Raw genomic sequence first — 910,446 nt, 5'->3', positions numbered from 1 at the left:
CTTCGTATGGGGTTTCGATCGCGGAGTCCATCGCGTCGATGCTACTGCGCCGCGCCGTCACCCGCCGTGTAACAGTCGGCAACACTCAGTTTTTCGTCGCCAAACGGGATTAGCGTAGCCACACCATGAACCCGATCTCCATTGCCGCCTCACTGCTGGGCCTTGTCGCGCTTGCGACGGTGCTCGGGCTCGTCTGGCGCCGCGGCCAGGGCCGAATCACCACGCCGAGCGACGTCCGGCTGATTGCTCCCTCGAGTCTTGGCCTCGAATCATGGGCACCCGGCGTCACGCTCCTCCAGTTCTCGAGCCCACTGTGCTCGCCGTGCAAGACCACGAACGTCGTGCTGAGCGCACTGGCGGCCGCGCAGGACAGCGTCAGTCACGTGGATATCGACATCAGCGAGCGCCCCGAGTTGGCAACACTCTTCAACATCGCGCAGACACCCACCACGTTTATCCTCGATCGGGATGGCGCCCTGCGAGCCCGCATCGGCGGCGCCGTGAAGCGCGACACCGTCATCGCAGAACTCGACAGCATCCTGGTTGCAGCGTGACAGCAAATCCGTCATCCAGCGTTCGCACCCGGGCGTCTGTGTTCATCGACCCACGCAGCCCTCGCTTCGGCGCTGGCATCACCGCCGTCCTCCTGCTCATCGTCATCGGTCTCTCGCTGGCGGACACCCAGACCGCGACGCTGGCACAACGAGCGACAGCCCCCGGGTTCCTTCTCTTCGTTGCCGTCACTGCCCTGTTCGCCTGGGGCGCCAGCGCAGGAGTGCAACGGCACCCGTACGGCGCAATCTTCCGCCGGTTCATCACCCCGAGACTCGGCCCGCCCGCCGAACGCGAGGACTCCGCCGCACCGACGTTTGCCCAGGGCGTCGGTTTCGTCATCACCCTGGTGGGGCTCATCCTGCATCTGGCGGGCGTGCCATGGGCGCTGGTGATCGCCGCAAGCGCCGCCTTCATCGCCGCGTTCCTCAACTCGGTATTCGCGTACTGCCTCGGATGCCAGATGTATCTGCTTTTGGTCAGGGTTCGTCACGCAAGGGGTGCCGCCAGCTAATCTGCGCACATAGGGTTGATGCGACGAAAGGTTCACACATGCCAGTTACCAGCGAAGCAACCACCCTGTGGTTCGGCGACCTCCTCAGCGGCACGGGAACGACTTCCCTCGACTCATCGGATGCTGCAGAGTTCCCCGTCTCCTGGGCGGCAAGATCGGTCGGCACCTCGGGAATGACCAATCCTGAGGAACTCATCGGCGCGGCTCATTCGGCCTGCTACTCGATGGCATTCTCCAACGGCCTCGCGACCAACGGCACTCCCCCGGAAAGCCTTCAGGTCACGGCCGCCGTCACGTTCGACCCCGCGCACGGCATCACGGGCAGTCACCTGCTGGTGAGCGCCAAGGTCGCCGGATTGAGCGAAGAAGACTTCCAGAGGCTCGCTGAGGAAGCGAAGAGCAACTGCCCGGTGTCGCTTGCCCTCGCGGGCGTTGCTATCACCCTGGAAGCCAGCCTCGCCTAGCCGAGGAGGCGCCATGAGAATCCTCATTGCCGGCGCGTCCGGCTTCATCGGCACCGAGCTCACCCGCCAGCTTCAGGCCGATGGGCACACCGTCACCACACTGGTCAGATCTGCACCGAGACACAGCAACGAGTATCTCTGGATGCCCTCCGAGCTGACCGTCGATCCCCGGGCGATCGATGGCGCGGATGCCGTGATCAACCTGGCCGGAGTATCGACCGGGCGCATTCCCTGGACGACCAAATACAAGCGCCAGATTCTCTACTCGCGGGTGAACGGCACGCAAACCATCGCCGAGGCGATCGCCCGCTCAGCCACCCCTCCCGCGGTCTTCCTGAACGGTTCAGCCGTCGGCTACTACGGCGACCAGCCGGGGGCGGTTCTTACCGAAACGTCGCAGAAGGGCGAAGGCTTCCTCAGCGACGTGGTCGAGGCATGGGAGCACGCGGCACGACTCACGCCAGCGCCGACAAGAGTGGTGGTGTTCCGCACCGGACTTGTCGTGGGTAAGGGCGGCGCATTCACCCCCCTCATTCCCCTCACCATGGCAGGGCTGGCGGCGAGCTTCGGCTCCGGCGAACAGAACTGGCCCTGGATTTCTCTCTACGATGAGGCAGCCGCCATCCGGCACCTGCTCGTGTCGTCACTCGACGGGGTGGTCAACCTGGCGGGGCCGACGCCGGCGACATCCCGCGAGATTACCGACGGCCTAGCTGACGCCATGCACCGCTGGCACAAATTCACCGTGCCGGAGTTCGCGGTTAACGCTCTCGGCGACGCCGGGAACGACCTGCTGCTGAGCAGCGAGAATGTCTCCCCGCAGCGGCTTCTCGACGATGGCTTCCAGTTTCGTCACGAGACCGCTGAAGCCGCGTTGCGCGAGCTGGTCCAGTCGCTCTAGGCCTGAGGTTCAGGTGCCGGTGGACCGGTGCAGTGCGATGGCTTTTCGCGTAGCCCAGCGCGCCCTCCGACGGTCTCCGCTGGCGTCGTAGGCAAGCCCGAGCCTCAGCCAGGCACGCCACGACTCAGGATCGGCATCGACCTCGGCGCGGTACATCGGAAATTCGGCATCGGCTGCCACGGGATCTGCCCGGCCGCTGGGGAGTCTCGGAAGGTTGTCGACGGGAAGTCCGCCTTCGCTGCCGAGCTTCGCGAGAAGCCGCTCCCCCCGCACCACAAAGACGAGGTCGGCAATCAGAACCCACGCTCCGATGGCGGGGAGCACGACGAGCGCAAAGCCCAGGGCCTTCGCCACCGGTTCGGCGGAGTTGATCAGCAGGATCGCATAGTTGGTGACGAACACCAGATAGAGCACCAGCAGCGCCGCCATCACGATGGTCGCGATGCGCGCCTTCACGAGGTCGGGGCGCCCGGTGTGCGTTCGGGGTGAAGACCGAGGTCGATGAGCTTGTCGAGACCCACTACGACACCCCGAGCGGATCGAGCGGCGCGCAACGCAAGAAGTATGCCCGCCTCGTAGGCGTTGGGGGCCAGCGTGTCATGGCTGATGGTCAACACCTCGCCGTTGCCCCCGAAGATCACGTCCTGCTTGGCGACGACACCCTGCATTCTGAGGCTGTGGATCGGGATGCTCGACACCTGCTGTCCCCGCGCCCGCTGGTCGACGTGCGGGGCCACCACCGGACCGAGGGCGCCGCGTGCGGTGCCCATCAGCTCAGCCGTGCGCACAGCGGTGCCAGACGGCGAATCGATCTTGGACGCGTGGTGAGCCTCGATGATCTCGATGGAGTCGAAGAACCGCGCCGCCATCGTCGCAAACGACGTAGCAAGAACCGAACCGATCGAGAAGTTGGGCACGATGATCACGCCTACCGCGAGGTTGCCCGAAATCGTTCGTTCCAGGGCTGCGATGCGCTCGCTCGACCACCCTGACGTACCCACGATCACGTTGATGCCGTTCGCCACCGCGTATTCGACGACTCGCTGCGAGACGGCAGGGACCGTGACATCCACCGCGATGTCTGCGCCGAGCATCTCGCTCAGCTCGCCTTTGGAATCAACCTGCGCCACCAGTTCGAACTCGTCGGACGATTCGATAATGCGGGAGGCGAGCTTTCCCATTTTGCCCGTGGCGCCGATCACGGCGACTGTGGTTGTCATGTGGCAAATCTAGCAAGGTACGTGCGCGCGACGATCGAGCCCGCAGGTTCTACGCTCGACTCATGCACACATTTGTCGAAACGTCGGTTTCGGATGCCACGGCGCACGCCCTGCTCGCCGAGTACTTCGCCTATCGTGCGCGCACCTTCCCGAATGCCGAAGGCTACGTGACCACCTTCCCGTCGGAAGCGCACTTCACGCCGCCGCACGGAGTGTTTCTCGTCGTGCAGCTGGATGACACGGCGGTCGGCTGTGGTGGCATCCGGTCGCTGGGCGACGGTCGCTTCGAGGTGAAGCATCTCTGGCTTCAGCCCCACGTTCAGGGCAGGGGGCTTGGTCGGGCTCTCCTCGCCGAACTCGAACGTCGCGCCGTCCAGCTGGGCGCCACCGAGCTGGTTCTCGACACCAACTCGAGCCTCGCCGCCGCCGGAGGGCTCTACGGTTCAAGCGGTTTCGTCGATATCGAGGCATACAACGACAACCCGAACGCGACCAACTGGTACGCGAAGACGCTGCCGATCTAGAACGGCTGGAGTTCGGGCATCCCCGTGCGAAGTTCGACGGGAAGATGCCCGAGGTCATTGTGGGTGACGAGCACTGGCGGCTTCGCGCTTCGAACCCGGATGATCGTCAGCCCACAGTTGGCCTGGTTGAGGCCGAGCCAGCGCCAGGTCGGCCCACCGAAAACCTCGCGTACAAACCACGCGATGACGAAGTTGTGCGTGATCAGCAGGTCGTGCTGGTCATCCCGGGCCGGCGCCAGGAACTCGGCGATCGCATCGGACATCTGGGCTTCGCCCGCCTCGATCTCGGCAGGGGTGATGGCGCCGAAGAACGATTCGAACGAGTGCGGCATGTCATTCGTGGGCCCGGAGGGGATGCAGTCCATCAGCAGGGCGCTCGGCTTCGACTCCAATGCCGGCATGCGCTCCGTCATGATCTTCGCCGTTTCTTCGGCACGCTGAAGCGGTGAATGCCAGGCCCGCGTGAACGGCACTCCGCTGAGTCGCTCGGCGATGGCGCGTGCCTGGCGGGTGCCCTTGCCAGACAGCGGACCGTCAGGAAGGCCGTACTCGGCGTCCTGCTGCTCGCCGTGACGCACGAGATAAAGGTAGTGGGCCATGAGTGTGATACCTGGTTTCCTACTGGCTGATTGCTGTGTGAAGTGCGGGGATTCCCGCGAAAGCGTTGTCATCCATCGTGCCGACGGCGGCGACAGACATCGGACGGGCCATCAGCTCTGCTGCGAGCTTCTGGACCTCATCCGCGGTAACCCGGGACAGGCGCCGCAGCGACTCGTCGAGGTCGACGAATTCGCCGAGCGTCAGTTCGCTGCGTCCCAGTCGCGACATCCTGGTATCTGAATCTTCGAGGGCGAGAGCGGATGCCCCGCTGAGCTGGCCGATCGCACGCCCCATCTCTTCACTCGTCACACCGTCGGTGGCGAGTCGGGCGAATTCGGAGACCATGAGTTCCGCGACCTGGGGAGCCTTCGCCGGCGAGCATCCAGCGTAGATGCCGTACAGCCCGGCATCCGAATAGCTGGGCGCGAATGAATAGACCGAGTAGGCCAGCCCGCGCTTCTCGCGAATCTCCTGGAACAGGCGGCTCGACATCCCACCGCCGAAGATCGCATTCATCACGGTGAGTGTGGCCCTGCGCTCGTCTGCGGCCGCGAGACCTGCGACGCCGAGAAGTATGTTCGCCTGCTCGATGGGCCGTTTGACGACCACCAGGGGGCTACCACGCTCAACCAGGTCGTGGGTGGAGGTGCGGCGTGGCACGGGGGCGGCGTGGTCGTCCAGATCCCAGTCCGCCCTCTCGAGCGCCGCAGAAACCCTCGCAACGAGTTCGTCGTGGTCGACTGCGCCGGCAACGGTGATGACAAGGTCCTGGGCGCGGTAGTTGGCCCGATAGTGCTGCCATACCGCCTCGCGCGAGACCGCACCGATCGTCTCCGGGTTTCCCCCGATCGGCCTGCCGAGCGGGTGGGCGCCCATGACTGCTTCGAAGAAGCGTTCGCTGGCAACGTCGGATGGGTCATCGTCTGCCATGGCGAGCTCTTCGAGGATCACCCCACGTTCCGTCTCAAACTCGTCAGGGTCGATCACTGACGACGTGAACATGTCGGCCAGAACGTCGACCGCCATGGGAAGATCCCGATCCTGAACTTTGGCGTAGTAGCAGGTGTACTCCTTCGCTGTCATCGCATTGTGCTCTCCCCCGACGGAGTCGAATGCGACAGCGATATCGAGTGCGGAGCGTGTCGGGGTGCCTTTGAACAGCAGATGCTCGAGGAAGTGAGTCGAACCGTAGGTCTCGGGCAGCTCATCCCGAGAACCGACCGCCACCCAATAGCCAATTGTCGAGCTGCGGGCGCCAGGCACCGATTCGCTCAGGATGCGCACGCCACTGGGTAGCACCGTGCGGCGCACCAGTGCCTCACCGGATGCGGTGAAAGCGAGTTGAGGGAGGTCGAGCGGGAGAGGGACTGCACCGTTCATCACCTCCCGAGCCTATGTCATGGCACGTCTGCTGACGGCCTGCCCCGCAAAGTGGGGGGACAAAAAGCGGACAAACAGACTGGTCTGTCTGTCCTCATCCTGCTACGGTATATCGCAGGCACCCGAAGCCTGCGCACGACAGCCACCCCGACAGCTGTCGTGCATCACCACTAAGGAGTCGCGCTGTGACAGTTATTGACGCAATCAACATCGTTGATCTGGTTGCACCTGCACAGCGCGCTCCGGCGAAAGGCCGCATCCTCGACACGGTGAATGTTTTGTTCTACGAGGACGGCATCCGAAACGTGGGTGTTGACAGGATCATCAGCGCGTCGTCGGTCACGAAAGCGACCTTCTACAAGCACTACCGCGCAAAAGACAACCTCATCCTCGAGTACATCTCTCACCGACACACCCACGCCGTTGCAGAGCTGGGAGCGATTATCGCGGCGGCCGCGACACCCAAGATTGCGCTTCGTGAGTTCGTGGCATCCATCATCGCCGAGATTGACAGCGTCGGATTCCGCGGCTGCGCGTTCATCAACGCCGCAGCCGAGTTTCCCCAGCAGGACCACCCTGTGCGCAAAATCGTGACCATGCACCGTGAGTGGTACACCGACACCCTGGAGAACCTGCTGCGTGACATGGGCCACCCCGTCCCAGGGGATGCGGCCGACGAGCTGCTGCTCGCCAGAGATGGCGCATTCACCGGCGGCTACGCGGGAGACTCCATCGCTGCGTCAGCTGCTCTCACCCGCATCACCAATCGCGTGCTCGCCGAGTCCACCAACGCGTAGTCGCTGCTAGCGAGACACTCGGTCCAGCTCACTGACCTGGTGTCGCGTGAGCTGGAGCCTCGTGGCTGCCGCGAGGTCATCCACCTGTTCTGCGTGCGATGCAGAAACCACTGGCGCAACCACGTTTGGTTTCACCAGCAACCACGCCAACGCAACTGATGCAACGCTCGAATCGTGCTCCTGCGCAATCGAATCGAGAGTCGAGAGCACCCGCAGTCCGCGCCGGGTGAGGTATTTGGCCACCTCTTCCCCACGCGGGCTGTCCGCCAAATCTGACTTCTGTCGGTATTTGCCCGTCAGGAAGCCACTGGCAAGCGCGAACCTCGGCATGACACCGAGCCGCTGCTGGGCGGCCACATGCGCCAGATCGCCTTCGTACTCGCGGCGATGCATGAGGTTGTAGTGATTCTGAAGGGCGACCATCGGCGCCACCCCGACCATCGCCGAGGCAATTCGTGCCTCGATCAGCCGGTTACCGGTGTGGTCGGATCCCCCGAAAAAGCGCACCTTTCCCGCCCTGATCAGTTCGTCAACAGCGAGCAGCGTCTCTTCGAAGTCCACCTCGGTGTCGTCGATGTGCAGGTAGAGCAGGTCGATGTGCTGCACGCCAAGCCTGTCGAGAGACGCATTCACGGCGCGCGTCAGCACTCGAGCCCTAAGGCCTGGATTCTCCGCGCTTTTGCCGACCTTGGTGGCAACCACCAGATTGGAGCGATTGCGCCGGGACTTCATCCAGTTACCGATCATGGTTTCGCTGCGCCCGGCCGCGTAAGAATCGGCCGTGTCGATGAAGTTGCCCCCATGCGCGACATAGGAATCGAGGATGCGGTGGGCAGCATCGTCGTCTGCCGTCCATCCGAAGACATTGCCGCTGATCGCAATCGGGTAGACCCTGAGGTCGGAGTTGCCGACCACACGAAGTCGGGTTGGTCCGATTGTAATCGGGGCGGTCATAGCCGGGATCGTGGTGGGCGCGGTCTTATCCAGGACGCCAGCGTGTGCGCCATTTCGCGCTGCGTCACTCTTCCTGACGCCAAATTGCTTCTTCTCGAGCCGGGTCACTCGTTCTCTCCAAGGTCTCTTCACCCTATGACCGCCGCGTCGCCAAGCGAAACATCGCGCGGGAAATCGTTACCTGTCTGTATCGAAGGATTGCGAAGCGGTCACCAGCTAGCCTCGGAAGTGGCAACACCCACCCGCGAAAGGCTGCCGATGACAAACGATCCCAACTGGCGACTCCCCGAGGTCCCTCTTTTCACGCTCTCAAGTCCGGACTTCACCGAGGGCGACACACTCCCCCAGTGGGCGAGATCGGGAATTTCCAACGCGGGCGGCGAAGACAGGTCACCGACGCTGCACTGGGATGGTGCGCCATCCGGCACCAAGAGCTTCGCACTGACCGTCTACGATCCGGATGCCCCCACCGGGAGCGGATATTGGCACTGGGCGGTCTACAACATTCCGCCGAACGTGTCGTCCCTCCCGCAGGATTCGGGTCGACCCGATGCCAACCTGCTCCCCTCTGGTGCGATCACGCTGCCCAACGAAGAGAGGCTCGAGCGCTTCATCGGAGCTGCTCCCCCTGCTGGCCACGGCGAGCACAGGTATGTATTCACTCTGAGTGCGCTCGACGTCGAACGTCTGGAGGTACCCGAGGGCAGCACGCCCGCGATTCTGGGATTCAAGATGTTCGGGCATACCGTCGCCCGCGCGCAGCTCACCGGCGTTTCCGAAACTTCCGTCTAGGCTCACGGGCACGCAAAAGGGCCCACCCCCGAAGGGATGGGCCCTAGTGTCTTACGCGAGCGCCTGGCGAGAGGCCCCGCGCAGATCTATGTCGCTACTCTCCTTCGGCGGGTGCTTCCGGACCGTCCGACGCGGCAGCAGAGCTGTCGGTGTCAGCGGTTTCAGCAGCATCGTCGACGGGAGCGAGCGATAGCTTTCCGCGGTCGTCAATCTTGGTGATCTCGACCTGGATCTTCTGGCCGACAGCGAGCACGTCTTCGACGTTCTCGACGCGCTTGCCACCGGCGAGCTTACGAACCTCGCTGATGTGCAGCAGGCCGTCCTTGCCGGGGGTGAGCGAGACAAACGCACCGAATGTCGCGAGCTTGACGACGGTTCCGAGGAAACGCTCACCAACCTCGGGGTTCAGCGGGTTCGCGATCGCGTTGACTGCGGCACGAGCTGCCTCAGCCGACGGACCGTCGACGGCACCGATGTAGACGGTTCCGTTGTCCTCGATGGAGATGTCAGCGCCAGTGTCATCCTGGATCTGGTTGATCGTCTTGCCCTTCGGGCCGATCAGTTCACCGATCTTGTCGACCGGGATCTGAACGCTGATGACGCGAGGCGCGGTAGGCGCCATCTCGTCGGGAGCGTCGATCGCAGCGTTGATGACGGCGAGGATCGCGGTGCGAGCCTCCTTCGCCTGCTTCAGCGCGCCGTCAAGAACGCTCGACGGAAGGCCGGCGAGCTTCGTGTCGAGCTGGATCGCGGTGACGAACTCCGAGGTACCTGCGACCTTGAAGTCCATGTCGCCGAGGGCGTCTTCAGCACCGAGGATGTCGGTCAGAGCCGCGTAGCGAACCTGTCCGTCGACGTCATCGGAGATGAGCCCCATGGCGATGCCGGCAACGGGTGCGCGCAGCGGCACACCGGCGTTGAGCAGCGACAGGGTTGACGCGCAGACGGAACCCATCGACGTTGAACCGTTGGAACCGAGAGCCTCGGATACCTGGCGGATCGCGTAAGGGAAGTCTTCACGTGACGGGAGCACCGGAACGAGTGCGCGCTCGGCAAGGAAGCCGTGCCCGATCTCGCGACGCTTCGGCGAACCAACACGACCGGTCTCACCCGTCGAGTAGGGCGGGAAGTTGTAGTGGTGGAGGTAACGCTTCTTCGTGACGGGGTTCAGCGAGTCGATCTGCTGCTCCATCTTGAGCATGTTCAGCGTGGTGACGCCCAGGATCTGGGTCTCGCCGCGCTGGAAGATCGCGGAACCGTGAACGCGCGGGATGACCTGCACCTCCGCGTCGAGCGCACGGATGTCGGTCAGGCCACGGCCGTCGATGCGGACGCCCTCGGTCAGCACGCGGTTACGCATGACCTTCTTCGACACGCTCTTGTACGCAGCGGAAACCTCGGCGTTGGCTGAGGCGGGAAGGCGCTCGGCCTCGACCTCGGCGGCGACGTGGCCCTTGACGCGATCCTTCAGTAGGTCGTCAGCGTTCTGGCGCTCGACCTTGTCTGCGATCTGGTACACACCCTTGAGGTCTTCCCAGGCGAGTCCGGCAACGGAATCGTAGGTGGCCTGCTGGTAGGGCGGGAACAGCGGGAAGTCCTTGATGGGCTTGGCCGCGGTCGACGCAACCTGCTGCTGTGCCTTGATGAGCTGCTTGAGGAAGGGCTTGGATGCTTCGAGGCCCTGCGCGACGATAGCCTCATCCGGCTTCGTTGCACCTGCCTTGATGAGCTCCCAGCTGCCCTCGGTTGCTTCGGCCTCCACCATCATGATGGCGATGTCCTCGTTGCCGTTCTCGTCTGTGACGAGGCGGCCCGCGACGGTGAGGTCGAACACAGCGTCAGCGAGCTGGCTGTGCTTGGGGAATGCAACCCACTGGTCGCCGATGAGGGCGAGGCGGATGCCACCGACCGGTCCGTAGAACGGAAGACCGGAGATCTGGGTGCTGAGTGACGCTGCGTTGATCGCAAGCGCGTCGTAGAACTCGTCGGGTGCGATGGACAGCACCGTGATGACGATCTGGACCTCGTTGCGGAGGCCCTCCACGAAGGTCGGGCGAAGCGGGCGGTCGATCAGACGGCAGACCAGGATGGCCTCCGTCGACGGGCGACCCTCGCGGCGGAAGAAGCTTCCTGGGATCTTGCCTGCTGCGTACGAACGCTCTTCCACATCCACCGTGAGGGGGAAGAAGTCGAACCCGTCGCGCGGGTGCTTTCCTGCGCTGGTGGCTGACAGGATCATGGTGTCTTCGTCGAGGTACGCGGCAACGGCACCCTGTGCCTGCTGAGCGAGTCGACCGGTCTCAAAACGAACCGTGCGGGTGCCGAACTTACCGTTATCGAGAACGGCTTCGGCTGACGTGATTTCTGGACCCTCCAAGGGGGGTTTCTCCTTTGTTTAATGTCGCTGGCCCGTGTGGCTGGCGACTCATCGGCGTTATCTAAACGCAGAGCAGGAGCGGGTTTGATGACACGTAGCCGTGGATGACACGGTGTGTACGCGCGCACGTCAATGTCGACGCTGCCCGAGAGGGGGGCGCATGTCTGGCCAACAGTAGAAAGTCACTGAACCCTGCAGCTTTTCGTACGCTGCCGTTCAGTAATTCACCACCGGTGACCAGCTTCTTGCCTGCCTGCTCCGTTTGTAACGAACCCAGACTACCAGTGCAGCGGCACAATGACATAGGAACGCTGCACCCAGCGCGTCGCGGACATGCCGCTATTCGGGCCAATCCGGTGTGACGATCTCAGGGGTTCGGCTCTTCGGCGGGCGTCGGATCAGGATCCGGAGTCGGGTCCGGGGTCGGGTCAAGTGTGGGATCCGGGGTCGGGTCAGGTGTGGGATCCGGGGTCGGGTCAGGCGTCGGAGTTGGCGTTGGCGTGGCTGTCGGGGATGGCGTCGGACTCGGACTGGTGGTGGGTGGTTGCGTCGCGGCCGGGGAGCCTGACGCCGTTGGCGACTTGGGAGGGGTTCCGAGCAGATCCTTGCTCGGTGTCTTGTCTGAGCCGGGCGACGACCGAACGCCCTCGGGGGCAGCCAATCCGCGCTCGACCTTCACCGACGGCTCTGTGCCCAATGGCAGCGTCGGCAATTCATTCTCACGGGACGTCGGCGCCCCATCCGTGCTGCCGGATTCCGATCCCGCCTCAACAGGCCCGGCCTGAGGGGAAGGCGCTGCCGCCACCGCGACCCAGGTTCCCGCAACCAGTGCGACGACTGCCAGCGTCGAGATTGTGGCAACTCGCCGTCGAACTGCGACAGGCCGCCGGAACATGCGCGTGGCACCGTTCCGGCCCCGCGTGAGCCAGTCAACGTGAGCCGCGCCGATCGCCTCGGCGACGGTAGGCGAGACAGCGGTGGAGGTCACATCCGCCGCTGCAATCGGGAGCACGTCCGTTTCAACGCTCTCGACAATGGCAGGCAATGGGGGCGTGAAAGCGGTAGCCACCATGGCCGGCTTGGCAGGCGAGCTTGAGGTCGCGGTTCTCGCGGTTCTCGCGACGGGCTTCGACTCCGCAACAGAGGTCTCTGCGGTAAGCGACGGCTCGGGATGCGACGCGGCCACCGATGCTCGCACCTCCGCGGGATCGCGACCGGTCAGTTGAGCCAAAAACCAGTCAGCGTCGTAGGCCTCGAGGGAATTCGAGTCTGGGTCTGGGCCGCCACTTGTCACACGGAAACGATATAGGCTCACGTCCTCGTCGTCACGCAAAATGTCCCCCATGCGGGGGACACAATCTCGACGCCGACGCGTACCCCCCTAACTGGGCACAAACCGAAAGGGAATCCGGACCGGATGACTTGTACAGAGGAACACAGTGGCAGGCAACGAAGCCTGACACTTCCAGAGAATTCTCGGGGCGGCATATTCGGGTCCGCTTTACGAGAGAGACCGGCGGGGGCCGGTCGACTCGGGTGGCCGGTCGTGCAACACGACCGGCCACCAAATCTTTAAACGCGCTATCGCGTCTGACCCATCAGCAGTTCGACCCTCAGCACGCCCATTTTGCTCACGATCTCCACCGGAATCCGCTGAGACTCGCCCTTCATGTCGAGTCTGGACAGGGCCTCGTCGATCACGGACTCAAGGCCTCTGGGCACCATCCCCACCGGGCCGCTCACGCGTGTGCCGGTGAACAGCCGCACCTCGATCTCAGCGTCAGCGCCCTCCTGCTGCTGAGATCGGCGGCTCATGGCTGTCGTCAACGGTGCTTCGCCGCTATCGATAATCCGCTTCAGTTCTTCCTGGTGGGGGTTGCTCCCTGCGAGCTGGATTCTCACCCGACCATTGGCGGGAACGAGCACCCCGCGGTACTGATTCATTGAGCCCTTGCCGAGGTCGTTGCGATCGAGGTCAGCCATGTACGGATCGTACCCGGTGGAGACGGTCGCTCAGGAGAGCCTGCCGCGCACCGAACAATCTGAAAAGTTTTCTGGATCTCTCCGCAGGTGCCGCGGTTACGCTGGAACGATGAGCGAACACATTCACATCAACGCAGCCGAACGCTCCCCCCTCGAGAGCCGCAAGGGGATCGCGCTCGGGATCGCGTCCTTTGTGCTGTCGGTCATCGCGGGATTCTGGGTGATCATCCTGTGGGCCGTGAGCATCGGGGCTACCGAACCGGGTTCCGGGCGGCCGATCGCGATCGTCTTCTTCACGTTCTGCGCGATCATCGCGTTCGTGTTCCTGGTACTCACCGCCATCACGGCGACCTTCTCGTTTCGGCGCAACCTTCGACTCGGGCGCGTCTGGGCCGTGCTGGGCTCCGTCGTCGGGGCGGCGGTGCTGATCGCGGGAGTCGCACTTGCAGTAGCGGTCGCTACCGCGTAAGCGCGCAGCTACTGCGTGACGAGCACGATCTTTCCGCGCAGGTGACCCTCGATGAGTCGCGTATAGGCGTCGGCCGCGCGCTCGAGCGGGAAGACAGAATCGATCGGAACGTCGACCGCGCCAGCGGCGACAAGAAGGGCGAGCTCCCGCAGGTCATCAAGACTCGCGCCGGCCGCCCCCACCGCGCCAACGCCGTACTTCTCCGGAGACTCGTAGTCGGCGATGGTGTTGATACGGGATGCTGGCGCACCGAGTTCGAGCGCGACATCCACGAAACCATGACCGAAGTTGTCGAGTGCTGCAGTGATTCCTTGCGGCGCAACCGCTCGCACGGCATCCGCCATGCCCTCCCCGTAGGCCACCGGAATCACACCGAGCGAACGCAGGAAGTCGTGATTCGACTCTGAGGCCGAGCCGATGACCGTCGCACCGGCGCGCTTTGCCAGCTGCACCGCGATGACACCCACACCTCCTGCGGCGGCGCTGACGAGCACCACGTCCTCGTCGTTGAGCTGCAGTGATTCGACGCTGGCCCACGCGGTGCGTCCTGCCGTGTTGAGAGAGCCTGCCTGCCCGATCGGCAGCCCCTCCGGAACCAGGATGACCCTGTTCGCTGCGATGACCAGAAAATCGGCCTGGGCGAAGAACGTGCGAGCACCCATCACGAGATCACCGAGAGTCAACGAGCTGACGCCCTCCCCCAGTTCGTCGATAACGCCGGCAAAGTCGGAGCCATTGCCCATCGGGAACGTGACCGACTGCTTCTTCGCTGTCGGCATGCCTCGGAACACTTTGGCGTCGAAGGGGTTGATGCCGGCGGCGAGAACGCGAACGCGCACCTCACCAGGCGCAGGATGCGGTGGCTCCACCTCCACGATCTGAAGGACTTCGGGCCCACCAAGCTTGCTGTATTCGACGCGACGACTCATGCGTCAAGGCTACGCGGCGTCGGCGAGATCTAATGAACATCAGAACGTGACGCGCGACCCAGAATCGCCGGAGTGGTTGCTGCCAAGATGGACGTGCACGCCCACGACCGGGAGGACCCCATGACGAACCCAGACACTGCCGGATCGACGCTCCTCCAGCCCGGACTGCTCAGGGTGCACCGCGGCCAGCTCATCGGCGTGGCCGTCATCGGACTCGCGCTCGGAATCGTCGCGATCCTGTTCCCCGGAGCGACCCTGCTGACCGTTGCGATCGTGTTCGGCATCTACCTCATCGCGTCAGGGATGTTCCGCGTCACTGCTGCATTTGTCGCCGCGGGCCTGGGCTCGACGATGCGCTGGCTCACCGGACTCGCAGGGCTCGTGATCATGATCGCCGGCATCATCTGCCTCTCAAACCCGTTCCAATCCCTCATCGCCCTTGCTATCGTCATCGGCGCTGGCTGGATGCTCGAGGGCATCGTCGACCTGGTGGCAGGAGTGCGCGGAACGATTCACCCGCGGTGGTTCGGCTGGGTGAGCGGCATCGTGTCGATCGCGGCCGGAGTCGCGATGTTCGTGCTGCCGGCGGCCGGTGTGATCGCGCTCGTGTCGATCGGTGGCATCCTGCTCATCGTCGTGAGTGCCACCACCCTGCTGGCCCTGCCGCGCAAGGCGAAGGCTTAACGTAAAACGGGCCGCCACCTAAGAGGTGACGGCCCGTTCGTCAAGTTCGACGCGATATGCGATTAGCGACGCAGTCCGAGACGCTCGATCAACTTGCGGTAACGCGAGATGTCGATGTCCTGGAGGTAGCCCAACAGGCGACGACGCTGGCCAACGAGCAGCAGCAGTCCACGACGTGAGTGGTGGTCGTGCTTGTGCTCCTTGAGGTGCTCCGTCAGATCCGTGATGCGACGGGTCATCATCGCAACCTGGACCTCGGGGGAACCCGTGTCACCTGGGTGGGTAGCGTACTCTTCGATGATCGCCTTCTTGACACTGGCTTCTAAAGCCATAAGGTGATCCCCTTTCTCCTCGTTGCGCGGCGCCCAATTCGGAAATGAATGGGCTCTCTTTATCCGCGGCCGTCAGACGGCAACCTTGATACTTTAGCAGAGGGATGGGGGTTCTGCGGGGTTCGGGCCTTTCGGCCCTTCCGCCGATGCGCCGATGCGCCTGTACTGGGATCGTCGGCAACGGGGCCGGCACGAAGGGAGCATCGTGGACGAGAACCAGATCAATCGCCTGACAGACCCCGAGATGTGGGCGCTGCTGGAAGCAACACCGATGGGGCGGCTGGCGGTGTCTGCTGGGGGCGAGCTCGACATTTTTCCGGTGAACTTCGTGGTGGATGACGGGACACTGCTGTTCAGGACCGCCGAAGGCACCAAACTCGTCGAATTGACAGTGCACTCCGCTGTCGCTTTTGAGATCGATGGCCACGACGATACCGACGCGTGGAGCGTGGTCGTGAAGGGTACAGCCGCGCGGCTCGATCACCAGGCCGAGGTCGATCGGGCAGATACTTTGCCGCTCACGCCGTGGATCCCGACTCTCAAATACATCTACGTTCGCATCACGCCTACCTCCCTGAGCGGTCGCTCGTTCCAGCGTGGACCCGAACCAGAGCGGTACATCGTGTAGCGATCTTCTCCTCCACAGCGTCCAATTTTCCGGACCATCCACAGGTCTAATCACAGTCTGACCAGCACTAATGCAATGTCGGTGGTCGCTGTCAGAGTGTGGCTATGACCGAAGCGGCGCAGGTTCTCGACAGGGTGAGCTCCCTGCTCGCCGCAGTCGCGCTCGACGGGATGGTCGCCTTCGACGACTCTGCTTTGCTCGAGATCACCCGTGAGATTGAGCAGGTGGGGCGACTCACCGATGCGCTTCGAGCGTTGGCCGCTGCCGAAGTTGATGAACGCTCCCGCTACGAGCTCGGGCAGGCCGGTCTTGCCCAGAGACTCGGCGAGACCCGCGGCATGCACCTCATCGAAAAGCTCACCCTCGTGTCTCAGCGCGAGGCGAGCCGGCGCGTGAAGCTGGGTCGTGCGATACGCGCACGAGCGTGCCTCGACGGCCAGGTCTTGCCTGCCGACTACCCCCTCGTTTCTGCCGCGGTCATCTCGGGCCGGCTCGGAGTGGATGCCGCGAGCGCCATCATCCACGCGCTCGATCAGGCCGCGCAGCGGCACGCCACACTCGAACGCCTCGAAGTCGCAGAAGCCACCCTTGCGGAAGATGGGCTCACCCTCCCGGCCGACCTGCTCGCGGTGCGGGCCCGAGTCTGGCGTGAGGTGCTCGACCCGGATGGCGCTGAGCCTCGGGATGAGGTGCTGCGAACCCGCCGAGCCTTCTGGATAGGTCGAGAAGAGAACGGACTCACGCGGTTCGGCGGCCACGCAGACCCGACCAACGCGGCGCTCCTGAAGGCCGCCCTCGCGGAGCGCGCGGGACCGAACGTGATTCCACGTTTTCTCGACGCTCAGGATGCGCCCGCCGATGCGGAGTCGCTCACTGGCGCTGCGCGCGATCCGCGCACCCTCGAACAGAAGCAGTTCGACGTCGTGATGGGCCTGCTCACTGCTGGCCTGCGATCGTCGGAAGGTGAGCCGGGGAGCATGCGCAGCGTCACCACCGTGGTTGCCGTCATCAAGCTGAGTGACCTCGAGAACGGCACGGGGGTTGGTTGGCTCGACGATGTTGACGAGCCAGTCTCGTCGGCAACCGTGCGCGAACTGGCGTGTGATGGTGGCGTGAAGGTGCTGACGGTCGGATCCAACGGTGAAGTGCTCAACCTGGGTCGAACACAGCGACTGTTCAGCCGTCACCAGCGGCTCGCACTCGCGGCCGTCGACGGAGGATGCGTATGGAACGGATGCCACGCTCCCCCAAGCTGGTGCCACGCCCACCATGTGAAGGAGTTCGGGCAAGGCGGGCTCACCGACGTCGACAACGGGGTGCTCTTGTGTCCGGAACATCACCATCTGCTCCACGCATCCGGCTATCAGATGAAGATGATCAACGGTCGGCCCTGGCTCCTGGCACCAGTCTGGCTCGACCCGGATCAGACGTGGCAGCGAGTCGGAAAGTCGAGAGTGCTCATGGTCGCGTGAACAGAACGCATGAACGGGCCGCGAGAACAGGCCGCGAGAACAGGCCGCGAGAACAGGCCGCGTGAACAGTCCGTGAGAACACTCCGCGTGAACAGTCGCTGAGGACGGAGTAGGCCGGGCCCCGCGTTTGCAGAAACGGCCCGGCACTACTCGTCACGTCATGGCTCCCCCGAGCCAGCACATTTGCCGTAGATCCCCCGATCCCGACAAGAGAGACATTACCGATGAGTGATTCTCGATACATAGACCCCAGATAGGGGTACACGGGGTGGGGGTGGGCGGTGGACCGCCCGATGCATACCACACCGGAAATCGGAAGGGTATCTGCCGAACCGGCAAGCCATGCCCACGTACGCTGGAAACATGACGAGGCCATCCAGAAGTCCCGAACGCAAGCGGCAGCGAGACCACACGGCCTCTGGGTTCGAACCCGTCTACAGCTCTGCTGTCGCACTCGGCCGGGCCCTGTTCGGCTTCTGGAGACTCAAGCCGGCTGTGGTGGGTATCGAAAACGTTCCCGACCACGGTGGGGCGGTTCTCGCCATGACCCACTTCGGTTACTTCGAGTTCGCCCTGGTCGAGTGGGTGACCTTCCTGCACAACCGGCGTCGCATCCGGTTCATGGCCAAAAGGGAAGCATTCGACAAGCCACTGGTGGGCGGTCTTCTTCGATCCATGAAGCACATCTCGGTCGACCGGAAGGCCGGGGCTGCAGCATACGTCGATGCTGTGGCGGCGCTGAAACGGGGCGAACTGATCGGTGTGTTCCCCGAGGCGGGGGTGAGCGCATCCATGACCGTGCGCGAACTGAAGACCGGTGCCGCTCGCCTGGCCGCCGAAGCGGGCGTGCCCCTCATCCCGGTATCGGTGTGGGGCGGCCAGCGGCTGATGACCAAAGGCCACAAGACCTCATTCCTCGAGCGATTCGGAGTCGACATCAGCTTCACGTTTGGCTCACCGATCGCCGTCACGTCCGAGGACGACGTCGTTCGCGCGACCACCGCCCTGCGCGACAAACTGCAGCAGATGGTTGATCAGGAGCAGCAGGACTACCCGGTAGATGGCACGGGCATGTGGTGGCAGCCGCAGAATCGTGGCGGCACAGCCCCGACCCCTGAGGAGGCAGCTGCCTCGGAGGTCGAGAGAGCGCGCCGCCGGGAGATTCGCAACAAGCGCTAGAGCCGCGTGATGGGTCACGGCGCGCTCAGCAATCTCGTCGCGGTGCTCGGTATCATCGGTGTCGTCGCTTTCAGCCTGCCCAGCAACCAGTTCGGATGACCATGACCGAGTCACTCATGCTCGACATCTTCCTCGGTGTCGTGCTTCTCGCGTATGTCGTCTATGGCTTCCGCAACGGACTCTCGCGCACCGGATTCGTGATCGCAGGCGTTATCGCCGGCGTCATCGCTGCCTTCTTCGCAGCCCCGCTGGCGGCAGCCTGGGTACCTGTGCCATTCCTGCGCCCCGGAGTCACCATCTTCGTCGCTGTGCTGCTCGTGGGGCTTGGGCACGGTCTGGGGAGCGCCATCGGTCGCGGCGTGCGTCATGGCGTGGCCAAGAGCCCGCTCGGCGGCTTCGACAGGGTGCTCGGTGCACTCGTCGCCGGTGTCGTCGCCGCCCTCGTGGCATCCGTCGTCGCGTTCAGCGCCGGCCAGCTCGGCGTACCCACGCTATCAAGGGCCGTTGCTGGCTCGACGATCCTGCGCACCATCACCACCTTCACACCTGACCCTGTTCAGAGTTTTCTCGCCCAGGTTCGCGGAGCCGTAGTCGATGGCGGGATCCCGCTCATCACCGACGCCCTCGACGGGGAAGTCGCGGTGATCCCCCAGATCGACACCGGCAGCGACGCCCTGAACACGGCCGCGCAGTCGGTCGTTCGCATCACCGGCAATGCCTACGCGTGCGGCCAGTCACAAGCGGGAACCGGTTTCGTAATCTCAGACGATCGCATCATCACCAACGCCCACGTCGTCGCCGGTGTCAGCGAACCCGTCATTGAGTCGCCGAGCGGCGAGGTCATCACCGGAACGATCGTCTACTTCGACCCGATCGACGATCTTGCCGTGATCGCGGCCCCAGGCTTGTCTGCCCCAGCACTCGGAATCAGCGAGACGCTGACTGCCGGAACGGACGCCGTGTTCGAGGGCTACCCCTTCGGTGGCCCTTTCGCGTCGGGAGCGGCCGACGTCATCTCGGTCACCACACCTCGGGTGGCCGACATCTACGGTTCCAGCTCGAATAACCGAGAGGTGTACACGCTCGCCGCCGCAGTGCGCGAAGGCAACTCCGGCGGTCCGCTCCTGACCCTGGACGGGAGGGTCGCTGGCGTCATCTTCGCTCGGAGCTCCGACAACGACCGGGTTGGATACGCGATGACGATGGCCGAGCTCAACCCCGTCGCGTCTCAAGCGCCGGGGCTGGCTGACGCCGTGTCGAGCGGCAACTGCATCACTGGCTGACCGCCACCGGCGTCGCGGGATCCCGGAATCAGGCTGATGTGCCCTGAGCCCTGGCGACCCTGAGTCGTCGCTCCTTCGCAGCGGTCAGGATGAGGGCGAGCACAACACCGACGATCGCCCCCAGAATATTGGCGATCAGATCGCGGAGATCGGAAACCCGGTTGGGAATGAACTGCTGCGCATACTCGATGCCCACCGTCATCAGCATTCCGAAGATGATCGCCACCCACCAGAATTTCCTGCCGAAGAGCAAAACAAAGAAGACACCCAACGGCACAAACATGGCGATATTCGCGATGAATTCGAGCCGCATGAAGGTGAACCACTCGGTTTCTGGATACCGCCTGAGCACACCCGCCAGCTTCCACAACAGGCCAGACTCGAAACCGGTCGACGAGGGCGTGAGCGTGAGCCAGCCGACCAGGGCAAGATACGCCAGGGTCATCGTGCTCAGGATCGGGTGCCGCAGGAACATCCAACTATCGTGTCGCACCTGACCATGGGAAACCTGTATGGCCACGCTATTTCATCATCATCGACACCAGAGCAGCGATCACACTGCACACAGAAATGTAGACAACCGTGGTCGCTGCCGCCGCCCAGGCGATGCGGCGCACGAGCGCCGTACCCACGTGCGCACGGATGACGCTGAAATCGCGATGCAGTTTCTGCGTGTCGAGGACGGTCTCCCCCGCGACAGGCCACGTGACATCCAGATCGGCAATATCGGAGATCAGTGCAACCTCATCGCCGTTCAGCGTCTGCGGCGCCGTACACAACCGCCGCTCGAGGTCGGTAGACGTGATGATGGCGACATCACCGGGCGCCGTCCTGACGATGAGTCGTCGCGGGCCGACGACTACCAATAAGGGGCTCACGGTGATTGGTCGACCAGCAGCGGCGCTCAGGATCTGGGCGACCTCGCCTGCCACCGCCCTGGCCAGCGGGATGTCGTGACGAGCCTCGCCGGCAACAAGCATGGCGTCGTCGTCGATGACAGCATCCACACCATTGCAATTGGCCGTGTGCACAGTAAAAACCCCGGCGGGGCCGATGACGAGATGATCGAGAGAGCTGTATCCCAGCGGAACGTCATGCAGCACATCCCAGCGATGGCCGAGGTTCTCAAGGACATCACCGACCAGAAGCTCGCCGAGCGCGCCGCGGTACGAGATTCTCGCCTCCGGCGTGAGAGGGCTGACACCGAAGAACCGGCCGATGGATGATTGTGGGGCTGCGAGCTGCTGTGCAGACACGACGTGCCACATCGCGGATTGTCCGGCTACCCTGTCGCGAAGTATGCGAGTGGGCGCCATCCGATCCTCCAAAAAACTTGCTGTACACAGTTAAAGACGTTGGGCCGGAGACTCCCCCGCCTCCGGCCCTACTCGTTGCAACGAATCGCATCCGACGAACTTCGCTCCCCCGAGCTATGTTCGTAAGGCAATACTGCCGAGGGATGGTCAACTCGACAATCCCCCACAGGGGGTCACACCCGTGTGAGGGGTGCCGTCAGACCAGTGAGGCGGTGTCGATTCCGGCCGGCAGGTCGCCGGTCGTGACAAGGTGCAGCCTCTGGGTGGATCGAGTCATGGCCACATATAGCGCTGCGCCGCCCCGCGTGATCTCGTCGACGATGCGCTGGGGCTCGACGACGACGACCGAGTCAAACTCGAGGCCTTTCGACTCCTGAGGGGTGAGCACCGCAATCGCGCGCGTCAGGCCCGCAGCACCGCGACCGGCCTGCACCCCAAATTGCTCATCGATGGTGGGCCAGATCGACGACACCAGACTCTCACTGACGATGACGGCGATGGTTCCCCTGCTATCGGTTTCGCGGTCAGAGCGTATGGTCTCCGCGACGGCCTCGGCCAGATCGCCGGCCACCACGACGTCGACCGGCCATTCGCTCTCGCGAACGGCTCGAGAGCTGGTGATATTCACCCCGTGAGCGATTGCCATGGATTCTGCGACCACCGAGATCTGGGCCGGAGTGCGGTAGTTCACGGTCAGTTCTTCGAGCCGCCAGTTTTCGCCCACGTGGGTCTGAAGCGCTCCTGCCCAACTCGTGGCCCCCGCGGCCGCCGACGCCTGGGCGATATCCCCCACGATGGTGAACGACTTCAGCGGATTTCTCCTCATGAGCAGCCGCCACTGCATGGGAGAGAGCTCCTGCGCTTCATCCACCACGACATGCCCGTAGGCCCAGGTGCGGTCTGATGCCGCCAGCTCGGCCGTCGTGCCGCGCTCAACCGCCGCCTCGAAGCCCTCAGCGAGCGTGGCTGCATCGACAAGACCTTCGACCTGCATGTTCTGGATCGCCGCCTGCGCGTTCTCGATGTCACGCTTTCGCTGTTGCTTGCGTTCACGTTTATCGACGTCAGCGCTGACATCGACCTCCCCCAGAAGTTCGGCGGCTTCATCCAGCAGCGGCACGTCACTGACGGTGAACTCCGCGTCGCGATCGCGGACCAGAAGTGCTCGTTGCTCGACCGACCACCGCGGGGTGAGCGAGGCCAGCCACTGCGGGCGAGCGTAGAGGTCTTGCAGCAGCTTCTTCGGCGAGAGGGGCATCCATGCGGTGTTGAGCGCCACCTTGACGTCGTGCGACGTGCGGATGTCTTCCTTCAGCCACGACTGATCGCTCTCTTCGATGGTGTTGCCGTGAGAGCGAAGCTGCTCGGCGAGCATGCGTGCCAGCGATGAGAGCGCAGCCTTGTTGAAGGTGACCCTCGCCAGGTTGTGTGCTTTTTTGGTGTCCCACGCCTTCTGCATGGCACTGTGGATGACGCTCGCCGGGACGGTCAGGAACTCGCCGTTGATGTCGAGCACTGTTGACTCTTTGGGCACCACCTGACGGGACCGCACCGCTCTGGCGATGAGGGCGGACATCTCGAGCGAACCCTTGAGCGATGAAACCTCGGCCGAGTCATCCTTCGACGTGTCGACGCCGGGGAAGAGCTGTCCGACGCTCGACAGCACGACGCCGGTCTCGCCGAGGGACGGCAGCACAGCCTCGATGTACTGCAGGAACGAGCGACTCGGGCCGACGATGAGCACCCCGGATGACGCCAGGCGCTCCCGGTGCGAATACAGCAGGTAGGCGGCACGATGCAGAGCCACCGCAGTTTTGCCGGTGCCGGGGCCGCCCTGCACCACGAGCGTGCCGCGCAACTCCGAACGGATAATCGCATCCTGTTCGGCCTGAATTGTCGCGACGATGTCGCCCATTCGTCCCGTGCGCTGCGCCGTGAGTGTCGCCAGCAGGGCGGCCTCACCCTGCAGGTGACTGACGTCACCGCTCAGCATGTCCTGGTCGAAGATTTCGTCATCGATCCGCACGATGTCGCGGCCCTGGCTCTGGAGGTGTCGTCGCGCGCGGGCGCCCAATGGCGTGGCCGCGGTGGCCTGGTAGAAGGCTCGTGCCTGTGGCACACGCCAGTCGAGCAGCAGCGGAGCCAGGTCGTAGTCGCGAAGCCCGATCCGGCCGATGTAGCGGTGCACGGGGGGTTCCCCGTCTTCGGCCTCAAGCTCCAACCGACCGAACGCGAGCCGTTCATCGATTTGCCGGAGCTGGCTGACCCTGTCCTCGTAAATTCGGGCGAAGGCATCGCGCTCGGAGCGGTTCTGGTGCGTTCCGCCCGGGTTGCTCCTTCGCACAGCTTCGAGTTGCGACTGGGCTTCATCCCTCAACACATCGAGGCGGGCGTACAGGGTGCCGACGTACTCTCGTTCACGCTCAAGCTCGCCTAACGGCATGAAACAGTCCCTTCACAGCCGGCCCGAAATCCAGCAGTCCATTCTACGGGGCGCGGCATCCACCTCCAGGACGACCCATCTTGGCGCGACGCGAGGGTGAGCGGGTGCCAATCCCCGGCTTAGTTGCCCCGGCCGGTTGACGCCACCCCATCCATGCAGTGAACTGGACTGAGTTGCACCAGCTCGTGCCGCAGGGGGCTAGGAATTGGAGTTCCGATGCTCCCCCCACGACCCGTAGCGTCGGCACTCGACGCGATCGGCAACACCCCCGTCGTTCAACTTCAACGACTCGTGCCGCCCGGTTCTGCCGCGGTGTTCGTCAAACTCGAGGGATTCAATCCGACCGGTTCCTACGAGGACCGGATGGCTCTCGCCATGATCGAGGAGGCCGAGAATCGCGGAGCACTCACGCGAGACCTCACGGTTGTCGAATACACCTGTGGAAGCACGGGCTCCTCACTCGCCTTCGTCTGTGCCGCGAAGGGCTACAAATTTCACGCCGTTTCGTCCGATGCGTTCGCGGCAACGAAGCTCAACACCATTCGGGCATTCGGCGCAGAATTGACGATCGTGCACAGCCCGAGCGGCGAGATCAGCGCCGCGCTCATGAGAGAGATGATGACGGCTGCTGCTGCAATCGCTGCGGAGGGCGGCTGCTATCAGACCGACCAATTCAACAACCGCGACTCATTGATTGGGTACGCGGGTATCGGGCAGGAGCTGGTGGCCCAGTTCCCCGAAGGAATTGACTGTTTCTGTGGCGCGGTTGGCACTGCTGGGCTGCTGATGGGAGTCGCCGGCGTGTTGAGAGAGTTCTCACAGGACACGCGCATCGTTGCGCTCGAGCCAGCGTCAACCCCGGTGATCACCGAGGGTCATTCCGGTCAGCACCACATTGACGGCATCGGCGTTGGGTTCGTCCCGCCCCTGCTGGACCGCGAGTTGTACGACGATGTCAGGGTCGTGGATGAGGACGTCGCGCGCTCGATCTGTCGTCAGCTGGCAGAGAAGGAAGGGCTGCTGGTGGGAACATCATCCGGTGTGAACATTGCCGCGGCCCTCGATCTCGCCAGGCAGCTGGGGCCAGGCAAGGTTGTCGTGACTGTCGCGTGCGATACCGGGCTGAAGTATCTTGACGACAACCTGTTCGCAGACGCCCACCGAGCCCGCGAAGTAATGAGCCGACGACGGATTGTGGCGCGGGTATTGCGCGAATGACGGGTGAGTGCGAACCTAGTTACAGAACAACTTATCGCCCGGTCTGAGTCGCAGGCATTGCCGCACCGCTGGGCGATGAGTTGTTAACAGGGGTGTTTTGGCCTCTGACTGCGACCGGTGCGTCCGCTCAATATCATGGGTCGTATGGCGCCCGGCACGAATTATGCTCCCCTGATCGATCCGACAATCGCGGGAGATGTCGCTACCTTCACATCGTCACGCCGCGCCAAATTACTCATCGGCCTCGAACGTGACACGGATGCTGATCACCTTCACCGTTGTCATCTTCGGGGCGTTGGGCATCGCCTTCCTGTCCTTGGTGATGCGGATGATCCAGTACGACGGCCGAGTGCTTCCCGCCGTCGCCGTGGGGTTGGTGATTCTCGTCGGAGCGGTGATAGCCGTGGTGGCGGCGAAGTTTCGCGCCTCGGCCCGCTCGCGCTGGGAGCGCTGGTATCGACTCGACTCATTTGCGTCCGCCAACGGGATGGTGTTCTCCCCGCGCGGCAGCGCGCCACAGTACCCCGGAGCAATCTTTTCGGCCGGGCATAGCCGTCAGTCACTCGACCACCTGCGATCGACGTCAGGCAGGTTTCTCGACTATGGAAATTACCGGTACGTGACCGGCAGCGGCAAGAACAAGTCGACACACAACTGGGGTTTCCTGGCACTGCAGCTCGACAGGTCGCTGCCGCATATGGTGCTTGACTCCCGAGCGAATAACGGTCTGTTCGGTGTTTCCAACCTCCCCGCAGCATTCCGCAAAGAGCAGGTCCTGTCGCTTGAGGGCGATTTCAACAACCACTTCACCCTGTACTGCCCACAGGCGTATGAACGGGATGCACTCTACGTCTTCACACCCGACCTGATGGCGTTACTCATCGACAACGCCGCCCCCTTTGACGTCGAAATCGTCGACAAATGGATGTTCGTCTATTCGGCTAAACCCTTCGTCATGCTAAAACCTGCCGTTCACCAGCGGCTGCTCAGCATCGTTGACACCGTTGGCGCGAAGACGCTCACTCAGACGGACAGGTATTCCGACGAGCGTGTGCAAAATTTCACGGCCAATCTGGTTGCGCCGCATGGCCAACGGCTCAAACGTCGCGTCCCCATCGTTTCGATCGCCATCGGCATCCTGGTCGCTGTTGGCTTCTTCGTCTTTCCTCTCGTGACTGCCTTGCTCGCCGTCGAGGGACTCTGATCGCGTCTAGGCCTGGGAGGCTGGCCGGCCGGCCTCGACCAGCGACCGGCGCGACTCGACGATCGCGCTGAGAATCGCAGCCTCATCGGCCGTTGCACCGATTCCTCCACGCCCGGTGATGATGCGCTGGCGGGTGAACGCCAGCGTGGTGGCATCCCGGATGTACCGTTTCATCGCGGCGCCATTGCCATTGCGCCGCGCCCACGCCATCGCCTGGCGACGGCCCTGCCCGGTAGCCAAAGCAGGAATTTCGTCGTGCGAGAACCAGCCGACGCTTGCATATTCGTTCAACCGGTCGAAGGTGAGCTTCGACTCCTGTTTGCGCAGGAACTTCACGAGCACGATCGCGAGAACGAAGAGCGGGAACTGCACGATGGCGTAGTAGCCGAAGAAGTCGTTGACGAAGAACAGGGCGCCGTTCCAGAGGGCGTGCAGCAGCATCGCCGGAATGAGTCCCAGGAGGAAGAGCCCCATCACGCCCATCGCCCCAAGCCCTCGACGGGCAGCGAAACCGAGGGCAATCCCCGTGAACATGGTGAACATCACGTGGGCGAAGGGCGACATGACTCCGCGCACAAAGAAGATGAACGCAACGTCAGGCGAGAATGCGGTGCCAGCGTCAAGCAATTGCGAACCGAAGTAGAGGATGTTCTCGGTGAACGCGAAACCGCCCGCCACCCAGGCGGCGTAAACGATGCCGTCCACGGGTCCGTCGAAATACTTACGGGCGGCGAAGAAAATGACGAGCAACCCAAGTCCCTTAGCCGATTCCTCGACGAGCGGCGCCTGGATGGCCGCGCCAACGAATTGGTAGATGAAGCTGTTTCCCTGAGAGACCAGCATGATGACGGGGTCGACGCCGCCACCGACGACCAGGGCGATGACGACGGCCACCGCAGCACCCCAGAGAAACGCGAAGACTACCGCCAGCCGCGGTTCGGGCTCCCACCGGTCAATCCAGCGAACACCAAAGAAGACGATCGCCAACGGAATGAATGCCATGAGGCCGCCGAGCGCGACAGCGTCTCCGCCGAGCCCAAGCACAAGGTATCCGGCAACCGCCAGCGCGACGATCGACAGGATGATCACACCCACGATCCCGAGCACGAGCGCGGTGTTAGCTGGTCTGGCCGGCGCGGTAAGCCCGGGCTGCGCTGTCGCCGCGAGCTGCCGGGTGAACTCCGCCGAGGCTGCGGTCGGCTCGCTTGCAGAAACTCTTGACGATGCTGTCAGGTCAGCCTTCGACGATGTCGGATTCATCGGGGAAGGCTGGTCCGTGGGGTTGATCATGCGAAAACCCTAGCGGTAAACCCCAGTGATTCAGGGGCGTTCAGCCTGCTGCTCGCGCAGGATCTGAAGGGCACGCGCCACCCGATCGCCGAGGCCGGCCACCTTCTGGCGCGACGCCTTCGCCGCGAGATCCAGAAGGTCGCTGATCTCTGCCCGCTGCTGGGAATGCAGACTGGATCGCGCTCCGGCGGCAGCAATGGATGCGCGTGCCACGGCGAGCGCGAGCACGTAGCTGATCGCCGGCAACAGCAGTCCGACCAGCACGACCGCCGCATTCGACGGATCCCCCATCACCGCGGCCACCACCGGCAGAAGCGACAGCGAAACGGCGGCCAGTTGCCACGGGACACCAGTGAACAGATGCGCGTTTACGCCGCGTGACGGCGGCACGGTTCGAGCTGCCTCACGCTCGTCAAGAGTGGCGAGCCTCTCACGGAAGTCGGCGAGCTGCTCCGGCGAGAGGCGGGCGGCTGTGGCATCCATCAGATCGTCGCGAAGCACGCTGAAGGATGACAGCTGCGGCACCCTGCTCGCGGTAAGGGTCAGGTCGGCCAGTTGCAGGGCGACGACCCCGACCCAGACGGCCAGGCTGATGAACTCGAAACTCGACATGAACCGACCTTAGCGGCGGGCTCAGGCGGCGAGCGTTACCTCGGCCGGGTGCAACAGCACTGGCGCGCGCGAACCGTTGCGGGCTTCGTCAGGCGAACTCAGCGCTATTGAATCGAAAGCTCCCGCCCGCATCGCGGCAAACACGTCGGCGGCAGCCTGCTGGACTAGCCCGTGACCCGACCTGACGCCGAGTGCAGACCGCACGCTCTGTCCGGACACCACCACGTCAGCGTTCCCCGACGAGACGGTGGCGCCGAGATGCTCAACCCAGGCCGCGGCGAAGGGTGCGACGACTGAGATATCGGTGATCGACACACTGTTTCTGCGCCCGATCGAGTGCACCTGCTTGACGATGGTGCGCGCGAGCAGGGCACACGGGAAAATCGCCGCGGCGGCGTCGAGACTCACGTCAGACGGGATGCCGATGAGATCACGTTCGGCGACGACCACCGTGGTGGATCCCGCGGGTGCGGTAGACCGGAACGCGACTCGATCATTCCGGGCAAACCCCACACTGTCGGGGCCGACCGCGTCGATCGTGCCAGCGACCTGAGTGCCAAGCGCGCTGATACCCACGGCGCCAACCCGCACGCGAACGTCACCCTCGGCAAGCCGTGGGTGCGTCGCTCGAGCAATTCTGGTGGAGGTAGCCATACTTATAGAACAGCTGGTCCGCCCCACTTATTCCGCGGCTGGCGGCGTCAGAAAACCTTGCCGGGATTCAGGATGCCCAACGGGTCAAACAGATCCTTGATCTGCTTCTGGAGCATGAGCTGGTCGTCGCCGAGCTCCTCACGGAGCCAGCGGCGCTTCAGCAGCCCGACGCCGTGCTCGCCCGTCAGGGTGCCGCCCAGGCGAAGCGCTGCCGCAAAAAGCTCGTCGGCGGCCGCCCAGATAACCGCCGGTACGTCTGCGCCATCCTCACCCTCCCCATCGAAAACGAAATTGGGGTGCAGATTGCCGTCACCGGCATGGGCGACGGTGGGGATGATGAGGTCGTACTTCTGCTCAATCTCGTGGATCGCAGCGAACATCGCCGGAAGCTGGCTGCGCGGCACGCACACGTCTTCGATCAACACGGTTCCGAGGGCCGCCATGGAAGGGTGGAATGCCCTCCTGATCGAGAACAGCCTCTCGCCCTCAGCGGGATCGAGCGACAGCTCACCGACACCCCCTAGCGAGGTAATTGTCGCGAATATGGCCTCGGCCTCCTGCACCGCACCGGGGCCATCGGTCTGGATGACCAGTCGGGAGCCCCCCAGGTGCTCCATCCGAAGGTGTGCCGAGATGCCTGCCATGGCACTCTCGCCGATCAGCTCCATGATGGCGGGCCTGAGGCCGGCCGAAGTGATGACGGCCGCGGCCCTGGCCGCGTCATCCACCGTCTCGAATCGAGCGCTGATGACCGCAACTGTGCCCGGGATGAGCCTGCGAAGTTTTACGGTCGCCCCCACGATAACGCCCAGCGTGCCCTCGGAGCCGATCATCAGAGCCGTGAGGTCAAGCCCTGTGACACCCTTGACCGTTCGATGGCCGAACTCCATGAGCCGGCCGTCTGCCATGACCACCGAGAGCCCGAGGATCGACTCCCGCGTGACGCCGTACTTGGCGCACAGCAGTCCGCCGGCATTGGTGGCGATGTTGCCGCCCACGGTCGAGATCGCGCGGCTCGCTGGATCGGGAGTGAACCAGAGCCCGTGGGGCTCGAGCTGCAGATTCAGGTCGCCATTGATGATCCCCGGCTCGACGACCGCCAGTTCATCATCGACCGAGACCTCGAGCAGCTTGTTCATGGCAAGAGTGGACAACACGATCTCACCGGCGTTCGCGATCGCGCCCCCGGCCAGCCCGGTACCGGCGCCGCGCGTGACCACCGGAGTTCCCGTGGCGGTAGCAATACGCATCACAGCCTGCACATCTTCGATAGAGCGCGCCGTGACAACGGCAAGCGGAGCCGCCTCCGAGAAGTGCCCCGACTTGTCGGCGCGCGTAGCATCGACGGCCTCGGCAGCGGTGGACACTGCATCGCCCAGATCGTCGATCAGTCGCGCGAGAACCTCACGAGAGTCAACGCGTGCGTGTGTGGTGACGGTCATGCGGCAATTCTGCCAGAGAGCGAGTCGCAGTCCGCGAGGGCCTGTCAGCTACTCCCCCACAGCGTCAGGCAGGGCGGCGTCAGGCCGCGCAGTTGATGCAGAACGCTGTGGCAGGTCGTGCATCGAGCCTGGCCTTCGATACGGCTGAACCGCATCGCTCACACGAACCGTATGTGCCGTCGTCGAGACGCACCATCGCCGCGAGAATCTCCTCGATGTGACGCCTCGTGTGCTGCACCATCGCGTTGGATTGCGCTCCCTCGAACGCAGTATTCGCGCCCTCGGGGTCGTCGACCTCGTCGTTGGTGGATCCTCGTCGCGACGCGATACCGTCTGCGACGTCGTGCTGCAGACGCGCTTCGAGCTCGCGGGCCTGCTGGAGGTCATCCACCAGTCGTGCACGCATGCGTGCCTGCTGTTGGGTGGTTAGGGGCCGGCCGGTGGCTGCCTGGGAACTGGTCAATTCTGCGCTCACCCGCACAGTCAATCCGACGCCACGGGAACGGTACAGCCCTTGACCTTCGCTCACGGATGAGTTAGAGCCACGATGATGCTAGCCAGCCGACGACAGAAGCGGTGTCCGAATTTCGCTAGTGGATGTCGGTGGGGCATGTGATGCTGAGGCTATGAGCACGCAGGCAACCACCGATCCGCGATTCGCTGAGCGATATCGCGCCGTCGCATCCCGCGACTCCAGATTCGACGGGCAGTTCATCACCGGCGTGCATTCCACGGGCATCTACTGTCGGCCGAGTTGCGCCGCAATGACCCCGCAGGAAAAGAACGTGAGCTTCTTCAGAACGGCCGCGGCGGCCCACGAGGCGGGACTGCGGGCGTGCAAGCGGTGCCAGCCCGACGCCGTGCCCGGCTCTCCGGAATGGAATCTCAGCGACGACCTGGCGTCACGCGCGATGAGGCTCATCACCGACGGGGTCATCGAGAGAGAGGGCGTGCCTGGTCTGGCCGGTCGCCTCGGATACACCACGAGACACCTCACGCGCGTCCTGCAGGCCGAACTCGGCGCAGGACCGCTGGCTCTCGCCCGTGCCCATCGCGCACACAGTGCGCGACATCTGCTCGCCTCCACCGAACTCTCGGTGGCTGATGTCGCCTTCGCGGCCGGCTTCTCGAGCATCCGGCAATTCAACGACACGATTCAGGCCGTGTACGAAACGACCCCGACGGCCCTGCGCACGCTCGCGAGACGAGGCCACTCGGGGCACCCCGCCGCACCCGCAACATCCGAGGCCACGAGCATCACGCTGAGGCTTCCCGCCCGCGCGCCGTTCGACGGTGCGGGGCTCATGAAATTCTTCGCGGATCACGCCGTGCACGGCCTGGAGACGGGCGACGCCACGTCTTTCGAGAGACGGCTTCGGCTGCCCTCGGGCGTGGCCGATGTTCGCATGAGTCTCGACGGTGACGGCATCCTCTGCGTGGCGCGGCTCCACCACGTCTCGGATGTCTCGGCGCTCGTCTCTCGAGTGCGCAGGTTGTTCGACCTCGATGCAGACTCCGTCGCCATCGATGAGGCTTTGGGCGGGCATGCCGAGCTCGCGCCGCTTGTTGCCGCCCAGCCCGGCCTGCGACTGCCCGGCGCTGTTGACGCGGACGAAGCACTGTTCCGCACTCTCGTCGGGCAGCAGATCTCGGTCGCAGCCGCCCGGACCGTGCTCGGCACCATTACTCGCGAGCTCGGCACCGATGGCCTGTTCCCGTCGGCCGAACAGCTGGCCACCGGGGGCGCCGCTGTGCTTCGGGGTCCCGCCAGCCGGGTTGCCACCATTCTCGGTGCCGCTGAGGCGATCGCGAGCGGTTCGCTCGTGCTTGACGTCGGCTTGCCAGCCGATGAGCTCACAGCGCGACTCGTCGCGATGCCGGGGATCGGCCCGTGGACGGCGGGCTACCTGGCCATGCGAGTGCTCGGCAACCCCGACATCATGCTGTCGACCGATTTGGTGATGCAACAAAGCGCGGCACATCTCGGGCTTCCATCCACAGCGGCGGGTCTTGCCGGGCACAGCAGGGCGTGGGCCCCCTGGCGAAGCTATGCGGGGATGCACCTATGGCGTGCGCGACCACCAGTCAACCCGAGGCGAGCAAACGCGGCCGCGTAATACGATCACAAGATGACCAGTGACGGCCACCATGACGCGGACCCGGGCGACGGCCGCGACGAGACACCCAACGAGCGCCATGACCGAAACTGGACCGAAATTCTCCAGGAACTGCGGGTAATCCAGACCGGTACCCAGGTGCTCACGGGCTTCTTACTCACCCTCGCCTTCCAGCCCAGATTCGCCGATCTCGAGCCCTACGAGGTGAACATCTACCTCGGGCTGGTCATCGTCGCCGTTCTCGCGACTGTGCTCGCCCTGGCCCCAGTTTCGCTGCACCGCGCGATCTTCCGCCGCAAGGCCAAGGGCGACCTCGTCCGAATCGCAAATCGGTTGCTCATCCTGACGATCGCAGCCATGGGGTTGACCCTGATCGGTACGACCATGCTGATCTTCGATGTGGCGGTCGGTTACGTTGCCGGGCTCATCGCCGGTGGTATCGCCGCTCTCGTCGTGGTCGCCGCCTGGGTGCTCATGCCAGCTCGTCTGAGGTTCGGGCATCCCGTTGACTGATTCGGGCGGCCCTCGAACCCGCTCAGCATGGACCTACACGATCCGCAGAACCTGGCACGGATTCGTGCGCCATCGCGGTATCGACTCGGCGGCAGCTCTCACGTTCTTCTCGGCACTCGCGGTCTTCCCCAGCGCGCTCGTCGTGGTCTCGGCATTCGCGCTCGCCGTGGGGAAGCGCCAGGCCGCCACCAGCATCCTCGACATCGTCGACATGTTCGCACAAGAGTCAGCGGTTACGACTCTTCGCGAACCGATCAGCCAGCTGTTCTCGATCGAGAACCCTGGTGCTGCTCTCGTGATTGGCCTGCTGCTCTCGATCTGGTCGCTCTCGAGCTATTCCACGGCCTTCGGCCGCGCCGTAAACAGCGTTTACGAGGTGCAGGAAGGGCGCCGGATCGTGAAGTTCCGCGCACTGATGGTGATGGTCGCGACGTTTCTGCTCATCGTCTTCGCCGCGATAGTCGCGCTGCTCCTGCTCACCCCGACCGTTGGGAAGGCGATTGGCGCAACAATCGGAGTGGGTGAACCCTGGATCACCGTCTGGTCGTTCGCGCGGTGGCCCGGCCTGCTCGTTCTGGCGACCATGCTCACGACCGTGCTGTACCACTTCACACCCAATGTGCGACACGAAAAAGTGCGCTGGATAGGATTCGGCAGCGTATTCGCCATCGTCACCTGGTCGCTGGCGACTGCGCTCTTCAGCCTCTACGTGACCAACGTCGGCTCGTACGACCGGATCTATGGATGGCTCGGCGGTGGCCTTGCCCTGCTGGTGTGGTTGTACATCAGCAACCTCGTGCTCGTGCTGGGTGCTGAGGTCGATGCCGAGGTCGTGCGCCTGCGCCAGCTCGAGGCCGGCATCGAGGCCGAAGAAACTGTGCAGCTCCCGATGCGGGACACGACGCGCAACCTCATCCTGGCCCGACGTCGCGCGCGCAACATTGCCGAGGGAAGAGCCATCCGCGAACGGCACGACGAGGAACCGGATTGATCCTCGATTGACGGATCTTGTCTGACGCAGTTCACACCCGGCATCCCCCGCGCCTATGGTGGAGTGATGAAGCGCAAACTTTTTGTTGTCGGTGTCGGGGTCGCAATCGGGTATCTTCTGGGGTCGCATGCTGGGCGTGAACGATACGAATCGATGAAGGCCCAGGCCATCAAGCTCTGGGAGAATCCGCGCGTCGCGAAAACGCGGCTGGACGTCGAGGCCTATGCGCGCCAGCAGGCACCCGTCATCCGTGAGCGCGCAGAAGCTGCGGCCAGGGCCGTTCCCGGAACGGCTCGGGACGTCGCCGACAAGGTCGCCGGCACCGCAAAAGACGTTGCAGACAAGACCACCACGGCCGCGAAGGATGTTGCCGACAAGACCGCGACCACGGCAAAAGACGTAGCAGACAAAGTTGCCGGCACGGCGAAAGATCTTGCAGACAAGACCACCACGGCCGCAAAGGACGTCGCCGACAAGTCAGTGGCAACCGCCCGCGACGTGGCCGGGAAGGCAACCGACGTGGCCACCGACGTTCGCCGCACGGCGGACAAGGTCGCGAGCGACCTGCGTGAGCGTGGTGAATCTGCCGTCGACAACGTGGTTGTTACCGCCGGCAAGGCGCGCGAAGAGGCACTGGACGTGCTCGACGACGAGGACGACCAGCAGTCCTGATCCGGCGTCGGCCCAGGACTGTGCTGGCCTAAGTCTGTGTTGGCCTAAGTCTGTGTTGGCCTAAGTCTGTGTTGGCCTAAGTCTGTGTCGGCTGCGTCAACACCGGCAGCGTGATGGCCGCGGTGTTCGCCACCATGCCACTGAGCCGCTCTGGCGAGAGCACCAGCGCGACCTTCTCCGGGGTCATGAGTCCGGTCGACACGACGAGGTCGGCGATGGATTCGTTGGTCGTCAGCGCGGTGTGTGCGAGGGTTGCCGCAGCCGCGTAGCCGATGTACGGGGTGAGTGCCGTCACCACTCCCACGCTCGTCTCGACCTGCATCGCGAGTCGTTCGATGTTGGCTGAGATGCCATCCACACAGTTGACGCGAAGAGTGAAACAGGCGTTGGTCATCCACGACAGTGACTGCAGGATGCTGTGTGCGATGACAGGCTCGAACGCGTTCAGCTGCAGTTGCCCGCCCTCGGCGGCCGCCGTCACCGTGGCGTCGGCGCCGATCACGCTGAAGGCCACCTGGTTGACCACCTCCGGGATCACCGGGTTCACCTTTCCCGGCATGATCGACGAGCCGGCCTGACGGGCGGGGAGGTTGATCTCGCCGATTCCAGCCTGGGGTCCGCTCGAGAGCAGCCTGAGGTCGTTGCAGATCTTCGACAGCTTCACGGCGGCCCGCTTGAGGGTCCCGCTGACGGTCATGAAGATGCCAGCGTCGCTGGTTGCCTCGATAAGGTCAGCGGCCGTCTCCATGTGGATGCCCGTGACCTCGATCAGGTGGCGGCACACCGACTCGGCGTACCGATGGTCGGCGGTGATGCCGGTGCCGATCGCCGTCGCCCCCATGTTGATCTCGTTGAGCCACGGGATCGTCTCGTTGAGCCTGTCGTAATCTTCGGCAAGCGTGACGGCGAAGCCCTTGAATTCCTGCCCGAGGGTCATCGGAACCGCATCCTGCAGCTGCGTGCGACCGATCTTCAGGATGTGGTTGAACTCCCGGCCCTTCGCCGCGAACGATCCCGCGAGAAGTTTGTGCTCAGCCAGCAGGCGCTGCACCCCGTAGACCATAGCGAGCTTGATGGCCGTCGGGTACACGTCATTGGTGCTCTGGCTGCGATTCACGTCGTCAATCGGGCTGAGTTTCGCGTAGTCACCCTTCTCGAATCCCATCAATTCGAGACCGCGGTTAGCGATCACCTCGTTGGCATTCATGTTGGTGGATGTGCCAGCGCCACCCTGAATGACGCCCACTCTGAATTCGGCATGGAGCGCTCCGTCGAAGATCTCCTGGCACACCTGGTCGATGATCGCGGCCTTGTCGGCCTCCATCACGCCGATCTCGGCGTTCGCCCGTGCTGCAGCCTGCTTTACCTTCGCGAGTGCCCGGATCAGGTCGGGATAGTTGTAGATGGCTCGCCGCGTGATGGGGAAGTTCTCGAGCGCCCTGGCGGTATGGATGCCCCAGTAGGCCGATGCCGGTATGGTCATCGCACCGAGCGAGTCACGCTCTTCACGAGTCCCGTCGGTCAACTCGAGCGCCGTCTCCAGCGCTCGGCGCGGAGAATTCTCATCCCCAGCGATACTCTGCGCGGAATCGGTGCTGCGATCATGCTGGCTATGGTGAGCCTGAGTGGCGTCGGTTGGCCTGGGCGCTTGTGGCGTGCTTTCCATCGTCTAATCTCCCTTGACTGGCGATACACCCACTCTATGGGGCGAGGCTTGTGGCCGCTGTGCCAGTACCACCAATCATGGTGGTGTGAGGCAACTGCCGCGTGCTGCTACCCGAAGGAATGCAGTGCCGGCACGATGATGTAGATACCGAACGCCACCACCAGCCCACACACCGCGAAGAGTGCTCGCGATGCTGGCTTGCTCCAGCTCGCGGTGCCGTCGCCAAGTCGAAGAGCGACGGAGAACAGTGTGACCAGCACGCTGGCGGCGACCAGAGAAGCGAGAACCACGATCACGAAGGCTTGCCAGTTGATCATCGCTTGCCAGCCTTCTTACGTAGCTTCGGCCTGACGAACACCCCGGGTTCGGGTGACGAGAAATGCCTGTGGTCGACGACGTTGCGCCGGGATCTCACGAAGATGGCCGCAGTTCCCACGACCGCGAGCGAGACGTCAGCTATGATTCCCCAAAATCCGAGCCCGGCGATGAGCGCCGCGGTCGCCCCGACCAGGGCGGCTGCGGGGATCGTGATGAGCCACCCGAGCGCGATCCGTGCTGCCGTGTTCCATCGCACCGACGCACCCTTGCGCGCCACCCCCGTGCCGATGACCGATCCGGAGGCAACCTGGGTCGTTGACAGTGCGAACCCGAGGTGGGTCGAAGCGAGGATCGTCGCGGTGGTCGCTGCTTCGGCTGCGAAGCCCTGTGCAGGCTCCACGTCTGTGATGCCCCGCCCCATGGTCTTGATGATGCGCCATCCACCCGAGTAGGTTCCGATGGCGATCGCGAGGGCGCACGCGACGATCACCCAGAGCACGGGTCCGGTGCCAGCGGTCTGCATATTCGCCGCAATCAGCGCGAGCGTGATGACACCCATCGTCTTTTGCGCATCATTCGTTCCGTGGGCGAGTGAGACCAGCGATGAGGTGAGGATCTGGCCGCGTTTGAACCCGTTGCGCTGCCTCTTGCTGGTGATTGTGTAGGCGATTTTCGTCGCAAGGAATGCGACCAGGCCCGCCGTTACCGGAGCGAGCAGTGCCGGGATGAGGATCTTCGAAACGAATACCCCGCCGTCGATGGCCCCGAAGCCCACACCGACCACGACCGCACCGATGAGCCCACCGAAGAGGGCGTGGCTGGACGACGATGGCAGGCCGAGCAGCCAGGTCAGGAGATTCCAGATGATGGCACCGATGAGCCCGGCGAGGATGAGCACTGGGGTGATCTGAATCCCGTCTTCCCCCTCACGGATGAGCCCTCCGCTGATCGTCCTCGCTACTTCCGTGCTCAGGAACGCCCCCACGAGGTTCAGCACGGCAGCGAGCGCGACCGCAACCCGCGGCGTGAGAGCGCCGGTGGCAATCGGCGTCGCCATGGCATTGGCTGTGTCGTGGAATCCGTTGGTGAAGTCGAAGAAAAGCGCCAGCACGATGACGAGCGCGACTATGAGCGTGATGTCCACTTGGCTGATTCTGGCATCCCCAGCCGATCATTACCAGCCGGGGAATGCTCGCGCCCGAAGTGCTAAGGAGCGAACGGGTCGCCCGCCGCGTGGTTACTCTGGAAATATGACTCACGTGCCGGCAATATCTGAGAGCACAACCCCCTTCCTGGGATTTCTCTCCCCCTGGATGACCCGCCAGCGGTGGTTCGCGAACAAGGGGGCAACGCCGATCCTCGAACAGATCGGCACCTGGTCGCTGCAACCGGCCGAGGGTGCCGCCCGGGTCGTCACGCATCTCCTGCTCGATCACACTGTGGGCAAACCAGCGCTGTATCAGGTGCCGCTCACGTACCGGCGGGAGCCTCTCACCAATTCCCTGGCGCTCGTGGGCGAATTCGAGGGCGAGTGGGTTTACGACGCGCCATACGATCCCGCCTACACACTGTCACTGCTCGACGTCATCACGTCAGGCACAGAGTCCAGGGGCGATCACGTCTGGGCGATCGGCAAGCACACCGCCCATGACGTGGGCTCGGGGCTCGTATCGAGGGTTCTCACGGGCGAGCAATCGAACACCTCCATCATCTATGAGCACGAGGGTCAAACTCCCGTGATCTGCAAGGTCTTCCGCGCGCTTCACGACGGCGAGAACCCCGATGTGGTGTTGCAGACCGCGCTCGCCCAGGCGGGCAGTACCGCCGTTCCGGCGCCGGTCGGCCACATCCTTGCAGAATGGGATGACCGGGGCGAAGCCAGCGGCAGGGCGACCGGCCATCTCGCTTTCGCCCAGGAGTTCTTGCCTGGCGTGCAGGACGCATGGCGAGTTGCTCTCGCGGCCGCCGCCGCGGGGATCGACTTCTCCGACGAAGCGCGCACGCTGGGAATTGCCACGGCCGGGGTCCATGCCACCCTGGCGGCCAGTTTGCCGATCAGCGACGTCACCCCGGCTGACATCGAGGCCGTGATCGGCACGATGCACGGCAGGCTGGCGGCAGCAATTGCCGAGGTCCCCGAGCTGGAGCGCTGTGCACCAGCCATCCGCGACGTGTTCGAGCGGGCGAGCCGCGCCTCGTGGCCAGCGCAACAGCGCATCCACGGCGACTACCACCTGGGACAGGTGCTCTCCGTACCGAATCACGGATGGGTACTCGTCGATTTCGAGGGTGAACCGCTTCGCCCGATGAAGGAGCGCAGCAGGCTCGACAGTCCGATGCGTGACATCGCCGGCATGTTGCGCTCGTTCGACTACGTTTCGGGCTCGCTGGCGGTGGGCGGATCGGCTCCAGCACCCCAGTGGAGCGCGTCGGCCCGCGCCGCGTTCGAGGAGGGCTACAGCGAAGCTTCGGGTCGCGACATCCGTCACAGCAGGGCCCTCGTCGATGCCTTCGAGCTGGATAAGGCGCTCTATGAAACGGTCTACGAGGCACGCAACAGGCCGGGCTGGTTGTCGATTCCGGTGGATGCGATCGAGCGACTCAGCGCACGACCGGCCGGTTGATCCTCGACCAGAACGTGGTTGAACGGAGCATGAACAATTCTGGGAATCGCCGGTGACGTCCACCCCGAAGCAGTGGTCTACTGATGCACTTCTGTACACAGAGATGCACTTCTGGACAGTAGGGGCGTTTGCACCGAATGCACAGATGTACCGAACGCCCCCAAGCGAATGGACACAGCGTGATCATCCGAACGGCTGAACATCCACGGCCGGACCACTTTCTGCTTCATCTCAGTGACACTCACCTGCTTGGCGGGGGTGGCAGCCTCTACGGCCGCGTTGACGCCGAGAAACACCTGCGTCAGCTCCTGGAGCAGCTCGAATCCTCGGAGGGTCGCCCCGAAGCGATCATCTTCACCGGCGATCTCGCTGATAAGGGCGAGCCGGACGCCTACGACCGGCTGCGCCGAATGGTCGAGCCCGTTGCGGCCAGGCTCGGTGCCCAGGTGATTTGGGTCATGGGAAATCATGACGACAGGGGGGCCTTCCGCGAGCACCTGCTGGCGGAACAGCCAACGAATCGCCCCATCGACCGCGTGTACGACGTGAACGGACTGCGGATCATCACCCTCGATTCGAGCGTGCCCGGTCGCCATCACGGCGAGGTCACCGACGAACAGCTCGACTGGCTGGCCGAGGAGCTCTCGACACCCGCCCCGCACGGAACAATTCTGGCCATGCACCACCCCCCGCTACCGAGCGTGCTCGACCTGGCCGTGGCCGTCGAGCTGCGTGATCAGGCGGGACTCGCCGAGGTGCTGTTCGCCACCGACGTTCGCAGCATCCTTTCCGGACACCTTCACTACAGCTCGACCGGCACCTTCGCGGGCATTCCCGTCTCCGTCGCCTCAGCTACGTGCTACACGCAGGATCTGAGCGTGCCCTCGGGCGGCACGAGGGGGCGAGACGGAGCGCGCGCCTTCAATCTCGTGCACGTGTACGACACCACCGTGCTGCACTCGGTGGTGCCGATCGGCGAGTATGCGGCGCTCGACTACGTCGATGCCGCCGAAACCGCGGAACGACTCACGTCATCCGGTATCCGCATCGCGGACAAGGTCAACCCGCCGGTTGCTCCTGAACCGCAACTGGCAATGTTCGTTCGCGAGCGGGTCTAGCTCCGACGAAAGCCGGCTTCTCCCAGACGGCAGGAATGCTGAAGTAGCGCTCGAGGAACGCGTGCACATTCCTGGTGCGCTTCGCGACCGAGATCTCGGGTTTGCTGCCATCGTTGAGACAGAAGAAGTCGTAGTCCCGCTCTTTCAGGATGGTGTCCATCTCCCCCGCGGCGTTGGCGAGAGTCGTTTCGACATACCTCACGCGCGCGTCGGTCTGCACGACCGCGCGACCGGTCATCAGGGCGTAGTAGTGATACAGCGAATTCGTGACCGAGATATCTGAACTGGAACGGAAGGCGCTCGCCGCTGTGCGCGCGAAGTCCTCGGGAAACTCGCGCTCGAGTTCGGCCATGACGCTGCGACGCAACGGTGTCGCGGCGTGCTCGAGGTGTCGTGTCGTGATCCGGCCGAAGCGTCGCTGGAGCAGCGCCCTGTTGACACGGGCCGCGTTCTCAAACCCGCTGCGTTCCGGGTTTGGTTCGCCCAGCCCGATGCGGGTCGTAGCCTCGACGAATTTGGTGATGCCACCCGGCGAGAAGAACATGTCCGGCCGCACCGGCCTGCCGAAGAACATGTCGTCGTTGGAGTACAGGAAATGCTCGCTGAGCCCCTCAATCCTGTGCAACTGGCTCTCGACCGCGTGCGAGTTGTGGGTCGGCAGCGCGTCAAGGTCGGCGAAAAACTCTTCGCTGCGCACCACAGTGACCCGCGGGTGATCGGCGAGCCAACTGGGTGTCGGAGAGTCGGTCGCGATGAAGATGCGACGAACCCACGGCGCGTAGAGATATACGCTGCGCAGGGCGTATCTCAACTCGTCGATCTGCCTGAATCTGGCATCGGAGTCGTCGCCATCGCCGACGACATAGGATTTCATCCGCTGCGCGCGCGCACGCTGGAATTCGGACGAGGTGCCGTCTACCCAGGAGAACACCATGTCGATGTCGAATGTGACGTCGCTCGCGAGCATGTCGAACATGCCCCCCAGCGTCGACCAGATTCGCCCGTGCAGGTCGATCGTTGCGTCGATCGCCTCGGTTCGGGGCAGGCTGCGGCGCATCAGCGCATTCTCGGCGGGAGCGTGGATGGTGTCGGGTTCCAGGTCCCAGAATTCGAGCCTCACACCGGTGGCGGCGCCGTAACGCATTCCGCCCTTGCCCGTTGTACGGGGTCGGTACAGCCGGACGATCCGGTGATTGCCGATCTCAGACAGCCCGCCCTCGGCAACGAGGATGGCCGGCTCGGTACCGATGCGCGCATAAAACGGCTCGATGGCGAACGCGGTCGAGAGCGCCGCTGCGATCTCTGTCGCTTTGGCATGGTCGACGGCAATCACTGCATGGTCGTCGTCTCGTCGCACGAGCAGGTGCTGGATGCCGGCCACGTCGAGCGCGTCGTGGATCGCCACGAGATCAGCCACCGTGGCATCCCGCGGAGACATGGTCTCGTTGATGAGCGTAAAGCGACCCTTCCGCAGTACGACGTCCGGTCGAGCAAGAATTCGGGCGTGCGCCCCGGAATTTACGCCATTCAGTCGAGCATTCACTCGCTCGCCGCTGAGTTCTCGAGCGCCGGCTGGCGGGTACGCCGCGGCGGGGCGGCGGTGGTTGCGCCGGAGGTGATTGCATCACGAAGCAGGCTGGAGAGCGCTTCGAGCTGGATGTTGGACTCTGCCGCAACTTCCTCGTCTGAGCCGTCGAGCGCGCGCGCGGCGAGGCCGGCCTTGCTATCAATCAGTTCGGCGATCCGGGCGTCGATGGTGTGCGCTGCGATGATGCGCCATGCCGTCACCGGAAGTTCCTGTCCGATGCGGTGCACACGGTCGATCGCCTGCGTTTGTTCTGCGCTCGTCCAGCTGAGTTCGGCGAGCACCACGTTCGAGGCAGCCTGAAGGTTCAGCCCGACGCCTGCGGCGGTCAGGGATGCAACGACGACGGACACATCCGGGTCGTCGGAGAACGAGTCGATGGCCGCCTGTCGCGCCTTCGCGCTCTGGTCGCCGCGAATCGACACGGACGTCAGGCCGACCTTGGCGAAATGCTCCTCTGCGCGGTCCATGACGTCGATGTGCTTGGCGAAGAACACCACCTTGCCCACTGATCGCGCAAGCTGCGCGGTGTAGTCGGCTGCGAGTGTCGCCTTTGCCTGGCCGATGCGACGGACCATCGTGAAGACGTTTTCGCCCGTGCTGGCGCCCTTCGACTCGTCCAGCTCAGCGTGAGCGACAACGCGAATGAGATCCTCGTCGCTCGCGTCAGGCTTGAGTCCGCGTACGCGCTGGAATCGCTCGACGAGGCGCGCCGTGAGGGCCGCCTCAGCCGCGCGGATCGAGCGCCCGAGGTCGTCATCCAGTTCGACGGGAATGTCGGCGATGCGGCGCGCAGGGATGTCTGCGGCGACATCCACCTTCTTGCGACGCACGATGCCCATCTCGACGACCGCGTGCCTGGCTTCGGAGAAGAAGCCCATGTCGGCAGGGGTGAGCCCGGTGTCTTCGAGCTTGTCCATGAGTCTGGTGAGCGGCTTCTTGTCGTCGATCCATCCCAGGAACTGCCAAATGGCACGGAAGTCCTCGATCGAGTTGATCAGCGGAGTTCCCGTCAGCGCCATAAGCAAAGCCTTGGGGAAGCTGACCCGGATGCTCTTCGACAGGCCCAGCACGTGCTTGGAACGCTCCGACTTGAGGTTCTTGATGAAGTGCGCCTCGTCGACGACCATCCCTTTGAACCCGAACCTGCCGAGCCACCCGACGTGCCGATCGAGAATTTCGTAGTTGACGATGACGACGTCGCTGAACGCGTCGACGTCTTTGCCGTCACCGTGTACGACGGTGGCCGTGCGGCCCGGCGTCCACAGTTCGACCTCGCGCGCCCAGTTCGTCTTGACGACGTTGGGTACGACAACCAGAAGCGGGTAGGAATTGGATGCCTCGGCCGCGAGGAGCGCCTGAGCGGTCTTGCCGAGTCCCGGCTCGTCAGCGAGCAGGAAGGTGCGGTGGCCAGACCGGACCTCTTCGACGAATCGCGCCTGGTGTCGCATCATCTCGAGGTTGCCGCGGGTACGCAGCGATGTTGCCTCCGGCAGATCCATGGTGGCAGCGCCGCCACCAGCGCCGTATTCGAAGGATCGGAACAGTGGCTCGATGAGCTCCCAGTTTCCCAGCCTGTTGACGCGCGCGGGCGCTGTCGTCATGTTGCTGAAGTCTGGTGCAAGGAACGGGTTCGACATCTGCATCTGGCGCACCGAGGCCGGAACGACCTGCTTTTCGATCTGCTTGTCGACGGGCTTCGGCTCTGTCGCGATGACGAGCTCGTCCGGGCTCAATTCCACCCCGGCTGCGATAAGCAGGTCTCTCCTGAGAGCCTTTGCGGCGGCGGTAACGGGAGCATCATCGCCCAGCATCGCGATCAGGCTTGTGTCGCGGGCCGCGGTCTTCGCCAGAATTCCGGCGAGGCCGTCGAGCCGCTTCTGCTCGTTGGCTCGCTCCGAATCAGAGAGAGTCTTGTCGATCTTGACCCTGGCGCGCTCTTCTCTCAGCAGCAGTGTCGCGACCTGGAACCTGGCGCGATTGGCCGGCTTCAGGGGCCCTTTCTGCACCGCGGTCTCGACCTCACGGGCCGCGCGCGCGAGCACGGGGATCACACCGACGTCATCACCGGGGCGCACTCGACGGCGCTGTTGGCCGCCTGACTGTCGCTGCCCCGAGGCCTGCTGGCCCGCGCCCTGCTGAGAGGATCGCTGGCGCTTCTGGCGCTGGCCGGGTTCGGTCTGTCCCGAAGGTGTCAATTCGTCTCCTGTGCAGGCGCTGACTGCTGATGTGGTCCTGGTGCAGTAGGTAGATAACCTCTGCGTGTGCGAGTCTCGTGGATCGAACGATCCGACGACGGCGCCTACCGAGTAATCCAGACCCAGTCGCGATGCGATTGGTGGGCCAGGCGAGCGTTACACCCACTCTATGCTGTTTTGCCTGAAACCTTGATTCGAATGCCCGCTGCAATGAAAATGGCGGCAGCGACGAACTGCAATCCCAGCCAGAGTTCAGGCGCCCCCAGGTCGATCGGGAGCACCGGATTCCACAGCACCGCGATCGGCGCGAGACCGATGATCCACCACCACTGGGCCGCCTGCCACGCGAACACCGCGACTATCAGCGCGAAGATACTCACGATGAAGCGGATGACCGTGAACGAGTCGCTGGTGATCAGGGCGCTTCCGATGAGAAGGGCTATCGTGCCGAGCAGGGCTGGCACGAGGGCGGTCCGGCGCGCATCGGAGGGATAGTGTGCGCTCACCCGGCGATTCTACCGATCAGCCGAGTGTGTCGATCACCGGACGACGTCCCGAATAGTTGTGGAGGCGGGCATCTGGTTAGAGTCAGAACATGCCTCATGATGCAGCGATTGCCCGATTCCAGGCGCTGCTGCGCATTCCGACCATCTCCCGGCTGAACGAGGACGAGGTGGAGTGGGAGCATTTCGACCAATTCCTGGCGCAGCTCCAGGAACTCTTCCCGCTCGTGCATCGCAAACTCGACCGCGAGATCGTGGAGGGGTACTCCCTGTTGTTTCGCTGGCCCGGTCGCTCGTCGACCGAGCCGAGCGTGCTCATGGGTCACTACGACGTCGTCGCTGCGACCGACTTCGGCTGGAAGCATCCACCCTTCGCCGCGGAGCTCAGCGGCAAGGGTGACGATCAACTGATCTGGGGTCGCGGCACGATCGACGACAAGGGCGCCGTCGTCGGCATTCTGGAGGCCGTCGAAGCTCAGATAGAGGCTGGAATGCAGCCCGCACAAGACATCTACCTGGCGTTCGGTCACAACGAGGAGACCAGCGGCAACGGCGCCAGGGCTATGGCCGGGCTGCTCGAGAGCCGTGGCGTCCGGCCCGCGCTCGTGCTCGACGAGGGCGGCGCGATTGTCGAGGGAGCATTTCCCGGCGTCACCGCGCCCGTGGCCGTTGTCGGCGTGACGGAGAAGGGCAGCACGGTGCTGCGGCTCGTCGTTGACCAGCAGGGTGGGCACGCCTCGACTCCCCCGAAGTTGAGTGCAACCGCTCGGCTCTCCGAGGCAATCGTCAGGCTCAACAACCGGCCGTTCCCCGCGTCCTTCAACCCGGTCACCATCGACATGTTCCGGACACTCGGAGCGTACGCGAACGGATTCATCGGATTCCTGTTCCGGAATATACGCTTCACGAAGCCGCTCCTCCTGCCGATCTTTGCTCGCCAGGGGGACGAAACCAACGCCATGGTCCGCACGACACAGGCAGTGACCATGCTGGAAGCGGGCCAGGCCGTCAATGCGCTCGCCGAACGAGCCACTGCCACCGTAAACGTTCGCGTCGCGGTGGGATCAACCGTGGACGACGCGGTCAGGCATGTCGTGAGCTCGATTGCCGACGACGCTGTGCGCGTCGAGGTCGTCACGGCGGAGGAACCGTCGCCGGTCTCCCTCGTCTCCGGCATTTCGTGGGAACTGGTGCGGTCGACGATCGAGAAGGTGTATCCGGGCACCGTCGTAACCCCGTACGTTCAGAACGGCGCGACAGACAGCAGGCACTTCAGCGGCATCAGCCGCGGCATCTACCGATTCACGCCGTTCGAGCTGACATCAGAGCAGCGCGAAACCCTCCACGCCCGAAACGAGCGTATGCACGTTGCGACCTACCTCCGTGGAATCGAGTTCTACAAGGCGCTCATCGCGTCGCTGTGACGTCGACCGTCAGCCCTGAGGCCGGATGATCGTGATGGGGCGACTCATCGGTGGGGCGTCGTCGAGGCGCTCCAGAGCGGGTCGAAGTTCGCTGAGCCAGCGCTCGTATCCTTCGTCGTTGAGGTGAAGCTTGTCGTCCGAAAGCGCGGGATCGAGCTCGCCGTCTTCCTGGGAGAACGCAGGCCACAGGTCGAGGTATTGCGCCTTGACCGACGGAGCAAACTGGCGCAGGTGACGATTGGCATCCTGGATCTGGGCTGAGAACTCCCGGCCTCTCGGCATGATCGACTGCACGAGCATCCTGGTGCCGGGCAGCGCGCGCCGCAGGGTGACCAGCACGAACTCGATGTTGCGCACCAGGTGTTCCACAGACTTGCGAGTTCCGAGGTCATTGGTTCCGATGAGCAGCGCCACGGCTTCCGGCCTCAGCTCGATGATCGAGTCGAGTCGCGCGACCACGTCATCCGTGGTGTTTCCCCCGATGCCAAGATTGTGGGTGTTCCGGTCGGGGAACCAGTCGGCCCATCGTCCGCCCTCGGTGAGGCTGTCACCCACGAAAGCGATGCTGGGGCGGGATTCAATGAATGATTCGTCGGTCATGAGCTGTGTTCCGATCAGAGAGGTTCACGTCCGTCTCAACTCCATCATGGGGCCTACGGCTGTCGGTTGCCAGTCGAGAGAGCGTGATCGATAGCCGCCCTGCGAGGGATCGACGGCACCGCGCCGGGGTGCTGGACCGACAGCGACGCGGCCGCGACGGCGAAACGAAGTGCATTCTCGAGGCCCACCCCTTCTGCGAGCGAGGCGGCGAGCGCCCCGCAGAACGTGTCGCCTGCGCCCGTGGCATCCACAGCAGCAACCTTCGGGGCCGGCACGCTGATGTCGGCAGACCCGCGCTGGTGCAGCACGGCTCCTTCGGCACCCAGCGTGACGATCACCGCCCGGGCAAGGTCGCTCACACTGCCGCTGCCCGCGAGATAGGCGGCCTCGTGTTCGTTCACCACGAGAATATCGACGTCGTCGAGCAATTCACGGGGCAAATCCCTGATGGGAGCGGCATTCAGGATGACGGTGGTGCCGCCGGCGTGGGCGGCGCTGGCAGCTGCCTCCACCGTCTCAAGCGGGATCTCCAGCTGCAGGATGAGCGCATCTGCGTGAGTCAGGGCGAGGATGTCTGCCTCGGTGAGCCCGGTCAGATGAGAATTGGCGCCGGCTTCGACGATGATCGTGTTCTCACCGTTGTCGTCGACAGCGATCAGGGCTGTTCCGGTGGGTGCAGCAACAGTTCGCAGGAGCGTGAGATCGACCCCGTCGTCGGCAAGCCCGTCCCTGGTGCGTCGCCCAAACTCGTCGTCGCCGATCGCCGCAATCAGGACGGTGGATGCACCGGCTCGCGCCGCGGCGACCGCCTGATTCTGACCCTTACCCCCGCGCGCGATCGATAGTCCGGCCGACATGACCGTCTCGCCCGGCGAGGGAATTCTTGCGACCCTCAGAACCTGATCGATATTGGCGCTGCCGACGATGACAACAGCGTTCGTCGCCCTGGGTTCTGTAGCTGAGTTCACACTCCCAAACTAGCGCGCCACGTCGGCCTCGACAGGACTGCCCTCGGCAGCGTCGACGGCAGTGGCTGCGGCCGCGGTGATGCGGTTGGCCATGCCGCTGAAGATGACGCCGTGGAACGGAAGAATAGCGAACCAGTACAGCCGGCCACCGAGACCGCTCGGGAAGAACACCGCACGTTGGCGGTACGTGCTGCCGCCGGCAGGATCGGCCGTTGTCGTCATCTCAAGCCAGGCGAGTCCGGGAACTTTCATCTCGGCCCGAAGTCGCAGGAAGTGACCTCGCTCCAGGGTCTCCACCCGCCAGAAGTCGAGCGCCTCGCCCACCGCGAGCGTTGAGGGGTGTCGACGACCGCGACGCAAACCGACGCCGCCCACCAGCTTGTCCGCCCAGCCACGCAGTGCCCAGCCGAGAGGGAAGGAGTACCAGCCATTCTCGCCGCCGATGCCCTCAACCACCTCCCAGAGTCGCTCTACCGGGGCCGCCGAATGCTGCTCGCGCAGGTCGACGTACACCGTGTGGCCCGACCAGTCCGGGTCGCTCGGGATGAGGTTGCTCGGCGCGCCCGCGACCGTGGAGTTCTGCCACGAGGTCTCGACCTCACCATCCTTCATTTTTGCCAGCGCGAGACGCACGGCCGCCCGGTATCCGGTGAGACCGCCCTCCGGGTCGGGAATGAGAGCCCGGATGTCTGTCTCGCTCACCACGCAGTCGAACTGCAGCGACTCGATGATCGGCACAGCGAGCGCCCGGGGAATCGGAGTGACCAGATTCACCCACTGGGAGGCCAACCATGGCGTGAGCACCGGCAGGCTGGCGATCGGGCGCTGATGCAGTCCGGCCTCGAGGGCGTAGCCGTTCATCATCTGCCCGTATCGCAGCACGTCAGGCCCGCCGATGTCGAACGTGCGGTTCACCTCTGTCGCAACGACTGCGGCCTCGGTGAGATAGTGCAGCACGTCCCGCACCGCGATGGGCTGGATGAAGTTGCGCACCCACTTGGGTGCCGGCATGTACGGCAACACCTCGGTGAGGTGGCGAATCATTTCGAACGACGCCGAACCAGACCCGATAACCACTCCCGCCTGGAAAGCGATCGTGGGTACGCCGGACTCGAGCAGCACCCTGCCCACCTTCTCCCGGCTGCGCAGGTGTCGACTCAGAGTGTCGACCGGCACGTCGGGGTGCAGACCACCCAGATAGACGATGCGCTTCACACCGGCGGCGGCAGCCGCATCCGCGACGGTATGAGCGACGGTGAGTTCGGTCTGTTCGAAGTCGCCGCGAGAACCCATCGCGTGCACGAGGTAGTAGAGCACCTCGATGCCATCGACCGCCTGCGCCACATCATCCGAATTTGTGAGGTCACCCGTCATCACATCGACGTCAGCGGCCCACGGCGCATCCCGCAATTTGAGCGGGTCACGCACCAGAACCCTGACGTCGTGGCCGGCCTCAACCAACCGCGGCGCGAGGCGCCCACCGATGTAACCCGTAGATCCCGTGACGAGGATTCGCATGAATCCAGCTTAGGGACGAAGCCCGTGAGACGGCTGGGCCTTGACAGCGCCGCACGCCTGCGGCTCCGCCGTCCGGTCTAGATGAGTGACTTCGTGTGCCAGACAGTCTTGGTCTCGGTGAAAGCGACCACCCGCTCGAGCGAGGGGGCTGGAGCTCCATTGACGGGCGCGAGCACTCGCTTGAGAGTGTCCGCTGCGATGACCTGAAGATCGACCCAGTGGAGCAGCTCTGCCCCAGCGAGGTCAATCGCGTTCACGTCAGCGTGCCCAGCAAGCCACGGTGCAATCTCGGCCGGAGAACCGGTCAGGATGTTCACCACTCCCCCGGGAACGTCACTTGTCGCGAGAACCTCGGCGAGGCTGATGGCGGCTAGCGGCGCGGCCTGGCTGGCGACGACCACAACGGTGTTGCCCGTCAGGATCGCCGGTGCGATAACACTCGCCAGCCCCAGCAGCGCGTTGCCAGACTGGGGCGCAACGATAGCCACCACTCCGGTGGGCTCCGGCGTTGACATGTTGAAGTACGGCCCACTGACCGCATTGGCGTTGCCGGCAACCTGCACGTACTTGTCTGCCCAGCCCGCGTACCAGATCCATGCGTCGATGGCGGTATCGACCTGGCTGGTCGCCGCGGACTTCGTCAGCGATTCGGTGGCGACGAGTTCGTCAACGAACTGGTCGCGACGCCCCTCGAGCAATTCCGCGATGCGGTACAGAACCTGCCCACGGTTGTAGCCAGTGGCAGCCGACCAACCCGGGAAGGCAGCTCGGGCCGCGACGACGGCATCCCGAGCATCTTTGCGACTGGCAAGCGACGCGTTCGCCAGGAAAGCGCCGTCTTTCGTCGACACCTCGTAGGTGCGGCCGCTCTCGCTGCGCGGAAATTTACCGCCGATGTAGAGCTTGTATGTTTTGGGTACCGCGAGCCGGGTCACGCGCTGGCCTGCTTCCTGGTCGTTGAGACGGTGGTGGAGCCTGCGGCGGGGGAACCCCAGCCTGCACTCTCAAGGTAGGCAGCGAGTCCGTGTCGACCGCCCTCGCGACCGTAGCCACTCTCTTTGAATCCGCCGAACGGGCTGGCTGGATCGAAACGGTTGAAGGTGTTCGCCCAGATCACACCGGCACGAAGGCCGTCTGCCACGGCCAGGATCTTCGATCCCTTGTCGCTCCAGATACCAGCGGAAAGTCCGTACGGCGTGTTGTTCGCCTTGGCGATAGCTTCGGCCGGAGTGCGGAAGGTGAGCACGCTCAACACTGGCCCGAACACTTCTTCCCTGGCGATCGTCGACGACGTGGAGACGTTGTCGAAAATGGTCGGCGCAAACCAGAAACCGTTCTCGGGAATAGCGCACGGAGCAGTCCAGCGGTCGGCGCCCTCCTTCTCACCGATATCGCTGAGCTCCCGGATGCGTTCGAGCTGCTCACGGGAGTTGATCGCACCGATGTCGGTGTTCTTGTCGAGCGGGTCGCCCAGACGCAAAGTCATCAGGCGCGACTTCAGCCGGTCGACGACCTCGTCGTGGATGTTCTCCTGCACGAGAAGTCGCGAGCCTGCGCAACAGACGTGACCCTGGTTGAAGAAGATCCCGTTGACGATTCCTTCGACAGCCTGGTCGATGGGGGCGTCATCGAAGACGATGTTTGCGGCTTTTCCGCCCAGTTCGAGCGTGACCTTCTTGCCGGTGCCGGCAACCGACTTCGCGATAGCGCGCCCGACAGCGGTGGAACCGGTGAAGGCGACCTTGTTGACGTCGGGATGATTGACGAGGGCCTCGCCGGTGTCTCCGGCGCCCGTGATGATGTTCACGACTCCCGCGGGCAGGTCTGCCTGCTGGAGAATCTCGGCGAAGATGAGCGCAGACAGCGGGGTCGTCTCTGCAGGCTTGATCACCACGGTGTTACCTGCCGCCAGCGCGGGGGCCACTTTCCACGCCAGCATCAGCAGCGGGAAGTTCCACGGAATCACCTGTGCTGCAACCCCGAGAGCCCGGGGATTCGGCCCGAGTCCGGCGTAGTCGAGCTTGTCGGCCCATCCCGCGTAGTAGAAGAACCAGGCAGCGACGAGCGGCACATCAACGTCGCGCGACTCTTTAATCGGCTTTCCGTTGTCGAGACTCTCGGCGACCGCTAGCTCTCGCGCGCGCTCCTGCACGAGCCGCGCGATGCGGAACAGGTACTTTCCGCGGTCGGCGCCAGACAACTTGCTCCAGGTGCGCGTGTATGCCGAGCGCGCGGCGGCAACCGCGGCATCCACGTCGGAAGAGTCCGCGTTCGAGATCTCGGCAATCGTCTTTTCGGTCGCCGGCGAGATCGTCTGGAAGCTGTCACCGTGCCCGTCAACGAACTCTCCGTTGATGAAGAGTCCGTAGCTCGGCTTCAGATGCAGGATGCTCGTCGATTCCGGCGCCGGGGCGTAGTCCAGAAAACGGCTTGCTGATTGGGGGTTCACGTCGGTCATCGTCAGTCCATCGTCACGTAGTCGGGGCCCGAGTAACGGCCGGTGGTCAGTTTCTGTCGCTGCAGCAGAACGTCATTGAGAAGGCTGGATGCCCCGAACCTGAAGAGGTGCGGGGTCAGCCACTCCTCGCCAACGGTTTCGGCGACGGTCACCAGGTACTTGATCGCGTCTTTCGAGGTGCGGATGCCGCCGGCGGGCTTCACCCCGATCCGTTCCCCGGTGAGGCGGTGCCAGTCGCGCACGACCTCGAGCATCAGCAGGGTGACGGGCAGGGTCGCGGCGGGCGCCACCTTCCCCGTCGAGGTCTTGATGAAGTCTCCGCCCGCGAGGATGGCGAGCCAGGAAGCCCTGCGCACGTTGTCGTAGGTGTTCAGTTCGCCGGTCTCGAGAATCACCTTGAGGTGCGCATAGGTTCCGTCTGCGCGGCGGCACGCCTCCTTTACCGCCACGATCTGGTCGAAGACCAGGCCGAAGTTGCCGGAGAGAAATGCGCCGCGGTCGATGACCATGTCGATTTCGTCGGCTCCGGCGGCGACGGCCTCAGACGTGTCTGCGATCTTGATCGCGAGCGACGAGCGTCCGCTGGGGAACGCCGTCGCCACCGCGGCCACGTTGATTCCGTTGTCGGTGCCGCGCGACCAGGCGCCGCCGAGGGCCTGGACCGCGTGAGGGACCATGTCGCCGTAGACGCAGACGGCCGCGACCCTGGGGGTCGTGGCATCCGATGGGTCGGGGTTGACGGCCTTTGCCACCAGCGATCTGACTTTTCCTGGGGTGTCAGCACCCTCGAGGGTCGTCAGGTCGATGAGCTCGATGATGGTGTCGAGGGCCCAGGCCTTCGACGTGGTCTTGATGGATCGGGTGCCCAGAGCCGCTGCTCGCTGTTCGAGGCCGACGGCGTCGACGCCAGCGAGCCCTTCGAGATGTAGCCTCAGGCTCTTCTCAGTCAGATCGCCACCGATCATGCTGAGCGCCCGTTCGGCTGGAGCCAGTGCCTTCGCCTGGAAGGTCTGGGCTGGGAGACCCTGCGTCGTTGCGTTCACCCGGTAATTCTACCCATGTGGATGACGGCGCGTCCGGGGCTTGGTTTCGGCCGGGTCGCTCTCGACCCCATCGGGGCGCGCCGAAGAGGCAGCGGCAGGGTTAATACGCAGGCTCTGCCAGTCGGCGGGATGCCCGCGAAGCAGACCGGCGAGGTAGTCGAGACTGGTGTGCCAGTCGGCCGGCGTTCTTGAGGCGAAAGCCGGTTCGATGGGCGACGCAACGTCAACGGTCAACGCTGTACTTGTGCCCCTGCTGCCGCCGGTGACCTCGATAAGACTGAACAGCATGGTTTCGCTGTCTCGGCCGGTGACCTCGAGTTGCGCGAACGGCTCGAAGCGGGTGATCCACCCCACACTCACAGTCGGCGGGTCTCTGGTCAGCCAGTGCAAAGTGAATTCACCGCCGGCCTGCGGGGTGATCGACGCCTCGGCAAGCCAGCCCGACACCAAGTCAGCATCCACGAGCGCGTCCCAGACGATACTGGGGGCGAACTCGTAGATTCGCTCGAAACGCATGCTCGATGTGGTCACTCCCTGAGCCTACGGCTCCCTACCGACCGTTGGATGGACGGGCGGCGCGTGCCCTTCAAGCCCTATGCTGTCGGGGTGAATGCCTCCCCAGACGCCCCCCGCCGCGCTGCACCGCGGGTCGTCATCGATATCGTCGTGTCGGTCGTCCTGCTCGCCTTCGGAGCGGTGCTTGCCCTGATCGTGCTCGGTTACGCGACCCTGTACAACGGCCTGACCGCCGGCTGCGGCAGGGGACCATTCGAGGGAATTCAGTGCAATGCCACGGTGCTTTCCATCACGGTCTTTGCCCTGATGGCCGTGACGATTCTCAGCTATTTTCTGGCCGTCGGCATGGTCATTGTGTCGCTGATACGTAAGAGACTCACCTTCTGGTGGCCGCTTGGCGGGGTCATCGTCATCATCGCCGCGTTCTACATCGCCACCTGGATCGCCGGAATGGTCGCACCCGCCGGAGCAGGGTCATGAGCGCCGGCGTCTTCGCGCTCGGTGTCGATCTCGGGGGCACCAAGATCGAGGCAGCACTCGTCGATCCGAGCGGCGCAGTACTTCCCGGCAGCCGATTCCGGGCACCCACCGGAAACGGATCATCGAGCGAACAACTCGCCGCGAGCGCAGAGACCGTGGTGCTTCAGTCGGTCGCCACGCTTCCGGATGGCGCGACTCTCATCGGCGTCGGCGTCGGCAGCGCAGGGCCGATCACGGTGGCGCATGGGTTGGTGTCGCCCCTCAACCTCCCACACTGGCGCGACTACCCACTTCGCGACCAGATCGCGGCCCTCGTTCCCGGTGTGCCCGTGACCCTGCGGATGGACGGCGAATGTATTGCTCTCGCCGAACACTGGGTAGGGGCAGGCCAGGGCGAATCGAACCTGATGGGGATGGTCGTCTCTACGGGCATCGGCGGGGGGCTCATCCTCGGCGGCCGGGCAATCGCGGGCCCGACCGGAAACGCCGGACACATCGGACACGTCGAGGTCGGCGGTTTCGATGATCCCTGCCTGTGCGGTGGCACCGGCTGTGTCGAGGCGATCGCGTCAGGACCCAGCACGACGGCCTGGGCCAGGCGCCAGGGCTGGGAGGGCACTTCGGGCGAAGACCTTGCCGTCAGCTATGCCGCCGGCGACCCCATCGCCGTTGCGGCGGTCGCGCGCTCAGGGCGCGCCATCGGGCAGGCCATCGCGTCATCCACGGCACTGGTCGACCTCGACCTCGTGGCGATCGGCGGGGGCTTTTCGCACGTCACCCCCGATATTTTCGACTACATCCGGGAGGCCATCGCGCTACGGTCGCCGTTCCCCTTCGTGGCGAAGGTGCGGGTTATTCCCTCCGGCCTGTCCGGGGAGGGCCCGCTCATCGGCGCAGCCGCACTCATCCATCGCTCCGATCTCGTCGCCTAACGGCCCCGGGCTTCCAACTCGTCCTCGACCATCCTCGGCCGCGCTAACGCGATAGCCGAGACCAGTGTGAACAGTGTCGTCACGCAGAGGAAGATCAGCGGGAGCACCCAGCTGTGTGTCAGGTCGTGGATGAGTCCGATCAGCAGTGGCCCCAGAGCCGCAACCCCGTAGGCGATCCCCTGCACAAAACCGCTCAGCGCGATCGAGCCCTCGTGTGATCGCGTGCGCATGTTGATGAGCAGGAGGCTGAGAGGGAACACGATCGGCCCAGCGCCGATCAGGGCGACCCAGAGCCAGGTCACCGTCGCAGGGGCGAGCAGGAGCCCGAGATATCCCGAGACAAAGCAGCCAGCAGCCCCGAGCAGCACCCACGCAACGTTCTTCACGCGTGCGACCAGCACTGGCGCGATCAGGCCAAGCGGAAGCCCCATAATCCCAAACAACGCCAGGAGCGCCCCGGCCTGCGCTGGGGTGGAGCTGGCAGTGCTGACAAGAATTTCGGGCAGCCACGCAAACATCGCGTAGACGTTGAGAGCCGTAATTGCGAACGCTAAAGCGAGGGCCCGGGCGACGGCGGAGTGACGCATCTGCCCGAGAAGCGCTGGCTCTGCAACAGACAGAGGGCCCTCTGCCTCCGCACGCCGGTTGGTGCCCCGGTGCTGGGCCAGAACGACGAGCCACGGCACGAGTGCCCCCACGGCCAGCAGCGCCCACACACCCACGGCAGGTCGCCAGCCGAACGATGCCGCCATCGGCGCCGCGATCAACGGGGGAACGGAGGCGCTCACCGCCATGAGCGTCACGTAGATACCCGTGAATAGCCCAACCCGATCCGGGAAGTATTTCCTGATCACAGGGGGCAACAGGATATTCGCAAACCCCATACCCGCCATGACCAGCACACTTCCGGCGACGAGCATGGGGTACGAGAAAGCTGTGGCGCGCACGATCGGGCCAAGAACCATCCCGGTACAGGCAACGACCAGCGTGGCCTCAAGACCGATGCGTCTCGCGATCATGGGAGTGATGAATCCGGATGCCGCGAACGCGAGTGGCGCGAGCATGCCGAGCAGTCCGATTCCGGTGCTGCCGAGCGGGATGTCGTCGGACACCAGGGAAAGAATCGGGGCAAGAACCGCCACTGCCGTACGCAGGTTGAGGGCCAGCAGGATGATTCCGATGACTGCTGCCGTCCTGCCCAGCCACAACGGGCGGGCAAGCGATGTCGTCACCGTCCGAGTCTACGATGGGGCGTGCCGGCACTTCGGTCGGCCAGCGAGGAAGAGTGAACTATGGCTGGATTCGACCTGGGCGGTATCGGCGACATGGCAGGCGGACTCCTGTCCGGCAAGGGCCTCGACATGGCTGCGGCACAGCCCCTGTGGGAGCAGGTTCAACCGAAGCTGAAGGGACTGCCCACCGACGACATCCTCGACAACATCGCGAACTGGGCGAAGGGTCTCAATCTGCCCCTCGTCGACAAGATCCCGGCCAACGTCATCGACGACATCAAGAACGGCGTGAAGGTACCGCTGAACAAGCTGCTGAAAGGCTGATCCCGGGCTCAGCGCCTCGGGGCCACCCCGAGCACTGACCTGACGTGTAGTTCGTCGTCCGCCATGCGGTCGATGAGTTCGGCCACGTCGTCGAACTTGAGCATGCCGCGCACAAACTCAACAAACGAGATCTCGGCGATTTGGTCGTACATGTCGACGTCAACGTCGAGCGCGTACGCCTCGACCTGCTTCTCGGGCACCCCATCGAACGTGGGGTTGTTGCCAACAGATACCGCCGCCGGGTACGTGTTGCCACCGACGGTGAGCCAGGCCGCGTACACACCGTCAGCGGGCACCAGGCCCTCGATCTGACGGGCCAGGTTGGCGGTCGGATATCCGAGCGCTCGACCGCGTTGGGCGCCGTGAACAACGACAGCCCGGACGCTGTGGAGCGCACCGAGCAGCTGGGCCGCCTCCGCGACCCTGCCAGCAAGAATGAGCTCGCGCACAGCGGTGGACGACACCCGGCGAGACCCGTCGTAGTCAATGTCGTCGATGACCATCACGTCGATCCCGTGTGTACGGCCGAATTCCCTCAGGGTATCCGCCGTGCCCGTGCCACCATGCCCGAACCTGAAGTCGTTTCCGACCAGCACGAGCGATGCGTGAAGTGCGTCAACGAGAATCCGCTGCATGAATTCTGATGCCGGCATCGCGCTGAACTTCTCGTCGAACGTGGCGAGCCACGTCGCATCCACACCGGCAGCCGCCAGCGATTCAACCTTCTGGGCATTACTCGCCACCGCCGGGGGGCACGCCTCGGGGCGAAGCAGACTGAGCGGGTTGCGATCGAAAGTCAGGACCGTGCCGGTAAGGCCTCGTTCGTGGGCGAGAGTGAGCAGCTTTGCCACCACAGCGCGGTGACCGAGGTGCATGCCGTCGAACTTGCCGATCGTCACCGCACTCGGCCCAAAATTCGCCGGGATGTCCGCCGAGGAAAAGAAGGTTTGCATCTCAGCTCTGGGCACTCGGGACGGTGTCCACCGGACGCAATCGGTACAACCAGAGCATCCCGAGGATCGGAAGGACGAGGGGGATGAAGAGGTAGCCCCGGCCGAAGAACGACCACACCGTATCTGCCGGGAAGAGCACGGGGTCGATGACGCTCAGCGTGCCCACCAGGAGCACGCCCACGAGTTCGAAAATGATGGTGATCCAGGCGATGCGATACCAGGTGTCACCTTTTCGCAGCAGCGCCACGGTTGCGAGGATGTAGACGAGGCCAGCCAACGCACTCAACAGGTAGGCGATCGGTGCAACGTCGAATTTCCCGACGATCTGAACGAACGACCGAGCCGTTGCCGCGAGCGCGAGGATCGCGTAAACGGCGATGAGTACCCGCCCTACCCCGACCGCGCGAGAAGATCCGTTGTTAGCCATATCGACTCAACTTTAGGCGAAAGACGCCCACGCTCTCGCTCACGCGACCTGCACGAACCAGATCTGGCCCATCCTGACCAGCATGACGGCGACGGCGAGACAGGCCACCCCGAGAATGACGGTGCTCCAGCGGTTTCGGTCGATCAGGGCCCACACGATCGCGGCCGGTGGAATGAGCACCGCAGACACGAGATAGACCCAGAATTCGAGCCCGCTGCCGGTAGGTAAATTGCCGGTGGCGGGCGCCACGAGGGAGACAACGAGTTGGGCGATCAACAGGATTCCCACCAGCAGGGTCGCGCCCAGGGTGTAGTCGTTGGGGGTGCGACCGGCCAGGCCGAGCACGATACACCCCAGCCCCACAATGATCGCCACGGCGACCTGCACGTTCTCGAACCACTCGATCATTCGCTCGCCGTCTCTGTCGCCGCCGGGGGGAGGTCTGGTGGGAAGTTGACGAGCACGTGTGCCCTGCCGTCGATGTTCTCCACTAGACCGATGAGCCGGCCTTCCGGAGACACCGCCGCGATCGGCCCTGGCGAGTCGACGCTCAGCGAAATCCGCTTGCCATGCGCCAGGTCGATTGCCTCCTGAGCCGTCAGGTCAGCGCGGTCGAAGAGGGCAGAGGCGACCTCAGCGGGGTCGAGCATCGTCTGGGCAAGGTCGGCCTCGATACCGGATGCCTCCCCCACGGTGAAGGGACCGATGCGCGTTCTGCGCAGCGCCGTGAGATGCCCGCCCACACCGAGTGCGGCACCAAGATCGCGCGCGAGGGCCCGGATGTACGTCCCAGTGGAGCATTCCACCCGGACATCCAGATCGAGCCACTCCCCCCGCCTCGTGGCGATCACCTCGAACGCGCCGATGGTGACCGGCCTTTCGGCGAGCACAACCTCCTCGCCCTCCCTGGCCAGCGCGTACGCGCGCTTACCGCCCACCTTGATGGCGCTCACCGAGCTCGGCCGCTGCAGGATAGGCCCGGTAAGGGCGAGCACACCGGACGCGATCTCGGTGTCGGTGACCGCGGCGAGGGTCGCGGCATCCACCGGCTCGCCGACCTGACCGTCCGCGTCATCGGTGTTCGAGTCTGCCCCCAATCGGATGGTGGCGGTGTATTCCTTGTCGAGTCCGACCACCCAGGTCAGCAGCCTCGTGGAGTTGTTAACACCGAGCACCAGCAGGCCCGTCGCCATCGGGTCGAGCGTTCCCGCATGGCCGACCTTGCGGGTGCCGATCGACTTCCTGGCACGGGCCACCACGTCGTGGCTGGTGATGCCCTGCGGTTTGTCGACCAGAACGATGCCACTGGTGGGATTGCTGGGCGGTTTCACGCGTTCTCCGCGGCGATGAACATCACCCGTTCAGGTTACCGTCTGGTTGCTGCGTCACCGCCGGGGTGTGCGGCCGCCTAGGATCTGAGGATGAGAGTAGCCGTCATCGGATCCGGGGCCGTTGGCGGAGCGATTGCTGCCATGCTCGCACGAGCCGGCCACGACGTTGAGGTGACGGCGCGCGGCGACAATCTGGATGCGATTCGAGAAGGCGGCATTCGACTGACGGGCGCCTGGGGCGACTACACCGCCATGGTTCTCGCGAATGAGTTGATGACACGCGGCGCCGAACTGGTCATCGTGGCCACCAAGGCCCAGGATGCGCCAGCGGCCATTGCCGCCAATTCCAGGATGCTGCGTGGCGTTCCCGTCGTCGTGATTCAGAACGGCCTCGAGGGCATGGCCACCGCCCGGAAGGCATCCCCGCGCTCAGACATCGTCGGTGGGCTTGCAACCTTCGCAACCTCGTACCTGACCCCCGGCGAGATCTGCGTCACCACGGCCGGCCCGACCTATCTCGGCGTGGCGGCAGGTGTCAGCGATGTGCCAGCGCGCTACGCGGCCAAGATCCTCGCCGAGGTGATGCCGACCACGGTGGTGGCCAACTTCGTGGGCGCCCAGTGGACCAAGCTCGTGATCAACCAGGTCAATGCGCTGCCGGCGATCACCGGGCTGAGCGTGCAGGCGGTGATCAAGAATCCCCAGCTGAGGCGCATCATGACCGCGAGCATGCGTGAAAATGTGCGCGTCGCGGGAACGAGTGGCGTGCGATTCGAGAAGCTTCAGGGGCTCTCCCGCCGGGGGCTTCGCCTCTTCTCACACCTGCCGCTGTGGCTCGGACAGCTGCTGCCGATGCTCATGAGTGCACGCGTCGGGGCGACCCCCAACCCTGGGTCCACCCTGCAAAGCATCCGGCGGGGGCAGCCCACCGAAATTGACTATCTCAACGGTGCGGTCGTGAACGCGGCGAAGGCGCTCGGGCGCACCGCACCCATCAACGCTGCGCTGACCGCCATGGTGCACGACGTCGAGTCGAGCGGTGTGTTTCTCTCGCCCGCTCAGGTCGTCGAACGCAGCCAGCAGCCGTCGTAGCTAGCAGCTGTCCGCAAAAACCCTGCGGGGCAGCTCAGGAATCGAGTTATCGACGATCGCGGTCGCCCGTGTTCGCGGGCTGGACTCGGCAGAGTACAGGGCATGTGCCCCCTCGATCTGCGGGTTGTTGCTGGAGCCAACACCCGACTCGAGCCAGACCGAGAAGTTCCACAGGCCCCGCAGCTCTGGGCGATTCAGGAAGGCCCCGTCGACGATCAGCGTGGCATCCCTCGGCCCGGTCTGCCACTTCATCTCGACCGGGGCGTCGCGTTCCACATCGAACGCCGCCGTGACAAAGCCGGTGCTGCCACCCAGCCTGAACGGACCGACCAGCACGCGGCGAAACAGGTCGTAGTCGAACGAGTCACGGTAGAAGCCGTCGACAGAATCGGCCGCGCGCGCGGTGCTGGCTTCGTGGGAACGACGGAAGTGGTCGATGGATGCGCGAAAGACCGAATGCCCACCCCTGCCCATTCGCGTCGCAAGCGCATCGGCGAACGTCGACGTGCCGGCACCGGCGGTGCCGTCGATCGCCAACAGCGTCCGGCCCCTGCCGTAGTTGTGAAGGAACTCATCTGACAGCGAGTCGAGCAGGTCGCGGCGCGCGGTCGCCGCCGAAGGAAGCGGGATTGGCTCTGCCATGGCATCCAGTCTAGGTTTGCCGAGTGAGCATCGCCGGCGCCGTGAATGACTGGTTTCTCGACAACCAGCGCGACCTGCCATGGCGGCGCGAGGGATTCGGGGCGTGGGGCATCCTCGTCAGCGAAATCATGCTGCAGCAGACTCCGGTGGCACGCGTCATTCCGCGACTGGAGCAGTGGCTTGAGCGGTGGCCGACCCCGACCGCGCTCGCCTCATCGCCTCCCGGTGACGCCGTTCGCGCCTGGGAGCGGCTCGGATATCCGCGTCGCGCACTGCGGCTGCACGCCGCGGCGGTGGTCATCACCGAGGAGCACGGCGGCGAGGTTCCTTCCGAGGTTGAGAAACTGCTGACGTTGCCGGGCATCGGTGACTACACAGCGCGGGCCGTCGCCGCGTTCGCGTTCGGCCTGCGGCATCCTGTGGTCGACACCAACGTGCGGCGGGTGATCGCGCGAGCCGTTCTCGGCCAGGGCGAGGCGGGGCCGGCATCGACCCGCAGGGACCTCGCAGCCATGGAGACCCTGCTCCCCCGTGACGAGGCCGCCGCCCGCCTCTTCAACGCGGGGATGATGGAACTGGGCGCCCTGGTGTGCACGGCACGCGCGCCCAAGTGTGCCGACTGCCCGATCGCCGACAGCTGCGCTTGGCGCGCCGCCGGCTATCCCGCGTACAGCGGACCGCGCGCTGCGGTCCAGGCGGCGTTCGGTGGCAGTGACCGTCAAGTGCGCGGGCTCATCCTTGCCGAGCTCCGCGGGAGCGACATCCCGGTCTCCGACAGTGAGATCGAGGGCCTGTGGCCGGATGCGACGCAACTCGCGCGCGCCCTCGCCAGCCTTCGGGCCGACGGCCTCGTGGTCGCCGACGGGCTCGGCGCCTACGAGCTGCCCTGACGCATTCCCGCGCGCATTCCGATGGAAATTCAGGAAACCGCGTCGGGAAGCTCGCCAGACGCGCGTGAGGGAGTTGTTCCCGGCGCGATTTCCTGAATTTCCAATGGGGAGAGGGCGGACGGGGCGGCAGGCGGGGTGGACGGATGACGGCTGTGCCGCGCACACTGGGGAACATGCCGGAACTTCCCGAGGTGCATGCACTCGTGAATGACCTCAGCCCGCGTCTGTCTGGGCGGGTGGTGGCCAGCTTCGACGTGGTCTCGTTCGCCGCACTGAAGACGTTCGACCCGCAGGTCTCCAGCCTCGCCGGGCGCACGGTCGGGCCCATCACCCGCCACGGAAAATATCTCGACATCGCCTTCGACGGTGTCGACCACGACAGGCTTCATCTGCTCATTCATCTGGCCCGCGCTGGCTGGATCCGCTGGCGCGACTCCGCACCGAAGCCGTCCACGGCGCCTGGGCGGGGCCCACTGGCCGCTCGGCTTGTGCTTGACGACGGCTCCGGCGTCGACATCACGGAGGCCGGGACGAAGAAATCGCTCGCGATCCACCTCGTGCGGGATGCGGCCGAGGTCCCCAGAGTCGCGAGCCTTGGCCCGGATCCGCTCGGCCCGGATTTTACCGAGAGTGTTCTTGCAGGCATCCTGGCGGGCGCCGGCCGTACGCAGATCAAGGGCTTGCTGCGCAACCAGGCCATCATCGCCGGCATCGGCAACGCGTACTCCGACGAGATTCTGCACACGGCCCGGATGTCGCCGTTTGCGCCGGCATCGATGGGTCCAGGCGAGGTTTCCCGCCTCTATGCCGCGATCCAGTCCACTCTGAGGGACGCCATCGCGCGCGCGGATGGTCTCGCGCCGTCAGAGCTCAAGCAGGAGAAGAAATCGCACCTGCAGGTTCACGGCAGAGCAGGGCAGCAATGCCCGGTCTGCGGAGACGTCGTGCGCCAGGTGCGCTTCGCCGACTCCAGTCTCGAGTACTGCGCAACGTGCCAGACGGGCGGCAAACCTCTCGCCGACCGCGTGCTGTCGCGACTACTTAAGTGACTCGGCCTCGTCCTCGTCATCGAAGTTGTCCTCATCCTCGATGATGGCCCTCGGCTTGACATAAGGATCTTCGTCGCCGGCGTACGTCGCCGTCTTCTTCTGCGTCTCCACCGCCGCGTCGCGCGCTGCGGCCTCGGCCAGCAGTGACTCGATGAGGGCGGCGTTCTCCGGGATCCCATCGGGGATGAACTCGAGGCTCGGGGTGAGACGAGCCGTGAGGTTCTTGCCCAGTTCGCTGCGCAGCATTCCGGTGGCCGATTTCAGCGCAGCGGCGCTGTCGAGGCGCTCCTCGTCGGTGCCGTACACGGTGTAGAAGACCGAAGCGTGCTGCAGGTCCCCCGTCACCTTGACGTCGGTGATGGTGACAAACCCCATGCGAGGATCTTTGAGCCCTCGCTCGAGTGTCTTGGCAACGATGACCTGGATGCGGTCCGCCATTTTCGCGGCGCGAGCTGCGTCAACCATGAGATTCCTCTACTTTCCTTCACCAACGGGACTACTCCCAGCGTAGAGGCGGGGAGGGATTTCGATTCCGGGCCGCAAGCTGGGTCTGGCAGCGCCGCCCGAAGGGCCGGCGCCGGGAGCGGCCCGGAATCGAAATCCCGGACCGCCTCCACCACGGGGCTAGACCCGCGGCTTTTCCTTCATTTCGATCGTCTCGATCTCGTCACCGATCTGGATGTCGTTGAACTTGCCAAGGCCGATTCCGGCCTCGAAGTCCGTACGAACCTCGGTGACGTCATCCTTGAAGCGACGCAGTGATTCGATGGCGAGGTTATCGCCGACGACCACACCGTCACGGATGACGCGAGCCTTCGCGTTCCTGGTGATGATTCCGGAGCGCACGATGACACCGGCGACGTTTCCGAACTTGGAGGAACGGAACACCTCGCGGATCTCGGCAACACCAGACTGCACTTCTTCGAACTCGGGCTTGAGCATGCCCTTGAGGGAGCTTTCGATCTCCTCGAGCGCCGCGTAGATGACCGAGTAGAAACGCACATCCACACCTTCACGCTGCGCACGTTCGCGCGCCTTCGTGTCTGGTCGCACGTTGAACCCGATGATGATCGCGTTGTCGATGGTCGCGAGGTTGACGTCGCTCTCGGTAACAGCACCGACACCGCGGTGGATGATCCGCAGCTGCACGCTGTCGTCGACCTCGATCTTGAGCAGCGAATCTTCCAGCGCCTCGACGGCACCGGAAACGTCACCCTTGATGATGAGGTTGAGCGATTCGACCTTGCCGTCTTCGAGCGCCTTGGTGAAGTCTTCGAGGCTGATGCGCTTGCGGGCCTTGGCCAGCAGCGCGTTCCTCTCGACGGCTTCACGCTTCTCAGCGATCTGACGAGCCGTGCGGTCTTCCTCGGTGACGATGAAGGTATCGCCGGCACGAGGAACACTCGAAAGCCCCTGTACCTGAACGGGACGCGACGGGAATGCCTCGAGCACGGGATCGCCGTTCTCGTCCATCATCGCGCGAACGCGGCCATGGGCCGTTCCGGCGACGATGGAGTCACCGACTCGCAGCGTTCCCGACTGGATCAGCACTGTAGCAACAGCACCGCGACCCTTGTCGAGCTTCGCCTCAATGGCGACACCACGGGCATCCTTGTTCGGGTTGGAGCGAAGGTCGAGCCCGGCATCCGCCGTCAGGAGTACGGCGTCAAGCAACCTGTCGATACCGACGTTGTTCAGCGCGGAGACGTCGATGAACATCGTGTCTCCTCCGTACTCTTCCGCGATGAGACCGAATTCGGTGAGCTGCTGGCGCACCTTTGCCGGGTTCGCCCCAGGCTTGTCGACCTTGTTCACTGCGACAACGATCGGAACGCCCGCTGCCTGCGCGTGGTTGAGTGCTTCCACGGTCTGCGGCATGATTCCGTCGTCCGCGGCAACCACCAGGATCGCGAGGTCGGTGACCTGCGCACCACGAGCACGCATGGCGGTGAACGCCTCGTGGCCCGGGGTGTCGATGAAGGTGATGGCGCGCTCGAAGCCCTCGTGCTCGGTCCACACCTGGTAGGCACCGATGTGCTGGGTGATGCCACCGGCCTCACCTGCTACAACGTTCGCCTGACGGATCGCGTCGAGCAGCTTGGTCTTACCGTGGTCGACGTGACCCATGACGGTGACGACGGGCGGACGGATCTCAAGATCCTCGTCGGTCTCGTCTTCAAGCTCCTGGTCGAGGTCGAGGTCGAAGCCTGCGAGAAGCTCGCGGTCCTCATCCTCGGGCGAAACCATTTCGATCTTGTAGTTGAGTTCGCCCGCGAGAATCTCGAAGGTGCCCTCATCGAGCGACTCGGTGGCCGTGGCCATCTGTCCGAGGTGGAAGAGAGCCGTCACCAGGGCGCCCGGCTGAACCGAGTATCCGGTTATCGTCTCCAGCTTGTCGGCCAGATCCGAAATGGATGCACCGCGACGCAGGCGGATGACAGTCTTGCCGTCTCCACGAGGAACGCTGACGCCGCCCAGCGACGGAGCCTCCCTCAGCTCAAATTCGGCGCGCTTCGTGCGCTTCGACTTGCGAGCCTTGCTCTTGCCGCCACCGCGACCGAAAGCACCAGCGGTTCCACCACCGGGGCCGCGGCCGCGGCCGCCAGCACCACCCGCGGGCGGGCGGTTCGGGCCGAAGTTGTTGGCGGGAGCGCCACCGGGAGCGCCACCGGGACGGAATCCGCCGGCACCGGCCGGGCGGGGTCCGCCGGGACGCTGCTGGAAGTTTCCACCGGGACCACCCGGACGCTGGCCGAAGCCGCCGGGACGTGCTCCCTGGCCCGGTCCGCCGGGACGAGGAGCTCCCGGACGCGGAACCGCACCTGGTGCGCTCGCGCGGCCCATGCCCTGGTTCGACGCAAAAGGATTGTTGCCCGGACGCGGGATGCCGGGGCGAGACATGCCCTGGTTCGACGCGAACGGGTTGTTTCCGGGGCGAGGTTGCCCCGGACGCGGAATGCCAGACGGGGTCGGCGCTGCTGCACCGGGGGTCGCATCCGTTGCCGGGGCCGACTGGCCCGCAGCCTCAGCGGCCTGAGCCTGCGCCTGCTCCGCGGCGTGCGCCTCGGCCTGCGCCTGGCGCTCTGCCACGGTCAGCGGCGGTGCGGCCGGAGCCGGAACGTCGTGATCGGGCTCGGCAACCACAACGGGTTCGGGAGCTGGCGGGGCCGGGTTGAAGGGCTTCGGTGCGGCCTTGGGGGCCGCCTTAGCCTTCGGAGCCTCGGCAACAGCGGGCTTCACACCGTCGGCCAGCAACGCAGCCTTCAGCTTGCGTGCAACCGGCGGTTCAATGCTGGATGAGGGGCCCTTGACGAATTCGCCCATCTCTTTGAGCTTCGCAAGGGCAATCTTGCTATCGATGCCGAGTTCGGCAGCGACTTCGTGTACACGTGGTTTGGCAGCCACAATTCTCCTGTCTGGGTCTGCACCCGGACAGGGGCAGACCTAATTACGGACGGAACTCATTTCGAGCCGCTCATTAGTTGTCCATAGGTCAATCAGCCTTTTGGTTGGGGAATCTCGGATGAGACGCCGACTGTTTCTTGCTGCACCAATTCGGTGAGGTGGCGTAGATCCAATGCCTCGGTCACCCGCAACGCCCGACCGAAAACTCTGCGCCGTGAAGCGCTTTCGACACACGTGATTGTGGGATGAACCCAGGCGCCTCGACCTGGAAGTGTCGCGGACGGATCCGGAACCACTTCGCCATTTCGCGCGACAACCCTCAGCAAAGAGGATCTGTCGGAGCGGGAACGGCAGCCGAGACAGGTTCTAACGTTGTCCATCTTACGCCCTCCTTCGAAGCCGAACACCGACCGGCGCCGATATACGCTAACCAGTATGACGAAAAGCCTTTACGCCGAGTTCACGGCGATGCCGGGCAAAGAAGACCAGGTTCGCGCAATTCTCCAGATCCTGGCAGCCGAAGTGCGCACTGAGCCGGGCAACATCGTCTTCCAGCCGTTCACCCTCTCAACTGACCCGCGTCGGTTCTTCGTGTTCGAAGAGTATGTCGATGACGCCGCCTTCGCGACGCACATCGCCGCGGAGTACGGCGCGCGATTCAACGCACAGCTCGTCGACCTCATCGAAGGTTCGGGCTCCGAGCTCACCTGGCTGAACAGCATCGAAGACTAGGCACGACAATCCTCTTCGAGAATTGCGGTGCTGGTCGATCAATCCTCTTCGAGAATTGCGGTGCCGGTCGATCAATCCTCTTCGAGGATTGCGGTGCTGGTCGATCAATCCTCTTCGAGGATTGCGGTGCCGGTCGATCAATCCTCTTCGAGGATTGAATCTGGCTGGATGTCGATACGCGCGCCCGTGAGCTTTGCGGCGAGGCGGGCATTCTGGCCCTCCTTGCCGATGGCGAGCGACAGCTGGTAGTCCGGCACCAGGGCCCGCACGGCCTTGGTCGCCTGATCGATGATGAAAGAGCTCGTGACCTTGGCGGGCGAGAGCGCGTTGGCGACGAATGTTGCCAGGTTCTCGGAGTAGTCGACAATGTCGATTTTCTCGTTGTTGAGCTCAGTCGTCACGGCCCGAACACGCTGGCCGAGTTCGCCGATGCAGGCGCCCTTCGCGTTGACGCCGGGCTCCATGGCCCGCACCGCCATCTTCGTGCGATGACCGGCCTCACGGGCGAGGGAAGTGATCTCGACGATTCCGCTGGCGATCTCCGGAACTTCGAGCGCGAAGAGCTTGCGTACGAGTGCAGGATGCGTGCGGCTCACGGTGATCTGCGGGCCCTTGAGCCCCTTGCTCACCGAGGTGACGTAGACGCGGATGCGACGGCCGTGCGAGTAGTCCTCGCCGGGCACCTGCTCCTCGGGAGGGAGGATCGCCTCGATGGTTCCAAGGTCGACATGGATCATGCGCGGGTTTGGCCCCTGCTGGATGACGCCGGCGACGATGTCACCCTCACGACCTTTGAATTCGCCGAGAACCTTGTCGTCCCCGATATCACGAAGCCTCTGGTTGATGACCTGCTTGGCAGCAAATGCTGCGATCCGGCCGAAGTCGGTCGGGCTGTCTTCCGCCTCGCCGATGACCGCCCCTTCGTCATCGATCTCCGGAACGAAGATGCTGACCTTGCCGGTCTTGCGGTCGAGTACGACCCTCGCCCTGGGTTCGGCCGTCGCGTGGTCGGAATCGGGTTCGTCAATGTGTTTGAGGTAGGCCGTCAGGATGGCCTGCTCGATGATCTGCACGAGTTCCTCGAAGGGAATCTCGCGCTCGCGCTCCATAAGGCGCAGTACGCTCAGGTCGATGTCCACTGAGGGCCTCCGCTATTCAAATGTTGGTGTGGTCTGCGCAGTCACGCTGCGCGAACACAGTTTACCCGTGAGCCAACACGTGCAGTGCCAGTCGCACCCTCACCACGGCTTCTCGACCGAGAAGCCTCCCCCGTCTTCGCCCCTGTCCTGCGCCAGCTCATCGGCTTTCTCCTGGTCGGCCTGCGCCTGCTGGTCCTGCAGGTCTTGCAGTTGCTGCTCGAGATCGCTCTGCTGTTCATCCCCGTTGTCCGGCTGCTGAGAGTCGCGCAGATTCTCGGCCTGCTCGATTTTTTGTTTGACCCGTTTCTTCGCGTCATCCAGCTGCTGCTTCTTCTCCGGTGGGTCGCACTCCGGCCCAGCGGCATCAAGCACCGCCTGCGACGCCTTGTACAGCTGCACGGCGCCCTGGTAGAAACCGTTGGCAACGTAGATGTCGCCGAACCGCTCCCACGTGAGCGCCAGGTTCAGCCGCACATCGCATTTTCGGTCTTCCGGTGCAAGCGTGAGGGCCTTCTCAAAATCTTCCGTCGCAGGGCCGTAGTACCGGTCTGCCGCGAACGCGTCTCCACGATTGAAGTAGGGCAGGTACGGTTCGACAATGTTCGCCTCGAGCAGCGACCCCGAAATTTGCTCACTGGTCACATAGCGTCCGTCGTAGTAGGCATCGATCGCAAGCTGTGCGGTCGGCGCCAGGCTGATCAACTTGACTGCCGCGACCAGCATGAAAAGCACGACCGGCAGCGAAATCCAGAACATCAGGATGCGGCGGCGGCGCAACCGCGCAACCGTGAGCGCCCGCACGGGCCGCTCCTTGCTCGCTTCTCTGCTCATGGCCGCCTCCTGCCGGGTCTGAGCTCGGCAACCGCGCCGCTGATCGCGACGATCTGCACCAGAGCGAGCAGACCGAATCCGATTGCCGCAATCCAGTAGAGCTCGGTGACGGAGCCAGGCTCGCCGTCGCTCGCGGTGAGCCTGCCCACCTCGATGCCCGTGGTGGCGAGGGCGGTGGAGGTCGCCGCTGTTCTGTGCTCGTAGATGATCCCCAGCTCCCTGGCGATGACCCCGAGCGCTGTCTCGTCGATCTTCGAGAGCGCGTCGACTGGAGCATTCCCCGAATAGTCCTGAATGTAGGTGGGTTGCTGCGGCTCCGCCGGGTCGTCGGTCGGCTCCTGCCCGAAGTAGCGCCGGTCGATACCGTTGAACTCCCGCATTCTCGCGCCATCCTGAGTACCGTAGCCGAGCACCGCGCCACCCTGGAGATACGGCGCGAGTACCGTGAAGGGTTGCGGATCCGTGCCCGAGGTCTGTTCGCCGTCGCCGAAGTAGAACAGGACTCGACGCTGTTCCGGATTCAGTGCGGCGGCATCCTGCAGAATCTGAATCATCAGGGTGACCGGCTCGTCGATACTGCTGCCCCTCGAATACGCCGATACCTCCTGCCGAAGAACCGAGGTGGACGAGAGCACGGCCGAAGCGTCGCTCGTGAGCGGAACCCGCTGAACCGCCACCGCGTCGAAGGTGACGAGTGAGAACTGCGCCCCAGCCAGGCTCGCGACTATCGAATCTATGTCGGCCTTGACGCCGTCGAGCCGCGTGGGCGAGTCAGTGACGTCGGTGCCCCCTATGGCGCCGCCATCCCAGTCTTCTGCGGCCATGCTGCTGGTCGTGTCGACGACGAAGTACACCTCGAGTCCGCCGGACGCGCTCGGCCCCTGACCATCCCCCAGGATCGTGGGGCGTGCCGCGATCACCATCAGCAGAGCGACCATGAGCAGCCTGGACGACCACATGATCACCAGGCGGCGTCGCGAGCGGTTCACGACGAGCTGCCACACGAACACGGCCGACAGTCCGATGCCCAGGAGCGCGAGCACCCAGATCGGCAGGATGGGGTTGAGAGTCATCGCTTGAGCCTCCATCCGAAGAGTCCAAGGCCCACCAGCGAAGCGAAGGCGAGCCAGATCCAGGGCTGCGGCCGCTCAGAGATCTGCACCTGCTGAATGCCCGGGAGCACCGACGCCTGCTCGGAGGTGATTCGATCGACCACCGACGGGATGACCCCAGGGTCGTCGAGCGCGTAATACGCGCCGCCCGAATCGACGACCGCCGTCTCAAATTCGACAGCGAGATCATCGAGATAGTCCTTGGCGGTCGCATCGCCCGGATTGATGCCATAGACCCGCACTCCGCGTTCGACCGCGAGCTTCGCGGCATCCGGCAGTGTAAAGATCTGCTCCCCCGCGACGAAGTTGTCGGTGACGAGGATCACCGATCGTGACCGGTCGGAGTCAGCATGGTCGAATCTGACAATGCAGGAGGCGAGACCATCACCGACCAGCGATGAGCCGTTACCGATCAGGGTCCCGCCGTAGTACGGCGCGTCCGGATCGTCGAATTCTGCCGTCAGTCTCGCGAGTTGACCGGAAATGTAGTCGTAGTCCGCGGTCAGAGGAAAGTAGGTGACGGCAGAGGCATTGAAGACAACGAGACTGATGCGTTCGCCGGTGAACTCCACCGAGAGCTGTTGAAAAACCTCGAGCACTGCGGCGTCGTAGTCGACCATCGACCCCGAGACGTCGAGGCACAGCACGATGTCGCGATTGTTGAGGTCGGGTGTCACCAGCGCGACCGCCGCGGGTCGCGCTGTGAGCATCGCAGCCGCGGCGATCATCGCGACGAGACACACCACGAAACCCGCCACGAGCAGCCGGTAGCGCGCCAGTGCCCGACGGTATGCGGGCAGCGCTGTGAGCCGCTCGCGATGCGCCACAGGGATGCCGGCCGCCGTCGAACTGCGGTGCCGCCCCCGGTACCAGACCACCGCCGCGATGACCACAGCCGTTGCCCCGAGCCACACCAGTGGCGCCCACCACGCGATCAGTGCCATCGTGACACCAGCCTCTTCGCCTCGTCGACTGCTTTGTCGACGCTGGCGACGGTTCCCGCGCCGAACGCGCCAGGGTAGAGCTTTTCGACGGCCTTCGTCAGCGGGGTAAAGCGAGTGGCTCTGAGATCTTTGAGGGTCATCTGCATTGTCTGCTGCCCCTCACGCTCGGCCACGAACGATCGAACGATCTGGCTGAGCTGGTGGTGGGCTTCCCGGGAATCCATGGCACCGCTCGCGTGCGCTCGTCGGGTCTGGTCAATGAGCTGCAAGTACTCCATCCGCACGGTCTCGGTGGTTCTGCTGAGCCACTGCGCCGCTTCCGTCGGCGGCGGGGGCGGCACTCGCCCGGCCCGGGTGGAGAGGAACAAGAAGACGTACCAGCCCACGATCACGACCAGCAGGACGAAACCGATGATGCCCCACCACGGCAGGTATTGCACGGGTGGGAAGAACTCGCTATCGCCTGGCATGCTTGTGCGCCTCCAGGAGTCTGAACAGTCCGGGTACCACCCCGGCTGCGGAGGTGATGCGTCTGCTGCTGACGGTGAGACTCTCGAAGAGCTCCTCGGATCTCATCGCGGCGTCGGCGATGCTCGCCGAAAACTCGGCACGCAATGCCGTGTCGTGCCGCAGAAACTCGGGGACCCTGGCCGAGTCGGCCACGTCGTACATCTCGCTGCCGGTCCACTCCTCCCGCATGAGGTCGGCATCACCGATGGTGAGCCACAGCACCTCATGCTGCACCGTCAGCCTGCGCACGAGTCTCTGCTCGTCGGCGGCGAGCGGCCGGTCATCCGCGATCACCATCACGATCATCCTGCGTCTGAAGTTGCGGGCGACGTAGTCAAGGTGACGCGACAGGTTGCTGGGTTCGCCGGCCAACGTCGTCGACGAATGGATGCGCTGCAGCACGCGCTCGAGATGCGATTCGGTCACCTCGGGCGGCATGTAGTGCGTGGCTTCTGAGGTTCCCGTGACGAGCGCGACCATATCTCCGTGGCGAATAGCGATGTACCCCGCTGTGCCGGCAGCAAGGATCGCCAGGTCTCGCTTCGACTCCCCACTCTCGGCGAGGGCCGCCATGTCACGCCCGGTGTCGACCACGAGCACCAGCGTGTGCTTGCGCGACGCTATGTAGCGTTTCGTCAGCGGCGACCCGTGACGTGCCGTGGCCTTCCAGTCGATGTCTTTGAATTCGTCACCGGGCACGTAGGGCCTCAGGTCGTCGAAGTCCATGCTTCGACCGTGGAACACCGACCGGTACTCCCCCTCGATCAGGCCCCGCACCTTGCGGTGGGCGTGGATCGTCAGCTTCGTCTTGACGCGGCGCAGCAGGCTATCCATGCGCCAGCCCGCCCGTCGCTCCCACTGTCACCCGTGAACCAATGGTCAGGGAGCCTTCACTGATTCGAAGATCGCGTCGATGACGGTTTCGGGCGAAATGTTGTCTGCGATGGCCTCGAAATTCAGGATGATGCGGTGCCTCAGCACCACATGCCTGAGCTCTTTGACGTCCTCGGGAATCACGTGGTCGCGCCCCTCGAGCAGCGCGAGGGCGCGCGCCGCCTTGCTGAACGCGATACTCGCGCGCGGGCTCGCCCCGTATTCGATGCCGTCGGCCAGCTCCTGCGAGATGTACGTCGACGCATGTCGCGTCACATAGACGGCAGAAACTATGTAGTTGATGATCGAGGCATCAACGAAGATTTTCTTCACGGCATCCTGCAGAAACAGCACGTCGTCGATCGACACGGATTCGGCCGCGGGCGCATCCTTGTCGTACACCCCGGCATCGATCCTGCCGATGATCTCGATCTCTTCGGCGAACTCCGGATAGTCGAGCACTTCCTTCAGCAGGAAGCGATCGAGCTGCGCCTCGGGCAGGTGATACGTGCCCTCCTGCTCGATGGGGTTCTGGGTGGCGAGCACCAGGAACGGGACCGGCAGTGGATACACCGTGCCTCCGATGCTCGTCTGGCGTTCCTGCATCGCCTCGAGCATGGCACTCTGGGTTTTGGCGCTTGACCGGTTGATCTCGTCGAGCAGCACGAAGTTCGCGTGGACCGGCCCCAGCTGGGTCTCGAAACTTTGGCGCGTGTAGTCAAAGATCTGCGTGCCGATGATGTCGCTCGGCAGCAGGTCGGGGGTGCACTGGATGCGTTTGAACGAGCCGTGCACGGCATCCGCGATGGATTGAGCCGCCGTGGTCTTGGCGAGCCCTGGCACGCTCTCGAGCAACACATGGCCGCCCGTGAGGAGGCCGATGAGCAGGCTTCGCTTGAGGCTGGCCTGGCCGACGACCTTCGTGTCGTAGGCGTCCCCGATGGTCTTCAGGATCGCGGTGGCCCTGGCGAGATCTGCCGCCGGGAGGGTGCTGGTCACGCCTGTGCCGCCAGTGCCGAACCCAACTCGTCGATGCTGACCGAGGTGCGTTCGCCCGTCGCGCGGTTCCAGAGCTCGACCCGGCCTTCTGGCGCATCCCGACCCACGATAACGATCAGGGGAACTCCCAGCAGCTCGGCGTCGCCGAATTTGACGCCAGGAGACACCTTGGGGCGATCGTCGAAGAGCACGTCGAGTCCGCCGGCTTCCAGATTCCCGACGAGGCTCTCCGCGATCTCCATGACCGCGGCATCCTTGCCGGCGACGACAACGTGCACGTCGAAGGGCGAGACGTTCTTCGGCCAGATCAGTCCCTTGCCGTCGTTGTTGCTCTCGGCGATAACGGCCAGGATGCGGGTCACGCCGATTCCGTACGACCCCATCGTGACCGTGACGAGCTTGCCGTTCTCGTCGAGAACTTTCAGTCCGAGGGCCTCCGCGTACTTACGACCGAGCTGGAAGACGTGCCCAATCTCCATACCGCGCGCTAGCTCGACAGGGCCCGATCCGTCTGGCGCGGGGTCGCCGGCGACGACGGAGCCAATCTGGACTTCACCGTCACCGACGAAGTCCCGGCCCGCCACCAGTCCGAACACGTGCTTTCCGTGTTCGTTCGCACCGGTGACCCAGGCGGTGCCTTCCGACACCCGAGGATCAAGCAGCAGCCGGATGCCGGTGATGGAGCGTGCGGGCTCGCCCTCTGCCGACCCACCCAGCATTGCCCGATCCGCGGTCCATGGGCCGATGTAGCCCTTGACGAGCTCGGGATGCTTCGCGAAATCGGCCTCGTTTGCCGCTTCGACCTCGGCCGGGGCGAACGCCACCTCGGCGCGCTTCATGTCGATGTCGCGGTCACCGGGGAGGGCGACAACGACCAGCTCGCGGGTTCCGTCGAGCGCTGTCAACGCGAGGACTATGCACTTCAGTGTGTCTGCCGCTGTCCATTCGGGTCCGTCGGCGCGAGCGTGCTTCTGGTTGGCCACGTCGACGAGAGTCGCGATAGTGGGCGTGTCAGGAGTATCGAGGACTTCGGCGGGTGAGAGTCCATCGAGCGAGCGAGGTGCGGGTGCATCCGTCGTGAACGCTTCGACGTTGGCGGCGTATCCGCCGGCCGACCGCACGAAGGTGTCTTCACCAACCGGGGTGGGGTGCAGAAACTCCTCGCTCCGAGACCCGCCCATCGCACCGGCATCCGCCTTTACGATCACGTAGTCGAGGCCGAGTCGCTGGAAGATGCGCTCATAGGCGTCACGGTGCTGCTGGTACGACACCTCGAGCCCGGCGTCGGTGTAGTCGAACGAGTAGCTGTCTTTCATCGAGAACTCACGCCCGCGCAGGAGTCCGGCGCGGGGACGCGCCTCATCGCGGTACTTGTCCTGGATCTGGTACAGCGAGAGCGGCAGGTCTTTGTAGCTCGAATAGAGATCTTTCACGAGCAGCGTGAAAACTTCCTCGTGCGTCGGCGCGAGCAGATAGTCGGCACCCTTGCGGTCTTTCAGTCGGAAGAGTCCGTCGCCGTACTCAGTCCACCGGTTCGTCACCTCATAGGGTTCGCGAGGAAGAAGGCCGGGGAACAGCACCTCCTGGGCGCCGAACGATTCAAGCTCGTCGCGAATGATCGCCTCAATCTTGCGACGCACCCTGAGCCCGAGTGGCAGCCACGCGAAAACTCCGGGAGCCTGGCGACGGATGTAGCCCGCGCGCACGAGTAGCCGGTGGCTGGCCACCTCGGCATCAACGGGATCTTCGCGGAGGGTGCGGACAAAAAGTTGCGAGAGGCGAGTAGACACGGCCTCCATGCTATCCGCGGATTCGACCGCCAGCCTGCGACGAATCTGCGATCAGGTCGTGACGACCTGCGGCGATCCGGTCGCTCCCGGCGGCATTTCGGCCGCAAGGCGGTTTGCTTCCTCGATGAGGGTCGCGACAATGTCGGCTTCCGGCACGGTCTTAATGACCTCGCCCTTGACGAAAATTTGGCCGCGACCGTTGCCGCTGGCGACTCCGAGGTCGGCTTCGCGCGCCTCTCCCGGCCCGTTGACCACGCACCCCATCACGGCCACGCGTAACGGAACAGTCATCTTCTCGAGGCCGGCGGTCACATCATTGGCGAGCTGGTACACGTCTACCTGGGCGCGACCGCAGCTGGGGCATGACACGATCTCGAGCTTCCGCTCGCGCAGGTTGAGCGACTGCAGAATCTGCAACCCGACCTTGATCTCCTGGGCCGGGGGCGCTGACAGAGACACGCGAATCGTGTCGCCGATCCCCTCCGACAGCAGGATGCCGAACGCTGTCGCGCTCTTGATGGTGCCCTGGAACTCGGGACCGGCTTCGGTCACCCCGAGATGCAACGGCCAGTCGCCCCGCTCGGCGAGCAGGCGGTATGCCTTGACCATGACGATGGGGTCGTTGTGCTTCACGGAGATCTTGAAGTCGTGAAAATCGTGCTCCTCGAAGAGCCCGGCCTCCCACACTGCGCTTTCAACGAGAGCCTCGGCCGTTGCCTTGCCATACTTCTGCAGGATGCTCGGCTCGAGGGACCCCGCATTGACACCGATCCTGATGCTGACACCGGCAGCTTTTGCCGCAGCAGAGATCTTGCCAACCTGGTCGTCGAACTTGCGGATGTTTCCGGGGTTCACCCGCACGGCCCCGACACCGGCATCAATAGCGGTGAACACATAGCGGGGCTGGAAGTGGATGTCGGCGATCACCGGGATCTGGCTCTTGCCTGCGATGATGTGCAGCACATCGGCGTCATCCTGATGCGGTACGGCAACGCGCACGATGTCGCAGCCCGTCGCGGTCAGTTCTGCGATCTGCTGGAGAGTCGCATTGATGTTGGTGGTCTGAGTCGTCGTCATCGACTGCACGCTTACCTGCGAGTCGCTGCCGACCCCGACTTTGCCGACGTGGATCTGACGAGTCTTGCGTCGGGGAGCGAGAGTTTCTGGAACCTTCGGGATACCGAGATTGATAGCTGGCACAGACTCCACCTTACGCGGGCGGACTGGCCACGTGCTGAACGCCTACAGGATGGAGATCGGTTTGACGATATCCGCGTAAATCAGGATCGCGCTCATGACGATGAGCACCGAGGCGACCACGAATGTCAGGGGAATGATCTTCGCGACGTCGACCGGTCCCGGGTCCTTGCGTCCGAAGAGTTTCGCGAAGAACCTGCGAATGCCCTCGAACAAAGCACCAGCGACATGTCCGCCATCCAGCGGCATCAGCGGTACGAGGTTGAAGACCATGAGCGCAACATTCAGCGACGCGACAAGCCCGACGAGTGCCGAGGCCCGCTCGACGACCGGGATGGTGTTAAGACTGGTGATCTCCCCCGCGAGGCGTCCGACACCGACGACGCTGATGGGACCGTTCGGGTCGCGCTCCGTGGGGCCGAACGCGGCGTTCACGACGTCGATCATGCGCTGCGGAAGGTTCAGGATGAGGTGCGTCACGCGCGAGATGTTGTCGCCCACCGCGGGAAGTACCGCGGTGATGGGCTGCTGAACGACCTCGGTGGCGGGGCCGATGCCGAGGAATCCAACTTCTTCAGTGATCGAGGTACCGTTCGCGTCCTTCTGAATCACACCCTGTGCGTCATACACATAGCGTTCGGTCAGCAGGGGTGTCGCGGCGAGCGTCACGTCTGATCCATCGCGGTTCACGACGATCGACAGGTCATCCGCCGCCGAAGCCCGAATGATGGAGGTGGCCTGCGCCCAGCTGGTGATCGCCGTGCCGTTCATGCTCACGAGCAGATCGCCAGGCATCAGCCCCGCTGCCAGACCCGGAGACGGCGCGGATGACGCGTCACACTCCTGCTGCTGACTCGTTGCCGGCACAACACACTCTGAGACGCTGCCGACGGTCGTGCTGGCCTGTGCAAGACCGAAACCGGTCAGGAGCACGGCGTACAGCAGGATCGCGATCACGAGATTCATGAAGGGCCCGCCGAGCATGATGATCACTCGCTTGAAGACGGGCAGCTTGTAGAACGCTCGACTCTCGTCGACGACGGTCTCGTCGCCGGTGGTCTCGTCGATGGCGACCATGGTGTCGGCGCTCGAGGTTCGAGCCTCCTGTACGAGGCTCTGCATCACCCCAGTCGTCGCGGTTCGCGACCTGTCGCCTTTTTTGGCCGGCGGGAACATGCCAGCCATCGAGATGTAGCCACCGAGCGGGATCGCCTTGACCCCGTATTCGGTCTCACCGCGCTTTCGCGAGAAAATCGTGGGGCCAAACCCGATCATGTACTGGGTCACCCGAACGCCGAAAAGCTTTGCGGGAACCAGGTGCCCCAGCTCGTGGAGACCGATCGACAGGGCCAGACCAATGACGATGATCACGATGCCGAGGACATAGAGCAATACGGTTTCCACTGGCCCATATTACCGGCGTGATCTCGATAACTCGCTGTGCGCACGCTGGGAGCGCCTCATGCAAGGGGTAATCCAAATCGCCCACGATTGGTACGATCGGCAAGGTGAGCACCATTGACGACGACCCGACGGTGGAATATTTGGGTCCAGACGACTCCGCGTCTGACCGCCTCGTCGCCGGCCGTTACAGGCTGCGCGAGTTGCTTGGTCGCGGCGGGATGGCGTCCGTCTTCAAAGCCGACGACGAGTCGTTGGGTCGCACTGTTGCGGTGAAGGTTTTCCATACCGGGCTGGCCCATGCCCAGGATGCCCGCCGCCAGCGGGAGGAGACCAGCCTGCTCGCCAGCCTCAATCATCCCAATCTGGTCACCCTGTTCGATGCTGCGATCGATGGTGAAGACAGCTTCCTTATTATGGAGTTCGTCGACGGCGACGACCTGAGAACGCGCATGCTGGGCGGCGCGCTCGACTCGAGGTCGGCTGCGCTCATCGGCGCCGATGTCGCGGGAGCTCTGGCCTACATCCATAGCAAGGGTGTTGTGCACCGGGATGTGAAGCCCGGCAACATCCTGCTCGCCGGGGCCGCTGGCGCCTCGAATCCGGTACACGCCAAACTGGCTGATTTTGGGATCGCCCGCCTCATCGATTCGACCCACCTCACCGCCACCGGAACCCTCATCGGTACCGCGAGCTTTCTGAGCCCAGAGCAGGTCCAGGGTGGCGCGGTGGGGGCGCCGAGCGACGTCTACTCCCTCGCCCTCACACTGCTCGAGTGCCGCACTGGTGAACGCGCCTTCCCCGGTACGGCTGTCGAGTCCTCCCTCGCCAGGATTCACCGTGACCCTCCGATCCCCCTCGATATGGAGCCGGAATGGATCGAGGTTTTGCGCGCGGCGACCACGCGCGATCCCGCCTCGCGGACTACTGCTGCCGAGTTCGCCCGGGCACTGAAGGGCTTGTCAGAGACCGAGGCAACGCTCATCCTCCCCGTGGCTGCGGGTGCGGATGCCGATCAGCCGACTCAACCGATGACGAGCACGCCGGGCGCCACCGAAGTGCTTCAATCGCACCGTCCCACAGTGGCACCACGCGCCACCCCTTCATCCCCCGCTGTATCCCCGGCTCGGGGAAAGCTGGGCGTCATCGCGGCGATAGCCGTCGTCGTTGTCGTCGCCGCGGTGGGCCTCTGGTCAGTGCGACCCGGCCAGGCTACAGACGCTGCCCCGGAATCATCCGACACCACTAGCGAGGTCAGCTATCCCGCGGTCGAGGGCGATCTGGGCGTCCACCTGACGCAGTTGCAAGAAAGTGTGGCACCGTGATGCGCAAAATCATCGCCGTCGTTCTCGGAGTATGCGTTCTACTCTCTGGGTGCGCGACAGCGCCGGAGGATCCCTACGTCGGCGCTACGGCGGAGTCGCTTCAGAATGGCGTGCTGGCAGTCACCGACGCGTCGGCGGCTGGCGACCCGGTCTCTGCGCTGGCTCGCCTCGACGAACTGCAGGCGGCGTTGCTCGACGCCAACGCCAAGGGCACCGTCGAGCAGTCTCGGTTCGACAGCATCAGTGCCGCGATCGCCCTGGTGCGCGCCGACCTGGAAAAAGCGATCGCCGCTCAGGTTGAGGTCGTCCCCGAGGTGAGCCAGGAAACCCCGATGACGGACAAAGAGGCCAAAAAAGCTGCGGAAGAGGCCAAAAAAGCAGCCGAAGAGGCCCAAAAAGAGGCCGAAAAGCAGGAGAAGGACAACAAAGACGACTAGCCGCGAGTCGTCAGCAGCCGATCTGCGTGCTCACGCGCCCATCGTTCGGCGTCGTAGACCGCGTCGAGATCCATGCCCTGCGGCTTATGGGCGTCGACCACCGCTGCCACCGTGTCGAGGATGTCGAGGTATCCGATCGAGCCGGCGTGGAAGGCGAGAACCGCCTGTTCGTTCGCGGCGTTGAACACCGCGGGAAACGTCGACCCAGCCTCCCCAACCTGTTTGGCCAGTGCAACCGCGGGAAATACCTCGGAGTCGAGCGGTTCAAAGCTCCATTGGCTTGCGGTAGTCCAGTCGAGCGGTGCGCCGACCCCGGCCACCCGGTTCGGCCAGTCCAGGCCGAGCGAAATCGGCAGTCGCATGTCGGGCGGGCTCGCCTGAGCGATCGTTGACCCGTCGATGAACTCCACCATCGAGTGCACGATCGACTGGGGATGCACCGTCACATCGATGCGGTCGTACGGTACGTCAAACAGGATGTGCGCCTCAATCACTTCCAGGCCCTTATTGACCAGGGTCGAAGAGTTTGTGGTGACCACGAGACCCATGTCCCAGGTCGGATGCGCCAGCGCCTGCTGGGGCGTCACATCGCGGAGTGATTCTCTCGTGCGCCCCCGAAACGGTCCGCCGGATGCCGTCAGCACGAGCCGTCGCACCTCGTCGGCTCTGCCGGAGCGCAGCGCCTGCGCGATTGCGGAGTGCTCTGAGTCGACCGGAACGATCTGCCCTGGTTTCGATGCAGCCGTCACAAGGTCGCCGCCCACGATCAGGCTTTCCTTGTTCGCCAGGGCGAGAGTTGCGCCGGTCGCCAGGGCAGCGAGCGTCGGGCCGAGCCCCACCGACCCGGTGATGCCGTTCAGGATGACGTCGGCCGGGACATCCCGAACCAGCTGGCACGCCTCGTCGGCCCCGAGCCCCGTGTGCTCAACGCCAAAGGTTGCCGCCTGCGCCATCATCGCATCGCGATTGCTGCCCGCCACGAGACCCACCACCTCGAAGAGGTGGGGGTTCGCTGCAATCACGTCGAGCGCCTGGGTTCCGATGGAACCCGTAGACCCGAGGATGATGACGCGACGCATGATGACCGTTAGCCGAGACCGAGGATGTCGACCACGAACACGAGAGTGTCCGTGCCGCCGATCGACGGTGGACGACCCGCTTCTCCGTAGCCTTCTGCCGGGGGGATGATCACGATGACCTGTGACCCGACGGTCTGGCCCTCGATTGCCTTGGTAAAGCCGGCGATGACCTGCGCTGTGTTGAACGGGGACGGTTCGCCTCGCGCCCAGCTCTCGTCGAAGATCTCTTTCGTGTTCCAGTTGATGCCCTGGTAGTGCACGATGACGTCGGAAGCTTCGGGCACCACCGCGCCGTCGCCCTTCTTGAGCACGGCGATTTGCAGCTCGGTCGGCGGAGCCTCGTCGGGGATGGTCACGGTCGGTCGGCCGTCGTCCGCGAGGACGACCTTCGGGAATCCGGGGGTTTCCGGCTGCTCTGCGCCGTCAGCCTTGGGCAGCGCCGGCACTGCCGGTTCGCCTGTCGGCTCCGGGGCTGCGATCGAGATGATGTCGGCGACAAACACAAGATCCTGTCCGGGTTCGATGCCGAGATCGGGAGAACCGGTCTCGCCGAAGGCGTCAACCGGAGGGATCACGCCAACCACGCGGGATCCGACCGTCGAGCACTCGAGGGTTTTCACAAAGCCGGGGAGCAGGTTGTCGTTGAGGGGGAATGCGCTGAGGGTGGCATCGGTGTAGTCGGTGCCCGCAATGTTGACGCCGGTGGCGCCGTTGAGGATCGAATACTGCACGTTGATGGTGTCGCCCTCGACGGCGCGGTCACCATCGCCCTTGATCGCGACGGTGCGCTCGGTGGTCTCGGCCGCCGTGGGCGAGTCGAAGATGACGATGGGCAGGGTGCCAAAGTCGCCGCTCGCCTCTACCGCATCCGAGATCGAGCCAGAGGGTGTCGGCGTGCAGTCGGCCGACGCGTCGCCCTCAGAAGTTGGAGAGCACGCGGCGAGCGTGACGACGAGCCCCGCGGTAACGAGCATGGTTGTAGCGATGCGCAAGGAGGCACCTTTCTGATCGGAAGTCCGGAGCAATACTGACGCAGTTTTCCTGAACGAAGTGTGAACGCTACGACTCGACGCGGATGGTCGGCTCGTGGCGTACGGGGAAGTTTACCGAACTGGCGATGAAGCACAGCGCACTCGCTTCCGCATGGATCGCCTGCGCGACGGCCGGATCACCCGTCGAAATTACGACAGTCGGCCGAAGGGTCACAGACGTGAAATGGCCGCCCTCCCCCACCTGCTGCATGATGCCCTGGGCGTCATCCACGTAGCCGGTGACGACGATGCCGTGCTTCACAGCGACGTGCAGGTAGCTCAGCATGTGGCACTGACTGAGCGACGCCAGCAACAATTGTTCGGGATTCCACCGCTCGGGTGTTCCACGAAAAGGTGTGTCTGCCGAGCCGTCAATGCGCGGGTTTCCCTCGGCCGACACCAGGTTGTCTCTGCTGTATTCGCGATAGCCCGTGGTGCCGGCTCCGGTGTTGCCGGTCCACTCGACACGCACGCCATAGTGGTGGTCAAAATTCATCGGGAACGCCTCCGTAGCCTCGCGCTAGTGGTGCCTCTAGGCTCGACTTATTATGACTGACACCATCTCGACCGTTTCGTTGGCTATCGCTCAGGAGCGCAAAATCGTCACGGCCATTCCTGGGCCGAATTCGATCGCTCTCCAGAAGCGCCGGGAGGCGGTTGTGGCATCCGGAGTGGCGTCAGCGCTGCCCGTTTTCGCCGAACGCGCACACGGGGCGATTCTGGTGGATGTTGACGGAAACCAGTTCATCGACCTTGGCGCAGGCATCGGCGTGATGACGATCGGGCACACCGACGCGGCCGTCGTCGCCGCGGCATCCCAGCAGCTTCGCGAGCTGACCCACGCGATGTTCACGATCACGCCTTACGAGTCGTACGTGCGGGTGGCGGAACTCCTCGCCGAGCACACCCCCGGCGATTTTGCGAAGAAAAGCGTGCTGCTCAACTCTGGCGCTGAAGCCGTTGAGAACGGCGTGAAGATCGCTCGCTCATACACTGGTCGCGCGGGCGTGGCGGTCCTCGACCACGCGTACCACGGTCGCACCAACCTCACCATGGCCATGACCTTCAAGGCGATGCCATACAAGACCAGCTTCGGGCCGTTCGCACCATCCGTGTTCCACGCGCCCGGCTCCTACCCCTTCCGCGACGGACTCAGCGGGGCGGATGCCGCAGCCCGCACCATCACTTACCTCGAGAAGTCCATCGGCGCCTCCGACCTTGCCTGCGTGGTGGCGGAGCCCATTCAGGGCGAGGGTGGCTTCGTCGTGCCGGCGGACGGATACCTCGCGGCGCTGCAGGAGTGGTGCACGGCCAACGAAGTTGTGTTCATCGCCGACGAGATCCAGAGCGGGATGGCCCGCACCGGAAGGTACTACGCGAGCGAGCACTTCGGCGTCGAGCCAGACATGGTGCTCACCGCCAAGGGCATCGCCGGCGGGCTTCCCATCGCGGCCGTCACCGGACGCGCCGAGATCATGGATGCTCCACACAAGGGTGGCCTCGGTGGCACCTTTGCCGGCAACCCCGTTGCCGCGGCCGCCGCGATAGCCGTGTTCGCTGAGATCGAGAGCAGAGGGCTGTTGGCGGAGGCCGCCAGGATCGAGTCGATTCTGAAGCCCGCGATGCACGCGCTCGCCCTCAAGTACCCGATCATCGGCGACGTTCGAGGCATCGGCGCGATGATCGCGATCGAAGTCGTTCAGCACGGTTCGCTCGACCCGAATCCTGCCGCCGTTGCCGCTGTGACCGCCTTCGCGGCGCAGCACGGCGTCATCCTGCTCTCGGCAGGAACCTACGGAAACGTCATCCGCTTCCTGCCCAGCCTCGCGATCAGCGACGACCTGCTCCGCGAAGCAGTCGGCGTCATCGACGAGGCCTTCGCGTCCCTGTGATGGCCGACGCACTCGGCGCTGAAGGGGTCGTCGAACTCGCGGTACTAGAGCGATCTGGAATGATCGAGTCCCGCCACTTCGGCGCAGCCGTTGTCACAGCGTCTGATGGATCGATTCTGCGGGAACTCGGTGACGGCGCGGCACTGGTCTACGGTCGCTCGACGTTGAAGTTTCTGCAGGCCATCACCCTGCTGAGAACGGGTGTGAGCCTCGAGGGCGAACAGCTCGTACTGGCCACCGCGAGTCACATCGGCACGCAGCGCCACGTTGGGATCGTCGAGCAGATTCTCGAGCGCGCGGGGCTGAGCGACGAGTCACTCCAGTGTCCCGTTGACTATCCTCAGGATGCCGCGTCGAGGCACAGCGCCTTCGGCAAGCGGCGCATCACCATGAACTGCTCCGGCAAGCATGCGGCGTTTCTGCTCGCCTGCGTGCACAACGGCTGGCCCATCGAGACGTACCTGGACCCCGTGCATCCGCTGCAGCAGGCGATCAGGGCCACGGTGGAGGAGTTCACCGGCGAGCCGGTCGAGCACAGTGGCACAGATGGGTGTGGCACTCCGGTCTTCGCGGTGACCCTGCGCGGGCTTTCCCGATCGATGGCGAGGCTACCTGCCGACCCTGACGGCGAAAGGTTGGTTGCCGCGATCAGGACTCACGGATGGGCTCTGGATTCCGCCGCGATCGCGACGGTCATCGATGGCCTGGGCGTCGTGGCCAAGAGCGGCGCCGAAGGCGTCTTCGTCGCGCTCGCGCCAAACGGAACGTCGGTCGCCCTGAAGGTCATCGACGGAAGCATGCGAGCCTCAGTCGCCATCGGGCTGTCACTGCTGGCGTCGGTGGGGGCAGTGGATGCCACGGCCGCCGCCGCGGTGACGGCCGCCGTCACCGAGCCCGTGCTCGGCGGCGGGCTCCCGGTGGGGCTACTTCGCGCGGTCGACGCGTTGCTCACGCCAACGGGCCGGCCACCGCGCGCTAGGACACCTGAGCGAGGCGTTTGCGTCGTGCGGCGGACGTCAGCTGACTGACGACCACCAGGATGAGGGCGAAGAGGAAGACCGCCGAGGCGATCACGTTGGCCTCGGGGGGCATCCCCTTGGCTGCAGCCGTATATACGAAGACCGGGAACGTTTCGACAGAACCGTTGTTGAAGCGCGTGATGATGAAATCGTCGAAGCTGAGCGCAAACGACAGCAGGGCTGCCGCGATGATGCCCGGCATGAGCAGCGGCAGGGTGATCTTCATGAACACCTGCGCCGACGACCCGTAGAGATCACGCCCAGCCTCCTCGAGGGCGGGGTCGAGGCTCGCGACTCGGGCTTTGACGGTCACGACCACGAAGCTCAGGCAGAACAGTGCATGGGCGATGATAATGGTGCCCAGGCCCTTCGGCACTCCGGCACTGAGGAACTGTGCAGCAAGCCCCGCGCCAAGGACGACCTCAGGGGTTGCCATCGGCAGGAACAACAGCAGGCTGACGGTGGATCGCCCGCGGAACTTGAACCTCACCAGCGCAATCGCCATCGCCGTGCCCAGCACCGTCGCGATTACCGTCGCGACCGCTCCGACCAGGAGGCTCGTGCCGAATGCCGCGCAGACGCCCTGCGCCTGGCAGACGTTGATCCAGTTGTCGAGGGTGAACCCGACCCACACGATGTTGGATTTGACCGACGCGTTGAATGAGAACACGAATGTGTACGCGATCGGGATCATGATGAAGATCAGCGCAAGCGCGCTGTACAGCGGCAGGAGCCATTTGCCGAGTGACAGTTTCACAGCAGGTCCTCCGTTCCGGAGCGCTTCACATAGAGCGCCACAATGAGCAGGATCAATCCCATGAGCAGCACGGACAGCGCTGAGGCCTGCGGATAGTTGAGCAGCGAGATGAACTGCGACTCGATGACGTTACCGACCATCTGCGTCTGGGCGGATCCGAGAAAACTGGCGCTGGCGTTGATGTAATCGCCCGACGCCGGGATGAAGGTCAGCAGGGTGCCTGACACGACTCCCGGCATCGACAGCGGCACCGTCACACGCCAGAAAGTCGTAAAGGGGCTCGCGTACAGGTCGGCTCCGGCCTCGAGATAACGCGTGTCGAGTCGCTCAAGGGTCGTGTAAATGGGAAGAGTCATGAAGGGAAGGAAGTTGTAGGTCAGTCCGAAGATCACCGAAAACGCCGTACCTGTGAGATGCCCATCCGCCGGCAGGATCGTGAGAGTCTTCAGCGCAGAGACCAGCCCCGAGTCATCCGACATCAATTGTTTCCAGGCGAGCGTCCGGAGCAGGAACGAGATGAAGAACGGCGCGATGACCAGTGTCAGCATGAGCGCCTGCAGCAGCGGCCAGCGCCGCGCCTTCACTCCGATGAAGTAGGCCAGTGGATAGCTGATGACGAGCGCGAAGAATGTCGCGGCCAGTGCATACCCGAAGGCGCGCAGGAAGTGCGGCCAGTACGCGCCTACCACGATGGCGTAGTTCTCGATCTGGAAGGCCGCCTGATACTGCCCGACATCACCGAACTCGACCGGGGTCTGCAGCGAGGTCATGACGAGAGACACCAGCGGCGTGAGGAAGAACAGGGCGAGATAGGCAAGGCCGGGAAGCAGCAGGATGATCGCCACTTTCGACCTGCGCCGTGGCACCTGTTCCGTTTGGGTCGAGTTCGACCCGATGGCTGCGAATGCCATTAGCCTTCCTCGATCTCCGCAAGCAGTTGGTGCCGTCGTTGCGTCGCAATCGTGGCGGTATCCGTGTCCGCCGAGAACCTCGGGACTATGCCAGGTTCGTCGGCAAGGCCGAAGCCGTGCTCCACCTTCCACGACATCCAGATCTCTTCACCGATGTGGGCGACCGGGCCGAACTCCATGTTTTGCGCGAACACGGTGATGACCCCGAGCCCTGGCACGGCGACCAGGTATTGGGTGCTCACCCCGCTGAATGAGACGTCGGTGACCCGACCGGGCCCGAGCACATTGACCCCGGGCGTTGCCGTGGGTGCTGAGGTGTACAGCATGAGCTTTTCGGGCCGGACGCCGATGGTGACCTCGCCGGTGTGACGCTGGGCCCGCGAAGTGGGCACCTCAATCTTCACGCCCCCGACGTCGACGATGATGGAGGCCTTCTCGCTCGAGGTGACGTCTCCGGTGAAGAGGTTCGACTGGCCGAGGAAGTTCGCAACGAACGCCGTTTTCGGCAATTCGTACAGCTCCTCTGGCGCTCCCATCTGCTCGATGCGGCCCTTGTTCATCACGGCAACGGTGTCGGCCATGGTCATGGCCTCTTCCTGGTCGTGTGTGACGTGCAGGAATGTCAGCCCGACTTCGCTTTGGATCGACTTCAGTTCAAGCTGCATCTGCCGTCGGAGCTTGAGGTCGAGTGCTCCCAGCGGCTCGTCCAGCAGCAGCAGCGCCGGGCGATTGACCACAGCTCGCGCCAGAGCAACACGTTGCTGCTGGCCACCCGAGAGCTGCTGCGGTTTGCGTGCAGCCAGGTGGTCGAGTTCGACCAGGCGCAACGCCTCATGCGCTTTGCCCGCTGCGTCGCTGATTCCGCGACGACGAAGACCGAAGGCCACGTTTTCCAGCACGCTCATGTGGGGAAACAGCGCATAGCTCTGGAAGACCGTGTTGACCGGGCGTTTGAAGGACTTGGTGCCGGTGACATCCTTTCCCCCGATCAGGATGCGGCCCGATGTGGGTTCTTCCAGACCTGCCACCAACCTCAGGGTCGTCGTCTTGCCGCACCCCGAGGGGCCGAGCAGCGCGAAAAACGAACCGGCCGGAATCAGCAGATCCAGCTCATCGATGGCAGTAAATCCCGGGAACCGTTTGGTGATCCCTACGAGCTCGAGGTCTGCACCCGCCTCGGCGAAATCGCTTTGGGCCATCACGCACCCAGCTTGACGCGCTGGAACTCGGCATTGAACGCCTGGTCATCAGCGGTGTCAAGAGTGCGGAAGATGTGTGCCTGGCTGAGTGTCTCTTCGTTGGGGAAAATCAACTGGTTGTCTGCGACCTCCGGGAACATCTCGGCTGCCACAGCCTGCGCCCCCTCGACGGGAGTGATGTAGTTCACCCAGGCAGCGACCTCGGCGGCAACCTCAGGCTCGTAGTAATAGTTCATGAGGATCTCGGCGTTTTTCTTGCGCGGCGAGCCCATGGGCACGACGAAGGTGTCGCCCCACAGCGTGCCTCCGGAGTCGGGCAGAGCGAACTTCCATTTCTCGAAGCCCGCCTCCGCGTTCAGTACCGTGATGTCACCAGACCACGCGATGGCAGCGGTAGCGTCGCCCGACACGAAGTCCTGCATGTACTCGTTGCCCTTGATGCCCGAGATCTGGCGAGATGTGACCTGCTTTTCGAGCAACTCGATGGCTTTGGCGTACTCGTCTGCTCCCCAGTCGCCACTGGCGATGTCGACGCCCTGGCTGAGCATGAGGATGCCCATCGTGTCGCGCATCTCGCTCAGCACCGTCACCTTGCCCTTGAGGCTCGGGTCCCAGAGGTCGTCAACGCTCTCGAGTCCGGCCGGGATCTGCTCGGTGTTCCACGCGATTCCTGCGAAACCGTTCTGCCACGGAAGAGACATCTTTCGACCTGGATCGAAGTCGGGGTTGAGCAGGGCAGGGGTGAGGTTCTTCTTGTTGGGGATGTTCGCCGCGTCAAGTTCCTGCACGTACTTGAACCGGATGAGTCGGGCGACCATCCATTCCGTCAGGCAGAACGTGTCGGCGCCCGTGTCCTGTCCGAGGGCCAGCTGGTCTTTGATGGTGCCGTAGTAGGTGTTGTTGTCATCGATGTCGATCTTGTAGTCGACCTTGATTCCGGTCGAGCTCTCGAAGTTGATGAGCGTCGGGTAGTCCCCGCTGTCGTCCTCGTCGATGTACGCGGGCCAGTTCGACCAGGTGAGCGACTTATCGGTATCAGAGACGTCGGTGGCGGGTTGCGGTGCATTCCCTCCTGAGGGAGCGCACGCTGCGAGGGCGAGCGCCGTGGCGCCGACTCCGGCCCCCTGAAGCAGGTGGCGCCTGCTCAACTGCGACTTCCTGGCCTGCATAACCAGCTGGCGGATGATCGGATCTTCGGGAAGCGATTTCGGCATCGATGACATTAGGGCAGCTCCTTCGCGCGTTGGTCGATACTTGCACAAGAGAAACGTCAGTCACACCCCTAATCGACGAAAGCGGCTATTTCGTAACAAGAATTTCACGAAATCAGTACCGAAAGGCACAATTGTGTGCGGAATCCATGGCGATCTCTTCTTTACGCAACGGTTCGCCATCACGATAAAGCTCATGAAAGTGGGTGCTGCTGCGGGGACGGCAGCGTGGCTCTCAGCACACCCTCGTCACCCTCGAGCCACACCGCGTCCGTGAGCCCGATCAATGGCGGTGGCACCTCCCGTGATCGAGTCAGCGATCGGTAGTCCGCGATGGTGCACCGGTCGAACATGATCTCGGCACTCGACCGCAGGGCGGGCAGCAGTCCCCACCGTGACTGCCACTGCTCGACATCGCCGACGACGGCCTGCCCGCCCTGCAGCATCGACTCCCACTCCCCCGCCGGGAGCATCGACAGTTCGAGCACATCGAGGCCGCACGAAGCGAGCTGGGTTCCGACTCTCGATGCGCGCGAGGTGACGATCGCCCACGGCCTCAGCCGCGACGGCGGCGCGGGAGCCGACGCTGAATACTCACGAAGCGGGTCGGGATCGCACACCACCTGCACACGTGCCCCACGCCAGGTTCCCCCTCCCTGTGGAAGTGCCCCATCGAACATGGCGCCATCGCCCCCAGCGAGCACGAACTCCGATCTATTTGCGTGCCTCAGCATCAGGCGCGCCGGGATGATGGGCGCCAATGAGTTCAGATCAGCTGTCAGTCGCTGCGCAACAAGTACGAGGGCGATGCCCCGGGCAGGTCCATCCCTCAACAGCCGCGACAGCCGCTCGAGGAAAATATCCCGGTAGTCCGGTGGAAATCGAGCAAGCAGTGAGTCGAGGTCGTCGATAGCGACGACCAGGTCTGCAGCCGATTCGAGTCCGGCGATCGCATCCCACGCCCCCGGCACGTCGGTTGGTACGAGCAATCCACCGCGCGCCACAGCGCGCAGCGCGGTGGACGTGCCGCTTCGTGCAGCGCCCAGCACCAGAACGTGTCCGTCGCTGTGGGGATCCCACTGCGCGATGGCGCGGCGTTGCTCGTGCGGCACATCGATGAGTCCGAACGACACCCGCTTCTCGCCTCGGCTCGCGCCGGCATCCGCGACTTCCCGCAGCCTCAACACCGTCGGCAATGGATCGCACCATGGTCGTCGCGGTGTCTCAGCGCCAGACCAGCTGTGCGCAATTGCTGCGATAACGCTGGGTTCAGCTATCGCGAACTGCACGCACCGAGCTGCACCGCCGGCGATCGCGATCACCCCTCGACCAACCGCGTGGTGCGGGAGTTCGGCTGCGACGCTCGATCCCACCACCGCCGCACTGTCTGCGCCATTGTTCACTCGCAGGGAGATGCGCAGGTCAGCATTAGCAAGCACCCCGTCTCGAACGATCCCGGCCGGCCGCTGCGTACACAGGATGAGGTGCACGCCCAGGGACCGTCCCCTCGCCGCAATGTCGGCGAATAAGGGGTGCAGATCGGGATGGTCGGCGAGCATCGCCGCAAACTCGTCGGCCACGATGACCAGCCTGGCCATGCCTGGCAACCCGGCGAGCGGCAAGTCCCGGATGTCGCGGACCCCCGCCTCGGCGAGCTTGCGCTCGCGGTACTTCAGTTCGGCCCGCAGGCTCGAGAGTGCGCGTGCTGCGGCAGCGGCATCCAGATCGGTAATGATGCCCACGGAATGTGGCAGCGCCGCCAGCGAATCGAAGGCGGACCCGCCCTTGAAATCCATAAGCAGAAAGTTGACCTGCGCGGGTGAGTGCCGCGCCGCGAGCGCGAGCACCCAGGAGATGAGAAGTTCGCTCTTGCCGCTTCCCGTGGTGCCACCGACGACGGCGTGCGGGCCGTGCGACACCAAATCGATGGTGACGGGGCCCTCGGCATCCGCCGCGAACCTGGCGGCCAGGGTCGCGGAGCTCTCGAGGTGCCCAGCCGCCGGCAGCAAAGACGTGAGTGAGACGAGTGCAGGCAGGTCGGTGCGCGGGGAGATCAGCCCGTCTCGCGCGGCCTCGACAGTGGCCCGAGCCGCCCACGACATCGCGGATTCGCGGGACAGCATCCCCGGGGTGAGCGGCCGCCGCTGTGCGCGATCAGGGTGTTGCACGATCTCGGTCACGGTGTCGTGCCCGACCCTGACGACGATGCGGCATTCGCCGGGAAGCTCGCTTTGAGTTCGCGCGAGCGCGATAACCGCGATAGCGCGGTCATCGCCGTTGATGCCAAACTCCGCGGAGTAGCCCGCTCGCGCCTCGCGTCGAGGGTGATGTGGCAGGGCATCCGTCCACAACGACTCCGCGCGCGCCGCCGCAACCCAATGATCGGCGGGAGACAACACCCAGGCAAGCTGGACGATGATTGCCCTCGTGACGGCGGCAGCCAGCGGCGGTGACCCACACACCCCGATCCCGAGTCGCGCGTCGACCAGCACCGGAGCGTCAGTGATCACCGCGGCGCTGCGTTCGATCTCGTCAAGGTCGGAGTCGACCAGGGTGGACGCTGTGCGAACAGAAGCGTCAAGGCGCAGGCTGCTGGGAACTGTGCCGACCCCGATCCTGGTCAGGATCGGCGACGTCGCCGACGCCGACCAGCGATAGGGGTCCGCGCCGTGGCGAGACGCTATCACCTCGGCACACGGCCCCGCCTCAGCGAGGTCTGATCGTTCAGCATCGTGCGCGGCCCCGATCGCGCGACGAACTCCGGCCGCGTCGTGTACAAACCTCGCGAGCTCTCGCGTGGTCGACCGGCGTGCGCCGATCCTCGAATCTGCGAAGCTCGCGACCGCGGTGATCGGACCGAGAACGGCAAAGAGCAGCGCGAACGGCGAACCGGTCATGAGCCACAGCGCAACGGCAGCCACCAGCGGCGCGAGGCTGGCGACGACCGGGAGTCGGAACGGCGGCGTCGGAGCCGGTGGGCGCGGTACAGCGATGCGTGGGGTGTCCGGAGTGCTCACACCGGAAGACAATCATGAGCGAGACCGCGCGTGTCGTCTGCGCCGGCAGTCGTGGACTTCCCTCCCCGTCGGGGCAGCCTGCGGAGAGGTTAGGGCTACCCTGTGGGTATCACGGGAGGGGGTAGACGTGGAGGAGCGTGCGGCCGCAGTGGTTCGACAGCTTCACGCCGAAAGCGACGCGACGATTCGGGCCGAACTAGGTCGGCGGTACGGCATCCATACCGACCGCGCGATCGGGATGAGCATGGCAAGAATGAAGGCGATCGCCAAGCCCCTCGCGCCTGACCATGAACTCGCCGTTGCGCTGTGGGAGTGCGGTTTATACGAGGCCCGCACGATTGCCGCGCACATTGATGACCCGCGCTGTGTCGGCGTCGACCAGATGGATCAGTGGTGTTCAGACTTCGACAACTGGGCCCTCGTCGACACCGTGTGCTTCACTCTGTTCGATAAAACGCCCCACGCCTGGTCGATGATCGAGCCGTGGGCGAGCAGCGATCTCGAGTTCACGAAACGGGCCGGCTTCGCCCTGCTATGGGGTCTCGCGCTTCACGACGCATCCGCCGATGACAAGCTCTTCACTGACGCCCTCGCCCTGATCGACGCGAATGCCGGTGATCGACGACCCCTGGTCGGCTCGGCGCAAACGATGGCCCTGCGCGCGATCGCGCTGAAGCGCCCGGGTCTGCGGCCGGAAGTCGGCGCGCTCGTCCGCCGGCTCACGGCATCCGATGATCCTCAGTCCCGACGCGTGGTGCGTCCGATCGCGAAGGTGCTGGCCGGCCTTTAGTCGATATCGGCTCAGCTGACGATGAAGAACTGCTCGCCGATCTCGACGCGGGTGCCACGCACGATCCGGTATCGCTTCCCCGGTTCGCATCGTTTCGGCTGGGCGTCCGGTTCGCGCACGACGGTCCCATTTCCCGAGAACCTGTCGCTCACCCAGAAGCTGCCGCCCTCCTGGCCAAACTCCAGATGGGTCTTCGAGACCGACTTCCCCGGGTCGACGATCGTCACGAACGTATCGAAGTATTCGCCGGGTTCTGCCAGAGGGTGTCTGCCGACCATGCCGGTCCCGAAGACCGTCACGCTTTCGCCCGTGCTGAACTGGAGCACGAAGCGATCACCACGAGAGGTGCGGCCCACGATTCGCGTCTCCTCGACGTCGCCGTCATCACCATCGTTCACGGGAACTGCGTGGCGGCTGGGCGCTCTCGGGGCCACGGGCTGCGAATTCGCCCACGAGCTGACCGAAGCGGCCTCAGACCCTGCATCCGATTCGGGCTGGGGTTCCACCTTCGGCACATGAGGATGGGCTGGAACGGTCTCGGTTGAGCGAGGAAGACCCCAGGGGAACGGGTCATACGCCACAGTGTCGTGAGGTCGGGGGGCGGGTTCGCGGCGAGGGCGCACGAAGCCGCATTCCGGGCAGAAAATGTCAGAGTCCTCGAACCGCTGGCCACACTGGGCACAGAGATCGGTGGCTCCCAGGCCGTCAGCGGGCTCGGGTTCGAGGTCAACTTCCACGTCGCGATCTGCCTCGGATTCAGGCTCAGGCGTCCGCTCGGGCTCGGTCGCTTGTTCAGACTCCTGCTCCGCCTCAGGCTCAGGGTCAGGCTCCGCCGCAGGCTCAGGCGTCTGCTCAGGCTCAGGCGCTTGCTCAGGCTCCGGCTCCTGCTCGGGCTCCGGCTCGGGCTCGGGCTCCGGCTCAGGCTCCGGCTCCTGCTCGGGCTCCGGCTCGGGCTCGGGCTCCTGCTCAGGCTCGGGCTCGGGCTCGGGCTCGGGCTCGGGCTCGGAATCTACCTCGGCCTCAGACTCGGGCGCGGATTCCGTCTCAGGCTCTGCGTCGGGCTGCGCATCAAACTCTGAGTCCTCGTGTGGATCCGCCTCAGCCTCTGGCTCCACATGGGCCTCTGACGCTGCCTCCGAACCCGGATCGTCATCTTCGGTTTCGCCGGGTTCCGGCTCTGGGTGCGGCTCCGCTTCGGGCGCAGGTGCGGGCTCGCGACGAGTCTCCTGCTGCGGTTCCTGCAGTCGCGAGATGATGATTTCCGGGGACCCGGCGTCGGCTACAGCGTCTGGCTCGTCACCATGGTCGCGCTCGACGTCGGGGGCTTTGGCTGCCGGCTCCGCACGGGGGTGCGCCGGCCTCGCGCCCGTGGAACGTCCGCATTCTCCACAGAACATGGCACCGGCGGGAAGATCGGTACCGCAAAATAAGCAGGTCACGGTACGCACTTTCTATCGGTTGAAAAACTTCTTGACACTATATCCACCAAGTGAACGAAGGGAGATTTTGGCCTTCAGCCGCTGCCACCGGGACAGGCCGTCATCGAGCGAGGCCCGCAGTTCGTCGACCGCGTGCCAAACGTTGTCGGCGTCCAACCGCGACGCATCATCCGGAGCGAAGTTCGCCCGGTCCGCAATTGCGGCGAGCACTTCAGACTGCACTCCTCCGGCCACCGATGCAAATTCACTTCGCGTTGAGGAGGGTGCCGGCGTCAGACCATGGTCAATGACGGCGTTTTCAAATTCCTGCCAGCCGCCACTGATGCGCTGGATGGGGGTGCGCGCGCGTCGACGCAACCGTCGCCGTCGTACCTTCGCCGCGACAATGACGATGAAGGGGGCCAGCACAATGGATGCTGCGAGGGCCACCCAACCGAGTACACGCAATACCGCAAGCACTGCCTGCAGCACGAGGTTCACGTCGGGTGCGCGATCCTGCTGCGAATCTGGAGTCACCTGCTTGTCAATGCTTTCGGACTCAACCACGGGTGGCGGCACGATGGTCTGTGGCCTCGCGATCTGCGACCGTTCTTCCGGAATCTCCTCAGGGATGTCCCGTATCGGCGGATTCGGATCTATCGTCACCCAGCCAAACTGCACAGTGTTGATCTCGATCCAGGCAGAAACGTCCGCACCGGTTACTCGCTGACCCTGCGGCACGAATCCCAGAACCACCCTGGACGGAAAACCGATATCGCTGGCCATCAAGGCCGCCGCCACGGCATACTGCTCGGAATCACCGATCATCCTGGGATCGGTAAAAAGTTGAGCGATGCGATCGGAGGCATGACCCGATCGGCTCGTCGGCTCTTCTGCGTCGACCCCATGGCTGATGTAACCGTCGGACTGCAACCCCGCGATGGCAGCAAGCAATCTGTCGCCCGCCCCGGAGATCCCCGTTGTGTACTCCTCGAGGATGGCGGTGAGCTCCTCCGGCACGTCCCGGGCCCGTGGCACTGAAGCCGGACCGGGGTCGAGCGACGCCAGCTGGCTCTCGGTCGGCTGCACGGGAATGATCGCCTTCAAGGAGTACGCGTCACCGCTGGACAGACCTCCCACGACCGCGGCAGTCCCCGAAACGTTGTTGTAATAGAAACCGTCGCGAAGGTCGTCGGATCCGGAACCAGCGAATTCGACGGACTCGAATTTGCCGACAGTGGGCATCCACACGCCCGAATACGCATCGATATTGATTTCGAGCGTTTCCTCGGTTCCCTCGACTGCTGACTGATCGAATTGGGAGGGAACCCGGGTGAACGAGCCGGACTGGCTCGCGACTCGGTCGCTGCCCACCGAATACACGACGCCGTTGTAGGTGTCGAGGGTGGCAAGCCTGATGCGGCTGCCCTCCGAAAGACCGGATACCTCGAACAGGGTGGTGTTGCTGAGCGCTGGTTGCCAGTAACTGCGGAAACCGGAAAGGGGGCTCACATAGTCGCGAGGATCAAACGGCTGCACGATGGCGGTTCGCAACACAGTGCGGTCTGCAGACGGAGGCACCACTGTGGCAGCGCCCACGGCTGCGGCTGAGGCGACGGCGATGATGACGGCCGCGCTGATCGCTGTGCGCCATCCTGCGAATCCTGAATCAGGAGCCCGACCGGATGTGCCAGAACTCTTCGGCTGGGTGAGAAGCGACCGGATGGCAACACGTCGTCGGTACCAGCGGAACCACACAAGCCAGAGCAGCACAACGGCCAACAAAGCGATCGGGGTCACAAGGGGACGGTCGGGAAACTTGGGGCCGAAGGCGGTGGCCACCAGGAACACCAGCACGGGAAGGAGCACGGCGACCTCTCCCCTCTGCGACCTCAGTGACACGCTCACACCGATGACTGTCGCCACCAGAATCAGCACGAGGGCGGGAACCAGCAGCGCCTGATATTCGCCGACCGGCAACGTAATGGTGAGGAGCTGTTTCCAGCCCAGAGCGACTCCGGTCACCAAATCGAGCAGCCCGCCGAGCGTCGGCAACACTCCGTATTGCGCCTTGGCTGGCACCGCCAGGGGCACTCCGATGAGAAGGAATGCCACCACGGTCGACAACATCACCACGGGCGACGGCCAGCGGAAATATGCGCCCAAAACGGCGATTATTGTGCCAACGGCGAGGGCCACACCCACGAGGACGAGCAGCGCCACGCTGCGGTAGATCGGCCACAGTGCTGTCGCCGCAATCGAGGTGGCCAACCAGAACATCGCGACGTTGACGACAACGAAAAGAGGTGTGGCTCGCACGAACCCGCGAGAGACCTTCCTGCGCCGGCTCATGCTGCTGCCGCCCGCGCGAGGGACTGCTTGAGGTCATCCAGGTAGCCGATGGTGAGCACGCTCAGTCCCGCGATCCGGCGAAGCCCCGGCGCGCTCTCGGGGTCGCACACCACCGCGACGACCTCAACACCCATGCCAAATTTTGTGGATGCCGCACGCAACTGCTGGCGCGTAACGCGCGAGCCGCACACCAGGAACGCGACTGACACGCCGCTCGCTTGCTCCCCCGCTACACGGGCGACATCGACCATGGTGAGCGCGGATTCAGTATGTTCCACCACGGCGAGATCGTCGAGCAGTCTGGTGCGGGTCAGGGTCGAGAGCAGCCGGACCGCGAAGACCTTGCGTTTCGCGAACTGCGGTGTGTCCTCGCTCGCGACGACCGTGACGGTACGGGTATCCCTGATGGCCCTGACTCCGAGTGATCCGGTCACGCTCACCGCGAGTTCGAACTCGTCATCGGTGGCGTAATCCGCGCTGGCGAGACTGAGTGCAATCATCAGGTGGCTGCGACGAGTTTCCTCGAACTGACGCACCATGTACGTGCCGGTTCTCGCAGTTGATTTCCAGTGGATGTTGCGGCGCTCGTCGCCGGGCATGTACTCCCGCAGCGCGTGGAAGGAGACATCATTGTTGGAAAGATCGCGGGTCGGGTTGCCCTCAAGATCCCGGATGAATCCAGTGCTCATGCTCGGGATTCCGACGGTGCGTGGGTGAACGAAAAGCTCCTGCACGTCGGTCCACACCAGCTCGCGGCGCACGAGTCCGATCGGGTCCGCTCGCACTGTTCGAACAGGCCCGACGGGAATGACACCGCGCCGAGCAGTGGGGATGCCAAAGTTGTGAGTGAAGCTGGCGCCCTTACGAAGACTCGGCAGAGCGACTTCGGCGAGGCCCATCCCCACGGGAATTTCGATGGTGACACCCAGCGTGCGCCTGCGGCTCATGTTGGAGATGATGACCTCACCAGACGCGGGGTCGCCAGCCACAACCCTGTGGTGTGGAATATTCAGCCCGATCTGGATGGAGCTTCGGCCAACGAGGTAAATAACGGCTATCGCCACCAGCGCAACACCGGCGAATCCCACAACGACCAGTTCGATCCAGCCGATCACATAGCCGGTAACGAGCGCGAGCGGCACCACAATGAGCATGGACCAGCCGAGCGCAGTGACGACGGCCGCTACCCTCGCGAAGATGCGGCGAAGGAATCCACCGACAGCGCGCCCCAACAGGACGCCCGCAATGACGGTGTCCGCTAAAAATCCTGTTCGTTCTCCCACGATTCGCGTGCGCGCGTTGGTGAGGCCGCTCGTGCCCGTGGTGAAATGAGAATCGAAACGCGCCGGTGCTGTCGAGGCGGTCGACGGACCTTGCTTCCTCGATGTGCGGGGCGGCGATGCCCCATTGCCTTCCGTGGCGCGATCTGCCATTACACGGATTGCCGCTCACTGGGCGGCGGGGTTTCCATGAGGATCTGGCTCATGATGCTTGACGCCGTCACTCCATCAAACTCGGCCTCTGGATCAATCACGAGCCTGTGCGCCAGCACGGGCTCGGCGAGCGCCTTCACATCATCCGGAATCACGTAGTGCCTGCCGCTGGCAGCCGCGAGGGTCTTCGCCGTGCGGACGAGTGCCAGCGCGCCGCGCACGCTGGCCCCCAGCCGCACCTCCGGCGAGGTGCGGGTCGACTCAACCAGTCGGCCCACGTAGTCATTGATGGTGGGATCGACGTGAACGGTACGCGCAAGGTGTGACATCTCCGCGACGACGTCTGCGGTGACTATCGGTGGAACCGTGGTTTCGTGGGCCTTGACCCCTGCACCCTCAAGGATGCGGAGAGTCGATGCGTGGTCGGGGTAACCGATTGACGCCTTCATGATGAAGCGGTCGAGCTGAGCCTCCGGAAGCCGATACGTTCCGGCCTGTTCGATGGGGTTCTGGGTCGCGATGACCATGAAGGGCGCGCCGACCGGATGAGTGACCCCGTCAACCGTGACGTTACCCTCCTCCATTACCTCCAGAAGCGCCGACTGGGTCTTCGGGCTCGCGCGGTTGATCTCATCCGCGAGCACGATGTTCGCGAAGATCGGGCCACGGTGAAACTCAAAGTCAGCGACGGCCTGGTTGTAAATGCTCACGCCGGTGATGTCACCGGGAAGGAGGTCGGGGGTGAACTGGATGCGGCTGCTCGATCCTGCGACGCTCTGTGCCATGGCGCGCGCGAATGATGTCTTTCCCGTGCCGGGGAAGTCCTCCAGCAGGAGGTGGCCATCACTGAGGAGCGCCGTGAAACCGAGTCGAATGACAAATGTCTTGCCGAGGAGAACCTGATCAACGTTGGCGACCAGCCGGCTGAAGATATCGGAGAACCACGTGGCCTGCTCCTGTGTCATGGTCATGCTGGTACTCCCCTGCTTGGATTCGGGTGGGTTCTGCTCGGGCTGGGCCGACCTATGTCAGTCATAATCCGGCCCGTCGTAAGTCTTCGTGTATGTGGTGCCATTGGCGGTAACGCGAATGGTGAGTTGCGGAACCTGCAGCAGGCCCGCGTCAGCATGGCAGGTAGTTTCTGTTCCCGCTGGCGTGAACTCGGTGGGCGGCGCGCCACAGGCGTACGCGACGAGGCTGTATCCCACGGGCAAGCCATCCCACTGGAAGGTTCCCGAATTCGACACCAGAACGTCATCTGACACGAACGTCAACTGTCCGGTCACCCGTGGGTCGACGGGCGTGCCGAGGTTGAACGACGCTGACCAGTTCGATTGGCACAGCGGCACAGAGTCCCAAGTCCGGCAGGCGCGCACCTGGACGGCGACGTTGTGACCGTAATGCTGGGTGCCAGCGACCAGGAAGGACCCCAGCGCAACCGGCCCGTACTCGGTGGCGGGAACGCCAGACCCGATGAGTCTGTAAATGATCGAATAGTCGCTCGTGAGTTGCTCGGCTCCGCTTGATCCACCCAGCAGCCGATAGTCGAACACGTCGCCGTTGGGCACGGGTCCCGTGCCCGTGTTTACCGATGTGACGATGCCGGGAGCGGTGTGGGCGATCACTGACGAACTGGCCGTGCAGCCCTGACCGTTGAAAGCGAAAACCAGCAGGGTGTATGTCGCGTTGGCCTGCAGCCCACTGAATTGGGCGGATGTCGCTGTTCCCGCGTTGATCACAACCGCGCCATTGGTCGACACAGTTCCGTCCGGGGCGCAGGTCGGAGCCGCTCCCGTGTAGGCGGCGGCCCGGAAACTGGAAATCGATCGGCCGTTTTCAGCGAAGACTCCCGGCCAGTCCAACCGCACACTAGCGTCGCCCGTGACCGTCGCGAGCGGCGTGGCCACGGCGATAGGTGGCCCTGCGGGAACGTCTGATCGCGGTTCGCTCGTATTCCACACCGAGAGCGCCGTCAGCGCGGCGTTACGTGGGCTCACGGTGTAGGTCACCGCGACGCCGTTGTCGAGAGTCCATCCCGCCGCGAGGGTATTGACGGTGCAGGTGCCGCCGCTGCAGATGGCGGATGGCGCGAAGTCCCCCGTGTATGCGCCCACCGTCAACTGGTACCTGTCAACCGGTGAACCTCCGGCCGGGGACGCCACAGCGTTCCACGAGATATTCAGGCCGTGATCGAGAGCCACCGAACTGAACAGGGTTGGGGCGGGTGGAATGAGGTCAGACCAGACAGTTCCGGCGAGAGCCGCGGCATCAGAGTCTCCGATCGCGTTCGTGGCCACCACCGACACCGTCACACCATTCGTGGGGCCGTTTCCGAGGGTTGGAATCGCGCAGGTCGTGCCGCTGCACTCCGTCGTGCTCACGACAGTCGACCCCTGGCTCGCGGTAACCCGGTACGACGTGGTGGGTGAGTTGTTGGATGCCCCGGCATTCCAGCGCAAGGTGATGGACTTGTCGGCGAAACCCGTTGGCGCGATGTTCGCGACCGGATCCGGCCTGTCCTGCACCGACACGGCGATGGAACCCCAGACGTAGCGGTCAGGGTCGTTTGTTGAGTCGGCCACCTGATATTGGAGATTCACATCACCCGGAAGGGCGCTCTGGGCGACGGTCACCGTCAGCTTGGTGTTGTCTGCGTTCGGGCTGATGACAACGCCAGCCGGAAGCGAACCACCGTCGAGCCCCCTGATGTTGATGACGCGGAGCGGCGAGCCAGGGAACGGGTTGGTCGCGGCATCGTTGAGGAGCACATCCACTGACGTTGTGCTACCGCGACGAGCTATCGCCGAATCTGCAGCCGGAATAAGCAGCGGGCGCGTGGACGGAACGATGGTGAGCTGGATGCGCCCCGAGTCGCCCTGGTTAATGCCATCTCGCACGCCGAGAGAAATCGAACTGACAGCACCCTTACGAACGTTGGCGCCCGCCTGGAGCGTGAGAATCGTGCCCGTCAGCGTTGCCCGGAATCCCTCGGGTTGCGGAGCGAGAATCGAGTAAACGAGTTCGTCGATGTCATCGGGGTACGGGTAGTTCGTCAGCTTGAGGAGATCGATATCTCTCTCCTGGCCCGGCTCGAAGTCGATGACCGCTCCACCAAACGCCGGCGCCTGATTCGCCCTGGGTTCCACGGTGATGGGCAGCACAAGTATCGATGTCCGCCCGTTCGGATCGCTGGCCGTCGTGCCATCCGTCACTTCGAATGAAATGGAGGCCGGGCCAAAATACCTGTCCGCTGAGGTGAACCGCAGCGTGTACTGGTCGGCCACGAGGCTCCGACCGTTCGAATGTGTCGCCCGAACCGTGCTGGAGTCGGTGAGCCGGACAGTCTTACCCCCGACGGCGATTACATAGTCGTTGATGTCGATGATGAGTTCTGATTCGCTGTTCACCTTGAGTGCTGGCGCCCGACGGTCAAGTTGAGGCAGCGTGTCATCAAGTCCGGGCACCCGGATGAACGCGTAACTGAACACCGTGGAGTCGTCGGGATGAGTCAGTTTGAACGGAATGATCTGACTCTTGTTGGCGATGGTGACCTCGATGCGCTTGCTTGAGGTGACCGTGGCGTTGGCGGAGTAGCCAGGGTAGACGGAAAGACCGAGCGATCGGGACTCGCCATCGGCGAAGAACACATTGGCAAGAACATCGACGGTCACCTTTGGGCGATTGAGCACGTCGGAAAGGGTCAGCACGCTGTCGGCTGCGATCGGATACGACAGCGGCGCGTTCGGATCCACAGTGACCCTGATGAAGTTCTGGCTGGTGCCACCCTTGTCGTTCTCGATTGTGTAGATCACGCCGTAGTTGCCCGGCGCGATCGGAGGCGTGATGTCAACGACATCCGTGCCGGCGATCACCGCGGTCGTCACGTCGTCGTTGGGAATAGCGCTCGTGATTTTCAGGGGACTGCCGTCAGGGTCGGAGTCGTTGACCAGGGCCTGCACCGACACCGTCACGCCGGGTCTCACCGTGACCTCATCGACGATGGCGACGGGGTTACGCGCACCCTCAAGCCGAGGACTGATTCCGATGCGCACGAGACCGGTTGCTCTCGCTCCCAGCGAATCGATCACTGTGTATGTGAACGAATCGGTGCCGGCGGAGTATGTGCCAGCCTCGTAGACGAACGTGTCATCTTCGACGCTGGACACTGAGCCCTTTTCCGGGTTGGTGGACTGTCCGATCAGCTGCACGGAGTCGCCATCCGGATCGATGCCACTGAGGGGAATTCGTACCCGAACCGTCTCGCCCGCGAGCACCCGTGCGGTGACGGTGGTCGGCACGGGAGCGTTATTCGTTGCGGTGTCTGGCTCGCGCACTGAGATTCGCACGAGTCCGGTGGCCGCCTGGCCATCAGGCCCGGTAACGCGGTACGCCGCGGAGAAGTTGCCTGTCTTGTTCGGAGCGAGGTAGCGCAGCACTCTGTCTGAAGCGAACAGCAGGCCGGAGCCTTCCGGCAGCGCCTGGTCGAGCACAGGCTGGAGGGTGAGCGTCAGACCATCGGGATGCTCATCGTTGGCAAGCACCGGAATATCGATTGCCTCCCCCACTCGCACCGTGATGGAGTCATCGTTGGCGATCGGCGGCTGGATGCGCGTCAACGCCGGTATTTCGATGACGGTAATGACGCCTTCGGCTTCGGCGAGACCATTGCTGATGCGGTAATTGAACGACACCGGTCCGTTGTCGAGTGGTTTGTCGAGGCTGACCCTGACGACCCGCTGATCGAGGATCTCGGCCCGCACTCCGGAGTTGCTCGCGATGTTCATCAGGCCCGTGACGAGCAGCACGCCGCCAGCAGGGTCTACGTCTGTGCCAGCCACATCGATTCGCTCGTTTCGCAGTGTCCTGACGAAAACGGTTTTCGGAACGGTGATGGGTTTGGTACTGGGGTCGGGAGGTGACACGACATCGACGCGCACGATGCCGGTCACGGTCAGCGTGCCGTCGGTCACCACATATTCGAGGTAGTGGCTGCGCACCTGACTGCTCGTGAAACGGAAGGTTCCGGTTTCGTAGCTGGGCGTGAGCGTGGCGTCGGGTTTGGCCGGCACGCTGTTGAGTCGCAGGATGCCAGAGCCGCCGTGTACGTGGTCGAGCGGCGCGATCGTCGTTTCCTGTCCTGCGGACACAAGCACCACAAACGGGTCAGCGACGATGGGAACGTCCCCGTTCGGCTTTACCGCTACTGACAGCGTGCCCGTGCCTTCTGCGGCTCCGTCAGACACCACGAGCGTCACGATCGCGAGCTCTGCGCCCGATCCGGCATCCGAATAGATGACGGTGCCATTTGGCTTGTAGGTCACGGCAGCGGGAGCCGCCACCGTCGCATCAGTCAGATAGAACGCGTCGCCGTCGGGGTCGACCCAGTCTGCGAGCACCTGCGTTGTCACGCGCCCGGACGATACGACACTGGTCTTTGTCGACCGCACCTGCGCTGGCGGCGAATTCTCGCCGGGACTGCGCACCGCCACGACCACCATGGCTGACGCGCTCCCGCCTCGGCCGTCGGTGATGGTGTACGAGAACGAAACTTGTCCGGTAGCGCCGTCCGTAAGCGTCAGCTGGATTTGCTGCCGCTCGTTGATGAGGTCGATCCTTCCGATGGATTCATCGATGGGGGCGAGGTCGCTCACCACGAGTACGTCACCGTTCGGGTCATAGTCATTGAGCAACACCGGCAGCACAGTAGCGCGACCCGGGCGAGCGCCGAACTCATCATCAATCGCGACGGGAGGTTCCTGAACTTTCTCGACCTCGGGTGGCACTGAGTCGTCGTTTTGCTGCTCCTGCGGTTGTTGCTCATCGGTGGTGATGAGGTCGTCCCAGTTGTTGATCAGCTCACCGGCACGCTGCACAGCCCAGGTGCGACCGGTTCTCCGATCGTTGAGCACGGCACTGTCGCCGTTGGTCACAAACGAGAGCTGGGCATTGGCAGTCACGGATGCCAGCGCAATAATCGAGTCGGAGCCACCGTCGTCCAGACAGCGTCGCCAGCTGTTGCCATTCGTCCATGACGCGAATTCGCATCCATCGAGCGCGAGTGGTCTCGCGGCGATGCCGGATTGCCCGTCGGCAAGGTTTACTGCCGCAGCGCCGCTCAGCGGAACGCTGATCAGCCCTCCCGAATATCCGACGAGGATCCTGTCGCCGCCAGAGCTCGCCCACTGCACGCTCACCGAACTCGACGTTGCTACCAGTCCCGCGAGATCGACGGTTCGCTCAGCCATGTAGAGCTGGTCGGCGTCGAGATCCAGGATCGCCCAATGTCCACTGACCGATGTGATGCTCACTGCAGCATCGGCAACCGCCAGATCGACGCGCTCGCTCGACTCCACGGCTGCGGACCCTGCGGCGTCCACCCTGTACACCAGCGACGTCACCGGCGAGTATGCGAAAAGGAGGCCGTCAGGATCGACGCTCACCGCCGCGCCCTTGCCGAGGCTCAGGGTCGACTCCGACTCAGCATCAAATGTGGTGAAGTTCTCTACCGAAACTACCCATAACTCGCCCGTGCCCTCGGCGAATATCACGACATTGTCGCCCGCGAGGAAAACCTCGGGCTGGTCTGGAGGCAACGGCACGCTGTCCGTTACCTGGGAAGTCGCGGGGTCGACGATGTCGATCTTGATCTCTGAGCGGTCGAAGAGAAACACAGTCTCGCCGCGCTGCAGCACGTCTACGTCGTTACCCGTCGTTGACACCACCGTGTTGAGCTCGAGCACCTCCGGATTAGCCCGACCGATCGCTTGCTGCTGGCTGTTCGCTACCCAGACGGAACCGTCGCCGAGATCGAGTCGCTGCGCTGAGTATCCGGTTGACACGATGGCGACGGTGGCGATGAGCGCCGCGATCACCACACCACTTGTCAGGCTGACAACGGAGGAAGTATGTGCCGAGAGCCATTTTCTCAGCATGAGTCGCTCATCATGCTGGGATGTCTACACACTTCTCGCCGCTGGCCGGGCCATCCTTGCCTTCGCGATTGACGGTCACCGTAATGCAGACTCGCTCGCCTGGATCCGAGTCATAGGTGAATTCGGGGCTGCGTTGAATGCTCGACTGGCCGTCGGCTGTGACGATTCGATAGGAGTCAGCATCGTTGATGCCCGGATCCTGCCAGCTGAATGTCACGGTGCCGCCGACCACGGTCGCCTGGATATTCGAGACTGTCGGCACTGTGCTTTTCCCCGTCGCAGTGAAGAGCACGGCGAGAGCAATGATGAGCCCGAGCACGAGCACCGTCGCAGTGGCGACAGCAGCCCACATCAGCCCACGCGTCGGCCGTGGTCGACCGGCCGCACCGGTTCCCGTGACTCTCGGACTCGAGCGGGAATCGCGCGCCATGGTGTCGACGCCGGCATAGGGGGCACTGTCGTCAGTTCCCCGGCGTCGGCGCCTTCGCTCAGATATCGACGCTGCCGGCGATGCACCGCCACGGACCCTGGTGCGATCCTCCAGATCCGAGACGGTTGCGAGAGCCCACTCATCGATCACTGATTCGACTGCCGTTTGCGCCAGGCCCATCTCGGACTCAATCGCCTGCAGTTCATGCACCAGCTCGATGACCGAGCTCTGACGCGCTTCCGGCTTGCGTGACATGCCTCGAATGAGGGCGCGCTCGAGACTCGCTGGCACATCACCGCGGCCAATCGGTTGTGGCTTTGCGCGGTTGATTCGAGAGATGAGGTCTGTCGACTTGTTCGACCCGCCCGGGATTTCGAACGGTGAGCGGCCAGCAAGCAGCGAGTAGGTCGTTGCGGCGAACGCCCAGACCTCGGACTGGACGGTGCCAGCCGTCTCATCCATGAGCACCTCGGGGGCGGACCACGGAATCGACATTCCGACCGCCTCGAAGCTCTCAGACTCACCGAGGGTCGCTGCGATGCCAAAGTCAGACAACACTGGATTGCCATATGCCGTGGTGAGAATATTGGACGGCTTGATGTCGCGGTGCAGCACTCCGGCGCGGTTCGCGGTTTCGAGGGCACTGCCTATCTTCACCGCGATGCGCAACACCTCGGCTACTGGCAGTCGCTCGGTGCGGTATCGCTGGCTCAATGACGACGAGCACAGTTCCATGACAAGGTACGGTCTGCCGTCGGACGACACACTCGCCTGGTAGACGGTCAGAATCGAGGGGTGCGCGCTGAGCTGCGCCATCAGGTTCGCTTCGGCCTGGAACATCTGCCTGACCTGATCATTCACGATCTCGCTGAGCATCACCTTTACCGCAACCTGACGGCGCGGCATGTTCTGCTCATACAGGAATACGTCGGCGAAACCACCGGAACCCAGCACGTGAATATGTGAGAATCCGGGCAGGATGGGAGGCGAGGACGGCAATCTACGCGCCACGATCACCTCCTGGATTCGGGTCCGATGCCCAATTGTAGGCAGGTTCATACCCCAATAAGGCGCTACAACCCCCGAACGGGGGGCGCGTGGCGAACCCCCATTCCGAGTAGCGCCCGAAAGTGCTACAAGCGATGAGCGCGAGGTGCAGTGTCGTCGATGTCGACCTCATCGGGCGCCTCGAGAACGTCTACGACGACTGCCGTGACGTTGTCTCGACCGCCGGATGCAAGAGCCGCGTCGATGAGAGCCCCCGCGGTCTCATAGGGACTCAACCCTGCTCCCATGTGCATCCTGAGTCGCTCGTCGCTGACTTCCTTGGTCAGGCCGTCGGAACAAATCAGCAGCCGAAGCCCCCCACGCACTGGCACCATCCAGAAATCGGGGTATGGTCGCGCGCTGAAACCGACGGCCCGAGTGATGATGTTGCTGTCGGGGTGGCTCTCCGCTTCCTCCCTCGTGAGGGCGCCGGATTCGACCAGTTCCTGCACGACCGAATGGTCGGTGGTGACCTGGGCGAGATCGTTCGCCTCGAACCTATACACGCGGCTGTCGCCGATGTTGAATACGGCGAAGTAGAGGTGGTCATCCTGAACGGTCAGGACCGCTCCGGTCACGGTCGTTCCTACCCCGAGTTCGCTGTCTCCGGCGATCGTCGCGATGTCTTCGGTCGCCAGGTGGAGCGCTTCTTCGATGGATCGCGGCTCCAGCAAGCCTGCATCTTCGGTCTCTGCGACCTCGGCGAGCCTGTTGACGACGGCCGCACTGGCGAGGTCTCCGGCCGAATGACCGCCCATGCCGTCGGCAACCGCGAAGACGGGGAAACGCGCGACATAGCTGTCCTCGTTCACCTGGCGACGGTGGCCAACGTCGGTCGCAGACGCCCACGCGAGGCGCAGAGCACCCTCCGGCCGACCCGGTAAGGGCACGGCGAAGCCTTCATTATTCGGGCCGATTTCAGTCACGGCTGCCTTTCTGAGTTGATTAGCCGAGGCGCTGCATCGGAAGGATCTCGAGAATGTTCTTGTCCCCAATATCCACCAGCGCGCCCGGTGAGATGACCAGTGACTCACCCTGACGCAATTTTCGGGGAATGCTGCCCGGCTGCATGACCACAGATCCGTTGGTGGATCGCAGGTCGGTGACGACAACCGAAGAGCCGACCTGACGCACTTCAAGATGAGTCCCGGATACCTCGTTGCTCGGTGAGTCGACCCGAATCAGTGCGGGCGCCACGCCCGTGGCAATTCTCGGCGCCGACGGCTCCCTGCCCACTCTGGCGGGCCTGTCGAGCATGACCGGGCTGGACCACGCACCTATTTGGAAGCTGTAAAAGCCGGTGGGCCGGGGCAATTCGGCCTGAGCCAGGCCGATTGCCGCCTCGACATCCTCACGCGACACCACCGAGTGTGCCGGCTCTACAAGGTCGACCACTGCCCGGCTCGAGGTCATCACGGTGTCCGCCAACTCATCGAGGGCGTCATCAAACGGCACACCGACGTTGGTGGTCCTGCGGCGGGATGGCGTTGTGCTCGTGTCTTCGAGTTCCCCGGCCATGCGCCTACTTTATGGGCTAACCACCGATGTAGCTCATTACGTGCTTGATCCTCGTGTAGTCCTCGAAGCCGTAGCTTGAGAGATCCTTGCCGTAGCCGGAGTGCTTGAACCCTCCGTGGGGCATCTCTGCGACCAGCGGAATGTGGGTGTTGATCCAGACGCAACCGAAGTCGAGGTACTTGGCAAACCGCATCGCGCGTGAGTGATCGCGGGTCCACACGCTCGATGCCAGGCCGTACTGCACGTCGTTGGCCCACTGCAGGGCCTCCTTTTCGTCCGTGAACTTCTGCACGGTGATGACCGGGCCGAAAATCTCGTTCTGGATGGCGTCATCGCTCTGGTTGAGCCCTGAGACGATGGTCGCTTCGTAGAAGTAGCCGGTGGTGCCCTGGCGTGCGCCGCCGAGCTCGATCGTGGCATTGTCTGGCAGTGAGTCGACGATGCTCGAAACGCGCTCGAGCTGCTGTGCATTGTTGACAGGGCCGAACAGGATTCCCTCGGCATCCGGCGCACCGGTCTTCGCGTTCTCCCGCGCATACGCTGCGAGCGCTGCGACAAATTCGTCGTGAATGCCCGCCTGCACCAGCACTCGCGTGGCTGCAGTGCAATCCTGGCCGGCGTTGAAATATCCCGCAGTCGCTATGCCTTCGACGGCAGATTCGATGTCGGCGTCGTCGAAGACGATGACCGGGGCCTTGCCACCGAGCTCGAGGTGTACGCGCTTGAGGTCGTTCGCGGCCGCCTTGGCAACCTCCATGCCGGCACGCACCGAACCGGTGATCGACACCATCTGCGGAGCACGATGATCGATCATGAGACCGCCTGTCGTGCGGTCGCCGGTGATGACGTTGAACACGCCCTTGGGGAGGAACTCCGCTGCAATCTCGGCGAGAAGAAGAGTGGACGACGGCGTCGTATCGCTCGGCTTGAGCACCGTCGTGTTCCCGGCAGCCAGAGCAGGGGCGAACTTCCAGACGGCCATGTTGAGTGGGTAGTTCCACGGCGTGACCTGCCCGACGACCCCGATGGGCTCCCGCCTGATCGACGACGTGTGGTCTTTCATGTACTCGCCGGTCGCCATGCCGGAGAGATGACGCGCCTCACCCGCGAAGAACCGGATCTGATCGACCGAGAGCATGATCTCGTCTTCGACCAGGCTGCCCCGCGGCTTTCCGGTGTCTTTCGATTCGGCGTCAGCAAAATCTTCAGCGCGAGCCTCCATGGCGTCCGCGATGCGGAAAAGTGCGAGTTGGCGCTCGGCGGGCGTGGATTCCCCCCAGCCCTCAAACGCTGCTGAGGCCGCGCTGTACGCCGAGTCGACATCGGCTGCGCCAGACACCGGTGATGACGCGTACGTCTGCTCGGTCGCCGGGTCTATCACGTCGAAACTGGAGTCGGCCCTCGCCGATACATACTCGCCATTGATAAAATTTCGAATTTCGTGGATAGCCATGCATCTAACTTACCCAAGCGATTAGCGCAGTATCTAGACCGTTTCACTACCGATTTCGTTGATTTGGGCGGGAACTTGATTCGGAATCGCTTGTCAGGGCGTCCTTCCACTGGCAGAATCAATGCATGACTCCTTCACCGCGCCAGCCCGGATCCCGTCCGCTGCAGCTTGACGAGGTGTCGAAGGGCATCATCGAGCAATTGCAGGCAGACGGCCGACGCTCCTACGCCGAAATAGGCAAAGCCGTGGGGCTCAGCGAAGCCGCCGTGCGCCAACGCGTTCAGAAGCTCACCGATTCCGGCGTCATGCAGGTCGTCGCTGTCACCGACCCCATGCAACTGGGTTTCTACCGTCAGGCGATGATCGGCGTACGCGTGAGCGGCGACACGACAGTCGTGTCAGAGAGGCTGAGCGCCATGGCCGCCGTCGACTACGTCGTACTGACCGCGGGCAGTTTCGACATTCTCGCCGAGGTCGTGTGCGAGAACGACGACGACCTGATCGACCTGCTCAACAAGCAGATCCGCTCCATAGAGGGCGTGCAGTCCACCGAAACTTTCGTGTACCTCAAACTACAAAAACAGTTCTATAACTGGGGAACAAGGTAAACAGAATGACCATCGCAGACACCACCGCAACGCAAACCTGGAACGATGCCGACCTCCAGCAGAAGGCAAAAGACCACCTCTGGATGCACTTCTCCCGACAGTCGGTTCTGGAGGATGGCCACGGCGTACCCATCATCACCAAGGGTGAGGGCCACCACATCTGGGACTCCAAGGGCAAGAAGTACATCGATGGGCTGAGTGGGCTCTTCGTTGTCAACGCGGGTCACGGCCGCAAGCGCCTTGCCGAGGTCGCTGCGAAGCAGGCCGAAGAGCTCGCCTTCTTCCCGATCTGGTCGTACGCGCATCCGAATGCCATCGAGCTCGCCGACCGCCTCGCCGACTACGCACCAGGAGACCTGAACCGCGTGTTCTTCTCCACGGGTGGCGGCGAGGCGGTAGAAACCGCGTTCAAGCTCGCCAAGTATTACTGGAAGCTGCAGGGTCGACCGACCAAGCACAAGGTGATCTCGCGGGCAGTGGCCTATCACGGCACGCCGCAGGGCGCCCTGGCCATCACCGGAATCCCGGCGATGAAAGAGATGTTCGAACCCATCGTGCCCGGAGGCTTCCGCGTGCCGAACACCAACTTCTATCGTGCGGAAGAGATGGGCTTCGTTGCATCCGCCGCCGCCACCGACGTTGAAGCGGAATTCGGCGTGTGGGCGGCCAACCGCATCGAAGAGATGATCCTCTTCGAAGGGCCGGAGACGGTGGCCGCGGTGTTCCTCGAGCCTGTTCAGAACTCGGGCGGATGCTTCCCGCCCCCGCCCGGCTACTTCCAGCGTGTTCGCGAGATCTGTGACCAGTACGACGTACTGCTGGTCAGCGACGAGGTGATCTGCGCCTTCGGCCGCATCGGACACATGTTCGCGTGCGACGAGTACGGCTATGTGCCAGACATGATCACCTGCGCGAAGGGGATGACCAGCGGGTACTCCCCCATCGGCGCGACGATCATCTCCGACCGCATCTATGAGCCGTTCAAGCACGGCACCACGGCGTTTTACCACGGGTACACCTTCGGCGGTCATCCCGTCTCCTCCGCCGTGGCACTTGCCAACCTCGACATCTTCGAGGAGGAGAAGCTCAACGAGCACGTTCGCGAGAACTCGCCGATCTTCAGGAAGACCCTCGAGAAGCTGCTCGACCTGCCGATCGTGGGCAACGTGCGCGGTGCCGGTTACTTCTTCGGTATTGAGCTCGTCAAAGACAAGGCGACCAAGACGACCTTCGACGACGACGAGGCTGAGCGCCTGCTCCGCGGATTCCTGTCGAAGGCTCTCTACGACGCCGGCCTGTACTGCCGCGCCGACGACCGAGGCGACCCCGTCATCCAGTTGGCTCCACCACTCACGATTGGGCCGGCCGAGTTTGACGAGATCGAGGCCATCCTGCGCTCCGTGCTGACGGAGGCGTGGTCGCGGCTCTGAGTCGCGGTCTCGCGTGACCGACTATCGCGGACTGAGCTTCTGGCACGACACCGTGCCGGACGACCTGACCCCACGTCCACCGCTCGGTGGCGACGTTGACGTTGACGTTGCCATCGTGGGTGGTGGGCTGACCGGCCTGTGGACCGCCTGGTACCTGCTCGAACGAGACCCCTCCCTGTCGATTGCTGTGATCGAGAAGGACATCGTCGGGTTTGGTGCCTCTGGCCGAAACGGCGGCTGGTGCAGCGCGCTGTTCCCACGCTCCACCGCATCACTCGAGCGCGCTCACGGCCGGGATGCGGCCCTGGCGATGCGGCGGGCGATGATCGGCTCCGTGGACGAGGTTGGACGGGTCGCGGCATCCATTGGGCTGGATATCGACTTCGTGAGGGGCGGCACGGTGTCGTTTGCGCGGTCAAAGGTGCAGCTTGCTGCCGCCAGGGCCGAGGTGGCGGAGGCTCGCAGTTTCGGCGTGGACAGCATCGAATTGTGGGGACAGCAGAAGGTGAAGGCGGCGGGGGCGCTCGGCGCCACTTTCGACCCTGCCTGCGCCAGGCTGCATCCGGGCAAACTTGTGCGAGGGCTCGCCCGGGCGCTCGAAACTCGCGGAGTGAGAATCTATGAGAGCACCGAAGTGCTCGACTATGCCGCCCACACCGTCACCACGACCCACGGCACGGTGCGCTCGGACAAACTGGTTGTCGCGACCGAAGGCTACGGTGCCACCCTGCCGGCCACCCGTCGCAGCGTCCTGCCCCTGTACTCACTCATGATCGCCACCGAGCCGCTGCCGGATGCCACCTGGCGCGAGATCGGCATCGAGCACGGGCAGACCTTCACCGACTTCAGGCACCTTCTCGTCTACGGACAGCGCACGGCAGACAACCGTTTCGCCTTCGGTGGACGCGGAGCCAGGTACCACTGGGGCAGCGCAATCCGCCCCCAGTACGACCGTGCGCCCGCCGTCTTCGACCACCTGCGCCGGACGCTCGGTGAAATGTTCCCCGTCATCGGCGACGTGCCGGTCACTCATCGCTGGGGTGGCCCACTCGGGGTCGCGAGGGACTGGCACGCGACTGCCAGCTACGACGCGGCGCGGGGTGTCGCCTGGGCAGGTGGTTACGTCGGTGACGGCCTGAGCACCACGAACCTCGCCGGACGCACTCTGGCCGACCTGATGACCGCGACGGAATCTGCTCTCACGAAGCTTCCGTGGGTCAACCATCGGTCGCCGTCGTGGGAGCCCGAACCCCTGCGGTTCCTGGGCGCCAACGCCGGCCTGCTCGCCATGACCGTGGCCGACGCCGAGGAGCGCGTGACGGGCCGGGCATCAGTCGCCGCAAAGCTGATGGGTCCGCTGACGGGACACTGATGCGGCACTGAGGGGCTGTCGTTGCAGCATCCCAAAAAAAATATGACACGTCATGGATTTTGGGAATTATCTCGAGATATATGCGCTTGCATGAAGTTATGACTACTTCAACTGACATTCACCCCGGTTACATCGCGGGAACCTGGAAGCTCGATCCGACCCACTCCGAGATCTCCTTCTCGGTGAAGCACCTCATGATCAGCAAGGTGCGCGGCTCGTTCAAGACCTTCGACGCGACCATCGTGACCGCTGAGAACCCCGCAGACACCACGATCGACGCAACCGTCGAAATCGCTTCTGTCGACACCAACCAGAAAGACCGCGACGCCCACCTGCGCACGAGCGACTTCTTCCTGGCAGACGAGTTCCCGACCATGACCTTCACCTCGACGTCAATCGAGACCTCCGGCGACGAATTCACCATCACCGGCGATCTCACCCTTCGCGGTGTCACGAAGTCAGAGGTTTTGAAGGGCGAATTCGGGGGAATCGTCACCGACGGCTACGGCCAGACGAAGGCCGGCGCGACCGCGTCGACCGTGATCAACCGCCACGACTACGGCGTCAGCTGGAATGCCGCCACGGAGGCGGGCGGCCTCACCCTCGGCGACAATGTCACAATCGGCCTTGAATTGCAGGTAGTGCTGCAGCCGTAGTCCTCATTCGGCAACGCTCGGGATAGAGTCTCTGCCGTGACATTCATCGAGCCCGCCCCCCTGCCTGAGCAGCTGGTGCGGGCTCGACCCGGTTTCGGACGAATCATCGCGGCCGCGCTTGGCGCAATTCTGGTCATCGCGCTCGGTGCGGCCGGGGTCTGGGTGCTGACTCACCAGCAGCGGGTGAGCGACCAATTCACTGTCTGGCAATTCGAACCGACGGCGACCCTCGCCGCATATGCCGATCGCGTGACGATGACGGACGAGGGACGGTTCCTGTTTTATGCGAGCCGCCCCTCCATCGAATCGACATCATCATTCGACCGGCACTGTGCGAGCCACCTGGAGGACGTCGGCATCCTCGGATGCTACGTACACGGCGACCGAAAGATCTTCCTGTTCGATGTGACGGACGACCGACTCGACGGAATCGAGGAGGTTGTCGCCGCCCACGAGATGCTGCACGCTGCCTGGGACCGGATGTCGGATGCCGACCGGGAGGTAATCACCCCGCTGCTCGAAGCCGAAGCTACCAAGCGAGCCGACAACGCAGCATTTGCGACGACCATGGAGTACTACGCCACGGCAGAGCCGGGCGAACGAGTGAACGAGTTGCATTCCATCGTCGGCACGGAGTTCTCTGACATCAGCCCCGAGCTCGAGAAGTATTACGCGACGTTCTTTTCCCACCGCGAAGCCGTCGTGCAACTGCACATCACCTCTGACGCCGTCTTCACCGAACGTCAGGCCGCGATCGCTGACATCCTCGACCAGATCACCGCGCTGAAGACAAGCATCGACGGCGACTACACGTCGTACAACACCGGCTATGACACGCTCAATTCCGACATCACCACCTTCAACACGCTGGCCGATGAGGGCGGGCATTTCACCCAAAAACAGTTCGACGCCGAACGGGATGCGCTGGTGACGCGACAGGCGGAGCTCGACGCTCTCTACACGTCCATCGCCGACAGGGTCACCCAGTACGACGACCTCGTCGCGCAACTCGACGCTCTCAACGCCGAGGTCACCGAGCTCAACGAGAGCATCAACATTCAGCCACGCTCAAACGGCGACTTGTAGCGTCGGTCAGGCGAAAATTGCAGAAATCTCTGCGACCTGTGCCGCTGAGGGCACCCACGCCGTCGCAGCTGACGCGTTCTGCCTGAGCTGCTCGGGCCGGGTTGTCCCAGCAATCACGCTCGATAGACCCGGCTGCGCCAGCAGCCATCCAAAGGTCGCTTCGAGCATCGAGATCCCGGTCGCCACGCAGAATGCGTCGTACGCCTCGAGGGCATCCCATGGCGCGTTATCGGCTATGTGCGGACGCTGGCGCATGATCCGCGAATCGGCAGGCCGCTCGGTGCGGGTGAACTTGCCGGTGAGCAAACCGTTCTGAAGCGGAAAGTACGGCAGGAGGCCGAGGTCATGGCGATTGATGGCCGGCAGCACGTCATCCTCGATGCCCCTGGCCAGGAGACTGTATTCGTTCTGCGCTGAAACGAACCTGCCACCGGCGCTGGCCGCGGCATCGATCTGGTTCGCCGTGAAGTTCGAATGACCGTAGTGGATGACCCTGCCTTCGTCCACGAGTTCGTCGAGAGCGGCGATGGTCTCCTCGATCGGCGTATGCGGGTCTGGCGTGTGCATCTGGTAAAGATCCACCCGATCCGTCTGAAGGCGCCTGAGCGAGCCGTCAAGCGCCTCCCGGATGTAGGCACGCGACCCCTTCCGCTCCCCCGGCGCGATTCCCATGTCAAAGCTGTCGTGACCGAACTTCGTGGCGAGGAACACGCTGTCGCGTTTGCCCTTGAGCGCCACACCCATGAGCGTCTCACTCACACCCGGCGCTCCGCCGTACATGTCCGCCGTATCGAGCAGGGTCACCCCCAGTTCGACCGCCTCGGAGATGAGGGCATCGGTGCCCTTCTGGCCCTCGGTGGCAGTGCCTGTCCGGCCAAAGTTGTTGCAGCCCAACCCGATGGTCGAGACCTGGGGGCCGTTGAGACCCAGTGCGCGAAATTCGATAGCAGCCATCCTCCTATCCTCCACCGTCCCCAGCATCAGCGGTTCCACACCGATGTCTGAAATGCGCCAGAAGGGCACAGGATGTCACAGCTACAGTCGTGTCATGACCACAGCAGCTCCCGCATTTATTCGCCGCACCGATTCTCCACTCGGCCGGATCGAGCTTCAGAGCGACGGGACGTCGATCACGTCGCTCGCCATCGAGAATGAAGGTTCGCTGCCGTGTGACGACCTCCCCGAGAAGACAGCTCCCGTGCTGGACACCGCCGTTAGCCAGCTGGCCGAATACTTCTCGGGCACGCGCACCGATTTCGATGTGCCCGTGGCGGTCGCCGGCACGGAATTCCAGAAGACGATCTGGGCGGAGCTTGCCCGGCTCCCCTTCGGCGCCGTCGTCTCGTACGGCTTCCTCGGCAGCGCCACTGGCCGGGCTGGTGCCGGCAGGGCGGTCGGTGGTGCGGTCGGCGCCAATCCCGTCCCCATCATCGTGCCGTGCCACCGGGTGCTCGCGGCGAACGGCCGCATCACCGGTTTCAGCGCTGGCGAGGGAATCGCCACCAAAGCATGGCTGCTCGATCATGAAGGCATCGCGCACCGCTGATGGCCGATACCCAGCAGGATGCAGACCGGGAGACGACTCACAGCGTGCTCACCGGCGCTGACGGGGTATCCCGTTGCCGCTGGGTCGGCTCCGACCCCGAGTACCAGCGCTATCACGATGAGGAGTGGGGTCACCAGCTTCACGGCGACCAGGCTCTCTTCGAGAAGTTGAGCCTCGAAGCGTTCCAGGCCGGCCTTTCGTGGATCACGATCCTGCGGCGGCGACCCGGCTTCCGCGCTGCCTTCGACGGCTTCGATCCCCAACTCGTTGCCAGCTACGGCGATGAGGACATCGAGCGCCTCATGGGCGATGAACGGATCATCCGAAACCGGGCGAAAGTGCTCGCCACCATCGGCAACGCACGGCTCGCCCACGAACTCAGCACAGCCGCTCCCGGCGCGTTGGACGAGCTGATGTGGAGTTTCGCGCCGCCAGCACGCGAAGCCAGGCCCACCTCGATGGCGGAGATCCCGGCGATCACCCCGGAATCGACAGCGATGAGCACCGAGCTGCAGCGGCGCGGGTTCAAGTTTGTTGGGCCCACGACGATGTATGCGCTCATGCAGTCGTCGGGAATGGTCGACGACCACGTCACGGGCTGCTGGCGCGCCGCCTAGCCGGTCACACGACCGGTTCGGTCACACTACGAGGTCGAGGCCGGTCTCGGTGGGGTCGAGCCGGATCTGCCGGGTCGCGGCCCACTCCAGCAGCGAGTCGAGATCGGGATGAACGACACCGGCCTCGACGACGGCACGAGCGAACCGCCCCTTGCCCGCCTTGTTGAAGTGACTGAGCGCCACGCGGCGGCCGCGGGCATCCTCCGAGACGACACGAATCGGCACGGCTGACGACGGTGTGGGCCCGAGGGCGATGTAGGAATCGGAGCGCAGGTCGAGAACGAGCCCGTCTTCGGCAGCAAGCACAGCCGTGACCGCCTCGCGCCAATGCCGGCGCAGCGACAGTCCCGGCAGACGGGAATCATGCGACAGCCGGTACGCCGGGATCGGATCGCTGCCGCGCACAAGACCCAGCAACGCAGAGTGGATGACCAGGTGTTCGCCCGCAAACGCCCGCGCCGGCTCGCTCAGGGATGCAACGTCAAGGGCGTCGTACAACACCCCGGTGTAGCGCTCCACGGCCGGCATGACCGGCGAGGTGGCGACGGCGCGGTTGCGGTCGATCTCGAACCGCTGGGTGGGGCCGAGCGACAGCGCGGTCATGGATCCGCCGACGGAGCGCGACAGTCGGCGAAGCCCGGCGACGACGGGAACCCGCTGGGAAGTCAGTGCCGCGAAACTGAGCGCGCCGAGGTCGAGCGCCGTGGAATCCAGCCCACCATCACGCTTGGTCTCAGATGGTGGGAGAAGAAGCAGCACCTACGACTCGAGGAACGCCAAGGCGCGCTCGAGGTTGCCAGCGAACGGCAGCGTGGAGTCGAGGGTGATGCGTGCGACTCCTGCGCTCGACCCGGACCACTCGGCATAATCCTCGAGGCTTTGCTCGACGGCGTGCCAGGTCAATTGCTGGTGTGGCACCTGGCGTTCGCGATTTTCGATTCGCTCGCGGTGCACCTCGGGGTCGGTGCAGACCACCTCGATGAACCTGAGTTGTTCGTTGCGCCGAAGCGCGAGGTTGATCCACTGCTCACGCGCGGGATTGACCGCGTTCACCGCGTCGATGATGACGCTGCGGCCGGCTGCGAGAGTGGTATCCGCGTGCATTTCAGCAACGAGGTACGCGGCCAGTCCGGTCGGCTGATCGATATCGATCCCCGCCTTCAGGATCGCCTCCTCGATCGGGTCGACCGAGATCACAGGCAACTGAAGGCGCGCGCCCAACACCTGCGCCATGGTGGACTTCCCGGAACCGGGAAGTCCAGCCATCGCGATCAGCATGATGAGCGCCCTGAGGTCATCGCAGGCTAGACCAGGCCGGCGTTTCGCGCGACGACGGTCACGGTGTTGTTCTCGACCGAAAGGAAGCCATCGTCCGCCTGGGCGGTGATGACGTTGCCATCGAGAGTCGTTACACGTACCTCACCCAGGGCAAGGATCGCCAGCACAGGCTCGTGGCCTGGCAGGATTCCGATCTCGCCCTCGGTGGTGCGCGCGATGATCTGCTTCGCCTTGCCCGACCACACCTCGTGGTCGGCCGCGACAACGCTGACCGCGAGTTCGGCCATTATTAGCCGTTCTCTTTCTGGATCTTCGCCCACTGCTCTTCGACATCGCTGATGCCACCGACGTTGAAGAACGCCTGCTCTGCAACGTGGTCGAATTCGCCCTTGACGATCGCGTCGAACGACTCGATGGTGTCTTTCAGCGGCACAGTCGAGCCCTCAACACCGGTGAACTTCTTCGCCATGTAGGTGTTCTGCGAGAGGAACTGCTGGATGCGGCGCGCACGTGACACTGTGATGCGGTCTTCCTCAGAGAGCTCGTCAACACCGAGGATCGCGATGATCTCCTGGAGTTCCTTGTTCTTCTGCAGAATCGCCTTCACGCTGGTCGCAACGCGGTAGTGGTCGGCACCCAGGTAGCGGGGGTCGAGGATGCGGCTGGTGGACGTGAGCGGGTCGACGGCCGGGTACAGACCCTTCGACGCGATTTCACGGCTGAGCTCAGTAGTTGCATCCAGGTGGGCGAATGTGGTTGCCGGAGCCGGGTCGGTGTAGTCATCGGCAGGCACGTAGATGGCCTGAAGTGACGTGATCGAGCGACCTCGGGTCGAGGTGATGCGCTCCTGGAGCACACCCATCTCGTCGGCGAGGTTCGGCTGGTAACCCACGGCGGACGGCATGCGGCCCAGAAGGGTCGACACCTCGGAACCTGCCTGCGTGAAACGGAAGATGTTGTCGATGAAGAGCAGCACATCCTGGTTCTGCACATCGCGGAAGTACTCCGCCATGGTCAGCGCTGACAGGGCGACGCGAAGTCGCGTTCCCGGCGGCTCATCCATCTGGCCGAAGACAAGCGCGGTCTTCTCGAAGACGCCAGCTTCGTCCATCTCGGCGATGAGGTCGTTGCCCTCACGGGTGCGCTCGCCAACACCGGCAAATACCGACACTCCACCGTGATCCTGCGCAACACGCTGGATCATCTCCTGGATGAGGACGGTCTTTCCAACACCGGCACCACCGAAGAGGCCGATCTTTCCACCGAGAACGTACGGCGTCAGAAGGTCGATGACCTTGATGCCGGTCTCGAAGAGCTCGGTCTTCGACTCGAGCTGGTCGAAGGGCGGTGGCTTGCGGTGGATCGGCCAGCGCTCGGTGATCTCGAACTTCTCGCCACCGATCGTGCCGTCGGCGTCGGCGTTCAGAACCTCGCCGATGACATTGAAGACCTTGCCCTTGGTGACGTCACCAACGGGAACCGTGATCGGCTCACCGGTGTCGCGCACCTCCTGGCCGCGGACGAGTCCGTCGGTCGGGTTCAGGGCGATGGCACGGACCAGGTCGTCACCGAGGTGCTGAGCAACCTCGAGGGTGATGACGTTGGAGTCGTCCCCGACCGTGATCGTGGTCTTCAGGGCGTTGTAGATGCCGGGAATCGAATCGTGCGGAAACTCGATGTCGACGACCGGACCGGTGACCCGGGCGATACGACCGACGCCGGCCGGCTTCGGAGCGTCTGACGTGGTGTCAGGAGCTGTAATAGTCATAGCTTCTCTTTTCTCTCACTACTTGGCCGAGCTCAGGGCGTCTGCGCCGCCCACGATCTCGGAAATCTGCTGCGTGATCTCGGACTGGCGAGCGTTGTTCGCCAGCCGGGTGAAGTCTTTGATGAGCTTGTCTGCGTTGTCGCTGGCCGACTTCATGGCCTTCTGACGAGCTGCGTGCTCCGACGCGGCCGACTGCAGCATCGCGTTGAAGATGCGGCTCTCGATGTACACCGGAAGCAGCGCATCCAGCACATCGTCGACCTCGGGTTCGAACTCGTAGAGCGGCAACGACTCGGTGGTCTCAGCACTCTCGACGCCCTCGACAACCTCGAGCGGCAGGAGGCGAACAACTTCGGGAACCTGCGTGACCATGCTGACGAAACGGTTGAACAGGATGTGGATCTCGTCCACTCCCCCCTCCTCCGTCGGCTGCACGAACTTGGCCACCAGGGCCTCGCCGATCTCCTGTGCAGTCTCGAACACGGGCTGGTCAGTTCCACCGATCCACTGCGCTTCTGATGCACGCTTGCGGAAGGCGAAGTTGGCGACGGCCTTACGACCGACCAGGTAGAAGATGACCTCTTTACCTTCGCCCTCGAGGCGAGTGCGAAGCTCGCCCATCTCGCGGATGATCTGCGAGCTGAACGCGCCGGCAAGACCACGATCGGAGGTGAACAACACCACAGCTGCACGCGTGGGGTTCTCCGCCTCGGTCGTGAGCAGGTGGTCGACGTTCGAGAAGGTGGCGACGGCCGACACAGCCCGCGTGACGGCGCGAGAGTACGGCCCGGATGCTGCTACCCGCTGCTGCGCTTTCTGAATGCGCGAAGCGGAGATGAGCTCCATGGCCCGAGTGATCTTCTTGGTCGTCTGGGCAGACTTGATCTTCTGCCGGTAGACCCGAAGTTGCGCTCCCATGTGGTGTGTCCCTGGTTTCGTGTGTAAAAGGTGGAGTGGTTATCGCCGGGTGTTAGCGCTTGCCCTTGACGATCTTTTCCTGGTTGATGTCTTCGTCGGGCATCTCGGCGAACTGCTCTGAACCCGGGCCAGACAGCGACTTGCCGTCACCCGTCTGGAATCCAAGCTTGAACTCGTCAACGGCGTCACCGAGCGCGGCTACGGTGGCGTCATCGAGCACGTTGGTCTCGCGAAGCGTGTCGAGAACCTTCGTGTGGCGTGCGAGGTGGTCGTGCAGTTCAGTCTCGAAACGCAGCACGTCCTCCACCGGCACCTCATCGAGCTTGCCGTTGGTGCCTGCCCAGATCGAGACAACCTGCTTCTCAACGGGCATCGGCGAGTACTGCGGCTGGCGCAGAAGTTCGGTCAGACGGGCGCCGCGAGCGAGCTGGCGGCGGCTCGTGGCATCCAGGTCAGAGGCGAACATCGCGAAGGCTTCGAGCGAGCGGTACTGCGCGAGCTCGAGCTTGAGCGTTCCCGATACCTTCTTGATCGACTTGACCTGAGCATCGCCACCAACACGCGAAACCGAGATACCCACGTCAACAGCGGGGCGCTGGTTGGCGTTGAACAGGTCGGACTGCAGGAAGATCTGGCCGTCGGTGATCGAGATCACGTTGGTCGGGATGTACGCGGAAACGTCGTTGGCCTTGGTCTCAATGATCGGAAGACCGGTCATCGAACCAGCGCCCAGCTCGTCGGAGAGCTTGGCACAACGCTCCAGCAGACGGGAGTGCAGGTAGAACACGTCACCGGGGTACGCCTCGCGTCCCGGCGGGCGACGCAGCAGCAGTGAAACAGCGCGGTAGGCCTCTGCCTGCTTTGACAGGTCATCGAAGATGATCAGAACGTGCTTGCCGTCGTACATCCACTGCTGGCCGATGGCCGAGCCGGTGTACGGCGCGAGGTACTTGAAACCGGCGGGGTCTGAGGCGGGCGCCGCGACGATGGTCGTGTACTCCATGGCTCCAGCGTCTTCGAGCGCGCCCTTAACAGCCGCGATCGTCGAACCCTTCTGCCCGATGGCGACGTAGATGCAGCGAACCTGCTTCTTCGCGTCGCCTGATTCCCAGTTCGCCTTCTGGTTGATGATCGTGTCGATCGCGATGGCCGTCTTGCCGGTCTGGCGGTCGCCGATGATCAGCTGGCGCTGGCCACGGCCGATCGGGATCATGGCGTCGATTGCCTTGATGCCGGTCTGCATGGGCTCGTGCACGCTCTTGCGCTGCATGACGCCAGGCGCCTGGAGCTCCAGGGCACGACGGGTGTCTGAGGCGATCTCGCCGAGACCGTCGATCGGGGCACCGAGCGGGTCGACGACGCGACCGAGGAAGGCGTCTCCTACCGGAACAGACAGCACCTCTCCGGTGCGGCTGACCTCCATGCCCTCCACGATGCCGGTGAACTCACCGAGCACAACGACACCGATCTCGTCTTCATCGAGGTTCTGCGCGAGGCCAAGCGTGCCGTCAGCGAAGGTGATGAGTTCGTTGGCCATGACGCCGGGGAGACCCTCGACGTGCGCGATGCCGTCTGCCGCGTCGATGACGTGACCGATCTCCGTCTTGGACGCCTTGCCGGGCTCGTACGCCTTGACGAAGTCCTTGAGTGCGTCACGGATCTCGTCCGGGCTGATCGTGAGTTCTGCCATTGTGTCTTCCTGTTCAGTGGAAAAGTTTGATTCTTGTGTCAGCTCGTGTGGTGCTGCTGACACGAATTTGTTGAAACCTTGTGGTGCGCCCCGAAACTAGGAGGCGAGTTTGAGCCTGAGTTCGTTGATGCGGGTCGAGACGCTGCCGTCCATGACGTTGTCGCCGACCTGCACGCGAATACCGCCCACGATGGACGGATCGACGACGAGGTTGACCTCGAGATCGCGTCCGTAGCTCTTCGAGAGTCCAGCACGAAGCCGGTCGACCTGAGCAGCACTGATCGGCGATGCTGAGGTGATCGTGGCGACTGCCAGTCCTGCCTCATCAGCGACGATGGATGCTGCGGTGCGAACGAGGCCGCCGATGCGACGGCCGCGGGGCTGTTGCACAAGCTGGTCGAGGATCGCGAGCGACTGGTCGCTCGACTTGCCCTTGAGCAGGGCGCTGACCAGCGCCGACTTGGCCGCGTTGGTGCCGAGCTTGCTTCCGACCGCCAGCTCGAGCTCGGGGTCGGACGAGACGGCCGCGCCGAAGGCGAAAAGTTCGCTCTCGATCGAGAGGCCCTTCGGTGCAGAACGAGCGACAGCACGAATGCCGATCTCCTCGATGCCAGCGAGAAGCTGATCCTGAGTGGACCAGCGCGAAGCGACGATCCCAGAGAGCAACCCACGCGCTGGTGCGCCGAGCGAGGAGAAGAGACTGTCGACAACAGCCGCTTTCTCGGATGCGGCAACCGCTGGGTCGGCGAGCATCGAACGCAGCTGCGCGGAATCCCCGATGACACGGCCAGCGCTGAAGAGCTGCTGCCCTGCCGCGAGGGCGTCAGTGTTACTGAGCGCACCGAGCGCTGTGCGGGCTTCCGCCAGCGCCACCCTGGTTGCCGATCCCATTACTTACCCGCCTTGGCCTTGTCGTCAGTTTCGAGCTCAGCAAGGAACTGGTCGACGAGGGTCGATGCTCGCTTGTCGTCGCTGAGGCTCTGGCCGATAACACCGGACGCGAGGTCGATCGCGAGCGATCCAACCTCTGCACGCAGCGAGATAAGAGCACCCTGGCGCTCAGCCTCGATGGTCGCCTGGGCGTTGGTGGTGATGCGGGCTGCCTCAACGGCGGCCTGCTCCTTGAGCTCGGTGAGGATCTTCGTACCGTCGGCGCGAGCCTGGTCACGGATCTTCGCGGCCTCGGCACGACCCTCGGCGAGCTGGTCCTTGTACTGCGCGAGCGCAGCGGCAGCCTCTGCCTGAGCGATCTCGGCCTTCTTGATCCCGCCCTCGATCGCCTCGGAGCGAGCATCGAGCGTCTTCTTGACTGCAGGAAGGAACTTCTTCCAGAAGACGAACAGGATGATCGCGAAACAGACGGCCGACCAGATGATGTCGTACGGCTCGGGCAGGAGCGGGTTCGGCGTTGCTTCCGCTTCCACTTCCGCTGCTGCAGCCAGGATTGCGCTAAGCATTCCTGCCTCCTCTTTGACTGGTGATTATTACGGGAACGGGATGAACGCGACGGCGATCGCGACGAACGCGAGAGCCTCGGTGAACGCAATGCCGAGGAACATGAGGCCGGTCAGGCGGCCCTGCAGCTCAGGCTGGCGAGCAACCGACTCGACGGTCTTTCCGACGACGATACCCACGCCGATGGCGGGGCCGATGGTCGCGATGCCAAAGGCGATCGGAGCGATGTGGCCGGTGAGCTCGGCGACGTTCGTGATGGGGTCCACGTGTGTTTCCTTCCAGGGTGGCGAACTGGCGAGTGCCAGGTTCGTTTAGTGATCTTCAGCCAGCGCGAGCTGGATGTAGGCGGCGGTGAGAAAAGCGAAGACATATGCCTGAAGCACGGCAACGAGAATCTCAAAGATGGTGAAGATGAAGCCGAACGCAAGCGTTCCGACGCCGAACAGGGCGTAGAGCCCGCCGGCGCTGAAGAAGAAGAACTGGGTTGCCGAGAAGCAGAGCACCAGAAGCATGTGCCCGGCGATCATGTTCATCAGAAGTCGAAGGGCAAGCGTGACCGGGCGCAGGATGAACGTCGAGAGGAATTCGATCGGCGTCACGATGATGTACAAGCCGACGGGCACACCAGACGGGAACAGCGCTGTCTTGAAGAAGCCGGCTCCCGACTTCTTCACACCGGCATAGATGAAGGTGACATACGCGACCAGGGCGAGCACCAGCGGCAACCCGATAACGGACGTTCCGGTGAGGTTGATGCCGGGAATGATGCCGGTGATATTCATCCCGAGAACGGTGATGAAGATCGCTGTGATAACCGGGAGGAAGCGGGCGCCGTCTTTCTTACCGAGGTTTCCCTCGACAATGTTGGACTGCACGAAGCCGAGGATGAACTCGAGGATCGACTGGCCGCGGCCCGGGATCATCTTCATCCGCCTGGTGCCGAGCCAGAAGACCAGCACGATCAGCGCAACAACGAGGAAGCGAATCAGGATGACGCGGTTTATCTCGAACGGCGTTCCTTCGAAGAAGAGCACCGGAGGAAAGAAATCCTCGAGGGTAGGCCCGTGGAAACCACTGTCGCCCGATCCGTCATCGGGGGCGAGGGCAAGAAGGTTGAGAGCGTGGTGTAGCAGCGCTGGCTCCAGAATCGGGGCGTGCGAACACGCGGCGATGAAAGGTGGGGGGCGATCTCTAAGACTCTACCAACAGTTCGACACTGTGTAGAACCCGAACTACTCTTTGGCGGCGTTATTTGCCCCATCGGGCAGGACTTCATCGCCCACATAGGGCACTCTGGCGCCCACAAACGCCACAACATCCACCACCAGGCTGCCGATAACCGCAACGAGAATCGAGAAGAACATGATCAGCGGTTCGATGAACGGCTGATCACGCAGGATCACGAGGATCGCGATAAACACGACGAACTTCAGTAGCCACACCCCGAGAACGATCCCGAAGAAAAGAGTGCTCGAGGGCTCGTTGTGGGTGACTTTCGCCGCCAGAACGATGCTCAGCGCCGTGAATCCCATGAACAGCGCGGTGAGGCCAGCTCCCACGAGGGCGCTAATGAGACCCGAGCTGCCGGCCACGAGATATCCGATCACCGAACCGACGACCGCAATGATCGCGGTCAGGATCGCTCCGTAGACGATGGCCCTGGCAAGGATTGTCGCTGTCTTCATGCGTGCGGTTCTCTCGGTTCGTGGTGTGAGGCTGCAGTTGTCAGGATCTCTTCGTCGGCCGCAGCATCGAGACCGTCGTAGCGAGCGTCAGCAACGCCATCACTCGCTCCAGCCGACTGGGAGCGGGCCTCGAGGGCCTTCCTCTTGCTCAGCGGCGTCAGCGTCACAAAGGTGCAGATGATCAGGCCGACGACGATGAAAAGGGTTGCGGCGTACCACGGCACGAATCGGTAGGCGAGGCATCCCACCGAGACGACCAGGGTCCACGCGTAGAAGATCAGCACGGCGTGCAGGTGGGAATGTCCCATGTCGAGCAGTCGGTGATGGAGGTGCTTGCGATCAGCGGAGAACGGAGACTTGCCAGCGCGCAGACGGCGGACGACGGCGAGTCCGAAGTCGAGCAGCGGAATCACCAGCACGGCGAACGGCAACACGATCGGGATGAACGCGGGAAGCAGCGACGCCGTGAAGCTGTCCGGCTGGGCGGCAATACTCGGGTCGATCTGTCCGGTGACCGAGATGGCAGACGCAGCCATCAGGAGACCCACAAGCAGCGCCCCGGCATCCCCCATGAACAGTTTCGCCGGGTGGAAGTTCAGCGGCAGGAACCCGATGCACGCGCCGATCAGCACGGCGGTCAAAAGGGAAGCGAGGTTGAAGTACTCGGTCTGCGCACTCGACTGGAGCACGTAGGTGTACACAAAAAACACAGAGTTGGCGATCAACGCGACGCCGGCAACGAGACCATCGAGGCCGTCGATGAAATTGATGGCATTCATGACCAACACCACCGCGAAGACGGTGAGAGTCAGCGAGACGTACGGGGACACGATCGTCTGGCCGCCGATGGGAAGGGTGAAGATCTGCACGCCCTGCCACGCGAGCAGCCCCGCCGCGACGAACTGCCCTGCCAGCTTCGTGACCCAGTCAAGATCCCAGATGTCATCCGCAACACCGATCAGCACGATGATCGATGCTGCACCGAGGATGCCGAGCACCTTCCCCGGCTCGGTGAACACGATGCGGAAACTGTCTAGCTGGGATGCGACAGCGAACGCCACCAGCATGCCCAGGAACATCGCCACCCCGCCGAGACGTGGGGTCGGCCGCGTGTGCACGTCGCGGTCACGGATCTGCGGATACAGACGGTACTTCGTGCTCAGCTTCCAGATCACCACGGCAAGACCGAACGTCACGACCGCCGAGACCCCCGTCACCAGGATGTAGAAGACTATTCGCATCGATCCGCCCCCACCACGGCGCGGATGTGGTACTGCGAGATGGCGCCCTCGCGCACGATGCGCAGTTTGCCGTCGGGCAGCAGCAGCGGCGTGGCATCCACGATCGTCGAAGGCACGGTGCCGCCCTCGCCGTCGTCGAGGTAGACGCTGACAGAATCGCCGAGCATCCCCTCAGCGCCAGCCGCAGTGACGGCAGCAGGCTCGCCGGTGAGGTTCGCGCTCGACACGGCAAGCGGCCCGGTCTCCGACAACAGTTCGAGTGCGATGCGGTTCGACGGCATGCGCAGCGCGACGGTGCCCCGCGTCTCCCCCAGGTCCCACACCAGCGACGACTGCGCGGGCAGGATGATCGTCAGCGCACCCGGCCAGAACTTCGCCATCAGGGTGCGTGCCTCGTCCGGAACGCTTTCGGCCAGAGCATCGAGGGTCGGGATGCCCGGAATCAGCACGGGTGGGGGCGACTGCCGCGTGCGGCCCTTCGCATCGATGAGCTTCTGCACGGCGGCCGGGTTGAACGCATCGGCGGCAAGGCCGTAGACGGTGTCGGTCGGTATCACCACCAGATCTCCGCGACCGATAGCAAGACGAGCCAGGCGCATGCCGGTGAGCAGCTCGGCTTCAACCGAGCAATCGTAAATGGGGGCCATGTCGCGTCTATGCTACCCGTGCGCGTCACGAAGCCCCTGAGACGCGGCCGCATCAAGCCGTGGAAGACTGAAACCCCGTGGACACCTACTTCTTTGACCAGCGCTTCGCGGGAGGCACCGAATGAGCCTCCTGTTCATCTTCGACATGGATGACGTGCTGTACGACTACGACTGGCGCGTCCGCATGGATGGACTGACCGAGCTCACGGGCATCCCCCTCGGTGAGCTGCGAGAGCTGTGGTGGCACGACGACGGCGAGTGGGCGGGAGAGGCCGGAGTTTTCGAGACTCCGGATGCCTACCTCAGCGCGTTCACCGCGGCGATCGGTGTCGACGTGGATGAAGACGAGTGGGTGCGCGTGCGCGGGTCTGCGATGGCCGTGCGGCCCGAAGCGATCGCGGCGGTTCGCCGGGCATCCCAGCTCGGAAGAATCACGCTGCTGACCAACAACAACGCGCTCACCGCCAAACACATCCGCACCCTCGCGCCCGAGCTGATCGACGTTTTCGGCGAGCACATGCTGACCTCGAGTCACTACGGTGCGCGCAAACCGAATCCCCTCGTGTTCGAGCGGGTGCTCGCGGCATACGACACCTCTCCCCGCGACGCGTTCTTCGCCGACGACATGCACGAGAACGTGGCAGGAGCCCGCTCGATCGGGATCACGTCGTATCACTACGGCAGTGCGGCCGGGATGCTCGACGCGATCGAGACGTTCGCGGCGGCTCGCCGCTAGCCCGTCGGCGCTAGCCCTCGGTTGCCACAAGCCGCCCCTCCCGCGTCGAACCGCGGCAAATGTGGGGTCTACCTTCGCGCGGGAGCAATATGCCGCGGTTCGCGCAGCCCTGGACGCCATCCGCGCGCCACCAGCCTGCGCCAGAGCCGTCCGATAAAAGGATTGGGGTCGCCGAACACGTCATCCGCGTGAGACCGAAGCGCGAACCATTCGCCGTCGGCGTACCGCTCGACGCGGGTGATGTCGCTTCGAAATTTTCCGCGGGATGCTCTGTGCCCATCCCCTTCGTACTCCACGAGTGTCCGGAACTCAGGCCACACCTCGTCTGCCATCGCGATGTCAACGCCATGCAGATCGGCGACAGTCACGTTGAGCCTCGGTTCCGGAATCCCCGCCCTCACCAGTTGCAGGCGCTGTAGCGACTCGGGTCGGGAAAGCGATCCGACTCGCACATTATCTATCGCCCTCAACATCGCCCGAGCACCTCGACGGCCCCGCCATGCGAGGGTTTGCACCCTCAATTCCTGCATCGTGCATACAGGGTCGGCACCGGCGACAAGGGCGTCGGCCATCGCCACGAGATCGTCCTCATCCAGCGATTGTGCCAACTGCGCCCACACGACGGCGGGAGCGAGAACAGGGAGCTCGAAGAGGTCGTGATTCTGATGGTCGCGGTGCACGAAGGGCCGAGTCATCCACAACGGAGGAAAGTTCGTGACCTGCCACACCCCGACCCTCTGGCGCGCGACCACCCACCGGTCTTGTCACGTGCACGACGGAAGTGGCTGCATACGCCGGAAGGGGAAGACCGTAGAGCGCGGCTGCAGTGGCATGGCTGAATGCCCCGCCGTGCACCATTCGCAGCAGGTATGCGCGGCAGTTCCAGGCGAGCGTCTTTGGGCTCCCCACCTCCCGATGAACGTCGTGGAACGGATGCTCGATATCGCGCGAGCGCAGTCGACCCGGCGATAGCGCAGCTGCGATGCTCTGTGATCGCGTGAATGGTACTCCCCGAAACTCGTCGGGGATCGTGGGGCGGCGGGTCACATTTCACCCTGTCAGCCTTGGCAGGATGGACCGCCGCACGGTCGCGTGTTGGTGGCATCCGCCTGGCAACGGTGCCTGTGGAGGGGAGGATGAGCCACGGGCGCGGCAGCAGGACGCTCGCGAACCGCGCCAAATGGTCGACTCTGGCGCGCACACTCGACATTTGCCGCGGTTCGCAGCGGCGCGCGGGGCAGCGGCGCGCAGCGCGGGCAGCGGCGCGCGGGCGAGCGCCGGCTAGCGCAGGGCAGTCGTGGCGCGATCGCGACCGAGGAGGTCGCGGTGGTGAGCGACGGCGGTCCATCCGTCGTCCCTGAGCAGCGCGGCTATCTGCGCGGCCTGCAACTCGCCGTGCTCGAGGATGAGCGTGCCACCCCGGTGCAGCAGTCGCAGTGCCGTCGCCGAGACCTGGCGCACGACATCCAGCCCGTCTTCCCCGCCGTAGAGGGCGATCTCGGGGTCGAACAGCCGCACCTCGGGATCACGCGGAATCGCACCGAGCGGGATGTACGGGGGATTGGAGATCACCACATCGACCCTGCCATCGAGGCTGGGCAGTGCATGCGCGAGGTCGATGAACACGGCGGTGGCATTCGGTGCGCCCACATCGCGGAAGTTCTGCCGCGTCCAGACGAAGGCGCGAGGCGAGACCTCGACGCCGTACACGCGAGCGTGACCGACCTCGGTCGCCATGGCCAGCGCGATCGCACCGCTGCCCGTGCCGAGATCGACGCCGACGGGTTCGGGTGATGCCGTGGCGCGCAACGCGTCGATCGCGAACTGCGCCACGAACTCCGTCTCGGGTCGCGGCACGAAAACTCCGGGGCCGACGGCGAGATCGAGCTGACGGAACGCGGCTCGACCGGTGATGTGCTGAAGCGGCTCGCGGGCGGCCCTGCGCTCCACGAGCTGCTCGATCGCGGCGCAGGCGTCGCCGGGCACGGTCGTTCCCGTGACGGCTCTCGCCTGCACTCCCCCGCGGCTGAGCCCCAGCACGTGTCCGATGAGAAGCTCTGCGTCGACCGACGGGTTGCTGATTCCGGCGCTTGAGAGCGTGCCGATTGCGCGCTCAAGCAGTTCTGTGATCGTAATCATGGTGTTGTCGGGCCTGACGCCCAGATGTGGATCAGTCGTCGGCGCCAAGAGCGTCGAGTCGCGACTCTTCATCCGCAATGATGCACGACTGGATGACCGGCTCGAGTGCTCCGTTCATCACCGCGTCGAGGTTGTACGACTTGTATCCCGTGCGGTGATCGGCGATGCGGTTCTCGGGGAAGTTATACGTGCGGATGCGCTCCGAGCGGTCCATGGTGCGGATCTGGCTCTTGCGGTACACGCTGGCTTCGGCGTCCGCGATCTCCTGGTTGTGAGCGAGGATGCGCGCACGCAGGACTCGCATGCCGGCTTCGCGGTTCTGCAGCTGCGATTTCTCGTTCTGCATGGCAACGACGATGCCGGTCGGAAGATGGGTGATGCGCACAGCGGAGTCGGTGGTGTTGACCGACTGGCCGCCGGGTCCACTCGAGCGGTAGACGTCGATCTTGAGATCGTTCTGGCTGATCTCGACCTCTTCGGGCTCATCCACCTCGGGGAAGACGAGCACGCCGGCCGCCGAGGTGTGGATGCGCCCCTGCGATTCGGTCGCTGGCACGCGCTGGACGCGGTGCACACCACCCTCGTACTTGAGGTGAGCCCAGATGCCCTCGGCGGGGTCGCTGGAGTTGCCTTTGAAGGCGACCTGCACATCCTTGACGCCCCCGAGGTCGCTCGAGGTCTGCTCGATGATCTCGGTCTTCCACTTCTTCGACTCTGCGTAGTGCAGGTACATGCGAAGCAGATCGCCGGCGAAGAGAGCGGATTCTGCTCCACCCTCCCCCATCTTGATTTCCATGATGACGTCACGGGCATCGTTGGGGTCGCGAGGAATCAGCAGCCGACGCAATTTCTCCTGGGCCAGGTCGAGCGCCTCCGTCAGCGCCGGCAGTTCGTCGGCGAATGACTCGTCTTCCGCCGCCATCTCGGTGGCAGCAGCCACGTCATCCGTGAGCTGACGCCACTCGTGATACGCCGCGATGATGCGCGCAAGTTCCGCGTATCGTCGATTGACCTTCTTGCTCCTGGCCGGATCTGAGTGCAGTTCAGGGTCAGCTAGCTGATTCTGAAGCTCATCATGTTCGGCCAGCAGCGTCTGCACTGACTCGAACATTCTTAGTCCTCTTTGGATCCGTTGGCACCGGGCATCGACTTCTGCACCTGCATGAGGAACTCTACGTTCGTCTGGGTCTCTTTCAAACGCCCCAGGACGATCTCAAGTGCCTGCTGGTGGTCGAGACCGGCGAGTGCGCGACGCAGCTTCCACGTCACCTTGACCTCGTCGGCGCCCAGCAGCATCTCTTCGCGACGGGTTCCGGATGCGTTGACATCCACCGCAGGGAAGATGCGCTTGTCGGCGAGCTGGCGTGACAGGCGAAGCTCCATGTTGCCGGTGCCCTTGAACTCCTCGAAGATGACCTCATCCATCTTGGAGCCGGTTTCGACCAGCGCGGTGGCGATGATGGTGAGCGAGCCACCCTCCTCGATGTTGCGTGCCGCGCCGAAGAAACGCTTCGGCGGGTAGAGCGCGGACGAGTCGACGCCGCCGGAGAGGATGCGACCCGATGCCGGCGCGGTCAGGTTGTATGCGCGGCCGAGGCGGGTGATCGAGTCGAGCAGCACGACGACGTCGTGGCCGAGTTCGACGAGGCGCTTTGCGCGCTCGATAGCGAGCTCAGCAACTGTGGTGTGGTCTTCGGCGGGGCGGTCGAAGGTCGAGGCGATGACCTCACCCTTGACCGTGCGCTGCATGTCGGTGACCTCTTCCGGACGCTCATCCACGAGCACAACCATGAGGTGAACCTCTGGGTTGTTCTTGGAGATGGCGTTGGCGATGGCCTGGAGCACGAGCGTCTTGCCGGCCTTGGGGGGCGAGACGATCAGTCCGCGCTGGCCCTTGCCGATCGGCGACACGAGGTCGATGATGCGGGTGGAGAGCTTGCCCGGCTCCGTCTCGAGGCGCAGGCGCTCCTGAGGATAGAGGGGGGTGAGCTTTCCAAATTCGACGCGTTCTGCCGCTTCGTCAACGGGCAGACCGTTGATCGAGTCGATGCGCACGATGGCGTTGTACTTCTGGCGACCCTGGCCCTGGTCGCCGTCACGCGGCTGGCGGATCGCACCGACGACGGCGTCGCCCTTGCGCAGGTTGTACTTCTTGACCTGGCCGAGTGACACGTAGACGTCGTTGTTTCCGGGCAGGTAGCCGGAGGTGCGCACGAAGGCGTAGTTGTCGAGAACGTCGAGGATGCCAGCCACCGGGATGAGCACGTCATCTTCGGTGATCTCGGGCTCGAAGTCGTCGCCGACCGGTCCACGGCCACGCTTGCGGTCGCGGTAACGGCTGCGGCCGCTGCCGCCCTCGAGGTCGCCATCCTGAACGCGCTGGTTGTCACGGTTCTGGTTGTCACGGTTCTGGTTGTCGCGCTGCTGGTTGTCGCGCTGGTTGTCACGGTTCTGGTTATCGCGCTGGTTGTCGCGCTGCTGGTTTCCAGCCTGCTGGCGGTTGTTCTGCTGACGACCGCCCTGCTGTGCGTTGCCCTGCTGGCCGTCGTTCTGCTGGCCATTGCTGTCTGCGGCCTGCTTACGGTTGCGGTTGCGGTTGCGCGACGAACGGGTGGAACCGCCCTCCTGCTCACCGCTGTTGTCTGACGAACCGTTTGAGTCGTCCTCGGACGAGTCGGAAGCCTCGACCGCGACGTCAGCCGGAGTGGGGTCTTCAAGTCCGGACTCGGCCTTGGCCACGTGTGAGCTGGCGCGACGTGACGCCTTGCGTGCTGGCGGAGCGGTTTCGTCGGGAGCGGCCGAAACGGTGGTGGCTTCGGCCGTGGCTGCCGCCGTGGCTACCGCCGCGTCATCCACAACTGGCGCGCCAGCAAGGCTCGGTGCCGCTGCGATCGCCTCGGTGTCTGCGCTGGTGACCCGGCGAGAGGTGCGCTTGCGAGCGGCTGGTGCCGCCTGAGGCGCGTCGTCGACAGGTGCTGCCTCAACAGGTGCTGCCTCGACGGGTGCTGCCTCAACAGGGGCTGCCTCGGTGGGCGCTGACGCCGCTGCCGAGTCTGCTGAGGATCCGGCGTTCTGGTTGTCATTGATCGCGGCCACGAGGTCTCCCTTACGAAGTTTGGATGCGCCACTGATGCCGAGGGAGCTGGCGAGTGCCTGCAGCTCGGGAAGCTTGAGAGCGCTCAGGTCTGAGCTTGAGTTGACGTTAGTCACTGGTGGATCTTCCTTTCCCCTGCCGAAAAGTTGCTAATCGCAGGAGAGCTGATCATCCCGGGCTGTCTGCGCGGGTGCGCAGGAATCGGATGCCACGGGGTGAGGGTGATGGTGCAACCGGGAAGCTACGGCTGGGGCTTCGCTTCTACCTGGTGCGAATTCACTGTAGCACCTTTGAAATCGACGGCCGTCATCACGGCGCGCCAGGGGTGTTCAGAGTGCGCGGCGACGAGCGCGGCCGCAGCCTCGCGCTGGGCTGAGTCACTGGCGAGGACGAGAATAGACGGACCTGCCCCCGACACGACTGCCGCGAAGCCGTGCTCCCGCAGCAGGTGCACGACGGCGTTGGTCTCCGGCATCGCGCTCGCACGGTACTCCTGATGCAGGCGATCCTCGGTGGCTTCGAGAAGAAGCTCGGGGCTCTGGGTGAGCGCAGCGATCAGCAGGGCAACCCTCGACACATTGAAGACGGCGTCGTCGAAGGGAACCGTTGCCGGCTGAAGGCTGCGGGCGAGAGCGGTGGAGACGGAATGGTCCGGCACGAAAACGAGCGGGAACACGCCCTGGTGCACATCCAGACTCTTCGCCCTTGGACCCGACTCTTCCGTCCACGCGATGGTGAGCCCACCAAAAAGCGCGGGCGCCACATTGTCTGGATGGCCTTCGAGCTCGGTCGCGATAATGAGCATGCGCTCGACATCGATGTCGACGATGCCCTCGAGCAACCCGGCGGCCGCCATGACACCAGACACGATCGCTGCTGCCGACGATCCGAGACCTCCACCGTGGGGGATCACGTTATTTGCCACGAGATGCAGCCCGGGAACGGGTTGCCCCACACGTTCGAACGTGTAGGCGATCGACCTGGCGACGAGATTCGACTCGTCGGTCGGCACCTCACCCTTGCCCACACCGGTGACGTCGACGAGAACGCCGGGCGCCGCCGTTGCCGTGACGATGAGCTCGTCATAGACGGCGAGCGCGAGCCCGAGCGTGTCGAAGCCTGGACCCAGGTTGGCGGATGTCGCGGGCACACGCACGATCACGGATCGCCCGGCGACTGGTGCCCCGAGGGTCAAGCGCCTTCCTTGGCCAGTCCCAGCACGCCCGCGATTTCATCGACATCGACCGAGACAACCGTGGGGGTGATCTCGTCGCCGTCTGCAGTGCGCAATGCCCACTGCGGGTCTTTCAGGCCGTGACCGGTGACGGTGAGCACGACAGTCGAGCCCTTGGGAATCACGCCGGCCTCTGCTCGCTCGAGAAGGCCGGCCACGCTGATGGCGGAGGCAGGTTCGACGAAGATCCCGACCTCTGCCGACAGGATGCGGTATGCCTCGAGGATCTTCTCGTCGGTGATCGACCCGAAGTATCCGTCACTGTTCTCGTGAGCCGCGATGGCGAGCTCCCAGGATGCCGGGTTGCCGATGCGAATCGCGCTGGCGATGGTCTCCGGGTTCTTCACGACGTGACCGAGCACGAGCGGCGCGCTGCCGGCTGCCTGGAAACCGAACATGCGCGGCAACTTCGTGCTCGCATTCTGTGCAAGGTCTTCGGTGTAGCCGCGGTGGTAAGCGGTGTAGTTTCCCGCGTTACCGACCGGCACGATGTGGAAGTCCGGCGCATCCCCCAGCACCTCGATGACCTCGAACGCCGCGGTCTTCTGGCCCTCGATGCGGTCGGGGTTGACCGAGTTCACGAGGTGCACCGGGTAGTTGCTGGCAAGCTCCCGCGCCATGTCGAGACAGTCGTCAAAGTTGCCCTTGACCTGGATGAGCTCGGCACCATGAGCGATGGCCTGGGCGAGCTTGCCCAGGGCGATCTTTCCCTCTGGCACGAGCACAGCCGCGGTGAGTCCGGCGTGGGTCGCATAGGCGGCGGCACTGGCGGAGGTGTTTCCGGTGGAGGCACAAATGACGGCCTTCGCACCGTGCTCGGCAGCTTTCGAAACCGCCATGGTCATTCCGCGATCTTTAAACGAACCCGTGGGGTTCATTCCCTCGTATTTGACCCAGATCTTCGAGCCGGTTCGGTGCGACAGGGCGTCTGCCGGGATGAGCGGGGTGCCACCCTCACCCAGTGTGACAATCGGAGTCGCGTCCGAGATGTCGAGGCGGTCGGCGTATTCGCGGAGAACTCCGCGCCACTGGTGTGCCACTGGTTACTGTCCTTCAACTCGTAAAACGGAAACGACACTCGACACCACGGGACTCGCGGCGAGCGCTGTCACTGTCGCGGCGAGAGAGGACTCTGCGGCGCGGTGCGTGACTATGACAAGGGTAGCGGTGGGGCGAGCTTCATCCCCGCCGTCACGAACTGATTGCGAAACTGCCTCGACCGAGACCCCCTGGTCGCTGAACTGGGTGGCGATCGTCGCGAGCACGCCTGGTTCGTCGACCACGGTCAGCGTGATCTGGTACTTCGTGATCACACTCGACATGGGCAATACCGGCAGGTTGGCCTGCGTTGACTCTGCGACGCCAGGGCCGCCGGCCAGGTTGCGGCGGGCTGCTGAGACGACATCGCCGAGCACGGCGGACGCGGTTTGGATGCCGCCGGCGCCTGCGCCGTAAAACATCAGGCTGCCAGCGGCTTCTGCCTCAACGAACACGGCATTGTTGCCGCCGTGCACCGCCGCGAGCGGGTGATCTATAGGCACCAGGGCGGGATGAACCCGCGCGGTGACGCCCTCGACGCCGGTGGTGGCATCCGTGATCCGCTCGCAGATGGCGAGCAACTTCACGACGTAGCCGGCCTTGCGAGCCGACACGACCTGGTCGAGCGTGACCGTGCTCATGCCTTCGCGATGCACGGCATCGAGTGGCACGGTGGTGTGGAACGCCAGGCTCGCGAGGATCGCCGCCTTCTGCGCGGCGTCAAACCCTTCGATGTCTGCGGTCGGGTCTGCTTCGGCGTAGCCGAGACGGGTCGCCTCGGCGAGGGCACCCTCGAGCGAGTCGCCCTCCACGTCCATGCGGTCGAGGATGTAGTTGGTCGTTCCGTTGACGATTCCCAGGATGCGGCTCACGCGATCGCCGGCGAGGCTGTCACGCAGCGGACGGATGATCGGGATCGCTCCACCAACGGCAGCCTCATAGTTGAGCTGCGCGCCCACCTTTTCCGCAGCCGCGAAAAGCTCGGGACCGTGCGTCGCGAGCAAGGCCTTGTTGGCGGTGACCACGTCTGCGCCAGCGTTCAGCGCGGCCAGGATGAGTGTGCGCGCCGGCTCGAGGCCGCCGATGAGCTCGACAACGATGTCTGCACGAAGCACGAGGCCTGCGGCATCCGTGGTGAGAAGCTGCGACGGAATATCTCCGTCGCGCGGAGCATCGAGGTTACGGACGGCGACGCCGACCACCTCGAGCGTCGCTCCTGCCCGGACCGCGAGCTCGTCCCCGTGCGAGATCAGCAGGCTAGCAACCTGCGACCCCACGCTTCCACCACCAAGGATTGCGACTCGCAGCGTGCGTTCTTCGGTCACGATTGTGCTCCCTTAACTGTGTTCGCTGGAACGGCTGTGCTGGCTGGAACGGCGGTGCTGACTCTGACGCCTGCGTCCCTGCTGAGCAGATCTTCTTCGGTTTCGCGGCGCACAATGACCCGCGCAACTCCATCGACAACGGCCACCACCGGAGGGCGGCACAGGTAGTTGTAGTTGCTGGCCATCGCCCAACCGTAGGCGCCAGTTGCGGGCACGCCCACCAGATCACCCGGCTCGACGTCGCCCGGCAGGTAGTCAGCATGCACGACGATGTCGCCGGACTCACAGTGCTTGCCTGCGATTCGAACGAGCTGTGGTGCGGCTGAAGACGATCGGTTGGCTATGCGCACCGAGTAGTCGGCGCGATAAAGAGAGGGGCGGATGTTGTCGCTCATGCCCCCGTCGACGCTGACGTACTTGCGCACATCAGTGCCGTCCACGACCACATCCTTGATCGTGCCCACCGTGTACAGCGTCGTCGTGGAGGGACCGACGATCGAGCGACCTGGCTCGATCGCCACCACCGGGATGGGGATGCCGAGTGCGGCGGCGCCCTCTGAAACGATCTCGGCGAACCGGGTCGCGATCTCAGCGATCGGCAGCGGTTCGTCGACGCTCGTGTACGCGATGCCGAACCCGCCGCCGAGGTTGAGCTCGGGAACCGGGCCGCCCGCGAGAAGTTCGGCGTGCAGAGCGAACAGTCTGCGGGCCGCCTCCGCGAAGCCGCTCGACTCGAAGATCTGCGAGCCGATGTGCGAGTGCAGGCCCAGAAACTTGAGCGACGGTTCGGCCCTGATGAGCGCGACATGGGCCGCGGCATCCACCAACGGAATTCCGAACTTCTGGTCTTCGCGGGCCGTTGCAAGATATTCGTGGGTGGATGCGTGCACGCCGCTGTTGATGCGAAGACGCACGGGCTGCACTGTGCCGTGTCGGGTGGCCGCCTCGGCAATGCGCGAGATCTCGATCTCGCTGTCGATCACGATGGCGCCGATCCCGATTGACACGGCCCTGTCGATCTCGGCGATGGACTTGTTGTTGCCGTGCAAACCGAGTCTGGCCGGGTCGACGCCTGCCGCGAGCGCAACGGCGAGCTCTCCCCCGCTGGCGACGTCGATGTTGAGCCCGGCGTCGTTCATCCACGTTGCGACGTCGATCGACAGAAACGCCTTGCCCGCGTAATAGACCTTTACCGCCCCGCCCACTTTCGCGAATTCGGCATCGAAAGACTGCCGGATCTCGAGGGCGCGACTGCGCACGTCTGCCTCATCGACCACATAGACCGGCGTGCCGAACTCTGCTGCGATGGCCGAGGCGGCTACTCCGGCAATGACGATCTCGCCCGACGCATCGCGAGCGGTGTTCCTTGACCAGACAGTTGCCGCCAGTTCATTCGCATCAGCGGGAACGGCGAGCCACGACGGGGCGAGCGGATTGCTGTTCACTGAACCTCACGAAGAAAATACGAGCGGGCGGGCTGGGCGATGCACTGCTGTCAAACCCATTGAGCTTACCGGGGCCGAGACTGTGGGCTTCGGGTTATGACGGTGGGCAGGTTCCTCGAGCCGAGAGATCGGGGCCGTCGAGGACGACTCCATCGCCGTTGATCGACACGATCAGGTCGGTACCGACGATGTTGACATCGTCGACCGTCAGCCCCACGGGCAGGTAGCTTGCCACGCACACAGTTTGCGAGCCAAGCAGGTTGCCCACGATGCCGGAAATTCCGGGAATCGCGCGCAGGTCGGCGACGGAGAGCTCCTGGTCACCCAGCAGCACCGTCACCGGCTCGAAGGCGATGCCGCCCTCGGTCGCTGACGGCGACAGATCGATTGCGACCGGAATGCTGGCAAAGAAGACGTCGAGGCTCGAGCCGATCCTGATGAGACCGTCACGCAGGTCGATCGAGGTCAGGTCTACCCCACTGAGGTAGCCGGACAGCTTCTTGACGTTGGTCTCGTTCACCGTCACCTCGATCCCCATCGTGTCCAAAGGCTTCGACGTGTCGATGGGCACTCCGGTCGCCGTGATCTCGGCCTCCCCCACGACGTCGCCGAGGGTGAACTCGGGGATGTGCACGCTGATCTCGTCGATGCTTCCCGTCGCTGCCTGCAGCAGGATCGAGCCGTCTCCGAGGTTTACATCGACCTCGGACTGCGGGTCGAGTTGCAACGCGGAGACGATCTTCTCCCGCACAAGATTTGTTGCGTACTGGCGAGCGAGAGCGTCCCCGAGGAAGAACGCGACGAGAAGCAGGACGACGACGATCACGCCGGCGATGAGCCATCCCATCCATCGACGCCGTCGGCGTACCGGCTTCTCGGGTGGAACCTCGATGACGAGGGTCTGTGCGGGGTCGGCCCGCTCACTCCTGGGCACGATCGGCTCGGCCATGAGCTACATCCGCTCCGGAGCGCTGACACCGAGAAGTCCGAGGCTGCTGCGCAGGACCTGACCGACCGCATCGTTCAGCCAGAGCCGCGTGCGGTGCACATCATCAACGGCATCGTCGGCGAGCGGCGTGACGCGGCACGCGTCGTACCAGCGGTGGTAGGCGCCGGCCAGCTGCTCGCTGTACCGCGCGATGCGGTGCGGCTCCCGGAGTTCAGCGGCCTGACGCACCACCCTTGGGAACTCTGCGAGCACGCCCAGCAGGATGCTTTCCGTCTCGTCAGAGAGCAGGCTCGCCTCAAAAACGCTGCGGTCGACACCGGATGCCTCGGCGTTACGGGCCACGGAATGGGTGCGAGCGTGTGCGTACTGCACGTAGAACACGGGGTTGTCGTTGGTCTTGCGGCCCCAGAGATCGAGGTCGATGTCGACCTGCGAGTCGATCGAGCTGCGCACGAGGGCATAGCGACCGGCATCCACTCCCACGGCCTCCACGAGGTCTTCGAGGGTGACGACGGTGCCCGCGCGCTTCGACATGCGCATCGGTTCGCCGTCGCGAACCAGGTTCACCATCTGGCCGATGAGCAGTTCGAGGTTGACGTAAGGCTCGTCGCCGAACGCCTTCGTCATCGCCATCAGCCGCTTGACATACCCGTGGTGGTCGGCGCCGAGCATGATGAAGTTGCGCTCGAAGCCGCGCTCGCGCTTGTTCAGGTAGTAGGCGAGATCGCCGGAAATGTAGCCGAATTCGCCATCGCTCTTGATGACGACACGGTCCTTGTCGTCGCCGTAGTCAGTCGACCGGAACCAGGTGGCGCCATCCGCCTCATAAATCGCACCAAGATCACGCAAGCGCTGGATTGCCTTTTCGACGGCACCGCTCTCGTGCAGCTCGTTCTCGTGGAAGTAGACGTCAAACTTAACGCCGAATTCGTGCAGGGCGGCCTTGATGTCGCCAAACATCAGCTCCACACCGACGGCCCTGAACAGCTCCTGCTGTTCGGCGCGCGGGATCCTCTCGAGCGTTCCGGGATAGGTGGCGAGCACTCGCGCGGCGATGTCGGAGATGTACGCCCCGCCGTAGCCGTCCTCCGGGGCGGGCTCACCCAGGAACGAGGCGAGCAGGCTGCGAGCGAACCGGTCGATCTGCGCACCGTGATCGTTGAAGTAGTACTCGCGCGTGACGATTCCGCCCTGCGACTGGAAGATTCGCGCGAGGCTGTCGCCCACGGCGGCCCAGCGCACGCCACCGATGTGAATCGGTCCTGTCGGGTTTGCCGAGACGAATTCGAGGTTGATGGCGATGCCGTCGTAGAGATCGCCGCGACCGTACGCGTCGGCCTGCTCGACGATGGTCTTCGCGAGCGCCCCGGCGGCAGCGGCATCCAGTGTGATGTTGATGAAGCCGGGCCCTGCGACGTCAACCGACGCAACACCGGCGAGCTGTGCAGCCTCGACCGCGATCTCGTCGGCGAGCTCCCGGGGGCTTACACCCAGCGACTTCGCGAGCTTCATGGCGATGTTGGATGCCCAGTCGCCGTGATCCCGATTACGCGGGCGCTCAAGCAGCAGGTCGTCGACGGTGAGCTCGCGGGTGCCCCCACGGGCGGTGGAGATTGCCGTCACTACGGTTAACAAGGCTGCGGAGAGATCGGCGGGGTTCACGAGAAACAAGTTTAGCTGGGGCACAATGGGGCAATGTCCGCTCGCCGTATGCTCCTGATCACTGTTCCCCTACTCTCCGCAATGCTGGCGCTGTCCGCCTGCGGTTCGCCAACTGACACAGCGTCGACGGCGACCCCGACGCCCAAGCCCTCCGCGAGTGCGACGACATCGGCGACGGCAACGGCAACGGCAACAGCGGTTCCGGAGCCCACCCCCGGTGCGCACGTCGAGACCGGTGAACCAGTCGGCGTCTCATGTAACGACCTCATCAGCCCCCAGCAGATGTACGACTTCAACCCCAACTTCGGCCTTATCGACGGTTTTGTTCCGCTCGGCGGTTCGCTTGCGGGTCAGGCTGTGGCGGCCAACGGACTGGCCTGCCGGTGGATGAACCAGTCCAGCGGCGACACCATCGACGTGTCTGTGGCCAAGCTCGACGCCGAGTCGATCGCCAACCGCAAGGCATTTCTCGCCGCGAGCAGCACGCCGGTGTCGAGCTTCGGCCCCGACGGTTACTTCGACAAGGGAGACCTCGGCTCATCCGCCCAGGCCTTCCCGGGCAAGTTCTGGCTGACCGCGACATCCATCGCTTTCTTCGGCGACCGGGACGCCGTGCCGATCATCGGCGCTGCCGCCGACGCGCTGGGATAGCGGCGTCAGCCGAGCTGAACCAGCTCGGTGCCGTCGTCGGTGGGCAACTCGTCGACGATGGCGAGCACGCTCATCTTGCTGAGCACGAGGTCTGCCCAGTGGTTGGTGAGGAATGCGGTGTCTGCAGCGTCGCGCCCCGTTGAGATGCGGACCATGCTCTGGCGTGGGGCGAGGCGTGTGGCATCCACCACCCACCATGCTCCGTCGACGTACGCCTCGGCGACCGCGTGGAAATCCATGGGGGTAAGACCGGGCGCGTACACCGCGACCATCCGGGCGGGCACGTCGAGCGCACGCAGCAGCGCGATGACGAGGTGTGCGTAGTCACGGCAGACTCCGCGACGGGCCAGCAGCGTCTGCTCGGCGCCGTCGGTGGGAAGGCTCGATCCCGGAACGTACCGCAACTTGTTCCACACCCAGAGCGTGACGGCGTGCAGCAGCTCGTGGCCTTTGATCCCGGCGAATTCCGATCGCGCGGTCGGTGTGAGGCTGTCGGATTCGCAGTAACGACTGGGGCGCAGATACGTGACGAGGTCGAGGTCTACCGGGGTGGCGGCATCGGAGCGACCAGCGATGTCGGCCGAATATTCGACGATCATCTGGCCGGGGCCGGAGACGAACGTGTGCAGTCTGGTCCCGTGGCGATCCGTGAGCTCCGTCGCGCGTTGCGGCTCGCCGTCGAGCACGAAGCTGAGCAGCTCAGACGTCACGGCCGAACCCTGTGCAGCAGCAATGCTGAACACCATGTTGGTGGTGCCCTTGATGTCGAGCTCAAGGCGGGAGGTAACAGTTCTTTGCATCCTTCGATCCTCCCATGAGTGGGGGCGAATTCTGTTACGGCCAGAGCACCGCCGTTGCCCAGCTCTCCGCGGTGCGGGAGTACCGGAGCCGCACCTGGTCACGCTCGCGCGAAGCCTGCCAGAATTCGACGGTTTCCGGCCTGACGAGGTATGCGTTCCAGTCGTCCGGAACTGTCTCAGGATGCTGCGCCACCAGCTCGCGCGCGGCGCCGACAGCGCGCTGCACGTCCGCCTCCTCGGGCATGGGTTCGCTCTGCCGACCGGCGATCACATTCGCTCGCGCCGTCGGATGCCGCGCCAGAAAGTCGAGCTCGGCAACCGCCCGTGGTCCGATGTTGGCCTCCCCCGTGACCCGCACCTGCCTGCCCTGCTCGCGCCAGTAGAACGTGAGCGCCACGCTCGGATTGGCGGCGATCTCGCGGCCCTTGGGGCTGTCGCCGACGCTCGCGAACCAGAGCCCCTCGGCCGTCACATCCTTCAACAGCAGCGTGCGGGCGGTGGGCGTCGCGTCCATCCCCGCGGTCGACAGCACCATCGCGTGCGGCTGCGCCACGCCGACGCGGACGGCCTCGGCCAGCCACGAACCGAACAATTCGAGCGGGTCTGCCGGGGCGGCATCCGTATCGAAATCGGGCAGATCGGTCGCGAACGGCGGAAGGTGGCGCAGGATGTCACGGATGCTGGGCTCGCTCACCACTCCACACTACGTAACTGAAGCATGCGATACCGCTGGTAGCCTTGACCTCGAACTCCTGGCCCCCATAGCTCAGGGGATAGAGCACTGCCCTCCGGAGGCAGGGGCCGCAGTTCGAATCTGCGTGGGGGCACTGTGTAAAAGTGCTGGTCGGAGTGGCTTGACTGAGGCGCCCAGCGGCCCCCGTGATTCCAGCGCAAGCAGGTTGCAGCGTGATTCGATCGACCTGGCTAAACGCGCCGCTCGTGGCGCAATGGTTTCAGCCGAACAGGAGCGTCAATAGCTGCTGGGAAGTCGCAGGTGAATTCGCCCTCGTAGCCGAAGAGGAAGCCGAATACCCGGTTGTGCACTTCCATCTTGATTCTGTAAACGCCCGCGGCGGCGTCGAAACTTTCGTTCAGCTCGGCACGGCCGCTGAAAAGCATGGGGAATCGGAACGCGATGAAACGACCCTCATAGAAGCGCTGTTCGCTTGACGTGAGCCGGAGAGATCCATCGTCGCCCACGTTGAGGTCCAGAGCGACGGCAAGGTGCTGGTGGGTTCCGAGGTAGTCGAGCACGCGTCCTTGGCTGAGAATCATGGTCGCGTCGAATCGGCTCGGTTTCTGTCGAACCTGGTACTCGCGCACGAAAGTTACAGTCTCGCGCCCGAATGGGTCGCGATACGGGTAGTTCTCGATCGTGAACGGCACGTTCACGCCGACATCCGGGATGAGGATGTTGCGCAGCTTGCCGATGTAGAGGAACGGCACCACCCACCATGGACCCCGCCGAATACGTGACATCACTCCTGTGCCGACACAGGCGTAGCCGGGCTCGAGCCCGACGCCGAACCGCTTCTGCATCATCGGAGACAGTCGCGCGAAATCGTCACCGAGCGCGCTTTCGAAGATCGAGGTCATGGGGCTTCGAGAGTACCGAGTGTCGCGGGCGAACTGTCCATTGCATGGCCGCGACGTGTGATTCTTCGGCATCGAGATGCGCGTGGCCTGTCGGCTCTCCAAAACATGAGAATCGAGGCGAGGGGCCATCTCTCAGGCGGGACACCGGTCTCGGCCCAGATGCGCAAGCGGTCGAAACTCCACGCGGTCATCCAGCCGATGAATCGACGCAGAAAGATGCGATCGAGGAGTCGCCCCCACCCCGGCGCGTAGTCGTAGCCGGTGATGAAGACAACTCCGTCCGTTGTTGGAACGTATCGCCAGTATCCCCGCCCTTCACCCAGAGGCGACAACCGGTCTTGGGTCGTGAAGCGCAGAGCGGATGTTCGAGTGCCGTCCGGCCTGCTTCGCTCGCCGAGCGAGATGCCGGTGCCCGCGATCGTGTGGAACGGTAAGCGCCGCTCATACCGGAATCGATATCCGCCACCGGAGAGATCTGCGGTCGGTGTAATTGAGCTGAACCTCAGATCCCACCGTGGATGCTGCGTCGGCTCCTGGGTGAGTTGCCAGACCCGCTCCATCGAGCTCCGGATCTCGATTTCGACGTAAATTGCGTCACGCGCCATGCTCCAATCCTCTCGCACCCTCTTGACTCGAGATGCGCTGCCGCCGTCGACGCGATGTGGCTACCCTTGAGGGGCTGCTGGTGCCAACGTCGACCCCGTTCGACCACGGAATCTGCAGCCAACCGGGAGGATCGGCATGTCTAACGAGAACGTGAACTGGGCGGGAAACCTGACATACGGCGCCGAGACGATCGTCGCACCGTCCACGGTCGGCGAGGTGCAGGATCTGGTCGCTCGATCGCCACGCGTCCGGGCGCTCGGTACTCGGCATTCGTTCACCGACATCGCGGACACCCCGGGCACGCTGATCTCGCTGGCTGGCCTTGACCCGGAACTCCGGATCGACCCAGCCGCGATGACCGCCAGCGTCACCGGCGGAACCACCTACGGAGCACTGATCAGCGCGCTTCAGGCGCAGGGTTTTGCTGTGCACAACACGGGCTCGCTGCCACACATCTCGGTGGCGGGCGCCACCGCGACGGGGACGCATGGCTCAGGCGACGGCAACGGCATCCTGTCCACGGCCATCTCGGCCGTCGAACTGGTGACGGCGGACGGATCCCTGACGACAATCGACCGGTCAAGCGAGCACCTCTCCGCACTCGCCGTCGGTCTGGGCGCGTTCGGGATCATCACCCGAGTCACACTCGACCTTCAACCCAGCTATCTCGTTCGCCAGGACGTATACCGCTACGCGCCATGGGAGACAGTTCTCGAGCAACTGGACGAGGTCATGGCCAGCGCGTACAGCGTGAGCCTCCTCGCAGACTTCGGCAGTCCTACCGTGATGCAGATCTGGCTCAAGACACGGCTGGATGAGGGTGATCATCCCGAGGTGGCTCCCACCCTGTTCGGCGGCACCTGGTACGACGACTCGGATGAACTCGCCCCCGAGAACGTGAACCAACGAGCCAGCGTGCCGGGCCCGTGGTCGGAACGGATGCCGCATTTCCGGCTCGACCGGCAGCCCTCCAATGGTGGCGACGAGCTACAGAGCGAGTATTACGTCAGCCGTGAGCACGGCGTGCAGGCGCTGGAGGTGCTGCGCACATTGGGAACGCAGATTTCGCCGCACCTGCTGATCTCCGAGATCCGCACTGCAGCAGCAGATTCCTTGTGGATGAGCCCCGCCTTCGAGCGGGACGTCCTGTGTATCGGTTTCACCTGGGCGAAGCACCCGGCTGAGGTGGCGGCGCTGTCGAGCGTGATCGAGGAGGCACTCGCCCCATTTGCTCCGCGGCAACACTGGGGCAAGCTCTTCAATTTCGACGCCGACGTTATCCGCGAACGATTTCCGCGCGTCACCGATTTCAAAGACCTGCGCAGGCAATACGACCCGGACGGGAAGTTTTGGAATTCATTCCTCGAGAGGAACCTCGGGGCGCCGTAACCGCCGGCCAGGCCAGCGTCGCCCGCGACGTGTCTGCCGCATCTCCTACGCTGTCAAGATGACCACCGCACCTCCACCGGGATTCCGGCGGATCGTTCTCGTCGTCGCCATTCTGAACCTGGCGTACTTTGGCGTGGAGTTCGTGGTCGCTCAACGGGTCGGATCTGTGTCACTCCTCGCCGACAGCGTGGATTTTCTCGAAGACGCGTCGATCAATCTGCTCATCTTCTTTTCGCTCGCCTGGTCGGCTCAGCGCCGGGCGACCGTGGGAAGCGTGCTCGCGTTCGTCATTGTGTTGCCGGCCGTCGCGACAATCGCCATGGCGGTGCTCAAAATAATCAACCCGACCCCACCGGACGTCGTCCCACTCTCTCTTGCCGCCTTCGGCGCTCTGATCATCAACCTGACCTGCGCCTTCCTGTTGCTACGCCACCGCAAGCACTCGGGCAGCCTGACCCGCGCGGCTTGGCTCTCAGCACGTAATGATTCGCTGGCGAATGTTGCGATCATCGTCGTTGCCCTGCTGACCGCCTGGCTTCAGACCGGCTGGCTCGACATCATCCTCGGCATAGGGATAGGACTCCTCAACGCGGATGCTGCGAGGGCGGTGTGGAAGGCGGCTCGCGCCGAGCGGGCGTCACTTCTCACAGAGGCGTGACAGCCGCTCTCGTCTCCCGTGCAACGTGACTCCTGGCGTGCTCAACCGCAGCCGGTAAATCCGTGAAGAGGTGCTTCTGGTGGCGGAGCGAGCCGATAACCCCGACGCGCGTAGCCACCGTGAGATGGCCGGGTTGGATGCCCTTGATCAGAACTGTCACGCCGCGGCGCTCGAGGGCGTGCACCATCTCGGTGATAACTCGCGCTCCCGTGGCATCCAGCACCTGAAGCTGCGACATACGCAAAATGACAACCATGACGTTGTCGACGCTGGTGACGCGTTCGAGCACGCGATCGGCAGCACCGAAGAACAACGCACCGTCCAGACGGAACAGCGCGATGTGCTCGTCTCCGCGGCGTGAGGGTGACGGGAGTTCCTCGCGGTGCACGCCTCCCGACTTTGCCAGGGCACGAAGAGCAAAGAACGCGGCAACCGCGATTCCGATTCCCACCGCCACGATGAGGTCGACAGACACTGTCACGATTGCGGTGACCACGAAAACTGCCGCGTCAGAGCGGGTCGAACCGACGACAGCACGCACCGTCGACAGCGAGATCATGCGGACGGCGGTGACCATGAGCACCCCGGAGAGTGCGGCGAGCGGCACGTGCGAGATCACACCGGTGGCGAGGTAGACGACCGCCAGCAGCACGAGGGAGTGGGTGATCGCGGCGAGCCGCGTGCGCCCGCCCGATCGGAGGTTGACGGCGGTTCTGGCGATTGCGCCGGTGGCGGGCATCCCGCCGAAGAAGCCGGATGCCACCGACGCGAGGCCCTGCCCCACGAGCTCGCGGTCGGCGTCATACGGCCCGGTATCGGAAATCGATGCGGCGACCCTGGCCGACAGCAGCGACTCGATCGCGGCAAGAGCGGCGACAGTGAGTGCTGGCCCAATCAGCTGCTGCAGGAGGGCCGGGTCGAGATCCGGGAGGCTCGGTGCCGGCAACGACGCTGGCAGCGCACCGATCTCGGCCAGCGGAATCGAGAGCAGCGACGCGGCAGCCGACACGAGCACGATGGCGATGATCGACCCGGGCAGTTGCCGATGGATGCGCGGCGCCAGCACCATGATCGCGGCGACGAGCGCAACGACACCCAGCGGCCACACGACAGACGGCCAGGAGACCTGCTCGAATGACTGCACTGCTGCCACCAACGCGTTGCTGCTGGAGCCGGGCCGGGAGCCGACGGCGGCGGGAACCTGTTGCAGAAAGATGATGACCGCAATCCCGAGGGTGAATCCTTCGATCACCGGCCACGGGATGTACGACACAACCCGGCCCAGCTTTGCTGCTCCCGCAACCAGCACAACCAGGCCGGCCATGACACTCACAATCGCCACCGCTCCAACACCGTGCGCTGCAACGATCGGACCGAGAACGACGACCATCGCCCCGGTCGGACCGGACACCTGGATGTTGGAGCCTCCGAATACGGCGGCGACGATCCCGGCGACGATGGCGGTGATCAGTCCGGCCTCCGCGCCCGCTCCCGAGCTGACCCCAAACGCCAGCGCAAGGGGAAGCGCGACGATTCCGACGGTGACCCCCGCCAGGAGGTCCCCTCTCCACGTGCGTTTGGCCGATCGATAGTCGGCCCAGCGGGGCAGCAACGACTGGATGTAGCGCATGGCCCTCACGAGTTCACTGTTGAGGCAAGTTGTTGCTGTGTCGTGTTGAGCACTTCCACGAGGAGTGACCGCGAGACGGCGAGGAGATCGGCGACCTGCGGGTATGCGAGCCGATAGAAGACCTGGCTGGCGCGTCGCTCGGCGATGACCAGGTGGTGACGTCGCAGCACGCCCAGATGCTGGGAGAGGTGGGATGGTTCCAACCCGGTGTCTGCGAGCAGCTCGGCTACCGAGACATCCGAGCGTGCTGAAAGCACCTCCAACACTCGCACGCGCACCGGATGCGCCAAGCCCTTGAACAAGTTGGCCTTCACCTCGTAGAGCGGGCGCTGGGAACCTGTAAATTGATCCATTCGCTCATAATTCCACGGTTTTATGTTTCCATCAAACCAGCGCGCAGAGAGTAGATTCGGTGCATGCGACTGGGCGTTCTCGATATCGGCTCGAACACCGTTCATATGCTGCTGGTGGATGCCTTCCCCGGCGCCCGACCCATCCCGTACACATCGCATAAGCAGCCCCTGCAGCTCATCCAGTTTCTGGAGGACGACGGATCGATTTCGGCCGAAGGCCAGACGAAGCTCATCGAGTTTGTGGGCGAAGCCGCCACCATCGCGAAAGACAATGGCGCGGAAGACATGATGGCGTTCGCCACGTCTGCCCTGCGCGACGCCACCAACGGGCCGGCCATTTTCGAGCGCGTGCTGGCCGAGACCGGCACCCAGCTCGTCGAATTGAGCGGTCAGGAGGAGGCAGCCGCAACATTTCTCGCGGTGCGCCGCTGGTACGGCTGGGGTTCCGGCACGATCCTGAACCTCGACATTGGTGGCGGATCATTCGAACTGGCGATGGGCGCCAAAGAGCAGCCAAAACTTGCGCTTTCTGTGCCGCTCGGCGCGGGTCGCCTTACCCGTGACTTCTTCGCAGAAGACCCGCCCACCGCGAAAAGTGTCAAGGAAGCCCGCAAGCACATCCGCGCCACCCTCGAAGGCCCGCTGGAAGAGATTGAGCGCCTCGGCGAACCAACACTCGTCGCAGGAACCTCCAAGTCGTTCCGCTCGCTCGCCCGCATCGCCGGCTCCGCACCCGAAGCAGACGGACCGTACGTGCGCAGAGAGCTGTTGCTGCAGGACCTGACCCTGTGGACCACGAGACTCTCCGCCATGGCCTCGGATGACCGAGCCGAGCTTCCGGGAGTCTCCGCCGTCCGCGCGCGCCAACTGCTCGCAGCAGCCCTCGTTGCGCAGGCGGCGATGGAGGGGTTGAACGTCGAATCGATGCAGATCTGCCCATGGGCGCTGCGGGAGGGTCTGATCTTGAGGCGCTTCGATCACCTCATGACGACCTAGCCGGTTACCTCGATCCCCTATCCTGCGCAGATGACCACCGCTACGCCGCTCAGCCGCAGCCTCGGCACCTCCGACGCCGTGTTCATTGGCCTCGGCTCCATGATCGGGGCCGGAGTGTTCGCCGCCTTCGCCCCCGCCGCGCAGGCCGCGGGGGCCGGCCTGCTGGTGGGACTCGTGGTTGCCGCGATAGTCGCAGGATGCAACGCGCTCGCGTCAGCGCAACTGGCGGCCGCGTACCCGGTGTCTGGCGGCACTTACGTCTACGGGCGCGAACAGCTCGGGCACTGGTGGGGATTTTTCGCCGGGTGGAGTTTCGTCGTCGGAAAGACCGCGAGCTGCGCGGCAATGGCTCTGACCTTCGCCGCCTACGCCGCTCCAGCGGGGTGGCAGAAACCCGTGGCCGTCGCCGCCGTCTGCGCCCTCGCCGCTGTGAATTATCGCGGTGTCACGAGAACCGCGAGGCTCGCGCGCATCATCGTCGTCATCGTGCTCGCGGCGCTCGCCGTCGCCGTTGTCGCGTCGGCCGCAGCCGGACCACAGAGCACGGCCGGGCCCATCGACTCCCCCATCCTCGCCTCGGGTCCATACGGCATCCTGCAGTCCGCCGGGCTGCTGTTCTTCGCATTCGCCGGCTATGCGCGCATCGCGACCATGGGCGAGGAGGTTCGCAACCCATCGCGCACGATCCCACGCGCGATCATCATCGCCCTGGCGATCGCCATCGCGGTCTACGCGGTGGTCGGCACGACGCTGCTGGCGACACTGGGGCCCGTGGCGCTGGCCGAGTCCACCGCCCCGATCCGGGACGCAGCGGTCGCTGGCGGGTGGTCGTGGACCGGGCCGGTCGTCACCATCGGCGCGGCGTTCGCCGCCCTCGGGGCGCTGCTCGCGCTCATCGCGGGCGTCGGTCGCACGAGCCTGGCGATGGCGCGCGAGGCTGACCTGCCACGGTGGCTCTCTGCCGTGCATCCACGATTCCAGGTTCCACACCGCGCCGAGGTCGTGGTGGCGGTCGCCGTCGTGGCGGTCGTGCTGACCATCGACGTTCGAGGGGCGATCGGATTCTCATCATTCGGCGTGCTGCTTTACTATTTCGTCGCGAACGTGTCTGCCATCACGCAAGGCGCCGACAGAAGACGGTTCCCTAGGGCAGTTTTCGTGCTCGGTGCGGCAGGATGCCTCGTGCTCGCCGCCACGCTGCCGCCGAGCGCGATCGTGGGCGGCGTCGTCGTGCTCGCGCTGGGACTGCTGTATCGGGCGATACGGATTTCGGTGTCGCGACGCCTCAGCGACGCCGAGGAATTGCCCTGAGTGCGGCGCAGTGATTGGCTGATCGCATGACCGTTGAACCGAGCGCCACGGCGCACCCGAATGAACCCCACGCAGCGGGAATCGCGGGCCGACTCAATTGGCTCAGGGCGGGGGTGCTGGGCGCCAACGACGGCATCGTCTCTGTGGCAGCGATCGTCGTGGGCGTTGCCGGGGCCACCAGTGCGGTAGCCCCGATCCTGACTGCGGGACTCGCCGGTCTCGTTGGTGGGGCTATCTCTATGGCGCTGGGGGAATACGTCTCGGTGAGCAGTCAGCGAGACAGCCAGCACGCCCTCATCGCCAAGGAACGACGAGAGCTCGAAGAGATGCCGGAAGAGGAGCTTCGGGAGCTCGCGGCCATCTACGAATCGAAGGGGCTGTCAGCGCACACCGCCCTGACGGTGGCGGAAGAATTGACGGCGCATGATGCCCTCACCGCACACCTAGAGGCCGAGCTCGGCATCAGTCAGGAGGACATCGTCAGCCCCTGGCAGGCGGCTGGGGCATCCGCCCTCGCATTCTTTATCGGCGCGATGCTGCCCATGCTCGCGATCCTGCTCCCGCCCGAGCCCATGCGAGTGCCGGTGACCTTCGTCGCCGTGCTCATCGCCCTGGCCCTCACCGGCGCGACCGGCGCCCGCATCGGCGGCAGCCCCTGGCTGCGACCCACACTGCGCGTGGTAATCGGCGGGGCGATCGCGCTGGCCGCAACGTTCCTGATCGGTACGATCCTCGGGACGACCGGCGTGGTGTGACGCCAGGCTGCGGCCGGTAGCCAGCCGGTGTGAGGACTCTCACACACCGCACCACAATTTCATAGGGCGAGCACAGCTTGCGCGCTCACAGTGTTGCCATGAGCATTCAGGCGCAGGCTCGACCGGCGGCACGGCCATCGCGCACAGCACCCTCTCGCCGCGATCCGCGGCGGGAATACAAGCGCCGAGCGGCTCGGGCCGACCTACTCGTGATCGCATTGTGGGCATCGGGGGCGGCCGCCGCCGCGCTCTTTCTCGCCTCGGGTGGTGCCGGACAGTTCGGATCGATTGCCGAAAGCTTTACGAGCGTCGGGATCGTGGCCGGTCTCATTGGCACCGACTTCGTTCTGGTCATGCTGGTGCTCGCCGCCCGGATTCCGGCGATCGATCGAGTCATCGGGCACGATCGCGCCATCGCTGTGCACCGATCGCTCGGCAAGCCCGCCCTCTACCTGCTGCTTGGGCACGGAGCCCTGCTTCTGGTCGGATACGGGATGAGCCAGGGCTACAACCCCATCGCCGAGATCGGGCCGATGCTCGCCCTGCCGGACATGCCCCTCGCCTTCATCGGCATGGGACTGATGATCGCAGTGGTCGTGACCTCCCTTGTCGCGGTGCGACGCAAGTTCAGCTACGAGGGATGGCATCTCGTGCACTTGCTGAGCTACTTCTCGGTCGCCTTCGCACTCCCCCACCAGTTGAGCAATGGCGGGGTGCTGGCCGAGGGCACAGTGCAGCGGGTGTACTGGATCGCCCTCTATGTGATCGCGTTCGGCGCGATCCTGACCTTCCGATTCATCGAACCGATCGTGTCGAGCCTTCGCCACCAGATCACCGTGGCCGGGGTGAACACGATCGCTCCGGGTGTGACATCCATTCACCTCGCTGGACGTAACCTTCGCGGCCTCGGCAGCGCAGGCGGCCAATACTTCATCTGGCGGTTCTGGACGGGCAAGACCTGGTGGCATTCCCACCCGATCTCGCTGTCTGCGATGCCCACAACCTCGTCGGCTCGCATCACCATCCGCGATCTCGGCTCGGGTAGCGCTCGCATCAGCCAGGTTCCCGTCGGCACCAGGGTGTCGATCGAGGGACCGTACGGCCTGTTCACCGATGCCGCACGCACCTCCCCGAAACTCGCCATCATCGCGGCCGGTATCGGGGTCACCCCGATCCGGGCCCTCCTCGAGCACGCGCAGTTCGCCCCGGGTGAAGCGACGATCCTGCTGCGGGCCGGCAGTCAGGACGAGACGTACCTCTGGGACGAAATCGTCGAGCTCGCCGCGGCCAAGGGCGCCGCCTGCTTCGTCATGGTCGGTCACCGGTCAGCGACCGGCCCGAGTTGGATGTCGGAGACCGACGTTCAGCGAGGGGTCACCCTCGCGTCGGCTTTCCCCGACCTCGCGCAATCCGATCTCTTCCTGTGCGGGCCCACCCCCTGGCTCGACTCGGTTGAGGCCGAAGCCCGCGCGTTGGGAGTCCCCTTCGACCACATCCACGCAGAAAGGTTCGACTGGTGAGAACACGCGCAACACTCGGTGGGATTTTCGCGTCGGTCGCGGTGCTGATCGTCGGCTGGCAGGCAGGTGCGCCACTGCTCACGCCTGCCGTGACAACCTCGCAGCCGCAGTTGAGCGGCGCAACGGCTCCGCAAACCACGACGACGTCACCGTCCCCCAGCACGACCCAGGCTCCCGTTGCCTCCGGACCAGCCGACGGCACGTTCACCGGCTCGAGTGTCTCCACGCGATTCGGCAATGTCCAGGTTGCCGTCACGATCTCCGGCGGCTCGATCACTGACGTCACCCCTCTGCAACTGACCGACGCCGACGGAAAGTCGGTGCAGATCAGCAACCGCGCGGCGCCGGTGCTCCACGACGAGGTGCTCGCCTCGCAATCGGCACAGGTGTCGAACGTTGGCGGAGCGACCTACACGTCAAACGCCTACCTCGCGTCGCTGCAATCCGCTCTCGATCAGGCAGGGATCTGATGCGTCACGTTCTTTGCACCATGGGCACGGTCGCATCGATCGAGCTGCCGGAGGCCTACGCGTCAGAGCTCGACGACGTGGATGCCGTCTTCCGTGACGTCGACGAGCGCTTCAGCCTGTATCGGCCCGAGTCCGAGCTCAGCAGGATCGCGAACGGCACCGTCGCGCTGGGGCTGGCCAGCGCCGAACTGCGCTCGAGCTACGAGCGCAGTATCGAATGGCGCATCCAGACCGGCGGGCTGTTCACCCCGAACCGACCCGACGGAGTCCTGGACCTCAACGGCATCGTCAAAGCCGAGGCCATCGAGAGCGCCGGGGCGCTCCTCGACCGCGCCGGATGCCCCGCCTGGACGATCAACGTCGGTGGAGACATCCTCGTCCGCAGCAATCACGCCCCCTGGGTCACCGGCATCGCCGATCCCGCTGACCCCGACGCCCTGCTGTGCTCGGTCGAGGTGGGTGGCGCTCGGCGGGCCATCGCCACCTCAGGATGCGCCCAGCGTGGCGACCACATCTGGCGCGGCGGCGAACTTGGCCCCACTCACTTCGCGCAGGTGAGCGTGATCGCCGGCGACATCGTCACGGCCGACGTTCTGGCCACTGCGATCGTTGCCGGCGGTCCGGCCGCGATCGATCAGATCACGGACCGCTGGCCGGTCGACGTTCTGGCCGTGGATCGCGCCGGAGCAATGGTCGCAACCCCCGGGTTCCGCCGGTCGCTCGCTGCCTGAACCTATATCCAGCGGGAGGCCACGGGAGTAGCATCCGCCTATGACAGACACCGACCCAACGATTACGGATCCGGAGCTCTACCGGACCCTCTGGGAAAACGACGACGTCAGGGTGCTCGAATACCGGGACGTCCCCGGCGATGAGACCACCCCACACGCCCATCCCAACACCGTGATGGTGACGCTCACCGATTTTGACCGTCGTCTCACCATTGGTGGCAATACCCGCGACGTCAGCCTCACAGCAGGCTCCGCGGTCTGGTTGCCGACGCAGACCCACCGCGGTCGCAACATCGGCAGCACGCCGACCCACACGATTCTGGTCGAGTTGAAGCACAGTTCGACCACGCCCGAACCGGGAGTTCTGGGGCCGGCAACCTAGTGGCTCGCGCCGGGCAGGCGATTGCCCCCGCGGTTTAGACTTCGCCGCCGAGGTTTCCGGCGAGCCGGGTGTGCATCCTCGTGCTGGCTTCGTTCATCCCCTCGATGACGACGCGCTTACCGTGCTTCTCGTACTTAGTGGTGATCGCGTCGAGCGCCGCCACCGTCGAGGCATCCCAGATATGCGAGTCAGACATGTCGATGACGATCCGGTCTGGGTCGTCGGCGTACTCGAACTGGGTGGTCAGGTCATTGCTCGATGCGAAGAACAGCTCGCCGGAGACCGTGTAGTTGACGGTCGGCGTGGTTGCCGTGGCATCCACTTCCCTGGTGACGGTGGCGAAATGAGCGACCCGACGGGCGAACACGATCATCGCGGCGATGACACCGATGAACACGCCGATGGCGAGGTTGTGAGTGATGACCACGACGACGACGGTCGCAACCATCACGATTGTCTCACCGAGAGGCATGCGCTTTAGGGTCGACGGGCGGATGCTGTGCCAGTCAAATGTTCCGACCGACACCATGATCATTACGGCAACGAGAGCTGCCATCGGGATGAGGGAGACCACGTCGCCCAGCGCCACAACCAGGATCAGCAGGAACACACCAGCGAGGAATGTGGAGATACGGGTGCGGGCACCCGACGCCTTCACGTTGATCATGGTCTGGCCGATCATTGCGCAACCGCCCATCCCGCCGAAGAGGCCGGACAGCATGTTGGAGATGCCCTGGCCGATCGACTCGCGGGTCTTGTGGGAGTGAGTGTCGGTGATGTCGTCGACAAGCTTCGCGGTCATGAGCGACTCGAGAAGTCCCACGAGCGCCATCGCGATGGCAAACGGGCCGATGATCGTGAACGTCTCCCACGTCAGGGGAACGTTCGGCAGGAACAGCTCGGGCAGGCTCTTGGGAAGCTCGCCCTCGTCGCCGACGTTCGGCACGTTGAGTCCCGTGACAACCACGGCAACGGTGATGAGCAGGATGGCGACCAGTGGCGCAGGCACGACCCTGGTCATGCGCGGCATGCCGACCATGATGACGATTCCGACGGCGACCAGCGGGTAGACGAGCCACGGCACCCCGATCAGGTGCGGCAGCTGCGCGGTGAAGATCAGGATCGCGAGGGCATTGACGAATCCGACCATGACACTGCGCGGGATGAATCTCATCAACTTCGCCACGCCCAGCAGACCCAGGGTCACCTGAAAAATGCCAGCCAGGATGACCGTTGCGATGAAATACTCCATCCCGTAGTCGCGCATGACGGGTGCAATCACCAGCGCGACGGCTCCGGTGGCGGCCGTGATCATGGCGGGACGCCCGCCGAGGAACGAGATCGAAACGGCCATCACGAAGGATGAGAAGAGCCCGACTCGCGGGTCGACCCCGGCGATGATCGAGAACGAGATGGCCTCAGGGATCAGCGCCATGGCGACGACCAGCCCCGCGAGAACCTCACGGGTGAGAATTCGTGGCGACCGGAGTGCGGTCAAGACAGATGGGTCGGCTTTGTAGCGGTTTTTCTCAGACGTTTTTGCGGCGATAGCCATGGAAGGCCTCCAGAGGGTCCGGCCTTCTACGCGAAGACGGTTGCGGTGGTATCGATTCAGCGCAGCGTCGCGCACAGCACGCGGCGAAGCCTTGTGACGACTGTGAGCCGGCGTGAGGGGAATAGGGCACCCGGTTAGGGAACTACTGAACTCTACCCTAACGTAAGGGTTGAATCGAAAGGGGTCGAGCGTGGTTGGAGCAACGGGCACCATGCATATCGGCGAGCTTGCCGAGCGCAGCGGCCTCTCCCTGCGCTCCCTGCGCCACTATGACGAGATCGGTCTCGTTTCAGCGTCAGGTCGCACCGAGGGTGGATTCCGCCTGTACACAGACAGTGACTACGACCGTTTGATCCTCATCCGCCGCATGAAACCGCTGGGTTTCAGCCTCGAACAGATGGCGGAGCTCCTGGAGATCATCGATGCCCTTGCCGGGGCCTCCGTCGACGACGCGAGCGACCTTCGATCACGGCTCGCGGCGTTCGTTGAGGAGACGATCGCGAGGCGGGAAACATTGCGCACCCAGCTCGGAATGGCGGATGAATTTCTGGCGCTGCTCCAAGCCCGCGAGACCCTCTGATGGCAGACACGCGTCATGATGAGCATGGCCGCGGAATCGACCGCAGTGCCGAGAGTGAGAGGAATGCTGTGCCCCGCACCGTCATCATCGCCCCGGATTCGTTCAAGGGATCGCTATCGGCGGCCGAGGCAGCCGAGGCGATCGCGGAGGGATGGCGTGGGGTGCGGCCGCAGGACGCACTCATCCTGATGCCGCAGGCGGATGGCGGCGAGGGAACACTCGATGCCATCGAGGCGAGCGTGCCCGGCGCGGTGCGCCACGAGGTCGGCACCGTGACCGGCCCGGACGGCAGGCCCACACCGGGCGCCTGGCTCGAGTTGCCGGGCAACGTGGCCGTGGTCGAACTCGCGCAACCCAGCGGGTTGCCGCTGATGGCGACCCCGGATGCCATGGCGGCAACTACCCGCGGACTTGGCGAGGTGATCGGACACGCCCTCGATTCGGGCGCGCGGTCGCTCGTGATCGGGTTGGGTGGTTCAGCCTCGACCGACGCGGCATCCGGCGCGCTGATGGCTCTCGGTCTGCGGCTGACAGACAGTCACGGCCAGCCCATCGCGGATGGCGGGCGCGCCCTCGCAAGCGTCGCGAGCATCGACCGCAGCGGCCTGGCAGTGCCCGACAGCGTCACGCTGCTCACCGACGTTGACGCTCCACTGCTGGGGAAGCACGGCGCTTCCGCCATCTTCGGCCCGCAGAAGGGCGCCACTGCCGCCCAGGTCACCGAACTGGACGCTGCGCTCGCCCATTTCGCAGAGCTGTTCGGCGGGGACCACACTGCCGCGGGGGCCGGAGCCGCCGGTGGTGCGGGCTGGGGCTTCGCTACAGCGTGGGGAGCCACGATCATGTCCGGCGCCGACTACATCGCCGACCTCGGCGGACTCACCAACGCCATTCGGTCGGCAGACCTCCTGCTCACCGGTGAAGGGCGCTTCGATTCCCAGTCGCTCGGCGGCAAGGTCGTGGGGCAGCTGCTCGGAACGGCGACCAACGCCGGGGTGCCCGTCGGCGTTATTGCCGGTCAGGTGAGCATTGAGACTGAATTGTGGACATCGTCACTCACGGAGCTTGCTGGATCGGCACAGGCCGCGATGGGAGATCCCGCGCACTGGCTGACCCAGGCCGGCGCGCGAGCCGCGCGCGAACTAGTCGGCGTGTGACTCGAGGAACTCGTAGAGCTCGCGGTCGTCTACCCCGGGAAACGTGCCGGCCGGCAGGGGCGACAACACGTGCGCGTGCAGCTTCGCGCTCGACCATGCCTTGCCCGACCAGCGCTCGGTGAGACGGGAATCCGGCCGTCGGCAGCACGTTTCGTCCGGACAGGTCGACGACATCCGGTTGGTCGTTTCCCGGCCACGAAACCACTTCGAGTGGGCGAACGGAACCCCGATCGAGATCGAGAATTCGCCGGAATCGGTCGTTCCGGTCTGCGTCGATTCGAAGAACGTGCCCTCCGGCGTATCGGTGTACTGGTAGAACTCAGTCGTGCGGCTGGTGCGCGTAAAGGCGGTGCGGGCACTCCAGTTTCTGCACACGAATTGTCCTTCAGTCGAGCCGGTGACATCCACCGGAAGCCGAAGCGAGTCATTCTCGTAGGCCTTCGCAACCGCCCCATCATCGCCGACCCGCAGGAAGTGCACTTCGAGTCCGAGATGCGTCGTCGCCAGGTTGGTGAAGCGAAGTGCTGCGGCCTCGTGAGTAACACCGAAGGCGTCACGGAAGTCTTCGACGGCGATGTTGCGATCGGATTTTGCCTGACTGAGGAATTCGACGGACTGCCGCTGCGGCATCAGCACCGCTGCGGCGAAGTAGTTGATCTCGAGCCGCTGCAACAGGAAGTCGGCGTACGTGACGGGAGTCTCGTGACCCAGGACGCGGTGTCCCATGGCCTGAAGCGCCATACCTCGCAAGCCGTGCCCGCCCGGAATTGAGGCTGGCGGGAGGTAGATGCGGCCGTTGGCGAGGTCCGTCACCGATCGTGCGGAATGCGGGAGGTCGTGAACGTGCACGAGCTCGAAGCCCAGCTTTTCGGCCATTCTGGTGACCGTGCGGTGGGTCAATGCGCCGGTCGTGTGGCCGACGTCCGTCAACAGCTTCTCGCTGACATTTTCGATTGCTGGCAGGTAGTTATCGACAGTTCGCATGTACTGGCGCAGTTCGGTGTTGGCACGACGGGCTTCTTCGGGTGTTGCAATGGCTTCCCGCGCTCGACGGGCGAGTTCGCGGTGCAATCCCACGAGAGCCTCGAGCGTCTCGTCACTCGTGCCCTTCGAGGGGCGGATGCCTGGCAATCCCAGCGAGGCGTAAACACTGCTGTGCTGCGCGCGGTCGAGCTCGATCTCGAGGGCCGCGCGTTTGCTCGGCGGCGCTTCGTCGAGCAAATCTGCCAGCTGCACACCGGAGGCACCGGCGATGGCGGAAAGCAGGGTGAGTCGCGGCTCTCTCCGCCCGTTTTCCATCAGCGATAGCTGACTGCCCGCGATGCCGACCTTCTCCCCCAACTGGTCGAGAGTCATTCCCGCCGCCGTCCGAAAGTGGCGGATGCGCTGGCCGAGGGTCACAAGATCATTCACACGTTCACCATAGCGAAAGATACGAAGATCTTTCTCCCAGAAAAGCGGATGAATGCGCTCAGAGTTCATTCATAGTTGAAGAACACCACATTATTGATCGGAGAAGCACAGCATGAGCATCGCAGAGCTGACGTCAATTGATTTCATCACCCCCGATGGCGTACCGGAATCGGTCACCTCGTGGGTCACCGAGATCGCAGCACTCACCATGCCCGACCACATTGTGTGGTGCGATGGCTCCCAGGCCGAGGTGGACGCCTTCACCCACATGATGGTCGCCTCCGGAACCCTGACCCGACTCAACGCTGAGTACCGGCCATACAGCTTCCTCGCTCGCAGCGATCCGAAGGATGTCGCGAGGGTCGAGTCGCGCACGTTCATCTGCTCGGAAGACCCCGACGATGCTGGCCCCACCAATAACTGGTGCGATCCGGCCGAGATGCGCTCGACTCTCGATCCGCTGTTCCTCGGAAGCATGCGTGGCCGCACGATGTACGTCGTGCCCTTCTCGATGGGCCCACTCGGCTCACCCCTCTCACGCCTGGGCGTGCAGGTCACCGACTCCCCCTACGTCGCCTGCAGCATGGGGATCATGACCCGCATGGGCTCGCAGGCGCTCTCGCTGATCGGAGAAGACACCAAGTGGGTGCGCGCCATCCACAGTGTCGGAGCGCCGCTTCAAGCAGGCCAGGCCGACGTGCCGTGGCCATCCAACGACACCAAGTACATCAGCCACTTCCCCGAGACCCGCGAAATCTGGTCGTTCGGATCCGCCTACGGCGGCAACGCCATCCTCGCGAAGAAGGCCTTCGCGCTGCGCATCGCCTCGGTGATGGCTCGCGAGGAGGGGTGGCTCGCTGAGCACATGCTCATCATCAAGATCACGAACCCACGCGGACGGGTGTTTCATGTCGCCGCCGCCTTCCCGAGCGCCTGCGGCAAGACGAATCTCGCGATGTTGCAGTCCACCATTCCCGGCTGGACCGTTGAGACGATCGGGGACGACATTGCCTGGATGGGTCGCGGCACCGATGGCCGCCTCCGCGCCATCAACCCCGAGGCGGGTTTCTTCGGCGTCGCTCCCGGCACGGGCTGGAAGAGCAACCCGACGGCGATGAACACCATTTGGGGCAACACCATCTTCACCAATGTCGCGCTGCGTGATGACGGCGATATCTGGTGGGAGGGAATGAGCGACGCAGTCCCCCGGCACCTGATCGACTGGGAGGGTAAAGACTGGACTCCCGAATCGGGTCGTCCGGCCGCTCACCCGAACTCACGATTCACCGTTGCCGCGAAGCAATGCCCGAGCATTTCGGATGATTGGGAAGACCCCAAGGGCGTCGTTATCGACGCGATAATCTTCGGCGGTCGCCGCGCGACCAACGTGCCGCTAGTGGTGGAGGCACGGGACTGGGAGCATGGCGTCTACATGGGTGCCACGATCTCATCCGAGCGGACGGCGGCCGCCGAAGGCACAGTGGGCGAATTGCGGCGCGACCCGTTCGCCATGATGCCGTTCGTCGGGTACAACATGGCCGACCACTGGGCCCACTGGCTGAAGATTGGGGCAGGGCTGCGCACCTCGGGCAGCGTCCCGCGCATCTTCCAGGTCAACTGGTTCCGCAAGGGTTCAGACGGATCGTTCCTGTGGCCGGGTTTCGGCGAGAACTCGCGGGTTCTTGAGTGGATCCTCGAGCGGGTCGATGGCCAGGTCGCCGCCAAGGACAGCCCGATCGGGCTACTCCCCCTCGAGGGAGCTCTCAATGTCGACGGTCTCGATGTGTCAGAGGATGACCTCGCCGAGCTGTTCGCGATCGATAAGGACCAGTGGCGCGGCGAGGCCGACTCGACCGAGGAATTCTTCGCGACCTTCGGAGAGCGAGTCCCGGCCGCAGTGCACAAGCAGCTCGCGCTCCTCCGGGAAAAATTGGGCTAGCCCCAACGTTTCCCGCCGGTCGGTCGTCTTAGTAGGTGTGACCACCACTACATTCGATTCGACCACCCCTCTCGGGGCGGCATTTCCGGAGAGGCGTGGCGTGGCCAGGACCAGGAGCGACGCACCGGGTTGGGAAGGGATCCTCACCCGGCTCGTCGCCGAGCGCGGTGACGCCCTGACCCGCTACGCGTATCTGGTGTCTGGCAGTGAGGATGACGCCTCAGACCTCGTGCAGGAGGCGCTGGTGAAGACGTTCGGTCGGCTTCGCAACGGCTTCACGATCGCGAGCGCGGAAGCCTACGTGCGACGCACGATCCTGAACACTTTCCTGGATGGCGGGCGGCGCACCAGCAACTGGCGCAAGATCGCGCACCTGCAGGCGTCGCCCGAGGTCACGGAGGCGGCTGACGCATCGACCGATGCCAGCGTCGACCTTCGTCATCAACTCATGCGACTCACTCCCCGCGAGCGCGCCTGCGTTGTGCTGCGCTACTACGAAGACCTCACCGTGGCGTCCATCGCCGACGAACTCGAAATCAGCCAGGGAGCCGTCAAGCGCTACCTCAGCGACGCGCTCGCGAAGATGGCCGTCTCCCTCACCAGCGAAACCGAGCGCTCACTTCGGGATGAATCACGAGACTCAACGACGGGGGCGACTCATGCCCAGTGAACAAGACCTGCGCGACCTCTTCGCTTCGAGCGATGGGCCTCGCAACACGATTGATCCGAAACGGGTCATCGCCAGAAGCCGGGGCCGACGACTCCCCCGCCAAATAGTGGCCGGGGCTGCGGGTGCGCTCGCCATCGTCGGCATTGCGACTGTCGCCGTGCAGACCTCCCAGTTCTCGTCGCCGGCGATGATGACCTCACAGGGCGAGGCAGACAGTGGCCCATCCATCGAGGCCGGTGCGCCGCAGGAATCGTCTGACTCCGCCATCAAGCGCGCGCCCGCCGAGCGCCTCAACCTGTGCGAGGGAAGCCTCGCGGAGGCTGCGCCCAGCTTCTACGGCCTGCAGCTGGATGTCGCCTTCCCCGCTGAAGCACCGGCAGGAACCGACCCGGTGATGGGTACAGTGCGGCTCACCAACACGAGTTCCACGCGGGTCATGGGCTATTCCAACGCGACTCCCGCCCTGACGCTGTCGCAGGACGGCGTGGTGCTGTGGCACAGCAACGGCCCCATGATCATGTCGCTCGCCATCATCGATCTTGAGCCGGGGGCATCCATGGAATACCAGTCATCGTTCACCCCAGTGCGCTGCGAGGTTGCCGACGACCTGGAGGCGTCATTCCGCGATGAATTGCCCGCCGTGCCGGCGGGCGAGTACGACCTGTCGGCTGCGATCGACTTCACCGCCGACAGCTCGATGATCCGCCCGGACACTCCCGAGCTCGACCTCGTTGGCGGCCCGCTGTCGCCGATCACGCTCCGCTAGCGCCCGCTCCCCGTAAATGCCGAAGGACCGTCGTCACACCATTGTGCCGACGGTCCGTTCGTGACACCGACCCTAGCCGATGGCCGTCAGACGGTGAAGTTTGCCCGAATCTCGTGACCGGAATGTGATCGCTAGGCTGGAAACGCAGTATCGACGTCATGCTCTAGATCAGAAGGAGTCTGCGATGTGGCCAAAACTGTGGGCAAGTGTTGCGCTCGCGGCCGGCAGCCTGCTGCTTTTGGCCCCGGCTGCCCATGCCGAGGATCCTGTCGACCTCCGCGGCGCCTACGTGCTCGACACCGTGGGCGCGATCGCCGGCGACGAGGAGGGGGTGCGGGCCGCGATCGATTCGCTGTACGAGCGCAGCCGCATCCAATTGTTCGTCGTCTATGTCGACACCTTCACCGGCGCAGCTGACGGCGACTGGGCGACACAGACAGCGCTTCGGAACGGCCTCGGCAGCAGCGACATGCTGCTGGCCATCGCTATTCAGGACCGCAATTTCGAGATCTCGGTCGCTGACGACTTCACTCTCAACGATGCCCAGCTGAGCAGGGTGGAGTCGGATTCCTTGATCCCGCTGTTGCGCGACGATCGCTGGGCTGAGGCCGTAATCGCTTCAGCCGACGGATATGCGGCGGAAGCTACGGGAGTAGTCGGACCGTTCACACCGAAGGGGTCGAACATGCCGGTGGACGACAGCGCCCCTGCAGCGACCATCCCGGTGTTGCCGATCGTGGGCGGGGTGGTCGTGATCGGGGCCGGGGTGTTCATATTCTCCCGAATGAGACGACGTCGCTCAGCGGGCGTGGGCTCTTCCGTCACCGGCCAACTGTCGCAAAGCGAGCTCGACAGGCGCGCGGCCAGCCTGCTGGTGCAGCTGGATGACTCGCTCAAGACGAGCGAGCAAGAGCTGGGGTTCGCCGTGGCCCAGTTCGGCGACGAGGCGACCACAGACTTTTCCGCGGCGCTCGCCAGCGCCAGGGTCAAGGTGGCCGAGGCATTCAGGCTCAGACAGAAACTGGACGACTCGGAACCTGATTCGGATGATGAGAAGCGCGAATGGACGACGAAAATCATCGACCTGTGCGAGGCAGCCGATGCCGAGCTCGACGCGCAGGCCGACGCTTTCGACGAGTTGAGAGCGCTGGAAAAGGATGCCCCGCGCGCGGTGGAGCAACTTCGAGCGGGCATGCCCGCGGCACGCGAACGGCTCGATTCCGCGAGGGTGGCCCTGACCCGGCTGGAGAGCGCATACTCACTCGCCGCGACCCAACAGGTGCACGACAACATCGACCAGGCAACGAAACTCCTTGAGTTCGCCACGGCGACAATTCAGGACGCCCAGCGGGCCATCGACGCTGGCACGTTGAGTGAGGCGGCGGTCGCCATCCGGTCGGCGCAGGCATCCCTCGACCAGATCGGCCAACTCAGTGCCGCTATCGACACCCTCGCGGAGAACCTCGCCGAGGCAAATACCGCTCTCGAGGCGGCACTGGCCGACACCAGAGGCGACATTGCTGCGGCGAAAGCCCTGCCGCTCGACGCGGTGAGTTCGGGAATGGAAACGCAGATCGCCGCCGCCGAAGCAGCGCTCGACTCGACGGACGCCACCGACCCGATCGCAAGTCTGCCCGCGCTCGCGAAGGCCAACGGCGAACTGGAACAGGTATTCACTCGGGTGCGGGACGGCCAGCAGCAGGTCGAGAAGGCCAGAGGCATGCTCGACGCGACGCTGGCCGCCACGCGAGCACAGCTGGCCAGCGCCAACGATTTCATCGCCACCCGCCGCGGCGGCATCGGCGACACCGCTCGCACTCGCGCGAGTGAAGCAGACCGGCACCTCGCGCAGGCGACGGCGCTGGCCGTCACCGATCCGGTGGCCGCCCTTGCGGAGGCTCAGCGGGCAAGCGAACTCGCCGGAAGTGCCCTGCAGTATGCGCGTGCCGACGTCTCGAATTTCCAGGTTCAGCAGCGCGGATACGGCGGCAACTCCTACGCTGGCAGCGACGGCGCCGATCTCGGCGGTATCGTCAGCGACTGGCTTTTCGGTGGCGGCGGAGGCGGCGGAGGCGGCTGGAGCGGCGGAGGGTCCGGCAGCCGAAGCAGCAACCGCTCGAGTAGCTCCCGAACCTCGCGATCCAGCTCTTTCGGCGGCAGCTCGCGCAGCTCATCTCGCGGCAGTAGTGGTCGCAGCAGCCGCGGCGGTAGGTTCTAGGCAGGCTTTCGCACATCCACTCCACCCCACGAAAGGCACATGTTCATGGCAAAGCAGACAATTCTCGGGCGCATCTCCCAGCTCCTGAAAGCCAACGTCAACAACCTGATCGACCAGGCCGAAGATCCTCAGCTCATGCTCGACCAGCTCGTGCGTGACTTCACCAACAGCATCGCCGAGGCCGAAAGCGCGGTGGCGCAGACCATCGGAAACCTGCGCCTCATGGAGCAGGACCACGCGGAGGATGTCGCCAACGCCGCCGATTGGGGCCGCAAGGCGCTCGCTGCCAGCAACAAGGCCGACGAGCTGCGCACGGCAGGCAACACCGGCGATGCCGACAAGTTCGACAACCTTGCGAAGATCGCGCTGCAGCGCCAGGTCTCCTCTGAGAACGAGGCACGTGGCGCAGAACCGACTATCGCGTCGCAGACGACGACGGTCGACGCCCTGAAAAAGGGGCTAGACGGCATGCACGTCAAGCTGTCGCAGCTCATTGCCAAGCGCGACGAGCTGGTGGCCCGCTCCAAGACCGCGGAGGCCCAGGGTCAGGTGCTCGACGCGATCAAGTCGATCGACCTGCTGGATCCCACCAGCGAGCTCGGTCGATTCGAAGACAAGATCCGCCGCGAAGAGGCCAAGGTCGCCGGTCAGCAGGAGCTCGCAGCATCCAGCCTCGATGCTCAGTTCGAGGGTCTGGAAGACATCAGCGAGCAGGCCGAGGTAGACGCACGTCTCGCCGCGCTGAAGGCTGGCGGGGCTGCACCGCAGGCCATCGGCCAGTAGTAGAAACGTCAGGGCGGTCGACCTCGGTCGGCCGCCCTTTCGCATGCCACGGAGCCAAACCTCGCGCGGGCCACGCGATAAGGTTCTCGCATGCCAGCCACTTTCGTCGTAGTGCCCCAGTGGCAGGGTTCCGGTTCGTCTCGCGCCATGCGTTTGGTCGATGGTGCCGAGGCAATCAGGGGCGACCTGCCATCGTCATCAACCGTGGTTGTCGACATTCCCCTCGAAGCCGGAGATGCCCAGGGCACGGGCGTTCACCGGTTGAGTTCGATCATGATGGTGCGGGATCGCCTCGCGCACTCCCTGCGAGAAGCCGACGGCACCGCAATCACGATCGGTGGAGACTGCGGAGTCGAGCTCGCCGCCATCAGCCATGCCCTCCAGAAACCGGATGTCGCGGTCGTCTGGTTCGACGCGCATCCCGACCTGAACACGCCGCAGTCGAGCACGTCCGGGGCGTTCACCGGCATGGTGCTGCGCACGCTCATGGGCGAGGGGCCCGAGCAGCTCGTGCCAAGCGCCACCCTGCAGCCGTCCCGCGTGGTGTTGGCGGGGGCGCGCTCCTTCGACCCGGGAGAGGACGCCTTCGTCGAAGAGAAGAACATCAGGTGCGTCGAGGCCGGCAGCGTGAGCGCCGAGACGCTGATTGCCGCGGTCGAGGCGACGGGCGCGACATCCGTCTACATTCACATCGACCTCGACGTCATCGACTCTGCCGACTTCACCGGCCTCGGCTCTCCTCAGCCATTCGGTGTGACGGCAACGACGCTTGTCGAGACGGTGAAGGGGCTGCTGGAGCGCTACCCGCTTGCGGGCGCCGGCGTGACCGAATTCGCACCGGCATCCATCGCTGAGTCGGCTGACGACATGCCCACGATCCTCAGGATCATCGGCGCCCTCAACTCGGCGGCCTAAACCGGCCGTCCTTCCGGCGCCCACCGGGCGGCCCGTAGTGTGGAAGCATGACCGCCAACGATGACGAGACAACTGCAACGCCCCGCATAACCGTCGAGCGTGAGGGCCACATCCTACTCATCGGTCTCAACCGGATAGACAAGCGCAACGCGGCCGATCTGCAGATGCTCCAGGAGTTGTCGCTCGCATACGGAGTGCTCGAGCGCGACCCCGAGCTGCGGGTCGGCTTTGTTTTTGCGCACGGCGACCACTTCACCGGAGGACTCGACCTCGCCGACGTCGGCCCGCGCATCGACGCGAATGGCCTCGACAGTGTTCCCGAGGGTGGGATCAACCCGTGGCAGGTCTCCGGCGAGCAGCTCACGAAACCCGTCGTCATTGCGGTGCAGGGCACATGCCTGACCCTCGGCATTGAGCTGATGCTCGCGAGCGACGTCGTGGTTGCCGCAGACAGCACAGTGTTTGGGCAGATCGAGGTCGGCCGCGGGATCCTGCCCTTCGGTGGCGCCACCATCCGGTTTCCCCGGGCAGTTGGTTGGGGCAATGCCATGCGATGGGTGCTCACTGGCGACACGTTCCCGATCGCCGAAGCGCATCGCATCGGGCTGGTGCAGGAGGTGGTGCCGCACGGTGAGCAGTACGCGCGCGGGCTGGAGATCGCTGGCCGCATCGCCGCGCAGGCCCCGCTCGCTGTTCAGGCTGCCCTGGCGAATGCGCGCATCGCGGTCAGGCAGGGGGATGCCGCTGCCGAAGCCGCGCTGCAGCCCGAACTGGTGCGTCTGGTTCAGACGGAGGATGCCCGCATCGGCATGGAGTCGTTCATCACCCGGCAGCCCGCGAATTTCATCGGTCGCTAACCGCAATCTCAACCACCCACTCTCACCAGGAGCTGATCGTGAACGCATCCCCCCAAACCCACTTCGACGTAATTGTCATCGGCGCAGGCGCGGTTGCCGAGAACGTAGCCGACCGAATCGTGCAGGGCGGGTTCACCGCTGTCGTCGTCGAAAGTGAACTCGTCGGGGGCGACTGCTCATACTGGGCGTGCATGCCGTCGAAGACGCTGATCCGCAGCGGCATGGCGCTCAGGGCTGCGAAACGGGTGGGTGGCGCGAAGCAGGCGGTGAGCGGCGAGCTGGATGTGGCGGCCGTGCTGGCCCGCAGGAACAGCTTCACTCACGACTGGGACGACCAGAGCCAGGTGGACTGGCTCGACAGCGCTGGCATCGCCCTGGTGCGCGGCCACGGCCGGCTCAGTGGCGTCAAAGAGGTCACCGTCACCGCGAGCGACGGAGCCAGGACCGTGCTCAGCGCCACCCACGCTGTCGTCGTCTGCACCGGCTCAGACCCCATGTTGCCCGACATCGACGGCCTCAAGGATGCCCAGCCCTGGACCCCGCGCGACGCGACGAGCGCCCAGACGGCCCCGGCGAGCCTCGCCATCATCGGGGGTGGAGTCGTCGGCGTTGAGATGGCGACCGCGTATGTCAGCTTCGGCACGAAGGTCACCCTCCTCAGCCGAAGTGGGCTGCTGCAGGGCCAGGAGGACTTCGCAGGCGAGCTGGTCGCGGCGAGCCTCACCGAGCTCGGAGTCGACATCCGCATAGCGTCACCCACGAAGGTGGAGGCGACAGCGGACGGCTTCGCGATCACGATCGACGGCGAGGTACTGCAGGCCGAGAAGCTGCTCGTCTCGACGGGCAGGGTGCCACGGACATCCGATATCGGCCTGGAGGTTGTCGGACTCACCCCCGGCGACTGGATCGACGTGGATGACACGATGAAGGCCAGGGGCAGCGACTGGCTGTACGCCGCCGGAGACGTGAACCACCGTGCGCTGCTGACGCACCAGGGCAAATACCAGGCCCGCGCCGTCGGCGACGTCATCGTCGCCAGAGCGCTCGGCAACGACGTGGATGACGCGCCGTGGGGCGCCCACGTGGCCACCGCCGATCACGAGGCCGTGCCGCAGGTCACATTCAGCGAGCCCGAGGTCGCCTCCGTGGGACTGACCTCTAAGGCCGCACGTGATGCCGGTTACGAGATCAGGGTCGTCGACTACGAACTGGGCCACGTCGCCGGCGCGAGCGTTCAGGCCGATGGCTACACGGGCACGGCACGCATGGTCGTCGACGAGAAGCGTAAGGTGCTGCTCGGCGTGACCTTCGTCGGTCAGGACGTCAGCGAGATGCTGCAGGCCGCGACCGTCGCGATCGTCGGCGAGGTGCCCATCGATCGGCTGTGGCACGCGGTGCCCGCCTACCCCACGATGAACGAGATCTGGTTGCGGCTGCTCGAGACCTACGGCCGACCGGGCGCCTGAGCGCTGCGGCTCGCGTCCGCGCCCGCTTGTCACGTGCGCGCGTGTGCGCCCGTGCGCGGACGCGCCAAACGGGCGCGGTCGGCGCCCGGCCCGCGCGCTGAGGTCAGAAGTCGCTCAGGTTGCCGCGAAGCCCTCCGCCGCCGAACTCGGTACGGAGGATGCCGCGGCGACGCAGAATCGGAACCAGCTCGTCGAGCATCCGGTGCACTGTCACGGGGTGCAGGTCGCCCCACAGCAGGATGCCGTCGTTGTCGGCCGACTCCCCCAGGTCTTCGATGAGGTCGGCGAACTCTTCGGCCGTGCCCACAAACCCGCTGCGGTCGTTGATGCGGCCCAGCCGCGCCTGCTTGGCGAGCATCGCCCGCAACGGGGTGGTCGCCGGGTCGTACCCGCCCAGCAGGCGCTTGATGCTGCCCTGCGAGACGTGGTCTCCGAAGACGGAAAGGTCGAGCGGTGCGTCGAAGTCGAGCGTGGTGAGGTCTGTCTCGAGGTCGCTCGACTGGCGCTCGGCGACGTAGCGGATCGCCGCGTCATCCGGGTTCGCGGATGCCGCCACCAGCCGGTCGGCCTCCTCGGCGCTGGACACCAGCACAGGTTGTACGGCGAACAGGATCGTCACGTCGGCCGGGTCCCGCCCTTTCTGCCGGGCCGCCTCATGGATGCGCGCCCGATAGTCGCGGATGCTGGCCGAGTCGAGCGGCGCCAGGGCGAGCTGCACGTCGGAGTTGGCTCCGGCGAATCCCAGCCCGCGTCCCGAGCCTCCCGGGGAGATGATGAGCGGTTCACCGTCGGTGAACGGGATGTTGTTGAGGGGCCCGTCGAAGCTGAAATAGTCGCCGCGGTGCTGCACGGGGTCGAGCAGCGAGCCGTCGGCATATCGACCCTTCGCGGGATCGGCGATCAGTGATCCCTCCGGCCAGCTGCGCCACAGGTCACGGATGCCGCCGAGCCATTCTTCAGCGCGGTCGTAGGCGGCATCGTGCCCGAGCTGCTCTGTGCCGAAGTGGCGTGCGCTGCCGGTGTCGGTGACCACGTTGAGGCCGAGCCGGTGCCCGCTGAGGTGCTGCAGGCTGGCGAACTGTCGCGCCGCGGTGTACGGGTGGTACGCCGCGGGGTTGACCGTGGGCGCGACGCCGAGGTTCGAGGTCGCCGCGAACAGGTACGGCGCCAGCAGCAGTGGGTCGAGCTTCGGCCCACCGAAGGCCTGGCGAACACGCAGATCGATCGTGGAGGCGTTGCCGAGCGACAGCGCATCCTCGATGATCAGCAGGTCGAAGCCGCCCTGCTCGAGTTCGCGGGCGGCCTGCTGGTACAGCGCAGGGTCTGTCCACCGGTAGTTCCATTCGAGGTAGGGATGGCCCCACCCCTGTGGCCCGAATCCACGGGCGAGGAACCATCCGAGGTGCTGTTGCTTTGTCATGACATCACTGCCTCATCGCTCGTTGCGCGCACCGCGGCCAGCCCACGATCAAGATCCCGGATGAGGTCGGCCAGATCCTCGATCCCGATGGATAGTCGCAGCGTGCCCGGCCAGATCCCGCTCGCCTCAAGCTCGTCGTCGGTACGCAGATTGTGGCTCGTGGTGGCGGGGTGCAGGATGAGCGACCGCACGTCGCCGAGGTGCGTCATGTGGGTGACGGTCTGGAGCGCATTCACGAACGCCCGCGCCGCGTTCAGCCCACCCTTGAGCGTGAACGAGAACACCGCACCCTGGCCGTCGGGAAGGTAGCGCAGTGCGAGCTCGTGGAACGGGTTTGTTTCCAGTCCGGAGTAGTCGACCGACTGCACCTCGCTCTGGTCGTCCAGCCATCGGGCCACGCCGAGCGCGTTCTGCGATTGCTTCTCAACCCGCAGCGAGAGCGTCTCGATGCCCTGGGCAATGAGGAACGCGTTCAACGGCGATGGGGTGGGCCCGAACCGCAGCGCCATCACCTCGCGCAGGTAGCTGATGCGCGCGCTGCCGCCGGCTCGTTCCGCGAAGCTGGGCCCACCGAGCCTCCCCCGCTCGACGAGGTGCGGGAAGAGCGCGCCGGATCGCTCGGAGTCGAAGCGGCCGTTGTCGACCACGATGCCGCCGAGGGCCGCACCGTGCCCCGCGAGAAACTTGCTGGCCGAGTGGATGACGATATCCGCGCCATGCTCGAGCGGTCGAAGCAGATAGGGCGTCGCAAGGGTGTTGTCGATGATGAGCGGGATGCCGTGAGCGTGAGCGACGGAGGCGACGGCGGCGATGTCGAGGATGTCGTTCTTCGGATTGGGGATCGACTCGGCGAACAGCGCGCGCGTGTTGGGCTGGATGACCCGTTCCCACGCGAGCGGGTCGTTGGCGTCATCCACGAACGCGGTGTCGATGCCGTAGCGGGGTAGGTTGTCGATGAGAAAGCCGCGGGTGCCCTCATACAGGCTGGATGCCGAGACCAGATGATCTCCCGAGGCCAGCAGCCCGAGCAGGGTCACCGCGAGCGCCGCCTGCCCGCTTCCCACGAGCAGTGCCTCGGCACCACCCTCGAGGTCTGCGACAGCGCGCTCCACCGCCTCGTTGGTGGGGTTACATACCCGGGTGTAGGAGTATCCGTCGCCCGTGCTGAACAGTTCGGTGGCCTGGTCGAAGTCGTCGAGCACGAAACCGGCGGTCATGTAAATCGGCGTGACGCGCGGGTTCACCGAGCTGCCGCGCCGCGCCGAACCCGAGTGCAATTGGCGCGTGGCGAATCCGTCTCGCTCGTATGATTCGTCGTGCCCTGTCATTGCCGCAGCTCCCGGTGATGTTCTTCCCAACTTCTGTCAGGGTGCCATGCCCGGCAGAACGTCGGCCGATTGCTAAGCACTGTTACGGTGCGCGGTGTCAGCGCGCCACTTCGGAGTAGATGCCCAGCAGGCTCGCGGCGGCGGTCGCCCACGTGAAGCGCTCGGCGTGGGCGCGTGCGGTGAGTGCCATCGCCTCCCGGCGTTCGTGATCTTCGATCAGGATGGCGATCTCCGACGCCCAGTAGCGTGGATCCCGGGTGCCGAGCAGCAGCCCGGAGACCCCGTCGCTGACCGACTCGGCAAGCCCGCCGGTGCGATACGCGATCACGGGGGTTCCGGCCGCCGCTGACTCCAACGCCACCAGGCCGAAGGTCTCAGAGAACGACGGCATGATCGTCACGGCCGCAGCGGAGAGCAGGTCGGCGAGGGCGTCGCGATGAACCGCACCGACGAATCTGACATCGGATGCCACGCCCAGCTCGCTCGCGAGCAGCATCAGTTGCTCCACGAACGCTTCGTCCCCTGGGGTGACCTCTCCCGCCACGGCGAGGATGGGCGCCCAGCCGCGCATCGCGCGCAGCTCGGCGACCGCACGCACCGCGAGTTCGTGGCCTTTCAGCGGCTGCACCCGACCGACGATGACGACCAGCGGGCGGTCACCCTCGAGTCCGAGAGCCGTCCTGATGGCCTCGCGAGCGGCGTCGGGGCGGGGGCTGAACAGGCCGAGGTCGACGCCCGGCGGCACGATCCACGTGCGATTGGCCGGGGCGCCAGCAAGGTCGATGAGCGCCGTCGCTTCGGCCGATGACGCTGCGATGATCGCATCGGCCTGATTGGCGATGAACATCTCGCTGCGCACACGCTGCTCAGGCTCCTGTGCTGCCCCGGGGGCTGCGAGAGCATTCTTCATTGCGCCGATCGTGTGAAAGCTCTGCACCAGCGGAAGCTGCAGTTCGAGTGACACCGGCAGCACCGCGATGCCACTCAGCCAATAGTGCGCGTGCATGAGATCCCACGGTCTGGAGACGCTGCGGGCCAGTCGCGCAACCCCCTCGCCAAACTCGTCAGTGACCTCAGGCAGCCGACCCTTGGGGAGCACTCCGGGAGGCCCGGCGGCAACCTCGTGCAGGGTGACGCCGGGCAACAGCTGTCTCGTGCCGGGTTCTCCCTCGGCGCGGGTGATGAGATCCACCTGCACCTCGCGAATCGCAAGCTCGGCAGCAACACCGAGAACGGCAATGTTGAGCCCGCCAGCATCTCCGGTGCCCGCCTGGGCGACCGGGGACGTATGCATGGAGATCATCGCCACGTGCTGAATGCCTGCGACCATGCAGCCACTGTATTCTGCGAACCATGCCGACCGATGAATCCCGCTCCGCTGAGTCCCCGGCTCGCGCTGCCGGTGGCATTGTGCGCCGCCTTAGCCGGCTCGGTTGGCTGCGCGCCATCCTGCTCCATCCGGTCGTGGCACGCCCGGGCTTCTGGTTCGCGACAGCATGCGCGTGGGTCTGGGGTGGGGTGCTCGGGCGATTCAGGATGCGGCGCGCCGGAACTCTGGTCGTGGCATCCGGATTGCCGAAATGGGCTTACGGTCGAGGTGGGACCACGATTGGCGCGGTGTACCTCACGACGAACAATACGAGCCCTCGTGTGCTCGAGCACGAGGCCGTGCACTGCGCCCAATGGAAGAAGTACGGTCTTGCACTCATCCCGCTCTATCTTGATGCCGGGCGGGATGCGAGACTCAACCGTTTCGAGATCGAGGCGGGACTGGCGAAGGGTGGCTACGGCCGATGACGAAGACTGTGGTGATCACCGGGGCGAGTTCCGGGATCGGGGCGAATGCCGCTGGCCGGCTCGCGGCCGAGGGCTGGGAGGTCGCGGTTGTCGGCCGCAACCCCGAGCGCACCCGCAAGGTCGCCGCCGATATCGGTGGCACCCCGTTTCTGGCGGACTACGACCGTCTCGACGATGTGCGTGCTCTGGCCCAGAGGCTGCTCGAGCGCTACGAACGCATCGATGTGCTGGCCAACAACGCCGGCGGACTGATCCACGAGCGTGGTGTGTCTGCCGACGGTTTCGAGCGCACCATCCAGCACAACCACCTCGCACCGTTCCTGTTGACCAACCTGCTGATGCCGAAGCTGGTGGCGAGCAAGGCCAAGGTGATCGGCTCTGCGAGCATCGCCAACGCGTTCGGCGACCTGCGCATCGATGACCTGCAATGGAAGAAGCGCGCGTGGCTGGGCGGCTGGAAGGCCTACGGTACGTCGAAGATCGCGACGATCCTGTTCACACAATCGCTGGCGGCTCGAGGTCTCGAGGCCTACAGCTTCCACCCGGGGACGGTAGCGACCGGCTTCGGCAGCGATTCGCCGGTCATGAAGGCTGCGAAATTCCTGTCCGGCGGCCACTGGGGCATCTCGGCGGAACAGGGTGCGACCCCTCTCGTTCATCTGGCGACTGTCGAGAGCGTGGAGGCGGCGAATGGCACATACTTCGACGGGCTGAAGCCGGACGGACGCACGCACAAGAGCGCTAACACCGCGGGCAACGCAGAGGCTCTCTGGACGGCGAGCGCGCTGCTGGTGGGCCTGAGGCCCAGCAGGCTTCCTGCTAGTTCGAGCTGAGCAGTCTGGCCTGACCGTCTGACGCGATCCACGAGTAGACGGTGCTCTCGCCGAAGGCGCTGACGGGCAGCATCTCGGCGAGCCAGGCATCGACCGAACGTCGCATTGCCTGTCCTCTGTCGCGAACCAGCCAGCACACGGCGAACCTGCCAGGGGCTGCGATCAGCTCGATGTCGGCTTCCGACTGCACCTCAATGAACACCTGGCCGCGGGATTTGGCCGGAAGGGTCGCGAGGATCACCTTGATGGTGTCGAGCGCGTGCTCATCCCCCGCGAGCAACAGCCGGTCGGCGTCTCTGGGGTTCCAGGCGATGCTGGCGGCGTAAGTCTCAGGGGTGATCATGTCATTCCAGTATAGGCATGCCTTACCTAACGTTGGGCACCCTAAGACGATTCACAGCCTCGACGCGGTCACCACTGCGGAGGGTGCCTGTGCTGCCAGGAGCAGCGGCGCTCGAGCTGGGCTCCGATCGCCAGCAGCACGTCTTCGCGCCCCGGACGGCCGATGAGCTGCACCCCCATCGGCAGGCCCTCAGCCGTCATCGACAGGGGCAGGGTGATTGCGGGAAGACCGCTGACATTCACGAAACTCGTCCACGGCGTGTACTGCACCTGCTGGGCGAAGTTCAGCTCGGGGTCATCCTGGCTGTACCAGCCGACCGGGCGCGGGGTCATCGCAAGTGACGGGGTCAGGATCGCATCGTACGACGCGAACTGATGGATGACGCTGCGCTCGAACATCGCGAGCTGCTGCAGCGCGGTCGCCAGGTGACGCGCATCCAGCTCGCGCCCGCGGGCGACCAGCCAGCGCGTGAGCGGCTCGAGCAACTCGAGCTGTTCGCCCTCTGCGGGGATATTGGCGGCCCCCGCCTGCCAGATCGCGCGAAAGGCTGGAGCGTAGCTGGGGTCACTCTGCAACCGGATCTCCTCGAGACCGTGGCCGAGCGCATCCAGGTGTTTCGTCGCGAACTCGAGCGCCTCGGCAGCCTCCGGTGACACGGTGATGTCGTAGGCGTCATCCCAGGGCGAGGTGGTCATGACTCCGAGCTGGAATCTGCCCTCGCCTCGCACCGCGGCGTCTAACAGCGGGCCGCCGTCCCAACTGGGCGGGCCGACCGACCACGGGGATGGCCCCGAGATCGCATCGAGCAGCAGCGCAGCGTCGGCGACCGTGCGCGCCAGCGGGCCGGAGGCGACGAGCCCGCCCAGCGAGAGGAACCCTGACCCCGTCGGAACGCGTCCCCTGGACGGTTTCAACCCGACCAGCCCGGTCGCCGCTGCCGGAATGCGGATGGAGCCACCGCCGTCAGAGCCGGGGGCGACGGGAAGCAACCCGGCCGCCACGGCAACGCCCGCTCCCCCGCTGCTGCCTCCTGCGCCGAGCGTCACGTCCCACGGGGTGCGTGCGGGAGGCGCGACGAGCGATTCGGTGTAGGCGGGCAGCCCGAATTCGGGTGCGTTGGTCTTGCCGAGACTGATGCCGCCGGCCTCGTCCATGGCCACGACGATGTCGTCTGACTCTTCGGGCACGAAATCGTTCATGAGCCTGGAGCCGAACGTGGTGCGCACACCGGCTCGCTGCCAGAGGTCTTTGTCACCCAACGGCAGTCCCCACAGTGCGGCCGACTTCGGTACGTGCTGCTCGAGGTGACGAGCGCGCGAGAGTGCGGCATCCGGCGTCACTGTGGTGAAGGCGCCCAACTCGCTGTCGAGTCGCTCTATGCGTTCGAGGTAGTGGGTGGCGAGCTCGGTGGGCGTCACCTCACCGCGTCGAAGCCAGTCGAGCTGTTCCAGGGCGGTGAGGTGATGAAGTTCGAACACTTTCCGAGCCTAGGTCTTGACACGGCTGACGCAACATGGTTGGTTAGTCACTGAACCAACTAACCAACTCACCGGAAGGAGGGTCTCCTTGGACGAGTCTCGCCCGATCTTCACTCAGATTGCTGAACAGATCGAGAACGACATCATCACCGGCGTCATGGCCGAAGAAAGCCAGGTGCCATCCATCAATGAGATTGCGGTCTTCTATCGCATCAATCCGGCGACCGCCCTCAAGGGCGTGAACCTGCTCGTTGACGACGGTGCGATCTACAAGAAAAGAGGCATTGGCATGTTTGTCGCCAGCGGCGCCAGGGAGCGCCTCGTGCAACAACGACGAGAACAGTTCCCTGTGGATTTCATCCGCCCCCTCATCGCCGAAGCTATGAAACTCGGCATCACCGCAGACCAGCTCACCGCCATGCTCACGAAGGAAGGTACGCCATGACGACCATCATCGAGGTATCGAACCTCACCAAGAACTTCGGCAAGCTCGCGGCGGTCGACAACGTATCGTTCTCCATCGAAGAGAACACGATCTGTGGGTTGCTCGGTCGAAACGGCGCGGGCAAGACCACCCTGATGCAACTGCTCACGGGGCAGCAATTCGCCACCAGCGGCGACATCAACGTCTTCGGGCAGTCACCCGTCGAGAATGCCTCGGTGTTGCAGAACATCTCGTTCATCAAGGAGAGCCAGCGCTACCCGGAAGACTTCCGCGCCAAGCATGTCTTCAAGAGCGCGCCATGGTTCTTCGCGAACTGGGACGCCGACTTCGCTGAACGACTGATCGCTGACTTCCGGCTTCCCCTCGACCGAAAGATCAAGAAGCTCTCGCGCGGGCAGCTGTCGTCCATCGGCGTGATCGTCGGTCTCGCCTCGCGCGCGCCCCTCACCTTCTTCGATGAGCCATACCTCGGCCTCGACGCCGTGGCGAGACAGATCTTCTACGACCGCCTCCTCGAGGATTACGCCGAGCACCCCCGCACGATCGTGCTGTCCACCCATCTCATTGACGAGGTGGCGAACCTGCTCGAGCACGTGATCGTCATCGACGACGGCCAGATCATCATCGACGAAACCGCAGACGAGCTACGCGGCAGCGCTACAGCCGTTGTCGGCCCGAGCGGTGCCGTCGACGCGTTCATCGGCAACCGGGAAGTGCTCCATCGTGACGGGATCGGCGGGCTCGCCTCGGTCACGATCGCCGGTCTGACATCGACCGAGCGAGCGGATGCCGCGGCATCCGGCCTCGAATTGTCACCGGTGTCCCTGCAACAGCTCATCATCCGCCGAACCAACCTGACGGAGCTCGGCGGCAACGAGAAAGAAATCGAGGCAAGAGCATGACTACCACCACCGTCCACGCCCCTGCGACACCGATGCGGCGCATCCTGAACATCGTGCGCCTGCATCTCGCTAACCCCTGGACGACCATCATTCTGCCGTGGGTGATCCTCGGCATCATCTTCGCCGGAACCCTCGCGGTCTGGGCACTCATTCTGAGCGTTGCGAGCGACACTGCGGACGCGCGGGACGGGCTTCAGTATTCGGGGTCGAACTTCTTCATCTTCGTGTACATGCTCGTGGTGGCCGTGCAGGCCATCAGCATCACGTTCCCGTTCGCGCTCGGCTTCGGGGTGACCCGGCGCGACTTCTACCTGGGCAGTGCCCTGACGTTCGTGCTGCTGTCTGCCGCTTACAGCGTCGCTCTCACGATCCTCTCCCTGATCGAGGAGGCGACGAATGGCTGGGGCATCGGCGCCCAGATGTTCACCACCTTCTACTTCGGGGAAACCCCGGCAGAGCGGTTGCTCGTCTTCTTCCTCGCCTTCCTGTTTTTCTTCTTCGTGGGAGCAGCCGCTGCGTCGGTGTGGGTTCGGTGGAAGGCGACCGGGCTCGTGATGTTCTTCATCATCATCGGGCTCGGCCTGATCGGGCTTGTTGCTCTGATCTTCTTCGCTCAGGGTTGGCCAGCCGTCGGCGAATTCTTCGCGACAGCTGGCCTGGTTGGGTCGATGCTGTGGAGCCTGGTGATCACGGCGATCGCGGGGGTGACGGGATTCTTCCTCATGCGCAGGGCCACCCCGACCGCCTGACCGGCGGGCACCGCGACCCTACTTGCGCAGAGCGAGCCTCATGGTCACGGTGCCCAGCCAGCGGTCGAACTTGAAACCAACTCGGCCCATGTGGCCAACGACTCTGAAGCCGAGCTTCTCGTGCATAGCGATCGAGGCGTCGGCATTCTTGTCGGCGATCACGGCGATGATCTCCCTGACACCGGCCGCACGTGACCTGGCGATCAGCTCGGCCATCATTGCCTTGCCCAATCCCTTGCCCGCGGAGGCCGGCCCGAGATAGATGTGGTTCTCAACGCTGAACCGGTAGGCCGCCTTCGCCTTCCACGGGTAGACGTAGGCGAAACCGAGCAGTTGCCCGCCCGGACTGACCGCCACGATGAACGGGAACCCTCGCTGGGTCACATCCTCGAATTTTTTGCGGAGCACCGGAAAGGTCCAGGGCACATTGTCGAAGGTGATCGACGAGTTGAGCACGTAGTGGTTGTAGATCTCGCGAATGCTCGGCAAGTCACCGAGTTCGGCCGTCCGGAGCGTGAACGAAAATGGAGCCTCTCGCACCGGCGCCGGACGAAGGTGAGGGGGCAGCTGGCGACGCGGCTGGTATTCCTCTTCGAGCATGAATCGAGCCTACTCAGGAAGTGACCAGTCGACCGGGCTTGCGCCCTGGTCAGCCAGCAGTTCATTGGCGCGGCTGAATGGTCTCGAGCCGAAGAAGCCTTTTCGGGCAGACAGCGGACTGGGGTGCGCACTGACGATGGTGGGGGTCGATCCGAGCAGCGGGCTCAGGCTGGCGGCATCCCGTCCCCACAGAATCGCGACGAGCGGGCCCGGACGGTCAGCGAGGGCTCGGATCGCCGCCCCGGTCACGGCTTCCCACCCCTTGCCACGGTGCGATCCTGCCAACCCAGCCTGCACGGTCAACACCCTGTTCAACAGCATGACGCCTTTCGACGCCCATGCGCCGAGGTCACCGTGATCCGGGATTTTGACCCCCAGGTCTTCGTGCAGTTCGCGGTAGATGTTTTGCAGGCTGCGCGGCACCGGCCGCACGTTCCGATCGACCGAGAATGAGAGCCCGACAGCGTGCCCCGGCGTCGGATACGGATCCTGCCCGACGATCAGCACGCGAACGCCATCCAGTGGATAGCTGAAAGCCCGCAGGACGTTCTGATCTTCCGGCAGGTAGTCGCGCCCGGCAGCCGTCTCGGCCCGCAGGAAATCGCCCATCGCCGCGAACTGGTTCGAGACCGGCTTGAGCGCGCGAGTCCAGCTCGGGTCGATCCGACCGGCCAGCGGTTCCGGCATCAGGCTGCGGCTTCCTCCGGGGTGACCGGCGGCAATTCCGACCACGGAAAGTCAATCCAGCGATCCGTCTTGCGCCAGGTGTACGTGGGCTCGAGCACGGTGCCGGGCTTCGAGTACAGGCAGACGGTGCGAACCTCGGCTCCACCCAGCTCAAGCAGCTGCACGACCATCGCGAGCGTGCGGCCCGAATCGGAGACGTCGTCCACCAGAAGCACCTTCTTACCGACGATGGATGCCTCGTCCAGCAGCGGAGGCATCATCACGGGCTCGGGCAGCCGTGTGCCGACCCCGGTGTAGAACTCCGCGTTGACGGCACCACAGCTCTTGACCCCGAGCGCATACGCGACACTTCCGGCCAGCAGCAATCCACCGCGGGCGATCGCGACGACTACATCGGTCTCGAAACCGCTCAGAACCACCTTGGTTGCGAGCTCGCGCGATGCCGTTCCGAAGTCGTTCCAGGTCAGGATCTCGCGCGCGTCATCAGCCATGTCATAACGGTACCGGCACACGTGCACCCCGCCGCACGATCGGCCGGTCTACGCGGAGTCGCGCCAAATGATCGGGGTATCGAGATAGATCCCGCCCGGCTCCGGTCCGACCCCGTCCAGTTGGTTGAGAACCGACCGTGCCGCACTCGTGCCGAGCCCCGCGGCGGGCTGGTCCACCGTCGACAGTGGAGGGTCGCAGCGGGTCGCCCAGTCGCTGTTGTCGAATCCGACGATGCCCACGTCTTCCGGCACACGATATCCGGCCTCCCTGAGCACGTCGAGGGCACCCGCCGCGAGTGAATCGGAGGCGGCGAAGACCCCGTCGATGTTCGGCTCGCGCTGCAACAGCGCGCGCATTCCGCGAACCCCCTCCGAGTACGAATAGAGGTCGACCGCGCTCACGAGGGTGGGGTCGAAATCGTCACCGAGGGCCGCAGTGAACCCGGCGAGCCGGTCGGCGCCCGAGTCACGGTCGAGGGCGGCAGCGATCATCCCGACCCGCTTGCGGCCGGTGCCGATGAGGCGCAGCGTGATCGCCTCCGCCGCCTTGTGGTTGTCGATGCCGACGAACGACATGCCCTCAATATCCGGCGGATGCCCGACGAAGGCGGCGGGGAGCCCCAGCCGACGGATGACGGCGGTAAGGGGATCGTCACGTCGCGCTGAGATCACGATGACCCCGTCGACGACGCCCCCGCTGAGATAGCGCTCGATCGGAGCGGTGTCGCCCTCCGAATCGACCACGAGCATCGTCATGAGGTAGCCAGCCTTGGAGAGTTCCCGGTTTGCGCCCAGCAGGATGTCACCGATGTTGGGGTCCTCCACAAACATCGAGTGCGGTTCGTGCACAAGCAACCCGATGGCCTGAGAGCGCTGCATCACAAGACTTCTGGCTGCGAGGTTGGGGACATAGCCCGTCTTGATGATCGCGGCGTCGATTGCCTTACGGGCTTCGGCCGACACGTACCGGTCGCCGTTGATGGCCCTGCTGACCGTCCCGCGGGAGACGCCCGCCTCCGAGGCGACCTCGTGAACGGTTGCACGTTTGCGTCGTGGGGTCGGCGAAGGCACGCACATACTGTACCGCTCAGATGGTTGACATCCCCGAAGAGCGATCCATAGTCTGTGAACGTGCACGGACGGCACGTATTTTTTTGGCGTCGTCTGTGCACGTGCACAGACTCCTCAGCCACGACCGCATCATCGTGCATCGTGAGCCACACGCCGAGTGCGCATTCCCCGTAGGTCCTCCTCACAACGAAGTTGGAGAAATGACAAGACAATCGACCATTCGGAGGGCCGTCGCCGCAGCCCTCGTGACGGTGCTCGCGAGCGCCGGCCTGGTAGTGGGAGTGGCCCCCGCCGCTGCCGCTGAGAATTCCGTGTCCATAGATCTCGAGGGATCGTGGCAATTCACCCTGGGTGACGACCCCACCTACGCTGACCCGGCCTTCGATGACAGCGGCTGGTCCAGCATCCAGGTTCCCGGCGACGGAAGCCCGTTCGTCAGCTACGACGGATTTGCCTGGTACCGCTTGACCTTCGATCTGCCCGCACAAGCCGAGGGCACCAACCTCGTCGCTTCGCTGGGGTTCCTCGACGACGTCGATGAGGCCTACCTCAACGGTGTGCTCATCGGCAGTTCGGGAGTCATGCCCCCCAATGCGAAGAGCCAGTGGTTCGAGAAGCGCCTCTACCCGGTGCCGGCAGCCGCACCCGTCTTCGGCGGTGAGAACACTCTCGCCGTGCGGCTGTATGACATGAGCGGTGGAGGCGGTTGGTACAAGGGCCCCGTCGGCATCTTCTCCAAAGATGCAGTGCGCGAGAACGTGTACGGCATCGTGGGCGACCCGGCAAGCTCCGCCCAGGTTGACGCTGTGACTGCCCTGCTCGCGGCCCAGAAGGCCGCACTTGCTGCCGGTGACGTGGATGCCTACCTGTCCACCCTCGGCGCCGACTACAACCACGACGGACGCGACAAGGATCGTCGAGAGCGCGAACTGCGGTCGTGGGTGGAGCAATCCGGAACACTCAACCTTCAGGACTCCGAGGTCGAAGTTGTCGTGAACTCGACGGGCCTCGTGGTCGACACGAACCGCACGATTTCCGGCACGAAGGACGGCGTACCGTACCTGTTCCAGCCGAAGACCCAGCAGTTCCTTGTCGTCGATCCATCCACAAACCTCGAGCTGGGCAACCACTCGCGGTTCTTCGGCGACTTCGTCAACTCCTCTTTGGAAGGCAAGCGACGCAGCTACCAGGTGTACCTGCCTCCGTCGTACTACTCAGAACCGACCCGCACCTACCCCACGGTGTACCTGCTGCACGGTGTCAACGGCGGAAGCAAGGAGTGGGAACCGCGCGACTTCGGCACGAAGCTCGACGAGCTGTACACGACCGGCGGTCTCGCCGAATCCATCGTGATCATGCCCGACGGTGAGTCCCTCTGGTACTCAGACACTTCGAGCGACCCGTGGCGCAGCATGTTCCTGCAGGAGATGATGCCGCAGGTCGATTCCGAGTACCGCACGATCGACGACGCGAACTTCCGCGCTCTCAGTGGCGTGTCGATGGGCGGATTCGGTGCCTTCTCGATCGGATTCGGCAACCCGGACAAGTTCACCTCGATCGCAACACACATCGGTTCGCTCAGCTACACGCCGTACGGCCTGACGCCCATTGCGCAAGCGACGGCCATGACCGCGGAGCAGCTGAATCACTACAGCCTGTACTTCGACGCGTGCGAGTTCGACGAATATCGTTTCGACGACGCAGCACGCTCGATGGACGCCGTGCTGACGGGGAAGTCAGTCGCTCACACCTGGGAGGTGTACCCGGAAGGCAACCACAGTGACGCGTGCTGGCTGCCGAAGATCTCCCGGTCATTCGGGCTGCACTCGGATCACTTCAGGGCTGAGGGTCTCGTTGAAGACGCCGTGGCGCCGACCGTGACGCTGGCCGTCACACCGGCAGCAAACGTCAACGGCTGGGTCACCACGAACGCCACGGTTACCGCGACGATCGCCGACGAGACCGATTCAGCACCGCGGGCGGAGTACCGCATCGGCTCGGCGGCCTGGTCTGCGTACACGGCACCGATCGCGATCGACACCGACGGCAAATTCACCGTTGAGGTCAGGGCGACGGATGCCGCGGGCAATGTCGGCCAGGCCAGCGCTTCGGTCAACCGCGACTCCACGGCACCGGCTGTGACCGCGTCCCTGACGGCGCGCACGCTCAGCCTCACCGGGACCGACGCGCTCTCGGGGGTCGATCGGGTCGAGTACTCGCTCGGGGACGGCGACTTCGTGGCGTACACGGAGCCGCTGGTCTTCTCCTCGGATGCCGCCTCGGTGCGTTTCCGCGCGGTCGACCTTGCGGGCAACATCAGCAAGACCGGATCATTCGAGGTGCCCAAGGGCGCCCCGTCCACTCCCCCGGTTGCCGCTGGCGAATCGAGCCTAACCCCGGAGACGGAGGGGCTCATCTCGGTGAGCGACTCGACTCTCACACCGGGCCAGTCGTTCACCATCACCATGGCCCGCGACCACGCAGGTGATTACGTCGCCGCGTTCGTTTACTCCGCACCGGTGAGCCTTGGCGGATGGCAGCTCGTGGCGTCCAACGGCACCATCTCGGCCACCCTCCCGGCGAACATCGCGGCGGGAACGCACCGAGTGGCCGTGCAGGACAGCGCCGGCGTGGTCATCGGCTGGGTCGCGATCACGGTTGCGGCTGATGGCTCTGTCACCGATCCATCGCTCGCCTACACGGGCGGCGTGGTCGCGCCGGTGCTCGCCCTCGGCTCGATTCTGCTGCTCCTGGGCGCCGCCCTCGTGCTGACGAGACGACGCCGCACGGCCTGATAGCCGAGCTCACGAGGTCGACCCTGCCGAACGCCACCGTCGTGGCTTCGGCAGGGTCGACCTTTTCCTTCACCGATGAGGCACTACGATCCGTTCATGAGTATTCTTCCGGGGAAGTCCGCGCTGCGAGGCAAGGCTGGCGCCATCACCTTCGGGTTGATCGGCTATCTCTTCCTCGTCGAAATCGTCAGCGGGGTGCTGCAGGGGTATTACGTGCCTCTCATCACCGATCTGGTGACCTACCTCGGCATCAAAGACGCAGACTTCAACTGGTTCGAGGCAGCGCAGCTGCTGCTCTCGGCCCTCGTCGTACCCATCCTCGCCAAACTCGGCGACATGTACGGCCACAAGAAAATCCTGCTCATCTCGACGGTGCTGACGGCCCTGGCGAGCTGGGGACTGGTGTTCGCCGACAACTTTGTGACGTTCCTCATCGCCTGGGCGCTTCAGGGCTTCTATGTTGTGTGGCTTCCCCTGGAGGTGGCGCTGATCTTCGACAGGGGGCGTCGCACCGGCAAGGGGGCGTCACAGACCCGCAAGGCTGCAGGATTCCTCGTGGTCGCCCTCGAGGCCGGGGCCATCATCGGCGCGCTTCTGGGCGGCAGGGTGTTCGGGTGGACCGGCGAGAACGTGCCTGTCACCCTCATGATCCCGGCGATTGCGGTCACCCTGGTGTTCTTCGTCATCCTGTTCGGCGTGCCGGAGTCAACCCCGCTGCCGGGGCGTTCCCTCGATTTCGTGGGGTTCAGCATCCTGACTATTGGCCTGCTGTTGATCACTTCGGGGCTGACCTTCCTCAGGTTGAACGGGCTCGAAGCATGGTGGGTATACCTGCTCATCGCCGCGGGAATCGCCACGTTCATCCCGTTCACCCGCTACGAGCTGAAGCAGAAAGACCCGGCTATCGACCTTCGGGTGCTGGCCCAGCCGAACATGTGGCCGGTGCAGCTCACCGCCTTCCTGATCGGCATCAGCCTGCTGGGGGCACAGGCTCCGCTGAGCGCATACGCGGGCACGGATCCGTCGAACGGATACGGCCTGGGTCTCGACTCCACCGACCGATCCACCCTGATCGGCGTGTATCTGATCTCCATGATCGGCGGGGCACTGCTCTTCCCGCTGGTATCCCGCTTACGCTCCCCCAGGTTCGCGCTGATCATCGCGGCGTTCTTCGTGGCGGCCGGATACCTGCTGTTCATCCCGTTCCACCTGGAGACGTATCAGGTCTTCATCAACATGTTCATCGCCGGGATCGGTTCTGGCGCTCTCGTCGGGGCCATGCCGGCCGCGGCCGCAGCCGCCGCCCCACCAGGGCAGACCGGCATTGCCGCCGCGCTCACCAATACGACGAAGACCATCGGCGGTTCGTTCGCCTCGGCCATCTTCGGGATCGTGCTCGCGATGGGCGCCGTCACCGTGATCGGAAGCACCGCATCAAGCCTGATGGGCTACATGACGGTGTGGGCGATCTGCGGCGTTGGCGCGCTGGTTGCGGCCGTGCTGCTGTTTCTGGTGCCGAAGCTCGCGTTCGCCGACATCGACGACGCCCTCGAGCCGGGCGAGGTCACCGGGGCTTCAGCTCTCCCCTGATCACCTTGTGCGGCGCGGCCTGGGCAACGGGCTTGATCGTGACGAGGTCGAGGTTCACATAGAACGGCAGTTCGAGCATGTGCACCATTGCCACGGCGATGTCCTCTGCGTACAGCGGGTTCGGAACGTTGTCGTAGACGGCATCGGCCTTCGCCTGGTCGCCTCCGAAGCGAACAAGAGAGAACTCGTCGGTGTGCACCATGCCCGGCGCGATTTCGGTGACCCGGATCGGTTCCCCCGCCAGTTCGAGCCTCAAGATGGCGACCATGGATGCGACCGCGTGCTTGGCTGCGACGTAGCCTCCGCCACCCTCGTAGGCGAGGTGACCGGCGATCGAGGTGACGGTGAGGATGTCGGCACTCGCGCCCGGCACCACGGCGGCCCGCAGCAGCGGCAACAGCGCGCTCGTGACCCTCTTGACCCCGACCACGTTCACATCGAACATGCGGATCCAGTCGTCCGCGTCGCTCGACTCGACACTCTCGAGCCCCAGCGCGCCGCCCGCGTTGTTGACCAGGGCGTGGATCGGCCCGAGCGCCGCGAGAAAGTCGCGCAGGGCATCCACATCGCTCTGGACTGTGACGTCGGCGACGAAGACATCTGCGCCGGTTTCGGCGGCGAGCGCCTCAAGCCGGTCGGCACGCCTGGCGACGCCGACGACGTCCCAGCCGTGCTTGCGAAGCAGGCGGACGGTGGCTGCGCCGATGCCGGAACTCGCCCCGGTGACGACGGCACGTCTGGTCGTGGTGGATTCGGGCGCGGCAGAATCGGTCACAGAAGTCATGGAATAAAAGTAGCGCGGCTACTGTGGGTTGGGTGACGACCTCAGCCCCCGTGATCCCTGCTTCCACAACGAAGAAGCGCGTGCCGATGTGGGACAACGCCCGGTTTCTCGCGGTAACCCTCGTGGTCGTCGGTCACAGCATCCAGCGGCTCACCGGCGCCTCCGACAGCGCCTACGTCGTCTACCTACTCATCTACTCGTTCCACATGCCGGCATTTGCCGTGATCAGCGGCTATTTTTCAAAGCCCGGGCCACCCAACGCCTCCCAGATGAAGAGGGTGCTCACCGACATCCTGCTGCCGTATTTCATCATGGAAGCGATCTGGACCGTGGTGCAGTTCGTTGTCACGGGGAGTCAGGACTTTAACCCGACGAAAGCCAGCTGGACCCTGTGGTTCCTGCTCGCGCTGGCCATCTTCCGGCTCGTTCTGCCCTACCTCGCGCTCGTCCGATTTCCGCTCCTGCTGTCGGTGGTTCTCTCCATCGGCGTTGGGTACTTCAGCAACGTGGACAGTACCTTTTCGCTGTCGCGCGCCATCGGCATCCTCCCCTTCTTCGTGCTCGGGTGGCAGCTGAAGGGGTGGGGCTTCATCGATCGATGGAACGACGCGACCGCGCGCGCGAGCCTGTGGATCCGCGGCGGTGCCGTGCTCGTGTTCGGAGTGTGGATCGCGGTGATCGTCCTGAACGTCAAAGAGTTCAAGGCGATCTCGCTCCATCACTGGTTCTTCTATGACGACTCATATTCCGGGATGGACGCAACCGTGTGGTGGGCGGGCGCAGTGAGGCTCGGGGGGATTGTGCTGACCACCATTCTCATCGCCGCTTTCATCGTGCTGATCCCGCGCCGCAACACCGCCATCACCGCGTGGGGCCAGGCGACGATGTACATCTACCTGCTGCACACGTTTGTGTTGTATCCCCTTCGCCAGTCTGACCTGCTCAAGGGTGACGACCCACCGGCGCTCCTGCTTCCCGGGATGATCCTCGCGGGGATCGTGATCGCGCTCGTCCTCGGCACCCCCATCGTGCGGAGGATCTTCCGGCCGCTGGTCGAGCCGCGGGCCGCGTGGCTATTTGTCGACAAAGAGGGCCTCAAGTCCTGACCCGGTCGCGGGCTAGTGCAGCTGCACTCGTTTTGGCAGCGTGAACACCAGAGCGAGGGCGGCGACTGCGAACATGGCGCTGACGAACATGGCGACGGTCGCGCCCTCCATGAAATGCGCCTCCAGGACGATCTTCGAGATCGCCTCCCCGGCGAGCTCGGGGCTGGCGTAGGTGCCAGCTTCCAGGGCTGCCGCGACCTTCTGCTTGATCTCTCCGCCAACGCCTGCCAGATCGGTGACCCCGAAGAGCACACTCGACACCACTGCGATTCCGATGGCGCTGCCGATCCGCTGCATCGTGCCGATTACACCGCTGGCGGCACCCGCCTCCGAGGTGTCGACAGTGGCCACAATGAACCGGTTGTTCGGCGCGATGAAGAAGCCGCTGCCGAGGCCGGCGACCGCCAACGGACCGAGCAGCGTCCAGCTTGTGAGGTCGCTGCCCGGCACAGTCAGAAGGATGAGCCACAGCGAGACAAGGCCAGCAAGCACCATGGATGCGCCGAGCACGAGCACTCCCCTGCCAAGCATCACGGCCACGCGGTCACTCTGCGAGGCTCCGACGATGCTTCCGATCGCGAACGGGATCGACACGAGCCCCGACTCGAGCGCGGTGTGACCGAGGCCCGCCTGCCACAGCAGCGAAATCGTGAAGAAAATGCTGGTGAAGGCCGCGAAGTAGACGAGCGCGAGAATCGTGCCCCCGGTGAACGCGGCGTGCGAGTAAAGGTGGGGTGGCACCAGTGGCGACCTCCCGCGAGAGGCCAATCGCCTCTCCCACAGCGCGAACAGGAAGAGAAGCATTAGTCCGCCACCGATGGAGAGGTACGTCCAGAGCGGCCAACCCTCCTCCTGGCCCTGGATCAGCGGCACGAGGATGGCCACGAGCGAGCCGGCGAGCAGCAGCAGTCCGAACAGGTCCATCGTCGTTTTCAGACCCGGCGCAAGTTTCGGCAGCACGATCGCTGCGGCGATGAGCCCTCCGACGCCGATCGGCAGATTCACGAAGAAGATGTAGCGCCACCCGCTCTGTTCCCCGAAGGCCTCGATGAGCAGACCGCCGACGACAGGGCCGAGCGCGGAGGAAACCCCCAACACTGCGCCAAGAATCGCGAAGGCCTTTCCTCGCTTCATTGGAGGGAACAGCAGTTGGATGAATGCCGTCACCGGGGGAAAGAAGATTCCGCCACCGATGCCCTGCAGCACCCTCGCAACGATGAGCTGTGTCGAGTCCTGGGCGACGCCCGCGAAGACACTCGCGGCCGTGAAGAGCGCGAGTCCGGCGATGAAGACCCACTTGTGGCCAATCCGGTCGCCGACGCGGCCGGCCGGGATGAGCACGAGACCGAAAGCGAGGGCATAGCCGGAGATGATCCAGGCCAGCGTTGCCTCGTCTGCATTGATGCTGTCGCGGATCGACGGCAGAGCGACATTCACGATGGTGGTGTCGAGCAGCGACATGAACAGGCCCACCAGCAGCACGGCGAGCGATGCCCACGTGCGCTTGTCGCTGACTCCCTTTGGCGCTGTCCAGATCGGTCGGCCGGCGGGGGCGCCAGCGACCTCGGGTGCGTCAATGGGTGCGGAATCGTTCATGGCTTTTCGCTCTTCCTGCTGCTGTGGTCGTCAATGATTGCGGACATGCATCGCGACCCCGGCCGGGGCGATGCCATGGATCTGTCGTTCGGGATAGTTACCGTCGCGCTCAGTTCGGCGATGTGCTCATCCTCGGCGCACAGCACCGAACTACTCTCGCACGACTACTCGCTCTGAACCCGTTCCCTTCGTTACGTCGTGTTTCACCGACTGTTGCCGCACGGGATTCCCGAACGTAAGCTCCTTCCACGATGCAGGATCACGATCCTGCGCCCCGTGCAGTTCGAAGGAGACCCGATGAGTGACTGGAAGTTCGAGACAAAGCAGATCCATTCCGGGGCGAAGCCCGACCCGACCACGAACGCTCGCGCGACGCCGATCTACAAGACGACGTCATACGTCTTCAACAGCACCGAGCATGCACAGAACCTCTTCGCGCTGGCGGAGTTCGGCAACATCTACACGCGACTGATGAACCCGACCACCGACGTTCTCGAGCAGCGGGTCGCAGCACTCGAGGGCGGTACGGCAGCCCTCGCCGTGGCATCCGGATCATCGGCGATCACCTACGCCGTGCTCAACATCGCGGGCGCTGGCGACCACATCGTGTCGTCATCCTCGATCTACGGCGGAACCTACAACCTGTTCAAGTACACCCTCAGCAAGCTGGGCATCGAGGTCACCTTCGTTGAAGATCAGGATGACGCCGCCGAGTGGGCGGCCGCCGTTCGGCCGAACACGAAGCTGTTCTTTGCCGAGACCATCGGTAACCCGAAAATCAACATCCTCGACATCGAGAGTGTTGCCGCGGTGGCTCACGAGAACGACCTCCCGCTCATCGTCGACAACACGATCGCGACGCCATACCTGATTCGCCCGTTCGAATTCGGGGCAGACATCGTCGTGCACTCGGCGACGAAGTTCCTCGGCGGGCACGGAACCGTCATCGCGGGCGTCATCGTCGACGGCGGCAGGTTCCCGTGGGCGGCAAACGCTGACAAGTTCCCCGGACTGACCGAGCCTGACCCGAGCTACCACGGGGCCAGCTACACCACGGTTCTCGGTGACGCGATCGCCTTCGTCATCAAAGCGCGCGTCACCATTTTGCGCGACACCGGCGCTGCGCTCTCCCCCGACAGCTCGTTCGCCATCATTCAGGGCATCGAAACCCTCAGCCTTCGCATCGAGCGCCACGTACAGAACGCTCAGCACATCGCCGAATGGCTCGAGAATCACGACGACGTCGCATCGGTCAACTACTCGGGGCTGCCGTCGAGCCCCTGGTACGCCGCCGCCAACAAGTACGCGCCCCAGGGCGTCGGCGCTGTCGTCTCGTTCGAGCTCAAGGGCGGGGTCAATGCCGGCCGCGCCGTCGTTGAGAATGTCGAGCTATTCAGCCACCTCGCCAACATCGGCGACGTGCGCAGCCTGATCATCCACCCGGCCTCGACGACCCACTCGCAGCTCACCCCCGAGCAGCAGCTCACGACGGGCGTGACCCCCGGTCTCATCCGTCTGTCAGTGGGAATCGAGAATATCGAAGACCTGAAGGCCGACCTCCAGCTCGGGTTCGATGCAGCCCGCAGCATCACGGCGGCAGCGAGCACTTCCGCCTAGATCCGCCACAGAGATTGACCTCACCGGGGCGTCGTCGTTGTAACAAACGACGGCGCCCCGGTTTGTTCGCGATACTGGGAGGGACATGGACTGGCAAACCCCCGAAGACACCGTTCCCTCGGCATTTATTACCGAGGCCAACGCGCGCTCAGTGCTGGGCAAGCCCCCGGCCTCCGGCGCCTGGCGCGAAGGCGACCCAGCGGGCTCGCGACGGTTCCTGTCGATCGGGCACACCACCCTCGAACGTGGCGGCGTATTGCCGTCTGTACGCATCGCCTACGAGACCATCGGCACGCTCAACGCCGACTCGAGCAACGCGATCCTGATCGCCCATGCGCTGACCGGGGACAGTCATGTCGCGGGCCGGCCCGGCCCTGGGCACGCCACCGGCGGCTGGTGGAACGGTCTCGTCGGCCCCGGCAAAGCCATCGACACCGACCGGTGGTTCGTGGTCGCCCCCAACATGCTCGGCGGCTGCCAGGGCAGCACGGGACCTGCCTCATACTCCCCCGACGGTGCGGAGTGGGGTCCACGCTTTCCGTTCATCACTATTCGCGACCAGGTGGATGCCCAACTGGCGCTCACGAATGCGCTGGGCATCGATCGTTGGGCCGCGGTCATCGGCGGCTCGATGGGCGGCATGCAGTCGCTCGAGTGGGCTACGAGCTATCCGGAGCGTGTCGAGCGCGTTGCCGTGCTCGCGGCGCCCGCGTTCTCGAGCGCCGACCAGATCGCACTCAACTCGGTACAGGTCGAGGCGGTCAGGATCGATCCTGCTTTCGCGGACGGTGAGTACTACGAGGCAGCCGACGGGGACGGGCCCCACCGTGGGTTGGCGCTCGCTCGACGCATGGCACTGCTCAACTACCGGTCTTCAAGCGAGCTGAACGACCGGTTCGAACGCAGTGCGCAAAGCGAGGTCAGCCCGCTGGGCGATGGCGGACGCTACGCCGTTGAAAGCTACCTCGACTTCCACGGCAACAAGTTCACGCGACGTTTCGATGCGAACAGCTACCTCACGCTCCTCGGGGCGATGAACTCGCACGACGTCGGTCGGGGCAGAGGAGGCACGGCAGAAGCTCTCGCACGGGTGACGATGCCTGCGCTCATCCTCGCCATCGACAGCGACCGGCTCTTTCCGCCGGTCGACCAGGATCACATCGCCGCCTATGCCCCCGGCAACATTGACGGGGATCATCCTCACCTGATCTCCTCGCAATTCGGCCACGACGGTTTTCTCATCGAGGATGCGCTGGTGGGTCCTCAGATCGAGCGTCTGCTGGATCTGTGAACACGCGGCTGGCCCGAATCGACGAGCAACTGTCTCAACTCTGCTGTGACCTGCGGTGCGCCACCCCCTTTTTAGGGTCAGAATATGGAACTATGAGCGATATATGGACCTCATAGACAAGGAGCGCAACCGCCTGCTCCAGCGCACCGCCCGAGTTTTCGGCCTGAGCTTCACCGTCGTTTCCCTCGTCTGCCTTAGCCTGCCTGGCGCCGTCGATTTCGCCACATACGCGATTTGCTTCCCGCTCTACGTTGTCCTCGGTTTTTTCCAGTTCATGATGGGTCGCAGCCGCTCACTCGGCTGGGTCGTCGCGTCGTACTTCGTCGGTCTCACGATCATCGTGCTCGTCACCACGCTTCCTCTCACCAGCCCGAGCCAGTCGGCGATCTCTGCCGTCATGCAGATCGCTGGCGCCTCACTGGCCTCGGCCGCGATCGTTCTCACCATCGACACTGTGCGTCGTGTCGCCCTCGTCACCGGTTTCGTCATGGTGAGCCTGACGACCGCGCTTCTGACGCTGGCCTCCCAGCCCATCTCCCGCACACTGTCGGCGATCGTTCTTGGATGGACCGTCGCCGCCGTCATCGGCTTCTGGGTCAGTGCCGGAGTGCCACAGGTCGCTCGTAGGATCGCAAGCATCGGGCGGGCACACCGGGCAGAGCGACAGGCCAGCGAAACTGAGGCACAGCGGCGGCAGGGCGCGAGGCTCCTTCACGACACGGTTCTTGCGACCCTCACGCTGCTCGCACACTCGGGAGTCGGCGTGGCACCGGATGCCATGCGCCAGCAGTCAGCGGACGATGCGAGACTCCTGCGCCAGCTCAGGCTCGGCGCCACCCCCACCCCGCAGTCTTCGGGCAACTACAACCTCGAGAAGGTCGAGGAGACCGTCCTTGGCACCACCCTCGAGTCTGTGAAGCAGCGATTCGGCCGAATGGGCCTCGAGGTCAGCTGGCACGGTACCGGGCAGGTGCTGCTCCCCAGCGAAGTGCTCGATGCGTTCTTGCTGGCACTTGCTGAATGCCTCGAGAATGTTCGACGGCACTCCGGCGTCACCGAGGCCCACGTCACCATCACCGACGACGAAACTACGGTGAGAGCCATGATCACTGATGCCGGCGTTGGCTTCCTGCTCGATGATGTCGATTCGGCACGGCTGGGCTTCAAGGAGTCCGTGGTGGGCCGACTCAAGGAGGTTGGCGGCAGGGCGCGATTGTTCTCGTCACCCGGGTCTGGCACCACAGTGGTCCTGGAGGTGCCGCGATGACGTATTCACCCCCCGAGGAGAACACGCTCGGCGTCATCCTCGGCCGAGGCAAGCGGCGTGAAGCCGATGCCACGCGCCGCGTCATCCGGGCCGCCACTCCCCTCAGGTCCAGCCTGGGAATAGGTTTCATCGGTGTCGGAGCGATAGTCGTCTGCGGCCTGCTCACCATTTACTGCCTGATCTGGCTGGTAGCGCTCTGGGACTCGTACCCTGATCCGCTCATCGCCCTCGCTGCCTGGGTCGTTCTGATCGGTGTGCTCATCGCGACCATCATCGTGTCGCGGGCTGTCGTCGGAGAGCTGCCGAACTGGATGTTTGCGCTGTTTGTGGCGGGCCTGAGCGTCACGATCGCCCTCGACTTTTATGCGATCTGGCCGCTGAACGACATCGGCCACTACGCGACGGCGTCCGTGGCTGCCGGCGTCGCGCTCGTCAGTGTCGTCGTCACGAGGCGGGCATCCGACATCCTTGTCACTGCCGGATTTATCGGCGCTGCCTTCATCGTCTGCATCCTGCTCAACACGTCGCTCACACCGGCCAACCTCGCGCCGCAGGTGACCACCCTCGCGCTCACGGTGGTGCCAGCACTAATCGCGGTCGTGCTGGTCAGAGGTTTCCGCAGGCTGGTGCAGGTCGAACTCGACCGGGTTCTGGTGCAGAGCACGGTGTCTGCTCCCCGTTTCGCCGTCGGGATGATGGCCTCAGAAGAGCTCGCCCGACTTGACCTGGCCGCAGAGGAGCTGCTCGACTCCGTCTCGACCGGCCGCACGAAGCTTCCCCTCGACCCCAGGACAGCGTCGGTTGCTGCCTCCCTCGCCACCGAACTCAGGCTTCATCTCATCGAGGGCCGTCGGGAAACGTGGCTCTACCACGCCATCACCGAATCAGACCTGCTCGGAAAAACCGTCACCCTTGCCGATAAGGGGAGCCTCGCCGGGCTGCTCGACCCCCAGCAGCGTGATGGGCTGTTGTCTTCGGTCTGGCTTCTCATCAACGACGCCGCGAAGAGTGCAACGCGCAGCGTGCAGATCGCGGTGGGCCCCGTCACGCAATCGGTCGAGACAGGCTATGGACGAAAGATCACGATTCCCATCACGCTCACCATCACCGGCGTTTCCCGGAACAAAGTCGACCCGGCAACGTGGGAAGCTCTGGGCAAGATCGGCCAGTACAGTGACTCAACTCAGAACTCCACGCTGCGGGTAGAGATAGCCTGCCTCGTCGACAATCCAGCAGACCAGTAACCCAAACAGAGGACCTACCGTGACCGACCAGATCAAACGAATCCGTGTTGCACTCGTTGACGACCACAGGATGCTGCTCGGCGCGCTGACCGAGTGGATCACCAATGCCGCCACAGACATTGACATGGTGGTGGCGGTGCCGACCTGGCCCGAGCTGATCACGCACCCCGAGTTTCCCGTCGACGTCGTTCTTCTCGACCTCGACCTCAAAGACAACATCCCGGTCTCGCTGAAGATCAATACGCTGCGCACCACCGGCGTCAGGGTCGTGCTCATGAGCACATACTCCGAGCCGAACGTGGTACGTGAGGCCCTGGGCGCTGGAGCGCTCGGCTACCTCGTGAAGAGCGAAGACGCCGGAATGATCGTCGAGGCTATCCGCGCGGCATCCAACGGCGAGTCGTTCATCTCAGCAGAGCTTGACCTGGCCCTCAATGCGGGCGAGGTCGGGGGCTCCCCCAAGCTCAGCGCCCAGGAGCGCAGGGTCATGGCACTCTACGGCGGAGGCGAGCCGGTCAAGGCCGTCGCGTTCCAGCTCAGCATTTCCGAGGAGACCGCGAAGAGCTACCTCAAGCGAATCCGCGAGAAGTACCGCGTCGCTGGCTTTGACGTCGGCACCAAGGTGGCCCTGCGCAAGCGTGCCCTCGAGGACGGCATCCTCGTCGAGGCAGACCTGCCCCGCCAGTTCTAAGCCTGGGAGTCGCTCTCAACGAGCTCTGGGACCCCACGCCCGAAGTCGAGTTCAACCTCGGCTTCGGCGCGACGTCGCGCCGTGGAACGTTGCGCGGCGAGGCTGATGACCGCCAGCGCGACTCCCGGAACGCACAGTAGGAGTCCGACCCACGCCGGAGAGAGATAGCCGAAGCCTGCGGCGATTGTCACGCCGCCAAGCCACGCGCCGAGGCTGTTGCCGAGATTCAAGGCCGAGTGGTTGATCGCGGCGGCCAGCGTCTGACTGTCGCCCGCGACATCCATGAGCCGGGTCTGGATGGCCGGCGACAGCGCCGCCGCCGCCCCGCCCACCAGGAACACGAACACGAAGAGCCCCACCGGATGCTGGCCGGTGAGTGCGAGACCGGTGAGCGCTGCGGCAAAGACGCCAAAACAGACAAACAACGTGCCCATGATGCTGTGGTCGGCCGCCCGGCCGCCGATCAGGTTGCCGATCGTCATGCCGATACCGGCAGCGACCAGCACGAAGGGCACCATTCCCGGCTCGAGCCCCGTGACGTTCGTGGCCAGCGGTGAGATGTAGGTGTAGACCGCGAAGAAGCCGCCGAATCCCAGGGCGCCGATCAGCAGGGCCAGCCACACCTGGGGGCGCGCCAGCGCCGAGAGTTCCCGCTTCATGGTCGCGCTGCGGTCGCCGTCCTGCATCGGCACCACCAGCAGCACCGCCACGAAGGTCAGTGCGAACACTGCGGCGACCACCAGGTAGGCAATACGCCATCCGGATTGCTGCCCCAGGTAGGTGATGGAGGGAACGCCGATGACGTTGGCGATCGTGAGGCCGGAGAGCACCAGAGCGACGCCTCGACCGCGCTTGCCTGGCCCCATCAACGACGCAGCAACCAGGGCGGCGATTCCGAAATAGGCGCCGTGTGGCAATGCCGCGATGAACCGCGCAATGAGCACGAGGCCGAAGGTGGGAAGCAGCGCAGACGCGACAGTGCCGAGCACGAAGACGCCGACGCACGCGAGCAGCAATTGTTTTCGCGGGAACCGGGCCGCAAGAGCTGCGATTGTGGGGGCACCCACCACGACGCCGAGCGCGTACGCCGTGATCAGCCAGCCGGCCTGCGCATTCGCGCGCTCGTGCGATTGTGCCCACAGCGCCGGAAGCAGGTCAGACGCGAGGTTGGGCAGCAGCCCCATCGCGACGAACTCGGTGAGCCCGATTCCGAAGCCCCCGAGCGCGAGCGCCAGCAGCGCGAGACGAACACGGGTGGGGCTGAGCGGCATGACAGCCGGTGGTGAGAGTGTCACAAATGGTCCGATCGACGAGAGTGTGTGGAAGTGCACTCACCGTCGAGCCGACTTCATCCTACGGCCGAAATCACAAAATCGAAACGATTCGATTCAATCGAGATTTGCGTCGGCGATGGCACGCTCGAGTCGCTCAACCTTGCCGTTGAGTTCCCCGGTGTGACCGGGTCGGATGTCTGCCTTCAGCACGAGAGACACCCTCGTGCCATAGGCGGCCACGGCGTCGGTCGCGCGCCTAACGACGTCGAAGACCTCGTCCCACTCACCCTCGATGGTGGTGAACATCGAGTCGGTGCTGTTGGGAAGACCGGAATTGCGCACCACCTGCACGGCAGCAGCCACCGCGGCATGCACCGAATCGCCCTCGCCTGACCCTCCGCTGGGTGCTACCGAGAATGCTACGAGCATGACAACTCCTTCATAGGGTGGCCAGCGGGCGCCGGCTCGGCGATAGTACGAGCGCTCGGATGGCCCAGCCAAGCAGCACGAACTCAAGGATATTCCGCAGGGTCAGAGCCAGCAGCATCCCCGGCTGCAGCGTCACCAGATCGAAGTACAAATAGGGATAGATTACCTGCGTAAGTGCAGCAATCCCGAGCGCGATAAATGCCGGCGTTCGGAATGATCCGCCCGCCATCGCGAGCCCGAGCACGATCGGAACAGCGATCCAACCGATGAACTGGGGCGAGCCCACCTTGTTCACCGCGATGAGCGCGACCACGAGAGAAAGCGAGAGTGAGGGCAAAACCTGGGCCATGGTCGCCCCGGCCCGTACCGCCCTCACGCCGAGCGCGAGTACAACGGCCACCACGACCACCAGGAGCGGAGTCATGGCTGCCGCAGCGACATCCACACCGGCACCGGTCACCTGGTAGGTGATGATCTCGTGGTCGAAATAGACCGAAGCGCCCGGCTGCCCGGTGAAGGCAGCCCACATCCAGAATGTGGTGATGGGAGCCTCGATCTGCAGGCCTCGACCGGCTTGTTCGGTGACGAAACTGAGGATTCTGGCGCCGCCCCCGAGGATAAGCGCCAGAATCACCACGCCCGCAGACACCACCGCGCCGGCCAGCACAATTCGCCAGCGGCTGCGCGACGTCACGACGGCCGCGGCGATGAGCACGGCGGGCCAGACCTTCACCCAGGTCGCCACCGCCAGCACCACGCCGGCGAGTCTGGGCCTCGTCGAAAGCATCAGAACACCGACGACTCCGAGAGACACGGTGATCGCGTCGATGCGAGCAAGGGCGATGGGGCCCAGCGCGACCAAGAATGCGAGCCACCACCACGCCACGCGTACACGAGTGCCCGTGGCGATGACGGCGAAGGCCAGCGCGTTGACGGCAACGACCAGCGCCACCCAGGTGGCCACGTAGTGGGCAGTGCCGAATGCCGCGGCCGCGAGCATCGGCACGATGGCGAGGATGGGATAGACCCAGGCAGAGTCGATCCCCACGATGACGCCGGTGTCGAGCGCCTGCTCGACCCACTGACGGTAGACGGACGACACATCGTTCATGCCCTCATGCCGACCGAAGAGGCACAACCAGGCGAGCCACGCGTGCACCACGATGAAGCCCGCCCAGGCGGCCGGGCGACTGCCCAGGAGACGATCGACGCCGCGTAGCCGGGGCGTGGATTCCGTCATCTCGCTAGCGTAGCCCGGTCACTCTGAGCGACCGCGCGGTGGGCTGACGCTGATTCAGCCGCGCAGCAGCGCGCCGATCGTCGCCGGCACCGCGGCTGCCAGATCGAGGACGGTGAGCGGGCCACCGGCCGAGGCCCGCTCGGCCGCGAGACCATGCACCACCGCCGCCGTCGCTGCAAGCCGCGCGAGCTCGGTGGGGTCATCCTGAACCTCGCGCGAATGGGTGGCCACCAGTGCGCCGAGGATGCCGGCGAGGGCGTCGCCGGCCCCCGCCGTCGCCAGCCAGGTGGGTGCAGACGCGGCGCTCAGTGAGATGCCGGGTCCAGCGACGTACGTCGTGTGCCCCTTGAGCAGCACTGTGACGCCAAGAGCGTCTGCCGCTTTTCGCGCCCACGCCGACGGGTCAGCGGCGACATCCGAGACGTCGGCACCCAACAACCGCGCCAGTTCGCGGAAGTGTGGCGTGACCACGACCGGGCCGCCCGCCCGCGAATGAAGATCGAGCGCACCCCCGTCGAGCACGACGGGCACCGGCTGCGCCAAAGCGGCGACCATGTGTGGCAGGCTTTCGCGCTCGACGTGATCCATGCCCGAGCCCATCAGCCAGGCCTGCACTCGACCGTCGCTGATCACTGCCTCGGGCCGCCGCTGCAGCACCAGATCTGCCGCGCGCTCCGGGCCGAGGTAGCGAACCATCCCCACACCGGTGCGCAGCGCCGCCTCCACGCCGATCACGGCAGCGCCCGGGTACATGGTCGAGCCGGTGATCACCCCGAGAACCCCGCGCGAGTATTTATCGTCGTCCGTGGCGGGCACTGCGATTCGCTCCGCGGCATCCTGCACAGTCCATGACGTGTACGCACTCATAGCCTCACGATAGTTTGGTGCGATGGTCATCAGCATCCCCCGTCGCACAGTCGTCTTCGATTACGGCGAGGTGATCTCCCGTTCGCCGAGCGAAAGCGACACCAGCGCACTCCTCGCAGTCTCCGGCTGCGACGCCGAACCCTTCTGGGCGTCGTACTGGTCCCACCGCGACGGCCTTGACCAGGGCACCACGAGCATCCGCGAATATTGGGCACTGATCGCCGCAGATCTCGGCGTCACCTGGCGTGCGTCAAAGGTGCACGAACTGTGGGTCGCCGACTTCCGCAGCTGGTGGAGCATCGAGCCGGCCACAGTCGACCTCATCGAGGAGCTGCACGACGGCGGCACCAGGCTCGCGATCCTTTCCAACGCCGGGTTCGATTTTTCGAGCGGTTTTAGGTACTCCCCCATGGGGACATTCTTCGAACGGGTCTTTGTCAGCGCAGAGATGGACTCAATCAAGCCTGACCCCGCCATTTACGCGGAGGTCGCCCGCGAGCTCGGCATCCAGCTCGACGAGATGATCTTCATCGACAACAAGTCCATCAACACCGATGCTGCTGCCCTGCTCGGGGTGACGACCCACCATTTCACGAATGCGGAAGGTCTGGGCACCTTCCTGCGTTCACTACAGTCATGACCTCCCTCTTCTCCCCGCTCACGCTTCGGGGCACCACCTTCCGCAACCGACTTTGGGTTGCGCCCCTGTGCCAATACTCGGTCGAGAAGAGGGATGGGGTGCCCACGAACTGGCATCTCGTGCACCTCGGTTCATTCGCCCTCGGCGGTGCAGGACTGGTGATGACCGAGGCGACCGCGGTGAACGCCGACGGACGGATCTCGCCGCAGGACACCGGCATCTGGAACGACGAGCAGCGCGATGGCTGGGCACCCATCGCAAGCTTCATCAGGTCTCAGGGCGCTGTCGCAGGAATGCAGCTTGCCCACGCCGGACGCAAGGCATCCACCGCTCGCCAGTGGGACCACCACCGCGGCAGCTGGTCTGTCGACGACGGCGGATGGCAGACCGTCGCCCCCTCCGCCATCGCCTTCGAGGGCTACGAGACACCGCGCGCGCTTGATGCCGCCGAACTGCCGGGAATCGTGGCTGACTTCGTGGCGGGCGCCCACCGCGCCATCGATGCAGGATTCCAGTTGCTCGAGATCCACGCGGCGCACGGGTATCTTCTGCACCAGTTCCTGTCGCCCCTGTCCAATCTGCGCACCGACGAGTACGGCGGCAGCCTCGAGAACCGTGCGCGTCTGCTCGTGGAGATCGTGACCGCCATTCGTGCCGCCGTCGCCATCGAGGTGCCGATCCTCGTGCGTTTCTCTGCCACAGACTGGGCGGAGGGCGGATGGGATGAGCAGCAGACGTCTACCGTCGTGGGCTGGGTGCGCGACGCCGGGGCGGACTTCTTCGACATCTCGACCGGCGGCCTGGTGAGCGGGGCGACGATCCCGCTCAGCCCCGGCTACCAGGTGCCCTTTGCCGAATTCGTGCATGAGAACGCCGATGCTCAGGTGAGTGCCGTTGGGCTCATCACCGAGGCACGCCAGGCAAACGACATCATCGAATCGGGGCGCGCCGATGTCGTGATGATGGGTCGCGAGATGATGCGCGACCCACACTTCGCGTGGCGCGCCGCCGCCGAACTCGGGGTCGAGCTCGACTATTACCCGGCGCAATACGAGAGGGCCCGCTACAGCGTCTAGAAACGTGCCAGCGCCGAGGGAGCCTGCGACCGCGGTGAAACTAGCGTCGCCGCGTCGCGTCCTGGACCTCGCCGACGAGCTCCTCGATGATGTCCTCGAGGAATAGCACGCCCTGGGTGGAACCGCTCTCGTCGAACGCCCGAGCCACGTGCACCCCTGACCTGCGCATGGTGGCGAGGGCATCCTCGAGGTCGGATCCCCGGTAGATCGAGATCAACTGTCGGATTCGCTTCGGCAATACGGGCAGAAAGAACTCGTCTTCCTCCACGCCGATGACGTCCTTAAGGTGCAGGTAGCCGGTGGGCTCCCCCTCATCGTTGACGAGGATGTAGCGCGAGAAACCGTGCCTCGCGACGGCCTTCTCCACGTCGGCTGGAGCGGCAGCCTCGGGCAGCGTCACGATGGCGGTCATCGCGATAGCGACATCCTGAACCTTTTTTGAGGTGAACTCGAATGCGGCGTTGAGCGTGCCGCCCGCATCGGTGAGCACACCCTCCCGGGTCGACTGCGCGGCAATCGTCGCCACCTCGTCGAGGGTGAACACGCTGTTCGCCTCACTCTTCGGTTGCACTCCGACCAGCCGCAGGATCCCGTTCGCGATGGCGTTGAGCGCGACGATGATCGGACGGAAGATCGTCGCCACGAAGACGAGCGGCGGCGCGAGGATCAGCACGGCCCGATCCGGGATGGAGAACGACATGTTCTTGGGCACCATCTCGCCGAGCACCACATGAAGGAACGACACGAGTAGCAGCGCAATGATGAAGGCGATGGTACCGATCACCTCTTCGGGAAGACCGGTGAGCGCCAGCGGTATCTCGAGCAGGTGATGGATTGCCGGCTCTGACACGTTCAGGATCAGCAGTGACGCCACGGTGATGCCCAGCTGGCACGCCGCGAGCATGAGGGTGGCGTGCTCCATCGCCCACAGAGCGGTCTTGGCTGACCTCGACCCTGCTTCGGCCTTCGGTTCGATCTGCGAGCGCCTCGCCGAAATCACCGCGAATTCCGCGGCAACGAAGAAGGCATTCACCGCCAGCAGAACAAACAGCCAAACGATTCCCCATACGTCCATCAGGAGTCACTCCGGTCTGTTTTGGCCATATCTTCGGCCGGGGCCGGCGTGTAGCGCACGCGGTCGATGCGGCGCCCATCGAGTCGCTCGATGCGGAACACTCCTGCATCGATCTCGATGGTGTCCCCCACCTTCGGTAAGCGGCCAAGTTCACTCATCAGCCACCCCGCCACGGTCTCGTACGGCCCCTCCTCGGGAACCACGACCGAGGTGCGTTCGAGCAGCTCGTCTGGCCGGAGAATGCCGGGGAAGGTGAACCAATCCCGGGAGCGCACAACGTCGGCCTTCGTGCGATCGTGCTCATCGGACACTTCACCGACGAGCTCCTCGACGAGGTCTTCCAGGGTGGCCACCCCCGCGGTTCCGCCGTACTCGTCGAGCACGACGGCCATCTGGTATCCGCGACCCCTGAGCTCAGAGAGCAACGAATCCAGCTTCATCGTCTCGGGCACCCTGAGCGCGTCTGACTGGAGGGCAGATACCGGAACCTTTGATCGCTTCTTTCGCGGAACGGCAACGGCCTGCTTGACGTGAACGAACCCGACCACGTCGTCGATGCTGTCGTCCAGCACGGGGAATCGCGAAAAACCGGTGCGGCGCGCGAGGTCGATGACGTCCTGCGCGGAGTCTGTGCGGTCGATGCTCGCGAGCCTCGGTCGGGGAGTCATGACATCCTGCGCGGTGTGATCAGCGAAGGCCAGCGTTCGGGCAAGCAGGGTTGCCGTGTCACGATCGAGGCTTCCCTCGCTGGCCGAGCGTCGTACGAGCGAGATCAGTTCTTCGGCAGTTCGAGCCCCGGAAAGCTCCTCCTTCGGCTCGATTCCGATCGTGCGAAGGATGCCGTTGGCCGTGTTGTTGAGCACTGTGACGGCCGGCTTGAATACCGCAGTGAAGACCACCTGGAACGGAACAACGATTTTGGCGGTCGCCCGAGGCACGGCGAGGGCGAGGTTCTTCGGCACGAGTTCACCGATGATCATCGACAACAGCGTCGCGATGCTGATCGCGATGATCGTCGTCACGATCGGGACGACGCCATCCGGCAGGAATCCCGCGAACACCGGCGTCAGGAACACGCTGAAGGCGGGCTCGAGCGTGTAACCCGTGAGCAGAGTCGTCAGGGTGATGCCCAGCTGGGCACTCGACAGGTGGGTCGAGGTCTTCTTGAGCGCAGAGATCACGATGCCGAGTCCGCGCTCACCGCGACCCTCGCGAGACTCAAGATCTGATCGATCGAGGTTCACGAGCGCGAACTCCGAGGCGACGAAGAATCCGGTGCCGATAGTGAGCAAGATGCCGACCCCGAGAAGGATCAGTTCATTCATGCGAGACCAACGTGAGGGCGGCTACTGGGAGGGTCGTCCATTATTCGTCCAAGTGTACCGGTGAAACAGCGGCATCCGATGCGATGTTTTGCCGTCTACCAGCTGACGGGCAGCGCCTTGCCCTCCTCGTATCCGGCGGCAGACTGGATGCCCACGAGCGCTCGGTCGCGGAACTCGGCGAGGGTGGTGGCTCCCGCGTAGCTCAGGGAGCTGCGCACCCCCGAGGTGATCATGTCGATCAGGTCTTCGAGTGACGGGCGCAGCGGGTCGAGATAGATCCTGGAGCTCGAGATTCCTTCGGCAAAGAGGGTCTTGCGGGCCAGCTCGTAGGCATCGAGCCTGTCGAAACGCTCACGCACGGCCTTCGTCGACGCCATGCCCCAGCTCTCCTTGTAGGCGCGGCCATCATCGTCCCGCGCAAGCGTGCCCGGCGCTTCGATGGTGCCGGCGAACCAGGAACCGATCATGACGGATGCCGCGCCCGCCGCAAGTGCCAGCGCGACGTCACGCGGGTATCGCACACCGCCGTCTGCCCACACGTGAGCCCCGAGTTTTGTCGCCTCGGTTGCGGTTTCCAGAACGGCGGAGAACTGCGGGCGGCCCACCGCCGTCATCATGCGAGTGGTGCACATCGCCCCCGGCCCCACCCCGACCTTGATGATGGTCGCCCCAGCACCAACCAGATCACGCACCCCCGCGGCCGACACCACGTTGCCCGCCACGATGGGCAGACCGAGGTCGAGCGCGGCGACAGCGGCAATGGCTCGCACCATGCCGTCCTGGTGCCCGTGGGCCGTGTCGATGACGATCACATCTGCACCGGCCTCGGCGAGTGCGCTCGCCTTGCCGGCGACATCACCGTTTATCCCGACCGCGGCAGCAACCGAGAGGCGACCGAGAGAGTCGAGGGCCGGCGAGTAGAGAGTCGAGCGAAGAGCCCCGGTGCGGCTGAGCGTTCCCACCACGGTGCCGTTGTGCATGATCGGCGCGAAGTCGATGTCTGCCTCCACCATGAGGTCGAACGCGGCCCTCGGTCCATCGATCTCGTCGATATCGATCGACGCCAGCGCGCCGCCCAGCAGATCGCCGAGTGGCGCCTCCGGAAGCGCGTGAGCGAGCCGCTCCGCAGGAATCACGCCGAGAAACACCCCATCCTGATCGTGAATGACGATGCCGTGTCCGGATGTGGGCAGCAACTGCGAGAGAGCCGTCGCGACGGTGTCGTGCGGCGCAAGGCTGACGGCCGCGTCAAAAGCGATGGGTTGCGATTTCACCCAGCGGATCGCGGCATCCATGTCCTGAAGGTGCATGTCCTGCGGAAGCACGCCCAACCCGCCACGCCGAGCGAGGGTCGCTGCCAGGCGCGGCCCGGTGACGGAGTTCATGTTCGCCGACACGATGGGGATCGTCGCGGCGCTGCCGTCCTGGGGTGCCAGCGAAACGTCAAGCCTGCTGCCGACCGCAGATCGCGACGGCACGAGGAACACATCCGAGTATGTGAGGTCATGCGCAGGCGTGGTTTCGTAAAATTGCATGAATATAACGCTAGACCCCTCCCATTCGGGTCAGCGGGCACCGGGAAAAACAGATTAAGCTTGTCGCGGTGTGCTCCACGTTGAGCACCCCTGGATTATGACCTCAAATAGAAGCGAAAGTGGGCGGTCAGCCGTGTCAAGCCAAGTGACCGGAATCGCACCGGAGGGTGACTCCTCGGGCGAATTCGGAGCCAACGAATGGCTCGTTGACGAGATGTACGAGCTATACGTGCAAGACAAGAACCTGGTCGACAAGAGCTGGTGGCCAGTGCTGGAGAATTACCACAGCACCGTCACCTCAGAAGCGGACGCCGCCGCGGGTGCCACGGCACAACCCGCAGCGACACCAGGCGGCAGCGAAGCCCCCATGGCCGCTACGGTGACTGGAAGCGCCCCGGAAGCACCTGCCGAGCCTGGCTCAGCCAACCCGCCCACGGGCAGCCAGCCCGTCGCGAAGACGACCTCGGTGCAGGCCAAGCCACAGCCGATCCCGGCAGAGGCGCCATCGGCAGCGCCGTCAGCCGCGCCCGCAGAGGCCGAGAACACTGTTGCTGCTCTGAAGGGCGCGTCGAAGGCGCTCGCGTCCAACATGGACTCCAGCCTCACCGTGCCGACCGCCACGAGTGTGCGCACCATCCCGGCGAAGCTGATGATCGACAACCGCATTGTCATCAACAACCATCTCAAGCGTGCCCGCGGCGGCAAGGTGTCGTTCACCCACCTGATCGCGTGGGCGATCGTGCAGACGCTCAAGGAGTTCCCGAGCCAGAACGTCTACTACGACGAGCCCGAGGGCAAGCCGTCAGTCGTCACACCGGCCCACATCAACCTCGGTATCGCGATCGACATCCCTAAGCCGGATGGCACCCGCTCGCTCGTCGTTCCCGGCATCAAGCGAGCAGACACCATGGGCTTCGGCGAGTTCCTCGTCGCCTACGAAGACGTCGTGGCCCGCGGTCGCGCAAACAAGCTCACGGGCGCCGACTACGCGGGAAACACCATCTCGCTGACAAACCCGGGCGGCATCGGCACCGAGCATTCGGTACCCCGCCTCATGCGTGGCGCCGGAACGATCGTGGGCGCCGGAGCGCTCGAGTACCCCGCCCAGTTCCAGGGGGCGAGCCCCAAGACCCTGTCCGAACTGGCCATCGGCAAGACCATCACACTCACGAGCACCTACGACCACCGCGTCATCCAGGGCGCAGGCTCCGGTGAGTTCCTCAAGAAGATTCACGAACGCCTCATCGGCGAGAACCACTTCTACGAAGACATCTTCGCCGCACTGCGCATCCCGTACGACCCGATCCACTGGGCCGCAGACATTAACGTCGACACCGCGGACAGCGTCGGCAAGGTCGCCCGCGTACAGGAGCTCATCAACTCGTTCCGCGTGCGTGGTCACCTGATGGCCGACACCGATCCCCTCGAGTATCGTCAGCGCTCGCACCCCGACCTCGACATCTCGAGCCACGGCCTGACCTTCTGGGATCTGGATCGCGAGTTCGTCACCGGCGGTTTCGGCGGCAGGCGGTCTGCGTTGCTGCGCGACATCCTCGGCATGCTGCGCGACGCATACTGCCGCACGGTCGGCATCGAGTACATGCACATCCAGGACCCGGAACAGCGGCGCTGGATTCAGGAGCACGTCGAGAAGCCGTACTCCAAGCCCAGCCACGATGACCAGATGCGAATCCTGGGCAAGCTCAACGAGGCCGAAGCCTTCGAGACCTTCCTGCAGACAAAGTACGTCGGCCAGAAGCGCTTCAGCCTCGAAGGCGGCGAGTCGACCATTGCCTTGCTGGATGCCGTCATCCAGAAGGCCGCAGAAGACAACCTCGAAGAGGTCGCCATCGGCATGGCCCACCGCGGTCGACTCAGCGTTCTCACCAACATCGCTGGCAAGACGTACGGGCAGATCTTCCGTGAGTTCGAAGGCACCCAGGACCCACGCACCGTGCAGGGCTCCGGTGACGTGAAGTACCACCTCGGCACCGAGGGAACGTTCACGAGCGCCACAGGCAAGCAGATCCCCGTCTACCTCGCGGCGAACCCGTCGCACCTCGAGGCCGTCGACGGCGTGCTCGAAGGCATCGTTCGCGCCAAGCAGGACCGCCGCCCGGTCGGCTCGTACACCGTGCTGCCGATCATGGTTCACGGCGACGCCGCAATGTCTGGCCAGGGAATCGTCGTCGAGATTCTGCAGATGTCGCAGCTTCGCGCGTACCGCACCGGCGGAACCGTCCACGTGAACATCAACAACCAGGTTGGGTTCACCACCCCGCCGGCCGAAGGTCACACGTCGACGTACTCCACCGATGTGGCCAAGACCATCCAGGCGCCGATCTTCCATGTCAATGGCGATGACCCGGAGGCTGTCGTTCGCGTGGCTGAGCTCGCGTTCGCCTATCGCCAGCAGTTCCATCGTGACGTTGTGATCGACCTGGTCTGTTACCGCAGGCGCGGGCACAACGAGGGCGACGACCCGTCGATGACCCAGCCACTTATGTACAACCTCATCGAAGCCAAGCGCTCGGTCAGGACCCTGTACACCGAAGGGCTCGTCGGACGTGGCGACATCACCCAGGAAGAGTACGAGGCGAGCCACCAGGACTTCCAGGATCGCCTGGAGCGCGCGTTCGCCGAGACGCACGCCGCGCAGACCGGCTCCATGCCGGTCATCACCAGCGACGGAACACCGGCAGGAGATCTCGCCCAGCCTGCCTCGCAGCGCGAAGAGGCCGCGGGCGAACCCGCGACCACCGGGGTGGCCGAGGCCGTCATCCACCTGATCGGAGACGCCCACGCGAACCCGCCAGCCGGATTCACCGTTCACAACAAGCTGCAGGCGCTGCTCAAGAAGCGTTTCGAGATGAGCCGCAATGGTTCTGTCGACTGGGCAATGGGCGAGCTGTTCGCGCTCGGCTCGGTGCTTCTCGAGGGAACTCCCGTGCGCATGGTCGGCCAGGACACCAGGCGCGGCACATTCGTTCAGCGCCACGCCGTGCTGCACGACCGTGAGAACGGCCAAGAATGGCTGCCCCTGCTCAACCTCTCCGAGTCGCAGGCGAGACTGTGGATCTACGATTCCCTGCTCAGCGAGTACGCCGCCCTCGGGTTCGAGTACGGCTACTCGGTCGAACGACCGGACGCCCTCGTGCTCTGGGAGGCGCAGTTCGGGGACTTTGCCAACGGCGCCCAGACCGTCATCGACGAGTTCATCGCCAGTGCAGAGCAGAAGTGGAGCCAGCGCTCCAGCGTTGTCCTGCTGCTGCCGCACGGCTACGAGGGCCAGGGGCCAGACCATTCGTCTGCTCGTATCGAGCGCTACCTGCAGATGTGCGCCGAGAACAACATGACCGTCGCGCGACCGTCGACCCCGGCGTCATACTTCCACCTGCTGCGCCGCCAGGCCTACATGCGACCTCGTCGGCCGCTCATCGTTTTCACACCGAAGGCGATGCTGCGACTGCGCGGCGCAACGAGCGAACTCAGCGACTTCACTCAGGGCCGCTTCGAGCCTGTGCTGGATGACAAGAGGATCGACGACAAGTCGTCGGTCAAGCGTGTGGTGCTCACCTCCGGGAAGATCTACTACGACATCATCGCCGAGCTGGACAAGCGTGAAGAGAAGTCGATCGCTGTGGTTCGCCTCGAGCAGTTCTACCCGCTGCCCATCCAGGAGATCAACGCCGCGCTCGGTAACTACCCTGACGCGGATATCGTCTGGACGCAGGATGAGCCCGAGAACCAGGGCGCGTGGCCGTTCATCTGCCTCGAGCTCGCGCGCTACCTGAAGGGACGCACCGTCAAGGTGGCATCCCGGAGGGCCTCGGCATCCCCCGCGACCGGATCGTCCAAGCGCAGCGCACAGGAGCAGGCAGAACTGATCGAGCGGGCGCTCGCCCTGTAGTCGAAGGGCGCGAGCCGCATGGCATTTTCTGCTGTGCGCGCTCGCGCTAATTGTCGACCTGTTCAAGCATGGCGGCGGCCACTGCTGCTCTGGCGCGGCTGATGCGGGTCTTCACGGTGGCGACTAATATTCCCTGATGCTGCGCGATCTCCTCGTAGCTGAACTGCCCGTACTCCCGAAGCACGAGGGCGACCCTGAAATCTTCGGCGACACTCATGAGCGCGAATTGCACACGATCCCGGTCGGCCAACGCGTCGACGAAATCACGGGAATCGTCCTCGATCTCGATGCCGTCATCGGGGATCTCCCGGCGCTTACGCACCACAGTGAGGGCTGCATTGGCCGCGATCCGATAGATCCACGTGCCGAAGCTCGAGTCGCCCCGAAATCTGGAGAGGTTCTGCCAGATCGCGATGAGGGTATCCTGCAGGGCATCCTCCGCGTCAGCGGGGTTGCGCGTAGTACGCAGGCACACGCCCCAGAGCCGGTCCCGGTGGCGCGCCAGCAGTAGATCGAAAGCTCGGGAGTCGCCTCCTCGCGCATCCGCGAGGAGGCCCGACTCGGACTCAATGTCCGGCATGGGGCTCCCTTCGGCGGGGTGGCTGGTGCGCCTCGGGCGGGCGTAAACGAGCCAATATTCGACACGTTAGTTCATTGCTGCTTCAAATGCACCCCTCAGTTTTGCCTCAGCGGGGAGATTCTTTTCGCGCGCGGGAACTTTTCGCTCAATCCCTGCATCAGAGTGTCGTGGCGGAGTATTTCAGCTCATCGCTCGCGAACCCGGGGGGTATTTGACCATGAGTGACCAGCCAGCTGGCGACCACGACAACGACGAGCCCGTGCTGGGCGTACCACCGTCCCTGCCCGATGGCGTGTGGGAGCGACTCATGCAGGCCACCCTCGATGCGGCACCAGATGCTTCCGCAGCCGAGTTGCTCCCCGATGACTCCGCGGGCGTCGAGGATGACGGATTCGGGGACCACCCGCTGGGCGAACTGGACCACCAGAATGATGGGGCGCATCCCTCGATATTCGAGGACGGCGGTCTGGACCCGCTGGGCTACGAGCCCGATCCGCACCACGACCCCGGACTTGATGCAGGACACGATGATTCCCCCTGACACTGCCGAGGTCGGCCCCGTCACCAGCGGTCGCGTCCTGCACGGCCGGGAGGTGCTTCGGGGCGCGCGCGACATCCTCAACGCCAATGGCTATCGCGACGAGATGGTGGCGATAACCCGTCGAATGATCGATGGTGAGACGGGACTGCACTCGGTCGTCGTCGTCGGGGAGGTGAGCACGGGCAAGAGCACACTCGTCAATGCCCTGCTGGGATCTCCCGACCTGTCGCCCGTCGGGGACGGCGAGACGACAGGCACGTATCTGAACTTCGTTCCTCCAACGGATACGTTGCCAGTGGGCAGAGCGCGCGTAGAGTTCATCGCCGGCTCGCCCGTGGAGATCCCGAACACGGAACTGCACGACTGGGTGTGCGTCGGGAGTCACGCCCTGGTCTCCCCCGACGGCGATCCGCCACTCGGCGTCGTGATTTCGGCGGATAATCCAAGCCTGCCCGGCATTGTGTTGACCGACACACCGGGGACCGGGGGGCTCAACCCCGCGCACGCGAGACTCGCAATCAAGCATTCCGAGCGCGCGAGCGTGCTGCTGCTGGTCACCGATGCGAGCGGGAGGATCACACGCCCAGAACTCGACTTTCTTGCCGAGTGTGCGAATCACGTCGAGGCGATCGTGGTGGCTGTCAATCAGATTGACCTCACGGCGGGGTGGCAGGACGTCGTCGAAGAGAATCAGCGGATCCTGCTCGCCGAAGACGCGCGATACGCCGACATCGACGTCGTAGGCGTCTCGGCTTATCGAGCGCTTCAGGCAAGCCAAACAACGGAGCCGGAGCGCGCAGCGCGCCGACGAGCGTCCAGCCATATCGACGACCTTGTTGACGCCCTCGCAGCGCGCCTCGCCATCGCTGACCGCCTACCCGTCGTTCACGCCATTCGCAGCACCCAGGCACTACTTGACTTCGTGTTCTCCAACGTCACGAAGGAGGTGGAGGCTCTGATGGTCGGAACGCAGGGACTCTCCGATCTGGAGAGCGAGCTCCTGCGGATTCAAGATCTGGAATCAGACCGCAAGACATGGCGCCAGTACCTCAATCGCGACTTCCGCAGATTGCGCGCCGGCATCACGGATGAAATCCGCGATCAGCTCACCGCTTTCTCAAAGAAGTGGTCGGAGGTGATTTCACATAAACGCATGGGCATCCTGAAAGAGGATCACCAACGGATGACCCTCGATATGCATGCCGACGCGAACGTCATCATCGATGACCTGTCCTTGCTCATGGACCAGCGCATCTCGAGCGTCATCGCCGACCTGTTCCGGGAGAGCGGACTCAGTGACTTTTCGGACGAGATCCTCGAGAACAAAGATGCGATCCGCAAGGCCTCACTTTCGCAGCTCAACCCAGCAGCGACGACAGCCGGCGCACCCATCGACATCGGTGTGATGTTCTCCGGCTACACGGGATTCAATATCCTCAGCGGCTTGCTTCCCGGCTTCGGAGTGGTCGGTGCCGGCGCCATGATCGCCCTCAACCTATTCGCTAGGGGGGCGCAGCAGCGCAAGTCGGATCTGAGCGCACACTTGCGCGAAACCGTGCAGTCGATGCAGGCGGATTTGGCTGCCCAGTTCGAGAGCTATCTCATCGAGTTCGTTCCCGAGGTGGAGATCATCTTCGAACGTGAACTCAGCCGCACCATCACTGAACTGAACAAGCAGGTCAAGCTCGCCCGCTCGGCCAATAAGGGGACAGAAGAACAGCGCGACGACATGTTGAAGGAGCTCACCTTCAAGATCGAGGCGATCAACGAGCAACTGATGAGCGGCAATGCCGAGATGCAGCGCCTGCTTGGGCGGTGATCCGGGAACATTTCGACGGCGGGCGCCATCCAACCCTGTACCACCCACTCACGAGTAAGGACTTGACCAATGGACACCACCTTCCCGGACGACAGCGCCGGACTCACCGCAACGCAGGACCCCACTCAGGCTCCCGTCACCCAGGACGACTTCGATAGCGGCGACATCGACTACAACCACGACGGAGTCGTCGACGGCATGTGGTGGACACTCGACAGCGGTGTCGTCGTCGCCGTAATCGACACCGACAGTGACGACGTCGCCGATGTTCTCCAGTTCGACACCGATGGCGACGGTCTCGTCGACGTCGTGGTCGTCCCGGACGGCGATGGATTCCTCCTCAAGACGGATACCGATCCCGAGGGAACTCACGTGACGCGCGAAGAATTGCAGGAGGGAGCACCACAGCTCGCCGAACTTGTCAATGCGTTCTGGCCGGCGACCGACGACATCCCGGCCGATGGGGGCTACGACGGCCCACAGGTCACCGACGGACAACTCGTGGGTGACCCTGCGAGCCGCGGTCTCGACTGGTTCCAGCAGGCGTTTGACGGCTCATGCATGCCGGCAAGCATCGCGGTGATCGCCACCTTCTACACCGGAGAGCAGTACACCGATCTCGAGTTCATCAGCCTCGTCAATCAGGTGCATGGCTGGGCTCCAGACCCCACCGGTTCCGGCCCATCGATGACGGTCGAGGGAGCAGTGACCGTCTTGAACGCCCTCGGCATCCCCGCGCACGCCGACGAAGGTACAGTCAACGACCTCATCGAGTACCTGGGCGAGGACCGCGCCATCATCGTCGCCATCGACAGCAGCGAAGTATGGGACGACCAGGACGGCAAAGCCCCCGAGGTGGAGGACGACCTGCCCGACCATGCGGTTACTGTGACGGGGATCGACACCCAGAACGGCATCGTGTACCTCAACGACACCGGAACACCGGATGGCGCCGCCATGGAGGTTCCGCTCGACGTGTTCATGGACGCCTGGGCAGACTCCGGCAACTCCATGGTCGTGTGCGACCAGACCGCCGAAGAGTTCCGCGACGCCAACGGCATCCCACAGGACGAACCGACCGACGGCCAGCCAGCCGTTGCCCCCATCGGCGCTGCGGCGGACACCACCCCGCTCACCCTGCCGGAACAGACCGAGGGGCCGCTCGACTTCGTTCGCACCCACCCGTTCGTACTACTGCCAGTGCTGATTGCCGCTGGCGCCGTGGTCCGATCGGTCTCGAAGTAAACAAAAACCCGGCAGCCAGGAGACACCGTGACCAACAATTGCGACATAACGACAGACGTCTGCGACGAACTGTCGACGGTACCGCCCCAGTTCGATTTTCTCGTGCCGGCGGTACTCGCCGTACTGGTTCTCCTGGCTGTGCTGGTGGTGGTGTTCCTGCTCTTGTGGCGCACCACCGTCTCACGGCTGCGCGCGGTTCGCGCCGAGAAGGAATCCGCTGAGCATCGGGCCCGCTCTGCGGCGACACGAGCATCCGAGCCCCCGCCTCCCCCTGGCCTCGACATGGGCCTCGTCGACAGGCTCATCGACCTCGCCGATCTGGCGACCTCACCGGCGGTCGCTACTCAGACCGAACGCGTGCTTCGCTACCTCGGCGTTCAGGCGGTTCCCGCCATCGTCGGCGAACCCTTCGAGTCGACACATCACACGGTCGCTTCAACGGAACCAACTGACACGGCAGCTCAGCACGAGCGCATAGTCAGCGTCGTTCGCAAGGGCTGGGAGCATGACGGTGCTCTGCTCCGGCCCGCCGATGTGACAGTGTCGGTGCTCCGATGAACAGCCAGGTCTGGTCACTCGCCATCGACTTCGGAACGTCGAACACTGCCGCTGCATTCACGATCGGCGGCAAGACCCGGCCGATCTCACTCGACGCGAGCTCGACGTCAATGCCGTCGGCGGTTCTCCTCACTGACGATGGTTTCGTCACCGGACGCACCGCGCTATCCCGCATGCGTCTGGCCCCCCGGATGTTCGTGGGCGAACCCAAACGCGACATCGGCTCATCCACGGTCACCATTGGTGACAGGTCGTTCGAGCCCGCGGAGCTCGTCGCCGAGGTGTTCCGCGTAATCAAGAGCAAGGCCCATGACGTAGCGGGACCGAGCGAGCCTGACCGCGTGATTCTCACCCATCCGCAGGAGTGGACGGAGGGTCAGGAAGACACCCTGCGTCGTGCGGCGGAGCTGGCTGGCTTCGAGCCGGACTGCATAGTGCTGGTGTCTGAACCTATCGCCGCCGTGCACTACTACGCCGTGGAGAACCCACCGAACGAACTCGACCGTGTGGCCGTCGTCGACATCGGCGGCGGAACCTGCGACGTCGCGGTGCTCGAAAAGAACCCACACGGCAGCGAGTTCGACTACTCCCTGCTGGCCGCTGGCGGGGACAACGTCCTGGGTGGGACCCACTTCGACGCGCGCCTCTGGGACTGGACGATTCAGCAACTCGGACGCCGGGACGACTACGCCATCCTTGCGCGTCTCCACGACCCCGCCGATCCGCGCGGCAGACTCATCCTGCGCGACAGCATCCGCACGGCGAAGGAGGAACTGTCAGAGCGGGCCGACAGCATCATTGCGATCTCGGTCGGAGACAGTGAGTCTGTCGTCTCCATCACCCGTGACGAGTACGAGGCGATCATCGCCGACGACGTGGCACGCGCCGTCCGACTCGTCGCCGATGTGCTCAACGATGCCGGAGCATCGCGCAGTGGCACAACGCTGGTGTACCTGACTGGGGGTGCCTCCCGCACCCCCGCCATCATCGACGCGATCACCAAGTTGATGGGGACCTCGCCAGCCAAGCTGCACGATCCCAAGCTTGTCGTGGCCGAGGGAGCACTCTCGGCACCGCCGCAGGCAGTCGGCGAGATCGCCGAGGTGGTGATCCCGGTTGCCGCGACCTTGGTTGCCGAGAACCAGGATGCTGCGCCGCCGGACACTGCACCCACAGCTGCCGAGACCCCAGCTGCCGAAACCCAGGATGCCGCACCCCCAGTTGCCGCGCCCCCGGAAGTGCCGGTCCTGCCGCCTCCCCCCGGTGGATCCGATCTGACCGCGCCACCGCCCCCGGAGATGCCCGGGCCGGCCGGGGAACCACTTCCTACTCCCGCCTTTGCGCCGCGACGCCCCTGGTACAAGGGTCCACTCCTCGCCCTGCCCATCATCGGCGGTCTGCTGCTGATGGCAATCTTCGCCGGAGTAGTCATCGTCGCCATCGCGGCCGGAAGCGCGGGTCCCGTCCGGACACCCACACCCACGCCCACTGCAACACGGACGTCCGACCCTCCACCCACGGCACAGTGCTGGGATGGCAGTTCCGCGCCTGCTCCCGCGAATTGCCCCGAGCTGGTGGGAACGGGTGCCCTGCTGTGGGCATTCCCGACCGCAACCGGGGTCGAAGCGCCGGACTGCACGGTCGGCGACCCGTTCGATCCCATCAGGGAATCCCTGACCTGCGAGTGGAGCGATCTGCCCGACGTCGTGGTCTTCATCGACAGATTCGATAATCCTGATGAGGCGTACTCGTTCTGGGATGGCATTGCGGCGGCAGGCCCCACCCGGACTTTCGATCGATTTGCGCTGGCCGACGATGCCAGCCTCGGAACAACATGGAGCGGAACATCCACGGGAGAAACCTCGACGAATCGAATGACGATTCACGCCTACGCGTCAATACCGTTCAGTATCGCGTTCTACACAGATTTCACCACGACGCAGAACGAGGCAGACCACACCGAGGCGGTTTCCCGACTGGAGGTGTGGCTGCAATCCGCGATCGACTCGAGCACTCCCTAAAGGCAAGTCCGACGGCGATCGGCCCGCGCTAGAGTCGAGAAGTCGGCACAGTGGGTGTCAGGAGGGTAGCTGAGATGGCGTCGCATATCTCGAGCCCTGCTGGTCTGCGGATAATGCACTTATGTGACGACATGGAACGCGTGGCGGGCACCGAGCTTACGCACATCACAGCGGCTGTACGTGAATCACTCGAACCCCCCAAGCTCGCTATCGTGGGCCGCGTCAAGGCGGGCAAGTCGACTCTCGTGAACGCGCTCATCGGTGCGAAGGTGGCTCCCACCAACGACGCGGAATGCACACGCATCGTGACCTGGTATCGATACGGCATGCCCGATTCGGCCGAGCTCGTGCTGCGCGACGGCACGGTGCGGCCCGTACAGTTCGCGGGGGCGCTGCCCGAAGATCTCGGTGTGCCCCTCGACTCGGTGTCGCACGCCGTCGTCTATCTCCAGGCAGCCGCATTGCAGGACTACACCCTCATCGACACCCCAGGGCTCTCAACAACGACACGCGAAAATGACGAGGCAACCCGCCGGGCGATTCTCGGCGGCGAGGCCGCGCGGCAGGCCGACGCAATCATCTACGTGTTCAAGAAGATCGAGAAGGCCGACGACATCTCGTTCATGACGGCGTTTCGGGAGGCCTCAGGCGGCTCGGCCGACGCGGCCGAAGCGATCGGTGTGCTCTCGAATGCCGACCGGTTCGGCGCTGGCGCGTGGGGGCCACGTGACCCCATCTCGGTCGCCGCCGAAACCGCTGATCAGATCGGCACCGAACACGCGGCGCACGTGAGCGCGGTGATCCCGATCGCGGGTCGCATGGGCGAGGCTGCGCGCACCGGCGAAGTGCGTGAATCGGATGCTGCAGTTCTCGCGGGCCTCGCCCATCTCGACGACGATGATGCGCGGGATCTTGAGGACGGCATCCTCGACATACCTGATATGGATGCCGCAGCCATCTCTCGCGTGGTTACGATGTTCCGCGGCTACGGTCTTCGGCACGGGCGAACCATAGCTCGAGATGGTGCCGCTGCGCTCACGGCCTGGCTGTTGGAGCGCTCGGGGATGGCAGCGCTGGAGGGGGCCCTGCGCTCACGATACGTGGGATCTCACCCGCATCGTTCCATCGCAAACGCCGTCGCGGCACTCGCCGACGCGGCCCGCACGAGTCCCCATCGCTCCGCGCTGGGCGAGTTGCTCAACGCGGCTCGACTGGATCCTGCCCTCCATGTGATCCGTGAGCTTGAGGCTCGCGAGAGACTCGCCGCCCGTTTTCCCGACGACGAACTCCTCGTCATGCTCGACACTCTGATGCAACAGAAAACGGACCGGGCCCGGCTCGGACTCGGTCGCTCTGCCAGCGACCACGATGTTCTCGTCAGGGCGCGTGAGTGTCTGGGCGACGCTCGTGGCCGTGCAGCTTTGGCGGGCAGCCCGGAGCTCGCGGAAGCGAATCGCGTGATGGTTCGCTCTTATCAGCTGATCGCAGATCGGTACCACGACGCCGCCAATCGGTAGTGACGACAGCGCGGGATGACTACAGCCAGGTTCTGGACATGCTGTGGTACTGCTCGATCATCGTCTCGATCTTCGCGCGCTGGTCGGGAGCAAGGTTGGGGTTCTCGAGCAGTTTGAGCAGCGTAGTCACGAGATTGCCGGAGCCGCCGCTGGAGGGCTCAATAACGCTTTCCGGAGCCGGGTCGGCGATGCCGTCCTGGTTCGCGTCATTCAGCACGGCGTCAATCACTCCATCAAAATTCTGGTCAGCGTCGATGCGCTCGTAGATGCCATTGTGGTCGCGGTCGATGCCGACGGCGTCGATGTTGCCGTCGAAGTTCCTGTCGACGGAATCCGTGTCGGTAATCCCGTCGAGGTCGGTATCCGTTCGTACGACATCGGCGATCCCATCGCCGTTCGTGTCAAAAAGAAGGGTCTCTCGGTAGCCGTCGCCATCCTGATCGATGGCCGCGTTGTCACCGACGCCGTCGCCATTGACGTCGAATAGTCCAAATCCAGTCAAGCTCACGATCTGCTCCTCTCAGGGGTGGGCGGTGTGTGCCCAATACCTCTTTGATGCAGGAGCGGCTCGAAAAGTTCCCGTGCCGGCGCGCCAGCAGCGGCTCCCAGTGTGGCCTCCCCGCGTTACCACTGGCACCGAGAATGAGACGTTGGGGGGCTTTGTTTTCAGCCCTACCCCGCAAGGCTGGGCGTTGGAACAGTACCTTTAGGCGTTAGAAAGGCGCTGGCGCACGGCCTCGAGAAGGTTCTCGGGAGCCTGCTCCTGGCATGCCTGGCGAACCTTGAGGGTGAGTGCGAGGCCCACGAGGTGCTCACTCGAGCAGTCGTCGCAGTTTTCGATGTGTTCGGCAACGTCAGCGGCATCCTGGATGCTCAGCTCACGGTGAAGGTATTCCTCGAGTTCGGCTTTGGCCTTCTCGCAACCGCAATCGGTCATGATGTGCTCCCATCGGTGGATGCGGCGGGTGCAGCAGCGGTGATGCCCCGGTCGCGTGCGTAGTCTGCGAGTGAGTCACGCAGCATCCGTCGACCGCGATGAAGGCGACTCATCACGGTGCCGACGGGGGTCTTCATGATGTCGGCAATCTCCTGGTAGGAGAATCCTTCGACATCGGCGAAGTAGACGGCGAGCCTGAAATCTTCCGGGATCGCCTGCAGCGCGTCTTTCACAGCGCTGTCCGGCAGGTGGTCGATCGCTTCGGCCTCAGCCGATCGTGTCGACGTGGTTTGTGTGACGGATTCGGCGCCACCGAGTTGCCAGTCTTCCAGCTCGTCGATCGTGCCCTGATACGGGTTGCGCTGATTCTTGCGGTAGATGTTGATGAAGGTGTTTGTCTGGATGCGGTACAGCCACGCCTTCAGATTGGTGCCCTGCTGGAATTGTCCGAAGGCCTGGAAGGCTTTCACGAACGTCTCCTGCACCAGGTCAGCGGCGTCGGCAGGATTGCGGGTCATCCGCATCGCGGCTGCGTACAGCTGGTTCATAAAGGGCAGCGCCTGCTCTTCGAACAAATCGCGCTTGGTCGCCGCGTCGGTCGTCGCGTCGTCGGCTGGTACGTCGTCTTTTGGCATCGGGGCCAATTGTAGAACGCTCGGCTCCACAATGACGGGTCTCTCGGCTAGCGCCAAGCCCATACCTACCCACCTGCCTCACTGTTGCCGCTGAATCGTCTGCACACCACAACCTCGATTAGCTCCGCCTTATTCCGCGGATGCGCGAGGGCTTTGGCGATACTCTGGGAGCGATGGCGATTTCTAAGACTTCACAGCCCCAGTTCAACCCGTACGGCGACGATGCCCCCGTACCGGCCGAGACTGGCGGCGCGTGGACGGCGCCCCGCGCATCCGGACCCCTGTCGGCGACGCTTCGCCTGCCGGGCTCCAAGAGCCTCACCAACCGGGAACTCGTGCTCGCAGCCCTGGCCGACGGTCCGTCGCTGCTGCGCGCTCCCCTGCACTCCCGCGACAGCGCGCTGATGATCGACGCGCTGCGCACCCTCGGCACCAGCATCGTCGAGGTTGCCGGGTCTGGCAGTTACGGTCCCGACCTTCTCGTCACGCCCGGCGAGTTGGGCGGCGGTTCCATCGACTGCGGCCTTGCCGGAACTGTCATGCGCTTCATCCCCACCGTGGCCGCCCTGGCACTCGGCCCTGTGGCCTTCGACGGCGATCCCGCGTCGTACCGGCGCCCCATGCGCACGACCATCGACGCGCTCCGCGCCCTCGGCGTCGACGTCAGCGACGACGGACGCGGCACGCTCCCGTTCACCATCTTTGGCGCTGGCGCGATCGAGGGTGGTGCGCTCGAGATCGACGCTTCGGCGTCAAGCCAGTTCGTCTCAGGACTGCTCCTTGCCGCACCCCGATTCACCAAAGGCCTGACCCTGCGTCACATCGGTGAGACGCTGCCGAGCCTCGCCCACATCGAGATGACGATCGCTGCGCTTCATGCCCGGGGCGTCACCGTCGAAAACCCAGAGCCTGGCCTGTGGATCGTGCCGCCCTCCGCCATCACGGCACTCGACGTCGACATCGAGCCAGACCTTTCCAATGCCGGACCGTTCCTGGCGGCCGCGCTCGTCGCCGGCGGATCGGTGACTGTCACGGGCTGGCCCGAACACACCACCCAGGTCGGGGCCAGGATGGCGGACATCCTCGAATCGATGGGTGGCGACGTCACGTTTGCCGCCACCGGAGCCGGACTCGGCGACCTGACGGTCACCGGAACAGGCGTCATCCATGGCATCACACTCGACGAGTCGAGCGAGTTGGCACCCACGGTCGCCGCCGTCGCTGCACTTGCAGACTCGGAGACGGTGCTGACCGGCATCGCGCACCTCAGAGGGCACGAGACAGACAGACTGGCGGCGCTTGCGGCCGAGATCAACGCTCTCGGCGGTGACGTCACCGAGACGGATGACGGCCTCGTGATACGCCCGGCACCGCTGCACGCTGGCCCGTGGCGAAGCTACGAGGATCACCGCATGGCCACGGCCGGCGCGATCATCGGCCTCGCCGTCGACGGCGTCGAGGTCGACGACATCGACACCACCGCCAAGACCCTCCCCCAGTTCGCCGAGCTCTGGCACGGCATGCTGCGCACCCCACAGCAGCCCTCCGAATCGATCGAAATCCTGTGAGCGCTGCCCGGTGAGCTGGCTCAACGACGACGATGACGACGGCGACTACTCCGAATACGACGAGTCGTCGGCGAAGGTCAGACCCAACCCGAAAGCCAACAAGCCGCGAAGCAAGAACCGACCAGACCACGCTGATGCCATCAGCGGCAGGGTGTTCAGCGTCGATCGCGGACGATACGGCGTGTGGGTAGCTGAAGGCACCCCCGAGGAGCGTCAGCTCATTGCCGCGAAGGCGCGCGAACTCGGCAAGAACCAGGACGGCAAGGTGTCTGTCGTCGCCGGCGATTGGGTCGACCTCGTCGGAGACGTGACCGGCGATGAGGGCAGCCTCGCGCGCATCGTCCGCATCCAGCCTCGCAGCACGCTGCTGAGACGCAGCGCCGATGACACAGACGCAGTCGAGCGCATCATTGTCGCCAACGCCGATCAAATGCTCATCGTTGTCGCCGCCGCGAACCCCGAGCCGAGGCCGAGACTGGTCGACCGCTATCTGGTGGCTGCCTTCGACGCCGGCATCACCCCCATCCTGTGCATCACCAAGACCGACCTTGCAGACCCCGCCAGTTTCCTCGCGAATTTTGCGGGACTCGACCTTCGCATCTTCGAGAGCCGCTCAGACGACTTCCCTCTCGACGACATTCGCGCTGCCCTCCTCGGCCACACGACGGTGGCCGTCGGGCATTCGGGTGTCGGTAAGTCCACCCTCGTGAATGCGCTGGTCCCTGATGCGCACCGCGCGGTCGGCAGGGTCAACGACGTGACGGGCCGCGGGCGGCACACCTCGTCGTCCACCATCTCGTACCGCATCGGCTCAGGATGGATCGTCGACACCCCGGGGGTGCGATCGTTCGGGCTCGGACACGTCGACCCCGCCAACATCCTGAAATCATTCACCGACCTCTCGCTTCTCTCTGAGGATTGCCCCAGGGGCTGCACGCACCTGCCGGATGCGCCGGACTGCAACATCGTTGGTCGCGTGAATGCCGGCGACCTCGGACCGATCGGCAAGCTGAGGCTCGACTCGTTCCAGCGACTCATCACGACGCTCGGCAGCACCGCCAATTGAGGGTCGGTGCCGTGCGCGCCGCCGATACGCTTGAGCAGTGACCATTGAGACCGAATACTCGCTGAGCGACGACCTTGCCCTTGCCCTTGCCCTCGCATCCGACGCCGACCTGATCTCTCTTGACCGCTTCAGGGCCGTGGATCTGGTCGTGACGACGAAGCCGGACCGCACGCCCGTAACCGATGCCGACCAGGCCGTCGAGCGGAGCATACGCAGCGGAATCGAAGCGGCGAGGCCGACAGACTCGATTCTCGGCGAGGAATACGGCACCGAAGGAGACTCACGGCGCCAGTGGATCATCGACCCCATCGACGGCACAGCGAACTTCCTGCGCGGCGTACCGATCTGGGGCACGCTCATTTCGCTCGCGATCGACGGCGTACCGGTCGTGGGAGTCGTCAGTTCTCCCGCGCTCGGAAAACGATGGTGGGCCGCAACCGGCCACGGCGCGTGGGCTCAGGCCGACGGCGAGAAGGCAAGACAGATTCGGGTGAGCGCCGTGAGCGAGCTCAGCGATGCGTCCCTGAGCTACAACAGCATCACCGGATGGGACGACGAAGGTCGTCTTGACGACATCGTCGCGCTCACGCGGCAGGTGTGGAGGTCACGCGCCATCGGCGACATGTGGTCATACATGCTGGTCGCTGAAGGTGCCATTGATGTCGTGGGCGAATTCGACCTGAAGCCGTACGACATGGCTGCGCTGATACCGATCATCACCGAGGCCGGCGGGCGCTTCACGTCAGTAGATGGCGTCGATGGGCCATGGAACGGCAGCGCGCTGGCAACCAACGGGCTGCTCCACGATTTTGTATTAAGGCAGCTCAACGGCGTGTGACGCTAGGCTTTCAAGCAACCCAAGCTTGTGCCAGAAAAGTGAGGACACCCGATGACTATCAGCTCTGAAAAGATACGCATCCGGGCGCTGGCTTTATTCACTATCGCCGCCGCCACAGTCGCCCTCACCGGGTGCAGCCTGCTCGGAGGAGGCAACGACGCGACCGACGGCGGCGAGGGCACCAACACTGACGTCTTCACGATCCAGGTTGGTGACTGTCTCAACGACGGAGATGTCACCGGCGAGGTGAGCGAGGTCAAGGTCATCGACTGCGACGCCGAGCACGACAGCGAAGCGTACAAGAGCATCAAAATGACGGATGACGAGTTCCCGGGCGAGACGGCCGTTGACGACATGGCGATCAGCGAGTGCAAGAGCGCATTCTCGGCCTTCGTGGGCATCGACTACGACGACTCGTCGCTCGACTTCTCCTACTACTACCCGACCGAATCCAGCTGGGCGCAGGGTGACCGAGAGATTCTCTGCCTCGTGGTTGACCCTGAAGGCAAGATCGCAGGCAGCCTTAAGGGCGCATCGATCTAACTCGGATGAACGAGAGGGCGCATCCTGCTGGATGCGCCCTCTCGTGTTCAGCAACGCGATAGTGACTTCATGGTGGAGATGCGGGGAATTGAACCCCGGTCCACTGCTGTAATTCCACGCCTTCTACGGGTGTAGCTCGCTAAACGTTCTACTCGGCCCTGACCTTTGCAACGAGCATCCAGGTCAACAGGCCCAGCCTCAGTTAGAGTCCCGCGTGCCCCTGAGACTCAGGAACGCAGCAATCTCTCTAGATGACGCCAGGGTCCGGGTAGAGAGCATTCCCGGCCTGACGGTTTCTTTAGTTGCGGAGGAGACTACGCCGCGAGGGCGAGGTCTGCCTTGGCAGAAACAGTGCGAGTTGAATCGGCACTTGTGTTTTGCACGGATCGTTTACGAGTTAACCGTGCGTCCTCGACCCGCTTCTCGCAGTTTTGCAGGCAATGTCGAAACCGATCATCCCCATGCGGGTCACTATCGCGCTGTTGAGTTACCAAACCGCCCCGGAGGACAGCCCTTAAGTGTACGCCGAAACGATTTATAGCGCGACCGCCGGACTCCACGAGTTGTCCACAGTTCCCTAAGACTATAGAACATATGTTCGAACTTTGGTAGAATCGATCATGGCCCCGAACCCCTCCACCAGCGACACGATCATCGTACTTCCATCGGTGGTCGGGGTGGGTGCGCTTCCCGATGATGAGCTGTTGAGTTTGCAGGGAGAGCTGGGTGTGGCCCGTCGGCGGGTGGATGCCAGCTCCGCCGTCATCGCCTCCGAAATCGCCCGGCGTTCCGACCGGTCGCTCGGCCAGCAGGGGCTCGCGGCACGAACCGGTGAGTCCTCGCCGGAGAAGGTCATCCAGAAGCTGACCGGGGTCAGTTTCACCGAGGCCCGCGCGCTGACCACCGCCGGTGCCGCGCTGGACGCGGTGCAGAGCGGGCAGTCGGCGTGGCTTTCCTCGGTGGCCGAGGCGGTGTCGTCAGGGGAACTTTCGGTGGCCAGTGCCGCCGGCATCGTCAGCGGGGTGGGGGTGCCATCGGCGACTGTGTCCTGCACCGACCTGGGTGGCATTGCCGCGGTGCTGGTGTCCCGCGCCCAGCATGCCTCACCGGAGGAGGTGGCCAAGGCCGCCCGCGCCGCCCGGGCCCGGCTCGACACCGAGTCGGTCGCCGACCTCGAGGCCCACCGGCTGTCCCGGCGCACCCTGACCTGGTTTGAGACCGCTGACGGGATGACGCGGCTCAGCGCGCTGCTGGACCCGGAGTCCGCCGCGGTCATCGTCGGCGCGCTGGCCACCGCGCTGTCCCCCCGCCGGGGCGGACCCCGGTTCGTCGACCCGGCGGAGATTGAGCGGGCGCAGGGGATGCTCGACGACCCGCGCAGCAACGAGCAACTTGCTGTCGACACCCTCGTCGAGATCGTGCAGCTGGCCACCCGCGCCGCCGGATCCACGAAAGTGTTCGGCCACAAATCCCCGGCCGTCCGGGTTCACGTGCAGGCCGAAGCGCTGGAGACCGGCACGGGTTTCGCTCACTTCGAGGGCCAGTCCGCTCCGGTCAGCATCCAGACCGCCGAGCGGCACATCTGCATCACGGGGATGCTGCCCATCCTCTTCGACGGCAACACCCCGATCGATGCCGGCCGCACCCAACGACTACACAGCCCCCGCCAACGCGCCGCGATCACCGCCCACTGGAACGGGTGCGCCTGGGGCGACTGCGACAAACCACCCCAGTTCACCGAAGTGCACCACCTCGCCGCCTTCAACGGCAGAAACACCACCCTGAAGAACGGCATCAGCCTCTGCCGGTTCCACCACATGCAACTGCACGCCAACGGATGGGCAATCCACACCCGGGCCGACGGAACCTACTGGCTCACCCCACCACCCGGGTCGGCCACGCAACAACACCACGGGCAGCCGATCGAGATGCACTCGAAAAGCCCACTCCAACGCACGGGATAACCCTGCCCACCGGGGGCACCCTGTACCGCGGGAGTACCGACCGTAGAGCCACCGGTGACGTCAGCTACGCTGTGATCGACCAAAGGAGCGACCATGGCCGAGACAACCATCACCGTGCAGGGTGAGTTCGCGGCGTGGTACCCCGCCGAGCGTGCGACCGTGACTGCATCCGTGCTCACCGACGGACCGGATCGGGATGAGGTCTTCGCCCGCGCAGTTGAAGCATCGGATGCTCTGCGAAACCTGATCATGAGCATCCACGACAAGAACGTCGGTCCGATCACCTGGTGGTCGTCAGACAGCGTGCGCGTCTGGAGCGCACGGCCCTGGAACAATCAGGGAGAGCAGCTCGAGCTGGTGTTCCATGCTGGAGTCGACTTCAGTGCCAAGTTCAGTGACTTCGACGCTCTGGCACGCTGGGTCGAGTCCGCCGCCGGAATCCACGGTGTCACAGTTTCGTCGATCGAGTGGGCGCTCACCGACGCGACCCGCACCAGCGCCACGGTCGAGGTGCGTTCCCGTGCGGTGAAGGATGCCGTCGCCAAGGCGACAGTATTCGCCCAGAGCATCGGGCTCGGCTCCGTCACCGCGATAGCGCTCGCCGACCCCGGGATGCTCGGAGATCTGTCCGGTGGGGGTGGATCTCAGTCCGGGTACACGCGAGCGTCGATGAGTTCCATGGTGGTCGGCGGAGCCGGCGATCCACAACTCGCGTTGAAGCCTGAAGAGATCGCCGTGGAATCCATGGTGGACGCCCGGTTCATCGCGAAATAGTTACTCGTTCAGGTTCTTGCGAGCAGACATGGCGCGGTCGGCTTCGCGCTTGTCCGTGCGTTCGCGCAGGGTCTGGCGTTTGTCGTATTCGCGCTTGCCTTTGGCGACCGCCAGCTCGACCTTTGCGTTGCCATCCGAGAAGTAGATCGACAGCGGCACGAGGGTGTAGCCGCCCTCTTTGATCTTGTTGTTGATCTTGAGGATCTGCTCCTTGTGCAGCAGCATCTTGCGCTTACGGCGCACGGGATGGTTGTTCCATGACCCCTGGTTAAACTCGGGAATATGCACGGCATCGAGCCAGGCCTCGCCGCCATCGATAAAGCCGTAGCCGTCGACAAGGCTCGCGCGACCCGCACGCAGCGACTTCACCTCGGTGCCCGTGAGGACCAGTCCGGCCTCATAGGTGTCTTCGATGGTGTAGTCGTGGCGTGCCTTGCGGTTGCTGGCAACAACCTTTTGGCCGCGATCCCTGGGCATGATTTCTCCGTATTCAGTGCTCGACTCCTGAGCAGCCCATCAGCTTAGCCCAAGCTCGGTGATACCACGGTCAGACCTTGAGGTAGCGACTGATGGCGACACCTGCCGACGCGGCGGCGAGAGCTGCCCCGACCACGATCAGAACCGGCACCACCACCAGCGCATCGTTCACACCGACGAGGGTCGTCGTCGAGCCAAGGGTGCGCGACAGGTATCCCTGCACGAAGAACTGCACGATCGCAAGGATCGCCCCACCCGCCATGAGCGATCCGATCAGCGAGGCGAACACTCCCTCGAGAATGAACGGGGTTTGGATGAAGCGGTTCGACGCTCCCACCAACCTCATGATGCCCAACTCGCGTCGGCGCGAAAACGCGCTCAGCCTGATCGTCGTAGCGATGAGCAGCACGGCCGCCACAAGCATGAGTGCAGCCACCCCGATCGCCGTGTACGAGGCCGCATTGAGGATGGCGAAGATCTGGTCGAGCAGCCCGCGTTGATCCTGGACGTCCTGCACCCCGGCAGCGCCCGACAGGCTCTCAATCAGCACGTCAGCATTGGTGGGGTCGACGAGGTTCACCCGGAAGCTCTCGTTGAGGTCGCCCGGTGTCACAAATGCTGCGATCGGGTTGTCGGCGAACTGGACCTGGAAGTTTGCGAAAGCCTGGTCGTGGGTCTCGAACTCGTACTTCTCGATGAACGGGGCGAGGGTCGGCGAGTTGAGCTGCGCTTCAACGTTGTCGATCTGCTCCTGCGTCGCCGCCGCCTGCGTGCAGTTGCCCGTGTTATCGACATCGGTGCAGAGGTAGACAGCAACCTGAGCCCGGTCGTACCAGTAGCCCTTCATCTGGCCGATCTGCATCTGGAGCAGGATTGCTGCCCCCACGAAGGTCAGCGAAATGAACGTCACGAGGATGACGGAGATCACCATCGAGACGTTGCGACGGAGCCCGCTGCCCGCCTCACCGAGAATCAGACCGAGCCTCACTTCGACACCTCACTGACGTCGGCTGCTGCACCGAAGCTGCCGAAGCCTTGCACCGGAATCGCCTGCGTCTGATATCCGCCCTGGCGCTCGTCACGCACGATTTGGCCGCTGATGAGCTCGATCACGCGACGCTGCATCTGGTCGACGATGCCTGCATCGTGGGTGGCCATGAGCACAGTCGTACCGCCGAGGTTTATTCGTTCGAGCAGAGTCATGATGCCGGCGGATGTCGCGGGGTCCAGGTTTCCGGTCGGCTCATCGGCCAGCAGGATGGCCGGCTTGTTCACGACCGCGCGCGCGATCGCGACGCGCTGCTGCTCACCACCAGACAGTTCGTGAGGGAAGCGGTTGGACTTACCGGCGAGCCCGACCATCTTCAGGGCATCCGGAACAGCCTCCTGGATGAACCCACGGCTCTTGCCGATCACCTGCAGCGTGAAAGCCACGTTGTCGGCCACGGTCTTATTGGGCAGCAGCCTGAAGTCCTGGAAGACGACGCCGAGGTTCCGTCGGAAGTACGGCACCTTGCGGTTCGAGAGCGAGTTCAGGTGCTGACCCAGCACGTGAATTTCGCCCTTCGTCGGAGTCTCCTCTTTGAGGATCAGGCGCAGAAAGCTGGACTTGCCCGAGCCCGATGCGCCCACGAGGAAGACGAACTCCCCCTTGAGAATCTCGAGGCTCACCGTGTTGAGGGCAGGTCGAGTTGTACCGGGGTAGGCCTTGGAGACAGAGTCGAAGCGAATCATTTCGGTGCAAGCCTAGGTAGACAGCACGGTTGCGACCGCAGCGACACTCACGGCGGCAGTTTTCACAGCAAGCAGTCCAAGGGACCACCCGAGCGAGGTCTAGTCTTCGATAGCCCGCTTGCGCCACTTAATGCCGGCGTTGATGAACCCGTCCAGGTCGCCGTCGAACACATTCGAGGGGTTGTTGACCTCGAAGTCGGTGCGCAGGTCCTTGACCATTTGGTACGGCGCGAGCACGTACGAGCGCATCTGATCACCCCAGCTCGCGGTGATGACGCCAGCAAGTTCCTTCTTCGCGGCCGCCTCCTGCTCGCGCTGCATGATGAGCAGGCGTGACTGCAGCACACGCATGGCCGCTGCGCGGTTCTGGATCTGGCTCTTCTCGTTCTGCATCGACACGACGAGACCGGTCGGAAGATGGGTCAGGCGCACGGCGGAGTCTGTCGTGTTGACGGACTGCCCACCAGGGCCGCTCGACCGGAACACGTCGACACGGATGTCGCCCTCCGGCACCTCGATCGCGCCAGCCTCCTCGATCAGGGGGATGACCTCGACCGCAGCGAAGCTCGTCTGCCGCTTGCCCGCCGAGTTGAACGGGCTCATGCGTACCAGGCGGTGGGTGCCGGCCTCGACGCTGAGCGTGCCAAACGCATACGGGGCATCGATCTCGAACGAGGTCGACTTGATGCCGGCCTCTTCCGCGTAGCTGGTCTCCATGATGGTGACGGGGTAGTTGTGCTGCTCGGCCCAACGCAGGTACATGCGCTGCAGCATCTCGGCGAAGTCCGCGGCATCCACACCGCCCGCGCCGGCGCGAATCGTGATCACGGCGGGGTGGGCGTCCCATTCCCCGTTGAGCAGGGTCTGAACCTCCAGCTCGCCCAGCAGCTTCTGGATGCTCGTGAGCTCAGTGCGCGCGTCGGCCGCTGCCGAGACATCCTGCTCCTCATTCGCCAGCTCGACCATGATCTCGAGGTCGTCGAGGCGACCCGCGATCGATGTGATCTTGGCGAGTTCGGCCTGCCGGTGGCTGAGGGCGCTGGTGACCTTCTGCGCCTTCTCGGGATCGTCCCACAGGTCCGGGACCCCCGCCTGCTCGCTAAGGTCGGCGATGTCGGCTTCAAGACGTTCGACGCCCACAACCGAACGGATGTCAGCGAATGTTGAGCGCAGCGCCGCGATGTCTTCCGAGATATCCAGTTCATCCATGTCGACAGCAAGCCTACCGGCGCGCTCCTGTGCGCCGCCCCCGATAACGTAGAGGCAATGTCCACCATCGAGCCGCCGTTCCGCTGGCGTTCGATTGCCCTCCCCGCCCTGCTGCCCACGCTGCTGTTCTCGATCGGTGAGGGTGCGATCATCCCCATCATCCCGATCGCGGCGAACAATCTCGGTGCCACGCTCGCCATCGCCGGCTTGGTGGCGGGCATCCTGACCATCGGTGAGCTGTTCGGCAACATCCCGAGTGGATGGCTCATCGCGAGGGTCGGTGAGCGGCCAGCGATGATCGGCGCGAGCGTGCTGTCGGTGATCGGTCTTGTTATCTGCGTCATCGCCCCAAACCCCGTGGCCCTGGGGTTCGGCGTGCTGCTGGTCGGCGTCGCCACCGCGGTCTTTGCCCTCGCGCGGCATGCGTTCATGACCAGTTTCGTGCCGATCGCCTACCGCGCTCGCGCGCTGGCAACGCTCGGCGGCACTTTTCGGCTCGGATATTTCATCGGGCCGTTCCTCAGCGCGATCATCATCCATCTGACGGGAACGGCAAGTTCGGCGTTCTGGATTCATCTCTTCTTCTGCGTCGCGACCGCCGTGATCCTCATCACGCTCCCCGACCCGACCGCAACCTTCGGAGCGGTTCGCACGGTGCGGCTTGCCGGACGAAACATGCGGGAGGGTGAGGCGCTCGTCGAGCTGGAATCGGCCGGGCTGTTCCAGACGATCTATCGCAAGCGCGCGGTGCTCACCCGGCTGGGCGTCGGCGCCGCGCTCATCGGAGCCCTTCGCGCGAGCAGGCAGGTCGTGCTGCCCCTGTGGGCGGTGAGCATCGGAATCAGCGAGCCCAACACCGCCGTGATCATCGGTATCGCGGGTGCCGTGGACTTCGCCCTCTTCTACGCGAGCGGCCAGATCATGGACAGGTTCGGGCGCCTCTGGAGCGCGCTCCCGTCGATGATCGGCCTTGGTCTCGGGCATCTCGCGCTGGCGTTCACCCACGACCTTTCTTCCAACGTGAGCTGGTTCATCGGCGTCGCGATGTTCTTGTCACTGGCGAACGGCATCGGCAGCGGCATCCTGATGACCCTTGGTGCCGATCTCGCCGACAAAGACAATCCGGCGCCCTTCCTGGGCGCCTGGCGATTCACCGGCAACCTCGGGGGCGCCGCGGCGCCGCTGATCGTCGCCGGGATCACTGCCGTGGCCTCCCTGTCTTTCGCTGCGGCAACGCTGGGCGTGCTCGGGCTGCTGGGTGCCGGCGTCATCGCCCGCTACCTGCCGCGATTCTCGCCGCACGCCGGGCGTGGAGCGGCAGGCCCCAAGGCCTAGTCTTGGCGCACGCTCGAACTGAAGACGTACGCGAACGCGGGACGGGTGTAGGCGATCCCGCGCCCACTGCTCCGAATGAGATCGGGGTCTGCGGCATCCGGTTTCTTGGGGATGAGGTATTTCTCAAGCGCTGTTCGATCGAGAATGAACTTCTCATCACGATGACGCACAACTCCGACCAGCGTCAGGCGAGGATCCAGTGCGGCCAGGCTGGCGTCGCCGTGGCTGGCATTTGCCAGAAACAGTCCTCCCGGCGCGAGGTAGCGCTGGCAGTTGTCCCAGAACGGCCCCGCGTAGAGCGAGATGAGCAGATCGAAGCTGGCCTCCCCCACGGGAAGGTCGCCTGCGTAATCCGCGGCGAAGAACTCGATGTTCCCGCCAGCCCCGGGGCGGGTTCGCCCGGCGAGATCCCCCGCCACAATCTCGGGATCGGCAAAGTAGCGAACCGCGCGCCGATCGACATCGATGTAGGTGACTGAGGGAATCGCCGTGGACGGTGAAAGGTCGACGTAGCTGCCCGGGTAGAGGGCCCGCTGAGGCGCCCACGTGTCGGCGATCGCCCCGAACAACTCGGACCGGTCACCGATTGAGTCTCGATACGTGGCCCATGTTGGCCCGCGATAGGGATGGTTCTTGCTCTGAGAAGCCACGTTCTCAGTGTAACTTTCGGCACAGTTGCCCCTCAGTGAAAGACGGACCTGCCCACCGACGTGACCTCGATGCGCAACCCTTCGGGGGTGAGCAGCGAAACGACCGGTGGATGCCACCACGACGACAGTGTGACCGTGGCGCTTCTGCCGTCGAGCGTTCCGGATTGCTCGACGATGAGGCCGTCGAAGCGCGCCCCCGGTGCGGTCGCGAGGTAGGACCGCACGGCCGCCGCAACCTCTGCGTCATGCAGTTCCGGCCGCGCACCATCCGGTGTTAGCTGCACCTGGTCGAGCGCGAAAGCTTCAGCCCCGACGAGGGCAGCTCCGTCGGCGAGAGTGAACAGCCGCTTGCGTTCCAGATAGAGCGAGGTCGCTGACACCACCAGAAATATCAGCACCATGCACAGAAAGCTGAAGAAGATGATCAGGGGCATGGTCGAACCGCTGTCGTCGGCAAGCCTCTCGCGAAGCCGGGTCATCCCTCGCTCCAGAACCTGGAAACCTGCTGGGTGGACGTTGCCGACAGAGGCACTGCGAGGGGGAAGTCTCCGATCAGCACAGGCGGCACCAGGGGCAGCGGCGCGGATAACGCCACCGTCACCGTCACGAACCCGCGGCGCGTGAGACACGTCGACGGGTCTGGCTCGCAGGTCACGCTGATGGCGGCCGAATCAGGGTCGATTCCGTGATCGGCGAGTGCGAACTCGACAGCCCTGACCGCACTGGTCTGGGCCGAGCCGATATCGCCGGACTGCACGAACACTCTGGATGCCTGGCGCGCTGCGCCCTCGACCGCGAGCGCCCCCGCCTGGATGGATGCCATCGCCAGGATCAAATAGACGAGGGGCACGAGAAGCACGAGGCCGGCGGTGATGAACTCAAGGGACGCCGAGCCGCGGTCGTCGGTCCAGCGCCCGGAGCTTTCAGCCGAGCGTCTCGATGGCAGCATGACCCGACACCTCCAGTCCCCCGTCGAGACCGATCAACCCGATCAGTGGCAGCGGTGCGTGCACCGTGATCGTCATGGCCGGGAATCCGAGGTAGCTTCCCGACGAGGCAGTGACATCCTTCGCGTAACCGGGCCCGAGAGCCGTGGAAATGAGGTCGACTGCCCGCGCGACGCCGTCGTCGGCAGAGTTGTCTGCGAGCGCCGCGAAACGAGCACCCTCGGCTGCGGCATCCACCACCGTGTTGCGGATGAAGAGCACCAGCCCGAGCTGCATGACGCTCAACGTGAGCAACGTGAGCAAGCCGCTGACCATGACGAATTCCGCGACAGCAGAGCCCTCCTCGGATGCCCACCCCCTGCCGCGACTCATGGCGGCCTCGCTCAGAATCCGGTGACGCGGTCTATTGCCTGCTGGAACACAGAGCTGAGGGCGGGGCCGGCGAGCCCCCAAATGATGATGACCAGCCCGGCAGTCATGAGGGTGATGAGCACCCAACCGGGGACGTCGCCGCGTTCCTCGGTGATTACGGGTGCCAGGCGTCGCTGTCGGGTCATTTCAGCCTCCGGGTGGTGATGATCACGAGGCACATCTTGCGCCCTAGCGCGACAGCCGCGCTGAGGTTTTCCACAGGCCGCTACGGTGCGCCTGCCAGTCAGCCGAGAGATCGCTCGAGGAACCGCGCGGCGCTGCCGACGATCGACGCACCATACAAGACACCGAAGTCGCCGCGGCGGTCGAGCCCGGAACCGGCGCGTTCAGTTCATCGAGTAACGTGCGCCATTCGTTGGCCGCCGCGCATCCTGATCGGCATTATCCGCGAGTAAGACGACCATCAACTCCCCGCCGCCATCCGGCGCGGAATCTCGGTGAGTCGCGGTTCGTTAGAGTACAGGACGGCCTATCCTCCGTATGCCTCACGTTGCGCTCACCAGTCGCGATCATTCGGGCCAGTTCGCATCAACGATCAACAGCGCTGAGAGTGAGCCGGTTCAACGGTCTACGATCAGCGTATGGGCGACAAGAAATCAATGCTCAAGGGGCAAGAAGCGACGCTCGCCGTTTACTCAGCAGTGGTGGCGCGACGCCTGCAATGGGACAACCTGCTCTGGCAAGTTCCCGTCGTGAGCTTCACAGCACAAGCATTCCTGCTGAATGTCTCTCTAGCACCGAACAGCTCCTTGTTCGCTCGCTTGGTCAGTTCAGCGCTCGCCTCCATTGTGAGCGTGCTTTGCATTCACCTCATGGCGAAGCATCGGCAGTCGGAGGTTCTCGATGCGGAAACCTTGAAACGGATGGAAGCGGAGCTTCCCGAGTTGCTGCACCAACACGGGACCGCTTGGGGTGATCGGCGGGCCGCAATGCCTCGCGAGCGAGGTCTCGTCCACTTCTTCATCCGCCCCACCGGTCGCGCCTATCCGGTCTGGATCGTGGGACTTTTCGCTTTCTTTGTCGTATCCGCCACAATCTTCGTTCTGTCACTCGCTGCCCCTCAATTACTGGAGTAGAGGGCAACACCTGACATTCGACTGAGGCGTAACCCGCACCTCGAGCGCCCTGTGGAAGCTCGGGCGAGGTCTGTTGCTCAAAGGAAGTTCCGAGATTCCGCCTGGATCCTCATCGGCTAAAGCCAGAAGATTTGCGGGTTTCTCACTTCGATGGTGAAAATTTCCAATCATTGGCATCGCATGAACCCTCAGAACACCGTTAAAACCCCACCTGCAGCACGAAGATCCCGGGATAGATCGCGAACAGGATCGTTACGGGCAAAATCAAGAACACCAGCGGGAACAGCATCGCGATCTCCTTCTTGCCCGCCGATTCCAGCAGGTCGCGCTTGGCGTCGTCCCGCGAGTCCTGCGCCTGGGCTCTCAGCACTTCGGCCAGCGGCGTTCCGCGCTCGAGCGCACCCACGATCTGCTCCACGCATCGGGAGAACGCCGGCAGCTCGAGATCTCGCGCCAGGGACGTCAGGGTGTCGGCCAACGGCAGACCGGTGTTGACGCATGCCACGACCTCCGCCAGCTCGTGAGACAACTCCCCCGCGCTCACCTTCGAGATGCGGCGCATCGCGTCGAGGATCCCCTCCCCCGCTGACAGGCTCAGGGTGAGGAATTCGAGGATCACGGGCAGCTCGCTCGACAGCCGTGCCAGCCTTTTCCTCGCGGTCCGCTGCAGCAGATAGTCCCGGCCAAGCACCCCGGCCACCGCGAACACCATCACGATCATCGCCTGGACCGGAACGGGGGTCGACTGGGCCTGGGCGACCACGATCGCGACGGCCACCCCCAATCCCGCCCCAGCAAGCCCCCACAGCAGTTGCTGCGACCGGAACGCTTCCACGGTAAGGGCAGACCCTGACTGTCGCAGCCGTCTGGCCACGGTTTCGGCTCCACCCAGCGTGCTCTCCAACGCGGCGCGCGCCCGCGAGGCGACCGGCTCGACAAGCATCCCGAGCACGGGCAGCGGACCGGGGGTTGCTGGCGCCAGCATCTCGCGGGCCTGCGGCGAGATATCCACGAGATAGGGGGCGACACGGCGCGCAAGCCTCGGACGGCTCATCCGGGGTACGAGGCTTGCCAGGCACCACAGCCCAAAGCCCAGCCCGGTGCCGGCCACGACCGCCCACGCGACGACGGATGTCACGCGAACCACCGCGGTTCATCCGGAATTCTGCCGATGCCGATCATCAGACGGTAAGCGAAGAATGACACGACGAGACCCACGACGATGAGGGTCGCGCCACCCGGCGAGTTGTAGGCGGCGGCTGCCTCTGGACGGGTCGCGAGCAGAAGCAACACCACCCACGGGGAGGCGACCCCGAGACGTGCCGCGTTCATCACCCACGACTGGCGCGCCTCAACCTCCGAACGGATCGCGCTCTCCTGGCGGAGGTAGGCACTGAGGTTGCGCAGCACTGTGGTGAGCTCGCTGCCGCCGACCTCGCGAGACATCCGTAACGTCTCGAGGATGCGATCGGCGACGGGATCGGCCAGCCGGGACTTGAGAGCGTCGAGACAGGATGCGAAGTTGCCGGTTGCGCGGTATTCGGCGGCGAACACCGCGAACTGCGCCCGAGTCGCCGACGGGCCGGTGCTCGCGAGTGTCATCACGCTGTCGGGAAGAGCCAGCCCGGAACGCACCGCAGACACGAGCTGGTCGACGACATCCGGCCAGACCACGCGATTCAATTTTCGCTGCGCCCGGGCTCGCCAGCCGATGAGCAGGAACGGCAGGAGAAACGCGACAACCCCGGTGGCGATAGCCAGCACCACAACGGAGAAGAGCGCGAACACGAGCGACGTCGAGACCACGGCCATGAGGGCAGCCACGGTGAAGACCGTCGCGGGACTGATCCGTGCCAGCCCCGCCTGGACGAGTCGCTCGCGCTGTCGCGCCACAATCGCCGATGGCCTGGGTTCGCGCGCTCCCCTCGGCCACAGCGCCGGCGAGATCATCAGGATCGCTCCCGCCCCCAGCAGCAGCCCCAGCAGTGCGCTCATCGGTAACCCGCGAGCACCGTCGCCGGGTCGAACCCCGCGGCCGCAAATTTCACCGAACGGCTCGGATACCCTCCGGTCGCCTCCAGCCCGCCACCGCCAAGCGTGAAGATCGGGCTGGCCTCGATGACACCGGATGTCACCTGTCCGCTGGGCGCGACGATCTCCACCACTCTGCGCCTCCCGCTTCGGTCGAGCTCGCAGTGCACAACGATGTCGATGCACGATGCCACGGTCGGGATGACGAATGACGAGTCGATGTTGCGCCCGGCCAGCAGCGGCAGTGTCGACAGCTTGATGAGTGCGTCGCGGGCGCTGTTGGCGTGGATGCTCGACATGCCAGGCAGCCCGCTGTTGAGCGCGATGAGGAGGTCGAGCGACTCCGCCTCGCGCACCTCGCCGACCACGAGACGGTCTGGGCGCATCCGGAGTGACTCTTTGATCAGTCGCCGCAGGCTGATTTCGCCGGTGCCCTCCAAACTGGGCTGCCGGCATTGCATCGCGATGGAGTCGCGTGAGGAGACCGACAGCTCGAACGTCTCCTCGACCGTGATGATGCGCTCGGTAGGTCTGGTGGCCGAGAGCAGCGCGCCCAGCATCGTCGTCTTGCCACTCTGGGTGGCACCAGAGACGAGGATGTTCTGTCCGGACAGGACGCACATCCGCAGAAACTCGGCCGACTGGGCGGTGAGGCTGCCCAGCGCGACCAGGCGCTGCAGGTCCCGGATGCGCTGACTGAACTTGCGCACATTGACCGCCCAATGTTTGCGGGTGATGTCGGGGATCACCACGTGCAGCCGCGAACCGTCGGGCAGCGAGGCGTCGACAAACGGCGAACTCAGGTCGACGCGGCGACCCGAGCTCTGCAGCATCCGCTCGACGAGGTCACGTACCTCGCTGTCGGTGAGCACGATGCCGGTGCGTTCCGGCACGCCATCCCGCGCGATGAAGATCGCGTCGGGCGCATTGATCCAGATCTCTTCGACCTCGGCATCGTCGAAGAATGGCTGAAGCGCGCCGAATCCGGTGAGGGTTGCAACGAGCAGCCTCGCGGCCTGGGCCTCGTCGGGAAGGAGGGGCACCGATCCACCCAGCGCACGCTCGCTGTACCGCCGCACCTCATCGTGCACGTATCGGGCAGCAAGCTCCCCGTCGGAGCCAAGGTCGACCCCGTCGCGCCGCACCCGGTCACGAACCTGCTCCGCGATCTGGGCGAGGGCGTTGGACATTTGCCGATCATCCGTGATCCGGGCTCTTGGCGTCGGCGGTTATCCACAGGGTTCCCGCGAAAGCAGGCATACAGTGGAAGGATGAACAACCGCCGACGTACCATCGCCGCCGTATTGGTCGGCCTCGGTGCCCTCGTCTATGGCATCTCGCCGGTCGACATCATCCCGGAGCTCATCGCCGGTCCGCTCGGGCTCACTGACGATCTCGCGGTTCTGATCGGTGCGGGAGTCGGCATCTGGAAGCTCCTCAGCGGGCGCAGCCCCGACACGGGAAATTCCGCCTCCGGTAGCGCCCGGCCCTGACACGGCTCTCGCGTACTGCCGCTAGAGGTGCGCCCATCGCGCACGGCGGACCGCGACATCCCGACCGATGGTCACGAGGCCGTAGACGGGCGCCACGAGCAGCAACAGGCCCACAAGCGCACCGAACGTCGTGGCGACAACCGTAATGATCGCGGTCGCGGCCAACGCAAGTAGCGCGATCACCAGCCACGGCGTGCGTCCGGTGATCGCGAACGCCAGAAGCGTCACAAGGGTGAGGCCGTAGCGCAGCACCGGCTCCCCCACACCCCAGCTCGGCGCGCCGCCATAGATCGACACGAAGATCGCGAACACTGCGACCCCGGCCCACGCCACCACCAAGAGTCGGCTTCGGGGGCGGGGACGCGAGAACTCCACGGGCGCTCCAGTAGCTGGAGTGATACCGAGCCTCGACACAAGCAGGGCGTGAGCCTCTGCGACCGCGACGAACTCGTCGGTGTCGTGCTGCGAGCGCGACGCATCCGTCCTGAGATCAGGATGCGTCGCGCGCGCACGACGACGGTAGGCATTTTCGATGTCTGCCGCCGATGAGTCCAGAGAGACGCCGAGGATTGCTGCAGCGTCTTCAGGACTCATGTTGACCCGTGGGCCTAGCTGTGAACAGCGCCCACCGTGCGGCGGTCGTTGAGCAGCTGAGGCCACAGGCGACGGCGGTCGCGCACGACGAAACCGCGGGCGATGAAGCGGTCTTTACCGTCGAAGCGCGGCGTGTACATGGAGCGACCGTGCATGGCGCGGAGGTTGTCGAGCATCAGGAGGTCGCCGGCCTGCAGGTTATGAGCGTCGCGGTGCTCGATGTACACCTTCACGACCTTCTGCAGCAGCTCCTGCGCCGCGGCGGTGATGCCGTGCATGAGGTCCTGATCGACGAGCACGTACGGGTCGTCATCCGGTCCATTCAGGATCGCGAACGGCCCGCGGATCTCGTCCGGGTTGGGGATGTACGGCTGGAATGACTCGTCGATGGTGGTTGCCCACAGCGGCTTGCGCAGCATCGCGACCTCTTCCGGCGACATCAACTCGGCGATCTTGCGGCCAGAGAAGGCGTAGGTGAGCGCTTCGGGGTCGCCGCGAAGCGCACCGAGGATGACGTAGTCAGGCTTGTAGTTGGAGAAGCACTGCTCGGTGTGAGCCTCCAGCTCGACCTTGGAGCCCTGCGACTGCTGCGTGGTGGCGAGCTTCGGGTTGGGCACCATGTCCTGGATGAGGTGTCCGTTGCCCTCGGCCTCGTACGCAACCATGCTGCCGAGAACATGTGCGAGAACCGCCATCTCCTTTGCGAATACGGTCGTCGCGCCGATGCCCAGCTTGTTGTCGAGGGGGGTGTCGACGAGGTCGGAGTCGACGATCAGCCCGCGGACCACGAGGATGCCTGTGTCTGAGCCCACATCGGAGAAGTTCAGCAACGCCGCTCGAACCTCCTCGGGAAGAGCAAACGACGCAGCGAGAGCCTGGCGCCCAAACTCATCAGGCTCAGTATTAGCGTCGGCCGTGATGGCAAGAGCTGCTGTGCGGATGGCTTCGGCTGTGGCTGTGTCGAGTGTGAAAAGGCTCGGCTGGAGCTCGTGAACGCTGATGTCGTTCTCCTTCTTCGTGGGGCGGTGCCTATTAAGCGGCGCTCTCTCCAAATTACACCCTGTTACCTGAGAGCAAGGAGGGCCGCAGCGGATAAACCGGCTCCCGTGTCGGCGCTAGAATCGTCCAGCCAGCGGGAGTGGTGAAATTGGCAGACACGCAGGATTTAGGTTCCTGTGCCCGAAAGGGCGTGCGGGTTCAAGTCCCGCCTTCCGCACAGACAGGTGTCACCCCGAATCCCCCTCGGGGCGTCGTGAGCTCGACTAGAGCATCGAACCGAGGTCGGATTCGACAGTGGGGTAGGCCGCTGTGGCAGATTTTAGTTGTCGGGTCGTGAGCCCGAGCTTGATGGCCAGGCCGAAGGTGTTGATCAGGTCGCTGTATTCGGGTCCCACCAGGTGCGCACCGACGATGAGGTCAGTCGACCGGTCGATAAGGATTTTGACCGCGGCAGTGGTCTCGCCGATCCGATAGTTAGTGAACCACTTGCTGGTGTCGGAATAACGGACCTTTAGGTCGATCCCCTGTTGGATAGCTTCGGCCTCGAGCATGCCGACGCGAACGAGTTCAGGAATGGTGAAGACAACGGTGGGAATTCCGGCGTAGTCCGGGATCGTGCTGGTGCCTTTGATCATGTTGGATGCGGCGACCTTGGCTTCTGAGACCGCTACCGGCGTCAGCGGCATCCCTGCCGTGTCCGCCGAGTCGCCCGCGGCCCACACAGCCGGGTTCGTGGTGCTCTGCAGGTGACCGCCCACACGCACGCCCCGCTCGCTCCATTCCACTCCGGCGGCATCCAGGCCCAGTTCAGCAAGGTCGGCGATGCGTCCCGCGCCGTGCACGACGAGGTCGACCTCGATCGTTTCGTCGACGCCGTCATGGTCGACCGTGACGTCGTAGCCCCCGCCTGCGCTCTTCACCGCGGTGATGTGGGTGTTGCGTCGAAGGTCGACCCCGACGCCACGACCGCGTTCGACGATGAGGTCGACGAGATCAGGGTCGAAGCCCTTGAGCGGTCGCGCACCGCGGTCGATGACAATCGCAGTGCTTCCCGCGCGGGCGACGAGGTGGGCGAATTCGAAGGAGATGAATCCTCCGCCGACGAACAGGATTCGTGAGGGGAGAGATTCGAGGTCCAGGAACGCGGTGCTGTCGATGAGGTGCTCGTGACCGGGAAAGTTCAGTGGTCGTGGTCGCGCTCCGGTCGCGATCAGGAAGCGTTCGGCGTCAAACGTGGTGCCGCCGATATCGATCTGATTGGTGCCGGTGAAATGCGCGTGCCCATGGAGCGTTTCGACGCCGTTGTGGGCGAGGTCATCCTCCATGCGTTGGGGAACCGGGTCGGTAAACCCGTGCTTGTGCTTCATGAGGTCCGACCAATTAATCGCCAGACCGCCTTCATCGATACCCTTGCCCCGCATGAGGCGGGCGCTGTCGATGATCTCGGCGCCACGCCGCAGAATCTTCTTTGGATCACACCCCCGCAACGCACACGTGCCGCCGTACGGAAGGGAGTCAACGATGGCGACCCGCCAGCCGTGAGCGGCACCCTTCTTGGCCGCGGCAATGCCAGCCATCCCCGCGCCGATGACGATGAGATCGTATGTTCCGCTCATGAGTCGTCCCCTTCAACGATTGGTCCCCTCAGGGCAAGGACGGTGCGCAGCTGCTCGAGCGTCGGCGCGCCCTCGTACCCGTCGTTTGTCGGGTACCTGCGGCACGTCAGACCAACCTGCGAACCAGGCGCCGCGAAAATATCGATGCCGTCGACCTGGATGCTCGGGGAACCAAAGAACCCAGCGCGCTCGGCTTCGTCGGGAGTCTCGACAAGCCGGTGCCTCACGGTAATGCCGGGGCGTTCGATCGTGAGGAGGCGCAATCGCTCGTCCGCGATCTTCCAATTCGGGCATCCTGTGAAGTAGAGCAAAGTTACGTCCATGTCAGCCACGTTAAACCTTGATCCTCGGTATAAGGTCAAGCGCGTATCATCGATGGATGCACATCGGAGAAGTCGCCGCCGCAGCGGGCCTCTCTGCCCAGACGATTCGCTTCTACGAACGAAGCGGCCTGCTCCCCCCCGCCTCGGCGCGATCCGAACGGCTACCGCACCTATGACACCCCGGTACTCGCCCGGCTCCAATTCATTCGCAGCGGGCAAGGAGCCGGACTCACCCTGACGGAAATCGCCACCATTCTCGACATGCGCGGCGAAGGCCTTGAACCATGCACCCACGTCCACGACCTTCTCGCGGCGAGGCTGCACGATGTGCGAACGCGGCAACAGGAGCTCGCGGCCCTGGGAACAGAATTAGAGACGCTCATTCGCCGCAGTGTTCGGCTTGATCCAGCAGAATGCTCTGACGCCGAAATCTGCCAGATCCTCTCGGGCCCACGCCGCTGAGACCGCGGGGCTGAGGTGTGGAGCTCGCGCTACCCGACCGCGGCGCCATCAGCCCAGACGCCCTCGACCTGAAAACTGTGGTCGAGAATGACTGCGTCAGCGGCGTAACCCGTCTTGAGGGCCCCCAGGCGGTGGTCGAGGCCCAGTGCTCTGGCTGGCGTTGAGGTGAGCGCGGCAATCGCCACTGCCGGCTCGATCCCGGCGCCGTGGACAGCCATGCGAAAGGCAGCATCCTGCGTGAGGGTGGACCCCGCGATGGATCCTCCCCCGCTCAGCAGGGCGAGCCCATCTCGCACCGTGACGTCGAGCGAGCCGAGTCGGTATTCGCCGTCGGTCGATCCGGCCGCCGCCATGGCATCCGTGATGAGGGCGACGCGGCCGGGCGCGGAATGAAACGCCAACTTTGCGACATCCGGATGCACGTGGTGGCCGTCGAGGATAAGTTCGATCGTCACGCGATCATCTTCGAATGCCGCGACGACGGGACCGGGCGCTCGGTGGTGGATGCCCGCCATGGCGTTAAACGCGTGCGTGAGTATGCGAGCACCACGATCAAACGACAGTTGTGCGAGCTCGAAATCCGCCTCGGTGTGCCCTACCGCGACGACAACGGACGCCGCGACCAGAACATCGATCGCCTCAAGCGCCCCGTCGAGTTCGGGTGCGATCGTCACTTGGCGGAGGGTCCCGCGGGCGGCGCCAATCAGTTGCTCGAGTTGCTGCGGGGTCGGCGCACGAAGGTAGGCAGGATTATGGGCACCCTTGCGTGCCTCGGCCAGGAACGGCCCCTCCAGATGTGATCCGAGGATTGTGGGATCGTCGTCGCACAGGTCGGCGACGATCCCGAGACTTGCGCAGAGCTGCGCGACCGGATTCGCCACGAGGCTGAGAACCGAACGGGTCGTTCCGTGCGCTCGATGGGTCGCGATGGCTGCCCGAATCTCCCGTGCGTCACCCTCGAAGGAGTGGCCGCCGCCGCCGTGACAGTGAAGATCGATGAAACCTGGAACAAGCCACCGGCCTCCGACGTCAACCAGCGCAGTCTCGCCTTCTAGGTCAGGATGACGGCCGCTTCCCGTTGACGTGATGGTGTCGCCCTCGACGAGCATCCAGAAGTCGTCTATCTGGCCATCCGCATCAAGTTTTCGAGCACCGTGAAACAGGGTTGTCAGGACGGGATGCATCGATTCGTCAGCGCGGGAGTTCACCACACCACGAGCCTACCGACCGGCCCTTAGCAAAATCGGCCGAGGCTGAGGTCTTGACAACAGCGACCTCGATCATAAGAATAATTTTTACCTTCATCTCAAATATGAGAAACGGATTCCTTTAATGGCAACGATGCCAGCACCTCACTCTGGGCCTGCGATTGATGTGGTTAACCGCATCCGCGCAAAGCTCCCAGAGATGTCGGAAACGATGAGCAGAATCGCTCATCTGCTGCTGGAACATCCCGACGCACCGCTGACCTCCTCGATCGGAGAACTCGCGGCACGGGCCGGAACATCGGCCGCGACTGTCACCAGGTTTTGTGCATTGATTGGCTATTCCGGTTACGTTCCGTTTCGCGTCAGTATCGCCACGGACCTTGGTCGACGCTCGTCTCGCGTGTCATGGAAGACCGACATTGGTCGGGCCTTCGGGCCACTGGACTCTGCGTCTGATGTGCTCAGCACGCTCGTGAATGCTCACACCCGCTCCATCCGGGAGACAGCCGCAAGCATGGATCTCCCGGTCATGAAAAGCATCTCCAAGCGCATCGCTGACTGCCGTCACCTGGACATCTACGGAGTCGGTGGAGGTGCAACACTGGCGCTGGAACTACAGTCCCGGCTTTACCGAATCGGAATTGATTCTCATCACTGGTCTGAAGTGCACGCCGGACTCGCCAGCGCCGCCATTCAAGACTCGGACTGCGTAGCCATCGGGATTTCGAATACCGGTCGCACAGAGGAGACCATTCAGATGCTGCGCCAGGCGAAGAAGTCTGGCGCACTCACTATTGCGATCAGCAATAACCCAACGTCTCCCCTTTCGACCATCGCCGATGTGAAGGTCGTCACCTCCGCGTACGAACAATTCCTGCAACCGGACGACCTGTCGGCCAAGCATGTTCAGTTGCTTGTGCTGGATCTGCTGTACCTGCTTGTTGCGCAAGAGAATTTCGACAGGACGACCGCGAACCTCGCGAGGTCAGCGTCGGCCGTCGCATCCCACCGACGACCGCACCGCCGGTCGGCCGACGCTGTTCGCAGCGACATTTCACAGGTTTCTGGACGACGGAGCCTGCACACCATGGAGAAAGAGGACCTGTGACCGAGTCGAGCACCCCCAACGTGACTGTGCGCGAGTATCTTGCCGAGGTCTCGTCGCGGCTTGATGCCCTCGCACTGGACGCCGAGAACGGCGGGTTCGATGCCGCGATCGACCTCATGGTGGATGCCATCGATAGCGGCTGCGTCATTCAGGCATTCGGCACAGGGCACTCTGAAGCTTTCGCCATGGAGATCGCCGGCCGGGCGGGCGGTCTGATTCCCACAAACAAGATCGCGCTTCGGGACATCGTGATTCGAGGCAGCCAGAACGCCGACATCCTGACCGGATCTTCCCTCGAGCGTGACCCGGCGGTGGTGGACGAACTGTTCTCGGTGTCCACCATCAATCCCGGTGACCTGTTCATGATCGCCTCAAATTCCGGGGTGAACGGCTCCATCGTCGGCCTGGCGTTGTTGGCCAAGTCGCACGGACACAAGGTCATTGCGGTGACCAGCCTCGAACACACCATGCGTGTCGAGCCGAAACACCCCAGTGGGAAGCGCCTGTCAGAGATTGCTGATGTCGTCATCGACAATCGGGCACCCTTCGGCGACTCCACTCTCGAACTCCTCGGCGGTGTACCCGTCGGGGCGGTCTCGTCCATCACGGCCGCGTTCATTGCGCAGCTGCTGACGATTGGGACAGCACGGGCCATCGCACTGACCGGGAAGACTCCGCCGCTGTATATCTCGGCGAATATTCCTGGTGGCGACGACCACAACCGCTCTCTGGAGGACCTTTATAAAAACAAGATCAGACGAAGCGCGTAGTACCAACCCCACCCAAGAATGGAAGGCAGTACATCATGGCAATTAGCGAATGGCGTCCGCAGCGTCGCGATTTTCTCCGGGGCGTTGTCGTCACCGGTCTGGCGATCCCCCTCGGCATGTCCTTGGCCTCGTGCGCACCAGGAACCTCAACCGGTCCCGTCGCGGGAGGTGACAAGACCGCGAAGAACCCGTTTGGGCTGCCGGCAACATCCACCGTCGACGCGGTCATCTTCAACGGCGGCTACGGTATCGACTACGCCGAATTTGCGGGCAAAGCGGTAGAGAAAGAGCAGAGCGGAACGACCGTCAAGGTGTCGGCACAGACCGACATCGCGCAGACTCTCCAGCCGCGTTTTGTTGCAGGAAACCCACCTGATGTCATCGACAACAGCGGCGCGAAACTGATCGGCATCAACACCATCAGGGAGCAGCTCGAGGACCTCACGGATGTCATCGAAGCAAACAACTACGAGGGCATCCCCATCAAGGACACCCTGTACGCGGGTGTGATCGAGCCGGGCACGTTCGACGGGAAGTTTGTCCAGCTCAACTACGTGCTGACCGTCTACGCACTCTGGTATTCAGCTTCCCTGTTCGCTGAGAAGGGGTGGGACGTTCCGAAGACTTACGCCGAGATGCTCGACCTCGGAGCTAAGGCGAAGGCTGACGGGAAGTACCTGATGGGTTGGGGCAAAGAGGCTGCCACCTATTACCAGACGATGGCGATCGCCTCCGCAATCAAGGAGGGTGGCGACGATGTCCGGCTCGCTCTCGAAAACCTGAAGCCGGATTGCTGGTCGATGGATGCCGTTCAGGGCGTTTTCAATGGCCTCAAGGACATCATCGACGCTGGCTACATCCAGCCGGGTGGTGCCGGAACCCAGTTCACGGCGGCACAGGCCCAGTGGAGCAGCTCCGAGGCGTTCCTGCTCTACCCGTCCGGCGGGTGGATCGAGAACGAGATGAAGAAGGACACCAAGGAGGACTTCCAGATGACCGGCGCACCGGAACCAACGGTGAGCAGCGGGTCTGCAATGCCGTGGGAGGCATTGCACTCCACGGCGGGAGAAGGCTATATCGTGCCGTCGAAGGCAAAGAACGTGGCCGGCGGTAAGGAGTTTCTGCGGGCGATGCTCTCAAAGGAAGCAGCGGTCAACTTCGCGAAGACCAAGTTCGCCTCCACGATCGTCAAAGACACGGTTCCCGCGGATGGGTTCGGTTCCACGGCGTTGGTGTCCCAGGTCAAGCTGCTCGAGGGCGCGGGTGCCGACACCTTCTCGTGGAGCTTCATCGACCTCTACGGGATGAATGTTGACCAGCTGGTGGTGTGGAACACCTTCCTTCAGGGCGGCTCATCAGTCGCCGAACTCACCTCGGGTCTGCAGGCCATTACCGACAAGGTGGCCAACGACTCGTCCATCCAGAAGGTGACGGTCAGTTGACCTCAGTCGATGCTCCAACGGGACAGCCGGGCGGCGGTAAATCCACCGCCGCCCGGCGGTTCCGCCGTCGCGACCTCAACGTCGACACGATCAGTTTTCTGGCCGTGTTCCTCGTCGTCCCCGTCGTTGTTTACATCATCTTCGTCGTCTCGCCCTTCATCCAGGCGATGTATTTTTCGTTGACCGACTGGTCCGGTTTCACGGCCACCATGAACTTCATCGGTGTGGACAACTATGTGAAGTTGTTCCAGGACGACACCTTCATGAAAGCGGTCAGCAACAGCGTCACGCTGGCCGTCGTGCTCCCCATTGTCACGCTGGGCATTGCTCTTGTGTTTGCAACCCTCGTCACAGTCGGTGGCCCCAGTCACGGCGCCATCAGGGGTCTGCGCAATTCGAGCCTCTACCGAGTCATCTCCTTCTTTCCCTACGTCATTCCGGCAATCGTGATTGGCCTCATTTGGCAGCAGGTGTACGACCCGAACACGGGAATCCTGAACGGTTTGCTGCGCGCTGTCGGCCTTGAGCAGTTCAAGGCATTCGCGTGGCTCGGCGAGATCAAGACCGCGATGCCCGCAGTGATGTTCGTGATCGTGTGGGGGCTCATCGGCTTCTACATGGTTCTGTTCATCGCGGCGATCAAAGGTGTTCCCGCAGAAATCTACGAAGCTGCACGCATCGACGGAGCCGGGCGTTTCCGCACAGCCATCAGCGTCACGATCCCGATCATCCGGGACACCATTCAAACCTCATACATCTATATGGGGATTCTGGCTCTCGATGCCTTCGTCTACATGGCCGCTCTGGAATCCGGGGGTGGACCCGCGAACTCGACTCTGGTGATCTCGCAACAGCTGTTCACGACGGCCTTCACCAAGGGCCAGTTCGGCTACGCGTCCGCAATGGGCGTCGTGCTCGCCATCGTCACGATGCTTTTTGCACTAATTGTTTTCACAGTCAACCGACTCACCGGTGGAAAGAATGAGGTCAGCGAATGACATCCACGACTTCAGGCACCAGCACGCTTGACCCGGGTCAGAAGACGCGCACGAATGGTCGAAAGAGCACGAACACCACCGGCGACAAGGTTGTCGGCGGTATTTCGCACTCAGTTCTGACCATCTGGTCGATCATCGTTGTGCTCCCGCTCCTGTGGACGATTCTGTCGTCATTCAAGAACAACACCGAGATTTTCGCGTCGCCGTTCTCTCTTCCTTCTCGGTGGAGTTTCGACAACTACGCCAACGCGTGGACGACGGCCGGAATCGGCAGCTACTTCTTCAACACTATCATTGTGGTGTTCGGGGCGCTGATCCTCACCATGACGTTCGGGTCGATGACCGCGTATGTCTTGGCGAGATTCCAGTTCCCCGGGTCACGGGCGCTCTACTATGCGATGCTCGCCGGCCTGACCTTCCCGGTCTTTCTCGCTATCGTCCCCCTGTTCTTTGTGCTGCAGGGCTTCGGGCTGCTCAACACACTGTTCGGGTTGATCATCACCTACGCGGCGTTCGCCTATCCCTTTACCGTGTTCTTCCTGTTCGCGTTCTTCAAGTCCCTGTCGAATTCGATCTCGGAGGCCGCAGCAATTGATGGAGCTGGTGAGTGGAGAACTTTCTTCCAGGTCATGCTTCCCATGGCCAAGCCCGGCCTGGCGACGGTGGCTATCCTGAACTTCGTCGGGCTGTGGAACCAGTTCCTGCTGCCGGTAGCGCTGAACACGGATCCTGACAAATACGTTCTGACTCAGGGCATGGCGCGGTTTGCGTCGCAGGCGGGGTATTCGGTCGACTTTGGTGCGTTGTTCGCCGCCGTCGTGATCACTGTCATTCCGGTGTTTGTTGTGTACCTCGTCTTCCAACGCCAACTGCAGGGTTCGGTGTCGCAGGGCACGAACAAGTAGCAGGCTCCCCTTAGTGCGCCAACCCGCGCATCCTCACCTTCGCGTGTGGCTCATGAGAATGGTTCGGTGACGTCTTTGCAACGAATTCTTGCCATCGATGCGGGTGGCACCACCACCCGTGCACTCATCGTCGATGCCTCTGGACACACTCTTGGGTTTGGACAGGCGGGTGGCGGCAATCCCATTTCGTCCGGGTTCGAGGCGGCCTCATTGGCAGTGGTGAGCGCCACTCGTGCGGCGCTGGAAGCAACCGGGGTCGACTCGCCCACCGTGTCCTCTGCCCTCGTGGCTTTGGCGGGAGGTAACTCTGCTGAACCGACAGATCTGATGGCAACTGCGCTCGCCGAGATCGGACTCCGGGGGCCATTGCACATCGAGTCTGATCTATTGGCCATGTTTTGCTCCGGCACACCGGAGGGGCATGGATACGTATTGATCGCCGGGACCGGTGCCGTAGCGGGACGAATTACTGACGCTCACCTCGATTTCGTCTCGGACGGAGTTGGTTGGTTGCTCGGGGATGGTGGTTCGGGATTCTGGATCGGGAGGAAGGTCGCGCGAGCCGTCGCCGCAGAACTTGATGGTCGAGGACCGAGCACCGCTCTCACACCAGCGTTGCTCGGCATGCTCGGGCTCGGCGCTGCTGAGGATCGCACATTCGGTCGGCCCCAGGTGCAGCTCCAGCTCATCCGCGCCCTGTATGGCATGCGCCCCATCGAGCTCGCTCGATTCTCACCGCTCGCATTCGCGGCGGCCGATGACGAGGTTGCACAGGATATCCGGCACGGCGCGGCCACCCAGCTCGCCAACACTTTCGCTGCCGTGCACCTGGAGGGACACGGCGGGCCCATCGTGGTCGGAGGCAGTGTTTTACGTCAACTGAGTGCCCAGCCGCCGCTTTCGACCGTGTTGCAGGATGGGTCAGGTCGCTCGCCATTGATCACCGTCGATGACGGTGTCGTCGGTGCCGCAGTGCTGGCACTGAGGAGAGCCCAGATCGCCGTCGATAACGACATGTTCACCAGAATCACCCTGGGCCTGGCCGAGCTGAGGAGGAAAGCATGAGCGAAACGTCCACCGTGTCAGTGGAGCGTCTAGCCCTGTCGATCGCTGATCTCGGCGCACAAAATCCGCTCCCCATGGTCGGAGCACCCCTGGAGAGCCCCTACGACATCCGCGGCGAACTCCCGGCGGAGATCGTCGACGGTGCGACCTACGGCCATCCGCGAAGCACCTTTCCGTATCGCCTGCAGGACGGATACACACGGACGCTTCGTCAACGCGAGGTGGAGACGGTGGTGCTGGAGAATGATCGACTGCGCGCGGTGTTCATTCCCGAGCTTGGTGGCCGACTCTGGGAACTCGTAGACAAGACTTCTGGCACACAATTGCTTCACAGTCCCGGCACCGCGCAATTCGCGAACCTTGCCCTCCGGAACGCGTGGTTTGCCGGCGGTATCGAATGGAACATTGGCACGCGCGGTCATTCACCGACCACGTGCGAACCGCTCCATGCCGGACTGACAGCAGGGGGCCGTGTCCTTCGAATGTGGGAGTTCGAGCGGATGCGCAATGTCGTGTTTCAGATCGACGCCTGGCTGCCCGATGATTCGGCCGTGCTCTTTGTCGCCATCCGGCTACGCAACCCGGGTGCAGAGGACGTTCCGCTGTACTGGTGGAGCAACGCGGCTGTGCCGCAGCGAGCAGACACACGAGTGCTCGCTCCTGCGACCACCGCTTTCGCAACCAATGACGGCAATGGTATTTCCCGGGTCGATCCAACCCATGATCTGGTACAGAACGGCCAGGGCGACACGGGAGTGGTGGACTGCACCTGGCCGAGCCGAAGTCCTCGAGCGCGGGATTTCTTCTTCGACCTCGCGCCAGAGCAGCGTCGCTGGATTCTGAGCGCGGACGGGAACGGCGACGGTCTGGCAATGCTGTCCACCGCGCAATTGCGTGGACGCAAGCTGTTCGTCTGGGGCAACAGTCGCGGCGGTGACCGCTGGCAGGAATGGCTCACGCCCGGCGGCGACAAGTACACCGAGATTCAGGCGGGGCTCACCCAGACCCAGTTCGAGCACGTACGGATGCCCGCCGGCGCAGAGTGGTCCTGGCTGGAGGCCTACGGCAACGCTCGGGTTGACCCAGGAATCTCTCACGGATCGGACTGGGCCGCTGCGATCGTCCACGGAGAACAGCGTGTCGACGCCCTGCTGAGCGACTCTTCGCTGCAGGCAGCGCACGCCTGGATTCGTGACGTGGCTGATCACCCGATTGAGCGGATGGTGACGACCGGAAGCGGTTGGGGCGCGTTGGAGGCGCAACGCCGTCGCGCCGATGGTGAAGCCTGGATCATTGGCGATGGCACTTCGTTTCCGGCCGAATCCTTGACGGACGAACAGCAGCCCTGGCTGGACCTGCTCGAGGGGCGAGGTTTCCATGGCGCGCAATCCTTCGTATCGGGGCCGCAATGGGAGGCGCGCCTGACCGCAGCGTTGGAGACTGACATCCACCATCGTGCATGGATTCTTCTCCAGCTGGCCGTTATGCGGCACGCGCGAGGGGATCACGATGAGGCCTCCGATCTCTACGCAGCGGCGTTAGAAGCCGAACCGGTTTCTGGGGTGGCCGCTGCACACGCTCATCGTGGCCTGGCGCTGTGCGAACTCGCGCTCACTTCAGGCCCCTCACCAGCTGGCGACCATGTTGCCGGGGTCATCGAGCACTACCGCTCGGCATGGTCACTCGCGAACGCTGATGCCGATCCAATGGCGGTGCATTTGGCGAGCGCGATCCTCGTGGAGGCGGCCACAGCCTTCCTGGATCTGGGTAACCCGGACGCCGCTCTGCAACTCCTGACCGAAGCGAAGGTGCTCGACCATCAGGGCCGACTCCGATTCCTCTATGCGCAGGCGCTGGCGCGCACTGGCCAACCCGCTTCTGCCGCACAGATCCTGAGGGAAGGCATAGAAATTCCGGATCTTCGTGAGGGGAAGAACTCCCTTGCCTCGCTGTGGGCGGAGGTATGTCCGGGTGAGGCCGTGCCTTCCCAGTATCAGTTCGATATGGGATAGAACCGATTTACGTCGTAACATGATCGTTAGTGCCAAGTTTCGATCATAATCGATCAGAAGAGAGATGCTCATGACCCACAATTCCCACGAGCCAATCGCCGACCCGGCCGCCGGACACCATATGGAAGAGGAGCTGCGCTCCCAGCCCGACGTCTGGGCGCAGGCTGTCGAGAACATTGATCGCTCGGCGCTTCCCGACGCCGGAACTCGAGTTGCGATCGTCGGGTGCGGAACATCGTGGTTCATGGCCCAGAGCTACGCAACGCTGCGCGAGCAGAGTGGGCAAGGCGAAACCGATGCTTTCACCGCGTCCGAAGCGTTTCCTGCGCGCGACTACGACGCGGTCATTGCCCTCTCCCGCTCCGGGACAACCACAGAAGTACTCCAGCTGGTCAGCGGGCTGCGCGACGACGTTCGGACGATCGGGATCGTCGCGGAGGAGTCCACACCGCTGGGTAGCGCTGTCGGCGACGTGATCGCACTCCCCTTCGCCGACGAGCAGTCTGTCGTGCAGACCAGATTCGCGACGACCGCGCTGGCGGTTCTGCGCGCATCGCTGGGTGAGGACCTGGCGCCGGTCATTGCCCAAGCCCGCGACGCCGTCGGGTCCGCGCTCGACGAGGCGCTTCTCTCCGCCGAGCAGTACACCTTCCTCGGTACGGGGTTCTCCGTGGGGCTCGCCCATGAGGCTGCGCTGAAGATGCGCGAGGCTTCACAGTCCTGGACCGAGTCATACCCAGCTAAGGAATACCGCCACGGCCCGATCAGCATCGCCTCCGAGGGTCGGGTGGTCTGGATGTTTGGTACGCCGCCGACCGGACTGGCGAAGGACATCGCCGTCACCGGCGCACACTTCGAGAACGGCGGTGGAGACCCCATGGTGGACCTGATCAGAGCCCAGCGGGTCGCGCTCGAGCGGGCACGACGTGCCGGGTTGAACCCGGACAAACCACGAAACCTTAGCCGCGCGGTTATCCTCGACCAGTGACCACAGCCGTTCCCCCCGACGAGAGTAGTTTCACCGTGCCGCCCTTCGGGCGCGAGACCGCAGTGCCCTCCCTCGGGCCGGGAGCTGCTGTGCTGGCATTCGACCTTGGTGGCACTGACTCGAAGACGGCGCTGGTCGACGAGACGGGCCGACTGCTTGACGTAGTCCGCACCCCCACGCCACAGGATAAGTCGGCGGATGCTGGCGCCATTTTCTCCGAACTCGAACGGCTGGCTAAAGGCATTCGTCAACGCCACCCCGAAGTGCCAATCAAGGCGGTCGGCCTGATGGTGCCGGGGTACGTCGATGATGTGGCCGGCACCGGCGTCTACTCCGAGAACCTCGGTTGGCGCGCCGTGCCCTTTCGAGACCGCTTGAGCACGCTGCTCGACCTCCCCGTCGCCTTCGGCCACGATGTGCGCGCGGCTGGCCTCGCTGAGTTCCGTCTCGGCGCCGCTCAGCCGTTCAGCGACGTCGTTGTCATGACCATCGGGACCGGGATCGCCGCCGCAATATTCCTTCGTGGCGAGCTCTATGCCGGTGGTGGGTTGGCAGGCGAGAACGGCCACTCGATCGTCGCGGACGGGCCGGAGTGCGCGTGTGGCGGGCGCGGCTGCCTCGAAGCTGTGGCGTCGGCGGGCGCCATCGCCCGACGCTACAACGCTGCCACCGGATCGAGCCTTCCTGGCGCACGAGAGGTGCTGGAGCGTATACGCCACGGTGACCTCGACGCAAGCAAGGTCTGGGAGAGTGCGCTCGACGCTCTCGCGCTCGACCTGTCTCACACTGTGGCTTTGCTCGCTCCGGAGGCAATCGTCATTGGCGGCGGACTCGCCGGTGCCGGCGATGCGCTTTTCGAGCCGCTTCGGGAGCGACTGGATGCGCTACTCACATTCCAACGCCGACCCCAATTGATACCAGCGACAATCGGCGAGAACGCGGGCGTCGTGGGATCGGCGCTTGCCGCGCGAGACCTGCTTGAAGCTGCGGCATCATGATTCTCACGATCACGCCGAACCCTGCGGTAGACATGACCTATCACGCCGATTCCCTCACGCTCGGCGAAAGCCACCGCGTTCCCGCCGCGCACTCCCGTGCCGGCGGCAAGGGACTCAACGTGGCGCGCGTATGCCACCAACTGGGCCACAGTGTGCTCGCACTCGCGACCGTGGGCGGCGACAGCGGAGCTGAGTTCTCACACGAACTCACCACGAGCGGTGTTCCTCACGAGCTCATCCGGGTCGCCTCGAGTATGCGCCGGAGTATCGCGCTGGTTGAAGTCGGCAGTGGACGCACAACGGTGGTCAATGAGATCGGCAGCCCCATGGACGAGAGCGAGTGGGCGACCCTGACCGAGTCCGTGCGCGCCCTCGCGTCCGGCGCCCGCTGTCTGGTCGGTGCCGGAAGTCTTCCGGGTGCGAATTCCGGTAGCAATGCGACCCGTGACAGCTTCTACGCGGGCTGCGTGGAGGCTGCCCATGTGCTCGGCATTCCCGCCATCATTGACGCAACTGGCACGGCGCTGCTGCTCGCCGCGAGTGCTGGGGCTGACCTTCTCAAACCAAACCGGGTTGAACTTGCCGAAGCGACCGGGCTCGAAGACCCTCTTGCTGGGGCGGAGCGCCTTCTCGACCTCGGCGCACGAATGGTTCTCGTGTCTCTCGGTGAGGACGGAATGTTCGGCGTGAGTTCGGACGACCGTGAACCGCTCTTCGCGCGTCTGGCGATGCCCCTCGTGGGAAACCCGACCGGCGCGGGGGACGCCGCCGTCGCGGCTGCTGCCGTGTGTCTTTCGACTGGTAATCGCGAGCGCGAGACAATCCTGCGGATGGCGACGGCCTGGTCGGCGGCGGCGGTTCTGGCGCCCGTCGCCGGAAGCGTGGGCGGCGACATTGCTGCGCTAGAGGCCGAGGTAATTTTCAGCCGTTAGCCACGATCACCTCGACCGACGCTCGATCAAGCGCACGCGCGAAATCGTCGGCGATCGGGGCATCCGTCACGAGGGTATCGATGCGATCGAGAGTACAGATTCGCGCGAAGGTTGACCTGCCTAGTTTGGACGAATCCGCGACGACAACAACCCGGCCTGCCGCCTGGGCGAAGCGATTGCTGACCTCTGCCTCACCCGGGTGGATCGTGGTTGCCCCGAATTCTGAGCTGAGACCGTCCACTCCCAAAATCGCCATATCGAGGGTCACCTTGTCGATCGACTCTGCGACGAGCGGTCCGACGAGTTCGTAGGATTGCTGCCTGGCAACACCGCCCGTGACCACGATCGTCACGTGGGGCCGCACTGAAAGCTCGAAGGCAATGTTGAGCGCATTGGTGACGATGGTCAGTCCCGGTTCTGCACCCGGCCCGACCACGTGCTGGCTCCTGCCGAGCGCACGAGAGACTTCGCTTGTCGTCGTTCCCCCGTTCAACCCCACGACGTCCCCGAAGTTCACCATGGATGCGACAGTGTTGGCGATCGCGATCTTTGCCTCAGCGTGACGCGGGAGCTTGTACTGCAGCGGAAGTTCGTATCCGCTGCCGAGCGCCATCCCGCCACCGTGGGTCCTCGTGACCAGACGCTGGCTGGCAAGGGTGTTGAGGTCGCGTCTCGCCGTCGCGGGAGACACCCTCAACTCGAGTGCGATGTCCGAGATCGAAACAGTCCCGCGAAGGATAATCAGGTCGAGAAGGGCACCTAATCGCTGCTGCTGCTGCGCCATCCGCGGGCCCTCAGCTCGCCAGCACTACACACAGCCGATAGGCCTCATCCGCAATGGCATCGCGGGCGGGACCAAGGTACTTTCGGGGATCGGTGGAGTTCGGGTTGCCGGCGAGGAAGGTGCGGATTGCTGAGGTGAACCCGACGTTCAGCGCCGTCCCGATGTTCACCTTGGTGATTCCCGCTCGCACAGCATCGCGCAGGACAGCGTCGGGCACGCCAGAGGAGCCGTGAAGCACAAGAGGAACATCTAGCCGGCTGACGATGCGTTCGATCAGTGCGATGTCCAACACGGCTTCGCGGGCGGTCATTGCGTGGGAGCTTCCGACCGCGACTGCGAGGCCGTCCACGCCGGTCGAATCGACGAAACTGGACGCTTCGTCAGGGTCGGTCCGCACCCCTGGGGCGTGCGCTCCGTCCTTCCCGCCAATCGCGCCGAGCTCGGCCTCGACCCACAGTCCGCTCAGGTGAGCCTGGGCGGCGAGTGCAGCAGTCTGTTCGACGTTTCGCTCATACACCAGATGCGCCGCGTCGACCATGATCGAGCTCACCCCGAAGTCATCGGCCAGGGTTATTCCGGCGCGCGCCATAGTCTCGTCCTGAATATGGTCGAGATGGATCGAGACGGGCACATCGGCCGCGGCCGCACACTCGCGGGCTGCCGCAAGCAAGGGTCGCAGGGCCCCGCCCCGGTACAGCACCAAGTTCTCACTCAACTGCAGGATCACGGCCGCCTGTGCTCGCTCGGCGCCGGCGATGATGCCCTCCACGTGCTCCATGGTGATGATGTTGAACGCAGGAACGGCTGCATGTCTGGCACGTGCTGTGGCGATCAGGTCAGTCGTTCGCGCGAGGGGCATGGTTAGATCTTCAATGCTGGCGCCGTTGTTGCGCAACTCGGTGGAGGCGGGCATCCACTTTTCCGCTAGAGATTACGCTCCGCGAAGCCCGTACCGCAATCACCAGCAAGCGCTCCTGCTACCGCTCGGCGTCGCGGGCCGCTCGCTCTTTGTCCTGACGCTCCATCTTGGCGAAGTACCCCGCGATGGGAACGTCGGTCGACGAGTGCGCGATGATCGACAGCGAAATTGCCACCACGATGAGATGGAAGAGGTACTCGGCGTCGGGATTGCCGCTCTCCAGCACCAGCAGTCCGTAAAGCACCGAGGCAAAACCCTTGGGGCCAAACCACGCCGCTGTGCCTCGTTCCTCCCACGGCAGTTTGCTGCCGATCAGCGCGATCTCCACGGCAACCGGGCGGGCGACAACGAGGATCAGTACGGCGAACAGGTAGCCGAGCGGCGGAACATCCGCGAGCAGACTCGGCGCGATGAGCGCCCCGAAGACGAAGATGGCCAGGAGCTTGACGATCTCGGCAATGTATTCGCCGTACTCGACGAATGCGTCGCGCATCTCGGGGGCGGCGCTCGCGATCGTGATTCCCGCGGCGAAGGCTGCGAGATACAGGTTCGCCCCGGTGACTGTCGCAACCCCGTAGATGATGATCGCAATGGCAACAGGACCGAGCGAGGCATACAACGGCGTGGTGACGAGGAAGCGAATCCTCAGCAGGAGGGAGACGAGAAGCGGCACACCGACACCGAGTGCCACACCACCAACCAGCTCGAGCGTGAGCAGCAACGGCTCGACATCGGGACCGCCGACTGCAGCAATAAAAATCAGAACGACGGGAAGGGCCAGTCCGTCGTTCAGCCCGGACTCAACATTAAGCAGACCGCGCACCCTGGCAGGAATCTCAACGCGGCCCACGATCGCAGAAGCGAATACGGGATCGGTGGGGGCGAGTACGGCTGCGATAAGCAGCGCCTCCGGCCAGGGCACATTGAGGAGCCATACCCCGAGCACCGCGGTAATGATGAACGTGAGAGGCATGCCGAGCAGAAGCGCTCGACCCGGCAGGCGCCACGCCTTCGCGAGGTCGCGGATGGCGAGGCGCTGGCCGTCGGTAAAAAGTACGACGAAGAGAGCGACCTGCGCGAGCTGGCTTACCTGGTCATCCCCGGCCTGCAGGGGGATGACGCCCAGCATGCCTTGCCCGAGCAGAAAACCTGCGGCGAGAAAGAGCACGGCGGTAGATAACACCGTGCGGTGCGCGATCCCCGAAATAAGAATCGCGGCGAGAAGCACAGCTCCGAAAGCGAGGATCACACGAGCAATGCTACGCGCGGCCCTTCAGGATCAGGTTCCAGTAGACCCAGGGCAGGATGTGCCGGTCGAACACCCACGTCAGCCGCCGCTCCCGCGCGAGCCCGGGCCAGAACGGCACCGTGGGCTTCTGTCGGTACCGGTCATCGAATTCCGCGAAAACCACGGTGCCGCGCGAGACGGTGAACGGCGCAACCGAATATCCGCTGTATCGCGCCGATGGCGACTTTCCCGCTTTAACGTCGCGAAGATTGCCGGCAAGCACTTTGGCTTGCTCCCGAAGTGCCCCGCCGGATTTTGAGTTGAGGGTGGCAGCCGCGTCGCCGAGCGACCACACGTTGTGATGCCGGCGGTGGCGCAGCGTGTACGGGTCGACATCGACGAACCCGGCGGCGTCCCCCGGCGCTGGAAGGGCCGAAGCTTTCAGCCAGTCCGGAGCCGATTGCGGCGGAACCACATTCAGGACGTCGTACGACATCCGTTCGGGCTCACCGTCGGCCGTGCGGACCACGATCTGACGCTGATCCCCATCCACCTCAATCAGCTCGGTGCTGGTGCGAAGCTCGATGCCGTACTCGTCGATCTTCCGTTCGAGTTCGGAGTCGATGGCGGGAATGCCGAAAACCGTCGGGTCTGGCACCAGCATGACCACCCGGATGTTGTCGAGCACACCCTTGGCTCGCCAGTACGCGCACGCCAGGTACATCGGCTTCTGGGATGCCCCGGCGCAGGTTGCCGGACCCGCTGGTTGCACGAATACGACGGTGCCCTCGCGCACGTCGCGCAGCAGCCGCGACGTCTTGGCGACGTACTCGAACTCGTAGTGCGATGACACGTATGGTGTGGCGAGCGCATCGACCAGGCCCGGAATTCGGTCGAAATCTTTCTGGATGCCCGGACACACCACGAGGTGACCGTACGTCATCCGTGTTCCCAGAGCGAGCACGAGCTCGGAGGCATCGGGATTGATGCTGACCACCCGATCCTGCCGCCACGTGACTCCGCGAGGCGTGACATCCCCTTGGGGGCGATGAGCCTGGCTGGCCTTCGCCGTGCCACCGGCGACGTGCGAGAACAGCGGCTGGTAACGGTGGTGCGAGCGCGGCTCGATAACGGCGACATCGTTCATGCCATACCGGTGCAGCCGACCCGCCACCGACAGTCCGGCGTTGCCTCCGCCGATAACAACCACGTCATGATGGGCCAGGCGCTCATTACCAGTCATGTCATCCACGCTACGAGGTCGGTCACAAGCATCGGCAGGGCTTGACGAATGGCACATGACAGGTTTTGGGGGGATTACCCCAGCTTCATCTCGCCTCCAAGCGGCTATTCTGAGACACAACACCTGACCCCCGCCGATTGACGCTCACGGCAACCGACGACTTGGAGTTTGTTCCTTGGCCCCTACAGCCCTGATCCCCTGGCTTGATCCAGCGAACCTTATTGAGGGTTTCGGCCCGTTCGCGCTGCTCGGCGTGTGCCTCATCGTTTTCGCTGAGACCGGCCTGCTGCTCGGGTTCCTGCTGCCGGGTGACACGCTGCTGGTCATTACCGGACTCCTGACCTTCACCGGCACCATGGTGCCAGCGGGGCAGGGCATCCAAATTCCCATCTGGCTGGTCTGCATTTCGATCAGTGTCGCCGCGTTCCTCGGCGGAGAGGTCGGTTATCTCATCGGCCACAAGGCCGGGCCCCGCATCTTCGAACGCAAAGAGACAGGTCTCTTCAGCGTCGAGAACGTCAAGCGCACCAACGGCTTCTTCGAACGTTTCGGCGGACTGGCAGTTATCGTTGCCCGGTTCGTGCCGATCGTGCGCACCTTCGCTCCCGTCGCCGCCGGCGTTGGGCACATGAACTACAAGAAGTACTCCCTGTACAACGCGATCGGCGCCATCATCTGGGGTTCAGGGCTTACCTTCCTCGGATTCGTGCTCGGCTACATCCCGCCGCTCAGCGATTTCGTCACCAACTACATCGATGTGATCCTGCTGGCGGCCGTCGCCATCGCGGTTGTGCCGACGGTGTACCACTACATCCAGTCGATGGTGAAGGCCCGCAGGCGCAACGCAGCCATACTCAATGACGCTGAGGCAGAAGCGCTCGTGCTCGACGAGAAGAAGTTCGACCAGAAACTGGGCGACTAACTTTCGCTGCCCGCGGCCGGGTCGGTCGGGGCCGATTGCGCAGGCCTGCGCTTGCGGATCGCGTCGATGCCCTGCTGGGCTCCACGGCGCACCTCGATCTCGGGATCTTTCAACAGCGGCCGGATGACCTCCACGTCGTCACCGATCGCACCGAGCGCGCGTGCCGCAGCCGCGCGAACCCGCGCCACCTCGTCTGTGAGCAGCACGCCGACCTCATCCTGAAGCTGCAATCCACGGGTGGCGGCAACCCTCGTCGCCATCTCCCGCACACGCCAGGCCTGGTTTTGGAGTGCCGCCGTAACGCCGGCGATCGCGCTGTCATTCCAGACATAGAGCAGCGCACGCGTGCCCCACAGCTCCGGCCAGTACAGCACGGGCGCTCCATCCAGGATGCCCTGGGCGTGCTCCCCGCCCACCACGAGCAGGAATTCTTCGCCCTCGTTGTTGCCGGCCAGCAGCGACAGCGAGCGCAGCACGACGGTATCCAGGCCGAGCTGCTCAACGGCAGCGGCGATTCGGGCTTCGATCGGAAGTTCTACAGGAGTCTCATCAGGCACCATGCAACCCTACGTGGCCGCGACCCAGATTGATGCGCGAGCTTCAACGGCAAGCGCGTCACACCTGGCACGATCAATCACCGCGTCGACCACGATCCCCTCTGCCTCCAGGTGCCTCAGCAGCACGGGATCGCGATCGCTGATGCGCACCACCACCCCGCCGCTGGGCGCGTCCGTCACCAGAACCGCCTGCGGTCGGTGGAGGGAGCCGTCGGCTGCCGGGATCGGGTCGCCGTGCGGGTCACGGCTCGGATGCCCGAGCTGTGCGTCCAACGCGTCCAACAGCTTGTCGCTCATCGCATGCTCCAGCACCTCGGCTTCGTCGTGCACCTCGTCCCAGCCGTAGCCGACGTGCTGCACGAGCCAGGTCTCGATGAGCCGGTGACGCCGCACCATGCGCAGGGCCAGCGCCGTGCCATCCGGGGTCAGTTCGATCGCACCATAGGGTTCGTGAATCGCGAGCCCCTGCGCCACCAGCTTTTTGACCATTTCGGTGACGGATGACGCGGCCAGCCCCAGGCGGGCAGCGAGCAACCCCGTGGTGATGTGCTCGGGCTGCCATTCGGTGTGCGTGTAGATGACCTTGACGTAGTCCTCCACCGCGGTGGGCGCGACGGCCATCAGTTGCCGCTCGCCACGAGCACGATGAGCAGGATGTTGAGCACGGTGATGGCGCCAGCCGAGATCCAGCCGCTCCAGCGCAGCCATGGGCGGTTCACGAAATCGCCCATTAACTTTCTCGAACTCGCGAACCAGACCAGCGGAATCAGGGCGAACGGGATGCCGAAACTCAGCACCACCTGGCTGAGAACCAGCGCACGGGTGGGGTCGAAACCGATGGCGAGAACTACCAGCGCGGGAATCAGGGTGATGGCCCTGCGCAGCAGCAGAGGGACCTTCAGCTTCAGCAAGCCACCCATGATCGAGGAACCCGCATAGGTTCCCACGCTGGTCGATGCAAGCCCGCTGGCCAACAACCCGATCGCGAAGATGACTCCGATGGCGGGTCCAAGGGTCGCGACGACCGCGGCGTGGGCTCCCTCGATCGAGTCGGTGCCCTCGACACCCCTGAGCGCTGCCGCCGCCAGCAGGAGCATGGAAATGTTGACCGCTCCCGCAACGAAGAGCGCGCCGCCCACATCCCACCGGGTGGAGCGCAGGAGGCTTCGGATCCGCACCGGATCGGTGGTCACCCCGTGCCGGTCCCGCGCAAGGGCGGAGTGCAGGTAGATCACGTGCGGCATGACCGTCGCGCCGAGCATCGACGTCGCGAGCAGTACGGAGTCTGTGCCCTCGAAGCGCGGGACGATGCCGGCAACCGCTTCGGCCGGGTTCATCCCGCTGAAGAACAGGCCGCTCATGAAGCCGATCACGATTACGCCCAGCAGCGTGATGATCACCGCCTCGAAGGATCGCTGGCTCCGGTGGGTCTGCAGCAGCAGCAGGCCCATGGATGCGAGCCCGACGATGAGCCCGCCCAGAAGCAGGGGAACCCCGAACAACAGGTAGAGGGCGATGGCGCCACCGAGCACCTCGGCGATGTCGGTCGCCCCGGCGACGAGCTCGGCCTGGATCCAGTAAACGCGCCTGGGGCCGGTCTTCAGCCTTTCGCCGAGGATCTCGGGCAGGCTCTGGCCCGTGACGATCCCCAGTTTCGCCGACTGGTACTGCACGAGCACGGCGATTCCATTCGCGAGCACGAGCACCCAGAGCAGCAGGTAGCCGTACCGGGCACCCGCGGTGAGGTTCGCGGCGACGTTGCCGGGGTCGACGTAGGCGATGGCAGCGACGAACGCCGGCCCCATCGCGAACATCGTGGCGCGAACCCGGCTCGGCGGAGCCGCGAGCAGCGACGGCGATTTCGGCATACCGAAACCTTAGCGCTCGGCTGACGCTTCCGAAATGACGGACTCGAGCGCGTGAATCCGCGCGCTCTCGGGGACTCGGGCCCTAGATCGCGCCTCAACTCCGTCATTTCGGAAGAGAAGACGGAAGATTGGGCGGCCGTGTAGCGAAGGGCTGCGGTGCTACTCCCCCAGCAGCTGAGCGCGAACCGTCGGCATGATCGCCGCGAAAGCGAGCGCGCGGTGGCTGACCGCGTTCTTCTCCTCCGCGCGCAGCTCGGCCGCACTGACCGACATCCCGGAGGGCTTGAAGATCGGGTCGTACCCGAAACCGTTCGGACCGATCTGTTCAAGCAGGACGGTCCCGGGCCAGATACCGAGCTCGACGAATTCCCCGGCCTCGGCCGCCGAGGGCGGTCCGTCGGGCCCAACGGCTCCGACGGGCGGCGGCACCACCAGCGCGGCCGCGCAGGTGAAGTGGGCGGCGCGGTTGGTGTTGGCCCCGAGGTTGCTGAGCAGCAGCTCGAGGTTCGCCGCGTCATCCCGCCCGCCCGCATACCGGGCAGAGTGGATGCCAGGAGCCCCGCCGAGCGCATCGACCGAGATCCCGGAGTCATCCGCGATCGCCGGCAGCCCCGTGAACGCGGACGCGGCACGAGCCTTGATGAGCGCGTTCGCCTCGAAGCTGTCGCCGTCTTCCACCGGCTCCGGCCCGTCATATCCGATCAGTTCGATGCCGTCGAGCGCATCACCGAGGATGCGACGCAGCTCGTCTACCTTGTGCGCATTGTGGGTGGCGAGCACGAGTTTCATGACGCGAGGGTGGCTACCTGAAGCGCGGTCAGGTCGGTGGCTCCACCCAGGGCGAGGTCGAGCAGCGCGTCGAGTTCGCGTCGGTCGAAGGGGGCAGCCTCGGCGGTGCCCTGCACCTCCACGAACAGCCCGCGGCCGGTCACGACGACGTTCATGTCGGTCTCGGCGCGGACGTCTTCGGTGTACGCCAGGTCGAGCAGCGGCTCACCGTCGATGATGCCGACGCTGACCGCGGCGACCGAGTCGATGATCGCTTTCGCGTTTTTACCGATGAAACCCTTCGAGCGCCCCCACTCCACGGCGTCGGCGAGCGCAACGTACGCTCCGGTGATCGCCGCGGTGCGGGTGCCTCCGTCGGCCTGCAACACGTCGCAGTCGATGACTATGGTGTTCTCCCCGAGCGCCTTGGTGTCGATCACGGCACGAAGCGAGCGACCGATCAGCCTGGAGATCTCGTGCGTGCGGCCACCGATCTTGCCCTTGACCGACTCGCGATCCATGCGGTCGTTGGTGCTGCGCGGCAGCATCGAATATTCGGCGGTGACCCACCCTTTGCCCTTGCCATTGAGCCAGCGAGGAACACCGTTGGTGAACGACGCGGTGCACAGCACCTTCGTGCGCCCGAACGAGATGAGCGCGGATCCTTCGGCCTGGTCACTCCATCCACGTTCGATGGTGACGGCACGCAATTCGTTCGCCGCGCGGCCATCGATTCTCGGCTTGCTCAAGGTCATGTCAGATATTCCGTTCTCGGTATGTGTATGGCCCCGGTGTCGTACGTGTTGACGCTGGCGACCTCGGGGCCGAGGAATCGTGAAGCCAGTGTGAGAAATGCGGCCTTGTCGGGGCCGGTCGCCTCGAAGGCGTAGGTGGGGGCATCCATCGACTGCCGCTCCAGATCGTGCGCGACGAGCGTGCGGTAGACGTCGTAGGCCGTCTCGTCGGCGCTCGACACCAGCGCGACCGAGTCGCCCATGACGTACTGGATCGCCGCAGACATCAGCGGATAGTGCGTGCAGCCGAGCACCAGGGTGTCGATGTCTGCCGCCTTGAGGGGCGCGAGGTATTCCTCGGCGACGGCGAACAGTTCCGCTCCGCTGGTGATGCCGGCTTCCACAAATTCGACGAAGCGGGGGCAGGCCTGGGTGAACAATTCGAGCCCGGATGCCGCGGCAAAGGTGTCGTCGTAGGCCTTCGACTTGACCGTTCCGACGGTTCCGATCACCCCGACACGCTTGTTGCGCGTCTGCCTGACGGCTGCTCGCACCGCCGGCTGGATCACCTCAACCACCGGGATGCCGTAGCCATCTGTGAAGCGCTCACGAGCATCCCGTAGCATCGCGGCCGATGCAGTGTTGCAGGCGATGACGAGCAGTTTCACGCCGTCAGCGACAAGATCGTCCATGACCTCGAGGGCGTAGCCACGCACTTCGGCGATGGGCTTCGGCCCGTACGGGGAGTGCACTGTGTCGCCCACGTACAGGAGCGATTCGCGCGGCAACTGGTCGATGATGGCCCGCGCCACGGTGAGACCGCCCACGCCACTGTCGAAGACTCCGATCGGCGCGTTATTCACGCTTCGAGGTTACTAGTGCTTCGTCGTTGCCATCACGTCGAGTGGAGCGGCAAGCGCACGCCACCTAGGCTCGGCTCATGAGCACTGCATTACTGACCGATCGCTACGAGCTGACGATGGTGGATGCCGCGATCGGCAGTGGCACGCATGACCGGGAGTGCGTTTTCGAGGTGTTCACCCGGCGGCTTCCCGATTCGCGCCGGTACGGGGTGGTGGCGGGCACCGGACGCCTGCTGTCGCTGATCGAGGAATTCCGTTTCGGCGATGAGGAGCTCGGCTGGCTTCGCGATAACGCTGTCGTGCGGCCGGACACCATCGACTGGCTCGCCGACTACAGGTTCACGGGAAATATCACCGGATACCGCGAGGGCGAGCTATTCTTCCCCGGCTCCCCCATCCTCGTGGTCGACGGAACATTTGCCGAAGCCGTCCTGCTCGAAACCCTCGCATTGAGTGTGCTCAACTACGATTCGGCGGTTGCCTCGGCCGCGGCGAGGATGACGTCGGCAGCGTCCGGCCGTCCGCTGGCCGAGATGGGCTCACGACGCACCGGTGAGAGCTCTGCCGTTGCTGCGGCCAGGGCAGCGTTCATCGCCGGGTTCAGTGCAACGAGCAATCTCGAGGCGGGCAGGAGCTGGGGAATCCCGACCATGGGCACCGCCGCGCACTCGTTCACGCTGCTGCACGACAGTGAGGAGGAGGCGTTCCAGGCGCAGGTCGATGCGCTCGGTCCGTCGACCACCCTGCTGGTCGACACCTACGACATCGAGGCCGGGGTCAACCTCGCCGTGAAGGTGGCTGGCACGTCGCTCGGGGCGGTGCGCATCGACTCCGGAGACCTCCCCGTGCAGGTGGCTGCCGTGCGTGCCCAACTCGATTCGCTCGGCGCCACCTCAACACGCATCACCGTCACGAACGACCTCGACGAGTACACGATCGCCGCGCTCAGGGCCGCGCCGGTCGACTCATTCGGCGTCGGCACAGCGGTCGTGACGGGTTCAGGACACCCCGCGTCCGGGATGGTCTACAAGCTCGTCGCGCACCGGGACTCTGGCGGGGACTGGGTCAGCGTCGGCAAGAAGTCTGAGGCGAAGGCGACCGTCGGTGGCCGCAAATTCCCCGTCAGGACGGTCGACAGCACTGGCACCGCGGTCGCCGAAACGATCTATGTGGATGCCCCGCCCGCCGCCAGCGCGACCGGACGCACCCTGAGCGCCACCCTGGTCACAAACGGCGTCTCGGACGACACGTTCACCGGGGCCGCAGGGACGGCGCGCGCCCGCGCACACCACGCGACGGCGATCGCCGAGTTGCCGGAGGAAGCATTCCGTCTTGGTCGCGGAGAGCCCGTGATCCCGACGGTGTACCGCTAGGCGACTACTTCAGGGTTTCGTAGATCTCTTTGCACGTCGGGCACACCGGGAATTTCTGCGGGTCGCGGCCCGGAACCCAGAGCTTGCCGCACAGAGCGAGCACCGGCTTGCCGGACAGTGCGGATTCCATGATCTTGTTCTTCGGGGCGTAGTGCGAAAAACGCTCGTGGTCGCCCTCTTCGACCTGCTCCTGCTGGATCAGCTCCTCGAGCTCGCGATCGAGAGTGTCAGTGCCGCCGCCTGCGCCGCCCACGTCTGGATCTGACATGCGATACGAATCAACCATGGGTCAATTGTAGTTGCGTCGACCTAGTTGCGCAGGGTGAAGGCGAGCAGCTCGGGACTGCGTTTGTTCACGATGTACCCACCCCACAACAGCCCGCCGATGAGCACCACCACACCGGTCAGGATGCCGGCGGCCATCGCCCGGAGTTGCAGACCTTCATCCGGCTGATACAGCGACAACACCATCAGCCACACGACGGGCGCTGACAGTGCGATAGTCATCAGGAACGACAGCGACTGCACGACCGACCCCGCAGCGCCAACCGCCTGTGGCTGCGCAAACGGGCCGTCACCGGGGTGGACGGCCGGGTACGGGAAAGCGGCCGAGATGACGCTGGAGATCCCGAGACCAGCCAACAGCAGGCATGCGCTCAATCCGATGAGTCCAGGGAGTCCGCTGGAGTCTCCCGAAATCAGTACGCTCACGAAACTGCCGATGCCAATCAGGGGAACCCCGAGAAGCAGGGCAGGCACGATTCTGCCCCAACGGTCATCCAGGCCCCGGGTATTCGCCGAGACATGCACCCAGAACGCCGAGTTGTCGTGCGCAACATCGTTGTGCACCATCCAGCCGAGGAAGAGGCACATCACGGGCACGGGCACCCACATGATGAACTCGCCGGGCACACCGCCGACCATGAGTGCCGCAATCATCAGCAACGGCACAACCGGGATGACTGCGAGAGAAACCCCGTAGCGGGAGTCGCGGCCCCAGTAGGTGAGGCTCCTGGCTGCGATCGCTCCGGCAGGGTTATCCGGAAGCGCCGCAAACCAGCCGAGGCGGTAACCCCGCCGTGCGCTGACGTCTCGGTCTGGCCGGGCGAGCATGAAGCCCACGAGCACACGCCAGGCCAACCACAACACAATGAGGAAGGCGACCGACAGCAGCAGCTTCAGCGCCGCCTGATCCCCCAGACCGAGCGCGGCATCGCCGGGCGCGCTCCAGGCCGAGCCGAGCGGTGTCCATTCAGCCACTGCGGCGATTCGGCGCATGATCGGCAAACCCTGGCTCTGCCAGTCGAGAGTTGCCATGATGGCGAAAGACGTGGCCCCGACGACCGCGATGACGGCACCAGCATTTCCTGCGCCGTCACGAGCCCGGCTTGACGATAGGAACGTTGATGACGCGGCCGTTGCGACCCTCGCAGCGAGAACGCAGGTGGGCACGATCACCACGGCAGCGACTACTGCGACAAACGCGGGAAGCGGTGCCCGGCTCCACGTCACGACCTGCGCGATGGAGAGCACGACCATGATGAGGATGGGGACGCTCAGGCAGGCGGCAACCGCAAGCCGGAATGCCAACCGGGTTGGGGAGATTCCCAACAACGCGAATCGCCGGGGGTCGAGCGGGTCTTCGATACCAAAGGCGACGGGCAGCAGGAAGAAACCCAGCACGATCGCCGAGCCGAAGACGACGATGATGACTCTGGCAACATCCGGAGTCGACGAGCGCAGGTCAACAAGGCCCGCCGCGAGCACGGCGGTCATACCGAGTCCGGCGAGCAGGGCGAGAGCCATCCCGAAGAGCTGCGCGGGGCCACGCCTCAGCGTGTTGGAGAAGATGGTCAGCTTCAGATGGAGAAACTGTGCAACCACGGCAGACCCTCCGCGACTTGACCGCCGCCCGTCAGCTCGACGAAGCGATCTTCCAAAGACTTTCCGTCCCTGACTTCATCGATTGTGCCGTCGGCGAGTATCTCGCCGTCAACGACAACTGCCACGTGGTCACAGATTCGTTGCACCATGTCCATGCTGTGGCTCGAAAGTACAACTGTGCCTCCCGCCGCCGCATATTTTTTCAGGATGTCGGTGACCGTCGCCGCCGAGACCGGATCGACAGACTCGAACGGCTCGTCGAGAACCAACATTCGCGGCGAATGGATCATGGCGGCCGCGAGCGCGATCTTCTTGGTCATCCCGGCCGAATAATCCGTGACGAGACGCCCCATCGATTCCTCGAGTCCAAATGCCTGCGCGAGGTCAGCGCTTCGTTTGCGCACCACTGCGGCGTCGAGGCCGCGCAGGATGCCGGCGTAGTACAGCAGCTGCCATCCCGTGAGCCGGTCGAAAAGCCGCAAACGGTCTGGCAGAACGCCCATGTAGCGCTTGGCCGCCAGCGGGTCGCTCCACACATCGCTGCCGTGCACCATCACGGTGCCGGAATCCGGACGCAGCAACCCGGTGATCATCGACAGGGTTGTCGTCTTGCCCGCGCCATTCGGCCCGACGATGCCGTAGAAGTCGCCAGCCCTCACCTCGAGGTCGATCCCGGCAACAGCGAGGGTGTCGTCGAATCGCTTGGTTAGCCCGGTGACGGTCAACATCACGCCGTGAGTGGCGGTATCGGTGGTCACGGCCACCATCTCAGCAGCTGCGGTGGTGGCAACGCCTGACGCGACGAAGTCTGGCGCGTCTGAGTCTGAGGTCTCGACATCAGGGTCCTGGGTCGTCTTCCGAAGCCCGGCCAGAGCAATAGCTGCGGCGACCTGTGTAGCCCTGGCGGCTCTCGCCGCGGCAAGAGAATCCCGGAGGTCAGAGACGCGTGTCGTGGAGGCTGACGCTGCCCGCTTCGTCCATCCACTGGCGATCGTCAGCAACTGATGGGCCGCGTTCAGCGCCGCAGGTTCTCCGGCCGGTGCCGAGGAGCCTGAATGCTCTGTGACTGACTCTTCCAAGGTGGGCGTCGCCTGCGCGGATGCTGCGACGGCAACGGGTGGTTCGATGATCTGGGCGCTAACGACGTCAATCTCGACAACCGTCTTGTCGGCGTCGACCTTCTCGGCGACAACCTTGTCTGGTTCGGTCTGCGTTGCTGTGGGCGTCTTGGCGGCCGGAGACTTAGGCGTGGACGGAACCCTCGGCTTCGTGGCGGCTTTTGTTGTTGCAGTCGCCTTCGAGGCGGCAGTCGCCTTCGAGGCGGCCGTTGCCTTCGAGGCGGCCGTCGCCTTCGAGGCGGCCGTCGTCTTTGAGGCGGCCGTCGTCTTCGGCGTGACTGCTGCTTTCGCCGTGGCCGGCGTCTTCGCCGTGGCTGGAGTTTTCGGCGCAGCAGAGGCTTTTGCAGCAGCCGTGGTCTTCGGTGCGGCACCCGCCGGCTTAGCTGCGGGCTTGCGTGGGGTAGTGGATCGCGCGGCAGCGGGCTTCTTCACCGGCTTCGGCGCCGCCTGGGTGTCCCCCGATGGCGCGGTTGTCGCTGAGTCGCTCGGCGCGGCGCCCGCAGCCGCAGCTTTCTGCGCGGCCGTGGTGCGTGGGGCAGCAGGCTTGCGTGGTGAGGTCGGCTTTTTAGGCGTCGTCGTGCGGGGCGCAGCGGGCTTGCGCGGGGTTTCCGCGCGCGATGAAGCGGATGCCGGGGCATCCGTCTCAGGCGTCGAAATCAGTTGGGTCTCGCCCTCTTCGGGTTCCAGGGCGTTTTCCACTCCACTAATCTATCAAGCCTTGTCCCCCTGTGGACGCCCATCACGAATAGACAACAACCCTGAGATTGCCATAGCAATCTCAGGGTTCACGGGTACTCTAGGCTGAGCACAACGGCGTGTCCTGATAGAAAATCCCCGGCAAACAGCAGGCAAATTGCGGTGTTTGCGGGTGGACTTGATTCTTTTCCAGAGACAACCTAGGAGTTCCACGTGACCACGCAGATCGTCATCCTGGCGGCCGGTATGGGCAGTCGACTCGGTCGATCCCTTCCCAAACCCCTCACCGAACTTGCCGATGGCCGCACCATCATGCGCCAGCAGTTCGACAACATTCGTCACGCCTTCGGCAACAACGCTCAGGTCACTGTCGTTGTGGGATACAAGCTCGAGCACATCATCGAGGCTTTCCCCGAAGCGTCGTTCGTGTATAACGAGCAGTACGACCAGACCAACACGTCGAAGAGCCTGATGCGAGCCCTGCAGGCCTCCGCACCCGGTGGCGTGCTGTGGATGAACGGCGACGTCGTCTTCGACCCGACCGCTCTCGAGCGCGCTGCCCGCCTCGTCGCTCGCGACCAGTCATTCGTATCCGTCAACACCTCGAAGGTGTCCGACGAAGAAGTGAAGTACACCACCGACGCGGAGGGTTACATCCGCGAACTCTCCAAGACCGTCAAGGGCGGCCTCGGCGAGGCTGTTGGAATCAACTACATCTCGCGCGACGACAAGGCCGTACTGCTCCGCCAGCTCAAGCGCGTCGGCGACCAGGACTACTTCGAGCGCGGCATTGAACTCGCCATCGAACAGGATCGCCTCCTGATCGAACCCGTCGACATCTCCGACCTCTACGCGGTCGAGATCGACTTCGCCGAAGACCTCGAGCGAGCAAACCTCTTCGTCTAGCCGGTGCGCCCGGCCTGCGGGTCGAGCGTGCCGAAGCCTCACTCGCTGTCGACGCGTGGGTGAGGACTCGGCAGGCTCGATCCGCGGATAGATCCGCAAGATCAGGGCAATTCCGTCGCGAGACCATACGATAGAGCGCGTGTCAGCCATAGGTGCCCCGCGCCGATCACGATCGCCGTTTGCCCGATATCGCCAGTCGTTGTGGCTGTTGACCGTCCGCGACCTCCGGGTGCGGTATTCGACGTCGATTCTCGGCTACTTCTGGTCGATCCTCGATCCCCTGGTCATGGCGGGTATCTACTGGTTCGTTTTCACCCAGGTGTTCGATCGCACGGTCGGCGCTCAGCCGTACATCGTGTTCCTGCTGTGTGCACTTCTTCCCTGGATGTGGTTCAACGGGGCGGTTTCTGACACCACCCGCGCGTACCTTCGCGAGGCCAAACTGATCCGTTCAACCAAGATTCCGCGCACAATCTGGGTCGCGCGCCTGGTGCTGTCGAAAGGCATCGAGTTTGTGGCGAGCATCCCAGTGCTGGTGATTTTCGCGATCGCTACGGGAGCAACTCTCCACTGGCAGGCCGTCTACTTCATTCCGGCGATCATCATGCAGACCGTCCTTACGATGGGCGTCGGGCTCATTGTGGCTCCACTGGTCGTGTTCTTCCGCGATCTGGAGCGCGCCGCAAAGCTGGCGCTCCGATTCCTGTTCTACGCGAGCCCGATCATCTACGGCCTCCCTGACCTGGAGCGAGTAAACCTTGAGTTCCTGGCTTCGTTCAACCCGCTGGCCGGCATCTTCTCGCTCTACCGCGCCGCCTATTTCCCGGAGCAGCTCGAGGGCTACCCGGTGCTGATCGCCGCGATCATGAGTCTGATCATCCTGGCCGTCGGTATTCTCGTCTTCAATCGAACCGAGCGCGCCGTATTGAAGGAGATCTGATGCCCGAGCCGGTTATCCGGGTGCAGGATGCGGGAATCCGTTTTCGGCGCAACCGCCGATCCCGGCGCAACTTCAAAGACCTGTTTGCCGGGCGAAACCGCAGAGCTCGAGCTGACGAGTTCTGGGCGCTTCGCAATGTTGCCTTCGACGTGCGGGCCGGCGAGGCGATCGGTGTGGTCGGCCGGAACGGGCAAGGCAAATCGACGCTGCTGAAGCTGGTGGCCGAGGTGATCCTGGCCGATGAGGGCAGTGTCAGCGTGAGCGGCGGAGTGGCACCGCTCATCGAAATCACCGGGGGGTTCGTCGACGATCTCACGGTTCGCGACAACGTCTATCTGACCGCTGGGCTGCACGGCATGTCCAGGGCCGAAATCTCGGCACAGTTCGACGAGATAATCGCGTTCGCCGAGATCGGTGACTTCATCGACACTCCCTACAAACACCTCTCCAGCGGCATGAAGGTGCGCATCGCCTTCGCCGTCATCTCACGACTGGAAGAACCGATCATCCTCGTCGATGAGGTGCTGGCCGTAGGCGACAAACCGTTCAGGGAGAAGTGCTACAAGCGCATCGAAGAGTTGCTCGCCGGAGGCCGCACCCTGTTCTTCGTCTCGCACAACGAGCGTGACCTCAGACGGTTCTGCACGCGAGGGCTGTATCTCGATAAGGGAGCTCTGGTGCTCGACGCCCCGATCAACGAGGTGCTGGCACGCTACAACGAAGACTACGGAATCTGAACCCCCAGATTCCTTCAGGCCCTCGCGGTACGGTGAGGCTATGCCGAAATCCAATGAGATCACGGTCTCAAGCCCAGCTGTTGCGAGGGGAATCGATCGCCTTCTCACAGTGCAGCGGCCAGTGGTGCTTGCGCACATCCGGAGCATCCGCCGGGGCCACCCGAACGACAGCCCTGAGGCGATCATCCGCATTCTTGAGCGCCGGTACCTCGCAGCGGTGACCACCGGCGGGGCTCTGGTTGGCGCGAGCGCAGCAGTGCCCGCCATCGGAACTGGCGCATCTCTCGCCCTCTCCGGGGCAGAGACAGCGGGCTTCCTGGAAGCGAGCGCACTCTTTGCGCAATCAGTAACAGAGATCCACGGCATCGTGGTGGATGAGCCAGACCGCGCCCGCGCCCTCGTCATGACCATGGTGCTGGGAACGGCAGGCAGTGACCTCGTGAAACAGCTCGCCGGGCAAGCCTCAGGAACTGGCACCGGAAAATCGGCGTTCTGGGGCGAGATGATCACCAAGAACCTGCCTCGCTCAGTCATGGGCCCCATTGCCGATCGCATCAAGGTCACCTTCGTGAAGAGGTTTGCCGTAGCCCAAAGCGGCAATGTCATCGGGCGCCTGATACCTTTCGGAATCGGTGCCGCGGTCGGTGCCGGCGGCAATCACCTGCTCGGCCGCCAGATCGTGCGAAGTTCCCGTGAGGCCTTCGGCCCACCGCCCGCCATCTTCCCCGGGTGGCTCGAGCCGGTCATCAAACTCCCGAAGCAACCGAAAGCCCCCCGGGCTCCCAAAACCCCGAGGCCCGAGGGACAGCGACGCGAAATTCGAGTGCCGTTACCGAACATCCGTCTTCCGAGGCGCAGACGAGCGGTGATCGCGCCCGATGATGCCAATCCACTGGCGCCGGGGGTGGATCCGCTCGCCATCGACCCGATCGCTCCCCCGCGATAGTCGACCACCGCCCGGCAGGTCGTTTACCTGACGGATTGTCGCGGCCGGTCTAGCTAGCGTCGGGCGAGCCGACCGCCAGATCGTCGAATGGATCGAACTCGTCGTCATCCTCGTCGTCATCCTCGGCGTGGATCGCGCTGTGGGTTTCCCACTCGGTCATCAGGGTACTGATCGCAGTGCGGAACCGTTGCGTCGCGACGCCCGGCGTCGTATCTCCGAAGTGCCGTTCAACCCAGTAGTGCAGCCGGCGATGCGCCTCCTCGTCGACCTGCACACGTTCAACGAACGCCACGACGTCCGCGGCATCGGCGCTGTTCAGCCACTCCGCCGCTCCGAGATAACCGCTCTCGTCAATCTCTGCCGCGGCGGAGATCGGCCGAGTCACCAACAGCGGGCGGCCGGTGGCCAGCCTGTCGTAGACCATCGCCGAAATGTCGGTGATCGCGACATCCGCAGCACCGAGCTGCCAGCCAAGTTGGGGGCTGTCGTCAAAGACGTGCTGGGCACCGGGATCGGCCGCGTTCGCCTTGGCTATCGCGGCGATGATCGCGTGGTTTGCCGCTTTGTAGTCATGGTCGACGACGCCGCTGCGAGGATGCGGCCGGTAGATGACGCGATGCTCGCCCGTGGCGAGTAACGCCGTAGCGAGATCCACACCGTGGCTGGCGATGGAACCGTAGGCGGCTGCTGACCTGTCGCCCTCCCAGGTAGGCGCGTACAGCACGACCGTGCGGTCATCCGGGGTGAAGGGAAGTTCGCCACCGAGGTGGTCGGCCTGTGGGCGACCGATGGGAATGGCTCGCTTCTCCAGGTCGAAGTCCCACAGCTTGTGGCCGAGACGGTCGAGGGCGGCTTCACCGGCAACAAAGCTGTAGTCGTATGCCTTGAACTGGTTGGTCGACATGTACATCTTGTCGCTCTCACCGTGGTTGATGAAGACATGCCACATGCGCCCGTACCTGAACATCTGGAAGTTGCGGGTGTTCTGGTTAACGTAGAAAACGATTCGGATCTGCTGGTTGTGCACGAACGTTTCGAGGTCGGCCACGCTTCGCAGGTAGTAGGTCGGCACGGGAGACTCTTCCCAGAGCGCCAGAGCCGCGCTCGGAGCCCGCGCAATGATGGCGACCGGCCAGGTCTCGGCGATCTCGGCAAGAGGCGCGAACCACTGCCTGACCTGGTACATGTTGACCTTCGCGTCGGCGAAGTAGACGGCGATCTGCACCGAACCCGGCGCCGGCTGCGGGTGCAGCTTCACCAGACGCGAGACCTGCGCCCTGTCGCGTCGCGACTCAAGAATTCTCTTCGTTAAGCGTCGAGCCGTGCGAATATCGCGACCAAGTGGCATTGAAACCTCCCCAGGGGTCGCGTCTATTAAATCAGGGGCGGACGTCCCGCACGCGCCATGCGCCAGACCGTTACCCACTTGATGCGTCTGCGGCCGGCCGGATTCTCGCGCCACCCGGCGATCCAACCCCCAAACCAGGCTTTGAGGCCCGCAGGGCGTCGCACCGACCTGATGAGCTGGATGCCCGTCCAGCTGCCCACATAGAGCGGAACGATCGGCCACGGTAGGTTGCGTTTGGCCAGCCAGACCCGGTTGCGGGCATTCAGCCTGAAGTAATACTCGTGCCTGGTCGGTTCGATGGCAGGATGGTGCGCCACCAGATCGCCCGCGTACAGCACACGCAGCCCCTGATCCCACACGCGCCAGGCGAGCTCGATGCCTTCGTGTGCGTAGAAGAACGGATCCGCCCATCCGCCCGTCGCATCGAAAACTGCGCGCGGCAGAAGAGTTGCCCCCTCCCACACCGAGAACACGTTTCCGGACTCGGTTGCCTCGCCCTTGCGAATTCGCGGGATCCAGCGGCGCGGATTCTCCACCCCGGTCGGGTCTTCGACCCGCGGCTGCAGCAACCCAATGCTGGGGTCGGCCCTGATCTTCGCGATGGCGTCGGCAAGGAAGGTCGGCGATGGGATGCTCGCGTCGTCGTCGAGGAAGAAGATGAATTCGCCGCTGACCTTCTCGGCGCCACGATTGCGGCCCGCAGGGATCCCCAGGTTTTCGGGGAGGTACAGCGACGCCACACCGGCTGGCAGCCCCGTGGGCTGCCACGAATTGCCCACCACGATCACGTCGAGGCTCACACCGGTTTGCGCGGCGAGGCTGGCGAGACCCCTGGCCAGATCATCCGGTCGCTTCCCCATCGACAGGGAGACGACACCGACGGTGGGGATGTCGAGCGAACTCAGGATCGCACCCGCTTCGACGCCATGATGGCGACGAAATGCCCGATCAGCGCCAGCACGGCAAGCGGCAGAAGGATGAGCAGCAACCAGCGCTCGGCGACGAGTGCCGGCAGGAAGAGCCCGACCACGGCGGCGGCGAACGCCAGCATGGTCAGTTCGACCGAGTGGTAGAGCCGGTGGAACGGGACGAAACGCGCGAGCCTGCGCAACTTCGCGACGAGACGCTGGCTCGGCTCGGCCTCACCCTTTCGGTCGCTGAGCTTCTCGAGCCCGGCGTTGGCCCTGGCCACGTGCACCATGTCGTTGAGCGCCTTGTTGAGCACGATCACGAGGGCGAGAGCAAACCCTGCCGTGGTCCAGGCGAAGTCTGCGGGAAACTCCAGGGGCCAGCCTGCGGCCCGGATGCCCAGCGCGATGGGGATGAGCGCTTCGGTCGAGTAGTGGCCGACTTTGTCGAGAAACACCCCGGCCGGTGACCTCGTATTGCGCCAGCGTGCCACCTCGCCGTCTGAGCAATCCACGAGCATCTGCAACTGGCCGAGGACGAGCGCGAGAGCCGCTCCGCCGATCCCAGGAATCAGCAGCGCTGCGGCGGTGGACCAGCCGACCAGAATCATGAGCCCAGTCACGCCGTTGGCACTGATGCTCGTCTTCAGGAGCATCCAGGTCAGGTATGGCGACAGGTCGCGCAGGTAAAGCGACGCCGTCCAGTGCTCAGCGTTCGCGCGAAGGCGCACCTCGGGAGGCTGTGTCACCTCACGGAGCTGGGCGATCGACGTCGGGCGGCCGTTCATCGTCACCTTCCCGTGCGTTCAGTGATGTTCCTGGTGAGCTTCAGGAACCCGAGCAAAAATCCAATACCCCAGCCAAAGTGGATGCAGGGCAAGACTATGAGATACCAGAGCCCCGTGCCGACTCCGTTGCGTGCCGCCCTCACCGATGCGGCGATGACAACGACCACATAGAACGCCGGAACCACGAAGGCCAGGGTCAGGAGGGTCGCGCCGGTGGCCGCGCCCACAATGCCCAGGATCAGCGTCGCGAGAATACCGAGCACTGCGGCGGGTGGCACGAAGTATCGGAGGGCGTTTGCGGCTCCGAACCGGCGAGCAAGTTCGCCTCGCCACATCCCGGTCGCCACGAATTGGCGGATCAGCTTGCGCAGGCTCGAGCGCGGCCGGTAGACGACTGTCAGTTCGGGGGTGAACCACACCGTGCCACCGGTGGCGCGCAGCCGACGGTTCAGCTCCCAGTCCTGGCCGCGCTTGATGTCCTCGTCGAATAGTCCGACCTCGACCAGCCGGTCGCGCCGGAAAACCCCGAGGTAGGCGGTGTCTGCTGGACCCGCCTTACCGCCGACATGATGCTGAGTGCCGCCCAGCCCCTCCGGTGAGCCGTAGGCGTGCGCGACGGCCTTCTCGAAAGGCGTGTCGCCAACCGCTTTCATGATCCCGCCGACGTTGTCGGCGCCAGTCTCCAGAAGCGTGGCTACAGCGATACGCGTGTAGTCGCGGGGCAGCACGGAGTGGGCATCCACCCGCACCACAACGGGGTTGCTCGAGGCGCGAATTGCGGCGTTCAGGCCGCCCGGTGTCGAACCCAGTTCGTTGGGGATGCTGCGAATCCTGGGGTCGATCGCCGCCATCGCAGCGATCACGTCATTCGTGCCATCCACGCTCGGCCCGAGGGCAAGAACGACCTCGAATGCGCCCGTGTAGTCCTGCGCGATGAGGCTCTCGACGGCTGCCTCGATGTGCTCGACCTCATTGAGAACGGGCATCACGTACGAGACGCCGGGAAGGCCGTCGGGCTGCTGCGCCATGGGGTCCAATACTTCAGTCGATAAGACCTTTGAGCCTAGCAGCGGGACGCAAAAAGGCGCGGAATCGCCGGTATGCCGACAATCCCGCGCCTCAGAAAATGCCTAGTTCAGTTGCCCCAAAGTGACGTCGACCTGCGCGGCCTTACCGTCGCGCACATACGTGATCGTCGCGGACGACCCGGCGGCGAGCGCACGGATCTGAGCGGTCAGGTCGGTCTTCCCGGTGATCGGGATGCCGTCGAGCTTCGTAATGACGTCGCCGACCTTCAGCCCGGCGGCAGTGGCTGCACCGTTCGACGTGAGCTCCTTGACGACAGCACCCACAACCTGGCTACTCCCGGTGGATGATGCCTCGTCCGTCACATCGCCGACCGATGCGCCGAGCAGCCCGTGCGTGGCGCTGCCGTTGGCGATGATCTCGTCCGCGACGCGCTTTGCGAGGTTCGCCGGGATGGCGAAGCCGACACCGATGCTGCCCGACTGGCCGTCAGCGCCGGAGCTGCCGGCAGACGCGATCGCAACATTGACGCCGATGATCTGGCCGTCGGAGTTCAGGAGGGCGCCTCCCGAGTTACCCGGGTTGATCGCCGCATCCGTCTGGATCACCGACAGCGCAATGGTGGACGACGATGATGCGCTCGGGGTCTGCCCCGGCACGTCGAAGTTGAAGAGGCCGTACGGGTCCTGCTGGGCATCCGGAGCCTGGTCGGCGGTGCCGCTCTCCTCGGGCACGGCCGACGACGCGATCGTGATGCTGCGGTTGAGGGCACTCACAATGCCATTGGTCACCGTGCCGGCAAGGCCGAGAGGAGCGCCGATAGCAATCGCGGTGTCACCGACATTGAGTTTGGACGAATCGGCGAATTCTGCCGGCTGAAGGTCGGTGACGCCTTCGATCTTGATCACGGCGAGGTCAGAGATTGGGTCGGTGCCCACGATCGTGGCGTTGAGCAGCCTGCCATCGTTGGTGGTCACTTTGACCGTCGCGTCACCGGCGGCTCCGTCGAGGGTGACCACGTGGGTGTTCGTGAGCACGTAGCCATCCTTGCTGAGGATGATGCCCGAGCCGGTTCCCCCTGAATTGCTGGATGCCACGCTGATGGTGACCACGGAGGGCGATGCCTTTGCCGCGACGGCCGTGATCTCGTTGACGCTCGTGGTGTCGTTGACGGTGATCGTTGTGGGGTTGGCGCTTCCGATTACGGGCGCTGACGCGCCGTTGGATGTGGCCCACAGGGTGGCGCCAGCTCCAGAGACTCCACCAATCAGCGCACCGACGGCGAGCGCTGCGACCAGAGCGACGGGAGCATTGCGCTTCGGGCGGCTTGCCGCTGGAGCACGAAATGCTTCACCGTTGTGCGGCGGCGGGGGCGGGCCCTGAGGGGTGACCGGCGGAAGCGGCGCGAGGGCGGACGGGACGGCGGCAGCCGGGGAGGTCACGGCTGCCGACGCAACAGGAGCCGACGCGGGGACGGCTGGTGGTCGCGGAGCGGTGGGGACCTGCGGGGAATCGTGCTGCTCGGCCGATTCGTGATTTTCTGCAGGGACCTGGGGATTTTCGGTCATGGGAACTGCTCCTCTCAACGGTGTAAGCATCCACCGCGAACCTGAGCATTCTATTTGGGCCCGCTGTGAGCGAGCCGCAGCTTTCGAGTATGTGTCAGCAGCCGGGACCGTGCGGGTTCACCGTGCATTCGCGCTCGACGAGCACAGTCGAAGCGCTCCCAGCTGTAGCCGTCAAGCGGTTTGACGGCAACCCCAGGGTGCCGCTGATCTGGGTCCAGCCACCGGCACCGAACCGGTACTCAGCCTCATAGATGACCGTGAGGTCGATCACGTAGGTTCCGGGCGCCCGGTAGACGTGGCTTCCGGATGTCGCGCTGAACTCGGCCACGCCCAAGGCAGCCCACGGCGCCCCTGGGGTGCGCAGCGTGGCGGCGGCACCGTCACCGTAGCTCCAGCGCCAGCCGACGGGGGTGAACCGGACGGAGGCAGGCTGGCCCAGCAGAGCGCCGTCGACGACCTGGGTGGTCGCGGTGGAGTAGAAGTTCGTGTCGAGGCCCACGATCATCCACCCGTTGGGTTCCATTCCCGAGATTCCCGTGGTCGGGCGGAAGCTCGCGATGTCCGCCAGGGTGATGGGCTGCGTGGCCGGAGGCACCATCGTAATCGTGAACGGATCACGGAAAACGCCGGCGCCCGGGCAGCTGTTGTTGGACGCCGGGGTTGCGCAGACATCCGGCGCCGGACCGGTGCCGGTGTCGGTGTCGTCAGTACCACCGACCCACGGATGTTGAGGGGTTCCGGGCTGCTTGACGTCGATGCCCAGCGTGACGTCGCTGTCGCCGACGCTTGGCGTCACGCAAAGACCAATATTGAATTCTGTAGCAGTACAGCTCGCTTGCATGGCGGATACTGGCGGAGCCATCCCGGTGGAGACAACAAAGGTTGCTGCGACTAGCAGAAGGATTCGCCCGACCATGGCTCGTTACCTTCCAGGCGAAGTTCGAGATCAGGGAATTCCGAAATCTCAAAAGTGACTTCAAGACTGTTCAGTGTCTGCCGATTGGCAGGCGTTACATCGCCCCCTGCCGAATCGTGAAATCGTGTCTCACTTGAGTCAGCACACACATATATCGACACCGAGACGTTTGAGTACTGCTGCAGTGTCGCATCGCGGAACGAGGTTGAGCCGGTTTGAGACATGCCTCTCGATACAAGAATGCTAAAAACGCCAGTCTCGCGTTTGAGCCATTCCTCCGTGACAAACGGCTCGAGACGCTGGGGGTTGACCCCTCCGTCCGCAGCAATCTGGTCTGACATCGCGAGGTAGGCCGCGTATGCGGCAGTGGCCGCGGCGAGCGCTTCCTCGTCGGAGGCGAACACGGGTGTTGAGCTCGCCTCGGGCGTGGGCGTGACGGTGGACGGTTGCGGGAGGCATCCACTCAACAGCAGCACAGCAAGCGCAACCAGGGCGATCGAGGTGCGTGCGCGCATGACCACACGCTAGCGCCGTTCGGCGCCCGCGGCCCAGACTTTCCACAGCCCGGCATCAGCCAAAGTTCCCGCCAGCCACCAAATGAAGGAGATTCTTCGGCACACCACCGCGGATCCCCGGAAACAGCGCACGCCAGCGGGAATCTCCTTCATTTGGGTGGGCACGTAAGCTTGCGGGATGAGTGTGACGGGGTCCTGGGAGCGCGCCGCCAGAGGTGCCATGCTTCTTGGCTCCGACGGCCAGCTGCGGCAGACGATTTTCGGCGAAATGTCTGCGCTTGCCGCACGCACAGGAGCCATCAACCTGGGGCAGGGCTTTCCCGACGAGGACGGCCCGTTCGAGGTTCTGGATGCCGCCCGCCAGGCCATTACGGAAGGCGTCAACCAGTACCCACCGGCACTCGGCATGCCGGTGCTGCGCGAGGCGATCGCTGCCCACCAGGAGCGCTTCTACGGGATACGCGTGGACCCAGACCGTCAGGTTCTCGTCACCGCCGGCGCCACCGAGGCTCTCGCCTCCACCATCCTCGCGCTCACCGACGAGGGCGACGAGGTGCTCACGCTCGAGCCGTTCTACGACGCGTACGGAGCCCTGATCGCGTTCGGCAAGGCCACCCACGTCACGGTGCCGCTGCGCGCCCCACACTTCCAGCCGGACCACGACGACCTGCGGGCGGCCGTGACCGACCGAACCCGGCTCATCCTGATCAATTCGCCGCACAATCCGACCGGATCGGTGCTTCCGCGCGACACCCTCGAGCTGCTCATCGAGCTGGCGTATGAGCATGACGCGATCATCGTCACCGACGAGGTCTACGAACACCTCACCTTTGGGGTTGAGCACATCCCCATCTCGAGCCTGCCCGGTGGTTTCGATCGCACCGTCACCATCTCGAGCGCGGGCAAGACGTTCAACACCACGGGCTGGAAGATTGGCTGGATCGTCGCCCCCGAACCGCTGGTGCAGGCGATCCTCGCCGTGAAGCAGTACCTGACGTTCGTCAACGGCGCCCCCTTCCAGCCGGCCATTGCGGTCGGGCTCGGGCTGGGCGACGAGTTCTTCAGTACCGCGGCATCCACGCTCGAAAAGAAGTGCGGCATCCTGAGCGCCGGGCTGAGGTCTGCTGGTTTCTCCGTCAGCACACCGCAGGCCGGCTACTTCGTGATCGCGGATGCCGCTGCGCTCGGCGTGACCGATGCCGCCGAGTTCTGCCGCGAACTGCCGTCGCTGGCCGGGGTCGCCGCCGTGCCGGTGAGCGCCTTCGTGCATCCCGATCGCCGCGAGGGGTTCGAGACCCTGCTGCGGTTCGCGTTCTGCAAAAAGGTGGATGTGCTGGAGCGGGCGGCCGCCCAACTGGCCAGCCTCAGCCTCTAGCCGCGCCTCAGAGCGCGTGCGTGCCGAATCTGCGCAGCGACAGCGCGGGGTTGACCTTGCGCACGCTCGACACACGCTCGGGCGAAATCTCGGCCACGGCGACTCCCGAAATCTCGCCGATCGTTACCAGCTCGACCCCCATCGGATCCACGACCATGCTGTTCCCGACGCCGATCGGCGGTGCGTGGTCAGCTGCGGCCACATAAACCGTGTTCTCGAGGGCCCGAGCCGTGACGAGGGTCCTCCAGTGGTGCTCCTTCAACGGGCCACGCACCCACTCCGCCGGCACGAGCAGCAGGTCGGCGCCGGCATCGACGAGCTGGCGCGACACCTCGGGGAACCGGATGTCGTAGCAGGTCTGCATGCCCACGGTGAAACCCTCCCACGCGAAGGTCTGCGGCGGCGCGATATCCCCGGCGCGCACGAAGTCAGACTCCCGCTGCCCGAACGCGTCGTAGAGGTGCAGCTTGCGGTACGTGGCCTCCACGACCCCAGCGGGCGAGACGGCGACGAGCGTGTTCGCGAAGTGGGTGGCATCCATTGTTTCGAGCATGCCGGCGACCAGATGGATGCCCAGTGTCGTCGCAATCTCTTTCAGGGAGCCGACGAATCGCCCTTCCAGCGACTCTGCCGCGGCCACCGAGGCCGGACCGATCTCGGGCTCGAAGAACGACGAGTATTCGGGGAACACCGCAAGCGTGGCACCCCGCGCTGCCGCGCTCTCGGCGAGGGAACGAATCATCCCGAGGTTGGCGGTGACGTCCGTTCCCGGGGCGAACTGGCAGACCGCAACGAAACTCATGCCGACTGCCACCAGTCATCGAACGGCGAGACCGGCACTGTGCGCTTGTGGCGGGTGTTGATGTAGCGCGTCTCGATGGCGACCGAGACCTTCTCGGAGACCTGCTTGCCCTCGAGGTAATCGTCGATCTCGGTGTAGCTCAGGCCCAGGTTGGCCTCGTCGGTCTGGCCCGGGGCGTCGTCGAGCAGGTCGGCGGTAGGCCGCTTGAGGTACAGGCGTTCCGGCGCTTCGAGGTGTTCGAGCAGCGCGCGGCCCTGACGCTTGCTGAGCCCGCTCAGGGGCAGGATGTCAGCACCGCCGTCACCGAACTTGGTGAAGAACCCGGTCACAGCTTCGGCAGCGTGGTCGGTGCCCACAACGAGCAGCCCAGACTGGCCGGCGAGCGCGTATTGCGCCACCATTCTGGAGCGCGCCTTGACGTTTCCCTTGGTGAAGTCGAGCATCTCGACCTCCGTGGCGTCGACATACTCAGCCTCAAAACCGTCGACCGAACGGTGGATGTTGAACGTCACCTGGCGGTCTGGAACGATGAACGCGAGTGCGAGTTGGGCGTCATCCTCGTCGACCTGCACGTTGTACGGCAGTCGGACCGCGGTGAATTCGGCCTCGATCCCTTCCGCGCGCAGCTCCTCTGCCGCGAGCTGGCACAGCCGCCCGGCGAGTGAGGAGTCCTGCCCGCCGCTGATGCCGAGCACGAAGCCCTTGGCGCCGCTCACCCGCAGGTATTCCTTCAGGAAGTCGATGCGCATCCGCACCTGGTCGGCCGGGATGATCGCCGGCTGCACGTTCAGGTCATAGATGATTCGTGCCTGGAGGGGTGTCATCCATCGAATCTACCGTCGAGGCGGGGGTGCTCGCCTACTCGACGAGGATGCCAGCGGCACTGGCGAGGTGCGGCGCCAGCATCGACAGCTGCACGTCGTCGATGGTGACGCCCCGCAGTCCATCGATCCCCACGAGTCTGTCGAAGGTGCTGCCGCGAAGGTCCACATCCTTCAGTGTCGCTCTCGTGAGGTCGAGGGTTCCGATGTGGCAGTCACGAATCGCGACCCGCTTCGCCGTGGCCCGCCCCAGATCGAGCTCGTCGATCGTGCAGTCGATGACCTCGACATTGGCGAGGGTGGCCCCGCGGAGGTTGAGGTAGCCGAGTTTGCTTCCGCTGACGTGCGAGCCCGTCCAGTGTGACTCGAAAAGCTCGGCAGATCCGACACGGGAGCCTGTGAGAAACACATCCCGCCACTGTGACAACGGAGCCGCCAGCACGGGTGCGTTGAGCGCCGAGATCAGCGATCCCCGGATTCGGATGCCCCGCAGCACACTGTCGGTGATCGTCACCTTGTCGAGGCGGCACTCGCTGAGCTCGGCATCCGTAAGGTCGAGCCCGTCGAGGTCGACGCTCTCGAAGCTGATGGCCTCCATCAGGGCACGCGGACCGAGGTCGCGGACGTCGCCCGCGACTCGATCCAGCGCGCGGTGGGGAGCGATGTGCGGCGAGTTGACCATGATTCCTCGGGCGAGTTGACGCGTTTTGTCGTTATGGCTGCCGGATAGCGGCAACCCGCGTCAGTTCGACGAGAGGGCGGGCATGACCTCACGCTCGAATAGCTCGATGCTGCTGCGGTCGTACGCGGCCTCCGGGAAGTAGTGGATCTGGTACCCCAAACCCCGCTCCGCCATGTCGCTGAAGCGCTCGACCAGCTGCTCGGGAGTTCCCACCCCGAGCGCCGTTCCCGTGCGGTACTCGGCAACGAACTCGGCGGCTTTCGCCTCCCCCAGATACGGCGTCACCCTCGCCTCGATCGCATCGATGCGATCGGAGACCTCAGCCTCGGTGCTCGCGACGATGGTGTTGTAGTTCGCTGAGCGCACGATCGCGTCGAAGTCTGTGCCGACCTCGGCGCAGTGCTCGCGAAGCAGCGCACTCTTGGCGTCGAACGTCTCGGGGTCTCCCGCGAAGTTCGTGTACTTCGCGTACTCCGCCGCGATGCGAAGCGTGACCTTCTCGCCGCCGCCGGCCACCCACATCGGCGGGCCGCCCTGCTGCAATGGGAGCGGCCTCACGATCGCGCCATCCACCTGGTAGTGCTTACCGTCGAGCGTCGCGGTGCCGGTCGTCCAGGCCTGGCGCATGATCTCGAGGCCCTCACGAAGCCGGGCGAGGCGGTTGCCAGCGCTCGGGAAGCCGTAGCCGTACGCCTTCCACTCGTGCTCGTACCAGCCAGCGCCGATGCCCATCTCGACACGGCCGCCCGAGATGATGTCGATGGTGGATGCCACCTTCGCAAGGTAGGCGGGATTGCGGTAGCTCATGCAGGTGCACATCTGCCCGAGGCGAACGCGCGAGGTTGAGGCGGCGAAGGCAGCCATCAGCGTCCACGCCTCGTGGGTGGCTTCTTCGGTCGGCACCGGGACGGTGTGGAAGTGGTCGTAGACCCAGATGGACTCCCACTGGCCCTGATCCGCGTAGGAGGCAAGGTCGCTCATCGCCTGCCACTGGTCTGCCGGCTCGATCCCGACGAGGTCGTGACGCCAGCCCTGAGGTACAAATAGTCCGAATCGCATACTCTCCAGCTAACCACGCCACGGCGCCCCCAGCACACACCGCACTCTGGCGGGCCAATTCCGTGCGCGAACTGCGGCAAATTGCGGGGAAAACCCGCGCCACCCAACATTCGCCGCGGTTCGCGGGGCATTTCCGCGCACCCGGGCGCTGAGACCCGCGTTAACGACGAAACGCCCTCCCGAAGGAAGGCGTTTCGTGTTATTCAGCGTTGCGGGGACAGGATTTGAACCTGCGACCTCTGGGTTATGAGCCCAGCGAGCTACCGAACTGCTCCACCCCGCGGCGTATTACAAGCGTAACACAGCGCGGGGTGGTGGCCCGACGATGGGCCCGAGGCTAGGTCGTTGCGGCGATCGCCTTCTTGATGGCAGCAACCATTTTCGCGTCGGCCTCGGCCGCGGCGACGAGATCGTTGGCCGCGTACGCTGCCTGTCGATCTGCCAGTGCCGCCTGGTAATCCGCCAGCGCCTTGCTCAGCGCGGCGTTGTCCGTCGGCGTCGTCGGCGTGGTCGGATCCGTCGGCGTCGTGGGATCGGTCGGCGTCGTCGGCTCGGTCGGAGTTATCTCGCCGTCACCGGCATCCGCCCCAGAGTCGCCGCCGAACAGTGTGTCGAGCGCCTGGTCGAGGGTGTCTTCGAACGCGATCTGGTCACCGAAGGAAACCAGCACCTTACGCAGCAGCGGGTAAATCGTTCCGCTGGTTGCCTGCACGTACACGGGCTGCACATACAGCAGACCGCCGCCGACGGGCAGCGTCAGGAGGTTACCCAGTTTCACCTCGGTCTCGCCGCGCTGGAGCAGGGCGAGCTGGTTGGCGACATCCGTATCGGTGCGGAAGTTGGTCTGCACCTGGCCGGGGCCGGGCTGCGTCGTCTGCTTGGGCAGCGTCAGCAGCGTCAGCTTGCCGTAGTCGTCCCCGGCATCCGAGTTCACCGCGAGATAACCGGTGAGCACGTTACGGGTCGAGTCAGCACTCGCCCTCGGGATGAAGGTGGAGTACAGCGAGAACGCTGGAGCGTCGGTACCGGGCACCTGCATCGTCAGGTAGTACGGGGGCTGCATGGTCTGCGCGGTTCCCACCGGGTCATCCGGCGTGATCCACTGGTCGTCACTGGAGAAGAACGATGCAGGGTCGGTCACGTGGTACGACCCGAGGATGGCCCGCTGCACCTTGAACAGGTCGGCCGGATAGCGCACGTGGTCGAGCAGAGGCTGGCTCATGTCGCTCATCGGTTTGACGGTGGCCGGGAAGATCTTTTCCCAGGTCTTCAGCACGGGGTCTTCGTCATCCCACGCGTACAGGGTGACCTCTCCGCTGTAGGCGTCCACGGTTGCCTTGACCGAGTTGCGGATGTAGTTCACATCATCAACAACGAAGGCAGGCTTCGGCGTGTAGGTATCAGCGATCATGTCGCTGAGTCCCTCGACGCGTGAGTACGGATAGTTCGTTCCGGTCGTGTAGCCGTCGACGATCCAGACGATCTTTTCGTCGACGACAGCCGGGTACGAATCATTGTCGAGGGTCAGGTACGGAGCGACCTTCTGTACACGTTCGCGGGGGTTTCGCTCGTACAGGATCTGCGACTTCTCAGTGACGGCATCCGAGAGGAAAATCTGTTCAGACTGGAACTTGATCGCGTAGATGAGCTTCTTGAATATATTGTCGAGCTTCGGCCCACCGTCACCGGTGAACGTGGTCGTCGCATTCTGGTTGCTGTCCTCGCCACCCGAGGGGTAGTCGAGCTCGATGGCCTTGCTGTCCGGGGCCCCACCCACGATCGAGTAGTCGGGTGATTGTTCGCCGAAGTACACGCGCGGCTCGAATTCACCGAGCGATCCGACGCTCGGGATGCCCGACTCGAGGAACACCGGCTCACCTTCGGACGATCGCTGGTTACCAAAAGCGGCAACCAGACCGTAGCCGTGGGTGTACACGAAGGTGTTGCTGTAGTCGGTCTGCGAGTCGCCGAGACCGGCCTGGTTGAGCTCACGGACGGCGATCACGGTGTCCTGCGTCTTGCCGTCGATGTCGTAACGGTCGACGTCGAGATGCTTCGCGAACTGGTAGTACTGCTTGAATTGCTCGAGCTGCGCGAACGCCTGTGGTGCGATCGCGGGGTCGAGGATGCGGATGTTCGCCGTCGTCTCGGCGTCTGCGCGGAGCGCGCCGGGTGTGGCATCCGAGGTGGCACTGTATGGCACCTCGGTGACGTCGGCTATTCCGTACGCTTCCCGAGTCGCATCGATGTTTCGCTCGATGTAGGGCGCTTCGAGGGTCTGCGCGCTCGGCTCGACCTGGAAACGCTGGACGATCCACGGGTAGAGGCTGCCGACGACGAGCCCGCTGACCAGCAGCAGCGCCGTACCAATGATCGGCAGGCGCCAGCGGCCGATGATGGCCGTCACGATGAAGAGCACGGCGACGACGGCTGCGATGCCGGCGAGGATGGCGCGGCCCGGGATCGTCGCGTTGGACTCGGTGTAGCCGGCTCCGGTGACGAGGAATCCCTGCGCGGACGAGTAGAGGGTCGTGTACTGGTCGAGCCAGATGCTCACGGCCTGTAGCGCAATGAAGATGGCTGCAGTGATGGAGAGCTGGATGCGCGCGGAGCGCGAGATGCGCACCTCACGCCCGTTGAAGCGGAGGGCCCCGTAGAGGTAGCTCGTGGCGAGCGCGCCGATGGCCGAAATCAGCACGACGGCTGACGCGAATCCCAGCGCCCCATGGAACATCGGGAGGTCGTAGAAGTAGAACGACACGTCGAGCCCGAACTGAGGATCGGTCTGGCCGAACGGCGTCTTGTTCAGCCACTGCAGGACAACCGGCCAGTGGGTGGAGGTCGAAACGCCTCCGAAGAGTCCGAGTACGACCGGAATCCCGACCATGGCCAGGCGGCGCAGCGGCTCGATGACCTGCTGGTAGCGATCGAGCTGCGAGTTGAGCTTGGCATAGACGGGCCTGGCGCGGAACGCGACCAGGATGCTCAGGTAGACGGGGATGGCCATGCCGAAGAATCCGACGAGGAACATCACTGCTCCCGCGATCCACTGCGTGGTCAGAACGTTAAGGAAACCGACCTGGTCATACCAAAGCACCTCGGTGTAAAGGTTCGACACCACGAAGAATGCGATCACCAGAACAGCTATGACCACCGCCGTAATGGTGAGGGTGACCCTCGTTCGATTGGTAGCGGCCGGTGAGGATTGTGTCGACACTGTCTTATTGCTCCTGCTGTTGGGGGGCGTCCCACCATCTTAAAGGGCAATCCTGCAAAACGATTGACCGCGACCGGCAGCGTCACCCGTCGCTAGGAGGCTGGGCAGGCGGGAAGCGAACTCGTGGATGCGCCAGTCTCGATCGCGGCCAGGGCAGCGAGCGCGTCATCCAGTGTCTTCACCGCCAGTACGGTCAGCCCATCGGGGATGTGGCCGGTGACTTCATTGCAGTTGGATGCCGGGGCCAGAAACCACGTTGCACCGGCATTCCGGGCGCCATACAGCTTCTGCTGGATTCCGCCGATCGACCCGACCTCGCCCGATCCACTGATCGTCCCTGTGCCAGCTACCTTCTGTCCGCCGTTGAGCTCGCCCTCGGTGAGCTTGTCGATGATGCCGAGCGCGAACATCATTCCGGCGCTGGGGCCACCCACGTTCTCGAGTTGAATCTTCACGTCGATCGGAAAGTCGTAGTCGCCCCCCGCGATGATGCCGATGATCGGGGCTGGGTCTGCCCCGGCGCTGAGGGTCGGGGTGATGTTGACCGTCCTGGCCTTTCCGTCACGGCTGATGGCGACCTCCGCCGCTTTTTCCACACCATTCGCTGCGATCTGGGCGCGCAGGCCCGTCACATCGGTGAAGGAGACACCGTTGACGCTGAGCAGCACGTCGCCAGCCGCAAGAACACCATCGGAGGGAGACCCGGCGGATGCCTCGACCACCGTGACCGTGCTCGGGAAGGTGTAACCCAACTCGCTGAGCGCTGCCGCGACCGCCTCCTTCTGGGAGTTGGCCATATCGATCGTTCCCTGGGTGTTCGAATCTTCGAGCGAAACGCCGGCGGGGAAAATCAGGTCGACCGGCACAACGGCCTTGCTCGGATCGAAGTAGGCGGAGGCGATCTCGAGCCAGCTGGGCAGCTCGTCACGGTTGCCACGGATACTCACCGTCAACATGTCGAGCGAGCCATCGACGGGGTAGGTCTGCTCATCCGGAATCTGGATCATCGGCACCTGCTCGCCACCGATCGTGACGTCACCGAGGGTGTTGTAGACCGGGCCCGGCTGCTCGATGACGTAGGGGGCCGGTATGAGCGCGACGGTAACGACACCGACAAGGCCGATGCCGAGGATGGTCCAGCTGAGCCACCTTCGTCGGGGGCTCGGATGGGGATCTGGTGAGATGTCGGCGAAGAGGGCCACCGGTTTGTCCTTACGCGCAAGATATGAAATCGGCTGTTCGCCACGGGCGCACAGAACGAAAAGCCCAGCCTAGGTGAAATCCCAGCCCGTTCGAACGTGCAGCGGCTAGCGTAGTTTGCATGGCTGAAGATTCGCGGGACGACGGTAACGAAGGCAATCCGGAAGACGAATTCCGCGACATGCTGAAGGACTTCCTCGCTGGCAACACCAGCATCGATCCAGCGAAGCTCGCGGGAGCCGCAGGGCTGCCGAACGACCCGGAACTGGTCGCTCAACTCATCAGCCAGCTTCAGGCCGCGATGCAGCACAGTGGCGACGGGATCAACTGGGATCTCGCTCTGCAGCAGGCCAAGGGCATCGCCGAGCGCGGCACCGTTGTGTCTCTGCCCGCCGAGCGCACGCAGCTCGAGCAGGCCCTGCACGTGGCATCCCTCTGGCTGGACGAAGCCACCACCATCTCTGAGCTGACCGGTACACCGAAACTGATGAGCCGCCAGGAATGGGTGACCGCAACGATCCCGGTGTGGACCCAGCTGGCTGAGCCCGTTGCCAACTCCATCGCCAGCTCGCTCACCGACGTGCTGACGCAGAGCGCGCCGGAGGGCGGAGAGCTCGACGATGTGATCCAGGGCGCGAGCAAGATGATGCGGAACGTAGGCGGCACCCTGTTCGCCATGCAACTGGGGCAGGTCGTCGGCCAGCTGTCCAGCGAAGTCGTTTCGGGGGGCGACATTGGAATCCCTCTGCTCGACGGCGGGCAGGTCGCCATCCTCCCCCAGAACGTGGCGGGTTTCGGTGCCGGTCTCGACATCCCGGCCGACCAGATCCAGCTGTACCTCGCCGTTCGCGAGCTCGCACACTCCCGGCTGTTCCGCCACGCCCGGTGGTTGAGGCTGCAACTGCTGACCTCGATCACCGAGTTCGCCAAGGGCATCAGCATCGATACAGACCGCCTTCAGCAACTCGCGTCAGACTTCGACCCCGGCAACCCGGAAGAGTTGCGCGATGCCATGACCTCAGGGGCCCTGATCCCCCCGAAGTCCGACGACCAGCTCGCCGCACTGGGGCGCCTCGAGACGATCCTCGCCCTCGTCGAGGGCTGGGTCGACGTCGTCACCGCGGAGGCGACGAAACGACTGCCGTCGAGCGCGGCGATCGCCGAGACCGTGCGCCGCAGGCGCGCATCCGGCGGCCCGGCCGAATCGGCATTCTCGACCCTCGTCGGGCTCGAGCTTCGACCGCGGCGCCTGCGCGAGGCTGCCGCGATGTGGCAGCAGGTGACGGATGCCGTCGGCAGCGAGAAGAGGGACGCGCTGTGGTCGCACCCTGACCTGGTGCCCACGGCCGCCGACCTGGACGACCCCACCGCCCTCATCGCTCGAATCACGAACGGCCAGCCCGAACCCGACGACATTGACCAGGCCATCGCGGACCTGCTGGGTGACGACACCACCGAGAGGCCGCGCGAAGAGTAGCTGTGGACGGTTCGCTCGGCGAACCAGCAATGCGGTCACACTGGGCGCATGACGCTCAGGCTCGACCCCCGGCTGCCGCTCGTATGGCGCTCGCCCTTCGACATCCAGGTGGGGGTCGACCCTGCCGTCGTGCGTATTGACGACGTAACCCTGGAACAGCAGAAGATGCTCGCCGCCCTCGCCGTCGGCACCAGCTCGTCAGGCCTCGCGATGCTTGCCGGCGGCCGCTCGCCCGAGGCGGCGCACGCCAGGGACGAACTGCTCGGCCTCGTGGCGCCGGCCCTGGAACCGGCCCCGCGGCCAGTCCTCGGCACGGTCGCCATCTCGGGAACCTCAGCGCTCGTCACGGCCATCGGGGGTCTGCTTGCCAGGCATGGCGTCGAGGTTCTGCTGGCGGTGGATGCCGCTGACCTGGCCGACACTACCCCCAACCTGGCCATCGTGGTCGGCCACTTTGTGCTGGCACCAGAGCTACACGCGGTCTGGCTGCGCCGCGACATCCCGCACCTGCCGGTGGTGGTGGGTGAAACGGCTACCGTCGTCGGGCCGGTGGTCGAGCCGGGCACGGGACCGTGCCTGCTGTGCCTCGAGCTGCACCACCGGGACGCCGACGTCGCGTGGCCGGCCATCGCATCGCAGCTGCTGGGGCGGCGCAGCGGTGCCGAAACCGCCATCCTCGTCGCCGAGACTGCTGCAGCCGCGGCCAGGATGGTGATCGAGCGACTGCTCAGCCCGGCCGGGATCGGCGCGGCGGAGTCTGTTCGCATCGACGGTGCCACGGGCGAGCGGCGGAGACAGGTGTGGCAGGTGCATCCGGAGTGCGGGTGTGCTGGCATCCCGGGCATGGAGGTAACAGGGCGTTGCCCGACGATTACCCCAGCTCGGCCAGAAACCGACTGGGCGAGCGCTGACCGGCGCGCCCCTGCTGTGGGCTGGTCGACCAGCTGAGCGCGAGGGACCGGCGAGCACGGGTCACGCCGACGTAGAGCAGTCTGCGTTCCTCCTCGACGGCGGCCGGGTCCTTGGCGTAACTGATCGGCACGAGACCTTCGGCGAGCCCCACGAGGTACACCGACTCCCATTCGAGACCCTTCGCGGAGTGCAGGGTCGCGAGCGTCACGGCCGACATCGTCGGCTCGTGCTGGCCCGCCTGACGCTCGAAGAGGTCGTCGACGAACTGCCGGAGGGTGGTGCCGTCTGGCGCCTCCTCGGCGAGGTGCATGAGCGCGTTGAGGGAATCCCAGCGGTCGCGCACGGCACCGCGGGTCTCGGGCGGCTCCTGCGACCAGCCGATCGAACGCAACACGTCGCTGACAGTCTTGAAGAGGGGCTCGACGGCGGTATTGACGGTCGCCCCGCGCAGCAGCATGAGCGCCTCCTTCACCTCCCGCTGGTCGAAGAAACGGCTAGAGCCGCGCACGAGGTACGGCACACCGGCATCGCCGAGCGCCGACTCCAGAGCCTGCGACTGCACGTTGATTCTGAACAGTACTGCGATGGACTCTGGCTTTGTTCCACGGGCGATCTCGTCAGCGATCGAGTTGGCCACTGCCCTGGCCTCGGCGCTGTCGGAGGCATAGGCGGTGGTGACCGGAGCCGGGCCGGTGCGCTCGCTGGCCGACCGGAGGGTGAGGGCCCCTGGCCGATCGCGCATGAGCCGGTTGGCGCTCGCCACGATGGAGGGGGTCGATCGGTAGTTCTGCTCCAGCCGCAGCACGACGGCGTCCTCATGCTCTGAGCCGAACCCGAGCAGGTAGTCGGGGCTGGCTCCCGCGAAGGAGTAAATGGTCTGGCTCACGTCGCCGACCACACACACGTCGTTGCGGGGCCCCAACCACAGCTGAAGAAGGTCATGCTGCAGTGGCGAAACGTCCTGGTACTCGTCGACCACGAAGAACCGGTACTGCTCCCTCACCTGCTGGGCGACACGCGGCTCGGCCTCGATCATGCCCGCCGCCGCCAGCAGCACATCCTCAAAATCGATCTGCCTGCGCTCATCCTTCACCGTCTCGTAGGCACCCTGCAGCGCCACCATCTTGTCGAGGGTGAGTGCGGGAGAGACGGGTCTGTTCTTCGCGGCGTACTCCTCGATCGACAGCCTCGACGTCTTTCGCCACTCGATCTCGGCCGCGACGTCACGCAGGGTTGCCGTGTCGAGTTTCAGCCGGAGCGAGTCTGCGCCGTGCGCGATCACCTTTGCCTTGCCCTCGAGCAGCCTCGGCATCGTGCCGCCGATCACCTGCGGCCAGAAGAAGTTCAATTGCGAGAGGGCGGACGCGTGGAACGTGCGCGCCGAAACTCCCCCGGCACCGAGGGCCCTCAGCCGTCCGCGCAGCTCGCCCGCCGCGCGGGCGGTGAACGTGAGCGCCATCACGCGACCGGGAGGGTACACACCCGTGGCAACGCCATACGCAATGCGGTGGGTGATCGCGCGGGTCTTGCCGGTGCCGGCGCCGGCCAGCAGACAGACCGGACCGAGCAGCGACTCGCAGGCCAGTCGCTGCTGGTCGTCGAGCCCGTCGAGCAGGGATTCAGAGGTAGTCAACGTCATTGACCGTCAAGGATGGGCCCGCCGTACCACTCCTCGATGATCGCGCGGGCGATCGAGGTGGGCCCAGGGAGCTTGATGTCTGGCAGGGCTGCGGTCAGTTCATCGCGGCTGAACCACCGGAGGTCGAGGATTTCGGTGCCGTCCGGGGTCGCCTCGGTGCCGTGATCCGGATCGACCGTCGCGGTGAAGCCGAGCATGAGCGAGGCCGGGAATGGCCAGGGCTGGCTGCCGAGGTACACGGGATCGACCACATGGATGCCGGACTCCTCAAGCACCTCGCGCTGCACGGCGGTCTCGAGCGACTCGCCTGGCTCCACGAAACCAGCAAGCAGGGAGTAGCGGTTGCTCTCCCACAGGGCATTTGAGCCCAGCAGCATGCGATTCTCGGCGTCCGTGATGCCGACGATGATGGCGGCATCGGTGCGGGGAAAGACTTCGGTATTCGAAATCGGGTCGCGCCGCACCCAGCCGCCCTTCTCCACGACCGTGGGCTCACCCGTGCGAGGGGAAAACCGGTGGGAGGCATGCCAGTTCAGCACGCCCAGTGCCTCGACCAGCATTCCGGCATCCCGGTTGCTCAGCGTGCTGCCCAGGAAACGAAGATTGCCCCATTCTGCTTCGGCAAGATGGCCGGCGTCGACGAACTGGACAGCAACAATCGGAGTGCCGACAGGTTCGGGGCTCGTGGTCGAGAGAGAGCGGCCGAGGTAAACCTTGATGTCGCCGTCGGGAATCGCATGGACGGGCAGAAGCGCGAGGCTCGTCGGCGACGAGAGCAAAGCCGAGCCCTGAAAGATCGGAAGAATGCGCGTGGCGGGGTCGGCCCACAGCTCCTCGAAGAGGTCTTCACGTTCGCGAGCGAGGTGATCCCTGTCCATCTCGAAGCGGGCGAGCGGAAGTCGTGAAGAAAAAGATTGAGACATGTATGAGGCGACCCCGTCAGAAGTGCGTGGCGTGAAGCGATTGCGTGGGGTGGGCGACCTACCCTGTCTGGTATGGCCAGATCCCATCTCACTCTAGCCGCGCTCGCCACCTCGGCTGTGCCGGGGCTCGACGTCGCCGGCGTCTCCCACTTCGGTGCGATCGAGGGCGGCGACTTCGACTCAGCACTGCTCACCAGCCGCGACGGCAAGCACTGGATAATCCGTGCTCCCCGCAGCATCCGCGCCGAAACTGAGCAGTCCGCCGACCTCGTCGCGTTGCGCGCACTGAGCACGGGCGTGCGCACACGCCTCCCGTTCGCCGTCTCCACCTTCTCCGGCCAGGCGCCCCTCGGAAACACCCGAGCGTTCGTGTACGAGTTCCTCTACGGCGCAAAAGTTGCCCTGGGCTCGATGGACGCGGGGCCGGATTCGCTGGCAGCGTCCATCGGAACCGCGATCGGCGCCATCCACTCACTGCCCACCAGCTTCGTGGCTGACGCCGGCCTGCCCGTGCTCACCGCCGGCGAATGCCTTCGCGCTGCCGTCACCGTCATGGATCGCGCGGCCGCGACCGCACTCGTGCCGGCGGCGCTCATCGCCCGCTGGCAGAATGCTGCCGACGACGCGAAGCTCTGGCAGTTCCAGCCGACCGTGATCAACGGCGCGCTCACCGCGACATCCTTCCTCAGCGCCGACGATGCCGTTACCGGCGTGCTCGGCTGGCAGGAGCTGCGGGTCGGCGACCCGGCCCGCGACCTACAGTGGGTGATCTCGAACGACGCGGTTGCCGACAGTGTCTTCGACGCCTACTCCCGCGCACGCGGAGCCACGGATCGCCAGGTACGTCAACGGGCCATGTTCTACGCGGAGCTCGAGGTGGCGAAGTGGCTGCTGCACGGCACCGAGACGCGCAACACCGACGTCGTCGACGACGCGGTGCAGATGCTGACCGGCCTGGTCGACAGCATCCGCAACGACGTCATGAATCCGATCGGCACGCAAACCATGCCGACCATGGCCGTGGATGAGGTCGAGGCGTTCCTCGCTCGCAGCGAGAAGGCCGTCTAGCCCACTCCCCGTTCGGCGGCGGCGCGGGCTAGTGCGTGGGCTGCAGGGGCTTTGTTGCGGGGGCGGGCACCCTGCGCTTGGGCACGATCGCGACCCACTTTCCCCGCTTCGCGGTGACGGCCACGCGCAGTTTCCCGCTTCGTGAGAGCAGGATGGCGATGACGATAGCCGCCAGGGTCGGCACCGCACCCGAGATGACCATCGCAGTCTTGGCGCCCAGATTCTCGGCAAACCAGCCCATCAGCGGCCCGCCGATCGCCTGGCCACCGACGACAACCATCACCCAGAAGGCCATGATTCGCCCCCTGATGGCGAGGTTGGACGACAGCTGCATCATGGTTTCGCCCGCGGTCATGTACAGCAGGCGCGCGAGGCCGATCGCGGGAAGCGCGACGAGGAAGAGCGGATAGAACGGCGCCAGTCCCGCGACGATCAGCATGAGCCCGTAGACCATCGCGCCGATCATGATGGTGCGCAACCGGAGGGTGGACCGACGCGTGGATGCGAGGGCTCCCACCAGCGCGCCGATGGCGGCCAGCGAGTTGTACAGGCCGTACCCGGTGGCGCCGGTCATATACACGTGATCGGCCATGCCCGCGAGAAGCGCCGGCATGGGCATCCCGAAGATGGCCACGAACGCGACCATGACGAGCGTCCAGAACAGGGTTGGCTTGCTGAGAACGTAGCGGGCTGCCTCACGGATCTGCCCCTTGTGGCGCGGCGCGCGCGGGGCGATGAGCAGGTCTTTCTTGCGCATGGCGACGATCAGAATGATGCCGATCAGTCCGGCGATCACGTTCGCGCCGATCGCCCAGCCCGAGCCGACCGCGACGATCAGGATGCCACTCAGCGCAGGACCGATGAGCGCTCCGAGGTGGAAGATCGAGGCGTTCACACTGATCGCGTTGCGGATGTGGCGCGGACCCACCATCTCGTTGACGAACACCGTTCGCGCCGGGTTGTCGAACACCTGCAGCGTGCCGACGGCGAGCACCAGAATGTAGACCGCGATCAGATTGGCGTTGCCCGAGATGGCGATGATCGCGAGCACCAGGTTCAGGCCGGCGATAATCGCCTGGCAGAAGATCAGCACCGACCGCTTCTTAAACCGGTCGGCAACCACCCCGGCGTGCGCCCCGAGAATCAGGGTCGGGAGGAACTGGAGTGCGATGGTCAGCCCTACGAGGGTGACGCTTCCGGTGATCTCGAGCACGAGCCAGTCGACGGCGATTCGCTGCGCCCACCCCGCCGTGTGCGCGATGAACTGGGCGATCACATAGAGGCGGTAGTTGTGCACTTTCAGGGCACCGAAGGTGTCACGCCAGGCCGGCCGCTGCATCGAGATCGCGATGGGTGTGGTCGGTGGTGCCTGGTCGGGTGTCAATGTCACCATTCCACGCTACGTTAGGCGTAGTCATACCAGCAGTGAATCGACCCTATAAGTATCATTCGATTTTGTAATGAAAGAGGGATGGGATGTTCGACCCTGTGCTCCTCACAACTTTCGTCGCCGTCGCCGAGACTCTCAACTTCACGCAGGCCGGTGCCCGCCTCGGACTGAGCCAGCCCACGGTCAGCCAGCACATCCGCAAACTGGAACAGTCGGCAGGCCGCAACCTCGTCAACCGCGACACCAGGGTCGTGTCACTGACCGACAACGGGGACGCGATGCTCGGTTTCGCCCGCACGATCCTCGCCGCCCACGACCAGGCCTCGCACTACTTCACCGGTTCGGCGATGCGGGGGCGGCTCAGGTTCGGCTCGGCAGACGACCTCGCGCTCACCCAGCTGCCGGGCATCCTGCGCGATTTCAGGCAGCTATACCCGGCGATCAACCTCGAGCTGACCGTCAATCAGAGTCCGGCGCTGGTGCGCAGGCTGCAGTCGGGCCAGCTCGATCTCGTGTTCATCAAGCAGGATCCGGGAACGCAGGAAGGCCGGCTCGTGCGTCGCGACCGGATGGTGTGGGTCGGCCACCGCAGCGTCACGATCGATCCGGCCCTGCCCGTCCCGGTGATCGCGTACCAGGCGCCGAGCATCAGCCGGAACTACGCGCTGAACTCGCTGCAGAAAATCGGACGTACCTGGCGGATCACCTGCAATGTGCGGGAGGTCAACGGGGTGCTCGCGGCCGTGCGCGCCGGAATCGGGGTCGCCGTATTCCCGCAGTCGCTCATCCCCGCCGATCTGACGCAGGTGTCAGCCGCGCACGGGCTGCCCGACCTCGGCGATATCGACTTCGCGCTGCTCGACAACCCGGGCAGCAACCGGGAGCCCGTCGAGGCTCTGAGCGCGGCCATCATGAGCCGGCCGGTGCAATAGCTCCTCGCCATGACGCCAGCAGTTGCGCCTCATCGAAGAGCCGCTCTGGCCGAATGATCGCGTCGTCAGAGACGTAGAAGAAGACGGCATCGATGAGCGACGGGTCTATCCCCTTGAAGCGCGCGTAAGCGAGCCGGTACAGCGCGAGCTGCAGCTGCTTCTGCTCCAGATCTTTCGCATCGCTCGGCGCCTTTCCGGTCTTCCAGTCGACGATCTCGAATCGACCATCGTCGGTGGCGTACACGGCATCGATCTTGCAGATGACGATGCGTGCGTCGAACGGGAGGTGAATCTCGATCTCGACATCGACGGGCCTCAGCGCCGCCCAGCGGGACTTCTCGAAGATGCCCTTCAGTCGCTCGAGTTCAACCAGATCGAGGTCGTCGCCCTGCTGCTCGAAGTCCAGCTCGCTCAGCGAGGCATCCACCAGCTCTGACGGCGAGGAAGCCCCGTAGCGCGCCTCCACCCAACCGTGAAAACGGGTGCCGAGTCTCGTCGCCCGATACGGCTTCTCGGGCATCGGTCGCCGCAGGGCCCTCGCGACACCCGAGGGGTCCGTGACGAAATCCTTGAATCTGGATGCCGGAATCCGCTCCGGCAGGGGAACGACCGCCGCCGACCGTGCTGCAGCGTCCCTCTCGGCCAGCAGCAGGTCGAGATCGTGCTGCCAGACGCCCGCCGGGCGAGGATTCTCGGCCTCAGCCGTCACGAGCGCCGCCGCCCGCTCGACCACGCGACGCCGGTTGCCCAGCGGGTCGAGCGGCCACTGCTCGATCTCGGCCTCCCCCATCAACGGGTTGTCTTCGAAGGCACTTTCGGTGGGCAGCTCGTCGATCAGCCCGGCGCGGGCCAGCTCGGCGAGGAACGCCCCCGGTGGCCGCGGCTTACCCTGGCCGCCCCAGAACGCCCCGGTCAGCAGCAGCGAATCCTGCGCCCTGGTGACGGCGACGTAGCCGAGCCTGCGCTCCTCTGCCTGGTGGCGCGCGGCCAGCTCCGACTTGAAGATCTTGAGCGCGGCGTCGAACTCGGCCTGGTTCTCGAGGGCCTGCCAGTCGAGCCTGGGCAGCTCGCGCGCATCCCCCCTGAACTCGAAGGGGAGCTGACCGACCCTTATCCAGCCGGTGCCCTCCCGCGATGCGGCTGGTAACTCGTCGGCTGTCATCCTCGGAACGGCGACGACCTCCCATTCGAGGCCTTTCGCGCCGTGGATCGTGAGCAGCTGCACCGTGCCACGTTCTGCATCCTCGCTGCGCGGGCCCATGGTGTCGTCGCGCTCGGCGCGCGCGAGCCAGCCGAGGAAGGCGCCGAGGGTGGCCTGCTCATCCGCCGCGAGGAAGCCAGCCAGCTCGTCGCGGAACGCGTAAAGGTTGGCAGCGCCGAGGCCCGACGACTCGTTGGCGATCACCTCGATGTCGAGCATGAGTTCCTGCTCGATCAGACGCACCAGGTCGGGCAGCGCGAGCCCCACGCGTGAGCGGAAGAACGCGAGCTGCCGGGCGGCGGCGCGAAGCCGCTCGAGCCCGAGCTCGCTGAATCCCGCGAGCTGACCGTGACCGGCAGGCGCCTCCCCCACGAAATCGAGGGCGTCGACGATTGAACGGCCGTCGTCGATCGCGACGGAGTCGCGCATCCGCTGCTTCACCTCATCGCTCAACGCCCCCTGCGACCAGTGCCGCGAGTGCAGCCAGCCCGCGACGGCGGCGAGCGCCTTGAGGTCGTGTGGCCCGATCGCCCAACGAGCGCCGGAGAGCAACCGGATGAGTTCTGACCCGGCCGTCGGGTCGTGAATGACCCTGAGCGCGCTGACCAGGTCAACGATCTCCGGGGTCGACAACAGCCCGCCGAGCCCGAGGATGTGGTGCGGAATCCTGAGCTCCTCCAGCGCGCGCGCGAACAACCCCATGTGTCGTCGCTGGCGGAACAGGATGGCGGCAGTCTTGGGCAGCCCGTGCTCGGCGGGCCTGGCGAGTTCGGCCTTCAGCCACTGTGCGACGGCACGGGACTCCTGCACGATGTCGTCGAAGTACGCGCCCGTGAGGGTCCCGGTGGGAGCGGCCGGGCGCGGTCGCAGCGACTCGACCGTGACGGGCGACGCAGCACTCAGGGGTGCGACGAGAAGGTTTGCCGCGTCGAGAATCGTGGTGGCGTTGCGCCAGCTCGTCGACAACGCGTACTCGCTGGCGTCGCCGAAGTCGGCGGCGAATCGCGCGAGGTTCGCGGCACTCGCGCCGCGCCATCCATAGATCGACTGGTGGGGGTCGCCGACAGCCATCACCCCGTGGCCGCCGAACAGAGACGAGAGCAACTCGGTCTGAACGACGCTGGTGTCTTGATATTCATCGAGCAGGACGACCCGGTACCGGTCTCGGTAGGCCTGCACCGTTGCGGGTGAGCGCCGGCAGATCGCCAGCGCGAGCGCGACCTGATCGCTGAATTCGAGAAGACCGCGACGCCGTTTCTCGAGGGCGTACTGCTCGGCGAGCTGCAGCAGCGGGCCGAGGGCAGCGATGTCGGAGACCGCTTTCGTCACGCTCGCGTACGGGCTCGTCTTCGGCTTGCCGTTCGTGAAAGGCAGCTCCCCGATGGCCACGAATCGCTCGGCGTAGCTGTCGACGGCGGAGGCGTCAGCAACGTTGTCGCTGAGCTGGTGGCTGAGGTCGATCACCTTCTCGGTAATGAGATCGATGCTGCTGCCCAGCGTTACGAGCCTGTCGTCGGTGCTCTGCATGACAACGTGCCGCGCGAGCTGCCACGACGAGGCGTCATTAAGCAGCGCTGACTCGGGTTCGCGACCAATCAGCAGCGCATTGTCGCGGAACAGGGCGCTGGCGAACGAGTTGTACGTCGACACCGTGGGCTGGTCGAACTCCGCCTGCTCCAGGTCGCGGCTGGGCGCGCTCAACAGGTCGGGCCGCTGGGACTGCACGAGGCGCAGTTGCGTGATGCGCCTCGCAATCCGATCTGCGAGCCCGCCCGCGGCCTTCCTCGTAAACGTGAGGCCCAGCACCTGGTCGGGCGACACGAGATTGTTGGCGAGCAGCCACACGACCCGGTTCGCCATCGTCTCGGTCTTGCCGCTGCCCGCCCCCGCCACGACCAGCGCCGGGGTCAGCGGAGCCTCTATGACGGCCTGCTGCTGCACCGTCGGTTCGGGCAGCCCGAGCAGGTGCGCCAGTTCCAGCGACGAGACGGTCATGAGCTCACCGCCTGCACGACGTGGATCTTGCAGCGACCGTAGCTCCACGGGTCGAGGCAGTGTGAGCCCAGCTGTGCGACGAAAACGGCCCCGGCCATGCCGACAGAGTCGTCGATCACCCGACCGCGGAACGCCTCGAGCTGCTCGGCCGTGAAGGCCTTTTGGTGGGGGGCCGCGTAGTCGGCGCCGCGCGCGCCCTTCGACACGATCACGAGCTTCGCTCCCCCGTTCGTTAGCCCTTCGGGCACAGACTCGATGGCGCCAGAGGCGAACGCCAGCTGGTACGCACCGAGTTGCGCGTGTTCGAGCACCGCGTCGTCGCTCGTCGGGTCGTTCTTGCCGGTCTTGAGATCCACGATCACGGCTGTGCCATCGGGGTAGGCCTCCACCCTGTCGATCTTTCCCCTCAGGGTGGCGCGACCGACCTGCAGTTCGAAGGAGCCCTCCCGGTTCACCACCGACCCGCCCGCCGCATCGAAGTCGCGCAAATAGGCCGAGAGGCGCGTGGTGAGGTTGCGCGCTCGCGCCTTCTCGACCTCGGAATGCCAGCTCGCCTCGAAGCTGAGTTCGCCCCAGCGCTCCTGCACCGCGGCAAAGAGCGCCTCCGGAGAAATGTCCGTCGCCGTCTCCGCGACCGAATGGATGAGCGTTCCGAGGTTGGCCGCAACGCTCGACGATCCGCCGCCCACCTCGTCGATGAGCCAGTGCAGCCCGCAGGACTCGAAGGCTTCCATGCGCGACGGCGACACGCGCACGGTCACGTCTGGGTCGTCGAGGTTCACGAGCGGCGCGGTCGAACTGGGCTCAGCCAATCCGTACCACTGGCTCGGATGCGCGCCGGGAACGCCCTCGGCAGCGAGCCTGGCGATTCCGGATGCCGCCTCCGCCGAGCCCGTCGACGTCAGCTCGCGGCGCATCCGTCCGACCATCCCCCTCAGGCTGAGCGGATGCCGTGGGAGCCCCACGACAGTGCCCTCGGGCACCAGCCGCAGGAACGGAGACGGGAGGTTGTCGTCGCCCGCGACGGCGGTGACCACAACCTCGGTGCGGGCTCGCGATACGGCCTGAGCGAACATCCGAAGCTCGTCGTGCATCACGTCCAGCCGCTTGTCGAGCGTCGTGGGATCGCCCCCTGCCACCACGATCGGCAGGTCCTGGGAGCCCAGCAGCGACCCCCGGATACGCATGTTCGGCCAGACGTTCTCTTGCATGCCTGCGACCACCACCACGTCAAACTCCCGGCCGACGACGGCCGATGGCGTTCCCACCGTGACGGAATCGAGGATGGCCCGGGCGGCAAGGGTGTCTTCGGCGACGTCGGCCGAGCGCCACGAATCGAGGAACACCGCTGCCGGCACATCCGGCGTTCGCTCGACGAACCTCTTGGCGGCCGAGAACAGAGCAACGACAGCGTCCAGGTGGCGGTTCGCCTCTTCAGCGACGATGCCGGATCCGAGCGCCTGGTCGAACCAGGTCTTTGCAAGACCGGTGCGCTGCCAGGCTCCCCACAGCAGTTCCTCGATGCTCTCGCCCGCAAGCGCAGCAGCCGCGGTGGCATGCAGGTTCGTGGCGACGGCCTGCGCCGCCCTGCCGACCCTGGTGTCAACCGTCACCAGACCCACCGGGTGCTGCAGTGCTTCGACGACCAGGTCGTCGGCGCCACGATCTCCGCCGCCGGCAAGCTCCTCATGCCGCAGGGCTGCCTTCAGCCGACGCAGCGACACCGCGTCGAGCCTGCCCACCGCACCGCCAAGCAGGTCGAGCGCAGCGGCGGAGTCGAGCACCCGGCCCGACGACATCCCTGCGATTCCGAGCGACAGCTCCAACAACAGGATGAGCCCCTCCACCGCGTATTCGTCACGCACCGCGGCGCGAGCGCTCGACACGCTGGTCGTCACCTCCAGGGCACGCAACTCGCGCGCCAGCGATGGCACCAGGCTGCCGGAGCGCACGACGACAGCCATCTCCGACCACGCGACTCCGTCGAGCAGGTGACGTTCGCGCAGTCGTCGGGCGATGAACGCCACCTCTTCTGCAGGTGATCCGAGCCGGAACGCCGCTACAGCGCCGGTTGCGGCGCCCGCGGTCGCCTGCCGCTGCGCTCCGGCGGCGGCCGCACCAATACGCCCCGTGATGCCAGCCACAACGTCGCGCACCTGCTCGCCGTGCCGGTGCACGTCGCTGAGGTACAGCGACACCACGGGCCGACCGAGGGCGGCGCCGAGGCGGCCCAGCAGGTCGGGCTGCGCCCCACGAAAACCGCCGGTGGTGACATCCGGATCGCCGAAAGCGATCACGGAAACTCCCCGCCCGACGAGCGCACGCAACAGCGTCACGGTGGATTCGGTCGACTCCTGCGCGTCGTCGACGATGACGAGTCGAAGCCCGTCGATGGTGAGCGGCGCCCCCTCGCGGATGATCGCCGCGGCCTCGCGGATGAGTTCGGTCGAGTCGAAATGACCACCGCGATAGCTGGCCTTCACCTGGTCGTAGACGGTGATGAAGTGGGATGCGGCCACCCATTCGTCGCGGCCGTGCGCTCGCCCGAGGGAGGCCAGCGCAGCCGGGCTCACTCCGTATTCCACGGCGCGCATCATGAGGTCGCGCAGCTCAGTTCTGAACCCGCGAAGCCGACGAACCTCAGCGTCGAGGTGGGCTGGCCATGCCGTGTCTGTTCCGTCTTCGATCTCACCGGCGAGCAGTTCGGCGATGATCTGGTCTTGCTCAGCGCCCGTCAGCAGCGTCGGCGCAGGGCCACCGGCCAGGGCTGCAGCATCCCGCACGACCTCGAAGGCCAGCGAGTTTGCCGTGCGCGCCATCGGGCCGGGGGTCGGCACACCGAGACGCTGGGCGAGTCGGTCGCGCAGCAGGGTTGCACTTGCGCGACTCGGGCTCAGGATGACGATCTCGCCGGGCGACCAGCCGCGCGTGAGCACGCGATCGGCGACGAGCTCGATCATGGTCGAGGTTTTTCCGCTACCGGGAGCGCCGATCACGGCGGCGCAGGCGTCATCCGGCAGGTCGATGACGGCCCGCTGGGACGGGTCGGGGGAGATGGACCTGAGGCGATCGTTTACGCCATCGCGCTCGAAGTTCGCCATGGCACCACGGTAGCGGGATGCGCTGACAGTGAACGGCGCCGAACGCCCCTCCCGTTGTGTCGTACCCTGTGATCGTGGACATTCGCATCGGCATCGCCAACAGCCCCCGTGAGATCAGTTTCGAGTCGTCGCAGACGTCGAGTGAGGTCGAGAAGACGGTTTCGACAGCTCTCGACTCTGGCGCAAAATTCATCAAACTGACCGACTCCAAGTCGAACGTGTACCTGGTTCCCACCGAGTCCCTCGCCTACCTCGAGATCGGCTCAGAAGAGTCGCGTCGCGTCGGCTTCGTCGCGTAACGATCGATGGAACTGCTTTTCGTCATCGTGATTAGCGCCTGCATTGGCGCGATCGTGCGGTACAGCACGCCGAAGCGGCGCACCTACGGAGCGTTCCTGCTGCCAGCAGTGGCCGCCGCGGTCTCAGCCGTGGTGTGGGTCGCCCTCCTGTGGGCAGGGCTCACCTTCGACGGCACCTGGATCTGGGTAGCCACCATCGGCGCCGCCACGATCGCGTCACTGGTTGTCGCCATGGTCCTGCCTCGCAAGCGCATCGAATCGGATGCCGCGAAGCTCGCCCAGCTAGCACCGCGCTGATTCAACTCAGGCGGTCAGGCCGAGCGCATCCATTCGGCGGGTGTGAGCCGCAATCAGCTCGGTGAACACCGGCTCGATTCTGGCCTCGTCCGAGATGTGGTCTTCGGTGTACTGGAGCGCAGACCGCGCCAGCAACATCGTGTCGCCCACGAGGCGCCTCCCCCACATCGCCAGCCGTGCCGACAGGCGGGGGTTCTCGTCGATTGCCGACGTCAACAGGCCGGCCAGAAGGGACTCCCCCGACTCGCTCGTGAAGATCCCGGCGATGCGCCGCCCGTTGTCGTCGCCGAGCCCCCGGGCGAGCCGGGCAAAAAAGTCATCGAGGAAGCCAGCGGTCAGGTAGCACGCCACAACCGTCTCGAACCAGTCGGCTCCGCGGGTGTCACGCTCGAAGTCGTCGACAGCCTTCGTGAAAGGCTGCATCACCTCGGCAGGGCTTTTGCCGGACCGCTCAATCTCGTCGACGAGGCGCCGGTGCTTGGCGAGCGACAGCTCTGCTGCGCGCCCGATGGCGGTCTTGCCCACCGTCGACGGCGCGGTCGACAGCGCTCTGGAGAGATTCTCGAACAGCATCAGTTGCACGTAGGCCGCGCGGCCGAGGAAGCCCATCAGGTCGGGCGTCAACTCCACGAGCTCGACCTTGGTGGTGGCCTGGTCGAGTCCGCGGGCGCGCAACCGGGGAGCGTCGATCTTTCGAGGGGCACGCGAGAACCGTGATAACCAATTAGCCACGAGGTCAGCTTAATGCCCACCAAAACGGGATATTCGCGGGCGGCACGCTAAACTGGGCCCATACCTCCCATTCTGGCGGAGGTCCTGCGCCCCAGGACTGAACGGGCGTACCTCGTTACCTGTTAGGCACACAACTACATTGACTTTCGCAGAATTGAATATCGACCAGGACATGGTCGACGCACTTGCCACCAAGGGCATCCTCGAACCCTTCCCCATCCAGAGCCAGACGATCCCCATGGGACTCGCCGGCCAGGACATAATCGGACAGGCCAAGACCGGAACGGGTAAGACCCTCGGATTCGGGCTGCCCCTGCTCCAGTCACTCGGAACCGACCCCGAGCCCGGCGTCAAGGCGCTGGTGGTCGTACCCACACGCGAGCTGTGCGTGCAGGTTGCCGAAGACCTCGTGCTCGCGGCATCCAATCGCAGCACCAAGGTCGCGGCCATCTACGGCGGCAAGGCCTACGAAGGTCAGGTCGAAGAGCTGAAGGCCGGCGCGCAGGTTGTCGTCGGCACGCCCGGCCGCCTGCTCGACCTTGCGTCGCAGCGACTGCTGTCACTGAAAGACGTCAAAGTCATGGTGCTCGACGAGGCCGACAAGATGCTCGACCTCGGGTTCCTCAGCGACATCGAGAAGCTGTTCGCCCAGACCAGCCCGACCCGCCACACCATGCTGTTCTCGGCGACGATGCCCGGCCCGATCGTGGCCCTCGCGCGCCGCTTCATGAACAAGCCGATCCACATCCGCGCCACAGACCCCAACGAGGGCCTGACGCAGGCGAACATCAAGCACATCGTCTACCGCGCTCACAACCTCGACAAAGACGAGGTCATCGCCCGCATCCTGCAGTCCGAGGGTCGCGGCAAGACCGTCGTGTTCACGCGCACCAAGCGCGCAGCAGCCAAGCTGGTCGAAGAGCTGAATGACCGCGGCTTCAACGCCGCCGCCGTTCACGGTGACCTCAACCAGGAGCAGCGCGAGCGCGCCATGGCCGCGTTCAAGGCCGGCAAGAAAGACATCCTGATTGCTACGGATGTCGCGGCTCGAGGCATCGACGTCAACGACGTCACCCACGTCATCAACCACACCATCCCTGACGATCACGACACCTACCTGCACCGCGCCGGCCGAACCGGCCGCGCCGGCAAGACGGGAATCGCCGTGACGTTCGTCGACTGGGACGACATGCACAAGTGGTCGCTCATCAACCGCGCGCTCGACATGGGCATCCCGGAGCCGACCGAGACGTATTCGTCGAGCCCCCACCTCTTCACCGACCTCGACATCCCCGAGGGCACGAAGGGTCGCCTGCCCGGCGCTCCTCCCGCCCGCGCCCGCGACGCTGCGCCGTCGTCGGCCAGGAACGACGGCCGTCCGCCGCGCTCCGGTGACCGTGGTGGTCGCCCGGCGCAGGGTTCGGGCTCACGCCCGCCGCGCCAGCACTCCGGCGATGCCGTTCGTGACAGCGCGGCCGGTGGCGGCACGCACGACGGCGCCGCGCCATCACGTCGCAGCCGCACGCGCACGCGCCGTGGTGGCGCTGCAGGCGCACCCGGCCACACTCCTCCCGCGAGCTAGTCGAGCCACGGCCGCTCCTCGCCCGAGCTGCGCCAAATGCACGTCTCCGGCATCCGGGAGCCTGCATTTGCCGCAGTTCGCGGCCGGGACCGCCCAGAAGCGCGCGCTAGCCGCGGTGCGGTGTCGAGCCCGTGGCTCGGGCGATGATCCGCTCCAGCACCTCCGGCGCCGTGGTGTTCTCCGCGAGCCGGTTCGGTTTTCCTTCGCCGTGGTAGTCGCTCGACCCCGTGATCTCGAGGCCGAACTTTTTGGCGATCTTCAGCAGCCAGACCTTGCCATCATCGGTGTTGTCGCGATGATGCACCTCGAGGCCGAACAGCCCGTTGTCGACGAGTTCGCGGATGATCGAGTCATCCATCGACCGGTACTTGCCGTGGGATGCCGGATGCGCGAGCACGGGCACTCCCCCGGCGGCCACGATCATCCGAACCCCTTCGAGCGGGGATGGCGCGTAATACTTCTCGTAGTAGCCGCCCTGCCAGTGCAGGATGCTCTCGAATGCGGCGCTGCGGTGCGGCACGTGTCCCTTGCGCACGAGCGCGTCTGCGATGTGCGGGCGTCCGAGCGTCGTGCCGTCCTGAGATTCGGCCAGCACGTCATCCCAGGTCAGGTCGTAGTCAGCGGCGATCTTCTGCACGATCTTCTCGGCCCTGCGAAGTCGCCCGTCGCGGATGCGCGCGGTCTCGGAGATGATGCCGGCATCGAGCGGATCGAACAGGTACGCCAGGATGTGAACACTCGCCGCACCGAAGTTTGTGCTCAGCTCCATGCCGGGAATGACCGTCACACCGGTTCCGGATGCCGCGGCAAACGCCTCCTGCCACCCCGCCGTGGAATCGTGGTCGGTGATGGCCATCGTGCCGAGGCCGGCCGTCGAGGCGGCCCGCACCAACTGCGTCGGAGTCTCGGTGCCATCAGATACCGCGCTGTGGGTGTGAAGGTCGATGGGTCGGTCGGACATTCTCAAAGCCTATTGGCATAGGCTCGGCCCGCCATGTTTCGTCGAATCCTTGCTGCCATAGTCATCGTGGCGACAGCCCTCGCGCTGCTCGTCGTCGCCTGGCCGCAGCTATTCGGGGTTGCGCAGCTCCCGATCCTTGCGCAGCTCGTGTCGCTGCGGGCGGTCTCGACGAGCGTGGGGCTGGGCGTCGTGGCGTTACTGGCGGTCGTTGCGCTTTTCGTGGCGGCGGCCAGGCGGTTCGCGGGATCCATGGCGTTGATTGTGCTGGTCTTCTGCCTCATCAACCTGGCTGTGCTGTCTGCCCGTGGTTTCGGTGACACGACCTTTGCTGAGGCGACAGACCGCGACGTGACGGTGCTCAGCTGGAACACGCTCGGCGACCGCCCCGGGGCAGACACCATCGCGCAACTGGCCATCGAGTCCGGGGCAGACATCGTGGTGTTGCCCGAGACCTCCCGAGATGCAGGCGAGGCGGTGGCGAGTCTGATGGGCGACGCCGGGCTGACGATGGCCGCGCACACCGTGTCGTATGACGAGATCTCGAAGGCACGCTCGACGACGTTGCTGATCAGCAGCACACTCGGCGAATACCTTGTGGATGAGCTGGCCGAGACCACGACGGTGCTGCCGTCCGTGGTGGCCCGACCAGCGGGAGGAACCGGCCCGACGATCATCGCCGTGCATGTGGTCGCTCCCATCGAGCGCGAGATGGCGAACTGGCGCGAAGACCTGCAGTGGATAAAGGGCGCGTGCGCCGGCGGTGACGTGATCATGGTCGGCGACTTCAACTCCACCCTCGATCACTTCGCTGGGCTTGGCACGACGTCAGGTGCCGCGGTCGGTGAGTGCTTCGACGCCGCGGTCACCACCGACAATGCCGCGGTCGGCACCTGGCCCGCCAACTTTCCCGCGCTGCTCGGCGCGCCGATCGATCACGTGATGTCGACGCCTAATTGGCTGGCAACGGGGATGCGCGTGGTGGAGGCCCAGGACGATTCGGGCAGCGACCACCGACCGATTGTCGCCCAACTCACACCAGCGGGCTGACCGGGTGGAGAATGGAGGGATGGCCGACTCCACTCAATCCACCCCAGCCCCGCGAGCAACCTCCAACCGGTCGACAACGCCGGTGTCGTCGAGTTTCACCAACTACATCTCGTCACAGTGGGCAGATCGACCCGCTGAGACCCCGGCGCCCCGGGAGCAGTCCGCGTTCGCCGCCGAACGCCGCGCCCGCATCTCGGCTCTGCATCCCGGCAAGCGATTGGTCATCCCGGCTGGCGCCGCCAAGGTGCGCTCGAACGACTGCGACTACCCGTACCGTGCCCACTCGGCTTTCGCCCACCTGACCGGCTGGGGATCAGACTCGGTCGCCGGCAGTGTGCTCGTGATGGAGCCCTCCGCGGCCGGCCACACCGCCACGCTGTACTTCCGTGAGGCCGCCGGTCGCGACACCAACGAGTTCTACGCCAACTCCGACGTCGGCGAGTTCTGGACCGGCCCACGCCCCTCCCTCGCGCATGTCTCAGCCGACCTCGGCCTCGCCACTGCGGGCCTGCCCCTCCTCTCGGCGGTGCTGGACAGTGTGGATGCCGCGACTCTCGTCGTCCGCGATGCCGACCGCGACGTGACCGACCAGATCGACGGCCGCAGGCTGCTCGCCGCCGACAGCGAATCGCTCGAGACGGATGGCGACACCGAACTTGCCCGTGACCTGAGCGAGCTGCGCCTCGTCAAAGACGCCTTCGAGATCGCCGAGATGCGCGCCGCCGTCGCCGCCACACAGCTCGGATTCGACGACGTTATCGCCGACCTGCCGCAGGTGATTGCCCACAACAGGGGCGAACGCCTGGTGGAGGGCACGTTCAACCGACGTGCACGCGCCGAGGGCAACACCGTCGGCTACGACACGATCGCGGCATCCGGGCCCCACGCCTGCGTGCTGCACTGGACGCGTAACGACGGAGCCGTCGTACCGGGTGACCTGATTCTCATCGACGCGGGCATCGAGCTCGACAGCTACTACACGGCAGATATCACCCGCACGCTTCCGGTCAACGGCACGTTCACCGAGGTGCAGCGCCGCATCTACGACGCTGTGCTCGAAGCGGCCGATGCCGCGTTCGCGATCGTGAAGCCAGGGCTGACCTTCCGCGACATCCACGCGGAGGCGATGAAGGTCATCGCAGCGAAAACCGCGGAGTGGGGCCTGCTGCCGGTCAGCGCCGAGGTCTCGCTTGAGCCGGACAACCAGTTTCACCGCCGCTACATGGTGCACGGCACATCCCACCACCTGGGCATCGACGTTCACGACTGTGCCGCCGCTCGCCGCGAGCTCTACCTCGACGGCGTGCTCGAAGCAGGCATGGTGTTCACGATCGAGCCCGGCCTCTACTTCCAGCCAGACGACCTGAGCGTGCCGGAAGAGTACCGCGGCATCGGTGTGCGCATCGAGGACGACATTCTCGTCACAGAGTCGGGCGCCGAGAACCTCTCTGTGGGCATCCCCCGCACCGCGGATGACGTGGAGGCGTGGTTGCGCGGTGGAGCTTAGGTAACCGCGCCAGCGGTTACGCGACCCCAGCGCCGAGGGAGCCTGCGACCGAGGACTACACGTCTGCGGGGTTCTCCTGCAGGGCCTGCTGGGCCTTCGCCGTCAGCTCGGGGTCGATGATGATCTGGTAGTTCGACGCGAGCACCTGGTGGGTCGAGGTGAAATCCCGGCGGCGGCGGCTGATCGTGTACGTGACGATGCTGAAGATCATCCCGAAGCCCGCGCCGATCAGCAGCGCGGCTCCGACGATCCCGAACGTTTCGGAGCTCGGCGGGGTGAACAGGGTCAGGATGAGGCCCAGGAACAGTCCCAGCCATGCTCCGGATGCCGCGCCCGCAAGTGCGGCACGGCCATAGGTCTGCTTGCCGGTGACGCGCTCAACGGTTTTGAGGTCGTTGCCGACGATCGAGAGCTTGGCCACGGTGAAGTCGGCCTTAGACAGGCGATCGACAACGGATTGCGCCTCAAGGTAGGTGTCGTATGTGCCCAGAATGTCGCCCCGGGGAATGCTGGGAAGGGATGGGCCACGCCTGCCGAACATGCTCTGGTTGGTCACCCGGCCATTGTGCCACGCAGCGGTAGGGTTTTACCGTGAGCACGTCGAGAGTATTCGCCGCCCGCCTGGTCGGGTGCTCCGTTTTCGACCCCAACGGCGACAAGGTCGGCAAGGTCCGCGACGTCATGGTCGTGTACCGCTCGCAGGGCACCCCCCGGGTCGTCGGCATGGTGCTCGAGGTGCCGGGCAAGCGACGTGTCTTCCTGTCGATCGGCCGGATCACCAGCATCGGTTCAGGGCAGATCATCACGACCGGCCTCATCAACCTTCGCCGCTTCGAACAGCGCGGCGGCGAGGTGAGCGTGATGGCCGAACTCCTCGGGCGCAAGGTGCGCCTCCGGGACGGCTCGGGCGAGGCCACAATCGAGGACATCGCGATCGAGGAGACCGGGCTCGGCGAGTGGGAGGTCACGCAGGCCTTCCTGCGCCGCCCCAAGACGACCACGTTCACCAAGGGCGCCACGATCTTCATCGGGTGGCCCGACCTCATCGAAGACGACTATTCCGGCGAATCGCAGTCGGCCACCCAGCTTGTCGCCAGCTACGCAGACATGCTCCCCGCCGACCTGGCCAGCGCCATGCTCGACCTGCCAGAGCAACGCATGCTCGAGGTCGCTGACGAACTCTCCGACGACCGCCTCGCCGACGTACTCGAAGAGATGCCGGAAAACGAGCAGGTCGACATCATGAACCGGCTCAACGACGATCGTGCCGCCGACGTGCTCGACCAGATGCAGCCAGACGATGCCGCCGACCTGATCGCCCACCTTAGCGACGAGCGCGGCGAGATGCTGCTCGACCTCATGGAGCCCGAAGAGGCCGAAGACGTACGTTTTCTGCTCTCGTACGCGCCAGACACCGCCGGTGGCCTGATGACGACGGAGCCGATCATCGTCTCGGCGGATGCGACGGTGGCCGAGGGTCTGGCCCTGATCCGTCGCCACGAGCTCGCGCCGGCCCTCGGCGCCGCGATCTGCGTAACGCTTCCGCCGTACGAGCCGCCGACCGGCCGGTTCCTCGGCATGGTGCACTTCCAGCGGATGCTGCGCTACCCGCCCAACGAGCAACTGGGCACCCTCGTGGACTCCACACTCGAGCCCGTGCACTCCGGCACGAGTGCGGCGGAGGTCTCGCGCATCCTCGCCAGCTACAACCTGGTCTCCGTGCCAGTGATCGACGACAATCACCGACTCGTCGGGGTGGTGACCATTGACGATGTGCTCGACTATCTCCTGCCGGACGACTGGCGAAGTTCGACGAATGAAACCCAGGAACCCGCAGTTTTCACCAACACCTCGACCGCATCAGTAACGCTGAGAAAACCAAGATCAGGCAGGAGGGCACCCCGTGGCTCGCGACCGTAGCTCCCGCAGATCAGACTCGCGACTGGACTCCCCGCGTGGCCTTCGCGGCACCCCTTCGCTGTTCCAGAGCCGGGATCGCTTCGGCCGGTTCACCGAATCGATCGCCCGCGGCATGGGCACCCCATGGTTCCTGTTCGGGCTGTCGATCTTCGTCATCCTCTGGATGATTTACAACACGCTCGCCCCTGAGGGCATCCGGTTCGACTCGGCCGCGATCGGCTTCACCGCGCTGACGCTGATCCTGTCGCTGCAGGCCTCATACGCCGCGCCGCTCATCCTGCTGGCTCAGAACCGGCAGGATGACCGCGACCGCGTGCAGATCGAGCAGGACCGGCAGCGTGCCGAACGCAACCTCAACGACACCGAATACCTCGCTCGCGAAGTCGTCGCCCTGCGCCTGGCGATGAAAGACCTGGCGTCGAAAGACTTCATCCGGTCGGAGCTGAGGTCGCTGCTCGAGGAGCTTGACGAGAAGAAATCCAGTGATTGACGAGGCTCTCGTCGCCAACCACGTTTTTCTCAACCTGCGCAACGTCATCGACCCGGAGATCCGGCGACCGGTCACCGAGCTCGACATGATCGGGGGCGTCTCCGTTGACGCCGACGGCGTGGCATCCATCGATCTGAAACTGACGATCGTCGGATGCCCGGCCGCCACCAGCATCGAACGCGACGTTCACGACGCCGCCGTCGGTACTGACGGCGTGACCAGCGCGCGGGTGAACGTCAGCGTGATGAGCCCGGCGGAGCGCGAGGCCCTCACCGCGAAGCTGCGGGGTGGGCGGCCTAAGGCCATGCAGTTCGGCCCGGATTCGCTGACCCGCATCTATGCGATCACGAGCGGCAAGGGTGGCGTCGGCAAGTCGACACTCACCGCCAACCTCGCGGTGGCCATCGCCGAACGCGGCCTGCGGGTGGGTCTCGTCGACGCGGATGTGTTCGGATTCTCGATCCCAGGGCTGCTCGGCATCGCGGGCTCCAAGCCGACCCAGGTGGGCGAGATGATCCTGCCGCCCGTCGCCCACGGCGTGAAGGTGATCTCGATCGGCATGTTCGTCGACGACCACACGGCCGTGTCGTGGCGGGGACCGATGCTGCACCGCACCATCCAGCAGTTTCTGACCGACGTGTTCTTCGGCGACCTGGACGTGCTGCTTCTCGACCTGCCACCCGGCACCGGCGACATCGCCATCTCGCTCGGACAACTCCTGCCGCAGGCCGAGGTAATCGTCGTCACGACGCCACAGGCGGCGGCCGCCGAAGTGGCCGAGCGCAGCGGGCTGGTCGCGCGCCAGACCGGGCAGACCGTGATCGGGGTCATCGAGAACATGGCGGGGCTTGCGCAACCCGACGGCACCATCCTGGAGCTCTTCGGTTCCGGTGGCGGGGTGGATGCCGCGGCTCGACTCACGACGCCGGAACAGCCGGTGCCCGTGCTCGGGTCGGTGCCGCTCAGCCTCGCGTTGCGCGAGGGCGGGGATTCGGGCGTGCCGGTCGTTCTGGCGCAGCCCGACGACCCCGCGGCCACGGTCATCCGCAGCATCGCTGAGACGCTGTCGACCCGCTCCCGCGGTCTGGCGGGCCGCAAGCTCGGCCTCAGCCCCCGCTGAGGTTCGACGCATCAAAAAACGCCCCGGCCGGATGGCCGAGGCGTTTGGGTACCGGAAGTGCCGGCTCGCGAATTAGACGCGACGGGTAGGCATGCGACGGTAGCCGTCGCGCAGGGTTACCACGAAGGTGCCGGAGATGGCCACGACGATGGCTGCTGCTGTGATGAGGATTTCGTAAGTCATATGACTATTACACCCGTCGATACCTTTTAGAACAAGATGATCCTCCTTAGGTAACCGTGTAGCGTAGCTTCATGGACATTCGTCGACTCGAACTGCTGCGAGAGCTGGCGGACCGCGGCAGCATCACCGCCGTCGCCCTCGCCACGCACCGCACAACATCGGCAGTTTCTCAGCAGCTCAAGATCCTCGAACGCGAGGCGGGAGTTCCCCTCACCGAACGCTCGGGCCGCGGTGTCGCCCTCACCTCAGCGGGCCGCGCCCTCGCGAGGACGGCAACGGATGTCGCGACCGCCATCGAGCGCGCTGAAGCCCTGTGGGCCGACTTCCGTTCGCTGCCCCAGGGTGAAGTCACCCTCACCATCTTTCCGACGGCCGGGCAGATGTTCTTGCCCGGGCTACTCACGCGCGTCGCTGAACTTCCTGGGCTGGCTCTGATCTGCAGCGACCTCGACACCTTCGTCAAAGACATCGCCGATCTCACCGCAGATTTCGACATTGTGATCGCGGATGCGCCCGGCGCGCTTCCCGCCTGGACCGAGCGCGGGCTCACGGTCGTGCCGCTCATGCGCGAACCCCTCGACATCGCCCTGCCGGATGGTCACCCACTCGGCGCGAAGAAGTCGCTCACTCCCGCCGATGTCATCGACCAGGACTGGATAGGCGTCCCCTCCGACCTTCCGTTCGACCGCATCCTGAGAGGCATCGAGGCCTCAAACGCCACGCCCGCGCATGTCACCCAGCGCATCGCCGACAACCGCATCGTCGAGACGCTCGTAGCGGCCGGACACGGCATCGCCATCCTCCCCCGCTACAGCACCCGTGATCGCCAGAACGGCCTCATCACGCGCCCGCTCGTGGGCGTTCGGGCATCACGGCTTATCAGCGCGCTCGTGCGCCCCGACCGGGCGCAGCGTCCGTCGGTTCGAGCGGTCATCGCTGCGCTGCAGGCGGAGGCCTCCGAGTTCGAGAAGCAGCACCAGTCCTGAGCGCCCGTGGACCGCTACTCGAAGGTGCGGGCGATCAGCTCGGTGAGCAGCCTTTCGGTGACGGGCGCAGGCAGTGCCGTGATGAGGGCGAGGAACGGCGCCATCTTCTCGGGAAGCCCCGAGCCATCCATCGACACGAGGCCGACGTCGACGAGCACGCGCAGGGCGGTCTCCGAATCGTGAGTCTCGCCGAGGGTGTCGGCGAGTCCCTCAGGCAGCGAGGCCAGCGCATCCTCCGTCGACACCGGCGGCACCCCGCGGACGTCGGATGCTGCGGCCATGAGTGCCTCGGCGAGTCCGGCCATCACGCCCTCGGTGACCGGCGTGACCGTGATGTGGGTGGTGTGGGGCAGGGTAACGCCAAAACTCTGGCTGAGTCCCGGCTGCAGCTGCAGCAGCCACCCAAGCGACCGCACCTGGTCGGCCCAGTGGTGCGGGTCGACCCTGCGGTCTTCGGGAACATTCTCGTCTGTCGCGATGGCGAGCAGCGGACCGACCGGCGACCCGACCACCCGCAGCCCCTCGATGAAGTCGATGAGCTCAATGAGGAACGCGGTCGATCGAGCGCAGGATGCCGCGAGCTCGGCGAGCCCGTCGCGACCCAGTGCCCGCGTGATGGCCCATCCGGCGGCGAGCGCCCCCGCCGACTTCGAGCCGAGCATCGTCGGGTTGACGACCGGATACCCGGGCCACCGTGTTGTGGCGAAGTACTGTGCCCGCTGGCGGTCGCGACCACGCGTCAGCAGAACCGATATGCCCTTGGGGGCATATCCGAACTTGTGTAGGTCAGCGCTCATGCTGGTCACGCCATGTACCCGGAAGTCCCACGGTTCGAGGTCGCCCCAGAACGGCAGCACCCAGCCACCAATGCAGGCGTCGACGTGGCAGTCGATGCCCTGCTCGTGCGCCGCATCCGCAATCTTCGCGATCGGGTCGATGGCAGCATGCGGGTAGCTCGGCGCTGACACGACGACGAGGGCGACATCGGGCCCCATACGTTCGATCATGACATCGGCATCGACGACTCCGTCAGACAGCACGGGCACGAGGTCGAGTTCGAGGCCGAAGTAGTGTGCGGATTTGTGGAACGCCGCGTGCACCGTGACGGGGGCGAGCAGCCTCGGCTTTCCCTCGCCCGGCCAGTTGTCTCTCGCCGTCTTGACGGCGAGCAGGCAGCTCTCCGTGCCGCCCGTGGTGACGCTCCCCACAACGTCGTCGTCGCCATTCAGCAGATCGCGCGCGAACGCGACGACCTCGCGCTCCATGACGGCAACGGAGGTGAACGTGGTGGGATCGAGGCCGTTGACCGGCTGCACCATGCGGATGGCTGACGCCGCCAACTCGTCGAGCTCGGCCACGCCGGAGTCGTACACGTAGGAGAGCACACGGCCACCGTGGGTGGGAGCGTCCGCGTCTCTCAGCTTGCCGAGAGTTGCGAGGATGTCTGATGGCTGTTCCTGGAAATTCACGGGGTGGTCCTTTCTTGCAGCCGGTCGATGTCTGCCTTGCGTAGCGGGTAGCGGGAAAACGACCACAGCGATGCCGCGACAATTACTGCTGGCACCACGCTGAAGCTCAGCACGATACCCGCGATTGCGCTAGGGGGTTGCGAAACAACCTGATTCCCGACCGATTCCAGATAGCCGGATGCTGCAAGCACGACGGTGAGCGCGGTGGCGCCCAGCGCCATGCCTGTGGTCTCCCCCGCGGTCCACACTCCACCGAATGTTCCTGCCGTGCCCGCTCCGTTCGCCTGTGCGTCGTGCGAGATCACGTCGGGCAACATCGACATCGGCAGGGATTGCATGCCCGCGTATGCTGCGCCCGCGAGCGCGACGGGCGCGTAGATCCACTCGCCGGGCATCCACACCTGCAGCACCATCAGCAGCGCTGCGACGGCGAACAGCAGCGATGCCAGCCGGAATGCGCGTTCTTTGCCGACGCGCGCCGCGACGAGCGCCCACACCGGCGCGAAGATCACGGCGGGCGCGATCAGGGCGACGAACAGGATCGTGACCCCGGTTCCCAGCACCCACACCGCTACGTATTGTGCGCCCGCGAGCATCATCCCGGTGGCCAGGCCCTGCAGCAGGAAGGTGAACAGGAGCGCGCGGAACGGCTGGCTGCGCTTGAGAGCGGCGATTCCGGCCCGGTACGTGTCGAGGATGGAGACCCGGCCAACCTCGGCCGTGAGACCGAGGGGGGCGACGAAACTGGAGATGAGCAGCCCGAGACCGATGACGACGCCGGCGACGATGGCCATCACGAGGTAGCCGGTGTGCTCGTCGGCGAAGGAGTCCCTGATCTCTGGGGCACCGGCGCCGAACAGCAGGATCGCAATGGTCAGCACGACGACCCGCGCGGAGATGAGCTTGGTTCGCTGGTCGTATCCGTCTGCGAGCTCCGCCGGGAGCGCGATGTACGGCACCTGGAACAGACTGAAGGCGGTGGCCGTAATAAGGAAGGCGATGAGCACCCAGAGGCCGGATGCGAACGGGCCGATCCCCGCCGGCACGGCGAAGGTGAGGATGAAGAACACCGGCAACGCGATTGCGCCGAGCACCATGAATGGCCTCCTCGACCCCCGCGCCGCCAGGCTGCGGTCGCTGTGGGCGCCGATCACGGGGTCGATGATGACGTCCCAGATCTTCGCCACCGTCACGAGGATTCCGGCGCCGAGAGCAGCGATACCGAGAGTGTCGGTCAGATAGAAGACCAAAACGAGCCCGGGCAGGGTGGCGAATCCGCCGGTGCCAAGCGAGCCGATGGCGTATGTAGCGATGGTTCTTCGGGTGAGAACCCGCTCCGGTGCGGTCATTTTCGTAATTGTAGTGACCGAGGTGACCATAGGCGCTCTGCCATGCCGCAAGCGTAGGCTGGCGCCATGCCCGCACTGTCGCGAACAAGCACGAGCCGAACGATCCCGATCAGCGACGCCAGGACGGCCCAACTGGTTGCCGACCTAACAGCCACCAGCGGCACGACCGCCGACGTCATCGCGCCGTTCACCGGCACGGTGCTGCACGCCCTGCCGCTGTCACACGCCAGCGACGTCGCGGATGCCACTGCCGCCGCCCACGTCGCCCAGACATTCTGGCGTTCCGCCGGCTTCGCCTACCGCCGCGCCGTGCTGCTGAAGGCACACGATCTGCTGTTGGAGCGCACGAGCGAGCTGCTCGACATCCTGCAAACCGAGAGCGGCAAGACGCGCGGGCAGGCCTACGAGGAGGTGTTCGAGGGGGCATCAGTGACCCGGTACTACGCGCTGTCTGCGCGCAGCGTGCTGAGGACGCGCCGCCACCGGGCGGGCATCCCGATCGTCATGCAGACCCGTGTGAGCTACAAGCCAAAGGGCGTCGTCGGGGTCATCACCCCGTGGAACTACCCGATCGCGCTGTCGATCATGGATGTAGTTCCTGCCCTCGCCGCTGGTAACGGCATAGTGCAGAAGGCCGATAACCAGGGGGCGTTGTCGATTCTCGCCTCCCGCAGGGCGTTCATCGACGCCGGAGTTCCCGAGGCCCTGTGGGCGGTCGTGGCCGGCGACGGTGCCGAGATCGGCAATGCCGTGGTGGACGCGGCCGACTACGTCTGCTTCACCGGATCGACCGCGACCGGTACGAAAGTCGGCGAGCGCGCCGCGTCAACGCTCACCGGAGCGTCACTCGAACTCGGGGGAAAGAACCCGCTGATCGTGCTCGACGACGTCGATCCGGTCGAGATCGCCGCCAGCGCCGCATACGCCGTCTTCTCGTCGATGGGCCAGCTCTGCATGTCCTCCGAGCGCATCTTCGTCGTCGAATCGGTGGCGGCCGACTTCACGCGCGCGTTCACAGAGCGCACGAAGGGTCTTCGTCAGGGCGCTGCCCTCAACTTCACCACCGACGTCGGCTCGCTCACGTCGGCCGCCCAGCTCGAACGCGTGACCAGGCATGTGGATGACGCCGTCGCCAAGGGAGCCACCGTGCTTGCCGGGGGCAGGGCTCGCCCCGACCTCGGCCCGTTCTTCTTCGAACCGACGGTGCTGACCGACGTCACCGCCAACATGGAGTGCTTCGCCCATGAAACGTTCGGGCCCGTCGTCGCCATCACCGTCGTGGGTGATGAGGCCGAGGCGATTGCGGCAGCAAACGACACCGACTTCGGGCTCAACGCGTCAGTCTTCACGGGCTCGCGCGCGAGGGGACGACGCGTGGCCGATCTCCTCGACGCCGGCAGCGTCAACATCAACGAGGGCTACCGCGCGTCGTTCTCGAGCACGGACGCGCCCATGGGCGGCATGAAGCGCTCGGGGATGGGTCGGCGCAACGGAACCGAAGGTCTGTTGCGATTCGTCGAGGCGCGCACCGTTTCCGAGTCGACGGGCATCCTGAACCTGCCGCGCACGGGCACCGAATTCGAGTCAATGGTCGGGATGATGACGACCACCCTGAAGGTGCTGAAGGCGCTGCGACGGCGCTAGTGAGACCTAGGTCGACTCTGCGTCGTGCGGAGCGGGCAGATTTTCGCTCAGCGTTCGCTGCCGCTGGGCATATGCGGACTCGGCTGGCGGCCGGACGACCGCGGGCGCCGCTGGCTCGTCCGGACCGTCGAGCAGCGCCTCGCGGATGATTCGACGCGGGTCGTACTGCCGCGGATCCATCTTCTTCCAGTCGATGTCGTCGAAGTCGGGACCCATCTCCTCGCGCATGCGCTCTTTGGCGCCGTCTGCCATCCGCCTGATCGACTTGACCAGTCGAGCGAGTTGGGAGGCGTAGTAAGGAAGGCGCTCGGGACCGAGCAGGAAGACAGCAATAATCCCGATGACGAGAAGTTTGTCGAAAGTGAGACCGAAGGACACTCGCTCAGGATAGCCGCTGTATGGCGCAAGTAACCATAGAGTTGGCCCTGTGAGGAGCACCACGTGTCAGAAAAGCTGTTGAGCTGGAAGTTCGCCGAGGAGTTTGCCGTCGAACGCACCGACATCGGAGCGGCGCGCCTGCATTCCTTCGAACTCGGAATCGAACCGATATCCCCATCGATGGGCGCCCAGCTGGCTGTAATCGCCGCGGCGACCGGCCCTACCAACATGATCGAGATCGGCACCGGCCTTGGCGTCAGCGGAATGTGGCTGATGCACGGTGCACCAGAGGCCGTTCTCACTACTATCGACTCAGAGCTGGACTACCAGCAGCAGGCCCGCAAGGCTTTCGGCGATGCCGGAATCCCAGCAAACCGCATCCGGCTCATCTGCGGTCGAGCCCTGGACGTGTTGCCCCGGATGAACGAGGGCAGCTACGACCTGGTCTTCATCGACGGAGACCCGCAGTCCGTGATCGAGTATGTGGAGCATGGGCTGCGACTGGCCCGCAAGGGTGGCACGGTTGTTGTCGCCCACGCGCTCTGGAAGGGCAGGGTGGCCGATCCGGCTCAGCGCGACGACGTGGTGGCGAACTTCCGGTTCCTGCTCAGCGAGATCGCCAGCTCCGATGACGTCATCTGCGCCCTGTCACCGGTGGGCGACGGTCTGCTTCAGCTCACCAAGCTGACCGACTGACCTCCCGTTACTGAGGGCAAAAAACAGATCGGACGCCGCCCGAAGGCGACGTCCGATCTGGAACAGTCAGACTGTTGCGACGACTCCGGCAAGAGCGTCGTGGAGTTCCTTCGCCTCGGCGTCGTTGACGGAGACGACGAGTCGTCCTCCACCCTCGAGCGGCACGCGGACGATAATGAGGCGACCTTCTTTGACAGCCTCCATCGGCCCGTCACCGGTCCTCGGTTTCATGGCAGCCATGATGGTTCCCCTTTCACAAAGATTCGTTTCTATTATCGTTCATTCCTCGCCTATCGAGAAAACGAGGGCTGCGCGGTGCGCCTTACGGTGGCGTCCAGTCAACGCCGTCGACCCACCAGCCGATGTCCACCCACGCCACCTGGCCCACTATGCACAGGGCAACCAGCAGCACCCGGTAGGTCTTTGATTTCGGAAGTGCCAGCAGGCCGAGCGCGGGGAAGAGCGGCACGAGGAGTCGAAAAATGCTCGACTGCGGGAAGAATACGGCCAGCAGGTACAGCGAGTAACTGACGATCCACAGCCGCAGGTCGACTCCGATACGGCGAGACCAGGGCGATGCCAGCAACGCGAAAAAACCTGTGACGACGATCACGAGCAGGAGGAGAAGCAACGGCTGTGGCATCCCGAACCAGGGAGCCCAGAAGCTCGTGGCACTCACCCAGGCAGTGAAGGGAACAAGCTCGCCCTGCCCGATGTAGGCGGCGCGCCAGGCCAACTCTGTGCGTGTGTACGCCTCCAGCGACCCGGTGACGCCCCAGGCGATGAGAAGCCAGGCAATGCCACACAGGGCGCTGAAGAGCCCCACGACGATGGATGCGACCCGCTCGCGTAGCGGGAACGCCTGCCTGTTGCGTGCCTGCGGCCGCTGCATCCACCACCGGTGAGCGACGTGCAGCAGCATCGTCAGGGCGAACGCCAGGCCGCTGGGGCGGGTGAGCGACATGACGGCGATCACCGGAATGAGCATCCAATAGCTGCGCCGGATCAGCAGGTAGAGCGCGAGGGTGAGCAGCAGAAGGTGCATCGGCTCCGCGTACGTCACCTGCAGGATCGGCGACAACGGCGCAACACAGAAGAGCACGACCGAAAAGAGTGCCGTACTGGCCGGCACCACGAGCCGCATGAGCTTGTAGAACATGAGGGCCGCGGCAAGGGCGAAGCCCACAGACACGAACACCGCCACGACGGGGAAGCTCTGGCCGGTCAGCTCCATGAACAGCCTGACGACCGCGGGATACGCCGGCATGAAGGCCCAGGCGTTCTCGGCGATGTTGCCGTCCGCGGTCAGCGGCAGGCTCGTGGGATAGCCCACGACACTGATGATGTAGTACCAGTGGCCGTCCCAGATGGCCGCGAAATCGAAATAGTCTGGGTGCGCTGCGGTCCAGGCATTGGTGCCCTGCCTGGCGGCAAACCACAGCATGATCGCGGTGGTGACCACCCTGGACGCGGCGAAGATGACGATCACCTTCACCCACCACGGCGTGCGCCGGTAGCGGGCAGAAAGGGTTAGGGCGCGGTCAGCCACGCACGCAGCCCCCGCTCGCATTCGAGGATCTCGCTCACGGCAACCCGCTCGTCGTCGGCGTGCGCCTTCAACGGGTCGCCCGGGCCGTAGTTCACGGCCGGAATGCCGAGGGCCGAGAACCGAGAGACGTCGGTCCAGCCGTACTTCGGGGCGGCCTCCCCACCGACGGCGGCGAGGAAGTCCTGCGCAAGGGGCGCGTCGAGCCCGGGGCGTGCACCCTCGGCCATGTCGGTGATCTCGAGATCGAAGCCGGCGAAGACCTCGCGGAGGTGCGCCTCGGCGTCTGAGGCGCTGCGGTTTGGCGCGAACCTGAAGTTGACGCTGACGGCGGCCAGGTCGGGAATCACGTTGCCAGCGACCCCGCCCGAGATGCCGACGGCGTTCAATCCCTCGCGGTACACCAGCCCGTCCACCTCGGTCTGGGCTGGCTCGTACGCCGCGAGGATCGCCAGCACCGGAGCGAGGTCGTGGATGGCGTTGTGCCCCACCCAGGAGCGGGCGGAGTGCGCCCTCAGACCGCGCAGCGTGATGGTCGCGCGGGCCGTGCCGTTGCATCCACCCTCGATTCTCGCGCTCGTTGGCTCACCCAGGATGGCGAAATCTCCCTCGAGAAGGTCGGGCCTGGTGCGGGCGAGCCTGCCGAGACCGTTGAGCGCACTGGCGACCTCCTCGTGGTCGTACCAGATCCAAGTGAGGTCGACCGGGGGTGCGTCCAGTTCGGCGGCGAGCTTCAACGCGACGGCGACGCCGCCCTTCATGTCGACGGTTCCACGGCCGACGAGGAATCCATCGGCCTCCACCACCGGGAGGTTGTCGTTGATCGGCACGGTGTCGATGTGGCCGGCGATGACGACGCGCTTGCTGCGCCCGAGGGTGGTGCGCGCGACGATGGCGTCGCCATCCCGCGTGATCTCGAGGTGATCGCACCCGGTGAGCGAGAGGACGATCGCGTCTGCGATGAGCCGCTCATCCCCCGACACCGACTCGATGTCGCAGAGTTGCTGCGTGAGCTCGACCGAGCTCGCCGTCAGGTCGAGCAGAGGGATCGCATGGTTGGTGTCAGTCACCCGACCAGTTTAAGTACTCTTGAGGTATGACTTCGCGCGCCGCATGGGGCTACGGGCTTGCCACCGTAGCCGGAGATGGAACCGTTCTCGACACCTGGTTCCCCAAGCCCGCCCTCGGCGCTCTGCCTGACGGCACAGATCCGTACATTGCGCCAGCCGAATTCGAAGACCTCGAAGGCGCAGACGAGCGTCGCAATGTCACCCTCGACTTCCGCACGGTGGAGATCGATCTGGATGCCCCGCCGGCGTCCACGCCAGACGCCTACCTGCGCCTGCACCTGCTCAGCCACCTGCTCGTGAAGCCCAACACGATCAACCTGGATGGCATCTTCGGCCACCTGCCGATCGTCGCGTGGACCAACGCCGGCCCCGTGCATCCTGCCGACTTCGACCGCCTGCGCCCGCAGCTGCAGCGTGCCGGCATCAGCGCAACCGGCATCGACAAGTTCCCGCGACTGCTCGACTACCTGTCGCCGGCTCGCGTGCGCATCGCCGATGCCTCGCGCGTGCGCCTCGGCGCCCATCTCTCCCCCGGCACCACGGTCATGCATGAGGGCTTCGTGAACTTCAACGCAGGAACGCTCGGCACCTCCATGGTCGAGGGCCGCATTTCACAGGGGGTCGTGGTCGGCGACGGCGCGGACATCGGCGGTGGTGCATCCATCATGGGCACCCTCTCTGGCGGCGGAACGGAGCGCGTCTCGATCGGAGCCCGCGCACTGCTCGGGGCGAACTCGGGCGTCGGAATCTCGATCGGCGACGACACCGTCGTCGAGGCAGGGCTGTACGTCACGGCCGGCACCAAGGTCATCCTGGCCGACGGCGCCAAGGTCAAGGCCGTCGAGTTGAGCGGGATGCCAGGGCTGCTGTTCCGGCGCAACTCGGTGACCGGCGCGGTCGAGGTTCTCACCCGTTCTGGCAAGGGCATCGAGCTCAACTCCACCCTGCACGCGTAACGGCCGCGCGGGCGTCCCGCCCGTCCCCCTCCCCCTCCCGGCAGATCGAGAGTGCGCGTTTTGTCGCTTTAGCTCGGGCTTAGCGACAATTTGCGCACACTCGATGGTGGAAAGAGGGATGCCATGCCGCGGGACGCGCGCGGCGGCGCGGCGGCGGGCGCGGCGGCTAGCAGCCGCGCGGGCGTCCCGCCCGTACCGCCCCTCCCGGCAGATCGAGAGTGCGCGTTTTGTCGCTTTAGCTCTCGCTTAGCGACAATTTGCGCACACTCGATGGTGGAAAGTGGGATGCGGCGGCGCGACCACGCAGGCGCGCACGGGTGCGCGGCGGCGCGCACGGGCGCGCGGCCGAGGGGCTAGCGCTGAGGCCAGTCCCTGATCTCAGATCCCGTGTACAGCTGCTGCGGACGCCCGATCTTGGTGCGGGGGTCTTCGTTCATCTCGCGCCAGTTGGCGATCCAGCCGGGGAGACGGCCGATAGCGAACAGGACGGTGAACATGCGCGGCGGGAATCCCATCGCCTTGTAGATCACGCCGGTGTAGAAGTCGACGTTCGGGTAGAGCTTTCGCTCGATGAAGTAGTCGTCGGCCAGCGCGACGGCCTCGAGCTCCTTGGCGATCTCGAGAAGGTCGTCATGAACCCCGAGCGCGGACAGCACCTCGTCGGCGCTCTCTTTGACGAGTGTCGCGCGCGGGTCAAAGTTCTTGTAGACCCGGTGGCCGAATCCCATCAGACGGATGCCGTCTTCTTTGTTCTTGACGCGTTCGATGAACTGCTCGACGCCTTCGCCGGAAGCCTTGATCTCACCAAGCATCTTGAGCACGGCCTCGTTCGCCCCGCCGTGAAGCGGACCGTACAGCGCGTTGATGCCGGCGGAGACCGAGGCAAAGATGTTGGCCTCGGTCGAGCCGACGAGTCGCACTGTCGAGGTCGAGGCGTTCTGCTCGTGGTCTTCGTGCAGGATCAGCAGGCGGTCGAGCGCCTTCGAGAGCACCGGATTGACCTCATACGGCTCCGCATTGTTGCCGAAGTTCAGCTTCAGGAAGTTGTCGACGAAGCTCAGGCTGTTGTCCGGGTACAGGAATGCCTGGCCGAGGCTCTTCTTGTGGGCGTAAGCCGCAATGACCGGGAGTTTAGCGAGCAGACGGATGGTCGAAATCTCGACCTGCTCAGGATCGCGCACGTCGAGCGAGTCTTCGTAGTACGTCGACAGGGCGGATACCGCGCTGGACAGCACCGACATCGGATGCGCGCTGTGCGGCAGCGCGTCGAAGAAGCGGCGCAGGTCTTCGTGCAGGAGTGTGTGGCGGCGAACCTTCTCGTCGAACTCGCCGAGCTGATCCGGCGTGGGAAGCTCACCGTAGATCAGCAGCCAGGCAACCTCGAGGTACGTCGAGTGCTTGGCGACATCTTCGATGGCGTATCCGCGATACCGAAGGATGCCCTTGTCACCATCGATGTAGGTGATCTCGCTGCGGGTGGATGCGGTGTTCACGAAGCCCTGGTCGAGGGCCGTGTATCCCGTCTGCTTCATGAACGTGGAGATGTCGATCGAGTCGAAACCATCCGTGCCCCGGACCACCGGGAACTCAGCGCTCCCTCCGGGAAAATGGAGAGTGGCCTTCTCGGGGTCTGGAGCGGCTGCATTCACCCTTACAGCTTAGGGTGCGCCACAGACCACTGTCACATGGGGCAAAGGATGCGCCCGTGGGTTAGAGGGACCCTACAGTTTCAGGCGGGCGACGGCCGCGTCAATATCGGCATCCGTCGCGGTGAGTGCAATGCGAATGTGCTTCGCCGGGGACTCCCCATAGAAGGTGCCCGGCACGACGAGAATGCCCAACTCGGCAAATTCGGCGACGGATGCCCAGGAATCCTGCCCCTTCGTGGCCCACAGGTAGAGCCCACCCTCGCTGTGGTCGACCCGATACCCGGCGGCCTCCACGGCGGGAAGCAGTCGCGATCGACGGGACCGGTACAGCTCCCGCTGGGTGGCGACATGCTCTTCGTCACCGAGAGCTGCGATCATTGCGCGCTGCACGGGCGCCGGCGGGATAAGTCCGAGGTGCTTCCGCACCCCGAGGAGTTCGGCGATAACCCCGCTGCACCCGGCAGCGAAAGCGGCACGGTAGCCGGCCAGGTTGGATTGCTTGCTGAGCGAGTAGACGGCGAGCACCGAGCGGCGATCGTCGCCAATCACGCGCGGGTCGAGGATCGACGGCGTGGCCGTCTCGGTTTCCCAGCTCAGCTCCGCGTAGCACTCGTCGCCGGCGATGATCGCCCCGAGCTCACGCGCTCTCGCGACCGCTGCGCGCAGTTCGTCGACTGTCAAGACCCTGCCGTCGGGGTTTCCGGGACTATTGACCCAGATCAGGCGGGTGTTTTCGGGCCAGTCTGCCGGATCATCGGATGCCACAACCGTCGCCCCGACCATGGCGGCACCGATCGCGTATGTCGGGTACGCCACGGCGGGCTGCACCACGACGTCGTCTTTGCCGAGCCCCAGCATCAGCGGCATGAGGGCGATCAGCTCTTTCGATCCGATGGTCGGCAGCACGTTGGCGACGCCGAGCCCGCTCACCGACCTGCGACGCTGAAACCACTCCACGATCGCTTCGCGCAGCGCGGGGGTGCCCATCGTCTGGGGATAGGCGTGCGCGTCGGTCGCGGCAGCGAGCGCGTCCCGAATCACTGCTGGGGTCGCGTCGACGGGCGATCCGACGGACAGGTCGATCATGCCGTCCGGATGCGCTTTCGCGCGCTCGCTGTACGGCGTGAGCGAATCCCACGGAAAGTCAGGAAGCGCGAGGCTCATTCTGACGAGCCGCCACCTTCGGGCAGCGCGGAAATGAGTGCGTGGTCTTTGTGGATGACGCCGACCTTCGCGGCTCCACCGGGCGATCCGACCTCGTCAAAGAATTCGACGTTCGCCTTGTAGTAGGCCGCCCACTTATCGGGAAGGTCGTCTTCGTAGTAGATGGCTTCGACGGGGCAGACCGGCTCGCACGCACCGCAGTCGACGCATTCGTCCGGGTGGATGTACAGCATCCGGTCGCCTTCGTAGATGCAGTCGACGGGGCATTCGTCGATGCAGGCGCGGTCTTTGAGATCGACGCAGGGCTGAGCGATGACGTACGTCACTGGAGATCGGAACCTTTCGAAGCTGAGGCTTCAACTTTACCCGGTTGCACGCTGTGAACTGGACGTGTGAATCGCGGCCAGGCGAGCACGATCGCCGCGAGGACCACGGGGGCGTACGTCCAGGTGTACCCGGCCGGGTTGGCGGGGATGAGCACGCTGCCGCCGGTGGTCTGCATCGACAGAAGCGCGGAGGCTCCGAGCAGGCCCACTGCGGCGCATCCTGCCACTATGCGCGTCTCGAACACCAGCCGCAGCCCCGTCAGGATGGCCGCGGTCACGATCACGGCGGTGATGATGCCCCACGGCACGATCACCGGCCCCACAGCAACCGTGGCCTGGTGTGCAGCGGTGAGGGTCACGCCCGCGAAGGCACCGAGCACCGTGGCCACGACGAGCGCAACCACCCGGCTGAACAGGCTCTGGTCGTGAAACTCGCTGCCGGTGTGGGGACGCACTCTGGTGTAGGTCTCGACGGCGTCGATCTGGCGCGGGGCACCCGATGACAGCGAGAAGGTGTCGCCGTCGACGCTCACCTGTGTGCGGTGGGCGGCGAGCGCTGCGCGCTTGCGTTCCAGCACGGGACGCGACTCGACCCTGAGTGGGCCAGGCTTCGCACCGGGACTGTCGACAACATAGAACGGCACTCGCACGACCTCGGCGGCGGCGCGAGTTGCGTCGTGGGCCCTTACATGGTCGGGATGTCCGTAGCCACCGTCTGCGGCGCAACTCACCACTACGTCGGGCTTGCGATCGATGATCACGGCGGCGATGTCTGCTGCAACATCGCCGAGTTCCGCTGCGGTGAGGGATTCCGGGTCGACGGGATGCATGGCCTCGGCGCCCTTCGCGCCCCAGCGCATCCCGGAGTCGAGGTAGCGACGCGGAGGTCGCCCGTCCCAGCGGGCCCCGTCCAGACCGAGATACAGGTGGTCGGTGACGCCGAGCGCTGCGAGAGCCTCGTTGAGTTCGCGCTCCCTCTGCACGGCAAGCCCGGCGCCAGCGAGGTGCTGCAGGTCGGCGGGAATGATCTCTCCCAGCTCCCCTCTCGTGCAGGTGAGTACGGTGACGATGGCGCCGCGCTCGACGAGGGTCGCGATGGCAGCACCCGTGGCGATTGTCTCGTCGTCGGGGTGGGCGTGTACGAATAGCACTCGCTCAGGCATGCGTCTCCTTGTTTTGATCCAACTAGACAGGATAGGCATAGCCGGGTATCGTTTTATCGGTTAGGTAAGCCTTACCAACCCTAAGTTTCCGAAAGCTGTTCGTGCTCTCCAATTTCCTCATCGGCCTCCGCGAGGGCCTCGAAGCAGGCCTCATCGTCGGCATCCTCGTCGCCTATCTCATCAAGATCAGCCGACGTGACGTGCTCCCCCGTCTCTGGATGGGCATCGGCGCTGCGATCGCGATCTCCCTGGCCACCGGCGCCATCCTGACCTGGGGTCCGTATGGCCTGAGCTTCCAGGGGCAGGAGATTCTCGGCGGCGCCCTGTCGATCCTCGCCGTCATTCTGGTCACCTGGATGATCTTCTGGATGGGAAGCCACGCCCGCAGCCTCAAGGGTGAACTCCAGTCGAAACTGGATGCGGCCGTCGCCGGCGCAGGGCTCGGCATCGTCGTGGTCGGCTTCGTGAGTGTGGGTCGTGAGGGGGTCGAGACGGCCCTGTTCATCTGGGCCAGCGTCAACTCCGGCGCCAACGCCGTCGTCGGCACGGTCTCCGCGATCGTGGGCATTCTGGTCTCGGTCGTCATCGCCTACCTGATCTATCGCGGACTCGTGCGCATCAACCTTTCGAAGTTCTTCACCTGGACGGGGCTGTTCCTCATCCTTGTGGCCGCCGGCGTTCTCTCCTACGGCATCGGCGACCTGCAGGAGGCCGGAGTCGTCGCCGGACACAGCCAGATCGCGTTCAGCCTGGCCACGGCCATCCCGCCCTCCAGCTGGTACGGCACCATCCTCAGCGGCCTGTTCAACTTCACGCCAGAGCCAACGTGGCTGCAGTTCATCGCCTGGCTTGCGTACCTGATCGTCATCACCACCCTGTTCCTGCGCAGGGTCGGAGGCGGTCGCGCGGCCATCGCCACAGACGCGCCCGTCGCCAACACCGCAACGACACCGATCGTTGCCAGCAACCCCATCTGACTCTCCCCCACCCCTCGCACGAGCACACCCCAGACCAGGAGCACTGCCATGCCCAACCGACTTCTCATCGGCGTCGCCGGAGCCGCAACACTCGCTCTCGCGCTGTCCGGCTGCGTTCCCAACAACGCGGCGTCGACCACCGCACTCACCGTGGCCATCACGGACGACACCTGCGCCGTCTCAGACTCAACGGCAGCGGCCGGGGCGATCAGCTTCTCGATCACCAACTCGGGCACTGGCGTCAACGAGTTCTACATCTTCGCCGAAGACAAGCTGCGCATCGTCGGCGAGAAGGAGAACATCACCCCCGGCCAGACGGCCTCGTTCGTCGCGCAGCTCGAGCCCGGCACCTACTACACGGCTTGCAAGTTCGAGCGTGTCGGGGCTCCCATCGGGGTCGCCGAGTTCACCGTGACCGGCGATACCGTCACCGGTTCCACCAGCGACCGGGCACTCGAAGAGCAGGCCGTCACCAACTACATCGCCTACATCACGTCGCAGGTCGACGAACTGGTGCCCCAGGTCGCTGCGTTCGCCACTGCCTACGCGGCGGGAGACGACGAGACAGCGCGCTCACTCTTCGCCAGCGCTCGTGTCTCGTACGAGCGCATCGAACCCACCGCCGAGGCGTTCGGCGACCTCGATCCCAAGATCGACTACCGGGAGGTGGATGCCACGGCCGAGGGCCTCGACTGGACCGGATTCCACCGCATGGAGAAGGACCTCTGGGCGCCTCAGGCCGGCGACCTCAACTCTGACGGCGAATCCGCGCTGCTCGATTGGGCCCCATCGACACCGCAGGAGCGACAGGACATCGCTGACGGGCTCGTCGCGAACGTGCAGGAACTGTCCGATTTGGTCAACGCGGACGACTTCACCGTCACCCTGGCCGACATCAGCAATGGCGCCATTGCGCTTCTGGACGAGGTCGCCGTCGGCAAGATCTCCGGCGAGGAGGACTGGTGGTCTCACTCAGACCTCTACGACTTCTTCGGCAACGTGCAGGGCGCCGAGGTCGCCTTCGGCAACGTGAAGGACATCGCCTCGAGCAAGGGCGCCGAGAGCAGCGCTCTCGTCGACGACATCGAGGCCGAATTCGCCGCGCTCAAGACCCTGCTCGGCACCTACGGAAGCCTGGAGTCAGGATTCACCAGCTACGACACCGTGACCGCTGCGGAACGCAAGGCGCTGTCAAACCAGGTGAACGCCCTGGCCGAGCCGCTGTCGAACCTCACGCACATCGTGCTCGGGGTGGCCGAGTGACGACCCAGACCCCCGCCGAACCTGAACCCACAGCAACCGGGCTCTCTCGCCGCGGGCTGTTCGGGCTGGCCGGGGCCGGCGTCGCCGGTGCCGCCCTCGGTGGGGCATCCGCCGCCGCCGTCATGTCCGGTGGCGGTGCAGCGAATTCCGCCGGGGTCATCACCACTTATCCCTTCTTCGGCGACCATCAGGCGGGCATCACCACCGCCGCGCAGGACAGGCTGCATTTCGCCGCGTTCGACCTCTCTGAGACGACGAGCCGCGACGAGCTCATCGAGTTGCTGAAGGACTGGTCGTTCGCGGCCGCCCGCATGACCCAGGGGCAGGATGTCACGGAGGCCGGGGCCGTCAACGGCTCCCCGCTGGCCCCTCCCGACGACACCGGCGAAGCTCTCGACCTGCCGGCGAGCGCCCTCACCATCACGTTCGGCTTCGGCCCCACACTCTTCACGACGGACGACGGCGTCGACCGCTTCGGCATCGCCAGCCAGAAGCCGGCCCTGCTCGCCAAACTCCCCCGCTTCTCCGGCGACGCCCTGATTCCCGGCGCCGGGGGCGGCGACCTCTGCATCCAGGCCTGCGCCGACGATCCGCAGGTGGCGGTGCACGCCATCCGCAACCTGAGCCGCATCGCATTCGGCCGAGCCTCGATTCGCTGGTCGCAGCTGGGGTTCGGGCGCACATCATCCACCTCGACCTCGCAGGTCACCCCAAGAAACCTGTTCGGGTTCAAAGACGGCACGGCCAACATCAAGGCCGAAGACCCCACCACCGTGAACGACCAGGTCTGGGTCGGAAACGACGACGCCGCGTGGCTCACCGGTGGAAGCTACCTCGTCACCCGCAAGATCCGGATGATTATCGAGGCCTGGGATCGCACCATGCTCGGCGAACAGGAGCGGGTCATCGGCCGCAACAAGGGCGAGGGCGCACCGCTGTCTGGCGGATCCGAATTCTCGGAGCTCGACTTCGAGTCGAAAGGCGCCGCCGACCAGCCGCTCATCGACACCGACGCGCACGTCCGCCTCGCACACTCATCCGTCACCAAGGGCTCACAGCTGCTGCGCCGCGGCTACAACTACGTCGACGGCAACGACGAGCTCGGACGATTGGATGCCGGGCTCTTCTTCATCTCATTCCAGCGCTCCCCCCAGCAGTTCATCGACGTGCAGTCGAATCTCAGCCGCGATGCGCTCAACGAGTACATCAAGCATGTCGGGTCAGCCATTTTCGCTGTACCGCCGGGTGCGGCATCCGGGAGCTACGTCGGGGCGAGCCTCTTCGGCTGATCCGGCCGCGCCGGAGCTGCTACGAGATCGAGGTGACCGTGTAGTTCACGATGGTGTCACCATCGCTGGTGGTGACGACGACGGCGACGTTGTATTTGTCGCTCGTGAACGTGGCAAGAGACCCGCCGTCGGTGGAACCCCCGACGCCGTCGGCCTCCGTGAATCCTGCCCCGGCCAACTGTGACTTCACGGTCTCGAGGGCCGAAGCGTTGTTGGTCTTGATGGTGACATTCCAGATCCGCGAGTCGTCGGATGACATTCCCGCGCCGAACTGCACCTCGCCGTCGACGAGGGGAATCTCGCTCGGGAAGCTCTCGGGAACCGAGGGTCCGCCGATATCCACGTCTCCGCCGGTCGCCTGCTCGATGATCGACTCGACCGGGTTGAAGCCACACCCTGCGAGCGCGGGAGTGATCGTGACAGCCAGTGTCACGGCGACGAGCACCCTCAGGCGGGAAGCTTTCACGGCCACAGCGTAGCGCGTTGCGGCGGCGGAGGGAATGGCGACCTTCTCCGGGAAATGCACAAACCGCGCGCCAAGGGCTGATCGCCCCCGACGCGCGGCCGGTTGGTTGCTGTTAGGCGTTCTGCTTCTTGCGCTGTGAGTATGCACGGGCGCGAGCGTTCGAGTCGAGCTCGACCTTGCGGATGCGGATCACCTCGGGTGTGACCTCGACGCACTCGTCTTCGCGAGCGAACTCGAGGCACTCTTCGAGGGTCAGCTTGCGCGAAGGAGTCATGCGCTCGAACGTGTCAGACGTCGACTGGCGCATGTTGGTGAGCTGCTTCTCCTTGGTGATGTTCACGTCCATGTCATCTGCACGCGAGTTCTCACCAACAACCATTCCCTCGTAGACCTCTTGGGTCGGCTCGACGAAGAACGACATGCGCTCCTGCAGGGCCGTCATGGCGAACGGAGTGGCAACACCTGAGCGGTCTGCGACGATCGAGCCGTTGGTGCGGGTCTCGATGGCGCCTGCCCACGGCTCGTACCCGTGCGAGATCGCGTTGGCGATTCCGGTTCCGCGGGTGATCGTGAGGAACTCGGTGCGGAATCCGATGAGCCCGCGCGACGGCACGACGAACTCCATGCGAACCCAGCCGGTGCCGTGGTTTGTCATGGTGATCATGCGACCCTTGCGGGCGGCCAGCAGCTGGGTGATAGCTCCGAGGTGCTCTTCGGGCGAGTCGATCGTGAGGTGCTCGAAGGGCTCGTTGAGCTTGCCGTCGATGTGCTTCGTGACCACCTGTGGCTTGCCGACGGTCAGCTCGTAACCTTCGCGACGCATCTGCTCGACCAGGATGGCGAGAGCAAGCTCTCCACGTCCCTGGATCTCCCAGGCATCCGGGCGGCCGATGTCGACCAGCTTGATCGAGACGTTACCGACGAGCTCGCGGTCGAGGCGATCCTTGACCATACGGGCGGTCAGCTTGTGGCCCTTGACCTTGCCGATGAGCGGGCCGGTGTTGGTTCCGATCGTCATCGAGATGGCGGGGTCGTCGACCTTGATGGTCGGCAGCGGGCGAACGTCATCCGGGTCTGCAAGGGTTTCACCGATGGTGATGTCCTCGAAGCCTGCGACAGCGACGATGTCGCCGGGGCCCGCAGATTCGGTCGGGAAACGGTCGAGCGCCTTCGTGATCAGCAGCTCGGTGACGCGCACGTTGTGCACGCTGCCGTCGTGCTTGACCCAGGCAACGGTCTGCCCCTTCTTGATCGTGCCGTTGAAGACACGCAGCAGGGCGAGGCGGCCGAGGAACGGCGAGGCGTCGAGGTTGGTGACGTGCGCCTGCAGGGGGTGCGCGTCATCGTAGGTGGGTGCCGGGATGTGCTTGATGATCGCGTCGAACAACGGCTCGAGGTCGTCGTTGTCTGGCAGCGAACCGTTCTCGGGCCGGTTCCAGCTCGCGGCACCGTTACGGCCGGAGGCGTACACGACGGGAACGTCGAGAACGGCGTCGAGGTCCATGTCGGGGAAGTCATCGTGCATGTCGCTCGCGAGGCCGAGGAGCAGATCCTGGCTCTCGGTGACGACCTCGTCGATGCGAGCATCGGGGCGGTCGGTCTTGTTGACGAGCAGGATGACGGGGAGCTTGGCCTCAAGAGCCTTGCGCAGCACGAAACGCGTCTGTGGCAGCGGGCCCTCGCTGGCGTCAACCAGCAGCACGACGCCGTCGACCATGGACAGACCGCGCTCGACCTCGCCACCGAAGTCGGCGTGGCCCGGGGTGTCGATCACGTTGATCGTGATCGGTCCGCCGTCGCCGTTTGCCGCGGCGTGGATGCCCTTGTACGAGATCGCCGTGTTCTTGGCGAGGATCGTGATGCCCTTCTCACGCTCGAGGTCGTTCGAGTCCATCGCACGCTCCTCAAGGTGAGCGTGTTCGGCGAATGAGTTGGTCTGCCTGAGCATGGCGTCAACGAGGGTTGTCTTGCCGTGGTCAACGTGGGCGACAATCGCCACGTTGCGCAGGTCTGAGCGTGTGGCGATTGCCATAGCGTATTCCTTCTAGTTCTGGTCGTCAGAGGCCTTGGAGGCGGCGCGAGTCTCGCGACGCTCGCGCTGCGCAAGCGGATCTGGCAGCGGCACGGCGGCGATAAGCCGCTGCGTGTAAGGGTCTTTGGGGTGTCGCAGGATCTCGTCTCGAGTTCCCTGCTCAACTAGTCTACCGCGATGCATGACCGCAATCCTGTGCGCGAGGATATCCACCACCGCCAGGTCATGGCTGATGAAGAGGCAGGCGAACTGAAGTCTTTGCTGGAGTTCCTGCAAAAGATCGAGGAATCGGGCCTGAACTGAGACATCCAGAGCGCTCGTCGGCTCGTCGGCGACGAGCAGTTGCGGGGTCAGTGCGAGCGCCCGCGCGATGCCAACGCGCTGGCGCTGACCACCGCTCAACTCGTGCGGGTAACGGTTGCGGTAGCTGGTCGGCAGTTCGACAGAACTCAGCAGCTCCTCCACCCGCAGGTCGAGCGCTTTGCCCTTGGCCTGCCCGGCGAGCAGCAGCGGCTCGCCGATCGACTGGCCTATGGGCATCCGGGGATTCAGGCTCGACCCAGGGTCCTGGAAGACGATTCCGGTCTTCTGGCGCAGCGGTCGCAGATCTTTCTGGCTCGCGTTCGAGATGTCGTGTCCGACGACGGTCAACGTGCCCTGAGAGATCGGCAGCAGGCCGACGGATGCCCGACCCAGGGTGGTCTTGCCCGAACCCGACTCCCCCACCAGTCCCACGATCTCGCCGGGAAACACGTCAAGGTTGATGTTCTCCGCCGCACGGAACGCCGGCACCCGTCCGCGTTTGGGGTACTCGATCGACACGTTCTCGAACGACAGCACGGCCTCGCGGGTGTCGGTGCGAGCGGTGGTCACGCGCAGCGACGTCTCGAGTGTGGCCGCGCCCAGGTGCGGCACCGCCGCGAGCAGCGACTTCGTGTAGTCGGCGGTCGGCTTCGTGAATACATCGATGACGGTGCCGGTTTCGACGGCGAGGCCATCCTTCATCACCATGATGTGGTCGGCGAGGTCGGCCACAACACCCATGTCGTGAGTGATCAGGATGATCGCACTGTCGAGCCGCTTGTGCAGGCTGCGCAGCAGATCCAGGATCTCCGCCTGAACCGTCACGTCGAGGGCGGTGGTGGGCTCGTCAGCGATGAGCAGCACCGGGTCGCAGGAGATCGACTGGGCGATCATCGCGCGCTGGCGTTGTCCGCCCGAGAGCTGGTGGGGATATTTGTTGAACGCGTTGGCAGGATCCGGCATCTCGACCTTGTCGAGCAGATCGATCGCGCGCCTTTTCGCCTCGCTGGGGGTGAGATCGAAATGGGAGCGCAGCGCTTCCATGATCTGAAAACCGATCGTGTAGACCGGGTTGAGTGCGGTCATCGGCTCTTGGAAGATCACGGCGATCTGGTTGCCCCGCACCTTCATGAGCTCGCGTTCGGGAATGCCCTGCAGCTCGGTGCCGAGCAGCTTGATCGAGCCGGTCACCATCGCGTTGGCGGGCAGCAGGCCGAGCAGAGCCATGGAGCTCGAGCTCTTTCCTGACCCCGATTCGCCGACGATGGCGAGCACCTCACCGCGTTTGACCGAGTAGTTCAGGTCGATGGCGGCGGGATAGAAGGTTCCGTCGACCCAGAAGTCGACCCCGAGCCCAGTGACCTCCAGCACAGTTTCGGCCGTGTCTGTGGTCGGTGTTGTCGTGGCCATCAGCTGACCTTCCCTGCTGGTGCGAACGTGCGATCTGCGAAGCTGGGGCAATGCGTTTCGCCCCCACCACCTTCCGCCCCGTCTTCGGTCGAATTCTTGGTGTGGTTGTGGAGCTCATCGCCGGTCTGGGCATCGTCGGTTTCATCGTCGCCGGTGATGCAGAGGCGCTGCTGCGGTATGGATGGGGCCTGCTGCTGCTGATCGCCGTGGTGGACGCGCTGTTCTGGCGACCCAGCCTGCATGTCGCCGAACACGCGATCACGGTTCGCAACGTCTTCAGCACCATCACTGTGCCGTGGCCGGCAATCCAGCGCATCGACACGAAGTACGCGCTCACGCTCTATACGAGCGCCGGCAAGGTGGCCGTCTGGGCGAGTCCCGCGCCGAATCGCTACGCCGCGCACAATGCTGCGGCATCGGATGCCCGGCTCGCCTCCAACGGAATGGGCGCCGTTCGCCCCGGCGACCTTCTCTCCACGGGGAGCGGTGCCGCGGCCTTCGTGATCCGCCGCCACTGGGACGAGTTGCGCGACGACGGGCTGCTTGACGCGGGCTACGAAGCCGGGAGCGTGCGCCGCGACATCCATTGGGTGACGATCGTCGTGCTCGGCGTGCTGGCTGTCGCGACCGTTCTGGGCATCGCGCTCTAGCGAGCGCATCACTTGTCGCCCGCCTTCTGCGAGCCGGCGACGGGCTGGCCGGCACGCTTCGCCTTCGCCAGCGCTCCGCCCGTGGGCATGCGCTTCTGGCGTGGATCGAAGGCATCGCGCAGACCGTCGCCGATGAAGTTGATGCACAGCGCGATCGCGATGATGAACAGGCCAGGCCACCAGAACAGCCAGGGCCGGGTCGAGAACGCCGCCTGGTTCTCGCTGATGATCTTGCCGAGCGAGGTGTCTGGCGCCTGCACCCCGTAGCCGAGGAAGCTCAGCCCGGTCTCGATCAGGATCGCGGCCGCCATGAGCAGCGTCGAGTTTACGATGATCACGCCGATGGCGTTGGGCAGGATGTGGCGGAAGATGATTCGCGCATCGCGAGCGCCGGCCACGCGGGCGGCATCGACGAACTCACGCTCTCGCAGCGTCAGGAACTCGCCGCGCACGAGCCGGGCGAGTCCGGTCCAGAGCACGAGGCCCAGGATCAGCGCGAGCACCGGTGCACCGGCGAAGCCGAACCGGCGTCCGAGAACTGCACCAATGACGATGACGGGGATCGTGATGATGATGTCGGTGAAGCGCATCAGCACGGCGTCGGTGATGCCGCGATAGAAGCCGGAGACGGCTCCGACGACGGTGCCGATGATCGTGGCGATGCTCCCCACGATGACCATGATCATGAGTGATTGCTGAGTGCCTCGCATCACGACGGCGAAGATATCGCGACCGACCTGATCCTGCCCGAACGGGTGATTACCGAAAGACAGGGGAAAAACCGTGAGCGTTGGACGGCCCCCGTTCTCGATCGCGCCCGCGACGTTCCACGTGAACGGCCACCATCCACCCGGCTTGAAACTACCGAACTGTGGGCCCACCGAGGTGAATGCCAGCACGATGATGAACAGGAGGGCGAACATCGCGATAAGAGCACCACGATGGCGGAAGAACCGCTTGCGAACGATCTGACCCTGGCTGAGTCCGGCAATGTCCTTGATTTCGATCGAGGATTCATCGTCGGTGCCGCCGGGCGCGTGGTGGCCAGGCTGTTGCACTGGGGGTTCGAGGTTGGTCATCAGGACACCCGGATTCGTGGATCAAGACCCGCGTACACGAGGTCAGCGAGCAGGTTGAAGAGGATGGCGAGCCCACCGGTTACCAGGAAGAAGGCCATGACCGGGTTCGGATCGACGTGGTCGAGTCCGTTCTGGAACAGCTGCCCCATGCCGACGAAACCGAACACCCTCTCTGTGATCACAGCCCCGCCGATGATGCCGCCGATGTCGAAGGCGACGATGGTGGCGATCGGGATGAGCGCGTTGCGGAAGGCGTGACGCACCACGACTGTGCGTTCGGTGAGTCCCTTGGCGCGGGCGGTGCGGATGTAGTCCTGGTTCATCACCTCCAGCAGGCTTGCCCGGGAGTATCGCGTGTAGCTCGCGAACGAGATCAGGATCAGTGCGATCGTCGGCAGCAGCAGGTGCGTGAAGAGGTCGACGCCGTGCACCCAGAGCGACCCTTCGAGTCCGGGAGTTGCTGATCCGACCGTGGCAATCGGCCGGCCCTTGATGCGGCCGGAGTTTGCGTACTGGTTCCAGACGAACATGAACCTGTCGAGCGCGATCAGCCCGGCCACCAGGAATCCTGTGATGGCGGCAGTCCTGGCCACGGGCAGTCGGTCTGCACCGCCCCAGAACCAGCCGATGGCGAAGCTCACGCCGATGGTGACGAGCGCCAGCAGCGCGAGGCTCCACGCTTCGAGGCTGAGGGAGAAGCCGTAAAGGAACGGGTAGTAGATGGCGATCCCGACGCCAGCCACGGTGAGGGCTGCGTAGAGCGCCCTGCGACGCTTGAGCCCCGTCGAGATCACCGTGACACCGAAGGCGACGGCTATCGACGAAATGATGATCCCCACGATCCCGATGTGAGGCGTCGAGAACCAGTCGCTCAGGTCCAGGTAGAACAGGATTCCTGCCGTCGCGACGGCCGCGATCCCGAAGGTCAGCAGCTTCTGCAGGCCCTTTCGCGGAATGATCGACATCCAGATCAAACCGGAGACGACGGCGATTATCGGGATGATCCAGTATTCGATCTTCGGATCAGCGAGAAAGTCGTTGAAGCCGATGGCGATGTACTGCTTCAGCAGTACAGCGACCCAGAAGATCGGCAGCGAGAAGAAGAGAAAAGAGATGAAGGTCACGCCGTAGTCGTAACCGCTGTATTGGCGAAGCGCCGTGGTGATACCCACCGTGATGCCCAGAATGATGGCGACGAGGCTCGCGATGGTGACCAGTTGGAGGGTGGACCCCGCGGCTTGCGCCAGCAGGATGGTCACCGGCTGGTTTTGTACAGTCACGCCCAGGTCGCACTGGCCGATGAAGCATTTGCCCACGCCCGCGAGCCAGATGAAGTACCTCAGGAACGGGGGAACATCGAGATTCAGCAATCGCGTACGGGACTCGATGAGCTGTGCCTTGTTGGGGGCGGTGCTGGTTCGCAGATCCTCAAGAGGGTCACCTGACAACGCCGTCAGGATGTACATGAGGTAAGTGGCTGCGAGAAGAATGAAGATCGACGCGATGAGGCGCCTGATGACGAATGTTGCCACGAACGTGACCTGCCTTACTGCATCTTCCGGAATGGCGGACGCTGGGACCTTTCGGCCCCAGCGCCCGTCGCTAGCTAACGGTTGCGACTAATCGAGACCTCTCGACTAGGCGCCGACCGGGCTCCATTCCCAGATGTTCCAGAAGATCGTCGGCGAAAGCGTCGACGGGGAGATGTTCGCGATCTTCGTTTCGTCGAATGCGGTCACCGCCGGGAACTGGAAGATCGTGACCCCATAGAAGTCATCCCACAGCAGCTTGTCGATCTCGATCTGGATCTCGATCTGCTTGGCGGGGTCGAACTCCTTGCCCAGCTCATCCGTCAGCTTGTCCATTTCTGGGTTGTTGTAGAAGCTGAGGTTGTTGATGCCCTTCGAGTTGTAGTTCGGCGGCGGGCCGTTGGTCACGCCGAGGCTCGTCGACTGCCATCCGAACAGCGAAGCGTCGTACTTGCCAGGAGTGCCGAGGAGTCCGCCCCAGTCAGGGCTCGAGCAGTCTGTGACGTTGAAGCCAGCGAGAGCACCGGACTGCTGGATGAGCAGGAACTCGTTCGCGCGACGAGGGTTCGTCGACGAGAAGAGCATGCAGACCTCGGGGTTGGTGACACCAGCTTCGGCAAGCAGCGCGGTGGCGCCGGCAATGTCGACGTCGGCGTAGTTGGCGGAGCCGTTCGAGGCGACCGAGTCGTCGTAGCCTTCCGCGCCGGGCAGGAACACCTGCGAGTCACGAGTGGTGGCATCCGGCTGGATCGGCACGATGAGCTTGTCGACGATTTCCTGCCGCGGAATGATCTTCATGAACGCCTCACGGATGAGGGGGTTGTTGAAGTGTCCGCTCTTGGACTGGTCGAACTGCAGGTCGATGTGCTCGTAGGTGCCCTCGTAGCCGCCGACGACGGTCACGTCGAGCGCGGCAAGCGCATCGGCAACGTCAGCCGTCGCCTGGGGCGAGATGACCTGAACTTCACCATTCTGAAGCGCCTGAACTGCTGCGAGCGGGTCAGTAATGAATCTGACCGTGACCTCGGCGACCTCTGGCTTGTGATCGCCGACGTAGTTCTCGTTGGCCGTCAGGGTGATGTACTGATCTGCCACGAAGTCGGTGATCGTGTACGGACCGTTGCTGACCACCAAACTCGTGTCTGACGGCATCTCGGTGAAGTTGAACCCGGTGTTCCAGAAGTTCGCGATCTTCGCCATCGACGCGGTGTCGCTGTCTGTGATCGCCTTGATGAGTGCGTCTTTCGCCTTCTGCGGGTCGTCGATTCCCAGAGCGTTCGCGGCCACAACGTGCGCGGGGAGGCCAACGTTGGTGAACTGGAGGTCCCAGTCGACGAACGGAGCATCCCAGGTCATGGTGATCGACTTCTTGTCGTCGCTCACCTCGGGCAGTTGGCTTACCAGTCCAGGACCGGTCGTTGGGTCCGCGCCTGAGTCGAAGTAGACGACATCGGTCGGAAAGTCAGGGGTGAACGCACCGGTGTCAGGATCGGTGAATTCGGTCGCGTCGAAGTCTGGGGTGTTCTCGGCCCCTGACAGCGACACCCATTTGAGCAGCAGGTCGGCAGCGTCGACGGCGGTGCCGTCAGACCACTTGACGCCGTCGGCGATCGTGTACTTCACGACCAGAGGATCTTCCGACACCATCTCGTACGATCCGAACGAGGTGTCGTCGACGAGAGCAGGGGTGTCGTCGTAGAAATTGAACTGCGCGTTGGTCGCGTAGGTGATGTTGTTGTTCGCCGTCGCGTTTCCGAATGACGTCTCACCGTTGTATGAGTAGAACGGCTGATTCCACGCCACCGACAACGATGATCCTTCGACGATCTCTGACTGCGGAGCTGAGCAGCCGGAGAGGACGAGAGCACCGACGGCGACTGTGGCAGCTGCTACTGCGAATCGTCTGATTCTCAATTTTCCTCCTGTGCAAGATGAGCGAACGCCGCGCCAAGATTCAGCGCAGCGTTGCGCCTGATCTTCACACCCTAAACGGGGGTAGACCGTGCCCGACATGGCGCGCGCGAAACGTTACACACCGGTAACGAACAGCGAGAGTTTCTCGAAAAATCGACAGTACGGTGCACAAAACCGGCATCAAACGCACGATTATTGCGTCGGCGGCGCATCCCGCGCTGATGTCTCGTCCGAGGAGATAAGCAGTTCAGCTGCCGACGAACTACGCGCCCAGAGTGATTCCCGCTCCGGGGATCGCTGCGAGCAGCTCCTGTGTGTACTGTTCCTTCGGGTTGTCAAATACCTCGCTCGTGGAGGCCGCTTCGACAATCCTGCCCTTGCGCATCACGCACACGTTGTCGGCGATGAGCCGCACCACCGCGAGGTCGTGAGTGATGAATAGATAGGTCAGGTCGAGTTCTGACTGCAGCTCGCCCAGCAGGGCGAGGATCTGGGCCTGAACCAGCACATCGAGCGCCGACACTGCCTCGTCGAGCACGACGATGTCGGGCTTGAGCGCCAGCGCTCGCGCGATGGCCACACGCTGCCGTTGCCCACCCGACAGTTCGTTGGGGTACCGGTCTACGAGCTTCTTCGGCAGGGAAACCTGGTCGAGCAGTTCCAGAACACGGGCCTGCTGTTCGCGAGCGTTTCCGACGCGATGCGCCACGAGCGGTTCGGCGATCGTCGCGCCGATGTTGTACAACGGGTCGAGAGATCCGAACGGGTCCTGGAACACCGGTTGCATGCGTCGACGAAGCGCGAGCAAATCTTTGCCGCGTGTGGTCGAGAGGTCACGGCCATCAACAACGATGCGCCCTGATGTCGGCTCGTCGAGCTTGAGCACGAGTCGCGCGACGGTCGATTTGCCCGAGCCCGACTCCCCCACCAGAGCGGTGGTTGTGCCTTTGGCGATGGAGAACGACACAGAGTCGACGGCGGTGAACGGCTCGCTCCTGAGCTTGCCGGAGCTGATCCTGAATACCTTGGTGAGATTCTCCACCTGCACAGCGGGTGGGGCGGCCAGGGCACTCGCTGCATGCGCCGCACGCTCCTCGGCGGTGCGAGCCAGATCTACATCGGCGCTTTCGGCGTCGCGCTGATCGCGAGCCGCGATCGAACTCGCGCTGCCCTGAAGCCGGTGCGACGCCAAACTCGGCGCGGCTGCGACGAGCCGTTTCGTGTAGGGATGCTGCGGATTCTGCAGCAACTCGACCGACGGCCCGGCCTCCACGACGCGGCCCTTGTACATCACGACGAGTTTCTGGGCGCGTTCGGCCGCCAACCCCAGGTCATGGGTGATGAACAGCACAGACGTTCCACTCTCGGCCGTGAGCTTGGCGAGGTGATCGAGGATCACGCGCTGAACCGTCACGTCGAGCGCGGAGGTCGGCTCATCCGCAATCAGCAGTTTTGGGGTGGATGACAGGCCGATTCCGATCAGCACACGCTGCCGCATGCCGCCGGAGAACTGATGCGGATACTGGCGCATCCGCTGCGCGGCATCGCCAAGACCGGCGGATTCCAGCACCGCGATGGCCTTTTCGCGCGCGTCACGCCCGCGCTGGGCCTTGCCGTTGGCGACGAGGGTCTCTTCGACCTGGAAGCCAATGCGCCACACCGGGTTCAGGTTCGACATCGGGTCTTGCGGCACGAACCCGATCTGCTTGCCGCGCACACTTTCCAGCTCCTTCTCCGAGAGCTTGGTCAGGTCGACGCCGTCGAAAAGGATGCTGCCGCCGGTGATCTCTGCGGCACCGGGGAGGAGCTTGATGACGGAGAGTGCGGTCGTGGTCTTGCCGGAGCCCGACTCCCCCACGATGGCGAGCGTTTCACCCTGCAGCAGGGTGAGGCTCACCCCGTTGACGGCGGGCACCATGCCAGCCTGGGTGGCGAACGAGACCTGGAGGTCCCGAATTTCGAGCAGGGGCGCACCGATCCGGCGCTTGTCGGTAGGGGACGTAGTGGGAGTTGGCTGGCTCATCGGCGGGCCCTCGCTTTCGGGTCGAGCGCGTCTCTGATTACTTCACCCATGATGACGAATGCCAGGACCGTGCTGGTGAGCGCGATCGACGGCCACACCAGGGTCATGGGGTTGTTTCGTAGGTCGCGCTGTGCCGCGCTGATGTCGTTGCCCCAGGACATGACCGACGGCGGAAGGCCGACGCCCAGGAATGACAGGGTGGCCTCAGCGACGATCGCGCCGGCGAGCCCAATCGTCGTGATGACGATGACCGGGGCGATCGAGTTCGGCAGCACGTGGCGCCACAGGATCCGCAGCTGGCTGACACCGAGTGCGACCGCAGAGGTGACGTAGTCGGAATTCTTCACAGACAGCACCTGTCCACGCAAAATTCGCGCAGTACCCGGCCACGCGAAGAACCCGATCGCGAGAGAGATCACCAACACGTTGCGGTAGTCAACGAAGACGGACATGATGACGACCGCTGCGAGGAAGTAAGGGATGGCGAAGAAGATGTCACCGATGCGTGACAAGATCGCGTCTACCCAGCGGCCGAAATACCCGCCGAGTGCACCGAAAATGACTCCGATGACCGTGACAATCACTGTCGACAGGATGCCGACCGTGAGAGAGGTCGACGTACCGAAAATGATCCGGGAGAAGACGTCGCAACCCTGCTTCGTGTAGCCGAGAATGTGGCCGGCCGATGGACCCTGGTTGCTGAACTCGAGGCTGCACGACCGTGGATCAATCTGAGTGAAAAGTCCGGGGAAGACGGCGACGACGATCACGAGCAGGATGAAGACGCCCGAGATCCAGAAGAGGGGTCGTTGCCTGGCATCGCGCCAGGCATCGATGTAGAGGTTGCTGGGCCGGGAATCCTCGGCGACGCTGTCAGTGGCCTGAAGCGGGGTCTCTTCGATGGATGCGACGAAATGGGTGTCGCTCAATGGCTTGGGGGAATTCGGGCTATTTTCCATAGCGGATCCTTGGATCGAGGAAGGCGTACAAGACGTCAACGAGAAGATTGGACAGCAGGTACACGATCACAAATACCGTGACGAATGACACGACGGTCGGGGCTTCACTGAGGATGATCGCCTTGAAGAGGGTGTTGCCCACCCCGGGGACGTTGAAGATTCCCTCGGTGACGGTCGCGCCGACGATGAGCAGACCGAAGTCCGTTCCGATGAGAGTGACGACGGGGATGAGCGAGTTGCGCAGCACGTGGACGCGAATGATGCGCGGACGGCTCAGGCCCTTCGCTGTCGCGGTGCGCACGAAGTCGGCGTCGAGGTTCTCGATGACCGACGTGCGCGTCAGGCGGATCACATTGGCGACGACGAAGAACGCGAGCACGAAGGCCGGCAGGATCAACTCATTGAGCGGGGCGTCGCCACTGACGGTGGTACGGGCCCAGCCGAGCTTGATGCCGAAGACGAACTGCGCCAGGAACGCGAGCACGAAGATGGGCATGGAGATCAGCACCAGCGACAGCAGGAGCGAGACGGTGTCGAATACGCCGTTCTTGCGCAGCCCCGCGACCAGTCCGATGAGGATGCCGACGATCGCCTCGATGATGATCGCCATGACTGCCAGTCGGAAGGTGACAGGGAGCGTGCGCCCGAGGATGTCAGACACCTTCTGCCCCGAGAAGGTCGTGCCCAGGTCGCCGGTGAAGATGCCCTGAAGGTAGTAGAGGTACTGGATGAAGAAGGGCTGATCGAGGTGGTAGCGGGCGCGGATCGCGTCGGCCACCGCGGGGTTGAGACCTCGGTCACCGCCGAGCGCGGCAATGGGATCGCCCGGAAGCGCGAAGACCATGAAGTAGATCAGGAGAGTTGCGCCGAGGAACACCGGGATGACCTGGAGTACGCGGCGAAGGATGTACCAGAGCATCTGTCTAGACTTTTTCCTCAGCTGTTATTCGCGGCAGTGACACAGGATTCTCCTTTGAATTGCCAAGGGGTGAGCATGCCTGGGGCGGCGACAGTTCGTCGCCGCCCCAGGGTGCCGGAGCGAACCCCGGCCGTGCAGATTACTGCTTGGTGATCTCGTTGTAGATCGGCACTGAGTTCCAGCCGAACTTCACGTTCTCCACGTCAGCGCCATAGGCACCAGAGACGTTCGAGTACCACATCGGGATGGCCGGCAGATCCTTCAGCAGAACTTCCTGTGCCTTCTGGAAGATCGCGTTGGCCTTATCGATGTCGGGCTCGCCCGCGCCTTCCTTCAGGAGCGCGTCGAACTCTGAACTCGAGTAGTCACCGTCGTTGGAACCAGCACTTGTTGCATAGATCGGTCCGAGGAAGTTGTACAGGGCCGGGTAGTCGGCCTGCCATCCGGTACGGAACGCGGTCGTGATCGTGCGGTCGGTCACATCGGTGCGGAACGCGGCAAACGTCGGGTATGGGTTACCTGACGCCTCGATGCCGAGGGTGTTCTTGACGGAGTTGGTGATCGCATCGACCCAGCCCTGGTGACCACCATCGGCGTTGTAGCCAATCTGGAAGCTACCGTCCCACGGGGAGATAGCGTCGGCCGCGGCCCACAGCTTGACGGCTTCGTCCGGGTTGTACTGAAGAACGTCAGCACCGTCGAGCTTGTCGGAGTAGCCATCGATTACCGGCGACGTGAAGTCTGTTGCCGGTGTGCGCGTGCCCTCGAAGATCACGTCGGTGATCTGCTGGCGGTCGAACGACATCGAGATCGCTGCACGGCGCAGTTCGCCCTCTTCACCCGAGAAGTGAGGCAGGCCCTGCGGAATCGTGAACGACTGGAAGATCGCTGCCGGCTGGTTGATGGCGCGGTCGCCGAACTCACCCTCGAACGACGCGAATGCGCTGTCCGGGACTGAGTCGAGCACGTCGAGGTTTCCACCCTGCAGGTCGGCGTACGCCGCATCCTGCGTCGCGTAGAAGATGAAGTCGACTCCACCGTTCTGCGCTACGCGGTCGCCCTTGTACTCCGGGTTCGGAATGACCTTCAGGCTGACGTCGTGCTTCCACGCGCTGTCGCCATCGAGCATGTACGGCCCGTTGCCGATCGGGTTCTCGCCGTAGGCTGCCGCGTCATCCAGTGCGCCCTCGGGCAGCGGGAAGAATGCGGAGTAGCCGAGACGCAGCGGGAAGTCAGATTCAGGCTGCTTGAGCTTCACGGTGAAGGAGTTGTCGTCGACAATCTTCAGTCCGCTGAGCTCGCTGTCCTCGTCGTAGCTGAAGCCCTCGATTGACTCGAAGAAGTAGCTGCTCAACTGCTCGTTGCTGAGCAGTGCACCGTACTGCCACGCGTCAACGAACGACGCGGAGGTAACCGGCGTGCCGTCGCTGAACTTCTGGTCAGCCTTGAGCGTGATGGTGTAGTTCTGCGAGTCATCGGTCTCGATCGACTCGGCGACGTCGTTGTGCGGTGCACCTTCGGCGTCGTAGTAAACGAGGCCCGCGAAGATGGCGTCAAGGATCTTGCCGCCGCCGGTCTCGTTCGTGTTGGTGGGAACCAACGGGTTCTGTGGTTCAGATCCGTTGACGGTGATCACCGCGGACGAATCTCCGCCGCCGGTGGTGCCTCCACTGTCAGTTGCGCAGCCCGTGAGCACGAGTGCCGTGGTAAGTACCAGGCCTCCCAATGCTGAGCCGATCTTGATGGTTCTCAATTTTCCTCCTGGTGAAAGATGAGCGAACGACGCGGCATTGTGCGCCACGACGCGCATAGTGTTGCCACCCTAATTCGGGACAACACACTTCTCAAAACTGTAGACGGAAACGTTACGACCCGGTGACTTCGCGATGAAATTTCATGGTGCCCCGGCGAAAACCTGCGCGTCACCGACTTCAAACGCACGAATATTGCGTCTCACTCCAGTGCATGCCGCGAATGCGCGCGCTGATCGGCGTACGATCGAACAATGAGCAACGCTCCATTGTCGGAACCTTCCATACTGCCGCTCTTGGTGTTTGACGGCGATTGTGCCTTTTGCACAACGTGGGTGAACCGGCTGGAAAAATTGCTTCCGAAATTTCCGGCCACCACCCCGTGGCAGTGGCTCGACCTGGACTCACTCGGGCTCACTCGCGACGACGTCACCGAGTACGCGTGGCTGGTGACATCCGGCCACCAGTACGCGGGCCACCTCGCATTCTCCGCCCTGCTTCGCATGCAGCCGAGCTTCGCCCTTCGCTTTGCGGGCAACCTCATCGCGACGCCGCCGATCTCGTGGATCGCCGCTGTTGCGTATTCGGCAGTGGCGAAAAACCGGCACCGCCTTCCCGGCGGAACCCCGGCGTGCGCGATGCCACCAACCGCGTGACCGGCCCCACTGCCGGGGGGATGTCGCGGCGCAGGCTCGGCGTCGAGATTGGTATCGTGCTCGGGCTGTCGCTCGGGGCATCCGCCGCGTATTCGGTTGTGTCACTCGCGAACAAACTCACGCGGGAACAGACCCTCTCGCAGCAGACAACCTCCCTCAACAATTCGCTCAGCGACAGGGAGGTCTTCGATCTGATCTATCAGCTGATGGCTGTCTTCTTCGACCTCGTGCCCGTGGCTCTGGTTGCCTTCCTGTTGTGGCAAACGTCACGGCCGCATCTGGGCAGGCTCGGGATCGACTTCACCCGCCCGGGCCGGGATGCCCTGACCGGAGCGGGGCTCGCGCTCGTGATCGGCGCGGGCGGCATTGTCGTCTACCTCGGCAGTGTGGCGCTGAACCTGAACACCGCGGTGAACCCCTCGGCCCTCGACACCTACTGGTGGACGGTTCCGGTGCTCATCCTGCGCGCCGTCAGCGCCGGCGTCACCGAAGAGGTCATCGTCATCGGCTACCTGTTTGCGCGACTTCGTGATCTTGGTTGGGGCCGCTGGCAGATCATCATCGGCGCCGCGCTGCTGCGAGGCACGTACCACCTGTATCAGGGCTTCGGTGCCTTCGTCGGCAACGTGCTCATGGGCCTGCTCTTCGGCTGGCTCTACAGCCGCTATGGGCGGGTGCTGCCGCTGGTGATCGCCCACACAATCATCGACACCGTAATTTTCGTGGGCTACCCGTGGGCGGCCGCCACGTTCCCCGCGCTGTTCGGGCTGCCATCGGCTTGAGCCGTGGCGTCACGCGGCGAGCTGCGGCAAATGTGAGGGTCCGACATCCGAACCCAACATATGCCGCAGCTCGACCTCGCACGCCTAGGTAGTCGCGCTCAGTCGGCGAACGCCTCGATCGGCGGGCAGGCACAGACCAGGTTGCGGTCACCGAACGCGTTGTCGACGCGCCTCACCGGCGGCCAGTACTTGTGGCTGATCAGTGAACGGATCGGATAGACGGCCTGCTCGCGTGAGTACGCGTGCTCCCACTCCCCCTCAATGACGGCCTGGGCCGTATGCGGAGCGTTCACCAGCGGGTTGTCATCGGCGGGCCAGACTCCGGATGCCACGGCATCGGCCTCATCCTTGATCGCGATCATCGCATCGATGAACCTGTCGATCTCGGCGAGGTCTTCGCTCTCGGTCGGCTCGACCATGAGCGTGCCCGCAACCGGGAACGACATGGTGGGTGCGTGGAATCCGTAGTCGACGAGCCGCTTGGCGACATCGTTGTTGTCGATGCCCGTCGCCTCCTTGAGCGGGCGTAGGTCGAGGATGCACTCGTGCGCCACGAGACCGTTGTCCCCGGCGTACAGCACCGGATAGTGGTCGCGCAGGCGCACCGCGACGTAGTTGGCCGCAAGGACCGCGGCGCCAGTGGCGGCTTTGAGGCCATCCAGCCCCATCATGCGCACGTAAGCCCACGAGATCGGCAGGATGCTCGGGCTGCCGTATGGCGCAGCACTGACGGGCCCGCCGGCATGCACGAACTCGCCCTCGCGACCGCTGTTCAGGTCGAACGCCGGGTGGTGCGAGCTCTGCGCCATCGGGTGACCGGGCAGGAACGGAGCCAGGTGAGCCTTGGCGGCAACGGGACCAACACCGGGGCCTCCTCCGCCGTGCGGGATGCAGAAGGTCTTGTGCAGGTTGAGGTGCGAGACGTCTCCGCCGAAGTCGCCGAACCTGGCGTACCCGAGCAGCGCGTTGAGGTTCGCGCCGTCGACGTAGACCTGTCCGCCGGCGTCATGCACCGAGTCGCAGATCGCGCGGATCTCGTGCTCGTACACCCCGTGGGTCGACGGATACGTGATCATCAGTGCCGCGAGCGACTCTGCGTGCAGAGCGACCTTGGCGTGCAGATCGTCGAGGTCGACGTTACCGAGGGCGTCCGTCGCCACCACGACGACCTTCATACCGGCGAGCACCGCGCTGGCGGCGTTCGTGCCGTGCGCGCTCGACGGGATCAGGCACACGGTGCGGTGGTCGTCGCCGCGCGAACGGTGATAGCCGCGGATCGCGAGCAGGCCGGCGAGCTCACCCTGACTGCCGGCGTTGGGCTGCAGCGAGACCGTGTCGTAGCCGGTGACCTCGGCGAGCCAGGTCTCGAGGTGCGAGATCATCACGAGGTATCCCGAGACGTCTTCCGCCGGCGCGAACGGGTGGATGCCAGCAAACTCGGGCCAGGTCACCGATTCCATCTCCGTGGCGGAGTTCAGCTTCATCGTGCACGAGCCGAGCGGAATCATGCCGCGGTCGAGCGCGTAGTCCTTGTCGGCGAGGTACTTGAGGTAGCGCATCATCGACGTCTCGCTGCGGTGGGTGTTGAACACCGGGTGCGTGAGGTAGTCAGAGGTGCGCGCAAGGCCTGACGGGATCGATTGCGATTCGGTCAGCACGGCGACGCCAGCATCCAGTCCGAATGCCTGCGCGAGATCGTGCGTGCCGGGGCCGGCTGCTCCGCTGTACGGCTGCGAGTTGACCTCGTCGAAGCTGAGTCGCACGGTGTCTGCGTCGACGAGATGCAGCAGGATGCCGCTCGCGCGAGCCGCGGTCACGATCGCCGCCGCGCGCCCTGGGGTGCGCGCCGTGAGCGTGTCGAAGTAGTTGTCGCTCTCGAGTTCGAAGCCCGCGGCGACCAGGCGCGCGGCGAAGGATTCGGCGGCATCCCGCACCTGCAGGGCAATGCGCTTGAGCCCCTGGGGACCGTGGTACACGGCGTACATCGAGGCCATCACGGCCAGCAGCACCTGGGCGGTGCAGATGTTCGACGTGGCCTTCTCGCGGCGGATGTGCTGCTCGCGCGCCTGCAGGGTGAGGCGGTAGGCGGGGTGGCCCACGACATCCTGGGAGACACCGACGAGCCGACCCGGCAGCTGGCGCTCGAGGCCCTTGCGCACGGCCATGTAGCCGGCGTGCGGACCACCGAAGCCCATGGGAACGCCGAAACGCTGGCTGGTGCCGACAGCAACATCGGCCCCGAGTTCACCGGGTGAGGTGAGCAGTGTGAGGGCGAGCAGGTCGGCGGCGACGACCGCAAGGCCGCCGTTCTCCTTGACCGCGGCGATGGCGGCAGAGGGGTCGACGATGCGACCCGAGGCGCCCGGGTACTGCGCGAAGATGCCGAACGCGTCGGGAAGGTCGGCCGACTGGATGTCGAGCTCGACGAGCTTGATGCCGACGGCCTCCGCGCGGTTGGCGAGGATCGCCTTGGTCTGTGGCAGGGCATCCGCGTCGACGATGAAGACGTTCGAGTCTGATCCGGATGCGCGCCGGGCCAGCAGCATGCCCTCGACGACGGCGGTGCCCTCGTCGAGCATCGACGCGTTCGCGGTCGTCATGCCGGTGAGGTCAGACACCATGGTCTGGAAGTTGATCAGGGCCTCGAGGCGACCCTGCGAGATCTCGGGCTGGTACGGCGTATACGTGGTGTACCAGCTGGGGTTCTCGAGCACGTTGCGCTTAATCACCGCCGGGGTGATGGTGTCGTAGTAACCGAGACCGATCATCGAACGATTGACGGTGTTGTGGTCGGCCAGGGTACGCAGTTCGGCGAGCGCTTCACGCTCGGTCGCGGCATCCGGGATGCTAGACCCCACGCTCGGCGACACGGCGATCGACGCCGGGACGGCGGCCGTCACGAGCGCCTCTACGGTGTCGTAGCCGACAGCTTTCAGCATCGCGGCCTGCGCCGCGTCATCCGTTCCGATATGACGATCTGCGAAGCGCTCGGTCATCACTCGCCCGTCAGGGCCGTGTATGCGGCGAGGTCGAGGAATTCGGGCAGTTCGGTGAACTTCACCTTGACGAGCCAGCCTGCGCCGAAGGGATCACTGTTTACCAGTTCAGGGCTGTCGCTGACGGCATCGTTTGCCTCGACGACTGTGCCGTTGACGGGCGCGAAGAGCTCACCGACCGACTTGGTCGATTCGATCTCGCCGACCACGGTGCCCTCGGCGAGCGTCGAGCCCACCTTCGGCAGCTCGACGAAGACGATGTCGCCCAGCTTCTCGGCAGCGTATGCCGTGATTCCGACGGTGGCGATGTCGCCCTCGATCAGGATCCACTCGTGCTCAGCGGTGTACTTGAGTTCGTTCAGTTCAGCCATGGTCATGCCTCTCGCTTGTAAAAGGGAAGTGATACGACGGATGCCGCGACTCGCGACCCCCGCACGTCTATTGCCAGCTCTGTGCCCGGCGCGTTCAGGGCCGGGTCGACGTACGCCATCGCAATCGGGTACCCGAGGGTGGGCGACAGGGCGCCGCTCGTGATCGTGCCGACCTCCGTGTCGCCGTCGAACACCGCGTAGCCGGCGCGGCCGGCGCGTTTGCCGTCGGAAACCAGGCCGACGAGCACCCGCGCGCCCTCGGGCGCACCCGTCTCGGAGGCCTGCCGTCCGACGAAGTCGCCATCCTTCTTCAGGTTCACGACCCGTCCGAGCCCGGCTTGCACGGGCAGGGTGTCGAGCCCGAGTTCGTGGCCGTATAACGGCATGCCTGCCTCCAGCCTGAGGGTGTCGCGGCTGGCGAGCCCGGCAGGCACGAGCCCGAACGGCTCGCCCGCGGCGGTGAGTGCTGCCCACAGGTCGGCCGCGGCATCCGCCTGGATGTAAAGCTCGAAGCCGTCCTCGCCGGTGTAGCCGGTGCGCCCCACCATGAGCGGCAGACCATTGAACGTTCCGCTGGTGCTCCAGTAGTACTTCAGGGAGTCCAGTTCGACACCGCTGATGCCCGCCGTCGCGGCCACGATCTCGCGTGACCGGGGACCCTGGACGGCGATCAGCGAGATCTCGTCGCTCTGGTCGACGACCGTCACATCGAACTCACCGGCCCTGTGCTCCAGAGCCTCCGCGACCGGCGCCCTGTTGCCGGCGTTCGCCACGACAAAGAAGGAGTCATCGCCTTTTCGGTACACGACGAGGTCATCGATGATGCCACCGGAGGTGTCGAGCAGCAGGCTGTATTTGGCCTGGCCGATCGCCACCGCCGAGAGCTTGCCTGCGAGCGCGAAATCGAGGTAGGCCGCGGCATCCGGGCCCTCGACGACGATCTCGGCCATGTGGGAGATATCGAAAATGCCTGCCGACGTGCGCACGGCGTGGTGCTCGGCAAGATCTGAGCTGTACCGCACCGGCATCAGCCAGCCGGCGAAGTCAGTGAAGCTGGCTCCGGCAGCGGCATGCACATCGTGCAGTGGCGACTGTCGGGGGTCGGGAGCATCGGTCACGGAGTTCTCCTGTAGGCATGGCTGCGGGTGGAACTCCCCCTCTGTCATTGGCCTGAGAGTTTCGCGATGCGATCGCTTTCACCGTCGGCGGGAACCTGTGCGGGTTCCACTTTCCAGAGTGGCCAGTCGATGCGGTACATGAACCTGAGAGATTGGCGGGGAGGCTTGCTCCTTCGGTGCCGTCGGCTGCACGTGGCAATAAAGCGCACGGTCATTCTTCGGCTCTCCCGCATTGTGTTGCGGCCCGATGTTCAGTTGTGCGGCCAGCCTAGCAATACGGGGCGCGAAGTGGATGCCGCTGCCCTACTCCGGTTCGTCATCCAGCCACGGCGACGCAAGCGACAGCTCCACGCCAAGGGTGTGCTCAATAATTCCCTCCAGCAGCTCAGACATCGTGCCTGAGCACAACAGCGACATCTGGTCGAGCGGCCCCAGCGGAGAGATCGCGGCAAGCTGCCAGGCGTGGGCAACCGGGTCTGCCGCCAGTTCGACGTCGGGAGACCAGGCAAGCTCCGAGAACTCGCTTGCCATCGACAGCGTGCGACGCACCAGTTGCTCGGCACGCTCTCTCAGTGGAGTCAACGAATCGTCCCATTCGAGGGCGGGGAGTTCGCGCACGATGGCCTGCGGATGTGGATCCTCCTCGAGCCACTCCTCGATCGCGATTCGGCCCTGCCCCTCAGCGGCCAGCCCGATGAAGCCCTCGGCCGCTTCGATCTGCACAATTCTGGCGACGGTCCCGACCGCGAATCGCTTCTCCCCGCCGCCCACCTCCTGGCCGCGTTCGATGAGCACCACTCCGAACTCAGACGGTTCGTCCTGCAACACCCTCGAGAGCATCACGATGTAGCGTTCCTCGAAGATTCGGATGCTCAACGGCATGTGTGGGAACAGCACAGATCCCAAAGGGAACATGGCGAGTGCGGTCATATTTCTAGAAAAGCACGCGGCAGGCCCTGGCGCGAGGGGTTGCGATCTGCGAAATGACGTGAGCGCTCAGCCCCGTCCGGCTCCCGTTTGCTAGGTTCTTCTGAGGGACTCGCACTGCGACCCCCGGACGACGGATCAGTACCCGGCACGCGACAAGACTGGCCAGAGGGTTGTGGTCGTCATGGCATGGGTGATTCTTATTGTGTCCGGAGTGCTCGAGGCAGTCTGGGCCACGGCTTTGGGCAAGTCCGAGAACTTCACAAAACTGTGGCCGACCGTCATTTTCGGCGTGGCACTCGCAGTCAGCATGGCCGGGCTGGCGCTGGCGATGCGCGACATCCCCACGGGTACGGCGTACGCGGTATGGGTGGGAATCGGAGCAGCGCTGGCGGTGACGTACGCGATGATCTTCGGCGGTGAACCCGCATCCATCATCAAGGTGCTTTTGCTGCTCGGTCTCGTGGGCTGCATCGTGGGGCTGAAATTGGTCGACGGCAGCCATTAATTGACGCCCAGACCCCGCATTTGGGGGTCACGGATGTCATATGCTGAAAACACGATGGAATCCCCCACCCATTACGAATTGCTGTGCGTGACCCCCGAAGCCACAGCCGATGAGATTCGTGCTGCCTACCGGCGGTTGGTGAGGGTGTACCACCCGGATGTGGCGGGGGCGGCGGGCACCGCGATGACCCTCAGACTCAACGAAGCTCAGCGGGTGCTGCTCGACCCGGACCTGCGATCGCGCGTGGACCGGCCAGCAAGCCACTCCGGCGCAACACGCTCGAACACGTCGAATCCCGGCCCAGCCAATCAGTCCGCGCGCGATTTTCGCCGCGAAGCCCCTTACCGCTCCGCGCGCTCCTCCCCCGCCGCTGAGGAACACAGCGTCGTCTGGGACATCCTGGCGATCTCGTCGATCACGACCATCCTGGTGACCACGATCGGGATTCTCACGACCACATATTCCGGCCCGCTGGGGGAAGTTTCGCCCAGAATGGTGCCGCCCCTGATTGTCGCCCTGGCATGGATGGCGGCCGGCCTGTCGCGTCCACCACGATTCATCTATTTCCTCTTCGGAAGCGCGATGCTGTTGTGGCCGCTTGGCGCATCAGGCCTTTCCCCGTTCGCCTTCATCGTTTCAGCGAGCCCCGACTGGGTTTGGGCGATGCTCACGGCATCCTTCGTGGCCACCATCGTGCTGCGCGTTTCGGCCCCGCGAGTGACTCAGCTCCGAAGCAAGCCTTCGGCGCCGCGTTGGGCCTCCACCGCCTAGCTCTACCCCCGCATTGGGGACAAATTTCGGCGAAGTGTACCCCACGAACGGGCGCTTTGGTGAAATATGCTGAACCCACAATGGAAACCCCGAACCATTACGAATTGCTTGGCGTGGCACCCGACGCCTCCCCCGAAGAAATCCATGCCGCCCATCAACGGCTCACCAGCATCCACCACCCGAACGTCGCAGGCGTCGCGGGAGTGGCAATGACCCTCAGGCTCGACGAGGCGCAGCGCGTGCTGCTCGACCCCGAACTGCGATCTCGTTTCGACCGGCAGGGCTCTCGTTCCGGGCAGACGTACTCGGTTCCCGCCGCGCTGGAGCCTGTGGGAGACGCACCTCCATCGTTCCGCCGCGACACCATTCATCGTCCGGTCGGCGACTCCTCACTCGTCGTGGAACGCAGCGCCTTATGGAACACCCTCGCGTTCCTGTCGATCGCGGTCATCGTCGCGACCACGGGCGGTGTGCTCACCACCACCTACGCGGGGTCAATGGCTGAAGTCTCACCACGACTGATTCCGCCGATCATCCTCGCGCTGGTGTGGGCGGCGGCCGGACTGTCGCGCCCGCCGCGCCTCGTGTTCGGCCTCCTCGGAGTCTCAGTGCTCTTCTGGCCGATTGCTGCGGCTGGCGTGTGGCCCGTAACTTTCATCGTTTCCGCGAGCCCCGATTGGCTCTGGGCGTTGCTCGCGGCCTCATTCGTCGCGACAATCGTTCTGCGTATCGCTGGCCCCCGAATGACTCGGTTCCGTCACCAGCCCCCGGCGGCAGGGTGGTCATCCGCCGCCTGGCGGTAGCACTGACGCGATTTGTGCCGCAGTCTTGAGGCATGTCGCAGGATGCCAGCACCGCCCCCGCACGGCCCACCTCGATCCGTCGCACGATCGGGAGGGTGCTGCTCGGGCTGTTCCTCATTGCCGCCGGTATCGGACATCTCACCATTGCGCGGCAGGCGTTCCAGGCTCAGGTGCCGCCCTGGCTTCCGTTTGACGTTGACTTCGTGGTCGTGGCATCCGGGATCGTCGAAATCGCCCTCGGGCTCGCGGTGTTGCTGATTGCCCGCTATCGGGTGGCCGTCGGCTGGGTTGCCGCGCTGTTCTTCCTGGCGATCTTCCCCGGCAACATCTCGCAGCTGTTCGTGCACACCGCGACAGAAGGATGGGTCAACCCGATGGCCGTCGCGCTCGGAGTGCGCCTGCTGTTTCAGCCGCTGCTGGTCGCCTGGGCACTGTGGTCGACGGGCGCCTGGACGTGGTGGCGCGCGCGACGCTCCTAGGCGACCCGAACGTCGATCTCGCCGGGCTCCGCGCCCTCGGCCCCGAACACCAGGAACCGGTTCGCGATCTTGTCGGTGAAGAACCTGTCGTGGCTTACGACTACAACAGCCCCTGGGAAGTGAACGAGCGCGCGCTCCATCACCTGGGTGCTCGCCATGTCGAGGTGGTTCGTCGGCTCGTCGAGCAGCAGCACGGATGCGCCGGACAGCAGGCACTGCGCCATCGCCACCCTGGCGCGCTGGCCACCAGACAGGTTGCCGATGCGCTGCTTCAGGTCGGCCTCGGAGAACTGGAACATCGACAGGAACCGCCCGACCGACTTGCGCGTCGCCGTCAGGGCGAGGCTGTTCGGCATCGCATTGACCGCATGAGTAACGGTGTCGTCAAGGTCGAGTTCGTCGAGCATCTTGTTGTACGAGATGACGTCGCTGCCCTTCGTCCAGACCGTCTCGCCGGAATCCGGCTTTTCGTCCGTGAGCACGCGCAACAGTGTGGACTTTCCGCTGCCGTTGGATCCGAGGATCACGATGCGATCGCGCCGACGGATCTCGAAACTGAGGTCTGAGAACAGCACACGGCCGTCGTAGGACTTGCTGATGCGGTCGACCCGGCAGAGGACATCCTTGATGTGAAGGCCACCGTAAATCTCGGTGATGATCTGGTCGACGGGCCGGGGCGCTCGGCTCTTCTTGATGGTGGAGAGCTGCTTGTCGAGACCGCGGCTCGCAGCCTTCGCCGCCTCCCGACGGTCGGCGATGCCCTCGGCCTCGAAGGCGAGCAACTCTGATTCGTGCACGAACTGCTGCTCGAGAGTCTTCAGCCTGAACTGCTTCTGGATGACGTACTCGCCGAAGTTGCCGGGGTACTCGTGCAGGTGGAAGTTCTCGACCTCGATGATGCGGGTGACCACAGAGTCGAGGAAGCGCCTGTCGTGCGAGACGATGATCGCGGCGCCGTGGAAGCCGCGGAACCAAGCCTCCAGCCACTCGACACCAGCGACGTCGAGGAAGTTCGTGGGCTCGTCGAGCAGCAGCACATCGGGGTCTTCGAGGACGATCTTGGCGAGCGCCGCGCGGTTGCGCCAACCACCTGACAGGTCGTCGATCGCGCTGGTGCGATGCGCCTCGGTGAAGCCAAGGGTTGTGAGCGCCTGGTCGATGCGGCGTTTGTAGTCCCAGCCGTCGAGCCGATCCATGTCTTCGAACAGGGTGGCCTGGCGGTGGATGAGGGCGTCGAGATCCGCACTCGGATCTGCAGCAATCGCGGCGTCGATGCTCGCGAGCTCGGCTTCGATCGCCCGGATATCGACGAAGAGGTCGTCGAGCACCTCGAGGATCGTCGCCGAACCGTTCAGCTCGGAGAACTGCGAGAAGTAGCCGAACTTGGTGCCAGGTTCGATGGTGATCGTGCCGCTCGTCGGGGCAAGCTGCTCGAGGACGAGCTTGAGCAGCGACGACTTGCCCGAGCCGTTGCGGCCGATCAGCCCGACGCGATCCTTCGGCTCGAGCCTGAAGAACGCCTCCCGCAGCACCTGCGTCTTGTCGATGCGCAGTTCGACGTCGTTCAACCTGATCAGGCTCATGCTGTGGTTCTCCCCTAGTCGATCACTGCCGCCGTAGCCTCGATCTCCACCAATTGTCCCGGATACCCGAGCACCGTCACACCAACCAGCGTGCTCTCGGCGCCGCGGGCCCGTCCCCTCCCCCAAATGAAGGAGATTTCGCAAACCTCGGGGTGCTTTAGGGCCGCGCAGCCTCTCCGACGCGAAATCTCCTTCATTTGGGAGTGGAACAGGGCGGCGGTCCGGGATGCGACTAGACCATCACCGAGCTCAGGAGCAGGCTCGTCTCACTGTTGATGACGCCATCCAACGACCGGATGCGCGCCAGCACCCGGTCGAAGTGCCCGAGGGTGTCTGTGCGCAGCTCCGCGACCAGGTCCCACGCGCCGTTGGTCGTGTGTAGCGAGTGCACCTCCGGGAATCCGCGGAGCTGACGGATCACGTCGTCGGTGGTGCGCCCCTCCACCTCGATCAGGGCGACGGCACGGATTGTGTCCGGGTCGTTTTCGGCGCGCACTCTGGCCGAAAACCCGAGGATCGTGCCGTTGTCGAGCAGCCGGTCGAGACGGCTGGTCACGGTCGTTCTGGTCACCCCCAGCTCCCTGGCGAGAACAGCCACAGGCTCGCGGGCGTTGGTCCTCAGCAGTCCGATGAGACGTCGATCGAGGTCATCCATTGTCACCATGTGCATATTGTATGTCTTGGATGCGCAAAGAGCACAGAGAGTGCCCCAAAAGCTCACCGAATGGTCATTGTTGCTGCATAGTGCACATTCGTAGGCTGAGCACACGAGTTAAGGGAGAAATCATGGTGCGCTTCGTCGACGTGGGAAACATGAGCCGCTGGATCGCCAGCACCGGTGTCGAGTCGATCATCACCGGCATGGTGGCATACCTCGAAGAGGATTTCGCGCGCTGGCCCATCTTCGACAAGTCCCCGAGGGTCGCGAGCCACTCGCCGCTCGGTGTCATCGAACTCATGCCCACCAGTGACGGCGAGACCTACGCGTTCAAGTACGTCAACGGTCACCCCTCCAACCCGTCGCGAGGCCACCAGACCGTCACGGCCTTCGGCGTGCTCGCCGACGTGAACACCGGCTACCCAACCTTCTGGTCCGAGATGACCCTCCTCACCGCGCTGCGCACGGCCGCGACATCCGTCTTCGCCGCGAAGCTGCTGGCACGGCCAGAGTCGACGGTGATGGCGATGATCGGCACCGGAACCCAGGCCGAATTCCAGGCGCTCGGCTTCCGCGCGGGCCTGGGCATCACCACCCTCCGCGTCTGGGACACCGACCCGGCCGCCCTCGACAAGTTCATCGAAAACGTGTCGCCACTCGGCTTCGAAATCGACCGGGCGACGGATGCCCGTGACGCCGTTCGCGGAGCCGACATTGTCACCACCTGCACGGCAGACAAGACGAACGCGACAATCATCTCGAACGACATGGTTGAGCCGGGCATGCACCTGAACGCGATCGGTGGCGACTGCCCCGGCAAGACGGAGCTGGATGCGGCCATCCTGCGTCGCTCGGATGTGTTCGTCGAGTTCCCCGAGCAGACCCGCATCGAGGGCGAGATCCAGCAGGTCGAGGCTGACTTCCCGGTCACCGAACTCTGGCGCGTGCTGGTCGGCGAAGCCGAGGGCCGCACGAGCGCCGAGCAGGTGACGGTCTTTGACTCCGTCGGTTTCGCGATCGAGGACTTCTCCGCCCTCCGCTACGCCCGCGATGCCGTCGACGGCACCGACTTCTTCACCGATGTCGACCTGATCGCCGAGCCCGCCGACCCGAAAAACCTTTACTCGCTGGTCGCCGCGGCGGCCGTCGTCAGCGCCTGACACGTCCATGAGTGTTCAGTGCCCCTCGGCGGTCGTGCTCATCCGGCCACACCACTTCTGCCCCAACCCTGCCACCGCGGCCGACAACGCGTTCCAGTCGATCGACCCGACGCGCAGCGCTGAGCAGATCGCGGCGGCGGCGTTCGAGGAGAGCACGCGGCTCGCCGAGACGCTGGAGGCCGCCGGGATCCAGGTACTGATGTTCGAGGACACCGAGAACGTGCGTCCAGACAGCGTGTTCCCCAATAACTGGTTCTCGACGCACCCCGGCGGACGCATCGCGCTGTACCCGATGTTCTCGCCGAGCAGGCGCAGCGAGCGCCGGCCGGATGTCATCGACGCACTCAAGGCGCGATTCAGGGTGCAGGACATCATCGACTTCTCCGGCCTCGAATACGACAACATTTTCCTGGAGGGCACCGGCGCGATGGTGCTCGACCACACCAACCGGGTTGCTTACGCCGCGAAGTCGCACCGCGCCGACCCGCTCGCCCTCGAACGGTTCTGCGCGACCTTCGGCTACGAGCCGATGATGTTTGCCGCGAGCGACCCGAGCGGCACCCCGATCTATCACACCAACGTCATGATGTGCATTGCAACGGATGTCGCCCTCGTCGGGCTGTCGCTCATCGAGGATCCGGCCAGGCGCGCAGAGGTCGCGGAACGCCTCACCGAACCCGGCCGCGAGCTCATCGAGCTGAGCGCCGAGCAGGTGACCGAGTTCGCCGGAAACGCGATCGAACTGCGCTCCCCCGCCGGGCGCATCCTCGTCATGTCCGGACGGGCCGAGGCATCGCTCACGCCAGAGCAGCGCGCCACAATCGAACGCAGCTGCCGCATCGTCGGCGTCGAGATTCCCACGATCGAGCTCGCCGGTGGTTCCGTGCGCTGCATGATTGCGGGCATCCACCTCGATCGGCGGCCGGTCGTGCCCGCGGTCGCTCCCGTCGCGGACCCACCGGTGGAAGCTGTCGCGTTCGCCTAACCTTCGGTCTGCCCTGCCAGCGAGAGGGCCACGCCATCGAGGATGTCGTGCTCACTCGTGGTGACGAACTCGAGCGGGTGCCCGGCGGCGGTCGTGGCATCCGCGACCCTCTGCAGCACCGTGGACCAGATGACCGCGCCCACGCCGATGACGTCGACCCGACCCGGGTGCATGTACGGCAGTGCGGCACGCTCTGCGCGCGGCAGACGACTGAGTGACTCGCACGCGTCAAGGACGACCTGCAGTGGCAGGCGACTGCCGCTGATGACGAGCGGGTCATAGGAATCCAGCGCGAGGGCGTGCGCGGTGATCGTCGTGACGGTGCCTGCCACCCCGATGATCTCGGTGGTGCGCGACACGTCGACGATGGCCGTCGCAGCATCCAGCGCCGCAGTGACATCGCGACGGATGCTGGCGAGCTCTGACTGCAGCGGCGGGTCGCTGCGCACGTGGCGCTCGGCGAGGCGCACGCATCCGACATCCATCGAGAAGGCGGAATCCGGCGCGCTTGAGCCCAGCACCAGCTCGGTCGACCCACCGCCGAGGTCGACGACGAGGTGCTGCGTCGTGGCGGCCGCCGGCTCCGGGAGCGCCGTGAGCGCACCCCGGAACGACAACGCCGCCTCCTCAGTGCCGGGAATGACCTCCGCCGGCACGCCCAGGATCGCCGCGACGGCGTCGGTGAACTCGGCGCGGTTTGCGGCATCCCGCGTCGCCGAGGTCGCCACAAACCGGATGCGCTCCACCCGATGCTCGCGGCACAGCTCCGCGTACTCTCGCACAGCGGCGAGGGTGCGCTCAAGCGCCTCGGCAGCGAAGCGACCGGTGCGATCCACGCCCTCTCCCAGCCGCACCAGTCGAAGCGTGCGCACCACGTCTCGCAGTTGGCCCTGCTCGTCGATGTCGGCGATGAGCAGCCGGATTGAGTTCGTTCCGCAATCGAAGGCGGCAACACGGGTCATTGGGAGCTCCCGCCGCGGGTGGGGAGCGTGAGCCGCACGACCGGAATTTCCGGGTTTGCGGTGCCCGCCAACTCCCCCATCAGGGCATTCAGCTGCTGCCACGCCTTGGGATGTTCGAGCGCGTATCCCGCGAGCGCTCGCCGGGCTGACTCGTCATCCAGAATTTCCGAGACCGCGGGGGAACGGCGGATACGACCGATGCTGACGAAACACTGCGCATTCGCGCGCAGGTTCTGCAGCCACTGTGACCGGGTGCCGAAGCCGGACGCGACCAGAATCTCGTTCGGAGTCGGTCGCGACACTGTCTCGAGGACGACATACCGCGCCTTACCGGAGGTGCGCCCGATGTGCTCCAGCAGCAGCAAACGCTCGCCGAAGAGGAAGCCGAGACCAATGCGGAACATCCCGATGGGGGCGCGCATCAGCCATCGTGTTCGCAGGAGCCGAGCGGCGACAGACATGCATTCAGCATGTCACGCGGGGATCCAGTGCCGTTGGTCAGCCGATAACGCCCGGCAAACACGTCCACAGTGTGGGTCCCGAAGCATTGACGGAGGCGCTGGAAATCACGGCCCCGTCCATCGTCACCGTGCAACTTGCCTGAACGCCGGATTCAACGAAGAACGAAAGACCCCAGCCGTCTTTCAGAGGATCGCCACCGACCGGAACTACCGCGGAACGGGTCCACGGTGCCGTTACCCACTTCAAGTCCTGGCTCTCACCCTGTATCCACAATTTGGAGTTGCTCGACGACGGATCGCCGCCCGCCGTCCAGTACGAGACCTGGGCGAAACCAGACGAACTTGTCACCGAGAACGTCACCAGGTGCTCACCTGGTGCAGGAACCGGCAGGACATCCGGTGCCGGCGCGGGTGCCGGTGCGGGTGCCGGTGCTTCGACCGAGGGCACTGACGTGGGTGCCGGACCGGTGTCGCCCTCCGACACCTCCATGGGCAAGGTGGGGCTCGGAGTTGGTGTGGCGGTTGGAGTCGGCGAAGCGGTTGGAGTCGGCGACGCGACCGCCGCTGAGTCGAGAGCGGATGGCTGCCCCGCCACCGCGACCGCGACCGAACCCCCGACACCGAGTGCAATCACGCAGGCAACAGAGATCACTGTAACCAGATTTTTTCTCATGACTCCACGGTATACCCGCACCGATCCGAAGCCTAGGGATCCGACGCCCTACTCCCGGCCGTCCTCAAGCGGGATGAGCATGGTGCGGAACGGGCCCGCCTCGGCGTGGAGACCCCAGATGCGGTCGGCGACGTCGTCGATTCCGTTGGGTAGCTGAAGCTTGGGGATGCCGCCTGGAATCACCAGCTGGCTGACGCGGATGCCCTCATCCTCGAGTGCGTCGTGCAGCATTTCGCCGTATGCGCTCTCGGCGGGGAACGCGACCGAGGTGCCCGCGAAGCCGGCGCGGGCCTTCACCGAGGTGCCGCCATTGATCAGGATGACGCTGCCATCGCCCGTCTCACGCATCGCCGGCAGCACCGCACGCACCGCGTGGATGAGCCCGAGCGCGGAGAACTGCATCGCCTCAAGCGCCAGCTCCGGAGTCAGGTCGAGCACCGGCTTCAGGTAATCGCGCGACGGAAGCGGGCTGTACTGCAGCACCGTGATGGGCCCGAGCTCCGCCGCGGCGCGCGCGAGAGCGTTTTCGAGTTCCGCGGGCACCTTGACGTCAGCCGCGAAACCGCTGGCGGTCACGCCATCCGCACCAAGCTCCGCGGCCATGGCGTCGAGCTTCGACTGGTCGCGCGAGATGAGGGCGATCGAAAAACCTTCACGACCGAAACGGCGGGCAACCGCCGCTCCGAGGCCAGGCCCGGCTCCGATGATGGCAATGACGGGCATGACTACTCCTTGGGTCGATAGTGGCATGGTCTTTCCAGTCTGCCTTGTCGCGAGGGAGCGATGCGACGCGTCAGCGCCAGCGCCCGCAGAGGAGACAACTTTGGCGCCTTAGGTTGCCGCTGGCCCCCGCTGACGAAGCCGTGTCGATGATTCGATGACGCGCTGGGTCGTGGCCAGAGCCCAGCCTGTCCACAACACGATGGCGGCGAGCTTCGACGCGTCCTCGTGCAGCAGCAAACTCCCGTTGGCCACGATGTCTGCAACCACGGCGTGCCCGAAGAAGGCAGCACAGAGCACGAGAACAGGCAGCAGCGGGTCGTGCAGCAGCTCCCGCCGAAACATGATCACCCAGGCAATTGCGAGCGAGAACCACAGCAAAAGGAGCCACTCCTCGCCGAATGTGATTGCTCCATCGTGGATCATGAAAAGGTCGTCGACGCCGAGCAGGAAGGACAACGACGCAACCGCACCTGTGAAGACGACGCTTCGCCAGTGTCGAGAGCCAGCGCCGACCTGGGCGGCAACGAGCAGCGCAGCCGCGCTGACAAACCATCCGACGATTCCGATATTGGAGATCCAGCCCGTGAAGAAGGGCAGGGGAAGTCCATCCCGAGCCACGGCCGCAACGTCGCGGATGGCGAGCTTGAGCACCGGAAATGCCTCGATCGCAGCGGTCAAACCAATCGCCACACCGCTGGATGCCGCAAAGGCAATCCAAAAGATGCCCCAATGTCGCGGGGCCCGGTACCACGGCGCGACAGTCTGATCCGCGGCGGGTCGCCGCCCAGCGCCGGTCAGCATGAGCGCACCATCCTCACTCTGGAATCCGGGAGGTCAGGCAGCATCGGTCTACTTCGTGGCACGCTAGTTATTGAAACGGAACTCGACGACGTCACCATCCTGCATGACATATTCCTTGCCCTCGATGCGCGCCTTGCCCTTGGCGCGGGCCTCGGCGATGGAGCCGGTCTCGACGAGGTCGGCGAAACCGATCACCTCAGCCTTGATGAAGCCCTTCTCGAAGTCGGTGTGGATGACGCCAGCGGCCTGCGGAGCCTTCCAGCCCTTGCCGATCGTCCAGGCGCGCGACTCTTTCGGGCCGGCCGTGAGGTAGGTCTGCAGACCGAGGGTGTCGAAGCCGATACGGGCGAGCTGGTCGAGCCCGCTCTCCTCCTGGCCGGTGCTCGCCAGGAGTTCCGCCGCGTCCTCCGGGTCGAGGTCGATGAGCTCAGACTCGAGCTTGGCATCGAGGAAGATGGCCTTGGCCGGAGCGACGAGGGCCGCGAGTGTGGCGAGAGCCGCGGCATCCTGAAGCACATCCTCGTCGACGTTGAAGACGTAGATGAACGGCTTCGTGGTCAGGAGGCCCAGCTCGCGGATCGGCTCGGTGTCGATGGTGGATGACGACAGCGGGTTGCCCTCGTTCAGGAACTTCTGTGCGGCCAGCGCGGTCTCGAGAACGATCGGCTCGGCTCGCTTGGTCTTGACCTCTTTCTCGTACCGCGCGACAGCCTTCTCGAGGGTCTGCAGGTCGGCGAGGATCAGCTCGGTGTTGATGGTCTCCATGTCGGAGGCGGCGTCCACCTTGCCATCGACATGGATGACGTCGGGGTCGGCGAAGCCGCGGATGACCTGCGCGATCGCGTCTGCCTCGCGGATGTTGGCGAGGAACTTGTTCCCGAGCCCCTCCCCCTCCGACGCACCCTTGACGATGCCGGCGATGTCGACGAACGAGACGGGGGCGGGCAGGATGCGCTCGCTGGAGAAGATGCCGGCCAGAACGTCCAGGCGCTTGTCTGGCAGGTTCACCACGCCGACGTTCGGCTCGATGGTGGCGAACGGGTAGTTCGCCGCCAGCACCTGGTTCTTGGTGAGAGCGTTGAAGAGCGTCGACTTGCCGACGTTCGGAAGACCGACGATTGCGATAGTGAGAGCCACGGGGGTCAATCGTACCGGGCTGCGGCGGGGGCCGCTCCCGTCGCGGGACCTGCTGCCGCGCCATCCATTCGCCGACCTTGCGCAAACAGTCGTTATGGCGCCGCCGGTAGCGGCAATCTGCGCAATCTCGGCGGCGTGAGCGGCGGCGTGGGGTGGCGTGGGCGGTGGGCGGTGGTCGCACGCGCTCCAGCGCGGGGGCAGTGACCTGGATGCCGCGGCGACGGGCCCACAGCGTGCTGATGCCGGCCGCCGCCAGGCACAGCGCCATCGGGATCAGCATGAACGGGCCGCCGGTACCGGCGCTGCGGTCGATGCCCTGGTCGAGCTGGCCGAGCAGCACCGCGGGCAGGAAGATGAGCACGTTGTTGGTCGCGTGAATCAGGATGGGCGCCTCCAGCCCGCCGGTGCCCCGCGCCGCCAGCGACATGGATGCCCCGAAGACGAAGTAGTACGCGATGAGCCACGGGTCGCCCGCCAGGTGGGCCAGCGCGAAGAGGGATGACGCGATGAGGGTCGAGACCACGAAGCCGGCGATCGGATTCTCGAACCACGACCCTGCCGCCCGCTGCACGAGACCGCGCGCGCCGAACTCCTCCCCGGCCGCCTGCAGCGGGGTGGTGAGGATCACGATGGCGAGCATCGCCAGCACGGTGCCGTCGACTCGCACCCCGTCGACAGGTTCGATGAGGAAGCTGCCGCCGATGTAGACGACCCACACGGGGACGATGATGAGGGCGAGCCTGCCCATCCATCGCCACCGGAAGCGGCCGGCGACCGAGGCGAGCGTGCCGACGCGTGCGCCAAAGAGCCACCGATGCAGCCCCATCGCCAACGGGATCACCAGTGCGAGCGAGATGTTGGTCGTGAGCAGGATTACCGGGGTAAATGGCACGGTTCCGGCGTCGAGCTGTTCAAGGGTGATGTTGCCCCGCGTGACCTCGATCACGATGCCGAGGCCGCCGACGACGACCTGCAGCAGCAGGAATCCGATGACCAGCAGCACGATCGCGACGACGCCGCGCCAGGCTCCCCGGATCCGGCTGAGCGCGCGATCGTAGGTGACGCGTTCGGCGGCGGGATCCAGTGGTTCGCTCATCACCTCACGCTACCGCGCAGCACGGCGTGGGATCGGCGCCGTGTCCGGGGCCCGTGCGACCATCGTCTCGTGCCCCTGGATTTCACTGCGATCGACTTCGAGACTGCCAACGGTTCGGCGGCGAGCGCCTGCTCGGTCGGCATGGCGAAGGTGCGCGACGGCCGCGTGGTCGACACCGCATACTGGCTGATCCGGCCACCGCTGGGGCACGACGAGTTTCTCGAATGGAATGTGCGCATCCACGGCATCATGGCGGTGGATGTCGCTGACGCCCCGCTCTGGAGCGAACAACTGTCCGACCTGCTCGAGTTCACCTCCGGCGACCACCTGGTCGCGCACAACGCAGGATTCGACACCGGGGTGATCGCGGCGGCCTGCGCCGCGTCGTTCCAGCCAGTCCCCGCCTTCGACTACCTCTGCAGCCTTCAGGTGGCGCGCAAGACGTACCACCTCGATTCGTACCGGCTGCCGGTCGCGGCGATGGCAGCCGGCTTCGAAGATTTCGAGCATCACAATGCGCTGGCGGATGCCCTGGCCTGCGCCGCGATCATCGTGCACGCCGCGGGGCGGCACGGAGCATCCACCATCGCCGAGTTGAGCGAGCTGAGCGGCTCGACGATCAAGACGCTCAGCCCGAAGCTCAGTTCTGCGGGAACCCGAGGTTGATGCCGCCGTGCGACGGGTCGAGCCACCGGCTGGTGATCGCCTTTTCGCGCGTGTAGAACTGCACGGCCTGCGCTCCGTAGGCTTTGGTGTCGCCGAACAGCGAGTCCTTCCAGCCGCCGAATGAGTAGTAGCCGACCGGCACGGGGATCGGCACGTTGATGCCGACCATGCCGACCTCGATCTCGCGCTGGAACCGGCGGGCAGCTCCGCCGTCGTTGGTGAAGATCGCCGTGCCGTTGCCGTACGGGCTCGCATTGATGATCGCCACACCCTCGTCGTAGGAGGCGACGCGCACGACTGACAGCACCGGTCCGAAGATCTCATGCTTGTAGACATCGGAGTCGGTCGAGACGCCGTCGATGAGGGTCGGTCCGAGCCAGAACCCGTCGGTCCCGCCGTCGGCCTTCACACCGCGACCGTCGACGACGACGGTTGCACCGTCAGCCGTCGCGATGTCGATGTATGAGGCGACCTTGTCGCGGTGCTCCTTGGTGATGAGCGGCCCCATGTCGCAGCCGCGGGTGCCGTCGCCGACCGTGAGGCCCGCGAGACGTGAGGTGATCTTCTCGATGAGCTCATCGGCGACGGGCTCAACGGCCACGACGACCGAGATCGCCATGCAGCGCTCGCCGGCCGAACCGAATCCGGCGTTGACGGCCGAGTCCGCGACAAGGTCGAGGTCGGCATCCGGCAGCACCAGCATGTGGTTCTTTGCTCCACCGAGGGCCTGCACGCGCTTGCCGTTCTTCGCGGCGTTCTCGTAGATGTACTTGGCGATGGGGGTCGAGCCGACGAACGAAACAGCCGAGATGTCTTTGTGCTCGAGCAGGGCATCCACTGATTCCTTGTCGCCGTGCACGACGTTGAGCACGCCGTCTGGCAGGCCGGCCTCCTGCAGCAGTTTGGCCATCCAGATCGCGGCGGACGGGTCTTTCTCCGAGGGCTTCAGGATGACGGTGTTGCCGGCGGCGATCGCCACGGGGAAGAACCACAGCGGCACCATGGCCGGGAAGTTGAATGGGCTGATGATGCCGACGACACCGAGCGGCTGCTTGACCGAGTACACGTCGACGCCGGTGGAGACGTTCTCGCTGTGCTCGCCCTTCATCAGGTGAGGGATGGATGTCGCCCACTCGACGACCTCCATTCCGCGCGCGACCTCGCCGAGAGCGTCGGAGGTGACCTTGCCGTGCTCGTTGGTCAGGATCGCGGCCAGCTCCGTCTTGCGCGCATTCAGCAGCTCGCGGAAGCTGAACATGATCGACTGGCGCTTGGCCAGCGAGGTTTCTGCCCAGGCGGGGAAGGCCGCCTTGGCCGATGCCACGGCGGTGTCGACGTCGGCAACTGTCGCGAGTCTGACCTCCCGCGAGACTGTGCCTTCTGCTGGGTTGTACACGGGCGAGGTTCGGGTCGAAGTGCCTGCGAAGGAGGCGCCGCTCACCCAGTGATCAAGAATGTCCATGCCCCCAGTGTGAACTGTCGGCCATCTGCATTCAAGGGCTATTAGTGCACACTGGATCTGCGTTATCGCACAGGCGGCAGAAGTTCCTTTGCGCGCGAACGCACCTCCTGCTTGAGGGCGTCGCGCACCAACCGCACCGCGTCGACCGACAGGCTGTCCCGGCGCACCGACAGCGAGAACTGCAGCCGGAAATCGACCTCCTTCGGCAGCACGCCGACCAGACGGTCATCCGGCTCGCCCATGAATGCGTGCAGCAGTCCGATGCCCGCGCCCTGCCGGGTCGCCTCCAGCTGCGCGAAGACGTTCGTGGAACCGAAGCCAACGCGCATGCCACTGAGAACTGGGGCCAGATCGAGGTCGCGCACGGTGAGCAGGGCATCCACATAGAAGATGAGTGGATGCCGCTCCAAGTCGGCCAGCGACTCGATGGGTGGGTGCGCAGCCAGGTACGACGGCGCCGCGTACAGCCGCAGCGCATACGGCGCGAGAGGCTCGGCGGTCAGCCTCGAGCTCGCCGCTGACCCGATGGTCACGGCGATGTCGTAGCCGGAACCGCGCAGGCTCAGCGGGCTGGTGGATGTGACGAGCTCGATGGCGATTCCGGGGTGCTGTGCCTGCACCCGCACGAGGCATGGCGTGACGAAGGTGGTCGCAAAGCCCTCGGGAGCCACGATCCGCACCGTGCCTCGCACGCCGTCGCTGCCGCCGGAGGCGGCGCCCAGCACCTGTTCGACGACGTGTTCGAGCGGTGCGGCCCTGGCCGCGACATCCCGCCCGATCGCCGTCAGTTCCCAGCCGTCGGCCCCACGGTCAAGAAGACGCACGCCGAGCGCGGACTCCAGCCTGTCGAGCCTGCGGCGCACCGTGGTGTGGTCGACCCCGAGCAGGGTGGCGGCCGACACCAGCCGGCCCGAGCGCGCCACGGCGAGAAGGTAGCGCAGGTCGTCGGTGCTCACATCCAGCGGGTCGGGCGCCTGGGAGCTCATGAACTCACCATAGTGTCGGCTGCGCCGGTGATTCGCAGCCAGCGATTGTCTGCGGCCAGTGCGACACTTCGTGCATGGAACCCACCATGACCCTCATCCTCGGCATCGCGATCGGCATCGCCATTGGTCTCGCGCTCGGCGTGACGATCGCACGCAGGCGAACGACGGCCCTCGACCCGGCCCTCGTTGAGGCCAGGCACGCGGCAGCGCTGAGCGCGCTGCAGGCCAGTGAGCGCGCAGTGCAGTCCTCCCTCATGGCCGACTTCGCCGCCATGCAGGCCAGGGCAGACGCCCTCGGCGAGCAGGTAGACGCCATGCGCGTGCAGCATCGCGATGTCATAGAGCGCCAGCGAGTGGATGCCCAGGCTCAGGTCGATCGCGACCAGCGCGAGTCGCGCGTGCTGCAGGCGCTCACCCCCGTGCAGGAGACCCTGCGCACCATGCAACTGAAGGTCAGCGAGCTGGAGACTCAGCGCAGCCAGCAGTACGGCGAGCTCGCGGAACAGCTCAAGCAGACGCAGGTCGCCGGTGAGCAGATTCGCGTGACGACCGAGTCGCTCGCCTCAGCGCTGCGCAGCAACTCCACCCGAGGCGTGTGGGGCGAGACCCAGTTGCGCAACGTGGTTCAGGCCGCCGGCCTCATCGAGCGCGTCGATTTCGACTTGCAACACAGCATCTCGAGCGATTCGGGCGCTGGTCGGCCCGACATGGTCGTGCATCTTCCCGGCGGCAAAAACATCGCCGTCGATGCCAAGGTGCCGTTCAACGCCTATCTCGAGGCGAGCCAGATTCCGGTCACGGCAAGTGGCGACGAGGGTGCGCGGCGCGACGCTCTCGTCAAACAGCACGTGAAGGCGTTGCGCAGCCACATCGACGCCCTCGCCAGCAAGGCCTATTGGGCGGGGCTCGATGCGTCTCCCGAGCTGGTTATCGCGTTCATCCCGAGCGAGTCGCTCGTGTCGTCCGCTCTCGAGGCCGACCCCGGCATCATGGACTACGCCTTCGGCAAGCGCGTGGCACTCGCCTCCCCCGTCACCCTGTGGTCGGTGCTGAAGACCATCGCCTTCTCCTGGCAGCAGGACGTGCTCACCGACCAGGCTAAGACCCTGTTCGACCTCAGCAAAGAGCTGTACCAGCGGCTGGCGACGCTGTCGGATCACGCCGACAAACTGCGCCGCTCCATCGACTCGACGGTCAACAGCTACAACCAGTTCGCGAACTCGCTCGAGTCGCGCGTGCTCGTCACCGCGCGAAAGCTCAACGCGCTCGACGAATCCAAGGTGATCGGCCCAGCCGCGACCCTCGAGCAGTCAGCGAGGCAGCTGACCGCGGTCGAGTTCGAGCACGCCGGCGTCAGCTGACCCGACGGGCTCCGCGGTGCGGGCCGCCCGGCGCTGACGCGACTCCGCGACCTAGTGGTCGAGCCACTTCTCGGCGAGGTGGTCGGCGTGCACCCGGCGGATCGTCCCCGAATGCGATCGCAGCACGATGCTTTCGGTGCGGATGATCGGACCGAGGCGCTTCACGCCGCCGACCAGGTTGCCGTCCGTCACGCCGGTGGCCACGAAGAAAGTGTTGTCACTGGTGACCAGTCCGTCGGCGTCGTAGACGTGGTCGAAGAGGAGTCCCGCATCCATTCCGCGCTGACGCTCGTCGTCGGTCTGGGGGTAGAGCATCGTCTGCATGTAACCGTCGACTGCTTTCACGGCACAGGCCGTCGCGACACCCTCCGGGCTGCCCCCGATCCCGACGCACATGTCGATGCGCGTGCCGTACAGGCAGGCGTTGATGCCGCCGGCGACATCGCCGTCCAGCATCAGTCGCGTGCCGGCGCCGGTAGCGCGAATGTCCTGGATCAGCTGCTCGTGGCGTGGTCGGTCGAGCACCGCGACGACGATTTCGTCGACCGGCTTGCCTTTCGCCTCGGCGAAAGCGCGGATGTTCTCACCGATCGGCCGACGAATGTCGATCACCCCGCGGCCCTCACCACCGGTGACGATCTTGTCCATATAGAAGACGGTGGATGCATCGAGCATGCTGCCGCGGTCGGACACCGCAATCATGGAGATTGCGTTCCGTCGCCCGGCGGCGGTCAGCGAGGTGCCGTCGATCGGGTCGACCGCAATGTCACACGCCGGGCCGCGCCCGGTGCCGACATGCTCGCCGTTGAACAGCATCGGGGCGTTGTCTTTCTCGCCCTCACCGATGACGACCAGCCCGTCGAAGTTGACCGTACCGAGAAATTTGCGCATCGCGTCAACGGCGGCGCCGTCTGCGCCGAGCTTGTCGCCCTTGCCGATGAAGGGCACAGCGCGGATGGCCGCAGCTTCGGTTGCGCGCACCAGCTCGAGAGCGAGGTTACGGTCTGGGTTCTCGAACAGCGTGCCGGTTTCTGTACTCACCTAAGGCATCCTTCGTAAATAGTCGACTGGGGACGCGCCGGTGGTGGTCGGCACGCCCCCAGCCTAGCTGGCCCGGAACCGCTAGATTCCGACCGCGCTCACAATGAACCACAGCACGCTCACCAGCAGGAATCCTGCGACGCCGAGCACGGTGGTCAGCACCGTCCAGCTGCGCAGTCCGTCTGCAACGCTCAGCCCGAGGTAGCGGGTGACGACCCAGAAACCAGAGTCGTTCACGTGCGAGAGCCCCAGGGCACCGAACGCGATCGCGAGAGTGATGAGAGCGATCTGCACCGTCGAGTAGTCGGTGCCCGCGACAGTTGCCGCCAGCAATCCACCGGTCGTGAGAATGGCCACCGTTGCCGAACCCTGCGACGCGCGCAGAGTCAAGGAGATGAGGAATCCAAGCAGCAGGATCGGCAGGCCGGTCGCGGTCATCGTCTCGGCCAGTGCCTTGCCGACGCCGCTCTCGGTGAGCACGCGCGCGAAGGCTCCACCGGCGCCCGTTACCAGGATCACGATTGCGGCCGGCGGGAGAGCCGCTTCCATCACTTCGCCGGTGTGGGCAAGCGACCATCCACGGCGAACCGTCAACAGGAAGAACGCGAGGGTGAGCGCGACCAGCAAGGCGAACACTGGCGCACCGATGAAGGCAAAGAACGGACGCAGTGCATCTCCGGCGGGAAGCACTGTGGCTGCCACGGTGCCCGTCATGATCAGCGCGAGCGGGACGATGATGAGGGTCATGATCGTGCCAGCAGTCGGCGGCGCTTCGGTCTTGGTCAGCGTTCCGGTGCCGCCTCCGCGGCCGCCACCGAATCCGTCGGTGTCGTTCGAACCAAATTCAGCGAACTGACGAGCCGTCGCCGGCAGCATCGTGAACTCTCGGCGGTTGATGATCTTCGCAACGAAGTGCGCGAGTACGCCAAGGGGAATCGCCACGGCGAGCCCCAGGATGGTCACCCATCCGAGATCGGCTCCGAGGAGCGCTGCGCCGCCGACGATTCCCGGGTGCGGGGGAACAGCAACGTGCACTGCGAGCATGATTCCGGCGACGGGCAGGCCGAACTTGACGGGGTTCACTCCGGCGGCCTTGCAGAAGCCGTAGATGATCGGGACGAGGATGATGAATCCGACATCGAAGAAGACCGGAATAGCAAGGACGAGCGCAGCAGCCGTCAGTGCCGCAGATACCCGCTTCGGGCCGAGAAGGCTCGTGAAGCGACCGGCGAGGCTGGATGCTCCACCCGAGACCTCGATGAGTCGACCCAGCATGGCCCCCAGGGCGACCAGCACTGCGACGGAGCCGAGCGTGCCGCCAAGGCCGGTCGTGATGGCCTGGATGACGCCAAGTCGTTCCGGGGTGTCATCCGTCGCGGCGATCGTCGTCAGCGGGATACCTGCGGCGAGGCCGACCAGGATGCTCACCAACAGCAGTGCCACGAAGGCCTGCACCTTGAATCGAATAATAAGCACCAGCAGCAGGGCTATACCCGCCGCCGCGATCGCGAGTAGTACCGGGGTTTCCATTGTGTTGTCTCCTTTGACGCTGAGTGATTGTAGGAACGGGATTTACGACTGGTGGGGTGCGAGCACGGTGATGATCGCCGAATCGTCGGCGGCGGCTTTGCCCTGCGCCGCGCCGAGCAGATAGAGCTGTTCGGCGGCCGAGGCCAGCGGTGTGGGAAGACCGGAGTTGCGCGCGGCGGAGGTGACGATGCCCATGTCCTTCACGAAGATGTCGAGGCGGCTGAGCACCTCGGCACCGCTCTCGGTGTAGGCCTCAAGCATGCGCGGCCCACGGTTGGCGAGCATGAAGGACCCTGCTGCGCCCGCCGACAGGGTGGCGAGGGTAGTTTCGACGTTCAGTCCCAGAGAGTCAGCCAAAGCGAGAGCTTCGGCTGCTGCTGCAATGTGGATGCCACACAGCAGTTGGTTGACGGTCTTGAAGGCCTGTCCGTCGCCGGCAACGTCACCGATGATTGTGAGGGTCGACGCGAGCAGCTGAAGTACGGGCTGCGCCTTCTCGCGCGCGGCAGGGCTGGCCCCCACCACGATGAGCAGGTCGCCCTCCCCCGCGCGAACTGGTCCGCCGCTGAGTGGTGCGTCGACGAGTTCGATGCCGAACGGCTCAAGCTGAGCGGCCACCGCCTTCACGTCGTTGATGCCGACGGTGCTCGTCATGATCACGACAGAGCCAGGTGTGAGCGCACCGGCAATTCCGGCGTCGCCGAACAGCACGTCACGCAGCTGCTCGCCGTTGCGCACGGCCAGCAGCACCGCGTCGACGCCCGACACTGCTGCTGCTGCGGAGTCGAAGGGGGCGATGCCGGCGTCTTCGGCCAGCGCGAGCCTGGCATCCGCGATATCGAATCCGTGGACCGTCAATTCGGTTGCGAGTCGTGTGGCCATGGGCAGGCCCATTGCTCCGAGTCCGAGAACAGCGACGATGTAGTTGGTCTTCGTTGACATGGGGTTCCTATCTCTATGCGGCGATGCTGGAAAGTGTGCCGACGACCTGCGTGAGCGAGTCGTCGTCGCCGACGTTGCCGGCAAAAACGATGTACGGGATGCCCGTTGCCGGGCCGTCTACTGGCTCCCACAGGGAAACAAGGCCGGGCAGCATCGGGCCACGGACTATGGCGTGACGGATGCCGAGCCCATGTGAAGCGACATCGCTCGAGGTGATTCCGCCCTTGGCGATGACGAAGCGTGGCGGACGAGCGGCGAGCACCCGCTGCACCAGTTCGACGACGGCAGCAGACACCCGGCGAGAGATGTCGAGGCTTTCCTCCGCGTCGTCCGTGCGTCGCAGCATCCTGCTGGTGTGAACGACCACGTCGCCCACAGCCAGGGCCGCAACTGCGGTTTCGACGAGCGCAGCCAGGTGTGACTCGGCCGTGGCCGCATCCAGCACCTGCTCGATGTCAATCTCGAGCACGCCCGCCAGAGGGCGAGCGGCCGTAAGGGAAGTTAGTTGGCGCGTGGTGAGACCGACGTGGGAACCGACGACAATGAGCCCGCCGATAGCGGGTGAGCCCTCGGGTCCGAACACGTCGGCGGCGTCGAGGGGAGATCGCTGCGCCTGGCCGATGCGTGCACGCACGAACGGGGGGCCTACTCGGTAGAGCAGGCTCTTGCCTGACTCTTCTGCGGCAGCGAGGCCAAGCGCCAGGGCGCGGAGATCGTTCTCGGTCACAATGTCGACGACCACAGGAGTCGATTCGCTGAGGTGGGCGAGCGCCGCGACAATGCCGTCGGTTCCACCCCGGACGATGTCGAGTGTCAGAGCGACGACGCCCTCGGCTGCCCAGCGGCCGCCCGATTTCTCTGCCACGTAGTCTCGCAGGTTGGAGCTGCGGTATCCGAAGGTCGCATCGCGAGCAAACTCGGTCTCTGCCACCGGCGTGAGGCCGTCGGGAGTGCGCATGTAGTGCACGGAATCGATCGTGATGCGTCCGGCATCGGGAAAAGCGGGAACGAGAATGACGGCATCCACATCCCCGCCGCCCGCACGGCTGACCGTCTCGGCGATGACGTCGGTCTCGAGTGGGAAGTGGCCTCGCAGCGTGGAGTCGCCTCGGCTCGCGAATGAGACGGTCACTCCGCTCGTGATGGATGCCGCAAGCGCGCCTACGACGATGTCGCGGTTGCGCTGAGCGGCAGCCGCCGGATCCAGGCTGCGTGTGTTGGTGAGTACGTATACCGCTGGCGCTTTCTGCGCGAAAGCCCATGCGAAGTCTGAGGCTTCCCACGATGTGAGTACCGGAAGGTCTGACACGGACTGGGTTCCGGTGGGGTCGTCATCGAGGACGACCAAAACTGTTGCCGCTCGGACTGCCTCACGAGCGACGCGCTGGGGATCGACAAAAACCTCTGCGGGGAACCGTGCCAACAGGGCGCTTTCCTCAATCACCATTTACTCCTTCGTAGACTGATGTCTGACATCTTACAGTCGGCGAAGGCAAAAAAGAAAGACCCCTCGGTCGACGCCCTCGCGAGGGTCGCTATGGGGCCTGAAGGACGTAGCGCCGAAGGTCGTTCGAGGTCTGTGTCATGTGGGAATCCATCGCCAACCGCGCCCTCTCGGGATCACCGCTGCGAATCGCCAGCAGCACAGACTCGTGCTCTGCGATCGCGTGCTGTTGGATTTCAGGAACCGCCGAGGTCTGCTGGCGCTTTTCCCGCATCACTCGGGCCAGCGGGTCGAAGAGCACCCCCACGAAAACATTCCCGGTTGCGCGCAGGATCACGTCGTGGAACGCGATGTCGCCGGCCACGAAAAGCTCGAGATCGTTTGACGCGTTCCCCCGCCGCATGTCGTCCAAATGCACATCGAGCAGCGCGAGATCCGCGTCGGTGCGCCGGGTGGCCGCCAGGGCGGCCGCGCCGGTCTCGATCATGCGCCGAACCTCGACCAGCTGCAGTGACGCTTCTCCCTGTGACGCGCCATGGGAAGCCATCCGCAGCACGGGAGCGAGATCCGTCCACTGAGAGATCGGGGTGACATAGGTGCCGCGGCCGGGAACTACCCGCACTACGTTCTGCGCCTGCAGAGTCTTGAGCGCCTCACGCACCGTCATGCGGCTCACGTCGTACGTCTGGCCGAGTTCGGCCTCCGTCGGCAATGCGGCGTCGACCGCGATCTCTCCGCTGACGATCTGGTCGAGTACGGCATCCGAAACAACACTCACAAGTGACTTGCGCGCCATCGGCTGTGCCCTTTCGTCACGAAATGATCGTCGTAAGTGTATCGGTGCCCACCGAATCGTCCCGCGACGGTGAGCAGGTCGCGCCTCTTCGAGGGGGTGGATAGAATCGACGCGAGCCGGACCAGAGCGGTAATCGGTACCGTACGAGGAGACAACAATGCCAGTCGCAACCCCAGACCAGTACGCCGAAATGCTCGACAAGGCGAAGACTCGCGGGTTTGCGTACCCAGCGATCAACGTCTCGTCGTCATCCACCATCAACTCCGTGCTGCAGGGCCTCAGCGAGGCCGGCTCCGACGGAATCATCCAGGTCACCACGGGTGGCGCAGACTACTTCGCCGGCCAGACGGTCAAGGCACGCGCGTCGGGAGCCCTCGCCTTCGCCGCCTTCGTCACCGAGGTCGCCAAGAACTACCCGGTTACCGTGGCACTGCACACCGACCACTGCCCGAAAGACGCCCTCGATGGTTTCGTCATGCCGCTGATCGCGGCATCCGAGGCTGAGGTCAAGGCCGGCCGCAACCCGATCTTCCAGTCCCACATGTGGGACGGCTCGGCTGTTCCTCTCGCCGAGAACCTGGAGATCGCCAAGACCCTCCTCCCCCGCATGAAGGCAATCAACGCCATCCTCGAGGTCGAGATCGGCGTGGTCGGCGGCGAGGAAGACGGCGTCAGCCACGACATCAACGACAGCCTGTACACGACGCTGGATGACGTCATCGCCACGGTCGACGCTCTCGGCCTCGGCGAGCAGGGCCGCTACATCGCCGCCCTCACCTTCGGAAACGTCCACGGTGTCTACAAGCCCGGAAACGTGAAACTGCGCCCCGAACTGCTCGGCGAAATCCAGGCCGGCATCGCCGCCAAGTACGGCACCGGCTCCAACCCGCTCGACCTCGTGTTCCACGGCGGCTCGGGTTCGACCGATGAGGAAATCGCCACGGCTGTGGCCAACGGCGTCATCAAGATGAACATCGACACCGACACCCAGTACGCGTTCAGCCGCTCGATCGCCGACACCGTCATGAAGAACTACGACGGATTCTTCAAGATCGATGGCGAGGTCGGCAACAAGAAGGTTTACGACCCCCGCGCCTGGGGCAAGACCGCAGAATCGGCGATGGCGTTGCGCGTCATCGAGGCGACCAAGCAGCTCGGCTCGGCCGGCCACTCAGGCAACTAGCGGTTGCGCGATCGTCCCGGCCTGCCGGGGCGATCGCGTCATCCTGCCGATAAAGCTAGGGAGCCGTCGACTGCTGCGCCACGTATTCGGCGAGAGCCGGATCTGACACGACAACCACGAGCAAACACACGGTTACCACGATGATGGCCAGCACGCCAGCCGCGAGCGGAATCCAGAACGCGATCTTGTTCTGACCGAGACGCCACAGCCCCAAACCGATGGCAGCGACCAGCAACACAACCCTGACCACATTGATGGCAACGCCCATGTCGTTGGCGAGCGCATCGTTTGTGAATGTTCCCAGGCCCTGCTGCGCATACACCTCACGCAGGGTCGCGGCAAGATTGCCGAACCTCGAGAACGAGCCAACAACATCAAGGACGCCGGCGATCATCAGCGCCGTGGTGAGCGCAACATCCCAGGTTCGACGTTTGGGCAGCGAGTCCGACGTGCTCGGGGCAGCCTTTGCGCTCGTCTGAGCCACGATCGGATCGGGTGCTGCGGCAGGCGGCACACTGCCGATCGGCGCATACTCGCCGTATTTCGGCCTCGGTCGATCATCAGTCATCAGAAGCTCCGCTGCTCAGCCCGGCCGAGCCTTTCTGCCAGTCGAGCTGACGGATGCGACCACCCAGGGCGCGCTCATCCGGGTTTCCTGCGGCATCCTTGCGAAGCTCTTTCGGCAGCGAGAACATCAGGTCTTCTTCGGCCGTGACGACCTGGCTCACATCCGCATAGCCAGCGTCTGCCAGATCGGCGAGAACCTCCTGGACGAGCACCTCCGGCACGGATGCCCCGCTCGTCACTCCCACCGTTGACACGCCGTCGAGCCACTCCTGCTTGATCTCGCTGGCGTAGTCGACGCGATACGCCGCCGCGGCGCCATACTCGAGCGCCACATCCACGAGCCGGACGGTGTTGGAGCTGTTCGCGCTCCCCACCACGATCACGAGGTCGGCATCCTGTGCGACCTTCTTGATCGCAACCTGGCGGTTTTGGGTGGCGTAACAGATGTCGTCGCTCGGCGGATCCTGCAGATTGGGGAAGCGCTCGCGCAGCAGGCGCACAGTCTCCATGGTCTCGTCGACGCTGAGGGTGGTCTGCGACAGCCAGACGAGGTGATCGGGGTTTTTCACCACGATGTTGGGAACGTCGGCCGGGCTGTTGACCAGGGTGGTGCGCTCGGGCGCGTGGCCCATGGTGCCTTCGACTTCCTCGTGCCCGGTGTGGCCGATCAGGAGGATCTCGTAGTCATCCCTGGCGAACCGTGCGGCTTCCCGGTGCACCTTGGTGACGAGGGGGCAGGTTGCATCGATGGCGTTCAGCTCACGGTCTGCTGCACCCTGGACGACGGCGGGCGAGACTCCGTGGGCGCTGAACACGACGTGGGCACCGATTGGCACCTCGGCCACCTCGTCGACGAAAATGGCACCCTTTTGCTCCAGCGTCGACACGACGTGGATGTTGTGGACGATCTGTTTGCGCACGTACACGGGAGCGCCGTAATTCTCGAGCGCCTTCTCGACCGCGACTACGGCCCGGTCGACTCCTGCGCAGTAACCGCGCGGCGCGGCCAGCAACACCCTCTTGCCGCCCGCGACGGGCCTGTCCTTGAGACGGTTTCGCAGGGCGGGAACACGCGGCATCTCGAGATCCGAGACATTGCCGTTCGAGATGGTGGTCACACAGGCGATTCTACCGGGGACAGGCTGGGAGCGTTCTGGCGTCCGGGGCTCCGGCTACCCTTGGCAGCATGTCGATCGAGCTCCCCCCGCCCACAGCCGATGCGCCATGGGGAGTCGCCGTCTTCGCTGGCAAGATCCGCGGCTGGATCGAACGACTCGGCACCGCGTGGGTCGAGGGCGAAATCACCCAGTGGGGTGTCTCCGGCGGCAACGTGTACGGAAAACTCAAGGACGTCGACGAAGACGCGACAATCTCGTTTACCATCTGGTCGTCGGTCAAGGCGAAACTTCCCGCCGACCTGAAGCAGGGCGATCGCGTCGTCGCCCTCGTCAAACCGAACTACTGGGTTAAGGGCGGAACCCTCTCGATGCAGGTCTTCGAGATGAAGCATGTGGGTCTCGGCGACCTGCTCGAGCGCCTCGAACGACTGCGCCAGAAGCTTCTCGCCGAGGGTCTGTTCAACCGTCGTCGGCCACTCCCCTTCCTCCCCGGCTGCATCGGGCTCGTCACCGGCAAAGACAGCGACGCCGAAAAGGATGTGCTGCGCAACGCGCAACTGCGCTGGCCTGCCGTGAGGTTCAGGGTTGTGCACGCGGCGGTGCAGGGCGACAGGGCCGTGGGCGAGGTCATCTCGGCCATGCGCACGCTTGACGCCGACCCTGACGTCGACGTCATCATCGTGGCGCGCGGCGGCGGTGACTTCCAGAACCTGCTGGTCTTCAGCGACGAGACACTGCTGCGGGCAGCCGCATCGCTGTCGACTCCGTTGGTCAGCGCGATCGGGCATGAGGCAGACCGACCGATGCTCGACGATGTAGCCGACCTGCGGGCATCCACCCCCACCGACGCCGCAAAGCGAGTTGTACCGGACGTCAGCGACGAACTTGCGAGAGTTCAGCAGGCCAGAAGCGGGATGAGGCTCAGGATCACGCAGCGCATCTCGACCGAGGTCGACCGGCTGGGCACGCTCCGGTCACGACCTGTTCTTGCCACTCCCGCGTCGATGATCGATTCACGCTCTGAAGAACTGACCCGGTATGTCGCCCGCAGCCACGAGCTCATCGAGCGTCGACTCGAACGTGCGCATACCGGCGTCGCCGAGCTGACGGGCCAGCTGCGTGCACTGTCTCCGCAGCGCACCCTCGAACGCGGCTACGCAATCGCTCAGCGCCCCGATGGCACGGCGGTTCGCGACGCTGCAGACGCGCCGGTCGGCACGCAGCTGGTGCTGACTGTGGCGGTCGGCAAGCTGGCCGCGACGGTCATCGATTCGGGCGGCGGCCAGCCCTCTGCACAGAAACCGGTCGACGCAGCCGGTGACTCCGGTCGCGGATAGACTGAAATTGTGGCTGCCGAACCGAAAAACGACATAAGCGAGTTCAGCTATGAACAGGCTCGCGATGAGCTGATCCGCGTAGTCGGCGAACTCGAGCAGGGATCATCCAGCCTCGAACAGTCGCTGGCACTCTGGGAGCGCGGCGAGGCTCTTGCCACCCGCTGCGAGGAATGGCTTATCGGTGCGCGAGCCCGGCTGGATGCCGCCCGCGGCTCAAGCGCCACCACCGACCAGGCCTGACGATCACCGTGGCTTCCAAGAAACCCGCAATCGTCGCTGAGCTCGGCCGGCCAGAGACAGCCGAAGAAACGGCACAACGCAAGGCCGAGAACTCCCGCAAGCATCGCGCGAACCAGACGGCGTTGAATCTGATCGGCGCCACAGTCGCGTCGCTCGCCATCGTTGCTTTTCTCATCATCGTGGTCGTGCGCCCCACTCCCGCGCCCGCGGAATCCATCGACTACGAGACGATCGCCAGCCAGGCCCAGGTCAACTCGCCGGAGCCGCTGCTCGCGCCAGCTCTGCCCGACACGTGGACGGCCAACGATGCCCGCTTCGAAACGACGGAGCAGGTTCCCACCTGGTACATCGGGTTCATCACCCCCGACACGCAATTCATTGCGCTGAACCAGGGAATCGACGCCAACCCGACCTGGCAGGCGGCAATTCTCAACAACGCCAGGGAGACCGGATCCGTCACGATAGACGGCGTTACGTGGTCGGAATTCGACCAGCGGGATTCCCGCTCGCCCGGCAACTTCGCGTACTCGCTCGTCACCATCACGGGAGGCAGCACGATCGTGCTGCACGGCACCGCCGATGACGCGGAATTCGTAGCTCTCGCCACTACGATCGCTGCTGAGGTGAATGCACAATGACCGACAACGCATCAGCAACCGCAACCGCACCAAGGCGTAGCCCGGCCAAGGTCTGGGCAGAGATGCTGCGCGGAAACGAGCGATTCGTGCGAGGTGAGCCGCGGCATCCACGCCAGGACGTCGAGCGACGCGAAGCCCTCGTCGAGCAGCAGACTCCGCACGCGGCGCTCTTCGGATGCAGCGACTCGCGACTGGCCGCCGAGATCATCTTCGACAAAGGCATCGGCGATCTTTTCGTCGTGCGAAACGCGGGCCAGGTCATCTCCAGCTCCGTAATTGGATCTCTGGAATACGCGGTGAGCGTCCTGGACGTGCCACTGATCCTCGTGCTCGGCCACGACAGCTGTGGCGCTGTGCGCGCCGCCATCGACTCGCAGGGAGCCGACGCACCGGTGCTCCCGCCGCACATCACGAACCTGATCTCGAAGATCATTCCCGCGGTGCGACGGGTGGGCGGCAGCGCAGACCCACTCGACGTCAGCAATATAGATGCACAGGATGTCGGTCGCGAGCACCTTCGAGATACCATCGCCGAACTGCTCGAGAGCTCAGAACTCATCAGCGACGCTGTTGCCGCCGGTACGCTGGCTGTGGTGGGCGCGAACTATCGCCTGCTCGAAGGCCAGGCCGTTCCCGATGTCATCGTCGGCACGGTCTGACCAGCAACAACATCCCCAACGCCCCAGAGAAGGACGACACAGCGCCGTGAACAGCTCCATAACCCCAGACGGACAGTTCAGGATCGAACACGACACCATGGGCGAGGTGCTGGTGCCCGTCGCAGCGATCTACGGCCCCCAGACCCAGCGGGCTGTCGAGAACTTCCCCATCTCGGGAGCAGGACTTGAGCCAGCTCACATTGTCGCTCTCGCCAGGATCAAGCGGGCTGCCGCGATCGTCAACGGCGAGCTGGGCATCCTCGACTCCGGCGTTTCGGCCGCGATCGTCTCGGCCGCAGACACCCTCATCGCCGGATCGCACCACGACCAGTTCCCCGTAGACATCTACCAGACCGGCAGTGGCACATCGTCGAACATGAACATGAACGAGGTGCTCGCAAACCTCGCGACCGAGTCTCTCGGGTCTGCCGTGCACCCCAACGACCACGTCAACATGTCCCAGTCGTCAAACGACGTGTTCCCCACCTCGGTGCACCTCGCGGTGACCGGAGCCCTGCTGCACGACCTCATCCCCGCTCTTGAGCACCTCGCCGCGTCCCTCGAGGTCAAGGCGGTGCTCTGGAAAGACGCCGTCAAGGCCGGGCGGACCCACCTGATGGATGCCACCCCGGTCACCCTCGGCCAGGAGTTCGCAGGATACGCCCGCCAGATACGTCTCGGCATTGAGCGCGTCAACTCGACGATCGTGCGCGTCGCCGAGGTTCCCCTCGGCGGCACGGCCACGGGTACCGGCATCAACACTCCCGCCGGATTCCCGCAGCGCGTCATCGCTGTGCTCGCCGAAGACTCGGGCCTGCCCGTCACCGAAGCACTGGACCACTTCGAGGCTCAGGGTGCTCGTGACGGCCTCGTCGAGGCATCGGGAGCTCTCCGGGTGCTTGCGGTCTCGCTCACCAAGATCTGCAACGACCTGCGCTGGATGGGATCAGGGCCAAACACCGGTCTCGGTGAGCTCAACATCCCCGACCTGCAGCCCGGCTCATCCATCATGCCCGGCAAGGTCAATCCGGTGATCCCTGAGGCCGTGTTGATGGTCTGCGCGCGCGTGATCGGCAACGACGCGACGATCGCCTGGGGCGGCGCATCCGGTTCCTTCGAGCTGAACGTGGCCATCCCGGTGATGGGAACCGCGCTGCTCGAGTCGATTCGCCTGCTGGCGAACTCATCAGTGGCCCTCGCCGACAAGACGATCGACGGGCTCGAAGCGAACCTGGAGCGCGCGCGGGCGTTGGCCGAATCGTCGCCATCGATCGTGACCCCGCTCAACAAGATCATCGGCTACGAGGCCGCGGCGAAGATCGCCAAGCACTCCGTCGCCAAGAGCCTCACCGTGCGCGAGGCCGTCATCGACCTCGGCTTCGTCGAGCGCGGAGAGGTCACTTTGGAGCAGCTGGATGTGGCCCTCGACGTCATGTCGATGACCCACCCCGGCTAGACCGCGCGCAGCACCGGCGCGCCAATGGTCAGCGCCGGAGTAGCTATTCGATGATCCCGACCTCAGGTACCGGGTCGCCCGCCAGGTTCTGCACCACCCGGTCGCCGACCGGGCCCGCGAGTTCGATCGGGATGAGCACGGAGCTGGTCACGGCGCCTTCTGTCGCGCATCCCGCAACATGGTCCGGAGGGTTGCCCGAGAGCGAATCGGGGCGGCCGTAGTAGACGGCGATCTTGATGTCCGTCTCGCTCTCGATCACGACGAGTTCCCTGGGGATGCACAACAGCGGTCCCCTGACGTTGACGACCAGGCTGGCGGATCCCGTGGCCGACACGTCCGAGCGCGCGGTCGAACCGATGTAGCCGGGCACACGGGTATCGCCCAGCATCGAAAATTTGGGCAGCAGACGCAGATAGGCCGGCCGAGCGTCGTCAAGGTTCTGGAAGCCCAGCGGGGCCTCCTCCACGAGTCCCTCTGGCGGCGTGGTGAGCGGATCGACGACCCGGTCGACGAGGTGCGGCGTGGGAGAACCCCACATTTGCTCCAGGGCGGTGGGGGGCAGCCCGGGGCGCGGCTGTCGTGCAAGATTTGCGGAATAGGCCGAACCAGCCACGATGAGCAGCGCCAGCACTCCCAGGCCGGACAGCAGCCTGCGCCACCCGTAGGCGGCGCCTCCGGGCTCATTGGCGCCCGGATTCGACACCAGCCAGGCCGAGAGGGTTCGCCACTGAGACCGCGGTGCGAAAAGTCCCCACAGGAACACAATCCCCAAAGTCACCGCAAGGGCCCCGAATACCCAGCTCACGAATTAGACCCTATGCGGTCTTCTTCGAAACCGGTAATGCGACCCCCGCGGCGACCATGACGCGGGATTTCTGTTAGGCCAATTCGTTCGATTCGAGCATCTCGGTCACGAGCGCGGCGATGGCGGAGCGCTCGGAACGGGTGAGTGTGATGTGACCGAAGAGTGCATGCCCCTTGAGCGTTTCGATCACGGAGGCGACACCGTCATGACGACCAACCCTCAGGTTGTCGCGCTGGGCGACGTCGTGGGTGAGCACGACGCGGGAGTTCTGTCCGATGCGGCTGAGGACGGTGAGCAGCACGTTGCGCTCGAGGGATTGCGCTTCATCCACGATCACGAAAGCGTCGTGCAGCGATCGACCGCGGATGTGCGTGAGGGGCAGCACCTCAAGAATGCCGCGCTCAACAACCTCATCGAGTACGTTCTGGGACACGATGGAACCCAGTGTGTCGAACACGGCCTGAGCCCACGGGTTCATCTTCTCTGAGGCATCACCTGGCAGGAAGCCGAGCTCCTGGCCGCCAACCGCGTACAGCGGGCGGAACACCATGATCTTGCGATGTTGCTGCTTCTCGAGCACAGCCTCGAGGCCAGCGCACAGTGCGAGCGCCGACTTGCCGGTGCCAGCCCGACCGCCCAGCGAAACGATCCCGATCTCGGGATCGAGCAGCATGTCGATCGCCAGCCTCTGCTCGGCTGAACGCCCGTGCAGGCCGAAAATGTCGCGGTCTCCACGCACCAGTTTCATCTCGCCGCGACCGGACACCCTGCCGAGCGCGGAACCGCGATCAGAATGGATGATCAGGCCAGTGTTCACGGGCAGATCCTCGATCACTCGCGAATGCAGTTCCTCGTTGTCGTAGAGCTGCGCCATCTGGCCCGACGACAGGTCGATGTCCTGCTGACCGGTCCAGCCCGAGTCGACCGCGAGCTCGGCGCGATATTCCTCAGCGGCAAGGCCGATGGATGCCGCCTTCACACGCAGTGGGAGGTCTTTCGAGACGACGGTGACGGCGAGGCCGTCGTTGGCGAGGTTGAGGGCGACCGCAAGGATGCGGCTGTCGTTATCGCCGAGCTGGAGCCCCGACGGCAGCACCGACATATTGGAGTGGTTGAGCTCGACCCGCAGCGATCCACCATCGCCGACGGAGATCGGGAAGTCGAGCCGCTCATGCTGTACGCGGAGTTCGTCGAGATTACGCAGCGCCTGCCTGGCGAAGTATCCGATCTCGGGATCGTTGCGTTTCGCCTCTAGCTCGGTGATGACAATCACCGGCAGCACCACGTGATGCTCAGCGAAACGGAAGATCGATTTCGGATCCGAGAGAAGCACAGACGTATCGAGAACGTAGGTGCGCTCGAGCTGCGATGTGCCTGAGCCTCCCGTTCGCGACTCGTTCAACTTCGACGTCGGGTTTGCTAGCTCGGCCACGTGCACTCCATCCCCGGGTGCTGTGCACTCGGATCCAGTCTGCGAAGACGGCCAGGAGTTGCGAAGCGAACTTACATGGCCGCCTCGACCAGGCGCCGTGCCTGATAACTCTGACGCTAAGCGCTCGGCGCCGCGTGCCGCGCGCCGACACGCCAAGCGAATGTGTCCGGAAGGTAAAACTTCCGCGCGTCGATCAGGAGGAGTACGCCACCAGGGCTGCCCTCAGCATGTCGAAGGTGGCGGCGTCGGTGGTGACATGGGGGCTGAGTCGCACGGCGCCCTCCCTGATCGTCACGGTAACGCCGTGGTTGTGGAGGGCTGCGGTGAGGGCAGTCAGCTTGCCTGCCGGCGGCGCGACGACCACGATGCCAGCGCGCTCGGCTTCATCGCGCGGTGACTCGACCTCGAGCGTGAACTCGTCGGCGAAATCGATGATCTTCGCGGTCTGCTGCAGGATCCTGAGGTTGATGGCGGCGACGCCCACCTCGGCGATCTCTTCGAGTGCGCCGGCGAACCGCGCCTGAGCGATCGGATCGGGACGGCTCACCTCGAACGCTGCTGCGCCATTGGTGGGCGGCAACACTGCGTCGACCGGAAGGTCATCAGCGTCGGTCGCGGAGAATCCCGAGAAGACGGGAACGAGTCGTTCGGCGGCACGATCGCTCAGCGCAAGAAAGCCGGTGCCCCAGCCCGAGCGTGCCCACTTCTGCCCGCCAGACACCACGACGTCCGCAACATTCCACGGGGCATCCACGATGCCGAAACCCTGGATCGCATCGACAATGAGCACACGATCACCGATGACCTGGCGAATGCCCTCGAGGTCGGCGAGATATCCGCTCCTGAAGTCGACCGCGCTGATCGCAACGGCAACGGTGTCGTCGGTGAGTTGCTCGCGAAGGTTGCCGGGGGTGATGCGCCCGTGATCGGCCGTGAGCCACAGCGGCGAGACCGAACCCAGCGCGTCGGCCGCCCTGGTGATGGCGAAGGGAGCGCTCGGAAAGTCGGAGCGGCTGACGGCGACCTTGCCGGTGAGCCCGAACATGACGTGCATGAGGCCCTGGCTGGTGTTGGGCTGGAACACGATCTGCGCCGCGTCGAATCCGATCAGGGGTGCAACTGCCTCGCGAACCCGAAGATCCTGCTCATCGAGGGTCGACAGCGTGCCAAACCTCGATCGGGCCAGCAGGCTCATCATGGCCTGCTCTTCGCTGAGAACGGTCGAGCCGATGGGGGCCCTCCGCGCGAAGTCGAGGTATCCGGATTCTTCCTCGAACCGTGCGACGAAGTCATCCATAGACAGCGTGGCGGTCACTGCCCGAACCTCCGCTGGCGCCGGGAGAAGTCGCGAAGGGCGCGCAGAAAGTCGACCTCGCGAAGATCGGGACCCAGTGCCTCCACGAAATAGAACTCGCTGTGGGCGCTTTGCCAGATCATGAAGTCGCTGATCCGCTGTTCACCGGAGGTTCGGATGACCAGATCCGGGTCGGGCTGGCCGCCGGTGTACAGGTGCTCACCGATCAGTTCGGGGGTGAGAATCTCGGCGAGCGCGTCCAACGTGCCGCCCTCGCTCTCGTGCGTCTGCACGATGCTGCGCATGGCGTCAGCAATCTCACGTCGACCGCCGTAGCCGATCGCGAGGTTCACGTGCAATCCGGTGTTGTTCCTGGTGCGCTCTGCAGCACCGGCAAGCTTCGCGACAAGGCCGGCGGGCAGGCCATCGGTCGAGCCGACGTGCTGGATGCGCCAGTTGCGGAAATGCGACAGGTCTTCGGCGAGGTCGCCGATGATCTCGAACAGACCGTCGAGTTCGACAGCGGTTCTGCCGGTGAGATTGTCTGTCGAGAGCAGGTAGAGGGTGGCGACCGAGATGCCGAGATCGTCGCACCACTCGAGAAACTCGCGATACTTCGCAGCCCCGGCTCGATGACCGTGCGCAGCGGTCTCCATCTCCCGCAATTTGGCCCATCGGCGATTTCCGTCGATGATCATCGCGACATGGTGGGGCAGCGTGCCACTCTCCAGAAAACGACGCAATCGCTTCTTGTAAAGGCCATACAGAAAGCCTCGACCGAGAGTGTTTTGGCGGTCTTTCACAGTCATACGCTAGCCCAAAGATCGTGCTCAGCATGGGGGTTGACCGCTCACGTACACTGACGCAATGACCGCGCCCTCCCCAGAATCCGCGCCAGCGACGCCGTCAGACGGCGATTCCGCTGCCGATTTGCCGAACATTCCGCTTCTCGACGACGCCATCACCTATGACATCGTCGAGAAAAAGCCGACCTGGCGCGGCTGGATCCACGCCGGCACCTTTCCGCTGGCGATCGTGCTCGGCATCATTCTCGTTATCGCTGCCGATGGCGCCGCGGCTAAAGCGAGCACCTCGGTATTTTTCGTCTGCTCCCTTCTGCTCTTCGGAACCAGCGCGCTCTACCACCGCATCGACTGGAGCCCGAAGGTCAAGGCAATCTTCAAGCGACTCGACCACGCCAACATCTTCCTGTTGATCGCGGGGTCGTACACGCCCATCACGGTGCTGGCCCTGCCCCCGGAAAAGTCGGTTCTGCTGATCTGGCTGGTCTGGATCGGCGCCGGTCTCGGCATCCTGTTCCGGATCTTCTGGATTGGCGCACCACGCTGGCTCTACGTGCCGCTGTATCTGCTGCTCAGCTACGCCGCGTTCGCGTTCCTTCTCGACTTCTTCTCCTCGGCGCCGGTGATGATGACGCTGATTCTTGTCGGCGGCCTGTTCTACACAGTCGGGGCGGTTATCTACGGGCTCAAGAAGCCCAACCCGGTGCCCGGAGTGTTCGGGTTCCACGAGATCTTCCACACGCTGACGCTGCTGGCGTTCCTGTGCCACTGGACAGGAATCTTCATCGTCGCGACTAACCCGCCGGTGTTTTAGGAGTCTCGTCGCCCGAGGCTGACGGTCGCTCGGCATCGGCTGCCGCGAGCGCCTCCTCCGCCTGTTCGATCGCGATCTGCTCGCGAACCTCATTCCGATAGCGCACACGGCGCACACGACGCGTCATGTCGATCAGGAGAAACACCGTCGCGAGCGCGATCAGGAATGTCACGGCAAATCCGACCACACCGGGCGTGATCAGGTTGACATCACCCTCGTACGCGGGCAGCGGAGTCGGTGTGGAATCGGCCACGAGCGTGACGAGCGAATCGAAAATGGTCATGCTGAAGCCTCATTAGTCAGGTCGATGCCGGCAAAAAGATCGTCTTCGGGAAGTGGCGACTGCACGGAGGTCTGAACCAACTCGAAGTCTTCGAACGGCCAGGCTTCACGCTGCAGGTCATTCGGCCAGAAGAAGAATGCGCTGTCTGGCGACACCTGGCTTGCGTGGGAGCGAAGCGCTGCGTCCCTCGTTTCCAGAAAGTCGCCGATGGGGATGTGAGTGGTGGCCTTCGGTGGGCGGTCGCCCATCCAGCCCTGCATCTCGCGCATGCTCTCAAGATCCGGATGCGACTGCGCCTCCATCACCTCGACCATTCTCGAGACGCGGTGGGAGTTGAAGATGCGGTCGTAGTAGACCTTGGGGATGCGCCAGGCCGGTCCCTGCTCCGGGTATCGCGCGGGGTCAGCCGCCGCCTCCCACGCGAACATCGAGATCTCGTGCGCTCGGATGTGGTCGGGGTGCGGGTATCCCCCGTTCTCGTCGTAGGTGACGAGAACGTGCGGCCTGAGTTGCCGGATGATGCGCACGAGAGGTTCCGCCGAGATGTCGAGCGGGATCGTGGCGAAGCTGTTGATGGGCAGAGGCTCGGTGGGGCCCTCGTCGGTTCCGGTGCCCTCGGGCAGCCCGGTATCCCGATAGCCAAGCCAGCGATGCTCGATACTCATCACGGCCTGCGCCTGGGCCATCTCGATGCGGCGAAGACCGGCGATATCCCGCTCGGCCATCGCCTGAGGCTCGAGGCCGGGATTCAGGACATCGCCCTGTTCCCCGCCAGTGCAGCTGACGATGACGACCTGCGCGCCATGGTGCGCGTATGAGGCATAGGTAGCGGCGCCCTTGCTCGACTCGTCGTCGGGGTGGGCGTGAACCGCAAGCAGTCGCCGTGTCACCGAACTCCTAGGTTTTGCATCTAGCCTTGAGGTACCAAGACTAACGGAGTCGTGCGTGCCCAAACCTGAGACACCGGCCGCCTCAAGCGACCCTGCGGATGCCATTGCGGCCTCCCTCGACGACCGCTACGGCCGCTCCCGCTCCGCAACCAAACGAACGCGCTTCGTGGGAGTCATCACGGCCAGCGCCATCACGATCGTCTTCGTCGCCTGGGCGATCTGGGGCGGTCTGGTCGGTTCGCCAACTGCGCAGTTCGCCGCCGTCGACGCGAGGCACACCGTCGTCAGCGACAGCGCCGTCGATGTGACGTGGGAATTCACCGCCCCCACCGGCACAGCGGCGCGTTGCGCGGTGCAGGCACTGAACTCGACCTTTGCCATCGTGGGCTGGAAAGAGGTGGAGCTGCCGGCATCCACCGAGATCACCCGTGTCTTCACCGAGCGCGTGCTGACCACCGAGTTGGCCGTCACTGGCTTGATCTACCGCTGCTGGCTCACCTAGTCTGTAGGGATTCAGCACGGAACCGGCCAGCTACGGCCGGTTCCTTTTTTTCAGGAGAGAATCGTGGCCCAAGAACATTCGGAAACCTGGTTGACCCAGGAAGCTTTCGATCGCCGCACCGCCGAGCTCGAGCAGCTCTCTGGTGAGGGCCGCCTGGAAATCGCGAAAAAGATCGAGTCTGCACGCGAGGAGGGTGACCTCAAGGAGAACGGCGGTTACCACGCCGCCAAGGAGGAGCAGGGCAAGATCGAAGCCCGCATCCGGGTTCTGACCGAGCTGCTCAGGCACGCCACGGTCGGAGAGGCGCCAGCGTCAACCGGCGTCGTCGAACCCGGCACCGTCATCAAAGCCACGATCATGGGCGACGAGTCGACCTTCCTCATCGGCAGCCGCGAGATCGTCGGCGACAGTGACCTCGACGTCTACAGCGAGGGCAGCCCGCTCGGCACCGCCATCATCGGACTGAAGGTCGGCGACGAAACCAGCTACACCGCACCGAACGGCAAGTCGATCGCCGTGAAGATCATCAGCGTCGAGACTTACGTCCCGTAACCCCGGCTAGAAGTCGATGCGGGGCGCGTAGCCCTCGTCGCGCAGCCGGGTCAGCACCTCTTCGGCATGGTCCGGCCCGCGCGTCTCGATGTGCAGCTCGAGCTCGACCTGGCTGATCTGCATCCCATTGCTGTGCCGTGAGTGCAGCACCTCCACCACGTTCGCGTTCGCCTCGGCGACGATCGCGGCGGTGCGGGCGAGCTGTCCGGGGCGGTCAGGCAGCGGGATGCGCAGGCGCAGGTACCGTTCCGAGGTCGACAGCCCGTGGCTGATGACCCGCTCCATCATCAGGGGGTCGATGTTTCCCCCACTGAGGATGGCGACGGTCGTGCCGCTGGACGCGACCTTGCCGGCGAGGATCGCGGCAACCCCGGCCGCGCCTGCGGGTTCGACGACCAGCTTGGCGCGCTCGAGCAGCACCAGAAGCGCCTGAGCCATGTCGTCCTCTGTGACGGTGACGACCTCATCCACCATCGCCTGCACGATCTCGAAGTTCAGCTGACCCGGTCGAGCCACCGCGATGCCATCGGCGATCGTCGGAGAGATCGCCACATCGGTGGGGGTGCCGTTTCGCAGCGACAGCGGGTAGGCGGACGCGTTGGCGGCCTGCACCCCGATGATGCGCACGGTTCTGCCGTCAAGCGCAGCACGCTGTTTCACAGCGCTCGCCACCCCGGAGATGAGCCCACCGCCACCGATCGGCACCACGATCGTGTCGACGTCGGGACGCTGGTCGAGAATCTCGAGCCCGACGGTGCCCTGACCGGCAACAACGTCACCATGATCGAAGGGATGGATGAACACCGCCCCCGTCGTGCGTGCGAACTCCGCCGCAGCCCTCAACGGCTCGCTGACCGTGTGACCGCGGAGCACCACGTCGGCGCCGTACGCCCTGGTCGCCTGCAGTTTCGGGAGTGCGACTCCGAGCGGCATGAAGATCGTGGATGCGATGCCGAGCTCACGCGCGGCGAACGCGACGCCCTGGGCGTGGTTGCCGGCCGAGGCCGCCACCACCCCTCGCGCCTTTTCCTCGTCGCTGAGGCGCGAAATGCGGTTATATGCACCCCGGATCTTGTACGAGCCGGTGCGCTGGAGATTCTCACACTTCAGGAACACGGGCGAACCGAGCACCTCTGCGAGGTACCGGGAGCTCTCCATGGGCGTGACTTCGGCCACGCCGGATACGCGATCCCGCGCCTCCTGGAACTCGGCCAGGGTGGGGCCAATGATGGTGTTAGGCATTAGGAAGAAGGTCCTCCGCTGTGGGCCGCGGGTTGGTCTTCCAATCTCCGCCTGCAATGTATTTCACCATGACATTGAGCACGGCAATGACCGGAACCGCGAACAGGGCTCCCGGAATGCCCGCCAGGTACGATCCGGCCGCCACGGCAAAGACCACGGCGAGCGGATGAATCTTCACAGCAGACCCCATGATGAGTGGCTGCAGGACGTGCCCCTCGACCTGCTGCACGAGCAGCACAATGCCGAGCATCAGCACCGCCGGGAACGGCCCGAGGTAGACGAGCGCGATGAACACGGCGATCGTTCCCGTGACGAGGGCGCCCACCACGGGGATGAACGAGCCAAGGAACACCGCAATCGCGATCGGGATCACCAGCGGGAAGCCCCCGAACACGAGCCCGAGAATCCACGCGCCAAGGCCGATGCCCGTGGCATCCACCGCTGCGACGAAGATCTGCACCTTCACGAAAGTCGTCAGGGTGACCCAGCCGGCGTAACCAGAGCCATCGACGGCCGGTCGGGCCGTGCGGGGGAACAGGCGCACCATCCAGGCCCAGATCCTTTTGCCATCGATCAGGATAAACAGGGTCGCGAACGTGGCCAGCAGCAGCCCCGCGAGCACATGCCCGGCCGTCACACCCACCGACAGCGCACCAGTAACCAGCACCTGACTGTCTTTCTGGATCGTCGCGATGGTCTGCTCGATGAACGCGTTCAGCTGCTGATCGTCGACATGAAACGGCGAATCGGCAAGGTACTGCTTGAAGTCGCCGTACGCCACGATCGACCGGCGCTGCAGGTCGGGGTAGCCGCTGCGGATCTGCGAGACAACCACGACGATCAGACCGGTGACGAGGGCGATCGTGCCCAGCATCGCGACCGCGATCGCGAGCGGCTTCGGCCAGCGGTGACGCATGAGCCACTGGACGAACGGCACCAGCAGCGCCCCGACGAGCACGGCGACCATGAACGGCACCAGAATATCGCGCAACTGCGCCACCATGAAGACGACAACAGCAAGCACGCCGACGACAAGCAGGATGCGCCAGGAATACGCCCCCGCGATGCGAAGCGCCGGCGGCACGGTACCGGAGGCGTTCTCGAGCGTGACTGCGGGCGCCTGGGCAGCTTTCCTACGGCCGAAAGTCATACGGCCAGTCTAAGCAGGCAAACCCGGGTCGACCGGTCAGTGCGCGCGTGGCACGGCAATGACAGGGGCTCCCTTCAGCCGAAGGAAAGTTCGCTCCCCCGGTTGCGGTCGAACGTCGACGTCATGCTGGATCGACACGAGCGAGCCGTCGGCCAGTGCCACCTGGGTGCGGCGCAGGCTCCCGAGGAAGCTGGATGACACGACCCTGGCCGGCACACCATCGCTCGCGATCGCGACGTCTTCGGGGCGAACCCAGGCGGTCACCGGGCCGTCGGGCAGCGGATCTCCGAGCAGATCCATGCTGAGCCCGTGGGCAACCACCTTTCCGCCGACCAGCTCAGCGGGCATCCGGTTACTCAACCCCACGAAGTCGGCGACGAACGGGGTGCTGGGGGTCGCGTACAGCTCTTCGGGGGTGCCGATCTGCTCGATGACGCCGTCGCGCATGACCGCGACCCTATCCGCAACGGCGAGCGCCTCCTCTTGGTCGTGCGTGACGAATACCGTGGTGATTCCCAGTTCGGTCTGGATGCGACGGATCTCGTCGCGCAACTGCACGCGCACCTTCGCGTCGAGCGCGCTGAGCGGCTCGTCAAGCAGCAGCACCCTCGGTCTGGTTACGAGTGCGCGGGCGAGCGCCACCCGCTGCTGCTGGCCGCCCGACAGCTGGTGAGCGAACCTCTCCGCGAACGAAGCGAGCCCGACCATGTTGAGAGCCTCTGCGGCGCGGTCGCGACGTTCGCCCGCGGCGACCCTGCGCATCCTGAGCCCGAATTCGACGTTCTCGATCGCCGTCATGTGCGGGAAAAGTGAGTACGACTGGAACACCATGCCGATGTCGCGTTTGTTGGTGGGCACCGACGCGACATCCCTGCCGTCGATCAGGATGCGCCCGCCGTCGACGAGCTCGAGGCCGGAGAGTGCACGCAGCGCCGTCGTCTTGCCACAACCCGACGGGCCGAGCAGCGCGACGAACTCGCCGGGCCTGATTGCCAGGTCGATCGAGCTCAGAGCCCGATGGGCGCCGTAGGACTTGACCACACCGAGGAGTTCCACGGTCGCGCCCTCCCCCGCCGACGCGGGGATTACCGATGCGATGGGGATACTGCTGGTCATTCGGTTCTCCGATTGCGGGGGGCGCCGAGCCTGCCGATGAGCAGCAGGAGCCCGAACACCAGGGCGAGGGCGAGCAGCGCAAAGATCGCCGCCACGTACGGGTCAGACTGGGATACCTGAAGGAGGGCCGTCTGCAGGTTGGTGCGGTTAAGGATGCTGGCGATCGTGAATTCACCCAGCACCACCGCCACCGCGATAAACGCCGCCGCGAGCACACCCCGGCGCAGGTTGGGAAGCAGCACGAGCCTCAACACGGTGGGCCAGTTAGCGCCGAGAGAGCGGGCCGCCTCGCTGAGGATCACCACCGGAACTGCGTCGAGGTTCGACTGGATCGCGCGGTAGGCATAGGGCAGCACGGTGATTCCGTACGCGAACGCGAGGGTCCACGCCCCGCTGCCGAACAGCCTGACGACGATCGCGTAGACCGGTGCGAGCCCCACGACGAGCACGATCGCCGGGACGGTGATCGGCACGATGCAGATGAATTCGAGTACGCGCTTCAGTTTCGGAAACTGAAGGTGCACGAGGATCATCGTCGGCAACAGGATCAGCAGCACGATCGCGACGGTGACGATCGCCAGGACCACCGAATTGCCGATCGCCTGGAAGAGGATGCGGTAGGTGCGGGCAGCATCCTCACCGATCAGTCCCGTCCAGTGGGTGACGGTGTAACCGCCGGCGAGCCCATCGCGAAAGGTGAACTGGATCATCGCGATGATCGGGATCGCGAAGATCCCCCCGACTACGCCGAGGATGACTGCCCGGGTGACGCGGTTCGGCTCGGTGCCGAGCCTGCTCGCGGCGCTCACTTCTGCCACCGCGACGTTCGCGACTGCAGCACGGAATAACCCCACATCACGACGACCATGACCACGATCATCCCGAGCGCGAGCGCACCCGCCATGTTCTCGCGACCGAGCACCGTCTCGCTGATCAGCGCTCCACGGATTTGCAACGGCACGATCGGTGACCCCTGACTGACGAGCGCCGCGGCCGTGGCATACGACGAGAAGGCGTTGGCGAAGAGCAGCAGCAGGCCGCCGATGAAGGATGGAGCAAGCACGGGGAACGCAATACGGGTCCAGTACGTAAAGCGGGTGCCCCCGAGTGTCGCGTTCGCCTCGGCCCACGTGGTCTTGAGGCCCTCAAGCGCCGGCATGAAGGTGATGACCATGAGCGGAACCTGGAAGTAGAGATACACCACGAGCAGCCCTGGCACCTTGTAGAGCCAGGGCCCGTTGGCATACAGGTCGACGCTGGCCAGATCCGCAAGGACCTTCGTGACAAGCCCCTGGGTACCGAGTGCTGCGATGAACGCGAATGCGAGCATGACGCCACCGAACTGGGCGAGCACACTCGACAGCGAGTTGATGGTGGATCGGAGGGCGCCCTCTACTTTGGTACCCAGCAGCGCGTAACAGACGAGGGCACCGACGATCGAGCCGACAACGGCGGTGACCGCGGAGACAAGGAACGAATTACCGAAGGCGGTGAGCACGGTGGGGGCGAAGAGCCCTGCCACGTTGTCGATGGTGGGGCGACCGTCTTCGGTGAAGAAACCGGTCGTCACAGCGAGGATCGTGGGAATCGCAAGAAAAAGGACCACGTAGAACGCGAAGGGGGTGAGCCCGAGATATTTTCCGAGACCCCGGCGATGGGGGCGGCCCGGGGCCGGCTCTGAGAGCGGGTGACGCCGGGAGGTCGTCCCGGCGTCACCGCTTGTCAGTGCTGGCGCGTTGGCGACAGTCACGGTGGGTGCTGCTAGCTGATCGCCGCAGCCCACTTTTCTGCGAGGATGGCGGCGTTCGCCTCGGCTTGGTCGGCTGTCGGGGTGACGAGGTCGCCCTTCAGTTCCCCGAGGGTGTCGAGCGCCGCGGTGTCGACGGTGCCGGCATCCTGCAGCGTCTGGATGGTGACCGGGTACGCGCCACCCACGATGAAGAGGTTCTGCGCCTCGGCACTGTAGATGAATTCCTGCCACAGTCGAGCGGCAGCCGGGTGCGGGGCATCCTTGCTGATTGCCTGGTTGTAGAAGCTTGTGTAGACCGTGCCGGGAAGCGTGGTCACCTCCCAGCCGTCGACCGTCGCCGCTGCGGCGAGGTTGTTGTAGCTCCAGTCGAAGACGACCTTCGTCTCGCCTGAAGCGATCGTGGCGCCGGTGGCGTCGACCGGCAGAAAGTTACCTGCCGCGTTCAACTTCTGGAAGAACTCGATTCCGGGGGTGAAGTCGTCGAGCGTTCCACCCTCCTGAACGGTTGCGAGACCGACAGCCGCGAAAGCAGCGCCCGCTTGGGTCGGGTCGCCATTGAGCGCCACGGCGCCCTTGAACCCAGCGCCGAGGAGGTCGTCGAGGCTGGTCGGCTTCGGCACGGAGTTGGAGTCATACCCGATCGACATGCTGCCCGTGTAGTCGTTGACGTAGAGACCAGTCGACTCTTTGTTGGCATCCGGAATCTCGTCCCAGTTGGCAACCTTGTACGGGGCGAAGTAGTCGACGCTGTCGAGCGTCACCGCAGTACCCAGGTCGAAGACGTCGGGGGCGGTGTCCTGTCCGTTGAGGTTGTCGGCGGCAGCGATCTCTTCGGCGCTCGAGATGTCTGGGCTGGCCGAATTGACGGTGATGCCGTACTTGTCCTCGAACATGGCCTTGATCTCGCCGTAATTGGCCCAGTTGTCGGGCAGGGCGATGACGTTGAGCTGGCCCTCGGCCTTAGCCGCCTCGATGAGCGCGTCCATGCCACCGAAGTCTTCGGCGGTCGTCGCGGTGGCGGCATCGACGCCAGATGCGGCGGGGGTGCTGGTCGTGCAGGCGCTGAGGGTGATCGCGGCGGCGGCGATGACCGCAACGCCTGCGAGGTGACGCATTCTGAACAAGGGTGCCTCATTTCGGGCCGCCGGCCGCCCGCGCTGTTTACCCCCGTCGAGCAGTCCGCGCCACCACGAAGCGGTGGGGTGGCAGCTCAGAAGGGGAAGCGGGCAGAGGGAACCGGGTGGCCTTTCAGCACGCTAAGCAACCAAGAGGGTCGATCGGCAACGGCGGGGTGAACGGAAAGCAAACGATGGCTGTCGGCGCGGGTGGGTAGGGTCGGAGCGTGGTTGAGTCCGTATCAGCACCCCAGGCGCGCCGCATCGCCCTGGCCGCGCAGGGGTTCGGGCGGCCTGCGACGGGTTCGGTGGGTACGAGGCAGCTGAACCTGCTCATCCGCAAGCTCGGCGTGCTGCAGCTCGACTCCGTGAACGTGTTCGAACGCAGTCACTACCTGCCCGTCTTCGCCCGGCTCGGCGCCTACGACAAGGCGCTGCTCGACACCCTCACCTTCGGCCGCCGATCGCAGTACACGGAGGCTTGGGCGCACCAGGCCGCGATCATCCCGATCGAATCGTGGCCGCTGTGGCGACGGGCGATGGATGCCCGGCGCGAGCCCTCGAGCGGTTGGGGCCGCTGGGCCGAGGCGAACGGCCCCATGCTCGACTTTCTGCGCGCCGAGCTCGCCGAGAAGGGCCCTCTTCCCGCGGGGCGGATCGAGCACGATGCCAACGTGCGAAAGGGACCGTGGTGGGGCTGGTCAGACGTCAAGACGGGGCTCGAGTGCCTCTTCATGCTCGGGGAGGTGGTAGCCGCCGGACGCATCCGGTTCGAGCGCACCTACGCGCTGGCCGAACAGGTGCTTCCCGCCGAGATCCTCAGCCGCAGCATCCCGAAGCACGATGCCGTGCGCGAACTGGTGCGGTCGGGCACTGAGGCTCTCGGCATCGGCACCGTGCGCGACATCGCCGACTACTGGCGGCTGCCTCAGGCGCTCACCAAGGTCGCTCTTACCGAGCTCGTCGAGTCCGGCGACGTGCTGCCGGTGAGCGTTGAGGGCTGGGGGTCGCCGGCATTCCTGCACAAGGATGCCCGCATCCCCCGTCGCATCACTCACACCGCACTGCTGTCACCGTTCGACCCGATCGTCTGGGAGCGGGCACGCGCGCTGCGGATGTTCAACTTTCACTACCGCATCGAGATCTACACCCCGGCCCCGAAACGGATCTTCGGCTACTACACGCTTCCCCTGCTGGTGGATGACGCGATCGTGGGCCGCATCGACCTCAAGACCGACCGGCAGAACTGTGTGCTGCTCGTACAGGCGGCGTGGCGTGAGGCCGGCGCCGCGGTCGACCTCGAGCGAGTGGCAGCGCTGTTGCGCGAGACGGCAGTGTGGCAGGGCATGGAGCGCATCGAGGTCGCCGGTCGTGGCGACCTGAGTGCAGACCTCGCGGGCGCACTCACTCGGTAGCGAGTCGCCGAGACCTCCACTTTTGTGGTGTGGAGGAGCTCGCAGGCAGCAAAAGTGGAGATCTCGATGCGCCGCGAGAGGCTAGAAGCTGCCGCCGATCTTGCCGAGGCGCGCGATGCGGTCGGCGAGCGGCGGGTGGGTGCTGAACAGGCGATCCACGATGCCGGGCTTGGTGGGGTCTGAGATCCACATGTGGGCCATCGTCGAGTTCTGCTTCTTCATGGGCCGGCCGTACTGGGCGAGCTTCTGCAGGGCGCTGGCGAGGGCGTCGGGATGACGCGTGGTCAGCGACCCCGTGGCATCCGCCAGGTATTCGCGCTGACGTGAAATCGACGCCTGCACAGCGGCGGCCACGAGCGGAGAGATGACCAGTGCGGCGAGGCCGATCACGATCATGATGGGGTTGCCACCACTGTTGTTGTTGTTGCGGCCGCCGCCACCGAAAAGCGTGAAGCGCAGCGCGATGTCGGAGATGAAACCCACGGCCACCACGAGTCCAAACACGATCATCGAGACCCGGATGTCGTAGTTCTGCACGTGACCCATCTCGTGGGCCATCACACCCTCAAGTTCGTCGTCGTCAAGCAGCTCCAGGATGCCGGTGGTCGCCGCGACGGCGGCGTGCTGCGGATCACGACCGGTCGCGAACGCGTTCGGCGCCGGGTCGTTGACCATGTAGACCTTCGGCATCGGCGTGCCCGTGGTGATCGACAGGTTCTCGACGATCCTGTACAGCCGCGGATTGTCGGACTTCTGGATCTCGATGGCTCCACTCATCGACAGCGCCTGGCTGGACGCGGCGAAGTACTGGATCACGGTGAAGATACCGGCACCGATCACCGTTCCGATCGTCACCGTCAGCGGATCGCCACCCATCAGGAAGCTCAGCGCAAAGCCGAGAAAACCGATGATGATGACGAACAGGATGATGATGAACACCGTGTTGCGCTTATTTTTCGCTATGGCGCGATACATCTAAACTTCCTGGGTCATGCGGGTGCGGGAGTGCAGGACTAGAACTGCACTCGGGGCGGCTCGGCGATGGATGCAGCGTCGGTGACCTCGAAGAATTCGCGCTCCGTGAAACCGAGGTTTCGCACGAACAGGGTGTTGGGGAACACCTTGATCTTCGTGTTGAGCTCGCGGACGCCCCCGTTGTAGAAGCGGCGGCTCGCCTGGATCTTGTCTTCGGTGTCAACCAGCTCGCCCTGCAACTGGAGGAAGTTCTGGCTGGCCTGCAGCTGGGGGTATGCCTCGGCGACGGCGAAGATGCTCTTCAGCGCGGTCTGCATGTGGTTCTCGGCGGCAGCAGCGTCGACGGGGCCCTGAGCGCTGAGCGTCTCGGCGCGGGCCTTGGTGACGGCCTCAAAAACGCCCTTCTCATGCGCCGCATAGCCCTTGACCGCCTCGATGAGGTTCGGCAGAAGGTCGGCACGACGCTTGAGCTGCACGGTGATGTCGCTCCACGCCTCGTCGACACGGACGTTCAATGTGACCAGCGAGTTGTAGGTCGACCACAGGTAGATACCCACGATGACAACGAGCAGGACGATAACACCAATGACGATGAGGAATTCCATGTGCCAATACTATGCGAGCGCGGCTCATCGTCCCTAAGTCGCGCACCTCTCTCACAGCCTCGCCTTAGGCTCTTCACATGCCGACAGCACTCGAGAGCTCCGCCGCCAGGTCGGTCGAAGAACTCACAGCACTCGTGCCCGACTTCCCGAAGCCCGGCATCGTGTTCCGCGACCTCACTCCTGTGTTTGCCAACGGCAACGCCCTGCGGTCGGTCACCGATGCCCTCGTCGAACCTTTCCGCGGCCGAGTGGATGTCGTCGCTGGCGTCGAAGCCCGCGGATTCGTGCTGGCCGCGGCCGCCGCCTACGCGCTGGGGGTGGGTGTCGCCGTCATCCGCAAGGCCGGCAAGCTGCCGCGCGATGTGATCGCCGAGAGCTACTCGCTCGAGTACGGCGAGGCGACCCTCGAGGTGCAACCGCACGATCTGCCCGTTGGATGCCGCGTGCTGGTGCTCGACGACATCCTGGCCACCGGCGGCACACTGGCCGCGGCGACCACACTCGTGGAGCGTGCGGGCTGGACGGTGGCCGGCGTGAGCGTGGTACTCGAGCTGGCCGGGCTGGGTGGACGCGAGGCACTTCCGGGCCGCGACATCCGGTCACTGGTAGTCGCCTGACCGATTGCAGCTAGCTGCGCGCGCGGAGCACCTTCTGCAGCCAGTGGAACGACCGTTTCGGTGTGCGCTCCTGGGTGTCTGAATTGACATGGATTAGGCCGAACCGCTGCTCGAAGCCGGCGGCCCACTCCCAGTTGTCGAGCAGGGTCCAGACGTAGTAGCCGCGAAGGTCGACGCCCGGGGCCCCGACGAAGGCCGCCGCGAGGTGATCGGCCAGGTAGCTCGCCCGATCAGCGTCGTCGATGGAACCGTCGGCGGCGGCGATGTCGTTGAAGCTAGCCCCACCCTCGGTGATGTACACCGGGGGCAGCACGCCCTTGTAGCGGGTGCCGTAGTCGCGCAGGGTCTCGGTGAGGAACTCGGGGGCGATCGGCCATCCGAAGCTTGTTTGCGGGAACTCGGGCCACGGCGCGATGTGGAACGGCATCGAACGCACATGGTGGGCGATGTGGTCCGGTGCGGCGTCATGGTGGGCGCCGCCCGATCCGATGCGCGTGGGCATGTAGTAGTTGAGACCGTAGAAGTCGAGCGGTTGCGCGATGATCTTCAGGTCTGCGGCATCCACCTCGATGAGGGGCTTGAACAGTTTGCGCGACAGGAACGGGAATTTCGGGTACTCCCCGAGCAGCACCGGATCGGCGAAAATGCGGTTGTGAAGAATGTCGAAAACCTCGACGTACGCTCTGGTCTTCATGTTGTCTTTGGCTGGGTACACCGGCGAGTGCACGTTCGTGATGCCGATGCCGCCCTTCACTCCGACCGACCGCAGCGCCTGCACTGCGAGACCATGACCGAGCAACTGATGATGGGCCGAGATCAGCGAGTCGAACATGAGCGTCGCGCCAGGGGCGTGGATTCCAAGGGCGTAACCATTGAGGGTGACCGTGGTTGGCTCATTGATGGTGACCCACTTGTCGACCCGGTCGCCGAAAGCTTCCCCCGCGAGAAGGGCGAAGTCGGCGAAGCGGTTGGCGGTGTCACGGATCATCCACCCGCCCTTGTGCTGCAGAGGCTCCGGCATGTCCCAGTGAAAAAGGGTAGCCATCGGCTTGATCCCTGCGGCCAGCAGTTCGTCGATGAGGCGATCGTAGAACTGGATTCCGGCGCGATTGGGGCCACCCGTTCCCCCCGGCTGGATGCGGGGCCAGGCGAGAGAGAACCTGTACGAGTCGACGCCGAGCTCTTTCATCCGAGCGACATCTTCGCGGTACCGGTGATAGTGGTCGGCAGCAACCGACGCGTTCGAGCCATCGGCGATGCGCCCCGCCTGGCCCATGAAGTCATCCCAGGTGGACGGTCCGCGGCCATCCGCGCGCACCGCACCTTCGATCTGGAAGGCCGCCGTCGATACACCAACCTCAAACCCCGGCGGCATGGTCTGGGAGAAGCCCGCGGGGTCGTGCAACCACTCGCTGTGTTTCTGGGCTCGGTGTTTCCCGCGCGGTCTGTCTTCCATTTCTTGAGCCTGTCACGAATCCCGCGCCCATAGAAACCTGAGTATTTCGCAATAAGTCGGTGTGCCGATTGACTTGTACAAATATTTCTTGCTCAATTGATGCAGGGTGAGGTATATCGACGAGCGCGGCCAGTCAGGGTCGGCCCGCCATCGCGGGGCGGCTTTCGTCGTGCTGTCCGCAGCGATTGCGTTTGCGCTCCTCGGAGCGACCCCCACCATTGCTGCGGCGGCAGCCGAACCGGATGCGCCTGCGGCCGCCGCCCCGGGAGACCCCACCGCGCCGCTGGCGATCACATCGCCAGCCAGCGACACCCTGTTCCCCACGGCGAGCGTCACCATTTCCGGCACCAAGGACGTAACGGGTCGGGTCGAGGTGCAGTCCCTTGCGGGAGGCGATCCGTATTGCTCGATTACGGCAGGCACCACCTGGACGTGCTCCTTCGCCGCACCCACCGGCCGCAACACCGTCACGGTTTTCCAAAGATTCGAGGGAGAATCCACCCCCGACGAGGCGCGCATCACCATCAGGGTGCTGCCAGCACCGACGATCACGGGCAAATCCCCCATCGTGACCACGGGCGTCATCTCGGGCACCGGATTCCCCGGCTCGGGGATCGTCCTGTCGGGTTCTGCTGTCGGGGACTGCCCCGGGATCGTGCAGCCCAGCGGGTACTGGTCGTGCCCTCTGGCGGTGAGCGCTTCCGGCGACTACCCAATATCGGCCAGGCAGACCTGGGCCAACAACGACAGCGAGCCCGGCGGCGCTTCCGGCACGGTCATCGTGAGGGTCGATAAGGATCCGCCCGCTTATCCCGTCTTCACACAGCCCACCGCAGGTGAGTATCCCGTCGGTGGGGCGATGGTTTTCTCGGGCACCGGCGAGAGCGGGGCAAGGGTCGACGTGTTTGTCGACGGAACCCTCGTGTGCTCGAGCAGCGTCGGCGGCGGGCGTTGGTCGTGCGCCGCGCAACTCGGCGGCGGCTCACACAACGTGCAGGGCATCCAATGGGATGCCGCGGGCAATCCCAGCGGCGCCTCGCCCGGCATCCCGATTTCGGTCGCGGTCGCCGCTCCCCCGGTCGCGCCGGCACCCACCGCGCCGAAGCCGGGTTCGACCGTCACCCCACCCAGCCCCATCACCACGACGCCCGTTCCGGTTCCCGAACCGTCGCCGTCGCAGAATACGGCCGAGGCGCCCATCAGCGTTCCGACCTTCCCCTTCTTCCCTCCGCCCGTCGGCGGCATCTCGGGGCTCGATCCCCTCGACACCTGGGCGACACCGACCGAGTACGGAGCGGCCATCCCGACCGTCGAGTCGACCGGGACCGGCAACGCCTGGCTCTGGGGCCTCGCGCTCGGTGTCGGCTTCATCCTGCTGGTCGCGATGCCGTTGAGACTGGCGCTCGGCGCCCTCCGAAGCCGCTTTCCGCGTCACTACTTCGCCCGGGATCACAGCAGGCTGACTGCTTCCGAGCTCCCCCAGTTACGCCCCAGACTTACTCTGGTCGGCGCTATCGGTGCAGCCGCGGTGCTCGCGGCGCTTGCCGGGGGCATCCAGGGCGAGGTGCGCTACCTTCGACTCGCCATCGCCATCACCATCGCCCTTCTCGTGTTGAACGGGGTTGCTGTGGCCATCACCACCACGCTGGCATCGAGAGCAGTCGGGGGTGAATCGCGCATCAGGCTGGTACCCGGTTTCCTTGCCATCGCCGCGATAACCGCCCTCATCTCGCGGGGAGGGGGCATTCAGCCTCCCGTCATCGTCGGGGTCGTTGTCGCCGCATCCTTCGTCACGGGCCTCGGGGCGCGTCCGCGCGGGCTGGTCGCCACGACACAACTATTGGTCACGATGATTCTCGGGGTCGGGGCATGGCTGGCCCACAGCGCACTGGGCCCCGTCGCTGGGTTGCTACCGTCGCTTGCCAGCGAAACGCTCGCGAGCCTCTGCATCGCGGCCATCGGCTCCGCGGTCATCATGACGCTGCCGGTGAGCAGGATGCCGGGCCGCCTGATCTTCGAATGGTCCCCCGTCGCGTGGGTCGCTGTCGCTCTCGTCGCGGCCACCCTTGCCGGCGTCGTGATCGCGGGAGGCGCCACGTTCCCCGTGCAGTGGCTCATCGGGCTCGCGCTCGCGTCGTCGGCGGTGTGCCTTGCGCTGTGGGCGTGGATCCGACTCATCGAACCGTCGTTCGGCTCTCGCGTTGCGGTTCACCCACAGCCAGCGCGAAGCCACTAACTACGAAAATCAGGCGACGACGTCGCGCCTCAGTCGCGCAATCAGGTCGGCGGTTTCACTGTCGCGAGTGCTCCAGTCGGAGGCTCCCAACGGGAGGGTGCGGCTGAACTGCGGATAGTTCACCGTGATTCGCACCGTGCCCAGCGCGTCGGTCACCTGCGCGAACTCGTCCATGTCGGATTCCAGACTGAAGCTGCTGAGTGTTCGGCGTGCTGTTACGACCACCTCCAGTGGGCTTGAGCCAGCGCTCGGGTCTGAATCGAAATTCGCGTACGCGACGATCTCGTCGGTGAAGGCGACGACCGATACCGAACCGCTGCCCAGGTCCCGGGCCGGAACATATTTGGCGGAGAAGTAGGTGATCGGCTCATCGCCGGTCGCCAGAATCAGATCGGTCAATAGTTGTGCATACCAGGCAGGCACGCTGTCGGCAGTTCCGTCTCGCCACGTCAGCTCAGAGGAAAATCTGTTGTTGAGCCGGTCTCGTTGATCGTTCCCGCTTGATGTCATCACGGTCGCCTCCTGGCGCCTATTTTGTTGAAGAAGGGGTGCGGTTCTCCGCCGACACCATCCAGGCAAACTGCTCGAGCTTCTCGATAACGCCGTGCAGAATGTCAGCGCTGGTGGGATCTTCCTCGTCGACCTCATCGTGAACTTCGCGCATCGTGGCCACCGTCGATTCGAGCCGAACTGTCACCAGGTCGACGGTCTCGACGGTGTCGACCTCTCCCGCTGGATACGCGGGCAGGCTCGTGGTCGCAGCGACCGTGTCGCTACGGCCATCCGGAATCGCATGCAGTGCGCGCATCCGCTCGGCAACGTCGTCACTGAAGACTCTGGCGGCATCGATGATTTCGTCAAGGATTCGATGGGTGTCACGAAAATTGCGACCGACGACGTTCCAGTGCGCCTGCTTGCCCTGAATCTGCAGCTCAAGCAAGTCGACCAAAACCTTTTGCATGTTGTCGCTGAGGGCCTTCGAGGCGATGAACCCGTGCTCGGCGTTCTGGCGTCGAGTGACTCGAGCTCCTGACGCGGCCGGTGCTTTCGTTTTTTGCGCGGTAGAGGATGCCATGATGTCAGGCTAGAACTACTGACGAAATCCAAACAGGGGTCGACGTGCCGCACCCAAGGTGGTACGCAGGCTCAGGCTTCCGGTGGCAAATAATCGGGCATGGCCTGCGCTTCTTCGGCTGACATCCCCTGAGCCGCCGACGACGGGGGGCGTTTTCGGGCCGAATGAACGATGCGGCTCTGCTCCAGAATCACTTCGGGAGCCTGGCCTGCATCGGACAGCTTGACCGACGCGATCCAGATGGCCTCGGGATGCATGTCTTCCCCGGCCCGGACGTCTTCGGCAGTTCGCAGCTTCGCCACATCGTGGATGATCGTGCTGAAGCCCACCTTCACCACGATGTCCGCGATGCACAGCACGACCTGCATCGTGGTGGTCCACTCCCCGCCGAACGCGAACAACTGGATCATGCTGGCGATCGGGTAAATAACCCAGCCGGTAAGCAGGAGGATGGTGGCGTTCCTGAGCAGCCGGCCAGCCTCGGGGGTGAGCGCCGATGACGACGTCCTGACGGCGCGGATCAACACGACGTTGGTGAGCACCCAGAAGATGACGCTCACGCCGAACCAGAGCGAGGTGACACCGGGGTTGTCGTCGTCGTGAAGCACGATAGCCCCAAGGAAACCGGTGAAGATCATGCCGAAGGCGAACGCGATGGCGAGGTACTGTGCGCGCTTGTAGGCGAAACCGATGAGGGCAGTTACCGCGAGCAGCTCGGCACACAGCAACGGAACCGTCAGCGACCAGTCCGCGTACCGCAGCGCGAAGGTGTTGACGGCGAGTTCGTTCGGTTCCCATCCTGTCGCCGTCGCGTCGTAGCCGAAGACGAAGGTGATGAGCAGGAACAGGTACGAGACAGCGGCGGCCCCAAGAACGGCGAGTCTGGCGACGGTGGCCGACCTGTAGCGCACCCCCACCTCGCCTCGCGTGGCTACGGCGCGCACAAACCCCGCACTGAGCACCAGGAACGCGACGCCCATGAAATACATGATCAGCAGGTGGTTCGCGTCGGAGAGTGACGCCATCCAGGGCGCTGAGATCATGGGCACTGCCCCTACGACCGCGATGGAGCACCCTCCTTAGGGGACTCTGGTTCGGCCGTGAATACGAGCCCACCGGGATTATTGGACGACGCGGCCAGCACTTCGATCCACTCGCGATTGATCGCCGGGGGCCTGCTGCCGAAATAACGGAAGAACAGGGTGCTGCTCGGATCGAGCCAGATCGCACTTCTGCCGCTTCCCGCGCCGGGAGTGCTCGTCCAGGAGAACACAAAACCTTCACGCCGACGCAGCTTGGCGGTGATCACGATTTGAAGGTGCGCGAGCGCACGGTCATCAAACGAGATTTCTGTTCCCAAGCTGCCGTACAACAATGTACCCACGAGTTGCCCTTCATCCTTCCGGGATCGGGGGAAAGATCAACTTTTATTCTATCGCTCAGCGGCAGAATGCCGGGTCTACCTCGCCACGGGAATTCCCCGGGCGCTGGAGGGTTCACACTAGTAGTAGCGGCGCGCACAGTGCTGACTGCGACGGCGGAAAGGAAGTTGTGACCATGACGTCGACGACCCCGACCGCTCACACGCTCACCCCCGCCGAGATTGAGACCATCCGCGGCGACTTCCCCATCCTCGGAGTCGAGGTCAACGGGCATCCCCTGGTCTATCTCGACTCGGGAGCCACCTCCCAGAAGCCCGTGGCCGTGCTGGACGCCGAGCGCAACTTCACCGTGCGCCGCAATTCGGCGGTACACCGCGGGGCGCACACGCTCGCGGCCGAGGCCACCGAAGAATTTGAGGACGCCAGGGAGACCGTCGCCCGCTTCGTGGGTGCAGACGCCGACGAAATTGTCTGGACGTCGAACGCGACGGAAGGCCTGAACCTCCTCGCGTACGCACTGTCGAACGCATCGTTCTCCCCCGACTTTGCATCGCTGAAGCTCTCGGTCGGAGACGAGATCGTCGTCACCGAGCAGGAGCACCATGCGAACCTCATCCCGTGGCAGCAGCTGGCGCTGCGCACTGGCGCGACGCTGCGCTTCATCCCGGTTGATGATGACGGTCGCCTGCGGCTCGACCTCCTCGACGAGATCGTCACCGAGCGCGCGCGAGTCGTCGCCGTCACCCATGTCTCGAACGTGCTCGGAACCATCAACCCGGTGGCCGACATCGTGGCGAGGGCCCATCAGGTGGGTGCGATCGTGGTGCTCGACGCCTGCCAGTCCGCTCCGCATCTCCCCCTCGACCTGCATGCGCTTGACGTCGATTTCGCCGTGTTTTCGGGCCACAAGATGCTGGCTCCGACGGGAATCGGCGGGTTCTACGGCCGCCGCGCGCTGCTGAACGCTCTGCCCCCGTTCCTCACCGGCGGCTCGATGATCACCACCGTGACCATGGAGGCCGCCCAGTTCCTGCCTGCCCCGCAGCGGTTCGAGGCCGGCACCCAGCGGGTGGCCCAGTCCATTGCACTCGCCGCGGCCGCCGACTACCTGAGCGCGATCGGCATGGATCGGGTCGCAGCCCACGGCTCCCACGTGAGCCGCCGACTGCTCGACGGGCTCGCAACGATCGACGGCATCCGTGTGCTGGGCGCCCAGGGCGAGCGGGTGGGGCTTGCGAGTTTCGATGTGGCGGGCATCCACGCGCATGACGTCGGCCAGTTTCTGGATGACCGTGGCATCGCCGTGCGCGTCGGCCACCACTGCGCGCAGCCGTTGCACCGGCGGCTGGGCCTGACCGCCACCACCAGGGCGAGTGGATCCATCTACACGACGGACGACGAGATCGACCTGTTCCTGCAGGCCGTGAGCGACGTCCGGGGATTTTTCGGAGTGACCTCATGAGCTCAGACGAACTGAACGGGCTGTACCAGCAGCTGATTCTCGATCACGCGAAGAGCCCGCATGGCAGGGTCACCCTCGAGCACCCCACGGGGAGCTCCCACCAGCTGAACCCGACCTGCGGCGACGAGATCACCCTATCGATCCAGGTGGATGCCGACACCGTCGCCCACGTCGGGTGGGAGGGTCACGGCTGCACCATCTCGCAGTCCAGCGCGTCGCTGCTGTCGACCCTGATCGAGGGTCGCGAGGTGGATGACACGCGTCTGCTGCTCGAGGAGTTCCGCACCGCCATGCGCTCGCGCGGCGCCATCGAGCTCGACGAGGAACGGTTTGAGGACGCGATCGCGCTCAACGGGGTCTCGCGCTACGTCGCCAGGGTGAAGTGCGCGATGCTCGCGTGGGTCGCCCTGGAGCACGCGCTCGACGGGAAGTAGCGCTCGCTCTGCGCCTGAGAGGACTCTCATGCGCAGGGCCGCCATCCTCACCCCGCTCTGCCCTGAGTGCGCCACACTGGCGCCGGCAGGGAGGGACACATGCGGGTTCTCGTGGTGGAAGATGACGTCGCCATCCAGCGTTCGCTGGCTCAGACGCTGAGGGAGGCCGGCTACGCGGTCGATGTCGCCGGCGACGCCGACGACGGCCTGCGCGCCTTCATGATCGAGCCGGTCGACATCGCGGTTCTCGATGTGCGGCTGCCCGGGTTGCCCGGCGGCGGCATCGAGCTGTGCCGGCGGATCCGCGAACTGTCACCCGAGGTTCCCATCCTCATGCTCACGGCGATCGACTCTGGAGACTCGAAAGTGCGGGGGTTGGATGCGGGAGCCGACGACTATCTGACCAAACCGTTCCACATCGAGGAGTTGCTGGCCCGGGTTCGAGCCCTGCTGCGTCGGGCGCCGCGGGCCAGCGCGGAGGCCGTGAGCGTCGGGACCATGCGGCTGGAGCCGTCGACGCGCTCGGTGATCAGATCCGGACGACGCATCGAGCTGACCGCCAAGGAATACGCGGTGCTCGACTACCTGATGCGCAACGCGGGTCAGATCGTAAGCGCCTCGGACCTGATCGACCATGCGTGGGACAGCAACTACGAGGGGTACAGCAACGTGGTGCAGACCTACATCCGGTACCTGCGCCGAAAGCTGGCCATCCACGGGCAGCCCGATCCGATCACGACGTTCCGCGGCAGCGGCTACACCATCGACGCATGATCTTCCGGCGGGCAAAACTGCGGCTCGCGTTGTCGTACGCCCTGGTGCAGCTTGTGTTGTTCGCAGCCTTCGGGCTGGGTATCTATGCCTACGTGACCACCGCCTTCGACTACGACGTCGCCGACGGAGAGACCGCGGTGCTCTCGGCCGAAGCGGGCTTTGCGAACCTGCGCACCGGCATCCTCATCGCCTATGCCGGTCTGATCATCGTCATCCCGGTTACCAGCTACCTGCTTGCGTCCCTCGCAATGCGGCCCATTTTGGCGAGCTTCGAAGCGCAACAGCGCTTTGTCGACGACGCCTCCCACGAGTTCCGCACGCCGCTGAGCGCCCTGCAGGCTCAACTCGAGCTCGGGTTGAGCCGGCCGCGATCGAGCCTCGAATACCGCACCATCCTGGGCCACTCCCTGCACTCGACCACCCAACTCAACGAGATCCTGGACGACCTGCTGGTGCTCTCCCGTGGTGCCCACGACACGAATATTGCGATGCGCGACGTGGAGATCGGCTCGATCCTCAGTGACGCGATCGGCCAGCTCCCTCCGGATGACGCGTCACGTGTGCTGCGCAACACCTCCCCGGATTTCGTGGTGACGGTTGCCCCCTCGATGCTCACCCGGGCGGTGGTGAACCTGCTCACGAATGCCCTGCGCTATTCCCCCACCGAATCCGAGGTGACCCTCGCGGTCGTCAAGAAGAACGGCGCGGCGCGAATCACCGTCGCCGACCGAGGCGTCGGCATGACCCGAGAGCAGTGCAGTCTCGCCTTCGACCGGTTCTGGCGAGCTGACGCGTCCCGCGCGACACTCGGGCGCGGGCTCGGACTTTCCATTGTGCAGGAGATCGCGAATCTGCACCGCGGTCGGGTCGATCTGGAGTCGGAACTGGGAGTTGGCACCACGGCGTCGCTGGAGATCCCGCTCTCACGGTGATCCCACGTTCACTTTTCTAGCGTTGATGACATGGCGATAAATGATCGCCGCAAAAGGAGACGAACTCATGAGCAAGATCAAGACCGCACTGGCATCGTCCGCCGTTATCGTCCTGTCACTGGTGGGAGGCGGTCTTGTGATGGCCATTCCTGCACAGGCCGCGACGACCGCCATCGTGCACCTGTCCGGTGTTGAGGACGGCACCAACGACGGCGAGACCGCCGACGATAACGGGATCGAAGACGGCACCAACGACGGCGAGACGGCCGACGACGCTGGGGTCGAGGACGGCACCAGCGATGGCGAGACCGCAGACGACAGCGGTGTCGAAGACGGCACCAACGACGGCGAGACGGCCGACGACGCTGGCAACTAGCCCGCCACTGTTTGCCGACACTGACGGCCAGTCGACGCAATGTCGGCTGGCCGTTTCGTCAGACCAGGGGGAAGGTTACCTCGACGGTGAGCCCATCGCCAGGGCGATTGTCGAGCGTGATCGCACCGCCAGACACTGCCACGATGCCCGCAACGATCGACAGCCCCAGGCCGGCTCCGCCGCCGGTGCGGGCATGGTCGGCACGGGAGAACCGGTCGAACGCGAGCGGCACGAACGCGTCATCCATTCCGCCGGCGGTGTCGCTGACCCGCAGAGCGATGCTGTCACCCAGGATCACCAGTGACAGCTCGATGGCACCCTCGACGCCCGTGGCGGCGAGCGCATTGTTGACCAGGTTGTCGCAAACACGCCCGAAGTCGGCGTCACTTACCGCCACTGTGCGAAGCTCGGCAATGTTGCTGGAGTATTCGATCCGGATGTCTCGATGGCCGACGTGCTGTCGGCCGCGGTCCGCCGCATCCGCCAGCTCCGCGGCGAGCTCGAAAGTCGTCGAGGTTCCCGGCGTTGCCTGCGCGTCGATGCGTGACAGTTCCAGCATCGACGTTGCCAGGGCAGACAGGCGCACCAGCGTGCGCTGGGCGGCGGCGACGTCATCCTGCATCTTCGGCAGGGTGTCTGCCTGGCGTTGAGCAAGCTCGAGCTGTGTTTGGATGATCGCCAGCGGGGTGCGAAACTCGTGGCTCGCGTCTGAGACGATCTGTCGTTCGCGTTCGGCTGACGTGCGCAGCTGGCTGATCAGCTCGTTGAGGGTGCCGGCGAGTTCCGAGATCTCATCCTGAGACGGGCCGACCGGCAGCAGCTCGGAGCCTGGGCTTGCCACCAGAGTCGCGGCGCTGCGCCTCAGCCGCCCAACCGGCCGGAGGGCTGCGGTTCCGATGAACCAGGATGCCGCCCCGAAGGCGATATTGATTCCGGCGATGCTCGCGATGAGCAGGAACGCGACCTGCTGCAGCACTGACTCTTCCGGATCATCAGGGTTGGCTGTGATGATCTTCCAGGTGCCGTCGCTCGTCTCCACACTGGTCACCTTGACGAGGAATGTCTCCGAGTCCGCGGAGACAATGCGGGTGTCATCGGGCTCCGCCGCCAGGGCGCCCAACTGCTCAGTCAGTTCGTCCGGAAGGGTGTTGATCCGCACCGGCCCGCTGGGGTCGATCACCGCAACGAGTTGGCCGGCGCCGGGAGGGTCGATCTCGTCGGTGCCATTGCTGAGGGCTGTGAGGTACGGGCTTTCGACGTTCTCGAGTACGCGGATCTGCCCGTCGCTGACGATCCGCTGCACCTGCGAGAAGATCACGATGCCCGCGACGATCGAGATGAGGATCGCGACAATCAGGCTGCCACCGGTGATGCGCGCGCGGATGGTGAGGCGTGAAAGATTCACTGGTCCAGCGCGATCAGCTGGAATCCGACGCCGCGCGTGGTGGCGATACGCACCGGCGACCCGACGGTCTCAAGCTTCCTTCTGACATAGCTGACGTATTGGTCGACGATGTTGGGGTCGATGTGCGCCACGGATCCCCAGATCGAGTCGATGATTTCGGCCCGGGGCATCACCCGGGTGGAGTTTTCGGCAAGCAGTCGCAGCAGGTCGAACTCGGTGCGACTCAACCGCAGCTCGGTGCCACCCGCCGTGATCTCGTGGCGGGTCATGTCGATCTGCAGGCCCCCGATATCGAGTCGGGACGCGCCGATCGCATCCCGCCGGCGAAGCGCCCGGAGGCGAGCGGCCAGCTCGGCGAATTCGAACGGTTTGGTGAGGTAGTCGTCGGCGCCGGAGTCGAGCCCGCGCACCCGGTCGTCGACGGCATCCCTCGCGGTGAGAAGCAGGATCGCCATACCGTTGGTGTGCTCGCGCAGACGGCGGCAGAGTTCGAAACCCGACATGCCGGGGAGCATGACGTCGAGCACGGCGATGTCGTAGGGCTCCCGCTGGGCCAGGGTGATGCCGTCGATGCCGTTGCCAGCGGTGTCGACCGTGTAGCCCTCGCCACGAAGCCCGCGGGCGAGGAGCGCCGCCATTTCGGGCTCGTCCTCCACCACCAGGATGCGCAGGGCCACACGGTCCACCTTCCGTTATGGTGCGATCCTACGGCTAGGCCGCGACGGGTTCTGCGATTGGCGATGCGATCACGGCCTCCTGGCGCTGGCGCTTCACCCTGATGCCGAGGAATGCTGCGAAACCCACGATGGCGACGAGGAACACCACGCTCGTCACGGTCGTGCCGAGACCCAGACCACCGTCGGCCGGCGCCTGCGACAGCAGGTCGCCGATGGACGCGCCGAGCGGACGGGTGAGGATGTAGGCCGCCCAGAAGCAGGCGACGGCGTTGGCGTTGAACACGAACCTGGCGACGGCGATGACACCGATGAGTGACGTGAAGAGAATGACGCCCACGAGGTACCCGAGGCCCAGCCCCTCGGTGATGAGGTCACCGGCCGCGGTGCCGAGCGCGAAGGTGAACAAAATCGCAACCCAGTAGAAGGCCTCGCGGCGGCGCGAGAAGATCGTGTGGATCGACAGCGTGCGCTCCCGGTAGAACCAGATCCCGAAGGTGACGGCCAGCAGCGCGCTGAAGAGGATGGTGCTGGCCCATAGCGGCACTCCGGCAACGTCGGTGAGGTTGTCGGTGACGAGAGTGCCGACCACGCTCACCAGCACCACCACCGTCCAATAGACACCCGAGGTGTACCTCCTGGTGGCGAACTGCGCAATGAGGGATGCGATGAGAAGCGCACCCATGATGTAGGTCGTGATCTGCAGGCCAAGGCCGAGGTCCGCGTTGAGGTAGTCGGCGAAGGTCTCGCCCGTGGTGGTGGAGAGAATCTTGATCACCCAGAAGGCGATGGTGACCTCGGGCACCCGGTTGAAGAGGATGGTGCGAACGTGCTCGGGCAGGGTGTTTGTCATGAGGTCAGGCTGGTGGATGCCGCCTGACGTTCGCCCGGGATCCCGGCCCCCGGGAGTGAGGGTTCTTTCAGGAACAAGCGCATGACGCCGGAAACCAGCAGAGCCGCCGATGCGCCCAGCACAGCACCCGCGATGACATCAGACAGCCAGTGCACGAGCAGATAGTTGCGGCTGAGCGCCATCAGGGTGATCCACACAACCGCCAACACCCGTGTCCACGTCCGCGGTAACGCGATCAGCAGGGCGATGGTGATGGCCGCAGCCGCCGTCGCGTGTCCCGACGGAAAGGCGTTTGATGCGGTATCCACAATTCCGTCTGAGGGTCTCGGTCTGGCCAGAGCGGCCTTGAGCACAGTCGAGATTCCGGCCGACAACGCCATCGCCAGAGCGACCGTGATGGCCGCCCGGAATCGGCGCATGAGCAGGAACACGACAACGACGAGCACGGTGAGAATCGTCATCACGAGGGTTCCGCCGATGACGTGCAGCGCACCGGCGATCGCTCCCGCCGCCGGAAAGCGGTGAGCCGCGAGCACATCGTGCCAGGCCTGGTCCAGCCCGAAGGGCAGGTTGCCTCCCACGGTTGCGACGCCGACACCAGCGAGAACCACGCCCACAATCCCGAGGCCACCCACGAGCATCTCGCGGGTCGCGGCGGGTGATCGTCGGGGAGCGTGGAGCAATTTCGTCTTGGGCACCTTTCGAACTTACGGGCATTCCATGTGGTGAAGTGGATCGCACGCACGGCTGGTCCTGAGAGAGTTCTCAGCGACGCGTCGGGGTGGCAGGACAACACCGCCTCATCAAGGTGTAGCTGTGACCTATGGTCGAACCATGGATGCCGCGAGCCCCTGGATTGCGACCGCGATCGCGCTGGTGCTGCTCGCGGCAATCGCCACTGTCGGCCTGAGCATCTTCCACATCCCGCAGCCGCGCGCGGTTCTCCTCGCTTTGGCACGCGCCATCCTGCAACTCGGCGCACTCAGCCTGGTGCTGACCGGCATCATCCGGGATCCGCTCTGGGTCGGCGTCGGTCTCGGTGTCATGTTCGTGGCCGCCGTCGGGACGGCCGCGCGGCGGGCGCGGGCTGGGGCATCCGCGCTGCTGGGCCTCGCGGCATCCATGATCATCGGCCCTCTCGTCGTCATGTCGATCGTCTTCGCGACGGGCGCCATCGAGTTCTCGCCGCGCTATGTGCTCGCGATCGGCGGCATCGTCATCGGCAACACCATGACGATCGCGATTCTCACCCAGCGCGTGTACAGCGCCTCGGTTCGCGACCACTGGGACGAGGTCGAGGGGTGGCTCGCCCTCGGGGCGACACCCCGCCAGTCCACGCTCGACCTCGGCCGTCGCGCCATCCATACCGCACTGCTGCCGTCGGTGGACCAGACCCGCACCACCGGCATTGTCGTGCTCCCCGGCGCGTTCGTGGGTGCGATCTTCGCCGGAGCGTCACCGCTCGAGGCCGGGCGGTTCCAAGTCGTCGTGCTCGCGAGCATCCTTGCAGCGGGCGTGCTGACAGCAACAGCCCTGACCCGGATGACCGGAAGAGTGGTGCAGCGCGGACTGTGACGGCGCCCGTCAGGTACCGCACGAGCGGGGCACCGGCAACCCCGTGGTGGCACAGGTGCGATCTCCCTATCCTTCATGCATGTGGTTCGATACCTGGTCAGAGATCGTGCGCGTCCTCCTCGTTGGAATCGCGTCATATGCGGCAATCGTCGTGTTCATCCGTGTCTCGGGTAAACGGGCGCTCGCGCAGTTGAATGCATTCGATTTCGTGGTGACCGTCGCCCTCGGGTCGACGCTGGCCACAATCCTCCTATCGTCAGATGTGTCGTACGCGGAGGGGGCCACAGCCCTCGGGCTGCTGCTCGGGCTGCAGGTCGTCGTCTCCTTCGGCTCCGCCAGGTGGAAACGCATCCGGAAGTTGACGACCGCCACCCCTGCCGTGCTGCTGACCGATGGGCAGATCGACGATGACGCGCTCAAGCGGGCGCGCCTCTCCGACGGGGATGTGCGCCAGGCTGTGCGACGCAGCGGCTACGGCGACCTCGGGGCGATCGCGGCGGTCGTGCTGGAGAGCAACGGTGAGTTGAGCGTGATCCCAGCGTCGGAGCTGGGAACAGGCTCGGCGCTTCCCGACGTCGACCACCATCCTCAAAGTCCGGGGCGATAGGCTCGCGGTGATCGTTGCTAAGGAGTAAGCGCAATGCCGCCAGCACTCACCATCACCCTCATCGCGATACCGGTGCTGCTGTTCGGCGCTCGAGTGGCTCTGCCCGGCATTCCGTTGAAGCGATACGCCCGCACATCGCCGTGGGTGGACATCGCGCTCATCATCATTGGTGCGGTCGGTCTCGTGTTGCACTGCGTAGCGATGTTCTACCGCGGACTCATTGAGGGCGTCGCAGGATCCGACGGATACCTCCAGGCGGTCAACGGCATGGGCGGGCCGAGTATCGCGCTTTACGTTGTTCCTGCTCTGCTGGCTCTCGCCGGCCTCCGCCGCCAACAGCCCCTCGCACTCGTCATCGTTGCGATCACCCTCGTCGCGGTCGGCGTCACGATGTACAACGGCGGCCCGCTCGCGGTGCATCTCGCCGCCATCACCGCCGCGGCGATCGCGCTCGCCCTCACCACCGCGCTCCTGGTTCTTCGGCCCCGCCGCTCCAAGAGGGTTCGTACGCCCAGGTAGGCGGCCCTATCCGGAATAGGTGGTGTCGAGAAGCTGGTCGAAAATTGCGATCTCGTAGGTCTGGCTCGCAGACATCCTTGCGGCTAGTCCCTGCACGTTCGCGATGCTGGCCATCGAGACTGCGGCGTCAGCCATGTGGATTCCGCCCAGGTGGTGAGCGCGCATCAGCTGGAGAAACAGGCGTCCCTGCGGAAGCCCCGTCGTCGTGGCGAGCAACTCCATCTCGGCAGGGGTGGCAAGCCCTGGCATCTCGCCCATGGGCATCCCCATCCCCATCCACGCCATCACCGTCTCTGGCATGGCGGTGCTCTCACCCCAAACCTGCAGCCAGGTGTGCATGATGCCGCGCTCGTACGACTGACTCTGCAGAATCTCGGCGGCCGACGCCTGCACGGCGGGGCCGGTGTCTCGACCCAGAACTCGCTGGCACATCGCCAGACCCTGCTCGTGGTGCGCCGACATGTCGGTGAAGAACCCGATATCCGAACCGTTGGGGGCATCGACTGAGATCGCCGATGCGTCGTTGCCTGCCTTCGTGCATCCGGTCAAGAACGCCGCAGCTCCTGCGGTGACCCCGATCGTCAGGAAGCTGCGACGCCCTGGCGATGCGGGGAGCCCCAGAGAACGAGCCACCCGCTAGCCGTCTGCGCCGGGAGGACCACCGGGGCCACCCGCGTCGCCACCGGTAGCGGTGCCCGCCAGGGCGCCGTCCGCAACAGTGCCATGGAAACATCCCAGCGTGTAGGGGAAGGTTGCGGTCGCGTAGTAGCGGTACTGACCGTCGCTGTCGATACGCCCGTTGCACTGGTCAAGATCGCCAGAGCCTTCGACGAACGAATGCGCTGACCAGGTGTCACTGGCGAACAGCGACGAGTCGGTCAGCTGCCAGCTACTGGTGAGTTGGGCAACCGAACCGCACGCGGCATCTGAGCAGACCACGCCGGACATGATCGGGTATCCGTCGGCAGCCCATCCCATCACCAGGGAGGTACCTGCCTCGACCTCGGAGGCGTCGTAGAGGCAGTCGACTCCGTCAGCCCAGCCGAAAAGATGCATGTGGTAGTCAACGGGGCCCTCGTGCCCGCCACACTCCGAAAGTGCGCCCTCCAGCGACAGCACGTCACCGCCGGTGCCCTCGGTCGCGCCATAGATCGCCACCCCATTCACAGCCATACCGAGGGGCCCGAGCGCAGGCACAGCCTCCGGATCGCTCGACTCGGTGGGCGTTGAGGGGATCGTCAGCACAACCTCAGACGCGGTCAACTCCCCGGGGGTGGTCGCCACGTACGGGTAGTCGGGGATGCCGTTGCTCGTCGCGATCAGGGCGTCGCCGTTGCAGGTCGCCACCAACTCGGGAGCCGTCGAATCGGGGTTGGCGCTGACGACAGCGCGGAACGTTGCGGCCATCGCCGCGCAATCCCCTGTGCTCGCCGCGAATTCTGCAACTGCAGCTTCGGAGGCGGTGGCACTCGGTGTCGCCGTCGGCGTTTCTGAGACGGTCGAACTCGGCGAGCATGCCGACAGCAGTATGGCGAACGCGCCAACGATCGCGACCGAAAGAAAGGTTGGTGACTTCATCGGCGTCTCCTATTGCGTGGCATGATTAGGCAGAATTTTGGGCTCGTTAAGGCTACCTCTCGCACGAATGCGCCTCATAGACTTCTGCCCGGAATAGCCTCGACAGCAAGACTGTGGCCTACGCCCAGCCCCTTGTAGTTGGCCGTGCGAGCGGCGCGGCGTTGCGAGCTGTCCTGCAGTTCCAGCTCGGCGAGCTGGCGCACAATTGCTTCGCCAACACGGCGGCAAAAGTCAGCGGGCTCGGCATCAGCAGTGGGGCGTTCCTCAACGATTTCGTGAACTATGCCGTCTTCGAGAAGATCCTGCGAGCGCACACGCTGATCGACGGTCATGCTCGCGGCGTGCGACGTGTCGCCGAACATGATCACGCTCGCACCCTCCGGCGGCAGCGGCGCTAGCCATCCGTTCCGCGCCGCGAGGACACGGTCTGCTGGCATAAGGGCGAGCGCGCCACCACCCGTTCCCTCACCGAGAATTACCGCGACAGTGGGTACGGGCAAGTCCAGCATTTCTGCGAGGCAGCGAGCGATCTCTCCGCCGAGACCGCCCTCCTCCGCCTCGCGAGAGAGGGCCGCACCCGGTGTATCAACGACGGTGATCAGCGGCAGCCCGAGTTCGGCGGCGAGCGCCATTCCGCGACGGGCCTGGCGCAGAGCATCCGGCCCCAACTCGGCCTCACCATGTGCACGACGATCCAGGCCGACAACGACTGTGCCTCTGCCGCCGATGGTGGCCAGCGAAACGACGGCCGACTTGTTTGATTCGCCCTGGCCAGTGCCGCTCAGTGGAACGCTGGAGGTCGCGGCGTAATGAAGCAGCGACCTCAGGCCCGGGCGTCCGCTGCGACGTGAAATTTGGATCGACTCCCACGCTGATGGAATGTGCGCAACCGGCTCCTCAGCTGGAACGGGAACGGTGCCAGCCGAGGCCGCGATAATCGCCAACGCCTCGCCTGCCACAGTGCGCAGGTGCTTGGCGTCGAGCACAGCGTCGACAATGCCATGGGCGAAGAGGTTTTCCGCGGTCTGCACCCCTGCGGGGAAGTCGACGCCGTGCAGCGCTTTATACACTTTGGGGCCGAGAAAACCGACGAGTGCCCCGGTCTGAGCGACCGTGATGTGGCCGAGAGATCCCCACGAGGCGAAGACCCCGCCGGTGGTTGGATGCCGCAGATAGACGAGGTACGGAAGCCGGGCTGCCTTATGCGCAACGACCGCTTCGGTGATCTTCACCATTTGCAGAAAGGCCCGTGTGCCTTCCTGCATGCGAGTTCCACCAGAAACGGGCGCCGCGAGCACAGGCAGGCCTTCCGCCGTTGCCCGTTCGATGGTCTGCACCATCCGGGTGGCGGCGTTGACCCCGATCGAGCCGCCGAGAAAGCGGAACTCCCCCGCCATAACTGCCACGCGCGAACCGTTGAGCAGTCCCTCACCCGAGACAAGCGATTCGTCCTCGCCGGTCTTCGCGCGCGCGGCGTCGAGTTCGTCTCGATAGCTGTCCTCGATCGGCAAGGGGGGCAAAGGCGAATTCCAGCTGATGAAGGACCCGTCGTCAAGAGTCATCGCGATGAGCTCGCGGGCGCTCGGACGGTCGTTCATTCGCTCAGCCATTCGCGCACAGAATCGTTGTGTTGCCCCAGCGTGGGAGGCGCACTGTGCGCGGTGCGCGTTTGCTCCTGCCCGTCCGCACTGAAGAAACGCAGTGGTGGCCCGGGAAGCTGGAGCGCTCCGAGCGTCGAATGTTCGACGTCAACAATCAGCCCCTGAGACCGCGTCTGGTCCCACTCGTAGACCTGCTGCAGATCCCGTACCCGGCCCGCGGGGATGCCTGCGTCGTCGAAGGCGATCAGCAGCGCATCCGCATCCCAGGCGGAAAACACCTCTTCCAACGCAACAATAAGTGATTCGCAGTTCTCAACCCGCAGACCATTTGATGCCCAGCGTTCGTCATCGACGGCGAGTCCCGTCATGGCGCAAAGCCGCCCCCAGAGACCCTCCGACCCCACGGCGATCTGCACTGCTCCCGATCCGGTGTGGAAAAGCCCGTATGGGGCGATCGACGGATGGTGATTACCATTCGCAAGCCCCACCTGCCCTGCGACGGTCCATCGGGTGCCCTGAAAAGCGTGTACGCCAACCACCGATGCGAGAAGGGAGGTGCGCACGACCTGCCCTTTCCCCGTCCGTTCCCTCTCGAGCAGCGCAGCGAGCACGCCGTAGGCTCCGTACATTCCGGCGAGCAGGTCGGCGATGGGAACACCGACACGCTGCGGATCGTCGGGCGTGCCGCCGGTGAGCGACATGAGGCCTGCCTCGCCCTGGGCGATCTGGTCGTATCCTGCCCGGCCGCCTTCGGGACCATCGTGACCGAAGCCGCTGATCGACAACAGCACGAGGCGCGGGTTGAGCTCTTCAAGCCGAGGGGGCGAGAAACCTAGACGATCCAGGGTTCCAGGGCGGAAGTTCTCCAGCAGCACGTCAGCTCGTTCGATAAGTCCGGCCAGAATGGCGGAGTCATCAGGGTCTTTCAGGTTGAGCGCTATTGACTCCTTGTTCCGGTTGGCGGAGAGGAAGTAGGTCGACTCCTGCTCTCCTTCCTCTCCCACGAAGGGAGGGCCCCAGCCACGCGTGTCGTCTCCAGTGCCCGGGGTCTCCACCTTGATGACCCGGGCGCCCAGGTCTCCCAGCATCATCCCCGCGTGCGGACCCGCCAGTGCCCGAGTCAGGTCGAGCACGAGATAACCGGTGAGCGATCCAGTCGCGCTCATACTCGCGACCCCAGTGCAGAAACGCCGAGTTGTTCGCGTAACGCCAGAACCAGGGCGTTCATTCCAGCCGCGTTTGAGGCACCAAAGGTGTAGAAATCGGGCCGGATGAGCACGCACTCGGCACTGAGCTGGTCCAGCCACGTCGCGTAGGTGCCGTCCACCTCATCGAGGGTGGCGACCTCAGGATGCCTGCCCCTCAGAGCCACCACGGTGATCCCCAGCTCACGAATCATGTCTGCCGTCTCAGCAGCAACCTGCTCAAATGTTTCTGCCTTCGCCAGAAGAAGTACCGATCCCGAATACAGGTCGTCGAAGCGGACGGTTGCGTCGTCAACGCGAATGACCGCCTGGGGAGAAAGTTGTCCCCCGCCAGGAAGGTGAAGGCCCGGTCCCAGCTGAGGGGCGGGAGGTGAAGGGGGAGCATTTCCCTTAGCCAGTTCGGCGATCATCCGCTCGTCTCGTTCTGCTGCCTCCGCCGGATCAGTGATGCAGATCACCCGCCCCAAGGAGATGGAAAAGTCGATGAATTCGCGAATGTGAGTGAGACGCTCGGTCTCGTACGTGTCGAGCACCGACTCGGTGGCGTGGCCGGCGAGCACAGATCCGAGCTTCCAGAACAAATTCATGACGTCGCGAAGTCCGGCGCCCAACCCCTGCCCGGCGAAGGGCGGCATGAGGTGGGCGGCATCGCCAGCCAACAGAATGTGTCCTCGGCGCCAGCTGGTGGCCCAGCCGGCCTGAAAGGTGTAGACCGAGTGGCGTTCGAGCTCTGAATTGTCGGGGCGGATCCCGAACGGTTCGAGCAACTCCCAGGCGCGCTCGGTCTTGTTGAGCGACTCGATCGTTTCGTGCGGAAGGCGCATGAACTCCCAACGTCGACGGCCAGGACCCCCAGGTACCATCGTGGCCGGACGGGCAATGTCACACGTTTGAATTGCCACGTGCGGGAACTCAAGAGACGGATCAGGGATGACGTCGACGACAAGCCAATCGTAGAAAAATCCCATGTCGTGCCAGTCAATTCCGGCCCACCGGCGAACCGTGCTGTTCGCGCCATCCGCTCCCACGAGATAGCGGGAGGTGACAACCCGCTGGGCTCCCGTGGCGACCTGGGTCAGCCCGGTTGAGACGACCTCATCGTCGGAAAGTATGTCGGCCGACCATCCGCGAAGCACGGTGACGGTGGGGATTGTGCTGAGCACCAACTCCATGCGATCTTCCAGCGCGGGTTGGCTGAAGAAGTAGGTGTTGTACCAACCGGACGACCCGATGCCACTCCAGTCGACCTCGACGAGACTCTGACGGTCAGCGTTGCGCCACACGTACATGTCGTCGTACGGCTCGGTGATCTCAGGAATCGTGTCAGGAGAAAGACCGATCGACTGCAGTATGCGAGCGAACTCAAAATCGTGGGTCACAGCGCGTGGCAGGGGGTAGCCCTCTGTCTTGCGATCGGCGACAATCACGCGATGGCCAGCGCGCCCAAGGTGGATCGCCAGCAGCTTTCCTACCGGGCCAAGCCCCACGATCATGACGTCACAGTTGTCGGTTGCCGCTGTCGGCGGCGTAGCTTCATTGCTCACGTCGCCGAGCCTAGAAGTTGTGAAAGCGGCCCCCGAAGTTCTGTCCCGGAATACGGGATGGAAAGTTGTTCGCGGGCCAGCCGGGTTTGATCATGGGGTATCCCGTGCCACCCGGACCGCAATCAAAGGAGATTCGCGATGCACCTTAATTCACGACGCAAACGCCTGGCCGGCGGTCTCGCGTTCATCACCGCGGCCGCGCTGGCGCTCGCAGGCTGCTCCCCCATCGGAGCGGACGGCGGAACATCTGATTCCTCAGAACCCATCCGGATCGGGGCGACAATTCCGCTGAGCGGCGCGCTCGCCGGCTTCGGCAGCTTTCTCAAGTGGGGTTATCAGCACGCCGTTGATGAGGTCAATGCCAACGGCGGCATCATGATCGATGGAACGGCCCGCGACGTTGAACTGACGCTCGTTGACGATAAGACAGACCCAAACGAGGTCACCTCGGCGATCAAGACTCTCATCTCGTCTACCAAGGTGGATGCTCTGCTGGGTTCGTGTACTCCTGACCTGGTGAACCCCGGGGCCGTCGTTGCCGACGCCCAGGGCGTTCCCTTCGTCGCAGAGTGCGCTCCGATTGAGGTGTTCAAGTCGGTCAAGACATGGACATACGCGTGGGACATCTTCTTCTCGGTGGCCGACCAGGCGGTCGCCCCCTTCGAAGCACTCGATGCGAACGGGGTCGAAACCAACAAACAGGTCTTCATCCTTCACGACAACGGCCCCGATGGGCAGGCAATCGGCAATGAGATTTGGCCGGCCGTAGCTGCCGACTACGGGTATTCCATCGCCGGGAACATCGAATTCCCCGCAGACAACACCGACTTCTCGGCCGCGATCCAGAAGGCCAAAGAGTCGGGAGCTGACATCGTCCTCATTTCGTCGATCACACCCGCCGCGATCTCGATCCGTAAGCAAATGGCCGCTATCGGGTGGACTCCCAAGGTCATCGTTGCGGAGAAGGGCGCGGAGCCTGTTCAGTTCGCCGAAGCCCTCGGAGACCTCGCCGATGGCGTCATCGTCGGAGCGTACTGGGACCCGTCGTTTGGCTACCCCGGTGCTGAAGAGCTCAAGGAGGCTTTCGAAGCCGAGACCGGCCTGACGTCGAGCCAGCACATCGCCGACAGCTACACCGCGGCAATGGTGCTGATGGACGCGATCGCGGCCGCAGGGACTCTCGATAAAGACGCCATCAACGACGCCATCGGAAAAACCGACGACACGTACGCGGTCGGACCCGTGAAGTTCGACGATGAGCACGCAGCGAAGATCCCCGTGGTCTCATCGCAGTGGCAAGACGGGGTTCCGGTCATCGTGTGGCCGCTGGAACAGGCGACCGGAGAATTACTCTTCCCCGTTCCCTAGCCCTGACGCTCATGGGGCCGACACTCTCGTGTCGGCCCCACCACCCCCTACAACGATGTGGATGACCCTCGGATGAACTCGATCGACCCGGTGGGACTGACAAACACAGTCCTTGGCGGAGCCCTTCTTGGTGGGCTAATCGCCCTCAGCGCAGTGGGACTCTCACTGGTGTTGGGTGTCATGAAGCTCGTCAACCTTGTACACGGCCAGATAGTCGTCCTCGGCGCTTACATGGCCTACTACCTTTCGGCGTTCTGGGGCATCAGCCCACTGCTCGCCCTGCCCATCGTCTTCGTGCTCGGCTTCCTCTTCATGGCGCCCGTTCAGCGCTTCATCCTGGCCCCCGTCGCGCGGCACGGCGAGGAAGCCGGGTTGCTCACCACATTCGCACTGGCCATCATTCTCGAGAATCTGTTTATCCGGATTTTCTCTGGCGACAGTCGCTCCCTTGACACCATTTTCAGTCGAGAAACGATCGCTATCGGCCCCATCAACCTCCCGACGATTTATCTCATCGGTTTCGGAATTTCGCTGGCCGTGTGTCTGGCCGTATGGGCGCTGGTCACGCGAACCTCATTCGGTCGCTCGCTACGCGCGAGCTCGGAAGATCCAATTTCTGCGGCAATCGTCGGCATCCACGTGAGCCGCATCCGGTGGGGCACCTTCGCTCTCAACGGCGGCTTGTCGGCGATCGGCGGCGTGCTCATCGCCCTCTGCTTCTCGTTCACCCCATCGTCCGGCTCGGAATATCTGCTCACCGCTTTCGCCATCATCGTGCTCGGTGGTCTCGGAAACATCATGGGCACCTTTGTGGGAGGAATAGCACTCGGCATCTTCCAGTCGCTCGGCGCCTACTTCTTCGGCGACGGATACCGCACATTTGTAGGTCTGGTCATGCTCATCGTTCTTCTGGCCATCGCGCCCAACGGAATTCTGAATCGGAGGCGCTCGCTGTGAAAAATGGCATGTCCGTTTTACTGAGTCGCATCGCGACTCCCACCCGCGTGGGCAGAAGGGATTTCATCATCGTCGCCGCGCTGGCCGCGATCGCCTTCGTGGTGCCCTACGTTGCAGGAACCTATCAACAGGAGGTCGGCTTCCGCATCCTTCAGCTCGGAGCTCTGGCCGCGGCCTGGAACATTGCCGCCGGGTACACGGGGCTGGTGTCGCTCGGCTCTGCAGCGTTCTTCGGACTCGGGGTGTACACGATGGCACTGGCCAGCAACGCGGGGCTTCCGATCGTGCTGTGCATGATTCTTGCCGCCGTAGTTGCGGGACTCTTCGCCCTGATTGTCAGCCCAGCGCTGTTCCGGCTCCGCGGGCTGTACTTCACCGTCGGAACGCTCGCGCTCGCCGAAGCGCTGCGCATCTTCGTGGTCAACAGCCCGTGGTTTGGTGGCCAGGCGGGCATCTTCCTCACCGCCCGAGCCCCGAAGGCGTTTGAGTTGTACTGGATCGCGCTCGCCATCGCCGTGCTGGTCATTGTGTGCGTTTTGGTGCTTCTGCGCAGTCGCTGGTCGTACCGGATGCAGGCGGTGCGAGATGACGAGGATGTGGCAAGCCAGCTGGGCGTGCGCACCTACCGCACCAAGCTCTGGGCGTTCGGGCTCTCGGGTGCGCTCATTGCCATCGTAGGTTCGGTTCAGGCGCTCAATCAGGGCATTGTTCAGCCGAACGGCGGGTTCGGCATCAGCTGGACTATCGAAATTGTTTCGGTCGCCATCATCGGGGGCATGGGCACCAAGGTGGGACCGTGGATCGGCGCCGTCTTCATCGTCTTGCTTGGTGAGTTTCTCATCCAATTCCCTGAGATTCACATGGCGGTTGTCGGCGTGGTTCTCGTGCTGGTCATCCGGTTCATGCCGAACGGCATCTGGGGCACCTTCACCCTCGCCCTTCAGAAAGAGAGGAACTTCTCGTGACCGCCGTATTGCAACTCACGTCAATAACGAAGTCTTACGGCGGTGTGCGGGCGCTCGACAGTCTCTCACTGGAGGTTGCGCCCGGCGAGGTATTGGGGGTCATCGGCCCTAACGGTGCGGGAAAGAGCACGCTCATCGGCGTCATCGGCGGGGCGCTGACCCCGAACTCGGGCTCGGTTACGTTCGACGGTCGCGACATCAGCAAGCTCAGCTCTGCCGACCGCGCCCGAATGGGCATTGGCCGGACCTACCAAATACCGCGTCCGTTCACACGGATGACCGTGGCCGATAACGTGCGTCTGGCGGCAACAAACTCGGGTCACCACATTTCGCAGCGTGAACTCGAGCCGTTCGTCGGGGGCATCCTGGATCGCCTCGGACTCGCCCCGTTCGCGCATGAGACTGCGGGCAAGTTGCCGCTGCTGCGCCGCAAGCGGTTGGAACTCGCGCGAGCGTTGGCGCTCAAGCCACGGGTGCTCCTCCTCGACGAAATCGGGGCCGGACTTGTTCGTGCGGAAACAGACGAACTCATCACGATCATCCAGAGCCTGCGCACCGAGGTTGAGTCGATGGTGCTCATCGAGCATGTGATGGATGTAATTTCCCGCTGCTGTGACCGCACCGCCGTTCTCGATTTCGGCAAGTTGGTTACCGTCGACGAAACCCCGAAGGTCCTCGCGGACCCGGTTGTCGCTTCCCTCTACCTTGGCTCGATCGCTGACAGCGCTGAACCGACTCCGTTCGACGAGGATAAGCGCGCAGGCATCCGTGCCTCACTCACATCGCTGGTGAGCGTGGCCAAACCTGTATCCGATGCCCCGCTGCTGGCGGTCGATGACGTGTGGGTGCGGTACGGAGGCCTCAACGCCCTCAAGGGAGTTTCGTTCGATGTGCAGCCGGGTGAATGCATTGCTTTGCTCGGGGCCAATGGTGCGGGCAAGACGACGATGGCTCGCGCCCTCGCCGGAGCAGTGCCGCTCACGTCGGGAACGATCTCGTTCGCGGGAAAGTCCATCGCGGGCCTCCGCCCTGACGAGGTCACCGCGCTGGGTGTTGCTCAGTGCATGGAAGGTCGCAAGATTTTTGGGACCCTCTCGATTGAGGAGAACCTCATCGCTGGGGGCCTGGATGCGCGCAAGCACGTGAAAGCCGAGCGACTCGAGGCCGTGTACTCGATCTTTCCCATCCTCAAACAGCGACGTAAAAACTCCGGCACCGCCTTGTCGGGCGGGCAGCAGCAGATGTTGGCTATTGGCCGGGCGCTCATGTCTGCGCCCACCCTTGTGGTGTTCGACGAGATCTCTCTGGGGCTTTCGCCAATCGCGGTCGACGAAGTTTATGAGGCCCTCGGTGCGATTCGCGATTCCGGAGTCGCGATGATTATCGTCGAGCAAAGCGTTGAGCGCGCGCTGGCGCTGGCCGACCGCGCAATGGTGCTCAGCCAGGGTGAGATCACGCTCGAGGGCATGCCGTCAGAGTTGCTCGCTGATGCGCGACTATTGTCAAGCTACCTCGGCTGACGCGGCGAAAAGAGAGAGCGCGGAAACAGGATTCAGACAGCCGAAGGCAGGTTCCGTGGGTCGAACAGAATGCTTCGGGTGTCGAAGCTTCCCTGCAGCTTGGTGAGTCGCTCGACGAAAAGCGCCTTCAACACGTCGAATCGCTCGGTCGGGGCGACGATGGCGACAGCTTGATTGACGCCTGCCGAGTTTTGGATGCACGTCGCAACGGCAGAAATACCCACATCGCGTTCTTCGTGGTCGAACGCCAAATTAGTGGCGCGTACCTGATCGAGCTCGACGATGAATTTGTCCACGTCAGTAATGGTCTTGTTTGTGTGGCCGGCGAGAACGTCTGGCAGAATTTCTCGCACCTTCCAGTCGGGCAGTTGGGCGAGCAAGACTTTGCCGATGCAACTTCCGTGCAGGGAGAAGCTCTTGCCAACCTGGGTCACTGCGTGAAGCCGCGCTGTCGATGACACTTGGTCCACGACGACAACTTCGCGGCCACTGAAGATGGCCAATTCCACATTTTCGTTCACTGCCCGAGCGAGTGAGGTGAGCAGCGGACGCATGCCTGCGACGAGCTGCAGATGGCTGTTCATCCCAAATTTCAGCACCCCTGGGCCCAGGGAATAGCCACCGGCAGACGACGCGCGAATGACGAAGCACTCACGTTCGAGTTCTTGAATGATGCGGTGAACGCTCGAGCGGGGCAGGCCGCTGCGTTGTGAAAGTTCGGTAAGCGAGAGTTGCCCACGGCCTTCGGCGATGATGTTGAGAATGGTCGTCGCGCGTCCGAAGATGGACATCAGCTCACCTGCCAGGTGCGGGTGACGACGAGAGAGTCAACTGCCCAGACTCGATCGTGGCGTGAGAACGACATCTCGTACTCTCCCATCGTTGTCATCAGTGGGGCAGGCGTGAACTCCCACCGGGTATATAAGGCTTTGGCAGAGTACCCCAGTTCTGAGTCAACAAGCCGAACGTTCGTGATGATGTGACGATGCTGATTGGGCTTGCCCCACAGACTCGAGTACAGCTCGGTGAGTTGCAAGTCACCCGATGCTGAGCCCTGCGGAAAAGTGACAGTGGCGTGGCGAAAGTGCTCAAGAGCCGCGTGGATGTTCTTTGCGTCGGCAATCGCTCCATAGTCATAGAGAAGCTGTTGCGCCGCCGAACGTATGTCGTCAGTCACGGTTGGCCTCACGTTGGCGCAGCAGCGCCCTGCCGTAGTCGTTCCCGTTGGGGGTGCGCACAATGGTGTGGATGTGGAATCCCGCAGGCTCGGTGTTACTCAGAAAGACACCGCAGTGGTGATCGAGTTCGAGAATTACCACGGGGCTTTGCACCCGAACGTAAAACACGTCGACAGGGCCGGTCCCGCCGATCCACGAGATCCAGGTGTCGTCGAAGTGGTCCTCGATTTCCCGCTGCCTGGCCAACGCTGGGCCCTCTGGCAAGTAGTCGATGAACTCGCGAACCAGTTCTCGGAGCCTTCCTCTCGCATCCGATCCAAGCTCTGCTGCGCAGACTCCCTCGTAGGGGATCACGCGGTTGTCCTGAAATGCGCCAGCAAGGTGCCGCTCGTCGCCCGGGTGGATGCGGCCGACCGGCATGGCAGGGTCGACCATAGAGTCGAAAAGCACGGCATCGTTTTTTTGCGCAGGGGTCAGCGAATCCAGGAATGCTCGGGCTTTCATCACGCGCGGAGTGAGAGCCGGATCGTCGTCATCGTGCAGCTTGTCCGGCTCGGCGCCGAAGAAGATTGGCGAGATCACCAACTGGTTTGCCACCACCGCACAGTTCAGGGCTAGGTGGTGTCCAAAGATTTGCCAGCCCCAGGGCTCCGTGAGTGAGGGCGTGCCGTACACGGCGATGTTGTAGCTGAACTCGTTCATGATGGGTTCGAGGCCGGTGAGCCCACCCAGGTAGCCGTTAATGTGCATGAGCTTCCGGGCAAGCGTCGCGCCGCTCGAACTCAGCGTCGCATCGAGCAGCCCCAGGAGCGCGTCGCGAGCGCGGACGTCAAGGAATTCCAGTCGGAGACCGGTGTCGTGCTGCATGAACTCGGGGTTCGCCCACGACTGCCACTCCACAGCATCCACCGGATATTGGATCGCTTCGCGCTGGGCGGGCGTCAACGTCGCAAGCGCAGCGGCGGCTGCATCGACCATTGCTGCAACCGGGGCGTCGTTGGGGGCGGCGTCGAAGAGATCCGGAATGATCGTGCCGTCGGATGTGACGCCGACGAAGGGCACCGGGTAGAGCGGTTGCCAGCCGCGGATCAGTTCTCCCGTGAACGCATCGTGCTTCGCGGCCGCCCGGTAAGAGTACGCATCGAGCCCTCTCAGGCCGACGATTCGCTCATCACTTGGCGGGTACAGATATTGCCGGAAACCAGCGTCTTCGCTCATCACGTCGCTATTGAAGCACAGCAAAAGCTGTCTGCCGTAGGAGGTGTCCCGTGAAGTGAGACAGGCAGTTGACCGCCGTTGCCGCTGGGCTCAGGCTCTAACTCAAGCAGGGTCGCTGTGTCGTGAGCCTGCATCGATCGCACAGAAAGGCGCGGCATGAGGCTTGTTGGAGCGCGACTCTCCCAGGGGAGCGATACGTTCGTCGCAGCGTTGACGACCAAGGACGGGGTGGACGCTGCACGAATCCTCACCGACCTCGAGACGTTCTGGGGGTCGCCGGCCGCCGCGCTTGCCAGCTACTCCTCCGAGGGCGGAAACGTAGTTCCGCTCGACCAGCTGCAGTTGGTGCCTCCCGTGTTGCCGGGAGCGCGAGTTATTTGCATCGGGCTCAACTACCTCGCCCACGTGCTCGAGGGAAGCTACAGCGATGCTGGCCTCCCGGAGTATCCGACACTCTTCGCGCGTTGGACCTCGTCTCTCACGGTGAGTGGCGCTCCCATCCCGGTGCCCTCCAACGAGGATGGCATCGATTGGGAGGGCGAAATCGCCGCCTACATTGGCATACCCCTCATCGATGCGGATGCCGATACGGCTCGCGCGGCAGTCATGGGGTATTCGGCGTTCAACGACGTGACCTCGCGCCGGGCGCAGAAACTTACGTCGCAGTGGATCCTCGGCAAGAACGGGGACAACAGCGGACCCCTGGGGCCTCTCGTGACTGTCGACGAAGTGGGAGACCTGCGCGACGGCCTGCGCGTGCAGACTCGTGTCAATGGTGAACAGGTCCAGGACGGCAACACCAAGAACATGATTTATGAACTGGGCGAGGTTCTTTCCCTTTTATCGCACAGCTTCACGCTCAATCCCGGGGACGTCATTTGCACGGGCACTCCGTCGGGCGTCGGTTACTCCCGCACCCCACCGTGGTTGCTGCAACCCGGCGACGTCGTTGAGGTCGAGATCGAACGCATCGGCACGATCAGCAATCCGGTCGTCGCGAACTCGTTCCGCAGCGAACGCTAGTTAGTCTGCGCGTTTGCCGGTGCCCCGGCAGGGACTCGACGCCCCACCGGCACGGCCGCCAAACCGCGCGGTTACGCGACGATGCAAGCCCACGGAATGCGCGATTCGTCGGAACCGGCACGGCAGAGACTCGATGCTCCGAGGTGCCACACCGGCGCACGGCGTCAAGCGGGCCGCGGGCGGCCCGCTTGCCACCGTGCCCCGGCAGGGACTCGAACCCTGACTGGGACGATTTTAAGTCGTCTGCCTCTGCCGATTGGGCTACCGGGGCTCACGGAGCGCCGGTAGTTTCCACCGGCGGCTCCGTTACTTCTCTGCTGCTGTCGTGTTCTTGGCTGCTGCAGTGCGCGGCTTGGCCGGGGCCTTCACCGCTGCCTTGGCAGGCGCTGCCTTGGCGGGAGCTGCCGCGACCTTGACCGGGGTCTTCACTGCTGCCTTGACCGGGGCTGCCGCAACTGCCGGCTTCGGGCGCGATGCGAATTCCTCAAACACGGCACGCGGCGTGGCGCGAGCACCGAGCTCGATCTGGTCGCGACCGAGGATCAAACCAAAGAACCAGTTGCCGAAGACGCGGATCTTGCGCTCCCACATCGGCATCGCGAGGCCGTGGTAACCACGGTGCATGACCCAGGCGGGAAGGCCCTTGATCGCGATGTTTCCGGACTGGAAGACACCGTTGCCCACGCCGAGGCCTGCGACGGCTCCCGCGTTCTTGTGGAAGTAGTCGTTCGGCAGCTCATCGCGCAGCACAGCAACCACGTTCTTAGCAAGGAGCTTCGCCTGGCGGACGGCGTGCTGCGCGTTGGGAACGCAGAACCCTGCGACGCCTCCACCGGTGAGGTCGGGGACGGCGCTGACGTCGCCAGCACCCCAGGCACCGTCGACGACACCGTCATCGTTGATGACGCGCATGTCGGCTTGCACGCGCAAGCGACCGCGCTCCTCGACAGGAAGGTCGGTGTTGCGCAGAACCGGGTTCGCCATGACGCCCGCGGTCCACACGATCAGGTCGGAGTCGAAGCTCTCACCGGTCGACAGCTCGATGTGTCCGCCGACGGCAGACGACAGCTGAGTGTCGAGGTGGATCTTGGCGCCACGCTCGGCGAGGTCCTTGATGACCCAAAGGCTCGTCTTGAGCGACACCTCGGGCATGATGCGGCCCATTGCCTCGATGAGGTGGAAGTGGGTGTCTTCGAAGCTCAGCGACGGGTAGAGCGGAAGCAGCGACGATGCGAGGCTGCGCAGCTCGGCGAACGTCTCGATGCCAGCAAACCCGCCACCGACGACCACGAAGGTCAACAGGCGGTCGCGCTCCGGGCCGGCTGGCAGGTTGGCTGCCTTGTCGAAGTTGGTGAGGAGTCGATCGCGAACCGCCATCGCCTCTTCGATGTTCTTCATGCCGATGGCCTCGTCAGCAACCCCGGGGATCGGGAAAGTGCGCGACACCGAGCCAGCGGTGATGATGATCACGTCGTACTCGAACTCCCACGCGTCGCCCACCTCGGGCGTAATCGTGGCGGTCTTGGTCGCGTGGTTGACGTTGGTCACCTTGGCGGTGATGACGTTCGTCTTCTTGAGGTGGCGGCGGTGAGGCACGACCGCGTGACGCGGTTCGATGGTGCCGGCAGCGACCTCTGGGAGGAACGGCTGGTAGGTCATGTAGGGCAGCGGGTCAACCATGGTGACCTCGGCTTCGCCGCGACGCAGCCACTTTTCGAGCTTGCGGGCAGTGTAGAAGCCGGCATAGCCGCCGCCGACGATCAAAATTTTTGGCACGAGTGGTGGGCTCCTGAAGGAAAAGTTTTGGGACAAAGTTCGCCCCCTAATCTACTCCGTATCGTGCGAGCGTCTGACCCGCTGAGCTCCGAGCACAATCACAGCGACGAATGTTCCGAGGAAAAACAGCACTACGGCCAGCGGAATCCCGACATTTCGAAGCAGCGAAACCGTCGGCAAAATTGTGCCGAGTGGGTTCTGCGGGCCCGCGATAACGGGAGTGTCGGGCGTGGGGGTGCTCGTCGTCGGCGCGCTCGGCTGCAGCGTCGGGGTGGGCACGGCGGCGCTGGGCGCGCGACGGTGAATGGTGATCCATTCGGCCAGGCTTCCCATGGGATTCTCAGACACGCGGGGAACCGACGCAGTCACCGCCGCCTTCGCGTCAATCAGCCCGTAGCCGTAGATCGCGTCGGCTCCACTAACCCCAGCATCTTTCGCGGTCTGCACGATGCGGTTGATGACGTTGTTGGCGTCGAGACCGGGATACGCGGCCCGCACCAGTGCGACGATTCCCGCGACAATCGGGGTCGCCCCGCTGGTGCCGCTCCATTTGACGTGCTGCCCACCCGGGATCACCCCGACCAACTGTTCGCTGGGCGCAGAGACGGCAATCGTGATGCCCTGCGACGATGCGTCGAAACTGGCCAGGCCGTTCATATCGACACCGCCGACCGTCAGCACGCCCGGCATGGTCGCCGGCGCGCCAACCTCCGTGGTTCCGCTGCCGCGGTTGCCTGCCGCCGCCACGATGACAACGTCGTGGTTCATCGCGTAGAGGAACGCGCTGTCCCAGCTCTCGGGCCAGTCGAGGGTGTTGCGGGTGAGCGACATGTTGATGACGTCTGCGCCGTTGTCGACAGCGAAGCGCACCGCCGCCGCGATCTGGTCGTCCGAGGTGGTGGCACCCTCCCCAAACCCGATCGAGATAGACAGGATGGATGCCGCGGGCGCGGAACCGATCACGCCGTCGAGGGCAGAGGTGCCCCGGCCAGCGGCGAGGGATGCGACCATCGTGCCGTGCTCGGGGCCGTCGGTTCCGACGGGCATCTGGCCGTTCGACGAACCGAGCCCCGAAAAGTCTGCTCCCCCGATAACCGCGCCAGCCAGCTCTGCGACGCTGCCGCTCACGCCCGTGTCGATGATGGCGATCGTCACGCCAGCCCCCTGCGTGGTGGCCCAGGCCGCCCGGATCCCATAGCTGTCCAGCCAGTACTGGTCGTTCCGAACGGCGTCAGCCGAGGCAGCCGAACCGCCGAAGAGAACGGATGCCGCGACCGCCGCGATTATCGCGACAGCTGGCCAGCGCCTGCTCATGTGTAGTCCCCGCACTGGCACACGTTCGGGCTCCATCCGGAGCGTTCCAGCGCGATGTCGCCGATCGGATTCACGCCGGGGCCCGCCGCGAGGCTGTGGCCGACCACCGCGTGCAGGCACTTGACGCGATCGGGCATGCCGCCGGCAGAGATTCCGTTGATCTCCTCGACGACCGCAAAGCTCTCCCGGTCGGCGATGTACGACTGATGTGCCGCGCGGTAGGCGTCGTGGATCTCGTCGTCGTCGAGCAGGCCGGCGAGCTCCGGCATCACTCCGTTGGCCTCGAGAGTCGAAACGGCCGCCGTCGCGGCTGGGTGCGTCAGGTAGTAGAACGTCGGAAACGGCGTGCCGTCGGTGAGTCGTGGCTTGGTCGAAACGACGGTGGGCGCGCCACACACGCAGCGCGCAGAAATGCCCACTACGTCGCGGGCGGGTCTGCCCAGTTGGAGGGAGACGATGCGAACGTCCTCATCCGTCGGGGCGTCAAACGGCGGCCTCACGGGGTCACCTCATCCGGCACGCCGAAAGCCGGGGCTTCGAGCTCGGCGGGCGTGGCATCCGTCAAACCGGCGGTGAAGATCGACGAGAGCAGCGTGCCCGCCCAGTCAACCTTTGTTGTCTGGATCTGGTCGCTGATAGGCATTCCGTCCGTCGTGGCCACGGGGCCGGCGTCACCGATCACGAGATAGCTGATCTCCCCCGGGAAAACGTAGAAGAGTCGCTCGCGGGCCTGCGACTTGATGTAGGCGGGGTCGCTCCAGCGGGCGACATTCTCGTTGAGGTCGTCGACGGACTGCTGCGCGTTATCGACATCCTGCTGCAGGGCCGCAATCTGCTGGCGCTGCTCAATGAACACGCGAAGATTCGGCGCGAGCACGATGACCGCGAGGATCAGCAGCGCCAACATGAGGAAAGTGAAACCAGATAGCCGGATGGTGCGCAGCCAGTGCTCGGGCGCGCTCTCTTCGGGAAGCGAGACCGCCACTCGAGTCGTTGTGCGCCTGGCCATGGGTTAGAGCTTAAACGATGTGACTGGCAAAGCCGTGCCGCAACGTGGCACTGCGCCACGAAAGGCGGGCGCAGCGACCAGAAGTCGCTGCGCCCGCCTTTCGATGAGAGTGCTTAGTTGCCGAACCTCGGGAAGGCGTCGCGACCGGCGTAAACCGCAGCGTCGCCGAGCTCCTCCTCGATGCGCAGCAGCTGGTTGTACTTCGCGACGCGGTCCGAACGTGCCGGCGCACCGGTCTTGATCTGGCCGGAGTCGGTCGCCACAGCCAGGTCGGCGATCGTGGTGTCTTCGGTCTCACCCGAACGGTGCGAGATGATCGCCTTGTAGCCGGCGCGCTGGGCCATGGCCACGGCATCCATCGTCTCGGTGAGGGTACCGATCTGGTTGACCTTGACGAGGATCGCGTTGGCGGCCTTCTCGTCGATGCCACGCTTGAGGCGGGTCGGGTTGGTCACGAACAGGTCGTCGCCGACGAGCTGCACCTTGTCGCCGAGCGCGGCGGTGAGGTGGGTGTAGCCAGCCCAGTCGTCTTCGTCCAGCGGGTCTTCGATGGTGGCCAGTGGGTAGTCGTTGACGAGGCCGACCCAGAACTCGGTGAGCTGTTCGCCGCTGAGCTGCTGCTTCTCGAACGAGTAGACGCCGTCCTTATAGAACTCCGTCGCGGCAACGTCCAGGCCGAGAGCGAAGTCCACCCCGGGCGTGAAGCCGGCGTTGGAGATGGCGTTGACGATGAAGTCGAGAGCGGCACGTGCGCCGGGAAGGTCGGGGGCGAATCCACCCTCGTCGCCGAGGGCGGTGTTCTGGCCGGCCTTCTTCAGCTCGGCCTTGAGTGCGTGGTAGACCTCGGTGCCCCACTGCAGCGCCTGGGTGAAGCTGTCTGCACCGATCGGCAGCACCATGAACTCCTGGATGTCCAGAGCGGTGTCGGCGTGAGCGCCACCGTTGATGATGTTCATCATCGGCACGGGCAGGGTGTGAGCGTTAGGTCCGCCGAGGTAGCGGAACAGCGGGAGGTCAGCGGAGTCTGCCGCGGCCTTCGCGACGGCGAGAGAAACACCGAGCAGCGCGTTCGCGCCGAGCTTTCCCTTGTTGTCGGTGCCGTCGAGCGCGATCATCTCGGCGTCGATCAGTCGCTGGTCTGCAGCGTCGAAGCCCTCGATGGCCGGGCCGAGCACGTCGAGAACCGAGTCGACTGCCTTCAGAACGCCTTTTCCGCCGTAGCGCTTGGCGTCGCCATCGCGCAGCTCGTATGCCTCAAATGCACCGGTGGATGCGCCGGATGGAACGGCGGCACGAGCCACGACTCCGTCTTCGAGCAAAACCTCGACCTCGATGGTCGGGTTGCCACGGGAGTCAAGAATTTCGCGAGCGCCAACTGCCTCGATCAAAGCCACGGGGATTCTCCTTCAGGGATGGGAACTATGGACGAAAGTGGTGGATGTCCGGTAGGAATCCTACTCGGGTGACGTGACGGCCACCCGGTCGGGGCCATCGTGCGCCCCTCGGCCAGCTCAGCCGATCGGCTTGAAATCGAGGTCGCTGTCGATCGACGACGCCGACACGTATGCGTACTGCTGGTAACCCTGCGCCTGGAGAGACTCCAGCAGCGGACGCATGTTTTTCGGGCGCGGCACGAGCGTGACCCTGCGCCCACGCGCGACGAGGGCCGTCTTGAGGGTGAGCAGGGCTGCCGGCGACAGGTCGGTGTCGTAGACGATGGCTGCGGCATCCACCTCGATTGAGCCCTCGAGTTCGACCAGGTCGACGAGGCGTTCGAACCCGAGCGAGAACCCGGCGGCGGGCACGTCTGTGCCGAGGAACCTGCCGATCATGCCGTCGTAGCGTCCGCCGCCACCCAGCGAATAGCCGAGGGTGGGGTGGGCGACCTCGAAGATCGCGCCCGTGTAGTAGCCCATGCCGCGCACCAGCCACGGGTCGAACTGCACGATGGGGGTTGAGTCGCCTCTGGCCTCGTCCACGGCGAGACCGATCGCTGCGAGCTCGGAGACGGCTGCCTCGTTCACGCCGTCGGGAAGCTGTGCACGGATCGAATCCTCGCCGAACGGCAGCTCCTCCATCGTCGTCGGGCGATCGAAGAACGCTTCGAGTGCGTCGACCGGGCCGGACGGGAAGCCGCGATTGCGCAGTTCGCTGATCACTCCGGCGTTGCCGAGCTTGTCGAGTTTGTCGATTGTGATCAGCACCGGCTCGTGCTCCTTGGCGGGGAAACCGAGCAACTCCAGCGCGCTGGCCAGAAGCCTGCGGTCGTTGATCCGGATGCTGCATCCACTCAGCCCGAGTGCATCGAGGGTCGCCGCGGTCGCCGAAATCAGCTCAACCTCGGCCATCGGCCCCGCCTCGCCGATGATGTCGATGTCGCACTGCATGAACTGGCGGTATCGCCCCTTCTGCGGGCGCTCGGCCCGCCAGACCGGTGCGATCTGGATCGAACGAAACGTCGTGGGTAACTCGGCACGGTGGCTCGCATAAAAACGCGCAAGCGGAACCGTCAGGTCGAAACGCAGACCCAGATCGGCAAGCTCGATGGACTCTGCCGCAGCCTTCAGGTCGTCGGTGGTGAGGGCGCGCCTCATCACGGCGAACGCCAGCTTCTCGTTGTCTCCCCCGAGGCCGGCGTGCAGCCTGTCGCTGTCTTCCATGACCGGAGTTTCGATCTCATCGAAGCCGTGAGAACGGTAGGTGTTGCGGATCACCGCCAGCACGCGCTCGCGCTGCGCCTTTTCTGCTGGCAGGAAGTCGCGCATCCCGCGCGGAGGATTCACCGATGATGCCATTGTTCGATTCTGTCGCACTTGCGGCGGCTGTCTGGTCGCCGAGACTGGCAATCTCCCCACCGAAGTACCCCGCACCCCCAGAACGGGGTACAATTTGTGCGCGGCAAAACGTCGTCAGGCTCCCGAAAGCCCGCCTCCAAGACAGGGAAGACACAGAACGCTTCTCGCGATAACGAATCGGTAGGTCGGGTAATCCTGCCGGTTCTGGGGTACGCCCGTTCCCCCGGTGCTTACACCTGGGTTGAACTACGCGCCCCGGTGCCCTCTCCATTCGGGTTGGGGAGGGCACCATCCCCCACTACTCAGAGGTGCCGATCACACCGGCGTCTGACGCGGTCTCGATCTCGAACTCGCGGATTTCCTCCTGCAGGCCGCGCAGAGCCGACCTCAGTGCCCGTTCGGAGTCGAGCCCATTGGCCTTGGCGGATGCCACGATCGCCAGCAGCAGCGGGCCGAGCTCGTCTTCGTCCTTAACGTTGACCGCTCCGGGCACGGTGGCATCGATGAGACCGACCTTGTGAGCGCGACCCAGCAGCTTGTCGGCGAGCGCGAGTGCTGGCATCCGCTGCGGAATTCCGTCGAGCACACTCGTGCGATGCGGTTTCTCGGTCTTCTTCAGGTCGTCCCAGACCGCCATCACATCGTCGGCGGTCTCGGCCACCGCGTCACCGAATACGTGCGGATGCCGCCCGATCATCTTCGCCGTCATGTGGGCGGCCACATCCTCGAGCGTGAATTTGCCGGCCTCCGCCGCGATATCTGAGTGGAAGACCACCTGATAGAGCACGTCGCCGAGCTCCTCGATGAGTTCGTCACTGTCACCAGTCTCGATGGCGTCGACGAGCTCCCACGTCTCTTCGATCAGATACTGCACGAGGGATTCGTGGGTCTGATCGCGATCCCAGGCGCACCCGCCCGGCGCCCGCAACCGCTGCAGCACCGCGACCAGTTCGTCGAGTTTCGGATTCGGCGGGCTCGTGGGCTCGGTCATGCGTCAAGTGTGGCACTGTCGCTAGGATCTCAAGTCAGGCACCTCGGGGAGGTGGACCCGCCGCTCCCCCGTAAGCGCCTCGCGAGGAAACCCGATGCAAACGATTGACGAGACGCGCGAGCTGAGCCCGAACGCAGAAACGTCCGCACGACCGGCGCTGTCATCGCCTGGGATGCAGTCGCGAATGCTGATGGTGACGCTGGCCGTGATCGACATCCTGTTCATCGTCGCCAATGTGCTGCACTGGCGGATCGGGGACGGCGACCCGGTGTTTTCAAACCCCGCCTGGGACGGTGACATCGACCAGTCGTTCATCGAGAGTTTCGGCTACATCCTGATTGTCAGCGCCATCGTGGGGCTGACATTCCTGGCCGTTCGGCGACGATCATTCGTGCTGGGGGTCTGGATTCTCATCCAGCTCGCGCTGGTCTCCGACGACCTGTTCATGATCCACGAGCGCGGCGGGGAGCTCTTCGTCGGGCTCGGGCTCGGCGGCGGGTTCGGTCTTCGCGCGCAGGACGTTGGCGAGCTCGCCGTCTGGGGCGCCATGATCGTGCCGCTCGGCATCTTGCTGCTGATCGCGCATTTCACCGCGTCGGCCCAGGATCGGCGCGATTCGCTCACGCTGTTCCTGCTGACCGGTGTGCTGGCGATGTTCGCCGTGGTTCTGGATGCCGTCAGTCATCCCCTGAGCGCGGTGTTGCCGTCGCAGGTGGGCACCGGCCTTACCCTGCTGGAGACCGCCGGGGAGCTGGTGGCAATGTCTCTCATCGCCGTCGCTGTGCACAGGATGACGCTCGGCCTCACCCTGCGCGGCGACAGGACGGTGGAGTAGCCGCCCTATTCGACGATGTGGTCGTCCTTGTGGCGGGCAAGCATGGCGCCGTAACGCTCGGTGAGCTGGACGAGCAGGTCCGGTGTGGAGCGGTCGAGTCCGAAGACGTAGCCGGGGAAGTCGAGGTCTTTCTGGATCGCCCAGATCTCGTCGTGCCGGTCAGGCGACAGGATCTGCGCAGGGTCACCGACGGCGACCCATCCGATGGGCACTGTCGAGTTCTCGGGTAGCTCGGTGCGCAGGTGAACGACGGCGTTGATGCGCACCTCGCTGTGCGACCCGATGTGGGCTCCGTTGAAGATGCGGGCGCCCGTCGCGATGAACACCTCGTCGCTGATGGTCGCTCCGGAGATCGATGAGAGCGGCCCGATCAGGCAGTGGTCACCGATGTGCACCGGGTCTGCTGCGCTGGAGCGGATAACGGCCTGCTCCATGACGATGACCGACTCGCCGATGGTGATGCTGCCGCCCTCTGCGGTGATGACCGCTCCGTGAAGCACCTGGGATTCGGCGCCGATCGTCACGTCCCCGCTGATCACAGCGGTGGACGCCACCACTGCGCTCGGGTGGATCTTTGGTGCGGCTCCGCGGTGTTCCACAATCACGGTGTCAATGTACACCCGGGGGTCGCGGGCGACAGGCGCGGCACTCAGCTCACCGCGGCTTGCACGGCGCTGCCCGCGCTCGGCCAGCTCACGCACCGCGCTGCCCGCGCTCGGTCAGCTCACGCATGGCGCGGCTCTTCGTCGGCATCGGGATTCGCTCGCGGGCATCACCCGCCGACGCTGGAGGCAGCAACCAATATTCGCCACCTGTTCGCTCGATCTCCCAGCCGTTGTTGTGCACCAGCAGGTGGTGATGTCGGCAGAGCAGCATTCCATCTTTGACGGAGGTGCTGCCGTGATCTCGATCCCAGTGTCGGATGTGGTGCGCCTCGGTCCAGGATGGCGGCCGGTCACAGCCGGGGAATCTGCATCCACCGTCCCGTGCGGCGAGCGCGACCCGCTGCGCTGGACTGTGCAAGCGCTGCTTGCGGCCGAGCTCGAGTGGTTGGCCAGAGGAATCCACTCGGATGGTGAGCGTTGTGCCTGCGCACGCGAGACGCACGACCGACTCGATGGAGATCGGGTCGGCCTGCCCTTCGATGAACCCATGCGTGGCGTCGGAGTGCACCAGCACCCGGATGGAGGGAGCCCCAGACCCGAGCAACTGGCTGTCGTCGGCGTCGGCCCCCTGCCGAAGCAGTTGAAGGAACACGTCGGATGCCAGCTGCTCGGTGGTGCGATCGTCGTCAGCAATGTTCTGTGCCTGCTCTTCATCCACGAACCGAGGTCCACCACGGCGCGGCGAGGTGGCCCGGTCGTAGAGGTCGACGACGATAGCGGCAGTCTCCGGATCGAACCTCCAAACCAGTTCGCCCGAACCATCGGCGTGGGTGCGGACCTTGAGGCTGCGACGGGCTCGGCGTTCGGCCTCCCGGTCGGCAATGCCCTGTTCATCGAGCTGGTCGCGCAGTTCGCGAGCTCGACGGAAGAGTCGATCCGGGTCGAGAGTTGCCGCTTCGCCACAGAGTCGAGTGGCGGCGTCGGCGAGCATCGATGGCGTCACCTCGCCTTTCGGCGTGCCAAGACCCGAGCGGATCGCGTCGGCGGACGCCACCGGGAGCAACCCGGCCGTGATCGCTTCCGAGAGTGGGAGCAGCCAGGGTTCGATGGGCTCGGTCGAGTCCGTGGCCTCTCGCACCATGCGCCCCACCCGAACTGCGGTCGACGCCTCGCGCGCGGTCGAGCGGGTGGACACGCGGATGAGCTCCTCCGGCGTGCGGTAACCGGAACGTTGAGCGAGCCCGCTGTGCCCGAGGGAGGGCGCTGAGCGGTGAGCGATCTCCCCCGCCAGAACGACGGCATGGGCATCCACCAATTGACGCTGGATGCTGGCCAGACGGTTCAGCTCAAGCAACGCCGAATCGTCGAGCGCTCGATAGTCTGCGGCGTTCTTCGACACCCGCGCGAGCACGTCGACCGCCGCCATGAAGGCTGCGGTGAGGGTGTCGGTGGGGGTCATAAAGCAATTTTCCCACGTCGAACATACGTTCGAAAGGGAGCGTCGGCGTGTCTCGACAACTTTTCAAAATGGGCCCTGTGGAGGAGAGGAGGGCGTCACTCCGCCGGGCATCCGAGCCCCTGAATCACCCGCGCCCAGTAGTTGACCTGGGCGGAGGTCGTGGCGAGCACGACCAGCTCCCGTGGCGAGAACATCGCCGTGAGTTCGGCCCCATATTCCGGGGTGAAGTTGAGCGGCGTCTCCGATGCCCGGCGCGCGTACTCGATCGCCATCCGTTCCAGCGGGCTAAAGATGTCGAGCGGTGCGAGCCCCTGAACCGCCGCGAGCTCCTCCGGCGTCATCAGCTTCTCCCAGCCCTCGGAATTCAGCCCCACACAGAACGGGCACGACACCGCGAACGACACCGCCATGCGCACCAGTTTGAGAGTGCGATCGGTGAGGCGACCGTCGTCGTGAGCAACGAGCGATTCGAGAACGGCCGAGCCGATGGCGGCCTTCGGATACCACGCCAGAAGTTGGGCCGGCAGCAGCGCTGTGCCGGTGCGACGCTGCGCGATGCGCAAACCCCAGCGCAGATAGAAGGGCATGCGGGGAGGCGGGCTGAGGTACGCACTCGTGCTCATACCTGCCATCATGCGACACTTCTGTGGGCCGGCCCGCCCGGTTCGACCTGTCAGACTCGTGGCATGCCCCGACGTTTCCACCCAGGAGTTCTCGTCCTGCTCACCCTCGTCGCGATTGTCGTCGCGGTGCTGATCGGCCGTTTCACGGGCGTTGGCGAGACCGGTACACCCGGGACGTCACCCCAGCCGAGCACCGCGCCCGTCGCCGAGACGGCGGCGGGTGGCATCCCGAGCGGCGCCACCGAGGCGACCGTGGAGTATGTGCACGACGGCGACACCCTTTTCCTCACCGACGGTCGCAAGGTGAGGATGCTCGGCATCAACACTCCCGAGATCGGCGACAGGCTCGAGTGCTACGGCGACGAATCCACCGCCCTGCTGCGACAACTCCTCCCCGAGGGCACTCACGTCTGGGTTCTCCCCGACCTTGAGCCGCTGGACCAATACGGTCGGTCGTTGCTGTTTATCTACACGGATGACGCGACGAACATCAATCTCGAACTGCTCAGGCAGGGCGCCGCCGAGGTCGAGATGTACAGCCCCAACCTGCTCTTCCAGGCCGAGATCGAGGCGACCGAACGCGCCGCAATCGACGCCGGAGCCGGCATGTGGGGAGCCTGCTGAGCGACGCCGCTGTCTCACGCCCCTGCAACACTGGGGTGTGACCGATACGCGAACCGCTGCCCTGGCCATCCTGCGCACCCTGGTCGGGCGCGACGACGCCGACTTTCACGAGGGGCAGTTCGAGGCGATCAGCGCACTCGTCGACGATGCGAGCCGTGCCCTCGTGGTGCAGCGCACCGGATGGGGCAAGTCCGCGGTCTACTTCGTGGCGACCCTGTTGCTGCGCCAGCGCGGGGCGGGGCCGACGATCCTGGTGTCGCCGCTGCTGGCGCTCATGCGCGATCAGATCGCCGCGGCATCCCGAGCGGGCGTGCGCGCGGTGGCGATCAACTCGACCAACCCGCACGAGTGGGCCGAGATTCAGCAACGGCTTCGGGATGACTCGGTGGATGTGCTGCTCGTCAGCCCGGAGCGGCTCAACAATCCCGCGTTTCGTGAAACGCAGTTACCAGCACTCGTCGGGCGTACGGGCATGCTCGTGGTCGATGAGGCGCACTGCATCAGCGACTGGGGTCACGACTTTAGGCCCGACTACCGCCGGCTACGCGACCTGATCGCGGAGCTACCCGCCGGAGTGCCGGTGCTCGCAACGACGGCGACCGCGAACTCGCGCGTGGTGGCGGATGTCGCGGCGCAGCTGGGCTCCTCCGACACCGTGCGCACGATCCGCGGCCCGCTCGCCCGCCGCTCACTGCGGCTCGGGGTGCTGCGGCTGCCGGACGCCGCCGCGCGCCTGGCGTGGCTGCTGACCTACCTCGGCGACCTGCCCGGCAGCGGCATCATCTACACGCTCACCGTCAGCGCCGCCGAGGACACTGCGCGGCTGCTGCGCGATGCGGGCCACGACGTGCGCGCGTACACCGGCCAGACCGACACCGCCGAGCGCCAGGACGCCGAGCAGGCGCTCAAGCGCAACGAGGTCAAGGCGCTGGTCGCCACCAGCGCGCTGGGCATGGGTTTCGACAAGCCCGACCTCGGGTTTGTGCTGCATTTGGGCGCTCCATCCTCTCCGGTTGCGTACTACCAGCAAGTGGGCCGTGCCGGCCGCGCGACAGAGAACGCCGACGTCTTGCTTCTGCCCGGCCCGGAGGACGAGGCGATCTGGCACTACTTCGCCACGGCATCCATGCCCAGCCAGGAGCGGGCGGAGGCGGTGCTCGCCGAGCTCAGCGACCAGCCACTCAGCACCCCGGCGCTGGAGGCGCGCGTCAACATCAAGCGCACCCCGCTCGAGCTGCTGCTGAAGGTGCTCGACGTCGACGGGGCCGTGCAGAAGGTGCAGGGCGGATGGGTGTCCACCGGCCGCCCGTGGACGTACGACCGCGAGCGCTACGAGAACATCGCCACGGAACGCAAGGCCGAGCAGCAGCACATGCTCGACTACGAGAACCTTCCGGCCGGGGCATCCGGTTGCCGCATGGAGTTTCTGCAGCGCTCCCTCGACGACGAGACCGCCACCCCGTGCGGGCGCTGCGACAACTGCGCGGGCGCGTGGTTCGCGTCAGATCTCGGGGTGGATGCCACGGCGCAGGCCGCGTCGTCGCTTGACCGTGTCGGGGTGCCGATCGACCCGCGCGCGCAGTGGCCCACCGGATCCGCGGTCGCCCGCGGCAACATCCCGCCCGCCGAGCGGATGCTGGAGGGCCGGGCGCTCGCCCGTCTCACCGACCTCGGCTGGGGCGGCACGCTGCGCTCGGTGTTCGCCGTCGATGCCCCGGATGCGCCCGCATCCCCCGCGATGCTCGCCGCGTGCGTGCGCGTGCTCGCGGACTGGGGCTGGGCCGAGCGCCCGGTCGGCGTCGTGGCGATGCCGTCGCGCAGCCATCCGCAGCTCATAGACTCGGTCGCCCGCGGCCTTGCCGCCGCCGGCCGTTTGGACTACCTCGGCTCGCTCGAGTACGCCGCCGCCCCTCAGGGTGGGCCGGGCGGCAACAGCGCGTTCCGCCTGGCGCAGGTGTTCGACGCCTTCACGGTGCCGTTCGCGCTTCCCGCCGGGCCGGTACTCCTGGTGGATGACCTGGCCGACAGCCGCTGGACGCTGACCGTCGCATCACGGACGCTGCTGCGCGCGGGTGCGGGCGGCGTGCTGCCGTTCACGCTGGCGCTGCGGTAGCCGGGGCGCCCACCGCGCCCCCTCGGCGCCCCCTCGGCTCGTCCACCGCGCCCCCTGGGCGCGAGCGCGCCCGTGCGCACAGCCGCCCTCGCGCCAAACGGGCGCGCTCGCCGGACGCGAGCCCCAAGCACCCCCGAAGAGGCGACTATCTCTCACGTAAACGTCGCGGTAGCGTCGCAGCTAAGGCGGCGTTTCGGCTGCCTACTCTCGGGGGAGAACACATGTCTGCAGGTCATTCTGCTGTCACCGAGGCTGCACGCTACCGCCTCGAAGCTGAGCAGTACGAATTTCAGGCGTCGAAGGCCCGTGAGATGCACCGCAACTATATGGCTGCGGCATCCACGGAGAGGCGTCTCGGAGAGATGCTCACGCCGCTCGAAGACCAGGGTTTTCATCTACTGACCGATCGGTCGTGGCCAGGCTCGACCCGAGCGCAGGTCGACTTCGTGCTGGTTGGACCCTCCGGCGTGTTCGTGGTCGACGCAAAATCATGGACGGATGTCTCGGTGCAATCCGATCGAGTGTTTCAGGGGCAGGCTGACGTCACGGACCGCTTTGACAACATCGCCAGCCTCGCGCCCGGTGTCGAGGCCGCTCTCGCCGAGGTGGGACTTCCCGCTGGCGAGGTGCGCACCGTCGCCGTCTTCATGAACAAGCGAGGCATCCAGGGCCGCGTCGGCGGCGTGGATCTGATCGGGGAGGATGCCGCGCCGAGCTTTTTCCTCAAACGCGGCGGTCGTCTGAGCTCGTCCCAGGTCGACGCTGCACTGGCTGCAGTCGAGAGTCACTTCCCGCTCTACGTCACCCGCGAGCAGCCGTTCGAAACAACGCTCTCCGCGCCGGTGATCCCGATCAGCCTCGACGACGCCCTCATCACCGTCGAAAGTATCGAGAATGCGCTCCTCGCGGGAATTCTGGCGAAGCCGATTGAAGAATGGATGGCGTTCCTTCACCCTGACCAGGCTCGGCTGGCCCGCCGATCATTCAACGGGCCATCCCGAATTCGGGGAGCAGCCGGCACCGGGAAAACGGTGGTGGGCCTTCACCGCGCTGCCTTCATCGCTCGCACCAGACCGGGCAAGGTGTTGGTCACGACTTTCGTGAAGACCCTGCCGGCCGTTTTGAACTCGCTTACCGAGCGGATGGCCCCGGAGGTTGCCGACCGTATCGAGTTCTCAGGCATCCACGGGTTCGCACTGAAACTACTGCGGAGCAGGGGCGTCAAGGTCAACGTCGATGGGAAGAAGGCGGATCTGGCGTTTGCGAGCGCCTGGCGATCCGTTGGCCTGAAGAGCGAACTCGCTCGGCTGGATAAGGACGTGGACTACTGGAAAGAGGAGATCGTCAGCGTCCTTAAGGGCCGTGGGCTGACCGACTTCGAGCAGTATGCAGGCCTCGCCAGGGTGGGCCGCCGGAAGAGGCTCACCACACCGCACCGCATCGCGGTGTGGGACCTATATTGCGCCTACACCGCCGAACTACGCTCGCGCGATATCCACGATTTCGCCGACGTGATACTTCTCGCTGAACAATCCCTGAAGGCACGCCCGCTCGAGGGATACAGCGCGATCGTGATCGACGAAGCACAAGATCTAACATGCGCGATGATCCGGATGCTTCATTCCATTGTCGGGGACCGGCCAGACGGCCTGAATCTCATCGGCGACGGGCAACAAACTATCTACCCGGGTGGGTTCACGCTGGCGGAGGCGAACGTCTCCATCGCTGGTCGCGGCGTCATCATGACGAAGAATTACCGCAACACCTGCGAGATTGTGGAGTTCGCAGCGAGCCTCGTGGCCGGTGATGAATTTCTGGACATTGAGGGCGCCAGCTCCATTGGCGATAAGCACGGTGAAATCGTTCGTCATGGCGCAACGCCATCGATTAACCACTTCGTATCACGGTCACTCCACGACGTTTCGGTCGTGCAGCATGTTCGCCACCTGATCGACTCGGGCACATCCCCCGGAGATATCGGAGTACTGGCCGCAACCAACTGGGTCGCGCAGGAGATGTCGAAGGCCCTCGCCGCCGCAGGGGTGCGGTCAATCGACCTTCTCGAGTACACCGGACGATCCAGCGACGCGGTGAAGGTGGGTACCATCAAACGCGCCAAAGGTCTGGAGTTCAAGCAGGTACTGGTCGTGCGCACAGCAAGACATCTTCTCGACGCAGCCACCGGCAACGTGGACACCTCGGACTTCGAGAAGCGCGAGCTCGATCGGCGAGAACTGTATGTCGCGATGACGCGAGCGCGGGATGGACTGTGGGTGGGGGTGGCCTAGCGCGGTTCACTGGCTATTCGCGTGACCCCCAATAGTCTTGGCCGGAGAACAGGCCATGTTTCTCGCCCTGCCCTCATATGCAAAAAGGAGCCACGTGAAAAAGCAGATTGACGTCGTCGGAGCGGTAGTTGTGCGCGACGGTCGGATCCTCTGCGCTCAACGCGGCCAAGCCGGTGCCCTTGCAGGGATGTGGGAGTTCCCCGGCGGAAAAATTGAGGTGGGCGAATCACCTTGTGAGGCCCTCCAGCGCGAGATCGTGGAAGAGCTTGGTTGCACGGTAGCTGTCGGGGAGGAAGTCGCCGTCACAACCCACGAATATGACTTTGGGATCGTGACGCTCACGACTTTCTACTGCGAGTTGGAGGAAGGCGATCCCGAGCTTTCGGAACACGAGGATATGGTCTGGCTACTGCCGCCCCAACTTCGTTCCCTGGAATGGGCACCCGCCGACCTCCCTGCCGTCGAGGCTATCGAGCTCAAGTTCAATTCCCTGTGACCGTCGATCTCAACGATCTCGAGCCCTTCGGGCGAGACATCGGCTTCGGATATCTCGACAAGAGCGTGCACTCGCCGCGGGAGTTTCAACCCAACCTCGTGTTGAACTCTGCCAATGACTCAGTGCTACGAGCCCTACGCTACGAGCTCAAACACGCCTCGTCGTTCACGTTTTCGGTGGCGTTCGTCTCAACGGCGGCGATCGCGCTGCTGAAGCAGGATTTGATCGACTTCGCCGGGGTCGGTCGGATCATTACGTCTGACTATCTAGGTTTCAATTCGCCCCAGGCGCTCGCGGAACTGCTGAACCTTAATCGGCTGGGTGTGGACGTTCGGATGCATTCGGACCCGGCGTTCCACGCGAAAGGATACGTCTTTCACCGCCCGCAAAGCGTCACCGCCATCCTCGGCAGTGCGAACTTGACCGCCGGGGCAATTACCCGCAATCACGAATGGAACTTACGCGTTTCTGCCTCGCGGGATAGCGATCTCGCGGAGCAGTTCACGAACCTCCTTGATGAGGGACTCGATCAATCCAGCCCACTTACGCAGCAGTGGATCGACGACTACGCCACGCGATTCACACCTCCGGTCACAACGAATCGGCACACTGCCCGGCATCGGGCTCGACGCGAATCTCTCAGCGCCCCGGAGCCCCCAGCTACGGAAATTGTGCCCAATGCGATGCAAACAGAAGCGCTTACGGCGATTGCGCGAGTGCGCGAAACAGGCAAGAGCAGAGCACTTATTGTTTCTGCAACCGGGACGGGCAAGACAATTCTGTCCGCGCTCGACGTGCGATCCGTCGGTCCGAAACGAATGCTCTTCGTCGCCCACCGTGAGCAGATTTTGGACCGTGCGATTCATGAATTCCGCCGCGTGCTCGGGGGCGACAGCGACCGCTTCGGAAAGCTTGCTGGCTCGACTCGGCAAAGTGATCGCCAGTTCGTGTTCGCCACGATCCAGACCCTCTCGCAGCAACACGTGCTTGATCAGCTAGACCCGGACGCGTTCGATTACGTGCTCATTGATGAGGTGCACCGTGCCGGCGCCGCGAGTTTTGATCGTGTACTTAATCACTTCCGGCCGAAGTTCCTTCTTGGAATGACTGCCACCCCCGAGCGCCCTGACGGCGTCAACATATTTGAGCTTTTTGACTACAACGTGCCCTATGAGATCAGACTCAAGAGCGCCTTGGAACTCAACATGTTGTCGCCCTTCCATTACTACGGGGTGGCCGACGTAACTTTCGTGGATGGCCAAACCACGACCGACGGCACCTCTCTCGCTCGACTTGTCGGCGCGGAACGGGTTGAGCACATCCTGGGTGCGCTGAACACTTATGGACAAGCGGGCGTAGCACCCCGAGGTCTGATCTTCTGCAGCAGGAAAGAAGAAGCACACGAACTCTCCTCCGAGCTAAACCGTCGCGTCCTTCATGGCTCCCAGTTGCGAACCATCGCGCTAACTGGTGATGACTCGATTGAGGATCGCGAGCGTGCCGTCGAACGCCTAGAGGAAGGAGAGCTCGACTACATCCTCACCGTCGACATTTTCAATGAAGGCGTCGACATACCGTCCATCAACCAGGTTGTGATGCTGCGCCAAACCCAGTCCAGCATTGTCTTCGTTCAACAACTTGGTAGGGGCCTCCGACATGCGCCGGGTAAGAGATATCTCGTCGTCATCGATTTCATCGGCAATTACGAGAACAACTACCTCATTCCCATCGCGCTCTTCGGCGACCAGTCCTTGAATAAGGAATCGCTCCGAAAGAATCTCATTGCCGCTCAGGAGGTAGGCGTGATCGCCGGACTTTCGAGCGTGAGATTCGACCGGGTCGCCCAGGAGAGAGTGCTCCGTTCCCTAGCAAGCTCCAAGATCGACAGTTTTCAAAATCTCAAGGCGGCAATAGAAACAATCCGAAACCGTGTTGGTCGGACGCCGATGCTCCTCGACTTCGTGCGCTTCGACACGGTGGACCCGATAATTCTGGCTACGAAAGTCGGTAACTACCCGCTGCTGGTCTCCAAATTGTTCAAAGAGGAGTCGGGGCTATCCGCAGATCAATCAAGTTACCTTTCAGTCATCACCAGGGAGTTGCTCACCGCTAAGCGCCCTCATGAACTCGCTCTTCTAAAACTGCTCATCAGCGGCGGTACTCAAAGCCGGGAGTCGATCGTCGACGAGTTGTCCAGGTCGGGACTGCAAGTGTCCGACTCAACCGTCAGTAGCGCCATCCGAAGTCTTGCGCTCAGTTTCAATACTGCCTCGGAAAAACATCAATTTAGGATAGACCGGCTCGCCTATGCCGACGCCGAAGGAGGTGCGCGCCTGGACGACACATTCGCGCGCTACTATCGCGATTCTGCGGCGTTCCAGCGGAATGTGGACGACGCGATCGAAACAGGGTTAGCCCTCATCAACGAACGCTACCTCCCGGACCGCCCGTTCACGCCGGGAATGCAATACTCCCGAAAAGACGCGAGCAGACTACTCAACTGGTCGTCGAACATGTACTCGACGATCTACGGATACAGAGTGGATCAGTCGACCTTCACGTGTCCGATCTTTGTCACGCTTCACAAATCGGACGAAGTGGCCGCCAGCACAGCGTACGAGGACGAATTGCTGGATCCTCGTACCTTCCTCTGGTATTCAAAGAGCAAGCGCACCCTCACGAGTCCCGACGTGCAGCCCATCGTCCAGAACGCCGTAGAACTGCACGTCTTCGCGAAGAAGTCGGATGCCGAAGGTAGCGACTTCTATTATTTGGGCCGAGCCCGCTCCGCGGATGCAGAACAAACAACGATGCCTGCTAGTGACGGGAAGCCACTCTCGGTCGTGAGGATGCATCTGGGGTTCGAAGAAGCTGTCAGTCCAGCTCTGTTCGACTACTTTCACAGCACCTTTACCAGCGGCAGCGCATGAGGAGCCTCGGCCCAGTAGTTCATGGGCCTCAGCAACTACCAGTCGCGCGGAGGAGCTGAGGACTGCTGAGGCTGTCGCGACCCGATCTTTGTTCCTGGGAAATAGAACTCGTGAAGCCCACGACGGACTGATCGCCAGATGATTGTGTAGACGAGAAAAATGCAGAGGACAAAAACGCCGGCGACCACAGCCAAATAGAGCCCAAACGCAGCCAGAAACGCACCAAGGACTACCGAAACGTCAGGCGAGTACTGGCTGAACATTCCTCGATATTAGCGACCGTTGCGCAATCGCCGCCTACCCCAGTTCGGGTTCCCTACGCCGCGAGCGCGTGCTGCTGCTCGACAACCTCGCTCAGGCTGCCGTCGTCGTTCATGCGAAGAGCAGCCGCCGGTGCCAACGGCAGCGCGCTGACCTTCCGTGCGAACAACGTGAACACGAGCCCCACGATGATGGCGGCAACGATCGGCACACCGAGCAGCAGGAAAGTTCCCCCGGTCAAGAATTCATACATTTCGTCCCCCAAAATTTGTCTCCAGCAGAGACACTTTTCACGGTACCCGCGCGGTTGTGGCCGCGCGATCCCCCTTAGGGGTGCCGTCGATCCGGGGCGTCCGCTAGCGCGCCAGGCTCGGCTCGATGTTGTGGTTGTGGTGGAACACGTTGTCGGGATCGTACTGATCCTTCACCGCAACCAGACGCTCGTAGTTGTCGGCACCGAAGCCGGCGATCGTGCGCGCGCGGCCCTCGTCGCCGATGAAGTTGAGGTACACGGATCCGGTCGCCCATTCGGCCACGTCGCCGCACAAATTGTGGGTGAACGTGATCATCCGCTCATCGTCGGCGGGGTCATCCCAAATTCCTAATGGATGAATGATCCACGACGCTGCTCGCCACGGCACCGGGTACCCGCTCGGGCCGTCGCCGACGGCACCACCCTGACGGGCCATCGCGATCGCCGAGGATGACGGCACCACCATGTCACCCGCCCGAGCGCAGACGCGGTCGATCGCCTCATCGGGGAGGTCGAAGAGGTATTCGGCTGAGTAGTAGTTGCGCATCCCAGCCGGATCGTCGAATGACGAATTGAGGTCTGCATAGGGCATCTCCGCAATCATCTCTGCCAGGTGCCCGTGGCCCATCATCGGGGCCATAGCGATGCGCGCGCCGGCCTCCGGCCCGGTGAACACCATTACGACAACTATCGCGAGCTGGCCGCGGAGGTGCTCGGGAACGAACTCCTCATCGGGTCCGGTGAGGAACATCAGCCCCCCCGCCGATCGCGTTCGGTGCGGTCATCATGAAGTCGCGGAAGGCACGTCCGACCGCTGGCCCCTCGGCGGGATCCCAAAACAGCATGGCGAGCGTGGCACTGGGCAGCGGGTGAAGGCGCATGGTCAGCGAGGTGACGACACCGAAGTTGCCGCCTCCGCCGTGCAGAGCCCAAAAGAGCTCGGTATTTTCTTCGTTGCTGGCGTGCACACGCTCACCGCTCGCGGTGACCAGATCGGCCGAAACGAGGTTGTCGCACGCGAGCCCGAAGGCACGATCCAGCCAGCCGCCGCCACCCCCGAAGACGAGGCCGCCCACGCCGGTTGACGAGACGCGCCCGCCCGTCGTGGCCAGCCCGAACGGCTTGCCCGCCTGGTCGAGATCCGACATCGTGGCACCGCCGCCCACAGTCACCGTGGACATCTTCGCGTCCACCGTCGCGCTGTTCAGGAGGCGAAGGTCGATGACGAGGCCATCGTCGACGAGCGCCGCGCCGGCGACACCGTGCCCGCCGCCCCGCACCGAGATCTCCATCCCGGCATTTCGGGCGGCCTGGATGGCGGCGACGACATCCTTCACCGAAGCGCACTGCGCGATCACGGCCGGATGCCTGTCGATCATGGCATTGAAAATTGCGCGTGCCTGGTCGTAGTCTTCGTCAACCGCGGTGATGATGCGTCCCGCGAAATTCGGCGTTAATTCGCTGACAACAGTCTCTGGCGTTCCCATGATCTGGGATCCTTCCGCTAGGTCGAATGACCCCCCGGATGGGCGCGATGGGTTGCCGCCCGTGGCCCACTCTTCTCCTCTCCTGCGAGGGTGTCAACCAGTCGTGCGCTACTCCGCGGAACGGGCCACCGGTGTGCGCGGCATCACGACGACGGCGACCACAGCAGCCGCGGCCGCCACCAGCACCGCGACGAACACCGCTGTCGAACCGGCGGTGATGGTCGCGGGCGAAAGCGACGCAGCATCCCCCTCGCCGAAGATCGAGTTGGCGATGGCGCCGAAGATGGCCACGCCGATCGCGCTGCCGACGGAGCGGGCGAACATGTTGGTGCCGGTGACAACGCCGCGCTCATTCCAGGGAACGCTGGACTGTGCGGCGATCAGTGTCGGCACCGCCACCAGACCCATGCCGAGGCCCACGATGAAGCAGCTGATCGCCACGATCACGACGGAGGGCGTGGCGCCGAAAACGGCGAGCGTGAGTGCGCCAAGCACCACGAGACTGATGCCGATCAGGCTGGTGTTTTTGAAGCCGATGCGGAGGTAGAAACGTCCGGAATAGGCCGCAGCGATCGGCCAGCCGAGGGTGAGAGCACCCAGGGCAAGGCCCGCCAGCAGGGGAGGTGCACCCAACGAACCCTCGAGGTAGGTCGGCACATACGAGGTCAGCCCGATGAGGATCGCGCCGACGCCGAGGCCCACGAGTGTGGTGGTGAGCAGAAGGCGACGCGAGAACACCCACAGTGGCAGGATCGGCTCGGCCGCCCTCGTCTCGGCGAGAACGAACGCCGCGAGCAGCAGCCCGCCAACACCGAACGCGGCGAACGATTGCGGCGAATCCCATGCCCACGTCTGCCCACCCTGAAGCACCGCGAGGATGATCAGGGTCAGGGAGGCGGTCAACAGCACGGCCCCGAGGTAGTCGACCTTGTGCTTGCGCGGCTCCACCTTCTCGTGAAAGAAGCGGATGAGCATCCACCCCGCAATGATGCACAGCGGAACGTTGAGGAAGAAGACCCCGCGCCACGCGTCGAGCTGCGCGAACGTGCCCCCGAGCAGAGGGCCAACCACCGACGAAATTCCCCACACGCTCGCGAGGTAACCCTGCACCTTGGCGCGCTCGGTCAGGGAATAGATGTCGCCGACGATCGTGATCGACATTGGCTGCACGGCGCCAGCACCAAGCCCCTGCACAGCGCGGAACGCGATCAGGGCGGGCATACTCCACGCGAAACCGCACAGAATCGACCCGAGCAGAAACACCGCAATACCGAACAGGATGATCGGCTTGCGCCCAACCACGTCCGACAGCTTCGCGTAGATGGGCACGGTCACGGCCTGCGCCAGCAGGTACACGCTGAACAGCCACGGAAACAGAGCGAAATCGCCCAGATCGTTCACGATGGTCGGGATCGCGGTGGCAAGAACCGTCGCGTCGATCGCCACCAGGGCAGCCGTCACCATGAGGGAAATCAGGATGGGGCCGCGCTCGGAGCGGAATCCAACGTCGGCGGTCATTATGAGGATAAGTCTGCGGTATGCCCACACATTCCCGTGACCAGCTCGCTCGCCAGCGCGCTGTTAGTGTGGCGCAATGCCCACCCCTGACGACACCGCGGATGCGCACCGGAAACGCGCGGAAGAAGTGGTGCAAGCGCTGGCCGCTGGTGCAAATTTGGGCGAGGAAACCCTCAAGCTGTCGAACGAGTTCACCGACGCCTGGACGAGCCGCATCGCCGCCAAATTGAAGCGCATTTTTCGGCGCTAAGCTTTCGACCGCCACCCGGCTCGGCTCGTTGGTGTTCGCTTCCCAGCCGCAAGTGACAGCATGGTCACATGCTCGACCCGAATTGGGCGTTTACCCCGCCCCTGCTGTGGCTTGCGCTCGCCGCAATGCTCGCGCTGCTCGTGGTGCGCACGGTTCGCAAAGACCGGCGCGAATACCAGCAGTTCAAGCGCTACCGCGGGACCGTCAAACGGCAGGCCAGGTTCCGCAAGTGGCTGCGCGAATCCCTGTTCACGTTCGGCGGCATCTCGCTCGCCGTGCTGCTGCTCGCGGGAACATACGTCGGCCCCCTGCTGGCGCAGCTGCAGACGTGGCCGGGGGTGCCTGGCATCCGGGGCTTCATTGCGGACAGCCCAGGCCTGGTCGGTGGCGTCATCACCGGACTGGTCGTCGCGGTCGCAGTACTCACGTGGATAGCGGCCCGCGACGCGCGACGTGACAACGACCGCATCGTCTCGGTCGGCGACATCCAGGCGATGCTCCCCCGCAACCGGCAGGAGCTGGGGCTCGGCGCACTGCTGTCGATCAACGCCGGAATCGTCGAGGAGCTCGCGTTTCGCCTCGCCGTCCCCGCGCTCGTTTTCGGCGCCACCGGCAACGCCATCGCGGCCGTCGTCTTCTCGTCGCTGCTGTTCGGCGGTCTGCACCTCTACCAGGGCGCCATCGGCATCATCGGCACCACCCTCGTCGGCGCGCTGTTCATGGCGCTCTATGTGATCACCGGCAGCATCGTGGCACCCATCGTGCTGCACGTGCTCGTCGACCTGCGCTCGCTCGTGCTCATCCCGATCGCGGTGATGGGCGTGCACACAGTAGATGGCCGGCTGCACCCCTGGCTGCCGGCCGTGCCGCGCGCAGCTAGTGCGCCGGCCTCACCGGACGGCGCGGGACCGCCGCCGCAGCCACACGGCAACCACGAGGATGAGGGCGAATCCGAGGATGGTAATCGCGACATCCACAAAGGGAAGAACGCCGATACCCCAACCGTCGAGCACCGCACCGCCGACCAGCGCCCCGCCACCGATCGCCACGTTGAATGACGTCGTGAAGTAGGCGGCCGCTGCATCGCGGACCCTCACCGACGCGGTGTGCATCATTCGCGCCTGCATCAGCGATGGCAGCGCGCCAAACGCCATCCCCCAGACGAAGATCGCCGCGAGAACCACGCCCGTCGCTGTCGTGAAGGTGCCGATCACCAGCACCGCCGCCATCACCAGCGCCACGGCACCGATGAGGGCCAGCTGCGGGAACCGGTCGCCGATCGTTCCCGCGAGCACGAGTCCGAGGGCGCCAGCAACGCCGTAGAGGAAGAGCACGCCGGCCACACCTCCGGGATCGATGCCGACCGGGCCGATCAGGTACGGCGCGATGTACGTGTAGAAGAGGTTGTGTCCGAACGCGATCAGAATCAGGATGATGCCGACCGCGATGACCGCAGGAACCGTGCGGTCTTTGCGCATGGGGATCGCGATTTCGCCCGTCGACAGCACGACGCCGTGCGACACCGCCGGCAGCAGCTTTATCGTGACGAGAGTCAGGATGATGACGATCGCGGCGATGCTGCCGAACGCGAGCCTCCAGCCGACGGCGTGGCCGATCGCGGTGCCGAGCGGCACGCCCAGCACGAACGCTGCTGTGCCCCCTCCGCCGGTGATCGCAATCGCGCGGCCGAGCTGATGCTTCGGAACCAGGTGCGCCGAGTACGCGCCCACCACCGCCCAGAAGAGCCCGTGCGCGAGACCGCCGAGCACTCTCGCGCCGATGAGCATCTCGTAGTTCGGCGCGAGCGCCGCGAGCACATTGGCCACCGCGAAGACGATCAGCACGACAATGATGAGGAACTTGCGCGAATACTGGCGGGTGAGCACGCTGAGCGGTGCAGCACTCAGCACGACCGTGCCCGCGAAGACCGTCACGAGCAGTCCGACCTGCGACTCTGACACGCGCAGCTCTTCCGAGATCTCGGGAAGCAGCCCGGTGGGAAGGAACTCGCTGGTCACCGAGGTGAAGATCAGCGCGGAAAGGGTGAGCAGACCTGCCCAGGGAAAAATGGTTGTTGGAGTAGTTCGTGGCGCGCCCATAGAGGCGAAATCCGTTCGGTGGAAGTGGTGCGTTCGCCGCCCGCGGGACGACGCGGGCCATGCGCCGTCACGACAAGCCTACTTGCCAGACGGCGTAGAGGCCCGGCGACGCTAATCTTGCCTCGTGCCTGAAACCTCTGCCGCGACATCCACCCACTGGATTTTGACCCTTGTTTGCGACGACCAGCCCGGAATCGTCAACGCCGTCAGCGGCGCGATCGTGTCGGCGCGCGGCAACATCACCGAGTCGCAGCAGTTCTCCAGCGCAGACACCGGCCGCTTCTTCATGCGACTGCAGGTCGAGTCAGACGCCTCGAAGGCCACCTTCGAGGCCGCGTTGGCGCCGGTGACGGAGCGGTACGGGATGACCTGGGTGCTCGACATCGTCGGACGCCCCCTGCGCACCCTCGTGTTGGTCTCGAAGGCCGGCCATTGCCTCAACGACCTGCTCTACCGCGAACGCGCCGGGCAGCTCGCGGTCGACCTGCCGCTGGTGATGAGCAACCACCCCGACCTGTCCAGCCTGGCAACCTTCTACGACGTGCCATTCGAGGCACACCCCGTCACGAGCCCCGGCCAGAAGCTGGCCTTCGAGCAGCGCGTGCTCGAGGTGGTGGAGGAGCACAACATCGAGCTCGTCGTGCTGGCGCGCTACATGCAGATCGTCTCCCCCGAACTGTGTGCGGCGCTCGGCGGGAAGGCCATCAACATCCATCACTCGTTCCTGCCCGGATTCAAGGGCGCCAACCCCTACAAGCAGGCGCATGCGCGCGGCGTGAAACTCATCGGGGCGACCGCCCACTTCGTGACGAGCGACCTCGACGAGGGGCCGATCATCGAGCAGAACGTGGTGCGCGTCGATCACTCCCGCAACGCGAGCGAGCTCGTCGCGATCGGTCAGGATGAAGAATCGCGCACCCTCACGCAGGCCGTGAAATGGTTCTCGGAACACCGCGTGCTGCTCGATGGGGCGCGGACGATCATCTTCCGCTGACGCCGAAAACGGGCGCGCGTTACGCTTGATGGTGACGATGAGCGGCGGTCAGCCGATCACCTCTCGTCGTTGATAGTGCCGTCAACGAGGAGGAAACTATGTCATCCGTCGCGAGAATCACCACACTCAACGTCCGTTCAGAGGTCGGATTCGACGACGCGGTCGCCACCGGAATCGCGCGAGCCGGCAAGACGCTGCGCGGGGTAACCGGGGCTTGGGTCAAGGAACAGAAGGTCGAAGTCACCGACGGAGCGATTGCCGCATGGCATGTCGTGCTCGAAGTGACGTTCGTACTCGACGACTAGAAACGGTCGACCGGGCTGGCTGACCTACGCGACGCTGGTGCTCAGCTTCGCGGCGACCAGCTCGGCGATCTGCACGGCGTTCAGCGCCGCACCCTTGCGCAGGTTGTCGTTGCTGATGAACAGGGCGAGTCCGCGACCGTTCGGCACGCCCTCGTCCTGACGGATACGACCCACATAGCTCGGGTCTTTACCGGCCGCCTCGAGCGGCGTCGGGATGTCGGTGAGCACCACGCCCGCGGCATCCTGAAGCAGTTCCTTCGCGCGCGCCACGCTCAGCGGGTTCGCGAACTCGGCGTTGATCGCCAGCGAGTGACCGGTGAACACCGGCACGCGCACGCAGGTGCCGCTGACGAGCAGCTCGGGCAGTTCGAGAATCTTGCGGCTCTCGTTGCGGAGCTTCTTCTCCTCGTCGGTCTCGAACAAGCCATCGTCGACGAGGTTGCCCGCGAACGGGATCACGTCGAACGCGATGGTCTTCGGGAAGCTCTTCGCCTCCGGGAAGTCGATAGCGGATCCATCGTGCACAAGGCTGCGGGGATCCTGCTCGATCGCGGCCTTGGCCTGCGCGTACAGCTCCTCGCCGCCGACGAGGCCAGCACCGGAGACGGCCTGGTACGTGCTGACGATGAGTCGCTGAAGGCCGGCCTCGGTGTCGAGCACCTTGAGCACGGGCATCGCGGCCATAGTGGTGCAGTTCGGGTTGGCGATGATGCCGCCCAGGGCGTCGTCGATCGCGTGCGGGTTGACCTCACTGACGACGAGCGGCACCTCGGGGTCCATCCGGAACGCGGACGAGTTGTCGATGACGGTGACGCCGGCGGCAGCGAACCGCGGAGCCTGCGCGCGGGAGGTGGTTGCGCCAGCGGAGAAGATCGCGATGTCAAGGCCGGTCGGGTCTGCGGTCGACGCGTCTTCGACGGTGATCTGCTCACCCTTGAACTCGAGGGTGGTGCCCGCGCTTCGCGCGCTGGCGAAGAAGCGGATCTCGGCAATAGCGACGTCGCGCTCTTCGAGAAGGCGGCGCACAACGGCACCGACCTGGCCTGTGGCGCCCACGACGCCGATACGAACCGGGCTGATGTTGCTCATGGCGATAATTCTCTCACGCCCGCTGGCCGCGTTACGGCACGGTGGCTAGCGGCCGGTTCCTCCGTGCACGAGAGCTTCCACGTCGCCGTCGAGACCGAACGCCGTGTGAACCACGCGCACGGCATCGTTGACGGTATCTGCGCGGGTGACCACCGAGATCCTGATCTCACTGGTCGAAATCATCTCGATGTTGATGCCGGCCTCGAACAGGGCGGTGAAGAGCATCGCCGACACCCCGGCGTTCGTGCGCATGCCGGCGCCGACGACCGCGAGCTTCGCGATCTGGTCGTCGTGCTGCAGCGACGTGAAGCCGATGTCTTCCTTGTGCTCGTTGAGCGCGGCCATGGCGGCCTGGGCGTCGGACTTGGGGCAGGTGAACGAGATGTCGGTGAGTCCGGTGCTGGCGGATGACACGTTCTGCACGATCATGTCGATGTTGACGTTCGAGCGCGCAATGAGCGTGAAGATCTGCGCGGCCTTACCCGGCATGTCGGGCACGCCCACGACCGTGATCTTGGCCTCGCTGAGGTCTGCGGCGACTCCGGTGACGATCGGCTCTTCCACGTTTTCTCCTTCGATCGGGTTCACGACCAGCGTGCCCTCGTTGTTATTGAACGACGACCGCACGTGCAGCGTCACACCGTGCCTGCGGGCATATTCCACCGCGCGTATGTACAACACCTTGGCGCCTGTCGCCGCGAGCTCGAGCATCTCTTCGCTCGTGATCCTGTCGAGTTTTCTGGCGGATGCCACCACTCGCGGGTCGGCAGTGTAGATGCCATCCACGTCGGTGTAGATCTCGCACACGTCGGCATTGAGGGCGGCGGCGAGGGCGACGGCTGTGGTGTCGGATCCGCCGCGGCCGAGGGTAGTGATATCCCCGGTGCCGCGGTTGAAACCCTGGAACCCGGCAACAATCGCCACGGCACCATCATCGAGGGCCTCGCGAACCCGCTTCGGCGACACCTCCACGATGCGCGCGGACCCGTGCTGGGCATCCGTCACCATGCCGGCCTGGCTGCCGGTGTAGCTGCGGGCCTCGATACCGAGGCTGCGGATGGCCATCGCCAGCAGCGCCATGGCGATGCGCTCCCCCGCGGTGAGAAGCATGTCGAGCTCGCGGCCGGTAGGGATGGGCACGACCTGCTTGGCGAGGTCGAGCAGTTCGTCGGTGGTGTCGCCCATCGCCGAGACGACGACGACAACCTCGTTGCCTGCCTTGCGGGTCTCGACGATGCGCTTGGCGACGCGCTTGATGCTCTCGGCATCGGCGACCGACGAGCCCCCGAACTTCTGGACAATGAGGCTCACGTGGTTCTCCTGCGGAAAAGTTTTGGCCTCGTAGACGGCCCAAAAGTAGATTCTAGCGGTGACACATGTTGCTGGGTCGCACGGTGCCGGAAGCTCGGGCTCTAGTTCTGCACAACCCGGCGTCCCTCGAAGGCGCGCCCGAGGGTGACCTCATCGGCGTACTCCAGGTCGCCGCCCACCGGCAGCCCGGACGCGAGGCGTGTGACGCGAAGGTTCGGATACTGCAGCAGCCGCGTGAGATAGGTCGCCGTCGCTTCGCCCTCGAGATTGGGGTCCGTGGCGATGATGACCTCGGTCACCGAGCCGTCCGCGAGCCGGCCGACGAGCTGCTTGATCCGCAGGTCGTCGGGGCCGATGCCGTCGATGGGGCTGATCGCGCCGCCGAGCACGTGGTACAGCCCCTTGAACTCGCGGGTTCGCTCGATCGCCACGACATCCTTGGCCTCCTCGACCACACAGATCGTGACGTGCGAGCGGCGCGGATCGCGGCAGATCGAGCAGGTCTGCTCTTCGGTGACGTTGCCGCAGATGTCGCAGAACCGCACCTTATCGCGAACGTCGCGCAGCACCTCAGACAGGCGCGTGACATCAAAGCTCTGCGTCTGCAGGATGTGGAACGCGATGCGCTGGGCAGACTTGGGCCCGATGCCGGGGAGCCGGCCGAGCTCGTCGATCAGTTCCTGAACGATTCCGTCGTACATGGTTTAGTCGTCTCTCGGCATCGGCACCACGCGGGGGGCGACAGCCTGCTCCTCGATGAACGTTGCTCCGAGCAGCTGGCGCACCACGGCCTCACCGTAGCGAGCGTTCGTGGATGGCGCGGCGGTGGTTTTGGCGGCCGGCGCGGGTGGCGTGGCCTGCGTGGCGGGCTGCGCAGCCTGGGTCTTGGGCGCATCGGCCCGCGCCTCCGGCCGCGCGGACTTCTGTGGAGCCGCCGACGGCTTCTTCTCGCCGAGCCCCGAAACCTCGGCGCGCTCCGGCATCGGCTCCGAATCCGGGATGGATGCGACGGCCCAGCCGCCGCCCTCGGTCGGAGGGAAATCGTCGGCGGGGGGTTCTTCGGTGGAGAGCGCGGGCGGTGCAGCATGCTGTTGCGCTGCTGAGGCATCCACTCTGGCGATGAAGGCGGGCTCGAAGCCGAGCACCTGCACGAACGCCTTCTTGAGCAGCTCGCCGACACCCTGCCCGGGCGCCGCCTGCTGCTTGAGCGCGTCGACATCCCGCTGGCTCGCGAACGACAGCACGAGCACATTGTTGTCGCGAAGTTCGAGCGGCTTCGCGGTGAAGACGACCATCCACGCGTTGAGGCGCGCGTCTTTGACGACCTCGAGAATTTCGGTCCACGCGTCTTTGACCTGCGCGAGGGTGACGGGGCCGACCGGCACAGAGATCACCGGGTCAATCGACCGGATCTCCGGCACGGGCTGCGCCGCGGGCGTCGCGACGGGAGGTGCGGCTGCGGCCGCGGCTGCGGCTGCGGCCGGAGGCTTCTCGGCTGCAGGCGCCTGGACCGCCGGGGCCGCGGCACGCGGAGCAGCGACTGCCGGCCCTTGAACTGCCGGAGCCTGAGCTGCGGGACCAGGCGCGGACGCAGTGCCACCCGCACCCTCGACCCCGACGCGGCGCTCGAGGCGCTCGACCCTGGCGAGCGCTCCGCGCTGGGTGTCGTCGCTGGCCGGGACCAGGATGCGCGCGACCATGAGCTCGAGATGGAGCCGCGGCGAGGTGGCCCCGGTCATCTCCGTAAGGGCGGAGTTGACGGCATCCGCAGCCCTGGAAAGCTCAGCCTGGCCGAAGGCCGCAGACTGGGCGGCCATGCGGTCGAGCTGGTCTTGCGGAACACCCCTGAGTACCGACGCCGCGTTACCGGAGGTCGCCGCAACGATGATGAGGTCGCGAAGTCGTTCGAGCAGGTCTTCGACGAATCGGCGGGGGTCTTGCCCGGTCTGGATGACGCGATCGACAGCACCGAACGCGGCGGCAGCGTCGCGCGAGCCGATGGCGTCGACGGCCTCGTCGAGCAGCGCGCCGTGGGTGTAGCCGAGCAGCGCGACAGCGCGCTCGTAGTCGACGGTGTCGCTCTCGGACCCGGCAATGAGCTGATCGAGCAGCGACAGCGTGTCTCGCACCGAGCCACCGCCAGCGCGAACGACGAGCGGCAGCACGCCGGCCTCGACGTGCACCTTCTCGCTCTCGCAGAGCTGCTGCACATAGTCGAGCATTTGGGCGGGCGGAACCAGCCGGAAGGGGTAGTGGTGGGTGCGCGAGCGGATCGTGCCGATGACCTTCTCGGGTTCGGTCGTCGCGAAGATGAACTTCACGTGCTCCGGGGGCTCTTCCACGATCTTGAGCAGGGCGTTGAAGCCCTGCGGGGTGACCATGTGCGCCTCATCGAGGATGAAGATCTTGAACCTGTCGCGGGCCGGTGCGAACACCGCACGCTCGCGCAGGTCGCGTGCGTCATCCACGCCGTTGTGCGACGCGGCGTCGATCTCGACCACATCGAGCGAACCACTGCCGTCGCGGGCCAGCTCGACACAGCTGGGGCACACGCCGCAGGGGGTGTCTGTGGGGCCCTCAACACAGTTGAGGCAGCGGGCCAGGATGCGGGCCGACGTCGTCTTGCCGCACCCTCGGGGTCCGCTGAAAAGGTAGGCGTGGTTCACGCGGTCTGTGCGCAGCGCGGTGCGCAGCGGATCGGTCACCTGAGACTGGCCGATCAGCTCGGCGAACGTCTCTGGCCGGTAACGGCGATACAGGGCTGCAACCACGAGTCAACAGTAGCCGCCACCGCCGACCTTCAGGAGTCGGGTGGGCCCTGGGCCGCCCGGGTCGCGCGCCTCCCGCATCCAAATGAAGGAGATTTCTGAGAACTGGGCCGAATCTCCGCGCGCGGGCGCTCCAAGTGCGGAATTCTCCTTCATTTGGATGCGCGAAACGGGTGCCCGTGTGGGGCCCGGCGCACGGGCAGCCGCGCGGCGGAAGGCCGCGCTAACCGATCGCGGCGACGGACTGCCGCGCGATCTCCAGCTCCTCGTTCGTGGGAATCACGAGCACCGCGACGCGCGAACCGTTGGTGGAGACGATCCTCGCATCGCGAGAGTTGCGGTTGTTGGCGAACGCATCCAGCTCGATGCCGAGCCACCCCAGCCCCGCGACCGTCGCGGCCCGCGTGGGTGCGCTGTTCTCTCCGACGCCCGCCGTGAACACCACGGCGTCGGCTCCCCCGAGCGCAACGAGGTACGCCCCAAGGTAGTGACGGAGGCGGTGATAGTAGACGTCGAGCGCAAGCCGGGCCGCGGCATCCCCCGCCGCCGCAGCAGCCTGCACGTCGCGCATGTCGCCATTGCCGGCGACCCCGAGCAGACCGCTGCTGCGGTTCAGCATCGTGTCGAGATCCGGCAACGAGAATCCCGCCCTGCCCAGATGAAACAGGATGCCGGCGTCCAGGTCGCCCGAACGGGTTCCCATCATGAGACCTTCGAGCGGCGTCATCCCCATGGAGGTGTCGACGGAACGACCACCATCGATCGCGGTGACGGATGCCCCGTTGCCGAGGTGGAACACGATGAGCTTCAGCTCTTCGAGCGGCCGGCCGAGCAGTTTTGCCGCCCGCCGCGACACATAGTGGTACGAGGTTCCGTGAAAGCCGTAGCGGCGCACGTGGTGCTCGGCGGCCACCTCTGCGTCGATCGCGTAGGTGTATGCGGCCGGTTGCAGCGACTGGTGGAATGCCGTGTCGAAGACGGCAACGTTCGGCACTCCGGGGAAGGCCGCCCGCGCCGCCCTGATGCCGGCGAGGTTCGCCGGGTTGTGCAGCGGGGCCAGGGCCGACAGCCGCTCGATGGCAGCCTCGACCTCATCCGTCACCAGCGTTGCGGAGGTGAATTCGCTGCCGCCGTGCACAACGCGGTGGCCGATGACCACAGGATGCTCGTCCCCGAGTTCGGCGAGAATGCTCTCCATCGCGTGCTCATGATCGACCGCGGCTCCCGTCTCGCCGATGCGCTCGACGATTCCCCCGCGCAGGCGCTGCTCGGTTTCGACGTCAACCAGCTCCCACTTGATCGACGACGATCCGGAGTTGACGATGAACGCGGTGGTCATGCCGTGACCCCCTGGGCCTGGATCGCGGTGATGGCGACGGTGTTGACGATGTCGCGCACGAGGGCGCCGCGCGACAGGTCGTTCACGGGCTTGCGCAGGCCCTGCAGCACCGGGCCGATCGCGACGGCCCCTGAGCTTCGCTGCACGGCTTTGTAGGTGTTGTTGCCGGTGTTGAGGTCGGGGAAGATGAAGACCGTCGCGCGCCCGGCGACCTGGGATTCCGGCATCTTCGTCTTCGCGACGGCGACGTCTGCCGCCGCGTCGTACTGGATCGGGCCTTCGACGAGCAGGTCGGGGCGACGCTCACGCACCAGCGCGGTGGCCGCACGCACCTTGTCGACGTCGGCTCCGGAGCCGGACTCCCCGGTCGAGTAGGAGAGCATCGCGATCCTCGGGTCGATGCCGAACTGTGCTGCCGTTCCCGCCGACGAGATCGCGATGTCTGCGAGCTGCCCAGAGTCAGGGTCGGGAACGATAGCGCAGTCGCCATAGACCAGCACGCGGTCCTCCAGAGCCATGAAGAACACGCTCGACACCACGTCGACGCCGTCGGAGGTCTTGATGAACTGCAGCGCCGGGGTGATGGTGTGCGCCGTCGTGTGCGCCGCCCCGGAGACCATGCCGTCGGCAAGCCCAAGGTGCACCATCATGGTGCCGAAGTACGACACATCCGTGACGATGTCGCGGGCCGTCTCGACGGTCATCCCCTTGTGGGCGCGCGCCCGGGCGTACTCCTCCGCGAAACGCTCGCGCAGGTCAGACCTGGTCGGGTCGATGACAGTCGCTGCGCTGATATCGACCCCGAGACCTGCCGCCCGCGCACGAAGGTCCGCCTCATCGCCGAGGATGGTCAGGTCGACGACGTCGCGGCTGAGGAGCGTGCCCGCCGCCAGCAGGATGCGGTCGTCCGTGCCTTCCGGCAGTACGACGTGCTTGCGGTTCGATCTGGCTCGCTCGAGAATCGCGTACTCGAACATGAGCGGTGTGACGGCGCTCGACTGGCCGGCACCCAGCTCGCTGGCCAGCAGGTCAGAATCCACGTGCTTCTCGAACAGCGCGAGTGCCGTGTCAATTTTGCGCTGGGATGTCGCGGTCAGCCGCCCGCGCGTCTGCACGATGCGTTGCGCGGTGGCGTACGTGCCGTACTCGGTGACCATGATGGGCAGGGACTCGTCGAGTCCCTCGATCAGCCTGTCGATCACCGGTGACAGCTCGAATCCGCCGTTCAGCACGATGCCCGCGAGCGACGGGAAGGTTCCGGATGCATGCGCCATCAGGGCCGCGAGCACCATTTCGCTTCGATCACCGGGAATCACCACCACGCTGCCCTCGATGAGCCTCGGAAGCACGTTCTCCATCGACATCGCGGCAATCACGACGCCGAGCGACTCTCGCGCGAGCAGTGCCGTGTCGCCCTTCAGTAGCGTGCCGTCGACGGCAGTCATGATCGCCTCGACGGTGGGCGCCACCAGGACCTGATCCTCGGGAATGGCCCAGGATGGCACGGCAGCAGCCTTGAACAGAGCCCCGACTATCTCGTCGAGGGCTTCCGGATCCGCCCGGTTCGCTATCACCGCGAGAAGGCTGGCGTGGGCGGCGGTCAGCTCGGGAAGGCTCAGCTCGGCCACCTGCCGGAGTTCGTCGGCGGTCCGCGCGCGAGACTCGCTCGGCTCCCGCCCGGTCAGCACGAGCAGCACGGGCGCGCCGAGGTTTGCGGCAACACGGGCGTTGAATCCGAGCTCGGTGGGGGTTGCCACATCGGTGTAGTCGGAGCCGACGATGACGACAGCGTCGCACTGGCTCTCGACGGCCTTGAACCGCTCGACGATGCGCGAGAGCGCCGCATCCGGATCCTCGTGCACGGCCTCGTAGGTCGTGCCGATGCACTCGTCGTAGTCGAGGTTCACGCCGTCACGCCCCAGCAGCAGTTCGAGCACGTAGTCGGGCTCGGCGGTCGACCGCGCGACCGGCCGGAAGACTCCCACCCGCTCTACCGTTCGAAGGAGGGTGTCGAGCACCCCGAGGGCTATTGATGACTTACCGGAGTGACCTTCAGCGGACGTGACATAAATCGAACGAGCCATGTTGCTCAGCCTAAAGGCCTGAAACCCGCCCACCATGGGAGTCTCATACAAGATCCCACGAAGTGGGATGTCGGCCGCGCGAAGCGCCTGGCCGAAAGTTTAACGTAAAAGACCCCTCGCGCACCCGCCAGAGCCCGGTTACCCTTGCTACGTTTCCGTCCTGGGGGAGTTGGCCAAGGTGGCGCCACGCGAGGAGCCACAACGATTGTAGCCCGTGCACGCGGCCTCGGCATTCAACGGCTATGATTCCTTGAGGTCATTGCAACAGTTGGATGACCGGCCAGGAGAATTCGCCTAGTGGCCTATGGCGCCAGCTTGGAAAGTTGGTTGGGTGCAAGCCCTCGGGGGTTCGAATCCCCCATTCTCCGCTCTGGTGTGACGCGAATTGTCGATTTGAGTGGCATCTGTCACAGACACTGGGGGAATCTGTGGTCAGCGGTTGCGACGGTACGACGATTGACTGACAGCATCCGCCTACGTCCGCATTCGTACCTGTTACCTCGTGGACTTGCCGCGCTCGCCGTGTTCTTTGTCCCGGTTTTCGGGGCGTTGTATTACATCACTTCTCCTTTGGGCCCATGGCCCGCGGTGCTGTGTACCCAGATCGTGGCGACACTCATCGTCGGTCTCGCCATCGTTCGCTACCTGAGGGCCTTCGTACTGGTCGACCCGACGAGCATCTCGGAGCGGGCTTTCTTCCGAAACCTGACGACGTTCACCAAGGACGAGATCGGTTCTGCCGTTCTCGTGAACACGTCGTATGCCGCGCAGCCGGAGGGGGTTCCTCAGCTGTTCGTGCGCGGTCACGACGGAAAAATTCTGGTCAGGATGCGCGGTCGATTCTGGACGCGAACCGACATGGATCTCGTCGCAGCCACCCTCGATGTGCCGCTCATCGCCAAAGCCGAGATCATGTCGACGAAGGAGATCCTTCACGAGTTCCCCGACCTCGGCTACTGGTACGAACGTCGCCCTATTTTGGGCGTCCTGGTATTTCTTGCCGCCATCGTCGCGACCGGCGTTGCCGGGATCGTGATGCACGAAATCGTGGGGACCCTCCCCCGGCCTTAGCGCCGTTTCAGGGTCGAGAAGATCCCGCGCAACACTTCCCGCACGACGGTCTGTCCGGTGCGCGAGCCCAGAATGTCGCCGATCGGGTTGTCGTCTTTGCGCGTCGTCGTGCGTGTGGTGGTGCGCGGTCGCGACTTCGGAGCCGAGCTTTTTGCCATGTCTCGCACAGCCTTCTCGTAGTCGGCCTGTGCTTTCGCCGCGTCTTTGGCTTTCTGCGCTGCCTCCTTCTGGGCATCCACCTGGGCCTCTGCGGCAGCGGCCGCGTTCATCTTGGTCGCGAGGATTTCGCGGGCGGACTCCCGGTCGACCGCGGTGCCGTACTGCGCCAGCAGCGGGCTTGCCGCCACCGTCGCCTGCATTGCCGCGAGGGGTGTCGGCGACATGGAGCCTTGTGGCGCACGAAGCCGCGTCCATGACACGGGCGACGGCGCTCCCTTCTCGTTCATGACCGTGATGATCGCCTCACCGGTGGCCAGGGTGGTGAGCACCTCTTTGAGGTCGTAGCCCGAGGTCGGGTACGTCGAGACCGTCGCCCTGAGCGCCTTCGCGTCATCCGGGGTGTGCGCCCGCAGCTGGTGCTGCACGCGAGACCCGATCTGGGCGAGCACTTCGCTCGGAACATCCTTCGGCGTCTGCGTGACGAAGAAAATGCCGACGCCCTTCGACCGGATGAGCCTCACCGTCTGGGTGATCGAGGCGATGAAGTCTTTGGATGCGCCGTTGAAGAGCAGATGCGCCTCGTCGAAGAAGAACACCAGTTTCGGCTTGGCGATGTCGCCGACCTCGGGCAGGTCGTTGAACAGGTCGGCCAGCAGCCACATCAGGAAGGTCGAGAAGACCGCGGGCTTATCCTGAACGCTGGGAACCTCGAGCAGGCTCACGATGCCCTTGCCGTCGGCCGTGGTGCGCAGGAACAGGCTCGTGTCGATCTCTGGCTCGCCGAAAAAGACATCGGCGCCCTGGTTTGAGAACCCGATCAGTTCGCGCAGGATGACGCCGGCCGTCGCACCCGAAAGCCCGCCGAGATCCTTCAACTCGGGTTTGCCCTCCTCGCTCGTGAGCCACTTGAGCACGGCACGAAGGTCACTGAGGTCGACCAGCGGGAGCCCCGCGCGATCGGCGTAGTGGAACACGAGCCCAAGGCTCGACTCCTGGGTGTCGTTGAGGCCCAGAACTTTGCTGAGCAGCAGCGGACCGAAACTCGAGACCGTCGCCCGAATCGGGATGCCGGTGCCGAGGCCCCCGAGCGTGAAGTATTCCGTGGGGCTGGCCGCGGCCGCCCAGTGCTGGCCGATGCTCTCGGTGCGTTGCAGCAGCTTCGGGCTCGACGTGCCCTCGCTCGCGATCCCGGAGAGGTCGCCCTTGATGTCGGCCGCAAACACGGGCACCCCCGCCGCGGAGAGCTGCTCGGCGAGCACCTGCAGCGTCTTCGTCTTTCCGGTACCCGTGGCACCGGCGACCAGTCCGTGACGGTTGACCATGGAGATCGGGATGCGGATCGGCACATCGGCGAGCGCGTCGCCGTTGACGAGGGCGCCCATCTCCAGCGCGGGAGCGTCAAAGGTGTAACCGACGCGAATCTCGTCCACCTCGGTTGAGGTCAGCGGTCCGGCTGGCGGCGGGCCTTCCTCGGCGGGAGGGGCAGCCTGCTCGGCCGCCAGTGCGGCCTCCGCATCGGCGAGTGCTTTTCGCGCTGCTTCGACCTGTGCTGCTGCATCCGTCATGGTGGCCAGCTTATGACTCATCGACAGAGCGTGCGCGGCTAGGCCAGTCGATCCTCCATGCCCCAGACCTGACCGTAACCGCCGTCGTCGACCGGTCGCGCCATCAACGTGAGGAACGGTGTGGCGTCGAATGCCTCCGGGCCGAGCACACCCGTGCCCTCCCACGCGCCCGTGGCCAGCAGCTCGAGCGCGATGACCGGGTTGAGTGCGGTCTGCCACACCACGCACTGCGCCTCATACTCGGCCATCGTCCACTCGTTGTCGCTCACGTGGTACAGGTACACCTCGCGCGGCTCGCCGGCCACCCCGGTTCCGGTCACCCACAGGCCCGCGCAGGTTTTGCCGGTCATCCGGGGGCCGATCGTCGCAGGGTCGGGTAGGCCCGCTGCCACGACGTCTCGCGGGGCCACCATCACGGGGCCGTCGGCCGATCGCACGCGAACGGGTTCTGTCTTGTCGAGTCCGAGCTGGTTGAGCATCTTCAGGATTCCGATGAATTCGTCACCGAGCCCGTACTTGAAGGTGACGCGTTTCGCGTCGACCCAGCGGGGCATGAGCAGCACCTCTTCGTGCTCGACGTTGACGCACTCGACCGCGCCGATGCCCTCCGGAAAAACGAACACCTCCGGCTCGCTGAACGGCGCCGTCGTGTACCAGCCGCGATCTTTCTCCCAGATCACCGGCGGGTTCAGGCACTCCTCGATGGTGGTCCAGATGCTGAAGGATGGCGCGAAAATCTCGTTGCCTGCCTCATCGCGCACCACCAGGTTTGCGCCGTCACGCACGCCGAGTTCGTCGATCTCGCTGAAGAGATGGTCTGCCGCGTAGCGCGCGAACACGTCGCTGAGTCCGGGCTCGACCCCCATCCCGACGAGTGCGAGTCGTCCCGCGGTCTCCCAATCGGGGGCCTGGGCAAACTGGTCATCACCGAGCTTCACGCCGGTCTCATTGTGCGGGTCGGTGGGATGCGGCTCAGACAGGCTCATCGCCATGTCGACGTAGTTCGCGCCAGCGGCAAGCGCGCCGGCGAAGATGGTCGGCACGAACTTCGGCTCCACCGCATTCATCACGTACGTGGCGCCGTGTTCCTGCGCGACGGTTGCCACGTTGTCGGGGTCAGACGCGTCGATCTGTGCCGCCACGAATCGTGCACCCTGGTCGCCGTGCCGGGCAGTGATCCACGCAACGGTGCGCTCGGCGCGGGAGATGTCGTAGTCGCTCACGATCATCGTCTCGAAGAAGTCGCGGCGGGCCGCGATCTTCGCAATAGCGTCGCCGACGCCGCCAGCACCGACCAGAAGGATTCTCATACTCGTGACGCTATCGCGCCTTCGCGGCGGGCGCACTCCATTCCCGCTGCAGCCTCGTCGCCAGTGGCGCCCACAGGAGTATCGCCACGGCGGCACCCAGCAGCAGACCACCCACCGTGTCGCTCAGCCAGTGCACTCCGAGGTACGTGCGGCTGAGCATCATGAGTACGACGTAGGCGCCGCCGGCCGCCCACACCCAGACGCGCTGAAACAGGATGGCGAGCGCCACCGCCATGGTCGCGGCGTTGGCCACGTGGCCAGACGGGAACGACCCGGGGTCCGCGCTGACGAGCATGTCGAGCGGGCGGTCGCGACCGAACAACGTCTTGAGTAATTGCACGAGCCCGGCGCTCACGATCGTCGCCAGCACGAAGTAGAGAGCGGACCAACGCCTCTTGATCAACAGCAGGGTCACGGCGATCGCGATCGGCACCACGAAGATGCCGAACCATCCCCCGCCGAGGAAATTCATCGCTAACGCGGGAGCATCCCAAAAGGGGTTTCGGTGCTCGACCAGCTCGTCGAGCCATTCCGTGTCGAAACCGTATGGCCCCTCCCGGAAGGCGACGAGCAGACCAAGAGTTACGGCCAGCGCGACAGCGGTGCCGCCGCTGATGATGGGCCAGCGTCGCGATACCTTGCGCGCGCGTTCTGGAGTGATGGGGGTGGTCATGAAATCACGCTAACCCCGCGTGCGGCGAAGAGGTGCCCCCTTGCGCAGCTCAGCGCGATAGTGCAGGCACTGTGCGAGGGCGCACCACGATCCACATCACGACGATGGACACCACCGCGGTCAGCCCCATGATCGACCCCATGGCGATGGCGTTGTTGATGCCGAAGAGCCCGACAATGGGCGAGATGAGCCCAGCGAGACCGAAGTTGAGCGCACCCAGCAGCGACGCCGCCGTGCCTGCCTCACTGCCGTGGCCGTTGAGCGCGAGCACCTGGGTGGCCGGGAACGAGAAACCACAGGCCATGATGAAGAAGAACAGGGGCACAAGGATGCCGAACAGGCCTCCCCCATTGATGTTGACGAACACGATGATGGCGGAGGTCAGCAGCAGCACGACCCCCGCTCCCGCGAGGATCCACTGCGGCCCGATGTACCGCATCAGGAAGGCGCTGATCTGCACCCCGGAGACGATCCCCAGCGAGTTGACTGCGAAGAGCAGGCCGTATTGCTGCGGGTCGAGGCCGTAGACATCCTGGAAGAGAAATGATGACGACGACAGGTAGGTGAAGAGCCCCGAGAATGTCATTCCGCCGATGATGGCGACCCCGATAAACACCCTGTCTCTCAGAAGCGACCCATAACGCTGGCCGATGGTGCTGTGCCCGAGATCCTTCCGGCGGGCCGGGGGAAGCGTTTCGACGATGAAGAACACCGCGGCGAGCACCACAAACACCCCGTAACCAGCGAGGACCACGAAGATTCCACGCCACGGGAAGAGCAGCAGCATTTGTGAGCCGATCAGGGGCGCGAGGATCGGCGCGAGTCCGTTCACCAGTGCCAGCCTCGACAGCATCCTGACCAGCGGAAGCCCGCCGAACAGGTCGCGCACCACAGCCATGGCGACCACACCGCCGGCTGCCGCCCCCGCGCCCTGCAGCACACGGAACACCAACAGCCACTCGATGCCGGGCGCCATGGCAACACCGATGCTTGCGAAGACATGCACCGCGGTTGCGACGATCAGCGGAAGTCGGCGGCCCACGTTGTCACTCCACGGCCCGACCAGCAGTTGCCCGAAGGCGAACCCCAGCGTCGTTGCCGTCAGCGTCAGCTGGATCAGGGCGGTCGTGACATCCAGATCGGCTTCGATGATGGGGAAGGCCGGCAGGTAGAGGTCGATGGTGAACGGGCCGAGCGCGGTCAACGCACCGAGAACGAGTACGTAAACGAGCCGCTGGCGCGGCAGGAGGGAGTCACCGGGGTGAACTACGACGGACATGCATGATCCTTGAAACGGAGGGCGAGACAGAGCGCCCAATAACCGAGCCCAAAACGGTGGTCGGCGAAGAAAGCAGGTGACGGCTGCGGCCCTGCCGCCCTAAAGACTAACGGAGAACTGAGGCTACTTCGACGATGCCCACCTGGGTTCGTCGGCGGAGCTATCGCCCGCGGGGTTTGCCAGCAGCGGCGCGAAGACGAGCTCGGCCGCGCCGATCAGAAGGAGGTCGGCGCCGAGTTCGGCGGGGAGGATCGACACGTCGGACCATGCGGCAGGCACCGTGGTCTCAGAAACCAGGGCGTCGAACCCTTCGGCGTCGATCGCCCGGAGGTCGGCGAGAAAACCGCCGAGCACCACCTGCGACGGGTTGAGAACGTTGATGGCGTTGCTGATCGCGACGCTCAGGATGCGGCGCTGACGCGCCAGTTCATCGTGCACCGCGTGATCCGTCGAGGCGAGCAGCGCGCTGTGCAGTTCCGGTTCGTCCGCCTTCGTCATTTCGAGCGCCGAGAGCAGCCGTGCACGGCTGACCTCCACCTCCACCGTGCCGTCGGCCGTGACACGATCTGCCTGCCTGCCCACACCGGGGCGGTTCTGCCCGAACTCCCCCGCATAGCCGCCGACCCCTCCGAGCGGCTGCCCGCCAACGATCACGCCGCCACCGATACCGCTGGCGCCGCCATTGATGTAGACGAGATCGTCGACATCCCGACCGACCCCGAAGAGGTGCTCGGCCAACGCGCCCAGGCTCGCATCGTTGCCGACATACGCACGAACACCCGTCTCCGACTCGACCAGTTCGGCGAGCGGGGCGTCGGTCCAGTCGAGGTGCGGAGCCCATCGCACGATACCGTCCCTCGCACGCACCAGGCCGGGCACGGCGAGTCCGATGCCGAGCAGTCGACGACCGCGCAGCTCGGGGGCCAGAGTCGTCAGCAGGTCAGCGATGATCCTGGCGGTCTCTTCGGGAGTCGCCGGATGATCCATCTCATGACGCACGCGATGCTCGACCCGCGCCGACAGTCCCACGAGGCCCACCGTGATGGCGTCGACCTCGGGATTCACGGCCACCGCCACCGGCTGCGACCCGGGCTGCACCTGGGGCGACGGTCGACCGACCCTTCTGGTGGGATCGGCGATGCCCTCGGTGACGAGTTCGAGCGCCACGAGCTCTGCCACCAACGCGGCTATCGTCGAACGATTCAGGCCCGTCGCAACGGTCAGCGCGGAACGGGCGAGCCCGCCGCTGCGGTGCACCAGACCGAGCACGGTCGAGAGGTTGTCTCGCCGCACCGACTCGTTGCGGCTTCCCTTGCCTTCGGTGATTGTCACAGCCACACCATACGCGGCCAGTGAGCGACCGGCTCGACGGCGCTGTGTCAGACTCTTTTTTCGAATCACCCACAACATTCGAGGAGCCCGCTGTGCCGCTGACAGACCTTCCCCTGGAACAACTCAAGGCTTTCACACCCGAGGTGACCGAGCCCGCAGATTTCGACGAGTTCTGGGCGTCGACGCTCGCCGAGTCTCGTGATGCCGGGGGCGACGTGCAGCTCGACCCCGTGGAATCCACACTGAGCGAAGTGATCGTCGAAGACCTCACCTTCCCCGGTTTCGCGGGTGAACCGGTGCGCGCCTGGGTCATCCGACCGCGCCACCTCGAGGGCCCGCTGCCGACGGTGGTCGAGTTCGTGGGATACGGCGGAGGGCGCGGACTTCCGCACGAACATCTGGGGTGGGCGGCGAGCGGCTTCGTCAATGTGGTCATGGATACCCGTGGCCAGGGCAGCGCCTGGGGCTCCGGTGGAGAGACCCCCGACCCGCACGGCGCGGGTTCCGCGTTTCCGGGATCGATGACCCGTGGCATCCTCGACCCTGCCGACTACTATTACCGTCGCGTCTTCACCGACGCCGTTCGCCTGGTGGACGCCGTGCGCGAGCTGCCATTCGTCGACGTGGACAGGATCGCCGCCACCGGCGGCAGCCAGGGTGGGGGCATCACGCTCGCCGTCGCTGGCCTGCGCGATGACCTCTGGGCGGTGATGCCGGATGTGCCGTTCCTGTGCCACTTCCGCCGGGCAATCGAGGTGACTCCGATGCCTCCCTTCACGGAAATCACCCGCTACCTCGCCGTGCATCGCGACCAGACTGACACCGTGCTCGCGACCCTCAGCTACTTTGACGGCGTGAACTTCGCTCGTCGCGCGACTGCGCCTGCCCTGTTCTCCGTGGCGCTGATGGATGAGGTTGTGATGCCCTCCACCGTCTTCGCCGCGTACAACTCTTACGCCGGTCAAAGCGAGATCGAGGTATATCCCCACAACAACCACGAGGGCGGACAGGGGCATCAGTGGTTGCGGCAGGTGCGTTGGCTGAAGACCACACCCACGCGTCAATAGTCGAGCATTGACGGTCGACCATTATCGGGATAGGTTGTGCACGACAACATTTTATCGGTCCGCCGCAAAGGAGCCCTCGTGCCAGCATTAACCCCCACCCGTGACGACAAATTCTCCTTCGGCCTCTGGACCGTCGGCTACAACGGAGCCGACCCGTTCGGTGGCCCGACCCGCGCACCCCTCGACGTCGTTCACGCCGTCGAGAAGCTCGCGGAACTCGGTGCATACGGACTCACCTTCCACGACGACGACCTGTTCGCCTTCGGCTCTACCGACGCCGAGCGCCAGAAGCAGATCGACCGCCTCAAGCAGGCCATGGCAGACACCGGAATCATCGTGCCGATGGTCACCACCAACCTCTTCAGCGCCCCCGTGTTCAAAGACGGCGGATTCACCTCCAACGACCGCGACGTCCGCAGGTTCGCGATGCGCAAGGCCATGCGCCAGCTCGAACTCGGCGTCGAGCTCGGGGCGAAGACCTTCGTCATGTGGGGTGGACGCGAAGGCGCCGAGTACGACTCGGCCAAGGACATCCAGAGCGCCCTCGAGCGTTACCGTGAAGCCCTCAACGTCTTCGCGCAGTACGTTACAGACAAGGGATACGACATCCGGTTCGCGATCGAACCGAAGCCGAACGAGCCCCGCGGCGACATCCTGCTGCCGACCCTCGGCCACGCGATCGCGTTCATCGAGACCCTCGAGCGCCCCGAACTGTTCGGCGTGAACCCCGAGGTCGGTCACGAGCAGATGGCCGGGCTCAACTTCACCTCCGGAATCGCTCAGGCGCTCTACCAGGGCAAGCTGTACCACATCGACCTCAACGGCCAGCGCGGCATCAAGTACGACCAGGACCTCGTGTTCGGCCACGGCGACCTCTACAACGCCTTCTCGCTCGTCGACCTGCTCGAGAACGGTTCGCCCCAGGGCGGTCCCACCTACGACGGACCTCGCCACTTCGACTACAAGCCCAGCCGCACCGAGGACGAAAACGGTGTGTGGGATTCCGCTGCCGCGAACATGTCGAACTACCTCATGCTGAAGGAGCGCGCCGCTGCCTTCCGCGCGGACCCCGAAGTGCAGGAGGCCCTCGAAGCGTCGCGCGTCACCGAGCTCGCCGTCACCACCCTCTCCGATGGTGAAACCTACGACGACCTGCTCGCAGACAAGTCAGCGTTCGAAGACTTCGATCACGACGCGTACTTCAACGGCAAGGGCTTCGGCTTCGTCCGCCTGCAGCAGCTCGCAACCGAGCACCTGCTCGGCGCTCGCTGACCGACGCCAGAGAGGCAACGCACGTGACGCTGATCGCTGGCATCGATAGTTCCACCCAGAGCTGCAAGGTGGTGATTGTGGATGCCGCGACCGGCGCCATCGTGCGCTCCGGACGCGCGGCGCACCCCGCCGGCACCGAGGTCGACCCTGAGCTCTGGTGGAGCGCCCTGGTCCTCGCGGTCGCCGACGCCGGAGGGCTCGACGACGTCGAGGCGATCTCGGTGGGTGGCCAGCAGCACGGCATGGTCGTGCTGGATCACGGCGGTCGTGTCATCCGCGACGCCCTGCTGTGGAACGACACCCGCTCTGCTCAGGCTGCGCGCGACCTGGCCGACGAGTTTTCCGACATCGCCGCGCGCACCGGCTCGGTACCCGTCGCATCGTTCACCATCACCAAGTTGCGGTGGCTGCGCGACAAGGAGCCGCAGAATGCCGAGCTGGTCGCGGCCGTCGCACTCCCCCACGACTGGCTGACGTGGCGGCTGCGCGGCTTCGGTCCGGAGAATCCGCGGCTGGACGCGCTCACCACCGACGCGTCAGACGCGAGCGGCACGGGCTACTTCAATCCGTCCACGGGCGAGTACGACCTCGAGCTGCTCGCGGCGGCCCTGCGCCGTCCCTTCGGAAATTCAGGAGTTCAGCCGCACGTGGTGCTACCGCGGGTAGTGGCTGCGGGCGGCCGGGCCGGCACAGTGCCCCCACTTCCTGAATTTCCGAAGGAGGCGGGCGCGGGTGCCGCGACGGCGGTCGGCGTCGGTGCCGGCGACAACGCCGCGGCCGCGCTCGGGCTGGGCGCCCGCGACGGCGATGTCGTCGTGTCGATCGGCACCAGCGGCACCGTGTTCGCGGTCACCGCGACCCCGTCGCGCGACGACACGGGCACCGTGGCCGGGTTCGCCGACGCGAGCGGTCTCTTCCTTCCACTCGTGGCCACCCTCAATGCTGCGCGGGTGCTCGACTCGATCGCCGGGCTGCTCGGCGTCAGCCACGACGAACTCGGCGAGCTCGCGCTTCAGGCCGAGCCTGGCGCCGGCGGCCTCGTGCTGCAGCCGTACTTCGAGGGCGAGCGCACCCCGAACCTGCCGGATGCCACGGCATCCCTCTTCGGGATGACCCTCGCCTCGACGTCCCGACCCAACCTCGCCCGGGCCGCGATCGAGGGCCTGCTGTGTGGGCTCGCCGACGGGCTCGACGCACTCAGGCGCCAGGGCGTGACGGCGCAGCGCATCCTTCTGGTCGGCGGAGCCGCCCAGAACCCCGCCGTGTCGGCCATCGCCGCGCAGGTGTTCGACGTTCCCGTTGTGGTACCCACCCCCGGCGAGTATGTCGCGCGGGGCGCTGCCGTTCAGGCGGCATGGACGCTGACGGGCGCGCGTCCGGACTGGGCGATGGATGTCGCGGCTGAGCCCCAGAGCGACTTCCGCCCGATCATCCGGCAGCAGTACGCAGCCCGGGCCTAGCGAAGATCACAGCAAAAGGCCGGCCGGGGCGAACCCCGACCGGCCTTTTTGTTTGCTACGAGTTGCTACTTGGTGAGCGGCTCGAGGCTGGTGTTGCCTGCGTAGACCTCGGCAGCTGTGTCCTTGGTCACAACGAGCGGTGCGAGCAGGTACGACGGAACAACCTTGACGCCGTTGTCGTACGACTCGGTGTCGTTCGTCTCAGGCGCGTTGCCCTTCTGCAGGTCCTGAACCATCACGATGGCCTGTGCAACCAGCGCACGGGTGTCCTTGTAGATGGTCATGTACTGCTCGCCAGCCATGATCGACTTGACCGACTCAACCTCTGAGTCCTGGCCGGTGACGACGGGCAGCGGCTTGCCGGCGCTCTTGACCGACTCGATGATCGCGCGGGCGAGGGTGTCGTTCGGCGAGAGAACTCCGTCGAGCTCGACGCCCTGGTAGTTCGCGGCGAGCAGCGTGTCCATGCGGCTCTGAGCGTTCTGCGCAAGCCATCCCTGGGTTGCCGTCTGTGCGACAGCGGTCTGGCCTGAGACCACAACGAGGGTTCCGTCGTCGATCTTCGGCTGGAGAACGCTCATCGCGCCGGCGAAGAAGACACCGGCGTTGTTGTCGTCGGGCGAGCCCGAGAACAGCTCGATGTTGTAAGCGGCCTTGTCCGCGAACTTTGCCTTCAGTCCGTCGAGCAGGGCCTGACCCTGCAGCTCGCCAACCTTGAAGTTGTCGAACGCGAGGTAGTAGTCCACCGCGTCGGTGTTCAGGATGAGGCGGTCGTAGGCGATGACGGTTGCGCCAGCCGCGTTGGCTGCCTCAACCTGGGTCGAGAGCTGCGAGCCGTCCTTGGCGCCGATGATGATGACCTTGGCACCGTTGGTGACCATCGAGTTGATCTGGTTCTGCTGCTCGGGGACGGTTCCGGTGGCGGGCGCGTACTGTACGTCCGGCTTGAACCCGGCCTCGGTGAGGCCGTCGGTGAAGAGCTGGCCTGCGAGCACCCAGTTCTCCGAGGTCTTGTCGGGCAGGGCCACGCCGATGGTGGCGTCGGCGGCGAAGCCGGAGGCTCCCGCAGTCGAATCGGTTCCCGATTCCGGAGCGCGGCTGGCGCAGCCCGCGAGCGTCAATGCCGCGATAGCCGCGAAAGCGGTCGTCGCGATAACGATCTTCTTCATTGCTGTTCTCTTTCCTGGTGCGTTTGTTAAGTGGAGACCGCTGGGGTTAACCTCTGGGCTGCTGGTCCGGAGGTCGAACGGTCTCTTCTGCTCCACCCGCTGAGGGGGTGGGAGTCTGGGTTCCGGCGGGCTTCGCGCCGGGGGAAACATCGAGTTCTCCGCCGCGCTTGCGGGTGAGCAAGCCGATGATGGATGGACGCCCCTGACGCTTCGAGTACACATCCACCCCGACGGCGATGAGTAGCACGAGGCCCTTGATCATCTGCACGCGGTCGGCGCCGACGCTGAGCAGTTGGAGTCCGTTGTTCAGCACCGCAATCACGAGCCCGCCGATGATCGATCCGGCGACGGTTCCGATGCCGCCCGACACCGCTGCGCCTCCGATGAAGACAGCCGAGATCGCGTCAAGCTCCCAGCCGACGCCGTCGCCGGGGCCGGATGCCGCTGAGCGGGCGATCCAGATCATGCCGGCCAGCGCTGCGATGACGGACATGTTCGCCATGACGAAGAAGTTGACTTTGCGGATGTTGACGCCAGACAGCTCGGCTGCTCGCCAGTTGCCACCGACGGCGAAAATGTGGCGTCCGATCGTCGTGTTGTTGGTGAGGAAGGAGTATCCCAGCACCAGAACGCCGAGGATGATTCCCGCGATCGGGAAGCTCGTTCCGACACGGCCGGTCGCGAACAGCAGGGTCGCTCCGACGACGACGGCCAGCACAACTACGAGACGTACGATGCTCACCCACAGCGGCGCGATGTCTGCCCCCATCTTGCGCTGGGCGACGCGCGAGCGACGCTCCTGCCAGATCACGGCGACGACCACGAGTGCTCCGAGAATGAGGGTGGGGTTGGAGAATCCGAAGTCGGGGCCGAAGTCGTTGAGGAAGCCACCGCCGATGAATTTGAACTCCTGCGGCACCGGGATGGAGGTCGAGTTGCCGACGAACTGGTTGGCGCCGCGGAACAGAAGCATGCCAGCAAGCGTCACGATGAAGGCTGGCACTCCGACATAGGCCACCCACCATCCCTGCCATGCCCCCACCAGCGCGCCGATGATCAATCCGACGATGATGCCGATGAACACGGTCAGGAACGAGCTCATCCCTTCGGGAAGACCGGGGAAGCTGAGACCCTTCATCACCTGGGCGACGACGATTCCGACGAACGCGGCCACGGAACCCACCGAGAGGTCGATGTGACCGGCGACGATCACCATGACCATGCCGATGGCGAGCACGAGCACGTACGCGTTGCCGTTGATCAGGTTGATCAGGTTGATCGGGTCGAGTGTCTTGCCATCAGTGAATATCTGGAAGAACACGATGATGAACACGAGTGCGCCGAGGATGCCATACTGGCGCCCTCCGCCGGCGAACAGTTTGCGAAGTTCTCGGATGCCGCCGGACTTCTCGGGGGCTCGGGTGGCTGTCTCGCTCATAGCTTCGGGGCTCTCTTCTCGGTCGACGTCATGCTCTTCATCAGGGTTTCCGGATCGGCCTCGTCAGCCGACATTTCGTTGGTGATGGCGCCTTCGAAGATCGTATAAATGCGATCCGAGACGCCCAGCAGCTCCGGCAGTTCGGACGAGATCATGATGACTCCCTTGCCCTGAGCTGCCAGGTCGCGGATGATGCCGTAGATCTCGGTCTTGGCGCCGACATCGATGCCGCGGGTCGGCTCATCCAGAATCAGGATGTCGGGGTCGGTGAACATCCACTTCGCCAGCACGACCTTCTGCTGGTTTCCCCCAGACAACTTGTTCACGCCCTCGTAGACGGTCGGCGTCTTGATCCTCAGGCTCTTGCGATATCTCTCGGACGCCTGGTATTCCTCGACCTTGTCGACCACGCTGCCCTTCGAGATCTTGGACAGCTTCGCCGAGACGACAGACCGCTTGATGTCGTCGAGCAGGTTCAGCCCGAGAGCCTTGCGGTCTTCGCTCACGTAGGCGATGCCATTGTCGATCGCGTCCTGGACGTTCGTGACCTTGATTTCCTTGCCGTCTTTGAAGAGGGCACCAGACTGGAAGACGCCGTATGAGCGCCCGAAGATGCTCATGGCGAGCTCCGTGCGGCCAGCACCCATGAGGCCTGCGAAGCCGACGACCTCACCGCGTCTTACGGTGAAGCTGGAGTTCTTAACCACCATCCGGTCAGCAACCAGGGGGTGGCGCACGTTCCAGTTCTTCACCTCGAACAGCACCTCCCCGACGTCACCGATGCGCGGGGGAAAGCGGTTCTCGAGCGTGCGACCGACCATGCCGCGAATGATGCGATCCTCGTCGACGCCGTCGTCTCTGACGTTGAGGGTCTCGATCGCCTTGCCGTCGCGGATGATCGTGATCTCGTCTGCGATCGCCTCAATCTCGTTGAGCTTGTGGGAGATGATGATCGAGGTGATGCCGCGACCCTTGAGGCCTCGAAGCAGGTCGAGCAGATGCTGGGAGTCTGACTCGTTGAGAGCCGCGGTCGGCTCATCCAGAATCAGGAGCTTCACCGATTTGTGCAACGCCTTGGCGATCTCCACTAGTTGCTGCTTGCCGACGCCGATGTCTTTGATGAGCGTGTCGGGGTCATCCGAAAGCCCCACCCGTGCGAGCAGGTCCCGCGCCATTTTCTGGGCGGAGACCCAGTCGATCACACCGCGCTTTGTTGGCTCGTTGCCGAGGAAGAGGTTCTCGGTGATCGACAGCAGCGGGATGAGCGCGAGTTCCTGATGGATGATGACGATGCCGTCGGCTTCACTCTGCTTGATATCGCGGAACTTGACGGTCTTGCCCTGGTAGACGATGTCGCCGGCGTAGGTCCCGAAGGGGTACACGCCAGACAGCACCTTCATGAGGGTGGACTTGCCGGCACCGTTCTCGCCGCAGATTGCGTGGATCTCACCGACTTTGACTGTGAGGGAGACCTCATCGAGGGCTTTGACACCCGGGAACTCCTTGGTGATGCTGCGCATCTCGAGGATCGTCGGCTCAGAATTGCCTTCCAACTCCACAGCTTGACCTCCGCGTCATGGTTTAGCACTGGCAATCAGTGCTATCCGCCTACGAGAATCTAACCCCCTGATGGCTTGGCGTCAATTAGTGAACTCAAGAAATACCAAACTGTGATATTTCCGCCCGAATCTCACGAGCCACGACCAGCAAAAAAGCTCAGGAAGCCTATAAACACGCGGAAAAGTGTATGGTTTCGATGTGCAGAGCCGACACCCAACGCCGGGTTCGCAGACTTCACTACGCGAAGCCAATCGCGCGCGAATCGTCGAATCCCTCAAACGCCACGGTCATTTGACCCAGGTGGAGCTTGCCGGCGCGACGGGGCTTTCTGCCGCAACCATCTCCAACATCGTCAAGGAACTGTCTGCTGCTGGCGTCGTGAATACCGCGGGCACCTCGCGCAGCGGCCGCCGCGCCGTCGAGGTGACCCTCGCCCGACGGCAGGGGCTCGTAGCTGGGCTGCACATCTCAAAGCGCCACATGAGGGTCGCGATCTCTGACGTCGACCGCACCGTGGTCGCAGAGAACCACCTCCCCCTGGCATCGGATCATCGCCATGACAGGGAGATGGATCGCGCCGCACTGCTCCTCGGCGACATGGTCGATGCACTCGATGCCTCCGTGAGCGACATCCTCGTGCTCGGGATGGCGCTGCCCCACCCCGTCGATCCGCTGACCGGGATGATCTCCACCCCGGGGCTGATGCGCGGCTGGGATGGCGTCGCCATGGCCGACTCCATGAGCGAGCGCATCCAGCTTCCGGTTTTTGTCGACACGGAGGCGAACATGGGCGGGCTCGCCGAGTTGCGGTCGGGAGCAGCCAGGGGCATCACGAGCGGCGTCTACGTCAGGGTCGGCAATTCGATCGGCGGCAGTCTGCTGATCAACGGATCGTCGTATCGCGGGGCAACCGGCAGGGCAGGCGAAATCGGCCACGTGATGATTGACCCGCGTGGGCCGCTGTGTGCCTGCGGCAACAAAGGCTGCCTCGAGGTTTTCGCCGCAGGGCCCGCTCTTCTCGAGCTGTTCCGCGACGATCCGGGTATCCATCGCCTGCGCGACGTGCTGCTGCGGGCGGAGGCCGGCGACTCCGGAGCTACCCGGGCGCTGGCCGATGCCGGTCGCCACATCGGCGCGGCTGCCGCGATCATCAGCACCATGTTCGACCCCGAAATGATCGTGGTCGGAGGCGAGTTGGCCGAGGCCGGCGAACTTCTGCTGGCACCGCTCAGGCACGAACTCGAGCGAGCCACCATCGGCACTATCGCCCCAACGGTCGTGACCGGCATGCTGGGAGACCGGGCAGCAGTGCTCGGCTGCCTCGCCGCGGCCATCGACAACGTAGCCGCAGAGTGGAAGCCGCAGATACGATGACCAACAGGCAATTCGACGGCCAGAGCGACACAATGGCGGCGCAGATTCGCACCGAGGAGACACCGATGCAGGCATCACCGGCCGCACTGCCGCTCGCGCCTGTCGTGCCGCTCGTCTCCATGAGTGGCATCAGCAAGAACTTCGGAGCGGTCCGCGCGCTCACCGGAGTGGACCTCGAGGTGTATCCCGGCGAGGTCGTCGCCCTCGTGGGAGACAACGGCGCCGGCAAATCCACTCTCGTGAAGATCCTCGCCGGGGTGTTTAAGCCTGACGCCGGCTCCATCACTTTCGCCGGAACCCCGGTGAGTATCGGCAACCCGGCTGAAGCCCACGACCTCGGCATTGCCACTGTGTTCCAGGATCTGGCGCTGTGCGACAACCTCGACGTCGTGAGCAATCTGTGGCTTGGCCGCGAACTGGCGGTGCGGGGCGTGCTCGACCATGTCGAGATGGAGACCCGCTCGTGGGCGCTGCTGCGCGAACTCAGTGTGCGCATCCCGTCGGTGCGTGCGCGGGTGGCGACCCTTTCGGGTGGCCAGCGTCAGACCGTCGCGATCGCGAGGTCGCTCATCGGCGAACCCAGCGTCGTGATCCTCGACGAGCCGACGGCAGCACTCGGTGTGGCGGCGGCGGCAGAAGTGCTGAACCTGATCGAGCGCCTCCGCGAGCGCGGGCTCGGCGTCATCGTGATCAGCCACAACATCACCGATGTGCAGGCAGTGTCAGACCGGATCGTTGTGCTGCGGCTCGGTCGCAACAACGGGCATTTCCGCACCGACGAGGTCACCAACGAGATCGTGATCTCGGCCATCACGGGCGCCTCCGTTTATTCGCGCTGACGCGGCCCCGGATCAGAGCGTCTGGTTGAGGCGGTAGTACGCCGCGTTCCAGCGCACCTCCTTCTGGAACCCGCGCAGAGTGGTGTCTTCATCGATGACGAGCAACTCGGTGGAGGCCATATCGGCGAAGTCGCGGAACACCTCAACGCTGACCTGGGTGGTCATGACGGTGTGGTGGGCGGCCCCGGCGGTCAGCCAGGCCGCCGCGGATGTCGCAAAGTCCGGCTTCGGAATCCAGACGGCCCGGCCGACGGGGAGGTTCGGCATCGGCGCATCCAGCGGCACATTCGTGACGACGTTCGCGACCAGTCGAAAACGGTCACGCATGTCGCTCAGTGCGACGACGACCGCAGGGCCAGCGTCGGCCGTGAAGACAAGGCGCACCGGATCCTCCTTGCCGCCGATGCCGAGCGGATGGATCTCGAGGCTCGCTTTCTCGGAACTGAGCGACGGGCTGACCTCGAGCATGTGGGCGCCGAGAATTTTCTCCTCGCCGGGGGTGAGGTGGTAGGTGTAGTCCTCCATGAGGCTCGCTCCCCCGGGCAGGCCGGCTCCCATGACGCTGGCGACCCGCACGAGCACCGCCGTCTTCCAGTCTCCCTCGGCGCCGAAGCCGTACCCGTCGGCCATGAGCCGCTGCACAGCGAGGCCGGGCAGCTGCCGGAGTGCGCCCAAGTCTTCGAAACTCGTGGTGAAAGCGGAGAATCCGCCAGCTTCGAGGAATGAGCGCAACCCCAGTTCGACCGCGGCCCCGTAGCGCAGCGACTCGTGACGTTCCCCGCCCTTGAGCAGTTCAGGAGCCACGTCATAGCTGTCGAGGTAGACCTCGACAAGCTGATCGATGTCGGTGTCTGATGCCGCGTGCACGGCATCCGCGAGCTCGTTGACACCCCACGTGTTGACCTGAACGCCGAAGCGGATCTCGGCCTCCGTCTTGTCGCCTTCAGTCACAGCAACGAATCGCATGTTGTCGCCGAAGCGTGCAAGCTTCATGTTTTGTGCAGCATTCCAGCCGGCTGCCGCGCGGGTCCACTCCGCCACCTGCGCGATGACGGCAGGGTTCGACACGTGGCCGACGACCGTCTTGCGGGCGATGCTCATCCTGCTCAGGATGTAGCCGTGCTCACGGTCGCCGTGGGCAGCCTGATTGAGGTTCATGAAGTCGAAGTCGATCTCGTCCCACGGCAGGGCGACATTCGCCTGGGTGTGCAGGTGCAGCAGCGGCTTCGTCAGCACGCTGAGGCCGTTGATCCACATCTTGGACGGGCTGAAGGTGTGCATCCACGTGATGACGCCGATGACCGAGTCGTCGCTCGAGGCGTCGATCATCGCGCGTCGGATCGCATCACTGCTGGTGAGCACGGGCATCCACTTGATCGTCACGGGGATCTCGGATGCACCGCCGAGAGTCGCCGCGACCTCCTGTGATTGTTCGGCGACCTGGCGCAGGGTCTCCTCGCCGTACAGGCTCTGGCTGCCGGTGAGAAACCAGACGGTCTTCGTCGTGAGGTCGGGGATGATGCTGGTCATATGAGGGTCCTTGATTCGAAGGTCAGATGGATTCGGCGGCGATTCGCGCGATCGCGAGACCGGCTCGATAGCGCTCGATGTACGAGGCAAAGCCGCTCAGATCCGCGGGGTCCGGTTCGACAACGGTGACACTCGCGCCGCCGAAAACGCGGGCACTGAGGTAGTCGGCGAGAGTCCCGTGCGATCCGGACGCAGCATAGGACGCGAGAACGGCGATGCCCCAGGGGCCACCCTCGGAGGCCGTCTGTGCGACGGATACCGGGGTGCGAAGTGCCGCGGCGAGAAAGCGCTGAGCCACTCCGGCCGTTCGGAAAACGCCGCCATGCGCAAACATCTGGTCGAGCTCGACACCCTCGTCGTCGAGCACCGCCATGCCCATACTGAGGGTGGCGAAAACGCCGTAGAGCTGGGCGCGCATGAGGTTTGCCAGAGTGAACTGGCTGTCGTTGCCGCGCACGACAAGCGGCCGCCCCTCGGCGATGCCCGCAATCGGTTCGCCGGCGAGTTGGTTGTAGGCAAGGATGCCTCCGGCATCCGGCTCTCCGGCGAGCGCCTCGGTGAAGAGTGCGGAGTATGCGGCATCCGCATCGATGGGTGTGCCCGCCGCCTCGGCAAAGCGCCGGAAGATCGACACCCACGCGGCGAGTTCGCTGGCCCCGTTGTTGCAGTGCACCATCGCCACGGGGTCGCCGGCCGGGGTCGTGACGACGTCGAGTTCGTCGTGCACCTTCGCCAGCGGACGTTCGAGCACCACCATCGCAAAGATGCTCGTGCCCGCGCTGACGTTGCCGGCGCGCGGTGCCACGGAATTGGTGGCGACCATGCCGGTTCCGGCATCGCCCTCGGGCGGGCAGAGCAGGATTCCCGGTTGCAGGCTTCCACTGGGATCGAGCAGTGCCGCGCCCGCGGCCGACAGCACTCCGGCAGGCTCGCCGGCGAGCAGGACCCTGGGGAGAACGTCAGCGAGCAGCAGCTGCGATGCGGCATCGGCGACAAGGGCGTCGAAGCGCGCGACCATGTCGGGGTCATACCCTCGGGTCTCGTCGTCGATCGGGAACATCCCTGACGCGTCGCCGATCCCGAGCACTCGCTCCCCCGTGAGCTGCCAATGCACATACCCGGCGAGAGTCGTCAGGAAGCGGGTTGCCGCGACATGCGCTTCGCCGTCGAGCACTGCCTGGTAGAGATGGGCGATCGACCAGCGCAACGGGATGTTGACCCCGAACGTGCTCGTGAGTTCGGCCGCCGCGGGTCCGGTTGAGGTGTTGCGCCACGTGCGGAATGGCACCAGGAGCTCACCGTCGGCATCGAACGCGAGATAGCCGTGCATCATCGCGGAGACGCCGATGGCCCCAAACGTGTCAGGGCGCACCCCGAAGTTCTGCTCGACGTCTGACACCAGGGCGGCGTAAGCGGCCTGCACTCCCGTCCACACGTCCTCGAGCGAGTAGCTCCAGCGGCCATCGACGAGCTGGTTCTCCCACTCGAATTCGCCGACACCCAGAATGACCGAGGGGTCGTCGCCGACCAGACACGCCTTGATCCGGGTCGAGCCCAGTTCGATTCCCAGGGCGGTGTGACCCAGGCGGATTGCGTCAGCACTCATCGACCGTCATCCTCGCTCTGTCCGTAAACGTTCTGGTATCGGTCAAAGAGACGATCGATGGCCTCCTGCGGGATGGGGATGAGTGGGCCGCCCTCGCGCGCTATGTGCACGGTGCGCGCGACGTCCTCCACCATCACAGCGGCCTTGACCGCGTCCTTGGCCGACGACCCGATGGTGAAGGGTCCATGGTTTTGCATCAGCACCGCGCGGGAGCGATGCGAGCCCAGCGTCTCGACGATGCCGCGCCCGATCGAGTCGTCACCGATGATTGCGAAAGGTCCGATCGGGATGGGTCCGCCAAACTCGTCGGCCATCGCAGTGATCACGCACGGGATCTCCTGGCCGCGCGCTGCCCATGCCGTCGCATACGTGGAGTGAGTATGCACAACGCCGCCGACGTGAGGCATGTTGCGGTAGACGTACGCGTGAGCCGCGGTGTCGCTCGACGGCGCGCGGTCCGAGCCCGCGCTGTCGGGCACGACATCGCCGTCGAGGTCACACAGGATCATGTTCTCGGGCGTGAGGTCTGCGTAGGAGACACCGGAAGGCTTGATCACGAAGAGGTCGGCACCGGGTACTCGCCCGGACACGTTGCCCCCCGTCCAGACCACGAGGCCGTATCGAACGAGTTCGTCATGCAGCGCGGCGACGTCGGCCCTCGCGTGGGCGATGGATGCCTCGACATCGAGGCTAAAGCTCTTCATGAGCGCTCATGTTACCGTTCACATTGGCGGTTGGCAAGCGAGTCTGGGGCGGGCCCAGCGAGCGTCGCGGCGGTGCGGTGGAGGCCCGCACGATGAGCTCAGGCTCGATGATGGAACGCCTCTGAACCTCGTTTCCCTCCAGCTCAGCGAGCAGCGTTGCCACGCTCAGCAGACCGAGCGCGGCGAAATCCTGTCGCACCGTTGTGAGGGGCGGCAGAAAGTGCCTCGCGTCAGGGACGTCGTCGAAGCCGACGACGCTCACGTCTTCCGGCACGCGAATGCCTCGCTCGTGGAACGCGTGAATGAGCCCGAGCGCCATCCGGTCATTGGCCGAAAAGACGGCCGTAAAGTCGGGCTCCACGGTGCTCCCGAAGGCGTAGCCAAAGTCCGAGGTCCAGTCGCCGACCACGGGCTCGCGCGCCGGTAGCCCCTCGCGTTCGAGGTGCTGCCGCCACTCATGAGCCCGGCCCCTGGCATCCAGCCAGTCCAGCGGCCCGGCAAGGTGCAGCATCTCCCGATGACCCAGGTCGATGAGATGCTGCGCCGCGAGCGACGCTCCCATCCCCTGGTCGACCGAGACCGTGAGCAAGTCGTCTTCCGGCTCCGCCTTCACGACCAGCGTCGGGATGCCGCTCGAGACCTCTCGCAACAGGTCGACCGACGACGTGCGCGGGGTGATCAGGCACAGCGCATCGATCCCGATGGTCATGAGGTTCATCAGGGCGTCGTGCGCGGTGATCGCGCGGTCCGCCGACACCGCGATAGACGACACCGTGTACCCGCGATCGTGTGCGGCGTCCTCGATCGCACGAAGTGTGCTGCTCGGGCCGAACTCCATGACGCTGTCGACGACGACACCGATCCTGCTCGTCTTGCGGCTCGCCAATGCCCGAGCGGCGCTGTTGGGGCGGTAGTTGAGCTCCCGGATAGCCTCCAGCACCCGCTCGCGTGTGCCAGGTGAGATGCTCGGATGCTCGTTGAGCACCCGCGACACCGTCATGTGCGAGACACCCGCGAGCGCCGCCACGTCGCGAATGTTTGCTTTCGGTCCGCCACGCAGCGCAGTCATGCCCTGAAGCTTAGTTAGCGCGCAACGGCGACTACTTCACCGAACCGGCGGTCAACCCGCTCACGATGTACTTCTGCAGGTAGAGGAAGAGCGCCATCACCGGCAGCGCCGCGAGCACGGCTCCCGCCGCGAAGATGCTGTAGTTCTTCGAGAACTCGTCTGACACGAACTGGTAGAGCCCCACCGCGAGCGTCTGCTTTTCCGGCTCGATCAAAACGATCGAGGCGATAACGAACTCGTTGGTGGTGCCGATGAACGAGAGCAGCCCGACGACCGCGAGAATCGGTGCGACCAGCCTCAGGATGATCGTGAAGAAGATCCTCGCGTGACCCGCCCCGTCGATCTTTGCCGCTTCATCGATCGACGTCGGCACAGTGTTGAAGAAGCCGTACATGAGGTACGTATTCACACCGAGCGCGCCCCCGAGATAGACCATGATCAGGCCGATCTGAGTGTCGAGCCCGATCGCCGGGAAGATGTCGCTGATGCCGTTGAGCAGCAGGAAGATCGCGACCACGGCGAGGAGCTGCGGGAACATCTGCACAAGCAGCAGGGCAAGAAGCCCAACGCGACGTCCCGTGAATCGCATACGTGAAAAGGAATATGCCGCCATTGCGCCGAGGAATACCGTGCAGATCGACGTCGTGATGCCGATCACCAGGGTATTTCCGTACCACGCGGCATAGGGCTGCTGGGGAAGGTCGAACAGCTGGGTGTAGCTGCCGATGTCGAAGACGCTGAACAGCGCGTTGGCGCTGATCAGTGTGCCGCTCGGGTTCAATGATGCCGAGAGCACATACAGCAGCGGGAAGATCGCGAACACCGACATCACCACACCGATGAGGTGCCGCCATCCCGTTGCCCCGAACCAGCGGCCAAAGTTGAAGCTGCGCTGGGTGGACTTCGCCTTGTCGACTGTCGTCATTAGTTCAGCTCCTCAAGCGACTTCGTAGCCCGGAAGCTCACTGCCGCGATAACACCCACGAGCACAAAGATGATGATCGAGAAGGCGCTGGCGAGCCCGTAATCTCGACCCGCCCCGACGAAGGCGACCTTGTAGACCATCGAAATCAGGATGTCGGTGGCACCGACGTTCACGCCGGCCGCCACATCCCGGGGCCCGCCGTTGGTGAGCATGTAAATCAGGTTGAAGTTGTTGAAGTTGAAGGCGAACGACGAGATCAACAGGGGGGCGATGGATACCAGCAGCAGTGGCATCTTGATGAACCTGAAGACCGCCCACGGCTTGGCGCCATCCATCGTCGCAGCCTCCTGCAGCTCCTCCGGGATCGACTGCAGTGCCCCGGTACACACGAGGAACATGTAGGGGAAGCCCAGCCACAGGTTCACGAGGATGATGCTCACCTTCGCCAGCCACTCGTTGGTAAGCCACGGGATGTCGGCTCCCCCGAACAACACCTGGTTGACGAACCCGAAGTCGCGGTTCAGCATCCCCGCCCAGACCAGTGCTGACAGGAACGCGGGGAAAGCGTACGGAAGGATCATCATCACGCGGTAGACCTTGCGCCCACGCATCCGTCGATCGTTGAAAACCACCGCGAGGAACAGGCCGAGCAGGAATGTCGTGGCTACAGAAAGGAACGCGAACGCGAAGGTCCACAGGGCGACGCTGAACAGCGGACCGCGAATCGATTCGTCGCCGAATGCCCTGGCGAAGTTCGCAAAGCCGATCTCGATCTTCCACCCCGGCCGCAATTCGGTGCCATCGCTCGCGGTGAACGCGCCCACACCCGTGTCGGAGTACACGACCCCGGTGTTCGTGTTCGTCATTGTGCCGGCGGATTCGTCGTACAGCAGGTTCGACCGGTAGACGAACGCGCTGCTGCCGTCCGGGGTGCGCAGGGACCCGTCGTTCGGGTCGTCGCTGATTTGCACGGCGAGCGCGGCAATGGTTTGCTGCGCCGCCACGATCTGAGAGAAGTTGAGGGTGTTGTAGCCGGGGACTCCGACTGCCTTCCCTCCCTCAATCGTGGCGTTATCGACCGCCGCGAGAGGGCTGTTTTCGTTGCCGATGCTCACGTCGCCATCGGGGTCTGTCACGAGAAAGCTGTACGTGCCGAGGCTCTCGACGACCGTGAGACCGTAGGCCGGGGAATCCTCGACCCTCTCCTGGGACGATCCGATCAGCGCGGCAACAGCGTCTTGCTTGGTGCTGTTGTGTCCGGTGCCGTAGTTGGTGAAGGCGATGTAGGCCGTGTACCCGATGATGAAGACCTGGAACACGACGAGGAAGATGACGCCCGGCACGAGGTACTTGGCCGGCAACATCCTCTTGCTGAAGTACACAACGTTGACGACGATCGTGACGAGCAGGATCGCCCCGAACACGACCCAGTCACGCTGGGCAAACACGATGAAGAGTGCATACAGGCTGATGGCATCGACGATCGCCAGTGCCGCAATCTTAACGAGCAGCACCTTCGTGCCGGTCGCGGTTGAGCCAATTTTTCGGTCGCTCGACGGACGTTTAGTGCGTGCGGGTGTTTCGATGCTCATGCCATCCTGCTGATCTCGGGTGAAGGGCCAGGGCACATAGCGCCCTGGCCCCTCACGAGGCGAGTGCTAAATTGCGCCCTGCACGTCGGCGGCCATCTTCTGCCAGAGGCCAACCGGGTCAGCCTGACCGCTGATGATCGCGGCCTCGGTGACGCCCCAGTACTGCCACACCGATCCCATTTCAGGGATGTTCGGCATCGGAACGGCCGTCGCACCTACCGCGCCGAAGCCGGCGACGATCGGGTCTGACGATGCTGCCTCGAACGATGCGGTGAGAGCGGGTGCTCGTCCACCGACCTCATACAGGGCAGTCTGCACCTCTTCGGTCGCGATGTAGTTCGTGAGGAACTCGCTGGCCGCGAGAGTGTTCTCGCTCTTAGCGCTCACGTAGAAACCCTGAACACCAACGAAGGGCTGGGCCGTGTTCGGGCCTGGCGCTGGGATCGGGTCGACCGCGACGTCGATGCCTGCGGCCTGCGCGTCCGCAACATTCCACGGGCCGGTGATGAAGAACGGCGAAGCACCAGCGTTGAACTTCTCCTTGGCGAGGTCACCGGTGAGCGAGATGTTCAGGTTGCCTTCAGCCCCCTGCGCAGCCAGCCAGGTGGCAAATTCGTCGCCGCCAGCGTCACCGATGGTGAGTTCGTCCGCGTTGTAGCTGCCGTCGGCGTTGGTTCCGAACACCGGAGCTCCGAACGAGGTCTGGAATGGGTACAGGTGGTACGGGTCAGACTCAGGACCGACCTGCACGATGAACGGGAACTCGGTTCCGGCGGCCTTCCCCATGGCGATCATGTCGTCATAGGAGGTCGGCGCGGACGGCGCCAGCGCGGTGTTGCGCAGCATCGCGATGTTCTCAATCGAGTACGGAACGCCGTAGGTGACGCCGTCGAAGCTCATTGCGGCTACCGCGACCTCCTGAAACTCACTGGCCTTGTTGCCGAGCTCGACCGGGGCAACGACACCGTTGGTGACGAAGTTGCCGAGCCAGTCGTGGGCACCGATGGTGATGTCAGGGCCCTTGCCGGTGGGAACCTGGGCGATGAACTGCTCCTGGATGTCTGCGAAGTCCTTCTGGATTAGCTTGACTTCTACGCCCGATTCTTTGGTGAACTCGGCGGCGGCATCCTTCAGCACGGCCGCGCGGTCTGCGTCGACCCAGACCGTGAGGGAGCCCGCTGAGGGAGTCTTGTCTTCCGAGCCTGCCGATGAGCAGGCGGTGAGGGCCAAAGCCGTCGTGAGCAGAATTGCCCCTGTGGCCATTCGACCGCGTGACTGCAGTGTCATTGGTGTTGCCTTCCTGTGTCGTCGATCGACCGGCCAGGGCCGATGATCGCCAGGATCACCCGGTGTGCTGCGCCCGGGTGGGCAGTCATGCGCCGAAAGGCCGTTCTTTCGAAGTTCTCGCGTTGTGCAAGCGCTTGCGACACTACCCTCTGGAGCGGGGGTAGACAACCCTCCTGACAGTCGTGTCAGGTTTGCGAGGGAAAGCTACAGACGGTCGAGCGATTCCAGCACGTCGGCTAGTAGGTCATCGACATCCTCGATGCCGACCGAGAGCCGTACGACGTTCTCCGGTACCTCGAGCTCGGTGCCCCGAACCGACGCATGCGTCATCTCGGAGGGGTACCCGATCAGCGACTCGACTCCTCCCAGCGATTCGGCCAGCTGGAACAGTGTGGTCGCTTCCGCGAAGGCGCGAGCCGCCGCCGAGCCGCCGCTGAGCGCGACAGACAGCATGCCGCCGAATGCTTTCATCTGTTTCGCGGCGATCTTGTGGCCGGGGTGGGTCGTCAGGCCCGGGTAGTAGACGGCGTCGAGCTTCGGATGCCCCACCAGAGCCTCTGCGATGGTCTGAGCATTTAACGAGTGCCGTTCGGATCGCACGGCCAGGGTCTTGATCCCTCGCACGGTGAGCCAGGCATCCATGGGGCTGGACACCGCGCCGACGGCGAACTGCAGGAATCCGACCTTCTCGGCGATCTCGTCGTCGTTGAGCACGAGGGCGCCACCCAGCACATCGGAATGGCCACCGATGTACTTGGTTGTCGAGTGCACGACCACGTCGGCGCCGAGCGACAGCGGCTGCTGCAGGTAGGGCGACGCGAAGGTGTTGTCGACCACAACGATCACGTCGAGTTCGTGGGCAACAGCAGAGAGAGCTGCGATGTCACTGATCTTCATCAGCGGGTTGCTGGGGGTCTCGACCCAGAGCACCTTTGTGGTGCCGGGGCGGATGGCCGCGCGCACCGCATCCAGATCACCCATGTCGACCGTCGAGAGCGATACGCCCCACGGCACGTGCACCCGATTGACCAGACGGTGGGTGCCGCCGTACACGTCGTTGCCCATCACGATGTGATCGCCCGGCGTCAGCAGCGCACGCAGCAGGGTGTCTTCGGCGGCGAGACCGGATGCGAAGCTGTAGGCGTGACGTGCACCTTCGAGCGAGGCGAGAAGCGTCTGCAGCGAGTCTCGCGTGGGGTTACCACCGCGCGCGTACTCGTAGCCGCCCCTGAATCCACCGATGCCGTCCTGCACGAAGGTCGACGTCATGTAGATCGGAGGCACAACGGCTCCCGTGGTCGGGTCGAATTCCTGGCCGGCGTGAATCGCGCGGGTAGAGAAGGAGTAGTCGTCGTTCACGGGGCTCTTTTCGAAGTTCAGGCGCTGAGGAAGGTCAGCAGGTCATGCCGGGTAAGCACCGCGACGGGTTTTCCGCCCTCGGTGACAAGAAGAGCATCGGCGCTAGCCAGTGCTGTTCGTGCCGCGCTTACCGGTTCATGCACACCGATCAAACCCAGAGGCGCTCCCACGAATTCCCGAACGGCGTCGGTCATCTTCGCCCCGCCGGTGAACACGGCGTCCATGAGGGAGCGCTCGTCGACCGCGCCGCTCACCTCGCCCATCACCACGGGTGGTTCTGCCGTGAGCACCGGCATCTGCGACACCTCGTACTTCGTCATGATCTCGATGGCATCACGCACGGTGTCGGTGGGATGCACGTGCACGAGTTCGGGCAGCAGGCCGGTTTTCGAGCGCACGATGTCGCCAACTGTCTTCTCGTCGGTGACGGACGCGAATCCGTATGACCGCATCCACTTGTCATTGAAAATCTTGCCGAGGTATCCGCGCCCACCATCCGGCAGCAGGATGACCATGACGTCGTCGGCGCTGAGCGAGGCGGCAGCCTTCAGTGCAGAGGCGACCGCCATCCCGCTCGAGCCGCCCACGAGCAGGCCTTCCTCGCGAGCGAGCCTGCGTGTCAGGTCAAACGATTCGGCATCGGATGACGCGATGACCTCATCGACGACGCTCGGGTCGTACGCCTCAGGCCAGAAGTCTTCGCCCACACCCTCGACGAGGTACGGCCGACCAGTTCCTCCGGAGTACACCGAGCCTTCCGGGTCGGCACCGATGATGTGTACGCCGCCGTTGGACACCTCCTTGAGGTACCGCCCGACTCCGCTGATCGTGCCGCCCGTGCCCACTCCGGCGACAAAGTGGGTGATCTTGCCCTCGGTGTCCCGCCAGATCTCGGGCCCGGTGGTCTCATAGTGGCTCAGGGGCCCGTTTGGGTTCGCGTACTGGTTCGGCTTGAAGGCACCGGGGATGTCGCGGGCGAGTCGATCCGACACCGAGTAGTACGACTCGGGGCTGTCGGGGGCAACCGCTGTGGGCGTCACCACGATTTCCGCGCCGTAGGCGGTCAGCACGTTGCGCTTGTCTTCGCCCACCTTGTCGGGCAGCACGAAGATGCAGTGGTACCCGCGCTGCTGCGCGACAAGCGCGAGCCCGACGCCCGTGTTGCCGCTGGTCGGCTCCACAATGGTGCCGCCAGGCTTCAGCAGGCCCTTCGCTTCAGCGTCGTCGATGATGCGGGTGGCGATGCGGTCTTTCGACGAGCCCCCGGGATTCAGGTATTCGATCTTGGCGAGCACCGTGGCGGCGATGCCCTCGGTGACGCTGTTGAGGCGCACAAGTGGGGTGTTGCCGACAAGGTCGAGGATGCTGTTCGCGTACTTCATGGTGGCCCAAATCTACCAGCGGGCTACTGTCGGGCGGGGTCCAGCGTCACGAACTGACATGCCTGTACGATTCGAGACACCCTCTCACAACGGATCCTTCCCAGAAAGAAGACCATGGCGACTTCGCCCCACCCTCGGCGTTCCGGGGTCACGCGCCAGGATGTCGCCGATCTCGCTGGGGTGAGCAGCGCCGTGGTCAGCTATGTCGTCAATTCGGGTCCGCGCAATGTCGCGCCAGAGACCCGCGATCGGGTACTGGACGCCATCCAGGAACTCCAGTACCGACCCAACGCCACCGCTCGTGCCCTCAAGCGTGGTGTCAGCGAGATCATCGGGCTCGTCATTTCAGACAACACCAACCCCTATTTCGCGGAGTTCGCGCGCGCGATCGAGCGAGCTGCTGCCACCAAAGGCCTGTCCATCATTTTCATCAACTCTGCCGGGACGCATGAGCATGAAGATGAACTCGTCGGCAAGATGCTCTCTCGCCAGGTTGACGGGCTGTTGTGGGCGAGCAACGAGGATCATCCCGATGTGGCCGGCGTGCAGGCGGCGGGAATCTCCCTTGTGCTTCTGGACCGCGCGCGACCCATGCCGGGTGTCGCGAGCCTCGGTGTGAATTTCCGGGAAGCATCGCGGGTGGCTGTTGAACACCTCATCGGGCATGGCCATAAGAGTGTCGCCCTGATCTGCGGCGACGCCGAAAGCGTATCCACGACCGATCGTAGGGCGGGCTGGTCCGATGCACTCGAGGCCGCGGACCTCGAGAAGGGGCCGATTGTCTTCGAGCAATACACCCGCGAGGGTGGATACATTGCCGGAAAAGCGATGATGGCCATGACGGTCGTCCCGACCGCCATTTACGTCACGTCTGACCTCCAGGCGGTAGGGCTGCTCAGGGCTCTGCACGAGCACGGAGTTCGAGTACCTGAGGACGTTGCGGTAGTCACATTCGATGGGTCGGTCGAATCGGAGTTCACCTGGCCACCGCTGACGGCAATGCATCAGCCCGTCATCGAGATGGCAGCAGCGGCCATCGACGCCCTCACGGCACGGGAGCAGGTCGACCTGCACCACATCTCTTTCACTGCCGATCTGGTGATTCGCGAGTCGTGTGGATGCGTTCCCACCTGATTTTTATTGGTTGTTCCCACCGGACATCTACACGTGTATATTGAGCCGTGGACATTCGGTCGGCCGCGTCACAACATCGAGAATCACGGCCACTCGAAAGCCGCTGCACGTTCAGGTTTCTTGTATCGATCCTGAAGAAAATCACATTACAAAGGAGTAATTCACGATGTCATTTGACAAAGCCAGTGCCTTCGGAAAGATCGCCGAAACTCAGGTCAGCCGCCGCGTACTGATGGGCGGCGCACTCAGCGCAGCGACCATCACCGCACTCGCGGCATGCTCGCCGACCGGCGGCAGCACGGGAGGCGGAGCAGCGTCGAAGACCGCTACCTTCGGCTCCGGTTCTTCCGATGATGTGCCAAAGCGTGCATACGCGGCAGTCGTCGAGGCCTTCCAGAAGCAGTCCGGTGTCGAGATCACCACCAACACGGTGGCCCACAACGACTTCCAGAACAACATCAACACCTACCTTCAGGGCGCTCCCGACGACATGTTCACGTGGTTCGCCGGTTACCGCATGCGTTACTACGCCGACAAGGGCCTCGTAGCCCCCATCGACGACGTGTGGGAAACAATCGGTGGCAACTACGGTGAGGGGCTCGCGCTCGCATCGGAAGCAGCCGACGGCAAGAAGTACTTCGTGCCGAACTACAACTACCCCTGGGGCTTCTTCTACCGCAAGAGCGTGTGGGCCGAAAAGGGCTACACCGAGCCCACCACGTTCGACGAGCTCATCGCGCTGTCGAAGCAGATGCAGTCAGACGGCATGACCCCGATCGCGTTCGCTGATAAAGACGGATGGCCCGCGATGGGCACATTCGACTACATCAACATGCGCACCAACGGCTACCAGTTCCACGTCGACCTCTGCGCACACGAAGAGTCGTGGGACCAGCAGAAGGTCAAGGACGTGTTCGACAACTGGAAGCAGCTGCTCCCGTTCCAGTCCACGAACGCCCTCGGTATGACGTGGCAGGAAGGCGCGCAGTCGCTTGGTGACGGCTCTGCCGGCATGTACCTGCTCGGCTCGTTCGTCACCCAGCAGTTCACCGACCCGGCCGTGCTCGCCGACATCGACTTCTTCCCGTTCCCCGAGATCGCGGTTGAAGGCAGGGAGGCCGTCGAGGCTCCGATCGACGGACTCATGCTGACCAAGCGCGGCGGCGAGAACCAGGCTGCACGCGACTTCCTTGCGTTCATGGGAACTGCGGCCGGCCAGGAGGCGTACTTCTCCGTCGACACAGCGAACCTGATGACGGTGAAGGATGCCGACACCTCGTCGTACACCGAATTCAACAAGAAGCTCGCCGGTGTCATTTCCGACGCCAAATCGGTCAGCCAGTTCTTCGACCGCGATGCACTGCCCGCCATGGCGAACAACGTTATGATCCCCGCGCTGCAGGGCTTCCTGAAGGATGGAACGATCGACACCGCCAACCTCGAAGCGCAGGCAACCGCCCTGTACGCGGCCCAGTAAGGTTCAACCCCATGTCCGTCATCACGGGTGACGCACAGGCGAAGGCCGGAGGGGCAAAGCCCTCCGGCCTCCGCCGCCGCTACAGCCTCCTCACACGGCGCGACAAGGTCGTCCTCGCGGCGATGGTGTTCGTGCCCACCCTCATCCAGCTCGTCCTGATCTGGATCCCCACCATCATTTCGGTGCTTCTCTCGTTCGTCCGCTGGAACGGTCTCGCGTTCTCCGACATACGCCCCGCCGGTCTCGCGAACTACACCTTCATCCTTCAGGACTATCCGCCCTTCTGGCCCGCCCTGCAGCACAACGTGCTGTGGCTTGTGTTCCTCGCAGTCATCGCTACCCCTCTCGGGCTGCTGCTGGCGATCCTGCTCGATCAGAACATTCGTGGAAGCCGCATCTACCAGAGCATCTTCTTTGCTCCCGTGATGTTGTCTCTCGTTCTGATTGGTGTCATCTGGCAGTTGTTCTACTCCCAGAACAACGGGCTGCTCAACTTCCTATTGGGCACCTCGGGAACCCCGCAGGCGGTCGACTGGTTCGGAAACCCGGATGTGAACATCTGGGCCGCCCTGATCGCTGCGACCTGGCGCCATGCCGGTTACGTCATGATCCTGTATCTGGCGGGCCTCAAGGGCGTCGACGCTTCGCTGCGCGAGGCAGCATCCCTCGACGGCGCCAACGCGGTGCAGACCTTCTTCAGGATCATCTTCCCCGTCATGCGACCCATCAACATCGTGATCGTCGTGATCACGATCATCGAGTCGTTGAGGGCCTTCGACATCGTCTACATCATCAACAGGGGCACGAACGGGCTTGAGCTCATCAGCGCCCTCGTCATCCAGAACCTTGTGGGTGAGGGCCAGGTCATCGGCGTCGGGTCTGCGCTGGCCGCGATCCTTCTCGTCGTGTCGCTCGTGCCCATCGTCATCTACCTGAGTCGCACCTTCAAGAAGGACGCCTGATGTCAACTACAACTACCCGCGCTGCCGCTCCGGCCGGCGCCACGACCCCGCGGCGCGGCAAGCCCGGCTCGCTCGCCCGTCCCCGCTATGGAATCCACCTCTTCCTCATCATCATGTCGGTGCTGTGGTTGATCCCGCTCGGCTGGGCGATGTTCACCGCACTGCGCCCCAAGGCCGACACGGATAAGTTCGGCTACTTCAGCTTCGGCGGAGCGTTCAACTTCGACAACTTCGCCACGGCCTGGACGCAGGGAGGGTTCGCATCACTGCTGACCAACTCACTCATCATCGTGGTCCCGAGCGTGATCTTCACTCTCCTCTTCGCCTCGATGATGGCGTTCGCGGTGAGCCGGTTCAGCTGGAAGTTCAACGTGACTCTGCTGATCATGTTCACCGCCGGCAACCTGCTGCCACCGCAGGTTCTCGCCGCACCGCTGTTCCAGATGTTCAAGAACTTTGAACTGCCATACAGCGTGAGTGGGTCCGGCAGCCTGCTGAACACCTATTTCGCCGTCATCGCTGTCGACACGGCTTTCCAGATCGGGTTCTGCACCTTTGTGCTCTCGAACTACATGAAGGCACTTCCGCACGACATCACGGAGGCCGCGTTTGTCGATGGCGCCGGGGTCTGGCGCCAGTACTGGGCGATCATCATGCCCCTCACCCGCCCGGCACTTGCCGCGCTCGGCACCCTCGAGGTCATCTGGATCTACAACGACTTCTTCTGGCCTCTGCTGTTCATCCAGAGCGGAAACCTGCTGCCGGTCACGACCGGCCTCAATAACCTGCAAGGGCAATTCCTCTCGAATTACAACCTGATGGCTGCGGGTGCCATCATCACCGTGATACCGACTCTCATCATTTACCTCGCGCTACAGCGCCAGTTCGTTGCCGGACTGACCCTGGGTGCGAGCAAGGGGTAACTTCGTGCAGTACATTTCGAGCCGTCTGTCTGACGACGGTGTTCCGGCCTTCGGCTTCGGCGGCGACTACAACCCCGAACAGTGGGACCCCTCCGTCTGGGTGGAGGACGTCGCCCTCATGGCGGAGGCCGGAGTCAACCTGGTCAGTGTCGGCATCTTCAGCTGGGCGCTGCTGGAGCCGTCCGAGGGTGAGTACGAGTTCGGCTGGCTCGACAGCATCCTCGACCTGCTCCACAGTTCGGGCATCCGCGTCGATCTCGCCAACGCGAGCGCGTCGCCGCCACCGTGGTTCTCGCACAAATACCCGCAGTCACTGCCGGTGACCGCCACGGGCGTTCGGCTCGGATACGGCTCGAGGCAGGCGTTCTGCGCATCGAGCCCGGACTACCGCCGCGCCGCCGCAGCCCTCACCACCGCGATCGTGGATCGCTATGCATCGCATCCCGCTGTGGTGATGTGGCACGTACACAACGAGTACGGCTGCCACAACCAGCCCTGCTACTGCGACGAATCGGGTGCCGCATTCCAGCGTTGGCTCGAGCACCGCTACGAGAACCTCGATGCCCTCAACGCCGCCTGGGGCACGGCCTTCTGGTCGCAGCACTACTACTCATTCAGCGAGATCACTCCCCCGCGCCTGTCTGGCACGTTCGTCAACCCGACCCACGCCCTCGACTTTGCGCGGTTCTCGTCTGATGAGCTTCTCGCCTGCTTCGAAGCTGAGGCCAAGATCATCCGGGACCGGTCGCCGCACCCCGTGACCACGAACTTCATGGGCTTCTTCATGGGTCTCGACAAGCCGCTCGACTATGCGGCCTGGGCCGAGCAGATGGATGTCGTCTCCAACGATCACTACCTGGTCGCGGAAGACCCGCGCAACTTCCAGGACCTCGCCATGAACTCCGACTACGTGCGCGGCCTGGCTGGCGGCGCACCGTGGATCCTGATGGAGCACTCCACGTCGGCCGTCAACTGGCAGCCGCGCAACATTGCGAAGGTGCCCGGCGAGATGCTGCGCAACGCGATGCAGCACGTCGCCCGCGGAGCCGACGCCGTGCTGTTCTTCCAGTGGCGAGCCGCCGAGGCGGGTTCAGAGAAGTTCCACTCCGCGATGCTCCCGCACAGTGGCACCGACTCGAGGGTGTGGCGGGAGGTCGTCGAACTCGGCGCCGCTCTTCGCAGCATCTCGGAGCTGGTCGGCTCGAGGGTCAGCGACGCACCGGTGGCGATCATCCATGATGCAGATTCGCGCTGGGCGAGCGAGCTCGACTCGCACCCGAGCACCGATCTCAGCATGATGGCCGAGACGCGACTGTGGCACGACGCCCTCTACCGCGCGCAGGTCACGACCGATTTCCGTGCAGCCACCGACGACCTCTCGTCGTACCGCGCCGTGATCGTGCCCATGCAGTACCTGATGACGGATGCCGGCGCCGACAACATTCGCGCATTCGCCGAAGCCGGGGGCACCGTCGTCGTCACCTACTTCTCCGGGATCGTCGACGAGGACAACCACGTCCGCCTCGGCGGCTACCCCGGAGCTTTCACCGACCTGCTCGGAGTACGCATCGAGGAGTTCTACCCACTGCGTGAAAACGAGACGACCACCCTCTCGCGCTTCGGGGTCGGCCGCATCTTCAGCGAACTCGGTCGCTCCGCCGGCGCCGAGGTACTCGCGGAGTACGCGGAGGGACCGACCGCGGGCTCACCCGCCGTCACCCGCCGTGCCGTCGGTTCGGGCTTCGCGTACTACGTCGGCACCTCGCTCAGCGAGACCGGCGTTCTCGAGTTGCTCGAGACCATCGCAATCGACGCAGATCTCGCCATCGCCGACAGCCCAGCGGGTGACCTCGAAATCGTGCGCAGATCGAATGGGGAAGACACCTGGCTCTTCGCCATCAACCACGGCGCATCCGCGGTCTCCGTGACCGCAAACGGCACCGACCTGCTTACCGGGGAGGCCACAGCTGGCCGACTCGAGTTGCGAGGCGGCGGCGTCGCCGTCATCCGCGAAAACCGAACAACCGAGTAGATAGTCGCCCACTGCTGCCATTCACCACACCGCAGCAGTGGGGACGCAACAGGGAATCGAACCAATGAACCCCAGTATCACGATGCGCGGCGGAAGCGTGTCATTCATCCTCGATGTCTCAGCGTCGACGCCTGTCGTCGTGCACTGGGGGGCCGATGTGGGCGACCAGGGCGACCTGCTCGCCGAAGTCGGCCCGATCGCGCACTCGGCGAACGATCTCCCGTTCCGCCAGGAGCTGCTCCCGCAATCCTCCAGCGGCTGGCGTGGCCGCCCGGCCCTCGAAGGCCACCGCCCCGACGGCATCGCCTTCTCACCCCGGCTGGTGACAACCGACGTGACAGTGGCTGACCAGGGCCATTGCGAGATCACGATGGCCGATGCCGCCGCAGGGCTGAGCCTCAACATCGAGATCGCACTCTCTGAGCACGGGATGCTGCGGATCCGTCACACCCTGAACAACGACGGCGAGACGGACTACGCGTTGCTCACCCTCGCAACGACGCTGCCCGCCGGTCTCGGCGCAGCCGAGATCCTCGACCTCTCAGGGCGGTGGTGCCGCGAGCAGCACCCCCAACGGCAATCCGTGCACCAGGGCACATGGCTGCGGGAGTACCGGCACGGCAGAACCGGGCACGACGCATCCGTGCTCACCGCTGTCGGCTCGCGCGGATTCTCGGATCGCTCGGGCAAGGTGTGGGCTACGCACCTCGGCTCGAGCGGGAACCGCGCCACCTCGGTCGAGAAGACCCCGCTCGGCTCCCCCATCATCGGCAACGCGGAGCTCTTCGCGCCGGGCGAACTCAGCCTTGCACCCGGCGGCAGCTACACCACCCCGTGGACGTACGCCTCTTATTCAGCAAACGGCATCGATGGAGTTTCCGAGGTCTTCCACCGCTTCCTTCGATCGCGGCCGAATCACCCGAGCAGCATCCGTCCCGTCGTACTCAACACGTGGGAGGCCGTCTACTTCGATCACAACCTCGAGGGTCTCCTGCAACTCGCGGAGCGCGCGCAGCTGCTCGGAGTGGAAAGGTTCGTGCTCGATGACGGCTGGTTCCTCAACCGGCGCGACGACACCCGCGGTCTCGGTGACTGGGTTGTCGACGACGCCGTGTGGCCGCACGGACTCGCGCCCCTCATCAGCGAGGTGCACGCCCGCGGTATGGACTTCGGCCTGTGGGTCGAACCGGAGATGGTCAACGAAGACTCCGATGTGATCCGCGAACATCCCGACTGGATCAGCGGGCCCGGCCTCAGTCGCATCCCGGAGCAGTGGCGCCACCAGCAGTGCATCGACCTCGTGAATCCGCAGGCCTGGACCTACGTCTTCGACAGGCTCAATGCCCTGCTGACCGACAACGACATCGCCTACCTGAAGTGGGACCAGAACCGGGATCTCACCGAGATGGGTCACGCCGGCTCGCCGTCGACGCACGCGCAGACACTGGCCGCGTACCGCCTGATGGATGAGCTGAAGCGCGCACATCCGCACGTGGAGATCGAGAGCTGCTCATCGGGCGGAGCCCGCGTCGACCTCAGCGTGCTCGAGCGCACCGACCGGGTGTGGGCCTCCGACTGCAACGACGCCCTCGAACGCCACACGATCCAACGCTGGACCCAGTCCGTGCTGCCCCCCGAACTCGTCGGCACCCACGTCGGGCCCACACACTCGCACACCACAAAGCGCACCCATTCGCTGTCATTCCGGGCGATCGTCGCCATGTTCGGGCATTTCGGAATCGAGTGGGACGTGCGTGAGCTGGATGACGCGGCCGTCGCCGAACTCTCCCAGGCCGTGTCGCTCTACAAGGCCCATCGTGCCCTCATCCATTCCGGCACATCGGTGCACGCCGACCTCGTCGACCCGTCGAGCTCGCTGAATGGTGTCGTCGCGGAGGACGGGAGTGAGGCGCTGTTCGCCTTTGCCAGCCTGTCCACCTCGTCCGATGAGACACCGGGAATGGTCGGATTCCCGGGACTGGACGCCGCGTCCCGCTACGAGGTTCGGGTTGTGTTTCCCACGCTCAGCTCCCCGTACGCCCACGCGCACGGCCCTGAGTGGGTGCCGAAGGGCATCACGGCTACCGGCGCCTATCTTGCCGAGGTGGGATTGCCGATGCCGAGCCTGCATCCGGAACACGCCATCCTGATTCGTCTGGTTGCCGTGTAACGCTGGCGGTGCCGTCACCCACATCGTCTCCACAATGAGCGCCCGGTACGGTTGTGGTTACCGAGACCACCGAGCCGACAGGATGCCGTGCCCGATCCATCGAAACCCACCGTAAAACAACAACGCGACGCGCGCAGAGCCGACAAGGTCGCTGCTCTGCAGAAGCGGGTGTCAACCCAAAAGCGCAACCAGCGCATCGGAATCGGCGCCGCCGTGCTCGGCGGTGTTGCTGTGCTTGCCCTCGTCATTGGCTTCATTGTGGTTGGTGCGACCCCGAAGCCAACCCCGGACGACATCGACATCGCCGGCCTGACGGAGTTCCCCGGGCTCACCTCGGTGCACGTCGGCCCTGAGACCGTCGATTACGAGTCGAAATACGACATGAACCCTCCGGCCGGAGGTGACCACTTCGCCGCCTGGCTCAACTGCGGGATCTACGACGAGCCCCAGGCCAACGAGAACGCGGTCCACTCGCTCGAACACGGGGCGGTCTGGGTCACTTACGATCCGGATGCGCTCGACGACAGCGACGTTTCGACACTGCGCAGCGCCGTGCCGAGCACCTATTCCGTGTTGTCGCCCTACCCGGGCCTGCCTGCTCCCGTCGTGATCTCGGCCTGGGGCGCACAGGTGCAGCTCGATGGCGTCGATGACCCGAGGATGCAGTCGTTCATCCAGAAGTACTGGAAGTCGGCGGCGGCACCCGAGCCGGGTGCCCTGTGCACGGGAGCTGTAGATGGCCCCGGACTCGTCTCCTAAACCCGCTGTCACCGCTGATCCAGGGCGCAGTCGACGGCTCGCGATCGCCGCAGTGCTCACGGCTATCGCGTTGGTCGCCGTCTCCCTCGTCATCGGTCGCCTGAGCGCGCCGGGGGACAGCGACCCCGTCGACTCCAGCGCGGAGGCGGGTTTCGCGCGGGACATGCAGGTGCATCACAATCAGGCCGTGGAGATGGCCATGATCGTGCGTGACGTGACAGCCGACCCTGACATCAGACTGCTCGCCTACGACATCGCGACCTCGCAGGCGCAGCAGTCCGGCCAGATGTTCGGCTGGCTCGCCCAATGGGGCCTCCCTCAGGCTGCGACAGACCCCTCCATGACGTGGATGTCACTGCCCCCGCTCGGCGAGACCAGCCACGATCACGCCGCCGAGACTGCCCACGCGCCGGGGTCGCAGATGCCCGGGCTCGCGACCCGCGAGCAAATCACGGAATTGTCGGCGAGCGATTCGGTCGCGGCCGAGCGGCTCTTCCTCGAGCTCATGATCGCGCACCACGCGGGTGGCGTCGAGATGGCCGAGGCGGTCGTCGAACGCAGCGAGAACCGCGTCGTGCTTGACCTCGCGGGCAGCATCGTGAAGGCCCAGTCGAGCGAGATCGAGCTGATGACGCGGATGCTCGCCGATCGCGAATAGCCGACCCAGTTGCCGCTCGTAGAGCGATGAATCCGGCTACCCAGCCGTCTCCACCGCGAGCACATCGAGCACGGCGCGCGTGATGCTGTCCGCGTCGAGGCCGTGATACTTGTACACGTCTGCCATGTCACCTGACTGGCCGAATCCGGTCACTCCGAGATGCCGACTGGCGACGCGGTGAATCCCCGCGAGGAACGACAACGTGTGCGGGTGGCCATCCAGCACCGTCACCATCGGACGGGCGCGCTCAACAGGAAACACCTGATCGAGGATCCAACTTGGCGCGGTTCCCTGGCCATTGCGCGCCTGCATTGCCTCAAAGAGCAATCCTGGGCTGGTGATACACACCACGTCGACAGCGACGCCTGAGGCCTCCAGTTGGGCCGCGGCATCAAGCGTCTCGGGGATGACGGCGCCGGCGGCGACGAGAGTCGCCCTTGCGTTGTTCGATTTCCTTAGAAAATACCCACCGGCAACGGTTTGGCGTCGCCGTCTCTCCCGCGCGGCCCCTTCTACAGGAATTGCCGCGAGCTTCTGATCAACAGACTTTGTGGAGAGTCGCAGGTACGCAGACGTTCCGTCAGGGCGACCCACGTTTGCGATCGCTGCGAGCAGTATCCATTCGACATCGAGAGCAAAGGCGGGCTCGTAACTCACGCAGCCGGGCTGTTCCATACCGATGGATGGCGTCTTGATCGATTGGTGGGCACCGCCCTCGGCCGCGAGGGTCACTCCGGACGGCGTTCCCACGATGATCGACTGGCCGCCAGCATAAATACCGTACGACCATTGCTCCAACGCACGTTCGAGGAAGGGGTCGTACAGCACGCCGATCGGGATGAGGGGCTGGCCCCAGCGACTCCACGTTGAGCCGAGTTCTCCGAGCAGGCCAACCAGATTCGATTCAGCGATGCCCAGTTCGATGTGCTGACCATCCGGCTTCTCCCGCCAATGCATGATGGTCTCGCCGTCGCCGTCAAACCAGTTCTGGCGTGCCTCGCTCGACCAGACTCCCACCTTGTTGACCCACCCAGCGAGGTTCGTGCTTGAGCTCACGTCGGGGCTAACGGTAACCACTCGTCGAGCAAGCTCGGGCGTCGACCTCGTCAGGTCGAGAAGCGTGCGACCCAAAGCTGCCTGCGTCGTTGCCGCACCGGATGGCGTCCTCCCAAAATCTGTCGGCACTGCCGGCACCGCTGCCGCGGCTTCGCCGACGCGTGTCAGGCGCGCGCCGGTTGCGGAGCACAGTGCCGCCGCAGCTGATCCAGGCGCAAATGTTGCCCATGGATTGTGCTCATCTTCACCGAGCTTCCCCGCGAGCTGAGTGAATTGATCGACGGTGAGCAGGGATGAGTGGTTCTGTGGGTGTCCCTCTGTCGGCAATCCATGACCCTTGATCGTGTAGGCGATGATGGCCGTCGGCTTGGTGTCATCGATCTGGGCGTACGCGGCCCGCAAAGCCGACAGGTCGTGGCCGCCGAGGTTGCGCAGCGCGCGCACCAGGGTGTCGTCGTCCAGTCCGGCGAGGAGGTTCTGGATATCGAGATTCCCGCTCGACAGTCGTTCGCGCGCTTCTGCCGGGGTGCAGCGCAGTATCCGCTGATATTCGGCATTCGGCATCTCGACTATTCGCTTGCGTAGCGCTTCGCCCCCGTGCTGGGCCAGGATGCTCTCCAACAGGGCGCCGAAACGAACGACGATAACTTGCCAGCCGGCGGCCAGGAAAAGCTGTTCAATTTTTCCCGCAGCAATATTGGGAACGACACGGTCCAGCGACTGCCGATTGAGGTCGACGATCCACACAAGCTCGCCCAGATCAGCGACGTTCGGATCAAGCACGGCTTCCCAGATGGCGCCTTCATCGAGTTCAGCATCCCCGACCAGCGCATATTGGCGGCCGCGGCTCGATACACCCGTCACGGAGCTGGTGTAGCGCCGCGAGAGCGCGCCCCAGATTGTCGCAGTCGCGCCGATCCCCACCGAGCCGGTGGAGTAGTCGACGGGATCGGGGTCCTTTGAACGACTCGGATAGCTCTGCAACCCGCCGAACTGCCGGAGGGTGGTCAGATACCGCGCGTCGAGGCTCCCCAGCAGGTAGTTGATCGCGTGAAGGACCGGGGATGCGTGCGGCTTCACCGAAACCCGGTCCTCAGGCCTCAACTCGCCGAACCACAGCGACGTCATTATCGTCGCGATTGACGCACTTGAGGCCTGGTGTCCTCCGACTTTCATTCCGGAGACATTCTCCCTGACTCGATTCGCATGATGAATCATCGCGGTCGACAACCACAGAATCTTCCGTTCAACCTCCTGAAGGGTGTCGAGCTGTATTCCTGTGTCGTCGACTGCATCCAGTGCGGTGTAGCTGGTGATGGTGTTCTCCATGGCGAGTATTTCTGGCTAGGTCAAACCGATTCGGGGTACTACATATTCCGCTCACATCACAGCAGTTGGACGCTAAACGCGCAACAGACTTATGCTATTTTGACCATAATGATCATATTGATCGTCTTCACGATGGTGATTGGGGCACAAATTGACCACACAGACCACCGCGGATCCCATGGACGCTCTGCTGCTCCGGGCGCTCAACCGGGATCCGGACGCAACCGTTGTCTCCCTGGCTGAACAAACCGGTCTGGCGCGGAATACAGTGCGGTCGCGCCTGGCGCGGTACACGCAGAGAAAAGCGCTAAGAACGTTCGAGCGCCGGATTGACCCGGCATTCCTGGGCTATCCGCTGAGCGCCTACATTCTCACCACGGTCACTCAGCGCAAGCTCGCCGCGGTCGGCGTGAACCTGTCAACGATCCCCGAAGTGCTCGAAGTAAATGGACTCACGGGGATTGCGGATCTGCTGATCCACGTGGTCGCGAGGGATGCCGACGACCTCTACCGCATCGCTGGACGAATTCTGGATATCGACGGAATCAAACGCACGAATACCGGCCTGGTGATGCGGGAAATGGTGGGGTACCGCATCGAACAACTCATCGACACCTAGCTGGCCGGGAGGGATGCACAGCTAGTGTTCAGTCGCATCCATGAACCTACGCAGCCAGTGCTCGGTCTGCGCGACGTGCGATCCCGCGGCGCTCGCTGCCGCCACGGGATCGTGCGATGTAATCGCCGACGCCATGCTGCGGTGCCCCGAGTCGCTCGCCGCTTGCGCGGCTTCGCCGTCCGGTCCCTCCAGAATGTTGTAATCACTCGAGCGCGAGCGGAAGACATCCATGAGGGAGGCAATCGTCGGGTTGCCGGCGATCCTGCAGATGAGGTCATGGAACTGTCTGTCGAGATCCGCCGCTACCCTCTGGTCCGGCTCGGCTTCCATCTGCGCAACCAGTGAATTTAGGTGCTCGGACTCTTCGGGCGTACACCGAGCGGCCGCCTGAGCCGCGGCATGGGCCTCGAGGACGCGCCGAATCTCGAAGAGCTGCAGCAACCCCTCGAGTGGCAGAAGGTCCACCGTCAGTGAAAAACTCCGCACGATATCTGCAGGATCGAGCTTCGACACGTAGGTTCCGGACCCATGCCTGGCCTCGATGACTCCAAGGGCGCCCAGGGTGCGCAATGCTTCGCGCAGTGCGCCCCGCGAGACGCCTAGCCGTTCACACAGTTCTGGCTCGGGCGGAAATCGCTGCTCTTTGGCCAACTCGCCCGAGGAGATCATCTCGCGCAAGCCATCGAGAGCCTTCGTCATTGCCGCCATGTGACACCGCCCTCACTCGATCAACGCCGCACCGGAACTCTTAGGACCGAAATCCGCATCCCTAATCTAGCGACTCACGCGGAGGCGATCGTGCTGCGCGCCCGCAGTCGCGCCATCGACGATCGAGAATTGCCTTGATTCTACAAGAGGTCATATGACTTTGCATGTGATCCCTCAAAAATCGATCTTATGGGATTCTACTTCGCCCCTCTGGACAAAAGTCATCGCATGACTATGCTGTGTATTGCGCTCTACACCAGGCGCCCCATGACCCCAATGACGAGGAACCATGCTTCCGGACCAGCTTTCGACAGCGACGACGCCGACTGTGGCTCCGTTGCGGGCGACTCCCACCGAGATACCCAGCAGACCGTCGGGGCTGCTGACCCCGGAGGGACAGCCCGCACTCACGGACTGGTCGCTCGACTCCGGAGTTCGACACCTCAACCACGGGTCTTTCGGGGCGGTCCCACGCGCAGCACAGCGCATTCAGCAGGACTTCCAGCGGATCATGGATGCCAACCCGTGCGACTGGTTCATGAATCTCGGCGGCAGGGTTGCTCAGGCTCGACTCGAGATCGCGTCGTTTCTGAACACCGACGCCGATGCCACGGCCCTCGTTCCCAATGTCAGCGCGGGCGTCAGCGTTGTCTATGCAAATGTGCCGGCCTGGTCCGGCATGACGATCGTTACTACCGACCACACGTACGGCGCCGTACTGATGGGGGCTGAGAGACTCGCCCGCCGCTGGAATGGAACAGTTGTCACGGTTCACATCCCGTTGAATGCCAGTAACGACGACGCGTTCGACCTGCTCGCCGCAGAGCTCAACGACAACGTCGGGCTAATCGTGCTCGACCACGTCACGTCGTCCACGGCGCGACAGTTTCCGGTGGGGCGGATTGCAGCTCTGGGGCGACAACTGAACATCCCAGTGCTGGTCGATGCCGCACATTCGCCCGCCCTCTTCGCAGACCCTGTGGACGGAATCGATGCAGATTTCTGGGTCGGCAACCTCCACAAATTCGCATGCGCCCCCCGCGGCACTGCGGCCATCGTCGCCTCCGGCGAGCACACTCAGAAGCTTTTTCCCGTCATTGACTCCTGGGGAAGCCCGGAACCATACCCGACCCGCTTCGACCAGCAGGGCACCATAGACGTCACGCCATACCTGGCTGCACCTTCGGCGTTCGCTCTGGTCCAGGAGCATTACGGCTGGGATGAGGCACGCCGGTACATCACCGAGCTCGGCGACTACGCGCAAGCGATAGTGACCGAGGCCCTCTCTGCCGAGATGGATGAGGATGCTGCCGTCGACGTGGGCGAACCCGTCAACGGTCTTCGACTCATCCGCCTTCCCCGTGGACTCGCGACGACCCTCGAAGGCTCGCATGACCTGCGCCACCTCATTGCGCAGCGCCTCGGCATCGAAACGGCCATCACCAGCTGGGCAGGTCATGGCTATCTGCGTCTGTCGACCCACGTCTACAACACAGCAGACGATTTTGAAGATTTTGTTGAGCGGGCTGTTCCTTTCATCGCAGAACAGGGACGGTCGGCCCAACGAGGGTAAGAAGCACCACACCAGAAGTAGAGCGCTACTCCGTCACAAGGAAGGCATCACATGATTCACAACAGGAAACTCAGCCTCGCCGCTATGGGCGTCGTCGCTGCACTGGCATTGGCCGGATGCAGTGCCGGCGGCGGGGGCGACGGGGGCACCGTCACTCTCAACATGGTCGAGAGTCTGACCAACCCCGCGCGTACCACGCTCATCAAGGGACAGCTGGACGAGTTCGAGAAAGCCAATCCGGGGGTCAAGGTCAACCTGATCTCTCCCCCGACGGATTCGGCGGATCAGAAGCTCCAGCAGATGCTCCAGTCAAAGAAGGGCATCGATGTGCTGGAGGTGCGCGACATCACCGTCGGGCCGTTCAGTTCCAACGGTTGGCTCTATGACATGAAGGATGACCTCAAGGGCTGGGACGGCTGGGACGACCTCACCGACAATGCCAAGAGCTACACGGTGCAGGACGACAAGGCCTACTACGTGCCGTACGGCTTCTACGGATTGAGCCTGTTCTATCGCACGGACCTGGTGAAAGAGGCCGGATTCGCCGAGCCGCCTCACAGCTGGGAGGACCTCCTCGAGCAAGCCGAGAAGATCAACGACCCTTCGAAGAACGTTTTTGGCTACGCCTTCCGCGGTGGAAGTAACGCGAACAGCAATGTTGTGGCGATCATCGAGGCATATGTCGCCGAAAACCTCGACAAGGCCAACGCATTCAAGATGAACGACGGCAGCACAATTTTCGCGGCTCCCGAAGCCAAGGACGCGATGAAAACCTACCTCGAGCTCTTCGAGAAGGGTTCGCCGCCGTCCTCCGTCGCTTGGGGATATCCCGAGATGGTTCAGGGCTTCAGTTCCGGCACGACCGCATTCCTCCTGCAGGACCCCGAAGTCATTGCCACAGTTTCGGAGTCGCAGTCGATCACCGCGGATCAGTGGGGAACCACGCCGCTCCTCGTCGGGCCGTCTGGAATGGCAGCGCAGCCCGTAGCGACCGCGGGTTGGGGAGTTGCCGAGAGCAGCACTCACAAGGCAGAAGCCGTCAAGCTCATCGAGTTCCTCACATCGGGAGATCGCACCATCGATTTTGCGAAGGGCAACTCGCTGGTGCCGATCGTGAAGGGCGCAGCGGACGACCCGTACTACACGACAGGGCCGTGGGCCTCGTACGTGACAATGAACGAGCAGCCTGAGACGTACCTCAACGTCATCCAGCCTCGCAATGTGTCCTGGTGGACAGAGTGGGTCAAGAAGTCTGACACCGAGGTTCAGAAGGTCCTCGTTGGCAGCATGACCTCGGATGAACTGCTGGCGAGCTGGGACCAGTTCTGGACTGACAAGTGGAAGAACGCCGGCTAAAAATGTCGATTGCAACACGCAGTGTTGAAAGGGGGGACTCATCGATCACGGTGGGTCCCCCCGACCACAACAACAGATCACGAAAGCGTCGCCAGTTCACGCGGCGTCGCGCGTGGACGATCCTGGGATTCCTCGCACCGTCAGCGATCTTCGTGACCATCTTCACCTACTATCCGATGTTGTCCGGAAGTCAGATGGCGTTCCGCAACTGGAACCTCAACGACCTCAGCAATACCGATTGGGTGGGTTTCAACAACTTCATCGAGATCTTCGCCAACGCTGATTTTTGGGGCGTGCTGGGCAACACCGTGTTGTGGGTTGTCGGCTCCTTGATCCCCCAGTTCTTGATCGGATTCGCTCTCGCGCTGTGGCTGCGGCGCCGGTTCTTCCTTCGCGGTGTGTACCAAGCCTTCATCTTCTTCCCGTGGGCCGTCTCCGGTTTTCTCATTGGCATCCTGTTTCGCTGGATGTTCAACGGGGAATTCGGCGTCATCAACGATCTGCTGCTGAAAACGGGCCTCATCGAGACGCCGATACCCTGGCTGTCCGATCCCCACTTCGCCATGACCGCGATCATCATCGCAAACGTGTGGTACGGGGTGACCTTCTTCGCCATCATGATTCTTGCCGCCCTTCAGTCAGTGCCTGACGACCTGTTCGAGTCATCGGCGATCGACGGCGCAGGCAAGATTCGCACCCTGTTCAGCATCACGATCCCGTACATCCGCGCCACTCTGGCACTGACAGTGCTGTTGAGAATTATCTGGATATTCAACTTCCCCGACATCATCTACGGAATGACCGGCGGCGGCCCCGCCGGGCAAACGCACATCGTAACCACCTTCATGATTGACCTCACCCAGCAGGGCAACTACGGGCAAGCATCCGCCGTCGGTTTGATCGTCGTGCTGGTCCTGCTGGTGTTCTCGACGTTTTACCTCATGGCAATGCGCGAAAAGAAGGAGCAGTAGGTGATTAATCGAGAGTCCGTTGCCGGGCGCATCGCGAAGTTCATTTTTCTGGGCACCTGGCTCATCATCACCCTGTTCCCGCTGTACTGGATCGTGGTTACGTCGCTGAAGTCACCGGGAATGATTTTCAAGTTCCCTCTCGAATATTGGCCGACCGAGATTTCCTTCGACAATTTCATCGGACTGTTCAGCAAAGCCGACTTCGGCACCTACATGTTCAACAGTCTGTTCGCAGCGACCATGACCGCGACGGTTGTCACGTTGATCTCACTTCTGGCCGGGTACATCCTCGCCCGCTTCGAGTTCAAGTCGAAGGGCGCAGTCCTGGGGGCCTTCCTGGTCACACAGATGATTCCGGCGTTCATCGCGCTCGGCCCGCTGTACAACATGATGTCGGATCTCGGCCTGGTTGACACTCGCGGGGGACTGATCGTGGTCTACATCGCAATTTCCATACCGTTCAGCACGATCATGCTCCGCGGGTTCTTCGCTAACATTCCGGACGCACTCGAAGAAGCCGCAATGATCGACGGATGCTCGCGGATTGGGGCACTGTTTCGCGTGCTCGTCCCCGTGATGCTTCCGGGAATCATGGCCACCTTCATCTTCAGCTTCGTGAACTCCTGGAACGAACTGTTCCTTTCGGTGACACTCATGAACTCGGACTCGAACAAGACCATTCCCACCGCGCTCAACGGCTTCATCACGAGCTTCAACATCGAGTGGGGCCCGATGGCCGCTGCGGCTGTGCTCACCGTCATTCCGACCCTGGTCATGTTCGCATTCGCGAGCAAATACATTGTTCAGGGTCTGACCGCGGGCGCGGTCAAGGGCTAGAGCGACACAGCGCAACGAGGAGGAATAGCTATCGCAGCTGTTGCGAATAGAGGGATGAGTACATCCCACCTGATGACAGCAGTTCCTCGTGCGTGCCTCGTTCCACGACCTTGCCTGCCACCACCACGAAAATGACGTCAGCGGATATGACCGTCGACAGCCGATGCGCGACAGCGATCGTGGTGCGGCCACGGGAAGCCGCGTCGAGGGCATCCTGCACCACCCGCTCCGAGATCGAGTCGAGCGCGCTCGTCGCCTCGTCGAGGATGAGCACGGCCGGATCTTTCAGCAGCACCCGCGCGATGGCGATGCGCTGCTTTTCTCCTCCGGAGAGTCGATAGCCGCGCTCCCCCACGACCGTGTCGTACCCGTCAGCGAACGACACGATCGTGTCGTGGATGTTGGCGCCCCTCGCCGCGCTCTCCAGCTCCTCCTGCGTGGCATCCGGCTTCGCGTACCGCAGGTTCTCGCCGATGGTGGCGTGGAAAAGGTAGGTCTCCTGGCTGACGATCCCGATGTTCCGCACGAGGGAATCGGACTCGAGATCACGAACATCGTCGCCCGCGAACAGCACCCGACCACTCGTCACATCGTGCAGGCGCGGAATCAGATACGAGACCGTCGTTTTGCCCGCCCCCGACGGGCCAACGAAGGCGACGAACTGCCCAGGCTCGATGACCAGCGAGACGCCCTTGAGGGTGGCCGGCGAGTCGTCGTTCGCATCCGGATAGCGAAACACGACGTCGTCGAACTCGATCCTGCCCAACTCGGTGTCTCTGACCGCGTGCGCGTCGGGCTTGTTGGTGATGGCCGGAATGAGGTCGAGGTATTCGAAGATCCTCGCGAACAACGCAGACGACGTCTGCAGATCGAGGGCAACACGCAGCAAGCCCAGCAGCGGGAACATCAGGCGAGCCTGCACCGTCGTGAAGGCGACGATCGTGCCCGCCGTGACATCCACTCCCCCGGTGATCAGGTACGCGGCAACGATGTAGATCACGGCAGGAATGATCGAGAGGAAGATGTTGACCATGGCGAAGAACCACTGGCCGCTCATCTGCTGGCTCACCTGCAGCCTGATCTGGTTGCGGTTCTCGGCCTCGTAGCGCCCGATTTCGGCCTTCTGCTGGTTGAAGCTTTTCGCGAGCAGGATGCCGCTGACGCTCAGCGTCTCCTGCGTGATCGCGGTCATGTCGCTGAGCGACTCCTGCGTCTTCGTCGCTATTCGCGCGCGCACCTGGCCGACCCGGCGCTGGGCGATGACCAGGATCGGGAGCAGGATGACCGCTACCACCGTGAGTTGCCAGCTCAGCACCAGCATGCTCACAAAGGCCGCCATCACGGTGACGGTGTTGCCGATGACGCTCGAGATGGTGTTGCTCAGCACCCCGGCGACCCCGCCGACGTCGTTCTGCAGCCTCGACTGGATCACGCCAGTCTTGGTGCGGGTGAAGAACGCGAGTTCCATCGCCTGCAGGTGGCCGAAGAGACGGATGCGCAGTGCCCCCATCACCTTGTTGCCGACGGTTGCCGTCAACCAGGTTTGCCACACCCCGAGGGCCGCTGATGCGATCCAGAGCGCGACCATGATGGACACGAGTTCAATCAGTACGGGCACGTCCGGGCTGCCGCTGGACGGAAAGAGCCCGAGGTCGAACGCCTGCTTGGTGAGCAGAGGCGGCACCACACTGAGTGCGGCGCTGACAAGCACCAGCACGATGGTGACCGTGAGTGCCCGGCGATGTGGCGCGAACAGTCCGGAAATTCGCTTGAGCAGGTGGGGAATCCTGGGCGCCGTCGCATTGGCCGCCCTCTGCGCGGTCGCATCACCACCCCGCATGCGGCCACCGCCGTGCATTCCGCTCATTGCTCCACTGTATGACGGTTAAAGTGCTGAGCCCGCCGGTTTCCCGGCGGGCTGCACTAGCTATCGAGCACTTAGCCCTTGGTCGAACCGGCGAGCAGTCCTCGAACGAAGAATCTCTGCAGCGCGAAGAACACGATCAGCGGAACAATCATGGCGACGAATGCGCCAGACGCGAGCAGGTACCAGTCCTGACCGCGGTTTCCGGTGATCTCGCGAAGCACCTTGGTGATCGGCCCGACTGCTCCGTCCGCAAAGACCAGCGCCACCAGCAGGTCGTTCCACACCCAGAGGAACTGGAAGATGGCGAACGAGGCAATCGCCGGCATCGACAGCGGCAGGATGATTCGGAAGAATGTCTGGCCGTGGCCAGCGCCATCCACCCTCGCTGCTTCCACGAGCTCGGCCGGGATCTCCGAGATGAAGTTGTGCAGCAGGAAGATCGCCAGCGGCAGCGCGAAGATGGTGTGCGCGATCCAGATCTGGCCGTAGGAGTTTCCTCCGGCGCCCAATCCGTCGAAAAGCGCGACGTCACCGATTTTGAAACCTCGCGCGAACAGGCTCAACAGCGGTACGAGGGCCATCTGGATGGGCACGACCTGCAGGGCGAAAACACCGATGAAGACGATGTTGCGGCCCTTGAACGGAATCCACGCAAAGGCGTACGCCGCGAGAGCCGCGAGCACGAGGGGAAACAGCGACGCAGGAATCGTGATGGCAATCGAGTTAATGAACGACTGCCCGAGCGTGACGGTGGTTGCCTCACCGCCGATCACCTGCTCGTAGTTGTTGGTCGTAAATCCCCAGTTGCTGAAGACCGTCCACCACCCTGAGGTGTTGATCAGCTCGGCGGGCCGGAACGAGGTGATGAGCAGGCCCAGCGTCGGCGTCGTCCAGAGGATCGCGATGATGACGGCAGCAATTGTCGCGCCCTTGCTCGTCAGCTTTTCCTTGGACTTGCGCAGGGTGGGACGCTCTGCGGCCTTCTCACCCTTGCGAAGCTGGCGTTCCGTCTTGGCGTCAACCGGAACATCGATCGGAGCGACCGCGCTCATCGGATCTCCTTCTGCAGGCGCATCTGCCTGACGTTGTAAATGATGATCGGGAGAACCAGCAGGAAGAGGATCACGGCGAAGGCCGACGACCTGCCCTCCTCAAGCTTCTGTGCGTAGACCGCGTTGGCAAGCACGTTCGTTCCGTTCGCGCCACCCGTCATGGTCTGCACGATGTCGAAGACCTTGAGGGACGCGATCGAAATCGTGGTCAGCACCACGATGATGGAGCTCCGGATGCCGGGAACCGTCACGTTGATGAACCGCTCCCAGGCGTTGGTGCCGTCGAGCTGGGCTGCCTCGATTTGTTCGGTCGGCACACCCTTGATGGCGGCAGAGAGGATGACCATGGCGAAACCGGTCTGCACCCAGATCAGGATGATCATGAGGAACAGGTTGTTCCACGGCGCCTCCGCGATGAAGTCGATCGGTTGTCCGCCCAGGGCGACGATGATCCCGTTCAGGATGCCGATCTGTGGTTGGCCCGCGCCGTTGGCGTCGTAGACGAACTTCCAAATAATGCTCGCGCCGACGAACGAGATCGCCATCGGCATGAACACCAGTGCCTTCAGCACCTTCTCGCCGCGCGCCTTGTCGGCGAACACCGCGTAGCCGAGGCCGACGATGGTGGAGAAGGCGGGAACGACGAGCACCCAGATGATCGTGTTGAGGATGGTGACGCGGTTGCCCTCCTGCCCGAACACGAAGATGAAATTCTCAAAGCCGACAAATCGGTTGCCGCGAGCGTTCATGAACGACTTGAAGAAGGTCGCGATGGTCGGGTAGACCAGGCCGATCGCCAGCAGGAACATGGCGGGGCTGAGGAACCCAATGAGCTGGAAAAGGTAGCCGGAGCCGGCTTTCGCCCGGTAGTCCAGGAGGAAGAACGCGGCGCCGAGCAATGCCGCGAGGATCGCGGCCCACCAGACCGATCCGAGGATGAGGAACAGTGCGGTCGGAGCGACCACGCACACCACGAGGCGGATTACCGTGTATTTGGTTCCGGACCTGGGGGCGATCTCGATAAAGAAGAGCACCGCCGCGATGACGAACAGAAATGCGAGGATGACGAGCGGTATCTGCGCGAATGGCGATAGATCGGCGAGCCATTTCAAAAACGCTGACATGAACGTCCTTTCGAGTGCGGCAATGAACTCGGTCGTTGTGCTTCGAGACTAGGGGATGACGAGGGCCGACGGAACATACTCCGTCGGCCCTCACCGGCCCTGGGGCCGGGTCGTGCGTGAGGTGCTGGGCCTATTCAGATGGCCAGGAAGCCTCGATCGTGCTCAGAACCTCTTCAGTCGACTTGCCGTTGACCCAGTCGACCATGCCGGTCCAGAACGAACCTGCACCGACGACACCGGGCATGAGGTCCGATCCATCGAAACGGAAGGTCGTCTTCGGGTCCTGCAGGATCTTGATCGCAGACTGGAGGATCGGGCTGGATGCGCTTGCCGGGTCGAGACCCTTGTTAGCGCTGATCACACCGCCGAGGGCAACGCGGCTGTTCGCCCACTCGGGGCTCGACAGGTATTCCTGAACCTTGACGGTGTCTGCGTCGTTCGAGAACGCTCCGACGAGCTCGCCACCACCGGTGACTGCCGGTGCTCCTGCTTCGGTGCCGGGGGTGATGAAGGCCCAGATGTCAGCATCCGGTCCGACCGTGGCATTGCCGTTGGCGGGGTCCTGGATGAATCCGTCGTAGAACGATGCCTGGTGGTGGAGTGCGCACGAGCCGTCGCCGAGGGCACGAGCCGGGTCGCCGAAGGGTGTGGTGTTGATCGACTTCACGTCACCGAATCCGGCGTTCACGTAGTCCGGGTTCAGCAGGATCTCGCCGACCGAGTCGAACGCCGAGGCGATCGCGGGATCGTTGAACGGGATCTCGTGAGCAACCCACTGGTCGTAGACATCCGGGCCGGCTTCACGCAGCACGAGGTCTTCGACCCAGTCGGTTCCGGGCCAGCCGGTTGCGGCGTCAGAGCCGAATCCGACACACCACGGTGCGGAGCCGATCTTGCCCTGGATCGTCTTGGTCAGGTCGAGAAGCTCCTGGTACGTGGTGGGAACTTCGACTCCCCACTCGGCGAACTTTGCCGGCGAGTACCAAACGAATCCCTTGACGCTGGCCATGAGCGGTGCGCCGTAGAGGGTGTCATTAGAGGTGGCGTAACCAGCCCAGTCGGCACCCCAGTACTCGTCGACGTTCGCCTTGACGCTGTCGGGAGTTGGCTGGATGTAGTCGCGCGACGACAGGTCGGCGAGCAGGCCAGGCTGCGGGAAGATCGCGAGGTCCGGCGCGGTGCCACCCTGAGCGCGTACGGTGATCTGGTCTTCGAACTGCTTCGATCCTTCGTACTGGATGTCGATGCCGTTTTCTTCTTCCCAGGCGGCCCAGGACTCGTTGAGCAGATCTGCCTCGGTGTCCTGAATGGTGCCGTAGATGGTGACGACGCCATCGGCTTCGCCGGCGTCTCCCGGTCCCGCGTTGGAGCCCGTGTCACTTGAACAGCCCGCGAGTGCGAGACCTGCTACGGCGAGTACGGCAAAGGGTGCTGTGAATCTACGCTGCACGATGAAACTCATACTTCCTCCTCATTGAGGGTGGATCGCGGGTGCCACTAGGGACTCACGCGTGGGGGGATGTGTTGCAAGGGAAGAACCACTACCAATTCGGGAACCGGTTCCACAGGCCAAACTAGGTCAAGATCGTGTCCATTGCAAGCGCTTGACATGAAGTTCCGCCTAACAATTCGGCCACATCCCCACAAAATATGGGAGCGCTCTCACAACGATTGCATCACGCTCGCCCTCAGCGCATGGAACCGGTTCCACATTTCCCAGCCCGCGGTTAGGCTGTGGCAGTCCTATCAGCGTCGAAGGGAGCATCATGAGCGCGCTCAGCGATGTCGCCCGCCTCGCGGAGGTTTCCAAGGCCACCGCATCCCGCGCACTCAGCGGAAACGGCTATGTTTCCGAAGAAACCCGCAACCGCGTCGTGTCTGCGGCAGCGACCATGGGGTACGTCGTCTCGTCGAACGCGTCCAGCCTCGTAACTGGATCCACCAAAAATATCGGGGTGGTCATCCCCCACATCAATCGCTGGTACTTCGGCGAAGTTCTCGAGGGCATCGAGACGTCCCTCATCGCCGAAGGATACGACCTCACGCTGTATCGATTGAGCGCCGACGCCACAGAGCGCCGCCGCGTGGCCGAATACTTCCTCGTACGAAAACGTGTGGATGCTGTCATCGCGGTGGGAATAGAACTCACCGCCCACGAAATTGGGCTTCTGCACTCGCTGGCCAAGCCAATCATCGGCATTGGAGGCCAGGTCGATGGAATTGCCACCCTGAGCATTGACGATGTAGCCGCCGCCGCACTGGTCACGGATCATCTCATCAGCCTCGGCCATGCCCGAATCATGCATATCGGTGGATTCCTGGAGGACGAAATGGACTTCCGCGTGCACTCCCAGCGGCTGGCCGGCTACAGGCAGGCGATGAACCTCGCCGGACTGCCCTGCGGCGACGAATTATTCCGTGAAGCCGAGGTCTCGATGCCGGGTGGATACGCCGCGGGCCTGGCCATACTGGCCGACCCCCGCACGCGTCCCAGCGCCATTGTGGCGGGGTCTGACGAGGTCGCCATCGGCATCATCGTTGCCGCCCGCCAGCTGGGCATTCAGATCCCTGCGCAACTGTCCGTCGTCGGAATCGACGGACACGACCTCGCGCCGATGTTCGGGCTCACCACTCTCGCCCAGAATCCGAAAATGCAGGGAACGATGGCGGTGAACCTCGCGATGGATGAGTTGGTCGAGCGCCCGGACCGCTCGCCCCCGACCTGGCACGCGTACCCCATGAGCCTCGAAGTGCGAGGGAGCACCACTGCGCCGTCGGCAGGGTGACCATTCGACTTTCTCACCTGGCGCCGCACAAATTGAAAGCCCGGCCCACGAACAGTGACGAACGCAGACCGGACTTCCTGGGGTCACACTTCCCGCGTCCCCGAACGGCGCGTGGAAAGGGTGAGCCCCGCGGGCACAAGCCCGCGCTGGAGGAACCCGAGCCCGCCCAGCGCGAGCAGGTTTGCGCCCGAACTCAGGGGTGCAGCAATCGGAACGGCACGAGTATGCATCGGGGGTGCACTTTCAGGTACGAACTTCGTAGGAGCACTTGCATTGCCGGGTGTCGGTGCTAGCCAGAGGGTAAGACTGTCTAGACCCGATTAGCGCAACTCGGTCGGGATGCGAGTGCTTTTCGGATGGGCGTCCCACATTCGGGGGGTGGGGACAAACCTAATTATGGAGCCGCATTCGGCCGGGCGCAACTGCCGCCGGGACATCCATTAGCCTTCGCCTTAACCCGCCCCTTAACGCGACGAAGGCGCCGCCCCCCGGAGGGAGCGACGCCTTCGCGTGAAACCGAAGTTACTTGAGGGTAACCGTGGCGCCAGCCTCTTCGAGCTGAGCCTTTGCCTTCTCGGCGGTCTCCTTGTTGACACCCTCGAGCACTGGGCCCGGAGCGCCATCAACGACTGCCTTCGCTTCACCGAGGCCGAGGCTGGTGAGAGCGCGCACCTCCTTGATGACCTGGATCTTCTTCTCGCCAGCAGCCTCAAGGATGACGTCGAAGGAATCCTTCTCCTCAACCTCTTCTGCTGCTGCAGCGGCGCCACCGGCGGCCGCAACGGCGACGGGTGCTGCTGCGGTGACCTCGAAGGTCTCCTCGAACAACTTGACGAACTCGCTGAGCTCAATGAGCGTGAGCTCCTTGAATGCTTCGATCAGCTGTTCGCTTGTCAGCTTTGCCATGATGTATCTCCTTGTAGATGTCTAATTACTGATAACGCGCGCTGTGCTTGTCGGAGTGCTTCGCACTACGCAGCAGAGTCCTGCTTCTCGCGCAACGCCTCGACCGTGCGAACGGCCTTTGCAAGCGGTGCGTTGAACAGATATGCGGCGCCGAACAGCGAGGCCTTGGCGGCTCCGGCAAACTTCGCGAGGAGCACCTCCCTGGTCTCAAGATCGGCGAGCTTGGTGACCTCTGCAGCGCTCAGGGGGTTACCGTCGAAGTAACCGCCCTTCACAACCAGCAGAGGGTTTGCCTTGGCAAAGTCACGCAGAGTCTTCGCGACGGTGACCGGGTCACCGTGTACGAAGGCGATAGCGGAAGGCCCGACAAGCTCCTCGTCGAAAGACGAGATTCCTGCCGCGTTAGCCGCGATCTTTGTCAGCGTGTTCTTCACCACGGCGTATGTTGCGTGCTCACTCATTGACTTGCGCAGCGTTTTGAGCTGGGCAACAGTGAGTCCGCGATACTCGGTGAGCAGGACAGCGGTCGAGGTACGGAACTTCTCCGTCAACTCGGCGACTGATGCTTCCTTGTTCGCCATGGTGCTCCCTAAATTGTGGATTGGACTGCCGCCGAACAGTGCACACCGGGAACAAAAAAGCTCCGGCCTGCTGCAGGTTCACTCTGGAGTGAAAACTCTTGAGTGAGCGCAGGGCACGGAGCTGAGAAACGGGCTGACCCGAAAAACTTCTTCACACACCTGCGCTGGCTGTCGCTTTCGCGGCACTTCGGTCTTCCCGTGCTTGCGCACACGAAAACCACCTGCGGTCTTTGGCTTCGGTAAGACTAGGCGAAACTGCCGCACGGCGCAAACTAGACGTGATCGCGCCAGCTGTGCCTCGGCACGAAGCCGAGGATTCGGCGGGCTTTCTCGCTGGGGGCGAGCGAATTCGTACCCTCGACCTCAGAGCGGAACTCCACGTCAGGGAACACCTCGGCCATGAGCTCGGCGCTGGGCCGGGACATCACGGTGTCTGCGGCAAAGATGTTGAAGACGTCGAAACCCGGGCGGGCGGCATCCAGCGACAGCCTGATGGCCTCAGCACCATCGCGGGCGTCGATGTAGCCCCACAGGTTCCACGACCTGAGCGTGGCATCCGCGTCGTAGCCGGGGAATGCCGCGTAGTCGTCGACATTCATCACGTTCGAGAAGCGCAGGGCCGTGATGCTCAGCTCGGGGTCCCAGCGCACGAGTTTTTGCGCGAGTTCCTCCTCGAGGTGCTTGACGACGGCGTAGGTCGACTCGGGCCGGCTCGCGTACTCCTCGTCGAGCGGCACGTACGGCGGTGGCGTCTCGAACGGGATGCCCAGCAGCGTCTCACTCGAGGCGTAAACGATGGTGCGGATGCCGACCCGTCGAGCCGCCTGGAACACGTTGAACGTCGAGTTCATGTTGTTGTGGAACGTCGCGCTGTCAGAGCGCAGACCACCCGCCGGAATCGCGGCGAGGTGCACGACGGCATCGATACCGTCGTGGCGATTGTCGATGCTGCTGAACGCGTCGACAGTTTGGCCGTAGTCGGTGAAATCCACGACGGTAAACGCCTGGCGGTCGGAGCCGACTACGTCGAGCACGGTCACTTCATGGCCGGCATCCCGCAGCGCCTGCACTGTGACGCGGCCGAGCTTTCCGTTTCCGCCCGTGACGGCGACCCTCATGCTGCACACCGCGCTGTGTAAGAAATAGTCATCCTTCCAGTGTGCCACCGCGCGGCGCTCGCTCACTCCACGCGCTCCGACCGGCGCCGCCCCGCCCCGCCACCTTCCGAAATGACGGAGATGGCGGCCCAAACAGCCCCGATTTGGCGCAAAACGCGGTAAATACGCGCGAACCTCCGTCATTTCGGAAGGGGGCGGGCGGAAGGGGCGGGCGGGTGCGGCGCGGATGTGGGAAAGATGGTGGGAGAGCGGCGGGGAGGGGATTGCGGCGGACGTCAGTCGACGAGACCGGGCAGGATGACGCGGAACACCGTGTTGCCGGGTTCGCTCGTCACCTCAGCGCGACCACCGTGCGCCTCGACCACTGCGCTGACAATTGCGAGGCCGAGGCCTGTGCTGCCCTTGGCCCTGGAGCGCGAACCGTCGCCGCGCACGAACCTCTCGAAGATGTTGGGCTGCAGTGAGCTGTCAATTCCGGGGCCCGTATCGCGCACCTCGATTACGGCGTTGTCGCCGTCGGACGTGAGACTCGCGGTCACGCTCGTCCCGGCCGGGGTGTGCGTGCGCGCGTTGGTGAGCAGGTTAGCGATCACCTGGTGCAGCCGGCCGGGGTCACCGGTGATCAGTACGACCTCATCCGGAACATCCACCGACCAGGTGTGGTCACCCCCAGCTGCCCGCGCGTCACTGACGGCGTCGACGAGCAACCTCCCGAGGTCGACTTCGGCGGTCTCCAGCTTGTTTCCCTCGTCGATCCTCGCCAGTAACAACAGGTCTTCGACCAGCGAGGTCATGCGCACCGACTCCGACTCGATGCGGCCCATGGCATGCACGACATCGTCGGGAAGCACGTGATTGCCTCGCCGCGTCAGCTCCGAGTATCCCCTGATGGAGGCAAGCGGAGTGCGCAGCTCGTGGCTGGCATCGGCGACGAACGTGCGCACCTTGTTTTCACTCGCCTGGCGCGATTCGAGAGCGGATGCCACGTGCTCAAGCATGTGGTTCAGGGCCGAGCCCACGGCACCAACTTCGGTCGCGGGGTCGGCGTCAGCGCTCGGCACCCGTACCGCGAGCGCCACGTCGCCGCGGTCGAGCGGAAGCTCCGCGACCCGCGTGGCCGTCGCGGCGACCCGCTGCAGCGGACGCAGCGCCGCTCGAACGATCAGCGCGCCAGCAACGACGGCGGCGATCACGCCGAGCAGGCCTATTCCGGCGATGAGCAGCGAAAGTCGCACGAGGGTGTCCTGCACGCTTTGCAGGGGTAGTCCGATGACGAGCGAATCGCCGGCCGGTCCGCTCGATTGCGCCGCGACCCGGTATTGGCCCAGGCCCTCGCCGAGGTCGACCGTCACCGGTGTGCTGTCCGTGGGGAGGGACAGCAGCGCGTCGAGCGTCGTCGAATCAAGCGTCACCGGTTGGCCGTAGGCATCGAGCACCGCGGCGTTGAATACAGCGCCCGAGTTGATGATGGCCCCGAGGGTGCCTTCGGGCTGGCCCGAAAGCGCAAGGAATTTCTCGGCCCGAGGCTTCTCCCCCGAGCCGCCGACACCGCCATCCGGCGGCCTGAATGCGCCCTGCGAACGGCTCGTCGCGGCATCCAGCTGCGCGTCAACTCGATTCACGAGAAACCCCTGAAGCGAGAACACGCTCACCACCCCGATCATCAGCGTCAGGGTCGCAAGCAGCACGGCGATGCCGAGGACCAGCCTGCGACGCAGCGTCAGCCGGGAGCGGCGGCCGCTCACTGGTGCGGCTTCAGAACGTAGCCGAAGCCACGGACTGTGTGAATCATCGCGGGCCCGAGCGAGTCGATCTTCTTGCGCAGGTAGGAGATGTAGATCTCGACAACGCTGGAGCGGCCGCCGAAGTCGTAGCTCCAGACCCTGTCGAGAATCTGCGACTTGCTCAGAACCCGTCGCGGGTTGCGCATGAGGAACCGCAGCAGCTCGAACTCGGTCGCGGTGAGCTCGACGAGCGTGTCTCCCCGGCGAACCTCGTAGCTCTCCTCGTCGAGTATCAGGTCGCCTACCTCAATGATCGACTGCTCCTCAGCGGACGCCGTCACGCTCGAACGCCGGATGAGCCCACGCAGCCTGGCCACCAGTTCTTCAAGGCTGAACGGCTTGGTCACGTAATCGTCGCCCCCGACGGTCAGCCCCGCGACGCGGTCATCCACCGAATCCTTCGCCGTGAGGAACAGGATCGGTGTCTGGATGCCGTCAGCCCGGAGTCTCGACAGGACCGTGAGTCCGTCGATGTCCGGGAGCATGATGTCGAGAACGATGACGTCAGGGCGGAACTCGCGGACCATGGAGATGGCCTTCTGTCCATCTGCTGCAATTCGGACATCCCAACCCTCGTAGCGGAGCGCCATCGACAGGAGGTCGGTGAGCGACTCCTCATCGTCGACAACGACGGCGCGGATGGGGCTGCCGTCTGCACGGGTAAGTTTCGGCTGGGTCACCGACGAGGTGTGGCGGGAATCTGACATAACTCCAGTATCGCCATCAACCTATGAGTCACCTATGAGCCTCCAGTGCATAGGTAAAGCACAGGTTGGCCTTGGCCTCCTCATAGAAGTGGCGAATAGCTTCGCCGTAACATCCACTTCTCAAGGAGCGTCAGTGTTCGGTACCTATCTCATGCGGGAACTCACCAACCGCAAGAAACATACAGCGATCATCGCGATCGGCATGGCCCTCGCGATCGCCCTCGTCATCATCGTGAATGGCGTTGCTGCCGGAGTGCGCGATGCGCAGTCCAGCGTGCTCGCCTCCGTGTACGGGGTGGGCACCGACATCACCGTGAGCCAGACTCCCGTGGCTCCGACCGGAGACGGAGCGGGCCAACGACCGTCGTTCGACTTCGGCGCAGCCGACGGGCAGACCACGGATGGCTCGACGTCGCTGAGCCAGTCCCGGCTGGCCGTCGATCGCGACACCACCACCTTCGACTCCACGACGCTTGAGACTGTGCTCGCCGTCGACAACGTCTCAGCCGGAACAGCGACACTGTCACTGAGCAACACGAGCTTCAACGGGCAGATCCCCGACATCACACAGACCCAGGAGGGCACTGCTGCTGCCGGCCCCACCGACGGCGGCGCCCCTCGTGGCGGCGGTCCAGACGGCGGCGGTGGCAGCTCGTTCGATGTCGACTCCTTCACGGTGGAGGGCATCGATGTCGCCGGCGTTGCGGTTGGTCCCCTCACCTCGGCAACTCTGACCGATGGCCGCACCTTCGAGTCCACGGATTCCGCCGCGAGCGTGGTCGTCGTCGACTCCGCCTACGCCACCACCGCAGGCGTTGCCGTGGGAGACACCCTGGCGATCGGCGGCACCGACTTCGAGGTCATCGGCCTCGTGACATCCGGAACGTCCGATGCCGCGACCGCGTCGAACACCTACATCCCGCTGGGAGTTGCGCAGGCGGTTTCGGGACTCGACGGCCAGGTGAGCTCGATCTACGTCCAGGCGTCGTCATCCGAGGCGATCACCCAGGTGCAGTCTGACATCGAGACTGCGCTTCCGGATGCCACGGTGCAGACCCAGGCCGACCTCGCGTCGAGCGTGTCAGGGTCGCTGTCCACGGCCTCCACCCTCGTGGCCGGACTCGGCACCTGGCTGTCGATCCTGGTGCTGGCCGCCGCCTTCCTGATCGCCGTCCTGTTCACAATCTCGGGCGTGACCAGGCGCACGCGTGAGTTCGGAACACTCAAAGCCATCGGCTGGAGCAACCGACGGATCGTCGGCCAGGTCGCCGGCGAGAGCGTCGTGCAGGGTGCCATCGGAGGCGCGGTGGGTGTTGCGGTCGGACTCATCGGGCTGCTCGCCGTCAACCTCGCCGCGCCCACACTGAGTGCGGGAACCACCGCCGATGCGGCCAGCGCGGCAGGTTTCGGTGGACGCGGCGGCGGAGGCGGTCCAGCAGCAGCCACCCAGGTCGCGGCGACAACAGACATCGTGCTTCAGGCCCCCGTGACCGTGCCCATCATCCTCATCGCCGTGGGGCTCGCCCTTCTCGGCGGCATCATCGCCGGAGTGTTCGGGGGCTGGCGTGCCGCCAGACTCCGGCCAGCCGAAGCCCTGCGCAGCATCTCGTAGCCACCCGATCAGGAGTCAGAACATGTACGAACTGAAGAACGTCACCAAGAGTTACGCAACGTCCAGACGCACTGTGAAGGCGCTGGATGACGTGACCCTCACCATTCCGCGCGGCCAGATGGTTGCCATTCAGGGGCCAACCGGCGGCGGAAAATCCACGCTGTTGCAGATGCTGGGCGCACTCGAACGGCCATCGACGGGGTCGGTGTCGCTCGGCGACAATGATCTTTCGACCATGCCGGATTCGCGGCTGGGCGGCATCAGGGCAAAGGAGATCGGGTTCGTTTTCCAGGGATTCAACCTGATCCCCACCCTGACCGCGCAAGAAAACGTCGAGACGGCACTTGAGCCTCTTGGACTGACCTCCGCCGAGCGCAGGTCGAGGGCAGCGACGGCGCTCGCGTCGGTTGGTCTAGCCGATCGCGGCGCGCATCGGCCCTCCGAGCTGTCGGGCGGGCAACAGCAGAGGGTCGCCATCGCGCGGGCTCTCGTCAAAGAGCCGGAGGTGCTGTTGGCCGACGAGCCGACCGGAAGCCTCGACGAAGCCACCCGTGACGACATCATGGATCTCCTCGAGACCTCGTGGCGCGACCGGGGCCTGACCCTGATCATCGTCACGCACGACTCGGCCGTGGCCAAACGGGCCCAGCGCCGCCTCCACATCAAGCAGGGCAAGGTGACCGAGAAGTAGCGCTACAGGGTCGCTGTGCGGGGGTCCCATCCCTCGGGCAGCGATCCTGCCAGTTCGACCGTGCTTTCCACCGTCACGAACTCGCCGGATTCCGCCGCCTCGACCATCGAGACCATGACGTCGAGCACGTGATAGGCCTGCTCGCCGGATGCCCGTTCCGGCACTCCCGCGCGGATCGCCCGAGCCAGTTCGACCACTCCGGTGCCGCGACCGACAGCAGATTCGGTCGACACGATCTCGGCCTCCTTCGCGCCATCCGCCCACAGCAGCAGCTCACCGTCGAACATATTCGGATCCGGGAAAACGAGGGTGCCGGTCGAGCCCGCGAACTCGACGAACCCGCTGCGGGGCAACGCAGACTGGAAGCTGAAGACACACTGCGCCGACGCGCCGCTCTCGAACTGCACAAGAGCACTGATGTGAGTGGGTACTTCGACGGGGATCTCTTGCCCAGCCCTCGAACCCGAGCCGATCACGCGAGACTGTTTCGAGACGGATGACGTCGCCGCGACCCGTTTCACGGGGCCGAAATTCTGCACCAGGGTCGTGAGGTAGTACGGCCCCATGTCGAAGAGCGGGCCACCGCCGTGCACATAGAAAAAGTCGGGGTTCGGATGCCACGGCTCGGGTCCCGCATTCTGGAACAGCACCAGTGCCGTCAGCGGCGTGCCGATGCGGCCGTCCTCGATGAGCCTTTTGCCGGTCTGCAGCCCTGCGCCGAGAAACGTGTCTGGTGCCGTTGCGACGCGAAGACCCAGCCGTGCGGCCTCGGCGAGCAGCTGTTTGCCGCTCTCGCGGTCGAGGGCGATCGGCTTTTCGGTCCAGACGTTCTTTCCGGCCGCGAGCGCGAGCCTGGCCACCTCGACATGCGCGGCGGGGATCGTCAGGTTGACGACGATCTCGATGCCGTCGTGGGCCAGAAGCTGCTCGGTGGTTCCGCTGCCGGCCACCCCGTACTTGTCGGCCTGCTCCCGGGCGCGCGCCAGGTCGATATCGGCGATGAAGAGCACCTCAACATCGGGGAAGGTCGTCAGATTGTCGAGGTACTGGGTGCTGATGTTGCCCGCACCGATGATCCCGACGCCAACGCGTCCAGAGCGGCTCACAGGTCCTCTCCGAGCGATCGGAGGAACGTGACACTGTCTGCGAGCGCATCGAATACGTCACCGCTGAAGTCGTCGAGCTCGACGACCCGCACGGCCTGCGGTGCCGCTGCGAGCACATCAGCCACGGGCATCCTGCCGCTGCCGACGGCCACCTGGGCCTTGTTGTCCTCGCTGATGTCTCCATCTTTTACATGGATGAACGCCACGCTGTCACCGAGGCGCTCGAGCAGGCCCACCGCGGGCACCCCTCCGACCTGCGCCCAGTAGGTGTCGATCTCAAGCAGGACGGCTGGGTCGAGGTTGTCGGCGAACGCCTCCAGGGCGGTCGTGCCGTCCAGGTCGCCAAACTCCCACCAGTGATTGTGGTAACCGACGGTGATGCCGAGGTCGGCGGCGACGCTAGCGACGGCGTTGAGCTCGTTCGCCGCCCGGACGACGGAGTCTGACTCCGTCCAGACAGCAGCCGGGATGTTCGGATCGATGACCGTCGTCACCCCGAGCCGTCGAGCCGCGTCAAACACGGGAACCACATCTACGCCCAGCAGGGGGGCGTGTGCTGACGACGGTGTGAGACCGAATCGCGGCAACAGTTCTTCAAACATGTCGACTTTTTCCACCATGCCGAAGAGTTCGACAGTGGTGAACCCGAGACCGGCGATGCGCTCCAGGGTTGCAGCCGGGTCGGCTGCGAGAGCGTCCCTGACCGTGTAGAGCTGGACCGAAAGTGGATGTTGCGACACGGAAACTCCTTCGTTGACACACGAGCGCACCCACCACTGTATGACAATGGACACGTGAGCATTCAGCCCGAACTCGATCTGTGGGAGCTTCCCGCCCCGAACCACCGGGACCGGGTCGTTGCCAGCTCTGACGATCGGGTGGCGTGGATCCGGGCCCGTAGCCGCGGCGTCACCGCCACCGACGCTGCAAGGTTCTCCAGCGAGAAAGCCATGCACTCCGTGCTGCAGGACAAGCTGCTCGGCTCAGGGTTCGGCGGAAACGCCTACACCGACCACGGCAGGGCCCGCGAACCCGAGATCGCCCGCTGGGTTCGAGCGCGCCACAGGATCGAGCCGAGCTCCACACTTTTCCACGCGCACGGCCAACCGCTGCACCTCGCCACCCCCGACGGCGTTTCGACCCATGACGGCACGGTGGTGCTGGCTGAGATCAAGACGACGGGGCACTCGTGGCGCAGCATCCCCCGCTCCTACCTCCGTCAGGTGTGGTGGCAGCAGTACGTGCTGGGGGCCGAACGAACCCTCGTGGTGTGGGAGCAGCACAACGATTTCGTGCCGGTGAACCCTGAGCCGGAATGCCGCTGGGTGGAACGGGACGACAACGAGATCCACGTATTAGTGGGACTCGCCAACCGCCTGCTGGGGCTCATGCAGCGCTGATCGCGAGGCGGCTTCGCGCAGCAACCGAGCGGCGAGAACCGCACCGAACACCACGAGCCAGGTGATCGCGAGCGTCGTGGCGACGAACTCCAACCAGCTTCCCAACTCCAGCTGGAACCGGAACAGCGAGAAGATCCCACCGGTGGCTGCGATGACGGCGACCAGGATGCCCGCCACGCTCGAGAACACCGCGAGCGCGCGATGGTTGTGGGCGAACGCAGACTGGAGCATCGCCCAGCAGGCTGCCGCGAAGGCCAGCACCGCGACCAGGGTGTGCGTGAAATCCTGGAAGTTGAACGTCGACCCGTACGGGATCGGGCAGCCGGACGTGCACGTCACCTGAGAAGCGATGAGGAACAGATCGCAGCCGATCCACAGCGACATCGCGGGAGACCAGGCGCGCAGCACCCCCACCCGCGACCGCTCTCGGCGTCCGGCCCACGCGATCGCGCTCCCGCCCAGAACGAGCAGTAGCAGTGCGAATTCGAACCAGGCCGCTGTGTGCATGCCCTCAGCTCCCAGTTCGCTGACGTACACCCCTCCCGGGACCGACAGTCGCGCAGACCAGATGATCACGAGCGACATCATCACCAGCAGGCATCCCCCAATGGATGCAACGAACTCGGCCCTGCGCAAAGGAAGCTCTCGCTACGGCTTCAGGATTCGCACGCGACTGAGAGCCCACACCGCTGCGCCCACGACAGCAATCGCAACAGCGATACCGACGCAGTACAGCGCGACCACGCCATAACCGAGAGTCGGGCTGAGGAACGGATACGGCACCCAGCCGTCCGTCGCGCCACGCACAAGAACGACGGCGAGCCACACAATCGGATACCCAAGCACCAGCCAGAATCTGCGCCACGGCAGCGGGGGGCGATCCCCGAAGAAAATCCAGTCGACCGCGACATAGACCGGCATGGCAATGTGCAGCACGAAGTTGGCCCACTCCAGCTCCACGCCGCCCCCGCCCGGCGTATCCACCAGCAGAGTGTTGTACACGACACCGACAATGACGACATAGGCGGTCACGCAACCTCGAGCGAGGATCAGCGCTGGAGACTGCTTCTTCCCCAGAAAAATTACGACTGCAACAACAATCAGCACGATGGCCGCCAGGATGTTGCTCTGGAGAGTGAAGTAGCCGAAGAAGTTGAACGGATTAATCGGCGTCCGCGACGCGGTGTCTGCGAGCGTCGCGATGACGGCGGAAAGCCCCGCCACCCCCGCCAGAATACGGAGGGAGGCGAAGAGCAGATTCATCCTCGAATCCTATCGGTCAGAATTTGCACCGAAGTGACACTGCCGAAACAACGTTGACTCATTGGAGCCGTTTACTGGTGGAAGAACACCGGCAGGGAGGCCAGCAGATGAGCACAATGCGCGCCATCGTGATTGATGCAACCGGTTCGCCAGACGTCTTGCACCTCTCAGAGATTGCACGGCCGATCACGGTCAACGCCGAATTTCTGGTGAAAGTGGTTGCCGCCAGCGTCAACCCGATCGATGCCAAGTCCCGCGCCGGCGCCGGGGTCGCGGCGGCGTTCGGCGCGTTTCCGGTCGTGCTCGGCAACGATTTCAGCGGCCACGTCGTCGAGTCGCCCTACACATCGCATCCCATCAAAGTCGGGGACGAGGTGTACGGGATGACCATGGTTCCCCGGTTCGGCGGAACCTACGCCGAGTACGTCGCCGTTCCGGCGACCTGCATCGCGAAGAAACCCACATCCCTCTCCCACGTCGAGGCGGCGGCCGTGCCGTTGGCTGCGCTCACCGCATGGGGAGCCGTTGTTGACGTCGCGAAAGCGCACGAGGGTCAGCGCATCCTGATTCATGCCGGGTCGGGCGGAGTAGGTCACTTCGCGATCCAGTTCGCCAACTACTTTGGCGCCCGCGTCATCACCACGGGGTCCACTCGCAACACCGGCTGGCTGCGCGACCTTGGGGCGAGCCAGGTTATCGATCACACCCTTAGCAGATTTGAGGATGTCACCTCCGATCTCGACGTCGTCATCGACCTCGTCGGCAATCTCACGGAAGAGACCGCCACCCGATCGCTCGGCGTACTCAAGCCGGGAGGTCTCATCGTGAGCGTGCCGAGCGGCGCGTGGCCCACCATGGCCGAGGACGCAGCGGCCGCCGGAGTTCGCGCGACGGGGTATAAAGTGCCGGCAGACGGAGCGACACTGAGCGTCATCTCGCGGTTGCTCGAATCCGGTGATATTCGCGTCTTCGTCGATCAGGTCTTCGACCTCGATCAGGCCGCGGAAGCACACACAGCGCTGGAGACCGGACACACGCGCGGCAAGATCGTGCTCACCGTCAGTCCCGGCTGAACTCAGCGGAGCGGTCGTTCGCGAACGAAGTCGCTTTCCAGCCGTTCACCCAGACGGAAGGTCTTGGCGCCGACCTTCACAAATCCATTCTTCTCGTAGAAACGGTTCGCCCGCTCGTTCTGGTCGTTGACGCCCAGCCACACCGAGCGCGCACCCCGAGCGTTCGCTGCACTGACGGCTGCCTCGACGAGAGCCGCGGCAACCCGCGCGCCATGGAACGCGGCTCGCACATAGAGCTTGCTCAGTTCTGCGGTCGGGCGGGTGCTGACGGATGCCAGCACATCGGCATCCGTCGGGTCGCCGTGAACCACCATCGCGTAGCCGGCAATACCGCCATCGACCTCGGCGATGAACAGAGCGCGTTCCGGGTCCGACAGGTAGCCGGCGAAGGCCGCCTCCGACAGGTTCTGCGAGATGAAGGTCTCGATGCTCTCGAGCGGGGTGTCCGGGGGGCACGCCAGCGGGAAGGTTTCGGCGGCTACCCGGTGAAGGAGCGCCGTGTCATCCGGCCCCGCGCCCCGCACCTGCGCCTGCGCCTGCACCGGAGCCTGCGCCCGCTCCTCTACCTCTGCCTTCCGAAATGACGGAGGTGGCGGGGTTTTGGCGGCCCCTGGGGCCGTTTTGGGGGCTTTTGTCACGAGATCTCCGTCATTTCGGAAAGTGTACGGGGCGAGCGGGGACGCAGAAAAGGGGCCGACCGAAGTCGACCCCTTTCCCGGAAGTGAATTACGCCAGCGAGTTGACGTCGAGCGGGATGCCCGGGCCAAACGTCGTCGAGACGGTTCCCTTGGTGATGTAACGACCCTTTGACGAGCTGGGCTTTGAGCGAACGATCTCGTCGATCGCTGCCTTGATGTTCTCGCTCAGCTGGTCGTGGGTGAAGCCTGCCTTGCCCACGACGAAGTGCACGTTGGAGTGCTTGTCGACGCGGAACTCGATCTTTCCGCCCTTGATCTCAGACACTGCCTTGGCGGTGTCCTGGGTCACGGTGCCGGTCTTCGGGTTGGGCATGAGGCCGCGGGGGCCAAGCACCTTTCCGAGACGACCGACCTGGCCCATGAGCTCAGGGGTCGAGACTGCGGCGTCGAACGACGTGTAGCCGCCGGCAACCTTCTCGATGAGCTCGGCTCCACCGACCTCGTCGGCGCCTGCTGCGATGGCGGCGTCTGCGGCCGGTCCCGTTGCGAAGACGATGACGCGGGCGGTCTTACCGGTTCCGTGGGGCAGGATGACGGTGCCGCGCACCATCTGGTCTGCCTTACGCGGGTCGACACCGAGCTTCAGTGCAACCTCGACCGTGGAGTCGAATTTCTTCGATCCGGTCTCGCGAGCAACAGCGACTGCCTCGGTAGCCGTGTAGAACTTGCCGTCTTCGATCTTCTCGACGGCGGCCTTGTATGCCTTGGAATTCTTGGACATTATGCCTCCACCGTGATTCCCATTGAGCGAGCGGTTCCCGCGATGATCTTCATCGCGCCCTCTACGTCGTTTGCGTTGAGGTCAACCATCTTCTGCTCGGCAATCGTGCGAACCTGGTCCTTGGTGAGCTTCGCAACCTTGACGGTGTGCGGAGTTCCGGAGCCCTTGGCAACTCCTGCTGCCTTCTTGATGAGCTCTGCCGCCGGCGGGGTCTTGAGGATGAACGTGAACGAACGGTCCTCGTAGACGGTGATCTCCACCGGGATGACGTTGCCGCGCTGCGACTCGGTCGCAGCGTTGTACGCCTTGCAGAACTCCATGATGTTAACGCCGTGCTGACCCAGCGCAGGCCCGATGGGCGGTGCGGGGTTGGCGGCGCCGGCCTGAATCTGAAGCTTGATCAGACCCGTAACCTTCTTTTTCGGTGCCATTATTTTCCTTTTCTGTTCGAACTGGCCGGTGTTGGACAGCTCTCCCGACATCCGACGGATGCGGTGCGGTCGCCCCAGAAAGGGCAACCTGTTTATCTTACGGTAAATGTCGGTGGTTGGCCATTGAGAAGTGCGGCCCACCCCCCGAATGGGGGTGTACATATGTTCGAATGTCCGGTACGATCATGGTATGGTTCACCCCTCGACAATCGCCGGTCAGGTACAGGCCGTCGCCCACGAAGTGGCTGCCTTGGTTGAACTTCTCTGCGACGAGAACGCGACATATCCGGTGGCCGACGCCGTGGCGATGGTCGAGTCGGCCGGTCGGTTGATGGATTGCGCGCGAGTGCGAGTGCTTGCCCCCATAGTGGGCGACTCCGCCATCGCTGAGCGTCTGGGGTATGCGTCGCCCATTGCTGCGGTCGCGTCGCTGGCGCGCATCTCGGAGCGGTCGGCGGGCGCACGCCTAAAGGTCGCTGCAGCGGTGTGCGCAGACAGGGGGCTCACTGGCGGTTCGCTGCCGGCTCCGCATGCGTTGGTGGGCGATGCGCTCAATGCTGGCGCGGTTGGACTGGATGCCGCGACGCTGATCGCCACGGAACTGGCATCGATCGCCGGGCGCACGTCGTTTCGGGTTCTCGAGGCTGCCGAGAGCGTGATGGTGAATCTTGCGTGCGGCCTATCCCCCGCGGGTGATGCCGTTGCGGCCACGGTGTCTGTCAATTACCTCGCCGGAGAGATCCGTCAGGTCACGGCGGCAGCAGACCCCGACGGTGCCCGCCCCCGCGAAGAACGTGCGACACGTCGTCGGCAGTTTCGACTCGGCGCGCCCGACGAAGATGGCCTGATACCTGCCAATGGCAGGCTGATACCCGAGATCGGTTCGCTGCTCGCCGGGCTGCTGGAAGATCATCGCCGCTCCCCGAGGTTTAGCGATCCAGAATCCATTCTCGCGAGTACCGACGAGCTCGCCAGCGGCTACGACTCGCGCACCCCTGGGCAGCGCCGCCACGATGCGCTCGGCGAGATCTTCATCGCAGCGGCCGCGGGAGCAGGCGCACCCCGTCTCGACGGGCAGCCGGTCTCGGTGCTGGTCACCGTGACGGCCGCCGATCTCGCCAACCAGAGCGGCCGCGACTCAGATGCGATCGGCATCATGGCCGACTCCCCCTTCCCGGTATCCCGGCGCACCATCGAACGCTTCATCGACGCCGGCGGGTACCGCGTCGTGACCACCGACGAGACCGGTTCCGTCACCGCAATCAGTTCGCCGCAACGCTGCTTCACCCCTATGCAGAGACTGGGGATGGTGGCCCGGGACGGGCTCGGCTGCTCCACGCCCGGGTGCACCAGCCCCCACTACATGTTGCAGGCTCATCACGTGATCCCCGACCGAGATGACGGGCCCACCGCGCTCGATAATGGCATCCTGCTGTGCTACTGGCACCATCGAATAGTCGACGCCGGGCCGTGGCAGTACCGAATGTTCGCAGGCATTCCCTACGTGCGCGGGCCCGGAATTCCTGACTGGACACCGACCCGCAGTCAGGTCACTCGCGCGGCCTGATCAAACGAAGAAAGGGCGCACCCGGGTCTTCACCCGGAATGCGCCCTGCCCTCTGAAAAAAAACTACATCTTGGTGACCTGGTCGAAGCTGAGCTCGACCGGGGTCTCACGCTCGAAGAGCGACACGAGCACGATGAGCTTGCCGCTCTCGGCCTTGATCTCGCTGATCGAGCCGGGCAGGCCCGCGAACGAACCTTCCTTGATGGTGATGGTCTCGCCGATCTCGAAATCGATCTCGGCCGGGATGACTCGTGTCGGGGTCTTGCCCTTGCCGGGCGCACCCTTCACGGCAGGAGCTTCGACGATCTGCACGAGGCTCTTGAGCATGTTGAAGGCCTCTTCGAAACGAAGCGGGCGCGGGTTGTGCGAGTTGCCCACGAACCCGGTGACGCCGGGGGTGTGTCGAACAACAGACCAGCTGTCTTCGTTGAGATCCATACGTACAAGCACGTATCCGGGAATGCGCACGCGGTTGACGAGCTTGCGCTGGCCGTTCTTGATCTCGACGACGTCTTCCATCGGTACCTGAACCTCGAAGACGTAGTCTTCCATGGCCATTGAGATCTTGCGGTTGTCGATGTTCTGCTTCACGCGCTTCTCGAAGCCTGCGTAGGAGTGGATGACGTACCACTTGCCCGGCTTCTCGCGCAGCTCAGCTTTGAACGCGTCATACGGGTCAACGTCGCTTGCATCCGCGTCGTCGCCGAGGTCGGGTCCGTCGTACGGGGTGACGCCGGGCTTTTCTGCGGCCTCTTCCTCTGCCTCGATGTCGGCTTCGTCGTCGGTTGCCGCCACTGAGGCGTCGGCCTCATCCACTGAATCGACGTCGAGAGCGTGATCGACGATCGAGTCTGCCTCGGGGTCGATCGCGGCGTCGAGAGCCTCGAGGAGTCCTGCGAGGTCGCCCTCTTCCTCGTCGTCATCGATCACGTGCATCGCCTCGTGCTCAGCCGCATCTTCCGAGTGGGAGGCGGCGGCGTCGGTGTTACCCGTCTGCACTTCGTCGACCTCACCAGACTGCTCTGCTGCCGTAGCGAGCTCGAAGTCGTCGCGGTGGTTCTCAGACACAAAATCTCTTTTCGTTGCTGTTGTTCATGGGGCGAAACGTCGATCGCCGAAAAACTGGTTCGATCAGCCTGCGACTGTCGGATCGCCGAACAGGAAGTTGACCAGGGCGCTGAAGCCGAAGTCGAGCCCTGAAACCAGAGCCATCATGATGACGACGAATACCAGGACGACGAGGGTGAAGCTCACGAGCTCCTTGCGCGTCGGTGTAACCACCTTGCGCAATTCCCCGATGACCTGGCGCAAGAACAGCATGATGCCAGCGAATGGCCCCTGTTTCTGGGCGCGATCACTCTTGGCATTGGCTACGACGTCCTCGCTGGGATCGTCAACCACGTTTCTCGCCATTCGTTTACACCTTCCGATACCCCTGCACGCAGAACTGCGTTCAGGGATTTGCAGGGCGGACAGGACTTGAACCTGCAACCTGCGGTTTTGGAGACCGCTGCTCTACCAATTGAGCCACCGCCCTTCGCTTTCTGACGAACCACATTCCCCCGCTGTCACTAGGGGAGGGCGCGCAAAAGCTTGGCAGATTTCAACTACCTCCACCAGTGTACGTCATCCAAGTTGAACACCAAATCCCACAGATTGCGGCAAACTACTACTCGACCCCGACGAAAAGAGTCACCATCAAACTTTCCGTGATCGGATGCGGTTACCTTGGCGCCGTACATGCCGCAGCGATGGCCGAACTGGGCCACGACGTCGTCGGCATCGACGTCGACCAGGCCAAGATCGACGCGCTGTCGGCCGGCGAGGCCCCCTTCTTCGAACCGGGGCTTCCCGAGATCCTGGTATCAGCTACTGCGACCGGACGGCTGCGGTTCTCGACCAGCATGGAAGATGCCAAAGGCTCGCAGGTGCATTTCATCGCCGTCGGCACGCCGCAGAAGAAGGGGTCGTACGCCGCCGATCTCACCTACGTGAACGGCGCAGTGCGTGACCTCATCCCGTTCCTGAATCCGGGCGATCTGGTCGTGGGAAAGTCGACAGTTCCTGTGGGAACTGCCGAAGCGCTCGCATCGATGATTTCGGAGTCAGGGGCCGATGCGATGCTGGCATGGAACCCGGAATTTCTGCGGGAAGGATTCGCAGTCAAAGACACCATCTCACCCGACCGGCTCGTCTACGGCCTGCCCCCCGAGGAGCAGGCTGCCTCCGCGGCGAAGGCATTGCTGGATGGCGTGTACAGCTCGGCGCTGAATGCGGGCACACCGCTGATCGCCACCGACTACGCGACCGCCGAGTTGGTGAAAGTCTCCGCAAACGCGTTCCTGGCCACCAAGATTTCTTTCATCAATGCGATGGCCGAGATTGCTGAGGTCACCGGTGCGGACGTGACACAGCTGGCGGACGCCATCGGCTTGGATGTCAGGATCGGGCGACGATTCCTGGGCGCCGGTGTCGGGTTCGGCGGAGGCTGCCTGCCCAAGGACATCAGGGCGTTCACTGCGCGAGCGGAAGAGCTCGGCAGGGGTGAGTCCGTAGCGTTCCTCAAAGAGGTGGATGCCATCAACCTCCGTCGGCGGCAGCGGGTTGTCGACCTGACCGTCGAATCGCTCGGAGGTTCCGTCAACCTCAAAAAGGTGGCCGTGCTGGGTCTCGCATTCAAGCCCTATTCCGACGACATCCGCGACTCTCCGGCATTGGATGTCGCTGTGCAGCTCCGCGGACTCGGCGCCACAGTAGTCGCCACAGACCCGCACGCGATCGCGAATGCGCGGAAGCTGCATCCTCAACTCGATTACGTCGACACCCTCGAGGAAGCGCTGACCGACGCGGATGCCGTGGTGCTCGTCACCGAGTGGGAAGAATTTCGGCACCTTGACGCGGAGTGGGCAGGCCGGCTCGTGCGGAACCGCATCATGGTTGACGGTCGCAACAGCCTGGACTCCGCGGCTTTCCGCGCGGCGGGCTGGACCTACCGCGGTCTCGGCAGGCCGTAGCTCAGCATTCCCCGTCGACATAGCCCGCTCCGGCGGGGACTGTGTCGCGCCCAAAACCCTTGATGAAAAAGTCTCATAACGCTCGTCATAGATGGCGTCATGGGCTGTCTCTTTAAATAAGCGACGACTCGATGTGTCGCCTGCGAGACATACCCGCTCGCGTTCGGCACAGCTAAATATCGAGCAGTACCCGCTTTTAGGGCGCAACGAAGCTGAGGTCAGGCAGTATTCGTCAAGCTCACCGTCTCCAGTCAGAGACAACCCGAGTTGATTTCGACGCAGATCGCACCACAGCTTCCTCACCCTCTCACCAGGATCAGGAAGGTACCAGTCGTGTTCACACCACATTCATCACACTTCGGAAAGCCAGTAGGGAGTGCTGCCGCGTCTGTCGTCAAACGGGTCGGCGCATCCGTAGGAATCTGCGCTCTCACGGTGGGATTTGCCCTAGCGGGTCCTGGCGCAGCATCCGCCGCCACCCTGCCAGCCTCCTACGGCGAGGGGCAGTTCCTGTCTGGCACTCTGCTCGGCCTCGATCTTAATTCGATCGTCGAACTCACGCCGGCATTCGCGAGCAACAACGGCTCACAGCCGATGCAGAGCAGCAGCGACCCGCTGTCGGTGACGGCGTTGAACACGATTGGCGTGAACAGCGGGAACGCCGCGCACCTGAGGCTCGGTGACGTTCTGGACGCGAGAATCCTGCACCAGTTCGCCCAGGCCGCCAAAGACGGATCGTCGATGGCCACGTCTGGAGCCATCGGCAAGGGTGACGACATCGATCTTCACCTCAACTCACTGCTCAATGGCACGTACGCTCCCGTCCTGAGTGACCTGAAGCTCTCGCTCGACGCCGTAGCCGCCGAGGCTAGGGCGAGCCTGACGACCGCGTCGGGCGATTACACGCTGGCGGAAGCGACGCTGTCGTTCACGAGCCCAGCCATCGCCCAACTCAGCCCGAAGGTGAATACGGCGCTCCTGCCGGTGGATGCCGCGATTGCCAGCCTGAGCGGAAACGATGGCATTCTCGGCAACGCCGTCGACCGCGTCGTCGACCCCGTCCTCGGAGCCATCGGGTCGTCAGCCAACGTGTCTGCGGTCGTGACGGCCGATGTGCACGGGGCGGTCCAGCCCTTGCTCACGGGCACGTACGGCAACGGCGGGGTGACGTTCAACCTCCAGACGGGTGAGGTCTCGGTCGATCTCGCACAGTTCTCAGGGGGAAAGCTCAACGATCTCGCTCCCGGAACGGAGCTACTCTCGGGCCCGGTCGTCAACCAGATCCTGAACGGCATTACCGACACCGTGTCGACCCTCACCGATCAGATCGCCGAAAAGGTGACTGTCGCTCTTCGCGGAGCGCAGGTGACCGTGCACGCTGACCTCGACATGCTGTCTCCGCAGAGGTCACTTGATAGCCAAATCTGTAGGGACATCCAAGTGCCAATCATCGGCGACATCGTCACGCCGATCACCGGCGGTGTCCTGGGCGGCCTGGGTGGTCTGCTTGGTGGCACCACGGGGACCACCGGCGGAACCACAGTGACTCAGGGCGTCATCGGGTACACCACGAAGACAGTCTGCGACGTGGTCTCGAAGGCGTTGCCGGATCTGCGCAGCACGGTCAACGTCGACATCAAGGGAACCGTGCAGCAGATCCTGGGCGGCACGGCCGCGACGGCCGCTGCGTCGGTCTCCCTCCTGGGCGGGACGGTCTCTGCAAAAATCGACGCCGACCTGATCCTTGACGGTCTGGCAGCAGGACTGAACGACTCGCTGTTCGACTCGGACGGCGCCGTGGCGCAGGTCGTTGACCGGCTCAACGCCGGTCTGCTCAACCCGGCGGTCGATGGTCTGCTCGGCAGCAAAGGCGTCGGCACCGTGTTGACTTCCGTCATATCGGTGAAGGTGAACCTGCAGGAACTCACCCGGGGTGCCCATGGCAGCAAGGATGCAATGTTCACGCAGACCGCGGTCAGGGTTACCGTGCTCGGGGGCGCAGGATCCTCGAAAGGCGCCACCGTCAACCTGGCGCAGGCCAGCGTCGGGCCGAATGTCACCAGGATCGTTGACTCGTGTGCAACCAACTGCACTCCCGGAGCGTCGAATCCAGACCCCAACTGCACATCGAACTGCAACGGCGGCGGACTCGGAACCAGCGTGCCCACCGAGATCAACGGAAATGGCGCCGGTGCGGGAGCGCCGATCACCTCGGCGACAAACCGTCTTGCGTACACCGGCGTCGGAATTGCCACACTGATCGCCGTCATTCTCGCTCTGCTCGCGGCGGGTGCCTACCTGGCGCGGGAAGGCTACCGGCGCAACCACGCGAAATCCGTCGCCACAGACTGACGCACAGCCGGCCGATGACAGCCCGGTGGCCGGAACCAGGACCCACGTCCGGTTCCGGCCACCGTGGCGTGTGCGACCGAGAGGCGACCGCCGTAAACTTGACCCGTGACTCAGACCCGCATCTCCCGTCGTATCGCCGCCATCGCCGAATCCGCCACCCTGAAGGTCGACGCGAAGGCCAAGGCCCTCCAGGCCGAGGGTCGGCCCGTCATCAGCTACGCAGCTGGGGAGCCCGACTTCGCGACTCCGTCGAACATCGTGGATGCGGCATCCCGGGCCGTTCTCGACCCGAAGAACTATCGCTACACGCCAGCGGCCGGCCTGCCCGAACTGCGCGAAGCGATCGCCGCCAAGACCCTGCGCGACAGCGGATGGGATGTCAGCGCCTCACAGGTCATCGTCACCAACGGCGGTAAGCAGGCCGTGTACCAATCCTTCGCAACGTTGCTCGACCCCGGAGACGAAGTGCTGCTGCCGGCTCCGTACTGGACGACGTACCCCGAGGCGATCCAGCTCGCCGGCGGTGTGCCGGTCGACGTCTTCGCCGGGGCCGACCAGAACTACCTCGTCACGGTCGAGCAGCTCGAGGCAGCACGCACCGACCGCACGAAGGTGCTGCTGTTCGTCTCGCCGTCGAACCCCACGGGCGCCGTCTACTCCCCCGAGCAAACCCGCGCCATCGGCGAGTGGGCGCTCGAACACGGGCTGTGGGTCATCTCGGACGAGATCTATCAGAACCTGGTCTACGACGGCGTCAGGGCCGTGTCCGTGGTCGAAGCGGTGCCGGCGCTCGCTGACCGCACCATCCTGGTCAACGGGGTCGCCAAGTCTTACGCCATGACGGGATGGCGGCTCGGCTGGATGGTCGGCCCCGCCGATGCCATCAAGGCCGCGTCGAACCTGCAATCACACCTGTCGTCGAACGTGTCGAACATCTCGCAGCGAGCGGCGATAGAAGCCCTCACGGGCCCGCAGGACCAGATCGAGGTCATGCGCCAGTCGTTCGACCGCCGCCGCAAGCTGATCGTGTCCGAGCTCAACAAGATCGACGGTCTCGTCTGCCCCAACCCCGAGGGCGCCTTCTATGTGTACCCGGATGTCACGGGGCTGCTCGGTCGCGAATGGGGCGGGGTCACGCCCACGACCTCGCTCGAGCTCGCGGACCTGATCCTCGACCAGGCCGAGGTCGCTGTGGTGCCCGGCGAGGCCTTCGGCCCATCGGGTTACCTGCGACTCTCGTACGCGCTCGGCGACGAAGCGCTGCTGGAGGGCGTGCAGCGGCTGCAGAAGCTGTTCGGCTAGCGCGGCGCCATCCTGATCGCGCCGTCGAGGCGGATCGTCTCGCCATTGAGCATCGGGTTGTCGACGATGTGGGCGACCAGCGACGCGTACTCCTCGGGCTTACCCAGCCGGGCGGGATGCGGCACCTGAGCACCGAGCGACGCGATCGAGTCTGCGGGTAGCGCGTCGAACATTGGCGTGTGAAAGATTCCCGGCGCGATCGTGACCACGCGGATCTTGAACTGCGCGAGTTCGCGGGCGATGGGCAGTGTCATCCCGACCACCCCGGACTTCGAGGCCGAGTACGCGGCCTGCCCGATCTGACCGTCGAACGCTGCCACCGAGGCCGTGTTGACGATGACCCCTCGTTCCTCGTCGTCGGTCGGCTGCTCGGCCATGCTCGCCGCAGCGATGCGGATCATGTTGAAAGTGCCGATGAGGTTGATCTCAATCACCCGGCTGAAGCTGTCGAGCGGGAAGGGTCCCTTCTTGCCGACCACCCTGGCCGCCGGAGCGATTCCGGCGCAGTTGACGAGGATGTCGAGCCCGCCCAGGCTCGCCGCCGCCTCGACGGCGCGGATGGCATCCGATTCGCTCGTGACATCCGTGGGCACGAAGTGGGCGCGCGACCCGAGTTCGGCCGCGACCTCGACCCCTCGGGAGGTCTCCAGATCGGCGATCACGACGGTGGCACCGCCATCCAGAAGCCTGCGTGCAGTGGCAAGACCCAGCCCCGACGCTCCGCCCGTGATCAGAGCAACAGTGTTTTCAACTCGCATGTGACTCACTATATGTCTCGGGAATATCGCGGGCCCCGGGAGGTTGACTAGACTCGTAAGCAGTAAATACGTGCTCCGGGGTCGGTGAAAGTCCGAACCGGCGGTGATAGTCCGCGAGCCACTGAAGGGCGAAAGCCTCGATGTGGTTGACCTGGTGAAACTCCGGGACCGACGGTAATGGGTTGGCAACAATCCTCAGTCCGGATGAGAGGCAGCACGAGCGTCACGGCAATCAGGTCGCGCCGCAGGTCTCACGACCGTTAACCCGGAGTCCGTCTTTCACCGAGACGAGGACACCGGATGAGTGCAGTGCCACCGAGTGCAGTGCCGCTGAGTGCAGTGCCACTGAGTGCAGTGCCACCGACCGCAGGGCAGGGCTTCGAGCCCGCCATGCGTCGTGCCCTCGAACTCGCGGCCCACGGACCGGCCACCGGCGTCAACCCGCAGGTCGGCTGCGTGCTGCTGGATGCCACCGGCACGGTCGTCGCGGAAGGTTGGCACCGCGGCTCGGGTACGCCCCATGCCGAGGTGGACGCGCTTTCGAAGGTGGACACCGCCGTCGGGCTGACCGCGGTGGTCACGCTTGAGCCCTGCAACCACACGGGTCGCACCGGCCCCTGCAGCGAAGCGCTCGTCACCGCTGGTGTCGAACGCGTCGTGTACGCCGTGTCGGACCCGGGACCCACCTCGGCTGGTGGTGCCGCACGACTGCGCGACGCCGGCCTGGACGTGATTGCGGGCGTTCTGGCCGCCGAGGCCACTGAGTTTCAGCGCGCCTGGCTGCTGGCGACGAAGCTGGGGCGGCCATTCGTGACGGTCAAGTGGGCGTCGAGTCTCGACGGCAGGGCGGCAGCGGCCGATGGTTCGAGCCAGTGGATCACGGGAACGGCGTCGCGGCAGCGTGTGCACGAGCAGCGCGCGGCCAACGACGCCATCCTGGTCGGCACCGGGACGGTGTTCGACGATGACCCCTCGCTTACCGCGCGGGGCGATGCCGGCGAGCTGCTGGCCGAGCAGCCGCTGCCCATCGTCATCGGCGAGCGCCAGATCCCTGGCACGGCGAAACTGTGGGATCACCCGCGAGGGGTGCTGGAGACCGGCAGCCGCAACCTCGAAGAGATCCTGACCTGGCTGTTCGAACAGGGAATCCGGCGCGCCTTCGTCGAAGGCGGGCCGACGCTCGCGAGTGCCTTCGTCGCAGCAGGACTCGTCGACGAATACCTCATCTACCTCGCCCCGAAACTGCTGGGTGGCGACCGCCTCGCCATCGGAGACATCGGCGTGACGCACGTCGGCGACGCCCGCGAATTGCGTATCACCGCCGTTGAACACCTCGGCAACGACATCCTCCTGGTCGCAAGACCCATGACAGAAGCAGGTCACTAGTGTTTACCGGAATCATCGAAGAACTGGGCGAAGTCACGGCCTGGGAGGTCAACGGCGACGCTGCCCGCATCACCGTTCGCGCACCCCTGGCCGTGAGTGATGCTCGCCACGGCGACTCCATCTCGGTGAGCGGAGTCTGCCTAACCGTCGTCGACCAGGGCACTGACTGGTTCACCGCCGACGTGATGGCGGAGTCGATCGCCATGTCGACGTTTGGAGGCATTTCTGCTGGCCAGGCCGTGAATATCGAGCGAGCAGCACAGGTCGGCGACCGCCTCGGCGGGCACATCGTGCAGGGCCACATCGACGGCACAGCATCGCTGCTCTCGATCGACGAGGGAAGCGCCTGGCGGGTGCTGCGTTTCAGCCTGACCCCGGACATCGCACCCCTCGTCGCGCGCAAGGGATCCATCGCCGTGGATGGCGTCTCGCTCACCGTCAGCGCGGTCGGCGCGGACTGGTTTGAGGTCTCGCTGATCCCCGAGACCCTGGTCGCGACGGTGCTCGGCGCCAAGGTGGTGGGCGATTCCGTGAACATCGAGACGGACATCCTGGCCAGACACGTCGAACGGATGCTGAGTTTTGATGGAAGGTCAGACCGATGAGTCTTACGAACATTCCCGCTGCCCTCGACGCTCTGCGCGCGGGAAAGCCGATCATCGTCGCAGATAACGAGAGTCGCGAGAACGAGGGCGACGTCATCCTGGCCGCCCAGACGGCCACCCAGGAATGGCTGGCGTGGACGATTCGCAACACCTCGGGGTTCATCTGCGCCCCCATGACCAACGAGATCGCCGACCGGCTCGAGTTGCCCCTGATGGTCGTCGACAACGAGGATCCGCTGAGGACGGCGTACACGGTGAGCGTGGATGCCGCGGATCGCATGAGCACGGGAATCAGTGCCGCCGATCGGGCTCACACCCTGCGGGTGCTGGCGGACGTGACATCCACGCCGATGAGTCTCAACCGCCCAGGGCACATCATCCCGCTGCGTGCTGTCGACGGCGGGGTGCGCGAGCGCCCCGGACACACCGAGGCCACGGTCGACCTGCTGAAGCTTGCCGGGCTGGTTCCGGTGGGTGCGATCGGCGAGATCGTCGCGGACGACGGCGAGATGATGCGCCTTCCCGGCCTCATCGCGCTCGGTGCGGCCATGGACATCCCGGTCGTCACGATCGCGGCGCTCATCGACTACCTGCAGGAATGGCACTGCGACTCGCAGGTGCCGCTTGCCGTCGAGATCCCGGAGACGTCCCGCGTGATCTTCGAGGTGGAGACGACGGTGCCCACGGCCCACGGAGCATTCCGCTTCAGGGCCTACCGCGACAGGATGACCGGAGCCGACCACCTCGCCATCATCTCGGGAACACCCACCGATGGAACGCTTCTGCGCGTGCACTCCGAGTGCCTCACCGGTGAGGTCTTCCACTCCGGCAAATGCGAATGCGGCCCCCAGTTGGACGCTGCGCTCGACATGATTCACGAGCAGGGCGGAGTCGTCATCTACATGCGCGGGCACGAGGGTCGCGGCATCGGGCTCATCAACAAGCTGAAGGCCTACCGACTTCAGGAGGACGGACTCGACACCCTCGACGCGAACCTCGCCCTCGGCTTCTCGGCCGACGGTCGCGACTACAGCGCGGCGGTCGCCATCCTGAACGATCTCGGCATCGGCCGGGTCAGGGCCATCACCAATAACCCCGAGAAGCTTCGCCAGCTCGAGGAGCGCGGCATCACCATCGACGAGCGCGTGCCCCTCGTCGTCGGTGTCGGAGAGTTCAACGAGGGGTACCTCGAAGCCAAGCGTGACCGCATGGGTCACGTGATTCCCACCACCGATGTGCTCGATGAGGCGCTTGCCGCGTCCACGGCACGAAAGGCTGAAAATTCATGAGCGGCGAAGGACATCCCGTACTCGACACCGATGGCACCGGCCTGAAGGTCACCATCGTCTCCGGACTGTGGCACCACCGAATCGCGGAGGGGCTGCTTGCTGGCGCCCGCCGGGTGCTGCTCGCCTCGGGCGCTGAGGTCACCGAGATTCAGGTTCCCGGAAGCTTCGAACTGCCGGTGGCGGCGAAGGTCGCGCTCGATGCCGGCGCCGACGCCGTGGTGGCGCTCGGCGTGATCGTGCGTGGGGGAACCCCGCACTTCGAGTACGTGAGTGCCGCCGCAACAGACGGACTCACCCGTGTCGCCATCGACACCGGCAAGCCGGTCGGCTTCGGGGTGCTCACCCTGGACAACGAACAGCAAGGCATCGACCGCGCCGGGCTGCCCGGCTCCAAGGAAGACAAAGGCGCCGAGGCTGCCGAGGCAGCCCTCGCCACCGCGATTGTTCTGCGGGGCATCCGCAACTCATAGCGGCAGGTGGAGCACACGTCGTGCGACACCGACACACAGCTTCCACGACGTACGCTCGTGGGTGGGCCAGCGCCCGCAAAAGACTGAAGGAACAATGAGCAGCTCCCCCACACGCACCCGTCGTTCGCGTTTCGGCGCCAAGGATGACGGTGGCCCACGCGCCACGTTCGGACAGCTTCTGCCATACCTGGGCGAGCACAAGAAGATCCTGAGCGTCGTCATCGGGTTGAGCATCGTCGGGGCTGCCGCGTCGTTGGCACAACCGTTGCTGGTCAGCCAGGTCATCACGCGGGTGCAGAACAACGACCCCCTCGGCATGCTCGTCTGGGTGCTCGTTGGTCTCGTGGTGGCCGCCGCCATCATCAGCGGCTTCCAGCACTACCTCCTTCAGCGCACCGGCACCTCGGTCGTGCTCTCCGCTCGTCGGCAGCTCATTCGACGGATGCTGCGGCTGCCGATCAGCGAGTATGACTCCCGCCGCACCGGCGACCTCGTCTCGCGCGTCGGTTCAGACACGACGCTGCTCTACGCCGTGATCACCCAGGGCCTGGTTGACGCGATCGGCGGCGCACTCGTGTTCGTCGGCGCGCTCATCGCGATGCTGATCATCGACCCCATCCTGCTCGGACTCACCGTGCTTGTCATCGCGATATCCGTGGTGACAGTGGTGATGCTCTCCGCGCGCATCCGGGTGGCCAGCCGCAAGCAGCAGGAGAAGGTGGGCGACCTCGCCGCCGCCGTCGAACGAGCGCTCAGCGCCATTCGCACGGTGCGGGCATCCAACGCCACTGACCGTGAGATCGCCACCATCGAGAAGGAGGCGAAGGGTGCCTGGGATATGGGCATTGCGGTCGCGAAGATCTCCGCACTCGTCGTACCCATTGCCGGGATCGCGTTGCAGGTGTCGCTGCTCATGGTGCTGGGAGTCGGCGGGTTCAGGGTGGCCAGTGGGGCCATCACCATCGCGAGCCTGGTGTCGTTCATCCTGTTCCTGTTCATGATGATCATGCCGCTCACCACCGCTTTTGGCGCCGTCAACTCCGTCAACCAGGCGCTCGGTGCGCTCGGACGCATCCAGGAGATCATCACTCTGCCCACCGAGAGCCAGCACGATTCCAGGATCGCGGATGACGCGCAGCCCCCGATCGCGTCGGTCGACGCGATCTCGTTCCACGATGTCGACTTCCAGTACGCGGTGGCGCCCGTCGCCGGCGACAACGCGGAGGCGCCAGCGCAGGAAGACACCGAATCGGCCGAGCCGACAGGTGTGCTGCATGGTGTGTCGTTCTCGGCCGCGCGCGGCCAGCGCACTGCCCTGGTGGGGCCATCCGGAGCCGGAAAGAGCACCATCCTCGCGCTGATCGAGCGCTTCTACGACCCACAGGGTGGCGTCGTGAGGCTGGGCGGCGTCGACCTGCGCGCCCTCGACCGCACCGACCTGAGGTCACAGATCGGGTATGTCGAGCAGGACGCTCCCGTGCTCGCCGGCACGCTAGCCGAGAATTTGAGAATCGGTGCGCCCCACGCGACCGACCAGGAGTGCATCGACGTACTGCGATCGGTGAACCTCACCGAGGTGCTCGAGCGAAACGAACTCGGCCTCGAGGCCCCGGTCGGCGAAGACGGGGTCATGCTCTCGGGCGGGGAGCGGCAGCGGCTCGCCATCGCCCGGGCGCTGCTCGCGGCAGCGCCCATCCTGTTGCTGGATGAATCGACCTCCTCCCTGGACGGCCTCAACGAGCAGTTGCTGCGCGAGGCTATCGATGCCGTGGCCGAAAACCGCACGCTCATCGTGATTGCGCACAGGTTGTCGACCGTGGTCGACTCAGACCAGATCGTCGTGCTCGACCATGGGAGGGTCGTCGGTATCGGCACCCACTCCGAGCTCGTGCAGACCACCCCGCTCTACAAGCAGCTCGCGAAGCACCAGCTGCTGGTCTAGTTGGACAGCTTTCGCCGGCAATCGGCGAGGTGTACCGTTCGACCATGACCGAAGGTACGAAAGACAGCCCGTGGGAGCTAGTGACGGCTCCCGGCAGCTCGAGCTACACGATGTTCATCGAGGGCGATGAACTGGTCTGCCAGGTCGGATCCACGACACTGAAATACCAGGCGCGAGCCATCGACGACCTCACCGCGTGGCTCGGGGAGCAAGGCGATTGGGTGCCGCTGGGTGCCGCCGATGAGAGCAAGTCCCCCGCTGACGGAACCGTCGAGGCATGGGGCAGGTCGGAATCAAACCCGGTCGGCGGCTGGTACGGGCTGCGCAAGGGCTACCGCGGTCGCTTCGGGATGTACCTTCCGCCGCTGCTGGAAAAACTGGGCAAGGCCGAGCTCACGCACGACGCGCGCAACAACAGCATGCGCGCGCTCTAGGCCAGGGCGTACATCGCGACGGCCGCCGTGGCGGCGACATTCAGCGAGTCGATCCCGTGTGCCATCGGGATCTTCACGACGGAGTCGGCCGCGGCAATCGCCTCCGGCGTGAGCCCCTCCCCCTCTGCGCCGAGCACTAGGGCAATGCGGTCGGTGGCCGTCGCTGCGAACTCCCGCAGCGACACCGCCTCCGGGCTGAGGGCGAGGGCCGCGATGTGGAACCCCTGGAGCTGCTCGCGCGCCTCGGCCCACGGCCCGATCCTGGTCCACGGAACCTGCAGCACTGTGCCCATCGACACCCGGATCGCCCGCCGATAGAACGGATCAGAGCATCGTGCCGTGACCAGCACAGCGTCTGCACCGATCCCGGCGACCGAGCGGAAGATAGCGCCAACGTTTGTCGGGTCGGCCACGTTCTCGAGGATCACCACTCGCCGCGCGCTCGCCAGAAGCTGCTCGACCGGCGGCAGCGCTGGCCTGTGCATTGACGCGATGAGTCCTCGGTGCAGCAGGTACCCGGTGAGCTGCTCGAGCAACTCCGGCGGGCCCGAGAACACGGGAACATCCGGCCCGACCAGCGCGACCGCCTCATCCACCGTGTTGCCGAGCGCCAACACGGAGCGCGGTCGGTGTCCGGCTGCCAGCGCTCGCTCGAGCACCAGCGCGGACTCCGCAATGTAGAGCCCGTGCTCAGTGCCCTGCGCTTTCTTGAGCGCGACATCCGTCTGGTGTGAAAAGTCTTTGAGCCTCGGATCTGACAGATCCGAAATGGGAATGACCGGCACGGCTATCCGAGACTGTGAGTATCGAACAGGATGACCGTGCGACCCTGCGCGTCGACCCCCTGTGCCGCGGCCGCTGTGCTGCCCGCCACCTGCCTGAAGCGCGACCAGTAGCGCACGTCGCTGAGCTCGGCGTCGTCAACAGCGGGGACGAGTCCCGGCTGGGGCTCCTCGAGCGCGTCGTAGCCGGTGGAAAGCGTGAATTGCGCACCCTCGGGCAGGATGATCTCTGCCCGGAATTCGGGCGTGGCTGACGATTCGCGTGAGAACCCGCTCACGACCTCGGTGCCCTCCGGGAAGTCGAGCCCGCTGAGAGACTCGACACTGTTCAGCGACAGTTCGGTGCATGATGCCCAGGTGATGCGACACAGTCCCGCTTCGGTCTGTGCGAAACCACCGACCACCGTCGTGCCGGCGGCGACGATTCCGCCGATGACGAGGCCAGCGAGCACCAGCGAGACGGCGAGACGCAGACCCTGACCTCTCGTGCGGAGAGGTTCGACCTCGTGCGGCTCGCCGAGTGGTTCGAACGAGTCGCTGTCGTCGGTGCGCTCAGCCACCGTTCAACCCCAGTGGTGACTCCACGACGATGGCCCCGCCGGAGGCAAGCCTCTCCAGGGCAGCGTCGCTCGACTGCGGTGCGACCCCGGCGATGAGGTCCGTGAGCACGCGGACGTCGTATCCGGCGGCCAGCGCGTCGACGGCCGAGGCCAGCACGCAGTAGTCCGTGGCGATCCCGACCACATCGATGTCGGTCACGTTCAGGCGCTCGAGCGCATCCTGAACCGTCTCGCCGCCCTCGGTGGACCCCTCGAAAATCGAGTAGGCGGGCTCCCCCTGCCCCTTACGCACGTGGATGACGCCAGGGGCGGCCGTGAGCGCAGGCTCGAGGGCTTCGTGGTAGCTGGCTCCGATGGTGCCAGCAACGCAATGCACCGGCCAGCTGTCGACGAAATCCGGTGTTGCGCTGAAATGCCCGCCGTTGTCGTTATCGCCATCGTGCCAGTCGCGGGATGCGAAGACGTGATCGTAGCGACCGGGATGCTCCAGCAGCAGCCGCGCGATGCCAGCAGCTACCGCTCCCCCGCCAGCGACACCGAGCGCCCCGCCCTCCGTGAAATCGTTCTGCACATCGATGATGAAAAGCGCCGAGGTCACGTCATCCGCTCCCGGTCAGTTGTTGCTCAGGTTGTTACCGCAGTCGTACACCGCGGCAACGAGGGAATCGAGAGCCTCACGGGTATCGAACGAAATGGCGTCACCGAGGCCATAGAAGGCAAACGTCAGGGCAATACCGTCGGACGCTGTGACAGTTCCCGCCAGCGATCGCTCGTGATAGATCCAGCCGGACTTGGCGAGCGTTGCCGCCCCGGCAGTGGCGTTATCGCCGGTGAACCTGTCTGACAGGTCGCCCGAGTCGCCGCCCACCGGCAAACCGTCATGGACGGCACCGAGTCCGGCATCTCCCGCCCGGACCTTGACCATCAGCTGCGCGACAAACGCCGGCGGTACCGCGTTGTTGGCGCTCACGCCCGAGCCGTCCTTGATGACGAGCACATCGGTGCCGGTCATCCCGAGGCCAGCAAGCGTCCCGCGTACGACCTCCTGCACCGACGAAGACGAACCACCGAGGCCCTTTTTGAGCGAGCTTGCCCGCACCAGCATCTCGGCCAGGGCGTTGTCGCTGGTCATCAGCATCTGGCTGACGAGTGTCGCCACAGGTTGCGACGACACCTCGGCGAGCACGGTCGACCCGTTCGCCGTTCCGTTGGACAGCACAACATCGGTGAGACCCGCAGCAGCGACGAAAGCCTCGCCGGCCCTGGTGACCGGGTCGTCCCCTCGAGGGCTGATGAGCCTCGTGGGGTCGGCCCTGTCACCGTCCACCATGAGAGCCGTAACAAAAGGCTGGTAGCCCTCGGTGCGCTCCGAAACCGGCCACGACGGGTCCCAGTTGTCAGCCGGGTCCCAGAGGGAAGCGTCAAGGATGACGCTGGTGATGGGCACGTCGGGGTGCGCGATCGTGTACTTCTCCATCGCAGCGGTCGCTAGGTCCGACAGCAGCGGTGCGTCGTCGTAGACGCTATTTGAGGTCGTCGATAGCGTCGCATCCCCGCCACCCACCAGCACGATCGAACCGGGGGCGGTGCCATCCATAACTTTCGTCGACAGTGTTGCGCCGGGGCCGAGCGTCGCGATGGCAGTGGCGGCAGTCAGCAATTGGAGTACACCTGCGGGACTCTGCGGTGATGCCCCGGACCGGTCAAAAAGCAGTTCACCGGTGGTAGCCGAAATCACGGATGCGGCGAGATTCCCCAAATCCGGATCCGCGGCCGCCCCGCTCACCGAACACGTGCGCAGGCGACTCGCCGGGGACAGTCCGGCGGGTTGCACCCGGCCGGGTTTCGCCGTCGAGGTGCTCGTCGGGGTGACCACAACCGCCGTGGGTGCGGATGACGATGCCAACCCCAGCGACAACGCTGCGGTGGCAAGAAGCAGGAACACCACGGCGAGCGCCGAGACCAGCCAGACGGTCGGGTTCTTCGCTATCAGAGCCCTCAGGTTCCAGCCGGATTCAGCCGAAGGCTGCTGCACGTCGCTCATCGGTCAATGATACCGAGAGCGACCGAGTCGCTCGTAGCTCTAGCAGGTGGTCCAGCGCGCGGCGGCCCTGACGAACGACACGGGCTCGTCGATTCCACCATGCGACATCGCGAATGCGATGCAGGCGCCGGCGATGCTGGAGCCTGGACGATACAACGAGGCACGATGCGAGGTCGAGTTCCACCACTTCTGGGCGACGGTTGCTCCGGTGTTGCCCGAACCGCCCGCGAGGTTTCCGTCACAGCCGGTGCTCGGCACACCGTCGCTGCGCACCGAACCGATGTGGCCCCAGGCGTCAAGAGGGTCAGGGCTGGGCGACTCGGCCATCCAGAACAGTCGTGCCTCCATGCAGGAGTCGTAGCGGAAGTTCGAGTAGGAAATCGGTTCGAGGCAGTTCGCGATCCTCGTCGCGTTGTACTGGTATGCGAAAGAGGCGAGGTCGTCAGAGGTGGTGCCTGCAACACCCTGGGCCGAAACCGCGGCGGGTGCGGCCCCGACGGTGCCACTCACATCGCTGGTGCAGGCTGAGCTCTGCGAAGAGCCTCCGATCAGCGCGACCGACTTGGGCACGGCCGTTGGCTTCAGGCTCTCCCACTCGCGGCTGGCAACTCCAACGGACGCGGCGACACTCTGGAGCACAGGCTCGTCGATCACCTGCGTGGTTGTGGCTATCTCGATACGAGGCGCGGCGGAGATGGATGATCCTGCCGGAACCGGCACGGCAGCTAGCGGTGGCGCTGTAGCACCGGCGTCTGCGACGACCGACGTGCTCAGTCCGGAACCCGCTCCACCGAAGAACGGCAAGACGAGAACCAGGACGGTCGCGAAGACCGTCGAAATGAACGCAGTTTTTTTCATGGTGTGTACCCCCGTACCACAGCGGCACAACCCCCAAAAACGTGTGCCTGCGTAAAAGCTATGTGGTGCGGCAGGGCTGTGGCAAGCACAGAGGGACGTATTCGACCTGTCGACCCCCGCATTGGGGGCGATTCGTTGCCGGGGTGCCCCACACATGGGGGACAGAATTCGGAGCCGCCTGTCAGAATCGAACTGACGACCTTCTCATTACGAGTGAGATGCTCTACCGACTGAGCTAAGGCGGCGGGCCCGGGTTACCCGAGGCACAGCATGAGAGCCTAGCCGAGATTTGGGGCGGCTACGACACTCAGGCGCGAGGCGAGGCGAAGAGTGTCTTCAATTCCGTGAAAGCTTCGGTGAGCCGCTCGGAGAGTTTCGCGGGCGATTCCCCGTTTGCCCAGCAGGTCCAGGCGTGACGCATGGCTCCGAACGACACGAGCGTGATGAGTCTCGCCCTCTCGCCGAGGCGGATGGGATCGGCCGCCAGCGTCGGGTCGTCGGCACCCAGCCTGCGGGCGATGACCGCCGCGACCTGCTCCTCGAACTTGCGCATCGTGGCCATGCGCATCGCGAAAAGGTGGGGGTATTGCTTCAGCAGGGCATGGCGCCTCTGCATCATCTCGACATCATTGGTGATGGATTCGCCGGCGCTGATCAGCAGTCGCGTGATGTCGTCAAGGAAGCTCCCAGGTGTGCCGCCGTTCACGAATTCCTCGACCTGGCCGCCCGACGGGAGCTCGGGCGGATTACCCAGCAGTGCTTCCTCTTTTGACGCGAAGTAGTTGAAGAAAGTGCGCGGTGAGACGTCGGCGACTCGGCTGATCTCGTCCACCGTGACGCCGTCCAGTCCACGCTCAACGACGAGATCAAGCACCGCGAGCTGGATGGCCCTTCGGGTGGCGAGACGTTTTCGTTCGCGCAGGCCCGGCGTCGCAGTATCCGTCGTCATGCCTTTATTATTGCACGGAGTGCAATTTTGCGCGGACGGGGCGGGTCAACATTGGGGGTCAGTCGCCGGCACAGTCCCGTCGATGAGGAAATCGTCTACCGCTTTATTCACGCAGTCATTGGACTTGTTGTACGCCGTGTGGCCTTCTCCGTCGTAGGTGACGAGGTGGCCGTTCTCAAGAGTGTTGGCAACGGTTTCTGCCCAGGAATACGGGGTCGCTGGGTCGTTCGTGGTTCCCACCACAAGGATGTCGGCAGAGCCGGGAGCCACGATCGGAGCGCGGTCGCGCTTCGACGGAACCGGCCAATTCGGGCATCCCGTGCCACCCCACGACATCTGCGGACCAAATACGGGGGCGAGCTTCTTCAGCTCAGCCGCCTCTGAGCGCATCTGCGCCACATCCCCGCCGCCGTGAGCGTCCAGGCAGTTGATGCTGATGAAAGCCTCAGTCTGGTTGCTGTCATACTCGCCGTTCGCATCACGACCGTTGTACGCGTCGGCCAGCTGGAAAGCGAAGCTGGCATCGCCCTCGAAGACGGTGCTGAACAGCTCGCGTAACGAACCCCAGTTGCCCGCGTTGTACAGGGGCAGGATGATCGCGGTGAACATCGCGCTGCTGCCCAGTTGACGGCCATCGTCGTTAGCGATCGGACTGACGTCGAGGCTGTCGAGCAGGGCGCGAATCGTGGTCAGCGAGGAGTCAACCGACCCCGTAAATGGGCAATCTTTTGCCGAGTCGCAATCTTTCAGGAACGCCCGAAGTGCGCTCTCGAAGCCCTGCGCCTGGGTGGCCGTGCCCTCGAAATCATCTGAGGCCGGATCGACCGCGCCGTCGAGCACGAGCCTGCCGGTCTTGTCGGGGAACAGCTCGGCGTACACCTGCCCGAGCAGCGTTCCGTACGAGAATCCGAGGTAGTTGAGCGTCGTGTCCCCCAGGATCGCCCTCAGCATGTCCAGATCGCGGGCGGCGCTCGGGGTGTCGACGTTGCCGAGCAACGGTCCCGTCAACTCGAGACAACGATTGCCGAAAGCCGTGGTCGACGCGGTGGCCGCAGCGATCCATTCGTCTGAGCCGGGCATGCCGGGAAGAATTCCGTAAATGTATTCGTCGAGTTCGGCGGGGTCGGTGTAGCACGTCACCGGCGTCGACCGGTTGACTCCTCGAGGGTCGAAGCCGACGATATCGAACCGGGATTGAAGCTTGTCGTCGGTGGCGTAGTCGACGCTGTCTTTCACGAAGTCGTAGCCTGAACCCCCGGGCCCGCCCGGATTGACCAAGAGCGACCCAATCCGGTCTGAGGATGTCGTTGGCTGGCGCACGAGCGCGAGCTCGATGGAGTCACCGCTCGGGTCGCTCCAGTCGAGCGGGGCCTCTGCGGTGGAGCACTGCATGCCGCCGTCGCAGTTGGACCACGACAGGATCTGCGTGTAGAACGGTTCGAGTTCCGGCGCAACATCTTCGCCGGTGGGCGTCGACGTCGTGTTCGCGGCGGGCGGGAGGAACCACGAGACACAGCCGCTCAAGGTCAGCGTGACGACCAGCGCCACAGCGAGTGCTGTGACTGGGCGCCGCCTCAACCCCGGCTCCCGCGGATCGCGGTGACGAGCATCGCCTCGAGCGCGAGGGCCGGAGGCACGTTGCTCTCGATGCGCTCGCGGGCCGTCGCGATGGCATCCATGGTCGCCAGCGTATCGACGGCGGTGCACGATGCACTGGCGGCCTCGAGCCTCGGGAGAATTCGAACGTTGATCGGCTCCCCCGGCACACCGAGCTGCAGCAGCAGGATGTCGCGATAGAGGGTGAGCAGGTCGACCATGATGCGATCGATTCCGTCGCGAAGACTGCGTGTTGCCCGTCTCTTCTGGTCTTCATCGAGGTTCTTGAGCTGGCTACGCAGCGCGGGAGGTATCGTGCCGCCCGGTTCGATACCGAGTGACCGCAACGCCGAGTTGCGTTCCTCTGAGTCGCGCTGTTCCGTGATCGCCACGGCGTCGGCCTTGGCCAGATCGACCATCGAGGCCGCGGCCATGACGGCACCCGACACCGAGCGGATGCCCAGCGCGACATCCAGCGTGCGCTCGCGTCGTTCACGCGCCTCGGCGTTCGTGGCGAGCCGGTGGGCCATACCGATGTGCGACTGGGCCTCACGGGCGGCGCGGGTCGCGGTCGCGGCATCCACTCCGTCGCGACGCTCGAGCAGAGCGGCAACCTCGGCGATATCCGGCACCCGCAGACGAACGGTGCGCACGCGCGACCTGATCGTCGGGATGAGGTCGGCTTCGCTCGGAGCACAGAGGATCCACACGGTGCGGGGCGGCGGCTCTTCGAGTGCCTTGAGAAGCACATTCGAGGTTCGCTCCGCCATGCGGTCAGCGTCTTCGATGATCATGACGCGGTAGCGCCCCACCGAGGGTGAGAACTGTGACGTGGCGACAAGCGCCCGAACCTCTTCGATCGCGATGATCACGCGTTCGGTGCTCAGCACACCGAGATCGGGGTGCGTGCGTGCGGCCACCTGTCGAGCGGCGGCGGCGTCACCCTCGGGATCGCCGGGGCTCAGCAGCGCTGTCGCGAAAGCGTAGGCGAGGTTGGACCGGCCAGACCCGGGCGGCCCAGTGATGAGCCAAGAATGGGTCATCGACGAGTCACCTGACCCACCGATCGCCGACGCTGAAGCCGCTGCCTCGACTATCGCAATAGCCTCAGCCTGCCCTGTCAACTCGTCCCAGACCGCCATGGGCCAAGCCTAAGCGCTGCGCCCGACAGCAGACTGCGGCGGATGCCGGTTGCCGCAGCTCCCGTCAGTTCGAGAGCAGCGCCTCGACCCTGGCGCGAATCGCATCCGAGATGGCCTCGACGGTGTCCCTGGCATCCAACACGAGGAATCGCTCGGGCTCGACCGCCGCCAGTTCGAGATAGCCGGCGCGCACACGCCCGTGGAATTCCGTCGCCTCGGCCTCGAGTCGGTCGTAGCGCGTGCGTGAGTCGGCCAGGCGGCCCTTGCCAGCGTCCTCATGCAGGTCGAGAAGCACGGTCAGGTCGGGCAGCAGCCCTTCCGTTGCCCACAGCGACACCTCACGCACCTCATCACCGCCGAGAACGCGGCCAGCGCCCTGGTACGCGACCGAGGAGTCGAGGTAGCGATCCTGCACCACGATGTCACCTCGCTCGAGAGCGGGGCGCACCTTCGTGGCGATGTTGTGGGCCCTGTCTGCGGCGTAGATGAGCGCTTCGGCCCGCGGAGCGATCTCCCCGCGCCGGTGCAGCACGATCTCGCGCAGTTCGAGGCCAAGGTCGGTTCCGCCCGGTTCACGTGAGACCACGACTGTACGCCCGGACTGCTCGAGCCATTCCACCAGAATCCGAGACTGCGTTGATTTGCCCGACCCGTCACCACCCTCAAGTGTGATGAATAGCCCGGCCACTATTCGGCCGGAGCTGGGGCAGGGGCCGGCGGTGAAGCGGTCTTCTTCGCTGCCGGTTTGCGAGCGGCCGGCTTCTTGGCGGCGGTGTCGCCGCCCGCAGCCTTCGACGCGGCTGTCGCGCGCGGTGCAGGCTTTTTGGCCGCCGGCTTTTTCGCTGCGGGCTTCTTGGCGGCGGGCTTTCTCGCGGCTGGCTTCTTGGCCGGCCCCTTGGCGCGCTTGTCGGCAAGCAGCTGAACGGCACGATCGAAGTCGATGTCTTCGATGTTCTCGCCGCGCGGGATCGTCGCATTGGTCGTGCCGTCGGTCACGTAGGCGCCGAAACGGCCATCCTTGATCTTGATCGGCTTCTCGCTGACCGGGTCTGCGTCGAATTCCTTGAGGGCACTGGATGCCGCCCGCCCGCCGTACTTCGGCTGGGCAAACAGCTCGAGGGCGCCGGCAAGATCGATCTCGAAGATCTGGTCTTCCGAGGTGAGCGAGCGGGTGTCTGTGCCCTTCTTCAGATAGGCACCGAACCGACCGTTCTGCGACAGGATCTCGGCACCACTCTCGGGGTCGACTCCCACCACGCGGGGCAGCGACAGCAGCGCGAGCGCGGTGTCGAGATCAACGGTGGCCAGATCCATCGATTTGAAGATGGATGCCGTCCGCGGCTTTACGACCGCGACCTTCTTGGCCTTCTTCTCCTTGAGCTCACCGGTCTTCTTGTCGAGCACGTATTCGGGTTCGACCGGAGGCAGCTCTGGCTCGAGCTCGGTCACGTACGGACCGAACCGTCCGTCCTTCGCCACGATTTCCTTGCCGTTCTCGGGGTTCAATCCGATCACGCGATCGCCAACCACGGGGGCGTCGATCAGCTCGCGAGCCTTCTCGGCCGTGAGCTCGTCTGGAGCGAGTTCCTGAGGGATGTTGACGCGCCGCGGGGTCTCCGGGTCGTCGCCCGGCGCCTCGAGATAGGGGCCGTACTTGCCGATGCGCAGGGTGACGTCATCCGCGATCCTGATCGAGTTGATCTCGCGCGCGTCGATCTCGCCCATGTTGTCGATAACCGTGCGCAGGCCGCGGTGCTTCTCGCTGCCGAAATAGAAACCGGTGAGCCACTCGACCCGGTCGGCCTCCCCGCCGGCGATGCGGTCGAGGTCGTCTTCCATGCCCGCGGTGAAGTCGTACTGAACCAGGTCGGCGAAGTACTCCTCGAGCAGTCGCACCACTGAGAACGCGATCCAGTTGGGCACGAGTGCCTGGCCGCGAGGCGTGACATAGCCGCGGTCGATGATCGTCGAGATGATGGATGCGTAGGTCGACGGGCGCCCAATACCCAGCTCTTCGAGAGTCTTGACGAGGCTGGCCTCGGTGTAGCGGGGAGGCGCTGAAGTCTCGTGGCCCTTGGCCTCGACCTCGACGAGAGTCAGGGACTGGCCCTCGGTGAGCGGAGGAAGTTTGGCTTCGGCCGGCTCGGCCGCCTCGTTGCGCTCCTCGTCGTGACTTTCCTCGTACGCGTGCATGAAACCGCGGAAGGTAATGATCGTGCCGGTGGCGACGAACTCGGCGATCGAACCCGCCGGGGTCGGACCCGCGCCGATGGTGATGGACGCGGTCGAGCCCTTCGCGTCGGCCATCTGCGACGCCACCGTGCGCTTCCAGATGAGGTCGTAGAGCTTGAAGTCGTTGCCACGGAGGGAAGACGCCACCTCGCTCGGAGTGCGGAACGTGTCGCCGGACGGGCGGATCGCCTCGTGCGCCTCCTGGGCATTCTTGCTCTTGCCGGAGTACACGCGCTGCTTGTCTGGAACCGTTTCGGCGCCGTACAGGCTTCGCGCCTGGTTGCGCGCAGCGTCGATCGCCTGCTGTGACAGCGTGGGTGAATCGGTACGCATATAGGTGATGTAGCCGTTTTCGTACAGCGACTGCGCCACGCTCATCGTCTGTCGCGCCGAGAACCTGAGCTTGCGCCCGGCCTCCTGCTGCAGAGTCGAGGTGGTGAACGGCGCTGCTGGACGACGCGTGTACGGCTTCGACTCGACGCTCTTGACCGTGATGGCAGTCTTCGGGTCGCGCAGTGCCTCCGCGAGAGTCTGGGCTGCCTGCTCGTCCACGATGGTGGCGTCGCCCTTGAGTACGCCCTTGTCGTCAAAGTCACGACCCGCGGCGATGCGTTTTCCGTCGAGGCGCACGAGGCGTGATTCGAACTGTTGGGGCGCCGTTTTCGGTGTGAACTGGGCGATCAGATCCCAGTATCCTGCGGTGACGAACGCGAGGCGCTCGCGTTCGCGGTCGACGACCAGCCTGGTCGCTGCCGACTGCACGCGGCCGGCGGAGAGGCCGGGGCCGACCTTGCGCCACAGCACCGGCGAGATCTCGAAACCGTAGAGACGGTCGAGGATGCGACGGGTCTCCTGCGCATCGACCAGGGCCGTGTCGAGCTCGCGGGTGTTGTCGAGCGCGTGCTTGATCGCTTCCTTGGTGATCTCGTGAAAGACCATGCGGTGCACGGGCACTTTCGGCTTCAGCTCCTGCAGCAGGTGCCACGCGATGGCCTCGCCCTCGCGGTCCTCATCAGTTGCGAGATAGAGCTCGTCGGCGCTCTTGAGCGCCCTCTTGAGGTCGGCGACGGTTTTCTTCTTCGCGTCGGAGACGACGTAGTAGGGCTCGAACCCGTTTTCGACATCGACGGAGAACTTGCCGAGTGTGCCCTTTTTGAGCTCCGGCGGCAGATTCTTCGGCTCGATGAGGTCGCGGATGTGGCCAACAGAAGACTGCACCTCGTAGCCATCGCCGAGGTACTGGGCAATCGTCTTTGCCTTTGTGGGCGACTCGACGATAACGAGTTTCTTCGTGCCGGGCACGGTACTCCTTGGGTTGGAACGAACGAGAAGGCGCAACTGCCCCCGTCAGCGACACCATACACACCCCAACCGCACTGTCACCTAATTCACAGTTGAGTCGGCGGGGCCAGCCGTCGCCGCTGCGGTCACAGAAATCCCCAGCACCATCCTCTCTGCAGTGACGGAGACGACCAGCCCATCGACCGTGCACGAGACGATGGATGCGCCGTTCGCGCCAGCGACGGCGGCCGCGGCGTCGCACGGCACGCCCGGCACTCTTCCGATGGCGGTGTCTGCCGCGGCGAGCGCCGCGGCATCCGCCGCCCCGGCAACCGTCCGTCTCGCCATGACTCCTATATAGAGAGGTGCGAGCATCATCGTGAGAGCCGTGACGGCACCGATGATCGCGACAGAAAGGATTGACCCGGCCCCGGCGTCTGAGCGCAGCACCCGCACCGTTGGTCTCCGCATTACCTGCCCCCGCCGAGTGCGCAACTGCTGGCCGCCAAGGTGAATCCTCCGATGACCCCCACGACGCCGGTCGATCGGGTCGTGAGCGTGACGCAGTCGAGCTCACCATCCGAGCGCTCGGTGACGCTGGCGCCGGGCTCCAGACGTGCGACCGTGGCGGCCGCCGAGTCGCCCCGCGCGAGGGAGCGTGCGGCGGAGGCCGCGGCATCCTGCAATCGCAATTGCTGGGCTGCCACCTGCACGCCAGACAAGCAGCAGGCGAGCAACAGGATGACCGCCGGCATCGTCACCGCGAACTCTGCGGTCACGCTGCCGCCGTCATCGCGTGCGCGTCGCCTGCCGCGAGCCCGGGCGGTCATCCCGGAATCGACAGCGCCGTGCGGATGATGTCGGTGAGCATCCCCCGCACCTCATCTGATCGCATGATCACGACCAGAAGACCTGCGAATCCCACCGCCGCCATGGTCGGACGTATAAGGCAGTATTGGGGCATGAACGATGATATCGACTCCCTCCGGAACCGCCCCGATGATCTCGCCATGGCGCTTGCTCATGAGGCGAACAACGCCTCGTACGCCGCATTCGAGAAACAGTACGACGCGAACGCGTCTAAAGACGTGTGGAGTCACGCGGGCGATGAGGCAGCGTTGGCCGTATTGCGCACTGCGGACCATGAAGCCGTGTGCAGGCTCGCCCTTATTGGCGCGCAGGCGCTAGATGCCCTCAACGAGGACGACGAAGACGAGTCATGAGTACGAAGAACCCCGCGCCGCTACGAGCCGCAATCTACGCCCGCCAATCCGTCGCCGAGCCTCTCGGGATCGACCGGCAGATCGAGGCTTGCACGGCTCTCGCCGCCTCCCGCGACTACCCCGTCGTCGAGCGCTACGTCGACGACAATGTCAGTGGATACAAGGCGCGCGGCGAGGGGACCGCGTTCGACCGGATGCTCGGGGACGCTAGGGCGGGCAAGTTCGACGTTCTAATCGTCCGCAAGCTCGACCGGCTCGGGCGCTCCCTGTCGGCTCTGGAGGCGCTCACGGCCGCCAAGGTCGCCACGGTCACCACAGACGGCGAGGTCGACCTCGCCTCCCCGTCCGGGCGGCTCATTGCCAACGTGCTTACCGCCGTCGCTCGCAACGAGAGCGAGGTCAAGGCAGAGCGTCGAGTCTTCGCCAATAGCGACCGGCGCACCAAGGGAGTCCCCACCTCGGGCCGCGTGCCATACGGCTACCGATGGGTGTCGACGAAGGAGCGGGCCGAGCGCGGCACCGTCCAGGCCTACGAGCTCGACGAGGAGCGAGCGGCGGACGTGCGGCTCATGTTCGAGCAGTTCCTCGCCGGAGTGCCGCTCGGCTCGATCGCTCGGGACCTCAACGAACGCGGACGCCGAACCCTTCCGTACAAGAATCACCCCGAGGGCGTGCCATTCCGGCCGACCACTGTCCGACGGATTCTTCTCTCCCCGTATTACGCGGCGCTCCTACCGACGCCTCCCGAGGGCGGGTGGGGAACCTACGACCAGGAAACGATCACTCGCGATCAGTGCGTCGAGGGCGCGTGGGAGGCGATCGTCGGCGAGGAGACGTGGCTCGCGGCGAAGGAGGTCCTCGGCAACGGCGGACGGCGCGACAACGGGGGCAAGGTGGCCCGGAAGTGGCTTCTCTCCGGCCTCGCCGTGTGCGGGGTCTGCTACGAGCCCGTGAGGGCCGGAGGCGGCGAGGCTGGCATCCACTCGTACCGGTGCCGCTCTATGGCGCACTTCATGAGGCGGGGCGACCCGCTGGACCGCTTCGTCGAGTCCGTCATCGTCGAGCGGCTCTCCCGCCCGGACGCCGTCGAGCTCCTCCTCGACAAGGACCGCCCCGACGCCGACGCCCTCCGGGCCGAGCGCCTCGCCCTGTCCGCCCGCCTCGACAGTGTCGTCGAGCTCGTGGCAGACGGCACCCTCACGACCGAGAACGCCCGCGCCTCGATCCGGTCGCTACGAGAGAAGCTCGCGGCGATCGACTCCCAGATGACCGAGGCGGGACGCGTCGACGTGCTCGGGGACATAGTCGACGCCGTCGACGTGGCCGCGCTCTGGGAGGGCCTCTCGCTCGCTCGGAAGCGCGCCGTCCTAGAAACCCTCATGACCGTAGTCGTCCACACTGTCGGCCAGGGAGGGCGCTCGCAGACGATGGAGCGCATGGCCTCGACGACCGACATTCTGTGGAAGGAATAGCGGCTCCCTCTACGCCCGGATGACGACGGCGCTATTCCGCGCGGGAGCCGGAACTTCCCCCTGGTTGCGGTCCGCCCAAGACGTATCGGTATGCGAGTGCGAGTGATTCAAGTGCCTTTGCGCGACCCGGTGAACGGACACCTTCCGCTTCCAGGTCTTCGGTTACTTTCGCGATCGCGGTGTAGAGCGCAGCTTCTGCCTCGTGCTTAGTTGCCATGTTGTGTCCAATCTCTCGTGGGTTGTACGCCTCACAATACGGTCGACCGCCGCCACCCTCTACGCCCGGATGACGACGGCGACCGCGAACGGACGGCGGGCGTAATTGAACGGGTCCAGATCGAGGTCAATCAGGCTCTTCCTCGGGCTCCGTGTCGGTTCGTGGGAGGTTCCGAGGGCGTGCGCGGGAGGGTCCGAGGGCGTGCGCGGGCGCTGGGGACGAATAGGGTAACGAGCCCTAGCAGTTCCCCTCCGGGTCCCGGTCCCGGTCCGAGCTCCCGAGCGGGGTCCCTTGCCTCTACAGGAGGTCTATCCAGCTTGGAATTCGTCACCTTCGACCTTGGTGATTTTGGGTCGTCGTCACCTAGGTCGTCACCTACCCGTGTAACGGTCGTCACCTTGGTCGTCACCCTCCAGATTCCGCATGTTTCCGGGAAAGTGCGGAAGAGTGCGGACGGTCGTCACCTAGGTCGTCACCCTCTCCTCCCCCCCCCTATAGGGGGAGGTGAGACGTGACGGTGACGGCACAGGCATAGAAGGGGGATCGAGGACCAAGAACAGGACCGACAACACCCTTTGTAGACAACCAACAGTTTCCGGGCTTGCCTGCTTGGTAGATAACCGAAAATCCCCGGAAAGACGGGGGTACGCAAGGTCGACACCCGCCTTTCGGTGGTACCTTGGTCTTGCTCGCCTCTGTTGAGGCGTACCGGTCCGGAATGAACACCCGTAAGAAATGCCCCCTCGGGGTGACCGTTGTAAATTCAGCTAGCCACTAGAACGGCGATCCGCAAAGGGTCCGCCATGTTCGACCGCTACCAAACCCCCTCAGAAGCAGCCGAGGGGTCCGCCTCGTCAGACAGCGACGCTGTCTCTCGCGTCGTCGACTGTGCCCCTCGACTCTCAGGCGCACAGTCCTCCCGTCTCTCGACGCTGCTCGGCGGGGGTGCTCGCTGATGTTCGACGCCGAGACGGGACGTAAAGGGGGCCTCGCCGCCGCCGCTCGCATGACGCCCGCTCAGCGGGAAGCCCGGAGCGCGAAAGCGAACGCGGCTAAGCGAGCCAAGCTGGAAAAGGAGGAGCCCTTCCGGGCCGACTTCATCGCGAAGTACCGCAAGAAGGCGGCGAAGAAGGGCACCGCCCCCGAGGTTGTCGAGGAGGAGCTTAGAACCCTTGGCCTCGTCCGCCGTGGTCGCAAGGTCACCGCGACCGACTCTGGAGCCGGGCTCACCCCCGCCGACCTGGAGAGCTACTTCGAGCAAGTCGACAAGGAATGGCCGGAGCTCTCGACCACGGCACGCCGCCAACAGGCCGTGTTCCTTCTCCGCGTCGATCAGGCACGCCGGGTTAACGCGGCGTTCAACTCCCGTCCCGCCCGCCCCCCGGAGCCCACCTCGTGAGCGACGACCAACCCGTCGACGCTCTCGCGGCCTGTGACGCCCTCGCGCTTCAAGTCCTCGCCGAGGTCCCGAGCGGGGCCGACAACCTCGCCCCAGAGCGTGAGGCGCGGCTCCGGCGTCTCTTGGACGAAGCCGGTCTCTCCAGCGGTTCAGACTTCACTGTCGCGGACCTCCTCTCGGCCGCTCGTGCCCAGCAACGGGGACCGGGCGGGTCCGAGGACTACGACTCGCCCGACTTCGGTATCTCGCGCCTCATGCTCGAACTCCAGGCCGACAACCTCGTCGAGACCGCCACGAGCAAGGAGGGCGCGCTCAAGGCCCTCCGGCGCTTCGAGTCCGATCAGGTCGAGGCCGGGATCGATCGCCTGCCTGACAAGGTCGTGGCCCGAATCTGGAAGGACGCCGTAGAGGCTCGGAAGGTCCGCTCTCGCACGGCTCGCGACGAGGACAACGCGAAGCGCCTAGAGCTCGATCACAACTCGCAGCGCGACCGCCTCGCCAATGAGTCGATGGAGCGTCAGATCGCACTCCGCGAGGGTCTGCGACGCGCCCGGGCAGAAGAAGCCGCCGGTCTGCCCTCGCTCGCTTCGATGATGCTCTCCAGCGACGAGCTCGCGGATATGCCCGTCAACGAGTGGCACGTCGAGGGCATCATCCCGAAGGCGAGCACGATCATGCTCGCCGGTCACCCCGGCGCGGGCAAGACCCATCTGGCGCTCCTTGAGTCGGTCGCCGTCGCGAGCGGCGGGACGGTTCTCGGGCGCAAGGCCCAACAGGGAAAGGTCCTCTACATCGCCGGAGAGGGCGAGGCCGGTCTCGGCGCCCGGCTCCGCGCCGTCGAGGACGCATGGAAGATGACCCTCCCGGAGGGCGCTCTCACGTTTCTCACGACGGCGCCCGACTTCGGCAACTCCGCCCACGTTGAGGAGCTCGCTCGGTTCGTGACCGACAACGCGATCGACCTCATCGTCGTGGACACCCTCGCGAGGGTCTCTCCCGGGCTCGAAGAAAACAGCGCGACGAGTATGTCCGTCGTCATCGCCGCCGCCGACACGATCCGCAAGGCCCGCCGAGGCGCCTCGATTGTCCTCGTTCATCACCTCGGTAAAGGCGGCGACCTCCGAGGGAGCTCCGCCCTCCGAGGCGCAATGGACCAAATCCACAGCCTGAGCGGGGAGTCGCCCTCGATCAAGTTCGAGACGATCAAATCCAAAGACGGGGTGAGCGGGCCGATCGCGACTCTCGAAATCGTGAAGCGCGGCGACTCGGCGATCATCCAAGGCTCGGGAGGCGGCGGCACCGACGCGGCACGTCTCGCCCCGTCGGTCGAGGTCGCGCTCGGGACCTTTATCTCGGCCTTCTCAGAGGGCGGCTCCACCCGCGTCCAGTGGCGTGACCTTCTCATTGAGGGCGGCATGAACCGCAAAACGTCCTACGACGCAATGAACGCCCTCCACAAGACCGGGAAGGTCGTCCTGAACGGCTCCAGGTACACGCTCGCCCCCGGTCTCGAACTCGACGCCGACAACCTCTAACCCATCCCCAACGAAAGGCAACCCAAAATGATCCAAATTATCGACCGAGACCTCAATATCAACTACTCGGGACCCGCTCCGGCGGACGTTCCGATCCCGGCGATCAAGGAGCGCCTCCAGGCGTTCGTGGATGCCTACGACCGCACTGTCCGCAACGGGCAGGGGCTTGCCCTCGCGGAGCGGGCACTCCTTGACGCTCAGAGCGCCGACGAGGCGCGCACAGCCGCCCTCTACGAGGAAGGAAAGGACGACGCCGACCACGACCCCACTGAGCTCCAAACCCTCGCCGAGATTGAGCTCAAGAAGGCGAACGCGCGGCTCCAGCCGGGGAGGCTCGTGCTCGCTCAGGCTCACTCGGCGTTCCGGGAGTCGATCCCGGCCCACAAGGTCCAGTGGCAGAAGCTGTGCCGCAAAGACGCCGAGCTCGCCCGCGACAAGCTGGCTCTCGCGTTCCGTCAGATGCAACTCCAGTACGCCTCCCTTGAGACGAGCATGGGGGTGCTGGAGCTCCTCGCTCCCGCCGACCTCCCTTACGGGCACGTCACGGCTCAGTGGGGCGAGGGCCGGGTCCAGCTTGACGAGGCGATCCAACGCTTCGACCACGCCCTCGACGTGATCGTCAATCGGTTGCGTGCGCTGTGAGCAAGAACAAGAAGACTTCGAGCACGGTCGTCCTCGCCCCCGCCGGGGTCTCCGAGGACGGGCAGAAGGTCCTCAAGGCTCTTGTCATGCGGCGGGAGGGTCACAGCTACGAGGCGATCGGCGAGTCCCTCGGGGTATCCGGTTGGCAGGCGCAGAGCTTCGCGTCCCTGGCATACGCTCGCCTGTCCGCCGAGGCGGCCGAGGAGCTCCGGGCACAAGTCGAGGACCGCCTCGACGACGTTCTCCGCCGCCTCAACGACGACCTCCGCCTCGCGTCCTCCCAGACGATCCGAAACGGAATCTATTCACTCATTCTCAAGACCGAGGCGCAGCGCTCGAAGCTCCTCGGGCTCGACATTCCGAACGGAGCACAAGATGCCTAGAGCAATTCGACAAGACAACCCGAGAGCGGCGATCCGTAACGCGGCATGGCGGGACGAGCAGATCGAGGAGAACGCCTTCATGGGGAGCATCCTCGCCGGGGCGCGACTCGGGGTCGTCCGGGACCGCGAGCGCTACGAGGAGCTCAACCGCGACGAGCGTCTCCGGCTCCACGAGGCCGAGTGGAACCTCCGCCGGGGGGAGAAGGCTCTCCGCCGCGAGCGCGCCCTCCTCGCCAGTGGTGAGCCGATCACAGCCCCGGCCCCGTTGACCGACGCGGACGCCGTCGCGCTCGCCGGAGAGGTCCAGGCGGCGAGGCACGCGAAGCCGACCAAGCCGTCGAAGAAGATGCGGGACCGGCTGGAGAAGTGGGGGGCGAAGATCAACGCGGAGTTAGCGGCCTCGCCCTGGCGCGAGCCGGTGCTCCCCGTCCAGCCGGACACCGTCAAGGCCTTCCCGGTAGGGGGCGACACCCCGGAGCCGGAGAAGGGGCACGAGGGAGAAGTTTCCGGGCTTGCCCCGGTTTCCCCCTTCCGTCGCCAAGCCCGACGCCCTCGGGCGTGGAGCGTGTCGAGCTACTACGGCGACGACGAGGACGACGACTAGAGGCGAGCGGAACCGCCGACCAACCCACCCAACCGAATCCGAAGGAGAACACCATGAACACTACGAAGAAACAAATAGAGGCCCTCAACGAGGCACGCGAGCGTGACGATCGCGCAATGCGCCGCCTCGGTCGGCTCGCCGAAGTGGAAGCGGCACGCGAGGCCGTCAACGCCGACCCGCGCTCGGCCTCCGAGAAGCAAGTCGACTTGATCGCCCTCCGCCGCCAGAGGGCGAGCCGCCCGAGACGGGACAGCGGCCCCGCCTACGGCGACTAACGAGCTCCGGACCCCGCTTTGACGAGCCCGGGGTCCGGCCAATGTCGGCGGTCCATGCCTTGAGATGGGACCGGACCCCGACACAAGAAACCCCCTGGTAGTGGATACCGGGGGGTTTCTTCGTGCTGTGGAGAACTCGCTCGCGTGGGGACGGGTTCGGAGGATGATCGCCGGATGGACCTCGACGACCTCGACACCCCGAATTGTCCGGCTTGCCTCGTGAGGATGGAGCCGACCGGCGAACGGCTCGGGATCGCCTGGAGGTGCCCGGAGTGCGGGCTGTCGCTGGTCTAGCTGGTATCCAACGCGCCCAATTGGGGGCTAGCCTCGGAGTGGTACAGGAATAAACTGAACTATGCACGGTTCCTTCGAACAGGACGCCGAAACCTTCGCTGGGAAACGCCACCGACCAGCCACCTCACCCACAGCCACCCACGAGAAGGTGAACTCCCATGACTACAGCAGCACCATATGAAGCCTCCACGATCGCGCGTTGGTTCCTTGCTTGGGCGCGCTTCGATGAAGAAGGCGTTATTTCGAACCTCAAACTTCAAAAGCTGCTCTACTACGCCCAGGGCCACTACATTGCTAACCACGATGGGAATCCGCTGTTTGGGGACCCAATTCAGGCATGGGGCCACGGGCCTGTAGTCCCTGCGGTCTATCACGAGTTCAAAAAATTCGGCAGCAACGCTATCGAGTTCGAGGACGAGTTTGACTTCTCCAGCATCGACAGGGATACCTCGGGGTGGCTCGCAGCGGTCTGGAAGACGCACGGCGCGCGCAGCGCTTGGGCTCTTCGTGAGATGACGCACAACGAAGCTCCTTGGAAGGACACCTACCAGGACGGGGTCAGGGAGACCACAATTCCCACTGCAGCGTTGGAGCGTTATTTCGGAAGCCTTTGGTCTGAAGCGCGACCGGTCTGATCGTTGGCTCGCGGAACTGACAAAACGGCACCGTCGGTACGACCGGATTTCGGTGATCGGACCCTCCCGTACGACTCACCCCCCGATTACGAGTCGCATCATCCGACATTTTGCCTGCAGCATCTCGACCCGAAATTCGGGGTGAAACAAAGGAAGATGTCGAAGGATCAAAAGGCATCCTTTGCGGCTGTGCTTGAGTCGCTGGCGTCGATGACTTGGGCCGACATCAAAACATCCGGGAAGTACCAACTAGGTTTCGAGATGATTCCCGTCGACCAACTGAAGATGACGTTGCCCGCGGTGGTCGGCGATGACAAGAAAGTGATGGTCTTCCGCTACCACGCTAAGCACCCAATGGCAGGCGTGCGACGAGGAGCAATGCTGCACCTAATCGCCCTTGAACGCGCTTTCGGTGACCTTTACGCCCACTGAAGTACGCCCTAAACGTCCAACAGTTGCCATCGTCGCGATGGCGTACTCAGCGGTCGCCGCTCCCTCCTCATCGTGCAGCACCTTGTCGTGCAGCAGTTTCGCCAGCTTTGTCATGTGCACTTCCTGTTCTGGCCGAGCACATCGAGTCTCGCCCGATGGGCAGAGAGACCGCAGCCGCATCGACGATCTGTGCAGATCGTCGAGGGAGTGTGCGCTGGGAACGAGCAGGTGCTACTTGGTGGCGACGCCGTAGCTGACGTATTTCCACGACCGTGGTGTGATGCGATTCAGGATCCGGTCGTCGACCGCCGCCAGCGCCTGGCGTCTGACTTCGGTGGTGCCGAACATGGCCAGCACCCCATGGGAGTGAATCGTCGCCGACGAGAAACCATCCAGCAGCGCCGTCATTTGGGCCAGAGTCAGGTAGTGCCAGGACGATCCCCGGATCTTGTACGCGATCGATCGCGCAATCCGGTGGAAAATTGTGCCGCGGATGTTTTCGGCGAACAGAAGTCGTCCACCGGGCTTGAGCGCTTTCAGAATCTGAGCCATCGCCTCGGCCTGCAGCTGCCCGATGCCGCCCAGCACGGACTTGAAGATCACCACATCGAAGTGGTTCTCGTAGGGAAGTGCGGTGGCATCGACATCGCGATACTCGATGTTCTCGGTCACTCCCCATTTCTCATGGAGTGGCTCCGCCAGGAGTCGGGTGTCTGCGAGGTTGGAGCAGACAACGTGGTGCCCCCGCAGCGCCAACCAGAGCGACGGTCCTCCCGGTCCGGCGCCGATTTCGAGGCACGTGAGCGGCGACTCCGTCTGGGGAAGTGCGGTGTCCCACAGGTCCACGGCGACAGACCAGGTGCGCACATCCCAGACCAGAACGTCACGCATGAGGGTGTCGCTCGTGCTCGTGGGTGTCGCAGCCATGATTCGGCCAGAGTATCGCTCTGCCTCCCTCCGCGGCAGAAAAACTCAGAACGTGCCTGCGGTTGACGAGATGACGGTGACCAGAAGCGGGAAGACACCGAGCACCATGAATGCGGGAAGGATGCACAACCCGAGGGGCAGCATCAACGTCACCGTCAGCGTTGCCGCGTTTTCTTGTGCGTGTGCGGTGGCGACCCTGCGCTGTTCTTCTGCCTCACTGTGCAGAAGCTCGGCGGCGGGCACCCCCGCGCTTCGTGACAGTTCGAGAACTTCGTCGACACCGCTGATACCGGGAAGGGCAAAGCGCGTCACGGTTTCGTCAACGATCGCCCGCGCGCTGTCCAGGGAGCTGCCACCGCTGACGGCGATGGCCATCAGGTCGCAGCCGATGCCGGGGGTGGCATCGGTCGGTCTTGCCTTTGCCACCAGGCTTCGGTTCCACCGCAACGCAGCCGCGATGAGGATGCCGCCGACGGCGAGACAGGCCCACCCGATGGGCGTCGTGAACAGCGTGGCCAGGGTGTTGAAGCCCAGAACCATGCCAAAAAGTACCCCAACGGCGGGAAGCACGACGACCATTCGGGCCGTCGCAATCGGCCCCGCGAGCGCGACCTTCGAGTCGCGCTGCGTTTGGGCAAGGTCGCGCAGCGATTGGGAGAAGCGTTTGAGGCAGGGGGCCAGTGGCGCTCCGGCCCGAGTGGCGACTGTCCACGCTGCAGCCAGCCCACGCCACGCGCCGCTCTCGAGCGGGTCGAGCCCCGAGGCCGCCTTGGCCACAGCGTCGGCGGTTTCTGAATCACGGGCGGCCGCCACCCTCGCCGCGACGGTCGAGCCGGTGGATGCAGCGACATGGCGCCAGGCGGACGCCGGCGTTACCCCGGCCGCCAGCAACACCGCGAGCCGCTGTGTCACCGCTGCCACCTCGGCGAGCGGCACGGGCGATTGCGGTCCTCTGGCAGAGCGCAGCCTCACGCGGATTCCACAACAACCAGCCGGTCACGGTCATCGAGCAATAACGTGCCCACCTGAACGAGCCTGCGCACCCCGGCGTGGCGCTCGAGGTGCAGCACGCAGCCGATGGCACTGACAGCCTGGCGCGCCACGGCGGTCGCGCTCAGCTCGGCGAGCGCGCCCAACGCCTCGAGCCTGGCCGGAACGTCGGCCAGGGAGTTGGCGTGAAGGGTTCCTGCGCCACCATCATGCCCGGTGTTGAGCGCTCCCAGTAGCTCGCGAATCTCAGCGCCGCGACATTCGCCCAGCACCAGCCGGTCCGGGCGCATCCGCAGCGCTTCTCGAAGCAGTCTGGCGAGCCCCACTCCCCCGGCCCCCTCGATGTTCGCCTGTCTCGCCTCGAGACACAGGAAGTGTGGATGCCGCACCCTCAGCTCGCTGACATCCTCGATCGCCACGATGCGCTCGGTGACCGCGGCCTCGCCCAGAAGGGCAGAGAGCAGGGTTGTTTTGCCGCTGCCCCCGGCGCCGGTGATCAGCAGGTTCTTACGCCCAGCGACCAGAGCGCGCACGACCGAGGCCGGCACCTGTTCGAAGAAACCCGCAGCCTCCAGCTCGTCGAGCGACAGCGGCCGCTCCCGCGGAATGCGAATAGACAGCAGCGTTCCCTGGGGAGAGATCGGGGGCAGAACGGCGTGAACCCTGATCCCGTCATGGATGCGGGTGTCGACACACGGGCTGGACTCGTCGATGTGACGCCCGCCGAGACCGACGAGGCGCACGGCGAACTCCCGCAACTCGGACTCGAGCAAACCCATCGTCGGTTGCCTCTCCAACCCGCCGCCGCGGTCTGCCCAGACCGCGCTGGCGCCGTTGACGAACACGTCGGTGACAGCAGGATCTGCGAGTAGCCCCTCGAGGGGACCGAAATCGGCGATGCCGGGCCGTGCTGCCGTGATCGCAGGAACTCCGGGACGCGTCGCTACGAAGGGGGCCGTCACCTGGTCGTAGGACATGCCAGCACGGTAATCGTGTGGGGCACCCTCAAGGAGCAGGCCTGTGACAGAGGTGCAGGACGACCGGATCAGCATCCTGTGGACGACGAGAGACCGGCGACATCTGCCGCTAAAAAACTGGGCTTAAAGAGGGGCGGCGCCCATTGGGGGGAACGGGCGCCGCCACGGTAGCGCGGGATTGGGGGGAATCACTTGCGCTACCAGCCAAATGTGACTTTGGCTGTGCAATTGTATCGCAACAAGCCGGGCGCGCAATGAGAGTTTCGCTAGTATCTAGGAGTTCGCTTTTGTACACATTGTTCGCGGTTCCTGGCAGACCGTGAGATCGACGAGGATCTGATGTCCACCAATTCGATTGACAGCCTGCTCCAAGAGACCCGCCGCTTCCCGCCAAGCGCTGAATTTGCTGCGGCCTCGGTGACCAGCCCCGCCATCTATGACGACGCCAGGGAAGACCGGGTTTCGTTCTGGGCCGATCAGGCCAGAGAGCTGCTGCACTGGCACAAACCTTTTACCGAGACCCTGGATTGGTCTAACCCACCGGTGGCCCGCTGGTTTGGCGACGGGGAACTCAACGTCGCGTACAACTGCCTCGACCGCCATGTCATCGCGGGCAACGGCGACCGCGTGGCCATCCACTGGGAGGGTGAGCCCGGCGACAGCCGCAGCTACACCTATTCCGAGCTGACCGCCGAGGTGAAGCGCGCCGCCAATGCGATCGCCGCGCTCGGCATCGGCCAGGGCGATCGCGTCGCTGTGTACATGCCCGTCATCCCGGAAGCTGTCATTGCGATGCTCGCCATCGCCAGGCTCGGCGCAGTCCATTCCGTCGTGTTCGGAGGATTCAGCTCCGAAAGCCTGCGCAGCCGAATCGACGACGCCAGCGCCAAGCTCGTGATCACCGCTGACGGCGGCTGGCGCAAGGGCAAGGTGTTCCCGCTGAAGGCTGCTGTCGACGGCGCGCTCGAGAACGGCACATCCACCGTCACCAACGTGCTTGTCGTGAAGCGCGGCGATAACGATGTGGAATGGACGGAGGGTCGCGACCTGTGGTGGCACGACGAGCTGGCCAAGGCCGACGCCGAGCACGAAGCACAGGGGTTCGAGGCTGAGAATCCGTTATTCGTGCTTTACACCTCGGGCACGACCGGCAAGCCGAAGGGCATCCTGCACACCAGTGGGGGTTACCTGACGCAGGTCGCCTCCACCCACCGCAACGTCTTCGATCTTCATCCCGAGTCTGACGTCTACTGGTGCACCGCAGACGTCGGCTGGATCACCGGCCATAGCTACGTCGTCTACGGGCCGCTCGCGAACGGCGCGACCCAGCTGATGTACGAGGGCACCCCAGACACTCCCCACCAGGGTCGCTGGTGGGAGCTCATCGAAAAGTACAAGGTGTCGATTTTCTATACGGCGCCGACCGCGATCCGCTCGTTCATGAAGCTCGGCAGGCAGATCCCCCAGGGATTCGATCTCAGCTCGATCCGCGTGCTCGGCTCGGTGGGCGAACCCATCAATCCGGAAGCCTGGATCTGGTACCGGGATGTCATCGGTTCAGGTACCGCGCCCATCGTCGACACGTGGTGGCAGACCGAAACCGGCGGCATCATGATCTCGGCGCTGCCGGGTCTCACCACCCTCAAACCGGGTTCGGCGCAGGTTCCCATCCCCGGCGTGAAGATCGACATCCTCGGCGAGGATGGCACCAGGGTCGACCCACCCCAGGGCGGGCTGCTCGTGGTGTCCGAGCCGTGGCCCGCCATGCTGCGCGGCATCTGGGGTGACCCCGAGCGCTTCAGGGAAACCTACTGGTCGCGATTCTCGAAGGATGGCAACTGGAAGTATTTCGCCGGCGATGGCGCGCATGTCGACTCCGACGGCGACATCGTGTTGCTCGGTCGCGTTGATGATGTGATGAACGTCTCGGGTCACCGGCTCTCGACGCAGGAGATCGAGTCTGCCCTGGTGTCGCACCACATGGTCGCCGAGGCGGCCGTGGTGGGTGCTGCCGACGAGGCGACCGGCCAGGCTGTTGTCGCGTTCGTCATCATCAAGTCGCAGCAGGCTGCTGACCACACGGTGGATGAAGCATCCGCCCTGCTGCGCACTCACGTTGCACAGCAGATCGGGGCCATCGCCAGGCCACGACAGGTGTTCATCGTGTCTGAGCTGCCGAAAACCCGCTCAGGCAAGATCATGCGGAGGCTGCTTCAGGACGTCGCCGAGGGCCGCGAGATCGGCGATACGACGACGCTCGCAGACACCTCGGTGATGCAGATCATCTCCGACAAGATGAAATGACCTTATAGTTTCAGCAGCCTGTCCCCGATGAGCCGTTCGGCGGTGTCAAGATCGCTGAACGGCACCCGCTCGTCGCCAATGATCTGGTACGGCTCGTGCCCTTTGCCCTGGAGCAGCACGACGTCGTCCGGGCCGGCGGCATCGATCGCGTAGGCGATCGCGGTCGCGCGGTCACGAATTTCAACGACACGCTCGGGATGCTCGAAACCCTTGCGGATGTCGTCAAGGATGCGGTCACCGTCCTCGAAGTGGACGTCGTCATCCGTCACGATCACGAGGTCGGAGCCGGCCTCAACGATTCGGGCCATCTCGGGGCGCTTGCCGGGATCTCGATCCCCGGTTGCACCGAAGACCGTCACGATGCGCGAGTGGCCAGACTCCCGCAGCGCGGTGACAGCCTGCTGCACCGCGTCAGGGGTGTGACCGGCGTCAACGACCACGAGGGGCAGCAACGGCGACGGCTGAATACGGGTCATCCGGCCCACCACCGGTGTGAGCGGGCCCAGCAGCCCGGCGATGACCGACGGAGCCGCCCCCTGGGCGTACAGCACGCCGGCGACAGCGAGCAGGTTGTCGACGTTGAACCTGCCGATGAGCGAGCTCGCTACCGCGTGACGGGTCCCCTCGATTCTGAGGTCGAACCGCACTCCCTGCGTGGTGAGCTGCACGTTCTCGGCCGATACCGTTGCGTCGGGATGCCCGTGAGAGCTCAGCCCAATGCGGCGGATCCCTTCGGCAATCTTTCCGAAGTGTTCGAGCCCAAACGCGTCGTCGATGTTGACGACGGCGGCGATGATGCCCGGCAGTGTGAAGATTTTCGCCTTCTGGCGGGCGTACTCCTCCATCGTGCCGTGATAGTCGAGGTGATCCCTGGTGAAGTTCGTGAAGGCGACGATGTCGAACTCCACCGCATCGACCCTGCCCTGCTCGAGGGCATGGGAGCTCACTTCCATGGCGACATCCTGAACGCCCCTCGCGACGAAGTCTGCGAGAAATTGATGCACGGTCGACACCTGCGGCGTCGTCATACCCATGTTGATCCTTGGATCGCCGGTGACCCCGGCACCCAGCGTTCCGATGGTCGCCGACTCGGTTCCGAGCGCCTTCCAGGCCTGGGTGAGCAGATGCGCGGTCGAAGTCTTGCCGTTTGTGCCGGTGATGCCCACCATGGTCATTGCCCGAGAGGGATGCCCGCTGAAGTCGTCGGCCATCCGGCCCAGCACTGTCTTCAGCTCTGCCACGCCGTACACGTGCTCAGGAAGCTCGCTCGTCGCCTCCGTCGCATCCACCAGCACGGCAGAGGCGCCACGGTCCAGCGCGTCGCGCACCCACGGCAAGGCCGGAGCGCCCGGGCGCCCGAGCGCGACGAAGATGTCGCCCGGCTCGAGAGTCCGGCTGTCCTGCACGAGTCGACGCCCACGAATGGTGACGCCAGCGAGCGCGTCGTCGTAGCGGCTCAGATCAAGATCGTGCGCCGTTGCACTGGATCCGGCCTGGCCGTCTGACCAGACCTCGGTCACGCGAACTCGAACAGGAACTCGACCTCGACCGGGGCGTCGAGCGGAAGGACGGCAACCCCGACGGCGCTGCGCGCATGGATGCCAGCATCACCGAAGATCTCACCGAGCAGTTCTGACGCGCCGTTGATGACGCCCGGCTGGCCGGTGAACGAGGGGTCGGATGCCACGAAACCGACGACTTTCACCACACGGGTGATCCTGTCGAGCGAACCGAGCACACTCTGGGCCGCAGCGAGTCCGTTCAGCACGCAGATGCGCGCCAGAGACTTCGCCGTCTCGGCGTCCACCTCGGCGCCGACCTTGCCCGTTACCGCCACTTTCCCGTCGACCGAGGGCAGCTGGCCTGAGGTGAACACGAGGTTTCCCGAGATCACTGCCGGCACGTATGCCGCGACAGGTTTGGCTACGGCTGGGATGGTGATGGCGAGTTCGGCGAGCCGATCATCCAACTGTGACATCAGATTTCTTCTTTCTGTCGCTTCAAATAGGCGACCAGTCCACCTTCGGGTCCGGTCACCACCTGCACAAGCTCCCACCCCTCTGAGCCCCAGTTATTGAGGATCGCGGAGGTGTTGTGGATGATGAGCGGCGTCGTGAGGTACTCCCACTGGGGCATTTGTCGGCTTCCGTTCAGCTTCTAATACGGGATCGTCCCGTACCCTAATTCTATGTCTGCCCAAAACCCCCCCCGTAGAGGCGTCGTTTCCGGTATTGCCGGACTCCTCGGCTTCAGCGTCCTCTCCGGAATCCTCGTAACCGTCATGGTTGCCCCGGCGATCGCCGTCACTGGTGTGACCGCCTCCAGCACCATCGGCGTTTTCGACAGCCTGCCCGAATACATCAACATCGGTCAGCAGTCGCAGCGCAACGAGATCTACGCGACCTACACGGGCGAAGGCAACGTCAACGGAACGACGCTGATCGCGACCATCTACGACCAGAACCGCGAAGAGGTCGGCTACGACGAGATCTCGAAATTCGCTCTGGACGCCACGGTCGATGGTGAAGACGCCCGCTTCTTCGAGCACGGGGGCGTCGATGTGTCATCCGTGGTCAGGGCAGCGCTTGCCAACCTGAGCTCAGGCCAGGTCGAGAGTGGGGCATCCACGCTGTCGATGCAGCTCGTCAAAAACATCGGTACCGCTGAGGCAGAGAACCTGCCCACGCAGGAGGAGCGCGACGCCGCCTACGAGAAGTCGAAGGAAGAATCGTTCGACCGCAAGCTGAAAGAGATGAAGCAGGCGATCGGGCTCGAGAAGAAGTACACGAAGAAGGAAATTCTCACCGCGTACCTCAACATCGCGAACTTCGGCAATGCGACTTACGGGATTCAGGCGGCATCGCAGCGCTACTACAGCATCAACGCCAGCGATCTGAACATCGCTCAGGCGGCCAGCCTCGTCGCCATCGTGCAATATCCGAACGTGCGAAATCTCGGTGACCCCGAAAACTTCCAGGCGAATAAAGACCGACGTGACTACATCATCAATTCCATGTACGGCGCAGGAAACATCACTGCGGCCGAACGGGATGAGGCGATCGCCACTCCGGTCGACGAAACGACCATCAACCCGAAGCCGGCCGTAAACGGCTGTATCGCCGCCAACGACTACGCCAAGTTCTTCTGCGACTACGTTGTCAAGAGCGTGGGCGATTTCGAATTCCTCGGCAACAATGCCGCGGAGCGCAATGCCAACTGGAAGGTTGGTGGCTACAAGCTGTACACCACCCTCGACTTGGATGTGCAAATTCCGGCGCAGAATGCGACATGGACCTACGCTCCCAACACCGAGACCGGCTTCGAACTCGGCAGTGCAACGTCGACCGTGCAGCCCAACACCGGTCGGGTTCTGGTGATGACGCAGAACAAGCTCTTCGACGACACCGCGGAGGGCGCCGGCTCGATCGCAACGGCAGTCAACTTCAACACGAGCTACGAATACGGTGGATCTTCCGGATTCCAGCCGGGCTCGACCTACAAAGTCTTCACCCTCCTCGACTGGCTCAAGGCTGGCAATGGCGTCGAGGAAAGGGTGAGCGGTAGCCCCAATTCACGTGAACCTTTTAGCTCTTACACGGCGTGTGGCGACAAGTTGAGCGGCGGGACGTTCTCCTTCAAGAACAACGCAGGCGAGGCCGGAACCTACACCGTGCGAAACGGCACCGTGAACTCGGTCAACGGTGTGTTCTTCTCCATGGCCAAGCAGCTCGACCTGTGTGATATTCGCGACGTGGCTGCGAGCCTCGGGGTCGAGCGAGCCGACGGCGACCCTCTTGAGACCAACCCGACCTCAATCATCGGAACTAACACCGTCACGCCCCTCAGCATGGCGGCTGCCTATGCTGCCATCGCTGCGAATGGCCTCTACTGCAAGCCGATCATCGTGGACAAGGTGACGATGCCGGATGGCACCTCCGTCACCGGGCAGACTCCAGACTGCCGTCAGGCCATCAGCGCGAACATCGCCGACACCGCCATTGATGTGCTCAAGGGCGTCATGGTGACCGGAAACCAGGTCTACTCGAATCCTGACGACGGAATTCCGATCTTCGGAAAGACCGGAACGACCGACAGCGCAAACCACACGTGGATGGCCACCGGCACCTCAACGGCGGGCACGGTCGTCTGGGTCGGGAACATCTTTGGTGACTACGACATTCTCGACAGTGGGTATGCCGGAGTGTCAGGTATCCGCCTCAGGCACTACATCATGAATCCGACCGTTAGCGCGCTCAACGCCAAGTACGGCGGAGCGGACTGGCCGGCCCCAGACCCAGAGTTGATGACCGGAGGAGGACAGACCGTTCCTCCCGTTGCCGGGCTGACAGCGAGTGCGGCACGCACGATTCTCGAGGGGCTCGGATTCTCCTACGCCGATGGCGGCGCTATTGACTCCGATGTCGAAGCAGGCAGGGTCGTAGGCACAGATCCTTCCGTCGGAACCATCTCCGCCAAGGGCGTCACCATCACCGTCTACACCAGCAAGGGTAACAAGATACCGTTCCCGGACGTGGTGGGTGACGGGAAGTCGAACGACTTCAATGATGCAAAGTCCCAGGTGCAGGCCGCAGGCTACTCTTCGGTCAGCCAGCAGTGCGTCGTGCTGGCGCCGTCGTCCGGCCCCGGCCCCGTCCTGCCATCCGATCCCCGCGTGGGCAAGGTGCAATCGAGCGACCCGGCGGCGGGAGCACCGACAGTGCCAGGAACGCCCGTGACACTCGGCGTTGGCAAGGTCAGCTGCCCGTGAGTCCCACGCCCGTGAAGGTTGCTGGCGCGGCACTCGGTGTCGCCGCTGCGGCGGGTGCTGCTGCCTTCGCGTGGGGCGCACTCGTCGAACGCAACCGCTTCACCATCCGCTACGAGACGGCTGCCGTTCTCGAACCCGGTGCGCGGCCGCTCACCGTGCTGCACCTGTCAGACCTGCACATGGCGCCCTGGCAGTCACTCAAGCAGGACTGGGTTCGCTCGCTGGCGTTGCTCGAGCCCGATCTGATCGTCAACACCGGCGATAACCTCGGACACCCCGACGGGATTGACGGCGTGATCAACGCGCTCGACGTGTTCGCCGGTGTTCCCGGCGTATTCGTCAACGGATCGAATGACTACTTCGGCCCGCAACTCAAGAACCCGTTCTCCTACTTCACTGGTCCATCGAGTAAACCCTCCCGTGCCGCCAACCTCGATATTGATCGCCTCGAGGCATATTTCGAGAACCAGCTCGGCTGGCTCTCGCTGAACAACAAGGCTCGGGCCATCGAGATGCGCGGCTCACGCCTCGAATTCTTCGGGACCAACGACGCGCACCGCGGATGGGACCGACTCGACCAGCTCCCCGGCGCCATCGAGGAGATGCGCGAGAACGTGGGATGGCAGGATGAGCCCAACGGTCCCGAATCCGTGTCACTCGGCGTGACACACGCCCCATACCGGCGAGTGCTCGACTCGTTCGTCAATTACGGCGCCGAGATGATCTTCGCCGGTCACACCCACGGCGGTCAGGTTTGCATCCCCGGGCAGCCTGCGCTGGTGACGAACTGCGACATCCCTCGCGAGCAGGCAAAGGGCCTGAGCATCTGGCAGCACGCCCGCAAAGCGGCGTACCTGAACGTTAGTGCCGGCATCGGCACATCGATCTATGCACCGGTTCGCTTCGCCTGCCCGCCCGAAGCAGTGGTTGTGACTTTGACCGGCCGAGATTTCAGCTATTCTTGATGAGTCCGCGCTTCGGCGCTGGCGATCGGGGTGTGGCGCAGCTTGGTAGCGCGCTTCGTTCGGGACGAAGAGGTCGTGGGTTCAAATCCCGCTACCCCGACACATGTGATGTCTCAGGACATCGTGAAACGGCTGAACCCTCAGTGATGGGGGTTCAGCCGTTTTTTGTTGGGCGGTGCCGCTGCCGACTTTGCGCGAACTGTCGCTATCCGAGCATCCATTCCGACGGTTTGCGCAAGGTCGGCGAAGGATGGGGGTGGGGACGGAGCCGCATCGAGGCGGTTAGGCGAAGTCTGGATCCGGCGCGCTGCCGTAGCTGAACTCGGCCCTGGGGCGCCAGCCATTGTTGAGCACGCCGTCGCTCTCGTCGAGGTAACAGGATCCGCACAGTGATTCGTACGCGACATCCACCCCGTCGATCGCGACCTGGTCGCCGTCGAAGATGTAGCGATCGCCCACACGCCTCGCGTTGAAGACGGCTTTGCGTCCGCAGCGGCAGATCGTCTTCAGTTCCTCGAGGGAGTGTGCGATCTCGAGCAGTCGGCGGCTTCCCGGGAACGCCACGGTCTGAAAGTCCGTGCGGATGCCGTACGCGAGCACAGGGACGTTCTCGAGAATGGCAATTCTGAGCAGGTCGTCGACCTGGCCCTCTGTCAGAAACTGTGCCTCGTCGACGAGCAGGCAGCTCACGGTCGAGCCGGTGCGCGCGATAACCGCGGCTCGCTGGCTCTGAAACTTTTGCAGGATGTCTTCGTCTGGCGCCACAGTGAAGTCGACCGGACGAGTGACCCCCAGCCGTGAGACGATCGCTGCGTCGCCTTTCGTGTCGACCTGAGGCTTCGCCAGCAGCACGCTGTGACCACGCTCTTCGTAGTTGAATGCAGCCTGAAGTAGGGCCGTGCTCTTGCCGCTGTTCATCGCGCCGTAGCGGAAATATAGCTTGCTCATTGTCCCGTTCTGATTAGCGCAGGAAACCGTCTTCGGCTGCCCGCCTGATAAGTTCGGCCTTCTTGCTGGCCGGGCGGTCCACCTTCGAATATTTTTCCCGCACACGTCGAAGATACGTCTTTGCGGTCTCATACTGCACGTTCATCCGCTCGGCTACCTCCGGGGTACTCAGTCCCGAGGCGTAGAGCGTGAAGGCCTCCGCCTCCCCCGCACTTAGCTTGGGACGAACACGAGTGGTGGCACCGGTGGGCCGGGGACGCCAATCACGCTGGTCCGGTTCAGGCGCCACGCCCATGGCTGCGCGCGCAGCTTCCATCACCTCGCGCATCGGGAGAGTCTTAGACAGGAAGGCGACGGCCCCTGCGGCCAGGGCTCGCTCGCTCGCCTCCGGGGTATCGAGGCTCGACAGCACAATCACCTTGGCTCCGGCGGCCCGGCACGTACGAACCCGCGCTTCGATGGACACAGCCTCTTTCAGCTGGAAGTCGATAAACACGAGATCGGTGGGAAAGTTACTGCTGTGCACGAGTTGCTGCCACGTGCTCGCGCTCAACACGAGTTCAAAGTCTGGAGCGTTGGTGCCGATCCAGCTCGCCAGGGAGTCGAGGAGCACTTCGTGGTCATCGAGCACGGCGAGACGCACTCGCGGAGGCGCCTCATCCACGTCGCGTTGAAAAGGATCTGTGACTGTCATCGGGGTTTCCTTGGTGCAGAGTAAGCGCGGGAGGACAACGGATCCGCGGGCTGAATGCGGTTCACCGTGCCCCACAACGGTGCGTAATCCCACTATCGCACACGGTCTCAATCGCCCAACAGCCCACAATCGGGGTACACGGCACGGGGACAGGATGGGGGACACCAGATTTTGTCACCGCAACCCGATACACGGTCAAGGATTGATGAGCAGGGTGCGTGCCGTACGTTCGATCGTCTGCTGTGCCAGCTCGGGCTGATCGGCGAGCGTCTGACCATACGTCGGGATCATGCGCTGAAGCTCCGGACGCCAGTCGTCCATCCGTGCTGGGAAGCACTTCTCCACAAGGCCCAGCATGATGGGAACGGCAGTGGATGCACCGGGAGACGCTCCGAGAAGGCCGGCGATGCTGCCGTCCGAAGCCGCCACCACCTCGGTACCAAACTGCAGCACCCCGATCTTCTTCTTATCTTTCTTCATCACCTGCACGCGCTGGCCGGCGGTGATCGTGTACCAGTCCTCAGGCTTTGCGTTGGGATAAAACTCCTGCAGCTCCGCGAACTTAGTGGACTTCGATGCTGCGAGCTGGCTGACCAGGTATTTGACGAGGCCGAGGTTCTGAACGCCCGCGGCGACCATGGGAATCACGTTGTGCCAACGGAGCGACGCGAAAAGGTCGAAGATCGAACCGGTCTTCAGGAACTTCGGGCTTGCGCCAGCGTATGGGCCGAACATCAGGCTGCCTGCGCCATCCACGACCCGCAGATCAAGGTGCGGCACAGACATGGGGGGCGATCCGGTCGCCGCCTTGCCGTAGACCTTGGCCATGTGCCTGGCGACGATCTCGGGGTTGTCTGTGCGAAGGAATTCGCCGCTGACCGGGAATCCGCCGAATCCCCTGATCTCCTTGATGCCAGATTTCTGCAGCAGGTTGAGCGCGTACCCACCGGCGCCGACAAACACGAAGCGCGCCGCGAGCGGCTTGATGGGGGTTCCGCCGATATCGCGTCGCATCTTCAACTGCCAGAGGCCGTCGCGGGTGCGCTTGAGTCCGGTGACCAGCACCTCGGTGTTGAGCTTCGCTCCACCCGCGACGAGATTCTTCGTCAGGAGGTGCGCGAGCGCTCCGAAATCGACGTCAGTGCCGGAGGCGATTCGCGTCGCCGCGATCGGCTGCGCCTTGCTACGGCCGGGGATCATCAGGGGGGCCCAGGAGCGGATGACTCTGGCATCCTCGCTGAATTCCATCCCGGCGAAGAGCGGGTGGTCCTTCAGAGCGTCGAACCGCTTTCGCAGGTATTCGACGTTCTTCTCGCCCCAGACGAAGCTCATGTGAGGAGTCGCGTTGATGAACGCGGTCGGCTCGGGCAACGCCCCATTTTCGACCAGGAAAGACCAGAACTGGCGCGACACCTGGAACTGCTCATTCACCTTCACGGCACTGGCGATCTCGATCGAGCCGTCCGCTCGCTCAGGCGTGTAGTTGAGCTCACACAGCGCCGAGTGGCCCGTGCCTGCGTTGTTCCATGGGTTGGTGCTCTCGAGGGCAAGATCGTCGAGTCTCTCGAAGATCTGGATCTCCCAGTCGGGCTCAAGCTGCTGGAGAAGGGCACCGAGGGTGGCACTCATGATGCCCCCGCCGATGAGGGCGACGTCGACGGGTTTGCTCACCATTCCAGTTTAGCCTCGGTTAGAGGCCGAGCTTGGCGAGTTCGACGTTCATGCGCACAGCAATAGCGGCGTAACCGGCGTCATTCGGGTGCAGACCGTCGCGTGCCATCCATTCAGGATGGTTCTCGATCCAGTGCGAAGCGCCGGGGATGTAGTCGGCTCCGATGGTTCCAGCGGCATCCATCACCCAGCCATTGATGATCTCGACCGAGTCTGGACGCGCGTCTGTGTACCAGAAGGGCTCGACGACGACGAACCGCGCCTCCGGCAGGGCCGCCGATAGCCTCGCCAGGTCGTCGGTGATCTGGGCTCGGATCGCATCGGCCCTCGCGTCGAAGCTGAAGTTGTCGTTCAGCCCCATCGTCACGAACACGATGTCGGGGTCATCCGCGATGATCTGGCTCGGCTCATCGCCCTCGCCGAAAATGGATCTGTTGTTGATGAAGCCGAGGCCATTCACGCTGGGGTTGAACTCGCTCCAGCCGCGTTCATCGCAGACAACAGTGGACCAGCGCAGGTCTTTGTCGGACGCCCCGGTTCCCAGAGTGTACGAATCGCCGTAAAACGCGACCCGTGTGGCCTGAGGGTCACGAGGCTCTGCCGATGGATCGGGCAGCGACGGCGAGCAGCCCAACAGCAACACGGCCGAACCAACGGCAAGAACTGCCGACACCACTGCCACCACTACATCGTTCCGAGTGCCCATGTTCAGTATTCGACGCCGAGGTGCTGTTGGGTGGGAATTTCCTCAGGAAACCTCCCGGACAATGAGACATGCTGGGGGACAGCAGTCCGGAACGCTCAGGAGTCGTCATGCCATCGCTTCACCATCACAGGGGCACCGTCGCTGTGTTCGCCGGTCTCTCCCTCGCGGGCGCTCTGGCTGGCTGTAGTGCCACCGATGGATCGAACGCCGCAGAAATCGACCCATCGTCTGGCGACATCGCCTACACCGACGGCACGTACACCGAGAGCGGCAACTACCAGTCGCCCAACGGCACAGAGACCGTGGACGTGACAGTCGTGCTGGCTGACGACATCGTCACCGCCGTGGTGGTGGTCGGTCACGGTGAGAGCCACGACTCCCAGCGCTACCAGGGCGAATTCATCCGCGGGATCGCCGCCGAGGTCGTGGGCAAAGACATCGACTCCCTCGCGGTCAGCAAGGTCGCGGGGTCGTCCCTGACGAGCGGCGGTTTCAACGCCGCAATCGACGCGATCAAGGCCGACGCTGCCTCCTAGCGTGCTGTTCGAGGCCATCGGCACGGGGTGGCAGATCGACACCGCACAGCCAATCGGGCCCGAGCTGGAATCGGCCATCCACGGTCGCATCGAGGTGTTCGACCGCACGTACTCCCGCTTCCGCACCGATTCGCTCGTGACGCGAATCTCGCGCACATCCGGCACCTTCGAATTTCCGGATGATGCGGTGCCGCTGTTCGATCTCTATCGACGCCTGTACGCGGCCACCGACGGACGCATGTCGCCGCTCGTCGGGGAGGCGATGGAGCGACTCGGCTACGACCGCGCGTACACGCTGCGACCCACGGGCAGGCCCGGGCCAACCCCGAGCTGGGACGACGCATTCGCGTGGGACGGTCACACCCTCACAACGGCGCGCCCGGCGTTCATCGACGTGGGCGCCGCCGGCAAGGGATACCTCGTGGACATCATCAGCGAGCTGCTGGCGGATGCCGGCCACACCGAGTTCATCATTGACGGCAGTGGCGACATCCGGCACAGCGGCGCACTGCCCATTCGGGTGGCGCTGGAGCATCCGAAAGACCCGACGAAGGCCATCGGCGTCGCCAACATCCGGGGCTCCTCGATCTGCGCCTCTGCGACCAACCGGCGAGCGTGGGGCGACGACATGCACCACGTCATCGACGCAACCACCGGGCTGCCCACCCGCAAGGTGATCGCCACATGGGCCATCTCGCCGCTGGCGCTCCACGCCGACGGGATCGCCACGGCGCTATTCTTCACGGAACCGGACCGGATCACCCGCGAGTTCGATGTCACCTGGGTTCGAATGTTGTCGGATGGCCGAGTCGAGTGCTCGCCAGAATGGGACGGGGAGCTGTTCGTATGAGAAAAGTGTTAGACCGTGCCACCGGCGGCATCCCGATGTACATGCTCGTCCTGCTGTGCCTGACGGCCATCACGGTGGTCGCCGTCACGCTGTCGCTCGTGGGGCAGCTCTCCCGGACACCGCTCGACCTGCTTGCCTCGCTCGTCGTCGCAGTGGGAGCCACGATGCTGACAGGCTGGGCGGGCGCGCTCGTGGTGAAGCGACGGTGGCACGTCGAGTCATCCATCATTACCGGGCTGTTGATCTTCATGATCATGGAGCCGACAACCGATCCGCTGCCGCTGGCTGGCATTGCCATCACCGGGGCCATCGCGACGGCCTCGAAATACCTCATCGCGGTGCGCGGTCGCCACATCTTCAACCCTGCCGCCGTCGGCACGTTCGTCGTGGGTGTCGTCGGCATCGCCTTCCCGGCCTGGTGGATCGGCACGCCATATCTGCAGCCCGTGATCGTCATCGGCGCGCTCCTCGTGCTGTACCGAACGCAGCGACTCGCGCTGGGCGCAACCTTCGCCGTCACCGCTGGCGCCGTCAGCGTCGCGGCCGCGCTCATCGGGGGCAGCACACTCGAGTCTGCGCTCGGGTTCGCCTTCCTGTCGTCTGCACTCTTCTTCTTCGGTGGATTCATGCTGAGCGAACCGCTCACCCTCCCGCCGCGCCTGTGGCAGCAGCTCGCCATCGCCGTCGTCGCCGCACTCGTCTTCGCGGTGCCCTTCAACTCCGGCATTGCGAATAAGTACCTGCTGGCACTGCTGGCAGCGAACCTCGTGGCGTTCGCGTTCGGCCAGCGGCGTGGCATCCGGCTTCGCTATCTCGGCAAGAAGCAGGTGGGGCCGGCCACCTTCGAGCTCGCGTTCCAGCCGTCGCGCGCCGTGCGCTACACCCCCGGCCAGTACATGGAACTCACGATCCCGCACCGCAAGGCCGACTTCAGGGGCACCCGGCGCCACTTCAGTATTTCGTCAGCGCCCGGCCATGAGAACCCCATCACCTTCGCGATCACGGTGCCAACCAGAAGCTCGAGCTTCAAGCAGGCCCTGCTCGATCTGCAGCCGGGCACCATCGTGCATGGAACGGGGGTGAGCGGCGATTTCGCCCTGCCACGGGATGCCTCGCAGCCACTGCTACTCGTCGCCGGCGGCATCGGCATCACCCCGTTCGCAAGCCAGCTCGCCCACGCAACGGCCCAAGGAGAGCAGCGGGACATCGTGGTCGCGTACGCCACGAGCTCATCGGAGGAGCTGCCATACCGCGACACACTCGAACGTTCCGGCGCTCGGGTCGTGCTGTACTCGCCCGAGGCACCCGCGGAGCTGCCCGCAGGGTGGGTGTACGGGGGAAGTGGGCGCGTAACCGGCGAGCGCCTTGCCGACGCCATCCCGGATCTGGCTCGTCGACGGGTGTACGTGTCTGGACCTCCCGGCCTCGTGACCGACCTGCGCACGGCGCTGCGGTCGCAGGGAGTGCGTCGCGTGCACTCCGACTCCTTCTCGGGCTACTAGCCGCTGGCCTCGCGTCGGTCGCTGGTTCTACGATGGCCGCATGGCCGCCATCGCCGATCGTCCACTGCTGGAGTTCGACGTCGTCGCCCAGTGGGAGGCGTGGCTCGCCGACGAACTCGACCACAACGGTGTGCGACTGAGACTGCGCAAAAAGGGCACGACCCTGCCGGGAATCACCTACGCCGAGGCTCTCGATGTCGCCCTCTGCCAGGGATGGATCGACGGTCAGGCCGGCTCGATCGACGCCGACTACTACTTCGTGTCGTTCTCACCGCGGCGAACGCGCAGCCCGTGGTCACAGATCAACCAGGGGCATGTCGCGAGGCTCATCACCGCGGGCAGGATGCGCCCAGCCGGGCTCGCCGAGATCGATCGCGCGAAGGCAGACGGGCGGTGGGACGCCGCGTATCGGCAGAAAGACGCGGTGGTTCCGGCCGACCTGCAGGCCGCACTGGACGCGAACCCCGCCGCATCCACGATGTTCGGAACCCTGACCGTGCAGAACCGATGGGCGATGCTGTTCCGCCTGGCGAACGTCAAGCGCGAAACGACTCGCCAATCGAAGATCGCCACCTTCATCGAGATGCTGGAGCGCGGCGAGACCTTTCACCCGCAGAAAGCGAAAGGCCCCCAGGCCGAAGCCTGAGGGCCCTCCCGCGAGAGGTTAGGCGAGACGTGTCGCCAGGTTCTTATCGAGCGTGTCGAGGAACTCCTCGGTGGTTTCCCACTTCTGGTCGGGTCCGACGAGAAGAGCGAGGTCTTTCGTCATGTGGCCGGCCTCGACACTCTTGATGACGACGTCTTCGAGAGTGTGTGCGAATTCTGCAAGCGCCGGGTTGTCGTCGAGCTTGGCGCGGTGGGCAAGTCCACGGGTCCACGCATAGATCGAGGCGATCGGGTTCGTGGAGGTCGGCTTACCGGCCTGGTGCTGGCGGTAGTGGCGGGTGACCGTTCCATGCGCGGCCTCGGCCTCAACGACCGACCCATCCGGAACTGACAACACGGAGGTCATGAGCCCGAGCGATCCGAAGCCCTGGGCCACGGTGTCTGACTGCACGTCGCCGTCGTAGTTCTTGCACGCCCAGACGTAGCCGCCCTCCCACTTCATGGCCGATGCGACCATGTCGTCGATGAGGCGGTGCTCGTAGGTCAGGCCCGCTGCATCGAACTTCTCCTTGAACTCCGTGACGAAGATCTCTTCGAAGATGTCCTTGAAGCGACCGTCGTAGGCCTTCAGGATGGTGTTCTTCGTCGAGAGGTACACCGGGTAGTTACGCGACAGGCCGTAGTTCAGGCTCGCGCGGGCGAAGTCGACGATCGAGTCGTCGAGGTTGTACTGAACCTGGGCGATTCCGTCGCCCGGTGCGTCGAAGACCTCGAACTTCATGGGCTCCGAGCCGTCTTCTGGAGTGAACTCGACGGTCAGCTTTCCCTTGCCCTTGAACAGGAAGTCGGTGGCGCGGTACTGGTCACCGAAGGCGTGACGACCGATGATGATCGGCTTGTTCCATCCGGGAACCAGGCGCGGGATGTTGGAAATGATGATGGGCTCGCGGAAGATGACGCCGCCCAGGATGTTGCGGATCGTGCCGTTCGGGCTGCGCCACATCTTCTTGAGACCGAACTCTTCGACGCGGGCCTCATCCGGTGTGATCGTCGCGCACTTGACGCCGACGCCGTGCTTCTGGATCGCGTGTGCAGCATCGATAGTGACCTGGTCGTCGGTCTCATCGCGGTGTTCGATGCCGAGGTCGTAGTACTCGAGATTGATATCGAGGTACGGGTGGATGAGCGTGTCTTTGATCTTCTGCCAGATGATGCGGGTCATCTCATCGCCATCCAACTCGACGACGGTGCCTTCTACCTTGATCTTGGACAAGCTGAACTCCTTAGTTTTTGGGCCGAGAACAGCATACTCGCTCAGCGAAGTATCTTGATATCGAGATACTTCCGTTTTGCCTGTTCTGGCACTCGGAGCGCTCGGGCGTTAGCCTGTGTGCATGGGTGAGCTGAGACTGGAAGAACTTTCCGCCAAGACCATCGTCGCGGCGAACAACCTCACGTTGCGGCGTGGGCAGGAGCAGTTCGTCACTCCGCCGACCTATGCGATCGCTGATGCGTATCTCAGTCCCGTGACATCCTGGCCACGAGTTGTGCTCAACGAGGACGACGAGGTCGTGGGTTTCATCCGCGGCAACTTCGACCCAGAGTCGACGCAGGAAGAGTTTCGCAGCTGCATCTGGCGCGTCACAGTTTCCGGAGACGAGCAGGGCAAAGGCGTCGGCCGGTTTGCGGTGGTAGCCCTCGCGGAAGAGGCCAAGAGCCGCGGCTTCGATCGGGTGACCGCCCTGTGGGAGCCAGGCGACGACGGCCCCGAGGCCTTCTTCCTGGCTGTCGGGTTCACCATCACCGGCCAGAGCCAGTACGGCGAAAACATCGGCGTTCTCGGCCTCTAGTGGCCACGCCGCCAGACGATTTCATCAGCAGGGCGCTCGACGTGGTCGAGAGCATTCCACCCGGCTCGGTGATGACCTACGGCGACGTCGCCGCCGCGATCGGATCGCGCGCCGCACGGGCCGTCGGCCAGGTCATGTCGCATTACGGGTCGGATGCCTCGTGGTGGCGGGTCGTTCGCGCGAGCGGTCATCCGGCCATCCACCACGAACAGCGCGCACTCGAGCACTACCGCGCGGAGGGCACCCCGCTCACGTGGTCGCGCGACGGAGTTTTCCGCGTAAATCTGTCCCAGGCGCGGCACACCCCGTAGCGCGGCGCGCCGGGCGGGCACGGCTCAGCCCGCGTAGGCGGCATCCAGATCGGCGATCACTATCTTGCGCATCTGCATCATCGCCGCCAGGACTCTGGCGGTCTTCTCCGGATCGGGGTCGCTGAGGTATCGCGGCAGTGCTGTGGGCACAATCTGCCACGACAGCCCAAACCGATCCTTCAGCCAGCCACACTGTGACTCCGACCCGCCATCGGCGGTGAGGGCGTCCCACAGTCGATCGACCTCGGCCTGGCTCTCCACCGAGACCAGAAACGAGACAGCCTCCGTGAAGGAGAAGTGCGGGCCGCCGTTGAGCGCGATGAACCGTTGACCAGCAAGCTCGAACTCGGCGGTCATGAGGGTGCCCGCCAGAGGCATGCCCTCCGGATGTCGGGTCAGGCTGATCGTCCTGGCGTCATCGAACAGGGAGGAATACATGCCGATGGCGACTTCGGCGTCGTTATCGAACCAGAGGTACGGGGTGATGGTCGTCATAGCCTCAGGTCTACACCAGCGAGTCCCGCCACGCGGCGTGCAGTTGCGCAAATCGACCTGTTCCAGCGATGAGATCCCGAGGCGTTCCGTCTTCGACGATGATCCCGTGCTCCATCACGAGCACCCGGTCGGCGATCGCCACCGTCGACAGGCGGTGCGCGATGATGATCGCGGTGCGGTCGGCGAGCAGGGTCTGCAGGCCCTCCTGCACCAGCCGCTCAGATGGAATGTCGAGCGAGGCGGTCGCCTCATCCAGAATCAGCACCACCGGATCGGCGATGAAGGCGCGCGCGAACGACAGCAACTGCCGCTGCCCGGCAGACACTCGCCCACCCCGCTTGTTGACGTCGGTGTCGTAGCCGCCCGGCAGCGACTCGATGAATTCGTGCGCTCCCACGGCTTTCGCCGCGCGCACGATCTCGTCCCTGGTCGCGTCGGGCTTGCCGAGCGCGATGTTGCCGGCGACAGTGCCCGAGAACAGGTAGGCCTCCTGGGTCACCATCACGATGGCCCGGCGCAGGTCTTTCGGGTGAAGCTTGCGAAGGTCGACGCCGTCCAGCGAGATGGTGCCGTGCGATGGGTCGTAGAACCGCGAGATCAGCTTGGCGAGCGTCGACTTGCCTGCCCCCGTCGACCCCACCAGCGCGACGGTCTGGCCCGCCGGCAGCTCGAGGTCAAATTGCGGCAGGATGACGCGGCCAGCCTTGTACGCGAACTCGACGTCTGAGAAGCTCACGCGCCCCTGTGCCTTGCGCAGGTCGATCGGCCTGGTCGGGTCTGGCACACTCGGTCGCTCTTCGAGCACCCCCGAGATCTTCTCGAGCGCGGCCGCGGCCGACTGGTACGAGTTGTAGAACATCGCCATCTCCTGGGCTGGCGCGAAGAACTGGCGAGCGTAGAGCAGCGCCGCGAGCAGCACCCCGATGGCGAGTCCTCCCCCGGCCACCCTCAGCCCACCGACCAGCAGGATCACCGCGAGCGCGACGTTGCCGATCAGCACGAGGCCGGGGTCGAAGATTCCGAACAGCTGGATGACGCGGGCGTTGGTCACGCGGTATCTCTCGACCAGCCCGCCGAACTCGGTCTCGTTGCGCTTCTCCTTGCGGAACGCCTTGACCGCGCGGATGCCCGTCATCGTCTCCACGAATTGCACGATCAGTTTCGCCGACGCCGTCCTGGTTTCGCGGAAGTAGGTCTGCGAGCGCTTCTGGAACCATCTGGTCAGGAAGCCGAGCGGGATGAGCGCCCCGAAGAGCACGAGCCCGCTCACCCAGTCGAGCGAGAACATCGCGATGGCGATGAACAGCATGTACAGCGCGCCCTGCACGAGCTGGTTGATCCCAGAGTCGAGTAGTTCCCTGATCGCGTCGAGGTCACTGGTCTGGCGCGCGATGATGCGCCCAGAGGTGTAGCTCTCGTGAAACTCGAGCGACAGCTTTTGGGTGTGCAGGAACACCCGCTTGCGCAGGTCGAACAGGATGGCCTGGCTCACGCGCGCGGTGAGCACCGTGTACCAGGCGATCAGCGTCGCCCCCACCACGCCGGTGACCAGGTAGGCGACCACGACGAGGGCCAGCGGCATCCAGTCGCCACCCACCAGGGCGGGTAGCCCTCGGTCGATACCGAAGGCGATCAGCGCGGGGCCGGCGACCTGCGCCGCTGTGCTGATGATGACGACCACCATGGTCAGGATGACGCGTGCCTTCAGCGGGCGCACCAGCGAGCCGAGCAGCCTTAGCGAGCGTTGCCTGATCTGCCGGCTTTCGGCCTTGGTGTAGTCGCTGCGCTCTTCACCCTCAACTCCGGTGACGCTCACGAGCCCACCTCCGATCGTTCGCGCTTCTCTTCGTCTTCGAGACTGGAGATGACGAAACGGTAGTGTTCGCTCGACTCCAGCAGATGGGAATGGGTTCCGACCGCCGTGACACGGCCGTCCTGCAGCAGCGCGACCCGGTCAGCGAGCATGACGGTGGATGGCCGGTGCGCCACGATGAGCGCGGTCGTCGACGCCAGCACCCTCCTGAGGGCTGCCTCGACCAGCGCCTCCGTGTCGACATCGAGGGCAGACAACGGATCGTCGAGCACGAGCACGGATGGCCTCGCGGCGACCGCACGCGCGAGGGCGAGCCGCTGGCGCTGTCCACCGGACAGGCTGAGGCCTTCCTCGCCGACGAGGGTGTCGAGCCCCTGAGGAAGGTCGTGCACGAACGCCGCCTGCGCGATGTCGATGGCCTCAGCGAGATCTGCATCGGTGCCATCGGGTCGGCCGAGCAGAACGTTGTCGCGGACGCTTGCCGAGAAGAGGGTGGCGTCTTCGAACGCCATGGCCATCAACGACCGCAGTTCTGTGAGCCGGAGGTCGCGCACATCCACGCCGTCGACGCTGATCGAACCGCCGGTCACGTCGTACAGGCGGGTGGTGAGCGCGGTGATCGTCGACTTGCCCGAGCCGGTCAGGCCGACGAGGGCCATCGTCTCGCCGGGCTCGATGGCCAGATCCACCCCGTTGACGAGGTCGGGCACGTGCTCCGGCGAATCCTGATAGCGAAAGTGCACGTCGGTGAAGACGAGCCGCCCCCGGGGATCGGTGACCGTCAGCGGGGTGATCGGGTCGACGATGCTGTTTTCCGCATCCATCACCTCAAAGAACCGGTCGGTTGCCGTGCGGGCGTCGAAGGTCATCGACAGCAGGAATCCGATCGATTCCACGGGGAAGCGCAGCACGGTCGCGGTGGCGAAGAACGCGACGAGGTCGCCCACGCTGATCTCACCGTTCACCGCGAGCCACACCCCGCCCAGCAGGGAGAGGGCGAACGTGACATCGGGAACCAGCAGCAGCCACAGCCAGATTCCGGCGATGGCCCTGGCCTTCTCGATCTCGGTGCCTCGAAGCTCCTCTGCCTGGGTGGCGAAGTTGCTCAGCGCGTGCTTGCCGCGCCCGAAGGCCTTCAGCACGCGGATGCCGTGCACAGACTCCTCGACGGTCGTCGCGAGGTCGCCGGCCTGATCCTGACTGCGGCGGGCCACCATGGAGTATTTGTTCTCGAACAGGTAGCCGTAGATCCACAGCGGAATCGACAGCACCATGAACAGCACGCCGAGCACCCACGAGATGTTCATGAGGAACACGAACCCCACCACGATGGTGAGAACATTGACGACGAGCAGCACGAGACCGAACGAAATCCAGCGCCGGATGAGGTTCAGGTCGCTGACGGCTCGAGACAGCAACTGCCCGCTCGGCCAACGATCATGGAAACCCACCGGGAGGCCCTGCAGCTTGGCGTACAGGGCGTTGCGCATGCGCGCCTCGACGTGCGTGCCCGGGGTCAGCACGAACATGCGCCTCAGGAACACCATGAGTGCTTCGACGACCCCAAGGCCGAGCACTATCGCGAACGCCGGCCAGATCTGCAGCGCGTCACCCGACTGCAGCGGGCCATCGACAAGACCCCGCAGCACCTGCGGGATGAGCAGAGCCACCACTCCAGCGGCAAGCGCCGCAACCATCCCCAGGTAAATGCGGGGCATGGCCGGTTTCATGTACGGGTACAGACGCCGGATCGAGGCGAAGGTACTGACCTGTCTGGAGCGTCCCGGCTGGGCCGAGGTTTGGAGCATGAGCGTCCCTTATGGGGATGGGCGCGTGGGCACCCGTGATGGTGAACTGGGGAGTGACCGGGCCGCACCCTGATGGGGTGACGGGCCTGGGCAGCCCTCCAGAATACGCGCGCTACTCGGGCCCACGCAATAGTCGACCACAACTCATGATCGATTTATCCGGAATTAGCCGAGGCGCACCGAAAGGCAGGTGACGCATCCTTCGAGCTTCTCAAACTCGCTGACATCGACGGCGACCACGGTGTAGCCGAGGTCTTCGATCAGTGCGATCGACTTCGGAACGGACGTCGCCATCATGACTGTGTCATCGGAGAGTACGACCACCGCGGCGCCGGGCTCCGGCAGGGCAAGGAAACGGGGGAACAGCTGCGGCTTGTCCACATGCTTGAGGTAGCCGACAACGGTGCCGTCCGGGAGGGCCGTCACGGCGCTCTTGAGGTGCAGCACCTTGGTGACCGGAACGGCGACCACGGTGTATCCGAGCTTCGTAGCGAAGGCGCGGAACTGGCGGATGCCCTCCGCGTTGGTTCGTCCCCCGCGACCGACGTAGATCGTGGAGTCCACGACCAGAACGTCGCCACCGTCGAGGGTTCCAGGCTCGACGATCTCGCGGACGGTCAAGCCGGCCTTCCTGGCGGCCGGGCGAACGGCGTCGGTCTCGCCGCGGCGCGACTCCGCGCCAGGTCGCGTGATGATGGCGGTACCGCCCAGCACGACCACGGCATCTTCGACGAAGACCGAGTCGGGGTGCTCATCGGCCGCGGGCAGTTCCACGGTCTCGAAGCCGGCGTTGACCAAAGCCTCGACGTAGTTGTCCCACTGGGTGTCGGCGAGCGTCTCATCCAGCTCAGTGCGATCGATGTGGGTGATCTCGCCATCGGCGAGGTTCGATGCTGGCTGCCGGATGAACGCAACGCGGTGCGAACGGCTCGAGACAGTCGCTGCCCAGGCGAAACGGCCCGCTGTCGCGGCGACGACCCCGGCCACGACGAAGTAGAGCAGATTCGAACCCAGGAGGCTGGCGGCGACGAAACCAACGGCCTCGGCGCTCAGCGGCCCCGCCACGGCTACCGCGTACAGGGTTCCGAGAAACGCCGCGGCCATGCCACTGACCAGCCCGGCGCCGAGAGCGATCGGCCACATCCGGTTTGCGCCCAGGAAAGCGGCCACCGAGTACAGCACGAACAGCAAGAGACTGCTCGGAACGAAGTAGTCGCTGATGGGGACGATGTTGGCGCTGGCTGCCCCGTTGGATACGAAGAAGACCAGGACGGAAACCAGGTGCGTTACCGCGGCTACGACGAAGCCCGAGATCACCGCCGCAGCGATTTTGCGACCGGTGGGCAGGGGACGATTCAGAGCGCTGAGGTGCATGCCCACAACCTATCGACGTTCGCCTATGCGCTTGCTGTGAGCGAGCTTTTAGTGGAAGAAGTGCCGCTCGCCCGTGAAGTACATGGTCACGCCCGCCTTGTTCGCGGCCGCGATCACTTCCTCGTCCCTGATGGATCCACCGGGCTGCACGACGGCGCGCACTCCGGCATCGAGCAGAATCTCGAGCCCATCGGCGAAGGGGAAGAACGCGTCGCTTGCCGCAACGGAGCCTGCCGCCCGGTCGCCGGCACGGGTGACGGCGAGTTGGCACGAATCGACCCGGTTGACCTGGCCCATTCCCACGCCGACTGATGCGCCGTCGTTGGCGAGCAGGATGGCGTTGGACTTCACCGCACGCACGGCACGCCACGCGAACTCGAGGTCTGCGCGGGTGGGCGCATCCACCTCGTCGCCCGCCACGAGCGTCCACGCGTCGGAGTTGAAGTCGGAATAGGTGTCTGGCGACTGCACGAGTGCGCCACCGGAGATCTGCCGGAACTCCGCAGGGGAGCGCTCGTAGCCGTCCGGCAGCTGCAGCAACCGAAGGTTCTTCTTTGACCGCAGCACCTCGAGCGCGTCAGCGTCGAATCCCGGGGCAACAACGACCTCGGTAAAGATGTCCTTGATCGACTCCGCGGCTCCGAGGGTGATGGGGCGGTTTGACGCGATCACACCGCCGAACGCCGAGACCGGGTCGCAGGCGTGGGCTCGCGCGTGCGCTGATGCCACCGGGTCGCCCGCGCCGCGGGACACCGCGATGCCGCACGGATTGGCGTGCTTGATGATGGCCACGGCCGGTTCGTCGAAGTCGTAGGCAGCGCGCACTGCAGCATCGGCATCCACGAAGTTGTTGTATGACATCTCCTTGCCGTGCAGCTGGTTGGCCTGCGCGATGCCACGGCCGCCATTCTCGACGAAGAGAGCGGCGGTCTGGTGGGAGTTTTCCCCGTAGCGCAGCGTGTTCTTGAGGTGCACCTCGTAGTTGAGGGTGTCGGCGAAGCTCGACTCTTCGTCGTCCGCGGCGCTCGCATGCTCCGCGGCGATGCCGACGTTCTGGGCAAAATACGCGGCGACTGCCGTGTCATATGCCGCGGTGTGCATGAACGCCTCACCGGCCAATCGCTGGCGTTGCGCAAGGGTCGTTCCGCCGAGAGTGAGAGCCTTTTCGATCTGCTGGTAGCTCGCCGGGCTCGTGACGATAGCGACGTTCGCGTGATTCTTGGCCGAGGCCCGCACGAGCGCGGGTCCTCCGATGTCGATCTGCTCGATCACGTCATCAACGGGTGCTCCGGTGGCGACAGTTTCGACGAACGGGTAGAGGTTCGAGACCACGAGTTGGAACGCGGCAATGCCCAGCTCGCCCAGCTCGCGCTCGTGCGATTCGAGTCGAAGATCGGCCAGCAGGCCGGCATGAATGGCGGGGTGCAGCGTGCGGACCCGGCCATCGAGCGACTCCGGAAATCCCGTCACGTCGGCAACCTCGGTCACGGCGAGCCCGGCAGCAGCGATGGTCTTTGCCGTCGACCCCGTCGAGACGATCTCAACCCCGGCCGCGACGAGCGCGGTCGCGAGCTCGACGAGCCCGGTCTTGTCGCTCACCGAGATGAGGGCGCGCTCGATCTGGATGACGTCGCGCGATCGGTAGTCGGACGGGGCGTGGCTGGGGCCGCTCATGAGAGCTCCTTCAGGTCGATGTGGGAGTTGGCGATGTCGAGCACTGCCTGGATCAGCAGTCGGCGCTCAACGGGTTTGATCCGGTTGTGCAGGCTGGTTTCTGTGTCGCCGGGCCGCACGGCCACGCGCTCCTGCGAGATGATCGGCCCGCTGTCTACCCCGTTGTCGACGACGATGACGCTCGCGCCGGTCTCGGTGACACCCGCCGCGAGCGCATCCCGAACGCCGTGCGCTCCCGGGAATTCGGGCAGATAGGCAGGATGCGTGTTCACCAGGTTGGGCGACAGCGCCGCGATGACGCGGGGTGGCAGCAGTTTCATGAAACCGCTGAGGATCACAAGATCCGGCTGCCAGACCTCGATCTGCTCGAGCAGGGCATCGCCCCACGAGTCGCGATCGGGAAAGTTCGACATCGCTACCGAGAAGGTGGGTACACCAAAACGCTCGGCATGATCGAATCCGTCGGCAGGGCGGTCGGCACCCACCGCGACGACGCGCGCCGGGAACTGCACATCTTCGGCGGCTTCGAGCAGCGCGAGAAGGTTGGACCCGCCCCCCGAGATCAGGACTACGAGTGATAACACCCGGCAATCTTATCCCTGCAGGACGTCGACCTTTGCGGAGCTTCTTTTCAGGCTCGCGAACAGACCTGCCATGGCGGCGAGCCCGAGCTCGAGCGCTGCCCACCCGCCGACCGCAAACGGATTCGGGCCGACATCCTGAAGCCGTCCCGGGCCGGCAGCGCCCGTGGATGCCCATGCCAGCAGCCCGAGGATGACGCCGCCGACCAGGCCGATGCCGATCGCCACGAACGCAAGTTCGCGCGCTTCGAGCTTTCGGCGTGCGCCAGGGCCGAGGATCGCGCCAACGAGGAATCCCGCGACGGCGGGAACGAGCAGTCCGACGAATCCGAACGCCAGCGCCTCTGGCGGGAGCGCCCCCAGCACAGGGATTGCGGGAACGGGACCGAGCTGCGTAGCCAACGGGCTCACCGTAGACCCCGTGCCCAGCGCGAAGCCGGGACCGACAAGCCAGCTCGCCGTGTAGATGACCAGGTTGGGCAGAAGCGCGAGTTGGGCGAGGGTGATCGTCACTCCCCCGAGCACTTCGGTGTGCAGGCTCTCGTAGAGGGTGATGATCCGGGCGTACGACATCAGGATCGCTGCGGCGGTGAGCACGGCAGCGAGGGTGAAGACGGTCGCGGCTGCAGCAGCCCCGCCGCGCAGAGCCGTCATCACGACGTCGCGCACGGTGGTGGGCCAGTCGTTGATCCAGTCGCGAATGGAGCTGCCGCGGTTATCCTGCAGGTTCCGCGTTCGACGCACACCGATTGCCAGGCCTACAGCGAAGACGAGCGTCGGCAGCAGCGTGCCCTGCACGAGCGACGGCGTGGCGTCAGGATGCTGCGCCGTGAAGGTCACAGTGAAGGAGACCAGCGCGAACGTGGTGAGCGACACAAGCTCGCCGAGGATCCTGAATCGTGTCTCGGCCACGCGCCGGCCTGCCCGAACGCCGAGCAGCACCGTCAACAGCGCGAATCCGAGCAGCGCGATCGTCAGGGTGAACGGCGCACCGGCGGTGGGCAGCCCCAGCTGGGCTGCGGTGACCGGGTCGAGGGTCATCGCGATGTCAACGCCGTGGCCGAGCAGCCAGGTGTCGACCGCCACCCTCCAAAACACTGCCCAGTCGATCGCGAGCCCGTATTGGATGCCCCACAGCAGCGTCAGCGGCACCAACGGGATTGCCACACCGATCGCGATCACGAGGATCGCCTCCAATGCGGCGAACAGGGCGGTGAGCTGGCGATTCATGACCTTGGCGACACTACCGGGCGGCGGCGCCATGCCCTGCGCGGCCTACCGGCCACGCGCCGATTCGACTGTCAGTCCAGCTCGCCGAAAAAGACGACTAGCACATCGGATCTGCGGCGGGAACTGTGCCGTTCACAAAGTAGTCGTCGACCACGGTGTCGATGCAGGCCACGCCCTGGTTATAAACGGTGTGGCCCTCGCCCTGGTACGAGATCAGCACCCCGCTCGACAACTGCTGGGCGAGCGACACTGCCGACGCATACGGCGTGGCCGGGTCGTTTGTGGTTCCGATCACGAGGATGGGCGCCGCGCCGTCGGCGGAGAACGAGGTGGGCAGGGCGGCGCGCGGCACCGGCCAGTTGGTGCACGCGGTGTCGAGTACGGCGAAGTCGTCGTAGGTCGCGTACTTGCCGAGGATGGGGGCTGCAGCATCGATCTCGGCGATGCGATCGAGGGTGGAGGCAGGATCGTTCACGAAATCGCCGTCGACGCAGGTAGCCGCGACGTAAACCTCGAAGGAATTGCTTTGATAGGTGCCGTCCTCGTTGCGCGAGTTGTAGTAGTCCGCGCTTTGGAAGGTGGGGCCGGGATCGCCGGCGGCCAATGAGGTGAACATCGCGGTCAGGCTCGGCCATGAGCTTTCCGAATACAGATTGAACAGGATGCCCGTGGCGAGGGTTGCTGAGTCGAGCATCCGGCCGTCTGCGTTGGTGAAGCCGGCGGCGTCAACGTTGTCGAGAGCCGACCGGGCTTGGGCGGCCGCATCATCCACCGTCCCCTGGAAGAAGCAGTCTGGGCCGCTGAGGCAATCTGCGAGGTACGCCCGGAAGGCGCTGTCGAACCCGGCCATCTGGAACTTGAGACTCTCGAAGTCGCTGATGAGCGGGTCGACGGCGCCGTCGAGCACGAAACGGCCGACCTTATCCGGAAAGAGTTCGGCATAGACCGTGCCGAAGTAGGTGCCGTAGGAGTAGCCGAGGTAGTTCAGCTTGTCGTCGCCGAGCACCGCGCGCAGCATGTCCATGTCTTTGGCGTTGCTGGCGGTGTCAACGTTGCCGAGCAGGGCGCCGGTGTTCTTCTCGCACGCCGCCGCAAAGGACTGCTCCACCGTCGCCAGCTCATCGATCCAGCCCTGCGTGTCGTACGGGCTGTCGTAGGTGCCGTACAAGGTTTCATCCGTCTGCTTCGGATCGGTGAAGCACACTACCTGTGTGGATTGCCCGACGCCTCGCGGATCCCAGCCGACGACATCGAAATTTTCGACGACGGCGGGGGTGGCGGAATATTCGCCGCTGTAGAAGACGTAGTCCCACCCTGAACCGCCGGGGCCGCCAGGGTTGACCAGCAGGGAACCCTGCGCGACACCGGTTGCCAGATGTTTGACGAGGGCAAGGTCAATCGAGCCGTCGGCCGGGGAGTCCCAGTCGATGGGCGCCTTGGCCGTGGCGCACTCCAGGTCGGTGCCGCAGCTGTCCCACCGGAGGGACTGTGAGTAGTAGCCGTTCACGTCCGTGGGTTCCGAGGCCGCCGGCGGCGTAACGATCGGCGCGAGAAAACTGCATCCGGAGAGCACAAGAGTCGCCGCAGCCAGCATGCCTGGTGCGAGAAGTCGACGTGTCACAAATACCCCTTTTAGTCGTCCAGCCAGCCTATGCGTGGTCGACGACCTCTAGCCCTCATGACACCGGTCGTCCTACTATCGTCACAACCGTCGCCACACCTTTGTGAAGGACAGAATCATGGACTGGAAGATCGAACTAATCTTTATTCCCGTCACGGATGTCGACCGCGCGCGCGACTTCTACGCTGGCATCGGATACACCGTCGACCACGACCAGACCGTCATGCCCGGGTTGCGGTTTGTGCAGCTCACTCCGCCAGGATCTGCGTGCTCCATTGCCTTTGGCGAGGGCATCACCGAGATGACGCCGGGAACCCAAAACTCCATTCAGGTCGTCGTTCCGGATGCAGACGAGGCACTGGCCCACCTGCGATCGCACGGAGTCGAGGCAAGCGACGTCGACGAGCAGGCCTGGGGCAGGTTTGTCACCTTCGACGATCCGGACGGCAACACGTGGACCCTTCAGGAGCTCCCCGATTTCTCGGCCCAGCAACCGTCCTGAGCCACTGGAAACGGGCCGACGACGAGCGTAGAGTCGGGCACACCACAACTAGCGTCGGCCGTTCGCCGACGACCGTGGAGCTCGAGTGCGATGCGCCGCCGTGCGGCGCCCCCTCCCCCTCCCGCACTGCCATTGAACCTTTCAACGGCCTTGAGGAGCTGGCCCATGATGAAAGAAGCACACACCGTGCTGCCCGCCGCAGATCTCGCGCGAGCACGCACTTTTTACCACGACAAGCTGGGGATGGATCCGGACGAAGAGCACGCTGGCATGCTCGTGTTCCACCCGTCTCCCGGCACCGCGTTCGACCTCTATGAGACCCCGAACGCCGGCACCGCCCAGAACACCCAGATGTTATGGGTCACCGACGACCTCGACGGAGAAATGTCGGTGATGCGCTCAAACGGAGTCGTATTCGAAGAGTACGAAACCCCGGATATGAAGACTGTCAACGGAGTCGCCACCATCGACGACCTGCGCTCAGCCTGGCTCCGCGACAGCGAAGGTAACTTCATCTGCGTCAGCGAGATGATGAAGTAACCCCTGCGCGCCCTCCGGCTGGTGCCGGAGGGCGCCTTGCTGCCCTCTCCCCCACACGGGGGTAGACCCCTTTGTCGTGCAAACGCTTGCAGTTCACCTGCCAGTCGAGTACCGTCACTCTCGTTGGTCTCTGCGCAGTGAAGCGCACCACGATCTCGGGAGTCAAAGATGACACAGCCCCATCGCGCGGCTCGCGCGCTCGCCACGATCTCTGCGGCGGCCATCGTCGCATCCGGGCTTCTCGTCGCACCATTGCCGTTCGTACCGGCAGCCGCAGCAGCAGAACCGACCGTCGCGTTGGTCGGCAGCCTGCAATCGGAGCTGGGCTGCGATGTCGACTGGGATCCGGCCTGCGACGCGACCGCCCTCGTGCCCACCGGCACCGCCGGACTGTGGTCAGCCGAGTTCACGCTTCCTGCGGGCAGCTACGACTACAAGGTCGCTCTCAACGACTCCTGGGACGAGGCGTACGGCCTCGACGGGGGCGCAGACAACATCCCGCTCACCGTTGGCGGCGACAGCACACTTCGGTTCACCTTCGACCTCGCGAAGAAGCGCGTCGGTCTCGAGGCTCTCAGCCTGGCAACCAGCTACAGCGACCAGGATGCCGCGCTCGTCGCCGACCCGATCCGGCAACCCGGCAGCGATGAGCAGTTCTACTTCGTCATGACTGACCGGTTCAAGGATGGCGACCCAGCCAACAACACGGCTGGCCTGGGAAGCGACCCGATGGATTCGGGCTACGACCCGACCAAAAAGGGCTTTTACAACGGCGGAGACCTCGCGGGGCTTCACTCGCAGCTCGATTACATCCAGGGCCTCGGGACAAGCGCGATCTGGCTCACGCCGTCGTTCCTCAACAACCCTGTGCAGGGCACGGGCGACAACGCGTCGGCGGGATACCACGGCTACTGGATCACCGATTTCACCCAGATCGACCCTCACCTCGGCACGAACGCCGAGCTGTCAGCGCTTATCGACGACGCTCACGCTCGCGGCATGAAGGTCTACTTCGACATCATCACCAACCACACCGCCGACATCATCGACAACGAGCAGAAGCAATACAGCTACATCGACAAGGCCACGGTGCCGTACCTGACGGCGGCTGGCGAGCCCTTCGACCCTGCGGCGGTGGCTGGCAGCGCCGACTTCCCGGAGCTGGATGCCGCGACATCCTTCCCGTACACGCCGGTGGTCTCCGCCGAGAACGCGGATCGCAAGGTTCCGGCCTGGCTGAACGATCCCACGCTGTATCACAACCGCGGCGACTCGACCTTCGAGGGTGAAAGCGTGCTCGACGGCGACTTCTCCGGCCTCGACGACCTCATGACCGAGAACCCCAGGGTTGTGGATGGTTTCGTGGACGTCTACAAGAATTGGGTCGATTTCGGCATCGACGGATTCCGCATCGACACCGTCAAGCATGTGAACCTCGAGTTCTGGCAGACGTGGTCGACAGAGGTATTGGACTACGCCAGAGCCAAGGGCAATGACGACTTCTTCATGTTCGGCGAGGTCTACGACGCCAACGCCGCGAACACCTCGCCCTACGTTCGAAAAACCGACATCAATTCTGTGCTCGACTTCTCGTTCCAGTCGCAGGCGACGAGTTTCGCCGCGGGCAACAGTGCCAGGGGTTTGAGCGCTCTGTTCGCTAGCGACGACCTGTACACCACGCCGGACTCGAACGCCTATGCCCTGCCGACGTTCCTCGGCAATCACGACATGGGCCGAATCGGCTACTTCCTCAAGAACACGGATGCACCGCTCGCGCGCGACGAGCTGGCCCATGAACTCATGTATCTCACCCGCGGCCAGCCCGTGGTCTATTACGGCGACGAACAGGGCTTCGCTGGCGTCGGCGGCGGCAACGATCAAAGCGCCCGGCAGTCTCTCTTCGCCAGCCAGGTCGACGAATACACGACTCAGCCGCTCATCACGGGCGAGACGGCAGGATCGGTCGACCGCTACGGCACAGACGCCCCGCTCTACGCTCACATCGCCGCCCTTTCGGCGCTGCGCAACACTCACCCGGCGCTCGCCCAGGGTGCCCAGATCGAGCGGTACGCCGATTCCGGGGCTGGCGTGTATGCCTTTAGCCGGGTCGATCGAGACGAGAAGATCGAGCACCTCGTAGCGCTCAATAACTCGAGCGAAGCCAAGGCCGTCACCTTCAATACACTCACCGCCGGGGCCGATTACTCGGTGCTGTACGGTGCTGCCGGTGCTGCAACGACAGCAAACGCCGCTGGAGAGGTCACCCTGACCGTTCCGGCGCTGAGCTCAATCGTCCTGCTCGCCGACCGGCCCGTGACGGCACCTGCCGCGGCGACCGCCATCACGATCGATGCCCCTGTTGCGGGAGCCGGCCTCACCGGCGTTTCACCCGTGGGCGCGGATGTCGCCGACGCGACGTGGCAGGAGACAAGCTTCGCGTGGCGCGTCGTCGGCTCGAGCGACTGGACGAAACTCGGCACGGCAGAAGACACCAGCCCGCGCGTATTCCACGACACCGCGGGACTCGCGGTTGGCACGCTTGTGGAGTACCGCGCGATCTCGACCGATGCAGCAGGGCAGCGGGCAGCGGCATCCACCTTCGCCTCGATCGGTAACGCGGTGAATCTCGTCGACACTGTCGACCCCGAGCCTGGTATCGACCTGGTGACTGTGCCGGGAAGCCACAACTCCGAGATGGGCTGCGCGGGAGACTGGCAGCCCGGCTGCGATGCGGCGAAGCTCACGAAACGTGCCGACGGAATCTATTCGGGCACCTTCGACATCCCCGCCGGCGACTACGAGTACAAGGTCGCCATCAACGGCAGCTGGGACATCAACTACGGCGCTGGCGGAGCCCCACAGGGATCGAATGTCTCTTACACCTCCCCCGGTGGTGCTGTGACCTTCTACTTCGACCCGCGCACAAAGTTCTTCCAGAACTCGGCGCAGGGTGACATCATCGTCGCGCCAGGGTCGTTCCAGAGCGAGGCAGGATGCCCGGGAGACTGGCAGCCCGATTGCCTCGCGACCTGGCTGCAGGATGCCGATGGGGACGGCGTTTTCACGTTCTCGACATCGACTCTTCCGACCGGATCCTATGAGGGGAAGGTCGCGCACAACCTCAGCTGGGCCGAGAACTACGGCGCCGGCGGGGTGGCCGACGGTCCCAACATCCAGTTCTCCGCCACAGAGGGCAAGAACACGCTCTTCAGCTACACGCTGGCGACCCACGTGCTCACGATCGAGTCGGCCGACCCACCGCTGGCCGGCACCGGGCAGCAACGCGCCCACTGGGTTTCTGAAGACACCCTCGCGTGGCCACGCGATCTGCTTCCGACGAATGCTGACCCGAAAGACCTCAGCTTCGTGCTCTATTCCTCGGCCTCTGCCGGGCTCTCGATTGCCGACGGAGAGGTCTCCGGCGGCAGCACGGTCGAGCTCACGTACGACCCCGCCGGACTCTCCGATGCCGAGAAGGCGCTGTTCCCTGCGCTGAAAAACGCTGTTGCCCTTCGGCCTGTCGGTGTCGATCGAGCCGCGGTCGAAAAGCTGCTCACGACCCAACTGCAGGTCGCTCTATTCGGAATTGACGACTTGCTCACCGCCGCGACCGGCGTGCAGCTCCCCGGGGTGCTCGACGATCTGTACGCGGAGGCCGCATCGAAGCGCACCCTCGGCACGTCGTGGTCGAAGTCAAAGCCGACACTGGCACTCTGGGCTCCCACCGCGCAGAAGGTCGAAGCCCTCGTCTGGACAGCAGGCGATGAGGCCGAGCCCACCCGCCTTGCGCTCAAGCGGCAGGACGATGGCGCGTGGACTACCACCGGAAAGAAAGCCTGGGCGGGAGCCTCCTACGCGTTCGAGGTGACCGTCTTTGCGCCGACGACAGGTGCCATCGAGGTCAACCGGGTCACCGACCCATACTCCGTTGCGCTTACCGTCAACTCGGTTCGCTCGGTGCTGGTCGATCTGGCAGACAAGCGGTATCGACCGAAAGAGTGGGAAAAGACTGCAGCGCCGGTAATCGACAATCCGGTCGACCGGTCGATCTATGAGCTGCACGTGCGCGACTTCTCGATCTCTGATGAGAGTGTTCCCGAGAACCTGCGCGGCACCTATGGGGCGTTCGACGTCGACAGCGCGGGCACCCGGCATCTTGCCGAACTGGCGGATGCCGGACTGAACACTGTGCACCTGCTTCCGACGTTCGACATCGCCACGATCGAGGAGAACCGGGCCGCCCAGGCGACGCCGAACTGCGACCTCGAGTCATACGGCCCTGCCTCGACTGAGCAGCAGGCGTGCATTCAGGCGATTGCCGACGCGGACGGCTTCAACTGGGGCTACGACCCTTACCATTTCTCGGTGCCAGAGGGCTCGTACGCACTTAACCCCGAGGGCGGCGCCCGCGTTGCTGAGTTCCGCAGCATGGTCGGCGCCCTGCACGAGACCGGCCTGCAGGTCGTGCTCGATGAGGTGTTCAACCACACGGCGCAGAGTGGACAGGGCGAGAAGTCGGTTCTCGACCAGGTTGTGCCCGGTTACTACCACCGCCTCAACGCAGGCGGCGCGGTCGAGACATCCACCTGCTGCCAGAATGTCGCAACCGAACACGACATGGCCGAGAAGCTGATGGTCGATTCGGTGGTGCTGTGGGCCCGTCAGTACAAGGTCGACGGGTTCAGGTTCGACCTGATGGGCCACCACTCGAAAGCGAACATGATCGCGGTGCGCGATGCCCTCGATGCTCTGACCCTGAAAAAGGATGGCGTCGACGGGAAGAGCATTTACCTGTACGGCGAAGGCTGGAACTTCGGGGAGGTAGCCAACAACGCGCTCTTCGAGCAGGCAGCACAGGGCCAGCTCGGCGGCACAGGCATCGGCACCTTCAACGACCGTCTTCGCGACGGAGTCCACGGCGGCAGCCCCGTCGATGGCGGCACCATTCAGCAGCAGGGATATGGCACCGGGCTCGGCACAGACCCGAACGGAGCCGCCATCAACGGAACGACGGACGAAGCGCTGGTGCGACTTGCGCAGCAGACCGACCTCGTCCGCCTGGGGCTCACCGGAAACCTGAGCGACTTCAGCTTCGTTGCCTCAGACGGCACCGTAAAGCGGGGTGACGAGTTCGTGTACAACGGTCAGCCCGCCGGCTACGCCAGCCAGCCCGCCGAGACCATCAACTACGTCGACGCGCACGACAACGAGACGCTCTTCGACCTGCTCGCCCTCAAGCTCCCGGCCGACACTCCCATGGCCGATCGGGTGCGGATGAACACACTGTCGCTGGCAACCGCGACGCTGTCGCAGTCGCCTTCGCTGTGGCACGCTGGCACCGATCTGCTTCGGTCGAAGTCCCTCGACCGCAACAGCTATAACTCGGGTGACTGGTTCAACCGGATTGACTGGAGCGGCCAGACAAACAATTTCGGTGTCGGCCTTCCCACAGCGGCCGACAACGAAGACAAGTGGCCGATCATGATTGGGCTGCTGGAAGATCCCGCGCTGACTCCGACCCCGGCAGATATCGCTGCGAGCTCGGCGTCGGCCCAGGATCTGCTCCGGCTCAAGCAGTCGACCACGCTGTTCAGGCTCGGTGACGCCGAGACGATCGGCCAGAAGCTCGCCTTCCCCGGCAGCGGACCGGATGCCACCCCCGGCGTCATCACAATGACGGTGGACGACACCCTCGGAACGGACGTCGACGATCAGTTCGATGGGCTCATCGTGGTCTTCAATGCGTCTCCGGATGCCACGACGCAGGTCATTCCGGAGCTCGCCGGTCGCAACTTCACCCTCAGCGAAACCCAGTCCAACGGTCTCGACGACGTCGTGAAGCAGACCACCTGGAGCACCGCGACGGGCTCCGTCACGGTGCCGGCACGCACGGTTGCCGTACTAATGGAGGGCGAGCAGCCCGAGCCTGTCGTCAGCAGCATCCGCGGCTCCGCACAACCGACCTTCGCCACCACCAACACGAAAGTGAAGTACACGGCGGTGGTCGAGGCCGGCGAGGCCACTCCGACGGGAACCGTGGAGGTGCTCGACCACGGAGTCGTCATCGCGACGGGGACCCTCACGAAAAACGATCACGGACGCATCCGATTCACACTGCCGAAGCTCACGCGCGGGGTGCACTGGCTGACCGCGCGCTACGCCGGGACCGACCTCATCCTGCCGTCGGAGACCCCCGGAGGGTCACCAGTCTTCGTGTGGTAGCAACGACGGATGGCCCGCCGAAGCGGGCCATCCGGTGAAGCTGGGTGCCAAGGAGCCGGGCTCCGCAGCGACGCTGTGTTACAGCGCTGCGAGAACCTCGCGCAGCAGGGTTGCGGTCTCGCTCGGCGTCTTGCCGACCTTGACTCCGGCGGCCTCAAGGGCCTCCTTCTTGCCCTGAGCGGTACCGGCACCGGCGGAGACGATGGCGCCAGCGTGGCCCATGGTCTTGCCCTCCGGGGCGGTGAAGCCTGCAACGTAGGCAACGACCGGCTTGGTCAGGTTCGCCTTGATGTAGTCGGCCGCGCGCTCCTCAGCGTCACCACCGATCTCACCGATCATGACGATCGCCTTGGTCTCGGGGTCGGCCTCGAATGCCTCGAGAGCGTCGATGTGGGTGGTGCCCACGATCGGGTCGCCGCCAATACCGATGGCCGTCGAGAAGCCCAGATCACGCAGTTCGAACATCATCTGGTAGGTCAGGGTGCCCGACTTGGAGACGAGACCGACCGGGCCCTTGCCCGTGATGGTGGCCGGGGTGATACCGACGAGCGACTCACCCGGAGTGATGATTCCGGGGCAGTTCGGGCCGATGATGCGGGTCTTGTTGCCCTTGCTCTTGGCGAGCGCCCAGAACTCGGCAGAATCCTGCACCGGGATTCCCTCGGTGATGACGACCACGAGAGCGATTTCGGCTTCGATGGCCTCGACGACGGCGTTCTTCGCGAACGCCGGCGGGACGAAGACGATCGAGACGTCGGCACCAGTTGACTCCATCGCCTCAGCGACGGTGCCAAACACGGGGAGGATGACATCACCGTCGTGGGAGACGGTCTCGCCGGCCTTGCGCGCGTTCACGCCACCGACTACGTTCGTGCCCGCCTTCAGCATGAGCGCCGTGTGCTTGGTGCCCTCGCCGCCGGTGATGCCCTGGACGATGACCTTTGAATCCTTGTTGAGGAAGATTGACATTGTTCCGTTGCCCTTACTTCGAAGCCAGCTCGGCGGCCTTGTCGGCGCCCTCGTCCATGGTGTCCGCCAGTGTGACCAGCGGGTTGCCTGCAGCGGCGAGGATGGCGCGGCCTTCCTCAACCTTGTTGCCATCGAGTCTGACGACCAGCGGCTTAGTCGCGGTGTCGCCCAGAACCTTGAGCGCACCGACGATGCCATTCGCAACGGCGTCGCACGCGGTGATTCCGCCGAAGACGTTCACGAACACGCTCTTCACCTGCGGGTCACCGAGGATGACGTCGAGGCCAGCGGCCATGACCTCAGCGGATGCTCCGCCGCCGATGTCGAGGAAGTTGGCCGGTCGCACTCCGCCGTGCTTCTCACCGGCGTAGCTGACCACGTCGAGCGTGGACATCACGAGCCCAGCACCGTTACCGATGATTCCGACCTCGCCGTCGAGCTTCACGTAGTTGAGGCCGGCAGCCTTCGCCTTGGCCTCGAGCGGGTCTGCAGCAGCTGCATCCTCGAGTTCAGCGTGGTTCGCGTGACGGAACTCGGCGTTCTCGTCGAGCGTGACCTTGCCGTCGAGGGCCAGGATCTGGCCATCTTCGGTCAGTACGAGCGGGTTGACCTCGACGAGCGTCGCATCCTCACCCTTGTAAACGTCGTAGAGCTTCACGAGCACCGGCGCGACCTTGTCGGCGAGCTCGGCATCGAAGCCACCCGCGAGGGCGATCTCAGTTGCCTTGGCGAGGTCGATGCCGTCGAGCGGATTGACCTCGATCTTCGCAAGAGCGTCCGGACGCTCTACCGCGAGCTCCTCGATCTCCATGCCACCCTCGACGCTGCACAGCGACAGGTATGAACGGTTCGCCCGGTCGAGCAGGATCGAGAAGTAGTACTCCTTGTCGATGCGTGCACCGGCGGCGACCATGACCCGGTTGACGGTCAGGCCCTTGATCTCGAGGCCGAGAATGGCCTCGGCTGCGGTGGCGGCATCCTCAGGATTGTGCACCACCTTGACGCCGCCGGCCTTGCCGCGACCTCCGGCCTTGACCTGCGCCTTGACGACGACGGTTCCGCCGATTTTCTCGGCCGCCGCTCTCGCCTCAGCCGGTGTGTCGGCAATGATGCCGGCAAGTACAGGCACTCCATAGGATTCGAAAAGGTCCCGAGCCTGGTACTCGAAAAGATCCACGTAACTCTCGCAATCGTAGCGATCGGTTTCAGTTGAAAGGCGAATGCCTGCTGTCGGAATAACTCGACATCAAGACACTTTGGCCACGCACAAGCCTACCGACTCCTCCGGGCCACTGCGTTCGATGCCGTCTTAGACCGATCTTAAATTCTTCGGAACTTTCACGCTAGGGGCGCCGGGACTCCGCCCAGCCACGGTCTGGCCCACTTGCGGTGCCGAGATCGCCACTTCTGCTGCCTGGACCGCGTTCGACCCCACAGAAGTGGCGATCTCGATGAAGGTCACTCCCGCAGGGGACTGTCACAGGGCCAGCACGGGAGAATGGGTCCATGCCCGGACTGCCGCAGACCCCCCTGCGAATAGGGGACGTCTCGGCCGAGGCGATCCTGCTGGCCGGCGGCGCCCGCGCCATTCTGCTGCAACTCGCCAATCCCGGTGTCGGGCACGGCGTCGCCGCGCACAGCGACTTCGCGAACCGACCCCTCGACCGGCTGCACGGCACCCTCACCTATCTCTACGTCATCGTGTACGGCACCGCGGACGAGGTGCGTCGGGTCGCACGGAGGGTGGGTGCAGCGCACGCTCCCGTGAGGTCCGAGCCGGGTGCGGCCGTGCAATACAGCGCCAGGGACGACCAGCTGCAACTCTGGGTGGCGGCCACCCTCTACGACACGGCGATGCGCGTGCGTGAACTCGTCTACGGTCCCCTCGCCGCCGCCGACGCGGAGTCGCTGCTCGCGGACTACTCCATCATCGCGACCACGCTGGGGCTACCGCGCGCACTGTGGCCCGAGACTCCCGCAGCGTTCGCGCGTTACTGGGCCACCGCCGAGACCGCGCTTCGGGTGGACGACGTCGCCAAGGGCGTCGCAGGTGAGCTGCTTCATCCATCGACAGGGCCGTGGTGGATGCGCGCCGCCATGCCCACACTGAGGCTGCTAACCGCGGGATTGCTCAGCCCCGCACTGCGGGATGCTTACGGACTGGCCTTCGACCAGCGACGCTTCGACCGACTGGTTCGACTTATCCGGGTCGCGTATCCGCTGCTGCCGCGGTGGATTCGACATGCCCCGAAACGTCGCTACCTCGCGCGGTTCAGGACGGGTTCACTGCCCGGTTAGGCCCGCTCCGCATGGGGGATACGGTTGCGGTGTGAGGTTTTCTGCGCTGCGCGTCCGCTGGTACCGGGGGTACCTGATGGGCGGAAGCCTGCTGATGGCCGGAGATAACGCGGAGCACGCGCTCACCTACTGGGTCATGTGGCAGCTCTACCATTCGCCGGTGCTCGCGGGCTTCGCGGTGGTCAGCCACTGGCTCCCCCATTTGTTCTTCTCCATCCCGTTCGGATCCCTGGCCGATCGCTTCGACAACCGGCGGATCATTCAAACGTCGCTCGCGTTATTCATGCTCGTATCGGTTGGGTGGGGTGTGCTGATCGTCTCGGCCACCCTGCAGCCCTGGCACTGCGTCGTGCTGCTGGTGCTCCATGGGTTTGCGAGCGCCCTGTGGCAGCCGGCGGACAAGGTCATGCTGCTCGACATGGTGGGCACGAAAGATCTCACCAGCGGCATCAGGCTCATGGCTACCGGGCTCTCGCTGGGGCAGCTCGTGGGCCCGGCGATCGGCGCCGTGCTGCTCTTCACGATCGGGCCGGGCATCGGGATGTTCGTGATCGTCGCGCTCTATATTCCCTTTCTCGTCTACCTCATCAGGGTGCCCATCGACGGTCACTCCCGGCGTGCGGGTGCCGCGCGCCCGGCGCGCCCGAGCGTGCGACAGGTATTCGGAGTGCTGAAGGAGGTGCCGAGATTCCCGCCGATCCTCGCGATGATGCTGCTTCAGGGGTCGGTGGGTCTGCTCATCGGCACCGCCGTGATGCCCCTGCTCCCCGAATTCGGCGAACTGCTGGGCCAGTCCGACTCCGGCCTCGGCTACGGGTTGCTGCTCGTCGCCACGTCCCTCGGCGCGATCGTCGGCGGCATCGGCCTTGAGGCAATCGGCGGCGTGCGCGCCAGCTCGAGACTTGCCATCATGGGCACCATCGTCTTCGCCGCGAGCATGCTGGTGTTTGCCCTCTCACGGAGCGTTCCCCTCACCCTCCTGGCACTCGGGATCTCCGGCCTGGCGTCGATCATCTCCATGTCGACCGCACAGACCGTCATCCAGCTCGCGGCCCCGGCGGATCGGCAGGGCCTCTTTGTGGGCGCCGGGCAGACGACCGCGATGGGTTCGCGAGTCGGCAGCGGCGTGGTCATCGGAGCGCTCGGTGTTGCCTTCGGGATTCCCTCAGCGGTCGCCGTGTCGGCCACCGCACTGCTCGTCGTCTCGATCGCCCTGCTCGTCGTGGTCATGCTGTGGGTGCGTCGAGACCGCATCAGGCCCGGCATCGTTCACGCCGACCCCATGGAGGCGCTCGACTGAGCACCCGCCCGATCAGAGCCGGAAGACGACCGTGCCACTGGCGATGTCGGCGGAGACCAGGGTGGCGCGAACGGAATCTCCGGCCGTCACCTCGCCTTCGATGCTCGCCGTCACCACCGGGTCGGTGAGCTGGATGCTGCCGCCACCGTTCTTCGCGCCCGTGACGATAACGTCGAATTGCTCGCCGATCCTGTCGCTGAGCAGCGCGGCTTCGATCGCATCCACCGAGGCCCGGTCGAGGCGGGACGCGACCCCGTCAGAGCGCCCCATCTCCTTGGGAAGCGTTGGGAGCGCCTCGCGCACCCATTCGGGCACAGGCTGTCCGGCTGTCAGCGCCTCGCAGGTCACCAGCACGAAGCGGTCAAGCAGTCGCCGTAGCGGAGCCGTCGTGTGCGCGTAAGGTGCTGCGACCGCTGCCTGCAGCCGCTCCTCGGGCAACTCGCCGTCGAAGGCCGTGTAGCCAGCTCCGCGGAAGAGGGAGGTTGCCGCATGAATCGCCGCGAGCGCCCTCGGCTCTGCCGGATCCAGCTCGCGGAGGTACTCGCCATACGCCTGATCGGTTGGCCACGGGCATCCCAGTGCCGCCACCTGCCTGCGAAAGTTTTCCAGTGTCTCGTCGTCCGGCGCCGGCATCGTGCGCAGGATGCCCACACCGCCGTCGAGCATGATTGCCGCCGCCGCCATGCCGGTCATCAGCGAGATCTGGGCGTTCCACTCCTCCACCGGCAGCGGATCGCGCCGCACCAGCAGGTAGTGTCCCCCTTCGAACTCGACCTCCTCGTCTGGCCGGTTGAGGCTGGCTCCCCCGCGCTCGCGTTCGACCTCGATGCGTCCGAGTCCGACCTCCTTCAGGAGTTGCAGTGATTCGTCCGCGGATCCGTCGTCGATGGATGCCTGCGCCTCGGCGTACGTGAGCTGCTGACGGGATCGCACCTGCGCCCGGCGCAGTGTCGTCGCGGTCACGTTGGTCGCGGCATCCAGCTCGAAGGTCCAGACGTAGGCGCTGCGGGTCTCGCCCGCGAGCAGGGACGCCGCGCCCTCGCTGATCACCGTGGGGTGCAGCGGGATGCGCCCATCCGGCGCGTACATGGTCTGGCCCCGGCGTCTCGCCTCGGCGTCGACGGCGCCACCGGGCGGCACGAACAGCGGCACATCGGCGATCGCGTAGCTCACCACGAAGCCGTCGCCGCTGCGCGCGATGTGCACGGCCTGGTCGAGGTCGGTTGACCCCTCGGGGTCGATGGTGACGAACCCGATCGCCGTCAGGTCGTCCGGCGGCAGCACCGCTGACTCGACGGTCGCGGCGGCCTCGGCCTCAACCTCGGGCGGGAAATCTTCGGTGAGCTCGAGGTCGGCGCGAATCGTGGCGAGCGTGTGCGCGAGCAACTGCATCGGCTCGGTGATCCGCACCGAGGGAACGATGATGCGCTGGCGCGCCTGCTCGCGTTGCGTCATAGCTTCTCGATCGGTGCGATCTTGATCAGCAGGCGCTTTCGCCCTGCGGTGTCGAACTGCACCTCGGCGACGCGCTTGGTACCCTCGCCCGTCACGGCGGTCACCTTGCCCTCACCGAAATCGGTGTGCCGGATGCGGTCGCCAGCCTCGAGGGTCATGACGCCGTTGTCGCGCACGAGCCCGGTCACCGCGCTCGTCCACTCCGTCTTCACGCGCGGCGGCGCGGGCGGCAATGCGCTGTAGCTGTCACGCATCGGAGCGGACCGCAGTGGACGGTTGCTTCGGAATCCGCCACCGCCGCCAGACTGCTTCCACACGATGAGGTCGGCCGGTATCTCCTGCAGGTAGCGGCTCGGCATCGCGACGTTCACCTCGCCGAAGCTCGCGCGGGAGGCGGCGAGCGAGATGTAGAGGCGCTTGCGGGCGCGGGTGATTCCTACGTAGAACAGTCGCCGTTCCTCCTGAAGCCCGCCGGGCTCGTTGGCAGACATTCGGTGCGGCAGCAGGTCTTCTTCGACCCCGGTCAGGAAGACGGCGTCGTATTCGAGACCCTTTGCGGTGTGCAGGGTCATGATCGAGACCGAGCCATCCTCGTCGTCGATCTCGTCCGCAGCGGCGAAGAGCGCGACGCCGGTGAGGAAGTCGATGAGCGAGCCCTCCGGGTTGACCGTCCTGAACTCCTTGGTCTGCGAGACCAGCTCCTCCAGGTTCTCGGCGCGCGCCTCATCCTGAGCATCGCCGCTGGTTTTCAGCGCCTGGTGGTAGCCGGTGCGTTTCAGGATGTCCGTGAGGATGTCGTGCGGAGCGGCCGTCGTGGCCACCCGGCCAGCGTCATCCAGGATCTCGCCGAGCTCGACAATCGCTGCCGTCACCTTCGGTCCGAGCCCGAGCTGGCCCGCATCCGCAAGCACCTCGCGAAGTGGGGTGCCGATGCGGTTCGCGTGGGCCTGCATGGCCGCCTCGGTGGCGGGACCGATGCCGCGCTTGGGCACGTTCATGATGCGGCGCAGGGCCAGGTCGTCGTCGGGGTTGGCCACCTGGATCAGGTAGGCCATCGCATCCTTGATCTCGGCTCGTTCGTAGAATTTTGTGCCGCCGGGAATCCGATACGGAATCGCGGAACGGATGAAGATCTCTTCGAGCGGCCTGGTCTGCGAGTTGGTGCGCACGAAGACGGCAATGTCATTGAGGCTGCCGCCTGCCGAGCGCAGGGCCTCGATCTCGTCGGCCACGAACTGGGCCTCGTCATGCCCCGAGTACCCGGTGAATCCGGTGATCTTGTCGCCGGACCCGACGACCGTGAACAGGTTCTTCGCCTTACGGTCGAAGTTGTTTGAGATGACCGCGTTGGCCGCGTCGAGGATGTTTTGGGTCGACCGGTAGTTCTGTTCGAGCAGGATCACCTTCGAGTTCGGGAAGTCGCGTTCGAACTCGGTGATGTTGCGGATGTCGGCCCCGCGGAACGCATAGATCGACTGGTCGCTGTCGCCCACAACGGTGAGCGATGCCCCGGGGATGCCGCCGTTCGGGTCGAGCTTCATGCGGGTGTCCGCCGGCACGTTCTGCGGCGCGACGGCGCGCACAAACTCGCGGATCAGGGCGTACTGGGCGTGGTTTGTGTCCTGGTACTCGTCAACGAGCACGTGCCGGAATCTGCGCTGGTAGAGCGCAGCGACATCCGGAAACGCACGGAACAGGTAGACGGTCTCGGCGATGATGTCGTCGAAGTCGAGCGCGTTGGCCCGGCGGAGCGCCGAGGTGTAGCGCTTGAAGATCTCGACGAAACCGGCCTCTTTGGGGTCGTCCATGTTGACGCTGCGGGCGAAGGCGTCGATGTCGGTGAGCTCGTTCTTGAGCTTCGAGATGCGGCTCGACACCCCACCCGGCGTGAAGCCGACGGTGTCTGCACCGAGCTCCTTGATGATCCGTTTGAGCAGGGCGCGCTGGTCTGCGGTGTCGTAGATGGTGAAGCTCTGCTTCATTCCCATCGACTCGGCCTGGCGACGAAGGATGCGCGTGCAGGCGGAGTGGAACGTCGAGATCCACATCCCCTCCGCGGAATCCCCCACCAGCGATTTCACGCGCTCGCGCATCTCGGCGGCCGCCTTGTTCGTGAACGTGATGGCCAGGATCTGGCTCGGCCACGCCTCGCGGGTCTGCAGCAGGCCGGCGATGCGGCGCGTGAGCACGCTCGTCTTGCCGGAGCCCGCCCCCGCCACGATCAGCAGCGACTGACCGCGGTAGACCACCGCTTCGCGCTGCTGAGGATTGAGCCCGGCCAACAGGGCATCGTCGATTCCGCCACCCGTCGTGTGGCCGGGCTGCTCGAACGAGTCAAGAACGTAAGTCATCGCCCGCAATTCTAGGCGCGACCGCCGACGCGCGCGGCCTCCGCCCCCACGTCCCTGTCCCCGTCTCCGCATCCCCCACTCTCAAATGAAGGAGATTTCGCCGCCTCCGTGCGGTGGCCCGCACAAACGCGCTCGTCGCGCCGTCTTCTCCTTCATTTGGTGGGTAGGCGGATGCTTTTCCACAGTTCCGCGGATCCTGGCGCCGCGCGGCGCGTGATACGTCACAGTCGCGCCATGAGCACAACAGCAACCAGAGCCGGGATCCGAGTCACGAGCGTCCGCGCATCCATCTCCGCGCTGGACGGACTCGCCGCCACCTTCGAGCTGCACGCCCGCGGCCACACACGGGACGACATCGCGGCCGCCATCCGCTCGCGGTCAATCGTGAGGGTGCGCCCGGGCTGGTACTCGCACCACGATGTGCACCCGGCGGTGTTGGCCGCGGCGAGGGTCGGCGGCCGGCTCACCTGCCTCTCCGCGCTCGAACTTCAGGGGGCCGGCCTCGTCGCGAACCCCGGGCTGCACGTGTCTGTCGCGCACAACGCCTGCAGGCTCCGGATGCCACGCGATTCCCATTCTCGCATCGCTGCCGCCGCGGAATCTGGGGTGGTGGTGCACTGGCGCGACGGTGACGCGCCAGGCCGCCTTCTGTTGCCGCCGCTGGCCGCCATCCGGGATCTCGTTTCCTGCCAGACTCCGGACATAGTGTCTGCCGTCGCCGGGCTGCTGCTTCACCGCCGGCCCGAACTCTGGCCCGAGTGGAGGAGGTCTATCCCCGCCGCCCCTGCCGTGCACCAACCGTGGTTGCGGCGCATCGACGGAATCTGCGAGTCGGGCATCGAGGGGCTCCTGTGGTTCAGGATGCGCGATCTTCCGTTCCCGCTGCGGCGTCAGGTGGGCATTCCGACCGTCGGGCGAATCGACTTCCTGATCGGCACCCGGCTCGTGATCGAGGTGGACGGAGCCGAGTACCACACGAGCCCCGAGACATTCGAGGCAGATCGGCGGCGGGATGCGGTGTTGAGTGCGCTCGGATATCGGGTGCTGCGCTTCAGCTACGTCCAGGTGATGTTCCGCTGGGCAGAGGTCGAGGCCGCTGTCCTGGCCGCGGTCGCCCGAGGCGATCACCTGTAGGGCCCTCGCCGGCACGGCCCTCCCGCTCCGTCATCCAAATGAAGGAGATTTCTCTCAAACGACCGCCGCCGTCTGCGCCACAAGGCCTACGCGACGAAATCTCCTTCATTTGGGAGGGAGGGATGCACCGGACGCGCGGACGCGCGGCGTCAGTCGGCGAGCGCGCGCAGCAGGAGGTCGGGCTGGTCGGCGAAGGCGCCATCCACGCCGGTCGCCAGCACGCGCCGGAACTCGCCGAGCCAGTCACCGTGCTCTGCGGGCCCGGGGCCGCGCCGAAACTTTCTGGCGAGGAAGCTGTTCTCGGCACGCAGCGTCCAGGTGAACACGACAAGCCCGGCGTCGTGCGCCCCGTCGACAAACGACCGGCCGGCGTCGGCCAGCAGCAGCTTTTTGCCGACGCTCACCCCATCGACCTCGTCGGCCAACCGTGCGAGGCCGTCCACCTCGAGGTGCTGGGCGTAGGTTCGCGCGTCGCCGCCGTCTCGGGCCACAAGGTCGGCCGGCGCCCCGGACGCCTCGGCGAGAAAGACCGATCGGCCGGGCACCCCCCGGTCGCGCAGCTGACCGAGCAGGGTCTGCTCGAAACTCTCGACGATGAGATTGTCGGATGTCGCCCATCCGGAAACGGCCTCGGTGAACAGCTCGTCGAGCGGCAGTCCGATCGACGCGAAGTATGTCGCGTGCTTGATCTCGGCGACCATGACCCGCGGCCGGTCCTGCGCATCGATGATGCCGAACAGGTCGGTGAGCCGCAGAATCGGAAAACGCCCGTCGTACGTGGCACTTTCGCGACGGATGCCCGGCAGCCGTTCCGCCGCTCTCAGCGAGCTGAGCTCAGCCCACGTGAAGTCCTCGGTAAACCAGCCATGGTGGGTCACACCGTCGATGACCTTCGTGGTGCGACGTCCGGCGAATTCGGCGCGAGTGGCAACATCCGTCGTGCCTGAGATCTCGTTCTCGTGCCGGATCACCAGCACGCCGTCGCTTGTGGCCACGATGTCGGGCTCGACGGCGTCGGCGCCGAGCTCGAAGGCCAGTTCGTAGGCAGCGCGGGTGTGCTCCGGCCGGTACCCGCTGGCCCCCCGGTGCGCGATCACGAGGGGTGGATGCGCCGAGCTCACTCCACAAGGGTAGGCCACCGGTAGCATTCGACTATGGCCGCCTGCGTTTCGTGCTCCACAGAGCTTGACCCGCTCTGGAAGTACTGCATCACCTGCGGCACGCCGGTCGTGATGGCCGAGCCCCACGAACAACCGGACACCCCGCCGATTCCCGCCGCCATCCGCCCCGACCAGCCCGCCTCGGTGACCGGCCTGGTGCGTGGCCTCCCGAAGCCCGCCCTCGTCGTCATCGTCCTGGCCGTTATCGGCAGCATCGGGTCGTTCGTGGCCCTCGCGATGCTGTTTCGCTAAGCGTGATCAATCCCCACTGGCGTGAGCCGACGTCGACGCTGCCTCTGCGCTGGGGTACATACCGCGGCCGCTACCTGGCTGGCCTGCTACTGATCGTCGGGGGCGCCATCCAGCTTCAGGGTTCCAACACCTGGACTCTGCCGCTGCTGCTCATCGGCACGACAACTCACGCCGTCGGCTGGTCGATCATGCCGTCGGCTGGCTGGCGCCGGATGCTCGTGATCGTACCCACGACGGCGCAGATCTGGCTGATGCTGACGGGGCCGGCATCGATGTGGATGCTCGTCGCTCCGTACCTGTGCTGGCTGCTCGTGCGCCACCGGCCGCCAGCGAGTTACCTCACTGTGGTGTTGCCGTTGGCCAACGGATTCATCATCCCCCAGTTCTTCATGGAGTACTCGGGAATGCCGCTCGCGCTCGTCATCTCGATGACCGTTTTTGTGGGATCTGCATGGTGCGCCCGGCTGATCGCTGCAGGCGGACAGAAACTCAGCGAATCCCCGACTGCTTTCCGCTAAATTTGACGTAACGATGGCCGCGAGGCCGAAGGAGACGACCACTAATGGCCATGTCCAACCCCGCATTCAGCGCTAAATCTTTCGCCACCCCGGCGACTGCCGCAGCAAAAATGAGCACCCAGGTTCAGCCTGGCCTCTCAGCAGATCAGCTTCAGGAGATCTACAACCGCCCGTCGGCCGGCCCTGCCGAGACCGACCGGATGACCTATGAGAACACGATCCTCAAGACGGTCATCACCCTCGCGTTCGTCGTGGGCGGCGGAGTCATCGGCTACAACATCCCCGCGCTCATGCTGCCGTTTGCTCTGCTCGGATTCGTGCTCGCGCTAGTCAACATCTTCAAGAAGCAGCCGTCACCCCCGCTGGTGCTCGCCTACGCGGTCGCCCAGGGCATCTTCGTCGGCGGCCTCTCGCGGGTTGTCGAAGCCAGCGCCCCCGGGATCATCTTCCAGGCGCTGATCGGAACCGGCATCGTGTTCGGCGTCACCCTGGCGCTCTTCGCCAACGGCAAGGTGCGAGCGTCGAAGAAGGCCACGAAGATCTTCATGATCGCGGGCATCTCGTACCTCATCTTCTCGCTGTTCAACGTCGTGACCCAGCTCACCGGCCTGAATAACGACCCGTGGGGTCTGGCGAGCACCGAGGTATTCGGAATCCCGCTCGGACTCATCATCGGACCTCTCGCGATCCTCATGGGCGCGTACTCGCTGGTGCTCGACTTCACCTCGGTGAAGCAGGGTGTTGATGGCGGAGCTCCCAGCCGCTGGGGCTGGAAGGCCGCCTTCGGGATCACGCTGACCATCATCTGGCTCTACGTCGAGATCCTCCGCCTGATCTCGATCATTCGAGGCAGCAACTAAGTTCCGTCTCGCACATGGCCGTCCCTTGGGGCGGCCATGTTTCGTTGGGCCCGGCGAACTATCTGGCCAGCGTCAGCGCCGCCGAGTAGTCACGGGCACGGTCGAGCTCGGTGAGGATCGGGGTCACTGCGGTCTGGGTGACGACGGCGCCCACCGAGCCGAGCAGTCGCTTACGGGTGCTCCGACGACGTCCGGCCGAGGTCGCGGCGGCCAGCACTCCGCCGAGCAATCCGAGCAGGATGCCGAGGGCCACCCCTCCCGCGATGAACAGGGTCGGCACGGCCCAGCCTTCGACCTTCGGCACCTCGAACGCGGGCAACCCTACGCTTGGCAGCAGCGCCGCACCCAGCAGCCAGCCGATGCCGACGAGCGCCGCGAGCGCGGATATCCACTGCAGGATGCCGAAAATCACCCACCACCACGAGCCCTTGGCGGGCAACGGCGTGCTGGCGATGGCGAGGTCGAGTTGAGCCGGAAGCTCGGCGATGGCCTGGTCGGCGGTAGTGCGGATGCCCGTGCGCCAGGTGTCGGTGAGACCCTCGGTCGCGGCATCCGTGTATCCGCGCACCGACAGTGAGACCTGCGCTGCGGCACCGGCGCTGAGGGCGGGCATGCTCGTGCGGTGAAACGCTGGGTCGTCGCCGCGGCGCGAGGGCCCGAGACCGAGGCGGGCGAGCGGGTCTGGCCGCAGGCGAAGCACCCACGACACGACCGGCCATCCCGTGGCCTGGCCGGCGCGCTTGCGATAGGAGCGCGCGACGGCGTTGGCCACGACATCGGCGCCGGCCGCGGTACCGAGCGAGGCGATGAGGGCGTTGGTGTCACGTGCCGTCGGGCGCTTGGCGCTTCCGGCATCCGGAACCGTGGCGGCGACTGTGGTGACATCGGCCGCGAGGCGCGCCTCCCGCGCCTTCTTCGCGGCGGTGAGGTCGCCGAGTGCAGTGCGCAGCTGGGGGATGCCCGCACCCGTGCGGGCGCTGACAGGGATGACCCGCGCGCCGGGAATGCCGTCGCGTTCGACTATTCCGCGCAATGAGTCGACGACGGGGTTCACCTGGTCGGCCGGCAACAGGTCGATCTGGTTGAGCACGATGAGGGTAACGGCCGAGTGTTTGGCATGCGGGGCAATGAACTGCGCGTGCAGCACCTCGTCGGCATACTTCTGCGGGTCGACGACCCACATGAGGGCATCCACCTGACCGGCGAGCCGTTCGGCGATGTCGCGGTTGGCCCGTTCGATCGAGTCGAAGTCGGGCAGGTCGAGCAGCAGGAGGGTGCTGGCGCGCGGGTCGAGTGGATCGTCGAGAACTGTGCGTTTGCGAACCTGGAGCCAGTCGAGGAGCTCGCTCGCGCCGTTCGGATCCCAGCTCACGGAGTGGGCTTCGCTGGTCGTGGGGCGTCGCACGTGGGTTGTGGCGACATCCTGCCCGACGAGCGCGTTGACGAGGCTGGACTTGCCCGAGCCGGTGGCGCCGAAGACACCGATGACGGTGTGCTCCGGGGAGCGTTTGCGGCGTTCGGTGACATGGGTGAGCACGGCGTCGAGTTGCCGGGCGATAGCGTCGGGGAGTCGCCCTTCGCCCGTGGCGCGCACCGTGGCCAGAGCGGCGAGCCGGTCGTCGAGGCCGACCTTTCGTTTGGAGCTCACTCGGTTCCCCCGCTCTCGCCAGCGGTGCGGACATCGCTCAGCAGTGCGGCGGATTCGCGCCGCAGCGCGCCAGGGGATGAGCCGAACCTGGTGCTGTCGAGGGCGGCCGTCACTCGAGCGGCCTCCGTCGCGAAGAGCGCGTCGACCCGTGCTGTGAGGTCTGTGCGCGCTTCTCCCGCGAGGCGCCGCACAGCGTCCTCGCCGAAAATCGTTTCGAGCAGCTTCTGGCCGAGCACCGCGGAGCCGCCCGCAATGGCGATCTCGCCACCGGTGAGTCCGCCGGTGGAGGCAAAGACGACGATCATCAGCGCGACCGTCACGACGTTGAGGCCTGCCGAGAGCACGCGCGCCCTGACCCGCTTGGATCCGGCATTGTCCTGGATGAGGCGCAGCAGTGCCCCCTGCCATTCGCGAATCATGGCAGCTGCCCTGTCGCCAAAGCCATCGCTTTCTGTGCCGAGTTCCGGATGCGCCTCGGCGATCATCCGACCGGCTTCACTGCGCTGGAGGCTTGCCCAGGATGCCGCGGCAGCCCGTCCCGCCTGGTCGACGATCACGGCGTGCAGCCCGTGCTCGATGCGTACCTCGACGTCGATGACCGGCTGAGGCCGCCCCATCACCCACGCGGTGGCGGAATCGCGTGCCCGGGAGAACCACCGTTCGACCTTGCGGAACACGTCGGAGGTGCCGACGAAGTCCTGCCAGCGCGCCAGCACCTCTCCCCGCAGCAGTGCACCGTCGCGGGTGGCTTCGTCGACGGCATCCGCCGCGCTCGAATACTCGTGGGCGACGGCGGTGGCGGTGCCATCGAGCCAGTCCAGCTGGTGTTGGCGGGCCGCGGCGATGGACGCGACCTTCAGATCGAGGTCGACGATCGCCCCGCGCAGCGTGCGCGCGGCGATGCGGGTGCGCTCGGCACGATCCGAGGCGATGTCGGTGAGCCAGCCGCGGGGATCTGCAACCGCCTCGGCTGGCAGCATCCCGAGCGCGTCGAGCGGTTGCTCCTCGATCACGAAGACTGGCGCGTCGGCGAGGCCGCGTGCGGTGAGCATCGACTGCAGGTCGGGCAGCACCTCGCCGGCCGCGCCGGGCGGCACCCGGTTGAGAACGACGGCGACCGTGATATTGCGGGACGCGGCGCCGTCGAGCAGCGCCCACGGCACCGCGTCAGCGTAGCGGTTTGCGGTGGTGACGAAGAGCCACAGGTCGGCGGCAGCCAGCAGCTGGGCCGCGAGCGCACGGTTGTCGTCGGCGACCGAGTCGATGTCTGGCGCGTCGATGATCGCCAGTGACATCGGCACCTTGTCGTGGGCGAGCAACATGAGTTCGTTGATGCGGTCGGCGGTGGGGGCGTCTCCGGCCGACGAGGCCGGCGTGCCGGGTGCCGTGATGCTCCCGCGCACCCTCGCGAGTCCGGGCAGGATGCGGTCGGTCGCGAACCAGCCGGCATCCACCGGGGCGTGCACAAGAATCGGCTGCCTGGTCGTCGGCCGGATGACGCCAGCCCGGGTGGTGGGTGTGCCGATGAGCGCGTTCACGATGGTCGACTTGCCGGAGCCGGTCGACCCGCCGACCACTGCGAGCAGTGGTGCGTCGAGGTTGGCCAGCCGGGGTCGGATGTAGTCGTCGATCTGGCGCACGGCCGCGGCGGCCGCGTCGCGCTGGGCGGCCGCGCCGTCGAGCGGAAGCGAGAGTCCGGCGTCGGCGAGCGACGCTCGAAGTCGCTCGAGTGAATCCAGCGCTGGCGCCCGGGTGTCAGTCACCACTCAAGCATGCCCCACGACGGGCCCGCGCGGGAGCCTCCGCCGGGGGCTTGCCCGAAGCAGCCCCTCTGGGCGTCAGAGGTGACGCCGGCCGGCTACTCCCACTCGATGGTTCCCGGCGGCTTCGACGTGACGTCCAGCACGACGCGGTTCACTCCGGGTACCTCGTTGGTGATGCGGTTTGAGATGCGGGCGAGCACGTCGTAGGGCAGGCGCGTCCAGTCTGCTGTCATCGCATCTTCGGATGACACGGGCCTCAGCACGATGGGGTGGCCGTAGGTGCGGCCATCGCCCTGCACTCCGACGCTGCGCACGTCGGCGAGCAGCACCACGGGGCACTGCCAGATCTCGTTGTCGAGACCGGCGGCGCTCAGCTCGAAGCGGGCGATCGCATCCGCCGAACGGAGCAGCTCGAGACGCTCACGGGTAACCTCACCCACGATACGGATGCCCAGGCCTGGCCCCGGAAACGGCTGGCGGCCGACGATGACCTCGGGCAGTCCGAGTTCGCGGCCGATCGCGCGCACCTCATCTTTGAAGAGGGTGCGCAGCGGCTCGACGAGCGAGAATTTCAGGTCTTCGGGCAGCCCGCCCACGTTGTGATGGCTCTTGATGTTGGCTGTGCCGGTTCCGCCGCCGGACTCGACGACGTCCGGGTAGAGGGTGCCCTGCACGAGGAAGTCGATGGTCGCGCCATCGCCCTGCGCCTCGAGCACGAGTGCCTCTGCCGCGTTCTCGAACGAGCGGATGAACTCGCGCCCGATGATCTTGCGCTTCGTCTCGGGGTCGGTCACTCCGGCGAGCGCGTCGAGGAACTGGTCGACGGCGTCGACCGTGACGAGCCGAACTCCGGTGGAGGCGACGTAATCTTCCTCGACCTGGCGGCGTTCATCCTGTCGCAGCAGCCCGTGGTCGACGAAGATGCAGACCAGCTGGTCACCGACCGCCTTGTGCACGATCGCGGCGGCCACCGCGGAGTCGACACCGCCGGAGAGTCCGCAGATCACACGCGAGGTTCCGACCTGCTCGCGAATGCGCGCGACCTGCTCATCGATGACGTTGGAACTGTTCCAGTCTGCGGGGATGCCGGCAGCATCGTGCAGGAAGTTCTCGAGCACGCGCTGGCCGTACTCGGAATGCTTGACCTCGGGATGCCACTGCACCCCGTAGAGGCGACGCTCGTCGCTCGCGAACGCTGCAACGGGCGTCGACGCGCTCGAGGCCAGCACGGCGAAACCTTCCGGAGCCTTAGACACGGAGTCGCCGTGGCTCATCCAGGTTGTCTGCGTGCTCGGTTGGTCGCCCAGCAGTGTGCTCGCGCCCGGCGTGAGGGTGACATCCGTCGCACCGTACTCACGGAGCCCGGTGTTGGCCACTTCACCGCCGAGCTGCTGTGCCATCACCTGGAAGCCGTAGCAAATGCCGAGCACCGGCACTCCCAGCGCCAGAATCCCGGCGTCGAGTGTGGGTGATCCCTCGTCGTAGACGCTCGACGGTCCGCCGCTCAGGACGATGCCGACCGGGTTCTTCGCTGCGACCTCGGCCGCCGTGATCGTGTGAGGCACGATCTCGCTGTAGACGCTCGCCTCGCGCACGCGGCGGGCGATGAGTTGCGCGTACTGCGCTCCGAAGTCGACGACCAGGACGGGACGCGCCTCGGTTGACGGCACTGTGGTGGATGGCTCTGTCATGCTGCGACCTTTTCCTGGGTCTCGAGGGGAGCGATGACGGCCAGGGCATCCCTGGGCACGCGGCGCTCGAAATAGAAGGACAGGAACGGGATGACCCCGCCGAGGGCGATGAACAGGAATCGCGTGAACGACCAGCGCACGAGGCGCCACAGCACGAAGTCAGCCCCGAGATACAGCACGTAGAACCAGCCGTGGGCGATCAGGATGAGCGTCGACAGGTTGATTCCGGCGATCAGATCTTTCGGGGTGAGCGCGAGGAATCCGTATGGCCCGAGCAACTCGATGTCGACACCGAACCCGTAGCGGAACACCATCATGAGCACGAGCAGCAACAGGAAGGTGCCGGTGATGTATGAGGACACCTTGTAGACGGAGATGGTGCGTCGGATCTTGGCGACGTCTTCTGGCCGGGGTCCGATGGGCATTGCTCTATTCTACGGGCGCTGGCGCAGAGCCAGCTGCGAGCTCGGCGTCACGAAGAGCCTCCCCCTCTTCCTCCCACGTATCGCGCACGAGGCGATACCAGAGGAAGACCGCGAAGCCCGCGAAGACGATCCACTCGATCGCGTAAAACACGTTCAGCAGGTTGAGCGGAACCTCGCTCAATGGTCGCGGCGAGTCGATCTGTTGCAGACCGGATGCAGCGGCATCCGCCACGAGGTAACCGCCGTACACCCCCGCCGGCGCCTGAGCCCAGAGGTTCACCAGCTCGGAGACGGCGAGGGCACTGCGTTTGCCGGCCTCGAAGTCCGACTCCTGCGGCGACTCGCTCGGCAGGTACCGACCGCTGATCGTTCCGTCTGGGGCATTGCGTTCGAGAGCGGCGGCAGCGTCTATAGCTTCCTGCTCGGTTTGCGCCCAGCCGAGCGCCACCGCGATGCTCGCCCCGTCGGCGGCGACGGCATGCCCGACGACCCAGTAGCCGGGGGCGGAGTCGAGGTCGTTGAGCCGGTCGCTCAACACCACATAATCGCCCGGCACGAAGCTTGCGTCGACGGTTACCCGCTGGCCAATGACCGATGAGGGTACCGGTTGCTGCGGGGTGCTGACGGTGTCGAGTGCGACGACGTCCTCGGTCAGCACCTCAGAGGGCGCTGCACTCTCGAAACTGCGCGAGAGCTGCCACTGGCCCAGTGCGGCGAAACCTCCGGCGATGGCAAGCGCCAGCACAAGCGCGCCGATCCAGCGGGGCCTGCGGGCGATCTGCCACATGGTGGCCTGAGTCTGCATCAATATTCCGGATCCCGTTTGCGTTCGAAGTGTTCTTCAGGCTGTTCGTCGGACCGCTCAGCATGCGGTTGGTCCGCGACCCGGTGACCGGTGCCCGTGCTGTCGGGGAAGACCTCGATGATGTCGTCCGCGATTCTGGGCTCGGGTAGATCCTCGCCTGCCATCGCCGCTTCGACGAGCGCGATCTCTTCTGCCTGCATCCTGTCGCGACTGGGTTGCCGCTTCTTCGAGGGCTTCGACTTGAAGAGGATCTTCCCCATCTTCTCCGAGTTGACGGCAAGCACCGGCCCGATGATGGCCATGGACAGCACATAGAGCCCGGCAAACGGTGTGAGCCGTGGGTCGAGTCCCGCCGCTGTGGCGAGTGTGGCGAGGATCAGCGCGAACTCCCCGCGCGTTTGCAGCATCGCGCTGACATTCAGCCCCTCGGCCCGGGTGAGCCCGTTTTGCCAGGCGATCAACTGCCCCCCGAGGGTGTTCACGATGAGTGTCATCACGACCGCGACTCCGGCCGGTATGAGCACCTCGCCGAAGGTCGAAACGTCGAGGGCCAGACCGAAGTTGAGGAAGAAGAAGGCGGCGAACACGTTGCGGAGCGGTAGTGCGAGCGCTTCGATTCGCGCGCGAAACTTAGTCGCTCCGAGAACCAGGCCGATGAGGAAGGCGCCAATCGCGTCAGACACCCCGAGCATCTCCCCGATCCCACCGAAAGCTACAGCGAGGCCGAAGAACAGGATTGTGAAGAGCTCGTCATCCTTCGTGTTCACGAGGCGCGAGACGAATCGCCCGCCCCAACGGGCCAGCGCGAACATCGCGATGAGGAACGAGAAAGAGATGGCGAGTTGCAGGGCAATGGCACCGCCGTCGGTCTGGCCGCCGAGCACGACTCCCACGATCGCCAGGTAGCTTGCGACAAACACATCCTCGAGCACGAGGATGCCCAGGATGGTGGGTGTCTCTCGGTTGGCCAGTCGACGCAGTTCGATCAGGAGCTTGGTGACAATCGCGCTGGATGAGGTTGCCGTCATCCCAGCAACGATCAGCGCCTCTCTGGTTCCCCACCCGATCCACAGTCCGAGGGCGAAGCCCACCACGAGGTTGATCGCGATTCGTGTGCCGCCAGACAGGATCAGCGCACGAGCGTTGCCATAGAACTCGTCCTGGTCGAACTCGAGGCCGAGGCTGAACAGCAGCAGGATGAGCCCGAACACGGCGACGAGTTCCACGTCTGCCGCCTCGAAGTCGAGCGGGAAGAAGTGGGTGTTGGGGCTCGCAAGAACGCCCACGAGCATGTAGATGGGGATGGCGGGCAAACCGATGAGCTTGCCCAGACGACCAAAGCCGTAGGCGATGACGAAAAGAAGCCCCAGGACGAGAAGATCTTCGCCGAGGTGCACCCGCTACCCCTCGCTGGTGGAGTCAGCAGGCACCTTGTTGATGTCGCCCGAACGGTAGAAAGTGAAAGCCTTGGCGACCTTCTCCGGTGAGCCGGCGACGACGAGCGTGTCACCCGGGAAAACGGTGAAATCGTCGGAGGGTGCGGGGTTGGCGGATTCACCGCGCACTACCGCAACGACGGAGAGACCGACGAGGCCACGGCTGGCGAGATTTCCAAGTTTCTTGCCGGCGATGTGGTCTTCATAATCGACGGTGAACCAGTCGATGGTGAGTCCGGGGATTGCGTCGAGCTTCGAGAGGGATTCGGTGATGCGCGTGCCACCGAGCAATTCGGCGAGAGTGTGCGCCTCATCCTCGTCGAGTCGGAGGGAGACCTTTGTGGCGTCGGAGCCGTCCACGTCATCCGAGAAGGTGATCAGGTCGCTGTGGCCGGAACGGTGGGTGATGACGCCTACTTTGCCGCCATCATCTGTCACGAAGGTGTGCAGCACACCGACCCCGGGGAGCTTTACACGCCGCACGTCAACCATGTTCTCAGTCTACCGTCGGCACGTCCGGCGCCCTGTGAACCAGGTCGGAGCGCAGGCGCCGCTCAGATGTCGCGAGCTTCGAGCCGGGCGCGATCGGCGGAGGCGTCATCCGGCTGCAACTGGCTCTCGATCTCGGCGGCCACCCGCTCGAGATAGTGGTCGACCTCGCTCTGCGTGCGCTCGGCGTCCCAGCCGAGTACGCCCGCCATCAGCCCCGCGGCCACGGGCGCAGCTGACACTCCCCTGTCCCACGCTTCGATGGAAATCCTGGTGCGCCTGGCGAGCACGTCATCGAGGTGCAGTGCACCCTCGTGGGTGGCCGCGTACACGACCTCGGCACCGATGTAGTCGTCGGCACCCGGCAGCGGATCGAGCAGCTCGGGCTGCTCACGAATGAGGTCGAGCAGCTCATCCGTCATCACGCCGTAGCGGTTGAGGAGATGCTCGATACGCACCTTGTGCACACCGAAGGCGCGCGCCATCTTGCTGCGCTTGTTCCACGCCGCGTGATAGCCCTCGGCGCCGAGCAGGGCGATGTCGGCGGTGATGCTCTTCGAGACGCTGCCGTCGAGCGCAGCAACGGCTTCGTCGATCGCATCCATCGCCATGATGCGATAGGTCGTCCACTTGCCTCCGGCCACCACGACCAGGCCCGGCACCGTGTGAGCGACGATGTGCTCGCGCGAAAGTTTGGAGGTCTGGTCTGATTCGCCGGCCAGCAGTGGTCGAAGGCCGGCGAAAACGCCCTCGACATCGTCGCGCGTGAGGGGCACGGCAAGCACCTTGTTCACGTGACCGAGGAGGTAGTCGATGTCTGCCGAGGTCGCGGCCGGATGCGCCTTGTCCAGGTTCCAGTCTGTGTCTGTCGTGCCGATCAGCCAGTGCCGGCCCCACGGGATGACGAACAGCACGCTCTTCTCGGTGCGCAGCAACAGCCCGAGCTTGGAGTGGATACGATCGCGCGGCACCACCAGGTGCACGCCCTTCGACGCGCGAACCTTGAACTGGCCGCGCGCACCGACCATGGCCTGCGTGTCATCGGTCCAGACGCCGGTCGCGTTGACAACCTGTCGCGCCCTGATCTCGAAATTCTCGCCGGTCTCGAGGTCGTGGGCATTCACGCCGACGACGCGTTCACCCACCTTGATGAATCCCTCGACCCGCACCCGGCTGGCGACATGGGCCCCGTGAAAGCTTGCCGTCCGCGCGAGGTTGGCCACGAAGCGCGCATCGTCGACCTGGGCGTCGTAGTAGGTGAGGCCACCGACGTACGCATCGTTGCGCAGGCTCGGCATCGCCCTCAGCATCTGGCGCTTCGTCAGGTGGCGGTGGTGCGGCACCCCGGGCGGCCTACCGCCCGAATAGCTAAAGATGTCATACAACAACATCCCAGCACCGACGTAGAGGCGCTCGAAGACCGGTTTCGTGAGCGGGTACAGAAAGCGCACGGGCTTCACGAGGTGGGGCGCGATGCGCTGAAGCAGCAATCCTCGTTCGATCAGAGCCTCGCGCACGAGCCTGAAGTCGAGCTGTTCCAGATAGCGGATGCCGCCATGCACCAGTTTCGACGAGCGGCTCGAGGTACCGGAGGCCCAGTCGCGTGCCTCGACCATACCGACCCGCAGGCCCCTGGTCGCGGCATCCAGCGCGGCACCGGTGCCCACGATCCCGCCACCGATCACCAGGATGTCGAGCTCTTTCGACTTCAGCGTTTCGAGAGCGGCCGCCCGCTCCTCTGCGCCGAGTTTTGACGAACGAGTGACGGATCGGTTGGCCATGATTACTCCGCGTTGTATGGTGCGACGACGACCTCGACGCGCTGGAACTCTTTCAGGTCGGAGTAGCCGGTCGTTGCCATCGATCGCCTGAGCGCACCCATGAGGTTGACCCGGCCATCTGCGGCGCTCGACGGCCCGTAGAGGATCTCTTTCAGCGGGGCCAGCGAGCCGACCTCGACACGATTGCCGCGGGGCAGCTCGGAGTGGTGCGCCTCGGCACCCCAATGCCAGCCGCCTCCGGGGGCGTCTGTGGCCCGCGCGAGGGTGCTGCCGAGCATGACCGCATCGGCGCCGACCGAGATCGCCTTGACGATGTCACCGCTGGTTCCCAGACCGCCATCGGCGATCACGTGCACGTATCGGCCGCCGGACTCATCCATGTAGTCACGCCTTGCGCCGGCGACATCGGCAACCGCCGTGGCCATCGGAGCGTGGATGCCCAGGCTCGCGCGGGTCGTTGATGCTGCTCCCCCGCCGAAGCCGACGAGCACACCGGCGGCACCCGTGCGCATGAGATGAAGCGCCGCGGTGTAGGTGGCCGCGCCGCCCACGATGACCGGCACATCCAGCTCGTAGATGAATTCCTTGAGGTTGAGCGGCTCGACGGCCTTCGACACGTGTTCTGCGCTCACGGTGGTGCCACGGATGACGAACAGGTCAACTCCGGCGTCGACGACCGTCTTGGAGAGTTCTTTCGTGCGCTGCGGGCTCAGCGCGCCAGCGACGGGAACGCCTGCCGCACGAATTTCGGCAAGCCGCGCAGTGACCAGTTCCGGCTTGATCGGCTCCGAATAGATTTGCTGCATCCGCTTGGTGGCGCCGTCGGCAGGCAACTCGCGGATCTCGGCAAAAAGCGGCTCGGGGTCTTCGTATCTCGTCCACAGGCCCTCGAGGTCGAGCACGCCGAGGCCGCCGAGCTGTCCCATGGCGATGGCAGTGCTCGGGCTGACGACCGAGTCCATGGGCGCCGCCAGCACCGGAATGTCGAACGTATAAGCGTCGATCGTCCAGCTGATCGAGACATCCTGCGGGTCACGCGTGCGGCGGGACGGCACTACCGCGATGTCGTCGAAGGCGTACACGCGACGGGCCCGCTTGGCGCGGCCAATTTCGATGTCATTCACGCGTCAAGTCTAGGCGCGATGGATGAGGCAAGCTTGTCTTATGACCGACGTTCGCGCAGTTCCGCTGGCCCAGCTCCGCACTCGCACCAGTGAGAAGTGGACGGCATACCCCTCAGACGTGCTTCCGCTGTTCGTCGCCGAGATGGATTACGCGCTTGCGCCTGTCATCGCGGAGTCGATGATCGCCAGGATTGAGGCGTCCGACACCGGGTATGTGGGTTCCCCCGGTCCGCTGCCAGCCGCCTTCGCGGGCTACGCCGAACGCACCTGGGGGTGGGTCGTCAATCCACTCAAGGTGCGCACCGCAACCGACGTGAGCGTGGCGATAGTCGAGTCGTTGCGCCAGTCGATCAGCCCTGGGGATGCCGTCGTCATCATGCCCCCGGTCTACCCGCCGTTTTTCGACCTGGTTCCCGAGGCAGGCGGCGTGATCGCCGAGGTACCCCTTCTCGACGATGGCACAACCTGGAGCATCGATCTGGATGGGCTCGAGCGCGCCTTCGCGGGCGGAGCCACCGCGTTGCTGCTGTGCAACCCGCACAACCCTCTCGGCCTCGTGCATTCGGCCGAGACTCTGCAGGCCGTTGCCCGCCTCGCCGACACACACAGGGTCACCGTCATCAGCGACGAGATCCACGGACCGCTGGTGCATCCCGGGGTGGATTTCGTCCCGTACCTCAGCGTGTCGGATGAGGCCCGCAAGCGCGGAATCACCGTCACGTCAGCCAGCAAAGGATGGAACCTCGCCGGCGTCAAGTGCGCCATCATGGTCGCCGGCGGCAAGCGGGGCCTTCGTGTGCTCGACCGGATGCCCGAAGAGGTCGGGTTCCGCACGAGCCTGCTCGGCCTGCACGCGAGCGTTGCCGCGTTCGAGCACGGCCAGCAGTGGCTGGATGGCGCCCTGGCCTCCATCACCTCAAACCGTGACCTTCTCGCGAGCCTTCTCGACGAATTGCTCCCCGAGGTCGGCTACCGGATGCCCGAAGCCAGCTACCTCGCCTGGCTCGACTTCAGGGCGATGGGGCTGGGCGACGATCCGAGCATCCGGATTCTGGAGGAAGCACGGGTCGCCCTCAACGCCGGGCCCACCTTCGGAACCCAGGGTCGTGGCTTCGCCAGACTCAACCTCGCCTGCAGCCCGGAGGTGCTCGCCGAGGCGATCATGCGGATGGCGCTCGCCCTCTGATCGGACGCGCCGGCCCAACTACCTGCGGTAGTTGGGCGCCTCGACCACCATCTGGATGTCGTGCGGGTGTGATTCCTTCAGCCCGGCAGCGGTGATCCGCACGAACTTGCCCTTCGCCCGCAGCTCGTCGATCGTCCTGGCGCCGGTGTAGAACATCGACTGGCGCAGCCCTCCGAGCAGCTGGTAGACGACGGACGATACCGGGCCGCGGTACGGCACCTGACCCTCGATGCCCTCGGCGATGAGCTGCTCGTCTGACGGAACATCCGACTGGAAGTAGCGGTCGCGAGAGTACGAGGTCTTCTTGCCTCGGGTCTGGAGCGCGCCGAGCGAGCCCATGCCGCGGTAGCTCTTGAACTGCTTGCCGTTGACGAAGATGAGATCGCCCGGGCTTTCGTCGGTTCCCGCGAGCAGCGAACCCAGCATCACGGTCTCGGCGCCGGCCACGAGCGCCTTCGCGATGTCACCCGAGTACTGCAGACCACCATCGGCGATGACCGGAACGTCGGTCTCGCGCGCGGCCAGTGATGCCTCGTAGACCGCGGTGACCTGCGGCACGCCGACCCCGGCGACCACGCGGGTGGTGCAGATCGAGCCGGGTCCGACACCGACCTTGACAGCGTCAGCGCCCGCCTCGATGAGCGCCTGAGCTCCTGAGCGTGTCGCGACGTTGCCGCCAATGATGTCGACGGCGTCGAACGCGCTGTCACCCTTGAGCCGACGAATGATGTCGAGCACGCCAGCCGAGTCGCCGTTGGCGGTGTCGACCACGATGACGTCGACGCCGGCGTCGCGAAGCTGCCCGGCCCGCTCCCACGAGTCCCCGAAGAATCCGATGGCGGCACCCACGCGCAGGCGGCCCTCGTCATCCTTGGTGGCGTTGGGGTATTTCTCGGTCTTCTCGAAGTCTTTGACAGTGATGAGGCCGGTGAGCCTGCCGCTGCCGTCGATCAGGGGCAGCTTCTCGATCTTGTGCTGCGCAAAGATGGCCACGGCCGAATCCGGGTCGATGCCCATCGGTGCCGTGATGAGCGGTGTCCGGGTCATCACGTCGCGAACCAGGGTGGTCGACTTCTCGAACGGCGACACGAATCGCATATCGCGGTTGGTGATGATGCCCACGAGGGTGCCATCCGACTCCACCACGGGCAGGCCCGAGATGCGGAACTGGCCGCACAACGCGTCGACCTCCGCGACCGTGGCATCCGGCGACGTCGTCACCGGGTTGGTGATCATCCCTGACTCGTTGCGCTTGACCTTGTCGACGTGAGCGGCCTGATCTTCGATCGAAAGATTGCGATGCAGGATGCCAATGCCGCCGTTGCGCGCCATCGCAATCGCCATGCGCGATTCCGTGACGGAGTCCATCGCCGCTGACAGCAGCGGCGATGCCACCCTGATGCGGCGGGTCAGTCGCGAGCTCGTGTCTGCTTCACTCGGAATAACGTCGGTGTGCCCCGGGAGCAGCATGACGTCGTCGTAGGTAAGGCCGATAAAGCCGAAAGGGTCAGGCTGGTCCATGAGGTCCTCTTACTTTGGAACATTTGAGACCGGGATGCCGCGCTGAATACCGGTATCCAATATTAACCCGTTCGCCCTGCGGGTATTCCACACCCCATAATGGCAAGACCGAAATGTGTCCCGATGGAAACACCCGAGACACATTTGCGCAGTATCGTCATCGAAGACGGTGCGCCAGCACCCGCGGAGCACAGCTTTGGCTGGTGCCGTCAGGAGGTTTTGTGACTACTACCCGAATACGTCGCGCTCGCTGGACAAAGCGCAGTGGCGTCCTAGCCCTTGCAACGCTTACAGCGACCCTTGCGCTCACGCTGCTCGCCGGTCCGGCCGCGGCCGACGACATCAACCTCGACAAGTACGACTTCAAGGTGGTCGGCAACGTCAAGCTCAACAGTGTGCCGCTCGAAGACATCGAGATCAAGGTCGATGGGGGCGGATACTCGGCGGAAGTCAAGACGGACGCTGAAGGCCGCTGGGCCATCGGTGTTCCCGAGAAGGGCGACTACACGGTCACCCTCAACGAAGACACTCTGCCCACCGACATCGCTGTCGTTGACGAGGCCGACGATTCCCCGAACGTCAAAGAAGTGAGCATCGGGCCGAGCGGCAGCGCGGTCATGAACTTCTTCATCGGTCGTGGTGAGCGCAACCAGACGAGCTTCTTCGACCAACTCGTCGAGCGAACCGTCAATGGCCTCAACTTCGGTCTCATGCTCGGTCTCGCGGCGATCGGCCTCTCGCTCGTCTACGGCACCACGAGTATCTCGAACTTCGCTCACGGCGAGATGGTGACGTTCGGCGCCCTCGCCACCCTCGTGATGTCTGGTGGCCTCGGCGTGCCCATCTGGGGTGCCATTCCCATAGCGATCCTGTTGAGCATGGCGTTCGGTTACGTTCTGGATGCCGGCCTCTGGAGACCCCTGCGAAAACGCGGGGTCGGCGTGGTTCAGCTGATGATCGTCAGCATCGGTCTCTCGCTGGCGCTACGGTACATCTTCCAGTTCTTCATCGGTGGCGGCACCGCACAACTTCCCGGCGCGGACTCCCCCAAGATCAAGCTCTTCGGTTCGGTGTCCCTCAGCGTCGTTGACATGACCAGCATGGGAATCAGCGTCGTGGTGATCCTCGCGGTCGCCTGGTGGCTGGTGCGAACACGCATCGGCAAGGCAACGCGAGCGGTGGCCGACAATCCATCCCTCGCCGCGGCATCCGGCATCGACGTCGACTTCGTCGTTCGCGTCGTGTGGATCGTCGCAGCGGGTCTTGCCGGTCTGTCCGGAATCCTGTGGGCGTACTTCCGCCCCGGCATCCGGTGGGATATGGGTGCGCAGATCCTGCTGCTCATCTTCGCCGCCGTGACCCTGGGTGGTCTCGGAACCGCGTTCGGCGCGCTCGTCGGATCGATCGTCATTGGTCTGCTGGTGGAACTTTCCACCCTCTGGATATCGTCCGACCTCAAGTACGTCGGGGCGCTCGGCGTACTTGTGCTGGTCTTGCTGCTGCGTCCTCAAGGGTTGCTCGGCCGGAAAGAGAGAGTGGGTTAGACCATGGACTTCCTTCAGATTCTGTCGAATACGACATCGTCCATCCTCAGCCCCGCCACGATCGCCTACGCGCTCGCAGCCGTGGGTCTCGCGGTCAACTTCGGCTACGCCGGCCTGCTCAACATGGGTGTTGCGGCATCCATGGCCATCGGAGCATATGGGTACGCAATCTCGGCTCTCACCTTCGGCTTCCCCTGGTGGGCCGGGATGTTCGTCGGGGTCGGTGCGTCGATCATCTTCGCGCTGCTCCTCGGTATCCCCACCCTGCGACTGCGTGGCGATTACCTCGCCATCGTGACCATCGCGGCGGCCGAGGTCGTGCGCCTGTTGTTCCTGACCAACACCTTCGATGCCATCACTGGCTCCGCAGACGGCCTCAGCGGCTACCACGACAGCTTCCGTGCCTCCAACCCCATCCCGGACGGAACCTACGGGATCGGGCCGTTCACGTACAACGCGACGGGATGGTGGGTGCGCATCTTCGGCCTCGTCATCCTCGCGCTTGCCGTGCTGATCGTGTTCACGATCATGCGCAGCCCCTGGGGACGCGTCGTCAAGGGCATCCGTGAAGACGAAGATGCGGTGCGTGCGCTCGGAAAGAACGTCTACGCCTACAAGATGCAGGCTCTCGTCATCGGCGGTGTGTTCGGTGCCCTCGGGGGCATCGTGTACGCCCTGCCATCCTCGGTGAATCCCGGCGTCTACGTGACGTCCCTGACGTTCTTCATCTATACGGCATTGCTTCTCGGTGGTGCCGCGACAGTCTTTGGTCCGGTGCTGGGCGCGGTGCTGTTCTGGGTGGTGCAAACCTTCCTGAGCAACGTGCTGCCAGCGCTGGTGACCAGCGGCATCCTGCCGTTCATGTCGACCACGCAGGCCCAGACGCTGCGCTTTATCCTCGTCGGAGTCGCGCTCATGCTGCTCGTGATCTTCAAACCCCAGGGACTCCTGGGCAATAAGAAGGAGCTGACCTTTGTCAAACAGTGAAGAACTGCCGGGCGGCGACGAACCGATGAGCACCGCAGCACCCGAGCAGCGCCCCAAGTCGACGGGCCTGCACAAGGGCGAGATTGCTCCTGGAGTGGCGAAGGTCGATCCGATCATCATCGCGGACGACATCCGTCGCACCTTCGGTGGGCTCACCGCGGTCGACGTCAAACACATCGAGATTCCACGAAACGCCATCACCGCCCTCATCGGACCCAACGGTGCAGGCAAGACGACACTGTTCAACCTGCTCACCGGGTTCGATAAGCCAGACGCGGGAAAGTGGACGTTCGAGGGGCACTCCCTGTCTGGAGTCCCCGCGTTCAAGGTTGCGCAGCTGGGTCAGGTGCGCACCTTCCAGCTCACCAAAGCCCTCGGTCTTCTGACCGTGCTCGAGAACATGAAACTCGGCGCGAAGGGTCAGCGCGGCGAACGCCTGCTGTCGAGCCTGTTCCCTGCCCTGTGGCGCAAGCAGGAGAGCGAAATCGAAGAGCGCGCCATGGTGCTCCTTCAGAAGTTCAAGCTCGCCGAGAAGAGCGAAGATTTCGCGGCCAGCCTCTCTGGAGGCCAGCGGAAGCTCCTCGAAATGGCACGGGCACTCATGAGCGAGCCGACACTCGTGATGCTCGACGAGCCCATGGCCGGGGTCAACCCGGCTCTGACGCAGTCACTGCTCGACCACATCCTCGACCTTAAGGACGAGGGGATGACGGTGCTGTTCGTCGAGCACGACATGCACATGGTTCGCCACATCGCCGACTGGGTGATCGTCATGGCCGAGGGCAAGGTTGTTGCAGAGGGCCCGCCTGACGAGGTCATGAAAAATCAGGCCGTCATCGACGCGTACCTCGGTGCGCATCAGGATGTCGACCTGGGAGTTGTCACCGGCCGCATTGCCGGGGACATCCCGGAGGTCGGCAAGTACATGGCAGACGAGGTTGCCACCCTCGACGGCAACATCCGCTCACGATCCCATAAAGACAGCACCCCGCCAGAACACCCGGAGAAGAGCTCATGAGCCATACCGCGACAAAGACGGCGGTGGTCAAGGTCACCGACCTGACGGCAGGATATCTGCCGGGCGTCAACATCCTCAACAGCACCAACCTCGTCGCCGAGCAGGGTGAACTGATCGGCATCATCGGCCCGAACGGCGCCGGCAAGTCCACGCTGCTCAAGTCCATCTTCGGGCAGGTGAAAATCCGCGGCGGCAGCATCGAGCTGAACGGTGAGGACATCACTGGGCTTAAGGCGAACAAACTGGTGGCGCGCGGTGTCGGCTTCGTGCCGCAGAACAACAACGTGTTCCCCAGCCTGACCATCGAAGAGAACCTCCAGATGGGGCTGTACCAGAACCCGAAAATCTATGCAGAGCGCCTGGAGTTTGTCACGGGCATCTTCGCCGAACTCGGTCAGCGCCTCAAGCAACGCGCAGGGTCGCTGTCCGGCGGTGAGCGCCAGATGGTAGCCATGTCGCGTGCGCTGATGATGGACCCCCACGTGCTGCTTCTGGACGAGCCATCCGCCGGTCTGTCCCCAGCGCGTCAGGATGAAGCATTCCTGCGCGTCTCAGAGATCAACAAGGCAGGCGTCACCACAATCATGGTCGAGCAGAACGCTCGCCGATGCCTGCAAATTTGCGATCGCGGATACGTCCTTGACCAGGGTCGCGATGCGTACGAAGGCACCGGGCGCGAGCTGCTGAACGACCCGAAGGTCATCGGCCTCTACCTCGGTACGCTCGGCACCTGACCCACTGTCACCGACTGACCCCGCTCCTGCTGCAGGAGCGGGGTTTTTCGCTGCCTGCGGGCGCCCCTGAGCGCTGCGAGAGAGCGCCTGGCACGACGAAGGGCCCCCGGCTTTCGCCGGGGGCCCTCCTACCGCGCAGTCTTAGTTGATTGCGCTGTAGTTGTTGTCTTCACCGAACTGGTAGACACCGATGGTGGCCTCAGTCGGGTCTCCGACATCGTTCAGCGTGATCGGGCCTGAGATGCCGTCGTAGTCAGCTACGCCGCCACCGTTGATGATGTCAGCGCACTCTGCAAAGCTCGTGCACTTCTCACCGTCACCAGAACCACCGGAGACTTCCTGCAGCTTCGCAGCGATCTTGTCCGAGTCGGTCGAACCGGCTGCGAGTGCTGCGAGAGCGAGCAGAACAACCGAGTCATAAGATTCGGCTGCGTAGCTGAAGTCCTCGAGTGCGGGGTTACCCTCGCCCTGCCAGAACGTGTTCAGGTTTCCGGTGAACTCCGTCAACGTGTCGACGCTCAGGCCGGGAAGCGTGCCCTTGGCGCCCGTGAGGGTGCCCGGAGCAAACGTGGTGCCGAAGTTCTTCAGGTTGCCGTCTACGAAGTAGAGCTGGTCGGCCGGGTACCCGCTCAGAGCGGGAATCATGGTCGACACTTCCTCGAACGTGATCAGTGCGATCGCGTCGGGGTCAGCCGCGCGAACCTCAGAGATCTGCGCGTCGAAGGTGGTGTCACCGGTGTTGTAGCTGACCTCAGCCACCACTTCACCGCCGGCAGCTTCGAAGGCAGCCTTGGCGACCTTGGCGAGGCCGGTGCCATAGGAGTCGTTGAGCACGATCATCCCGAGGGTTTCTGCACCCGACTCTGCGATCAGGTTGCCGAGCACCTCGCCCTGGAGCACGTCAGACGGGGCCGTACGGAAGTACAGTCCGTTGTCGGCGTAGTCGGTGAATGCCGCCGAGGTGTTGGCCGGCGAGAACTGGATGACTCCAGCGCCAGTTACCTGGTCGATGAACTGCAGCGACACGCCTGATGATGCTGCACCAAGGATGGCCTTGACACCTTCACCCAGGAGGCGAGGGATCTCGGTCTCGTATGCCTTGTTGTCGGTATCACCCGAGTCACCCTGGATGAGCTCGATCTGCACGCCGAGGTCGGCCGCGTTGATTTCGGCTGCTGCGTACTCGCCACCAGCGATCTCGGGCGGGCCGAGGAAAGCGAGGTTACCGGTGACGGGAAGTGCCGTACCGATCTTGAGCGAGAGGTCCTGCGCCGGTCCGGCGCTGTTGCCACCTTCTTCTGCTGGTGCTGCACAGCCACTGAGGACGAGTGCGCTGACGCCGACGACGGCGACACCGCTGATCAGGGACTTAAGTGACCGCGAGCGTGGGGCTGTTGCCTTCGCGAATACGCTCATGTTGCTCCTTGCGTGTTGTATGACATGGAAATGAGAGCCACTTCGGTGGGGCCCTCTAGCCAAGCTATTGGCACCGGGGTCCCGGCACAATACAGGGGGGTTACAGACGTGTAACACGGCACGATCGTTATATTCCGTTATCAGTACGTAACGATTCGGCAATCGACCGAAAAGGTGCGGTGTGATCGGTTACGGCACGGCTTCCACCATGGGCGCCGGGCGTCGTCTCTGCCGACCGGATGAGGCGAACATGTCAACGGTCAGGATCGCCAGCGCGAGCCACACTATGCCGAACCCTATCCAGCGCTCGGGCGGCATGTCCTCCTTGAGCAGCACGACACCGACAAGGAGCTGGAGAATCGGCGCGATGTACTGCACAAGTCCCATGTAGGTCAGCGGCAGCCTGCGCGACGCCGCTGCGAAGAGGATGAGCGGTACCGCTGTGGCGACGCCGAGCGCGAGCATGAGAGCGGTGTGACCGGCCGCCTGGGTCCCGATGGTCAATCCGCCGGCAGCGCTGATGATCAGCAGCGCGATGACCGCGGCAGGCGCGAGCACTGCGGTTTCGACCGTCAGGCCACTGATCGCGTCGGCTTTCGGACCCACGCGCTTCTTGACGAGCCCATAAAAACCGAAGCTGAAGGCGAGGGTGAGCGCTATCCATGGGAAAGAGCCGTAGCCGATGGCGAGAACGAGCACAGCCACCGCACTGACGCCGATCGCTATCCACTGCAGCGGGCGCAGTCGCTCGCGCAGCACGATCACCCCGAGCAGCACGGTCACGATCGGGTTGGTGAAATATCCGAGGGCCGCCTCGACCACATGCCCGCTCAGGCTGGCGAAGACGTAGACGACCCAGTTCACGAGGATAAATACTCCGGCAACGGACAGAGACACCAGGGTGGCTCGATCGCGCACGATGGCGCGCAACCTAGGCCATCCGCGAGTCACCGAGATCAGGAGGGCGCAGAAGATCAGCGAGAGCACAATCCGCCAGGCAACGATCTCGATGGGACCGGCCGGCCGAAGGGAAACAAACAGCACGGGGAGAAAACCCCAGAGCACGTACGATGCGAGAGCGAAGGCGAGGCCGGGACGCGACACCCGGTCGTCGGTAGCGGAAGTCGGGGGCACCAATCCAGCCTACGTGTGGCTGGGCACGCAAAAGACCCCGTGGCAGAACCACGGGGTCTTTTTGGCAGAACCCGCATGCGCGGGACTCTGGCGAAACGTAATTAGCGGACTACGACCGCAAGCACGTCGCGAGCTGAGAGCACGAGGAGGTCTTCCCCGCCGTACTTCACCTCGGTTCCGCCGTACTTGGAGTAGATGACCTTGTCGCCCACTGCGATGTCGAGCGGGACGCGGTTGCCGTTATCGTCTATGCGGCCTGGGCCCACTGCGACGACCTCGCCCTCCTGGGGCTTCTCCTTCGCGGTGTCAGGGATGACAAGACCCGACGCTGTGGTCGTTTCTGCCTCTACCTGCTTGATGACGATTCGATCTTCGAGCGGCTTGATGGACACCGACACGGTTGACCTCTGCTTTCTAGAAACCTTGGGTTGGCACACTCCCTGTGAGAGTGCCAACCCAACTATAGAGCTTCGCTGGCACTCGATCAACGTGAGTGCCAGACGAATCACGACCCTGTCATGTTTACTCCGCCGTCACGGGTACCGTGAGGGAATGGATCAGGCCGAACTTCGAGAACTTTTCTCTGCCGAAGGACTCCGCTTGCTCGATTCCCTTCCGCCGTTCGATTCCACAGCGGATGTGGTTCGCACGGTGTCAGATCTTCGCAAAGCCGGGCATCCGGCCGGGCTCGTCTCAGCGGTGCTCAATCAGGCCAAATTGCGCCACCGGGCAACCACCAAGTTCGGATCATTCGCAGACCGGATGCTCTTCACCGAGGCGGGGCTCGAGCAGGCGACACGTCTGGGGGTGGCGGCTCACCACGCTGGCCGCTTCTCGGATGCCGGCGTCAAGTGGGTCGCCGATCTCGGCTGTGGAATCGGTGCGGATGCACTGGCGATCGCGGCACTCGACCTCGAGGTGACCGCCGTGGAGCGTGACGAGGTCACCGCCGCGATTGCCGCCTACAACCTCGCACCGTGGTCGAACGCCCGCGTGGAGCACTCGGCCGCGGAAGAGGCCAACCTCGCGGGGGTGGACGGCATCTACCTGGACCCGGCCCGGCGCGACGGCGCCCGCAGGCTTCGCGACCCCGGCGACTGGTCGCCATCCCTCGACTTCGCCTTCGGGCTGGCCGAACTGTACCCGACCGGCATCAAGCTCGGTCCCGGCATCGACCGCGAGCTGATTCCCCCCGGGGCCGAAGCCCAGTGGGTCTCGGTCGACCGGGACGTGGTCGAGCTCGGGCTGTGGTTCGGAGCGCTTGCTCGCCCGGGCATCCGTCGCTCAGCCCTCGTCATCAGCGATGCCGGGACGGCGGAGATGACGGCCGCTGCAGACAGCGCAGACGAAGCAGCGGGCGCGCTGGGTGAATTCGTGTACGAACCCGACGGGGCCGTCATCCGGGCCAGGCTCATCGGCGACCTCGCGCGCAAAATCGGGGGCAGGATGCTCGACCCCTCGATCGCGTACGTGACATCAGACACCGCTCACGTGACCCCGTTCGCCACCTGTTTCCGGGTGCTCGAAGATTTCGCGCTCGACAAGCGCACCCTGAAGCGCGAGATCGCGGCGCGAGGAATCGGCACGCTCGAGATCAAGAAGCGAGGAGTCGATATCGACCCCGCCGAATACCGCACGGCATTGGCGCCGAAGGGAGACGCCAGCGGCACCCTGATGCTTACGCGCGTGGGCGGTAAGCGCAGGGCGCTGCTGGTCGAACGGGTAATCGGCTAGAAGGAACTGCCGCTGGAAGCCGCAATGAAGACGAACAGGAAGAACAACCCGGCAATCAGGGAGATTCCCAGGCCCACGTAGCCCGTCACGAGGGCGGTGACCCAGAAGGGCTTCGCCCACGGCTGCCGCTTCTGGGCGAGGTGGCCCATGATCACGGCGGCGAGCGCCGGCAGGAATCCCAGCCCAACGAACGACATGAGCACGCCGAGGATGCCGACGATCATCGCCACGATGCTCAGGGTCTGGACCGGGCCAGCGGCCACGGGGGCGTATGGGTTCGGCTGGGGCGCAGCGGCCGGCGACGCATACGGTGCTGTCTGGCCCGGGGCGGCGTATGGGTCGGGACGTGCGGCCGCGGGGGCGGGAGGCGCCGGTGACACGGGAGGAAGCGGCGCGGGAGGCGCAGCAGCGGCCGGAGCGGGCTCGACGGGAGCTGGTGGGGGCGGAGTGACCGGCGGAACCGGTACGGGAGGAATTTCGTTGTCTGGGGTGTTGGTGGTCATGGTTGCTCCAAGAGAAGAAGCCCGCGCTTTCGAGGCGCGGGCTTCAGCGGGAATTAGTAGTTGTATCCGCCGTACGAGCCGACCAGCACGAGCGGGAGGATCACTGACACTGCGATGATCAGCAGCGTCAGCGCGCCCACGACGAAGCCGACGACGATGCCACCGATCGCAAGTCCGCGGCCGGCCTCACCCGTGGTCTTGATCTGGTTGAGAGCGATGAAGCCGACGATAATTCCGGCGAGCGGAACCACGAAGCCACCGATCAACGCGATGATCGCGAGAACGTTTGTCTTGGGCCCGGCCGGCTGTGCGTTGTACGGCTGCTGCGGCTGCTGGGGCTGCGGCTCTGAGTACGGTGTTGGGTCGGTCATGAGTGCGCTCCTAAGAAAGTCGGTGCCTAGCGGCGATGCCATAGTCCCAGCGTGGCGGTGACATTGTCAACGTGGCGCGTCCGGCAGGCGACCTCAACGCGTCCACCAGGCAGCGCTAGGCCTGGATTGTGGTGACGGGAAGGGTGGAGTCTGCCCCGAAGTCCAGGGTCGACGGCGGGCGACCGGCCATGATCAGCTGAGCACCGAGGGCGGCGATCATCGCGCCGTTGTCTGTGCACAGCGACAGCGGCGGAATACGAAGCCGGATGCCAGCAGCCTCGCAGCGCTCTGCCGCTAGCTCGCGAACCCGGGCGTTGGCCACCACCCCACCGCCGAGCAGAAGCCGGGGTACGCCGAGGTCGTTGCATGCCGCCACCGCCTTGGTGAGGAGCACGTCCACGACGGCCTCACGGAAGCTCGCCGCGACATCCGCGATCGGAAGCTCGGCTCCGGCATCCTGCTCGCGCTCGACCCAGCGCGCCACCGAAGTCTTGAGCCCTGAGAACGAGAAATCGTACCGGTGCTTCGCCATGTCTTTGGGGAGGCTGAGGCCCCGAGGAAAACGGATCGCTTTCGGGTCTCCGCCCACTGCGACCCTGTCGATGTGCGGGCCGCCGGGGTACGGCAGCCCGAGCAGGCGTGCGACCTTGTCGAAGGCCTCGCCGGCGGCGTCGTCGATCGTCTCGCCCAGCAACTCGACGTCGGAGACCAGGTCGCGCACCAGCAGCAGGGAGGTGTGCCCGCCCGACACGAGAAGCGCAATTGTCGGATACTCGAGCGGCTCAGTGTCGCTGATGAGGTCGGCTCCGACATGGCCGACGAGATGGTTGACCGCGAAGATCGGCTTGTCCAGCGAGACAGCCAGCGCCTTGGCCGCACCGACGCCGACCATGAGCGCCCCGGCCAACCCCGGTCCGCTGGTCACGGCGATCGCGTCGAGATCAGCGAGCGTGACATCCGCCTCGGCGAGCGCCTGCTCGATCGCCGGCACCAGTGCCTCGAGATGCGCACGCGCTGCGACCTCAGGCACGACCCCGCCGTAGCGGGCGTGCTCATCCATGGACGACGAGATCACGTTGGCGAGCAGCTCGGTGCCGCGTACGATGCCGATGCCCGTCTCGTCACAGCTCGTCTCGATTCCGAGAACTAACGGCTTCATAGCGCCACGCTCACTTTCGGCTCGACGACGGCCATGCGCATAATGATCGCGTCGACGCCATCTGGCTGGTAATAGTTTGGGCGCACGGCGATCTGCTCGAAGCCGAGCGAAACATAGAGCGCCTGCGCCGAGGGATTGTCGGCGCGAACCTCGAGGAAGATCTCACGCGCTCCCCTGGTGCGCGCCTCAGACATCAGCTGCAACATCAGCACTCGCCCGAGTCCGTTACGGCGCGCGCGCTCCGCGACGGCGATGGTCTGGATGTCGGCCTGCGGTTCTCTCAGCGGCGAGCGCAGCCCGGCATACGCATCGATCTGGTCGGGTTCGCCGGGCGGAAACGCGACGAGGTAGTACCCGTGCCGGTCTGCTAGCTCGGCCCGCATGATCGCCGAAGACCAGGCGTCTGTCGTAAACACCGTCGACTCGATCGCCATGATCGCGTCGAGGTCATCGGCTGTGGCCCTTCGCAACTGCCAGGTCATGTCGTGACCCGCTTTGGCCCGTTCGACATGGTGACGTCGGGCGATCGTAGGTAGAGCGCGCCAGGATGCCCGTCGAAGGAGCTCTCGACGTCGCGGCCATTCGCGAGCATGGTTTCGACCAGCATCCCGAGAGCCCCGGCAGACACCGTTGCGGCCTCCACCAGGCGGTAGTCCGCGAATCCGTGCACTGCGGTGTCGAGCTCGCCCACCTTGGCGAGGTTCGGCCCGCTCGTGCGGATCGGGAGGCCGGCGGCATCCGAGCCCGAATAGGTCGACCAGTAGACCTCGCGCCTGCGCGCGTCTGTCGCAACCAGTGTCGGTTCGGTGCATCCGAAGGCGATGGCGTCGTGACTGACCGCCGGAATCACCTTCGTGCCAGCGCCCACCGCAAACACGCGAGCCGCGGCGATGCCGACCCGCAGTCCGGTGAAGGGGCCGGGACCCATGCCTGCGACCACGCCGGAGAGCGCGGAAACCGTGATGCCGGAGTCAGCGATGCACGCCGCGATGAGGGAGCCGATTACCTCGGTGTGCCGGCGCGTATCGTCGGAGGAGAGCTCTGCGAGGATGCCGCCGTCGAGGTCGACCACGGCAACACTCGTGCCGGCTGACGTGTCAATGGCGAGCAGCATCGATCCATCCCAGTTGCGCCCAGCGCGGTCCGTGGCCGGTGATGCGAACCTGCCTCGGTTCGACCTCGGCATCCATATCGCCGCCGTGTGGACGGTCGATGTCAATCTCAAGCCAGGAGTCGACGACACCGTCGAGCATGCCTGCGCCCCATTCGACGACGACAATGGACGCCTCGAAGTCGATGTCGAGGTCGTCGAGCTCGAGCGCGCTGCCGAGCCTGTACGCGTCAACGTGCACGAGTGGCGCGCCGCCCTCACGGGGATGGGTGCGCGCGAGCACGAACGTGGGACTGGTCACGGCACCCCGCACGCCAAGAGCCTCGCCGATTCCCCGGGTGAGTGTCGTCTTCCCTGCGCCCAGCTCGCCGTTGAGCAGCACGAGGTCTCCCGCCTCAAGCTCCGCGGCGATCGTCGCGCCCAGTTCGCCCATCGACTCGGGGGTGTCGATCACGGTCGAGACGACGATCACGACGTGTACCGGCGCACGACACGGTTACCGATCCTCGTGACGATTTCGTAGTTGATGGTGCCGCACGCCTCGGCCCAGTCGTCGGCAGAGGGCACGCCGGTGGCCGGGTCGCCGAAGAAGATCGCGCGGTCGCCGACCGCAACATCGTCATCCCCCACGTCGACCACCACCTGATCCATGGCAACTCTGCCCGCCACCGTGTAGCGCTTGCCCTTGATGCTGATCGGTCCTGCACCTGAACCGTGACGGGGAATCCCGTCGCCGTAGCCCAGCGGAATCAGCGCGAGTGTGGTGTCTCTCGGTACGACGTGCTCGTGCCCGTACGACACTCCGGTTCCCGCTTTCACGCGCTTGGCCGAGACCACCGCTCCGCTGAGCTGCATCGCTGGGGTCAGCGAAACGGCGGGGTGGGAGCCTCCGCTGTATGGCGATAGTCCGTACGCAGCAACCCCGAACCGCACCATGTCGAAGCGGGAGTTCGGCACGTCGAGCGCGGCACCGCTCGCCGCGAGATGAACGAGTTCCGGCGTGAGGCCGGTCGCCGCGGCCTCCGCGAGGGCCTGTTCGAAGGATGCCACCTGATCGGTGTCACTCACCCCGGCCAGATGGCTGAAGATGCCTCGCACCACGATCCGGCCGGCGCGCTCGTGGGCCGCGGCAGCGTCGAACAGAGCCGCCCAGTCCCCCGGTGCCGCGCCGTTGCGGCCGAGTCCGGTGTCGACCTTGAGATGAATCTGGCCGGTTCCGGATGCCGCGGCAACCCGATCGAGTTGCTCGAGGTAGCTCACCCCGAGGTCGATCCGCGCGGCGATGGCCTCGGCGAAATCCTGATCCGGGTCGTGCAGCCACGCAAGAACCGGGGTTTGGATGCCTGCTGCGCGCAGCTCAAGCGCCTCGTCGATATCGACGACGCCGAGCCAGTCGGCTCCTCCCGCGACGGCCGCCCGCGCCGACTGAGTTGCGCCATGCCCATATCCATTGGCCTTGACGACCACCATCGACGTCATACCCCCCACAGCGGCTCGCAGGTTCTCGACATTGCCCGAGATCGCGCCGAGATCGATCAGGGCCTCGCGCATCATGGCGTGGACTCCACGATCACGTAGGCGATGGCCACCCCGGCATCGTGGCTCATCGAAAGGTGCACCGACGTGATGCCTTTCGCATCAGCGATCGCCTGCGTGGCCTCGCCGAGCACCAGGCTGGGGTTGCCGAGGTGATCGGATTCGACCCGCAGATCGTGCCAGGTGACGCCGGTGGAATCGCCCAGGGCCTTTATGAAGGCTTCCTTGGCCGCGAATCGACCCGCGAGTGATCGCAGCGGCATCGGCTTCCCATTCTTGACTTGTTCGCTCTCGGCGAACAAGCGCGAGATGAGCGCGGGCGTGCGCTGCAGCCCGTGCTCGAAGCGCGCGATGTCGACAAGGTCGACGCCGATCCCGACGATCATCAGTGTCTCCCCCGGGACCCTTACTCGACGGTGACGGACTTGGCGAGGTTGCGCGGCTGGTCTACGTCGAGACCCTTCGCTGCCGCGAGTTCCATGCCGAAGATGTGCAGGGGTACCACCGCCAGGAACGGCTCGAAGAGCGGACCTGCGAGCGGAATCGGGATGACCTCGTCTGCGAAGGGAAGCACAGCCGCGTCCCCCTTCTCGGCAATGGCGATCACCCGAGCGCCGCGCGCGCGGATCTCCTGGATGTTCGACACAACTTTGGGGTGAAGCGAGTGCGGGGCACGCGGGCTGGGGACCACCACAATGACGACCTGTCCCGGTTCGATCAGGGCGATCGGGCCGTGCTTGAGCTCGCCCGCGGCGAACCCCTCAGCGTGGATGTACGCCAGCTCCTTGAGCTTCAGTGCTCCCTCGAGCGCGACCGGGAACCCGACGTTGCGACCGAGGAACAGCACCGACTGGGTGTCGGTCATCCATCGCGCCATCTGGCCGATCTCGGCCTGCGAGACGCTCAGCACCTCGGAAATTTTCTCGGGCACGGCCTGAAGCTCGGCCACGCTCTCGCGGATCTGCTCGTCAGTCTGGGTTCCCCTGACCTTCGCAAGATGAAGGCCAACCAGGTAGAGCGCCGTCACCTGGGCGAGGAAAGCCTTCGTTGACGCGACGGCAACCTCCGGACCTGCGTGCGTGTACACGACAGCGTGCGACTCTCGCGGGATCGTCGCCCCGTGGGTGTTGCAGATAGAGAGCACCTGCGCGCCGGATTTCGTCGCGTGCTGCACCGCGACCAGGGTGTCCATGGTCTCGCCGGACTGGCTGATGGAAATCACGAGCGTGCGCTCGGTGATGATCGGGTTGCGATAGCGGAACTCGTGCGAAAGCTCGACGTCCACCGGAATGCGCGACCACTCCTCGATGGCGTACTTGCCCAGCATGCCGGCGTATGCGGCTGTGCCACACGCGACGATGACGATGCGGTCGATGCCAGCGAGCACATCGTCGCTGATGGGCTCAAGCTCTTTCAGAGTGACGAGTCCGTCGTGCACACGTCCGAGGGTGGTGTTCGCAACCGCGTCAGGCTCTTCGCTGATCTCCTTCGCCATGAAGCTCGACCAGCCGCCCTTCTCCGAGGCCGACGCATCCCACGCGATATCGAACTCCTCGGCCTCCACCGGGTTGCCCTGAAAATCAATGATCTCGACCGAGTCTGGGCGAATGGTGACCATCTGGTCCTGCCCGATCGCGACGGCTCGTCGGGTGAACTCCACGAAGGCGGCGACATCGGAACCGAGGAAGTTCTCGCCGTCACCGAGTCCGATGACCAGCGGCGAATTGCGGCGAGCGCCAACCACGACGCCAGGCTGGTCCTCGTGCATCACCAGCAGGGTGAAGGCACCCTCGAGGCGCGCTACGACGTTTCGAAGGGCAACGGTCAGGTCGGCCGTCTTGTCGTATTCGAGGCCGACCAGGAGGGCTGCGACCTCGGTATCTGTCTCGCTGCTGAAGCTAGCGCCGGTTGACTCGAGCTCGCTCTTGAGCTCGGCGAAGTTCTCGATGATTCCGTTGTGGATGAGCGCCAGTTTGCCGTCGGCAGAGAGGTGCGGATGCGCGTTGCGGTCGGTGGGCCCGCCATGGGTCGCCCAGCGCGTGTGTCCGATACCCGTGGCACCATTCGCGAGCGGCGCATTGTCGAGGTCGTCCAGCAACGCCTGCAGCTTGCCTGCGCGCTTGCGGGTGCCGAGATGACCCGACTCGTCGATGACGGCAATGCCCGCCGAGTCGTAACCGCGGTACTCGAGTCGCTTCAGTCCACCGAGGAGCACCTCGACACTCTTGCTGCCGTTCGAGTTGCTACCGACATAACCCACGATTCCGCACATGGGAACTGATTTTAGTTGCCTTAGCCTGTCGGCGACACACCGGTAGGATTTAGCCGATGTCAGAGCCCCTCAACAACAACGGACAATTCTCGCCGTTCATCGAGTTGGGACGGGCGAATTGGGCTGCGCTCGCGCCCACCATGACGGCACCGCTCAGCCGCACAGAGATCATCGGACTCCGCGGCCTGGGCGACGAACTCGACCTGGTCGAGGTGGAAGAAGTGTATTTGCCGCTCAGCCGACTCCTGAGCCTGTACGCGGAGGGCGCGCAGAAACTGCACGCCGCGACATCCACGTTCATTGGGGGTAAAGCGGCGCACACGCCGTTTGTGATCGGGGTGGCCGGCTCGGTTGCGGTCGGCAAATCGACAATCGCGAGGCTGCTTCGCGAGTTGCTGGCACGGTGGGAAGACACCCCCAGGGTCGAGCTGGTCACGACAGACGGATTTCTCTTCCCCAACGCCGAGCTGAAGCGGCGGGGGCTGATGGAACGAAAGGGCTTCCCCGAGTCATACGACCGCAGGGCGCTGCTCCGCTTCGTCAGCAAGATCAAGAGCGGGGCTCGGGAGGTTCGCGCGCCCTTCTACTCGCACCTTGCCTACGACATAGTTCCCGACGCCGAAATCGTCGTCAACGCGCCAGACGTGCTGATCATCGAAGGTCTCAACGTGTTGCAGCCACCCGTCGGGGGGCGAAGTCTCGCCGTCAGCGACCTCTTCGACTTCTCCATCTACGTGGATGCTCGCTCCAGCGACATCGCGCGCTGGTACGAGGAGCGGTTCCTCCGACTGCAGCGCGGCGCTTTCTCCAACCCGCAGTCGTACTTCCACCGGTTCGCCGAGCTGAGCGAGGACGAAGCTCGCGCGCGAGCCCGGGGAATCTGGGCCAGCATCAATGCGCCGAACCTCGAGCAGAACATCCTGCCGACACGGCCGCGCGCCTCACTCGTGCTGCGCAAGGGGTCAAACCATGCGGTGTCGAGCGTCTTGCTGCGAAAGATCTAGAGCGGAAGCCTCTCGCGAACCACGGCCGCGAGGCCCTCCGCGATCGACTCAGCGACATGCTGGTGCTCGGCTTCGACCATGACCCGCACCATCGGCTCCGTACCGGACGGGCGAAGCAGCACTCGACCGGAATCGCCCAGCGTCGCCTCCGCGGTGGCAACGGCAGCGGCGATGTCGAAATTGGATTTCAGCCCGAGGTGGTTGACGCCGCGAACGTTGATCAGAACCTGCGGGTACACCGTCATGGCCGACGCCAGCTGCGCGATCGTCTTTTCCGTTCTGGCCATCTCTGCGGCAAGGTGCAGTCCGGTCAGGATGCCGTCGCCCGTGGTCGCGAACTTCGTCATGATGACGTGCCCGGACTGCTCACCGCCCAGGGAAAGCTTCTGTGCAGACAGCGCCTCAAGCACGTAGCGGTCGCCCACAGCGGTTTCGACCATCCGGATGTCGTTGGAGGCCATTGCGCGCCGAAGGCCGAGGTTGCTCATGACGGTCGCGACAAGGGCCCGATCGGTGAGCACCCCGCGTTCCGCCATCGACAGCGCAAGGATGGCCATGATCTGGTCGCCGTCGATCGTGTTGCCCTGCGCATCCACGGCAAGGCAGCGATCCGCGTCGCCGTCGTGGGCGATGCCGATGTCGGCACCATGCGCCACGACCGCCGCCGCGAGAGGGCCAAGGTGGGTCGATCCGACCCCATCGTTGATGTTGATGCCGTCGGGGTCTGCTCCGATGACGGTGACCTGTGCACCGGCGTCAGTGAAAACCTGGGGCGAGACGCCGGCCGCGGCACCGTGCGCGCAATCGAGCACGACATGAATGCCATCCAGCCGATGCGGAAGAGTCGACAGGAGGTGCACGAGGTAGCGATCCTCGGCGTCAGAGAACCGCCTGATGCGACCGACGTCAGCGCCCTTGGGCGCGAGCTTCGGCTGATCGAGCATCGCCTCGATGCGGTCTTCGACCTCATCGGGCAGCTTCGTGCCACCCGCGGCGAAGAACTTGATCCCGTTGTCGGGCGCTGGGTTGTGCGATGCGGAGATCATGACGCCGAGATCGGCCTTGAAATCCGCCACCAAATACGCGAGTGCCGGTGTCGGCACCACTCCGGCGTCGAACACGTCGACGCCCGAGCTCGCCAGGCCAGCGGCAACCGCGGCGGCGATGAACTCGCCGGAAACCCGGGGGTCGCGAGCGATGACCGCCACCGGTCGACGGCCCGAAGCACGACGACCGTCGGCGACTCTTCCCTTGCCCAGGACGACCGCAGCCGCCTGGGCAAGGTTGAGCGCCAGATCTACGGTCAGTGCGCCATTCGCGAGTCCGCGAACACCGTCTGTACCAAAGAGCCTGGACATGCCTGCTCTTGCGCGAAGCGCTTTAGCGCTTCGAGAACTGAGGAGCCTTACGGGCCTTCTTGAGTCCAGCCTTCTTACGCTCCTTGACGCGAGCGTCACGGCTCAGGAAGCCGGCCTTCTTCAGGGCCGCACGGTTGTTCTCTTCGTCGATCTGGTTCAGCGAACGCGCGATGCCGAGGCGAAGTGCGCCGGCCTGGCCCGAGGGGCCACCACCGGTGATCTTTGCGATGACGTCGTAGCTGCCGAGCAGATCGAGGATCTTGAACGGGTCGTTGATGAGCTGCTGGTGCAGCTTGTTGGGGAAGTACTCGGCGAGCTCACGGCCGTTGACCGTGATGGTGCCCTCCCCCGGGATGAGGCGCACGCGGGCGATGGCCTGCTTGCGGCGTCCCACGGCTGCGCCGGGAACGGTCAGGACTGCGCGGGGAGCCTTGGGGGCATCCTCAGCGGGAGTCTCGGTGGAGTAACCAGCAGCAGGCGTCTCGGTGGTGAAGCTCGCGGGTGCTGACTCGGCGACGGAGTCTTCGATCTTGGCCAATTTATAAGTCCTTAGTTCTTTGCGTGAGAAGCGCGGGCGCTACTGAGCGACCTGGGAAAGGGTGTACGGCGTAGGCTGCTGCGCCGCGTGCGGGTGCTCTGCGCCTGCGTAGACCTTGAGCTTCGTGAGCTGAGCGCGACCGATCGAGTTCTTCGGGAGCATTCCACGAACTGCCTTCTCGACAGCGCGGGTGGGGTGCTTCGCAACCATCTCGGAGTAGGTCGTCACGGTCAGGCCGCCCGGGTAACCGGAGTGGCTGAAGTAGTTCTTGTTGGCCAGCTTCGAACCCGTGAGGGCTACCTTCTCCGCATTGATGACGATGACGAAGTCACCCATGTCCATGTGGGGGGCAAAAGTTGCCTTGTGCTTGCCGCGCAGCAGAACTGCCACGTGGGTTGCGAGACGGCCGAGAACGATGTCGGTTGCGTCGATGATGACCCAGTCGCGCTGGACGTCTTCGGGCTTGGGTGAGAATGTACGCGTCACAATAGTGCTGCTTTCATTGATCGATTGAGGTGTTCGTGAATCCCACTCCGTGGTCGGTTCGTTGACGATGTCGCGGAACACAGCCGCGTGTTTTGCAACAGTTGTTTCAAAACACTGGAGGGCTCATGATCGGGTGTCAGGCACGGGGCACAGACACCAAGGGTCGAGTCTAGACGCTCGACTCGCTTCCGGTCAAACCGCGCCGAGCCAGCGAGTGGTACCGGTGAGCGCGGCGCGACGCTACCGACCGTCGAATGCCCGACTAGCGGCTACACAGAAGCCCATTACTCCAGTGGGTTTCGTCGCGCGCGAGTCAGCTCTGCCCGCGCTGCCAACTGGTCGTCTGCGGGATAACCCACCTCGACGAGCGTAAGGCCCTTTGCCGGCATCACTTTGAATTCGCTCCCCTTCGAGCGCTCATCCCGAATGTCGGCTGGTCGCCCCGAATCGAGCTTGCCCTGCCCGACGTAAACCCCAGCCCCCACGAGGGACCGCACCATGCTGTGGCAGAACGCATCGGCACGCACCTCGCCGACGATGATCCCCTCGTCGGTGCGAGAGAATCGAAATTCTTCGAGACTGCGCACGGTCGTAGCTCCTTCGCGCGGCTTACAGTAGGCCGCCCAATCATGGAGCCCAAGCAGCTCTTGTGCCGCAACGTTCATCGCGTCGACGTCGAGCGTCGCCGGATACCAGACAGTGTGATTTCGGTAGCGTGGATCGCGCGGAGATTCGTTGTCGGAAATGCGGTACTCATAGCGGCGCCACATCGGCGAGAAACGGGCGTCGAAGCCCTCCGGGGCGATGACCGCTCGGGAGACATAGATGTCGGCCTCAAGCCCCGCGATCCCGTTAATCCGCCGAGCTAGCGACGCTGGGCCGTCATAGCGTCGGCCCCCGAGGTTGCCGCGGCGGGGTCGGTCGAGGCTGCGTAACTGCCCCGCGGTGAGGTCAAGGTGAGCGACCTGGCCGCTGGCGTGCACCCCAGCGTCCGTTCGACCGGCGACAACAAGCGTGGGAATGGGGCCGTGTTTGCGAAAGATAACGCCAAGCGCGTCTTCAATAGTGCCCTGGACAGTTCGAAGCTCAGGCTGCGTGCTCCACCCGGAAAAATTGGTGCCGTCATACGCGATGTCGAGACGCAGCCGAATCACAATCCCCGGCTGCACAGGGTTCGCCTCTTCCATCATTCAAGTCTATTTCACCGAGAAAACCCCGGCCCGCATTGCGCGGATCCGTGCCGTTGTGGGCAATCGACAGGCGCAGGGGGCATCGGCTGGGGAAGGGGTATCTAACTGCTCGACCCCTGTGCGAGTGTAGGCGAATGGACCTTCCCGATGGATTTCCTGTTGCGCCGATGCTCGCGAAAGCCGTGAAAGGCATCCCCGAAGGCCCCGGCCTGAGCTACGAGCCCAAGTGGGATGGCTTCAGGGGGATCGTCTACGTCGACGGCGATGATGTGCAGATCGACAGCCGCGGATCGAAGCCGCTGACCCGCTACTTTCCTGAGCTCGTCGCCGAGTTCACCCGCCAGCTAGGGGTCTCGTGCGTGCTCGACGGGGAGATCGTCGTTCGGCAGGGCCAGATCGGCCGCGAGCGTCTCGACTGGGAGTCGCTCTCGCAGCGCATCCACCCGGCCGAGAGCAGGATCCTGCGGCTCTCGCAGGAGAATCCGGCCGACTTCGTAGCGTTCGACCTGCTCCACCTCGATGGCCGCTCGCTCAAAGACGAGCCGTTCGAGGTGCGGCGGGCCGCCCTGGAACGGTTGTTCGAGGCTCTGGAGGCCCCGCTACGCATTACGCAGACGACCCGCGACAGCGCGCTCGCCAAGACGTGGCTCACCGAGTTCGAGGGAGCCGGGCTCGACGGGGTGGTTTCCAAACCACTTGCGGCCCCCTATGCGCCCGGGAAGCGCACGATGCTCAAGACCAAGCACGTGCGCACCGCCGACGTTGTCGCCATCGGCTATCGCATCCATGCGTCGGGAAGCGGTGTGGGCTCACTGCTCGTCGGACTGTACGGCGACGACGGCGAACTGCGCGGCGTCGGCGGCATCTCCGCGTTCTCGAATGCGCGCCGCCAGGAGCTCATCGCTGAACTCGATCATGTGGTGGTCCGTGATGACAGCGGCGCCCCGATCGTCGGCGAATCCGAACGTAGCCGCTTCTCCGGCTCGCGCGACATGTCGTTCGTGCCTTTGCGCCCCGAGCTCGTCGTCGAGGTGCGCTACGACCAGTTGGAGGGATCCCGTTTTCGGCACACCGTGCAGTTCGAACGATGGCGTCCCGACCGGGAAGCGCGCTCGTGCACGCTCGGCCAGCTGGAGCGCCCCGTCGCCTACGACCTCGGAACGGTCTTCAGCTGACGCTCACCTAGCGGCGCGCTAGGGCTTTTTCGCGCGCGAGGGCTGCACGCGAGGCGGCTCCCCCGGCATCTTCGGGAAGTCGGGCGGGAATGGGAGCTCCCCCAGCCCGTTGCTGAGGTCACGCTCCCACCATTCGAGCAGCGCGCCAAGCTCTCCGGGGTCGTCTGCGAAATGCTGCCAGGGGTCGCCACTCTCCGCGAGCCGACCTGGCACCGTGAGCACGGTGAACTCGCGAGGATCGGCACCATCCAGCTCCGACCACTCCAGCGGTGTCGAGACGGGCGCGTGAGGCAGCGGCCTCGGGCTGTACGCGCCGGCCATGGTGCGATCCCGGTTCGCCTGGTTGAAGTCCAGAAAGATCCGCTCGCCGCGCTCCTCTTTCCACCAGGACGTGGTGACAGCATCCGGCATTCGCCTCTCGAGCTCGCGGCACGCGGCGATCACGGCGTGGCGCACGACGAGAAACTCGTGTTCGGGACGGATGGGCGCGAAGACGTGCAGGCCACGGTTGCCGGACGTCTTGACGAACGCCGTGAGCCCGGCCTCGGCCATCACCGAGCGCAGCTCGACGGCCACCCTGGTGGCGTCCGCGAAATCCGTGCCGGGTTGCGGATCGAGATCGATGCGAAACTGGTCGGGGTTATCGCTGTTGCCGGCGCGCGAAGCCCATGGATGAAACGTGATCGTGTTCATCTGCACGGCCCAGACCGCGGCCGCCGGCTCGTCGATGACCAGCTGCGGATGGGATCTGCCGCTCGGGTAGACGACAGGCGCGCTCCGGATGAAGTCGGGAGCGCCCTTCGGCGGGTTCTTGGAGTAGAACTCTTCGCCGTCGACACCGGAGGGAAACCTCTGCAGCGAGACCGGCCGGTCGCCGTTGGCAAGCACGAATGCCTCGCCGACGGCGATCACGTATTCCGCGAGCTGCAGTTTGGTGACGCCCGCCTCCGGCCACAACACCCTGGACGGGCTCGACACCCGCATGTCACGAACCCCGTGGGGGCCCGGAACCTGAATCGTCGTCGCCTCGCTGGCCATGATCCCAAACTACGCCTGCGCGGGATCGGCCGGTTAACGAGGTTCGGCCCCGCTCGAAAGCGGGGCCGAACTCAATAACCAACTACTACTTGGCGTCCTCTGCAGGAGCCTTGTCAGCGGCTGCGTCCTCGGCCGGAGCCTCGGTTGCAACAGCGGTCTCATCGGCGGTGTCGTCTGCCACGGGCTCGTCGGCAACGGGCTCGTCAGCGGCAACGGGCTCAGCCTTGGCTGCTGCCGTCTTCTTGACCGACTTCGGCTTCGGGTTGACAGGCTCGAGCACGAGCTCGATCTGAACCATCGACGCGTTGTCGCCCTTGCGGAAACCGAGCTTCGTGATGCGGGTGTAGCCGCCCTCACGCAGTTCGACGAGCGGCGCGATCTCGGTGAAGAGCTCGTGGATGACGCTCTTGTCACCGATGATCGACAGCGCGCGGCGACGGTTGTGCAGGTCACCCTTCTTGGCGAAGGTGATCAGTCGCTCGGCGACGGGACGCAGCCGCTTGGCCTTCGTCTCGGTCGTCTTGATGCTCTTGTGTGTGAACAGGGCCGCGGCCAGGTTCGCGAGCATGAGGCGCTCGTGGGCTGGCCCTCCGCCGAGGCGGGGTCCCTTTGTGGGTGTAGGCATTTTCTAGTTCTCCAGTATCAAAAGTCTGCGGTGAGACGCTTAGGCAGGGGTTTCGTCGTCGTAGCCACCGAAGAAGTGGGCACCGTCGAAGCCGGGAACGCTGTCTTTAAGCGACAGCCCCATCTCGACAAGCTTGTCCTTCACTTCGTCTACCGACTTCTGTCCAAAGTTGCGGATGTTCATGAGCTGCGTCTCCGACAGTGCGACGAGTTCGCTCACGGTGTTGATTCCCTCGCGCTTGAGGCAGTTGTAGCTGCGCACAGACAGGTCGAGGTCTTCGATGGGCATGCTGAGCTCGCTGGAGAGAACGGCGTCGACCGGCGCTGGGCCGATCTCAATGCCCTCTGCGGCGTTGTTCAGCTCGCGAGCCAGACCAAACAGCTCGGTCAGCGTGCGACCGGCCGAAGCGACTGCATCACGCGGGGTGATCGCGTTCTTGGTCTCGACATCCACGACCAGGCGGTCGAAGTCGGTGCGCTCACCGGCACGAGTTGCCTCGACGCGGTAGGTGACCTTCAGCACTGGCGAGTAGATCGAGTCGACCGGGATCTGGCCGGCTTCGCTGAATTCGCTGCGGTTCTGGGTCGCGGAAACATATCCACGTCCACGCTCGATGGTCAGCTCGAGTTCGAACTTCGCCTTGTCGTTCAGGGTGGCGATGACGAGCTCGGGGTTGTGGATCTCGACACCGGCCGGAGCCGAGATGTCGGCAGCGGTGACCTCACCGGCGCCCTGCTTGCGCAGGTAAGCGGTGATCGGCTCGTCGTGCTCGCTCGAAACAACAAGGTTCTTGATGTTCAGGATGACCTCGGTGACGTCTTCCTTGACACCGGGAACGGTGCTGAACTCGTGCAGCACGCCGTCGATGCGGATGCTCGTTACGGCAGCTCCCGGGATCGATGACAGCAGGGTGCGACGCAGTGAGTTTCCGAGGGTGTAACCGAAACCGGGTTCGAGCGGCTCGATGACGAAGCGCGAGCGGAACTCGGAGATGTTCTCTTCAGCAAGAGTGGGGCGCTGTGCGATGAGCACTGGTGTTTCCTTTCGGCAAAGTGTCCGCTATATGACACTTGAGGCGCGACGAGTGGCTGGCCCGTCGATCTGTTGAGTTGTGAGTGAGTTGAGCTACAAACAGGAGCTGATGGCCGCGCGCCGAGACGTGCTCGTGCGCGTGGCCATCAGCCGATAAAGCTAAACGCGGCGACGCTTGGGCGGACGGCAACCGTTGTGCGCCTGCGGCGTCACATCGTTGATCGAGCCGACCTCGAGGCCAGCGGCCTGGAGTGAGCGGATCGCGGTCTCGCGACCTGAACCCGGTCCCTTGACGAAGACGTCGACCTTCTTCAGGCCGTGCTCCTGCGCCTGGCGTGCTGCCGACTCAGCCGAGAGCTGTGCGGCGAACGGGGTCGACTTGCGCGAACCCTTGAAGCCGACGGTACCCGACGATGCCCAGCTGATTACCGCACCCGTGGGGTCGGTGATCGTGACGATGGTGTTGTTGAACGTCGACTTGATGTGGGCCTGGCCCAGCGCGATGTTCTTCTTTTCTTTCTTGCGCGGCTTACGAACGGCCGATTTTGGTGCTGCCATGGTGTTCTCCTAAAACCTTTATGGCGACGTCAGTGGGGTGAACCCAGCGACTATCGGGCCTTCTTCTTGCCGGCTACGGTGCGCTTCGGTCCCTTACGGGTACGAGCGTTGGTCTTGGTGCGCTGTCCGTGAACGGGCAGGCCCTTGCGGTGGCGGATGCCCTGGTAGCTGCCGATCTCGACCTTGCGGCGGATGTCAGCGGCAACCTCACGACGGAGGTCACCTTCTACCTTGAAATTGACCTCGACGTAGTCGCGAAGGGCAATGAGCTGCTCATCGGTCAGATCCTTTACGCGGATCTCCCCGCTGATTCCGGTGTCGGCGAGGGTCTTGAGGGCCCTCGTACGGCCAACACCGTAGATGTAAGTCAGTGCGACCTCTACGCGCTTGTCGCGCGGGATGTCGACGCCGGCTAGACGTGCCATGGTGGCTTCTCCTGTGAGTGAGTGGAGGTGTGGGACAAAACCTGTACACCGGCCTCCAACCGGTGGTGTCCGCCATAATCGCTTTCGCGATCGTGGCTTCTGGTTCTGCCGTTCTTATTCAGTTGTGTTGCTGGTCGAGCTGGTGAGCTGTTAGCCCTGGCGCTGCTTGTGACGCGGGTTGGACTTGCAGATCACCATGACGTTTCCATTGCGGCGAATGACGCGGCAGTGGTCACAGATGGGCTTGACGCTGGGGTTTACCTTCATTGTTATTCCTTGTACTCGCTGTCTTCGTACTCGCGGGATGCCACGAGTCGTTACTTTCCAGCGCGATTACCGTTGGCGCGTTGCCTGAGCAACGACCGTCACGGCACTACTTGTAGCGGTAGGTGATCCGGCCGCGGGTCAGGTCATAGGGGCTCAACTCCACAACCACACGGTCCTCCGGGAGGATCCTGATGTAGTTCTGTCGCATTTTGCCCGAAATGTGAGCAAGTACACGGTGGCCGTTGGTCAACTCAACGCGAAACATTGCGTTGGGTAGAGCTTCGACTACTGCGCCCTCAATCTCGATGACACCGTCTTTTTTGGCCATAGCCTCTTCGTCGCTAAAAGTTAGATTTCGCTGGTCTGCGGGGATTTCGGCATTTTCAGGCACGGCAAAACCGGCCAGAAACACCAAGGATCAAGCTTAGGTCATTCCCGGGCGTTTCGCTACTCGGGGTGTATCGTGCGCGACCAGCTAATGGATCGCCTCTGCCCCCGACATCAGGTCGATGAGGTTCTGTCTGGTGAGTTCGGACCGAAGGTGCGAGCCGACGACACGCCCATCTTTCATCACGACGATTCGATCACACAGGGCGATGAGCTCGTCAAGGTCGTCCGAGGCAACGAGGATCGCCGTGCCGTCGGCTCCGGCGGCTCTGAGCAGGCGATGGATCTGCGCTTTGGTGCCAACGTCCACGCCGGCGGTCGGCTGATCTGCCACGATCATGCGCGGCCGCGCCAGGAGCACGCGTGCGAGGAGCAGCTTCTGCTGGTTTCCCCCGCTGAAGCGCTGGGCCTCAAGCGCCGGATCGGCCGGGCGAATCTGTAGTCCGGAAAACTTGTCGGCAATCGCCGCGACACTTCGCTTGCGATCGATCACCCCCCGCGGGGCAAGGCCGCGGTCCAGCGCCATGAGGATCATGTTCTTCGCTGCGGTGGCCGATCCGATGATGCCCTCCGTCTTTCTGGCCTCCGGCACCAGCACGATGCCTCTCGCGAGTGCGGCACGGGGGCCGTGGATCGACACTGGCTTCCCGTCGACGAGAAGCTGCCCCGCGGTGAGGCGCTCAGCGCCGACTATGGTGCGGGCGACTCGCGAGCGACCCGAACCAACCAGGCCCGCCAGGCCGACGATCTCGCCCTCGCTGACCACAAGATCGATATCCGACACCCGCGCCGATGTGACCCCGACGAGTTCGATTACCGGCTTCATCGCGATTCGCCGATCATCCCTGGAGGTGGCGGCGGCTTCCTCGGCCGCGAGCTCCTCGTTGAGCATCGCGCGGGTCATCGATCCGAGGGTGAACTTTTCGATCGGTCCGCTGTCGACAACCCGACCGTTGCGAAGGACCGTTGCCGAGTGACACGACTGGAAGATTTCCTCGAGAAAGTGGGAAATGTAGACGATCGCCATCCCGCTCCGTGCGAGTTCGACCATGAGGTCGCGAAGGTCGGCTCGTTCCGGCCCCGAGAGTCGCGCCGTCGGCTCATCCATCACCAGCACCTTCACGTCGCGTGACAGGACTTTTGCGATCTCGACCCGCTGCTGCAGGCCGGTGCTGAGTTCGGAAACGAGCGATGACAGCGGAAGACTGGCCAACATCGGGACTTGTGAGACGACGGCGTGAGCAGCGTCTCGCGTCGTCTTCTTGCCGTAGAGGGCGCGGCCGGGCTCGATACCCAGCATGATGTTCTCGGCCACCGTCAGCGATGGAACGAGGCTCAGTTCCTGATGAATCAGTCCGATGCCCTCGCGCAGCGCATCCCGCGGTGACGACAGTGTTGCTTCGTGGCCGTCGATTCGCACGGTTCCCTGGTGTTCCGGATAGATGCCACCGAGAATCTTCATCAGTGTGCTCTTGCCTGCCCCGTTCTGTCCCACCAGGGCGTGAATCTCCGACGGCGCAATGCTCAGTCCGACGTCGTGAAGAACCGTCGTGGTTCCGAAGGTCTGGCTTATCCCGATCATCTGCACCCGAGGGGGGACGGGATCGCGCAGTTCTGGCATCGTGCTCCTCTTTCGATGGGATGCGTCTGCGCCGGCCGACCCGCGAAGGTCGGCCGGCGCAGCTACAGGCTGGTTACCAGTCCCAGGAGGTGCTGAACTCGCTGAGGTTCTCCTTGGTCACGAGCGGCAGCTCGACGAAGTCGGTGGGCCGCTTCACAGCGTCCTCGTTTCCTTCGAGCCAGCTGCAGAGGGCCGTGATTCCTGCCTTGCCCTGTTCTGCCCCATCCTGCAGCACTGCGCCGTAGACCTCGCCGGATTCGATGCCCGCGTGGACCTGGTTGGGGAAGTCACCGGCGACGAACTTCACGTCGTCACGCCCGATGCTGTGCGCGTACTGGGCGCCGATGTAAATCTCGGGTCCCTCGGCAACGATGACGTCGAGTTCACCCGGACCGAACTTCGTGAGGAGGTCCTGGACGACGGCGAGGTTTTCGTCGTTGCTCCAGTTGTCCGTGACGGTTGCGACGATCTCGATCGCTGGATTCTTGCCGATCGTTTCGACAAATGCCTCGGTGCGCAGCACCTCGACTGGGTTGCCGACGATGCCCTGAATGAGGGCGACTTTTCCACCGTCCGGGATTGCCTGCTCGGCGAGCTGAGCGAGACCGACTCCATAATCCGACTGATCGACGCCTACGTAGGTGACGAGTTCGGCGCCGTCGCCGACGTTCGCGTTCACGGCGACGACGGGGATTCCGGCGGCGTTGGCCTGCTGGACCGCGGGGACGATCCCGTCAGCCTCAATGCTCTGGATCAGAATGCCGCTGGTGCCATTGGCAACGGCCTGTTGAAGCTGAGCAATCTGCGTGGCGTTGTCATTGGCGCCGTCCTGCACGGTGAGGTTTGCGCCCAGCTCGGCAGCCTGCGCGACAGCACCGTCGGCAAGGGTTGCGATCCAGGGGTTGGCCATGTTGTTGATCAGGAACGTTATGTTGTCGCAGCCGGCCGCCTCGCCGGGAGCAGCGTCTGGACTGGCAGAGCTACAGCCTGCCAGTGCGACGAGACTGGCGATGCCGATTGCGGCAACCCCTGACTTTGCCATGAGCACGTTAGTGCGCTTGTGAGAGTTCATTGCGGTGCACCTTTTCTGTGTATGTGATGGGTTGGGTCATTCTGTGAATCGATGGGAAACACGTCAGTGGTCACTGTCACGCGAACGTCCCGCCCGGTCGGCGATCACGGCGGCGAGGATGATGGCGCCCACGACGGCGGGCTGCCAGTACGGCGAGACCCCCAGCTGGTTCATCCCGTTCCCGATGACGCCGAGCAGGATGGTCGCTGCGATGACGTTGCTTACCCGCCCGACTCCGCCAGAGAGTGCAGTGCCACCAATGACACAGATCGCGATGGCGTTCAGCGGCCACGCCTCGGCTCCTGTCGGCTGCCCGATCGCTGACTGGCCGAACATCAGCAAGCCGCCCAGCGCTGTTGCGATTCCGCCGAACACGAAGGCCGCGATCTTTACGGGCACCACTGGCACCCCGGAGAGGTAGCTGGCATGCTCGTTTGCTCCAGCGCTGAAGATCCAGTGGCCCCATTTGGTTCTCGTGAGCACGAGGTGGGTCAGAATCGCGAACATCATGAACGCGAGGAAAAGGTAGGAGACGCCGAACACTGAGCCATACGCGAACGCCTGCAACTCAGCGGATTTGCCCACCACCGACTTGCCCTGAGTGATCACGAACATGATCCCGGTGACGATGCTCGCCAGCGCGAAAGTCGCGATGAACGAGTTGATTCGCAACCGGGCAATGATGAGGCCGTTGATGAGGCCGGTTACTGTCGCGAGCAGCACTCCGGCGAGCAACGCTGCAGGCAGCCCGACCTCGCGCGAGATGAACGCGGCAAGAACCGCGACTGCGCCGCCGACCGCGCCGACCGAGAGGTCGAAGCCCCCGCTGATCATCATCACCAGCATGCCCATTGCGACGATGCCGATGATGCCGTTCTGAGCGAGGATGTTCTGCAGGTTGGCCGGATTCCGGAATGTTGCCGAGGCGATGCTCAGACCAATCACCGCAACGAGCAGCGCAACCCACAGATTGTTCCTGGCGAGAAGGCGCAGGACGGGATGTTGCGCTACCGACGCGTTCACGGCGCGAACACCGTCCCGGCGGCATCAGCATCTGCTACGCACGACTCGATGGTTATGCGTCTACCGGTGGCGATTGACTGACGGGCCGCGAGCGAGACCTCGAGCGCGCGGATCGCGGACTCTGTGGTGCTGAGGCCCGGTTGCCTGGTGTGGCGAATGCAATCGAGGAAGTACTCGACCTGTGCCGTGTACGGGTCATCGCCCTCGATCTCGCGGGATTCAGACCCGTTGACACCGGATCGCGAGTAGACATTGACACCGGATGCCCCAGCTGTGGGCGCGGCCGCCGCAAAGTCGTACCCGGCCATGCCCTTCGTTCCGAGAGCCTCGATCGAACTCGTGAACGGAACGCCCTGGGCGGTGTCAGCGAAGCTGAGCACCTGCCCCACTCCACCCCCGCGATACTCCACGGTCGTCTCGATGGGACCGAGCGTGCTGACGCTGACCGCCGAAACAGCTACCGGCTCTCCCAGAAACAGGTTGAGTTGGTCGTAGTCGTGAATGCTGAAATCCACGACGACTCCACCGGAACGCTCCTCGTCGTGCCACCATTTCGCCCAGTCGGGCCGGTTACTCAACCGGGAGCCCCGCACCGAGAGCACGGTGCCGAGGTGGCCGTCGCGCACGTCATCACGAAGCAGTTGATACCCCTTGAAGAATCTGATGACCTGGGCGATCATCATGATCGCGCCGCTGTCCCTGGCGGCATCACGGATCTTGAGGGCGTCGCTGATTGTCAGGGCGATCGGCTTCTCGAGCAGCACGTTCTTGCCAGCCCGCAGCGCGCGAATCGCGATCTCCGGATGGCTGTCGGTCGGGCTGCAGATCGAGATCACGTCGACCTCAGGGTCAGCGAGCACGGCATCGAGATCGGTCACGAAGGTCGCCGAGGGGGCATGCTCGAGAGGTTCACCCGGTCGAGGAGTCTGGATGTATTTGATGTTCTCCGCGAATCCCAATTTCGCCCACGATGCGGCGTGCGTCCGCGCCATGTAGCCCTGCCCGACGATCGCAATTGTCGTCATCGTGTTCGCCTACTCTCCTCGCAGCGAGCGAACAACGTTCGCCGAGCGCACGAGCGCGTCGTGCACCTCGTCGACCGATGCCGGCCCCTCCGACGTGAACTCGATCTCGATGCTCAGGGGTGCAACGCAGTGCGTCTCTTGAAGAATCGAGAACACCCGCGCGAAGTCAGTATCCCCGTCGCCGATCGCCGGGAAGTTCCATTCCGCGCTTTCGCCGGCCTTGTCCTTCAGGTGAATACCGACGATCACGTCTGCACTCTCGCGAAGGTCGTCGTATGGCTGAGTGTCGGCGTACATGATGACATTGGCCGTGTCGTAGTTGAGTTTGAAGTTGGGGGCGCCCACCTTGCCGATGAGCTCCTTGATCTGCACGCCGGTGGCGTAGCTCGCCCCATGTGTCTCGACCGCGAGCGTGAGTCCGTGGCCTTCCGCTACGGCCGACAGCTCTCTCAGAATTTCCACCAGCTCGGTGTCATCTTCGATGACGTGTTCGTCTCCGTGAGTCTCGCCAGTGCCCGTGACGACATAGGACGCGCCCAGCCTGGCAGCAAGGCCGAGATTCTTCCGCAGGTTCTCGCGACCGTCCTCGGTCATGATGTTGGTGTGGCCGCACATTCCGAGAATCGTGATGTCGTTCTCGCGCAGGGTGGCCAGCATCGCCCCGACCTCGTCGTCGGTCATTTCCCAGCGAGCGTGCTCGGTGTACCCGCGCACGGCCGCTATCTCAATGAAATGGATGCCTGCGTCTCGCGCGCCCCGGACCGCATCCGTGAAATCGAAGCCATGGTAGGTATTGCTGTTCAGACAGATCTTGTTTTCCACGAAAGTCTCCTTCGGCTTCGCGAGTCCGATGGAAGGGTGTCCGGGGTTCCGGTTCGGACTTGTCATTTGATTAGTTAGGAAGGTAACTTATTTATTATGTGTCCGCAAGAGGAAAGCCCCGAGCGTGACCACGTTGTTGCCGTCACCGGTTCCCCGCAGCTGATGCGCAGGATGAACCGCAGCCAGGTGCTTTCCACTCTCAGGACGCGCGGGCCGATGTCGCGCCCGGCCATCAGCAAAGCGACGGGGCTTTCCAAAATCACTGTGGATGCCGTCGCCACCGAATTGCTCAACGAAGATCGCGTGACCGAGACCCCCGAGCCTCCCACCGGCAGCCCCGGTCGACGCGCGCGGCTGCTCTCGTTTCGCGAAGACTCGGCCCACGTTGCCGTCGTTGACATCGGCGCGACACGTGCGCGCGTGGCGGTGTCTGACCTGTCCGGCACCCTGGTCGCGCAGGAACAGGTCGATCTGATTGGTGTCGCCACCGGCGCCGAAGTTCTCGACATGGTGCGCGCAGCCCTGCAACGTGCCATCGTGGCGGCCAACCTTGAGAATTCGGAGATTCGCGCGTTGTGCATCGCGACGCCGGGCATCGTGGATCCCACCACGCAGCGGGTGACCCTCGCTCCACAGCTGCCGGATTGGGACGACATCGATCTGGTGGCCGAGATGTCTTTTCTGGGCGATTGCCCCATTCACATCGAGAACGAGGTTCACCTCGCCGTGGTCGGCGAGCAATGGCGGGGGGCGGCCAGAGGGTGTGACGATGTGGCATACGTGCACCTGGGCTTTGGTGTCGGGCTCGGCATCGTGAAGTCCGGAAAGCTGATCAGAGGGGCGCGCGGTGGTGCTGGCGAGATCGGCTACCTGCCCCTCGTTGGGTTGGACACGGAGGCGACCGAAGGCCGGCGCGGACGCTTCGAAACGCTCGTTGGCGGCGCCGCGTATCAGCGTGCCGCCCAAAAGCTCATCGAGTCTGGCGGAGGTCGATCGTTGGTCAATGCCGCTGGAGGGGATCGTCAGCGGGTCGATGCAGCGCTCATCTACCGCCATGCAGAAGCGGGCGACCCCGAGGCGGTCGCGATTGTTGAACCACTTCTCGCGTACACCGCGGCGGGAATTGCGTCGGTGATCAGCATCCTTGATCCCAGCCTCGTGATCATTGGCGGCGGCATTTCGCGAGCTGGCTCGTGGATGCTCGAGCGGCTCACGCAACTGCTCAACGAACTCACACCGCTGACCACCGATCTCCTCCTCGCCGGACTGGGCGATGACGCCGTGCTGATCGGCGCGTGTCGCCGGGCGATTGACGCGTGCGAACACGAACTTCTCGACCTCACCCGCTAGGAGAAACACCATGGCTGTACCGTCCGCGTCCTTGAGGATCATGGGTATCGGCGCCCACCCCGACGACCTTGAATTGATGTGCGCGGGAACTCTCGCAAAGTACCGGTCACTGGGTCATCACGTGACGATGTGCCACATCGCCGGCGGTGACCGCGGCGCAACCTCGGGCACGCGTTCCGACGTGGCCGAGACCCGCCGTGGCGAGGCTGGTTCGGCGGCGTCGCTGATTGGCGCGGACTATGTGAATCTGGGAGTTTCAGACGGGGAGGTCGATGCCAGCAGCGAGGATCAAAAGCTTCTCGTTGCCACCGCGATCAGACGTGCGCGTCCAGACGTGATCATCACCCACTCGCCCGGCGACTATATGGAGGACCACAATCAGGCCTCCGCGCTGGCCTTCTCAGCAAGCTTTCTCGCGACACTCCCCCTCTACGACACGGGGAGTGATCCGATCGGTGCGGTTCCGGCGCTCTTCTACATGGACACCATGGCTGGCCTGGGTTTCCAACCGAGCGAGTTTGTCGACATCACCGAGCAGCTCGATACCAAGTTGGCGATGATGCGCTCCCACGCGAGCCAGTTGACGTGGCTGGAGCACCACGACGACATGGACGTACTCGGGCAGATAACGACAGTCGCTGCCTTCCGTGGGCTTCAGTCCGGCGTTCGCTACGCCGAAGCCTTTGTGTCATGCAACGTGCACCTGCGCGCCCGCACAACACGGCTGCTCCCCTAGGAGTCAGGCGACAGGAACCGGGATGACGCCATGCGGCCCGAGTTTGTCAGCGCCGCCGTCCTCCGCCGTGAGAACCCAAATCCCGCCGGCGTGCACAGCGATCGAGTGCTCCCAGTGCGCTGCGTCGAGCCCATCGTTTGTCGCGATCGTCCAGTCATCGGCGAGCACGTGCGAGTCGATGCCGCCCATGGTCACCATGGGCTCGATCGCCACCACGAGCCCTGGTTTGATCTCCGGGCTCGATCCCCGCACGCGATAGTTGAACACTGGCGGATCTTCATGCATGGAACGGCCGATCCCGTGCCCGGTGAAGTCTTCGACGATGCCGTATTCGATGTCGCCCTGCAGGGAATCCTCGATCGCGCCACCAACGTCGTTGAGCTTGCGCGCGGTAGCCAGCGCCGCGATTCCAGCCCACAGCGAACGTTCGGTGGCGTCGGACAGCTGCTGCCGCTGCGCCACGACCTCGGGTCGGGAGGGGTCGGGCACCACGACGCTGAAGGCAGCATCGCCGTTCCAGCCGCCCACCTCTGCACCGCAGTCTATTGACACCAAATCGCCGGCCGCGATGACGCGGTCACCGGGAACGCCATGAACGATTTCATCATTCACCGACGCGCAGATCGTGTGTCGGTAGCCGGGCTCTTTCATGAAATTCGGCACGCCGCCACCCGCGCGGATGACCCGCTCGGCGATTGCATCCAGCTGGAGGGTCGTGACCCCTGGGGCAATGGCCAGCCTGACGGCTGCAAGCGCAGCCGCCGTGAGTATTCCGGGCTCCACCATCAGGCGCAGCTCAGCTGGAGTCTTATAGAGCTTTCGGTTGCCGAATGCCACGACTAGTGGCTCGCGTGGCCCGCGAGCTCGATGCCGCGCACTGCGAGAGCGGCGGTGATCCGCTCGGTTACGACGTCGATCTCGCCGATCGCATCGACCTTCACCAGCACTCCGCGACCATCGTAAACATCGATCAACGGTTCGGTCTGGTCGCGGTAGACCTCGAGGCGGTGTCTCACGACAGACTCCCCGTCGTCGCTGCGTCCCTGTTCGCTCGCCCGCTTGCGGAGTCGTTCGACGACCACATCCGGATCTGCGACCAGTTCCACGACAACATCGAGCGCCGTGCCGTGCCCGGCAAGAAACTCGTCGAGCTCGCGCACCTGGTCCGTCGTGCGGGGGTAGCCGTCAAGCAGGAATCCTGCGTCACAGTCAGACTCGGCAAGACGGTCGCGGATGAGCGCGTTGGTGAGGGAATCCGGAACATTGTCGCCGGCATCCATGTAGGCCTTCGCCTTGGAGCCGAGTTCCGTCTCGTTCTTCACATTGAAGCGGAAGATGTCTCCGGTGGAGATGGCGGGGATGCTGTAGTTCTCAGCAAGCCGAGCGGCCTGGGTGCCCTTTCCTGCTCCGGGCGGCCCGATGAGGAGAAGCCGGGTCAACGGAGCAGCCCTTCGTAGTGACGCTGCTGAAGCTGCGAGTCAATCTGCTTCACGGTCTCGAGCCCCACGCCGACGATGATCAGGATGCTTGCCCCACCGAACGGGAAGTTCGTGTTGGCGCCAACGAGCACCAACGCGATCAGCGGGATCAACGCGATCAGGCCGAGGTAGAGAGAACCCGGCAGGGTAACGCGCGTCAGCACGTAGTCCAGGTATTCGGCGGTCGGACGACCCGCGCGAATGCCGGGGATGAATCCGCCGTACTTCTTCATGTTGTCGGCAACCTCTTCTGGGTTGAAGGTGATCGCGACGTAGAAGTACGTGAACCCGACGATGAGGGCGAAGTAGAGCAGCATGTAGAGCGGGTGATCGCCCGAGGTCAGATAGTTCTGGATCCAGACGACCCACTCGGCCGGAGCCTCGCCGGCAGCCGGTGTGTTGAACTGCGCAATCAGGGCAGGCAGGTACAGCAACGACGATGCGAAGATCACTGGCACAACGCCAGCCATGTTGACCTTGATCGGAATGTACGTGTTGTTGCCACCGTAGGTGCGCCTGCCGACCATCCGCTTTGCATATTGCACCGGGATGCGACGTTGCGACTGCTCCACGAACACCACAGCGGCCACGATGATGATGCCAACGGCGATCACCGCGATGAAGACCTCAACGCCCTTTGCGGCGAGGATGCTGCTGAGCGAGCCGGGGAACTGAGCCGAAATTGACGTGAAGATCAGCAGCGACATGCCGTTGCCGATGCCGCGCTCAGTGATGAGCTCACCCATCCACATGATGAGGCCAGTGCCTGCCGTCATGGTGATGACCATCAGCATGATGGCGTACCAGGAATCATCCGTGATGAGCTGGCTGCACTCGGCTACGCCGGAGTTGGAGGGGAAGAGCGAACCGCTGCGCGCGACGGTGATCAGCGTTGTTGACTGGAGTACAGCAAGCGCGATCGTCAGGTAGCGGGTGTACTGCGTCAGCTTCGACTGGCCAGCCTGGCCCTCTTTGTACAGAGTCTCGAAGTGTGGGATGACCACGCGCAGCAGCTGAACGATGATCGACGCCGTGATGTACGGCATGATCCCGAGAGCGAAGATCGACAGCTGGAGCAAAGCCCCACCACTGAAGAGGTTGACGAGATCGTACAAACCCTGGGTGCCGGCATTTCCTGCGAGACACAGCTGCACGTTGCCGAAATCGACGAACGGAGCGGGGATGAACGAACCGAGACGGAACAGCGCAACGATGCCGAGCGTGAACCCGATCTTCCTGCGAAGGTCGGGCGTGCGGAAGATCCGCGCGACAGCTCTAAACACAAGGCCTCCGATTATGTAGTAATGCAATCGAGTGGGGCTCCCCGGGAGGGAACCCCACTCGTTTTAACGCCAACACTTGCATCGGCAAGTGGCGGGATGGTTACTTAATGGAACCGCCCGCGGCGACGATCTTCTGCTCAGCTGAGCTCGAGACCTTATCGACTGCAACATTCAGCTTAACCGCAATGTCGCCGTCGCCAAGAACCTTGACCTTTTCGTTCTTGCGAACGGCGCCCTTTGCGACCAGGTCGAGGATGGTGACATCCCCACCCTTGGGGTAGAGCTCGGCGAGCTTCTCGAGGTTGACAACCTGGTACTCGACGCGGAACGGGTTCTTGAACCCGCGCAGCTTCGGGGCGCGCATGACGAAGTTAACGCCACCACCTTCGAAGCCAACACGCATCTGGTAACGAGCCTTGGTTCCCTTGGTACCACGGCCAGCAGTCTTACCCTTTGAACCTTCACCGCGACCAACACGGGTCTTGTCCTTCTTGGCACCGGGGGCCGGGCGAAGGTGGTGAACCTTCAGCACCTGCGGGCGGGCAACGTCACCAGACGCTGCCTTCTTCGCAGCAGGAGCCTTCTTCGCAGCAGGAGCCTTGGCGGCTACAGCGTCGTCTGACGTTGAAGCAGCAGCCTTGGTCGGAGCCTTCTTGGCTGCGGCAGCCTTCGGTGCAGCAGCCTTCGGCGCGGCAGCCTTGGCCGCAGGGGCCTTGGCGGCAGCGGTCTTAGCCGGAGCCTTCTTGGGTGCAGCCTTTTCGGCAGCGTTCTTTTCGTCAGCCATTAGTCAATCTCCTCGACCTTGACAAGGTGAGCGACAGTGCGAACGTAGCCGCGGTTCTGCGAATTGTCTTCGCGAACTACGACGTCACCGATGCGGTGAAGCCCGAGGCTCCGCAGGGTGTCGCGCTGGTTCTGCTTCTCACTGATTTTGGACTTGATCTGGGTTACCTTCAGGCGTGCAGCCATCAGACACCTGCCTTAGCTTCTGCCTCGGCGCGCAGGAGGCGAGCCGGGATGACGTGCTCGGGGTCGAGGCCACGACGTGCGGCAACCGCACGAGGCTCCTCGAGCTGCTTGAGGGCAGCTACCGTCGCGTGCACGATGTTGATCGTGTTCGACGAACCGAGTGACTTGCTGAGTACATCGTGGATGCCAGCGCACTCGAGTACGGCGCGAACTGGACCACCAGCGATAACACCGGTACCGGCGGATGCGGGACGAAGCAGTACTACGCCTGCTGCGGCCTCACCCTGAACGGGGTGCGGGATCGTCTGGGCGACGCGGGGAACGCGGAAGAAGTTCTTCTTCGCTTCCTCGACACCCTTGGAGATGGCGGTAGGAACCTCGCGGGCCTTGCCATATCCAACGCCGACCAGTCCGTTACCGTCACCGACGACCACGAGAGCGGTGAAGCTGAAGCGACGACCACCCTTCACGACCTTCGAGACGCGGTTGATCGTGACAACGCGCTCCAGGAACTGGCTCTTCTCCGCGTCGCGGCTGTTGCCACGGTCACGGCTGGGGCTGCGCTCACGGCCGCCACGGCGGGCCTCGCGAGGCTCGTTGGTAACGTCCGTTGCCGGCGCGTCGACGACTGCAGCTGAAGCTACGGCCTCAGCCGTAACCACTGCGGGTGCGTCAGTTACTTCGGACGTCACGTCCTGCTCCTTGTTGGTATTCGTTGCGTCGGTCACAGGTTCAGTCCGCCCTCTCGTGCTCCATCGGCGATCGCTGCGACGCGTCCTGCGTAGCGGCTGCCGCCACGGTCGAATACGACTGCCTCGATGCCTGCTGCCTTTGCGCGCTCGGCGACGAGCTCGCCAACCTTGCGTGCCTTGGCGGTCTTGTCACCGTCGAAAGTGCGCATGTCAGCCTCGAGCGTGGATGCCGATGCCAGGGTGAAACCCTTTGAGTCATCGACAACCTGCACGAATACGTGCCTGGCTGAACGGGTGACGACCAGGCGCGGGCGCACCTCGGTGCCGACGACCTTCTTGCGAAGGCGTGTGTGACGGCGAGCCTTGGCTGCCGACTTGCTCTTACCTCGTTTGATTCCGAGAGCCATGATCACTTACCACTCTTTCCGGCCTTGCGGCGGACTACTTCTCCGGCGTAGCGCACGCCCTTGCCCTTGTAGGGCTCTGGCTTGCGCAGCTTGCGGATGTTGGCTGCAACTTCGCCGACGGCCTGCTTGTCGATGCCGACGACGGTCACCTTGTTGTTGCCCTCGACCGTGAAGCTGATGCCCGCGGGCGGGTCAACCGTGATGGAGTGCGAGTAACCGAGAGCGAACTCGAGCGAGGCGCCCTTGGCTGCGACGCGGTAACCGGTACCGACGACCTCAAGGCCCTTGGTGTAACCGTCGGTAACGCCGACGATCTGGTTCGCGATGAGCGTGCGGGTCAGGCCGTGAAGCGAACGCGATTCGCGCTCGTCGTCCGGGCGGGTGACGAGCACCTGTCCGTCTTCGAGTGCAACCTTGATCGGGTTCTTGACGGTGAGGTTGAGCTCACCCTTCGGGCCCTTGACTGCGACGGCCTGGCCGTCGATCTTGATCTCGACCCCTGCAGGGACGGAGATGGGGAGGCGTCCAATACGTGACATGGTCAGTTACCACACGTAGGCGAGGACTTCCCCACCTACGCCCTTCGAGGTCGCCTCTTTGTCGGTCAGAAGACCGGAGGAGGTTGACAGGATGGCGACGCCGAGCCCGCCGAGGACCTTGGGGATCTCGGTCGACTTTGCGTAAACACGCAGGCCGGGCTTCGATACGCGCTTGATGCCCACGATGGAGCGTTCGCGGTTGGGGCCGTACTTGAGGTCGATCGTGAGGGTCTGGCCAACGCGGGCTTCCTCGATCTTCCACGCCGCGATGTAACCCTCGTTCTTGAGCATCTCGGCGATGTGGGTCTTCAGCTTGCTGCTGGGCAGCGAAACCGTGTCGTGGTACGCCGAGTTGGCGTTCCTCAGTCTGGTCAGCAGGTCTGCGACCGGATCTGTCATTGTCATGATGGGTGTTTCCATATCTCGCCCGGTTTCGACATCCGTTACGCGAATGCCGACCTGGTCGATCGGTGATGCTTGGTTGAACTGGTGCCTGTTGGCGGTAAAACTGTGCGGGACTTTACTTCGTGTTCTCAGCGGAGCGGAACGGGAAGCCGAGCGCCTTGAGCAGCGCGCGTCCTTCTTCATCCGTCTTCGCCGTGGTGACGACAGTGATGTCGAAACCGCGAACGCGGTCGATCTTGTCCTGGTCGATCTCGTGGAACATCGACTGCTCCGTGAGGCCGAAGGTGTAGTTGCCGCGACCATCGAACTGCTTGTCGCTCAGGCCACGGAAGTCACGGATACGCGGAAGCGCGAGCGTGACGAGGCGGTCGAGGAACTCCCAGGCGCGGTCGCCACGAAGCGTGACGTGTGCACCAATCGGCTGGCCTTCACGCAGCTTGAACTGCGCGATCGACTTGCGTGCGTTGGTAACCTGCGGCTTCTGGCCGGTGATGGCCGTGAGGTCCTTCACTGCGCCGTCAATGATCTTGCCGTCGCGGGCTGCCTCTCCGACACCGGTGTTGACAACGACCTTCACGAGTCCGGGCACCTGGTGCACGTTCGTGAAGCCGAAGTCCTTCTTGAGCTGCGCAGCGATCTCGGTGCGGTACTTCTGCTTGAGGCGCGGCTGGGTCTTGCCAGTCGGCGCAGCAGTTGCGGTGTCAGTCATCAGTTTGCGTCCTTCTCGGTTGCGGCGGGCTTCTCAGCTGCAGCATCCTTCTTGGCTTTCGGGGCTGCCTTTGCGGGCTTCTCGGCTGCCTTCTCTTCGGCTGCCTCGCCCTTCAATGCCTTTGACTTCTTGGTCTCGACGCGGCGTGACTTCTTGAAGTAACGAACGCGCGTGGTCTTGCCACGGTCATCCGTCTCAACAGTGAAGCCAACGCGAGCGGGGAGCTTGGTCTCGGGGTCTACGAGCGCGATGTTGGACACGTGAATCGGTGCCTCCATCGTCTCGATGCCACCGGTCTTCGTGCCGCGCTGGGTCTGACCGACCTTGACGTGCTTGGTGACAAAGTTGACACCCTCCACGATCACGCGGTTCTTCTCAGCGATGACGCCAATGACGCGACCCTGCTTGCCGCGGTCTCCGCCGCGATCCTGGGTCGGGCCGCTGATGACCTGAACGAGGTCACCCTTGCGAATGTTTGCCATGAGTTACAGCACCTCCGGTGCGAGCGAGATGATCTTCATGAACTTCTTGTCGCGAAGCTCGCGGCCAACCGGTCCGAAGATACGGGTTCCACGGGGGTCTCCGTCTGCCTTCAGGATGACGGCGGCGTTCTCGTCGAACTTGATGTATGAGCCGTCGGAACGACGGGTCTGCTTGATGACGCGGACGATGACCGCCTTGACGACATCACCCTTCTTGACGTTTCCGCCAGGGATCGCGTCTTTGACGGTGGCGACGATGACATCACCGAGGCCCGCGTAACGACGGCCGGAGCCACCGAGAACGCGAATCGTGAGGAGTTCCTTGGCGCCGGTGTTGTCGGCGACCTTAACTCGGGATTCCTGCTGAAGCATTACTTGGCCTTTTCGAGGATCTCGACCAGGCGCCAGCGCTTCGTAGCGCTGAGCGGACGGGTCTCGCTGATGAGAACGAGGTCACCGACGCCGGCCTCATTGGCCTCGTCGTGAACCTTGACCTTGGATGTGCGGCGGATGACCTTGCCGTACAGGGGGTGCTTTACGCGGTCTTCGACCTCGACAACGATGGTCTTGTCCATCTTGTTGCTCAGTACGTAGCCGCGGCGGCTCTTGCGGTAACCGCGAGCGAGCTCAGCAGTCTCAGCCGCTGGGGTTGCACCTTCTGCGGGTGCTGTGACCTTAGCCATGATTACGCCTCCTTCGTCGCGTCGGTGACCTCAGCTGCGGGCTCTGCCGCTGCGTCAGTCTTCTTGGTTGCCTTTGTCTTCTTCTCTGCCTTGGCCGGAGCCTCGACAGCAACAGGTGTTGCCCGGATGCCCAGCTCGCGCTCACGGATGACCGTGTAGATGCGAGCGATGTCGCGCTTGACAGCGCGAATACGTCCGTGGCTTTCGAGCTGGCCGGTCGCGGCCTGGAAGCGAAGGTTGAAAAGTTCTTCCTTCGCCTTCTTCAGCTCTTCGACGAGTCGCTCGTCTTCATAGGTATCGAGCTCGACTGGGGCGAGCTCCTTGGTGCCGATCGCCATTATGCGTCGCCCTCCTCGCGCTTGATGATGCGTGCCTTCAGGGGCAGCTTGTGAATGGCACGAGTGAGTGCTTCGCGGGCAACCTCTTCGCTCACGCCGGCGAGCTCGAAGAGCACGCGACCTGGCTTGACGTTGGCGATCCACCACTCGGGCGAGCCCTTACCGGAACCCATGCGGGTTTCGGCAGGCTTCTTGGTGAGCGGGCGGTCTGGGTAGATGTTGATCCACACCTTTCCACCACGCTTGATGTGACGGGTCATCGCAATACGAGCGGCCTCGATCTGGCGGTTGGTGACATACGCAGGCGTGAGTGCCTGGATGCCGTACTCGCCGAACGAAACAACCGTTCCACCAGTCGCCTGGCCGCTACGGCCGGGGTGGTGCTGCTTGCGGTGCTTTACCTTGCGGGGAATCAACATGGTTACGCCTCAACTCCTGCTGCAACTGGTGCGTCAGCCTTGGGCGCTGCGGTGGAACCGCCTGCGCCACGGGGCGGACGGCTGTCGCGGCGGTCGCCGCCACGGTCGTCACGACGCTCCGGACGGGATGACTTCTGGTTGGCCTGCTCGCGAGCAAGCTCCTTGTTCGTGAGGTCGCCCTTGTAGATCCAGACCTTCACGCCGATGCGGCCGAACGTCGTCTTTGCTTCGTAGAAGCCGTAGTCGATGTTGGCGCGAAGGGTGTGCAGCGGAACGCGGCCCTCACGGTAGAACTCTGAACGGCTCATCTCAGCGCCACCGAGTCGACCGGAAACCTGGATGCGAACACCCTTGACCGAGCCGACGCGCTGGGCGCCCTGCATGCCCTTACGCATTGCACGACGGAACGCGACACGAGCAGCGAGCTGCTCGGCGATTCCCTGTGCAACGAGCTGAGCTTCAGCCTCTGGGTTCTTCACCTCGAGGATGTTGAGCTGGATCTGCTTGCCCGAGAGCTTCTCGAGGTCGGAGCGAATACGCTCTGCCTCTGCTCCACGGCGACCGATGACGATACCGGGGCGCGCCGTGTGAATGTCAACGCGGACACGGTCACGGGTGCGCTCGATCTCGATGCGGGCTACGCCTGCACGGTCGAGTGAGGTCTTGAGCAGGTTGCGGATCTTGACGTCCTCAGCGACGTAGTCGCTGTAACGCTGGCCGGCCTTGGTGCTGTCAGAGAACCAACGCGACACGTGGTCGGTGGTGATTCCCAGACGGAAACCGTAGGGGTTTACCTTCTGTCCCATTACTTCTTCCCTGCCTTCGTGGCGGTGGTCTTGGCTGACGCCTTCTCAACGTCGGCTTCAGTCGGAGTCGCGAGCACGATCGTGATGTGGCTCGTGCGCTTCAGGATCTGGAAGGCGCGGCCCTGAGCACGCGGCTGGAACCGCTTCAGGGTCGTTCCCTCGTCAACGAAAGCCTGCGAGACGAACAGGTCCTGCTCGTCCAGGTAGCTGTTGCTGGCGTCTGCCTTGACCTTCGCGTTGGCCATGGCCGCTGCGACGAGCTTGTAGACGGGCTCGCTGGCACCCTGGGGTGCGAACTTCAGGATGGCCAGAGCTTCGACCGCCTGCTTTCCACGGATGAGGTTAACAACACGACGAGCCTTCGTCGGTGTGACGCGAATGTGCTTCACGCGAGCGATGGATTCAACCATTAGCGACGACGACCCTTCTTGTCATCCTTCACGTGTCCACGGAAGGTACGGGTGGGGGAGAATTCTCCGAGCTTGTGGCCCACCATGGTTTCGGTGATGAACACCGGGATGTGCTTGCGACCGTCGTGCACCGCGATGGTGTGACCCAGCATTGCGGGGATGATCATCGAGCGGCGCGACCAGGTCTTGATCACGTTCTTGCTACTGGCCTCATTCGCCTTGACGACCTTCTGCAGCAGGTGGTCGTCGACGAAGGGGCCCTTCTTCAGACTGCGTGGCATCTTCTTGACTCCTACTTGCGCTTCTTGCCGACATTGCGGCGGCGGACGATGAGCTTGTCACTCGGAAGGTTGCGCTTACGCGTACGGCCTTCCTTCTGACCCCAGGGGGTGACGGGGTGGCGTCCACCGGACGTCTTACCCTCACCACCACCGTGAGGGTGGTCGACGGGGTTCATGGCGACACCACGGACGGTCGGGCGAACGCCCTTCCAGCGCATGCGGCCAGCCTTACCCCAGTTGATGTTGGACTGCTCAGCGTTTCCGACCTCGCCGATGGTGGCGCGGCAGCGGATGTCGACGTTGCGGATTTCACCGGACGGCAGACGCAGCTGGGCGAAGGGGCCATCCTTGGCGACGAGTCGAACCGATGCACCGGCGGAGCGGGCCATCTTGGCGCCACCACCCGGACGCAGCTCGATCATGTGGATGACGGTACCGACCGGGATGTTCTTCAAAGGAAGGTTGTTACCCGGCTTGATGTCAGCGGAAGCGCCCGACTCTACGATGTCGCCCTGGTTGAGCTTGTTCGGGGCGATGATGTATCGCTTTGAACCATCGAAGTAGTGCAGCAGCGCGATGCGTGCCGTGCGGTTGGGGTCGTACTCGATCTCGGCAACGCGGGCGTTGACGCCGTCTTTGTCGTTGCGCTTGAAGTCGATCACACGGTACTGGCGCTTGTGGCCACCACCGATGTGGCGGGTCGTGATACGACCTGCGTTGTTACGACCACCGGTCTTGGGCAGTGGACGGAGTAGCGACTTCTCCGGGGTCGAGCGGGTGATCTCGGCAAAGTCTGCTACCGAGGAACCGCGACGACCTGGAGTCGTGGGCTTGTACTTGCGAATAGCCATTGTTATTTCTCCTCAGTCCCTAGCCGACAGCCGTGAAGATGTCGATGGAACCGGACTTGAGCGTGACGATCGCACGCTTCGTGTCTTTGCGCTTTCCGATGCCGAACTTGGTGCGACGGGTCTTGCCCGTGCGGTTCAGCGTGTTGACCGATCCGACCTTGACCGAGAAGATCTTCTCGATCGCGAGCTTGATCTCGGTCTTGTTGGCGCGGGGGTCGACCTCGAAGGTGTACTTGCCGTCATCGATCAGGCTGTAGCTCTTCTCGGAGACGACGGGCGCGATGATGATGTCGCGCGGGTCTTTGAACGTGACGGTGGTCATGCGCTGACCTCTTCCTTGGTCGCCTTGGTGTTCCAGGCTACGAACTCTTCGAAAGCACCCTTGGTGAAGACGATGTCGTCACTGATGAGCACGTCGTAGGCGTTCAACTGGTCGAATGGCAGTACGTGAACGGCCTGCAGGTTGCGGACGCTCTTGTAGCTGGTCTCGTCGTCGCGCTGCAGAACGATAAGCACGTTCTTCGAGGGCGCGATGTCGAGCAGCAGAGCGGCCATTGCCTTCGTCGACGGCAGGTTGCCGACCGAGAGGGAGTCAATGACGTGAAGACGGTCACCGCGAGCGCGGTCCGAGAGTGCACCGCGAAGAGCAGCAGCAATCATCTTCTTGGGGGTGCGCTGTGAGTAGTCGCGCGGGTGCGGACCGTGCACAATGCCACCACCACGCATCTGAGGAGCACGGATCGAGCCCTGACGAGCGCGACCGGTTCCCTTCTGCTTGAACGGCTTGCGGCCGGCTCCTGACACCTCGCCGCGACGCAGCGTGTTGTGCGTTCCCTGGCGAGCCGCGGCGCGCTGGGCGACGACGACCTGGTGGATGAGCGGGACGTTGGTCTGCACGTCGAAGACCTCGGCGGGAAGGTCGAGCGAGTCGACCTTCTTGCCCTTAGCATCAATGACGTCGATTGAGGTAGCCATTACGACTATGCCCCCTTCACTGCGTTGCGGACGAAGACGATGCGACCACGGGCACCGGGAACGGCGCCCTTGACGAGCAGGATGCCCTTCTCGAGGTCGACCGAGTGGACGATCAGGTTGAGGACGGTAACGCGGTCACCGCCCATACGACCAGCCATGCGCATGCCCTTGAAGACACGGCTCGGGGTCGAGGAAGCACCGATGGATCCGGGCTTGCGGTGGTTACGGTGCGAACCGTGGCTGGAGGAGACACCCTTGAAGTTGTGACGCTTCATCACACCGGCGAATCCCTTGCCCTTGCTGGTGCCCATGACGTCGACCTTCTTGCCAACCTCGAACATGTCGACGGTCAGTTCCTGGCCGAGCGAGTACTCGCTCGTGTCATCGGTGCGCAGCTCGGTGAGGTGGCGGCGGGGGGTGACGCCTGCAGCGTCAAAGTGGCCCGTGAGGGGCTTGGTGACCTTGCGGGGGTCGATCTGCCCGTATGCGATCTGCACGGCACTGTAGCCGTCGATCTCCGGCGTGCGCAGCTGCGTCACGACGTTGGGGGTGATCTCGACAACGGTCACGGGTACGAGCTTGTTGTTCGCATCCCAGACCTGGGTCATGCCGAGCTTCTTGCCCAGCAATCCCTTGATCGTCTTGGTGTTAGTCATGGAGGTTTCCTATTCGACTCAGTAGCTGTAGCGCGAGCTAGAGCTTGATCTCGATGTTGACGTCGGCGGGGAGGTCGAGTCGCATAAGCGAATCCACTGCCTTGGGAGTCGGGTCGATGATGTCGATGAGTCGCTTGTGGGTGCGCTTCTCGAAGTGCTCGCGGCTGTCTTTGTACTTGTGAGGGGAGCGGATCACGGCGATCACGTTCTTCTCGGTAGGCAGCGGCACTGGGCCAACTACCGTGGCACCCGCGCGGGTTACCGTGTCGACGATCTTGCGTGCCGACGAGTCAATGACCTCGTGGTCATACGACTTCAGTCGAATGCGGATCTTCTGTCCCGCCATGGGTGACTCTCTTCCTTTAGTACTTCTCAGGACTGCAGCGCGGCGCCTTTCGGCCCCATATGCTCAGCACTTCTGCTTTCGCACCACTGTTTATCTGTCAATTGCTTGCTTGTTGTGACTCCGGCCGCGCAGCAAGGAGTTGATCCGAGATACACGGGGAGTTGTTGAACCTGGTTCTGCTTCCCGCGGCCTAGCCACTCGATCCTTAGGACCTGGACTATGCACTGCCTGGAAGTGATTCCGCGCTACGTAAGCGGGAAGTGTTGAACTAGAAGAGTTTGTCACAGGTTTGCCATTGCTGCAACCCGGGCGTGTCGGATTTGCGCCCCGGGAGGCGTCAGACGAGGTCGGCAGCCAGTACCCGCCGAACCAGGGGCACTCCCGGGCGGTAGGCGAGGTGCACGTAGGTGGGTGCCGCCAGCACCACGAGGTCGGCTTTTGCGCCAACTCTCAGGTGGCCGACGTCGGTTCGGCGCAGGGCTGCAGCGCCCCCGGCGGTCGCCGCGGTGAGCGCCTCGAGGGGTGTCATCCCCATCTCCCGCACCGCGAGCGCGATGCACAGCGCCATCGAGGTCGTGTAGCTCGAGCCGGGGTTGCAGTCGGTGGAGATCGCGATCGGTACGCCCGCGTCGATCAGGCGGCGGGCATCCGGATATGGCTGCCTGGTCGAGAACTCGACGCCGGGCAGCAGGGTTGCCACGGTCTCGCCGCCCGCCAGCAGATCCACATCCTCCCGAGACAGGAAGGTGCAGTGGTCGACGCTCGCCGCCCCCAGCTCGACCGCCAGGGCTACCCCGCCGGCTTCGGCGAGCTGCCCGGCATGAACTCGGGCGCCAAGGCCGCGGGCGATTCCGGCGGTCAGGATGGCACGGCTCTCGTCGACCGTGAAGGCGCCGGCCTCGCAGAACACGTCGATCCACTTCGCATGTGGGGCACAGGCATCCAGCATCTCGCCGGTGACCAGCGCCACATACTCGTCGCGGTCGGAGCCCTGCGGCACGACGTGCCCACCGAGGAACGTGACCTCGGGGGTGAGGGTCGACGCGAGGCGCACGCTTCGCTCCTCGTCCGCGACGGTGAGCCCGTATCCGCTCTTGATCTCGATCGTGGTCGTGCCCTGCGCGCGAGCCTCGGCGACGAGTCGGGTCGCGTTCGCGAGCAGCTGCTCGTCGGTGGCCTCCCTGGTCAGCCTCACCGTGCGCTGGATTCCGCCTGCCTCGTAGCGCGTTCCGCCCATGCGTGCCTCGAACTCGTCGGCACGGTCGCCGGCGAACACGGGGTGGCTGTGGCTGTCGACAAAGCCGGGGATGACGCATCCACCGTCCGCGTCGATCCGCTCGTCGGCGGCCGGCGCCTCGGATGCGTCGCCGACCCAGGCCACCACCCCGTTCTCGATGACGATGGCCGCGTTCTCGCGCGGCGGCCTCTCGTCGTCGTGGGTGACGAGCAGGCCGATCGAGTCGACCAGGGTCGTGGTCATCGGGTCTCCAGTGCGGCGAGCGCCTCGAGCACGCACAGGGCGACGAGTCGAACGGTGCGTCCGTCCGGGGCGTCGGCCGCGGCATCCACTTCGACGAGGTCGATGGATGCCACGGCGGCATGCCCACCGGCCACCCTCGCCGCGACGCGCAGGTCGATCGCCGCGAGGCCGCCCGGCACCGACGCGGGACAGCCGGGCGCCACCGCGCGGTCGCAGGCGTCGACATCGAGGTCTACGTGCACGGCTCCCCCGCCGGCCGCCGCAATCTCGATCGCCTCGGCCATGATGTCGTCCATCGGGCGGTGGCGCAGCACGTCCCGGGTGATGACCGTGATGCCGAGATCGGCGGCGCGGTCGGCGTAGTGGCGCGAGTTGGCGAAGGGTTCGATCCCGATCTGTACGACGCGAGTGCCGGACAGGCCCGCCTCGACCAGCTGTCGCACCGGCGATCCGTTGCTCACGCCGTCGCGCAGGTCGTGGTGGGCGTCAACTGTGACGAGCCCGTGCGCGTTGCGGCCGCGAGCGACCGGCACCGTCGCACTGTTGTCGCCGCCGAGCGCGATCACGAGACCAGCGTCGATCGCCGCGACGAAGGCTGTGGCATCCACCGTGTCAGGCTCGGTCGCGTCGCCGGCGTCGGTGATGACGAGCGAGCTTTGCAGGCTGAAGCGCCGCAGGGCCTCCCGGACTGCCGCCGGAGTAAGGTGCGACTGCGTCGGCGACAGCGATGTCGAGTGCGTCGGGATGCCGACGATCGTGGCGTCGGATCGTCCTGTCGGCACCGGCCAGTCGCCCGCGCGGGGCCAGAGCGGATCGTGCGCCAGCATCAGCCCTCCTGCATGGGAACGCGCACCCCGAGTCGAGCCGCGGTGTCGATGGCCTCATCGTAGCCAGCGTCGACGTGCCGGATGACGCCCATGCCGGGATCGTTGCTCAAGACTCGCGCGATCTTTTCGCCGGCGAGCGCTGTGCCGTCGGCAACCGTCACCTGGCCCGCATGGATCGAGCGCCCGATGCCGACACCTCCACCGTGATGGATCGACACCCAGGTCGCCCCCGATGCGGTGTTGACCAGAGCGTTGAGCAGCGGCCAGTCCGCGATCGCGTCAGATCCGTCTTTCATCGCCTCGGTCTCGCGGTACGGGCTCGCGACCGACCCGGAGTCGAGGTGGTCGCGGCCGATCACGAGCGGTGCAGCAAGCTCGCCGGAGGCGACCATGTCGTTGAACCTGAGCCCGGCCACATCCCGCTCCCCGTAGCCGAGCCAGCAGATGCGCGCCGGCAGTCCCTGGAAATGCACCCGCTCTTTCGCGAGGCGAATCCAGCGCGCGAGCGACTCGTTCTCGGGGAACAGCTCGAGCACGGCCTTGTCCGTCTTGGCGATGTCGCGCGGGTCTCCGCTGAGCGCTGCCCAGCGGAACGGTCCCTTGCCCTCGGCGAAGAGCGGGCGGATGTATGCCGGCACGAACCCGGGAAAGGCGAACGCCTCGGCGTAGCCTGCCGCCTTCGCCTCGGTGCGGATGTTGTTGCCGTAGTCGAACACCTCGGCTCCGGCTCTCTGGAAGCCGACCATCGCCTCGACGTGCACGGCCATCGATTCGCGGGCGCGCTGCGCGAATCCGGCATCGAGCTTCGCGGTGGCCCAGTCGTCGAAGTCGACGCCGAGGGGCAGGTAGGCGAGCGGGTCGTGCGCGCTGGTCTGGTCGGTCACGATGTCGATCTCGGCACCCATCGCGAGAAGCTCCGGAACGACGGATGCCGCATTGCCGAGCACTCCGATCGACAGTGGCTTCCTGGCATCCCTCGCCGCGTAGGCGAGCTCAAGGGCGTGGTCGAGGGAGTTCGCAGACACATCGAGGTAGCCGTGCTCGATCCTGCGGGAGATTCGGCTGGGGTCGACATCGATGCAGATCGCGACGCCGTCGTTCATGGTGACAGCGAGGGGCTGAGCGCCGCCCATGCCGCCGAGGCCGGCGGTCAGGGTGATGGTGCCGGCCAAGGTGCCGCTGAACCTTTTGGCGGCCACCGCCGAGAAGGTCTCGTAGGTTCCCTGCAGGATTCCCTGGGTGCCGATGTAGATCCAGGAGCCGGCCGTCATCTGGCCGTACATCGTCAGACCCAGCTGCTCGAGGCGGCGGAACTCGTCCCAGTTCGCCCAGTCGCCGACGAGGTTGGAGTTGGCCAGCAGCACCCGAGGAGCCCACTCGTGGGTCTGCATCACTCCCACCGGCTTGCCGGACTGCACGAGCAGGGTCTCGTCGCCACGCAGCGTTTCGAGGGTGCGCACGATCGCATGGAAGCTCGGCCAGTCGCGAGCGGCCTTGCCCGTGCCGCCATACACAACGAGGTCTTCCGGGTGTTCGGCGACCTCCGGGTCCAGGTTGTTCTGGAGCATGCGCAGCGCCGCCTCCTGCGGCCAACCGAGGGTGTGCAGGGTCGAACCACGGTGTGCGGTGATCATCTGGGTGTCCGTTCCTTCAGTCCGCTGGCGCGGAGCAGTTCTCCGTTCGCCACGAGGGCAACGGCTTCGGCAATGTCTGGCGCGAGGTAGCGGTCAGGCCCGGGGCCGGGCACAACCCGTCGCAGCCGTTCGATGACCGCGGCCGACATCGGGGCTGGTGTCTCGCCCCGCATCTGGATGCCGCGGGTCGAGGTCATGAGTTCGATCGCCAGCACCCTCGTCAGCCCGTCGAGGCTGCGCCGCAGCTTGCGTGCAGCGCTCCACCCCATCGAGACGTGGTCTTCCTGCATCGCGCTCGTCGGAATGGAGTCGACCGAGGCGGGAGCCGCGAGTCTCTTGAGCTCGCTCACGATCCCGGCCTGGGTGTACTGGGCGATCATGTGGCCGGAGTCGACGCCCGGATCGTGGGCGAGGAACGGGTTGAGCCCGCCGTTGCGAGTCTTGTCGAGGAAGCGGTCGGTGCGTCGCTCGCTCATGCTCGCGACGTCGGCGACGACGATGGCCAGGAAGTCGAGCACATATCCGACCGGTGCGCCGTGGAAGTTGCCGTTCGATTCGACCCGACCGTCGCGCAGCACGACTGGGTTGTCGATGGCGCTCGCGAGTTCGCGGCCGGCGACCAGTCGGGCGTGGGCGAGGGTGTCTCTGGCTGCGCCGTGCACCTGTGGGGCACAGCGCAACGAGTAGGCATCCTGCACCCTGGTGAAGCCGCCGCTGCGGTGGGCGGCGATCACTCCGGAGCCCTCAAGGACGGCACGCATGTTCGCGGCAGACTCGGCCTGACCCGGATGCGGCCGAAGCGCCTGCAGATCCTCTGCGAACACCCGGTCGGTGCCCGCCAGCCCTTCGACGCTCATCGCTGCGGCAAGGTCGGCCGTGTCGAGCAGATCGGCGAGGTCACCGATGGCGAGGCACAGCATTCCGAGCATCCCGTCGGTTCCATTGATCAGCGCGAGGCCCTCCTTCTCGCGCAGTACGACCGGCTCGATGCCGGCGGCGGCGAGAGCGTCGGATGCCGCGAGACGCCGGTCTCCCACCGTCACCTCGCCCTCGCCCATGATCGCCAGGGCGCAGTGCGCGAGGGGTGCGAGGTCGCCCGAGCAGCCCAGGCTGCCGTACTCGCCGATGATGGGGGTGATGCCGGCGTTGAGCAGGGCGGCGTAGGTCTCGGCGATCACCGGGCGGGATCCGGTGCGCCCGGTGGCGAGGGTCGAGAGCCGCAGCAGCATGGTGCCGCGCGCGACCTCGCGCTCGACCTCGGGTCCTGAGCTCGCCGCGTGGCTGCGCACGAGTGAGCGCTGCAACTGCAGTCGCTGCTGAACCGGAATGTGTTTGGTCGCGAGCGCCCCGAAACCCGTCGAGATGCCGTAGTGCGGAGCCTCATCGTCGCTGAGAGCGTCGATCACGGCACGCGACTGGGCCATCGCCTCGACCGACAGTGACGACACCCCCACGCGGGCGTTGTGGCGAGCGACGGCGATGACCTCGTCGGCAGTGAGCGGCCCGATGCCGACGGTGACGGTATCCATGGGCTCAGTGAACTACGCGCGCCCTCGCCACATCAGTGGGTGTCGCGATAAGCTGTCTGAAATATCAGACAGGGGTGAGGATGCCGCAGATCCCGGCCGCGCGCAATACTCTCGCCATCCTGCGCTATCTCGCCTCGCGTAGCGGCCCTGTACCCGCTGCCTCGCTCGCCCGCGCACTCGATCTGCCCCGTTCGTCGGCGTACCAGCTCATCGCGGTGCTCATGGACGAGGGATTCGTCGTGCACTACCCCGAAGACCGCACCTACGGGCTCAGTTCCCTCGTCGCCGAGCTGGGGACCGCCTCGTTGCGCAGCACCCGGCTGGCGAGGCTCGCCTCCCCCCTGATGGAGAAGCTGGTCGCCAGCGCCCCGATTCCCGTCGTTGCCCATCTCGCCGTGCTGAGCGGAACGGATGTCGTCTATGCGGCGCGGGTGCAGGGGCTCCGCGCCCCCATGACTGTCTCGGCGATCGGAGTTCACCTTCCGGCCCACCTCACCGCCACCGGCAGGGCCATGCTCGCCCTGCTGCCCGCCACTCAGGTGCGCGCTCTCTACCCCAGCAAGCGCCAGCTCACTCTTCGCACCGCCATCGGGCCCTCAAGCCTCACCGCCCTCGACGGCGTGCTCGCCGACACACGCGCCCGCGGCTGGGCCACCGAGCTCGGCGAGATCACCGCCGAGTACGGCTCGGTGGGTGCGGCCGCCGTCGACCGAAACGACTACCCCGCCGCCGCGATCGGACTCACCTTTCGCACCGATGCCGTCGGCGACGAGTGGACCACGCTGGGCCGCGCGACGGCGGCGACCACCGATGCGCTCAGTGCCCGGTTGTCCGGGCGCTGACGCCGGCACCACCTCAATCGAGGAGAAGTTCGCGCAGACGTGATTCCGCCGACGCTCGACCGAGCGGATCCATGGTCCGTCCCCGGTCGAACTTGTCGACGATCCGCGGATCGACGTAGCTGGTACGCGCCACGGCCGGGGTGTTTCCCAGCACCGCGGCGACCTCCTGCATCGCGTGCGCTATTGTGCGCTTGCGGGCGGTCACCGACGCCTGCGGCCCTGCCTGCGCGAGGCTGAGCGCGGCCGTGACGGAACCACGCAGGGTGCGGAAGTCTTTCGCCGTGAATTCGCCGCCCGTGCGTTCTGCAACGTAGGCATTGATGTCCTCCGCGGTGAGGGGAACCCACGACCTGCCCTCCTTCCAGGCGAGAAGTCGGTCATCCGCACCCCTCCGCGCGAGAGTGCGCAGCGCCGCGGCCAGGTCGGTGTCGACGATCTCCGAGTCCCACAGCTGCCCGCTCTTCGCGGGAAACTCGAGGCTCACGGTGTCGCCGCGCACGCTGGCGTGGCAGCAGAGCAGCGTCGACAATCCGTGGCTGCCGTTCTGCTCGACGTAGCGCTCGGAGCCAACTCGCAGCGAGCCCGTGTCAAGCATGCGGAACGCCGCAGCGAGAGCCCTGGTCTTCGATGCCTCACCGCCCCTGAGGTCAGAGGTGACCCTGCGCCTGGCGCTCGGCAGTGACTCCGCGAGACTCAACGCGCGATCAAACTTGAGGCGGTCTTTCTGCTGCCGCCAGAACGGATGGTAAATGTATTGGGTTCGGCCGGCGGCATCCACACCGGTCGCCTGGATGTGGCCGTTCGGGTAGAGCGAAATCCAGACGTCTTCCCACGCGGGCGGAATCGCGAGGAGCTCGATGCGGGCTCGCTCCTCGGCAGACACCGGATGCCCGCTCTCGTCGCGGTAGGAGAAGCCCTTGCCGGCCCGCCGTCGACGCAGGCCCTTTCCGCTCGAGTCGCTGCGGCGGAGTCGGGGCATGTGCCCAGACTATGGTCGGGAATTCACCGTCTGGGAGGGCTTGAGAATCAGTCGGTGCACGAGTAGTACAGCCACGACGGCCGCAATGAGGAACGCCGAGCCAGCTTCAACGGCAAACAGGATGAACTGTTCAGCCCAGCCGCCCTGCTGCACATATCCCACGATGATGACCGTGATCAGGTTGGCCAGCGCTCCGACGGCGCCGAAGACGAGAGTGAGACCGGCGCCGGCCGGCTTCCGGCGAACGGCCGCGACCGCTATCAGGATCAGCCAGACGAGCAGGCCGATGTCCATGAACAGGAACAGCCGCTGCGCCGCCTCACCGAAACCATCACCGAGCGTCGACCCGGCCATCCATCGCCAGGTGCTGAGGATCACGAGCGAGAGTGCGACGGTTACCAGCACGTCGAGAACGATCTTGCCCACCGTTCGACTCATGACCACAGGCTAGTGGGTACGGACGCTCGAACGGCGGGGTTAACGACAGCAGGGCCGCACCCGAAGGTACGGCCCTGCTGCTGTGAATCTAAAGGACTACTTGAGTACCTTGACGACCTTGCCTGCACCAACGGTGCGGCCACCCTCGCGGATGGCGAAGCCGAGGCCCTCCTCCATGGCGATGGGCTGAATCAGCTCAACGGTCATTTCGGTGGTGTCGCCGGGCATGACCATCTCGGTGCCCTCAGGCAGCGTGATGACGCCGGTGACGTCGGTGGTGCGGAAGTAGAACTGCGGGCGGTAGTTCGCGTAGAACGGGTTGTGACGCCCACCCTCATCCTTTGACAGGATGTACGCGGTTCCCTCGAAGTTCGTGTGAGGGGTGACCGAGCCTGGCTTGACAACAACCTGGCCACGCTCAACGTCTTCACGCTTCGTGCCGCGGAGCAGCAGACCACAGTTCTCGCCGGCCCATGCCTCGTCGAGCTGCTTGTGGAACATCTCGATACCAGTGACCGTGGTCTTCTGGGTCGGGCGGATTCCAACGATCTCGACGTCCGAGTTGATCGCGAGGGTTCCACGCTCGGCGCGGCCCGTCACGACGGTTCCACGACCGGTGATCGTGAAGACGTCCTCGATCGGCATGAGGAACGGCTTGTCCTTGTCGCGCACCGGGTCAGGAACGTTCTCGTCGACAGCTTCCATGAGGTCGAGGATGGACTGGGTCCACTTCTCGTCGCCCTCAAGGGCCTTGAGGCCGGAAACGCGAACAACCGGAGCGTTGTCGCCGTCGAAGCCCTGGGCTGCAAGCAGCTCACGGACCTCAAGCTCAACGAGCTCGAGGATCTCTTCGTCGTCAACCATGTCGGACTTGTTCAGTGCGACGAGCAGGTACGGCACGCCGACCTGCTTGGCCAGCAGCACGTGCTCGCGCGTCTGAGCCATGGGGCCGTCGGTAGCAGCAACCACGAGGATTGCGCCGTCCATCTGTGCGGCACCGGTGATCATGTTCTTGATGTAGTCGGCGTGGCCGGGTGCATCGACGTGAGCGTAGTGACGCTTAGGCGTCTCGTACTCAACGTGCGAGATGTTGATCGTGATACCGCGCTGGCGCTCTTCCGGCGCCGAGTCGATCGACGCGAAGTCGCGCTGAACGTTGGTCGCCGACGGGAACTTGTCAGCAAGTACCTTCGAGATGGCGGCCGTCAGCGTGGTCTTGCCGTGGTCGACGTGCCCGATAGTACCGATGTTTACGTGCGGCTTGGTCCGCTCGAACTTGGCCTTAGCCACTGTGGGTCCTCCTCAGGACTCGTTGCTGGGCATCCGACATATATCGGATGCTTCGCGATTGGATGTTGTTATGTTACTCGGGCTCGGTGAGCCGCGGGTGCAGGGCTATTACTCGCCCTTGTTCTTCTGGATGATCTCTTCAGCTACCGCGCGGGGAACTTCCGAGTAGCTGTCGAAGGTCATCGAGTACACAGCACGGCCAGAGGTCTTTGACCTCAGGTCGCCGACGTAACCGAACATCTCCGACAGGGGCACCTTGGCCGTGACGACCTTGACGCCAGTCGCATCTTCCATCGACTGGATCTGGCCACGACGCGAGTTCAGGTCGCCGATGACGTCTCCCATGTATTCCTCTGGGGTACGCACCTCGACGGCCATGAGCGGCTCGAGCAGCACGGGATCGGCCTTGCGGGCCGCTTCCTTGAATGCCATCGAGCCGGCGATCTTGAACGCCATTTCTGACGAGTCCACATCGTGGGCAGCGCCATCAAGGATGATTCCCTTGACGCCGACCATCGGGTAGCCGGCGAGAACGCCCACTGCCATCGACGCCTGGAAACCCTGGTCGATGGATCCGATGTACTCACGGGGGATGCGACCGCCGGTGACCTTGTTCTCGAATTCGTAGATCTTCTCGGGCGTGACTTCCATCGGCTCGAGTGAGATCTGCACCTTCGCGAACTGGCCTGAACCACCGGTCTGCTTCTTGTGGGTGTAGTCGTGCTTGTCAACGATGCGGCGAATCGTCTCGCGGTATGCCACCTGGGGCTTACCGACGTTTGCCTCGACGTTGAACTCGCGCTTCATGCGGTCGACCAGGATGTCGAGGTGAAGCTCGCCCATTCCCTTGATGACCGTCTGGCCGGTGTCCTGGTTCTGCTCGGTGCGGAACGTCGGGTCTTCCTCGGCGAGCTTCTGGATAGCGACACCCAGCTTCTCCTGGTCAGCCTTGGTCTTCGGCTCGATCGCAACCTCGATGACGGGCTCTGGGAATGTCATCGACTCGAGCACGATCTGGCTGTTCGGGTCGCACAGGGTGTCTCCCGTGGTCGTGTCCTTGAGGCCAATGACCGCGTAGATGTGACCGGCGGTGACGCTGTCAACAGGGTTTTCCTTGTTGGCGTGCATCTGGAAGATCTTGCCGATGCGCTCTTTCTTGCCCTTGGTCGAGTTCATCAGCTGAGCGCCCGAGTCTGCCTTACCGGAGTAAACGCGAACGTAGGTGAGACGACCGAAGAACGGGTGAACAGCAACCTTGAACGCGAGCGCGGCGAACGGCTCGGTCGAGTCGGGGTGGCGCTCAACGATCTTCTCTTCGTCGCGAACGTCGTGACCCTCGGTTGCCGGCACGTCGAGCGGGCTCGGCAGGTAGTCGACAACAGCATCCAGCATCGGCTGAACGCCACGGTTCTTGAAAGCGGAACCACAGAGAACCGGGTAGATCTCGCTGTTGACGGTGAGCTTGCGGATGGCCTTCTTGATCTCGGCCACCGAGAAGTCGGTGTCACCCTCCATGAAGCGCTCGAGGAGCGCGTCATCGGTCTCGGCAACAACCTCGAGCAGCGCTGTGCGGTACTCGTTCGCCTTCTCGACGAGGTCGGCCGGGATCTCTTCGACGGCGTACTTGGCGCCCATCTCGACGTCACCCTTGGAGTCTCCACGCCACGTGAGGGCGCGCATCTCGACCAGGTCGACAACACCTTCAAAGGAGTTCTCGAAACCGATCGGCAACTGGATGACCAGCGGCTTGGCGCCGAGGCGCTTGATGATGGTGTCTACGGTGAAGTAGAAGTCGGCGCCCAGCTTGTCCATCTTGTTGACGAAGCAGATGCGGGGAACGTCGTACTTGTCGGCCTGGCGCCAGACGGTCTCGGACTGGGGCTCAACGCCCTCCTTGCCGTCGAACACCGCGACAGCGCCGTCGAGCACGCGAAGCGAACGCTCCACCTCGACGGTGAAGTCAACGTGGCCCGGGGTGTCGATGATGTTGATCTGGTGCTTGTCCCAGAAACACGTCGTAGCAGCAGAGGTGATCGTGATGCCACGCTCCTGCTCCTGCGCCATCCAGTCCATCGTCGCTGCACCATCGTGCACCTCGCCGATCTTGTGGGTGATGCCCGTGTAGAACAGGATGCGCTCGGTCGTCGTGGTCTTGCCAGCGTCGATGTGAGCCATGATGCCGATGTTGCGGACCTTATTCAGGTCGGTGAGCACGTCCTGTGCCACAGGTTCCTCCGAAAGTTTGTGTAATGAACGCTGCACTCATCGATCGGGCGACATCGGAAATCCGACACCGCCCGACCAGCGATGAGTTGTTACCAGCGGTAGTGCGCGAATGCCTTGTTCGACTCGGCCATCTTGTGGGTGTCTTCACGGCGCTTGACTGCCGCTCCGAGACCGTTCGATGCGTCGAGAATCTCGTTGGTGAGGCGCTCGGTCATGGTCTTTTCGCGACGGCCCTTGGCGTAGCTGGTCAACCAGCGAAGCGCGAGGGTATTGGCGCGGTGAGACTTGACCTCGACCGGAACCTGGTACGTCGAGCCACCGACGCGGCGGGACTTGACCTCGAGGGTGGGGCGCACGTTGTCGAGCGCCTTCTTGAGGGTGACAACCGCATCCGCGCCGTTCTTGGCCGAAACGCCTTCGAGTGCGCCGTAAACGATGCGCTCTGCCAGACCCTTCTTGCCGTCGAGCAGGATCTTGTTGACGAGCTGGCTCACGATGGGAGCGCCGTAGACCGGGTCCGCTACTACGGGACGCTTCGGTGCTGGACCTTTACGAGGCATTACTTCTTATCCTTCTTGGCGCCGTACAGGCTGCGGGCCTGCTTGCGGTTCTTGACTGCCTGGGTGTCGAGTGCGCCACGAACGATCTTGTAGCGAACGCCGGGGAGGTCTTTAACACGACCGCCGCGGATGAGCACCATGGAGTGCTCCTGCAGGTTGTGGCCCTCACCTGGAATGTAGGCGGTGACCTCGGTGCCGTTGGAAAGCTTGACGCGGGCGACCTTGCGAAGAGCCGAGTTCGGCTTCTTCGGGGTAGTTGTGTAGACGCGGGTGCAAACGCCGCGCTGCTGCGGGTTGGACTTCAGGGCGGGAGCCTTGGTCTTGACGACCTTTGGCGAACGGCCCTTTCGCACCAACTGCTGAATGGTGGGCACTAAGTAACTCCTTGTTGTTGCTGCACGGTGACAGCGTCTTGATGGTTAGCATTCGCGAGATCGGTTCTTTTCTACAAGAACGCAATCGCGTGAGTTCATCTGGACCCGCTGGCTTCCTGGGAAGGAAATTTGCGGGTATGCCGTGGGGGCCGCTCGAAGAACGAACCCTTGGTGCGAGGCGCATGTGCCTGATCGGTGCCATGAGCACGATTCAGGCGCACGACAAAGCGCACACCTCGAAAAGAATAGTCTCATCCGGGGCGGCGGTCAAATGATTCCGCCGCCGGACCACCCTTTCCCGGCCGCCTGGTGACAGCTCGTGACGCTGCAACCACCGCCGCCGAGAGCACGGCTGCCCCCGGCACGAACGGCCCCAGCGCAAAGTGGAGGGCTGCTGCGGGCATCCACGCAAAATCGCCCCGGGTGATGCTGTAGCCGATGCCCGCCACCAGAAGGGTGGCAACGGTCGTGATCACGGCGGCACCCGCCACGTGTCTCCACGGCTTCGGCCCGGCCGATGCCCTCATCACGAAGACGAAGGTGACGACACAGGCCGCCAGGGCCATCGCGGGCCCCAGCAATGTGCCGGCATCCGGATAGTCGACAACATCGCGGTCGACAATCACGCTCAGGATGCCCCACAGCGCGATGAGCGCCGCGAGGTAGCCGACCGTGGCGAAGACGGCCAGCCCCGCACGAGCGGCTCGCGACGGTGACTCGTTGCTGGTGATCAGACCCGCGCGCGGCGCTCTGCGAGCTCGCGCTCGTACTCCTCACGCCGCACAGCATTGCGCGCCTTGAGGCTGCGTCCGCGGCGGCTGATGAGCGCGCCGAACCAGAGCGACACCTCGCGCGCGAGAAGCGCCGATGCGATAACGAAAGGATTCGACAGCTGCGCGACGAATCGCTCGTTCGCCTCAGAGGGGGTGTTTGAGATCACGCCGGTGATCAGCAGGCCGAAGCCGATCGTGCCGAAGTAGACGACGACCGCAACCAGCACACTGCCGATGATGTACGCCCACCAGGCCCCGCGGTTGACGAGAAGCACCAGCAGAACGAACGCCACAGCAAAGAACAGCATTGGGATGTAGAACTGGGCCTGCGAGAGGAATCCGAAGTCGAATCGACCCGAATTGGCGTACTGAATGACCGCGGTGATGACCGCGAGCAGTGCGCCGAAGATGAGAGCAGACAGCAACGCGATCAGCGTGCCGATCCCCCGGTTGCCGAGCTTGCGTGGCGCGGCAGGCGTCTGCACGTAGACCACTTGCTGGGGCGCGGCGACTGTCGGATCTTCCGTGCGGACGGCGGCCGGGTCATCCGTCGCGACGACGGGCTCGGTCACCGTGGGTCGCGCAACCTCGGGCTCGACAACGCTTGCGCGCGTGACCTCTGGTTCGACCACGGTGGATTCGTCGTCTTCCACGATCAGCTCGTCATGAACGACAACCGTATCCGGCTCGTCCACGATCTCGGCTTCCTGCACGGCGTCGTCGTGGGGTTCACGATATTCCGGGTCACCGTTCGGGTTGTTCGTCCCAGATTCGTGGTTCGTGTCGGTCATCGCTGCTCCTCATGCCTGGCTGCCAGTCGGCGTCCAGTCTAGCGAGGAGGCGCATTGCTGCGCCCCCTTGACTCAGGTGCGGCTTATTCGCTACAACACCGAACCCTTCCTAGGTGGTCGGCTCCCCCTCGGCAGCCGCCTCGGTCTCCACTGCCGCGGGGGCTGTCGGAGTTGGCGGTGGCGATGAGGGGTCAACCAGCACGTACACCAGGCCCGAAATGTTGCCGTCGTAGACATCCGGATTCTCGGGATCCTGTGCGACGGTCAGCGCCGTGACGAGGAACAGCCGCGTGCCAAATTGCAGATCGCTGACGAACTGGATGACCTGCTCGCGTGTTCCGCTCACCGTCAGGTTGATGGGGATGGCGATGAAGTTAGCCTCGGTCACGAGGGGATTGGTTGCCCCGGATGCCGGCGCAGGGATGAATCCCTGGCCGTCACTTGCGCCGAAGAGAGTCAGAACTACGCCGCTTGACGCCTCCAGTCGGTGCAGTTCGCCGAGGAAGGTCGACAGATCATCACCGGCCGGAAGAAGCATCTGAGCGCTCGCCAGCTCAGACTTGAGAGCATCAATCTGCTCAAACTCCACCTTCAGATCGGCCAACGAGGCTTCGTGCAGTTTGTTCTGCACCTCGACGGACGCCTGTTGCGCGATGGACGCATTCAGCTCATCCACCTTCGGAGCAACACCGAGAAACCAGCCGAACGCGAAGATCGCGACGCCGATGGCACCGGCAATGATCATCCAGAATCGATTATTCATGGTCATTCACTCTCGCTGTCGCTGGCATCCGATGCCGTCTGTGCTGTCGCCGCTTCTCTTGCGGCGCGGCCCGCTTCGTCGAACCGAAGCAACAGTGCATCGGTGTTAATGTGCATCGTGATCGTTACCTGGTAGGTCAATGACTCCTCGTCCAACGTCACGGAGCCCGGCGACGCGTCGACGTATCCAGTGAGGGTCGAGAGAGCAACGAGCCACGCTTCAACGTTCGGAAGCGACGTGCTGGTCGCAGTGAAGCGGAGCTCGCCGATACGGTCGCCCTGAAGAGGAACCGACGGCTGAACGAAGTCCACAATCGGTGTCGCCGTCTCAGCAGAGACGTTGGTCACGAGAGTGCCCTCGGGAAGACTGTTCTGGATGTTTACCAGGTAAGACTTCCAGTCGATTTCGGTCGAGGTGCCCACGAGCTGCGCGGCGCTCGCTGCCTCGAGCATGCCCTTGACTCGCAGAACCTCCGAGTATTGGGCTTGTTCCTGCACCAGCTGGTCGGTTCTCGCATTGGCTGCATCAAGCTTGGCATCCTCGACCAGCGCGAGCACAGACACGGCTACGACACTGGCCAGCACGAGAGCTACCGACAACACCACGAGAACACTCGCAGTGCGGCGCATCGCGCGAGCCCGTGCCGCGATTCCCACTTCGGGCGGAAGCAGGTTGGCGTGAGCGGGGCCACCGACGACTAAACGCGCGCTGCTTTGCTTCTTGGCGCTCATGCTGCTGCACCTCCCAATGCAAGCCCGAGCGCGACGTTGAGGCCGGCTTGTGACCCGGCTCCACGTGACGCATCCTTGGCGACGTCGATGTTCCCAAAAGTGTCACCGAGAACCACCGGGATCCTTGCAACTTCAGAAAAGGCGTCTGCCAGCCCCAGAAGCTGTGCCCCTCCGCCGGAGAGAACGACGCCGGCAAAAGGGTCGTTCTGGCGGGAGTTGGCAAAATAGCCCAGGGTGTCTCGCAGGCTGTAGAGCAGAGCGGCAGTAATCTCCCGGATCACGGCGACTGCGGGAGCCTGCTCCGGTGTCGCCGCAGCTCCGGTAAGACCCAGATGACGCTTCAGCGCCTCAGCGTCATCGAGCGATAGATCCAGACGGTCGGCGAGTGCGACGGTCAGGTCGTGGCCGCCGTTCGCGATCGTTCGAACGAACTGGGGCACCCCCCCGGTTGTCACGATGACGTTGGTGGTGCGGGACCCGATCTCAATATGCGCAACGTTTCCGACCAGCCGGGCAGCAGAGGTGAGCCGGGTCAGGGCGAAGGGGATCAGATCCACTCCGATCGGGTTCAACCCCGCGGCCTGCACAGCTTTCACGTTGGCGAGCACGGATTCCTTGATCACGGCGACCAGCAGCCCGTTGACGACGGGACCGGTGTCAGAGGGCGACTCCGAGATGGGATAGAAGTCCAGGATCGCGTCGGCAACGGGCACCGGGAGCATCTCCTGAACGTGAGTCGGCAGCGACTCCCGAATCTCGGCGAGGCTCAATTTGGGCACTGCGAAGTCGCGGACGAGAACCTTGGAGTTTCCCACACCGAGAACGACGTTCTTGCTGCTGAACTTTGCCGTGCTCCATAGCTGTTTGAGTGCTGCTGCCACCGTGTTGACCTCGAGGACCTCACCAGCGTGCACTGCACCATCCGGCAGCGGCATGGTGGAGAAACGCACGACCGAAGGCCGTTTCGAGCCAATACCGGACACCTCCACCGCTCGAATCGCGCCGGAGCCGATATCGACCCCGACTACCTGTGTAATAGCCATCAGTTCCCCCTAGATAATTCCGAATAGTTGCAAATAGGCACCCATGATGACGGTGCCGAAAAAGATTCCCACCCAGGCACCGAGCAGCATCCAGGGCCCGAACGGGATTGCCGTCGTTCGGGATGCGCGCCGCATGAGGATGAGAGCGATCGAGAAGATCCCCCCGAGAAAGAACGCTGCGAAGGCCCCGACCACGAGTTCCTGCCACCCGAGGTACCCCAGAAACAACCCAAGAACACCCGCGAGCTTGACGTCGCCCATTCCCATTCCGCGCGGGTATATCAGCGCAAGGAGGAAGTATGTTCCAAACATCGCTGCGGCGCCGATCGCGGATGACAACAGCGCGGAGTAGTCGGCGGTAAGCAGGCCTGCGGCCGCCAGAAGCACTGCCCCCACGAGATAACTGGGCAACACGATGCTGTTTGGAAGGATGCGGTGATCGAGGTCGATCAATGCCAGCGCCACGGACACTGCCGCGAGATAGAGGAACGCAACCAACAGCACGACGGCCCCGACCTGCTGACTCGTTGTTGCCGGTGCGGCGGCGGGCAGCCAGACAAGCGTGAACCAGGCGGCCACCGCAGCGAAGAACAGCCCTGTTGCCAGCTCCACCAGTGGGTAGCGTCGCGAAATGGGCGCCTGACAGTCGCGGCACCTGCCGCGCAGGATCAGCCAGGACAGCACAGGAACGTTGTCTCGCCGCCGTATCGGCGTTGCACACTGCGGGCACGCGCTCGGCGGAGACACGATCGATTGCCGTGCGGGAACGCGGTACACAACCACGTTGAGGAACGAGCCGATAAGCAGTCCGAATGCGCCGACGAGCGCCACCGTCAGGCTAGCCATCGATGTTCCGCATCGATTCGAGCCCACCCGGCTGAGGCTTGGTCACCTGAGTCGTCACGGTGGCGTTGTCGAAGTCGACCCCCCCTGCACCGACGGGAACGAAGGTGAAGCTCGGGTTGTTCTTGATCTCGCTGTACTTGCCTGCGTAGATCTGGCCGTTCCAGGTGAACCCGTTCTTGCCCTCGAAAGCGCACGGTGTGTAGAGCAGGGCCGAGATCGGCTTGTTCACCTCGAAACCGTTCTTCACCGTGAAGGGTCCCTGACCAGATCCACACGTCGGTGACTTGTCACCCGCCGGCCCGTTGTCTGGAGTGATGAACCAGAGGCGGTAGCTGGCGGAGCTGGCCGACTTGAAAACCAGCGAGTTGACGCCGTCGAAGTCGAACTTGTTCGCAAAGATAACCACGTCGCTCGTGAGCGACACCGTCGTGTTGTTGTTGGCGGAAAGTCCGGACGAGCATCCGAGAGCGTTGATGATGACGGGGTACCCGGAGACCGTGCCGCCAAGATTTCCCGAGCTCAGCGAGCAGCTAGCGTTCATGGCCCTGACCTCGAACGGGAGGCCTAGTGAGGTCTTCCAGTCGCTCGGCTGATAGGTGAGGTTGGTCCAGTCGGGGATGGCCGGAGCAGCCGCACTCTGGGTATAGGTTCCTCCGACCCTCGACCCAGGGGGGTTCGGAGATACCGAACCGGAGGTGAGGTTGCCGTCGATCCGCCCCGATCCGAGAGTGGTGCTGCCGGTGACCACAGCGCTGCCGGTGACCTCGCAGCTTCCCCCGAAGGCGAGGTTGCCCCTGACCATCAGGCTGCCGTTGATCACGCCGTTATTCTTGTCGCAGTTGAGCGTTCCGTTTTTCACCATGAGGCCCGTGTTTCCCCCCTCCGACAGATCGAGGGAGGAGTTGGCCTCGATGACGGCGCCATCGTGCAGATACATTGCGACGCCGCTCGGGGTAACTCCGGGTATCAGGTATTCATAGGTCGCCTGAACTTTGCTGACGTCGCCGGCAGAGTTGCCAGAGACTCCCTTAGCTGCGGCCGTGCCTGTCGAGGTGAGCCGCACCTGAGAAGTCAGAAGGGTGGGGCACCCTGTAACCCATCCAGCTCCGTTATTGCGCTCCACAGCCACGGTGTAGGTTGGCGAACTCGCAGAGACATAGACACCGGGCGTGGGCTGGGCATTGCAGTTGGACGCGGTGTAGAGGGCAGCGCGCACAGCGGAAATGCCCGCGTCTGCGGCAGCCTGCGACTGCACGGAGGCCCGGGAAGATGTGCTGAAGCCCAGCCCGTGCACGACGGAAGACACGATCAGGGTGGTCAGGATGAGCCCCATCGCGAAGACGCCGAGCACGGCGACCAGTGCCGAACCGCGCTCAGATCGTGCGGGAACGAATCGCTCTAGAAACATGACAAACTCCCTGATGCTCCGGCGCGGCTGGTTGCCGAGCTCGTGATGTCGATTGGCCGGTTGGCTCCATCCAGGCCAAGGATGGAGACGGAAAGCCGCTGATTCAGCGCCGTGAAAATCGCGGTTCCCGATACGGGCTGCACGTTCTTGGTCAGCTGCGTCCAGGTCGCGAGTTCAGCGGCGGATGGCGGCAGAATCGCGACGTTGGAGGCGGTGAACCTGACTGATCCGTCCGTCGCTGAGTAGTACCAGGCGTTGCAGCTCCAGGTGAGTGTTGCGCCAGAGCTGGCGCGCCTGGCAACGAGAAACTGATCGTTCCCCGTCGGGCTGGAGAGTTTGAAGTCTGAAGAATTTCTGATGCCAGTGACAACAGACTTGGCTACCAGCTGGCCCGCCGTCGAGTTCCCGGTCATGCTGACGACCGTCTTTGAGACGTTCACGGCGCTGGAGATCATGCCTCCGGCGATGGCAACAACGACGGACAGAAGGATCGCGTAGATCATCACCTCGACGAGGGTGAGGCCTTGTTCGCTTGCGACGACCCGCTTGGTGGCGCTACTCGGAGAAGCCGCGGAATGCTGGTTCATGTTAGAGCTCCGCGATGAAAATGTAGGTCTTCGTCGATGTGATAACGACGTTCGTGTCCAGTCGTGTGACGACGACCGTCACGGCAACCGATGCTGGGTTCTCGGGAGAGGGTGAGCAGGAACCCACTGTGGTCGAGAGCGTGAGTTGAACTGCACGGGCATCGGTCACGTTGTATGTGCCTGGGCTCAGGTCGCTGCAGCGTTTCCAGCTGCGCGCCCGCTCGAGCTCATCGTTTGCAAGTTGAGAGGCAGTGGCCAGCGTCGCGCTGGACGAAGCCTGCTTGAGACCGTTGAGGAGAACGGGAACGAGCGCGGTTGCCAGGGCCGCCAGCAGCAACAGTGCGACCACAATCTCAATGAGCCCAACGCCATCTTCCGAGTGTTGAAGTCGGGGCGCGAGCGGCGATGCGGATTCGCGCGGGTGTGACGTGTTCACTGTGCCTCCCCCCAAGGGTGTTGTGCAAACCTATGTAGCTGGGAAAAAATTGCGGTCTTAAGTGGTGCGGATGGGGTGCCGCTGCTGCGGCACCCCATCCTTGAATCTCTATTGGTTAGGTGCAGGGTGCCTCAACGACGCCGCCCTTGGCGGTGACGCTGAATACCTTGGTGGTGCTGCTCGTGGCCTGGACGCAGAAGCTCGCGCCAGCAGCCGCCGGCGCGGTGCCTACGAATGCGGGACCGGTGGTGATGGCCGCGCCCTTCGTGAAGCCGTAGGTGCCGAGAACGGCATCCGAGAGCGCAGGTGCCGGTCCGGCCGGCTTGTCGGTGAAGTATGCGACAACCGCGATCTTCGAGTTGGCGAGGTCCGACTTGACGCCGGAGTCGGTTGCGCTGTTCTGGACACCGATGTAGATCGGAATGGCGATCGCGGCCAGGATGCCGATGATGATGACGACGACGAGAAGCTCGATGAGGGTGAAGCCCTCTTCGCTCTTGATGCCGGCGCGCCGGTTGGCGATCTCGTTCTTGATTCGTGCGAACATGTTTTTCTCTTTTCCATCTGTCTTATGAATTGGACAGGGCCCCCAAAGTACTTGACCCCCTGAGACAATGGTGGCCCTGTATTTCCGGGGGTGGAATCCCCGGAACAGGGCACATTTGGCGATATATCGACCCCAGTAGAGGGGTGGAACGCACGGTTAAACAACGGATGCGGCCGGCTGAGGAGTCGAATGTGCTCGACTCTCATCCGGCCGCATCCGGCCTGTCAAAGGTTGCTACTCGCCGAGCAGCGTGAAGATGCTGAAGATTGGCAGGTACAGCGCGACGATCATCCCGCCGACCACCACGCCCAGGAACGCGATCATGAGCGGCTCAATCATGGCCGTGAGCTGCTCGGTGGCCGAGTTCACCTCTTCGTCGTAGAAGTCGGCGATCTTGCCCAGCATCTGCTCGAGCGCACCGGCGTCCTCCCCCACCGAGATCATCTGGGTAACCATCGAGGGGAACACCTTTTCCTGCGAGAGAGGCTCGGCAACGGTCCGCCCCTGACGCACCGACTCGGCGACCTTTCGCAACGCTTCTTCCATGACCCAGTTGCCCGAGGTCTCGCCCACGATGTGGAGCACCTGCAGGATGGGAACACCAGCGGCCATCATCGCCGAGAAGTTCCTGGCGAAGCGCCCGATGGCGATCTTTCTGAACAGCTGGCCAAATACCGGGATGCGAAGCTTCAGCGGATCGACAAAGCGCCTGACGCGATCGGTGTTCTTGTTGCGGCTCCACCAGATTGAGAAGATGATCAACGCGATGATGAGCAGTGGCAGGAACCACCACATGATGCTCGACATCCAGACCAGCATCTGGGTGGGGAGGGGAAGCTCGCTCCCGAATCCCTCGAACAGGGTCTTGAAGATCGGAACGATGAAAACGAGCATCGCGATCACAGCAAGGATCGCCATGATGAAAACGATCACCGGATAGGTCAGGGCCGACTTGATGGTTCCCCGCAGCTTGACCTCCGCCTCGAAGTTCTTGGCGACCGAAAGCAGGGCCCCGTCAAGGAATCCGCCAGTCTCACCCGCACGGATCAAACTGATCATGATCGGAGGGAAAACCCGACTGTGCCGTGCCGTCGCATCGGACAGTGACGACCCGGATTCGACCTCGCGCGTGATCGCCGTGAGAATCTTCTTCAGTTCGGGGTTAGCGGTCTGATCGGAGAGGATCGCGAGCGTCCGCAACAGCGAGAGGCCCGACGTGATCATCGTCGCCATCTGCCGGCTCATGACGGCGAGGTCCTTCAGGCCGACCTTCGTGCCAAATGAGCCGAGGTTGATCTCCATCTGGAGTCCAGTGCCAGCCGAGGCTTCCGCGATGGTCAGGGGAGCGATCCCCATGGTGCGCAGTCGGTTGGCGACCGCACCCTGGGTCATGGCGTCAACGCGGCCTTTGACAACCTTGCCGCTGGCATCCCGACCTTTATAGACGAATGTCGCTGTGCCGGCCATGTCAGTTCGCCGTCACAGAGAAGCTGGAGCTGAAGTCGTGTGCGGCAGCCGCCATCTTGGTAGACGCCGAGGAAACACCCGAATCTACGCGGTTGATCAGTCGCTTCAACCCCTCCGGGTCCTGCGCCTTCTCCATCGCGGCGGCATGAGTGATCTTGCCGCGGTCGACCAGGTCGGCGAGGTGCTGATCCATCGAGAGCATTCCCAGGTCTCGACCAGCCTGCAGAGCGGTCGGAATCTGGTAGGTCTTCCCCTCGCGAATGAGGTTGGCGATAGCGGGAGTCGCCACCATCACCTCGGTGGCAACGACTCTGCCCTTGCCGCTGGCCATCTTCACCAGCGTCTGACAGACGACGCCCTGCAGGGTGGATGCCAACTGCGCGCGCACCTGCTCCTGCTGGTGCGGCGGAAAGACGTCGATGACACGGTCGATAGTGGATGCCGCACTCTGCGTATGCAGGGTTGCGAACACGAGGTGACCGGTTTCGGCGGCTGTGAGCGCAACCGAAATCGTTTCGAGGTCTCGGAGCTCACCAATCAGAATGACGTCGGGGTCCTGACGAAGCACGTGCTTGAGTGCCGACGCGAAGCTGTGCGTGTCACTGCCGACCTCGCGCTGATTGATCAGCGAACGCTTGTTGCCGTGCATGAACTCGATGGGGTCTTCCACCGTCACGATGTGGTCGGTTCTGGTGCGATTCACCAAGTCGACCAAGGCGGCCAGGGTCGTGGACTTTCCCGAACCGGTAGGGCCGGTGACGAGCACGAGACCGCGAGCGAGTTCGGCGAAACGTGCCACCGTGTCGGGGATCTTCAAATCTTCGAGCGGCTTGATCTCGGTCGGGATGAGTCGGAACGCGCCACCAATCGTGTCGCGCTGCCGGTAGTAGTTCACCCGGAAACGGGCCTTGTCAGACACCGTGAAAGCGAAGTCGAGTTCGAGCTTCTCCTCAAAAGTGGCTGCCTGAGCCGGGGTAAGCAAGCTCATGAGGGCGTCTGCAACCGTCTCCTTGCTCCACACCGTGGAGTCCGGAAGCGGCTGCAGTGCGCCGTCGATTCGCAGCATGGGCGGCGCATTTGACGACACATGAAGGTCGGACGCCGTCAGCCGCAGGACAGCCCTCAGCGCGTCGATCAGCTGAGGGCTTGCCTCTGGATGCTCGGTGGTTCCAACGTTGATGTCGCCTGAAGGGTCGATGTCGCTTTCCAGCGGCTCCGACGACGAGTGAATCGCCGGAAGGAACGTGCCGCCAAACGCGGTGCTGAGCGGGAGCGTGACAGCTTCCGGCGCGGGTGCGGGCGCGGCCGGTGCGGCAGCCGGTGAGGCTGCGGCGGGTGCGACTGACGGCACGGCCGACAGCACCTCGGTCATTGCGTCCTGGGCGACGGCGGCACGCCGTGACGTCGGAGCAGGTGCCGTCACCGGCGGGGTGGTCGCTGCGGGCGTCACCGCCGCGGCCGCCTGAGGCTGCGCTGCGGGAGCGACTACGCGCGGCGGAGCCATCGCAGACACCGGCGCCGGCGGCGTCGCCATCGCCGGCGGCACTGCCGCTGGTGTTGGTGCTGGTGCCTGTGCTGGTGCCTGTGCGGCGGGCGACGCTGGCTGCGGTGGCTGCGGTGGGAAAATCAGCGGCGCTGACGGCACGTAGGTCGGCGCTGGCGGAGCTGCCACACCCGCGGCTGGTGCCTGCGGCGCCGGAGCACCGAACTGCACTGGCGGCGGCGCCAAGTCGTACGCCGACACCGCGGTCTGTTGCTTGAGCGGCGGAAAGCCTTCGGTCGATTCGCTGCGCACGCGGGTGCGCAGCATGCTCGACTCGTCTGAAATTGGAATCTCGTGCACTTCTCTGGTCATTAGGTCCCCCCGGATCTCGATCGCCAGTATTAGGCGACTACTCGCAAAATTTCTTCAATGGAAGTAAGGCCCATCAGAGCTTTACTCCAGCCGTCGTCCCGCAGCGGAATCATCCCCTGCGAGCGTGCAGTTCGAGCGATGTCGGCCGCAGAGGCGCGATCTACCGCCATCCGCTCGATTTCTTCCGACATCTGCATGACCTCGTGGATGGCGACACGACCGCGGTATCCGGTGCCCGAACAGGTCTGGCAGCCCGTCGGGCGAAACAGCACAGGCACAGGCTGGCTCGGGTCGTAACCGAAACGCAGGTTCGACAACTCGGCAGAGTCGTGCTGATACGGCTGCTTGCACCGGTCACACAGGCGCCGAGCGAGTCGCTGCGCGACAACGCAGTCGATGGCGGACCCCACCAGGAATGGCTCGATGTCCATCTCAATGAGTCGGGTCACCGCGCTCGGGGCGTTGTTGGTGTGAAGAGTCGAGAGCACGAGGTGCCCGGTGAGAGCGGCTTCGATGGCGATCTGGGCCGTCTCGTGGTCACGGATCTCACCAATGAGCACCACGTCGGGGTCGGAACGAAGGATCGACCGCAGCGCACTCGCGAACGTGAGGCCAGCCTTCGTGTTGACCTGAACCTGGTTGATTCCGGGCATCCGGTACTCGACCGGGTCTTCGACGGTGATCACGTTGATCTCCGGCTTCGCAACGGTGTGCAGCGTCGTGTAGAGGGTTGTCGACTTACCGGAACCGGTCGGCCCGGTCACCAGGATCATGCCGTACGGCTTGGTGAACGATGAGCGGTAGCTCTCCATGTTGTGGTCGAGCATCGCCAGATCGCTCAACGCCATGTTCGATTCCGCGTTGTCGAGAATACGCATGACGACCTTTTCGCCCCACACGGTCGGCAGCGTGGCAACGCGGAGGTCAATCTTGCGACCGCCGTGGCTGACCGACATGCGGCCATCCTGCGGCTTGCGGCGCTCGGCGATGTCGATGTCGCTCATGATCTTCAGGCGCGAGATCACGCCATTCTGAATCGACTTTGGTGCGTGCTGCATCTCGTGGAGCACGCCGTCGATGCGGTAGCGGACGGCCAGCTGGCGCTCACCCGGTTCGATGTGGATGTCGGATGCGCGGTCCTGGATGGCCTGGCTGATCAACAGGTTCACGAAGCGCACGATGGGTGCGTCATCCTGTTTCGGCTCCTGCCCGGCGAGCGCGACGTCTGTGCTGACGTTCTCTTCCTCGAGTTCTGAGGTGAGATCGTTCAGCTCACCGTCGGCGCGGTGGAAGCGGTCGATGGCGCTGAGCAGGTCGGAGCGTTCTGCGACAGCGACATGAATCTGCAGCTTCGTGGCCGCACGAACGTCGTCAATGGCGAAGATGTTTCCTGGATCGACCATCGCAAGGGTCAGGGAGCCGGCGCCCATCGCGATCGGCAGCACCTCGTGGCGACGGCACAACGACGACGGAACGAGCGAAACAGCCGAGCGGTCGACCGGGTGCTCGAGCAGCTCAACGAAGGGCAGACCGGCCTGGGCCGCGCGCGCGGAGGCCACCTGATTCTCGGTGAGAACACCCTTCTCAACGAGGGCACGGACAGAGTTCTCCTCTTCACCCCAGCCGTCGGTGAACGAGTCAAGACTTTCGATGGGCATAACTCCACGCAGAATCAGAATCTCCGTTAACGAAGTCATCGACTTTCCCCCAATATTGCTGCATCACGACGCCGCGTCCTCTTCGGGTGAGGCAGCATTCAACGTCGAGTGTCAATGTAACTCGTGGCGTCACCCGCGCGACAGTCCCGTTATCGGGGGGTAGACGCTGTTTTTGACACGACGAAGGGCCCCCGTCGCAGTGACGAGGGCCCTTCGTTGGTGCCACCAGAAGGTGACGCCGAGACTGCCTAGTTGTAGGTTCCCGGGTTGCTGTCATCCGAGCTGAAGCTGTCGAAATCGACGAAGCTCAGGTCGCTCTCGCTGAACACGGACTCATCGTTGAAGATGCGGTTCGGGTAGCGCTCGGCCTTGGCTTCTTCCGTCGCCTCGACAGACACATCGCGGTAGCGCGGGAGGCCCGTGCCTGCCGGGATGAGCTTTCCGATGATGACGTTCTCCTTGAGGCCCATCAGCGGGTCGGACTTGCCCTCCATGGCGGCCTGCGTGAGCACACGCGTGGTCTCCTGGAACGACGCGGCCGACAGCCACGACTCGGTTGCCAGTGACGCCTTGGTGATACCCATGACCTCCTGGCGAGCCGATGCTGTGGACTTGCCCTCGGTGAGAGCAGCGCGGTTCAGCTCGTTGTACTTGAGCCGGTCGACGAGCTCACCGGGCAGAAGTCCGGTGTCACCGTGGTCAACCACGGTCACCTTGCGGAGCATCTGGCGAACGATGACCTCGATGTGCTTGTCGTGAATCGGCACACCCTGCGAGCGGTACACGCCCTGCACGCCATCAACCAGGTGAAGCTGCACGGCACGGACACCCTTGACGCGAAGAACTTCCTTCGGGTCAAGGTTTCCGACGTGAAGCTGCTGGCCCAGGTCGACGTGCTGGCCGTCCTCGATGAGGAGGGTTGCGCGGCGAAGCACCGGGTAGGCAACGGGCTCATCACCATTGTCGGGAGTCAGGATGAGGCGACGAGCGCGATCCGTGTCCTCGATCGTGATGCGACCTGCGGCCTCGGCGATGGGCGAAGCACCCTTGGGCGTACGAGCCTCGAACAGCTCGGTCACGCGGGGAAGACCCTGCGTGATGTCGTCTGCCGAAGCAACACCACCGGTGTGGAAGGTACGCATGGTGAGCTGCGTTCCTGGCTCACCGATCGACTGGGCCGCGATGATACCGACGGCCTCACCGATGTCGACGAGCAGGCCGGTAGCAAGCGAGCGGCCGTAGCAGGCAGCACACACACCGACGACGGACTCGCACGTGAGCACCGAACGCACCTTGATGTTGTGAACGCCAGCCGACACGAGGGTGTCAAGCAGAACGTCTCCAACATCGGCGCCGGCGGCTGCAACGACCTTGCCCTTGGCGTCAACCGCTTCAGCGGCGAGGCTGCGCGCGTAGACCGAGTTCTCGACGTTGCTGTCGAGAATCCACTTTCCAGCGGCATCCTGTGCTGCGATCGGCATGTCGAGACCCTTGGACGTGCCGCAGTCGTCTTCACGGATGATGACATCCTGCGAGACGTCAACGAGTCGACGGGTCAGGTAACCGGAGTCAGCGGTACGAAGCGCAGTGTCGGCCAGACCCTTACGGGCACCGTGAGTCGAGATGAAGTACTCGGCCACGGTCAGGCCCTCCTTGTAGGAGTGCACGATCGGGCGAGGGATGATCTCACCCTTCGGGTTCGACACGAGTCCACGCATACCGGCGATCTGGCGAACCTGCATCCAGTTACCACGAGCACCAGACGACACCATGCGGTTGATGTTGTTGTCTGAGGCGAAGTTGGACTGCATGGCGGTCGCAACTTCTGCGGTCGCCTTGTTCCAGATCTCGATGAGCTCCTGGCGACGCTCGGCGTCGGTCGTGAGTCCCTTGTCGAACTGGTCCTGAACCTTCGCGGCCTGCTTCTCGTAGCCGGCGATGATCTCCGGCTTGTTCGGCGGGGTCACGATGTCGCTCAGCGCCACGGTCACACCTGAGCGGGTGGCCCAGTGGAAACCGGCGTCCTTGATGCGGTCGAGTGCTGCTGCGACCTCCACCTTGGGGTAGCGCTCCGCGAGGTCGTTGACGATCGCTGAGATCTGGCCCTTGTCGGCGACTGCCTCGATGTACGGGTAGTCGGCGGGAAGAGCCTCGTTGAACAGCGCGCGACCAAGGGTCGTGTCCATCAGAACGGTCTTGCCCTGCACGAAGCCCTCAGGGGCCTCGCCCTCGGCGAAGTACACGTTCTCGAGACGGATGCGCACCTTCGAGTTCAGGTTCAGCGAGTGCTGATCGAACGCGAGGATTGCCTCGGCGACGGACGAGAACGCACGGCCCTCACCCTCACCGCCCTCTTTGAGCGTGGTCAGGTGGTGCAGGCCGATGATCATGTCCTGTGTGGGCAGGGTCACCGGTCGGCCATCAGACGGCTTCAGGATGTTGTTGCTCGCGAGCATGAGCACGCGGGCCTCGGCCTGGGCCTCGACCGACAGCGGAAGGTGCACAGCCATCTGGTCACCGTCGAAGTCTGCGTTGAACGCAGCACACACGAGCGGGTGAAGCTGGATGGCCTTGCCCTCGACCAGCTGAGGCTCGAAGGCCTGGATGCCGAGACGGTGAAGCGTTGGTGCGCGGTTGAGCAGCACCGGACGCTCGCGGATGATCTCTTCGAGAACATCCCACACCTGCGGGCGGCTCCTCTCGACCATGCGCTTGGCGCTCTTGATGTTCTGAGCGTGGCTGAGGTCGATGAGGCGCTTGATCACGAACGGCTTGAACAGCTCGAGTGCCATCTGCTTGGGCAGACCACACTGGTGAAGCTTGAGCTGCGGGCCGACGATGATGACCGAACGACCGGAGTAGTCGACGCGCTTTCCGAGCAGGTTCTGGCGGAAACGACCCTGCTTGCCCTTGAGCATGTCGCTCAGTGACTTGAGGGCACGGTTGCCGGTACCTGTGACGGGGCGTCCACGACGACCGTTGTCGAACAGTGCGTCAACGGCCTCCTGCAGCATGCGCTTCTCGTTGTTCACGATGATCTCGGGAGCACCGAGGTCAAGCAGGCGACGGAGGCGGTTGTTGCGGTTGATCACACGACGGTAGAGGTCGTTGAGGTCGGAGGTCGCGAAGCGGCCACCATCCAGTTGCACCATCGGGCGCAGCTCGGGCGGGATGACCGGCACAACTTCGAGCACCATGGCGGCCGGCGAGTTGCCGGTCTGGAGGAAGGAGTTGACCACGCGCAGTCGCTTGATGGCGCGGATCTTCTTCTGGCCCTTGCCATTGGCGATCTGGTCGTGGAGGTCAACGCTCTCGGTGGCCAGGTCGAACGCCTGCAGGCGCTTCTGGATGGCCTCGGCGCCCATGTAGGCCTCGAAGTAGGTTCCGAAACGGTCCTGCAGTTCCTGGAAGACGGAATCCTCAGGCTTGAGGTCACCGACCTTCAGGCTGCGGAAGTCGTCCCAGACGCGCTCGAGCTGGCTGATCTGCTCGTCGAACGACTTGCGGGCCTGGCTCATCTCCTTCTCGGCGCCATCCTTGACGCGACGCTTCTGGTCGCTCTTGGCGCCCTCGGCCTCAAGAGCCGCGAGGTCTTCCTCAAGCTTCGCAAGGCGGTCAGCAATGCGAGTGTCGCGCTGGCCTTCGAGGGTCTTGATCTCGAGACGGATCTCGTTCTCGAGGCCGGGGAGGTCGGAGTGACGACCCTCCTCATCCACCGAGATGATCATGTATGCCGCGAAGTAGATGACCTTCTCGAGGTCTTTCGGCGCCATGTCGAGCAGGTAGCCGAGTCGCGACGGAACACCCTTGAAGTACCAGATGTGCGTTACGGGTGCGGCGAGCTCAATGTGGCCCATGCGCTCACGGCGCACTGAGGACTTGGTGACCTCAACGCCGCAACGCTCGCACACGATTCCCTTGAAGCGGACTCGCTTGTACTTGCCGCACGAGCACTCCCAGTCACGGCTCGGGCCGAAGATCTGCTCTCCGAAGAGACCATCCTTCTCAGGCTTGAGCGTGCGGTAGTTGATCGTTTCTGGCTTCTTGACCTCACCATGTGACCAGCGACGGATGTCGTCGGCGGTAGCGAGACCGATCTTAATTTCGTCAAACGCGTGAACGTCGAGCAATGTATGTCTTCTCTCTTAGGAGCTGCAGTTATGAGTGAGAGGGAGGTTCTAGATCTCGTCGATGGACGAAGACTCGAACCGCGTGGAAATGTTGATGCCCAGCTCTTCCGCAGCGCGGAAGACCTCGTCATCCGTGTCGCGCAGGTTGACGATGGAACCGTCGGCCGAGAGCACCTCGACGTTCAGGCACAGCGACTGCATTTCCTTGATGAGCACCTTGAAGGACTCCGGAATACCCGGCTCCTGGATGTTCTCACCCTTGACGATCGCCTCGTACACCTTCACGCGGCCGAGGATGTCATCCGACTTGATCGTGAGGAGTTCCTGAAGCGCGTACGCGGCACCATATGCCTCAAGCGCCCAGACCTCCATCTCACCGAATCGCTGGCCACCGAACTGAGCCTTACCACCCAGCGGCTGCTGCGTGATCATGGAGTACGGGCCCGTCGAGCGAGCGTGGATCTTGTCGTCCACCAGGTGGTGGAGCTTCAGGATGTACATGTAACCGACCGAGACGGGCTCGGGGAACGGCTCACCGGAGCGACCGTCGAACAGACGGGTCTTTCCGGTGGAGTCGATCAGGCGGTCACCGTCACGCGTGGGCGTCGTCGAGTTGAGCAGACCCTCGATTTCGGTCTCAAGCGCACCGTCGAACACCGGGGTCGCAACCTTGGTGCCTGGAGCCGCGCTGCGAGCGTGGTCGGGAAGCGTCTTGGCCCACTTGGGTGCACCATCAACGTCCCAGCCCTGCTTGGCAACCCAGCCGAGGTGAGTCTCGAGCACCTGACCGAAGTTCATTCGTCCAGGAATACCGAGCGGGTTCAGGATGACGTCGACCGGAGTTCCGTCGGCGAGGAACGGCATGTCCTCGACCGGCAGGATCTTCGAGATAACACCCTTGTTGCCGTGACGACCAGCGAGCTTGTCACCAGCGGTGATCTTGCGCTTCTGGGCGATGTAGACGACAACGCGCTGGTTGACACCCGAGCCGAGCTCGTCATCGTTGTCAGCGTTGAACTCCTTGACAGCGATGATCGTGCCGGCCTCACCGTGCGGAACCTTCAGCGAGGTGTCGCGAACTTCGCGGCTCTTCTCGTTGAAGATGGCGCGCAGCAGGCGCTCCTCGGCGGAAAGCTCGGTCTCACCCTTGGGCGTGACCTTGCCAACGAGGATGTCGCCGGGGCGAACCTCTGCACCGATGCGAATGATGCCACGCTCGTCGAGGTCGGCGAGCAGCTCCGGGCTGACGTTGGGGAGGTCACGGGTGATCTCCTCCTTGCCGAGCTTCGTGTCGCGGGCATCCACTTCGTATTCTTCGATGTGGATTGAGCTGAGCGTGTCGTCCTTCACCAGGTTCTGGCTCAGGATGATCGCGTCCTCGAAGTTGTGACCCTCCCACGGCATGAATGCCACGAGCAGGTTCTTTCCGAGGGCGAGCTCGCCGTTCTCCGTCGCGGGGCCGTCGGCCAGGACTTCGCCCTGCTCGACGCGGTCGCCCGCACTGACGATGACGCGGTTGTTGTAGCTGGTGCCCTGGTTGGAGCGGTCGAACTTGCGCAGGAAGTAATCCTGCGTTCCGCCCTCATCCAGCTGGATGGTGACGACGTCGGCCGAAACCTCGGAGACGACACCGGCCTTGTCGGCGGTGATGACGTCGCCGGCGTCGATGGCTGCGAAGCCCTCCATACCGGTTCCGACGAGCGGGCTTTCGCTGCGCAGCAGCGGGACAGCCTGGCGCTGCATGTTGGCACCCATGAGCGCGCGGTTTGCATCGTCGTGCTCAAGGAACGGGATCAGCGAGGTAGCAACCGACACCATCTGGCGCGGCGACACATCCATGTAGCCGATCTGCTCGGTGGGGATGAGGTCAACCTCGCCACCCTTCTTACGAGCAAGCACGCGAGGCTCAGCGAAGGTCGACGCAGCCGTGAGCGGTGCGTTTGCCTGCGCGACAACGAAGTCATCTTCTTCTGATGCGGTCAGGTAGTCGATGGTCGTGGTGACCGTGCCGCCGACGACACGACGGTACGGAGTCTCGATGAACCCGAACGCGTTGATGCGTGCGAACGATGCGAGCGAACCGATCAGGCCGATGTTCGGGCCTTCCGGGGTCTCGATCGGGCACATGCGGCCGTAGTGCGACGGGTGAACGTCTCGAACCTCGACGCCAGCACGCTCACGGCTAAGACCACCTGGGCCCAGCGCCGAGAGGCGGCGCTTGTGGGTCAGACCCGCGAGCGGGTTGTTCTGGTCCATGAACTGCGAGAGCTGCGAGGTACCGAAGAACTCCTTGATCGCGGCGACGACGGGGCGCACGTTGATCAGGGTCTGCGGGGTGATCGCTTCGATGTCCTGTGTGGTCATGCGCTCGCGAACGACGCGCTCCATACGGGAGAGACCGGTGCGAACCTGGTTCTGGATGAGCTCACCCACGGCGCGGATACGACGGTTGCCGAAGTGGTCGATGTCGTCAATGTCGAGACGGACATCCACCTTCTTGCCATCGCGCAGACCCTTGATGGTCGACAGCGCGTTGTCGTGAACGGTTACGTAGCTCGACGACGAGTCATGCAGGGCGACCATGTACTTGATCGTCGCGATGATGTCTTCGATGGTGAGCACCGACTGCTTGATGTCGGTGTCGAGACCGAGCTTGCGGTTGATCTTGTAACGACCAACCTTCGCCAGGTCGTAGCGCTTCGAGTTGAAGTAGAAGTTGTCGAGAAGCGCGCGTGCAGCCTCGGCAGCAACCTGCTCTCCGGGACGGAGCTTGCGGTAGATGTCTTTGAGCGCCTCTTCTTTGGTGAGGATGTTGTCTTTCTCGAGCGTGAGCTCGATCGACGGGAAGCCCTTGAACTCCTCGAGGATCTGCTCGCTCGTCAGGCCGAGGGCCTTCAGGAAGACGGTGACGCTCTGCTTGCGCTTGCGGTCGATGCGAACGCCGACCTGGTCGCGCTTGTCGATCTCGAACTCGAGCCATGCACCACGGCTCGGGATGATGCGAGCGGAGTAGATGTCCTTGTCGGACAGCTTCTCGGGGGTGCGGTCGAAGTACACACCGGGGGAACGCACGAGCTGAGACACGACGACACGCTCGGTGCCGTTGATGATGAACGTGCCCTTCTCCGTCATCAACGGGAAGTCGCCCATGAAGACCGTCTGGGTCTTGATCTCACCGGTGAGGTGGTTCATGAACTCGGCGTTCACATAGAGAGGAGCGGCGAAAGTCTTTCCGCGCTCCTTGCACTCGTCGATCGTGTACTTGGGCTCTTCGAGCTCAGGACCCGTGAACGAGAGCTGCATGGTTTCGCCGAGGTCTTCGATCGGAGAGATCTCCTCGAAGATCTCATCCAGTCCGCTGCGCGAAGGGAGGTCGGTGCGCCCCTGGGCGACACCGTCCGTAACGCGCTGCTTCCAGATCTCGTTGCCAACCAGCCAGTCGAAGCTCTCGGTCTGCAATGCAAGCAGATCCGGAACCGTCAACGTGTCGGTGATCTTGGCGAAAGAAAGCCGCGATGCTGCACGGCCGTTCTTGGGGGACTTACTGGTGGATGCGTTTTTCGCAGCAGCCAAGGAAATAACCTCCGTGGACCCCGTCGGGCCCTAATGTCGGAAACCCGACGGTCGGTAATGAAATGCTCACCAAAATCAAGGAACGATTTACCCCGCCGCTATACTCGGGGCACGCCAGCTGTCCGCAATATGACGGCATGGTTTTGATTGGGAGCGCAAGGATCAACTATAGGACGATCTGACACGCCTGCGCAAGTTGAATCTTGACCTGATTCTGGGAATGGACTATAAGAGTGGCAAGTTGGCGTGAACTGGCACCCGAGGTGCGAGCGGAGCGAGCCATCCGGATCATCCTTGTCGGCTCAGAATCGAGCGGCAAGACCACGCTCGCCGCTTCCCTCGCCGCCCACTACCAGTCGCGCGGCGACGTGTGGCAGCACACCATCTGGGTGCCCGAGTACGGCCGCGAGTACACCCGGATGCTGCTCGCCAGGCAGGGCGTGATCGAGAACGACCCTGACGCGCCCGTGCACTCCGCAGAGTGGACCGCCGAAGACTTCGCCAACATCGCCGAGGAGCAGCAACGCCTTGAGGATGCCGCGGCTGCCGCCGGCTCACCCGTGCTGTTGTGCGACACCGACGCTTTCGCGACCCGCCTGTGGGAACGCCGCTACCTCGGCGACGCCTCGACCGCAGCCTTCGATGCCGTGCCCGAGCTTCCTCAGCGGGGGCTATACATCATCAGCGACATCGAGGGGGTGCCGTTCGAGCAGGACGGCATCCGTGACGGGGAGGACTACCGCGAGGCCATGCAGCGCTGGTTCGAGGAAGAGCTGACCGTGCGCGACCAGCCGTGGGCGCTCGTGGGCGGCGACGCGGAGCAGCGACTTGCGGCGAGCATCCAACTCGTCGACGAGGTGCTGTGGGCGCACTTCGGCGGACTCCCGGACGACACCGACGCCTGACGCGCTCGGCTGGCGCGGGTTCGTCCCGTGCCCGTGGCCTCCCGCGCCATTCTCCCCCCAAATGAAGGAGATTTCTGCCGCAGGAGGCGTTTCGTGCGGCATGGGGGCGCCGCATCCGGATTTCTCCTTCATTTGGTGGGGAGGCGAGAGACGGGATGCGCTCGGCAACGCGCGCGGATGCCTCAGGCGCGGGCGTCGCGCTTTCGGACCGCCATCGCGGCGAGCGCCTCCCAGATCAGGCCGTGGGCGTTGTTGACCGTGATGTCGGCGTGGTCGTAGGCGGGCGCGACCTCCATGACGTCGAAACCGACGACATCCAGCTCGAGCACGATCTGGCGGATCATGCGCAGCAGATCGACCGGCGCGAGACCACCCGGCGCCGGGGTGCCCGTTGCCGGCGCGAAGCCGGGGTCGAGCACGTCGATGTCGATCGACACGTACACCTTGTCTGCGCGTTCCCGGGCGGCAGCGATCACGTCGGTCATGACGGCCTTCGCCCCGCGCTCCCAAATCTCCTGCATCATGAAATGCTTCAGGCCGTTGTCGCGCATCCACTTCTGGTCTTCCTCGCCGGGCCAGTAGCCACGGAGGCCAACCTGCAGGAAGTGTGTGCCGGGGATCGCACCGGACTCGATGAGCCGACGCATCGGGGTGCCATGGCTGGCCAGGTTGCCCTCGAGGATGTTCGCGGTGTCTGCGTGCGCATCGAAGTGGATCATCACCACATTGCCGAAGCCGTGGTGCTCGGCCACCGCGGTCGCTGCCGGCCAGGTGATCGAGTGATCGCCGCCGATAACGAACGGCACGATGCCGCGGCTGGCGACGTCGTTGACGCGCTCGTAGATCGCGGCCTTCGACAGCTCCCACATGCCGTGGCTGGTCACGGCGTCGCCGTAGTCGACAACCTCGAGGTGGTCGAACATCTCCACCTGCAGGTCAAGGTGATAGGTGCCGGGGTCGTACGCATTCGCGCGAAGCGCCCGCGGACCGAAGCGTGCGCCCGGCCGGTTCGTGGTGCTGTCGTCCCACGGTGCGCCCACGATCGCGACATCCGGCTTCCACTCGTCCAGCTGCGACGGCTCCGTCAGCAGCGGCCGCATACCGAAGGTCGCGGGGCCGACGTAGGACTGAGCATCCAGCTGACGGCGCATGTTTTCGGGGATGTGACGGATCGGCTCGCTCATGATGACACCGTAGCGCGACGGCGGGCGGGTACCCTCGACAGGTGACCGAGATCCCGTCGAAAGTGCTGTCCCACAGCGGATACCTCGCCACCATCTCCCCCGACCGGTGGGTTGACGGCGCGTACACGCTCACCGTCGACGGCACGCCCCAGTCGCAGGTCAACATGGATGACCCCTCCGAACTCTTCTTCGAGTACGTGCGCCGCATGGGCCATGTCATCGACCAGCTTGGGATGCCCGGCGAGCCGATCACGGCCGTGCACCTCGGCGCGGGAGCCCTCACCCTCCCCCGCTACGTCGAAGCGACCCGCCCCGGCTCGCGTCAGCAGGTCATCGAGCTCGAGTCGGACCTCATCGACCTGGTGCGCGCGGAGCTGCCGTGGTCGAAGTCCGCCTCGATCAGGGTGCGCCACGGCGACGCGCGGGCCGTGATGGAGAAACTGCCGCCCGGACTGCACGGCTCCGTCGACCTGCTCGTGGTCGACGTGTTCAGCGGCGCCCGCACCCCCGCGCACGTGACGTCTGTCGAGTTCTACCGCAGCGCGGTCGCGCTGCTCTCGCCCCGTGGCATCCTGATCGCCAACGTCGCCGACGGCCCGGGGCTGGCGTTCGCCCGCTCGCAGGCGGCCACCCTGTCTGCCGTTTCCGGCCACGTCGCGATCCTCGCCGAGACACAGATCCTGAAGGGGCGGCGGTTCGGAAACCTCGTGCTCGTCGGCTCTGCAAGCGAGCTTCCTTTCCACTGGATGCCGCGGCTGCTGGCCGCAGGACCGCATCCGTCGAAGGTCATCGTTGGGCCCGAATTGCGCGAGTTCATCGCGAGCGCCCAGGTCGTGACCGACGAAAGCGCGGTGCAGTCGCCGCCTCCGTCGAAGGGCATCTTCCAGGTCAAGTCCGGCAAGTAGCGCCGCCGCCTGCCGCCCGCGGTCCCATGGGGAGAGGGTGACAGGTGCGCGCGCTGCCGATCTGGGGTGAGATGGAGGCATGCGTATTCGCTCAGCCCTCACCGCCGCCGTGGTCGCGGTACTGCTCGCGGGGTGCGCCACGCAGGCTCCGGGCGAGCTGACCACGCCCACGCCCAGCACTCCCGCTCCCACCGCCTCCGCCGCAGCCGCTGCGGTGCAGCCGGTCGGCGAAACGTCGGTGATTGCCAGCGGGTTGGATGCTCCGTGGTCGATGGTGCGGCTCGACGACGGCTCCACCCTCATCAGCGAGCGCGATAGCCGGCGGGTGTTGGAGCTGACCGCTGACGGCACCGTGCGCGAGGTTGGCTCCGTGGACGGCGCGGCTCCCGGCGGCGAGGGCGGGCTGCTCGGCATCGAGCTCGCGCCCGGCCGCTCCCCCGGGCTGTTCGTGTACCTGACCGCCGCGGACGACAACCGGATCGTGAGGTTTGACCTGGTCGGCGCGACGGGCAGCTATGCGCTGGGCGAGAGCCGCGACATCCTGACCGGAATCAGGAAGGCCGGCAACCACAATGGCGGTCGCATCAAGCTCGGCCCCGACGGCAAGCTCTATGCGACGGTCGGCGACGCCGGCGACCGCGACAGCTCCCAGGATTCGGCGAGTCTGAACGGCAAGATCCTGCGCATGAACATCGATGGATCGGTGCCCGACGACAACCCGTTCACCGGATCGCTCGTCTACTCGCTCGGCCATCGCAACCCGCAGGGCCTCGCGTGGGATGGCGAAGGCCAGCTGTGGGCCGCCGAGTTCGGGCAGAACACCTGGGACGAGTTCAACATCATCCGGCCCGGGGCCAACTACGGTTGGCCAATCGTCGAGGGCGCATCGGATGACCCGACCTTCGTGAACCCCGTTTACCAGTGGGCGACGGATGACGCGAGCCCCAGCGGACTGACGTGGGTGGGCGGCACCTTCTTTATGGCGGGCCTCGGTGGCGAGCGCCTGTGGGCGATCAACCCCGGTTCACCGACGACCGCGATGGACTTTTTCGCGGACAGCTTCGGGCGCATCCGCGATGTGATTCCCGGCCCGGATGGCTCGCTCTGGATGTTGACCAACAACACCGATGGTCGTGGCTCGCCGCGCGAGAGGGACGACCGGATTCTGCAGGTCGAGCTGGCGCCCGCGAGCTAGAGCGAGGGTCGTTCCACGAAGAACTCGGTGAACTCGCGGCAACGCCCGTCATCGTCGAAGCGCATCAGGAAGCAGTTGTCGTAGACGCGCATGATGGGCCCATCGGGCACGTCCCGGTATTCCGAGACGCCTCGAGCGACCACCACGTCGCCGTCCACCGCGACGGGCTGGTACCGCGCCTCGAAGGTGCCGGGCTCATCGCGCGTTGACGGGGAGTCGTCAGCCTCGCCCTCATCGAGCCAGGATGCGACGACCGCCGCCCTGCCCCTGATTGGCTCGTCGTGCGGGTGGTAGCGATACTCGATGTCTTCGCTGAACAGAGCGCCGATGTCGTCCGGGTCGTACGAGACCCAGGCCGCGATGTAGTGGTCGAGCCATTGCTGAACCTGTGCGTGATCCATGGTTCAACGGTACTCCGCGGGCTGCCGAGGGGCCAGAGTGCGACCCCCGGCGCCCCCGCCCCCATCCAAATGAAGGAGATTTCTGCGAAAAGGGCTGTGGGCGGCCCGAATCCGAGGTTGAGGGCGAAATCTCCTTCATTTGGATGCAGCGGGGGCGGAAGCGTCGGCGGCTCGGGTTAACCTCGAGGCATGGCTGAGTTGAGCAGGGTACGGACGTGGGCGGCGGCCCTCATCGACCTGCACCTCGACCGCAGCTGGAGTTTCGAGTTCGACAACGCGAAAACCCGCGCCGGGCTCTGCAACTACACCCACAAGCGCATCAGCGTCTCGAAGTATCTCGCCGCGAAGTATGAGGATGACGAGATCCACCAGGTGCTGCTTCATGAGGTGGCGCACGCGATGGCGGGCACCCGCGCCGGGCACGGACCGCAGTGGAAGGCGATCGCGTCAGACCTCGGCTACGAAGGAAAGCGGCTGCACGACGGCGCGATCGCCAACGAGCTTGCACCATGGATGGGCACCTGCCCGGCTGGGCACGTGCACTACCGGTATCGCAAGCCCACCCGTGCCCTCGCGTGCGGACGGTGCTCGAAGAAGTTCAACGCGGCGCACACGATCGGCTGGGTGAAGAGGTAGCCCCTAGCCGAAGTGCTGGTCGAATGCTGCGGCGATGTTCTTCCAGTGGCCCAGCATCATCCTGCGCTCGTCGCGGTTGGCGAGCTTGTCCTGGTGGATGCCGATCGTGGTGCCCGTGATGGTTTCCTTCACGGTCAGCTGGATGATGGCGTCATGCGGCCAGTCGCTGGGCTGCCACGAGATTCGCAGCTTGGAGTTCTCGGTGTAGCTGCGGATCGTGCCCTTCACGCCATCCTTGGTGGCGTACTCGGCTCCCTTCTCGGTCGGCAGCGCGTCGATCTCGCCCAGCCAGGTGGCGAGGCCGTCACCGAGCAGGTACTGCCACACGACGGGTAAGGGCGCGGCAACGGTCGTGCGCACCCCCAGCTCCCAGCCGGCGTCTTTCGTCTTGCCCGTTGTGTCGCTCATGTAACCAACTGTATTGGTTACCCGCGCCCTATATTGGGTGGGGTGGGCACAGAGGCTGGGCAGTGGTTTACCAGTGGCGACGGCCATCGGTGGCATTTCGACGCCGGATCCCTGGCTCTCGACTTCGCGTATACCGGGCCCATGGACGGCACTCCCGCCCAGGAGACCATCGATTCCCCCACCGACCTGGCCGGCTGGCTCGACGAGCGATTCCCCGAGGTGGATGGCACGGCCACCGATCGCGACCTCGTCGACGCTCTCACCCTCCGTGCCGTGATCGCGCGCTCGGCGATCGCGATCAGCCGGGGGCTGCGGCCCGCGGAGGACGACGTGGACGTGATCAACCTGTTCGCGGCGACCCCGGACATCCCACCGGCGCTGGCGGGCGGACGCCGTCAGGCTGGTCGCGCACACGCGCGGGTGAGCCAGACCCTGTCGGTGATGGCGCGCGAGGTGGTGGAGCTGTTCTCGGCAGACCGGGCCGACCGCATCCGGCAATGCTCAGCCGACGACTGCCAGCTCATCTTCTACGACGAGTCGCGCTCCAACAACCGGCGATGGTGTTCGATGCAGCGGTGCGGCAACCGCGCCAAGGTGCGAGCACACAGGGCGCGGTTGCGGTGATCACTTACGCGGAGACGTTGAACCCGACTGCGTGCAGCACCTCATCGCGCGACGACGGACCGATGAGCAGCTCGAAAGCGCCAGGCTCGACCACACGCTGACCCGCGGCGTTGATGATCGAACAGTCGGCGACGGGCAGTCCCAGCTCGACGATGGTCGTCTCGCCCGGCGCGAGGTCGACGTGACGATACGCCTTCAGCTCCTTGTCAGCCCAGCTGGCCGAGGTTACAGAGTCACGCACGTAGACCTGCACGATCTCGTGCGCGGAGCGTGAGCCCGAATTGCGCAGTCTGATCGTGGCCCGCACCGTGTCGGCAGCTGTCACCTCGGGGGTGACGATTGTCGCCTCGTCGTAGTCGACTGTCGTGTACGACAGACCCTCACCGAAGGCATAGGCCGGGCTCTGGGTGAGGTCGGCGTAGCGATCGCCATGCTGTCCACGAATCTGGTTGTAATAGGTGGGCTGCTGGCCGACGTGCCGCGCGAACGAGATTGGCAGTCGCCCCGACGGCTCGATGTTGCCAAGCAGAAGCTCGGCAATTGCGCGGCCGCCCTCCATGCCGGGGTTCGCAACCCAAACGAGGGAGGCGTCCCGAACTGCATCGGGCAGCACAAGAGGCTTGGACGCAAGGAGAACGATGACGAGGGGGGTGCCCGTGGCGGCCAGAGCCTCCAGGAGCGCTCGCTGACTTCCGATGAGCTCGAGGGTTGCCGTTGAACGCCCCTCCCCGACCAGCTCGATCCGGTCGCCGACCACCGCCACGACGACATCGGCTTGGGCCGCAGCCGCGACAGCTTCGGCGATCTTCGCCTCGTCGACCTCGGCAGGCACGACGACCTTCGGGCGGGGTTGCCCGTCAGGGAAGTGCGACCCTGCCGGGTCGTCCGCAAGGGTAAGGATGTCGGCGCCCTCGGCGTGGGTGACGGTCCAGTCGGCCGGCACCAGAGCTCGCAGGCCGTCGAGCACCGTGGTGATCTGCGCGCGCGGCTGGCCGTTGTCGAGCCAGTCGACCTGACCGGACGATCCGGCCCAGTCGCCGAGCTGGGTCTGTGCGTCGTCGGCGAGGGGGCCAACTACTGCGATCCGCAGTGCGCGATTCTCCTGCAGGGGCAGGCTGCCGTCGTTGCGCAGCAACACCAGCGAGCGGCGGGCTACGTCGAGGTTGAGCGACGTGTGCTCCGGTGCGGCCATCACTGACTCGATGACAGCGGGGTCGGGCAGCCGCGGGTTCTCGAAGAGCCCGAGGTCGAATTTGAGGGTCAGGATGCGCGTTATCGCGCGGTCGAGATCGCTCTCGTCGAGCAGGCCCTGCTCCACGGCATCCAGTGCGCCCTGGAAGAAGTCCGGCGTCGTCATGACCATGTCGTTGCCGGCGAGGATGGCGGCCGCTGCGGCGTGCATGTGGTCGGGCTGGACTTTCTGCTCCCACACCATTCGGCCGACGTTGTCCCAGTCGGTGATGAGGGTGCCCTCGTAACCCCACTCGCCTCGGAGCACGTCGTTCAGCAGCCAGTTGTTGAGGGTGGCGGGCACGCCGTCGGTGGTCTGGTAGCCGATCATAAAGGTGGCACAGCCCGCCCGCGCCACCCGCTCGAAGGGCGGCAGGAACCAGGAGCGGAGCTTGCGCTGCGAGATGTCGGCCTCGCTGGCATCACGCCCACCCTGAGTCTCCGAGTACCCCGCGAAGTGTTTCGCCGTCGCGAGGATCGCGGTGCGGTCGCCAAGTCCGTTGCCCTGGTAGCCGCGCACCATCGCTGCGGCCAGCTCGCCGATCAGGTACGGGTCCTCGCCAAACGTCTCATCGACTCTCCCCCAGCGCAGGTCACGCGCAATGCACAACACCGGCGAGAAGGTCCAGTGGATGCCCGTGGCCGCCACCTCGACGGCCGTTGCACGCGCCACTCGCTCGACCAGCTCCGCGTCCCACGTCGCCGCCATGCCGAGCTGGGTGGGGAAGATCGTTGCCCCTTCCCAGAAGGAGTGACCGTGGATGCAGTCTTCACCGACGATAAGCGGGATGCGCAGGCGCGACTCGTCGGTCAGCTCGGCGGCGCGCAGTACCTTCGCGGGCGATGTGTGCAGGATCGACCCGGCGTGCCGGTCGAGCACGATGTGCTCGAGCCCATCGCGGGCATCGAACTGCATCATCTGGCCGACCTTTTCGGCCAGTGTCATGCGGCCGACCAGGTCGGTGACTCGCTGCGGGGTCGGGATTGTGGGGTCCAGGTATGGGACATCCGTGGTGATCTGGATGGTCATCGTGTTTCTTTCGTGGTGGTGTTGGTACGGACTGCGGTGACGGCGTCGTTGATGTTGAGGCCCTTTTTCTTCATGGCCCGCGCCCTCTCGCCGGCGGAGCGCAGGCGAGGATTCACGTACTCGTCGATACCGAAGTTGATGAGCGACAGCGCGACACCGATGGCCGCGATGCAGAGTCCCGGGGGCAGGTACCACCACCACTGGTTCTGCCGGAACGCACCCTGCGCGCTCGCCCAGTTGAGGATCGTGCCCCAGTTGTAGGTCGTCACTGGGATCACACCGATGTACGACAGTGTCGTCAGGCCGAGGATGGCAGCGGTTACCGTGCCGACGAAGCTCGCGGCGATGAGCGCCATGAGGTTCGGCAGCATCTCGACCGCGATGATCCGACGCAGCGGCTCGCCATTGGCGCGCGCGGCCTGGATGAAGTCGCGGTTACGGAGCGACATTGTCTGCGCGCGCAGCACCCGTGCGCCCCATGCCCAGCCGATGAGTCCCAGCACCGCGGCAATAACGAACAGCGGCGGATTGTCGAACATCGACGCGACGATGATGATGAGGGGGAGCCCAGGGATCACGAGGAAGACGTTCGTGAGAGCCGAAAGGGCTTCGCTGCGCCATCCGCTCAGATACCCGGAGATCACGCCGACGATGATCGCGATGAGCGTGGCGATGATGGCTGCCAGGAAACCGACGACGATGACTCCCCGTGTGCCGTGGATAACCTGGCTCAGCACGTCCTCGCCGATGTGGGTCGTGCCCAGCCAATGCTCGAACGACGGCGCCTGGAATCGCGCCGTGGGGTCGACCTTGGTTGGTGAGTACGGCGCGAGCACGTCGGCGAAAATCGCGACCAGCACGAAGAACCCGAGGATGGAGAGCCCGGTGATCGACTTGCGATTGCGGAACATTGCAAACGCGGCGCCAAACCGGGAGCGGGCGGTCGAACGGGTGATGATGTTCAATGGAGCAGTCATGGCTTAGGCACCTGTCTGGCGTGTACGTGGGTCAAGAAATGCGTAGGCGACGTCAGCGAGAATGTTCGCGACGAGCACGGAGAGCGTGATCACCAGGAAGACTCCCTGCATGAGCGCGTAGTCCTTCGCGTTCGTCGCGTCGAGCAGCAGCTTGCCCACCCCGGGGTAGCTGAACACCATCTCCATCACGATCGTGCCGCCAACAATGAATCCGATCGACAACGCGAAGCTCTGGATCTGCGGGAGCACCGCGTTGCGGGCTGCGTAGCCCCACAAAACACGCCGGTTTGTCATGCCCTTGGCCTGCGCGACCGTGATGTAGTCCTCGTCGAGCACGGTCAGCATCATGTTGCGCATTCCGAGCACCCAGCCGCCGAGGGAGGCGATGACGATTGTCATGGCCGGCAGGAATCCGTGATGGATGACCTGACCGATGAACTCGAATGACAACTCCGGGCTCCACCCGACCCCGTAGGCCTTGCCGATCGGGAACCACCTGAGATTGACCGAGAACAGGGCGATCGCCAGCAGCCCGAGCCAGAAGTAGGGAATCGTGCTGAGGAAGGTCGTGATGGGGATGATCGCGTCAAGCCTGCTGCCGCGTCGCCAGCCGACTATCGCACCGGCGATCGTGCCGATCGCAAACGAGACTATCGTCGCGAACCCCACGAGTCCGATGGTCCACGGGAGCGCCTGGCTGATCACCTCGGTCACCGGCCGAAGCCCGTGCAGGAGGGAGACGCCCAAGTCGCCCCGCACCAGAAGTGACCAGTAATCGATGTACTGCTGGAAGAGCGACTTGTCGGTGTCGAGGCCGAGGAGTGCGCGCAGTCCGTCAGCGGCCTCCGGGCTGATGTTCCGGTTGCGAGCGAGGTAGGCGGAGACAGCGTCGCCCTTCATCAAGCGCGGAAGAAGGAAGTTGATGGTCACCGCGGCCCAGAGCGTGAAGGCGTAGAACAGGGCGCGTCCGCCGAGGAACCTCCACGGAACACGAACGCTTCCCTTGCTGGCGGTGGTCGCGGTTGTGCCGACCTCGAGCGCGTCGTAGTCCTCCGTGTGCAACGGGGTCTGAATTGCATTCATCGCGCGCCTCCTTCGGCGTCGGAAATCGATGCGAAGAACTTCTCGGGGTCCGGTGATGCGGCCCGCAGCTCCTGCGTGTATGGATGAGACGGGCGAAGGATGACATCGTCGGCCGTGCCGCGCTCCACGATCCGGCCCTGATTGAGAACGATGATCTCGTTGCTGAAGTGTCGGGCGGTCGCGAGATCGTGGGTGATGTAGAGCACGCCCAGTCCTTCCTCGCGCTGAAGATCGGACAGGAGGTTCAGCACGCCGAGGCGGATGGAAACGTCGAGCATCGACACCGGCTCATCCGCGACCAGGATCTTCGGTCGGGAGGCGAGCGCACGGGCAATAGCGACGCGCTGTCGCTGGCCACCGGAGAGTTCGTGGGGTCGGCGATCGGCCGCGGAAATAGGCAGTTGCACCCGCTCGAGGAGGCGGCGCACCTCGGCCTTCAGCTCGTCCCTGGGCACGACCTGGTCGAGGCGTAGCGGGCGCTCGATGTGGTGCCGCACGGAGTGGTAGGGGTTGAGCGATGCGAACGGATCCTGAAACACCATGCGCAGCTGCTGGCGATAGCGACGCAATCCACTCCCGTGACGAGGGATAGGCCGCCCGTCGAGACGCACCTCACCACTCGTCGCCGTCTCAAGCTGAGTGAGGATCTTCGCGATCGTGGACTTTCCGCTACCGGACTGGCCAACGACGCCGATCGTCTGCCCTGACTCGAGCGTGAAAGACACGTCGTCCAGAGCCTTGATCTGCCCTGCGCCGCGCACGGAGTAGACCTTGGTGACGGAGTCGAATTCGAGGAGGGTCATCGCTTGACCAGGCCTTTCTCGCCGGTGAGCCGAGGGAAAGACGACAGTAGCTTCTTCGTGTATTCGTCCTGTGGGTTGTTCCAGATCCGCTCCGCCGTCGCGAGTTCGACGATCTCCCCTTCGCGCATGATCGCAATGCGATCGCTGATCTCGAGCAGGAGGGGCAGGTCGTGTGTGATGAAGATGACGGAAAAGCCGAACTCGTCGCGCAGGTCGGAGATCTGGCGCAGGATTTCGCGCTGGACGAGCACGTCCAGCGCGGTCGTCGGTTCGTCCATGACCATGAGCTGCGGGCGCAGTGCGAGCGCCATGGCGATCATGACGCGCTGGCGCATGCCGCCCGAGAGTTCGTGAGGGAAGGAGCGGCGACGCTGCCCGCCGACCTTGACGATGTCGAGCAGTTCGACGACGGCCTCTCGTCGCTGCGCCTTCGACATGTTCGGGCGGTGAACCTCGAAGACGTCCTCCAGCTGAGACCCGATCGTCGCGACGGGGTTGAGCGCGTTCATGGCGCCCTGGAACACCATCGAGATCTTGTCCCACCGGAATTGGCGCATGTCCTCGACACCGAGGCCGCTGATGTCGATGTCGTCGCCTGAGGCGTCGTGGAAGACGACGGATCCGCTGGTGATCACGGCGGGCGCCTTGAGGAGACGCTGGATGCCGTAGGCCAGCGTGGTCTTGCCACACCCGCTCTCGCCCGCGAGGCCGAGGATCTCGCCCCGCCGAAGCTCGAAATCGATCTTCGTCACGGCCTGTACCGGAGGGTCGACGTCGTAGATGACGGAGAAATTTTGGACAGAAAGAAGTGCATTACTCACGGCTGATGGTCGCTCTCATGATGCTGGCGCGCAGGCAGGGCGGACGTACTGGGTACATCCGCCCTGCCTGCTTCGGATCAGTTGACGGGCTTGAGCTTCGTCAGGATCTGCAGGACGCCCGGCTGCGTCGGGTCCGCCGACGCATACTGGTCATCCGTCGTCGGGAAGCCCACGTAGTTGCGCGTGTTGTACTCGCCCAACAGGGGGTGGGATCCCAGCGGAATCGCTGGGACGTCGGTGACGAACGCCTTCTGCATCACAGCGAGCGCTGCCGCACGGTCGGCCTCTGACGAAGTCGCCGCATACGTGTTGAGCGCCTCGGTCACAGCGGGGTCGTTGTAGCGACCGAAGTTGAACTGTGCCTTGTTGTCGACGATCCACTTGGGATCCATCGTCGAGGTGTACAGACCGTATGCATTGCCGGTGTCTTCGAGCCAGTGGATGATCGCCTGGAAGGTACCTTCCTGACGTGCGGCATCCCAGCCGCCCCAGTCAGGCTGGTCGACCTTGACGTCGATGCCGAGGCCTTCCTTGAGTTCCTCAGCAATGAGCGCCTGCTCGGTGTTCCAGTCGCTCCATCCCGAGGGGACGGATAGCGAGAACGACACGGGCTCGCCGTCGGGGTCGATGAGCTTGTCGGACTGCCAGGTGTAGCCGGCGTCGGTCAGCACCTGCCGGGCCTTGTCGACATCGACCGAGTAGTTTTCGTTCTTGTATTCGGGGAGAATCTCATCGTCGAGCAGGGTACTGAGTCCCGTCGAGCTCCAGATCACCGAGCTCGCGCCTTCACGGGCGATGTCGACGTAGGCCTGGCGGTCGATGGTCCATGCGAGCGCCTGACGCAGTGCCGGGTTGTTGAACGGCTTCGTCTGGAGGTTCATGAACAGCGTTCCGGCCCCCGAAGTGGGCGAGGCGAGGAAGTGGTTCTCCTCATCGGCGGCGAGGTAGCTGTCCTGGATTTGCGGAATGAACGCCTGGGCCCAGTCGGCATCTCCGGATACGAGCGCTGTCGTCAGTGCGGCGTTGTCGCCGTATGAGACGTAGTTCAGCGTGGGAACCGCGAGTTCGCCACCCCAGTAGTCGGGGTTGGCCTTCAGAGTCACAGACTCGGTGGACCAGTTGTCGAGCACGTACGGTCCGGTACCGACGACGAGTCCCTCGTCGGTGAGGGGGTCGGTGTTGGGGTCGGCGATGTCTGCCCAGATGTGCTTCGGCACGATCGGCGTGTGAAGCACGCGAGCCTGTGCGGTGAACTTCGGGTTGCCGAACGTGATGGTGACAGTGTCGCCGTCCGCGGTGACGTCGGTAACGTTCAGTCCCGCGCCATCGGTGATGGTGCCGCTTTTGTACATGTCGAAGGTGAACACGATGTCGTCGGCTGTGAACTCGGTGCCGTCGCTCCAGTTGACGCCGCTACGTGGCACGACAACGAGCTGCGTGTAGTCGTCGCTCCACTCAACGGACTCGGCCAACCAGGGTGTCGTGTTGAGGTCGCCCGTGGGGTTCACGAGGGCGAGCGGTTCGAAGATGACCTTGCCGTATGAGTATTTGGACGCCGACGAGTCGCCGAGGAACGGGTTGTGCGACTCGGTGGTGATGGCTCCGTCGGGCTTCGCGATCGTGAGGGCCGCGCCCGAACCGGACGAGTTGGGTGCTCCTGAACCGGCACAGCCGGTGAGCATCAGGGTCGCGGCCAAACCTACGGCGACGACGGTGGACACAAGCTTCATTGCTTCTCCTTAGTGGTGGCATCCCGCGCCCTCGCTTTTTGGTGAGAAAGCGATGTCTCAGCGCTGAGAGTGATTGCGCGTTTAACTTACAGTCCAGTAAGCAAGTTAATCAAGCGCGTTGAAATAGTTGCGGATCCGAACTAAACGCTGCGTAGACTCACTGACGTCAGGAAAGGAAATACCGTGGCTAGCTCCCGCCGACAGCCTCGATCGCGCCCGGAGACTTTGCTCCGTCGGCGCGAGATCCTCGATGCCGCGATCGACATCTTCGGATCAAAAGGCTTCACGGGGGGCACCCTGCAGGACATTGCCGACCAGGTTGGGATGACGCACGCGGGAATCCTGCATCATTTCGGCTCGAAGGATCAACTGCTTCTCGAGGTGCTCGCGCACCGGGACGAGACCGACGTCGCGCATCTGGAAGGGAAGCACATCCCCGACGGGCTCGCGCTGTTTCGCCACCTCGTCATGACGGCGTTTCTCAACGCTCAGCGTGGCGGCATCGTTCAGGCGTACGCGGTTCTCTCTGCCGAGTCGGTGACCGACGACCACCCCGGTCGCGAATTCTTCCAGAGGCGATACACCACCCTGCGAAGCGAGGTGTCCCACGCTTTCCGCGTCGTGTGCACCGAGCAGGGGGTCGACAACGAATCGAACATCGATGACGCGGCGGCCGCGATTCTTGCCGTGATGGACGGAATGCAGGTGCAGTGGCTTCTCGACCCGACCGCGGTCGATCTGGGTCGCGCTTCGGAGTTCGCCATCGAGGCGATCCTCGCGGGGATCCTGCGCCCACAACCGTCGGTGCTCATCGAACCGGCCCACAGCCCCTAAAGGAGCCGTGGGCCCGCTTCACTTCTACTCGGTGACCTTGACGTCTTTCCAGAAGGCCACGTAGCCCGAGAAGTCTTTGCCGACGCGGTCGAAAGCGGTCTGGTGCGGGGTGGGGTAGCTGAACGCGCGGTCCTGCAGCAGCGTTTCGCCCTGCTTCACCGAGAAGTACTGGGCATCGCCCTTCCACGGGCAGGTGTACGGCGTTCCGCTCTCGACGAGGTGTTCGCTGTTCACGCTCGACGGCGGGAAGTACCAGTTGCCCTCGATGGAGATGAGATCTTCTTTAGGTGCTTCGGCGATGATGGTGTCGCCCAGTATTGCCTTCATGATGCCCTTCGTGGATCGGTCAATGTCTCTGCTGCAACGCGACCACGGCGGCCAGCATTCCCTCCGGACATCGAAGTCAAGGCCCTGCCAGCCGATTGCCAGCGACCCCACAATGGTCTGATGCGCATCCTTCTCAAGCTTGAACTCGACTGTGCAGCGGATGCCGCGTGGCGCGCGATCCGCAGCCCCGCCGTGTTCCGTGCGGTCTCTGGTCCCTTCACCACCTTCGACTCGCTCGAACCCGGCGGCTTCCCCGACACGTGGACGGAGGGCCTGCACCTCGTGCGCGCCAAGGCCTTCGGGGCCGCCGTGATCGGCGAGCAGACCATCGATCTGACCTTCCGGGAGCGCGACGGCGTGCGCTCTGTGCGCGACACCGGCCGCGGCCTGTCAGGGCCGCTCTCCGCGGTGACGCGGTGGGAGCACACCATGGCGGTCTCCGCGCTGCCGGGGGCACGCACGCTCTACCGCGATCAGCTCATCGTGGAGGCTGGGGCACTCACCCCGGTGCTGTGGATCGGTTTCTGGGCGTTCTGGCAGTGGCGTGGCATCCAGCTGAAGCGACTCTCGCGCGACTGGAAGTAGCCGTCAGCTGAAGGGCTGCCGAAGCACGGTTCTGAGTTTTTCCGGCGCGGCCCGGCGTGGGTCGCCGAGGTAGATCTCGTGATGACGACCGCGCAGCGCGTATCCGTTGGCGGCGATCCAGTCGTGCATTCGGGCGATCGCAGGCCCCTCATCGTCGTAGCTGCCCACGTGCATGAGCTGCGCCGAGGTGCCCTCAGCAAGCGTGATGAACTGTACGTCCGCGAGCGCCACCAGCTTTTTCTTCTCCGCCTTCGCGAGAGCCAGCGCCCGCACCTCTTCGGTCAACCACCCGGGTTGGCGGATCATCATCGTCCACGACCATTCGCTCTTCGACCGATCGGTGAACGATTCCATCCGATCGGAATGCCAGAGCCCTTCGAGCGGACCGACCACGTAGTCGCGGTCGAGGGAAGCTTTGGAGGCGAACTTCGCGGCGTAGGAGAGTGAGTAGAGCGCCTCGAGCGCTGCGACGTAGTGCTGGCTCGAGTTCGGGTCGCCCACACCGTCGACGGCCAGGAATTCGAACGCAGGAACGTCGACCGCCACGACCTCCCGCGGCGGCGCGTACAGGTCTCTGCGCTCTCGGCGAAAGTCACCCTTTTCCACGGTGGAAGTCAAGCATGAGGCGCCGACAGCGGTCTAGCGTGGGGATATGACCGCCCTTGAAGTCGCCGACTGGCGCCGCCGCGTGTTCGCGATGTATGCCGCTGTGCGCGAATCCACCGACCTGTTTGCAGCCCACGACCTGTGGCGGCGTGAGCGCGATGACCTGTTCGCGCACCATCCTGCGACTCCGCTGCTGCCGGAAGACCTGGCCAATTTCACCGGGCTGCCGGTCACGCCGTACAACCCAGACTGGAGGTTCGAGGTCGCGCTCACCCCCGCCGAGGAACGGCGGATGGAGGTCGAGACCGGCACCGACGGCGTCGTGCCGTTCGACCTCATCGGCGTCGCCGATGTGCCCGGCGTCGGCCCGCTGGACGTGTGGCGTCTCGCCTCGTACGGCGGCGGCATCTTCATTCCGGTGAAGGACGCCCTGGCCGGGGCCCGCGGAGGCACCTACGGCGGCGGCCGCTACCTGCTCGACACCGTCAAGGGGGCAGACCTCGGCGCCGGCGGCAGCCCGGACTCTCTCGTGCTCGACTTCAACTTCGCCTACAACCCGTCCTGCGCCTATGACCCGATGTGGGCGTGCCCCCTGGCCCAGCCGGGCAACACTGTGGCCGTGGAGATTCCCGCCGGTGAGCGGTATTCCGGGTCTCATTAGGCCGTCTGCTACGCTGGGGTTACTTGTGAAACCACGACGGTTTCCCTGCGTCGTAGAACGCTTCCTCTTCTCCCCGGTTCAATCCGGGTTGTAGATACTTTCACGGCGAACGGATGTGGCCAAAGCCACCTTCGCCATTCAGCACCACTTCCAGCTTCATCCGGATAAGTGCGTGCATCCTGATGCCCCGAAAGGCACTCGAACCCCGTATGTCAGAAAATACCTTCAGCACGCTTGGCGTGCCGCCCCGTCTCGTCACTGCGCTCACCGCCAGCGGCATCCTGGAGCCGTTCCCCATTCAGCTCGACACCCTCCCCGACACCCTGGCTGGCCGCGATGTGCTCGGCCGCGGTAAGACGGGCTCGGGCAAGACCCTCGCCTTCTCCATCCCGATGGTCGCCCGCCTCGGCGGCGCTCTCGCCGGTGGCAAGCGCCGCCCCGGACGCCCGCTCGGTCTGGTGCTCGCACCGACCCGTGAGCTGGCGACCCAGATCACCGTAGCCATGGAGCCCCTCGCGACCGCCAACGGCCTCAACATCACCACGATCTTCGGTGGCGTGTCACAGCAGCGCCAGGTCGCCGCCCTCAAGGCCGGCGTCGACATCGTCGTTGCCTGCCCCGGCCGTCTCGAAGACCTCATGAAGCAGGGCTTCGTGCAGCTCGACGCCATCGAGGTCACCGTGCTCGACGAGGCCGACCACATGGCCGACCTCGGATTCCTGCCCGTCGTCACCCGCATCATGGACAAGACCCCGCAGAGCGGACAGCGGATGCTGTTCAGCGCCACGCTCGACAATGGCGTTGACAAGCTCGTGCGCCGCTACCTCCACAACGAGGTGCTGCACTCGGTCGACGAGGCCAACTCGCACGTCGCCGCGATGACGCACCACGTCTTCGAGGTTGCCGGGGTTGACGAGAAGAACGAGCTCATCAAGAAGCTCGCCTCAGGCACGGGCCGTCGCATCCTGTTCATGCGCACCAAGCACCACGCGAAGAAGCTCGCGAAGCAGCTCACCGACTCGGGCATCCCCTCGGTGGATCTGCACGGAAACCTCTCGCAGGTCGCTCGTGACCGTAACCTCGCATCGTTCGCTTCGGGCGAGACCCGCGTTCTCGTGGCCACCGACGTCGCCGCTCGTGGCGTGCACGTCGATGACATCGAGCTCGTGATTCACGTTGACCCGCCGGCTGAGCACAAGGCGTACCTGCACCGCTCAGGCCGCACGGCCCGCGCCGGCAAGGAGGGCGAGGTCGTCACGATCGTGCTGCCCGCCCAGCGTAAAGACACCGCAGCGCTGCTGCGCAAGGCGCAGATCACCGTCACTCCGCAGCACGTCACCGCAGCTTCGGCGTCGGTAACCGCGCTGGTCGGGGATGTCGCGGCCTACGTGACGCCGGCACCTCGTGCCGCGATGCCAGCCCATGGCCAGTCGCAGGGTGGACGCTCGCAGGGCGCCAACGCTCTGCGCAAGCGCGCCAACCGCGACGGCGCACCCGCCCGTGATGGCGCTCCGCGTCGTGACCGCTCGGGCCGTCCGGCCCAGGCCGCCGGTGGCCGCGGTTCGGGCCGCCCAGCGGTCGCTGGCGAGCGCCGCGGAGGCGAGCAGCGCAGCGACCAGCGTTCGGCCCAGCCGCACGCGCAGTCGTCTCACGCACAGCCCGCTCGCGCCCCGCGCGAAGAGCAGGCACCGTCGCGTCCGCGCGGCGGCAACGGCCGCGCCCAGGCTGCGGGCGGGCCCATCCGCGTCGGCCAGGTCGTTCGCCCGAACGCCGGTGGCGGACAACGCCGCGGTCGCTGACTTTCAGCATCGAAACGCCGCCCGAACTCAGGTTCGGGCGGCGTTTCAGCGTTAAGCGACCCTCCGGGGTGGAGCGGAAGCCGCGCTGCCGCGTGCCTACATGGCACCGAGCTCGTAGATGCGCGTGCTGTGGATCATGGGTAGTCCCTCGAGGAGGGCCTCGGCGGCATCCATGTCTTCGGCGTTGACGATCGTGTAGCCGGTCATCGGTACGCCCGAAAAATCGAGCTCGACACTCGTTCCGTCTTTGCTGACTTCGCGGCCGGCCGCGAACGGATGACCCCTCTCGACGGTGTGGGGAGCAATGTTCTCGAACCAGGCCATCCAACCTGCGCCGATTTCGGCGGTGGGTGGCACGAATCCCTGGTGCAACAGAATGAACTTCTTCATGATGACTCCTTCTGTGTTCGCTGCTCCGGCTCGAGCGAGCCGAATGACACCGTCCGGTCGTCAGCCGCCGAAGGGCACCGCCGTGAGGATGCCGCCACTGACGTTTTTACCGCTTGCCGTCGTGTACGCGAAGGAATCACCGGGGTACTTTCCGACGATGCTCAACCCAAGGGGAGTGGACGGCGAGTACACATCGAGGTCGAGATCGTCCTGGCCGCTGGCGAGGTCGCGCTGGGCGAGCAGGAAGCTCGTCGGCTCGTCGTCACCCGCGAACAGGACGGAGATGACCATTCCGGGTTCGACGAGCCCGTCATCCGGTTTGTTGCTCACCTCGGCGCGACGCAGGATGTTCTTCACCTCAATGATTCGGGCGTCATTGCCTGCATGGTCGCTGGGCGCTGCCTGAAGACGCTCAAGCTCAGCTTGGAGGCGGTCGAAGCTGGCGTGCGTGAGCCAAAGAGTGTCGTTGGATTCAGTCGACATGTGCGTCTCCCTTGAACGAAGATAAACACTCAGCTTACGCTGCGAACACCAATGTCACACGAAGACCCTGCCACGCGTCACTCGGCTTCGGGCGACGCTTTCGCGCCAACGGCGGCGGTCGGCGGAGTGCATTCAAACGTTCTGGCAACTCAGCACATTTGCTAGGGCTCGCAACTAATGTGCTGAGTTACCAGAGGCAATTGCAGACCGGCCTCGGCAGTTCAGAGCTCCTCGAGCATCTCGTCGGTCTTGATCTACTTAACACTGTTAAGTAGAGTGACGGTGTGGTGAAAACCGGAACCCTCCCAGCCAAGGACGTGCGCAGCGCGATCCTGACGGAGGCGACCCGGCTTTTCAAAGAGAACGGCGTCGACGGCATCTCCATGCGCCAGATTGCCGACGCGATCGGGTATTCCGCCACGACCATCTACCTGCACTTCACGGACAAGAATCACCTCATGTACGCCGTGTGCGAGGCGGGCTTCGCTGAGTTCGGGGAATCCCTGGGGGCGGCGGCATCCAGCACGAGCGACCCGCTGGAGCAACTGCGCGCGGTGGGTCGCGCCTACGTGGAGTTCGGCCTCACTCATCCACTCCACTATGACGTCATGTTCATTCGCCCCAGGGCGTGGGCCATCGGTCGGCTCGTCGACGAGATCGAGGGTGCCGACCGTCCGGAGCCGGAGTCATTCGTCGCCCTCATCACGCTGGTCGCCGTCGCGATGAAATCGGGCGCGCTTCGCTCGAGCGATCCTCGGGAAGCGGCGGCGATTCTCTGGTCCGGCATGCATGGCGTGGTATCACTGTCCATCAGCCTGGGCGACCAGATCGACGCATTCGAGCCCGATGAGGTGCGCCGCAGGGCCGCGACGATCACAGAAGCGATCCTGACGGAACTCGGCTGAGCACCGCCTCTCTTTTTTTGGCCGTCACTTAACACTGTTATCCCATCCACCCGCCACAACAGAGAGAGAAGATCATGACCGAAACCCACGTGGTACTCGGCACCGGAGGCGTCGGAACTGCCCTCGCAACCGCACTTGTCGCCCGCGGCAGGTCCGTACGGTCAGTCAACCGCTCCGGCGAGCGCGGCATCCTTCCCGCCGCCGTCGAAGTCATTGCGGGCGACGTCAGCGACCCCGCCTTCGCGGCCTCGGCAACCCGGGGCGCTGCCGTCACGTATCAGGTCACGCAACCCAGGTACACGCGCTGGGAGGAGGAGTTCCCCGCACTTCAGGCCGCCGTGCTCGACGCGTGCGCCACCAACGGCTCCCGCCTGGTTCTGGCCGACAACCTGTACATGTATGGCGATGCCGACGGCGCCACCATCACCGAAGACTCCCCTCAACACCCGCACACGAAGAAGGGGCGCGTCCGCAAGGCCATGGCGGATGCCGCTCTCGCCGCTCACGCCGAAGGGCGCCTCGAGGTGGCCATCAGTCGCCCATCCAACTACTTCGGCCCCGGGTACGCACTGATGCAGAACATGGTGTTTGCCAAGGCGATCGCCGGTGGCCCGATGCAATGGCTTGGAGCCAAGGATCAGCCGCATTCCTTCAGCTTCGTACCCGACGTCGGGCGGGCGATGGCAGACCTCGGCACGAGCGACGACGCGTGGGGCCAGGTGTGGATCCCGCCCGTCACCCACCCCATTACTGTGGCCGAGTTCTCCCAGCAGATCTGGGAGGCCGCTGGCCAGACCGGACGCGCCAAGGTGCAGGCCATCAACGGGTTTGGGCTGAAAGCACTCGCGCTCGTCATGCCGATGCTGAAGGAGTCGCTCGAGATGATGTACGAGTTCGAGAAGCCGTGGACCGTCAGTTCCGCGAAGTTCGAGGCCCGGTTCGGCTGGTCGGCGACTCCGCTCGCGCAGACGATCGCCGAGTCCCTCGCTGCGGCGAGGTAGCCATTCGGTCACACTCAGGCGCCGACATCCGTCACTCTTTAATGAGACCACGATTGAAGGTGTGACCCGCATGGACGAGACGGCAGTTTTCGAGCAGGAACGCCCGAGGTTGGTGCGAATCGCCGGGAGGATTCTGCGCGACCATGCTGAGGCCGAGGACATCGTGCAGCAGGCATGGCTGCGCCTGCACTCCACCGAGACCGACATCGAGAACCTGCCCGGCTGGCTGACAACCGTCACGACCCGGCTCTGTTTGGACAGGCTGCGCGCAACGAAGGCGATTCCCGTTGCAGATCTGGCGCCGGCTTCGCCCACCGCGGACCCCGCCGAAGACCTCGCGCTGGCCGACACGGTCGGGATTGCCCTTCAGGTGGTTCTGGACCGCCTGTCCCCCAACGAGCGGGTGGCCTTCGTGCTTCACGACAGCTTCGGCATCGACTTCCCCACCATCGCCGCGATCCTGGGCACCACACCCGCCGCGTCGCGCAAGCTTGCCTCGCGTGCTCGCGGCAAGGTGGTTCCTTACGACGTCGAGCGCGGCAGAGCGGATTGGGAGATTGTCGATGCGTTCCTTCTGGCCGCGCGGGAGGGCGACTTCGAGCAGCTGCTGGAACTGCTGGCGCCCGGGGTCGTGGTCGCCGGTGATGAGGCGGCCATTTCGGCTGGCACTCCGGCCCGGATTGCGGGTCGCACAGCGGTGGCGTCGATGTTCAACGGCGCGGCGAAGGCCGCCGTGCCTGTGTTCATTGACGGCCGCCCGGGAGCTGCGTGGTTCCAGCAAGGCTCCCCGCGGGTCGCGTTCGACTTCACGGTCGTGGACGGCGCTGTGCATCGGATCGACTTTCGCGGCGATCAAAAACTTCTGGATCGCATTGTTCGCCGGAAGACGGTCACAATTGCTGGAGATCAACCGTCAATCAAGTAGCGGCCTCACATGGAGGCACGCGTGACCTGTGAGGATCCGAGACGATGAAAACAATGACCTGCCTCCAGCTGGGTGGTCCGTGCGAACTAGCCCTGCGTGGTGAAACTGCTGACGACGTGATCAAGGCCCAGGATCGCCACCTCAAGGAAGCAGTGAAGTCGGGAGACGCCACCCACGAGGAGGCTCGCAACGAAATGAAGGGTCGCTGGAAGCATCCGAAGCAGTCGATGCAGTGGTACTCCGCCACCAAGCAGGCATTTGCCGAGCTACCGGAGGACTGACGCACAACCGCGGGCCTGCGCCGGATGCCGCGACCCGGCTACGCGTTGCGGTAGCTGGCGCGGAGCTGCTCCCAGCGCGGGCGCCACTCGACGGGCGCAGCACCGGCATGGTCCGCCTGAAGCTGATCGACTTGAGCATGCCATCCCGCGACGTAGGATTCGAGGTCGTCGGTGGGCAGTCCGCGCTCCTCGATGGTGAGCTGCGTTCCGCCATCAACCGGCAGCAGCAGTGCGGTCACCGTGGTTTCAGGTTCGGTCTCATCGATGAGGGTGAGGCGGATCATCCGTGTCGGTTCGCATTCGTCCATCCGGATGATGCCGCTCCATCCGGTGGTGAGCGACGCGTCGTAGGTCGCGGCGTCATCGCTTCGGGGCCGGATGTCTCCGAACCACCGCGCGAGTCGCTCGGGCGCAGTGATCGCCTCCCACAAGTCGACCGCGGGGGTCGGATACTCGGTCACGACCGTCACGACACCGACACCGTCGTCAACGCGGGTGGTGCCTCGCACGGGGGTGGGAATCATGATGCCTCCCTGGATTTGACCTCGCCGGCGATGGCACGGTTCCGCTTGCCGCGCGCCACTTCTGTTTGGAGGGCATCCAGCCGCTGTGTCCATAGTCCGCGACGGACCTGCAACCACTCCTCAAGAGCGGCAAGCGGCGCCAGATCCAGGCTGTAGATGCGGAACTGCGCATCGGCATCTACTGTGACGAGTCCGGCCGCACGCAATACCCGCAAGTGCCGGGAAACGCCGGGTCTGGCGATCGGCAACAGACCAGCGAGTTGAGTCACCGACGCTGGACCCTCGCTCAAACGATCAACGATCTGGCGCCGATGTGGGTCGCTCAGTGCGTGAAATATCTCATCCATTTTTTGATGGTACCTGAATGGGTACGTACCCGCAAGGGTACTGATTCATCGGCCCACAGCAGGTTGGGTGGATCGCGTCCGCCGAGAACTCGACCGGCAGCACGCACATGCATGCGGATGCTGGCGCCCGCAGAATCACCGGGACGACCGACACCACCAACGCACCCATGGCGGCGGCATTCCTTCGCGGCGGCTACCAGGTCACCAAGGCGCGCGTCGTGGTCAGCGCACCCTGAACGGTAGCCGCGACGTAAACTCGGCCTATGTCCGTCAGCGAAGCAACGCAGTTTCTGGAGCGGCCGCTACTCACTTCCCCCGGCCAGCCCCTGCGCGTTGCGGTGTATTCCCGAATCTCCCAGGCCATCCGCTCCGGGTCGCTGTCGTCGGGAGCGTTGCTGCCCCGCGAGACCGAGCTCGGCACAGCACTCGGAGTGAGCCGGACCGTGGTGCGGGAGGCCATGCTCCTGCTTGAGGAGGATGGACTCGTCGTCACCAAGCGCGGTATCGGACGTTTCGTGGCCGAAACCCTCCCGAAGGACGACACAGAAGAATTCACGTCGCTCGAAGCACTGCTGGCAGAGTCGGGTTCGCTGGTGGAGACGACGCTGCTCGAGTTCACGCTTCAGGAGACGACCGATTTTGTGTCAGACCACCTGGGTTCCTCCGTGGGAGGCACGTTCTGGTTCCGCGAGTGCGTGGTGTCACGCGACGGGCAGCCGCTCGCGCTCGTGCAGGAGTATGTGCCCGACGAGCAGCGGCTCAGAGGCATCCATGCGGACGCGGCCGCGCAGCTGAGCGCTGCCGCTGCCGAGTCATCCACGTTGCTTCAGGCACTCAACCGACGACTCGGGAACGTGCTCACCGCCGGGGTGAGCTGGGTTGCGGCGAGCGCGGCTGGTCCGACCCGCGCCGCTCATCTCGCCACGAAGGCCGGCGACCCGCTGCTCGTGCTCACCCAGACGGCCCACGTGGGTGGTGTTCCGGTGTACATCTCGAAATGTGCGCTGCCACCAGCATTCGGTCACCTCGCCGTCATGCCGTGGCAACCCGCCTAGCGCCAGCCCGTCGACGCTCGGTCAGCGCGTCCACCACCGCCAGCGCGATCAATACCACCGCGAGACCGACCGTTACGGCGTAGCCTGCGCCTGGGCCGCTCTGCTCGACCAGTACCCCACAGACGGCCGTCGCGAGCGCCTGCCCCACCACGAGCGAACTCTGCAGCGTCGTCATCACCATCGTCGACCGTCCGGCTGGTGCAGTCCTGTTGCCGAGGCTGAAAAGCGTGACGAGTACGGCGCCGACCTCCGCGCCCGCGAGCAGCAGTCCCGCCAGCACGGCTCCCAGGGGTGCCGCCAGCGCGAGGGCCAGGGCTCCCGCCAGCGCGAGCACGGCGAAGAACAGCCAGCGACGCCCCAGGGTCACCCGGGCCGGCAGCGCTGCCACGGCGATCGCGATCGCGATGGCGCCGACGCTCATCGCCCCATAGATGATTCCGGTCTGCTCACCAGCGTTACGCTCGCTCATGTATCCGGTCAACGCGGTGAGGATGGATCCGAACATCCCCCCGACGGCGAGCATGGCCAATGCGAGCAGCAGCACTCGTCTCGGCAGCCGCCCTCCTCGGTCGTGCGCCGCCGCATGCGTGACGACACGCGCCGACGGATGCACGGCGAACGCCACGACGATAGTGGCCGTGATCACCACTCCGATGACCAGCGGTGCCCATGGTGCAATGAGCGTCGTTAGCAGCCCCACCAGGACGGGCCCGATGACGAAGGACGTTTCATCCATCACCGACTCGTAGCTCATCACCAACGAAATTGCGCGCGCCCGCCGCCGCGGGGATCGCGCGGTCGCAGCGAACTGGGCCAGGCGCGACCGGGAAAACGGCGCGACCTGCGGCATGGTCGCCCCCACCCCGAAGGCGAGAGCCACCACCGCGAGTGTGGAGGCGTCCGTCGCGACGAGGGCCAGTTCGACGGCCACCGCGAGAATGCTCATGCCGCTCATCACGAGCAACACGACGCGCTGTCCGTAGCGATCAGCAAGCGATCCCGCGAGTGGCCCGAGCGCGGCGGTGCCGAGACCCGCGAGGGCCGCAGCCAGGCCCGCCTCGGCGATGGAACCCCGTGCCGTGCTGATGAGGGTCAGCATCCCGACGATCATCATGGCGAAAGGCAGCCGGCCAATGAACGCGATCGGGAAGTAGCCCCACCCGGTCAGGGTGGCGAAAGCGGTGAGATCGGTGAGCAGGGCAGCCTTGGGGGTGCCCTGCTCACCGACCAGATCGTCAGTAACGATCAGCTCTTGGGAGAGGAGGGCGAGTCAACGACGAAGGCGCCGGAGATGATGTCGGCCTTCAACTTCTCCACCTCATCGAGCAGCGCCGCATCGAGCTTCGACTCCCAGTCGTGCGTCGGTGCGATGCCCACACCATCGTTCTCGAGGGTGCCGATGTACGGCGCGTTGCTGAACTTGCCGTCCGCGGCGGCGAGGGTGACCTCATTCGCAGCCGTCGTCAGGTTCTTCAGCACCGAGGTGAGGTAGTACTCCTTGTACTCGGGCGCAGACACGAACGCATCGGAGTTGACGCCGATGATGGCGCCGTCGATCGAGCGGTCTTTGAATGCTTCGATGGACGACTTGAAGAGGGTGCCAGCTACCGGCATGACGATGTCGACGTTTTGGTCGATGAGGCCCTCCGTGAGGATTTTCGCCTGGTTCTGGTCGTCGAAGCTGCCGACGAACAGACCATCCTGCGCCTCCTTGTCCCAGCCGATGAGCTTCACGCTCGCCGAATGCACCGTGTTGTACTCGGCGATTCCGTCAGCGAAGCCGTCCATGAAGACCGTGACCGAGGGGAACGGCATGCCGCCGTAGGTTCCGACGACCCCCGTCTTCGTCGCTCCCGCGGCGAGGTATCCCGCAAGTACGGAGGCCTGGGCCGTGTCAAACAGCACCGGCTTCACGTTGTCGAGCTCGAGTGGACTGAAGTCGTCGTTGCTCACCCTGCTGTCGATGAGGGCGAAGTTCACATCGGTGTCGACCTGAGCCGCATCCCGCGTGGCAGACGCGAGTGCGAAACCGACGGTGACGATGAGGTCGCACCCCTCGTCGATGAGCGCGCCAATGTTGCCCGAATACTGGTCTTCAGAGGCGGATTCGGTGGCTTTGACCTCGACCCCAAGGCTGTCAGCTGCCTCCTTCACCCCGTTGTAGGTGAGTTCGTTGAAGTCTTTGTCGTCGAAGCCGGTGAGGTCTGACACCGCGCATGGCACGAAGTCAGAGGTTGCTGCTCCCGAGGGCTCGCTGGTGGTGGGGGCCGAGCCGCAGCCGCTCAGGACGAGGGCCGAAATGGCCCCCAGCGCGAGCAGAGGGATGACCGATGTGCGTCGTTGCATTGCTGTCTCCGTTTCGTTGCCGTGGTGATGCGAGGGTGTTGATGGTGCGTGGGTCATGCTGCGGACGAGCTGTCCAGTTTTGCCGAAAGGGCAGTACGGGTGGAAGGGTCGAGGAAAGCGGCATCCACGCTGGTGCGGTCGAGCGCGTGGAGGTCTGACGGCGAGAATCCGAGCTGATCCCGCAGTACGGCACGCTCCCCGGACAGATCGCTTCCCGTCTGCATAGGGTTGTCGTCGCCAAGCGCGAGACGCACCCCAGCGTCACGGAAGGCGGGGGCTGGATGCTGCGCGATGTCGGCAATGGCGCCGGTGTACCAGTTGGACGTGGGGCAGATCTCAACCACGATCGCCTCGCCGGCGATGAAGCGCAGCACATCGGCGTCGGCAAGGATGTGGGCTCCGTGGCCGATGCGCGTCGCTCCGAGCACCTCGACGGCTTCGCGCGCTGCAGCACCCGGCGCGGCTTCCGCCGCGTGGCAGGTGATCCCGAGCCCGGCGGCCCGCGCCAGGTCGAACGCTCGCCGGTGTGGCGCCAGCGCGGGGAACAGCAGCTCATCGCCCGCGAGGTCGAAGCCGACGACGCCGGCCCCCGCCCAGCGAGCGGCGGCCCGGGCGACCGCGAGATTCGTGACCTCGTCGTGGTGGCGGAGTGCCGCGACGACGGCTCCGCTCGGCATGCCCGTATCGTCGGACGCCTCCCGCATGCCGTCAACCACCGCCTGGATGACGGCATCGATGCCGGCCTCATCCTCGGCATGGGTTGCCGGGCCAAAGCGCAGCTCGAGGTAGTCGAGACCTGCGGCCGCGGCATCCTCGACGGCCTCCCGCGCAATGCGGCGCGTGGCGTCGATCGAGCGGAAGAAGGGGTACGTCGACGCGACTTTCGCCAAATACACGGTGAGATCTGCCGGGCCATCGAGGCGGATGGCGCGCTCCCAGCCGCCCTCCGGCTCCGGCACCCCACCGGCAGCGGCAAGCTCGGCGGCCGTCGACGGCCGCACTCTGCCCTCGAGGTGGCAGTGCAGGTCGACGAGCATGGTTAGAGCTCCAGCCGAACCGCAACTTCGAGCGCAGCCTCGATGCTTCGCATCCAGCCCTCCTTGAGCGCCTGTTCGGTTCCGGAGTAAAGGCTCGTGCCGTCGAACAGGTTGCTGGAGGTGGAGCAGATCATGCCCGAACGAACGCCCCTCAGGCGCGCAACTACATAAAGTGCGGCGCTCTCCATTTCGACGTTCAGCACGCCAAGGCCGTTGAGCTCGGCGATCCAGGCTGGGGTCTCGGCGTAGAAGGCATCATCGCTTGCATTGATGCCGGAGTACACGGAGGCGTCTGTACCCTCGGTAAGTTCACGGGCGACCTTCGCGAGCTCGAGCGCGATCTCAAGGTCGGGAACGGCGGGGAAGCCATGGTGGGCATAGGCGGCCGTCGTGCCGTCGTTGCGCAGGGCTCCTTCGCTAACCAGAAGGTCACCGGGCTTGACGCCGGGCTGCAGGCCAGCGGACGAGCCCACGCGGATGAGGGAGGTCACTCCCACACGGACGAGCTCTTCGACGGCGATCGCGGTGGACGGGCATCCCATCCCCGTCGAGGTGGCGGTGATGAGCCGACCCTTGTACATGCCCGTCATGGTGAGGTGCTCGCGCTTGTGCGCCACCGTTTTCACGTCGGTGAGGAATTCCGCGACGAGGGGAACACGGAACGGGTCTCCCGGGAGCAGCGCCACCGTCGACACCTCGCCAGGGGCAACCCCGATATGAAACTGGCGCTCGCCGATACCGGCGGAGGTCTTGTCTACTGGCTGGTTCATTTGGCTACTCCACGACGTCGGGAAGGTATCGGTACGATGTTATACCTCTCCATCGTTGCGCATTCCGGCGCGTGACGCAATGACGAGAATGGTCCCGTTCTAAACGACTCGATCGAGGCGCGCGACACCGATTTTGGTGTCGGCCATCCCGTAGAACACCCACAACTGGCCGTCGATCTCCTCGATCGCGGTCGGGAAGACGACATTCGGCACGATGCCGTTGCGTTCCTCCTCAGTCTCCGCCTCGAGTAGCGGCTCCGTCGAACGCGCGACCACTTTCGACGGATCAAGCGCATCCAGGATCATCCCGCCCGCTCTGTAGTTCACGTTCCTCTGCTGCTCGAAGGCGCCGTCGATCGTTCCGGTAACTCCGTGGTGGAGGACGAGCCACCCTTCCGGAACCCTCAGCGGTGGAGGGCCGCCACCGATCTTCAAAGCTTCAAAGGGGAATTCGGGCCCCGCTACGAAACGGTGCTGGCCCCACAGCGTGATATTCCGGATGTCGGCCAACACGAGATCCACGGGGATGTAGCTGATCCAAATACTCTGCCGCGCGTCATCCACTCCCGCCGGTGTTCGCACCCCCTCCCCCGGGGCCGTCTCGCCGATATCCCACATCGGCCTGTGCAGCACGGCGAAGCACTCGATACCGTCCGGTGCGGTCACCGGCTCGGGGAAGAACACCGTGTCTTTGTTGTGGAAGAGACCGAGATCCATATCGAGCTCATCCTCGTAGAGGAAGTGCGCCGGTCCGAGGCGTTTCCAGTCACGCATGTTCGTGGATGTGGCGATCGCCGTGCGGGGCCCCAGCGGGCCGTATGCGACGTAGGTCATCACGTGAAGCCCGAGGCGCGGGATGAACGTCACCCGAGGATCCTCCACACCACCGTGCCCAACGCCAAACTCGAAGCCGCGATCCGGCTCGAGAACCACGCCTTCGCGCACGACCCCGGTGGGAACACCGTCGGAGATCACGACTCGAGCGAGTCCGACGCGACTGATATTTCCCGCGGCGACGATCCGGGGAAGCAGGTAGAGGTTGCCGTCCTGATCGCGGCCGGAGCCAGGGTTGAGAACACCCTCGATCTCCTGGTCGTTGCCGGGTTCCGGCGCCATAACTACGCCAACGCGCGTGAGTGTGTACGGGAAGGTCATCTATTTACTCCCCCTACGGAAGAACGCCGACGGAGGCGAGCGCGGCGCGCAGCAGTGCCCCGCGTCCACCCTCCATGTCGGAGGTGATGGACTCGGATGCCGCCTCAGACGGTCGCATCCACGTGACCTCGAGCGCGTCCTGGCGCGGCTCGCACGTGCCGGTGATCGGCACCACGAACGCGAGCGAAACAGCGTGCTGGCGCGCATCCATGAATTGGCTTTCGCTGGGCCAGGGAAAATACTCGGCCACCGTGAACGGCAGCGGGCTCGCCGGAAGCAACGGGAAGGCCATCGGCCCCAGGTCTTTTTCGAGGTGGCGGAACAGCGCGTCGCGAACGGTCTCGCCGTACAACACGCGGCCAGAAACGAGGGTGCGGGTGAACTCGCCGTCATTGGCGCGCAGCAGCGTGCCGACCTCGGTGACGCGACCGAGACCATCGACACGCACCGGCACGGCCTCCACATAGAGCAGCGGGAGGCGGCGGCGGGTCTCCGCGAGTTCCTCGTCGCTCAACCAGCCTGAATTCGGGTCGGGAGTGCCTGTGGATGCCATGCTCCATTGTCACCCAACTCACCGTTCCGCGCCGACCGGCATGCAGCAGTGCGAGTATGGACAGGTGAAATTGGACGAGTCAGCGATTCTCTGGTCAGCCCCCGAACGTGAGAGGGCAGGCAGACCGCTGCTCGTGCTGATGCACGGGTACGGTTCGCACGAGGGTGACCTCTTCGCCATGTCCCCGGCGCTGCCACTCGAACCGGTGATCGCCGCCGTGCGCGCGCCCATCGCCGAGAGCGGCGGCTGGGCGTGGTGGTCGCGCCAGGACAGCCCGGCGGGTGAGCCGCCCATGGACAAAGTGGATGCCGCAGCCGCAGCCGTCATCGACTGGCTCGACACCATCGACTCTGGTGCGGTGAGTCTGCTCGGGTTCTCGCAGGGCGGCGCGCTTGCCCTCCAGCTGCTGCGCCACGACGCCGAACGGTTTGCCGCGACGGTCTCGTTGTCAGGATTCATCGCCTCAGGCGAGCACGCCGGCGACGCGCGACTGGCCGAGGTGAAGCCGGCTGTCTTCTGGGGCCGTGGAACCGACGACGCGGTCATCCCGAGCCAGGCGATCGACCGCACGGCAGCATGGATTCCGCAGCACACCACCGCGACGATCCGCAGCTATGAGGGCATCGGCCACTCCATCTCGACGCCGGAGCTTGCCGAATTCAGCGGGTTCCTGCGCAGCCACGGCTAGGCGGCGCACGCCCTGAGCGCAACCCCTCTCGGATGACGGTGGCGCACGGGATGATGGTGGGATGGGCTCGGTGCTCGACAGCTTCTCCCCCGCAACACGAGAGTGGTTCGACGGGGCCTTCAGCGCGCCCACCCCGGCCCAACTCGGCGCGTGGGAGGCCGTCGCATCCGGCGCACATGCCCTGGTCGTCGCGCCCACCGGCTCGGGAAAGACCCTCGCGGCGTTCCTGTACGCGATCGATCAACTCGCATCCCGCCCGGTGCCCGAAGATCCGAGAGCCCGAACCCGGGTGCTCTACATCTCCCCACTCAAGGCGCTCGGTGTCGACGTGGAGCGCAACCTCCGCGCCCCGCTCGTAGGGGTGACGCAGACCGCCCGGCGGCTCGGGTTGACCGCCCCCGACGTGACAGTCGGTGTGCGCAGCGGCGACACCACCCCCGGCGATCGGAGGCTGCTCGCGCGGCTTCCGCCGGACATCCTGATCACGACGCCCGAATCGCTGTACCTGATGCTCACCTCGGCCGCCCGCGAGACGCTGGTTGGCGTCGATACTGTCATCGTCGACGAGGTGCACGCCGTCGCCTCGACGAAGCGCGGAGCCCACCTCGCGGTGTCTCTCGAACGCCTGGATGAGCTGCTGCCGAAGCCGGCACAGCGCATCGGCTTGTCGGCCACGGTGCGTCCGCTCGAGGAGGTCGCGCGTTTTCTGGGCGGGCGAGCCCCCGTCACCATCGTGCAGCCCCCGGCCGCGAAGACCTTCGACCTCTCGGTGATCGTGCCGGTGGAAGACATGACGGAGCCGGGCACGGTCGAGCCCCGCGGCGGTTCGTCTGCCGGGGCTACCGCTGAGGCGACCGGCTCGATCTGGCCCCACGTCGAAGAGCGCATCGTCGACGAGATTCTGCAGCACCGCTCCACTATCGTGTTCGCGAACTCGCGTCGGCTGGCCGAGAGGCTGACGTCACGGCTGAACGACATCAACGTTGAACGCGTTGAGGCGTCCGCGTCCTCCCTCGCAGGCTCGGTCGGCGCTGGGGTCGCGGAATCGCTGCGCGATTCTTTTAGCTCCACCGCGTTGTTAGCGCGGGCGCACCACGGCTCGGTCTCCAAAGAGCAGCGCGCGATCATCGAAGACGACCTCAAGTCCGGCCGCCTGCGGTGCGTCGTGGCGACGAGCTCGCTCGAACTCGGCATCGACATGGGAGCCGTCGACCTCGTGATTCAGGTGGAGTCCCCGCCGTCGGTCGCGAGCGGACTGCAGCGCATCGGTCGAGCCGGACACCAGGTGGGTGAGATCTCGAAAGGCATGCTGTTCCCCAAGCACCGCACCGACCTCATTCACACGACCGTCGCCGTGGAACGGATGAAGTCGGGCCAGATCGAAGCGATCGCGGTGCCGGCGAACCCGCTCGACGTGCTCGCCCAGCAGACCGTCGCGGCCACAGCCCTCGAGGCGATCGACGTCGAGGAGTGGTTCGATACCGTGCGGCGCAGTGCGCCGTTTGCGACCCTCCCGCGCAGCGCCTACGACGCCACCCTCGATCTGCTCGCCGGTCTGTACCCCAGTGACGAGTTCGCCGAGCTGCGCCCCCGCATCGTCTGGGACCGCGTGGCCGGAACGATCGCGGGGCGTCCGGGCGCCCAACGGCTGGCCGTGACCTCCGGCGGCACGATCCCGGATCGCGGGCTGTTCGGCGTCTTCATGGTCGGCGGCGACCCCGGCGCACCGGGCAGACGCGTGGGTGAACTCGACGAAGAGATGGTCTACGAGTCGCGCGTCGGAGACATCTTCGCGCTTGGCACCACCAGCTGGCGCATCGAGGAAATCACCCACGACCAGGTGCTCGTCTCGCCCGCCTTCGGTCAGCCCGGCAAGGTGCCGTTCTGGAAGGGCGACGGCCTCGGCCGCCCCGCCGAACTCGGCGCCGCCATCGGCTCGTTCGTGCGCGAGATCTCGACGAGCTCGGCCGCCGACGCCCGCACCCGGGTCGAGAACATCGGGCTGGATGAGCGCGCGGTGAACAACCTCATCGCGCTCGTCGGCGAGCAGCAGAAGTCAACCGGACAGGTGCCGACCGACCGCACTCTCGTTGTCGAGCGCTTCAAAGACGAGCTCGGCGACTGGCGGGTCGTCCTACATTCCCCTTACGGCATACCTGTTCATGCGCCGTGGGCCCTGGCTATCAGCGCACGCGTTCGCGACAGGCTGGGAGTGGATGGCGCCGCGATGGCCGGTGACGACGGGATCGTGGTGCGCATCCCCGACTCCGATGCCGAGCCGCCCGGCGCCGAACTGTTCCTCTTCGAGAAGGATGAGCTCGAAGCCACGGTGACCGAGGAGGTCGGCGGCTCCGCCCTGTTCTCCGCCCGCTTCCGGGAGTGTGCGGCGCGGGCGCTGCTCCTGCCCCGCCGCGACCCCGGTCGACGCTCGCCGCTGTGGCAACAACGGCAGCGGGCATCCCAGTTGCTGGATGTCGCGCGCAAGTACCCGAGCTTCCCGATCGTGCTCGAGACCGTGCGCGAGGTGCTCCAGGACGTCTACGACCTTCCGGCGCTGATGACACTCACGAACGAGCTTGCGACACGCAAGATCCGCATGGTCGAGGCCGAGACCGAAGTGCCGTCGCCCTTCGCGCGGTCGCTGCTGTTCGGGTACGTCGCCGCCTTCATGTACGAGGGCGATTCGCCGCTGGCCGAGCGCCGGGCGGCGGCGCTGTCGCTCGACCCGACCCTGCTCGCTGAGCTGCTGGGGCGTGCTGAGCTACGAGAGCTGCTCGATCCTGCCGTCATCGACCAGGTCGAACTGGAACTTCAGCGGCTGGCTCCCGACCGCAAGGCTCGAAACTCCGAGGGTGTCGTCGACCTGCTCCGGATGCTCGGTCCGCTGTCCATCGACGAGATCACCGAACGGTGTCTGCCCGAGGTTGAGGTGTCTGACGCCCTCACCGAACTCCAACGAGCCAACCGCGCGCTGAAGGTGACCATCGCGGGCACGCAGCAGTGGGCCGTCGTGGAGGATGCAGCCCGACTGCGTGACGCCCTCGGCGTTCCGCTGCCCATCGGCGTGCCATCCGCCTTCATCGAACCCGTTCCCGACCCGGTCGGCGACCTCGTCAGCCGCTTCGCGCGCACGCACGGCCCCTTCACCGTGCAGGATGCCGCGACGCGGTTCGGCCTCGGAACAGCCGTCGTCACCGACACCCTCCGTCGGCTTGCGGCCGACCGTCGCGTCATCGACGGCGAGTTCCGTCCCGGTGCCAGCGGAACCGAGTGGTGCTCGGTGGAGGTGCTGCGTCGCCTCCGGTCGCGTTCACTCGCAGCGCTACGTCAGGAGGTTGAGCCGGTCGAACAGTCCGCGCTCGGCCGGTTCCTGCCGGTGTGGCAGAACGTGAATGGTCCATTGCGCGGCGTCGACGGCGTGGCCCAAGTCATCGACCAGCTCGCCGGTGTGGCGCTGCCGGCATCCGCGTGGGAGTCTCTTGTGCTGCCTGCGCGCGTGCCGAACTATTCGCAGGCGTGGCTCGACGAGCTGACCGCCTCCGGTGAGGTGATCTGGTCGGGCAACGGTGTGCTGCCCGGCAGCGACGGCTGGGTCAGCCTGCACCTCGCAGACACCGCGCGAGTCACCCTCGCCGAACCGAGCGGCGACGAGACCACAGAGCTTCAGCGTTCCATTCTGGAGGCCCTCGCCGGCGGCGGCGCCTACTTCTTCCGGCAGCTCGGTCAGGCCGTGGGCAGCACCGACGACAAGTTGTTGAACGCTGCGCTGTGGGATCTGGTGTGGGCCGGGCTCGTCACCAACGACACCTTCTCCCCGCTGCGCTCGTATCTGGGCGGGCCTGCGGCGCCGAGGCGCACGCGCTCGCTCCGCGGACGTTCGAGTTCGGCCAGGGTGATGAACTCGGGGCCCCCGACCGGCGGTGGCCGCTGGTCACTGCTGCCGCTCGCCGAAGGTGACACGACAGTTCGTGCGAAGGCGATGGCCGAATCCATGCTCGAACGGCACGGCGTTGTTACGCGCGGCGCCGTCGTCAGCGAGGGGGTGCGCGGCGGTTTCGCCCTCGCCTACAAGGTGCTGAGCGGTTTCGAGGAGTCGGGTCGCGCACGGCGGGGCTACTTCGTGGATGGGCTGGGCGCCGCCCAGTTCGCGACCGGGGCCACCGTCGACCGGTTGCGCAACTTCGTGCTCGAACCGGATGCTGCGCCGAAGCTCGAGGCTGTAACCCTGGCGGCGACCGACCCGGCGAATCCCTACGGCGCGGCTCTGCCCTGGCCCGGTGCTCCCGTCGCGGTCGAGACGGAGCCCGGTGTCGCGCAGGTGCCAGCGGAGAAGCGCGGCCATCGTCCCGGCCGCAAAGCCGGCGCGCTCGTAGTCATGGTCGACGGATCACTCGTGCTCTATGTCGAGCGGGGCGGCAAAACCGTCCTCACCTTCACGGCCGACGATGATGCCCTTCGGGCCGCGGCCGTGTCGCTGACGGCGATCGTGCGCAGCAGGATCGGCAAACTTCGCATCGAACGGATCGACGGCGAGTTCTCGGTCGGAACGACCCTGGGCTCGATGCTGGATGAAGCCGGGTTTGCATCGACGCCCCAAGGCATGAGGCTTCGTGCCTGAGGGCGACACCGTCTACCGTTCCGCGAAGAACCTCGCGAAGGTTTTCGACGGCACCGTGCTGACGCGCTGCGATATCCGCGTGCCGAAATTCGCGACAGTTGACCTCACCGGAAACGTTGTAGAAGAGGTCGTCAGTCGCGGCAAGCATCTGCTCATGCGGGTCGGGGAATATACCCTGCACAGTCACCTCAAGATGGAGGGCTCCTGGCACATCTACCCCACAGGGGCGCGCTGGCGACGGCCCGAATATCAAGCTCGTGCCATCATCGCCAACGATGAGTTCACCGCGGTCGGGTTCGAGCTCGGCCTGTTCGAGGTCGTGGAACGCGCAGCGGAAGACTCGGTGGTGGGATACCTCGGCCCCGACATCCTGGGCTCGGACTGGGACCCCGCACAAGCCGTCGAGAATCTTGCGAGCGATCCAGCGCGCGAGATAGGGCTTGCCCTGCTCGACCAACGCAACCTCGCGGGGCTCGGCAACGTCTACCGCTGCGAGCTGTGTTTTCTGCGGGGGGTGCTGCCGACCCGACCGGTCGGCGAGGTGAATGACCTGCCGAGAATGGTCGCGCTCGCGAAGAAGCTGATCGAAGCCAACAAGGACCGCACCGAACGCACCACCACCGGAAAGCTCCGGGGAGACACGGACTGGGTCTACGGCCGGGCCGGGAAACCCTGCCTTCGCTGCGGCACCAGGATCCTGAAGGGCACGCTGGGCAACAACCCGCTCCAGCTCAGGGAAACGTTCTGGTGCCCGAGTTGCCAGTCGTGACCAGACGACGCTAGGAGGGCTCGGCCTCGCCGGGCGCCTCGTCGACGATTCCCACAAAGCGGCTCCCGATGCCATCGACCTCGCGCCGCACCAGCCCCGCTGCCACGGCCTGCAATTCGTCGGGATGATGGTCGGCACACGTCATCCAGGTGAACGCCGGCCACCACTTCTTGGGGCGGGCCGCTTCGGTGAATCCACAGATGTCGCAGGTCAGCTGCACCCACACGGGCTTCTTGCCGGTGCGGTTCGCCCACGACTGGGCCAGCCACGCCGGTGGGTCGGCTCGCAGGGCGTCGAGCTGCTGCTCAGACATCCGGGTCGGAAGGTCATGGCGCCGGGCCATCTCCAGCGGAATGTCGAGCCGCAATGCAGCCTCTCGACGCGAGATCATCGTCATGGGGTTACCTCAGTGATTAGGGTGCGCGATCGGCGGCTGGCCGCCCGTACCGCGCCCATACTGGCGACGACGACGAGCACCATCGCGAGCAGGTCGAGTACGGTCAGCTGCTGACCGAGGATGAGAAGGCCCGCGAGCGCGGCGAGCACCGGCGCGAGGCTCAACAGAATCGAGAAGGTCGCGGCCGGAAGCCGACGCAGGGCGAGCAGTTCAAGGCCGTAGGGAATCGTCGACGACAGCACGGCGACGGCAAGCCCCAGCAGCAGGATTTGCGGGTGGATGATCGTAGCCCCGGCGGTCACGGTGCCGAACGGCACCACCACGAGCGCAGCCATGGTCATGGCGATCGCGAGCCCGTCCAGCCGCTCGAACCGTTGTCCGGTGCGCGCAGACATCAGGATGTACGCCACCCAGAGCGCGCCAGCCCCCGCCGCGAACAGCACGCCGATCGGGTCGAGCGAGTCGAATCCGCCCCTGCCCAGAATCGCGACGCCCGCAAACGCCAGCACCGCCCACAGCCAGCTCGATGCCCGGCGGCTGACGACCACAGACAGAATTAGCGGCCCCAGCACCTCGATGGTGACGGTCACCCCGAGAGGCAGCCTCGCGAGGGCCTCGTAGAAGAGCACGTTCATACCGGCGAGCGACAGCCCAAACGCCAGCACCGTCATCCAGTCTGCGCGTGAACGGCCGCGTAGGCGCGGTCGAAACACGAGCATCAGGATGGCGGCCGAGAAGGCGAGCCGCAGGCTCACCATGCCGACCGCACCAACCGAAGGGAACAACGTCACCGCAAAGGCGGCGCCGACCTCCTGGCAGATCAGGCCGGCAACAACAAGACCCGAAGCGCCAAGTGCGGGCGCGCCAGTTCGGGTGGATGAAACGGTACTCATGCCTCGACGTTGATCGAGGTTAGGCGGGAACGACGTCCTGTGGGGCGGGAGTCGCACTCGACAGCACGCCCAGAAGCAGCACCGCTGCTTCTTCATCCACGATGCCCTGGGCGAGCGCGAGCTCGGACACCAGGATCTGGCGCGCCTTCTCGAGCATGCGCTTTTCGCCCGCCGAGACGCCCTTCTCCTGGTCACGGCGCCACAGGTCCCTGACGACCTCGCTGACGCGGTAGACGCTTCCGCTGGCCATTTTTTCCTGGTTGGACTTGTAACGGCGCGACCAGTTGCTTGGCTCTTCGATGAATTCGTCGGTCAGCACCTTGTACACGGCGGTGACACCGTCAGCGTCGATGACATCGCGCACGCCTACGAGCTCAACGTTGTCGACGGGCAACTGGATGGTGAGCTCGCTGGTGTGCACGCGAAGCGTCATCAGCCGCGTTTCGACTCCCCGAATGGAACGCGTGTTGATCTCGGTGATGGTCACAGCGCCGTGGTGGGGGTAAACGAGGGTCTCGCCGATTTCGATCTTCATTGTTGTGTCGTTTCTTTTGTTGGGGATTCGAGAATCCAGTGGGGAAGCAGATCAACGAGCTGGCGAACCAGGTCGTCATCCGAAAGTTCTATTTGTCCGCGCATCCACGCACTGATGAGCGTCATCGCCCCGCCGGCGATAAAGGTGGAGACGAGTTTCGCGTCCACATCGTCCGGCACGGTGTCGAGGGTGATCACGGCGTGCATCAGGCGGGTCACATAGCTCTCGACGAGTGCGTCATAGGCGCTTCGAGTGTGTGGAGTTTGCAGCGCACTCGAATACAACGGAAAGTTGTCGACGATGTGGTCGATGAGCCGGCCGAACCCCAGTCGGGCTGCGGCACGACCCGGGATCATGTCGTCGCGGCGCCAGTCGACCCCTAGATCGCCGATCTCGTCGAACTGTCGACGCAAAACTTCTACGGCCAGTTCATCGAGGCTGCCGAAGTGGGCGTAGAAGGTGCTGCGGCTGATCCCTGCGGCACGCACGATATCGGCGACGGTCACGCGCGTGGGGCGATCAGAGAGCACCTGGCGCACGGCGGCAAAAACCAGCTGGCGGGTGTGCTCGGCACGCGGGTCTGTGCTGACGCTGCTGACGATACGGGAGGACTGGAACTCGTCGTCTCCAGTCGTTTGCATCAGATCATTCTATCACTTCTCGGACGGTTGTCCGAGAAGTATATTTGGGGCCCCTTGACCCCTGTGATGCTGCAGCGGCAAACCGGCGAAGTCGCAGGCTGTTCGTGACGACGAACACCGACGAGAACGCCATCGCCGCGCCGGCGAGCAGCGGGTTGAGCAAGCCGAGCATCGCGACCGGAATTGCGGCAACGTTGTACGCGAAAGCCCAGAACAGATTGCCCTTGATCACCGCCAGCGTGCGGCGGGACAGCCTGACCGCGTCGGCGACGACCAGCAGGTCGCCGCTGACGATGGTGATGTCGCTGGCGGCAATGGCCGCGTCGGTACCGGTGCCCATGGCGATGCCGAGGTCGGCCGCGGCGAGCGCCGCCGAGTCGTTCACGCCGTCGCCGACCATGGCGACAACGCGCCCGCGCGCCTGCAGGTCGCGGATGACGTCGAGCTTGCCCTGCGGCGTCACTCCGGCGTGCACCTCATCGATGCCAACCTCGTTCGCCACGACGCTGGCCGCTCCCTCGTTGTCTCCGGTCAGCAGCACCGTCCGAAGACCGAGCGCACGAAGGCGGCTGATCGCGAGGGGGCTGGTTGCCTTGACGGCATCCCGCACGGTCAGGATGCCGCGCAGCGCGCCATCCCAGGCAACAGCAATTACCGTCGACCCACGCGACTCTTCGGCCGCGATGTGCGCGAGGTCGTCGTCGCTGATAGCAACCGCCCACGACTCCGTCAGCCAACTCGCTTTACCTGCGAGCACGAGGTGGCCGTCCACGGTCGCCTGCACCCCACGGCCGGCATGGGAGGCGAAGGATTCCGCCTGCGCGATCTCGATTCCGGCTCCGCTGGCGTGGTCGGTGATCGCGCGAGCCACGGGATGTTCCGAGGGGTGCTCAACCGCCGCTGCCATCGCGAGCAGTGTCCGCTCGTCGTTGCCCGCCAAGGCCGTGACGGACTGCACGACCATGGTGCCGGTCGTGACGGTTCCTGTCTTGTCGAGCACGATGGTGTCGACGGTGCGGGTCTGTTCGAGCACCTGTGGCCCACGGATAATGATGCCGAGCTGCGATCCGCGCCCGGTGCCCACCATGAGTGCCGTCGGTGTCGCGAGTCCCAGCGCACAGGGGCACGCGATGATCAACGTCGCGACTGCTGCGGTGAAGGCCTGCTCGAGTGAGCCACCGGCGATGATCCAGCCGACGAAGGTCAGCACCGCCAGCCCAATGACGACGGGAACGAAGATCGCCGAGACCCGGTCGGCCAGCCGTTGCGCCTGAGCTTTTCCGTTCTGGGCGTCTTCAACCATTCGCGCGATGCGGGACAGTTCGGTGTCAGCACCGATGCGTGTGACCTCGACGATAAGCCGCCCACCGACGTTGACCGTGGCACCGACCACCCGATCGCCTGGCCCCACCTCGGCCGGCACCGATTCGCCCGTGAGCATGCTGAGGTCGACCGCAGATGCGCCGTCGACCACGAGGCCGTCGGTGGCGATCTTTTCGCCGGGACGAACGACGAAGGTGTCTCCGACGACGAGGGATGCCACGGCCACCCGGGACTCGACGCCGTCGCGCACGATCGTGGTGTCTTTTGCCCCCAACTGCAGCAACGCGCGCAGCGCCGCCCCGGACTGCTTCTTCGCTCGAGCCTCCATGTATCGTCCGGCGAGGATGAAGACCGTCACGGCCGCCGCGACCTCGAGGTAGATTTCGCTGGCGCCAGACTCGGGATGCGCGAACAGGCTGAACGTCATGTGCATCCCCGGCACGCCCGCCATGCCGAAAAATAGCGCGTAGAGCGACCAGCCGAAGGCAGCGAGTACGCCGACGCTGATGAGGGTATCCATGGTGGTCGCGCCGTGGCGCAGGTTTATTGCTGCAGCACGGTGGAAGGGCCACGCCCCCCACGCGACCACGGGGGCCGAGAGCGTGAGCGCGAGCCATTGCCAGTTCGTAAACTGCAGCAGCGGGATCATCGACAGCAACACGACGGGCACCGTCAGGCTGGCGGAGATGATCAGTCGCCGCCGAAGTTCGGCGGTCTCGCCATCGATCGGCGCGACTTCGACGTCATCGTCCGGCACCACCGGTGCCGGTTCGACGGCGGTGTATCCGGTGGCTTCGATCGCGGCGATGAGGGTCGCCGCGTCGACGCCGTCCGCCGTGACGCGGGCCTTCTCGGTGGCGTAGTTGACCGTGGCCGTGACTCCGTCGAGGCGGTTGAGCTTGCGTTCGATTCGTGTCGCACACGACGCGCAGGTCATACCCCCGATCGTGAGATCGATGTCAGTCACTCTCGCCTCTATTCCGCGACGAGCGAATAGCCGGCCTCGATGACGGCGTCGCGAACCTGCTCTGGGGGCAGCGCGCGATCACTGACGACCGAGACCCGGGATGCCCCGCCGACCTGCAGGTCGACGCTGACGCTCTCGACTCCCTCGATCGCCGACACCTCCTCGGTGACGCTCGCCACGCAGTGGCTGCAGGTCATCCCTTCGACCAGGAAATCTTCGTTGGTTTTTGCTTCACTCATGCTGTGCCTCCTCAGGCTTATGACCGCACGAGGCGGCCGATGGCGGCCGATGCTTCACGGATCTTCTCATCGGCAACGGCACCGCCTTCGCGCGCGGCTTCAGCAACGCAGTGGGCCAGGTGATCTTCGAGCAGCGCGAGGGCGACGGTCTCCAGCGCCTTGGTTGCCGCAGAGACCTGGGTGAGCACGTCGATGCAGTACGTGTCTTCGTCGACCATGCGATGGATGCCGCGCACCTGTCCTTCGGCGCGTCGAAGCCTCTTCAGTAGATCCTCTTTATTGCTGGAGTATCCGACCATTGTCGAGCCCTTCTCTCATACCCCTATGGGGTATCCATTCTAGTACGTGCGGGATTTCTCGGAGAGCAGGGCCTCGGCGCTGACCTCGGCGCGCAGGTCGAGGCGCCGCAGCAGTTGCGCATTGAGGGCGACGACGACGGTCGATGCCGACATGAGCAGCGCCCCGACCGCCATCGGCATGATGAAGCCGATCGGCGCGAGCACTCCGGCCGCAAGCGGCACCGAGATCAGGTTGTAGCCCGCCGCCCACCACAGGTTTTGCTTCATCTTCCCGTAGCTTCTGCGTGACAGCTCGATGACGGACAGCACCGACCTGGGGTCGTCGCTGACCAGGATGACGCCGGCCGACGCGATGGCGACGTCGGTTCCGGCGCCGATCGCGATGCCGACATCGGCCTGCGCGAGGGCTGGCGCGTCGTTGACGCCGTCGCCGACCATGGCGACCTTTCGCCCCTCCGACTGCAGTTCGATGACTTTTGCGGCCTTGTCTTCCGGGTGCACCCCGGCAAAGACCCTGTCGATGCCGAGCTCTGCGGCGACAGACTGCGCCACGGCCTCGGCGTCTCCGGTGATCATGACCACCTGGATGCCCAGCTCGTGGAGTGCGTCGATCGCCTGTCGCGACTCCGGACGGATCTCGTCGGCCAGCCCGAAGGCGCCGATCACCTCGCCGTCACGCAGCACGTGCAGGATGATCGCCCCGTCGCGCTCCCAGGCCGAGCTCTCGGCCAGCGGTGCGGCGTCGTGGGAGCTCAACATTCCGGGCCCGCCGACGCTGACACTGTGGCCGTCGACCGTGCCCGTGACACCCAGCGCCGGAGACGCCCTGAAGTCGGATGCGCGGGGAACGATCAGGCTCCGCGCCTCCGCCGCGGCGACGATTGCTTTGGCTATGGGATGCTCGCTGTCACTTTCCACGGACGCCGCCATGGCCAGCAGGTCTTCCTCAGACACACCCTCGGCGACGGCGATACTCGACACGATCGGCTCCCCCTTGGTCAGGGTTCCCGTCTTGTCGAAAAGCACCGAACTTACGGTGCGCATGCCCTCGAGCGCGAGCCGATCCTTCACGAGCACCCCGGCCTTAGCCGCGCGCTCGGTGGCGATGGACACGACCAGCGGAATCGCCAGCCCCAGAGCGTGGGGACACGCGATGACGAGCACTGTGATCGTGCGGATGATCGCGTCTTCCGGGGATCCGAAGATCGTCCACACCACGGCGGTGATGGCGGCGGCTCCGAGCGCGAACCAGAAGAGCCAGGCCGCGGCAGTATCTGCCAGCCGCTGGGCGCGAGAGGTCGAGGCCTGGGCTTCACTGACGAGACGCTGGATGCCAGCAAGCGCCGTGTCGTCGCCGACGGCCGTCACGCGTACCCGCAGTGCGCTGTCGGTGGCGACGGTTCCGGCTACGACATGGTCCCCGACTCCGCGGCTCACGGCCCTGGACTCGCCGGTGATCATCGACTCGTCGACCTCGGCGACTCCCTCAATGACGTCGCCGTCGGCCGGCACCCTGCCGCCGGGACGCACCACGACCACGTCGCCAACGACGAGGTCTGCGGGGGCGACCGTGACGGTGGTGTCGCCGTCGACCCGCTCAGCCTCATCCGGAAGCAGGGCGGCAAGTGACTCGAGAGCCGTCGATGTCTGCGCAAGCGACCGCATCTCGATCCAGTGCCCGAGCAGCATGATGACGATGAGCAGCGCGAGCTCCCACCAGAAGTTGAGCTGGTGATCGAGCAGGCCGAGGCTGGAACCCCAGGATGCGAGAAACGCGACGGTGATGGCCAGCGAAATGAGCAGCATCATGCCCGGCTTGCGGGTCTTCAGCTCTGAGACGGCTCCGGTGAGGAAGGGGCGACCGCCCCACACGTACATGACGGTACCGAGCACGGGCGAGATCCAGGCGATGAACGGCAGGTCAGGCAGCGGATAGTTCAGGATCATCGACATCATGTCGTTGAACACGACGACGGGCACGCCGATGATCAGCATGATCCAGAACAGACGTCGGAATTGGGCGACGTGATCACCGTGCCCGCCGTGGCCGGAGTGATCCATGCCGCCCTTGGCCATTTCGCTGTGGTCGGCCATCTCATCAGCGGCCATCGTGTCGTGACTGTGTTCGCTCATGTCAGCGAGTGTATACCCCCTAGGGGTATATGTGAAGTAGTGGCGGAAAGAATTTCCCCGGAATGTTCCTCACCGGCTGCGTGTTGTCGGATGGGCAACCAACGGAAAGAATGTGCACATGGATCTCAAAAACCTCGACCTCACCGACCGCCGCGGAATCGTCACGGGCGCGGGGCAGGGCATCGGCCGCGCACTCGCCCTCGAATTCGGGCGCCGGGGAGGTCACCTACTGCTCGTCGGTCGCAAACTCGACACCCTCACCGAGACGGCCAGCCTCGTAGCCAACGCCGGCGGCACCACGGAGATCCTGGTCGAAGACCTGACCCAGCCCGGAGCCGTCGACCGGGTCACGGAGGCCGTCGCCGCCTGGAGCACCGTCGATCTTCTCGTCAACAACGCCGGCAACGTGCGCGCTGGGCGGCTGGAGCTGACGACCGATGCCGATGTGCACTCGATGATCGATTTGAACCTGACCGCCCCGATCCTGCTGACCAAGGCCCTGCTGCCGGCGCTCCGACAGAGCGGCACCGAGCGCGGCAGCATCGTGCTGAACATCGCCAGCGGAATCGCACTGGTTGGCATGCCGTTCTACTCGGTGTACGCGGCAACGAAGGGCGGCCTTGCGCAGTTCGGTGAGGCGCTGCGACGCGAACTGATCGGAACCGGCGTTCACGTCGCCACCGTATATCCGGGCGCCACAGACACCGCGATGATGTCGTCTCAGAATGCCGGCGCTGATCTGGGGTGGGCTCGTCGGTCGCTCGAGGATGTCATCACCGACCTGATCGCCGCGCTGCAGTCTGGCGAACACGAGATCAACACGGCACCCGAGAGTCGCCGCGCAATGCAGCAGCTCAACCTCACCGACCCGCTGGCCGTCGATGACGCACTCGCGCCCAACCTGGAGGCGCTCGAGCTTGCGGTGAGAGACCACCGCAGCATCTGAGGCTCGGACGCCCTAGCGGTGGATGTCGATGATCGTGCCGAGTTGCAGCGCGAGGGCACGTTCGGCCACGAAGCTCGCCACCGCGACGTCTGCCGCGCTGAAGCCGACGCTCTTGAACACCGCGAGCCGGCCGTCGTTCCCGGTCACCGCTTCGTCGCCCAGGAGCGTGCCCAACTCCATGACATCGCCGCGGTCCACACCGCAGGAATCGATCGCGTTGGCGATGTCACCAGCCGTATCGACGGCACCCGCGATGGTGTCGACGACGATCCGGTCGGCCCGCGCCACCGTGATGGGATCAATCTCAGACTGCTCCCTGGAGTGGCTGCCCATCCCGCACACAAGTGCGGCGTCGGTGACCCAGGCATCCTGAATCACCGGCTGGGAGGCGTTGGTCGCCGTGACGACGACCTCGGCTCCGTCGCAGGCCCCGGCGGCGGTCGAGGCAGCACGTACCTCGATACGCCGGTCCGGGTAGGTTTCGGCGAGTTCGAGACCGACGTCCCTCGCCAAGGTCGTGCGAGCCGTTTCGTTGCGCGAGTAGAAGCTGATCCTGGTGATCCCGGGAAGCGCGAAAACCAGGGCGAGAGCCTGGCTGCGCGCGTGGCGGCCCGTCCCGATCACGGCGAGGGTGCTGCTGGACGCCGGAGCCAGCCTTGCCGCGGCCAGCCCGGTGATCGCGCCGGTGCGGAGCTCTGTGATGAGGGACCCGTCCATGATGACCTCCTCCCTCGTCGCCGAGTCCACGACGTGGATCACGGCGGCCGTCTCCGGCAAGGGGGCCATCGCATCGTGGAACGTAAACCACGTCTTGACACCGAACTGGGAGGTGCCGACCACACCGGGCATCACGAGGAACTCACCGTGTCCCTGATCGAGTGTCAGCACGCTGCGCGCCGGTCGCTGCGTCCGGTTTTCGACGTGAGCTATTGCCGCCGATTTCGTCGCGGCAAAAACATCTTCCATGGAGAGGATGCCGCCAACTTCGGTTGCCGTGAGAATTCTCATGCTGTGAGCTCCGCTACCAAGTCGCCCACGGTCTCTATTGTGAAGTCCGGCGCCGCAAAGTAGCTGGGGTACACCGCTCCGGTTCGGTTCAGCCATGCGGTTCGCAGCCCTGCTTCGGAGGCTCCGTGAATGTCCCATGGGTGCACTGCAACCAGCAGCATGTCGCCTGGCCGCGTTCCGCAAGTGTCTGCCGCGTACTGATATGCCGAGCGAACCGGCTTCCACGCCGGGGCATCCTCGACCGTCAGAAGAGCCTCGAAGTGCTCGCGGATCCCTGCGGCGCTGAACATCGCCTGGGCCAGTTGCGCAGAGCCGTTCGTCAGGGTCACGAGGCGGAGGCCAGCATCCTTCAAGGATCGAACTCCGTCGGCGACGTCCGGATGCAGTGCCAGCTGACCCATCCCGTCCATAACGTGGGCCACCGCAGCGTCAACGTCGCGATTCAGCGCCACCCCGCGAAGCACGTCCCGCAGAACCTCGGAGCCGACGACCCCGAATTGTGCGTCGCCGCCCGCAGCGGCAAGCGCGAAACCGTCCCGAAGGAGCGCCGCAAACCAGACTCGAGCCAGATGCTCGGGAGCTCCAACTTCGACGAACCTCGACGCCATGGGCGACATGTCTGAGAGGGTTTCGTTGACATCGAACACGATCACTGCGGGCATGATCACCGTGCCACGTAGACAGTGTTCGATGAGACGCCGCCGGTGACCGGGTTGTCGAAGTCGACCACGTGCGCCTGTGACTCGGCAAACACGAGACGCATCGTGGCCATGAAGTCTTCGTCGGGCGGGTCATCCGACCACAGCGCGAACACCCCCGAATCCTTGAGGTGGCGGGCGAGCGCCCACAGTCCGCCCTCGGTGTACAGATCCGCGTGGCTGGGGTCCAGCTGGTGCCGGGGCGAGTGATCCACATCCAGCAGGATGGCGTCGTAGCGCGCTTCGGGCGATTCGGGTTCGCCGCGCATGACCTCGAAGAAGTCGTCGAGTACGAGCCTCGTTCGTGGATCGCTCGTTAGCGCCTCAGACACCGGGAGGAGCCCGCGCTCGTGCCAGTCGATGACGGCGGGCATCGTGTCGATGACGGTCATGGCGCTCACCCTGGGATCGCGCAGCGCCGCGATGGCGGTGTAGCCGAGGCCCAATCCCCCGACGAGCACCTGGAGTTCATCGCCGACCGCGACGGCGAGCCCGAGCGAGGCGAGTTCTTCCTCCGCGACCGTGAACAGGCTCGACATCAAAAACTCTTCCCCGAGTTTCACCTCGAAGATTTCCACCCGCAACTCCGCGTCAGTGCGGCGGCGAAGAGTGAGGTCGCCCATCGGCGTGCTCTGCCAGTCGAGCTCCTCGAAGCGGCGGATCACCGGTGACCCTTATTGGTCGTGGGCGTGCGTGAAGAATGAATGGGCATGTCGCCCATTGTCCGCCTATCCGGGTTGCGTGAAGACCATCGGTTACAGTGAGCAGATGCAGGGGCACAGCAGCACGATCAGGGATTTTGCGGGAAGCGCAGGGGTTTCCTGCAACTGACCACGGCGCACGTTTTGCTCGTCACGCATGTCGTCATCCGCGACTCTGTCGCGCGACCACGGGGGTTAGGCAACGACCTCGCCTCGCTACCTCAGGAGGTACCAGCATGAGAGCTTTGATCGCGAGCGGCACGGGTCGATACGCCGACCCCTGGCATCCGTTTCCTCGCACCAGTCCGATCCTCGCGGCAGCACTCGAAGACCGGGGTTTCATCGTTCAGATCGACGACGATGTCGACCACGCGATGCGGTCGCTCGATGACGTCGATCTCCTGGTCGTCAACGCAGGCGATCCCTGGCGTAACGACCCGGGCAGCCAGCCACCGGCGACGTCCATTGAGGGTCTCCGGGCAGCGCTCGAGCGCGGAATCGGCGTGCTCGCCATGCACTGCGCCGTGGCATCCCTTCGCGACTATCCAGAGTGGGCGCCGGCGATCGGTGCGATGTGGGTGCCGACTCTCTCGTCGCATCCGCCTGCCGATGACGCGCACGTTCAGGGGCTGACGATGCCAGACGGCACTCCCGTGGCCGGATTCGAGCTCTTCGACGAACGCTATTGCGGATTGCAGTTTCTCGGGCGGAGCGTCGTCGTTGCCGAACACGAAGGGCTCGTCGCAACGGAACCAACTGCCTGGGTGCGCCATTTTGACGCGTCCCGAGTCGCCGTAGACGTGCTGGGGCATGACGAGCGGGCTTATGCCTCCCCCGGTCATCTCGCGCTGATCGGGCAGCTTGCGAGCTGGGCGGCGCAGCCCCGATGACCGAATTGCGGAAAACAAGCGTGCCCAGCGGCAAGCGATTTCCATAGGCGATACGCTGGATTAGCTCGACCACCTATCGGAAGGAGCGCATCGACATGGAGCGTCGACCAGCGCGTCTGAGTGACGTTGCGCATCGGGCCGGTGTCTCTGTCGCGACGGCATCGCGCGCGCTGAATGGAAGCGCCCGGTCTGTCAAAGAAAGCAACCGCGCCGTAGTGCTCGCTGCCGCCGACGAACTCGGATACACGGCGAATGTTGCGGCCCAGGCGGTTGCTCGGGGTCGCCATCGCGGCGTAACCCTTCTGGTCAAGTCGATGCCGAACGATTACGCGAACCCGATGGTCGTCGGAGTTGTCGAGGCCGCACGTCGCGCGGGAATCCGAATCACCCTCGTCGTCGTCGGCGAAAAATCTGCAGACCTCGTGCGCGAAGTGCATGCCGCACGCGCGCAACGCGCCGAAATCCTCATGACTATCGGTGGGCGCACTATCGACGACCGCGGAATTCCGGATCTTGTCGCTGCGCTCCAGCAATACGAGGCAGAGGGCGGCCGGGTAGTCATGATCACGCAGGCTGGCCTCCCCTTCGACACCGTGTCATACGACAATCAAGCGGGCGCCCACGATCTGGCGGTTGAGCTGCTGGCACTCGGCTACGAGCACTTTGCGATTCTCGCCGGATACGCCGACGGGATGACGCAGCTGGACCGGACCCGGGGATTCGTCGAGGGTCTTGCCGAGGGGGGAGTCACGCTGGGAGTGGATCGCATCATCACCGGCGAATTCACCCGGGATGGCGCGTACGCAGCCACCGGCGATCTGCTGCGCCGAGGCATCAAGCTCGACGCGATCTTCGCCGTCAACGATGCGATGGCGCTCGGAGTGCTCACCTTTTTGCGTGATTCGGGCGAGCGGGGAAAGGGCATTGCCGTCGCAGGGTTCGACGACATCGCGTCTCTGCGCGATATCACCCCGGGATTGACGACCGTTCATCTCCCGTGGGACGCGGTTGCGACGGAAGCGTTGCGGCTCGCTCAGTCAGACCGAGCCGCCACGCCACGTCACAGCATCATCGGCGCTCACGTGGTCATTCGCGAAAGCACTCCCCCGCGACGCTGACGATCGACCCGTCAGCGGGCATCCACGCGGAGGAGGGCGCTCGACAACTCGGACGCCACGAATTCACCCATCCGCCGCAGCTCGGTTCCCATCGAGCCGGCAACGTGCGGGGTGATGATGACGTTGGGGCAGTCCCACAACGGCGAATCCCTGGGCAACGGCTCGAACGGATCGGTTACGTCAAGGATCGCGTCGATACGGCCGGAAACGAGCTCGCGCTCGAGAGCGGGATGGTCGACAACGCCTCCCCGAGCGGTGTTGAGAAGAGTTGAACCGGGCGCCATCAGCGCCAGCTCGCGAGCGCCGATCATTCCGGTCGTCTCGGCGTTGAGGGGAGCGTGGAGCGAGACCACATCACTCGTGGCGAGAAGTTCGTCAAGCGAGACCTGCTCCACCCCGAGCGCTGCCGCGTCATCCGCAGTCAAATATGGGTCGAAAACGACGACGCGGAGGGAAAAGGGCTTGAGGAGGCCAACCAGATTCCGGCCTATCTGCGACGCACCCACAAGTCCGACAGTCTGCCCGTAGTTTCCCGCGTTCGGAAAGACGAGTTCCCTGTCTATGTGAGTCCGGTGCTCGCGGTAGTGCCGTTCAGCCCGGAACACCTGCTTGCAGGCCAGCAGGATCATGGCGAGCGAATATTCGGCGACCGGAATTGCGTTCAGGGCTCCAGCGCTGACGACACTGATCGTGCTCCGCGCCGCGGCGGTGATGAAGTACTCGGTTGCACCCCCGGCGTGGATGATCGCTCGCAGACGGGGAAGCGACGCAACTATCTCGTCGGTGAGCTTTGGGGCTCCCCAGCCCGTGACAAGCACATCCACATTCTCAAGCTGAGCGAGCGCTCGGTCATCCCATTGGGTAACGATGGGCGACACGGCCCGGCCCGGCACACCGGCGAGCATCTCGAGACCTTCTCCGAAGAGCATTTCGGCCAGGTGCTGGGAGCCGATGAGGATCCCATATGACGCCCCGGCCGCCGGCGACTCGTGTTCTTGTGGTCCATGCTGCTGGAATGCGGCGCCGCGCGTGGTGGTCATCCTTTCAACCCCGAGCTGGCGAGGCCCTCAACGAAGTACCGCTGGGCGAGGATGAAGAGCACGATCATGGGCACGGTCGCGAGCGTGGCACCTGCCATCAGGTAGTTCCACTGCACGTTAAGTTCGTCTTGCGAGAAGATCGCCAGTCCGAGCTGCAGCGGACGCAGATCGGGCGATCGCGTCGCGATGAGCGGCCAGATGAACGAGTTCCACGACGCTTCGATCTGGAATACCCCGATGGTCACGAGCGCAGGCTTGACGAGCGGGAGCATGATGCGCACGAAGATCCCGTATTCGCTGACGCCGTCGATTCGCGCCGCTTCCGCGAGCTCATCCGGGAGCGTTGTGAAGAACTGGCGCGACAGGAAGATGAACAGCGGACCCATCGACAGCGGGATGATGAGCCCCCACCAGGAGTCGAGCCAACCGCTTCCGCCCTGGCCGAAGATGTCGTTGCCGCCGAACAACGGGATCTGCTTGACCACCAGAAACAGCGGAACAATGACCACCTGAAACGGCACCATCAGAAGGGCGATGACGTACCACATGACGTACTTCTTGCCCCGGATGGGAAGTTTGGCGAGGGCATACCCAGCAGCGGTGGCGAAGGTCAACGTCAGGGCTGTCTGTCCGACCGCCAAAATGAAACTGTTTCGGAAGTAGTCGAGAAACGGCGCAGCAGACATCGCGTCGCCGTAGTTCTCCCAGTGCAGCTCCGTGGGCAACCAGGAGAAGCTGTTCACTTCCGCCGGTGACTTAAGCGATGTCAGCACCATCCAAAGGAACGGCACGACCATCGCGAACGCCGCGATCGAGAGCACAAGATAGAACAGCACCCTGCGAGTGATCCGGCCGGCCGACCGGCCGTCGGTAGAGGTATTGCGAATGACCTCAGTTGTCATCGGACTTGCTCCTTTGCAGCCGGAGGCCCGCGGCGATGAACACCGCGATGAGGATAAACATGAAGACGGATTCCGCGGACGCATAGCCCAGGTGGAGCCCGGAGAAGGCGTTCTGATAGACGTCGTAGACAAGCACGCGGGTGGAGTTCGCGGGCCCGCCCTGTGTCGTGACATAGACGAGGTCGAAAACCTGGAACGAACCGATGATCGACGTGACGAACACGAAGAAGTGTGCCGGTCCGAGCGACGGCCACGTCACGTTCCAGAAGATCTGCCACTTGTTTGCGCCGTCCAGGCGTGCCGCCTCGACGAGCACGGGATTCACTCCCTGCAGAGCCGCGAGATAGATCACCATCTTCGCGCCGAGTCCCTGCCAGATACCGATCATGGCCAGGCTCGGCAGCGAGGTGTCTGGGGAGTCCAGCCATCGTGAGGGGGGCATCCCGAAGAGGCCAAGGATCTCGTTCGCGAGACCAACGTTCGGGTTGAGGATCCAGAGCCAGACCGTGGCGACCGAGACCGTTGCCGTGACAACGGGGATGTAGAACATGACCCGAAACGTGCTTCTGGCCCTGATCGGCATGTTGAGCGCCAGCGCGACAATCAACGCCAGCGCCATGGCGAGCGGCACGACCATGAGTGTGTACACGATCGTGTTGACGACGGAAACATGGAAGTCCGAGTCAGCGAACAGTTCGAGGTAGTTGTCGATACCGATGAACTTCGGCGCTGCGAAGAAGCCGTAGTCGGTGAAGCTGAGGGCGAAGGCAAGAATGAGCGGGAGCCCGAGGAACAGTGAGATGTTCAGCAGCGCTGGCCCCATCAGAATCCAGGCAGCTCGCCGCTGCGCCCGGATCATCCCGTTTGCGGGCCGTTTTTTCGTGCTCAGTGGCGGCTTGTCGGCCTTGGGTGCCGGCGACTGCACCTCGGTGCTCAACGTCATCGTCGGAGCCTCTCTGTCATGTCATCCGATTCAGTGGAGCGGGGTCGGGCTTGCCGACCCCGCCACACTGCGGTCAAGGACTACTTGGATTTTTCGGCAAGGCCCTTCAGGATGTCCGCGGAGGACCCCTGACCGAGCAATGCCTTGTCGAGCTCCGTGTTGAAGGAGTCTCGCAGGTCGAGCCAGTTGGCCGCCCCACCCTCGAAGACGACGAACTGCAGGTTGTCGTAGACGAAGGCACTCGCGGGGTTGGACTGAACGATTTCTGAATCCCCGGCACCCGATGCAGCGGGAACGGCGAAGTTCAGCTCGGACATGCTGGCCACGGCCTCAGGAGTTGCGAGGGCCTGAATGAAGCCCCATGCCGCGTCGGCCAGCTTGCTGCCGGCTCCGATCGATGCCACCTGTCCGCCGGAGAACATTGCCTGGTCTGAGTCCTCCAGGTTGAAGAACTCCAGATCGTCGCAAAGCTCCTGTGTCACTGCCGCGCAGTCGATGTAGCCGCCGGTGAAACCGATGGCGGCCTCGCCGGTGAGCAGCAGAGGTGCGCCCGACGCAGACTTCTGGCCGAACTCCTCCACCTTCGACACGTTGATCATGTCCGACATCCAGTCAAGCGCCTCAGCACCTTCGGCTCCGTCGAATCCGGGCTCGCCATCCTCGTACAGGTCGCGTCCGAGCGCACCGAGCACCGAGACATAGGCCTGGCGGTAGTTGCTTGCCGCTGCCCAGAAGTCGAAGCCAGCGCGGGTGATCTTGCCGCTGTCGTCTTGCACGGTCAGCTTTTCCGCCGCGGCGGTGAGCTCCGCGAGGGTCGACGGCGGTGAATCAGGGTCAAGTCCGGCAGCCTCGAACGCTGCGCGGCTGTATGCCATGGGCTTCGCTCCCATGATCAGCGGGTATGCGTAAACAGCTCCCTCGTACGTCACGGCGGGAACAATCGCGGGGACGGCGTCTTCGCTCAGCGACTTGTCGGTGACGCCGAACTGCTCGAGGTCAAGGTATGCGCCCTGAGACGCGAATGGCGGAACCCAGCCAACGCCGGTCACCAGGATGTCGTAGGGCTTGCCGCCGGCGAGCGAGGTCGAAATCTTCTCGTTCAGGTTGCCGAAGGTGGCGAAGTCTGGCTCGACCGTCACCCCGGGGTACTCCTCGTTGAACGTGGCGACTACTGCATCCCACGCGGCGGTGCCTTCATTGCTTGCGGGGAAGCTGGGGATGAGAACCCGCAGCGTTCCTGTCATGTCTGCAGGATCTTCGGAGGGTGCGGCTGCACCGCCTCCGTCGCTTCCTGAACATCCTGTGATGGCCAGTGCTATCGCACCGATGGCCGCGATTGCGGAAATGGACCTTGAGCGCCTCTTCACGAGAACCTCCTTGTAACTTCGTGGGGAATGCAATCTCCACACCATACGGAAAGCGCATACCAAGAGTCAACCCTCGTTGCCATTTCGGGATGTAAGACTTGTCCCATGCCCCAACAATCCGCCCCTCGGGGTTCCGGCCCCAGGCTCACCTTGCTGGGCGCTCTCACGGTGTCAGGTGACGTGATCATCCTTTCCCTGGGATGGCTCGTACTGACCCTCGGGCTGGTCACCGCCGGCCCAGCTTCCGCCGCCGCGATTGATGCACGCGCCGCCATTGGCCTTGAGGGCCCGTCCCGCCCGATTCGCACGCTGCTGAGCGGTACCGCGAAGCACTTCTCAACGTTGTGGTCGATCGGTCCGATTGCACTCCTGATCGGCCTATTTGCGTGGATTGGCACGGCATTTTGGCTCAGTGTTCCCCCGCCAGCCGGGGTCGCGATGCTGGCAGTGGTGCTCTGTGTCACAGCCGTGTTGACGCTTGTTATTCTGGCAATCCCGAGTGCGGCATCGCCCGGGCAAACCTTGCGCGCAACGGTGATCAGGGCGGCTCGACTCGTCGCAGCGCGCCCCTTCTTCAGCGTTCTGGCCCTCGCCACCATCGGTGCGGGGGTGCTTGTCGCCACCTACATTCCCACCATCGGGATCGTCGCGATCGGTGCACTGCTTGTCGAGACCACCTGGCGGGCGTGGGGTGCCACCGCGAGGGTGCGGGATTGAACGGCAAACGCTTTCTCTATTTGCCAGAACATGGCATTCTGGGAGCATCCCGATGATTAAGAGCGCCCTGTGCCGGCGCCGTCCCGGGAAAGGAGCAACGTGGCCACCCGCCCCAACATCATCCAGATCGTCGTCGACGATATGGGTTCCGGCGACCTGTCGAGCGTCAACGGCGGCCTGTCGTCGACGCCCGTGCTTGACCAGCTCGCGGCGGACGGGGTGTCGCTCTCGCAGCACTACTCGGGATCCCCGGTGTGCGCGCCGGCCCGAGCCGCGCTGCTGACGGGGCGGTACCCCCACCGCACCGGTGTTATCGACACGATGGAGGCACGCGGGCTTGATCGACTCGCGGTCGGTGAACGGACGCAAGCAGACGAGTTGTCCGAGCTCGGATACGCGACAGGTCTCGTGGGGAAATGGCACAACGGCGCCTTCGATCCTGCCTTCCACCCGACGCACCGCGGATTCACCGAGTTTGTCGGATTTCAGGGCGGATGGCAGGACTACTGGGATTGGCGCATCGAGAAGGGCGGAGCGCGCATGAGCGGTGACGGCCGACATCTGACAGACGTTTTCACCGCGGAGGCGCTGGATTTTGTCAGACGAAACGCTGGCGAGCCGTTCTATTTGCACCTTGCGTACAACGCACCCCACTTCCCACTGCAGGCACCGGCGGAACTCGTGGAGAGGTTCCACCGAAACGAGGTCGTGTCGCGAGCGGTAGCAACGATCTACGCGATGCTCGCGATGGTCGACGACGGCGTTGGCGCCCTGCTCCAGCTGCTGGACGACTTGGGCATCGCCGACAACACGATTGTGATGTTCACCAGCGACAACGGTCCTGACTTCCACGGTGAGGGCGAAGAGTCCACGCACCGTTTCAACAGTGGGCTACGCGGCTCCAAGACTGTCGTCTTCGAGGGTGGAATCAAGGTACCGATGATGGTGCGCTGGCCCGACGGTCTACCTGGCCGCTCCACCCACGACGGTCTTGTGCACTTCGTCGATTGGATGCCGACGCTGATCGATGCGGCCGGTGGACGCCGCACGATCCCCAGGCTCGATGGCGCGAGCCGGCTCGCCGCGCTCCGGGGCGAACGAGACGAGCCTTCGACACGCTTCTGGCAGTGGACGCGCTACACCCCGCTCGCCGAATCCAACTCCGCGATGCGTGACGGCGATTGGAAGCTCGTCTGGCCTGCCTGGGAGCGAACACTGGACGCGCTGCAGAGCGATCTTGATCGCGACGCCGAGATCAAAGTGACTGAACCGCAGGACATCGACGTCGGCCCGATCCCCCTCTTCAGTGCGCCGGCGACATCCACACCGTTGCTCTTCAACCTGCGCTCTGATCCGCACGAGACAATCGATCTCGCGGACGCTCAGCCCGGCCGTGTGCGGTCGATGTCGAACGCGCTACATGCCTGGTTCAACGATGTGGAAGGTACCCGGCTCGATCGTTTGCAAGCGTCCTCAGCGCCCTGACGGCATCGGCCGTCTGGCGTGCATCACACGGGGTACTGCACGACCAGCATCGTGTGGCCGGTTGCAAACGATACTTCGCACCTGACGTACCCGTCGGCGTAGGTGAAGGGCACGGCGTCGCCCTCGAGTGGTCGCGTGACGGCACTCGGGGCACGATCCGACCGTAGCTCGACGACGAGCTCAACAACCGGTATCGGCTCGAGCACTGTCTCCACGTCTGACATCGCGCGACGTGACGGAAGGAAGCTGATGAGGTGCAGCAGCGCCGAATCCGGCGCACTGTGCAGGGCAACCTCGAGGTGGCTCGGACCCGCCAGCCGCACGGCGGGAGTCGGCATGATCGTGCGGATGGCCGCGGCCGCGAGATCGGCGTACTCGGGCACGCCGAGGCGCCCATACGCCTCGAGCACGGGGAACAGTGAGGTCGCCACAGCGTGGTGAACCAGCATTGCCGGATGCTCGGTCGCGGCACCTGCGGGCGTGTACTCATGGCCGCTGAACGACTGCGCAGTCCTGTCGAAGAATGGCTCGGTGACGGTCGCGAGAACGAGTGCGTCCGGGTGTGGTTGCATCCGACGGATCGACCCAGGGGTGACAAAGTCGAAGTCGGGAAGCCCCGTGTGTTGCGGCACGGGACGGAAGAACTCACGCTCGAACGCGGGTGCGTCAATCGGACGCAACCCCTGAACGTCGGCAACCCAATCTTCGTCGCCCGCCAGAATGCCCGAGAAAAACACCGAGCCCCCACCCGCGATGAACCTCTCAAGCTCCAGGCGCATAGCGGGATCGAGCACAACTCCGGAGAGGATGACGACCGCCCTGTAGTCAGTCAGGTCATGACCGGGAGCCACGAAATCGAAACTCAGCCCCATCGAGGTGAGAAGCCGAAGCGCGCCGAGCTCTCCTGCGCCAGGGGCGTCGACATCGTGAACGTCCGCTCCCGAAGGAACGGGCCGGATGACGCCCACCTCGACGACGCGCTGGTACCCCTTCGCGACATCCTGAACCTTCTCGACATAGGCGAACGGCCCCGTGAGCCGATCGGTGACCGCCGGATGAGAGCGACCAGAAGCGGGAAGCGAGTCGCCGATGCAGATCCCCATGCCGAGCGAGACCATCTGCAGCGCCTCATACACGAGTGCGGCTTCCGGGTGCAGGCTGGCGCTGTCTCCCCAGCTGCCGAAGAAGCGGCCGGTCATGCCCAGCGCGCGGGGCTGAATGGGCAGAACGTTGCGTGCGACATAGGGGGCATACGTGTAGCCCCAGCCGCCGGTCGGCAACGCCTCGACCTCGTCGTGGGTGCAGAACTCCTTCTCGGCGGCGAGGTGCAGTCGCGGCCGGGAGTTGAAGAACACGGAGCGCGGAGTGCCATCGCGCCCGGTGCCTTGCACCAGGTCGCGGTAGCGCGCCATGTACTCGTGCGACACTCCCTGCGCAGCGGTAGCGCGATCCGCCTCCCGGTCGGGATCGAGTCCCATCGCCTGCGCTGTCGCGCGAAATGTCGATGAGAACCCTGGCTGGTCGAAGCAGATGTCGTAGAAGAATCCATCGGCATCGGGGAACCGCTCGAGAACATCGGTGATCTGCTCGGCAAGGTAGTCACGGTAAGGGCTTGTCATGTCGAGGATGTGCCAGCCGGGGACCCCGTGAGAATCCACCCGGACGGGGTTGCGGCGCTCGTCGACGGCGACCCACTCGGGGTGGAGTGCGGCGGCATGCTCGTCGAACAGCACGCTCAGGTACAGCGGACTGCGGATGCCCTTGCCGCGCAGCGCCTCGACCTGTTCCCGCAAGAGGTCAAGCTCCCCTAGGCCGGGATGCCGCTCGGCGCGGTCGGTGTCGTAGTAGAGCTGGCCGTGATGGCACTTGGCAAAGAGAGTGACCGAGTCGACCCTCAGTGCTTCGAACCTGTCCGCGAACTCCGCCGCGTCGAACGCGGTGCCGATCGGTTGGATGAGAGGTGATGTGTGGAAGTCGAGATGGATGGATCGGCGGGCAAGGAACGGCTCAGGTGTGGTGATCGCGGTCACAGCGAAGACCTCGGCGTCCATCCGTTGGCGCCGAAGGCGGCCGCTGCGAATCGTTCGGCAATCAGTTCGTTGACATCGTCGGCCGGATGCAGGTTGTCGGGCATGGGCTGTCGGAGGTTGTCGGACGTGCCGTACAGGTCAGACCCGTCCAGGTATCCGATGTGCGGGTCGTGCCTGAAACGGTGAGCGACGATGTCAGCCAGTTCGCGGCGGATGACCTGCAGGCTGAGCTTTCCCGCAGCGACGTCATCGACACTCCCGGCCGATTCGAACCACGCGGTGTCGCCGCTTCCCGTGCGCACCGTCGGACCGGGCGTCGTCTCGACCGGCGGGCAGCACACGGGCGAGATGACCAGCAGCGGGGTGTCCGGATGACCGTCGCGAATGGTGTCGAGAAATCCGTGAACGGCACTTCGAAATGCTCGCAGGCGCATGACGTCGCCATTGACGACGTTGATGCCGAGCTTCACCGAGATGACGGCGGCGGGGGTGTCGCGGATGGTGCGCGCCGTCGACTGGTCGAGCATTGCGTTGCCGGCATACGACAGGTTGACCAGCTCGAGATCGCTGGCCTGCGCGACCATAGTCGGCCAGGTGCGGGTGGTTCTCGATGCGACGTACCCATGGCTGATCGAGCTGCCGTGATGCACCCATCGAGGCCGGCTCGGCGCGCTGGATGCCAGCACCGGCGCGTCCGCCCGAAATCCGCGCAACTCCACCTCGTCGGCATACGGCAACCACAACTCGTACTCCCGCTCCTGCCCATCGAGCGCGAAGTTTAGAATCGCCTCCCCGCCGGCGACCACCGCGCTCAGATTTCGATCGACGAGGACCAGCCGGGTCCCGATGTCTGAGGAAGCCGTGCTCACTACTTCGCCGTTCGCACAGATGTCGTAGGTCGCCATGGTCGGGGGCGCGTCGACGAAGTCCGCAAGTCTCGTACTCAACACCCGTAGCTCGATCTGCCGCGCCGCCGTGCGGAACGCGATGCGAATGCCAGCCGATTGACTCATCGTTGCGCGCATGAATTCATCGACGAACCGGTGGGCTGCGGGAGGCAGGTAGCGCCGGGGAAAAATGCCCCGTTCTGTGGGTTCGATCCACACTGCGCCCCGGATGGTCAGGGGTCCCCCGACGAGTGGGATGTCGACCAAACCGCTGGCCGCCCGGGTGGCGTCCGGGTGGATCGCGCCCGCCGGAGCCGTTGTCGTTGACGTTGACGTCATCGTCATCCCCTCAGTCAATTCCGGCCCGCGAGAAGGATGGCCGTAGCTGAGCAGCATACGCCATTGCGGAAAGCGGTTACCATGATGAAAAGCGATCGGAGACTCGTCATGGCCCCCACAGAACCCACCTCAGACCCCTCAATTCTGAGTGCCCACGTTGGCGGCGATGGAACCCCGTTTCGGCATCACTGGAACCTCGTCGCGGGTGCTGGCCGAGCAAATGAGGGACTTCGAGCAGACTGGCAGCGCCAGCTTCGTGAGGTTATCGAGGTGCAGGGCTTCAGGTACCTGCGCTTCCACGGCCTGTTCCACGACGACATGTTCGTCTATCGCGAGGATGAGTCCGGCCAGGTCGCTCCATCGTTCCAGTACATGGATGTGCTGTTCGACGCGCTGCTGGAAAGCGGCATCCGCCCGTTCGTCGAGTTTGGGTTCATGCCCAGCGAGATCGCTGTCCACACTGCCACCGGGTTCTGGTGGCGCGCCAACGGCAGTCCTCCCACCGACTTCGACAAATGGGAGCAGCTGGTTCTTCGCACAGTGGAACACTGGCGGGACCGCTACGGAATCGACGAGATCCGCACGTGGTACTTCGAAGTGTGGAACGAACCAAATCTTGCACCCTTCTTCCGCGGCACACGCGCGGAGTACCTCGAGATGTACAAGCGCGCCGCTCGCGCCGTCAAGAGCGTCGACACCGCGCTTCGCGTGGGCGGCCCTGCCACCAGCAACTTCGTGCCCGATGCCCGTTTCGATGGAGAAACCGAAGACACATCTCAGCACGCGATGGTGCTCGCAGCAGAAGACCTTTCGGCGCTCGAGTGGAAGCCCGTCTGGCTCGCCGAGTTCCTCGCGTTCACTGAACAGGAGAGCCTTCCGGTCGACTTCATTTCCGTGCATCCGTACCCGACTGATTGGGCTCTCGACGGGCACGGGCAGGGCGCGAAGCTGACCCGTGATGTCAACGCCACCGCGCGCGACCTCCGCCTGCTGCGCACGCTCGTCAACGAGAGCCACTACCCGGATGCTGAAATCCACCTCACCGAATGGTCGTCGTCGTCCAGCTCGCGAGACCACACGCACGACCATCTGCAGGCGGGGACGTTCGTGCTCAAGGCGAACCTTGACACCATCGGCCTCGTCGACTCGCTCGCATACTGGGCCTTCACTGACATTTTCGAGGAAGAGGGCGGAGGCCAGGAGCCATTCCATGGAGGCTTTGGGCTGCTTACCCACCACGGCATTCCGAAACCGACCTATCACGCCTACCGTTTTCTGGCCGAACTCGGTGACGAGCTGCTTGCCACGACCGACGTCGGGGCACTGACCCGCCGAAGCGAGGACGGAAAGCTCGTCGGAGCACTCTTTCACTACCCCGCCGAGGTAACGCTGACGGTTCCGGCATCGATCGATTCCCGCGACATCGCCAGGGCCACGCTCGCCACCGGCACCCCTCGAGCAGTTTCGGTGCGCATCGATGGGCTTGCCCCCGATGCCCGATTCCGCCTCGAGGTCGTCGATGAGTCGTCAGGGAACGCGATCGCTGCGTGGACGGACCGCGGGTCGCCCGCGAACCTCAGTCGCGCAGATCAGGCCGCGATCGACGAGAGCGCGCGCGCACTGCGCGTCGAGGAGTACGCGGCCTCGGAGGGCGCCCTCACACTCGACATAACCCTGCAGCCCTGGAGCTTTGCCTTGCTCACGCAGCTGTAGCCGCGGCTCTGCGCGCAGGTTCTCGCGCCCCCGACGATTTGCGGGAGACCGGTTGCGGGGCATCCAAGCTCATGGCATACTCTGGGAAAGCGTTTACCCGCATCCCGACTTCCCGTCTTAACGGACACAACCGAATGGATTGCACAATGGCAGAATCAGTTTCCCCAACGGTGGCGGCGACGTCGACCGGACCGCAGGTCCGCGAGATCGGCATCATCATGAACGGCGCAACGGGGCGCATGGGATACCGCCAGCACCTGATGCGCTCGATCCTCGCCATCCGCGATCAGGGCGGAATCGAGCTGTCCGACGGCACGAAGATCACCGTCAAGCCGATTCTCGTCGGGCGCAGCGAGGCGAAGCTTGCCGAGCTCGCCGCCCGGCACGGCATCGAGGATTACACGAGCGATCTGGACGCAGCGCTCGCCGACCCCCGCTGGGAGATCTACGCGGATTTCCTGGTGACGAAGGCGCGGTCGACCGCGCTGCGTAAGGCGATCGCGGCCGGCAAAACGATCTACACCGAGAAGCCCACCGCCGAGAACGTCGAGGAGGCGCTTGAACTTGCTCGTCTCGCGAAGGCTGCCGGGGTCAAGACCGGCGTCGTGCACGACAAGCTCTACCTTCCTGGGCTGCAGAAGCTCAAGCGCCTCATCGACTCGGGCTTCTTCGGCCGCATCCTGTCCGTTCGCGGAGAGTTCGGCTACTGGGTGTTCGAAGGCGACTGGCAGCCCGCCCAGCGTCCGAGCTGGAACTACCGCGCAGAAGATGGCGGCGGCATCATCGTCGACATGTTCCCGCACTGGAACTACGTGCTCGAGAACCTCTTCGGGAAGGTCAACTCTGTGTACGCACAGGCCTCGACCCATATCCCGACCCGTTGGGACGAGAATGGCGAGCCGTACACCGCCACTGCCGAAGACGCCGCGTACGGAATCTTCGAACTCGACGGAGACGTCGTCGCGCAGATCAACTCCTCCTGGACCGTCCGCGTCAATCGCGATGAGCTCGTCGAGTTCCACGTCGACGGCACACACGGCTCTGCCGTCGTCGGTCTGTTCGGCGCAAAGATCCAGAGCCGCAACGCGACGCCGAAGCCGGTTTGGAACCCCGACTTGGCAGACGACCACAACTACGACGGCGACTGGGCAGGGGTTCCGGTCAACGACGTTTTCCAGAACGGATTCCGCCAGCAGTGGGAGGAGTTCCTGGAGTCGTACGTGCTCGAGACGCCCTACGAGTTCGACCTGCTCGCCGGCGCGCGAGGTGTTCTGCTCGCCGAGGCCGGTCTGCAGTCAAGCCGCGAGGGTCGCAAGATCGAGCTTCCGTCGCTGACGCTGGACTGACCCCGGATGCCACACCTCACCCTCCTCGCGGCGTCCGGTGCGACATCGACCGTCGACCTCGCCGACTCCCCCGGGTACTCCAAGCCCGACGCCCCGCTGCGCAGTCGCGTTGCCTATGCGGCTGCCCACGTGGTGCCGAAAATTCACGCAGACAACACTCCCGGCCAGCCCGCCGATATCGACTGGGATGCCACGCTGGCGTTCCGTCGCGCAGTGTACTCGTGGGGCCTCGGTGTGGCCGATGCGATGGACACGGCTCAGCGCAATATGGGGCTGGATGCTGCCGCAACGCGTGAACTGATTGCTCGCTCTGCCCAGACCGCGCGCGAGGAGGGCGGCTCGGTCGTGGTCGGGGTCAACACCGACCACCTCGACGCCGAGGTCGTCTCGCTGAACGAGGTGATCGACGCCTACAAGGAGCAGCTCCACTTCACCGAGGAACAGGGCGCCGGCCCCGTTCTCATGGCCAGCCGTCACCTCGCCCGCGCGGCCCAGTCTGCGGACGACTACCGAAGGGTGTATCGCGAGGTGCTGGCAGCAGCAACGACGCCGGTCGTGCTGCACTGGCTCGGCCCCGCCTTCGACCCGATGCTCACCGGCTACTTCGGCAGTGCCGACTGGAGCGAGGCAGCGACTGTGCTGCTCGACGTCATCCAGGAGAACCCCGGCAAGGTCGCCGGCGTGAAGATGAGCCTGCTGGATGCCGCATCCGAAGTGTCGGTGCGTGAACGCCTCCCGGAGGGCGTTCGTATGTTCACCGGCGACGACTTCAACTACGTCGGCTTGATCGGCGGGGCGGATGTTCCGGATGCTCCTCAGCCGGAGCGCGACCCGCGCAGCCCGAGGCAGCACTCCGACGCGTTGCTCGGTGCATTCGCGGCCATCACGCCGGTCGCATCGGCCGCGGTCCAGGCGTTGGATGCCGGCGACTCTGCCCGATACCTCGAGATCCTCGCCCCGACCGAAGCACTCAGCCGCCAGATTTTCGCGGCGCCTACCTTCTATTACAAGACCGGCGTTGCGTTCCTCGCGTGGCTGAACGGGCATCAGAGCGCGTTCCAGATGGTGGGCGGATTGCACTCGGCGCGCAGCCTTCCGCATCTGTCACGCATTGTGGAGCTCGCGAACGCCGCGAACGCCCTCGAACAGCCAGAATTGGCCGCGCACCGATGGCATGGGATGCTGCGCCTGAACGGAGTCGACGCGTGAGCGCCCCGGATCCGCGCCTGTCGATCAACCAGGCCACCATCAAACACGCCGACCTCGCCACAGCGCTGCAGGTCACGCGCGCTGGCGGAGTCCAGGCGATCGGCCTCTGGCGCGAGCCCGTGCAGGAGGTGGGCCTCGCCACGGCATCAGCGATGCTGACGGATTCGGGGCTGCGGTTCACCACCCTGTGCCGCGGCGGCTTTTTCACGATGCCTGAGGGCGCCGCGCGCCGCGCATCGATCGATGACAACCGCGTCGCCATCGAGGAGACCGCAGCCCTCGCGAGCGCAGGGGCCGAAGGATCGACCGCGGTTTTGGTGCTGGTCGCCGGGGGGCTGCCCGACGGTTCACGCGATCTGATCGGTGCCCGCGAGCGCGTGCGCGATGCTCTGGGCGAGCTGGCTCCGGGTGCCGCGGCGGCGGGTGTCACGCTCGCGATCGAGCCGCTACATCCGATGTTCGCGTCGGACCGCGCGGTCGTCTCGACGCTCGGTCAGGCACTGGACATGGCCGCCGACTTCGATCCGGCAGTTGTCGGGGTGGCCGTCGACACATTTCACATCTGGTGGGATCCGGATGTTCTCGGCCAGATTGCCCGAGCGGGTGAGGAGGGGCGCATCGCGACGTATCAGGTCTGCGACTGGAAGACGCCGCTGCCCGTCGACGTGCTGCTCTCGCGTCATTACCCCGGCGAGGGAATCATCGATTTTGACACCCTGACGCGAGCGGTGATCGACACCGGTTACGACCGGGACATCGAGGTGGAGATCTTCAACGCCGACGTGTGGGCCACCGAGCCGGGCGAGACCATCCGACGCACGGCGACGAGCTTCGGCGCGACAGTCTCGCCGCACCTCGCCCGTCCGTAGTATTGCGGGGATGACCGATATCACCGCCGACCCCGGCCGCGATCGCCCTCGTAGCGCGTCGCCCACGCTGCACGACGTAGCGCGCCACGCCGGAGTCTCGCTGGCAACCGCGTCCCGGGTGCTCAACGGCTCGACCCGCAAGGTCGCCGAGTCGTACGGCGACCGCGTGCGGAGCTCCGCGGAGCTGCTCGGATACAGCGCGAACCTGTCAGCCCAGGCCACCGCCAAGGGAACCTCCGCCATCATTGCGCTGCTCGTTGCCGACATCGCGGACCCCTATTTCGGTCTGCTCGCCTCCGGCGTCGCGCACGGTGCTGACGAGGCCGGACTTGTCGTCACGATTGCCATCACCGAGCGGGACGCTGAGCGGGAGATCCGGCTGGTCCGAGCGTTGCGCGGTCAGCGACCGCGCGGCCTCATCCTCGCGGCATCACGCCGAGCCGAGACGACCGACCCCCGCCTGAAACATGAGCTGGATGCCCTGACCGCCGGAGGGGGACGCATTGTCACTGTCGGCCCCGGCGGAGGCGACTTCCCCGCCGTGCTCATCGACAACCGCGGCGGAGCGCGAGCGCTGGGGGTCGCGTTGGCCGCCCGCGGATATCGCTCGGCGATCGTTCTCGGTGCACTGGAGGGCGTGCGCACGTCCGACGACCGCATCGAAGGGTTCAGCGAGGGCTTCCGGTCGGGCGGCGGCGACATCAGCCGGGTGATTCGCGGAGGGTTCGACCGTGAGGGTGGAACGAGCGCAATGGATGAGGCGCTCGCCGGAGGCGTCGCGCCCGGCGCCGTCGTCTTCGGCATCAGCGATGTCATCGCGCTCGGCGCGGTGTCAGCCATCCGAAAAGCCGGACGTGAGGTCGGTGCCGATATCGCGGTAGCCGGGTTCGACGATATTCCTACGGGAAAGGATGTCACTCCCGCGCTCACGACCGTGCACGTGCCGCTGACTCAGGTCGGGCACGAAGCGCTCCGAGCGGTGCTCGACGACTCGTGGGTTTCCGGGGAGACGATCATCCTCGAGGTGTTGTTGCGCGAAAGCACTCCACAACGCTGACGTCGTCGCGACCCACACTCCGTTAGAAATACTACAAAGCACACCCCGGGGATGCGCCGAATCCCGAGATTTAACCCCATCTTGGCGGACTTTGTGTAGTATTACTACCAAATGAGCCAGGAGGACGAATGACGGAGTCCATTGACGCCCCCACCCTGTTGCGGGTTCACGCCGAAGGAAAGCTCACGGGCAGCACTCGGTCGTACCGCAAGACGCTCGGCGACATGGGCGGTGTTTACCGTGACTCCGCGGCCTATGCTCATGCCCTCGACACTCAGGGTGCCGAGCACCTCGTGTACTCCGTAGACGAACAGCGCTACAACTCCGGCCCCGGCTCGCTCATCGTCGGCACGAGCTGCGTTCTTCCCGGACGCTACGGGGACGAATTCGCCGTCACGCGCGGGCACCTCCACGAAGTCTCCGACCGGGCTGAGCTCTACTACTGCCTGTCTGGCACCGGGGTCATGCTGCTCGAGACCGTCGACGGTCGCAGTGAGGCTGTCCCACTCTCGCCGGGAGATGCCGTGAACGTGCCCGGCGAATGGATTCACCGCAGCGTCAACACGGGAGATGTGCCGTTCGTCACCCTGTTCTGCTACGCCGCGGACGCTGGCCAGAACTACGAGATCATCGCCGACGCCAACGGCATGCGAGACCTCATCGTCACGGATGGCGACGGCTGGACGACACGCTCAAACCCCGATCACACCGGTTACCAACTGACAGGAACAAAATGAACGACGCATTCCTCACGCTCGCGAAACTTGGAGTCGTCCCCGTGGTGGAGATCGCCGACGCCTCCACTGCCGTCGCCCTCGCCGACGCCCTGACGGCCGGAGGCCTGCCCGCCCTTGAGGTGACCCTGCGCACCCCCGCAGCGCTGGACGCGATCCGCGCCATCGCTGAGGCGCGACCGGATGTACTCGTCGGAGCTGGCACCCTGCTCGACGCCGGCATGCTCGACCAGGCCGTCGCCGCGGGCGCGCGCTTCCTGGTCTCACCCGGGCTCACTCCTTCTCTCGGCGACGCTGCCCGCGCATCCGGTCTTCCCTTCATCCCCGGAGCGGTCACCGCCTCCGAGGCCATGGCTGCCATTGATGCCGGATTCAACGTGCTCAAGTTCTTCCCCGCGGCCGCCTCGGGAGGCCCCGCAGCCATCTCGGCTCTGGCAGCACCACTCGGCGGCGCCGGCGTGAGGTTCATGCCGACCGGCGGGATCCGCGCCAACACCCTTCAGGACTATCTGGACATCCCCGCGGTCATCGCGGTCGGTGGCACGTGGATCGCCGACACCGCATCGATCAACTCCCAGGATTGGGACGGGATCACTGCTCGCGCGAGAGCCCTCACCAACAATGACCACTCATGACGCCGCGCACGTTCACCGCAGACACCCTCGAGCCCGCAGCAGTACGCACCTTCTATTTCATCGGTGTCTCGACCGGTTCCTCATCCATACGCACGGTGTTCCCGCGCTGGGCCGAGCACCTCGGCCTGGGAGAGGTGGAACTTGTCGGCATCGACCTGCCGATTCACGCTCCCGCTGAGCAGTATCGCGCGGTCGTGCAGTTCATCGCCGGCGACCCGCTGAGCCTTGGCGCCCTGGTGACAACTCACAAGATGGACCTGTACGCGGCGGCATCCGACCTGTTCGACGAGATCGACCCCCTCGCGTCTCTCATGACCGAAGTAAGCGCCCTGTCGAAGCGGAATGGTGGCCTTCGAGCGTCGGCCAAGGATCCATTCTCATCCGGGCTCGCCCTCGATTCCTTCATCGCCCCCGAGCTGTGGGCGACACCGCGTGAACTCTTCATCATGGGCGCCGGCGGATCGGCGATCGCAATGGACTGGCACCTCAGCCGGCCGGAGCGCGCCGCCAGGCCGACCGCCGTCATCGTCACCAACCGCAGCGCAGACCGGCTCGACATCCTGCGGCGGGTTCACGAGACTACAGCTTCCGACGTTCCACTCACGACCGTTGCGGTGGCCACCGCCGCGGAAAACGATCGGATCCTCGCGGGCCTGTCCGCGGGCGCCGTCGTGGTTAATGCAACGGGGCTGGGCAAGGATGCACCGGGCTCGCCCCTGAGCAACGCCGCCTCATTCCCGCGCGAGTCGTACGCCTGGGATCTCAACTATCGCGGTGATCTCGTGTTCCTCGACCAGGCTCGCGCCCACGCCGCGGAGCGGGTCATCACCGTGGTCGACGGCTGGGAGTACTTCATCCACGGCTGGACCCAGGTGATCGCCGAGGTCTTCGACATCGAGATCCCCACCTCCGGAGCTGGCTTCGACGAGCTCTCGCGCCTCGCCGGCGGAACGCGCGCCTGACATGACCGGGCGCGTGCTCATCACCCCCCGGTCACTGACGGCGGCAGGCCATCTCAACACGGCTGAGCTCCGACCCCTCACGGAGGCGGGCTACGAGCTCGTTGCCGGCCCCGCCGGGGTCGCCCCCGTGCTCTCTGACCTCGAACGCCTTCCCCGCGACATCGTGGGTTGGCTTGCGGGGGTCGAGAGGATCGGGGCGGCTGAGCTCGACCTGTTCCCCGACCTGCGCGTCATCAGCCGCAATGGTGCTGGCTCGGACACAGTCAACCTCGATGCGGCCGCAGCCCGCGGCGTCGAGGTTCTGACGGCCCGTGGAGCAAACGCTCGCGGCGTGGCGGAGCTTGCCCTCGCCCATCTGCTGGGGGGAATCCGTGGAATTGCCTCATCGCATGAGGCGCTGCGCAACGGTCGCTGGAGCCGGACTCTCGGGCGGGAGTTCCCCGACCTCACGATCGGCGTCGTCGGTTACGGCGCCATCGGCCGCCTCGTCGCCGAGTTCTGTCTTGCTCTGGGCGCGCAGGTGTTGGTGAGCGACCCCTTCGCCACAGTCGGCGACGGACCCGCTCGGCAGGTCTCACTGGCAGAACTGTTCGCTTCGTCTGACGCGATCACGTTGCACAGCCCACCAGCTCCCGACGGATCGGCACTCGTCGACGCGGCGTTGCTCGCCACGATGCCATCCGGTTCCACTCTGGTGAACACCGCGAGGTGGGGCCTTGTCGATCCCGGCGCGGCCCTTGCGGCCCTGAACAGCGGGCAACTCGGTGCATACGCGGTCGATGCGTTCGCCGAAGAGCCGCCCGTCGCGCATCCACTGTTGAGCCATCCGAATGTCACTCTCACCGCCCACCTGGGCGCGTATACCGACGCAAGCACTCGCCGTGCTGTCGAGTTCGCGGTAGCCAACCTTCTGGTTACTCTTGCTTCGGGGTCGACTACAGCCCACTGAGGAGCTAACGCCATGGCCCACGACCCCGGAATTCCGCTCATCGAGCACCTCGCTGCCCGCCTGCCGGAGCTTCGACGTTCCGAGCGCAAGGTCGCCGAGCTCGTCGCCAGCGATCCGGCATTCGTCGTCAACGCGACAATGGCCGCCGTCGCGGACGCCGCAGGGGTCACCGACCCGACCGTCATGCGGTTCGCCACGGCGCTGGGATTCGACGGTTTCCAGCAGTTCCGCCTGGCGCTGGCACAGAGCCTCGCGCTGGGAATGCCGGCGACCCTGTCGACGATCTCGCCCAGAGATTCCGCCGGCGAGCTCTCGACGAAGGTGTTCGATCACACGATCAGCAGCCTCGATCGCGCCCGCCGCGCCCTCGATCCGGAGCAGATCGAACGCTCAGTTGTCGCGATTCTGGCCGCAAACTCCGTGACGTTCCTGGGCTTGGGCGCGTCGGCCATCATCGCGGCAGATGCCGCCCAGAAGTCACCCCATTTCGGTGTCCCGTGCCTCGCACCCGGGGATCCTCACCAGCAGTTCATGGCGGCTGCCGTTTCCGGGCCTGGGCATGTTTTCGTGGCGATCTCCAATACCGGAGAGACCTCGTCAATTCTCGACATAGCGACAGCCGCCAAGGGCGCTGGAGCCACGGTGATCTGCATCACCGGGGAGGCCGACAGCTCCCTGGTCGGGATAGTCGACATCCCGATCATCGTGCGAACGTTCGAGGACACGGATACCCTCACGCCATCGGTGAGCCGACTGGCAGGTTTGGTGGTCGTCGACATCCTTGCCACAGCGGTGTCGCTGCGCCGTGGCAGCGCTCATGCGGCGCGGCTCGCCAGCATGAAAGAACAGCTCGCATCATTCCGACGCAGCCGCGTCGAGTAACCGAGCGCGAAAAAGGGCCCGATTTCCACCACAGAATCGGGCCCTTCGTCTGCGCTGACGGAAAGAAGGAACGCGAAGGGCCGTCAGCGCGCCTATCGCTTCTTGTGTAGTGCTGCTACAGAATATCAGAGAAAATCGACCAAGTGGGCACTCGAAAGCGGATATTTACGCGGGTTTCGTAGTGACGCTACTTCTACTCGGCAAAGTTCACGGGCAACACGATGGTTAACGATATATCGTTAAGTATCGCCGAGCGCGTTTGGGTGCTGGCGCAAAGGAGGACGTCATGAGCAATTCATCTATGGGTGGCGGGTTCACCGGACACCGCGGCGGGGCGGGCGACAGCTGGCCAGGCGGCGCCGTATGGGAAGCAATGGAGCAGTTGCGCGGTCAATTCGAGAAGAAAGTCGGCCCGAGAATGGGTCGAGGCGACGTGCGCGCCGCGGTACTCGCATTGCTGGCAGAGAAGCCGATGCACGGCTATCAAATCATTCACGAGATCGACGAACGCAGCAGCGGCGCGTGGAAGCCAAGCCCAGGCTCGGTCTACCCCACGCTTCAGTTGCTGGCCGACGAGGGTCTCATCGTTGCCGAGGAATCAAACGGTCGAAAGACCTACTCCCTTACGGAGGAGGGACGACAGGTGGCAGGCGCTGCGGCCGACACCAAAGCGCCATGGGACACGCAGGGCGCTCGCGAAAGCGGGCGGACTGGAGCGCTGACCAAGGCCGGCTTCGAGCTCGCCCAGGCAGCGACGCAGGTCGGGCGATCCGGGAGTGCTGAGCAGGTGAAGCAGGCTGTTGGCGTGCTCGAAGACGCTCGCCGTAAGCTCTACACCATCCTCGCGCAGGACTAAACGGGTGCCGGCAGCGCCGCTGCATCAGGGAGATTAGATGACCGAGACCCGCGCCATGCGCGCCCGCTACCGCAAGATTTTGCGATTCGCGGCACGTTACCTGGCTCAGGCGTGGTGGTTCGAGCTTTTCCTTCCCCGGTTTGGTCTCGCCGGGTTCGTGGCACGAGGTCGGCCGGCACGCCTGCAACACATCGCGCGCAGATTTCATGTGCTCGCTGTCGATCTGGGCGGTCTGATGATCAAGGTTGGCCAGTTCATGTCGTCCCGGCTCGACGTGCTGCCGCCCGAGATCACTAAAGAACTCGAGGGGCTGCAGGATGAGGTTCCCGCCGTCCCGTTTGATGAGATTCGGGTGTTCGCCGAAGCCGAGCTCGGGGTGCCGCTCGAGCGCGCCTTCTCCTTCGTCGACCCCGTACCTCTCGCTGCGGCATCCCTCGGCCAGGCTCATCGCGCCCGGCTGTCGAATATCGATGCGGAAGACACCGGACTGCGCGACGTCGTGGTGAAGGTGCAGCGGCCGGGTATCGACAAGATCGTCGATGTGGACCTCATGGCGCTTCGCCGTGTCGCCCAGTGGCTCAGTCGGATTCGACTCGTCTCCAATCGCGTCGACATGCCGGCTCTCGTCGAGGAGTTCGCGGCCACGAGCCTCGAAGAGATCGACTACCTGCACGAGGCGGCCAGCGGCGAGCGATTCGGCCAGGACTTCGCCGACGACGACAGGGTCGGCGTACCCGAGCTGGTGTGGGAACGCACCACCCGGCGAGTGCTGACGTCGCAGGATGTCACGGCGATCAAGATCAATGACGTCGACGGCCTGCGGGCCGCCGGCATCGACCCGGTCGAGGTGGCCGCGGAGTTTGCCGCGGTGATGTTCGACCAACTGTTCTTCCACGGTTTCTTCCACGCAGATCCGCATCCCGGCAACATCTTCGTCACCCCTCTCGCCAACCCGGACGGTGCCGGTCGTTCCTGGAAGTTCACTTTCATCGACTTCGGGATGATGGGCGAGGTGCCGGAGGGGCTCCGGAAGGGCCTGAGAAACCTCCTCATCGCGGCGGCGTCCCGCGACGGCAAGGGTATGGTCGACGGCATCCGGGATGTTGGTGTGCTTCTCCCCTCAGCAGACACGGTCGAGCTCGAGCGAGCGATGACCACCGCCTTCGCCCGCTTCGGCGGCATGGGTTTCGCCGAGCTGCAGGAGGTCGACCCGCGCGAGTTCCGGGCGTTCGCCCTCGAATTCGGAGACCTGGTGCGCACGCAGCCGTTCCAGCTTCCCGAGAACTTCCTGCTGATCGTGCGCGCGATGTCGATGACCTCGGGCATGGCGAGCTCCCTCAATCCGGCCTTCAACATCTGGGACGCCGTCGAACCCTACTCCGCTCAGCTGATCCGCAGCGAGGGCGGAAAGCTGGTGCAGGATGCCGCGAAGAAGGTGGTGTCGATGGCGAGCATTCTCGCGCGACTGCCACAGCGCGTCGACGACCTCACGACCCGCATCGATGAGGGCAGGATCGCGGTGCAGACCCCCAAGCTCGACCGTCGGCTCGGAGCGCTCGAACGCCTCGGCCGACAGTTGATCTCGGCCATCCTCTTCGCCGCTCTGTTGATCGGCGGCATCGTACTTCGACCTCAGGATGCTGTCTTCGGGACGGTCATGATGGTCGCGTCGCTGCTCCCGCTGCTGCACGCGCTGTTTGCCGGGACCATCGCGCGCCGCGGACCCCTCTAACCGCTCTGGCGCGCCGACCACTCGGATCGAAGAATTGCGTGGATGCCGGTATCGCTCCACTCGCCCTTCAGCCACATGTGTTCCCGAAAGTGCGCCTCCTCCCGCATCCCCAGCCGGCCACACAGCGCGACTGACGCGATATTGCGAGGGTCTAGTTCTGCGTACACGCGATTGAGTCCAAGGGTTGTAAAGGCATAGGCCAGCATCGCTGCGGCCGCCTCGGTGGCGTATCCCTTGCCCTCGAAGCCCGGGTGGAGGGTCCAACCAATCTCGGCCGTGACGTCGTCGACGCTCGTCAACTTGAAATAGGTGTGTCCGATTACTCTCCCGGCCTCCGGGTCGTCGGTCGTGAATTCCATGGCGAGCTGCAGGTCGTCACCCGGCACCGCGAGCCGGCCCATCGTTGACCACTCCTCGATCTTCAGTGCCACCGTCTCGCGCGAGCGCGGTTCGTGCAGCAGGAATCGACACACGTCCGGGTTCGACATGTAGGCGTGCACGTCGTCGACATCGCCGGAGGTCATCGCTCTCAGGAGCAACCGCGGCGTGCTGATGGCAGCAAACTCGTGTGCCCGGTAGTGGGGTGCCCGTCGAGGTGTCATGTTCGCCCTTCGAGGAGGTGTCTGCGCCTGAGGTCTGCGGTCGGGTCCGGGGTCTGCGACCCCGCCTACCGAGGCGAGCCTAGCGCCGCGTGTCGGCTCCGGCCCGATCCTCGCCTGCCGTGAGCGCAATTGCAACTGAGGGGTTGCGGTAGCCGATTCTTTGTGCAACCATGTGATTGCACAGAGAAAACGTGACGAAAGGGAACGAACACCATGCGCACGACCAATAACGAAGCATCCGTCATCGACACGACCGCGCTTACGGTACGCCGCACCATCACTATTGCTGCCCCCATCGACTCGGTGTGGTCTGCCGTCACCGTGCCTGAACACATCTCTCAATGGTTCGGCCGCGTTGAACTGAGCCCCGTCAGCATTTGCGCAACCGGAACCATCACGTGGCCGGAGCGCGCACCGCTAGCCCTGCGCATCGAGGCCCTGGACGCGCCACGGATGATCGCGTACCGCTGGTGCGGCGACGGACAACGCGAGGTCACGCCTCAACAAATGGATGAAGAACACTCGACGGTCTTCACCTTCACCCTCGAAGAGTACGAGGGTGGCACCCGGCTCACAGTCGTAGAGACCGGCTTCGATACGGCCTCAGATCCCATTGCCGACATGGAAGACCACCGCGGCGGCTGGGACGCGGAGCTCGACAAGCTCGTCGCGCTGTTGGAGCGCACCTCCTGATGACCGCGATGCTGGTGCCGGTGTTCGCCGCGCTCGGGGACGAGACCCGCTGGAGCATCCTCGCGGCTCTGGGCGAAGGGGATGCGTCGGCCTCGGCGCTCGCCGATCGCCTGCCGGTCTCACGGCAGGCGATCGCGAAGCATCTTGGCGTGCTGCAGCAGGTCGGCCTTGTGGAGTCGGTGCGCGTGGGGCGGGAGCTGCGCTTCCGTGCCGTCGGGGCGGAACTCAGCGTGACGGCACGAAAGCTTGACGCCATTGGTGCCGAGTGGGACCGTCGACTTTCGGCGATCAAGGCGATCGCCGAAAGCCTCCCGCGTCTCGAGGTCGAGTAATCGGCACCCTCCTGCTTGCCCGTTCGACCCAGCCATAAGACTGACTCGAATCCCGTACTTCTGCCCCATGTGCTGCGCCCGCTGCCGCGCCAGTCTGAGAAGGTGACTACTCAACAGACTTCGGCCCCGGCATCCCGGCGCCCACGCCTCAAAGGGCGCCCCATCTGGCTCGTCCCCACCGGCCTCATTCTGCTGAGCCTTGTGCCCGTGATCGCCGGCGCCTTCCGGCTCACCGAACTGACGGTCGGGGCCGAGGTCACGGACACCAATGCCCGGTTCTTCAACTCGCCTGTCCCAGTGGTCGCGCACGTTGTCGCCGCCACAATCTACCTGCTGCTCGGAGCCTTCCAGTTCGTGCCGCAACTGCGGCGCGGCCGCCCCAGCTGGCATCGTGTCTCCGGGCGCATCCTCGCTCCAGCGGGCGTCATCACGGGCCTCTCCGGGATGTGGATGGCCGTGTTCTACCCGCGTCCCGAATACGACACGATAGTCCGCGTGGGCTTTGCCGCCCTGATGGTCATGAGCATCCTGCTGGGCCTCCGCGCGGTCCTGCGGCGCGACATCCGCTCACACCGCGCCTGGATGATCCGCGGCTACGCCGTCGGAATCGGCGCCGGCACGCAGGTTCTCGTATTTCTCGCTTGGGTGCCCATCAGCGGGGGCGCACCCGTCGACGGCCCCACCGAGGTCGCCCTCCTGACCGCGGGCTGGATCATCAACCTCGCGATCGCCGAGATCGTGATTCGTCGGTCCGTAACATGAGGGGCATGATCGGGCTACTACGTTCGGCGTGGACCGCGCCCCCCGCGTATCCGGCGCCGCCGAAACGGGTCTGGCGCGACTGGTTGCTCGTCGCCGTGATCCCGCCGCTCGCCGTGATCGAGGCGATGCTGCGAAGCGACGTGCCGCAAATCGTGCCGGCGGCCGTCATCGCTATCGCCGGGGTACCGACGCTACTCTGGCGTCGCACCCGGCCGCTTCTCATGCTCGTGCTCGTGTTGGGAGCAATCGAGACGTTCCGGCTGGCGACCGGCGCCGACATCCAGCTCTACACCGTCGCTTACGTCTTGCTGCTCGTGTACGCGGTGTCGCGCTGGGGGTCGGGACGCTCGGTCGTCATCGGGCTGGCCATCATGCTCGCGTCCACCGCCGCGTCAACCCTGCTCGGACCGTTCGTGCTTGCCGACGCGATCAGCGGCTTCGGGATCGTGCTCTTTACGGTTACCGTCGGGCTGTTGTTCCGACTTAGGGCGGGTTCCCGGCTGCGGGAGCTTGATCGCGTGAAATCGCGTGAGCGCGAGGAACTGGCCCGCGATCTGCACGACACCGTCGCGCATCACGTCTCGGCGATCGCGATCCAGGCGCAGGCCGGCCTCGCGACCGTTGGCACCAATCCCGATGCCGCGACCGCCGCGCTCAGGGTTATCGAAGCCGAGGCATCACGCACGCTGGCCGAGATGCGCTCCATGGTGCGCGTTCTGCGCAGCGACGACTCGGTGGATCTTGCACCGGCCGCCACGATCGCCGACCTTTGGCAGCTGGTGGGCGGCGAGAGTGCGGTTCCGGCCGTCGCCGTTCATATCAGCGGCGATGTCGACGGCCTGCCAGCTCCGGTCGCGGCTGCCGTGTACCGGATCGCTCAGGAGTCCGTCACCAATGCCCGCAGACACGCGCGCGGCGCGACCCGCATTGATGTTCACGTCGCGGCTGATGCCGAAAGCGTGCGCCTGACCGTGCACGACGACGGGGCGACTGGAATGGCCGCGCCTGCCGGCTACGGAATCGCGGGGATGACCGAGCGCGCCGAGCTTCTGGGCGGCACGTGCAGTGCAGGTCGCGACCCCGAGGGTGGCTGGACCGTCGCCGCCAACCTCCCGCGCGCGGGAGCTGGCTCATGACGATCCGAGTGCTCGTCGCCGACGACCAGGAGCTGGTGCGAACCGGGCTGCGCACGATCCTCGACGCGCAGGATGGCATCGAGGTTGTCGGCGAGGCCGTCGACGGACAGGAAGCCGTGAGCCTCGCTCGGTCCTTGCGTCCCGACGTGTGTCTCTTCGATATCCGGATGCCGCGAGTCGACGGCCTCGAGGCGACACGGCTCCTTGCTGGGCCCGGCGTCGAGAATCCGATGTCAGTCGTCGTGATCACAACATTCGACCTGGACGAATACGTGTACGCGGCCCTGCGCGCGGGCGCCCGCGGTTTCCTGCTCAAGGACGCGGGGTCGGCCCTGCTCGCTCAGGCGATCCGTGCCGCTGCCGACGGCGAGGCGCTCATCGCTCCGAAAGTCACTGTGCGGCTGCTTGAAGCGTTTGTTCATCAGGAGCAGCGGCTCCCGCTAGCTCCGGCTCAGCCGATCGAGCCCTTAACCTCCCGCGAAGAGGATGTACTCGCCACCGTGGCCCGCGGCCTCAGCAACCTCGAGATCGCGTCGGAGCTGCACATCACACTCAGCACCGTGAAGACACACCTCACGAGCCTCATGACAAAGCTCGGCGTGCGCAATCGCGTCGAGATCGCGATCTGGGCGCTCGGGCGCCGCCGAAACAACTGACGAAGGAGAGGCGACATGGTCACCCTGGCCATGAACGGATGGGCCGAACGACCGGGTAGCCCGTCCCGCACCACCCGGCTGAATATCTCGATCTGCACTTGACACCCTTGTTGGGAGAAACGATGAACCCGTCCGCCCGCATCGCTCGTCTTACCGGCGTTGCTTACCTCACCTTCCTCATCACCGGGCTGCTGAGCCAGCTCGTCATCCGCCCACAACTCGAAGTGATGGATGATCCGGTCGCGACACTTGCGAACATCCTGGAACGATCTGAAGTCGCTAACGCCGCCGTCGCGCTTGAACTGTTCTTGGTGCTCACTCAGGCCCTCGTTGCACTCGGGTTCTTTGCTCTGTTTCATCGGGAGCGCCCCGTCGCCGCATACGCTGTCGCCACATTTGGGGTAGCAAATAGCCTGGTTCTTCTCGCAAGCTCGGCGATGCTCTCCGCGGCCACTCACGGCGCGAGCACGGCAGCGCTTGCGCCCGCAGGCGACGCGGCCGCCGGCGTGGCACTACTGTTCTCAATCTACGACTCGCTCTGGGCCGCAGGGCCGGTGTTCTTCGGGCTGTGGCTGCTGCCCATGGGATGGTTCATGATTTCGACCCGGCGGATGCCCGTATCGCTCGGCTGGGTGCTCATCGTTGGCGGCGGCGGCTTCATCCTGAGCGCCCTCATCGGCGCAGCGCTCCCCGCGCTTCCGAGCATCATCAGGGACACGCTGCTCGTGCCTGCGACGGTCGGGGAACTGTGGACCATTGCCTACCTGCTCATCTGGGCAATCCGACCGGCACCGGCCACGCACGTGCCCACCATGCAGAGCGCGCGATAGCCGACAAGAAGACCCCGTCACACCTGACGGGGTCTTCTGAGATGCCACGAGTCGCTAGCCGCGAGCCGGCGGGCCTCCCATGCCGCCCTCCATGCTTGCGGCCGCGACTCCCGCCGTCACCGTTCCGGCGGTTTGTCCGTCGACGGTGACCGTATAGGTGGAGCCGTTGACCAGGGCTGCCGCGGAGAGCACGACCGACTGGAACGACTTCACCGAGGTGAACTCAGCGACCACCGTTCCGTCAGCGTCGAGCACCTGCACGCTCTGACCGGCCACGTAGGTCTGGTCGAGCGCGGCGCTCAACCAGCCCTGCGCCGACGTGTCGTCGGGCGAGGTTGCCATGCCGGTCGTGCCGACAGCCAGCACGGTGCCGCCATCCACGACGATGGTGCCGTTGGTGTCGAGAGCTCCCTCGCGGTCGCTCGATGAGCCGAACACTGTCGTCGTGCCGCCGGTGATCAGGGCCGAACCATTGGTGTCGAGACCGTCACCCTCCGCCTCGACCGTGAGCTCTCCGCCGGTGATCAAAACCAGGGCGCCATCATCGGCCTCGACGATTCCCCCGACGTCGGTGGTGGTGCTGGTTCCGCTGGTGGCGTTGATCCCGTCATCACTGGCATGAACGTCGAGGCTGCCGCCCTCGATGGTGATGTAATACGACTCGACTCCTTCGTAGGAGTTCAACACCGAGGTCGCGCCTCCCGAGACGACCAGGTCGACCTCCGCCTTGAGACCATCATCCGTCGCGTCGATGGTGGTCGATCCGCCGGTGATGACGAGGTCGGTGTGCGCCTGCACCCCGTCGTCGCCCGCGACCAGCGTGAGGGTGCCGCCCGCGATGTGGACGTACCCGCGCGTGGCATCCTCCTCGTTGTCTGACTTGAGAGCATCTCCGCCGGCGTTGACCGTCACGGTCCCGCCCTCGATGGTCAGCGAATCCTTGCCTCGGAGCCCGTCGTCCGCCGCGGTGACGGTGATCTCACCCGAGAGAACCATGAGGTCGTCGAGGCTCGTGATCCCGTCATTCGCGCCGCTGGTCACCTCAAGCGATCCGTCGCCGGAGATAGTCAGGTCTGCGTCACTGAACAGCGCCGCATTCGCCTCTTCGTCGGCACCAGTGGAGGAGAGGATGTTGCTCCCGCTGAGCGACACGGCGACGTCTTCGGCGTTCAGAACGGCGATCGCGGCACTGGTCGAACTGGAGATCTGTGCCCCGTCGAGCACGAGGGCAACGACCCCCTCCTGGTCGGTGTTCACGACGACCTGACCGTCGAGCGTTCCTGACAGCACGTAGGTGCCAGCCTCGGTGATCGTCACGGTGGTGCCGTCGACGGACACGCCGGCGCCGTCGGCCGTGGCGGATGTGCCGCTGAGCGCGATGCTCACCGCCCCCTCCATCGACCACTCGTCGTCGTTCACGGTCGTCGAATTCGCGTTAGCGGCGAGCACCGCCGTGGCGGCCGCGCCCAGCTCGACGGTCGACGCGACGGTGCTCTCTGCGACGGTGGCATCGGATGCGGTGCCCGTCGCGACGGTGGCCGAGCATCCGGCAAGAAGCATGCCGCCGATGAACAGCGTGCTGGCGACGGCGGTAAGGGTGAATTTCCTGCTCTTCATGATCAAGCTCCTGAGAAGTGGCGGCGCAACACTCGCGCCCATTTGTTGGATGGAAGGTCTGGTCTGATGGCGGCAAGTCCGGTTCCGAACTTGGAGATGTTGACGGGCCGGTGGCCCCACCGCCAGAGCAGCCGGTCGATTTCGGAGGTGCGCGAGCCCGACTTCGACTCGATGATCACGAGGTCGGGGCGATGCATGATCCGGCCGTCGCTGCCCTCCCAGCTGAGGTTGTTGTCGATCGTGGCGCGGCTGAGGCTCGACTCGATGAAAAGGGTCGTGCGGTCGTAGCGGGTGACCAGGGTCGGCACCAGCTCCAGCCCGGCCGGACTATCGATGCCGACAGACTCCAGGGCACTGTCGGCATAGTCCCTCGCTGAGCCCGTGAGCCGGTCGCGGTGCTCCAACTCGTGCTCGATCCGGTCTTTCACCGTCGTGCTGCGTGCGCCACGGGTCTTGACCTCCAGCCACGTCTGCTGGGAGTCGAGGTACGACCGGGTGCGCAGCTTGAACCGGCGTCGACGGGCGTGCGCCGCCATCCGATAACTCAGCAGGTCGGGGGTGTCGAAGTAGACGGATTCGTACGAACTGGCGCGCTGGCCGTCGATCTCGAGAACCCTGGTCGAGGCATCCACTGCCGACAGCACCATGGCGGCGTCCACTCGGCTGAGCGCGTACTTGCGATCAACCCTGGTCTGCAGGGCCGCCTTCTCGTTGAGCTCCACCAGCGAGATGGGAGTCAGTCCGGTGATCGTAGTTGCGGTTGTCATCAGGCGTCCAGTCGCTCGTGTGTTTCAACGGTTCGGTACGAAGGTTCGAGTTGGTAGCGCACCTCGACGAGTGTCGAGTCGTTGATGAGGTCGACGTGACGCACCGTCACGTGGTGCACTCGCGCACCGAGCATCCCTTCGAGGGCCGCGGTGAGCGCCACCTCGTCGGTGTATGCGGTGTCGAGCTGCATCGTCTGCATCCGGTACGTTCCGAACAGCCTCGGGTGGTCGCCGACGAGCATGACGGCCAGCATCAGCACCATGAGACCGACGATCAGCGGGTCGATAGTGGTCGAGAGGCCGGCAAGCAAGCCCAGGGCGAGAGCCGCAAAGTAATACGCGATCTCGTGCTGCTTGATCTCAGAAGACCGGAGCCGGATGATCGACAGCACCCCAAACAGCCCGAGGCCGACGCCCAACCCCACGGTCATGTTCGCCAGAACCAGGGAGACCGCCAGCACCCCGACGTTCACGGTCAGGAAGGCGACGACCAAATCCTTGCGACGATGCCGCGGGAAGTAGAGGCCGAAAATGAGGATGACGATCGCGACGAGATCGATGGCGATCATGACTGCTGTAACCATGGGATGCTCCTGTCTGTGGTGACAAGGAACATCCCACCGGCAATCCCTATGAGCTTCCTATGACGATCCCATGAGCGGTGTGTGAGTGTGCGAGAGGCAGATCGCCCGCTACTCATACTCGGCCGCCGGAGACAACGGGTAGCTGGGTTTTGCGCGGCTCCCATATTCTGACCGGACACGATCATGGCACCACTGCCGCACGAAACGGAGTCGAGATGACCCAGGCCACAGAAAAGCAGTCGCGGCTGCGCGCATTCCACGAGAAGTTCCTCGTCGAAGTCCGTGAAGTCCCAGCGTCAACGAAACGCAAGTTGTACACGTGGTCGGCCGTGCTGATTGCCGTGGGCGTAACCGGGTTCGTGACGCTACTGGTGCTCGTGGCCAGCCAGGGCGAGGTCCCTGGGCTCGATAAGCCGTTCCACGAATGGCTCATCAGCACTCAATCCGGCACCGTGACCTCCGTGATGATCTGGCTGGCGGTGATCTTTGGGCCGGTGTCGTTGCCGATTATCGCCCTGGTCGTCGTCATCGCGTGGAGCTTCTTCTCGAAGCATTTCTGGCGCCCGCTCCTGCTGATTATCGGGCTTCTTGCCGGACTCATCGTCGTGCAGGTGGTCACCCGACTCGTGGGCAGGGAACGACCGCCCCTCGATCAGATGCTCTTCGGCTCAGACATGACCCCGTCGTTCCCCTCCGGTCACGTGGCCGGTGCTGCAGACTTCATGCTTCTGATCGCTTACCTGGTCTTCTCCCGTCGGGAGAGGCCACGCATCGCTGCGATTTCCTTCACTGTCGCGGTGATCCTCATCTTCATTGCCGGCATCAGCCGCATCTATCTCGGATACCACTGGCCGTCGGACGCGCTGGCCTCGGTGTTCCTGTCGCTGACCGTGCTCGGCGGGATCATCGCTCTCGATACCCACCGCACGATGCGCGTGACGGGTGAGAAACGCTAGAGGCGCGCGATGCGTGCGCGCACGAAGCAGTAGACGCCGTAGGCCATGAATCCCAGGCCGATGATTCCGAGAATGACCTGGCCGAGCGGCAGCTCAGCGAGCGTCTTGAGCGAGCCGTCGAGGCCCGCCGCCTGAGAGGGATCTGTGCGGAAGGCGGCGATCCCCAACAGGATTCCCATGAATGCGAGCGCGATCCCCTTGGCGACGTACCCGACGACGCCCAGGATGACGATCGGCTTGCCCGCCTTGCCGCTGGGCAGGTCGATGTCGTCGATGAAGCGGCGCTTGACGCCTTTCGTCACGAAGTACACCCCGACGCCGAAGACGACCAGTGCAATGGCCCACAAGACAAGAATTCCGCCCGGTGCAGCGATGAGTTGCGCACTCAAGGTGTCGACGTCTCTTTCGCTGCTGGATGACCCCCCAAGGGCGAACGTCACGGCCGTGCCAGCAACCGCCAAATAGGCAACGCCTTTGCCCGCCTCAGAAAGGAAATGCACAACCTTCTTCTTGGGGTCGGAACTGGGCAGCAGGAAGGCGCCGAGAATCAACCAGAAACCGAGGGCAGCGAGCGCGACTGCGGCCACCCAGAGGATGGCTGTTCCGCCAGGGTTCGCCGCGATTTGACTTAGGGCACCCGACTGGTCGGCCTGCCCTCCTGTTCCGGTGGCCACGCCGAAGGCGATGAGGCCAATCATGATGTGGACGAGGCCGTTGACGGCGAAGCCAGCTCGAGCCAGGAAGTGAAGCGCGTCTGAACTCCGGGTGTCGCGTGCGACCTTTTTGGCTGGACGTGTATTCATTGCGGCAGCGTACCGTTCACGTCGCCCACAATGTCAACCCCCTATCCTGAGCCTCAGACCGCCCTAGGATCGCTCCATGTCATCCGTCGTGAGTCCGTCTTCGAGCGGCACAATTCCCGTCGCCCGCGCAACTGCGGCCGTCATCTACAACCCCATCAAGGTCGATATCGACGAGATCAAAGCGGCTATCGCCGCAGAGCAGGCGTCGCACGACTGGAACACCCTCTGGTTTGAAACCTCCGAGGAGGATCCGGGCGGAGGCCAGGCGAAGGAAGCGCTCGAAGCCGGCGCCACTCTGGTGATCGCGGCCGGAGGCGACGGCACCGTTCGCGCGGTCGCCGAGGTGCTCGCCGGAACGGATACCGCGATCTCGCTGCTGCCCTCAGGCACCGGCAACCTGCTCGCCCGAAACCTGGAGCTCACGCTCGACGACATCGAGCACTCGATCCGGACCGCGTACTCCGGCACCGATCGCAACATCGACGTCGCCGTCATCGACATCAAGAGGCCGGGCGGCAAGTCCGAAACCCTCACCTTCCTTGTGATGGCGGGCGTGGGGTTGGATGCCAAGATCATGAACAACACCGATCCGGACCTGAAGAAGAAGGTCGGATGGCTGGCCTACTCGCACGCGCTCTTTCGCGTGCTCCGCCAGAAGGATCAGCTGCGCATCCAATATCGCTCTGACAAGCCGAAGAGTCGCCGAGGTGGCAGCGCACAGGCCGTGATCGTGGGCAACTGCGGTTCGCTGCCGGCCAACATCCTGCTGTTGCCGGAAGCCGTGGTGGACGACGGCATGCTCGACATCGTCGTCTTGAAACCGGAATCGATCCGGGGCTGGTTCCAGCTTGTGTTCAAGGTGTTCTGGGAAAACGGGGTGGTCAAACGCACGAAAATTGGCCGCAAGATGACTGACGTCGATGTCGACGCTGTTGACATCGCCCAACTCACGGAATTCGAGGTTCGCCTGAGCCGGGCGGCGGAAATTGAACTGGACGGCGATCCGTTCGGCGAGGCCGTGGCGTTCACCGCGCGAGTGTCGCCCGGCGCCCTGAAACTGAAAGCACCTGTCGATGAGTAAGCCCAAGTACGCCAAGAAGATGCCCAAGAAGGCCTATGAGAAGGAACTTGAGCGCCTTCAGGCCGAGCTCGTTGATATGCAGCGTTGGGTCGTCGAGACCGGAACCCGGGTGCTCGTGATCTTCGAAGGTCGGGATGCCGCCGGCAAGGGTGGCTCGATCAAACGGGTCATGCAGTACCTCAACCCACGCTCGGCCCGAGTTGTAGCTCTCGCTCAGCCCACCGAGTCGGAGAAGGGCCAGTGGTACTACCAGCGCTACATTGAGCGCCTGCCGACGGCCGGCGAGATCGTGCTCATGGACCGCTCCTGGTACAACCGGGCAGGGGTCGAGAAGGTCATGGGTTTCTGCACACCCGAGGAACACGAACGCTTCCTGGAGCAGACGCCCGTGCTCGAACGCCTTCTCGTCGAGGATGGGATCATCCTCCTCAAGTACTGGTACTCGGTCTCGGATGACGAGCAGGAAAAGCGCTTCCGTTCGCGGCAGAAGGATCCCCTGCGACGCTGGAAGCTCTCGAAGACCGACGTTGCATCCATCACCAAGTGGGAGGACTACTCCCGGGCCAAAGACGAGATGTTCGAGCGCACCGATATCGACGAAGCACCATGGTGGACGATCGAGAGCGACGACAAGCGCACCGCGCGAATCAACACCCTCAACCACTTGCTCTCGAGCGTGCCCTATGAGCGCCTCGAGCCCGAGAAGGTCAAGATCCCGGATCGCCCGAGTGCCGACGACTACGAGCGACCCGACAAAGACGAATTTCGGTACGTGCCTGACCACGCCTCGACGCTGAAGTAGCGGCGTCCGGCGGTCAGTTCGCGATAGCCGGAATGATGGCGCCCGAGAACACCTGCCAGGCCAGCGCCGTCTTAGCGACAAGGCTCAGGGTGATGTAGGTGCGTTCACCCTGCAGGTAGCTCTTCCACTTACCGACCTGCTTGTACTGCAGCCACTGGTTGATGGCGAACGTGTTGAAGAACACGAACAGCGAGATGACGATGCCCACCACAAAGCCAGGTGCCGCAACATCGCTTGCGCTGCCTGGTCGCAGGAAATAGATAAGGATGAGGATCCACGGAACGATGCCGACCATCGATCCGAAGATGAAGGGCAGCATGCCGCCGGAACCGGGCTGCTCGTACTTCTCCTGAAGCGCACCGAACAGGATCATGGCGGCGTTGACGGCGAACACTGCGAACAGCGCACCGATGTCGGTGACACCATTGATCGCAAGGATGAGCCAGATCATGATCGACGAGCTCAGCGAATACTCAACCCAGCGGAAGTAATTGCGGTTGTGCTGAAGCCCGTTCTTGTATCGGCCGAAAAACGCGGGGCTTGAGATGAGGAAGTGGAAGAAGGCGCTGAGCGCAAGGAAGGCAACAACGCCGACGCCGATGTTCACCTCGAAAAGGGTCACACGCTCGGGAGGCACGGGCACTCCGGGAGGGCCCGCCAGATAGTCGGCAGTAACGGCGAAGAGAACCTGAGAGCTGAGCATCGTGAGCACAATGGCGAAGCCGATGGCCTGCACCAGGTGCACACTTCCAGCCACCATGTTGTAAATCCGCAACCGGGTTACTTGCTGATCAGGGGTGTAGACCTTCCTTGCCATAATCCAACTCCTTTGTCGGGTGAATCCCGACCGTAGCATCGCTGCCGCAACTCGGCCCCGAGTAGCGGGGTCGGGATCCCGTCATTCGGAGTGGCGGTCTGCTGAATGGCGATGAATTTACTTACGGTGTATCAGTGCCAAGACTGATCTCCGCTGTGGGCGGGCTGTGGATGAGACACGTCTATCGATGGCGCAACCTCGTCGACGACCTGCCGGTCCGCCCCCTGGATACGCCCGTCGCTCACGCATCGGGCGTTGACCCGGACTGCGTGTTCGTCGTCGGCAACGGCCTCGCTGTCGGATGGGGAGTGCTCACCCACGACCTCGCCGTGCCCGGGCAGTTGGCTCGGGCGCTCAGCGTCGCCACCGGGCGCGGGTCGGAAGTCCGCATCCACGCCGACCCAAGCATGACGATAGCGACCGCCGTGAGATCGCTATCCGCAGTGCCGATGGGTGCCTGTGACGCCGTCATCGTCTTTGTCGGCGCGAGTGATGCGTTCCAGCTGATCTCGGTGCGGCGCTGGAGACGCCATATGGACGGACTCCTCGATGCTCTCGAAGATGCGATGGGCGTGCATCCCGTGGTGATAGTCGGGGTGTCATCCCCCAGCGGAATACCGTTCTTCGGAACCCGTCCCGGCGGGCTGATCGATCGATGGGCCGAACGTCTCAACAGCGTCACCCAAAGCCTCTGCGAAAAACGAAGCTCCACCATCTACGTATCCCCGGTGTCGAGGGCGGACCTGCTCCCGGTGCCACTGGAACCATCAGACGATCGATACCGAGGACCTGAGGAATACCGTCAGGCCGCCCTTAACGTCGCCCATGTGCTCGTGCCGCTCCTGCGCTCAGACGAGTCGCGTCGCGACCACACTGTTAGGGGAACCGCTCAAACCGAGGATGACCGACTGGCTGCCCTCCGCCGGACGGGCATCCTCGACTCTCCTCCGGAAGAACGTTTCGATCGCATCGTGCGGATGGCGCGCACCATGTTCGGCACCGAGAGTGCCGCTTTTACGCTCATCGACGAGGGTCGGCAGTGGCATAAGTCCGCCGTGGGTGTCTCACACTCGGAATCGCCGCTCGACCAGTCCTTTTGCGCCACCACCGTCCAGTCGGCCACCCACTTCGTCGTCCCGGACGCGCGCCACGACGATCGGGCCGTGCCGTCCACCGATGTTCGTTTCTACGCTGGCTACCCGATCAAGGCTCCAGACGGGGTGCGCATCGGCGCCATCTGCGTGTTCGACAGCCGTCCGCGGCCCGCGCCCACCGACGAACAGCTCAGCTTCCTCAGGGAACTCGCCTTCAGAATTGAACGAGAGCTCGCCGTCCTCGTCTCGTAATTCAGGGCGGTCGGGGGCACGAACCAGGAGACATTTCATGACGATGTACTCGTACCTATCGGTGACCAGCGGCCCGTTGGAGGTCGGCATCGAAACCGCCGGCCCGCAGGACGGGTGGCCCGTTCTGCTTCTACACGGGTTTCCTTACGACCCGCATTCTTACTCTGCCGTCGCTGTGACACTAGCCTCGGCCGGGGCCAGGGTTCTCGTTCCCTACCTCCGCGGATTCGGACCAACCCGGTTCACCTCGGCGGCGACTCAACGGTCCGGTCAACAGGCCGCGATCGGGCGCGACGTGTTGCAGCTGATCGACACGCTGTCGCTGAAGGCACCCATCGTCGTCGGCTTCGACTGGGGAGGCCGCGCTGCCTGCGTGGCGGCCGCGCTCAGCCCGGGACACATCGGTGGCGTGGTCGCGCTCGGTGGTGATTCCATCCAGGACATTGCCTCTTCTAGCGAACCAGCACCACCCTGGGATGAGAACTTGGACTGGTATCAGTATTACTTCCACGGCGAGCGCGGGCGGGCAGGACTGACCCGGTATCGACGCGAGCTAGCCATGCAGTTGTGGAGCGAGTGGTCACCAGAACGCGCCATCTCCGGCGCCGACTTCGAGCGAGCAGCCGGGTCGTTCGACAATCCTGACTTTGTGGAGGTGGTAATCCACTCATACCGCCACCGCTTCGGGCTCGCGCCGGGCGCCCCGGAATACGACGAGGATGAACACCTCCTCGCGCAACTTCCCACCATCGACGTCCCCGCGATCGTCATCGACCCCACCCAGGACCCCATGATCACGCCGCGCACCCGCGACGAGCACACCGCTCGCTTCACGCGTCTGATCGATCACCGGCTCAGCGCGAGCGGGCACAATCAGCCTTTTGACGCGCCACTCGACGTCGCCCTCGCCGTTCAGGACCTGCATCGCGCGATCGTCGAACCGGAACCCTCGTGAGAGCTTCGGATCGGCGCGCGGTAGTGGGCTCCTAGGATTCGCCCCGCACCAGCGGGTTCTCGAAGCCCTTAAGAAGTGACGCGACCTTGATCATCGCGTGGTCACGCTCGCGCACGTTCTCTTCCCAGTTACCGAAGGGCAAATCCTGCTCGATCGCGTTGGCGACCGTATTGATGGTGGCGGGCGTCCATGGGTTCTCGAGACCGCGTTCGAGGCCGAATCGGGCGTACACCGCACCCAGAACCTCGGAGTGTTGGCGAAGGCCACCGCGAGTGTTTAGTTCGCTCGTGGCAAAAGGGCCGACGACTGACCATCGCCTCCCGAGCCCTTCCCTCACGAGCGTGTCGAGGTCAACCGCTGAAATTACTCCGTCCCGCACCAGGCAGTAGGCCTCTCGTAGGAGCGCTCCCTGCAGGCGGTTGAAAGCGAATCCTTCTATCTCGGTGTTGAGAAGGACGGGTGAGATCCTCACGCGCCTGAGGATTGCGGCTGTCGCTGCAACCGTCGCGGACGAGGTGAACTCGGCGGGAACGATCTCAGCGACGCGGAGGAAGTATGGCGGGTTCGCCGGGTGAACCACGAGGCAACGATCACGGCCTTCAAGTTCGCCCGCAAATTTCGAGGACGGAATTGCAGACGTCGAGCTTGCAAGCACGACCTCTTTTGGCGTCAACTGATCCAGCTGGTGGAAGAGTTCGCGCTTCACATCGATATTCTCGACGACGCACTCCTGCACGTACCCGACTCCGGAAACAACCTCGGCCAGCGTCTCCCACACGCTCATCCGCACGAGGATGTCGTCAACCGGCTCCGAGAGCAGTCCAGCGCCATGCATTTCGTGCAGCAATGACTCCGCTGCCGCCAGGGCCGACTCCCGTCGGGTCTCATCGAGCTCGAAGATCCGAACGTCAACACCGGCACTCGCGAAGACGATGCACCACGCGATTCCGATGCTGCCAGCGCCGACAATTGCGACCGACTGGATCTCGGAGTCAGGTTGTTCGAGGTTGGAGGTCGAATAAATTGTCATATGAGTGTGGCCCGTTCGAGAGGTTGAAGCGCGCGTGGCGCGGGCGTGACGCTGGTCACTAGCGGATGTACGACGCGCCGTTGAGGTCGATGGTCGAACCCGTCAGGCTCGGACATCGATCGGTTGCCAGAAAAGCTGTCAGCTCCGCCACCTCGCGAGGGTCTACATGGTGTCCCATCGCCAGTCCGTCCGCTGCTGCCTGAATTTCGTCGGGACTTAAACCGGAAGTTCCCATCCCGCCGCCAACAACACCTGGCGCCACGACGTACACGCGTACGCCATCGCGGGCATACGAGCGTGCCAACGTTTGCCCGAAGTTACGAAGCGCCGCTTTCGAGGCCGCATAAGCGTTGGCATCGGGCAGGCGGGAGCCCTGCTCGGCGGCCCAACTCGAAATCGCGATGATGCTTCCGAACCCTCGTTGCGAGAACGACAAAGCGGCCTCGCGCATGAGTGTCGCCGCGCCAAGCACGTTGACCTGGAATGAGCGCTCCCAGCTGCTGTCCCAGGCGTCGGTATCGTCGCCGGCCAACGGAGCGTGGGTCATCGCGGCTGCGTTGACGACAAGGGTGTCCATGTCGTGCCACTCTTCGACGCGACGCCATAGCTCCCGGGCGGATGGCGCAGAATCCAGCTCTGCGCGGAAGAGAGTCGAGCGCCCGGGGAGCGCTGCTGCCAGCGCACCTTCTGCTGCCGCCTCACGGCTTCGATAGGTGCCAGCCACTCGCGCGCCACGCTCGACGAATGTAGAGGCGATAAGGGATCCAATCGCGCCTGAAACCCCGGTGATCAATGCGGAACGGCCGTCAAGATCCAAGCCACTTGTCGTGTGCATCTAGAGCAGCCCTCCGTCGACAGCGACAATCTGCCCAGTAATCGCGGCGGAACTGCGGCCGGACAGGAACATCACCGCGTCAGCGATGTCGTCAGGCGTCGCGAGTGACCCCAATGCGGTAAGTCGTTCAGCGGCCATCAGCGCCTCGGTCTGGGTCATTCCCGTGATCGCGCTTCTGGATTCCATTCGCTCCAGCAGTGCGTCGGTCGCGACAGGTCCGGGGGCGACGGCATTCACTCGGATGCCCCGGGGACCGAGCGACTGCGCAGCCGAACGGACGACTCCTAGGACTGCATGTTTGCTTGCCGCGTATGCGAGCAGGTTCGGGTCTCCACGCCATGAATTGAGCGACCCGATAGCGACGATGGTTGACCCCCGAGGCATGTCGCGTGCAGCGTACTTCATGGCTGCGACGAACCCGGTGACGTTTACAGCGAGGGTTCGATTCAACATCTCGAGGTCAACGTCGGTTGGGCTATGCCAACTGGGCACAACTCCCGCCGCCGCGACAAGCCCATCAAATGGGCCATTTTCTTCAACGTCTGCCTGGATGGCATCGCGCACGGCGGCTTCATCTGTGACATCTACCGCTACTGCCGGCCATGCGGTGGGTGCCGCAGGATCCACCGTCTGATCAACGATGAGTCCGGAGGCGCCCGCACTCGACAGACGCCGGACGACCGCGGCCCCGATACCCCGGGCTCCGCCGGTCACGAGAAAACGGCGCGACACAAATTCCGTTGGTGAGTCGGTCGATCCGCGTGCATCTGCTGATTCGTCCATTTCTCCTACAACGCTTCGTCGGCGGGCAAGTGCGGTTCTGCGTTCCGCGGGGCAAACCTCGCCATATGACACTGACGATGCACCCGTGGGAAATACGGGGGCCGCATCCCAAAACTGTACGATATGCGAACCTTTGAACGCAAGGCGAACTTTTATGTTCGCCTTGCGTTCAAACGTTCGGTGTGCAAACCTTTTCCCCTAGGCGACCACGCCGTCATCCTGGATCAGGCACCTAACCCCGAGTTGGTGCCGGCGCCGGGTAGCCGTCACATGAGCACCGGAGGATTCGGATGACCAGTCAGGCCACCCATGGTTTTGGTTCGTTGATAGGCCTTGATCACATCGGCGTGGGCGTCTCCGACATGGATTCATCGCTCGAGTTCTATGCGCAACTGGGCTTCTCGGACGTCGTGTTCGACTACGCCGGACCCCTGGGCGGCCTTCAGGAGGCAACAGGACACGATTCAACGGAAGCCCGCGTCGTTTACTTGCGCAGCATCAACCCCACCGTCTTAGGCCGATCCGGTGTGAAGCTGGTTCAGATCACGAGCCGCGAGCAGGGGCCACTCCCGGAGGGATTCGCCTATGGCGAGCCGGGCATCTGCGAGGTGTGCCTGCACGTCAAGGGCCAGGCCGAGTTCTACCAATCACTAGTCGCATCGGGCCATACAAGCCTGATGGAGCCCGACGAGCAGGTTCTCGATCCGTACCAGACGCATTGCGGGCTCTCGTATGTCGAAGATCCCGATGGCGCAAAGATCGAGCTCATCGAATGGTCAACGCTCGAATCAGGGTGGCCGCATCCGAGCGGCCCTCAAGGGGTAAATCACGTCGCTTTCGGGGTCACCGATATCGAGCAAACCGAGGCTTTCTACCGAAAACTGGGTTTCACCGGCAAACTATTCGATGCCAGCGGGGTGAACACGCCGATGAACCCATGGTTCGAATCAGTTGGCCGGGTACCACCAGTCCAGCGGATGATGCTGCTGACGAGCCCGCACGGTGGGGCACTTGAACCCGTCGAACAGGACCCACCTGGCGCAGACATGCGCGGTGAATGGGGCCACCTCGGCACCTTCGAATTCGCCATCGGCGCCCGGAACCTCGACCTTGCACTCGCCTATTTGAAGGCCATGGACATCCCCCTCGTTGGCGAGCCCGTCGAGATCACGATGACGGACGGCCAGGTGTGGCGCTACGCGTACTTCCAGGATCCAGCCGGCCTTTATGTCTCTATTACGGAGGTCCGCGCATGAGTACCCGTGTCGACGAAATGCGACCCGCCGGCGGCAACGCTGTCAAAACCCCCATCGTTCAGATTCGGGGACTCCACAAATCCTTCGGGCAGACGGAAGTTCTGCACGGAATCAACCTCGATATTCATCAGGGCGAGCACGTCGTGCTTTTCGGCCCCTCGGGCTCGGGAAAGTCCACCGTGCTGCGCAGCATCAACCTTCTCGAAGAACCCACCAAGGGCTCGCTGAAGGTTGATGGAGTCGAGTACGGCCCCGGGTTTGCCGATGAGAACCTGAAGCGCGGAACAAAGCTGCAGTTGCGGCGCAAAGTGGGAATGGTCTTCCAGCAATTCAACCTATTCCCCCACCTGTGCGCTCTTGATAATGTCGCGCTGCCACAGCGCAAAGCGCAGGGAAAGAGCATGAGCGACGCGCGCGAACATGCAGCGGAAGCCTTGCGAAAGGTGGGCCTCCTTGAGCGAGCCGGGCACTACCCATCTGAGCTATCTGGTGGTCAACAGCAGCGCGTTGCCATCGCGCGAGCCCTGGCGCTGGATCCGGATGTGATCCTTTTCGATGAACCGACCTCCGCGCTTGACCCTGAGCTCGTTGGCGAGGTGCTGAAGAGCATGCGCGAGGTTGCGGAGACGGGGATGACCATTGTGGTCGTCACTCACGAGTTTGGTTTCGCTCGGGAAATTGGCGATCTCAACGTGTTCATGGAAAACGGACGAATCGTTGAATCGGGGCCGCGCGGCTTCTACGACAACTGCACAACCGAACGAGCCAAAGAATTCCTGAAAGCGGTGAAGTGATGAGCCTGTTCGACTTTGACTGGGGACTCATCTGGGACAACCGCGGGGCCCTGATCAACGGAATGTGGACGGCGTTGTCGGTGTCCACAGTCGCCCTCCTGATCTCGACAGTGGTTGGGCTGCTGCTGGCGGTCCTGCGAAACGGCCCCAGGTCCGTTAGCTGGATTGCCGTCGGTTACATCAACGTGTTCCGTGGCGTTCCAGCCCTCGTGAGTGTCATCTGGGTCTACTTTGGCCTCTCGTTGGTACTCGGTATCAGCTTCAGCGTGTTCCAGGCAGGCGTGATCGCGCTGTCGATGCTTTACAGCGCCTTCCTTGCGGAGATCTTCCGCTCTGCACTCACCGCTGTCCCGCACGGACATACGGAAGCCGGCTGGGCGTTGGGGATGCGTACGAGCCAGATCTTCTTCTCGGTTTCCCTTCCTCAGGCGATCAAGATTGCACTGCCAAACATCGGCAGCATGTACATCGGGATGGTCAAAGACACCTCCACGTTCACGGTGATCGGCCTGCTCGAGGTCGTCCGCGTCACACAGAACCTGGTTGCGACGACATTCCAGCCCTTCGTGCTGTACACGGCAGCGGCGATCATCTACGTGATCGCCGCATTCGCGATCGACCTGGTCTTCAGGCTCGTCGAGGGCGTCTACGTTCGCCCACCCAAGGCCCTTCTCGGGCGCGCGATCAGGGCCCGTCAACGTCGCAACATCGACAAGATCGTTGCCAAAACCAGGGCCAGCTCCCTTGCCACCGCGCAGCTCTTTGTGAAGTAGCGCAGACCTCAACCCGTCGCCCAATCACACCTCAACAAACAACCAGAAGGAGAACAGCATGAAGACACGATCCGTCAGGAAGGCCCTGAAGTTGCCGCTCGTTGCGACAATGGCAGCTGCAGCGTTAGTGCTTTCAGCGTGCGCCAGCGGGGGCGCCAGCGGAGGCGCCACTGAAGAATCCGCCGCCCCGGAGAACGACGGACTGATGACGCCAGGAGTTCTCGTCGTCGGAATGAACCTTCAGTACAAGCCGCAGATGTACCTCGAGGGCGACAAGCCCACTGGCTACGACGTCGAGCTTCTCAACGCACTCGCCGAAGAGATGGGAGTTGAACTCGAGATCAAGAACCTGGACTTTGCTGGCCTGATTCCAGGGCTGCAGGCCAAGCAGTTCGACATGGTCTCCGTCGGCCTTAGTGCCACCGATGAGCGGAAGAAAGTTATCGACTTCTCCCGCGGCTACATTCCCTACAGCAGCATTCTCGCTGTGCCCGAAGGGGACAGCACGAGCTTGACGATCGATGAGCTCAATAAGGAGGGTGTGATCATCACGGCCCTTCAGGGTTCGAGCAACGAACAGCTGATCCGCGACAACTTCCCCAACGCCACCGTCAGCGGATTCCCCGACCAGAATGCAGCGCTTCTTGAGGTTGCCACCGGTCGTGCGGCTGCGGTCGTCGTCGAGGACTATATTCTCGCCCAGTTCAGCATTGCCAACCCCAACCAGCTGGCACAGGCCAAGGTGGATGGTCCGTTGAGCCTCTACTACGGCTCGTGGGGAGTTCAGAAGGACAACAGCGCCCTGGTGTCAAAGCTTGACGCGTTCCTCTGCAAGGTGCAGAACGACGGCACACTCGCCGACCTGTACCGCTCGATCATGGCACCCGAAATGCCCGACATGCCGGGTGGCTGCTAACCAATGCAAGAAGATGAGCGTGTTTTCGATGTCCTCGTGGTGGGGGGCGGTCCCGCCGGAATGGCTGCTGCCTCCACGGCAGCGGCCGCAGGCCTGAAGACAGCGCTCATCGATGAACGCCCAACTCTCGGGGGCCAGGTATACAAACAACCTGGCCCCGGGATGCGGGTTACAGACCCTCGAGCAATGGGTGCGCAGTACCGCGCTGGCCGCCGCCTCATCGACGAGGCGGCGCGGAGCGGCGCCGAGATCGTCCTGCGGGCGAGTGTGGTCAGCGTCGAACCCTCCCCGCACGGTTGGACCGCGATGGTGCAGCGAGAGGGTCAGACCGTCGAGCGGATGTCGGCTGCCCGGGTCGTTATCGCCGCGGGCGCCAACGACCGGCCCGTGGTGTTTCCGGGTTGGACGCTTCCCGGGGTTATCACCGCTGGCGGCCTCCAAACATTGGCAAAGACACAGGCTGTAATTCCCGGCGACCGCATCGTCTTCGCCGGGTCCGGCCCCGTAGCTCTCGCATTCCCCGCCCAGCTCGCCGGCTATGGGGCAAATATCGTGACAGCTCTCGAGTCGGGCCCCGCTCCCTGCATCACAGATCTCGCACGGGTTGCCCTGGCCGCGCCCGGCAACGTCGGGCTTCTCCGTGACGCGGCGAAGTATCGAGCTTCCCTTCTTAAGCACAGGATTCCCCTGAGGTACGGTCGCATTGTCGTGCGCGCAGAAGGCGAGGGGCACGTCGAACGCGTCGTTCACGCGGCGGTAGATGAGCATTGGCGGGTGCTGCCGGGCACAGAAGAGATCATCGACGCCGACGTGCTCTGCGTCGGCTACGGATTCTCCCCCGCCACCGAACTCCTCCGGCTGGTCGGCTGCGAATTCGACGACAACGAGGATCTCGGCGGACCCGTTGTCCGCCGAGACGAGTGGTGTCGCACCGGCGTTGCCGGTATCTACGCGGCTGGCGACGGAACCGGAGTCGAAGGCTCCGCGGTCGCTGCAGACGAAGGACGGTTGGCGGCGTTGGCTGTGGCCACCGACGCCGACGCGCTCACCGACGAGGAAGCCGCGGCTCGCGCATCTCGGCTTCTCTCAGCGCTCAAGCGCCGCCGGGCCCTCACCGCGGCCGCTGAACGCATGTACCACGTCGGCGATGGCATCTTCGAGCTCGCCACGCACGACACCACGGTCTGTCGCTGCGAGGGCATAAAGCTCTCCGCGATCGCGGAGGCGATCGATCAGGCTCCCGACGTGAGTGCGGTGAAGGGGCTGACTCGCGCAGGAATGGGCCCGTGCCAGGGGCGGATGTGCGGCCGCCATATTGCATCGATGATTGCCGAGAACCGAGGAGTGTCGATCTCCGAAGTTGCGCCGACGACTCCCCGAATGCCTGTGCGACCAACACCGATCAGCGCGATCGCAAACGCGAACGTTTCAGACCCCGGCCTTTTCGACACCAAGGCCGACTCGACCAAACCTGTGCGCGCTGAGCGGCTGTTCTCTGAGGCCCCGGAGAACGCTGAAGAGGTCGACGTCCTGGTCATCGGCGGTGGGATCGCCGGCGCGGCTGTCACCTATTACCTCGCGAAAGAGGGCGTGGAGGTGACGCTCCTCGAACGAGGGGAGCTGAATCGGGAAGCCTCGGGCACCAATGCCGGAAGCTTTCACTTTCAACTTGCCATCCACCAGCTCTCGGGCGCAGGAACCACGGCAGACAGGGACCGCCTGCTCGGCGATGCCCGTGACAGCGTCCGAGCCTATGAGCTGTGGAAGGGCCTCAGCAAGGAACTTGGAGCCGACGTTGGTCTTCACCAGACCGGCGGCTGGATGGTCGCCGAGACTGCGGAACAGCTGCAGATCCTGCACGAAAAACACCTTCTCGAAGCCGAAGCCGGAATAGAAACCGAAGTGCTCACGGGCGCGGAACTCCGCGATCGGGCTCCGTACTTTTCGGACAGGGTCCTGGGGGCAACGTACTGTGGCCTGGAAGGGCACGCCAATCCACTCACCACCGCGCCGCTCTACGCGCAGCGCGCTGCGGAGGCTGGTGCCACCATTAGGACTCACACTGAGGTGCTGGGCATCGAAGTCAACGACGCATCCCCATCTCGACGTTTCACTGTGCACACCTCGCAGGGCACCTTCTACGCCCGCCGTGTCGTCAATTGTGCCGCGGCCTGGGCCGGCGAACTCGCCGAAATGGTGGGACTCAACTTCCCGATCAGGCGCGAAGGCCTGCACGTCAATGTGACCGAAGCCCGACCGCACTTGCTCCCCTCCATGGTGCAGCACATCGGCCGCCGGCTCACACTGAAGCAGACCTCCCACGGCGGGTTCATTGTGGGTGGAGGTTGGCCGACGGGCGAGTCCGCCTACCCGACCCGGTACCCCACCACGTGGCAGAGCGCTTCCGGAAATCTCAACGTCGCCCGAGAGATCATTCCCGCTCTCGACGATGTCAGAGTAATCCGCACGTGGTCTGGGGTGATCGCTTTTACTGAAGACAAGTCACCCATTGTCGGCGAGTCCGCGAAAGTGCCTGGTTACTTCGCCTGCGTTGCGACTACGGGGTTCACGTTTTCCCCCATCTTCGCGTACCAGGTGTCTGAACAGATCCTGAATCAGCACACGGGATCGTCACCCTTCCACGAGCGTTTCTCCCTTGACCGGATGTCGTAAGACGTTCGCCACAGAATCCACCAAAGCTATGCAAAACCAGATAATAGGAGCTGAGAAATGAATCGTGATGACATCGATTGGGCTGGGTACCTGCCCGCGGTAGTGACCCCGTTCACTGAGTCCGGCGCGCTCGACACCGAAACGATGCACGCACTGATCGAACAGTACGTAGAACGCGGGATGCACGGTGCCGTAGTCAATGGCACGTGCGGCGAGTGGTTCTCGCAAAGTGTCGACGAACGAAAAACTGTCGCCGAAACGGCCGTCGGTGCAGCGAATGGAAGAATGCGGGTGCTCGTGGGCTGCACCTCGAACACCGTAGAGAACGTGCAGGTGCTGGCACGTCACGCTCTCGACGCCGGCGCCGACGGTGTGCTCGTGTCCCCGCCGCCCTACATCAAACTGTTCCCCAACGAAGTGGTGACCTGGTACGAAGAGGTCAGTGCCGCAGTCAAGGGGCCCACAGTCGTCTACAACTGGCCGCACGGCACCGGCATCGATATCGACTCTGACCTCGCAGACCGCCTGGCAGACATCGACTCGATCGTCGCGATCAAGGACAGCACGCCGAACGCCGACCAGTTCTTCGAGACGTCGCGTCGCGTGCGTGACCGCGTGCGCGTCTTCGGCCCGTATATGTCCGCTCGTGGTGTGGAGGTGCTTCGCACAGAGGGTGGCGACGGCACCGTAGGTGGGGGCTCCCTCTTCGGGGCTCCGGACCCGGCGTTCTGGGAGAGCTACTGGGCAGGCGACTTTGAATCCATGGAGCGGTATGCGGCGATCCAGGATCGTCTCTTCCCGAAGCTGTGGCTTCCGGGCGGCTGGGCCGGAATCTACGGTGGCTACCAGTCACAGCTGAAAGCGTTGATGCACATGCTGGACCAGCCTGCCGGACACGTTCGCCGTCCCCGGCTGCCGGTGAATGACCCGGAGGCTCTTTCGGCTATGCGGGCCGTTCTCGTTGACGAAGGCTTGCTCGCCCCCACTGCGGGTCAATCGTGAGTTCGGGCCGCACTACTGGTCACGGCATGGAACGTGGAGCTCGCGTGCGCATCGTCGTCGATGGCGTAACGCAGGATGCGTTCGAGGGCGAGAGCGTCGCCGCCGCGATCATGGCGTGCGGCCAAAATGACCTTCGCGAAGACGAATCAGGCGAGCCACGAGGTTATTTCTGCGGTATGGGAATTTGCTTCGACTGCGTGATGACGATCGATGGAGTGCCCAACACCCGCACCTGTGTCACGTGGGTGCGGGACGGCCTGACCGTCGAACGACAACGTGGAGCCGGACTTGCTTCGGACCAGCCGTGAACCCAAGTTTTAGAGTGATTTCCATCGAGAGGACCTTGTATGCCTAGCCCCAAGTCTCAACTGTTTGAGCCGATTACCATCAATGGACTCACCGTTCCGCATCGCCTCTGGGTTGCCCCTATGTGCATGTACTCCTCGATCGATGGCCACCCGGCCGACTTCCATGTGGCACACTACGGCTCGTACGCGCTTGGGCGCGCCGGCCTAATCATGACCGAAGCAACCGCAGTCTCCCCCGAGGGACGAATCTCTCCCGATGACGCAGGATTTTGGAATGACGATCACACCACCGGGTGGCGTCGAGTTGTCGATTTCGTGCACAGCATGGACTCGCTCATCGGCATGCAGCTCTCCCACGCGGGGCGCAAGGCTTCGACCGCTCCACCGACGCGCGGTCGGGGATACGTTCCGCCCGCCGAGGGCGGTTGGGCCACGGTCGGACCGACCGACCTACCGTACGAGCCGTTTGCGGCGCCCATCGCCCTTGACATCGCTGGCATCAAGAAGGTTGTCGATGACTACCGCGCCGCCGCCCGCCGAGCTGTCGAAGCCGGTTTCAATCTTGTTGAGATTCATGCCGCGCACGGGTACCTTCTGGGGCAGTTCCTGTCCCCGACCTCGAACACTCGTACCGACGAATATGGGAAGGACGACGCCGGACGCTCGCGCCTTCTTCGCGAGGTAATCGGAGCGGTCCGCGAAGTGATTCCCGCCGACATGCCGCTCGTCGTGCGCCTGTCCGCCACGGAGTGGGTACCCGGCGGCGTCACGGTGGACGACACCATCGCGGTGATTCGTGGCCTCGTCGGTGTCGACCTCATCAGCGTGTCTTCGGGTGGCAACAGCCCGGGCCAACACATCGTGCCCGGACCCGGCTACCAGCAGCCGCTGGCGCGCAAGATTCGCGCAGAGGTCGACATCCCTGTTGCCGTCGCCGGTCTCATCACATCGCCCCAGCAGGCAGAAGCTGCCATTGTCACCGGCGACACCGACATCGTCTTTGTTGCGCGTCAGTTCCTGCGCGAACCCCATTTTGCCCTTCGTGCTGCGTCAGAACTGGGTGGCGAACTCGAGTGGGCATGGCAATACAACCGGGCCAAATACTGGAACAGCATCCCGTAGACCGCACGGCCTGGCCCACTCAGTCGCAGGCCGTCACACGTTGTTTCTTAGCCCAACCATCGTGAGGCGGCCTTCGCTGAGAGCATGCCCGATTCGCAGAGCCAGCCGACTGACTCAGCGACCGCGTCCTCTGCCGAGTAGCGAGGTCGGTAACCCAACTCAGTCCTCGCACGTTCGATGCTCATCACCTGGCTCCGGGAAATGTGCTCGAATGATGTCGATGCCTGGGTCGGCGACACTCGCTCACGGAAAGCCTCGAACGGCACGAATTCAAAGGCCACCTCGCGACCAAATCGCGTCGCAATCGCAGCGGCGAGGCCCCGGAGATTACTGGCGCGCGCGGCGACGGCATTGAAGACGTCGAACGCGGGAGCGGTTTCGCGTTCGATGGCCAGCTGAAATGCCTGGGCTACGTCGCTCGCATGTACATGGTGAAGGGTCTCCAACCCGAAGTTTGGCAACGCCACCGGTTCCCCGGCAGCGATGGTTTCCCATACCTCGAGACCACCGTGGCCCTGGGGATTGATGACGGCCCATCCTGGCCCGCAGATCTGGCCGGGGCGAATGACCGTGCTTCGCAGCCCCCCTGGACGCAGTGACTCGAGGCGCAGAATCTCCTCGATCGCGGCCTTGTCGATGCCGTAGTCCCCCCATGGTTCGCTCACCACGTCTTCATCTGCCGGCACCGATGCCAGACGCCCCTTGACCCAGATGGTGCTGCACATGATCAACCGAAGAACACGGCCCCGAAGTCCGTCGACAAGGTGTTGAGCCGAATCGGGGGTGAAACAGATCATGTCCACAACGACGTCTCCGTTGAGGCTCGCGATGTCCTCCGCGAAAGTGCCGGCGCGCTCGGCCGCGTCGCGGTCGATTACGACGTGCTCCACCGAGTCCCACGCATCGTGTTGACGATACCGAGGGCGCGCGTTCCGGCTGACAGCCACGACCTCGTGGCCGGAAGCCACGAGGTCGGGAATCAGGTATCCCCCGACATGCCCCGTGGCCCCAATAACGACAACTCTCACCAGATCAGTCTCCTATTGTTCCGGCGAGGCGATAACGGATATCGGTGTCGGCTTGAACGGTACCTGCGGCGCGAATCCAGAGCGCTCGTCCACCGAGACACCGCTGCGCAACGCCGACAGGGCAACGACCACGGGTCCGCAATAGCGGCCCTGGCACTTGCCCATACCGACGCGCGACACTCGCTTGCTCGCGCCGGCGCTTGACGTGAGGTCGTCAAGACCACGCGAAACCGTGTCGAAGCTGAGACTCTCACATCGACACACCGTCGTTTCCGGCGTGGCCAGCTCAACGGTCAGCACGGGAGCCGCGTAGATGCGGTTCAGCGCTGTCTGGAAGCGCATATTGCGCGCCAGGTTGCGACGAGCGGCTGCGAGTTCTCGCTCGAGAGAGCCGGGCACCGCTCCCGTGAGATCCGCGCTGATCGATGCACCCGCAATAACTCCGCGAGCTTGCGCAACCTTCGCACCATGAACCTGTGCCGAATCACCAATGACGTATGTCTCGGGCACGGAGGTGCGGCCATCCTCATCACGCTCAACCACGAGCGACTTGAGGGACTCGTCCCACCGATGGCTGCAGCCGAGCATCCGTGCAATCTCATTGGAGGGGAGAAAGCCATACCCCATGCACACGGCGTCAACCTCGAAGGACCGCTCAGTGCCAGGAACCGGCGTGCCGTCGCCATCCAGGCGTGCCACGACAGCGCCGGTCACGCCGCTCTCGTCGCCGGTCATCCTCACGACGGCACTGCCCGTGATGATGGGCACCCGCGCGCGAGCCAGAGCGAGGCCGTACTTAACTCCGTCAACGATGAGGCCGGGGGACGACAGCGCCATGGTCGCGCTCTGGAGGACGCTCGACGCGCGCACCGGAGTGGCAAGTTCAACGAGGGCGACCACGGTCGCTCCGGCCGCAGCCAGTTCGGCCGCAACCTGCATGTTCAGAGGGCCGTTACCCGCGACCAGCACCCGCTGTCCGGGCGACACCTGATATGACCGGGACAACGTTTGAGCTGCACCGGTCGTCATGACCCCGGGAAGAGTCCAGCCCGGCATCGGCACCCCGCGCTCGTAGGCGCCCGTGGCAAGCACCACACGTTTGGCGCGAATCACCCATCGTTCAACCGGACTCGCTGCGACGATGTGGTCCGGAGCGAACGCACCCCACACTTTTGCGCGGTCAAGGATGTGGACACCGGATGCTCGTGCCCGCCCGATGAGCGCGCGACCCCGTCGGTACTGGCCATCGAGTTGATGTTCGTCAAGGTCGAAGTCAGGGGCCGGCTGCTTATAGTACTGGCCACCAAGCTTGCCGCGTTCGTCGAGCAGCACGACATCGAGCCCGCTTTCCGCCGCAACCGCTGCCGCCGCGAGTCCTGACGGGCCGGCTCCGATGACGACCACATCCGGGGTGAGGGTCGACTCTGGCAGGGATGATCCCGTTTCCAGGCTCGGCAAATCAAGGCGAGGTTCGGCGGATTCCACCACCATGCCATCCGTGGCCGGGGTCATGCACGCGAGGCTCTCCCCCTTGCCCTCGATCATGACCGTGCATTCGGCACACACTCCCATTCCGCAGAAGACGCCACGCTTGTCGTCCTCGCGGGCTACGCGCAGAGCAGGGTCACCCGCCGCGATGAGCGCTGACGCCACAGTGTCGCTCGCCTGAGCTTCGACGCTCGCGCCGTTGTATTTGAGCGTGATCGCGTCGGGCGCTGCGCCAAAGCCCTTACTGTGAATTCGCACTAGTGTTTTCCACTTTTCCGCTGGTATGCCCGCCACGTCGTTGCCCAACGTTCAGGATCATCGAGTCCGGCCGTATTCGCCCTGGCCACGACCTGGTTGTGAGGTGATGTCTTCACAAGATCGGCGTCGCTTCGGGCCTCGTCGATCACGTGTGCGAGCACATCGATCCAGTAGTCGATGTCTTCGATCGACCACGCCTCGCCCGCTTCCGGTGTGAACGGCTCAGGAACAATCCACGGTTCGTGGCTGAGCCAATAGGCGTCGATACCAAAGTCAGTCATGCGGTTCTGGATGTCTACCGCCGTCACACCCGTTTCCTCGGTGATCTCAGCGAGGCTGAAGCGAGTCATTTCCAGCCGTCGCTTCGTCACGCCGGGGAACGCTTTGGTGATCCCCTGGATCTCGAGAATCCGTTTCTCCATGTAGTTGTTGGTGAGCACCGAGAGGTCGGCAGCCTCGCGCAGGCCGTTGCCGCCCATCGCTTTCAACCACGTGTAGGCAGCAATCACCTGGGGCACATTGCCGAGATACTCCCGGATGCGCCCGAGGCTCGAGGGAGACTCAACGAGGCCATAACCATCGTTCAGCTTCTCTACGCGCGGCCCAGGCAGGAACTTGCTCAGCTCTTCCGAGCATCCGTAAGCACCCACGGCGGGTCCGCCGCCGCCCTTCGTCACGCCGAACGTCTTATGCAGCATGAACATGCACGCGTCGAAACCCAGCTCTGCGGCGCGGAGGCGAGTCATGACGCCGTTGAAGTTGGCGTGGTCGTAGAAGCACAGACCGCCCGCCTCATGGACGATGTCGACCCACTCCTTTATATGGGGGTTGTAGATTCCCATGTCGTCAGGGTTGTTCACCATCAACGCAGCAGTGCGGTCGCTCACCGCGGCCCGAAGCGCCTCGATTGACGGATACCCGTTCTCTTCGACCGGCAGCGTGATCACGTCGAACCCGGCCGCGGCAGCGGTTGACGGACTGGATGGGTGCGACTGTGCTGTCGTGATGATCTCGGTTCGCTGCCCCTGCTCGCCCCGCGATGCGTGATAGGCACGCGTCACTGCCGCGTGGGTGAAAGCCGCTGCGGCTCCGCCCCCGGGCTGGAAGGTGAACGCTGGCATTCCCGAGAGGGCGGTCAGCGCCTCCGAGAATTGGTGGACGATCTGAAGCACGCCCTGCATCGTGGACGGGTCCTGGGCGGGATGCACATCTGCCACATAGGGACGCGCAATGATCCGCTCACTGATTCGCGGGTTGTACTTCATCGTGCAGGTGCCGAAGAGGCTGATGCCCACCATGCCCATGGTCTGCTGAGACAGGTGGAGGTAATGGCGGAGCACGTCAGGCTCAGACATCTCGGGCAGGCCCGGGGCCTCGGTCCGGCGCAGCGCTGACGGCACGAGCTCTGCCGCGCCTCTGGCACCCCACGCTGCTGGTGGCACTGTTCCGCGTCGGCCCGGGGCACCCATCTCCATGATGACGGGCTCGCTCCACCGCGCGGAATGGAATGGTCGAATTTCGCTGCGAGTCATCGCTGTACCGCCTTCCGGAGGGCACTGATCAATCGATCAATGTCACTTTCGTTGTGCACCTCGGTTACACAGAACAGGGCGCTCTGGCCAAGCTCCGGGAAGTCGGCGCTGAGGTCTTTGCCACCGAAAATGCCCTCGGCCAAAAGCTGTCGATTGACCTCCGCGACGGTGAGTCCTGTGTCGCTGAAGTCGACGACGAACTCTTTGAAATATCCCGAGGGGAACCGCACCGTGATCCCGTCAATACCGGCGACCCGTTGGGCCGCCTCGTGCGCATTGGAGATGATCGTCGTGCCGATTTCGGCGAAACCGGCCGGCCCCATCAGCGCCATATAAACAGTGTTGCGAATCGCCCAAAGGTAGACCGAGTTGCCGGTCCAGTCATTTGCCTCTTCGCGCGATCCGTACGAGCTCTGCCCGAACAGGGTCAGCCCGAATGCACGCTCACCGGGGGTCAACGTGTCTGTGATGCTGACCTGAAGGGTCGGGAATTCGCGTGCGTACCTCTCCTCGTCGCGCGTCGCGATGAACCCCCCGACGCCTCCTCCCGCATTCAGGGGGACGCCAAGCGGCTGTGTCGATCCAATGACAATGTCTGCCCCATAGGCCGCGGGGGGTGCGACGATCCCCAGACTGAGGGGATCCGTTCCCACGATCATTTCGGCGCCCACCGCGTGGACGAGCGCCGTGATCTCCGCAGCCTGAGCCTCGAAGACACCGAGGTAGTTTGGGGTGTCAATGTAGACGGCCGCGATCGAGTCATCCAGCTTTGCGGCGAGATCCTCTAGATCGACCTGACCCGTCGCGGGGTCGAAGCCGAGGTCGATGATCTCCAGTGCACGGGCTGATCCCTGCTGACCGCAGTAGCTCTCGATGACAGCTCGGCGCTCCGGGTCGATGGCTGCGGTGACAATTACCCGGCTGCGTCCGGTTAGCCGGGCCGCCATGCGTAGCGCATTGCCGCCAGCCGAACCCCAGCTGTACACCGGCAGACCAACGAATTCGAGATCGAGGAGCTCTCCGAGTTGGGAGGCGAACTCGAACCACGCCTGGTTACGCCCGTGATCCGACGACGGCGTTCCCCAAACTGACGTGAGGAACTCGCTGCGTCCCGCGATTTCATCGCATACGGCAGGCACATAGTGCTGCCAGCTCCCCGCACCGAGGAAGCTCAGGTGATCACGGGTATTCGCATTCGAACGGAGGATACCGTCGACATGACGCTCGAGCTCAGCCTCCGAGACGATGCCGTCCGGCAGCGTGGTGCCTTGCGTCCCGTAGTGATCTGCGGGGATCTGCTCAAACAGTTCCTCCACGTCTGCGGCTCCGACGGCAGAGAGCATTCTCTCGTGGGCAGCTTCGGTTGAATTCCCCATATAGGGATGAGGGGTGAGCGGACTCATTTTCGCTTCCTTCCGGCGGGAATTAGTTGGCAATTCGTAAGACAGTGCTGCGGGTGGGAGACGTTCGGACTCGGCGATAGCCCTGGAGCGCGATGTGCGGCTCAGCCCGACCGAGGTCGACGTGAAGCATGGGCGGCTGCAGCGCATCCACCTTGTTTTGCGCCGCAACGATAACGATGTTTGCATCATCGATAAGCGCGAGGACTCGAGGGCTGATCTGTTGGTTGCCTCGACCAAGGAGGAATCCCTGCCCGCCGACAACGCCCAGCACCAGAAAGCTGTTCGGGTGAGCGCTGAGGTGCGAGAACAACGCACCCTCAGACGCATCTCTGGTCACGATCGCGCCGTCGACGACGATGTCGAAACCGTTTCGGGTGCCCTCGAGGCCAAGCGCCGAGAGAATGCTGCCCACGGTCGTGCCTGGGCCGAGTATGTAGGTGGTGCCGGGAAGCATGGACGCAGCGATCTGCGCCCCGAGCGCGCGAATGTCTGCACTCGTGCTGTCAGCGCGCGCCACTTTGGGGCCTTGCACGCCAGCGGTTGTGCGCGGCACCCGGGCAACTCCAATGTTGCTGATGTCGTGCTCCCCCGCTCTGACGTCGAGAACTTCGGTCTCTTCGGTGCTGCGCCGATCACCCGCTCGCAGATACTCGGCGGCAATCTCACCTGCCCGTTCGGGGGTTCGCGCGAAGACGCCGGAGTGCATCTTCACGCCGCTGGGAGCCCCCAACAAGGCGATGCTAGTTCCGAGCATCCCAACAATGTCGGCCGCGGTGCCGTCGCCTCCCGCAAACAGCACGAGGTCGACGCCGGCGTCGCACATTGCACGCGCAGCGGAACGGGTGTCCTCGGCCGTTGTGCAGCCGCTCGCGATTTCGACCGTGGTCGAGACAATAAGCCCGCTTGCCCGAACGCTGTCGGCGCCCATAACTCCGTCGGCAGCGACCACCTCGAGACTTCCGGGGTGCTCCCGACGCAGAACTGTCAGCGTGCGGCGCATCCGCTCTTCTGATCCGGGCAAGGCCCCCAGTGCGCGTGCGCGGGCGGGCGCATCGCCATCAGTGCCGTGTAACGCGACGGTTCCGCCCATGCCGGCGATCGGGTTGACAATCACGCCAACCCGAGGAATCCCGCCCTGGGCACTAGCCAATCAGTCCTTCATCTTTCACTACGTCGTCCAGCGCGCGCCGCGTTCCCGCGACCATCGCTTCAATCTCTTCCTCAGTTGTTGTAAACGGTGGAGAGAATGAAATGGTGTCGGCCGCAGGAAGGGCTCGCGTGATGACGCCGTGCGCGAGGCTGCGTCTCGTCACCTTCGCAGCGAATCCCATGGCTGGATCGAACGCCGTCATCGGTGAGGTGCTCTGCACAAACTCCACAGCACCGACGAGTCCCTGTCCACGAATCTCCGCCACGTTGGGGTGCCCGGCGAACTCCTCCTGCAGCCGGCGGTGCAGGTGTGCTCCGATCGTCGCTGCGCGCTCGGTCAGATTCTCGTTCTCGATGATGTCGAGGTTGGTGAGGGCAGCGGCGGCTGCGAGTGGGTGTGCAGAGTAGGTGTATCCGTGACCGAATCCGCCGTACAGGTCCTGACCCGCCATCACGACATCCCACACCTTGGGCGTAACGAGGCACGCGGAGAGTGGAACGTAGGCAGAGGTGATGCCCTTGGCAACGGTGATCAGGTCGGGCTTCATCCCAAAAGCGGTGGTGCCAAAGTCGACACCAAGTCGGCCAAAGCCGCACACCACCTCGTCGGCGATGAGCAGCACGTCGTACTTATTGAGAACCGCCTGGATCGCTTCAAAGTAGCCTGTGGGAGGAATGATGACACCACCCGCAGCTTGCATGGGCTCGGCTATGAACGCGGCGACGGTATCCGGACCTTCGGCAAGAATGAGCTGCTCCAGCTCGTCCGCGAGCACTGCCACGAACTCGGCGTCCGTCATGCCGGGCTCGGCTTCCCAGAGGCGATGCGGGGGTCGAACGTGCCTGATCATCGGCAGCGGAAGGTCAAAACCGTCGTGCAAATTGGTCAGGCCGGTCAGCCCGGCACTCAGCACGGTGACGCCGTGGTACCCGCGTGTGCGCGAGATGATCTTCTTCTTGTCAGGCAGCCCACGCACGTTGTTGTAGTACCAAACAAGTTTGGCCTGGGTGTCGTTGGCGTCAGAACCGCTGTTGCCAAAGAAGACCCTGGAGACCGGCACCGGTGCCATGTCGGTGAGTCGAGCGGCGAGACGGGCGGGCAGGTCCGTGCCCATGCCGGAGAAGGCGTGGTAGTAGGGCAAGGTCATGGCCTGATGGGCGAGTGCTTCTGCCATTTCGGGGCGGGAGTATCCGATGTTCACACACCACAGTCCGGCCATCGCATCCAGGTAGGTACCCCCGTTTGAGTCCGTGAGCGTGGAACCAGAGCCGCTGACGATTGTGAGAGCTGGGCCCGTCGAGTCGAACGACTTGAGAGCCGTAAACGGATGAAAGAGGTGCTGGCGGTCCATCTCGCTGAGGGAGGCCGAGGATTGCTGTGTCATGGGTGAACTCCCTGGGATTTGATATGCTCATGAACAAGAAAGTGCGTTCTAAGAACTTATGTTCGCAATATGAACCTACCAAATCAACTGCGGAATCGCGACAGTTGACGATCAAAGCTTCCCGCGGAGGAACCCATGGATTATCTCTCAGGCAAGGTCATTCTCGTAACCGGCGCCTCGCGCGGAATCGGCGCAAGCATCGCACGTGAACTCAGCGAGCGCGGAGCTCACGTGATAGCCCAGTACAACACTTCTGCCCACGGCGCGGAAGAAGCCACCGCCGCCGCGCCCGAACGGCTGCTCATCCCCGCCGATTTCTCTGACCCGGCGGCGGCGGCGGCACTCTGGGCTACGGCCGTTGAGTGGAGAGGTCGCATAGACGCGGTGGTCTGCAATGCCGCAGTCATGCCTGAAGTGGATTTTGACGCCACCGCCGCGGAGTGGAATGCGTCGTGGGATCTCGCCCTGCAGGTGAACACCCGCGCCCCATCCGATCTCACACGCCTCGCCGCCCAACACCATCTCGACAACGGCGGTGGCGTTATCGTCGGCATCTCAAGCTGGGCAGCACAACGCGGTGCCTCTAGCGCACGCCTGGCTGCCTACGCAGCGTCAAAAGCGGGCTACGCAGCGATGGTCAAGACGATCGCACGTGCATACGCTGCGAGCGGAGTGCTCGCCTACCTCATTGCACCAGGCGTCGTTCAGACCGAGATGAGCCAGACCGCAGCCGCAAGCTCAGGCGGTGTAGACAAGATCACTGAAGGGCTCGCGATGAAGGAGTGGGTCCCTCCAACCGACATCGCCACACTGGTGGGGATGCTGTGCGAGGGGCGTCTGCGCCACCTCACCGGCGCGACACTCGACGTCAATGGCGCGAGCTACGTTCGATGACGCCAGATATCGGTTCTGTGCTTTTCAGCCCGCTCACCCTGGGAGACGTTACGTTTCCCAACCGCGCGTGGATTTCCCCGATGTGCCAATACTCTGCGGGCGCCGATGGGATACCGAACAACTGGCACCTTGTTCACTTGGGGCAGTTTGCGTTGGGGGGGACGGGCCTCATTCTTACCGAGGCAACCGCCGTCAGCCCGGAGGGCCGGCTCTCGCCGAACGACACCGGGCTGTGGACGGATGCGCAAGCTGCCGGGTGGAAACCCATCGTCGACTTCGTGCACGATCAGGGAACGCTCATCGGGGTGCAACTGGTTCACTCCGGTCGTAAAGCCTCCACGTCGACGCCGTGGACGGGGACCGGCTACATCATGCCGGCCGATGGCGGCTGGTCAACACTTGCCCCCTCGCCGATTGCGTTCACGGGGCTCCCCGAGCCCGAGGAGCTCACGGTGTCTGAGATCGAGCGCATCATCGCCGATTTCGTCGCGGCGGCCCGACGCGCGGTTCAGTGTGGATTCGACGTCATTGAGCTTCACGCGGCCCACGGCTACCTGCTGCATCAGTTTCTTTCACCGCTCTCCAACCAGCGCACCGACTTGTACGGAGGCGACTTCGAGGGCCGAACCCGGCTGCTGCGTGAAGTGGTGTCCGCCGTTCGGGACGTTTGGGCCCCCGGACGCCCGCTGTTCGTTCGCATATCGGCGACGGACTGGGCAGAAGGCGGCTGGACTGTCGAAGACACCGTGCGGCTGTCCGCGGAATTGAAATCCATCGGCGTCGATCTGATGGATTGCTCGAGCGGCGGCATCGCGCGAGTTCCCATCCCTGTTGGCTCCGGATACCAGGTGCCGTTCGCCGCCCGGGTCAGAGCCGACGCTGGGATCGCGACATCGGCAGTCGGGCTCATCACTGACGCCGCCCAGGCGGAGACAATCGTGCGCTCAGGGCTGGCCGACGCCGTCATGCTGGGGCGCGCCGTGCTCCGGGAATCTCACTGGGTGAATCTCGCGGCTCGACAGCTTCGTGGCGACGAGCGGTGGCCCGCTCAGTACGGGGCCGTGGCGAGCAGCTAGCCACCCAGATAGATCCCCGCGAAACGCAAAGGTCCCGGTGCAGCGACAGATGTCGCGGCACCGGGACCACACAATCAGCTGGGTCTAGCTACCCGGCGTCGGATTCGCGATGGCCTCATCGACAAGTCCGAAGTCGATGTCCCAGAAACCGAGGATCTTTGCGTAGGAGCCGTCCGCGATCAGCTTGTTGACCGCGGCAGTAATGGCTTCAGTCATTCCGGACTTCTTGCTGACGGCGACGCCTTCAAGATTCGGCTGGTAGTCAAGGGCCTGGATCTCCAGTCCCTCGGCGCTGCCACCATCGCGGAGCAGCCAGGAAAGCTGACCCTTGGCAGTCATGAACGCGTCAATTCGATCGGATGACACCGCAAGCAGCGCCGCGCCCTGCTGGGGGAACGAGTCGACGGTCGGCGCCTCGGCACCAGCCTCGTCGCAGGATGCGATGATTTCGTCCAACTGGATGAGGAAGGCAGAACCTGCAAGCGCTCCAACCCGGAGACCACAGAGGTCTTCGGGTGTGGCGATGCTGTGGCCAGCTCCTTCCTTGGTAATGACGCCGGTCGTGCTCTCATGTACTGCCACGATGTCGACGACCTTGAGGCGCTCCTCCGTCACGATGATCGAAGCCCATGACGTGTTGTAGCGACCATTCTCAATGCCCGGGATGAAGGTGTCGAACGCACCCGACACCTCAGCGGTGTACTCGAGCCCCAGAACGGCGGCCGTAGCGCGAGCCAGGTCAGGGCCCCAGCCGGCCAATTTGTCGTTCTCGTCGAGGAACGTGTCAGCGGGAGCATTGTCATACTGAATCGCCGTGAGCTTGCCGGAGGCGGAAACCTCTTCAGGAACCAGCGCCGCCAGCTCGCTGTCTTTCTGGATCATCACTCCGGCAACCTCGACGCCCGAGTCGCTGCCTCCTGCGTCCGAGTCGGAAGTGGTGGCGCTGCAGCCGGCAACCACTACCGCGATTGCGGCGGATGCGGCCACGGCAATGAACCTGCGGTTCGCTGTGGGGGTTAGCTTCATTGTGGGTACGGCTCCTTCGTCGTCAGCCAATATTGTTCGCTTAGCGTGCAAGTGTTCATCAAGCGTGCATTGCTGTCAATGGTTTTCGGCTCGAAGCAAGGCCACAGTTTGGTAAACTTTTTCGTTTTTCGAACACTTGGTCGCTGCGCGAACAACGCCTATGATGAAATGATGGTCGGTCGCCGCTCGAAGCGAGGCCAAATATCCACGAGAGCAGGGGTGCTTCATGAGAACTAAAGAGACCTCAGAGAAGGAGCCCGGGCGGGGTCCACTCACCACGCAACTTCAACTCGCTACTTCCCCATCGATCAAAGCCGTAAAGGCAGCGCGGAACGGAAGATCCACCCTAAGCACGGTTGCCGGTTGGGCTATCCGCATCTTCGTGGTGATCGTAATTCTCGAGGTCATTTCGAAATTTGTTTCGGCAGAGGCCATGAGATGGGATGTGGTCGGCTCGTACCTCTTCAGCCCGAAGGTGCTGAGCGGCGTCGGATTGACACTGTTCCTCACGGTAGTCGCGATGGTGTTGGGCAGCGTGATCGGTCTTCTCCTAGCCCTCATGAAGATCTCAAACAGCCTGCTGTTGAATGTCGCCGCAGACGGGTATATCTGGTTATTCCGCGGCACACCCCTGCTGGTCCAGCTGCTTTTCTGGTACAACCTCGCGAGCTTTCTTCCCAAGCTCACGATGGGCGTGCCGTTCGGGCCGCAGTTGCTCGAATTCGACACCAACACGGTCGTGACCGCGATGATGGCCGCCATGCTGGGTCTTGGGTTGAACGAAGGCGCGTACATGTCGGAGATCTTCCGGGCCGGCATCCAATCCGTTGATCACGGACAGACAGAAGCCGCGGCCGCACTGGGCATGTCGCGCCGAAACGCGATGAGACGAATCGTCCTTCCGCAGGCAATGCGCGTGATCGTGCCGCCGACGGGCAACCAGGTCATCTCAATGCTGAAGGGCACCAGCCTCGTCAGCATCGTCGCCATTAGCGAGTTGCTGTATACGGTGCAGGTGATTTACGCGCGAACGTTCGAAACGATTCCGCTGCTCGTCGTCGCCTGCATTTGGTACCTATTCCTGACCACGGTTCTATCAATCGGGCAGCACTACATCGAGCGCTACTACTCGAAGGGCGTGAATAGGAACGTTCCAGACTCCTATCTGACCAAGTTCAAGAAGGTCTTCGGTTTGGGCGGTCGGCAACCATTCGCTACAAAGGAGATTGCGCACTGATGAACGCTGATTCCGACCCAATAATCCAGATCGAAAACCTCTCTAAGCACTACGGCAAGCTTCAGGTTCTGCGTGGCGTCGAACTCAACGTGTATCCCGGCGAAGTCGTGTGCATTATTGGCCCTTCAGGGTCTGGAAAGAGCACGCTGTTACGTTGCGTCAACCACCTCGAGAAGCCAGACGGCGGCGTGGTGCGCCTCCAGGGCGAGACCGTCGGCGTGCGTGAGTCGCGTGGAAGCCTCGTTGAGCTGACTCCTGCCGAGCTCGCACGCCAGCGCGTCGACATCGGGATGGTGTTTCAGAGCTTCAACCTGTTCGGCCACATGACCGTTCTTGAGAACATCATCGAGGCGCCAATTCAGGTGCTCGGGACAAGCCGCTCCAAGGCGCAGGAACACGCCATGCAGTTGCTCGAGTGGGTTCGGCTTGAGGGGAAAGAAAACACCTACCCCCGCCAACTTTCTGGCGGACAGCAGCAGCGCGCCGCGATCGCCCGCGCACTCGCCATGCGGCCAAAAGTCATGTTGTTCGATGAACCAACTTCCGCCCTTGACCCTGAGACCGTCGGGGAGGTGCTCTCGATCATGCGACGTCTTGCCAACGAAGGACTCACCATGATGGTCGTAACGCACGAGATCGACTTCGCACGTGAGGTTGCCGACCGGGTCGTGTTCATGGATGGCGGCGCGATTGTCGAGATGGGCACGCCGGCTGAGGTGCTCGACCGCCCGAAGGAAGATCGCACCAGGCAGTTTCTTTCCCGGATCCTGAAATCAAACTCGGCCGCGCAGTCGTAGCCGAAGGCATCTGCCGCGACTAGGGCCGCTTGTGGCCTTCGCTAGTTCTCGACGATCACGCTGGGCACATCGCCCTGGTGTCTCAGGCCCTCAAGCTTGATCATGGCCAGCTCGCGACGCAGAACGTTTGCTTCCCAGTCTCCTCCGGGGAGCACCTCATTCATTTCATCCATCACATAGGCGATGGTCTCGGGTATCCAGGGGTCGCCCGCGCCTCGGGCGCTTCCGATGCGTGCATAGACGGAACCGTTAACTTCGGCGTGCCGTGCGGTGCCACCGCGGGTATTCAGCTCCGACGTCGCGAACGGGCCTGTGATGGACCAACGCCGACCGAGGCCGTCGCGCACGAGAGTGTCAAGGTCCCGCGGCGTGACAACGCCCTCTCCCACCAGGAAATAGGCCTCGCGCAGAAGTGCGCCCTGAAGGCGGTTGAACACAAAGCCCTCGATCTCATTCCTGACCACCACCGGCGACATCCGCACCGATCGCAGCAGTTCGACCGCATTGTCAGTGGTTGCGTCACTCGTGTACTCAGACGGCACCACCTCAGCGACCCTGAGCAGGTACGGCGGGTTAGCGGGGTGCACCACCAGGCAGCGGTCCCGCCCCGGAAGGCCAGAGGTGAACCGCGACGACGGGATCGTGGATGTCGAACTCGCAAGGGTTACGTCAGGAGGGGTCGCTTCATCGAGCCACGCGAACAAATCCCTCTTGACCTCAACGGACTCGGTCACGCTTTCCTGCACATGATTCGCGCCCCGAATCACGTCCTCGCGCGACGTCACCACCGCAATGCGGTCGAGAACGGTCGCCACGTCCTCGCTAATGAGACCTGCCTCGGCGAGCTTTGTGAGACGGAATTCCACCGCGGAAAGGAACCTCTCCAGCATCGCAGGCTGCGAGTCATACGCGCGCACGTTGCAGCCACCGGTCCCGAACACCACGGCCCACCCAACGCCGATTGTTCCAACCCCCATTAGCGCAATGGTGGGAGACGGGCGGTCGTGCTTGAGGCTGGTGTCCACGCTGGTGTCACAGTCCCAGAAGCTTGGCCTGCTGCGAAATGCGATCCATGATCGGAAGGATGCGGCTGACGCGCTCTTCGCCCTCGGCCCCGAGCTGGGCGAAGGTGGTGAGTGGCGGACGGACCGTCCCCACCGGATAGCCAGCCCGGGCAGCGAGCTCCTTCGAGTAGCACTGGTGACCGTATGTGGGGTGCCCCTCGGCGATGATCTCGTCAAGTTCGTCGATGAGCCGCTGGATAGTGCGCGCCTCTTCGAAACGGCCTTCCGCGGCGAGCTTAACAAAGCCTGCGGATGCCCGAGGGATGTAGTTGCCGTAGGGATTGACATAGCCAACCGCTCCGAGGAGATAAGAGTCGACGACACGCTCCCCGGCGAAGACGTTGATGAGACCGTCGCTGGCTTCGAGCACATCCCGCACACGCCCGAGCTCCTGGCTCGATTCCTTGATGTACCGCACGTTCTCGAAAGCACGGGCCAGGCGGGCGACGAGCTTCGCACTCATGTCGACATTGGATGTCACCGGGTTGTTGTAAAGCATGATCGGCACCTGAACGGCTTCACTGATCGCTTGGTAATGACGGAAGATCTCGTCGTCAGTGGGGGTGTAATAGAAGGGAGGAAGGATCATCAGGCCGTCGGCGCCGAGCTCTTCGGCTTGAGTGCTCCGACGCACTGCCTCTTTGGTGCTGGCGGCCATGGCGCCGACGAGCACTGGAATACGACCAGCAATGTGCTTGACAGTCTCTTCGATGAGCTGCTGCCGTTCATCATCCGTTACCGCAACAAACTCACCGGTGGTTCCGAGCATGATGATGCCGGGGACGTTCTCGGCGAGCTGCCAATCGAGAAACTTCCGAAGTGCAGCCACGTCGATCGACGAGCCGTCTGCGGTGAACGGGGTAACGGCGACGGTATAGCTGCCTCGAAGCTCGACGACCATAATTTCCTCTCTGCGCACGAATGTGCGTGTAATGAACTTTTACAGCATAGGGGAGATCGGGCGCATGCGACATTGATTCTCTCAACATAGGTCACTCTGCGGACATCCCGGTCGTAGATCGCACACCGTGCCCCTAGGCGCTATATGCTACTTTCTTGTCGAGCGACAGTCAGGTAAGGACTAAAAGTGAGCGATACAGAAAGCCCCGCAAACGGAGCGGCTGATTTCGTCCAGTCCCTCGACCGCGGACTCCGCGTCATACGCGCATTCAGCGACCGGCATGATCGCCTGTCGATGGCGGATGTTGCGCGCGCAACCAACCAGAGTCGCGCTGCCACGCGCCGCTTCCTGCTCACGCTGGAGTCGCTGGGCTACCTGGGCGTCGACGACAAGAGGTACTACCTCCGCCCACGAGTGCTCGAACTCGGCTATGCGTACCTGTCATCGTCGACTGCAGTCGAGGTGACTCAGCATTACATGGAGGAGCTCAGCAAAGAACTCAACGAATCATGTTCTGCCTGCGCCTACGACCGCGGCGAGATCGTTTATGTCGCCCGTGCGGCTGCCGACCGAATCATGACCGTGAACATCGGAGTCGGCCGTCGGCTTCCCGCGTTCGCGACCTCCACTGGTCGACTCCTGCTCTCCTCGCTCAGTCCCGAACTACTCGACGATTTCTTTGCGACGTATCCACGGCCCGCGCTCACGAACAAGACAATCACCGACGAGAGCGAACTGCGGGCCCTCATCGCGACAGCCGGCAAGCAGGGGTGGACCATAAACGACGAGGAGTTTGAGCAAGGCGTTCGCGCTGTTGCCGCTCCGGTCTACGACGCGAATGGAGTGATGTGGGCGGCTGTCAATATCTCAGTGCCCGCGTCGCGTGCTTCGATGAAAGAGCTCGAGTCGAAGTTCCTGCCCCGCCTGCTCGAAGTAACCCAGCAGATCTCGCGCGACATCAAGCGCTGACAGCGCCGACAGCGCCGAGCACGCCCGTTGCGGGCGGCCCGGCCTGTTCGAACGAGCTCTATTCGATCGAGGACTCGTCGACCGTTAGCGCGATGTATTTCGGCTCGAGGAAGTCATCCAGCCCATCGTGGCCGCCTTCGCGCCCGAGGCCGGAAGACTTTACACCGCCGAAGGGCGCAGATGGCTCAGCCATGATGCCGCGGTTGACCCCCACCATGCCGAACTCAAGTCGCTCTGCAAGAGTGATCGCCCGAGAGATATCGGTCGTGAAAAGGTAAGCGGCGAGGCCGTAGTGAGTGTCGTTAGCGAACTGCAGCGCCTCGGTGACCGAGTCCACTGTGTAGAGCGCCGCGATAGGAGCAAAGATCTCGTCGTTGCAGAACTCGTGCTTCTTGTCAGGGAAACTCAGCACGGTGGGCTCGAAGAAGAAGCCATCACCTTCAATCGGCTTTCCTCCGAGCAGGAGGGTGGCCCCTGCTGCATTCTGGAAGTCCTCCACCAAGCGCTCTGTACGCTCACGCTGACGAGCATTGATGAGTGGTCCAACAACGGAGGTGCCATCGAAGCCGTCGCCCACCGGCAACGCCCTGGACGCAGCAACAAACTTCTCGGTGAACTCCTCGGCGATGTCACGATGAAGAATGATGCGATTTGCAGCAACGCATGCCTGGCCGGCATTCCGGAACTTGCAGTTAACTGCCTCCCGCACGGCGAGGTCTACGTCGGCGTCAGCGAGCACAATGAAAGGCCCATCGCCGCCGAGCTCCATGGAGGCATTGACGATGTTGCGTGCGGACTGCTGCAGAAGGATGCTTCCGACCGCCGTCGAGCCGGTGAAGCTGACCTTGCGCAATCTCTGGTCGGCCAACAGCGGAGCCGAAATTGAAGCTGAGTCGCTCGTGTGAATGAGGTTGACTACCCCTGGCGGAAAACCCGCCTCCTCGAGGGTGGAGACGAAGAGGGCCGCGGTTAAGGGCGTCTCGCTTGCCGACTTCAGGACAACCGTGCACCCCGCAGCCAGCGCAGCGCCTCCTTTTCGCGCGTTCATCAACATGGGGAAGTTCCACGGCGTTATGAGCAAGGCCGGTCCGACAGGTTGTTTGGTCGTCATCACACGGAAGCCGCCCGAGGACGAGGTCGAATACGTTCCGTGGATATGCGCGATCTGTTCTGCGTACCACTGGAAAAAGCTCATCGATAGCGCAAACTCGCCTACCGACTCTGCCCGCGGTTTTCCGCTTTCCAGGGTCATGATGTCGGCGAAGGCATCGGCGCGCGACACCAGCAGTCGATGCGCGGAATGAAAGAGATTTGCCCGCGCGCGCGGGGCCATCTTTCGCCACTCGTCCTGAGCAGCGACGGCCGCATCAAGCGCACGAATCCCGTCAGCTGGCCCACCATCGCTAACGCTCGCGATCACATCGCCAGTCGATGGGTTCACCACTGTAAATTCGCGCTCTGTCGTTTCCCAGGACCCGCCGACGTAGATTCCCAGCGGCACCTCATGATCACGAACCATCGCGTGTGATTCTCGGGCGTGTGTTTCGACCATTGCGGCGCCTTCCTGGAGCGTGGGTGGTGTTCGATTCAATTGTGCCATCTATCCGCTTTGCGCACGAGAGGGCGAATAGCGGTTATTCTCAATCATGATTGCACACCATTCAGACGAGCAGGAGTAAGCAATGTCGAACGAGACCGATGCCGCAGAAATCTGGGCCCAACAACAGGATATGTACGTAGGTTTCGAAACAGGCGACCGCGCCCGAACTGATCAGTACATCGATGCCGATTGCACCATCTGGGACTCCGGCAATTGGTCGATGGTGGTCGGCCTCGACGGACTCAACGCGGTTCGCGCGGCCCGTCCCGCTGACGACGACCAGCCGAAGGTTGTCTCGCTCACCGCCCACGACCCGGTAACCGATGTCTGGGGAGACATCGCTGTGCTGCGCCACTACGCAACGGTGGTATTCGAAGGCGACGAGCCCGATGAGTTGCTTCGCAACACGGGCGTCTGGAAGCGCCAGCCCGAAGGCTGGCGGCTCATCCACAACCAGGAACAGCGTTCGTGGGAATAGGCTCCGACCCACCATCTCGCGAATCCCGCACCCAGCGAGCGCTGCATCGACGCGGCGTGGTAGACAGAGTTGAGTCGTCGATCGGGGGCAGGGCGCAGTGAGACAAGATGTGGACATCGCCGTCATCGGCGGCGGAATAACGGGCGCGGCGACCGCCTACGAGCTCGCCAGGCGCGGCGTTGATGTACTGCTGATCGATGCCAAAGATCTGAATACCGAGGCGTCAGGTCGCAACGCTGGAAGTCTCCATGGAATGATCCAGCACCCCTCGTTCATGGAACGCGGGGAGGACTGGGCGCGCAGCTTTCTCCCCGCCCTGGACCTGCTCACCGACTCGCTCAACCTATGGGAGGGCTTGTCTGACGAACTCAGCGTTGACCTCGAAGTGACTCGCAACGGCGGCATTCTCATCGGCGCTACTCAGGGGCAACTCGACGACATCGCTCGCAAAGTCGCGATAGAGCAGGGGGCCGGATATTCCTCCCGCATGCTCGACCAATCGGAACTTCGCGAGATGGCTCCCTGGGTCTCCCCCGACATGCCAGGAGGTGAGTACATGCCCACCGAAGGGAAAGCGAACCCGCTGGTTGCTGCGCCGTCTTTCGCCCGCGCCGCCGAACGCCACGGTGCTCGCTTTGCACTCGGAGAGCCAGTGCGCAGCATCACGAGGATGAACGACGGCTATGAGTTGGAGGCCGGGTCAACAGCGATCCGAGCTCGCTCCATCGTGCTTGCTGCCGGAGACGGAATGAACGCGATTGGCCGGATGCTGAACCTGGACATCCCCGTGACAAGTGAGGCGGTTCAGGTAAGCGCGACTGAGCCGGTGAAACCGCTGGTCAAACACCTCGTCTATAACGCCGGCGACAAGCTCACACTGAAACAGGCACACACTGGCGCCCTCCTGATCGGGGGAGGCTGGCCTGCGCGCCGCAACAGCGCGGGCGAGTGGGTAGTCAACCCAGATTCCCTGCGGGACAACCTTCGCGTTGCGATGAAGGTTGCCCCGGCGATCGCCAATGCAAACGTCGTACGCACGTGGGCCGGCATCGGAAACGCGACCCCCGACCTTCTCCCGATCCTTGGGGAGTACGAGTCGGCGCCGGGCGTGTTTGTGGGCATTTATCCGCACATGGGCTTCACAGCCGGACCCCTAATGGGGCGCATGCTCGCCGATCTCGCTACGAGAACCGCGGTCAATCGGAACCTCCAGCCCTTCAGCCCCGGGCGCTTCGGCAGTCGATAAGTGCGCAAGACGAACACTTGTTCAACATTGCAACACCCGTGTAGGCTCACGGTTCAAGCGACTGCCAGCGCAGCAACACCAGCCATTCCCGGACGAACGGATAACGGATGACGATCGAGACCGACAAGGCAGAGATCTGGCACGGCCAGAACGAGATGTACCGCGGATTTCAAACGCAGGACCGGCCCCGCATCGACCGGCACATCCACCCGGACTGCACGATCTGGGATTCAGAGCATGAGGCACTCGTGCGTGGCCTCGACGGTCTGAACGCTGTTCGTGCAGCCCGACCGACAGGCGATGACCAGGCGAAGGTTTCGTCGCTCGAGGCGTTCGATCAGGTCATCGACGTGTGGGGCGACGTCGCCGTACTGCGTCACATCCTCGTAGTTCGTTTTGAGGGCGACACCCCCGACGAACGCATTCGCAACACCGGAGTCTGGCGCCGCACCCCGGAGGGGTGGCGCGTGGCCCACAACCACGAAGACGTGATTGCTTCACCAGCGCACTAAGACACAGACCACCACCCTGCACCAACCACTGCAACTCCAATGGAAATGAAAGGAACGACCCTGATGAGAATCTCACGTGGCGGCGCAATCGTCGCTGCCGTACTCGCGGGTGCTCTCGCGCTGACCGGATGCACTTCGGGAAACTCGACAGCACCCGAGGCCAGCACAGCGAAGACCACTCTGGTTGTCGGCAAGTCCTTCGACCTGTCCACCGCTGACCCGGCGCGAAGCTTCGAGACAACCGGCGGAATCTTCGGCCGTGCTGTGTACGACACGCTGCTGACCTTCGCAAAGGGCGACGCGACCACCCCCATTCCGATGGTTGCCGAGAGCTACGAGGCCAACGAGGGCGCGACCGAATACACCTTCACTCTCCGGGACGATGTTGTCTTCTCCGATGGAACCCCTCTGACATCTGCTGATGTCGTCTTCTCCTTCGACCGCGTCAAGAACATCCAGGGCAACGGCTCCTTCCTCATGGAAGGCCTGTCAGTATCCGCGCCCGATGAGAGCACCGTCGTCATCTCGTCGGACGAGCCCAACACCGCGATCCCGGCAATCATCACCGCCCAGACGCTGGGTATCGTCAACTCCGAGCTCGTCAAGGAAAACGGCGGAACGGATGCCGCAGACGCAAGCACCACCGACACCGCGGAAGAGTTCCTGAACACGACCTCGGCCGGTAGCGGACCGTACATCATCGAGACCTTCAACACGGAAACTGAAACCGTCATCGTGGCAAACCCGAACTACTGGGGCGAGCCCGCGGCGTACGAGAAGATCGTGTTGAAGAACGCCACCGCCGAGAACCAGCTCATGGACATTCAGAGCGGCACCATCGATATCGCACTCGACCTCGGCGCTGACCAGCTGCCCGCAATCGAGTCCAACCCGGAACTCGCAATCGAAAGCGGCATCTCGCCAACGATCTTCTTCCTGTTCTCGAACGCGAGCCCCGAGATCTCCAAGGTGACCTCGACTCAGGCTTTCCGCGACGCAGTCAAGTACGGCCTCGACTACGACGGTCTGCTGGAGATAGCTGGAGAAGGCTCGGCGCAGGTCCCCGGTGTAATTCCGAGCGTATTCTTCGGCGCTCTCAAGCCGGGAGATGCCGCAGTTCGCGATATCGACAAGGCAAAGGCGGCAGTCCAGGAGCTGGGCGACATCGACCCGATCTCGCTCGAATACCCCAGCGACTTCTCGGTTGCTGGAATTAGCTTCGGAACTGTAGCTGAGCGCGTTCAGGCGAACCTGAAGGAAGTCGGGCTCGAGATCACACTTGCTCCGGCGCCCATCTCGACCGCGCTTGACTCCTACCGCGCCGGCACCGAACAAATGGGACTCTGGCTCTGGAACCCGGACTACCCGGACCCGGCCGACTACCTTGTCTTCGCACCGGACAAGCTCGTTGGTCTTCGCGCCGGCTGGACCGGAGGCTCGAACCCCGACCTGGTTGCGCTCGCGGATAAAGCGGCGGTAGCCACCGAGGAAGCCGAGCGTGCGGACATATTCCGCGAGTTCCAGCTGACTATGAACGAGGTCGGCGTTTTTGCGCCACTGTTCCAGCCTGCAGCAACTGTGGTCGCGGGCAAGGACATTGAGGGAGCAGTCTTCTCCGCAGTGTTCGGAATTGACCTGACCTACATCGGCAAGTAATGGGATAGTGCTGGTTGATGGCTCACAGCGGGCCGTCAACCAGCACTACCGCAACCACAGCGTGGTCGACGACGAGAGAGGGAGGCCCTCATGTTGTTTCGCTTCATCCTTAGCCGACTCGGGTCGGCCGCAATTCTCGCCGTCGGGATCATCCTCGTATCCTTTGTTCTCACCGCGCTGCTTCCCGGGGATGCCGCGACGTCCCGGCTCGGCGAGCGGGCAGCGGGAAATCCAGAGATCGTAGCTGCGGTCCGGGCAAGGTATGGCCTCGATCAGCCCCTGTACGTTCAGTTCTTCATCTACCTCGGCAACCTCCTGAGAGGCGATCTCGGCACGTCGATTCGCACGCAGAAGCCCGTACTGTCTGACCTCGCTCAATTTGGACCCGCATCGGCGGAGCTTGCAATAGTCGCCACGATCGTCGCCGTCATCGTGGGAGTAGGTCTCGGAATTGTCGCGTCGCTGCGCGCTAATGGCCTCGTCGATCAAGCGCTGCGGGTGGTGAGCCTCGGTGGCGTGTCCATCCCGATCTTCTGGCTCGCCCTCATAGCGGTTTACGTCTTCTCGACCCTCAATCGCGTCTTCCCGTCTTCCGGTCGACTCAATCCCGGTCAGACCCCGCCCAGTCAGGTCACGGGGATGTACACGCTCGACTCGCTTCTCGCCGGCGATCTGACACTGTTCGCCAGTGCCATATCGCACCTGATTCTTCCGGCTCTCGTGCTCTCCGCCCCCATGATCGGTTTGCTGTTGAGATTCACGAGATCGTCGATGCTTGAGGTACTGGGAAATGAGTACGTTCGCGCGGCGGAGGCGAAAGGCCTGCCCAGGCACACTGTCATCCTCCGCCACGTTCTCCGTGGTGCGCTCGTGCCGGTCATCACCGTGTTGGGTACCGCTTTCGCCTCTCTCCTCGCCGGGACGGTACTCGTCGAGCAGATCTTCGGCTGGCCCGGCATCGGAGCCTACGCGTTCAGGAGCGCGAGCAACCTCGACCTGCCTGCGATCGTTGGCGTCACGCTCTTCGTGGCCATCGTGTACATCACCGTCAACCTGATCGTCGACTTCTTGTATGGCATCATCGACCCAAGGATTCGCAGAGCATGACTTCTCCCGCAGCAGATCCCGCACTTGCCCCGGATGGAATACCTATTAGGCGCAGCCGATGGTTCCCGGCGCGCCAGCGCCTTCCCGCCGCCTGGCGCCGGCCGCTTGCGGTCGTAGGAATCGTCATCATCCTCACCTGGACCATCCTCGCGATCCTGGCGCCATGGGTCGCTCCGCACGACCCTCTTGCGCAGAATTTCGGCCGATACCTGGCGCCGTCGGCAGACCATCCGTTCGGCACAGACGTCGTGGGCCGCGACATTCTTTCGCGCGTGATCTATGGCGCGCGTGTGAGCCTGCCGCTCGCGGTGTTGCTCGTCACGCTGTCGGTTCTCGTTGGCGCGACCGTTGGCGCCATTGCCGGATACGTGGGTGGTGTTGTCGATGCTGCCCTCATGCGTATCGTCGACCTGTTCTTCGCGTTTCCTGCGATCATCCTCGCCATGGCCGTTGCAGCGTCCCTCGGCCCATCTCTGACGAATGCGGTTTTGGCGATCGTCGTTGTGTCATGGCCCGCCTATGCCCGCGTCACCCGCTCCCTCGTGCTGAGCCTTCGAGAAACGAACTATCTGGCAGCAAGCCGCCTGCTCGGCGACTCGAGCGGCAAGGCCCTGGTTAAAGAGGTGATGCCCAACGTGGCGGGTCCTGTCCTGGTGCTCGCCTCGCTTGAGCTTGGGAATGCCGTACTCCTCCTGTCTGGCTTGTCATTCCTCGGATTGGGCGCCGTGCCCCCCTCTGCAGAGTGGGGATCCATGGTCTCGTCTGGCGCTGCGGTGTTCTACAACTACTGGGTGGCACTCTTCCCCGGGCTTGCGATTTTCAGCGTCGTTCTCGGATTCAATTTTCTAGGAGACGCTATGCGGGATGCCCTCGATCCGCGTTCGGCGCGCTCTGTTGCCACGAGCGAACTTTAAGGAACGACACATGAGCTTGCTTGAAGTAGATAACCTCTCAATCCACCTTCGTGGCGGCCGCACTCTTGTAGAGTCGGTCAGCCTCACCGTCAATGCGGGCGAGATTGTCGGCATAGCCGGGGAGAGCGGCAGCGGCAAAACAGTGACCGCGATGACGTCCCTTGGTTTTCTGCCCGCCGGAGCAACGGCGACGGGAGAAGTGAGAATCGACGGAGCCGACATGCTCTCGATGCGGCCGAAGCAGCTCCAGGCCGTTCGCGGCTCCGATGTTGCGATGGTGTTCCAGGACCCGATGACCTCTCTGCATCCCATGCTTAACATTGGAACTCAGCTAACGGAACACCTGCGGGTGCACCAGGGGCTCAAGCGCAAGCAGGCATGGGCGCGTGCAGCCGAACTCCTCGAGCTGGTGCGCCTTCCAGATCCGCATTCGGCGCTGTCAGCATTTCCCCATCGCTTCTCCGGTGGAATGCGGCAGCGAATCGCTATCGCGATGGCCCTGGCCTGCGGCCCAAAGCTTCTCATTGCCGACGAGATCACCACAGCGCTCGACGTGACAGTGCAGGCAGGCATCCTCGACCTGCTCGATCGACTGCGCCGCGAGACGGGGATGGCGGTCGTGTTTATCACGCACGACCTTGCCGTTATGAATGTCGTCGCGGACCGCCTGTACGTAATGTACGGCGGGAGGATGGCAGAGAACGGCTCCATCTCGCAGGTTCTCAACTCCACCCGGCACCCGTACACGCGCGCACTCATTGACGCTCTTCCGGAGGGAGCGGCGCTCGGCAAGGCCCTCGTGCCCATCCCCGGCGAAGCCGCGACCCCGGACCGTCGCCCGAGCGGCTGTGCGTTCCACCCGCGCTGCGTCTTCGCTGTCGACTCATGCCGGGCCGACGTGCCTCGGCTCCGTGAACTCGAAGACGGTCACCTCGCAGCATGTGCGGTCGATCCGTTTGGCGCGCTTCCAGACCGGGCTCAACTGCTCGATATAGCGCTCGCTACCCCGAAGGATCCCCGTGTCGCTTCTTGAAGTACGTAATGTCATTGTCGATTACAAGACCCCCGGCCGCCGCCCCGTCCGGGCGGTCGCCGGCGCTTCTCTCGAAGTGGGCTCCGGCGAGATCGTCGGACTTGTCGGTGAATCTGGCTGCGGCAAGTCGACACTGGGACGCGGCATCGTCGGCCTGCAGAAGCTGACCTCTGGAGAGGTGACACTCAATGGCGTGCCGGTGAGCCCGGTCGGTCGCCGCGCGCGACCCAGGGCCGACCTTGGACTGCAGATGGTGTTCCAGGATCCGTACTCGTCGCTCAATCCACGTCGCCGCATCTGGCGCCAGGTTGCAGACGGCCTGACCGGCGCTGAGGCCGATTCCTCCGCCCGCAAGGTCGCAATCGAGCTTCTCGAATCTGTTGGCCTGTCGGCCGCGATTGCTGACCGCTACCCTCACGAATTCTCCGGTGGGCAACGGCAGAGAATCGCAATCGCCAGAGCGCTGGCCCCCAAACCATCCGTCATCGTTGCAGATGAGGCAGTGTCAGCGCTGGATGCCTCGACCCAGGCCCAAATTGCGAACCTCCTGGTCGATCTGACCAGAGAACGCGGAATGGGACTTCTCTTCATCTCACACGATCTCTCCGTGGTTCAACACATCGCTGACAAGGTCGCCGTGATGTATCTGGGGCGGATCGTAGAAACGGCACCAACGGTTAAGTTGTGGGAATCACGACTGCACCCATACACGGACGCTCTCGTACGCGCCATTCCCAGTCTTGAGCCGGATGCTTCGGCCCCTGTAGCCCCAGAGGGTGAGGTTCCAGACCCTGCTGCGCCTCCGACTGGCTGCCGCTTTCACCCGCGCTGCCCTGTCGCCATGGATCGCTGCAGGACCGAAGACCCCTCGCTGGTGATTGTCGAGGATTCACGCGCCGCAGCGTGTTGGCATCAGCCGGCGGGTGGCCCCGCCGTCCGTCTGGAATTGCTTGAAACCAGGACGCTCGAGCCACGTTGAATCGCTGCGCCAACCCACTTCCCACAAGCCCTGTTGGGGCGCTGTCCCTCCTGGCGGCGCCTCAACAGCATCACGCCGACTAGCGCTCGAGGCGCGACCAATAGCCACTCAGGAAAGGCATAAATGCTCAGCGAAAAAGTTCGCCATCTCGCAACTGCGGGAAACTTCGCGTCATTCACTACGCTCAGGGCCGACGGTCAGCCGTGCGCACAGGTTATGTGGGTCGATTGCGACGATGAGCACATCATCATCAACACCGAAGTGCACCGCGCTAAGTACAAGAACATTCAGCGGGATCCTCGCGTCGTCGTGCTGATCACGGACAAAGCCAACCCGTACGAGTACGCAGAAGTGCGCGGGACTGTCGTTGAACTTGTGCACGGGCTCGAGGCGCGCACGCACATAGACACCCTCGCATGGCGGTATTTCAACCGCCCGTACGTTGCCGAGCAGATCGAATCTGAGCGCGTCATCCTCAAAATCAAACCGCTGTAGGCGCGGACGGGGGCTGCGAAATCGCAGTCAGATCGTTGCGCCTTTACACATACAACCGCTCACAACGCCCCAGGTGTTGGAGCTCATCAAAGGAGATCACATGGGACATGAAGCTGTACAACAACTAGGCTCCGAGGTCTGGCAGTGGCGGAACGCAATTGCCTTCCACACGGGCGACGACATTCCCCGAGTTGACCGCGCCGTCGATTGGGTGCCCCAGTTCACTGTTCCCGCCATTGATGACATCCGGAGCCGGTATGACGAGTTCCACGCGCGCTGGTTCGCAATGGACGTCACTGCAGAGCCCGTGCCAGTGCAGGTTGACTATCGACTGATCGGCTCAGCCCTGGCCCGGGTTATCTGGGACATCGACACGCTGCGCAACTGGGAGAAAGACGCTGTCTTCCTGACCAGTCAGATCCTTGGACCGTGGTTCGACCGCTTGCTTCAAGTGCCTCCGTTCTCGGCGGACCGACAGCAGGCCCTCCTCATCGCGGCAAAGGCGATTCCTGCGCAGGTCGAAGTGGCTCAGCAGAACCTCTCCCGGGCGGGTGTCAGCAGCCTCGCGGCGGTAGCGGCGGAGATGCTCGCCGACGTTGAGGCCCAGTTCGCTGAGTCGGTGGAACAACTCGACGGCTTTGTGGATGCCGGTGTGCTCAACGAAATCCGCAGCGTGACGCCAGCGGCGGCTGCGGCTCTCGGCGCGTTCCGGGGCTGGCTGGAGACCCACGCCGACTCGATGGCCGCCGATCAGGCGGTAGGTCGCGAAAAATTCATCTGGTTCCTTCGAAACGTCGCGCTCATCGCGGCCGAGCCGGAAGACATGGTGCGCGCCGCCCGCCAGGACTACCAACGAGCGGTCGTCGCCGAGACCATCGTGACAAATCGATACCGCGATCTTGCTGCAGACAGGATCTCGGAGAGCGTCGAGGCGCAGGTCGCACGCGAGGCACGGCAGGAGCAACAGGTTCGCGACTTCTACGAGTCCGAAAACCTGCTCAGTCAGCCAGACAGCCTGCGGCATTACCTCGTCGGCGCACTTCCCGACTATGTGAAGCCGCTGCGTTGGCTCGGAGTGACCGACGATCTTACGAGCGAGCAGCGACTGGAGATGGACGGGATTTCGTATTCCCCCGATCCAACCCCAAACCTCCCCTACTTCTACGCGGCGAACGCCCGCGATCCCCGTCTCGGAATCGTGCATGAGGGGGCGCACTACCAGCAGCTTGCTCTGGCGTCGGCGCACGAGAATCCGCTGCGTCGCCGCTACTACGACTCCTCGGCGAACGAAGGGATCGCCTTCTACAACGAGGAGATGATGATGCTGGCGGGGCTGTTCACGGACGCGCCCCATTCGGAAGAGGTCATCCATAACTTCAACCGCCTCCGCAGCCTTCGGGTTATCGCCGATGTGAGCCTCGCCACCGGTGAGTTCAGCGTGCATGACTCGACCCAGTTCTTCGTCGATCTTGTTCCCATGGACCGCGAGACCGCCCTGGACGAATCGTCGATGTACATCGCGACGCCGGGTCTGGCGATGTCGTACCACGTGGGCAAGATGCTCCTCATCCGCATGATGACGGATGCCATCAACCAGCAGAAGGACGCTTTCTCGACGCGCGACTTCCACGACTACGTCTGGCTGAATGGGAATGTGCCGTTCTCGCTGCAGCGCTGGGAACTGTTGGGCGACCGTTCCGACATCGACATCATCGACGGCTCGGGTGATCATGCTTGAGTTGCACCACCCACTCGCAGGAATTGAGAAGTGATGGCTAGAGCGCGTATAGAAATCATCGTGGCACTGGTTTTTGGCGCCCTCACTGTGATGACGATTGTGTGGCCGACATGGATCGAAAGACTGACCGGCCTGGAGCCGGACGCCGGCAATGGCGAATGGGAGTGGCTTGCAGTGGCCGTGTTCGCTCTAGCGAGCGTCTCGATCGCTGTCCTCGCTGGACGTGACTGGCGCACGGCTCATCGTCGTCGGCTCGCGGTGGACTCCCCTTCTGTCTAACCCAACGGCGCGGTAGACCACTTCGGTGATCTCACCGCACCTGCCGGCCGTGTGATCCCGGGCCGGATTATCGGCGCGCCCAATCGGCGACTTAGCAGGGATCCCTTTTGTAATTTGTTCGCATTGCGAACTAGTGTTCAAAACGCGACATTACCGCTACAGTAAAAACGAAAGCGAAAAACTGCTCAGTTTGGCGCCCCACTTCAACGACAGCGGGCGCACAACACCAACAACAACCAGGCACCTCTTGGGCGTTTTCGCGCGCTAAAACGACGCATTTCCAACGAAGGAGCGGCTCATGACGACTGGCACACCCATCGCCAATCCGCCGGGCCGCGCACGTGCCTCGCGTCGAACTTCGGTGAGCACCCTGTCCACGGCACTCAGACCTCACCGTGCGTTCATGAACCCCACCGCTGTGTCGTCCACCGAAAAGAAACGAGCTATACGTCCATGATGGAAAAGATTGACTTTGACTATTCCCAGCGCCTTTCCAAGCTCTGGGCCAAGCTCGATGAGTCCCACATCGATGTAGTCTTCCTGCCCGCCTCGCAGTCAGACCTCGAGTACTTCACTGGGCTCGGACGCAGGCTTCCCTCATTCGGCAACATTGGGTACACCAATCACTGGATTTCCGGTGCCTTCATCTCTCCAGGCAACGACCCACTGTTTGTTCTTACGCGCCACTTCCAAGAATTTGACCTCCCGGACGGCATCACCGGCGAAGTGATGACAGCCACCGAAACCGATGATGGCGGAGAAATCTTTCGGAAGGCATTTGACAGCTACACGCGTAAGGCGAACACCGTAGCCATGGGAGCGCGCCCCGGTCAGGAGAGCTGCGGCCACGAAGCAGACGCCGTGAGCCGGATCGCGATGAGCGGACGCAGCTGGGCGGAAACCACCATTGAGCTGCGCAACCACAAGCCAGACGCTGAATTCGTCGTCGCCGACACAATCATCAACCAGATCCGACGCATCAAGGACGACCAGGAGATCGCCCTCATGCGCCAGTCCGCCCAGATCGTCGACACCGTGTTCGCAGATATCGAAAAGATGGTTGTCTCCGGCATAACCGAGCTCGAACTCTCCTCAGAGATCGACCTCCGGATGCGGCAGAACGGCTCCCTGGGAGCCTCCTTTGACACGGGCGTGTGGGCCATGGGCCCCGACCTTGGTCGCGATGCCAGCGTGCGGGTCTCCAACGATTCGCTCAAGTCGGGTGCGGGCGTCAGCTTCGATTTCGGCGCGATCACCCAGGGTTACTGCTCGGACTTCGGCCGCACCATCCACATCGGAACACCGAACGAAGAATACGAACGCGTTTACGACCTCGTCATCGCGGCCCAGGAGGCCGGCCGCCAGGCTGCCATTCCTGGAGCTACCGGTGGAGATGTGCACCGCGCCACTCGCGCCGTCATTGAAGAGGGTGGCTATGGCGACTGGTTCCGCCACCGCACTGGTCACTGCATCGGTCTCGACGTACACGAACTTCCCTACATCTCCGAGGAAGACAACACCCCCCTCGAGCCCGGCATGCTCTTCACGATCGAACCATCTGTGTTCTGGCCGGGCCGCGTCGGCGTGCGCGTTGAAGACGTCTTCCTCATGACGGAGACCGGCACCTCGAGCATCAACACACACTCCAACGACCTCGTCGCCAATTAGAGCCGTCACCTCACATCACCGAACCGCAATCCAGGCGCACTTTGGCGCCGGAGTACGCCTCATCGAGGCAAGAGAGGAATCACAATGAAGCAACACCTACGCACGAAGGCCGTGGCGATCCTCGCCATGGCTGTCCCCCTCACCATGCTGGCGGGGTGCACTACCGCCCCGCAACCGTCCGGAAATTCAGACGCGACGGCAGGCGGAACCCTCATCGTTGCGGGGAACGCCGATGTTCTCTACATGGACCCGGCTTCGTCATACAGCGCTCAGGACTCCCAGCTGCACCGCCTCATCACCCGTGCGCTCTTCGCGGACCTTCCTGACGGTGACTCCGGCGCGTCCAAGATCGTCCCTGACATCGCACTGGAAATTCCCACCATGGAAAACGGGGGCATTTCGGATGACGGACTGACGTACACGATCGCACTTCAGGAGGGCGTAAACTTCGACGCTCCTGACGGCCCACGCGCAATTGTCGCCGACGACGTCGTTCGCGCCGTCAAGCGTATTTGCAACCCGGTCTCGCCATCCGTCGCGCTGTCGTACTACACCGCGACGATCGATGGCCTTGAGGCTTATTGCGCTGGATTCGCCGAAGTCGCTGCTGACATCGACGCGATCCGCGATTACGTAGAGAGCAACGATGTCGCTGGCGTCGCGGCAACGAATGACAACACCGTGACTTTCACTCTCACGCAGCCAGCAACGGACTTCATCAGCATTCTCGCGCTCAGCGTGTTCATGGCACCGCAGCCAGTCGAATACCTCGACTACCTCCCGGACTCCCCGGAGCTGCGCCAAAACATGATCTCCAGCGGCCCGTACCGCATCACCGAGTACACGCCGAACGAGAAGCTCATCCTTGAGCGCAACCCGAACTGGGATGCAGACCTGGACACCGTGCGCGAGGCTTACGTTGACGCCGTCGAAATCTCGATGGGTCAGGATGCCGCCGCCGTCCAGCAGCAGCTCGAAGCTGGAACCGTAGACATGCAGTGGGCTGACACCGTTACGCCAACCGCCGCGGTGCCTGCTCTTCTGGCGGCAAATGATGAGCGACTTGTCGTCGGCGGTAGCGGCGGAATCCGGCCCTACATCGTGATCAACACGCTCAGCCCGAACGCCGACGGTGCGTTTGCTGACTCGGCTGTTCGCCAGGCGCTCAACTTCGCCGTGAACCGCGCTGCAATCCAGCAGACACTCGGCGGCCCGGGCCTCGCTGAGATCGCAAAGCAGATCCTTCCTCCCGAGGTGCTCGGCGATGACCCGACCAACGTTCTCGACGTTCCGGATGAGGGCGACCAGGCGAAGGCCAAGAAGATGCTCGAAGACGCTGGCTACAGCTCGGACGTTCCTGTCCGCGTTCTGTACCGCGAAACTGAACCATACGCGTCAATCGCCGCCATCCTTCAGCAGGACCTCCAAGCTGCTGGCTTTGCAGTTGACCTCCGGGTCACAACACAGAACGCCTTCTATGGTGAATTCCTGCTGAACGAGGATGTCACCCGGGCAGGCGAATGGGACATCGCCATCGCCGCGTGGGGCGCTGACTACCTCGATGGTCGTGCGTACCTGGTCCCGATGCTTGACGGTCGCAACTACGAAGGTGGCTCAGCGAACTTCGGTGCGTGGAACAACGATGAATTCAACGCCGAAATCGATGCGGCACTCGCTGCTACCGATCCTGAAGAAGCCAGCAACAGCTGGATGAAAGCGGACGAGATCGCAACGATGGATGCCGCATGGGTTCCTGTTGCGTTCACTCGCACGCCGGTGTTCAGCTCGGCACGGGTCGGCGGTTTCGGCTTTCTGGCGTCCACCAAGAATGGCGACATGGCCAACGTGTGGCTCAGCGAGTGAGTCGCTGAATCCGATCAGTCAGTAACCAGTAGATACATAAGTTTGGAGGGCGATGCCGCGTGCTGCTCACAGTAGAAAATCTCGATGTCACTTTTAGCACCGGTGATGGTCCACTGCACGCGGTACGCGGCATCTCCTTCGAACTCGATCATGGACAGACCCTTGGTGTTGTAGGGGAGTCCGGGTCAGGGAAGTCCGTAAGCACCCAGGCGATGGTGGGATTGGCTGCCGGGGCTCACGTGACCGGTCGCGCCCTTCTCCAGGGCCGAGATCTTTTGACCATGAATCCCGCGGAGCTTTCCGCTGTGCGCGGACCGCAGATCGGCATGGTCTTCCAGGACCCCCTGTCGTCGCTTCATCCGCAGTTTCGAATCGGATGGCAGATTGCTGAGGCCATCCAACGTCACGAGCGCAGCAGCGCAAAGAGTGTGCGCGCACGCGTCATCAAATTGCTTGACGAAGTCGGCATTCCGAATCCCGATAAGCGCATCGATGACTACCCCCACCAATTCTCCGGCGGGATGCGCCAGCGCGTGATGATCGCGCTGGCGCTCGCCCTCAGACCCGCCCTTCTGGTGGCGGATGAACCGACGACGGCGCTCGACGTCACAGTTCAAGCGCAACTCCTCGACCTGATGCAGGACCTTCAGCGCGAACACGGCACAGCAATTCTCATGATCACCCACGACCTCGGCGTAGTCGCTGGCGTCGCAGACAACGTCATCACCATGTATGGGGGGCGGATCGTCGAACGGGGAACCCGCGCTGAAGTGCTTGGGCGCCCGCATCACCCGTACAGCAAAGGGCTGCTCGGCTCGGTGCCACGAGGAGGCAGCCAACGCACAATTCTCCAGTCGATTCCTGGCCAGCCGATGAGCTTGTTGGACGATCGGCCCGGCTGCCCTTTCGCAGCACGCTGCGCATTCGTCCAGGAGGCTTGCCTGGAAACTTTTCCCGACGCGCGCGTCATCTCGCCGACGCAGCAGTCCAATTGCATCCTCCCTACAGAATTCGCGGGCCCGGTCGTGCTCCCCATCATTCCCGCCGCCGAGTCGGGGATCGCGAAGACGGGCGAGGTTCTGGCAAGGATTTCCGATGTGCGCATCGAATTCGATGGTGCCCGCAAAGGTCTGCTTGGGCTCACTCGCGACAAGATCGTTGCGGTGGATGGCGTGAGTCTTGATATTCGAGCTGGCGAAACTCTCGGAATCGTCGGCGAATCCGGTAGCGGCAAGTCCACCCTCGCCCGGGCGCTAACGGGACTGATCCCGCTTTCAGGTGGCACTATTGAGTTTGAGGGCGAGGACATTTCGACCTTCACCACCGCGCAACGGCACAGCTTGCGACGACACGTCCAGATGGTCTTTCAGGACCCGTTCGGCTCCCTCAATCAGCAGCGCCGTGTTGGGTCGATCATCGCTGACCCACTCGTCATCCACCGGATCGCTGACGGGAGAAACCTGCGCTCCCGGGTGCAAGACCTCATGGAACTCGTGGGCCTGAACCCCGAGCACTACAACCGCTTTCCTGCTGAGTTCTCGGGCGGCCAACGACAGCGCATTGGAATCGCCCGTGCTCTCGCGCTGGAGCCCAAGCTGATTGTGTGTGACGAACCGGTGTCGGCTCTAGACGTCTCTATCCAGGCGCAAATTCTCAACTTGCTCAGTTCCTTGCAGCGCGAACTCGGGCTCACGTATGTCTTCATCGCCCACGACCTCGCTGTGGTCGAGCACATCGCTGCCCGCGTCGCTGTGATGTATAAGGGCAAGATCGTCGAGTCGGGGCCGGTCGAGCAAATCTACGGAGCACCAGCACACGAGTACACTCGCTCGCTCCTGGCCGCGGCACCCCACCTCGATGACGTGACCGCCATGGTGGGTGCGTCTTCGACCACGCAGATAGAGGAGGCCCACTAATGCCCGAGCCGACCGTGGATGCCCCCACCGACACAACCCTCGATAATCAACCCTCCGTGTCAGCCGCGAGTGCTCGCACGGGGGTTGCCGCCCGCAGCCCGTTCCAGCTCGTCTGGTCGCGATTGCGTCATGACCCCACCGCGATGGTGTCAGCCGTCGTGATTGTGCTCGTCATCGTCGCTGCCATCTCAGCTCCGCTCATCTCAGGACTGGTGGGTCATGGTCCGGACGAACAGTTCCGCAAAGAGGGTCTTACCCCTTCCGGGCTACCGACGGGACCGAACGACCAGTTCCTGCTGGGTGCAGATAATCTCGGCCGTGATCTGTTTGTTCGCCTGATCTATGGCGCCCAGCTCAGTTTGATAGTCGCCTTCGTGGCGACGGTTGGCGCGCTCGGAATTGGCACCCTGGTGGGGATGACAGCCGGTTTCATGCGCGGAAAGGTCGACACCGTCCTGACCTGGTTCATGGATACCACCCTGAGCCTGCCGCAATTGCTGTTCGCAATCTCACTCGTCTCCCTCGTTGGGCCATCGTTCGGCACCACCGTCGTCGTGATCATTCTCTTCTCGTGGGCACCGATTGCTCGTGTCGTTCGGGGGCAGACCCTGTCTATTCGCGAGAAAGAATTCGTTGAAGCTGCACGATCCCTCGGCGCGTCGAACTGGCGCATCATGCGCGTCGACGTGCTTCCCAACCTCGTCGTTCCCATCCTCGTGTATGGCACGTTGCTGATTCCGCAGGCGATCGTATTTGAGGCGACGCTGTCGTTCCTCGGGCTCGGTGTGCTGCCCCCGACTGCAACGTGGGGGAATATGCTCGCGGCCGCGTCAACGGGCAGCATGTACACGATCGCCTGGTGGATGCTCGTCTTCCCTTCGGCCGCGTTGCTGTGTGTGACGCTGGCTTTTAACTTGCTCGGTGACTCTGTTCGTGACGCGCTCGACCCAAGGCAGACCCTCTTCGCAAAGAAGCGTCGCGTCACGAAGCTGAAGAAGAAGGAGATCGCCGAGTGATCCGCTTCCTTTCTCGCCGGATTCTGTCTGGCATCCTCACACTCATCGCGATCAGCGGAGTGATGTTCCTGCTTTTCTACGTCGCGCCCAACGATCCTGCGGCGACGATCGCTGGCCCTCAGGCGACCAATGACCAGATCGACCAGGTGCGTGCTCGGCTTGGTCTCGATATGCCCGTCATCGAACGGTACTGGCTGTTCATCACCGGGCTATTCCAAGGCGATCTGGGCTATTCGTTCTTCAACAAGGAGCCCGTGCTTGACTCCCTGGTTCGGCGTCTCCCTGCGACCGCGTCGCTGGCTGTCGGCGGGCTGGTGGTCGCTTTAGGGTTGGGCGTGACCATCGGTGTCGGCGCGGCGCGTAAGCCCGGATCGTGGCGAGACAAGCTCGGCACAGCTTTTGTCCTCACCGGACTGAGCGTGCCCACCTTCGTGGCCGGACTCATCCTGCTGTATGTCTTCTTTTATCTCCTCACGGTCATGGGACTCACCTTCTTCCCGGCCGCCGGGTACGTTCCATTCACCGAAAATCCGCTGGAGTGGGCGCGGCACCTCCTCCTCCCGTGGATCACCGTTGGATTTGTGGCAGCCGCCACGTACGCGCGACTGGTCCGTAGTCAGTTGGTGAGTGTGATGGGTGAGGATTACATCCGAACGGCGCGCAGCAAAGGTATCCGCGAGGATCGGGTCGTCTATCGTCACGGAATGCGCAACGTGCTCACCCCGGTTGTGACTCAGATCAGCCTCGACTTCGCCATACTTATGGGCGGCCTCGTCGTAACCGAACGCATCTTTGGAATAAATGGGATCGGCCGTCTGGCCATCGATTCCGTGAACCGCGGAGACCAGCCGGTGATCATCGGCGCGATGCTCCTAGCCTCGCTGTTTGTAGTTATCGCGAGCATTCTGGTTGACCTTGCGTACGCGCTGCTCGATTCCAGAGTCAGAGTGAAATAGGGAAGGTCTGAAATGCTCAGCGAGAAAGTTCGTCTACTGGCCACCGGAGGCAATTTTGCGTCCCTCACAACTCTCACAGCCGATGGTCAACCGTGCGCGCAGGTGATGTGGGTGGATTGTGATGACGAGCACATCATTATCAACACCGAAGTGCATCGGGCGAAGTTTGCGAATGTGCAACGGGATCCACGCGTCGTCGTGCTCATCATCAACAAGGACAACCCTTACGAATACGCCGAGGTACGCGGAACGGTCTCCGAAGTCGTGCACGGCGAGGCGCCCCGGGCCCACGCCGACACCCTCGCCTGGCGTTATTTCAACCGCCCGTATGCGCCAGAGCAGATCCAGTCAGAACGCGTAATCCTGAAGATTAAGCCGCTGTAGAACAGTCACCGAACTTGTCGAGTGCCCGTTCACGCGTGTCGGTTTTTCGCGTTCGTCCGGGGTCGACATCACGATACGAGGAGAAATGATGAGCCCAACCACGCAGGAACTGTCTGATGTCCTTGGAGAGGTTCCGCAGCGCTGGCGCAACGTGGGCCCTGCTCGAGGAGGTCGCGTAGTAGCGGTCTTCGGAGATCTCACCGACTACCGACGCTTCTGGATGGGCGCATGTTCGGGTGGCGTGTGGCGCACCGACGACGCGGGCCAGATCTGGCGACCCGTGACCGACGGTCAACTGGCGACTGCATCGATAGGCGCGATAGCCGTCGCGGAGTCCAATTCGAATGTCGTCTGGGTGGGCACGGGAGAATCATTCGCGCGGAACAACGTTGTGCCAGGAGACGGCGTCTACCGCACAGTAGACGGCGGCCGCACGTGGGATCACCTGGGGTTGGAAACAACGAAACACATCGCAAAGGTCCGCGTGAGTCCAACCGATGCCGACGTGGCATTCGTTGCCGCAACCGGCGACATCTTTGGCCCCAGCCCCGAGCGCGGCGTTTACCGGACCACCAATGGTGGGCGCGATTGGGAGCACGTTTTGCACGTGTCCGATAAGGCGGGCGCAGCAGACCTCATCATTGATGCACACAACCCGCGGATAGTCTTCGCGTCCATATGGGAGGCTGTCCGTCACCCGTGGAACATCATCTCCGGTGGTGAAGATTCTGGCCTCTGGCGTTCGGTCGACGGCGGTGACACTTGGGAGAAGGTGTCTGACAATCCCGGATTCGCAACAGGGCTGTTGGGACGCATGGGCGTGGTCACCAGTCCCGCGAAAGCTGGCCGCGTGTGGGCGCTCGTCGAAGCTCTTGATGACCAGGGTGGCATTTACCGCTCGGACGACTACGGACTGAGCTGGGAGCACATTTCTACAGAACGCTCCGTTCAAGGACGCCCTTGGTACTACAGCCACCTCATCGCGCATCCCACCGAAGCGGACACGTTGTGGAGCATGAACACCTGGGCCTGGCGATCACGCGACGGTGGACGCACCTTCCAACAGGTGCAAACCCCGCACGGCGACAACCACGACCTCTGGATCGATCCGAACGATGTCAACCGGATGATCAACGGCAATGACGGAGGGGCCAGCGTCTCATTGAACGCCGGAATGACCTGGTCAACCGTCTACAACCAAGCCACGGCTCAGCTCTACCGCTTCGACGTCGACCACCGGTTCCCCTTCGATCTCTATGCGACACAACAGGACAATTCGGGTATCCGTGTCCCGTCGAGGTCCTGGAAGGGCGCGATTCGCTGGGCAGACTCGGTAGAACTCGGTGAAGCCGAAGCTGGCGACGTCGCACTCGACCGATCGGACCCTCGCTACGTGATGTTGGGCGGCGCGGGATTCGGTCATCCCGGTCCTTTGCTGCGGTTCGACCAGGTGACCGAGCAGGCACGTGACGTGGCGGTCTGGCCGGAATACTTCATGGGAGTTGGGGCCTCCGAGTCACAACATCGGTTCGGCTGGACGTACCCCATCGAATTCTCTCTGCACAAACCGGGCGTGCTGTACGTCGCCGGCGAGCGCCTATTCCGGTCACCCAACGGGGGAATCGATTGGGAAGCCATCAGCCCCGACCTCACCCGCAATGACCCGAGCAAGCAGCTGCCCACCGGCGGACCCATCTCGGGCGACAGCACAGGCGCCGAGGTCTACTGCACTATCTATTCGTTCGCCGAATCGCCGCTAACGCCCGATGAATTGTGGGTCGGCACTGATGACGGTCTCATCCAGCTGTCACGCGACGGCGGAGAAACCTGGAACGAGATCACCCCCACTGGACTGCCGGAGTGGGCGACGATCTCTCGAATTGAAGTGTCGCAGCACACGGCGGGCACCGCCTACGCGGCAGTTCACGCGTATAGGGTGCAGGACTCGCGCCCCTTTCTGTTTCGTACGCGCGACTTTGGCCAGACCTGGGAGGCGATCGTTGACGGCCTTCCTCAGGGCGAGTGGATTCGCACAGTTCGCGAAGACCCGAAGGTCGCTTCCCTGCTGTTTATCGGGACCGAGCGTCGGGTGTGGTTCTCGACGGACACTGGGGCTTCGTGGGCACAACTAAGCGGCAACATGCCTTCGGTGCCCATTTATGATCTCAAGATTCGCGATCATGAACTGATCGCGTGTACGCACGGTAGAGGATTCTGGATTCTGGATGATGTTGCCCCGTTCCGCGAGTCGGCACGCATCAGCGATGCGCGTTCACTCACGCTGTGTGAGCCCCCACTGACGTATCGTTACCCCACCCCGGACGGTTTCGACATGCCCGGGGAAGGCAGCTGGATGGGCGGCTTTCCCGGAGTTCCGCTCGGTGGCGCAACCTTCACGCGTGAGCGCCGGCCGGATGGACGCGTCGTGTCGGTGTGGCTCGACGGCGGCACTAATCCCCCAAACGGCACTCAGTTGCATTACTTCGTGCCGCCGCAACCGGGCGAGGCGGGGTCGATGGAGCTCACCCTCATCGTGCGCAACGAGGCCGGTGAAATCCTCCGAACTTTCAGCTCCGGCAAGGATGCGGCCCGCGAGGTGCCCATCGAGGAAAAGCTCACAGTCTCACCGGGAATTAATTCATTCCTGTGGGACCTGCGAGTCACGCCGGTACTCGGCATGGCGAACGATCAGGGCGCGCGCACCGTTTACTTGCCGGGCCCGAGGGTGGCACCGGGGACCTACACTGCAGAACTCACAGCGGGCGAGACCACGGTTAGCCAGACGATCACGGTTATTCGAGACCCTCGCGGAGAAGCGACGGACGCCGATCTAAGGCTGCAGTACGAGATTCTGGTGCGCATCCGGGATACGCTGCAGCGCATCAACGACGGAGTCGCCTGCGCTCGATCTGTTCGCGAGCAGCTGAGCGTCGTTCGTTCTCGCATTGCACATGACGATGAGCTGACGTCAGCGATGGAATCTGTAGTCGGCGAACTCGATCGCATCGAGCGAGTCCTCTCTAACCCCGACCTCAAGAACCACAATGACGCCCTCAAGATGGCTGCGGGTCTCGATGAGAAGATAAAGCTGTTACCGGAGATCGTCATCGAACTTTCGGACACTGCGCCCACTCCGGCGACCTATGAAGTATTTGATCGCCTCGCTGGACAGGCTGCCGGCGTCCTCGCCGAACTGGATGACATCATCGACAATCGCCTACCGAGCCTCGAGAAGACATTGCGCGACAGCGACTCAGTGCCATTCATCGTGGTGCCGGACCGTTGATGGACGCGACACGGTCGCGTCGTCTCCGGCCCGGGATTCTACTCATCACCGCGGTGCTCGCTATAACTGGGTGTGGCGCGTCCGCGGGAGGGGTGAACACAGACGTTGTCGACGATTCGACGTCCCTCGTCGTCTACGTGGGACGCAATGAGGAGCATGTTCGTCCTCTGGTGGAGGCCTTTGAGTCCGAGACTGGTCTCACGGTCGAAGCTCGCTACGGCAGTACCGGAGAATTAGCGACGACCATCCTGCAGGAAGGCGAACACTCACCCGCCGACGTCTTCTTTGCGCAGGACCCCGTGTACATCGGCGCGCTCGTTGACGCCAAGCTCCTGACGTCGCTGCCTGATGACATCATCGGTCGAGTTCCGGACGGAATCTCTGGTGCCAACAACGAGTGGGTAGGGGTGACAGGCCGGCGGCGGGTAATGGCGTACAACCCCGCCTTCGTGACCGAACGAGACCTCCCACAGTCGATCAACGAGCTGACCGAGCCATCCTGGAGAGGTCGCGTCGGACTTGCACCGACTCACAGTTCGTTCGTCTCCTTCATTGCATCGATGGTCACGACTGAGGGTGAAGAGGCCGCGCTGGGCTGGCTGGAAGCTATTGCGGCTAACGATCCGCATTTGTTCAGCGGGAATCACGAGATCGTCGAAGCAGTCGCCGCCGGCGACGTCGATGTCGGATTGGTCAACCACTATTACGCGCTTCAGATGGCTGAAGAGCGCGGTTCAGCCGATGCGGCAAACAGGTCATTCCGCGTTGGCGATCCCGGAGATGTGCTGATGCCGACAACGATCGGCATGCTCGAATCCAGCCTGCATCGCTCGGCCGCTCTCGACTTCATCCGCTTTATGCTCCGTGACAGTTCGCAGCGTCACTTTCTCGACAATGTGAAGGAATACCCTCTCGTCGACGGAATCGGCACGCCTCCTGGGGAAAATCCTCTCGACGTCGAACATATTCGCGGAATGCATCTGGATGAGGTGGGCGACAACCTCACCGTGGCAACGACGCTCATCGCACAGGCCGGCCTCATCTAGACGTGTCTGACCACCGCAGGAACTTCGCGACGTTACTGAGTCGACGGAGTGCCCAAAAAACACCTTGGATGGCCGTCGTCGCGTTACTGATTGCGGCAGGATTGTGCCTCCCTCCGCTGGTCGTCCTGCTCGTTGAATCAGTGACGGCCGGGACCGCTTCGGGCATTCCAGCGGGCCGACTGATCGAACTTTTGAGCGGCACTGTGCAATTGATTGTTGTGGTGACAATCGGAGCGGTGATTCTGGGCACGATAGCGGCACTTCTCGTCTCGCGAACCAATCTGTCCGGTCGAAGAATGTTCTCTCTTCTGGTCATGGTGCCTCTTGCCCTCCCGGCCTATCTGCTCGCTCTCTCACTGGTCAGCCTGGGTGGCGGCGCGGGACTGATATCGCAACTCCTCGCACCGCTCGGCCTCGGCCCAGTGCCAGTAGCCCAGGGCCTCTGGGCCGCAGCAATCTGTCTGATCGTGTCGAACCTCCCCATAGTGCACGCCCTCGTCGTCACCGCACTCAACCGTTTGGATCCTGCGCTGGAGGAGAGCGCGCGTCTGGTCGGCGACCCACCCTTCCGCGTATTCTTCCGCGTGATCCTCCCGCAGCTGCGCACTCCTCTGACCACTGCCGCCTGCATCGTTTCGCTCTATACCCTCTCTGACTTCGGGGCCGTCTCCGTGCTCCGCTACGACACCTTCACGCGTGCTGTCTACTCACAGTTTCGTGGGGGCGTTGACCTCGCGTCCGCGTTTTCGCTGGTGGGTGTGCTGATCTCGATGGCGACAGTTCTTATCGTGCTGCAGACAATCCTCGGCGGTCGCCCGATGCCGGTCGCCTCCCGGGCCAGGCCCCCTCTCGCGCTCCGTCTGTCGCTTCCAGGCCGTATCGCCGCTCGCGCAGCACTGTGGTGTGTCGTCTTACTCAGCCTGATCGTGCCCGTGGCCACCCTGACGGTCTGGGCAGTGCGCGGACTCATCTCCGGGGTGCTCGTGGGGCCGATCATTGCCGAAACTGCGAATACGTTGCAGCTCGCGCTCGTCGCAGCTGTTGTGACGACTCTCATCGCCATACCCATTGCGCTCAGCTCTTATCGGGGAACATCGCGGCTCGGGCGAATCGCCGAGACTCTTCCCTGGATCACGCATTCGCTCCCCCATCTCGCGATTGGCGTTGGGTTTCTTATAGTGAGCCTTGCCCTGCCGCCGGTGTTCTATCAATCCAGCACCATGCTCATCCTCGTTTACGCTGCGATCTTCCTTCCCGTGGCCGTTGGTGCTCAGCAGCTGGCATTGCGGCAGATCGATCCCCGGCTCTTCGAGGTCTCCCGAATCCTGGGGCAGGGAGCCTGGTCAACTGGCCGGAGAGTTGGCGTCGCCCTGGTGTGGCGCGCCGCAATGACTGGGGCACTGATTGTTGCGGTGTTGGTTTCACAGGAGCTGCCCGCCACCCTCCTCTTGCGCCCGACGGGAACAGAAACGCTGGCGATTCGCGTTTGGGGAGCCGTATCGGAGGGGCAACTCACGACCGGAAGCATCGCGGCCCTTCTGCTCATGGCGATCTCTGTTCCTCTCGTTGCTGGACATCATCGCGCGACCCTTCGGGTGAGGCAGACATGACATCGCAGCAAAACCCTCCTGCGCTTCTCGCCACCGGGCTCGTTCGCCGATTCGGGGATCGACTTGCCGTCGACAACGTAGACGTGACGGTTCACACAGGGACACTCACCGCGATTTTGGGTCCCTCAGGATGCGGAAAGTCGACGGTGCTCCGCATGGTGGCCGGGCTCGAGCACCCGGATGCTGGCACGGTGTCCCTTTCCGGAACCCTCGTTCAGGCCCCTGGCCATCACGTTCCGCCAGAACGTCGCGGTGTGGGTCTCGTGTTCCAGGACAACGTGCTCTTCCCTCATCTCACCATCGCCGAGAACATCGGGTACGGTGTGCGGCGAGACCAACGCACTGCGTCCACGACCCGCCTGCTCGACCTGGTCGGGTTGGGTGACGTCGGACAGCGCATGCCTCACGAGGTTTCGGGTGGGCAGCAGCAGCGCGCTGCACTTGCGCGAACGCTTGCCACCAGTCCGCGCATCATCCTGCTGGACGAACCGTTCTCGCAACTGGACGCCCATTTGCGAGAGCGGGTACGCAGTGACATGGTCGATGCAATTAGGCGCACCGACTCCACGGCGCTGCTGGTCACTCACGACCAGGATGAGGCATTTGAACTCGCGGACGAGGTCATCGTCATGTCCGAAGGCCGCATCCACCAGGTGGGAAGCCCTCAACAGATCTATCAGCGACCGGCAGATCGCTTCGTGGCAGAGTTCGTGGGTCACGCGACACTGGTACCAGCAATCCGTGTCGCCGATGGCGTGGTCGACACGACGGTTGGGCGACTCGCCGTTCGTGGTGCGAGCGCTGAATCGACTTCGTTCGCCGTGTTGCGCCCCGAATCGGTCGTTGTCGGATCTCCCGAGGACCGGGAGCTGGGTGCCCAGCATGCCCAAATCATGCGCGTCAGGTTCCAGGGGATGAACCACCTGGTCGACCTGAAGCGTGATGACGGGATGCACCTTGTCGCCCGAGTACCTGGGCTTGTGCCTTGTGAAACCGGCGACTTAGTTTCGTTCCGCGTTCACGGGCCGGTGGCGACAGTATGAACAATCGAACCGAAGGCAGCAACATGCCCCATCCCCGGCCCCTCCCCTTGTGGGCTGGGCGCACGATCTCACTTCTGGGCATCCTTCTGGTCGCGCTCAATTTGAGGACGGCGGTCTCAGCAATTTCTCCCATCACACGGGATATTGCTGCGGACATTCCGCTCGACAATGTGGCGCTCGGCCTTCTGGGCATGGTTCCTCCGATGGCATTCGCTATCTCCGCACTCGCCAGTGCAGGGATCGCCCGCAAACTCGGCCTCGAGGTCTTTCTTGTCGTCGCGATTGCGCTCATGATCGCAGGTCACCTCCTGCGCGCCGCCGCACCCGGCTACGGGATTCTCCTGGTTGGGAGCGTGCTCGCTCTGGTGGGCATGGGCATCGGCAACGTGTTGCTTCCCCCCCTGGTGAAGCGCTATTTCCCGGATCGCATCGGAACGGTCACCGCGCTCTACGCGACCCTTGCCTCAGCGAGCGCCGCGTTGCCGGCGCTCGTGGCCGTGCCCGTCGCTCACGCGACCGATTGGAGGGTCTCGCTCGGAATGTGGTCGATCCTCGCCTTCGCAAGTCTCGTTCCGTGGGCGATCCTCCTGGTGCAGAGGTCACACGAGAAGGCCAGCAGCAAAGTCGACGGCGTCGCAGAGATTGCGCAACCGCTCTCGCTCGGCGGGCGGCCCATCTGGCGATCGGGCGTCGCTTGGACGATCGCCGTGGTCTTCGCCATGTCGTCGTTCAATGTGTACGGCGTGCTGACATGGTTGCCGGACATCCTTGCGCAGACAGCCGAGACCTCAGCGGCACAATCAGGTGCGCTTCTGGCGCTGTATGCCGCCATGGGACTGCCGGCAGCGCTGTTGATCCCCGTGCTTGCAGCGCGAATACATAACATCGGCCCGCTTGTGCAACTAGGTGCGCTGTTCTTCATCATCGGCGACCTCGGGCTGCTGTTCGCTCCGGGATTCGCAACAGTGCTGTGGGTCATCTTTATTGGGCTGGGTGCACTGATATTCCCGGTGTGCCTTGTGCTGATCAACCTACGCTCCCGCACCATGAACGGAGCGGTCGCGCTGAGCGGTTTCGTGCAGGGGGTCGGCTACAGCATCGCCTCCCTCGGCCCGCTTCTTTTCGGAGTGCTGCGGGAAGCGACCGGTGGCTGGGTTGCGGTGTTCGTCATGCTGATTGTTTCCGCAGTCGTCATATCCGCGGGCGGCGTTCTGCTGCGCAGGCCCGTTTTTGTTGAAGACCAGCTTCAACCGGAGAGACAACAGGCTGCAGCAAGATGAGCCATTGCACGGGGCTGGCCGCGGCCGGCTAGCGTTCGAGCACGACCGCCAGCCCCTGCCCCACTCCGATGCAGATGGCCACGACGGCAACACCGCCACCGCGGCGCTTGAGTTCGTGCGCCGCGTGCCCAATGATGCGCGCGCCGGAGGCACCCAGAGGATGGCCCATGGCGATGGCTCCACCGTGGATGTTCACGCGTTCTGGATCCAGGTCCGGCCACAGCGACAGGCACGCAAGGGATTGGGAGGCGAATGCCTCATTGAGCTCCACCACATCCACATCGGCCCACGTGCGTCCAGCGCGCGCGAGAGCACGGTTGGCAGCCTCAACCGGCGCGATTCCAAAGACGTCGGGTTCGTTCCCTGCGACGCCCCGGCCGGTCACGCGCGCGAGTGGCTCCACGTCGAGCGCACCCTCGGCGCCGAGAAGAATCGCAGACGCACCATCGTTGAGTGAGGATGAGTTGCCCGCAGTGACCGTGCCATCCTGGGCGAACGCTGGTCGAAGCGCGGCAAGGGTGTCGACGCTGGTGTCATCCCGAATACCCTCATCGCGACCCAACTCGTGTAGCGGCACTTGTACGATCTCTGGATCGTAGATTCCAGCGGCCCATGCTGCAGCGGCGAGCCTGTGGCTGCGTGCGGCGAACTCGTCCTGCTGGGTGCGATCGAGCTTGAAAATTTGGGCAAGTTTCTCCGCACTCTGACCATTTGAAATGGTCCACTCGGCGTTCAGCAGCGGATTCACCATTCGCCAGCCGATAGACGTGTTCCACATCGTTTGATTGGATGTGCCGAAGGGTCGGGCCGACTTCTCCACGACGTAGGGAGCTCGCGTCATCGACTCGACCCCGCCCGCGAGGATGATCTCAGCATCACCCGACTCAATGGCGCGACTTCCCTGCAGAACAGCTTCGACAGAGGATCCGCACAGACGGTTCACCGTCACCCCTGGCACGGAGGTCGGAAAACCGGCGAGAAGCGCACCGAAGCGGGCGACGTTGCGATTGTCCTCGCCCGCCTGGTTCGCATCGCCAAAGATCACGTCGTCGATTCGTGCGGGATCGAGCCCCGTGCGCTCCACCGATGCGCGCATCACGATGGCGGCCAAATCGTCGGGCCGCACGTCGGCGAATGCTTTTGCGTGGCGCGCGAACGGTGTGCGAACCGCGTCGTAAATGTAGGTGCCGGTCATTGTCAGTGCCCCTTGGTTTCGTCGAATGCGGAGGCGGTGGTCGCGTCGATCAGCCTCAGGCCAGTGAGGGTAGCGAGTAGCTCGACAGTGTTGTCGCCGTAGAGTTCCCGCACCGCGAAACCCTCGGGAGTGACGTCAAACACCGCGTGGTCGGTGTACACGCGCGAAACGCAGCCGATGCCCGTGAGGGGATAGCTGCAGGCGGCGACGAGCTTCGACTCATTCTGCTTGGTGAGCAGATCCGTCATCACGTAGACCTCTTTTGCACCGATCGCGAGGTCCATCGCGCCCCCAACTGCTGGCACCGCCCCGGGGGCACCAGTCGACCAGTTCGCGAGGTCACCGTTCTCTGCGACCTGAAACGCGCCGAGCACACAGACATCAAGATGACCGCCACGCATCATCCCGAAGGAATCCGCTTGATGAAAGTAGGCGGCCCCGTCCAGAGCCGTCACCGCCTGCTTGCCCGCGTTGATGAGATCGGGATCCACTTCGCCCGCCAGTGGCGCCGGACCCATTCCCAGCATCCCATTCTCCGTGTGCAGGATTATCTCGAGATCAGCGGGGAGGTAGTTGGCAACCATCGTCGGAGCGCCGATTCCGAGGTTGACGAAGGCGCCCTCCGGAATCGCGGCCGCAATTCGCTGCGCCAGTTCGGCGCGACTCAGCTTCGTGGTCACCGGGAGCCTCCTGCTGAATCTGTGCCAGCCGATGCCTCGAGCGGCCGACCTTCGAGGTCGACTCCCCCGACGAAGACATCATCCTTCAGCCATTCACGCTCGCCCACCACGGCAACGCGTTGCACGAAGATGCTGGGCGTGGCGACATTCTCTGGATCGATCGATCCCAACGACACGATTTCATCGACCTGCACAACAGTTGTGGTCGCGGCCGCGGCCATAATTGGGCCGAAGTTGCGCGCCGTTTTTCGATAGACGAGATTGCCCCAACGGTCCGCCTTCCAGGCACTGATCAGCGCGAAGTCGGCTCTGATGGGATATTCGAGCGAATACACGCGGCCGTCTATTTCACGAGTCTCTTTGCCCTCGGCAAGTTGGGTGCCCACACCGGTCGGGGAGAAAAAGGCACCGATGCCCGTTCCTGCCGCGCGAATGCGTTCGGCCAGGTTGCCTTGCGGAACTAGTTCAAGCTCGATCGCGCCCTCGCGGTACAGGCCGTCGAAGACCCAGGAATCCGGTTGCCGCGGGAATGAGCACACGATCTTGCGTACCCGCCGTGCCGCGAGAAGGGCGGCAAGACCAACGTCTCCGTTCCCGGCGTTGTTGCTGATGATGGTGAGGTCCGTGGCGCCCTGTGCGATCAAGGCATCGATCAACTCAAGTGGTTGACCCGCACGACCGAAGCCGCCGACCATCACCGTGGCACCATCCACAACTCCGGCGACGGCCTCTTCGACGGACGATACGACCTTGTTGATCACCGGAGCCTTCCCTCGTTCCGACGCGGGACGGGCAAATAACCGTCGCTATGCGAACATAAGTGCGATATTCGAATATAGCAGTTCGTCGTGCGAATTCGACGGAGTATTGCGGTTCCGGCGCCGCGTAGGTCGAGCAACGGGCTGGTTGCGCCCTGCAACGGCGGAACCGGATCTTCTTCCCGGCATTGCGCGCCAGACGATCCCGGAGTAACGTACAACCAAATGGTTGTAATAGAACTCTCCGATGACGACGTGAGCCGGATTTTCCGGGCTCTCGCCGATACGACGCGACGCGATATCGTGCGCCGAACTCTCGCTACCGAAGTTTCGGTGTCTCAGCTCGCAGCTGCGTACGCCATGTCATTCGCTGCAGTTCAGAAGCACGTCGCTGTGCTGGAGGAGGCGAGGCTCGTGACCAAGGAACCACGCGGTCGTGAACGGATGGTGCGGGGCAATCCCGACCGCATCCACCAGGCGCAGCGCCTGCTCGACCAGTTCGAACACATTTGGCGCTCGAGGATCGAGCGCCTTGACGCCCTACTCGAAGAAGAACCCACCTAGAAAGGCCGATCATGCCCGTCACTTCCGTTGAGAAAGACCTCGACAAGCTCTCCATCACGATCGTCGCCGATTTCGCGGCGCCGGTCAGTCGGCTCTGGGATGCCTATATCGACCCCCGCCAGGTCGAGCGATTCTGGGGCCCACCCACCTACCCCGCGACCTTCCTCCGCCACGACGCCGCCGTCGGCGGCCGCAGCGTCTACCGAATGACCGGTCCGACCGGCGACGAGCACTACGGCTGCTGGGAATGGACCCACGTTGACGCAGGCACATCCTTCGACATCATCGACTGGTTCGCGGATGAGACAGGCGAGCCCAACACCCAGTTGCCATCAAGTCGCGCGACTTTTGCGTTTGAGGCGACCGACAGCGGCTCTCGCCTGACAACCGTCTCCAGTTTCGATACCGCCGAACAGCTCGACCAGCTGCTCGAAATGGGGATGCTCGAGGGCACGAGTCAGGCCATGGCGCAGATCGACGATGTGCTCGTCGACCTCGCCGCCTTCGCCGCCGACCGAGCAACGGAGGCGCAGATCCTCAGCGACACGCAGGTGCGTGTTACACGCGTCATCCGTGGCTCAATCGATCAGGTCTGGCACGCGCACAACGATGCCGAGCTCATGAAACAGTGGCTGCTCGGGCCCGACGGCTGGACAATGCCGGTCTGCGAAATCGCCACCGCGGTCGGCGAGAGCTACCGCTACATGTGGGCTCCGGAAGACGGCGGCGAGGGCTTCGGATTCACCGGGGAGCTGCTCGAGTCTGAGCCGCCGTATCGCGCGGTGACGACAGAAGCCATGATCGGCATGGACTTCCCTGCTACCCGCAACGAGCTCACACTCACGCCGGTCGCGGGAGGCACGCTGCTGTCACTCGTCATCACCTACGCGGACGCCGAGCAGCGTGACGCGGTGCTGGCAACCGGCATGACCGACGGCATGGAAACGAGCTACGTCCGCCTCGAAAATATCCTCGAGTCGGTCACGGCTTAGCTGGCTAGCGCGAGCGGACGGGCGTTCATGCATGGACCGCAACCGGGATAGCCGACCGCGAATTCAGGCATATGGTTGCCTACACCGGCCGGTCCAGGTCGGCCTGATTGGATGGATGTCGGCTACCGCGCCCACGGCTCTCGCACCACGCGCACATCGGCGTTGGAGGCGGCGGATTCCTCGATCGCCAGCCCGAGGGCGTGATCCTGGCAGGCGTCGGCGAGGGGGTACGGCTCGGGACCTTCCGAACGTGCCCAGCTGCCCATCCTGTCGAGGAAGGATGCCACGGCGATGTCGTCTTCGGAGAGCCGGGAGCCGATCCACTGGTTCCGATAGACGAGCCGACCCTCGAACGACGCCGAGACGACCTCGTTTCCCTCCAGGTTCATATCCACGCCGGAGCGTCGGAACGAGATGGGCGAGACCACGACGCCCTCGCCCGTGAGACGGGTCACCGTGTCATCCACGATCTCGCCGAGCGAGCCGCGGATCACAATACGTCGAGCGATAAGCGGGTTCCACCACTGGTTGTCGACGAAGTTGTAGAGCCCCATCCGCCCGTCGCCGAAGTCGAGGGTGGCGATCGTGGTGGTGCGCGGCACGGGCGCCGGGTCGGTCACCCATCCGGCGGGGGTGAGCGGGTCGGCGAGCGGGGCGGTGAACTTTCGTGCGCAGACGACGGTCTCAGCGAACCCAGCGTCGAGGAATGATCGCATCATGGATGTCGCGTGGTACAGGTGGGTGGACGCGACCTCCACGCTCGTCGGCGTGCCGATCGCGCCCGACTGCACAGCGGCGAGGCGCGCCGCGTGGCCCGGCATCAGCATGTACTGCTCGGCGACCTGAACGAGACCAGATGACCCGACCGCCACCCACAGCTCTCGGAGCCCTTCCAGCGTGGGGGCCGGCGGGGTTTCCGCCAGCACGCGCGCGCCCTTCTCGACCAACTCGGTCACCACCGCGGGCATCGATGCCCATGACACTGACGCGATCACGAACTCGGGCGCGAGGGCCAGGGCATCGTCGATCGTGCGGACTGTCGTGACACCCCAGGTTCGCGTTATGCGCTCTGCCGCGGCATCCGATCGCGCGACGACGGCCGACACTTGGAGCCGCTCCGGGGCCGCCTGGGCAAGCCTGAGGAAGAACTCGGAACGCCATCCCGTTCCGACAATCGCAAACGTCACGGGCTGGGCCATGGGCACACCTTCCACTCCTGGTCGTGCGACCGCGCATCGGAGGCACTCGTCGACTGAGACGTTCCTCCAGTCTGGGCGAAAACCCTGAGTCCGTGGAACATGGGGCTGCGACCGCGGGAGCGGACCGCCCCGGAGAAATCTCGCGCGGCGAGGTGCAAGAATTCGCCCATGGACGACTTCCTCGACTCTCTGGCCCGCACGCCACCCGTCGAGATCTCCCCCACGCTGCTGATCGTGCTCGTTGCCGTTGCGGCCGCGCTCAGCATCCCGCAGCCGATCTGGAAATGGTTCGGGCTCTTCACGACCCTCGTGCACGAACTCGGGCACGCGATCGGGGCGATTCTGACCGGACGCTTTGTGCACGGCATGAAGATCCGCATGAACCATTCGGGTGAAGCAGTCAGTAGCGGCCGCGGCAAGCTTGGCGCCGCGATCAGCGGATCGCTCGGATACCCGGCGCCCGCCATCGTCGGAGCCGTGCAGTTGTGGTGCGTCACGCAGGGCTACACGGCACTCGCCCTCTTCGTCGGTGGCATCATCCTGATTCTCACACTGCTGGTGATCAGAAACCTCTTCGGATTCCTCGTGGTCGCCGTGTCCGCCGCCGCGAGCGCCGCGCTCTGGCTCTGGGCGACGCCCACGCAACAGAGCTACGTGTTGCTCGTGCTCGCGATCGCCCTTCTCGTGGGTAGCGTGCGCGGGCTCGCCACCGTGATCGGCGTACACACTCGCCGTCGCGACAAGCTGGGTACGTCAGATGCCTACCTGCTGTTCAGGCGCACCGGCATCCCGTCAGCGTTCTGGCTCCTGCTCTTCAGCGCACTCATCGCCGCGAATGTTGTGTGGGCCGTTACGACGGTGCTCGAGAGCTACTAGCTGACGCACACCTACACGGATACCTGGCGACGATCGGTCGTCGCGGGTCCGGCTGGAATCGCGGGGGTTCGCGGCCATGTCCAGGCGGAGCGCAGGATGAAGGCCAGGATCAGCACCTCGACTCCGATGGTGAGGCCGTAGTAGAGGGCCCAATCCGGCGACGACCCTGCCACGTTGAAGACCATGACAGGGATGTACAGCGATGCCACGACGAGGTTCGTGGCACGGTTCACGCGGGCGGGCATCGCGATGGAGAGCATCACCATCAGGGCCGGGATCGCGATGATCACGAAGAAAACGGACATCAAGGTGGCGCTGATCTCGAATGCAAAGATGTTGCCGCCCCGGATTTTGTCGATTTCACCGGCTTGGTAGAGGTGGAAGTAGTCGATGTAGATGACGAGGAACATGAGGCTGGTCCAGGCCGCCGCGAGCTTGGCCTGCACGGGGATCGGCGGGTTGTCGAGCAGGTTCAGGGTTCTCGTTCGGATGGCCATCAGTTCTTCCTTTTTCTCGTGTAACTATCCGCCGCCGGAATGGCGGCGGGTGTTCGTACGCTGTACGTCGTACGCTGTACTATGCTCGTACGCTGTACGATTGTCAAGCGTGTATTGAGAGAGCGAGGAAATCCGTGTCTGCAAGGGGAGAACGCCAGATCGCGTCAGACGCGGGGCTGAGCAAGCAACGGGTGGTAGTCGAGGCGGTCCGACTCGCCGACAGCGAGGGGGTCACCGGGCTGAGCATGCGCCGGCTGGCGGGCGCGCTCGGCGCGGGCGCGATGTCGCTCTACCACTACGTGGCGAGCAAGGATGAGTTGCTGGACGCCATGATCGACGTCGTGTTCCAGGAGATCGACCTCCCGCCCGAAGAGACCGACTGGCAATCCGCGATGCGACAGCGGGCGGTATCCGCTCGAAAGGTTCTGGCACGCCACCCGTGGGCGATCGGACTGATGGAGTCGCGGACATCGCCGGGGCCGGCGAACCTCCTCCACCGAGAGGCTGTCACCGCCTGCCTGCGGAAGGCTGGCTTCTCGGTCGTGATGACGACGCACGCCAACTGGTTGCTCGACAGCTATGTCTACGGTTTCGCCCTGCAGGAAGCCAGCCTGCCGTTCGACACCACCGATGAGCTCGCGGACATGGCGGAGAACGTCTGGCTTCCCCAGACCCCTCCCGACAAGTTCCCCTACCTCAACGAGTCCACCACGGTGCTCTTCGCCGCCGGCTACGACCCGGCCGAGGAGTTCATCTTCGGCCTCGACCTCGTCCTGGCCGCTCTCGAGCCCCTGAGGGCTTCCGGATAGCGACATTCTTGGGTATTGACTTTAGCCCATTGGCTAACTACATTAGCCACATGGAAAACCAACGCATGAATGCGGAAACTGAGTACCTCGTTCGTCCCGAGGGGCGAATCGCCTATCAAAGCGAGGGCGATGGCCCTCTTGTGGTCCTGGTGCCCGGGATGGGCGACCTGCGATCTGCCTATCGGTTCCTCACTCCGGCGCTGGTGTCTTCCGGGTACCGGGTGGTCGCCGTCGACCTCCGAGGCCACGGAGATAGCGATGTCACCTTTTCCAAGTACGGGGACGCGAGTACAGCCGAAGATCTCGCTGCACTGCTCAAAGAGCTGGGGCCCGCGGTCCTCATCGGCAACTCCATGGCCGCCGGTGCTGCCGTAATCGTGGCGGCGGAGCATCCCGGCCTGGTAAACGGCCTTGTGCTTATCGGTCCGTTCGTTCGGCAAGCTGCATCCGACAGCGTGATGACTCGGGTCGCGTTCCGCATCCTCATGGCCAGGCCGTGGGCCGCGGCCGTATGGAACGCCTACCTCCCGAAGCTTTACGCCGGCCGCCTTCCTGCTGACTTCGATAAGTATCGCGCTAGGGTCGCAGCGAGCATGCGCCGGCCCGGCTACGCGCGCGCGTTCAGCCTGACCACACGCACCGACCACCTCCAAGCTGCGAATAGTCTCGGACGAGTGCACACTCCAGCGCTGGTGGTGATGGGCGAGAAAGACCCGGATTTCAAGAACCCTCGCGACGAAGCAGCCTGGATCGCAAAGGCGCTCACAGCGCGGACTGTGATGATCCCCGAAGCTGGCCATTACCCTCAGTCGCAACAGCCCGAACTCGTTGCGGAAGCCATTTCCGCGTTCCTGGCGGAGGTGAGCGATCTTGCCTAGAGCTGGGCTAACGATCGACGTTGTCGTCAGGGAAGCCGCCCGCATCATCGATGATCGGGGCGCGGAGGGCCTGTCTCTCAGCGCCGTGGCCGAAAGCCTCGGCGTTCGCGTTCCCTCTCTCTACAAACATGTCGACGGCATGCCGGCCCTGCGACGCGGTGCCATGCTGCTCGCCAAGACGGGGCTGGCGGCGGCCTTATCGGACGCGGCGATCGGAAGGTCGCGTGACCAGGCCCTCACCGCGATCTCGATCGCCTATCGGAAGTGGGCGCTCGAGCATCCCGGGCTGTACCCGCTATCCGTGAGTGCGCCGGTCAATGGCGATGAGGACGATATCGCTGCCTCTTCGACTCTGGTCGAAACCGTCTTTCGCGTGCTGGCTGGCTACGGGTTGGAGGGCGACGATGCAGTGGATGCGACCCGGTTCCTGCGGGCCGCACTTCACGGCTACGTCGCGCTTGAGACGAGCGGCGGGTTCGCGATGCCCGTTGACCTGGAGCGCAGCTTCCTGCGGCTCATCGCCAGCGTAGAAGCAGCCCTCGACTCGTGGACGAAGTCATAGCAGTCGCCGTCGCCTCCCGCGCAGATGTTCTGGTCGCCGCCTTCCAGTCGCATGCCTCTCAAGAACGTGAGGTGGATTTGGCTCGGAGATGGATCCGCTCGCCCTGCTTGCCGAACATGCTCAAGATCTCGACCGGACCGTTGCCAGCCGCGCCGAACCAATGTGGATTTTTGGTGTCGAATTCAGCCGCCTCACCCGCGCCCATGACAATGTCATGCTCGCCAAGGACGAGCCTGAGACGCCCCGCGAGAACGTAGATCCATTCGTAGCCGCCGTGGGTTCGGAGGACCGGTTCCCGATCCGTTGCGGGGATGGTTACTTTGAAGGCCTGCGGTTCGCCCGGATGCTGCGACAAGGGCGTCAGGATGCGGCCATCCGACCGTGTGGACTTCTGCGGAACGCGAGGGTCGGCGATCCGCGGCGACGTCACGATATCGTCCAGCGGCACCGAAAGCGCCGCCACCACGGGCAGCAGCAACTCAAGGCTGGGCTTTCGTTGCCCAGACTCGAGCCGCGACAGGGTGCTCTTGGAAATTCCTGTCACTTCGGCCAACTCCTCGAGCGTCATGTCTTTCTTCTGCCTCGCGGCGCGCAGGCGCGGTGCGATCTGATTCAGCTCAGTCTGGATCCGCAGCGATGTGCTCATGCCATCAGAAAAGCACCTTGTCCCAGTTTCAGCAACAGTTCTCCCACAACGACTCCGACCAATGTCACAGTGCTTTCGTGAACAAGACAACCACCTACGACGTAATCATCATTGGCGCAGGAGCCGCTGGCCTGAGCGCCGGACTCGTACTCTCGCGAGCCCGCGCCGACGTTCTCATCGTTGACTCTGGTCAGCCGCGAAACGCGCCCGCCACACAAATGCATGGCTTCCTCTCTCGCGACGGGGTGGACCCTGCAGGGTTCCTGAGGACCGCCCGCCACGAAACCGAAGGGTACGGTGGCGAATTCCTCGCCGCTTCAGTGGCGAGCGTGGATACGCACGCGGGGTCCTTCCGGGTCACACTTGTGGATGCGACGACCGTGCGGGCTCGCGCAATCCTTGTGGCCACCGGTCTCGTCGATCAACTCCCCCTTATCCCTGGACTGCGTGACCGGTGGGGCTCACTTGTTCACCACTGCCCTTATTGCCATGGCTATGAGGTGCGCGGTCTGCGAATCTCCGTCATCGGCGGACCCGCCCGCGAAATGTCCATCAAACAGGCGGGCCTTCTTCGCCGATACAGCGACGCCGTGACTTTCATCACCAACGGCATTGACCTTGGTCCCTCGGAACTATCTCGGCTAGAGGCCTTCGACATTCACGTCGTCACCGCCAACGCATCTCACCTCGTCGGCGCGTCGGCGACGCTTACCGGGGTTGCCCTCGGGAGCGGTGATGTCGTCCCCACAGATGCCGTGTTCATAGCGCCGCCCCAACGGCCACAGGACGAACTCCTCAGGGGGCTCGGCTGCGAGACCGATGCCGGCACCGGCTTGGTCCGCACGGACCCCTTCGGCGCCACCAACGTTCCCGGGGTCTGGGCCGCCGGAAACGTGGTAACTCCGAGCGCGCAGATCATCACCGCCGCCGGTGCTGGCAGCGCGGCCGCCATCTCGATCAATGGGTGGCTTCTCAACAACGACCTCGACGCCGCGACCGCGGCGCGACAATAACCGGAAGGCCGGTTCGCAAAATGAAGGAACAAATCATGTCACTTCCCGCCCCGACTACCGCCATGCAGCCCTCGGCACTCAGGCCGCCCTCCGTGCATGCCAGGGCCGTCATCACCTGGATCGCGATCTTCCCGCTCGTCACGCTGGGCTTCTTCGCTATCGCTCCGTTCGCCGCTGACTGGAACCCGGTGCTGCGCGCCTTCGTCCTCTCGGTGGTGGTCGTTCCCCTTGCGGTGTACCTGGTGGTGCCGCAGCTGATGCGGCTCTACGGAAAAATTCGCACAGCACAGCGCTGAGTCGTGCGGTCCGGCCGCCGTCGCGACCGGACCGACGAGGCAGCATCCTTAGTATTGGCACATGGTGATGCCAGTTCTGGCCACGAAGCTCTTCGTGCCACCGCTGCGCCCGCAAGCAATATCGCGCTCACGCATCACCAGAAAGCTCGACGACGGGATGCGGCGTGGCGCGAAGTTGACGCTCATCTCAGCCCCGGCGGGATTCGGCAAGACGACCGTCCTGAGCGAATGGATCGCATCCAGCCGACTCTCCAGTCCTGATCTGCGGGTCGCGTGGCTCTCGCTCGACAGTGCCGACAATGACCCAGCACGGTTCCAGTCGTATCTGACAGCGGCCATCGATAGCGCGATTAGCGAGTCAGGCTTCAGCGATGACGACCCAACGGGTTCACTGGACGTGACCATCCCGTGGCTTCTCAACAAGGTCGCCCAGAGCCCCGGTCGTCTTCTTCTCGTGCTCGACGATTTCCAGCTCATCGAGGACCCTGCCGTTCGAGAAGCCGTCGAGTTGATGATCGACCACCTGCCGTCAACAATGCACGTCGCGATCGCCAGTCGTTCCGATCCACTGCTCCCGTTAGCGCGATTGCGAGCACGCGGAGAGCTAACGGAAATCAGAGCATCCGACCTGCGATTCACACCCGCAGAAGCGGGAGCCTTCCTTACTCGGACTTCAGGCAAATCCCTCTCGGACAAAGACATCGCGGCCCTCGGAGCCCGCACCGAGGGATGGATAGCTGGCCTGCAACTTGCGGCCCTCTCTCTTCGGGATCGCGGCGACGTGTCCGAGTTCATCACGGCCTTCACTGGCAGCAACCGTTTCATCATCGACTACCTCATCGAAGAGGTTCTTGACCGGGCGCCACTGGATGTTCGCGAATTCCTCTGCCAGACCGCCATCCTGGATCGACTGTCGGGCCCCCTCGCCGACGCGACCACCGGCAGCACGGGCGGCGCCGAAATGTTGGAAGCGCTCGAGCGAGCGAACATGTTTGTCGTTCCGCTGGATGACGAGCGCCAGTGGTACCGCTACCACCACCTCTTCGCGGACGTGCTGCGGGTGCGCCTCATGGCACACGGCACCGCCCACGTTCAAACACTGCACAGCCGGGCAAGCGAGTGGTTTGAATCCAATGACTCACCGGCCGAAGCGGTGCAACACGGTATCGCTGGTTCCGACTTCGCGCGGGCAGCACGGGTCATCGAATCCACGATTCCCAGTGTGCGCAAGAGCCGCCAGGACACGACACTGCTTGGCTGGCTTGCCCAACTGCCGCCGGAGGTGATCGGCCGAAGACCGGTCTTGCAGGTGTTCTCCGCGTGGGCATCCCTCGTCGCGGGGGACGTGACGGCAGTGGAACCGCAGTTGGCAGCAGCAGAGCGACAGCTCGAAGCTGCCGCTGGCGGGAAAACTGGGGTGCACGACTCGGAACCGGGCAGTGAACTCGACTCACTGCCAGTCACTATCGCACTGTACAGAGCCGCGATCGCCATGGCGTCGGAGGACATGCCCGCTATCCGGCAACATGCCCAGCGTGCTCGGGATCTCACCGCTCCGGATGACCACCTGGGTCGAGGCGCGGCCGCTGGCATGCTCGGCCTGGCCGCGTGGAGCACCGGTGATCTGGAAACAGGCATCGTGGAGTTCCGCGAATCCGCAGCAAACCTCCGTCGGGCCGGAAACGTTCTGGATGCATTGAGTACCACCATCGTCGTCAGCGACATGCTGGTGACCCTTGGTCGGCTGAAGGAGGCCCGGGCAGCATACGAACGTGCCCTGCTCGAGACAGAGGCATCCGGCGTTGAAGTACCCCCTGCTGCCGATCTTCACTCTGGCCTCAGCCGCGTGCTCCACGTCGGTGGTCAGGCAGCACTCGCGACCCAACACCTTTCGATCGCCCACGATCTGGGCGAAGAAGCCTTCGCTCATGAGCACCGGTACCGATGGTCCATAGCCATGGCCGATGCAAGACGAACCGAGGGCGACCTTGAGGGCGCACTCGACCACCTCAGAGACGCGGACAAGGAGTACCGTCGCGGCTTTTTCCCCGATGTTCAACCGATCGGCGCTCTCATCGCTCGGCTCTGGATTGAGCAAGGTCGGGCAGCAGATGCTCACTCTTGGGCAACAGACAACGGCTACGCCGTCCAGGGAGAGCTCACCTACTTGAGGGAGTTCGGGCACATCACCCTGGCTCGCGCGCTCATCGCTCACAACACGCCAAGCTCGCTCGCAGATGCAGCAACACTCCTCGATCGACTGCTCGATTCCGCCGAGGGCGGCGGACGAGCCGGATGCATCATCGAGATCTCGCTACTCGTTGCGACCATCCTTCACGCCCAACAGAAACCGGCGACAGCCCTCGCTTCCCTGGAAAGAGCCCTCAACCTCGCGGAGCCAGAGGGGTACATCCAACTCTTCCTCGACGAGGGCGCACCGATCCTCGCGCTGCTGCGCACGGCCGCGGGCGCAGGGATCCAACCGGATTTTGTCCGCCTTCTTAGCCAGTCCATCCGGAACAGGTTGCAGGTAGACCCGACTTCGACGCTGGCCGATCCATTGAGCGAGCGAGAGCTTCAAGTTCTCCGACTGCTCGCAACCGAGCTGACGGGTCCCCAGATCTCGCGCGAGCTACACATCTCCTTGAACACAATGCGCACCCACACCAGGCACATCTTCCTCAAACTCGAGGCCAGCGAACGGGCCGGCGCCGTACGGCGTGCGGAAACCCTGGGCCTCATCTAGACGCAACAATCACCACATCTTTCTGGATGTGGTGATGACGAGTCACCACGTCTCTTCGTAACTTCAGGAGATCCCCAGGCAATCGCCCCGGGGCAACCTCAAGCATCGGAGAACCTGTCATGAGCATCACCCCGTCCGCCCTCACCCGCGTGGCCGCCGTCGCGGCGGGTCTCGCCGGCGCTGCCTACATCGTCATCCAGTTGATCCACCCCGCCGATGTCATCGAGTCCCTGTCGACGCAGGCGTGGGTAAACGTCCACGTGCTCAGCTTCGTCGAGGCAGTGCTCGCCCTGATCGGGGTGACCGGCCTCTACCTGCACCAGGCTCGCAAAGTCGGCATCCTCGGCCCCATTGGATACGTCATGTTCGGATTCTTTTTCATCCTGCAGGCGGCATTCAACTTCGCTGAAGCGCTCATCGCACCGCTGATCGCCGTTAGCGCACCCCAGCTCGCTGTCGACTTCGTCGGGCTATTCGGGCGCTACCCCGCCGTCACTGACCTCGGTGCGCTGGCAGCACTTCCGAACGTCGGCGCGATCCTTTATGTCGGCGGGGCACTCCTATTCGGCGTCGCCATCATCCGCGCCCGAATGCTCTCTCGTGGTGCAGGAATCCTGCTGATCGTAGCTGCGGCCATCACGCCGGTGGCGGGTGCCCTGCTGCCGCACGCGCTCGAGCGCATGGCCGCGGTGCCCATGGGTGCCGCACTCATCTGGCTCGGATTCTCGCTGTGGAAGAGCAGCCGCACAAACACCGCTGTGCTCACCGTTACGGCTGCCGACCACGACCGGATCGCGACGAACTGATCTTCACTTCAAAAGAGCACGGCGATGACTCATCCACCAGATCACGGCGACGCCGAATCCGGCCGGTACGAGATTCGCCTACGCGGGCAGCTTGACCAACGCTGGAGCGATTGGTTCGAGGGCTTCACGCTCACCAACCAGACCGATGGAACCACCACCCTCACCGGCCACGTTACTGATCAAGCTGCCCTACACGGCCTACTGAGACGCGTCGGAGACCTCGGCGTCACGCTGATCTCCCTGAATGTCACCCACAATTCGAAAGAAGAACCCGAATCATGACCGCAATAGCCAGCCCGGGGGCGGTGAGAGGGCCCAGAGGCCAATGGCTGGCCCCGACCGGCCTCATCCTGCTCGCACTGATCCCGATCCTCGCGGGCGGGATGCGACTCACCGAGTTGACCGGGAACGTAGTCCCGACGGCCGCCAACGCGCGTTTCCTGGACTCACCCATCCCCGTTGTCACGCACATCGCGAGCGTCACGATCTTCAGCCTTCTCGGGGCGTTCCAGTTTGTCCCCGCGCTACGTCGACGCAAGGCTCGATGGCATCGCTGGGCCGGTCGCATTGTGATCCCTGCAGCTCTGGTTGCGGCCCTCTCAGGAATGTGGATGGCAGCGTTCTATCCGCATCCTGTGGGCGACGGGCCTGTGCTGATTGCGCTGCGACTCATTTTCGGGGCCGCCATGATCGCCTGCGTTGTACTTGGTATCCGCTCAATCGCGAAGCGTGAGTTCGTCGCACACAGCGTGTGGATGACCAGGGCATACGCGATCGGAATCGGAGCGGGCACCCAAGCCGTCGTGCTTATCCCCGGGTCGATCATCTTCGGGTCAACGCATGAACTCTCACGCACAACTTTGATGGGGCTGGCGTGGGTAATAAATCTTGCGGTCGCTGAGCTCGTAATCCGGCGGCGCACTCAACCGAAGGGAGGTCGACTGCTTCCGACGCATTTTGTCCTGCGTCTGGGCCAGCGATATTTCTAGGCGAGCCCCAGGCCCGCGAGGCTGGACCGTGGTGGCACGTCCGAGTGCCCGGTACCCTTAAACGTGATTTCTCTACGTGCCTCGTCCCTCTTCGGCGTCTTCGCCGCGACATTTCTCCTGGTTGGTTGCAGTTCGGTCGCAACCCCAACCCCCGTTCCGACGACCACACCGTCGCCTAGCCCGACAGTGAGCGCATCGATCACTAACGTCTGGGATAAGCCGGGAAGTGTGACCGTTGACGCGATCCCTCTGGGAGATGGCAAGTTTTCGACGGATGGCTCCGCTCTCGGAAGCGTCTTCTCCTGCAATCCCGCCAATCCCAATGCCCCCGGCGCCCAGGTCGTCGGCCCGTGGGTGCACGGCGACACGTGGAACGCCCTCGAGAAGGTCGTCGTTCAGGGCGAGGTGAGCTGGCCGACCGCGAACTTCACCGTGAATACTGACACCGGTCAGCGAGTAATCTCGACCAACAATCTGCCTGTTGACACCGCCACAGGCAATTTCCCCATCGCCGCCTCCGACCCGGCTGCGGCCTACGATCGCAACCCGAACGCCATCAGCGATGCATTGGCTTTCACATTCACACTGCCGATGACCCCCCAGGACAGCTCCTCACCGAACTGCCTCGGCATGGGCGCCATCGGGGTTCTGCTGAACGGTGTCGTGCTCTTCAGTGCAGTGGATGCTCGCGGTGATGATGCGGTCGCCCACGAGACCCAGGATGTCTGCCAGGGCCACCCCGAACAGCGGGGCGCCTACCATTACCACGAGATACCGACCTGCTTGCGCGACAACGCGACCGGGGCATCCACTGTCGTCGGATGGTCGGTCGACGGCTACCCGATCGTGGTCGAACGCGACGCGACGGGCCAACTGCCCAACAACGGTGACCTCGACGAATGCCACGGCCGCACTAGCCCGATACTGCTCGATGGCGAGATTGTCGAGCAGTACCACTACTCCGCCACCCTCGAGTATCCCTACACAGTGGGATGTTTCAAGGCAGCGGCCACCACGTAGCGACCGAGTCTTCGCGTCCGCCCGGTCGCGCGGCCGGAGGGATTTGACTCCCAATCCGAGCCGCCTCGACATTGCGCGGCCCAAATCCCGCCAAAACGCTTGTGACTGGAAGTGACCTCGACGCCGTGGGCTGACCACGCTGTTCTCCGAGTGTGGGTGAAATGTGGGCGCGGCAGTTTTAGAAAAGCGTTGCCTGGACGACGCCAACTGAACTTCCTGACAACCTGGCCGCTGGCTATTGCACGTACGAGAACACGCCCATCATGCCTCGCGCTGCATGGTACGCGTTATGACAGTGGGTGAGCCATTGGCCCGGGTTGTTGGCGTCGAATTCAAACGACACAGTTTCACCAGGGCGCACAATCACCGTGTCTTTTCGGGCACCGGCGTTGTCGAGTTGAAAGGTGTGGCCGTGAAGGTGCATGGGATGCCACATGAGCGTCGAGTTGTTGATGTTGACGCGCACTCGTTCGTTCACACGGATGTCAAAAGCGCCGGCAAAGGGAGCGGTCGGGTCGAATCGGCGCCCGTTGATCCCCCAGTCGTACATCATCATCCCGCCGGTCAATTGCATGTCGATGACACGGTCAACCGTCTTGGTGGGCAGCAGCACCGACTCGTCTCCACGGAGCCTCCCACCATCTGTGACCGTTCCCGACAGGGTGACGGGGGGCGACGGGATGTCCGCGGTGCTGGCGCCAACCGAAATGATGCCCATAGCGCCGCCGCCCTTGCCTTCGGCGAGCGCAAAGAGCGCCGTGTGATCTTGCGTGACCGTGAGGAGTGCGTCAATTCGTTCGCCCATCCCGAGCACGACGGCATCGACGTCGACCTGTTGCACGGGGAAACCGTCGGCGTGGGTGAGGGTGATCTGTTGGTTTTGCAGTCCGACTCGATACGCGGTGTCTCCTGCAGCATTGATGATGCGCAGACGAATGCGGTCGCCCCGCTTCGCCTCCAATCGATCTGGGGCATCGGCGGATTTTCCGTTGAACAGGTGCACGGGAATCTTCACGTCGCCGGCGTCGCCGGCGAGGTAGTTACTTGACGCGCCCATCAGCATTCCGCTTTCGCCGCCCATTTTCATTCCAGACATGCCAGAAATCGAGGCAAGGAGCTCGTCCGGGGTGCCCGGCATGCCGTCAACCCAGTCGTCGAGGATGACGACCCATTCTCGGTCGTAGCTCAGGGGCTCCTTCGGGTCTTCGATGATCAGTGCGCCGTAGAGCGCCCGTTCGCGCTGCATTTCGACATGGGAGTGATACCAATAGGTTCCCGGATCGGGAGCCAGGAACGAGTAGTTATAGTCGACCCCCGCAGCCACGGCCTTCTGGGTAACATCGGGAACGCCGTCTGCGTTGTTGCGAAGCGCGAGCCCGTGCCAGTGAATGCTTGTTGCTTCGCTGAGTGAGTTCTTGAGTTGAACCGAAAGCAAGTCACCGGCCTGTGCGCGAATGGTCGGCCCGTTGAGTGCGCCGTTGTAGCCCCAGGTCTGCACGTTAGTCCCGGCAATTGCGGTGCTGAAATTCTCGGAAGATAGTGCCTGCGTGACTGTTCTTCCCGAGGCGGCGCGCTGTGCCTCATACCGCGCGATCAGGTCGTCCGTCGGCATGATCCGAGAAGTGGAAAATGGCGACGTTGTACAGCCTGCAAGTGCGGTAGCGGCGGCAACTGCTCCGAGCCCACTCAGGAACGTGCGTCGGGTGAAAGCTGAACTCATAGTCGTATCTTTCTGCTGAGGGGTGAAAAACGGGGGTGATCAAGCCGAAGGTCGTGACGTGGGGCGCTTTCGTCCGGCAAGGATGTTCAAGGTCGCTGGGGGCCTTGGTCTTCTTGCCGTGAGGGTTCATAGTGCTGCGCTGCCCTTCTGTGGTTCCTTGATGGCCTGATCCGTGATGGCCTGTGATGGTTTGTTCGCCCGGGCCCAGTTGAACCAAATGATGCAAAGACCGACAACAGCCGCAACCAGCGCCGTGATGATGTTGATCTTCACCCCGAACAGTTCGAACTCTGTGGGGTCAAGACGGAACGACTCGAACCAGGCCCTGCCGATGCCGTACCAAACAAAGTAGGTGCCGACCGCGACACCCTGTCGATGTCGACTGAGCCGTTCAATTCCGAGGACAACGACGATGCCCGCAATGTTCCACAGCATCTCGTAAAGGAAAAGTGGGTGGAAGAGGGTTCCATCGGGAAGTCCGCTCGGGAACGCCGGACTGCTCGGGTCGATCTCCAGTCCCCAGGGAAGTGTGGTGGGGGCACCGAAGAGCTCTTGGTTGAAGTAGTTGCCGATTCGTCCGATTGCCTGCGCGAGGAGGAGGCCGGGGGCGAGGGCGTCAGCGAAGGCCACCAGCGGCACCCCGCTGCGCCGCGCGCCAATCCACGCCCCCAGCGCACCGAAGGTGATCGAGCCAAATATGGCCAGCCCGCCCTCCCAGACGTAGAACACCGTCCACAGGTTCGCACCCGCATAGAAATAATCACCGGGGTGCGTGAACACGTGATAGAGCCGACCCCCGACTATCCCGATCGGTACCGCCCAGATGGCGATGTCGAGGGCTACACCGCTGGGTATGTCCAGCCGACGCATCCGCCGCCCGGCGATCACGGTCGCAGCGGCGATGGCCACGATCATGAAGAGGGCGTAGAAATGGATGCGCACCGGGCCGATGTCGATGAAGCTGACGTCGGGGCTGGGAATTGCCGTCGGAAGCATGGCGAGCGCGCTCACGATCCAACCTCAGCTTTCAGCCAAGCGTATGGATCGGTCGGGGTGACGCCATCGAGAAGTATCTCGAAGTGCAGGTGCGCGCCGGTACTGATTCCGGTGTTCCCCACCTGGCCAACGAGGGCGCCGACGGTGACGACATCCCCCACTGCCAGTGGTGTTGAGCCTTCGATCATGTGCGCGTAGCGACTGCTGATGACTTGTCCGTTGATTTGGTGGGTGATGACGACATTCGTGCCGTAGTCCGCATCGTTGGGGCCCACCTCGGTGACCACCCCGTCGGCGATAGCCTGGATTGCGGTGCCGAGGCCCGGGTTCAAGTCGATGCCCTTATGGAAGGTTGGGCATCCGGTGCAATCGCGGAATCCGAACCAGCTGCTGATCGGCACTCCCACAAGGAACGGCCACTGGATGGCGGCGTTCGGGTTGTTCGTGAAGGTGTCGGCGATGCGTGAGTACGGAACGCCGGCTGAAACGGTCTTGGTTACTTGGAAAGAGTCGCGTGCAGAGGTGAGGATCGAATCGCTCGCGTTCGCGCTGACGCCCGGCACCCGTACCGTTTGAAGCTGCGCGGACGGGCCAGAAGCTTCCGCAGGCGCGACATCTTCTTGCGCTGCGTAGGCGGGCAGCACGTAGGTGGCCATCATAAGTGCGACGAGCGCAATCCCGCCGCCTCCCCTGGCGCTGCTGCGGAGCGTGCGTGTGGCTTTGAGGCGCGGTCTCTTCTCGCGCGAGAGGGATTCGCGACGGGTGAGAGCTGCCGGGGCATCCGGATAGCGGTGAGTCATAGGTGTCCAAACAGGTCGCTCGCGGGCGACCACAGTAGAAGGTGGGCTGAGGGGCAGCGGTAGTTACAAGCCACCGCGGCCCCGGACGAGTCCAGACGCGCGCTTTTAGAGCGTGTCGCGGATGTCTTTCATGAGTGCGATCTCTGCCGTCTGGTCGTCGATGATCTTCGACGCCAGTGCGAGTGCGTCGGCGTTCTGGCCGGTCCGCACCTCGGTTTCGGCCATTTCGATGGCGCCCTGGTGGTGCACGGTCATCTGCTCGAGGAAGAGTTTGCTCGCGTCAGCACCGGAGGCCGAGTTCAAGGCAGCCATGTCTGCGTCGGACATGGTGCCGCCCATCTCCATACCGTCCATCGAGCCGCCTGCGCCCCAGGCATCGAGCCAACTGTTCATGGTGTCGATCTCGGGGCCCTGAGCATCCTTGATGGCCTGCGCTAGTTCGGCGACCCGAGGGTCTACGCCTGATTTGTCCAGCACCACCTGCGCCATCTCGACGGCCTGCTCGTGGTGAGCAACCATCTCCATGGCGAAGGAGGCATCTGCGCTATTTGCGCCGGATGATTCGGCCGAGTTGGATGACGATGGAGAGGAGCCGCCAGACGCATCCGTGGCTCCAGCCGAGCATCCGGCGAGGGCGAGGGTCGTTGCTAGCGCGGCCGAAAGCAGCGCGATTGCGCGAGTGTTCATGATGTTTCTTTCTTCTAGTCGAATGAGGTGAAACGCTGAGCCGCATGCGGCGTTAGCCCGGAATGACCGAGCGTCAGCGAATCAGGTTCGACTAATAGAGAGAACGTGCAGTGACGGAGGTGCTGGCAGTGACAGTGCAGATATGCGCGCGATATTCATCAACAGCGCCGCACGCGCCGTGCGGAACTGAAAACGGAAGGCGTGGAAAACAAGAAGGACCGCTGTGATGAGGAGCGCCAGAACGCATGCCATCCCGAGCATGTCATTGACGGGACCGCATATCTCCGCGCAGCTCTCAAACCTCAGCGTTTCAACCTGCGGAACAACTGGTGCCACGGAGGCTGCGGCTGACGCGCTGACCGAGTGAGTGCCTGGCGAGAAACTTTCGGAGGCGAGAAAATGCATCGAGATCATGCCCACCAGAATCGCGGGGACCGCAAGCAGGCCAAAACCATAGCGACGCCATCTTGAGCGGGGGCGTGAGGAAAACGTCAACATCGCTTTCATGTGACTCGCCTTCCGCTCGTGAACCTAGTTAGGGTAATTGATTCGTCGTCCTCGAACCTGTCAATTCGCCGTCCGTGACTTCGTCCACGTGGCTCATAGGCAAGGTTGTCACGTCATCGCGCGGGCGTCCTTACACGTACCCCGATGATCTGGGCAATGACGATGGGGATGCCGCGACAGCGAGCGCGACAACGATGGTCACCACATCGGACTGGACCTTCACCGCGATGAACGGGACTAGAACGACCACGTCGAGCAGGATCGCCAGCATCGGCACCCACCGTCGGGTGGGGACCTTGTCGCGAAGGCGTCGAACGAGCCCCCATTGCACCGCGATATCCATGCTGAGGTAGAGGATTGCCCCCATGGATGCGATCTGGGTGAGGTCGAGAAACGCGGTCACGACGATGGCGAGCCCGGCGGTGATCAGGAGCGGCTGATGAGGGATGCGGGCCGGCAAAGACGGTGCCTGGCGCATGTCCTGCAGCATCGCGTAGAGGCGGGAGACCGAGTACAGGCTTGCGAGCAACCCGGACAGCGTGGCGACGACAGCGATCGCCACCGTGAGGCCGACACCCCAGGCCCCGAACAGCGGCTCGGCTGCCTGCGCCAAGGCGAAGTCCCGTGCCTTTACCGCCCCTTCGGCGCCGAGGCTTGAGGCGACCGACACCGTGATGAGCAGGTAGAGCACCGTGCAAATCGCGATGGAGATCATGATGGATCGCCCGACGTTCTTCTTAGGGTCGCGGATGTCGCCGCCCTGATTGGTGATCGTCGTGAACCCCTTATAGGCGAGAACACACAGGGTCGTGCCGGCGAGTACACCCACCAAGTCGGCCGGCTGGCCGGAGGCGTTCGCGAACAGCCCATCGCCGGACGCGGCCGTGCCGATAAGGCCAGCGATAGCAAGAACCGCGATACCAACAACCTTGATGATGGCGGTGACGGTGGCCGAGCCCTCGACCAGACGGTTGCCGACCAGGTTCACGATCGCGGCCGCCGCGATCGCCAGAACTCCGAGCAGCGGCACGAGCACGACCGAGCCCTGCAGGCCGAAGGGTGTCAGGAGGTAGGTTCCAAACGTCCGCGCAAGCAGACTCTCGGCCACGACCATTGAGACGTACATGAAGAGCGAGAATGATCCCGCTGCCACTCCGGGACCGTAAGCGTCTTTCAACAGCATCGCGATCCCGCCGGACGACGGATTCACGCTCGAATATCGCACGTAGGCGTACGAGCTGACACCCGCGACGATTGCGCCACCCAGGAATGCGACCGGGAACCAGTCCCCGGCGAGCCCGGCGACCTGACCGACGAGAGCGAAAATTCCCGCCCCAACCATCACGCCAGCGCCCAGCGAAACAGATCCGGCAAGTGTGAGTTTCTTCTTGTCCGCCATCATCCGATCCTACGGTCCGACCAACAAGCCACTGGATTCACGTTCCCGGCCGACAAGCTGACTCGGTTGAGTGACCTGCGAGCCGCCGGCCGCTCTACAGCCCCAAACCGGTCAGTCGCTCCTGATACTCCTCTGTGGTCATCTCGCCCTTCGCGTACCGCTCATCCAGGATTTGCTTCGGAGGTGTCGCCCCAGTTTCGCCCGTGACGGCTCCGGGGACCGGTGCTCCGGCCCGGGGGGTTGAAAAGAGTCGAACCAGCACCCCAATGAGGATGACGACGCCGACCAGAATCAGCGCGCCGAATCCCCACCCCCACAGTCCCATTCCGTAGTTACCCCACATCATGAGGACGCTCCCTAGAAAGATGGCGCCGATTGGTGCCTACTTCATCTTCCGTCCGATGCACTCATGGCTATAGAGCCTTAAGTCCCTGCGAGACGCCGAACTCACCCAGCAAAGCGAGCGTAAGCACGGTCCAGGTAGCACCGTCATCGTCGGTGGACGCGAGCCCGCGATCATCCGCGACATACACGCGTCCGTCGTGGCCGGCGAGTGATTGGGAACCACCCGTGACAGTCCCCACACGAGCCCACGGCTTATTGCACTCGCCGTGGCCGTGAAGTACCACCGCGCCACGCGTCCGGCAATCCCTTTCACTGAGGCGGCAGTCAGGTAATAAGGCGGATGCGCAACCGAAGAGCGCAGGAACGCTCCAGAAGAACCACGTGGCTGCGGCCCAGCAACATCCGAGCCCGGCATTCCATGAGTACCCACCTCGATTCGCGAATCTGGCGCGGGAAGTCACCTCCAAAAGGGCCGCCGACTTCTGCTGGCCCTGAGGACCTAAGGCCCTGTTTCGCAATCACGCCGAGAAGTACGTTGTGTGAAACAACGGAGGTTTGACCATGTACGGATGGAGTGGCGACGGCTGGGGAATTGCCGGCTGGATCGCAATGGCAATATTAATGATCGTGTTCTGGGGAGGCGTGGCCGCCGTCGTCGTGGTGCTCCTTCGGCGCGCGCCCTCCGGGCAGGGAACGACCGATATGCACCATTCGCACCATGATGCTGAGCGCATCCTGCACGAGCGGTTCGCGCGCGGAGAGATCGACGAGACCGAATACCTCGCGCGACGTGCGGCGCTCCGTCGGCCGGAGTGACGACAGTTAGGCGGTAGCGGTCGACGTGTTCGGCAGAAAAGTCACCACGCGATGAGTGGAGCTTTTGAAATGCCCCCTCGACTGCACGCCAGCAGGGATTTGACTCCCAATCCGAGCCGCCTCAACATTGCGCGGTCGAGCGTCCGTGCGAGTGCGCGAAATGCGCAATGCCGCGGACTGCGCGGATCGGGGCCCACGAGAGGCTTCGCGTCCTCACTGGCGCACCCGCGAACGAAACGTCGGTTAAACGAAACGAGACGCCACACGAATGTGACGTCTCGTTCTCGGGTGCGCCCGGAGGGATTTGAACCCCCGGCCTATTGATCCGTAGTCAATTGCTCTATCCGCTGAGCTACGGGCGCATGTCGTGCCTGCCGGCCGAAGCCAACCTGAAAACTATACCAGCGGTTTGAGGTGCTCACGTTCGCTTTTGCAATCTGCCAGCCCTATGACGGTCGCGAGCTACGAGATACGGTCGGTACATGACGGATGACACATCCAACACCCGCGAGTTGGAAGACTCGATCGTCACCGACTTCGACAAGCGCCTCAGCTATGGGGAATACCTCGCCCTCGATGAGATTCTCGGCGCACAGCACCTGCGCAGCGAGCCCACACACCACGACGAAATGCTGTTCATCATCCAGCACCAGACGAGTGAGCTCTGGCTGAAGTTGATGCTGCACGAACTGCGATCGGCACGACAATCGCTGGCGGCCGACGACCTCGGTACAGCGCTTAAGCGCATCGCCAGGGTCAAGCACATCCAGACCACCATGACCGAGCAGTGGTCGGTGCTGGCGACCCTGACCCCCACCGAATATGCGGAGTTCCGCCAGTTTCTCGCCACCTCGTCCGGCTTTCAGTCGTACCAGTACCGCGCCGTCGAGTTCATGCTCGGCAACAAGAACGAGAAGATGCTGGAAGTCTTCGAGAGCGACCCGGCCGCCCACGAACTCCTGCAGAAACTGCTGCACGAGCCGAGCCTGTACGACGAGTTCCTGCGCTACCTCCACCGCGCCGGTTTCCCGATCCCCGAGACGCTGCTCCAGCGGGACGTCACCCTGGCGCACGTCTTCACCCCCGATCTCGTCCCGGTGCTCGTCGACATCTACCGCACCTCGAAGGAACACTGGCGGGTGTACGAAGCCTGCGAAGAGCTCGTCGACCTCGAAGACAATTTCCAACTCTGGCGCTTCCGACACCTCCGCACGGTCGCCCGCACGATCGGCATCAAGGCGGGCACGGGCGGATCGAGCGGCACCCAGTTTCTCGAGAAGGCGCTGAGCCTCACCTTCTTCCCCGAGCTGTTCGCCGTGCGAAACGAGATCGGCGCCTGATGCTCGGGCGCGCCCTCATCGACGGCAGCTGGGTCGAGGGCACCATCCTGCCCGGCTTCACCGACAGCCACGTGCACCTCGGCCTGGTCGACGCCGCGACCCTGCGCGAGAACGGCATCGCGAGGGTGCTCGACCTCGGCTGGGATCCGGCGGTCGCGCGCGAATGGCCCCAGACGACGGATGCCCGCCTCCCCGTCACCGACGTCGCCGGTCCGATCCTCACGGCGCCGCACGGGTACCCGGCGCAATCCGGTTGGGCGCCGACCGAGGCATCCCGTGCCGTCGGCGCCGTGGACGACGTGGATGCGGCCATCGCCGAGGTGCTCGCCGCCGGTGCGCGCGTGGTGAAGATCGCGCTCAACTCCGACGCCGGGCCGACCTTCGGCGACGACGTTCTCGCCGCGGTGGTCGCGGCGGCACACAGCGCCGCCCTGCCGGTGGTTGCCCACACGCAGGGCACCGGCCAGGCCGCACGCGCTCTGGAGGCCGAGGTCGACGCCCTCGCGCATACTCCCTGGACCGAGACGCTCGACGACTTCGTGCTCACGAGCATGGCGGCGCGTATGTCGTGGATCTCGACCCTCGACATGCATGGCTGGGGCAATTACGGCACGGACTTCGATCGCGCGTTCGGCAATCTCGAGCGGTTCGCGGCACTCGGCGGGCGGGTGCACTACGGCACCGACCTCGGCAACGGCGCACTGCCCGTCGGCCTCAACCGGCGCGAGCTGACGGCACTCATGGCGGCCCTACCGAACGTCATCGAAGCACTGCTGGGCCTGCTCCCGGCGGAACATATGCCGCTGAAGACATTTATCCCTGGCGACGCCGAGGCTGACGTCGTCGAATGGCTTTGCAGGGCCATGGTCATACCCGCAACCGATATTCAGGAGCTGCCAGCATGACCCACCACTTGGACGCGATCGACCCGCTGGCCGGGTTCCCGAGCCGCTTCATCCAGAGCGACCAGGTTCTCGCCTATCTCGACGGCAATTCGCTCGGGCGCCCTCTGACTGCCACCCTCGATCGGCTCGCCGGGTTCGTTGCGCACGACTGGGGTTCGCGCCTGATCCGTTCGTGGGACGAACAATGGATGCAGCTGCCGCTGACCCTCGGAGACCGCATCGGCCACGTCGCCCTCGGCGCTGCCGCCGGTCAGTCGGTGGTCGCCGACTCCACCACCGTGCTGCTCTACAAACTCATTCGGGCGGCCGTGGACGCGCGGCCGGGACGCACCGAGATCGTGATCGACACCGACAATTTCCCGACCGACCGCTTCATCCTGGAGGGCATCGCCGCCGAACGCGGCCTCACACTGAGGTGGATCGAGACCGACCCCGCACTCGGTGCGACCCCCGAGCTCGTCGCCGACGCGGTCGGAGCTGACACCGCACTCGTCGTGCTCAGTCACGTCGCGTACAAGTCCGGGTACATCGCCGATGTCGAGCGAATCACGTCAATCACGCACGAGGCGGGCGCGCTGATCCTCTGGGATCTCTGCCACTCGGCAGGAGTCGTGCCGACCGAGCTCGACGCGTGGAACGTCGACATCGCGGTCGGCTGCAGCTACAAATACCTGAACGGCGGGCCGGGAGCGCCCGCGTTCGCGTATGTCGCGAGCCGGCTGCAACCCGAGCTGCGCCAGCCGATCCAGGGGTGGATGGGCGCGGCAGACGTCTTCGCGATGGCCGACGGTTTCCGGCCGGCCGATGGCATGCGCAGGTTTCTCAGCGGCACGCCCCCGGTGCTCGGGATGGTGCCGCTGCACGACATGGTGGATCAGATCGAGGAGGCCGGCCTCGAGGCCATCCGCGCCAAATCCCTCGCGCTGACGGCTTTCGTCATCGAATTCAGCGATGCCCACCTCGCCGAATTCGGGGTGACCGTGGGCAGCCCGAGAGACGCCGACCACCGCGGCAGCCACGTAACCCTGCAGCATCCCGCCTTCCGCGAGGTGACCCAGCTGTTGTGGCTGCGCGACGTGATTCCCGACTTCCGGTTCCCCGACGGGCTGCGCATCGGCCTGTCGCCGCTCAGCACCACCTTCGCCGAGGTCGAGCTGGGCCTGAACCTCGTCCGTGACATCCTGACCGAACTGGCCGGGTGATGCCGCGGCGCATGGCACTATGAACGTGTGATTGAGCCAGTGCACCCCGACCCCATTGCGGAGGCCGGTCGCCAGTGGATCAAGCACGGCTGGGCCGACGCCGCCGACGGCATGACCGCCATCACGGCGATCATGCGCACCCAACAGATCCTGCTCTCCCGCATCGAGAAGGCTCTCAAGCCGTTCGGGCTAACCTTCTCGCGCTACGAGCTACTCACCCTGCTGAGCTTCACGCGCAGCGGCGCGCTGCCGATGGCCAAGGCGAGCGCCAGGTTGCAGGTGCATCCCACGAGCGTCACCAACGCTGTCGACCGGCTGGAGAGCGCCGGATTCGTCAAGCGCCTCCCCCACCCGACCGACGGCCGGGGAACCCTCGTCGAGATCACGGATGACGGCAGGGCCATCGCCGCGCAGGCGACGGCCGCCCTCAACGCGACGGTCTTCGAAAACCCCGGATTCGAGCAGCCCGAACTCGACAGCCTGATCGGGATGCTCGGCCGGTTCCGTCGCGACGCCGGCGACTTCGGCCAGCCGGAGCCGGCCACGCACGACTAACGGTTGGTGAAGTTGGGGGCGCGCTTCTCGATGAAGGCGCTCATACCCTCTTTCTGGTCGTCGGTCGCGAACGCGGAGTGGAAGAGCCGGCGTTCGAATCGCACCCCGCTGGAGAGCGTGGTCTCGAAAGCCGCATTGACCACTTCTTTCGCCATCATCACGATCGGCAGAGACATCGAGGCAATCTTCGCCGCGGTCTTCAGTGCGTCGTCGAGCAGCTCATCGGCGGCAATCACTCGCGCCACGAGCCCGGCCTTCTCAGCCTCGACCGCGGTGATCGTGCGGCCGGTGAGGATCAGCTCCATCGCCTTGGCTTTGCCGATCGCCCTCGTGAGCCGCTGCGATCCGCCGATGCCCGGGATGACCCCCAGCTTGATCTCGGGCTGGCCGAAGGTGGCGGTGTCTGAGGCCAGGATGAAATCGCACATCATGGCAAGCTCGCATCCACCCCCCAGAGCGTGGCCCGATACTGCGGCGATGATCGGCTTGCGCACCGCTGACAGCCGTTCCCAGCCGGCGAACCAGTCGGCCAGATAGACCTCCAGGTAGGTGTGCGTGGCCATCTCCTTGATGTCGGCACCCGCGGCGAAGGCGCGGGGCGAGCCGGTGATGACGATCGCCCCGACGCCGTCATCGGCGTCCAGTTCTGCGGTGAGTTCGACCAGTTCGTGCATCATCGCCAGGTTGAGGGCGTTGAGCGATTCTGGCCGATTCAGGGTGATCAGCGCCACCCGGTCGCGGCGCTCAAGAAGGATTGTCTCGTAGTCGCTCATGCTGCATCCTTTGGGGAATTGGTGCGGATGGTGTTGATGATCGCGGAGAAGTCTTTGACGTCCCCGCCCTCCTCGGCGAACCTCCGGTAGATGGTCGCTGCGAGGGTTCCGAGTTCGCCGGCGACCCCGGTCGACTGCAGCGCGTTGAGCGCCAGACCAAGGTCTTTCGCCATCAGGGCGCCGCTGAAGCCCGGCTGGTAGTCCCGATTCGCGGGGCTGGTCGGCACGGGCCCGGGCACCGGGCAGTTCGTGGTCAACGCCCAGCACTGGCCAGACGCGCTGGATGCCACATCGAACAGTGCCTGATTGCTGAGGCCGAGCTTCTCGCCCAGCACGAACGCCTCGCTCACGGCGATCATCGAAATGCCGAGGATCATGTTGTTGCAGACCTTCGCGGCCTGGCCCGCACCCGAGGCGCCGCAGTGCACGACCCGGCCCGCCATGATCGACAGGATCGGTTCGGCCATCGCGAAGTCCTCGTCGGCGGCGCCGACCATGAAGGTGAGGGTTCCCGCCTCAGCGCCGACGACGCCGCCGGAAACGGGGGCGTCGATGGCACGGTGGCCGGCGTCGACGGCGAGCGCGGCTGCCTCGCGCGCGTCATCCACGTCGATGGTGGAGCAGTCGATGAACAGGGTGCCGGGCGATGCCGCCGCCAACAGGCCGCCGCTGTAGGCGCTCAGCACATGCGCGCCGCCCGGCAACATCGTGATCACGACGTCGGCGCCAGCGACAGCGCTGACGCCGTCATCCGCGATCGTGACCCCATTTTCTCTGGCGTGCTCCAGCGCCGACGGCACCGGATCGAATCCGGTCACCGTGTGGCCGGCCTTCACGAGGTTGGCCGCCATCGGGCCACCCATGTTTCCCAGCCCGAGAAAAGCGACGTTGCTCATGTTGTGCTCCTGTCCAGTGCGGTGAGGCCGAGTTCGCGCTCGCCCAGCGGCGCGAAATAGTGGTCGATGTCGGCGCGAGTGACCCCGTCGATGCTCGACGGCGACCACGCGGGCTTGCGGTCCTTGTCGATGACCTGCGCGCGAATGCCCTCGACGATCTCGGTGCCTTCGAGAAACCTGAGCCCGACCCGGTACTCCTGATTGAGCACGTCTTCGAGCGTTGATTCGGGCGTCACCCGGCGAATCGCCTCCAGCGCCACACTCACGCTCGTCGGCGACTTCGTGAGAATCATGGATGCCGCGGCTCTGGCATCCTCGACCGGTGAGGCCGCGAGGCGCGCGACGATCTCGCCGGCATCACTTCCCGCATAGGCCTCGTCGATCCAGCCACGGGCGGCGGCCAGCGGCGACGCCGGAGCGGTAGTGGAGTGCCGCGCGATCACCGCGTCGGCGGACTCGCCCTCGAGTTCGGTCAGCAGCTGCTGCAATGTGGCAGCCTCCACGAAGTAGTCGGCCATGCCCGCCTCGATCGCGTCGGCCCCGGAGGCCATCCCGCCGGTGAGGGCGAGGTGCGTGCCGAGTTCGCCGGGCGCCCTCGCCATCAGGAGGGTTCCGCCGACGTCGGGTGCGAATCCGATGCCGACCTCGGGCATGCCGACCTTCGTGCGCTCGGTGACGATGCGGTGTGAGCCGTGCGCCGAGATGCCGATGCCCCCGCCGAGCACAATTCCGTCCATGATAGCGACGAAGGGCTTGGGATAGCGGGCGATGTACGAGTTGAGCCGGTATTCGTCTGCCCAGAAGCTCGCGGCATCCCCCTCGCCGTCTTTGGCTGAACGGTAGATGCTGACGATATCGCCCCCAGCGCACAGCCCGCGCTCCCCGGCGCCGGTGAGTACAACGGTGCGCACCGCGTCATCCGTCTCCCAGGCCGACAGGGCCTCGGTGATGGTCAGGACCATGCCGTGGGTCAGTGCGTTGAGCGCCTTCGGGCGGTTCAGGATGATGCGGCCGACCATTCCCGCGGTGCTCACGAGCACGTCGCCGTTGGTGGTCGCGGGGTCGGCGTTCATCAGCCGTCGGCCAGGCTGCGCCCGACGATCATGCGCATGATCTCGTTGCTGCCCTCAAGGATCTGGTGCACTCGCAGGTCTCGCACAATTCGCTCCAACCCGTATTCGGAGAGGTAGCCGTAGCCGCCATGCAGCTGGATCGCCGCATTCGCGACCGAAAATCCTGCGTCGGTCGCGACTCGCTTCGCCATTGCACACAGCTTAACCTTGTCGGCATCGCCGTTGTCGAGAGCGTGTGCGGCTCTCGCCAGCAGGGTGCGAGCGCACTCGAGTTCGGTGTCCATGTCGGCCAGCTGGAAGAGCAGGGCCTGGTTCTCGATGAGGGGTGCCCCGAACGCCTTGCGCTGTTTCAGGTATGCCACGGATTTGTCGAGAGCGGCCTGCCCGCCTCCCAGAGAGCACGCCCCGATGTTGAGCCGACCGCCGTTGAGGCCGCTCATCGCGATGCCGAAGCCGTCGCCCTCTCCCGCCAGCATCGCGCTCGCCGGCACGCGCACGTCGTCGAGGATGACCTGCCGGGTGGGCTGGGCGTGCCAGCCCATCTTCTTTTCGAGCGGGCCAAAGCTGAGGCCCTCGGTTCCATCGGCGACCAGGAAGGCGCTGATGCCGTGGCTGCCCGTATCTTCGGTGCGCGCGAGCACGATGTAGAGACCGGCTGCGCCTGCCCCAGAGATGAACTGCTTCACCCCGGTGATGACATAGTCGTCACCATCGCGCACGGCGCGCGTGCTGAGCGCCGCAGCGTCAGACCCGACGCCGGGCTCGGTGAGGCAGTAACTGCCGAGCGTCGTCATCGCGGTGAGCTGGGGAATCCACTCGGCGCGCTGGGTGTCGGTTCCGTAGGTGTCGACCATCCACGTCACCATGTTGTGGATCGAGATGTAGGCAGCGATCGTGCTGTCGCCGGCGGCGAGCGCCTCGAAGATCAGCACGGAATCTGCCCGGCTCAGCCCCGAACCACCAAACTCTTCTCGTGTGTAAATGCCGCCCATGCCGAGGGCGCCAGCCTCCTCGAGCACGTCGATCGGGAAGTGGTGAGTTTCGTCCCACTCGGCCGCGTTGGGCGCGAGCGACTCCGCCGCGAACTGCGCCACCATCTCCACGAGGGCCTGCTGGTCTTCTGTTACTGGATACATCGACTACCTATCGCTTATTGCCCTACCGCCCTCGCGGGCACCCATCTATAATAGTTGGACATCCTACTAAAAACTAGGAAGTCCAACTAAACCACGGAGAGTGTGATGAAGATCGCAGTACTCGTCAAAGAAGTGCCCGACACCTGGGGCGACCGCAGGATCGACCCGGCGACCAAGCGCGTCGACCGCAGCGGCGACCTGGTGATCGATGAGATCAACGAGAAGGCCGTCGAAGTCGCCCTGCTCACCAAGGAGGCGAACTCCGGATCCGAGGTGACGGCCGTGACAATGGGGCCGCACCACGCTCTCGCTGCCGTCCGCAAGGCCCTCGCGATGGGTGCAGACAACGGCATCCATATCGAGGATGACGGCCTCGCCGGTTCCGACGCGGTGCAGACCTCCGCCGCCCTCGCGGCGGCCCTGCGCGACCGCGGGTTCGACCTGATCATCGCCGGCAACGAATCGACGGATGGCCGTGCCGGCGCTGTGCCCGCGATGCTCGCCGAGCGGCTCGGCTTCGCCCAGCTCACCTTCCTGCGCACCCTCGCGGTCGACGGTGCCACCGTCAGCGGCGAACGGCTCACGGCAACCGGCCACCTCGACGTGACGGCCCAGCTGCCCGCGGTCGTCTCGGTCACCGAGCAGATCGCCGAGGCCAGATTCCCGAGCTTCAAGGGCATCCTGTCTGCCAAGAAAAAGAAGGTAGACGCGGTGTCGCTCGGCGATCTCGGGCTGGCTGGCGACGACACCGGAGGAGCGCACTCCTGGTCGGTGGTCGAGCAGGTCACCGAGCGCCCCGCCCGACAGGGCGGCACGATCATCAAAGATGACGGCACCGCCGGAACGCAGGTTGCCGAATTCCTCATCGCAGCGAAACTCATTTAGGAGCACGCCATGGCACAGGTACTGATTCTTGCCCAGCACGTGGACGGCGAACTCGCCGCAAGCACCGGTGAGCTCCTCGCGGCGGCCGCCATCGCCGGAGACCCGGCCGCGGTGATCGTCGTCGACGAAGGCGACGGAGCGGAGCTCGCGGCGAAGCTCGGCTCCCTCGGCGCGCAGAACGTCTACGTCGCCTCGACGCCCAACGCGTCGGGCACACTGATCACGCCACAGGTGGCGGCCATGCACGCGGCAGTGCAGGCCGCGAGCCCATCGGCGGTCATCGTCGGCAGCGATACGGACAGTCGCGAGATCGCCGCGCGGCTCGCGGTGCGTGCCGACGGCGCCCTGCTCCACGACGTGGAGGGCATCGAAGGTTCTGGCGATTCGCTCGTCGTCTCGCAGCAGGCCTTCGGCGGGTCGTATTCCGTGCGGGCGGTGGCCGCCCGCGGCATCCCGATCATCTCTCTTCGTCCCAACTCGGTCGAGGGCGCAGCACCGGCCGCGGCTGGCACAGTCATCCCCATCGACATCGCGGGCGACACGGCTCCCGCGTCGACGATCAGCGGACGCCACGAGAAGGGCGAACAGTCCGAGCGGCCCAGCCTGCAAACGGCGGACATCGTCGTCTCCGGGGGCCGCGGCCTCGGCTCGCAGGAGAAATTCGTGCTCGTCGAACAGCTGGCCGATTCCCTGGGGGCCGCCGTGGGAGCGAGTCGCGCGGCGGTCGACGCCGGCTACGTCGACCACACGATGCAGGTCGGCCAGACCGGCGTCACTGTCTCACCGACCCTCTACATCGCCCTCGGCATCTCGGGTGCCATCCAGCACCGGGCGGGCATGCAGAGCGCGAAGACGATCATCGCGATCAACAAGGATGCCGACTCACCCATCTTCGATATCGCCGACTTCGGTGTCGTGGGAGACATTTTCACCGTGGTGCCTCAGCTCATCGAGGCTGTGAAGGCGCGGAAAGGCTGAGTCAACCGACGTACCTGTGAGTCGGCCCCACCCCTGGCGGGCCCGATCAGGCGTCAGGGTTGCAGCACGACCTTGATGCAGCCGTCCTGCTTGTTCTTGAACAGCTCGTACATCTCGGCCGCCTGCTCGAGCGGCACCTTGTGAGTCACCAGGTCGGTCACACCGAGCGGGTCGCTCGGGTCTTCGACGAGGTGCCACAGGTCAGAGATCCAGCGGTGCACATTGCACTGGCCCATCTTCAGGGTGAGGCCCTTGTCGAACATGGTCAGCATCGGCAAGGGATCCGCCACACCGCCATAGACGCCGCTCAGCGAGACGGTTCCTCCTCGCTGCACGGCTTCCAGCGCGAGCAGCAACGCGGCCAGCCGGTCGACGCCCACAGTCTTCGCCAGCTTCTTGGCCGCTGCTGCCGGCAGGAGCCCGACCGCATTTTGCGCGAACGCCGCCACCGGGCTGCCGTGCGCTTCCATGCCGACCGCATCCAGCACGGAGTGCGGCCCACGCCCATCCGTGAGCCCGCGAAGCTTTTCGAGCACGTCGTCGGTTAGGTCGAGGGTCTCGACGCCGTGCCGTTCGGCCATCGCCCGACGCTCCGGCACCGGATCGACCGCAATCACGCGGTAACCCAGATGCTTTCCGATGCGGGTCGCGAACTGGCCGACGGGCCCCAGGCCGATCACCGCGAGGGTGCCGCCATCCGGAACGTTCGCGTACTGCACGCCCTGCCAGGCGGTGGGAAGGATGTCGCTCAGAAATAAGTATCGCTCGTCGGGCAGGTCGCCGTTGATCTTGATCGCGTTGAAGTCGGCGAACTGCACCCGCAGAAATTCGGCCTGTCCACCGGGAACGCGACCGTAGATCTCGGTGTAGCCGTAGAGCGACGCCGCCGCCTTTTGGTCGCGGTTCTGGGTTGTTTCGCATTGGGAGGTTAGCCCCCTGGTGCACATGTAGCAGTAGCCGCACGCGATGACGAAGGGGATGACCACCCGGTCGCCGACGCGCAGCTTTTGCACAGCGTCGCCGACCTCGGTCACCACGCCCATGGACTCGTGACCCATCACGTCATGCTGGTGCATGAACGGCCCGAGCACGTCGAGCAGGTGAAGGTCTGATCCGCAAATCGCGGTCGAGGTGATGGCGATGACGACATCAGTGGGGTCGACGATGTGGGCTGTCGGCACGTCTTCGACGGCGACTTTTCCGGTGGACTGCCAGGTAAGAGCTCTCATCCTTCAGGTCTACGTGGTGTCGCAGCTTTCGGGAACGGGTTGACTGCGCCTGCCCGACGAACTATCGAGATTGGCACCTGTGGCCGGGTGGGCCGGAAGCTGGGTGCACTATTACTAGGGAGCAATCACATTGCTCACCCCCGCCAGCGGGGATCCCCACAATGAGGAGATTTGTCGATGACCCACACCGCTTCCGATGCACGCTACGAAAGTGCACAGTTTCGCCGCACCGGCGCGAGCGGACTGCTACTTCCAGCGGTCTCATTGGGTCTGTGGCAGAACTTCGGGAACACGACCCCCTTCGAAACCCAGCGACAGATTGTGACTCGCGCGTTCGATCTTGGCGTTACTCACTTCGACCTGGCCAACAATTACGGACCGCCATACGGCAGCGCCGAGAGCAACTTTGGCGAAATCCTTCGAACGAGTCTCGCTGCCTATCGCGACGAGCTCGTGATATCGACGAAGGCTGGCTACGACATGTGGCCCGGCCCCTACGGCAATTTCGGATCCCGCAAGTACCTGCGGGCCAGCCTCGATCAGTCCCTCGGTCGGCTCGGAGTCGACTACGTCGACATCTTCTACTCCCACCGCGCAGACCCCGATACACCGCTCGAAGAGACCATGGGCGCGCTGCACGATGCCGTCGTATCCGGGAAGGCGCTTTACGCGGGAATCTCCAGCTACTCCCCGCAACGCACGCGGGAGGCAGCAGAGATCCTCGCCCGAATGGGCACGCCGTTGTTGATCCACCAGCCCTCATATTCCATGTTCAACCGCTGGATCGAGGATGACCTGCTCGGCACGCTGGATGAGCTGGGTGCCGGCTGCATCGCTTTCTCCCCGCTGGCACAGGGGCTGCTGACGGATCGATACCTCAACGGCATCCCGGACGATTCACGAGCCGCGCGAGACGGATCCATGGATCGCGATGTCATCTCTGCAGAAACCCTGGATCACGTTCGCGCCCTCAACACCATCGCCCACGACCGTGGCCAGACCCTTGCGCAGCTGGCGCTCGCCTGGTGCCTTCGCGACGCGCGGGTCACGTCAGTTCTGGTCGGCGCCTCGAGTGTCGCTCAGCTCGAAGACAACCTCGCTGCGACGGCGAACATCACCTTCGACGACGCGGAACTCCGCGAAATCGACGAGCACGCAGTGAACCTGGGCATCAACCTGTGGGAGGCATCCAGCAACGTCTAATCCGCCTATCGAGATTGACGCTTGCGGCCGGGCTTCGGCTGGCCCTTGACGGCCGGAGCTCGGCCTTTGCCCTTCGAAGCCTTCGCCTTGCCACCGGGCTTCGCCGCGGATGCCGCCGCAGACTTCGCTGACTTGTCCAGCTGTCGTTCGGCATCGATGAGGAACGCTTCGCCCTCGGCGGTGAGCTGGGTTGATGTGGCGCTCGAGTCGAACAGCTCGTACCCGAGCTGCTGCTCAAGAGACCGGATGGCGGCGATGAGGCTGGAGCGCGGAACCCCGAGCGACTTCGCGGCGTGCGCGAAGTGCAGCTGCCGCGCTGCCGCGACAAATTGCTTGAGCAGGGAATGATCCATTGGCCTCAGGGTATGCGATCAACGGCAACCGCGATCACCCAGGCCGCGGCAAGGCTCCCGCCCAGGGCGACACCGAGCGCGATGAGAGCAACCTGCAGCCCCGGCCCGGGAAGGACTCGGCCGGCGGAGAGTTCGGTGTGCACCATCCGGTACCGCGCCGTCGCCACGACGTACGCTCCCGCGCCGAGGCCGAGGGAGATCACGCCGATGATGCCAGCAACGATCCCCAAGGTCGGGGCGCCCAGTTTGATGACGAGCATGGCGCCGACCGCCAGGGCGAGACACGTTCGACGCCAGGCCAGCAGCGTTCGCTCGGGCTGCAGCCCGATGTCGAACGGGGCGTCACTCACCAGAGAAATCCGATCAGCACCAGCACGCCCACCACAAGAACGCCACCGATGATGAGCCCACCGATCGTCAGGCCCGGCAGCGCGACCCCCAGTCGCATGGAGCGCTCGGTTCTCGCCCAGCTGATTCCGCCCTGGACTATCGCAATCAGCCCGAGCGCGATGAGCACGAGTGCAGCACTGAGCCTGAGTTCGGGGTGGGCCGGAACCTGGAGCGCCTCGAGCGCAACGCCCGCAGCGATCAGCGCAAGGGAGGTGCGCACCCAGGCGAGGAAGGTCCGCTCATTGGCGAGACTGAAACGCGGATCCGGTTCGCCGCCGGCGCCGTACACCCAGCGGGGCCGCCGGGTGTCTTTCGGCTCCGAGCCAGAGGCGGGGTTCACGTCATCCAACTGCATGAAGCTTGTACCTAACGTCGTGGGAGCCCGCGCGATGGCACGGTGACAGCGCATTCAGCCTAATGTGCGGCCTGCTCACTTCTGTTGGCGCGGTTTGGGTTTCTTTTCCGGAAGCGTCTCGACCTGCCAGAATGCGCGGGCGACCCAGCTCGCGAGCAGTTCCGGCTCGGATGCCCACGCGGCCGGTAACCCGACGTATTCGCGCATGGGACGCTCGCTCGGCCCGAAGGGCGCGATGGCGTCGATCTCCTGCAGCTCTGCCCTCGTCGCCTCATCCAGCACGCGGATGCCGATGGTCGAGCCGAAGAGCCCCGCGAACATGTTTCCGTTGACGAAGGCCCCGAGATTGCCAAACATCGGCTTGATCGTGATCGTTGGCGCGTCAGGGATGACGGAGCGAAAGAGCTCTTTATCGCTCTCGGTTGGCTTCGGAAGCTGCATCAGTCGCCCGCCGTCACCGGCACCGTGCCGAGGTCGCTGACTTCCGCGGCGCCGTCATCCAAATACTGAGCCGAAATCGTGCGGTACGAGCGGGTGAAGAAGGCTGCGATCGCAGCCATGACCATCAGCAGCCCCGCGACCAGAAATACCAGGGCGATCCCGCGCGCCTGGCCCTCGCCCAGCAACCAGCCCAGGTTCTGCTGGCCAGCACGCGAGTTCATGAACGGGATGATGATGAACTCCGCGATCGGGGCAATCATGAACGCCGTGATGGGTGCTGCAGCAGACTCGAACGCCGCAGCAAATCCGAAGACTCGGCCCTGGGTGCGGAAGGGCACGACCTTTTGGATGACCGTCTGCTCCGCCGCCTCGACGGCGGGGATGAGCATCATGTAGATCCAGATGCCCAGCGCGTACAGCCACCACCACTCGCGAATCGTGAACAGCGCCCCGAGAATTCCCATCACGATCACCAGCAGCAGCATGGTGCGGATGGGGTTGCGACCGAGGCCGAATCTGGCGATGAGCAGACCGCCCAGGATGAAACCGGTCGACGTGATTCCGAGCACGATGCCCCACACCTCGACGGGGAACATCTCGAGGCCGTACGGATCCATCAGGGCTATGTACACCCCGCCAATCAGGTTGTTGAACGTCGAGAAGATGATCAGGGCGAACAGACCGGTCGCCGCTCGCACCGCCGTGATGCTGCCGCGCAGGTCGATAAGCGGTGACCGCGTGCCCTGCTGCTCCGGCTTGTCTTCGGGGATGCGCAGGGTCAGCAAGTGCACGAGCGCCCCTGCGGTGATGACCAGGGCGATGACCAGCGTCCACCCCATGCCGAGCAGGCCGATGGACAACCCGCTGAACACGCTGGTGACCATGAACGCGAGCCCCTGGACTGTGCCCACCAGACCGTTCGCGTTGGCGTGCCGCTCGGTCGGCACCAACAGCGTCACGGTGGTCGACAGCGCGATGTTGCGCATGTTTTCGATGACCGCGCCGAACAGGATGATGCCCGAGAACGCCCAGAACATCGGCCCGCCGATGTTGAGCAGGGTCGACTCCGGGAAGAGCAGGTAGATGACTCCCGCGATTCCGAAGGCAACGAGCGTTACCGACCCGGCGAACAGCATCACGAGATGTTTGCGATGCCGGTCGACGATCGTGCCGAACACCATCGAGAACGCTGCGACCAGCAGCATGTACGCACCGCCGACGATGCCGGTGGCGAGCACCGACCGCGTTTCGAGGTACACCCAGAAGGTCAGCGCGAACCAGAGGTAACTCGTGGTGACGTTGGCGATGGCGGTGTTCACCAGAATCTGGCGGAAGGTGCGCATGCCTCCTACCGGCGGTGCGGGGGCATCGACCGGAGTTGCAGTCTCGTCTGGGGCAGACATCCATGCCATTCTCGCAGCCATGACCGTCATTCGCGTGGGGAACACTTCCGTCGGGAGTAGGAGCAGAATGTTCGTACTCGAGTATCAGCGTCGGCCGGGAGGACGAAATGAGCGACCTTGAGGTGCGCGAACTATTCCTGCGGGCAATCACGGACAACGATCCGGTGACGATGCGCGAAGGCCTCGAGCGTTTGTTCGGCCTCACCGGGGAGGGGCTCTCCCCTGACGCTGAGTATCGGCTTCGTGACGACGGTTACGTGATGGAGATGCCGCAGTCGGGGGAGCGCATACGTGGACGTGAGGCCATGCGGGCGATGCAGGAGGCTTTTCCCGTTCCCCCCTCGATCACCCTCCGCCGAGTCGTAGGCTCGGGGCAAGTCTGGGTCGTCGAGGGGGTGAATGACTACGCCGGAGACGTGTGGCACGTGGTGGTCATCCTGGAGTTCGGTGCGGACGGGTCGATCATTCGCGACACGCGCTATTACACGCCAAAGTCCGAGGCCCCCGACTGGCGGTCCGAATGGGCGGAGCCCATCGACTAGACGACTTTGCAACAGTCACATCTGCAGCACCGCGTCGGCGATTTCGGGGCGGCTGAGGATGCGGAAATGCCCTCCTGTGGGGAGGCCAATATTGCGGGCCCCCGCCAGTTCGCTGCCCTCGGGGATGTGGGGATCGAACTGCCCATAGATGGATGTGATGCGTGAGTTCACCGACAGGTTCTCGCCGAGCAGGACGGTCGTGGCATCCAGCGGTGAAAACGCTCGAAGGCTCTGAAGCGGCAGATAGGGCGCATACCGGGAGCCGGCGAAGGGCGCACTCACGGCCACCATCGACGCGATCCGCTGGTCGATATCCAGCGTGGCCATCGCATACTTTCCGATCAGGCCGCCTTTGCTGTGGGTGACCAGCAGCACATCCCTGAGGTCGTAGTGACGGATCACATCGACCACCGCTGCCGCCGACTCCACAATGGGGCGAGAGTTGCGGCCGAGGGCTGCGAGCACATAGACGGGATGCCCGGCGTCGTGCATCTTCTCCACCAGGGGCCGCATGAACTGCCACGTCTCCCAGATTCCCGGGATAACGACGATGGGGCGCCCTGCGCCAGACCGGTAGGCCTCGGGGCGTCGGCGGTCGACGGCCGCGCGAAACTGCCAGTATCCGGCGTACCCGTAGTCGAGCATCCACCACCAGCCGTTGCGGAGCGCCTTCATAGCTGCCGTTCCGACCGGGAGCTGAAGTGCACGATGGCCTCGGCGACCTCGGCCGGACCGGAGTGGATGACGTTGTGGCTGTGCCCCTTGAAGGTGCGGGATGCTCCCCCGGCGACCTGGGAAGCCAGCCACTCGGTCCACCCCTCATTGGCGATCGTGTCGTACTCGCCACGAATCACCAGCAGCGGCTTCCGCAGCAGCCCGATGCGCTCGTGGGTGTCGTACTCCAGCATCTCCCTCGTCTCCGTCAGGAACCAGGGGAGTCCGGTGCGTACATAGCCGTGCGCGGCCATCAGCTTCGTCGCCATCGGCTCAGTCAGCGCGTCAGCGGCCAGAAGCGCCCCCTGGATCGCCACGTTGTCCCAGCGGGGGTCGACAACCGGCCCCGCCAGCACGACGGACTCAACCAGGTCCGGGCGGGTGATTGCAAGCTCCAGCGCGAACTGTGCGCCCATGGAGTGCCCCACGACCACGACCGGCCCACCGGCGGTGCGCTCGACTACGCTCGCGATGCTCGCCGCATACTGCTCCACCGAGATGGGCCGGTCGGGGGTGGGGGTCGCGCCATAACCCGGAAGGTCGGGGGCGATCGTGTCGCCCGATGCTGACAGTGCTTTCGCGAGAGGCGTGAACGAACGGTGCGAGAGGCCAATGCCGTGCAGAAGCAGGTACGTCGGCCGATCACCCGTTTGCGAGGCCGGACCCGCCATTCGGAAGACCCGGTGTTGCTCCCGGCGCCTGCGCGAAGCACGGTGAGCGGCTTGTTTCATCTGCCCAGCCTGCAGCATGACGGCTGTCGATGGCAGGCCTTGACGAGCTCCTCACATACTCCCGCTACCGCCACCCGGACCAAGTTAATAAGTTTGTAACGTTATGGCGGGGCGGTTTAGCCATAAGGTGTCGTTATGCAGGCCGCACCTGAAGAATCCGCGAACATTGCTGAACTCACGCGCGCCCTTGACCTGCACATGCTGCGCATCCTCGTCGCGATCGACAGAACCGGAAGCGTTTCGGCGGCCGCCCGCCAGCTCGGGTTCAGCCAGCCCGCGATCACCCAACACCTCAAGCGCAGCGAAGCTCGGCTGAATATCGCGCTCGTGGCCCGCACCTCACGCGGCATGGAACTCACCGAGGCGGGCGCCCTGCTCGCTCGCCACGCGCCGCGCATCGACGCAGTCATCACGGCGGCCGCCAGCGACCTCACCGCCCACCTCGGACTCGACCGCGGCGCCGTGCGCCTCGCCGCCTTCCCCGCCGCAGTCGCCAGCATCATCGTGCCGCTCCTGTCGCGACTGGATCGCGAGTTTCCCGGCATCCACGTCGAATTCGGCGAAGCAGAACCGGATGCGGCCCTCGCCGCCGTCGCCGACGGTCGCGCCGATATCGCCCTCGACTACCGCTACACGAGCGACCACACGATCGCCTCGAGTTCACACACCAGCGCCGACGGTTTGCGTTCGCGCTTCCTCCTCTCAGAGAACGTGCTCGCGATCGTCCCCCGCGTCGCAGCCGACGCCCTCGGCCCCGCCGCCAGCATCGCCGCACTGCTCCCTTTCATCTGGGTCGGCGGCCCAGCCACCTGCACCGAGCAGCTCGTCACCGCCGCCACCGCTCTCGCCGAGAAGCCGACCCTGCGGCACAACGTCACCAAAACGGATGCGGCCCTGGCTCTCGTGGCGTCCGGGATCGGTGTGACGTTCCTGTCGGAGCTCGCCCTCGCCACCATTGCCCTGCCCGAGGGCGTCGTTGCGCTCGAGCTGCAACCCAAACTTCGTCGACGCATCTATGCGACAACCCGTGACGACTCGTCGGACACCCCCAGCATCGCGGTGGCCCTACGACTGCTCGCCATGCGGGAGGTGGCCCGGAAAACCAGCAGTGACCGCGCGGCCCTGTCACAGCACTCGCATCTGCAACGCGCGCGATTCTCGTCTCCTCCCTTCACTCATCCTGTGACCCTCACCGAAAGGCACGAACTGCGCATGAGATCTACCAACTCCACCCTGACCAAGGGGGCTCGGGCCTCCACGGTCGCCGTTGCAGCGTCCGCCCTGCTGCTCGCTGGCTGCGCCACGCCGGGCACCTCCACCGCCGACGGCAACATCGAGACGATCACGGTTGCCCTGCCCGGATCTCTCTCGAGCCTGTATGTGGGCGCCGAGAGCGGCATCCTGAACTACTACATCGCCTCCATCACCCAGGAGGGCCTCGTCTCGATCGACGCCGACGGCGCGATTCAGCCCGGTCTCGCCGAGTCGTGGGACCAGCCGGATGACGTCACCTACGTCTACGAACTTCGGGACGACGCAATGTTTCAGGACGGCACCCCGGTGACCGCCGACGACGTCGTGTTCAGCATCGAGCAGGCGCGGGACGAGACCAGCTCACCCGGCCTTTCCTACTACCTCGGCGGTGTCGACACGGTCGAGAAGACCGGCGACAGCGAAGTGACCATCACCCTCACCGCGCCCGACTCCGCGTTCGCCGCGAACATGAGCACCGGTGGTGCCGCCTTCATCACGTCGCAGAAGTTCTGGGAAGAGCACGACGGCGACGTCGGAACCAGCAGCGCACTGCTCCTCGGCTCCGGCCCCTACAAGGTCACCGAGTTCGTGCCCGACTCGCACGTGAACTTCGAACGCGTCGACACCTGGTGGGGCGACCTTCCGGAAGTGAAGAACATCAACGTGAAGTTCATCCCGGACGAGGGAACGCGCCTCCTCGCGGCCCAGTCCGGAGACATCGATGTCGCGTTCAACGTTCCGCTCGCGCAGTCCAGCCAGTGGGAAGGCCTGCCCAGCATGCGGGTCGACTACGTCAACGACCTCTCGTACGTTGGCATGTACTTCAACACCGCCCTCGCCCCGTTCGATGACCCGAAGGTGCGCGAAGCATTCGCCCACAGCGTTGACCGCACCACGATCGTCGACAAACTGCTGCGCGGGCACGGTGAAGTCGCCACCGCAATCGCCACCCCCGAATCACTCGGCAGCGTGTACAGCGCGGACGATGCGCGTGACCTGCTCGCGACGATCCCGCAGTACGACTTCGATTTGGATGCCGCCGCAGCCGCCCTCGCAGCTTCCGGCCACCCTGACGGTTTCGAGACAGACATCCTGTTCCCCTCGACCGGACCCCAGCTCGGCACGGCCGCGCAGTCGCTCGCCGAGAACCTCTCCAAGATCGGCATCACGCTGAACGTGCGCGAAGTTCCGATCGAGGAATGGCTTGCGAGCCTCGAACCCGACAGCAGCTACGGCGTTGGTCTCATGTGGTACTTCTCTACCCTCGGCGACCCGTCGGAGGTGTCGTCGTACATGCTCGGCGAGGACAACATCTCCAACTACGACAACACCGAGGTGCGTTCGCTGCTCGCGCGTGTTGGCGCCGAGACCGACCAGTCGGCCCGCATCGACCTCCTCATCGAGGCCGAGACCCTGCAGGCGGAAGAGGTCATCAACGTTCCGCTCTGGTGGGGTCAGTCGGCAACGGCGTTCTCGAAGAACATCGACATGAGCAACTACAGCTCGTTCGCGTTCATCTCGTCATGGCCCACGATGTTGCACGCCGCTGGATAACCAGTGACCACTTCCCCGATTGCACGCGCATCACGAGCTCGGCCCCTGGGCCGCATGCTTGTGGTGCGCGTGCTCGGCACCATCGGCATCCTCCTGGTGCTCTCCATCATCGTGTTCTCGATGCTGCACCTCGCTCCCGGCGACATCGTCAAGAACCTCCTCGGCAACCGGCCGTCATCACCGGATGCCGTCGCCGCGATCCGCGCGCAGTACCACCTCGATCAGCCGCTCTACATGCAGTACCTGATCTGGCTCGGCAACACCCTCACCGGCGACTTCGGCCAGTCCATCCGTCTTCAGGATTCGGTCGCCAACGTGATCGGAGCCCGCCTCGGCATCACCGCCGCGCTCAGCGGCCTCTCCTTCCTGATCGCCCTCGTCGTCGCCATCCCCCTCGGCGTCATGAGTGCGGTGCGCTCGGGAAGCTGGATCGACCGCTTCGCGACAGGCTTCGGCATTGTCGGCCTCAGCGCGCCGACCTTCGCCGTCGGCCTTCTCCTTCTCTACGTGTTTGCGTTCTACGTGCCGATTTTCCCCGTCTATGGGGCCGGCGACGGTGGACTCGACACCCTCTGGCACCTCGTACTGCCCGCCATCACCCTGGCGCTGGGCCTCGGCGCGATCATCCTGAAGCTGACCCGCACCGCGATGCTGCGTGAACTCGAATCGGACTATGTGACGTTCGGTCGCGCCCGGGGCCTCCCCGACCGCCAGGTGCACCTGATCGCCCTGCGCAACGCCGCCATCCCGATCGTCACCGGTGCCAGCCTCGTGCTGACGTTCCTCGTCGGCGGCACCGTGTTGGCCGAGACCACCTTCGCCCTGCCGGGTCTTGGCACCCTGCTGCAGGGCTCCGTGCTGTTCAAAGACATCGCCGTCGTCCAGGCACTCACGCTGCTGGTCGCGGTGACGATCGCGACGATCGCCCTCCTCGCCGACCTCGCATACATCTTCCTCGACCCCCGCATCCGCGCCAGGGAGGGTTCACAGTGACCAGCACCGAGGCCATCGTCCTGGCGAAACTCCCGCGGTCGCGCCGCCGGCATCCGATCGTCGTGTGGGCCTCGATCGCCCTCCTTGCGATCGTCACGGTGCTGGCCATTTTCGGCAACCTGATTGCTCCGGATGCCACAGCGCAGTCGATCCTCGATTCGCTGCTGCCCCCCGGCAGCCCCGGTCACCTTCTCGGAACCGACGAACTCGGCCGTGACGTGCTCGCGCTGACGATCGCGGGAGCCGCCTCCGCTCTCGTCGGACCGGTATGTGTTGCCCTCGGGTCGATGCTTCTCGGCATCCTGCTCGGGACGGTTTCTGGCTACCTCCGCGGCCCGGTCGACTTCATCATCGGCCGCTGGACCGACCTGCTGTTCTCGCTGCCCCTGCTGCTTGCTGCCATCGTCGTCGCCGGCATCTTCGGTGCTGGTTATTGGATGACCGTGCTGCTGCTGATCCTGCTGTTCTCGCCCTCGGACATTCGGATCGTGCGGGCCGGGGTCATGGAGCAGGCCGCCCGACCGTTCGTGGAGGCAGCCCAAATGCTGTCCCTCTCCAAAGCCCGCATCATGTTCACGCAGGTGCTGCCGAACGTGTGGTCGCTGATCATCACCAACTCGATGCTCAACGTGGCGTTCGCTCTGGTTGCGTTCTCGTCGCTCTCGTTCCTGGGCGTCGGCGTTGCCCCGGGAACCGCCGATTGGGGCCGCCAGCTCACCGACGGTCGCGCGATCATGATCGACAATCCCGCCGCCATTCTCGTGCCCGCGCTTCTCATCATCGGCGTCGCCTCAGCGGCAAACCTGGTGGGCGACTGGCTTGGCCAAAACCTGACCAGAACGGGACGCTCATGACGCACGCCCATGTCGAAGTCGCCGGCCTGACGATCGAGGGTCCGGCCGGGGTAGTTGTGGCTCCCTTCGACTTCGCGATCGGACGGGGCGAGACCCTCGCGCTGATCGGCGAATCCGGTTCGGGCAAGACGCTCTCCGCCAAAGCCATCGCCGGGTTGCTGCCGTCCGGATTCAGCGCCCGAGGCTCGATCGCTCTCACGACTGCGACCATCGAACTCCCCGCAACGGATGCGATCTGGCGTGCCACCCGTGGGCGCCGCATCTCACTGCTGCTGCAGGATCCGTTCACGAGCCTGAGCCCCGTGCACCGCTGCGGAACCCAGATCGCGATGACCATCGATGCCGCCAGCGACCGGCGCCTCAGCCGAAGCGAATGCGCAGACCTCGTCACCCAGCGCCTCGCCGAAGTGAACCTGCCCTCGGACGTTGCGCGCGCGTATCCACACGAGCTCTCCGGTGGGATGCGCCAACGTGTGGCCATCGCCGCCGCCCTCGCGACCGACCCCGAGCTGCTCATCGCTGATGAGCCCACCACGGCGCTGGATGCCAGCAACCAGGGTGAGATCCTCGACCTGCTCCGCCGCCTGCAGCAGGCCCGCGGCATGGCAGCGCTGCTCATCTCGCACGACCTCGGCATGGTGCGCGGCCGCGCGGAACACGTCCTGGTCATGCGCCATGGCGAGATCGTCGAGCGCGGCGACACGAGTTCCGTGCTCACGGCGCCGAGCCACCCGTACACCCGTGCGCTCATCGAAGCCGACCCGTCGTTGACTGACCGGTCCGCTGCCGTTGAGCGCGCGGCATCCGACGCCAGCATGCTGAACGACCTCGTTGTCGCCACCCACGTCACGAAGAGCTTCGGCGACAAAGCGGTGCTGCACGGCGTGAGCGTGGCGGTGGGGCGCGGCGAGACCGTCGGCATCGTCGGCGAGAGCGGGTCGGGCAAGACCACGATCGCGCGCTGCATCGCCGGTCTGGAACGGGAGTCCAGCGGAGAGATCGTCTTCGACGGCGTCGTGCTCGCTCCCGGTCGCGCTTCACGCACGCCGAAGCAGATGCAGATCGTCTTTCAGGATCCGTACTCGTCGCTGAATCCGATGATCAGTGTTGGCCGGTCGCTGAAGCTGGCCCTTCGGGTGGCGGGGCGTCCGGCATCCGACCTGAATTCGCTTCTGCGCCTGGTTGAGCTGCCGGTCGAATTCGCGGTCAAGCGCCCGGCAGAGCTCTCGGGCGGCCAACGACAGCGGGTCGCCATTGCGCGTGCGCTCGCTGTGCAACCGCAACTGCTCATCTGCGACGAATCGGTGTCGGCTCTCGATGTCTCTGTGCAGAAACAGATCCTCGACCTGCTCGCGAAACTGCGCGTCGACCTGGGGCTCTCGATCCTCTTCATTTCGCACGACCTCGCCGTTGTCCGCCAGCTTGCCGACCGGGTGTACGTGCTGCGCAACGGCGAAGTGGTGGAGTCCGGTGACTGCCACGACGTGCTCAACGCGCCGACCCACCCCTACACGCAGACGCTGGTCGCTGCATCCATTCACGAAGCACCCACCCACTGAACGCGGCGCCACAAGCACCACCGTTCGCCGAAAGGATCCCCGTGGAACCCTCCACTCATACCGTCGAGCGCATCACCCCCGCGCAGCTTCCTGCCGCACTGCTGAGCGTGCTCGGCGACGAGCGCGCCGCCCACTGGCAGCTCGACCGTGGGCCGTACAACCCCCAGGTGTGGATGCTCGACTCCCCCGACGGCACCGCCGCCGCCCTCACCTCCTCTCGACCCAACACGCGCTACACGAAGCTCGTCGACCTCTCGGCCGACGGCGACGCTGCCGCCCGCGCTCTTCTCGGTGAAGTGATCGCAGCCTCGGTGGAGCGTGGCGATGCCGCCCTCAAATGGCAGCTCGCGCTCGATGCCGAACTGCCCGACTACGCCCACGGTCTCGGCTTCACCGCGCTGCGTGACCCCATCTCGTCGGCCGACGGCACGCGAGGGTTCCGCGGCTTCGTGCTGTGGCACACCGCCTGGCCTCACCCCCAGCTGACGTACTACGGCCAGACCACGATGTTCACGTGCGGTGCCGTCGCCGCAATGACGGCCCTCACCCATCTGGGCCTCGACCCGTTCGCCTCGACCGCCGATGAGGATGCCCGCGAGCGCGAACTCGCGTTCTGGCGTACCGCCACCAACTTCCCCGCCTGCGAACCACTCGGTCTGGCCGTGGCAGTGCACGATGCGGCCGCCGATTCCGCTGCTCCTATCCGTCTTGAGCTTCACCTCGACACGACGGAGCCGACTCTGCTGGAGTCATACAGCGGCGAAGACCGCGTGTTTCGGGAGCAGCTTCAGGCGCAGTCTCGCGCCGAGGCTGCCAGCCGCGGCATCCAGCAGCACACCGAGGTGCTATCGATCGAGCAGATCGTCGAACGAATTGCTGGCGGCGAGTTGGCCATCCTGCTGATCGAGGAGGCGCCGATGCACGGCGCGTCGACCCCGCACTGGGTTGTCGCGCACGCCGTGCAGGGCGACACCGTGCTGCTAAACGACCCGTGGATCACGGCAGAGCAGGGCGAGACCTGGGTCGATTCCCACGACCTGCCGGTGTCGATCGCGGTGCTCGACCAGATGGTGGCTTTCGGCGACCCCGCCTACCGTGGGGTCATCTTTGTGACGCGCTCGTAGGGGGTAGAAGATTGCCCCCGCTGCATGGATTTGTCGGTATGAGGTAGGAGCCTTTCTCCCAAATCGGGCGTAAAATGGGTACCGCTGGGAGGCGCCGCTCATGGTTGCGCAAAGTCGGCTCGTCGTGGCGGCGGGCATCGCTGGATTGGTCATCGCACTATCCGGATGCGCGCCCGGCCCCGTTCTGCCGCCCGCCACTACGCCAACCCCAACAGCGAGTTCGCCGTCCCCCACAGCATCGCCATCGCCCACACCGACCTCCACGCCGACCGCCGGTGCGATAACGATCGACTCACCGACGGACTCTGAGAGCGTCTCCATTCCGATCCCGATGAGCGGCACGTCGAACACCTTCGAGGCGGCCCTCACGATCGATGCGATTGGGGCCAGCGACGAGACCCTGTGTGTGCGCCACATCATGGCGACGTCGGGATCAGGAACGCCGGGCACGTGGGCAAGCGAACTCGCCTTCCCGCCACCGGAGGCAGGCGAGGCGATCACGCTGCGGGCTTACGAGCTGAGCGCAAAAGACGGATCGATCATCAACCTGGTCGAACGGGAGGTGACCCTGACCGCCGATCGTCCGCCCATCTTCATCACGTCTCCGGTCTGTGGGGCGGCTGTCGCACCCGGTTCCACTCTTGCGGTCACGGGTCGGGCGTTTGTGTTCGAGGCGCAATTCACCCTTGAGTTGCGAACTGCCTCAGGCGTCGCTGTCGTCTCGCAGCATGTATACGCTGAGCGGGGCGACCAGGAGTCAGATTTCACGGCAATTCTCGCGATTCAGTCCGCGCTCCCGATCGGCCTGTATGACCTCGTTGCCTACTCCACGAGCGCGAAGGACGGCAGCCCGCAGGACGAGTTCTCGATGCAGGTGCAGGTCAGGTAATGGTGAACTTTGGGAGAAATGGCGGCGCAGCGAACTAAAAGACCACCTGCTGCACTTGACCGCGCACCCCCGCATCATCGATCTGCCGTTGCGGACGCAAAGCCGTCCTCAACGCGAGACGCGTGGGCGACCGCTACTTCTTTGACGGCGACCAGGTCGCGATCGACGCGGTGGATGTCGCATACGAATCACTGTGTGGTTCCTGCTACGACGAGAGCGACGGCGTGCTCAACAACGGCTGGCGCCCTAGGGCCGGGTTCAGCTACGGCAGCGCCCCGGATCCCGACTTCGCATAACAGCCTCGATGCGGCTTTGTTTCCACCCGCATCCTTCGCCGACATTGCGCAAACCGTCGCAATGGATGCTCGGATAGCGACAGTTCGCGCAAACTCAGCGGCGGCAGCCAACGAAAAAACGGCTGAACCCCCATCACTGAGGGTTCAGCCGTTTCTCGATTTCCCGAGACATCACACTGGCGGGCGGTTCTCGAATCTCATCTAGCCGCCTAAACGCTGACCACAATGCATTGGCCGGCTACTGCCATCCTCTTCTTATTCGCACATCATCCTCTCATCTTCAGAAATGCCGGTGAGAGGCAATGTATCGGCTTCCTTCGGTTGAAAACCGGCTACTTATGGTTTACCGAGTTTCGACCGGACTGCGAAGGCACGCCTCTCGTTGGCCCTATCCGACGCCAGTCCCTGTCGACGCAAGGAATCCGGCCCCCATCGGGCGACCGACGGATTTTCCTCACCAGATGCGTACCGTGACTCTCGGGACAAGCGTCACAGAATGTCGCGACTTATCCCGCACAATCACTATTCACTATTCGAGATGTCCAGCTCGACTGGGATGTTCCTTCGCGTCGGACAGTCGCCCAGTCTCGGATTGTCGATATTGTCCGCTGCTACTACGTCGCGTCAAGTCAGGACTCGCTGAACGCTCATCCGTCTGCACGGGCGTTTGGTGAAAGGTTCGGCGGGAAATGAGAAGGCTAACTAGACGCGCGCAAGTCGACGGAGCAGCTTCGAATATTCGGCTATGAAATCATCAATCTCACGGTTGCTGTCAAAAAAGGCCTCGGCGTCCACTCCATGTGCCTCGTCCAGCCGCAGTTCCTCTCGAATTCTCTTGAGTTGTTTCCGAGGTACTTCTCGCCCGTCTCCGGTGTTCACGTAAGTGGATCTTAGGGTTTCAAGTTTCACGCTCTTCAGTAAGGACTTTCGTCTCACCTCTACGGTTCTGGCGATATCCATGCGCTCCCCACGGCGAGAAACTTCACAATTGAACTTTTTCAGTATTCGAGCCAGGGCTAGCCACGTGACGCCTTTTTCATCTCGTCGAATCGCTCGACTTCGCCTGTTGATCCATTCGCTAATAGCGAACGTCTCGCGGTCTGCCTGGTTGTCGTATTCGAAGCCGGGAGGCAGCAGATCGTGTCCAGCCACTCGTAACATCCAGCGGAAGAGCTCGTCTTGGTTCGAGCTCAGCACCATTCCGTTCTTGTCCAGCATGACGAGCATCGAGACCAACGCGGTCCGTTTGTTGCCGTTGTAGAACACATGATTCTGCACGAGCGAATGGAGCAAGGCTGCGGCGGTTGACACCACGGTTGTGGATTTTCTTTCGTGACCATATCCCGCATTTTGACGAGCGACGGCGCTTTCCAAAAGCGAATCTGATTTCACGCCAGGGGGCGAGATCGGATCATCGCTAGCGGCGAAGTCCTTTTCCAGCTCGTGATGGATGATTCGAACCTCTTCGGCCGTCACCCACGAAACTGCCTTGGTTGACCCGATGCACGACCAGCGGAATGGTGGCGCCACCGGCAACACCAGCGCGGGCTGAGGCTCTCGCGAGCTCTTGACTGGGCTCGATACGAGTCCTTGCGTGTGTCCGGCGAGTTTCTTTATCGCGCCCTTCGGAAGAGTTTTAGCCCGCTCATGTAGGTCGAATCCAAGCTCATGAAGCAATGCAGCCAGTTCGGGTCGGGACAGATCGAGCAACTCTTGCCAATATTTCAACCGGCTGCGTTGATCGCCAAAAAAACCGGTGACGGCCTCCGCGGCTCTCACATCGCCTGAACGAATGCGCGACGAGGGCGCATCCGGATAGTAGATCCCACCGCCCCACAGCGCCAACAGGGTCTCGTCCAGGTCTAACCCCGTCGCGTTCGCCAAGCCGCTGACCGTCCAACTGCGCCTAGCCATCAAACGCCGCTTTAAGTCGCTTACGGATACAGAAAGGACTAGAGGCGAACCATGCGTGTATTTCGTATCGTGACAATTCTGTTGCTGCTACTTTCCAAAGCGGCGATGAGCGTCCGGCTCTACCTGACCCTAGTGGTTGGCTCGTTTAGGCGACCGTGTGCGACCCAGAGCGCACTCTGAATATCCGCTGAATCCACCACTCGATTCTCGTCGCGCATCCCAACCGAGTCCCTCTGCCGCGCACAGATCATACGAAATGCAGCGACGTCAAAATTCGGGTCTGGTCTCGTTCGCGTTCAACAGCCCAGAGGAGCCCGGTTCATCGATCAATCGCAACACAGCAGACCTGAGCATCGCTGCCACGTGCATCATGTGCAGCAGACCTGTACGCAGCGACATGGACATCGCGCCCCGTCTCGACACCCTGACATGTGCCCAGAATCGTCGCGCGCATCTCCCCAAGCCCGTCGGATACTCGCCATTACATCATGCGCCGCTGGCTGTCCCGCCATCAATTGTCGACTGCTAAATGCCGCCTGGCCAGAAGACTACGGAGCAAGGTCTGTTTCGGAATGCCCAGCGACGCGCAGACTGTTCTACCTGGACACTCTCACGGTGATTCTAGGAGAACGTGTGGGTGAACGACCCGATAACGCAGACAAGCGAAAGCAGCGTTAGTCCGACGATTGCCCCCGGGCTGACACCGAATATCCAGGATCGAACGCGCCTGTCGAATTGAAAGCGCTCCGCGTCAGTCAGAGTTCTGAGGCCCAGTCGTTCTCGGTACTGCCCTGCCATCGATGCCACAGCAGGTGCAGTTGCGATCGCTCTTAGATCGTTTCGCCACCGTAGCCCGAGAATCACAAAGGTTACGGCCGCGACACCGCCTATGACAGGTGCAAGCGCAACGGCAGCCAGAGTGTCCCAGATAGCTTGGAAGCGCTTCGACTCGTCGACGACTTGAGCGCTAGCCTCGGTCGCGACGGTTCCAGCGAATGTGCCCAGAACGATCGAGATGCCGAAAACCGCTGCCGCCCACACCGCCCTGAAAAACCAGTGGAGTGGGCCGAATAATGCGCTTCGCTGAGCTATCGGCGTCGGTGGTGGGGAACGGTAGAGAAAAAGGAACCCTGGCCACGCGAGAAATATCAACAACACGACGACCGCGGTCAGGAGAATCGCCAGGGGGAGCCAGATAACGTCGCCAACGAGGGTAGGTGTGATTACGCCGCCAGCAACCATCGCGGCGATCAAGGGGGCTAATTCAACGCCGATGATGAGCCCGCGGTTCTGACGATTCATATCGGAATTCTAAGAGAGAGCCTTGCTCATTTTTATCGGTCTCGGTTGTGCCGCGCACAGGTCATGGACCTGATGCCCGCACCCACACCTCGCGACCGAGGATCGAGAAGCTCGATCTGACCGGTGGATCTAAGCGCGATTGGCATTCCCGATGAACTTACAGGTCAACTCCGACATGCAGCGCTCACGCCCTGTTCGATTTTGGCTCGTTGTAACCCTCAGCGTCTTTTGCGTTGACAAGGCGTCGAAGACTCGACAATTGCATCGACATCCGTGTCGGGGCCTGCCGACCAAGAGCGAAGGTGCTGCGACGCTCGACATAGCGTCGACAGATTCGAGTGGTTCGCTGTCACACCTCATCCGCCTCGGCCCTAGAGAGCCGGACTCACCTACGAAGCAAATGAATCCGGCTCTCGTCAATCAGGGCTGCAGCCCGTCCCACAGCCACGACACAAGCTTGAGAAGGCCAGCCTTTACGACTGCGCCTCCCACAAGTTTGAGAATGGCTGTGAGGCGCTCGCGGTTAGAAGGATTCCTCTTCACCTTTACGCCCCCTTCTCGGGACTCTCGTCCGTCGAAGGTTTACTCCAGGTGCGTGGGATTGCAATTGCAACCTCACGCGCGTATTCTTTCCAGTAGTTGTACCGGGTGAAATAGCACCCAGAGCTTCTTCAACGGAAGCTCAACCGCTTTACAGAAGGCCCGCTTGCAGGCGGGCCTTTTTCTTTTGGTTTAGCGGGGCAACGTTGGAGCCCGTTGCCTTAGGTTCATTGTTGCACGGGGTATCGATCGTGATTCTTCGAATTCGTGTCGAGTTATCACCCCAGATCGACCTCAGCGTCAGTGTTTCCCTGGACACATCCGAAAGAGCGTTCCCACCATCACTAGTCAAAACTGATTCGGATGTGTCTTGTCGACAGACTGACTTCCTGATGGGGAGGATTCAAGTGCGAGTCAGTCAAGCGAGCGACGGTCGCGGCTTCAGCCCAAGCCTCAGGTGTGACGTGAATCTATCGATGCGCTCATAGGCGGCAGTATTGTTAGGTGGACCTGCCGTGCCTTCGTCAGAGGCTGGAACTTATTAGTTGTGGGACGCATCGCATCTTCCACAAAACGATTGAGTGGTGAGCCATATTCCTGAGGAAATTCACGTCGTAAGCCGCGGATCTGTTCCGGTGGTTTCGATCTACCAAAATCCTGACCATGTCGCAGGGCTGGTGCAACAACTATTTAACGCCCCGTTGATCACCGAATCGATACAAGAAAACGTCGGCGATACGACGAATTCGATAAACGTTGAAGGCGGCGTCTCGATTGCCACACAAGCGAACGTCAAAGTCCCCCTGCTCGGAAATGCCGGACTGAAGGGCGATGTATCCGGCGCTGGGTCCACCGGGCAAATTGTGGCTACCGGCACTAGGTCAACACAGTCATTTGTCTATTCGCAGGCCTATTACCTGAATATCGTTCGCAAAGAGCTCCAAGCTCGCTCTCTCTTGAAGCGCGTTGACTCGATCGATGACGCAGAGCATCTTCAGAGTGGCGATTTCGTCGAGTACCAAGCTACGTTCGCTCCCTCCGAGTTGACCACCATCATGGACGTGATGACCCCGGATTTGGTGGGTCAGATCACGCGATGGCTCCATGTAAAGAAGGAGACTGCGCTCTTTGAGGGCTATGACAGTATCGAGCTGGTCAAGAGGGCGGCGGTAACCATGAATGAGCGAGCAGAGGTGAATGCGGGACTCGCGAGGGACGTAGTCAAGGCCCTGCAAGCTGATTTTCGGCAAGACAAAACGCGGGAATATTACGGCAATATAGTGTCCGGGGATCGATCGCTCACTGCAATAACTATCTGTGACAACGCACATTTCGTAGTAGATGACGAGGATCGTATTTTGGACGGAGTCTTCACCGTCCTCGGAAAAGTGACGTCCTCTCCAGAGGAGAATGTACCGGTTCTCCAGCGAAACAAACTCCTCAGAAACCTTTCTCCTGATGGAGTGGATACTGTGATCAACCAGGTCACAGGGATGATTCAAGGGCAAACAAGCACTACCGTTGGGGGCCTCAAAATTGACAACCTCCTTGACCTAAAGCTCGCATCCCGAGTGGCAGGTACTTCTATCCGAGTGGTGCCCATCGCAATTTTTGTCTAAGTTCCGGATGAAGCGCGATTCGCGGTTGTTCATACAGGCCATGGGACAAGTTTCGGCTACTGGAAATCAGTGCGACCGTTACTTGAGCACGAAGGTCGCCCGCATAAAGGGGGACGCGTAGAGGCGATCACACTGCGGTGCAAGGATCCACAGTGCGGCTTGGACTCGGCAGGCCAGGCATGCCTCAGCTAGCTGCGCTTTCCTTTTCGAAGCACTAGCAGTCGCGCCAGAAACGCGACTTCAGAACTTCCGCGCGGATACGGGCTGCTCACCAATAGGTACTTGCGCGGATCCTGTCGAAAATCCCGCTCAGACCAACGAAAGGGCCACCAGATTCTGGTGGCCCTTTCTCCTTTGGCTGAGATTCGAGAACGTAAACGCTAAGAATCGAGAACAGCCTATTGGCGGAACCGGTGGGATTTGAACCCACGGTGGACTTTCACCCACACAACTTTTCGAGAGTTGCACCTTCGGCCGCTCGGACACGGTTCCGGGGAAGAGTTTAGTACACGCTCAGGGCACGTACGCTCACAGAGTGAAGTTAGTGATCAGCGCAGCGATTGTTACGGGTGCCGGAGGCGCGATCTTGGCCTGGGCGCGCTGGCTGAAACGCCGCCAGGACGTGTGGCGCATCCGCCTGGCTGACAACATTCCGGTGAACTCGAAATTCTGGCGCGAGCGCAATAAAGAGGCCGGTGACCTGCTCTATGTGGCGATCGGCGATTCGGCCGCGCAGGGCATTGGCGCGAGCCGGCCAGACCACAGCTATGTCGGTTTTCTGGCACGGAGCATCCGAAGTCGCACC

874 protein-coding genes, 10 tRNA genes, 2 other RNA genes, 6 pseudogenes and 4 riboswitches (2 of these 896 only partly in view) are annotated in these 910,446 nt (G+C 64.3%); of the genes and pseudogenes, 370 read left to right on the top strand and 522 right to left on the bottom strand.

Annotated elements, in window-relative coordinates; genetic code table 11:
- On the bottom strand, positions 1-31 hold the start of the coding sequence (locus QMG83_RS06125) for a thymidylate synthase (protein ID WP_283504443.1). The gene continues 779 nt to the left of window position 1, outside the view; 31 of the gene's 810 nt are visible here — the first part of the coding sequence; its start codon is at positions 29-31; the stop codon falls past the left edge of the window.
- A gap of 94 nt (positions 32-125) precedes the next feature.
- Here QMG83_RS06125 and QMG83_RS06120 point away from each other — a divergent pair, with 94 nt between their 5' ends.
- From QMG83_RS06120 to QMG83_RS06105, 4 genes are read left to right on the top strand one after another with little or no spacing between them, the layout of a single operon-like run.
- The gene (locus QMG83_RS06120) at positions 126-554 is read left to right on the top strand and encodes a TlpA family protein disulfide reductase (protein WP_283504442.1); all 429 of its coding nucleotides are present in this window, start codon (positions 126-128) and stop codon (positions 552-554) included.
- Positions 551-1,066 carry a DUF4395 domain-containing protein gene (locus QMG83_RS06115; protein WP_283504441.1) on the top strand — a complete coding sequence of 172 codons (516 nt, stop codon included), beginning with the start codon at positions 551-553 and terminating at the stop codon, positions 1,064-1,066. The genes QMG83_RS06120 and QMG83_RS06115 overlap by 4 nt, the downstream gene beginning before the upstream one ends.
- 38 nt (positions 1,067-1,104) lie before the next feature.
- On the top strand, positions 1,105-1,530 hold the full coding sequence (locus QMG83_RS06110) for an OsmC family peroxiredoxin (RefSeq protein ID WP_283504440.1): 426 nt from the start codon (positions 1,105-1,107) through the stop codon (positions 1,528-1,530).
- A gap of 13 nt (positions 1,531-1,543) precedes the next feature.
- Positions 1,544-2,431: a TIGR01777 family oxidoreductase gene (locus QMG83_RS06105; protein WP_283504439.1), complete on the top strand. Its 888-nt coding sequence runs from the start codon at positions 1,544-1,546 to the stop codon at positions 2,429-2,431.
- Between the two features lie 9 nt (positions 2,432-2,440).
- On the opposite strand, the gene QMG83_RS06100 is transcribed toward QMG83_RS06105, so the two are convergent.
- Complete coding sequence (locus QMG83_RS06100) at positions 2,441-2,887, bottom strand: hypothetical protein (RefSeq protein ID WP_502948997.1); 447 nt, start codon at positions 2,885-2,887, stop codon at positions 2,441-2,443.
- Positions 2,884-3,651 carry a 4-hydroxy-tetrahydrodipicolinate reductase gene (dapB, locus tag QMG83_RS06095; protein ID WP_349357496.1) on the bottom strand — a complete coding sequence of 256 codons (768 nt, stop codon included), beginning with the start codon at positions 3,649-3,651 and terminating at the stop codon, positions 2,884-2,886. The genes QMG83_RS06100 and dapB overlap by 4 nt, the downstream gene beginning before the upstream one ends.
- 62 nt (positions 3,652-3,713) lie before the next feature.
- Between dapB and QMG83_RS06090 the strand changes: the two genes are divergently transcribed.
- On the top strand, positions 3,714-4,175 hold the full coding sequence (locus QMG83_RS06090) for a GNAT family N-acetyltransferase (RefSeq protein ID WP_283504438.1): 462 nt from the start codon (positions 3,714-3,716) through the stop codon (positions 4,173-4,175).
- On the opposite strand, the gene QMG83_RS06085 is transcribed toward QMG83_RS06090, so the two are convergent.
- Positions 4,172-4,774, bottom strand: coding sequence for a histidine phosphatase family protein (locus QMG83_RS06085; RefSeq protein WP_283504437.1), 603 nt, complete (start codon positions 4,772-4,774; stop codon positions 4,172-4,174). The two genes, QMG83_RS06090 and QMG83_RS06085, sit on opposite strands and share 4 nt — an antisense overlap.
- Positions 4,775-4,793: 19 nt before the next feature.
- On the bottom strand, positions 4,794-6,155 hold the full coding sequence (locus tag QMG83_RS06080; protein ID WP_283504436.1) for a M16 family metallopeptidase: 1,362 nt from the start codon (positions 6,153-6,155) through the stop codon (positions 4,794-4,796).
- 185 nt (positions 6,156-6,340) lie between these two features.
- Here QMG83_RS06080 and QMG83_RS06075 point away from each other — a divergent pair, with 185 nt between their 5' ends.
- Positions 6,341-6,952, top strand: a complete 612-nt coding sequence (locus tag QMG83_RS06075; protein WP_283504435.1) for a TetR/AcrR family transcriptional regulator — start codon at positions 6,341-6,343, stop codon at positions 6,950-6,952.
- Between the two features lie 6 nt (positions 6,953-6,958).
- Here the strand turns inward: QMG83_RS06075 and QMG83_RS06070 are convergent, their stop codons facing one another.
- On the bottom strand, positions 6,959-7,906 hold the full coding sequence (locus tag QMG83_RS06070; RefSeq protein WP_283504434.1) for an aldo/keto reductase: 948 nt from the start codon (positions 7,904-7,906) through the stop codon (positions 6,959-6,961).
- A gap of 258 nt (positions 7,907-8,164) precedes the next feature.
- On the opposite strand from QMG83_RS06070, the gene QMG83_RS06065 reads away from it, so the two are divergent.
- Positions 8,165-8,698, top strand: a complete 534-nt coding sequence (locus QMG83_RS06065; protein WP_283504433.1) for a YbhB/YbcL family Raf kinase inhibitor-like protein — start codon at positions 8,165-8,167, stop codon at positions 8,696-8,698.
- 94 nt (positions 8,699-8,792) lie between these two features.
- Here the strand turns inward: QMG83_RS06065 and QMG83_RS06060 are convergent, their stop codons facing one another.
- The 3 genes from QMG83_RS06060 to QMG83_RS06050 form a co-directional block, all read right to left on the bottom strand.
- Positions 8,793-11,075 (bottom strand): polyribonucleotide nucleotidyltransferase, encoded by a 2,283-nt coding sequence (locus QMG83_RS06060; RefSeq protein WP_283504432.1) that lies wholly within the window; start codon positions 11,073-11,075, stop codon positions 8,793-8,795.
- A 367-nt stretch (positions 11,076-11,442) separates the two neighbouring features.
- Entirely contained in the window at positions 11,443-12,369 is a 927-nt protein-coding gene (locus QMG83_RS06055) for a hypothetical protein (protein ID WP_283504431.1), read from the bottom strand.
- A gap of 287 nt (positions 12,370-12,656) precedes the next feature.
- The gene (locus tag QMG83_RS06050) at positions 12,657-13,058 is read right to left on the bottom strand and encodes a hypothetical protein (protein WP_283504430.1); all 402 of its coding nucleotides are present in this window, start codon (positions 13,056-13,058) and stop codon (positions 12,657-12,659) included.
- Positions 13,059-13,167: 109 nt separating this feature from the next.
- Between QMG83_RS06050 and QMG83_RS06045 the strand changes: the two genes are divergently transcribed.
- Positions 13,168-13,527 carry a hypothetical protein gene (locus QMG83_RS06045; protein WP_283504429.1) on the top strand — a complete coding sequence of 120 codons (360 nt, stop codon included), beginning with the start codon at positions 13,168-13,170 and terminating at the stop codon, positions 13,525-13,527.
- A gap of 8 nt (positions 13,528-13,535) precedes the next feature.
- Here the strand turns inward: QMG83_RS06045 and QMG83_RS06040 are convergent, their stop codons facing one another.
- Positions 13,536-14,456 carry an NADP-dependent oxidoreductase gene (locus tag QMG83_RS06040; protein WP_283504428.1) on the bottom strand — a complete coding sequence of 307 codons (921 nt, stop codon included), beginning with the start codon at positions 14,454-14,456 and terminating at the stop codon, positions 13,536-13,538.
- Positions 14,457-14,528: 72 nt separating this feature from the next.
- Here QMG83_RS06040 and QMG83_RS06035 point away from each other — a divergent pair, with 72 nt between their 5' ends.
- Positions 14,529-15,140 carry an HdeD family acid-resistance protein gene (locus QMG83_RS06035; protein WP_283504427.1) on the top strand — a complete coding sequence of 204 codons (612 nt, stop codon included), beginning with the start codon at positions 14,529-14,531 and terminating at the stop codon, positions 15,138-15,140.
- A gap of 62 nt (positions 15,141-15,202) precedes the next feature.
- Here the strand turns inward: QMG83_RS06035 and rpsO are convergent, their stop codons facing one another.
- Positions 15,203-15,472: a 30S ribosomal protein S15 gene (gene rpsO, locus QMG83_RS06030; RefSeq protein ID WP_283504426.1), complete on the bottom strand. Its 270-nt coding sequence runs from the start codon at positions 15,470-15,472 to the stop codon at positions 15,203-15,205.
- Between the two features lie 205 nt (positions 15,473-15,677).
- Between rpsO and QMG83_RS06025 the strand changes: the two genes are divergently transcribed.
- The 4 genes from QMG83_RS06025 (at position 15,678) to QMG83_RS06010 (ending at position 20,034) form a co-directional block, all read left to right on the top strand.
- Positions 15,678-16,100, top strand: a complete 423-nt coding sequence (locus QMG83_RS06025) for a pyridoxamine 5'-phosphate oxidase family protein (RefSeq protein WP_283504425.1) — start codon at positions 15,678-15,680, stop codon at positions 16,098-16,100.
- A 104-nt stretch (positions 16,101-16,204) separates the two neighbouring features.
- Positions 16,205-17,572: an HNH endonuclease signature motif containing protein gene (locus QMG83_RS06020; protein WP_283504424.1), complete on the top strand. Its 1,368-nt coding sequence runs from the start codon at positions 16,205-16,207 to the stop codon at positions 17,570-17,572.
- A 363-nt stretch (positions 17,573-17,935) separates the two neighbouring features.
- Positions 17,936-18,751 carry a lysophospholipid acyltransferase family protein gene (locus tag QMG83_RS06015; protein ID WP_283504423.1) on the top strand — a complete coding sequence of 272 codons (816 nt, stop codon included), beginning with the start codon at positions 17,936-17,938 and terminating at the stop codon, positions 18,749-18,751.
- Positions 18,752-18,846: 95 nt separating this feature from the next.
- The gene (locus tag QMG83_RS06010) at positions 18,847-20,034 is read left to right on the top strand and encodes a MarP family serine protease (RefSeq protein WP_283504422.1); all 1,188 of its coding nucleotides are present in this window, start codon (positions 18,847-18,849) and stop codon (positions 20,032-20,034) included.
- 28 nt (positions 20,035-20,062) lie between these two features.
- Here QMG83_RS06010 and QMG83_RS06005 read toward each other — a convergent pair whose 3' ends face one another.
- The 3 genes from QMG83_RS06005 to QMG83_RS05995 all read right to left on the bottom strand — a co-directional run bounded on the left by QMG83_RS06005 (position 20,063) and on the right by QMG83_RS05995 (position 23,793).
- Positions 20,063-20,527: a VanZ family protein gene (locus tag QMG83_RS06005; RefSeq protein ID WP_283504421.1), complete on the bottom strand. Its 465-nt coding sequence runs from the start codon at positions 20,525-20,527 to the stop codon at positions 20,063-20,065.
- Between the two features lie 28 nt (positions 20,528-20,555).
- Entirely contained in the window at positions 20,556-21,350 is a 795-nt protein-coding gene (locus tag QMG83_RS06000) for a nuclease-related domain-containing protein (RefSeq protein ID WP_283504420.1), read from the bottom strand.
- 196 nt (positions 21,351-21,546) lie between these two features.
- Positions 21,547-23,793, bottom strand: a complete 2,247-nt coding sequence (locus QMG83_RS05995; RefSeq protein WP_283504419.1) for a HelD family protein — start codon at positions 23,791-23,793, stop codon at positions 21,547-21,549.
- A gap of 216 nt (positions 23,794-24,009) precedes the next feature.
- On the opposite strand from QMG83_RS05995, the gene QMG83_RS05990 reads away from it, so the two are divergent.
- Positions 24,010-25,011 carry a PLP-dependent cysteine synthase family protein gene (locus tag QMG83_RS05990; protein ID WP_283504418.1) on the top strand — a complete coding sequence of 334 codons (1,002 nt, stop codon included), beginning with the start codon at positions 24,010-24,012 and terminating at the stop codon, positions 25,009-25,011.
- 259 nt (positions 25,012-25,270) lie between these two features.
- Entirely contained in the window at positions 25,271-26,215 is a 945-nt protein-coding gene (locus QMG83_RS05985) for a hypothetical protein (protein WP_283504417.1), read from the top strand.
- Positions 26,216-26,221: 6 nt separating this feature from the next.
- On the opposite strand, the gene QMG83_RS05980 is transcribed toward QMG83_RS05985, so the two are convergent.
- The 5 genes from QMG83_RS05980 to QMG83_RS05960 all read right to left on the bottom strand — a co-directional run bounded on the left by QMG83_RS05980 (position 26,222) and on the right by QMG83_RS05960 (position 30,688).
- Positions 26,222-27,505, bottom strand: a complete 1,284-nt coding sequence (locus tag QMG83_RS05980; protein ID WP_283504416.1) for a PrsW family intramembrane metalloprotease — start codon at positions 27,503-27,505, stop codon at positions 26,222-26,224.
- A 30-nt stretch (positions 27,506-27,535) separates the two neighbouring features.
- Positions 27,536-28,117: a hypothetical protein gene (locus QMG83_RS05975; RefSeq protein ID WP_283504415.1), complete on the bottom strand. Its 582-nt coding sequence runs from the start codon at positions 28,115-28,117 to the stop codon at positions 27,536-27,538.
- A 21-nt stretch (positions 28,118-28,138) separates the two neighbouring features.
- Entirely contained in the window at positions 28,139-28,771 is a 633-nt protein-coding gene (locus QMG83_RS05970; RefSeq protein ID WP_283504414.1) for an MDR/zinc-dependent alcohol dehydrogenase-like family protein, read from the bottom strand.
- 47 nt (positions 28,772-28,818) lie between these two features.
- Positions 28,819-30,213 carry an FAD-binding oxidoreductase gene (locus tag QMG83_RS05965; protein ID WP_283504413.1) on the bottom strand — a complete coding sequence of 465 codons (1,395 nt, stop codon included), beginning with the start codon at positions 30,211-30,213 and terminating at the stop codon, positions 28,819-28,821.
- 79 nt (positions 30,214-30,292) lie between these two features.
- Positions 30,293-30,688: a TraR/DksA family transcriptional regulator gene (locus QMG83_RS05960; RefSeq protein ID WP_283504412.1), complete on the bottom strand. Its 396-nt coding sequence runs from the start codon at positions 30,686-30,688 to the stop codon at positions 30,293-30,295.
- 151 nt (positions 30,689-30,839) lie between these two features.
- Between QMG83_RS05960 and QMG83_RS05955 the strand changes: the two genes are divergently transcribed.
- The 4 genes from QMG83_RS05955 to QMG83_RS05940 all read left to right on the top strand — a co-directional run bounded on the left by QMG83_RS05955 (position 30,840) and on the right by QMG83_RS05940 (position 34,506).
- Positions 30,840-32,330, top strand: a complete 1,491-nt coding sequence (locus tag QMG83_RS05955) for an AlkA N-terminal domain-containing protein (protein ID WP_283504411.1) — start codon at positions 30,840-30,842, stop codon at positions 32,328-32,330.
- A gap of 12 nt (positions 32,331-32,342) precedes the next feature.
- Positions 32,343-32,843 carry a DUF6328 family protein gene (locus tag QMG83_RS05950; RefSeq protein ID WP_283504410.1) on the top strand — a complete coding sequence of 167 codons (501 nt, stop codon included), beginning with the start codon at positions 32,343-32,345 and terminating at the stop codon, positions 32,841-32,843.
- Positions 32,836-33,834: a YihY/virulence factor BrkB family protein gene (locus QMG83_RS05945; protein ID WP_283504409.1), complete on the top strand. Its 999-nt coding sequence runs from the start codon at positions 32,836-32,838 to the stop codon at positions 33,832-33,834. The genes QMG83_RS05950 and QMG83_RS05945 overlap by 8 nt, the downstream gene beginning before the upstream one ends.
- A gap of 66 nt (positions 33,835-33,900) precedes the next feature.
- Positions 33,901-34,506: a protoporphyrinogen oxidase gene (locus QMG83_RS05940; protein WP_283504408.1), complete on the top strand. Its 606-nt coding sequence runs from the start codon at positions 33,901-33,903 to the stop codon at positions 34,504-34,506.
- A gap of 76 nt (positions 34,507-34,582) precedes the next feature.
- Here the strand turns inward: QMG83_RS05940 and QMG83_RS05935 are convergent, their stop codons facing one another.
- From QMG83_RS05935 to QMG83_RS05925, 3 genes are all read right to left on the bottom strand, one after another.
- Complete coding sequence (locus QMG83_RS05935; RefSeq protein ID WP_283504407.1) at positions 34,583-36,031, bottom strand: aspartate ammonia-lyase; 1,449 nt, start codon at positions 36,029-36,031, stop codon at positions 34,583-34,585.
- A gap of 248 nt (positions 36,032-36,279) precedes the next feature.
- Positions 36,280-36,489, bottom strand: a complete 210-nt coding sequence (locus QMG83_RS05930) for a hypothetical protein (RefSeq protein WP_283504406.1) — start codon at positions 36,487-36,489, stop codon at positions 36,280-36,282.
- Entirely contained in the window at positions 36,486-37,634 is a 1,149-nt protein-coding gene (locus QMG83_RS05925; protein WP_283504405.1) for an inorganic phosphate transporter, read from the bottom strand. Before QMG83_RS05925 ends, QMG83_RS05930 begins: the two co-directional genes overlap by 4 nt.
- A 106-nt stretch (positions 37,635-37,740) precedes the next feature.
- Here QMG83_RS05925 and QMG83_RS05920 point away from each other — a divergent pair, with 106 nt between their 5' ends.
- Together QMG83_RS05920 and QMG83_RS05915 are read left to right on the top strand one after the other, a co-directional pair.
- Positions 37,741-39,114 carry a maltokinase N-terminal cap-like domain-containing protein gene (locus tag QMG83_RS05920; RefSeq protein ID WP_283504404.1) on the top strand — a complete coding sequence of 458 codons (1,374 nt, stop codon included), beginning with the start codon at positions 37,741-37,743 and terminating at the stop codon, positions 39,112-39,114.
- 179 nt (positions 39,115-39,293) lie between these two features.
- Entirely contained in the window at positions 39,294-40,232 is a 939-nt protein-coding gene (locus tag QMG83_RS05915) for a phosphodiesterase (protein WP_283504403.1), read from the top strand.
- On the opposite strand, the gene QMG83_RS05910 is transcribed toward QMG83_RS05915, so the two are convergent.
- The 3 genes from QMG83_RS05910 to QMG83_RS05900 form a co-directional block, all read right to left on the bottom strand.
- A complete protein-coding gene (locus tag QMG83_RS05910; protein ID WP_283504402.1) occupies positions 40,174-41,775 on the bottom strand; it encodes a stealth family protein in 1,602 nt (533 codons plus the stop codon). The two genes, QMG83_RS05915 and QMG83_RS05910, sit on opposite strands and share 59 nt — an antisense overlap.
- Positions 41,772-43,895 (bottom strand): DEAD/DEAH box helicase, encoded by a 2,124-nt coding sequence (locus QMG83_RS05905; protein WP_283504544.1) that lies wholly within the window; start codon positions 43,893-43,895, stop codon positions 41,772-41,774. Before QMG83_RS05905 ends, QMG83_RS05910 begins: the two co-directional genes overlap by 4 nt.
- Before the next feature lie 287 nt (positions 43,896-44,182).
- A complete protein-coding gene (locus tag QMG83_RS05900; protein ID WP_283504401.1) occupies positions 44,183-44,521 on the bottom strand; it encodes a DUF6804 family protein in 339 nt (112 codons plus the stop codon).
- A gap of 89 nt (positions 44,522-44,610) precedes the next feature.
- Between QMG83_RS05900 and QMG83_RS05895 the strand changes: the two genes are divergently transcribed.
- Positions 44,611-45,942 (top strand): M20/M25/M40 family metallo-hydrolase, encoded by a 1,332-nt coding sequence (locus tag QMG83_RS05895; RefSeq protein WP_283504400.1) that lies wholly within the window; start codon positions 44,611-44,613, stop codon positions 45,940-45,942.
- 9 nt (positions 45,943-45,951) lie between these two features.
- Here QMG83_RS05895 and QMG83_RS05890 read toward each other — a convergent pair whose 3' ends face one another.
- The 7 genes from QMG83_RS05890 to QMG83_RS05860 all read right to left on the bottom strand — a co-directional run bounded on the left by QMG83_RS05890 (position 45,952) and on the right by QMG83_RS05860 (position 53,060).
- Positions 45,952-46,542, bottom strand: a complete 591-nt coding sequence (locus tag QMG83_RS05890; protein WP_283504399.1) for a GDSL-type esterase/lipase family protein — start codon at positions 46,540-46,542, stop codon at positions 45,952-45,954.
- A 53-nt stretch (positions 46,543-46,595) separates the two neighbouring features.
- Positions 46,596-47,510 carry a ribokinase gene (locus tag QMG83_RS05885; protein WP_283504398.1) on the bottom strand — a complete coding sequence of 305 codons (915 nt, stop codon included), beginning with the start codon at positions 47,508-47,510 and terminating at the stop codon, positions 46,596-46,598.
- 9 nt (positions 47,511-47,519) lie between these two features.
- The gene (locus QMG83_RS05880) at positions 47,520-49,028 is read right to left on the bottom strand and encodes an SDR family oxidoreductase (protein ID WP_283504397.1); all 1,509 of its coding nucleotides are present in this window, start codon (positions 49,026-49,028) and stop codon (positions 47,520-47,522) included.
- Positions 49,029-49,105: 77 nt separating this feature from the next.
- A complete protein-coding gene (locus QMG83_RS05875) occupies positions 49,106-49,963 on the bottom strand; it encodes an aldehyde dehydrogenase family protein (protein WP_283504396.1) in 858 nt (285 codons plus the stop codon).
- Positions 49,960-51,486: an aldehyde dehydrogenase family protein gene (locus QMG83_RS05870; protein ID WP_283504395.1), complete on the bottom strand. Its 1,527-nt coding sequence runs from the start codon at positions 51,484-51,486 to the stop codon at positions 49,960-49,962. Before QMG83_RS05870 ends, QMG83_RS05875 begins: the two co-directional genes overlap by 4 nt.
- Before the next feature lie 2 nt (positions 51,487-51,488).
- Entirely contained in the window at positions 51,489-52,451 is a 963-nt protein-coding gene (gene deoC / locus QMG83_RS05865; RefSeq protein WP_283504543.1) for a deoxyribose-phosphate aldolase, read from the bottom strand.
- 87 nt (positions 52,452-52,538) lie between these two features.
- Positions 52,539-53,060, bottom strand: a complete 522-nt coding sequence (locus QMG83_RS05860; RefSeq protein WP_283504394.1) for an SRPBCC domain-containing protein — start codon at positions 53,058-53,060, stop codon at positions 52,539-52,541.
- A 75-nt stretch (positions 53,061-53,135) separates the two neighbouring features.
- Between QMG83_RS05860 and QMG83_RS05855 the strand changes: the two genes are divergently transcribed.
- A complete protein-coding gene (locus tag QMG83_RS05855; protein WP_283504393.1) occupies positions 53,136-53,525 on the top strand; it encodes a DUF6264 family protein in 390 nt (129 codons plus the stop codon).
- A complete protein-coding gene (locus QMG83_RS05850; RefSeq protein WP_283504392.1) occupies positions 53,522-54,457 on the top strand; it encodes an ROK family protein in 936 nt (311 codons plus the stop codon). The genes QMG83_RS05855 and QMG83_RS05850 overlap by 4 nt, the downstream gene beginning before the upstream one ends.
- On the opposite strand, the gene QMG83_RS05845 is transcribed toward QMG83_RS05850, so the two are convergent.
- Entirely contained in the window at positions 54,454-55,689 is a 1,236-nt protein-coding gene (locus QMG83_RS05845; protein ID WP_283504391.1) for an MFS transporter, read from the bottom strand. The two genes, QMG83_RS05850 and QMG83_RS05845, sit on opposite strands and share 4 nt — an antisense overlap.
- 60 nt (positions 55,690-55,749) lie before the next feature.
- Here QMG83_RS05845 and QMG83_RS05840 point away from each other — a divergent pair, with 60 nt between their 5' ends.
- The gene (locus QMG83_RS05840; protein WP_283504390.1) at positions 55,750-56,013 is read left to right on the top strand and encodes a hypothetical protein; all 264 of its coding nucleotides are present in this window, start codon (positions 55,750-55,752) and stop codon (positions 56,011-56,013) included.
- A gap of 8 nt (positions 56,014-56,021) precedes the next feature.
- On the opposite strand, the gene QMG83_RS05835 is transcribed toward QMG83_RS05840, so the two are convergent.
- From QMG83_RS05835 to truB, 4 genes are read right to left on the bottom strand one after another with little or no spacing between them, the layout of a single operon-like run.
- Complete coding sequence (locus QMG83_RS05835) at positions 56,022-56,966, bottom strand: bifunctional riboflavin kinase/FAD synthetase (protein WP_283504389.1); 945 nt, start codon at positions 56,964-56,966, stop codon at positions 56,022-56,024.
- A gap of 1 nt (position 56,967) precedes the next feature.
- Positions 56,968-57,393, bottom strand: a complete 426-nt coding sequence (locus QMG83_RS05830) for a hypothetical protein (RefSeq protein WP_283504388.1) — start codon at positions 57,391-57,393, stop codon at positions 56,968-56,970.
- A gap of 39 nt (positions 57,394-57,432) precedes the next feature.
- Positions 57,433-57,801 carry a hypothetical protein gene (locus tag QMG83_RS05825; protein ID WP_283504387.1) on the bottom strand — a complete coding sequence of 123 codons (369 nt, stop codon included), beginning with the start codon at positions 57,799-57,801 and terminating at the stop codon, positions 57,433-57,435.
- Positions 57,798-58,724 carry a tRNA pseudouridine(55) synthase TruB gene (truB, locus tag QMG83_RS05820; protein ID WP_283504386.1) on the bottom strand — a complete coding sequence of 309 codons (927 nt, stop codon included), beginning with the start codon at positions 58,722-58,724 and terminating at the stop codon, positions 57,798-57,800. Before truB ends, QMG83_RS05825 begins: the two co-directional genes overlap by 4 nt.
- Before the next feature lie 90 nt (positions 58,725-58,814).
- On the opposite strand from truB, the gene QMG83_RS05815 reads away from it, so the two are divergent.
- Entirely contained in the window at positions 58,815-59,816 is a 1,002-nt protein-coding gene (locus QMG83_RS05815; RefSeq protein ID WP_283504385.1) for a ketopantoate reductase family protein, read from the top strand.
- Here QMG83_RS05815 and QMG83_RS05810 read toward each other — a convergent pair whose 3' ends face one another.
- A complete protein-coding gene (locus tag QMG83_RS05810) occupies positions 59,817-60,458 on the bottom strand; it encodes a nucleoside/nucleotide kinase family protein (protein WP_283504384.1) in 642 nt (213 codons plus the stop codon).
- 23 nt (positions 60,459-60,481) lie between these two features.
- Here QMG83_RS05810 and QMG83_RS05805 point away from each other — a divergent pair, with 23 nt between their 5' ends.
- Complete coding sequence (locus QMG83_RS05805; RefSeq protein WP_283504383.1) at positions 60,482-61,348, top strand: iron-sulfur binding domain-containing protein; 867 nt, start codon at positions 60,482-60,484, stop codon at positions 61,346-61,348.
- Between the two features lie 173 nt (positions 61,349-61,521).
- Positions 61,522-62,397 carry an Fpg/Nei family DNA glycosylase gene (locus QMG83_RS05800; protein ID WP_283504542.1) on the top strand — a complete coding sequence of 292 codons (876 nt, stop codon included), beginning with the start codon at positions 61,522-61,524 and terminating at the stop codon, positions 62,395-62,397.
- On the opposite strand, the gene rbfA is transcribed toward QMG83_RS05800, so the two are convergent.
- The 3 genes from rbfA to QMG83_RS05785 form a co-directional block, all read right to left on the bottom strand.
- Positions 62,386-62,862, bottom strand: coding sequence for a 30S ribosome-binding factor RbfA (gene rbfA, locus QMG83_RS05795; RefSeq protein ID WP_283504382.1), 477 nt, complete (start codon positions 62,860-62,862; stop codon positions 62,386-62,388). The genes QMG83_RS05800 and rbfA overlap by 12 nt on opposite strands.
- A gap of 159 nt (positions 62,863-63,021) precedes the next feature.
- A complete protein-coding gene (gene infB, locus QMG83_RS05790) occupies positions 63,022-65,802 on the bottom strand; it encodes a translation initiation factor IF-2 (protein WP_283504381.1) in 2,781 nt (926 codons plus the stop codon).
- 92 nt (positions 65,803-65,894) lie between these two features.
- Positions 65,895-66,182: a YlxR family protein gene (locus QMG83_RS05785; protein ID WP_283504380.1), complete on the bottom strand. Its 288-nt coding sequence runs from the start codon at positions 66,180-66,182 to the stop codon at positions 65,895-65,897.
- Positions 66,183-66,237: 55 nt separating this feature from the next.
- Between QMG83_RS05785 and QMG83_RS05780 the strand changes: the two genes are divergently transcribed.
- A complete protein-coding gene (locus QMG83_RS05780; RefSeq protein ID WP_283504379.1) occupies positions 66,238-66,534 on the top strand; it encodes a putative quinol monooxygenase in 297 nt (98 codons plus the stop codon).
- 137 nt (positions 66,535-66,671) lie between these two features.
- Here QMG83_RS05780 and nusA read toward each other — a convergent pair whose 3' ends face one another.
- From nusA to QMG83_RS05730, 10 genes are all read right to left on the bottom strand, one after another.
- The gene (gene nusA / locus QMG83_RS05775) at positions 66,672-67,673 is read right to left on the bottom strand and encodes a transcription termination factor NusA (protein WP_283504378.1); all 1,002 of its coding nucleotides are present in this window, start codon (positions 67,671-67,673) and stop codon (positions 66,672-66,674) included.
- 99 nt (positions 67,674-67,772) lie between these two features.
- A complete protein-coding gene (locus tag QMG83_RS05770) occupies positions 67,773-68,504 on the bottom strand; it encodes a hypothetical protein (protein WP_283504377.1) in 732 nt (243 codons plus the stop codon).
- A complete protein-coding gene (locus QMG83_RS05765) occupies positions 68,501-69,577 on the bottom strand; it encodes a vWA domain-containing protein (protein ID WP_283504376.1) in 1,077 nt (358 codons plus the stop codon). The genes QMG83_RS05770 and QMG83_RS05765 overlap by 4 nt, the downstream gene beginning before the upstream one ends.
- The gene (locus QMG83_RS05760; RefSeq protein ID WP_283504375.1) at positions 69,574-70,560 is read right to left on the bottom strand and encodes a vWA domain-containing protein; all 987 of its coding nucleotides are present in this window, start codon (positions 70,558-70,560) and stop codon (positions 69,574-69,576) included. Before QMG83_RS05760 ends, QMG83_RS05765 begins: the two co-directional genes overlap by 4 nt.
- Positions 70,551-71,030, bottom strand: a complete 480-nt coding sequence (locus tag QMG83_RS05755) for a hypothetical protein (RefSeq protein ID WP_283504374.1) — start codon at positions 71,028-71,030, stop codon at positions 70,551-70,553. Before QMG83_RS05755 ends, QMG83_RS05760 begins: the two co-directional genes overlap by 10 nt.
- The gene (locus QMG83_RS05750) at positions 71,017-71,904 is read right to left on the bottom strand and encodes a DUF58 domain-containing protein (protein ID WP_283504373.1); all 888 of its coding nucleotides are present in this window, start codon (positions 71,902-71,904) and stop codon (positions 71,017-71,019) included. The genes QMG83_RS05755 and QMG83_RS05750 overlap by 14 nt, the downstream gene beginning before the upstream one ends.
- A 45-nt stretch (positions 71,905-71,949) precedes the next feature.
- Positions 71,950-72,942, bottom strand: a complete 993-nt coding sequence (locus QMG83_RS05745) for an AAA family ATPase (protein ID WP_283504372.1) — start codon at positions 72,940-72,942, stop codon at positions 71,950-71,952.
- A complete protein-coding gene (locus QMG83_RS05740; RefSeq protein ID WP_283504371.1) occupies positions 72,939-74,732 on the bottom strand; it encodes a proline--tRNA ligase in 1,794 nt (597 codons plus the stop codon). The genes QMG83_RS05745 and QMG83_RS05740 overlap by 4 nt, the downstream gene beginning before the upstream one ends.
- A 51-nt stretch (positions 74,733-74,783) precedes the next feature.
- Positions 74,784-75,932: a flavodoxin-dependent (E)-4-hydroxy-3-methylbut-2-enyl-diphosphate synthase gene (ispG, locus tag QMG83_RS05735; RefSeq protein ID WP_283504370.1), complete on the bottom strand. Its 1,149-nt coding sequence runs from the start codon at positions 75,930-75,932 to the stop codon at positions 74,784-74,786.
- Positions 75,933-75,974: 42 nt separating this feature from the next.
- Entirely contained in the window at positions 75,975-77,333 is a 1,359-nt protein-coding gene (locus QMG83_RS05730; RefSeq protein WP_283504369.1) for a M50 family metallopeptidase, read from the bottom strand.
- Positions 77,334-77,437: 104 nt separating this feature from the next.
- Here QMG83_RS05730 and QMG83_RS05725 point away from each other — a divergent pair, with 104 nt between their 5' ends.
- Complete coding sequence (locus QMG83_RS05725; protein WP_283504368.1) at positions 77,438-78,655, top strand: serine/threonine-protein kinase; 1,218 nt, start codon at positions 77,438-77,440, stop codon at positions 78,653-78,655.
- A gap of 110 nt (positions 78,656-78,765) precedes the next feature.
- Positions 78,766-79,092, top strand: coding sequence for a hypothetical protein (locus QMG83_RS05720; protein WP_283504367.1), 327 nt, complete (start codon positions 78,766-78,768; stop codon positions 79,090-79,092).
- On the opposite strand, the gene dxr is transcribed toward QMG83_RS05720, so the two are convergent.
- The 3 genes from dxr to QMG83_RS05705 form a co-directional block, all read right to left on the bottom strand.
- Positions 79,089-80,171, bottom strand: a complete 1,083-nt coding sequence (gene dxr / locus QMG83_RS05715; RefSeq protein WP_283504366.1) for a 1-deoxy-D-xylulose-5-phosphate reductoisomerase — start codon at positions 80,169-80,171, stop codon at positions 79,089-79,091. The two genes, QMG83_RS05720 and dxr, sit on opposite strands and share 4 nt — an antisense overlap.
- An 8-nt stretch (positions 80,172-80,179) precedes the next feature.
- Positions 80,180-81,163 carry an FKBP-type peptidyl-prolyl cis-trans isomerase gene (locus tag QMG83_RS05710; RefSeq protein WP_283504365.1) on the bottom strand — a complete coding sequence of 328 codons (984 nt, stop codon included), beginning with the start codon at positions 81,161-81,163 and terminating at the stop codon, positions 80,180-80,182.
- A 67-nt stretch (positions 81,164-81,230) separates the two neighbouring features.
- Complete coding sequence (locus QMG83_RS05705) at positions 81,231-81,698, bottom strand: OsmC family protein (RefSeq protein ID WP_283504364.1); 468 nt, start codon at positions 81,696-81,698, stop codon at positions 81,231-81,233.
- Positions 81,699-81,750: 52 nt separating this feature from the next.
- Between QMG83_RS05705 and gabT the strand changes: the two genes are divergently transcribed.
- Together gabT and QMG83_RS05695 are read left to right on the top strand one after the other, a co-directional pair.
- A complete protein-coding gene (gabT, locus tag QMG83_RS05700; RefSeq protein ID WP_283504363.1) occupies positions 81,751-83,094 on the top strand; it encodes a 4-aminobutyrate--2-oxoglutarate transaminase in 1,344 nt (447 codons plus the stop codon).
- Positions 83,094-84,122 carry an asparaginase gene (locus tag QMG83_RS05695; RefSeq protein ID WP_283504362.1) on the top strand — a complete coding sequence of 343 codons (1,029 nt, stop codon included), beginning with the start codon at positions 83,094-83,096 and terminating at the stop codon, positions 84,120-84,122. Before gabT ends, QMG83_RS05695 begins: the two co-directional genes overlap by 1 nt.
- On the opposite strand, the gene QMG83_RS05690 is transcribed toward QMG83_RS05695, so the two are convergent.
- The 5 genes from QMG83_RS05690 to QMG83_RS05670 all read right to left on the bottom strand — a co-directional run bounded on the left by QMG83_RS05690 (position 84,070) and on the right by QMG83_RS05670 (position 91,208).
- Positions 84,070-84,870, bottom strand: a complete 801-nt coding sequence (locus QMG83_RS05690; RefSeq protein WP_283504361.1) for an ABC transporter permease — start codon at positions 84,868-84,870, stop codon at positions 84,070-84,072. The two genes, QMG83_RS05695 and QMG83_RS05690, sit on opposite strands and share 53 nt — an antisense overlap.
- Positions 84,867-85,781 carry an ABC transporter permease gene (locus tag QMG83_RS05685; protein WP_283504360.1) on the bottom strand — a complete coding sequence of 305 codons (915 nt, stop codon included), beginning with the start codon at positions 85,779-85,781 and terminating at the stop codon, positions 84,867-84,869. Before QMG83_RS05685 ends, QMG83_RS05690 begins: the two co-directional genes overlap by 4 nt.
- A complete protein-coding gene (locus QMG83_RS05680) occupies positions 85,781-86,980 on the bottom strand; it encodes an ABC transporter ATP-binding protein (RefSeq protein WP_283504359.1) in 1,200 nt (399 codons plus the stop codon). The genes QMG83_RS05685 and QMG83_RS05680 overlap by 1 nt, the downstream gene beginning before the upstream one ends.
- Positions 86,980-88,203, bottom strand: coding sequence for an ABC transporter substrate-binding protein (locus QMG83_RS05675; protein WP_283504358.1), 1,224 nt, complete (start codon positions 88,201-88,203; stop codon positions 86,980-86,982). The genes QMG83_RS05680 and QMG83_RS05675 overlap by 1 nt, the downstream gene beginning before the upstream one ends.
- Positions 88,204-88,385: 182 nt before the next feature.
- Entirely contained in the window at positions 88,386-91,208 is a 2,823-nt protein-coding gene (locus tag QMG83_RS05670) for an FtsK/SpoIIIE domain-containing protein (RefSeq protein WP_283504357.1), read from the bottom strand.
- Between the two features lie 127 nt (positions 91,209-91,335).
- On the opposite strand from QMG83_RS05670, the gene QMG83_RS05665 reads away from it, so the two are divergent.
- Complete coding sequence (locus tag QMG83_RS05665; protein WP_283504356.1) at positions 91,336-91,998, top strand: DNA alkylation repair protein; 663 nt, start codon at positions 91,336-91,338, stop codon at positions 91,996-91,998.
- An 11-nt stretch (positions 91,999-92,009) separates the two neighbouring features.
- Here the strand turns inward: QMG83_RS05665 and QMG83_RS05660 are convergent, their stop codons facing one another.
- On the bottom strand, positions 92,010-92,396 hold the full coding sequence (locus QMG83_RS05660; protein WP_283504355.1) for an FHA domain-containing protein: 387 nt from the start codon (positions 92,394-92,396) through the stop codon (positions 92,010-92,012).
- 189 nt (positions 92,397-92,585) lie between these two features.
- Between QMG83_RS05660 and QMG83_RS05655 the strand changes: the two genes are divergently transcribed.
- Complete coding sequence (locus QMG83_RS05655) at positions 92,586-93,077, top strand: hypothetical protein (protein ID WP_283504354.1); 492 nt, start codon at positions 92,586-92,588, stop codon at positions 93,075-93,077.
- Positions 93,078-93,449: 372 nt separating this feature from the next.
- Here the strand turns inward: QMG83_RS05655 and QMG83_RS05650 are convergent, their stop codons facing one another.
- The 8 genes from QMG83_RS05650 to QMG83_RS05615 all read right to left on the bottom strand — a co-directional run bounded on the left by QMG83_RS05650 (position 93,450) and on the right by QMG83_RS05615 (position 108,581).
- Positions 93,450-95,768, bottom strand: coding sequence for a transglutaminase family protein (locus QMG83_RS05650; protein WP_283504353.1), 2,319 nt, complete (start codon positions 95,766-95,768; stop codon positions 93,450-93,452).
- Complete coding sequence (locus QMG83_RS05645; RefSeq protein ID WP_283504352.1) at positions 95,765-97,051, bottom strand: DUF58 domain-containing protein; 1,287 nt, start codon at positions 97,049-97,051, stop codon at positions 95,765-95,767. Before QMG83_RS05645 ends, QMG83_RS05650 begins: the two co-directional genes overlap by 4 nt.
- A gap of 149 nt (positions 97,052-97,200) precedes the next feature.
- The gene (locus tag QMG83_RS05640) at positions 97,201-98,172 is read right to left on the bottom strand and encodes an AAA family ATPase (RefSeq protein ID WP_283504351.1); all 972 of its coding nucleotides are present in this window, start codon (positions 98,170-98,172) and stop codon (positions 97,201-97,203) included.
- A 57-nt stretch (positions 98,173-98,229) separates the two neighbouring features.
- Entirely contained in the window at positions 98,230-104,133 is a 5,904-nt protein-coding gene (locus QMG83_RS05635) for an Ig-like domain-containing protein (protein WP_283504350.1), read from the bottom strand.
- Between the two features lie 10 nt (positions 104,134-104,143).
- Complete coding sequence (locus tag QMG83_RS05630; protein WP_283504349.1) at positions 104,144-105,574, bottom strand: serine/threonine-protein kinase; 1,431 nt, start codon at positions 105,572-105,574, stop codon at positions 104,144-104,146.
- A 122-nt stretch (positions 105,575-105,696) separates the two neighbouring features.
- On the bottom strand, positions 105,697-106,536 hold the full coding sequence (locus QMG83_RS05625; RefSeq protein WP_283504348.1) for a PP2C family protein-serine/threonine phosphatase: 840 nt from the start codon (positions 106,534-106,536) through the stop codon (positions 105,697-105,699).
- Positions 106,537-106,555: 19 nt separating this feature from the next.
- Complete coding sequence (locus tag QMG83_RS05620) at positions 106,556-107,128, bottom strand: FHA domain-containing protein (RefSeq protein ID WP_283504347.1); 573 nt, start codon at positions 107,126-107,128, stop codon at positions 106,556-106,558.
- Positions 107,129-107,144: 16 nt separating this feature from the next.
- Positions 107,145-108,581 carry a gamma-aminobutyraldehyde dehydrogenase gene (locus QMG83_RS05615; protein WP_283504346.1) on the bottom strand — a complete coding sequence of 479 codons (1,437 nt, stop codon included), beginning with the start codon at positions 108,579-108,581 and terminating at the stop codon, positions 107,145-107,147.
- A gap of 125 nt (positions 108,582-108,706) precedes the next feature.
- Between QMG83_RS05615 and QMG83_RS05610 the strand changes: the two genes are divergently transcribed.
- The 5 genes from QMG83_RS05610 (at position 108,707) to QMG83_RS05590 (ending at position 113,733) form a co-directional block, all read left to right on the top strand.
- Entirely contained in the window at positions 108,707-109,189 is a 483-nt protein-coding gene (locus QMG83_RS05610) for an Lrp/AsnC family transcriptional regulator (RefSeq protein WP_283504345.1), read from the top strand.
- A gap of 5 nt (positions 109,190-109,194) precedes the next feature.
- Positions 109,195-110,619: an aspartate aminotransferase family protein gene (locus QMG83_RS05605; RefSeq protein ID WP_283504344.1), complete on the top strand. Its 1,425-nt coding sequence runs from the start codon at positions 109,195-109,197 to the stop codon at positions 110,617-110,619.
- 13 nt (positions 110,620-110,632) lie between these two features.
- Complete coding sequence (locus tag QMG83_RS05600) at positions 110,633-111,991, top strand: NAD(P)/FAD-dependent oxidoreductase (RefSeq protein WP_283504343.1); 1,359 nt, start codon at positions 110,633-110,635, stop codon at positions 111,989-111,991.
- 98 nt (positions 111,992-112,089) lie between these two features.
- Positions 112,090-112,647: a YceI family protein gene (locus tag QMG83_RS05595; protein ID WP_283504342.1), complete on the top strand. Its 558-nt coding sequence runs from the start codon at positions 112,090-112,092 to the stop codon at positions 112,645-112,647.
- Between the two features lie 36 nt (positions 112,648-112,683).
- Positions 112,684-113,733: a hypothetical protein gene (locus tag QMG83_RS05590; protein ID WP_283504341.1), complete on the top strand. Its 1,050-nt coding sequence runs from the start codon at positions 112,684-112,686 to the stop codon at positions 113,731-113,733.
- A 6-nt stretch (positions 113,734-113,739) separates the two neighbouring features.
- Here QMG83_RS05590 and QMG83_RS05585 read toward each other — a convergent pair whose 3' ends face one another.
- Positions 113,740-114,687 (bottom strand): aldo/keto reductase, encoded by a 948-nt coding sequence (locus QMG83_RS05585; protein ID WP_283504340.1) that lies wholly within the window; start codon positions 114,685-114,687, stop codon positions 113,740-113,742.
- 94 nt (positions 114,688-114,781) lie between these two features.
- Between QMG83_RS05585 and QMG83_RS05580 the strand changes: the two genes are divergently transcribed.
- Positions 114,782-115,279, top strand: a complete 498-nt coding sequence (locus QMG83_RS05580; protein ID WP_283504339.1) for a methylated-DNA--[protein]-cysteine S-methyltransferase — start codon at positions 114,782-114,784, stop codon at positions 115,277-115,279.
- Entirely contained in the window at positions 115,279-115,896 is a 618-nt protein-coding gene (locus tag QMG83_RS05575; protein ID WP_283504338.1) for a DNA-3-methyladenine glycosylase I, read from the top strand. Before QMG83_RS05580 ends, QMG83_RS05575 begins: the two co-directional genes overlap by 1 nt.
- A gap of 21 nt (positions 115,897-115,917) precedes the next feature.
- Here QMG83_RS05575 and QMG83_RS05570 read toward each other — a convergent pair whose 3' ends face one another.
- The 13 genes from QMG83_RS05570 to QMG83_RS05510 form a co-directional block, all read right to left on the bottom strand.
- Positions 115,918-116,655 (bottom strand): YaaA family protein, encoded by a 738-nt coding sequence (locus QMG83_RS05570; protein ID WP_283504337.1) that lies wholly within the window; start codon positions 116,653-116,655, stop codon positions 115,918-115,920.
- Positions 116,656-117,162: a P-loop nucleotide/nucleoside kinase family protein gene (locus QMG83_RS05565; protein ID WP_283504336.1), complete on the bottom strand. Its 507-nt coding sequence runs from the start codon at positions 117,160-117,162 to the stop codon at positions 116,656-116,658.
- Positions 117,163-117,200: 38 nt separating this feature from the next.
- Entirely contained in the window at positions 117,201-117,461 is a 261-nt protein-coding gene (locus tag QMG83_RS05560) for a F0F1 ATP synthase subunit epsilon (RefSeq protein WP_283504335.1), read from the bottom strand.
- A 2-nt stretch (positions 117,462-117,463) separates the two neighbouring features.
- A complete protein-coding gene (atpD, locus tag QMG83_RS05555; RefSeq protein ID WP_283504334.1) occupies positions 117,464-118,942 on the bottom strand; it encodes a F0F1 ATP synthase subunit beta in 1,479 nt (492 codons plus the stop codon).
- 18 nt (positions 118,943-118,960) lie between these two features.
- Entirely contained in the window at positions 118,961-119,860 is a 900-nt protein-coding gene (locus QMG83_RS05550) for a F0F1 ATP synthase subunit gamma (RefSeq protein ID WP_283504333.1), read from the bottom strand.
- Between the two features lie 52 nt (positions 119,861-119,912).
- Complete coding sequence (gene atpA, locus QMG83_RS05545; protein WP_283504332.1) at positions 119,913-121,550, bottom strand: F0F1 ATP synthase subunit alpha; 1,638 nt, start codon at positions 121,548-121,550, stop codon at positions 119,913-119,915.
- A gap of 96 nt (positions 121,551-121,646) precedes the next feature.
- Positions 121,647-122,441 (bottom strand): F0F1 ATP synthase subunit delta, encoded by a 795-nt coding sequence (locus tag QMG83_RS05540; protein ID WP_283504331.1) that lies wholly within the window; start codon positions 122,439-122,441, stop codon positions 121,647-121,649.
- Positions 122,441-123,007, bottom strand: a complete 567-nt coding sequence (locus QMG83_RS05535) for a F0F1 ATP synthase subunit B (RefSeq protein ID WP_283504330.1) — start codon at positions 123,005-123,007, stop codon at positions 122,441-122,443. The genes QMG83_RS05540 and QMG83_RS05535 overlap by 1 nt, the downstream gene beginning before the upstream one ends.
- 27 nt (positions 123,008-123,034) lie before the next feature.
- Positions 123,035-123,271 carry an ATP synthase F0 subunit C gene (gene atpE, locus QMG83_RS05530; protein WP_283504329.1) on the bottom strand — a complete coding sequence of 79 codons (237 nt, stop codon included), beginning with the start codon at positions 123,269-123,271 and terminating at the stop codon, positions 123,035-123,037.
- A gap of 45 nt (positions 123,272-123,316) precedes the next feature.
- Positions 123,317-124,150: a F0F1 ATP synthase subunit A gene (gene atpB / locus QMG83_RS05525; RefSeq protein WP_502949006.1), complete on the bottom strand. Its 834-nt coding sequence runs from the start codon at positions 124,148-124,150 to the stop codon at positions 123,317-123,319.
- Positions 124,151-124,237: 87 nt separating this feature from the next.
- Complete coding sequence (locus QMG83_RS05520; protein ID WP_283504328.1) at positions 124,238-124,690, bottom strand: Cg1360 family ATP-synthase-associated protein; 453 nt, start codon at positions 124,688-124,690, stop codon at positions 124,238-124,240.
- The gene (locus tag QMG83_RS05515) at positions 124,687-125,925 is read right to left on the bottom strand and encodes an MraY family glycosyltransferase (protein ID WP_502949005.1); all 1,239 of its coding nucleotides are present in this window, start codon (positions 125,923-125,925) and stop codon (positions 124,687-124,689) included. Before QMG83_RS05515 ends, QMG83_RS05520 begins: the two co-directional genes overlap by 4 nt.
- Positions 125,922-126,578 (bottom strand): L-threonylcarbamoyladenylate synthase, encoded by a 657-nt coding sequence (locus tag QMG83_RS05510; protein ID WP_283504326.1) that lies wholly within the window; start codon positions 126,576-126,578, stop codon positions 125,922-125,924. Before QMG83_RS05510 ends, QMG83_RS05515 begins: the two co-directional genes overlap by 4 nt.
- 121 nt (positions 126,579-126,699) lie before the next feature.
- On the opposite strand from QMG83_RS05510, the gene QMG83_RS05505 reads away from it, so the two are divergent.
- A complete protein-coding gene (locus QMG83_RS05505) occupies positions 126,700-127,314 on the top strand; it encodes an HAD-IA family hydrolase (protein WP_283504325.1) in 615 nt (204 codons plus the stop codon).
- Between the two features lie 68 nt (positions 127,315-127,382).
- Here QMG83_RS05505 and QMG83_RS05500 read toward each other — a convergent pair whose 3' ends face one another.
- From QMG83_RS05500 to argS, 10 genes are all read right to left on the bottom strand, one after another.
- Positions 127,383-128,009, bottom strand: coding sequence for a hypothetical protein (locus QMG83_RS05500; protein ID WP_283504324.1), 627 nt, complete (start codon positions 128,007-128,009; stop codon positions 127,383-127,385).
- Between the two features lie 586 nt (positions 128,010-128,595).
- Positions 128,596-129,453 carry a peptide chain release factor N(5)-glutamine methyltransferase gene (prmC, locus tag QMG83_RS05495; protein WP_283504323.1) on the bottom strand — a complete coding sequence of 286 codons (858 nt, stop codon included), beginning with the start codon at positions 129,451-129,453 and terminating at the stop codon, positions 128,596-128,598.
- Positions 129,454-129,484: 31 nt separating this feature from the next.
- Entirely contained in the window at positions 129,485-130,564 is a 1,080-nt protein-coding gene (prfA, locus tag QMG83_RS05490; protein ID WP_283504322.1) for a peptide chain release factor 1, read from the bottom strand.
- Positions 130,565-130,566: 2 nt separating this feature from the next.
- Complete coding sequence (gene rho, locus QMG83_RS05485) at positions 130,567-132,663, bottom strand: transcription termination factor Rho (protein ID WP_283504321.1); 2,097 nt, start codon at positions 132,661-132,663, stop codon at positions 130,567-130,569.
- A 125-nt stretch (positions 132,664-132,788) separates the two neighbouring features.
- A complete protein-coding gene (gene thrB, locus QMG83_RS05480) occupies positions 132,789-133,742 on the bottom strand; it encodes a homoserine kinase (protein ID WP_283504320.1) in 954 nt (317 codons plus the stop codon).
- Complete coding sequence (gene thrC, locus QMG83_RS05475; protein ID WP_283504319.1) at positions 133,739-134,821, bottom strand: threonine synthase; 1,083 nt, start codon at positions 134,819-134,821, stop codon at positions 133,739-133,741. Before thrC ends, thrB begins: the two co-directional genes overlap by 4 nt.
- 3 nt (positions 134,822-134,824) lie before the next feature.
- On the bottom strand, positions 134,825-136,144 hold the full coding sequence (locus QMG83_RS05470) for a homoserine dehydrogenase (protein WP_283504318.1): 1,320 nt from the start codon (positions 136,142-136,144) through the stop codon (positions 134,825-134,827).
- The gene (lysA, locus tag QMG83_RS05465; protein WP_283504317.1) at positions 136,141-137,589 is read right to left on the bottom strand and encodes a diaminopimelate decarboxylase; all 1,449 of its coding nucleotides are present in this window, start codon (positions 137,587-137,589) and stop codon (positions 136,141-136,143) included. The genes QMG83_RS05470 and lysA overlap by 4 nt, the downstream gene beginning before the upstream one ends.
- Positions 137,590-137,683: 94 nt before the next feature.
- Positions 137,684-138,538 (bottom strand): LmeA family phospholipid-binding protein, encoded by an 855-nt coding sequence (locus QMG83_RS05460; protein ID WP_283504316.1) that lies wholly within the window; start codon positions 138,536-138,538, stop codon positions 137,684-137,686.
- Between the two features lie 3 nt (positions 138,539-138,541).
- Complete coding sequence (gene argS / locus QMG83_RS05455) at positions 138,542-140,200, bottom strand: arginine--tRNA ligase (protein WP_502948996.1); 1,659 nt, start codon at positions 140,198-140,200, stop codon at positions 138,542-138,544.
- A 33-nt stretch (positions 140,201-140,233) separates the two neighbouring features.
- On the opposite strand from argS, the gene QMG83_RS05450 reads away from it, so the two are divergent.
- The gene (locus tag QMG83_RS05450) at positions 140,234-140,851 is read left to right on the top strand and encodes a hypothetical protein (RefSeq protein WP_283504314.1); all 618 of its coding nucleotides are present in this window, start codon (positions 140,234-140,236) and stop codon (positions 140,849-140,851) included.
- 5 nt (positions 140,852-140,856) lie between these two features.
- Here the strand turns inward: QMG83_RS05450 and QMG83_RS05445 are convergent, their stop codons facing one another.
- Positions 140,857-141,651 (bottom strand): transglutaminase-like domain-containing protein, encoded by a 795-nt coding sequence (locus QMG83_RS05445; protein WP_283504313.1) that lies wholly within the window; start codon positions 141,649-141,651, stop codon positions 140,857-140,859.
- Positions 141,652-141,685: 34 nt separating this feature from the next.
- A complete protein-coding gene (locus QMG83_RS05440; RefSeq protein WP_283504312.1) occupies positions 141,686-142,345 on the bottom strand; it encodes a pyridoxine/pyridoxamine 5'-phosphate oxidase in 660 nt (219 codons plus the stop codon).
- 61 nt (positions 142,346-142,406) lie between these two features.
- On the opposite strand from QMG83_RS05440, the gene QMG83_RS05435 reads away from it, so the two are divergent.
- Positions 142,407-142,478, top strand: a tRNA-Arg gene (locus QMG83_RS05435).
- 97 nt (positions 142,479-142,575) lie between these two features.
- On the opposite strand, the gene QMG83_RS05430 is transcribed toward QMG83_RS05435, so the two are convergent.
- Positions 142,576-143,247: a DUF4166 domain-containing protein gene (locus tag QMG83_RS05430; RefSeq protein ID WP_283504311.1), complete on the bottom strand. Its 672-nt coding sequence runs from the start codon at positions 143,245-143,247 to the stop codon at positions 142,576-142,578.
- 741 nt (positions 143,248-143,988) lie between these two features.
- On the opposite strand from QMG83_RS05430, the gene QMG83_RS05425 reads away from it, so the two are divergent.
- On the top strand, positions 143,989-145,242 hold the full coding sequence (locus QMG83_RS05425) for an FAD-binding protein (RefSeq protein ID WP_283504310.1): 1,254 nt from the start codon (positions 143,989-143,991) through the stop codon (positions 145,240-145,242).
- Positions 145,243-145,300: 58 nt separating this feature from the next.
- Positions 145,301-145,900: a cation efflux transmembrane domain-containing protein gene (locus QMG83_RS05420; protein ID WP_283504309.1), complete on the top strand. Its 600-nt coding sequence runs from the start codon at positions 145,301-145,303 to the stop codon at positions 145,898-145,900.
- Here QMG83_RS05420 and QMG83_RS05415 read toward each other — a convergent pair.
- Together QMG83_RS05415 and QMG83_RS05410 are read right to left on the bottom strand one after the other, a co-directional pair.
- Positions 145,887-147,530 carry a SulP family inorganic anion transporter gene (locus QMG83_RS05415; protein ID WP_283504540.1) on the bottom strand — a complete coding sequence of 548 codons (1,644 nt, stop codon included), beginning with the start codon at positions 147,528-147,530 and terminating at the stop codon, positions 145,887-145,889. The genes QMG83_RS05420 and QMG83_RS05415 overlap by 14 nt on opposite strands.
- 5 nt (positions 147,531-147,535) lie before the next feature.
- Complete coding sequence (locus QMG83_RS05410) at positions 147,536-147,883, bottom strand: ArsR/SmtB family transcription factor (RefSeq protein ID WP_283504308.1); 348 nt, start codon at positions 147,881-147,883, stop codon at positions 147,536-147,538.
- A gap of 63 nt (positions 147,884-147,946) precedes the next feature.
- Here QMG83_RS05410 and QMG83_RS05405 point away from each other — a divergent pair, with 63 nt between their 5' ends.
- From QMG83_RS05405 to QMG83_RS05375, 7 genes are all read left to right on the top strand, one after another.
- On the top strand, positions 147,947-148,879 hold the full coding sequence (locus QMG83_RS05405; protein ID WP_283504307.1) for a Ppx/GppA family phosphatase: 933 nt from the start codon (positions 147,947-147,949) through the stop codon (positions 148,877-148,879).
- Between the two features lie 30 nt (positions 148,880-148,909).
- A complete protein-coding gene (locus QMG83_RS05400; RefSeq protein WP_283504306.1) occupies positions 148,910-150,190 on the top strand; it encodes an APC family permease in 1,281 nt (426 codons plus the stop codon).
- Between the two features lie 26 nt (positions 150,191-150,216).
- Positions 150,217-150,945 (top strand): VIT1/CCC1 transporter family protein, encoded by a 729-nt coding sequence (locus QMG83_RS05395; RefSeq protein WP_283504305.1) that lies wholly within the window; start codon positions 150,217-150,219, stop codon positions 150,943-150,945.
- Between the two features lie 98 nt (positions 150,946-151,043).
- On the top strand, positions 151,044-152,465 hold the full coding sequence (locus QMG83_RS05390) for a ferredoxin reductase family protein (RefSeq protein WP_283504304.1): 1,422 nt from the start codon (positions 151,044-151,046) through the stop codon (positions 152,463-152,465).
- Complete coding sequence (locus QMG83_RS05385; RefSeq protein ID WP_283504303.1) at positions 152,462-152,935, top strand: FMN-binding protein; 474 nt, start codon at positions 152,462-152,464, stop codon at positions 152,933-152,935. The genes QMG83_RS05390 and QMG83_RS05385 overlap by 4 nt, the downstream gene beginning before the upstream one ends.
- Positions 152,935-153,666 carry an FAD:protein FMN transferase gene (locus QMG83_RS05380; RefSeq protein WP_283504302.1) on the top strand — a complete coding sequence of 244 codons (732 nt, stop codon included), beginning with the start codon at positions 152,935-152,937 and terminating at the stop codon, positions 153,664-153,666. The genes QMG83_RS05385 and QMG83_RS05380 overlap by 1 nt, the downstream gene beginning before the upstream one ends.
- Before the next feature lie 40 nt (positions 153,667-153,706).
- On the top strand, positions 153,707-154,048 hold the full coding sequence (locus tag QMG83_RS05375) for a cupin domain-containing protein (protein ID WP_283504301.1): 342 nt from the start codon (positions 153,707-153,709) through the stop codon (positions 154,046-154,048).
- A gap of 34 nt (positions 154,049-154,082) precedes the next feature.
- Here QMG83_RS05375 and QMG83_RS05370 read toward each other — a convergent pair whose 3' ends face one another.
- Positions 154,083-155,603: a SulP family inorganic anion transporter gene (locus tag QMG83_RS05370; RefSeq protein ID WP_283504300.1), complete on the bottom strand. Its 1,521-nt coding sequence runs from the start codon at positions 155,601-155,603 to the stop codon at positions 154,083-154,085.
- Positions 155,604-155,814: 211 nt separating this feature from the next.
- Between QMG83_RS05370 and QMG83_RS05365 the strand changes: the two genes are divergently transcribed.
- The gene (locus tag QMG83_RS05365; RefSeq protein WP_283504539.1) at positions 155,815-156,183 is read left to right on the top strand and encodes a MerR family transcriptional regulator; all 369 of its coding nucleotides are present in this window, start codon (positions 155,815-155,817) and stop codon (positions 156,181-156,183) included.
- A complete protein-coding gene (locus QMG83_RS05360) occupies positions 156,183-157,340 on the top strand; it encodes a glycerate kinase (RefSeq protein ID WP_283504299.1) in 1,158 nt (385 codons plus the stop codon). Before QMG83_RS05365 ends, QMG83_RS05360 begins: the two co-directional genes overlap by 1 nt.
- Here QMG83_RS05360 and QMG83_RS05355 read toward each other — a convergent pair.
- The gene (locus QMG83_RS05355) at positions 157,326-158,753 is read right to left on the bottom strand and encodes an XRE family transcriptional regulator (RefSeq protein ID WP_283504298.1); all 1,428 of its coding nucleotides are present in this window, start codon (positions 158,751-158,753) and stop codon (positions 157,326-157,328) included. The genes QMG83_RS05360 and QMG83_RS05355 overlap by 15 nt on opposite strands.
- A gap of 112 nt (positions 158,754-158,865) precedes the next feature.
- On the opposite strand from QMG83_RS05355, the gene QMG83_RS05350 reads away from it, so the two are divergent.
- The 8 genes from QMG83_RS05350 (at position 158,866) to QMG83_RS05315 (ending at position 168,367) form a co-directional block, all read left to right on the top strand.
- Positions 158,866-160,692: a phosphoenolpyruvate carboxykinase (GTP) gene (locus tag QMG83_RS05350; protein ID WP_283504297.1), complete on the top strand. Its 1,827-nt coding sequence runs from the start codon at positions 158,866-158,868 to the stop codon at positions 160,690-160,692.
- Positions 160,693-160,729: 37 nt separating this feature from the next.
- A complete protein-coding gene (locus QMG83_RS05345; protein WP_283504296.1) occupies positions 160,730-161,362 on the top strand; it encodes a sigma-70 family RNA polymerase sigma factor in 633 nt (210 codons plus the stop codon).
- Complete coding sequence (locus tag QMG83_RS05340; protein ID WP_283504295.1) at positions 161,352-162,128, top strand: hypothetical protein; 777 nt, start codon at positions 161,352-161,354, stop codon at positions 162,126-162,128. Before QMG83_RS05345 ends, QMG83_RS05340 begins: the two co-directional genes overlap by 11 nt.
- Before the next feature lie 184 nt (positions 162,129-162,312).
- Positions 162,313-164,346 carry a TPM domain-containing protein gene (locus QMG83_RS05335; RefSeq protein ID WP_283504294.1) on the top strand — a complete coding sequence of 678 codons (2,034 nt, stop codon included), beginning with the start codon at positions 162,313-162,315 and terminating at the stop codon, positions 164,344-164,346.
- Between the two features lie 45 nt (positions 164,347-164,391).
- Positions 164,392-165,129, top strand: coding sequence for a PspA/IM30 family protein (locus QMG83_RS05330; RefSeq protein ID WP_283504293.1), 738 nt, complete (start codon positions 164,392-164,394; stop codon positions 165,127-165,129).
- A gap of 90 nt (positions 165,130-165,219) precedes the next feature.
- The gene (locus QMG83_RS05325) at positions 165,220-166,044 is read left to right on the top strand and encodes an arginase family protein (protein ID WP_283504292.1); all 825 of its coding nucleotides are present in this window, start codon (positions 165,220-165,222) and stop codon (positions 166,042-166,044) included.
- Between the two features lie 47 nt (positions 166,045-166,091).
- Complete coding sequence (locus QMG83_RS05320; protein ID WP_283504291.1) at positions 166,092-166,901, top strand: crotonase/enoyl-CoA hydratase family protein; 810 nt, start codon at positions 166,092-166,094, stop codon at positions 166,899-166,901.
- A gap of 38 nt (positions 166,902-166,939) precedes the next feature.
- Positions 166,940-168,367 (top strand): dihydrolipoyl dehydrogenase family protein, encoded by a 1,428-nt coding sequence (locus tag QMG83_RS05315; RefSeq protein ID WP_283504290.1) that lies wholly within the window; start codon positions 166,940-166,942, stop codon positions 168,365-168,367.
- Positions 168,368-168,470: 103 nt separating this feature from the next.
- Here QMG83_RS05315 and QMG83_RS05310 read toward each other — a convergent pair whose 3' ends face one another.
- The 3 genes from QMG83_RS05310 to QMG83_RS05300 all read right to left on the bottom strand — a co-directional run bounded on the left by QMG83_RS05310 (position 168,471) and on the right by QMG83_RS05300 (position 172,445).
- Positions 168,471-169,787, bottom strand: a complete 1,317-nt coding sequence (locus QMG83_RS05310) for an LLM class flavin-dependent oxidoreductase (RefSeq protein WP_283504289.1) — start codon at positions 169,785-169,787, stop codon at positions 168,471-168,473.
- Positions 169,784-171,115, bottom strand: a complete 1,332-nt coding sequence (locus QMG83_RS05305; protein WP_283504288.1) for an O-acetylhomoserine aminocarboxypropyltransferase/cysteine synthase family protein — start codon at positions 171,113-171,115, stop codon at positions 169,784-169,786. Before QMG83_RS05305 ends, QMG83_RS05310 begins: the two co-directional genes overlap by 4 nt.
- A 97-nt stretch (positions 171,116-171,212) precedes the next feature.
- Complete coding sequence (locus tag QMG83_RS05300) at positions 171,213-172,445, bottom strand: glycosyltransferase (protein ID WP_283504287.1); 1,233 nt, start codon at positions 172,443-172,445, stop codon at positions 171,213-171,215.
- A 23-nt stretch (positions 172,446-172,468) separates the two neighbouring features.
- Between QMG83_RS05300 and QMG83_RS05295 the strand changes: the two genes are divergently transcribed.
- Complete coding sequence (locus tag QMG83_RS05295; protein ID WP_283504286.1) at positions 172,469-172,912, top strand: hypothetical protein; 444 nt, start codon at positions 172,469-172,471, stop codon at positions 172,910-172,912.
- Positions 172,909-173,745, top strand: coding sequence for an SDR family NAD(P)-dependent oxidoreductase (locus QMG83_RS05290; protein WP_283504285.1), 837 nt, complete (start codon positions 172,909-172,911; stop codon positions 173,743-173,745). The genes QMG83_RS05295 and QMG83_RS05290 overlap by 4 nt, the downstream gene beginning before the upstream one ends.
- Here the strand turns inward: QMG83_RS05290 and QMG83_RS05285 are convergent.
- Both QMG83_RS05285 and QMG83_RS05280 read right to left on the bottom strand, forming a co-directional pair.
- Positions 173,732-174,088: an SIP domain-containing protein gene (locus QMG83_RS05285; protein ID WP_283504284.1), complete on the bottom strand. Its 357-nt coding sequence runs from the start codon at positions 174,086-174,088 to the stop codon at positions 173,732-173,734. The two genes, QMG83_RS05290 and QMG83_RS05285, sit on opposite strands and share 14 nt — an antisense overlap.
- A 68-nt stretch (positions 174,089-174,156) precedes the next feature.
- On the bottom strand, positions 174,157-175,566 hold the full coding sequence (locus QMG83_RS05280; protein ID WP_283504283.1) for an amidase: 1,410 nt from the start codon (positions 175,564-175,566) through the stop codon (positions 174,157-174,159).
- A gap of 88 nt (positions 175,567-175,654) precedes the next feature.
- Between QMG83_RS05280 and QMG83_RS05275 the strand changes: the two genes are divergently transcribed.
- From QMG83_RS05275 to QMG83_RS05265, 3 genes are read left to right on the top strand one after another with little or no spacing between them, the layout of a single operon-like run.
- Positions 175,655-176,011, top strand: a complete 357-nt coding sequence (locus QMG83_RS05275) for a GntR family transcriptional regulator (RefSeq protein WP_283504282.1) — start codon at positions 175,655-175,657, stop codon at positions 176,009-176,011.
- Entirely contained in the window at positions 176,008-176,913 is a 906-nt protein-coding gene (locus tag QMG83_RS05270) for an ABC transporter ATP-binding protein (RefSeq protein WP_283504281.1), read from the top strand. Before QMG83_RS05275 ends, QMG83_RS05270 begins: the two co-directional genes overlap by 4 nt.
- A complete protein-coding gene (locus tag QMG83_RS05265; protein ID WP_283504280.1) occupies positions 176,910-177,662 on the top strand; it encodes an ABC transporter permease in 753 nt (250 codons plus the stop codon). Before QMG83_RS05270 ends, QMG83_RS05265 begins: the two co-directional genes overlap by 4 nt.
- Before the next feature lie 18 nt (positions 177,663-177,680).
- On the opposite strand, the gene QMG83_RS05260 is transcribed toward QMG83_RS05265, so the two are convergent.
- From QMG83_RS05260 to QMG83_RS05245, 4 genes are read right to left on the bottom strand one after another with little or no spacing between them, the layout of a single operon-like run.
- The gene (locus tag QMG83_RS05260; protein WP_283504279.1) at positions 177,681-178,262 is read right to left on the bottom strand and encodes a GNAT family N-acetyltransferase; all 582 of its coding nucleotides are present in this window, start codon (positions 178,260-178,262) and stop codon (positions 177,681-177,683) included.
- A gap of 9 nt (positions 178,263-178,271) precedes the next feature.
- On the bottom strand, positions 178,272-178,949 hold the full coding sequence (locus QMG83_RS05255) for a uracil-DNA glycosylase (RefSeq protein WP_283504278.1): 678 nt from the start codon (positions 178,947-178,949) through the stop codon (positions 178,272-178,274).
- The gene (locus QMG83_RS05250) at positions 178,949-179,440 is read right to left on the bottom strand and encodes a phosphoribosyltransferase (protein ID WP_283504277.1); all 492 of its coding nucleotides are present in this window, start codon (positions 179,438-179,440) and stop codon (positions 178,949-178,951) included. Before QMG83_RS05250 ends, QMG83_RS05255 begins: the two co-directional genes overlap by 1 nt.
- A gap of 48 nt (positions 179,441-179,488) precedes the next feature.
- Entirely contained in the window at positions 179,489-180,517 is a 1,029-nt protein-coding gene (locus tag QMG83_RS05245; RefSeq protein ID WP_283504276.1) for a LacI family DNA-binding transcriptional regulator, read from the bottom strand.
- A gap of 194 nt (positions 180,518-180,711) precedes the next feature.
- Here QMG83_RS05245 and QMG83_RS05240 point away from each other — a divergent pair, with 194 nt between their 5' ends.
- Positions 180,712-183,306, top strand: a complete 2,595-nt coding sequence (locus QMG83_RS05240) for an OmpL47-type beta-barrel domain-containing protein (protein ID WP_283504275.1) — start codon at positions 180,712-180,714, stop codon at positions 183,304-183,306.
- Positions 183,307-183,402: 96 nt separating this feature from the next.
- A complete protein-coding gene (locus tag QMG83_RS05235) occupies positions 183,403-184,896 on the top strand; it encodes an MFS transporter (protein ID WP_283504274.1) in 1,494 nt (497 codons plus the stop codon).
- On the opposite strand, the gene QMG83_RS05230 is transcribed toward QMG83_RS05235, so the two are convergent.
- Entirely contained in the window at positions 184,871-185,680 is an 810-nt protein-coding gene (locus QMG83_RS05230; RefSeq protein ID WP_283504273.1) for an SDR family NAD(P)-dependent oxidoreductase, read from the bottom strand. The genes QMG83_RS05235 and QMG83_RS05230 overlap by 26 nt on opposite strands.
- Before the next feature lie 32 nt (positions 185,681-185,712).
- On the opposite strand from QMG83_RS05230, the gene QMG83_RS05225 reads away from it, so the two are divergent.
- Positions 185,713-186,786 (top strand): acyltransferase family protein, encoded by a 1,074-nt coding sequence (locus QMG83_RS05225; protein ID WP_283504272.1) that lies wholly within the window; start codon positions 185,713-185,715, stop codon positions 186,784-186,786.
- A gap of 12 nt (positions 186,787-186,798) precedes the next feature.
- Here QMG83_RS05225 and QMG83_RS05220 read toward each other — a convergent pair whose 3' ends face one another.
- Positions 186,799-188,382, bottom strand: a complete 1,584-nt coding sequence (locus tag QMG83_RS05220) for an MFS transporter (RefSeq protein WP_283504271.1) — start codon at positions 188,380-188,382, stop codon at positions 186,799-186,801.
- 45 nt (positions 188,383-188,427) lie between these two features.
- Here QMG83_RS05220 and QMG83_RS05215 point away from each other — a divergent pair, with 45 nt between their 5' ends.
- From QMG83_RS05215 to QMG83_RS05190, 6 genes are all read left to right on the top strand, one after another.
- Positions 188,428-188,559, top strand: coding sequence for a hypothetical protein (locus QMG83_RS05215; RefSeq protein WP_283504270.1), 132 nt, complete (start codon positions 188,428-188,430; stop codon positions 188,557-188,559).
- A gap of 120 nt (positions 188,560-188,679) precedes the next feature.
- On the top strand, positions 188,680-189,999 hold the full coding sequence (locus QMG83_RS05210; protein ID WP_283504269.1) for a bifunctional o-acetylhomoserine/o-acetylserine sulfhydrylase: 1,320 nt from the start codon (positions 188,680-188,682) through the stop codon (positions 189,997-189,999).
- Between the two features lie 85 nt (positions 190,000-190,084).
- Positions 190,085-191,290, top strand: coding sequence for a homoserine O-acetyltransferase MetX (metX, locus tag QMG83_RS05205; RefSeq protein WP_283504268.1), 1,206 nt, complete (start codon positions 190,085-190,087; stop codon positions 191,288-191,290).
- 103 nt (positions 191,291-191,393) lie between these two features.
- Complete coding sequence (locus QMG83_RS05200; protein ID WP_283504267.1) at positions 191,394-192,557, top strand: sensor histidine kinase; 1,164 nt, start codon at positions 191,394-191,396, stop codon at positions 192,555-192,557.
- The gene (locus QMG83_RS05195) at positions 192,554-193,801 is read left to right on the top strand and encodes a hypothetical protein (RefSeq protein WP_283504266.1); all 1,248 of its coding nucleotides are present in this window, start codon (positions 192,554-192,556) and stop codon (positions 193,799-193,801) included. Before QMG83_RS05200 ends, QMG83_RS05195 begins: the two co-directional genes overlap by 4 nt.
- A 19-nt stretch (positions 193,802-193,820) precedes the next feature.
- Positions 193,821-194,492 carry a response regulator transcription factor gene (locus QMG83_RS05190; protein ID WP_283504265.1) on the top strand — a complete coding sequence of 224 codons (672 nt, stop codon included), beginning with the start codon at positions 193,821-193,823 and terminating at the stop codon, positions 194,490-194,492.
- Here QMG83_RS05190 and QMG83_RS05185 read toward each other — a convergent pair.
- From QMG83_RS05185 to QMG83_RS05170, 4 genes are all read right to left on the bottom strand, one after another.
- Positions 194,489-195,763: an MFS transporter gene (locus QMG83_RS05185; protein ID WP_283504538.1), complete on the bottom strand. Its 1,275-nt coding sequence runs from the start codon at positions 195,761-195,763 to the stop codon at positions 194,489-194,491. The genes QMG83_RS05190 and QMG83_RS05185 overlap by 4 nt on opposite strands.
- A gap of 117 nt (positions 195,764-195,880) precedes the next feature.
- The gene (locus QMG83_RS05180) at positions 195,881-196,195 is read right to left on the bottom strand and encodes a thiamine-binding protein (RefSeq protein ID WP_283504264.1); all 315 of its coding nucleotides are present in this window, start codon (positions 196,193-196,195) and stop codon (positions 195,881-195,883) included.
- Positions 196,196-196,205: 10 nt separating this feature from the next.
- Positions 196,206-197,435, bottom strand: a complete 1,230-nt coding sequence (locus tag QMG83_RS05175; protein WP_283504263.1) for a glycosyltransferase family 87 protein — start codon at positions 197,433-197,435, stop codon at positions 196,206-196,208.
- Positions 197,436-197,489: 54 nt separating this feature from the next.
- Positions 197,490-198,332 (bottom strand): ADP-dependent NAD(P)H-hydrate dehydratase, encoded by an 843-nt coding sequence (locus tag QMG83_RS05170; RefSeq protein WP_283504262.1) that lies wholly within the window; start codon positions 198,330-198,332, stop codon positions 197,490-197,492.
- Here QMG83_RS05170 and QMG83_RS05165 point away from each other — a divergent pair.
- Both QMG83_RS05165 and QMG83_RS05160 read left to right on the top strand, forming a co-directional pair.
- On the top strand, positions 198,325-198,942 hold the full coding sequence (locus QMG83_RS05165; RefSeq protein ID WP_283504261.1) for an HAD family hydrolase: 618 nt from the start codon (positions 198,325-198,327) through the stop codon (positions 198,940-198,942). The two genes, QMG83_RS05170 and QMG83_RS05165, sit on opposite strands and share 8 nt — an antisense overlap.
- Positions 198,939-200,018 carry an NADH:flavin oxidoreductase/NADH oxidase gene (locus QMG83_RS05160; RefSeq protein ID WP_283504260.1) on the top strand — a complete coding sequence of 360 codons (1,080 nt, stop codon included), beginning with the start codon at positions 198,939-198,941 and terminating at the stop codon, positions 200,016-200,018. The genes QMG83_RS05165 and QMG83_RS05160 overlap by 4 nt, the downstream gene beginning before the upstream one ends.
- Positions 200,019-200,058: 40 nt before the next feature.
- Here the strand turns inward: QMG83_RS05160 and QMG83_RS05155 are convergent, their stop codons facing one another.
- The 3 genes from QMG83_RS05155 to guaB1 all read right to left on the bottom strand — a co-directional run bounded on the left by QMG83_RS05155 (position 200,059) and on the right by guaB1 (position 203,953).
- The gene (locus tag QMG83_RS05155; protein ID WP_283504259.1) at positions 200,059-201,093 is read right to left on the bottom strand and encodes a hemolysin family protein; all 1,035 of its coding nucleotides are present in this window, start codon (positions 201,091-201,093) and stop codon (positions 200,059-200,061) included.
- Positions 201,093-202,418: a hemolysin family protein gene (locus QMG83_RS05150; protein ID WP_283504258.1), complete on the bottom strand. Its 1,326-nt coding sequence runs from the start codon at positions 202,416-202,418 to the stop codon at positions 201,093-201,095. Before QMG83_RS05150 ends, QMG83_RS05155 begins: the two co-directional genes overlap by 1 nt.
- Positions 202,419-202,513: 95 nt before the next feature.
- A complete protein-coding gene (gene guaB1, locus QMG83_RS05145) occupies positions 202,514-203,953 on the bottom strand; it encodes a GMP reductase (RefSeq protein WP_283504257.1) in 1,440 nt (479 codons plus the stop codon).
- A 133-nt stretch (positions 203,954-204,086) separates the two neighbouring features.
- Here guaB1 and QMG83_RS05140 point away from each other — a divergent pair, with 133 nt between their 5' ends.
- On the top strand, positions 204,087-207,863 hold the full coding sequence (locus QMG83_RS05140; protein ID WP_283504256.1) for a multifunctional oxoglutarate decarboxylase/oxoglutarate dehydrogenase thiamine pyrophosphate-binding subunit/dihydrolipoyllysine-residue succinyltransferase subunit: 3,777 nt from the start codon (positions 204,087-204,089) through the stop codon (positions 207,861-207,863).
- A 46-nt stretch (positions 207,864-207,909) separates the two neighbouring features.
- Here the strand turns inward: QMG83_RS05140 and QMG83_RS05135 are convergent, their stop codons facing one another.
- Positions 207,910-208,443, bottom strand: a complete 534-nt coding sequence (locus QMG83_RS05135) for an RNA polymerase sigma factor (protein ID WP_283504255.1) — start codon at positions 208,441-208,443, stop codon at positions 207,910-207,912.
- Between the two features lie 217 nt (positions 208,444-208,660).
- Here QMG83_RS05135 and QMG83_RS05130 point away from each other — a divergent pair, with 217 nt between their 5' ends.
- The 6 genes from QMG83_RS05130 (at position 208,661) to QMG83_RS05105 (ending at position 216,144) form a co-directional block, all read left to right on the top strand.
- Positions 208,661-208,984 carry a hypothetical protein gene (locus tag QMG83_RS05130; RefSeq protein WP_283504254.1) on the top strand — a complete coding sequence of 108 codons (324 nt, stop codon included), beginning with the start codon at positions 208,661-208,663 and terminating at the stop codon, positions 208,982-208,984.
- Positions 208,971-210,803: a dynamin family protein gene (locus QMG83_RS05125; RefSeq protein ID WP_283504253.1), complete on the top strand. Its 1,833-nt coding sequence runs from the start codon at positions 208,971-208,973 to the stop codon at positions 210,801-210,803. The genes QMG83_RS05130 and QMG83_RS05125 overlap by 14 nt, the downstream gene beginning before the upstream one ends.
- A 69-nt stretch (positions 210,804-210,872) precedes the next feature.
- A complete protein-coding gene (locus QMG83_RS05120; protein ID WP_283504252.1) occupies positions 210,873-212,048 on the top strand; it encodes a C39 family peptidase in 1,176 nt (391 codons plus the stop codon).
- A gap of 27 nt (positions 212,049-212,075) precedes the next feature.
- Positions 212,076-212,606 (top strand): nucleotide exchange factor GrpE, encoded by a 531-nt coding sequence (gene grpE / locus QMG83_RS05115; RefSeq protein WP_283504251.1) that lies wholly within the window; start codon positions 212,076-212,078, stop codon positions 212,604-212,606.
- Complete coding sequence (locus tag QMG83_RS05110; RefSeq protein ID WP_283504250.1) at positions 212,603-214,627, top strand: Hsp70 family protein; 2,025 nt, start codon at positions 212,603-212,605, stop codon at positions 214,625-214,627. The genes grpE and QMG83_RS05110 overlap by 4 nt, the downstream gene beginning before the upstream one ends.
- Positions 214,628-214,758: 131 nt before the next feature.
- A complete protein-coding gene (locus QMG83_RS05105; protein WP_283504249.1) occupies positions 214,759-216,144 on the top strand; it encodes a dynamin family protein in 1,386 nt (461 codons plus the stop codon).
- A gap of 19 nt (positions 216,145-216,163) precedes the next feature.
- Here the strand turns inward: QMG83_RS05105 and QMG83_RS05100 are convergent, their stop codons facing one another.
- The 3 genes from QMG83_RS05100 to QMG83_RS05090 all read right to left on the bottom strand — a co-directional run bounded on the left by QMG83_RS05100 (position 216,164) and on the right by QMG83_RS05090 (position 217,716).
- Positions 216,164-216,652 (bottom strand): hypothetical protein, encoded by a 489-nt coding sequence (locus QMG83_RS05100; protein ID WP_283504248.1) that lies wholly within the window; start codon positions 216,650-216,652, stop codon positions 216,164-216,166.
- A 198-nt stretch (positions 216,653-216,850) separates the two neighbouring features.
- The gene (locus QMG83_RS05095) at positions 216,851-217,081 is read right to left on the bottom strand and encodes a zf-HC2 domain-containing protein (RefSeq protein WP_283504247.1); all 231 of its coding nucleotides are present in this window, start codon (positions 217,079-217,081) and stop codon (positions 216,851-216,853) included.
- A complete protein-coding gene (locus tag QMG83_RS05090) occupies positions 217,078-217,716 on the bottom strand; it encodes a sigma-70 family RNA polymerase sigma factor (protein ID WP_283504246.1) in 639 nt (212 codons plus the stop codon). The genes QMG83_RS05095 and QMG83_RS05090 overlap by 4 nt, the downstream gene beginning before the upstream one ends.
- A gap of 173 nt (positions 217,717-217,889) precedes the next feature.
- On the opposite strand from QMG83_RS05090, the gene aroA reads away from it, so the two are divergent.
- From aroA to QMG83_RS05070, 4 genes are read left to right on the top strand one after another with little or no spacing between them, the layout of a single operon-like run.
- Positions 217,890-219,284, top strand: a complete 1,395-nt coding sequence (gene aroA / locus QMG83_RS05085; protein WP_283504245.1) for a 3-phosphoshikimate 1-carboxyvinyltransferase — start codon at positions 217,890-217,892, stop codon at positions 219,282-219,284.
- 10 nt (positions 219,285-219,294) lie between these two features.
- Positions 219,295-220,350, top strand: a complete 1,056-nt coding sequence (gene rsgA, locus QMG83_RS05080; RefSeq protein WP_283504244.1) for a ribosome small subunit-dependent GTPase A — start codon at positions 219,295-219,297, stop codon at positions 220,348-220,350.
- A 37-nt stretch (positions 220,351-220,387) separates the two neighbouring features.
- The gene (gene hisN / locus QMG83_RS05075; protein ID WP_283504243.1) at positions 220,388-221,188 is read left to right on the top strand and encodes a histidinol-phosphatase; all 801 of its coding nucleotides are present in this window, start codon (positions 220,388-220,390) and stop codon (positions 221,186-221,188) included.
- A 51-nt stretch (positions 221,189-221,239) separates the two neighbouring features.
- Positions 221,240-221,731 (top strand): septum formation family protein, encoded by a 492-nt coding sequence (locus QMG83_RS05070; protein WP_283504242.1) that lies wholly within the window; start codon positions 221,240-221,242, stop codon positions 221,729-221,731.
- A gap of 70 nt (positions 221,732-221,801) precedes the next feature.
- Here the strand turns inward: QMG83_RS05070 and ssrA are convergent.
- Positions 221,802-222,192: a transfer-messenger RNA gene (ssrA, locus tag QMG83_RS05065) on the bottom strand.
- A 159-nt stretch (positions 222,193-222,351) separates the two neighbouring features.
- Between ssrA and QMG83_RS05060 the strand changes: the two genes are divergently transcribed.
- Entirely contained in the window at positions 222,352-223,695 is a 1,344-nt protein-coding gene (locus QMG83_RS05060; RefSeq protein ID WP_283504241.1) for an HNH endonuclease signature motif containing protein, read from the top strand.
- A gap of 93 nt (positions 223,696-223,788) precedes the next feature.
- On the top strand, positions 223,789-224,469 hold the full coding sequence (locus QMG83_RS05055; RefSeq protein WP_283504240.1) for an SIMPL domain-containing protein: 681 nt from the start codon (positions 223,789-223,791) through the stop codon (positions 224,467-224,469).
- Here the strand turns inward: QMG83_RS05055 and smpB are convergent, their stop codons facing one another.
- From smpB to prfB, 4 genes are all read right to left on the bottom strand, one after another.
- A complete protein-coding gene (gene smpB / locus QMG83_RS05050) occupies positions 224,470-224,946 on the bottom strand; it encodes an SsrA-binding protein SmpB (protein ID WP_283504239.1) in 477 nt (158 codons plus the stop codon).
- A gap of 70 nt (positions 224,947-225,016) precedes the next feature.
- Positions 225,017-225,934, bottom strand: coding sequence for a permease-like cell division protein FtsX (gene ftsX / locus QMG83_RS05045; RefSeq protein ID WP_283504238.1), 918 nt, complete (start codon positions 225,932-225,934; stop codon positions 225,017-225,019).
- Positions 225,931-226,680, bottom strand: a complete 750-nt coding sequence (gene ftsE, locus QMG83_RS05040) for a cell division ATP-binding protein FtsE (RefSeq protein ID WP_283504237.1) — start codon at positions 226,678-226,680, stop codon at positions 225,931-225,933. The genes ftsX and ftsE overlap by 4 nt, the downstream gene beginning before the upstream one ends.
- A gap of 99 nt (positions 226,681-226,779) precedes the next feature.
- Positions 226,780-227,889, bottom strand: coding sequence for a peptide chain release factor 2 (gene prfB / locus QMG83_RS05035; protein WP_283504236.1), 1,110 nt, complete (start codon positions 227,887-227,889; stop codon positions 226,780-226,782).
- A 57-nt stretch (positions 227,890-227,946) separates the two neighbouring features.
- Between prfB and QMG83_RS05030 the strand changes: the two genes are divergently transcribed.
- Entirely contained in the window at positions 227,947-229,224 is a 1,278-nt protein-coding gene (locus tag QMG83_RS05030) for an MFS transporter (protein WP_283504235.1), read from the top strand.
- Here QMG83_RS05030 and QMG83_RS05025 read toward each other — a convergent pair.
- The 5 genes from QMG83_RS05025 to QMG83_RS05005 are packed head-to-tail and all read right to left on the bottom strand — an operon-like array spanning position 229,221 to position 231,378.
- Positions 229,221-229,874, bottom strand: a complete 654-nt coding sequence (locus QMG83_RS05025) for a class I SAM-dependent methyltransferase (protein ID WP_283504234.1) — start codon at positions 229,872-229,874, stop codon at positions 229,221-229,223. The two genes, QMG83_RS05030 and QMG83_RS05025, sit on opposite strands and share 4 nt — an antisense overlap.
- Positions 229,875-229,906: 32 nt before the next feature.
- Positions 229,907-230,353, bottom strand: coding sequence for a Tad domain-containing protein (locus QMG83_RS05020; protein WP_283504233.1), 447 nt, complete (start codon positions 230,351-230,353; stop codon positions 229,907-229,909).
- Positions 230,350-230,823 (bottom strand): hypothetical protein, encoded by a 474-nt coding sequence (locus QMG83_RS05015; RefSeq protein WP_283504232.1) that lies wholly within the window; start codon positions 230,821-230,823, stop codon positions 230,350-230,352. The genes QMG83_RS05020 and QMG83_RS05015 overlap by 4 nt, the downstream gene beginning before the upstream one ends.
- On the bottom strand, positions 230,798-231,193 hold the full coding sequence (locus QMG83_RS05010) for a TadE/TadG family type IV pilus assembly protein (protein ID WP_283504231.1): 396 nt from the start codon (positions 231,191-231,193) through the stop codon (positions 230,798-230,800). The genes QMG83_RS05015 and QMG83_RS05010 overlap by 26 nt, the downstream gene beginning before the upstream one ends.
- A gap of 11 nt (positions 231,194-231,204) precedes the next feature.
- The gene (locus tag QMG83_RS05005) at positions 231,205-231,378 is read right to left on the bottom strand and encodes a hypothetical protein (RefSeq protein WP_283504230.1); all 174 of its coding nucleotides are present in this window, start codon (positions 231,376-231,378) and stop codon (positions 231,205-231,207) included.
- Between the two features lie 456 nt (positions 231,379-231,834).
- On the opposite strand from QMG83_RS05005, the gene QMG83_RS05000 reads away from it, so the two are divergent.
- Positions 231,835-232,329, top strand: coding sequence for a hypothetical protein (locus QMG83_RS05000; protein ID WP_283504229.1), 495 nt, complete (start codon positions 231,835-231,837; stop codon positions 232,327-232,329).
- A gap of 199 nt (positions 232,330-232,528) precedes the next feature.
- Here QMG83_RS05000 and QMG83_RS04995 read toward each other — a convergent pair whose 3' ends face one another.
- The 3 genes from QMG83_RS04995 to QMG83_RS04985 are packed head-to-tail and all read right to left on the bottom strand — an operon-like array spanning position 232,529 to position 235,550.
- Positions 232,529-233,467 (bottom strand): type II secretion system F family protein, encoded by a 939-nt coding sequence (locus QMG83_RS04995; RefSeq protein ID WP_283504228.1) that lies wholly within the window; start codon positions 233,465-233,467, stop codon positions 232,529-232,531.
- Positions 233,464-234,324 (bottom strand): type II secretion system F family protein, encoded by an 861-nt coding sequence (locus QMG83_RS04990; protein WP_283504227.1) that lies wholly within the window; start codon positions 234,322-234,324, stop codon positions 233,464-233,466. The genes QMG83_RS04995 and QMG83_RS04990 overlap by 4 nt, the downstream gene beginning before the upstream one ends.
- Entirely contained in the window at positions 234,321-235,550 is a 1,230-nt protein-coding gene (locus QMG83_RS04985) for a TadA family conjugal transfer-associated ATPase (protein WP_283504226.1), read from the bottom strand. Before QMG83_RS04985 ends, QMG83_RS04990 begins: the two co-directional genes overlap by 4 nt.
- A gap of 81 nt (positions 235,551-235,631) precedes the next feature.
- On the opposite strand from QMG83_RS04985, the gene QMG83_RS04980 reads away from it, so the two are divergent.
- Positions 235,632-235,853: a YkvA family protein gene (locus QMG83_RS04980; RefSeq protein WP_283504225.1), complete on the top strand. Its 222-nt coding sequence runs from the start codon at positions 235,632-235,634 to the stop codon at positions 235,851-235,853.
- A gap of 21 nt (positions 235,854-235,874) precedes the next feature.
- Here the strand turns inward: QMG83_RS04980 and QMG83_RS04975 are convergent, their stop codons facing one another.
- The gene (locus tag QMG83_RS04975; protein WP_283504224.1) at positions 235,875-236,447 is read right to left on the bottom strand and encodes a DnaJ domain-containing protein; all 573 of its coding nucleotides are present in this window, start codon (positions 236,445-236,447) and stop codon (positions 235,875-235,877) included.
- Positions 236,448-236,461: 14 nt separating this feature from the next.
- A complete protein-coding gene (locus QMG83_RS04970) occupies positions 236,462-237,499 on the bottom strand; it encodes a TauD/TfdA family dioxygenase (protein WP_283504223.1) in 1,038 nt (345 codons plus the stop codon).
- A gap of 80 nt (positions 237,500-237,579) precedes the next feature.
- Here QMG83_RS04970 and QMG83_RS04965 point away from each other — a divergent pair.
- A tRNA-Leu gene (locus tag QMG83_RS04965) sits at positions 237,580-237,663 on the top strand.
- 46 nt (positions 237,664-237,709) lie between these two features.
- On the opposite strand, the gene QMG83_RS04960 is transcribed toward QMG83_RS04965, so the two are convergent.
- Both QMG83_RS04960 and QMG83_RS04955 read right to left on the bottom strand, forming a co-directional pair.
- Positions 237,710-239,062: a dihydrolipoyl dehydrogenase family protein gene (locus QMG83_RS04960; RefSeq protein WP_283504222.1), complete on the bottom strand. Its 1,353-nt coding sequence runs from the start codon at positions 239,060-239,062 to the stop codon at positions 237,710-237,712.
- Complete coding sequence (locus QMG83_RS04955; RefSeq protein ID WP_283504537.1) at positions 239,059-239,385, bottom strand: thioredoxin family protein; 327 nt, start codon at positions 239,383-239,385, stop codon at positions 239,059-239,061. The genes QMG83_RS04960 and QMG83_RS04955 overlap by 4 nt, the downstream gene beginning before the upstream one ends.
- A gap of 56 nt (positions 239,386-239,441) precedes the next feature.
- Here QMG83_RS04955 and QMG83_RS04950 point away from each other — a divergent pair, with 56 nt between their 5' ends.
- A complete protein-coding gene (locus QMG83_RS04950; RefSeq protein WP_283504221.1) occupies positions 239,442-239,561 on the top strand; it encodes a MerR family DNA-binding transcriptional regulator in 120 nt (39 codons plus the stop codon).
- A gap of 58 nt (positions 239,562-239,619) precedes the next feature.
- Complete coding sequence (locus QMG83_RS04945; protein WP_502949004.1) at positions 239,620-239,847, top strand: MerR family DNA-binding protein; 228 nt, start codon at positions 239,620-239,622, stop codon at positions 239,845-239,847.
- Between the two features lie 29 nt (positions 239,848-239,876).
- On the opposite strand, the gene nagA is transcribed toward QMG83_RS04945, so the two are convergent.
- Positions 239,877-241,031, bottom strand: coding sequence for an N-acetylglucosamine-6-phosphate deacetylase (gene nagA / locus QMG83_RS04940; protein WP_283504535.1), 1,155 nt, complete (start codon positions 241,029-241,031; stop codon positions 239,877-239,879).
- Positions 241,032-241,179: 148 nt separating this feature from the next.
- On the opposite strand from nagA, the gene QMG83_RS04935 reads away from it, so the two are divergent.
- The 10 genes from QMG83_RS04935 to QMG83_RS04890 all read left to right on the top strand — a co-directional run bounded on the left by QMG83_RS04935 (position 241,180) and on the right by QMG83_RS04890 (position 252,273).
- Positions 241,180-242,163, top strand: a complete 984-nt coding sequence (locus QMG83_RS04935; protein WP_283504220.1) for a MurR/RpiR family transcriptional regulator — start codon at positions 241,180-241,182, stop codon at positions 242,161-242,163.
- Positions 242,160-242,933: a sugar isomerase domain-containing protein gene (locus QMG83_RS04930; RefSeq protein ID WP_283504219.1), complete on the top strand. Its 774-nt coding sequence runs from the start codon at positions 242,160-242,162 to the stop codon at positions 242,931-242,933. Before QMG83_RS04935 ends, QMG83_RS04930 begins: the two co-directional genes overlap by 4 nt.
- Positions 242,934-242,968: 35 nt before the next feature.
- A complete protein-coding gene (ngcE, locus tag QMG83_RS04925) occupies positions 242,969-244,375 on the top strand; it encodes an N-acetylglucosamine/diacetylchitobiose ABC transporter substrate-binding protein (protein WP_283504218.1) in 1,407 nt (468 codons plus the stop codon).
- Positions 244,372-245,373: a carbohydrate ABC transporter permease gene (locus QMG83_RS04920; RefSeq protein WP_283504217.1), complete on the top strand. Its 1,002-nt coding sequence runs from the start codon at positions 244,372-244,374 to the stop codon at positions 245,371-245,373. Before ngcE ends, QMG83_RS04920 begins: the two co-directional genes overlap by 4 nt.
- Positions 245,370-246,278, top strand: a complete 909-nt coding sequence (locus QMG83_RS04915; protein WP_283504216.1) for a carbohydrate ABC transporter permease — start codon at positions 245,370-245,372, stop codon at positions 246,276-246,278. Before QMG83_RS04920 ends, QMG83_RS04915 begins: the two co-directional genes overlap by 4 nt.
- A gap of 66 nt (positions 246,279-246,344) precedes the next feature.
- Complete coding sequence (locus tag QMG83_RS04910; RefSeq protein ID WP_283504215.1) at positions 246,345-247,343, top strand: N-acetylglucosamine kinase; 999 nt, start codon at positions 246,345-246,347, stop codon at positions 247,341-247,343.
- The gene (locus tag QMG83_RS04905; protein WP_283504214.1) at positions 247,340-249,355 is read left to right on the top strand and encodes a DUF5107 domain-containing protein; all 2,016 of its coding nucleotides are present in this window, start codon (positions 247,340-247,342) and stop codon (positions 249,353-249,355) included. The genes QMG83_RS04910 and QMG83_RS04905 overlap by 4 nt, the downstream gene beginning before the upstream one ends.
- Before the next feature lie 70 nt (positions 249,356-249,425).
- Positions 249,426-250,343: an SIS domain-containing protein gene (locus QMG83_RS04900; protein ID WP_283504213.1), complete on the top strand. Its 918-nt coding sequence runs from the start codon at positions 249,426-249,428 to the stop codon at positions 250,341-250,343.
- Positions 250,340-251,341, top strand: a complete 1,002-nt coding sequence (locus QMG83_RS04895) for an ROK family protein (protein WP_349357420.1) — start codon at positions 250,340-250,342, stop codon at positions 251,339-251,341. Before QMG83_RS04900 ends, QMG83_RS04895 begins: the two co-directional genes overlap by 4 nt.
- Positions 251,338-252,273 carry a 1-phosphofructokinase family hexose kinase gene (locus tag QMG83_RS04890; RefSeq protein WP_283504212.1) on the top strand — a complete coding sequence of 312 codons (936 nt, stop codon included), beginning with the start codon at positions 251,338-251,340 and terminating at the stop codon, positions 252,271-252,273. Before QMG83_RS04895 ends, QMG83_RS04890 begins: the two co-directional genes overlap by 4 nt.
- On the opposite strand, the gene QMG83_RS04885 is transcribed toward QMG83_RS04890, so the two are convergent.
- The 4 genes from QMG83_RS04885 to QMG83_RS04870 all read right to left on the bottom strand — a co-directional run bounded on the left by QMG83_RS04885 (position 252,263) and on the right by QMG83_RS04870 (position 256,447).
- Positions 252,263-253,057, bottom strand: a complete 795-nt coding sequence (locus QMG83_RS04885) for a DeoR/GlpR family DNA-binding transcription regulator (protein ID WP_283504211.1) — start codon at positions 253,055-253,057, stop codon at positions 252,263-252,265. The two genes, QMG83_RS04890 and QMG83_RS04885, sit on opposite strands and share 11 nt — an antisense overlap.
- Before the next feature lie 10 nt (positions 253,058-253,067).
- Positions 253,068-253,970 carry a class II fructose-bisphosphate aldolase gene (locus tag QMG83_RS04880; protein ID WP_283504210.1) on the bottom strand — a complete coding sequence of 301 codons (903 nt, stop codon included), beginning with the start codon at positions 253,968-253,970 and terminating at the stop codon, positions 253,068-253,070.
- 64 nt (positions 253,971-254,034) lie between these two features.
- The gene (locus QMG83_RS04875) at positions 254,035-255,225 is read right to left on the bottom strand and encodes a cation:proton antiporter (RefSeq protein WP_283504209.1); all 1,191 of its coding nucleotides are present in this window, start codon (positions 255,223-255,225) and stop codon (positions 254,035-254,037) included.
- A gap of 10 nt (positions 255,226-255,235) precedes the next feature.
- Entirely contained in the window at positions 255,236-256,447 is a 1,212-nt protein-coding gene (locus QMG83_RS04870) for an NAD(P)/FAD-dependent oxidoreductase (protein WP_283504208.1), read from the bottom strand.
- A gap of 175 nt (positions 256,448-256,622) precedes the next feature.
- Here QMG83_RS04870 and QMG83_RS04865 point away from each other — a divergent pair, with 175 nt between their 5' ends.
- The gene (locus tag QMG83_RS04865) at positions 256,623-257,369 is read left to right on the top strand and encodes a DedA family protein (RefSeq protein WP_283504207.1); all 747 of its coding nucleotides are present in this window, start codon (positions 256,623-256,625) and stop codon (positions 257,367-257,369) included.
- Here QMG83_RS04865 and QMG83_RS04860 read toward each other — a convergent pair.
- From QMG83_RS04860 to murI, 6 genes are all read right to left on the bottom strand, one after another.
- Positions 257,366-257,929, bottom strand: a complete 564-nt coding sequence (locus QMG83_RS04860) for a HEAT repeat domain-containing protein (protein ID WP_283504206.1) — start codon at positions 257,927-257,929, stop codon at positions 257,366-257,368. The two genes, QMG83_RS04865 and QMG83_RS04860, sit on opposite strands and share 4 nt — an antisense overlap.
- A gap of 6 nt (positions 257,930-257,935) precedes the next feature.
- A complete protein-coding gene (locus tag QMG83_RS04855) occupies positions 257,936-258,547 on the bottom strand; it encodes a metal-dependent transcriptional regulator (RefSeq protein ID WP_283504205.1) in 612 nt (203 codons plus the stop codon).
- Entirely contained in the window at positions 258,547-259,794 is a 1,248-nt protein-coding gene (locus QMG83_RS04850) for an Nramp family divalent metal transporter (protein ID WP_283504204.1), read from the bottom strand. The genes QMG83_RS04855 and QMG83_RS04850 overlap by 1 nt, the downstream gene beginning before the upstream one ends.
- A gap of 159 nt (positions 259,795-259,953) precedes the next feature.
- Positions 259,954-260,583, bottom strand: coding sequence for a non-canonical purine NTP pyrophosphatase (locus QMG83_RS04845; RefSeq protein WP_283504203.1), 630 nt, complete (start codon positions 260,581-260,583; stop codon positions 259,954-259,956).
- Positions 260,580-261,317, bottom strand: a complete 738-nt coding sequence (gene rph, locus QMG83_RS04840) for a ribonuclease PH (RefSeq protein ID WP_283504202.1) — start codon at positions 261,315-261,317, stop codon at positions 260,580-260,582. The genes QMG83_RS04845 and rph overlap by 4 nt, the downstream gene beginning before the upstream one ends.
- Positions 261,314-262,159 (bottom strand): glutamate racemase, encoded by an 846-nt coding sequence (gene murI, locus QMG83_RS04835; RefSeq protein ID WP_283504201.1) that lies wholly within the window; start codon positions 262,157-262,159, stop codon positions 261,314-261,316. The genes rph and murI overlap by 4 nt, the downstream gene beginning before the upstream one ends.
- A gap of 77 nt (positions 262,160-262,236) precedes the next feature.
- Between murI and QMG83_RS04830 the strand changes: the two genes are divergently transcribed.
- Positions 262,237-263,532, top strand: coding sequence for a nicotinate phosphoribosyltransferase (locus tag QMG83_RS04830; RefSeq protein WP_283504200.1), 1,296 nt, complete (start codon positions 262,237-262,239; stop codon positions 263,530-263,532).
- 4 nt (positions 263,533-263,536) lie between these two features.
- On the opposite strand, the gene QMG83_RS04825 is transcribed toward QMG83_RS04830, so the two are convergent.
- Genes QMG83_RS04825 through QMG83_RS15410 form a run of 3 tightly spaced genes read right to left on the bottom strand, consistent with a single transcriptional unit; the run spans position 263,537 to position 267,233 of the window.
- Positions 263,537-263,818 carry a DUF3039 domain-containing protein gene (locus tag QMG83_RS04825; RefSeq protein WP_283504199.1) on the bottom strand — a complete coding sequence of 94 codons (282 nt, stop codon included), beginning with the start codon at positions 263,816-263,818 and terminating at the stop codon, positions 263,537-263,539.
- A 23-nt stretch (positions 263,819-263,841) separates the two neighbouring features.
- A complete protein-coding gene (locus tag QMG83_RS04820; RefSeq protein ID WP_283504198.1) occupies positions 263,842-265,416 on the bottom strand; it encodes a hypothetical protein in 1,575 nt (524 codons plus the stop codon).
- Positions 265,392-267,233, bottom strand: a complete 1,842-nt coding sequence (locus QMG83_RS15410; protein WP_349357413.1) for an ABC transporter ATP-binding protein — start codon at positions 267,231-267,233, stop codon at positions 265,392-265,394. Before QMG83_RS15410 ends, QMG83_RS04820 begins: the two co-directional genes overlap by 25 nt.
- A gap of 210 nt (positions 267,234-267,443) precedes the next feature.
- Here QMG83_RS15410 and QMG83_RS04810 point away from each other — a divergent pair, with 210 nt between their 5' ends.
- From QMG83_RS04810 to QMG83_RS04795, 4 genes are all read left to right on the top strand, one after another.
- Positions 267,444-268,136, top strand: coding sequence for a phosphocholine cytidylyltransferase family protein (locus tag QMG83_RS04810; protein ID WP_283504197.1), 693 nt, complete (start codon positions 267,444-267,446; stop codon positions 268,134-268,136).
- 130 nt (positions 268,137-268,266) lie between these two features.
- A complete protein-coding gene (locus QMG83_RS04805; protein ID WP_502949003.1) occupies positions 268,267-269,076 on the top strand; it encodes an ABC transporter permease in 810 nt (269 codons plus the stop codon).
- Positions 269,076-269,813, top strand: a complete 738-nt coding sequence (locus QMG83_RS04800; protein ID WP_283504195.1) for an ABC transporter ATP-binding protein — start codon at positions 269,076-269,078, stop codon at positions 269,811-269,813. Before QMG83_RS04805 ends, QMG83_RS04800 begins: the two co-directional genes overlap by 1 nt.
- Before the next feature lie 40 nt (positions 269,814-269,853).
- Positions 269,854-270,759, top strand: coding sequence for a hypothetical protein (locus QMG83_RS04795; protein ID WP_283504194.1), 906 nt, complete (start codon positions 269,854-269,856; stop codon positions 270,757-270,759).
- 49 nt (positions 270,760-270,808) lie between these two features.
- Here QMG83_RS04795 and QMG83_RS04790 read toward each other — a convergent pair whose 3' ends face one another.
- The 7 genes from QMG83_RS04790 to QMG83_RS04760 form a co-directional block, all read right to left on the bottom strand.
- The gene (locus QMG83_RS04790; protein WP_283504193.1) at positions 270,809-272,107 is read right to left on the bottom strand and encodes a CDP-glycerol glycerophosphotransferase family protein; all 1,299 of its coding nucleotides are present in this window, start codon (positions 272,105-272,107) and stop codon (positions 270,809-270,811) included.
- A gap of 26 nt (positions 272,108-272,133) precedes the next feature.
- Positions 272,134-272,967: a glycosyltransferase family 2 protein gene (locus QMG83_RS04785; protein ID WP_283504192.1), complete on the bottom strand. Its 834-nt coding sequence runs from the start codon at positions 272,965-272,967 to the stop codon at positions 272,134-272,136.
- A gap of 41 nt (positions 272,968-273,008) precedes the next feature.
- The gene (locus QMG83_RS04780) at positions 273,009-273,803 is read right to left on the bottom strand and encodes a CDP-alcohol phosphatidyltransferase family protein (RefSeq protein WP_283504191.1); all 795 of its coding nucleotides are present in this window, start codon (positions 273,801-273,803) and stop codon (positions 273,009-273,011) included.
- Positions 273,804-273,805: 2 nt separating this feature from the next.
- Positions 273,806-274,831, bottom strand: a complete 1,026-nt coding sequence (locus QMG83_RS04775; RefSeq protein WP_283504190.1) for a glycosyltransferase family 2 protein — start codon at positions 274,829-274,831, stop codon at positions 273,806-273,808.
- A gap of 102 nt (positions 274,832-274,933) precedes the next feature.
- The gene (locus QMG83_RS04770) at positions 274,934-276,397 is read right to left on the bottom strand and encodes a S1C family serine protease (protein WP_283504189.1); all 1,464 of its coding nucleotides are present in this window, start codon (positions 276,395-276,397) and stop codon (positions 274,934-274,936) included.
- A 94-nt stretch (positions 276,398-276,491) separates the two neighbouring features.
- Entirely contained in the window at positions 276,492-277,193 is a 702-nt protein-coding gene (locus QMG83_RS04765; protein WP_283504188.1) for a hypothetical protein, read from the bottom strand.
- Between the two features lie 95 nt (positions 277,194-277,288).
- Entirely contained in the window at positions 277,289-277,828 is a 540-nt protein-coding gene (locus QMG83_RS04760) for a hypothetical protein (RefSeq protein ID WP_283504187.1), read from the bottom strand.
- A gap of 178 nt (positions 277,829-278,006) precedes the next feature.
- Between QMG83_RS04760 and QMG83_RS04755 the strand changes: the two genes are divergently transcribed.
- Entirely contained in the window at positions 278,007-279,203 is a 1,197-nt protein-coding gene (locus QMG83_RS04755; RefSeq protein WP_283504186.1) for an aminotransferase class I/II-fold pyridoxal phosphate-dependent enzyme, read from the top strand.
- 7 nt (positions 279,204-279,210) lie between these two features.
- Here QMG83_RS04755 and QMG83_RS04750 read toward each other — a convergent pair whose 3' ends face one another.
- The 7 genes from QMG83_RS04750 to QMG83_RS04720 form a co-directional block, all read right to left on the bottom strand.
- Positions 279,211-280,005, bottom strand: a complete 795-nt coding sequence (locus QMG83_RS04750; RefSeq protein WP_283504185.1) for a carbon-nitrogen hydrolase family protein — start codon at positions 280,003-280,005, stop codon at positions 279,211-279,213.
- Positions 280,002-280,829 carry an NAD(+) synthase gene (nadE, locus tag QMG83_RS04745; protein ID WP_283504184.1) on the bottom strand — a complete coding sequence of 276 codons (828 nt, stop codon included), beginning with the start codon at positions 280,827-280,829 and terminating at the stop codon, positions 280,002-280,004. The genes QMG83_RS04750 and nadE overlap by 4 nt, the downstream gene beginning before the upstream one ends.
- A 34-nt stretch (positions 280,830-280,863) precedes the next feature.
- Positions 280,864-281,508 (bottom strand): pentapeptide repeat-containing protein, encoded by a 645-nt coding sequence (locus QMG83_RS04740; protein WP_283504183.1) that lies wholly within the window; start codon positions 281,506-281,508, stop codon positions 280,864-280,866.
- A gap of 60 nt (positions 281,509-281,568) precedes the next feature.
- Complete coding sequence (locus QMG83_RS04735) at positions 281,569-282,567, bottom strand: LLM class F420-dependent oxidoreductase (protein ID WP_283504182.1); 999 nt, start codon at positions 282,565-282,567, stop codon at positions 281,569-281,571.
- A gap of 209 nt (positions 282,568-282,776) precedes the next feature.
- Positions 282,777-282,850 (bottom strand) — tRNA-Met (locus QMG83_RS04730).
- A gap of 54 nt (positions 282,851-282,904) precedes the next feature.
- The gene (locus QMG83_RS04725; protein WP_283504532.1) at positions 282,905-285,730 is read right to left on the bottom strand and encodes a UPF0182 family membrane protein; all 2,826 of its coding nucleotides are present in this window, start codon (positions 285,728-285,730) and stop codon (positions 282,905-282,907) included.
- 146 nt (positions 285,731-285,876) lie between these two features.
- Positions 285,877-286,986, bottom strand: a complete 1,110-nt coding sequence (locus QMG83_RS04720) for a YlbL family protein (RefSeq protein ID WP_283504181.1) — start codon at positions 286,984-286,986, stop codon at positions 285,877-285,879.
- 119 nt (positions 286,987-287,105) lie between these two features.
- Between QMG83_RS04720 and QMG83_RS04715 the strand changes: the two genes are divergently transcribed.
- Both QMG83_RS04715 and QMG83_RS04710 read left to right on the top strand, forming a co-directional pair.
- Positions 287,106-288,461: a zinc-dependent metalloprotease gene (locus QMG83_RS04715; RefSeq protein ID WP_283504180.1), complete on the top strand. Its 1,356-nt coding sequence runs from the start codon at positions 287,106-287,108 to the stop codon at positions 288,459-288,461.
- 48 nt (positions 288,462-288,509) lie between these two features.
- Positions 288,510-289,409, top strand: a complete 900-nt coding sequence (locus QMG83_RS04710) for a hypothetical protein (RefSeq protein ID WP_283504179.1) — start codon at positions 288,510-288,512, stop codon at positions 289,407-289,409.
- Here QMG83_RS04710 and QMG83_RS04705 read toward each other — a convergent pair.
- Together QMG83_RS04705 and nudC are read right to left on the bottom strand one after the other, a co-directional pair.
- Positions 289,333-291,012: an ATP-dependent helicase gene (locus QMG83_RS04705; protein WP_283504178.1), complete on the bottom strand. Its 1,680-nt coding sequence runs from the start codon at positions 291,010-291,012 to the stop codon at positions 289,333-289,335. The genes QMG83_RS04710 and QMG83_RS04705 overlap by 77 nt on opposite strands.
- Positions 291,009-291,935, bottom strand: a complete 927-nt coding sequence (gene nudC / locus QMG83_RS04700; RefSeq protein ID WP_283504177.1) for an NAD(+) diphosphatase — start codon at positions 291,933-291,935, stop codon at positions 291,009-291,011. Before nudC ends, QMG83_RS04705 begins: the two co-directional genes overlap by 4 nt.
- Before the next feature lie 72 nt (positions 291,936-292,007).
- Here nudC and QMG83_RS04695 point away from each other — a divergent pair, with 72 nt between their 5' ends.
- Positions 292,008-293,003 carry a phosphotransferase gene (locus QMG83_RS04695; protein WP_283504176.1) on the top strand — a complete coding sequence of 332 codons (996 nt, stop codon included), beginning with the start codon at positions 292,008-292,010 and terminating at the stop codon, positions 293,001-293,003.
- A 28-nt stretch (positions 293,004-293,031) separates the two neighbouring features.
- Here the strand turns inward: QMG83_RS04695 and QMG83_RS04690 are convergent, their stop codons facing one another.
- Entirely contained in the window at positions 293,032-294,396 is a 1,365-nt protein-coding gene (locus tag QMG83_RS04690) for an MFS transporter (RefSeq protein WP_283504175.1), read from the bottom strand.
- Between the two features lie 83 nt (positions 294,397-294,479).
- Here QMG83_RS04690 and QMG83_RS04685 point away from each other — a divergent pair, with 83 nt between their 5' ends.
- Positions 294,480-295,325, top strand: a complete 846-nt coding sequence (locus QMG83_RS04685; RefSeq protein WP_283504174.1) for a LysR substrate-binding domain-containing protein — start codon at positions 294,480-294,482, stop codon at positions 295,323-295,325.
- Here the strand turns inward: QMG83_RS04685 and QMG83_RS04680 are convergent.
- Together QMG83_RS04680 and QMG83_RS04675 are read right to left on the bottom strand one after the other, a co-directional pair.
- Entirely contained in the window at positions 295,303-298,521 is a 3,219-nt protein-coding gene (locus tag QMG83_RS04680; RefSeq protein WP_283504173.1) for an ATP-dependent helicase, read from the bottom strand. The genes QMG83_RS04685 and QMG83_RS04680 overlap by 23 nt on opposite strands.
- Positions 298,518-301,622 carry an ATP-dependent helicase gene (locus QMG83_RS04675; protein ID WP_283504172.1) on the bottom strand — a complete coding sequence of 1,035 codons (3,105 nt, stop codon included), beginning with the start codon at positions 301,620-301,622 and terminating at the stop codon, positions 298,518-298,520. The genes QMG83_RS04680 and QMG83_RS04675 overlap by 4 nt, the downstream gene beginning before the upstream one ends.
- 74 nt (positions 301,623-301,696) lie before the next feature.
- Here QMG83_RS04675 and QMG83_RS04670 point away from each other — a divergent pair, with 74 nt between their 5' ends.
- Positions 301,697-301,921 carry a DUF3107 domain-containing protein gene (locus QMG83_RS04670; protein ID WP_283504171.1) on the top strand — a complete coding sequence of 75 codons (225 nt, stop codon included), beginning with the start codon at positions 301,697-301,699 and terminating at the stop codon, positions 301,919-301,921.
- A gap of 6 nt (positions 301,922-301,927) precedes the next feature.
- Complete coding sequence (locus QMG83_RS04665; protein ID WP_283504170.1) at positions 301,928-302,218, top strand: hypothetical protein; 291 nt, start codon at positions 301,928-301,930, stop codon at positions 302,216-302,218.
- A gap of 6 nt (positions 302,219-302,224) precedes the next feature.
- Here the strand turns inward: QMG83_RS04665 and QMG83_RS04660 are convergent, their stop codons facing one another.
- A complete protein-coding gene (locus tag QMG83_RS04660; protein ID WP_283504169.1) occupies positions 302,225-302,950 on the bottom strand; it encodes a ferritin-like fold-containing protein in 726 nt (241 codons plus the stop codon).
- Between the two features lie 139 nt (positions 302,951-303,089).
- Here QMG83_RS04660 and QMG83_RS04655 point away from each other — a divergent pair, with 139 nt between their 5' ends.
- The gene (locus QMG83_RS04655) at positions 303,090-304,532 is read left to right on the top strand and encodes a DEAD/DEAH box helicase (protein WP_283504168.1); all 1,443 of its coding nucleotides are present in this window, start codon (positions 303,090-303,092) and stop codon (positions 304,530-304,532) included.
- Between the two features lie 106 nt (positions 304,533-304,638).
- Here QMG83_RS04655 and QMG83_RS04650 read toward each other — a convergent pair whose 3' ends face one another.
- Positions 304,639-305,493 (bottom strand): PHP domain-containing protein, encoded by an 855-nt coding sequence (locus QMG83_RS04650; protein ID WP_283504167.1) that lies wholly within the window; start codon positions 305,491-305,493, stop codon positions 304,639-304,641.
- A 33-nt stretch (positions 305,494-305,526) separates the two neighbouring features.
- Between QMG83_RS04650 and QMG83_RS04645 the strand changes: the two genes are divergently transcribed.
- Positions 305,527-306,540, top strand: coding sequence for an endonuclease/exonuclease/phosphatase family protein (locus tag QMG83_RS04645; protein WP_283504166.1), 1,014 nt, complete (start codon positions 305,527-305,529; stop codon positions 306,538-306,540).
- 19 nt (positions 306,541-306,559) lie between these two features.
- Complete coding sequence (locus tag QMG83_RS04640; RefSeq protein ID WP_283504165.1) at positions 306,560-308,047, top strand: aminopeptidase P family protein; 1,488 nt, start codon at positions 306,560-306,562, stop codon at positions 308,045-308,047.
- Positions 308,048-308,102: 55 nt separating this feature from the next.
- On the opposite strand, the gene QMG83_RS04635 is transcribed toward QMG83_RS04640, so the two are convergent.
- Positions 308,103-308,603, bottom strand: a complete 501-nt coding sequence (locus QMG83_RS04635) for a YflT domain-containing protein (protein WP_283504164.1) — start codon at positions 308,601-308,603, stop codon at positions 308,103-308,105.
- Positions 308,604-308,638: 35 nt separating this feature from the next.
- Between QMG83_RS04635 and QMG83_RS04630 the strand changes: the two genes are divergently transcribed.
- The 4 genes from QMG83_RS04630 to QMG83_RS04615 all read left to right on the top strand — a co-directional run bounded on the left by QMG83_RS04630 (position 308,639) and on the right by QMG83_RS04615 (position 312,746).
- A complete protein-coding gene (locus tag QMG83_RS04630; RefSeq protein WP_283504163.1) occupies positions 308,639-309,967 on the top strand; it encodes a magnesium transporter MgtE N-terminal domain-containing protein in 1,329 nt (442 codons plus the stop codon).
- Positions 309,951-310,457 (top strand): DUF1003 domain-containing protein, encoded by a 507-nt coding sequence (locus QMG83_RS04625; RefSeq protein WP_283504162.1) that lies wholly within the window; start codon positions 309,951-309,953, stop codon positions 310,455-310,457. Before QMG83_RS04630 ends, QMG83_RS04625 begins: the two co-directional genes overlap by 17 nt.
- Positions 310,450-311,577: an Mrp/NBP35 family ATP-binding protein gene (locus QMG83_RS04620; RefSeq protein WP_283504161.1), complete on the top strand. Its 1,128-nt coding sequence runs from the start codon at positions 310,450-310,452 to the stop codon at positions 311,575-311,577. The genes QMG83_RS04625 and QMG83_RS04620 overlap by 8 nt, the downstream gene beginning before the upstream one ends.
- A 254-nt stretch (positions 311,578-311,831) precedes the next feature.
- Complete coding sequence (locus QMG83_RS04615; RefSeq protein ID WP_283504160.1) at positions 311,832-312,746, top strand: LysR family transcriptional regulator; 915 nt, start codon at positions 311,832-311,834, stop codon at positions 312,744-312,746.
- Between the two features lie 14 nt (positions 312,747-312,760).
- On the opposite strand, the gene QMG83_RS04610 is transcribed toward QMG83_RS04615, so the two are convergent.
- On the bottom strand, positions 312,761-314,215 hold the full coding sequence (locus tag QMG83_RS04610) for a pyridoxal phosphate-dependent decarboxylase family protein (protein WP_283504159.1): 1,455 nt from the start codon (positions 314,213-314,215) through the stop codon (positions 312,761-312,763).
- Positions 314,212-315,564 (bottom strand): MFS transporter, encoded by a 1,353-nt coding sequence (locus tag QMG83_RS04605; protein ID WP_283504158.1) that lies wholly within the window; start codon positions 315,562-315,564, stop codon positions 314,212-314,214. The genes QMG83_RS04610 and QMG83_RS04605 overlap by 4 nt, the downstream gene beginning before the upstream one ends.
- A 66-nt stretch (positions 315,565-315,630) precedes the next feature.
- On the opposite strand from QMG83_RS04605, the gene QMG83_RS04600 reads away from it, so the two are divergent.
- The gene (locus tag QMG83_RS04600; protein WP_283504157.1) at positions 315,631-317,208 is read left to right on the top strand and encodes a succinic semialdehyde dehydrogenase; all 1,578 of its coding nucleotides are present in this window, start codon (positions 315,631-315,633) and stop codon (positions 317,206-317,208) included.
- A 6-nt stretch (positions 317,209-317,214) separates the two neighbouring features.
- Here QMG83_RS04600 and QMG83_RS04595 read toward each other — a convergent pair whose 3' ends face one another.
- Positions 317,215-317,586 carry a twin-arginine translocase TatA/TatE family subunit gene (locus QMG83_RS04595; RefSeq protein WP_283504156.1) on the bottom strand — a complete coding sequence of 124 codons (372 nt, stop codon included), beginning with the start codon at positions 317,584-317,586 and terminating at the stop codon, positions 317,215-317,217.
- A gap of 63 nt (positions 317,587-317,649) precedes the next feature.
- Between QMG83_RS04595 and QMG83_RS04590 the strand changes: the two genes are divergently transcribed.
- On the top strand, positions 317,650-318,282 hold the full coding sequence (locus QMG83_RS04590; RefSeq protein ID WP_283504155.1) for an O-methyltransferase: 633 nt from the start codon (positions 317,650-317,652) through the stop codon (positions 318,280-318,282).
- A 66-nt stretch (positions 318,283-318,348) separates the two neighbouring features.
- On the opposite strand, the gene QMG83_RS04585 is transcribed toward QMG83_RS04590, so the two are convergent.
- The 3 genes from QMG83_RS04585 to dapE all read right to left on the bottom strand — a co-directional run bounded on the left by QMG83_RS04585 (position 318,349) and on the right by dapE (position 320,877).
- A complete protein-coding gene (locus QMG83_RS04585; protein WP_283504154.1) occupies positions 318,349-318,522 on the bottom strand; it encodes a DUF3117 domain-containing protein in 174 nt (57 codons plus the stop codon).
- An 82-nt stretch (positions 318,523-318,604) separates the two neighbouring features.
- The gene (locus QMG83_RS04580; RefSeq protein WP_283504153.1) at positions 318,605-319,831 is read right to left on the bottom strand and encodes a hypothetical protein; all 1,227 of its coding nucleotides are present in this window, start codon (positions 319,829-319,831) and stop codon (positions 318,605-318,607) included.
- Positions 319,813-320,877 (bottom strand): succinyl-diaminopimelate desuccinylase, encoded by a 1,065-nt coding sequence (dapE, locus tag QMG83_RS04575; protein WP_283504531.1) that lies wholly within the window; start codon positions 320,875-320,877, stop codon positions 319,813-319,815. The genes QMG83_RS04580 and dapE overlap by 19 nt, the downstream gene beginning before the upstream one ends.
- A 47-nt stretch (positions 320,878-320,924) precedes the next feature.
- Here dapE and dapD point away from each other — a divergent pair, with 47 nt between their 5' ends.
- On the top strand, positions 320,925-321,854 hold the full coding sequence (gene dapD / locus QMG83_RS04570) for a 2,3,4,5-tetrahydropyridine-2,6-dicarboxylate N-succinyltransferase (protein WP_283504152.1): 930 nt from the start codon (positions 320,925-320,927) through the stop codon (positions 321,852-321,854).
- 353 nt (positions 321,855-322,207) lie between these two features.
- Here dapD and QMG83_RS04565 read toward each other — a convergent pair whose 3' ends face one another.
- The 4 genes from QMG83_RS04565 to QMG83_RS04550 form a co-directional block, all read right to left on the bottom strand.
- Entirely contained in the window at positions 322,208-323,503 is a 1,296-nt protein-coding gene (locus QMG83_RS04565) for a citrate synthase (RefSeq protein ID WP_283504151.1), read from the bottom strand.
- A gap of 72 nt (positions 323,504-323,575) precedes the next feature.
- Complete coding sequence (gene dapC, locus QMG83_RS04560) at positions 323,576-324,667, bottom strand: succinyldiaminopimelate transaminase (protein WP_283504150.1); 1,092 nt, start codon at positions 324,665-324,667, stop codon at positions 323,576-323,578.
- Positions 324,664-324,993, bottom strand: a complete 330-nt coding sequence (fdxA, locus tag QMG83_RS04555; protein WP_283504149.1) for a ferredoxin — start codon at positions 324,991-324,993, stop codon at positions 324,664-324,666. The genes dapC and fdxA overlap by 4 nt, the downstream gene beginning before the upstream one ends.
- Positions 324,990-326,156, bottom strand: a complete 1,167-nt coding sequence (locus tag QMG83_RS04550; protein ID WP_283504148.1) for a PIG-L family deacetylase — start codon at positions 326,154-326,156, stop codon at positions 324,990-324,992. Before QMG83_RS04550 ends, fdxA begins: the two co-directional genes overlap by 4 nt.
- A gap of 101 nt (positions 326,157-326,257) precedes the next feature.
- On the opposite strand from QMG83_RS04550, the gene efeU reads away from it, so the two are divergent.
- From efeU to efeB, 3 genes are read left to right on the top strand one after another with little or no spacing between them, the layout of a single operon-like run.
- Positions 326,258-327,133, top strand: coding sequence for an iron uptake transporter permease EfeU (gene efeU / locus QMG83_RS04545; protein WP_283504147.1), 876 nt, complete (start codon positions 326,258-326,260; stop codon positions 327,131-327,133).
- Between the two features lie 48 nt (positions 327,134-327,181).
- Positions 327,182-328,396 carry an iron uptake system protein EfeO gene (gene efeO / locus QMG83_RS04540; RefSeq protein ID WP_283504146.1) on the top strand — a complete coding sequence of 405 codons (1,215 nt, stop codon included), beginning with the start codon at positions 327,182-327,184 and terminating at the stop codon, positions 328,394-328,396.
- Positions 328,393-329,685: an iron uptake transporter deferrochelatase/peroxidase subunit gene (efeB, locus tag QMG83_RS04535; RefSeq protein ID WP_283504145.1), complete on the top strand. Its 1,293-nt coding sequence runs from the start codon at positions 328,393-328,395 to the stop codon at positions 329,683-329,685. Before efeO ends, efeB begins: the two co-directional genes overlap by 4 nt.
- Before the next feature lie 19 nt (positions 329,686-329,704).
- Here the strand turns inward: efeB and QMG83_RS04530 are convergent, their stop codons facing one another.
- The 3 genes from QMG83_RS04530 to QMG83_RS04520 all read right to left on the bottom strand — a co-directional run bounded on the left by QMG83_RS04530 (position 329,705) and on the right by QMG83_RS04520 (position 333,896).
- Entirely contained in the window at positions 329,705-330,151 is a 447-nt protein-coding gene (locus QMG83_RS04530) for a hypothetical protein (RefSeq protein ID WP_283504144.1), read from the bottom strand.
- A 112-nt stretch (positions 330,152-330,263) separates the two neighbouring features.
- A complete protein-coding gene (gene typA, locus QMG83_RS04525) occupies positions 330,264-332,183 on the bottom strand; it encodes a translational GTPase TypA (RefSeq protein WP_283504143.1) in 1,920 nt (639 codons plus the stop codon).
- 12 nt (positions 332,184-332,195) lie between these two features.
- Complete coding sequence (locus QMG83_RS04520; RefSeq protein ID WP_283504142.1) at positions 332,196-333,896, bottom strand: dipeptide ABC transporter ATP-binding protein; 1,701 nt, start codon at positions 333,894-333,896, stop codon at positions 332,196-332,198.
- Between the two features lie 50 nt (positions 333,897-333,946).
- Here QMG83_RS04520 and QMG83_RS04515 point away from each other — a divergent pair, with 50 nt between their 5' ends.
- Entirely contained in the window at positions 333,947-334,546 is a 600-nt protein-coding gene (locus QMG83_RS04515; RefSeq protein WP_283504141.1) for a PH domain-containing protein, read from the top strand.
- A gap of 8 nt (positions 334,547-334,554) precedes the next feature.
- Here the strand turns inward: QMG83_RS04515 and QMG83_RS04510 are convergent, their stop codons facing one another.
- From QMG83_RS04510 to QMG83_RS04480, 7 genes are all read right to left on the bottom strand, one after another.
- Positions 334,555-335,625, bottom strand: coding sequence for an ABC transporter permease (locus tag QMG83_RS04510; RefSeq protein ID WP_283504140.1), 1,071 nt, complete (start codon positions 335,623-335,625; stop codon positions 334,555-334,557).
- Positions 335,625-337,157, bottom strand: coding sequence for an ABC transporter permease (locus QMG83_RS04505; protein WP_283504139.1), 1,533 nt, complete (start codon positions 337,155-337,157; stop codon positions 335,625-335,627). Before QMG83_RS04505 ends, QMG83_RS04510 begins: the two co-directional genes overlap by 1 nt.
- A gap of 105 nt (positions 337,158-337,262) precedes the next feature.
- Positions 337,263-339,068, bottom strand: coding sequence for an ABC transporter family substrate-binding protein (locus QMG83_RS04500; protein ID WP_283504138.1), 1,806 nt, complete (start codon positions 339,066-339,068; stop codon positions 337,263-337,265).
- Positions 339,069-339,330: 262 nt separating this feature from the next.
- Positions 339,331-341,091, bottom strand: a complete 1,761-nt coding sequence (locus tag QMG83_RS04495; RefSeq protein ID WP_283504137.1) for a dipeptide ABC transporter ATP-binding protein — start codon at positions 341,089-341,091, stop codon at positions 339,331-339,333.
- Complete coding sequence (locus QMG83_RS04490; RefSeq protein ID WP_283504136.1) at positions 341,088-342,050, bottom strand: ABC transporter permease; 963 nt, start codon at positions 342,048-342,050, stop codon at positions 341,088-341,090. The genes QMG83_RS04495 and QMG83_RS04490 overlap by 4 nt, the downstream gene beginning before the upstream one ends.
- Positions 342,040-342,969, bottom strand: coding sequence for an ABC transporter permease (locus tag QMG83_RS04485; protein ID WP_283504135.1), 930 nt, complete (start codon positions 342,967-342,969; stop codon positions 342,040-342,042). The genes QMG83_RS04490 and QMG83_RS04485 overlap by 11 nt, the downstream gene beginning before the upstream one ends.
- 139 nt (positions 342,970-343,108) lie before the next feature.
- The gene (locus QMG83_RS04480) at positions 343,109-344,722 is read right to left on the bottom strand and encodes a peptide ABC transporter substrate-binding protein (RefSeq protein ID WP_283504134.1); all 1,614 of its coding nucleotides are present in this window, start codon (positions 344,720-344,722) and stop codon (positions 343,109-343,111) included.
- Positions 344,723-345,055: 333 nt separating this feature from the next.
- Between QMG83_RS04480 and QMG83_RS04475 the strand changes: the two genes are divergently transcribed.
- Together QMG83_RS04475 and QMG83_RS04470 are read left to right on the top strand one after the other, a co-directional pair.
- Positions 345,056-345,376 carry a thiol-disulfide oxidoreductase DCC family protein gene (locus tag QMG83_RS04475; RefSeq protein WP_502948995.1) on the top strand — a complete coding sequence of 107 codons (321 nt, stop codon included), beginning with the start codon at positions 345,056-345,058 and terminating at the stop codon, positions 345,374-345,376.
- 20 nt (positions 345,377-345,396) lie between these two features.
- A complete protein-coding gene (locus tag QMG83_RS04470) occupies positions 345,397-346,158 on the top strand; it encodes a CPBP family intramembrane glutamic endopeptidase (protein ID WP_283504530.1) in 762 nt (253 codons plus the stop codon).
- A gap of 98 nt (positions 346,159-346,256) precedes the next feature.
- On the opposite strand, the gene gcvP is transcribed toward QMG83_RS04470, so the two are convergent.
- The 4 genes from gcvP to QMG83_RS04450 all read right to left on the bottom strand — a co-directional run bounded on the left by gcvP (position 346,257) and on the right by QMG83_RS04450 (position 351,573).
- The gene (gene gcvP, locus QMG83_RS04465; protein ID WP_283504132.1) at positions 346,257-349,154 is read right to left on the bottom strand and encodes an aminomethyl-transferring glycine dehydrogenase; all 2,898 of its coding nucleotides are present in this window, start codon (positions 349,152-349,154) and stop codon (positions 346,257-346,259) included.
- Positions 349,154-349,525 carry a glycine cleavage system protein GcvH gene (gcvH, locus tag QMG83_RS04460; protein WP_283504131.1) on the bottom strand — a complete coding sequence of 124 codons (372 nt, stop codon included), beginning with the start codon at positions 349,523-349,525 and terminating at the stop codon, positions 349,154-349,156. Before gcvH ends, gcvP begins: the two co-directional genes overlap by 1 nt.
- Before the next feature lie 2 nt (positions 349,526-349,527).
- On the bottom strand, positions 349,528-350,643 hold the full coding sequence (gene gcvT / locus QMG83_RS04455) for a glycine cleavage system aminomethyltransferase GcvT (protein WP_283504130.1): 1,116 nt from the start codon (positions 350,641-350,643) through the stop codon (positions 349,528-349,530).
- Between the two features lie 34 nt (positions 350,644-350,677).
- A riboswitch (glycine riboswitch) is annotated at positions 350,678-350,765 on the bottom strand.
- A riboswitch (glycine riboswitch) is annotated at positions 350,766-350,883 on the bottom strand.
- Between the two features lie 63 nt (positions 350,884-350,946).
- On the bottom strand, positions 350,947-351,573 hold the full coding sequence (locus QMG83_RS04450; protein WP_283504129.1) for an LON peptidase substrate-binding domain-containing protein: 627 nt from the start codon (positions 351,571-351,573) through the stop codon (positions 350,947-350,949).
- Positions 351,574-351,674: 101 nt separating this feature from the next.
- Positions 351,675-351,740: riboswitch (guanidine-III (ykkC-III) riboswitch) on the top strand.
- Positions 351,741-351,754: 14 nt separating this feature from the next.
- Here QMG83_RS04450 and QMG83_RS04445 point away from each other — a divergent pair.
- The 4 genes from QMG83_RS04445 (at position 351,755) to QMG83_RS04430 (ending at position 354,131) form a co-directional block, all read left to right on the top strand.
- Entirely contained in the window at positions 351,755-352,078 is a 324-nt protein-coding gene (locus QMG83_RS04445; protein WP_283504128.1) for a DMT family transporter, read from the top strand.
- Positions 352,079-352,132: 54 nt separating this feature from the next.
- Complete coding sequence (locus QMG83_RS04440) at positions 352,133-352,849, top strand: J domain-containing protein (RefSeq protein WP_283504127.1); 717 nt, start codon at positions 352,133-352,135, stop codon at positions 352,847-352,849.
- Positions 352,850-352,929: 80 nt separating this feature from the next.
- A complete protein-coding gene (locus tag QMG83_RS04435) occupies positions 352,930-353,652 on the top strand; it encodes a J domain-containing protein (RefSeq protein WP_283504126.1) in 723 nt (240 codons plus the stop codon).
- Between the two features lie 32 nt (positions 353,653-353,684).
- On the top strand, positions 353,685-354,131 hold the full coding sequence (locus QMG83_RS04430; RefSeq protein WP_283504125.1) for a DoxX family protein: 447 nt from the start codon (positions 353,685-353,687) through the stop codon (positions 354,129-354,131).
- Here the strand turns inward: QMG83_RS04430 and QMG83_RS04425 are convergent.
- From QMG83_RS04425 to QMG83_RS04415, 3 genes and pseudogenes are all read right to left on the bottom strand, one after another.
- Complete coding sequence (locus QMG83_RS04425; protein WP_283504124.1) at positions 354,128-355,714, bottom strand: ABC-F family ATP-binding cassette domain-containing protein; 1,587 nt, start codon at positions 355,712-355,714, stop codon at positions 354,128-354,130. The two genes, QMG83_RS04430 and QMG83_RS04425, sit on opposite strands and share 4 nt — an antisense overlap.
- 14 nt (positions 355,715-355,728) lie before the next feature.
- Positions 355,729-355,809, bottom strand: a pseudogene (locus QMG83_RS04420) (RidA family protein); the annotation flags it as partial.
- Between the two features lie 137 nt (positions 355,810-355,946).
- Positions 355,947-356,378: an Lrp/AsnC family transcriptional regulator gene (locus tag QMG83_RS04415; RefSeq protein ID WP_283504123.1), complete on the bottom strand. Its 432-nt coding sequence runs from the start codon at positions 356,376-356,378 to the stop codon at positions 355,947-355,949.
- A gap of 122 nt (positions 356,379-356,500) precedes the next feature.
- Between QMG83_RS04415 and ocd the strand changes: the two genes are divergently transcribed.
- Both ocd and ctlX read left to right on the top strand, forming a co-directional pair.
- Entirely contained in the window at positions 356,501-357,532 is a 1,032-nt protein-coding gene (gene ocd, locus QMG83_RS04410) for an ornithine cyclodeaminase (RefSeq protein WP_283504122.1), read from the top strand.
- Positions 357,533-357,539: 7 nt separating this feature from the next.
- Positions 357,540-358,517, top strand: coding sequence for a citrulline utilization hydrolase CtlX (gene ctlX, locus QMG83_RS04405; protein ID WP_283504121.1), 978 nt, complete (start codon positions 357,540-357,542; stop codon positions 358,515-358,517).
- On the opposite strand, the gene QMG83_RS04400 is transcribed toward ctlX, so the two are convergent.
- The 6 genes from QMG83_RS04400 to ychF all read right to left on the bottom strand — a co-directional run bounded on the left by QMG83_RS04400 (position 358,514) and on the right by ychF (position 363,274).
- Complete coding sequence (locus QMG83_RS04400) at positions 358,514-359,479, bottom strand: Ppx/GppA phosphatase family protein (protein WP_283504120.1); 966 nt, start codon at positions 359,477-359,479, stop codon at positions 358,514-358,516. The genes ctlX and QMG83_RS04400 overlap by 4 nt on opposite strands.
- A complete protein-coding gene (locus QMG83_RS04395) occupies positions 359,476-359,940 on the bottom strand; it encodes a nitroreductase family deazaflavin-dependent oxidoreductase (protein WP_283504119.1) in 465 nt (154 codons plus the stop codon). The genes QMG83_RS04400 and QMG83_RS04395 overlap by 4 nt, the downstream gene beginning before the upstream one ends.
- A 37-nt stretch (positions 359,941-359,977) precedes the next feature.
- A complete protein-coding gene (locus QMG83_RS04390; protein ID WP_283504118.1) occupies positions 359,978-360,613 on the bottom strand; it encodes a hypothetical protein in 636 nt (211 codons plus the stop codon).
- Between the two features lie 48 nt (positions 360,614-360,661).
- Positions 360,662-361,336, bottom strand: coding sequence for an SDR family NAD(P)-dependent oxidoreductase (locus QMG83_RS04385; protein WP_283504117.1), 675 nt, complete (start codon positions 361,334-361,336; stop codon positions 360,662-360,664).
- 108 nt (positions 361,337-361,444) lie between these two features.
- Positions 361,445-362,137, bottom strand: a complete 693-nt coding sequence (locus QMG83_RS04380; protein WP_283504116.1) for a DUF8692 domain-containing protein — start codon at positions 362,135-362,137, stop codon at positions 361,445-361,447.
- 63 nt (positions 362,138-362,200) lie between these two features.
- Positions 362,201-363,274 carry a redox-regulated ATPase YchF gene (gene ychF / locus QMG83_RS04375; protein WP_283504115.1) on the bottom strand — a complete coding sequence of 358 codons (1,074 nt, stop codon included), beginning with the start codon at positions 363,272-363,274 and terminating at the stop codon, positions 362,201-362,203.
- A 157-nt stretch (positions 363,275-363,431) separates the two neighbouring features.
- Here ychF and QMG83_RS04370 point away from each other — a divergent pair, with 157 nt between their 5' ends.
- Complete coding sequence (locus QMG83_RS04370) at positions 363,432-363,776, top strand: hypothetical protein (RefSeq protein WP_283504114.1); 345 nt, start codon at positions 363,432-363,434, stop codon at positions 363,774-363,776.
- Here the strand turns inward: QMG83_RS04370 and QMG83_RS15445 are convergent.
- A pseudogene (locus QMG83_RS15445) lies at positions 363,690-363,914 on the bottom strand (CPBP family intramembrane glutamic endopeptidase); the annotation flags it as partial. The gene QMG83_RS04370 and the pseudogene QMG83_RS15445 overlap by 87 nt on opposite strands.
- A gap of 525 nt (positions 363,915-364,439) precedes the next feature.
- Here QMG83_RS15445 and QMG83_RS04360 point away from each other — a divergent pair.
- Positions 364,440-365,036, top strand: a complete 597-nt coding sequence (locus QMG83_RS04360) for an exonuclease domain-containing protein (protein WP_283504529.1) — start codon at positions 364,440-364,442, stop codon at positions 365,034-365,036.
- On the opposite strand, the gene QMG83_RS04355 is transcribed toward QMG83_RS04360, so the two are convergent.
- Together QMG83_RS04355 and QMG83_RS04350 are read right to left on the bottom strand one after the other, a co-directional pair.
- Complete coding sequence (locus QMG83_RS04355) at positions 365,011-366,498, bottom strand: CoA-acylating methylmalonate-semialdehyde dehydrogenase (protein WP_283504112.1); 1,488 nt, start codon at positions 366,496-366,498, stop codon at positions 365,011-365,013. The genes QMG83_RS04360 and QMG83_RS04355 overlap by 26 nt on opposite strands.
- 62 nt (positions 366,499-366,560) lie before the next feature.
- Positions 366,561-367,484: a LysR family transcriptional regulator gene (locus QMG83_RS04350; protein ID WP_283504111.1), complete on the bottom strand. Its 924-nt coding sequence runs from the start codon at positions 367,482-367,484 to the stop codon at positions 366,561-366,563.
- A gap of 74 nt (positions 367,485-367,558) precedes the next feature.
- On the opposite strand from QMG83_RS04350, the gene QMG83_RS04345 reads away from it, so the two are divergent.
- On the top strand, positions 367,559-368,845 hold the full coding sequence (locus QMG83_RS04345; RefSeq protein WP_283504110.1) for a DNA recombination protein RmuC: 1,287 nt from the start codon (positions 367,559-367,561) through the stop codon (positions 368,843-368,845).
- A gap of 51 nt (positions 368,846-368,896) precedes the next feature.
- Here the strand turns inward: QMG83_RS04345 and glpX are convergent, their stop codons facing one another.
- The 5 genes from glpX to QMG83_RS04320 all read right to left on the bottom strand — a co-directional run bounded on the left by glpX (position 368,897) and on the right by QMG83_RS04320 (position 374,598).
- Entirely contained in the window at positions 368,897-369,886 is a 990-nt protein-coding gene (glpX, locus tag QMG83_RS04340; RefSeq protein WP_283504109.1) for a class II fructose-bisphosphatase, read from the bottom strand.
- A gap of 81 nt (positions 369,887-369,967) precedes the next feature.
- On the bottom strand, positions 369,968-371,416 hold the full coding sequence (locus QMG83_RS04335; RefSeq protein ID WP_283504108.1) for a GntP family transporter: 1,449 nt from the start codon (positions 371,414-371,416) through the stop codon (positions 369,968-369,970).
- Positions 371,417-371,458: 42 nt separating this feature from the next.
- Positions 371,459-372,358 (bottom strand): NAD(P)-dependent oxidoreductase, encoded by a 900-nt coding sequence (locus QMG83_RS04330; RefSeq protein ID WP_283504107.1) that lies wholly within the window; start codon positions 372,356-372,358, stop codon positions 371,459-371,461.
- Positions 372,359-372,371: 13 nt separating this feature from the next.
- Positions 372,372-373,805, bottom strand: a complete 1,434-nt coding sequence (locus QMG83_RS04325) for a four-carbon acid sugar kinase family protein (RefSeq protein WP_502948994.1) — start codon at positions 373,803-373,805, stop codon at positions 372,372-372,374.
- Positions 373,806-373,893: 88 nt separating this feature from the next.
- On the bottom strand, positions 373,894-374,598 hold the full coding sequence (locus tag QMG83_RS04320; protein WP_283504106.1) for a FadR/GntR family transcriptional regulator: 705 nt from the start codon (positions 374,596-374,598) through the stop codon (positions 373,894-373,896).
- Between the two features lie 157 nt (positions 374,599-374,755).
- Between QMG83_RS04320 and fbaA the strand changes: the two genes are divergently transcribed.
- Positions 374,756-375,781 (top strand): class II fructose-bisphosphate aldolase, encoded by a 1,026-nt coding sequence (gene fbaA / locus QMG83_RS04315; protein ID WP_283504105.1) that lies wholly within the window; start codon positions 374,756-374,758, stop codon positions 375,779-375,781.
- 55 nt (positions 375,782-375,836) lie between these two features.
- Here fbaA and QMG83_RS04310 read toward each other — a convergent pair whose 3' ends face one another.
- Together QMG83_RS04310 and QMG83_RS04305 are read right to left on the bottom strand one after the other, a co-directional pair.
- Positions 375,837-376,349, bottom strand: coding sequence for a DUF6264 family protein (locus QMG83_RS04310; RefSeq protein WP_283504104.1), 513 nt, complete (start codon positions 376,347-376,349; stop codon positions 375,837-375,839).
- Positions 376,342-377,427 (bottom strand): 4-hydroxy-3-methylbut-2-enyl diphosphate reductase, encoded by a 1,086-nt coding sequence (locus QMG83_RS04305; protein WP_283504527.1) that lies wholly within the window; start codon positions 377,425-377,427, stop codon positions 376,342-376,344. Before QMG83_RS04305 ends, QMG83_RS04310 begins: the two co-directional genes overlap by 8 nt.
- A gap of 107 nt (positions 377,428-377,534) precedes the next feature.
- Between QMG83_RS04305 and xseA the strand changes: the two genes are divergently transcribed.
- The 5 genes from xseA to QMG83_RS04280 are packed head-to-tail and all read left to right on the top strand — an operon-like array spanning position 377,535 to position 381,796.
- Positions 377,535-378,803 (top strand): exodeoxyribonuclease VII large subunit, encoded by a 1,269-nt coding sequence (xseA, locus tag QMG83_RS04300; protein WP_283504103.1) that lies wholly within the window; start codon positions 377,535-377,537, stop codon positions 378,801-378,803.
- A 9-nt stretch (positions 378,804-378,812) separates the two neighbouring features.
- Positions 378,813-379,043, top strand: coding sequence for an exodeoxyribonuclease VII small subunit (locus tag QMG83_RS04295; protein ID WP_283504102.1), 231 nt, complete (start codon positions 378,813-378,815; stop codon positions 379,041-379,043).
- 8 nt (positions 379,044-379,051) lie between these two features.
- Positions 379,052-379,681, top strand: a complete 630-nt coding sequence (locus QMG83_RS04290) for a DUF4245 domain-containing protein (RefSeq protein WP_283504101.1) — start codon at positions 379,052-379,054, stop codon at positions 379,679-379,681.
- Positions 379,678-380,340 (top strand): carbonic anhydrase, encoded by a 663-nt coding sequence (locus QMG83_RS04285; RefSeq protein WP_283504100.1) that lies wholly within the window; start codon positions 379,678-379,680, stop codon positions 380,338-380,340. The genes QMG83_RS04290 and QMG83_RS04285 overlap by 4 nt, the downstream gene beginning before the upstream one ends.
- Before the next feature lie 46 nt (positions 380,341-380,386).
- Positions 380,387-381,796 carry a class II fumarate hydratase gene (locus QMG83_RS04280; protein WP_502948993.1) on the top strand — a complete coding sequence of 470 codons (1,410 nt, stop codon included), beginning with the start codon at positions 380,387-380,389 and terminating at the stop codon, positions 381,794-381,796.
- Between the two features lie 43 nt (positions 381,797-381,839).
- Here the strand turns inward: QMG83_RS04280 and QMG83_RS04275 are convergent, their stop codons facing one another.
- The 4 genes from QMG83_RS04275 to QMG83_RS04260 all read right to left on the bottom strand — a co-directional run bounded on the left by QMG83_RS04275 (position 381,840) and on the right by QMG83_RS04260 (position 386,136).
- The gene (locus tag QMG83_RS04275; protein ID WP_283504099.1) at positions 381,840-382,601 is read right to left on the bottom strand and encodes a DUF6199 family natural product biosynthesis protein; all 762 of its coding nucleotides are present in this window, start codon (positions 382,599-382,601) and stop codon (positions 381,840-381,842) included.
- Positions 382,602-382,674: 73 nt separating this feature from the next.
- On the bottom strand, positions 382,675-384,003 hold the full coding sequence (gene phoH2 / locus QMG83_RS04270) for an RNA 5'-3' helicase PhoH2 (protein WP_283504525.1): 1,329 nt from the start codon (positions 384,001-384,003) through the stop codon (positions 382,675-382,677).
- A 223-nt stretch (positions 384,004-384,226) separates the two neighbouring features.
- Positions 384,227-385,348: an aminotransferase class V-fold PLP-dependent enzyme gene (locus tag QMG83_RS04265; protein WP_283504098.1), complete on the bottom strand. Its 1,122-nt coding sequence runs from the start codon at positions 385,346-385,348 to the stop codon at positions 384,227-384,229.
- Positions 385,345-386,136 (bottom strand): isoprenyl transferase, encoded by a 792-nt coding sequence (locus QMG83_RS04260; protein WP_283504097.1) that lies wholly within the window; start codon positions 386,134-386,136, stop codon positions 385,345-385,347. The genes QMG83_RS04265 and QMG83_RS04260 overlap by 4 nt, the downstream gene beginning before the upstream one ends.
- Positions 386,137-386,194: 58 nt before the next feature.
- On the opposite strand from QMG83_RS04260, the gene trhA reads away from it, so the two are divergent.
- Complete coding sequence (trhA, locus tag QMG83_RS04255; RefSeq protein ID WP_283504096.1) at positions 386,195-386,944, top strand: PAQR family membrane homeostasis protein TrhA; 750 nt, start codon at positions 386,195-386,197, stop codon at positions 386,942-386,944.
- Here trhA and QMG83_RS04250 read toward each other — a convergent pair.
- Both QMG83_RS04250 and mca read right to left on the bottom strand, forming a co-directional pair.
- Complete coding sequence (locus tag QMG83_RS04250; RefSeq protein WP_283504095.1) at positions 386,925-387,227, bottom strand: hypothetical protein; 303 nt, start codon at positions 387,225-387,227, stop codon at positions 386,925-386,927. The genes trhA and QMG83_RS04250 overlap by 20 nt on opposite strands.
- Positions 387,224-388,117, bottom strand: coding sequence for a mycothiol conjugate amidase Mca (gene mca / locus QMG83_RS04245; protein WP_283504094.1), 894 nt, complete (start codon positions 388,115-388,117; stop codon positions 387,224-387,226). The genes QMG83_RS04250 and mca overlap by 4 nt, the downstream gene beginning before the upstream one ends.
- 55 nt (positions 388,118-388,172) lie before the next feature.
- Between mca and QMG83_RS04240 the strand changes: the two genes are divergently transcribed.
- Both QMG83_RS04240 and greA read left to right on the top strand, forming a co-directional pair.
- The gene (locus QMG83_RS04240; RefSeq protein ID WP_283504093.1) at positions 388,173-388,619 is read left to right on the top strand and encodes a DUF4307 domain-containing protein; all 447 of its coding nucleotides are present in this window, start codon (positions 388,173-388,175) and stop codon (positions 388,617-388,619) included.
- Between the two features lie 63 nt (positions 388,620-388,682).
- Positions 388,683-389,171, top strand: coding sequence for a transcription elongation factor GreA (gene greA, locus QMG83_RS04235; RefSeq protein WP_283504092.1), 489 nt, complete (start codon positions 388,683-388,685; stop codon positions 389,169-389,171).
- Positions 389,172-389,177: 6 nt separating this feature from the next.
- Here greA and ilvA read toward each other — a convergent pair whose 3' ends face one another.
- From ilvA to QMG83_RS04205, 6 genes are read right to left on the bottom strand one after another with little or no spacing between them, the layout of a single operon-like run.
- Positions 389,178-390,413 carry a threonine ammonia-lyase gene (gene ilvA, locus QMG83_RS04230; protein ID WP_283504091.1) on the bottom strand — a complete coding sequence of 412 codons (1,236 nt, stop codon included), beginning with the start codon at positions 390,411-390,413 and terminating at the stop codon, positions 389,178-389,180.
- Positions 390,406-391,563: an AI-2E family transporter gene (locus QMG83_RS04225; protein WP_283504090.1), complete on the bottom strand. Its 1,158-nt coding sequence runs from the start codon at positions 391,561-391,563 to the stop codon at positions 390,406-390,408. Before QMG83_RS04225 ends, ilvA begins: the two co-directional genes overlap by 8 nt.
- Before the next feature lie 36 nt (positions 391,564-391,599).
- A complete protein-coding gene (locus tag QMG83_RS04220) occupies positions 391,600-392,679 on the bottom strand; it encodes an ABC transporter ATP-binding protein (protein ID WP_283504089.1) in 1,080 nt (359 codons plus the stop codon).
- The gene (locus tag QMG83_RS04215; RefSeq protein WP_283504088.1) at positions 392,676-393,488 is read right to left on the bottom strand and encodes an ABC transporter permease subunit; all 813 of its coding nucleotides are present in this window, start codon (positions 393,486-393,488) and stop codon (positions 392,676-392,678) included. The genes QMG83_RS04220 and QMG83_RS04215 overlap by 4 nt, the downstream gene beginning before the upstream one ends.
- Positions 393,485-394,429 carry an ABC transporter permease gene (locus QMG83_RS04210; RefSeq protein WP_283504087.1) on the bottom strand — a complete coding sequence of 315 codons (945 nt, stop codon included), beginning with the start codon at positions 394,427-394,429 and terminating at the stop codon, positions 393,485-393,487. Before QMG83_RS04210 ends, QMG83_RS04215 begins: the two co-directional genes overlap by 4 nt.
- An 11-nt stretch (positions 394,430-394,440) precedes the next feature.
- Positions 394,441-395,553: an ABC transporter substrate-binding protein gene (locus QMG83_RS04205; RefSeq protein WP_502948992.1), complete on the bottom strand. Its 1,113-nt coding sequence runs from the start codon at positions 395,551-395,553 to the stop codon at positions 394,441-394,443.
- A gap of 218 nt (positions 395,554-395,771) precedes the next feature.
- Here QMG83_RS04205 and QMG83_RS04200 point away from each other — a divergent pair, with 218 nt between their 5' ends.
- A complete protein-coding gene (locus tag QMG83_RS04200; RefSeq protein WP_283504085.1) occupies positions 395,772-396,959 on the top strand; it encodes a winged helix-turn-helix domain-containing protein in 1,188 nt (395 codons plus the stop codon).
- A gap of 81 nt (positions 396,960-397,040) precedes the next feature.
- On the opposite strand, the gene QMG83_RS04195 is transcribed toward QMG83_RS04200, so the two are convergent.
- Positions 397,041-397,934 carry a M48 family metalloprotease gene (locus QMG83_RS04195; RefSeq protein ID WP_283504084.1) on the bottom strand — a complete coding sequence of 298 codons (894 nt, stop codon included), beginning with the start codon at positions 397,932-397,934 and terminating at the stop codon, positions 397,041-397,043.
- 38 nt (positions 397,935-397,972) lie between these two features.
- Positions 397,973-398,539 carry a LemA family protein gene (locus tag QMG83_RS04190; RefSeq protein WP_283504083.1) on the bottom strand — a complete coding sequence of 189 codons (567 nt, stop codon included), beginning with the start codon at positions 398,537-398,539 and terminating at the stop codon, positions 397,973-397,975.
- Positions 398,540-398,616: 77 nt separating this feature from the next.
- Between QMG83_RS04190 and QMG83_RS04185 the strand changes: the two genes are divergently transcribed.
- Complete coding sequence (locus QMG83_RS04185) at positions 398,617-399,156, top strand: adenine phosphoribosyltransferase (RefSeq protein WP_283504082.1); 540 nt, start codon at positions 398,617-398,619, stop codon at positions 399,154-399,156.
- A 10-nt stretch (positions 399,157-399,166) separates the two neighbouring features.
- Here QMG83_RS04185 and QMG83_RS04180 read toward each other — a convergent pair whose 3' ends face one another.
- The gene (locus QMG83_RS04180; RefSeq protein ID WP_283504524.1) at positions 399,167-400,531 is read right to left on the bottom strand and encodes a GH1 family beta-glucosidase; all 1,365 of its coding nucleotides are present in this window, start codon (positions 400,529-400,531) and stop codon (positions 399,167-399,169) included.
- A 187-nt stretch (positions 400,532-400,718) separates the two neighbouring features.
- Here QMG83_RS04180 and QMG83_RS04175 point away from each other — a divergent pair, with 187 nt between their 5' ends.
- On the top strand, positions 400,719-402,848 hold the full coding sequence (locus QMG83_RS04175; RefSeq protein WP_283504081.1) for a hypothetical protein: 2,130 nt from the start codon (positions 400,719-400,721) through the stop codon (positions 402,846-402,848).
- A gap of 9 nt (positions 402,849-402,857) precedes the next feature.
- Here QMG83_RS04175 and QMG83_RS04170 read toward each other — a convergent pair whose 3' ends face one another.
- The 4 genes from QMG83_RS04170 to QMG83_RS04155 all read right to left on the bottom strand — a co-directional run bounded on the left by QMG83_RS04170 (position 402,858) and on the right by QMG83_RS04155 (position 405,307).
- Positions 402,858-403,247, bottom strand: a complete 390-nt coding sequence (locus QMG83_RS04170) for a hypothetical protein (RefSeq protein WP_283504080.1) — start codon at positions 403,245-403,247, stop codon at positions 402,858-402,860.
- Positions 403,248-403,377: 130 nt separating this feature from the next.
- A complete protein-coding gene (locus tag QMG83_RS04165; RefSeq protein WP_283504079.1) occupies positions 403,378-403,923 on the bottom strand; it encodes a Dps family protein in 546 nt (181 codons plus the stop codon).
- A 71-nt stretch (positions 403,924-403,994) separates the two neighbouring features.
- Positions 403,995-404,966, bottom strand: a complete 972-nt coding sequence (locus QMG83_RS04160; protein WP_283504078.1) for a bacteriorhodopsin — start codon at positions 404,964-404,966, stop codon at positions 403,995-403,997.
- An 11-nt stretch (positions 404,967-404,977) separates the two neighbouring features.
- Entirely contained in the window at positions 404,978-405,307 is a 330-nt protein-coding gene (locus tag QMG83_RS04155) for a DUF7882 family protein (protein ID WP_283504077.1), read from the bottom strand.
- A gap of 173 nt (positions 405,308-405,480) precedes the next feature.
- On the opposite strand from QMG83_RS04155, the gene QMG83_RS04150 reads away from it, so the two are divergent.
- The 5 genes from QMG83_RS04150 (at position 405,481) to QMG83_RS04130 (ending at position 409,283) form a co-directional block, all read left to right on the top strand.
- Entirely contained in the window at positions 405,481-406,767 is a 1,287-nt protein-coding gene (locus tag QMG83_RS04150) for a SufS family cysteine desulfurase (RefSeq protein WP_283504076.1), read from the top strand.
- A complete protein-coding gene (gene sufU / locus QMG83_RS04145) occupies positions 406,764-407,201 on the top strand; it encodes a Fe-S cluster assembly sulfur transfer protein SufU (RefSeq protein ID WP_283504075.1) in 438 nt (145 codons plus the stop codon). The genes QMG83_RS04150 and sufU overlap by 4 nt, the downstream gene beginning before the upstream one ends.
- A 99-nt stretch (positions 407,202-407,300) precedes the next feature.
- Positions 407,301-407,975, top strand: a complete 675-nt coding sequence (locus QMG83_RS04140; protein ID WP_283504074.1) for a response regulator transcription factor — start codon at positions 407,301-407,303, stop codon at positions 407,973-407,975.
- The gene (locus QMG83_RS04135) at positions 407,972-408,907 is read left to right on the top strand and encodes a sensor histidine kinase (protein ID WP_283504073.1); all 936 of its coding nucleotides are present in this window, start codon (positions 407,972-407,974) and stop codon (positions 408,905-408,907) included. The genes QMG83_RS04140 and QMG83_RS04135 overlap by 4 nt, the downstream gene beginning before the upstream one ends.
- A gap of 67 nt (positions 408,908-408,974) precedes the next feature.
- Positions 408,975-409,283: a hypothetical protein gene (locus QMG83_RS04130; protein ID WP_283504072.1), complete on the top strand. Its 309-nt coding sequence runs from the start codon at positions 408,975-408,977 to the stop codon at positions 409,281-409,283.
- 58 nt (positions 409,284-409,341) lie between these two features.
- On the opposite strand, the gene QMG83_RS04125 is transcribed toward QMG83_RS04130, so the two are convergent.
- The 4 genes from QMG83_RS04125 to QMG83_RS04110 are packed head-to-tail and all read right to left on the bottom strand — an operon-like array spanning position 409,342 to position 412,913.
- A complete protein-coding gene (locus QMG83_RS04125) occupies positions 409,342-410,688 on the bottom strand; it encodes a sensor histidine kinase (protein ID WP_283504071.1) in 1,347 nt (448 codons plus the stop codon).
- The gene (locus QMG83_RS04120; RefSeq protein ID WP_283504070.1) at positions 410,685-411,365 is read right to left on the bottom strand and encodes a response regulator transcription factor; all 681 of its coding nucleotides are present in this window, start codon (positions 411,363-411,365) and stop codon (positions 410,685-410,687) included. Before QMG83_RS04120 ends, QMG83_RS04125 begins: the two co-directional genes overlap by 4 nt.
- A gap of 34 nt (positions 411,366-411,399) precedes the next feature.
- Entirely contained in the window at positions 411,400-412,215 is an 816-nt protein-coding gene (locus QMG83_RS04115; RefSeq protein ID WP_283504069.1) for a COG4705 family protein, read from the bottom strand.
- Positions 412,212-412,913: a phosphatase PAP2 family protein gene (locus tag QMG83_RS04110; protein WP_283504068.1), complete on the bottom strand. Its 702-nt coding sequence runs from the start codon at positions 412,911-412,913 to the stop codon at positions 412,212-412,214. Before QMG83_RS04110 ends, QMG83_RS04115 begins: the two co-directional genes overlap by 4 nt.
- A 118-nt stretch (positions 412,914-413,031) precedes the next feature.
- Here QMG83_RS04110 and QMG83_RS04105 point away from each other — a divergent pair, with 118 nt between their 5' ends.
- The 3 genes from QMG83_RS04105 (at position 413,032) to QMG83_RS04095 (ending at position 414,916) form a co-directional block, all read left to right on the top strand.
- Entirely contained in the window at positions 413,032-413,790 is a 759-nt protein-coding gene (locus QMG83_RS04105; protein ID WP_349357365.1) for an ABC transporter permease, read from the top strand.
- A gap of 79 nt (positions 413,791-413,869) precedes the next feature.
- Positions 413,870-414,397, top strand: coding sequence for a DUF421 domain-containing protein (locus tag QMG83_RS04100; protein WP_283504067.1), 528 nt, complete (start codon positions 413,870-413,872; stop codon positions 414,395-414,397).
- Positions 414,398-414,430: 33 nt separating this feature from the next.
- Positions 414,431-414,916 (top strand): hypothetical protein, encoded by a 486-nt coding sequence (locus QMG83_RS04095; RefSeq protein ID WP_283504066.1) that lies wholly within the window; start codon positions 414,431-414,433, stop codon positions 414,914-414,916.
- Between the two features lie 6 nt (positions 414,917-414,922).
- Here the strand turns inward: QMG83_RS04095 and QMG83_RS04090 are convergent, their stop codons facing one another.
- The 5 genes from QMG83_RS04090 to mhpA form a co-directional block, all read right to left on the bottom strand.
- Complete coding sequence (locus QMG83_RS04090) at positions 414,923-415,549, bottom strand: DUF305 domain-containing protein (RefSeq protein ID WP_283504065.1); 627 nt, start codon at positions 415,547-415,549, stop codon at positions 414,923-414,925.
- A 3-nt stretch (positions 415,550-415,552) separates the two neighbouring features.
- Complete coding sequence (locus QMG83_RS04085; RefSeq protein WP_283504064.1) at positions 415,553-416,494, bottom strand: YHYH protein; 942 nt, start codon at positions 416,492-416,494, stop codon at positions 415,553-415,555.
- Positions 416,495-416,568: 74 nt separating this feature from the next.
- A complete protein-coding gene (locus tag QMG83_RS04080) occupies positions 416,569-418,104 on the bottom strand; it encodes a carboxyl transferase domain-containing protein (protein WP_283504063.1) in 1,536 nt (511 codons plus the stop codon).
- Positions 418,089-419,261: a CaiB/BaiF CoA transferase family protein gene (locus QMG83_RS04075; RefSeq protein ID WP_283504062.1), complete on the bottom strand. Its 1,173-nt coding sequence runs from the start codon at positions 419,259-419,261 to the stop codon at positions 418,089-418,091. The genes QMG83_RS04080 and QMG83_RS04075 overlap by 16 nt, the downstream gene beginning before the upstream one ends.
- Positions 419,258-420,844, bottom strand: coding sequence for a bifunctional 3-(3-hydroxy-phenyl)propionate/3-hydroxycinnamic acid hydroxylase MhpA (mhpA, locus tag QMG83_RS04070; protein WP_283504061.1), 1,587 nt, complete (start codon positions 420,842-420,844; stop codon positions 419,258-419,260). The genes QMG83_RS04075 and mhpA overlap by 4 nt, the downstream gene beginning before the upstream one ends.
- Before the next feature lie 138 nt (positions 420,845-420,982).
- Between mhpA and QMG83_RS04065 the strand changes: the two genes are divergently transcribed.
- From QMG83_RS04065 to QMG83_RS04050, 4 genes are all read left to right on the top strand, one after another.
- Positions 420,983-422,212 (top strand): amino acid ABC transporter substrate-binding protein, encoded by a 1,230-nt coding sequence (locus QMG83_RS04065; RefSeq protein WP_283504060.1) that lies wholly within the window; start codon positions 420,983-420,985, stop codon positions 422,210-422,212.
- Positions 422,213-422,284: 72 nt separating this feature from the next.
- Positions 422,285-423,169, top strand: coding sequence for a branched-chain amino acid ABC transporter permease (locus tag QMG83_RS04060; protein WP_283504059.1), 885 nt, complete (start codon positions 422,285-422,287; stop codon positions 423,167-423,169).
- Between the two features lie 8 nt (positions 423,170-423,177).
- Positions 423,178-424,134 carry a branched-chain amino acid ABC transporter permease gene (locus QMG83_RS04055; RefSeq protein ID WP_283504058.1) on the top strand — a complete coding sequence of 319 codons (957 nt, stop codon included), beginning with the start codon at positions 423,178-423,180 and terminating at the stop codon, positions 424,132-424,134.
- Positions 424,131-425,654: an ATP-binding cassette domain-containing protein gene (locus QMG83_RS04050; RefSeq protein WP_283504057.1), complete on the top strand. Its 1,524-nt coding sequence runs from the start codon at positions 424,131-424,133 to the stop codon at positions 425,652-425,654. The genes QMG83_RS04055 and QMG83_RS04050 overlap by 4 nt, the downstream gene beginning before the upstream one ends.
- Positions 425,655-425,686: 32 nt before the next feature.
- On the opposite strand, the gene QMG83_RS04045 is transcribed toward QMG83_RS04050, so the two are convergent.
- The 3 genes from QMG83_RS04045 to QMG83_RS04035 are packed head-to-tail and all read right to left on the bottom strand — an operon-like array spanning position 425,687 to position 428,050.
- Positions 425,687-426,445 (bottom strand): IclR family transcriptional regulator, encoded by a 759-nt coding sequence (locus tag QMG83_RS04045; protein ID WP_283504056.1) that lies wholly within the window; start codon positions 426,443-426,445, stop codon positions 425,687-425,689.
- Entirely contained in the window at positions 426,445-426,831 is a 387-nt protein-coding gene (locus QMG83_RS04040) for a nuclear transport factor 2 family protein (RefSeq protein ID WP_283504055.1), read from the bottom strand. Before QMG83_RS04040 ends, QMG83_RS04045 begins: the two co-directional genes overlap by 1 nt.
- Positions 426,824-428,050: a DUF3500 domain-containing protein gene (locus tag QMG83_RS04035; RefSeq protein ID WP_283504522.1), complete on the bottom strand. Its 1,227-nt coding sequence runs from the start codon at positions 428,048-428,050 to the stop codon at positions 426,824-426,826. Before QMG83_RS04035 ends, QMG83_RS04040 begins: the two co-directional genes overlap by 8 nt.
- A 156-nt stretch (positions 428,051-428,206) precedes the next feature.
- Here QMG83_RS04035 and QMG83_RS04030 point away from each other — a divergent pair, with 156 nt between their 5' ends.
- Positions 428,207-429,073 carry a fumarylacetoacetate hydrolase family protein gene (locus QMG83_RS04030; protein WP_283504054.1) on the top strand — a complete coding sequence of 289 codons (867 nt, stop codon included), beginning with the start codon at positions 428,207-428,209 and terminating at the stop codon, positions 429,071-429,073.
- Between the two features lie 197 nt (positions 429,074-429,270).
- Here the strand turns inward: QMG83_RS04030 and QMG83_RS04025 are convergent.
- The 8 genes from QMG83_RS04025 to QMG83_RS03990 all read right to left on the bottom strand — a co-directional run bounded on the left by QMG83_RS04025 (position 429,271) and on the right by QMG83_RS03990 (position 436,958).
- A tRNA-Leu gene (locus QMG83_RS04025) sits at positions 429,271-429,344 on the bottom strand.
- 35 nt (positions 429,345-429,379) lie between these two features.
- Positions 429,380-430,849 carry an NAD(P)/FAD-dependent oxidoreductase gene (locus QMG83_RS04020; RefSeq protein WP_283504053.1) on the bottom strand — a complete coding sequence of 490 codons (1,470 nt, stop codon included), beginning with the start codon at positions 430,847-430,849 and terminating at the stop codon, positions 429,380-429,382.
- 51 nt (positions 430,850-430,900) lie between these two features.
- A complete protein-coding gene (locus tag QMG83_RS04015; RefSeq protein WP_283504052.1) occupies positions 430,901-432,163 on the bottom strand; it encodes a S8 family serine peptidase in 1,263 nt (420 codons plus the stop codon).
- Positions 432,160-432,663: a DUF501 domain-containing protein gene (locus QMG83_RS04010; RefSeq protein WP_283504051.1), complete on the bottom strand. Its 504-nt coding sequence runs from the start codon at positions 432,661-432,663 to the stop codon at positions 432,160-432,162. The genes QMG83_RS04015 and QMG83_RS04010 overlap by 4 nt, the downstream gene beginning before the upstream one ends.
- A complete protein-coding gene (locus QMG83_RS04005; RefSeq protein WP_283504050.1) occupies positions 432,660-433,172 on the bottom strand; it encodes an FtsB family cell division protein in 513 nt (170 codons plus the stop codon). The genes QMG83_RS04010 and QMG83_RS04005 overlap by 4 nt, the downstream gene beginning before the upstream one ends.
- A 113-nt stretch (positions 433,173-433,285) precedes the next feature.
- The gene (eno, locus tag QMG83_RS04000; protein WP_283504049.1) at positions 433,286-434,566 is read right to left on the bottom strand and encodes a phosphopyruvate hydratase; all 1,281 of its coding nucleotides are present in this window, start codon (positions 434,564-434,566) and stop codon (positions 433,286-433,288) included.
- A gap of 117 nt (positions 434,567-434,683) precedes the next feature.
- Positions 434,684-435,967 (bottom strand): histidine--tRNA ligase, encoded by a 1,284-nt coding sequence (gene hisS, locus QMG83_RS03995; RefSeq protein WP_283504048.1) that lies wholly within the window; start codon positions 435,965-435,967, stop codon positions 434,684-434,686.
- A 298-nt stretch (positions 435,968-436,265) separates the two neighbouring features.
- A complete protein-coding gene (locus QMG83_RS03990; protein WP_283504047.1) occupies positions 436,266-436,958 on the bottom strand; it encodes a nucleoside triphosphate pyrophosphohydrolase in 693 nt (230 codons plus the stop codon).
- 94 nt (positions 436,959-437,052) lie between these two features.
- Here QMG83_RS03990 and QMG83_RS03985 point away from each other — a divergent pair, with 94 nt between their 5' ends.
- A complete protein-coding gene (locus tag QMG83_RS03985) occupies positions 437,053-437,793 on the top strand; it encodes a DUF8692 domain-containing protein (protein WP_283504046.1) in 741 nt (246 codons plus the stop codon).
- Positions 437,794-437,798: 5 nt separating this feature from the next.
- Here QMG83_RS03985 and QMG83_RS03980 read toward each other — a convergent pair whose 3' ends face one another.
- The 3 genes from QMG83_RS03980 to QMG83_RS03970 all read right to left on the bottom strand — a co-directional run bounded on the left by QMG83_RS03980 (position 437,799) and on the right by QMG83_RS03970 (position 440,480).
- Entirely contained in the window at positions 437,799-438,398 is a 600-nt protein-coding gene (locus QMG83_RS03980; protein WP_283504045.1) for a gamma carbonic anhydrase family protein, read from the bottom strand.
- Positions 438,399-438,486: 88 nt separating this feature from the next.
- The gene (locus tag QMG83_RS03975; protein WP_283504044.1) at positions 438,487-439,857 is read right to left on the bottom strand and encodes an HNH endonuclease signature motif containing protein; all 1,371 of its coding nucleotides are present in this window, start codon (positions 439,855-439,857) and stop codon (positions 438,487-438,489) included.
- A gap of 95 nt (positions 439,858-439,952) precedes the next feature.
- The gene (locus QMG83_RS03970; RefSeq protein WP_283504043.1) at positions 439,953-440,480 is read right to left on the bottom strand and encodes a carboxymuconolactone decarboxylase family protein; all 528 of its coding nucleotides are present in this window, start codon (positions 440,478-440,480) and stop codon (positions 439,953-439,955) included.
- Positions 440,481-440,543: 63 nt separating this feature from the next.
- Here QMG83_RS03970 and QMG83_RS03965 point away from each other — a divergent pair, with 63 nt between their 5' ends.
- The 5 genes from QMG83_RS03965 to QMG83_RS03945 all read left to right on the top strand — a co-directional run bounded on the left by QMG83_RS03965 (position 440,544) and on the right by QMG83_RS03945 (position 448,931).
- Complete coding sequence (locus QMG83_RS03965; protein ID WP_283504042.1) at positions 440,544-441,104, top strand: thermonuclease family protein; 561 nt, start codon at positions 440,544-440,546, stop codon at positions 441,102-441,104.
- 37 nt (positions 441,105-441,141) lie between these two features.
- On the top strand, positions 441,142-443,217 hold the full coding sequence (locus QMG83_RS03960) for a RecQ family ATP-dependent DNA helicase (protein WP_283504041.1): 2,076 nt from the start codon (positions 441,142-441,144) through the stop codon (positions 443,215-443,217).
- Between the two features lie 221 nt (positions 443,218-443,438).
- Complete coding sequence (locus QMG83_RS03955) at positions 443,439-445,505, top strand: nuclease-related domain-containing DEAD/DEAH box helicase (protein WP_283504040.1); 2,067 nt, start codon at positions 443,439-443,441, stop codon at positions 445,503-445,505.
- 94 nt (positions 445,506-445,599) lie between these two features.
- On the top strand, positions 445,600-446,001 hold the full coding sequence (locus QMG83_RS03950) for a (deoxy)nucleoside triphosphate pyrophosphohydrolase (RefSeq protein ID WP_283504039.1): 402 nt from the start codon (positions 445,600-445,602) through the stop codon (positions 445,999-446,001).
- A complete protein-coding gene (locus tag QMG83_RS03945; protein WP_283504038.1) occupies positions 445,998-448,931 on the top strand; it encodes a DUF3427 domain-containing protein in 2,934 nt (977 codons plus the stop codon). The genes QMG83_RS03950 and QMG83_RS03945 overlap by 4 nt, the downstream gene beginning before the upstream one ends.
- Before the next feature lie 316 nt (positions 448,932-449,247).
- On the opposite strand, the gene QMG83_RS03940 is transcribed toward QMG83_RS03945, so the two are convergent.
- The 4 genes from QMG83_RS03940 to QMG83_RS03925 all read right to left on the bottom strand — a co-directional run bounded on the left by QMG83_RS03940 (position 449,248) and on the right by QMG83_RS03925 (position 452,450).
- Positions 449,248-449,445, bottom strand: a complete 198-nt coding sequence (locus QMG83_RS03940; RefSeq protein WP_283504037.1) for a hypothetical protein — start codon at positions 449,443-449,445, stop codon at positions 449,248-449,250.
- Positions 449,446-449,548: 103 nt separating this feature from the next.
- Positions 449,549-450,196 (bottom strand): FAD-binding oxidoreductase, encoded by a 648-nt coding sequence (locus QMG83_RS03935; protein WP_283504036.1) that lies wholly within the window; start codon positions 450,194-450,196, stop codon positions 449,549-449,551.
- Positions 450,174-450,932 (bottom strand): FAD-binding oxidoreductase, encoded by a 759-nt coding sequence (locus tag QMG83_RS03930; RefSeq protein WP_283504035.1) that lies wholly within the window; start codon positions 450,930-450,932, stop codon positions 450,174-450,176. Before QMG83_RS03930 ends, QMG83_RS03935 begins: the two co-directional genes overlap by 23 nt.
- A 108-nt stretch (positions 450,933-451,040) precedes the next feature.
- Positions 451,041-452,450, bottom strand: a complete 1,410-nt coding sequence (locus QMG83_RS03925) for an MFS transporter (protein ID WP_283504034.1) — start codon at positions 452,448-452,450, stop codon at positions 451,041-451,043.
- 76 nt (positions 452,451-452,526) lie between these two features.
- On the opposite strand from QMG83_RS03925, the gene QMG83_RS03920 reads away from it, so the two are divergent.
- Positions 452,527-452,700 carry a hypothetical protein gene (locus tag QMG83_RS03920; protein WP_283504033.1) on the top strand — a complete coding sequence of 58 codons (174 nt, stop codon included), beginning with the start codon at positions 452,527-452,529 and terminating at the stop codon, positions 452,698-452,700.
- A gap of 68 nt (positions 452,701-452,768) precedes the next feature.
- Positions 452,769-453,473: pseudogene (locus QMG83_RS15405) on the top strand (CPBP family intramembrane glutamic endopeptidase); the annotation flags it as partial.
- A 117-nt stretch (positions 453,474-453,590) separates the two neighbouring features.
- Here the strand turns inward: QMG83_RS15405 and QMG83_RS03910 are convergent.
- Entirely contained in the window at positions 453,591-454,718 is a 1,128-nt protein-coding gene (locus tag QMG83_RS03910; RefSeq protein ID WP_283504032.1) for an MFS transporter, read from the bottom strand.
- Positions 454,719-454,923: 205 nt separating this feature from the next.
- On the opposite strand from QMG83_RS03910, the gene purU reads away from it, so the two are divergent.
- Both purU and QMG83_RS03900 read left to right on the top strand, forming a co-directional pair.
- The gene (gene purU / locus QMG83_RS03905) at positions 454,924-455,793 is read left to right on the top strand and encodes a formyltetrahydrofolate deformylase (RefSeq protein ID WP_283504031.1); all 870 of its coding nucleotides are present in this window, start codon (positions 454,924-454,926) and stop codon (positions 455,791-455,793) included.
- A gap of 98 nt (positions 455,794-455,891) precedes the next feature.
- Positions 455,892-456,098 (top strand): dodecin family protein, encoded by a 207-nt coding sequence (locus QMG83_RS03900; protein ID WP_283504030.1) that lies wholly within the window; start codon positions 455,892-455,894, stop codon positions 456,096-456,098.
- Positions 456,099-456,122: 24 nt separating this feature from the next.
- Here QMG83_RS03900 and QMG83_RS03895 read toward each other — a convergent pair whose 3' ends face one another.
- The 7 genes from QMG83_RS03895 to ffs all read right to left on the bottom strand — a co-directional run bounded on the left by QMG83_RS03895 (position 456,123) and on the right by ffs (position 464,890).
- Entirely contained in the window at positions 456,123-457,187 is a 1,065-nt protein-coding gene (locus tag QMG83_RS03895; protein ID WP_283504029.1) for an aspartate-semialdehyde dehydrogenase, read from the bottom strand.
- Positions 457,188-457,232: 45 nt separating this feature from the next.
- Complete coding sequence (locus QMG83_RS03890; protein WP_283504028.1) at positions 457,233-458,498, bottom strand: aspartate kinase; 1,266 nt, start codon at positions 458,496-458,498, stop codon at positions 457,233-457,235.
- A gap of 101 nt (positions 458,499-458,599) precedes the next feature.
- Positions 458,600-459,199, bottom strand: coding sequence for a recombination mediator RecR (gene recR, locus QMG83_RS03885; RefSeq protein ID WP_283504027.1), 600 nt, complete (start codon positions 459,197-459,199; stop codon positions 458,600-458,602).
- Between the two features lie 3 nt (positions 459,200-459,202).
- The gene (locus QMG83_RS03880; protein ID WP_283504026.1) at positions 459,203-461,269 is read right to left on the bottom strand and encodes a DNA polymerase III subunit gamma and tau; all 2,067 of its coding nucleotides are present in this window, start codon (positions 461,267-461,269) and stop codon (positions 459,203-459,205) included.
- Between the two features lie 220 nt (positions 461,270-461,489).
- Positions 461,490-462,605, bottom strand: coding sequence for an acetate/propionate family kinase (locus tag QMG83_RS03875; protein WP_283504025.1), 1,116 nt, complete (start codon positions 462,603-462,605; stop codon positions 461,490-461,492).
- Positions 462,602-464,689, bottom strand: coding sequence for a phosphate acetyltransferase (pta, locus tag QMG83_RS03870; protein WP_283504024.1), 2,088 nt, complete (start codon positions 464,687-464,689; stop codon positions 462,602-462,604). Before pta ends, QMG83_RS03875 begins: the two co-directional genes overlap by 4 nt.
- A 104-nt stretch (positions 464,690-464,793) precedes the next feature.
- An RNA gene (ffs, locus tag QMG83_RS03865) (signal recognition particle sRNA small type) lies at positions 464,794-464,890 on the bottom strand.
- An 82-nt stretch (positions 464,891-464,972) separates the two neighbouring features.
- On the opposite strand from ffs, the gene QMG83_RS03860 reads away from it, so the two are divergent.
- Together QMG83_RS03860 and QMG83_RS03855 are read left to right on the top strand one after the other, a co-directional pair.
- A tRNA-Ser gene (locus tag QMG83_RS03860) sits at positions 464,973-465,057 on the top strand.
- Positions 465,058-465,145: 88 nt separating this feature from the next.
- Positions 465,146-465,760 (top strand): hypothetical protein, encoded by a 615-nt coding sequence (locus QMG83_RS03855; RefSeq protein ID WP_283504023.1) that lies wholly within the window; start codon positions 465,146-465,148, stop codon positions 465,758-465,760.
- Here QMG83_RS03855 and QMG83_RS03850 read toward each other — a convergent pair.
- From QMG83_RS03850 to QMG83_RS03830, 5 genes are all read right to left on the bottom strand, one after another.
- Positions 465,757-467,505: a helicase HerA-like domain-containing protein gene (locus tag QMG83_RS03850; protein WP_283504022.1), complete on the bottom strand. Its 1,749-nt coding sequence runs from the start codon at positions 467,503-467,505 to the stop codon at positions 465,757-465,759. The two genes, QMG83_RS03855 and QMG83_RS03850, sit on opposite strands and share 4 nt — an antisense overlap.
- Before the next feature lie 17 nt (positions 467,506-467,522).
- Positions 467,523-468,794, bottom strand: a complete 1,272-nt coding sequence (locus QMG83_RS03845) for a saccharopine dehydrogenase family protein (protein ID WP_283504021.1) — start codon at positions 468,792-468,794, stop codon at positions 467,523-467,525.
- A gap of 10 nt (positions 468,795-468,804) precedes the next feature.
- Positions 468,805-469,467: a phosphatase PAP2 family protein gene (locus QMG83_RS03840; protein WP_283504020.1), complete on the bottom strand. Its 663-nt coding sequence runs from the start codon at positions 469,465-469,467 to the stop codon at positions 468,805-468,807.
- Positions 469,468-469,516: 49 nt separating this feature from the next.
- Complete coding sequence (locus tag QMG83_RS03835; RefSeq protein ID WP_283504019.1) at positions 469,517-470,746, bottom strand: multidrug effflux MFS transporter; 1,230 nt, start codon at positions 470,744-470,746, stop codon at positions 469,517-469,519.
- A 123-nt stretch (positions 470,747-470,869) separates the two neighbouring features.
- Positions 470,870-472,078 (bottom strand): ROK family transcriptional regulator, encoded by a 1,209-nt coding sequence (locus tag QMG83_RS03830; protein ID WP_349357344.1) that lies wholly within the window; start codon positions 472,076-472,078, stop codon positions 470,870-470,872.
- Positions 472,079-472,170: 92 nt separating this feature from the next.
- On the opposite strand from QMG83_RS03830, the gene QMG83_RS03825 reads away from it, so the two are divergent.
- The 3 genes from QMG83_RS03825 (at position 472,171) to xylB (ending at position 475,877) form a co-directional block, all read left to right on the top strand.
- Positions 472,171-473,145, top strand: a complete 975-nt coding sequence (locus tag QMG83_RS03825; RefSeq protein ID WP_283504520.1) for an acetylxylan esterase — start codon at positions 472,171-472,173, stop codon at positions 473,143-473,145.
- Positions 473,146-473,223: 78 nt separating this feature from the next.
- A complete protein-coding gene (gene xylA / locus QMG83_RS03820) occupies positions 473,224-474,417 on the top strand; it encodes a xylose isomerase (protein WP_283504018.1) in 1,194 nt (397 codons plus the stop codon).
- A gap of 23 nt (positions 474,418-474,440) precedes the next feature.
- Positions 474,441-475,877, top strand: a complete 1,437-nt coding sequence (xylB, locus tag QMG83_RS03815) for a xylulokinase (protein WP_283504017.1) — start codon at positions 474,441-474,443, stop codon at positions 475,875-475,877.
- A gap of 65 nt (positions 475,878-475,942) precedes the next feature.
- Here xylB and QMG83_RS03810 read toward each other — a convergent pair whose 3' ends face one another.
- Genes QMG83_RS03810 through mmsA form a run of 3 tightly spaced genes read right to left on the bottom strand, consistent with a single transcriptional unit; the run spans position 475,943 to position 480,004 of the window.
- On the bottom strand, positions 475,943-477,046 hold the full coding sequence (locus QMG83_RS03810; RefSeq protein WP_283504016.1) for a substrate-binding domain-containing protein: 1,104 nt from the start codon (positions 477,044-477,046) through the stop codon (positions 475,943-475,945).
- A gap of 46 nt (positions 477,047-477,092) precedes the next feature.
- Positions 477,093-478,442 (bottom strand): ABC transporter permease subunit, encoded by a 1,350-nt coding sequence (locus QMG83_RS03805; RefSeq protein WP_283504519.1) that lies wholly within the window; start codon positions 478,440-478,442, stop codon positions 477,093-477,095.
- Positions 478,443-478,480: 38 nt separating this feature from the next.
- Positions 478,481-480,004, bottom strand: a complete 1,524-nt coding sequence (gene mmsA, locus QMG83_RS03800; RefSeq protein WP_283504518.1) for a multiple monosaccharide ABC transporter ATP-binding protein — start codon at positions 480,002-480,004, stop codon at positions 478,481-478,483.
- Between the two features lie 238 nt (positions 480,005-480,242).
- Between mmsA and QMG83_RS03795 the strand changes: the two genes are divergently transcribed.
- Together QMG83_RS03795 and QMG83_RS03790 are read left to right on the top strand one after the other, a co-directional pair.
- Entirely contained in the window at positions 480,243-481,418 is a 1,176-nt protein-coding gene (locus QMG83_RS03795; RefSeq protein WP_283504015.1) for an ROK family transcriptional regulator, read from the top strand.
- Between the two features lie 65 nt (positions 481,419-481,483).
- A complete protein-coding gene (locus tag QMG83_RS03790) occupies positions 481,484-482,257 on the top strand; it encodes an ATP-binding cassette domain-containing protein (RefSeq protein WP_283504517.1) in 774 nt (257 codons plus the stop codon).
- A gap of 12 nt (positions 482,258-482,269) precedes the next feature.
- On the opposite strand, the gene araA is transcribed toward QMG83_RS03790, so the two are convergent.
- From araA to QMG83_RS03745, 9 genes are all read right to left on the bottom strand, one after another.
- Positions 482,270-483,787, bottom strand: coding sequence for an L-arabinose isomerase (gene araA / locus QMG83_RS03785; RefSeq protein WP_283504014.1), 1,518 nt, complete (start codon positions 483,785-483,787; stop codon positions 482,270-482,272).
- 22 nt (positions 483,788-483,809) lie between these two features.
- Positions 483,810-485,393, bottom strand: coding sequence for a xylulokinase (locus QMG83_RS03780; RefSeq protein WP_283504013.1), 1,584 nt, complete (start codon positions 485,391-485,393; stop codon positions 483,810-483,812).
- Positions 485,390-486,097 (bottom strand): L-ribulose-5-phosphate 4-epimerase, encoded by a 708-nt coding sequence (locus QMG83_RS03775; protein ID WP_283504012.1) that lies wholly within the window; start codon positions 486,095-486,097, stop codon positions 485,390-485,392. The genes QMG83_RS03780 and QMG83_RS03775 overlap by 4 nt, the downstream gene beginning before the upstream one ends.
- The gene (locus QMG83_RS03770; protein WP_283504011.1) at positions 486,084-487,166 is read right to left on the bottom strand and encodes a LacI family DNA-binding transcriptional regulator; all 1,083 of its coding nucleotides are present in this window, start codon (positions 487,164-487,166) and stop codon (positions 486,084-486,086) included. Before QMG83_RS03770 ends, QMG83_RS03775 begins: the two co-directional genes overlap by 14 nt.
- A 31-nt stretch (positions 487,167-487,197) precedes the next feature.
- Positions 487,198-488,091 (bottom strand): sugar ABC transporter permease, encoded by an 894-nt coding sequence (locus QMG83_RS03765; protein WP_283504010.1) that lies wholly within the window; start codon positions 488,089-488,091, stop codon positions 487,198-487,200.
- The gene (locus QMG83_RS03760; protein WP_283504009.1) at positions 488,091-489,683 is read right to left on the bottom strand and encodes an ABC transporter permease subunit; all 1,593 of its coding nucleotides are present in this window, start codon (positions 489,681-489,683) and stop codon (positions 488,091-488,093) included. The genes QMG83_RS03765 and QMG83_RS03760 overlap by 1 nt, the downstream gene beginning before the upstream one ends.
- 66 nt (positions 489,684-489,749) lie before the next feature.
- The gene (locus QMG83_RS03755; RefSeq protein ID WP_283504008.1) at positions 489,750-490,970 is read right to left on the bottom strand and encodes a sugar ABC transporter substrate-binding protein; all 1,221 of its coding nucleotides are present in this window, start codon (positions 490,968-490,970) and stop codon (positions 489,750-489,752) included.
- A 204-nt stretch (positions 490,971-491,174) separates the two neighbouring features.
- The gene (locus QMG83_RS03750) at positions 491,175-492,329 is read right to left on the bottom strand and encodes a cystathionine gamma-synthase (protein ID WP_283504007.1); all 1,155 of its coding nucleotides are present in this window, start codon (positions 492,327-492,329) and stop codon (positions 491,175-491,177) included.
- A 17-nt stretch (positions 492,330-492,346) separates the two neighbouring features.
- Complete coding sequence (locus QMG83_RS03745) at positions 492,347-493,711, bottom strand: cystathionine beta-synthase (RefSeq protein WP_283504006.1); 1,365 nt, start codon at positions 493,709-493,711, stop codon at positions 492,347-492,349.
- A gap of 114 nt (positions 493,712-493,825) precedes the next feature.
- Between QMG83_RS03745 and QMG83_RS03740 the strand changes: the two genes are divergently transcribed.
- The 8 genes from QMG83_RS03740 to QMG83_RS03705 all read left to right on the top strand — a co-directional run bounded on the left by QMG83_RS03740 (position 493,826) and on the right by QMG83_RS03705 (position 503,826).
- Positions 493,826-494,845, top strand: a complete 1,020-nt coding sequence (locus tag QMG83_RS03740; protein WP_283504005.1) for a LacI family DNA-binding transcriptional regulator — start codon at positions 493,826-493,828, stop codon at positions 494,843-494,845.
- 166 nt (positions 494,846-495,011) lie between these two features.
- The gene (locus QMG83_RS03735) at positions 495,012-496,322 is read left to right on the top strand and encodes an ABC transporter substrate-binding protein (protein ID WP_283504004.1); all 1,311 of its coding nucleotides are present in this window, start codon (positions 495,012-495,014) and stop codon (positions 496,320-496,322) included.
- An 11-nt stretch (positions 496,323-496,333) separates the two neighbouring features.
- Positions 496,334-497,284, top strand: a complete 951-nt coding sequence (locus tag QMG83_RS03730; RefSeq protein WP_283504003.1) for a carbohydrate ABC transporter permease — start codon at positions 496,334-496,336, stop codon at positions 497,282-497,284.
- Entirely contained in the window at positions 497,284-498,207 is a 924-nt protein-coding gene (locus QMG83_RS03725; RefSeq protein ID WP_283504002.1) for a carbohydrate ABC transporter permease, read from the top strand. Before QMG83_RS03730 ends, QMG83_RS03725 begins: the two co-directional genes overlap by 1 nt.
- A 4-nt stretch (positions 498,208-498,211) precedes the next feature.
- The gene (locus QMG83_RS03720) at positions 498,212-500,239 is read left to right on the top strand and encodes a beta-galactosidase (protein ID WP_283504001.1); all 2,028 of its coding nucleotides are present in this window, start codon (positions 498,212-498,214) and stop codon (positions 500,237-500,239) included.
- Between the two features lie 64 nt (positions 500,240-500,303).
- A complete protein-coding gene (locus QMG83_RS03715) occupies positions 500,304-502,409 on the top strand; it encodes an alpha-galactosidase (RefSeq protein WP_283504000.1) in 2,106 nt (701 codons plus the stop codon).
- A gap of 87 nt (positions 502,410-502,496) precedes the next feature.
- A complete protein-coding gene (locus QMG83_RS03710) occupies positions 502,497-503,168 on the top strand; it encodes a thioredoxin-like domain-containing protein (RefSeq protein ID WP_283503999.1) in 672 nt (223 codons plus the stop codon).
- Positions 503,146-503,826, top strand: coding sequence for a DUF305 domain-containing protein (locus QMG83_RS03705; protein WP_283503998.1), 681 nt, complete (start codon positions 503,146-503,148; stop codon positions 503,824-503,826). The genes QMG83_RS03710 and QMG83_RS03705 overlap by 23 nt, the downstream gene beginning before the upstream one ends.
- Positions 503,827-503,862: 36 nt before the next feature.
- Here QMG83_RS03705 and QMG83_RS03700 read toward each other — a convergent pair whose 3' ends face one another.
- Positions 503,863-506,211, bottom strand: coding sequence for a thiamine pyrophosphate-binding protein (locus QMG83_RS03700; RefSeq protein ID WP_283503997.1), 2,349 nt, complete (start codon positions 506,209-506,211; stop codon positions 503,863-503,865).
- Between the two features lie 151 nt (positions 506,212-506,362).
- Here QMG83_RS03700 and QMG83_RS03695 point away from each other — a divergent pair, with 151 nt between their 5' ends.
- Entirely contained in the window at positions 506,363-506,830 is a 468-nt protein-coding gene (locus QMG83_RS03695; RefSeq protein WP_283503996.1) for an Lrp/AsnC family transcriptional regulator, read from the top strand.
- Positions 506,831-506,851: 21 nt separating this feature from the next.
- On the opposite strand, the gene QMG83_RS03690 is transcribed toward QMG83_RS03695, so the two are convergent.
- The gene (locus QMG83_RS03690; protein WP_283503995.1) at positions 506,852-507,538 is read right to left on the bottom strand and encodes a FadR/GntR family transcriptional regulator; all 687 of its coding nucleotides are present in this window, start codon (positions 507,536-507,538) and stop codon (positions 506,852-506,854) included.
- A gap of 289 nt (positions 507,539-507,827) precedes the next feature.
- Here QMG83_RS03690 and QMG83_RS03685 point away from each other — a divergent pair, with 289 nt between their 5' ends.
- Genes QMG83_RS03685 through QMG83_RS03670 form a run of 4 tightly spaced genes read left to right on the top strand, consistent with a single transcriptional unit; the run spans position 507,828 to position 512,275 of the window.
- Positions 507,828-509,111: an aminotransferase class V-fold PLP-dependent enzyme gene (locus QMG83_RS03685; protein WP_283503994.1), complete on the top strand. Its 1,284-nt coding sequence runs from the start codon at positions 507,828-507,830 to the stop codon at positions 509,109-509,111.
- A 51-nt stretch (positions 509,112-509,162) separates the two neighbouring features.
- On the top strand, positions 509,163-510,467 hold the full coding sequence (locus QMG83_RS03680) for an ABC transporter substrate-binding protein (protein ID WP_283503993.1): 1,305 nt from the start codon (positions 509,163-509,165) through the stop codon (positions 510,465-510,467).
- 50 nt (positions 510,468-510,517) lie between these two features.
- Entirely contained in the window at positions 510,518-511,438 is a 921-nt protein-coding gene (locus QMG83_RS03675) for a carbohydrate ABC transporter permease (RefSeq protein ID WP_283503992.1), read from the top strand.
- Positions 511,439-512,275, top strand: a complete 837-nt coding sequence (locus QMG83_RS03670; RefSeq protein WP_283503991.1) for a carbohydrate ABC transporter permease — start codon at positions 511,439-511,441, stop codon at positions 512,273-512,275. It begins immediately after the preceding gene.
- A gap of 28 nt (positions 512,276-512,303) precedes the next feature.
- On the opposite strand, the gene QMG83_RS03665 is transcribed toward QMG83_RS03670, so the two are convergent.
- The 4 genes from QMG83_RS03665 to QMG83_RS03650 form a co-directional block, all read right to left on the bottom strand.
- Entirely contained in the window at positions 512,304-514,142 is a 1,839-nt protein-coding gene (locus QMG83_RS03665; RefSeq protein ID WP_283503990.1) for an ABC transporter ATP-binding protein, read from the bottom strand.
- Between the two features lie 71 nt (positions 514,143-514,213).
- Positions 514,214-515,194: a carbohydrate ABC transporter permease gene (locus QMG83_RS03660; RefSeq protein WP_283503989.1), complete on the bottom strand. Its 981-nt coding sequence runs from the start codon at positions 515,192-515,194 to the stop codon at positions 514,214-514,216.
- Positions 515,191-516,318 carry a carbohydrate ABC transporter permease gene (locus tag QMG83_RS03655; protein ID WP_283503988.1) on the bottom strand — a complete coding sequence of 376 codons (1,128 nt, stop codon included), beginning with the start codon at positions 516,316-516,318 and terminating at the stop codon, positions 515,191-515,193. The genes QMG83_RS03660 and QMG83_RS03655 overlap by 4 nt, the downstream gene beginning before the upstream one ends.
- 130 nt (positions 516,319-516,448) lie before the next feature.
- Positions 516,449-517,780, bottom strand: a complete 1,332-nt coding sequence (locus tag QMG83_RS03650; RefSeq protein WP_283503987.1) for an ABC transporter substrate-binding protein — start codon at positions 517,778-517,780, stop codon at positions 516,449-516,451.
- Between the two features lie 304 nt (positions 517,781-518,084).
- Between QMG83_RS03650 and QMG83_RS03645 the strand changes: the two genes are divergently transcribed.
- Positions 518,085-519,104, top strand: coding sequence for a LacI family DNA-binding transcriptional regulator (locus tag QMG83_RS03645; RefSeq protein WP_283503986.1), 1,020 nt, complete (start codon positions 518,085-518,087; stop codon positions 519,102-519,104).
- 522 nt (positions 519,105-519,626) lie between these two features.
- Here the strand turns inward: QMG83_RS03645 and rplL are convergent.
- The 5 genes from rplL to QMG83_RS03620 form a co-directional block, all read right to left on the bottom strand.
- Positions 519,627-520,010: a 50S ribosomal protein L7/L12 gene (rplL, locus tag QMG83_RS03640; protein WP_283503985.1), complete on the bottom strand. Its 384-nt coding sequence runs from the start codon at positions 520,008-520,010 to the stop codon at positions 519,627-519,629.
- A 65-nt stretch (positions 520,011-520,075) separates the two neighbouring features.
- Positions 520,076-520,591, bottom strand: a complete 516-nt coding sequence (rplJ, locus tag QMG83_RS03635) for a 50S ribosomal protein L10 (protein WP_283503984.1) — start codon at positions 520,589-520,591, stop codon at positions 520,076-520,078.
- 272 nt (positions 520,592-520,863) lie between these two features.
- The gene (locus tag QMG83_RS03630; protein ID WP_283503983.1) at positions 520,864-521,709 is read right to left on the bottom strand and encodes an NAD-dependent epimerase/dehydratase family protein; all 846 of its coding nucleotides are present in this window, start codon (positions 521,707-521,709) and stop codon (positions 520,864-520,866) included.
- Positions 521,710-521,984: 275 nt separating this feature from the next.
- The gene (locus QMG83_RS03625; RefSeq protein WP_283503982.1) at positions 521,985-523,454 is read right to left on the bottom strand and encodes a sensor histidine kinase; all 1,470 of its coding nucleotides are present in this window, start codon (positions 523,452-523,454) and stop codon (positions 521,985-521,987) included.
- The gene (locus QMG83_RS03620) at positions 523,451-524,200 is read right to left on the bottom strand and encodes a response regulator transcription factor (RefSeq protein ID WP_283503981.1); all 750 of its coding nucleotides are present in this window, start codon (positions 524,198-524,200) and stop codon (positions 523,451-523,453) included. The genes QMG83_RS03625 and QMG83_RS03620 overlap by 4 nt, the downstream gene beginning before the upstream one ends.
- 133 nt (positions 524,201-524,333) lie before the next feature.
- Between QMG83_RS03620 and QMG83_RS03615 the strand changes: the two genes are divergently transcribed.
- Both QMG83_RS03615 and QMG83_RS03610 read left to right on the top strand, forming a co-directional pair.
- Positions 524,334-525,812: an ABC transporter permease gene (locus QMG83_RS03615; RefSeq protein WP_283503980.1), complete on the top strand. Its 1,479-nt coding sequence runs from the start codon at positions 524,334-524,336 to the stop codon at positions 525,810-525,812.
- Between the two features lie 22 nt (positions 525,813-525,834).
- Positions 525,835-526,503: an ABC transporter ATP-binding protein gene (locus tag QMG83_RS03610; protein WP_283503979.1), complete on the top strand. Its 669-nt coding sequence runs from the start codon at positions 525,835-525,837 to the stop codon at positions 526,501-526,503.
- Positions 526,504-526,505: 2 nt separating this feature from the next.
- Here the strand turns inward: QMG83_RS03610 and QMG83_RS03605 are convergent, their stop codons facing one another.
- Positions 526,506-527,609: a Gfo/Idh/MocA family protein gene (locus QMG83_RS03605; protein ID WP_283503978.1), complete on the bottom strand. Its 1,104-nt coding sequence runs from the start codon at positions 527,607-527,609 to the stop codon at positions 526,506-526,508.
- A complete protein-coding gene (locus QMG83_RS03600) occupies positions 527,606-528,349 on the bottom strand; it encodes a sugar phosphate isomerase/epimerase family protein (protein WP_283503977.1) in 744 nt (247 codons plus the stop codon). Before QMG83_RS03600 ends, QMG83_RS03605 begins: the two co-directional genes overlap by 4 nt.
- Here QMG83_RS03600 and QMG83_RS03595 point away from each other — a divergent pair.
- Positions 528,338-529,009: a YqaJ viral recombinase family protein gene (locus QMG83_RS03595; RefSeq protein ID WP_349357326.1), complete on the top strand. Its 672-nt coding sequence runs from the start codon at positions 528,338-528,340 to the stop codon at positions 529,007-529,009. The two genes, QMG83_RS03600 and QMG83_RS03595, sit on opposite strands and share 12 nt — an antisense overlap.
- Here QMG83_RS03595 and QMG83_RS03590 read toward each other — a convergent pair.
- Positions 528,965-529,645: a hypothetical protein gene (locus QMG83_RS03590; RefSeq protein WP_283503975.1), complete on the bottom strand. Its 681-nt coding sequence runs from the start codon at positions 529,643-529,645 to the stop codon at positions 528,965-528,967. The genes QMG83_RS03595 and QMG83_RS03590 overlap by 45 nt on opposite strands.
- Positions 529,646-529,657: 12 nt before the next feature.
- Complete coding sequence (locus QMG83_RS03585; protein WP_283503974.1) at positions 529,658-530,272, bottom strand: Pr6Pr family membrane protein; 615 nt, start codon at positions 530,270-530,272, stop codon at positions 529,658-529,660.
- A 107-nt stretch (positions 530,273-530,379) separates the two neighbouring features.
- Between QMG83_RS03585 and QMG83_RS03580 the strand changes: the two genes are divergently transcribed.
- Positions 530,380-531,345, top strand: coding sequence for an NADP-dependent oxidoreductase (locus QMG83_RS03580; protein WP_502948991.1), 966 nt, complete (start codon positions 530,380-530,382; stop codon positions 531,343-531,345).
- 2 nt (positions 531,346-531,347) lie between these two features.
- Here QMG83_RS03580 and QMG83_RS03575 read toward each other — a convergent pair whose 3' ends face one another.
- The 3 genes from QMG83_RS03575 to rplK form a co-directional block, all read right to left on the bottom strand.
- A complete protein-coding gene (locus tag QMG83_RS03575; RefSeq protein ID WP_283503973.1) occupies positions 531,348-531,983 on the bottom strand; it encodes a GNAT family N-acetyltransferase in 636 nt (211 codons plus the stop codon).
- Positions 531,984-532,071: 88 nt separating this feature from the next.
- Complete coding sequence (rplA, locus tag QMG83_RS03570; protein ID WP_283503972.1) at positions 532,072-532,764, bottom strand: 50S ribosomal protein L1; 693 nt, start codon at positions 532,762-532,764, stop codon at positions 532,072-532,074.
- Positions 532,764-533,195 carry a 50S ribosomal protein L11 gene (rplK, locus tag QMG83_RS03565; RefSeq protein WP_097060284.1) on the bottom strand — a complete coding sequence of 144 codons (432 nt, stop codon included), beginning with the start codon at positions 533,193-533,195 and terminating at the stop codon, positions 532,764-532,766. The genes rplA and rplK overlap by 1 nt, the downstream gene beginning before the upstream one ends.
- Before the next feature lie 190 nt (positions 533,196-533,385).
- On the opposite strand from rplK, the gene QMG83_RS03560 reads away from it, so the two are divergent.
- Positions 533,386-534,762 carry an HNH endonuclease signature motif containing protein gene (locus QMG83_RS03560; protein WP_283503971.1) on the top strand — a complete coding sequence of 459 codons (1,377 nt, stop codon included), beginning with the start codon at positions 533,386-533,388 and terminating at the stop codon, positions 534,760-534,762.
- Between the two features lie 63 nt (positions 534,763-534,825).
- On the opposite strand, the gene nusG is transcribed toward QMG83_RS03560, so the two are convergent.
- From nusG to QMG83_RS03545, 3 genes are all read right to left on the bottom strand, one after another.
- The gene (gene nusG / locus QMG83_RS03555) at positions 534,826-535,830 is read right to left on the bottom strand and encodes a transcription termination/antitermination protein NusG (protein WP_283503970.1); all 1,005 of its coding nucleotides are present in this window, start codon (positions 535,828-535,830) and stop codon (positions 534,826-534,828) included.
- Between the two features lie 63 nt (positions 535,831-535,893).
- Positions 535,894-536,175 (bottom strand): preprotein translocase subunit SecE, encoded by a 282-nt coding sequence (gene secE / locus QMG83_RS03550; protein WP_283503969.1) that lies wholly within the window; start codon positions 536,173-536,175, stop codon positions 535,894-535,896.
- Positions 536,176-536,226: 51 nt separating this feature from the next.
- A tRNA-Trp gene (locus QMG83_RS03545) sits at positions 536,227-536,299 on the bottom strand.
- 160 nt (positions 536,300-536,459) lie between these two features.
- Here QMG83_RS03545 and QMG83_RS03540 point away from each other — a divergent pair.
- The 3 genes from QMG83_RS03540 (at position 536,460) to QMG83_RS03530 (ending at position 541,430) form a co-directional block, all read left to right on the top strand.
- Positions 536,460-537,776: a UDP-glucose dehydrogenase family protein gene (locus tag QMG83_RS03540; protein ID WP_283504515.1), complete on the top strand. Its 1,317-nt coding sequence runs from the start codon at positions 536,460-536,462 to the stop codon at positions 537,774-537,776.
- Positions 537,777-538,109: 333 nt separating this feature from the next.
- Positions 538,110-540,128: a choice-of-anchor G family protein gene (locus QMG83_RS03535; RefSeq protein WP_283503968.1), complete on the top strand. Its 2,019-nt coding sequence runs from the start codon at positions 538,110-538,112 to the stop codon at positions 540,126-540,128.
- Positions 540,129-540,233: 105 nt separating this feature from the next.
- On the top strand, positions 540,234-541,430 hold the full coding sequence (locus QMG83_RS03530; RefSeq protein WP_283503967.1) for a pyridoxal phosphate-dependent aminotransferase: 1,197 nt from the start codon (positions 540,234-540,236) through the stop codon (positions 541,428-541,430).
- On the opposite strand, the gene QMG83_RS03525 is transcribed toward QMG83_RS03530, so the two are convergent.
- Positions 541,427-542,188, bottom strand: coding sequence for a 3-hydroxyacyl-CoA dehydrogenase (locus tag QMG83_RS03525; RefSeq protein ID WP_283503966.1), 762 nt, complete (start codon positions 542,186-542,188; stop codon positions 541,427-541,429). The genes QMG83_RS03530 and QMG83_RS03525 overlap by 4 nt on opposite strands.
- Before the next feature lie 67 nt (positions 542,189-542,255).
- A riboswitch (FMN riboswitch) is annotated at positions 542,256-542,409 on the top strand.
- A 169-nt stretch (positions 542,410-542,578) separates the two neighbouring features.
- On the opposite strand from QMG83_RS03525, the gene ribD reads away from it, so the two are divergent.
- The 6 genes from ribD (at position 542,579) to QMG83_RS03495 (ending at position 548,314) form a co-directional block, all read left to right on the top strand.
- Positions 542,579-543,574 carry a bifunctional diaminohydroxyphosphoribosylaminopyrimidine deaminase/5-amino-6-(5-phosphoribosylamino)uracil reductase RibD gene (gene ribD / locus QMG83_RS03520; protein ID WP_283504514.1) on the top strand — a complete coding sequence of 332 codons (996 nt, stop codon included), beginning with the start codon at positions 542,579-542,581 and terminating at the stop codon, positions 543,572-543,574.
- A complete protein-coding gene (locus tag QMG83_RS03515; protein ID WP_283503965.1) occupies positions 543,574-544,179 on the top strand; it encodes a riboflavin synthase in 606 nt (201 codons plus the stop codon). The genes ribD and QMG83_RS03515 overlap by 1 nt, the downstream gene beginning before the upstream one ends.
- Positions 544,176-545,468 carry a GTP cyclohydrolase II gene (gene ribA, locus QMG83_RS03510; protein ID WP_283503964.1) on the top strand — a complete coding sequence of 431 codons (1,293 nt, stop codon included), beginning with the start codon at positions 544,176-544,178 and terminating at the stop codon, positions 545,466-545,468. The genes QMG83_RS03515 and ribA overlap by 4 nt, the downstream gene beginning before the upstream one ends.
- Positions 545,465-545,938: a 6,7-dimethyl-8-ribityllumazine synthase gene (gene ribH / locus QMG83_RS03505; RefSeq protein ID WP_283503963.1), complete on the top strand. Its 474-nt coding sequence runs from the start codon at positions 545,465-545,467 to the stop codon at positions 545,936-545,938. The genes ribA and ribH overlap by 4 nt, the downstream gene beginning before the upstream one ends.
- Before the next feature lie 94 nt (positions 545,939-546,032).
- Positions 546,033-547,880, top strand: a complete 1,848-nt coding sequence (locus QMG83_RS03500) for an ABC transporter ATP-binding protein (protein WP_283503962.1) — start codon at positions 546,033-546,035, stop codon at positions 547,878-547,880.
- 44 nt (positions 547,881-547,924) lie between these two features.
- A complete protein-coding gene (locus tag QMG83_RS03495; RefSeq protein WP_283503961.1) occupies positions 547,925-548,314 on the top strand; it encodes a DUF6855 family protein in 390 nt (129 codons plus the stop codon).
- On the opposite strand, the gene QMG83_RS03490 is transcribed toward QMG83_RS03495, so the two are convergent.
- The 14 genes and pseudogenes from QMG83_RS03490 to QMG83_RS03425 form a co-directional block, all read right to left on the bottom strand.
- Positions 548,311-549,099, bottom strand: coding sequence for a TrmH family RNA methyltransferase (locus QMG83_RS03490; RefSeq protein ID WP_283503960.1), 789 nt, complete (start codon positions 549,097-549,099; stop codon positions 548,311-548,313). The two genes, QMG83_RS03495 and QMG83_RS03490, sit on opposite strands and share 4 nt — an antisense overlap.
- 2 nt (positions 549,100-549,101) lie before the next feature.
- Positions 549,102-549,656 carry a hypothetical protein gene (locus tag QMG83_RS03485; RefSeq protein ID WP_283503959.1) on the bottom strand — a complete coding sequence of 185 codons (555 nt, stop codon included), beginning with the start codon at positions 549,654-549,656 and terminating at the stop codon, positions 549,102-549,104.
- On the bottom strand, positions 549,649-550,254 hold the full coding sequence (locus QMG83_RS03480; RefSeq protein ID WP_283503958.1) for an isochorismatase family protein: 606 nt from the start codon (positions 550,252-550,254) through the stop codon (positions 549,649-549,651). The genes QMG83_RS03485 and QMG83_RS03480 overlap by 8 nt, the downstream gene beginning before the upstream one ends.
- Before the next feature lie 15 nt (positions 550,255-550,269).
- On the bottom strand, positions 550,270-551,700 hold the full coding sequence (locus QMG83_RS03475; protein WP_283503957.1) for a D-alanyl-D-alanine carboxypeptidase/D-alanyl-D-alanine-endopeptidase: 1,431 nt from the start codon (positions 551,698-551,700) through the stop codon (positions 550,270-550,272).
- A 39-nt stretch (positions 551,701-551,739) separates the two neighbouring features.
- Positions 551,740-552,558, bottom strand: coding sequence for a hypothetical protein (locus tag QMG83_RS03470; RefSeq protein ID WP_283503956.1), 819 nt, complete (start codon positions 552,556-552,558; stop codon positions 551,740-551,742).
- A gap of 172 nt (positions 552,559-552,730) precedes the next feature.
- A tRNA-Thr gene (locus QMG83_RS03465) sits at positions 552,731-552,803 on the bottom strand.
- Between the two features lie 62 nt (positions 552,804-552,865).
- The gene (locus QMG83_RS03460) at positions 552,866-553,507 is read right to left on the bottom strand and encodes a TetR/AcrR family transcriptional regulator (RefSeq protein ID WP_283503955.1); all 642 of its coding nucleotides are present in this window, start codon (positions 553,505-553,507) and stop codon (positions 552,866-552,868) included.
- 45 nt (positions 553,508-553,552) lie between these two features.
- The gene (locus QMG83_RS03455; protein ID WP_283503954.1) at positions 553,553-555,085 is read right to left on the bottom strand and encodes an alpha/beta hydrolase; all 1,533 of its coding nucleotides are present in this window, start codon (positions 555,083-555,085) and stop codon (positions 553,553-553,555) included.
- Positions 555,082-556,245 (bottom strand): DNA polymerase III subunit delta', encoded by a 1,164-nt coding sequence (locus QMG83_RS03450; protein WP_283503953.1) that lies wholly within the window; start codon positions 556,243-556,245, stop codon positions 555,082-555,084. The genes QMG83_RS03455 and QMG83_RS03450 overlap by 4 nt, the downstream gene beginning before the upstream one ends.
- A gap of 64 nt (positions 556,246-556,309) precedes the next feature.
- Positions 556,310-556,933 carry a dTMP kinase gene (gene tmk / locus QMG83_RS03445; RefSeq protein ID WP_283503952.1) on the bottom strand — a complete coding sequence of 208 codons (624 nt, stop codon included), beginning with the start codon at positions 556,931-556,933 and terminating at the stop codon, positions 556,310-556,312.
- Positions 556,933-559,779, bottom strand: a complete 2,847-nt coding sequence (gene topA / locus QMG83_RS03440; RefSeq protein WP_283503951.1) for a type I DNA topoisomerase — start codon at positions 559,777-559,779, stop codon at positions 556,933-556,935. The genes tmk and topA overlap by 1 nt, the downstream gene beginning before the upstream one ends.
- An 81-nt stretch (positions 559,780-559,860) precedes the next feature.
- A complete protein-coding gene (locus QMG83_RS03435; protein WP_283503950.1) occupies positions 559,861-560,229 on the bottom strand; it encodes an Rv3654c family TadE-like protein in 369 nt (122 codons plus the stop codon).
- Entirely contained in the window at positions 560,229-560,588 is a 360-nt protein-coding gene (locus tag QMG83_RS03430) for a TadE family type IV pilus minor pilin (protein WP_283503949.1), read from the bottom strand. Before QMG83_RS03430 ends, QMG83_RS03435 begins: the two co-directional genes overlap by 1 nt.
- Positions 560,585-560,695: pseudogene (locus QMG83_RS03425) on the bottom strand (DUF4244 domain-containing protein); the annotation flags it as partial. The pseudogene QMG83_RS03425 and the gene QMG83_RS03430, both read right to left, overlap by 4 nt.
- A 25-nt stretch (positions 560,696-560,720) precedes the next feature.
- On the opposite strand from QMG83_RS03425, the gene QMG83_RS03420 reads away from it, so the two are divergent.
- The 10 genes from QMG83_RS03420 (at position 560,721) to QMG83_RS03380 (ending at position 568,437) form a co-directional block, all read left to right on the top strand.
- Positions 560,721-560,981 carry a hypothetical protein gene (locus tag QMG83_RS03420; RefSeq protein WP_283503948.1) on the top strand — a complete coding sequence of 87 codons (261 nt, stop codon included), beginning with the start codon at positions 560,721-560,723 and terminating at the stop codon, positions 560,979-560,981.
- On the top strand, positions 560,978-562,453 hold the full coding sequence (locus QMG83_RS03415; protein WP_283503947.1) for a recombinase family protein: 1,476 nt from the start codon (positions 560,978-560,980) through the stop codon (positions 562,451-562,453). The genes QMG83_RS03420 and QMG83_RS03415 overlap by 4 nt, the downstream gene beginning before the upstream one ends.
- Positions 562,454-563,625: 1,172 nt before the next feature.
- Positions 563,626-564,069, top strand: coding sequence for a hypothetical protein (locus QMG83_RS03410; RefSeq protein ID WP_283503946.1), 444 nt, complete (start codon positions 563,626-563,628; stop codon positions 564,067-564,069).
- The gene (locus QMG83_RS03405; protein ID WP_283503945.1) at positions 564,066-565,604 is read left to right on the top strand and encodes an AAA family ATPase; all 1,539 of its coding nucleotides are present in this window, start codon (positions 564,066-564,068) and stop codon (positions 565,602-565,604) included. The genes QMG83_RS03410 and QMG83_RS03405 overlap by 4 nt, the downstream gene beginning before the upstream one ends.
- A gap of 27 nt (positions 565,605-565,631) precedes the next feature.
- Entirely contained in the window at positions 565,632-566,246 is a 615-nt protein-coding gene (locus QMG83_RS03400; protein WP_283503944.1) for a hypothetical protein, read from the top strand.
- Positions 566,243-566,629, top strand: coding sequence for a hypothetical protein (locus tag QMG83_RS03395; RefSeq protein ID WP_283503943.1), 387 nt, complete (start codon positions 566,243-566,245; stop codon positions 566,627-566,629). The genes QMG83_RS03400 and QMG83_RS03395 overlap by 4 nt, the downstream gene beginning before the upstream one ends.
- A complete protein-coding gene (locus tag QMG83_RS03390) occupies positions 566,622-567,233 on the top strand; it encodes a hypothetical protein (protein WP_283503942.1) in 612 nt (203 codons plus the stop codon). The genes QMG83_RS03395 and QMG83_RS03390 overlap by 8 nt, the downstream gene beginning before the upstream one ends.
- Positions 567,234-567,286: 53 nt before the next feature.
- Positions 567,287-567,508, top strand: a complete 222-nt coding sequence (locus QMG83_RS03385; protein WP_283503941.1) for a hypothetical protein — start codon at positions 567,287-567,289, stop codon at positions 567,506-567,508.
- A 174-nt stretch (positions 567,509-567,682) separates the two neighbouring features.
- The gene (locus QMG83_RS15400) at positions 567,683-567,802 is read left to right on the top strand and encodes a zf-TFIIB domain-containing protein (RefSeq protein WP_349357312.1); all 120 of its coding nucleotides are present in this window, start codon (positions 567,683-567,685) and stop codon (positions 567,800-567,802) included.
- A gap of 158 nt (positions 567,803-567,960) precedes the next feature.
- The gene (locus QMG83_RS03380) at positions 567,961-568,437 is read left to right on the top strand and encodes a Panacea domain-containing protein (protein WP_283503940.1); all 477 of its coding nucleotides are present in this window, start codon (positions 567,961-567,963) and stop codon (positions 568,435-568,437) included.
- Between the two features lie 167 nt (positions 568,438-568,604).
- Here the strand turns inward: QMG83_RS03380 and QMG83_RS03375 are convergent, their stop codons facing one another.
- The 5 genes from QMG83_RS03375 to QMG83_RS03355 form a co-directional block, all read right to left on the bottom strand.
- Entirely contained in the window at positions 568,605-568,754 is a 150-nt protein-coding gene (locus QMG83_RS03375) for a hypothetical protein (protein ID WP_283503939.1), read from the bottom strand.
- A gap of 70 nt (positions 568,755-568,824) precedes the next feature.
- Positions 568,825-568,983 carry a hypothetical protein gene (locus QMG83_RS03370; protein WP_283503938.1) on the bottom strand — a complete coding sequence of 53 codons (159 nt, stop codon included), beginning with the start codon at positions 568,981-568,983 and terminating at the stop codon, positions 568,825-568,827.
- A gap of 117 nt (positions 568,984-569,100) precedes the next feature.
- Positions 569,101-569,796: a class I SAM-dependent methyltransferase gene (locus QMG83_RS03365; protein WP_283503937.1), complete on the bottom strand. Its 696-nt coding sequence runs from the start codon at positions 569,794-569,796 to the stop codon at positions 569,101-569,103.
- Between the two features lie 45 nt (positions 569,797-569,841).
- Entirely contained in the window at positions 569,842-570,708 is an 867-nt protein-coding gene (locus QMG83_RS03360; RefSeq protein WP_283503936.1) for a type II secretion system F family protein, read from the bottom strand.
- Positions 570,709-570,764: 56 nt separating this feature from the next.
- Positions 570,765-571,763: a TadA family conjugal transfer-associated ATPase gene (locus tag QMG83_RS03355; RefSeq protein ID WP_283503935.1), complete on the bottom strand. Its 999-nt coding sequence runs from the start codon at positions 571,761-571,763 to the stop codon at positions 570,765-570,767.
- A 339-nt stretch (positions 571,764-572,102) separates the two neighbouring features.
- Here QMG83_RS03355 and acs point away from each other — a divergent pair, with 339 nt between their 5' ends.
- A complete protein-coding gene (gene acs / locus QMG83_RS03350) occupies positions 572,103-574,067 on the top strand; it encodes an acetate--CoA ligase (RefSeq protein ID WP_283503934.1) in 1,965 nt (654 codons plus the stop codon).
- Between the two features lie 2 nt (positions 574,068-574,069).
- On the opposite strand, the gene QMG83_RS03345 is transcribed toward acs, so the two are convergent.
- From QMG83_RS03345 to sp36, 3 genes are read right to left on the bottom strand one after another with little or no spacing between them, the layout of a single operon-like run.
- A complete protein-coding gene (locus tag QMG83_RS03345; RefSeq protein ID WP_283503933.1) occupies positions 574,070-575,587 on the bottom strand; it encodes a UDP-N-acetylmuramoyl-L-alanyl-D-glutamate--2,6-diaminopimelate ligase in 1,518 nt (505 codons plus the stop codon).
- A complete protein-coding gene (locus QMG83_RS03340; RefSeq protein ID WP_283503932.1) occupies positions 575,584-576,045 on the bottom strand; it encodes a RidA family protein in 462 nt (153 codons plus the stop codon). The genes QMG83_RS03345 and QMG83_RS03340 overlap by 4 nt, the downstream gene beginning before the upstream one ends.
- Entirely contained in the window at positions 576,045-576,203 is a 159-nt protein-coding gene (sp36, locus tag QMG83_RS03335) for a Sp36 family protein (RefSeq protein ID WP_283503931.1), read from the bottom strand. The genes QMG83_RS03340 and sp36 overlap by 1 nt, the downstream gene beginning before the upstream one ends.
- A gap of 52 nt (positions 576,204-576,255) precedes the next feature.
- Between sp36 and QMG83_RS03330 the strand changes: the two genes are divergently transcribed.
- The 3 genes from QMG83_RS03330 (at position 576,256) to QMG83_RS03320 (ending at position 579,900) form a co-directional block, all read left to right on the top strand.
- Positions 576,256-578,835: a transglycosylase domain-containing protein gene (locus tag QMG83_RS03330; RefSeq protein ID WP_283503930.1), complete on the top strand. Its 2,580-nt coding sequence runs from the start codon at positions 576,256-576,258 to the stop codon at positions 578,833-578,835.
- Positions 578,832-579,800 (top strand): metallophosphoesterase, encoded by a 969-nt coding sequence (locus tag QMG83_RS03325; protein ID WP_283503929.1) that lies wholly within the window; start codon positions 578,832-578,834, stop codon positions 579,798-579,800. The genes QMG83_RS03330 and QMG83_RS03325 overlap by 4 nt, the downstream gene beginning before the upstream one ends.
- 26 nt (positions 579,801-579,826) lie before the next feature.
- Positions 579,827-579,900: transfer RNA gene (locus QMG83_RS03320), tRNA-Pro, on the top strand.
- 182 nt (positions 579,901-580,082) lie between these two features.
- Here QMG83_RS03320 and QMG83_RS03315 read toward each other — a convergent pair.
- The 4 genes from QMG83_RS03315 to QMG83_RS03300 form a co-directional block, all read right to left on the bottom strand.
- Positions 580,083-580,748 carry a thymidine kinase gene (locus QMG83_RS03315; RefSeq protein WP_283503928.1) on the bottom strand — a complete coding sequence of 222 codons (666 nt, stop codon included), beginning with the start codon at positions 580,746-580,748 and terminating at the stop codon, positions 580,083-580,085.
- Positions 580,749-580,761: 13 nt separating this feature from the next.
- Positions 580,762-581,442 (bottom strand): response regulator transcription factor, encoded by a 681-nt coding sequence (locus tag QMG83_RS03310; RefSeq protein ID WP_283503927.1) that lies wholly within the window; start codon positions 581,440-581,442, stop codon positions 580,762-580,764.
- Positions 581,443-581,637: 195 nt separating this feature from the next.
- On the bottom strand, positions 581,638-583,116 hold the full coding sequence (locus tag QMG83_RS03305) for a malate:quinone oxidoreductase (RefSeq protein WP_283503926.1): 1,479 nt from the start codon (positions 583,114-583,116) through the stop codon (positions 581,638-581,640).
- 16 nt (positions 583,117-583,132) lie between these two features.
- The gene (locus QMG83_RS03300; protein ID WP_283503925.1) at positions 583,133-583,819 is read right to left on the bottom strand and encodes an SGNH/GDSL hydrolase family protein; all 687 of its coding nucleotides are present in this window, start codon (positions 583,817-583,819) and stop codon (positions 583,133-583,135) included.
- 107 nt (positions 583,820-583,926) lie between these two features.
- Between QMG83_RS03300 and QMG83_RS03295 the strand changes: the two genes are divergently transcribed.
- From QMG83_RS03295 to QMG83_RS03280, 4 genes are read left to right on the top strand one after another with little or no spacing between them, the layout of a single operon-like run.
- Positions 583,927-584,355: an FMN-binding protein gene (locus tag QMG83_RS03295; RefSeq protein ID WP_283503924.1), complete on the top strand. Its 429-nt coding sequence runs from the start codon at positions 583,927-583,929 to the stop codon at positions 584,353-584,355.
- A 1-nt stretch (position 584,356) separates the two neighbouring features.
- The gene (locus QMG83_RS03290; protein WP_283503923.1) at positions 584,357-585,205 is read left to right on the top strand and encodes an FAD:protein FMN transferase; all 849 of its coding nucleotides are present in this window, start codon (positions 584,357-584,359) and stop codon (positions 585,203-585,205) included.
- Positions 585,202-586,707, top strand: a complete 1,506-nt coding sequence (locus QMG83_RS03285; RefSeq protein ID WP_283503922.1) for an FAD-dependent oxidoreductase — start codon at positions 585,202-585,204, stop codon at positions 586,705-586,707. The genes QMG83_RS03290 and QMG83_RS03285 overlap by 4 nt, the downstream gene beginning before the upstream one ends.
- 40 nt (positions 586,708-586,747) lie before the next feature.
- Positions 586,748-587,353, top strand: a complete 606-nt coding sequence (locus QMG83_RS03280) for a YdeI/OmpD-associated family protein (protein ID WP_283503921.1) — start codon at positions 586,748-586,750, stop codon at positions 587,351-587,353.
- 18 nt (positions 587,354-587,371) lie between these two features.
- On the opposite strand, the gene QMG83_RS03275 is transcribed toward QMG83_RS03280, so the two are convergent.
- On the bottom strand, positions 587,372-588,586 hold the full coding sequence (locus QMG83_RS03275) for an NADP-dependent isocitrate dehydrogenase (protein WP_283503920.1): 1,215 nt from the start codon (positions 588,584-588,586) through the stop codon (positions 587,372-587,374).
- Between the two features lie 121 nt (positions 588,587-588,707).
- Here QMG83_RS03275 and QMG83_RS03270 point away from each other — a divergent pair, with 121 nt between their 5' ends.
- Entirely contained in the window at positions 588,708-589,163 is a 456-nt protein-coding gene (locus tag QMG83_RS03270) for a GNAT family N-acetyltransferase (protein WP_283503919.1), read from the top strand.
- Positions 589,163-589,474 (top strand): MGMT family protein, encoded by a 312-nt coding sequence (locus QMG83_RS03265; protein ID WP_283503918.1) that lies wholly within the window; start codon positions 589,163-589,165, stop codon positions 589,472-589,474. Before QMG83_RS03270 ends, QMG83_RS03265 begins: the two co-directional genes overlap by 1 nt.
- Positions 589,475-589,498: 24 nt before the next feature.
- Here the strand turns inward: QMG83_RS03265 and QMG83_RS03260 are convergent, their stop codons facing one another.
- From QMG83_RS03260 to QMG83_RS03225, 8 genes are all read right to left on the bottom strand, one after another.
- Complete coding sequence (locus QMG83_RS03260; RefSeq protein WP_283503917.1) at positions 589,499-589,969, bottom strand: VOC family protein; 471 nt, start codon at positions 589,967-589,969, stop codon at positions 589,499-589,501.
- A gap of 10 nt (positions 589,970-589,979) precedes the next feature.
- Positions 589,980-591,785: an ABC transporter ATP-binding protein gene (locus QMG83_RS03255; protein WP_283503916.1), complete on the bottom strand. Its 1,806-nt coding sequence runs from the start codon at positions 591,783-591,785 to the stop codon at positions 589,980-589,982.
- Complete coding sequence (locus QMG83_RS03250) at positions 591,782-593,590, bottom strand: ABC transporter ATP-binding protein (protein ID WP_283503915.1); 1,809 nt, start codon at positions 593,588-593,590, stop codon at positions 591,782-591,784. The genes QMG83_RS03255 and QMG83_RS03250 overlap by 4 nt, the downstream gene beginning before the upstream one ends.
- 165 nt (positions 593,591-593,755) lie before the next feature.
- Entirely contained in the window at positions 593,756-594,964 is a 1,209-nt protein-coding gene (ddaH, locus tag QMG83_RS03245; RefSeq protein WP_283503914.1) for a dimethylargininase, read from the bottom strand.
- A 48-nt stretch (positions 594,965-595,012) separates the two neighbouring features.
- Positions 595,013-596,638 (bottom strand): bifunctional phosphoribosylaminoimidazolecarboxamide formyltransferase/IMP cyclohydrolase, encoded by a 1,626-nt coding sequence (purH, locus tag QMG83_RS03240; protein ID WP_283503913.1) that lies wholly within the window; start codon positions 596,636-596,638, stop codon positions 595,013-595,015.
- On the bottom strand, positions 596,635-597,222 hold the full coding sequence (gene purN, locus QMG83_RS03235; RefSeq protein WP_283503912.1) for a phosphoribosylglycinamide formyltransferase: 588 nt from the start codon (positions 597,220-597,222) through the stop codon (positions 596,635-596,637). Before purN ends, purH begins: the two co-directional genes overlap by 4 nt.
- Positions 597,223-597,231: 9 nt before the next feature.
- On the bottom strand, positions 597,232-598,449 hold the full coding sequence (locus QMG83_RS03230) for a cell division protein PerM (protein WP_283503911.1): 1,218 nt from the start codon (positions 598,447-598,449) through the stop codon (positions 597,232-597,234).
- A 97-nt stretch (positions 598,450-598,546) separates the two neighbouring features.
- Positions 598,547-600,070, bottom strand: coding sequence for an alpha/beta hydrolase (locus QMG83_RS03225; RefSeq protein ID WP_283503910.1), 1,524 nt, complete (start codon positions 600,068-600,070; stop codon positions 598,547-598,549).
- Between the two features lie 118 nt (positions 600,071-600,188).
- Here QMG83_RS03225 and QMG83_RS03220 point away from each other — a divergent pair, with 118 nt between their 5' ends.
- The 3 genes from QMG83_RS03220 to pulA all read left to right on the top strand — a co-directional run bounded on the left by QMG83_RS03220 (position 600,189) and on the right by pulA (position 607,334).
- A complete protein-coding gene (locus tag QMG83_RS03220; RefSeq protein WP_283503909.1) occupies positions 600,189-600,572 on the top strand; it encodes a VOC family protein in 384 nt (127 codons plus the stop codon).
- Between the two features lie 165 nt (positions 600,573-600,737).
- The gene (locus QMG83_RS03215) at positions 600,738-601,112 is read left to right on the top strand and encodes a VOC family protein (RefSeq protein ID WP_283503908.1); all 375 of its coding nucleotides are present in this window, start codon (positions 600,738-600,740) and stop codon (positions 601,110-601,112) included.
- Positions 601,113-601,280: 168 nt separating this feature from the next.
- Positions 601,281-607,334: a pullulanase-type alpha-1,6-glucosidase gene (gene pulA / locus QMG83_RS03210; protein WP_283503907.1), complete on the top strand. Its 6,054-nt coding sequence runs from the start codon at positions 601,281-601,283 to the stop codon at positions 607,332-607,334.
- Positions 607,335-607,412: 78 nt separating this feature from the next.
- Here pulA and sucD read toward each other — a convergent pair whose 3' ends face one another.
- Positions 607,413-608,303 (bottom strand): succinate--CoA ligase subunit alpha, encoded by an 891-nt coding sequence (sucD, locus tag QMG83_RS03205; RefSeq protein ID WP_283503906.1) that lies wholly within the window; start codon positions 608,301-608,303, stop codon positions 607,413-607,415.
- A gap of 13 nt (positions 608,304-608,316) precedes the next feature.
- Entirely contained in the window at positions 608,317-609,480 is a 1,164-nt protein-coding gene (gene sucC, locus QMG83_RS03200; RefSeq protein ID WP_283503905.1) for an ADP-forming succinate--CoA ligase subunit beta, read from the bottom strand.
- Positions 609,481-609,809: 329 nt separating this feature from the next.
- Between sucC and QMG83_RS03195 the strand changes: the two genes are divergently transcribed.
- Complete coding sequence (locus QMG83_RS03195; protein WP_283503904.1) at positions 609,810-610,601, top strand: oxygenase MpaB family protein; 792 nt, start codon at positions 609,810-609,812, stop codon at positions 610,599-610,601.
- 31 nt (positions 610,602-610,632) lie between these two features.
- On the top strand, positions 610,633-611,901 hold the full coding sequence (locus QMG83_RS03190) for an MFS transporter (protein ID WP_283503903.1): 1,269 nt from the start codon (positions 610,633-610,635) through the stop codon (positions 611,899-611,901).
- Between the two features lie 12 nt (positions 611,902-611,913).
- Here QMG83_RS03190 and QMG83_RS03185 read toward each other — a convergent pair whose 3' ends face one another.
- Complete coding sequence (locus tag QMG83_RS03185) at positions 611,914-613,356, bottom strand: RNB domain-containing ribonuclease (protein WP_502948990.1); 1,443 nt, start codon at positions 613,354-613,356, stop codon at positions 611,914-611,916.
- Positions 613,353-615,707 (bottom strand): ATP-dependent helicase, encoded by a 2,355-nt coding sequence (locus QMG83_RS03180; protein ID WP_283503902.1) that lies wholly within the window; start codon positions 615,705-615,707, stop codon positions 613,353-613,355. The genes QMG83_RS03185 and QMG83_RS03180 overlap by 4 nt, the downstream gene beginning before the upstream one ends.
- A 234-nt stretch (positions 615,708-615,941) precedes the next feature.
- Here QMG83_RS03180 and QMG83_RS03175 point away from each other — a divergent pair, with 234 nt between their 5' ends.
- Positions 615,942-616,841: an endonuclease domain-containing protein gene (locus QMG83_RS03175; protein ID WP_283503901.1), complete on the top strand. Its 900-nt coding sequence runs from the start codon at positions 615,942-615,944 to the stop codon at positions 616,839-616,841.
- A 149-nt stretch (positions 616,842-616,990) separates the two neighbouring features.
- Here QMG83_RS03175 and QMG83_RS03170 read toward each other — a convergent pair whose 3' ends face one another.
- Positions 616,991-617,962 (bottom strand): glycerophosphodiester phosphodiesterase family protein, encoded by a 972-nt coding sequence (locus QMG83_RS03170; protein WP_283503900.1) that lies wholly within the window; start codon positions 617,960-617,962, stop codon positions 616,991-616,993.
- A 33-nt stretch (positions 617,963-617,995) separates the two neighbouring features.
- On the opposite strand from QMG83_RS03170, the gene QMG83_RS03165 reads away from it, so the two are divergent.
- Genes QMG83_RS03165 through QMG83_RS03155 form a run of 3 tightly spaced genes read left to right on the top strand, consistent with a single transcriptional unit; the run spans position 617,996 to position 619,631 of the window.
- Positions 617,996-618,253: a hypothetical protein gene (locus QMG83_RS03165; protein ID WP_283503899.1), complete on the top strand. Its 258-nt coding sequence runs from the start codon at positions 617,996-617,998 to the stop codon at positions 618,251-618,253.
- 2 nt (positions 618,254-618,255) lie between these two features.
- On the top strand, positions 618,256-618,771 hold the full coding sequence (locus tag QMG83_RS03160; protein ID WP_283503898.1) for a hypothetical protein: 516 nt from the start codon (positions 618,256-618,258) through the stop codon (positions 618,769-618,771).
- Between the two features lie 44 nt (positions 618,772-618,815).
- Complete coding sequence (locus QMG83_RS03155) at positions 618,816-619,631, top strand: Bax inhibitor-1/YccA family protein (protein ID WP_283503897.1); 816 nt, start codon at positions 618,816-618,818, stop codon at positions 619,629-619,631.
- 58 nt (positions 619,632-619,689) lie between these two features.
- On the opposite strand, the gene QMG83_RS03150 is transcribed toward QMG83_RS03155, so the two are convergent.
- From QMG83_RS03150 to QMG83_RS03110, 9 genes are all read right to left on the bottom strand, one after another.
- On the bottom strand, positions 619,690-621,279 hold the full coding sequence (locus tag QMG83_RS03150) for a GTPase family protein (RefSeq protein ID WP_283503896.1): 1,590 nt from the start codon (positions 621,277-621,279) through the stop codon (positions 619,690-619,692).
- The gene (locus tag QMG83_RS03145) at positions 621,276-623,042 is read right to left on the bottom strand and encodes a dynamin family protein (RefSeq protein ID WP_283503895.1); all 1,767 of its coding nucleotides are present in this window, start codon (positions 623,040-623,042) and stop codon (positions 621,276-621,278) included. The genes QMG83_RS03150 and QMG83_RS03145 overlap by 4 nt, the downstream gene beginning before the upstream one ends.
- A gap of 95 nt (positions 623,043-623,137) precedes the next feature.
- On the bottom strand, positions 623,138-624,733 hold the full coding sequence (gene guaA, locus QMG83_RS03140; RefSeq protein WP_283503894.1) for a glutamine-hydrolyzing GMP synthase: 1,596 nt from the start codon (positions 624,731-624,733) through the stop codon (positions 623,138-623,140).
- The gene (locus QMG83_RS03135; protein WP_283503893.1) at positions 624,730-625,158 is read right to left on the bottom strand and encodes a DUF3817 domain-containing protein; all 429 of its coding nucleotides are present in this window, start codon (positions 625,156-625,158) and stop codon (positions 624,730-624,732) included. Before QMG83_RS03135 ends, guaA begins: the two co-directional genes overlap by 4 nt.
- Positions 625,159-625,162: 4 nt before the next feature.
- On the bottom strand, positions 625,163-625,963 hold the full coding sequence (locus tag QMG83_RS03130; RefSeq protein WP_283503892.1) for an SURF1 family protein: 801 nt from the start codon (positions 625,961-625,963) through the stop codon (positions 625,163-625,165).
- Positions 625,963-627,360, bottom strand: coding sequence for a cation:proton antiporter (locus QMG83_RS03125; protein WP_283503891.1), 1,398 nt, complete (start codon positions 627,358-627,360; stop codon positions 625,963-625,965). Before QMG83_RS03125 ends, QMG83_RS03130 begins: the two co-directional genes overlap by 1 nt.
- A gap of 3 nt (positions 627,361-627,363) precedes the next feature.
- Entirely contained in the window at positions 627,364-627,891 is a 528-nt protein-coding gene (locus QMG83_RS03120; protein WP_283503890.1) for a cation:proton antiporter regulatory subunit, read from the bottom strand.
- Between the two features lie 62 nt (positions 627,892-627,953).
- Complete coding sequence (locus tag QMG83_RS03115) at positions 627,954-629,669, bottom strand: glycerol-3-phosphate dehydrogenase/oxidase (protein ID WP_283503889.1); 1,716 nt, start codon at positions 629,667-629,669, stop codon at positions 627,954-627,956.
- Positions 629,670-629,671: 2 nt separating this feature from the next.
- Complete coding sequence (locus tag QMG83_RS03110) at positions 629,672-630,793, bottom strand: GuaB3 family IMP dehydrogenase-related protein (protein WP_283503888.1); 1,122 nt, start codon at positions 630,791-630,793, stop codon at positions 629,672-629,674.
- 40 nt (positions 630,794-630,833) lie between these two features.
- On the opposite strand from QMG83_RS03110, the gene QMG83_RS03105 reads away from it, so the two are divergent.
- A complete protein-coding gene (locus QMG83_RS03105) occupies positions 630,834-631,979 on the top strand; it encodes a MalY/PatB family protein (RefSeq protein ID WP_283503887.1) in 1,146 nt (381 codons plus the stop codon).
- Between the two features lie 18 nt (positions 631,980-631,997).
- Here the strand turns inward: QMG83_RS03105 and guaB are convergent, their stop codons facing one another.
- Positions 631,998-633,500 (bottom strand): IMP dehydrogenase, encoded by a 1,503-nt coding sequence (guaB, locus tag QMG83_RS03100; protein WP_283503886.1) that lies wholly within the window; start codon positions 633,498-633,500, stop codon positions 631,998-632,000.
- 221 nt (positions 633,501-633,721) lie between these two features.
- On the opposite strand from guaB, the gene QMG83_RS03095 reads away from it, so the two are divergent.
- Genes QMG83_RS03095 through QMG83_RS03080 form a run of 4 tightly spaced genes read left to right on the top strand, consistent with a single transcriptional unit; the run spans position 633,722 to position 637,783 of the window.
- A complete protein-coding gene (locus QMG83_RS03095; protein WP_283503885.1) occupies positions 633,722-635,044 on the top strand; it encodes a branched-chain amino acid ABC transporter permease in 1,323 nt (440 codons plus the stop codon).
- A 3-nt stretch (positions 635,045-635,047) separates the two neighbouring features.
- A complete protein-coding gene (locus tag QMG83_RS03090) occupies positions 635,048-636,031 on the top strand; it encodes a branched-chain amino acid ABC transporter permease (RefSeq protein WP_283503884.1) in 984 nt (327 codons plus the stop codon).
- A 25-nt stretch (positions 636,032-636,056) separates the two neighbouring features.
- Positions 636,057-637,049, top strand: a complete 993-nt coding sequence (locus QMG83_RS03085) for an ABC transporter ATP-binding protein (protein WP_283504512.1) — start codon at positions 636,057-636,059, stop codon at positions 637,047-637,049.
- Positions 637,046-637,783 carry an ABC transporter ATP-binding protein gene (locus QMG83_RS03080; protein ID WP_283503883.1) on the top strand — a complete coding sequence of 246 codons (738 nt, stop codon included), beginning with the start codon at positions 637,046-637,048 and terminating at the stop codon, positions 637,781-637,783. Before QMG83_RS03085 ends, QMG83_RS03080 begins: the two co-directional genes overlap by 4 nt.
- Before the next feature lie 141 nt (positions 637,784-637,924).
- Here QMG83_RS03080 and QMG83_RS03075 read toward each other — a convergent pair whose 3' ends face one another.
- The 3 genes from QMG83_RS03075 to groES all read right to left on the bottom strand — a co-directional run bounded on the left by QMG83_RS03075 (position 637,925) and on the right by groES (position 640,731).
- Positions 637,925-639,199, bottom strand: coding sequence for an ABC transporter substrate-binding protein (locus tag QMG83_RS03075; RefSeq protein ID WP_283503882.1), 1,275 nt, complete (start codon positions 639,197-639,199; stop codon positions 637,925-637,927).
- Positions 639,200-639,388: 189 nt separating this feature from the next.
- The gene (gene rarD, locus QMG83_RS03070; protein ID WP_502948989.1) at positions 639,389-640,336 is read right to left on the bottom strand and encodes an EamA family transporter RarD; all 948 of its coding nucleotides are present in this window, start codon (positions 640,334-640,336) and stop codon (positions 639,389-639,391) included.
- A 98-nt stretch (positions 640,337-640,434) separates the two neighbouring features.
- Positions 640,435-640,731: a co-chaperone GroES gene (groES, locus tag QMG83_RS03065; RefSeq protein WP_131416385.1), complete on the bottom strand. Its 297-nt coding sequence runs from the start codon at positions 640,729-640,731 to the stop codon at positions 640,435-640,437.
- Positions 640,732-640,885: 154 nt separating this feature from the next.
- Here groES and QMG83_RS03060 point away from each other — a divergent pair, with 154 nt between their 5' ends.
- The gene (locus tag QMG83_RS03060) at positions 640,886-642,067 is read left to right on the top strand and encodes a THUMP-like domain-containing protein (protein ID WP_283503880.1); all 1,182 of its coding nucleotides are present in this window, start codon (positions 640,886-640,888) and stop codon (positions 642,065-642,067) included.
- Here QMG83_RS03060 and QMG83_RS03055 read toward each other — a convergent pair.
- From QMG83_RS03055 to glmS, 9 genes are all read right to left on the bottom strand, one after another.
- Entirely contained in the window at positions 642,064-642,570 is a 507-nt protein-coding gene (locus QMG83_RS03055; protein ID WP_283503879.1) for a hypothetical protein, read from the bottom strand. The genes QMG83_RS03060 and QMG83_RS03055 overlap by 4 nt on opposite strands.
- 53 nt (positions 642,571-642,623) lie before the next feature.
- Positions 642,624-642,941, bottom strand: a complete 318-nt coding sequence (locus QMG83_RS03050) for a DUF4190 domain-containing protein (protein ID WP_283503878.1) — start codon at positions 642,939-642,941, stop codon at positions 642,624-642,626.
- A gap of 115 nt (positions 642,942-643,056) precedes the next feature.
- The gene (gene tsaD, locus QMG83_RS03045) at positions 643,057-644,100 is read right to left on the bottom strand and encodes a tRNA (adenosine(37)-N6)-threonylcarbamoyltransferase complex transferase subunit TsaD (RefSeq protein ID WP_283503877.1); all 1,044 of its coding nucleotides are present in this window, start codon (positions 644,098-644,100) and stop codon (positions 643,057-643,059) included.
- Positions 644,097-644,582 (bottom strand): ribosomal protein S18-alanine N-acetyltransferase, encoded by a 486-nt coding sequence (gene rimI / locus QMG83_RS03040; protein ID WP_283503876.1) that lies wholly within the window; start codon positions 644,580-644,582, stop codon positions 644,097-644,099. Before rimI ends, tsaD begins: the two co-directional genes overlap by 4 nt.
- On the bottom strand, positions 644,579-645,214 hold the full coding sequence (tsaB, locus tag QMG83_RS03035; RefSeq protein ID WP_283503875.1) for a tRNA (adenosine(37)-N6)-threonylcarbamoyltransferase complex dimerization subunit type 1 TsaB: 636 nt from the start codon (positions 645,212-645,214) through the stop codon (positions 644,579-644,581). Before tsaB ends, rimI begins: the two co-directional genes overlap by 4 nt.
- Entirely contained in the window at positions 645,198-645,644 is a 447-nt protein-coding gene (gene tsaE / locus QMG83_RS03030) for a tRNA (adenosine(37)-N6)-threonylcarbamoyltransferase complex ATPase subunit type 1 TsaE (RefSeq protein WP_283504511.1), read from the bottom strand. Before tsaE ends, tsaB begins: the two co-directional genes overlap by 17 nt.
- A gap of 35 nt (positions 645,645-645,679) precedes the next feature.
- Entirely contained in the window at positions 645,680-646,765 is a 1,086-nt protein-coding gene (gene alr, locus QMG83_RS03025) for an alanine racemase (protein WP_283503874.1), read from the bottom strand.
- Positions 646,762-647,133, bottom strand: coding sequence for a holo-ACP synthase (locus tag QMG83_RS03020; protein ID WP_283503873.1), 372 nt, complete (start codon positions 647,131-647,133; stop codon positions 646,762-646,764). The genes alr and QMG83_RS03020 overlap by 4 nt, the downstream gene beginning before the upstream one ends.
- A 20-nt stretch (positions 647,134-647,153) precedes the next feature.
- Positions 647,154-649,019, bottom strand: coding sequence for a glutamine--fructose-6-phosphate transaminase (isomerizing) (glmS, locus tag QMG83_RS03015; RefSeq protein WP_283503872.1), 1,866 nt, complete (start codon positions 649,017-649,019; stop codon positions 647,154-647,156).
- A gap of 56 nt (positions 649,020-649,075) precedes the next feature.
- Between glmS and coaA the strand changes: the two genes are divergently transcribed.
- The gene (coaA, locus tag QMG83_RS03010) at positions 649,076-650,023 is read left to right on the top strand and encodes a type I pantothenate kinase (protein ID WP_283503871.1); all 948 of its coding nucleotides are present in this window, start codon (positions 649,076-649,078) and stop codon (positions 650,021-650,023) included.
- Here coaA and glmM read toward each other — a convergent pair.
- The 4 genes from glmM to truA all read right to left on the bottom strand — a co-directional run bounded on the left by glmM (position 650,020) and on the right by truA (position 653,592).
- Positions 650,020-651,381, bottom strand: coding sequence for a phosphoglucosamine mutase (glmM, locus tag QMG83_RS03005; RefSeq protein WP_283503870.1), 1,362 nt, complete (start codon positions 651,379-651,381; stop codon positions 650,020-650,022). The two genes, coaA and glmM, sit on opposite strands and share 4 nt — an antisense overlap.
- A gap of 22 nt (positions 651,382-651,403) precedes the next feature.
- Positions 651,404-651,919, bottom strand: a complete 516-nt coding sequence (rpsI, locus tag QMG83_RS03000; protein WP_283503869.1) for a 30S ribosomal protein S9 — start codon at positions 651,917-651,919, stop codon at positions 651,404-651,406.
- Positions 651,920-651,958: 39 nt separating this feature from the next.
- The gene (rplM, locus tag QMG83_RS02995) at positions 651,959-652,405 is read right to left on the bottom strand and encodes a 50S ribosomal protein L13 (RefSeq protein ID WP_199281177.1); all 447 of its coding nucleotides are present in this window, start codon (positions 652,403-652,405) and stop codon (positions 651,959-651,961) included.
- Positions 652,406-652,689: 284 nt separating this feature from the next.
- The gene (gene truA / locus QMG83_RS02990; protein WP_283503868.1) at positions 652,690-653,592 is read right to left on the bottom strand and encodes a tRNA pseudouridine(38-40) synthase TruA; all 903 of its coding nucleotides are present in this window, start codon (positions 653,590-653,592) and stop codon (positions 652,690-652,692) included.
- Positions 653,593-653,729: 137 nt separating this feature from the next.
- On the opposite strand from truA, the gene QMG83_RS02985 reads away from it, so the two are divergent.
- Complete coding sequence (locus QMG83_RS02985; RefSeq protein ID WP_283503867.1) at positions 653,730-654,770, top strand: ATP-dependent DNA ligase; 1,041 nt, start codon at positions 653,730-653,732, stop codon at positions 654,768-654,770.
- An 18-nt stretch (positions 654,771-654,788) separates the two neighbouring features.
- Here QMG83_RS02985 and ligD read toward each other — a convergent pair whose 3' ends face one another.
- The 12 genes from ligD to QMG83_RS02925 all read right to left on the bottom strand — a co-directional run bounded on the left by ligD (position 654,789) and on the right by QMG83_RS02925 (position 664,665).
- On the bottom strand, positions 654,789-655,808 hold the full coding sequence (ligD, locus tag QMG83_RS02980) for a non-homologous end-joining DNA ligase (protein WP_283503866.1): 1,020 nt from the start codon (positions 655,806-655,808) through the stop codon (positions 654,789-654,791).
- A gap of 85 nt (positions 655,809-655,893) precedes the next feature.
- Positions 655,894-656,433, bottom strand: coding sequence for a 50S ribosomal protein L17 (rplQ, locus tag QMG83_RS02975; protein WP_283503865.1), 540 nt, complete (start codon positions 656,431-656,433; stop codon positions 655,894-655,896).
- A 39-nt stretch (positions 656,434-656,472) separates the two neighbouring features.
- Entirely contained in the window at positions 656,473-657,465 is a 993-nt protein-coding gene (locus QMG83_RS02970) for a DNA-directed RNA polymerase subunit alpha (RefSeq protein WP_283503864.1), read from the bottom strand.
- A gap of 159 nt (positions 657,466-657,624) precedes the next feature.
- On the bottom strand, positions 657,625-658,023 hold the full coding sequence (gene rpsK, locus QMG83_RS02965; RefSeq protein ID WP_097060182.1) for a 30S ribosomal protein S11: 399 nt from the start codon (positions 658,021-658,023) through the stop codon (positions 657,625-657,627).
- Positions 658,024-658,073: 50 nt separating this feature from the next.
- Complete coding sequence (gene rpsM, locus QMG83_RS02960) at positions 658,074-658,448, bottom strand: 30S ribosomal protein S13 (protein WP_097060181.1); 375 nt, start codon at positions 658,446-658,448, stop codon at positions 658,074-658,076.
- 150 nt (positions 658,449-658,598) lie between these two features.
- Positions 658,599-658,715 carry a 50S ribosomal protein L36 gene (gene rpmJ, locus QMG83_RS02955; protein WP_199281181.1) on the bottom strand — a complete coding sequence of 39 codons (117 nt, stop codon included), beginning with the start codon at positions 658,713-658,715 and terminating at the stop codon, positions 658,599-658,601.
- 106 nt (positions 658,716-658,821) lie between these two features.
- A complete protein-coding gene (gene infA, locus QMG83_RS02950; protein WP_097060179.1) occupies positions 658,822-659,043 on the bottom strand; it encodes a translation initiation factor IF-1 in 222 nt (73 codons plus the stop codon).
- Positions 659,044-659,190: 147 nt separating this feature from the next.
- On the bottom strand, positions 659,191-660,723 hold the full coding sequence (locus QMG83_RS02945) for a sugar ABC transporter ATP-binding protein (protein WP_283503863.1): 1,533 nt from the start codon (positions 660,721-660,723) through the stop codon (positions 659,191-659,193).
- A gap of 73 nt (positions 660,724-660,796) precedes the next feature.
- Entirely contained in the window at positions 660,797-661,795 is a 999-nt protein-coding gene (locus QMG83_RS02940) for a sugar ABC transporter substrate-binding protein (RefSeq protein WP_283503862.1), read from the bottom strand.
- A gap of 63 nt (positions 661,796-661,858) precedes the next feature.
- The gene (locus QMG83_RS02935) at positions 661,859-662,818 is read right to left on the bottom strand and encodes an ABC transporter permease (RefSeq protein ID WP_283503861.1); all 960 of its coding nucleotides are present in this window, start codon (positions 662,816-662,818) and stop codon (positions 661,859-661,861) included.
- Complete coding sequence (locus tag QMG83_RS02930; RefSeq protein ID WP_283503860.1) at positions 662,815-663,843, bottom strand: Gfo/Idh/MocA family protein; 1,029 nt, start codon at positions 663,841-663,843, stop codon at positions 662,815-662,817. Before QMG83_RS02930 ends, QMG83_RS02935 begins: the two co-directional genes overlap by 4 nt.
- Positions 663,844-663,852: 9 nt before the next feature.
- On the bottom strand, positions 663,853-664,665 hold the full coding sequence (locus QMG83_RS02925; RefSeq protein WP_283503859.1) for a sugar phosphate isomerase/epimerase family protein: 813 nt from the start codon (positions 664,663-664,665) through the stop codon (positions 663,853-663,855).
- A 96-nt stretch (positions 664,666-664,761) separates the two neighbouring features.
- On the opposite strand from QMG83_RS02925, the gene QMG83_RS02920 reads away from it, so the two are divergent.
- Both QMG83_RS02920 and QMG83_RS02915 read left to right on the top strand, forming a co-directional pair.
- Complete coding sequence (locus QMG83_RS02920) at positions 664,762-666,015, top strand: ROK family protein (protein ID WP_283503858.1); 1,254 nt, start codon at positions 664,762-664,764, stop codon at positions 666,013-666,015.
- Positions 666,016-666,025: 10 nt separating this feature from the next.
- The gene (locus tag QMG83_RS02915; protein ID WP_283503857.1) at positions 666,026-666,751 is read left to right on the top strand and encodes a PIG-L deacetylase family protein; all 726 of its coding nucleotides are present in this window, start codon (positions 666,026-666,028) and stop codon (positions 666,749-666,751) included.
- 3 nt (positions 666,752-666,754) lie between these two features.
- Here the strand turns inward: QMG83_RS02915 and map are convergent, their stop codons facing one another.
- The 27 genes and pseudogenes from map to hutH all read right to left on the bottom strand — a co-directional run bounded on the left by map (position 666,755) and on the right by hutH (position 684,950).
- Positions 666,755-667,588: a type I methionyl aminopeptidase gene (gene map / locus QMG83_RS02910; RefSeq protein ID WP_283503856.1), complete on the bottom strand. Its 834-nt coding sequence runs from the start codon at positions 667,586-667,588 to the stop codon at positions 666,755-666,757.
- A gap of 2 nt (positions 667,589-667,590) precedes the next feature.
- Complete coding sequence (locus QMG83_RS02905; RefSeq protein ID WP_283503855.1) at positions 667,591-668,190, bottom strand: adenylate kinase; 600 nt, start codon at positions 668,188-668,190, stop codon at positions 667,591-667,593.
- The gene (secY, locus tag QMG83_RS02900) at positions 668,187-669,512 is read right to left on the bottom strand and encodes a preprotein translocase subunit SecY (protein ID WP_283503854.1); all 1,326 of its coding nucleotides are present in this window, start codon (positions 669,510-669,512) and stop codon (positions 668,187-668,189) included. Before secY ends, QMG83_RS02905 begins: the two co-directional genes overlap by 4 nt.
- Positions 669,513-669,612: 100 nt before the next feature.
- The gene (gene rplO / locus QMG83_RS02895) at positions 669,613-670,296 is read right to left on the bottom strand and encodes a 50S ribosomal protein L15 (protein WP_283503853.1); all 684 of its coding nucleotides are present in this window, start codon (positions 670,294-670,296) and stop codon (positions 669,613-669,615) included.
- Positions 670,296-670,481, bottom strand: a complete 186-nt coding sequence (gene rpmD, locus QMG83_RS02890) for a 50S ribosomal protein L30 (protein ID WP_097060176.1) — start codon at positions 670,479-670,481, stop codon at positions 670,296-670,298. Before rpmD ends, rplO begins: the two co-directional genes overlap by 1 nt.
- Complete coding sequence (gene rpsE, locus QMG83_RS02885) at positions 670,481-671,209, bottom strand: 30S ribosomal protein S5 (RefSeq protein ID WP_097060175.1); 729 nt, start codon at positions 671,207-671,209, stop codon at positions 670,481-670,483. The genes rpmD and rpsE overlap by 1 nt, the downstream gene beginning before the upstream one ends.
- Complete coding sequence (gene rplR / locus QMG83_RS02880) at positions 671,206-671,580, bottom strand: 50S ribosomal protein L18 (RefSeq protein ID WP_097060393.1); 375 nt, start codon at positions 671,578-671,580, stop codon at positions 671,206-671,208. Before rplR ends, rpsE begins: the two co-directional genes overlap by 4 nt.
- A gap of 2 nt (positions 671,581-671,582) precedes the next feature.
- The gene (rplF, locus tag QMG83_RS02875; protein WP_283503852.1) at positions 671,583-672,119 is read right to left on the bottom strand and encodes a 50S ribosomal protein L6; all 537 of its coding nucleotides are present in this window, start codon (positions 672,117-672,119) and stop codon (positions 671,583-671,585) included.
- Between the two features lie 6 nt (positions 672,120-672,125).
- Entirely contained in the window at positions 672,126-672,524 is a 399-nt protein-coding gene (rpsH, locus tag QMG83_RS02870; protein ID WP_283503851.1) for a 30S ribosomal protein S8, read from the bottom strand.
- A gap of 115 nt (positions 672,525-672,639) precedes the next feature.
- The gene (gene rplE / locus QMG83_RS02865; protein WP_283503850.1) at positions 672,640-673,233 is read right to left on the bottom strand and encodes a 50S ribosomal protein L5; all 594 of its coding nucleotides are present in this window, start codon (positions 673,231-673,233) and stop codon (positions 672,640-672,642) included.
- 146 nt (positions 673,234-673,379) lie between these two features.
- Positions 673,380-673,715: pseudogene (gene rplX / locus QMG83_RS02860) on the bottom strand (50S ribosomal protein L24); the annotation flags it as partial.
- Between the two features lie 3 nt (positions 673,716-673,718).
- Positions 673,719-674,087: a 50S ribosomal protein L14 gene (gene rplN / locus QMG83_RS02855; protein WP_097060170.1), complete on the bottom strand. Its 369-nt coding sequence runs from the start codon at positions 674,085-674,087 to the stop codon at positions 673,719-673,721.
- Positions 674,087-674,398 (bottom strand): 30S ribosomal protein S17, encoded by a 312-nt coding sequence (rpsQ, locus tag QMG83_RS02850; protein WP_283503849.1) that lies wholly within the window; start codon positions 674,396-674,398, stop codon positions 674,087-674,089. Before rpsQ ends, rplN begins: the two co-directional genes overlap by 1 nt.
- A 2-nt stretch (positions 674,399-674,400) precedes the next feature.
- Positions 674,401-674,736 carry a 50S ribosomal protein L29 gene (gene rpmC, locus QMG83_RS02845; protein WP_283503848.1) on the bottom strand — a complete coding sequence of 112 codons (336 nt, stop codon included), beginning with the start codon at positions 674,734-674,736 and terminating at the stop codon, positions 674,401-674,403.
- Complete coding sequence (gene rplP / locus QMG83_RS02840; protein ID WP_283503847.1) at positions 674,736-675,155, bottom strand: 50S ribosomal protein L16; 420 nt, start codon at positions 675,153-675,155, stop codon at positions 674,736-674,738. The genes rpmC and rplP overlap by 1 nt, the downstream gene beginning before the upstream one ends.
- 2 nt (positions 675,156-675,157) lie before the next feature.
- Positions 675,158-675,961 (bottom strand): 30S ribosomal protein S3, encoded by an 804-nt coding sequence (rpsC, locus tag QMG83_RS02835; protein WP_199281189.1) that lies wholly within the window; start codon positions 675,959-675,961, stop codon positions 675,158-675,160.
- Entirely contained in the window at positions 675,961-676,371 is a 411-nt protein-coding gene (rplV, locus tag QMG83_RS02830) for a 50S ribosomal protein L22 (protein WP_283503846.1), read from the bottom strand. The genes rpsC and rplV overlap by 1 nt, the downstream gene beginning before the upstream one ends.
- Positions 676,371-676,652 carry a 30S ribosomal protein S19 gene (gene rpsS, locus QMG83_RS02825; protein ID WP_199281190.1) on the bottom strand — a complete coding sequence of 94 codons (282 nt, stop codon included), beginning with the start codon at positions 676,650-676,652 and terminating at the stop codon, positions 676,371-676,373. Before rpsS ends, rplV begins: the two co-directional genes overlap by 1 nt.
- A gap of 11 nt (positions 676,653-676,663) precedes the next feature.
- On the bottom strand, positions 676,664-677,503 hold the full coding sequence (rplB, locus tag QMG83_RS02820; protein ID WP_199281191.1) for a 50S ribosomal protein L2: 840 nt from the start codon (positions 677,501-677,503) through the stop codon (positions 676,664-676,666).
- A gap of 19 nt (positions 677,504-677,522) precedes the next feature.
- Positions 677,523-677,825 carry a 50S ribosomal protein L23 gene (gene rplW / locus QMG83_RS02815; RefSeq protein WP_283503845.1) on the bottom strand — a complete coding sequence of 101 codons (303 nt, stop codon included), beginning with the start codon at positions 677,823-677,825 and terminating at the stop codon, positions 677,523-677,525.
- Positions 677,822-678,478: a 50S ribosomal protein L4 gene (rplD, locus tag QMG83_RS02810; protein ID WP_283503844.1), complete on the bottom strand. Its 657-nt coding sequence runs from the start codon at positions 678,476-678,478 to the stop codon at positions 677,822-677,824. Before rplD ends, rplW begins: the two co-directional genes overlap by 4 nt.
- A gap of 5 nt (positions 678,479-678,483) precedes the next feature.
- A complete protein-coding gene (gene rplC / locus QMG83_RS02805) occupies positions 678,484-679,134 on the bottom strand; it encodes a 50S ribosomal protein L3 (protein ID WP_283503843.1) in 651 nt (216 codons plus the stop codon).
- A gap of 37 nt (positions 679,135-679,171) precedes the next feature.
- A complete protein-coding gene (gene rpsJ, locus QMG83_RS02800; protein ID WP_009773132.1) occupies positions 679,172-679,480 on the bottom strand; it encodes a 30S ribosomal protein S10 in 309 nt (102 codons plus the stop codon).
- Between the two features lie 337 nt (positions 679,481-679,817).
- Complete coding sequence (hutI, locus tag QMG83_RS02795; protein WP_283503842.1) at positions 679,818-680,960, bottom strand: imidazolonepropionase; 1,143 nt, start codon at positions 680,958-680,960, stop codon at positions 679,818-679,820.
- Positions 680,957-681,787: an arginase family protein gene (locus QMG83_RS02790; RefSeq protein WP_283503841.1), complete on the bottom strand. Its 831-nt coding sequence runs from the start codon at positions 681,785-681,787 to the stop codon at positions 680,957-680,959. Before QMG83_RS02790 ends, hutI begins: the two co-directional genes overlap by 4 nt.
- Positions 681,787-683,421, bottom strand: coding sequence for a urocanate hydratase (gene hutU, locus QMG83_RS02785; RefSeq protein ID WP_283503840.1), 1,635 nt, complete (start codon positions 683,419-683,421; stop codon positions 681,787-681,789). The genes QMG83_RS02790 and hutU overlap by 1 nt, the downstream gene beginning before the upstream one ends.
- On the bottom strand, positions 683,418-684,950 hold the full coding sequence (hutH, locus tag QMG83_RS02780) for a histidine ammonia-lyase (protein WP_283503839.1): 1,533 nt from the start codon (positions 684,948-684,950) through the stop codon (positions 683,418-683,420). The genes hutU and hutH overlap by 4 nt, the downstream gene beginning before the upstream one ends.
- 80 nt (positions 684,951-685,030) lie before the next feature.
- On the opposite strand from hutH, the gene QMG83_RS02775 reads away from it, so the two are divergent.
- Complete coding sequence (locus QMG83_RS02775) at positions 685,031-685,792, top strand: IclR family transcriptional regulator (protein WP_283503838.1); 762 nt, start codon at positions 685,031-685,033, stop codon at positions 685,790-685,792.
- 13 nt (positions 685,793-685,805) lie between these two features.
- On the opposite strand, the gene QMG83_RS02770 is transcribed toward QMG83_RS02775, so the two are convergent.
- From QMG83_RS02770 to rpoB, 21 genes are all read right to left on the bottom strand, one after another.
- Positions 685,806-686,771 (bottom strand): DNA topoisomerase IB, encoded by a 966-nt coding sequence (locus QMG83_RS02770; RefSeq protein ID WP_283503837.1) that lies wholly within the window; start codon positions 686,769-686,771, stop codon positions 685,806-685,808.
- Between the two features lie 9 nt (positions 686,772-686,780).
- Positions 686,781-687,209: a hypothetical protein gene (locus QMG83_RS02765; protein ID WP_283503836.1), complete on the bottom strand. Its 429-nt coding sequence runs from the start codon at positions 687,207-687,209 to the stop codon at positions 686,781-686,783.
- Positions 687,210-687,305: 96 nt separating this feature from the next.
- A complete protein-coding gene (gene tuf / locus QMG83_RS02760) occupies positions 687,306-688,499 on the bottom strand; it encodes an elongation factor Tu (RefSeq protein WP_283503835.1) in 1,194 nt (397 codons plus the stop codon).
- Between the two features lie 108 nt (positions 688,500-688,607).
- Positions 688,608-690,725 (bottom strand): elongation factor G, encoded by a 2,118-nt coding sequence (fusA, locus tag QMG83_RS02755; protein WP_283503834.1) that lies wholly within the window; start codon positions 690,723-690,725, stop codon positions 688,608-688,610.
- A gap of 89 nt (positions 690,726-690,814) precedes the next feature.
- Positions 690,815-691,285, bottom strand: coding sequence for a 30S ribosomal protein S7 (gene rpsG / locus QMG83_RS02750; RefSeq protein WP_097060155.1), 471 nt, complete (start codon positions 691,283-691,285; stop codon positions 690,815-690,817).
- Positions 691,285-691,659, bottom strand: a complete 375-nt coding sequence (rpsL, locus tag QMG83_RS02745) for a 30S ribosomal protein S12 (RefSeq protein ID WP_097060154.1) — start codon at positions 691,657-691,659, stop codon at positions 691,285-691,287. Before rpsL ends, rpsG begins: the two co-directional genes overlap by 1 nt.
- A 251-nt stretch (positions 691,660-691,910) precedes the next feature.
- Positions 691,911-692,348 carry a DUF6121 family protein gene (locus QMG83_RS02740; protein ID WP_283504510.1) on the bottom strand — a complete coding sequence of 146 codons (438 nt, stop codon included), beginning with the start codon at positions 692,346-692,348 and terminating at the stop codon, positions 691,911-691,913.
- 41 nt (positions 692,349-692,389) lie between these two features.
- The gene (locus tag QMG83_RS02735; RefSeq protein ID WP_283503833.1) at positions 692,390-693,223 is read right to left on the bottom strand and encodes a hypothetical protein; all 834 of its coding nucleotides are present in this window, start codon (positions 693,221-693,223) and stop codon (positions 692,390-692,392) included.
- Positions 693,224-693,332: 109 nt separating this feature from the next.
- Positions 693,333-693,986 carry a type IV pilus inner membrane component PilO gene (locus QMG83_RS02730; protein ID WP_283503832.1) on the bottom strand — a complete coding sequence of 218 codons (654 nt, stop codon included), beginning with the start codon at positions 693,984-693,986 and terminating at the stop codon, positions 693,333-693,335.
- Positions 693,987-693,988: 2 nt separating this feature from the next.
- On the bottom strand, positions 693,989-694,717 hold the full coding sequence (locus QMG83_RS02725) for a hypothetical protein (RefSeq protein ID WP_283503831.1): 729 nt from the start codon (positions 694,715-694,717) through the stop codon (positions 693,989-693,991).
- On the bottom strand, positions 694,714-695,760 hold the full coding sequence (pilM, locus tag QMG83_RS02720) for a type IV pilus assembly protein PilM (protein ID WP_283503830.1): 1,047 nt from the start codon (positions 695,758-695,760) through the stop codon (positions 694,714-694,716). Before pilM ends, QMG83_RS02725 begins: the two co-directional genes overlap by 4 nt.
- 9 nt (positions 695,761-695,769) lie before the next feature.
- Positions 695,770-696,606: a prepilin peptidase gene (locus QMG83_RS02715; RefSeq protein ID WP_283503829.1), complete on the bottom strand. Its 837-nt coding sequence runs from the start codon at positions 696,604-696,606 to the stop codon at positions 695,770-695,772.
- Positions 696,599-698,014, bottom strand: coding sequence for a hypothetical protein (locus QMG83_RS02710; RefSeq protein WP_283503828.1), 1,416 nt, complete (start codon positions 698,012-698,014; stop codon positions 696,599-696,601). The genes QMG83_RS02715 and QMG83_RS02710 overlap by 8 nt, the downstream gene beginning before the upstream one ends.
- Entirely contained in the window at positions 698,005-698,601 is a 597-nt protein-coding gene (locus QMG83_RS02705) for a prepilin-type N-terminal cleavage/methylation domain-containing protein (RefSeq protein WP_283503827.1), read from the bottom strand. The genes QMG83_RS02710 and QMG83_RS02705 overlap by 10 nt, the downstream gene beginning before the upstream one ends.
- A 1-nt stretch (position 698,602) precedes the next feature.
- Positions 698,603-699,037: a hypothetical protein gene (locus QMG83_RS02700; protein WP_283503826.1), complete on the bottom strand. Its 435-nt coding sequence runs from the start codon at positions 699,035-699,037 to the stop codon at positions 698,603-698,605.
- 115 nt (positions 699,038-699,152) lie between these two features.
- Positions 699,153-699,584 (bottom strand): type II secretion system protein, encoded by a 432-nt coding sequence (locus QMG83_RS02695; protein WP_283503825.1) that lies wholly within the window; start codon positions 699,582-699,584, stop codon positions 699,153-699,155.
- A gap of 234 nt (positions 699,585-699,818) precedes the next feature.
- Complete coding sequence (locus QMG83_RS02690) at positions 699,819-701,051, bottom strand: type II secretion system F family protein (protein WP_283503824.1); 1,233 nt, start codon at positions 701,049-701,051, stop codon at positions 699,819-699,821.
- Between the two features lies 1 nt (position 701,052).
- Complete coding sequence (locus QMG83_RS02685) at positions 701,053-702,906, bottom strand: type IV pilus twitching motility protein PilT (protein ID WP_283503823.1); 1,854 nt, start codon at positions 702,904-702,906, stop codon at positions 701,053-701,055.
- A gap of 29 nt (positions 702,907-702,935) precedes the next feature.
- Positions 702,936-704,603, bottom strand: coding sequence for a GspE/PulE family protein (locus tag QMG83_RS02680; RefSeq protein WP_283503822.1), 1,668 nt, complete (start codon positions 704,601-704,603; stop codon positions 702,936-702,938).
- Between the two features lie 209 nt (positions 704,604-704,812).
- On the bottom strand, positions 704,813-708,694 hold the full coding sequence (locus QMG83_RS02675) for a DNA-directed RNA polymerase subunit beta' (protein ID WP_283503821.1): 3,882 nt from the start codon (positions 708,692-708,694) through the stop codon (positions 704,813-704,815).
- Positions 708,695-708,742: 48 nt separating this feature from the next.
- Positions 708,743-712,267 (bottom strand): DNA-directed RNA polymerase subunit beta, encoded by a 3,525-nt coding sequence (rpoB, locus tag QMG83_RS02670; RefSeq protein ID WP_283503820.1) that lies wholly within the window; start codon positions 712,265-712,267, stop codon positions 708,743-708,745.
- Between the two features lie 233 nt (positions 712,268-712,500).
- Here rpoB and QMG83_RS02665 point away from each other — a divergent pair, with 233 nt between their 5' ends.
- Complete coding sequence (locus tag QMG83_RS02665; protein ID WP_283503819.1) at positions 712,501-713,172, top strand: AAA family ATPase; 672 nt, start codon at positions 712,501-712,503, stop codon at positions 713,170-713,172.
- Between the two features lie 182 nt (positions 713,173-713,354).
- On the opposite strand, the gene speB is transcribed toward QMG83_RS02665, so the two are convergent.
- Positions 713,355-714,356, bottom strand: a complete 1,002-nt coding sequence (gene speB, locus QMG83_RS02660; RefSeq protein ID WP_283503818.1) for an agmatinase — start codon at positions 714,354-714,356, stop codon at positions 713,355-713,357.
- A 41-nt stretch (positions 714,357-714,397) separates the two neighbouring features.
- Here speB and QMG83_RS02655 point away from each other — a divergent pair, with 41 nt between their 5' ends.
- Together QMG83_RS02655 and QMG83_RS02650 are read left to right on the top strand one after the other, a co-directional pair.
- Entirely contained in the window at positions 714,398-715,261 is an 864-nt protein-coding gene (locus tag QMG83_RS02655) for a spermidine synthase (RefSeq protein ID WP_283503817.1), read from the top strand.
- A 79-nt stretch (positions 715,262-715,340) separates the two neighbouring features.
- Positions 715,341-716,456 (top strand): PQQ-dependent sugar dehydrogenase, encoded by a 1,116-nt coding sequence (locus QMG83_RS02650; protein ID WP_283503816.1) that lies wholly within the window; start codon positions 715,341-715,343, stop codon positions 716,454-716,456.
- Here QMG83_RS02650 and QMG83_RS02645 read toward each other — a convergent pair.
- Positions 716,453-716,857, bottom strand: a complete 405-nt coding sequence (locus QMG83_RS02645) for a nuclear transport factor 2 family protein (protein ID WP_283503815.1) — start codon at positions 716,855-716,857, stop codon at positions 716,453-716,455. The genes QMG83_RS02650 and QMG83_RS02645 overlap by 4 nt on opposite strands.
- 189 nt (positions 716,858-717,046) lie before the next feature.
- Here QMG83_RS02645 and QMG83_RS02640 point away from each other — a divergent pair, with 189 nt between their 5' ends.
- On the top strand, positions 717,047-717,493 hold the full coding sequence (locus tag QMG83_RS02640; protein ID WP_283503814.1) for a SprT-like domain-containing protein: 447 nt from the start codon (positions 717,047-717,049) through the stop codon (positions 717,491-717,493).
- Between the two features lie 3 nt (positions 717,494-717,496).
- Here QMG83_RS02640 and QMG83_RS02635 read toward each other — a convergent pair whose 3' ends face one another.
- Entirely contained in the window at positions 717,497-717,901 is a 405-nt protein-coding gene (locus QMG83_RS02635) for an SRPBCC domain-containing protein (RefSeq protein ID WP_283503813.1), read from the bottom strand.
- A 42-nt stretch (positions 717,902-717,943) separates the two neighbouring features.
- Between QMG83_RS02635 and QMG83_RS02630 the strand changes: the two genes are divergently transcribed.
- Positions 717,944-718,525, top strand: a complete 582-nt coding sequence (locus QMG83_RS02630; RefSeq protein WP_283503812.1) for a CGNR zinc finger domain-containing protein — start codon at positions 717,944-717,946, stop codon at positions 718,523-718,525.
- Between the two features lie 4 nt (positions 718,526-718,529).
- Here QMG83_RS02630 and QMG83_RS02625 read toward each other — a convergent pair whose 3' ends face one another.
- The 6 genes from QMG83_RS02625 to QMG83_RS02600 form a co-directional block, all read right to left on the bottom strand.
- Positions 718,530-720,785 (bottom strand): exo-beta-d-1,3/1,6-glucosidase, encoded by a 2,256-nt coding sequence (locus QMG83_RS02625; protein WP_283503811.1) that lies wholly within the window; start codon positions 720,783-720,785, stop codon positions 718,530-718,532.
- The gene (locus QMG83_RS02620) at positions 720,782-721,762 is read right to left on the bottom strand and encodes an ABC transporter permease (RefSeq protein ID WP_283503810.1); all 981 of its coding nucleotides are present in this window, start codon (positions 721,760-721,762) and stop codon (positions 720,782-720,784) included. Before QMG83_RS02620 ends, QMG83_RS02625 begins: the two co-directional genes overlap by 4 nt.
- Before the next feature lie 3 nt (positions 721,763-721,765).
- Entirely contained in the window at positions 721,766-722,845 is a 1,080-nt protein-coding gene (locus QMG83_RS02615; protein ID WP_283503809.1) for an ABC transporter permease, read from the bottom strand.
- Complete coding sequence (locus tag QMG83_RS02610) at positions 722,842-723,648, bottom strand: ABC transporter ATP-binding protein (protein WP_283503808.1); 807 nt, start codon at positions 723,646-723,648, stop codon at positions 722,842-722,844. Before QMG83_RS02610 ends, QMG83_RS02615 begins: the two co-directional genes overlap by 4 nt.
- A complete protein-coding gene (locus QMG83_RS02605) occupies positions 723,645-724,469 on the bottom strand; it encodes an ABC transporter ATP-binding protein (protein ID WP_283503807.1) in 825 nt (274 codons plus the stop codon). The genes QMG83_RS02610 and QMG83_RS02605 overlap by 4 nt, the downstream gene beginning before the upstream one ends.
- Before the next feature lie 77 nt (positions 724,470-724,546).
- Complete coding sequence (locus tag QMG83_RS02600; protein ID WP_283503806.1) at positions 724,547-726,199, bottom strand: ABC transporter substrate-binding protein; 1,653 nt, start codon at positions 726,197-726,199, stop codon at positions 724,547-724,549.
- A 183-nt stretch (positions 726,200-726,382) separates the two neighbouring features.
- Here QMG83_RS02600 and QMG83_RS02595 point away from each other — a divergent pair, with 183 nt between their 5' ends.
- Positions 726,383-727,033 (top strand): TetR/AcrR family transcriptional regulator, encoded by a 651-nt coding sequence (locus QMG83_RS02595; RefSeq protein WP_283503805.1) that lies wholly within the window; start codon positions 726,383-726,385, stop codon positions 727,031-727,033.
- 24 nt (positions 727,034-727,057) lie between these two features.
- On the opposite strand, the gene QMG83_RS02590 is transcribed toward QMG83_RS02595, so the two are convergent.
- Positions 727,058-727,360, bottom strand: coding sequence for a DUF427 domain-containing protein (locus QMG83_RS02590; RefSeq protein WP_283503804.1), 303 nt, complete (start codon positions 727,358-727,360; stop codon positions 727,058-727,060).
- A 120-nt stretch (positions 727,361-727,480) separates the two neighbouring features.
- Here QMG83_RS02590 and QMG83_RS02585 point away from each other — a divergent pair, with 120 nt between their 5' ends.
- Positions 727,481-727,945 (top strand): hypothetical protein, encoded by a 465-nt coding sequence (locus tag QMG83_RS02585; protein WP_283503803.1) that lies wholly within the window; start codon positions 727,481-727,483, stop codon positions 727,943-727,945.
- A 3-nt stretch (positions 727,946-727,948) separates the two neighbouring features.
- On the opposite strand, the gene QMG83_RS02580 is transcribed toward QMG83_RS02585, so the two are convergent.
- Positions 727,949-728,551 carry a GyrI-like domain-containing protein gene (locus QMG83_RS02580; protein ID WP_283503802.1) on the bottom strand — a complete coding sequence of 201 codons (603 nt, stop codon included), beginning with the start codon at positions 728,549-728,551 and terminating at the stop codon, positions 727,949-727,951.
- Positions 728,552-728,597: 46 nt separating this feature from the next.
- Here QMG83_RS02580 and QMG83_RS02575 point away from each other — a divergent pair, with 46 nt between their 5' ends.
- Both QMG83_RS02575 and QMG83_RS02570 read left to right on the top strand, forming a co-directional pair.
- The gene (locus tag QMG83_RS02575; RefSeq protein ID WP_283503801.1) at positions 728,598-729,212 is read left to right on the top strand and encodes a DUF1684 domain-containing protein; all 615 of its coding nucleotides are present in this window, start codon (positions 728,598-728,600) and stop codon (positions 729,210-729,212) included.
- Positions 729,213-729,421: 209 nt separating this feature from the next.
- Positions 729,422-731,011 (top strand): DEAD/DEAH box helicase, encoded by a 1,590-nt coding sequence (locus QMG83_RS02570; protein ID WP_283503800.1) that lies wholly within the window; start codon positions 729,422-729,424, stop codon positions 731,009-731,011.
- Between the two features lie 96 nt (positions 731,012-731,107).
- On the opposite strand, the gene QMG83_RS02565 is transcribed toward QMG83_RS02570, so the two are convergent.
- Positions 731,108-731,401, bottom strand: coding sequence for a hypothetical protein (locus tag QMG83_RS02565; protein WP_283503799.1), 294 nt, complete (start codon positions 731,399-731,401; stop codon positions 731,108-731,110).
- A gap of 60 nt (positions 731,402-731,461) precedes the next feature.
- Positions 731,462-731,884, bottom strand: a complete 423-nt coding sequence (locus tag QMG83_RS02560; protein ID WP_283503798.1) for a GreA/GreB family elongation factor — start codon at positions 731,882-731,884, stop codon at positions 731,462-731,464.
- 284 nt (positions 731,885-732,168) lie between these two features.
- On the opposite strand from QMG83_RS02560, the gene QMG83_RS02555 reads away from it, so the two are divergent.
- From QMG83_RS02555 to QMG83_RS02540, 4 genes are all read left to right on the top strand, one after another.
- Positions 732,169-732,789, top strand: a complete 621-nt coding sequence (locus tag QMG83_RS02555; RefSeq protein ID WP_283503797.1) for a TetR/AcrR family transcriptional regulator — start codon at positions 732,169-732,171, stop codon at positions 732,787-732,789.
- Between the two features lie 74 nt (positions 732,790-732,863).
- Positions 732,864-733,790 (top strand): NAD-dependent epimerase/dehydratase family protein, encoded by a 927-nt coding sequence (locus QMG83_RS02550; protein ID WP_283503796.1) that lies wholly within the window; start codon positions 732,864-732,866, stop codon positions 733,788-733,790.
- A gap of 70 nt (positions 733,791-733,860) precedes the next feature.
- Positions 733,861-734,715: a sigma-70 family RNA polymerase sigma factor gene (locus QMG83_RS02545; protein WP_283503795.1), complete on the top strand. Its 855-nt coding sequence runs from the start codon at positions 733,861-733,863 to the stop codon at positions 734,713-734,715.
- A 44-nt stretch (positions 734,716-734,759) separates the two neighbouring features.
- On the top strand, positions 734,760-734,996 hold the full coding sequence (locus tag QMG83_RS02540) for a hypothetical protein (RefSeq protein ID WP_283503794.1): 237 nt from the start codon (positions 734,760-734,762) through the stop codon (positions 734,994-734,996).
- A gap of 38 nt (positions 734,997-735,034) precedes the next feature.
- Here the strand turns inward: QMG83_RS02540 and QMG83_RS02535 are convergent, their stop codons facing one another.
- Together QMG83_RS02535 and QMG83_RS02530 are read right to left on the bottom strand one after the other, a co-directional pair.
- Positions 735,035-735,520, bottom strand: a complete 486-nt coding sequence (locus QMG83_RS02535; RefSeq protein ID WP_283503793.1) for an SRPBCC domain-containing protein — start codon at positions 735,518-735,520, stop codon at positions 735,035-735,037.
- On the bottom strand, positions 735,517-735,867 hold the full coding sequence (locus tag QMG83_RS02530; protein ID WP_283503792.1) for an ArsR/SmtB family transcription factor: 351 nt from the start codon (positions 735,865-735,867) through the stop codon (positions 735,517-735,519). Before QMG83_RS02530 ends, QMG83_RS02535 begins: the two co-directional genes overlap by 4 nt.
- Positions 735,868-735,974: 107 nt before the next feature.
- Here QMG83_RS02530 and QMG83_RS02525 point away from each other — a divergent pair, with 107 nt between their 5' ends.
- Entirely contained in the window at positions 735,975-736,103 is a 129-nt protein-coding gene (locus tag QMG83_RS02525) for a hypothetical protein (RefSeq protein WP_283503791.1), read from the top strand.
- 27 nt (positions 736,104-736,130) lie between these two features.
- A complete protein-coding gene (locus QMG83_RS02520) occupies positions 736,131-736,922 on the top strand; it encodes a GntR family transcriptional regulator (protein ID WP_283503790.1) in 792 nt (263 codons plus the stop codon).
- Here QMG83_RS02520 and QMG83_RS02515 read toward each other — a convergent pair.
- The 6 genes from QMG83_RS02515 to QMG83_RS02490 form a co-directional block, all read right to left on the bottom strand.
- Positions 736,900-738,057, bottom strand: coding sequence for an MFS transporter (locus QMG83_RS02515; RefSeq protein WP_283504509.1), 1,158 nt, complete (start codon positions 738,055-738,057; stop codon positions 736,900-736,902). The genes QMG83_RS02520 and QMG83_RS02515 overlap by 23 nt on opposite strands.
- Before the next feature lie 110 nt (positions 738,058-738,167).
- A complete protein-coding gene (locus tag QMG83_RS02510) occupies positions 738,168-739,268 on the bottom strand; it encodes a BMP family lipoprotein (RefSeq protein WP_283503789.1) in 1,101 nt (366 codons plus the stop codon).
- A gap of 53 nt (positions 739,269-739,321) precedes the next feature.
- Entirely contained in the window at positions 739,322-740,305 is a 984-nt protein-coding gene (add, locus tag QMG83_RS02505; protein ID WP_283503788.1) for an adenosine deaminase, read from the bottom strand.
- Positions 740,306-740,307: 2 nt separating this feature from the next.
- Positions 740,308-741,075 (bottom strand): nucleoside phosphorylase, encoded by a 768-nt coding sequence (locus QMG83_RS02500; protein ID WP_283503787.1) that lies wholly within the window; start codon positions 741,073-741,075, stop codon positions 740,308-740,310.
- A 99-nt stretch (positions 741,076-741,174) separates the two neighbouring features.
- Positions 741,175-742,230 carry a glycoside hydrolase family 130 protein gene (locus tag QMG83_RS02495; protein ID WP_283503786.1) on the bottom strand — a complete coding sequence of 352 codons (1,056 nt, stop codon included), beginning with the start codon at positions 742,228-742,230 and terminating at the stop codon, positions 741,175-741,177.
- 13 nt (positions 742,231-742,243) lie between these two features.
- A complete protein-coding gene (locus QMG83_RS02490; RefSeq protein ID WP_283503785.1) occupies positions 742,244-742,783 on the bottom strand; it encodes an NUDIX hydrolase family protein in 540 nt (179 codons plus the stop codon).
- 64 nt (positions 742,784-742,847) lie between these two features.
- Here QMG83_RS02490 and QMG83_RS02485 point away from each other — a divergent pair, with 64 nt between their 5' ends.
- The 3 genes from QMG83_RS02485 (at position 742,848) to QMG83_RS02475 (ending at position 748,858) form a co-directional block, all read left to right on the top strand.
- Entirely contained in the window at positions 742,848-743,471 is a 624-nt protein-coding gene (locus QMG83_RS02485; RefSeq protein WP_283503784.1) for an alpha/beta hydrolase, read from the top strand.
- Between the two features lie 61 nt (positions 743,472-743,532).
- Positions 743,533-748,089 (top strand): ATP-dependent helicase, encoded by a 4,557-nt coding sequence (locus QMG83_RS02480; RefSeq protein WP_283503783.1) that lies wholly within the window; start codon positions 743,533-743,535, stop codon positions 748,087-748,089.
- Complete coding sequence (locus QMG83_RS02475; protein ID WP_283503782.1) at positions 748,082-748,858, top strand: DNA-formamidopyrimidine glycosylase family protein; 777 nt, start codon at positions 748,082-748,084, stop codon at positions 748,856-748,858. Before QMG83_RS02480 ends, QMG83_RS02475 begins: the two co-directional genes overlap by 8 nt.
- Before the next feature lie 10 nt (positions 748,859-748,868).
- Here the strand turns inward: QMG83_RS02475 and QMG83_RS02470 are convergent, their stop codons facing one another.
- Genes QMG83_RS02470 through QMG83_RS02435 form a run of 8 tightly spaced genes read right to left on the bottom strand, consistent with a single transcriptional unit; the run spans position 748,869 to position 756,261 of the window.
- Positions 748,869-749,249 carry a hypothetical protein gene (locus tag QMG83_RS02470; protein WP_283504508.1) on the bottom strand — a complete coding sequence of 127 codons (381 nt, stop codon included), beginning with the start codon at positions 749,247-749,249 and terminating at the stop codon, positions 748,869-748,871.
- A 2-nt stretch (positions 749,250-749,251) separates the two neighbouring features.
- Complete coding sequence (locus QMG83_RS02465) at positions 749,252-750,148, bottom strand: EamA family transporter (protein ID WP_283503781.1); 897 nt, start codon at positions 750,146-750,148, stop codon at positions 749,252-749,254.
- Between the two features lie 19 nt (positions 750,149-750,167).
- Positions 750,168-750,683 (bottom strand): CarD family transcriptional regulator, encoded by a 516-nt coding sequence (locus QMG83_RS02460; protein WP_283503780.1) that lies wholly within the window; start codon positions 750,681-750,683, stop codon positions 750,168-750,170.
- Positions 750,680-751,324: a TetR/AcrR family transcriptional regulator gene (locus QMG83_RS02455; protein ID WP_283503779.1), complete on the bottom strand. Its 645-nt coding sequence runs from the start codon at positions 751,322-751,324 to the stop codon at positions 750,680-750,682. Before QMG83_RS02455 ends, QMG83_RS02460 begins: the two co-directional genes overlap by 4 nt.
- Positions 751,325-751,328: 4 nt before the next feature.
- Positions 751,329-753,584 carry a heavy metal translocating P-type ATPase gene (locus QMG83_RS02450; protein WP_283504507.1) on the bottom strand — a complete coding sequence of 752 codons (2,256 nt, stop codon included), beginning with the start codon at positions 753,582-753,584 and terminating at the stop codon, positions 751,329-751,331.
- A 38-nt stretch (positions 753,585-753,622) separates the two neighbouring features.
- A complete protein-coding gene (locus QMG83_RS02445) occupies positions 753,623-753,853 on the bottom strand; it encodes a heavy-metal-associated domain-containing protein (protein WP_283503778.1) in 231 nt (76 codons plus the stop codon).
- Between the two features lie 17 nt (positions 753,854-753,870).
- On the bottom strand, positions 753,871-754,152 hold the full coding sequence (locus QMG83_RS02440) for a metal-sensitive transcriptional regulator (RefSeq protein ID WP_283503777.1): 282 nt from the start codon (positions 754,150-754,152) through the stop codon (positions 753,871-753,873).
- A 39-nt stretch (positions 754,153-754,191) separates the two neighbouring features.
- Positions 754,192-756,261, bottom strand: coding sequence for a heavy metal translocating P-type ATPase (locus tag QMG83_RS02435; protein ID WP_502949002.1), 2,070 nt, complete (start codon positions 756,259-756,261; stop codon positions 754,192-754,194).
- A gap of 142 nt (positions 756,262-756,403) precedes the next feature.
- On the opposite strand from QMG83_RS02435, the gene QMG83_RS02430 reads away from it, so the two are divergent.
- The gene (locus QMG83_RS02430; RefSeq protein ID WP_283503776.1) at positions 756,404-757,231 is read left to right on the top strand and encodes an SDR family NAD(P)-dependent oxidoreductase; all 828 of its coding nucleotides are present in this window, start codon (positions 756,404-756,406) and stop codon (positions 757,229-757,231) included.
- Between the two features lie 12 nt (positions 757,232-757,243).
- Here the strand turns inward: QMG83_RS02430 and QMG83_RS02425 are convergent, their stop codons facing one another.
- From QMG83_RS02425 to QMG83_RS02415, 3 genes are read right to left on the bottom strand one after another with little or no spacing between them, the layout of a single operon-like run.
- Positions 757,244-758,239: an ornithine cyclodeaminase family protein gene (locus QMG83_RS02425; protein WP_283503775.1), complete on the bottom strand. Its 996-nt coding sequence runs from the start codon at positions 758,237-758,239 to the stop codon at positions 757,244-757,246.
- Positions 758,236-758,901, bottom strand: a complete 666-nt coding sequence (locus QMG83_RS02420; protein ID WP_283503774.1) for a haloacid dehalogenase type II — start codon at positions 758,899-758,901, stop codon at positions 758,236-758,238. Before QMG83_RS02420 ends, QMG83_RS02425 begins: the two co-directional genes overlap by 4 nt.
- A gap of 2 nt (positions 758,902-758,903) precedes the next feature.
- Positions 758,904-759,602 (bottom strand): spermidine synthase, encoded by a 699-nt coding sequence (locus QMG83_RS02415; RefSeq protein WP_283503773.1) that lies wholly within the window; start codon positions 759,600-759,602, stop codon positions 758,904-758,906.
- 272 nt (positions 759,603-759,874) lie between these two features.
- Here QMG83_RS02415 and QMG83_RS02410 point away from each other — a divergent pair, with 272 nt between their 5' ends.
- Positions 759,875-760,528: a ThuA domain-containing protein gene (locus QMG83_RS02410; protein ID WP_283503772.1), complete on the top strand. Its 654-nt coding sequence runs from the start codon at positions 759,875-759,877 to the stop codon at positions 760,526-760,528.
- A gap of 95 nt (positions 760,529-760,623) precedes the next feature.
- Positions 760,624-761,646: a LacI family DNA-binding transcriptional regulator gene (locus tag QMG83_RS02405; protein ID WP_283503771.1), complete on the top strand. Its 1,023-nt coding sequence runs from the start codon at positions 760,624-760,626 to the stop codon at positions 761,644-761,646.
- Positions 761,647-761,657: 11 nt separating this feature from the next.
- On the opposite strand, the gene QMG83_RS02400 is transcribed toward QMG83_RS02405, so the two are convergent.
- The 4 genes from QMG83_RS02400 to QMG83_RS02385 all read right to left on the bottom strand — a co-directional run bounded on the left by QMG83_RS02400 (position 761,658) and on the right by QMG83_RS02385 (position 765,775).
- Positions 761,658-762,686 carry a hydroxyacid dehydrogenase gene (locus QMG83_RS02400; RefSeq protein ID WP_283503770.1) on the bottom strand — a complete coding sequence of 343 codons (1,029 nt, stop codon included), beginning with the start codon at positions 762,684-762,686 and terminating at the stop codon, positions 761,658-761,660.
- Entirely contained in the window at positions 762,683-763,588 is a 906-nt protein-coding gene (locus QMG83_RS02395) for a carbohydrate ABC transporter permease (RefSeq protein ID WP_283503769.1), read from the bottom strand. The genes QMG83_RS02400 and QMG83_RS02395 overlap by 4 nt, the downstream gene beginning before the upstream one ends.
- Entirely contained in the window at positions 763,578-764,531 is a 954-nt protein-coding gene (locus QMG83_RS02390; protein WP_283503768.1) for a carbohydrate ABC transporter permease, read from the bottom strand. Before QMG83_RS02390 ends, QMG83_RS02395 begins: the two co-directional genes overlap by 11 nt.
- Positions 764,532-764,611: 80 nt before the next feature.
- The gene (locus QMG83_RS02385) at positions 764,612-765,775 is read right to left on the bottom strand and encodes an extracellular solute-binding protein (RefSeq protein WP_283503767.1); all 1,164 of its coding nucleotides are present in this window, start codon (positions 765,773-765,775) and stop codon (positions 764,612-764,614) included.
- 228 nt (positions 765,776-766,003) lie between these two features.
- Here QMG83_RS02385 and QMG83_RS02380 point away from each other — a divergent pair, with 228 nt between their 5' ends.
- The gene (locus QMG83_RS02380) at positions 766,004-766,615 is read left to right on the top strand and encodes a hypothetical protein (RefSeq protein ID WP_283503766.1); all 612 of its coding nucleotides are present in this window, start codon (positions 766,004-766,006) and stop codon (positions 766,613-766,615) included.
- Between the two features lie 99 nt (positions 766,616-766,714).
- Entirely contained in the window at positions 766,715-768,100 is a 1,386-nt protein-coding gene (locus QMG83_RS02375; RefSeq protein ID WP_283503765.1) for a sulfatase-like hydrolase/transferase, read from the top strand.
- A 23-nt stretch (positions 768,101-768,123) separates the two neighbouring features.
- On the opposite strand, the gene QMG83_RS02370 is transcribed toward QMG83_RS02375, so the two are convergent.
- Positions 768,124-770,130: an alpha-amylase family protein gene (locus QMG83_RS02370; RefSeq protein WP_283503764.1), complete on the bottom strand. Its 2,007-nt coding sequence runs from the start codon at positions 770,128-770,130 to the stop codon at positions 768,124-768,126.
- Positions 770,127-771,362 carry an SGNH/GDSL hydrolase family protein gene (locus QMG83_RS02365; protein ID WP_283503763.1) on the bottom strand — a complete coding sequence of 412 codons (1,236 nt, stop codon included), beginning with the start codon at positions 771,360-771,362 and terminating at the stop codon, positions 770,127-770,129. Before QMG83_RS02365 ends, QMG83_RS02370 begins: the two co-directional genes overlap by 4 nt.
- Before the next feature lie 102 nt (positions 771,363-771,464).
- Here QMG83_RS02365 and QMG83_RS02360 point away from each other — a divergent pair, with 102 nt between their 5' ends.
- The 12 genes from QMG83_RS02360 to QMG83_RS02305 all read left to right on the top strand — a co-directional run bounded on the left by QMG83_RS02360 (position 771,465) and on the right by QMG83_RS02305 (position 784,300).
- Entirely contained in the window at positions 771,465-773,069 is a 1,605-nt protein-coding gene (locus QMG83_RS02360; RefSeq protein ID WP_283503762.1) for a GH39 family glycosyl hydrolase, read from the top strand.
- Positions 773,070-773,215: 146 nt separating this feature from the next.
- Positions 773,216-774,415: a Gfo/Idh/MocA family protein gene (locus QMG83_RS02355; protein ID WP_283503761.1), complete on the top strand. Its 1,200-nt coding sequence runs from the start codon at positions 773,216-773,218 to the stop codon at positions 774,413-774,415.
- A gap of 6 nt (positions 774,416-774,421) precedes the next feature.
- Positions 774,422-775,624, top strand: a complete 1,203-nt coding sequence (locus tag QMG83_RS02350; RefSeq protein WP_283503760.1) for a dihydrodipicolinate synthase family protein — start codon at positions 774,422-774,424, stop codon at positions 775,622-775,624.
- Positions 775,621-776,493, top strand: coding sequence for a sugar phosphate isomerase/epimerase family protein (locus QMG83_RS02345; RefSeq protein WP_283503759.1), 873 nt, complete (start codon positions 775,621-775,623; stop codon positions 776,491-776,493). Before QMG83_RS02350 ends, QMG83_RS02345 begins: the two co-directional genes overlap by 4 nt.
- Positions 776,494-776,503: 10 nt before the next feature.
- Positions 776,504-777,550 (top strand): LacI family DNA-binding transcriptional regulator, encoded by a 1,047-nt coding sequence (locus tag QMG83_RS02340; protein WP_283503758.1) that lies wholly within the window; start codon positions 776,504-776,506, stop codon positions 777,548-777,550.
- A gap of 128 nt (positions 777,551-777,678) precedes the next feature.
- A complete protein-coding gene (locus QMG83_RS02335; protein ID WP_283503757.1) occupies positions 777,679-778,287 on the top strand; it encodes a glucose-6-phosphate isomerase family protein in 609 nt (202 codons plus the stop codon).
- The gene (eda, locus tag QMG83_RS02330; RefSeq protein ID WP_283503756.1) at positions 778,284-778,919 is read left to right on the top strand and encodes a bifunctional 4-hydroxy-2-oxoglutarate aldolase/2-dehydro-3-deoxy-phosphogluconate aldolase; all 636 of its coding nucleotides are present in this window, start codon (positions 778,284-778,286) and stop codon (positions 778,917-778,919) included. Before QMG83_RS02335 ends, eda begins: the two co-directional genes overlap by 4 nt.
- Positions 778,916-779,881 (top strand): shikimate dehydrogenase family protein, encoded by a 966-nt coding sequence (locus QMG83_RS02325; protein WP_283503755.1) that lies wholly within the window; start codon positions 778,916-778,918, stop codon positions 779,879-779,881. Before eda ends, QMG83_RS02325 begins: the two co-directional genes overlap by 4 nt.
- Before the next feature lies 1 nt (position 779,882).
- Positions 779,883-780,830, top strand: a complete 948-nt coding sequence (locus QMG83_RS02320; RefSeq protein ID WP_283503754.1) for an NAD(P)-dependent oxidoreductase — start codon at positions 779,883-779,885, stop codon at positions 780,828-780,830.
- 12 nt (positions 780,831-780,842) lie between these two features.
- The gene (locus QMG83_RS02315; RefSeq protein WP_283503753.1) at positions 780,843-781,712 is read left to right on the top strand and encodes an SIS domain-containing protein; all 870 of its coding nucleotides are present in this window, start codon (positions 780,843-780,845) and stop codon (positions 781,710-781,712) included.
- Between the two features lie 286 nt (positions 781,713-781,998).
- Positions 781,999-782,568: a PadR family transcriptional regulator gene (locus tag QMG83_RS02310; RefSeq protein WP_502948988.1), complete on the top strand. Its 570-nt coding sequence runs from the start codon at positions 781,999-782,001 to the stop codon at positions 782,566-782,568.
- 37 nt (positions 782,569-782,605) lie between these two features.
- Positions 782,606-784,300: an ABC1 kinase family protein gene (locus QMG83_RS02305; protein WP_283503752.1), complete on the top strand. Its 1,695-nt coding sequence runs from the start codon at positions 782,606-782,608 to the stop codon at positions 784,298-784,300.
- Here the strand turns inward: QMG83_RS02305 and QMG83_RS02300 are convergent.
- A complete protein-coding gene (locus QMG83_RS02300; protein ID WP_283503751.1) occupies positions 784,297-784,902 on the bottom strand; it encodes a GNAT family N-acetyltransferase in 606 nt (201 codons plus the stop codon). The two genes, QMG83_RS02305 and QMG83_RS02300, sit on opposite strands and share 4 nt — an antisense overlap.
- A 213-nt stretch (positions 784,903-785,115) precedes the next feature.
- On the opposite strand from QMG83_RS02300, the gene QMG83_RS02295 reads away from it, so the two are divergent.
- The 6 genes from QMG83_RS02295 to QMG83_RS02270 all read left to right on the top strand — a co-directional run bounded on the left by QMG83_RS02295 (position 785,116) and on the right by QMG83_RS02270 (position 789,311).
- The gene (locus QMG83_RS02295; protein ID WP_283503750.1) at positions 785,116-785,595 is read left to right on the top strand and encodes an SRPBCC domain-containing protein; all 480 of its coding nucleotides are present in this window, start codon (positions 785,116-785,118) and stop codon (positions 785,593-785,595) included.
- Positions 785,595-785,927 (top strand): ArsR/SmtB family transcription factor, encoded by a 333-nt coding sequence (locus QMG83_RS02290; RefSeq protein ID WP_283503749.1) that lies wholly within the window; start codon positions 785,595-785,597, stop codon positions 785,925-785,927. Before QMG83_RS02295 ends, QMG83_RS02290 begins: the two co-directional genes overlap by 1 nt.
- A 102-nt stretch (positions 785,928-786,029) precedes the next feature.
- Positions 786,030-786,689: a DUF2306 domain-containing protein gene (locus QMG83_RS02285; protein WP_283503748.1), complete on the top strand. Its 660-nt coding sequence runs from the start codon at positions 786,030-786,032 to the stop codon at positions 786,687-786,689.
- A 5-nt stretch (positions 786,690-786,694) separates the two neighbouring features.
- Positions 786,695-787,825 (top strand): sensor histidine kinase, encoded by a 1,131-nt coding sequence (locus QMG83_RS02280; RefSeq protein ID WP_283503747.1) that lies wholly within the window; start codon positions 786,695-786,697, stop codon positions 787,823-787,825.
- Positions 787,822-788,481 carry a response regulator gene (locus QMG83_RS02275; RefSeq protein WP_283503746.1) on the top strand — a complete coding sequence of 220 codons (660 nt, stop codon included), beginning with the start codon at positions 787,822-787,824 and terminating at the stop codon, positions 788,479-788,481. Before QMG83_RS02280 ends, QMG83_RS02275 begins: the two co-directional genes overlap by 4 nt.
- A 122-nt stretch (positions 788,482-788,603) precedes the next feature.
- Positions 788,604-789,311, top strand: a complete 708-nt coding sequence (locus QMG83_RS02270) for a DUF4386 domain-containing protein (RefSeq protein WP_283503745.1) — start codon at positions 788,604-788,606, stop codon at positions 789,309-789,311.
- Positions 789,312-789,365: 54 nt separating this feature from the next.
- Here the strand turns inward: QMG83_RS02270 and QMG83_RS02265 are convergent, their stop codons facing one another.
- Genes QMG83_RS02265 through QMG83_RS02255 form a run of 3 tightly spaced genes read right to left on the bottom strand, consistent with a single transcriptional unit; the run spans position 789,366 to position 792,279 of the window.
- Entirely contained in the window at positions 789,366-790,928 is a 1,563-nt protein-coding gene (locus QMG83_RS02265; RefSeq protein WP_283503744.1) for a carbohydrate-binding domain-containing protein, read from the bottom strand.
- Between the two features lie 2 nt (positions 790,929-790,930).
- Positions 790,931-791,695, bottom strand: a complete 765-nt coding sequence (locus QMG83_RS02260) for a VTC domain-containing protein (RefSeq protein ID WP_283503743.1) — start codon at positions 791,693-791,695, stop codon at positions 790,931-790,933.
- Positions 791,695-792,279, bottom strand: a complete 585-nt coding sequence (locus QMG83_RS02255; RefSeq protein WP_283503742.1) for a DUF4956 domain-containing protein — start codon at positions 792,277-792,279, stop codon at positions 791,695-791,697. Before QMG83_RS02255 ends, QMG83_RS02260 begins: the two co-directional genes overlap by 1 nt.
- Positions 792,280-792,494: 215 nt before the next feature.
- On the opposite strand from QMG83_RS02255, the gene QMG83_RS02250 reads away from it, so the two are divergent.
- On the top strand, positions 792,495-793,235 hold the full coding sequence (locus QMG83_RS02250; protein WP_283503741.1) for a phosphatase PAP2 family protein: 741 nt from the start codon (positions 792,495-792,497) through the stop codon (positions 793,233-793,235).
- Here the strand turns inward: QMG83_RS02250 and QMG83_RS02245 are convergent.
- Positions 793,232-794,038 carry a DUF1206 domain-containing protein gene (locus QMG83_RS02245; protein ID WP_283503740.1) on the bottom strand — a complete coding sequence of 269 codons (807 nt, stop codon included), beginning with the start codon at positions 794,036-794,038 and terminating at the stop codon, positions 793,232-793,234. The genes QMG83_RS02250 and QMG83_RS02245 overlap by 4 nt on opposite strands.
- Positions 794,039-794,114: 76 nt before the next feature.
- Between QMG83_RS02245 and QMG83_RS02240 the strand changes: the two genes are divergently transcribed.
- Complete coding sequence (locus QMG83_RS02240; protein ID WP_283503739.1) at positions 794,115-795,119, top strand: diacylglycerol/lipid kinase family protein; 1,005 nt, start codon at positions 794,115-794,117, stop codon at positions 795,117-795,119.
- Positions 795,112-795,921: a polyphosphate kinase 2 gene (ppk2, locus tag QMG83_RS02235; protein WP_283503738.1), complete on the top strand. Its 810-nt coding sequence runs from the start codon at positions 795,112-795,114 to the stop codon at positions 795,919-795,921. Before QMG83_RS02240 ends, ppk2 begins: the two co-directional genes overlap by 8 nt.
- A 13-nt stretch (positions 795,922-795,934) precedes the next feature.
- On the opposite strand, the gene heR is transcribed toward ppk2, so the two are convergent.
- Positions 795,935-796,738 (bottom strand): heliorhodopsin HeR, encoded by an 804-nt coding sequence (gene heR / locus QMG83_RS02230; protein ID WP_283503737.1) that lies wholly within the window; start codon positions 796,736-796,738, stop codon positions 795,935-795,937.
- A 134-nt stretch (positions 796,739-796,872) separates the two neighbouring features.
- Here heR and QMG83_RS02225 point away from each other — a divergent pair, with 134 nt between their 5' ends.
- Entirely contained in the window at positions 796,873-798,084 is a 1,212-nt protein-coding gene (locus QMG83_RS02225) for a GAF domain-containing protein (RefSeq protein WP_283503736.1), read from the top strand.
- A 37-nt stretch (positions 798,085-798,121) separates the two neighbouring features.
- Positions 798,122-799,039: an alpha/beta hydrolase gene (locus tag QMG83_RS02220; RefSeq protein WP_349357290.1), complete on the top strand. Its 918-nt coding sequence runs from the start codon at positions 798,122-798,124 to the stop codon at positions 799,037-799,039.
- Positions 799,040-799,070: 31 nt separating this feature from the next.
- On the opposite strand, the gene QMG83_RS02215 is transcribed toward QMG83_RS02220, so the two are convergent.
- Genes QMG83_RS02215 through QMG83_RS02205 form a run of 3 tightly spaced genes read right to left on the bottom strand, consistent with a single transcriptional unit; the run spans position 799,071 to position 801,687 of the window.
- Positions 799,071-800,069, bottom strand: coding sequence for a 3-hydroxyacyl-CoA dehydrogenase (locus QMG83_RS02215; protein ID WP_283503735.1), 999 nt, complete (start codon positions 800,067-800,069; stop codon positions 799,071-799,073).
- A 58-nt stretch (positions 800,070-800,127) separates the two neighbouring features.
- Positions 800,128-800,904, bottom strand: coding sequence for an SDR family NAD(P)-dependent oxidoreductase (locus QMG83_RS02210; RefSeq protein WP_283503734.1), 777 nt, complete (start codon positions 800,902-800,904; stop codon positions 800,128-800,130).
- Positions 800,905-801,687, bottom strand: coding sequence for an SDR family NAD(P)-dependent oxidoreductase (locus QMG83_RS02205; protein ID WP_283503733.1), 783 nt, complete (start codon positions 801,685-801,687; stop codon positions 800,905-800,907).
- A 290-nt stretch (positions 801,688-801,977) separates the two neighbouring features.
- Here QMG83_RS02205 and QMG83_RS02200 point away from each other — a divergent pair, with 290 nt between their 5' ends.
- Genes QMG83_RS02200 through QMG83_RS02165 form a run of 8 tightly spaced genes read left to right on the top strand, consistent with a single transcriptional unit; the run spans position 801,978 to position 810,531 of the window.
- On the top strand, positions 801,978-802,943 hold the full coding sequence (locus QMG83_RS02200; protein WP_283503732.1) for a VOC family protein: 966 nt from the start codon (positions 801,978-801,980) through the stop codon (positions 802,941-802,943).
- Complete coding sequence (locus tag QMG83_RS02195; protein ID WP_349357289.1) at positions 802,940-803,737, top strand: amino acid ABC transporter ATP-binding protein; 798 nt, start codon at positions 802,940-802,942, stop codon at positions 803,735-803,737. Before QMG83_RS02200 ends, QMG83_RS02195 begins: the two co-directional genes overlap by 4 nt.
- Positions 803,737-804,510, top strand: a complete 774-nt coding sequence (locus QMG83_RS02190) for an amino acid ABC transporter permease (RefSeq protein ID WP_283503731.1) — start codon at positions 803,737-803,739, stop codon at positions 804,508-804,510. Before QMG83_RS02195 ends, QMG83_RS02190 begins: the two co-directional genes overlap by 1 nt.
- A gap of 58 nt (positions 804,511-804,568) precedes the next feature.
- Positions 804,569-805,426, top strand: a complete 858-nt coding sequence (locus QMG83_RS02185; RefSeq protein WP_283503730.1) for an ABC transporter substrate-binding protein — start codon at positions 804,569-804,571, stop codon at positions 805,424-805,426.
- 3 nt (positions 805,427-805,429) lie between these two features.
- Entirely contained in the window at positions 805,430-808,099 is a 2,670-nt protein-coding gene (locus tag QMG83_RS02180) for an FAD-dependent oxidoreductase (RefSeq protein ID WP_283503729.1), read from the top strand.
- A gap of 57 nt (positions 808,100-808,156) precedes the next feature.
- Complete coding sequence (locus tag QMG83_RS02175; RefSeq protein WP_283503728.1) at positions 808,157-809,101, top strand: dihydrodipicolinate synthase family protein; 945 nt, start codon at positions 808,157-808,159, stop codon at positions 809,099-809,101.
- A gap of 26 nt (positions 809,102-809,127) precedes the next feature.
- Positions 809,128-809,409: a (2Fe-2S)-binding protein gene (locus QMG83_RS02170; protein WP_283503727.1), complete on the top strand. Its 282-nt coding sequence runs from the start codon at positions 809,128-809,130 to the stop codon at positions 809,407-809,409.
- A gap of 39 nt (positions 809,410-809,448) precedes the next feature.
- Positions 809,449-810,531, top strand: a complete 1,083-nt coding sequence (locus QMG83_RS02165) for an NADH:flavin oxidoreductase/NADH oxidase (RefSeq protein WP_283503726.1) — start codon at positions 809,449-809,451, stop codon at positions 810,529-810,531.
- Between the two features lie 47 nt (positions 810,532-810,578).
- Here the strand turns inward: QMG83_RS02165 and QMG83_RS02160 are convergent, their stop codons facing one another.
- From QMG83_RS02160 to QMG83_RS02135, 6 genes are read right to left on the bottom strand one after another with little or no spacing between them, the layout of a single operon-like run.
- On the bottom strand, positions 810,579-811,559 hold the full coding sequence (locus tag QMG83_RS02160) for an NAD-dependent epimerase/dehydratase family protein (RefSeq protein WP_283503725.1): 981 nt from the start codon (positions 811,557-811,559) through the stop codon (positions 810,579-810,581).
- A gap of 12 nt (positions 811,560-811,571) precedes the next feature.
- The gene (locus tag QMG83_RS02155) at positions 811,572-813,305 is read right to left on the bottom strand and encodes an FAD-dependent oxidoreductase (RefSeq protein ID WP_283503724.1); all 1,734 of its coding nucleotides are present in this window, start codon (positions 813,303-813,305) and stop codon (positions 811,572-811,574) included.
- Positions 813,305-814,837 (bottom strand): aminomethyl-transferring glycine dehydrogenase subunit GcvPB, encoded by a 1,533-nt coding sequence (gene gcvPB, locus QMG83_RS02150; RefSeq protein WP_283503723.1) that lies wholly within the window; start codon positions 814,835-814,837, stop codon positions 813,305-813,307. The genes QMG83_RS02155 and gcvPB overlap by 1 nt, the downstream gene beginning before the upstream one ends.
- The gene (gcvPA, locus tag QMG83_RS02145; protein ID WP_283503722.1) at positions 814,834-816,240 is read right to left on the bottom strand and encodes an aminomethyl-transferring glycine dehydrogenase subunit GcvPA; all 1,407 of its coding nucleotides are present in this window, start codon (positions 816,238-816,240) and stop codon (positions 814,834-814,836) included. The genes gcvPB and gcvPA overlap by 4 nt, the downstream gene beginning before the upstream one ends.
- 22 nt (positions 816,241-816,262) lie before the next feature.
- A complete protein-coding gene (locus QMG83_RS02140; RefSeq protein WP_283503721.1) occupies positions 816,263-817,390 on the bottom strand; it encodes an ATP-NAD kinase family protein in 1,128 nt (375 codons plus the stop codon).
- Positions 817,383-818,774, bottom strand: a complete 1,392-nt coding sequence (locus QMG83_RS02135; RefSeq protein ID WP_283503720.1) for an aminotransferase — start codon at positions 818,772-818,774, stop codon at positions 817,383-817,385. Before QMG83_RS02135 ends, QMG83_RS02140 begins: the two co-directional genes overlap by 8 nt.
- Before the next feature lie 135 nt (positions 818,775-818,909).
- Here QMG83_RS02135 and QMG83_RS02130 point away from each other — a divergent pair, with 135 nt between their 5' ends.
- Positions 818,910-819,668, top strand: a complete 759-nt coding sequence (locus tag QMG83_RS02130) for an SDR family NAD(P)-dependent oxidoreductase (RefSeq protein ID WP_283503719.1) — start codon at positions 818,910-818,912, stop codon at positions 819,666-819,668.
- Entirely contained in the window at positions 819,665-820,744 is a 1,080-nt protein-coding gene (locus tag QMG83_RS02125; protein WP_283503718.1) for an NADH:flavin oxidoreductase/NADH oxidase, read from the top strand. The genes QMG83_RS02130 and QMG83_RS02125 overlap by 4 nt, the downstream gene beginning before the upstream one ends.
- 84 nt (positions 820,745-820,828) lie before the next feature.
- Here the strand turns inward: QMG83_RS02125 and QMG83_RS02120 are convergent, their stop codons facing one another.
- On the bottom strand, positions 820,829-821,770 hold the full coding sequence (locus QMG83_RS02120) for a transporter substrate-binding domain-containing protein (protein WP_283503717.1): 942 nt from the start codon (positions 821,768-821,770) through the stop codon (positions 820,829-820,831).
- Positions 821,771-822,152: 382 nt separating this feature from the next.
- Here QMG83_RS02120 and QMG83_RS02115 point away from each other — a divergent pair, with 382 nt between their 5' ends.
- Positions 822,153-823,007 (top strand): amino acid ABC transporter permease, encoded by an 855-nt coding sequence (locus QMG83_RS02115; RefSeq protein ID WP_283503716.1) that lies wholly within the window; start codon positions 822,153-822,155, stop codon positions 823,005-823,007.
- The gene (locus QMG83_RS02110) at positions 823,007-823,804 is read left to right on the top strand and encodes an amino acid ABC transporter ATP-binding protein (RefSeq protein ID WP_283503715.1); all 798 of its coding nucleotides are present in this window, start codon (positions 823,007-823,009) and stop codon (positions 823,802-823,804) included. The genes QMG83_RS02115 and QMG83_RS02110 overlap by 1 nt, the downstream gene beginning before the upstream one ends.
- 41 nt (positions 823,805-823,845) lie before the next feature.
- Here QMG83_RS02110 and QMG83_RS02105 read toward each other — a convergent pair whose 3' ends face one another.
- Positions 823,846-824,781, bottom strand: a complete 936-nt coding sequence (locus QMG83_RS02105; protein WP_283503714.1) for a 3-hydroxyacyl-CoA dehydrogenase NAD-binding domain-containing protein — start codon at positions 824,779-824,781, stop codon at positions 823,846-823,848.
- A gap of 55 nt (positions 824,782-824,836) precedes the next feature.
- Entirely contained in the window at positions 824,837-825,769 is a 933-nt protein-coding gene (locus tag QMG83_RS02100; protein ID WP_283503713.1) for a dihydrodipicolinate synthase family protein, read from the bottom strand.
- 186 nt (positions 825,770-825,955) lie between these two features.
- Here QMG83_RS02100 and QMG83_RS02095 point away from each other — a divergent pair, with 186 nt between their 5' ends.
- The gene (locus QMG83_RS02095) at positions 825,956-826,738 is read left to right on the top strand and encodes an IclR family transcriptional regulator domain-containing protein (RefSeq protein WP_283503712.1); all 783 of its coding nucleotides are present in this window, start codon (positions 825,956-825,958) and stop codon (positions 826,736-826,738) included.
- Between the two features lie 58 nt (positions 826,739-826,796).
- On the opposite strand, the gene QMG83_RS02090 is transcribed toward QMG83_RS02095, so the two are convergent.
- Positions 826,797-828,257: an NAD-dependent succinate-semialdehyde dehydrogenase gene (locus tag QMG83_RS02090; RefSeq protein WP_283503711.1), complete on the bottom strand. Its 1,461-nt coding sequence runs from the start codon at positions 828,255-828,257 to the stop codon at positions 826,797-826,799.
- Positions 828,258-828,420: 163 nt separating this feature from the next.
- Here QMG83_RS02090 and QMG83_RS02085 point away from each other — a divergent pair, with 163 nt between their 5' ends.
- From QMG83_RS02085 to QMG83_RS01980, 22 genes are all read left to right on the top strand, one after another.
- Positions 828,421-828,816 carry a DUF4440 domain-containing protein gene (locus QMG83_RS02085; RefSeq protein ID WP_283503710.1) on the top strand — a complete coding sequence of 132 codons (396 nt, stop codon included), beginning with the start codon at positions 828,421-828,423 and terminating at the stop codon, positions 828,814-828,816.
- Positions 828,817-828,913: 97 nt separating this feature from the next.
- The gene (locus QMG83_RS02080) at positions 828,914-830,062 is read left to right on the top strand and encodes an NAD(P)/FAD-dependent oxidoreductase (protein ID WP_283503709.1); all 1,149 of its coding nucleotides are present in this window, start codon (positions 828,914-828,916) and stop codon (positions 830,060-830,062) included.
- Between the two features lie 107 nt (positions 830,063-830,169).
- Positions 830,170-830,574 (top strand): nuclear transport factor 2 family protein, encoded by a 405-nt coding sequence (locus tag QMG83_RS02075; RefSeq protein WP_283503708.1) that lies wholly within the window; start codon positions 830,170-830,172, stop codon positions 830,572-830,574.
- A 63-nt stretch (positions 830,575-830,637) separates the two neighbouring features.
- Positions 830,638-832,230, top strand: a complete 1,593-nt coding sequence (locus QMG83_RS02070) for an ABC transporter substrate-binding protein (RefSeq protein WP_283503707.1) — start codon at positions 830,638-830,640, stop codon at positions 832,228-832,230.
- 90 nt (positions 832,231-832,320) lie between these two features.
- Positions 832,321-833,337 (top strand): ABC transporter permease, encoded by a 1,017-nt coding sequence (locus QMG83_RS02065; protein WP_283503706.1) that lies wholly within the window; start codon positions 832,321-832,323, stop codon positions 833,335-833,337.
- The gene (locus tag QMG83_RS02060; RefSeq protein ID WP_283503705.1) at positions 833,334-834,251 is read left to right on the top strand and encodes an ABC transporter permease; all 918 of its coding nucleotides are present in this window, start codon (positions 833,334-833,336) and stop codon (positions 834,249-834,251) included. Before QMG83_RS02065 ends, QMG83_RS02060 begins: the two co-directional genes overlap by 4 nt.
- A 10-nt stretch (positions 834,252-834,261) precedes the next feature.
- Positions 834,262-835,284: an ABC transporter ATP-binding protein gene (locus QMG83_RS02055; RefSeq protein ID WP_283503704.1), complete on the top strand. Its 1,023-nt coding sequence runs from the start codon at positions 834,262-834,264 to the stop codon at positions 835,282-835,284.
- Positions 835,271-836,263, top strand: a complete 993-nt coding sequence (locus tag QMG83_RS02050) for an ABC transporter ATP-binding protein (protein WP_283503703.1) — start codon at positions 835,271-835,273, stop codon at positions 836,261-836,263. Before QMG83_RS02055 ends, QMG83_RS02050 begins: the two co-directional genes overlap by 14 nt.
- 123 nt (positions 836,264-836,386) lie before the next feature.
- Complete coding sequence (locus QMG83_RS02045; RefSeq protein WP_283503702.1) at positions 836,387-836,758, top strand: TIGR03618 family F420-dependent PPOX class oxidoreductase; 372 nt, start codon at positions 836,387-836,389, stop codon at positions 836,756-836,758.
- Between the two features lie 100 nt (positions 836,759-836,858).
- A complete protein-coding gene (locus tag QMG83_RS02040) occupies positions 836,859-838,496 on the top strand; it encodes a DUF885 family protein (RefSeq protein ID WP_283503701.1) in 1,638 nt (545 codons plus the stop codon).
- Positions 838,497-838,529: 33 nt separating this feature from the next.
- A complete protein-coding gene (locus QMG83_RS02035; RefSeq protein WP_283503700.1) occupies positions 838,530-838,775 on the top strand; it encodes a hypothetical protein in 246 nt (81 codons plus the stop codon).
- A gap of 453 nt (positions 838,776-839,228) precedes the next feature.
- Positions 839,229-840,443, top strand: a complete 1,215-nt coding sequence (locus QMG83_RS02030) for a M24 family metallopeptidase (protein ID WP_283503699.1) — start codon at positions 839,229-839,231, stop codon at positions 840,441-840,443.
- Between the two features lie 84 nt (positions 840,444-840,527).
- A complete protein-coding gene (locus tag QMG83_RS02025) occupies positions 840,528-842,306 on the top strand; it encodes an ABC transporter substrate-binding protein (protein ID WP_283503698.1) in 1,779 nt (592 codons plus the stop codon).
- 59 nt (positions 842,307-842,365) lie between these two features.
- A complete protein-coding gene (locus QMG83_RS02020) occupies positions 842,366-844,222 on the top strand; it encodes an ABC transporter ATP-binding protein (protein ID WP_283503697.1) in 1,857 nt (618 codons plus the stop codon).
- Positions 844,222-845,238 carry an ABC transporter permease gene (locus QMG83_RS02015; protein ID WP_283503696.1) on the top strand — a complete coding sequence of 339 codons (1,017 nt, stop codon included), beginning with the start codon at positions 844,222-844,224 and terminating at the stop codon, positions 845,236-845,238. The genes QMG83_RS02020 and QMG83_RS02015 overlap by 1 nt, the downstream gene beginning before the upstream one ends.
- A complete protein-coding gene (locus QMG83_RS02010) occupies positions 845,235-846,194 on the top strand; it encodes an ABC transporter permease (RefSeq protein ID WP_283503695.1) in 960 nt (319 codons plus the stop codon). Before QMG83_RS02015 ends, QMG83_RS02010 begins: the two co-directional genes overlap by 4 nt.
- A 12-nt stretch (positions 846,195-846,206) precedes the next feature.
- Entirely contained in the window at positions 846,207-846,578 is a 372-nt protein-coding gene (locus tag QMG83_RS02005) for a TIGR03618 family F420-dependent PPOX class oxidoreductase (RefSeq protein ID WP_283503694.1), read from the top strand.
- 85 nt (positions 846,579-846,663) lie between these two features.
- On the top strand, positions 846,664-849,864 hold the full coding sequence (locus QMG83_RS02000) for a hypothetical protein (protein ID WP_283503693.1): 3,201 nt from the start codon (positions 846,664-846,666) through the stop codon (positions 849,862-849,864).
- A gap of 92 nt (positions 849,865-849,956) precedes the next feature.
- Positions 849,957-850,910: an extracellular solute-binding protein gene (locus tag QMG83_RS01995; RefSeq protein WP_283503692.1), complete on the top strand. Its 954-nt coding sequence runs from the start codon at positions 849,957-849,959 to the stop codon at positions 850,908-850,910.
- A gap of 68 nt (positions 850,911-850,978) precedes the next feature.
- A complete protein-coding gene (locus QMG83_RS01990) occupies positions 850,979-852,520 on the top strand; it encodes an ABC transporter permease (RefSeq protein ID WP_283503691.1) in 1,542 nt (513 codons plus the stop codon).
- Positions 852,517-853,563, top strand: a complete 1,047-nt coding sequence (locus QMG83_RS01985) for an ABC transporter ATP-binding protein (RefSeq protein WP_283503690.1) — start codon at positions 852,517-852,519, stop codon at positions 853,561-853,563. Before QMG83_RS01990 ends, QMG83_RS01985 begins: the two co-directional genes overlap by 4 nt.
- Positions 853,560-854,843, top strand: a complete 1,284-nt coding sequence (locus tag QMG83_RS01980; RefSeq protein WP_283503689.1) for an MFS transporter — start codon at positions 853,560-853,562, stop codon at positions 854,841-854,843. The genes QMG83_RS01985 and QMG83_RS01980 overlap by 4 nt, the downstream gene beginning before the upstream one ends.
- Before the next feature lie 28 nt (positions 854,844-854,871).
- On the opposite strand, the gene QMG83_RS01975 is transcribed toward QMG83_RS01980, so the two are convergent.
- The 3 genes from QMG83_RS01975 to QMG83_RS01965 are packed head-to-tail and all read right to left on the bottom strand — an operon-like array spanning position 854,872 to position 857,479.
- Positions 854,872-856,038, bottom strand: coding sequence for a thiolase family protein (locus QMG83_RS01975; protein WP_283503688.1), 1,167 nt, complete (start codon positions 856,036-856,038; stop codon positions 854,872-854,874).
- Between the two features lie 2 nt (positions 856,039-856,040).
- A complete protein-coding gene (locus QMG83_RS01970; protein ID WP_283503687.1) occupies positions 856,041-856,718 on the bottom strand; it encodes a 3-oxoacid CoA-transferase subunit B in 678 nt (225 codons plus the stop codon).
- Complete coding sequence (locus tag QMG83_RS01965; RefSeq protein ID WP_283503686.1) at positions 856,715-857,479, bottom strand: 3-oxoacid CoA-transferase subunit A; 765 nt, start codon at positions 857,477-857,479, stop codon at positions 856,715-856,717. The genes QMG83_RS01970 and QMG83_RS01965 overlap by 4 nt, the downstream gene beginning before the upstream one ends.
- A gap of 222 nt (positions 857,480-857,701) precedes the next feature.
- Here QMG83_RS01965 and QMG83_RS01960 point away from each other — a divergent pair, with 222 nt between their 5' ends.
- Together QMG83_RS01960 and QMG83_RS01955 are read left to right on the top strand one after the other, a co-directional pair.
- Positions 857,702-858,040: an ArsR/SmtB family transcription factor gene (locus QMG83_RS01960; RefSeq protein ID WP_283503685.1), complete on the top strand. Its 339-nt coding sequence runs from the start codon at positions 857,702-857,704 to the stop codon at positions 858,038-858,040.
- Between the two features lie 11 nt (positions 858,041-858,051).
- Complete coding sequence (locus QMG83_RS01955) at positions 858,052-859,032, top strand: SRPBCC family protein (protein WP_283503684.1); 981 nt, start codon at positions 858,052-858,054, stop codon at positions 859,030-859,032.
- Between the two features lie 122 nt (positions 859,033-859,154).
- On the opposite strand, the gene QMG83_RS01950 is transcribed toward QMG83_RS01955, so the two are convergent.
- The gene (locus QMG83_RS01950; RefSeq protein ID WP_283503683.1) at positions 859,155-860,231 is read right to left on the bottom strand and encodes a Gfo/Idh/MocA family protein; all 1,077 of its coding nucleotides are present in this window, start codon (positions 860,229-860,231) and stop codon (positions 859,155-859,157) included.
- Positions 860,232-860,399: 168 nt separating this feature from the next.
- Here QMG83_RS01950 and QMG83_RS01945 point away from each other — a divergent pair, with 168 nt between their 5' ends.
- Positions 860,400-861,107, top strand: coding sequence for a M50 family metallopeptidase (locus QMG83_RS01945; RefSeq protein ID WP_283503682.1), 708 nt, complete (start codon positions 860,400-860,402; stop codon positions 861,105-861,107).
- 11 nt (positions 861,108-861,118) lie between these two features.
- On the opposite strand, the gene QMG83_RS01940 is transcribed toward QMG83_RS01945, so the two are convergent.
- A complete protein-coding gene (locus QMG83_RS01940; protein ID WP_283503681.1) occupies positions 861,119-861,604 on the bottom strand; it encodes a DUF6326 family protein in 486 nt (161 codons plus the stop codon).
- A 134-nt stretch (positions 861,605-861,738) separates the two neighbouring features.
- Here QMG83_RS01940 and QMG83_RS01935 point away from each other — a divergent pair, with 134 nt between their 5' ends.
- The 3 genes from QMG83_RS01935 to QMG83_RS01925 are packed head-to-tail and all read left to right on the top strand — an operon-like array spanning position 861,739 to position 863,853.
- Positions 861,739-862,413 carry a TetR/AcrR family transcriptional regulator gene (locus tag QMG83_RS01935; protein WP_283503680.1) on the top strand — a complete coding sequence of 225 codons (675 nt, stop codon included), beginning with the start codon at positions 861,739-861,741 and terminating at the stop codon, positions 862,411-862,413.
- A gap of 50 nt (positions 862,414-862,463) precedes the next feature.
- A complete protein-coding gene (locus QMG83_RS01930; protein ID WP_283503679.1) occupies positions 862,464-863,291 on the top strand; it encodes an alpha/beta fold hydrolase in 828 nt (275 codons plus the stop codon).
- The gene (locus QMG83_RS01925) at positions 863,284-863,853 is read left to right on the top strand and encodes a TetR/AcrR family transcriptional regulator (RefSeq protein WP_283503678.1); all 570 of its coding nucleotides are present in this window, start codon (positions 863,284-863,286) and stop codon (positions 863,851-863,853) included. Before QMG83_RS01930 ends, QMG83_RS01925 begins: the two co-directional genes overlap by 8 nt.
- 58 nt (positions 863,854-863,911) lie before the next feature.
- Here the strand turns inward: QMG83_RS01925 and QMG83_RS01920 are convergent, their stop codons facing one another.
- The gene (locus QMG83_RS01920) at positions 863,912-864,499 is read right to left on the bottom strand and encodes a helix-turn-helix domain-containing protein (RefSeq protein WP_283503677.1); all 588 of its coding nucleotides are present in this window, start codon (positions 864,497-864,499) and stop codon (positions 863,912-863,914) included.
- A 77-nt stretch (positions 864,500-864,576) separates the two neighbouring features.
- Between QMG83_RS01920 and QMG83_RS01915 the strand changes: the two genes are divergently transcribed.
- The 7 genes from QMG83_RS01915 (at position 864,577) to QMG83_RS01885 (ending at position 871,369) form a co-directional block, all read left to right on the top strand.
- Positions 864,577-865,512, top strand: a complete 936-nt coding sequence (locus tag QMG83_RS01915; RefSeq protein WP_283503676.1) for an NAD(P)/FAD-dependent oxidoreductase — start codon at positions 864,577-864,579, stop codon at positions 865,510-865,512.
- A gap of 35 nt (positions 865,513-865,547) precedes the next feature.
- Entirely contained in the window at positions 865,548-865,808 is a 261-nt protein-coding gene (locus QMG83_RS01910; protein ID WP_283503675.1) for a putative antibiotic biosynthesis monooxygenase, read from the top strand.
- Positions 865,809-865,869: 61 nt separating this feature from the next.
- Positions 865,870-868,554 carry a winged helix-turn-helix domain-containing protein gene (locus QMG83_RS01905; RefSeq protein WP_283503674.1) on the top strand — a complete coding sequence of 895 codons (2,685 nt, stop codon included), beginning with the start codon at positions 865,870-865,872 and terminating at the stop codon, positions 868,552-868,554.
- Between the two features lie 119 nt (positions 868,555-868,673).
- Entirely contained in the window at positions 868,674-869,360 is a 687-nt protein-coding gene (locus tag QMG83_RS01900) for a hypothetical protein (RefSeq protein WP_283503673.1), read from the top strand.
- A gap of 24 nt (positions 869,361-869,384) precedes the next feature.
- Positions 869,385-869,642 (top strand): DUF8691 family protein, encoded by a 258-nt coding sequence (locus QMG83_RS01895; RefSeq protein WP_283503672.1) that lies wholly within the window; start codon positions 869,385-869,387, stop codon positions 869,640-869,642.
- Positions 869,639-870,349, top strand: coding sequence for a DUF2306 domain-containing protein (locus QMG83_RS01890; protein ID WP_283503671.1), 711 nt, complete (start codon positions 869,639-869,641; stop codon positions 870,347-870,349). The genes QMG83_RS01895 and QMG83_RS01890 overlap by 4 nt, the downstream gene beginning before the upstream one ends.
- A gap of 186 nt (positions 870,350-870,535) precedes the next feature.
- Positions 870,536-871,369 carry a YHYH protein gene (locus QMG83_RS01885; protein ID WP_283503670.1) on the top strand — a complete coding sequence of 278 codons (834 nt, stop codon included), beginning with the start codon at positions 870,536-870,538 and terminating at the stop codon, positions 871,367-871,369.
- A 235-nt stretch (positions 871,370-871,604) separates the two neighbouring features.
- Here the strand turns inward: QMG83_RS01885 and QMG83_RS01880 are convergent, their stop codons facing one another.
- The 7 genes from QMG83_RS01880 to QMG83_RS01855 form a co-directional block, all read right to left on the bottom strand.
- Positions 871,605-872,981 (bottom strand): multicopper oxidase family protein, encoded by a 1,377-nt coding sequence (locus tag QMG83_RS01880; protein ID WP_349357288.1) that lies wholly within the window; start codon positions 872,979-872,981, stop codon positions 871,605-871,607.
- A 234-nt stretch (positions 872,982-873,215) separates the two neighbouring features.
- Positions 873,216-874,100, bottom strand: a complete 885-nt coding sequence (lgt, locus tag QMG83_RS01875; RefSeq protein ID WP_283503668.1) for a prolipoprotein diacylglyceryl transferase — start codon at positions 874,098-874,100, stop codon at positions 873,216-873,218.
- A complete protein-coding gene (locus QMG83_RS01870; protein ID WP_283503667.1) occupies positions 874,097-874,885 on the bottom strand; it encodes a M23 family metallopeptidase in 789 nt (262 codons plus the stop codon). The genes lgt and QMG83_RS01870 overlap by 4 nt, the downstream gene beginning before the upstream one ends.
- A gap of 105 nt (positions 874,886-874,990) precedes the next feature.
- Entirely contained in the window at positions 874,991-875,572 is a 582-nt protein-coding gene (locus QMG83_RS01865; RefSeq protein ID WP_283503666.1) for a DUF305 domain-containing protein, read from the bottom strand.
- Positions 875,573-875,653: 81 nt separating this feature from the next.
- Positions 875,654-876,070, bottom strand: coding sequence for a DUF6153 family protein (locus QMG83_RS15440; protein ID WP_502949001.1), 417 nt, complete (start codon positions 876,068-876,070; stop codon positions 875,654-875,656).
- Between the two features lie 139 nt (positions 876,071-876,209).
- On the bottom strand, positions 876,210-877,481 hold the full coding sequence (locus QMG83_RS01860) for an APC family permease (protein WP_283503665.1): 1,272 nt from the start codon (positions 877,479-877,481) through the stop codon (positions 876,210-876,212).
- A gap of 91 nt (positions 877,482-877,572) precedes the next feature.
- Positions 877,573-877,824, bottom strand: coding sequence for an SHOCT domain-containing protein (locus QMG83_RS01855; protein ID WP_283503664.1), 252 nt, complete (start codon positions 877,822-877,824; stop codon positions 877,573-877,575).
- 560 nt (positions 877,825-878,384) lie between these two features.
- Between QMG83_RS01855 and QMG83_RS01850 the strand changes: the two genes are divergently transcribed.
- A complete protein-coding gene (locus tag QMG83_RS01850; protein ID WP_283503663.1) occupies positions 878,385-878,639 on the top strand; it encodes an SHOCT domain-containing protein in 255 nt (84 codons plus the stop codon).
- A 289-nt stretch (positions 878,640-878,928) separates the two neighbouring features.
- Here QMG83_RS01850 and QMG83_RS01845 read toward each other — a convergent pair.
- Positions 878,929-879,001 (bottom strand) — tRNA-Arg (locus QMG83_RS01845).
- Positions 879,002-879,121: 120 nt separating this feature from the next.
- Between QMG83_RS01845 and QMG83_RS01840 the strand changes: the two genes are divergently transcribed.
- From QMG83_RS01840 to QMG83_RS01825, 4 genes are read left to right on the top strand one after another with little or no spacing between them, the layout of a single operon-like run.
- Positions 879,122-879,979 carry a tryptophan 2,3-dioxygenase gene (locus tag QMG83_RS01840; protein WP_283503662.1) on the top strand — a complete coding sequence of 286 codons (858 nt, stop codon included), beginning with the start codon at positions 879,122-879,124 and terminating at the stop codon, positions 879,977-879,979.
- Positions 879,979-880,884, top strand: a complete 906-nt coding sequence (locus QMG83_RS01835) for an amidohydrolase family protein (protein ID WP_283503661.1) — start codon at positions 879,979-879,981, stop codon at positions 880,882-880,884. The genes QMG83_RS01840 and QMG83_RS01835 overlap by 1 nt, the downstream gene beginning before the upstream one ends.
- Positions 880,881-882,086, top strand: a complete 1,206-nt coding sequence (locus tag QMG83_RS01830) for a kynureninase (RefSeq protein WP_283503660.1) — start codon at positions 880,881-880,883, stop codon at positions 882,084-882,086. The genes QMG83_RS01835 and QMG83_RS01830 overlap by 4 nt, the downstream gene beginning before the upstream one ends.
- 27 nt (positions 882,087-882,113) lie before the next feature.
- Entirely contained in the window at positions 882,114-882,641 is a 528-nt protein-coding gene (locus QMG83_RS01825) for a MarR family winged helix-turn-helix transcriptional regulator (RefSeq protein WP_283503659.1), read from the top strand.
- On the opposite strand, the gene QMG83_RS01820 is transcribed toward QMG83_RS01825, so the two are convergent.
- The 4 genes from QMG83_RS01820 to QMG83_RS01805 are packed head-to-tail and all read right to left on the bottom strand — an operon-like array spanning position 882,638 to position 886,519.
- Complete coding sequence (locus tag QMG83_RS01820) at positions 882,638-883,414, bottom strand: enoyl-CoA hydratase (protein ID WP_283503658.1); 777 nt, start codon at positions 883,412-883,414, stop codon at positions 882,638-882,640. The genes QMG83_RS01825 and QMG83_RS01820 overlap by 4 nt on opposite strands.
- The gene (gene mmsB / locus QMG83_RS01815; RefSeq protein ID WP_283503657.1) at positions 883,411-884,310 is read right to left on the bottom strand and encodes a 3-hydroxyisobutyrate dehydrogenase; all 900 of its coding nucleotides are present in this window, start codon (positions 884,308-884,310) and stop codon (positions 883,411-883,413) included. The genes QMG83_RS01820 and mmsB overlap by 4 nt, the downstream gene beginning before the upstream one ends.
- Positions 884,307-885,383 carry an enoyl-CoA hydratase/isomerase family protein gene (locus QMG83_RS01810; protein ID WP_283503656.1) on the bottom strand — a complete coding sequence of 359 codons (1,077 nt, stop codon included), beginning with the start codon at positions 885,381-885,383 and terminating at the stop codon, positions 884,307-884,309. Before QMG83_RS01810 ends, mmsB begins: the two co-directional genes overlap by 4 nt.
- On the bottom strand, positions 885,383-886,519 hold the full coding sequence (locus QMG83_RS01805; RefSeq protein ID WP_283503655.1) for an acyl-CoA dehydrogenase family protein: 1,137 nt from the start codon (positions 886,517-886,519) through the stop codon (positions 885,383-885,385). The genes QMG83_RS01810 and QMG83_RS01805 overlap by 1 nt, the downstream gene beginning before the upstream one ends.
- A 105-nt stretch (positions 886,520-886,624) precedes the next feature.
- Between QMG83_RS01805 and QMG83_RS01800 the strand changes: the two genes are divergently transcribed.
- Together QMG83_RS01800 and QMG83_RS01795 are read left to right on the top strand one after the other, a co-directional pair.
- Positions 886,625-887,404, top strand: a complete 780-nt coding sequence (locus QMG83_RS01800) for an electron transfer flavoprotein subunit beta/FixA family protein (RefSeq protein ID WP_283503654.1) — start codon at positions 886,625-886,627, stop codon at positions 887,402-887,404.
- Between the two features lie 9 nt (positions 887,405-887,413).
- Positions 887,414-888,382: an electron transfer flavoprotein subunit alpha/FixB family protein gene (locus QMG83_RS01795; RefSeq protein ID WP_283503653.1), complete on the top strand. Its 969-nt coding sequence runs from the start codon at positions 887,414-887,416 to the stop codon at positions 888,380-888,382.
- Between the two features lie 53 nt (positions 888,383-888,435).
- On the opposite strand, the gene QMG83_RS01790 is transcribed toward QMG83_RS01795, so the two are convergent.
- The gene (locus tag QMG83_RS01790; RefSeq protein WP_283503652.1) at positions 888,436-889,611 is read right to left on the bottom strand and encodes an alcohol dehydrogenase catalytic domain-containing protein; all 1,176 of its coding nucleotides are present in this window, start codon (positions 889,609-889,611) and stop codon (positions 888,436-888,438) included.
- A gap of 177 nt (positions 889,612-889,788) precedes the next feature.
- On the opposite strand from QMG83_RS01790, the gene mgrA reads away from it, so the two are divergent.
- Positions 889,789-890,814 (top strand): L-glyceraldehyde 3-phosphate reductase, encoded by a 1,026-nt coding sequence (gene mgrA / locus QMG83_RS01785; protein WP_283503651.1) that lies wholly within the window; start codon positions 889,789-889,791, stop codon positions 890,812-890,814.
- 5 nt (positions 890,815-890,819) lie between these two features.
- Here the strand turns inward: mgrA and QMG83_RS01780 are convergent, their stop codons facing one another.
- The 5 genes from QMG83_RS01780 to QMG83_RS01760 form a co-directional block, all read right to left on the bottom strand.
- Positions 890,820-891,167: a LysR family transcriptional regulator gene (locus tag QMG83_RS01780; protein ID WP_283503650.1), complete on the bottom strand. Its 348-nt coding sequence runs from the start codon at positions 891,165-891,167 to the stop codon at positions 890,820-890,822.
- 5 nt (positions 891,168-891,172) lie between these two features.
- Complete coding sequence (locus QMG83_RS01775) at positions 891,173-891,517, bottom strand: YidH family protein (protein WP_283503649.1); 345 nt, start codon at positions 891,515-891,517, stop codon at positions 891,173-891,175.
- On the bottom strand, positions 891,514-891,912 hold the full coding sequence (locus QMG83_RS01770) for a YidH family protein (protein ID WP_283503648.1): 399 nt from the start codon (positions 891,910-891,912) through the stop codon (positions 891,514-891,516). The genes QMG83_RS01775 and QMG83_RS01770 overlap by 4 nt, the downstream gene beginning before the upstream one ends.
- 75 nt (positions 891,913-891,987) lie before the next feature.
- Positions 891,988-892,353 (bottom strand): TfoX/Sxy family protein, encoded by a 366-nt coding sequence (locus QMG83_RS01765; protein ID WP_283503647.1) that lies wholly within the window; start codon positions 892,351-892,353, stop codon positions 891,988-891,990.
- Positions 892,353-893,756: an MFS transporter gene (locus QMG83_RS01760; protein WP_502948987.1), complete on the bottom strand. Its 1,404-nt coding sequence runs from the start codon at positions 893,754-893,756 to the stop codon at positions 892,353-892,355. Before QMG83_RS01760 ends, QMG83_RS01765 begins: the two co-directional genes overlap by 1 nt.
- 107 nt (positions 893,757-893,863) lie before the next feature.
- On the opposite strand from QMG83_RS01760, the gene QMG83_RS01755 reads away from it, so the two are divergent.
- Entirely contained in the window at positions 893,864-894,298 is a 435-nt protein-coding gene (locus QMG83_RS01755) for a hypothetical protein (RefSeq protein ID WP_283503646.1), read from the top strand.
- 15 nt (positions 894,299-894,313) lie between these two features.
- Here QMG83_RS01755 and QMG83_RS01750 read toward each other — a convergent pair whose 3' ends face one another.
- Together QMG83_RS01750 and QMG83_RS01745 are read right to left on the bottom strand one after the other, a co-directional pair.
- A complete protein-coding gene (locus QMG83_RS01750; protein ID WP_283503645.1) occupies positions 894,314-894,973 on the bottom strand; it encodes an esterase/lipase family protein in 660 nt (219 codons plus the stop codon).
- Entirely contained in the window at positions 894,970-895,743 is a 774-nt protein-coding gene (locus QMG83_RS01745; RefSeq protein WP_283503644.1) for an alpha/beta fold hydrolase, read from the bottom strand. The genes QMG83_RS01750 and QMG83_RS01745 overlap by 4 nt, the downstream gene beginning before the upstream one ends.
- A gap of 135 nt (positions 895,744-895,878) precedes the next feature.
- On the opposite strand from QMG83_RS01745, the gene QMG83_RS01740 reads away from it, so the two are divergent.
- The 8 genes and pseudogenes from QMG83_RS01740 to QMG83_RS01705 all read left to right on the top strand — a co-directional run.
- Positions 895,879-898,551: an ABC transporter substrate-binding protein gene (locus QMG83_RS01740; protein WP_283503643.1), complete on the top strand. Its 2,673-nt coding sequence runs from the start codon at positions 895,879-895,881 to the stop codon at positions 898,549-898,551.
- Positions 898,552-898,554: 3 nt separating this feature from the next.
- Complete coding sequence (locus QMG83_RS01735; protein ID WP_283503642.1) at positions 898,555-899,544, top strand: ABC transporter permease; 990 nt, start codon at positions 898,555-898,557, stop codon at positions 899,542-899,544.
- Positions 899,541-900,398: an ABC transporter permease gene (locus tag QMG83_RS01730; RefSeq protein ID WP_283503641.1), complete on the top strand. Its 858-nt coding sequence runs from the start codon at positions 899,541-899,543 to the stop codon at positions 900,396-900,398. The genes QMG83_RS01735 and QMG83_RS01730 overlap by 4 nt, the downstream gene beginning before the upstream one ends.
- Positions 900,395-901,957 carry an ATP-binding cassette domain-containing protein gene (locus QMG83_RS01725; RefSeq protein WP_283503640.1) on the top strand — a complete coding sequence of 521 codons (1,563 nt, stop codon included), beginning with the start codon at positions 900,395-900,397 and terminating at the stop codon, positions 901,955-901,957. The genes QMG83_RS01730 and QMG83_RS01725 overlap by 4 nt, the downstream gene beginning before the upstream one ends.
- A gap of 41 nt (positions 901,958-901,998) precedes the next feature.
- Positions 901,999-903,081, top strand: coding sequence for a peptidase C39 family protein (locus QMG83_RS01720; protein WP_283503639.1), 1,083 nt, complete (start codon positions 901,999-902,001; stop codon positions 903,079-903,081).
- A 165-nt stretch (positions 903,082-903,246) separates the two neighbouring features.
- Entirely contained in the window at positions 903,247-903,390 is a 144-nt protein-coding gene (locus QMG83_RS01715; RefSeq protein WP_283503638.1) for a hypothetical protein, read from the top strand.
- A gap of 22 nt (positions 903,391-903,412) precedes the next feature.
- Positions 903,413-903,970: a Gmad2 immunoglobulin-like domain-containing protein gene (locus QMG83_RS01710; protein ID WP_283503637.1), complete on the top strand. Its 558-nt coding sequence runs from the start codon at positions 903,413-903,415 to the stop codon at positions 903,968-903,970.
- A gap of 77 nt (positions 903,971-904,047) precedes the next feature.
- A pseudogene (locus QMG83_RS01705) lies at positions 904,048-904,266 on the top strand (thymidine kinase); the annotation flags it as partial.
- 702 nt (positions 904,267-904,968) lie between these two features.
- Here QMG83_RS01705 and QMG83_RS01700 read toward each other — a convergent pair.
- Both QMG83_RS01700 and QMG83_RS01695 read right to left on the bottom strand, forming a co-directional pair.
- Positions 904,969-906,150 (bottom strand): type II toxin-antitoxin system death-on-curing family toxin, encoded by a 1,182-nt coding sequence (locus tag QMG83_RS01700; protein ID WP_283503636.1) that lies wholly within the window; start codon positions 906,148-906,150, stop codon positions 904,969-904,971.
- Positions 906,151-906,801: 651 nt separating this feature from the next.
- Positions 906,802-907,482: a hypothetical protein gene (locus QMG83_RS01695; RefSeq protein WP_283503635.1), complete on the bottom strand. Its 681-nt coding sequence runs from the start codon at positions 907,480-907,482 to the stop codon at positions 906,802-906,804.
- Between the two features lie 1,124 nt (positions 907,483-908,606).
- Here QMG83_RS01695 and QMG83_RS01690 point away from each other — a divergent pair.
- Positions 908,607-909,641, top strand: coding sequence for a DUF6414 family protein (locus QMG83_RS01690; RefSeq protein WP_283503634.1), 1,035 nt, complete (start codon positions 908,607-908,609; stop codon positions 909,639-909,641).
- Positions 909,642-910,043: 402 nt separating this feature from the next.
- Here QMG83_RS01690 and QMG83_RS01685 read toward each other — a convergent pair.
- Positions 910,044-910,133: transfer RNA gene (locus QMG83_RS01685), tRNA-Ser, on the bottom strand.
- Between the two features lie 43 nt (positions 910,134-910,176).
- Here QMG83_RS01685 and QMG83_RS01680 point away from each other — a divergent pair.
- Positions 910,177-910,446, top strand: partial view of an SGNH/GDSL hydrolase family protein gene (locus QMG83_RS01680; protein WP_283503633.1) — the start only. 513 nt of this gene lie beyond the right edge of the window; only the first 270 of its 783 coding nucleotides appear in the window; it begins with the start codon at positions 910,177-910,179; the stop codon falls past the right edge of the window.

It is taken from the genome of Salinibacterium sp. G-O1 (genome assembly GCF_030063305.1).
GTDB lineage: Bacteria > Actinomycetota > Actinomycetes > Actinomycetales > Microbacteriaceae > Rhodoglobus.
Note: the sequence above shows the minus strand (reverse complement) of the source record. Positions and strands in the feature narration are given on the sequence as shown.

What these genes read in the sequence shown, in the direction of transcription:
- QMG83_RS03745 (WP_283504006.1), bottom strand. Translation starts at nt 493,711, where the DNA reads ATGAAGTACGCGAACAGCATCCTCGACCTTGTCGGCAACACCCCACTT.
- QMG83_RS05930 (WP_283504406.1), bottom strand. Translation starts at nt 36,489, where the DNA reads ATGATCAACTGGCAAGCCTTCGTGATCGTGGTTCTCGCTTCTCTGGTC.
- QMG83_RS01945 (WP_283503682.1), top strand. Translation starts at nt 860,400, where the DNA reads ATGGACGACTTCCTCGACTCTCTGGCCCGCACGCCACCCGTCGAGATC.
- QMG83_RS01880 (WP_349357288.1), bottom strand. Translation starts at nt 872,981, where the DNA reads ATGCCGACGGACGACCTGATCGCGCGGTATGAGGCACAGCGCGCCGCC.
- rpsM (WP_097060181.1), bottom strand. Translation starts at nt 658,448, where the DNA reads ATGGCACGTCTAGCCGGCGTCGACATCCCGCGCGACAAGCGCGTAGAG.
- QMG83_RS05410 (WP_283504308.1), bottom strand. Translation starts at nt 147,883, where the DNA reads ATGGATCAATTTACAGGTTCCCAGCGCCCGCTCTACGAGGTGAAGGCC.
- QMG83_RS02385 (WP_283503767.1), bottom strand. Translation starts at nt 765,775, where the DNA reads ATGACAGGAACGCTGCGGGTTCTCATCCCCAGCTTCCCCGCAAGCAAT.
- QMG83_RS05995 (WP_283504419.1), bottom strand. Translation starts at nt 23,793, where the DNA reads ATGCCGTTAGGCGAGCTTGAGCGTGAACGAGAGTACGTCGGCACCCTG.
- QMG83_RS02265 (WP_283503744.1), bottom strand. Translation starts at nt 790,928, where the DNA reads ATGAAGAGCAGGAAATTCACCCTTACCGCCGTCGCCAGCACGCTGTTC.
- QMG83_RS02585 (WP_283503803.1), top strand. Translation starts at nt 727,481, where the DNA reads ATGCGCATCCTTCTCAAGCTTGAACTCGACTGTGCAGCGGATGCCGCG.
- QMG83_RS03620 (WP_283503981.1), bottom strand. Translation starts at nt 524,200, where the DNA reads ATGTCAGATTCCCGCCACACCTCGTCGGTGACCCAGCCGAAACTTACC.
- QMG83_RS06080 (WP_283504436.1), bottom strand. Translation starts at nt 6,155, where the DNA reads ATGAACGGTGCAGTCCCTCTCCCGCTCGACCTCCCTCAACTCGCTTTC.
- QMG83_RS03475 (WP_283503957.1), bottom strand. Translation starts at nt 551,700, where the DNA reads ATGAGCGACGTGCAGCAGCCTTCGGCTGAATCCGGCTGGAACCTGAGG.
- sp36 (WP_283503931.1), bottom strand. Translation starts at nt 576,203, where the DNA reads ATGCCCCAGTGGGAGTACCTCACGACGCCGCTCATCATCCACAACACC.
- QMG83_RS05550 (WP_283504333.1), bottom strand. Translation starts at nt 119,860, where the DNA reads ATGGGAGCGCAACTTCGGGTCTACCGGCAGAAGATCAAGTCTGCCCAG.
- QMG83_RS01795 (WP_283503653.1), top strand. Translation starts at nt 887,414, where the DNA reads ATGGCACAGGTACTGATTCTTGCCCAGCACGTGGACGGCGAACTCGCC.
- QMG83_RS02120 (WP_283503717.1), bottom strand. Translation starts at nt 821,770, where the DNA reads ATGAAGCTAACCCCCACAGCGAACCGCAGGTTCATTGCCGTGGCCGCA.
- rph (WP_283504202.1), bottom strand. Translation starts at nt 261,317, where the DNA reads ATGACCTTGAGCAAGCCGAGAATCGATGGCCGCGCGGCGAACGAATTG.
- QMG83_RS05120 (WP_283504252.1), top strand. Translation starts at nt 210,873, where the DNA reads ATGGACACCACCTTCCCGGACGACAGCGCCGGACTCACCGCAACGCAG.
- QMG83_RS03630 (WP_283503983.1), bottom strand. Translation starts at nt 521,709, where the DNA reads ATGAGGGTCGCCGTCACGGGCGGAAACGGAAAGCTCGGCCGCGTCACA.
- QMG83_RS01895 (WP_283503672.1), top strand. Translation starts at nt 869,385, where the DNA reads ATGACTCATCCACCAGATCACGGCGACGCCGAATCCGGCCGGTACGAG.
- QMG83_RS03760 (WP_283504009.1), bottom strand. Translation starts at nt 489,683, where the DNA reads ATGAGCATCGAAACACCCGCACGCACTAAACGTCCGTCGAGCGACCGA.
- QMG83_RS04030 (WP_283504054.1), top strand. Translation starts at nt 428,207, where the DNA reads ATGAGGCTTGTTGGAGCGCGACTCTCCCAGGGGAGCGATACGTTCGTC.
- QMG83_RS02530 (WP_283503792.1), bottom strand. Translation starts at nt 735,867, where the DNA reads ATGGATGAGATATTTCACGCACTGAGCGACCCACATCGGCGCCAGATC.
- QMG83_RS03215 (WP_283503908.1), top strand. Translation starts at nt 600,738, where the DNA reads ATGATGAAAGAAGCACACACCGTGCTGCCCGCCGCAGATCTCGCGCGA.
- QMG83_RS01820 (WP_283503658.1), bottom strand. Translation starts at nt 883,414, where the DNA reads ATGAGCGACTACGAGACAATCCTTCTTGAGCGCCGCGACCGGGTGGCG.
- QMG83_RS03285 (WP_283503922.1), top strand. Translation starts at nt 585,202, where the DNA reads ATGAGAAAAGTGTTAGACCGTGCCACCGGCGGCATCCCGATGTACATG.
- QMG83_RS05135 (WP_283504255.1), bottom strand. Translation starts at nt 208,443, where the DNA reads ATGCCGGACATTGAGTCCGAGTCGGGCCTCCTCGCGGATGCGCGAGGA.
- QMG83_RS05520 (WP_283504328.1), bottom strand. Translation starts at nt 124,690, where the DNA reads ATGAAGACAGCGACAATCCTTGCCAGGGCCATCGTCTACGGAGCGATC.
- QMG83_RS05675 (WP_283504358.1), bottom strand. Translation starts at nt 88,203, where the DNA reads ATGTCATCGATGCCGAAATCGCTTCCCGAAGATCCGATCATCCGCCAG.
- QMG83_RS02560 (WP_283503798.1), bottom strand. Translation starts at nt 731,884, where the DNA reads ATGTCGACTGAATCCAACGACACTCTTTGGCTCACGCACGCCAGCTTC.
- QMG83_RS02400 (WP_283503770.1), bottom strand. Translation starts at nt 762,686, where the DNA reads ATGACCACCACGCGCGGCGCCGCATTCCAGCAGCATGGACCACAAGAA.
- mmsB (WP_283503657.1), bottom strand. Translation starts at nt 884,310, where the DNA reads ATGAGCAACGTCGCTTTTCTCGGGCTGGGAAACATGGGTGGCCCGATG.
- QMG83_RS02270 (WP_283503745.1), top strand. Translation starts at nt 788,604, where the DNA reads ATGAACCCGTCCGCCCGCATCGCTCGTCTTACCGGCGTTGCTTACCTC.
- QMG83_RS05165 (WP_283504261.1), top strand. Translation starts at nt 198,325, where the DNA reads ATGGTCATCAGCATCCCCCGTCGCACAGTCGTCTTCGATTACGGCGAG.
- QMG83_RS05815 (WP_283504385.1), top strand. Translation starts at nt 58,815, where the DNA reads ATGAGAGTAGCCGTCATCGGATCCGGGGCCGTTGGCGGAGCGATTGCT.
- QMG83_RS04190 (WP_283504083.1), bottom strand. Translation starts at nt 398,539, where the DNA reads ATGGAATTCCTCATCGTCATTGGTGTTATCGTCCTGCTCGTTGTCATC.
- QMG83_RS03020 (WP_283503873.1), bottom strand. Translation starts at nt 647,133, where the DNA reads ATGATCGTCGGGATCGGCGTCGACCTTGTCGACATCGCGCGCTTCGAG.
- QMG83_RS02450 (WP_283504507.1), bottom strand. Translation starts at nt 753,584, where the DNA reads ATGACCTGCGCGTCGTGTGCGACACGAATCGAACGCAAGCTCAACCGC.
- QMG83_RS05325 (WP_283504292.1), top strand. Translation starts at nt 165,220, where the DNA reads ATGCCAGCCACTTTCGTCGTAGTGCCCCAGTGGCAGGGTTCCGGTTCG.
- QMG83_RS02100 (WP_283503713.1), bottom strand. Translation starts at nt 825,769, where the DNA reads ATGGTCGTCGAGCTTCGAGGCAGCTATACCGTCGCCGTTACCCCGTTC.
- QMG83_RS05380 (WP_283504302.1), top strand. Translation starts at nt 152,935, where the DNA reads ATGCGTCACGTTCTTTGCACCATGGGCACGGTCGCATCGATCGAGCTG.
- QMG83_RS05370 (WP_283504300.1), bottom strand. Translation starts at nt 155,603, where the DNA reads ATGGCTATCGCCGCAAAAACGTCTGAGAAAAACCGCTACAAAGCCGAC.
- QMG83_RS02340 (WP_283503758.1), top strand. Translation starts at nt 776,504, where the DNA reads ATGACCGATATCACCGCCGACCCCGGCCGCGATCGCCCTCGTAGCGCG.
- QMG83_RS04860 (WP_283504206.1), bottom strand. Translation starts at nt 257,929, where the DNA reads ATGGTGCCTGATGAGACTCCTGTAGAACTTCCGATCGAAGCCCGAATC.
- QMG83_RS02495 (WP_283503786.1), bottom strand. Translation starts at nt 742,230, where the DNA reads ATGACCTTCCCGTACACACTCACGCGCGTTGGCGTAGTTATGGCGCCG.
- QMG83_RS02425 (WP_283503775.1), bottom strand. Translation starts at nt 758,239, where the DNA reads ATGAGAATTCTCACGGCAACCGAAGTTGGCGGCATCCTCTCCATGGAA.
- QMG83_RS03180 (WP_283503902.1), bottom strand. Translation starts at nt 615,707, where the DNA reads ATGACTTACGTTCTTGACTCGTTCGAGCAGCCCGGCCACACGACGGGT.
- QMG83_RS05375 (WP_283504301.1), top strand. Translation starts at nt 153,707, where the DNA reads ATGACAGACACCGACCCAACGATTACGGATCCGGAGCTCTACCGGACC.
- deoC (WP_283504543.1), bottom strand. Translation starts at nt 52,451, where the DNA reads ATGATCGGTGGCGATCTGACTGAGAAGAGCCTGAGGCTACATCTCGAA.
- QMG83_RS03280 (WP_283503921.1), top strand. Translation starts at nt 586,748, where the DNA reads ATGGCCGCCATCGCCGATCGTCCACTGCTGGAGTTCGACGTCGTCGCC.
- QMG83_RS05835 (WP_283504389.1), bottom strand. Translation starts at nt 56,966, where the DNA reads ATGCAAACCTTCTTTTCCTCGGCGGACATCCCGGCGAATTTTGGGCCG.
- QMG83_RS03050 (WP_283503878.1), bottom strand. Translation starts at nt 642,941, where the DNA reads ATGACCGACCCAACACCGTACTCAGAGCCGCAGCCCCAGCAGCCGCAG.
- QMG83_RS05810 (WP_283504384.1), bottom strand. Translation starts at nt 60,458, where the DNA reads ATGGCAGAGCCAATCCCGCTTCCTTCGGCGGCGACCGCGCGCCGCGAC.
- QMG83_RS02240 (WP_283503739.1), top strand. Translation starts at nt 794,115, where the DNA reads ATGTCATCCGTCGTGAGTCCGTCTTCGAGCGGCACAATTCCCGTCGCC.
- QMG83_RS06040 (WP_283504428.1), bottom strand. Translation starts at nt 14,456, where the DNA reads ATGAGTCGTCGCGTCGAATACAGCAAGCTTGGTGGGCCCGAAGTCCTT.
- pulA (WP_283503907.1), top strand. Translation starts at nt 601,281, where the DNA reads ATGACACAGCCCCATCGCGCGGCTCGCGCGCTCGCCACGATCTCTGCG.
- QMG83_RS02005 (WP_283503694.1), top strand. Translation starts at nt 846,207, where the DNA reads ATGCTCAGCGAGAAAGTTCGTCTACTGGCCACCGGAGGCAATTTTGCG.
- QMG83_RS04350 (WP_283504111.1), bottom strand. Translation starts at nt 367,484, where the DNA reads ATGAGCTCCCAGGCGCCCGACCCGCTGGATGTGAGCACCGACGACCTG.
- QMG83_RS05965 (WP_283504413.1), bottom strand. Translation starts at nt 30,213, where the DNA reads ATGACCGTCACCACACACGCACGCGTTGACTCTCGTGAGGTTCTCGCG.
- QMG83_RS04605 (WP_283504158.1), bottom strand. Translation starts at nt 315,564, where the DNA reads ATGACCGCACCGGAGCGGGTTCTCACCCGAAGAACCATCGCTACATAC.
- dapC (WP_283504150.1), bottom strand. Translation starts at nt 324,667, where the DNA reads ATGAGCCTCGCGCTTCCTGACTTTCCGTGGGATTCGCTCACGCCGTAC.
- QMG83_RS02110 (WP_283503715.1), top strand. Translation starts at nt 823,007, where the DNA reads ATGAACGCTGATTCCGACCCAATAATCCAGATCGAAAACCTCTCTAAG.
- QMG83_RS03970 (WP_283504043.1), bottom strand. Translation starts at nt 440,480, where the DNA reads ATGAGCACGAGTGCGTACCTCAGCCCGCCTCCCCGCATGCCCTTCTAT.
- QMG83_RS01920 (WP_283503677.1), bottom strand. Translation starts at nt 864,499, where the DNA reads ATGAGCACATCGCTGCGGATCCAGACTGAGCTGAATCAGATCGCACCG.
- QMG83_RS04320 (WP_283504106.1), bottom strand. Translation starts at nt 374,598, where the DNA reads ATGGCGCGCAAGTCACTTGTGAGTGTTGTTTCGGATGCCGTACTCGAC.
- coaA (WP_283503871.1), top strand. Translation starts at nt 649,076, where the DNA reads ATGTCAGAGCCCCTCAACAACAACGGACAATTCTCGCCGTTCATCGAG.
- QMG83_RS05330 (WP_283504293.1), top strand. Translation starts at nt 164,392, where the DNA reads ATGGCAAAGCAGACAATTCTCGGGCGCATCTCCCAGCTCCTGAAAGCC.
- QMG83_RS03965 (WP_283504042.1), top strand. Translation starts at nt 440,544, where the DNA reads ATGCCCCGACGTTTCCACCCAGGAGTTCTCGTCCTGCTCACCCTCGTC.
- QMG83_RS05895 (WP_283504400.1), top strand. Translation starts at nt 44,611, where the DNA reads ATGCCTCATGATGCAGCGATTGCCCGATTCCAGGCGCTGCTGCGCATT.
- QMG83_RS02260 (WP_283503743.1), bottom strand. Translation starts at nt 791,695, where the DNA reads ATGACAACCGCAACTACGATCACCGGACTGACTCCCATCTCGCTGGTG.
- QMG83_RS05750 (WP_283504373.1), bottom strand. Translation starts at nt 71,904, where the DNA reads ATGGATAGCCTGCTGCGCCGCGTCAAGACGAAGCTGACGATCCACGCC.
- QMG83_RS03105 (WP_283503887.1), top strand. Translation starts at nt 630,834, where the DNA reads ATGACCGACGTTCGCGCAGTTCCGCTGGCCCAGCTCCGCACTCGCACC.
- gcvH (WP_283504131.1), bottom strand. Translation starts at nt 349,525, where the DNA reads ATGGCTGAACTGAACGAACTCAAGTACACCGCTGAGCACGAGTGGATC.
- QMG83_RS02915 (WP_283503857.1), top strand. Translation starts at nt 666,026, where the DNA reads ATGGCTGTACCGTCCGCGTCCTTGAGGATCATGGGTATCGGCGCCCAC.
- rplK (WP_097060284.1), bottom strand. Translation starts at nt 533,195, where the DNA reads ATGGCACCGAAAAAGAAGGTTACGGGTCTGATCAAGCTTCAGATTCAG.
- QMG83_RS02680 (WP_283503822.1), bottom strand. Translation starts at nt 704,603, where the DNA reads ATGACTTCGTTAACGGAGATTCTGATTCTGCGTGGAGTTATGCCCATC.
- QMG83_RS04770 (WP_283504189.1), bottom strand. Translation starts at nt 276,397, where the DNA reads ATGACCGAAAATCCCCAGGTCCCTGCAGAAAATCACGAATCGGCCGAG.
- QMG83_RS03315 (WP_283503928.1), bottom strand. Translation starts at nt 580,748, where the DNA reads ATGAGCAAGCTATATTTCCGCTACGGCGCGATGAACAGCGGCAAGAGC.
- guaB (WP_283503886.1), bottom strand. Translation starts at nt 633,500, where the DNA reads ATGGACCAGCCTGACCCTTTCGGCTTTATCGGCCTTACCTACGACGAC.
- QMG83_RS01810 (WP_283503656.1), bottom strand. Translation starts at nt 885,383, where the DNA reads ATGAACGCCGACCCCGCGACCACCAACGGCGACGTGCTCGTGAGCACC.
- QMG83_RS04830 (WP_283504200.1), top strand. Translation starts at nt 262,237, where the DNA reads ATGAGCACTGCATTACTGACCGATCGCTACGAGCTGACGATGGTGGAT.
- QMG83_RS04690 (WP_283504175.1), bottom strand. Translation starts at nt 294,396, where the DNA reads ATGGTGACATTGACACCCGACCAGGCACCACCGACCACACCCATCGCG.
- QMG83_RS04115 (WP_283504069.1), bottom strand. Translation starts at nt 412,215, where the DNA reads ATGACAAACACCCTGCCCGAGCACGTTCGCACCATCCTCTTCAACCGG.
- QMG83_RS02035 (WP_283503700.1), top strand. Translation starts at nt 838,530, where the DNA reads ATGGCTAGAGCGCGTATAGAAATCATCGTGGCACTGGTTTTTGGCGCC.
- QMG83_RS05850 (WP_283504392.1), top strand. Translation starts at nt 53,522, where the DNA reads ATGAGCGCCGGCGTCTTCGCGCTCGGTGTCGATCTCGGGGGCACCAAG.
- purH (WP_283503913.1), bottom strand. Translation starts at nt 596,638, where the DNA reads ATGAGCGGCCCCAGCCACGCCCCGTCCGACTACCGATCGCGCGACGTC.
- QMG83_RS03900 (WP_283504030.1), top strand. Translation starts at nt 455,892, where the DNA reads ATGTCATCCGTCGCGAGAATCACCACACTCAACGTCCGTTCAGAGGTC.
- QMG83_RS02490 (WP_283503785.1), bottom strand. Translation starts at nt 742,783, where the DNA reads ATGGCATCCACAGGCACTCCCGACCCGAATTCAGGCTGGTTGAGCGAC.
- QMG83_RS02090 (WP_283503711.1), bottom strand. Translation starts at nt 828,257, where the DNA reads ATGGTTCGTGATCATGAGGTGCCGCTGGGAATCTACGTCGGCGGGTCC.
- QMG83_RS04510 (WP_283504140.1), bottom strand. Translation starts at nt 335,625, where the DNA reads ATGACCAACCTCGAACCCCCAGTGCAACAGCCTGGCCACCACGCGCCC.
- QMG83_RS05295 (WP_283504286.1), top strand. Translation starts at nt 172,469, where the DNA reads ATGCCGACCGATGAATCCCGCTCCGCTGAGTCCCCGGCTCGCGCTGCC.
- QMG83_RS02695 (WP_283503825.1), bottom strand. Translation starts at nt 699,584, where the DNA reads ATGTTCGCACGAATCAAGAACGAGATCGCCAACCGGCGCGCCGGCATC.
- QMG83_RS05000 (WP_283504229.1), top strand. Translation starts at nt 231,835, where the DNA reads ATGGGCGACAAGAAATCAATGCTCAAGGGGCAAGAAGCGACGCTCGCC.
- QMG83_RS02060 (WP_283503705.1), top strand. Translation starts at nt 833,334, where the DNA reads ATGACTTCTCCCGCAGCAGATCCCGCACTTGCCCCGGATGGAATACCT.
- QMG83_RS03730 (WP_283504003.1), top strand. Translation starts at nt 496,334, where the DNA reads ATGTCCGTCATCACGGGTGACGCACAGGCGAAGGCCGGAGGGGCAAAG.
- infA (WP_097060179.1), bottom strand. Translation starts at nt 659,043, where the DNA reads ATGGCCAAAAAAGACGGTGTCATCGAGATTGAGGGCGCAGTAGTCGAA.
- QMG83_RS03420 (WP_283503948.1), top strand. Translation starts at nt 560,721, where the DNA reads ATGAACGATGATATCGACTCCCTCCGGAACCGCCCCGATGATCTCGCC.
- QMG83_RS02945 (WP_283503863.1), bottom strand. Translation starts at nt 660,723, where the DNA reads ATGCCAGAACTGCGCGATCCCGTCCCCCCTCGGGTGCAGATGATCGGG.
- dapD (WP_283504152.1), top strand. Translation starts at nt 320,925, where the DNA reads ATGACTTCGCGCGCCGCATGGGGCTACGGGCTTGCCACCGTAGCCGGA.
- gcvPB (WP_283503723.1), bottom strand. Translation starts at nt 814,837, where the DNA reads ATGACTCGCAGCGAAATTCGACCATTCCATTCCGCGCGGTGGAGCGAG.
- QMG83_RS02705 (WP_283503827.1), bottom strand. Translation starts at nt 698,601, where the DNA reads ATGAACCAGCATTCCGCGGCTTCTCCGAGTAGCGCCACCAAGCGGGTC.
- QMG83_RS05920 (WP_283504404.1), top strand. Translation starts at nt 37,741, where the DNA reads ATGACTCACGTGCCGGCAATATCTGAGAGCACAACCCCCTTCCTGGGA.
- QMG83_RS03090 (WP_283503884.1), top strand. Translation starts at nt 635,048, where the DNA reads ATGGACTTCCTTCAGATTCTGTCGAATACGACATCGTCCATCCTCAGC.
- QMG83_RS03790 (WP_283504517.1), top strand. Translation starts at nt 481,484, where the DNA reads ATGCAGGCATCACCGGCCGCACTGCCGCTCGCGCCTGTCGTGCCGCTC.
- QMG83_RS05030 (WP_283504235.1), top strand. Translation starts at nt 227,947, where the DNA reads ATGTCCACCATCGAGCCGCCGTTCCGCTGGCGTTCGATTGCCCTCCCC.
- QMG83_RS05445 (WP_283504313.1), bottom strand. Translation starts at nt 141,651, where the DNA reads ATGCAAAGAACTGTTACCTCCCGCCTTGAGCTCGACATCAAGGGCACC.
- rplJ (WP_283503984.1), bottom strand. Translation starts at nt 520,591, where the DNA reads ATGGCGAACAAGGAAGCATCAGTCGCCGAGTTGACGGAGAAGTTCCGT.
- QMG83_RS02280 (WP_283503747.1), top strand. Translation starts at nt 786,695, where the DNA reads ATGATCGGGCTACTACGTTCGGCGTGGACCGCGCCCCCCGCGTATCCG.
- QMG83_RS04060 (WP_283504059.1), top strand. Translation starts at nt 422,285, where the DNA reads ATGAACTCGATCGACCCGGTGGGACTGACAAACACAGTCCTTGGCGGA.
- QMG83_RS05010 (WP_283504231.1), bottom strand. Translation starts at nt 231,193, where the DNA reads ATGAGTCGCGGCAGGGGGTGGGCATCCGAGGAGGGCTCTGCTGTCGCG.
- QMG83_RS03450 (WP_283503953.1), bottom strand. Translation starts at nt 556,245, where the DNA reads ATGGCGGTCTGGGACGAGTTGACAGGGCAGGCTGAGGCTATTGCGATA.
- fbaA (WP_283504105.1), top strand. Translation starts at nt 374,756, where the DNA reads ATGCCAGTCGCAACCCCAGACCAGTACGCCGAAATGCTCGACAAGGCG.
- QMG83_RS04900 (WP_283504213.1), top strand. Translation starts at nt 249,426, where the DNA reads ATGACCCACAATTCCCACGAGCCAATCGCCGACCCGGCCGCCGGACAC.
- QMG83_RS05870 (WP_283504395.1), bottom strand. Translation starts at nt 51,486, where the DNA reads ATGACCGACGTGAACCCCCAATCAGCAAGCCGTTTTCTGGACTACGCC.
- QMG83_RS05170 (WP_283504262.1), bottom strand. Translation starts at nt 198,332, where the DNA reads ATGACCATCGCACCAAACTATCGTGAGGCTATGAGTGCGTACACGTCA.
- QMG83_RS03310 (WP_283503927.1), bottom strand. Translation starts at nt 581,442, where the DNA reads ATGACAGTCACAGATCCTTTTCAACGCGACGTGGATGAGGCGCCTCCG.
- sucD (WP_283503906.1), bottom strand. Translation starts at nt 608,303, where the DNA reads ATGTCAATCTTCCTCAACAAGGATTCAAAGGTCATCGTCCAGGGCATC.
- QMG83_RS04715 (WP_283504180.1), top strand. Translation starts at nt 287,106, where the DNA reads ATGGCTGAAGATTCGCGGGACGACGGTAACGAAGGCAATCCGGAAGAC.
- add (WP_283503788.1), bottom strand. Translation starts at nt 740,305, where the DNA reads ATGCTCGTCGACCTGCACTGCCACCTCGAGGGCAGAGTGCGGCCGTCG.
- ddaH (WP_283503914.1), bottom strand. Translation starts at nt 594,964, where the DNA reads ATGCACCTCAGCGCTCTGAATCGTCCCCTGCCCACCGGTCGCAAAATC.
- QMG83_RS05210 (WP_283504269.1), top strand. Translation starts at nt 188,680, where the DNA reads ATGAGTGACTGGAAGTTCGAGACAAAGCAGATCCATTCCGGGGCGAAG.
- QMG83_RS03365 (WP_283503937.1), bottom strand. Translation starts at nt 569,796, where the DNA reads ATGGCTGCGACACCCACGAGCACGAGCGACACCCTCATGCGTGACGTT.
- glmS (WP_283503872.1), bottom strand. Translation starts at nt 649,019, where the DNA reads ATGTGCGGAATCGTGGGTTATGTCGGTAGCAACTCGAACGGCAGCAAG.
- QMG83_RS06065 (WP_283504433.1), top strand. Translation starts at nt 8,165, where the DNA reads ATGACAAACGATCCCAACTGGCGACTCCCCGAGGTCCCTCTTTTCACG.
- QMG83_RS03840 (WP_283504020.1), bottom strand. Translation starts at nt 469,467, where the DNA reads ATGACCACCCCCATCACTCCAGAACGCGCGCGCAAGGTATCGCGACGC.
- QMG83_RS05400 (WP_283504306.1), top strand. Translation starts at nt 148,910, where the DNA reads ATGACCACCGCTACGCCGCTCAGCCGCAGCCTCGGCACCTCCGACGCC.
- QMG83_RS04335 (WP_283504108.1), bottom strand. Translation starts at nt 371,416, where the DNA reads ATGGAAACCCCGGTACTACTCGCGATCGCGGCGGCGGGTATAGCCCTG.
- QMG83_RS02620 (WP_283503810.1), bottom strand. Translation starts at nt 721,762, where the DNA reads ATGACTGCTCCATTGAACATCATCACCCGTTCGACCGCCCGCTCCCGG.
- QMG83_RS03875 (WP_283504025.1), bottom strand. Translation starts at nt 462,605, where the DNA reads ATGACCACCGCGTTCATCGTCAACTCCGGATCGTCGTCGATCAAGTGG.
- rplP (WP_283503847.1), bottom strand. Translation starts at nt 675,155, where the DNA reads ATGTTGATTCCCCGCAAGGTAAAGCACCGCAAGCAGCACCACCCCGGC.
- QMG83_RS04005 (WP_283504050.1), bottom strand. Translation starts at nt 433,172, where the DNA reads ATGGCCAGGCGCACAACGACTCGAGTGGCGGTCTCGCTTCCCGAAGAG.
- QMG83_RS03925 (WP_283504034.1), bottom strand. Translation starts at nt 452,450, where the DNA reads ATGACCGCCGACGTTGGATTCCGCTCCGAGCGCGGCCCCATCCTGATT.
- QMG83_RS04100 (WP_283504067.1), top strand. Translation starts at nt 413,870, where the DNA reads ATGTGGTTCGATACCTGGTCAGAGATCGTGCGCGTCCTCCTCGTTGGA.
- QMG83_RS05540 (WP_283504331.1), bottom strand. Translation starts at nt 122,441, where the DNA reads ATGGGATCGGCAACCAGGGTGGCGCTGGCGGAAGCCCGCACAGCGCTC.
- QMG83_RS02305 (WP_283503752.1), top strand. Translation starts at nt 782,606, where the DNA reads ATGACCGAGACCCGCGCCATGCGCGCCCGCTACCGCAAGATTTTGCGA.
- QMG83_RS04260 (WP_283504097.1), bottom strand. Translation starts at nt 386,136, where the DNA reads ATGACTGTGAAAGACCGCCAAAACACTCTCGGTCGAGGCTTTCTGTAT.
- QMG83_RS04425 (WP_283504124.1), bottom strand. Translation starts at nt 355,714, where the DNA reads ATGAGCCTGATCAGGTTGAACGACGTCGAACTGCGCATCGACAAGACG.
- QMG83_RS04385 (WP_283504117.1), bottom strand. Translation starts at nt 361,336, where the DNA reads ATGCCCGTCATTGCCATCATCGGAGCCGGGCCTGGCCTCGGAGCGGCG.
- QMG83_RS03380 (WP_283503940.1), top strand. Translation starts at nt 567,961, where the DNA reads ATGACTACAGCAGCACCATATGAAGCCTCCACGATCGCGCGTTGGTTC.
- QMG83_RS06000 (WP_283504420.1), bottom strand. Translation starts at nt 21,350, where the DNA reads ATGGCGCCCACTCGCATACTTCGCGACAGGGTAGCCGGACAATCCGCG.
- QMG83_RS03895 (WP_283504029.1), bottom strand. Translation starts at nt 457,187, where the DNA reads ATGAGCAACATCAGCCCGGTTCGTATCGGCGTCGTGGGCGCCACAGGC.
- QMG83_RS05175 (WP_283504263.1), bottom strand. Translation starts at nt 197,435, where the DNA reads ATGACGGAATCCACGCCCCGGCTACGCGGCGTCGATCGTCTCCTGGGC.
- QMG83_RS02210 (WP_283503734.1), bottom strand. Translation starts at nt 800,904, where the DNA reads ATGCACACGACAAGTGGCTTGGATCTTGACGGCCGTTCCGCATTGATC.
- rpsC (WP_199281189.1), bottom strand. Translation starts at nt 675,961, where the DNA reads ATGGGACAGAAGGTAAACCCCTACGGTTTCCGTCTGGGAATCACCACC.
- QMG83_RS03935 (WP_283504036.1), bottom strand. Translation starts at nt 450,196, where the DNA reads ATGTTCCTCACCGGACCCGATGAGGAGTTCGTTCCCGAGCACCTCCGC.
- QMG83_RS02075 (WP_283503708.1), top strand. Translation starts at nt 830,170, where the DNA reads ATGACGATCGAGACCGACAAGGCAGAGATCTGGCACGGCCAGAACGAG.
- QMG83_RS05245 (WP_283504276.1), bottom strand. Translation starts at nt 180,517, where the DNA reads ATGTGCGTGCCTTCGCCGACCCCACGACGCAAACGTGCAACCGTTCAC.
- QMG83_RS04035 (WP_283504522.1), bottom strand. Translation starts at nt 428,050, where the DNA reads ATGAGCGAAGACGCTGGTTTCCGGCAATATCTGTACCCGCCAAGTGAT.
- QMG83_RS02310 (WP_502948988.1), top strand. Translation starts at nt 781,999, where the DNA reads ATGAGCAATTCATCTATGGGTGGCGGGTTCACCGGACACCGCGGCGGG.
- QMG83_RS04485 (WP_283504135.1), bottom strand. Translation starts at nt 342,969, where the DNA reads ATGCTCTGGTACATCCTTCGCCGCGTACTCCAGGTCATCCCGGTGTTC.
- QMG83_RS05230 (WP_283504273.1), bottom strand. Translation starts at nt 185,680, where the DNA reads ATGACTTCTGTGACCGATTCTGCCGCGCCCGAATCCACCACGACCAGA.
- QMG83_RS03185 (WP_502948990.1), bottom strand. Translation starts at nt 613,356, where the DNA reads ATGACGCAACGCGAGCAGGCGCGCCAGCGCATCATCGTTCCCTCGGTG.
- QMG83_RS04985 (WP_283504226.1), bottom strand. Translation starts at nt 235,550, where the DNA reads ATGTCCAACGCCCTCGCCCAGATCGCGGAGCAGGTTCGTGACCGGGTG.
- QMG83_RS01940 (WP_283503681.1), bottom strand. Translation starts at nt 861,604, where the DNA reads ATGGCCATCCGAACGAGAACCCTGAACCTGCTCGACAACCCGCCGATC.
- QMG83_RS04975 (WP_283504224.1), bottom strand. Translation starts at nt 236,447, where the DNA reads ATGAGTCCTGAAGACGCTGCAGCAATCCTCGGCGTCTCTCTGGACTCA.
- QMG83_RS03940 (WP_283504037.1), bottom strand. Translation starts at nt 449,445, where the DNA reads ATGTATGAATTCTTGACCGGGGGAACTTTCCTGCTGCTCGGTGTGCCG.
- QMG83_RS05200 (WP_283504267.1), top strand. Translation starts at nt 191,394, where the DNA reads ATGGACCTCATAGACAAGGAGCGCAACCGCCTGCTCCAGCGCACCGCC.
- QMG83_RS03295 (WP_283503924.1), top strand. Translation starts at nt 583,927, where the DNA reads ATGCCATCGCTTCACCATCACAGGGGCACCGTCGCTGTGTTCGCCGGT.
- QMG83_RS06010 (WP_283504422.1), top strand. Translation starts at nt 18,847, where the DNA reads ATGACCATGACCGAGTCACTCATGCTCGACATCTTCCTCGGTGTCGTG.
- QMG83_RS01765 (WP_283503647.1), bottom strand. Translation starts at nt 892,353, where the DNA reads ATGCAGCTTCCGAAGCCAACCGAGAGCGATAAAGAGCTCTTTCGCTCC.
- QMG83_RS01955 (WP_283503684.1), top strand. Translation starts at nt 858,052, where the DNA reads ATGCCCGTCACTTCCGTTGAGAAAGACCTCGACAAGCTCTCCATCACG.
- QMG83_RS02420 (WP_283503774.1), bottom strand. Translation starts at nt 758,901, where the DNA reads ATGCCCGCAGTGATCGTGTTCGATGTCAACGAAACCCTCTCAGACATG.
- QMG83_RS05070 (WP_283504242.1), top strand. Translation starts at nt 221,240, where the DNA reads ATGACTATCAGCTCTGAAAAGATACGCATCCGGGCGCTGGCTTTATTC.
- rplB (WP_199281191.1), bottom strand. Translation starts at nt 677,503, where the DNA reads ATGGCTATTCGCAAGTACAAGCCCACGACTCCAGGTCGTCGCGGTTCC.
- smpB (WP_283504239.1), bottom strand. Translation starts at nt 224,946, where the DNA reads ATGCCCAGGGATCGCGGCCAAAAGGTTGTTGCCAGCAACCGCAAGGCA.
- QMG83_RS04440 (WP_283504127.1), top strand. Translation starts at nt 352,133, where the DNA reads ATGGAATCCCCCACCCATTACGAATTGCTGTGCGTGACCCCCGAAGCC.
- QMG83_RS05615 (WP_283504346.1), bottom strand. Translation starts at nt 108,581, where the DNA reads ATGGCTATCCACGAAATTCGAAATTTTATCAATGGCGAGTATGTATCG.
- QMG83_RS04355 (WP_283504112.1), bottom strand. Translation starts at nt 366,498, where the DNA reads ATGGACATTCTTGATCACTGGGTGAGCGGCGCCTCCTTCGCAGGCACT.
- QMG83_RS01930 (WP_283503679.1), top strand. Translation starts at nt 862,464, where the DNA reads ATGGAAAACCAACGCATGAATGCGGAAACTGAGTACCTCGTTCGTCCC.
- QMG83_RS02015 (WP_283503696.1), top strand. Translation starts at nt 844,222, where the DNA reads ATGCCCGAGCCGACCGTGGATGCCCCCACCGACACAACCCTCGATAAT.
- recR (WP_283504027.1), bottom strand. Translation starts at nt 459,199, where the DNA reads ATGTACGACGGAATCGTTCAGGAACTGATCGACGAGCTCGGCCGGCTC.
- QMG83_RS05695 (WP_283504362.1), top strand. Translation starts at nt 83,094, where the DNA reads ATGGCCGACGCACTCGGCGCTGAAGGGGTCGTCGAACTCGCGGTACTA.
- QMG83_RS04430 (WP_283504125.1), top strand. Translation starts at nt 353,685, where the DNA reads ATGTCGCAGGATGCCAGCACCGCCCCCGCACGGCCCACCTCGATCCGT.
- ppk2 (WP_283503738.1), top strand. Translation starts at nt 795,112, where the DNA reads ATGAGTAAGCCCAAGTACGCCAAGAAGATGCCCAAGAAGGCCTATGAG.
- QMG83_RS01835 (WP_283503661.1), top strand. Translation starts at nt 879,979, where the DNA reads ATGCTCGGGCGCGCCCTCATCGACGGCAGCTGGGTCGAGGGCACCATC.
- QMG83_RS03660 (WP_283503989.1), bottom strand. Translation starts at nt 515,194, where the DNA reads ATGAGCGCGGTCGCTCCGATCGATGTTCCGGTTGACGCCAAGACGGAA.
- QMG83_RS06090 (WP_283504438.1), top strand. Translation starts at nt 3,714, where the DNA reads ATGCACACATTTGTCGAAACGTCGGTTTCGGATGCCACGGCGCACGCC.
- QMG83_RS05940 (WP_283504408.1), top strand. Translation starts at nt 33,901, where the DNA reads ATGAAGCGCAAACTTTTTGTTGTCGGTGTCGGGGTCGCAATCGGGTAT.
- QMG83_RS05300 (WP_283504287.1), bottom strand. Translation starts at nt 172,445, where the DNA reads ATGGTCGCAGGCATTCAGCACGTGGCGATGATCTCCATGCATACGTCC.
- QMG83_RS03135 (WP_283503893.1), bottom strand. Translation starts at nt 625,158, where the DNA reads ATGCCCATCGGACCCCGGCCAGAAGACGTCGCCAAGATCCGACGCACC.
- QMG83_RS05580 (WP_283504339.1), top strand. Translation starts at nt 114,782, where the DNA reads ATGACCACAGCAGCTCCCGCATTTATTCGCCGCACCGATTCTCCACTC.
- QMG83_RS05985 (WP_283504417.1), top strand. Translation starts at nt 25,271, where the DNA reads ATGCTGATCACCTTCACCGTTGTCATCTTCGGGGCGTTGGGCATCGCC.
- mgrA (WP_283503651.1), top strand. Translation starts at nt 889,789, where the DNA reads ATGACCCACACCGCTTCCGATGCACGCTACGAAAGTGCACAGTTTCGC.
- rpsO (WP_283504426.1), bottom strand. Translation starts at nt 15,472, where the DNA reads ATGGCTTTAGAAGCCAGTGTCAAGAAGGCGATCATCGAAGAGTACGCT.
- QMG83_RS03260 (WP_283503917.1), bottom strand. Translation starts at nt 589,969, where the DNA reads ATGACGACCATCACCCCGTACCTCTGGTTCGATAACGACGCCGAAGTC.
- QMG83_RS01865 (WP_283503666.1), bottom strand. Translation starts at nt 875,572, where the DNA reads ATGAACACTCGCGCAATCGCGCTGCTTTCGGCCGCGCTAGCAACGACC.
- sufU (WP_283504075.1), top strand. Translation starts at nt 406,764, where the DNA reads ATGAGCTCAGACGAACTGAACGGGCTGTACCAGCAGCTGATTCTCGAT.
- QMG83_RS01975 (WP_283503688.1), bottom strand. Translation starts at nt 856,038, where the DNA reads ATGACCGGCACCTACATTTACGACGCGGTTCGCACACCGTTCGCGCGC.
- QMG83_RS04685 (WP_283504174.1), top strand. Translation starts at nt 294,480, where the DNA reads ATGTTCGACCCTGTGCTCCTCACAACTTTCGTCGCCGTCGCCGAGACT.
- QMG83_RS04960 (WP_283504222.1), bottom strand. Translation starts at nt 239,062, where the DNA reads ATGAGCGGAACATACGATCTCATCGTCATCGGCGCGGGGATGGCTGGC.
- QMG83_RS04390 (WP_283504118.1), bottom strand. Translation starts at nt 360,613, where the DNA reads ATGAGAAAAAATCTGGTTACAGTGATCTCTGTTGCCTGCGTGATTGCA.
- ctlX (WP_283504121.1), top strand. Translation starts at nt 357,540, where the DNA reads ATGAGTGTTCAGTGCCCCTCGGCGGTCGTGCTCATCCGGCCACACCAC.
- guaA (WP_283503894.1), bottom strand. Translation starts at nt 624,733, where the DNA reads ATGACAGAGCCATCCACCACAGTGCCGTCAACCGAGGCGCGTCCCGTC.
- QMG83_RS05685 (WP_283504360.1), bottom strand. Translation starts at nt 85,781, where the DNA reads ATGGCATTCGCAGCCATCGGGTCGAACTCGACCCAAACGGAACAGGTG.
- typA (WP_283504143.1), bottom strand. Translation starts at nt 332,183, where the DNA reads ATGGCAATCGCCACACGCTCAGACCTGCGCAACGTGGCGATTGTCGCC.
- QMG83_RS02290 (WP_283503749.1), top strand. Translation starts at nt 785,595, where the DNA reads ATGACCGCGATGCTGGTGCCGGTGTTCGCCGCGCTCGGGGACGAGACC.
- QMG83_RS02030 (WP_283503699.1), top strand. Translation starts at nt 839,229, where the DNA reads ATGATGGAAAAGATTGACTTTGACTATTCCCAGCGCCTTTCCAAGCTC.
- QMG83_RS03665 (WP_283503990.1), bottom strand. Translation starts at nt 514,142, where the DNA reads ATGAGCGGAATGCACGGCGGTGGCCGCATGCGGGGTGGTGATGCGACC.
- QMG83_RS05250 (WP_283504277.1), bottom strand. Translation starts at nt 179,440, where the DNA reads ATGGCTGATGACGCGCGCGAGATCCTGACCTGGAACGACTTCGGAACG.
- QMG83_RS02435 (WP_502949002.1), bottom strand. Translation starts at nt 756,261, where the DNA reads ATGGCCGCTGATGAGATGGCCGACCACAGCGAAATGGCCAAGGGCGGC.
- metX (WP_283504268.1), top strand. Translation starts at nt 190,085, where the DNA reads ATGGACTGGCAAACCCCCGAAGACACCGTTCCCTCGGCATTTATTACC.
- ribH (WP_283503963.1), top strand. Translation starts at nt 545,465, where the DNA reads ATGAGCGGCGAAGGACATCCCGTACTCGACACCGATGGCACCGGCCTG.
- QMG83_RS04065 (WP_283504060.1), top strand. Translation starts at nt 420,983, where the DNA reads ATGCACCTTAATTCACGACGCAAACGCCTGGCCGGCGGTCTCGCGTTC.
- QMG83_RS02215 (WP_283503735.1), bottom strand. Translation starts at nt 800,069, where the DNA reads ATGACAATTTATTCGACCTCCAACCTCGAACAACCTGACTCCGAGATC.
- QMG83_RS03560 (WP_283503971.1), top strand. Translation starts at nt 533,386, where the DNA reads ATGGTTCACCCCTCGACAATCGCCGGTCAGGTACAGGCCGTCGCCCAC.
- QMG83_RS05980 (WP_283504416.1), bottom strand. Translation starts at nt 27,505, where the DNA reads ATGATCAACCCCACGGACCAGCCTTCCCCGATGAATCCGACATCGTCG.
- QMG83_RS05430 (WP_283504311.1), bottom strand. Translation starts at nt 143,247, where the DNA reads ATGACCTCGATCTTCGAAAGCGCGCTCGGTGACGATTTCGCGCGACTG.
- QMG83_RS04600 (WP_283504157.1), top strand. Translation starts at nt 315,631, where the DNA reads ATGCCCGCACTGTCGCGAACAAGCACGAGCCGAACGATCCCGATCAGC.
- QMG83_RS03735 (WP_283504004.1), top strand. Translation starts at nt 495,012, where the DNA reads ATGTCATTTGACAAAGCCAGTGCCTTCGGAAAGATCGCCGAAACTCAG.
- QMG83_RS05605 (WP_283504344.1), top strand. Translation starts at nt 109,195, where the DNA reads ATGACCATCGCAGACACCACCGCAACGCAAACCTGGAACGATGCCGAC.
- QMG83_RS02590 (WP_283503804.1), bottom strand. Translation starts at nt 727,360, where the DNA reads ATGAAGGCAATACTGGGCGACACCATCATCGCCGAAGCACCTAAAGAA.
- QMG83_RS01910 (WP_283503675.1), top strand. Translation starts at nt 865,548, where the DNA reads ATGTCACTTCCCGCCCCGACTACCGCCATGCAGCCCTCGGCACTCAGG.
- QMG83_RS03060 (WP_283503880.1), top strand. Translation starts at nt 640,886, where the DNA reads ATGGATCAGGCCGAACTTCGAGAACTTTTCTCTGCCGAAGGACTCCGC.
- QMG83_RS05880 (WP_283504397.1), bottom strand. Translation starts at nt 49,028, where the DNA reads ATGCGAATCCTCGTCACGGGATCTACGGGTTACATCGGTGGGCGCCTC.
- QMG83_RS02380 (WP_283503766.1), top strand. Translation starts at nt 766,004, where the DNA reads ATGCCCCAACAATCCGCCCCTCGGGGTTCCGGCCCCAGGCTCACCTTG.
- QMG83_RS05450 (WP_283504314.1), top strand. Translation starts at nt 140,234, where the DNA reads ATGTCCGCTCGCCGTATGCTCCTGATCACTGTTCCCCTACTCTCCGCA.
- QMG83_RS04795 (WP_283504194.1), top strand. Translation starts at nt 269,854, where the DNA reads ATGCCGAAATCCAATGAGATCACGGTCTCAAGCCCAGCTGTTGCGAGG.
- QMG83_RS03330 (WP_283503930.1), top strand. Translation starts at nt 576,256, where the DNA reads ATGTCTGCCCAAAACCCCCCCCGTAGAGGCGTCGTTTCCGGTATTGCC.
- QMG83_RS05395 (WP_283504305.1), top strand. Translation starts at nt 150,217, where the DNA reads ATGACCGTTGAACCGAGCGCCACGGCGCACCCGAATGAACCCCACGCA.
- QMG83_RS05185 (WP_283504538.1), bottom strand. Translation starts at nt 195,763, where the DNA reads ATGCCGCTCAGCCCCACCCGTGTTCGTCTCGCGCTGCTGGCGCTCGCG.
- secE (WP_283503969.1), bottom strand. Translation starts at nt 536,175, where the DNA reads ATGGCGAGAAACGTGGTTGACGATCCCAGCGAGGACGTCGTAGCCAAT.
- QMG83_RS05560 (WP_283504335.1), bottom strand. Translation starts at nt 117,461, where the DNA reads ATGGCCGAACTCGCGGTCAGCGTTGTCGCGGCCGACCACGAGGTGTGG.
- QMG83_RS03415 (WP_283503947.1), top strand. Translation starts at nt 560,978, where the DNA reads ATGAGTACGAAGAACCCCGCGCCGCTACGAGCCGCAATCTACGCCCGC.
- QMG83_RS03430 (WP_283503949.1), bottom strand. Translation starts at nt 560,588, where the DNA reads ATGACCGCCCGGGCTCGCGGCAGGCGACGCGCACGCGATGACGGCGGC.
- QMG83_RS02645 (WP_283503815.1), bottom strand. Translation starts at nt 716,857, where the DNA reads ATGGATCACGCACAGGTTCAGCAATGGCTCGACCACTACATCGCGGCC.
- QMG83_RS01860 (WP_283503665.1), bottom strand. Translation starts at nt 877,481, where the DNA reads ATGATGGCGGACAAGAAGAAACTCACACTTGCCGGATCTGTTTCGCTG.
- QMG83_RS03650 (WP_283503987.1), bottom strand. Translation starts at nt 517,780, where the DNA reads ATGAGTTTCATCGTGCAGCGTAGATTCACAGCACCCTTTGCCGTACTC.
- QMG83_RS05680 (WP_283504359.1), bottom strand. Translation starts at nt 86,980, where the DNA reads ATGGCCCAAAGCGATTTCGCCGAGGCGGGTGCAGACCTCGAGCTCGTA.
- QMG83_RS04885 (WP_283504211.1), bottom strand. Translation starts at nt 253,057, where the DNA reads ATGGCGCAGCAGCAGCAGCGATTAGGTGCCCTTCTCGACCTGATTATC.
- QMG83_RS05350 (WP_283504297.1), top strand. Translation starts at nt 158,866, where the DNA reads ATGAGCATCGCAGAGCTGACGTCAATTGATTTCATCACCCCCGATGGC.
- QMG83_RS04330 (WP_283504107.1), bottom strand. Translation starts at nt 372,358, where the DNA reads ATGTCAACGAAGACCAACTACATCGTCGCTGTTCTCGGACTCGGAGCA.
- QMG83_RS05770 (WP_283504377.1), bottom strand. Translation starts at nt 68,504, where the DNA reads ATGAGCAGAGAAGCGAGCAAGGAGCGGCCCGTGCGGGCGCTCACGGTT.
- QMG83_RS02105 (WP_283503714.1), bottom strand. Translation starts at nt 824,781, where the DNA reads ATGGGGGTTGGAACAATCGGCGTTGGGTGGGCCGTGGTGTTCGGGACC.
- QMG83_RS01900 (WP_283503673.1), top strand. Translation starts at nt 868,674, where the DNA reads ATGAGCATCACCCCGTCCGCCCTCACCCGCGTGGCCGCCGTCGCGGCG.
- QMG83_RS03080 (WP_283503883.1), top strand. Translation starts at nt 637,046, where the DNA reads ATGAGCCATACCGCGACAAAGACGGCGGTGGTCAAGGTCACCGACCTG.
- gcvPA (WP_283503722.1), bottom strand. Translation starts at nt 816,240, where the DNA reads ATGAGTCCGCTCACCCCTCATCCCTATATGGGGAATTCAACCGAAGCT.
- QMG83_RS02525 (WP_283503791.1), top strand. Translation starts at nt 735,975, where the DNA reads ATGCATGCGGATGCTGGCGCCCGCAGAATCACCGGGACGACCGACACC.
- QMG83_RS05155 (WP_283504259.1), bottom strand. Translation starts at nt 201,093, where the DNA reads ATGGACGTATGGGGAATCGTTTGGCTGTTTGTTCTGCTGGCGGTGAAT.
- QMG83_RS05585 (WP_283504340.1), bottom strand. Translation starts at nt 114,687, where the DNA reads ATGGCTGCTATCGAATTTCGCGCACTGGGTCTCAACGGCCCCCAGGTC.
- prfB (WP_283504236.1), bottom strand. Translation starts at nt 227,889, where the DNA reads ATGGATGAACTGGATATCTCGGAAGACATCGCGGCGCTGCGCTCAACA.
- xseA (WP_283504103.1), top strand. Translation starts at nt 377,535, where the DNA reads ATGTCGATCGAGCTCCCCCCGCCCACAGCCGATGCGCCATGGGGAGTC.
- QMG83_RS03685 (WP_283503994.1), top strand. Translation starts at nt 507,828, where the DNA reads ATGCTTCCGGACCAGCTTTCGACAGCGACGACGCCGACTGTGGCTCCG.
- tsaE (WP_283504511.1), bottom strand. Translation starts at nt 645,644, where the DNA reads ATGGGCGAACTGGGCGCGACGATCGCCGCGGAGCTTGAGGCGGGAGAC.
- QMG83_RS04665 (WP_283504170.1), top strand. Translation starts at nt 301,928, where the DNA reads ATGGAACTGCTTTTCGTCATCGTGATTAGCGCCTGCATTGGCGCGATC.
- hisS (WP_283504048.1), bottom strand. Translation starts at nt 435,967, where the DNA reads ATGGCATCATCGGTGAATCCTCCGCGCGGGATGCGCGACTTCCTGCCA.
- QMG83_RS05785 (WP_283504380.1), bottom strand. Translation starts at nt 66,182, where the DNA reads ATGGACAACGTTAGAACCTGTCTCGGCTGCCGTTCCCGCTCCGACAGA.
- QMG83_RS05420 (WP_283504309.1), top strand. Translation starts at nt 145,301, where the DNA reads ATGACCACCGCACCTCCACCGGGATTCCGGCGGATCGTTCTCGTCGTC.
- QMG83_RS03740 (WP_283504005.1), top strand. Translation starts at nt 493,826, where the DNA reads ATGGCGACTTCGCCCCACCCTCGGCGTTCCGGGGTCACGCGCCAGGAT.
- QMG83_RS04790 (WP_283504193.1), bottom strand. Translation starts at nt 272,107, where the DNA reads ATGCCACTTGGTCGCGATATTCGCACGGCTCGACGCTTAACGAAGAGA.
- QMG83_RS03715 (WP_283504000.1), top strand. Translation starts at nt 500,304, where the DNA reads ATGAACCCCAGTATCACGATGCGCGGCGGAAGCGTGTCATTCATCCTC.
- atpA (WP_283504332.1), bottom strand. Translation starts at nt 121,550, where the DNA reads ATGGCAGAACTCACGATCAGCCCGGACGAGATCCGTGACGCACTCAAG.
- QMG83_RS04735 (WP_283504182.1), bottom strand. Translation starts at nt 282,567, where the DNA reads ATGCGATTCGGACTATTTGTACCTCAGGGCTGGCGTCACGACCTCGTC.
- QMG83_RS02575 (WP_283503801.1), top strand. Translation starts at nt 728,598, where the DNA reads ATGACCGCCCTTGAAGTCGCCGACTGGCGCCGCCGCGTGTTCGCGATG.
- QMG83_RS02445 (WP_283503778.1), bottom strand. Translation starts at nt 753,853, where the DNA reads ATGAGTGAAGCAAAAACCAACGAAGATTTCCTGGTCGAAGGGATGACC.
- rplW (WP_283503845.1), bottom strand. Translation starts at nt 677,825, where the DNA reads ATGACCACCGTCACGTTCAAAGACCCGCGCGACATCATCATCGCGCCC.
- QMG83_RS05765 (WP_283504376.1), bottom strand. Translation starts at nt 69,577, where the DNA reads ATGACTCTCAACCCCATCCTGCCGATCTGGGTGCTCGCGCTCCTGGGC.
- QMG83_RS06050 (WP_283504430.1), bottom strand. Translation starts at nt 13,058, where the DNA reads ATGGCTGACCTCGATCGCAACGACCTCGGCAAGGGCTCAATGAATCAG.
- QMG83_RS02470 (WP_283504508.1), bottom strand. Translation starts at nt 749,249, where the DNA reads ATGATCTCGCGTCGAGAGGCTGCATTGCGGCTCGACATTCCGCTGGAG.
- rbfA (WP_283504382.1), bottom strand. Translation starts at nt 62,862, where the DNA reads ATGGTTGACGCAGCTCGCGCCGCGAAAATGGCGGACCGCATCCAGGTC.
- QMG83_RS04750 (WP_283504185.1), bottom strand. Translation starts at nt 280,005, where the DNA reads ATGAGTTTCGTTGCGGTCTGCCAGTTCGCCCCGGGAACGGACGTCACC.
- QMG83_RS05640 (WP_283504351.1), bottom strand. Translation starts at nt 98,172, where the DNA reads ATGACCATGACACAGGAGCAGGCCACGTGGTTCTCCGATATCTTCAGC.
- QMG83_RS02600 (WP_283503806.1), bottom strand. Translation starts at nt 726,199, where the DNA reads ATGAAGCTTGTGTCCACCGTCGTCGCCGTAGGTTTGGCCGCGACCCTG.
- QMG83_RS05405 (WP_283504307.1), top strand. Translation starts at nt 147,947, where the DNA reads ATGCGACTGGGCGTTCTCGATATCGGCTCGAACACCGTTCATATGCTG.
- prmC (WP_283504323.1), bottom strand. Translation starts at nt 129,453, where the DNA reads ATGATTACGATCACAGAACTGCTTGAGCGCGCAATCGGCACGCTCTCA.
- guaB1 (WP_283504257.1), bottom strand. Translation starts at nt 203,953, where the DNA reads ATGCAATTTTACGAAACCACGCCTGCGCATGACCTCACATACTCGGAT.
- QMG83_RS05015 (WP_283504232.1), bottom strand. Translation starts at nt 230,823, where the DNA reads ATGCTGCCATCGAGACGCTCGGCTGAAAGCTCCGGGCGCTGGACCGAC.
- QMG83_RS05565 (WP_283504336.1), bottom strand. Translation starts at nt 117,162, where the DNA reads ATGGCTGGACTTCCCGGTTCCGGGAAGTCCACCATGGCGCAGGTGTTG.
- tsaD (WP_283503877.1), bottom strand. Translation starts at nt 644,100, where the DNA reads ATGAAGCCGTTAGTTCTCGGAATCGAGACGAGCTGTGACGAGACGGGC.
- QMG83_RS02735 (WP_283503833.1), bottom strand. Translation starts at nt 693,223, where the DNA reads ATGACCGACACGAACCACGAATCTGGGACGAACAACCCGAACGGTGAC.
- QMG83_RS01790 (WP_283503652.1), bottom strand. Translation starts at nt 889,611, where the DNA reads ATGAGAGCTCTTACCTGGCAGTCCACCGGAAAAGTCGCCGTCGAAGAC.
- QMG83_RS04705 (WP_283504178.1), bottom strand. Translation starts at nt 291,012, where the DNA reads ATGACGTTGACTACCTCTGAATCCCTGCTCGACGGGCTCGACGACCAG.
- QMG83_RS02255 (WP_283503742.1), bottom strand. Translation starts at nt 792,279, where the DNA reads ATGGTTACAGCAGTCATGATCGCCATCGATCTCGTCGCGATCGTCATC.
- QMG83_RS02520 (WP_283503790.1), top strand. Translation starts at nt 736,131, where the DNA reads ATGTCCGTCAGCGAAGCAACGCAGTTTCTGGAGCGGCCGCTACTCACT.
- QMG83_RS03770 (WP_283504011.1), bottom strand. Translation starts at nt 487,166, where the DNA reads ATGACTGCGCTGCGTGGCGGACCGAAAGCAAACATTCGCGACGTGGCG.
- QMG83_RS02790 (WP_283503841.1), bottom strand. Translation starts at nt 681,787, where the DNA reads ATGCTGGCGCACGATCCGCTCTGGCCCCGCGCGGGCGACTGGCCGGTG.
- QMG83_RS03460 (WP_283503955.1), bottom strand. Translation starts at nt 553,507, where the DNA reads ATGACGACGGATACTGCGACGCCGGGCCTGCGCGAACGAAAACGTCTC.
- QMG83_RS01805 (WP_283503655.1), bottom strand. Translation starts at nt 886,519, where the DNA reads ATGTATCCAGTAACAGAAGACCAGCAGGCCCTCGTGGAGATGGTGGCG.
- QMG83_RS01725 (WP_283503640.1), top strand. Translation starts at nt 900,395, where the DNA reads ATGACGCACGCCCATGTCGAAGTCGCCGGCCTGACGATCGAGGGTCCG.
- QMG83_RS05290 (WP_283504285.1), top strand. Translation starts at nt 172,909, where the DNA reads ATGACGAAGACTGTGGTGATCACCGGGGCGAGTTCCGGGATCGGGGCG.
- QMG83_RS03085 (WP_283504512.1), top strand. Translation starts at nt 636,057, where the DNA reads ATGAGCACCGCAGCACCCGAGCAGCGCCCCAAGTCGACGGGCCTGCAC.
- gabT (WP_283504363.1), top strand. Translation starts at nt 81,751, where the DNA reads ATGACTGACACCATCTCGACCGTTTCGTTGGCTATCGCTCAGGAGCGC.
- QMG83_RS04710 (WP_283504179.1), top strand. Translation starts at nt 288,510, where the DNA reads ATGACGCTCAGGCTCGACCCCCGGCTGCCGCTCGTATGGCGCTCGCCC.
- QMG83_RS04045 (WP_283504056.1), bottom strand. Translation starts at nt 426,445, where the DNA reads ATGTCCATCTTCGGACGCGCGACGACCATTCTCAACATCATCGCCGAA.
- QMG83_RS03955 (WP_283504040.1), top strand. Translation starts at nt 443,439, where the DNA reads ATGTCTGCAGGTCATTCTGCTGTCACCGAGGCTGCACGCTACCGCCTC.
- QMG83_RS04445 (WP_283504128.1), top strand. Translation starts at nt 351,755, where the DNA reads ATGGCATGGGTGATTCTTATTGTGTCCGGAGTGCTCGAGGCAGTCTGG.
- QMG83_RS04880 (WP_283504210.1), bottom strand. Translation starts at nt 253,970, where the DNA reads ATGCCCGCCTCCACCGAGTTGCGCAACAACGGCGCCAGCATTGAAGAT.
- QMG83_RS05270 (WP_283504281.1), top strand. Translation starts at nt 176,008, where the DNA reads ATGACGACCATCATCGAGGTATCGAACCTCACCAAGAACTTCGGCAAG.
- QMG83_RS03810 (WP_283504016.1), bottom strand. Translation starts at nt 477,046, where the DNA reads ATGAAGAAGATCGTTATCGCGACGACCGCTTTCGCGGCTATCGCGGCA.
- QMG83_RS02685 (WP_283503823.1), bottom strand. Translation starts at nt 702,906, where the DNA reads ATGACCAGAGAAGTGCACGAGATTCCAATTTCAGACGAGTCGAGCATG.
- QMG83_RS02550 (WP_283503796.1), top strand. Translation starts at nt 732,864, where the DNA reads ATGACCGAAACCCACGTGGTACTCGGCACCGGAGGCGTCGGAACTGCC.
- QMG83_RS04675 (WP_283504172.1), bottom strand. Translation starts at nt 301,622, where the DNA reads ATGGCGAACTTCGAGCGCGATGGCGTAAACGATCGCCTCAGGTCCATC.
- QMG83_RS05180 (WP_283504264.1), bottom strand. Translation starts at nt 196,195, where the DNA reads ATGCTCGTAGCATTCTCGGTAGCACCCAGCGGAGGGTCAGGCGAGGGC.
- QMG83_RS06015 (WP_283504423.1), top strand. Translation starts at nt 17,936, where the DNA reads ATGACGAGGCCATCCAGAAGTCCCGAACGCAAGCGGCAGCGAGACCAC.
- QMG83_RS04435 (WP_283504126.1), top strand. Translation starts at nt 352,930, where the DNA reads ATGGAAACCCCGAACCATTACGAATTGCTTGGCGTGGCACCCGACGCC.
- QMG83_RS02070 (WP_283503707.1), top strand. Translation starts at nt 830,638, where the DNA reads ATGAGAATCTCACGTGGCGGCGCAATCGTCGCTGCCGTACTCGCGGGT.
- QMG83_RS05360 (WP_283504299.1), top strand. Translation starts at nt 156,183, where the DNA reads ATGGCAGACACGCGTCATGATGAGCATGGCCGCGGAATCGACCGCAGT.
- QMG83_RS02245 (WP_283503740.1), bottom strand. Translation starts at nt 794,038, where the DNA reads ATGAATACACGTCCAGCCAAAAAGGTCGCACGCGACACCCGGAGTTCA.
- QMG83_RS01950 (WP_283503683.1), bottom strand. Translation starts at nt 860,231, where the DNA reads ATGGCCCAGCCCGTGACGTTTGCGATTGTCGGAACGGGATGGCGTTCC.
- QMG83_RS01830 (WP_283503660.1), top strand. Translation starts at nt 880,881, where the DNA reads ATGACCCACCACTTGGACGCGATCGACCCGCTGGCCGGGTTCCCGAGC.
- QMG83_RS04185 (WP_283504082.1), top strand. Translation starts at nt 398,617, where the DNA reads ATGCCGACAGCACTCGAGAGCTCCGCCGCCAGGTCGGTCGAAGAACTC.
- QMG83_RS01780 (WP_283503650.1), bottom strand. Translation starts at nt 891,167, where the DNA reads ATGGATCATTCCCTGCTCAAGCAATTTGTCGCGGCAGCGCGGCAGCTG.
- QMG83_RS05650 (WP_283504353.1), bottom strand. Translation starts at nt 95,768, where the DNA reads ATGAGCCGGCGCAGGAAGGTCTCTCGCGGGTTCGTGCGAGCCACACCT.
- QMG83_RS01905 (WP_283503674.1), top strand. Translation starts at nt 865,870, where the DNA reads ATGGTGATGCCAGTTCTGGCCACGAAGCTCTTCGTGCCACCGCTGCGC.
- QMG83_RS02920 (WP_283503858.1), top strand. Translation starts at nt 664,762, where the DNA reads ATGTGTCCGCAAGAGGAAAGCCCCGAGCGTGACCACGTTGTTGCCGTC.
- QMG83_RS03130 (WP_283503892.1), bottom strand. Translation starts at nt 625,963, where the DNA reads ATGCAGACTCAGGCCACCATGTGGCAGATCGCCCGCAGGCCCCGCTGG.
- QMG83_RS05005 (WP_283504230.1), bottom strand. Translation starts at nt 231,378, where the DNA reads ATGACCCGACAGCGACGCCTGGCACCCGTAATCACCGAGGAACGCGGC.
- ftsE (WP_283504237.1), bottom strand. Translation starts at nt 226,680, where the DNA reads ATGATTCGCTTCGACTCTGTCTCCAAGGCCTACCCCGGTACAACTCGA.
- nudC (WP_283504177.1), bottom strand. Translation starts at nt 291,935, where the DNA reads ATGTCTCAATCTTTTTCTTCACGACTTCCGCTCGCCCGCTTCGAGATG.
- QMG83_RS02000 (WP_283503693.1), top strand. Translation starts at nt 846,664, where the DNA reads ATGATGAGCCCAACCACGCAGGAACTGTCTGATGTCCTTGGAGAGGTT.
- aroA (WP_283504245.1), top strand. Translation starts at nt 217,890, where the DNA reads ATGGCGATTTCTAAGACTTCACAGCCCCAGTTCAACCCGTACGGCGAC.
- QMG83_RS05335 (WP_283504294.1), top strand. Translation starts at nt 162,313, where the DNA reads ATGTGGCCAAAACTGTGGGCAAGTGTTGCGCTCGCGGCCGGCAGCCTG.
- QMG83_RS01715 (WP_283503638.1), top strand. Translation starts at nt 903,247, where the DNA reads ATGCGCGCCCGGCCCCGTTCTGCCGCCCGCCACTACGCCAACCCCAAC.
- rplC (WP_283503843.1), bottom strand. Translation starts at nt 679,134, where the DNA reads ATGACTAACACCAAGACGATCAAGGGATTGCTGGGCAAGAAGCTCGGC.
- QMG83_RS04650 (WP_283504167.1), bottom strand. Translation starts at nt 305,493, where the DNA reads ATGTCCGACCGACCCATCGACCTTCACACCCACAGCGCGGTATCTGAT.
- QMG83_RS02985 (WP_283503867.1), top strand. Translation starts at nt 653,730, where the DNA reads ATGGACCTTCCCGATGGATTTCCTGTTGCGCCGATGCTCGCGAAAGCC.
- QMG83_RS03195 (WP_283503904.1), top strand. Translation starts at nt 609,810, where the DNA reads ATGCCCGGACTGCCGCAGACCCCCCTGCGAATAGGGGACGTCTCGGCC.
- QMG83_RS04935 (WP_283504220.1), top strand. Translation starts at nt 241,180, where the DNA reads ATGGCAACGATGCCAGCACCTCACTCTGGGCCTGCGATTGATGTGGTT.
- QMG83_RS02165 (WP_283503726.1), top strand. Translation starts at nt 809,449, where the DNA reads ATGCCTAGCCCCAAGTCTCAACTGTTTGAGCCGATTACCATCAATGGA.
- hutI (WP_283503842.1), bottom strand. Translation starts at nt 680,960, where the DNA reads ATGACCACGACCCTGGTCGACTCGATCGGCCTGCTCGTCACCCACGAC.
- QMG83_RS05825 (WP_283504387.1), bottom strand. Translation starts at nt 57,801, where the DNA reads ATGATCGAGTGGTTCGAGAACGTGCAGGTCGCCGTGGCGATCATTGTG.
- QMG83_RS02135 (WP_283503720.1), bottom strand. Translation starts at nt 818,774, where the DNA reads ATGACACAGCAATCCTCGGCCTCCCTCAGCGAGATGGACCGCCAGCAC.
- QMG83_RS04195 (WP_283504084.1), bottom strand. Translation starts at nt 397,934, where the DNA reads ATGTATCGCGCCATAGCGAAAAATAAGCGCAACACGGTGTTCATCATC.
- QMG83_RS03725 (WP_283504002.1), top strand. Translation starts at nt 497,284, where the DNA reads ATGTCAACTACAACTACCCGCGCTGCCGCTCCGGCCGGCGCCACGACC.
- QMG83_RS03645 (WP_283503986.1), top strand. Translation starts at nt 518,085, where the DNA reads ATGAGCGCGCTCAGCGATGTCGCCCGCCTCGCGGAGGTTTCCAAGGCC.
- QMG83_RS04165 (WP_283504079.1), bottom strand. Translation starts at nt 403,923, where the DNA reads ATGGCATCCTCTACCGCGCAAAAAACGAAAGCACCGGCCGCGTCAGGA.
- QMG83_RS02710 (WP_283503828.1), bottom strand. Translation starts at nt 698,014, where the DNA reads ATGTTTCTAGAGCGATTCGTTCCCGCACGATCTGAGCGCGGTTCGGCA.
- QMG83_RS01745 (WP_283503644.1), bottom strand. Translation starts at nt 895,743, where the DNA reads ATGAAACAAGCCGCTCACCGTGCTTCGCGCAGGCGCCGGGAGCAACAC.
- pta (WP_283504024.1), bottom strand. Translation starts at nt 464,689, where the DNA reads ATGGCTCGTTCGATTTATGTCACGTCCGCTGAAGGTCACTCCGGTAAG.
- QMG83_RS01750 (WP_283503645.1), bottom strand. Translation starts at nt 894,973, where the DNA reads ATGAAGGCGCTCCGCAACGGCTGGTGGTGGATGCTCGACTACGGGTAC.
- QMG83_RS05260 (WP_283504279.1), bottom strand. Translation starts at nt 178,262, where the DNA reads ATGCTCGAAGAGGAATACCAGCCGCGTCGCCAGCTGCCCCCTCACCTT.
- QMG83_RS02635 (WP_283503813.1), bottom strand. Translation starts at nt 717,901, where the DNA reads ATGAGCGACACAACGGGCAAGACGAAAGACGCCGGCTGGGAGCTGGGG.
- QMG83_RS03250 (WP_283503915.1), bottom strand. Translation starts at nt 593,590, where the DNA reads ATGCTCCAAACCTCGGCCCAGCCGGGACGCTCCAGACAGGTCAGTACC.
- ligD (WP_283503866.1), bottom strand. Translation starts at nt 655,808, where the DNA reads ATGGCCAGCGAGGCGACGACGATTCAGGTTCCGGGCCCCCACGGGGTT.
- rpsH (WP_283503851.1), bottom strand. Translation starts at nt 672,524, where the DNA reads ATGACAATGACAGATCCGGTCGCAGACCTGCTGACCAGACTGAGGAAC.
- QMG83_RS05800 (WP_283504542.1), top strand. Translation starts at nt 61,522, where the DNA reads ATGCCGGAACTTCCCGAGGTGCATGCACTCGTGAATGACCTCAGCCCG.
- QMG83_RS02430 (WP_283503776.1), top strand. Translation starts at nt 756,404, where the DNA reads ATGGATCTCAAAAACCTCGACCTCACCGACCGCCGCGGAATCGTCACG.
- QMG83_RS05150 (WP_283504258.1), bottom strand. Translation starts at nt 202,418, where the DNA reads ATGAATGAACTGATCCTTCTCGGGGTCGGCATCTTGCTCACTATCGGC.
- QMG83_RS05320 (WP_283504291.1), top strand. Translation starts at nt 166,092, where the DNA reads ATGACCGCCAACGATGACGAGACAACTGCAACGCCCCGCATAACCGTC.
- QMG83_RS02410 (WP_283503772.1), top strand. Translation starts at nt 759,875, where the DNA reads ATGAGAGCTTTGATCGCGAGCGGCACGGGTCGATACGCCGACCCCTGG.
- QMG83_RS04870 (WP_283504208.1), bottom strand. Translation starts at nt 256,447, where the DNA reads ATGACTGGTAATGAGCGCCTGGCCCATCATGACGTGGTTGTTATCGGC.
- hutU (WP_283503840.1), bottom strand. Translation starts at nt 683,421, where the DNA reads ATGATCACCGCACACCGTGGTTCGACCCTGCACACCCTCGGTTGGCCG.
- QMG83_RS04585 (WP_283504154.1), bottom strand. Translation starts at nt 318,522, where the DNA reads ATGGCTGCCATGAAACCGAGGACCGGTGACGGGCCGATGGAGGCTGTC.
- QMG83_RS04345 (WP_283504110.1), top strand. Translation starts at nt 367,559, where the DNA reads ATGGAACCCACCATGACCCTCATCCTCGGCATCGCGATCGGCATCGCC.
- QMG83_RS02195 (WP_349357289.1), top strand. Translation starts at nt 802,940, where the DNA reads ATGAGTACCCGTGTCGACGAAATGCGACCCGCCGGCGGCAACGCTGTC.
- rpmJ (WP_199281181.1), bottom strand. Translation starts at nt 658,715, where the DNA reads ATGAAGGTAAACCCCAGCGTCAAGCCCATCTGTGACCACTGCCGCGTC.
- QMG83_RS05975 (WP_283504415.1), bottom strand. Translation starts at nt 28,117, where the DNA reads ATGTCGAGTTTCGAGTTCATCAGCCTGGCCGTCTGGGTCGGGGTCGTC.
- QMG83_RS03700 (WP_283503997.1), bottom strand. Translation starts at nt 506,211, where the DNA reads ATGGAGAACACCATCACCAGCTACACCGCACTGGATGCAGTCGACGAC.
- QMG83_RS02355 (WP_283503761.1), top strand. Translation starts at nt 773,216, where the DNA reads ATGGCAGAATCAGTTTCCCCAACGGTGGCGGCGACGTCGACCGGACCG.
- QMG83_RS03500 (WP_283503962.1), top strand. Translation starts at nt 546,033, where the DNA reads ATGAGCAGCTCCCCCACACGCACCCGTCGTTCGCGTTTCGGCGCCAAG.
- QMG83_RS03270 (WP_283503919.1), top strand. Translation starts at nt 588,708, where the DNA reads ATGGGTGAGCTGAGACTGGAAGAACTTTCCGCCAAGACCATCGTCGCG.
- QMG83_RS04495 (WP_283504137.1), bottom strand. Translation starts at nt 341,091, where the DNA reads ATGAGCCAGCCAACTCCCACTACGTCCCCTACCGACAAGCGCCGGATC.
- ocd (WP_283504122.1), top strand. Translation starts at nt 356,501, where the DNA reads ATGGTGCGCTTCGTCGACGTGGGAAACATGAGCCGCTGGATCGCCAGC.
- QMG83_RS05195 (WP_283504266.1), top strand. Translation starts at nt 192,554, where the DNA reads ATGACGTATTCACCCCCCGAGGAGAACACGCTCGGCGTCATCCTCGGC.
- QMG83_RS03755 (WP_283504008.1), bottom strand. Translation starts at nt 490,970, where the DNA reads ATGACACTGCAGTCACGCGGTCGAATGGCCACAGGGGCAATTCTGCTC.
- QMG83_RS02570 (WP_283503800.1), top strand. Translation starts at nt 729,422, where the DNA reads ATGTCAGAAAATACCTTCAGCACGCTTGGCGTGCCGCCCCGTCTCGTC.
- QMG83_RS03850 (WP_283504022.1), bottom strand. Translation starts at nt 467,505, where the DNA reads ATGAGTCATAAGCTGGCCACCATGACGGATGCAGCAGCACAGGTCGAA.
- QMG83_RS06045 (WP_283504429.1), top strand. Translation starts at nt 13,168, where the DNA reads ATGAGCGAACACATTCACATCAACGCAGCCGAACGCTCCCCCCTCGAG.
- QMG83_RS02610 (WP_283503808.1), bottom strand. Translation starts at nt 723,648, where the DNA reads ATGACCCTCCTCGAATTCGACTCCGTCACCAAGGTCTACTCCGTGCGC.
- QMG83_RS02775 (WP_283503838.1), top strand. Translation starts at nt 685,031, where the DNA reads ATGCCGCAGATCCCGGCCGCGCGCAATACTCTCGCCATCCTGCGCTAT.
- QMG83_RS03175 (WP_283503901.1), top strand. Translation starts at nt 615,942, where the DNA reads ATGAGCACAACAGCAACCAGAGCCGGGATCCGAGTCACGAGCGTCCGC.
- QMG83_RS05235 (WP_283504274.1), top strand. Translation starts at nt 183,403, where the DNA reads ATGAGTATTCTTCCGGGGAAGTCCGCGCTGCGAGGCAAGGCTGGCGCC.
- QMG83_RS02205 (WP_283503733.1), bottom strand. Translation starts at nt 801,687, where the DNA reads ATGGACGAATCAGCAGATGCACGCGGATCGACCGACTCACCAACGGAA.
- QMG83_RS15440 (WP_502949001.1), bottom strand. Translation starts at nt 876,070, where the DNA reads ATGTTGACGTTTTCCTCACGCCCCCGCTCAAGATGGCGTCGCTATGGT.
- QMG83_RS03370 (WP_283503938.1), bottom strand. Translation starts at nt 568,983, where the DNA reads ATGACAAAGCTGGCGAAACTGCTGCACGACAAGGTGCTGCACGATGAG.
- QMG83_RS04415 (WP_283504123.1), bottom strand. Translation starts at nt 356,378, where the DNA reads ATGGTGACAATGGATGACCTCGATCGACGTCTCATCGGACTGCTGAGG.
- QMG83_RS03120 (WP_283503890.1), bottom strand. Translation starts at nt 627,891, where the DNA reads ATGGTTGACGTGCGGCGTGTAAAGCTCCCCGGGGTCGGTGTGCTGCAC.
- QMG83_RS04520 (WP_283504142.1), bottom strand. Translation starts at nt 333,896, where the DNA reads ATGGCCACGACAACACCGACCACAGACACGGCCGAAACTGTGCTGGAG.
- QMG83_RS02395 (WP_283503769.1), bottom strand. Translation starts at nt 763,588, where the DNA reads ATGACAACTGAGGTCATTCGCAATACCTCTACCGACGGCCGGTCGGCC.
- QMG83_RS04325 (WP_502948994.1), bottom strand. Translation starts at nt 373,805, where the DNA reads ATGGTGATTGAGGAAAGCGCCCTGTTGGCACGGTTCCCCGCAGAGGTT.
- QMG83_RS15400 (WP_349357312.1), top strand. Translation starts at nt 567,683, where the DNA reads ATGGACCTCGACGACCTCGACACCCCGAATTGTCCGGCTTGCCTCGTG.
- nagA (WP_283504535.1), bottom strand. Translation starts at nt 241,031, where the DNA reads ATGCATCCCGTCCTGACAACCCTGTTTCACGGTGCTCGAAAACTTGAT.
- rimI (WP_283503876.1), bottom strand. Translation starts at nt 644,582, where the DNA reads ATGACCTGGCAGTTGCGAAGGGCCACAGCCGATGACCTCGACGCGATC.
- QMG83_RS04470 (WP_283504530.1), top strand. Translation starts at nt 345,397, where the DNA reads ATGTCGCGGCGCAGGCTCGGCGTCGAGATTGGTATCGTGCTCGGGCTG.
- QMG83_RS02440 (WP_283503777.1), bottom strand. Translation starts at nt 754,152, where the DNA reads ATGGTCGGATACTCCAGCAATAAAGAGGATCTACTGAAGAGGCTTCGA.
- QMG83_RS05950 (WP_283504410.1), top strand. Translation starts at nt 32,343, where the DNA reads ATGACCAGTGACGGCCACCATGACGCGGACCCGGGCGACGGCCGCGAC.
- rpmD (WP_097060176.1), bottom strand. Translation starts at nt 670,481, where the DNA reads ATGGCTGCACGCCTGAAGGTAACCCAGATCAAGTCCAAAATCAGTGAG.
- rplF (WP_283503852.1), bottom strand. Translation starts at nt 672,119, where the DNA reads ATGTCACGTATTGGACGCCTCCCCATCTCCGTCCCTGCAGGGGTCGAG.
- truA (WP_283503868.1), bottom strand. Translation starts at nt 653,592, where the DNA reads ATGGAAGAGGCGAACCCTGTGCAGCCGGGGATTGTGATTCGGCTGCGT.
- QMG83_RS02250 (WP_283503741.1), top strand. Translation starts at nt 792,495, where the DNA reads ATGACCCAGGCCACAGAAAAGCAGTCGCGGCTGCGCGCATTCCACGAG.
- QMG83_RS02190 (WP_283503731.1), top strand. Translation starts at nt 803,737, where the DNA reads ATGAGCCTGTTCGACTTTGACTGGGGACTCATCTGGGACAACCGCGGG.
- QMG83_RS05575 (WP_283504338.1), top strand. Translation starts at nt 115,279, where the DNA reads ATGGCCGATACCCAGCAGGATGCAGACCGGGAGACGACTCACAGCGTG.
- QMG83_RS04755 (WP_283504186.1), top strand. Translation starts at nt 278,007, where the DNA reads ATGAGTGTGACGGGGTCCTGGGAGCGCGCCGCCAGAGGTGCCATGCTT.
- QMG83_RS05610 (WP_283504345.1), top strand. Translation starts at nt 108,707, where the DNA reads ATGACTCCTTCACCGCGCCAGCCCGGATCCCGTCCGCTGCAGCTTGAC.
- QMG83_RS05130 (WP_283504254.1), top strand. Translation starts at nt 208,661, where the DNA reads ATGAGTGACCAGCCAGCTGGCGACCACGACAACGACGAGCCCGTGCTG.
- QMG83_RS06085 (WP_283504437.1), bottom strand. Translation starts at nt 4,774, where the DNA reads ATGGCCCACTACCTTTATCTCGTGCGTCACGGCGAGCAGCAGGACGCC.
- QMG83_RS02185 (WP_283503730.1), top strand. Translation starts at nt 804,569, where the DNA reads ATGAAGACACGATCCGTCAGGAAGGCCCTGAAGTTGCCGCTCGTTGCG.
- QMG83_RS04760 (WP_283504187.1), bottom strand. Translation starts at nt 277,828, where the DNA reads ATGCGCGCACGCACCTCGATCGCCCTGGTTGCGCTTGCTGTGCTGCTG.
- QMG83_RS04640 (WP_283504165.1), top strand. Translation starts at nt 306,560, where the DNA reads ATGGCCGACTCCACTCAATCCACCCCAGCCCCGCGAGCAACCTCCAAC.
- QMG83_RS02125 (WP_283503718.1), top strand. Translation starts at nt 819,665, where the DNA reads ATGACGCCAGATATCGGTTCTGTGCTTTTCAGCCCGCTCACCCTGGGA.
- QMG83_RS01870 (WP_283503667.1), bottom strand. Translation starts at nt 874,885, where the DNA reads ATGACTCACCGCTATCCGGATGCCCCGGCAGCTCTCACCCGTCGCGAA.
- QMG83_RS05760 (WP_283504375.1), bottom strand. Translation starts at nt 70,560, where the DNA reads ATGGCACTGATCGCGTGGTGGGCGCCACTGGTGTGGCTCGGGGCAACG.
- QMG83_RS03585 (WP_283503974.1), bottom strand. Translation starts at nt 530,272, where the DNA reads ATGAATCTGCTCTTCGCCTCCCTCCGTATTCTGGCGGGGGTGGCGGGG.
- QMG83_RS01960 (WP_283503685.1), top strand. Translation starts at nt 857,702, where the DNA reads ATGGTTGTAATAGAACTCTCCGATGACGACGTGAGCCGGATTTTCCGG.
- QMG83_RS04890 (WP_283504212.1), top strand. Translation starts at nt 251,338, where the DNA reads ATGATTCTCACGATCACGCCGAACCCTGCGGTAGACATGACCTATCAC.
- rplE (WP_283503850.1), bottom strand. Translation starts at nt 673,233, where the DNA reads ATGACTGACACCGCAACTGCTGCGCCGACTGGCAAGACCCAGCCGCGC.
- QMG83_RS04150 (WP_283504076.1), top strand. Translation starts at nt 405,481, where the DNA reads ATGACGTCGACGACCCCGACCGCTCACACGCTCACCCCCGCCGAGATT.
- QMG83_RS05215 (WP_283504270.1), top strand. Translation starts at nt 188,428, where the DNA reads ATGCATCGCGACCCCGGCCGGGGCGATGCCATGGATCTGTCGTTCGGG.
- QMG83_RS03835 (WP_283504019.1), bottom strand. Translation starts at nt 470,746, where the DNA reads ATGTCCGTCGTAGTTCACCCCGGTGACTCCCTCCTGCCGCGCCAGCGG.
- QMG83_RS05125 (WP_283504253.1), top strand. Translation starts at nt 208,971, where the DNA reads ATGATTCCCCCTGACACTGCCGAGGTCGGCCCCGTCACCAGCGGTCGC.
- QMG83_RS04380 (WP_283504116.1), bottom strand. Translation starts at nt 362,137, where the DNA reads ATGCTGACCGGCGCTGGGCGGCGACCCGCCGCGGATCAGACTGTCGCG.
- QMG83_RS03610 (WP_283503979.1), top strand. Translation starts at nt 525,835, where the DNA reads ATGTACGAACTGAAGAACGTCACCAAGAGTTACGCAACGTCCAGACGC.
- QMG83_RS04550 (WP_283504148.1), bottom strand. Translation starts at nt 326,156, where the DNA reads ATGCCTGAGCGAGTGCTATTCGTACACGCCCACCCCGACGACGAGACA.
- rpmC (WP_283503848.1), bottom strand. Translation starts at nt 674,736, where the DNA reads ATGGCGATCGGCACCAAGGAGCTCGCCCCAGTCGAGCTCGATACCTAT.
- QMG83_RS06110 (WP_283504440.1), top strand. Translation starts at nt 1,105, where the DNA reads ATGCCAGTTACCAGCGAAGCAACCACCCTGTGGTTCGGCGACCTCCTC.
- QMG83_RS05500 (WP_283504324.1), bottom strand. Translation starts at nt 128,009, where the DNA reads ATGACTCGGCCCTTCGTGCACCGCGACCATCAGAATCACGACCTCTTC.
- QMG83_RS05705 (WP_283504364.1), bottom strand. Translation starts at nt 81,698, where the DNA reads ATGAATTTTGACCACCACTATGGCGTGCGTGTCGAGTGGACCGGCAAC.
- QMG83_RS04845 (WP_283504203.1), bottom strand. Translation starts at nt 260,583, where the DNA reads ATGAAACTCGTGCTCGCCACCCACAATGCGCACAAGGTAGACGAGCTG.
- QMG83_RS04775 (WP_283504190.1), bottom strand. Translation starts at nt 274,831, where the DNA reads ATGGCGCAGCAGCCCGACGGCCTTCCCGGCGTCTCGTACGTGATGCCC.
- QMG83_RS01980 (WP_283503689.1), top strand. Translation starts at nt 853,560, where the DNA reads ATGAACAATCGAACCGAAGGCAGCAACATGCCCCATCCCCGGCCCCTC.
- rpsK (WP_097060182.1), bottom strand. Translation starts at nt 658,023, where the DNA reads ATGGCAGCACCAAAATCGGCCGTTCGTAAGCCGCGCAAGAAAGAAAAG.
- QMG83_RS02325 (WP_283503755.1), top strand. Translation starts at nt 778,916, where the DNA reads ATGACGCCGCGCACGTTCACCGCAGACACCCTCGAGCCCGCAGCAGTA.
- QMG83_RS06120 (WP_283504442.1), top strand. Translation starts at nt 126, where the DNA reads ATGAACCCGATCTCCATTGCCGCCTCACTGCTGGGCCTTGTCGCGCTT.
- QMG83_RS03400 (WP_283503944.1), top strand. Translation starts at nt 565,632, where the DNA reads ATGATCCAAATTATCGACCGAGACCTCAATATCAACTACTCGGGACCC.
- QMG83_RS03220 (WP_283503909.1), top strand. Translation starts at nt 600,189, where the DNA reads ATGGACTGGAAGATCGAACTAATCTTTATTCCCGTCACGGATGTCGAC.
- QMG83_RS01740 (WP_283503643.1), top strand. Translation starts at nt 895,879, where the DNA reads ATGCAGGCCGCACCTGAAGAATCCGCGAACATTGCTGAACTCACGCGC.
- dxr (WP_283504366.1), bottom strand. Translation starts at nt 80,171, where the DNA reads ATGCGTCGCGTCATCATCCTCGGGTCTACGGGTTCCATCGGAACCCAG.
- QMG83_RS04515 (WP_283504141.1), top strand. Translation starts at nt 333,947, where the DNA reads ATGCGTTTCGCCCCCACCACCTTCCGCCCCGTCTTCGGTCGAATTCTT.
- araA (WP_283504014.1), bottom strand. Translation starts at nt 483,787, where the DNA reads ATGACCAGCATCATCCCCGACCTCACGACGAAGACCGTCTGGTTTCTC.
- QMG83_RS02535 (WP_283503793.1), bottom strand. Translation starts at nt 735,520, where the DNA reads ATGATTCCCACCCCCGTGCGAGGCACCACCCGCGTTGACGACGGTGTC.
- QMG83_RS02315 (WP_283503753.1), top strand. Translation starts at nt 780,843, where the DNA reads ATGGCCCACGACCCCGGAATTCCGCTCATCGAGCACCTCGCTGCCCGC.
- QMG83_RS03990 (WP_283504047.1), bottom strand. Translation starts at nt 436,958, where the DNA reads ATGACCGAGCCCACGAGCCCGCCGAATCCGAAACTCGACGAACTGGTC.
- QMG83_RS02040 (WP_283503701.1), top strand. Translation starts at nt 836,859, where the DNA reads ATGGGACATGAAGCTGTACAACAACTAGGCTCCGAGGTCTGGCAGTGG.
- QMG83_RS03300 (WP_283503925.1), bottom strand. Translation starts at nt 583,819, where the DNA reads ATGGGCACTCGGAACGATGTAGTGGTGGCAGTGGTGTCGGCAGTTCTT.
- QMG83_RS04980 (WP_283504225.1), top strand. Translation starts at nt 235,632, where the DNA reads ATGAACAACCGCCGACGTACCATCGCCGCCGTATTGGTCGGCCTCGGT.
- QMG83_RS02025 (WP_283503698.1), top strand. Translation starts at nt 840,528, where the DNA reads ATGAAGCAACACCTACGCACGAAGGCCGTGGCGATCCTCGCCATGGCT.
- QMG83_RS04085 (WP_283504064.1), bottom strand. Translation starts at nt 416,494, where the DNA reads ATGAAGTCACCAACCTTTCTTTCGGTCGCGATCGTTGGCGCGTTCGCC.
- QMG83_RS02390 (WP_283503768.1), bottom strand. Translation starts at nt 764,531, where the DNA reads ATGACGTTGAGCACCGAGGTGCAGTCGCCGGCACCCAAGGCCGACAAG.
- QMG83_RS02175 (WP_283503728.1), top strand. Translation starts at nt 808,157, where the DNA reads ATGAATCGTGATGACATCGATTGGGCTGGGTACCTGCCCGCGGTAGTG.
- QMG83_RS05595 (WP_283504342.1), top strand. Translation starts at nt 112,090, where the DNA reads ATGACTACTTCAACTGACATTCACCCCGGTTACATCGCGGGAACCTGG.
- QMG83_RS02650 (WP_283503816.1), top strand. Translation starts at nt 715,341, where the DNA reads ATGCGTATTCGCTCAGCCCTCACCGCCGCCGTGGTCGCGGTACTGCTC.
- mmsA (WP_283504518.1), bottom strand. Translation starts at nt 480,004, where the DNA reads ATGCGCAGCATCACCAAGGAGTTCCCGGGTGTCAAAGCCCTCGATGAG.
- QMG83_RS04080 (WP_283504063.1), bottom strand. Translation starts at nt 418,104, where the DNA reads ATGGCTGAGCGAATGAACGACCGTCCGAGCGCCCGCGAGCTCATCGCG.
- QMG83_RS02045 (WP_283503702.1), top strand. Translation starts at nt 836,387, where the DNA reads ATGCTCAGCGAAAAAGTTCGCCATCTCGCAACTGCGGGAAACTTCGCG.
- QMG83_RS01755 (WP_283503646.1), top strand. Translation starts at nt 893,864, where the DNA reads ATGAGCGACCTTGAGGTGCGCGAACTATTCCTGCGGGCAATCACGGAC.
- ngcE (WP_283504218.1), top strand. Translation starts at nt 242,969, where the DNA reads ATGGCAATTAGCGAATGGCGTCCGCAGCGTCGCGATTTTCTCCGGGGC.
- QMG83_RS05390 (WP_283504304.1), top strand. Translation starts at nt 151,044, where the DNA reads ATGAGCATTCAGGCGCAGGCTCGACCGGCGGCACGGCCATCGCGCACA.
- QMG83_RS03690 (WP_283503995.1), bottom strand. Translation starts at nt 507,538, where the DNA reads ATGGCGGCAATGACGAAGGCTCTCGATGGCTTGCGCGAGATGATCTCC.
- QMG83_RS05990 (WP_283504418.1), top strand. Translation starts at nt 24,010, where the DNA reads ATGCTCCCCCCACGACCCGTAGCGTCGGCACTCGACGCGATCGGCAAC.
- QMG83_RS01840 (WP_283503662.1), top strand. Translation starts at nt 879,122, where the DNA reads ATGACGGATGACACATCCAACACCCGCGAGTTGGAAGACTCGATCGTC.
- QMG83_RS04400 (WP_283504120.1), bottom strand. Translation starts at nt 359,479, where the DNA reads ATGACCCGTGTTGCCGCCTTCGATTGCGGAACGAACTCAATCCGGCTG.
- QMG83_RS02365 (WP_283503763.1), bottom strand. Translation starts at nt 771,362, where the DNA reads ATGACGATGACGTCAACGTCAACGACAACGGCTCCGGCGGGCGCGATC.
- nadE (WP_283504184.1), bottom strand. Translation starts at nt 280,829, where the DNA reads ATGACACCCCTCCAGGCACGAATCATCTATGACCTGAACGTGCAGCCG.
- QMG83_RS05415 (WP_283504540.1), bottom strand. Translation starts at nt 147,530, where the DNA reads ATGCGCTACATCCAGTCGTTGCTGCCCCGCTGGGCCGACTATCGATCG.
- hutH (WP_283503839.1), bottom strand. Translation starts at nt 684,950, where the DNA reads ATGGATACCGTCACCGTCGGCATCGGGCCGCTCACTGCCGACGAGGTC.
- QMG83_RS04015 (WP_283504052.1), bottom strand. Translation starts at nt 432,163, where the DNA reads ATGAGCAGGCGCTGGCCAGCTGTCGCGATAATCGCGGCGGTCGCGGCA.
- QMG83_RS02765 (WP_283503836.1), bottom strand. Translation starts at nt 687,209, where the DNA reads ATGAGTCGAACGGTGGGCAAGATCGTTCTCGACGTGCTGGTAACCGTC.
- QMG83_RS02725 (WP_283503831.1), bottom strand. Translation starts at nt 694,717, where the DNA reads ATGAGCGCCAAGAAGCAAAGCAGCGCGCGTTTAGTCGTCGGTGGCCCC.
- QMG83_RS04800 (WP_283504195.1), top strand. Translation starts at nt 269,076, where the DNA reads ATGCCCGAGCCGGTTATCCGGGTGCAGGATGCGGGAATCCGTTTTCGG.
- QMG83_RS06020 (WP_283504424.1), top strand. Translation starts at nt 16,205, where the DNA reads ATGACCGAAGCGGCGCAGGTTCTCGACAGGGTGAGCTCCCTGCTCGCC.
- QMG83_RS02615 (WP_283503809.1), bottom strand. Translation starts at nt 722,845, where the DNA reads ATGAATGCAATTCAGACCCCGTTGCACACGGAGGACTACGACGCGCTC.
- atpD (WP_283504334.1), bottom strand. Translation starts at nt 118,942, where the DNA reads ATGACTATTACAGCTCCTGACACCACGTCAGACGCTCCGAAGCCGGCC.
- QMG83_RS04990 (WP_283504227.1), bottom strand. Translation starts at nt 234,324, where the DNA reads ATGAGCGCACTGCTGGGGCTGCTGCTGGGGGCGGGAGCGATCCTGATG.
- QMG83_RS02565 (WP_283503799.1), bottom strand. Translation starts at nt 731,401, where the DNA reads ATGAAGAAGTTCATTCTGTTGCACCAGGGATTCGTGCCACCCACCGCC.
- QMG83_RS02940 (WP_283503862.1), bottom strand. Translation starts at nt 661,795, where the DNA reads ATGAACTCTCACAAGCGCACTAACGTGCTCATGGCAAAGTCAGGGGTT.
- QMG83_RS04615 (WP_283504160.1), top strand. Translation starts at nt 311,832, where the DNA reads ATGGACATTCGTCGACTCGAACTGCTGCGAGAGCTGGCGGACCGCGGC.
- QMG83_RS03655 (WP_283503988.1), bottom strand. Translation starts at nt 516,318, where the DNA reads ATGTCAGCGTTTTTGAAATGGCTCGCCGATCTATCGCCATTCGCGCAG.
- QMG83_RS05105 (WP_283504249.1), top strand. Translation starts at nt 214,759, where the DNA reads ATGGAACGCGTGGCGGGCACCGAGCTTACGCACATCACAGCGGCTGTA.
- acs (WP_283503934.1), top strand. Translation starts at nt 572,103, where the DNA reads ATGTCCACCAATTCGATTGACAGCCTGCTCCAAGAGACCCGCCGCTTC.
- heR (WP_283503737.1), bottom strand. Translation starts at nt 796,738, where the DNA reads ATGGCAAGGAAGGTCTACACCCCTGATCAGCAAGTAACCCGGTTGCGG.
- QMG83_RS05285 (WP_283504284.1), bottom strand. Translation starts at nt 174,088, where the DNA reads ATGATCACCCCTGAGACTTACGCCGCCAGCATCGCCTGGAACCCCAGA.
- QMG83_RS03390 (WP_283503942.1), top strand. Translation starts at nt 566,622, where the DNA reads ATGCCTAGAGCAATTCGACAAGACAACCCGAGAGCGGCGATCCGTAAC.
- QMG83_RS01770 (WP_283503648.1), bottom strand. Translation starts at nt 891,912, where the DNA reads ATGCAGTTGGATGACGTGAACCCCGCCTCTGGCTCGGAGCCGAAAGAC.
- QMG83_RS04180 (WP_283504524.1), bottom strand. Translation starts at nt 400,531, where the DNA reads ATGCCGCCGGGGTTTGAGGTTGGTGTATCGACGGCGGCCTTCCAGATC.
- QMG83_RS02220 (WP_349357290.1), top strand. Translation starts at nt 798,122, where the DNA reads ATGACGATGTACTCGTACCTATCGGTGACCAGCGGCCCGTTGGAGGTC.
- QMG83_RS02540 (WP_283503794.1), top strand. Translation starts at nt 734,760, where the DNA reads ATGAAAACAATGACCTGCCTCCAGCTGGGTGGTCCGTGCGAACTAGCC.
- QMG83_RS02460 (WP_283503780.1), bottom strand. Translation starts at nt 750,683, where the DNA reads ATGAAGATCGAAATCGGCGAGACCCTCGTTTACCCCCACCACGGCGCT.
- QMG83_RS04305 (WP_283504527.1), bottom strand. Translation starts at nt 377,427, where the DNA reads ATGCCGCGTGTTCCCGCCCTGCGAAACCGTCTCAAGGACAGGCCCGTC.
- QMG83_RS01855 (WP_283503664.1), bottom strand. Translation starts at nt 877,824, where the DNA reads ATGATGTGGGGTAACTACGGAATGGGACTGTGGGGGTGGGGATTCGGC.
- QMG83_RS03355 (WP_283503935.1), bottom strand. Translation starts at nt 571,763, where the DNA reads ATGTCCTACGACCAGGTGACGGCCCCCTTCGTAGCGACGCGTCCCGGA.
- QMG83_RS05970 (WP_283504414.1), bottom strand. Translation starts at nt 28,771, where the DNA reads ATGGCTACCTCCACCAGAATTGCTCGAGCGACGCACCCACGGCTTGCC.
- QMG83_RS05510 (WP_283504326.1), bottom strand. Translation starts at nt 126,578, where the DNA reads ATGGCCCCCATTTACGATTGCTCGGTTGAAGCCGAGCTGCTCACCGGC.
- QMG83_RS03985 (WP_283504046.1), top strand. Translation starts at nt 437,053, where the DNA reads ATGCAAACGATTGACGAGACGCGCGAGCTGAGCCCGAACGCAGAAACG.
- QMG83_RS04310 (WP_283504104.1), bottom strand. Translation starts at nt 376,349, where the DNA reads ATGACTGATGATCGACCGAGGCCGAAATACGGCGAGTATGCGCCGATC.
- QMG83_RS04130 (WP_283504072.1), top strand. Translation starts at nt 408,975, where the DNA reads ATGAGCAAGATCAAGACCGCACTGGCATCGTCCGCCGTTATCGTCCTG.
- QMG83_RS02730 (WP_283503832.1), bottom strand. Translation starts at nt 693,986, where the DNA reads ATGAATAATCGATTCTGGATGATCATTGCCGGTGCCATCGGCGTCGCG.
- QMG83_RS02170 (WP_283503727.1), top strand. Translation starts at nt 809,128, where the DNA reads ATGGAACGTGGAGCTCGCGTGCGCATCGTCGTCGATGGCGTAACGCAG.
- QMG83_RS03410 (WP_283503946.1), top strand. Translation starts at nt 563,626, where the DNA reads ATGTTCGACGCCGAGACGGGACGTAAAGGGGGCCTCGCCGCCGCCGCT.
- QMG83_RS03525 (WP_283503966.1), bottom strand. Translation starts at nt 542,188, where the DNA reads ATGCGAGTTGAAAACACTGTTGCTCTGATCACGGGCGGAGCGTCGGGG.
- QMG83_RS06105 (WP_283504439.1), top strand. Translation starts at nt 1,544, where the DNA reads ATGAGAATCCTCATTGCCGGCGCGTCCGGCTTCATCGGCACCGAGCTC.
- QMG83_RS05110 (WP_283504250.1), top strand. Translation starts at nt 212,603, where the DNA reads ATGAACAGCCAGGTCTGGTCACTCGCCATCGACTTCGGAACGTCGAAC.
- QMG83_RS02320 (WP_283503754.1), top strand. Translation starts at nt 779,883, where the DNA reads ATGACCGGGCGCGTGCTCATCACCCCCCGGTCACTGACGGCGGCAGGC.
- prfA (WP_283504322.1), bottom strand. Translation starts at nt 130,564, where the DNA reads ATGTTCGAGTCAGTGCAGACGCTGCTGGCCGAACATGATGAGCTTCAG.
- QMG83_RS03705 (WP_283503998.1), top strand. Translation starts at nt 503,146, where the DNA reads ATGGCCCCGGACTCGTCTCCTAAACCCGCTGTCACCGCTGATCCAGGG.
- gcvP (WP_283504132.1), bottom strand. Translation starts at nt 349,154, where the DNA reads ATGACCGAGCGCTTCGCAGATCGTCATATCGGAACGGATGACGCGGCG.
- QMG83_RS02690 (WP_283503824.1), bottom strand. Translation starts at nt 701,051, where the DNA reads ATGGCCGGCACAGCGACATTCGTCTATAAAGGTCGGGATGCCAGCGGC.
- rplV (WP_283503846.1), bottom strand. Translation starts at nt 676,371, where the DNA reads ATGGTTGAATCCATCGCTCGCGTGAAGCACATTCGCGTCACACCGACG.
- QMG83_RS01695 (WP_283503635.1), bottom strand. Translation starts at nt 907,482, where the DNA reads ATGAATCGTCAGAACCGCGGGCTCATCATCGGCGTTGAATTAGCCCCC.
- rplD (WP_283503844.1), bottom strand. Translation starts at nt 678,478, where the DNA reads ATGGCTACCTCAATCGACGTCATTGATGCTAAGGGCAAGAAGGTCGAC.
- QMG83_RS03775 (WP_283504012.1), bottom strand. Translation starts at nt 486,097, where the DNA reads ATGAAGAGCTTTAGCCTCGATGTCGAGGCATCCATCGCCCACGCGAGG.
- QMG83_RS04680 (WP_283504173.1), bottom strand. Translation starts at nt 298,521, where the DNA reads ATGACCGTCTCGTCGCTGGAACTGGCGCACCTGCTCGGGCTGCCCGAA.
- rplA (WP_283503972.1), bottom strand. Translation starts at nt 532,764, where the DNA reads ATGTCCAAGAATTCCAAGGCATACAAGGCCGCCGTCGAGAAGATCGAA.
- QMG83_RS05840 (WP_283504390.1), top strand. Translation starts at nt 55,750, where the DNA reads ATGGCTGGATTCGACCTGGGCGGTATCGGCGACATGGCAGGCGGACTC.
- QMG83_RS03155 (WP_283503897.1), top strand. Translation starts at nt 618,816, where the DNA reads ATGGCCATGTCCAACCCCGCATTCAGCGCTAAATCTTTCGCCACCCCG.
- QMG83_RS04140 (WP_283504074.1), top strand. Translation starts at nt 407,301, where the DNA reads ATGCGGGTTCTCGTGGTGGAAGATGACGTCGCCATCCAGCGTTCGCTG.
- QMG83_RS02480 (WP_283503783.1), top strand. Translation starts at nt 743,533, where the DNA reads ATGGGCTCGGTGCTCGACAGCTTCTCCCCCGCAACACGAGAGTGGTTC.
- QMG83_RS05020 (WP_283504233.1), bottom strand. Translation starts at nt 230,353, where the DNA reads ATGACCCGGCTTCGCGAGAGGCTTGCCGACGACAGCGGTTCGACCATG.
- QMG83_RS03385 (WP_283503941.1), top strand. Translation starts at nt 567,287, where the DNA reads ATGAACACTACGAAGAAACAAATAGAGGCCCTCAACGAGGCACGCGAG.
- QMG83_RS05090 (WP_283504246.1), bottom strand. Translation starts at nt 217,716, where the DNA reads ATGCCAAAAGACGACGTACCAGCCGACGACGCGACGACCGACGCGGCG.
- QMG83_RS05620 (WP_283504347.1), bottom strand. Translation starts at nt 107,128, where the DNA reads ATGGCCGGGGAACTCGAAGACACGAGCACAACGCCATCCCGCCGCAGG.
- QMG83_RS02300 (WP_283503751.1), bottom strand. Translation starts at nt 784,902, where the DNA reads ATGACACCTCGACGGGCACCCCACTACCGGGCACACGAGTTTGCTGCC.
- QMG83_RS02770 (WP_283503837.1), bottom strand. Translation starts at nt 686,771, where the DNA reads ATGCCCCGACTCCGCCGCAGCGACTCGAGCGGAAAGGGCCTGCGTCGA.
- QMG83_RS06070 (WP_283504434.1), bottom strand. Translation starts at nt 7,906, where the DNA reads ATGACCGCCCCGATTACAATCGGACCAACCCGACTTCGTGTGGTCGGC.
- QMG83_RS05240 (WP_283504275.1), top strand. Translation starts at nt 180,712, where the DNA reads ATGACAAGACAATCGACCATTCGGAGGGCCGTCGCCGCAGCCCTCGTG.
- QMG83_RS03495 (WP_283503961.1), top strand. Translation starts at nt 547,925, where the DNA reads ATGACCGAAGGTACGAAAGACAGCCCGTGGGAGCTAGTGACGGCTCCC.
- QMG83_RS03165 (WP_283503899.1), top strand. Translation starts at nt 617,996, where the DNA reads ATGGCCGCCTGCGTTTCGTGCTCCACAGAGCTTGACCCGCTCTGGAAG.
- QMG83_RS03055 (WP_283503879.1), bottom strand. Translation starts at nt 642,570, where the DNA reads ATGACCACCAACACCCCAGACAACGAAATTCCTCCCGTACCGGTTCCG.
- QMG83_RS04825 (WP_283504199.1), bottom strand. Translation starts at nt 263,818, where the DNA reads ATGGTTGATTCGTATCGCATGTCAGATCCAGACGTGGGCGGCGCAGGC.
- QMG83_RS01710 (WP_283503637.1), top strand. Translation starts at nt 903,413, where the DNA reads ATGAGCGGCACGTCGAACACCTTCGAGGCGGCCCTCACGATCGATGCG.
- QMG83_RS05635 (WP_283504350.1), bottom strand. Translation starts at nt 104,133, where the DNA reads ATGCTGAGAAAATGGCTCTCGGCACATACTTCCTCCGTTGTCAGCCTG.
- QMG83_RS02625 (WP_283503811.1), bottom strand. Translation starts at nt 720,785, where the DNA reads ATGACCATCCAGATCACCACGGATGTCCCATACCTGGACCCCACAATC.
- QMG83_RS04055 (WP_283504058.1), top strand. Translation starts at nt 423,178, where the DNA reads ATGTCCGTTTTACTGAGTCGCATCGCGACTCCCACCCGCGTGGGCAGA.
- QMG83_RS02405 (WP_283503771.1), top strand. Translation starts at nt 760,624, where the DNA reads ATGGAGCGTCGACCAGCGCGTCTGAGTGACGTTGCGCATCGGGCCGGT.
- eda (WP_283503756.1), top strand. Translation starts at nt 778,284, where the DNA reads ATGAACGACGCATTCCTCACGCTCGCGAAACTTGGAGTCGTCCCCGTG.
- QMG83_RS05255 (WP_283504278.1), bottom strand. Translation starts at nt 178,949, where the DNA reads ATGCCGGAACCGCTGGCCGGTCGGATCGACCCGAGCTGGACTCGCGCG.
- QMG83_RS02500 (WP_283503787.1), bottom strand. Translation starts at nt 741,075, where the DNA reads ATGAACCAGCCAGTAGACAAGACCTCCGCCGGTATCGGCGAGCGCCAG.
- rplQ (WP_283503865.1), bottom strand. Translation starts at nt 656,433, where the DNA reads ATGCCTACACCCACAAAGGGACCCCGCCTCGGCGGAGGGCCAGCCCAC.
- pilM (WP_283503830.1), bottom strand. Translation starts at nt 695,760, where the DNA reads ATGGCTATTACACAGGTAGTCGGGGTCGATATCGGCTCCGGCGCGATT.
- dapB (WP_349357496.1), bottom strand. Translation starts at nt 3,651, where the DNA reads ATGACAACCACAGTCGCCGTGATCGGCGCCACGGGCAAAATGGGAAAG.
- QMG83_RS04915 (WP_283504216.1), top strand. Translation starts at nt 245,370, where the DNA reads ATGACATCCACGACTTCAGGCACCAGCACGCTTGACCCGGGTCAGAAG.
- rplN (WP_097060170.1), bottom strand. Translation starts at nt 674,087, where the DNA reads ATGCTTCAGCAGGAATCCCGAGTTAAGGTCGCCGACAACACCGGCGCC.
- speB (WP_283503818.1), bottom strand. Translation starts at nt 714,356, where the DNA reads ATGAGCGAGCCGATCCGTCACATCCCCGAAAACATGCGCCGTCAGCTG.
- QMG83_RS05305 (WP_283504288.1), bottom strand. Translation starts at nt 171,115, where the DNA reads ATGACAGGGCACGACGAATCATACGAGCGAGACGGATTCGCCACGCGC.
- QMG83_RS03340 (WP_283503932.1), bottom strand. Translation starts at nt 576,045, where the DNA reads ATGTCACAGTTGGATGATCGGCTCGCCGAACTCGCCATCACCATCCCA.
- QMG83_RS02335 (WP_283503757.1), top strand. Translation starts at nt 777,679, where the DNA reads ATGACGGAGTCCATTGACGCCCCCACCCTGTTGCGGGTTCACGCCGAA.
- QMG83_RS05425 (WP_283504310.1), top strand. Translation starts at nt 143,989, where the DNA reads ATGTCTAACGAGAACGTGAACTGGGCGGGAAACCTGACATACGGCGCC.
- QMG83_RS01800 (WP_283503654.1), top strand. Translation starts at nt 886,625, where the DNA reads ATGAAGATCGCAGTACTCGTCAAAGAAGTGCCCGACACCTGGGGCGAC.
- QMG83_RS05830 (WP_283504388.1), bottom strand. Translation starts at nt 57,393, where the DNA reads ATGGCTAACAACGGATCTTCTCGCGCGGTCGGGGTAGGGCGGGTACTC.
- QMG83_RS02200 (WP_283503732.1), top strand. Translation starts at nt 801,978, where the DNA reads ATGACCAGTCAGGCCACCCATGGTTTTGGTTCGTTGATAGGCCTTGAT.
- QMG83_RS04645 (WP_283504166.1), top strand. Translation starts at nt 305,527, where the DNA reads ATGTTTCGTCGAATCCTTGCTGCCATAGTCATCGTGGCGACAGCCCTC.
- QMG83_RS03595 (WP_349357326.1), top strand. Translation starts at nt 528,338, where the DNA reads ATGTTGCGACACGGAAACTCCTTCGTTGACACACGAGCGCACCCACCA.
- QMG83_RS04450 (WP_283504129.1), bottom strand. Translation starts at nt 351,573, where the DNA reads ATGACCGCACTCGCCATGTTCCCTTTGGGATCTGTGCTGTTCCCACAC.
- tsaB (WP_283503875.1), bottom strand. Translation starts at nt 645,214, where the DNA reads ATGCTGCTCGCCATTGACACGTCAGCCGGCACGAGTGTTGCCGTGGTC.
- QMG83_RS03305 (WP_283503926.1), bottom strand. Translation starts at nt 583,116, where the DNA reads ATGGTGAGCAAACCCGTCGACGTCGCCCTCATCGGCGGGGGCATCATG.
- QMG83_RS03845 (WP_283504021.1), bottom strand. Translation starts at nt 468,794, where the DNA reads ATGAGAATCCTTCTGGTCGGTGCTGGCGGCGTCGGCGACGCTATTGCG.
- QMG83_RS02360 (WP_283503762.1), top strand. Translation starts at nt 771,465, where the DNA reads ATGGCCCCCACAGAACCCACCTCAGACCCCTCAATTCTGAGTGCCCAC.
- QMG83_RS05955 (WP_283504411.1), top strand. Translation starts at nt 30,840, where the DNA reads ATGAGCACGCAGGCAACCACCGATCCGCGATTCGCTGAGCGATATCGC.
- QMG83_RS04250 (WP_283504095.1), bottom strand. Translation starts at nt 387,227, where the DNA reads ATGACCATTTTCGATTCGCTCGTCACGCTCGTGGCCGATTCCACACCG.
- QMG83_RS05055 (WP_283504240.1), top strand. Translation starts at nt 223,789, where the DNA reads ATGGCCGAGACAACCATCACCGTGCAGGGTGAGTTCGCGGCGTGGTAC.
- QMG83_RS05160 (WP_283504260.1), top strand. Translation starts at nt 198,939, where the DNA reads ATGACCTCCCTCTTCTCCCCGCTCACGCTTCGGGGCACCACCTTCCGC.
- QMG83_RS04780 (WP_283504191.1), bottom strand. Translation starts at nt 273,803, where the DNA reads ATGAACGGCCGCCCGACGTCGATCGCCCAGCTCCGTGAGGTGACACAG.
- rplO (WP_283503853.1), bottom strand. Translation starts at nt 670,296, where the DNA reads ATGGCTGACGAAAAGAACGCTGCCGAAAAGGCTGCACCCAAGAAGGCT.
- QMG83_RS04225 (WP_283504090.1), bottom strand. Translation starts at nt 391,563, where the DNA reads ATGACTTTCGGCCGTAGGAAAGCTGCCCAGGCGCCCGCAGTCACGCTC.
- QMG83_RS04955 (WP_283504537.1), bottom strand. Translation starts at nt 239,385, where the DNA reads ATGGACGTAACTTTGCTCTACTTCACAGGATGCCCGAATTGGAAGATC.
- QMG83_RS01890 (WP_283503671.1), top strand. Translation starts at nt 869,639, where the DNA reads ATGACCGCAATAGCCAGCCCGGGGGCGGTGAGAGGGCCCAGAGGCCAA.
- QMG83_RS04135 (WP_283504073.1), top strand. Translation starts at nt 407,972, where the DNA reads ATGATCTTCCGGCGGGCAAAACTGCGGCTCGCGTTGTCGTACGCCCTG.
- QMG83_RS01850 (WP_283503663.1), top strand. Translation starts at nt 878,385, where the DNA reads ATGTACGGATGGAGTGGCGACGGCTGGGGAATTGCCGGCTGGATCGCA.
- QMG83_RS02180 (WP_283503729.1), top strand. Translation starts at nt 805,430, where the DNA reads ATGCAAGAAGATGAGCGTGTTTTCGATGTCCTCGTGGTGGGGGGCGGT.
- QMG83_RS05460 (WP_283504316.1), bottom strand. Translation starts at nt 138,538, where the DNA reads ATGGCCGAGCCGATCGTGCCCAGGAGTGAGCGGGCCGACCCCGCACAG.
- QMG83_RS03470 (WP_283503956.1), bottom strand. Translation starts at nt 552,558, where the DNA reads ATGAAAAAAACTGCGTTCATTTCGACGGTCTTCGCGACCGTCCTGGTT.
- trhA (WP_283504096.1), top strand. Translation starts at nt 386,195, where the DNA reads ATGACCGCGCCCTCCCCAGAATCCGCGCCAGCGACGCCGTCAGACGGC.
- QMG83_RS04160 (WP_283504078.1), bottom strand. Translation starts at nt 404,966, where the DNA reads ATGATCTCAGCGCCCTGGATGGCGTCACTCTCCGACGCGAACCACCTG.
- QMG83_RS03765 (WP_283504010.1), bottom strand. Translation starts at nt 488,091, where the DNA reads ATGACGACAGTCGACAAGGCGAAGTCCACCCAGCGCAGCTTCAACTTT.
- QMG83_RS03230 (WP_283503911.1), bottom strand. Translation starts at nt 598,449, where the DNA reads ATGAATCGCCAGCTCACCGCCCTGTTCGCCGCATTGGAGGCGATCCTC.
- QMG83_RS04285 (WP_283504100.1), top strand. Translation starts at nt 379,678, where the DNA reads ATGACCGACAACGCATCAGCAACCGCAACCGCACCAAGGCGTAGCCCG.
- QMG83_RS04095 (WP_283504066.1), top strand. Translation starts at nt 414,431, where the DNA reads ATGCCGCCAGCACTCACCATCACCCTCATCGCGATACCGGTGCTGCTG.
- rpsS (WP_199281190.1), bottom strand. Translation starts at nt 676,652, where the DNA reads ATGCCACGCAGTCTGAAGAAGGGCCCCTTCGTCGACGACCACCTGCTG.
- QMG83_RS03435 (WP_283503950.1), bottom strand. Translation starts at nt 560,229, where the DNA reads ATGCGGAGACCAACGGTGCGGGTGCTGCGCTCAGACGCCGGGGCCGGG.
- QMG83_RS04850 (WP_283504204.1), bottom strand. Translation starts at nt 259,794, where the DNA reads ATGCCGAAATCGCCGTCGCTGCTCGCGGCTCCGCCGAGCCGGGTTCGC.
- QMG83_RS02130 (WP_283503719.1), top strand. Translation starts at nt 818,910, where the DNA reads ATGGATTATCTCTCAGGCAAGGTCATTCTCGTAACCGGCGCCTCGCGC.
- QMG83_RS04905 (WP_283504214.1), top strand. Translation starts at nt 247,340, where the DNA reads ATGAGCGAAACGTCCACCGTGTCAGTGGAGCGTCTAGCCCTGTCGATC.
- ilvA (WP_283504091.1), bottom strand. Translation starts at nt 390,413, where the DNA reads ATGCCTAACACCATCATTGGCCCCACCCTGGCCGAGTTCCAGGAGGCG.
- QMG83_RS04395 (WP_283504119.1), bottom strand. Translation starts at nt 359,940, where the DNA reads ATGTCTGTCGCCGCTCGGCTCCTGCGAACACGATGGCTGATGCGCGCC.
- QMG83_RS02715 (WP_283503829.1), bottom strand. Translation starts at nt 696,606, where the DNA reads ATGGCTAGCCTGACGGTGGCGCTCGTCGGCGCATTCGGACTGCTTATC.
- QMG83_RS04950 (WP_283504221.1), top strand. Translation starts at nt 239,442, where the DNA reads ATGCACATCGGAGAAGTCGCCGCCGCAGCGGGCCTCTCTGCCCAGACG.
- QMG83_RS02085 (WP_283503710.1), top strand. Translation starts at nt 828,421, where the DNA reads ATGTCGAACGAGACCGATGCCGCAGAAATCTGGGCCCAACAACAGGAT.
- QMG83_RS01990 (WP_283503691.1), top strand. Translation starts at nt 850,979, where the DNA reads ATGGCCGTCGTCGCGTTACTGATTGCGGCAGGATTGTGCCTCCCTCCG.
- QMG83_RS05095 (WP_283504247.1), bottom strand. Translation starts at nt 217,081, where the DNA reads ATGACCGATTGCGGTTGCGAGAAGGCCAAAGCCGAACTCGAGGAATAC.
- QMG83_RS04490 (WP_283504136.1), bottom strand. Translation starts at nt 342,050, where the DNA reads ATGGAAAATAGCCCGAATTCCCCCAAGCCATTGAGCGACACCCATTTC.
- QMG83_RS01985 (WP_283503690.1), top strand. Translation starts at nt 852,517, where the DNA reads ATGACATCGCAGCAAAACCCTCCTGCGCTTCTCGCCACCGGGCTCGTT.
- QMG83_RS05365 (WP_283504539.1), top strand. Translation starts at nt 155,815, where the DNA reads ATGCATATCGGCGAGCTTGCCGAGCGCAGCGGCCTCTCCCTGCGCTCC.
- QMG83_RS05890 (WP_283504399.1), bottom strand. Translation starts at nt 46,542, where the DNA reads ATGACCGACGAATCATTCATTGAATCCCGCCCCAGCATCGCTTTCGTG.
- rplR (WP_097060393.1), bottom strand. Translation starts at nt 671,580, where the DNA reads ATGGCTCTCGGAATCAAACGAGGTAAGAGCAAGTCGGCAGCCAAGGCT.
- QMG83_RS02065 (WP_283503706.1), top strand. Translation starts at nt 832,321, where the DNA reads ATGTTGTTTCGCTTCATCCTTAGCCGACTCGGGTCGGCCGCAATTCTC.
- QMG83_RS05505 (WP_283504325.1), top strand. Translation starts at nt 126,700, where the DNA reads ATGAGCCTCCTGTTCATCTTCGACATGGATGACGTGCTGTACGACTAC.
- QMG83_RS03780 (WP_283504013.1), bottom strand. Translation starts at nt 485,393, where the DNA reads ATGAGTGCTGACGCAATCCGCCTGGGTCACACCGCCCTGGGAATCGAA.
- QMG83_RS05755 (WP_283504374.1), bottom strand. Translation starts at nt 71,030, where the DNA reads ATGCCAGGCGATAGCGAGTTCTTCCCACCCGTGCAATACCTGCCGTGG.
- QMG83_RS04695 (WP_283504176.1), top strand. Translation starts at nt 292,008, where the DNA reads ATGGCCAGATCCCATCTCACTCTAGCCGCGCTCGCCACCTCGGCTGTG.
- rpsQ (WP_283503849.1), bottom strand. Translation starts at nt 674,398, where the DNA reads ATGGCTAAGGTCACAGCACCCGCAGAAGGTGCAACCCCAGCGGCTGAG.
- efeO (WP_283504146.1), top strand. Translation starts at nt 327,182, where the DNA reads ATGCCCAACCGACTTCTCATCGGCGTCGCCGGAGCCGCAACACTCGCT.
- QMG83_RS05220 (WP_283504271.1), bottom strand. Translation starts at nt 188,382, where the DNA reads ATGAACGATTCCGCACCCATTGACGCACCCGAGGTCGCTGGCGCCCCC.
- ribD (WP_283504514.1), top strand. Translation starts at nt 542,579, where the DNA reads ATGCGTCGTGCCCTCGAACTCGCGGCCCACGGACCGGCCACCGGCGTC.
- QMG83_RS02545 (WP_283503795.1), top strand. Translation starts at nt 733,861, where the DNA reads ATGGACGAGACGGCAGTTTTCGAGCAGGAACGCCCGAGGTTGGTGCGA.
- QMG83_RS05310 (WP_283504289.1), bottom strand. Translation starts at nt 169,787, where the DNA reads ATGACAAAGCAACAGCACCTCGGATGGTTCCTCGCCCGTGGATTCGGG.
- QMG83_RS05265 (WP_283504280.1), top strand. Translation starts at nt 176,910, where the DNA reads ATGACTACCACCACCGTCCACGCCCCTGCGACACCGATGCGGCGCATC.
- QMG83_RS02930 (WP_283503860.1), bottom strand. Translation starts at nt 663,843, where the DNA reads ATGACGACAATTGCGATCGTCGGGCAGGGCTACATGGCGCGGACGCAC.
- rplL (WP_283503985.1), bottom strand. Translation starts at nt 520,010, where the DNA reads ATGGCAAAGCTGACAAGCGAACAGCTGATCGAAGCATTCAAGGAGCTC.
- QMG83_RS04220 (WP_283504089.1), bottom strand. Translation starts at nt 392,679, where the DNA reads ATGACCAGCAGTATCCCCATCGCATCGGTAATCCCCGCGTCGGCGGGG.
- QMG83_RS04075 (WP_283504062.1), bottom strand. Translation starts at nt 419,261, where the DNA reads ATGAGCGCGACTGGATCGCTCACCGGTTATCTCGTGCTCGACCTGACT.
- rpsJ (WP_009773132.1), bottom strand. Translation starts at nt 679,480, where the DNA reads ATGGCGGGACAGAAGATCCGCATTCGACTGAAGTCGTATGACCACGAG.
- QMG83_RS02350 (WP_283503760.1), top strand. Translation starts at nt 774,422, where the DNA reads ATGCCACACCTCACCCTCCTCGCGGCGTCCGGTGCGACATCGACCGTC.
- QMG83_RS05535 (WP_283504330.1), bottom strand. Translation starts at nt 123,007, where the DNA reads ATGCTTAGCGCAATCCTGGCTGCAGCAGCGGAAGTGGAAGCGGAAGCA.
- QMG83_RS02510 (WP_283503789.1), bottom strand. Translation starts at nt 739,268, where the DNA reads ATGCAACGACGCACATCGGTCATCCCTCTGCTCGCGCTGGGGGCCATT.
- QMG83_RS04785 (WP_283504192.1), bottom strand. Translation starts at nt 272,967, where the DNA reads ATGGGGAAGCGACCGGATGATCTGGCCAGGGGTCTCGCCAGCCTCGCC.
- QMG83_RS03920 (WP_283504033.1), top strand. Translation starts at nt 452,527, where the DNA reads ATGCCCACCCCTGACGACACCGCGGATGCGCACCGGAAACGCGCGGAA.
- QMG83_RS03115 (WP_283503889.1), bottom strand. Translation starts at nt 629,669, where the DNA reads ATGGCCAACCGATCCGTCACTCGTTCGTCAAAACTCGGCGCAGAGGAG.
- QMG83_RS01760 (WP_502948987.1), bottom strand. Translation starts at nt 893,756, where the DNA reads ATGTCTGCCCCAGACGAGACTGCAACTCCGGTCGATGCCCCCGCACCG.
- ribA (WP_283503964.1), top strand. Translation starts at nt 544,176, where the DNA reads ATGAGTCTTACGAACATTCCCGCTGCCCTCGACGCTCTGCGCGCGGGA.
- QMG83_RS04740 (WP_283504183.1), bottom strand. Translation starts at nt 281,508, where the DNA reads ATGGTCAACTCGCCGCACATCGCTCCCCACCGCGCGCTGGATCGAGTC.
- QMG83_RS02640 (WP_283503814.1), top strand. Translation starts at nt 717,047, where the DNA reads ATGGCTGAGTTGAGCAGGGTACGGACGTGGGCGGCGGCCCTCATCGAC.
- QMG83_RS02295 (WP_283503750.1), top strand. Translation starts at nt 785,116, where the DNA reads ATGCGCACGACCAATAACGAAGCATCCGTCATCGACACGACCGCGCTT.
- rpsG (WP_097060155.1), bottom strand. Translation starts at nt 691,285, where the DNA reads ATGCCTCGTAAAGGTCCAGCACCGAAGCGTCCCGTAGTAGCGGACCCG.
- QMG83_RS03075 (WP_283503882.1), bottom strand. Translation starts at nt 639,199, where the DNA reads ATGAGCGTATTCGCGAAGGCAACAGCCCCACGCTCGCGGTCACTTAAG.
- alr (WP_283503874.1), bottom strand. Translation starts at nt 646,765, where the DNA reads ATGATGCGCGAGGCCCTGATCGATCTCGGCGCGATCTCGGGCAATGTC.
- QMG83_RS02275 (WP_283503746.1), top strand. Translation starts at nt 787,822, where the DNA reads ATGACGATCCGAGTGCTCGTCGCCGACGACCAGGAGCTGGTGCGAACC.
- QMG83_RS03680 (WP_283503993.1), top strand. Translation starts at nt 509,163, where the DNA reads ATGATTCACAACAGGAAACTCAGCCTCGCCGCTATGGGCGTCGTCGCT.
- glmM (WP_283503870.1), bottom strand. Translation starts at nt 651,381, where the DNA reads ATGTCCAGGCTCTTTGGTACAGACGGTGTTCGCGGACTCGCGAATGGC.
- QMG83_RS02455 (WP_283503779.1), bottom strand. Translation starts at nt 751,324, where the DNA reads ATGCAAACGACTGGAGACGACGAGTTCCAGTCCTCCCGTATCGTCAGC.
- QMG83_RS03580 (WP_502948991.1), top strand. Translation starts at nt 530,380, where the DNA reads ATGAGCACAATGCGCGCCATCGTGATTGATGCAACCGGTTCGCCAGAC.
- QMG83_RS02465 (WP_283503781.1), bottom strand. Translation starts at nt 750,148, where the DNA reads ATGAGTACCGTTTCATCCACCCGAACTGGCGCGCCCGCACTTGGCGCT.
- QMG83_RS03930 (WP_283504035.1), bottom strand. Translation starts at nt 450,932, where the DNA reads ATGGGAACGCCAGAGACTGTTGTCAGCGAATTAACGCCGAATTTCGCG.
- QMG83_RS05340 (WP_283504295.1), top strand. Translation starts at nt 161,352, where the DNA reads ATGCCCAGTGAACAAGACCTGCGCGACCTCTTCGCTTCGAGCGATGGG.
- QMG83_RS05780 (WP_283504379.1), top strand. Translation starts at nt 66,238, where the DNA reads ATGACGAAAAGCCTTTACGCCGAGTTCACGGCGATGCCGGGCAAAGAA.
- QMG83_RS03975 (WP_283504044.1), bottom strand. Translation starts at nt 439,857, where the DNA reads ATGACCCCCACCGACACCCTCACCGCAGCCTTCATGGCGGCGGTCGAC.
- QMG83_RS05060 (WP_283504241.1), top strand. Translation starts at nt 222,352, where the DNA reads ATGGCCCCGAACCCCTCCACCAGCGACACGATCATCGTACTTCCATCG.
- QMG83_RS04855 (WP_283504205.1), bottom strand. Translation starts at nt 258,547, where the DNA reads ATGGCCGTCGCGCCCACCGCGGTGGAGGACTACGTCAAGGTCATCTAC.
- QMG83_RS02055 (WP_283503704.1), top strand. Translation starts at nt 834,262, where the DNA reads ATGAGCTTGCTTGAAGTAGATAACCTCTCAATCCACCTTCGTGGCGGC.